Genomic DNA, 914,574 nt, shown 5'->3' on the forward strand with positions numbered 1-914,574 from the left:
TGCGCGCCTACACCAAGCCCGAGCTCCTCATCCTGGACGACTTCGCAATGCGTGAGTTCACCCCAGCCCAGGGCGATGACATCTACGAGATCGTCACCGACCGGGCCGCACGCTCGATCATCGTCACGACGAACAGGGACCCGAAGGACTGGTACCCCCTGTTCCCCAACGCGGTCGTTGCCGAGTCTCTATTCGACCGCCTCGTGAACAACGCCCACAGCCTGCCCATCAACGCCCCCTCATACCGGAGACGACGACGGCCCAAACCCACCAGCTAGGATTGCCCCAGGCACTGGGGAATTCGGTGACGCAGCCCCTAGGGAATTCCGTGACCGTCGACACTCGACACGACGCAAATCCACGGGACCGTTGGCGGCCTCTGCGTCATCCTGATCCCGTGCCCACTGATGACAATGACGAGGCTCAAGACGATCCGCGGCTCGAGCACCAACTGGACATCCTGAAGTCCCGGCGGCTCTCTCAGTTCGCTATCGCGATCAACGGCCTCCGCCTTGCCTTCTGGGGAGAAGACGCAGCTTCAATCGCTCGGGAGATCTTCATCGAACACCCGACGATCAGCATCGCTCTGAAGAACGAGCCAGACACGACTCACGACTGGAACCACCCAGTCGTCGCCACGGCCTTGCTGACGTGCCTCGACAAAACCCTCACGGACATCACTCTGACGGGTGGCAAGCTGACACTCAGCTTCGCCAACGGCGTGGTGGTGACCGCTGATCCCGATGATCAATACAAGTCCTGGCAGATCAACTCGGGCGACGGACTCCTCGTCGTCTGCATGCCCGGCGGCGAACTCGCGATCTGGTATCCAGCCGACCGCTGATCTGAGCCGGAGCCACAATTCGCGCCGACAGCTGGGGCCAGATCACTTGACGAAACGCACGAGTAGTCCGCCCGACGCCTCGCCCACGCCCTGGGAACAGACATCCCGGGCGATGAGGAGCAGCAGCAGAACAGGGCCTCCGGGCTCGGGCCCCTCCTGGGCATGGGAGCAGGCATCGGAACCGGAGTCCTGGCCGCCACGGCCCGCGCCCTCGGGCGGCGGCCCGGGCGCGTGCTCGGCACGGCGGCCACCACGGGCGCGGTCCTGCTGGCCGCGAACGCGCCGATGACGCTGCTGAAGGTCACCGACCCCCAGGACCTGGTCCGCCGCCGACTGGGCCAGAGACATCCTGCCCCACCTCGGCTACGGGATCACGGCCGACGCCCTCCTGCGCGCCCTGGAACCGTAGCGAAGCCCGGCAGCGGTCAGCCGCCCCTGCCTCCGGCGTACGACTGCGGCTGGGCGGCGAAGGCGTCCCGGCAACCGGTGGAGCAGAAGGAGAAGGACTGCCCGTCGTGCTCGAAGTGCGCATACGCGTGCTGCGGGTCCACTGCCATCCCGCAGACCGGGTCCACCGCCATGCCCGCGCCCTCCCCCGTCCCACGGGCGTGGTCGGGGTGGAGGTAGGCGCGGGGGTCGGCGGCGAAGGCCTCCCGGCACCCTGACGAGCAGAAGGCGTACCCGGCACCCTCGTGGGTGAGGATCCCTCCTCCCGGGTTCTGAAAGTCGACGTCCATCCCGCACACCGGGTCGACTGCCGTCTCGTCGGAGTCCTCTGCGTCCATGGGCTCGCTGCCGGGATCTTGGGCGTAGCGGTCCGGGTCTGCGGTGAACTTCTCGTGGCACCGGTCCGAGCAGAACCAGTGCGTGTGCCCGGCGTGGGCGGCGGTGGCGGGGGCGTGGGCCTTCTCGACCTGCATCCCGCACACGGGGTCCTTCGCGTACCGGCCCGCGCTCCCGAGCCGGTCCCGGCGCCGGTAGAGCCGGTAGAGCAGCGCGGCGACTGCGATGGCGGCCAGGTTCAGCCAGGTCGTGTAGTTCCATTCGAACCGGGCCGGGACGATCTCCGCCGGTCGGGCCGGGGCGGGGATCCCGAGGCCGCGGAAGAGCAGGTCGGTGGCCAGCCCCGCGACGCTCATCACCGCCCAGAACGCCAGGAAGAGCCGCACGGCGATGCGCCGGCCGTAGAGCTTGGCGTAGACGGCCACGAGCGGGAAGGCGATCAGATCGGCGAAGACGAAGGCGACCGTGCCGCCGAAGCCGAGCCCGCCCCGGTACAGGGCCGCGGCCAGGGGGACGTTGCCGATCGAGCAGACGAAGCTGGCGAACGCGACAAGCGGCCCGACGAGGGCGTCCCAGGCATCGGTGAGGAGCCCATGGCCGGGGAAGAACACCGCCGAGTACGCCGCCGGCGGCACGGCTACGGCCAGGAGGCCGGCGACGAGGTAGCCGATGACCAGCTCCCGCCGGAGCATGGTGGCGTCCGAGACCGCGTACCCGGCCGCGTCGGCCCACCCCGCCGCCGAACGGACCCGGGCCCAGAGGCCCTTGCTGTGCCGCTCAGCCCCGTCGGCCTCCTCCGGGTGCCCCTGGGCAGCGGCGCGCTCGGCGAGCCGGGCCCGTGCCTGCTCGAGCTCGAAGGCGGGGAAGACCCGTGGGGCGACCAGGACGAACAGGGCGATCATGATCGCCCCGCCGACGAACTCGGCCAGGGCGAACTGCCACCCGGCCAGCAGCCACAGCACGATCCCGAGCTCGACGACCAGGTTCGTCGAGGCCAGCATGAACACCATCGCTGTCGTGAAGTCCGCCCCACGCTGGAACAGCGACTTGGCCAGGGCAGCGGCGGCGTAGGAGCAGCTCGAGGAAGCAGCCCCCAGCAGGCCCGTCCGCACAACGGTGCCTGGGCGGTGGTCGCCCATCGCCTTCTGCATCTCCCGCCGGGAGACGAAGGCCTGCACAGCCCCCGAGAGGGTGAACCCCAGCACGAGGGCCCACAGCGTCCCCCAGAACATGAAGAACCCCTCCAGCACGCTCTGCCAGACGGTCGACAGGACTGCCATCAGCGCTGTCCCCTTCCCATGGCCGCGGGGTCCTCCCCGGCCGTTCCATCCGCGGACACCGCCGTGGGCGGCGCCGTCTTGGCGTGCCTGCGCTTCCTGCCCTGAAGGGCCTGCCGCAGCTCGCGGAGCGCGAAGCCCCACCGCTGCAGCGGCCCGCTGCCGCAGCCCGGGATCTCCTCATCCTGCTGGCGGACTCCGCAGGCCTGTCCTGTGCGCATTTCCCCTCCCTCCGGTCCGGGCCATCCCCGGACCCCAGCACGCTACGGCCTGGCCCTTGGGGCCGGGTCAAACCGGGGTCCCGGTCAGGCGCCGGAAGACAGTTCGGCGGCGAGTTCGGTGAGGGATGCCACGGTCAGCTCGGGGTGGGCGAGGTAGGACGGGTACGTGCCGCCGGTGCGGTTGATCCAGGCGGTGCGCAGGCCGGCGCGGGCGGCGCCGTGGATGTCCCAGGGGTGCACCGCGACCAGCATCATGTCCTCCTCCCGGGCCCCGCACCGCTGGGCGGCGTACCGGTAGGAGGAGGGGTGCGGCTTCCAGGCCGGCGCGTCCTCCACGGACAGGAGCGCCTCGAACTCGTCCCGGATCCCGGCCGCGCCGAAGAGCTTCTCGGCGACCTGCGCGGAGCCGTTGGTCAGGGTCACGAGCCGGAGCCCGGCCGCCCGCAGCGCGTGGATCCCCTCGGGCACGTCCGGGTGCAGGGGAAGGTCCGCGACGGAGGAGGCCAGGCGCCGCGCCGTGCCGGCGGGGTCGGCCAGCCCGGCCCCCTCGAGGAGCCCGGTGAGGGCCTCGGCGCCGATCTGACCGAAGGGGGCGGCGTCCCCGGCGGCGGAGAGGGCGAAGCCCTCGCGCAGGAGCGTGGCGAACCACAGCTTCGCCAGGTGCTCCGGTGCGCCGGCCTCGGCGAACCGGCCGCCCATGGGGGACATGTCGGAGAGGGTCTCGTTGACGTCGAAGACGATCACCTCGGGTGCTTCGGCCATGGCCGGTCCTTCCTCGTGTGCGGTGCTTTGGGGGGTTTCAGGCGGTGAGGGGCTCGGCGGCGGGGACGTCGAGCTCGGTGTGGGCGTAGTGGTTGAAGTAGTTGGTGAACAGGTTCACGGCGATGTGCGCGAACGCCTCGGCGAGCTCGGTGTCGCTCCAGCCCGCGTCCAGGGCGGCCTGCCAGGCCGGCTCGGGGACGGTGCCGGTGTCGGCGGCGGCGGCGCGGGCGACTTCGGTCAGGGCAGCGAGCCTGGGATCGAAGTCGACTTCCCCGGCGCGGAGGGCGAGGATCTGCTCGTCGTCGAGCCCGGCCTTCCTTGCAGAGACGGTGTGGGCTCCCTGGCAGTAGTCGCAGCCGTTCTGGTTGCCCACGGCCAGGGCGATCGCCTCCCGGGTGCGCGCGTCGAAGGTCCCGTGCTCGGCGATGGCCTTCTGCATGCCCTGGTAGGCGGCGATCACCACCGGGGAGTGGGCCATCCCGGCATGGATGTTCATGAACCGGCCCATCCGCTTCTCGAGCCGCTCGGCGTGCTCGCGGGAGGCCTCCGGGACGGTGTCGAGGGTGTGGGCGGGGATGCGGGGCATAGGTACGGCTCCTTCTTCGTTTCCTCGCGCGGGGACGTCCCGTTCTGGGGCCGGCCTGCCACGCCTGTCCTTCTTCTCATTGCCCTCTCGGGCGGTCTCCCACGCTACGGGCCGGCCGGGGGGGGTGTTCTGTGTGCCTGCGCACAGGACACCCGGCAGGCCGGTACCCGCGGCGGGTGGGGTTCACACGGCGCAGCAGGAGAGCCGGGAGACGTCGGCGGTGTAGGACTGGGCGGCGATCTTCAGCCCCTCGGCCATGGTCAGGTACGGCGCCCACCGCGAGGCGAGCTCGGCGACGGTGGTGCCGGAGGCGATCAGGTGCACCCCGGCCGCGGCGAGCTCGCCGGCGTCCTGGGCGACCGCGGTGATGCCCAGGATCCGCCCGGTGCCCTGTTCGGCGACGATCTTGATGAACCCGCGGGTGTCCAGGTTCACCAGCGCCCGGGGCACGAACTCCAGCGGCAGCACCCGGCACTCGCACGCATGCCCTTCGCTGTTGGCCTGCCTGTCGGTCAGCCCCACCGCCCCGACGGCCGGGCTGGTGAACGCCACCCTCGGCAACTGGGAATAGTCCACCTCCAGGCCGGCACCGGCGAAGGCGTTCTCCACGGCCAGGGCCCCGTGGGCGGCGGCGACGTTGACGAACTCGCGGTGACCGGTGACGTCGCCCGCGGCCCAGATGCGCGGGTTCGTGGTCCTCAGTCCGGCGTCGACCAGGACCTCGCCGAGGGTGCCGGTGGCGGCCCCGACGCCGGCCAGGCCCAGCCCGGCGGTCACGGGGCGTCGGCCGGTGGCCATCAGGACCCGCTCCGCCCGGTACTCTGCCTCCGCGCCGCCGACGTCGGCCGTGACGACCGCCTCCCCGGTGCCGGGGTCGGTGCGGACCCCGGTGGGGACGGCGCGGCGGACGACCCGAATGCCCTCGTCGTGGAAGACGGATGCCAGGGCCATGGAGACCTCGGGCTCCTCGCCGGAGAGCAGGCGCGAGCGTGCCAGGACCGTCACCCGAGTCCCGAGGCGGGCGAACAGCTGGGCCTGCTCGACCGCGACGTACCCGCCGCCGACGACCAGCAGCGACTCGGGGACCTCCTGGAGCTCCATCGCGGACTCGGAGGTCCGGTATCCCGCCTCCTCAAGTCCGGGCAGTTCCGGCACCCACGGCGCCGACCCGGTCGCGACGAGGTAGTGCCGCCCCCGCAGCACAACAGCTGCCCCACCGTCGTCGCCGGCCACCTCCAGGACCGGGTCGTCGGCGATCCCCGCGAACACCGCGGTGCCACGGTGGAGGTCCCAGCCGTAGTCCTCGGCCAGGTCAAGGTACTTCTGCTGGCGCATCCACCCCACCAGCGCGTCCTTCCCTGCCATGAGGGCGGGCAGGTCCAGGCCCACCGCCGCGGGCTCCAGCCCCGGGAAGCGGCCCGCGTCCGCGCCGGCGTGGCGGGCGCCCGCTGCGGCCAGGAGGGCCTTGGACGGCACGCACCCGGTGTTCACGCAGGTCCCGCCCACCGTCCCCGCCTCTGCCATCGCCACCCGCAGTCCCAGGCCCGTGGCCCGGATCGCCGCGGCGAACCCGGCACTTCCCGACCCGACGACGACCAGATCGTACTCCTGAACAATCGGCACCTTCGTCTCCTCCACTTCGTACGTATGCTGGTTCGTCCCCGACTGTGCGCCTTCCAGCCGCTGGAAGGTCAAGTCGGGCATACCGGAGCACCCCCGGTGGTTGAGACCGTCAGGACCGAACCGGGAATGAAAGGAGCACACGATGCGCATCTCCGAGGCGGCGGCTGCCGCGGGCACGACCGCCAAGACCCTGCGCTTCTACGAGGACATCGGGCTCCTGCCCGGCATCGGCAGGACCCCATCCGGCTACCGCGACTACCCCCACGAGGCAGTCCAGCGGGCGGCGTTCATCCGCCGCTCCCGCGCCGCAGGCCTCAGCCTCGAGCAGGCCGGGGACCTCCTGGCCATGCACGACGCAGGGACCAGGCCCTGCTCCCACGTCCGCGACCGGCTCGCCGACCAGCTCGAGGCCGTCGACGCCCGCATCTCAGAGCTCCAGGCTCTCCGGAAAACCCTCGCCGCCCAGCACCGGGCGGCAGGCTCGGGGCCCGAGGCCTGCGACCCCAGGCAGGTCTGCAGCTACCTCTGACCGGCGCCGATAGTACGGCCACTGTAGCCCGTCCGGTCCCAGAGATCCTCGATGATGCGGCAGAACACGGCCTCCTGCCCGGAGCGCAGGGACTCCTCGGCTGTGTCCCGGGCGGCCAGGAGGGACTCGCGCAGCGCCCCGAGCTCGGCCAGGGTGCGCTCGATCTGGGCCAGGTGCCCATCCAGCAGCCCGATCACCAGCCCGCAGGGCTGGGCGCCCCCGCGCTGGAGGTCCAGGACCTCCGCGATCTCGGACAGCCTCAGCCCCAGCGACTTCGCACGCCGGATGAACTGCAGCACCGCCACGTCCCCGTCCGTGAACAGCCGGTACCCGCCCGAGGTCCGCTCCGGCGTCGGCAGCAGCCCCCTGGACTCGTACACCCGGATCGCCTTCCGCGTCACCCCGGCCCTCCGAGCCGCCTCCCCCACCGTGTAGGCAGGGACCTCCTCGACCAGCACGCGCACCTCCCAGAATCTCCCATGGCTTCCAGTGTCAACCCTGCCCCAAGGGCCAGCTCAACTCCTAGACCCGATGAGCGGACTCTGCCCTTGACTTGGCCCTAGGGACGGGGATGCAAGATGGAATGACATTTCAGATCCAGACGACGAGGAGGACCGTGCCATGCCGTTCCACGAGGGAGACGTCTACCGCTGTCCCGACCCCGACTGCGGCTGCGAGGTGACCGTCACCAAGGGCGCGGCCCCCGGCAGAGGAGGCGACAGAAGCCCCACCTGCTGCTGCGGCCTCATGATGGACAAGGTGACATCCGAACCACGGCCACCGCCTGAACATGCGGAGCAGTAGCTCGAGTCGTCCTGAAAAGAGGACGGATTGCCAGAGCCGCCGGGAGGCCCGGAGGGGTACCGCCGCTGTGCTCGGCGGTGGCGGACTGACTGGGCTTGCCCGGATGACGGGGCTGCAGCTCGGCTCGAGCGCGCCGGTGTGAGGATGCGCGACGCGGCATCCTCGTCGGCACCTCTGCTGGCTCCGTTCTCGTCGCGCAGATCGCCGGCAGCACCAGCTGCGAAGACGTGCACGGGGTAGCGGCAGCTGGAGGGAAGAGTCTCCAGGGCTGGCCTAGGCAGCACACGAGGCAGACCGGATCCGGAACCTCATGTAGGCCATCCGCCGCGAGGGCCTGCGCCTCTCAGTGCTGCCGGTACGGCAGGCGGATGAAGCGCGGGAAGGGAAGTCCGAGCACCGCAGCGGCGATCAGCCCCCTCTGCGGCACCGAGACCTCGGCCACGACCGAACGGGCGGATGAGAGGACCCCGGGCGTCGCAATCGGTCGAGTGCCGGTGCCCCCGCCCCTGCCAGTGGCCGAGCCTGCCTAAGCCTTGATCCACCGATGGGGTTCGTGGCGGCGTGGCGTAATTAAGGGCAAGATGCCCGCCATCCCGGGGAGAATTGGACTTGCGACAGAACCAGTTCCCTGAGGATGAGAGGGCATCTCGTAGGTGCAAGTTTCCCACAGTCAGGCCGCGGTGGCGGTGTCCTTCGACGAGCCGAACCTCGTCTCCGCGGCAGGCCTGCTGCCGGTGATGCGCCTGGCCGAGGCCGCAGGGCTCCGGGCCCTGACCGACGCGCATCTGAGCGTGCCGACGGACAAGGGCGCGAACGCGGGCCTGAAGATCGCCTCGCTGGTGGCCGGGATGGTCGCCGGGGCGGACTCGATCGATGACATGGCCCTGCTGCGCCACGGCGGGATGGGCAGGCTCTTCAAGGCCTGCTACGCGCCCTCGACCCTGGGCTCCTTCCTGCGCGCGTTCGCCTTCGGCCACGTCCGCCAGCTCGACGCGGTCGCCGCCCGCTTCCTGGCGAACCTCGCCGCGCGGGCCCCGCTGCTGGACGCCCCGGCCGTCGGGGAGTTCGTGTTCGTGGACGTCGACGACACGATCATCGAGGTCCACGGCCACGCCAAGCAGGGCGCTGGCTTCGGGTACTCCGGGGTCCGCGGGCTCAACGCCCTGCTGGCCACCGCCACCACGGCCCAGAGCGCGCCGGTGATCCTGGCCCAGCGGCTGCGCAAGGGCGCTGCGGCGTCCCCGCGCGGGGCGTCCCGGCTGGTCGCCGACGCCCTCTCCGCCCTGCGCCGCGCCGGGACGCCGGGGAGGGCGCTGGTCCGGGCCGACTCGGCGTTCTACGGGCACCCCACCGTCGCCGCCGCCCTCGCGGCAGGGGCCGAGGTCTCGGTCACGGTGCGCCTGGACCCGGCAGTTAAGCGTGCCATCGCCGCCATCCCATCGGAGGCCTGGACGGCGATCGAGTACACCGATGCGGTCTTCGACCAGGCCGCCGGGACCTGGATCTCCCGGGCGGAGGTCGCCGAGGTCCCCTTCACCGCCTTCGCTTCGCGGAAGAAGGCCGAACAGGTCACCGGGCGGCTCGTCGTGCGCCGCATCCCGGACCTGAACCCCAAGGCCCCCGACGGGCAGGGGACCCTGTTCGACACGCACCGGCACCACGCCTTCTTCACCACCGTCCCCGCCCAGGACCTGGGCACTGTCGCGGCCGATGCCACGCACCGTGCCCATGCGGTCATCGAGCAGGTCCACGCCGACCTGAAGGACAGCGCCCTGGCGCACCTGCCCTCGGGGAAGTTCGCGGCGAACTCGGCCTGGCTCGTCGCGGCGGTGATGGCCTTCAACCTCGCCCGCGCGGCCGGGACCCTGGCCGCCGGCCCCTTCGCGAAAGCCAGGACCGGGACCATCCGCCGCAAGCTCGTGAACCTCCCGGCCCGGATCGCCGCCAGCGCCCGGAAGATCCGGCTGCGGCTGCCGGCGAACTGGCCCTGGCAGAACGCATGGGAACAGCTCTTCACCGCCGCCCACGCCCCGCCGTCCATGCCCTAGGAAGACGCAGCCTGGCCCCGCGAGGCCCCGAACAGCACCAGAAGTGGAACACCGCCGGCAGCGAGGCCGCGCCCCCACCCCTGCCCGAAACATCCATCATCCACCGCCCGCACAGGACCGCCGGACCCAACACCCGATCGGTGGATCAAGGCTAAGGGACCGTGGACTGCGGGACAGCGAGCAGTGCTGCCTTCACGACCAGGACCAAGGCGCACACGGCAACGGCAGGCGCCCAGTGGTGTTCGTTTCGTCCGCGAGGTCGTCGCCCGCTCGTTTCAACGAGGTGCGGGGGGAGGTGCATCGTGATGGCATGGCGGTGCCCCATCGACCCGGTCCTCGGATGCGGACGCACGAGACCCCTGTTCTCCGACAGGCTCCACGCATGCTTGCCTCAAAGCTGCGCACCGGGGTGAACCATGTCAAGGACGCACGACGCACTCCCAACGCTACCCCCGCGGGCTGTGGCGTTGGTTCCGCCCGTCCGGCTATCGTTTCAGCGGGGCCGAGCAAGGGGGACGATCATGGGCGAAGAGGGCAAGGCCAGCACCCGGCGATTCATCGAGGACGCTTGGAACAGCGGCGGATTCGACCGGGCCCGGGAGCATCTCGCGCCGGAGTTCGTGGACCACACAGGGTTCGGCGATGAGAATCGGGACGAGTTCCTCGCCCGCATCGCATCATTCCGTGAGGCGTTCGCGGATTTCACCATGGTCGTCGACCAGATGCTCGCCGACGGCGATTTCGTCACCACCCGGTGGACGGCGACCGGGGTTCACCGAGGCGTGTTCCGCGGCATCGCCCCCACAGGCCGCCGGGTCACCTTCGGTGGGATCGCCATCGACAAGGTCGTCGACGGCCGCCGGGCCGAGGGCTGGGCGCTGGTGGACATGATCGGGCTCCTGCAGCAGCTGGGCGCCAGCGTGAGGGCTCCGGACCCGAAGGACTGACCTCACCGAGAGGTACCCGGTGCTGGGCAGGACAGGCCATCCAGCAACGCAGTTCACCCGAAGACGGAAATCCGGCGGGGCCGGAACTACGGACTCGCGCAAGGGTGCCCGATGCCCCCAGCCTGGCCTCCGTGAACGGGCTCAGGACGCTTCCGCGCGTCGAACTCGAAGGCGCCGCGTATTGCCAGAGCCCGCGCTTCCTCCGATCATGCCGTCATGAACCGCGACGTGCCCGGCTTTGAGGGCGAATTGGTGTGGCCCGGGGATGAAGGGTACAACGCAGCCCGTCGGATCTGGAACGGGGCCATCGACCGGCGCCCGGCCCTGATCGCGCGCTGCCTCGACGAGGAGGACGCTTCCGCCGCGCTGAAGTACGCGCTGAGCCGGAAGCTGCCGCTCTCGGTGCGCGGGGGCGGCCACAACGTCTCCGGCTCGGCGCTGGCCGAGGGCGGGGTCGTCATCGACTTCTCGGCCCTCAGGGGCGTGGTCGTCGACCCGGACAGCATGAGCGTCCGCGTCCAGCCCGGCGCCCTGTGGGGCGAGGTGGACGCCGCGGCCCAGGAGCACGGACTGGCCGTGCCAGCAGGAATCGTCACCCACACCGGTGTGGCCGGGCTGACCCTGGGCGGCGGCTTCGGCTGGCTGAGCCGACGGTGGGGGCTGACCTCGGACAACCTGCTCTCCGTCGCGATGCTCCTGGCCGACGGCAGCCGAGTCCACGCATCCGAGGATGAGAACCCCGATCTGTTCTGGGCAGTCCAAGGGGCGGCGGCAACTTCGGCATCGCGACCGAATTCCGCTTCCAGGCCCACCGCCTCGGCACCCACGTCCTGGCAGGGCCCATCCTCTTCCGCGCCGAGCAGGCGCCGGAGGTCATCGCCTTCTACCGCGAATTCATCGCCGAAGCCCCGGACGAGCTCTCCGTCTACCTGAACCTACGGACAGCTCCCCCGTTCGACTGGGTCCCGGAGCACCTGCGAGGCACCGACATGCTCCTGGTGATCCCGTTCTTCGTCGGAGACCCCCGGGAGGGCGAGGAGCTGCTGCGGCCGCTGCGCGCCTTCGGCCCGCCCGCCGCCGACCTCGTCCGCTACAAACCGTACGTCGAGCAACAGGCGATGTTCGATGCAGGGGTCCCCCATCACTGGGGCTACTACTGGAAATCGCACTACCTCCCGCCCCTCACCGACGCCTCAATCGAGGTCCTGCTCGAGCGTTCGTGGGCCAAGAGCTCCCCGGCCTCCTACACGCTCCTGTTCCACATGGGCGGTGCCATCGCCTCACGCCCCGAGGACAGCTCCGCGGCCAGCGGGCGCGACGCGGCGCACGCGATGAACATCAACGCGGCCTGGCCCGCCGGTGGCCCGACCCATCCCGACATCGCCTGGTGCAGGGAGTACTTCGCCGCGATGGAGCCACATGCCACCGGCGGGGTCTACGTGAACTTCCTCCACAACGACGAGGGCGAGGCCCGCATCCGTGCAGCCTACGGCAGCCGCTACGACCGCCTCGCCCAGATCAAAGCCAAATACGACCCCGACAACGTCTTCCAATCCAACCAGAACATCAAACCCTCACTGGCCGAGGAGGGCTGATCCAGCACCGGGAAGGTGCCAGCAGGCCCCACCGCCTACGGTAAGTGGGTGAACCTAGGGATAGCCGTCGCGCTGGTGACTAGTCCCAGCGGCCACTTCCCCCCTACCCGTCCGCCGGCTTCCCCGTCGGCGGCCGCCTGCCCAGCGAAAGAATGGCGCGTACGGCCCGACTGGCGAAACGGGTCTTCGGCTGACGCTCGGCGTTCCCGGTCTCGGCTCTGTCCCGTCTATGCGGCACGTTCAGGCCGCGAAGAGGAACTCCCCGGCGGCGACGCGGTGCAGGGCCTCGCCGAGGACGCTGCCGTCGATCTCCTTGAGGATGTAGCCGTTCGCGCCCCCAGCCTTGGCCGCGCGCAGGTTCTTATCGTCGCGGAAGGTGTCCAGCATCAGACAGTGCACGCTTCGGTCGGCGGCGTGCAGGGCGTGGAGGACCTCGAGCCCGCTCCCGTCCTGGAGGCGGAGGGCCAGGACCGCGACGTCGGGGTGGAGCGCGAGGATCATGCCCGGTGCTGCGCGGGCGCTCAGGCTGGTGCCCACGACGTCGAAGCCGCCGGACTCGAGCTGGTCCCTCAGGCCCCGCAGGGCGGGTTCGTAGCCGTCAAGGACGAAGACGCGCAGCTGCTGCCTGCGGGGCGGGGACGATGGCTGGCGCATGGCAGTGCTCCCTCTGATCGGGGCTGGAGTGCGCTCCTTGTCTCCGACCCCATTGTCCGCTCGGCCGCCCGGGGCGGACAGGGGCTTAGGGCCCCTCCGGTCCCCGTAGGCCGGGCTGTAAGTGGTGCCTGACGAGGGCCCGCGCGCGCCGGGGGAGTCCAGTCTCCCCGGCCGTGTCGAGGGGTCGCGCGTCACGCTGTCACCAGCCGGTGCCGTCCGGAGGTCGGCCTCGCCCGGGGGGTGGTGTCTCCTCACGCGGGCGGCTGCGGCCCAGGGTCGCGTCCGGATCCTGCACTAGTCGGGGCGGGAGCCGTGCTCGATGCCCAGAGGATGGCGTTGGAGCGGGCTGCTGACGCCGATGCGCCGGTAGCAGCTGCGGATATATAGGTCTTGACCGAATTGGGCGAGAGGCGGGCGCGCTCGGAGATGTCCGCGTTGCTCAGGCCCCGGGTGATCAGGCCAGGACTTCTGTGTCCCGCTGGGTCAGGCCCTCCTCCCGGCCTGGCCAGTCCCCGGGGAGCGCGTGTGCACCTACCCCCTAGGGCGTACCGCGTCGATGAGCACAACGAGCCGAAAACCGAAGGAGCGGGGGCTATGGATAGTCGACATGGACACATCGGGCTCGAGCTCGCACTCGAGTCCATCCGAATCGGACGCGGCCACGGCGCCAACCTGGACGACGTCGACGCCCTGGCGGCGTCTATCGGACGCGAAGGCCTACTCCAGCCGATCACTATCGCCCCGAGCGAGGTCCCCTGCAGGCTGCGACGGCTGGCCGCCATGCGCCAACTAGGTAGAAGGCGGCCGCGTGGGTCCGGTCAGGGATCAGCGACGACCCCGGAAAGCTCCCGGGGGAACAGGACGACAACGTCCTCCTCAAGCCCCTCACCCCCGACCGAGCAAGCGAGGCTCTGCCGGGATCTCAAGACCCTCCTCGCCGAGGACGCCGCCCCGCATCAGGATGACTCCCGCTCCGACGGAGGGCGAAAGCGCGCGTCAGACGGTGGGGCCACCGTGGCCCCACCGTCAGGGGCGAACGAGAAGACGCTGGTGCAGGCCGCGCCCATCGCCACCGGACGAAACTCGCAGACGAGATTGGAGCGCATCGGCGAACTGCAGCGCCTAGCCGCCGGAAGCGACCGACCAGCCGCGGGCAAAGACCGCGCGATGGCGGGCGGCGTCCCAGTTCACCCTTCAGCGGGCAAAAGCCCAGATCACACGGTGCCGCCACGGTGGCGGCACCGTCGACCGCTGCCGGATCACGACCATTCCCATGCTTCCTCGCTCGCCCAGATCCGCTAAGAATGGGCGGAGCCTCCATCGTCAAGTCATCCCCTGGTGGAGGCTCCAACCCGGAGGACGTGTACGACCTGGCCACCGACCCCCTCGGCAAACTCGACGAGACCACTGCGTGCTCCACTACTATTTCAGAGCACGGCACGCAGGTCACACAACCCTCTCGTCAGGCGCGTCCCCTTCCTGCCGCCCGACCGCATCCGCACCTCCCGTTCGGCACGGCATTACATCCTCCACACCGCCCCGCCGATCATCGCCGACCTGAACCGGTGGCCAGCCCGCTACGACGGCGCCCATCGCGAGGCCGACCGGATGGGCACTCCTGGGACCTTCGAGCGTGTTCCGATCCGCACTGCGGGGAGCTGGCGCGCACTTGGGTGATGAAGGCCTGCCCAAAAGCGAGCCGCCTTCGATACCGGGAGGTCAGTCTCATGGCGATCCATACACAGCAGTCAGTCTCAGGGTTCTTCGGATCCGTTCCCCAGCTCAGTTACACAGCCAAAGGCGATGCATGGTTCTACACCGCTATCGGTGTAGAAGCCCGCCGTCGGGCCGAGGATGAGTTCTACGCCAGCCCCGATCCGGACATGGGAGAGCTGGGCAGCTGATGGGCTCCTATGTCAAGAAGACCGACCGGCGCCGCTACGACGAGCGTTCGTTTTGTGTCCGCGCGATGCACCGAGACCCGCCTGACCTGAACAAGCTCGCAGAGGTGCTGATTCGGCTGACCTTGCAGGAGACCGGGCGCTCCCGTGCCGAACGGCGCGCGGCGGAGTTTCCCGAGACCTACCGGCCAGCAGCGCAGGCTCACGGGGTCGGTGCCGTGTCGGAGGCCGCCGGGTAGAATTGGTGGCAAGCAAGCCTCGTGTATCGCGGGGTGCTGTGGTCCCAAACCCCGTCCTCTGGCGGGCAGGCGAATGTGGCCGATCCGGCCTAGTCCTAAAGCCTCCGGGCTTCTCTCACGATCAGCACCCCTAGGGCGTACAGCCCGAGCGCGAGGTCCGATGTCCTGCGAGAGAAGGGCCAAATGATGTCCAAGTTCGTCCGTAGCGATCGGGTGGGCAGCCTCATCGATCCACCACAGGGCACAGCGCTTGCGGTGTCATATCTGCGCGTCTCCACCAAAGAGCAGGCAGAGAAGGGGGGCACCGACGAAGGGTTCTCGATCCCCGCCCAGCGCGAGGCCAACCGCCGCAAGGCCGAACAGCTCGGCGCGGTCATCGTCGAGGAGTTCATCGACGCCGGCGAGTCCGCGCGCAAGGCCGACCGGCCCGAGCTCATGCGGATGATCCAGTACGTCAAGCGGAGCCATGTCGCCTACTGCATCGTCCACAAGGTCGACCGGCTCGCCCGAAACCGCGCTGACGACGTGACGATTCACCTCGCGCTCCAAGACGCCAAGGTCATGCTTGTCTCGGCCACGGAGAACATCGATGAAACGCCCTCCGGGATGCTGCTGCACGGCATCATGTCCACAATCGCGGAGTTCTACTCCCGCAACCTGGCCACCGAGGTCATTAAGGGCATGACCCAGAAGGCCGCGAGCGGCGGCACCCCGTCCAAGGCTCCCATCGGCTACCTCAACGTCCATGTCCGCGACGAGCTCGGCCGCGAGGTCCGCACCGTGCAGCTCGACCCCGACCGGGCGCCCCTGATCGAGTGGGCCTACAAGGCATACGCCTCTGGAAGCTGGACCGTCAGCCAGCTCCACGTTGAGCTGACCTCGCGCGGCCTGACCAGCCTGGCTACGCCCAAGCGCCCGTCCAAGACGCTCGCGGTGTCCTCGGTACACCGTCTCCTGACGAACCCCTACTACAAGGGCGACGTGATTTACCGCGGCGTTGTCTACAAGGGCACGCACCGGCCGCTCGTCCCGGCGGAGGTCTGGTATCAGGTGCAATCCGTCCTCACCGCGCACAAAAGCGCAGCTGAGGCGACTCAGCTGCACGACCACTACCTCAAGGGCACGGTCTACTGCGGTGCCTGCGGGTCTCGGTTGATCGTCTCGAACGCGAAGAACCGGCACGGCAACGTCTACCCGTACTTCGTATGCTCCGGCCGGCACTCCAAGCGAACCAGCTGCACGCGACAGGCCATCCTCATCGAGGACGTCGAGCACCTGATCGAAGACTATTATCAGCGCGTGCAGATCACCGCCGCACGCCGTGAGGCATTGGCCGGGATGCTGCACCACGAGTTCGACCGGCTCATGTCCGCCGAAGCCGACGAACTCGCCCAGCTCACCACCAACCGCGACAGGCTGGAGCACGAACAAGACCGTCTCATGCAAGCCCACTACGCCGACGCCATCCCGCTGGCCGTGCTAAAAAGGGAACAAGATCGCATCGCAGGAGAACTCGGCCTGGTGAACCGTCGCCTCGAGGCTCACCACGGCGAGTACAGTGAGGCCCGGGCTCATCTGGACGACGCCCTCAACCTGCTGGAGCACTGCGCCGACATCTATTCTCGCTGCGACGACACCAACCGACGCCTGTGCAACCAAGCCTTCTTCACCAAAATCTACCTCGAAGAGGACGACAAGCTCCGCGTCGACAGCGCCGGTCCCTTCGAGATGCTGCTCGACCCCGTAATCAACGCCGACGCCGTCATCTGGGCCGAGAACGCTCATAGGGCTCGAACCTCGACCATAGATTCTTCGGGCCAAGGTTCGAGCCTTGTGCGGTGGGTGCCCCAACAGGGACTCGAACCCTGACTTGGCGGATTTTAAGTCCGCTGCCTCTGCCAATTGGGCTACTGGGGCGCCGGTCCAGCCTACCGTCTTGAGACGGGTCTCCGCGGCAAGGATCGCGAGACGACGACGGCGACCGCTCCCCGTGAGGATGCGGCCGCCGTCGTGCGGTGTTCGGTAGAAGGTGCCCCGGTCTACTGGGCGGGCACCTTCGCCGGCTCAACCGGCGGGGCGATCGTCTTCGGCTTCGGGCTCGCCGCGGCGACGAACGATGCGCGGGGGTCGTCGAGGTTCTCGAGCGGCGTGTTGTCGCGGCCCGCGAAGAGGGCCGAGAGCCAGTCGAGGCCGACGCGGAACTTGCGCTCTACCGTCGGGATCGCGAGACCGTGGTAGCCACGGTGGGCGAGCCACGCCAGCGGGCCGTGGAGCCCGATGTGGCCGATCACGTTGATGTTCGCGACGCCCTTCCACGGGCCGAAGCCCGCCACGGCGCCGAGGTTCTTGTGCTTGTAGTCCTCAAGCGGGCGATCCCAGCGCGAAGCCCAGAGGTTCTTCGCGAGGAGCTTCGCCTGGCGGAGTGCGTGCTGGGCGTTCGGCACGCAAGTGCCGTCGGGGAGGCCCTTGCCCGTGAGGTCCGGAACAGCTGCGATGTCGCCAGCGGCCCAAGCGTTCTCGACGATGCCCTCGTCGCCTGCCACGCGAAGGTCGGGGAGCACCCGGATGCGGCCGCGCGGCTCGAGCGGGAAGTCGCTCGAACGGACCACGGGGTTTGCCTGGACACCGGCGGTCCAGATGAGAGTGTCGGCGGCGAACTCCTGCGCCGGGGACTTGTCCGGCATGTTGATGAGCTTGAGCGTGCCCTCAGCGCTCGCGAGCGAGGTGTTGAGGAGGACCTCGATGCCGCGGCTGCGGAGGTGCTCGACGACCCAGTCGGCCTGCTCGGGGGTGACCTCGGGCATGATGCGGCCCATTGCCTCGACGAGGACGAAGCGGACTTCCTCCTGGCGAACGCGGTCGTTCGCCGCGACGGTGGAACGCGCGAGGTCCTCGAGCTCCGTGAGGGTCTCGATGCCCGCGAAACCGCCGCCAACGACGACGAACGTGAGCGCCGCCTGGCGCTCGGCCGGGTCCGAGGCGGTCGAAGCAAACTCGATGCGCTCGAGGACCTGGTTGCGAAGCGCGATGGCTTCCTCGATGGTCTTGTTGCCGATGCCCTTCTCGGCGAGGCCGGGAATCGGGAACGTGCGGGTGATGGCCCCCGCTGCCATGACGATGTCCACGTAGGGAATCTCAACCGTGCCCTCGTTGCCCGGGAGCTGGACGGTCGCCTTGCGGTTCGCGTGGTCGACCGAAACGAGCGAGCCCTGGATCACCTCTGCCTCCGGCAGCGTCCGGCGCAGCGGGATCACGACGTGGCGGGCCTCGATGTTGCCACCTGCGACCTCCGGGAGGAAGGGCTGGTAGGTCATGTAGGGCATGGGGTCGACGACGGTGACGATGCCACCGGCCTGAGCGATCTTCTTCTGCAGCCCGAGGGCGACGTAAAGACCAACGTAACCACCGCCGGCGACGAGAACGCGCGGGCGGTCGACAAGATCAATGGTGGAAGGCATGGTCACTACTGTAGCAGTTTGTGAAAAGTTTCACTATCGTTTTTCGGCCTCTCTCCTCCGAACCGCGAAGACATGCCACGTGCCGCCCACGAGGATCACGAGAATGAGGCCCCCGAAGCCGAGAACGACAACTGCCGGCCAGGGTGAGGTGCCGGCAGAAGCGACCGGCGCGGGAGGTGTCGCCTCGGCTAGCGGCGGCTCGGTCGACGGCGGCTGGCTCGGCGAGGTGGGGGCCGAAGGCGGAGCTGCGGCGTCCGGCCGGTGGACCCGGATCCAATCGGCGATCGAACCGAGCGGGTTCACGTTCGTCTCGGGCACGTTGGCGGTGAGGGCGGCCTCGGCGTTGAGGATCCCGTAGCCGTAGATCGGGTCGTGGCCCGGCGCACCCGCATCCTTCGCTGTGGAGATAATGCGGTTGATGACTTGGTCTGCGCTCATCTGCGGCCACTTCGAGCGGATGAGCGCCGCGACTCCGGCGACTATCGGAGCCGCGCCCGAGGAACCGGCCCATTGGGCGTAGGTCCCGTCCGGCATGTCACCCACGAGCTGCTCGGCGGGGGCCGAAACGCCGATGCTCACGCCCTGCGAGGACGCGTCCACGCTCGCGTGCTCCTGCCTATCGAGACCGGCAACCGTGAGAACGCCGGGGATAGTGGCCGGCGCCCCGACCTGGATGTTCCCGGCGCCGCGGTTCCCGGCGGCCGCGACAATGACGACGTCCTTCTGCTCCGCGTACAGGAACGCGGCATCCCAGCTCGGCGGCCAGTCCGGCGACGAACTACCGAGGGACATGTTGATGACCTTCGCGCCGTGGTCCACCGCCCAGCGAACCGCGTCAGGGATCTGCTGCATATCGGTGCGGCCCGAGGGGTTCGCTGAACCCAGCCAGGTCGAGACGGTGAGGAGCTGGGCCTCCGGGGCGACGCCGACGACTCCGTCAGAGCCGACCGATCCCGCGGCGACCGGCGAACCGTCCGCGTTGTGGCCACGTCCGGCCAGGACCGAGGCGACGAGGGTCCCGTGCTCGGGTTCTGCGCCGATCGGCGTCTGGCCGTCCGCCTGGCCGCTCCCCGAGACGTCGGTTCCTCCCGAAATGGCACCCTGGAGGTCCGGAATGTGGCCGTTGATTCCGCTGTCGATGACGGCGACCGTCGTTCCGGCACCCTTCGAGACGTTCCAGGCCTTCGAGATCCCAAATTCGGAGAGCCAGTACTCCCCGTCCCGTACGGTGTCTGCGTGGGCAGGCAGCGCAGGACCGAGGACAGCTAGGGCGACGAGGGCAAGGGACGCCAACCCTGCGAGGAAGACAGCGAAGAGCCTGGTCATTGCACGGCGCGGGCGAGGCAGGACTTGCATATGTCAGCTCGCGGCGCGGCCCAGCGTGCTGAGCGCGATACCGTCGAGAATGTCGTGCTCGCTCGTGATCGCAGTCGCGACGCGGCCGCCGGTCAGGTCCACCATGCGTTCGAGAATCCTCCGCCATACGAGAGCGCCGGCGCCGATGACATCGGCACGTCCCGGATGCATGTACGGGAGATCTGTCCGCTCCTCGCGGCTCATCCCGAGGAGCGACCCGCACGCCGCTTCGATCTGAGGAAGCGCGAGCTCGGACCCGTGGATGCGCTCAGGCTGATACGACGGCAGGGCGAGGGCGTGGGCGGTGATCGTAGTGATCGAGCCCGCCACGCCGATGACCGCGGTTGCCGCGGCGAGGGGCACCTCGGCGAGCGCCTCCTCGATGCCGCGGTCGACGTCGTCCTGCGCCTCCGCGATCTCCGACGCCGTGGGCGGGTCACTCCGAAGGTGCCGCTCGGTGAGGCGCACGCAGCCGATGTCTACCGAGCGTGCCGCGATCACGCCGTCGGCATCCCCCAACACGAATTCGGTGCTGCCGCCCCCGAGGTCGACGACGACCACTGGCGCGGCCGCGCGGAGCGGCAGGACGCTCGCCGCGCCGGCGAAGCTCAGCGCTGCTTCCTCCCTGCCCGGGACCACCTCGGGCTCGACCCCGAGCCGGGACCGGATTCCCTTGACGAACTCGTCGCGATTCCTGGCATCCCGAGTCGCACTTGTCGCGACGAAGCGAACGCGTTCCGCGCCGAGTCCCTGAATCGTCGCGGCGTAGTCCTCGACAGCCGCGAACGTGCGCTCGAGCGCCTCGGGCGCGAGAAGGCCGGTCGCGTCGACTCCTTGGCCGAGGCGGACGATCCGCATCTCGCGATGCACATCGGTGAGCCGCGCCGGGCCGGGGACGTTGCCCTGCACCGACGCGCCGTCGTCCCTTGCGCCATCTTGGGTGTCCGCAATCAGCAGACGGATGGAATTCGTGCCGCAGTCGATTCCGGCAACCCTCATGCGCCCTCCCCCTCTGTTAGGCCGGCCCCTGAAACTGATCCCTCGGAACCTGCTTCCTCGGAAGCTGTCTCCCCGGAACCGGCCCGCTCGGAACCGGCCCGCTCGGCATCCCGCTTCCGCACAGGTGCGGGCCGGCCCGTCATCGACGGGAGGCCCTGGGGCCCATGGCGGCTGAGGTCCCTGCTCGGAGCCGGAGACTCAGTGTCCCAGGCGCCCGTGCAGTAGCAGCGATCTCGGGTCCACCATTCGGCGATCCGCTCGATCGCCTCGTCTCCGAGCACGTTGACGCCAGGACCCATCGCGAGCGACTGGCCTACCAACACGTGAAGGCATTTGACGCGCTCGGGCATGCCGCCAGCCGAGACGCCGTCGATCTCGGGGACAGTCCCCGTCCCCGCCCGCTCGCCAACGCGACGGCGCTCGGCCAGATACGCCTCGTGCGCACCGCGGTAGGCGGCCGCGAGTTCGGAGTCGGCGGCGAGCCGGTCGTTCATCTCGTTCATGACGCCCGCTGCCTCGAGGCGCGAGACCGCCGACGTGACAACCGGATGGGTCAGATAGAAGGTGGTCGGGAAAGGCGTCCCGTTCGAGAGTCGCGGAGCTGTGGCTGCAACGAGCGGATTGCCGCACACGCAGCGCGCGGGCACTTCGACCACGTCGCGCGCAGGGCGGCCGAGCTGGCGGCTGATGACATCGAGGTCCTGCGGCGTCACAGCAGTCGGGTCTGTCACGGTGTCCTTTCTGGGGCAGCCGGAGCAGGGGTCACTGGGTCGCGGCGCGGCGCACAGCGTCCCAGAGGGACTGCGTCCAGGGGACGTCCGAGGGGGACGAACCTGAGGTGGCGTTACTCGTCGCGCTGCTCGAAGTCGAGGATGCGCCGACATCCCCGAAGACCCAGTAGGAGGTCTCTCCGGGCATGACCATGTTAATCCGGTCGCGCGCCTGCTGCTGTACGTACGCCGGATCCTGCCAGCGGGAGATCTCGTCCTTGAGGTTCGTCTGATCGGTCTGCTTGGAGGCGATGTCGGCCTGGATCGAGTGGATCTCCGCGCGCTGACTGAAGAAGACGCGGATGGTCGGCGCGAGCATGATCGTGACCGCGACGAGCACGAGCGCGAGCGCAAGGATACGGCCCGAAAAGGCGCGGGCGGGCACGGGCTGCTGGTCGCGCGCAGCCGATCGCTGCGCAGCCGAGAGTTTGGGCGAGGAGCCCCGGCCGGGCGCCGAGGTCCGGGCAGTCGAGGCCGCCCGGGTCCGCGTCGCCGTCGATGTCGCGCGGGCCGCCGCGGACGACGACGGGCGCTCGCCTGCGGCCCGGTGCGTCGCCTCGTGGTGGGCGTCGCCCTTCGCGGCAGATGCCGGCGAGGCCGTCGAAGCGCCGGCGGCCCGGACGGACCGGGGCACCTGCGGGCGTCTCGTCGCCATGGAAATCCCTCCAGAAACGGCAGCGGCGGCTATGGTCTCGTTCAACCATAGCCGCCGCGACCTGCTGAGCCGGGGAGACCGGCCGGGCTTTAGGCCTTGAAACGCGGGAACGCGCTGCGACCGGCGTAGCGCGCGGCGTCGTCGAGCTCTTCCTCAATGCGGAGCAGCTGGTTGTACTTCGCCACACGCTCGGACCGCGCGGGTGCGCCCGTCTTGATCTGGCCGGCGTTCGTGGCGACCGCGATGTCCGCGATCGTCGTGTCCTCCGTCTCGCCGGAACGGTGGGACGTGATGGTCGTGTAGCCCGCGCGCTGGGCGAGGGAGACGGCGTCGAGAGTCTCGGTGAGCGATCCGATCTGGTTGACCTTCACGAGCAGCGAGTTCGCCGTCTTCGCCTCGATGCCCTGCTGGAGGCGCTTCGGGTTCGTCACGAAGAGGTCGTCGCCGACGAGCTGGACCTTGTCCCCGATTGCGTCGGTGAGGGTCTTCCAGCCGTCCCAGTCGTTCTCATCGAGCGGATCCTCGATCGAGACGAGCGGGAAGTCGCGGACCAGTTCCTCGTAGTAGGCGCTCATTTCGGCAGCCGAACGGGACTGGCCCTCGAACTGGTACGAACCATCGTTGAAGAATTCCGAGGAGGCGACGTCGAGTGCGAGTGCGACGTCCTTGCCCGGCTCGTAGCCGGCCTTCTTGATCGCCTCGGTGATGAGTTCGAGGGCGGCGCGGTTCGACGGAAGGTTCGGGGCGAACCCGCCCTCGTCGCCGAGGCCCGTGGCGAGGCCCTTCTCCTTCAGGACGCCCTTGAGCGCGTGGTAGACCTCGACGCCCCAGCGGAGGCCCTCGGAGAACGTCTCGGCACCGAGCGGGACGACCATGAACTCCTGGATGTCGACGTCGGAATCGGCGTGGGAGCCGCCGTTGAGGATGTTCATGAGCGGGACCGGGAGGACGTGCGCGTTCGGGCCGCCGAGGTACTTGTACAGCGGGAGGTTCGCGGAGTCCGCGGCGGCGTTGGCCACGGCAAGCGAGACGCCCAGGATGGCGTTGGCGCCCAGGTTCGACTTGTTGGGCGTGCCGTCCAGGTCGATCATGGCCTGGTCGATCGCGCGCTGGTCGGTCGCGTCGAAGCCCTGGAGGGCGGGGGCAATCTGGTCCACTACAGCCTCGACGGCCTGCTGGACGCCCTTGCCGAGGTAGCGGCCCTTGTCGCCGTCGCGGCGTTCCACCGCCTCGAACTCGCCGGTCGAAGCGCCCGAGGGAACCGCGGCGCGCCCGAGCGAGCCATCGCTCAGGAGGACCTCGACCTCGACCGTGGGGTTGCCGCGGGAGTCAAGGATCTCGCGGGCGTGGATGGCATCGATAAGGGCCATGGATGAACTCCTTGCAATGGTGAGCAATGGTGAACGGAGCGTTTGGGCACGCGAGAGTTACGCGTGGATGACCTCGGTGTCACCCACAGCCTAGTGGGCGCGCGGGACGGGCGCGACACTGTGACTCGCCTAGCCCCTGATGCGCTCTGCGATGGGGCCAGTTGCCGCGGCCCACGCGGGGTACACGGCCGCCGCGACACCGACCACAGCCCCTATTCCTGTCCCGAGCCACACGAGTTCCGAGCTCAGCACCGCCGTCCATCGCTGGAGGAGGCAGTAGACGACGACGGCACCGACCCCGAACGCCGAGCCCAGCAGGCCGCCGCCGAGGCCGAGGACTGCGCCCTCGAGGAGGAAGATCCGGGCGATGGAGGGGCGGCTCGCACCCAAAGCTCGGCGAAGCGCGATCTCCGCGGAGCGGGACTGGACCGCGAGGTACATGGCAGAGGCCGCGCCGAGACCCGAGAACAGCAGGAGGGCCCACGAGACGACACGGACCAGATCGGCGAGATCCGCAGAGACCCCACGGCGGAGCGAGCGGAGGTCAGCCGTCAGCGAGACCGTATAGGTGCCGGGCTGGGCTGCGTCGAGGGCGAGCGGGATCGCCGAGCGCAGTGCGGCGGGATAGCCGTCCTCGGTCCGGACGAGGAGAACCGGGCTGAGTCCGGCGCGCCCGGCAAGGGAGGCGAAATTGACGACGACCGCGTCCCCGAGCCCAGGGGCGCGGGCCGCACCGCGTATCGCACCCACAACGTCTACTCGGCGTCCATCGATCCAAAGTTGTTGGCCCGCCGCCACACTGTCGAGTCCGAGAGTACGGGCAGCCCCTTCGCCGATGAGCGCCGCAGGCTGCCCACGCTGGTTCGCCGCATCAAATGCAGCAACTGCGCCCTGAGGCGATGCCACGGCGCCTTGGAGTCCCAGCCACGCGCCGTCGGCCGTCAAGAGCTCTCCTCTGAAGCGGGACTGTCCGGGCACGCTGTGGGGCGCAAGGACGGTGACGCTGTACTCCTGGCTTGAGAGCGTCGCGGTCACCCCCGAACCACGGACGCCTTCGACGCGGGCGAGGTCCTCGCGGATCTGGCCGGTACGAGCGAAGAACTCGTGCTGGGTCGTCGGATCGCCGGTAGCGGTGACGGTGATTTCGTCGAGCGCCGCAGCCGAAATGCGCTGGGACACCTGTGCCGCAGCACTCTCGCTGAGGCCCACGGAGGCCGTGAGGCCTGCGACGCCGAGCGCGAAGGCGAGGACCACCATGGCGCTGCGGCCGATCCGCGACGTCGCCGAGGACAGCGCGTCCGAGACGTCGTCGAGGGGGTCCCACCGCGCGCGGCGCACATTGTTGGCTCTTTCTGGGAGGGTGCCCCGGGGCGCACGCGCTCGGGTTTCAGCCTCGGGCCCTCCGCCCGATTCTTCGATGAGGACTCCATCGGCGATGCGTACCCGTCGGTGTGCAGCAGCGGCGACGCGATCATCATGGGTCACGACGACAACCGTCGTCCCCTCGGCGTTGAGCTGTGACAGCTGGGCGATGAGCTCCTCGCCGTTGCGCGAGTCAAGGTTCCCCGTCGGCTCGTCGGCCAAGAGAATCGGAGCGCCGGTCGAGGCCGCGCGAGCGAACGCCAGGCGCTGCCTCTCCCCTCCCGAGAGGTGCCGGCCGCGCGTCGACCAGCGGTGGCCGAGCCCGACTCGTGCGAGACCCTTCGCTGCAGCTGCAGGCCTCTCCCGCCGCCGGACCCCTTGGACTCGCAGGCCGAGCGCAGCATTCCGAGCAGCCGTCTCCTCTCGGAGGACGTGCGATTCCTGGAAGACGAAGGCAAAGGTCTGCTTACGGAGACGGTTGAGTTCGCGTTCGGGGAGGTCCTCCACTCGACGACCGTGGAGACGGTACTCGCCCCTGTCTGGACGGTCTAAGGTGCCGATGATGTTGAGGAGCGTGGACTTCCCTGAGCCCGAGGCTCCGACGATCGCGACGAAATCTCCCTCCTCAATGTCAAGGTCGCAACCGCGCAGTGCAGCGGTGCCTGCGTCGAAGCTCTTCGCCACACCGCGGAGTGAGATCGCAGGCGCACGCGGGCCGATGTCCCTCTGGCGCTGCAGGCCGCAGTCGCTCATCCGACGATGACCTTCGCACCGGGCGGAAGCTCAGGATTCGTCTCGATACTCGCCCAACCGCCTTCCTGGGCCAGGACGGCAACCGTGACGTCGCGCGTCGGCGGCGTTCCCGAGCTGTTCTCGCCCTCGAGTTCACGCGTCACGTAGGTGCCCTGAGAACCTTGTCGGATCGCACTCAGGGGCACCGCGGGCCCACGCCTTCCCTGACCGCCAACAGTCACGGAGACTGTACTCGCCTCCTTGGGGGCGGCAGCGTCCTGCAGGGAGAGCTCGACGCGGACGTCGTGACCTGCGCGCTGTTCCTTCGAGGCCTCGTTGCTCTGGAAGGGCCCGATGGATGCGATCGTTCCGGCGAAGCTGGCCCCTCCGGATGCCCTCACCGTCACTGCCGTCCCGACCTTGACGGCGTCCGCCTCGGGCACCGTGAATCTGGCCGTGACGGCCTGCTGGCCCGCCGAGAGGACGAACAGCGGTTTGCCTGGTTCGAGCCTCTGGCCGACCGTCGGACCCAGACGAACGGTGCCCTCCCCCGTCGCCGCGGCGAAGTGGTCGACGGCGACGTAGGGCTTGCCCTCGCTCTCGGGCAGCTTCTGCCCATAGGCCTTGTACCAGAGACCTGTCGCCGTGAGGGTGCGAGCGTCGACAGTTCCGGTGGCGGACCCCCGAAGATAGCCGAGGCGAGTGAGCAGCGACTGAAAGGCCGAGACGTCAGGGCCGGAGTCGCCGTGCCGCAAGTCGCGGTAGAGCGGGACGCCCTCCGGCAGGAGGAAGACCGGGACGCCCGAGACGGTTGCGAGGAGATCACCGAACGCGATGGAAGCGTCTTGGGCCACGGCTACGGACGTGACGATCTGCTTGGCTCCACCCGCTGATCCCTCGAACCTGACCTCCCGAGTCGGCGCACCGCTCACGACCCCCTGAACGCTCAGGCTCGGGGTGACCATTCGTTCCTCGACCGCCGCTGTCACGCGCACGGTCTCAGGGGCCTGCTGGAGGGTCACGTCGTCTGGAGAACGGACGAGCGTGCCGAGCAAATAACTGCAGGCGATGCTTGCCGCAACGAGGACGACTAACACGGCTATGACAACTGGCCGCCCTGCGAAGGGAATGCGTCGACTGGGAATGGGTTGACTGGCTGCAGCCTCGCTCCCAACTGCAGCCGTTCTCCCATCGGCGGGTGTCAGGTCCTTCTCGGCGCGCCTCTTATGCACCATGCTCGGCCAGCACCTTGCGTGCTCTCGCGAGCGCGTCCTGCTTCGTCTTGGCCAACTCGGCGAGCTGAGCCTCCTTCGGCCCCATGAGCGCGGCCTGATACTGCGCCTCGATGTCCGACAGCCGCTGCATCACCGAGAACTTCTGCTTGCAGCGGACGTCCTTGACGGCGTCACGGATCTGCTGCTCCTTCGAGGAGTTCCCCATGGCCACGCCCCACTCCCCGTGGGCGGGATCCGGAGTCAAGCCCTCCGCCTTAATGCATGTAAGCCATTGATTATTGATCTGTCGATATTCTGGATCCCGGTACGTGAGGTTGGTGGCGCCGGCGGAGATTTCTCCCACAACGGTGTTCGCAGTCGCCGCCCATCCGGGGGTTATCTCAGGGATGAGCTCGCCGATTGACTCAAGCTGCGCTCTGCACTCTCGGGATGCTTCGACTGCGTCGTCGGGCGGGCCTTCCGCTCCATACCGAACACGCGAATCGTAGATCCCGTCAGCTCTCTTGATCTTCACCGGTTGCCACCCGTTGACCTCGACAAGCCTCATCACCCAAGGTCCATATCGGCGATACTCCGTGATTTCAAGATCTCCCGGAGTGCCCATAAGCGGCCTTCCTTGAGCTCGTACGCAGTCCTCAGTCAGGTACGAGTTGGCTGAAGAGACGACTTCCCATTCCTCAGGCGAAAAAATGTATGCGTCAAGCGGAAAAGTTACGGCGGCCTTAATCTCGTTAACGGCTGCCTTCACCGAATGAAAGTTCGAGCGGTCGACAGAGGGGGCGGACCTTTCCGTTGGCCCACTGCCACTCTGCTCTGGAACGCCGCAACCCGCGAGCAGCAGGAACGCCGCGACGAGAACCGCGCTTCCAAATCGAGCCGGTCGCAAGTTTCCGGCCAATCAGGAAGCCTCGTCATGGCTGCTAATGCGATCATTCCAGGTTCCACCCAAAGGATGGCCCAGAGAGGTCAGGTTGAAGGCTTGCCCTTCTTTGGCATAGAAGCTCCGACCGCCGAACCAAGCGTCCTGATAAAACATGACGTAGTGATATTTCGGGTTCGTGGTCCACCCGATTCGGAAGGTGCTCGCCTGATCATTCATCCAGCCGACGTAGCCATTGCGGTAGGGTGCACTGTATTTCGCCCCGCCGTAGTTGATATCGGTCCAGAAGCACACCTGACCGTTGGCGCACCCTGAATCTGCCGAGGCGGGAGCCAAGCCCACTCCCCCGATCAACCCGGCAACCACTGGCGCAATTCCTGCAAACCGCATCTTCTTCATGACGTCCCCTTGCCATTTCAGGATCAACTGGGCCATTTCCGGATCAACTGGCTGCCAATCCACTTTTTGCAACCTACAGGCCACGAGAGAGACCGGCAATGCTCACAACACGGTGAGGTCAGGCTGGCATGCGGCGGACGGCCGCCCGCAGGGCCCGCTCCGGGTCCAGACCCCGTAATCGCGCGGCCCGCACGATCCCCAGAAGTAGCTCGCCGAGGTCGTCTTCGGTCACAAACTCGGCCAGCGCCGACGCCTCGCTGTCCGCTTGGTGGGGCTGATCGCCGTCGAGCGCCCGGCGCCGCTCGGCCCGCCCGAGCGCCTTGTCAGCGAGGGCGAGGGCAGGAAGATGTCGGGGAAGCCCCTCAAGGGGGCCTTCCCCTGCCGAAGGTGCCATCGGCAACAGGTCCTCGCGCTCGGCAGCCGCCGCGCGCTCGGCCTTCTCCTCACGCTTCGCAGCGTCCCACGAGGCGATAATCTCCTCCACAGTCGCCGGAAAGCTGGGCTGCAACCCACCGTCGGACGTGAAGACGTGGCGGTTGCGGCGGACCATCTTGGCGGTGAGTGCCTCAGCGACGGCGTCTAGGTTGAAGGCCCCGCGCTCTCGCGCGATTTCGGAGTGCAGCACGACCTGAAGCAAGACGTCGGCGAGCTCACCCTTCAGTTCCTCCTCGGGCTGCCCCTCCTCGATGGCTTCCACAAGCTCGTACGACTCCTCGACGAGGTACTCGACGAGTGAGGCGTGCGTGAGCGCCGCCGTCCAGAGGCAGTGCTCGCGGAGGAGACGGACCACCTCCACGAGACGGTCGACGGCGGCACTCACGATGCGAGGCCTACTCGCCCAGGCTTCCGTACGCCTGGTTGATGAACTCCACGAGGTCTTCACGATCCTCGAGTGGAAGGAATGCCGCCTCTGCCGCATTGAGAGTGAGCTCGAGCAGATCATCCAGGTCGTAGTCGAAGGCCTCGACGAGCAGCTCGAACTCGTCGGTCAGCGTCACGCCGCTCATGAGCCGGTTGTCGGTATTCACGGTGACCTTGAAGCCGAGTTCATAGAGCATGTCGATCGGGTGGTCGAGGATGTCCTCGCCCCATGGGGCGATGGCACCCGTCTGAAGGTTCGACGACGGGCAGAGCTCGAGCGGGATCCCCCGGTCGCGGACCCACGCAGCGAGTTCGCCGAGCGTCACATCCAGGATCGGCACGCCGTCCTCGTCGACCTCTCCCGATTCCTCGACCGAGATGTCCTCGGCGATGCGGACACCATGGCCGAGGCGCAGCGCGCGCCCGTCCACGAGGGCCGACTGGATGCTCTCGAGCCCGGCTGCCTCGCCCGCATGCACCGTCACAGGGAAGTTCTGGCGAGCAAGGTACGTGAACGCATCCGCGAAACGGGACGCTGGAAATCCATCCTCCGCGCCGGCGATGTCGAAGCCGACAGCGCCATGCTCCCTGTGCCGCACGGCAAGCTCGGCGATCTCCTGTGAGCGGTCGGCGTGCCTCATGGCGGTAATGAGCTGGCCGACAGCGATGACTCGCCCGGACTCCTCGACCTTCGCGATGCCCTCCTCGATCCCCTCCTGCACCGCTTCCACGGCCTCGTCGAGGGTGAGTCCGCGGCTGAGGTGCTGCTCGGGGGCCCAGCGGACCTCGCCGTACACCACGCCGTCGTCCGCGAGATCCTCGACGAACTCACGGGCGATGCGACGCAGTGCAGACTCCGTCTGCATCACGGCGACGGTGTGGTCGAAGGTCTCGAGATAGCGCGGAAGCGAGCCGGAATCGGCGGACTCGCGGAACCACTGGGCGAGCGCCACGGGCTCGGTGGAGGGCAGCTCGTGCCCGATCTCCGCGGCGAGTTCGATGATCGTGGCAGGCCGCAGGCCGCCGTCGAGATGGTCGTGGAGGGAGACCTTGGGGAGAGAACGAAGGTCGAAGGTCAGATCAGGGGCGGCATCGATGATCGGCTCAGTCACGGTCCAACTTTAGGGAAGGGCCACGGCGCGCACCAGCCGGGCCCTCGGCACCACCTCGGTGCGGGGCGTAGTCGTCCGCCGAAAGGCCAGCCTCGGGGTGCTGGCTCAGGTGCGAGCGACGTGCTGCCTCGGCACGTGCCGCCGCCCGCTGCGCGTCCTTCGCGTCGCGCCAACGGTGCAGCACGGTGATCAGGTGATCGAGGATGACGCCCAGAATGAGCGCGAACACGACTGCGACGGCGGCGCTTCCGAGGGGATTGTGGTGCAGCCACGGGAACGAGCTGGCGAGCAGCCCGACGCCGAGCGAGTACCCGACCCACGTCAAGCACGCGAAAGCGTCCAACCAGAAGAACGTGCGGTGCCGGAATCGGGTCGATCCGGCGACGTAATTGACGGCCACGCGCCCCCATGGGACGTAGCGCGCTGTGAAGATGAGGACTGCTCCGCGTTTATCGAGCTCGTGCCGCGCCCAGGCGAAGACCTTCTGCACCCTAGGCCGGCGCATCCACCGCCAGCGGTCGATGCCGATCCCGCGTCCGAGCATGTACGCGGTGTTGTCCCCTGCTATTGCACCGACGAGCGCCGTCAGGCCGAGGACCCAGAGATTGGGCTCACCGCTGTGGCGCCAGTAGGCTGCGAGTGCAACGATGAGGGTCTCGCTCGGAGCGATCACTGCAAAACCGTCGACAAAGAAGAAGACCAGCAGGATCGGATAGATCCACCACTGCCCAGCAGCATGCAGAATCGCGTGATCCAGAACGTTCAGCATGCGATGGTGCTCCTTGTGCGGCGGGCTCATTTCAGTGTCGCACGCCCTAGAGCATGCTGCTATCCGCTGGAGTTACTCCCTCCGCGTAGCCGCGCTGTCCCCTGACGCGGCTAAGGTCGCCTTCAGCGTTTCATGCGACCCTGTCAATGACAAGCCTCTGCGCCGGGCGGGCGCCCGCCGGGGCGATGACGGCCGCGCCCTCAAGCACCTGCTTCGCGCGCCCAAAGCGGTCCGAACTGTCGGTCAGGAGCGTCATGAGCGGCTCTCCTGCACGGACAAACGCACCGGGCTTCGCGTGCAGCCGTACCCCGGCCGCCGCTTGTACCGAATCTTCCTTGCGCGCCCGACCCGCACCGAGGCGCCATGCGGCCACCCCTACTTTGAAGGCGTCGAGTTCGACGAGGACCCCGTCGGCCGGAGCGTAGACGACCTCGGATTCCTGCGCCGTCGGAAGGGCGGCATCAGGGTCACCGCCCTGCGCCGCGATCATTCGCCGCCACACGTCCATCGCACGGCCGTCGCGGAGCGCTTGCTCAGGATCGGCGTCGTGCACGCCAGCGCATGCGAGCATCTCCTCGGCAAGGCGCACCGTGAGCTCGACGACGTCCTCGGGACCCCCGCCCGCGAGCACCTCGATGGACTCCTCGACCTCGAGCGCGTTGCCGACCGTGAGCCCGAGTGGCGTAGACATGTTGGTGAGGAGCGCCACCGTCTTCACGCCGGCATCCAAGCCCAAGGCGACCATAGTCTCCGCGAGCTCGCGCGCCTGCCTCTCATCCTTCATGAAGGCACCCGAGCCGACCTTGACATCCAAGACGAGCGATCCCGTGCCCTCGGCGATCTTCTTGCTCATGATCGAGGAGGCGATGAGCGGGATGGACTCGACCGTTCCCGTGACATCGCGGAGTGCGTAGAGCTTCCTGTCGGCGGGAGCAAGCCCTGCCCCGGCAGCGCAGACGACGGCGCCCACTCCTTCGAGCTGGGCCATCATCTCGTCGTTGCTGAGCGCGGCGCGCCAGCCGGGGATCGACTCGAGCTTGTCGAGGGTCCCACCGGTGTGGCCAAGACCCCGCCCGGAAAGCTGCGGTACGGCGACACCGAACACGGCGACCAGCGGGGCGAGAGGTAGCGTGATCTTGTCGCCCACTCCCCCGGTCGAGTGCTTGTCCGCCGTCGGTCGCACTCCCCCTCCCGGGGCCCGCAGCGTGGAGAAGTCGAGACGCTCGCCCGAAGCGGTCATGGCGGCGGTCCAGCGCGCAGTCTCGCGGTGCGTCATCCCGTTGAGCAGGATCGCCATGGCCAGCGCCGACATCTGCTCCTCTGCGACCACGCCGCGCGTGTAGGCGTCCACGACCCATTCGATCTGATCGTCCGAGAGATCCCTGTGGTCCCGCTTGGTGCGGATGATGTCGACAGCATCGAAAGATTCGGCTGCGTTGACTCGGTCCAACGGGTCGCTCACGGTCCCTCCTCGGGCGCTTCCAGGTTCTCGGGTCCGAAGGCATCCGGAAGGATGTCTTCGATCGAACGGATGCCACGAGCTGTCAGGAGCTGCATGCCCGGAGCGCGGAATTCGTAGAGGAGCTGACGGCAGCGGCCGCAGGGCATGAGGGGCTTGCCCTCCCCATCCACACACGCGAAAGCCCGGATCCGTCCGCCTCCAGTCATCTGGATCTGGCCGAGGAGCGTGCACTCGGCGCAAAGGGTGAGTCCGTAGGAGGCGTTCTCGACGTTGCACCCGCAGACCGTCCGGCCGTCGTCGAGCAGCGCCGCGGCGCCCACCGGAAAGCGTGAATACGGGGCGTAGGCCTTGCGCATGGCTGCGTGGGCGAGGGCGGCGAGCCCGTCCCAGTCAACGGCCTCAGCCTCTGACAGCCCCTCCGACGACTGCAACGTCAGAGGTCCCGCACGCTGCGGAGGGCGGCTGCAGCGAGAACCCTGACGCCGCAGGCAATCGCACCCTCGTTAACGATGAGGTCACCGCGGTGGAGGTCATACTCCTCTCCGCCAGGCGTTGCGACGCCGAGACGGAACATGGAGCCCGGGATCTCGGCGAGGAACCATGCGAAGTCCTCCCCGCCCATCGACTGAGGCGTCAGGACGACGGCGTCCTCCCCAAGTTCGGCACGGGCAGCTGCTTCGATGAGCGCTGTCTCGTGCTCCGAGTTCACAACCGGCGGCACGCCCCGAGTGTGCTCGAGCCGCACGTCGACGCCGTAGGGGGCCGCGACCTGCTGGACCACCTCGTCGAGAAGCTCGCCAGCGCTGTGCCACGCCTCGCGATCGAGGCAGCGCATAGTCCCGGCCATGTGGCCGATCGCGGGAATCGCGTTGGGTGCGGCTCCAGCCGCAATCTGGCCCCAGACCATCGACACGCCGCTCCGCACGTCGACGCGACGGGACAGGACGGCCGGGACGTTGATCGCGATCTGCGAGAGCGCGAACACGAGGTCCTCGGTGAGGTGGGGGCGAGAGGTGTGTCCGCCCCGTCCCACGAGTTCGATTCGGATGGTGTCCGACGCGGAGGTGATCGAGCCGATCCGGGTCCCGATGCGGCCCACCTCGATCCTGGGATCACAGTGCAGCGCCATGATGCGGGGAACGCCGGAGAGGACGCCCTGGTCGATGCACGCGAGGGCGCCGCCCGGCATCGTCTCCTCGGCTGGCTGGAAGATGACACGGACCGTTGCGCCGAGCGGCTCCTCGCGGTGCTTGTCGGCCAGCACGAGGGCCGCACCGAGGGCACACGTCGTATGGACGTCGTGGCCACACGCGTGCGTGACGCCGTGGTTCAGCGAGGCGAACGGGAGGCCCGTCTCCTCGATGATGGGGAGGGCGTCGATGTCGCCGCGAAGCGCCGTGGCGATCGGTCCCTCACCGATGTCGACGACGACGCCCGTCCCCTCGAGGCGCCGCGGCTCAAGACCTGCTGCCTCGAGTCGGGCGACGATGCGGTCGGTCGTGCGAAATTCCTGAAAGCTCAGTTCGGGGTGCGCATGAAGATCACGACGGAACGCGATGAGATCGGGCAGAAGATGATCGAGACGGGGGCCGACCAGGGGCGTCGGGTCGGCTTCCGTGGTGTAGTTGCGCACTCGTTCACTCTAGCGCCACGCTCTCTTCGCCCACGTTTCAACGACGGGCGTCGCTCAACGAGACGCGCTGGCGTCAGAGGACGTCCGTGTCGCCACTCGCCTTGAGGGCCGCAACGGCCCCCTTGACCTTCTGCGCATGCTCCTTGGTCGTCACGAGGAGCGCATCGGGGGTGTCGACGATCACGACGTCCTGAATGCCGATGAGCGCGATGACCCGCTTGGTGTCGGAGACGACGATCCCGCTCGCGCCTTCCGTGAACACCCGCGCGCCCTCGCCCAGGACCGTGACGGCGTCGACCTCGCGTGCACTGTTGAGCCGTCCGATGGCGGCGAAGTCTCCGACGTCGTCCCAGCGGAATGCTCCAGGCACGACGGCGACGTCCCCGGCAGCGGCTGCAGGCTCCGCAACCGCATAGTCGATAGCGATCTTCGGGAGGGTCGGCCACACGCGGGCGGTCACCTCGTCCCGGTCCGGCGTATCCCACGCGTCCGCGATCTCCGTGAGCCCCGCGTAGAGCTCCGGCTGGTTCGCCTCGAGATGCTCAAGCATCAGAGAGACCGGGGCGACGAACATGCCCGCGTTCCAGAGGTACTCGCCGGACGCGAGGTACTTCTCTGCGACTTCAAGGCTCGGCTTCTCGACGAACTCGGCGACTGCACGCGCGCTCGGGGCGCCCGCGACGTCGAGCGCTTCCCCACCCCGGATGTAGCCGAAGCCGGTCGAAGGGTGAGTCGGCTCAATGCCGATCGTCACGATCTTGCCGCGTTCGCCGGAGGCGGCCGTATGAATGGCCTCCAGCACCGCTGCCCGGAAGACGGTGTCGGGGCTGATCACGTGATCCGCCGCGAAGGAGCCCATGATCGTGGCCGGGTCTCGGCGGTAGAGGATTGCCGCGGCAAGCCCGATGGCGGCGCCGGAGTCCTTGGGCTCGCTCTCGAGCACGAGGTCAGCGGTATCGAGCTCTGGGATCTGGTGGCAGACCGCAGCGCGGTGAGCCTGGCCGGTCACGACAAGGAGGCGACCGTTCGCGAGCGGCCGCAGCCTGTCATACGTCGCCCTGATGAGCGTGCTCCCCGACCCGGTGAGGTCGTGGAGGAACTTCGGCGCAGCCGCGCGCGAAAGGGGCCACAGCCGCGTGCCGACTCCGCCCGCCGGGATTACGGCGACAAAGCGGTCCAGGACGGCGTCGCGGTCTGCCGCACTCGCGGCCGGAAATTCAGTGCTCATCGCCCCTACTCTAATGGAGGCCACCGCACGGAGGAGGGGCCAGCGCGCCCTTGCACAACTCCATCTGGGAGCCTTGTGATAATCCCCACTCTCCTAGTCTGGGAGCGGGCAGCAAATTGAATAAGCTGAGAGCGAAGCCTAGATTTAGGCTGGAGCTCGACAGAGTACGCGTCCGCCAGCCGAGACGGGCGCCTTCTGCATCGGTGCCCTCGCCTCTGTGGGTGAGCGCGGCGCATCGGTGCTCGCAGGGAGGTTTATCAGTGCCGACAAAACCAGCTGGCACCCTGTACCGCGGCCGTGAAGGCATGTGGTCCTGGGTCGGGCACCGGATTACCGGTGTCGTGATCTTCTTCTTCTTGTTGGTGCATGTGCTGGACACCTCATTGGTGCGCGTGTCCCCCGACGCCTACAACGCCGTCATCGGCGAATATAAGAACCCGGTGATGGGACTTGGCGAGACCGCACTCGTGGCCGCCATCCTCTTCCACGCGTTCAACGGCCTTCGTATTATCGCGGTCGACTTCTGGAAGAGTGGGCCGAAGTACCAACGGCAGATGCTGTGGACCGTCGTCGTCGTGTGGGCCGTCGTGTTCGTGGCCTTCGCCATCCGCCAACTCTCGATCGTGTTCGGAGGCTGACCGGCATGAGCACAACTCCTGACATTCGATTCCCCCGGAGCACGACGGAGACCGGTCGGGTCGCTCCCAAGTACACGCGCCACGGCAGCGGCGCCAAGGGCGGCTTCGAGATGGCCGCCTGGCTGTTCATGCGCTTCTCGGGCATCGTGCTCGTCGTCCTGATCTTCGGGCACCTGTTCGTCAACCTCATGGTCGGCAACGGCGTGCACGCGATCGACTTCGGGTTCGTGGCCGGCAAGTGGGCCAGCCCGTTCTGGCAGTGGTGGGATCTGGCGATGCTGTGGCTAGCGATGCTGCACGGCACGAATGGCGTCCGCACGATCATCAACGACTACGCCGACCGGGACACCGTCCGCTTCTGGCTCCTCATCGTGCTGTTCGCTGCGGCGGCGGCCATCGTGATCCTCGGCACGCTCGTGATCTTCACGTTCAACCCGTGCCCCACCGTCAACGGAGTCCCGCTCCCAGGCTCGTTCTGCCCCAAGCCGTAGCAGGCATTTCAGGCGGCGCCCTCGGCACGCGAGCGGCGCCGCAGTCTTGCGCGAGAGAGAGAAGCATCCAGTATGCAGGTCCACAAGTACGATGTGGTGATCGTCGGCGCCGGCGGCGCCGGCATGCGCGCGGCCATTGAGTCCGGCCAGCGCGCGCGCACCGCGGTGCTGACCAAGCTGTACCCCACCCGCTCCCACACCGGCGCGGCTCAGGGCGGCATGTGTGCCGCCCTCGCCAACGTCGAAGAGGACAACTGGGAGTGGCACACCTTCGATACCGTCAAGGGCGGCGACTACCTGGTCGACCAGGACGCCGCGGAGGTCATGGCCAAGGAGGCGATCGACGCCGTCCTCGACCTTGAGAAGATGGGCCTCCCGTTCAACCGCACCCCCGAGGGACGCATTGACCAGCGCAGGTTCGGGGGTCACACCCGCGACCATGGCAAGGCGCCTGTCCGCCGCGCCTGCTACGCGGCCGACCGCACGGGCCACATGATCCTCCAGACGCTGTACCAAAACTGCGTCAAGCACAACGTCGAGTTCTACAACGAGTACTACGTCCTTGACCTCCTCGTCGTCGAAGAGGATGCGGTTCGCGAGGACGGAACGCCGTACAAGCAGAAGCGCGTCGCGGGCGTTGTGAGCTACGACCTCGCGTCCGGCGAGATCCACGTCTTCCAAGCGAAGGCGATCATCTTCGCGACCGGCGGGGCGGGCAAGGTCTTCAAGACCACGTCCAACGCCCACACTCTGACGGGCGACGGCATGGGCATTGCCTTCCGCCGCGGCATCCCGCTCGAGGACATGGAGTTCTTCCAGTTCCACCCGACGGGCCTCGCGGGCCTCGGCATCCTCCTCTCGGAAGCCGCGCGCGGCGAGGGCGCCATTCTGCGCAACTCCGAAGGCGAGCGCTTCATGGAGCGCTACGCTCCCACCATCAAGGACCTCGCCCCGCGCGACATCGTCGCCCGATCGATGGCAAACGAGGTGCGCGAGGGTCGCGGCGCCGGTCCGAACAAGGACTACGTGCTCCTCGACCTGACCCACTTGGAGCCTGCCCACATCGACGCGAAACTCCCGGACATCACGGAGTTCGCCCGCACGTACCTCGGCGTGGAGCCCTACACCGAGCCCGTCCCCGTCTACCCGACGGCGCACTACGCGATGGGCGGCGTCCCCACGAACATCAAGGGCGAGGTCCTCCAGGACAACGACACGATCATCCCGGGCCTCTATGCAGCCGGCGAGGTCGCCTGTGTCTCCGTGCACGGCTCGAACCGCCTCGGCACGAACTCGCTCCTCGACATCAACGTGTTCGGCAAGCGCTCAGGCATCAACGCGGCCGAGTACGCGAAGACGGCCGACTTCGTCGAACTCCCGGACAACCCGATGGCGGAGACCATCGCCATGCTCGACGTCGTCCGCACGGCAACGGGCACGGAGAGGGTCGCGGCGATCCGCGCCGACCTCCAGGAGACGATGGACGCCAACATGCAGGTGTTCCGCACAGCCGACTCGATCACAACCGCCCTCGCGGACATCGAGAAGCTGCGCGAGCGGTACCGGAACATCAGCATCCAGGACAAGGGCAAGCGGTTCAATCTGGATCTCCTCGAGGCCGTCGAGCTCGGCTTCCTCCTGGACCTCGCAGAGGCCATGACCGTCGCCGCCCTCCACCGCAAGGAGTCCCGCGGCGGCCACTACCGCGAAGACTTCCCCGACCGCGATGACGCCAACTGGATGAAGCACACGATGCTCTACAAGGACCCGTCGGCCGAGACCGAGGGCATCAAGGGCATCCGCTTCGGCACGAAGCCGGTCGCCTTCACCCGTTACGAGCCAATGGAGCGTAAGTACTGATGACCGCGTCAACTGAAGAGCCTGCTTCGAAGGTCGAGCTCCCCGCGAGTGTCGGCGGCGGGGGCGAGATCCCCACATTCGACGTGACGCTCCGTGTGCGCCGCTATAACCCAGAGGTCTCGGAAGAGTCGCACTGGGAGGAGTTCAAGCTCACGATGTACGGCACGGACCGCGTGCTCGACGCCCTCCACAAGGTCAAGTGGGAGCTCGACGGTTCACTCTCGTTCCGTCGCTCGTGCGCGCACGGCGTCTGCGGCTCGGATGCCATGCGCATCAACGGCCGCAACCGCCTCGCTTGCAAGACCCTCCTCAAGGACCTCGACACGTCCAAGCCGATCTTGGTCGAGCCCATCAAGGGCCTTCCGGTCGAGAAGGACCTCATCGTCGACATGGAGCCCTTCTTCCAGTCGTACCGCGAGATCATGCCGTTCCTTGTGGCGAAGGGCCACGCCCCCACCCGGGAGCGTCTTCAGTCCCCCGAGGATCGCGAGCGGTTCGACGACACCACGAAGTGCATCCTCTGTGCCGCCTGCACCTCCTCGTGCCCGGTGTTCTGGACGGATGGGCAGTACTTCGGCCCGGCTGCGATCGTGAATGCGCATCGCTTCATCTTCGATTCGCGTGACGACGCCGGCGACATGCGCCTTGAGATCCTCAACGACAAGGAAGGTGTGTGGCGCTGCCGCACGATCTTCAACTGCTCGGAGGCCTGCCCCCGTGGCATCCAGGTGACCAAAGCCATCTCGGAGGTCAAGCAGGCGGTCCTCGCCCGCCAGTTCTGATATGGAGTGGCCTGCTGTCAAGTGGGCATGGTGAGGCGCCGTCGGGAGGTTTCCCGGCGGCGCCTCGCTGCTTCGCGAGCGGGGGTGTTGGTCGAGCGTGTCATTGGGCGACGCGCGGTCACACTGATATGCGCGGGTTGGCTACCGCAGGACGGTGGTTCGGCTGGAGCCGGTCCGCGTGTCTAAGAACGAGCGTGAGGCCTTCGGCCCTGCTCATAGAACTCTCGCGGGTGGCTCCACGCGCTGCCGCCAACACCCAACCCCGGGCGAAGCAGTCAGCGGGGGCTCAGTCGTCGTCCATGACGGCCAGGGACCAGCACCAGCCGGCGAGCTCGCGAGCGATCGCGACGTTCGCGACGGTGGGGCGCTTGCGGCGCTCGAGGAACTTCACCCATCGGGCGTGCAGGCGACGGTTGCCCTCATCGCCCCGGACCCGCGCGGCGGCGGGGGCCAGATCCCACCGGTCGAGCATGGTCTTCCCGACGGTGTAGCGGGCCCTGTGGTGCCAAGCCGCTTCGACCAGGAGCCGGCGGACGTGGGAGTTGCCGGTCTTGGCGATCGGTCCTTGGGCGCGGGAGGAGCCCGAGGAGTGCTCGGACGGGGTGAGTCCGACGAAGGAGCCGATCGTAGCCCCGGTGAACCGGTGCCAGTCCCCGATCTCCACTGCGAGGGCAAAACCGGTCAGGGTGCTCACACCGCGCAGGCAGCCCAGGCGGCGCACGACGGGTGCGAACTCGCTCTCGGCGGCCAGCTCTTCGATCGCGGAGTCGAGCCGGCCACGACGGGACTTCGTGGCGAGGGCGGCCTCGTAGCCGGAGTCGAAGGCCGTCCGGGTAGCCGTGGACCCCAGCTGCAGAGCGGCCTCTTTCCGCAGCCAGGCATCGTGGGCGCCGGTCCAGGCGTCCCCACCCTCGTAGACGATCCCGTGGCGCAGCAGCAGCTTCGAGAGCCGGTGCCGAGCGCGCATCAGGTCCCCACGGCAGTCCTCCCTGGCCCGCACCAGATCACGCGCGGACTCCTGGGATATGGTCGGGACCGCCACGGGAGTGATCTCGTCCAGGCGCAGCAGCCTGGCCAGGTGCACCGCGTCTCTGGCGTCGGTCTTGACACGGTCTCCCGATGGCCGCTGGAGCTTCGTGTCAACGGCCAGTTGGTTTTCCCCGTGGACGGCCAGTTGTTCTCCCCGGTGGCGGCCATCTTTCCTCCCCACGTATGGCCAGTTGATTCCCCGGTTCGGGTTTGGACTGTCTGTCGGGTCAGCGGAAGGGCGTCACCCCCTTGCCGGAGGCGGCTTGGGCGAGGCGGTAGGACTCGCCCTTGGTCTCGACCCGGTGGGCGTGGTGCATGAACCTGTCCACCGTCGCGGTCGCGATGGTCTTGGGCATGATCTCGTCGAATCCGGCCGGGGCGAGGTTCGAGCTGACCGCCATCGCCCGGCGCTCGTAGGCGGCGTCCACGAGGCGGTAGAACCCCTCGGCGGCGTCTGGGGAGACCGGGAGCAGGCCTATGTCGTCCACGATGATCAGATCGCTGCGCACGACCCTGGTCAGGGCCCGGGCGATGGAGTCGTCGGCGCGGTGCTTGCGCACCAGGGCGCCGAGATCCTCGATCCCGAACCAGGACACGATCATGCCGGCCTCGACTGCCGCGTGGCCGAGCGCCTCGCAGAAGTGCGACTTCCCAGTCCCCGACGGCCCGTAGATCGCGAGATTCTCCCGCCGGCGGACCCATTCGAGGGACTTGAGTGCTTCCTGGGTCGGGCGCGGGATCGGGGAGAGCTCCTCGTCCCAGTCGCCGAAGGTCTTCCCTGCCGGGAAGCCGGCGGATTTGCGGCGGGTGATCAGGTTGGCGCGGTCGCGGCCGGCGACTTCCTCCGCGAGCAGGACCCGCACGAGCTCGGCTGGGTCCCAGCGCTGGGCCTTCGCGGTGGGGATCAGGTCCGTGAGCGCCTTGCGCATGTGGGGCAGCTTCAGCCGGCGGGTCAGCTCCAGGGCCTCGGCCAGCGGGTCGCCGTGGGCGCGGGCGACCACGGTCTGCATCGTTGTGATCGTCACCGGTCCTCCTCCTCGCCCGTCATGTCGGCGGCGGCGGGCTCTGAGCCATCGAGGCGGCCCCAGCCGCCCGTGCCCGGCTGGAGGGAATGGGCCTCGGAGGCCCGGGAGGGCTCCACGTGGGCGAGCCCGGCCTGGTAGCCCAGGATCGAGACCAGGTCCCTGTCGGCGAACCTGCCCGTCGTCGCGGCCGTGCCCAGGGCCCGGTCGACCTGGTCGGTGCCGTAGAGCTTGGCGAACGCGACGGCCTCGGCCATCTTCGCGCGGATCCGCCTGGCTCCCGCGGCGGCGGCCTCGACCAGCCACGCCTTGGCACCCGCGCCGAGCATCAGGAACGCTGCCTCCTCCGGGGTGGTCGCCCTGGGCTGGCGGTCCGCGGCCTCATCCGCCCGGGGCGGGTAGTGCGCGTCGTCCAGGACTGGGGTCCCGGGACGCCCGGTCGCATGCCGGGCCACCTCGCGGGCCTCCCCGCGCTCGGCCACGGAGGTGACGATGACCTCCTCGCCCGCCTCGCGCACCCAGACCCTGGTGTTGGCCAGCTCGTGCGGGACCGAGTACCGGACCCCGTTCATCGACACGGTCGCGTCCCAGTTCACCCGGCGGGTGGTCCCGAACACCACCGTGAACGGCGCCTTCGGAAGCAGATGCAGCCGCTCCCGCTCCGCAGCGAGCATCGCCGCCGGCGCCTGCCGTGTCTCCCGGTGCGGGCGGGCGTTGACCTCGTCGCAGAAATCGTGGCACGCCTTCTCCAACTGCCCGAAGGTGCGGTACTCCTCGAGCAGGTTCGCCGCCGTGGGCACCAGATCCGCCTTTCGAGATCCGCACCGTGGACTCCGAGCCGCCCTTGGACTGCGGGTCGGCGGGAACGCAGGTGCGCACGGTCATCCCGTAGTGGCGGCCCATCTCCACGATCTGCGGGTTGCGCACCGCGACCCTGGCGATGTGGTCGGCGGTCACGGTGCGCTCGTTGTCGGTCAGCGCGAACGCCGGGACCCCGCCCATCCTGCGCAGCGTGGCATCCATGCACGCCACGACCGTCGGCAGGCTCTTGTCCCAGATCGGGATCACGACGCGGAACCGCGACCACGCCAGCCACGCGCACCACAGCAGCGTCGCCCGGCCCCCGATCCTCGGCCCCCATCCGTAGTCCCACTGCAGCCACAGCCCAGGCTCGACGATCCAGGGGCGGAACACGCGCCGCCGCCCCGCCGCGAACTGCGCCTTGGCCTCCGCGACCGTGCGCCTCGTGGTCCTCTCCGCGCCGGTGAACCCCATCGCGACCAGCCGCTCATGGACCACATCCGCCCGGACCCGGCCTCCCGAGCGCTCGACGAGTTCTTCGATCTTCGGCAGGAACCCGTCGATCGGCCTGGCCCGCTGCCCCTTCTCGCGATCCGGCCCTCCGGCAGCCCGCAGCTTCACATACCTGGCCACCGTGTGATGGTCACACCCCGCGAGCTCCGCTGCGGCACGGTAGCTGCCGGTGAGGTCATACGCCTCAAGAATCTCCATGATCTCCTCGTTGCTCTTCATCCGCGATCATCACCACGACCGGCGGAAGGAATCCCGCACCCGGGGAGAACAACTGGCCGTGGACGGGGAGAAAGAACTGGCCGTCAGCGGGGAACTATCTGGCCGCCAATGGGGAGAATCTCATGGCCGCTGACAGCTTCGACGGTGCGGCGACCACGCACCTGACTCCCTGTGAGGTCAAGGCCCTCGCAAGTCCGAACCCCGTCGGGCCGGCTTCGTAGACCACGGCGACCGGGCCCGGCAGGCCGGCGAGCCATGACTTCACCGCCTCGTAGGACGGGGAAAGCCGGACCTGGACCAGCTCGCCTGTGTCGCCGTCGATCGCTGCCGCCGCGAACGACCGGGCGTGCACATCCAGCCCAACACTCGTACGCTCAATGAACACCTGTGAGTCTTGGAGCGGCTGGTCCGGGACCGGCTGGCAGGGTAGGTGCTGGACGCCTTCTCCTCGGCTGTGACTCGAATGAACACTGGCCCCTTCATGGGCCTTCGCCCCGAATTGTCCAGCCATGGGGGTTGGTGCCCGGCGCCCGCCCGGCCCACACCGATGGCTTGATCAGAAGACTGCCCGACCCCTGCGGGGCCGTGGCCCATCACAGGAATGCCTCGGAGTGACCTTCACCCGGGCCGACGCCGGCCGCGCCGCGGCCAGAAGCATCTGCCCCTACTCGAGGAAGGAACCCCGTGGCCGCGAAGACTACTGTCGCACAGACGCGCCCGTTCGTCATCGGCGTGGACACCCACGCCCGCACCCACACCCTTGCCATGGTCCGCGCGGCGACCGGTGAACAGCTCGGCTGCCAGCAATTCCCGGCCACCGCGGCGGGCATGCGGAGGGCCCTCGACTGGGCGGCCCGCCGCACGGGAGGAGACGCAGACGCACTCTGGGTCATCGAGGGAATCGGCAGCTATGGAGCCCAGCTCGCAGCGGCAGTCGTGAAGGCCGGCTTCGAGGCTGTGGAAGCCCCCAGGGGCTACGTTCGCTCACGAACCACCACAGGGAAATCCGATCCGCTGGACGCGGCCGCGATCGCGGCCGCAGCCCTCCCGCTCGAGGGCACCCGCCTGCGTATCCCACGCCAGGATGAGGGCGTGCGCGCTGCCCTGCGAGTGCTCATCGCGGCAAGGGAGCAGATGACGCTCGAGCGCACGGCCAAGGTCAACGCACTCACTGCCCTGGCCCGGACCGTCGACCTCGGGATCGACGCCCGCCGGCCCCTCTCAGCCACCCAGGTCACGGAGATGGCGCGATGGCGGGCACGGGAAGAGGGCGTCGCGGCTGCCACCGCCCGGACGGAGGCGGTCCGCCTTGCCAAACGAATCCGCGTTCTGGACGAGGAGCTCGCGGACAACCAGCACTGCACATCCGAGCTCGTCAAGGCTAGCCCCGCCGCGCCCCTGCTGGAGATGACCGGCATAGGACCGGTCACCGCCGCCGTGGTCTACACCGCCTGGTCACACCTCGGGAGGGTCCGCTCCGAGGCCGCTTTCGCCACTCTTGCCGGGGTCAGCCCCGTCCCGGCTTCTTCCGGGAACATCGTCCGATACCGGCTCAACCGAGGAGGCGACAGACGCCTCAACCGGGCCCTGCACATGGCCACCATCACCCGAATGGTCCACGATCCCGACAGCCGTGCCTACGCCGAACGACGCACAGCCGAAGGCAGAACCACACGCGAGATCCGTCGCTGCCTCAAGAGATACCTCGCCCGCCACCTCTACCGCACCCTCAACGCACTCCACCGCGACGCACTCGCAGCAGCTTGACGCGACATAGAAGATTCGGGACCTCCCACGCATGTCGGATAGGCCGAGCAGGGGACTCTGCTCGGTAACCCACGAATCTGCGTGAGCGAGGCCCCGGCCCGCAACCACCCACGAAAGGCGGTTACTCCATACCGTCTAACTGATCGTCACCCGCCAGTCCTGGGAGGCAGGATGAGGCTCGGAAGACGCGAGTGAGGCCTGGGAGACAGGAACGGGAGGGGCTCCGCTGCATCAGCAGCGGAGCCCCTCCCTCATCCTTGGCTTCTGTTCCTGCCCTCAGCCACGCCCTCGACCCCTCAGCGCCTTCAGCCACCCGCCCATGCCGCGCTTCTGCGGGTGGTCGGGGACCAGTGCTGCGGCGTTGGGAGCGGAGACCGGCTCAGGCGGCGCCACGCTCGCGGGGATGCTGGGAAGCCCGAGTGAGCCGGCGCCGTCGTGCGTCAAGGGGCCGTGGGAGCCTTCGTTGACCGGCTGGCGGTGGTCCCGCGCCCGAAGCTCTGCCTCAACGTGGGCAAGCTGCGGTCCCGGGTGGAACGCGGGGCGCGAGGAACCGAGCATCCCGGGCCGCCGGGCGGCGACAGCGCCCGTATCCGCCTCACGGATTGCGGCCCAGGAACCCGACACCAAGTAGACCTGGCTCACGAGGTTGAACCAGATGAGCAGCCCGATGATAATCGCGAAGGACGCAAGCAGCGGATTCGCCCCGGCTCTCGCGAGTAGCTGGCTGCTGAAGAGCTGCAGGACAGTCGTGCCGGCGCCCGCAATGATCGTCGCCTCCAGCCAGGCGCGGTGAGAGAGCCGGAGTCCCGCGGCGAGCCGGAACATGATGACGGCCGTGACCCAGTTGAGCAGCAGCGGCACAATGATCCCGATAAGCCAGCTGATGGGTGCGACGATCGCCCTGTCGATGTGCAACAGGTCTGCGATGAAGCCGATGGCACCCGTGAACAGGATGCTCACGCCGGACGTGAGAACGAGCGCCACCCCGAGAAGCAGGAGGGTTCCGGCGTCGTGGAGACGTTGGAGGACCGCATTCAGCTGAAGCGGCCGTTCAGCGAGGACCCCCCGGAGGCCGTCGCGGAGGCTGCTGATCCAGCCAAGTGACGTGAAGATGGTCACGAGCGCGCCAATGATGGCGGTCAGCCCGAGCCCGGACGGGTTGAGGAGGGCGTGGGGATCCGCAATTCCCTGCTGGCCGTTGACCTTGAGGAGCCCGGGAGCGGATTGTGCGACGAGCTGGACTGTCTTGTTGACGAGCTCAGGCTGCCCTGCCAGCACAAGGCCTGCGATCGAAAACCCGGTTGCGAGCAGACCGAGGATCGAGAAGAACATGTTGAAGCCGATCCCGGCACTCATGAGCGGTCCATGACGCAGCCCGTAGAGCTGCATCGTCCGCACGGGACGCAACGTGTTGACCTTCGCGACGAGCCATTGGATCAGCGACAGGAGGCGCTTGAACCCGCCACTGCCATCGAGCTTCGCGCGGCCCCAAGCCTGGCGGGCGTGCAGGGCGTTGAGGCGCAGCTTCTCGAGGTCGGTAGGCGGGGTCGGGCCGGCCTTCTGTCTATCGGGACGCCTCTGACGCGGGCGCCTCTCCACTGAAGTCGAGCTCTTCCCGTAGTTGCCAGAAGCCGTCGGAGTCGTGCTCATACAGCCCCATGCTAGCGACTGTGAAGGATGTGCTGTAGTTCTTCAGCGCCTCCTCGGCCTCGTCGAGCCGCTCCCCATCGACATCGTGGGCCACTGTCACGTGCGGATGGTACGGGAAAGGAAGCTCTCGCTCGAGGGGCCCTCGCTGCAGCTCGCCATGGAGCTTGACGCATTCCTCGAACCCTTCCGTCACCTCGAGGTACACAACATCGGAGACCGGCCGGAACGATCCAGTGCCGCGAAGCGTCACACGGAACGGTGCCTGCCGCGCCGCGACCGCCCGCACGTGGCTGACTGCCGCGTTCCAGTCCTCGGTTTCCGTCGTCGTCACAAGCGTGATGTGGGCGGGGATGACGTCGGCCACGGGATCCCCAAAAGAGGCTCGCCATTTTCTGAGCTCCGCCGCGACATCATCTGGGAAGCCGAGGATAACGCCGACGAGGGGAACTTCCCCGGCCTGCGCTTGAATCTGCCCCGCGAGTCGACCCGTCATCGCCTCAGACTGAGGCAGCAGCCGGAGCCATGGCGGGCAGGAAGCCTACCTTCCGATAGACATCGGCGAGCGTCTCCGCCGCGATCTCGCGGGCCTTCGCGGCACCCACGGCAAGGAGGCGATCCAGCTCCGCCGGATCGCGGAGCAGTTCCTCCGTGCGCGCCTTGATGGGGGCGACGGCGTCGACCACGACCTTTGCGACGTCGGCCTTGAGGTGCCCGTACATCTTGCCTTCGTAGGACGCCACGAGCTCGTCGATGCTCTGCCCCGTGATCGTCGAGCTGATGGTCAGGAGATTCGAGACGCCCGGCTTGGTCTCGCGGTCGAAGCGAACCACGGTCTCGGTGTCCGTAACCGCGGACTTGATGCGCTTCGCCGTGACCTTCGGGTCATCGAGGATGTTGATCAGGCCATTGGGCGATTCCGCCGACTTCGACATCTTGGCCGTCGGGTTCTGCAGATCGTAGATCTTGGCGGCGACCGGCGGGATGAGTGCCTCCGGGACCACGAACGTCTCGCCGAAGCGGGTATTGAAGCGGTGCGCGAGCGTGCGCGCTAGCTCGAGGTGCTGGCGCTGGTCCTCCCCCACTGGGACGCCGTACGGCTTGTAGAGCAGGATGTCAGCGGCCATGAGCATCGGGTACGTGAACAGGCCCGCACTCGCCGCGTCGTGGCCTTGGCGAGCCGCCTTGTCCTTGAACTGGGTCATGCGCGAGGCCTCGCCGAAGCCCGTGATGCAGTTGAGCACCCATGCGAGCTGGGCGTGCTCGGGCACGTGCGACTGGACGTAGAGGGTCGACCTCTCGGGATCGATCCCGGCCGCGATGAACTGGGCCGCTGTGAGCCGCGTCCGCTCGCGCAGTTCCTCGGGCTCCTGCGGAACGGTGATGGCGTGCAGGTCCGGGATGAAGTAGAAGCAGTCGTACTCGTCCTGCTGCTTCACCATGTTGACGAGGGCGCCGAGGTAGTTGCCGAGGTGCAGCGAGTCGCCGGAGGGCTGCATGCCAGAGACGAGACGTTGGCGGCCGGGAGGGGTCATGGCTGGCGTGGAGTCAAGCGTCATGGTGTTGGTCTTCCGGGTCTAGAGCTTGTAGTCGATCACGAGCGGAGCGTGGTCCGAGAAGCGTGTGTCCCATGCCGTTGCGCGGTCGACGACGGCATTCCTCGCCGCGCCTGCGAGGCCGGGGGTGGCCATGTGGTAGTCGATCCGCCACCCGGCGTCGTTGTCGAAGGCGCGCCCACGCTGGGACCACCACGTGTACGGGCCGTCGATCTGGCCTGACAGCTCCCGATGCACGTCCTTCCAGCCGATCTCGTCTCCGAAGAAGCGGTCGAAGTACGCTCGCTCCTCCGGCAGGAAGCCCGCGCGCTTCTGGTTCGCCTTCCAGTTGCGGATGTCCAAGGGCGTGTGGCCGACGTTGAGGTCCCCGACGACGAGCGCGTGGTCGCTCAGCTCAGCCAGTTCGGGGAGGCGCTTGAGCATGGCGTCGAGGAAGCGGTACTTGTCGACCTGCTTCGGGGTGTCTGCCTCGCCCGAATGCACGTAGGCGCTCACGACCGTGAGCTGCTTGCCGCCGTCGAGCGCGAAATCAGCCTCGACCCACCGCCCGGCGGTCGCGAAGTAGTCGTCGCCGATGCCAACGCGCGTCGCCGTCGGCTCCGCGCGGGAAGCGATGGCCACCCCGGCGCGGCCCTTCGCGTCCGCCTCGGCGTGCAGCACATGCCACCCCTCCAACGAGCCAGTGACGACGTCGTCTGGAGCGCGCACCTCCTGAAGGCACAGGATGTCGAGATCGCGCGGCCCGAGCCACTCCGGCATTCCCTTTCGCCAGGCTGCGCGGAACCCGTTGACATTGACCGTTGCGATGCGCAAGGCCCCGTCCTTCGGCGCGTAGGCAGGCGTGGTGATGGCAGCTTCGAGGGTCACCTTGCCACTCTACCCTTCGTCGACGACGGTCCCAGTGACCGGCTCCCCGCCGTCGGGACGCAGCATGTCTCGGGCGTTTGCCGCGGTGATCTGGATGGTCTCGAGAGCTCGAGCGACCTGCTCGGAATCCCTGCCGAGGTTCTCGCGCACGACGCGTTCCTGGACCTGGATGATCTTGAACGAGTGGTCGAGCTTGAGGTCGCGGGCGTCGTCGACGGTCCGTGCCTCGCCGGCCATTTGGGTGCCGCTCATCGACGGCGCACGGCCCCCGAGACGGAGGGCAGCCTCCTCGAACTTCGCCTGCGCGCGGCGCCCGGCGTTGCGGACCGAAACAAAGACGAACACGGCGAACACCAGCCACGCGAGGGAGATGATGGCAACGATCCAACCGATGACCTCATTCCGGTTCGCCGCGAAGAGCACCGCGACAAGGAATGCGAGGACGAGAACGGAGAGGCCCAGCGTGCCGATGCGGATACCCGGGCGCGTGGAGGCAGGGTGTTGGGAGCCGAGAGACTGCATAGCAACCATTCTCCCAGACCAGCCGGGTGCCCTGCCTCCCAACGGACGACGGCGCGCGCTTCCCGTTGGGCTGGGTTGGACGAGCTCGGGCGTGGTCAGCGGAGGAAGAGGGCGCGGAGCCGTCGCGTAGTGAAGGCGAGACCCAGGAGGATCATGACGACGTAGTAGAGCAGGTGGACCAGGGTCAGAACGCTGAACGCGCCCGTGCTGATCTCGCGCATGAGCTCGACTCCGTGCCACAGCGGGAGCGCCTGGACGATCCACTGAACTGGCTCCGGGTAGATGCTGAGCGGGTAGAACGTCGCGGAGAAGAGGAACATCGGGAGCATGACGAAGGTGATGATGTCCATCTGCTGGAACGTCTTCATATAGCTCGTGATGGCCATCCCGAAACTCGCGAAGCCGAACGCGACCATAACCGCCGCGGGGACGAGCAGGAGGGTCCACGGCGTCGTGATGAGGCCCATGACGGCCATGACCCCGGTGAAGCCGAGCGCGTACAGGAAGCCGCGGAACAGTGCCATGAAGATCTCGCCGGCGGCGATATCGAAGGGCCCGAGCGACGTATAGAGCATGCTCTGGTACAGCTTCCCGAAGTGCATCTTGAAGAAGATGTTCCAGGTCGAGTCGTAGATCGCCCCGTTCATTGCGGAGACCGCAAGGAGCGCGGGAGCGATGTATGCCGCGTAGCTGATCGGCGCACCGCTCGGCCCCTGGACCGAGCCCACGAGTCGCCCGAGGCCGATGCCCATGGAGAGCAGGTAGAACACCGGCTCGAAGAAGCCCGAGACGAGCACGACCCAGTTCTGGCTCTTGATGACGCGGAAGCCCCGCTCGATCACGGCACGTGCGTTCCGCGAGTAGAGCGCGCTCAGGGGGCGACGGTCGGGCGCCAGGAGGTAGTCGTCGTCGTGCAGGATGCTCATGCGTCCATCCGCCTCGCATAGTTGCGGCGAGCCCAGATCATGCCCGCAACGCCGAGAGCCGCGAGGTAGAGGACGTGGACAGCGACAAGCCAGAGGGGCTCGGTGGGCCCTACGGTCGCGAGGCGACCGAGCTGATTGCCGTGCCACAGCGGGGAGAGCCAGCCGATCCACTGCATCGGCCGGGGCATGGTCTCGAGCGGGTAGAACGTGCCTGAGAACAGGAAGAGCGGCATGACGATGAAGCGCTGGATCATGGAGAACTGGAAATTCTCCTTGTTGATCCGGGCCGCGTAGGCCATGAGCGGTGTTCCGAACGCCATTCCGGCGAGGACGCCGATGGGGATGATAAGCCATGAGAAGGGGCTCACCGCTGCACCGAACGCGAGCATGATGAGGAAGAACACCGTACACTGCACGAGCAGCCGGACCCCGACCGCCATGACGTGGCCCGCTGCGAGCTGCCCCGGCACGAGCGGTGTGACGTGGGGGCCGTAGTAGATGCGGCGCCATTTGAAGCCGTCCATGACGGGGAACATCATCTCGTTCGCGCACGTCATGACGGAGCTCGAGACGAGCAGGGCGGGAGCTGCAAACGCAAGGTAGCCGACGCCGGCGAAGTGCGCGGTGGGGCTTCGATCGACGATCGAGGCGAGGCCGACGCCCATCGAGAAGAGGTAGAGGAGCGGGTTGCCGACGCTCGTGACGACGATCGTGACGACGTACGCGCGCATGCTGCGCAGCATGTGCTCCATGAAGTAGAACGAGCCCCAGCGACGCGCCTTGGCCGCCGAGACCTCCGGCGCCTGGGCTTCGAGACGGTGGCCCTCAGTCAATGAGGGACCGCCCGGTCAGCCGCAAGAAGACGTCCTCGAGAGAGGCGCGCCGTACGAGCGAGGTGATGGGACGCAGCCCTCTCGCGCGGATGACTTCGAGGGACTCCTCGCCGTTCTCGCTGTACACGAGCACCCGGTCCGGCAGCACCTCGATTCGGTCCCCCGTCCCGTCCAGCTGATCCGCAGCAGCACGGTTGCGATCGGCGCCGAACCGCACCTCGAGCACCTCTCGGCTCGAATGCTTCCGGATGAGTTCCGCCGGTGATCCCTCGGCCATGATCTGGCCTTTGTCGACGACGATGAGGCGATCGCACAGCTGCTCCGCCTCGTCCATGTAGTGGGTGGTGAGGACGAGCGTCACGCCCCGCTCCTTGAGGCGGAAGAGGCGATCCCAGAGAACGTGTCGTGCCTGCGGGTCAAGCCCTGTCGTGGGCTCATCCAGAAGGAGGATCTTCGGGTCATTGATGAGCGAACGTGCGATGGTGAGACGACGTTTCATGCCGCCGGACAGCGAGTCGACTCGGGCCTTCGCCTTGTCCTCGAGCTGGGCGAATTCGAGGAGCTCATCGGCGCGCTCGGCGAGGTAGCTGCGCGAGAGCCCGAAATAGCGCCCGTAGATGATGAGGTTGTCCCGGACACGAAGCTCTTCGTCGAGGTTGTCCTGCTGCGGTACGACGCCCAAGTGCGCGCGGACTTCGGGACCTTGCAATTCCGGGTCGAGGCCCATGATGTCCAGCTGGCCGCTCGTGCGCTGGCTGACGCCGCCGATCATCCTCATCGTGGTCGATTTCCCCGCCCCGTTGGGCCCGAGGAGGCCAAAAGACTCCCCCGCAGGAACGTCGAAGCTGATGCCATCCACCGCGTTGACATCCCCGTAGGTCTTCACGAGATCCCGCGCCGAGATGACCGGCTGCGCGGCACGGGCACTCGTCACCACCGTCCCCCCGGCAACCCCCTGTGCTTCATGCGACACTCACCGCACACTACTCGACAAGCAAGGCCACCGGAAGGGATTCCGGCCATTTTCTGCAACGCATCTTTCAGAAACCGGGCGAGCTGTCCGGGGGCCTCCATTCGCGCTGGGGAAACGTGCTGAGGTCGCGCTAGCCCTGGTAGGAATCGCCGCGGAGCACCTCAAGGCGTTGCCGGTATTCGGTCTCGTCGATCTCGCCACGGGCAAAGCGTTCCCGCAGCACCGATTCGGCGCTCCCAGCAGAGTCAACGCCTGGACGCGCGGCACGGAGGTCGCCTTGGTACGGGCCCGCTTGGTAGGGGCCTTCCTGGTTCGGGCCTGCCTGGTATTGGCCTGCCTGGTACTGGTCCCAGTGACGGCGCCACCAGAAGCGACGACCGATTGTGAAGAACAGCACGATCAGCAGAATCCAGAACAGCGGGATGAGCAGGAACCACGGCCAGAACCAGGGGCCATGCCATGCGGTGTCGGCGGCAACGAGTGCGGGGGTCATGATCATGATGACGACGTCTCCTCGGACAGATCGGCTGACCTTCAGCCGCTGATTCCAGTCTTCTCAAGGCCGGTCCCCAGCGCGTCCGCCAGACGGAGTCACCTGCCGAGAGCGCCTACTCTGCCGGGAGCAACCTCACCTACTCAACAGGCGAGCGCTCAGCAGGCGAGCGCTCAGCAGCCGAGCGTCCGGATCATCCCAGCCACCCGGGCCTGACGAGGCCGGATTCGTAGGCGAGGACCACCAGCTGGGCCCGGTCACGCAGCCCGAACTTGGTCATGGCACGGGAAACGTGCGTTTTGGCGGTCAGCGGCGTGATGTAGAGGCGCGCGCCGATCTCGGCGTTATTGAGCCCATGGCCCACGAGAGCCACCACCTCGCGTTCCCGCTCCGTGAGCTGCGCGACGTCGACCGGCGCCGTGTTCGGGGTCGACGGCCGCTCTGCCGCGAGCCGCTCGAGCAGCCGCCGCGTCACGGACGGCGAGAGCATCGCATCGCCCTCATGCACCGCTCGCACAGCGCGGATCAACTCGTCCGGGTCCGTGTCCTTGACGAGAAATCCGCTCGCTCCCGAGCGGATCGCACCGGTGACATACTCGTCGAGTTCGAACGTCGTGAGGATGATGATCCGCACCCCCTCAGGCTGAGCCTCGAGAATCCGGCGGGTTGCCTCAAGCCCGTCGCCGCCCGGCATACGGATGTCCATGAGCACGACATCCGGCGTGAGCCGTCCCGCCTGAGCAACGGCCTCCGCCCCGGTGCCGGCCTCACCCACCACCTCCATGTCCGGCTCGGCATCCAGAAGCGCCCGGAAGCCCGCGCGGAGCAGCGCTTGATCGTCGGCTATCAGGATGCGGATCACCGGCCGTCCCTCTCGTCGAAAGCTTCGGGGAGCAACGCGCGGACGAGGAGACCGCCGTCGTCCGTCAGGGTCAACGTCCCACCCGCGGCTTCCACGCGCTCCCGCATGCCGCGAAGCCCCGAACCGACGGCCGCACCGCGGAGCCCGGAGCCGTCGTCGTGCACTTCGACAGAGATGCTTCCATCGCGCCGTGCGATCCGCACGTGCACGCGCTGGGCGCCAGCGTGGCGCACCGTGTTGGTGAGGCCCTCCTGCACCACGCGGTAGACGATGCGCTGGAGGGCGGGCGACGGCGGCGGGTCGAGTTCGGCGTCGAGAGTCACGTCGAGACCGGTCCCCCGCGCATCCTCGATGAGCGCCGGGACACGTTCGAGCGGCGCGCCCGGCGTCACCGGCACGTCCTGACGAAGGACGCCGAGCAGCTCGCGGACCTCGCCGAGGGCCTCGTGGCTTGCCTGCTTGATCGCCTCGAGCGCAGGCCGGAGCTCCTCGGGACGACGCTCGGCCAAGTGGAGAGCGACACTCGCGCGGACGTTGATGAGCGAGAGCGAATGGGCGACCACGTCGTGAATGTCCCGCGCGAGGTCGAGGCGTTCCTGGTCTCGAGCCTCACGCCGCCGAGCCTCCCACTCCCTCCGCCGTGCCGCGAGACGCTCGCGACGCACCCGCAGCCCCTCCCCGATCAGCACGACGACGGCGGTCCACGCCGCAACCGCCGCGGGTCGAAGCCAGTCCCCGCTCGGGAGGCCCCACGCAGCGACGCCGGCAATGACGACGGCGCCCGAGGCCCACGTCCAGCGGCGTGCCCCCGCTGCGGTGGCAAAGAGGAACGCGAGGGCGGGCGAAATCAGAACCGGGCCCCACGGATATCCGAGCGCGAAATACACGATCGTGACCGCAGCGACGGCCGCCGCCACCGGGCCCGGCCGCCACCTCAAGGCCAGGAGGAGCGCAGGACCGGCGGCGAGGAGGATGATTCCGACGACGTCGAGTGGGCGCGCCCCGGTCTGGTGGACCGAGGCGACGTGCGTCCCCGCGAGTTGGACGAGGGCGAGGACGATTGCGCCCGCGAGCCGCGCCGGCCACGGAAGGCGACGATGACGCCACGGGCCACTGTGCCAGGAGGACGCGGCTCGCCCGTCGGGCACCAAGCCTTCCCCGTCGTCGTCCTGTCTGGCCCGCATGGTGCCGAGCCTACGCGCCGGAGGCCCGCGCCGTCGTCGGCCGCTCGGCGCACGTGAGCCTACTCCCCAAGGAGCACGCTTCCGCTTCTAACGAGCTCGCCCTCGCGGCCGCCAGCAACGAAGCGGCCCAAGACCACGTCACGCCGTCACCTCCGCAGGGTAACAACCCTGCGGAGGTGACGGCGTGACGGGAGCCGCTGGGGCTCAGGAGGTGGCAGGGGCCTGGCGCTCGGCGGCCTGGCGCTCGGCGGCCTCGACGACGTTGGTCATCAGCAGCGCCACCGTCATGGGGCCAACCCCGCCCGGGTTCGGCGAGAGGTAGCCAGCCACTTCGGCAACTCGGGGATCGACATCGCCGAACACCTTCGGCTTGCCGCCCTCGGGATCGTCCTCTCGGGTCACGCCGACATCGAGCACGGCCGCTCCCGGCTTGACGTTCTCCGGCTTGACGATGTGCTTGACGCCCGCGGCGGCGACAATGACATCGGCCCGGCGCAGGTGCTCTGACAGGTCCTGGGTACCGGTGTGCGTGAGCGTGACGGTCGCGTTGATCGCGCGCCGCGTCAGCAGCAGCGGGATCGAACGGCCGATCGTGACACCGCGGCCGACGACGACGACGTGCTTGCCCTTGAGGTCGTAGTCGTTGCGGAGCAGGAGCTCGATCACACCGCGGGGCGTGCAGGGCAGCGGAGTCTCGATCGGGTGGTTCACATTGAGCACGAGCCGCCCGAGGTTGGTCGGGTGGAGCCCGTCCGCGTCCTTCGCCGGGTCGATCCGCTCGAGGATCGCGTCCGTGTTGAGGTGCTTCGGCAGCGGGAGCTGCACGATGTATCCGTGGCAGGCCGGGTCGGCGTTGAGCTCGTCGATCAGCGCCTCGACCTCCTCTTGGGTGGCGTCCGCGGGCAGCGCCTTCTGGATCGAGTTCATCCCGATCCCGACCGACTGCTTGTGCTTCATCCCTACGTAGAGCTGCGAGGCCGGGTCAGCACCCACGAGCACCGTCGCGATTCCCGGGGTGATGCCCTTGGCCTTCAGCGCCGCGACCCGCTCGGAGAGTTCGGCCTTGATGGCTGCCGAGGCGGCCCTTCCGTCGAGGACGACTGCGCCAGTCGAAGCAGTGGAGGTCATGGACGCGCTCACCACTCCTCGTGGCCCGGGTACAGCGGGAAGTCGTTCGCGAGCTTGTCGACGCGAGCCCGCAGGGATTCGAGGTCCGCTCCGCCCTTGAGCGCGGTGGCGATGATGTCGCCGACCTCTGTGAACTCGTTGGCGCCGAAGCCGCGCGTCGCGAGCGCAGGGGTTCCGATGCGCAGGCCGGAGGTCACCATCGGCGGACGCGGGTCGAACGGGACGGCGTTGCGGTTGACGGTGATGCCCACGGCGTGGAGCAGGTCCTCGGCCTGCTGGCCGTCCAGCTCCGAGTTGCGGAGGTCGACGAGAACGAGGTGGACATCGGTGCCGCCCGTGAGCACGGAGACGCCGGCTTCCGCGACGTCCTGCTGGTTGAGGCGGTCAGCGATGATGCGGGCGCCCTCGAGCACGCGCTCCTGGCGCTCCTTGAACTCCTCCGAGCCCGCGATCTTGAAGGCCACGGCCTTGGCTGCGATGACGTGCATGAGCGGGCCGCCCTGCTGGCCCGGGAAGACGTTCGAGTTGAGCTTTTTGCCGAACTCCTGCTTCGCGAGAATCACGCCCGAGCGGGGACCCGCGAGCGTCTTGTGGACGGTCGAGGTGACGACGTGCGAGTGCGGCACGGGGCTAGGGTGCAGGCCAGCGGCGACCAGGCCGGCGAAGTGCGCCATGTCAGTCCAGAGGTACGCGCCGACCTCGTCGGCGATCGAGCGGAACGCGGTGAAGTCGAGGTGCCGCGGGTATGCGGACCAGCCCGCGATGATGACCTGCGGGCGCTCGGCGAGGGCCTGCTCGCGGAGCTTGTCCATGTCGACGCGGAACGTGTCCTCCTCGACCTGGTACGCGGCCACCTGGTAGAGCTTGCCCGAGAAGTTGAGCTTCATGCCGTGCGTGAGGTGGCCGCCGTGGGCGAGGGAGAGGCCGAGGATCTTGTCGCCCGGATTGATGAGCGCGGAGAGGGCTGCGGCGTTGGCCTGGGCGCCCGAGTGCGGCTGGACGTTCGCGAACTCGGCGCCGAACAGGGCCTTGACGCGGTCGATCGCGAGGTTCTCGGCGACGTCGACGTATTCGCAGCCGCCGTAGTAGCGGCGGCCCGGGTAGCCCTCGGCGTACTTGTTCGTGAGAACCGAGCCCTGTGCTTCCATGACGGCTCGGGGCGCGAAGTTCTCGGACGCGATCATCTCGAGCGTGCCACGCTGGCGCCCGAGCTCCTGGTCGAGGACGGCGGCGATCTCAGGATCGACGTCGGCGAGGGGAAGGTTGCTGACGGAGGACACGGTGGGATTCGCGGTGGTCACGGGATCTCCTGGATTTGGGCTCGGCGTGCTACTGGTCAGGCTACCGGCCGTTTCGCCCGTGCCGGAACTGGATGGCGGGGCATGACGGCGCAGCGTGCTCGACCCCCGGCCCAGGCGTACGACCCGTGGTGTCCCGTTCGCGCCGCCTCCCCAGAGCTGAAGCCCTTCGGCGGTGACGCTTGCCGCTCCCCGGTGGTGATCCACCCAACGCCAGTCGCGACCACGTCAGTCTACCCCGCGGACGGCGTGGGAATAGGCGGGCTGTGCGGGAACAGAGGGCGCTGTGGTGTGGTTACATCGATTGTTGACACGTCAATGGAGAGAGCTTGATGGAGGCGCCGAGGACCGTGCTGAGGACTGTGGTGATCGGCGCAGGGCAGGCCGGCCTGAGCGCGGCCTACTGGCTGCAACGCCGAGGCCTCCGGCCGTGGGAGGACTTCGTCGTCCTGGACGGCAACGACGGGCCGGGCGGCGCGTGGCGTCACCGGTGGGACTCCTTGACGTTCGACGCCGCACACGGCCTCCACCCGCTCTCCGGGCTCCCGCTCGAGGCGCCCGACCCTGCGGAGCCGAGCTCCGCCGTCGTCAGCCGCTACTTCGGCGAGTACGAGCGCACCTTCGGGCTGCCCCTCGAGCGGCCCGTCCGAGTCACCTCCGTGACGAGGGAAGCGGACGACGACGGCCCACTCCTCGTGCACGCGGCGGACGGTCGGGTGTGGCACGCGAGGTCGGTCATCAGCGCCACGGGCACGTGGGACCGGGCCCACTGGCCGCGCTACCCCGGCCAGGAGACGTTCCTTGGGCGTCAGCTCCACACCCACGACTTCGTCTCCGCCGAAGAGTTCCGGGGCCAGCGCGTCCTGATCGTCGGCGCCGGGACGTCGGCCCTCCAGTTCCTCCTCCAGCTCGACGCGGCGGGGGCAACGACGTTCTGGTCCACACGCCGCGCCCCCGACTTCCGCAAGGCGCCCTTCGACGCGGACTGGGGCATCGCCGTCGAACGCGGGGTCAACGAGCGCACGCGCGCCGGCCTGCCGCCGCTCAGCGTGGTCGCGGCTACCGGCCTCCCGCTCACCGAGCAATACCGCGACGGGATCGAGCGCGGCGTGCTGGTCTCCCTCGGGCCGCTTGAACGGCTGACTCCGGACGGAGCCGTGCTCGCGGACGGAACCGAGCTGCGGCTCGATGCGATCCTCTGGGCCACGGGATTCCGGGCCTCTCTGGGGCACCTTTCGCCGCTCGGGCTCCGCGAGCGCGGTGGCGGGATCCTCATGGCCGACGACGGCGTGAGCGTCGTGCGGGAGCCCCGTCTGTTCCTCGTGGGGTACGGCGCCTCGGCATCGACCGTAGGGGCGACCCGGGCCGGCCGCGCCGCAGCGCTCGCCTCCCTGCGCCGGCTCGAGGCCGTGCGCCGGCCCGAGAACCTTGAAGCGTCGCGCAGCGCTTAACCTATACAGCGTGGCACCCAACTCCTTCATCGTGACGCTTTCCTGCCCTGACCGCCCGGGGATCGTGCATGCCGTATCCGGCGCTCTGCTCGAAGCAGGCTGCAACATCTCCGAATCGAGGCAGTACGAGAGCCGTGAAACCGGCACGTTCTTCATGCGGGTGACCGTCGCGACGTCGGCACCCCAAGAAGAGCTCGAGGCGTCACTCGCGCCCGTGGCCGAGGCGTTCGACATGAAGCTCGGCATCTTCAGGGACGGCGAGCGCGTGCGCACCCTCATCATGTGCTCGAAGGACGGCCGCACCCTCAACGATCTCCTCTTCCAGCAGCGCTCCGGGGCGCTGCCCATCGAGGTGCCCGTCATCGTGTCGAACCACACCGAGCTCGCGCCGATGGCGGAGTTCTACGGAATTCCCTTCGTGCACCTGCCCGTGACCTCCGGCACGAAGGCGGAGGCCGAGGCCAAGCTGCTTGCGCTCGTCGAGGAGCACCAGATCGAGCTCGTGGTGCTCGCGAGGTACATGCAGATCCTCTCCGACGACCTCTGCCGCGCGCTCGAGGGGCGGGCGATCAACATCCACCACTCCTTCCTCCCCTCCTTCAAGGGGGCGAAGCCGTACCACCAGGCGCACGCGCGCGGCGTCAAGATCATCGGAGCGACCGCGCACTACGTGACCGCGGACCTCGACGAGGGGCCCATCATCGAGCAGGAGGTCATTCGGGTGGACCATTCGAAGACTCCTGAACAGTTCGTGCAGCTCGGCCGGGACGTCGAGGGCCGGACACTGTGCCGCGCCGTCCAGTGGCACGCCGAGCACCGCGTGCTGCTCGACGGGATGCGGACGGTCGTCTTCGACTGACTCGTTCCCGTGTCCCAGACCCGGGCACTCGCGCGAGGTGACCCCAAATGCCCGCGCTGGATAGTCTGGGCTCATGCCTGTCATCGACTTCGGGGGCTCGAGCCCTGACATCCATCCGAGCGCGTTTGTCGCACCGACGGCGAGCATCATCGGCGACGCCCATCTGGCAGAGGATTCGAGCGCGTTCTACGGCGTCTCGGTTCGCGCCGACACCGCGACGATCCGAGTCGGTGCCGGCAGCAACCTCCAGGACAATGTCGTCCTGCACGCGGACGCCGGCTTCCCGTGCACGCTTGGCTCGGGCGTCTCGGTGGGGCACAACGCCGTCGTCCACGGGTGCACGGTTGAGGACAATGTGCTCGTCGGGATGAGCGCGACGATCATGAACGGTGCTGTGATCGGCGCCGGCTCGCTCGTCGCCGCCGGTGCCGTGGTCCTCGAGGGCACCACAGTCCCGCCCCGCTCGCTTGTCGCCGGGGTTCCGGCGAAGGTGCGGCGCGAGCTGACCGACGAGGAAGTAGCCGGGGTGCATCGCAATGCCGAGCACTATCAGGAGCTCGCACGGGCGCACCGAGAGGCCAACGCCGGCTGACACGAGCTGCCTCTGGGCGGCCGACGGCGCTACTGGCACCATAAGGCGCATGGGCTTCTTTCCGCCGGTACCAGATGCCGCTCCCGCACGTCCGCCGCAACCTCAACATCCCGAGTGGTTCGCGCCGCCGCCGCTTGAGATGCCAGCCGTCGTGCCACTCGAGGCCGTCCTCGCTCAGACTGACCGCGTCACCCTCGCAGTCGAGTGCGCGAGGGTCTACGCGAACGGGGCGACTTTCGACGTCCGGTGCGTGCGCCGGCGCGCCGATGAGTCTGACCGTGAGTGGGCGGTTCAGGCCCACGAACGCATGGGAATCGGCCATGCTGCTCTCGGGGATCCCACGAGCCTCAGGTTCGGGATCCTGTACCCCGACGGCAGCAAGGCCCTCACCGAGGCGCGGCCGGCTTTACCGATCACCGAGACCCCGGCTCCGCGGGCTGTCCTGCGCCAGGCGAGCGGCAGCGGTTCCGGAGGCGAGCAGGAGCGGACAATCCAGCTCAGCCTCTGGCTCTGGCCCCTCCCCGAACCGGGCCTGCATCGTCTTGTAGCGGAGTGGCAGGCAGCTGGAATTCCCGAGTCGTCCCTTGAGTTCGACGGCGCCCTCCTCCGCTCCGCAGCCCAGCGCGCGCGGCCGTACTGGACCTGATCCCCCAACCGGCTGTGCCCTGATGAGGCGGTGCAGCCGCGTGCAAGGATGGGACGCATGACCCGCCATATCGAGCGTTCATGGCTTTCGCTCCAGGACAGCACCGACCCCATCAGGCCGACCGGCCGGCCACTCAACTGGGGCGTCGTCGCGACGGGAGGGATCGCGCGCACGGTAGTCCGAGACCTCGCGATGCTCCCGGACGCGACCCTGCACGCGGTCAGCTCGCGTTACGCGGACAGGGCGGAAGAGTTCGCGCGCGAGTTCGGTTTCCGGCGGCACTACGCGGACGACGGCGGCGTGCACGGCTACGTCGCGCTGGCGCAGGATCCGGACGTCGATGTCGTGTACGTCGCGACCCCGCACGCTCAGCACTACGAAGTGGCGAAGGCTGTCATCGAAGCGGGCAAGAACGTCCTCGTCGAGAAGGCCTTCACCATCAACGCGCACGAGGCACAGGAGCTCCTAGACCTCGCCCGCGCGCGTGGCGTCTTCCTCATGGAGGCAGTGTGGTCCCGGTTCCTCCCTTCGATCCAGCGGGCCTTCGAGATAGCCGAGTCCGGTGAGCTCGGGGACGTCCAATGGGTCTCGGCGGATCTGGGCTTCCCCGCTCCGAAGGACCCGATGAACCGGATCTGGGCCATCGGAGCCGGCGGTGGCGCCCTCCTCGACCTCACGGTGTACCCCCTCCTGTGGCCGGTCGGGACACTGGGGTTCCCCGACTCGCTCACGGCCCTCGGCACCCTCAACGCAGAGGGGGTCGACGAGCAGAATGTCCTCGCCCTCGGCTACAGCGGCGGTCAGCTCGCGACGCTCACGTCGTCCCTTCTCGCGCACGGCCCCCGAATTGCCACGGTCGCGGGCTCTGAGGGCGTCCTGACTACCGTGGGAGGGATCAACAATCCCAGTGAGCTCAGGGTGCAACGGGGATGGGACCCGGCGCGCACGGAGACGTTCGACGTCGTCGGACGCGGCTACGTCTACGAGCTGCGGGAGGTGACCCGCTGCATCCAGCAGGGTCTCAGCGAGAGCCCGACGATGCCGTGGTCACACTCGTTGAGCACCATGCGTCTCTTCGACGGCTTTCGCCAACAGCTCGGCATCCGCTACCCCAACGACGATCGCGCGAGCCGCTGATTCCTTCAGCAATTCCCTGGAAATTCTCGCGACCCTGTCTTCCCCCGGTCAAACCTGTCACATACCATGACCATCACTGCGAGCGTTTCAACCGGTCCTTCACACTGGGGAGGAGGGGGCATGCGGTTGACACCAGAGGCGCGACAGCGCGTCCTCTCCCTCGCGCGGCACGCGGCTGTTGCCGCCGGGCTGGGCGTTGGGTGGCTGCTGTTGGGGGGATCGTCTGCGTCCGCTTCGTCGGACCCCGCCCCTCCCCTTCCCGTGTCATCGCAGGTCCTTGCGTCGCCGGTGACGAACGCCCCGGTCGAACTGGCGGCGCCGGTCGTCAAGCCTCTGGCAGCGGCGCTCCCGCCCGTGTCGGCGGTGCAGCAGTCCTCGCGGCAGCTGCAGACAGTGCAGGAGGCAGTGCCGCAGGCCCAGGAGGCAGTGCCGCAGGTCCAAGAGTCGGTTGCTTCCGCAGTCGAGAGCACGACGACGACGCTCGGCTCGGCCGTTGCCGCCGCACCCTCCGTCGTGGCCCCGGTTCTCCAAGGTCCGCTCGAGCCCCTCGAACCCGTCGTCACGCACAGCGCCTCGGGGCTCGGCCAGAGCGTCGCCCAGGTGGGCAAGGCCGTCTCTGACACCGCTGCCTCACCGGCCCCGGTCTCGCTTCCAGACACTCAAAACCTAGTACCAGCCGCTGTCCCCAAGCCGACAGCTCCCCCGCTTACGGCGGGTTCGGCGGATGTCCCGAATCCTTCTGCTGACGTACAACTCACGGACGCGCCGACGGCAAGTGCACCCGCTGCGGTGGCTCCCGCCGTCGAACTCTTCGCTGGCCTCGGCGCAGTCTACGCCAGCCCGGACTGGGCTGGCCTCTCAGTTCCAGCAGCGGTGCTGCAGAGCCTCGGCACAGTAGCTCTGGCGCCGCTCGACGCTCCCCCTCTCGCGCTGCCCGACGCCCCGCCTGCAACTCCTTCGGATTCGGGTGCGGGCGGATCCGGCGGCCCGATCTCTCCGGTGCAGGGAAACGCGTCCCTCGCTGCGGAATTCCTGCTCGCCCCGCTCTTCATCCTCTTGGGCTGCATCCGGTCCCGGCGCGGCCTCGTGCCCGCGTCGCCTACCTTCGATCCCGGCTCAACCCCCGACTGACTGGGGGACGGGTCTGCCCCAAGCGCGGCAGACAAGACCGTCCCAGCGCGCCCTCGCGCGCACCCTTTCAGATCAGGAGTGAACTGTGAACAAGCTTGCTCGCCGAGTGCTCCTCGGCGCCGTTGTCGCTGGAGGCCTCATGGGCCTCGGCGAGGCGGCCGCGCTGGCAGACAGCACGACCGTCGCAACCAATCCACTCGCCAATGCCACCGTCCCTGTGACCGTCCAGATCGGCGGCGCGACTGCGCCGGCCTCGGGCGCTGCCCCGGCGTCGGGCGGAACGAGTGGCCTCTCCGGAGTATCGCTACCGGCAGTGTCGCTGCCCGCCGGGTCTCTCTCCAATCCCACGGACAGTGACGAAGCGGGGGCCGCGACGCCGCTTCCCGCTGTGAGTTCCCTGCCCAGCACGAGTTCCCTGCCCGGCGCGTCTGTGCCGAATGTGACTGTGCCGAATGTGACTGTGCCGGCAATCGGGGTGCCCAACCCGACCGACGTCGACGACCCGGCGCTGGTGACGACGCCGGCCGTCACCCTTCCGACCGGAGCAGCCGGAAGCACCGTCAATGGCACGGGGGCGACGGGCGCCGGGGCGACGGGCGCCGGGGCGACCGGCGTGGCTACGCCGAGCGTCTCGTCCCTCACCGCGGCAGCGGCGCCGGCCGTGTCGGTGGGTGCGCCCGCCGTCGTCAATAGCCCGAGTGCCGGCAACACGACGACGACGGCGACGTCCCCCGCGGCCGTCGTCGCCGCACCTGCAGCCGTTGGCCTGACCGGTACCCACGGCCAGACCGTGGCTGCCGGAACCGCGCCGACGCTCTCCGTCGGAGTCCCGGTTGTGGTGACGTCGGGAGCCTCGACGGTTCCGAACGTGCCGTCAGCTCCCGAGCCGGCCGTCGGCGTTCCGTCTGGCGTTCTCTCAGGGAACGCTCTCTCCGGGAGCATTCTCTCCGGAAGCATTCTCTCCGGGAGCACGCCGCCGGTGGGAACAGGCACCGTGCTGGCGGGAACAGTGCCGGCGAGAACAGTGCCGACCGGAATCAGCGGCGCAGGAACGGCCCTCAGCAGCCCCCTGACGAGCCTCAATCCGCTCGCTTTGACCGTAGCCGCGAACGCACCAGTTCCTGCCTCCGGGGTGGTCTCCCTCGGCCTTCCGGCCACTGGGGTCGCCAATGGCGGCACGGCGACGCTTCTGCTCAATGCAGCCGAGCCGGCCACCAGCACAGGGAGCGGCACGGGCACTGACGCGGGAACCACGACCGCCGGCCCTGGCAGCTCTGGGATTGGAACCGCTGATCTCGGCGTAGCAGGATCCGGCATCGAAGGATCCAGCACAGCAGGATCCGGCACAGCAGGATCCAGCACCGGCGGGGCTTCGGCCCCCGACGTTTCGGCGTCGATCGGCGGCGAACCCGCTCTGACCGGCAACGTTGCGGCTGCGACCGGCGTCGGCAGCGGGGCACTGCTGGGCGCTGACAACAGCGCGGCTGGCACGGCCACGGCTGGCACCGGTACTCCGGCCGGAGCGGGCCTCGCGGCCAACTCAGGCACAGGCACAGGCTCGGGCACGGGCAACAACGCCACTGGCACCGGCAGCGGTTCGGGAACCGAGTCTTGCCTCGGCCTGAGCTCGTTCATCAGCGGTGCCGGCACAACGCCGACCGATCTCACGCTCCTGCTCGGGGTTGCAATGCTCCTCCTGGGCATCGGGATCGGCATGGCGATGGGAGGCCTCGGGGTCGCCGGCGGGGTTGCCGCCCGCCGGATGCCTCGGGCGGCCATCTCCTGAGGACTCCCCGAGGGGCGGTTCCGACAGTCGATCTGGGCAGAGCTGACTGGCGAGACCGCCCCTCGGGATCCACCGGGAGGGAGTTTCACCATCATCTACGAAGCGCGGCGGGTGGTACGACGGCGATTCGCCGGACACGCCGCCGTCGGGCTCCAAAAGATGGTGAAACTCCAACACGACTGCCGCCGTCAGCCCTTCGCTGGGGGATGGACTGACGGCGGTTCTCAACAGACGGCGGTTCTCAGCAGACGACGGCGCCCCGCACCTAGATTGGTGCGGGGCGCCGGAAAGGCTGTTGAGCGGTCAGCCGGATCGGCGGCGGAGCCCGTCAGCCGGTAGGGCTGCCGAACCGATCAACCGCGGAGCGAGTCGATGACACCGTTGAGCGTCCGCGACGGGCGCATGACGGCGTACGTCTTCTCCTCGTTCGGGCGGTAGTACCCGCCGATCTCAACGGGGTGCCCCTGCACGCCGAGAAGCTCGGCCAGGATGGCGTCCTCCTGCTCGACGAGCGCGCGGGCGACGGGTCCGAACGTCGCGGCCAAGGCGGCGTCGTCCGTCTGCTCCGCAAGCTCCTTGGCCCAGTACTGAGCGAGGTAATAGTGGCTGCCACGGTTGTCGATGGTGCCGAGCTTCCGGCCAGGGGACTTGTTCTCCAGCAGGAACGTTCCGGTCGCGCGGTCCAGCGTCTCGGCGAGGACCTGGGCCTGGGAATTCCCGGTCGAGGTGGCGAGGTGCTCGAAGCTCACTGCGAGGGCAAGGAACTCGCCCAGGCTGTCCCAACGGAGGTAGTCCTCCTCGAGGAGCTGCTGGACGTGCTTCGGAGCGGAGCCGCCGGCACCGGTCTCAAAGAGCCCGCCGCCGTTGATGAGCGGAACGATCGAGAGCATCTTGGCGCTCGTGCCGAGCTCGAGGATCGGGAACAGGTCCGTGAGGTAGTCGCGGAGCACGTTGCCCGTCACCGAGATCGTGTCCTCGCCCCGGCGGATGCGCTCGAGCGAGAATGCGGTAGCGTCCGTCGGCGCCATGATCTCGATCTGGAGACCGTCGGTGTCGTGATCCTTGAGGTACTCGGTCACCTTCGCAATGAGGTTCCGATCGTGAGCTCGCGTCTCGTCGAGCCAGAACACGGCAGGCGTCTTGGAAGCCCGGGCACGGGTCACAGCGAGCTTGACCCAGTCGCGGATCGGGACGTCCTTCGTCTGGCATGCACGCCAGATGTCGCCCTGCTCCACCTCGTGCTCGATGAGGACGTTGCCGCGGCTGTCGACAACCTGGACGCGGCCGGCGGCCCGGATCTCGAACGTCTTGTCGTGGCTCCCGTACTCCTCCGCGGCCTGCGCCATGAGGCCGACGTTGGGGACGGTGCCCATCGTCGTCGGATCGTACGCTCCGTTCGCACGGCAGTCGTCGATCACGACCTGGTAGACGCCCGAGTAGGAGGAATCGGGGAGGACGGCGAGAGTGTCGTGCTCCTTGCCATCCGGGCCCCACATGTGGCCACCGAGGCGGATCATGGCCGGCATGGAGGCGTCCACGATGACGTCCGAGGGGACGTGGAGGTTGGTGATGCCCTTGTCCGAGTTCACCATCGCGAGGGCCGGGCCCTCCTCGAGGCCCTTCGCGACGAGCGCCTTCACGCCGTCGCGGACATCCTCAGGGAGCTCACCCAGGCCGCTGAGGATCGAGGCGAGGCCGTTGTTCGGGCTCAGGCCAGCCGCGGCCAGCTGCTTGCCATAGGTCTCGAACAGCTCCCTGAAGTAGGCCTTCACGACGTGGCCGAAGATGATCGGGTCCGAGACCTTCATCATGGTGGCCTTGAGGTGCGCCGAGAAGAGGACACCTTGCTCCTTGGCCAGCGCGACCTGCACGGCGAGGAACTCGTCGAGCGCGGCGGCACTCATGAAAGTCGCATCGACGACTTCGCCCGCGAGAACCTTGAGGCCCTTCTTGAGATCCTTGACCGTGCCGTCCTCGAGGACGAGCTGGATCGTGAGCGTATCGTCCTGGCCGATCACGACGGTCTTCTCGTTGTGACGGAAATCCGCGGCGGCCATGGTCGCGACGTTCGTCTTCGAGTTCGGCGACCACGCACCCATCGAGTGAGGGTTCTTGCGGGCGTAGTTCTTGACGGAGAGCGGCGCACGGCGATCGGAGTTGCCCTCGCGGAGAACCGGGTTCACGGCCGAGCCCTTGATGCGGTCATAGCGCGAACGGATATCCGTCTCTTCATCAGAGGAGGGGTTGTCCGGGTAGTCGGGAACGGCATAGCCCTGCGACTGGAGCTCGGCGATCGCGGCCTTGAGCTGCGGCACCGACGCACTGATGTTCGGGAGTTTGATGATGTTCGCCTCGGGCTTCTTGGCGAGCTCACCGAGCTCCGCGAGAGCGTCAGAGGTGCGCTGCTCCTCCGTAAGGTAGTCGCCGAAGACTGCGATGATGCGGCCGGACAGAGAGATGTCCCGAGTCTGCACGTCGACGCCCGCGGACGAGGCGAAGGCCTGAATGATCGGAAGGAACGAGTGCGTCGCCAGCATGGGCGCCTCGTCCGTGTGGGTATAGATGATCGTGGCCATGGGTGGCGCCTCCCTGGAGGTGGGCAGACCGCGGCGCCGGTTCGCTTCAGCGTTCGCCGCAGTGTGCATGCGTGCTGCTATATCAACGTCCTTAACTTACCGGAGCCTAGGGACAGCCGAAGATCGTGAAGGCGAAACAGCGCCGAAAGGACCCATTTCCGCCGTCATTCACCGGTTTCCTGAGGAGGGGCCGAAAGCCCCTAGACTGCAGGGAAAGGCTTCGGCCTTGCGTCATGCGCGCCTTGGGGGGCGCTCGTCACAAATGAGGAGAAGATGGCACAGCATTCCGCGTCCGCCAATGGGAAGGACGAGCACGACTCGGAGCTTGAGGAACTCGGGACCCTCGTTCTCCGCGTGTGGAAGGAGCCAGCGGCTGGCGGCGATCTCCGCATCCGTATCCTGGCGTCCGACGGCGCTTGGGAACCCTCCGCTCTCAAGGTCACCTCGGACGCCGGGGCTGCTGTCAAGAGCGTGAGCGACTGGCTTGCGTCCAGAGCCCTCGACGAGCATCGGGAAACGGGTTCCGACCAGTCCCTGTGACCGCCGGCTTCACGATGCTGGTAGCGCACTCAGGCTTGCCCGAAAGTTCCTGTCAACCCCAATAAATCCATTGACTGGATTATCTACTCCTCGTCATGCTGGTACTCGTTTCAGCAGGCGCGTACCGCGGGGGTCACGTCGTTTGACCGAAGCCCGAAACCCCCGGCGGCAGCAGCTATCGAGGGGGGGTCGGGTCGGGGATGGAATGGGAATTGCGCCTCTTGGGGTGCTGGCAGCTGATGGGCGACGGCGCTCCCGCGGCAGTTGGAAGCAGACAGCAGCGCCTCATCACCGCACTCGCCCTCATGGGCCAACGCCCACGCTCGTATCTGGCCGGCCTCCTCTGGCCTGAAAGCGCTGAGCAGCAGGCGGCCGGGAGCCTTCGTTCAACCGTCTTCAAAGTCCGGCACCAACTGCCGGGGCTCCTCTCCGACAGCCTCGAACCAATAGGCCTGGGGCCAGCGGTCACAGTCGATGTACGGCGCCTACGGCGGCAGGCTGAGCTGATCCGTTCGGGGGCCGTCCCCGACCCCGAATTCGAGGACCTGCTGTTGCGTGCCGAACTGCTTCCCGGTTGGTACGAGGACTGGATCATCTTTGAGCAGGAGCGTCTGCGCGTCTTGCGCGTGGCTACTCTCGAAGCGATCGCACGCCAGCACCTGGCCAGGGACGAAGCCGATGCCGCTATCGTCGCCGCGCAGCAGGCCGCAGCCATCGAACCTCTTCGCGAGTCCGCGTATGCCCTCATCATCCGCGCGCAAGTCCATGCGGGAAACACTGCCGCCGCTTACCGGACTCTTGAAGAGTTCCGCTTCCGGCTGCGCGACGAACTCGGCCTCGAACCGTCCGACCGGCTCAAGGCTGCCCTGACCAGCGGTTCCCGTGACCTTCTCGGGCTGCCCGCTCCCCTACTGGCCCCGCAAAGGAGTCGGCTGGCTGCTGCACACCGTCAATTGATTAAGGAGCTGTGAATGATGGCACGTCGCGCGAGGTGGAAGACCCTTGCTCTCGTCCTTGCCCTTCTGGCCCTCGCACTCGCGGGCAGCTCGGCAGCCGGCCCGGCCTCGGCCCAAGGCCGCGGCCCCTCGGACGATGTGAGGGCGTCTGGATCCCTCGATGTCTCCTCCTCCGCGATACCGACTGTCGCCCAGCCCCTTGTCACCGACTCCGCGCGCTCCGACACAGTGCTCGGCCCTGGAAGCGGGAAGGCCGTCGCAACCGCGGTCTCGACGAGCAACTGCAACGGGTGCTCGGGCAGCGCGACGGCCCTCCAGACAGTCAGCGTCTCGAGTGGCGCACCGGCGATGGCGGACAACGCGGCTACGGCCTGGTCTAACTGCGCGAACTGCTCGTCGTCCGCCGTATCGGTGCAGATCGTCACCGGAAGCAGCGCGTCTTCGGTCACGGCCAATAATCGCTCGCTCGCGCTCAACGTCGCCTGCACGTCGTGCACGACGACGGCGGTCGCCTTGCAGTTCGTCGTGATCGGCGGCTCCCAACGCGCGCTGAGCGCCTCCACGAAGGCGCTCATCAAACAGATTGAGCAGCAGTTGGGGATCAAGCTCTCCGTCGGGCCTCAGAACCGCACGAGTGTGCAGAAGGACGCCGATGACGCTGCGGCCCAAGCCAAATCAGCGATCGCGAACGACACCAAGGCGGCTGACGTGAAGACTAAGGTCGAGGTCGACTCGGGCCACTGATTGGTTCGGCGACTGATCGATTTGGCGACTGATCGATTTGGCGACTGATCGATTCTTTGAACACGAGACCAGTTATCAGCACATTGGGCAGGGCCCCCGCTCGCAGCTGGGCGGGGGCCCGCTGTGTCCAGACGGGTTCGCGCGTTTGGCGTCTTCCAAAAATCCGGCAGCGCGCCTTTCCGCACGTCATGTTTCCGCACGTCATGGTGGTAACGCAGCAGTAACGCGGAAATAACGGGGGTTCGCTTGACTCTCATTAGCGATTAATCCCAATCGCATTCCTGAGAAAAGCCAAGACCTAGGAGTTGAGTTTCATGACCAAGCTCACCGCCGAAGAACTCGCCGCCGAGACAGTCGAGTTGCTCCCCGATCGGGACACACTTTCCACGAGCTCCTTCAACTGGGCCGGAATCAACGCGTCCAACTCATCGCTTGCGCTGAATCTGCTCGCCGTCCATTCGACCGCTCTCAGCAACGCGACGCAGACCATCCTGGTCATGCAGTAGCACGCACCAGGCGCCTGCGATTGGTACTTCGGCCGTGGCGCCGCCGGCCCAGAACGACGGCGCCGCGCCCGAACCAGGGGTCATGCAGCCCGACCCACAGGTCATGAAACCCGGGCATGAGTTCCTGAAAGAGGAGGAGCCAGATGACAATGACGGCCGCGCCTCCTTCCGCGCCGCAGCGTTGGCAGCGGGCAAGCGGGGTTCAGCTGCTTGGAATCGTGAACGGATCCGGCCTCAACCACAGCACTTATCTCGTGCGCCGAGCCGACGGCCAGGTCGTACAGCTCACCGAACTCCTGCACAGCATCGTTCGGGAGGCTGCAAAGCCGCTCCCATCCGACGAACTCGCGCGGAGGGTCAGCAGCAATTTCGGTCGCGAGCTGGACGTGGAAGGGCTGACCCTCCTGGCCGAGGCGAAGCTCGAACCCCTCGGCCTCATCGAGCGCCCCGGGAAGAGCCCCGCCGCGCCGCCCCCCTCGGCCGCTCCCCTGCTCGCGCTGACCGTGAAGGCCACGGTCCTGCGGGCAGCGCAGGTCGAGCGCATCGCTTCACTGCTCAGCAAGCTGTACGCACCACCCGTCGTCGTCCTCGCGTGCCTTGCCCTGATCGCCCTGGACGCACGCCTCTTCCTCGGCACCGACGTCCTGGAAGCGCTCTCGTCAGTTCTCCTGACCCCCACGTTGCTACTTCTGTTCTTCGCCCTCGTGACGGCCGGCGGCCTAGTCCATGAAATGGGGCATGCCGCCGCGTGCCGCTACGGGGGTGCCACTCCGGGCGTCATCGGCGTGGGCCTCTATCTCGTTTTTCCCGCGTTCTTCACGGACGTCACGGATTCCTACCGCCTCAGCCGGGGAGGAAGGATCCGCACCGACCTGGGCGGCCTGTACTTCCATCTCTGGTGGGTGCTCTGCGCAGGGGCCGGCTATCTGCTGACCGGCAGCCCACTCCTCCTGCTGCTTGCAATCGTCACTCAGCTCCAGATGGCCCAGCAGCTCCCCCCGACCATCCGGCTCGACGGCTATTTCGTCCTCTCCGACATCGCCGGGGTCCCCGACCTCTTCGCACGAGTGGCACCTGTGCTCCGGAGCCTCATCCCCGGCCGTCAAGCAGACGCTCGGGTTCGGGAGCTCCGCCCCGCAGCCCGAAGGATCGTGACGGCCTGGGTCCTCGCCGTCGTGCCGTTCCTCGCCGGCGTCCTTGTCTGGCTCGCGCTGAGCCTTCCAACCATCCTCACCGAGACCGCAACAGCCATCGTCGCCCACGTCAGCCGGCTCTCGGTTTCCCTCGCCCTTGGGCAACCGCTCGATGCCATCATGTCGCTCCTCGCGATGACGCTGTTGGCCCTGCCGGCTGTCGGCTCGTTGCTGATCCTCGCGAGGTTGGCGACCTCCATCATCCATGTGGCGGCCGGCCGCATGGCGCCGCCCATCATTCGCTACAAGCCGCGCCACGCTGCCACACCTGGGCGATTCCGGCTCGGCTACCACTTCTGAGGCCCACGCTGTCATCACGGAAGGCGGGCGACCGAAATGACCACGTCCACGGCAAAACCCCGGGCATCTCCTTGCCAGCAGCGAGGCGCGGCGTGGCGGACGCCAGCGCCTCAGCGCTCGGACGCAACATCGCCTTGGCCGTCACACTGTCCGAATCAATGGCCTGGCCGAACCAGTCGCCTTGGCCGAACCAGTCACACTGGCTGAACCAGTCGCACTGGCCGAATCAGTCGCACTGGCCGAATCAGCAGAGTTAATCAAAGTTGAAGACGCGCCCGGCGTCGGTTCCCCGCCCGGCGCCGGGTGCCTCGGCTGAAGCCGGGTGCTCCCTGCTCAAAAAGGAGAAAACCGATGATGGCATTCACGATGGCCGAACTGGCCGAAGAACGCGCCGATATGCTTCCCGAGCGCGACACCCTGTCTACCGGAATCAATATCAACGTCGCACCCGTCATCGCGTTCAATTTCGCGCTGGCAGTCAACGCCGCGACGATCAATTCCACCGCGACAGCCAATGCCGGCCAGTGGCTGGCACTAGCCCAACCCTGACAACCAAGCGACCCTGACGACGCAAAGCGACCGGGAACCGGCGCCCTGCCGTGGCCGAGGGACCGGCTCGGCGCCCGGACCGGCATTCGAAACAACCGGCATTCGAAACGCCGCCAGGCGATTCTCATTGAAACAACCGAAGTAACAACAATCCAAATCACAAAAAATCACGAAGGAGAGATGATCAGAATGACCAAGATCACAGCCGCCGAACTCGCCGCCGAGACCGCCGAGGCCCTGCCGGACCGCGACACCCTGTCGACCTACGACTGGGCCAGCGTGACCGCGATCAATTCGTCGACCGCCGCCAATGTGGCTGCCCTCTGGTCGGCGGCGGCCAGCCACGCCACCCAGACGGTCGCGATTTTCCAGTAGCACTGGCTTTCCAGTAGCACTGGCTTTCCAGTAGCACTGCGACGGGGAGGGGTGGCTGCAGCCACCCCTCCCCTTGGTCGTCGAGAGCACCGATCAGTGGAAACCGATCAGTGGAAGAAGTGCCGTGACCCCGTGAAGTACATCGTCACGCCGGCGTCCTTCGCGGCCGCGATGACCTCTTCGTCGCGTACCGAGCCGCCTGGCTGGACGACAGCCTTGACCCCGGCATCGATGAGGATCTGCAGGCCGTCCGCGAACGGGAAGAATGCGTCCGAGGCAGCGACAGCGCCACGGGCCCGCTCGGGCGCCGAGTTCGCATCGCCGCCCGAGGCGCCCCCGGCGGAGTCGACGTTCGACTCGACGGCGACCCCCAGGGTGTTCGCCCGCTCGACGGCGAGGCGGCACGAGTCGACCCGGTTGACCTGCCCCATGCCGACACCGACCGACGCGCGATCCTTCGCGAGCAGGATGGCGTTCGACTTCGCGGCGCGGGAAGCGCGCCATGCGAAGGCGAGATCCGCGAGCGTTGCCTCGTCGGCAGCCTCGCCGCTCGCAAGCGTCCAGTTGGCGGGCTCGTCACCCTCCGCGTCCAGGCGGTCCGAGGACTGCACGAGCATGCCCCCGGAGATCTGCCGGAACTCGGTCGGGTAGCGGTCATAGCCCTCCGGAAGCGCGAGGAGGCGGATGTTCTTCTTCTTGGAGAGGATCTCGACTGCATCGGGCTCGAAGTCGGGCGCGACGACAACCTCGGTGAAGATCCCGGAGAGCGTCTCGGCCATGCCCTTCGTGACCGTCCTGTTGGCCGCGACGACTCCGCCATAGGCGGAGACAGGGTCGCACGCGTGGGCCTTGCGGTGCGCGTCCGCGATCGGGTCCTCGGCCCCGGGCGTGGCGACGGCAATGCCACACGGGTTCGCATGCTTGATAATCGCCACGGCCGGCTCGGCGAAATCGAACGCGGCACGCAGCGCCGCATCCGCATCCACGAAGTTGTTGTAGCTCATCGCCTTGCCGTGGAGCTGATCGGCCTGCGCGATGCCGGCAGGCGCCGCCTTGTCGACATACAGCGCGGCCTGCTGGTGTGGGTTCTCGCCGTAGCGGAGCACCTCGGACCGCTCGAGGGCGAGGCCCGCGTAGGCCGGCCACTTCACCACGCCTTCCGCGTCCTCGTCGAGGAACTGGCTGGCGGTCCAGGTCGCGACCGCAGTGTCGTAGGCCGCGGTGTGCGCGAAGGCCTTCGCCGCGAGCCGCTGCCTCGTCTTGAGGTCGAACCCGCCCTCCGCGGCAGCCGTCACCACTTCGCCGTAGAACGAGGGGTCGACGACGACGGCGACCGCAGCGTGGTTCTTCGCCGCCGAGCGGACCATGGCCGGGCCCCCGATGTCGATCTGCTCGACGACGGCGTCCAGCTCGGCTCCCGAGCGAACCGTCTCCACGAACGGGTAGAGATTGACCACGACCAGGTCGAACGCCTCGATCCCCATCTGTTCGAGCGTCTCCATGTGCGCCGGGACGCGCCGGTCCGCGAGGATCCCGCCGTGCACGCGCGGATGCAGGGTCTTGACGCGCCCGTCGAGCATCTCAGGTGAGCCGGTGACCTCCTCGACCTCCTGCACCGGGATCCCGACGGCGGCGATCTTCTTCGCCGTCGAACCGGTCGAGACGATGCGCACGCCGGCAGCATGGAGCCCCGTGGCGAGGTCTTCGAGACCGGTCTTGTCGTAGACGGAGATCAGGGCGCGACGGATGGGAACACGGTCAAGCTGGATCACAGTCACTCGTCTCTCTCGCGCACGGCACATCACTGCGTCTGCAGCGAGATGGGGCACGGTGTCGGGGGCAGTTCGGGCTCATTCTATCGAGCGCCGTCGTCCATGGATCGTCTCCGTGGACCGTCGCGAGCGCGGGCGCTTGTTTCCCTCATCCCCGAAGGGGGATGACTCTGTGGCCGGGAATCAGCAGTGAACGCGCGAGGAAGGCGAACCCGCCATGCAAGCAATGGTCTATCGCGGCCCGTACAAGATTCGGGTCGAGGAAAAGGACATCCCCAAGATCGAGCACCCGAACGACGCCATCGTCCGGGTAACCCTCGGCGCAATCTGCGGATCCGACCTGCACCTTTACCACGGCATGATGCCGGACACCCGCGTGGGGACGACCTTCGGCCACGAATTCATCGGCGTCGTGGAAGAAGTCGGGCCCTCAGTACAGAATCTGAAGAAGGGCGACCGCGTCATGGTCCCCTTCAACGTGTATTGCGGTTCGTGCTATTTCTGCGCACGCGGCCTGTATTCGAACTGCCACAATGTGAACCCGAACGCGACCGCGGTCGGCGGCATCTACGGCTACTCCCACACCTGCGGCGGGTACGACGGCGGCCAGAGCCAGTTCGTGCGCGTTCCCTTCGCCGACGTCGGGCCTACGCTGATTCCAGACTGGATGGACGATGAGGACGCTGTGCTCCTCACCGACGCATGCCCGACGGGCTATTTCGGTGCGCAGCTCGGCGACATCAGCGAGGGCGATACCGTCGTCGTATTCGGCGCCGGCCCCGTGGGCCTCTTTGCCGCGAAATCGTCCTGGCTCATGGGCGCCGGGCGCGTCATCGTCGTCGACCATCTCGAATACCGCCTCGAGAAGGCCCGCACTTTCGCGCACGCGGAGACGTACAACTTCACCGAATACGACGACATCGTGCTCCAGCTGAAGAAGGACACCGGGTACCTCGGGGCCGACGTCGCCATCGACGCCGCCGGCGCTGAAGCAGATGGCAACCTCTTCCAGCACATCACTGCCGCCAAGCTCAAGCTCCAGGGCGGCTCGCCCATCGCGCTCAATTGGGCGATCGACGCCGTCCGAAAGGGCGGGACGGTCTCCGTTCTGGGCGCCTACGGGCCGGTGTTCAGTGCCGTCAAGTTCGGCGACGCGATGAACAAGGGCCTCACAATCCGCTCCAACCAGTGCCCGGTCAAGCGCCAGTGGCCCCGGCTGTTCGAGCACATCCGGAACGGGTACCTCAAACCGAGCGAGATCGTCACCCACCGGATCCCGCTCGAGCACATCGCGGAGGGCTATCACATCTTCTCCGCCAAGCTCGACGGCTGCATCAAGCCGCTCATCCTCCCGAACGCCGCCTGAGAGGGAATACCATGCCCTACACAGCCGAAAGGCCCTACCAGAATCCCTCCCCCGATGAGCTCCGGGCCCGCATCCCCGGATGGGGAGCGGACCTCGACCCACGGGACAGGCCCTCGGTGCCGCGGGAGAAGTACGATCCCGGTGCGACCGGGGCGCATTGGGACTTCCCGGAACGTCAGCCGGGGGACGAATCGCGCGAACGCTCGCTCGAGCACAAGTTCGTCACACCCGTCTTCGGAACCTCCGTTCCGCTCAAAGGAGCCTCGGGAGCAATCCGGAGGTTCGCGTACGAGAGATTCAGCGAAGGACGCGCCGCCCACTGGCTCCTCCTCATCCTGGGTGACCGCGTCGATGCGTGGGAGTCCCACGCGCGGTCCTTCGTGAGCACTCGGCCCGACAATCCCGTCACGGAGACCGGAGTCCTTTCAGAGGCTGGCCATCACCCCATCTCGTCACGCTTCGGACAGAAGCGCTCGGACCTCTCCCACATCTGGATGGACCCGCTCATCGTCGCCGGACCTTGGCTTGCAGCACCGGTCATCGCCGTGGGCGTCCGAGCGCTGCTCCGACGCCGCCACGCCTCCTAGAAACCCCATCCAGCAACAACTGCATGCCTTAGTACGACTTGCCCTACAACCACACGGCTGACAATCATGGCGGGCCTCCCTAGGCTGGAGGCGCATGCCGCACGCCGGGAACGAAGGAGACCATCATGGGATTTTCGCCGAGCCACGCCATCCTCCGCCTCGTCACAGGGGCGTACCTGATCAATTCGGGCGTCTCGAAGCTCTCACTCGACGAGGAGCGGGCTGCCGCGCTCCAAGGGATGGCGGCCAACGCCATCCCGCAGGTCAAGCAGATCCCCGCCGCGACGTTCGGCAAGGCTCTCGCCGCGGGCGAGATCGCGCTTGGAGGTGCGCTCGTGCTCCCCATCGTGCCGACCAAGCTCGCTGGGCTGGGCCTCAGCGCGTTCGGGGCCGGCCTCGTCGCCGTCTACGTGAAGACGCCGGGCCTCACCGAAGCTGACGGGATCCGGCCAACCCAGGCTGGCGTCGCGATGGCGAAGGACACGTGGCTCGCGGCCATCGGCATCGCTCTCGTCCTCAACCGGAAGCGCCGCAAGGTCGTGAAGGCCGTCAAGAGCCCCAAGCGGTCCTGAGAGGCGCTGCACCGGCCGTTGACCCTCCCCACGGCCCGTGCCTACGGTGGACGGGTGCCAGCACGGCACGGTCAGGTCAAGCAATGGCCACCGCCCAAGTCCTTCCGGGGACCCGACCGCGGTCCTCGTTTCCGACGCAGCCCAAGCCAAGGAGAGCGCCATGGCCACCGTCCGCCAGTCCGTCGATGTCAACGTCCCTGTTTCCCAGGCCTACAACCAGTGGACCCAGTTCGAGTCCTTCCCCGAGTTCATGGGAGGGGTCGAGTCAGTCGTCCAGCGGGACGACACACACCTCCACTGGACCACGAAAGTCGCCGGTCAGACCCGCGAGTTCGACACGGTGGTCACCGAGCAGCAACCAGACCAGCGCGTCGCGTGGAACAGCGTCGACGGCGTGGAGCATGCCGGCGTGGTGACGTTCGAGTCCCTCGGCCCCGAAACGACCCGCATCAACGTCGAGTTCCAGTGGGATCCGGACTCGGCGGTCGAGAAGATCGGTTCCTTCTTCGGGGCCGACGACCTCCAAGTCCGGTCCGACCTCAAGAAGTTCAAGGAGTTCATCGAGTCGCGAGGCACCGAAACCGGCGCGTGGAGGGGCCAAGTCGACTCCACTCCGCAGTCGGGCGAGGTGTTCGGCTCCGGTACAAATGCCGCAGGAACCGAATCGGGAGACGAGGGCGCAGGCATCTAGAACCCCGCGCCGTCGGCCGTTTCGCGCCGTCGGCTAGAACCCCGCGCCGTCGGCCGCTGGATCCGCCGGGACGCCTCACGCGTCCCGGCGGATCCAGCGGAAGGTGAGGCGGCTGACCACGAGGCCGACGACGAGCCACACCACGAGCCACACGGCAACCCACCCCAGCTGCCAGGACCCGTGCTGTTCGAGCACTTTGAACCCGTCTGGCAGGAACACTGAGCGCATGCCCTGAGCGATCCACTTGAGCGGGAAGACGCTCGCGAGATTCTGCATCCACGTCGGAAGCATCGAAAACTGCAGATACACCCCCGAGATGAACTGCAGGACCAGGACAATCGGGACGACCACAGCTGTAGCGCTTCGGCTGCTGCGCGGAAGCGCGGAGAGCGCGATACCGAGCAGCGCGGACGTGACCGTGCCGAGCACGAAGACCCACGCGAACGTTCCCCACGCGCTCCAGGCGGTCGGCAGCGCGACGCCGAAGGCGAGCTTCGCAACGGCGAGGAGCAGCGCAGCCTGCAGAATGCCCGTGACGAAGACCCTGCCCAGCTTGCCGACGAAGTAGGAGAGGGGTGAAAGGGGCGTCCCGCCCAGGCGTTTGAGCGTCCCGTCGCCCTTCTCCCCCGCGATGTCGACTGCGAGGTTCTGCACCCCGGAGAGCAGGATGCCAGCGGCGAGCATTCCGGGGAGGTAGTAGCCGGCCACCGACACGTGATCGGTCGAGCCGGGCCCGAGCCCCATGTCGCCCCGTGAGCTGAAGGCGGCTGCGAAGATTCCGAGCATGAGTATCGGGAACAGGAAGGTGAAGAAGACGCTGTCGGGCGAGCGGAAGTAGCCCTTCGTCTCGTAGCCCGTGCGGGCTATCCCGTGGGAGAGGATGCTCACGCCGGTTCCTCCTCTTTGACAGATTGGGCGACGGAGGGCGCTGAGCTCGCCGCGTGGACGAGGCCAAGGTAGACGTCCTCGAGGCTCGGCCGGATCACCTCGAGCTCGCGCGGCTCGCCCAGCTGGCCCGAGAGCTCCACGACGAGCTCTGCAGGTCGTTCCGTGCGCACCTCGTGCCGCTCGCCCGCCTCGTCAGCCCACCGCACGAGGGGGACGCGGGCTTCGGCCCCGCCGAGCTCGTCGATCCGCCCGACGGCGATGAGCCGGCCGCCCACGATGACCCCGCCGCGGTCGCCGAGCCGGGCGGCCTCGTCGAGGTAGTGGGTGGTGAGCAGGATCGTGGTTCCCTCGGACTTGAGTTCCTCGATGAGACCCCAGAACTCGTGACGGGCTTCGGGATCGAACCCGGTGGTGGGCTCGTCGAGGAACAGGAGCTCGGGGCGCCCGATGATTGCGAGCGCGACGTCGACGCGCCGCTGCTGGCCTCCCGAGAGCTTGCCGATCCGAGTCTTGGCCTGCCGTTCGAGGCCCACGGCCGCAATCACGTCCTCGACCTTACGGGGGTTCGGGTAGAAGCGCGCAAAATGCGAGAGCTGCTCGCGGACGGTGTATTGACCGTTCTCCCCGGTGGACTGCAGCACGATGCCGAGGCGGGCCTTCCAATCGAGCCTCGCGTGGGCGGGGTCGACCCCCAGGACACTCACCTCGCCGGAGGTGCGGTGCCGATAGCCCTCGAGGATCTCGACAGTCGTCGACTTCCCGGCACCGTTGGGACCGAGCAGAGCGAAGGTCTCGCCGCGCGCGATGTCCAGGTCGACGCCGTCCACGGCCTTAAGGTCCCCGTACGTCTTCCGCAGCCCCCGGACGCGGACGGCAAGGTCGGAACGGCTTGCACTCATAGGTCTCCCCCAGCGGATGAAGGTGCCGGAATCTCGCCCGCAGCGAGGCGGCGGAGGACGTCGATGAGCAACCTGCGCTCAACGACCTTGATCCGCTCGTGGAGCGACTCTTCGTCGTCGTCCGCCTCGACGGCGAGCGCCTCCTGGGCGATGATCGGCCCGGTGTCCACCCCGGCGTCCGCCCAGTGCACCGTGCAGCCGGTGACCTTGACCCCGTAGGCGAGCGCGTCGCGCACCCCGTGCGCGCCGGGGAACGCGGGCAGGAGCGCCGGGTGTGTGTTGAGGTAGCGGCCTCCGAAGCGCTCGATGAAGTCGGGGCTCACAATCCGCATGAAGCCCGAGGAGACGACGACGTCGGGTGCGTACGACGCGATCCGCTCGGCTAGTGCGGCGTCCCACTCGGCGCGCGTCTCGAACGAGTTGAAGTTGACCACGAACGTTTCGAGGCCAGCCTCCTCGGACCGCTCGATGCCGTACGTGCCCTCGCGGTCCGCGCCGACCGCAGCGATCTCGACGTCGAGCTCACCCGCCGTCGCGGCGTCGATGACCGCCTGCAGGTTGGAGCCGGTGCCGGAGACGAGGACCACGATGCGCATGGGTCCACGATAGGCGAGATCCTGCGGCCGCCTGACGGCGTCGTTCAGGCGCTGACGGTTTCGGCATCGGCGCGGGCGAGCTGGCCGCGCTCGAGCCACGGGGCGAGCGAGTAGCCGACGATTGTTCCGATCGCCACCTCGATCCCCACCCAGATGAGCATCGAAAGCGGGTTGGGCCCTACGAGGGAGTAGCGGCCGACGCCTGCCGAGCCGCCGGAGAGCCAGGCCGCAGCCGCGGCCAACGCCCCGGCGACGGCACCGACGAAGGCGCCGAGGACGAGCGCGGAGACCGACGCTGAGAACCACCGCGCGGGGACCTTGATGGAGATCCACTCGTCGAAGTGGTCCTCCCCTGCCCGCTGGAACCACCAGCCGCCCAGCACGCCGGCGAGGACAGGGAGCACGACGGCGGCGGCCGCGAGGGACACGGACGACGTCGGGAGCGCGGCCAGGACGGGGATGGGCGGGAGTGGACCTACCGCCGTCGAAAGAGCGCCGGCCTTCGAACCGGCCCCGAGGATGACGCCCGCGCCGGAAGACCAGCCGAGCGACCAGACCGCGAGGTTCGGGAGGTAGCCGAGCTGTGCCACTGTAAGGGCCGCGCCACCCACGCCGCCGGCCCGGAGGGCCTCGTATACGGTGACAACGTCCGCCCAACGGATTGCAAGGTCCAGCGCCAAGAGCGCCGAGGCGAGTCCGAAGGCGCCGACGGCGGCGACGAACCCCGCGCGGACTACCGCCCAGACGTAGCTGCCCGCCCAGCGCGAATACTGCCCGGTGCGCGCGATCCAGTCGACCGCGTCCACGCCGATAAGCCGGCTCCATGAGCCCGCCTCGCGGCGCGCCCCGATGATGAGCCCAAACCCGACCGGGATGAGGGGGACCGATGCAGCCAGGGCCACGCTTGCGCTCACGGCGCTCGTGCTGCACACGAACGCCGTCGCAAAGCCTGCGAGCGCGTAGAGGGCCGCCGCGCCGAGGAGCCCCTGCCACAGCGTGTCAGCGTAGGACGCGCGGGCGAGGCGGCGCCCCGATCGCCATGAGAGCAGGAAAGGCACGAGGGCGAACCCGAGGGGGATGAGGCTCAGGACGGTGGGCGCGGAAGGCGCCACTCCGCCGTCGGACGCGGGAGCCGCCTCGGCGAGATAGAGCGGAACGCCGTGGACGAGCAGCCACGCCTGTCCCCCGAGCCGCATCGCATCCGCCACCTGCAGCGAACCGAATCCACCCGTGAGCCAGACGGCCACGATCGGGACGAGCGCGGCAACAGCTGAAATGAGCACAGCCTGCAGCGCCTCCACGCCGCCTTGAAGCCAAAGCGGCATCGGCAGGCCGCGGATCCCGGACTGGTCGGAGCGCAATTTCATCGGGTCCCACTGTGCCACGCTCCGGGCGCGAGGCGGCTCAGGCGCACCGGAGGTTGGGCGACTACGACTGGCTGGGCGCCCGCGCTCCGGCCCACTTCTGATGCTCTGCGAAGGCGTCAAGGCGAGACACGCCGCGCCCCCGACCGATTGGGAAAACACAAGCGGGCGGGAGCGCGGGTGAACTCAGCTGAGCGTCTCGCGGTCCTCCGCGTTGAAGGGGAGGATCTCGTCGAACCGGCCGTCGCGGACCTTGGCCACCCAAGCCGGATCGCTCAGGAGCACGCGGCCCACAGCCATGAGGTCGAACTCTCCGCGGGCGAACTGTTCGAGCAGCGGCTCGAAGCCGGTCGTCTCGGCCCGCCCGCCCTCCTGGAACGCGACCTGGAAGGCCTGGTTGAGCCCGACGGAGCCGACCGCGATCGAGGGCAGCCCGGTGACCTTCTTCGCCCAGCCGGCGAGGCCCAGCTGAGCGTCCGGCCCCTCGGCCTCGGGGAATGCCGGCTCCCAGTGGCGGCGGGTCGAGGCGTGGAACACGGAGACTCCAGCCTCGGCGAGGGAGCCGAGGAGGATCTCGAGCTCGGCGGGCGTCTTCGCGATCCGGGCCGCGTAGTCGCCCGACTTCCACTGGGAGAACCGGAAGATGACCGGCATTTCGGGGCCGACGGCGGCGCGTACCGCGGCGGCGACCTCGGCCGGGAAGCGGGTGCGCGCCTCGAGCGAGGCGCCGTAGCGGTCATCCCTGCGGTTCGTCCCCTCCCACAGGAACTGGTCGAGAAGGTAGCCGTGGGCCCCGTGGAGTTCGACAGCGTCGAAGCCCGCCGCCCTGGCTGCCACGGCAGCGCGGGCGAAGTCGTCGCGGATGCGCTCGAGTTCGGCGACCGTGGCCGCGCGCCCGCGGGCCTTGCCCGACGACGAGAGGCCCGAGGGGCTCAGGGTCGGAAGCTCGAGGTTGTACTGCGGATGGTCCCCGCGCTCGGCGCCGAGGTGCCAGAGCTGTGGGGCGATGAGGCCACCCTCGGCGTGAACCGCCTCGACCAGTCGCTTCCACGCCTCGAGCTGAGACCCGCCGAAGAGACGCGGAACCCGGGTGCTCGGACCCGAGTCCTCCGAGACGTACACACCCTCCGTGATGAGGAGCCCGACTCCGGCAGCAGCGCGGCGGGCGTAGTACGAGACCACCTCGTCCGTCACGGTCCCTTCGGGGGAGAACTCGCGCGTCATCGGTGCCATCGCGAAGCGGTTGGGAACGTGGAGCGAGCCCAGATCGACAGGGGTGAAGAGGTCTGCGAGGGCCGCACGGCCGGTTTCGATGCTCTCAAGGGTCATGCTGGCGGCAACCTCGCGGAGCCGCTTCGCATTCCGCCCCTCCCCCTCATCGCATGTGAGCTTGGGCACGTACGCCAATCCACTACACGGCGTAAAATTTTAGTAGTTGATGCAGGAGGAGAGAGGCCGACGATCATCGTCGGCCTCGTCTGGCCGTATCCGACTGATACCTCGCGACGAACGTGGAGGACCAGGCATAGCCCCAAGGAGCCAACCGAAACCGACGGCGCGGACCAACTCGGCGGAGTCCGCGCCGTCGTCGTGTCCGTAGACTTCACCGGTGAGCCAACCACGCCCTCAGGCGGCAAGCGCCGCCGTCGTGCCCCTGTACGCGGCCGGCTTCACGACCGCCTTCGGGGCCCACAGCATCGCGGCGGCCCTCGGCGCGGAGAGCAACAACGGTAATCTCGGCCTCAACCTCCTCGTCCTCGGAGTGCTGCTCGCCCTGTACGACGTGGCAGAGGTGTTCCTCAAGCCCGTCTTCGGCTCGCTTTCGGACAGGATCGGCCCTAAGCCCGTCATCGTGGGTGGCCTGATCGGCTTCGCCCTCGCGTCTCTCGTGGGGCTCTGGTCGGGGCAGCCGCTGATCCTCGCGCTCGCCCGCCTCGGTCAAGGAGCGGCCGCCTCCGCCTTTTCGCCTGCGTCATCCGCGAGCGTCGCCCGGCTTGCCGGGAAGAGCACCGGCCGCTACTTCGGCCGCTACGGATCGTGGAAGGGGCTTGGCTATGCCTTCGGTCCGCTGCTCGGCGCTGGCGCCCTGATCGTGGGCGGCTTCCCGGCCCTCTTCGGCGTTCTCGCGGCGCTGGCTGTCGTCGTCGCCGTATGGGTCGCGGCCGCTGTGCCCCGGATCGAGCCGCTCCCACGGCCGCGCTACACCGTCGCTGACCTCGCGCGTCAACTGGCCGACCGTTCGTTCCTTGGCCCGACCCTCGTGCTCGCCGGAGCGACGGGTTCCCTCGGAGCCGCCGTCGGCTTCCTCCCGGCCCTCGCAGCCAGGGCGGGCCTCGGAACCCTGGAGAGCGTCGCCGTCGTCACCGTCCTCGCGCTCGCGTCCTCGCTCGTCCAGCCGCGCATCGGGCGGCTTCGCGACGCCGGACGGATCGGTGACCGCTGGGGCATGGCCGGTGGGCTGCTCGCGATCGCGCTCGGGTCTGCCGTTGCGGCCCTCCTTCCGCTCGCCGGGCAGGGCGCGACGGCCTTCGCCGTGTACGTCGCGGCGCTCCTCGTAGGCGGCGGGATCGGGCTCGCGACGCCCATCGCGTTCGCCCACCTCGCCGACGCGACGCCGGCCGAGCGGATGGGCCGCACCATGGGCAGCGCTGAGCTTGGGCGCGAAATGGGCGACGCCGGGGGGCCGCTGCTCGTCGGCGCAATCGCCTCTGGCGCGGGGATCGGCTGGGGGCTCGGAGCTCTCGCCCTCGTCGTGGCCGCCCTCTCCGCGGCGGCGCCGAGAAAGGCCACGCTCCTCCCCTAGCCGAACCGTCTCGGGTACGCCAACTCCCGCCCCTGGTCGTTTCGGGTACGCCAACTCCCGCCCCCAACCGTCTCGGGTACGCCAACTCCCGCCCCCAACCGTCTCGGGTACAGATAATCCCGAGTTGGCGTACCCGAAACGCCTGAAACGGCGATTAGCCGTACCCGAAACGAGGAGCGGGCGGGAAGCCTCGCGTTAACCAAGCCTTCCCCTCGCCGTCACGCGGTTTCCGCCAGACCTTCAGGCGCACGGGGGACCTTGGGAGCGTGAGGATCGCGATAGTCGCCGAATCGTTCCTGCCCCAGATGAACGGAGTGGTCCATTCGGTTCTGCGGGTCTTGGATCACCTCCAGGAACGCGGAGACGACGTCCTCGTGATTGCCCCCGCCGGGGACTCGGGGACGGGGCCGGAATACGTCTCGGGGGCGCTTGTCCACCGCCTGCCGTCGATGCCGATGGTGGGCTATTCGAAGGTCCGGGTCGCATTCGGCGCCGTCCCGAAGGTCCGTCGGATCCTCAAGCGGTTCGCGCCCGACGTCGTGCATCTCGCCTCGCCGTTCGAGCTCGGGTGGCGTGCCGTCCGCGCCGCCCACAGCCTGGGCATCCCCACGGTGGCCATCTACCAGACCGAGGTTCCCAGCTATGCGGCGCGCTACGGGGTGCCGTTCCTCGAGAACTGGGCGTGGGAGCGGGTCGAGAAGATCCACCTCCTCGCAGACCGCACCCTCGCACCGTCGACCTTCGCGCTCAACCAGCTGCGGGGCCGCGGGATCTTCGATGCCGCGCTGTGGCGACGCGGCGTGGATACGGACCGCTTCAATCCAGCCAAGCGCGACGACGCGTGGCGGGCTTCGGTCACGGGCCGCGCCGCTGGCGGGAGGCCCCAGAAGATCATCGGCTACGTGGGCCGGCTCGCCGCCGAGAAGCAGGTCGAGGACCTTCGCGTGCTCGCCGACGGCCGGGACACGCAGCTCGTCATCGTGGGCGACGGCCCCCTCCGGACGACTCTCGAGGCCCAGCTGCCTTCGGCCCATTTCGCGGGTTTCCAAGGCGGCGAAGACCTCGCCCGAATGGTCGCGAGCTTCGACCTGTTCGTCCATCCGGGCGAGTTCGAGACGTTCTGCCAGACCATCCAGGAAGCCATGGCCTCGGGCGTGCCGGTCGTCGCGACGGGCCGCGGAGGCCCGCTTGACCTCGTCGAGAACTCGAAGACGGGCTGGCTCTACACGCCGGGCCGGCTCGATGAGCTCCGCTCGTACGTGCAGGACCTCATCGGCGACGACGCGAAGCGGGCCGCATTCGCCGAGGCTGCCCTGCGCAGCGTGCAGGGCCGCACCTGGCCTTCGATCTGTTCCCAGCTTGTGCGCCATTACGACGACGTCATCACCGCCCGCGCGTCCCTCGCCGTGTGCTGAGGTCACCCACTTCCGGAAGGAATCTGAATGAGAATCTCGGTCATCGGATGCGGCTACCTCGGGGCCGTCCACGCAGCCACCCTCGCGTCGATGGGCCACGACGTCGTGGGCATCGACGCTGACGCCGAGAAGGTGGGCCATCTGGCGCGCGGCTTCGCGCCGTTCTTCGAGCCCGGCCTCGAGGAGCTCCTTGCCGAGGGCCGAGCGACTGGCCGCCTTACATTCGACACAGACATGGCTCTTGTCGCAGACTGCGACGTGCACTTCCTCTGCGTCGGCACCCCGCAGTCGAAGACGAGCGAGCTCGCCGACCTCACGTATCTCCAGGCGGCCACCCGCTCTCTCGCGGCGCACGCGAAGGCGGGGTCCGTCGTCGTCGGCAAGTCCACCGTGCCTGTCGGGACGGTTCTGCGGGTGCGGTCCTGGCTCGGGGGGACGCACGTCGAACTCGCGTGGAACCCCGAGTTCCTGAGGCAGGGCACGGCGGTCAAGGACTCGCTCGTGCCGGATCGCCTCGTGTACGGAGTGGACGACGGCGATGCTGCCGCCCCCTCGGTCCTCCGCGCGCTCGACGAGGTCTACGCGCCGCTCCTGCACGCGGGTGTGCCGCAGATCGTCTGCAACTTCGCGACGGCGGAGCTCATCAAGTCGGCGGCCAACGCCTATCTCGCGACGAAGCTCTCCTACATCAATGCCATGGCAGAGCTATGCGACGCGGCGGGGGCCGACGTCACGCAGCTCGCCGCCGCTATGGGGCTTGACCCGCGCATCGGGCAACGGTATCTCGCCGCCGGGCTCGGCTTCGGCGGGGGCTGCCTCCCGAAGGACATCCGCTCATTCCGCGCCCAGGCTCGGGAGCTCGACGTCGACTCGGTGGACGCTTGGATGGGGCTCGTCGACTCGATCAACGTGGGCCAACGGAGCCGGGTCGCGTCGATCGCTGCCGAGCTGTGCGGCGGCTCCGTCAGCGGCAGGCGCATCGCCGTCCTCGGGGCCGCGTTCAAGCCGGACACCGACGACATTCGCGACTCCCCCGCCCTCGACGTCGCGCTGCGGCTGGGAGAGGCGGGCGCCCATGTGGTCGTCACCGATCCGAAGGCCATCAACAACGCCTGGATGCGATACCCGCAGCTCCAGTTCGAGGCCAGCGTCCGGGCCACATGCGAGGGCGCGGAGCTCGTCCTGCTCCTGACCGAGTGGGCCGAGTATCGGAAGCTGAGTCCCGACGACCTCGCCCACATCGTTGCCCGGCCGGTGGTGGTGGACGCGAGGAACGTCCTCGACCGCGACGAGTGGCGCGGGGCAGGGTGGACCGTGCGGGGGCTCGGCACTGGGCTGCAGGTGCCCGAGGCGGCCGTGTCGCGATAGGGGGTTGTCTGCTGCGGTAGCGCAGACGTCGGCCCTCGCAGCAGACGTCCGCCCTCGCGGGAACGTCCCCTCGCGGGGTGCGTCCGCCCTCACGGAGCGGGCCGAGGAGTGTCGTGGGTGCGTGGGAGGATGGCATCGTGCCCTTCTCCCCTGACCTGCCGATGGTCGACGTCCAGGGGCTCGTCCGGACGGTCGGCCCGACAACGCTCGCGCGGGCGACGGCGTACGCGCGCGGCGGGCACGTCCTGAACTTCAACTGGAATGCGAAGAGCGGCGAGCTCACGGCGGAGGTGCAGGGCAGCGACCCCGAGCCCTACGAGTGCCTCGTGCGCATTCGCCAGGCACCGGGACGCGACCTGTACGAGGGCGGCTGGTGCACCTGCCCGGTCGGGAGCGACTGCAAGCACATGCCCGCGGCAGTCCTCGCGGCCAACGAGCAGACCGTGCGGGCCCGGATGGGCGTCGCCTCCCCGGCCGGCGCGGCCCGCAACAAGCAGCCCGCATGGCGGACGGCCCTTGCCGAGATCCTCACCCCATCCGGGTCCACGCCCGGCTCGGCACGGCGGGTCCAACTGGCTCTCCAGTTCGAACTGCGTGACCTCGACGCCCACAAGAAGAAGAAGAAGTACGGGCTCGCGTACGCAAGGCAGCACAAAGAAGGTGTGAAGCTCGGCATCCGGCCTGCGAGCAAAGACCCGGTAACGGGACGATGGAACCGCGGAAGCCTGGGCTGGTCAACGTTCGGTCGGCGCGACTACACAGGCGGTTTCGACCCCGCCCAGTTCCGGGTTCTGCAGCAGGTTCAGCCGCTCCAGCTCGCCGACGGCGGCAACTATTGGCGCCCCAACGATCCCTGGATCTACGTCGACGACTTCAACAGTTCGCTCTGGTGGAACGTGCTGGATGACGCGGCCGCTGCCGGGATTGAGCTTGTGGGCACGAAGAACTCGGTGCAGATCCACGTCGCGGGTGTCGCGGAGGTGAGTGTCGACGTGCGGAAGGCGGACGACGGCGGGCTGACCGTCGCGCCGTCGCTCGCCTTCGGCGGGGAGGAGGTCCCGGCGTCGTCGGCCGGTCCGATCGGCGACCACGGCGCGTACGCCGCGCTGCGGAACGGCAAAGACGAGCTCATCGTGCTCGCCCGCGCCTCGCACCCGCTAACCGATCGCGAGCGTGCGCTCCTGAAGCGTCGCGAGCCGATTCACATCCCCGACGAGGACAGCGAGATGTTCTTCGGGGAGCTGTATCCCGACCTCGCTCGAAGCCTCGCCGTCTCGAGCAGCGACGGCAGCGTCGAGCTCCCGCCCATCGAGCCGCCCGTCCTCGTGCTCACCGCAACATTCGAGCCAAGGGACCGGCTGCGTCTCGCATGGCACTGGGAGTACCGGACGGGCGACGACGTGCGGCAGCTTCCGCTCTACGCCGCGCCGAACGAGCCGCACTCGAGGGACGAGATCGCGGAGGCCGCCGTCGTCGGCCGCGTTGCGGACGCTCTCGAGGACAGCGCTCTGGGCCGCCACGCCCTCGGCGACGCGACGCTCGCGGATCTTGACACGGCCGACTTCGCCGAGCGGACGCTGCCCGAGCTGCGGAAGGTCGAGGGGCTCGAGGTCGTCCTGCGCGGGGACAAGCCTGACTATCGGCGGCTCGATGGCGTGCCCGAGCTAGTGCTGAGCGCAGTGGAGAGCGACAAGCGGGACTGGTTCGATCTCGGGCTCATGATCACGGTCGAGGGACGGCAGGTCGCCTTCCAGGACGTGTTCGTGGCGCTCGCGCGGGGGCGGACGAAGATCATGCTTCCGGACAAGTCGTGGTTCAGGATCGACACGCCGGAGATCCTGCGCCTCAAAGAGATCATCGACGCCTCCCACGAACTGCGCGAGTGGAAGGCCGAGGGCGGCCCACCGAAGCCGCCCAGGCTGAGCCTGTACCAGGCGGGTCTGTGGGACGAGATCGCCGAGCTCGCGGGAGAGACGGTCGAGCCGCCGCGCTGGCGCCAGACGGTGCGGGGGCTCCTCGAGCCCGAGGCCCTCGACCCGGTTCCGATTCCGGCGGGCCTCGTCGCCGAGCTGCGCCCGTATCAGCACGAAGGATTCGAGTGGCTTGCGTTCCTGTGGCGGCACGGGCTCGGCGGCGTCCTCGCGGACGACATGGGCCTGGGGAAGACCCTTCAGGCGCTCGCGCTGCTGCTGCATGCGCGGGAATCGGGTGACCACGCCGGAGGCACGGGTTCGGGCGGCCCGGGCGGCGACGCTGGCAGCGCTGCTGGCGCGGCTTCGGAATCAGCGCACGATGCCGGCCGGGCGCCTTTCCTTGTCGTCGCGCCGACATCGGTTGTGCCCAACTGGGCCGTCGAAGCCGAGCGCTTCGCACCGTCACTGCGGACGGTCGCCATCACGGACACCCAAGGGGCGGCCGGGATACCGCTCTCGGAGGCCGTGGCTGGCGCCGACGTCGTGGTCACGAGCTACGCACTCTTCCGTCTGGACGCCGACGCGTACTCCGAGCTCCCCTGGGACGGCCTCATCATGGACGAGGCCCAGTTCCTCAAGAACCGAGCGACGAAGGCCCATCAGTTCGCGCGGGACCTTGAGGCACCGTTCAAGCTCGCGCTGACAGGTACTCCGCTCGAGAACAACCTGATGGAGCTCTGGTCGCTCTTCGCGATCGTCGCGCCGGGGCTCTTTCCCGGGGCCAGCGTCTTCGCGCAGGACTTTGCCCGACCCATCGAGAAGAACGGCGATGCCAAGCGTCTTGCCCAGCTCCGCAGGCGTGTTCGGCCGCTCATGCTGCGCCGCACGAAGGAAGCCGTGGCCTCCGAGCTTCCCGAGAAGGTCGAACAGCGGCTCGACGTCGACCTTGCGCCGAAGCACCGCCGGCTTTACGAGCAGTACCTCCAGCGCGAACGCGAGAAGGTGCTCGGCCTCGTCGAGGACCTCGACCGCAACAGGTTCATCGTCTTCCGCTCGCTCACGCTCTTGCGGCTCATGGCCTTGGACCCGGCACTGGTCGATCCAGCGCTCGGCGGCGTCTCCCCCGCCAAGCTCGATGTGCTCCTCGAACAGCTCGACGACGTCATCGCAGAGGGCCATCGCGCACTCGTGTTCAGCCAGTTCACGTCGTTCCTCCGCAAGGCAGCCGAACGTCTCGATGCCGCTGGAATCCCCTACGCCTATCTGGACGGGTCCACGAAGCGGCGGGGCGCCGTCGTCCGCTCGTTCAAGGAAGGCGACGCGCCAGTCTTCCTCATCTCGCTCAAGGCCGGGGGCTTCGGTCTCAACCTGACCGAAGCCGATTACTGCTTCCTTCTGGATCCGTGGTGGAACCCAGCCGCCGAGGCGCAGGCTGTGGACCGCGCTCACCGCATCGGCCAGGAGCGCGCCGTCATGACGTACCGCCTCGTGGCGAAGGGGACGATCGAGGAGAAAGTCATGCAGCTCAAGGAGAAGAAGGCTGCGCTCTTCACATCCGTCATGGACGACGACGCAATGTTCTCCTCCGCCCTCACTGCAGAGGACGTGCGAAGCCTCATCGAGTGAGCGGCAACCGCCTCCGATCACGATTTGGCAACGAAGGATTTGTACTCTAGGGTAGGTCAAGGTTCGATAACGGACCGCCCGACCCAGCGGGCACAACGCCGAGGCATTTTGCGCCATCGGCTGCATATGCCGGGTACTGCCGTCCACCGCTCGCCGCCGTTTGCGCAGTCACCATCGTCCTGACCTCAAACTGTCAGGGACCGGCGGCGCACGTCGACTTCCGGGGACGGAACGAGTGCCGGTGGAGTCCCGAGCATCTGAGAACCCATGAAGAAGACCTTCAAAACTGCTGCACGTCGTTCTCTCGCCCTCGCCGCCATCTCCGGTGCTGCCATCGGCGGCGCCGCACTCGCGGCCCCTGCCGCCAACGCGGCCAGCACGTCCACGTGGGACGCGATCGCCCAGTGCGAGTCCGGTGGCAACTGGGCCATCAACACGGGCAACGGCTTCTACGGCGGCCTCCAGTTCACGCTGAGCACGTGGCAGGCCTACGGCGGAACCGGGATGCCGAACCAAGCCTCCCCGGCTACCCAGATCTCCGTTGCCGAGCGCGTCCTCGCAAGCCAGGGCTGGGGCGCATGGCCCGCCTGCTCCGCGAAGCTCGGCCTCTACGGCACTGCCGGCGCGAACCCGACCCCCATCCAGGCCGCTCCCGTTCAGGCCGCCCCTGTACAGGTTGCTCCCAAGGCTGCCACCGTGACCCCCGAGGCTGCGCCTGTTCAGGCTGCCCCGGTTCAGGCCGCTCCTGTCCAGGCTGCCCCTGTCCAGGCTGCTCCGCGCCACGCTTCGCAGGTTGCCGTCTCTGGCCAGACCTACACGGTCAAGGCCGGCGACACCCTGAGCGCCATCGCCCAGCAGCTCGGCGTGACCGGCGGTTGGGAGAGCCTCGCGGACGCCAACGCGAGCGCCATCGCCAACCCGAACCTCATCTTCCCCGGCCAGGTCCTCCAGCTCCCGGCCCGGTAAGGCCCCGCCCAACAAAGACCTGGCCCAACAAGACCTGACCCAACGAGGCTTCCGACCCCGGTCGCGAACCGGGATCCAGCCGACGGCGCGCCAGCGCCCACCCTTCGAACGCCGCATCGGCCGCATTCGTCTTCGGACGGACGCGGAAGGTGCGGCGTTCGCTGCGTTGCGGGCTGAGTTTTCAAAGCCGGCCTCCCCAGGTTCCCCGCCGTCCTCCCCACCTTCCCCGCCGTCCTCCCCAGGTTCCCCGCCGTCCTCCCCAGGTTCCCCGCCATCCTCCCCACCTTCCCCGCCGTCCTCCCCACTTTTCGCGGCTGATGCGGCTCTGCAACGGCGCGCCACGGGAATTTCTCGGCGTGTCGCGGCCGACGTCACTCAAACTCGGGGGATTCCGGTCAGAAAGGTGGGGAGCTCGGCCTTGAGCCGGTCTAGCGGCCCCGCTTCACGAAAACCTGGGGCCGGGAATTCGGTATCCCAATTGACAGCAAAAGAGCCTCAAATATCACTTTCGCCCAACCTCTTGCCAGCTTTGGTATCCCAGCGTAGTTTGTATACCAAGCGATGAGAGGCCGGTCACACCACACCGAAACTCCTCGCACACCGGCCGCCGAGCCGGACAGCTGAGCCTCACAGCCCCAAACAGGCCAGCGGATCCCCAAACGCGGACCCCAATCCGCCAGCACCGATCCGAAAGAGAACAATGAACAGCAACCCGGACATCGCCGTCCAACCGCTGACAGTCCCCACACCCAATGCCGGTGCCGCAGACGCCGGCACGAGCCGTGGGTCGTCCTCCGACTCAGCCCCCTCCAGCGGTGAGCCGACCGCCACGGCACAGTCGCCGTCGTCGCCCTTCCCGTCCCGGTCGATTCCCGTCGCCCTCAGCCCACGCCTCTACAACCGCGACCTCGCCCCGACGCAGCGGTCTGGCCGCAGCTGGAGCGCCTACAGCATCTTCACCCTCTGGGCCAACGACGTGCACAGCCTCGGCAACTACGCCTTCGCGATCGGCCTCTTCGCCCTCGGGCTCGGCGGCTGGCAGGTGCTCGGCGCGCTGGGATTCGGCGCGGCGCTCCTGTTCGGACTGCTCACGCTCTCGGGATTCATGGGCCAGAAGACCGGCGTCCCGTTCCCCGTCATGAGCCGTATCTCGTTCGGCATCCATGGGGCGCAGATCCCAGCACTGATCCGCGGCGGTGTGGCCATCGCGTGGTTCGGGATCCAGACGTACCTCGCGTCCGTCGTCCTCCGCGTCCTCCTCGTGGCTCTCGCGCCGAGCCTCAAGCCTCTCGATCAGGGCGACATCCTCGGCCTGTCCCCGCTCGGCTGGATAGCGTTCGTCGCGCTGTGGATCGTGCAGGTCATCATCGTGAGCTACGGGATGGAGATGATCCGCAAGTACGAGGCCTTCGCCGGCCCGATCATCCTCGCGACCATGCTCGCCCTCGCCATCTGGATGTTCGGCCGTGCCGGCTTCTCGATCGCCTGGCACACGAACACCAGCCTCACGGGGCCGGCGATGTGGGGGCATATCTTCGGCGGCGGTGCGCTCTGGGTCTCGATCTACGGCACCTTCGTCCTCAACTTCTGCGACTTCACCCGGGCCGCCAAGTCCAAGAAGTCGATCGTGAAGGGCAACTTCTGGGGCATCCCCATCAACATGCTCCTGTTCGGCGCCGTCAGCGTGGTCCTCGCGGGTGCCCAGTTCAAGATCGACGGCAGGATCATCACCTCCCCGTCCGACGTCGTCCAGGCCATCCCGAACACGTTCCTCCTCGCTTGCGCCTCCCTCGCGCTCCTCGTGCTGACGGTCGCGGTCAACCTCATGGCCAACTTCGTCGCCCCGACCTACGCCCTGACGAACCTCTTCCCGAAGCGGCTCAACTTCCGCAAGGCAGCGCTCGTCTCCGCGGTGATCGGCCTCGTCATCCTCCCGTGGAACCTCTACAACAACCCCGCCGTGATCGTGTACTTCCTCGGTGGACTCGGAGCGCTGCTCGGCCCGCTGTTCGGCGTCATCATGGCCGACTATTGGCTGGTCCGCCGCGGCCGCGTCAACGTCCGGGAGCTGTACACGGAAGAACCCACTGGCGAGTACCACTACCGCCGTGGCGTCAACCCGCGGGCAATCGCCGCGCTCGTCCCGGCGGCGGCCGTCGCCCTCGCGATCGCGTTCGTCCCGGCGCTCAACGTCCTCTCGGAGTTCGCCTGGTTCTTCGGCGCGGGTCTCGGTGCCATTGCCTACTGGCTTATCGCCGACCGTCGTCGCCAGTTCCACGACGCCGACGGCGAGGCGATCGCCGTCCCTGTGGTCCACTGACGTCCCCAAGCACACCACTAGCCAGAGAGTTTCCGATGCGCATCCTTGTCGCCAACGTCAACACCACCCAGTCCATGACGGACGCCATCGCGGCACAAGCCCGCCGCGCGGCCCTGCCGGGCACGGAGATCGTGGGCATCACCCCACGGTTCGGTGCCGACTCATGCGAGGGGAACTTCGAGAGCTATCTCGCGGCGGTCGCGGTCATGGATGCGGTGACGAGGTACGACGGCGAGTTCGACGCCGTCGTCCAGGCCGGCTACGGAGAGCACGGGCGAGAGGGGCTCCAGGAGCTGCTCGATGTGCCCGTCGTAGATATCACCGAGGCCGCCGCCGCGACCGCGATGTACTTGGGCCACAAGTTCTCGGTCGTCACGACGCTCGATCGCACCGTCCCCCTCATCGAAGACCGCCTCAAGCTTGCCGGGCTCGACGCGCGGTGTGCATCAGTACGGGCCTCCGGGATGGCTGTGCTCGAGCTCGAGGCCGACCCCGAGCGCGCTATCGAGGCGATTGTCGCCGAGGCCGAGTGGGCCGTGCGGGAGGACAAGGCCGAGGTGATCGTCCTGGGCTGCGGGGGCATGGCGGAGCTCGAAGAGCGCATCCGCGAGCGCTGCGGGGTTCCGGTGGTCGACGGCGTCGCTGCCGCCGTCGCTGCGGCGGAGTCCCTCGTCCGCCTCGGGCTCACGACGTCGAAGGTCCGCACCTTCGCGAAGCCCCGGCCGAAGAAGGTGGTGGGCTGGCCGGCGCCGGGCGTTCCGGAACCCGTTCTGCAGGAAGCGCCGATCGTCGAACCAGCCGCGTAGTCGCTGGTTCGCTTGACCAAGGCTTGAGCTGACACCGCAACGGAGGCGGACGCCGCCCACACAGGGGACAGGCGTCCGTCTCCGGTGCGGCGTTGTCGTTTTAATGCGCTGTTGGGGTTTCGGACCTGCTGCGACGGCCTCTCCTGCGCAGAGACCACTGATCTTTCACGTTGGGCCACTGATCTTTCACAGGAAAACCGGAGGGACACTGAGTTCTTTGGCCGATGAGGCCGATTCCGGGCGTCCACCACTGAGAGTCTGGCCTTTGCTTCACGGAGACGTTATCCCTGCATGCTGAACTTTCGATACCCAGCGGCACGCCTGCCTTCACTCGACGGGCCTCTGGCTGAACAGTTGGTTCGCGTCGAATGCAAGGAGAAAGAAGTGAAACTCCATCGAGCGGGTTCGGTTGGGCTTGTCGTTGCGGGCGTTCTCGGCGGGGCCGCCTTCGCGGCTGCACCCGCCCATGCCGATATCTACGGCTGCTCAACCAGCACCGTATGCATCTATGAACACACATACCGCGGCGGGGCGAAGCAGTCTGTTAGCGGCTACGCCTCCTACACGGACCTTAACGGCTCGCTCCACGACCGCGCCTCCTCGTGGACGAACGCCTGCAGGTCCCAGGGGTTCGCGATTGGTGAGTGGCGAAACGGGAGGCCCTACAACGGCCAGCTTCTCCCCGCGGGCTGGTACGAGGACGATCTGAGGACCGCGGGCTTCAACGACATGGCCGACTACGTCGCGTGGGCCTAGCCACCAACATTCACCCCCTAGTTCCTGCGACGGTCCTGGCGTCGCAGGAATTAGGGCATGCAAGCACGGGGGACCTTGGGTGAAGAAGAGCAAGCTCACGATCACGCTCATTGTCAGTGCCGCGATTGTTGCGACGGGCGGCACGGTGCTTGCGGCGTCCAGTTTGAAGTCGACAGCTCAAAGGGCCGCCGAGGCCGCTCCCCCACCTCCATCCGAAATAACCGCGAGTATAGAGAAACGCCAGCTGCAGGACAGCGTCCAGCTGACCTGCAAGCCGGGCTTCCTTTCGGAGGCCGCCGTGATGGGCCCGGCGACAACCCCGAGGGTGCTGACCAAGGCGCCCCTCAATGAAGGGGATCCGATCGGCGACGGAACGTTGATCGGCGAAGTCAACGGAAGCCCTGTCTTCGCGGCCATCGGGTCGTTCCCTCTCTACCGCGAGCTGAGGCTCAACGACACGGGTCCGGACGCGCGGCTAGTCAATGACGCGCTCGTCCGCGCCGGGCTCCTGGTTCAGCTTGACGAATCGACGGCTTCGACCGTCACGGCACACACCGTCCGCGCCGTGGCGGCCCTCTATCGAGGGGCCGGATACGCTCCCCCCAATTCCGGCGACGCCGTCGTCGCGAGGTCAGCCTTTGAGGTCTTGGAGAGCCCCGGCACCGTTGCGGGCGCGGCACATAAGACGGGAGATCTAGGCACCGATCCCATCTTGACCGCCGGTCTCGGCCATCGCGGACTCCTCTGTAGCTCGGCCTCCGGATCGGTGCCGTCCGAGGCTAAAACTGGCCAGAAGGCCCGAGTGACCTCTCTCGGCGCGGAACTGTATCCAGTCGTGGTCGAGCCGGGCTCCCGTTCCGGTGCCAAGCCGGCTGGGTCCTCACAAGCTGGAGAAGGGGCATCATCTGATCAGGGGGGCTCCGGAGCATCGCAACGGGACGCATCGCAAGGGGATAAGGGACGCATTTTCATCGACATCGGCAAGGACATGGGCGGGAGCCCAGCGGTGTCCGCCGACCTCATTCTGGCCGAGTCCAAGCCCGACTCGTTGGTGGTCCCGAGTTCCGCCCTCTGGACCCGCGGATCGGACACGTTGGTCACGGTGGTTGAGGACGATGGCTGTCGTGACGTGGCCGTGACGATCGATTTCACGGCGGCCGGAGAAAGTACCGTGGCCGCGCCGGCGAAGGAGTCTGGCCTTAAGGTGGGCGACCGCGTGATCGTCACGGGGGCAGCGAAATGACTCCGGATGCAGCGTCCCGCCGTCCAGCCGTGGAGGCTAGAGGTATCTGCAAGTCGTTTCCCAACGGCGAGCGCGACGCGAGCGTCCTGAAGGACGTGAGTCTGGACCTTGCCTTCGGCGAGATGGTGGCCGTGCACGGCTCCTCGGGCTCCGGCAAGAGCACGCTGCTGAACATTCTCGGCCTGCTGACCCGTCCGGACCGGGGGCAGCTCGTCATTGACGGCCATGACGTCACGCAGCTTGCGCCGGCCCACCGTGCGGCGTTCCGCCTCGGGCGCATAGCGTTCGTCTTCCAGGCCTTCCACCTGGTCGAGCATATGACGGTTGCCGAGAACATCGCCCTGCCGCTCCTGCACACGTCCACACCGAAGGACGCGCGGAGGGAAACTGTCGACGTCATGATCGAGAAGCTCGGCCTCGGGCACCGAAAAGACAACCTGCCTCGCACCCTGTCCGGGGGAGAGAAACAGAGAGTGGCTATCGGCCGGGCCTTGGTCACGAAGCCCACGCTGCTGCTCTGCGACGAACCCACCGGCAGTCTGGATTCGGTTCGATCGCGAGAAGTCGTCGAGCTCCTACGGAACCTGACAGGGCCCGAACAGGCGACCGTCATCGTGACTCACGATGAATGGGTGGCCGGACAATGCGACCGGACGGTACGAGTCGAGGACGGTCGGATCGACGCGCCCTCGAGACGGTCCACTGCGGCTCGGCGGACGGCAGCCCAGCCGCTCCAGCCGCCCAAGACCACCTCGCGATGGGCGCTGCTCGGAATGGGCCAAGCCCTCAGAGCAGTCCAGCGACGCGCTGGCCGGAACTTCTTCACCATGCTCGGCGTGACTTTGGGCGTCGCCGCACTCGTGCTGACAGTAGCGTTGTCCGCCACTATTTCCGCGCAACTCTCGGACACGTTCAACCTCTATCTCGCGCAACGGGTCACTCTGAAGCCGCCGGGCGACGCCCAGATCGGCGCACGCGAAGCCCTATCGTGGGAGGATTCGACCGGGCTTGCAAGGCTCAAGTCCCTCAATGGGGTGGAAGCCGCGGGCGTCGTCCAGGACGTCTCGGGCGGAGCGGCGACCATCACGCCGGTGCATGAAAACCGGACCGACTTCGAGGGCCGGATCCAGGCACCCGTCATGTCCACGAGCAGGGGCGGCATGCAGGCCATGGGCCTCGAGCTAGTGGCCGGCCGTCTCTTCGACGCAGGGCACATCGCCCGCGGGGATCGGGTCGCCGTCCTCAGCGAGTCAGTCTTCCAGCAGCTCGGCCGCACCTGGGTCCCTGGCCTGACAGTTTTCGCCAACAACACCCCGTTCTCGGTGATTGGCCTCGTGAAGCAGGACCTCACCTCAGGATCGACTCTCCCCAGCGTCTTCATCCCTCTGGGCCAGACGCTCGGGGGCGAGGGCGGCAGGGCCTCGATCATGGTCAAGACAGCGGCTGGGGCTGCTTCGCAGGTGGCTGCTGAAGGACCGGTCGCATGGAATCCTGCCCGCCCCGGCAGCATGACGGCGGCGGCGTCCCCAGAGCCCAAGTCACTCCGAAAGGCTGCGGACGCGAACCAACAGACGCTCATGATCGGAATGGCAGCGGTCACGCTGGTTATAGGGGCCGTCGGGACCATGAACACCTTTCTGGTGGCCGTCCTTGAACGACGCCGGGAAATCGGTCTCAGAATGGCACTCGGCTCCTCGCGCCTTGGCATGATGGTCCAGTTCGCCACGGAATCCGTGCTGACCGCCGGGGCCGGGGCCGTTCTCGGGGTGGTTGCGGCGATCAACATCCTCGCCGTCACCTGTCTGGTGAACCACTGGGTGCCGGTGTTCTCCCCGGAGAGCATCACGCTGGGCCTCGCGGCAGGCCTCGTCATCGGGCTCGTGGCGGGGGTCTACCCCGCCATGAAGGCTGCCCAAACCGATCCCGTCGTGACGCTCTCGCACGGCTAGAACCTCCGGAGGAACGCTCATGGCACGTCGCATGGTCCGAATTTCCACCATGGCCCTGCTCGTGGCCCTCGCCGTCGCAGGATGCAGCGCGACGCCGAAAAAGGCGGCGACCGGCGGCGGAGGCGTCGAGGCATCGTCCCATCCGGACCCCCAGGCCCTTGCCAAGGCAGATGACTTCCTCCAGTCCAACGCACCCGCCGAGCGCGCCCGGCAGGCAATCCTCAAGCGCTGTATGAACGAAGCAGGCTTCGACTGGGAGGAGCAAGGGGTCAGTCAGGTTCGCGTCAGGGACTTGATGAGCCTCAAGCCACTGACGGTGGAGGAGGCCCGCCAACGTGGCTACGCAAACCCCGAGAAGTCCGGCCGGCAGGAGCGAGGCGGGCCGTTGAGCCCCGCAGGGACGGTCGCGTACGTGGGCCCGCCGGACGCGCCGAAGGTCTCCGTGGATGTCCTCGGAATGGCTCCTTCGGTCTCGTCGAAGGGCTGTCTGGCAACGAGCTATCGAGAGGTTTACGGATCGGTCGAGAATGGGATGCTCGCCACGGGGGTGACCGCCAACGCGGTACTGCCTGCGATCAACGCAGCCATAGGCGATCCGTCTGTTATCGAAGCGGACAAGAAGTGGTCTGCTTGCATGACCGACGCCGGGCTGCCCGGATTCGACACCCCGGAACTGGCGTGGAATGCCGCCCGCAAGAACTCCTCGGACGCCGGGTCCCTCGCGGTGGCGGACGCAAAGTGCCGGGAGGCGATCGCGTACGAGGCCACCCGGACGGCAGCCCTGAACAGCTACCTGACCACCTTCCTCGAATCCAACGAGGCGATCATCAGCGAGATCCAAGGCTTTCGGAAGCAAGGAGCGTCCCGCGCGGAGACGATCCTCTCGGGGTCTCGCTGACTTGCCCGCCTCGTGTCAGCGCAGGGTTAGGCTTGGCCCCATGGCTGCGAAGGAGCGCACCCGCGTCGCGATCGCCGGTGGTGGCCCCGCCGGCATGTTCCTCGGGCTCCTGCTCGCCCGGGGAGGAATTGAGGTCATGGTTCTCGAGAAGCATGCCGACTTCCTGCGGGACTTCCGGGGCGACACGGTGCATCCCTCGACCATGACGTTGCTCGACGAGCTCGGCCTCGGGCCCGCGTTCGAGGCGCTGCCGCAGCGGCGGATCACGTGGGTCGGCGCCGACCTCGACTCGGGCCCCGCCCAGCTCGGAGACCTTTCCCGCCTCCACGGCCCTCGCAACTACATCGCCCTCGTCCCGCAGTGGGATCTGCTTGAGCTGTTGGCGGACGCCGCGAGCAAGGAGCCGAGCTTCCGGCTCCTTCGGGAGGCGGAGGTCACAGGCCTGTTGCATGGCAATACGTCCCAGAGTTCGGCACCCGGCGGCTCGGTTCCCGGCTCGGCGGACGACAGGGCAGCAGAGGACGGCGGGCGAGTCACCGGCGTCGTCTGGCGCAGCCGAGCCAAAGACGGAGAGCGGGGCCAGCGGGGCCAGGACGAAGATCACGGCCGGGACAGCAGGCCGGAGCACCGCCTCGAAGCAGACCTCGTCGTCGCGTGCGACGGACGCGGTTCGACTGTCCGCGCCGCCGCAGGGCTCAGGCCGGCATCGTTCGGTGTGCCGATGGACGTGTGGTGGTTCCGGATCCCGCGCAAGCCGAATGATCCCGAGGGCGCGCTCGGGCGGATCCATCGGGGGCAATTCCTCATCATGATCGACCGAGGCGATTACTGGCAGTGCGGCTACATCATCCGCAAGGGCGCCGACGCGAAGCTCCGATCGGAGGGAATTGCTGCCTTCCGCGCCCGCTTGGCCGAGGCCCAGCCGTGGCTGGCTGACCGCCTCGGGCAGGCTCCGGCGTCGTTCGATGATGTCAAGCTGCTCGACGTACGCCTCGATCGACTTGCCCGCTGGCACCTCCCGGGGTTCCTCGCAATTGGGGACGCGGCCCACGCGATGAGCCCGGTCGGCGGCGTCGGCATCAACCTCGCCGTCCAGGACGCTGTCGCCGCGGCCCGCATCCTGCGGCCTGCGCTTGCCAACGGAGGCCCCGTGCCCGAGGCCTCGCTGCAGAGCGTGCAGCGACGCCGTTGGTGGCCCACGGTGCTCATCCAAGGGTTGCAACAGCTCGCGCACCGCGGTGTCGTGGGCAAGGTGCTCGACGAGGATGCCGTCCACGGGTCGGATTGGACGACTTCTGCCCGCTCCCCGCTCCCCTTGCGGCTGCTCGATGCTCTGCCCGCGCTGCGCGCGGTTCCCGCTCGGCTCGTCGGTATCGGGCCGCTCCCAGAGCATGCGCCAGGATGGGCCCGCCGCTGATAGGCGGCCGCGCGCCTCACGCCGTACACTCGCGTCCATGACTGCGATGCCCTCCATGGACCCTCGCGTGTTCGACGCGGACTTGCGTGAACAGTTCGACACGTTCCTCGACGAGCACCGCTCCGCGCTCGAGGGCTGCCTCGACGGCCTGACGGAGGCCGAGGCGCGAGCGTCCCTCGTGCCTTCGCGGACCACGCTGCTTGGCCTGGTGAAGCATGGCGCGTTCATCGAGCGGGTCTGGTTCGACGAGGCCATCACGTGCCGTTCTCGTCACGAGATCGGGATTCCGGCTACGCCCGATGAGTCCTTCGTTCTCGACAGCGGCGATCGGATCGAGTCGGTCCTGATGGCGTACCGCAAGGCGTGCGAGGACTCGAGGCGAGCCCTCGCACCCTTGGCGCTTGACGACGTCGTCCGCGGCAACCGCCGGGGCCCGCTCCCTCTGCGCTGGGTGTTCCTCCACATGCTCCGCGAGTTAGCACAGCACTGCGGGCACGCCGACATCCTGCGCGAGCAAATCCTCGCCTCCCGCTGAAGGTCAGCCCAGCTCGCCGAGGACATCCGCGATGACGACCGCGGAAGCCGCCGACCAGGCCTGCGGCCGGCACGCCGACGGGTACGGGAGGGCGCGGGTCGCGGTCTCGGCCGAGTCGCCCGAATGCAGCTCAGGCATTCGGTACTCGAACGACTCCGCAGCCTTGAGCAGCCCCTCCCCCAATTGGGCGGCGGCATCCCGGTGGCCGGAGCGGGCGAGCCCGCGGATGGCTATGGCCGTATCGTGTGCCCAGACCGAGCCGCCGTGGTACTTGAGGGGCCAATAGCCCGCGCTCGAGGTGGCCAGAGTTCGCAGCCCGTAGCCCGAATCCAACTCCGGGTGGACGAGCCGTCGGGCGACGATCGCCTCCTCATCTGCTGTGAGGAGCCCGGTTCCGAGCAGGTGGCCCATGTTCGAGGCCACCGTGTCCACGGGCGTCCCGGACCCGTCGAGCGCGATCGCGACGTACGGCCCGAGCTCATCCTCGAGCCAGAAGTCCGCCCTGAAGCGCTCGGCGAGTGCGGCCGCAGCGTCCCGCAGCTGGGCGGGGGCGGCGCCAGTCTGTGCGCCAACATGCCCGAACGCCTCGAGGAGTTCCGCCCCATGCACGAGGGCCTCGTGCGCATAACCCTGCACCTCGCACAGCGAGATCGGCCCCTTCGCGAGCTTTCCGTCACGGAACTGCACCGAGTCGGCCGAGTCCTTCCAGCCTTGGTTCGCGAGTCCGTGGCCGGTCGTGTCGAGGTAGTTGAGATACCCGTCCAGGACACCGTCAGCGATCCATGCGAGAGCTCGCTCGGCGTGCGGCAGGAGGCGCTCGACGGCGTCGACTGCCATCCCGGCGCGCCAGGCATCGTAGAGGAGGCAGACCCACAAGGCGGTCGCGTCGACGGTGCCGTAGTAGATGGGCGGGAGGCTGATCTTCTCGCCGTGCAGGGTGAGCGCAGTACGCCGCAGCTCGTGCATGATCTTCCCGGGCGCCTCCTGCGACTCCGGATCACCCTTCGCCCCTTGGAACGAGGCGAGGACCGTGAGTGTGCCTTCCGCGATCTCCGTGCCGAGCGGCAAGAGGAATCGAGCAGCCCAGAGCGAGTCCCGTCCGAATAGCGTGAAGAACCACGGCGCTCCGGCAGCGAGGAATTCGCCGTGCTCGAGGTGGGGAAGCGACAGGCGGAGTCCGTCGAGGTCGCGGAGGGACTGCTCGAGGAAGCGCGCGAGCCGCACGTCCCCCGGTCGCCGCAGCCCCCGCCACCCCATCGGTGCGGGGCCCCGGGCGCCGACGACGACGGCGATACGATCCTCCGCCCTGACCCGCCACGAGACGCGTGCAGGCGCTTCGGCAGATGCGGTGAGCGACCACCGGAGCACCGGGTGGGCTGGGTCCGAGAGGTCGACGACGGCGCCCGGCGCTCCCACGGCGGCCGTCACCTCGCCCGCGGACCAGGCCAAGCCGCCGTCGGCCTCGGAAGCTGCGATCGGCTGGACGGGGATGCCCGACTTCACCGCCTCCATGGGAGCGAGGTCTGCGGCGAGCCGGACCGTCACGTCGGCCGAGACGGGCTCCTCGGTCGCGCAGGCGAACGCGATCTCCTCCTCCACGAGGCCCGGCTCGACGCTGCGGGTGCGGCGGATCCGGGCAACAGGGTCGCCCCAGGCCTGGGCGAGGTTGCGGGGAAGGCCGACGACGACGAGCCGCCCGTCGTCGTCGTGCCATGACCCAGCGGGCTCGGGCTCGGACCCGCCGACCTCGAGCACCGCCTCACTGAGCACGCGCACGTCCGAGTGCATGACCCCTTGGACGGTTGCACTGCCGGGGGCCGCGGCCCGGATCTGTCCGTCTCGGCCGGACCACGCTTGAGTGGGTGCCCGGAGGACGATTTCGAGGTCATGGAGGAAGGGCTGAAGCTTTTCGGGCATGGTAGATCGCTCCCTGTGGTGGTCGCCGACTCGGTCCGTCTGCCAGTTCTCAAGACCCTACCGGATTTGATCAATCAAATACATCACTTGAAAAAGGCGTAAGCGGCCCAAGGGCCCCTCACGCCTCAAGCTTTCGCTTCACACCGTCGTGCCTAGACGGAGCCCGCGGGATCCAGAAGCTCGTCGAGCGAACCGAAGACGGCGTCGACGGCGGTGAAGGCACGGGAATCGGCACGAGCCGTGCGGCTGCGGGCGACGGTCTCAAAGCTGCGCTTCGCGCTCCGCACCGCCTCGTCGGCTCCTTCGGGGTCTCCGGGGCTGTGGAGAAGCTGAATGATGACGTCCTGGAGCGGACGCAAGGCAGCCTCGAGCGTTGAGGCTGTTGCCACGCTCCCCACTGCTCGCTCGCGGCGGCGCAAGCCATTGATCATCTCCCACGCCTCGAGCGCCCCCGCACACGCAGCCTCGGCCACTGCACGATTTGCCGGCGCTCCTTCGAGGAGGAGGGACGTGCGCACATTCGCCCACCGGGCCAGAAGTGCATCTTTCGCGGGCAACGGAGCAGGGGCCGATACGGCGGAAATGGTCATGATTTCCTTCCCGTGGCTCTCAAAGCGACCACGACTGATGCGATGCGTGCGGGGGGATCTATTTCAGGATCCCCGAGCGCACCCGGTGTTCCCAAGGGCCAAAAGTCCCCTGCTGGTCGATCTCGAAGAACAGAGAGTGCACTCGCGGGACCGTCAGCACCCCGGAAAACCACAAACCGAAAAAGGCCCAGGCAGAAAGATGGACAGGGCAGAAAAAGGATCGGGCGCGCACCCGCAGCACGCCCGATCCACCCCGAATCCCCCTATTCGGCCTTAGTTGACCATTCGAATGGTCCAGAAGTCACTCGAGAGACCCGTCGAGAGGAGGTACTGGTACGGCATGGTGAAGTACCCCGCCTGGCCCCATCCCGTTCCCCAGGAGTTGCGCACCCGGAAGCGCTGGCTCGCGTTGTCGTAGCCGACCGCGACAACCGCGTGCCCGCCCAGGACCTGCTCGTTCGGGGCTGGCATGGGAGCCACCCCTGAGTGGGCGACTTCCTGGCTCTCGAACGATTCGTACACCGTGAAGCCGAACACGAAGGGATAGCCAGCGGCGAGGCAGCCCTGCATCTGCTGGAGGCTTCGGGCGACGCGCTGATACGCGACCGCGCGGTGCTCCTTCGCGTCCGTGTAGCACTGCTGGGTGGGCTGGTCGGTGAACTTCGCGATGTCGTACGGCCACTCGGTCTCTGGGCATGCGCCTTGCGCGCCGACGGACTTGATGCCGTCGCGAATCTGGGCACCCGAGTCGCTCGAGACCGTGTTCTCCATGACGCGTTCGTTGTAGTAGATGAAGAGACGCGATGGCGTCGCATACCCGGAGATGCTCTCCTTGTCGGCATCGAACTCGAGCGCGGCCGCGATGGCGTTGGCGGTGCACGAGCCGAGCTGGCCTTGATCGTAGACGGGCGGACACTGGGAGGTGAGATCGGTCGACGCAGGGAGGGCACCGAGGACTTCGGGCGGCACCGCGAAGAGGTAGTCGCGTTGGTCAGGAACGTCGGGCACCCAGCCGTAGCCGTGAGCGCCATGAGAGGTGGTGGGGGTGGTCATGGGAGGAGACCTTTTGCACGGCGGCCGAGACCGGCCGCAGCTGATGTGAACCGCATGGACGGAAGTACGCCTCCAGCCGGGTTCGCAGCTCGACCTTACGCAAGGAGCTGGTCTTTTCGGGGGGACGGGCTCGACGCCCGGCTGGCGCGTTCGGTCCAGACGCTGGGGGGTATCAGGACCGATTCGGTTGTTTGTCCTTCGATTTTATTAACCCTGTGACGAGCCTGTCAAGAGGTTGTCCGAGCTTCCCCGGATCTCAATACACGCGCGAGATCGAGGATTAATGCATTCTCGTCATTTGCGCCTACCGATTGTCACCATCCAAATCGTTCCGATGGGATCCCTCACTCTCCGACATGGCTCGCAGGGCCTCGGCCACGCCATCGATTCCCGCAGCGACAAGGTCCGGATCGACGAAGTAGGAGGGATAAGCAGCGTCGGAGCGGTTGACCCATGCAGATTGGAGGCCCGCCTTCGCAGCGCCATGGACGTCCCAAGGGTGCACAGCCACGAGCATCATGTCCTCGACCGAAACCCCGCAGGAAGCCGCCGCGTACGCGTATGAGGCGCCTGCGGGCTTCCACAGTGGCGCATCTGCTACCGAGAGGAGTGCCTCGAACGCATCCCGCAGACCCGCGCCCTCGAGCAGTTGCTCCGCCACGAGGGTTCCGCCGTTGGTGAGCGTCACGAGCCGGAACCCGCCCTCGGCCAGGGCGCGGATGCCGTCGGCCACGTCCGGATGAACGCCCAACCGGAGCATCCCGGACATCACATGCCGTACGGCGTCCTCGAGGGAACGGTCCAGCTCGTGGCCCCGCAGGATCCCCCGCAGGACCTCGGCGCCGATCTCGGCGAAGTCCCCGTTGTCGCCGGCGGCCGCGAGCGCGAATCCGTCCCGCAGGAGCGTCGCGAACCACAGCTTGGCGAGCTCGCTGGGCGCACCGACATCGGTGAACCGCGAACCCATGGGGGACATGTCGGAGAGGGTCTCGTTGACGTCGAAGACGATGACCTCGGGGCGGCGAACCATGGGGCTGCTTCCTCCTTCGCGAAGGGGTGGTTCAGATCTGGTGCCCACAGCCTACGGCGTGAGCCGCGCCTCGCGGATGGCCTCGGCCAGCTGGTCGTCGGCGCCCGGGAGCGGGGTCCGACCCCAGAGTCCGAGGTAGAGCTGGGAGGCAGTCCCCGAGAGCGTGCCGAGCAGCGGCGCCTCGGCGCTCTCGTCGCGAGGAGGGAGGGCGAGCGTTTCGAGCAGCTCGCCGTCGTCCGTGCGCACTTCAAGGCGGACGACGGCGGGCAGGCCTGCCGTGCGCCCGAGCCGCAGCTGCCGGGGATAGAAGCCTTCGACAACCTCATGGATGCCGTCGAGGGCGACGTCCTCGGGCAGGGTCCACAGGTCTGACGGGGGCTCCCCCGCTCCCGCGGCAAGGGACTGCGCGAGGTCGAACGTGTGCACGGTCGTCTCGTGCACCTGCCGGCGCGCCCAGAACGCGGCCACGCGCTCTCCCCAGAGGGTCCAGGCCTTGGAGTCCGGAGCCGATGCCCGCAGTGTCGCGACGAGTTCGCCGGCCCGCGCCCGGTACCACGTGGGCAGCGGCGCGTCGCCGAGGTCGAAGCGGGCCTCCGGCGGGGCCGCACTCGCGCCGATCGCCGAAGCCGCCCAAGCGTGGATGAGCCCGAGATGGACCAAGAGCTTGCGCGTTGTCCACCGGGGACACGCGGGGACCGGCGCTTCCCAGTCCGAGACGCGTTCGGCGGCGGAGGCGAAGCGCCTGGTCAGGGCGTCGAGACGGTCGATGGCAGCGGCATAGCTGGCGGGTGTGTCAGTCACGCGGACACGATAACGCCCAGGGGCGACAATGCGAGGGCTGTGAAGGCATCACCATCCGGCGAGGAGGTCGTCCCGGGCTTGAAGGTACGCGAGGGTCGGAAGGTAGTTGCCGTGGGTCGCGACTCGGGCCATGTACGAATCGGGCTCCATCTCGAGCGCGAGCCGGTCGAGGTTGTTCGGCTGCACTGAGTAGGAGTAGCCGGGGAAGCCGAGGTAGTCGGTGCGTCGCCACAGATTGATCCACACGGGCTGCGGCCGGGGCACGACCGTTAATGCTCCCGTGGGGATCTCGAGCAGCCCCGTGAGCGGAATGGAAACAGCGGAAGGCGACCCGCCGCCGTCGTGCGCCGCTGACAGGCTCGTGGCCCCTCCGAGACCTCCCCCCGCCAACTCCATACCGTCCAGGTCCTTGCCTGCCCAGGGATCGGCGGACCAGAACGACGGCGCCGCGACACCCGGCGTGCCCAGAACCTCTGGCCCGAACAGCTCGGGGAAGAACCGGCCGAAATACGGTCGCAGCTGCATGCCGAACGTCAGGAGCCGTACCTTCCGGAGGAGATCGGCGCGGCCGAGCGCGGCCAAGTGGAACAGCGCCGCGACGCCCAGCACGGTTCCGAGGCTGTGGGTCGCGAGGAGCACGCGGCGCCGCGACTCGGGAACTCCGCCCGGCTCGAGCCAGCGGATCATGCGGTCGGCGAGCTCCGGCACGGCTCGCTCGGAAAAGCACGCGGGGCCGAAGGGATGCGCCGCCCGCGGGAGCCACGCCATGAGATCCCACAGGAGCCCCAGAGGGCGCCCGCGCCCGAGCGTCGCAGCGTTCGTGACCGCGGCCGTGAGGACGGCGAGCGCTCCGAGTACGACGCTCGTGAGCACCACCCACTGCGCGAATGCGAAGAAGCCCGCCACCCCGGCAGGGCCGCCGAACCAGCGCGCCAACACCCCTTCCACCCACGCCCAGCGGTCGGTGACGCCCTGCGCCTGCCGCATGACCGTGAACGCGAGCGAGACCGTGACCGTCACGCCCACGACCCAACTCAGGGTGTGCAGAAGCGGCTCGGCCCGTTGCATGAACGCACTGGAGCGGCGGACCGCGTCGATCTCGCGGGCGAAGACCGCCTCGGACGGGTCAACGGGCGGGCTCGCGATGACGGCCTTGCGCATCCCGAACCAGGCGAGCACGCACAGGAGCCCCGCGACGAACAGGACGATGAGCGCGAGCACTCCCCCGAAGGCCCAGAAGGCGGTCGGAACGGCGATATCGTGGGCGCCGGCGGGAATGGTGAGATCACGGAAGAGCGGGTCGGAGCGGTCGGGTGTCGATTGAAGCCGGCCCGCGCGGAGGTACGAACCGATCCCGAGCGCGACGGCGGAGGCGAGGAACGCGCCGACGACGAGCGCGAGGTACATGAAGACGCCCGGCCCTGCGCCGTGCCACGCGTGCTCGCGGCGACGCGGGTCCCTTCGACGGAGCACGAGGAACGGCACCACGAAGCCGAGCCCGGAGAGCACGACGACGGCGAGCGCCGCTGCGTTCGCCGCCCACCCGAGCGGGTCGAGCCAGCCGCCCACGGCGACGACGAGGGCTGCGACGCCGACGGTGAGCACCGCCGTCGCGATCCACTCGTTGTAGCCCGAGCGCACGACGCAGCCCACGGTCGCGAGGATCGTGAGGCACACGAGGATGATGGTCGGCGTGAGCTGCCCGGCGGTGAACGGAGAGGCCGGGTTCTCGTTGGAGAGTTGGACCTCGGTCACCACGCACGTCAAGTAGGTCAGCAGCGCCGCCGCGATGAGCACCCCGGCCCAGAGATAGCGGCTCGACCAGAGGTCCGAGACGATCGGCGGGTGGACCGATCGGGCCCACGCCGCGACCACGCCCGCGACAACCACGAGCTGCACTCCCGCCACGCACACGAGCGCGGGGGCACTCGCGCCATCCCGGGACCATGCGTCCGCCATGAGGAGGATGACGACGAGGTGGATGCTCGCAACGAGATGCAGCATCCCGGTCGGGGAATTGATGCGGCGCCGCACCCAGAGGCTCGGAGCCGCGAGCGCGAAGGCGTCCGCCTGGGTCGGGTTCGCGAGGGCGCGCGCGGCGTCGCCTGCACGGGTGCGGAAGCGGACGTCGCTCACGAGGCCCAGGAACGCGACGAGGACGACGGCGAGGATCGGCGCGAGCGAAAGGGCCGCGAGGCGCTGGCCGCGAGTGAGGTCCCTGAGCCCGTCGAACTGCGACGGGAGCGCGCTGCAGACCTTCCACGTTCCCGGCGTTCCCGTGGGCTGGAAGCATTGGACGGCTACGAGGTCGAACGCGACCGTGGAAACCGCGGCCACGAGCAGGAGCGTGAGGAGCAGGCCGAACAGCCGCACCACTGCCCCGCCGCTGCCCGTGCGGAGGCCGCCCTCGCGGCTGGGGTCGGGGCGGAACGCACGGGCCCAGTAGGCAGCGTTGGCGAAGCCGAACGGCGCGATGAGGAACCAGCCGAGGTTGTACAGGATCCTGCCGATCTTCCCGAGGAGGTTGTTCCCCTTCGAGAAGCGGTCGAGGTTGCCCCAGCTGTAGGCCTCGAGGCGAGTCTTCTGATCCGGCAGTGAGGCTCTGGGGGTGTAGAAGCCGGCGAGATTGTCGCCGAGGGGGATCACGCCGTCGTGCGCGAGCTCGACGTTGTCGACGGTAGTGCCCAGCATTTCCTGCGGCGGCGCGTTGCGGACGCCGTGGATGCGGAGCTCGAGGACTTCGAGCGTGGGGGCGGATCCATCTGGTGCTGCTGTGGACATGGCGCTCTCCGAGGCCTTCCCCAGCGCTTGCCTAGATGGTACGGCGGCGGGAGGGGCCTGTCCACGGCGGGCTCAGGGATGCAGGCCGCGCACGAGCTTCGCCTTGCCGAGGGGCGTGCGCGGCACCTCGTGCACCGGAAAGATGCGCACCGGAGTGCCGACGACGCCCTGCTCCGTGAGGCGCTGCGCAATCGCGTCGCGCAGGCCCTGCAGATCGGTGCCGAGCGGTGCGCCGGCCACGAGGAGGTCGAGCCCATCCTCCCGTTGCACAACCTGCCAGCCCGTCACAGGCGCTTCTTCGAGGACCTCGTGGAACACGTTGGGGTGGACCGCGACAATGCCCCCCGCGGCAGGGAGACGGAGGACGTCTTCGGCCCGACCCTCGACCCCCTCGAGGATCCTGAACGAGCGCCCACATGGGCAGCCGCTCTCACCCAGGCGGACGCAGTCGGACATCTCGTAGCGGATGAGCGGGAGAGTGCGCGAGAACAGGACAGTGACGAGAATGCGCTCCCCCGTGATGCCGGGCGGAACCGGGCGATAGTCGGCGTCGACCGGCTCGACGATCACGAGGTCCTCATACACGTGGCGGCTCCCGCTCGTGCACGTCGAAGCGATGCACGCGGTCTCGGTCGTGGCGTAGAGGTCCACGGGTGGGACTCCCCATGCCGCCTCGATGTCCCTCGACTCGGGCACGCCCAGCACCTCGGACGCCGAGAGGACTGCAGTGGGCGCGATGTTGAGACGACCAGCGAGCTGCTCCATCGCGAGGGGGCGCAGCGCCGACGGGAAGCCGACGAGGAGATCGGGCTGGAAGGCGCCGAGGCGAGCGGCGAGGTCGGCGGGGCTGTCGCTCGCATCGAGGCGCAAGGTGGGGAAGAGGAGGGAGTTGAAGGTGGCGCTGATGATCGCCGACTGGTGGCTCGGGCGACGCGTCGTCACCATCGCGGCGCGCACCGGCCTCCTGACCCTGCTCAGGATCCCGCCCCAGCTCAGCGCGCGCGTGTAGGAGGCAAGGACGGCCGCCCACTCGCGGTGATCCCAGATGAAGATCCCACGCCGCCCCGTCGTCCCGGCGCTCGCCGCCACCCACCACCGGCCGCGCCACGGGACTGACGGGTCGGCGTCGTCCTCTACGATCCTGTGGAGGTGCTCCTCGATGTCGTACAGGCGCAAGCTGGGCGCGGTGACCACCTCGTCGAAGCGGTCCATCAGCTCGTCCTTGGTCACGGGAGGCAGGGCGGCGAGGGGCGCCTCCTCGAGGCCCGCGTAGCGCTCGCGGTAGAAGGGCGAGCGGGCGACGGCGTACGATCGGAGCCGCTGGAAGGCCTCCATCTGCTGGGCGGCAATCCGGGCGGAACTCCACCGTTCATGGCTTCTCCACGCCGCACGAAGCGCAAGGAGGCGAGTCAACAGCTCGGCGTCCACGGCGCTCATGCGGCCCACCATAGGTCGCGGCGCGTCAGCTTGGATAGGGCCCGTAGCCTCCCCCTGCCGAATCGTGACCTCACGTAATGCGCCGGCAGTTCAGAGCTTGTCCCATGCGAGCCAGAGCCATCCCGCCCGCGCTGGAGTACCCTTCGGCCATGACTCTGGAGCGGTGGCGGAGGCTGTCCGAGTGGCCCATGATCGGTGCGGCCGTCGTGTTCCTCGTGGCGTACTCCGTGCAGGTCATCGCCGACCTGCCCGAACGGGAGGGCATCTGGGCCGATGTCCTCGTCTTCGCGTCCTGGGCCGTGTTCATCGTGGACTATTTCGTTCAACTCGCGCTCGCGCCGAACCGCGGGCGTTGGTTCGTCCGCAACCTGCACGAGCTCGCCATCCTCGCGCTTCCCGCTCTCCGCCCCCTGCGCCTGCTCCGGCTCGTGGTGTTCCTCCGAGTCCTTCAGAGCCGGGCCGGAGATGCGCTGCGGGGCCGGCTGCTCCTGTATGTCTTCAGCGCAGCGGGCGTGATCCTGTACTGCGGGGCGCTCGCCGCCGAGGACGTCGAGCAGAACGAGCCGGGCTCCAACATCCGTTCGTTCGGCGATGCGATCTGGTGGGCCCTCGAGACGATCACCACGGTCGGGTACGGCGACCATTACCCGATCACCTTCGTGGGCAGATGCGTCGCGGCCGTGCTCATGGTCGCGGGCATCACCGTCCTCGGTGTCGTGACGGCCTCGATCGCGGCGTGGCTCGTCGAGAACATCACCGTGCAGGCGACGGCCGAGGTCGAGGCCGAGGTGGAAGCGGAGGTCCAGGCCGTCGACGACACCCTCGAGGCGAAGGTCGAGGCGCTCACGGAGCAGGTCGCCCAGCTGACGGCGGCGCTCGAACGGCAGGCCTTCGGCGGACAAGCTCTAGGCGGGCAGACTCTGGGCGGGCAGACTCTGGGCGGGCAGGCTCTAGGCGGGCAGGCTCTAGGCGGGCAGGCTCTAGGCGGGCAGACTCTGGGCGGGCAGACTCTGGGCGGGCACGAGCGGATCGACTGAAGAATTCCGGATCATGTCGCAGGGGCTGCGAGCACGTCGGTAAGAATGGACTGATGGACCTCGGAATCACAGGGAAGACGGCCTTCGTCGCGGCCTCGACGTCGGGTCTCGGGCTCGCTGTCGCGCGGGCCCTCGCCGCGGATGGCGTGCGCGTGGCAATTACCGGACGACGGCGGGAGATCTCCGAGCAGATTGCGGAGTCCCTTCCGGGGGCGGTCGCCATCGGGGTGGACCTCGGAGCGCCTGACGCCGTCGCTTCAGCCGTCGATCAGGCCGAGGAGCGGCTCGGGCCGATCGATATCGCCGTCCTCAACGGGCCCGGGCCTCGGCCGAGCACGGCGGCGGCGCTCACCTCGGAGGACCTCGCGAACTCCTTCGACCGGCTCGTGCGCCCGCAGCACGACCTCGTCTCGAGAGTCCTCCCTGAGATGCGGCAGCGACGCTGGGGCCGGATCCTTGCCGTCGGCGCAAGCGGCATTGTGGCGCCCTTGCCGAACCTCGCGTCGTCGAACGCCGGCCGCGCCGCCCTCGCCGGCTACCTCAAGACGCTCGCGGCCGAGGTTGCCCGCGACGCTGTGACCGTCAATCTGCTCCTGCCAGGCCGCATCGCGACAGACCGCGTGGCCGAGCTCGATGCCGAGACCGCCAAACGACGCGGGATCTCGGTCGACGAGGTCCAGCAGGAATCCCGCGAGAGCATCCCCGCCGGTCGTTACGGCACTCCCGAGGAGTTCGGAGCCGCCGCCGCTTTCCTATGCAGCGCGTCGGCGTCGTACATCACGGGAGTCGCGCTCAGGTGCGACGGCGGGCTCGTCCGGAGTCTCTGATTCAGGCACACTGATCGCATGGGTGTTGATCTCGACGAATTGAAGAGGCTGCGCCGCGCCCGCGATCGGATGGACCGCGAGTACGCCGAGCCGCTCGACGTCGCCTCGCTCGCGCGCACGGCGCTCATGTCGACGGCGCATTTCAGCCGACGCTTCCGCGAGGCCTATTCCGAAACGCCGTATGCGTATCTCATGACCCGGCGAATAGAGCGGGCGAAAGCGCTCCTGCGCTATGGGGAATTGAGCGTGACCGAGATCTGTTTCGCGGTCGGCTGTACGAGTTTGGGCTCGTTTTCTTCCCGGTTCACCGAACTCGTCGGCGAATCACCGTCTTCCTACCGGGCGCGCAATCACGACGACTGGCGAGTCCTTCCGAGCTGCCACATCATGGTCGTGACACGTCCGCGGAAGACTGGCGCGCCTGTTCCTGAATCCGCCGGGCCGGAATCGGCCCAGCCGGAATCGGCCCAGCCGGAATCGAGCAGTTTCGAAGAAGCGCTCATTTCGGCCCAGACCTAGCATCATTTCCATGACAATCTCCATCAGCACCGTTCACGTACTCGTCGACGACCCCGACGCCGCCGTCTCGTTCTACCGCGACACCCTCGGCCTGACAGTCCAGAACGAGGTAGCCCGCGAGGGCTTCCGCTGGATCGTCCTCAGCACCCCGAACCAGCCCGAGATCCAGATCGTGCTGTCCCAGCCGCAGGCAGGGCGTTCGAAGGAGGACGGCGAGGCCATCGCAGCGCTGCTCGCGAAGGGCGAGCTGGGCGGCATCAACTTCGCGGCCGACGACCTTGACGCCACGTTCGAGAAGGCCGCCGCGGCGCCCGGGGTCGAGGTGCTGCAGGAGCCGCTGAGCCAGCCATGGGGCGTCCGCGACGCCGCGCTCCGCGACCCGGCCGGCAACACCGTCCGCATTCAGCAGGCCTAGATCCGCTGTACGCAAAGGCGCCATGTCCAAAGATTTCGGAGGCGGCGCCTTTCGCCTCGCTGCGGACGCCGACGAGCTCGCCGAGTCCGCCGTGCTTGGAACCGCTCTCGACGGGGACGTGCGTCTGCGCGAGGCCGCGAGGGCATGAGAATCCGCCTGAGAGGCGAGGGCGAATCATCTCTCCGCAGAAAGTAGCGCCGCTAGAGGGCTCAATGGCGTTGCCTCCCGAGGAGCCCCATACCGGGGAACGCGGGCGGGGGCCCGCCCCGGAGATGGCGAGGCGGACGACGGCGGGCGGCCGCCGTCGTCCGCCTTAGTGGCGCGCTGGCTCACCCGAACGCTGCCTGACGCGGGTTGGCTTACCCGGTGCTGCGCGTCATGCTCTAGGTCCATGACGCTCCCGGTCACACAATTGACGTGATGGGGAGGTATGGGGATCTGGAGGGACCGCCGTGGAGAAGCTGATGGACGTCCTCTTGCTGGGACAAGTCCGGTTCCACGAGCTGAGCATGCGCGGGCGTGTGGTCCTGAGCCAGTTTCCACTCAACCTCACGCTCCTGCTGGTCTGCGTCATCGCGGCCATCGCGGATCCCAAGGTCTTCACAGACGCGAGATTCCTCATCGGGCAGGGACTCGAGCTAGTGATTCTGGCGGTGTGCGTCGCCCTCCCGTGGGACCGGATCCCCTACGGGCTCTTCCTCATCGTCCCGCTGCTCGACTTCGGCCCGATCAGCCTCCTGCACTACGCGAACGGAAGCTCGCTCAACGGTCTCTCGCTCCTCGGCGTCTTCCCGACCATGTGGCTCGCCGGCTCAGGTATCAGGCCCCGTGTCATGGTCCCGCTCGGGGGCCTCGCCGCGCTCCTCATGGTGTGGGCTCCCCTGATCCTGGCTGGCACCGCCGCGCCGAACACGCTAGCCGCCGAACTCCTCGTGCCGTTCCTGCTCCTCGCCATCGGCATTGGCACCTCGGTCATGACGCTCAGCGGCATGGCGCAGAAGGCCCGTGTCGAGGAACTGCTCGCACGCACCGAGACCCGCGAGCGCCTCCTGAACACCGTCCTCGACACCGTCGACGTCGGCGTCCTCGTTATCGACGACCACGGCCAGAACACCTATCTGAACGCCAAGGAGCGCGAGCTCTACCTCGCCGCACTCCCCGAGGGCGTCGAGACCACACTCGAATCCGAGCTCTTGATCTACCGCGACGGCAGCGAGGAACTGCTCCCCGCAGAGCAACGCCCCCTCGCGAGGGTCCTCTCGGGCGAGACGATCGCGCACGAGGTCTACCGACTCGGCCGCGGGAGCGAGGCCCGGACGGTATCGATCTCCGGCCGGCAGTTCGCGGACGTCGCGGGCGACACGGCTGGCACGGTCCTCGCGTCGACGGACGTGACGGAGGTCGTCGCCGCGGTCCACGCTCGGGACAAGTTCCTCGCCGCGATGTCCCACGAGTTCCGCACCCCGCTCACGAACATCCTCGGCTACGCCGAACTGCTCCAGGACGATGCTTCCCTCAGTCCCGCCGCGAAGTCCGACCTCCAGATCATGATGCGCAACGCCCGCCACCTCAACCACATGGTCGACGACATCCTCGCCGCCTCGCTCACGGGCGACGAGGCGGGCGGCATCCGGCTGCCGCTCGACCTCGCCGAGCTGGTCAAGCAGACAAGCGACTCGTTCAGTCCCGAGGCCTCGAACAGTGGGATCAAGCTCGACCTCGCCACGGAGACGGCCCTGCCAATCCTTGGCGATCGGACGGGCCTCGTCCGCGTGCTGAACAACCTCGTCTCCAATGCACTCAAGTATTCGCAGCCCGGGACCACAGTCCACCTGGCGGCCCGGGAGGAGGGCGCGTGGGCCGTCTGCGAGGTGGCCGACGAAGGGCTCGGCATCGACCCCGAGGATCTCAAGCGACTCTTCACCCGTTTCCAGCGGAGCGACGCCGCCGTCCGAGCAGGCATCCCCGGCACGGGCCTCGGGCTCGCGCTCGCAAAGGACGTTGCTGAGCAGCACGGTGGCGAACTCGAGTGCAGGAGCGAGGTCGGCGTGGGCAGCGTCTTCACCCTTCGTCTGCCCCTGCGGAAGGCAAAGCAGCATATGACTTTGTCCTAAGTCCTCGCCGCCGGGCGTCTCTAGAGGCACGATTAAGGCCCGGACCCGGAACAGGGAGGCGCGCATGTCGGCGAAAGGCACCAACGGCTCGGCGAAAGGGACTGTCAGCTCGGAGGCAGCTCCGGACCGCCCGGAACTCATCCGCAATGTTGTGCTCGTGGGCCATTCGGGCGCTGGCAAAACCATGCTGCTCGAAGCCGTGCTCGCCTCGACGGGCGCCATCACGCGAATGGGGTCGATCGCGGATGGGACGACCGTCGGCGATTCTGATCCCTCGGCCGTGCACCAGCAGAGGTCGGTAACGCTCTCGGTGGCTCCCGTCGTCGTCGGCGATATCAAGGTGAACCTGCTCGATACCCCCGGCTACGCGGACTTCGTGGGCGAGCTCCGCGCCGGGCTGCGCGCCGCAGACGGCGCGCTGTTTGTCGTCTCAGCGGTCGACGGCGTCGACGCGACAACGAGCGCCCTCTGGGCGGAGTGCGAGCGGGTCGGCATGCCCCGCGCCGTCGTCATCAGCCGTCTGGACCATCCGCGCGCCGATTACGACGGCGTCCTCTCCGAATGCCGCGCAGCCTTCGGCGAGTCTGTGCTTCCCCTCTACCTGCCGCTGAGATCCGACGGCGCTGCTACCAAGCTGCTCGGGCTGCTCTCCGGCACGGTGTCCGACTACTCAGGCGACGAGATGCAGCCGTCCTTCCGGCCGGCGGAGCAGAGCGAGCTCGCGGACTGGGAGTCCGCGCGCGGCGAGCTGATCGAGGGGATCATTGCCGAGAGCGAGGACGAGACCCTGATGGACCGGTACCTCGGTGGCGAGGAGATCTCGCTCGACACCCTCATCGGGGACCTCGAAACCGCCGTGACCCGCGGCTCCTTCTTCCCAGTCATACCCACCTCCGCCACGAATGGCCTCGGGACCGCCGAGCTCCTCGAAGTCCTCACGCGCGGGTTCCCGTCTCCGGTGGAACACGACGTTCCGGAGGTGAGCGAACTGAACGGCAACCCCGTCGAGGGCCTCACGTGCGATCCGAATGGGCCGCTCGTAGGCGAGGTGGTCCGAACCACCGTGGATCCTTTCCTCGGAAGGGTCTGCCTCGTGCGCCTCTTCTCGGGGACGCTCCGCGAAGACACGCCCGTGCATGTGGCCGGCCATGGCCTCGAGGAACGGGGCCACCCCGACCACGACAGCGACGAACGCCTCGGCCGCCTCTACTCGCCGTTCGGCTCGAACCTCCGGCCTGTGCAATACGCGGTCGCGGGCGATCTCTGCGCGATCGCGAGGGTCTCCGCCGAGACTGGCGATACAGTGTCCTCGCGCGAACAGCCCCTCCTGGTCGCGGCGTGGGACATGCCCGAGCCGCTCATGCCGGTCGCCGTCGAGGCCGCGTCCCATGGCGACGAGGACGCGCTCGCCAAGAACCTCGGGAGGGTCGCGGCGGGCGATCCCACCCTCCGCGTGGAACGGAACCCCGAGACGCATCAGCTCGTGCTGTGGTGCATGGGCGAGGCCCACGCGGAGGTCGTGCTGGACCGGCTCCGCGAGCAGGGCGTCAAGCTTCAGACGGTCGACGTCGTCACCCCCTTGCGCGAGACGTTCGCCGAGGGCGCGGCGGGCCACGGGCGGTATGTCAAGCAGTCGGGCGGCCACGGCCAGTATGCGATCTGCGACATCGAGGTGGAGCCGCTCGAACGAGGCGGCGGGTTCCAATTCGTGGACAAGATCGTGGGCGGCGTGATTCCGGGCCCGTTCATCGTTTCGGTCGAGAAGGGCGTTCGGTCCCAGATGGAGAAGGGCGTCGCCAAGGGGTTCCCCGTTGTCGACATCCGCGTGACCCTGATCGGGGGCAAGACCCACAGCGTGGACTCCTCCGACGCCGCGTTCCAGGCAGCCGGAGCCCTCGCGCTCCGGGAGGCGGCCGCGGCGGCGAAGATCCAGCTCCTCGAACCCGTCTCGTCGGTCACGATCAGCGTCCCCGATGACTACGTCGGCGCCGTCATGAGCGACCTCTCCTCCCGCCGCGGGCGCCTCACCGGCACGACGTCGTCGGGCGGCGAGGTGACCGAGATCAGCGCCGAAGTGCCCGACGTCGAACTCCTCCGCTACGCCGTCGAACTCCGCGCGCTCACCGCCGGAACCGGCCGCTTCCGCCGCGAATACCTCCGCCACGATCCGGTCGCGGGCGGCTGAGGGGAGGCCGGTTCATTCTGGCCGTCGATACGTCCCTCACGAAGCGCTGCCATCCATCCCTCGCCGAATTGTCCCGGCCTAACTCGCAGTTTGCGCGGGACTTCTTCCGACGAATGCCGTCACACAGAGCCATAACGCCATCGCAGGCCGTGAAGGCGTTACTTCCCAGAAGGCATCTCGCCAGTCACCCTGAAAAGTGTCCCGCCCCAACTCGCTGTTAGGGCGGGACACTTCGGCGTCAGCACTGAGGCGTAGCTGCCACCGTTCCCGAAGCCGGGCTCCCCGTGCCGTTGATGCTGTAGTCGCGCACCCAGTCGACGTTCATCGTCGCGGGCTTGGTGGTCTGGCCGGCGATCGGGAACCAGTCGAGCTGCAACGTCTGATGCATCGACTGCCCGGGCTGGTGCGCCGGGTCGGTGTCCTTGAACCATGTCTGCCCGTCGATATAGCCGGTGACTCCGGAGGGGCAGACCTGGACCGCGTAGTTGTGCCATTGGGTCAGATCGATCGGCTTGGTTGCATAGGTCTGGACGCCGCTGGCGCAGCCGTAGTGGAGGAAGAAGTTGATATCGGCGAGGTTCCCCGTCTGCTCTGCGAAATCGATCTCAGAGCACTTAGGAGATGTCGTGTCAGGCCAGAGAATCGAAACTGCGTGGTACTGCGGCTCGTTGGCGCTTGTCCTCATCCGGACCTCGTACCGGCCGTACTGCTGGCGGGAGAACTTGGCGCTCATGCCGCCCGTGGTGCCGGCAGAGTTCCCCGAGATCGTCATCATCCCGTTGTTCACGCTGATCGCCTGAGGGGAACGCAGTCCCTGTCCTGCATTCCCGACCGAGTTGTAGACGCTCCATTTCGTAGAGTCGGGCGCCCCAGAATAGTTGAACTCGTCGCCCGCCGTAATTGGGCCCCAGCCCTGCGCCACAGCCGCCTGCGTCCCGTCAGTTGTGCTGGCAGGAACAACGTTGGCGGTCGGGGACGACGCCGTGCCAACCGCGGGCGTCGAGGTCCCGGGCAGAGTCGAAGCCGCGGGAGTCGTTGACGCAGGCGCAGCCGCCGTGGTGGCCGCGGCCTGGGGCGTTCCGGCGCTGGGCGAGGGTGCACTGCTCGACCGGCTGGCGGTGGAAGTCGAAGCACTCTGGGAGGTCGGCGCACTGTTCGGGGTCGGGGTGAGCGACGGCGTCGCGCTCCCACCCGTGTTGGCAAGGGCCGCGGCCGACGACGGACCCGTGGCTGCTGCGGTCGAGCCCGGTCCCGGGCCCGCGCAGCCGGCGAGAGCCAGAACCGTTGCAGTCAGCGCCACGAGGTGACGTTTGCGGAATATCAAGACATCGGATTTCATGGGGTCGTCCTCTTCTTCAATGGCGCCCCCCGCCCGCCTACAACTCGTTGTTCGCGATAACGATTTGGTCACGAACGCGCGTCAACGCTAGGCAGAACGGCCGCGACGAAGCAAGCCTGCGGCCGTCGGCGCCGACACAAGTTGCAGAGAGCGGCATCGAGATGAGACTCTTCGAGGTTTCGTCGGTGGCAGGCCGATCCGGCTCGCTGTACACGCAGGCCTCATGATCGCCCAACACGGAACTTGCCGCTCGAGGCACCGAGATTCGCCCCTCTTAACACGGAGTTTCGCCCCTCTGGCGCGTCCTGCGGCTACGCCAGTAGGTACGGTCGGCGTGCCACCGGAAATCGACCCCTCACCTTCACTAAAGGAAGGCGCAGCGAGCCTGTACTCATGCAGTCCGGGCAGCAACTCTTCAACTATCACTCGAGCTCGGCGGTCCAGGGCTCAGCTCAGCTCGATCCGGTCGTGCTCGTGATGCCTGCTGATTTGACTGCCCTTTCCGACGATTTCTTCGTTTCGGCTGCGTCCTCGGGCGGCCTTCTGTTCTCGGATCGGACTCACCTCGAGTCGCTCGCGCGCACGAGCGGCATTGACAAGTACTTGATGTCAGTCGATTCAGTGAGCGAGCTCGCCCTCGAAGAGAGGGCCCAACGTCTCCACGAACTCCGCATGAAGACTGGAGAGCTTGCTCTGATGGTCGCGGTCGTCGTGACGCTGATCTCGGTTGTTTCGGCCGCCTATTGCGAGCGGAACCGTCGCAGGCTCTTTCTGGAGAGGATCCATGGCCGCTCCTTCGTCTCGCGCCACCTTCGCTTTCTGATTGCGGCTGCTGGAGGGGCCTTGGCCGTTCTCGGAGGGTGCATCGTTCTCAGGACGGCTGGGTCGGGAGCTGGCCTGATGGCTAATACCGGGGTGATCGCAGTCCTGATCTCCGTCGCCGCCGCGGTCCTTGCGAGCCAAGAGCGCCGCGCCACCGCTCGGGTCCCTGAATGAGAGGAACACACGTTGCTTGAAGCCGAATCGATCTCGAAGACCATCAACGAGCGCGAGCTCTGGTCGAGCGTGAATCTCGCCGTCGGTCCGGGCGAGATCTTCGACCTCGTGGGTCAGAGCGGCTCGGGCAAGACGACGTTGCTCAATTGTCTGGGAGGCCTAGCGCCGGTCGACGACGGCGAGATCCGGATCGATGGCGTCCACATCGGCAAATCCCCCAGAACGGTCCGACGTCGTTTGCTCCGTTCCCACATCGGCTTCCTGTTCCAGAGCTACGCTCTCATCGACTCTTGGACGATCGAGCAGAACCTCAGCTTGGCCTTCCGGGGCCGCACCCGACGGTCGGAACGCCGTCGGAGGGCGCGTGAAGTGCTTGACCGGCTAAACCTCCACGCCGAGCTCGAGACTCCGGTCTACCTCCTGAGCGGAGGTGAGCAGCAGCGAGTGGCCTTGGCGCGCGTGATGCTGAAGCAGCCCAAGATCATCCTCGCCGACGAGCCGACATCAGCCCTTGATGACCACCACTGCGAACTCCTGCTCGAGGTGCTCCGTGAGCATTGCGCGGGAGGCGGAGCCGTCGTCGTCGCCACCCATGATCCGCGCCTCATGGATGTCTGCGATGCGCTGTATCGGCTCACGGAGATCTCGCTCGAACACCGAAGAGCAGTTACGGTGTGGCATATGGATTGATCTGTGTGTAGCACTGTCTGCATTGGAAGGAAAATCTGATGACCACCGAACGGGGCGATTCCAAGCACAGCTGCATTTGGATGAAACGATGACACAGGAAACCAGCTGGATCCAGCGCCATCGTGTTGCAGCATTCATTCTTGCTGGGGGCATTCTCATCGTAATTGCCGTTATTGTCGCCTTCACCCTTCTTCAACAAAAGCCTGGGCCGCAAAGCAGCGGCAAGTTTTATTCGCCGCTGACGGGTGAACAAGTCGCTAGCGAAGCGGAAACGAAACAGGCCGTCACAGCCATTATGATCGAGAACAGCCCGGATGCGCGTCCGCAGTCAGGAATCAAGGACGCCGGCGTGGTCTACGAAGCAATCGCCGAAGGCGGCATCACACGCTTTCTGACGTTGCATCAACAAGATAAGCCACAGATTATTGGCCCGGTACGAAGCCTCCGGATCTACTTCCTGGATTGGCTCGCACCGTACAACGCAAGCGTTGCGCACGTTGGCGGCAGCGCGGACGCCCTCGCTGAGGTGAGGAACGGCAAGTACCGGGACATCGACCAGCTTTTCAATGCCGACAGCTACTGGCGCGCGACCGACCGCGTCGCCCCGCACAACGTGTATACGAGCTTCGAAAAGCTTGACGCCCTTAATCACGCAAAAGGGTATAACGAGTCGAATTTTACGGGCTTCACTCGCACCGACGGCAAACCGAGCGACTCGCCAACAGCGACATCAGTCACGATCAATTTCGGTTCCTCAACGCTTTATAACACCAGCTATGCCTACGACAAGAAGACAAATACGTACGCCCGATCGATGGCCGGGGCACCCCACCTCGACCGTGAAAAGGGGCCGATCACACCGAGTGTCGTCATCGCCATGCAGGTGGAAATGAAATTGGCCGAGCCAGATAACGGCCACGAGGATATAACAACAACCGGCACCGGCAAGGCGACCATTTTTCAAAATGGAACTGCCCAAGCCGTCACCTGGCACAAAGCCGACCGGGCAAGCCAAATCAGCTTCACGGACGCCAACGGGCATGACGTACCTTTAGTGCGCGGACAAACCTGGATAGCTGCCGTCCCCAACACCGGCGGCAGTGTCTCCTGGCACTAGCGGCCGCGAGGCCGCCGGCATCGAATTCCAAGGCTGGGACGCGACGACGAGCAGCCTGAGTTCGGCCTCCGCAGCGCGGCCTGGATCTCGAGGTTCACCGACGCGACCCGTCAGGCCGCCTCGTACCGCAAGGGGCGCTTGCTGCTGGCCGGCGACGCCGCACACGTGCACTCTCCGATGGGCGGCCAGGGATTGGGCGTCGGCGTGCAGGATGCGGTGAATCTCGGCTGGAAACTGGCGCAGGTCGTCAAAGGGACGTCGCCGGAGAGCCTGCTCGATATCTATCGCGCAGAGCGCCATTCGGTTGCCGCCCGCGTGCTGCACAACACGATGATCGGGTCCAACGGGTCGACGCCGAATACCGAGGCCGCTGGGAATTTCCGGTGCTGGGCACCGTCACGGCTCCCAGCGCAGTTCTCATCCGCCCGGACGGCTATGTCGCTTGGGTGGGCGTAGAGCCGCAGGAAGGGCACGAAGGCCTGCACAACGCCTTGGCCAAATGGTTCGGGACAGAATGTCCCGGTCTAGATGGAAACTAGACCGGGACAATCCGGCGGGATTAGGGGGCGCCTCGCGGAGTTACTTGGTGGGGATCCAGATCCGCATCGCACCCGGGTCGCCGTTTCCCCACGTGGCGTAGGGGCGGAGGCGCAGGATGGTGCGCTCGGAAGACGGCCGCGTGACTTCCCTCCGCGCATACAGCCGACGGGTGCCACCTTCCCTCACCGCCCCGGCCGCCTTGAGCATGGGCCCAAGCTCGGTCGTCGCGTCCGTCTCGGCGAGCGGCTCCTCCGGATCGATTGTTGCGCGGTCGACGTCGGCCTCGTTATCGCGCTGCTCGAGGCAGTAGACGATCGGGCCTCGCTGCACGGCTACGCAGCCGCGGATGGCGTCGATCCTCTCGTCCGGGACGAGCACATGCGGAGTCAGGTCGAAGTCGATCTCGACGACGGTGCCGGCAGCGAGCGCGTTGTCGAGCCGGATCCAGCCGTCGTTGGGCTCGGCGTGGGTGGGCTCGGCGTCGTTGGGCTCGGCGTTGGTGGGCTCGGCGTCGTTGGGCTCGACATCGGCTGCGCCGTTGACGACGACGCTCGCTCCCCCGCACCATCGGGGAACCCGCAGCGAGAGCGCGCCGATATGCTCCGCGTCCGCCGCCCCAAAGCCCTCAGTGACGCTGATGCGAACCCTGCCTTCGACCGGGTAGTCCGTGTCGACGTCGAGCACGCAGCGGGTCCCGCCCACCTCCGCTTCGATCCGCGAGCGCGTGTACTGCACGAGCTGCAGCTCGTTGCCTCGGACACCCGCGAGATACCCCTCCATGCTCGCGAACGTGCGCATGAGGTTCGGCGGGCAGCACGCGCAGTTGTACCAACTCAGCCGGGTGGCCGCCGCGGTTTCCTCCTGAACTGAGAGGTGGTCAGCGCGCAGCTGCAGGGGGTTGCTGTAGAAGAACGCATCGCCGGATTCGGCGAGGCCGTCTGCGACCACGTTGTAGAGGGCCGTCTCGAAGAAGTCGGCGTACTTCGCCCCGCCGGTGGCCAGGTACATCCTCCACGCCCAGTGCATGGCCGCGATGCCGGCGCAGGTCTCCGCGTAGGCCCGGTCACTCGGCAACTCGTAGGCGTCACCGAACGCCTCGTCCCGATGCCGCGATCCGGTCCCTCCCGTGACGTAGCTGCGGCGCGAGAGCATATCGTCCCACTGCGTCTCTAGGGCCGCGAGCAGCGTGGCGTCGCCGGTCTCGAGGTAGACGTCGGCCGCGCCGCTGTTGAGATAGATGGCCCGCACGGCGTGGCCGCGCATGACCTCCGTCTCGCGTACGGAAGCGTCGTCCTGGTAGTAGGCCTTCCCGAAGGCGCCGTCCCCGAGGCACCCGGCTCCCCGGCGGTCGATGAAGGCGGCGGCGGTGTCGAGATACTCGCGCTTCCCCGTGAGGCGATAGAGCTCCACGAGCGCGTACTCGACCTCGGGGTGCCCCGGGTACACGGGCGATTCCGGTCCCCCGAACTCCCGCACGATCAGGTCGGCGAAACGGGTCGCGACCTCGAGCAGGCGGTCGTCGCCGAGCGACCGCGCGGACGCCACGGCGGCCTGGATCAGGTGGCCCGCGCAGTACAGCTCGTGCCCGAACGCGAAGTCGGTCCACCGCTCGCGCACGGTGGCGTGGTCGCGACGCGGAGCCCCGCCCTCGTCGGCGAGCTGATAGGCCGTGTTCAGGTATCCGCCCTCCTCCTGTGCCTTGTCGAGGAGCGCGACGGTGTCGTCATAGAAGGCCCGAAGGGCGGGATCGCCGCCGTGCCCGAGCTCCCACGCAATGGCCTCGAGCGTCTTGTAGACATCGCTGTCGGCGAAGACGAGGCCGCGGAACGGCGCGTTCGAGAGCCCGGCCGCGCTGCGGAAATTGTCGAGGTTTCCGACGGCCTCGAGTTGTTCGAGGCCGTGCGGGATCGTGCGTTCCCGGTTGCGGCGCTGCCAGCGGCCGAGCACCCCGTCGCCGAGCGTCGTGCCCTGGTCTGGCGGGGTCACGACCCCGAAAGCCGTAGCGGCCACTGGAGCGGCGGAGACGGAGGTGGGGCTAGTGGTCATCGTGGCTCCCTTCCGGCCGTGGCGGGCCGGCGTCGTCGTTCGTCGTTCGTCGATGTCAGGCAAGTCAGGCTGGGCGTTGCGCCGTCAGCGCAGCCCTTCCGGTCCTCGCGGACGCCGAGCCCCACGACCGCAGGGCCTCGCGCACGTCATCGCGGCGCTCGTTCTCGAGCGCGGTGCGGTAGGCGTCTTCGAGCACGACGGCGAGTTCAACCGTGCGCCCGGTCGCGGCGGAGAGCACGGCGGCCTCGACCATCGCGAGACTGTGGACGTTGGAGTGGACGTCGCCGGAGGGGGTTTCGCCGGTGCGCAGCGCCGAGACGAACTCGTCGAGCGCGCCCGCGATCTCGGACCGCACCTCCGGCACCTCCCCCGCCCACGCGCCGTCGTCCTCGGCTTGGACGACGGCCGGTTCGCCGTCGCCGTCCCACACCGCCGTGCCGCGTGCCCCGCTCACTCGCCAACGGCCGTTCCACGAGGTCTCGAGCCCGGGGCTGCACCAGCTGCCGGTGTAGGCGTACCGCGTTCCGCCGTCGAACGTGAAGAGCGCGTTGGCCGCTGCATCGCCGCGGTACCAACTCCAGGCCGGGTTGAAGGTGCGGCAGTCCACGGTGACGGGATCGGCGTCGAGCAGGTAGCGCACGGCGTCGAACGCGTGGATCGCCATGTCCACGAGGAGGGGATGCTCCATCTCCTCCCGGAAGCCGCCGAAGTGCGGCGCCTTGAAGAACTCCGTGGTGACGATGCCGACGTCGCCGAGCGTCGCCGTCATGCTCTTCAGCTTTGCCAGAGCCGGGTAGTAGCGGCGGGACTGGCTCGTCATGAGCAGCTGCCCGGAGACCTCCTCGGTCGCGATGAGCGAGAGCGTCTCGGCGACGGTCGGCGCGATCGGCTTCTCGCACAGCACGGGCAGTCCGGCCAGGAGCGCCTCGGTGTTGACCGCGTGGTGCGCGGGCGGCACGGTCACGTCGATGACGGCCTGCGCCCCGGACTCCGCGGCGACCGCGGTGAGCGAGGAGCCGATCACGACGTCGAGCCCGTGCTCCGCGGCCGCGCGGTGGGCGAGGTCGAGGTCAAGGTCGACCAGACCGACGAGACGAACAGCAGGCGTGCCCGCGATCATCCGCAGCCACGCGCGCCCCATGTTCCCGGCCCCGACGAGGACGAGGCGCAGCGGCCCGTCGTCGGGCACGACGGCGAAGGAGCCCATCAATGGTCGACCCTGTCGCGCATTGCACCCTGGTAGCCGTGGCCGTTGAAGAAGTCGCCGGACTCGTAGCGCAGCAACACCGGGATCTCCCGCTTCTGCCGCTCGCTGGCCGCCCACTGCACACCGTTGGCGATGACGCGGCGCACGTCCTTGTGGTGGTACACGGGGAAGTCCTGGTCGCCGGGGCTGAAGTAGAAGATCTTCCCGTTGCCGCGCCGGAAGGTGATGCCGCTGCGGAAGACCTCTCCCCCGGTGAACGAGCTGATGAAGACGATCTCGTCCGGCCTCGGGATGTCGAACTGCTCGCCGTACATCTCCTGCTGCGGGATCTCGATCGGGTGTGGGACCCCCTGGGCGATCGGGTGCGTAGGATCGACCGTCCATACGAGCTCGCGGTCGTTCTCGCTCCGCCAGCGCAGCGTGCACGTGGTGCCCATGAGCTTCTGGAAGATCTTCGACCAGTGTCCGGAGTGCAGCACCACAAGGCCCATGCCTTCGAGGACGTGCCGGTGCACGCGCTCGACCACCTCGTCCGAGACCTCAGCGTGTGCCGCGTGGCCCCACCAGGTCAGCACGTCGGTCTCGGCAAGGCGTTCCTCGCTGAGCCCGTGCTCGGGGTCGTCCAGCAGCGCCGTCGTGACGCTGACCCGCTCGCCGAGGTTCTCCTCGATGCCCTCCTTGATCGCGTTGTGCATGCCGTCCGGGTAGATCTCGGCGACGTGCGGCTCCGCCTGCTCGTGCCGGTTCTCTCCCCAGACGACGACGCGCAGTCGCCTTCCATCCTTGGTATTCATGGTTTCTCCTTCTGTTTCACGATTACTTGACCGCGCCGCCGAGCGCGCCGGCCGCGATGTACTTCTGCGCGAGAACGAGCAGCACCCCGGCCGGGATGGACGCGATCACGGCCGTTGCCATGACCGGGCCCCACTCGGAGACGTTGGCGCCGAGGTAGTTGTAGATGCCCAGGGTGATGGGGCGGACGTCCGGGGTGCTGGTCAGCGTCAGGGCGAAGAGGAAGTCGCCCCACGCCCCGAGGAAGGTGAACAGCGCCGCCGTGATGATCGCGTTCTTGCTGATGGGCAGGACGATCGAGACGAACGCGCGGAAGTTGTTCGCGCCGTCGACCAGCGCCGCCTCGACGAGGGTCGCCGGGATCGACGTCATGAATGCGCGCATCAACAGGATCGAGAACGGGATCTGCGCCGCGCTGTCCGCGAGGATCAGGCCGAGGTACGAGTTCAGCAGGCCGAGGTTGTTGAAGAGCGTGTAAAGCGCGTTCGCGATGACGATCGTGGGGATCATCTGCGTGATGAGCAGGACGAACACGAATCCCGTCATCCCCTTCATCTTGAAGCGGGCCAGCCCGTACGCCGCCGGCGTGGCAACCGCGAGGGTCAGCACGACGGTGCTCACCGAGACGATGAGGCTCGTGACGAGGTTCCCGCCCTGCTGCGCGAGGGCCGTCTGGTAGCCGGCGAACGTGGGATGGATCGGGAACCAGTCCGTGTTCACGGCGCCTGAGTTCGCCTGCAGGCTGCTGTTGATCATCCAGTAGACCGGGAAGACCATGATGGCCAGAAAGATGATCCCCAGCACCGTCATGGGCCATTTCCTCGAGGGCCGGTTGCGGTCCTTCCGTACGGCGCTCGGCGCGAGGATCACCTGCTGTGTGGCCGTCGTCATTCGTCGACCTCCTTACGGGTCATCGAGAGGTACACCAGGGCGAAGACGAGCGAGACCGCGATCAGCACGTTGCTCACGGCGGCGCCCTGGCCGAACAGGAACTGCACGAACGAGTTCTGGTAGGCCCACGTCGCGAGCGTCTGGGTCGAGTTCGCCGGTCCCCCGCCCGTGAGGCCGAGGATGATGTCCACCACCTTGAGCGTGTAGACCACGCCGAGGACGACGACGACGCCCACCACCGAGCGGATGCTCGGCCACGTGATGTGCCAGAAGGCCTTCCACCCGACCGCGCCGTCCAGCGACGCCGCCTCGTAGAGCTCCTCCGGCACGGCCTGAAGGCCGCTGTACAGGATGGTCGTGTTGAACGGGATGCCCAGCCAGATGTTCACGCCGATCACGGCGACCAGCGCGAGGCTCGGGCTCACGAGCCACGGCACCGGGCTGACGCCGAAGAGGCCGAGGAACTGGTTGAGCGCTCCCGAGCCCTGGTCCAGGATCCACTTCCACACCGCCGCGGAGGCGATGAGCGGGAGCAGCCACGGCAGGAGCAGGAGCGAGCGGAGGAACCCGCCGAGCGGGAAGCGCCGCTTGAAGAACAGCGCCAGCGCGAGGCCGATCGCGAACTGGCACACGATCGAACCGACCGTGAACAGCGCGGTGTTGATCACCGTCGTCGTGAACAACGGACTCGTGAAGACGGTGACGTAGTTCGCGAAGCCGACCCACGGCGCCTCGCCCGTGTAGAAGGTGGTGGTCGTGTAGTTCTGCAGCGACATCATCACGTTCTGCACGATCGGATAGCCGAAGAAGATCAGCACGAAGAGGACGGCCGGTGCGACGAAGAGCCATCTGGCCACGTAGCGGCCAAAGCGGGGCCTGCGCCGCGGCGCAACCGGGCCGCTCGCCGTCGGGCGCTGGCGCCGGTCAAGGCGACCCTTCACCGAGGTCATGTCACTCACTGAGGTCATGTCACGCTCCTTTGCGGATCGGATGCCGGGGGCGGGCTGGGCCGCCCCCCGGCTGACCGGTCTACTTGTTCTGCGCCTGCGCCTGCTGGAGGGCGTCCGACGGCGATGCCTTGCCCGTGAGGGCATCCTGGACTGCGGTGTAGATGGCGGTCGCGGCCGTGGGCCACTTCGGGCCGAGTTCAGCCGTGCGGGCGCGAGCCGTCTTCACGGTCTCGACGAAGGATGCAACCTGTGGGTGGCTCTTCGCCCAGTCCGCGGCGGCCGATTCCTGAGCTGGCACGTTGCCGGAGATCTCTGCGTCCTTCACCTGCATCGCGGGAGTGTTGATGCACTGGACGAACTTCGCGGCCAGGCCCATCTTCGTCTTGTCGCCAGTCTGCGGGACGTTGAAGGTCTCGCCGCCGAGCGGGGAGACGATCTGCTGGTCGGCCGTGCGGGTGGGGATCGGCACGCTCGCGAAGTTCAGGCCCTTCGTGGCGTTGAGATGGGGAAGCTGCCACGGGCCGTTGATCATCATGGCGGCCTTGCCGGCCATGAACTGGTTGTTCACGTCCTGCTGGCTCCACGTCACCGAACTCTTCGACATCGAGCCGTCGTTCTGCAGGGCGACGTCGAACTGCAGGGCCTGCTGGGCGGCCGGGCTGTTGATGTTCTTCTCGTCGCCGCCGTTCGTCCAGAAGAACGGCAGGAACTGCCACGTGCCCTCGTAGGTGTTGATGTTGCTCATCGCGAAGCCGTAGACGCCCTTGCTCGGGTCTGTCAGCTTGGCCGCGTCAGCCTTGAGCTCGTCCCACGACTTGGGCGGCGTGAGGCCCGCGGCCTTGAGCATGTCAACGTTGTAGTACAACGCAATCGAGTTGATCACGGGAGCCAGGCCGTACAGTTCGCCGTTGTAGGTGCCAGCGTTGACGACGCCGGGAACGTCGCCGGCCGGTGCACTCACACCGAAGTTTTTGAGCGGCGCGAGCGCGCCGGTCGAGGCGATCTGCTGCACGTCCGGGTTGTCGAGCATCAGGACGTCGGGCAGGGTCCTCGACGAGGCCTGCTGCAGCACCTTGGCGATCAGCGCCGCACCGGCCACGTGCACCGGGTTGATGTTCGCGCCGATCTGCTGGCCGCAGTCCTTGTAGAGCGGATCATAGGTGCTGGTGTAGTAGTCCTCGATCGTCAGCGTCTGCTTCCCACCAGAGGCGGAGGTTGATCCCGACGAGCAGGCCGCCAGGGCGAGCGCGAGGGAGGCCGCTCCGGCGAGCGCCGCGACTACGCGTGAATTCTTCACAGAAAAGCTCCTTTGCTTCTTGGGGAAGGTCCCATCTGAGGTATGAGTTCGGAGGTGCGAGGCGGTTTGTTGGTTGTCGGTTTTGCATGTCGATGCGTATCGATGATGCGCATCGATTGGTGCTGTAGTGGGACTGGTTGGAGGGGTTGGGTTCTGTCAGCGCTTGGGGCGCTGGCTCAAGGTGCTCTTCCGCCTCTTGAGGACGGGGCGGACGAGCTCCACGGCCTCGTGGGGCCTGGACGTGGGGTCGGTGAGGTCACGGACGATCATGTTGACGACTCGCCGGGAGACCTCGTCGGGTTCGAAGCCGATGGTGGTCAGCGGGATGTGCTGCCGCTCGGCAAGGCTGTCGGAGCAGTTGACGACGACGGAGACGTCCTTCCCGAGGACGAGGCCCAGGTTGTTGAGGGCTTCCACGAGGAGATCTTGGTTGGCGGCGTCCGGGGCGATGAAGGCGGGGATGCCCTTCGTCTGCTCGAGCGCCTTGGCGACGGCCTTCTCCATGCCGGAGATCGTGATGCGGCCCGGTGCGTGGAGGACCTTGAGGCCTGCAGCCGCGGCCGCCCTGTCGACGCCGCGGTGGAACCGCTTGACGTAGTTCATCGCGTGGCGTCGGACGACGGCGTCCTGCCAGTTCACGAGCGTCACCGTCTCGTGGCCCACCTGTGCGAGTTCCTCGACGCACAGCTGCCCGGCGAGCTCGAAATCGGCGTCGATGCACTGGAGGCCCTCGTGCCTGTCGGGGATGCCGATCAGGACGCTCGGGACGGGGAGGTTGCGGATGACGGGGACGCGGGCGTCGTCGCCCTCGACCTGCATGATGATCAGCCCGTCGACCAGCTGCTGGCCCACCACCCGCTCGAGGCCGGCGGGGCCTTCGTCGTCGGTGACGAGGAGGATGTCGTAGTCGCTCTGCCGTGCAGTGGTGGCGATGACCGAGATGAACCCCATCATGGATCCCCTGTGCAGGTCCGGCACGAACGGGATCGCGAGGCCGATGACCTGGCTGCGGCGGCTGGCGAGCGCCCTCGCGCCGGCGTTCGGCTGGAACGCGAGCTGGGCCATGGCGTCCTCGACGCGCTTGCGGGTCTTCTCCGAGATGGGCCGCCGGCCGCTCATGACGTACGAGACGGTGCTCTGCGAGACGCCCGCGAGACGGGCCACGTCCTTGCTGGTCGGCATCGGCCACCTCCTCGTGCTCGTCGAACCGTATCGTCGATGCGTATCGAGAACGAGTATGGCATGGGTCACATCGGCAGGGCAAGGGCTCACGCGAGCCAAGCGCCAGACAACGACCACCCCGAGAACTAAGCCCTGAGGTCGCCCCGCAGCGGAATGGCACGCCGACATCCAGAATGCCCTGCGGATCCATGGCATTCTTGACCGCGGTGCATTACCGCCTTTGCGGTCCAAACAGACGGGGCGGAGCACCCCGCTTCTGGGGACTGAACGCGACTCCCAATGCGATCGGCCGGGTCCCAACGCGATCGGCCGGGCCAAGACGACGCGGAGCCTTCGGTGTTGCCAACAAGATCCGCTTGCACTTCAGCCACGGAAGCAACTAAAGATTGACTGTCTACGGTTTATCCGGGAGCGTGGCAATTTCTTCGTAGAGCCGCTCAATTACTGCAGGGATGAGTCGGGGCGCAACGCTCTGCGCCAGCTCCTCACGGTAGTGCTTGACCCAAACTTCAACAATTGATTGAAGATTTGAAGGCAGGGAGCTGAAGGGCTCACTTGGCCTTGGCCCTCCAGCTGGCGCGACAGCCGCAGTCAATGCAACTGCCGCCGAAATAGCCCCGTCAAGGGCGTGGGGTACCGCGGGCATCGGAATCGAAAACGGATCGATCAGGGGTGGCGGCTCCACCTGAGCTTCACTCACGAGCGGTGAATGGAAATCCATTTCATTCTCAGCCGTTCTCGACAACGCTGCCGGCGGAATGAGCTCTTGGAAGAGGCGCGGCACGTTTCCTTCTGGAATAACAATGTCCAGCATCGTGGTCGTCCGCGTGAGCGCTATGTAGAGAAGCCTCATCCCATGAGGCATTTCGGCGATGCGCTGGGGGTCAACAACGATGACCGCATCAAACTCCAAGCCCTTTGCATCTTCAGGGGCGACCAGATTGATCGCGCCCGAGAGCTCACCGGAGCTTGATTCAGCCCACTTGAGTCCTTGCTGGTCAAATGCGATACGGAGATCCTCCCAGCGGTCGGGGTGGGCGATGACGCCGACGAAATAGCCCTTACTACGGTCAATAACTGCTTTCGCAACCGCGCAACTGAACTGATCTTCAGCCACTATTGTCCAGATCGGTTCCTGGTCCACATCACGCAGGACCAATGGCGCTTCTACCTTGGGCGCGGCTTCGGCGAGAACCGGGAGGGCGAGATTGAAGGCCTGGCGGGGAACACGATAACCATGCTCAAGTCTGGTCTCCTGGGATGGGAGCCCCATCATTAGGGCCTTTTCCACTGAGTCCCATGAGTCGCGAGCATGCGGACCAGTCGATTGGGCAATGTCGCCGACGACGGTCATAGACCCGCTGCGCGAGCGAGCGCGCAACGCGAGCAACTCCATGTGCGAAAGATCCTGCGCTTCATCGACGACAATGTGCTCGTATTTCTGCGGCACCCCTCGCATCAGCGTCTGGGCGAGATCCACCACTGCCAAGTCCGCTTTGGTCCACGGCTCGTCTGCCATCCGAGCGACCATCGGACGATACAGGAGGTCCAACTCGCCTTCATCAAACCCCTTATTGGCTTTAATCAGTCGATCGCGGGAGCCGTACAGCTCCCGCACGAACTGCGCGGGGGTCAGCTGGGGCCACATACGCTCCAGGGCCCCTTCGATCGAGCTCGCGTCCAGCACGTTCTGCCCCCCGTCGCCATACCGCACAAGCCTCGATCGCTATCCGCTCGCCACCGCTGGCAGCCCTTGCGGCAACAAGTACCAGCCGTCACAAGAGCATCTGCGCGAGCAGCACGTCCGTCAGCGGCAGGTCCATCCACGCACCAAAATTCTGATGCGCAGAAAGTGCTTGAAAGCTCAAGGAAGCAACCTCTACCATCGTCTAAGCGATATTGGAACGTGGAGTTCTATTATCGAACGCGCTAACGAGGGCGCGTCAGTCACAACGATGTGAAACGAGGGAAACCCATGGCTCTTCCGGTCCCCGCAGCCGCCCGAGCGGAGAACCGCCTCCGGTGAGCACCGCACCCACCGCAGTCTCCGCGCGCAGCATCAATGCTCGACTCGACCGCCTCCAGGTTTGGTCGCTCTCCCCGTCCTTCATCGCCATCATCGGACTGGGGTTCCTGTTCACCTTCTACGACATCTTCGACATCAACGTCTCTTTCATCCAGACGTGCGTAAGCCTCCAGAAAGGCTGCACGCCCGAGACCGCGCTCGACGCCCTGCCTCTTCCCGTAGTGCTCAACCTCGCGGGCTACGTGGTCGGGACGCTCGTCCTCAGCCCGGTCGCCGACCGCATCGGACGCCGCAACATGCTGCTGTTCACGATGCTCATCACCGGCCTCGGCTCCCTGTACACGGCGTTCTCAACCGACTACCTGAACTTCACCATCTCCCGCATCGTGACGGGCATCGGCATCGGCGCCGACCTCGCGATCGTCAACACCTACATCAGCGAGGTGGCGCCGAGGCGTTCTCGCGCGAAATTCACCACGGTCATCTTCATCATGTCCGCGCTCGGCGCGTTCTTCGGCATCTGGCTCGGCCTCTGGCTCACCACGCCAGCGACGCCGTGGCCGCTCGGCCTCCCGTTCGCCGTCGCCGGCCCCGGGTTCGAAGACGGCTGGCGTTGGATGTACGGCATCGGTGCGATTCTCGCCGTGGTCGCGATCCTGCTCCGGTTCGAGCTTCCCGAGTCCGCGAGGTGGCTGGCTCAGCGCGGGCGGCTCCAGGAAGCGGACAAGACCGTCGCTGAGATGGAGCACCGCGCCCTCCAGAAGGGCCCGCTCCCCGAGCCTGCCGCTGCCGCTACTCTCGAAACGTCCGACGACGCCGGTGCCGCCGCGCGTGCGGAAGGCGCCAAGCCGTCGTCGTCCGCGCCCTACCGCGAACTGTTCGGGAACCCGTTCTACCTCAAGCGAATCCTCCTGCTGCTGGTGATGTGGTTCATCGGGTACATCACCGTGTACTCCTTCGCGGCAGGGTTCACGGCCGTGCTCACGTCGCTGCATTACGCTCCGCCCGAGGCGGGCGTCATCGCGGCAGTCGGGACCATCGGCTTCGTGGCCGAGGCCGTGATCATGTCCTTCATCGTGGAGAAGCTCGAGCGGCGGGTATGGCTCCCGATCGCGGCGGTCGTGACCCTCGCCGGCGCGTTCACCGTGGCTCTCGCGGGCACCGACATCCTCATCGCGTTCATCGGTGCAGCACTGATCTTCGCCGGCTTCAACATGTGGGTCTCCCCCACCTACGCCCTCACCGCCGAACTCTTCCCGACCCGTGCCCGGACCACTGGCTTCGCACTCGTCGACGGCGTGGGCCATATCGGTGGCGGAATCGGCGTCCTCGCGATCGCTCCACTCCTGCCGCACCTCTCCGTGCTCTGGGCGCTGCTCCTCATCACCTCCTTCATGGTGGTGTCGGCAGTCATCGTCCAGTTCACGCCGCACACGCGGAACCGGCACCTGGACCACGTCTCGCCCTAGGACGGCTGGCTCGCCTCTAGATGAGGCATCAGGCAGCGAACGACGACGGCGCGCATCTCCCAAGGGGTGCGCGCCGTCGCTCATTCCGTAGTCCTTGCTTCCTGCCCCGGATTCCCTCAGTGGGAAGGATGCATGCACATCAGTAGTAGAAACTTCACTATTTTTAACTACTGATCGCACGGACAACGGCTGTGACACTCAGAGGAGCTAGAGGGGAAGCCCATGGCAGACAAGATGGTGCTACGCGCTCAACAGTGGATCAACACCTACGCGGTGAGCGGAATACCCAACGTGGAGGAAGACGGGCGGACGAGCTGGGCCGTCATGTACGCGCTCACCCGGATTCTCCAATACGAACTCAAGATAACGAATCTCTCAGACAACTTCGGTCCGATCACGCTCAGCCAACTCGGAAGTCAATATCCCCTCATCGACGACACGTGCCGCAACGCCGCCATCGTTCGCGTGGCGCAAGCAGCCCTGTACTGCAAGGGCTACGACGGCGGTGAAATCAATGGCGTCTTCGACAGCCGCACTGCAAGGGGCGCTAGCACTCTGAAGCAGAATATGGGGCTATCAGGCGTCTGGCCCGGGGGTAGCCTCACGCCAAAGGCAATGAAGGCCCTGCTCACGATGGATGCCTACGTTCGAATTGGCAGCGGAACTGAAGCCGTTCGAAGCGTTCAGCAATGGTTGAACTCACGGTATATACATCGACGAAACTTCTTTCCAGTTCCATGCGACGGGAACTTCTCACGGGACGTCCAAAGGGCTCTCATGCTCGCAATTCAGTTTGAGCTGGGGATGGACGACAACGTTGCCAATGGCGTTTTCGGCCCCGGCACCAAGGCCGGACTGAAAAGCCAGGTCCTCGCCATAGGAGCGACCGGAGTCTGGGTTCAGTTGTTTTCTGCGGCAATGCTATTCAATCAGAGACCAGAAGTAATCTTTACGGACGGATTCAACACCAACCTGCGGGACCACGTCATTGGGTTCCAATCATTCGCGGCGCTCGCCCCCACCGGTCGGGCAGACTTCCAGACGTGGGCTTCACTCCTTGTTTCGACCGGCGACGACTCCCGGGCCGGAAGGGCATTCGATTGCATTACGACCGTTACTGCAGACCGTGCCAAAGCGCTTTTCGCACATGGTTATCGAATCGCTGGACGCTACCTCTGCAACGGAACTTCAGGCACATTTAACAAGATGATCGAACCCGGAGAGCTGACGACGATCACGGCCGCAGGCATGGCATGCTTCCCTATCTTCCAGACTTGGGGAGGAAGCCCGTCATACTTCAGTGCCGAGCAGGGTTACGCCGACGGGCTCAGTGCAGTTACCTGGGCTCGTCACCATGGGTTCAAGGCCGGGACGCGCATCTATTTCGCGGTCGACTTCGACGCACTCGACCATCAGGTCACGAACAACATTCTTCCGCACTTTGAAGGTATTTCCCAAGCACTTCACACCTACGGACCGGAGTACAAAGTGGGAGTCTATGGGCCGCGAAACGTTTGCGCGCGCGTCGGGGCCGCAGGCCATAGTTCTGCAAGTTTCGTCAGCGGCATGTCCATCGGATTCTCCGGCAATCTTGGCTATCCGCTGCCGTCGGATTGGGCCTTCGATCAAATCAAGACCATCACCATCGGCACCGAGTCCAGCCAGATCGAGATCGACAACAACATCACTTCTGGACGCGATACCGGACAACAAAATTTCGATCCGCCACAGAGAGATCCGAAACTGTACGACGTGACATTCGATATGTACTTTAAGAACGCGATGCTCAGAGACCTTAAGATCTACATGGAAACGGTTATTCAACTTGGAGAATATAGTTTCGAATTCAGTCTTAGCACTACCGATTCATATGAGATCGTGCTCAAACATGACCGATTGGTGACCGAACTCTCCAAGACACTTCGGATTCGTAAAGCATTAATCCAAGCACCTCTATTCTGGGAATTGCGCAAACGAACCAAAGTCGATGATGCGACAGATCTTGGAGTGGAATCGTACTACAGAGGTCAGGGTGGAATCGACGATTGCTCAACAGGGCTGGCACAAATCTATGCCCGCACAGCAATCAGAGCAACCAATTACTGTACTCAAAACGGGATTATCGCTGGGACCACTCTCGATCCCTCGAACACTGCCCACGTGTGGATGATCTGGCAGATTCTCCACAATCAGGACGACAAGAACGTAGAAACGGTTCCCCTGGTTCTACTTCACGCTGCAGGCATGCAAGGACTGGGCAGACCAGGACTAGAAGCCAGCGATGACGTCACGCGCCAAACTCTCCAGAGGTATAACGGGACAGGTGATGCCGCCGTCAAATATGGCTATGAGTTGCTTGGTGTGTACCGCGTCTTCGAGAAGTACCACCGCATGCTTCGGGAGCGGTAAGTTGAAGACTTCAGACAAAGCGAAATTGTCATGGACCGACCTTTCACCCATAGGTACCACCTTTCCTCACCAGAATCATCGAGCTTCCCCTTTGCTTTTTCGGTCTCGCTTGGAGGGAATACTGAGGGAATACCATGTTTGGCAATTCTCGCGGCAATCAGTACGATTCTCATCATCGGCCCGGTGGAAACAGTCATGCTCCCTAGCATTGCTGGGATACCCTCTTCAATCTTGCCTGTGGCCTAACGAGGTGCGATGACTGAATCACCGCGTCCAGGAATGCGCTATCGAGGATCTAGGGCAGTTGCTGTAAAAATCACGGGAATCTCCCTCGTGCTTGGTCTCGTCGAAGTGATCCCAGCTATTACCGCCCCCTATACGTTCACCCAACTAGTGGTGGCACCGCTCGCCCCCGAAAACGCGGACGCGACCTTCGACGAGGATCCGTTCCTCGTTGCCGTCCTCTTCATAGCCGTGCCGATCCTGTTACTCTTCGCGTGGTTCCTAATCGCCGGTTCATTAGCTCACAATTCTGCCACGCCAAGGCGAGTTTGGGTTCTAGGAGTCATCGGACTTGTTTTCCCCACGGTTACTGTCTTCATCACGCAGATTCTGATTTGGGGCTGATATTTGTTATGAGACACTCATTCACCCGTCGGACACTAATCAGCAGCGGGTTTGCGGTGGCTGGGGCGACCGTGCTCCTTGCTTCTTCTCAGCCAGCACTGGCCGAGAGCCCGGACTGGGAAGGCCAACGGAGAAGGATGCTCGCGCAAGCTGAGGCAAGAAAGCGCCAGCTTGTCCCGGGTTGGAACACGCCGAACGGCTGGGCAGCTGAGAATATGGCGAATGCCGGAGGCACGATCTGGACGAGAGAGGTGGCAAGTACCGCCGTGGTCCTGACAGTTCGAGACGACGAGCCGCGCGCTGTGCTTGAATACGTGGTCCAACGCTTCAATGCCGAGGTTCACTCCCTGAACGCGACCGACGCCGTTGGTTTCGATCCGGCTACCCGCGGTCGTGGCGCTCTGGCCAATCTCGCTTCAGGAACAGCCGTCAATATCCTGCCTGGTTTCTATCCGAGGGGTGGAGGCGACGAGATGTACGATCACGAGGTTCGAACTGTCCAAGACATTCTGCGAGGGTGTGCAGGACTTGTCGGCTGGGGCGGGGAGGCTCGGCCTCGCTCCCAGGGCTTCTTCTATCTACAGGTACCACCCGGCTCACGCCTGCTTAAGGACTGGGTCGCAAAGCGGAGAGAGGATCGCGAGCATCTCGGCATTCCGGCGGTGGGGCGGCCGCTCGGGGTCTGATTAGACGGCTATAAGGAGACTGCAACGACCAGTTTCGTGATCAACGAGCGTCGCGATCGCGGTTCGAAGGCAGACCACTGGAGGCAGAGGGCCCGCATGATCGCGAGCTATCGAGGCTATGTCTATCTCACCAAGAAAGCAAGGTCGCGGCTTGCTCGGCGCTAGGTCATTGAGCCGGTGTTTTCGAAGCATTCTGCAATGCGATAGCAGCCGACTTCGCCAATGCTTTGATTTGAGGGTTGAGTTCTGCCAACAATGATTCGTTCTGCTCCAACCCTCTTTCCTTCGCACTTGTCATCGCCTTGACCCAGTCTTCACGTGCTCCCGTCTCAATCGAACACCGGTGCATGGCAACTGCAGCATTTGCTTCCTCAGCTGTCGGGATGTATCGCCCTACAGGTTCCGCAGGTACCACCTGGGCGGGCCCTCGCCTACCGAGATCCGGCCACTTCTCGACCGGCGCTGTTCCAAGGGGAACCCCAAAATCAACGCCCCAGAGAGGTGCCTTGTTAGGACCGTCTGGGTCCACTGGATACCCACTCTTGCCCATGCACGAGAGGACTCTATCTGTGAGTGGCCCACGATTCTGTTTGTCGACCACCGCTAGAATCTCTGCAAGGCGGTTGCCAAGGGAAACGTAGGCCTTCACAAGGTGAACAAATCCCCCTATTGCGCTGGACGCCGATTCCTTGCACTGTTCGGAGAGCAGACGAAACGAAGGGTCACTCACGTTCACGAAGGAATCGAGACCTGGCGTATCACGTCCGAAGCCAACCGACCTTGCGTATTCCTCATTTGGGTACCAAGGCAGTTCCGAGAACGACATAAAGGTGGACTTGAAGTCCGGTGTCGTAGCAAGTGATCGGAACGAATTAGCTTTCTGAGCCGCAAGCACTTCCAGAAACTGAGGAAAGCCGCTTTCGGCGTAGCATTTATACTCAAGTTCGACCGTGGCGGAATTAATAGCCAGCAGATCGTCAGCAAGATATGCATTGTAGAGGTCATTTGGGTCGGACGCAACCGATGGGCGCGAGCGCACCTCGGTCGAAGTGCTAATCGAGTGCTGGCTGCTGGAGCCAGAACTTCCTTCCGAAACACCACAAGCCGTCAGCCACAGCGCCATAAAGAGGCCGCCGACCTTCAACGGTCCCCGGTTACACGAGCGAGCCAACCCTTGGGTCGCCCGCAAATGACGAATCCTTCTCATCATCGTATGTGTACCGCCCCACCGATCACCGGAGAATTGAAGCTCCCACGAAACCAACGCGGTCGGTACGGCGAGTCATACCAAATCCCCCAACTGACATCCCTGTAGGTGACCCAGCCACTGTTATTGCCCGTTGAGAGGTAGCGAAGACCGTACAAGGTTGTGGCAGCGTCTCCGGAACTTACGAAACAGAGTGACCTGCCACCATCAGTAGTCAATTTGAAGAAATCGGTGCGGTTACCGCAATCGACGAGACTAGTAGCATTTGCCGTGGGAACGCCCACTAAACCAGCTCCGCCAATCAGTGCCAAGCCCAGCGTTGCAACTACCATCTTCCTGACAAGTTTCATTTCCCCACCTAGATAGCTTCCCGTACTCGCTGTTAGAGCAACCTCAGAGTTGCAGTAGCGCCAGCATGCGGAGTTGAGCAACGCGCCGCGGTCTCCTTCGCCATCTCCTCTCTCTGCCGTCCCGTCGCGGTCGGTTACTTGTACGTTTCCCTCCATAGAAGATCGGGACGATGTCGTTCAAGATGCGCGGAAGCACCGACAGGAATCGCTGATGAACGAACTAGCTTTGCATTGGCTACTTGTTGGAGCTAGTGGGTGCCTGTTGGGCCTCTCGGCGTCAATCGACTGCTATCGATCAGTCACCTGTCTCAGTGGAGGGAATGCAAAATCAGTACCTTCCAGCGGTGAGTTCCGTGCCTAGACCAGCAGAATCTCCGTGACGTCCGCACGAGTGTTGGGGGTTCGACGCTCACGTCGGCCAACGTCGAGGCTTTCAGCATCACTGAGATACATCGGGGATCGAGAGACTAAGTGGCTGACTCGGCAAGTTAGCCTTCCCTGGTGAACCGCGCGCAGGCGGAAGGAGTGCAAGCCGTCGTGATCGAGGTCTCTGTCATAGTTCCGGTGCGAAACGCCCCGAGGACCCTCGGGGTCCAGCTTGAGGCACTGCTCGAACAGGAGAACGCGCCCCGATACGAGGTCGTCGTCGTGGACAACGATTCGACAGATGGCACTGCTGCAGTCGCGGATGCCTACTCGGCCCGGTACCGCCAGTCCAACCGGGCCGAACTCCGTCTGGTCTCCGCTCCCGCTCATCGAAGTGCTTCCTATTCGAGGAATGTTGGCGTTCGTTTCTCACATGGGTCCAAACTGCTGTTTTGCGACGGAGACGACTGCGTGCCGGCACATTGGGTGTGGCAGGGGGCAGAACTGCTCGAACAGTGTGACCTGTACTCGGGTGCCGCCGTACCGCTGAGAGATGAACACTTCCCAGATGCGGTCGCTGGGGTCCGGCAATGGCTCGGAGATGATTCCGAGCTGTGTCCTCTTGAAGACCACCAGCGGAATGCACCATTCCCCGTTCTCATGGGCGGGAACTTTGGCATCCGAAAATCCACCATGCTTGAGCTTGGAGGATTCGATCACTCGATGGGGTCAGCAGGAGAGGACAACGAACTCGCCTTGAGGATCAGGGCTTCGGGTCGTTCAGTGCTCACCACCCCCGGGGCAAAGCTCGCTTATCGCATCCGAACCGGTCATCGCAGTGTCTTTGCCGCAGCGCGGCGCGGAGGAAGAGCGCATGCCCTGAACGCACACCGGTATGGGCTATGGCGGGAATCGGAAGTCGTTGGCCACGGACGCTGGTTCAGCGGGCTTGCCTCGGCTTTAGGGTCGGCGGGCAAGATGCTCGTCGCGCCCCAGAGCCGAGACCTCGACGGGATCTCCGGACGGCTTGGCACGACTTGCGGAGCCCTCGAGGGGGGCTGTCCTCTACCGGGTGCACGGGCGTTCGGGAAGGCCCGAACTCCGCGTTGGCTTCGAAGGTGACAGTGAGCACGAGGTCCGACTTCCATCCGCTCCGAGCGAGAAATCCCAGTGAAGGCTGAGAAATGAACAATCTGGATATCATCTTCACGCATCCGGGGGGCCGCGGTTGGGCGCCAGTTGTACGGCTTGCTCACTTAGCATCAGATCTTCTCGAAGCTCGTCTTCTTCAATACACCGACGCTGGGTACACCAAAGCTCTCTTGGCCCGCGGTCTCTTGCCTCCATTGCGCGGAGGCCGTCGCCGAGCCCTGGTGATCGCTCCGTCTCCCGTGCACCTGAACGCCTTACTCGAAGGGGTGCCGTTGCTTTCCCGGTATGAAGCCGTGGCTGCTTGGGTCATCGATTCGTTCTGGTGGGAGCGCATTCCAAGGATCGCCAGGAAGCGAGGACGCCTCGATTTCCTCTATGTGACCGACGGCGGAGACCGTGACCACTGGTCGGAGGCAACCGGAGTCGATGTTCAAGTGTTGCCGTGGGGAACCGACACACTTCGTGTAGAGCCGGTACTGAAGACCGTCGACTTGCAGAGACTCGGCCGCCAGCCCGAGAGCTGGGACGATGACGTGATGACGGGCTTGGAAGCCGGTGAACACGGATTGGTCTTCAAAGGCCGTCCGCGATTTGAGCCCACAGATCTGGAATCGCAGCTACACGTAGATGATGCCCTCGGCCGCGCCAAGTTCGTGCTGGCCTTCTCGAACGGCATGCACGATGCAGGGTATACGCACCCTGTGCGTGAGTATTTGACAGCACGGTGGGTGGATAGCCTGGCTCATGGGGCCGTGGTAGCAGGGGTGGCCCCCAACAGCGCCGCAGCAGATTACCTTCTCTGGGCCGGCGCTACTTTGGATTTGGGCGGGACAAATCGTGCGGAAGGGCTGGCGCGATTGAAGGACGCAGTGGCGGCTTGGACCCCCGCAACCGCTGAACGGAATCGATCCGAGGCGCGAAAGCGTCTGGATTGGCGCCACCGCCTCAAAGTGATCTCCCATGATCTCGAGCTCGCCACCCCCGCACTCGAACGGGAAGCGTCCAAGCTGGTGTGCGAAAGCTTGCGCCCTACCGAATACCCGTGTCGCACGTTATGTCCGCCCGGACTGAAGACCCTGCCCGAACGGTGACGGGAGTGTCAGGGCAACGAGGCCACCCGGCGCCCCCGACCACCAGAACGTAACTGCCGGGTGCGAGATCGAGGGCGTAGCGGCCAGCCGAATCGCTCTGGGTCGAGGCCACCGAGGCCCCAGCCGCAGTTCGCGCCTGGACAACCGTCGGGACGAGCTCTGGAGGGCACGACTGGTCCGCTCTTTGGACAGGACAAGTGGGCCCAGCCGTAATGAGGCCGAATACGCCCGTGCCGGACGACGGCGTCGAAGCCGCCGGGGCCGTCGTCGTCCCGGAAGCACTCGGCAACGGAGGTGACGAGGAAGCGGTCGGGGGTGGCGCCGTCGTCGTACTTCCCGGCGAAGTGGCCCCGCCGCAGCCCGACAGCAAGAGGCAGGCCGCGGCCATCAAAACGACGACCGCGGCCCAGCCCCTTCTCATTGAGAGCTCTCAGCGCTTGAGATCGAATCGATCCAGAGTCATCACCTTGTCCCAAGCGCGCACGAAGTCGTGAACGAACTTCTCCTGCGCGTCATCGCACGCGTAGACCTCCGCGGTCGCGCGCAGCTGGGAATTCGCGCCGAAGACGAGGTCGACGGCGGTCGCCGTCCACTTCCGCTCCCCGGTCCCTCGGTCCCGGCCCTCGAACACGTTCTCCTCCGTCTCGGACGCCTTCCACTCCGTCCGCATATCGAGCAGGTTCCTGAAGAAGTCGTTCGTCAGAACCTCCGGACGCTCCGTGAACACCCCATGCTCGGACTGGCCGAAATTAGCCTTGAGCGCACGCATGCCGCCGACGAGGACCGTCATCTCGGGCGCGGTGAGGTTCAGCATGAACGCCTTGTCCACGAGCATGGTCTCCGGCGGCAGCTTCTGGCCGGCCCGGAGATAGTTGCGGAAGCCATCGGCCTTCGGCTCGAGCACGGCGAACGAGTCCACATCCGTCAGCTCCTGCGACGCGTCAGTCCTGCCTGGCGCGAACGGGACGGTGACCTCGACGCCGGCGTTCCGCGCCGCCTGCTCGACGGCCGCGCACCCCGCAAGCACAATCACGTCAGCGAGCGAGACCTTCTTCCCACCGGACTGCGACTCGTTGAAATCCTGCTGGATCCGCTCGAGCGTCTGCAGGACCTTCGCCAGCTCGGCAGGCTGGTTGACCTCCCAGTCCTTCTGCGGTGCGAGGCGAATGCGCGCGCCGTTGGCGCCGCCGCGCTTGTCCGTGCCACGGAAGCTAGACGCCGACGCCCAAGCCGTCGAGACCAACTGCGAAACGGACAGTCCTGAATCCAGGATCTTGGCCTTGAGGGCGGCGACGTCCTCTGCGTCGATCAGCTCGTGGTCGACGGCGGGAACCGGGTCCTGCCAGAGCTGCGGCTCCGGGACCCACGGGCCGAGGTAACGGGTGACGGGCCCCATGTCGCGATGGAGCAGCTTGTACCAGGCCTTCGCGAACGCGTCCGCGAGTTCATCGGGGTTCTCGTAGTAGTGCTTCGAAATCGGCCCGTAGATCGGGTCTTCCCGAAGGGCGAGGTCCGTGGTGAGCATCATCGGCGCGTGGCGCTTCGAGGGATCGTGGGCGTCGGGAACGGTGTTCTGGGCCTCCGGATTCGTGGGCTTGAACTGCTTCGCGCCCGCCGGGCTCTCGGTCACCTCCCAGTCGTACCGCATCAAATTCTCGTAGAAGCCGTTGTCCCACTTGGTGGGCTCGTTGGTCCACGCTCCCTCGAGCCCGCTCGTGAGGGTGTACTGGCCGTTCCCGGTACCGACGAAGTTCTTCCAGCCCAGACCCATCTGCTCGAGGGGCGCGGCCTCGGGTTCGGGGCCGAGGTTCTCGGGCTTGACTGCGCCGTGGGTCTTGCCGAACGTGTGGCCGCCAGCGATGAGCGCGACCGTCTCCTCGTCATTCATCGCCATGCGGCGGAACGTCTCGCGGACATCGTGAGCCGCACCCAGCGGATCCGGATTGCCTTGCGGACCCTCCGGATTCACATAGATGAGGCCCATCTGCACTGCGCCGAAAGGACTCTCGAAATCGCCGGGAGCTGTGTAACGCTCGTCGCCCAGCCACGTGTCCTCGGGACCCCAGAAGACCTCTTCTGGCTCCCAGATGTCCTCCCGGCCGAAGCCGAATCCGAACGTCTTGAAGCCCATGGATTCCATCGCGACGTTGCCGGCGTAGACGATGAGATCCGCCATGGAGATCTTGCGGCCGTACTTCTGCTTGATCGGCCACAGGAGGCGGCGTGCCTTGTCGAGACTCGCGTTGTCGGGCCAACTGTTGAGCGGCGCGAAACGCTGAGCTCCACTGCCGCCTCCCCCACGGCCGTCCTCGATCCGGTACGTCCCGGCCGAGTGCCACGACATGCGGATGAAGAACGGGCCGTAATGGCCGTAGTCCGCGGGCCACCAGTCCTGCGAGGTAGTCATGAGTTCGATGAGGTCCCGCCGCAGCGCCTCGAGGTCAAGGGTCTTGAACTCCTCGGCGTAGTTGTAGTCCTGGCCCATCGGGTTGGACTTCGGCGAGTGCTGATGCAGGACCTGGAGGTTGGGCTGATTCGGCCACCAGTCCTGAATTGTCCGGGGCCGGCTCGCCTTCGGAGTCGGAGTCGGGATGACCGGGTTTTCGCTTTCGCTGCCACTCTCAGACACGGCTGGGTTCTCCTATCCCGTATTCGCTTCCGATCACTGACGGTCTTGGGCTTGAGGTCTTGGGCTTGAGGTCTTGGGCCGGGTGCAGGCTCGGCAGGGGCGCCCGAACTCCACTGCGCTCGGCACCCTTCGGAGTATTGAACACTCTGAGGAATCAGTAAAGGTCCGACGGCGAGTCCCCCGGTCCCGCTTGGGCACTTCCCTTGGGTGCGCACCGCGGAAGGCGCGTTCGACGACGGCGGTCGCGGCGCGCCGTCGTCCGGGTGTACTCCCGGAGGGGCAAGGCGGAATGATGGGCTAATGAGCGACGAGACGGAAATGGTCCAACGCGGCATCGGGATCCTGACGGCGACCCTCTCGTGGGAACCCGACGACCCGGCGGCGACGAAGATGTTCAAGGAATCGCTGAAGTCGCTCGTCCGGCTCGACGAGGGGGTGTCGGTTTCCTTCACTGGCGGCAGCGAAGAGCAGATCGAAGCCCTCCGCGACGTCCTCCCGCAAATCGTCGCGGGCGTCATCGAAGCCCTCGCGCCCGACTACACGCGCCTCGTGCTCGGCATGGCCGCCGGTTTCAAGACGGTTGCCGACGCGTACCGGAGAGACGTCCCGGAGGCCGACATCGGAAGGATCCTCCAGGCCGCCGCGCTGCATTTGGCGGAGGAGGAGTAGGCCGCCGTCAAAGGTCGCTTTGGCTTGCGCGGTCGAGGAGGTCTTGGAACATCCAGCGTCGGACGAGGATGGTGTCCGCGATCGCATCTACGGCGACCACGGACCAGAAGACCCAAAGTGGGACCTCCGTGATCGTCACCAAGGTCAGCACAGCAAGAAGCGATGCGGCCGTGACGTAGCTGTAGATCCTCCGCGGGCGCGTCGCGCTTCTGGCTTCGGCCCACTCTCGGGTTATGTGCAAGAAAATCACTGACGGCTCCCGGGGCGGCTTCTTGATTTCTTCAAGCCTGTCCCCAGAAATCCACCGTCCGTGGAGCGGGCGTTGATCTAGGTGCACTATTCGTGGACCCGGGGGCTGTTGCCGCATTTAGCCCGGGCGTGGCGGGCTGTTTGAGCCGGCCGTTTTCTCAACCGTCCCTCAGAGGCACGGGCGTCCCTCAGAGGCATAACCGTCCCGCGTGCCAGACGGCCAAGCCGCCGAGGGACGGCCATGCCTTCGCCAGACGGCCAAGTGAGGGCGAGCGGCGTGAGACCAAGAGCAAGAGCCAGCAGAGCACAGAGTCTCGAATCCTTCGGGTCATTCTCGTCTGGAGACGGCACCGCTGATTGGATTGATTCTGTGGGCGTATCTCGGCCGGCGGGAGCTCTCCTAATCCACCTCTCTACCAGCCGCCGCCTTCTTCGGCGGAAACGGCACCGTGAGATTCGCCCCGCTGGCGCTGGCGGTTCGGGTTCCAGGCCAGCCACTTCCGTTCCACGGCCTGCTCCATATCGATCCCGAAATGGTGACCAATCAGCAGGGCCTGAGCGAGGACGTCAGCGAGCTCCGCTTCCAGGCTGGCCTCCAGGTCCGAATCAGACTGGCCCTTGACACGAGCCTGCCCCGTCTTCATGAGAAACGCTTGGGTCAGCTCTCCAACCTCCTCGTGGAGCTTGAGCACAAGCCACTCGGGCGAGCGCTCGATCCCATGACGCGAGGCATAGATCCGGGATACGGCCTCGACTTCGCTGGCAAGCTGCTCCAAGTTCATTCGGTAAACCCTAGACCCAAGCCCTTTCAGGAACAGAGCGGTGACATGGTTTCAACCGACCTTCTGCCACGCCTGGCAGCCGTCTGTACGGAACACCTGACCGTCCGTCAGAGTGGCGGTGGCCGCCCCTTGGGAAATGTTGTTGTCGATGATCGACGAACTGGCGTCAGTACCAGAGCGCCATTCGTAATAGCAGCCGGCTCCATTGCTGCCGTCGGGACCCGTCGTGTGATAGGTGCCCGCCTTCACGTCCTTGCCGACCACATATTCGCCCGCCGTGATCTGGTTTGCCACGATCACTGTCTGAGCTGACTGCACGGCCGCCTCCTGAGACGCCACCGCCGACTCACGATCTTGGAGCGTCGCTGCCTCTGACGCCAGGTCAGCACTCTGAGCGGCGTAAGCCGAGAGCTGCGACTGGAGATCGCTGATACTTGCCTCGTCACTCGCCATGGCGGCTGACTGCGAGGAACTGTTGCCCTTCAGGGCAAGGTAGGCCTTGCTCGTTGTGGGGTCCGGCTGAGCGGCAACACCGATCAGGGCACCGATGATTCCGCCCGCCACGAGGGCCGCTCCAATCGCGATCCCGAGGCGCCGCGATATCCGTCGGGGCTGCTTTAGGCTCTTCGCCCGGCCGGGCACATGACCAGGCATGGGCGGCAGAATCGGGATCACCCGTTGAGGCCGAACAGGACCATCAGCTGGCTCAGGGACAACCTGCTCGGACCGATCTTCCGCCGCACTCTGCGCCTCAGCGTCCGCTTCCTGCGGCTGGTTCTCGGCAAGAACTGGATCGTGAAGAATCGCGTCGGCCGGAACGCCCGGCTCCGCCTCCGGCTGCGGCGACACAGCCTCAATCGGCTGGGCCTCGTCCGCAGTCTCGGACGGCTGTTCTATCTTGAGCTCGGTCATGGCCGGACCCCTTCCCCATGTGAAATGAACCTACTGGCCGTCCGGTATTCCCGATTTGGACGGACCCCAAGGTACGTTCACGGCCCCGACCATCCTGCCAATTGGACATGTAAAAGGCAAGATTACTCTATGGCGAGGTACGGGCGCCGTCGCCAATGGACAAATGGCTGGCAGCGGTGCGTCCGAGACTGCTCGAACGCACGCCCCCTCGGCGCCGCGGCGGTGAAAATAGGGCATGGCATCTGCTGATCACTCTGATGCACCCAACTTCTGCTGCCCCCTCCCCTTCGTCGCACCGCCGGGGACCGGCTGCCCGTCCATTTACGGCCTCGATCTGGGAGATGGGGCCCAGTCGGTCGTCCTCCGCGCTGGCGGAAAGCTCAACAAGAAGGCAACGTTCAAACGGCTTTCGGTCGCTCTCGCGCTGCTGGCCATTTTCCAGTCGGAGGGCTTGATCGAATCCGTCTCCGACGAGAGCGAAGAGTTGCACTGGATCCCGTCCGAGCGCGATTACGAGGAACCCAAGTATTCGGCGCGAGTCGAGGCTGTGATCCGCCAACTCGAGCAGGCCAACGGCCCCTATCAGGTCCAGGCCTGCTTCACGTTTTCGCGGGCGCTTGCCCTGACGCCCGACCCCGAAAGCGCGATCATCGAGTTCTTCAAGCTCATGGAGTTGTGGGTGAAGCACGTCGCGTGGTCGGGAATGCTGGATCCCCATGCCACGAAGAACGTGCTGGTGGACAAGATCCTCTTCTCGAAACGAGTCAAGGAAGACCTGAAACAACGGAGAATCCTCGACCCGGAAACGGTCGACCTGATCTACAAGATGAAGGAGATTCGGAACAAATTCGTCGGACACGGCGGAATGCGACCCCCGCTCGGAGCATTGTTCGGCGACCCCGAGGACTACCGGCAGCTCTTCGACGAGTCCCAGCTCAGGTACGACCCCGAGCTGCAATACGGCAGTGGTCTTTTCGAATCGCTCCTGAGCGACGCAATGCTCACGGGCAGCTTCCTGTTTTCGAAGATGCAGGGCATCGAACCGCTCGTCTGTGTCAGACCCGGCAGGTGGGCCTCAAGCAGCAAACACGCACGGGATGTACTCACCAAAGCCGGGGCGGTGTGGATCGCTCCGGACCCAAACGACTTCCGACCCGCCTAGGCCTCACACGCCGTCGAACGTCACCACCTGCCGGATCACCTGACCCGAGGCCAGCGCGTCCATCCCTTCGTTGATCTCCTCGAGGGCGATCTCGCGCGAGACGAGCCGCTCTAGGGGCAACCGGCCCTCGCGCCAGAGCCGCTCGAACACGGGAATGTCGCGCTTCGGCACGGCCGAGCCGAGGTAGCTCCCGACGATCGTCTGGGCCCGCGAGGTCAGCTGCAGCGGTTCGATCGACGCCGTCGCACCAGGCGCCGGCAGGCCGATCGTCACGAGGGTCGCGCCCAGGCCAAGCAGGCGGAACGCCGTCTCGAAGGCCCGCGGATGCCCCACAGCCTCCAACACGACATCCGCCTCGACACCACGCTCGACCGCCTCGGCGGGAGTCCACGCCTCCGACGCTCCCCACTCACGCGCCGTCGTCAGCTTGGACTCCTGCGCTTCAACGGCGACGACCCGACAACCAGTCGCGACCGCCGTCAGCAGCCCGGCCATGCCCACTCCCCCGAGGCCGACGACGGCGACACTCGTCTCCGCGGTGATCCTCCCCGCGTTCAGCAGTGCCCCTCCGCCGGTGAGCACGGCGCAGCCAAGCAAGGCGGCGACGGTGGGCGGGACGTCGTCGCCCACGGGAACGACGGAACGCTCGTCGACGACGGCATGCGTCGCAAAGCCGGAGACGCCAAGGTGGTGCGCGACGGGCTCGCCGCCCCTTGTGAGGTGCCGAGTTCCGGTGAGAAGGGTCCCGGCACCGTTGGAAGCGCTGCCCGCCGAACACGGAAGCCGCCCCTCCGTCCGGCACGCAGCGCATTCTCCGCACCGCGGCAGGAACGTCATCACCACGCGCTGGCCCACCCGCACGGACCCGACGCCGGGCCCGACCTCCTCGACCATCCCCGCCGCCTCGTGTCCCAGCAGCATGGGCAGCGGTCGAGGCCGCGAGCCGTTCACCACGGACAGATCCGAATGGCACAGCCCCGCCGCCTCGATCCGGACCAGAAGCTCGCCGGGACCAGGCCCAGCGAGCTCAAGCTGGTCGATCGTGATGGGGCGGCTCTCGGCGTAAGGAGGCTCGGCGCCCATGACGTTCAGGACGGCACCGCGGATGCTGCGGGCGCTAGAGCTGGTGGGCACTTCGATCACTCCTTCGCGAGGGTCGCAGGCGCTTCCCCAGAATTTCCGCGGACTTAGCAAGCACGATACCGCCGTCAACAAGAACGGCTTGGCCAGACAGTGCGCGACGCCATCACCTTTGGCAGACTCGAAGGGGTGATGCATCCGACTGATTACTTCGGACAGCTGTTCGCCGCCGCCTTCGATGTCCTCAAGACATATCGCCCGCGACGGCCCATCCACCCCCAGGGGGTCCTCTTCAAGGGGTCGCTTGAACGGATAGGCGGCGGTGCGGCGTCGGGCATTGATTTCCTTGACACGACCGGCACCAACGCCGTCACCGCCAGGCTTTCGCGTTCCCTCGGCGTCCCGATTTCATGGCCGGACATCATCGGCCTCGCCATCCGCGTGCACACGGACGACGGCGACGCGGACGTCTTGCTCGCCTCAACCGGTTGGCGCGTTCCGGACCGATTCGCGCTGACGTGCCATCGGACGGCTGGTGCCGCGCGGCTCTCCTCGCTCATGCCATACCGCGGCAGGAAGGGCGCGGTGTTGATCGGCGCGAAGACGACGAGCGCAGACCCCGGCGCGCCCGGCCGCGTCCGGCCGGACGCCCTGTGGGAACTCGACCTGTTCTGGGCCAAGCCGACCGGGCCGTGGCGGAGGTTCGGCTTGCTGAGCCTCACCCCGGACCTCGATGCGGAAGGCCGGGTCCAGGACACCGCCCTCCGCTTTGATCCGCTCCTCAATGTCCTGCCGACGGCCGGCACGTACGAATGGACACGCCGGCTTCGCGAGCACTCCTACAGGCTCGCGCGGTCCTGATCGCCGTCGGCATTGAACGAGAGGATCACCGAGGCCATGTCCTCGGAGCCGTGGCCGCCGTCGACAGCGTCCCGGAACTGTGCGGCGAGCGCCTCCATGATCTCGGATCGGGTCCCCGCGTGGTCCATCGCCTCAGCGATGAGCTGCGCGTCCTTGGCCGCACCGGTCAGCGGGAACGACGGCGGGAACTCGCCAGCGATCATCGCCTTGCCCTTCAGCTGGGCGTAGGCGCAATCGGTGACCCCGCCGGAGATCGTGTCGAGGTACAGCTGCGGATCGAGGCCGAAACGCTTCGTGAGGTCGATTGCCTGCGCGGTCGCTCCGACGATCGAGAGCACCCACGAGTTGGCGACGAGCTTGAGCTTGTGCCCGTCGTCCGGCAGTTCGCCGACCCAGACGGTCTTCGAACCGATCGCGTCGAAGACCGGTTGGACCCTCTCACGCAGATCCTCGGGGGCGGCCGCGAGCACAAGCAGCTTCCCCTCCTCGGCGGGCTGCTTCGTCCCGAGGACGGGCGCGTCCACGAACGCGACGCCCTGGTGCCCGGCGCGCTCGGCCAACCTCGTCACGCCGGCGAGGCCCACGGTGCTGCTCTGGATCCACACGGCGTCCTCCCGCATCGCGGGCAGCGCCTCCTCCATGACGCCTTCCACGGCATCTGCATCGAAGAGCATCGTGAGGACGACGTCGGCCTCCGAGACCGCGTCTTTCGGGTCGCCTGCAATCTTCGCGCCCGCCTCGGCGAGCGGCTCAGCCTTCTCGCGGTGACGGTTCCAGACGGTGACATCGAACCCCGCCTCGATCAGGTTCTTCGCGATCCCGCTGCCCATGATTCCCGTTCCAAGGACTGCCACTGACGTGCTCATTGCGCCTCCAGGTCTCGTTTCTTCCACCCGAGTCGATACCCAGTTGCTTGCCCCGGCAACCGGGCGTTGGAAGGATGGGCGCGTGGCATTCGACGAAGAGCTCGCCAGCAGGATCCGCGGCGCCCTCATGGGCCAGGCCGAGTTCACCGAGAAAAAGATGTTCGGCGGCCTCGCCTTCCTGATCGGCGGCAACATGGCCGTCAGCGCGAGCGGCCACGGCGGGATGCTCCTCCGCGCGGATCCCGCGGCGAGCGACGAGCTCTGCTCTCATCCCGGCATCGAACTCGCCGTCATGCGCGGCCGGCCAATGGACGGCTGGCTGCGGGTTTCTCCTGAGGCCATCGCCTCGGACGAGGACCTGCAGCGGTGGGTCCGGATCGGCGTCGACTATGCGGGGTCGCTGCCGGCGAAGTAAATCCGGGACAGAAAGAGCGCCGGCAACGAAGGCCAGCGCTCTTTCTGCACGCTCAGCTATTCGCAGGCAACGCCGTCATTGTCGCGGTCAAGAGCCGGGCGATATCCCGGCTGTCCGCGATAAATGGGAGCGGCGCCCGCAGCCCGCGCAGCAGTGCAATTGGCGTAGTACACGCTCGAGGGAGCCTGTTGCTGGGCCGCTTGCTGCTGGGCCGCCTGCTGGGCCGCTTGCTGCTGGGCCGCCTGTTGAGCGGCCGCTTGCTGGGCGGCCTGTTGCTGGGCTGCTTCTTGGGCAGCCTGCTGCTGGGCCGCTTGCTGGGCGGCCTGCTGCTGGGCCGCCTGCTGGGCGGCATCGGCATCGGCTTTCTTCTTCGCCTCCAACGCATCGGCCGCAGCCTTGGCCATCCACACATCCTTCCCCGCCGAGACTTCCTCACATGTCAGATCGGTTCCAACGAGGGTGTAACGGCTTCCGACTGTGACGCACGAATCACCATCGGCATACAGAGCGACGACTACAGTCTTCGTCGACGTCGGGCAGGGGTCTGCCGCCGTCGTTGACTGAACGATCGAACCAGCCGCGGCAGCGTCTGCTGCTGAACTCGCTTTCACTGTCACCGTCGCAGTCGGAGCCGGTGAAGCACAGGTCACCGTCGCACTCGGTGACGCTGTGGCTGTGGCTGAAGAGGTACCTTCAGCCGCGGCGCTGCTCGCTGCCGTGGGCGTGCTGCAACCAGCGCCGACCAGAACAGTTCCTGCTGCGAGAAGCACGAAAGCGGCCCGAACCGGACCTGAGCGAGCGCCTCGAAAAACGACAGAGCTGTCCCCCATAAGTTTCCCCTCCCCACAAGCCTCCGCAGAGGCGCGAATTTATCCAACGAAAGGAAATTTACTCTTTAATCGCCCTTCAGATAATGCATTTGACACTCTCAGTTCAACGAATAACTTGTCACGAGGTATCCACAGCGGGACAGTCAACCTTCGGAACCTTCACAAATTTGTGAAACAAGTGCATACTGAGCGCATGGACACCGTCATCCAGACGACCGACCTCCACAAGAGCTTCGGCCGCGTCAAGGCGCTCGACGGCCTCGATCTTGAGGTCCACGCGGGCGAAATCCACGGCTTCCTCGGCCCCAACGGTGCCGGGAAGTCCACGACGCTGCGCATCCTCCTAGGGCTTGCGAGGACGTCGTCCGGCAGCGCAAGCGTCCTCGGGAAGGACCCGTGGAGCGACGCCGTCGAACTCCACCGCCGCGTGGCGAGCGTCCCCGGCGACGTCAGCATCTGGCCCAACCTCTCCGGGGGTGAGGCAATCGACCTCATCTCGAGGCTTCGGGGCGGGGTGGACGACGCCGCCTACCGCGAGCGCAAGCAGCACCTCTGCGAGCTCTTCGACTTCGACCCGAGCAAGAAGGGCCGCGCCTACTCGAAGGGCAATCGGCAGAAGGTCGCACTCATCGCAGCCCTCGTCACGCCCGCCGAGGTCTACCTCCTCGACGAGCCCACAAGCGGCCTCGACCCGCTCATGGAGGCCGTCTTCACGCGGGAGGTCCGCCGCCTCTCGCGCGAGAACGGAGCGACCGTCCTGCTCTCGAGCCACATCCTGTCCGAGGTCGAGCAGCTGGCCGACCGTGTGAGCATCATCCGTTCGGGCCGAATCGTGGACGGCGGCACCCTCGACTCCCTGCGCCACCTCACCCGCACGGAGATCTCGTTCTCCCAGGACAGCGTGGACACCACCGCTCTCGCCGCCCTCGCCCAGATCCACGACCTCACCGTCGCCGACGGCCGCATCAAGTTCGGCGCCGACTCCCACCGCGTCCACGAGGTCCTCCCCCTCCTCGGGAGCCTCGGCGTCCAGGGCCTGATCGTCGCCCCGCCGTCGCTCGAGGAACTGTTCCTCCGCCACTACGGCGATCAGGTCACCCCCACGACTCCGGAGCCGACGCACGACGGCGCGTCGCACCGCCGTCGTCATCGCACCGTGGCGAAGACGGGAGCCTGAGATGTCCACGGTCTGGGTCCTGTACAGGCAGCGGCTCCGGCGGGACCGGTGGCAGCTCCTCAGCTGGCTGCTCTCGATCGGCGTGCTCGCGTGGTTCGCCGTCGAGGCGATCACGAAGACGTTCGGCGACGAGGCTTCACGCGCCCAGGTCCTGAAGCTCGCGACCGCGACGCCGGCGATCCTCGTGCTGCGTGGCCTGGCTCGGGGGCCCGCGCTCGACGCCTTCACGTTCTTCGAGATCTACACGTTCCTTGCACTGCTGGCCGGCTTCATGAACACGTTCATGGCCGTGCGGCACACACGCGCCGAGGAGGAGTCGGGGCGCGCGGAGCTCGTCTCGGCCACGGCGGCGGGCCGGTGGGCGCCCCTCGCCGCGACCGTGCTGCACGGCGTCGTGGCGAACCTCGTCCTCGCCGCGGCGGTCGCGCTGGGGTTTATGGGCGGCGGCCTTGCCCCGGGCGGCTCGGTCGTGGCCGGGCTTGCGACCGGCGCCGTCGGCCTCGCGTTCCTCGGAGTCGGGCTTCTCGCGGCGGAGTTCTTCAGCACGTCGCGGGCCGCCAACGGGATCTCGGCGACGCTCGTGATGGTCGCGTACCTGCTGCGTGGTTTCGGTGACGCGACGGGACCCGTGAGCCCCGACGGCATGACGATCACCGCCGCGTGGCCGAGCTGGATCTCGCCGATCGGCTGGGGCCAACAGACCTTCGCGTACACGGGCGACCGCCTCTGGCCGCTCCTGCTGCCGGTGGGGCTCGCCGCGGCGTGCACCGCCGTCGTCGTCCTCATCATGTCGCGGCGCGATGTGGGGGCGAGCGTCCTGGTCGGGCGCCGAGGCCGTGGCGAGGCAAGGCCCTGGCTCCGGGGACCATTTGCCCTCGCGTGGCGCCTCCAGCAGGGGTCGGTGATCGGCTGGTGTGCCGGAGGATTCGCGACCGGCCTCATCACCGGTTCGCTCGGCTCGGCCATCCAGTTGACCCTCAACAGCAATTCCTCGGTCACCGCCGCGCTGCGCGAGATGATCCAGGCACAGGGCACGTCGATGACTCAGCTCCTCGTCGCGGCGCTCTTCGAGATCGCGGGCGTGCTCGCTGCTGCCTGCGGCGTCCAGGCGATCCTGCGCATGCGGCAGGAGGAGGCGGCGGGAACCGCCGAGTTCGTGCTCTCGGAGCCGATTGGCCGCGTTCGCTGGCTCGGAAGCTTCATGGGGCTCGGCGCGGTCTCGGTCGTGCTCGTGATGGCGTTCACCGCCCTCGGCGCGTGGCTCTCGCTCGTCGCCTCCGGGGACACTTCGACCGCCGTCGGCGACGTGTGGGCAACCGCCTTCGCGCAGCTGCCCGCAGCGCTCATCTACCTCGCGCTCCCCGCCGTCGTCTTCGTCGTGTGGCCACGCGCGACCATCCCGCTCGGCTGGGCTCTGCTGGGGCTCGGGGTGGTACTCGGGGTCTACGGCGGAATGATCGGCCTCGACCAGAAGATCGTGGACCTCTCGCCGTTCACTCACACCCCCGTCGTCACCGACACGGGCACCGACTGGAGCGGCGGCTTCTGGATGCTGGGGATCGCGGCCGTCATTGCACTGATCGCGCTCGTGAGCGTGCCGCGTAGAGAGGTGGGCACCGCATGAGTGAACCTGTTAGGATGCCCGATTCCGCCGAAACCTCCGCGGCCGTCCTCGCGGCCGCGGGGTTCCCCAAGATGCCGGCCCGGGCGCTCATGGCGCTCGTCGTGTCCCCGGACGGCGCGCTGACCGCGGCCGAGCTCGGTGAAATCCTCGCAGCCAGCCCCGCAGCCGTCTCCGGAGCGGTCCGATACCTTCAGACCGTCGGGTTCGTGCACCGTGTCTCCCAGCCTGGCAGCCGCCGCGACCGCTACGCCCTCCCCGAGAACGCCTGGTACATCGCGTCCCTCAGGCAGAACCCCGTGTACGAGCGGCTCGCCGACCTCGCGGAAACGACTGCCTCGGCCCTCCCCGAGGATTCGGCAGAACGGGCTCGGGTCGACGAGATGGGCCGGTTCTACCGATTCCTCATGGCCCGGTTGCCCGAGCTTCTCGACGAGTGGGAGACCGCGCGGCTCAAGGTCTAGGCGTTTGCCCGAATGCTGCGACGGCGCGTCGCGTTCCCGCCCGGTCGGCGCCCCGCTCCCGAGCTTTACGCCGCACCCCCGCTCTCGGGGCTTCCTGCCCGCTCCCGCCCGGTTGTGTTTTCCCAATCAGTCGGAATCGCGGCGTGTCTCGCGCGACACCTATTGGGGCGCCTCACAAACGGGCTGGATCGCGCCGTGCCTCGCAAGCAACAGGCCGCTGGACCGAGAACCCAGCTGAGTGGCGCCACTTCTGCGCGACACGGGCGACCCGCAGCTCGGCCGCTGACAGGGCGACGCGTCGCGTTCCCGCCCGGTTGAGTTTTCCCAATCAGTCGGAATCGCGGCGTGTCTCGCGTGACACCTGTTGGGGCGCCGCGGAAACGGGCTGGAGCGCGGCGGATCGGGCGAGACACGGCTTCGGCATCCCTAGAAGCGGGACAGCACCCTCGCTAGCGTGGCTCGTGAACGTCGTCGAGCGCACGGCACGGGAGGAGACTGCTCATGGCACGGATCGCGGTCATCGGGGGGCACGGGAAGGTGGCACTGAGGCTCGAACCGCTGCTCGCCGGACGAGGGGACTTCGTGAGTGCGGTCATCCGCAATCGGGACCAGACCACGGAGGTGACGACTGCTGGGGCGCATCCGGTCGTGGCCGATGTCGAGCAGCTCGACACCGAGCAGCTGGCCGAGCTGCTCCATGGCCATGACGCCGTCGTGTGGTCGGCAGGCGCAGGCGGTGGAAGCCCGGCTCACACCTATGCGGTCGACCGCGACGCGGCCATCCGGTCCATGGATGCCGCAGCGAACGCGGGCGTGCAGCGGTACGTCATGGTTTCGTACCTGGGGGCACGGAAGGAGCACGGGATCTCCCCCGACCACGCGTTCTTCCCCTACGCAGAGGCCAAGGCAGCGGCCGACGAGTACCTCCGGGGCACCTCTCTCGAATGGACGATCGTTGCGCCGAGCACCCTCACGCTCAATCCGGGCTCGGGAAGAATCCAGCTCGCAGATCACACCGGCCCAGGGAACGTCAGCAGGGACGATGTGGCCGCGGTCGTCGCCGCGGTCCTCGAGATGCCGAATACTGTGGGAAAGTTCATCGGCTTCAATCAGGGCGAAACGCTCATCACGGACGCCCTCGCATCGCTCTGAATCCGCAACGCCGCCCTCAAGGAGGAGGCCATGGCCAAGCTCATCTACTCCGCGATCACATCGGTCGACGGCTACATCGCCGACCGCGACGCTGAATTCGGCTGGGCGGTGCCTGACGAAGAACTGCACGCGTTCGTCAATGACCTCCTCCGGCCGGTGGGCACCTATTTGTATGGGCGCCGGATGTTCGAGGTGATGAAGGTGTGGGAAGACCCGAAGTTCGCCGCGGAGGGCTCGCCCGCCGTCGCCGATTTCTCCCAACTGTGGCGTGCCGCGGACAAGATCGTGTTCTCGGGGACGCTGTCAGAAGCGGACACCGCGCGCACCCGTATCGAGCCGCGCTTCGACCCAGCCTCGATCCGACAGCTGAAGGAAGCCGCTGCGACCGACCTCGTGATCGGTGGCGGCACTCTGGCCGCGCCCGCCTTTGCCGCAGGACTCATCGACGAGGTCCACCTGTTCCCTGCACCCGTTTCCGTCGGCGGCGGGACGGCGGCGATGCCCGGCTTCCGCGTGGACCTCGAACTCGTCGATGCACGCAGGTTTTCTAGCGGGTTCGCCCACCTGCACTACCGCGTCCGGGCATGAAGCTGCGTCGCGCCACGAAGGAGTTCAAGCGCCCGTGACAACCGACGTGACCAATCCCCTTCAAGTCATCGAGGAATTGCGGGCCGCGTTGCCTGGCCGAGTGGAGACCGACGCCAAACTCCTCCTGGCCTGCACTTCCGACCGATCCGGCCACCGCTCCGCAGGAGTTCCGCTCGCCGTCGTCTATCCGCGGAGCATCGAGGACGTGCAAGCGGTGTGCCGGATCGCGTCGTCGTCCGGGACCCCCATCGTGCCCCGTGGCGCTGGGACCGGTCTGGCGGGTGGGGCGATCGCGGGACCGGGCGAGATCGCGCTTTCGATGCGGGACATGGACCAAGTCCTTGAGATCTCGGAGGAGAACTGGCTTGCTGTCGTCCAGCCGGGAATCCTCAACGGGGACCTCAACCGCATGCTCGCGGCGCACGGGCTGTGGTGGGCGCCAGACCCGGCGAGCAAGGACATCTCGACGGTCGGCGGCAACATCGCGATGAACGCTGGCGGACTGCTGTGCGCCAAGTACGGCGTAACGCGTGAGGCGGTGCTCGCGCTGAAGGTCGTGCTGGCCGACGGACGCCTCATCTCGCTCGGCCACCGGACCGTCAAGGGAGTCACCGGCTATGACCTGTGCGCCCTCCTGATCGGTTCCGAAGGCACTCTCGGCATCATCGTCGAATGCACCCTCAAGCTTCGGCCTCTCGTGCAAGGCGAGATTGTGACGATCGGAGCGTTTTTCGATTCGGTGGAATCGGCCGCGGGAGCGGCGTCCGACGTGACGAAGAACGGCCACGTCCCAGCGATCATGGAGCTCATGGACCGCCGCACCCTCGAGTGCGTGGGCCAGTTCACCGGGGAGGACTTGGTGGGTCGGGGCGACGCGTACCTCCTGATCCAGTGCGACGGCGACGGCGCGATGACGACGGCGCAACGCATCACCGACCTGATCCACGCGGCAGGCGGCCGAGCCCAGACCACAGCCGACCCCACCGAATCCCAGCGCCTCGTCGATCTGCGACGCCAAGCCTTTCCCGCGATGGAGACGCTGGGCCACGTGCTCGTCGAAGACATCGCCGTTCCGCGGGACCGCCTCAGCGAAGCATTCGCCAAGGTCCGCGAACTCGAGGAGCGGTACGGACTCGTCATACCGACGGCGTGCCACGCCGGAGACGGCAACCTGCACCCGACCTTTGTCTTCGAGGGAGAGACAGTTCCCGAGGAGGTGTGGACGGCGGCGGGAGAGCTGTTCGCTCACGCGCTCGAACTCGGCGGGACCCTCACGGGGGAACACGGCATCGGCGTCCTCAAACGAGCTTGGCTCGCGGACGAACTCGGCCCCGCGCAGTACGAGCTTCAACGGCAGATCAAGGCGGTCTTCGACCCCGCGAACATCCTCAATCCGGGCAAAGTGTTCGGCTGAGGCTTGCTTCTGACCCGAACGTACTCATCATGGCCTCATGGGAACCGTGACGGACTACCTTGCGACCTTGTCTGGGCCGAACCGAGAGACGCTCGAGAGAGTGGTGGCGATAGCCCGTGAGGTCGTGCCTGACGCGACCGAGGGCACGAGCTACTCGATGCCCGCGCTCATGGTCCACGGCAAGGCATTCCTCAGCGCCCTCGAGACCAAGAAGCATCTGGCGATCTATCCGTTCAGCGGTCAGATTTTCCCACGGATCGCGGACAGGCTCGAGGGCTTCGACTGGGCGCCGGGGACGCTACGGTTCTCGGCCGCCCACCCCGTTCCGGACGATGTGCTCCGCGAGATCGTCTCGCTCCGAGTCGCGGATATCGAAGCCAAGCTGACGCAGAAATGATGCTTCCCCGACCCCTGTTTGCAGCCTGGCTGGACTACTCTCCGGTTAGCCGCTAGTTCATCTTCCCGTGATCTAATTCTGGGGGTGCCCACCCCTAGCACACGGCGCAGAGAGCAGGAATGATGGCGGACGCGAGCGTTCCCGAAGGCCAGTACTGGTTCGTCGGGTCGTACTACTCGGACCGGGACCCGCAGGACCAGACCGACCGGTTCCTGGCCGAGGGAATCTGGGAGAACGGCTTCGAAGACCGCTATCTCGAGACCGTCAAGTCCATGAAGGCCGGCGATCAGATCGCCATCAAGTCCACCTATGTCCGCAAGGACGGGCTGCCCTTCGACCCCCGTGGCCATGCTGTGCCGGTACTGAGCATCAAGGCGATCGGCGTCGTCACGTCCAACCCCGGCGACGGCAGGCGCGTCGAGGTTGACTGGACACGCCTCCAGAAGCCGCGCGAGTGGTACTTCTACACCGGCCGCCACACCATCTGGAAGGTCACTCCGAGCCACTGGATGCGCGAGGCCCTCATCCGCTTCGCGTTCTGGAAGGAACCCCAGGACGTCGAGAGGTTCCGCAACGACCCGGCGTGGGCCAAGCGATTTGCCGACGCCGATCCGAAGCCCGAGCAGCGCTTCGCCTGGACAGCGTTCTATGAGGAGATGGCGACGGCGCTGCTCGCCTACCGCGGCCGCCGCCCCGAACTCCTCGCGCATCTCACGGACATGCAGGAGCGGCACGAAGAACTCGGCTTCCTCGTGGACCGAGACCGCCGTGACAACCCCATGCCCCTCCGCGACATCTGCCCGTTCACCGTCATGGGCACTTTCAACAGAGGCGCGACGCCGGAGAAGCGCACCGAGATCGCGGCGGGTTGGGCCGAACTCCTCGGCGTGCAGACACCTGCGCCCACGAGCTTCGACGGGATCCCGCTGCTCAACAACCAGAACTCGTGGTTCTTCCCCACCGCCGCCACGCGGCACAAGGACGACATCGACACGCTCTGGGACGTCTTCGAGGGCGCCCTCGCCGCGGCGGACTCGAGCGAGGACCATGAACGTCTCCGCTTCGCCGACGCCTACAGCCGCGCTCGGGACATCTATCGCGTGGGCACGAAACTCACGATGGGCCTCTTCTGGATCCGCCCGTGGAACTTCGTGCCGCTTGACGGGCGCTCGCGCCAGTACCTCAAGACCGAGCTCATGCTCGATCAGGACTTCTTCGCGGCAGACGGCATCGCGTACGTCCAGCTTCTCGACACGCTCGCGTCCAAGTTCGAGGATCCGCAGTTCGCAGTCCACTCGTTCCCCGAGCTCTCGTGGACGGCGTACCTCGAACGCGACGGCCGCGGGGCCCATGCCGAGACGGCCGAGGCACCCGAGGTCGAGGACGACGACGATCCGACGCCAGTCTCGCCGCAGGCGAGCTACACCGTGCACGACATCGTGACGGATGGCTGCTTCATCCCGGAACCAGCCCTCAACGGGTACCTCGCGCGCTGGCGGTCCAAGAAGAACCTCATCCTCCAGGGCCCCCCGGGCACCGGCAAGACCTGGCTTGCCCGGCGGCTCGCCTACGCACTGATCGGCACGAAGGACAACAAGTCTGCCCTCCGCGCGACCCAGTTCCACCCCAACTCAAGCTACGAGGACTTCGTGCGCGGCTGGCGGCCGGGCTCGGACGGCAAGCTGACCCTTGTGGACGGCCCGTTCCTCGAGATGGTCGAACGCGCGAACGCGAACCCGGATGTGCCTCATGTCATGCTCATCGAGGAAATCAACCGCGGGAACCCGGTGCAGGTCTTCGGCGAACTCCTGACGCTCATAGAGGCCGGGAAGCGCTCGCCCCGCGAGTCCCTCCAGCTCGCGTACCCGCGTTCGGGTTCGGAATCGGTGCACGTTCCGAGCAATCTGTACATCATCGGCACGATGAACCTGGCCGACCGTTCGCTCGCCATCATGGACCTCGCGTTCCGCCGGCGCTTCGCCTTCGTCTCCCTTGAGCCGAACGTCAACGATGCTTGGCAGGAGTGGATGTCGAACCGGCACAACGTGGCCGCCGAGCACCTCGAGCTGGTCCGCAGCCGCTTCCAAGCCCTCAACGAGCGCATCGCGGACGACCCGGCGCTCGGCGGAGAGTTCCGCCTCGGCCACAGCTTCGTGACGCCGCCAGCAGAGGAGCGGGTGGCTTCCTTCCCTGACTGGTTCCGCGGAGTCGTGGACACCGAAATCGTCCCCACCCTCGAGGAGTACTGGTTCGACGATCCGGCGAAGGCTGCGGCTGCGACCGAAGCCCTCACGGAAGGACTCGTGTGACAACCTCGGGCTGGATGACGACGCCGGGAGGCACCGGCGTCGTCCCCGCCAGCGGGGCAGAGATCCCGGTCCGCAACGTGTGGCTCCTGCTGCTCTACGCCTCCGAGTTCTATCAGTCGGGCCCCGAGGCATTCGACGGGATTGAGGAGTACCCGGAGAAGCTGCCCGAACTGCTGGCCGAGCTGCTCGTGGCGAGCACCGAGGACCGCCTGCGGCGACCCCTCACGCCGTCGTTCGCCCGGACATCTCGTGACCTCAGCCGCGTCCGCGGTGGAATCGACACCCTGCGCACCGAGTCGCATCAGCTGCTTTCGCGAGGGCTCGTCGCGTGCAGGTTCGACGAGCTCACGGCCGACACGCCGCGGAATCGGATGATCCGGACGGCCCTCGAATCCGTCGCGCCACTGTGCTCCGACGAGGAGCTCCCGCGGCGCTGCCGGGCTCAATCGCAGCGGCTCGCCGGGCTCGGAGTGGGCCTGCTCAACCGCCGAGCCGGCGAGCGCGACGCACAGGTGCGGATCACTCGGAACGACGCTCGCGACCGGTCCGTGCTGCTCGCCGCGAAGCTTGCCCTCGAACTCGCTCTGCCCTCCGGCTACATGACCCCTGGCCATGGGCGCGGAGACCTGTCCGAGCGGCAGTTCCGTCACCTGTTCGAGCGGGCGGTCGGCGGCTTCTATACCGCGCACGGGACAGGCCGGGGATGGACGGTCCAGCGCGGTAGGAAGGTCGACTGGAAGGCGAGTGAGGCCACGATGGGCCTCGCAGCCGTTCTGCCCCACATGGTGACCGACGTCTGGATCGACGACGCCGTTCGGGGCCGTCGGCTCATTCTCGACACGAAATTCGCGCCCGCACTCACGGCAGGCCGTTTCGCCAAGGTCACGCTCCGAAGCGGCCACCTTTACGAGCTGTACACCTCCGTGCGGGCCCAGGAGACCTCGCCGGACCGGTTGGCGGCGTCCGCTGGCGGCCTGCTGCTGTACCCCGCCGTCGGTTGCTCCGTAGCGGAGTCGTTCGTGACCGCGGGGCACCGTCTGGGGGCGGCCACGGTCGATCTCTCGCTCTCCTCGGTCGAGGTCCGCGACCAGCTCATCGCGGCCGTCAAGCCCTACCTCGGCTAGCGCCATCGCTCAGGCCGCCTTGCACTGGCCGAGCAGGTCCTCCGCCTTGCGGTGTTCGGCGTCGGTCATCCAGAGCCCATACTCCGCTTTGACCTCGACCACCCGGACCGCGTATTGGCACCGGTACGTCCGCTGCGGCGGGAGCCACGTCGCGAGGTCGCCGTCACCCTTCTGCTGATTCGCTGTGCCGTCCACGGCAAGCAGGTTGGCGGGGTCGTTCGCGAAGGCCCGCCGTCGCTCCGCTGACCAGTGCTGGGCGCCCTTCTGCCACGCGTCAGAGAGGGGCACGACGTGGTCGATCTGAACGTCAGCGGAACGCTCCCCACGGGCAAAGCTGATGTGCTTCGCCGTGTACGGGTCGTCGAGCGTCCCTGACGAGACGATGCATCGCGCCGAGCTCTTGGCGAAGACGACGTCGTGGAGGTCTCGGGCCAAGACGTCGTTCCGCGTGTCGCAGCCGTTGCGGTCGACGTCGTCCCATGCCTCCCCGAAGCGTTCCCGCGTGTACCCCGTCTTGGGAGCACGCCCCTCGACGCCGATCCGGCCGAGCGCGGCCTTCGCGGTCGCGAGCCGCTCGGCAGGGACGCTCCCGATCTGGGAGGCCGCCCAAGGCGCGGGCGAGGCGAGGCCCGGCGGATCGATGATCCCTCCGAGCCACGCCGCAAGCACGGCCAAGGCGACGACGATGATGAGCGAGACGGATCGACGCAGCAGCCCGGCTCGACGGGCGGCGCGGAGGCGCGGCGGCATGGACTCCCCCAAAAAGATAGCGGTGCTGTCCCTCGACTCTAGGCGAGAGGAACAGCACCGCTTCCGTCGTTCGGGGGCTATGTGGATAACCACCCCCGATCACTTCAGGAGAGCATCACTTTAGGAGAACGCCACGTCCTTGGTCGTGTGGTTGTACTCGATGGTGACCGGGCCGCCGTCGTGCCTGAGCTCGTGGTTCGCCCCGTTCGGGAAGCCGAACGCGCCGTAGTTCTCGTCCCAGGACCGGTTGATGGCGATCTTGAACGAGTAGGTGCCCGCCGGCAGCTCGACCGTGCGACGCCAGACGGACGTCTCGGGGTCGAGACCCATCTGAACCGCGTCGAGGCTCGGCTCCCAGTCGGCCTCGGCACCGAGAGCGGCGCCGAAGTCACCAGCGATCGCGACCGAACCGGGCTGCGGGGCAGGCGCCTGCGACCCGTTCGATTCAGCGAGGTTCGACTCGGCTGCGGCTTCCTCCTCGGCAAGCGCCTCGGCGGCTTCCGCGACAACCTCCGCGGCTTCTCCCACCTTCTCGGCGACCTTCTGCGCCGTCGTCCGCTTGGCGGCCGCCTTCTTGCCGGCCTTCTTCTTGACCGGCGACTCCGCGGGCACGGCGACCTCCGCGGGGATCGGCGTCCCTTGGGCGAGCGCTTCGGCAAGCGTGTCGACGGTCGGGAACGCCACGAGCGCGCGGAGCCCCTCATCCGTAATCGACCAGCCCGAGCGGCCCTTGACCATCCAGCCGGCCTTCACGAGCTTGGCCGTGGCAGTCGTGAGCGCCTTGTGGCCGCGCGGAATGCCGCCGGACAGGAGCGTCGCCTCATTATCGTCGAACGGCACGAGCTCAACAGCCTGGGCGAGGACGGTACCGGCGTTCGGGTTCTCCCCTGCCCAGCGAGCCTCGGCCAGCCCGTCGAGCACCGCCTTCAGTCGAGCATCCAGCTTCTCGGAGGCGTTCTTCGCCATCCCATCCCCTCTCATTGCGTGGATCACACACCTTGCCTCCCCATGCTTGCGGGTTACTCGTGGGTTCGAGACAAGGTGACCGACTGTGACGCACGCTTGTGCCGCCACAGACCGGTATGCCCAGAGTAGACGCTCTGGGTATTCAGCATCTTAATTGCAGACTACGGTTTGCCGCAGGTGGGTCGAACAAAAATGTCGGACCCGGGTGATCTCATGGTGTCGAGGGTACGGAAGGAGTCTCATGTTCTTTCTCGGCAACCAGACCGGGCTCGTGTTCTCCGCCTCTGACATTGTGACGGCGGCGAAGTGCGAGTTCGCGCTTCTGCGGCAACTCGACGAGAAGCTCGGCCTCGTCCCACGCCTCGTGGTGAGCGACCCGATGCGGGACCGCGCAGCCCTTCTCGGCGATCGCCACGAGCGGACGATTCTGGATGGATTCCGGCGCAAGTACGGGCCGTGGTCACCGGGCCGAGAAGGCGGCGTCGCCGAGATCGCTGAAGTGACCGCGATGGAGCGGGAGATCCTCGACGCGAAGCACGCGGAGTCGCTCGAGGCGCTGCGGGCAGGTGCCGACGTCGTCTATCAGGCAGGCTTCTTCGACGGGCACTTCCACGGGCGCTCCGACTTCCTGGTCCGTCAGGCCGACGGCCGCTATCAGGTTTTCGACACGAAGCTCGCGCGTCACGCGAAGGTCGAGGCGCTCCTCCAACTCGCCGCATACGGCGAGCAGCTCGCCCAGGCCGGCTTCCCGCCGTCGGACGAGGTGACGCTCATCCTCGGCACCGGAGATGAGGCGTCGTTCAGCCTCCCCGACCTGCTTCCTGCCTACCGCGAACGACGCCGGAGGGTCACCGATCTCACAGCCGCGCACCTTGCGCTCGGCCGCCCCGCAGAGTGGGATTCGCCCGGGGTTGCCGCGTGCGGGCGCTGCGAGTATTGCGCGGTTCAGGTCGCCGAACACCGCGATGTGCTGCTCGTGGCCGGCATGAACCTCGCCCGGCGGAAGAAGCTGCGCGAAGCCGGGGTCCGGACCATCGACGAGCTGGCGGCAGTCCCTGAGCCAGCCGAGGACGCGGCTCTGGCGCGCCTGCGTGATCAGGCGCGCTTCCAAGCAGGACTTGAAACGGGCGACGGCGGAGCCCTCGCCCCTGCCCACGGCGACGAGCCCGCACACGAAGTCCGGTTCAAGGTCCTCCCCCAGCACACCATCGGCGCCCTCCCGCCGTCGGACGCAGGGGATGTCTACTTCGACTTCGAGGGTGACCCGCTGTGGCAGGACGCCACGACGGGCCTCTGGGGCATCGAGTACCTCTTCGGCGTCGTCGAGCCGCCAACGGACGACGACGAACCCTACTTCCGCCCGTTCCTCGCCCACACCTTGGCAGAGGAAAAAGAGGCCTTCCTCGCCTTCGTCGAGTACATCGAGCAGAGGCGTTCGCGGCATCCGCGGATGCACGTCTACCACTATGCGGCCTACGAGAAGACCGCCTTGAGGCGCCTCTCGCAGCGGCACGCGGCGGCCGAGGACGTCATCGACACGTGGCTGCGCGAGGGGCTGCTCGTCGACCTCTACGAGACCGTCCGCCACAGCATCCGGATCTCCGAGCGTTCTTACTCGATCAAGAAGCTCGAACCGCTCTACATGGGCAGCGACCTGCGCACGGCCGAGCTCAAGAGCGCGGCCGGATCGGTCGAGATGTATGCGGCGTTCTGCGCTGCACGGGCGGAGGGGGACGAAGTCGAGGCCAAGCGGCTGATCGACCTCATCCTCGAATACAACCAGGATGACTGCGTCTCAACCCTGCGTCTGGATCGTTGGCTCCGGGAACTCGGCGGCGTGAGCCCGGGCGCGCGGGCTCTCGCGCGAGAGGTGGCCGAGCCGCCCATCCTCACGGAGCCTGAACCTGCTGAGAGGCCGCTGCTCGAATACCTGGAACGACGCGGCAGCGACGGCACCGAGGCCGGGACGCAAGATGGCCAGGCGGCCGCCGACGACACCGCGATCGCGTTGCTCGCCGCGGCCGTTCGCTACTACCCGCGGGAGCGCAAATCCTACTGGTGGTCGCACTTTGACCGGCTGGAACGTCCTCTCTCCGAGCTTGAGGCCGTCCGCGACGCGTTCGTTGTGCGTGAGGCGGAGGTTCTCGACGACTGGAAGCCGGACAAGCAGACGTGGGCCCGAACGGTCCGGCTCAAGGGGCAGATAGCACCCGGTTCGGACTTCCGGACGAGCCGAAAGTGGTTCCGGGAGTTCGCGCAGCCCCTGCCCCCGCCCCTCCAGCCGACGGATGCCCAGGGCCTCGGCCGGAATGGCATTGCGGGAACCACCCTGCTGGATGTGAGCTCGGATGGCGTGGACGACGTGCTGGAGGTATTCGAGAAGACTCGGAAGGGCATGGAGCCCTACGCGCAGCTCCCGGTGGCCCTCACCGAGGATCCGCCCCCCGACTCGAAATCCATCGAGGCTGCACAGCGAGAGCTCGCGGTCCGGGCTGCCGAGGCGCTCCCCCGGATGCTTGAACAGCCTTCCATCGACCTCTTGCGTCGTATTCCGCCGAGGACGCGAGACGGCGCTTCGCTCCCGCGCGCAGTGGACGCCGCCGGACTGTCCTCCGCCATCGAGGCAGCAGTCCGTCTGCTCGACCGGTCCTACCTCGCGGTGCAGGGACCTCCCGGGAGCGGGAAGACGTTCGTGGCCAGTCAGGTCATCGAGCGGCTCGTCGCGTCCGGTTGGAAGGTCGGTGTCGTCGGGAACTCCCACGCTGTAGTCGAGAACGTGCTGTGCAAGGCGATCGAGGCCGGCGTTCCGGCCGAGCACGTAGCGAAGAAGCTCAAGGACGGCTCCGATCCGGGGTCTCCGGTCCTCTGGAGTCACGTCGGAGACAAGGCCGTCTCGACGCTCCTCGGCCTCCCGGGTGGATGCCTCGTCGGCGGCACGGCATGGACCATGACGGGGTCATCGGTTCCGGCCGGTTCGCTTGACCTTCTCGTCGTCGACGAGGCCGGGCAGTTCTCGCTCGCGAATACGATTGCGGTCAGCCGCGCTGCATCGCGCTTGCTTCTCCTCGGCGACCCCCAGCAACTCCCTCAAGTGAGCCAAGGGCAGCATCCCGAACCAGTCGACACGTCCGCGCTCGGCTGGCTTGCCGATGGCGAGGCCGTGCTCCCCGAACGCTTCGGCTACTTCCTGCCACAGTCCTGGCGCATGTCGCCGGCGCTCTGCGAGAAGGTCTCGCGACTCTCCTACGCGGGTCGCTTGGAATCGGCATCAGCAGCGCGGGGACGTTCCCTCGAAGGGGTTCCGTCCGGCGTCGAGGCTGTCTTCGTGGACCATGCCGGGAACGCGACGGCCTCCGCTGAGGAAGCCGCCGAAGTCGTGAGGCAGGTACGGAAGCACCTCGGCCTCGCTTGGCACGACGGGCGCGCGACCCGCAAGCTCGGTCCCGAGGATCTCATCGTCGTCGCCCCGTACAACGCGCAGGTCAACCTCATCCGCTCGGAGCTCGACGCCGCCGGGCTCCACGCGACCCCCGTCGGAACGGTCGACCGATTCCAAGGCCAGGAAGCAGTCGTCGCGATCGTCTCGATGGCGTGTTCGGACCCGTCGGAAGCACCGCGCGGCATGGAGTTCCTCCTCAACCGGAATCGGATCAACGTCGCGGTCTCCCGCGCGATGTGGCGAGCAGTCGTCGTCCGCTCACGCCGCCTGACCGCCTACCTCCCCACGAAGCCAGCAACGCTCGAGGACCTCGGGGCCTTCATCGGGCTGTGCGAAGGCTGAACGCATGGAGGCAAGCGCGGTTTCAAGCGGAGTTCATGCCGACTCCCGAGGCCGTCGGCACGGCACGGATAGCGGGGAGAGCGCCGGAGCGGGTGTAGAGGCATACCGCCCACCTCCCCGGGGCAAGGGCTCCTAGACGCGCCTAGGCTCCAGAGCGCTAGGACAGAAGCAGCGGCCGACCCGGAATGGTCGGCCGCTGCTCTTCGTAGGATGTCGTCGCTGAGCCGGGTCGTTACTGGGCAGTGGCGTTGCACGTCGCCATGGCTGCGGTTCCGGTGCCAGTATTCTTGGCGACGCTCTTGCCATCGACGCTGATCTCGCAGGACACAGACGAGGATGCGTTCTCCATGTCCGACGAGCTGACGGTCACGGATGTCGCCGTGAATCCGGTCGAGGTGACGTCCTTCGTCCACGCCGAAGTGACGTCAGCCTGGCTCATTCCGCTAGGGGTCCAGTAGCTAACCGTAGCGGCGCCATTCGTCGTGATCTTGTACTGGATCGAGTGCGGTGCGTTCGCCTGAGCCGAGTAGCTCGCGATGCTCTTCGAGGCTTCATGCGCCGCAGAACCCACGGCAGCGAGGACGACAACGTTGATGACGAGAGCGGTGATGAAGGAGATGACGGCGAGCACGAGCCCGATGATCGCCATAGCTTTTCCGCCCAACTTGCGGATAAGCGAGATCAACGCGCACGCCAACGCCACGAGAGCGAGAACGAACGCCATCATGTTGACGACCGGGATGAAGCTGAAAATAAAGGCGAGCACTCCGAGGACCAGCGCAATAATCGCGAGGGCGGCGCTCTTACGCGCAGGTTGCGGCGCGCCGTAAACAGGCTGCTGCTGAATCGGCGAGCCAGACGTGGTGGACATGATTCTCCCTTGAGGATTCACGACGCCACGTCTTCGGCCCATACCGACGATCTCCGGCGTCGGCATCATCGTGCCATGGGGCACCGACAATTTTACGTGTACAACACGATGTGTCGACCGCACGTCGCGGGCCGCCCTCAACCGTTCGCGATGGTGAAGGCCTCAGCACCGCAGGCAGAATTCAGGGCTTGGTTGTTGCCGTCCCCTGAGTAGCTGGATGCCCAGCGCCAGGTCCCCGCCGTGGTCGCGTGGAACGTGGTGTTGGTGGTGCTGTACGTGCCATTCCCACTCGTGACTTGCACCGTTTGGGTCAGGGCGGGAGTGAGTGAACACGTTGTGTCGTTGGGCGAATACAGGTTGAAGGTGATCGTCCCGGTCGGATTGGCTGCGCCCGAGAGGGTCAAGCTGTCGTTCGGGATCATGTCCTGGGCCGTCGATGCGGTCGGCTGCACCTTCCCGACCGCGATGCTCGAGCTCGTCGAATTCGACCCGGCGGCGTTGGTGGCAGTCAGCTTCGCCGTGTAGGTCCCGGGGGCGGCATAGGTGTGGCTGGGGTTCTGCGCGGTGGATGTAGCGCCGTCACCGAAGTCCCAAGCCCAAGACGTCGGCGAGCCTGTGGAGGTGTCCGTGAAGGCCACGTTGAGCGGGGCGGCTCCAGACGTCGGGGACGCTTTGAAGGAGGCAACTGGCGCCTGAAGGGCACTGACGGTGATCGTCGAGCTGGTCGAATTCGACCCGGTCGCGTTCGTGGCAGTCAGCGTCGCGGTGTAGGTCCCGGCGCTGGCGTAGGTGTGGGTCGGATTCTGCGAGGTGGATGTTCCGCCGTCGCCGAAGTTCCACGACCAGGATGTCGGCGAGCCGGTGGAGGTGTCGGTGAAGGCCACGTTGAGCGGGGCGATCCCTGAGGTGGGAGACGCTGTGAAGGAGGCAACTGGGGCAGGTGCCGGGATTACGCTTTTGACGACCAGATCGTCGATGTATGTGTCCTCCATCTGCTGATAATGCTCAGCGCCGTTCATCACGCTCGTCACCGAGGACGCCACAGTGCTCACCTGGTTGCTGGAGTACACCGAAGCGCCGTCGAACCAGACCTGAACCGTCGTCGCGGTCCCGTTCGGGATGACATGAATGACCACGTGATGCCACGTGTTCAGGGGAATGGTCGAGGACAGCAGCCGGGTGAACGTGAACGATCCGCTCGGCGCGAGGACACGCAGCCACAGCTGGCCGTTGTCGTCGTAACGGTAGACATCGACGAAGCGGGTGCTGCCGGAGAAGAAGCGGAAGTACGGCACGTCCCAACCCGAAACACCAGCTTGGGCGATATCGAACCAGCCGTCGGCGTAGACCTCCTGGGTGCCGGTGGGCAGCTGGGTCGAGAAATTCGCAAGCGAAGTCGTGTCGGTGGTCGCATGTACATAGGCCGAGCACGCGCCGTCGTGCGCCTGGGCCGAGGAAACCGCTACGGTGCCTGTTCCCGACGTCTGCACTGCATACCCGGACAGCGTCCCCGACTCGAAGTTGTCGGCTTTCACGACCGTGCCGGGATAGCTGTCATTCGGCGTGCTCGTCCCCGGCTGGCAGGTGACGGCATAAGCCGGGACGGCCAGCAACGACGGGCTCACGATCAGGGGCAGCACAAGTGCAGCCACCGCCCCCAGCGTGCGTAATGTTCGATTCACCACATGCCTCCGGTCCAGGCAGTTCGCCGTTCAGGCAGTTCGCCGTTCAAGCAGTTTGCCGTTCAGGCAGTTCGCCGTTCAGGCAGTTCGCCATTCAAAAAGAAGGAGCCGGGACCGTTAGCGCTTCGCCGAGGTCCCGGCCCTTGATTGCCTGCTGCTAGTCCGCCTTGGCGTAGGTGGCAGCACTGAGGAATTCGAGCCCTACGAATTTCTCGTTGCCGACGACCCAGGCGTCATGGCCTGGAGGAATCGTGTAGGTATCTCCTGCCTTGACGGTCGTGGTCTCGCCGCTGTCGAGGCGCACTTCCAACGAGCCGGAGATGCAGTACCCGACGTGGTTGTTCTGACAGCTGTCAGTGTGGGCCACGGGCTTGATGCAGTCAGACCACCTCCAGCCCGCGTCGAAGCTGAAGCGGCCGATGGTGTATTCGCCGAGGTTGACGATGTCGATCTCGGACTTGTCTGGACGGCGCTTCTCGTCTGGAGCGTCGAGAGACTTCGCTGTGAGGGATGTGACGATGTTGGTCGGCATGATGCGCCTCTTAGGGGGTGCGGGCCCGGACATGGCGACGCCGGGTGGGCAGACCCCTCCCACAGCCGGCGCGTTCGCCGCCCGTCGGCCTCCAGCATCCGGCCGGGTAGCTCTGCACTTCAGATCGGTTTAGCTTAGACGGGGGCGCCGAGGTGTCAAGAGCCCTACGTCCCGCGAGCTTTCAGCGCTCGAACAGGCCCTTCCCCACGTAGGGCGCGAGGCGGCCTCGCTGCTCCTCGGTCAGGCGCAGAAGGCGCCCGGAAGACTCGTCGACGAAGGCGACTGCCGTCGTCGCCCGCACGCACTCGTGGCCGTCTACGGGATCGTGGATCACGTAGTCGAGCGTGAGGGCGGCGGCCTTGAGCCCGCTCACCCAGACATCGACCTCGGCGGCCACGTTCCGGTAGTCGAGAGGCTTGAGGTACCGCACGCGATGTTCGACGACGAGCGCGAGCGTGCCCTCCGGTACGTCCGAGAACAGGGGAACGATGGGGTCGACGCCGGAAGCTCCCGTGCCGCCGGGAGGGCCGAAGGCCGCGATGCGCGCTTCCTCGAGCATCCGGACGATCTGCACGTTGTTGATGTGGCCGTAGGCGTCCATGTCGCCCCAGCGCATGGGGACGCGCACTCGCAGCCGAGTCCCGGCGTCGCCCGTTCCGGGCTCGCCCGGAAGGGAGCCGCCGCTCTGTTCCGCTGTCGTCATGCCGTCCGGTCTATCACAGGGCCTAGTCCCCCTTGGGCCAGTCCCCCCTTGGGCCAGTCACCTTTGGCCCGGCCCCCCACGGCTTTGGTTGGCGGGGCCGGGCCAGGAGCGCTCGATGCTCCGCTGGCACTGCCCCTCCAGAGCCGGAGGGACCCGGCTCCGGGACCCGAGCCACGCTCGCCGGTCCCAGCCGGTTCGTTGCTTCCAGCTTAGGGAGGCAAGCTTGCCGAGGAATGACGCGAGTGTTTAATGCTCGTTACGTTGGCTCGGGAGAACGACGACGCCGCGCGGCTTCAGAGCTTGCGCAGGTTCAGGGGGGCCTGCCCGTGCCAGTTGGCGCGCATCCAGTTGAGCACCGCGTGGACCACGGCCTCGGCGGACTGGGTGGAGTCCGCGAGCGCGCGGAGGGCGAAGCCCGGGACTTCGAGACGAGTGACGCCGATGAGCGGCGACCGAGAAGACGACCGAGAAGACGGCGCGGCCTGCGAAGGCGACCCGAACCGTTCGGCGAGCAGCGCGCGAAGGGCGGCGACAGCGCCGTCGTCGGCCGTGGGGTCCACGACGAGCAGGGACGCGATGTGGGAACGGCCGTCGAGCATGAGCGGCCCCGTTCCGCCGTCGTCCGGCCGGATGAGGAGGTTGTCGGCGACCGCCAAGCGGCCTGCAAGCCGCACGCGGGTCACGAGCGAGACCTCTTCGAAGCGGAACGGCTCGCCTTGCGGGGACCAGCCCTGCGTGACGATCTCGGCGAGCGCGAGCGATGCGTCCGCCGCCATCTCTACCTGCGTGTCCTGGTGATACCGAGCCTCGCGGTACGCAATGAGGGCGTCCGGGACGGACTCAAGGCGTGCTCCGGGCCCGAGGTGGAGGTGCTGGACTGCACGAACCGGGCCCTGCGGGGTCCGGTAGACCTTCGTGGCGGACTGGGTCGTGAGCAGCACGGAGGCGCCCTCCGCGACCTCGATCCGCGTCGCGTAAGTGTCCCCGCCGAGGTAGCCGCCGCCCGGATTCACGAGAGTGAACGAAGGCTGCCCCGAGGCGTCCGGGTAGTGGGCCCTGAGCACCCGCAGGGAGCCGGCGGTGAACTGGCCGACGGCGGCGCTCCGGCTCCCGCGGCGGGCGATGCGAAGGCGCAGCTCGCCCGTGAGGCGAGCGGCCGTCGTCGTCCGCTCCCCTTGCGCCGCCAACCCCCGTTGCGCCGTCAGCTCCCCTTGCGCCGCCAACCCCCGTTGCGCCGTCACCTCTGCAGGGTGTGACCCTGCGGAGGTGACGGCGCGAGATGGGGCGACGACGGCGGGGTCCGGCTCGGGCGTCACGCGAGGTCCGTCATAAGCACGTCGCGTCGGATCCACTCGAGCACGTAGTCGAGGCCCTCGTCCGTCTTCAGATTCGTGAAGCAGAACGGCTTGTCCCCGCGGAAGGACTTCGAGTCGCGTTCCATGGTCTCGAGATCGGCGCCCACGAACGGGGCGAGATCGGTCTTGTTGATGACGAGCAGGTCCGACTTGATCATCCCCTGCCCGGCCTTCCGCGGGATCTTCTCGCCTTGGGCCACGTCGATGACGTAGATCGAGAAGTCCACGAGCTCGGGACTGAACGTCGCCGAGAGGTTGTCGCCGCCGGACTCGACGAAGATGAGCTCGAGGTCGGAGTGGCGCTCCTTGAGCTCCTCGATCGCCGCCGTATTCATGGACGTGTCCTCGCGGATCGCGGTGTGCGGGCAGCCCCCGGTCTCGACGCCGACGATCCGATCCTCCGGAAGCACCCCGTTCCGGGCAAGGATCTTCGCGTCCTCGATCGTGTAGATGTCGTTCGTGATGGCGGCCATCGAGAGATCGCCGATGAGCGCCCGCGTCACGCGCTCCACGAGTTGCGTCTTGCCAGCGCCCACGGGGCCGCCGATGCCGATGATGACTGGATCACTCACGTCAATCTCCTTAGCTCATGAACAGGCGCGCACGCTGGTGCTCGTGCCTCATCTGGTGGATTTCGAGGGCCGGTGCTGCGGCGCCGAAGTGCCGCGGGTCGACGGTGCGGGAACGCACGACGGCGGCCGGCACCTTCGCGCGGAGTGTCGCCAGGACCCGTTGTCCGGCGAGCTGACCGAGCGGGATTGCGCGAACGGCGTTGTACGTGAGGGAGGTCAGGGTCGAATAGAGATAGGCCTCGACAAGCGTCTCCTCGTCGAGGCCTTGGCCCGCGCCCCCGAGCGCGAACGCAACCGCATGGTGGCCGCGGCACCTGCCGTCTGCAACGGCTGAGCTGTACTCCTCAACGACGGTGGATGGGAAGGCTTCCCGCGCGATCTCCAGAAGGCGGCGCCCCATCTTGAGGCTCGCGGCGCGGATCTGTGCGGGGATGAGGAGCGCGGTGAGTTCGGCGTCGAGGGCCTCAATTCCGGCGATTCCCTCTGTGCGGGAAGCGGCGTGTGCGCGGCGCACGACGACGGCGTCGGTGTGGGTGAGCTGCGTCGCCAGGAAACCCTCGAGCCATGCGAGGAGCGTTGTCTCGTCACTGACTTCGCCTGACCCGAGATAGGCCTCGAGCCCGAAGGAGTGGCTGAACGCCCCGGTGGGCAGGGCCGAGTCGGTGAGCTGGAGAAGCGTGCTTGTCCAGGACATGTCAGCGCGTGTGCCCATCAGCGCGTGCGTCCATCAGCGTTTGTGCCCATCAGTGCGTGTGCTCGGCGTGGCGGAACGGAACGGCCATCACCCGTTCCTCGCGGGAATACGGGACGCCGTGGCGGTCGAGGAAGTCCTGGACGGTGTGGTCATACTGGCAGACCATGACCTCCGAACCGCCGAATCCGCCGTCCGTGTCGAAGAACTGGGCCTGAAGGTGCCGGTTCCCGAGCGAATGCGCGGTGAACAGGGCCTCGCCGATGGTTCGCGGCGCGATGACCAGGACGTCGGTCGGCTCGACGGCGATCACCACGACGTTGCCTAGATGGTCGCCGCCCTCCTGGACCGCGAGGATGTCGCCGTCACGCAGGTCCGGCGAGCCGGCCGGGAGCCGGATCCCGATCTCTGTTCCATGATCCGTGCGGACCCGCAGGATGCGCTTCGCAAGGTCCGCGCTCGGCAGGACGACCCGCTCGCGATGGTGGCCTTCGTACGCGACGGCCGCGTCGTCGTCGTACATGTTCCCGAGGATCTCGGTGACGATCATGTGCGTTCACTCCCAGAAGCGGACCTGACGAACAGACCCAAGAATGCCATCAGAACAAGAAATAGCGCTGCGCGAGCGGCAGGGTCTCGACGGGATCGCACGTTGCGAGTTCGCCGTCGACCCTCACCTCGTAGGTTTCGGGATCGACCTCGATGCTCGGCGTCTCGCCGTTGAACGGGAGGTCGGCTTTTCGGAGGGAGCGGATGCCGCCGACGGCGCGGATGTTCTTTTTGAGCCCCAGCCGCTCGGGCACGCCGAGATCGATCGCCGCGCGGGAGAGGAACGTGATCGATGAGCTCTGGGCGCTCCCGCCGTACGCGGCCCACGCCATGCGGAGCGTCTGGGGCTGCGGGGTCGGGATCGAGGCGTTGGGATCGCCCATGATGGAGTTCGCGATCGTCCCCCCTTTGATGACGAGGTCCGGCTTCACGCCGAAGAACGCGGGGTCCCACAGGACGAGGTCGGCGAACTTGCCGACCTCGACCGATCCCACGAAGTCGCCGATCCCCTGGGCGATGGCCGGGTTGATCGTGTACTTCGCGATGTAGCGCTTGATGCGGAAGTTGTCCGCGGGTCCCGGGCCGCCGCCGTCGGCCGGGGCAAGTGGCCCCCGCTGGGCCTTCATCTTGTCCGCGAGCTGCCACGTGCGCGTGATGACCTCGCCCACCCGGCCCATCGCCTGCGAGTCACTCGACATGATCGAGAAGACGCCCAGATCGTGGAGCACGTCCTCGGCCGCGATCGTCTCAGCGCGGATCCGGGAATCGGCGAAGGCAACGTCCTCGGGAATCTGCGGGCTCAGGTGGTGGCACACCATGAGCATGTCGAGGTGTTCCTCGGCCGTGTTCCGGGTGAACGGGATGGTGGGGTTGGTCGAGGCCGGGAGAACGTTGGGTCGGCCGGCGATGGCGATGATGTCTGGGGCGTGGCCGCCGCCGGCACCCTCGGTGTGGAACGTGTGGATGACGCGGTCGCCGATCGCGGCAATCGTGTCCTCGACGAAGCCGCACTCGTTGAGGGTGTCGGTGTGGATGGCGATCTGCACGTCGTACTCGTCCGCGATGCGCAGAGACGTATCAATCGACGAGTGCGTCGCGCCCCAATCCTCGTGGATCTTGAGGCCGATCGCCCCCGCCTCGATCTGCTCCGCGAGCGGCTCCGTCCGGCTCGCGTGCCCCTTGCCGAGGAAGCCGAAGTTCATGGGCAGCCCCTCGACGGCCTCGAGCATCCGGGCGATGTGCCACGCACCGGGGGTCACCGTCGTCGCCTTCGTCCCCTCGGCCGGACCCGTCCCGCCGCCGATCATCGTCGTGATCCCGGATGCCAGGGCGGTCGGGACTTGGTCCGGGGAGATGAAGTGGATGTGCGTGTCGATCCCGCCCGCAGTGAGGATCTTCCGCTCCCCCGCGATGATCTCCGTCGACGCGCCGACCGTGATGTCGACGCCGTCCTGCAGGAGCGGGTTTCCTGCCTTGCCGATGGCTTGGACGTGGCCGTCGCGCACGGCGACGTCGGCCTTGTAGATGCCCGCGTAGTCGACGATGAGCGCGTTCGTGATGACGGTGTCCGGGACGCCCTCCAGGCCGCCCGCCGCACCCCTTGTCAGCCGCCCATTCTGCCCCATGCCGTCACGCAGCACCTTGCCGCCGCCGAACACGACCTCGTCCCCATACACGGTGTAGTCGTCCTCGACTTCGGCGAACAGGCCGGTGTCGCCGAGGCGCACGCGGTCACCGACGGTCGGGCCGTAGAGCTGGGCGTACTGCGAGCGCGGGATGGTGCGGTTGGGGATCCCCTTGGCAGGCGAAGGCTCGGGCGGGACGGACGACGGCGCCGCGCCGCCGTCGTCGTTCGTCTCGCCTTGTGCGCCCGGGGGGTCAAGCGGACCATCGGTGAGGTTCCGAAGCCCGTAGACCTCGCGCGCACCGCCGAGCGGCACGAGGCGCACCGTCTTGCGGTCGCCGGGCTCGAAGCGGACAGCGGTGCCTGCGGGAATGTCGAGGCGGAGGCCGTGGGCGGCCTCGCGGTCGAAGTCGAGGGCCCGGTTCGTCTCGGCGAAGTGGTAGTGGGAGCCGACCTGGACGGGGCGATCGCCCGTGTTGGTGACCTCGAGTTCGGTGACGGGACGCCCCTCGTTGAGGACGATCTCCCCGTCCGCGGGGAGGGTCTGGCCCGGGATGAAGGGCTCGGCCTGCTCGCTCATGCGGTCCTCCTAGCGGATCGGCTCGTGGACGGTGACGAGCTTCGTGCCGTCCGGGAAGGTGGCCTCGATCTGGACGTCATGGATCATCTCGGGCACGCCCTCCATGACATCCTCGCGCGCAAGGATCGTGGTGCCCCAGCTCATGAGCTCGGCGACGCTGCGCCCGTCCCGCGCACCCTCGATGAGCTCGTAGCTGATGATCGCGACCGCCTCGGGATAGTTCAGCTTGAGTCCGCGCGCCTGCCGCCGCCGGGCGAGATCCGCCGCGACGACGATCATGAGCTTCTCCTGTTCGCGCGGACTGAGCCTCACGGGTTCTCCTCAAGACGGGCGGCGGGGACCTAATCTGGGGATGCTAGGCGGCTCATATTACCTGTGTGTTTCCAAGCGTGAGAGAGGGAAGACCATGCTGTTCCAGCACGGCGACGACAACCCTGTCCACCGTCTCCTCATCCGCACCACCCCCGGCACGAAGTTCGCCGAGGTCGTGATCGGCGGCAAGATGGCGTTCGAGGCCGACCACGTCCTGCCGGATGAGGCATGGAGCGTCGTCGTCAAGGGCAGTGCCCGCCTTCTCGAGCACTCGGGCGAGATCGAAGCGGCCGAGGCCACTGGCATCGAGTCCTGGCTGCCGACCGTCAAGACCGTCTACGTGGAGATCAAGCCGAAGCACGTCGAAGGGCGCCACTTCCGGCTCGGGCCGGAGCCCGCGGAGTCCTAGGCGCCGCGCTCGAAGGACCTTGTGCACGTGCGGCTCCTGCGGAGGGAGTAGCGGAACTTACTCCCCCGGCGGGAGGACCGTCACAGGTTCGCGGGGAACAATAGGCCTCGAATCGCTCCGAAACGGCCGCTCGAAACGACGCGGCGGCGCTGAGCGGACCAAACCGATTGCGAGGAGAACCTATGACCACGCCTGCAACCCCTCAACCGAACAAGCTACTCCGCCGCTCGCGGGAGGCGCTCGCGACGCTCGGCGTGCAGTTCCTGCTAGGAATGGGCGCGAACCTCGTCGGGACGCCCCAGGACAACACCGACGGCGGCCGGATCGTGGCGGCGTCCCTGCTTGGCCTGCACATTCTCGTGGGTGTGGCGGTCGTCGTCGTCGCGATCCGCCTGTGGATGGTGGCCCGCGACGAGGAACTCGGCGAGCGTGTGGCCCTCTGGGCGCTGGTGGTCCTCGCGGTGACATTCCTCATCGGCATCGGCACCATGCTCATGGACAGCGGATGGCTCTCGTTCCTCATGGCCCTCGGCTGGCTGATCGGAGTCGGCCTCTACATCCAGACCTTCGTCCTCGCTTCGCGGGCAGGCGCGGGGACGCGCCCGTCAACTGGAATTGTCTGATCCCCCCTCGTCCGACCCCCGCTCCGCCCGGCCCCGGCCCCACTGGTCTTCGTTTCGGGTACAGATAAACCCTCCCCCAAACCTTTCGGGTACAGATAATCCCTCCCCCAAACCTTTCGGGTACAGATAATCCCTCGGTTGAGTGGACTATCTGTACCCGAAACGCCGGCGGGGGCGGATACCTGTACCCGAAACGCGTCAGGTAAGGGATATCTGTACCCGAAACGCGTCAGGTAAGGGATATCTGTACCCGAAACGAGGAGTGGGCCGGGGTGGGGGCTTGCTAGGTGGCCGCCGTTCCTGCGGTCGCCGCTCCTGCGGTCGCCGCAGCAGCCTCGGCCTCCAGGTCGAGACCGCCCGCGAACTGGCTCATGTACAGCCGGTGGTACGCGCCGCGGCGATCGAGGAGCTCCTCGTGGTTGCCCTGCTCGACGATCTTGCCCTCCTCCATGACGAGGATGGTGTCCGCATCGCGGATCGTCGAGAGGCGGTGCGCGATCACGAACGACGTCCGGTCGGTGCGCAGCGCCCGCATGGCCTTCTGGACGAGCAGCTCGGTGCGGGTGTCGACCGACGAGGTGGCCTCGTCCAGAATCAGCAGTGACGGGTTCGCGACGAACGCGCGCGCGATCGTGATGAGCTGCTTCTCGCCAGCTGCAATGTTGGTGCCCTCCTCGTCGATGACGGTCTGGTAGCCGTCCGGGAGCAGGCGCACGAAGCGGTCCACGTACGTGGCCTTCGCGGCTGCCATGACCTGCTCTTCGGTCGCGTCGAGGTTGCCGTAGCGGATGTTGTCGTAGATCGTCCCGCCGAAGAGCCACGCGTCCTGCAGCACCATCCCGATCTTGGACCGCAGTTCGGACCGGGAGAGATCCCGGATGTCGACGCCGTCGAGCAGGATGCGCCCGCTCTGGATCTCGTAGAACCGCATGACGAGGTTCACGAGCGTCGTCTTGCCGGCGCCTGTCGGCCCGACGATCGCCACGGTGTTCCCCGGATGGGCCGTGAGGGAGAGGTCCTCGATGAGGGGCTTGTCCGGCGAGTACGAGAACGAGACATCCTCGAAGTCCACGTGACCGTCGGTGACGGCCGGGAGGTGGTTCGTCGCCGTCTCGGGCTCCTGCTCCTCAGCGTCCAGCAGCTCGAATACGCGCTCCGCGGACGCGACACCGGACTGGAGCATGTTCGCCATTCCCGCGATCTGACCCAGCGGCTGGGTGAACTGCCGCGAGTACTGGATGAAGGCAGTCGCGTCGCCGAGGGTCATGAGGCCCCCCGCGACCCGCAGGCCGCCGACGACGGCGATCCCCACGTACGCGAGGTAGCTGATCCAGTTCATGATCGGGAACATCATGCCGGAGACGAACTGCGCGCCGAAGGACACCTTGTAGAGGTCCTCGTTCTTGCTGTCGAAGCCCGCGACGAGGTCGTCGCGCCGGCCGAACAGGATCGCGAGCTCATGGCCAGAGAACGACTCCTCGATGTGGCCGTTGAGGATGCCCGTGTTCTTCCACTGCGCTTGGAACATCTTCTGACTGCGCGAACCGATGACCCCGGTGACGACGGCGGAGAGCGGCAGCGCGATGAGCGCGATGAGGGCGAGTTCCCACGAGACGATGAACATCATGACGACGATGCCGAGGACCTGCAGGATCGAGGACAGGAGCTGGGAGAACGCCTGCTGGAGAGCCTGCTGGACGTTGTCGACGTCGTTCGTCACCCGGGAGAGGAGATCGCCGCGCTGCCGGGTGTCGAAGTAGCCGAGCGGGAGCCGGTTGAGCTTCGCCTCGACGTCCCGCCGCAGCCGGTACACAACGCGCATGACGACGCGGTTCAGGATGAAGCCCTGCGCCCACATGAAGAGGCTCGCCACGAAGTACATCACGAGGATGACCGAGATCAGGTACGTCAGCTGGTGGAAGTCGATGCCCTGGCCGGGGACGAGGTTCATGGGCGCGAGCATGTCGGCGACGTTGCCCTGACCGTGGGCCCGGAGCCCAGCGATCACCTGGTCCTTCGACACGCCGGCGGGCATCTGCTTCCCCACGACGCCGGCGAAGATCACGTCCATGGCGTTGCCGAGGATCTTCGGGGCGATGACCGACAGGACCACCGAGATGATGATGAACGCGACGACGACGACCATCCACCCGGACTCCGGCCGGATGAGGGTCAGCAGCCGCTTGGCACTCCCCCGGAAGTTCTTCGCCTTCTTCGTCGGCATCTGCTGGCCGAAGCCCCCGCCACCCCCGCCGTGGCCGCCGCGCGAGCGCGGTGACTCGAGGTCGTCGTCGAGCTCGTCCTCAACGCCGCCGTCGACAACCCCGCCGTCGACGCCAGCTGCGAGCGCCGTCTTCGCATCGCCGTTGGCCTGACCCTTTTCCTGGCCCTTTTCCTGCACCGTTCGCTCTTGGCCCGTCTGATCCTGGCCCGCCTGATCCTGGCCCGTCTGATCCTGGCTCATGCCTGCTCCCCCGCTGCTCCCGCTCCGGTGCCCGCGCCGGCACCCGCGACGCTCTCGGCTTCTTCCGCTGATATCTGGGACTGCACGATCTCCTGGTACGTCGGCGATGTCTCGAGCAGTTCCTCGTGTGTGCCCCGGTCGACGATCTTGCCATTGTCGAGAACCAGGATGTGATCGGCGTCGACGATGGTCGAGACGCGCTGCGCGACGATGACGACGGTCGCCTCCCGCGTCCTCTCCCTGAGCGCGCGGCGCAGGCGTGCATCGGTCGTGACGTCGAGCGCGGAGAACGAATCGTCGAAGAGGTAGACCTTCGGCTCGGCGACGAGGGCGCGCGCAATGCACAGCCGCTGGCGCTGGCCGCCCGAGACGTTCGTGCCGCCCTGCGAGATCCCGGACTCAAGCCCCCGCGCCTTCGCGCGGACGAACTCCGCGCCCTGGGCGACGGTCAGCGCATCCCACAGCTCGTCGTCGGACGCCGCTTCCTTCCCGAACCGCAAATTGTGCGCGATCGTGCCGGAGAAGAGGTAGGGCCGCTGGGGCACCATGGCCACGCGGGACGTGATCTCGTGGCGAGGCATCCTGTTGACGGGGACGCCGTCGAGGAGGACCTCGCCGGACGCGACGTCGTAGAGCCGCGGAACGAGGCTCAGGAGCGTCGACTTGCCCGAGCCGGTCGAGCCGATGATCGCCACGGTCTGGCCCGGCCTGGCCGTGAACGTGATCCCGCTCAGCACGGGCGCCTCAGCCCCGGGATAAGCAAACGAGACGTTCCTGAACTCGAGCACGCCCTCGCTGCGGGCCGGCACCACGGGCTCGCCCGGCTCGCCCATGGAAGGTTCGACGTCGAGCACCTCACCAATGCGGTCCGCGCACACGCTCGCGCGCGGGATCATCATCGCCATGAACGTGCCCATCATGACGGCCATGAGGATCTGGAGGAGGTACTGCATGAAGGCCGTGAGCGAGCCGACCTGCATGTCCCCGGTGTCCACGCGGTGTCCGCCGAAGTAGAGGACAGCCGCGGTCGCGACCTGCAGGAGCAGCATGATGATCGGGAACATGAGCACGAAGATGCGCCCGACCTTGAGCGAGACGTCCGTGAGGGCCCGGTTCGCATCCGCGAAGCGCTCCTCCTCATACTCCTCGCGCACGAACGCGCGGACCACGCGGATGCCGATGATCTGCTCGCGCAGCACGCCGTTGATGGCGTCGATCCGGGTCTGCATCCCGCGGAAGAGCGGCATGAGCAGGTAGACGAGGAACCCGACGACGGCGAACAGCACGCCGACCGAGACCCACACGAGCCACGAGAGCCCCGCGTCCTCGCGGAGCGCCATGATGATGCCGCCCACGCACATGATGGGCGTCGAGACCATGAAGTTCAGCCCCATGAGCAGGACCATCTGGACCTGCTGGACGTCGTTCGTGCCGCGGGTGATCAAGGTGGGCGCGCCGAAGCGCTGCACGTCCTGGGACGAGAAGGCCGCGACCCTCCGGAACACTCCTTGGCGGAGGTCCCGGCCGAACGCCATCGCGGTCCTCGAGCCGAAGTAGACGGCGAGGATGGCCGTCGCGACCTGCGCGAGCGCGACGCCGAGCATGATCTCGCCCTGCTGCCAGATATAGCCCGGATCGCCCTTCGCGACGCCCTGGTCGATGATCTGGGCGTTGAGGCTCGGGAGGTAGAGGGTCGCGATGGTGGTGGCGAGCTGGAAGACCGCTACGGCGAGGATCGACGGCCAATAGCGGGCGCCATAGCGTCTGAGGAGGGTGACGAGCATCGGTGTCCTTCGGTCGGGCCCGCTTCCGGGCAACGCTCCGCAGGAGCCAGCTCGCGGGAGCAGACTCCGCAGAGCACGTCCAGATTAGTCCCGGACCGCGCCGACGGGGATCCTCCCTAGGGAGTAATTCGAGAGGCTGCGGACAGTTGCAGTCCGCAGCCTCTCGAATTGGCTTTCAGGAATGAAAACGCCTCAGTTCGCGCTATGCCGCCCACGCGTCGCGAGGTATAGCGCGGCTTCCTTCTGGAGCTCCCGCTCGGCGTCGAGCTCCTGCTTGATCCCGCCGAGGGCCCTGGCGGTCTCCTCCTGCCGCTCCGCCATGGCCTTCTGCTGGGCGGCCAGCTGCTGTTGTGCGGCAAGCTGATCGGCGATGCGGGACATGACGGTTGCGAGCTTGGCCTGCTGGACGGCTAGGAGCCGCTGCGTCTCCTGGAGTGCCGCGAGGGTCTCGGAGGCCGTGAGCGGAACCTCCGCCATCACGGACTCGTCCGCCTCGGCGAGGAGGAGCTGCAGCTCGCTCTCGAGCTGCGACTCCTCGGCCTCGCCGGCCTGCAAGGAGCTGCCCTGCGACGACGCCGCCAGCGCCGCCCGGACCGCAGCCCGGCGCAGGGGCGGCAGCGTGCCGGGAGCGAACGACGGCGAGCCGGGCGCCTCGGGCAGGTTGGCGTCGTCGTCCGTGTGCCGCCCACCGACGGCGGAGGCTGCGACGGCGGACGGCGCGGCACCGCCGTCGTTCGAGACGGCCTTCGAAGCGTCGACAATGTCCACGGTGCGGCGCAGCGGGACCTCCTTGATGAAGAGGACCGCGATGAACGCGACGACCGCGACGATGCCGGCGACGAGGAACGAGCGGGCGGAGGCATCCCCGAACGCGCTGCGCACGATGTCGGCGATGGGCGCAGGCATGTCGTTGAAGTCCAGGCTCGCCCCGTCCATCGAACCCGCGGTCATCTTGATGCCCTTGGCCGCGAGGCCCTGGGTGATGAGATCCGTCGACTGGTTGTTCAGGATGGTGCCCAGTACCAGGACGCCGATGGCGCCGAACACCGAGCGGAAGAACGCGACCGTCGAGCTCGCCGTGCCGATGATCGCAACCGGGACCGTGTTCTGGACCGCGAGCACGAGGTTCTGCATGGTCATGCCGAGGCCGAGGCCGAGCAGGGCCGAGAAGAGGCCGGTGACGGTGAGGTTCGTCGTGTGGTCGATCGTACCGAGCAGGCCCATGCCCGCCGCGATGAACACGGTGCCGCTGACGAGGTACGCCTTCCACTTGCCGAAGCGTGAGATGAGCTGGCCGGTGACGACCGAACCGATGAAGTTGCCGGCGATCATCGGGAGCGTCAGAAGGCCGGCATCGGTCGGCGTGGCGCCGCGGGCGACCTGGAAGTACTGGCCGAGGAAGGACGACGACGCGTACATCGACACGCCGACGGCCGACGACGCGATGACGCTGAGCGCCGTCGTGCGATTCGCGATGATCTTGAGCGGGATGATCGGCTGGGCGACCTTGGACTCGACGACCATGAGCAGGGCGACGCCGACGAGCGCACCGCCCACCATCGCGGCGGTCTGCCAGGACCACCAGTCGTAGTAGCCGGCCTGGCCCGCGAAGGAGACCCAGATCAGGAGCGTGCTCACGGACGCCGCGAGGAGGAGGGCGCCGAGCCAGTCGATCTTCGCCGGGCGGCGGACGTGGGTCAGCTTGAGCGTGGCCTGGATGAGGATGAGCGAGATGATGGCGAGCGGGACGCAGACGAAGAAGGTCCAGCGCCAGCCGAGGGGCGAATCGACGATGAAGCCGCCGAGGAGCGGGCCGCCCGCCGTGCCTACAGCCATGACCGCGCCCATGTAGCCGGAGTAGCGGCCGCGCTCGCGCGGCGGGATCATCGCGCCGATGATCGCCTGGGCGAGCGCCATGAGGCCGCCCATGCCGATGCCCTGGACCACTCGCGCCCCGATCATCTCGGGGATGCTCTGCGAGATGCCGGCCACGACCGAGCCGATCACGAAGATGATGATGTTGAGCTGGGTCAGGAGCTTCTTGTCGAAGAGGTCGGCCAGCTTGCCCCAGATGGGGACCGTCACGGCGCTCGCGAGGAGCGAGGCTGTGATGACCCAGGCGAAGTCGGTCTGGTTGCCCTTGAGGTCCGCCATGATGGTCGGGAGGGCGTTCGAGACGATGGTGCTCGAGAGGATCGCCGTGAAGAACGCGGCGAGGAGGCCGGTGAGGGCCTCGAGGATCTGGCGGTGCGTCATCTGCGGTGCCGGTGCGTCAGCGGGCAGCAAGCGCTTCCTCCTTCTGTTCGGGGTCCGTATCGAGGGGGTGGGTGACCTTGAGGGGGCCGGAGTGGGCTGCCTCGCGGATCGTCTCGGTAAGCCGTCCGACGAGGTCCTTGCACGTGGCGGCATCGGCCTCGTCCCAGCCCTTGAGCATGTCGAGGAGCAGCGAGATCCGGGCTTCCTCGACCTCCGCGAGCTTGGCCTTGCCGGCCTCCGTGAGCTCGAGCAGCTGGGCGCGCCGGTCCTCGGGGTCCCGCCGCCGGGCAACGAGTCCCCGCTCCTGGAGCTCGGCGATGTGCCGGCTCAGCACGGGCGGGCTCACGTTGAGCTTCTCCGCGATGTCGACGGCGCGGCCGCCGAACTCGCTGATCATGCGGAGCACTCCGGCCTCGGCGGTTCCGACGTCGGCTGCCCTACGGTCGTGGGCGATGCACCGGAGGACTCGCTGGAGGTCCAAGACGTTGTGGATCAGGTCCTGGACGGTCTGCGGTTCGACGGGCATGGCGTCACTTCCCTCGATTGATTGCTTGCAGCAACTATATGTCAAGAAGGTTGCTTAGGCAAACTAATGTGAGGGATGACGCTTAAATGAGGGGATGACGCTTAAACATGTCGCGCCGTCACCTTTGCAGGGTGAGAACCCTGCAAAGGTGACGGCGCAACGAAAAAGGGAGTACGGCGGAGGAGCCGCGGGCTACTGACCGAGCGGGCTACTGACCGAGCGGGCTACTGCACCGAGCCGGCTACTGCACGTCGAGGTGGGTCGGAGCGAACATCCTCAGCTGCGTTTCGACGACGACGACGTTCGGCCCGTCCGCAGCAAAGCCGGCTTCGAGCGCCTCCCGGACGTCCTCGGGCGCGACCTTCCGGGCAGGCACTCCGAACGACTCGGCGAGCTTCACGAAGTCGGGGCGAGCGAGCTCGGTCGCCGTCGCCTTGCCGAACGCGCCGACCATGTACTCGCGCAGGATCCCGTAGCCGCCGTCGTCGACGATGAGCCACGTGACGGGCACATTGTGCTGGCGCGCCGTGGCGAGCTCGCTGATCGAGTACATCGCGGAGCCGTCGCCCGAGACGGCGAGCACGCGCGATGGCCGGCCGATGGTCTCGAGGCCGACGGCGCCCCCGATCGCCGAGGGGAAGCCGAAGCCGAGGCCGCCCGCGCCCTGGGCCGAGTGGAACTGGCCCTGCCGCGCGTCCCAGCAGCTCCAGGCCCAGTACGCTGCGATGGTCATGTCCCAGAACGTCTGCATGTCGTCGGGGACGGCCGCACGGATGTCCGCCATGAAGCGGAGCTCCTTCGCAAGGTCCTGCGACTCGAGGCGGGCCCGAACCGCGGCGAGGGAGTCCGCGACGAGCTGCTCGGGCGTCTTCCCATGCCAGTCAGGCTTGAGGGGCCGGCCATCCCCGGCCTGCTCGAAGGCTTCGAGGGCCGCGTTCAGCGCGGCGAGGGCCTGCCCCGCATCCGCGCGGATGCCGAGACCCGGACGGTTCGACTCGAGAACCCGCGGCTCGGCGTCGATCTGGATGATGCGCCCGCGAGGTTCGAACGTGAAGTAGTTCGAGGTCACCTCGCCGAGGGAGGAGCCGACGACGACGAGCACGTCGGCGTCCTCGAGGACGTCGGTCATGTGCCGGTCCTCGACCCAGGACTGCAGCGAGAGCGGGTGCGTCCAGGGGAAGGCGCCGTTGCCACCGGGGGTGCTGATGACGGGGGCGCGCAGCCGCTCCGCGAGCGCGAGCAGGGACTTCTCCGCGTGCCCACGGCGCACCCCGCCGCCCGCGATGATCGCGGGGCGCTGCGCCGTCGTGAGCCATTTGACGGCTTCGCGGACGAGCTCGACGCGCGGCGGGTTGTCAGCGGCGATGGCGAGGGCGTCCTCGACGGGCGGGACGACGATCGGATCGAGCAGGACGTTCTGCGGGATCTCCACCCACACCGGACCCTGGGGCGAGGAGATCGCGTCGGTCCACGCGTCCTGAATCGCGGACGGGATGCCTGAGGCATGCTGGATGAGGCGTTGGCTCTTGGTGACGTTCGCAGCCGACGCCTTCTGGTCGTCGAGCTGGTGCAGCATGCCCTTCCGCCGGGCGCCGAGGCCCTCGAGCGGGATCTGGCTCGCGATCACGACCATCGGGACGCCTGTCGCGTACGCCTCCTGGAGGCCTGCGAGCGACGTGAGTGCGCCGGGGCCGGTAGAGAGGAAGAGGACGCCGACTTCGCCCGTGGCCCGGGAGTAGCCGTCCGCGGCGAACGCCGAGTTGTTCTCGACGCGGCTCGAGACGAACTTGAGGTTCCCGCGGCCCATCGCGTCGAAGAGGCCCAGCGCGTGCTGGCCGGGGATGCCGAACACGGTCTTCGCCCCGAGGGCTTCGAGCGTCTCGACGACGAGGTCGCCGCCGTTGCGGTGCTGTTCCCGCTGCTCTGCCGCCGATTCCGTGCTCACTGAGCACCCGCCGTCGTCCGCTGGGCCGCCCCCCGCTCGGTGCGGTTTGCTGCCTTCGGCAGTTCGCTCATGAGCGAGACGAGGTCGTAGGCGACGTGGCTCGCAGCGACTCCGGTGAGCTCGGCGTGGTCGTAAGCCGGGGAGACCTCGACGACGTCGGCGCCCACGAGGTTGAGGCCGCGGAGGCCGCGGAGGATCTCGAGGAGTTCGCGGCTCGTGATGCCGCCGGCCTCGGGCGTTCCCGTGCCCGGCGCGTGGGCGGGGTCGAGGACGTCGATGTCGACCGAGACGTAGAGCGGGCGGTCGCCGATGCGGTCGCGGAGCTTCGCGACGGTCTCCCGCACGCCCTGGTAGTAGACGTCGGACGACGTGACGATGCCGAAGCCGAAGCGGCGATCGTCCTCGAGGTCCCGCTTGCCGTACAGCGGCCCCCGCGTGCCGACGTGACTCAGCGCATCGGTGTCGAGGATGCCTTCTTCGACCGCGCGGCGGAACGGGGTGCCGTGCGTGTACTCAGCGCCGAAGTAGGTGTCCCACGTGTCGAGGTGCGCATCGAAGTGCAGGAGGGCGACGGGGCCGCCCGTGCGCTCCGCCGCCGCACGGAGCAGCGGGAGGGCGATCGTGTGGTCGCCGCCTATCGTGAGGAGGCGTGCGCCGTCTTCCGTGAGGTCGAGGGCGTTCTGCTGGATGGTCTCGATGGCCGCGTTGATGTTGAACGGGTTGACGGGCACGTCCCCCGCGTCGGCGACCTGCGCCTCAGCGAACGGAGAGAGGTCAAGGGCGGGGTTGTACGGGCGCAGGAGGCGGCTCGCCTCGCGCACGTGATTGGCGCCGAAGCGCGCGCCGGGCCGGTAGGAGACGCCGCTGTCGAAGGGGACGCCGACAATCGCGACGTCGGCGCTCTCGACCTGGTCCAAGCGCGGCAGCCGGGCGAACGTCGCGGCGCCGGCAAAGCGGGGGATGCGGGACGAGTCGATCGGGCCGAGCCGACCATTGTCCTCGATGCGCAGCTCTTCCAAGGGGTTCCTCCAGAGTTCTTGGCGTTGTGATTCACACTACAGCAGAGTTGCCCTTTATGCACCTCTTGTTTCCTATGAACGGGCGACGACGGAGCGTTTCCTTTCATTTCAACAGTCGTGCCGCCAATGTGAGACGCGCTACACGAGCAGTTAAGGATGCGTAAAAGGTCCCATCTGCGCGACGGGGCGGGCCTAGTCTCCCAGCAGGAGATTCGAAGAAGCAGGAGCCATGACCACACTCACCCGGCCGCCGGCCGAACCATCGGACCGCAGACGGCACACGGGCGGTGGCTTCCGCTCCTGGCTGCTCGAAGGCATGCCCGAAGCCTCGGGTCATCACCCCGGGCCCCACGGGGTCCCCAAGGAAGAGCACAAGCCGTCCTCATGGTGGAAGGTCATGTGCCTCACCGGCGTCGACTACTTCTCGACGCTCGGCTACCAGCCCGCCATCGCGGCCGTCGCCGCAGGGCTGCTCGCGCCCATGGCGACGGTGATCCTCGTCGTCGTCACGCTCCTCGGTGCGCTCCCCGTCTACCGGCGGGTCGCGAAGGAGAGCCACAAGGGCGAGGGCTCGATCGCGATGCTCGAACGGCTCATGCCGCGATGGGGCGGCAAGCTCTTCGTCCTCGCACTCCTCGGCTTCGCCGCGACCGACTTCATGATCACGATGACGCTCTCGGCTGCCGACGCGAGCGCCCACCTCATCGAGAACCCGTTTGCGCCTCAGTTCCTCCACGGGCAGCAGGTCATCATCACGCTCGCGCTCATCGCGCTCCTCGGCGTGGTTTTCCTCCGGGGCTTCCGCGAGGCGATCAACGTCGCCGTCGTGCTTGTCGGGGTATACCTCGTGCTCAATGCCGTCGTCATCTTTGTCGCGATCGCGCACGTGTTCACGGACGGGGTCGCCGTCACGAACTGGTGGACCGCGCTCACCACCCAGCACAGCAACCCGCTCGTCATGGTCGGGATCGCACTCATCGTCTTCCCGAAGCTCGCCCTCGGCCTCTCCGGCTTCGAGACCGGCGTGGCCGTCATGCCACAGATCAAGGGCAGGCCGGACGACAAGCCCGAGTACCCCGCCGGGCGGATCAAGGGCACCCACCGCCTCCTGACGACCGCCGCCGTCATCATGTCCGCGTTCCTCATCACCTCGAGCTTCGTGACGATCCTGCTCATTCCGGAGCAGGAGTTCCAGCCGGGCGGGAAGGCCGACGGGCGTGCGCTCGCGTTCCTCGCGCACCACTACATGGGCAACGGCTTCGGGACGGTGTACGACATCTCGACGATCGCGATCCTGTGGTTCGCCGGGGCCTCGGCCATGGCGGGTCTGCTCAACCTCGTCCCGCGCTACCTCCCCCGGTACGGCATGGCGCCCGCCTGGACGCGGGCCGTGCGGCCGCTCACCCTCGTCTTCACGGCAATCGGCTTCCTCATCACCTGGATCTTCGACGCGAACGTGGATGCGCAGGGCGGCGCGTACGCCACCGGCGTGCTCGTCCTCATGACCTCCGCTGCCATCGCCGTAACCCTCTCTGCGCGGCGGAAGAAACAGAAGGCTCTCATGTGGTTCTTCGGGGTGGTGAGCGCCGTGTTCCTCTACACGACCATCGCCAACGTCCTCGAACGGCCGGACGGCATCCGGATCGCAGCCCTGTTCATCGTCGGCATCCTCGTGGTGAGCTTCGCCTCGCGCGTGCGCCGCTCCTTCGAACTGCGAGCCACCCTCGTGCGGCTCGACGAGCAGGCGCTCGAGTTCCTGGCCGAGATGGACCAAGGCCCCATCAGGCTCATCGCGCACGAGCCGAAGCGCCTCGACTCCGAGCGGTATCAGACCAAGCTCGAGCATGCGAGGGCCGCGAACCACCTGCCCGAGGACGCCGACATCCTGTTCATCGAGGTGGTGGTCGACGACAGTTCCGAGTTCGAACAGGAACTCGACGTGCGCGGCGTCAAGCGCCACGGGTTCAAGGTGCTCGAGGTCCATTCGAACAACGTGCCCAACACGCTCGCCGCGATCCTCCTGCACCTGCGGAACGTCACCGGGCTCATGCCGCACATCTACTTCCGGTGGACCGAGGGGAACCCGGTCATGAACCTCACCAAGTTCCTGTTCTTCGGCGTGGGCGAGATCGCTCCCGTGACGCGCGAGGTGCTCCGCGAGGCCGAGCCCCGCGTGACCGAGCGCCCGTGGGTGCACGTGGGCTGACGCGCCCCCGCTCGCGCTCCCGCCCCGCTCCCGCCCCGCTCCGGCCCCCGCTCCCGCCCGCGCTCCCGCCCGGTTGTGTTTTCCCAATCGGTCGGGAGCGCGGCGTGTCTGCCGAGGCACGGAAACCGCAGCTCCAGAAATGGGCTGGAACGCGGCGGCCCGGCAACGCCACTCGCCCTCCACAGCGTCCCGGCCCGGCGCGTCGTCCACATGGCCTCCGCCGGAACGCCGCCGCCCCTTGCGTCCATGAGCTGCTGGTCCCATGGACCCTCTCCAAATCCTCAGCTCACTGGGCGGCGTGGCGCGTTCCGCCGCCCTTCTGGACGCCGGGCTCAGCCGGACCGACCTGGATTTCCTGGCCCGACACGTCGCCAGGCCCAAGCGCGGCGTCTATGCGGCGGAGGACTGCCGACGCGACTACCTCGCGGCCATCATGCACAACGCCGTTGTCACGTGTGCTTCCGCCGCACGCGACTACGGACTCTGGCTCCGCACCCCGCCGCCGCAATATCACCTTGGCTGCGACCACGGGCACTCGACGAATCTCTGGGCAGCGGTCGCGGGCGTCAGCTCAAAGGTCCACCGCGGCCTTCGGTATCCGAAGCATCACTCCCTCCCTCTGGCGGCCCTCGAAGATGTGCTCCTCCACGCCCTTCGATGCCTTCCACGAGAGGCCGCCGTGCCCCTCGTCGCGTCGGCAGTCAGGCTCCATGGCATCCGGACCGCGTTCTTCGAGGAGGATCTCGCCGCGCAGAAATGCGGCCCGGCACTTCAGGCCCTCCGCGCGGTCGACCCACGAGTCGAGTCCCTTCCCGAGGCCGAAGCCCTGCTTCTCCTCATCCCCCTCGCACGCGAGCTCGGTTTGGAGGTCGAACCGCAGGCCTACGTTCCGGGGATCGGACGAGTGGACTTCCTCATCGGAGGATTCCTCATCGTCGAGATTGACGGTGTCTCCTACCACTCCGACAGGTCGTCTGTCCGAAAGGACCGTCAGCGCAACAACTCGGCCGTTCTGGGCGGCTACATCACTCTCCGCTACGTCCCCGAAACCATCTGGAATGAGCCGGATCGGTTCGTCACGGACGTAAGGGCCGCACTCACGGGGCGGCTCACCCGGTGATCGGCCCGCTCCCGCCCGGTTGTGATTTCCCAATCGGTCCGAAACGCGGCGCGGCGCCGCACGGCACGAGTTTCCGGCCTCAGAAGTGGGCTGGAGCGGGGGCCGACCGGTGAACTGACCCGTCGGCGGGGTGTCTGGAGGCTAACGGCTGGCCGCCGGCAGCAGGACCCAGAGGACGGTGGTGGGCTTGTCGGTCGGATTGACCCACGAATGCGGCTCGCGGCCAGGGAATGTGAGGGTGTCCCCGGCCGAGAGCTCGTACCTGTCGTTCGTCATGATCAATTCGATCCGCCCGCGCACCACGTGGAGCACATCGACGTCGCAGTCGACGGCGTAAAGATCCGACTCCCCCTTTCCCCGGGGCTCGATCTCGGCCTGAATGATCTGGAGCCGCCGCTCGGACCGCGCCGTCAGCAGCCGCTCGACGATTCCCTCGCCGCCCAGGGAAATGCGGGGCGCCTCGTCCGCCCGGGTCAGGTGGGTTTCCGGCGTCGCAAACAGGTCGCCGATGGGGAGGGAGAGGACTTGGCACAGGGTCACGAGGGAGGAGACGCTGGGCGAGGACTCATCCCGCTCGACCCGGCTGAGGAAGCCCTTCGAGAGTCCAGCCGCCTCGGCCACCTGCTCGATCGTCATGCGCTGCGATTCCCGCGCGGCACGGATCCTCGAACCGATCGCGATAGCGGCGTTGCTCGGCTCGACGGGCAGGGCTTTCATAGGTCGCCTCTCTGGGACGCGCAGGAACGGAAGGGGCCCCCGCTGCTGGAGGTCGAGTTTATAGGACAACGCTCGGTGCCCTCTGGGAATCACCGCACCAGCACGCCCACCCCGCTGTGCGCGCCTCCCGCAAGGTCGTCAAGCGCGCGGTCAGCGTCCTCGAAGGGGTAGGGCACGACGGCGGCCCGCAGCCCGAGGCGCGCAGCGAGCGCGAAGAGTTCCTCACCGTCACGCCGGGTGTTGGCGGTCACTGAGGTGAGCGTCCGCTCGCGGAACAGGTGAGCCTGATACTGCAGCGGCGGGATATCGCTCAGGTGGATCCCGGCGACGGCGAGCGTGCCGCCCTGTTCGAGGCCAGCGAGCGCGATGGGGACCAGCTCGCCCGCCGGAGCGAAGAGGATCGAGGCGTCGAGGGGCACGGGCGGCCCGCCCTCGGCTGGGCCGGCTGACGCAGCACCGAGCTCGAGCGCCAGCTGGTGGGCCTCCTGCCCGCGGGTCAGCACATGGACCTCCACCCCTTGGGCGATGGCGATCTGTGCGGTCAGATGGGCACTGGCCCCGAAGCCGTAGATACCGAGCCGCCCGGCCGGTGGGAGATTGGCCCGACGCAACGCACGATAGCCGATGATCCCCGCGCACAGGAGGGGTGCCGCCTGTTCGGCCGGCACTTCGTCCGGAATCCGGTAGGCGAAAGCTTCAGGGACGGTCGTGTACTCGGCGTACCCGCCGTCGTCGTCCCATCCGGTGAAGCGCGCGTCGACGCACAGGTTCTCGCGCCCTGAGCGGCACCATCGGCAGAGGCCGCACGTTCGACGCAGCCAGGGAATCCCCACCCTGTCACCCGGCGCAAACCGGCTCCCACCCCGACCAGCACGGACGACGCGCCCGACCGCCTCATGCCCCGGCACGACGTGCGGCCGGTGAACGGGCAGGTCGCCGTCGGTGACGTGCAGGTCGGTCCGGCAGACGCCGCACGCCTCGATCTCGACGAGCACTTCGCCGGCATACGGGACGGGAACGGGTCGCTCGACGAGGCGGACGCGGGTGCCAGGCGCACCGACGCTTTCCCACGCCCGCATCGTGGCAGGCACTGACTTGTCTCCCGGCATCGCGACCTCCAGCCTTCGACGCACCTACGCTCGGCGTCATTTTCCCACCAAGACCCCGGACGACGGCGCAGCGCGGCTTCAGGGGCCGGCGGACGACGGCGGGGAGCGGCTCAGACGCCATGTGTCGCCCCAGATGACACCCGGGAAATTGAGGCATGCCGAAGTCTCGAGCGCTGGAGAACCGGCCGAAAAAGCGCGAAAATCCGGGCTAGAGTGGCGTGGGCAAAGGGGCCCGAGATACCCACTCAGCCCAGGAGCACCATGCCGACTACAAGCCCATCCGAACCCGCCCACAAGCCCCGGCAGCCGACCCCGGCAGACTATCGCCGCTGGCGGCAGTACCTCGCGGACGAGCGCGCCGAGGCTTCGATCTACCGCGCGCTTGCCGACCGTCGTGAGGGCGAGGAGCGCGAGATCCTGCTTGGCCTCGCAGATGCCGAAGGGCGTCACGAGGCGCACTGGACCGCGCTCCTCGGAGATCAGATCGGCAGGCCTCGGGCCGCCTCCGTGCGCAGCCAGATCCTGGGCTTCCTCGCTCGGCACTTCGGCTCCGTATTCGTGCTCGCCATGGCCCAGCGGGCCGAAAGCCGCTCGCCGTACTCGACCGATCCCTACGCCACCCCCGCAATGGCCGCGGACGAGCGGATCCATGAGGAGGTCGTGCGGGGGCTCGCAGTGCGGGGCCGCACCAGGCTCTCCGGCTCGTTCCGTGCAGCTGTCTTCGGGGCCAACGACGGTCTCGTCAGCAACCTCTCACTCGTGACCGGCATGGCGGCCTCGGGCGTATCAAGCCACGTGGTGCTGCTCTCGGGCGTGGCCGGTCTGCTCGCGGGGGCCCTGTCGATGGGGGCCGGTGAGTACATCTCCGTGCGGTCCCAGCGCGAACTGCTCTCGGCCTCGCGCCCCACGCAGGTGACCCTGACGGCGGCTCCTGCCCTTGACCTCGACCAGAACGAGCTCGTGCTCGTCTACAAGGCCCGCGGCATGAGCCAAGCCGCGGCCGAACACCGCGCCGCCGAACGCCTCGGCTACTTCACGTGCGACTGCGACCCGAGCCTCTCGCTCCAGCCTGAGCGCGCGGCCGAGGAGGACGAGCACGAGGCGATCGGCTCCGCCTGGCAGGCTGCCATCAGCAGCTTCTGCTTCTTCGCCTCGGGGGCGATCGTGCCGATCCTGCCGTTCCTGTTCGGGATGGTCGGGGTCTCCGCGCTCGTGGTCGCCGCGGTGTTGGTGGGCTTGGTGCTGTTGGGGACAGGCGCCGTCGTCGGCCTGCTCGCCGGCGCTTCGCCGCTCTGGCGCGCCATGCGGCAGCTGCTCATCGGCTTCGGCGCCGCAGCAGTCACCTACGTGCTGGGATGGATCTTCGGAGCGGCGGTCGGCTAACCTCCCGCGGCACCCCTCTCGTTGCGCCGTCAGCTCCGCAGGGTGCGCACCCTGCGGAGCTGACGGTGCAACCTATGCGGCCAGGACCGCGACCGCCTCGTCCACCGAGTCCACGAGGTGGACGCGCTCGGCCATCCCCCGGCCCGCCGCGAGACGCTCGAGGAGGGACCACGCCGGAAGCTCCTCGGTCCAGTAGCGCTTGCCCATGAGGACCATGGGGTTGATAGCCTCCGGCGTCGCGTAGTAGTTCTCGCAAGCGTCCTGGAACACTTCCTGCACCGTGCCCGCCGCGCCCGGGAGGAACACCACTCCCCCATTGGCCTTCTCAAGCAGCACTGCCTCACGCACGGCATTCGCGAAGTACTTCGCGATGTGGGTTGCGAACATGTTGGGCGGCTCGTGGCCGTAGAACCAGGTCGGGATGCCGAGGCTGGGAGTCCCGCCCGGGTGCGAACCGACGACGGCGAGGGCGGCCCGTGCCCAAGCGCTCACCGAGGGGCGGAATCCGGGGACGACGGCGAGGCGGCGGAGAGCGTCGTCGAGTTCGTCCTCGGGGGCGCTAGAAAGATACGCGCCGAGGTTGGCGGCCTCCATCGTCCCGGGTCCGCCGCCCGTGGCGACCACGAGCCCCGCCCCAGCGAGCCCGCGCCCGAGGCGAGCGGCGTCGTCGTACGTCTGGCTCCCCCGCTGCGCCGCGTGGCCACCCATGACGCCGACGATCTTTCGGCCGGCAAACGGGCCCTTGAGCGCATCCTGGAGGGACTCGCCGATGTGATGGTCGTGCAGCGCGACCGAGAGGGCTCCCTCGACCCCCGCCCTCCCCTGCTGCTTGGTCCAAGCGTAGATGAGGGCGTCGGGGGTCTCCTCGTAGGGCCGGAATTCGACGCCCTCATAGAGCTCCGGCCCGGTGTAGAGGCCGGGGCGGTAGGGATTGAACGGGAGGCCGGGGATCGCGGGAAAGACGAGCGCGCCCCTCGCCCGGAGGGAGTCGTCCATCCCGGGCGCGAGAACGCAGCCGAGAAACACGGCGCCCGAGGGATCCATGGCCTTCAGCTGAGCGGAGCGTCCGCTGAAGTCGATCGACTGGAGATGCCAGCCCGACATCTGCCGGGCGCCGCCTGCAACGAGCTCGTCGAACTGATCGAGTGACTCGACGTCGAGCGTTCGGGGCATCGGGCTGAGCGCGGGGGTCGCATTCATGGGGAAAGGCTAGCCCCCGTCGACCACGCTGGGTCGCATGGCCAGCCCGCCGCCCTCGTCGGCCGCCTCCTGGCCTGCGTCTTCGCGCTCCCGCCCGGTTGTGTTTTCCCAACCACTCAGGAACGCGGCGTTTCGCGGGCAAACCGTGCTTTGCCGCCTCAGAAGTGGGCTGGAACGAGCCGCCCCGGCGCGCTAGGCCCGCGCCGGAACGTTGACCCGTACCGGGCGGCCCGTCTCGAGCGACTCCTGCGCGGCATCGGCCACTCGGGACGCCGCGACGGCGTCCTCGGGTGCGCACGGGTTCGCCCGTTCGCCGAGCACGAGCTCCACAAACGCCGCGAGCTCCGCCCGGTACGCCGCGTCGAACCGCTCCGCGAACGTCTTGTGCGTCTCGCCAGCGGGGAACGAGACACCCGCCTCAGTCGAACGGAGTGCGGTCTTGTCGTCGAGCCCGACCATCACGGATGATTTCGAGCCCTGGACCTCGAGCCGGACGTCGTGGCCAGCACCGTTGTACCGCGTCGCGGAGACGGTGCCGACTGTGCCGTCGTCGAACGTCACGACGGCGAGCGCGGTGTCGACGTCGCCGACCTGGCCGATCGCCGGGTCCCCGTTGTTGGAGCCCTTCGCGTACACCTCGACGATCTCGCGTCCGGTGAGCCAGCGGAGGATGTCGAAGTCGTGGACTGAGCAGTCGCGGAACAGGCCCCCCGAGGTCGCGATGAACTCGACCGAGGGCGGGAACATGTCGCCCGTCATCGCGCGGAGCGAGTGGATCCAACCGATCTCGCCAGCGTCGAAACGGCGCTTGGCCTCGAGGTAGCCGGCGTCGAAGCGCCGCTGGTGGCCGATCTGCAGGATGCCGCCATGCTCGGTGATGTAGTCCAGGACGGGGAGCGACTCCGCGACCGAGCCTGCGACGGGCTTCTCACAGAAGATGGGGATGCCCGCGTCGACGCCGGCGCGGATGAGCTCGGGGTGCGTCGGGGTGCCGGTCGCGACCACGAGGGCGTCGACCCCGGAGGCGATGAGCCCGGCGGCGCCGCCGGGCACGAATTCAGCGCCGACCTCGGCTGCGACCGAGCGAGCATGCTCCTCGGCGACATCGGTGAGCTTGAGCCGAAGGTCGACGGAGCGGGCCGCGAACTGCTCGCGGAGCGCGGCGATGTTGTGCGCGTGCATGACGCCGATCCGTCCGACGCCGACGAGTCCGAGGGTCACTTGCTTCACTGGGCACTCCTTCGTGGCTGATTCCACATTGGCTTCACTACATTGGGTTCACTACATTGGGTTCACTGTGGGAACGTTCCAAGGTTCGCATTAGAGTATCCCTGTGACCGGACCTACGGTCAAGCTTTGTTCTGACAAAGGAGACCGCGTGGCCAGATCCGTGACCATCCTCGATGTCGCGGCGCTCGCGGGCGTTTCGAAGTCGGCGGCGTCATTGGCCCTCCGCGGCACCGGCTACGTGAGCGAGGCCAAGCGGCGGGCAGTTCTCGAGGCGGCCGAGGAGCTCGGCTATCGTCCCAACGCCGCGGCCCGTGCGATGGGCTCGGCGCGCAGCGGGATCGTCGGGCTCATCCTCGACGACCTCCGGAACCCGTGGTTCGTCCCGGCCGTCGAGGGTCTCTCGGAAGGGCTGCACGCGGTCGGCCTCAGACCGCTTCTCGGCGACTGGCGCCTCGAGGGGGCCTCGCTCGTCGAGCGCTTCCTCGAACTCCGCGTCGAGGGAATCGCCGCCGTCGGAACGCTCGACGGCGCGGAGCGGGCGCTCGCACGGATCGCGCCGGTGCGCGCGGTCCAAGTGGGTTCACCCCGTGCGCAGGCGCCCGGCGCTTCCATTGTCACGAACGACGACGCCGAGGGCGCCCGCCGCGTCGTGCGGCACCTTGCCGCGCTGGGCCACCGAAAGATCGCCCACCTCGGGGCGCCGGGAACCGCCGTCGGCGACGCGCGGAGGGCGGGCTTCGAGGCCGAAGCCCGCAGCCTTGGCCTCGAGTTCCGCACAGTCGACGCGGGGCTGACAGAGGACGCGGGCTATCGCGCAGGCCACGGCCTGCTCGCGGCCCCCGACCGGCCGACGGCGGTGTTCGCTGTCAACGACATGGCGGCCCTCGGCGCCCTCTCCGCAGCCGAGGAACTCGGCCTCTCAGTGCCCGCCGACGTGTCCCTGGCCGGCTACGACGACACTCCCGCGGCCCGGCTCCGGGCCCTGGGCCTGACGAGCGTGGACAACGCGAGCCGCGAGGCGGGGCGCATGGCAGCGCGGCTGCTCGGCGAGGCCATCGAGGGCCTTTCCGGCGGCGAGGGGCAGACGATCCTGCTCACCCCAGAGCTCAAGGCGCGGACGAGCACGGCGCCGCCCCCCGCCGTCGCCCGCTGACGCGCGCCGTTCAGGCGACGAACTAGCAGGCCGGAGCCTCAGCCGAGCCGGAAGACGGGCTCGAACGCCGGGTCAGCGATCGCGGGACGGCGCAGCGAAAACGCATCGATCGGGAGCGACGAGGTGCCGTCGCTCAGCAGCTCGGCGAGGATCTTCCCGACGAGGCTCGCGAACTTGCCCGCGTGCCCAGCGCCGTTGAACACCGCGACGTGCGGTGCGTGCGGCAGCGTGTCGAGGACGAAGTCGCGATCGGGCGCCATGTCGTACACGCAGGTCCGGTTCGCGTACACAGGCCCGGCTGCTGCGGGCAGATACCGCTCGAGGAAGCCGCGCAGGATCGCGGCCTCGCCGTCGTCGCCCTCGAAAACCCGCTCGCCGCTTTCGATGAACCGCCCGCGCATGTCCCGCGCGACTTTGACCGCGGGCTCGCCATAGACGGGGAAGCCGTAGAACGTCTCCTCGCCATGGAAGATCCAGATGGGAAACTTCGAGGGCGTGAATTCAGCGAGGTGCTGAGACGTGAAGTAGCTGACCTGTTCCTGTGAGAGCGTGAGGCTGTAGTCGAGGCCGAGATCGGGCATGAGCTCGCCGAGCCAGGACGCGGCGGCAACCACGAGATTGTCCGCGTCGAAGTCGCCCCGCGCGGTCCGCACCGTCACGCTGTCGGGGCGGACGACGACGTCGGTCGCCTTCGTGTGCGGGAGGAACTCGACGCCGTTGGCGAGGGCGAGCGAAGTATGCGCAGCCACGCTCTTCCGGATGTCGATGAGGCCGCCCGCCTCCTGGTACATGCCGCTCACATCGTCATCGATGTTCCATTGCGGGTACCGGGCCCGGATCTCGCGGGCTGTGAGGTCCTCGTACGGGATCCCCTCGGCCGCGAGTGCCGCACGGTAGGCGCCGAGCTCGGCGAGGCTGCTCTCCGCCGAGGTAGCGAGGTCGAGACCGCCGGTCGTGACGTACAGCTGCAGGCCGGAGCGCTCCTCGATCTCGTGCCAGGCCTCGAACATGGCGGGCGTGAGCGTCGTGTAGTCCGTGCTGTGGTAGGCGTGGCGGATGATGCGGGAGACGTCGCCCGAGGAGTTGAGCGTGTTGACGAGGTCGAATTGCTCGATCACGAGCACCCTCGTCTCCGGCCGGCGAGAAAGCCAGTAGGCCGCGGCGGAGCCGATCGCCCCGGCACCGATCACGATGTGCGTATAACCCTGCGTCACTTCATCCCTCCCGCGGGCCCCTCGGGGCGAGAAGCCCGACCTATCCTCCCAGAATTGCAGCGACCCGGACCGCCTCCCCCGATTCCACCGACTCGATGCAGGCGCGGGCGACGGCTAGCGCGCGCCGAGCGTCGGCGAGCCCAGGCGTGAGGGGAACGCCGTGGTCTGGCGCCTCGCCGCCATCGCGCTTCGCCCGTACCTGCCCCACGAAGTCGGCGAGCTCGGCAGTGTAGGCGTCCGCGAAGAGCTCGATGTTGAGGCGAGGGGTCTCGGCCGAGAGGCCCTTGGCCCCGAACCGGAGCGCCGCCGTCTCCGTTGCGCGCCCGGCCTGGACCATGCCGCGCGAACCGAACACCTCACCCCGGACGTCATAGCCGTAGAGGGCGGAGTAATTCGCCTCGGCAGCGGCGATCGCGCCGTTCTCGTAGCGGATCGTCACGACGGCGGTGTCGATGAAGCCCATCCCCCTGAGTTCCGGTTCTACCAAGGCGTCGGCGGCTACATAGACGCTCACCGGCTCGGCGCCCGAGTTGAACCAGTTGAGGGCGTCGAAGTCGTGAATGAGCGTCTCGACGAAGATCGTCCCGTGCGGCACCCGATCGGCGTTGCGGATGCTTCCCGTGCCGGGATCGCGCGTCAGCGAGCGGAGCAGCTGGGGCGTGCCGACGACGCCGTCCGCGACGTCCCGGCGAGCCGCGAGGAAGTCTGCGGCGTAGCGGCGGTTGAAGCCGACCTGCCAATGGATCCCTCCCTCGCCCACCGCCTGCTCGACGCGAGCGAACTCGTCGAGATCCAAGGACGCGGGCTTCTCGCAGAACACGTGCTTGCCGGCGCGGGCAGCAGCAATCGCGAGCTGGGCGTGGAAGCGCGCCGGGGCGGCAATCACGACGGCGTCGATCTCGGGATCCGCGAACAGGTCCCCCGGGTCGGCGGTCACGTGCGCGACGCCGAGCTCGGCTGCGAGGGGCTGCGCCGACTCGAGCGCGGGATCGGCGATGGCGGCGAGGCTCGCGTCGGGGATGCGCTGCGCGAGGCTCTTGGCGTGGAAGGAGCCCATCCAGCCGGCGCCGATGAGGCCGACGCGGAGGGGCTCAGGGCGTGCAGAGGTGACGGGAAGGTAGGTCATGGGAACGATCTTGCCAACCAGCCGTCGTCGTCCGCTAGCGTTAGCGGACCCGGTTGAGGATCCGCACGGCCCGGGTGAACAGGTTGGCGAAGGTCTCGTTGCTCATGCCGGCGAACGGGGCGACGGGCACGCCGCGCTGGACGGCGATCGTCTGGGCCTCCGTGTACTTGAGGAGGCCTTCGTCGCCGTGCCGGCGGCCCACGCCCGAGTCCTTCCAGCCGCCCATGGGCGCGCCGTGCGAGGCCCAGGCGGCGCCGTAGCCCTCGTTGACGTTGACCATTCCCGCCTCGATCCTCTCGGCGAGCGCCCTGCCGCGGGACGGCGTGGTCCAAATGCTCGCGTTGAGGCCGAGTTCACTGTCGTTGGCCCGCGCGATTGCCTCGTCCTCCGACGCCACGGGGTAGATCGCCACGATGGGGCCGAACGTCTCCTCCCGAACGAGCTTCGCGTCCTCCGGCACGTCCGTCAGGACGGTGGGCGCGAAGAAGCTCGGCCCGAGGTCCGGCCGGGATGCGCCTCCGGCAAGGACTCGCGCGCCCCTTGCCACCGCATCGTCGAGGTGGGCCCGCACCTTCGCAAGGTGCGCGGGTGAGATGAGCGAGCCCATGTCCTTTCCCCACGAGGTCCCGGCCCCCACGCTCATCTGCGCCACTGCGTCGAGGAAAGCATGCGTGAAGCGCTCGCGGACGGCCTCGTGCACGTAGATCCGCTCGGGCGCGATGCAGAGCTGGCCCGCGTTCGCGAAGCAGGCGCGGACGGCGCCGGCAGCGGCGGCCGGGATGTCGGCGTCGTCCATCACGATGAGCGGGTTCTTGCCGCCCAGCTCCGCGGAGAAGCCGATGAGCCTCGCCGCGCATTGCTGGGCGACCAGCCGACCCGTCGCCGTCGAGCCGGTGAACATCATGAAATCGACGACGCCGATGAGCGGCGGACCCACCGCCGGTCCCGGGCCGACCACGACCTGCAGGAGGCCGTCAGGGAGGCCTGACGCGAGAAGCAGGTCGAGTACGAGCAGCGCGCTGAACGGCGTCTGGTGGTCGGGCTTGACGACGACGGCGTTCCCCGCGAGCAGCGCCGGGACCGAGTCGGTCACGACGAGCGTCAGGGGGTAGTTCCAGGGGGTGATGACCCCGACCACTCCCTTGGGCTGCCGCAGCTCGCTCGTCTGCGTGAAGAGGGGGAACACGCCGGCGCGGCGCCGGGGCTTGAGGAGCCCGGGGGCGGTGTGGGCGTAGTGCGAGGAGATCATCGACGCGTCGAGGACCTCCTCGAGCGCGGCCAGACGGGCCTTGCCGGTCTCCTCTTGGACGAGGTCGAGGATCTCGTCGCGCCGGTCGAGGATGGAGGTGGCGAACCGGCGAACGACGGCGGCCCGCTCCTTGGGCGAGGTTGCGGCCCACTGCCTCTGCGCCGAGCGGGCGCGCAGCACCGCTGCCTCGACCTCGCCGTCGGCGGCCTGGCGGACGACGCCGAGTGGCTGGCCGTCCCATGGGCGTGTGACCTCGAGCGCGGGGCCGGAGCCGGTGGCGAGCGAAGCCAGCCGGTTGACGCTCAGGCGAGCTGAGCGGGAAGGAGGGGACGTCGTCGTCCACGTGTTCACGTCACGAGGATAACTTCCCTCTCCCCGCGCCGGTACTGGCGAGTAACCGGCCCTGCCCTCAGACTTCCCCGGGCCACTCAATAGCCCTCGCCGTAGGCACCTGGGCTGCTCGGCACGGCGCCAGACGGCGTCCGCGAGCGGCGGTTTAGCTTTTGCGGTCGACCCCCTTCGCCGATGCAGTTCCGCCGGTCGGCCACACTTCCGCCGCTCGGCCGCTCCCAAGCCGAGGGCCGACACGGACGGGTCGGACGAACCGAAGCCGCGCTGGAGCGTTCGAGAACTCCACCTCCCCAGCCGCTAGGCCTCGGCGAGCACCCCGACCGACCGCGCCGCCTCGAGGAGGACTTTGGCGGCGACTTCCAGCCCCTCGATGCGGCCGAGGGAGACGTCTTCGTGCTCGATGTTGACCATCATGTCCGGATCGACCTCGTGGAGGGCCTTGAGGAATTCCGCCCAGTAGGCGGTGTCGTGCCCGCGGCCGAGGGCGACGAAGTCCCAGGCCGATTCCTTCGGCCACTCGTTGGCCCACTCGTCGCCGCCGAGGTTGGTGCGCGGTTCGTCCGGGGAGAGGCGGCGGAAGCGGTTGTCGAGGACGCCGTAGAGGCGGGCGTTCTCGGGGTTGACACGCACGTCCTTCGCGGCGGCGTGGAACACGAGGGAGCCGAGCTCGCGGACGACGGCGACGGGGTCCATCTGCTGCCAGAACAGGTGGGAGGCGTCGAGTTCGACGCCGACGTTGGTGGCGCCGGTGAGCTCGACGAGCCGGTGGACATCGGCGGTGTTGAACACGAGGTTCTGCGGGTGCAGCTCGAGCGCGACTTTGACGCCGTGGTCCGCGGCGAGGCGGTCGATCTCACGCCAGAACTCGGCCGCGATCCCCCACTGGTAGTCGAGCACGTCCAGCGCGGCGGAGTTCCACGCGTTCACGATCCAGTTGGTCACGGTCGCCCCGGGCTCGCCGCCGGGAAGGCCGGACATCGTCACAACGCGGTTCTGGCCGAGGCGCTCGGCGAGGCGGATGGAGCGGCGGATGTCCTCGGCATGCTTGTGCCCGATCTCGGGCTTGGGGTGCAGCGGGTTGCCGTTGCAGTTCAGGCCCGCGATCGCAACCCCGGTGCCCTCGAAGAGGCCGAGGTAGTCGTCCCGGGCGGTGTCGGAGACGAGAACGTCCTCGAACGTGGGCACGTGGGCCGCGGGGAGGAACCCGCCGGTGTTGATCTCGATCCCGGACAGGCCCAAGCCGGCGATGACCTCGAGGGCCTCGGGCAGGGAGCGGTCGTGCAGGATCGCGTTGTAGACGCCGAGCTTCACAGCGAGACCTTCTTTCCGTTGTTCAGCGCGGACTCGGTCACGGCCGCGAGGACTTCCATGTTGCGCACGCCCTCCTCGAACGTCGCGCACCGCGGGAGCGACTCGGACTCGGGGATCCCGGCGACCTCCTCGAGGAACGCCCGCGCCTGATAGGCAAAGGCCTCGTTCTGGCCGAACCCCACGCTCGGGGCATCCATGGGGAGCCCACCTGCGATGTACGGGTGCTCGGGGCCCAGGATGACCTGCCGGTACCCGTTCTGCGCCGAGGCGACCTCGGAAAGGAACAGGCCGATCTCGGCCGGGCGGCGCTGGTCGAACGTCGCGGCACCGTTCTCGCAGAAGACCTCGAACATGAGCGAGTTCGCGTGGCCCGCCGCGACCCGGGAAACCTCGATTGACCCGATGCAGTCGGCGAACTCCGCCGAGAAGGCGGCAACGTCGTCGTTCTCCACCGCCTCGAAGGCGTCGCTCACAGCCGCGTGATCGTGGCCCATGACTGCCCCGAGCGGGAGCGGACGCTTGCCGATCGCGGTGGAGAGCTGGCCCCCGGAGACGGTCTGGATCTCCCCACAGAGGAACTCGCCGATGTAGGTCATGTGGCTTCCGACGTCGGCCAGCGCGCCCGAGCCGGGGCCACCCTTGTAGCGCCAGCTCATCGGGGCGCTCGGGCTGCAGCCGTAGTCGGTCCAGTATCGGCCGCTGAAGTGCAGCGGCCGGCCGAGGGTGCCGTTCTGGATCAGTTCGCGGATGGCGGCGATGCCAGGGGCGCGCCGGTACGTGAACCCGATGCGGGCCAGATTGCCCCGGGCCTCGGCCGCGCGGGCGGCCTCGGCCATCGCGCGTGCGTCGGCGAGGCTGTCAGAGAGCGGCTTCTCGCACAGCACGTGCTTGCCCGCCGCGAGCAAGCCCTCGACGACCTCACGGTGCAGCGAGTTCGCGATCACGACACTCACGACGTCGATGTCGTCCGCCTCCGCGATGGCCTGCCACGAGGCGTCGTGGCGCTCGTACCCGAAACGCTTCGCCGCGGCCTGGCCGAACTCGGGGTTGACGTCCCCGATCGAGACGAGGCGGGCCTCGGGCAGCGTGGGGCGGTAGAACGTGCTCGCTGCGCGGTACGCGGCGGCGTGGGCCTTGCCTGCCATGCCTGCGCCGATGACGGCGACACCGAGGGACTCGGACATGGTCTCTCCTTTGAGGGAAGTCTGCTGGGGAAGTCTGGGAAGAGGAGGCTGTTTGGAGCGCTCCATAGATCGAGAATAGGAAGCAGTCTTTGTCCTGTCAATACGGTCGCCGCTGACACGTCGCGGGGCGGGTGAGGTGCCATGATGGTCGCGTGGTGACGAGAGAAACCCCCGCCCGGCCGACGATCTACGACGTCGCGCGCCGCGCCGGCGTGTCCAAGTCTCTGGTCTCGCTCGTCCTGCGGGGGGCGCCCCACGTGAGCGCCGCGCGCAGGCAAGCGGTACTGGCCGCGATCGAGGACCTCGGCTACCGGCCGAGCCGCGCCGCGAGCGCCCTCGCGAGCCAGCAGACGCGCTCGATCGGCGTCCTCATCGACGACTTCCGCAACCCTTGGTTCGTCGAGCTCCTCGCGGGACTACGCTCGGTCCTGGATCCGGCCGGGTACACCGTGAGCGTCGCCGACTTCCAGCTCGAGGCCGCGTCGGGCCGCAACCCCGTGGACGGCTTCCTCGCCCAGCACGCAGACGCACTCGTGCTCGCCGCAGAGCCGGACGCCGCGCTGCTGGGAGAGGTCCCCGTGCCAGTCGTCGTCGCCGGCGTACGTGAGCTCGGGCCAGCGACACTTCCCGAGGCGGATGTTGTTGCGGGCGACGACGAACACGGCGGCACGCTCGCCACCCGACATCTCGTGGAGCTCGGCCACCGCCGGATCGGGCACATCACGGGTCGCGGCGGCCCCGCGGCGCACCGCCGGCGCGGGTACGAGCGCACAGCACGCGATGCGGGGCTCGAGCCGTTCGTCGCAGGCCAGGATGGCGGCACGGCCGAGGCCGACGGCTACGCCGCCACAGTGCGGCTCCTCGAGGAACGCCCTCTCCTGACGGCGATCCTCGCGGCGAACGACGTCATGGCCGTCGGCGCCCTCGCCGCCCTGCGCGAGCGGGGGCTTTCCGCGCCGTCGGACGTCGCCGTCGTCGGCTACGACAACTCACCCCTGGCCGCGTACCGCTATCTGGCGCTCACCAGCGTGGACCCCCACAGCCGCGACATCGGCGCCGAGGCCGCCCGCACGCTCCTCACCCGCCTCGAGCAACCCGATGCCCCGCCCCGGCCCGCCCTCCTCGAACCGACGCTCGTCATCCGATCGTCATCCGGCGCCTAATCCACGCCCCGCTCAAGCGTTGCCCGCGCTCCGACCCGTTTCTGTCGCGTCGACACGGCGAAGACCCGCGGCGCGCCGAGGATTAGACTGATTGAGAAATCACAACCGGGCGGGAGCGCGGCGCTCACCCGGAAACTCAATCCCAATCGCTCTTCGCAGCTCGTCCGCGACCCGCAGTGCGAGGAGGCTGAGCTCGAGCGGGCGCTCGTCCGTCTCGATGCGCCCCTCGGCAATCGCGCGGGCCACGGCGGCGGCCTGGAAGTGGAGTCCGTCTACATGCGAACCCGGACTGCCCTCCCAACGGTGTGTCTCGCCGTCGGACGTCCGGACGGTGAGGCCGCCCGGCGAATTGAACGGCCCGTCGAAGGTGAGCGCGGCCTCCGTCCCGACGACCGTCAGGAGGGCCGGGGTGAAGCCGCCCATCGTGGTCGTGAGCGTCGCCTGTGCGCCGCTCGGGAACCCGAGCAGCGCAGAGAGCTGGTCGTTGACGCCGTTGGCGAGCGGCGCGCCGAGGCCGAGGACTCGCTCCGGCTCGCCAAGGATGTCGGTCGCGAGCCCGAGCAGGTAGATCCCGAGGTCGAGGAGCGGACCGCCGGCGAGCTCGGGATCGTGGGCGCGGTGGCTCGGCGGAAGGTACTCGCCGTAGTCTCCCACGACAGCGGTCAGCTCCCCGAGGCGACCGCCCCGAATGAGCTGCCGTGCGACGTCGTACGAGGGGAGGAACACGGTCCAGAGCGCCTCGCCCGCGAACACGCCCCGCGCCTTCGCGGCCTTGGCGATCTGCTCGGCCTCGCGAGCGTTGATGGCAAGCGGCTTCTCCACAAGCACGTGCTTCCCGGCCTCGATCGCCTCGAGGGCGACGTCGAGGTGCGCCGTGTGCGGGGTGGCGACGTAGACGACGTCGACCTCGGGGTCCGCTGCGAGCTCCCCGTAGGAGCCGTGGGCGCGGAGCCCGCGCGTCTCGGCGAATGCCTCGGCGCGGGCCCGGGACCGCGAGCCGACCGCCGTCACCCGCTGCGATCCGTGCAGCGCCAGCGACTCCGCGAACCGCTCGGCGATCCATCCGGGCCCCGCGATCCCCCACCTCAGGCTCGGTGCGTCGGAGGGGTCGGGGACGCGCGGCGCGGGAAACTCGAACGTGCTCATGCGTGCACCACCGGCACGAACGCTCCGCGAGCCACGATCGAGGAGGCGAGTGCGGCGCCGATCTCGGATGCGCGAAGTCCGTCCCGCGCGGTGGCGAGCGGCGATGGCTTCCCCGCCCGCAGCCCATCGATCCAGGCCTGGAGCTCGATTCGGTAGGCGTCGGCGAAGCGCGGCCGCCAGTCCGCTGGGTAGTCGGTCGCGCGCAGCCGCTGGACGTTGAACTCGAGGAGCGGGCCCTCAGTGAAGCTCGCGGCGCCCCGCTCCCCCACGACTTCGCAGCGGGTCGAGTAGCCGTAGTCGGCGTTGAGGAAGAGTTCAAGCGTCACGAGGGCGCCGTCGGCCATGCGGAGCAGCATGAACGCCGGGTCTTGGAGCCCCGCGGGAGCCAGGGCGCTCGTCTTGCTGCCTGAGATCCAGGCCACCTCGGCGACGTCTGTCCCGAGAAGCCACGGCATGGAGTCGAGCTCGTGGATCGCCGAATTCGTGATCGCGGAGACGTTGGTGGCATCCGGCGCCGAGCGGACGTTGCGGCTCACGCAGTGGACGGCGAGGATCTCGCCGAGTTCACCAGCGGCGATCCGCCGCTTGAGTTCGGTGTGCGCTGGGTCGAAGCGGCGCATGAAGCCGAGGGAGACGAGGCTCTTGCCGAGCTCGGCGGCAACTCGCTCGTCTGCCTCGACGACGGCGCGCCCTTCCTCCACGGTTGGCGCGAGCGGCTTCTCGCACAGGACCGGCTTGCGGGCGTCGAGGCACTCGAGCAGGAGTTCGGCGTGCGTCGAATCGTGCGAGGCGATGACGACGGCGTCCACGTCGGGATCCGTGATGAGGGCCTTCGGGTCGGTCGTGCTGCGCGCGCCCCCGGCCTCCGCGGCGAGTGCGGCCCGCTCGGCGTCGAGATCCGCGACGAGCGAGACCGAGGCCCCGCTCACCGTGCCCGCGAGGTTGCGCACGTGGTCCGCGCCCATGATCCCTGCGCCGATCACACCAACTCTGATGGTCATGCCGATCCCTTTCTGTCTTCCTCCCAAGGTGTGGGAACGTTCCAAGTTCTCTTCCTCACACTCTAGCTGGCGCGAACTTTGTCCTGTCAAGCTTCGTTGCCGCGGCGCGAGCCCGAAGTCTTCCTTCCAGAGAGCCGAAGGAGTGCTACTGTGGAGTTACGAGATTTGTCCTATCAATGAAACAATCGACGCCGCTTCGGGCCCTGCGGCCCAGCCCAAGGAGGGGCCATGGCGACCAGCCTCAACATCTCCATCGACCGCTCGTCTCCGGTGCCGCTCTATCATCAGGTGGTCCAGGGCATCGAGGCGATGATCCGAACGGGCGCCCTCGAGCCGGGGTCCAAGCTCGAGAACGAAATCGAACTCGCCTCTCAGCTCAACCTCTCGCGTCCCACGATGCGCAAGGCGATGGACGAACTCGTGCGGGCGGGGCTTCTGGTCCGCAAGCGTGGCGTCGGGACGCAGGTCGTGTCGAGCCAGGTGCGCCGCCACCTCGAGCTCTCGAGCCTCTTCGACGATCTGACCCGCGGCGGCCAGAAGCCGACCACGCGAGTTCTCGCCTTCCGCCACGGCCCCGCGGAGGACGAGATCGCGAACACGCTCCAGCTCCCCCAGGGGACCGGCGTCTATCACTTCACCCGTCTCCGCTCCGTCGGCGACAAGCCGCTCGCCCTCATGGAGAACTGGGTGCGGGACGACGTCGCCGAGCTCACCGAGGAGGGCCTGCGCCAGCGCGGCATGTACCAGATCCTGCGCGAAGCCGGCGTGAACTTCCGGCTCGCGAACCAGCGGATCGGGGCGACCGTTGCCGATGAGTACCAGGCGGAGCTGCTGCAGACCTCGCCGGGCTCAGCGCTCGTCACGATGGAACGCACCGCCGTCGACGACACCGGGCGGAACGTCGAAACCGGCCGCCACGTCTACCGCGCCGACTCCTACAGCTTCGAGATGACGCTGGTCCAGCGTTAGGCACCGCCGGCGCCAATTGTCGCCGGCATCCCAGAGAGAGGAACACACCCTATGGCAGAGTGGGTCTACCCCCTCGGCTCAGCGTCCGACGGCGAGTGGCAGGTTTCGCTTGGCGCGCACGACTCCGCGACGCTCGTCAACGGCTGGCAGCATACCGGAATCAAGGTTGCCGAATTGGCCCCGGGAGCGAACATCACCCTCGAGGCCGCTGGCGAGGAGCGCATCATCGTCCCGCTCACGGGGGCCTTCCAGGCGACCGTCGACGGCGAGATCTTCGATCTGGCGGGCCGCGACTCGGTCTTCGAGGGGCCGAGCGACGTCCTCTACACCGGGATCGGCAAGGCCGTCGGAATCATGACCCTGCAGGGCGGTCGGGTCGCCGTCGCCCTTGCACCGGCCAAGGCCGAATATCCGACCCGGTTCATTCCTGCCGAGGAGACGCCGGTCGAGCTGCGCGGCGCTGGCAACTGCTCGCGTCAGGTCCACAATTTCGGCACCCCAGCCGCCCTCGAGGCCGACCGCTTCATTGTCTGCGAGGTCATCACACCCGCGGGCAACTGGTCCTCCTACCCGCCCCACAAGCACGACGAGGAGAAGGAGGGCGAGACCTCGCTCGAGGAGATCTACTACTTCGAGACGCGCCTCGCGCCAGGCTCGCCCACTGGAAGCCAGCAGGCGGCGGGCCAGGACCCGGTCGGCTACGCGCGCGCGTACGCGTCCGACGAACGCCCCATCGACGTCAACGCCGAGGTGCGCACGGGCGACGTCGTCCTCGTCCCCTACGGCTGGCACGGTCCCGCGATGGCGGCGCCGGGCTACGACCTGTACTACCTCAACGTGATGGCAGGCCCCGGCCGGGTGCGGGATTGGCTCATCAGCGATGATCCGCATCACGGCTGGATCCGCAGCACGTGGGAAGCCCAAGAAGTCGACCCCCGCCTCCCCTTCACCGCCTAATCGTTTCGGGTACACCAACTCCCCTCCCAAACCATCTCGGGTACAGAAACGCGGCTCTCCCGGCGTTTCGGGTACAGAAACTCCCCTCTCCCGCCGTTTCGGGTACAGAAACTCACGCCTGCGAAAAGGGTCCGCGAGCACGACGGCGGGTGCCCGACCTTCGAAAGTCGGGCACCCGCCGTCGTGCTTAAGTCAAGAGGAGTTCGCGTACCCGAGATGGAAATGGACATCGATATCTGTACCCGAAACAAATTCCAAAGCCAGCGGGTGGCCGCCGACCCCTGTCACTGTCTCGGGTACAGAAACGCGGCTCTCCGGGCGTTTCGGGTACAGAAATGCGGCTCTCCCGGCGTTTCGGGTACAGAAACGCGGCTCTCCCGCCGTTTCGGGTACAGAAACTCACGCCTGCGTAAAGGGTCCGCGAGCACGACGGCGGGTGCCCGACCTTCGAAAGTCGGGCACCCGCCGTCGTGCTTAAGTCAAGAGGAGTTCGCGTACCCGAGATGGAAATGGACATCGATATCTGTACCCGAAAGGAAAGTGCTGGACTGGAAACGAAACTGCAGGGCCGTGGAAGAGTTCGCCTTCCTCAAACTCCGAGCCGCCGGATCCTTGCGGGTCCGGCGGCTTGGAGTTGGCGTACCTGAAATGGTCTGAGGGGCGGATATCTGTACCCGAGACGAAGTCAGGGGCGGATATCTGTAACCGAGACGAAGCCCTGGATGGTGCGGAGTTGGTAGCGGGAGACCTCGTCGGCGTTCTCGTTCTCGGCGAAGACGCTGGAGACCATCACGGTGTCCTCGCTGTCCAGGAAGCCGATCTCCCCGAGGCCGCCGAAGAACTCGTCCCAGTTGACGTCGCCGTCGCCGATCTTGAGGTGCTGATGCACGCGCACGGCGTTGCCCGGTGGGTTCGTGATGTAGCGCAACCCGTGCGAGGCGTGGTGGTTCATGGTGTCGGAGACGTGCACCACGCGGATTTTCTCACCGGCCGCCCGCATGATCTCGAGCGGCTGATCCTTCATGTGGAACGTGTGCGACGCGACGTACACCATCCCGACGTTCGGCGAGTTGAGCCCGCGGATCACGCGCAGCGCCGCGAGGCCCTCTTCGACGAAGTCGTCCGGGTGCGGATCGATCGCCACGTGGACGCCCTCGCGCTCAAAGATCGGGAGGAGCTCCTCCATCGACTTGTAGAAGCACGCCTCGGATTCCTCGGGCTTCTCGGGGCGCCCCGAGAACTCCGTGTTCATCTGGGTAGCACCGAGATCCACCGTGATCTGGATGGCGCGCTTCCAGTACCGCACGGCAGCCTCGCGCAGCTGCTCGTCCGGGCCCGACCAGCGCAGCACGGGCAGCACCGACGCGACGCCCACGCCCGCGTCAGCGCACGCCTTGCGGAGCTGGCGCACGAACTCGTCGTCGGCCTTCGGGTGGGTGAAGAACGGGATCAGGTCCCGGTGCGGGGTCAGCTGGAGGTACTCGTACCCGAGGTCCGCCGCGAGCGCGGGGAATTCCAGGAGCGAGTGGGTGCTGTGAAACGGGGTGGGATCGAGGGCGATCTTCACTGGGCCTCCCCCTGCGCCGGCTCAAAAGACCCGTACAGGGCAGGCTTCTCGTTGAGGGCGACGGTGACCTTCTCGCCGCTCTTCTGCGCCTCGACGCCGGCCTCGCAGCACGCGGCGGTCGCGTAGCCGTCCCATGCCGACGGCCCACCGATCTCGCCGCGGAGGGCCGCATCGACCCACGACTGGACCTCGACGTCGTACGCCGCACCGAAGCGCGCCTCGAACCCAGGCGTCACCTCACCGCCCCAGCGCCCGGCGCGGTGCACGTACGGGCCGCCGTCCCCGCCGATGTTCACGATGCCGTCCTCGAACGCTGCCTCGGTCGCAACCTGGTAGCCGAACTGGGCATTGACGAAGATCTCGACGTCGACGAGCACGCCGGATGCCGTCTCGATCAGGACGTGCTGCGGATCGTGCTGCCCGCTCGGCGCCTTCGAGGTCGCCTTGCCGAGGCGCACCTGAACGGACGTGATCTCCTCGCCGGTCAGGTAGCGGATCACGTCGAACTCGTGGACGACAGAGTCGTTGATGAGCATCTCGTTGGTGAAGCCGGGAGGGGTGTCCGGGTTGCGGTGGCGGCAGTGCAGCATGAGCAGTTCGCCGAGCTCGCCTGAGCGGACCAGACCCCCGAGCTGCATGTAGCCCTGATCGAAGCGCCGCATGAAGCCGACCTGGATCCGCTTCCGGCCCAGCTTCTGCTCCGCCTCGACGATCTTCCAGGCCGACGCCGCGTCCGGGGTGAGCGGCTTCTCGCACAGGATCGGGATGTCCCGCTCGAGTGCCTCGAGGAGCGCAACTTCGTGGAGGAAGCCTGGCGTGGCGATGAGGACGGCGTTAGCGTCGCCTGCAGAGTATGCCTCGCCTGCTGTGGCGTAAGCCCGAGCGCCCGGGATGTGGGCGACCGCGGCCTTCGCGCGATCGAGATCGATGTCGACGACGGCGGCCACCTCGGCGCCGTGGATGCGCGTGTGCAGGCGTTGGATGTGGTCCGCGCCCATACGGCCGGCGCCGATGACGGCGACGCGCAGGTTCTCAGCCATGGAAGAGCCTTTCGGGAGGAGTCAGGTGGGTCAAGATACGCGCGTGCGGGAGCCGCACGAGAGGAGGTAGTTGCGGGTGCGCTGGGCGATCGGGAGCGGGACGTCGAACGCGACCGGGTACATGTCCTGCTCGACGATGCCGAAGATCGGGCGGTCGAGGCCCTCGACGGCCTCGATGACCTCACGCAGGTCGGGCAGGCCCGACGGCGGCTCGGCCATGACGCCGGCGGTGTTCGCCGCTGCCCAAGTCAGGTTCTCGGCGCGGACCTTCGCGAGGACGTCCGGGTTGATCTGCTTGAGGTGGAGGTAGCCGATGCGCTCGGGGTACTTGCGGATGAGGTCGACGCTGCTGGCTCCGCCGTACTCGGCATGGCCCGTATCGAGGCACAGCGTGAGCAGCTCGGGGTCGGTGTTCTCGAGCAGCCGCTCGATGTCGGCCTGCCCCTGCACATGCGAATCCGCGTGCGAGTGGAACTGCTGCTTGAGGCCGAACTGCTCGCCGAGGCGGCGTCCCAGCTCGTCGTGGCCCTTGAACAGCGAGTCCCACTGCTCGGCCGTGAGCACCTCGTTCTCGACGGCCTCGCCCGTGACGTCGTCGCGCCACATCGCGGGGATGACGACGATGTGCTCGCCGCCCATCGCCGCAGTCAGCTCCGCGACGCGCCGGGCCGGCTCCCACGCTTCCTCCCACTGGTCAACGCCCCTATGGAACGCCGTGAACACGGTCCCCGCCGAAACCTGCAGGTCACGCGCCTTGAGTTCGTCCGCGAGATGCGACGGATCGGTCGGGAGATACCCGTACGGGCCCAGCTCGATCCATTTGTAGCCGGCCTCGGCCACCTCGTCGAGGAAGCGCTCCCACGGAGTCTGCTTCGGATCGTCGGCAAACCAGACGCCCCAGGAATCGGGCGCGGTGCCGATGATGAGCTTGTTCTCGATGTCGCTCATGTTGCTCCTTCTCCCGTTGCGCCGTCACGTCTGCAGGGTCCACACCCCGCAGACGTGACGGCGCGACGGGAATGTCAGTTGGAGGGGAAGTTGTAGGAGGCGCCGGAGGCGTGGGTGGGCTCGGGCCAGCGCTGGGTGACGACCTTGCCGCGGGTGTAGAAGGAGACGCCCTCTTCGCCGTAGATGTGCTTGTCGCCGAACAGCGAGCTCTTCCAGCCGCCGAAGGAGTGGTACGCGACCGGGACGGGGATCGGGACGTTGACCCCGATCATGCCCACGTGCACGCCGCGGTGGAACTTGCGGGCGTTGGAGCCGGAGGAGGTGAAGATCGCGGTGCCGTTGCCATACGGGTTGGAGTTGATCAGCTCGATCGCCTCCTCGACCGTCTCCACCCGCACGACGCCCAGGACCGGGCCGAAGATCTCCTCGGTGTAGGCGTCCATGTCCGTTCCAACGTTGTCGATGACCGTGGGGCCGAACCAGAAGCCGTCCTCCTTGCCGGGGACGGTGAACTCGCGCCCGTCCACGACCAGGTCCGCCCCGGTCTCGGCCGCCTTGGTCACGATGCCCTTCATCCGCTCCTTCGAGGCCGCGGTGATGATCGGGCCCATCTCCGCGTCCGGGTCGGTGCCCTCGGCGACCTTGACGGCCTCGGCGCGCTCGGCGACCTTGCCCACGAGCTCGTCGCCGATCCGGCCGACGGCGATCGCGACCGAGATCGCCATGCAGCGTTCCCCTGCGGAGCCGAACGCGGCGGCCGAGAGGTGGTCCGCGGCGTTGTCCAGGTCCGCGTCCGGGAGGATGATCGCGTGGTTCTTCGCCCCGCCCAGGGCCTGGACGCGCTTGCCGTGAGCGGTGGCGGTCTCGTGGACGTACTTCGCGATCGGGGTCGAGCCGACGAAGGAGATCGCGTCCACGTCGGGGTGGGTCAGGAGCCCGTCGACGGTCTCCTTCCCGCCGTGCAGGACCTGGAAGACCCCGTCCGGGAGCCCCGCCTCGGTCCACAGGCGCGCGAGCAGGAGCGAGGCCGATGGGTCGCGCTCGCTCGGCTTGAGGATGAACGCGTTCCCGGTCGCGATCGCCACCGGGGCCATCCACAGGGGCACCATGACGGGGAAGTTGAAGGGGGTGATGCCGGCGACGACGCCGAGCGGCTGGCGGTAGGAGAACACGTCGATGCCGGTGGAGGCCTGGTCGGAGTAGGCGCCCTTGAGCAGCTGCGGGATCCCGCAGGCGAACTCGATGACCTCCAGGCCGCGGCCGATCTCGCCCTTGGCGTCGGAGAGGACCTTGCCGTGCTCGCTGGTCACGAGCTGGGCAAGGTCGTCAATGTGTGCGGCGACGAGCTCGCGGAACTTGAACAGGACCGCGGTGCGCTTGGCCAGGGAGATGTCCCCCCAGGACTCGGAGGCCTTCTTCGCGTTGGCGACCGCGGTCTCGAGGTCGGCCGCGTCCGCGAGGCGCAGCTCGCCGGTCTGGGCCCCGGTGGCGGGGTTGAACACCGGCTGCGTCCGCTCGCCGACGCCGTTGGTCTCTTCGCCGTTGAGGAAGTGCGGGATGGTCTTGACAGTCATCGATTGCTCCTTTGCAGGTAACTCTGTGGTGCCCAGTGCCGTGGTGTGCGGTGCTCGGGGTGCTCAGCCGAGCAACGGGCGCTGCTGGGCCTTGTGCTCAATGTAGGTCGCGAACGCCTGCCTGGTGGATTCGAGTTCGGAGGCGCCCGAGACGGGCACGTCCCACCACGACTCCGAGGACGGGGCGTCGATGAGCGGGTCGGATTCGATGTGGATCACGATCGGGCCCGAGCCCTCGGGGGCGGCCTTGGCCTTGGCGATCGCGGCCTCGAGGTCCTCGATCGCGTTCGGGCCCGGCTCGATCCGGTGGACCGTGACGCCGAGGCTCTCGGCGTTCGCGGCGAGGTCGATCGGGAGCTTCTCGCCGTCGTCGAACGTGTGGTGCGTCCGGTCCAGGGTGCGGTACTTCGTGCCGAAGCGCTGGGAGCCCAGCTGCTCCGAGAGGGCACCGATCGAGGCGTAGCCGTGGTTCTGGATGAGCACGACGATGAGCTTGATGCCCTCCGCGACCGCGGTGACGAGCTCGGTGTGCATCATCAGGTACGACCCGTCCCCGACCATGACGACGACGTCGCGCGCATCCTCCCTGTCTTCTTCGCTCGGGCGCGACGCGGCGTCGAGCGCCGCCCGCTTGACCCCGAGCCCACCGGGGATCTCGTAGCCCATGCAGGAGAACGCGTACTCGACGTGGTACCCGAACGGGTCCCGGACGCGCCACATCTTGTGCAGGTCGCCCGGGAGGGAGCCGGCGGCGCAGATGACGACGTCGCGGGCGTCCATCGCGCGGTTCGCCGCGCCGATGATCGCGTTCTGGGACGGCAGCGGCGAGTACCGCTCGTCGAAGGCGGCGTCGACGGTGGCGTCCCAGCGTGCCTTCTCGGAGGAGACAGCCTGCTCGAGGTCGGCCCCCACGCGGTAGCCGCCCAGCGCCGTCGTCAGCGCCACGAGCGCCTTGCGCGCATCGGCGACGACCGGCACCGAGGTGCCGTGCTTGTAGGCGTCGATCGGGGCGACGTTGATATTCACGAACCTGACGTCCGGGTTCTGGAAGGCGGTGCGCGAGGCGGTCGTGAAGTCCTCGTAGCGCGTCCCGATCCCGATGACCAGGTCCGCATCGCGGGCCAGGGCGTTGGCCGCCGTCGTGCCGGTCGAGCCGATCGCGCCGAGGGCCTGGGCGTGGTCCCACGCCAGGACGCCGACGCCGGCCTGCGTCCAGCCGACCGGGATGCCGGTGGCCTCGGCGAACTCGCGCAGCTGCTCCTGCGCGAACGCGTACAGGACGCCGCCGCCGGCCACGATGAGCGGGCGCTTCGCGGAGCGGATGAGCTCGGCGGCGCGGGCGATGTCCTCGGCCTCGGGCTCGGGGCGACGGATGCGCCACTCGCGCTCGGCGAGGAACTCCTCCGGGACGTCGAAGACCTCGGCCTGGACGTCCTGCGGCAGGGCGATCGTGACCGCGCCGGTCTCGGCCGGGTCGGTCAGGACGCGCAGTCCGTGCAGGAGCGCCGAGAAGAGCTGCTCGGGTCGGTTGACCCGGTCGAAATACTTGGAAAGGGGCCTAAAGGCGTCGTTGACCGTGATGTCGTAGCCGTGGGGCTGCTCGAGCTGCTGCAGCACCGGGTCCGCGGCACGGGTCGCGAACGTGTCCGAGGGCAGCAGCAGGGCCGGGAGCCGGTTCGCCGTCGCGAGGGCCGCGCCGGTGAGCAGGTTCGACGAGCCCGGGCCGATCGAGGTCGAGACGGCGAACGTCTGACGGCGGCGCGTGTGCCGGGCGTAGCCGACGGCCTGGTGCACCTGGGCCTGCTCGTTCCTTCCCTGGTAGTAGGGCATGAGCGCCGGGTCCTGGACCTGCCACTGCTTCAGGGCCTGGCCCACGCCCGCGACGTTGCCATGCCCGAAGATGCCGAACATCCCCGGGATCAGCCGGCCGCGGTACTCCTCGGTGCCGACACGGTCCACGGTGTACTGCCGCCCGAGGAACTCCACGAGTGCCTGGGCGACCGTCATCCTGCGCGTGCTCACTTCGAGGCCTCCTTCGATGCCGGCTCTCCCGCAGTCGGGGGGACGATTTCTTCGGTGTGCAGCAGCGACGCCGCGGCCGCGACGGCCCCGGCCACGTCGCCGTCGGCCGGGTAGAGCAGGGTCCGGCCCACGGTCAGGCCTTGGACACCCGGGAGGGCGAGCGCGGCGCCCCACGAGGCGAACACCTCGTCCTGGCGCCCGGTCGGGTCGCCGCCGAGCAGGACGGTGGGCATCGTGGTGGAGGCCATGACCCGCTCCATCTCCGCCACCACGGGCAGCTTCATCCACGTGTACGCGCTTGTCGCGCCCAGGCCCGAGGCGATCGCGACCGAGCGGATGACCGCCTCCGGGGAGAGGTCGTTCTTGACCTTGCCGTCGACCCACGAGGACAGGAACGGCTCGACCATTGCCACGAGCTTCCGCTCGGCCAGGGAATCGATGGCCTTCGCGGTGTTCTCGAGGATGCCCGCCGTCGCCGGGTCGCCGAGGCAGATGCGCGTGAGCATCTTCCCCCCGGTCGCCCCGATCGCCTCGAGGGCCTCGGCGGTGTGGCCGGTGAAGCGGTCGTCGAACTCGTTCACGAACCCGGCCAGGCCGCCGCGGTTCATCGAGCCGAACAGGAGCTTGCCCTCCAGCGCCCCGAGAAGGAGCAGGTCGTCCATGATGTCCGGGCTCGCCAGAACCCCGTCCACAGCGGGGTTCGCCAGAGCGAGCCGGAGCCGGTCGAGCAGCTCACGCCGGTCCGCCATCGCCTCCGGGCGGCCCTGGGCCGCCAGCGCCCCGCGGGCCGGATGGTCGGCGGCGACGATGAAGTTCTGCCTCCCGAGCACGACGCCGGGGTGCGGCTCCCGCGCCCGGGCAGCCCGGGCGATCGCGTCCGGATCCTCCAGGCGGATCTTGGTCAGGTGCTCATAGCGGCGCGGATCGTCGTCGAACGTCCCCTTGGCGAGTTCTGCAGGAGTCGAAACGGTCGTCACTTGGCCACCGCCTCGGGGACGAGCCGGCCGCGCTCGGCCAGCAGCGAGGTGACCTCGGCCGGCGTCGGCATCGCGTCCGCGCAGGAGAGCCGGGAGGCGACTATCGCCCCGGCCGCGTTAGCGTAGTCCAGGACCTGGGCCAGGGGCCAGCCTGCGAGGAGGCCGTGGCAGAACGCGCCGCCGAACGAGTCGCCGGCGCCGAGGCCGTTGAGGGTCTGGACAGGGACCGGGGCGGAGACCACGCGCTCGTCGCGGGTCTTGGCCATCACGCCCTCGGGGCCCAGCTTCACCACGGCGATCTCCACCCCCGCGGCGAGGAGGCGGTCGGCCTGCTCGTCCGGGGTGCCGTGGCCGACGGCGACCGCGCACTCCTCCTCGTTGCCGATCGCGACCGTCACGTGCGGCAGGACCTTGGCGACCTGCTCGCGGGCGGCGTCCTCGGAATCCCAGAACATCGGCCGGTAGTCCAGGTCCAGGACGGTGAACTGGCCCTGGCCCAGACTGGCGCGGGGGCGGGCCTCGTGCGCGGCGATGTGCGCGCCCCGGCTCGGCTCCTGGCAGAGCCCGGTGACGGTGGACCAGAAGATCCGCGCGGCGCGGATCGCCTCGACGTCGAGCTCCTCGGCCCTGATCTGCAGGTCCGGGGCCGTCGGGAAGCGGCCGTAGAAGTACAGCGGGAACTCGTGCGTCTCCGGGAGGATCGCGCAGAACGTCGCCGGGGTCTGCAGGCCCGCGACCGGGGTCACGAAGCGGTCGTCGACGCCGAACTTGACCAGCTCGCGGTGCAGATACACGCCGAACGGATCGTCCCCCGTGCGGGTCACGACGGCGGTGCGACGCCCGTGCTGCGAGGCGGCGACAGCAACATTGGACGGCGAGCCGCCCAGGTACTTGCCGAAGCTCGTCACGTCCGCGAGGCCGACGCCGATGTCGTTGGGATAGATGTCGACGCTGATGCGCCCCATCGTGAGAACGTCATAGGTCACGATCGCTGTGCCCTTTCCTGCTTCAAAGCCCGTCGAATCCGAGCCGGCTGCGCTGCCTGTGGCGGCGGCCACAGATCAACTCTCCTACAGATTTAATGTGCTGTCAAAGGTTTGTACTGACATGTTTGATGCATCACGAGGCACCGCTCAGCGGGCCGGAATCCCCAGCTCGCCCGTCATGTACTGCGCCCTCCCGAAGCCGAAGGACCAGTCCCCCGCGCCGTTCTCGACGTAGCCGATGAAGACATCCTCGCCCGGGATGCCGGCGTCCGCCAGATTCCGTGCGATGGCTGCGAACAGCCCCTCTTTCGCCTCCTGGCTGCGACCTCCCTGAGTGAAGATCTGGATCATCACGACCCCTCCCGACCGATCGAAGCCCAGCCCCGCATCCTGCGCCACGATCTGTCCGGGCGCATGCTCCGTAATGACGTGGAAGTAGTCGCGCTCCGGAATCCGGTACTCGGCGAGGATGGCGTCATGGATGGCGCGGCTCAGGCGGGAGAGCTGTTCGGGAGTGCGGCCGGCGTTGACGTCGATGCGGACGAGAGGCATGGGAGAAACTCCTTGAAGGACTTTGTTCTTACAATACGACAATACCGGACAAAAGCTAGAGTGGTCAAGATTTGTCCTAACAAAGTTTCAAGGAAAGGCAGCCGCCCCGCGCCGACCCGAGAGTCCGCGCGGGGCGACAGTCACAGCCCCCAGGCGCTACTTCTTGTGCACCGCGTAGATAGCTCCGGTCGTGACGTCCTCCTCGAGGGCCTCGAGCGTGCGCCCACGGCTCTCCGGCACCTGGGTGATCACGAAGATCAGCGCGAGGGCGCCGACGGCGGCGAAGAGGAAGAACGTTCCGGTGATGCCCATGGCTGCCACCATCGAGGGGAAGTAGAGCGAGAGGAACCCGTTCACAACCCACAGGGCGAAGACAGCCACACCGATGCCGAAGCCACGCATGTGCAGCGGGAAGATCTCCGAGAGGTAGACCCAGACCGCGACGTTGAGGAACGTCTGCATCGAGCCGACGAACGCGACCACGAGGAACAGGATCACGAAGGGACGGGCAGGATTGCCCACGGGAAGCGCCATGGATGCGACGCCGATGAGGATATGGCAGGCAGTCGTCAGCGACAGGCCGGTGATGAAGGTCTTGCGACGGTCGAGGCGGTCCATCATCCTCAGCGCAATGATGCCGCCGATCACAGCGATCACACCGGGTGCCACGTTGGCGATGAGCGCTCCGTCCTTGCTGAAGCCGGACTCGGTGAGCACGGTCTGCCCGTAGTACATGATCGAGTTGATGCCGGTCAGCTGCTGGGCCACACCCAGGCCGATCGCGACCAGCAGGATCCGGAAGAGATTCTTGTTCGAGAAGATCGCGCGCCAGCCGATCTGGTGGCTCTCCCGCTCTTCCCTCGCGACGGTCTCGACGTCGGAGAGTTCGGCAACGGCACGGTCGCCGGTGCGCACGGTCTGGAGCACCGCGAGCGCCTCCTGACGGCGCCCCTTCTCGACGAGCCAGCGCGGGGATTCGGGCATCCGGAGCATTCCGAAGAACAGCGCGAGGGCCGGCAGGGCACAGATCGCGAACATGATGCGCCAGACACCGCCGACATTGCCGAACACGTTCCCGATGATGGCGTTGACCACGAACGCTGCGAGCTGGCCGATCACGATCGCAAGCTCGTTGCGGCCCGCGAGCGAACCACGGATCTCGAAGGGCGCGAGCTCCGCGAGGAAGACCGGCACCACGGTCGAGGCGCCGCCCACGGCGAGGCCGAGGAGAATACGGCCGACGACGAGCACCTCGAAGTTCGGGGTGAACACGACCGCCACGGTTCCGGCGAAGAACAGGACGGCGAGCAGGATGATGGTCTTGCGACGGCCCCAGGCGTCAGAGAGGCGTCCGCCGAAGATCGCGCCGATTGCGGCCGCGAAGACGAGGGAGGCGGTGACGACGCCCTCCGTGAACGGGGTGAGGCCGAGCTCAGAGGACATCGGGCTGAGCGCACCGTTGATGACTCCGGTGTCGTAACCGAAGAGGAGGCCACCGAAGGTGGCGACGAGGGCGACGAGGCCGAGGCGCTTGCGGTGAGGACCGTCAGTCAGAGGCGGGAGCGAGGCGGCGCTCGACGCTCCGGCGTGGGCTGTAGCCATGAGAGACTCCTTTGTCGTTCCGAAGCGGGCATGTGGCCCGCGTCTCACCTAAGACTAACGCGCGAAAGATAGAAATGTAAGGTCAAATGTACAAAATCTTTTGAAGTGTCGAGCGTGCAAGGATGAGGGGCGTGACACCTCCCGCGCTCCCAGGCCCTCCCCGCCCAGGAACGCCGCGCCGCGCTGTGACCCAGGAGGATGTCGCGCGGGAAGTGGGAGTGTCCCGGACGCTCGTGTCCTTCGCCTTCCGAGGCGCTCCCGGCGTGAGCAACGAAACCCGTGAGGCCATTTTCGACGCTGCCCAGCGCCTCGGCTACCGGCAGAACGCGGTAGCCGCGGACCTCGCGCGCAAGCGGCCCTCCGCCGTCGGCCTCTATCTCCTCGACCTGCGCAACGAGGTCTACGCCGACGTCTTCCACGGCGTGCGCGAGGCGTTCGAGGACGCGCCGAACCGGCTGATCCTGAGCGTCTCCCCCACCGCCAACTCGCTCGGACGCGCCGCCGTCGACTCCCTCATCGAGGCGCGGGTCGGCATCGTGGTCGCGGCGACCCTCCTCGACGCGGATGCAGACGTTCAGGAACTGGCCCAGACGGTGCCGGTCGTCAACGTAGCGCGTCGGGTGCACGGCGTGGACAGCGTCTACTCGGACGATCCTGCGGGAGCCGAGGCCGCCGTGCGCCATCTGATTGAACTCGGTCACACGCGGATCGCGCACCTCACGGGGCCCCCGCACGAGGGGCATCAGGGGCGTCGGCGATCCTACGAGCGCACAATGTCCGACGTCGGGCTCCCACCGCGCGTCGTCACCGCGCAGGACTACACGCAAGAGGCCGCAGAGAGGGCCGTCGTCCCGCTGCTCGCCGGCGGCGAGCGGCCGACGGCGATCTTCGCCCACAACGACGAGCTCGCCGTCGGCGCGAGGGAAGCCGCCTACGGCCTGGGCCTCGCCGTGCCGGACGATCTCTCCCTCATCGGCTACGACAATTCGCGCATCTCGCGACTGCACGGAATCGACCTCACGTCCGTGGACCTCCACGCGCTCGAGCTCGGACGCTCGGCCGGCCGAACGGCCCTCGAGCGGCTCGCGAACCCGCTCGCGCCCGCCGTCGATCTCAAGAGCTCCCCGCGCCTCGTCGTCCGGGGTTCGACGGCGGCGCCTCCCGAAGTCCGGAAGGACCGACCGTGACCCGGGCGCGCGCCGTCTTCCTCGACGTCGACGGCACCTATGCTGACCGCGGGATTGTCCCTCCTGGCCACGTGGACGCCGTCCGGGCCGTCCGGGCCGCCGGCCACCGAGTCCTGCTGTGCACCGGCCGGCCGAAGTGCCTGCTCTCGGCCCACCTTCTCGCTGCAGGCTTCGACGGGATCGTCGGAGCAGCCGGGGGCTACGTCGAGATCGACGGCCGCGTCCTCTTGGACCGCCGTTTCCCGCCCGAGCTGGCCCAGCGCGCCGTCGCCGTCCTGAACCGGCATCGCGCCGCGTATCTGCTCGAGGCCCCCGAGGCCGTCTACGGTGTCCCCGGCGTGGACGTGCGGCTCACCGAGCTGCTCACAGGCCACCTCCGATCCGGGGACGCCACGGACCACGACGGGCCCGTCGACATCCTCAATGCCCTCGAGATGGCCGAGGAACTCGCTCAGACCTCCTTCGGCAAGATCATCTACTTCGATTCCCCCGAGCCCCTCACGGCACTGGCTGAAGCGATCGGCGAGGAGGTCGGCGCCCTCCCGAGTTCGATCCCGGGCATGGGAGACACGGCAGGCGAGCTCTACCTGAGGGACGTGCACAAGGCCGTCGGCATCCAGGCGGTGGTCAAGTACCTCGGGGTCTCGCGGGAGGACGTCATCGCGATCGGCGACGGCCCCAACGACGTCGAGATGATCGCCTACGCGGGGGTCGGGGTCGCGATCGACGGCGCTGTCCCCGCGGTCCTCGAGGCGGCGGCCCACGTTGTCCCCGGCCCAGAGCGCGAGGGACTCGTGCACGCGTTCGCCGAGCTGGGCCTCACCTAAGCCCGGTCCCCAGCCCGAGCCCACGTCCCGGCCCGAGCCCACGTCCGGGCCCCGGCCCGAGCGCTACCTGAGGACTTCTGCGGGGCGCCGCGCGTCGTCGTGGGTCCTGATCGCGGCGAGCCCGCTCACGGCCATGACGACGACGGCGACGAGCACAAGCAGGAACGGCGCCGTCCAGCCACCCGCGGCATCGCGCAGGTAGCCCATGAGGATCGGTCCGAGAGACGCGAAGCCGTATCCGACCGACTGGATGAACGCGGTCATCCTCCGGTTCTCGTCGAGGGACTTCGCGCGCTGGATCACGACCGTGAAGACCACGGTGAAAGTGCCGCCCTGGGCCACGCCTCCGACGAGGGCCCACAGGGGCCACGCGCCCGGGGCGAGGAGGATCCCGGCGGGCAACGCGATCCAGCAGGCCGCGACCAGGACGAAGAGCCGCTGGGGTCCCCAGCCGACCCAGCGGGACAGGGCGGGGATGAGCAACGGGCCGACGACGGCGAAGAGCTGGAACATGCTCGCGGCGAGGCCCGCCTCGGAGGCCGTCATGCCGCGCGTCTGGACGAGGAAGGTCGGCAGCCACAGCGTGATCGCGTAGTAGCCGAGGTTGTGCAGCGCGAACGCAACTGTGAAGAGCCGCATCATCCGGCGGTTCGCCGAGCTGATCTTCGGCCGGCTCGCCTTGCGGGCGGGGCTGATGGGCAGGGGGCCGGTCGAGGTGCCGGGTTGGCCCTGCGCTGCACGAAGCTCGGCGCGGCGGCGCGTCACCGCCCGAGCGAGCGGCCCCGGGAACTCCGCGTCGGACCAGCGCGGGCCGTCCTTCGACGGCGGGAACACGGAGAACCACGTCACGGCCGCGAGCGCGGTGAGGACAAGCCACGAGACGAGCGACCACTGCCACCCGATCGCGCCCGCGAGCGGGGCGGTCAGCGCGGAGGCGAGGGTCGTGCCGACGTTGACGGCCGCCGTCGTCAGTCCCGTCATGAGCGCCGCCCGCTGAGGGAAGTCGCGCCCCACGAGCAGTGGGGTGACGACGTTGACGATGGTCATGGCGACGCCGAGCACGACCGTCCCGAGGATTGCGCCCACCGCTCCCCCGAAAGACCGGAGGGCGACGCCTGCGGCGAGGCCGCCGAAGAAGTACAGGTTCGCGTGGTTGATCCCGATCCGTCCGATGAACCATGCCGCGGCCGGAGTCACGAGCCCGAAGCACAGCACCGGGATGGCCGTCAGGAGGCCGGCGACGGCGGCGCTGAGCCCGGTGTCGTGCTGGATTCCTCCGAGCACGGGGGCGAGGCCGACAAGGGGCGCGCGGGCGTTGAGGGACATGAGGCCGACGGCGAGCAGGGCCAGGGCCGAGGCACGGCCGATCCGGCGGGTCACAGCGGGATCCTTTCGGGAGGGGTCGCCCTCCAGCCTCTCACGGCGCGGGGTCAGCTGCGCTCGAGGAGAAGCCGCGCGACCTCTTCCGGCTTCGTGTACATCATGACGTGCGGCTGATCGGCGAGGACGGCGAGCTCGGGAGCCCGCGACAAGGAAGCGAGCGTGCGGAGCCATTCGGGCGGAGCGATCGGATCCTTCTCGCCGCCCACAAGGAGCACCTTGCGCTCCATGTGCCCGATTCGCTCCTCGATGTGGTGCGCCATCATCTCGCGCAACGTCTTGAGCCACCATCTGAGTCCGCAGCGGAAATAGTCGTTCGTGATGATCGCGTTCACCTCGCCAGGCTCGCGCAGCGTGTCCTGAGCGAGACGCAGCCCCTGCATGACGACGGAGCGGTCGGCGGTGTTCACCGTCGGGGCGAGAAGGGCGATCGGCTCAGGCCCAGAGCGCTGGATGCCCATCTCGACGGCGACCTGACAGCCCATCGAGTGCCCCACGATCACGGGGTGCCGGACGCCGAACCGGTCGAACGCCGCCCACGCGATCTCGGCGAACTCGGCCATGGCCAGCGCGCGGCGCGGCTCGAGGTTCCGCCCGTGGCCGGGAAGCTCGAGCAGGTACACGCGAGCGTGTTTGGCGAGTTCGTGCGCGAGGGGGCCGAAGTAGACCGACGACGCCCCAATGCCGTGGACGAGCGCGAACGCCCGTTCGCCCTCGCCTCCCGTGCGCATCTCGACGCCGTGGCGTTCGTCGAGGACATGCAGCTCGCCGAAGGGCTGCCGCGGGGTCATCGTCTTCCGGTTCATAGCGTTGTCCGTGTCATCGCCTGCCCAGCCTAGCGGGGAGCGCGAGCGCAGACCGGCGGGACGCAGACCGGCGGGACGCGGACGGACGACGCCGGGCCTCGCCTCAGGCGGCGGCGCGCGCCTAGCATCGTGGCGGGAGGGATCGGACGAAAGGAGCACCATGCTTCCCGAGTCAGTCCAGACGTTCATCGACGCCGAGATCGCGGCGAACAGCACCGACTTCTCGGACCTCCGCGCCGTCTATCTCAACGGCACCCTCAAGCCCAGCCCGCAGCCCAGCCACACGGACGGCCTCATCGCCGTGAGCCGGCACGTGCTCGAAGGGCTCGGGGTCCACGTCGACGTCGTTCGCGCCGTCGACCACGACATCCCGCCGGGCGTCTACCCAGACATGCGGGAGCACGGGTGGGCGAGAGACGACTTCCCCGACCTCTACCACCGCCTGATCGAGCCCGCCGACGTCCTCGTCATGGCCACACCGATCTGGCTGGGTGACCAGTCGTCGGTGACCCGCAAGCTCGTCGAGCGGCTCTACGGGTGGTCGGCGGAAATGAACCGGAAGGGGCAGTGGTCGTACTACGGGAAAGTCGGCGGCGTGCTCGTCACGGGCAACGAGGACGGCGGGAAGCACTGCTCCGCCCAGCTGCTCTACGCGCTGAGCCACATCGGCTTCACGATCCCGCCGCAGGCCGACGCGTATTGGGTGGGCGAGGCCGGTCCCGGCCCCTCCTACCTCGACGACAACCGCGGCGCCCACAACCACTGGACCACGCGCAACACCGTGTTCGCCGCGTGGAACCTGCTCCACACCGCGAGGAGGATCAAGGACGCGGGCGGAATCCCCGCGCAGGGGAACGTGACCTTCAACTGGAACCTTGAGGATCCCGACCACCCCAATCCGGAGTACCGCCGATGACGACGGCACCTGGGTCGGGGCGCCCAGCCCTCGAGGATGGCGGCGCCGACAGGGACGCGGGAGCGCTGACGACGGCGGTCGTCGCCGCTGGTGCTGCGTTCATGGCCCAGCCGGGTGACTGGACCTTCCTCTCGGTAATCCTGGGCATTGCCTTCCTGCTGGTCCTGCTGGCCTACCACCGGCCGAGGACCGGCAGGCTGACCGTGCAGTCCGTCGTCGTGCGCGCCGCCTTCGCTGGCACGGCGGCGCTCTCGCTCGGCATAGCTGTGGGCTATCCGATCCAACTGGCAGCCGAGGCGGCCGGGCTCAGGAAGCCCGATGAAATAGCAACGGACTGGATCAGCTGGGGCTGGTTCCCTGCGATGCTGGTGATCTTCTGGGTCGAGCCGCAGATCGTCAAAGCCCTCATGCGGAGGGCGCCGAAGCTGAGGCGGCACGCCGCCTAGTAGTCTGTCGGCTGGGCTACCGTCATTCCCCGAACGAGCCCGGAAGGAGAACCGGTGGACGAGAGCCAGCCCCGACTCGGCAAAGGGCGTCCTGTTGGCGGCGCCTACGGTCCCCAACGCTTCACAGGCCCTGTCGTGGCAGGAGTTACGCCCGGCCAGAGCCTCGCCGTGATCCATCGCGCAGCAGATCTCGCACGCAGCCTCGGAGTCCGGCTCGTCTGCGTGCACGCCGATCCTTCCACAGTGCAAGAGCGCGAGGCCGACGGGCGGATCAGCGTCCTTCCCATCGACCCCGACGCAGTCGACGACGACGCCGCCCGCGTCCGCGCGGAGCTGTTCCACGGCCTGCGGGACCAGCTCGAGGGCACAGGGCTCGAGTGGCACTTCACCGCCGTTTCCGGCGAGCCGGCGAAGGTGCTCGGCGCCTTCGCCGAGGAAGCCGGGGCGTCCTTGATCGTGGTCGGGACCCGCGAGCGTGGCATCGGGACCCGCTTCGAGGAACTGATCGGCGGGTCCGTCGCGACCCATCTCGCACACGGGCAGAACCGGCCAGTCGTCATCGTCCCCCTCACACAGCACCCGCATGCCCAAGCGCACGGGCACCGCCGTGGCGGCGGGGTGGGCTGATGGAGCAAGAGCGACCCGCGGAGACGAGAGGCCAATCTACCGATGTGGATCCCGACGCCGGGACCCTCGGCGTCCGGCGTCCGCAACGGCCGCTGCACCTCGATCCTCGGTACCTCCTCCTCGTGGCCGTCGGCGGCGTGCCCGGAGCCATCGCCCGCTATGGTCTGGAGCTGGCCCTCCCCACCCCTTCGGCGTGGCCTCTGCCCACACTCCTCATCAACCTCGCCGGGGCGTTCGTGCTCGGCATGCTCCTCGAGACCCTGACCCGCAGCGGTCCCGACCATGGACGGCGCCGGACACTTCGCCTCCTCATCGGAACCGGCTTCCTCGGCGCCTTCACGACGTACAGCACGTTCGCCGTCGACGCTGACAAGCTCTTCGAGGCGGGGCGGATCGACGCCGGAATCGGCTACGTCGTCGCTTCGCTCCTCGGCGGGGTCATCGCAAGCTTCCTCGGCGTCTGGCTCGGCGCCCGGACCTCCCGTAGTGCCCGGGCTTCCGGAAGTGCCCGGGCCTCGGGAAGGCGCACGCGATGACCGCGCTGCTGGTGCTTCTGCTCGGGCTCGCAGGTGGCCTCGGTGCGGTCGCCCGCTTCGTGGTCGACGGCGTCGTCCGCGCCCGCGTGCGCTCGGCGCTCCCGGCCGGGACGATCTTCATCAACGTCTCCGGCTCATTCCTGCTCGGACTCCTCGCAGGGGCGACGCTGCACGGGGCTCCCGCAGCGCTGCAGGCCATCGCGGGAACTGGTTTCCTGGGCGGCTACACGACGTTCAGCACGGCGAGCGTCGAGACGGTCAGGCTCATCCAGGCCGGCCGGGTCGGGATGGCGGCGGCGAACGCCCTCGTGACGCTGGTGCTCTCGCTCGCTACTGCAGCCCTGGGCCTCTGGATCGGCCTTATCTGGTAGCCTGCCGGCTCCTGAACCACAGCGCGAGCCACGCCAGTTCCACCGGGACGTCGGCGAGGTACGTGGCTCTGATCCGTCCGGGCAGCCCGTAGCGCAGGTCTATCGCGAGGAGGGTGCCGGCCGTGGCGATTCCCAGACGGTGTGCCTGGTCGGGGGTGCGAATCCCCGTCGTTCAGCGTGCCGCCCGCTCGGGGAGCAGCATGACCTTGATGGCCCGCCGCTCGTCCATGGCCGCGTAGGCCTCGGCGGCCTCCTCGAGCGGCAGGACGGAGTCGAAGACGAGGCCCGGCTCGATCGTGCCCGCAAGCACGTCGTCGAGCAGTTCCGGCAGGTAGGCGCGAGTCGAAGCCGCTCCCCCGCCCACGCTGATGTTCTTGGAGAACAGGACGCCGATCGGGAGTTCGGCCCCGCCAGCAGGGACGCCGACGAAGCCGAGGGCTCCGCCGGGGCGAGTGCAGCGAAGCGCTTGGTCCATGGACTCTGCGGTGCCCACGCACTCGAGCACCGAATCCGCCAGAACGCCTCCCAGGAGCTCGCGCACCTTGTCCGCTGCGGCCTCGCCGCGTTCGGCGACGACGTCCGTCGCACCGAACTTGCGGGCGATCTCGGCCCGGTCCTCGTGCCGGGACATCGCAATGATGCGCTCCGCGCCCAGCCGCTTTGCGGCGAGCACCCCGCAGAGTCCCACCGCGCCGTCGCCCACCACGACGACGCTTCGGCCCGGCCCCACGCGAGCCGCTACGGCCGCGTGGTGGCCTGTTCCCATGACATCGGAGAGGGTGAGGAGGCTCTTCAGGAGCGGCTCGTCGGGCTCGCTGACGCCCGGTACTGGCACGAGTGTGCCATCGGCCATCGGCACCCGCACGAGCTCGCCCTGGCCACCATCAACGTGGAAGCCATTCTCGTCGGCTCCACCCCACGCGGCCCGGTGGTCGCAGGCAACTTGCACGCCGTTGCGGCACTGTGGGCATTTGCCGCAGGAGACCGCCCATGGGGCGACCACGAGGTCGCCCACCTTGACCGTCGTCACGCCTTCGCCCACGGCCTCGACCACTCCGACGAACTCGTGGCCGATCGCGCGCGGCTGCTCGATGCTGCGCACGCCGCGGTACGGCCAGAGGTCTGAGCCGCACACGCACGCTGCGGTGACCCTGACGATCGCGTCGTCCGGCGTCTGGAGCTCGGGGGCCGGGCGATCCTCGACGCGGATGTCGCGGGTGCCGTGGATGATCGTGGCGCGCATCTTCTCTCCTACGGGGACCAAAAAGTGTTGCGCCGTCACGTCTGCAGGGTGTGACCCTGCGGACGTGACGGCGCAAGCGAGCCTCAGAGGCCTGAGGGCTCCTCGTGCTTCGGGTACACGGTGCGGAGGAGGTGGGCGGTCTCGGACGGCGTCTTGCCGACCTTCACGCCTGCGGCCTCGAGGGCCTCCTTCTTCGCCTGGGCCGTGCCGGAGGAGCCGGAGACGATGGCGCCGGCGTGGCCCATGGTCTTGCCCTCGGGGGCCGTGAAGCCAGCCACGTAGCCCACGACAGGCTTCGTGACGTTGTTCTTGATGAACTCGGCCGCGCGCTCCTCGGCGTCGCCGCCGATCTCGCCGATCATGACGATCGCCTTGGTCTCGGGGTCGGCCTCGAACGCCGCAAGGGCGTCGATGTGCGTCGTGCCGATGACAGGGTCGCCGCCGATGCCGATGGCCGTGGAGAAGCCGAGGTCACGGAGTTCGTACATCATCTGGTAGGTCAGCGTGCCGGACTTAGAGACGAGGCCCACGCCGCCCTTGCCCGTGATGTTCGCCGGGGTGATGCCCACGAGGGCCTCGCCCGGGGTGATGACGCCGGGGCAGTTCGGGCCGATGATGCGGGTAATCTGGTTGCCTTCGGCATCCTTCTTGGACTGCGCAAGGGCCCAGAACTCGGCCGAGTCCTGCACCGGCACGCCCTCGGTGATCACGACGACCAGGCCGATCTCGGCCTCGATCGCCTCGACCACGGCGTCCTTCGTGAAGGCCGGCGGCACGAAGACGATGGAGGTGTCCGCGCCGGTCTCGGCCATGGCCTCCTTGACCGAGCCGAAGACCGGCAGCTCGATCGGGGAGCCGTGCTGGTCCTCGTGCTTGACGGTGGTGCCGGCCTTGCGTGCGTTGACGCCGCCGACGACGTTCGTCCCCGCCGCGAGCATACGGGCGGTGTGCTTCGAGCCCTCGCTGCCCGTGATGCCCTGGACGATGACCTTGTTGTTCTTGTTCAGGAAGATCGACATTTCGTATGTCCCTTACTTAGCAGCCAGCTCGGCAGCCTTGTCGGCGCCCTGGTCCATGTTCTCGGCGAGGGTGACCAGCGGGTGGTTGGCCTCGTGCAGGATCCGGCGGCCCTCGTCGACGTTGTTTCCGTCAAGGCGCACGACGAGCGGCTTGTTCGCCGAGTCGCCGAGCTTGGAGAGCGCTCCGACAATGCCGTTCGCGACCGCGTCGCACGCGGTGATGCCACCGAAGACGTTCACGAACACGCTCTTGACCTGCTCGTCGCCGAGGATGATCGAGAGGCCGTTCGCCATGACCTCGGCCGAGGCGCCGCCTCCGATGTCGAGGAAGTTCGCCGGCTTGACGTTGCCGTGCTTCTCGCCGGCGTACGCCACGACGTCGAGCGTGGACATGACCAGGCCCGCACCGTTGCCGATGATGCCGACCTCGCCGTCGAGCTTGACGTAGTTCAGGTCCAGGGCCTTCGCCTTGGCCTCGAGCGGGTCCTCGGACTCCTTGTCCGCGAGCTCCTCGTGCTCCTTGTGGCGGAACGAGGCATTCTCATCGAGCGAGACCTTGCCGTCCAGGGCGATGAGATCGCCGGAACCGGTCTTGACGAGCGGGTTGACCTCGACGAGCGTGGCGTCCTCCCCCTTGAAGACGTCCCACAGCTTGACGACGACGTCCGCGACCTTCTCGCGCAGCTCGGGGGCGAACCCGGCGGCCTCGGCGATCTCAGCAGCCTTCGCGGCATCGATGCCCGTACCCGGATCGACCGGGACCTTCGCGAGCGCCTCGGGGCGCTCGACAGCGAGCTGCTCGATCTCCATGCCTCCCTCGACCGAGCACATGGCGAGGTAGTTGCGGTTCGCTCGGTCCAGCAGCACCGAGAAGTAGTACTCCTCGGCGATGTCCGCGCCCTGCGCAATCATGACCTTCTTGACCGTGTGGCCCTTGATGTCCATGCCGAGGATCTTCTGGGCATGCTCGAACGCCTCATCCGGCGTCTTCGCGACCTTGACACCGCCGGCCTTGCCGCGGCCTCCGACCTTCACCTGGGCCTTGACGACGGTCACGCCGCCAATCTTCTCGGCAGCAGCCTTCGCTTCCTCAGGGGTGTGCGCAACGATTCCGGCCAGCACGGGAACGCCGTGCGCCTCGAACAGATCGCGCGCCTGATATTCAAACAGGTCCACGGTTCAGTGTCCTCTACGTCGAAGTAGTTCTGACTCGGAACACCCATGGTTCGCCGTTGGGAGCTCCCCGTCGGCGGGCCCAGTGCTCCAAGGGGAAACTCTAGCCCCTCCCCACGGGCACAGTCCCCCGGGGGCGTTTTTCGTGACTAACCGCACAGCTCTACATCGTGTAGAATCCGCCTGCTCCTGGGCGGGACGCTATGCGGTTTTCGAGGTTCTGGTCAGCTCACTTTCGTGAGCGGCGCGTAGCGGAGCAGGAGCCGCTTCTCTCCCACTGAAAACGTGACCTTGGCGACCGTCTTGTCGCCAGAGCCCTCGACGCCGATCACCGTGCCATCGCCGAATGCCGTGTGGTTGACCTTGTCGCCGATCGCCACGGAGATGATCTCCTTCTGCGGCTGAACCCGATTCGCCCTGACCGAAGCGGGAGGGGACGAAATCGCGTCGAACTGCGCGTTCCGGCTCGCTCCGGAGCCCCAGTAGGAGCCCGAGTAACGAGACGAGAAGCGGTCGCCCGCCGTCCCGACCGCCGGCGGCCGCGCCGAACCCTCGCGCTTCCAATCGATGAGCTCGGCCGGCACCTCCCCGATGAACTGGCTCGCAGGGTAGTACTCGCTCTGACCCCAGAGGCTGCGCACTTCGGAACGTGTGAGGTAGAGCCGCTCACGCGCACGCGTCAGCCCAACGTAGGCGAGGCGCCGCTCCTCCGCGAGTTCCTCGGGATCGGTGGCCGAACGCCGGTGTGGGAACACACCGTGCTCCATGCCGGTGAGGAACACGACGGGGAACTCGAGGCCCTTTGCCGTGTGGAGCGTCATGAGCGTCACGACACCCTGGCGTTTCGCCTCGGCGACCGCAGCCTCGACCTCCTCTTGGGAGGCGCCGGGTGCGTCCGGGATCTGGTCCGCGTCCGCGACGAGCGAGACCTGCTCCAGGAAGTCGGAAAGCGTCCCCTCCGGGTTGTCCCGCTCGTATTCGCGGACGACGGCGACGAGCTCCGCGAGGTTCTCGACGCGGGACTCGTCCTGGGGGTCAGTCGAGTTACGCAGCCCGGCGAGGTAGCCCGTCTGCTCGAGCACCGCCTCGAGCGAAGCGGCCGCGCCGGAGCCCGCGGCCACGACGGCGAGGTCGTCGAGGAGCTTCACGAAGCCTTTGACCGCGTTGACGGAACGCGTCGCCATGGCGGGAGCCTCGTCGGCGCGGCGCATCGCGGCCATGAACGAAATGCGGTCCCGTTCTGCGAGCGCTGCGAGTGCGCCCTCCGCGCGGTCTCCGATCCCCCGCTTCGGCTCGTTGAGCACGCGGCGCAGGTTGACGTCGTCGTCCGGGTTGACCAGGACCCGCAGGTAGGCGAGCGCGTCCTTGATCTCCTTGCGCTCGTAGAAGCGCGTGCCGCCCACGACCTTGTACGGCAGGCCCACGCGCATCAGGATCTCTTCGAGGCTGCGGGACTGCGCGTTCGTTCGGTAGAAGACGGCGACGTCGCCGGGCCGGTAGTCCCCCGTGTCGACAAGCCGGTCGATCTCGCCCGCGATGAAGCGGGCTTCTTCATGCTCGTTCTCGGCGGCGTAGCCGATGATCTTCTCGCCATTCCCTTCGGCCGTCCACAGCGTCTTCTCCGGACGGTTGGGGTTGCGGGAGATCACGGCGTTGGCGGCCGAGAGGATCGTCTGGGTCGAGCGGTAGTTCTGTTCGAGCTTGATGGTGCGCGCGTTCGGGTAGTCCTTCTCGAACTCCACGATGTTGCGGATGTCCGCGCCGCGGAACGCGTAGATCGACTGGTCCGAATCGCCGACCACGGTGAGCTCAGCCGGCTCCGGGCTCTGCTCGTCTTCCTTGGTGCCGACCAGCTCACGTACCAGTGCGTACTGCGCGTGGTTCGTGTCCTGGTACTCGTCGACGAGCACGTGGCGGAACCGCCGCCGATAGCCCTCGGCGACGGCCGGGAACGCCCGGTACATGTACACCGTCTCGGCGATGAGGTCGTCGAAGTCCATTGCATTCGACTGGCGCAACCGCTGCGCGTAGCCCCGATAGACCTCGGCCACGCCGGCCTCGAACGGATCGTTCATGTTCGCGCGAGCCGCGAAGTCCTCGGCGTCGATGAGCTCGTTCTTGAGGGCGGAGATCTTGTTCTGCACCGCCTTCGGGGCAACCTTCTTGGGATCGAGCTCAAGGCCCTTGTGAACGAGGGTGATGAGCCGCAGCGAATCCGCAGCGTCGTAGATGGAGAAGTTCGAGTTGAGTCCGACGGCGGAAGCTTCCCTCCGCAGGATCCGCACGCAGGACGAGTGGAACGTCGAGATCCACATCCGCTTCGCCCGGTCGCCGACGAGCGATTCGATGCGATCGCGCATCTCGGCCGCGGCCTTGTTGGTGAACGTGATCGCGAGGATCTCGCCGTGGTGCGCCCGGTGGGTCGCGATGAGATAGGCAATGCGGTGCGAGAGCACCCTCGTCTTGCCGGACCCTGCTCCCGCGACGATGAGCAGCGGGCTTCCCGCATGCACCACCGCCTCATGCTGCTGCGGGTTCAGCCCCTCGAGCAGCCGTTCGGCACGGGCGTCCACGGCATCGGGGACCGGAGGCTCAAGCTCGTCCGGATCCTGCACGCCCCCAGGCGTGCCGGGTTTGGGCAGGTCAGCATACGGATCGAAGAGCATCTCCATGATGCATCCATTTTAAGGCCGCGCCCCGACAGTTCTGGGCGCGGCTTCAACCCGAGGCGGCGCCCAACCCACCGGCAAGCCGGTCTAGGCGTTGGTCTGGTCCTCCTCAGGCGGCCGCCGGACCCCGTAGCGGTGCCCCTCGGAGTCCGTCACGACATCGATCCCCTCGAGCTCGCGGGACTCCTTGACGTCCTCTGGATTGCGGGTGTGAGGCGCCTCTTCGCTCAGATCGCGGTGCGCGGCAGGGCCGTAGACACTCCGCAGGTGCCCCATCGTCCTCATGAAGTGACCGAGTCTCGAGTGCGGGGCACCGGGCTCCTGCCGCAGGTCTGCCCGATCGCTCCTTGCGTGCTGAGGCTCTCCTGGCTGCGCGCCGCCCGCGTTGGCGTAGGCCTCGCCATCGGTCGCGGATTCGCTCATGGTTCCTTCATCCTCTCCAACGCCCCCACCTTCTCAACGCTGCCCCGGCGCGTCCGGTTCAATCCAGCAGTCAATCCAGCGGACTCCCGCCTCAGTCAGGACTCGCCTGGACCGTCTCGCTGCTCTCGAAGACCTCTCCCAACAGCCCGAGAATCCGATTCCTCGCCGAAAGCAGCTCGACCAGGATCTTCTCGAGGCGTTCGGCGATGCTGGCATCGAGCCAGTCACGGGCATAGACCGCGAGCGGCTCGTAGACAGCGACGGACCCGTAGAGGACTTCGAGCGAGAGCGGCAGGACCGCCAAGTCGAGGAGCGACTTGTCCGTCTTCCGCAGGATCGCGTTCGCCTCATGATTAAGGCCGTCGGCCGTGTGCCCGGCTGGCACGGCCACGTTCCGCTCGAGGTCGGCGAAGATGTCCTCGAGAACGGCGGCGTGCAGTCGGGCTTCCTCTTGGAGGTCCCGCATGAGGGCGTTGACGGCCCTTCGCTGGGCATGTTGCTCAAGGGTGCCGAGCGTCACGATGGCCCGGCGGCTCGTGCCGCGGGCGATGCCCAGACGGTAGACGAAGAGTTCATGGGCTTCAGTGAAGTATTCGAACACAGCGCAACCTCGCTTTCCGCGGACCCGCTGGCCGCGGACGCCAAGGCAGCGGCCGTGCCGAGCAGTCCCTCCCACAATTTTCCCCCGGGTCGGGGGAGGCAGCAATGCCCGGCACGGCCGGGCAGACGTCAGTCCTCGACCTTTCGGTGCTGCTCAGCGATGTCGGCCGGGTCGGCCTCGACGACGACGTTCTCGTCGTCGATCACGCTGTCCTCGTCATCCCACACCGGCAGATCCGGCTCCACGGAGTAGTCGAGCGACGGATCCTCGTCTTCGCTGAGGCTGCGGACCGGATCCTGGTTTTCGATGCTGGCCATGATGCCCCTCCTAGCTGTCGCTGACTGGGTCCTTCCAGCACAGCATCGCTCACAGCATGGGTCAAGCAGCATGGGTCAATCTGGGGGGTCAAGCCGGGGGGACAAACCGCGGGTCAAGGCACCATCGGACAGATCCCGGGGGCCGCCGCGCGTCAGGCGAATTGCACCTCGGCGAGGGCGGCGAGGATCTCGCCGACCGCCGTAGGGCCGCCCGCGACGAACCATGTGAGCCCGTTGACGACGACGGTGCCCGTGCTCCCGCCTGCCGCGCCGAGGATCGCCTTCCCCGGCAGCCAGTCCCACTGGGGACATGAGTGCTGGAACCAGGCGCCGATCTCGCCCTGGGCAACACGCGCGAGGTCGCACGACCCGGAGCCGAGGATGCGGATCGAGGCGGCCTTGATGGCCGCGTTGTGCCACGGCATGGCAGAGAGCGGCTGCTCGAGCCAGCGAGGCTGGATCGAGGTCGCGGTGCCGAGCATGGCCAGCGGCAGGTCAGCGGGCCCGGCGAGGGGCTCCCCGTTCAGCGTCGCCGGCACGTCCGCTCCCCCGACCCAGAGCTTGTCCTCCTGAGGCTGGAAGATCGCGCCGAGGTCGACGTCGGGGTCGCACTCGGTCGTCGCGGCCTCGCCCCGGAGTGCGATCGCCGAGCACCAGTAACGGGAGCCCGAGAAGAAGTTGAACGTTCCGTCGACGGGGTCGATCACCCACGTGCGGCCGGAGGACGAGGCGATCGAAGCTCCTTCCTCCCCGAACACACCGTCGTCGGGACGGCATCGCACCAGCTGGTCGACGACGTAGGCCTCCGCGGCCTTGTCCGCGGCGGTGACGATGTCCGAAACCGAGGTCTTGCGTTCGGCCGAGAGCCCCTCCGTGCGCATTCGCAGGGCAAGACTGCCGGCATTGCGGACGAGGGCGGCCGCGAGCGCGGCGTCGTCGAGGGCAGGATCGAGGGCCAGATCTTCGGTCAGCTGGGGCACCCCACCAGCCTAGCGATAATGGAATCATGTCCAAGACCCCCGCCCAACGCGCCCGCAAGCACGGCGAGAGAGCCGCCGTCGCCCCCTCGGCGCAGCAAGGCGCACGCACCCCTGTACAGCCCATGCGGCCCGCCCAGCCGGGGGAAGGCAACCCCAAGCTCATCATCATCGCGGCGCTGGGCGCCACGCTGTTCATGTTCTGGTACTTCCACCTGCTGACGCTCACCCAGATGACGCAGCTCAGCAACGGGCTCGCGATGCCTGACTCGCTTATCGGCGGCTTCTCGACGGGGTACGTCCAGCAGCTCCGCGGTGTCCTGAACTCCGACGCCTTGGGGCAGCTGAGCTACGTGCACAAGACGGCGGGGACGATCTTCGTCGTCGTCTTCGCCCTTACCTTCCTCCTCGTCTTCGGCACGTGGGCCAAGTCCAAGGCCGTGCGCTGGGCGGGTTTCGCGGGCGTGCTGGTCTTCGCCGTCGTGAGCATCTGGGGGCAGATCGCGATCGACGACGCCCTGGGCTCCCACACGTTCAGCGCGGGCCTCGCGGCGCTCGCCTCGGTGCTCGTGGTCCTCGGCTGGGTGCTGTTCCTCCTCCTCGTGCTCGGCGGCGGGGCGATCGCGCTCGTCAGCTGGCGGGAGAAGAAGGACGAGCAGCCCGCAGACGCCTGATCTCGGCCTGCTGGCGCTGCGCACCAGCGAAGATGACGGCACCCATCAGCGCGATGCCGAACGTGATCGGATAGGCCATGAAGCGCTCGAGCAGGCCCGGTTCGGGTACCTGGAGGCGGGTCGTGGCACCGATCACGGTCGAGACGAGCGAGAGCACGCCGAGGCCGAGGACCGCCCACCCTGCGGCCGTGTGGGCGAGCCATTGCGCCCCGAGGATGACGAGCGCCAGCGAGGCACCCCCGAAGTAGAACCCGGCGCCGATCAGGTGCAGCGCGTCGATCGAATCCTCCGGGACGAGGCCGACGACGACGAGCCCGGCGCCCGCCGCGGCGAGCAGAATGCGGGCCGCCGTGGTCGCCGTGAGCCCCCTCGGCGAAGGCTCGGTGGGGCGGGCAGCAACGCCGAGGACGGTCGAGGTGATGAGGGCGGCTGCCAAGAGCATGCCAAGCCCTTGCAGCACGAACGAGCCGTTCATGAGCCAGTTCAACGGCGAGCAGACTTCCCTCCCCGAGTGGAGCCCGCAGCGTAGCGCACCGAGGTCGCTGATGAAGTTCGCGGACCGGCTGTACGGCGTCGGGCCCGCCCAGCGGAGCGCGACGACTGCCTCGGCCACGAAGAACTGCACGACGCTCACGGCGGACCACGCGCCCAGATAGTGCCGTACGTCCGCCGGAGCGGGGAAGGTCTCGCGGGATCGCATGAGCACACACTAGCGAGCAGCACCGACAGCCGGTGGCGCAACCCCGCGCGCGAAAACGATATGCTTGAGAGCGTGCCCGGGACACCCGGGCGGGCCCCCGTAGCTCAGTAGGATAGAGCGGCCCTCTCCTAAAGGGCAGGCCATCGGTTCGATTCCGGTCGGGGGCACTTGTCGTATTCAGTGCCGGATCTGCGCTCCTATCTGAGCGGCATCTGGGCGGTCGAGCGCAGGATGCTCGATCGCTCCACGGGCACCACCGGCACCTTCATGGGAAGCACGGTCTTCGCCCCCGGCCCAGCGTCAGCGGACGACGGCGCCCTGCTCCAGAGCGAGCACGGAACCGTCCGCTGGGGGGACCACGAGGGGCCCGCGGCGCGCGAGTACGTGTGGCGGCCGACCGATGCGGCCGCCACGATGGACGTCTTCTTCCCCGACGGGCGGTTCTTCCACCGTGTATCGCTCTCCGCGGACTCGTCCGGCCTGCGCGCCCAGCACTGGTGCGACCCGGACGACTACCGCGTCTCCTACACCGTCCTCGGCCCCGACCAGTTCCGCTACGTGTGGGACGTCAGGGGCCCCGCGAAGGACCTCCTCCTGACGAGCACCCTCACGCGACATTCCTGAGGGCCGGGAGCACGTGGTCGGTCAGGAGCGGCGCGAGGTCTTCCGGCAGCTCCCCACCGAGGTCGAGCCAGCGGAGCTCGGCGATCTCGGCTGAAGCGTGGATCTCGGCAGGATCGTGGGTCCCCGGAGCGGTGAAGACGGTCGCCTCGATGTCCATACCGGCTTCGTTCGCGGCCCCGGCAACCCAGAACCCCATCGGCTCGAGCTCATCAGCAGCCACGAGGATCCCGACCTCTTCGGCGAGCTCGCGGCTCGCGGCCTGCGCCGCGGTCTCGCCCGGTTCCGGCTTCCCGCCGGGGTGCATGAAGCGGCTCGTCCCGCGCTTCCGGACGGTCAAAAGGCGACCATCGGAGGAGAAGACGCAGACGGCGGAAACGACGATCGGAGGCACGGGACGAGCCTAACCCGCGAGGTCCACCCCGGCGTCCTCGGCAACCGCGACCGCCTGGGCGAACTGCGTGTTGTACAGCTCGGCGTAGCGGCCCCTGGCCGCGAGCAGGTCGGCGTGGGTCCCGCGCTCCACGATCCGGCCCTCCTCGACGACGAGGATCTGGTCGGCCGCCCGGATGGTCGAGAGGCGGTGGGCGATGACGAGCGCCGTACGGCCCTCAAGGGCCTCCGTGAGGGCGGCCTGAACGGCCGCCTCGTTCGTGGAGTCGAGCGAGGCCGTCGCCTCGTCGAGGATGACGACGCGCGGCTGCGCGAGCAGCAGCCGGGCGATCGTGAGCCGCTGGCGCTCGCCGCCGGAGAGCCGGTAGCCGCGCTCCCCCACGACCGTCTCGAGGCCGTCCGGCAACGAACGGACCATTCCGTCGAGCCTCGCGCGCCGCAGCGCGTCCCACAGTTCGTCGTCGGTCGCGACCGGGGCGGCGAGGCGCAGGTTGGTCGCGATGGATTCGTGGAAGAGGTGGCCGTCTTGGGTCACCATCCCGACCGTGCCGCGGAGCGAATCGAACGTGGTGTCCCGCACGTCGACCCCGCCGATCCGCACGGCCCCCGAGTCGACGTCGTACAGGCGCGCGATGAGCTGCGCCGTCGTCGACTTCCCGGCCCCCGACGACCCGACGAGCGCGACCGTCTGGCCCGGCTCGACCGCGAACGAGAGCCCGTGGAGGACTTGCTCGCCTCCCCGCGTGTCGAGCACGGCGACCTCTTCGAGCGAGGCGAGCGAGACCTTTTCCGCCGAGGGGTAGGAGAACCGCACGTCGTCGAACTCGACCGAGACCGGCCCTTCCGGGAGCGGCCGCGCCGAATCCTTCTCGCGGATGAGCGGGACGAGGTCGAGCACCTCGAAGACGCGCTCGAAGCTCACGAGCGCGCTCATGACGTCCACGCGGGCGTTGGACAGTGACGTGATGGGTGCGTACAGCTTCGTGAGCAGCAGGGCGAGCACGACGACGTCGCCCGCCGCCATCTGCCCGCTCACCGCGAGCCAGCCGCCCACCCCGTAGACGAGGGCTAGGGCCAGCGAGGAGACCAGCGTGAGCGACGTGATGAAGGCGAACGCGAGGACCGTGCTCCGGACGCCGATATCCCGCACGCGCTTTGCCTTTGCGGCGAACTCGGCGGATTCCTCGTCGGGCCGGCCGAACAGCTTGATGAGCGTTGCGCCGGGCGCCGAGAAGCGCTCGGTCATCTGGTTGCCCATCGCGGCGTTGTACGCGGCCGCCTCGCGGCGCATGTCGGCGATCTTCGCGCCCATGCGCCGCGCGGGCAGCAGGAACAACGGCAAGAGGAGGAGCGAGAGGAGCGTCACGAGCCACGACTTCTGCACCATGACCGCGATGGTCAGGATGAGCGAGACGCTGTTGCTCACCACGCCGCTCAGTGTGCCGGCGAAGGCCGACTGCGCGCCGATGACGTCGTTGTTGAGCCGGCTCACGAGGGCACCGGTGCGCGTGCGCATGAAGAAGGCGATCGGCATCTTCTGCACGTGGTCGAAGACGGCGCGGCGCAGATCGAGGATCACCCCCTCGCCGATGAGCGAGGACATCCACCGCGAGAGGAGGCTGAAGCCAGCGTCCGCTATCGCGAGGACGCCGATGAGCGCCGCAAGGAAGACCACGGGACCCAGGCCCGAGCGGGCCACGATCGCGTCCACGACTTGGCCCGCGAGGACCGGTGTGGCCACGGAGACCACCGCGTCGAGGATCGAGACGATGACGAAGACCAGGATCCGCAGGCGGTAGGGCCGGGCGAAGCCCAGGACCCGCTTGAGGGTGACCTTGGTGAAGGGATTGGCCCCATCCTTTGCCTTGCCCATGGCGTGCATGTAGCTCCACGCCGCCCGGTCCATGCTCATGCGCCGGTCACCGCCTTTCCGTGCCTAGTAAGGATAGGCCCGGCCGCGCACGCCTCGCACAACTGGGCTGGCCGCAGAAATGAGCCGTCCGCAGGAGGGATCTGGCCTAGGAATTGAAGGGCCCGCCGGCTCGCGATTGGGGGGTGCGCGAGCCGACGGGCTTGAATTCAGCATAGACCACCCCGAGACGGTCGTAAAATCAAAATCGGTCGCTACGCCATCTATCTCTGGGAGCCGCCCGACCTGACGAGGAAGGTCCTGAATGTCCGTCTCCGCCATCGCGTTCCAGCGCTGGATCAGCCAGCTGGCCCCTGGGTCGAGTACCGCCGACGTGTGCCGTCAGTCGGGCGTCAAGCGGAGCACCCTCGCCCAGCAGCTGGTGCGCGGAAAGGTCGCGGAGACGACCGTCGTCGCCGTCGCGCGCGCCTACGGACGCAATCCCGTGCTGGGCCTCGCGGACTTCGACCAGTACCGCGAGCTCGCCGCGAGCGTCGCGCCGCCCACGGATGCAGAGGTACTGAGCCAAACCCCGACCGCGCGGCTGCTCCAGGAGCTCCTCGTGCGCGTCGGAGCCCAGCCCTCTGTGCCGGCTCCGCCGCAGCCCGGCGAGCTGCCCCTCGGAGAGCAGCCCGCCGTGCGCCAGTGGGTCGAGGCAATTGACGACGGCGAACTCCGCCACCGCGTGAGCCTCGCCGCGGGCATCGCCCCCCAGAACTACTCGGCGCAGCTGAGCGCTAACCGGCTAACGCCCGAGCTCGCCGTCCGCACGGCGCGGGAGGCCGGCGTCGGACTCCGCAACGGGCTCGTGGTCACGGGCCTCGTGACGGCGGACGAGGCGGGATGGCCGCCGTCGGCCGTCCAAGACGCCTTGGGGCGGCTGAGCGATGCGGAGCTGACGCTGCTCGCCTCGGAGCGGCTCGCCGTGCTAGGCCGCTCCCTCAAGCGCCAGGAGCACGACGAGCGCGCCTCCCGCCGAGCATGGGATCATCTAGCGTGATCTTGCTCCAATGGGGGACGTGCGCGATCGTCACAATCCTCCTGCTGACCCGGCTGCCCGCCTTCCTGCGCGGGCACAACCGACTCATGTTCTGGCTCATGACGTTGCTCGACCTCGCCGTCCTGCTCAGCATCGGTGGCCCCTACCTCGCGGTCGACCACCTTCTCGGCGGCCACAACGTAGCCAACCTCGTCCTGCGCTTCATCATCTTCGGCTTCACGCTCCTGCTCGGCGTCCGCGTGGCCCGCGCGTTCTCCGGCTTCCGGGCCGAGCGCGCGCTCCTCGGCCCCTTCGGGCTCGGGCTGCTCGCCGCGGCGAGCGCAGTCCTCGTGGCCTCGTTCGTGCTTTCCGATCTGGCCACCTCACGCGTCGGATTCAACACGCCGGACCTTGAGCTGTGGCCGGCCATCTACGGCACGATGGGGCGGCTCTATCCGACGTTCACCGGGATTGTGCTGCTTCCAGTCCTCACGGCGGCGGTGCGGCGTCCGGGCCCCGCTCTCCTGCGCTGGGCCGCGGCGCTGCTCGGCCTCGGCTACTTCGACCTAGCCATTTCGAACATCATCACGGTCCTCCCGAAGGAGGACCTGTGGCTGTCCCAGACGATCAACTACAGCACGATCCTGCTGCTCTGCTCGGGGCTCGCCCTCGTCTGGGTGTCGTCGCTCATCGGCAGGGCGCGCCGCCGTAACTTCGCCGACACAGAAGTAAAAAATCCACACACTTGATGAACGAGTTCACAAATTCATTACTGTGTGCCAGAATCATGGATGTGTGAACGCGACCGTCAGGGGGATGGGCGCTTCTGCATTGGGGGGATGAGTGGCGGCGGCCTTCGGGCCGCCTCCACTCAGCCCAGGAAGAGCTTCTACAGATCCCTCCGGAACCTCAGCGTCACGATCTGGAACGGTCTCAAAACCATCGACGCGGAGCCCTCGGGCCCGCTCACCACGCGGGCCGCTGTTGCCTCACCGCTCGCCCACGGCCGCTCAAGCAGGTCGACAGAACTGACTCCCGCCGCAGCGAATCCCGGAACGACATTGGCCGCTGCCCGCTCGCCGCGTGACTCGTAGAGCCGCACGACGACGTCGCCCGAGCCGTCCTCCGCAAGCTTGACGGCCTCCACAACCACACCCGGGTTGTCAACCGCCACGAGCGGAGCCGCCTCGCGCGCGCCGTCCACGATCCTCGGCTCGAGGTTCGTCCGGTAGCCCTCCTCGACAGCGTCCTCGATCCCGGCGCCCGGGCGCACCGTCACGATGAACTCGTGCCGCCCCTGGTCCGTCTCCGGGTCGGGATAGCACGGGGAGCGGAGCAGCGAAAGCCGCACGAGCGTCGTGGTGCCTCCGTCCGCGCGGACGCTCCGCGTGACGTCGTGCCCGTAGGTGGACGAGTTCGTGACGGCGACCCCGAAGGTCCCTTCCCCCACGTGGATCCAGCGGTGAGCACACGTCTCGAAGCGGGCCCAGTCCCACGAGGTATTGGTCGCGATGGGGCGGAACACGTGGCCGAACTGGATCTCGGACGCGGAACGCTCGGCCCTCAGATCGAGCGGGAAGCCGAGCTTGAGGAGCTTCTCCCGCTCATGCCAGTCGACGGTCGTCTCGATCCGCAGCGACGGGGAGCCCGGCGCGAGCACAAGGCGCTGCGTGACGCTCGATTCGCCGAACTCACGTCGCACCTCGATCGAGGCCTCCGCGCGAGTGCCCGGCGCCACGGCAACCGAGGTCGCCTCGTCGAGCCGGGTCGAGACGCGCCGGTAGAAAACGTCGATGTCCCACGCGTCCCATTCGTTGGGCGTGTCCCGATGCAGTTCGAGGAGATTGCCCGCCTCGCCCGGCGCAATGGCCTCGCGCCCGCTTGCGGCGTCGCGCAGCGACACGAGCAGCCCGCGCTCGTCGACTTCGGCCCGCACGAGGCTGTTCTCGAGGACCCAGCGGCGGCCACCCGCCGTCGTCCGCTCGCCCACCTCAGCGTCGGAGGCAGAACGCACTACGGCGCGGGCCCCCAGAGCGGGGACGCCCTCGCGTGCGTGCGGCGCGGCGTTGAGCAGGAGAGGCGTGCTGCCCTCGCCGACGACGGCGCGCGCGGCCGCGGCGATGATCCGCTCGAGTTCGGCCTCGACTGCGGCGTAGTTGCACTCGGCATCGTGGTGGACCCACGCGATTGCACTTCCGGGCAGTATGTCGTGGAACTGCTGCAGGAGGACCGTGCGCCAGAGCCGCTTGAGGTCGGCAGCCGGGTACACGGCACCGGCCCGGACGGTCGCAGTCGCGCACCAGAGCTCGGCCTCGCGCAGGAGGTGCTCGCAACGCCGGTTTCCGCGCTTCGTTCCCGCCTGGGTCGTGAAGGTGCCGCGGTGCTTCTCGAGGTACATCTCGCCGGTCCAGACGGGAGCGTCGGGGTACTCGGCCTCCGCCTCGGCGAAGAAGTCGCTCGGCCGCCCCAGCTCGACCCGGGGTGAGCCCTCGAGGTCCCGGGCGCGGTGGGCGGCAGCGAGCATCTCCCGGGTCGGGCCGCCGCCGCCGTCGCCGTAGCCGAACGGGACGAGCCCCAAGGTGGCGCGGCCCTTCTCGCGGAAGTTGCGCTCGGCGTACGCGAGCTCGGAGGCGGCGAGGTCGGAGTTGTAGTTGTCGGTCGGAGGGAAGTGGGTGAAGACGCGGCTCCCGTCGATCCCCTCCCAGTAGAAGCTGTGGTGGGGGATCCTGTTGACCTGATTCCACGAGGTCTTCTGGGTGAGGAAGTAGCGCGCGCCGGCAGACTTCACGATCTGCGGCAGGGAGGCGGAGTAGCCGAACGAGTCCGGCAGCCAGCACTCCTCGCATTCCACCCCGAACTCCCCGAGGAAGAAGTGCTTGCCCTCGATGAACTGGCGCGCCATCGCCTCGCCGCCGGGCATGTTGCCGTCCGCCTCGACCCACATGCCCCCCACGGGCACGAATCGGCCCTCCGCGACCTTCTCCTTGATGCGCTCGAAGAGGTCCGGATAGAGATCCTTGATCCACGCGAGCTGCTGGGCGGACGAGCACGCGAACGTGAACTCCGGGTCGGCGTCCATGAGCGAGACGACGTTGGAGAACGTGCGGGCGCACTTGCGCATCGTCTCTCGCACGGGCCAGAGCCATGCCGAGTCGATGTGCGCGTGTCCCGTTGCCACGAGGCGCATCGAACTCGCCGTGGCCGGGGCCGCGAGCACCCCGGCGAGGGCCTCGCGCCCGGAGGCCGCGGTGCGGGAGACGTTGTCGGGGTCCATGACGTCGCACATCCGCTCGAGGGCGCGCAGGATCTCGTAGCGCCTCGGGCGATCCATCGGGAGTTCGTGCATGAGCCCGCGGATGCTGTACACGTCCTGCACGAGCTCCCATACCTCGAGGTCGCGCTCAGCGAGCTCCATCCGGCCGAGCCTGTAGAGGGGCTCGCGGCTGGCCGTCTCAAGGTCGCCTTGGGCTGTGGGCACGAAGCCCCAATTCTGCGCTAGGTCCGGGTTCGCCGCCGCTTCGAGGTAGAAGACGACGGCGGGGCCTCCGCCGAGCGCCGCGAGCGGGATGTAGCGATTGCGGGGGTTCACGGCCTTGATCGGCGTCGCTTCGACGGACCAGGCGAGTCCCTCGCATTGGAAGCCCGGCACTTGGGGTGAGAAGCCGAGGTCGACGACGGCCTCCACCTCGAAGCCTGCCTCACCCCACCCCTCGGGCACGTCGGCTGAGAGCCGCAGCCACGTGGTCCCCCAGGTCGGCCCCCAGGCCTCTCCCTCTTGAGCGGGCCGATACTTCTGCCCGAGCGCCTCCGTCACCCGGACCGGCTCCCCCGGAGCGTCCCACCGCTCGGCAGTGAGCGGGATGCTCCGGCGGTAGATGGCCGGTTCGAGCCGATCTCGAAGAAATCTGTCGATGCGCGCTTCAGTGATGAGCCGGTCGTCGTGCACGTGCTCTCTCGATCCAATCGATGGAGTAACGGTCCCCCTTCAAACCTACTCGACCGTAGCCGCGAGTGGAAGCGCTTGCCTTTCCGCTCCTGGCTGAGAGTTCTGCGTCAGGAGAGCAGCCTTTCGTGCCCCGCGTAGACGTTGAACCCCGCGCCTCGGCTGAAGCCGATGAGGGTGACGCCAGTCTCTTCGGCAAGCTCCGCGGCGAGCGAGGACGGCGCGCTGACCGCGGCGAGCACCGGGATCCCCGCCATCGCGGCCTTCTGTACGAGCTCGAATGAAGCCCTGCCCGAGACCTGCAGCACGGTGCCGGACAGCGGGAGCGCTCTTGATCGCAGGGCCCACCCGATGACCTTGTCCACCGCATTGTGCCGCCCCACGTCCTCCCGCAGGCACAACAGCTCCGCCGACGTCCCGCCCTCGCCCACGCGGAAGAGGCCTGCGGCGTGCACGCCGCCGGTCTTGTCGAAGAGCCCCTGCGCCTCGCGGAGCCGGGCAGGCAGGCCGGCGACGAGCTCAGGGAGGAGGCGAACGCCGTCGTCCGCTGGACTGTGGTGCCCCGAGCGCCGGACGGACTCGATCGAATCCGTCCCGCAGATGCCGCACGAGCTGGACGTGTAGACCGCGCGGCCGGTCTCGGGCATCGTGACGTCCGGGCGCAATTGGGCCTGGACCACGTTGAATGTCTGGCGCCCGTCCTCGTCCTCGCCGCCGCAGAACCGCTCGGCGATGATCTGCCCGGGCTCCCACACGACGCCCTCGGAGACGAGGAAGCCGGCGACGAGGTCGAAGTCGTCTCCCGGCGTGCGCATGGTGACGCTGTAGGTGAAGGTTCGGGAGGGACCTGAGAGACGGATCTCGAGCGGCTCCTCGACTGCGAGCACATCCTCCTTGTCCCGCACCGGATATTCGCTGCCGAGGACGAACTTGCGCACGCGGCGCCGCTGGCTCAGCCGGCCCATGGGGATCCCTCCATCACTGCTCGTAAACACCATCCTGCCCCTCCCAGCCGCCTCAAAACGAGCGCGGCCGGCGCTGTCTGCGATCAGGCATCGAGCGCGCTCCAGTCCACGGGCTCCTTCGACGAGACGCTCCTACGCTTCGGCTTCGGCTTGGCGGCAGTTTCCACGGCGGGCTCGACGAGCGGCCGTCCCCACGGGAGCGGCAGCACCTGCACAGGTTCGCCGAGCTGGACGCCGTGTGGCGGGATCACCATGACGCCGTCGGCCCGCGCGAGCCCGCGCAGCATCCCCGACCCGGTGGCACCGGCCGGCGACGCCATCCCATACATGCGCCGGAAGGGGACGAGCCGCGTCCGCTTGAGCTCGGGCTCGAAGACGGTTCCCGACGGCAACTCGACCGTATTCAACGGAGGGCGTCCCCCGAGGGTGGAGAGGAGCGGCTCCCCCACGGCAAGAAAGCCCATGACCGCGGCAAGAGGGTTTCCCGGGAGTCCCACGAAGAACCGCCCGTCAGGCAGTTCCGCGAGAACCGTCGGGTGGCCGGGCCGCATCGAGATGCCGTCGACGAGCAGGCGTCCGCCCAGCCGGGCGACGACGTCGCGCAGGTGATCGGACTCGCCTTTGCCGGTGCCGCCCGTGGTGATGACGACGTCGGCCGGGCCGAGTTGTGATGGGGCGCTCGCGCTTCCGCTTCCTTCTACCGCGTCTTCTACCGCGTCTTCTACCGCGTCTTCTACCGCCGTGTCTGCTACGGCGTCGTCCGCGAGGGCCGCATGCCACTCCTCGGCGGCGTCGCCGATCTTCTGCTGGCCCACGAGGATCCCCCCGTAGGCCGCCACAAGCGGTGGGATGAGGAAACTGAAGACGTCGCGGACCCGTCCCGGCTCGGGCATCCCCGACTCGACGACCTCTGAGCCCGTGCGCACGATCCGAACTAGTGGCCGCCCCTCGACCGGAAGTTCGTCATACCCGGCGATCGCGGCCAGCGCGAGCTGGGCTGGTCCGAGCTCCGTGCCCACCGGCAGCAAGACGTCTCCGGGCTGGGCTTCCTCTCCGGCGGGTCGGAGGTCCGCCCCGCCGGAAGGCGAGCCGGGGGGCGCCGCGGGGCCCAGGCGGAGGTGCGGGAGGCCTTCGTCATCCGGCGCGATCTCGCCGTACTCGCGGCGCAGGACGGCACGGGCCCCCGCTGGCAGCGCGCCCCCCGTCACGATGGGGCTCGCCTGATGCGCGGCGAGTGGTTCCCCAGGCTCGGCGAGGATCCACGGCCCAGTGCCGCTCACCGCCCAGCCATCCATGGCCGACGACGCGTAGTGGGGCAACGGCGTGAGCGCGGTGAGGTCCTTTGCCAAGGCCCGGCCCGCGCACGCAGAGAGCGGGGCTTCGGCCGGCGGAATCGGGGATCCCGCCGCGGCCGCCGCCGCGCGGGCCTCCGACCATGAGTGGTGCAGGGAGTGCGCGGCGCCCGCGGCGCCGTCGCTCATTCCCCGGACCCGGCCCGATCGGCCCGCGACTTCAGGGCCCGGCGCGCGACGTCGATGGCCGATTCCATCGCGACCTTCTCTCCGGCTTGCCCGCTGCCCGCGGCAAACCCTGCCGCGTAGGCCGCGATGAAGGTCGTGAGCGGTGCCGCTGGGCGCACGACACCGTGCGCGGCCACCCCCGCGAGACCGAGCACCGCGTCGATGTCGACCTCGAGCCCATCGAGCTCGAAGGCCTCAACAAGCTCGGCGCACCATGCCCGCAGGATCTCGTCGTTGTCCGTCTCCGGCATCTCGGGCTCCTCGTACTCGCTCTGCGCGCCCGGTCGTTCCGGGCGGGGGATGCCCCAACGCTCCGCGGAGGACCATGTGTCGACGTCGTCGGCCAGGCCTGGCTTCAGGCGCAGGGGCTGCACCGACAGCCTAGCAACGAGATGCCGCAAGGGCCGGTCGGCCAGACCGCCGTCGTCGGCCAAGGCGGCGAGGGCCCGTTCGAGGGGAGCGCGCCGGTACAGTGCGAGGAGCGGCTGCGGGCGGCCCCCTTCATCCTCGGCGAGCACGACGTCGGCGGGGGGTTCAAGCGCGCAGGCCGCAAGAAGAGGGGCGAACGCCTCGCCCGCGCGCGGGAGATCCGCGGCAAGGACGGCGACCCACGGTGCGCCCCGCCCTTCGATCGACGGAGCGAGCGCGGCGACGCCCGCTCCAAGGGCGGCGACGGGCCCAGCGAACAGCGGCGACTCGCGCGCCCAGCCCACGGAGCGAGGCACGTGCTGTCGGGGGCCCACGACGACGACCCTCTCCGCCCCGCCCACGGCACCGAGGGCGCGATCGAGCAGCGTGACGCCCTCATAGACGAGCTGGGGCTTGGGGTAGCCGCCGAGCCGCGAAGCCCGGCCCCCGGCCAGGATGACAGCATCGAACGCGGGCGCCTTCTGGTGGGCGTTCAGGCCGCCGACTCCGGGAGGAGGAAGGGACTCCACTGGGCGATCGGCTTCTCGAGTTCCTTGATCTGCCAGATCGTCCCGACCGGGGTCTGGGGAGTGAAGCGAAGCTTCCACCCCATCTCGGCTGGAGTGTGGTCTCCCTTGAGGTTGTTGCAGCGCAGGCAGCACGCCACCAGATTCTCCCAGGTGTCCTGGCCGCCGCGCGACTTCGGAAGCACATGGTCGATGGTGTGGGCGGTCTTGCCGCAGTAAGCACACAGGTGCCCGTCTCTGCGAAGCACCCCGCGTCTGCTGACCGTCGCGGTGTGCGTTCTCCGGGGTCTGATGTAGCGGTTGAGCAGGATCACTGACGGGCGCCCGAGCACATCGCGCGGACCGACGACTGGATCGCCGTCCTCCGCGACGATGCTCGCCTTTCCGGCGAGGACAAGCACGAGGGCCCGGCGGAAGCTCACTACCGCCAATGGTTCGTAACCGGCATTCAGGACGAGTGTGCGCATGCTGCGTTCCTCTTCACGGCCGCACCCGATCAGGGGCACAGGGCCGGCTGCCCTGTGCATGGTCGGGCTGATCGACCCTTTTAGAGTACTGAACGAATTTGCAGTTTTACGAACCACGACGGTGTTCGGCCGCAACCTCTACCGATTGTTCACTCCCCTGATACCAAAAACGGCGCCCCTCCCTTCAGGGAGAGGCGCCGTTTTAGGAGAAGACCGGGATCAGCGGTCGACGTGGATGAAGACGGGGCCGGAACCGACGTTCACGCTGTAGAGAACAGTGTTGTCGCCGTCCCAACCGCCGTGGACAGCCATGCCGTTGCCGACGTAGACGGCGATGTGGGCCATGCCCATGCCACCGTTCTGGTAGTACACGAGGTCGCCGGGCTGGGCCTCGGAGCCACTCACAATGTGGCCGAGGGACATGTAGTCGGCCGGCCAGCCGTGGAAGTAGATGCCGACCGCGGCGAGCGCGTTCGTCACAAGCATCGTGCAGTCCTGGTGGACGCCGAGCTGTGCGTAGGCGGCAGCGGCGATCGCCGCGCCCTTCCCGCTCGAGGAGGCGGCGGGAGCCGTCTGGACGGCGGCGGTCGCGGTGGCCGTCGTCGTAGCGGCAGGGGCGGGGGCGGGAGTGGTATCCGCTGCGGGAGTGACGTTGGTCGCGGCCTGCTGAACAGGGGCAGGCGCCGGAGCAGGAGCCGGAGCGGCTTCCGACCCGACGGCCGGCCGCTCGAAGCTCACCTGGGCACCAGCATCGGCGGCGACGTTGGCGTCAACGGCGGTCTGGACCTGCAGAGCAGCAGGTGCGGAAGCATCACGCTGAGTGGGGAGCTCGGCCGCGTTGGCGGCAACGCCGCTCGTCAGGACCAGGCCCGAAGCGGCAGCGATGACGGCAGCCTGACGGCCCATGCCGCCGGCGTTCTCCGTCACGGCCTTCGCGATGATGGCGATGGAGGAGGTGTTCTCGGCCCGGTGCCGAGCGATTCCAGCACGAGTGGACATCTGGGGCGTTTCTCTCTTTCGTCGCCCGCGCGCCTGGGGGTTTTGGCACGCGGATGAGGACGCGGCCGTTGGGGGACGGCCGTGAACCCTCACGGTCAGGGGGTCAGCGGAACGTACAGAAGCCGCAACCGGCGGCGTGCGAGTGCATGCCGGAAATCGACTTCTTTGACGCGACGACGCTCGAGAAGCGGGCGCTGCCGACGTCGGAGAGGACCGAGGCTTTGCGCTGCAGCTTGTTTGACACGGGCGAACCCGTGGCAACAGTCAAGCGTGGCGCAGCGGCGACGGCCGTACGGCCGACGATGCCTGCGTCATCGGGCATGGCCGGAGCAGCAGCCGTGGTACGGCTGTTGCGGGCCGGCATGGCCCAACGACGCGCAATGACGTTGCGTGACGACACAGAGGTAGCCTCTCCCAATGCCTGCGAGGTGAGCTGTCGGGTTCGGACTGGAAGTATCCGGCCTCCCGGTGCAAGCACCGGGCTGCTTTACCCCAAGGACCTCCGTGAGGAGGCCCGAAATTGGTTCCCCCGCCCCTGCCAGACGGTTGTGCGAACGGACTCCGGCCAGCGGCAGAGCTAGGCAATCCGACCGGATGTTCCAACTTGGTTGGAGCTGGAACACGAACGAGCGTAGCCGACTTCTCACGGAAAGTCACATTCGGATCACAGCGGTATCTCAGATGATCACGGCCAGGACACGGATCTTGGTCCAAAAACCCCGGAATCACGGGCTTGCCGCCCCTTCAAGGGTCCATTGAGTCGGTTCACGACTCGATGGCAGGGTGAGTGAGAAGTGTCACCCGAGGGCGATTCGTGATCTTGCCGTGACCTTTAGTGAGATAGCGGTCGCGGGTAGCGTTCTCTCATTTGTCCAAGAAGTAGATTTTTTCCTTCTCGGCGTGTTCGAACCTGTGAGATCTGTCCCACAGGCTACAGTGACCCAAATCCAGCGGCGGTCACGAGCCAGCCGCACTCACGAGATCGAGACAAAGACGTGGGCGGCGACCTCGACGGGAAGCTCGAGGGCGCCGTCGACCTCGGGCGTCCGCACCGAGATGTAGTCGCCAACCCGCTCGAGCGCGAGCTTCGCCCCCGGACGGATCCCGCCCTCGTCGAGCTGGGCGAGGAGCTCAGGGTCCACTTGGATCGGCTCCGCGAGGCGGCACACCATGACCCGCGACCCCGGCGCATACTCCCGCATAGCATCGACCAGGGTGATCACACCTACTGTGAAAGCCTCTGAGGGCTCGCCGCCAAGGGCCTCGAGTCCGGGGATCGGGTTGCCGTACGGCGATTCGCTCGGGCGCCCCAAGAGCTCGTACAGACGCCGCTCGACGCGCTCGCTCATGACGTGCTCCCAACGGCAGGCCTCGTCGTGGACATAGGCCCAGTCGAGCCCGATGACGTCGGACAGGAGCCGCTCGGCGAGCCGGTGCTTGCGCATGACCTCGGTTGCGCGCTTGCGCCCCAGGACCGTGAGCTCGAGGTGGCGGTCCCCCGTCACCACCACGAGGCCGTCACGCTCCATGCGGGCGACCGTCTGCGACACCGTGGGACCCGAGTGCCGAAGGCGCTCCGCGATGCGCGCCCGCAGGGGAACGATCCCCTCCTCCTCGAGTTCGAGGATGGTGCGGAGATACATCTCAGTGGTGTCGATGAGGTCGGTCATGCGGCCAGCGGCTCCTTGGAAGCGAAACAGCGGTTCCCGCGCCTGGCGGAGGAACAGGGCGCGCAGCACGGTGAGTGCAGGCCCAGTCTAGCTTATTTTGAACTGCTCAGATTAGCGCTTGCGGCCCGGATCTGAGGCCAGGGAACTGCGTCGCGTTCGAGGCCAGGGAACTGCGTCGCGCGCATGTCTTGGATTAACCCGTCGCCAAGCCCGTGCGGCAGACTGTTGCGGGGCGGAAGGAGCCTCCGCCCGGAATCGTTGCAAGGAGCCCCCGTGAGCGAAACGACCCAGCTGGACATTCCTGCCGACCTCCTGCCGGCCGACGGCCGATTCGGTGCCGGCCCCTCGAAGGTGAGGAAGGAGCAGGTCGAGGCAATCGCGGCCGCTGGGACGAAGCTCCTCGGTACTTCGCACCGCCAGGCCCCCGTGAAGAACCTCGTCGGCTCCGTCCGCGAGGGTCTCTCCTCGTTCTTCAAGGCGCCGGAGGGCTACGAGGTGATCCTCGGCGTCGGCGGCTCGACCGCGTTCTGGGATGCGGCGTCGTTCGGGCTCGTACGCTCGAAGGCTCAGCACCTCTCGTTCGGCGAGTTCGGTTCCAAGTTCGCCAAAGCCACGGACAAGGCGCCGTTCCTCGAGGCCTCCAGCATCCGCACGTCCGAGCCGGGCACCCGTCCGGAGCCGGCAGCAGAGGGCGGCGTGGACGTGTACGCATGGCCGCAGAACGAGACCTCAACCGGCGTGGCGGCTCCCGTTCGCCGGGTCGAGGGCGCCGACGAGGGCTCACTCGTTGTCATCGACGCGACGAGCGCCGCAGGCGGGCTCGATGTGGACATCGCCGAGGCCGATGTCTACTACTTCGCCCCCCAGAAGAACTTCGCGTCCGACGGCGGCCTGTGGCTCGCGCTGTTCTCCCCCGCCGCGCTCGAGCGCGTCGAGGAGATCAAGGGCTCGGGACGGTGGATTCCGGACTTCCTCGACCTCAAGACCGCGGTCGACAACTCCAAGCTGAACCAGACGTACAACACGCCGAGCCTCACAACGCTCGTGGGCCTCAACGCCCAAGTGGAGTGGCTCAATGCCCAGGGCGGCCTGGACTGGGCGACCAAGCGGACCGCGGACTCCGCCGAGCGCATCTATTCGTGGGCCGAGGCCTCCGACTTCGCGACCCCGTTCGTCTCCAACCCGTCCGAGCGCTCGAACGTCATCGCAACCATCGACTTCGATGAGTCGGTCGACGCGGCCCAGGTCGCGAAGATCCTGCGGGCGAACGGCGTCGTCGACACGGAGCCGTACCGGAAGCTCGGGCGCAATCAGCTCCGCATCGCGACCTTCGTGGCGATCGAGCCCGACGACGTCACCAAGCTCACGCAGTGCATCGACTACGTAGTGGCGGCCCTGCGCGGCTGACACAAATGGTCAGCTCCGGCGGGAATCCACCCGCGGGAGCTGACCATTGAACGTTAAGCCAGTTGACCGTTATGCCAGCTAAATACCGGCTCAGTCGATCTCGTCGTCGATGTCGGTGATGCCTGCGGCCTCCGCGTCGGCCGCCTCAATCGCTTCCTCTGCCTCGGCTTCCTCTGCTTCGGCTTCCTCTGCCTCGTCAGGGCCCTCGTCAGAGGAATCATCCGCGGACTCGTCAGCGGCCTCGTCGTCGTACTCATCGGCCTCATCGGCGGCCTCGACGCCCTCTGCCGCCGCGTCGAGGATCGCCTGCTCCCGCTCCTCGGGCCGCACGCGTTCCGACCACGGCACCCACTCCGGAGCGAGCACCGAATCCTCGCTCGGCAGGACGCCGAGCTCGCTGACGGTGACGATCTTGGACCGCGAAACCCTCGCCACCGTCACGTACCACTGCCAGCCTCGGTAGCCCGGGCGGAGGCATTCGAAGAGATGGGTGACGAGGCGCTCGCCCTCGCTCTTCGCCCCAAGGTGGCGGCCAATGTGCTCTGCGTCGACGGCCTCGAGGAGGGCTGCCCGCGCAGCCCCGACCGCTCCGGCCAGGAGAGCGTCCGGCTTGCCGACGCGCCACACAGGGACGCCAGCCCGCGGCCGCGGTTCAGCGCCGCCCGCGGTGGTGGAGGAAGAAGCTTGCCCTGCCATGTCAGACGTCGAGCTGGTCGGCTACGCGGCGGAGGGCGGCCGCGATCGTGGCGCCCTTCTCGGGGTAGGTCCCCTTGGCGAGCTGCCCCGACAGATTGTCCAGGACACTCACGAGGTCCTGGACGATCGGGGCCAGCTCGCGTGCGGGCATGCGCTTGGCCCGAGCCACGGACGGAAGCTTCTCGAGCACGCGCACGCCGAGCGCCTGCGGGCCGCGCTTGCCCTCGGCAATGCCGTACTCGAGCCGGGTTCCAGTCCTGATCTCACCCGCACCGGCGGGGACAGCGCTGCCCGGCAGGAAGACCTCGTGCCCGTCATCGCCCGCAATGAACCCGAAGCCCTTCGCCTTGTCGAAGAACTTGACCTTGCCAGTGGGCACTGCCCTGACCCCAATCTGTTGATTGCTCATCGTTCGGCTGATTGCTCGCTGTTCGAGTAATTGCTCGCTGTTGGAGTAATTGCTCGCTGTTCTGCGCGAACCGCTCTCCCTAGATTACTGTGTCCGGTCAGCCACGGACGCGCCAGAGGCTCTGGCACTGTTAGGTTTGGATTCATGGCGCCAACATTCCGCCGCGTCGCCTCTTGGGGCGGTGCAGCTGTCGCGGTCTTCTCCTTCGCGACGGTCGCGCTTGCCCTCGTACTGGCAGCGTCGGGGAAGACGCCTCCCGGCTGGATGGCCGCCGTCGTGCTCTACGGCCTTCCACTCGCGTTCGCTTGCATGGGCGCCGCGCTCGTCGCGGCGTTCCTCGAAAGGAGGAAGCGCTAGGGGCATGTCATCGATCCGCGCACTCGCCGAAGAACTATCCGCTCGGGGCAACGATGCTCTACGCCGTCTCTTCGCCGCCAGGCCGGACCTCATCACGCCCGGCGTTCCCGATTTTGCTGCCCTCGCCGCGCGGGCCTGCGCCCGCGTCAGCCTCCAGCGGGCTCTCGAATCGCTGTCGAAGCCGCAGCTGCAGGTGCTCGAGGCCCTCGTCCTGACCACGGACGAGGACGAAGGCCGCAGCGGCAGCGCCGTCGAACTCCGCCACGCCGTCGGCAACGCGACTCTCGGCACCCTCGACGCGATCCTCGCCGACCTCTCGCAGCTCGCGCTCATCTACCGCGCCGACCCTCCGGATTCCATCCACTCCGCGTCGGGGAGCAGGCGGCGTTACTACCAGCCGGTCGCGCGCGTCAGGGAGGTCCTAGGCAGCTACCCGGCCGGCCTCGGGCGGGGCTACACCGAGCTCACGTCCGTCTCGCAGTTCTTCGCGGAGAAAGCCGCGGACATCGTCAACGCGATCCCCGCGGCGGCCCAGCAGCAGCACGTTGAGCATCGCATCGCCGCCGCGTACGCGCTCGAGCGTTGGGCTGCGCTCCCCGAGGCGCTCGAGAGCGCGCCCCCGAAGGCGCGCGAAGTCCTCTCGAAGTTCACGAACTGGCCCGTCGGCGCCGTGCCGCACGCCGAGGCACGCGTGCGCCCGGGGCGGAAGACCGACAACCCTGTCGATTGGCTCCTTTCGCACGGTCTGCTCGTCCCGCTCGACGACGAGCACGTCGAGCTGCCCCGCCCTGTGGGCCTTGCCCTGCGCGGCGGCCGGATCGTCCCCGACCTCGCGCTCGACCCGCCGCCCCCGCCCGCCACAACCACGAGCACTGCCCTCCGGCGTAACGCAGCGCTCGGCGCGATCGGCGAGGTCCTCCGGCTCGTGAGCGGGCTCGCGGTCGAGGCCGCGGAGCGACCCATCGAGACGCTCCGCGCCGGCGGCGTGGGAACCCGGGAGCTGCGCCGGATCACCGCCGCGCTCCGCGCGGACTCCGATCAGACCGTCCTCGCGCTCGAACTCGCCGCGGCCGTGGGCATCCTCACGCTCGACGTCGACACCTCCACGTGGCGCGCCACGGCTGCCGAGGAATGGCTCGCGCTCCCCCGCCCCGAGCAGTGGCTCCTGATCGCGGCCTCGTGGCTCGACACGCCCCGGGTCGCCTCGCTCGCGATGACCGCGGAGGGCGGCGGGCAGCTCGCCCCTCTCTCCGGCGAGGGGCAGCGTCCCGACGCGGCGACCGTCCGGCGTCGGGTCCTCGAAGTGGCGGCCGAGCTCAGCAGTGAGGCGAGCAGCTCGGACGGACGCGCCGTCGTCGTCCGCGCCCAGGACGTCCGGACCCGCCTCGAATGGGCCCAGCCGCGCCTTGCGCGCCGCCTGCGCGGCCTACTCGACGGGGTCCTCGCCGAGGCGACGATGATCGGCTTCCTCGGGTCGGGTGCCCTCACAAGGGCTGGCTCCGCTGTTGTGCGCGGCGACTACGAGGGCCTCCGCGCCCTGCTCGAGGAGATCCTCCCGCAGAGCGTCGATCGGATCCACCTCCAAGCAGACCTGACCGCCGTCGCCCCGGGCTACCTCGAGCCCGGCCTCGCGCGGCGCCTTGCCCTCCTCGCCGATGCCGAGGGGCGCGGGCCCGCGACGATCTACCGCTTCTCAGCGACGAGCCTCCGGCGAGCGCTGGACGCCGGCGAGGACGCGGCGTCGATCTCGGCCTTCCTCGCCCAGCACGCGGAGGCCGGCATCCCGCAGCCCCTCGCCTACCTCATCGAGGACACTGCGGGCCGCTACGGGCGCATCCGCATCGGGCGCGCCGGGTCCTTCATCTCGAGCGACGACGAAGCCGCCCTCGCCGGACTCCTCCGCGAACCGTCGGCCCAGCAGCTCGGACTCACCCAGATCGCGCCCACGGTCCTCGTCAGCAATGCCACGCCCCAGGAAGCCGCAACCGTCCTTCGCGAGCTCGGCTTGGCGCCGGCCATCGATTCCTCGTTCGATCCGGTAGTGCGGCTCCAGCGATCACGCGGCGGCGCGGGGGCGACCGCGTTGCCCACGCCTCAGCCCAGGCCCGCCATTCCCACAGCGGACGACGTCGAGGCCCAGCTCGCGATCCTGCGGAACCAGTCGGCCGTGGTCGCCAACGGCGACGAGGCCGCGCCGATGCTCGGCATCGAGACACTGCAGAAGGCCATCCGGCTCAAGCGGGCAGTACGCTTGAATATCGTTGATGCGCTCGGCAACTCGACGGTGGAGGAACTACGCCCGGTCTCGATCTCCGCGGGCCGGGTGCGCGTCTTCGACCCCGAGCGGGAAACCGAGCGCGTGCTCAGCGTTCACCGCATCATCGACGTCGAGCTGGCCTGATAACCCGAGCGGGCCCAAGAAGGAGCACCCGTGTCTGACGGCCCGCTGATAGTCCAGAGCGACAAGACGATCCTGCTCGAGGTCGACCATGAGCAGGCGACCGAGGCACGGCACGCGATCGCGGCGTTCGCCGAGCTCGAACGCGCCCCCGAGCACGTCCACACCTACCGGGTCACGCCCCTCGGGCTGTGGAACGCGCGCGCCGCGGGAATCGACGCCGAGAAGGTCCTCGACACGCTCCTGCGCTATTCACGGTTCCCCGTCCCGCACTCCCTCCTCATCGACATCGAGGAGACGATGTCCCGCTACGGCAGGCTGCGGCTCGAGAAGGATCCCCAGCACGGCCTCGTCATGCGGACCGACGACTACCCAGTGCTCGAGGAAGTCATGCGGGCGAAGAAGATCGCGCCCCTCCTCGGCCCGCGCATCGACGGGGAGACCGTCGTCGTCCATTCGTCGGAGCGCGGCCAGCTCAAGCAGGCGCTGCTGAAGATCGGGTGGCCCGCCGACGACCGCGCCGGCTACGTCGACGGGACGCCCCACCCCATCGCCCTCGAGGAGAACGGCTGGGCCCTCCGGCCATACCAGCGCCTCGCCGCCGAGAATTTCTGGGCCGGCGGCAGCGGCGTCGTCGTCCTCCCGTGCGGTGCGGGCAAGACGCTCGTCGGCGCGGCCGCGATGGCGCAGTCCTCGACCACGACCCTCATCCTCGTCACGAACACCGTCTCCGCGCGCCAGTGGAAGCAGGAGCTGCTCAAGCGCACGAGCCTCACCGAGGACGAGATCGGCGAGTACTCGGGCTCCGTCAAGGAAGTCCGGCCCGTGACGATCGCGACCTATCAGGTCCTCACGGTGAAGCGCGGCGGCCTCTACCCGCACCTCGAACTCGTCGACCAGAACGACTGGGGGCTCATCGTCTACGACGAGGTCCACCTGCTGCCCGCACCCATCTTCCGCATGACAGCGGACCTCCAAGCGCGCCGTCGGCTGGGCTTGACGGCCACGCTCGTGCGGGAAGACGGGCGCGAGGGTGAGGTGTTCTCGCTCATCGGCCCGAAGCGCTACGACGCCCCGTGGAAGGACATCGAGGCGCAGGGCTACATCGCGCCCGCCGACTGCGTCGAGGTCCGCGTGGACCTTCCCCGCGAGGAGCGGATGGCCTACGCGATGGCCGACGACGCCGACAAGTACCGCCTGTGCGTGTCGAGCGAGACGAAGACGGACGTCGTCGAACGCCTCGTCGCTCGGCACGCGAACGACCAGCTCCTCGTGATCGGGCAGTACATCGACCAGCTCGACGAGATCGGCGAGCGAGTCAACGCCCCCGTCATCAAGGGCTCGACGAGCGTCAAGGAGCGGCAGCGGCTCTTCGATGCGTTCCGCGCCGGCGAGCTGAACCGCCTCGTCGTGTCGAAGGTGGCGAACTTCTCGATCGACCTGCCCGAGGCCGCCGTCGCGATCCAGGTCTCCGGCTCGTTCGGGTCCCGACAGGAGGAGGCCCAGCGGCTCGGCCGGCTGCTGCGGCCCAAGGCGGACGGGCGCGCGGCGCGCTTCTACGCGCTCGTCGCGCGAGACACCCTCGACCAGGAATTCGCCGCGAAACGCCAGCGCTTCCTGGCCGAGCAGGGGTACGCCTACCGCATCGTCGACGCGGCGGACCTCGCGAAGGACTGAGCCGCTCCTCCCCTCGGAGACCTCCCAATCAGGGTCCAGCCTCGCCGTCGACCGCACACAGAAAGCCTCCAGCCGATTCTCAGAATCTGGGCGCACCATGGGAGCGTGAAGAACACGGGACCTGAAGCCAAGCTCCTCGTCGTGGACGACGAGCCCAACATCCGCGAACTGCTTTCGACCTCACTGCGCTTCGCAGGCTTCGAGGTCATCGCCGCGAGCAACGGCCGCGAAGCCCTCGCAGCCGCGGAGGAGCAGGCGCCCGATCTCATGGTGCTCGACGTCATGCTGCCGGACATGGACGGCTTCACAGTGACCCGCAAGCTCCGGGCGTCTGGCCGCTATGTCCCCGTCCTGTTCCTCACGGCCAAGGACGAGACCGAGGACAAGGTCCAGGGCCTCACCGTCGGCGGCGACGACTACGTCACGAAACCTTTCAGCCTCGACGAGGTCGTCGCGCGCATCCGCGCCGTCCTCCGGCGCACCCAGCCCATCCTCGACGACGACGCGGTCATCCGTGTCGACGACCTCGAGCTCGACGACGACGCGCACGAGGTCCGCCGCGGCGGCATGACCATCGACCTTTCCCCGACCGAGTTCAAACTCCTGCGCTACATGATGCTCAACCCGAACCGGGTCCTCTCGAAGTCGCAGATCCTCGACCACGTCTGGGAATACGACTTCAACGGTGACGCGTCGATCGTGGAGTCCTACATCTCGTACCTCCGGCGCAAGGTGGACGCGAATGGACCGAGCCTCATCCAGACCAAGCGCGGAGTCGGTTACGTCCTCAGGACTGCCGAAAAGCGGTAACGTGCTCGCACGCTGGAAGACGGCGTCGCTGCGCTCGCAGCTCGTCGCCATCATGATGGTGCTCCTCACAGCGGCCATCGTCTTCACGAGTGCGGGGACGCTGACTCAGCTCCACCAGTTCCTGGTCGGGCAGGTGGACGACAAGCTCATCGACGCCTCGGACTACGCCCAGCAGAACCAGAACATCGACCTGCTGACCACGCCGAACCCCGAGCTTCCGACCGACTACGTTCTGGTCCTCTACACGAGCAGCGCCCCGCCGCGCACCTACCCGGTGCCCAATCCGAATCAGGCGCGCCCCGACGTCGCCATGATCACGCCGGACCAGGCGCAGCAGATGCAGAGCCAGCACATCATCCGGCAGGCCAACGGGACGGACGGCGATTCGGACTGGCGGTACATCGCGATCCCTGTTCGCATCACGAGCACGGGCGAACGCGCCGCGATGCTCATCGCGCTGCCGCTCACGAGCGTCGACGACGCCATGAACCACACGCTCCTCCTCGAGATCGGCGTCGGCGTCCTCACGCTGGCCATCGTCTTCTTCGTCGCTTCTTGGACCGTGACGCGCGCCTTCCGTCCGCTTCGCCGCGTTGAGAAGACCGCCGCGGCGATCGCCGCGGGCGACCTCTCCCAACGCGTCGACGAAGAGGCGCCCGGCACTGAGCTCGGCCGGCTTTCGACGTCCCTCAACACCATGCTCGCCCACATCGAGCAGGCGTTCCGCGACCGAACGGAGTCCGAGGCCCGGATGCGGAGGTTCGTCTCGGACGCGTCGCACGAGCTGCGCACTCCCCTCGTGACGATCCGAGGCTTTTCCGAGCTGTACCGGCACGGCGCGCTCTCGACCTCGGAGGACGTCGGGATGGCGATGGGCAGGATCGAGAGCGAGGCCAAGCGCATGGGCACGATGGTCGAGGACCTCCTGACCCTCGCGCGGCTCGATGAGCAGCGCCCCGTGGTCTTGAGGCCCGTCGACTTCCTGCCGATCGGGCACGACGCCGTCGTCGACGCCCAGGCGTCCGCGCCGGACAGGAGCGTGCGCCTCGTGGGGCTGGAACCCGGAATCGGCCCGGCAGCGGCCCCGGCCCTCGGCGATGAGGGTCGGCTCAGGCAGGTCGTCGGCAACCTGGTGGGCAATGCCCTGCGGTATACGCCGCAGGGTTCGCCGCTCGAGATCGCGGTTGGTGCGCGCCGCGAGGAAGGCGGGCTCTCTTCGGTGCTCGAGGTGCGGGACCACGGTCCCGGCATCTCCGAGAAGGACGCTCCGAAGATCTTCGAGCGGTTCTACCGGGCTGATACGTCGCGCACCCGCGATACGGGTGGTACTGGCCTCGGCCTCGCAATCGTCGCGGCCATCGTCGGCGCCCACGGCGGCACCGTGCGGCATCGGCCGACCCCCGGCGGTGGGGCCACGTTTGTCATCGAACTGCCTCATCAGGTTGCGGCTGAGCAGGCGCCCGAGCCGCCCGAGAGCCTGCCCGCCCTCGATACAGGGGGCCTCCGGCGAATCGCCCCCAACACTTCCCCTGAGGACAGCGAAATCTCCTGAGTTGTCCACATACGACGACGGCGGGCTGCGGCGGCCGCGTGCGCCTTCCTAGGCTCGTGGTGACGGCGGGCGAGGGCCCGAAGTCGACAGGTTCGGGCGAGGGAGCGTCGGCCGACGAACATGGGAAGACGATCACGGGAAAAGGGGGACGGTCATGGCCGTTTTGAAGGCTGATACCGAGCACATGAACGCAAGCGCGCAGAAGGTGGCCGCGAGTGTCGAGCGGGTCCGGGCGGAGGCGCGTAGCCTCCGGGCGGATCTCGAGGGCCTCGGCGCGAGCTGGCAGGGGCAGGCAGCGACCAACTTCCAGGCGGTTGTCGCGCAGTGGGCCGGAACGCACGTCCAAGTCGAGTCGTCTCTCGACTCGATAGGTCTTGCGCTTCAGCAAGCGAGTGTGGGGTATCAGGAAATGGAGAGCAGCAACGCTCGGCTATTCCTCTGAGCCCTGCTCTCCGCGCCTAAGCCGGGCCCGCTACGCAGCTGGAAGCGGGTCCGGCTTAGGTTGTCCCCCTGTTCTGGCAGGATGGACGGCATGACAATCACCGCCGCCGCAGACGGTTCTGCCCTCGGAAACCCCGGCCCCGCGGGCTGGGCGTGGTACGTCGACGAGGACCGGTGGCATGCGGGCGGCTGGCCGCACGGCACGAACAACCAGGGCGAGCTCATGGCTGTCCTCGACCTGTTCCGATCCACGGCCCATCTGCCCCAAGAGCCTTTGCACATACTCTGCGACAGCCAGTATGTGATCAACTGCGTCACCAAATGGATGCCCAGCTGGAAGCGACGCGGCTGGAAGAAAGCCGACGGCAAGCCCGTGCTCAACGTGGATCTCCTGCGCCAGATTGATGAAGAGCTCGTCGGCCGCTCCTACAGGTTCGAATGGGTCAAGGGCCATGCGGGCCACTCGCTCAACGAGGCCGCGGACGAGCGAGCGAGGGCCTGTGCTACAGCCTTCCAAGCCGGCGTCGTCCCGGTCGAGGGGCCGGGGTTTGGGGGCGCACTGCCGCGGGAGCTGCCGAAAGCAGCGGCTGAGCCCACGTCGAAACCAGTTCAAGACGGGCTCTTTGAAGGTCTCGAAGACTCCGACTCTGAGCCCGACGGTCGGGTTGAGCCAGACCTGCTGGCACAACCGCGCGAAGTCGAGGCCGTGGTCGAACTCGAACAGGAACTGCTCGACCCCGAGACGCGAAGCGACTTCGGCCAGCTCGCGTATCTCCTGCATCCGGAGTACCGCGAGATCGGGCAATCGGGACGGCTCTGGCTGAGGGAGGAGATCGTCGACGCCCTCGTGCAGGCCCCCGAGATCAGCGTGACGTTCGAACTCGTCGAGGCCGCTCCCCTCTCACGCGACCTCATCCAGGTCCTCTACCGCACCGAAGGCTCGGACGGCTCCGCCCTAAGGAGCTCCCTCTGGCAGCGCGCCGACGGCCGATGGCGCCTCCGCTTCCACCAGGGAACCCCCGAAGCCTAACCCCTGACCGTCTCGGGTACAGATACCCCCACCCCTGACCGTCTCGGGTACAGATACCCCCACCCCTGACCGTCTCAGGCACGACGGCGGAAGGCTCTTTCCGTGCGAAAGGCGCCCTCCGTCGTCGTGCGCGTTCTGTCCTCCCGCACATTCTTCTCCGTGCGAGCATCTGTACCCGAGACGCTGCTGGAGGTGAGTTTGTGCGCCCGAGATGCCCCACAGTTGGCGTACCCGAGAGGTGTGATGGGGGAAATATCTGTACCCGAAACGCAAAGACGGCGGGACCCCCACCGAAGTGGGGACCCCGCCGTCGTTCTTGGGGCAGCCGTCCGGCGTACCCGAGACGCTCCCGGGCCGGAATATCCGTACCCGAAACGCTCCCGGGCCGGATTATCCGTACCCGAGACGGTGTGGGGGCTAGAAGCCGCCCATGCCGCCCATCTCGTCGCCACCCGGCATCGCCGGGGCAGCCTTCTCGGGCTTGTCGGCGACGACGGCCTCCGTGGTGAGGAAGAGGCCGGCGATCGAGGCAGCGTTCTGCAGAGCAGAGCGGGTCACCTTGACCGGGTCGTTGACGCCAGCGGCGAGGAGGTCCTCGTACTGGCCGGTGGCAGCGTTGAGGCCGTGGCCGGCGGGCAGGCCGCGGACCTTGTCAGCAACGACGCCCGGCTCGAGGCCAGCGTTGAACGCGATCTGCTTGAGCGGAGCCTCGATCGCGATCTTCACGATGTTGGCACCCGTGGACTCGTCGCCCTCGAGGTTGAGGTTCGCGAACGCCTTGGCGCCAGCCTGGATGAGGGCCACGCCACCACCGGCGACGATGCCCTCTTCGACGGCAGCCTTCGCGTTGCGGACGGCGTCCTCGATGCGGTGCTTGCGCTCCTTGAGCTCGACCTCAGTGGCCGCGCCCGCCTTGATGACGGCGACGCCGCCGGCGAGCTTGGCGAGACGCTCCTGGAGCTTCTCGCGGTCGTAGTCCGAGTCGGAGTTCTCGATCTCCGCGCGGATCTGGGCGACACGGCCGGCGATCTGCTCGGCGTCGCCAGCACCTTCGACGATCGTGGTCTCGTCCTTGGTCACGACGACCTTGCGGGCCTTGCCGAGGAGCTCGAGGGTGGCGTTCTCGAGCTTGAGGCCGACCTCCTCGGCGATGACCTGGCCACCCGTGAGGATCGCGATGTCGGTGAGCATGGCCTTGCGGCGGTCGCCGAAGCCCGGAGCCTTGACGGCGACGGACTTGAACGTGCCCTTGAGCTTGTTGACGATGAGCGTGGCCAGAGCCTCGCCCTCGACGTCCTCAGCGATGATGAGGAGCGGCTTGTTGGCCTGCATCACGCGCTCGAGGACCGCGACGAGGTCCTTCACCGAGCTGATCTTGGAGTTGACGATGAGGATGTAGGGATCCTCGAGGACCGTCTCCTGGCGCTCCGCGTCGGTCACGAAGTAGGCCGAGAGGTAGCCCTTGTCGAAGCGCATGCCCTCGGTGAGCTCGAGCTCGAGGCCGAACGTGTTCGACTCCTCGACGGTGATGACACCCTCCTTGCCCACCTTGTCGAGGGCCTCGGAGATGAGCTCGCCGATCTGGGGGTCGCCGGCGGAGATGGACGCGGTCGCGGCGATCTCCTCCTTGGTCTCGATCTCCTTGGCGGACTCGAGGAGCTCGGCCGTGACGGCGTCGACGGCCTTCTCGATGCCGCGCTTGAGCGAGAGCGGGTCGGCGCCTGCGGCGACGTTGCGGAGGCCTTCCTTGACGAGGGCCTGCGCGAGGACTGTAGCGGTGGTGGTGCCATCGCCAGCGACGTCGTCGGTCTTCTTGGCGACCTCCTTGACGAGCTCCGCGCCGATCTTCTCGTACGGGTCGTCGAGCTCGATCTCCTTGGCGATCGAGACGCCGTCGTTGGTGATCGTGGGGGCGCCCCACTTCTTCTCAAGGACGACGTTGCGGCCACGCGGGCCGAGAGTGACCTTGACAGCGTCGGCCAGCTGGTTGAGACCGCGCTCGAGGCCGCGACGGGCCTCTTCGTCGAATGCAATGATCTTGGCCATGACGGCTTCTGTCCTTTCGGGACGATCGTGTGGTGAGCGCACCCGCTGCAGCGCCCGCGACGGCCGGCGCCAGCTTCCCGTTCCTTCCCGGTCGGCGGACGCCTCACCCCAGCGAGGTGTTCCCTTCCCCCCTCGGACGACGGCGGTCTGGCGAGCCTTTGCGAACCCGCCGACTTAGCAGTCAACCCGTGGGAGTGCTAGGTCAATAATTAGCACTCTGCCCGGTCGAGTGCAAGCGCCGACTGCGCTTCATGCCAATCGCGAACAGAGCGGCGTCAGAAGCGGGGATCTCCGTCAGTGCGGAGGTCAATGCGCGACAGTTTGGGTGCCGGCTTGATGCGCCGTGTTGTCAGTCCCATAGCTCATGACGGTGAAGTTCGCGGTCGTGATGTCGCCGTTCGCGTCGAAGGCAATGGGCCCAGACTGACCGTCATAGTCGATGGGCTTCCCCTTCGACTCGAGACCGAGGCAGTCTGCGAGCGCCGTGCACTTCGTCCGGGGAGCCGCTCCCCCGCGCCCCGCCGTACCGCCCGATACCCCGATTAAGTGCGAGGCGATGGAGGCCCCGGCGTCGTCCTGGGCTTCACCGGCGGCGAGGATCGCGAGGGCTGCGGCGTCGTACGCCTCCGCGGCAAACGTCATGTCCTTCAGCCCGGGAGACTGCTTGAGGATCTCCGTCTCGAACGCTGCGCTCGGGAAGAGGCCCGGCACAAGGCCGCTCGCGCCGTCGAGCGCTCCGCTGGCCAGCCCCGTGGCGTACTGGGCGACGGCGGCGTCGGCGAGCAGGATCTTCGAGCCGGGGACTCCGGCATCGTGCACCTGGGCGAGCACCGCCTGCGCCTCGTCGTGGGCAACGACGACGACCGCTCCCGCGCCTGCGGCACGGGCGGCGGCCGCGGCGGACCCGGCGTCGTGCCCTGAGAACTCGCCGCTGCCCTTCTCGGCCAGCCCCGCCGCCTTTGCCGCGGCGGCGACGGCGTCACCAACGTCCTGCCCGTAGGCGCCCTTCTGCCGCAGGACAGCGATGCTCGTCGCGTCCTTGCCCTTCGCCACGGCCACGAGGGCGGCACCCTCGGCGGTCTCGGGCGGAGCGGTGCGGAAGTAGTAGCCGCCACTCCCGTAACCCGAGAGCGCGGGGTCGAGGTTCGCCGGCGAGATGAGGACGGTCTTGGCCTTGTCGAGGACGTCGATGGCCGCGGGGGCGCGGCTTGAGTCCGTTGGCCCGATGACGACGTCGGCCTTCGCCGCCACGAGCTGGCGCGCGGCCGCCGCGGTGTCCGAGGTGACGGAGGGCTGCAGGAACTCGATAGGGCGCCCCTTGTGGCCGCCCGCGGCGTTCGCCTGCTGGATGGCGAGTTCGACGGCGGCCTGCTGGGCATCGTTCAGGAAGGCCGCCGAACCGGTGTTGTCGAGCAGCATGCCGATGCGCAGCACACCGTCGCCGGAGGCCTCGGTCTGGGCGAGCCGGGCGTTCGTCGCGAAGACCGAACACGCCGAAAGTCCCAGGACGGCGACAACGCCCGCGCCGGCCCGGAGCGCAGCTCGGCCTGCCGACCCGGCTCCCGGACGGCGGATCACTAGCCCGTGTACCCGGGGCCGATCACGGCAGCGAGCGGGTAGCCGAGCTGCTGCGCCTGCAGGACGGTGGCGATGCCGAGGTCGGAGGCGAGAGCGTCCGCTGAGGCCTTCTGGGTCGGGTCACGGTAGAAGACGACGGAGGTGTTGACGGGCGTTCCGGACCAGTTCCCAACTGCAGCAACCGTCCATCCGGCGGAGCGGGCCGTCGTTGCGACCTTGTTGCCGAGCCCAGACGTCGTGGTCGCGTTGTAGACGCCCACGGGGAGGGTCCGGTCTGCGGCCGCTGCGGTTGGTGTCGGGGTGCTGGGCGACGTGGCGGTTGGCGAGGCGGACGTCGACGGGGCGCTGCTCGGGCTGGGAGTCGTGGTTGGGGACGCCTTAGGGGTGCTGCTCGCCGTCGTGTGCGAGGTGCCCGCGGGGGCCGGGGACGAGGTCGGGCGGAGGAGCTTGGGCACGAGGAAGAGCGCGGCAGCGACCAGCACGACGACGACGGCCGCGGCCAGGAGGACCCACGCGAAGGCCCCCCGGCGACCCGTCGCGCTGGTGACGCGGGTCCGATGCACTCCTTGGCGCCGTGGGGTCTCGGGGATGTCGTCGAACTCGTCACGGGGGTAGGTGCTCATGGCGTCAGGTCCTCGTCCGATGTTCCGCTGGGGAGACCGCGGCAGGCTCACGCGCTGCCGCTCAGGCGACGAGCCGTGCGCGCGCGCTGCCGCGACGTCCTAAGTCTACGCAACCTCTTCACGAGCATTGGGTCATGCGCAAGCGCCGCCTCGGTGTCGATCAGGGCGTTGAGGAGCTGGTAGTAGTGGGTGGCCGAGAGGTCGAAGAGCTCCCGGATCGCCTGTTCCTTGGCACCGGCGTACTTCCACCAGTTGCGCTCCAGGGCGAGCATCTGGATCTCCCGCTCCGAGAGCCCCATCCGGTCCTCGCGCTCCCAAGCCTCTCCCGGCTCCGCTGCACCCACGTCCGCTCCCTTCGGCCGACCTTCCAAACCTCGCATCAGTCTAGAAGGGAACTACACACGTGTCATTCGCCTCGGGTGCGAGACTGGAGACCGTGACCGAGACCGAGCCGCTCTTCGAGCTCCCAGATGGACCGTCCCGCGCGGAATCCACCCCGCCCCTGCCGACCCCAGCCGAGGAGGCCGAGTCCCTCGCCGCGATGGCCAATGCGCCGCTCGAAGACCTCATGCACCCCGAATGGGCTGCAGCGCTCGCACCGGCTGAGGCCGCGCTCCGCCGGGCCCTGCGCGCTGCGGCGAAGGACGCCGCGGCCGGCGCCGTCATCCTCCCGCCGCCCGGCGCCGTCCTCCGCGCGTTCCGCGATCCGCTCTCGGCGGTCCGTGTGCTCGTCATCGGCCAGGACCCGTATCCCACTCCCGGCCATTCGATGGGGCTGTGCTTCTCGGTGCGCCCCGAGGTCGCCCCTCTACCGCGGAGCCTCGCCAACCTCTTCCGGGAGTTGGCGGACGACGTCGGGGCGTCGCCTTCGTGCGGAGATCTCACCGCGTGGGCGGGGCAGGGGGTTCTCCTGCTCAACCGAGCGCTCACGGTGAGGGCCGGAGACTCGGGCTCCCATCGCCGCGTGGGCTGGGAGGAAGTGACAGACGCGGCGGTGCGCGCCGTCGTCGGCCGCGGCCTTCCGCTCGTGGCCATCCTGTGGGGCAGGAACGCTCAGTCCGTCCGGCCGATTCTGGGCACGACGCCGATCATCGCCTCCGCGCACCCCTCGCCGCTGAGCGCGTCTCGCGGATTCTTCGGTTCGCGTCCGTTCAGTCGGGCCAATTCATTACTCGTCGAACAAGGTGCAGAGCCGATCGCGTGGGGCTGAACGGCTATTCTGGGCCGCATGACATCAGCCTCCACCACCACGGCTCCCGCCAAGAAGCCCCGCCCCACGCTGGATCTGGTGGTTGCCCGGACCGAATGGCTCACGCCGCACCTCGTGCGCGTCGTCGCCGGCGGCGCGGGCTTCGACGCGTTCGCTGACAACGGGTTCACCGACAAGTACGTCAAGGTCTCGTTTCCCACCCAGCTGCCAGACGGAGCATGGCCCGAGGGCCCCGTGGACATCGCGGCACTGCGCGAATCGCTCCCTGCCGAGCAGTGGCCCGTAACGCGCACCTACACCGTCCGATCCTTCGACCCGGAGGCCCGCGAGCTCGCGATCGACTTCGTAGTGCATGGCGACGAGGGCGTCGCTGGACCGTGGGCGGCCGCCGCAAAGCCCGGAGACAGGCTCATCTGCACCGGCCCGGGCGGGGCCTACTCCCCCGATCCCGAAGCCGAGTGGCACCTGTTCGCCGCCGACGAGTCCGCGCTGCCGGCCGTCGCCGCCGCCATCGAGGCCCTCCCCGGCGAGGCCCGCGGGATCGCGTTCCTCGAGATCGGCTCCGGCGCCGACGTCATGGAGCTCGAATCGCCCTCAGGCATCGACATCCGGTGGATTTCGCGCGAGGGCGAGCCCGCGGGAGAGACCGTGGTCCTCGCCCAGGCCATCGCCGATGCCGAGTGGCTGCCCGGCACGCCGAGCGTCTTCGCGCACGGCGAGCGTGGGGCCATGAAGGAGCTCCGCGCCATCTTCAAGCAGCGCGAGCTGCCGCGCGAGAAGCTCTCACTCTCGGGATACTGGGCGCATGGCCGAGTTGAGGACCAGTTCCAGGCCGAGAAGAAGATGCCGGTCGGCCAGATCTAACAGTTCAGCGGCGCATCCAGCGGCGGCGCCGTTCGACCGACCCTGCCTTCTGGGTGAACGGGCGGGCCAGATGGTCGCCGAGCACAACACCGGCCGCCGCCCCGAGGATGATCGCCATCGCGGTGAGCATCCCTCCCGCCCCGGCACCGGTCTGATTGACGTCGAGCGTCGCGACGTACATCGAACGGAAGATCGTGAGGCCGGGCAGCAGGATCAGTGCGGCCGGAACGGCCACGACGAGCTGCGGCGCGCCCATCTTGAGCGCCACGATCCGGGCGAGGAAGCCGATGACGACGGCGCTCGCCGCCGGAGCGACCCTGTCGCCGACGCCGGTGAGCTGGACGCCCGTGAGGACGAAGTACCCGACGACCCCCACGAGCGCCGTCGGCACCACGAGCCGCCGCGACGTCTGCTCGGTGACGGCGATGGCGGCAACGGCCGCCCCGATGAGGATCACCTGGACCCAATACGGGTACGAGGGCGGAAAGGTCTGCGTGACGTCGATGCGGGACACGCCCAGGAGCTCGCCTGCGAGGAACGCGACCGCGATCCCGGCCACGAGGGCCGCGAACGTGAGGAACGCGGAGAGGAAGCGTCCCGCGGCCGTGACCGGGAAGCCGTTGATGGCGTCCTGGGTGGCAGAGACGAGCCGTGAGGTGGGCAGGAGCAGGAGGATCCCACCGACGACGACGATCGCCGGCGCGATCGTCATCTTGGCCCAGAACATGAGCAGCGCGATAAGTGTCACGAGGAACGCGCTCGCGAGGGTCGTGAAGAAGTCGGGGACGCGCCACCGCCCCATGACCCGGGTCACGAGCGAGACGCCGAGGTTGCTCAGGAACGCGATGAGCGAAGCCATGAGCCCGCCGCCGAGCACGCCGACGAACAGTGCGGCGAAGAGCGAGTAGGCCGCCGTCACCGCCCAGCGGGGGAAGGGCTTCGCGCGCTTCGTGATGCCTTGGAGCCGCCGCATCGCCTCGTCCCGGCCCACCCCGCCGGCGGCGATCTCGCTCACGAGCTGATGCACGAGCGCGAGCCCCGCATAGTTGCTCGTCCACGAACGGACGACGCGGAGAAGCTGGATCGGGGTCTGATCCCTGGGAGAGTAGTTGATCGCAACCGACTGATTGGTGATGTCGACCTCGATGTGCTGCAGCCCGAGCGCGGCCGTCACGGCGATCATCGAGGACTCGACTTCGAGAGCGCCCGCGCCGTATCGGAACATCGTCTCGGCGAGGAGCAGCGTGAAATCGAGGGTCCGTCGCGCCGACTCGTCGACGCCGCCCACTTGGATGGTCGGGTTCGCATAGGGGCTGGCGGCGAGCCGGTCCACGATCGAGAGCGGCGCGGTGGGTGGGCTGTCGCCGGTCATGAGCCGCCGCAGCATGCGGACCGCTGCAGCGTTGTTCGCCCGCGCTTGTGCGGGCGAGATGGGAGGCATCGGCCGGGTGCGTGCGTCCTCTTCGCCCATGATGCCTTCCCTCAGTAGAACTGCTGACCCGTGCGCCGGGTGTAGAGCTGCCGTGCGACCCGTTCGCCCGCCGTCGTCCATGCGGTGTACCGCGGGACGTCGATGATGTAGTCCCAAGCCCCGACGAAGTCCGTGACGGACTTCGTGAAGGAGGTCTTGAAGAGGCCGAGCCCGTGGAACGGGTGGGAGGTGTCCTTGAGCTTGTCGGCGGGCGGGGTGCCGCAGAAGTCGTACTCGGTGCAGCCGAGGGTCTTCATGTCGAGGATCGCGGTCCACTGGACGAGGTGCGAGTCGCCGTACTGGGAACGTTGCTGCAGGGAGCCGCCGTCCTTGTACGTCGCCTTGCGCCCGTAGTTGATGACGAAGGCACCGACGGAGGGACGCCCGTTCTCGTACACGAAGTAGAGCCGGCCCTGCCCACGGGAGGTGAACTCGGTCCAGAACTGGCGGTAGTACTCGAAGCTGCGGACTTGGGCGCCGCTGCGGGACTTGGTGTTGAGCGTTCCCGTCATGAGCGCGTGCATGGTGCGGTAGTTCGCGAGCGTCGGCTCGGCCACCTCGACCTGGACGCCCTCGCGTTCGGCGCGGCGGACGGCGTTCCGCCCACGGGAATGGAGGCTGCGCAGGAGCGGACCGGGTTCCGGAGTGATGTCCAGGATCGCGGTGGAGTCATTCGGCTGGAGGTTGAACGACTTCACGAGGCCGGCCTTCGAGAACACGGCGCGCGCCGCGTCCGAATCCACGATGTCGGGTTCGATCTTCACCGCGAACACCCGGAGCTTCTCCCGCTCGACGAGTTCCTTGACGGCCTCGAGGGCCGCCGGCACGTCGTCCACAGATGCGACGTCGGGGCCCTTGATGAGGTACCAGAGCCGGCCCATCACGGGGAACGACTTTTCGAGGACGAGGTTGTAGCTGCTCTCCTCGGGCCCGTCGAGGACGAGATACCGGATGTCCCAGCCGAAGTTCTTCTTGACGGCGGCGAATGCGGCCGACTGCAGCAGGTTCCCGCCGTTGGGATTCGCGGTGACGTGCTTGTCCCAGTGCTCGATTTCGTCCTGGCTCGCGAAGCGCGCGGTGAAGCTGCTCAAGGTAGGGTGCGTCCCTTCGGTCGGGTCTCGGGGCCTAACCCAGTCTAGTCGCCGGGAGGTGTGCGGTTTACCACGCTGCCAGTGGGTAGCGACGAGATATGGCGAACAACATCAGAGGCAAGAAGGTTGCGTTCCTCCTGACCAACGGCGTCGAGCAGGTCGAGCTGACCGAGCCGTGGAAGGCGGTCGAGGAAGCCGGCGGCGATCCAGCGCTCGTCTCGCCCGAGGAGGGCCAGATCACGGCGATGAAGGGAGACTGGGAGCACGGCGAGTCGTTCCCTGTCGACGTGACGCTCGACCAGGCCGACCCGAATGACTTCGACGCGCTCGTGCTTCCGGGCGGCACCGTGAATGCCGACAAGATGCGGCTCGAACAGAAGGGCGTCGAGTTCGTGAAGGCCTTCCTCGAGGCTGGCAAGCCCATCGCCGCGATCTGCCACGGGCCGTGGATCCTCATCGAGGCCGGCGCCGTCAAGGGCCGCGAGATGACCTCCTACGCGTCGCTCCAGACGGACCTCAGGAACGCCGGCGCGAACTGGGTGGACCGCGAGGTGGTCACGGACCGCGGACTCACGACATCCCGCAAGCCCGACGATCTCGCGGCGTTCTGCAGCAAGATGCTCGAGGAGATCTCAGAAGGGGAGCACGCCGAGGCGTAGCGGCGCTAGCCCCTCCCTCTCAGCACTCCCCTCTCAGCACTCCACCTCTCAGCACTCCACCACGTTGACGGCGAGGCCGCCCATGGCGGTCTCCTTGTACTTGCTGCTCATGTCGCGCCCGGTCTCGCGCATCGTGACGATGACCTCGTCGAGCGAGACCCGGTGCGAGCCGTCGCCCCATAGCGCCATCTTGGCGGCGTTGATCGCCTTCGCCGCCGCGATGGCGTTGCGCTCGATGCACGGCACCTGGACGAGGCCCCCGATCGGGTCGCACGTCAGGCCGAGGTTGTGCTCCATGGCGATCTCGGCCGCGTTCTCGACCTGGGCGGGGGTCCCGCCCATCACCTCGGCGAGGCCCGCGGCCGCCATGGACGACGCCGAGCCCACCTCGCCCTGGCAGCCCACCTCGGCTCCCGAGATGGAGGCCTGCTCCTTGTAGAGCACCCCGACGGCGCCGGCCGCGAGCAGGAACCGGACGACGGCGTCGTCCTTGTCCTGTTGGGTCGCGCCCGCCATGCCGGGGGCGTAGTTGAGCGCGTAGTACAGCACCGCCGGAATGATCCCGGCCGCGCCGTTCGTCGGCGCCGTCACCACGCGCCCGCCCGAGGCATTCTCCTCGTTCACCGCCAGGGCGATGAGGTTGACCCACTCCTGCCAGTACAGCGGATCCCGGTCCTTGTCCTCCTTCAGGAGGCGCTCGTGCCAGTCGGGGGCACGACGGCGGACCTTCAGTCCCCCGGGCAGCAGCCCCTCCCGCTTGAGGCTGGACTCGACACAGGCCTCCATGACATGCCAGATGTGCAGGAGCCCCTCGCGGATCTCCTCCTCGCTGCGGGAGGCCTTCTCGTTGACCAGCATGATGTCGCTGATCGATAGGCCCTTCGACGCGCACCGGCCCATGAGCTCGGCGGCCGTGTGGAACGGGAACGGGAGCTCCTGCTTCGACTCCTCGAGCTCCTTCTGGGCCGCTTCCTCCTCGCCCTCGCGGACAATGAAGCCGCCGCCTACCGAGAAGAAGGTCGCGTCGTGCAGGGTCGCTCCGCCGTCGTCCTCGACCTGGAACCGCATGCCGTTCGTGTGCCTCGGCAGCACCGTGAGGGGGTGCAGGACCATGTCCTCGACCCCGTACTCGAGCTCGCGCCCGCCTGCAAGGTTGAGCCTGCCGGTCTCGGCGATCGAAGCCAGCCGCTCCTCGACCTGCTCCGGGAGGATCTCCTCGGGCTCGAAGCCCTCGAGCCCGAGGAGCACAGCCGTGAACGTCCCGTGCCCGCGCCCTGTCGCGGCGAGCGAACCGTAGAGGTCCACGCGCAGGGACGCGACATCGTCGAGCAGCCCACGCTCGCGCAGCTCGTGGGCGAACACGGCCCCGGCCCGCATGGGGCCGACGGTATGAGAGCTCGAGGGGCCGATGCCCACCGAGAACAGTTCGAAGACGCCGACGGCCATGCCGGATTCCTTCCTGGATCAGCTGACGCGGGTTAGAGCTCTCCGCCGTTCTTGGAGGCGTACTCCTCGGGAGAGAGCAGCGGGCCCTCCGAGGTGACCTCGACGGTGAAGAGCCACCCGGCGCCGTAGGGGTCCTCGTTGACCAGCGCGGGGTTGTCGATCGCCTCCTGATTGACCTCGACGACGGTGCCGCTCACCGGCGAGTACAGGTCGGAGACGCTCTTTGTCGACTCGATCTCGCCGCACGTCGTTCCTGCGGTGAGCTCGCTGCCCACCTCGGGGAGGTCGAGGTAGACGACGTCGCCGAGCGCGTCTGCCGCAACGGCTGACACACCGATCTTCGCCGGAGCGGCCTCGGTGTCGAGCCACTCGTGTTCTTCGGAGTACCGGAGGCCGGTCTGGACTTTGCTCATGGCTGGGGATTTCCTCTCAGTCACTTCTGACGCTTGTAGAACGGCAGTGCTACTACCTCGAACGGCTCGGCCTTGCCCCGCAGGTCCACCTCAAGCCGGGTGCCCGGCTCCGCGATTTCGACGTCGACGTACGCAAGCGCGACCGGATAGCCGAGCGTGGGGCTGGGCTGACCCGAGGTCACCTCTCCGACCTGCTGACCTTCCTTGAGGACGGCATAGTGCGAGCGGGCCGCGCGCCGCCCGAGGCCGCGAAGGCCCACGAGACGCCTGCCGCTCGTGGTGCCCGCGCCGTCGTCCTTCTTTGCCTGGAGCGCGGTGCGACCGACGAAGTCGCCTTCCTTGGACTTGAGGGCGACGACGCCGCCCAGCCCTGCTTCGAAAGGCGTCACCTTGCGCGAGAGCTCGTTGCCATAGAGGGGCATGCCGGCCTCGAGGCGCAGCGAGTCGCGTGAGGCGAGGCCGCACGGGACGAGCTCGCGGCCCTCGCCGGCCGCGCGCACGGCGTCCCACAGTTCGGCTGCGCGCTCGTTGGCGACGAACAGCTCGAAGCCGTCCTCACCGGTGTAGCCCGTGCGTGCCAGAAGCACCGGGACGCCGGCTGCTTCCAGCTCGACCGCCGCGTAGTACTTGAGGCCCGTCACCGCCTCGGCCTGCTCCCCGGGGACGAGTGCGAGGACGATCTCCTGCGCGTTCGGCCCCTGCACCGCGATCAACGACGTCTCGGCGGACGCGTCCCGGAGGCTCACGGCGGCGCCGTGGTGAACGAGGTCGCCGAATGCTGCACGCCGCGATTCAAGCTCCCCCGCGACCGTCGCCGCGTTGCCCGCGTTGGGGACCACGAGGTAGTTCTCCTCTGCAACGCGGTAGACGATGAGGTCGTCGATGATGCCGCCGTCCTCGGCGCAGATGAGCGAGTATTTGGCCTTGCCGACCGCGATCGCGGACAGCTTGCCGACGAGGGCGTAGTCCAGGAACGCACCCGCGTCCGGGCCGGTGACCCAGACCTCGCCCATGTGGGAGAGGTCGAAGAGGCCCGCCGTCTCGCGGACGGCACGGTGCTCGGCGAGTTCGGAGCCGTACTTGAGCGGCATCTGCCAGCCGCCGAAGTCGGTGAAGCTGGCCCCGAGGGCGGCGTGCTTCTCGTGCAGCGCGGTGCGCTTGTCGGTTGTTGCAGTCGTCATGTGAGTCTCAGTTCTCTTCGAACGCTTCGAGGGGAGGGCAGGCGCACACGAGGTTGCGGTCGCCGGCTGCCCCGTCGATGCGTCCCACGGGGGCGAAGTACTTGTCCTGGCTGGGCGTGCGGCCGGGGAAGGCGGCCTGCTCGCGGGTGTAGGGGCGGTCCCAGTCGGTGGCGACGACGGCGGCCGCGGTGTGCGGGGCACGGCGCAGCGGGGAGTCGGCGAGGGGGAAGTCGCCGTGGGCGACCTGGTCGATCTCGGCGCGGATCGCGATCATCGCCTCGATGAACCGCTCGATCTCGCCGAGGTCCTCGGACTCGGTCGGCTCGACCATGAGCGTGCCCGCGACAGGGAACGCCAGGGTCGGGGCGTGGAAGCCGAAGTCGATCAGCCGCTTCGCGACGTCCTCCGCGGTGACCCCGGTCTTGGCGGTGAGCTCGCGCAGGTCCAGGATGCACTCGTGCGCCACGAGCCCGCCCTCGCCCGTGTACAGGACCGGGAAGTACGCATCGAGCCGCTTGGCGACGTAGTTCGCCGCGAGCAGCGCGGACTTGGTGGCCTCGGTCAGGCCGGACCCGCCCATGAGCTTCACATACGCCCACGAGATCGGCAGGACCCCGGCCGAGCCGTACCGGGAGGCGGAGACCGGGAGGCTGTGCTCATCAGCGCCGCCGACGTGCCACACAGAGGCGTCCCCGGGCATGAACGGGGCCAGGTGCGCCCTCGCCGCGACCGGGCCGACGCCGGGGCCGCCGCCGCCGTGCGGGATGCAGAAGGTCTTGTGGAGGTTCAGGTGGGAGACGTCCCCGCCGAACTGTCCCGGCTGGGCCAGGCCGACGAGGGCGTTCATGTTCGCCCCGTCGATGTAGACCTGCCCGCCCGCGGCATGGACCGCATCGCAGACCTCGCGCACGTCCGCGTCGTACACCCCGTGGGTCGAGGGGTAGGTGATCATGATCGCCGCGACCCGGCCCGCGTTCGCCTCGATCTTGGCGGCGAGGTCCCCGTGGTCGATCGTGCCGTCCGAGGCAGTGGCGACGACGACGACCTTCATCCCGGCGAGCACCGCCGAGGCCGCGTTCGTCCCGTGGGCCGAGGCCGGGATGAGGCACACGTCGCGCTGGGCCTCGCCCCGGGAGTGGTGGTAGCCGCGGATCGCGAGCAGGCCCGCGAGCTCGCCCTGCGAGCCGGCGTTGGGCTGGATCGAGACCTGGTCGTAGCCGGTGATGGACGCGAGGTCCTGCTCGAGGTCGGCGATGAGCTCTCGCCAGCCCTCGGTCTGGGAATCCGGGGCGAAGGGGTGGATGCCGGCGAACTCGGGCCAGGTGATGGCCTCCATCTCGACCGCGGCGTTGAGCTTCATGGTGCACGAGCCCAGCGGGATCATCGTCCTGTCTAGCGCCAGATCGCGGTCGGAGAGGCGTCGCAGGTAGCGCATCATCTGCGTCTCGGACCGGTAGGAGTGGAAGACGGGGTGCTGCAGGTACAGGCTCGCGCGGTGCATGGCGCCCTCCAATGCGAACGGCGCACCACCCGCCGTGTCCGCGGCGTCGCCCGCCGGGCCCGCGCCGAAGACGCCGGCGACGACGGCGACCGTGTCCGCCGTCGTCGTCTCGTCGCACGAGACCCCGACGGTGTCCGCGTCGACGAGCCGGAGGTTGACGCCCTTGCCCTCCGCGGCCGCGACGAGCGAGGCCGCCCGCCCCGGGACGCGGGCCGTCACGGTGTCGAAGAAGCTCCGGTGCACGACCTCGACCCCGGCGGATTCGAGCGCCGCGGCGAGCGTGCGGGCATGGGCGTGGGTGCGCTCGGCGATCGCCTTGAGGCCCTCCGGCCCGTGGTAGACCGCGTACATCGAGGCCACGATCGCCAGCAGCGCCTGGGCTGTGCAGATGTTCGAGGTCGCCTTCTCGCGGCGGATGTGCTGCTCACGCGTCTGGAGGGCCAGGCGGTAGGCGGGGCGGCCGGCGTCGTCCTTCGACACCCCCACCAGACGGCCCGGGAGCTGACGCTCGAGGCCCTTGTGGACCGCCATGAAGGCCGCGTGCGGGCCGCCGTAGAACAGCGGGACGCCGAAGCGCTGGGCCGAGCCGACGGCGATGTCCGCTCCCTGCTCCCCCGGGGACTTGATCAGCGTCAGGGCCAGCAGGTCCGCCGCGACGGTGACCATCGCGCCGCGCTCCTTGGCCTCCGCGATCAGGCCCGTGGCGTCCGCGACCAGGCCGGATGCGCCAGGCTGCTGGATCACGAGGCCGTTGATCGGCCCCTCCGGCAGGCCCTTGGACAGGTCCGCGACCTCGACCTCGAAGCCCAGCGCGCGGGCACGGCCGGCCACGATCGCGATCGACTGCGGGAACAGGTCCGCGTCCAGCACCGTCTTGCCGTGCCCCGGGGCCGCGGCGACGTCCTTGTTCTTGTTCGCCCGGCGCATCAGCAGCACCGCCTCCATCACGGCGGTGGCCTCATCCAGCAGCGACGCGTTGGCGATCGCCAGGCCAGTGAGGTCCTCCACCGCGGTCTGGAAGTTCAGCAGCGCCTCGAGCCGACCCTGCGAGATCTCGGGCTGGTACGGGGTGTAGGCGGTGTACCAGGCCGGGTTCTCCACGATGTTCCGCCGGATCACCGCCGGGGTGATCGTGTCGTAGTAGCCCTGCCCGATCATCTGCACGTGCGGGCGGTTCTTCGCTGCCAGACCGCGCAGGGCGGCCAGGACCTCGGACTCGCTCAGCGCCGGGGCCAGCCCGAGCGGGGAAGCCTGCTTGATGCTGTCCGGAACTGCCGTGTCGGCCAGCGCATCCGCGCTGTCATAGCCGACCGCGTTCAGCATGTGCTTGATGTCCTCATCGCGCCGCGCACCGATATGCCGGTCGACGAAGGCTGCGGGAACTGCGTGGTCCGTCACGGGGGAACTCCAATACTCTGGCCGTGCGGTGCACGGCATGGATCGCGTTCCTCCCCGCTCTGTATCGGACCTGAGAGATTCCGCCGGCGTTGTGGGCCGGCTTGCACCGTCGGTGAGGCCGCGGCCGAAGCCGGGTCTGCTTTCCAGAGGCGCCTTGCCGCGGCGGTACAGGTGCCTGAGAGATTCCTGGGGAGGTGTTGCTCCTACGGCGCCTGCTTGCTCATGCTCGCAGGACTCTCCCGCCGCAGATCAGAGGCTTGTTCAGTTGTGGGCATGCGGGGATGCCGCACAGACCAATTGTGCTATGCCGCCTCCCCCGGAGCAAACAGGCCCGGAGCAAACAGGCCCGGTCCCAAGCGTGAGGACCCCTCGACGCTGAAGGCCACCTCCCGCAGGAGGTGGCCTTCAGCGCAATATGCTTGTCACTTCACTTGCAATCCTGCAGTGATCACTTGCAATCCTGCAGCGACACTGTGACCCCGAGGATGTCCGTCCCGCAGCGCTTCGACGGCGGCGCCGTGGGCGACGCTGAGGGCGACGCCGCTGGCGCTGGCGAGGCGGAACTGGACGGCGAGGTACTCGCCGAACCCGTCGCCGAAGCGACGGGCGCCGGGGCCGGCGACGACGCCGGGAGCGGGGCATGCGGCGACGAGGTGGTGCCGCCGGTGTTGGCAGGAGTTCCCCCTGCAGGCGCTCCTGTGCCCGACGCCCCTGTGCCCCCAGTTGCGGCGCCTGCAGCGCCCCCACCCGCGAGCGGGCCGTAGGGCGCGGCAGCCAGCGGAGCACCCGGTGCCGTGGCGGCGGGAGGCGTCTGGGGCGTCAGCCCGGCCTGCGAAAGGGATGGCACGGACGACGGCGAGACGGCGCCGACGATCGAGGCCGGAGCGGAGACAGCGCCCGACGGCGCTTCGCCGCCCGAGAGCGAGCTCGAGAACCGTGCGGCATTGGCGCCTAGTTGGACCGTCGGGGAAGGAGCAGCCGTCGGCGCAGTGCCATCCGGCAGCACCCCGCGCACGGCAACAGCGCCGGCGGACAGAACCAAGGCTCCGAGGGTGCTCCACAGGAATGCCATGGGTATCACGCCGGTGCCGCCAGCACGGCGGGAGCGCAGTCGCCAGACGGAGGAAACGACAAGGACGAGTCCGCAGACAAGCATGACGACGACGGGGACAGTTGCGAGGGCGAACACCACGGCAGCCGCTGCAACAGCCCCCGCTAGCCAAAGGGGCGGGCGGCTCCAAGGGTTCGTTCGTCGGCGAGGCCGCCTTCGCCAAGCAGGCGTTTCGGCGGCGTCCTTTCGGGGACGGTTAGGAAACGACACTGTTGCCATGCTTCCAGAGCTGGCCTCGTCTGGCCAATCGAGAGGTCTAGCGTCGCGCCGCCCACTCCTCGCGCAGCACGCCGTAGACGACCTCGTCGCACACCTCGCCGCGCACCATCCTGGCGTTTCGAAACCGTGCCTCCTCCGTGAAGCCGAGCTTCTGGCCGACCTTGCACATCCCGGTGTTTCCGCTCCATGTGGCGAAGTCGAGCCGTTCGCTGTCGGTGGCTCCGAAGAGGTACGTCGTCCAGAGCGCGAGCGCATCGCTGCCGTACCCGCCGGACCAATGACGCGGGTCGAAGATCACAAGGCCGAGCCGACGCCACGGAAGGAGCCGCGTCCCGTCCGGGGACGGGTCGCTCGGCTTCTCCTGCCAGTACCAGGACACCTGGCCGACGAACTCGCCCGTGGCCGCGTCCGCGATCGCGAGATTCTCGCGGATGTGCGGCCACACGCCGTCGTGCGCTTTCCTGAGGAGGCCGTCACACCAGCGATTCGCGCCGTCCGCCGTCCACCTTCCGTAGAACGGGCCATCGAAGAGCTGCCACGCGTGCACCCCGCCGCCCTCCGGTGGGACGATCCACTTCCGATACGCCTCGATGTCCGAGCGCGTCCAATCGCGGAGTGTCGCCCGCTCCCCTCTGATCGTGACGTTCTCGATCGTCGGGTCGCTCACTTGGCGAGACCGGCCCGCCTCAACGCTTCCGCGAGCGCAGTATCCGGTGCGCCCTGCGATTCGCGGCCGCGCCCGGCAGCACCGCCCCGGCCGCCGTCGCCTGCGTCGCCTGTGCGCGGACGACGCCGGCCTTCTCCTCCCCGGCGATCCTCCCCTCCACGCCGTTGCTCCCCATTTCGGCCCTCGCCATTACGGCCCTCGCGGTTCCGCTCCTCGCGGTTGCCCTCCCCACTTCCTCGACGGCCCTCACCCGGGCGGGAGACCTCGTCATCAAGCCGCAGCGAAAGCGAGATGCGCTTGCGGGGCACGTCGACGTCGAGGACCTTGACCCGCACAACCTGCCCGGACTTCACGACTTCACGCGGATCGGAGACGAACTTGGAACTCATGGCAGAGACATGGACGAGGCCGTCTTGATGAACCCCGATATCGACGAAAGCGCCGAAGGCAGCGACGTTGGACACCGTCCCCTCGAGCACCATCCCGGGCTTCAGGTCCGCGATAGTCTCCACGCCTTCCTTGAGCGCGGCCGTCACGAACTCCGGCCGAGGGTCACGCCCCGGGCGCACGAGTTCAGCCATGACGTCTTTGACCGTGGGGAGGCCGAAACGATCGTCTGCGAACTCGGCAGGGTCGAGGGTCGCGACCGTGGATGCCATCGCGCCTGAAGTCGTAGAACGCCCGGCCCCTGTTGCACCGCCGGCAGCGGCGAGGATTCGATGGGCCAAGCCGTAGGCCTCCGGGTGGACTGCCGAGGCGTCGAGCGGCTCCGGACCTCCCGTGATGCGCAGGAACCCAGCGCACTGTTCGAAGGCCTTGGCGCCCAATCTCGGAACCTTCTTGAGATCGGCCCGGCTCGCGAAGGGACCATTCGCATCGCGGTATTCCACGATGCTCCGGCTGAGGAGCGGACCAACGCCGGCTACCCGCGAGAGCAGTGACGGCGAAGCCGTGTTCACGTCGACGCCTACGGCGTTCACGCAGTCCTCCACCACGGCGTCGAGGGAGCGTTCGAGCTTTGCAGGCGTGAGGTCATGCTGGTACTGCCCGACCCCGATCGACTTCGGCTCGATCTTGACCAGCTCGGCGAGCGGGTCCTGGAGCCTGCGGGCAATCGAAACCGCGCCGCGCAGCGAAACGTCGAGGTTGGGGAGTTCAGCCGAGGCCAGCGCTGAGGCCGAATAGACGGATGCTCCCGCCTCGGACACGATTACCTTGGCAGGCTTGAGCGCGCCGTCGTTCTTGGCGCCGTCGTTCTTCTGGCCCTCGCCGCGCTGGGCAGCAGCGGGAGCCCCAAACCGCGAAAGCCGGGCCAGAAGCTCTCCGGCGAGCCTGTCGGTCTCGCGACTCGCCGTCCCGTTTCCCACAGCCACCAACTCGATCCCGTGCTTGAGCGCGAGGGCCTCAAGCGTCGCGAGGGATTCCTTCCACTTGTTGGCCGGCGCATGGGGATAGATCGTCGCAGTGTCCACGACTTTCCCCGTCCGGTCGACGACGGCGACCTTGACACCCGTCCGGAGACCGGGATCGAGACCGAGGACGGCCCGGTTCCCTGCAGGCGCCGCGAGCAGAACGTCGCGGAGATTCGACGCGAAGACCCGAACTGCCTCCTCCTCGGCCGCCTCAAAGAGCCGCGATCGGAGGTCCGACTCAAGGCGCGGCTGGAGGCGCCCACGCCACGCGATCCGCACGGTCTGCGCGAGCCACTTTCCGCCCGGAGTGTCGGCGCCGCCGCGAATCCCGAGCGAGCGGGAGACCGCGTTCTCGTACCCTGCGCGGGCTTCGTCCAAGCCTGCCTCGTCACGCGGGTCACTCTCTGCCACAGCGACCGTAAGGGCGCCTTCGCGTTCGCCTCTCAGGAGCGCAAGTACGCGATGGCCGGGCAGGTTCTCGAGCGGCTGCACATAGTCCGCGTAGTCCGCATACTTCCCCGCGAGCTCCGGGCTGGTGCCCTCCGCGGCCTGCACCCGGACGCGTCCTCGAGTCCAGAGCCGCTCGCGCAACTCGTGAACGAGGTCGGTATCCTGGCCAGCCCGTTCCGTGAGGATTGCCCGCGCGCCAGCGAGCGCATCGGCAGTGTTCGGAACGCCCTTCTCGTCGCTCACAAACCCAGACGCCGCTTCATCCGGAAGGCGCGAGGGATCGGCGATGATCGCGTCGGCGAGCGGCTCGAGACCGGCCTCGCGGGCGATCTGTGCTTTCGTCCGACGCTTTGACTTGTAGGGAAGGTAGAGGTCTTCGAGCTCGGCCTTCGTTGCCGCTTGAAGGACGGCCTCACGCAGCTGATCGGTGAGGGCGCCCTGCTCACTTATCGCTGAGAGGACTGCGGCCCGACGGTCTTCGAGCTCCCGGAGGTAGCGGAGCCGCTCCTCGAGGTCACGGAGCTGCGCATCGTCGAGGGTCCCGGTGACTTCCTTCCGATAACGCGCAACGAACGGCACCGTGGCACCACCGTCGAGAAGGCCCACGGCGGCGGCCACCTGCCAGGTCTTCACACCTAGTTCTTGGGCAATGACGCCGTTGATCTTCTCGGCGATCTCCTTGGAGACCTGCTCAGCGGTCTTCTCAGGAAATGCGGTGCGCAGTTGTACCTGAGGCAAGCCTTCTCGAGAGGAGGCTCGTTGAGACGAGCCCCCTTGAGACAAGTGATTCGGGCCGGAGGCCGAGGAGGATGGAAGCGGGCGTGAAGGAGCGGGTACAGCAGGCTGGGTCACAGAGACTACTCTGCCCTATGGGTCCGACAATCCGCACTCGCGCAAGCCGCACTCGCGCTACATTGGCTCGCTGGATCCCGACACGGTCTAGCTCGTGGACGCGGGCCGGGTCGTGACGCGAGCTGGATCGCTCGTGACACTGGCTGGTTCGTGACACTGGCTGGCTCCTGACACTGGCTGGCTCCGGTAGAGGCGGGCCAGGCAAGCTCCTCAGAACGGCGGAGGTTGGTTTGGAGCCTCCGAGAGCGTTCGTGGAATCGGCGCTCCCCGATCCGGCACTCCCCGTTCCGGCACCGCTGATCCTGGCACCGCTGATTCTGGCACCGCTGATCCTGGCGCCGCTGATCCCGGCGCCGCTGATCCTGGCACTGCGCATTCGGGCAGGCCGATCTCGGGCGCTGGAGGTTCTGGCGGAGCAATCTCGGGCAGGGCCGTTTCGGAAATGTGGGTACGGCCCAGCGGCGACCTCCACCGGAGCAGATGAGCAGCTTCCGCAGGATTGCCATGCCGTAGACGATCGCCGTCCTCTACCCGAGCCGGGCCTCCCGCACCACCGCCCTGCTCTGCCCGATCATCGTGCCCTGTCCGATTACCGTGCTCTACCCCACGGTCCGGGGCGAGGTGCTGGTAGCTCCAAGCCCCGATGGACTTGAGGGCGTGATGCTTTCGGCACAGCAGAGCCAGGTTGTCCGGGTCTGTTTTCCCGCCGTCCTGCCATTCGATGATGTGGTCCGGTTCGCATACCTTGGCGCGTCGGGTGCAACCGGGAAACAGACATCCGCCGTCGCGGTGGGCGAGGTAGCGGCGCAAGGCCTTTGGCGGCCGATACGCCGTGCGGCCGACACCGAGCGCAGCTCCTGTGATGGGGTCGGTGAAGAGCCTGTCCCAGTTCGGGGCGAGGGACGCGAGGCGCCTGGCCGTGGGCGCATCAATTGGTCCATAGCCCTCAAGCTCGGCCACCGCACGTCGCGACGCTTCCCCCGGGGATCTAGCAGCGGTTGGCGGAACACCGGCGCTCGGAGACCCGGATGCGTTCAGCGATCCAGCCACGCTGGGCGATCCAGCCGCGCTCGGCAATCCAGCCACCCGCGCAGACCCGGCTATGGCCGGCGCAAGAGCGGGCTGTTCCCGGGCCAGCTCGTCCTCAGTTTCGACGACGGCGTCGACCGTTCCCATCGCCGGGGCTGGTGAGCTGATTTCGGAGACGAGGGCGAGGTCGAGAGGAATCGTGACGACCACCTCGGGACGGAAGGGCCCGACGAATGCAGGGTCGGGGGAGCCGAGGAGTCGGTGGATGAGGGCATCGGCCCGTAGCTGGGACAAGGTCCGCTCCCCGGCGGCGGCTGCGGCCGCGGACGTCTCAGGACTCCTTTGATCACTCTCCTGGCCAGCTGATCTGCGGGCTTCTGCGAGGGCGGTGCGAGCATCGGTGTCGAGTCCGTTCAGGACGGCCAGCCCCGCCTCGGCGGGAAGGAACGCAGTGAGTGTGCACATCCCGTCGGGCTCCGGGGCAAACCACACGCCGCGCTCCCGTGCCGCCGCTTTCTTTCGGGACTGGATGCTCTCGGGGTGCATCCGTTCTCGCACGCGCTTCAGCGCGGAGCGCAGTTCCGAAGGTGTCCGGCGGCGCCCGCTCCGCGTCACGGCCCGTTCCAGAGCCTCCCGACCGAACTCCTGGGCGACTTCGGGCGGGAGGGTGCGAGCCTGGTCGAGGATGACCCTGGCATGCTGGAACGAGATCGCACCGGTCTGAACTGCTTCCAAGACGTCGCTCTGCGACCCCGTCAGGTCGACGGCGTCGTGCAGGAGCCTCGCGGCGGCCATCTCGGAGATCGCCGAGGAGGTCGCGGCCTCGGCCACGGCAAGAGCGTGCGCCTCAGCTCCGCCGAATCGCACGGGTTGGCTGCCCCGGCGTGGGATGTCCTCGGCAGCCAGAGCAGGCTCGAGGCGGGCTAGGGCCCGGAGTCGGACTCCTGTCGCCCAGCCGATCACCCGCTCGGCGCACTCCGCTACGGCCAGAGCCTCGTCCGCGGAAAGGCCCTCGGTCGCGGGCAACCCCACCGACCCGAACAACGGCGAATCGGGCCGGTCGCCGAACACGACGACCGACGTCCATGAGTCGGATGAGCCGGTGCAGGTGTCGGCGGCCTCGAGACCGGCTTCTGCGCCGCCGCACGCTGCGCCCTCGGGAACAATGTCGCCAGCCTCAGGGAGGGCTTCCCCGGAGTCGGGGAGGATGTCGCCAGCTCCAGGGAGGAGGTCTCCGGACTCGGGAAGGCCCCCGCTTCCGGGGAGGATCTCCCCGCCCTCAGGCAGGATCTCCCCGCCCTCAGGCAGGATCTCCCCTGACTCAAGAAGGACCCCCTCGGCCCGATCATCGACGTGCGCCGCACTGGCGCGCAGCACGCACTCTGGGAGGACGTCCTCGTCCGGCACATCGTCTAGGAGAGGCTGGTCTAGGGGATGCTGGTCCGTCCAGCCCACGGTCTCGCGCCAGCCAGCCTCCTCAGGCCTCATGTCCTCTTGCCAAGGGGTTCCGGGCCACTGCACGTTGACCCCGCCCTCCGAGCTGCCTTCGGCCGCCGCGCCCGCGCAAGCCTGCGGTTCCGCTCCCATCTTCTTCCCCCCCTTGTCGTCCGAGAATCCCGTTCCCTGAACCTTTGATCAGAGCCTACGGAGGGGGTGCGACAAAATAAGACGAGGACTCCTCGTGGTCAGCAAAGCCCGGGGAGCCAGCCGTCCGCCGTCGTCGTCAGAGATCTCCGGGAGTCAGCCGTCCGCCGTCGTCGTCAGCGCACGCCCCACGCAGCGACTACCGCGGCCGCTCCCGCTCTTCCCAGCGTCCAGACGGCACCGCCCACGCCAGCGATTGCGTAGCAGCTCACGGGAACGAGCATGAGCCATTCCCTCCACGAGCCGGCATCGCCGAGGACGGGAAACGAGACGTGGCCTCCCGGCCGCCACATCCAGGCAAGTAACGGGACTCGTGAGAAGCGTCGGGGCCGTCGAAATGCGATCGGCCAAAGGAGGTTGCAGCCGCCGGTTGTGAGCATGTCCCCGGCGATGTGCACGGAGGATCCAAGAGCTACGGCGAGCGGGAACCAGTTCTGCTCATGGGGGGCGAAGACGGCAATGAATGCCGCCAGAGGCACCGCGACGAGCCAAGGAATCCGGCGCACGCCCTCCGGAAAGACACCTAGGACCTTTGCCGCGAACGCGACGAGCAGGAGCGAGACGATGCCGGCCCCGAGGTGAATCGTGCCGACCCCAGGAAAGACAGCGGTCCAGCGCCCCGCAGCCCAGGCGACAGCGGTGAAGGCCGCTACCCCGAGCAGGGAGTGCGTGCCGTTGCGGTGGCCACCTGCAACGGCTCCGATCCCCTCGCACACGAGCCGCGAGACGGGCGGAAGGGAGTGGGCGATCGTCGCACTCGGGTGGTCAGCGTCCGGGAGGAGAGCAGCCCCGGCTGTCACAAGGGCGCCCGCGACAATTCCAAGCGGCGAAGAGTGCAGGAGCGGCGCACCGAGGTCGATGCTCGCGGGACCCCAACCGACGGCCGCCGTAAGCGGTGCGAGATCGAGGTGTACTTGGGTCGTAATGGCTACCCAAGCTGCGGCGCCGCAAGCGGCGTGATGAGGGCCCATCATCCGGCCGAATCCTCCTCTGACCTGCGGATACGCGCCGAATGCGCCCTCCTACCCTACAGGCCGGGGCCGCCCGCCTCCCGAAGCCACGCTCCTGAAGCGCTAGGCCAGGGAGCTACGCCAAACAATCAGTGCAGACGCCGGCATCGATGTCCGCATCTCGGAGCACCGCACCACAATCACGGCACTCGGCATGGGCGGCGAGGTCGGCGCAGTCGGCGCATCGCACCTCGTCGAATTCGGCAAGCCCCGCTCCGCAATCCAGGCAGGCGTCCTCGGACGGAACCGTCGGGCCATCGGCGAGTCGGTGGAGTTCCAGTTCTTCAACAACAAGTGCGCTCATATCTCGAGGCTAGGTTTCCCGCCCGACAAAATAAGGACGCAACCCCGGCGTGCCGGGAATCCGCGTAGGCTCGGAGGATGGCGCGCTACTTCGATGTCCACCCGGTGGACCCCCAGCCCCGCCTGATCGGCCAGATCGTACGGATTCTGCAGGACGGAGGGCTGATCGCCTACCCGACCGATTCCTGCTACGCGCTAGGCGCCCAGATGGGCAACCGGCAGGCGCTCGACCGGATCCGGCAGATCCGGCGGCTCGATGACAAACACCATTTCACGCTTGTCTGCCGCGACTTCGCCCAGCTGGGCCAGCTCGTGAACATCGACAACGACGTGTTCCGTGCCATCAAAGGCGTCACTCCGGGCCCCTACACATTCATTCTCCCCGCTACCCGGGAGGTCCCGCGCCGAATGCTGCACCCGAAGAAGAAGACGGTCGGCGTGCGCATCCCCGACAACAACGTCGTCCGCGCCCTGGTCGCGGAGCTCGGCGAGCCCATCCTCTCGTCCACCCTGCTTCTGCCCGGGGACGAGGACCCGCTCATCGACGGCTGGGACATCAAGGAGCGACTCGACAATGTCCTGGACGCGGTCGTCGACGCGGGCGACTGCGGCACCGAACCCACTACCGTTGTCGACTTCTCGAGTGGCGACGCCGAGGTGGCGCGTCGAGGAGCGGGAGACGCGTCCCGCTTCGAATAGCCCGGCTGGAGCCCAGTCCCAGCGGCGCCCACGGCCGCGGCGGTGCCCACAAGCCTAGAATGGAAGGGCGAGAGGAGGGCCTCCGTGGCACGGTTCCACTACCGCAATCCCAAGAGTTCCCGGCGCTTCCCGGCAAACCCCTCGGAGCGCACGCCAGCCGCTGCGCCAGCGCCAGCACCGGCGTCGCCCACTGCGCGCCGCCGGCCCCAGCAGCAGGCTCCTCGACAGCAGGCTCCTCGACAGCAGGCTCGTCGAGCGCGACTACCCCAACGGCCCAGGCCTCAACCCAGCCGAGAGCAGCCTGCCCACACCCGCCGCCATGGGCTCGGCGTCGTAACACCGCAGACGACGGACCGCTGGCGGGAACTCCTCGCCCCTGACGGCACGCCTCCGGCCCTCCCCTATCAGGTCGAGTATGTCCGCGCCGCAGTACGACAGGAGACGGGCCTGCGGCCGAGCCTGCGGGGCCTGACCATGGGGCAGGCCGAGCGGATCCTCGCCGCGCTCAACGTCGATCCCCGCCCCCTCTGGCGCAGCGGCAGAGACAGCTGGGCGATGAACGTGCTCGCGATCTGCGGGAAGTGGCTCGCGATCGCGCTTCTCTTCATGGTGATCCTCTCCCTCGGCCGGGCCGATGGGATGCCGCTGGTGGTGCTCATCCTCCTCGGCTTCGGGCTCTCCGCGGCAAGGCGGCAGCGCCGGCAGACCTTCGAGAACCGGCACTACCGCCGTTCGCGCCCGGAGAGGCCCACAATCCTTGAAGCGCACGACGGCGGGTCCAACCGAAGCGTCCCGGGCCAGCCGGGCGCGGGGCAGCCGGGCGCGCGGCTTGCGGGCGAGGACCAAGGCAACCCGTACGACGTCGAGACCTACCTCAGACGGCTCGGCCGGGACGGCCGCTGAGGTCATCTTTCACGGACCCCTCAGGACAAGTGCGTCTTGTCCTCAGGACAGGTACTTCTTGACAACTAGCATGGCAGTACTTGTATGTTAGTTCTGCCATGGCACTCCTGCCGCCTTCGGCGCCACTGTGCGCCGCCTCGCCCATCAATGCAAAGGAGCACTAGATGTCCGAGAAAGCTGCCCCTCCCCGGCCGAATCTGAAGCAGAGAACCACGAGCGAACTCTCCAAGGCCGCCGTCTCGGGATGGCTCGGCACGGCGATGGAGTTCATGGACTTCCAGCTGTACTCGCTCGCGGCAGCGATCGTCTTCAACAAGATCTTCTTCCCCGATGTAAGCCCGGTGATCGGCCTCATCGCTGCGATGGCAACCTACGGCGTCGGCTATGTGGCCCGCCTCGTCGGCGCTGTCTACTTTGGACGCATGGGCGACCGGATTGGCCGCAAGAAGGTACTTTTCCTGACCATCGCCCTCATGGGCGCGTCTACGACGCTGATCGGGGCCCTCCCGACGTATCAGATGATCGGCATCTGGGCCCCGATCCTGCTCGTCGCGCTGCGCCTCATCCAGGGTTTCGGCGCTGGCGCGGAGATCGCGGGCGCGTCAGTCATGCTCGCCGAATACGCCCCCACGAAGAGCCGTGGCCTCATTTCCTCTCTCGTCTCGCTGGGCACCAACTCGGGAACACTGGCGGCGTCGGGCCTGTGGGCCCTGCTCGTCAGCGCCCTCCCCAATGACCAGCTGCTCTCGTGGGGCTGGCGGGTCCCGTTCTTGGCGAGCTTCGTCGTCATGCTGTTCGCAATCTGGGTGCGCCGCTCGCTCAAGGAGAGCCCTGTCTTCGAGGACCGCGCGGACGTCGTAGATGGCGTCGCCCTCTCCAAAGCTGAGGTTGCTGCCAACGCCCAGCACCAGGGCGTACTTGAGGAGGCGCTTCGACAGAAGAAGGGCAAGGCCTTCCTCATTGCTCTCGGTCTCCGCTTCGGCCAAGCCGGAAACTCTGGCCTCGTGCAGACCTTCCTCGTCGGCTATCTCGCAACAGTACTGATGGCGGACAAGGCACTTGGCACCACTGCGATCATGTGGGGCTCGCTCCTTGGCTTCGCCACAGTGCCGCTTATCGGCTGGCTTGGCGACAAGTTCGGTCGCCGCAAGCTCTACATGGTCCTCAGCACCCTGACGATCCTCTTCGCCGTGCCGATGATGCTCATGATCACAAGCGGGAACTCCGCGATCATCACGCTCGGCATGGTGATCGGCCTCAACCTCGGTGTGCTCAGCCTCTTCGCAATGGAGAGCGTCACCATGGCCGAGTTCTTCGGCGCCCGCACGCGTTTCACCCAGCTCGCGCTGGCCAAGGAAATCGGGGGCATCCTCACCACCGCGATCGGTCCCGTCCTCGCCGCGACGCTCACCGCGGTGACCGGACAGTGGTGGCCCCTCGCCGCCATGCTCATCGGCTACAGCGCCGTCACGCTCGTCTCGGCGGCTGTCGGCCCCGAGGTGCGTGGCCGCGACCTCGTCCGGCTAGAGGACGCGGTCTGAAAACCCCCAGAGAAACAACCACAGAAGGAACTGGCCCGTGAAGATCACCGATGCCCGTGTTGTCGTCTCCTCTCCCGGACGCAACTACGTCACCCTCGTCGTCGAGACCGAGGACGGCATCACCGGCATCGGCGATGCGACGCTCAATGGCCGCGAACTGGCGGTCGCCTCCTACCTGCGCGACCACCTGTGCCCCCTGCTCATCGGCCGGGATGCGCGTCGGATCGAGGACGCGTGGCAGTACTTCTACAAGGGCGCCTACTGGCGGCGCGGGCCGGTGACGATGACGGCGATCGCCGCGATCGACGTCGCCCTCTGGGACATCAAGGGCAAGGCCGCCGGGATGCCGATCTACGAACTCCTCGGCGGCGCGGCCCGTGAGGGGGTCATGGTCTACGGCCACGCGAGCGGCGCGAGCCTCGAGGACCTCAGCGCGGACTTCCAGCACCACCTCGACCTGGGCTACAAGGCCATCCGCGTCCAGGCCGCCATCCCGGGCATCGAGAAGACCTACGGGATCGCGCCCGCCGACGGCAAGCTCTACGAGCCCGCCAGCGGCGAGGTCCCGCAAGAGGACACGTGGGAGACGACGGCGTACCTCGACTTCGCACCCGTCATGATGGCGCACGTCCGCAACGAGTTCGGCTACAAGGTCCACGTGCTGCACGACGTGCACCACCGCCTGACCCCCATCGAGGCCGGTCGCCTCGGCGCGTCCCTCGAGCCCTACCGGCCGTTCTGGATGAGGATCCCACCCCCGCCGAAGATCAGAGCGCCTTCCGCGTGATCCGGCAGCATACGACGACGCCGATCGCCGTGGGCGAGATCTTCAACTCGATCTGGGACTGCCAGCAGCTCATCACCGAGCGGCTCATCGACTACGTCCGCGCGTCGGTCTCGCACGCTGGCGGCATCACCCACCTACGCCGCATCTTCTCCCTCGCCGACCTGTACGGCGTCCGGTCGGGCTCGCACGGCGCCGGGGATCTCTCTCCCGCCTCGTTTGCGGCGGCGCTGCACGTGGATCTGAGCATCGCGAACTTCGGAATCCAGGAGTACATGGGGCACCGAGACCCGGCGAACGAGGTGTTCACGACCTCGTACACGTTCCACGACGGCTACATGCACCCCGGAACGCAGCCGGGCCTCGGCGTCGAGTTCAACGAGGAGGCGGCCGCCCGCTTCCCGTTCAACCCGAAGTACCTCCCCGTCAACCGACGACTCGACGGCTCGATGCACGACTGGTGAGCCCGCGATCGTCAACACGCCGACCACGCTGCTCTCCGTAGCCGCGGTTGCCGTTTCCGGCCTGACGCTCGCGCGGAAGGCCGCGCCGTGCTGGACTGTTCCGGGGTGCCCCCGGGCGCCTCGACGAACCGGACGAGGACGGTCTCGCGCCGTCCGGGAAGGATCAACAAGCGAATGGCCACGTATAAGATCGGCTACCTCATTGGGAGCCTCGCCTCCGGATCCATCAATCGAACCCTTTCGAAGGCGCTCATCCGGGTTGCCCCAGAGGGATTCGAGTTCACAGAGATCCCCATCGGGAACCTGCCGCTCTACAGTTCGGACTACGACGCCGACTACCCGCCGGAAGGACGCTCGTTCAAGGAAGCGGTCGAGGACTCGGACGGGATCCTCATCATCTCCCCGGAGTACAACCGCTCGATTCCCGGCGTGCTCAAGAACGCGATCGACTGGGGCTCGCGGCCTTGGGGCACCAACTCCTTCGCGCGCAAGCCCACCGGGATCATCGGAGCCTCACCGGGCAACATCGGGACCGCCGTCATGCAGTCCTCGATGCGCGCCGTGCTGAGCTTCCTCGACGCTCCCCAGCTCAACTCCCCTGAGGCCTACGTCAAGTTCGACCGTGCGGTCTTCGGCGAGGACGGTTCCGTCTCCGACGAACAGACGGAGAGCTTCCTGAGCCACTACATGGAGGAGTACGCCGCGTTCGTCGCGCGGGTCCTCGCCGCCGACGCGCCCGGGCACATCGGAGACCGCGAACCCTACGCCCACGCCTGACCTCCACACCCCGGACGGCGGCCTGTGTCAAGCCGGCCGTCCGGGGTACCCCTTCGGTGTCCCTAGCAACCGCGTTGCTGGCAATCGCGATTCTGGCAATCGCGATTCTGGCAACCGCCCGCCGAAGGAGTTCCCATGACTTTCGAACCTCGCACCGCCATCGTCACCGGCTCCGACTCTGGGATCGGCCAAGCGACCGCCGTCGCCCTCGCAGCAGCCGGAATGGACGTCGGGATCACGTGGCACTCGGATGAAAAAGGCGCCCAAGAGACCGCGGAGGAGGTCCGCAAGCAGGGCCGGAAGGCATATATTGCGGAGTTGGACGTCGCTGACGCGCCAGCCTGCGGCGGCGTCGTGGAAGACCTCGCGTCCCAGCTGGGAGGCCTCGACGTCTTCGTCAACAACGCCGGAACAGGCGCGAACGAACCGTTCCTCGACATGGAGTACGACCGGTGGCGGCAGATCGTCGCCACCGACCTGGACGGCGCGTTCGTGTGCCTGCAGAGGGCCGCGCGGCACATGGTGCAGGCCGGCAACGGCGGGCGTCTCATCGCCGTGACGAGCGTGCACGAGCACCAGCCCCGTGTCGGCTCGTCGGCCTACGACGCCGCGAAGCACGGCCTCGGCGGCCTCATGAAGACGATCGCCCTCGAGCTCGGCGAGCACGGGATTACAGCGAACGCGGTCGCCCCAGGCGAAATCGCGACGCCGATGACCGGCCAGGAGGACAAGGACCCTCACGGCATCTCCCGCCCCGGGGTGCCCCTCGGCCGGCCGGGGGACGCACGCGAGGTCGCGGCGGTCATCGCCTTCCTCGCCTCGCCCGCGGCGAGCTACGTGACCGGCGCCTCCTGGGCGGTCGACGGCGGCATGTTGCAGATGGGTCCGCAGGGCGGCTCCCACATCCCGAGCGACGACTGGCGGAAGGGCTGAGCCAGATTCTGGCTATGCGGTGACCGTGAGCAGGCGGGCACTTCCATCCGACTCGCTCACGAGGCGGATCCGGTGGCTGCCGAAGCTGACCTCGCCGCTCACGAGGAGCGCGAAGTACCGGCCGAGCTGCTCCTCGCGCGAGAGGGCCTGCAGGTGCGCCCCGGCATGCTCGAAGAAGGCCTCCGCCATGACCAGACCCGCGACAGTGCGGTTGCGGAGCGCCGTCAGGAAGAGGTCGATCCGGCGGAACAGGTCGGGCACGAACAGGAGCACGACGGCGAACAGCGCCGCTGCGACGAGGCTGATCCTGTTCGTCACGACGACGTAGGCGAGCGCGAGGCCGATGGCGACAACGAAGACGCGGCTCGCGACGTTGAGGGCCCTCGCGAGCGTGCGGCGCGACTTCATGCGTTCGAGCACCGCATGGTCTGCGGCCAAGGCGAGACGTTGCCCGGCCCCGATGATGGTTTCGCGCACCAAGCGCGTGCCGTCCGGAAGGAGCGCCCCCTGCGCTCCGAAAAGCTGGCGTGTCATCTGTCCCCTTGCGTCGTCGCCACGTGTGAGTCGACTACTATTCTCCCACGCGTGATCGCTTGATCAACAACGGTCTCCGACATCTGGGAACATGGTCCCGGTAACCTGCCTAGTTGGCCTCAGCCGAGCTCAGTGTCCCCTTGGTCTTCACGAATCGTGTAGGCCTCGTGACTCGATGCTCCCCCTCGGCCGCCGCCTCCGCGTGCCGAAAAGGGGCAAAGCGCTGCCGCCTTCCATCGCCCTGGCCTTCCTGACCCAGCTGGCTTTCCTGGCTGCGCTGGTTTTCCTGACCTAGCTGGCCTTCCTGACCCAGTTGGCGTTGACGGTGATGTTCGATGAGCAGGCTCGCCATGAGACGAGCGCGTTCTGCGGCGCTGGTGTCGCCCTCCGAGTCCGCCACCATCGCCCCCTTGATGAGGATGTGGCACGACCACGCGAAGCCCTCAGGATCATCCAGCCCCGCGGCCGCGGCGATCGTGGCCAGCTGTTCCCGCGTCCGAGTGAGGTATTCGATGCTGGCTCGGCCCAAGGGATGGTCCGGGCCCATCTCGATCATGACGTGAAGGAAGGCGCTGGCTTCCGCCCGCCCCCGCTGGAACCAGTCGTCCAGCACCCCGAATACGGCGAGCAGGGGCTCATCGTGGCTCTCGCTGCTCTTCGTTGCGGCATCGACGGCCGCGCTCCTCGCCGTGAACCAGCGGTCCAGGTACGCCAACACGAGCGCGTCCTTCGATGGGAAGTGCCGATAGAACGTGGCCTTCGCAACCCCTGAGCGGGTGATGATCTCGTCTACGCCGACATCGCGGATACCACGACGGGCGAAGAGCTCGTACGAAGTGTCCAGAATCCTTTCGCGCGCACCGCCCTTTCGGCCTTTGGCTGCGCGAGCCTCATCCCGAGCGTCCATGCATGCCATCCTAGCGCATGACTGGACAGACAGGTCTGTCTACATGTAGAAAGTTACTCACGAGACAGACCGTTCTGTCTCAACGGGGGCCGGCAAAGCGCCAGCCTCCGTCGTCAAGTAGGAGGATGCTGTGACTGAGCTGATACACCGAGTGGTACTCGGCCCGGCTGCTTCCCCCACAGCGGAGCTCGCGGAAGAGCTCCAGGGAAAGCGCAGAGGCGAGGCGGAGGAGTTGCGCGAAGTGGCGCGACTGGCTTTGGCGATGGCGATCCGTCGCTACCGGGAGAGCTCTGGAAGCTCGCCGAAGGCCTGCGCATGAGGCAAGAACTGAGTCCCAAGGATGACATGCGACGCGCGCTCTCTGGCGACCGCAAGGTCATCGTCGACGAGCGCAATGCCGAGCTGCACTGCTATCTGGTGGCAGCGGGGGTGCAGTCCGCGCGGGTGGTGTGGACGACCGCATCGGGGCGACGACGGCAGCGGGTGGTCCAACTCGCGCAGGTCCGCCTCCCAGAACCGGCCAAGCCGTGGGAGGGAGTCGAGATCTCTCCCGATCGGATTCCCTTCGCCTCCCCCGCGCGGCTGTGATTCGACACAGCTCTGATTCGACACAGCTGTGATTCGACACAGCTCTGATTCAGAGCAGATTTCCCCAGCCAACCGTGGGCCGGACTCCAAGGAGCGGAGCGGCCAGCGGCGCTAGGAATGTCGGGGCCGCCGTCGTGCGCTGCGTCGATCGGCGGGATACTGGCAGGCAGCAGGGTTCGAGCCGGCGGCCGGGCGACTAACTAGGCGACTAACTAATGAGCGCGGCCTAATGGGCGCGGCGCGGCGCGCTGAGGAAGCAGGCTGACCATGGGTGGTTATCTCGACCGGCCGCACTCGAGTTCGCTCGCCGACGTGCTCAACGTCATCCTCGACAAGGGCCTCGTCATTGATGCCTATGTACAGCTTTCCCTGTTGGGGGTCGACGTCCTCAGTGTGGACGCGCGCTTCGTTGTGGCAAGCGTCGACACCTATCTCCGTTATGCCGAAGCCACGAACAGGCTTGACCTCGCGAAGCAGACCGAAGGAAAGGCGCCCCCGGACCTCGCGGCGAAGGCCTTCGACAGCACAGCAGAGACCATTGCCCATGACGTCGCCCAGAAGAAGACCGAGAACTTCGTCGAGAACGTCAAAGACTTCTTCACCCCGGGCTAGAGGTTTCCGGGCCGCGGCAGCATAGGATCGCCCCGTGGACAGGACACCTCCGCAGTTGGATGCGACGACGCTCCTCCAGCACATCGAGCAAACGCCCGCGCTCGTCGCCGTCGGCATGCGCGCTCCCGTCGTCGAACGCGTGGTGGAGCGCCCCGAACCCGATCGCTTCGCCGTCCTCCTCGCCAGCCCGGACGACGGCGCACGGCACGTTGTGGAGGTCCAGCTCGGCGAGGCGGACGAGGACCAGGTGCTCCGCGCCCTCTCGCACTGGGCCGTCGAACGGCAGCGGCTCCCCGATCTCGAACACCACGCGGCCATCGTCGCGGAGCGCATTCCGCCGCATGTCGCTCGCGCCGTCGCCCTCGCCCGGCGGATCGCGCCCATTGAAGCCCTCGAACTCGAGGTCGAGGAGCGGGAGGGGATGCTGGCTCTGCAGGCCGGCCCGGTCGACCCGCCTGCAGGGGCGGATCCGGAGGCGGAGCTCGCGAGCGCCTTACGTCTGCGCCACTTCCTCGAATCTCTCGACCCCGCCGACCCGCTCTCCGCGAGGCTCATGGGTCCACGCCCCACGCGGCTCGGCCAACGGGAGGTCTGACCCCGCTTGGCGACGCCCGGGGCGGGTAACCCACGAGGACGTGAACAGCCCAAGTGGAAGGAGAGCGTCATGATCGAGCGCGGCAGCAACAAGCACGGCCCGCAGCTGGACGACGAGATGAAGCACGAGGACCAGGGCACCGTCCGCAGCGGCCGTCCGGGCCACGTCGAGGACTTTCGCCAGACCGAGCCCTTCCCCGATGACACTGACAGTCCCGAGGTCCAGGCCGCAGTGGAGCACGGGACCACGGGGGGAACCGAAGAAGCGGAGCCAGGGGCAGCAGAGTCCGAGGAAGACGAGGGCCAAGGCGACACTCCCGAATGATGTGACTGCTCCTCCGACACGGGTAAGGGGCGGTCATGGACGCGCTGCTGGCAGAGCACATCTATGAGGAGATCCTTGCGCGGCTCGACGCCGCGAAGCGCGGCGGGTCGCTGCGGGCGTCCGTAGAGGCGGAAGTCTGGGAGCCGGCCGCGGAGAGCCACCGGCCCTCCAGCGCTCGTGTCGGCGACCCTTGCGAGGGCTGCGGCGAGCCTTGGCCGTGTCCGGTTGTGAGAGACCTCCTGAAGTCCGGGGTGGTCGCACCTTTCGAGGCGATGGCCGCGGCCCTCCCGCCTCCCCTGAGGGCGGCCACCGCCGGCCCTTCGGAGCACCACGTCCCACGCCGTCGGTGGCTTTCGCGGCGACGCAGGCGCCAACCACGCCGTTTCCCGCCTTCTTAGAAGAGCCGCCTTCCTAGAAGAGGCGCGCACAGCAACCGGCCCACAGCCAGCTGAAAGCCTTCCCAAAGCCCACAGACACCCGGGCCGAGGACAGTGGAACTAGAACCACTGGACTCAGGGAGGCAGGAATGATCAGCTACCGGCCCATCGCCGCATTGACGGTCGACGACGGCGGGCTGAGGTCCGCGTTGAAGGCCATGGCCTGGACGGCGCTGCTGGGAGCCCCGCCAGCCGAGCACAGCGACCACGAGGGCAGCAGCAATGCCTGGAAGCCCGAACAAATCACAGACGCGCAGGCAATCAGAGAGGCGCGGGAACCGAGGCCTTGCGCATTGCGGCGAGCCGCTCATCGGCTGTCAGGACCTCCGCGAACGGCGTCGCCCGCCGCAGCTGAGCACCCTGCTCGCCCGGGGCAAGCATCGAGTCGATGAGCGACTCCACGTCCCCCTCGAGCAGCCGCTCCCACTCCCCGAGCTGATCGGCAAGCTGCCCGGGCCGCCCGCCGTCGTCCGGCTGGCCGCCGTCGTCCCCGCGCAGCAGCTTGAGGCGAGCCCGGGCGGCGGCGACGACAGGCGCTGGGTCCTCACGCAGCTTGTCCACCACCGCCCGGTGCAGCTCCCAGGCCACGCGATCGTCCTGGTTCTCGAGGACTGGCCGTCTGCCGCGCGCCTGCTCAATATCGTCCTGGGCTGTCAGAACGCTGCAGCCGAGGATATGGGCGATCTCGCTCAGCGGCACTCCCGCCGCGTAGAGGCCGAAGATCGACTCGCAGCGGTCCCCCTCAGCGACGGAAGTGCCCTCGCCTGCTAGCAGGGGGTCCTCAGGAGAGGTGACGGCCTGTTCCAGCAGAGAAGCGATGAAGGGCTGCAGCATGCTGGTCCGCTACCCAGCTTCGGCCAAGCCACGCGGAACAGCCATTCCGTTCCAGAACACCGTTCCGTTCTGATATTGAGCGGTGTTCTGTCAAGTGGGCATGGTGAGGTGCCGTCGGGAAGGAGGTCCCCGGCGGCACCTCTGTGCTTCGCTAGGTGGGGGGTGGCGAGCGTGTCGTTCGGCGACGCGCGGTCAGACTGATATGCGCGGGTTGGCTACCGCAGGGCGGTGGTTCGGCTGGAGCTGTTCCGCGGGTCTAGAAGTCGAGCGTCGGCCCGGGAGGCCTGCTCATAGAACGGACGCGGGTAGCTCCACGCGCTGCCGTCATTCCCCATCCTCGGCGAAGCGGTCTGCGAAGCTCAGTCGTCCATGACGGCTAGGGACCAGCACCAGCCTGCCAGCTCGCGTGCTATTGCGGCGTTGGCGACGGTGGGCCGCTTGCTGCGCTTGAGGAACTTGACCCAGCGGGCGTGCAGGCGCCGATTGCCCGCATCGCCCCGGGCCCTGGCGGCTGCGGGGGCGAGGTCCCAGCGATCCTGCATCCTCTTTCCGATGCTGTAGTGGGCGCGGTGGTGCCAGGCTGCCTCGACAAGCAGCCTGCGGGCGTGGGAGTTGCCGGCTTTGGTGACCGGGCCTTGGGCGCGGGAGCCGCCCGAGGAGTGCTCGGAGGGGACGAGCCCGACGAAGGAGCCGATCGTGGCCCCGGTGAACCTCCCCCAGTCGCCGATCTCCACCGCAAGGGCGAACCCGGTCAGGGTGCTGACACCACGTAGGCACCCCAGGCGCCGCACGATGGGGGTGAACTCCGAATCGGCCGCCAGCTCCTCGATCGCCGCATCAAGGCGGTCCCTGCGTGCCTTGACCGACAGGACGGCCTCATAGTCGGAGTCGAAGGCCGCCCGTGTCGCCCTCGACTCCAGCAGCGCGAGAGCCTCGCGGCGCAGCCAGACGTCGTGCTTTCCTGTCCAGGCGTCCCCACCCTCGTAGACGATCCCGTGGCGCAGGAGGAGCTTGGAAAGCCGGTGCCTGGCACGCATCAGATCGCCTCGGCAGTCCTCCCTGGCCCGGACCAGATCGCGCGCCGACTCCTGGCCTACGGTCGGGACCGCGACCGCAGTTACCTCGTCTAAGCGCAGCAGCCGCGCCAGGTGCACCGCGTCCCTTGCATCGGTCTTGACCCGGTCTCCCGATGGCCGCTGGAGCTTCGACGGCGCGGCGACCACGCACCTGACTCCCTGTGAGGTCAAGGCCCTCGCAAGTCCGAACCCCGTTGGGCCGGCCTCGTAGACTACGGCGACCGGGCCGGAAAGCCCTCCCAGCCATGACTGTCAACGGCCAGTTGGTTTTCCCCGTGGACGGCCAGTTGTTGTCCCCGGTGGCGGCCATCTTTCCTCCCCACGTATGGCCAGTTGATTCCCCGGTTCGGGTTTGGACTGTCTGTCGGGTCAGCGGAAGGGCGTCACCCCCTTGCCGGAGGCGGCTTGGGCGAGGCGGTAGGACTCGCCCTTGGTCTCGACCCGGTGGGCGTGGTGCATGAACCTGTCCACCGTCGCGGTCGCGATGGTCTTGGGCATGATCTCGTCGAATCCGGCCGGGGCGAGGTTCGAGCTGACCGCCATCGCCCGGCGCTCGTAGGCGGCGTCCACGAGGCGGTAGAACCCCTCGGCGGCGTCTGGGGAGACCGGGAGCAGGCCTATGTCGTCCACGATGATCAGATCGCTGCGCACGACCCTGGTCAGGGCCCGGGCGATGGAGTCGTCGGCGCGGTGCTTGCGCACCAGGGCGCCGAGATCCTCGATCCCGAACCAGGACACGATCATGCCGGCCTCGACTGCCGCGTGGCCGAGCGCCTCGCAGAAGTGCGACTTCCCAGTCCCCGACGGCCCGTAGATCGCGAGATTCTCCCGCCGGCGGACCCATTCGAGGGACTTGAGTGCTTCCTGGGTCGGGCGCGGGATCGGGGAGAGCTCCTCGTCCCAGTCGCCGAAGGTCTTCCCTGCCGGGAAGCCGGCGGATTTGCGGCGGGTGATCAGGTTGGCGCGGTCGCGGCCGGCGACTTCCTCCGCGAGCAGGACCCGCACGAGCTCGGCCGGGTCCCAGCGCTGGGCCTTCGCCGTGGGGATCAGGTCCGTGAGCGCCTTGCGCATGTGGGGCAGCTTCAGCCGGCGGGTCAGCTCCAGGGCCTCGGCCAGCGGGTCGCCGTGGGCGCGGGCGACCACGGTCTGCATCGTTGTGATCGTCACCGGTCCTCCTCCTCGCCCGTCATGTCGGCGGCGGCGGGCTCTGAGCCATCGAGGCGGCCCCAGCCGCCCGTGCCCGGCTGGAGGGAATGGGCCTCGGAGGCCCGGGAGGGCTCCACGTGGGCGAGCCCGGCCTGGTAGCCCAGGATCGAGACCAGGTCCCTGTCGGCGAACCTGCCCGTCGTCGCGGCCGTGCCCAGGGCCCGGTCGACCTGGTCGGTGCCGTAGAGCTTGGCGAACGCAACGGCCTCGGCCATCTTCGCCCGGATCCGCCTGGCTCCCGCGGCGGCGGCCTCGACCAGCCACGCCTTGGCACCCGCGCCGAGCATCAGGAACGCTGCCTCCTCCGGGGTGGTCGCCCTGGGCTGGCGGTCCGCGGCCTCATCCGCCCGGGGCGGGTAGTGCGCGTCGTCCAGGACTGGGGTCCCGGGACGCCCGGTCGCATGCCGGGCCACCTCGCGGGCCTCCCCGCGCTCGGCCACGGAAGTGACGATGACCTCCTCGCCCGCCTCGCGCACCCAGACCCTGGTGTTGGCCAGCTCGTGCGGGACCGAGTACCGGACCCCGTTCATCGACACGGTCGCGTCCCAGTTCACCCGGCGGGTGGTCCCGAACACCACCGTGAACGGCGCCTTCGGAAGCAGATGCAGCCGCTCCCGCTCCGCAGCGAGCATCGCCGCCGGCGCCTGCCGTGTCTCCCGGTGCGGGCGGGCGTTGACCTCGTCGCAGAAATCGTGGCACGCCTTCTCCAACTGCCCGAAGGTGCGGTACTCCTCGAGCAGGTTCGCCGCCGTGGGCACCAGATCCGCCTTCGAGATCCGCACCGTGGACTCCGAGCCGCCCTTGGACTGCGGGTCGGCGGGAACGCAGGTGCGCACGGTCATCCCGTAGTGGCGGCCCATCTCCACGATCTGCGGGTTGCGCACCGCGACCCTGGCGATGTGGTCGGCGGTCACGGTGCGCTCGTTGTCGGTCAGCGCGAACGCCGGGACCCCGCCCATCCTGCGCAGCGTGGCATCCATGCACGCCACGACCGTCGGCAGGCTCTTGTCCCAGATCGGGATCACGACGCGGAACCGCGACCACGCCAGCCACGCGCACCACAGCAGCGTCGCCCGGCCCCCGATCCTCGGCCCCCATCCGTAGTCCCACTGCAGCCACAGCCCAGGCTCGACGATCCAGGGGCGGAACACGCGCCGCCGCCCCGCCGCGAACTGCGCCTTGGCCTCCGCGACCGTGCGCCTCGTGGTCCTCTCCGCGCCGGTGAACCCCATCGCGACCAGCCGCTCATGGACCACATCCGCCCGGACCCGGCCTCCCGAGCGCTCGACGAGTTCTTCGATCTTCGGCAGGAACCCGTCGATCGGCCTGGCCCGCTGCCCCTTCTCGCGATCCGGCCCTCCGGCAGCCCGCAGCTTCACATACCTGGCCACCGTGTGATGGTCACACCCCGCGAGCTCCGCTGCGGCACGGTAGCTGCCGGTGAGGTCATACGCCTCAAGAATCTCCATGATCTCCTCGTTGCTCTTCATCCGCGATCATCACCACGACCGGCGGAAGGAATCCCGCACCCGGGGAGAACAACTGGCCGTGGACGGGGAGAAAGAACTGGCCGTCAGCGGGGAACTATCTGGCCGCCAATGGGGAGAATCTCATGGCCGCTGACACATGACTTCACAACCTCGAAAGACGGGGCCATTCTGGCCTGGACCAACTCACCCGTGACGCCGTCGATCGCTGCCGCCGCGATCGAGTGGGCGTGCACATCCAGCCCAACACTCGTACGCTCAATGAACACCTGTGAGTCTTGGAGCGGCTGGTCCGGGACCGGCTGGCAGGGTAGGTGCTGGACGCCTTCTCCTCGGCTGTGACTCGAATGAACACTGGCCCCTTCATGGGCCTTCGCCCCGAATTGTCCAGCCATGGGGGTTGGTGCCCGGCGCCCGCCCGGCCCACACCGATGGCTTGATCAGAAGACTGCCCGACCCCTGCGGGGCCGTGGCCCATCACAGGAATGCCTCGGAGTGACCTTCACCCGGGCCGACGCCGGCCGCGCCGCGGCCAGAAGCATCTGCCCCTACTCGAGGAAGGAACCCCGTGGCCGCGAAGACTACTGTCGCACAGACGCGCCCGTTCGTCATCGGCGTGGACACCCACGCCCGCACCCACACCCTTGCCATGGTCCGCGCGGCGACCGGTGAACAGCTCGGCTGCCAGCAATTCCCGGCCACCGCGGCGGGCATGCGGAGGGCCCTCGACTGGGCGGCCCGCCGCACGGGAGGAGACGCAGACGCACTCTGGGTCATCGAGGGAATCGGCAGCTATGGAGCCCAGCTCGCAGCGGCAGTCGTGAAGGCCGGCTTCGAGGCTGTGGAAGCCCCCAGGGGCTACGTTCGCTCACGAACCACCACAGGGAAATCCGATCCGCTGGACGCGGCCGCGATCGCGGCCGCAGCCCTCCCGCTCGAGGGCACCCGCCTGCGTATCCCACGCCAGGATGAGGGCGTGCGCGCTGCCCTGCGAGTGCTCATCGCGGCAAGGGAGCAGATGACGCTCGAGCGCACGGCCAAGGTCAACGCACTCACTGCCCTGGCCCGGACCGTCGACCTCGGGATCGACGCCCGCCGGCCCCTCTCAGCCACCCAGGTCACGGAGATGGCGCGATGGCGGGCACGGGAAGAGGGCGTCGCGGCTGCCACCGCCCGGACGGAGGCGGTCCGCCTTGCCAAACGAATCCGCGTTCTGGACGAGGAGCTCGCGGACAACCAGCACTGCACATCCGAGCTCGTCAAGGCTAGCCCCGCCGCGCCCCTGCTGGAGATGACCGGCATAGGACCGGTCACCGCCGCCGTGGTCTACACCGCCTGGTCACACCTCGGGAGGGTCCGCTCCGAGGCCGCTTTCGCCACTCTTGCCGGGGTCAGCCCCGTCCCGGCTTCTTCCGGGAACATCGTCCGATACCGGCTCAACCGAGGAGGCGACAGACGCCTCAACCGGGCCCTGCACATGGCCACCATCACCCGAATGGTCCACGATCCCGACAGCCGTGCCTACGCCGAACGACGCACAGCCGAAGGCAGAACCACACGCGAGATCCGTCGCTGCCTCAAGAGATACCTCGCCCGCCACCTCTACCGCACCCTCAACGCACTCCACCGCGACGCACTCGCAGCAGCTTGACGCGACATAGAAGATTCGGGACCTCCCACGCATGTCGGATAGGCCGAGCAGGGGACTCTGCTCGGTAACCCACGAATCTGCGTGAGCGAGGCCCCGGCCCGCAACCACCCACGCAAGGGCGGTCACTGCATACCGTCTAGAACCCGCCAACTTCTAGAACGCGCCAACTTCTAGAACGCGCCAATACCGTTCGGGGTCCCGAGACCCGTCGGGCCGTCCCACCCGGCACGAGCCGTGCACCACTGGGTCGTCGTGCAGGTGCCGTTGCTGCCGGAGGTCACGTCGAAGAGCGACGCCGTGTGAGCGTACGGGATGCTGTTCGCGTAGATCCCGCTCGTCTTCGACCCGGTATTGCCGGACAACGCGTACACGGAGGCGATGATGGGCGAGGCCTCGCTCGTTCCGCCGAACTGGCCCCACGAGGAGGCCGTGCTCGAGGTCGGGTAGAGGACCGCCAGGCCGCCGTTGTTCGGATCGGCGACGGCTGCGACGTCGTTCATCGCCCGCTTCGCGCAACCGGTGCCCGCTGTCGCGGCCGCCGCGAGCGCCGTGTTGTAGGACGAACAGCCCGAGCCGGTTCCGCTCCAGACGCTCTCCGACCAACCACGCGTGGTGGAGGACTTCACGAGGGACGTGCCGCCGACAGCGGTCACGTAGCTCGAGGTCGCGGGGTAGGCAGCGCCCTGGTAGCCGCTGTCCCCCGCGCTCGCGGTGACGGCGATGCCGGGAAAGTTGTAGTACTTCCCGTAGGTCGCATCGGAGGCGTCAGAGCCACCGTAGCTGTTGGAGATGGCGACGACGCCGGGCTGCTTCGCGGCCGTCTGCTCGGCCGTGCCGAGGTCGGCGAACGAGGTCGAGGAGGCCTGGACGACCACGATCTTGCAGTCGGGGCACGCGGCTGAGACTGCGTCGACGTCGAGGGCCTGTTCCTGGGCCCAGCCGAGGTTGAAGGCCGGGGGCCTGGTGCCGCCCGTCTCGTTGAGGACGCGCAGGCAGCCAGTGCTCGTTGTGCACGAGGGGAGGCCGAACTGCTTGCGGTAGTTCGCGAGGTCGTTCGCGAGGTTCGGGTAGCCGTAGGCGTCGACGATCGCGACCGTGCGCCCGCCAGAGGCGGTGCCGGTGAGCTTGTACGCGCTCTGCAGCTGGGCTGGCGTGAGCGCGGTGGCGGGAGGCGCCGTCGTCGTGAGCGTATGGCCCTTCGCATCGGTCACGATGCGCGCCGTGCACGCCGCTTGCCCTGCGGCGGGAAGCGAACACACTTTGGCCGAGTGTTCGAGAGCTTGTGCTGATGGTGCCGCGGTAGCGGCGCTGGAACCGGCGAAGAGCCCGACTGCGACAAGCAGCGCGAGGCCGACGGCGGAGAGCAGCTTCCTGATGGGTAACGCCCCCTTCGGGTCGAGAAATGTGGAAGCTCGCACTGCTGCAAGTTTCCCTTCATCGACGCTAGGGGAAGGTTGGACGCAGCCCGCCGGAATTCGGCTGAAGCTGCGGAAAGCCTTGCAAAGACCTCAGCTGGGGAGAGCCTGGGAGAAAACGGGGAAAACCGGGGAGAAATCGGGGGAGAATCGGGGAGAAATCCGCGAAAAGAGGTCACGGAAAAGGAGGGATTCCCCTTCGGGGATCCCTCCTTCACCTGCGCTCTCGTCAGAGAGGGCGAATGCTCTGCGCCTGCGGGCCCTTCTGGCCCTGGCCGACTTCGTACTCGACCTTCTGGCCCTCTTCGAGGTTCTTGAAGCCGCGGCCTTCGATCTGCGTGTAGTGGGCGAACAGATCCGCCGAGCCGTCATCGGGGGCGATGAAGCCGTAGCCCTTCTCGCTGTTGAACCACTTGACGGTGCCTGTAGCCATGGTGCTGCCTTTCCCGGGCAGCGCCGTGGCCGCTCATGCGGCCGGATCCCACGCCGTCCTAGACGTAAGCCTAATGTGGGGCTGCGACAGTGCCAAACGATCAACTCACCCGCGTGGCGGGCAATATGAGGACATGGATCCAGTCGATGCCCTCAACGAGATCGCCTTCTGGCTCGAGCGGGAGCTCGCGCCAAGCTTCAAGGTCAAGGCGTTCCGCAATGCCGCCGCCGCAATTTCGGGCCTAGCGGACGACGACGTAGCGGCCCGAGCGCGGGACGGTCGCCTCCGGCGCATGAAGGGGATCGGAGACCGGACGTTTGAGGTGATCCGTCAGGCGACCGAGGGCGAGGTCCCCGATTACCTCGAAGCGCTGCGCGAGCGGGCCAAGCAGCCGTTGGACCCCAGGGGTGGCGAGCTGCACTCGCTCCTCAAAGGAGACCTGCACAGCCACAGCGACTGGTCGGACGGCGGCTCCCCCATTGAGACGATGGTGCAGGCTGCGCGCATCCTGGGCCGGGAGTACCTCGCGCTGACAGACCACTCCCCGAACCTCACGATCGCGAACGGGCTGAGCCCCGAACGCCTCTCACAGCAACTGGACCTCGTGGACCACTGCAACGACGGGTCCGGAGATGGCTTCCGCCTGCTCGCAGGGATCGAGGTGGACATCCTCGAGAACGGGACGCTCGACCAGGAGCCCGAGATGCTGGATCGCCTCGACGTCGTCGTCGCCAGTGTCCACTCGAAACTTCGCTCGGAGGCGCGGGTCATGACGCGTCGGATGCTCGGCGGCATCGAGGACCCGCATACGGACGTGCTCGGCCACTGCACGGGGCGGCTCGTCACGGGCTCGCGAGGCAGCCGCCCCGAATCCGAATTCGATGCGGCACGGGTCTTCGCCGCGTGTGCCGAGAATGGGGTCGCAGTGGAGATCAATTCCCGCCCTGAGCGGCAGGATCCGCCCGACGACCTCATCCAGCGCGCGCTCGACGCCGGATGCCTCTTCAGCATCGACAGTGACGCCCATGCCCCGGGCCAGCTCGACTTCCTGCACTATGGTGCTGCGCGGGCGGCGGCGAATGGGGTTCCGGCGGACAGGATCGTGACGACTTGGCCGCTCGAGCGCCTGCTCGAGTGGACCGGGCGGCGTCGCTGACTCCCGCTGACTCTTGGACCGCCGCTGCCCGGACATCAAATCCGCATCCAGATTGTGACATTTTGGCCCTCATTGTGATGTTCGGATGCCCTTGGCCGCACGGCCTCCGCTCCTATAATCCGTGCCATGGGCTTTGCCTCCGACGCGGCAAAGGGATTGGGGAAGCTGTTCGCCTTCCTCCTCGTCAGCGCGGTCTGCGGGGTGCTCGCGGCGGCCCTCATGGCCCCCGCCGCGGCCGTCACGTGGGCCGCAACCAACGGCTCCGTCCAGTTCTTCGACAGCCTCCCGAGCCAGCTGACCGTGACGCCTCCGGACCAGGTGACGAAGATCCTCGCGGCGGACGGCTCCCCCATCGCGAGCCTCTTCGACGAGAACCGCACCTCGGTGTCTCTCGACCAGATGTCCCCGAACATCAAGGACGCAATCGTGGCGGTCGAGGACTACCGGTTCTACGAGCACGGCGGAATCGACACGACGGGGATCCTCCGCGCCATCATCGCCGACTTCCGGGGCGACCGGCAGGGGGCGTCCACGCTGACGCAGCAGTATGTCTCGAACGTTCTCAAGGAGAACGTGATCGCCCAAGGTGGGAGCACCGACGTCGTCCTCAATGGCCAGAAGACCATTGGGGACAAACTGCGCGAAATGAAGCTCGCGATCGCGCTCGAGCAGAAGTACACGAAGGATCAGATCCTCCAGGGCTATCTGAACCTCGTGTTCTTTAATAACAATGCGTACGGCGTCGAGGCCGCGAGCGAGTATTTCTTCTCGGTCCACGCCAAGGACCTCACCCTGCCTCAGGCGGCGCTGCTTGCCGGCCTCGTGAACGGGCCTTCGGTCTACGACCCGACGGCCTACCCAGCCAACGCGATCAGCCGGCGGAACCTCGTGCTCGACGCGATGCTCGAGCACGGCTACATCAATCAGAAGCAGCACGACGATGCCGTCAAGACCCCGCTCCAGCTCAAGCTGAATCCACCGAAGCAAGGCTGCGCGTACGCGTCGCAGGCGCAGTACTTCTGCGACTACGTGCTGCACGAGGTCCTCAACGACCCGACCTACGGCGCGACACCGGCAGACCGGCTCCAGACGGTCATGCGCTCCGGCCTCACCATCACGACGACGCTGGATCCCCGCCTGCAGGGACCCGCTCAAGCCCAGGTCGATGCGACGGCGGGCGCCAATCCCGACAAGTGGGGAACCTCGATCGTCACGGTTCAGCCTGGAACGGGCAAGATCCTCTCGATGGCCCAGAACACGCGCATGCTTCCCGGGCAGGGCTTGAACTTTGTCACAAGCTACAACTTCAATGTCGACAAGACCGACACGCACGGCAACGACCTCGGCGGGGCGGGCGGCATGCAGCCCGGGTCCTCGATGAAGCCGATCACGCTCGCCGCGTGGCTCACCGAGGGGAAGACGACGAACACCTTCGTCGACGCGTCCCGCCGCGTGTATCCGCTCAACTACCCGTGGCGTGATACCTGCAGCAAAGTCACGGGCGCGTACGACGACGCCACCGTCGGCCTCGGCACGGCGCCCGACCTGCAGAACGACGAGCCCGGCTGGTACGAGCCGATGTCCGTTCGCGAAGGCGTCTACCAATCGATCAACACCGCCCTCTTCGCCACTGCCGCAGGCCTGAACGACTTCTGCGACATCCAGCGCGCGGCGGATTCGCTGGGCATGGAGGACGGCGGCGGCCACGGCACGATGATCGACATGTCGACTCTCGGCGACCTGCTCGGCGGCATGAACGTCGCTCCCCTCACGATGGCGAACGCGTACGCGACGTTCGCGAGCAACGGCACGTACTGCGTGCCGATCTCGATCACGAGCGTGACCGATGGCCAGGGCAAGAAGATCGGCGGCCAGGCGCAGTCGTGCCGGCCGAATGCGCTGAGGCCGGACGTGGCCAAGGCAGTCACCAACGTCCTCCAAGACGTCCTCACGAAGGGCTCCGGCTACAACATCAAGGACAACGCGGGGCACACGATCTACCTCGGCGTCCCGGACGCGGCGAAGACCGGCACCGACCAGTACAACAGCGAGACCTGGCTCATCGGCTACACGCGCGGCCTCTCCACGGCGTCGTACTTCGGGGAGGCGCTCCGCGATCCGGCGGACCACCTGGGCCGCAACGTGACGGTCAACGGCAGGTTCTGGCCCGCGATCGACGGCGCGTACATCGCGGGGCCCCAGTGGGCGTACTACATGCAGAAGGTGCTCGGCTTCTACGACCACGGCCCCTTCGATCCCCCGCCACCGAACCTCATCGGCCCACCAGTCCCGGATGTCCCGCAGGGTCACTGACACGGCGATCGACGCGCTGGACGGCAGGCTCACGATGCCCTACGCGACAGTTGCTGTGACGGCGAGGCGAATCGGCGGGCAACCGGCCGACGACGGCGCCTCCCCGAGTATGCTCGGGCTGGTGGGGGCGCAGGAGGTGCTCCGGCGAGCCGAGAAGGAGCATTCCGCATGAGCGAGCAACCGAGCCCTCGTCCGTGGCCTCCGCAGCCGGGCCCTGAGTCTTCCCCCCAGTTGTCGAAGCCAGCCCAGTCGAAGCCAGCCCAGTCGAAGCCAGCCCAGTTGAAGCCGGCGCAGTTCTCCCCTGAAGATGCGGAGAAGTCCCGCCGGTGGCGCCTCACCCTGGGGATCAGCTCGCTCGTCCTCGCGCTGGCTTCCGGCTTCTACGCCTTCACGAACATCGTCGCGGTCGTGAGCGCGACGAGGGCGATTGAGGCCGATGGGGGCTCCGTGCCGCAGAGTGCGATGGCCATGGCGATTGCGATCATCGTGACCTTCGGCGTGCTGGCCCTCGGCTACGCAGTGATCGGGATCTGGAACGTCGTCGCTCGTGGGACCACCTCCGCCGCGCCACTGATCGCGGCGATCGTGGTCTCGGGAATCGCTTTCGTCCTCACCGTGCTCTACATGATCAGCACGGGCTCGATCGGTCTACAGGCGGTCGGCCTCGCGCTCAATGCCCTCATCATCGGGCGGGCGGCGCTGCTTCTAAGAAGGCGCCGCAGGGAGTTGTCTCCCCGCGGCGCCTGAGAACCCCCGCAATCTGGCGAGTCGTTCCTATCCGGTGACGACGATTTCCTCGTTGTCGAAGAGGCCGTCTTCCTCGTCCCAAGCCTTTTCTTCTGGCCCCTCGCGGAAGTCCTCCGAAGGGTCTTCTCGATTCAGACGGCGAACCGTGTTCCGGCGGTCGACATTGACCATGGCCACTCCTTACCTTTGCAGGGTTTGGAAACCGGCCGCGATCGCGGCCGTGCCTTTCAGGAGACCACGGGGCACCCGGATGGTCAACCTCTCGCGAAGCCCCCGTTGTCGCTGCCCATCAGACCTTGCAGCAACAGTAAATATCGATATACCTTTCATGGGGAGCCGACGCATCTGAGCGAGGAGGAGGCACGAATGACGACCACCGAGAACGCACCCGGGGACTCCGAGCTCGTCGACTACCTCACCGCCGTCGGCCGCGGAAGCGTGCGGCTGGATCAGGGTCCCCGACTCCCGCTCGCACCGGGCCACGCGCGGGTACGCGTGGCCTATGTGGGGATCTGCCACTCGGATACCGCCCTCGTCAGGGAGGGCCAGGGTTCCTTCCCCGCACGCCTCGGACACGAGGTTTCGGGCATCATCAGCGAGAGCGATGATCCGGAGCTGCCCGAAGGAGCCAGGGTGGCCGCCTACATCAGCGACGGGTACGCCACCGAGGTCCAGGTGCCATCGGACCGGATCGTCCCGCTTCACTCCGGCTGTTCCCTGGCCGATGCTGCCCTGTCGGAGCCTCTGGCCTGCGCCATCGGCGGCGTCGAGATGCTCGATCTCGCGAGCACACCGCGCGTCGTCCTCGTAGGGGCCGGCTTCATGGGTCTGCTCGCCCTGCGCCTCATGGCGTGCCGCGGCCTCCCCGTGACCGTGATCGAACCTCGGAAGCGGACCCGCGACCTCGCCGTCCGCTGGGGCGCGGAATCCGTGTTGGCACCTGACGAAGTCCCCGAGAGCATGATCGCGAACAACTCCCTCGTCGTCGAAGCCACGGGCTCCGCCGCGGGCCTGGAGCTGGCGAGCGGCCTCGTCGAGATCGCGGGGACGCTCGGGATCCTCGGTTACCACCAATCCGGGAAGGGGCTCAGGAGCGTTGACATGGAGAGCTGGAATTACCGAGCCCTTCGCGTCCTGAGCCTCCACCACCGCAATCCGGCCGACGTCATGCGATGGATGGACCGAGCCCAACGGCTCAGTGCGAACCGCATCGTCGTCCCCTCGGAGCTCGTCGACCGGCACGTCCCGCTGACCGAGCTTCCCGAGCTGTTCATGAACGGCGAAGAGGGAGACACGATCAAGAGTCTCCTCGACCTCACGTCCGAAAACGCATAGGAACCCATCAGACCGCGAGCAGGAAGAGCCTATAGTCGATGACCATGGAAGAGCGCGTGCTGGGGCGGACCGGCCGAAAGGTGTCCGCCATTGGTTTGGGAACATGGCAGTTGGGGTCGGACTGGGGCGACGTCGGCAAGGCCGAGGCTATGCAGGTCCTCGATGCCGCCGCCGAGTCAGGGGTGACGTTCTTCGACACCGCCGACGTCTATGGTGACGGCCGCAGCGAGCAGATCATCGGCGAGTGGCTCAGGGCCCATCCCGATGCCGGGGTCATGGTGGCGACCAAGATGGGACGCCGAGTTCCGCAGGTTCCCGAGAACTACACTCTGGACAACTTCCGCGGGTGGCTCGACCGCTCGCGGGGCAACCTCGGACGCGACACCCTCGACTTGGTCCAGCTTCACTGCCCGCCGACCCCCGTCTACTCCGACGACCGGGTCTTCGACGCCCTCGACCAGCTCGTCGATGAGGGCGTGATGCGCAGCTACGGCGTGAGCGTGGAGACCGCCGACGAGGCGCTGACCGCGATCGCACGGCCGAACGTGGCTTCGGTCCAGATCATCTTCAACCCCTTCCGGCTCAAGCCGCAGGAGAAGGTCCTCCCCGCCGCGAAGGATGCCGGCGTCGGCATCGTGGTGCGTGTACCGCTGGCGTCCGGCCTGCTCAGCGGGAAATACAGCCGGGACACCAAATTCTCGGAACACGACCACCGAAACTACAATCGCGACGGCTCGGCCTTCGACGTGGGCGAGACGTTTTCGGGAGTCGACTTCGAGCGGGGCCTCGATGCGGTCGCCGAGTTCCAGGAGCTCGTCCCCGAGGGCGTGACAACCGCTCAGGCCGCCTTGGCGTGGATCATCTCCCAGCCCGGGGTCACGACGGTGATCCCCGGGGCGAGGAACGCCGGCCAGGCGAAGGCGAATGCGGCAGCTGCCAACGCGGTGGACCGGCTTGGCCCGGAGTTCGACGGCGGGGTGCGCCGGATCTACGAGAAGTACTTCCGCGAGTCCGTCCACCCGCGCTGGTAGAACGAACCCCCGTTAGGCGATTCCCGGCTCCCGCTGGGCGGACGCCCGGTTGGCCTCGAGGAATGTCAGGATCAGCTCGCTCACGACGGCGCGCTGCCGGGGTGTGAGCTTCTCCGAGCCTTCCGGCAGGACGAACGGGTCCGGCTCGTCCTCTGCCGCGCCCACGAGCTCATCGAGCTCCATGCCGCTGAGACCCATGGCCGCCGCGAGGCTTCTCCGGGGATCGCCGGTGGGCGCTTCTTCGCCCGAGACGACCGCTAGGACCTGGTTCGTGGACAGCCTCGCCTCGTTCGCCAGCGCGCTGACTGAATGGAACCCTGCCGAACGGATCGCGGTTGCCCATCGCTCCGGAATCTCCACAACTCGGCTCCTTCCGGGCGATCCACTCAGCCAACTCTAGGCCCCTGGCGCGGCATACCCCCGACCATCAGCATCAGCCGCTATGGGAGATAGGCTAGTGCCCGGTGTCCCCACGGGGCGCTGCCTGAGGCAATACCGCGGCGGATGCAAGGGAGAGGTGTCATGGTTTCCCGGCCAAGTCTTCTCCGCCGGGCTGCCGACATCGCCGTCGCCTCCGACCCCGGGCTCGGCAGGCTCCAGCTCGGTCTCGCGGGGGCCGGCAACGTGGCCGCATGCATGCTCGTCGGCTACGGACTCGCCGTGCTGCTTCACGCGGGTGCGCAGGGCACCGTCGTCTTCATGCTGCTCAGCAGCGTCGTGGCGATGATCGGAACCAACGCCCTCGTCGACCACCGCATCAAAGCCAACGCGATCACGGCGGCGTACTTCCCGGTCGCCATGGGCGCCGGTCTCGCCTCCGGCACCCTGCTTGCGCCGAGCCAGCTGGCCTCGCTCGTCGGCTTCGTCGTCGTCATGTTCCTCGCCGTATGGGTGCGCCGGTTCGGGCTGGCCTACTTCTTCTACGGCTTCATGCTCTGGAACGGCTACTTCTTCGCATCCTTCCTCAAGACGACCCTCGGTGCGCTCCCTGCCATGCTCATCGCCATCGTCGTCGCTTCCGCGGTCGTGCTGCTGCTGAGCTGCACCGTGTTCCGGCGCCACCCGCGGCGCACTCTGGCTGCCGTGTTCCGAAGCATGAACGCGCGCCAACGCGGCCTCGCGCGCGCCTGCATCGCGCTGATCGAGGCCGAGCCGGGGAGTACGGCTGCCGATCGCGCCTCCTTGGCCGTCTTTCGCGCCCGAGCACGCGTGACCGAGGCTGCGCTGATGAGCGACGGTTGGGCCGCACACGCCCCAGCGCTGCCCGAGGGCTGGACGGCGTCCACGCTGCGGGCCCGGCTGCTCGAACTGCAGCTCGGTTTCGACCGCCTGACAGTCGGAGCCCGCCAGCTCGCCGCCGCCAACGCCGGCCCGGCCGTGCGTCGCACCGCGATCGACGCCCTCGGCGCGCTCGCCAACGCGAATCTCGCTCGAGCCCGTGAGGTCGCTGCAAGCCTCCCCGAACTGGCCTCCGAGGCACCTCGAGAGGTGCAGGCCGCGGCCGCCGACCTTCAGCGGGGATTCAGCGTTGTCACGTCGGTCCCGAACCGACCCGCGTTGAGCCGCGCCGTGCAGGAGAACGAACCCGAGTTTGTCCCCGCGGCTGGGCTCGTCCTCGGCCAGCTGCCGGGGATGCCGAGCGTGGCCTCGGACGTCGACCCCCGCGGCGGCAGTTGGAATCCACTCACCCGGCTGCAGTTCGCGACAAGGCAGGCCGTGCAGGTCGCGGTGGCCGGGACCCTCGCGATCCTGGTAGGCAGCCTCATCAGCGGACAGCGCTACTACTGGGCGGTCATCGCGGCGTTCGTCTCCTTTGCAGGAACCGGGACCCGCTTCGACACGATCCGGAAATCGCTGCTGCGGGTGCTCGGGACCCTCACCGGTCTTGTCGCAGGCGTCCTCGTCGCGCACCTCACCAATGGGCACGTCTTCGTCGCTCTGGCTGTGATCGTGGCGAGCATCTTCTGCGGCAACTATCTGATGCGCATCTCCTACGCGTACATGATCTTCTTCCTCACGATCATGCTCAGCGAGCTGTATGCCATTCTCGGCGAGTTTTCCGACCAGCTCCTGCTGCTGCGCCTCGGCGAGACTGCGGCCGGCGCCGCCGTCGGCATCGTCGTCGCCCTCGTCGTGACGCCAGTGAGCACTCGCGACACCATCAAGGCGGCCCAGAACTCGGTCGTCGCGGCGACTGCCGAACTGCTCGACACGCTGTACGAGCGCACCCTCGATCCCGCTTCCGTCACGAGCGACGCGATCGACGAGCGCGTCATCGCCGCGGACAATCAGCTGCGCCGGCTCATACTCGTCGGCGAGCCCCTCACCCGCTATCAGATCTGGGAGAACCGGCCGCGTGCGGTCCGGCGCCGCCTCACGCTGGTTGCCAACGTGGTGGCGACGGCGCGTTCGCTCAGCCATGCGGTACGCAAGCTGCGAGCCGCGGAGGACGAACTGGCCGCCGAGATCGCCAAGGTAGCCGACTTCGCGCGAACGGTCGCCGGCGTCACGAGAGAGGGAGCGTTGGCGCCGGATGTGCCCGTGCGTACCGGAGAGGCACTCGACCCCAGCACCCGCGCCATCACCTTGGGCCTGCCAACCCAGGCCTACTCAGCGCTCGACCGCCTTCAGACCCTGCTCAGGGAGCTGGCCTAGTCCCGGCAGTCGGAACGACCGCCGAAACCGCCTCCCGCACCACCGCCTCGGCGGCCGCCACCACCTCGGCTGCATCGGTCTCGCAGTCTTCAAGGGCCCGCGCTTCAAGGGCCCGCGCCGGGGCAAGTTGGAGAAGTTCTCGCGGCACAACCACTCGGCTGAACCCCTGGACGCGAGGTGTCTCGAGCTTCACCACAACCGCCTCCGGGCTCAGGTCCGGGAGCAGATGGACGATTTCGCCGGTGTCCCCCTCGACCACCCGCACTTGGCTGAAGAACGGGTCCTTCACGCCGCGGCGAAAAACCACGCTCTGTCCCACTGCGAACTGAGCATCCATGGGCGCACTGCAGCCTTCTGCCATCTCGAGACCTCCCCCAGAAACAATCTGAATAGCGCCAGGAGAATGATCTGCCCCCGGTGCGAGTCTCAACTTAGTGATCGTCCCGGTGGCGCAGGGAAGGACTTTGGTCCTAATTCGCCTTGACAGTTTCGGTCACGGGAGCGACAGCGAATAGATGGCTGCTTGGACGCCCTGCCCTATTCAGCAGACCGCAGGTCATAGACCATCTCGACCAGCGCGTCGTCGTACGTGGTCGCTTCCCGCAGCGAAAGCTGCACCGGGCCGCCCGAACCGAACCGCCGCCCTTGCCCGATCATCGACGGAGCGACGACGAGCCGCAGTTCGTCCACCTCGCCTAGGTCGAGGAGTTCCCGCACCAGGTTCAGGCTCCCCCAGCACCCGATGTCGCCCTCGGACTCCGCCTTGATGCGCCGGATCGCCTCGCCCGTGTCCCCGGAGACCACCTCGCAGCTTCCGAGATCGCCCCAGGGCGCCTCGGCATGAGAGTGCGAGAAGACGTACCGGCGCAGAGAGTTGAGCGCCGGGGCCAGCAACTCGCCAGCGGAGGCGTCCGTGGGCCAGAAGGCGCTGAAGCCCTCGTAGGTGCGAGCCCCCATGACCATTCCCGAGAGCCCCTCGATGAGTTCGCTCTGCCGTCTGGCGAAGCCTTCAGCGGAGCCTCCGATGAAGGGCTCCATGAACGAAGTCCTCCCCTCCGGGTCCGCCGCAAAGCCATCCGCGCTGATCGTTTCCTGAACTATGAGCCGTCCCATGGGGTCCACCGTTGCACTGGGGGCACGTCCCATCAAGGGTTGACGTGTTTGCCGTAGCGGATGCTCAGGCGAGCTCGGTCATCAGGAGAGCTTCGCGCGGACGATATCGCTCGCCGTCTTGCCGTCGAATCGGCCGGCGATCTCTGCCGTGACGGGCTTCATTACCTGCCCCATCTGACGCATGGTCAGCTCGAGGCCGGCTTCCCTGAGGCCCGCGATGACGTTGTCGACGATCGCCTCGACCTCTTCGCGGGAGAGGGCCTTTGGCAGGTAGGCCTCGATCACCATCGCCTCGGCCAGCTCCCGGTCGGCGCGGTCGTGCTCGCCCGCCTCGTTGTAGATGGCGGCGGTCTCGCGACGCTTGGCCGCCTCCTTCTGGAGCAGGGACGTGACTTGCGCGTCGTCCAGAGCAATGGGGGTCTTGCCCGACTTCTCGCGAGTCTCGATCTCGCCGAGAACGTTGCGGACGGTCTGGAGGGCGACCCTGTCGCCGTCCTTCATGTGCTTCACAACGTCAGCCTGGAGCTGGTCTTTGAGGGGCATGGCTAGCCTTCTTCCTTCAGTTGGGATCGTAGGTCCGACGACGGCGCGGAGGCTACCTTCCCACCTCCGCAACCGCTTAGGGCGCTTGAGGCGGCGTCAGCGCGGCACGCGCACCCTGAGCGCGTCCGAATCGACGCGGATGGAGAGGACCTTGCTCTCCCCCAGATGGTCCCCGTCGAGCTGGATGTCGTGCGGGCGGCTCGCTTCGATCCGTACCCTCGTGCCCCTGAAGTGGCCCAGATCCGGTGGGGAATGACGCCGGAATCGGCTCAGGAGGGTGCCTGCCACCCGGAACCAACCCAGAACTCCTTGGGGTGCCACGGCGAGGACATCCAGGATCCCGTCATCGGGCTGGGCGCCTGGGAAGACCTCGACGTTGCCCTGAATCCGCCCGCAGTTGCCCACCATGACTCCCCGTTGCCGCCGTTCGACGGCGAGGCGGCCGTCTACATCGACACGCATCCGATACGAGTCGCCCACGATGCTCTGCCCTGCCGAGACGACGTAGGCGAGCCACCCGGCCTTGGCCTTGAGGTCATCACTCGTGTTCGCCATGACCGTCGCGTTCAGGCCCATTCCCGCCATCACGACGAAGGCGAGCTCTTCGTCGTCGTCCGCGGCCGCCCACGCGACGTCGATAAGCCGCTCCTGACCGGACAGCGCCACAGCGAACGCATCCTCGTGAGCATTGACGGGAATGCCCAGATTCCGGGCCAGGAGATTTCCCGTGCCGAGAGGCACCACCCCGAGGGGGATGCCTGTTCCCGCGAGCTCACCCGCCACTGCCCGCACTGTCCCGTCGCCTCCGGCGACCACCAGGGAGTCGGCGCCTCCTTCGAGTGCCTCACGGGCCATACCTCCACCCGGATCCTCGGCCGAGGTTTCCAGGACGATAGGCTCGGCGCCCCGTTCAGCACAGTGTGCCTCGAACAGGGCCCTGATCTCCTCAGCCCCCTGCTTGATCGGGTTGACGATCAGCGCTGCCACTTACCCTCCCGGTGCTTGCCTCTCCCGCCTTCGACCCTACAGGGGCGAGCGTTCACGGGTTCGCCGAGAGCCGGGCTTCTTCACGCTCAGAAGGGCGGTAGAAAGCGATGAGCCGCTCGGCCATGCGCCTGCCTCTGGCCAGTCCGTCCACGTCCCCTTCGACCGCGGAAACCAGAGCGGCCTTGATGATGAACTGCAGGTCCCGCGCAAACTCCGCCGGATCGAGGAGCCCGGCCCTCTCCGCCATCCCGGCGAACCCGAGACGGAAGTGCTCTATATAGCTGGCGCAGGCCCGCCCGGCGGGGCTCTGGGGGCCGGACTCGATCAGGACATGGACGAACGAAGCCCCAAAAGGGAGACTCCCCGCCCAGAATCCCTCGAGGACGTCGAAGACGGCGACCATGGCGTCAGGCCCTGATCCCCGGGCGCGCACGGCGTCCTCGATGGCCGCCCTGCGCCGCTCGTACATCTGGTCCAAGAAATCGAGAACGAGCTCGTCCTTCGAACGGAAGTGCTTGTAGAAGGTGGCCTTGGCCACTCCCGAGACCTCGATCAGCTCATCGACACCCACACTGCGAGTGCCCCTCTGAGCGAACAGCGGGAAGGATCTCTCTCTGATCTGCTGCTTCGCATCCATACGATCGCCTCTCTGCCAGACCTGCAGTGGTAACCATAGGTGCTGTTATGAAAAAAAGTTGTATCAGAAACGCAGCCTTGTCGCCATCGCGGTCCACTCAGTCGGCAGAGCTGTTCTGCGCGACGGCGAGCGACAGGTCCAGCCAACGCTCGGGGTGGTGGTCACTGGCACTTCCCGGGATTGGCGGTGCACCACTGCTGGTACTGGGCGACGTTCGCCTGATGCTCGGCGTAGGTCGAGGCGAACTTCGTCTCGCCCGTGTCGAGGTTGACCGTGACCCAGTAGAGGTAGTTGTTCGCCGTCGGATGCGCCGCCGCCGCGACCGCCTTCGCCCCCGGCGAGCCGATCGGCCCGGGCGGGAGCCCCGGGTGCACGTACGTGTTGTAAGGGTTGCTCGCATCGGCCTTCTGCGCGTCCGTGAGCTGGACCGTCTTGGTCCCCAGCCCGTACGTGACCGTCGCGTCGGACTGGACGAGCCCGTTGGTCTGGTCGTTGGGCTTGAGCCGGTTGTAGATGGCGCCGGCGACGTTGCCGTAGTCGGCCCGCCCGCCCTCGGCCTGGACGATGCTCGCCACGATCAGGTCCTGGTACTGCTTGGTCGGGTCCGTGATGCCGTCGGCCTTGAGCTCGTCCAGCGTGGTCGAGACCAGCTTCGAAACGATGTCCTTCGCCGAGGTCCCCACCGGCAACTTGTACTCCCCCGGCGCCAGATAGCCCTCCAGGCTCTTCGCCTGCGGCGGAAGGCCGAACTGCTGCGGCTGGCTGTTCAGCGCGTTCAGGTCGTTCGGGTTCAGCCCTGCCGCCTGCGCGATCGTCGCCAGCGAGTCCGTGACCCGCATGCCCGCGCTGAGCGCGAAGTAGATCACCGGAGCCGTGTTCCCCGCCAGGATCGACGCCGCATCCGAGGACTTCATCTGCTTCTTGAACGTGAAATCACCCGGATGGATCTTCCCGTTGGCATCAGCAAAGGCCTGAACGAAGGTATTGGCGTCCGCGACGACGCCGTCCTGCTGCAGTTCCTGCGCCACTTCCAGAGTGCCGGTGCCCGGCGGGACCGTGACCACAACCTCACCCGTGCCGGGACCTGAGTAGTCGGTGACCTTGTCCATGCCGAGCGCGGACCGCAGCGCCAGAGCAGTCAGGACCGAACCAGCCACAACGAGAGCGATGACGACTCCCATGGCGATCGCGGCGTTCCGGAGCGGACGGGAGCGCCGGGGTGGGCGCTTCGATCCCGACGGGCGGCTCGCAGGCACGGCCGCCGGCTCCCCAGATGCACGCCCGGCGTCGGAGGCTCGCCGCCTCCCGACTGCCGAGAGCAAGTTGGCGGCCCCGGGCCGGATCTGACTCTTGGAGGTCATCAACGATGTCCCTTGTTCCTGTCCCTGTTCTCCAGTTTCGGCGGCGGCTCCAGTCGTGCGGCACCCTGAACCCGCATTTCTTACCCTTCGCCGGACCAGGTGAAACAACCGCCCGGGGCCGACGCAGCCAAAAGTGCAGATATACATAGATAGGCAAGTTTACTTGCGTAGAGGCGGGTTTTGCTGTTCTATTGCCGAGGGCGTTAGCTGCGTCACATCCCTATGACCGGAAGGGCCACATGGCTGCATCACTGTTCGGGTCCCAAGACCTGAAGCACTCGATCAACACGCGCCAGCTGACGATGATCGGCATCGGGGGCGTCATCGGCGCTGGCCTTTTCGTCGGAAGCGGAAGCGTGATCTCCTCCGCCGGCCCGGGAGTCGTCTTCGTCTACCTGTTCGTCGGCCTCATCGTCATCCTGGTCATGCAGATGCTCGCTGAGCTTGCGACCGCGAGCCCGGAGACAGGCTCGTTCTCGACCTATGCCTCCCGGGAACTCGGTTCGTGGGCTGGCCTTGCCGTCGGATGGCTGTACTCGTTCCACTGGTGCATCACAGTCGCCTTCGAGGCAATCGCCGGCGCCGCTATCGCCGCCCAGATCGTCCCGGGCGTGCCCACCTGGCTCTACGCCTTGGCCTTCATGCTCATCCTGACCGGGGTGAATCTGGCCGCCGTGACCTCGTTCGCCCGCTTCGAGTTCTGGTTCTCCATGGTCAAGGTCGCGGCGATCGTCCTCTTCATCGTGATCGGGCTTGCCGCCGCCATCGGCCTGCTTCCGCACTTCGCTTCCCCCGGGGCCGCCAACCTCCTCGGGCGCGGAGGTCTCTTCCCGCACGGGGCAACGCCGGTGCTTCTTGCAACGCTGACCGTGTTCTTCTCCTACTTCGGTACGGAACTGGTCACCGTCGCCGCGGGTGAGGCCAAGGATCCGACCACTGCAGTTCGCAAGAGCATGCGCAGCGTAGCGTGGCGCATCATCATCTTCTACGTCGGGTCGATCCTCGTGGTGGTGACTCTCCTGCCGTCTAACGCTGCCGAGGTCACGAAGAGCCCCTACGCCGCGGTTCTGAACCTGCTCGGGATCCCGGGGGCACAGACGGTCATGAACCTCGTCGTCCTCACCGCCGTCCTCTCGTGCCTCAATTCGGGCATCTATTCCTCGTCCAGGATGCTGTTCTCGCTCTCGCGCCGCGGCGAGGGGCCGAGGGCACTCTCCCGGACGGGGCGTTCGGGAGTGCCGGTTACCGCTGTGCTCGCAGCCTCGAGCGCAGGCTTCCTGGCCGTGATCGCAAACTACTTCCTGCCGACCGGAACCGTCTTCACGTTCCTCATCACGTCCTCGGGCTCGGTCGCGGTCGTCGTATACCTGACCATCAGCGTGACGCACATCGTGTCCCGGCGGCGCAAGACCCCGGAAGAGGTCCGCGCGCTCAAGGTCAGGATGTGGGGCCACCCGCATCTGTCCTATCTGGTGGTGGCGGTGCTGGCGGTCATCGTCGGCGGTATGGCGCTGTCCCCGACGTCGCGCACGCCGCTTGCTCTGACAGCCCTCGTCACACCGCGATTGCTGCCACGGCCGGCGTCGTCCATCAAAAGGCCAGGAAGGGCGCCGCCGATCCCGCGCCCGCCATGGCCCAAGCAGGACCCCTGGAAGCGGCAGACGCAGCTCCCTCTGAATGACACCACACGCTGCCGCGCCCTCGACGCCGAGGGCGCGGCAGCCGTATCCGGCGACGGCCGGAGGTCGCGCACGTGGCGCGTTCAGTCCTCGTAGTAGACGTGGAAGTCCGCCAGCAGCTGCTCGTCGACCAAGAGCTCTTGGCGGCTCTGGGTGCCGAGATGAAGTGCCACCGCGGTGGCCAGAGTCTGAGCGACTGAGGTGAATACCGAGAGGGACCGGAGGATGGTGACGCCTTCGGTTTCCAAATAGAACGTGATGTCCGCGAGGCGGGCCAAGGGCGACGCCGGGTCGTCGGTGAACGCGATCGTCGCGAGGCCGCGGTCCTTGGCGTGCTGGAGGGCGTGCACGGTATCGGCCGTGTAGCGGCGGATCGAGACGGCCACGAACGCCCCCTCGGGATCGAGGTCGCGGAGCTGGTCGACGAACATGCCCGCAGCTGGGGAGATCTGCTCCACATGACGGCGGACAAGTTTCAGCAGGTAGCTCAGCAGCTGGGCGATGGGGGCGCACTTCCGCAGTCCCATGACGTAGACGGCCGGGGCTTCGGCGATAGTTCTGACTGCGTTGTCCCAGTCCGCCTGATCGATTCTCGCGTAGCTTCGAGTGAGGTTGTCCTTCTCGTGCTCGAGAACGGCGCTGAAGAGGGATCCCTGCCCAGTGTGCTGCTGGGCGCGCTCGAAGCGCGAGACAAGGTTGACCTGACCCGAGAGGTGGTCGCGGCAGAGGCGCACGAGGGCCGGGTACCCCTTCAAGCCGAGCATCGTGGCGAACCTGACCAGCGACGACTGGTTGACCCCCGCGACCTTGGCGGTTTCGGCGATGCTACGAAGGGCCGTGCCTTCTGGATCGGAGAGCAGGACTGTAGCGATGCGCCGCTGGCCAGGAGCGAGCGCGGGCATCCGCTCCTGCAGCTCGGCTTGGAGCTCTTCGTAGGTTCCCACGGTCAAAGGCGTCTTTCCCTTCCGACGGAAAATGCAACAGCCACACTCGTTCCCGCAATTGTAGTTGCGGGAACGAGTGCGCCTGTTGCCAAGAGCTCTCGCGATTCTGCCTAGGAGGCGAGGTCCTGGAGCGCCGTGCGGAGGTGTTCCAGAGAGCCCGCAATCCACGGCAGCCGAAGGGGATCCTCCGACCGGAGCGCTTCCCAGCGTTCCTGCTCGCTGGCTCCGTAGAGCAGGCTCGTGGCCACCCGTGCGCGGAGGGCCGAGGGATCGTCGCCGAAGGCTGCACCCGGAAGGACACCGACGGCGTACCGGTCCAAAAGGACCGACGCGAGCTCCTCGCTGGTTCGGATGCCCTTGCGCTCGAGGGTGGGGCGGATCGGCTCGAAATCGGGATAGATGTAGAAGCCGGCCTCGGGACGACGGCAGTGCGCGCCTACGGCGAGGAACTCGTCGCATACAGCGTTGGCGACGACGGCGTGCAGGCGCGTGGAGCGCTCGATGTGCTCTCGGACGGCGTCTGGCTCGGAAAGGACGTGGGCGGCAACCGCCTGCATCGGGGCGGCGAGGCTCGACCAGACTTCGCTCGCAATACCGACCATGTCCTGTAGCACCCCGTCCCCCCACTCATTGCTGGGGATCCGGGCGAAGCCGATGCGCCATCCGCCCAACGCCAAAGACTTGGACAGCCCGGTCGTGACGATCGTGCGCGACTCCAGATAGGAGGTTGCAGAGGGCGCGGACTCGCCCGAGTGCACCGTCTCTGCGTAGATCTCGTCGGAGATGACGGCAAGCCCGTACTTCTCGGCGATGCGGCAGAGTTCGCGGAGGTCCGCCTCGCTCGCGACCGTTCCGGTGGGATTGTCCGGCACGGTCAGGAGGAGGATGCCGGGGTTCCCACCGCTGTCCTTCGCCTCAAGGATCGCAGCTTCGAGCAGGGCCGGGTCCGGTACCCCACCTGCTTTGGCCGGGATCGGGACCTCGATCACCGGCTTGCCCAAGAGGGCCGCCTGGGCCGCGTAGCTGACCCATGAGGGGCGGGCAAGGATCAGGTCGCCTGGAAGTGCGGCGATGGCAGCGAAGAGCAGGGCCTTGCTCCCGGGAGCGAAGATGATCTGCTCGGCTTCAGTCGGGAGGCCGCGCCGGGAGAACCACTCGGCAGCAGCCTGCCGGGCCTCTTCGGAGCCCACTACCGCCCCATAGCCGTTCCTTCCAACGGCGTTGTGCAGCGCTTCCGCGATGAAGTCCGGCACAGGCAGCCCAGCCTCGCCGAAACCGAGATGCAGCACTTCCTCCCCGGCGGCCCTCCTCTTCTGGATCGCCTCATTGATGGCCAAGGTGGCCGAGTGCATCGTCATCGCAAGCTCCATCCGCAACTAATATTGCATCAATACCATTCGACGATAGGTTAGTTGCTATTCCACGTCAAGGAAGGGACGGCTCGTGCTAGAGTCCCCACAATTCCGCCACGACCGCATACAAGTCGCAATCGTCCAGGAGGCTCGCGATGCCGGACACGACCTGCCGTATGTCGATCTCGCTGGACGGCTTCGTCGCCGGCCCTGAGCAGAGCCGCGAGGACCCTTTGGGCAAGCGGGGGCTGGAGTTGCACGGCTGGCACATCGGCGACCCGCGCGCCAACGACGCCGACAAAGTCGCGACCGAGTGGCTTATGCGTCCCCGCGGCGCGTACGTGATGGGGCGGAACATGTTCGGCCCGGTCCGCGGAGAGTGGGATGAGGAATGGACCGGGTGGTGGGGCCCCGAGCCGCCGTACCACGCGCCGGTTTTCGTACTGACCCATTACGGACATGATCCGATCCAGATGGACGGCGGGACGACGTTTCACTTCGTCACCGAAGGCTTCGACGCCGCCTACTCTGGGGCTTCGGAGGCCGCCGGGGATAACGGCGTGGACATCGCCGGCGGGGCCTCGACCGTCCGCCAAGCACTGATTGCCGGGGTGATCGACGAACTCACCCTCGACATCGCACCGGTCCTGCTCGGTTCCGGCGAGCGCATTTTCGAAGGCGTTGAGTCCTTCGGCTTCGAACCGGTCGAGGTGCTGCACTCACCGCTGGCGACCCACATCCGTTATCGCCGCGCTGGCTGACTCTGCTTCTCCGCCCGACACCTGGTTGCACCCTTGGGGAACGCGAACAAGCTGTCCCGCTCTACCTGCCCAGTTACCCGTGACGGTGGCAGCCGTACTGGCTGTTGAGTCGGGGCATTGGCTGTTGAGTCGGGGCACCGGCTGTTGACTCCGGGCGGGCGCCTGATGCGGGGGCGGGCTCCCCGCTGAGGATTGGACCTGCTGCTGGCCCAGGCGAGCCCGCCCCCTTGCCCATCCTCCTCCGGTACCCTCCGAGCGCATGGGACGAAGGGCCCTTGCTATTTCCGCCCGAGAATGGAAGGGAGTCGTGAGGGTAGGGAGTCTGTGTGGAACGTGAGCCTTCGGAACCTGTGCATCGCCAAATCGTGGAGCAGGTCAGGCGCAGTAGGGACCCATGCGACCAGTGCGGCGAGCCGTGGCCGTGCAGGTTCATCCGGGGGCTGGTGCGCAGCGGCATGCTCGTCGTCGAGGAGAAGCGGTCCTAGCTGCTGGATTCAATAGGATTGCTGACATCCCGACGCAAGGAGGTTCCCATGACATTCCATATCGCGTTGCCCCGGCTCATGAGGGTTGGCGCAGGCGCCATCCAGGAATTGGGCGACGTCGTCGCCGAACTCGGAGCGCGGCGTCCCCTCATCATCACAGATCCGTTTATGCAGAAGTCGGGGACCGCGGACATCGCGGCGCGGGCTCTCAGCACCGCCGGCTTCGAGGGCGGCGTCTTCGCCGAGACGGTGCCGGACCCCACTACCGAATCGCTCGTCGTCGGACTTGAGGCCGTCAAGCAGCACGAGGCGGACGTCCTGATCGGACTGGGCGGAGGCAGCTCCATCGACACAGCGAAGGCGCTCGGCTTCCTCTCCCTCAACGAAGGCCCGATGCGCGACTACAAGGCGCCCAAAACCAACACCGGGCAGTCGTTGCCAGTCGTCGCGGTCCCGACGACGGCGGGCACCGGCTCCGAGGCGACCCAGTTCACGATCATCAGCGACTCGGAAACCGACGAGAAGATGCTCTGCACGGGTCCCTCCTTTCTACCAATCGCAGCAGTCGTGGACTACGAGCTGACCCTCTCCATGCCTGCAAGGCTCAGCGCCGACACCGGAGTCGACGCGCTCACTCACGCCATCGAGGCGTACGTGAGCCGGAGGGCGAACCCCTTCTCAGATGGCTTCGCGTTGGCGGCTATGACGGCCATCGGACGAAACCTCCGTGAGGTCTACAAGGACGGGTCGAACCGAAACGCCCGAGAGGCGATGATGCTCGCCGCCACCCAGGCGGGCATCGCCTTCTCCAACTCGAGTGTCGCCCTCGTGCATGGGATGAGCCGGCCGATCGGCGCCCATTTCCATATCGCGCACGGCCTTGCCAACGCCATGCTCTTCCCCGTGGTCACCGAGTTCTCTGTCACCGGTGCCGAGGCCCGTTATGCCGATTGTGCGCGCGCTCTGGGGGTCGCCGGTGTGGAGGACGACGACGAAGCGTCCGCCCAAGCGCTCGTCACCGAACTCCGCGCACTGAACGAGGACCTGGCTGTTCCCACCCCTCAGTCCTACGGAATCGGCTCCGACGACTGGGATCGACTGATCCCTCTCATGGCCGAGCAGGCCCTCGCCTCGGGATCGCCGGCGAACAACCCGGTCGTGCCCGACGCGTCCGCGATCGAAGCGCTCTACGCCAAGATCTACGCCTGACCCGAGTAGAGGGCGGGCGGCGGTGCCCTTCGATCTGGCACCCGCCTCTTCGGTCTGGCCACCCGTCCGAAGCATGTCCTAGCCGTGGAAAGCCCGGTAAGCATCTTCCGCTCCGGGGTGCAGCGGGACGCCGGCGGTACCGATCAGGGTCTCGGGACTGAGGTACTGGACACCACGGCTCGACGACGGGACGAGTTCCGCTGAGTGCTGGAGGAGGATCTCTACGGTCGAGCGCGCCACATCCCGGTCCAAGTCAGCCCGGCATAGGAGGAGATTCGCCACGCCTACCGTCCATGTCGCCGGAATGCCGTCGTAGCTGTTCTCTTGGATGAGGACCCGCTCGTAGAAGCTGCCGAATCTGGCCTTCATCGTCGGGATGAGCGGTGAGAGATCGAGCAGCTGGAGTTTCGTACTCTTTGCGAAGGCCGCAATCGCTGCGGTGGGGACGCCTCCCGACCAGAAGAGCGCCTCAACGCTCCCGTCGCGAAGCGCCGCGAGCCCTCGGTTGAGCCCGAGCTGGAAGGCAGGCAGTGTTCCGGGAGTGGTCGGAGATGGCGCGGCCGCCGACATCCCAGCCACCTCGAGCAGCCGCCGAGCGGTAAGAGAGGTGCCGGAACCGGGGTCACCGACAGCGACTGCCTTCCCCGCAAGGTCCGCGACACTCAAGATGCCGCTGTCCTTTCGCACCACGCAATGCAGGTAGTTCTCGTAGACCTTCCCGAGCGCGAGCATCCTCGCGCCCCCTGCCGCGGAAGGAGCAGACGACGGCGTGTCCCCACCGAGCCGATCGGACGCCGCGTCCGAGAGGGCGATTGCCAGAGTCGCCTCACCCCGCGCCAGCCTGTCCATGTTCTCGAGGCTCCCGCCGGTCTCGAGGGCAGAGGCCTTCTTGGCAACGCCGTGTCGCTGGAGGGAAGACGCAAGGAGCGCGGCGAACTCAAGGTATAGGCCTCCGGCTTCGCCGCCGGCAACAGTAAGGGAATCGGCAGGCGGCCCGGGCACACAGCCGGCTGCGGTTGGGAGGAGCACGCCTCCGAGGCTCGCCACTAGTCCTGCTCGGAGTGCCTGACGACGCGTTACACCCACTCGCCGCCTTGCTGGATCGAAATCAGGCATCCCGGTTCTCCCCGCCAGAAGCCGCCGCCCCTTCGCCTGCGATGTCGACGCCGCCGTCCGGCAGCGCGTCGTCATGCGCGGCAGCGAGCGCGCCGCCGTCCGGCAGCGCGTCGTCGTCCGCTGTGGCGCACGCCAAGGGGAACTCGACCCGCGCTATCAAGCCGCGGGGCTCGTTCGGGGCAAGGACCAGGCGGCCCCCGTTCGCCTCCGCGAGCTGCTCGACGATCGGAAGCCCGAGGCCCGTGCCACGCGAGGCGCTATGCCCTGGCGACCGCCAGAAACGGGTGGTCGCCGCCTCGCGCTCCTCAGGCGAGAGGCCTGGCCCCCGGTCGGCAACCTCCACGACCGCGCTACGCCCCCGCCGTCCGGCACGAAGAGTGATGCGACCGCCTTCGGGCCCGGCATACTTGATCGCATTCTCGAGGAGTTCCCCGACGATGTCAGCGAGATCGCCTCGGCCACAGGCCAGCTGCAGCCGCGGCATTGGCGGATTGTCGAGTTCGAGTACGGCACCGGCATGGCGGGCAGACGGCCCGGCGCGCTCGATAGCCTCCTGGAGGACCGTCGACGGGTCCAAGACCTCGGAGAGTTCGCCCATGGGCGCCTCCGAACCGCCCGCAATCGAGCGCCTGCGGGCCCTGTGCTCGGCTGCCGCAAGCCGGAGCATCCTGTCCAGCATCTCCTCGACCTGATCGAGTTCCTTCACCACACCAGACGCAGCCTCGCGCTGGGCGGGAGTGTCGAGCTCAAGGGCGAGGAGGTCTGTCCTCAGCCGGAGCGCGCCCACGGGGTTCCGGAGTTGATGCGACGTGTCCGCGATGAGCTGGCGCTGCGCCTGCATGCTCGCGCCCACGTGCTCGGCCATGGCGGAGAAGGCCCGGCTCAGCCGCTGCAGTTCAGGAGGGCCCTCCTCCCGCAGTCGAGTAGCGCGTTCGGACTCCTCGAACGCGATCACCGCGTCAGTGAGGCGATGGACGGGGCGCAGGACCCACCTTGTGAGGCGCTCCGCGCCAAGGATCAGAAGGACCCACACGGCGAGCGCCCCCAGCGCCACAAGCAGACAGCGATCTCTCAGCTTCTGCTCGGCCGCAGTCAGGTCGACGTCGATCACGGCCTCGCCGAGCACTTGGCTGGCCGTCCCGAACGAGCGCGCGATCACCTCGTTCTTGGGGCCGAACGGCTGCACCCGCTCGAGCGTGAGGTCGTTGAGGTTGAGCTGCGCTTGGGCGACCGCGTTCCGCACATCGGCCTCGTCGGCACGCAGACCACCGGAGGCGAGCGTCGTCTGCGGCGTGTGGACTAGGACACCCTCGCCGTACAGTGCGGAGTAGCGGTCCATTTCACGCTGCAGCTGCACAATGTCTCCGCTCGAGTGGCATCGCCAGCCACCTGGGCGAAGCGGTTGAGCGCAGCCACGCGATTGATCTGCAGCTCTTGGGTCAGCTCGGTGCTCGCCGAGGCGAGGATAGAGGCGGACACCGCGAGGACGATGAGGATCGACAACACGCTCAGGATCCCCAGGACTCGCAGCCTCATGTGCGCTCTGGGCTGTGGGGCCGTGGGCTGTGGGGCTGTGGGCTGTGGGGCTGTGACGAGCCCTCGATGCGGTAGCCCACCCCGCGCACGTTGATGATGAAGCCCGGGAGCCTGAGCTTGGACCTCAGCCCCGTGAGGTGCACGTCGAGCGAACGTGAGGAAGCCACGAAAGCATCGCCCCAGAGCGCATCCAGGATCTGCTCACGAGTGACGACCGAACCCGAATTCCGGGCGAGGAGCACAAGCAGCTCGTACTCGGTGGCCGTGAGATTGAGAATGCGGCGTCCGACGGCGGCCACTCGCCGGTCGAGGTCGATGCTCACCTCACCGACTTCGAGACGGTGCGGCTGGGTGCCGCGGGCGCGGGCGGCGCGCCGGGCGACCGCCTCAATCCGGGCGAGCAGCTCGACGAGTTTGACCGGCTTGACCAGATAGTCGTCCGCCCCGGAGCGCAGGCCCATCACCACGCTGCGGTCGTCGTCGCGGGCCGTGAGAATGAGGAGGGGCGCATCCGTGACCTGGCGCAGCTTCCGCAGCACATCAAGGCCGTCCATGTCGGGCAGGCCGAGATCCAGCAGGATCGCGTCGTAGTCTCGGTGGGCCAAGAGCGCATCCGCGCCCCTGCTCACCCGGGAGGCCTCGTGCGTCGCCGAGCGGACGGAGGCCATCAGCGCGGACGCCATGGCGTCGTCGTCCTCGACGATCAGCACACGCATTGCCCGGTCCCTTCGTTTCTGCCATTCGAGGGTACCCGCTCACAGGAAGATCGAAGACTTAAGGAAGTGTTAGGAATGGCCGCTCCCGCTTGGGGTGTGAATGGCGTCACCCCTAGCGTCAAAGTCCATGAGCATCACACATCCTGAGGTCACGAGCAACGCTGCTCGGACCCGACGAGCCGTCGCCAACACCCTGAAGGGGTCCGCGGGCAATCTCATCGAATGGTACGACCTATACGTCTACGCAGCCTTCTCGGCGTACTTCGCGGCCTACTTCTTCAACAGCAAAGACCCGGTCCAGGCACAGATCGACGCCTACCTCTCATTCGCTCTCACCTTCCTCATGCGCCCAGTGGGCTCATGGTTCTTCGGCCGCTACGCGGACCGCCGAGGACGGCGCGCGGCCCTCACCCTGAGCGTCACGCTGATGGGCTTGGGCTCGCTCCTCGTCGCCGTGCTGCCGGGCATCGCACAGATCGGGGTCTGGTCCACGGTCCTCATGTACTTCTCCCGGCTGCTTCAGGGCTTCTCCGTGGGAGGCGAGTATGGCACCGCCGCCACCTACATGTCCGAGGTGGCCACCGCCAAACGCCGCGGCTTCTTCTCGAGCTTCCAATACGTGACCCTCGTGGGCGGCCAGGTGCTTGCCCTCCTGACCCTCGTGATCCTCCAAACCACCCTCGGCGAGTCCGATCTCAAGGCGTGGGGCTGGCGCATCCCGTTCGCAATCGGCGCCGTCACCGCACTCATCGTCCTCTGGTTGCGCCGGACCATGGACGAGACCATCTCTCATCAGCAGGTCGAAGCCGCCAAGGGCGGAACTGCCCCCTCGCTGGGCGGTCAGGGCGCGAAGTCCGAGACGGCCGAGCCCGGCACCCTCAAGCTCCTCTTCACGAAGCACTGGAAGCCGTTCGTGGTCGTTGTCTTCCTCACGATGGGCGGCACTTGCGCGTTCTACCTCTACACGACGTACATCCTCAGCTTCATGAACAACGTCTCCCACATACCCAAGACCCAGACCTCGATCATCAACTTCTGGGCCTTGTTCGTGTACATGCTCCTGCACCCGCTGTTCGGCCTGCTCTCCGATCGGATCGGCCGCAAGCTCCAGCTCATCGTGTTCGGCGTCCTCGGCGCGATCTTCACATGGCCCATCATGTCCGCGCTCGCCGGGACGAAGGACCCGGTCGTTGCGTTCCTGCTCATGCTTGCAGGCCTCCTGATCGTCGTGAACTACACCTCGATCAGTGCGATCGTGAAGGCCGAACTGTTCCCCGCTTCGGTCCGCGCGCTCGGCGTGGGCCTCGGCTACGCCGTCGCCAACTCCCTCTTCGGCGGCACTGTGCCGTTCATCGGTGAGTGGCTCTCCAGCGCCGGGCACAAGGACTGGCTCTTCACGTACGTGACGATCACGATCGTGATCTCCCTCGTCGTCTACATCTTCTTCCTGCCCAACAGGAAGAAGGAAACGCTGCTCGATCAGGACCTCACGCCGGAGGATGCAGCAGACCCGGCCATGGGACGCGCGTCGGCCTGACGCCCGCCTCTTGGCTTGGCGGAGCCTCCTGCGCGCCATCATGGGAGGGCCGAGCAGATGCCGCTGCCGGCCCTCCCATGGTGCGCCAGCACTGTCGGATTCGCACGCGGGTGCGAGGACGGATAGCGTTCTCGGCATGCCCACCAGCCCGGTCCACGCGATCACTGCCGCTGCTGTCGCAGCCCTCTGCCTCGCCCTTGCAGCATGCACGACGACGCCCGCGACCGGGACGGCGAACGGCCAGGCGGCGGGAGGCTCACCGGCAACGGCTGCTCCCGCAGGTGGTGTGGTGACCGCCGCGGGGCGAGGTTGGACCCCTGCAGGTCTCGACGGCCCCATCTCCGCTCCGGGGACCTGCCGGATTCGCTGGACGGGGGCCAAGCAGCCCCTCCCCGACCCCAAGTGCACGCCGGGCGCCCGCGACAGCGCGGTGACGCCGTCGACCTTGGCGGCGACAGTCTGCCGCCGCGGCGGCTACACCGCCAGCGTCCGCCCGCCTGTCTCCCTCACCGATGCGGCCAAGGCAAAGATCATGGCCGCCTACGGGATTCCCGCCTCAGAGGCGTCGAAATACGAACTCGACCACCTCATCCCCCTCGACGCAGGCGGCGCCAGCGACGTCAGGAACCTCTGGCCCGAACCGAACACCTTCGCCGAGTTCACCAAGTCCGAATACGTGCACAATGACAAGGACCAGATCGAATCCGACGCCCAGCACGCCATCTGCAGCCAGAGCGCGGGCCTCGACGCGCTCCAGAGGGCATTCGCGGCAGACTGGACCACGATCAGACTCCCTCACGAAAGCACGGGTACGTCAGGCTGAGTCCCTGGCCACCCCTGATCCCGCTGCCGCTCCTGAAGCCTTCGGAGCGGTTCCCTGCCCGCGGGTCGCATCGTAGTCTGGTCGCACACGGACCTGCACGCGAACAGGAGGACTCCATGGGGACGACCAAGTCTGATGCAAAGTCGGCCGCGTCTGCGGCTGAAGCAACCATTCGCCACTCGATCGCCCGGATCGAATCAAGTCTGGACCGGGTCACGCCGCGGGTCAGAGGGGGGCTCGACGAGGCCTTGAACGGGCTGCGCCACCGGATCGAAACCCTCGCCCCAGTGGGCGAAACCGTGGGTGAGGCAGCGGCCAAGGGCTCGCGGAAGGCCGAAGCCGCGACGAGAGCCGCGACGAGCCGACTGGCCGAAGCCGCCGAACGCCTCGCCGACGCGGTCTCAGAGGCCCCTGTGCCAGCGAGCAGGAAGGCTGTGCAGGCGGGGCAGAAAGCCATCGCTGACACCGCCCGAACTGCCTCCAAGGAGCTTCGCAGCGTCCGCGGCGGTTCGGGATTGGTTACTGGCGCAGTGGCGGGAGGAGCCTTCCTCGCGGCCGCAGCCGTCGCGGTCTGGCTGGTCCGGCGCGCCGCCAGGACATAGTCCTTCCTCTACTGGTCGGCGCGTTGGCCCACCTTGAGCCAGAGCGTGTCGGCCTCGACCCGGTCGAGCTCATCGGCCGCGATGTAGTCGGTTTCCGGAGTCGGATGCCCACAGTGTAGAACCGGCCGGGTGCCACGAGAATGAGTTCCGATCTTCTGGCTGGGGCATCGGGCCAGTCGCGCGGATGCAGCCTCCGAGGGCAAGGAACTCTGGCGCTCCTTCTCGGACCGCACCATATACAGAACGGTCTGTCTACTTCTACCGTCGATAGGACAAGGCGCGGTCGAGTCAGGTGCTGCGCAGCCTCGGGGCGCGAGGTTCCTGGCCCCTTCGGGCCCAGGCCCCCAATCGCGGCCGACCTCCTTGGGACGGGCCGGCGGAGCGCTTCCTTCCGGCTCTCCGCCCCTGCCCCAAGTCAGGAACGACCTGCCATGACCACTATCCGTGCTCCACGCACGTCCGCGCCCGCCACAGACCCACCCACCACAGTGCCCCCCACCACAATGCCGCCCACCACAATGCCGCCAGCGCCGGCCGAGGCAGCCTCTCGCGAGACGGCCTCTCCCGAGACGGCATCACCTGAGACGGCATCACCCGAGACTCTGGCGGCAGCCCGAGCCGCCGGCGACCTCGCAGTCGAGTACCTCGGCGTCGCCGACGCCATCGCCCGTCGCTTCCGCTGCCCGGGGCACGATCCCGAAGACCTGCGCCAGGTCGCACGCCTGGGTCTGCTCAAGGCCGCTCGCCGCTACCGCAGCGACCGAGGCCACGGATTCGTCCCGTACGCGGTGCCCACGGTCACGGGCGAGATCAAGCGCTACCTGCGTGACCACTCTTGGGCAGTGCGTCCCCCACGCGGGATTCAGGAGACGCGGCTGAAGGTCAACGCTGCCCGACCCCGGCTGGCCCAGGCCCTCGGGCACCAGCCCACAACCCTCGAGCTCAGCCGCGAGCTCGGCGTCGGTCCGGCCGACATCGCCGAGGCGCAGCTCGCCGACGCTTCCCTGATCGCCGACCCCATCGAGCACCTGGACTCCCCTGCGGATACGGAGGGACGCCCCCTCCCGGTGGCCCTTGCCGCAGAGGACCCTGGCTTCGAGCACGTCGAGTCCCTCCACGCCCTTGCCGGGGCTCTCCGGGAAGCTTCAGAACAGGACCGCGAACTGCTGCACATGCGCTTCGGGCAGGAGTTGACCCAGGATGAGATCGCCCAGCGGCTCGGAATGAGCCAGATGCAGGTCTCCCGCCTCCTGCGGCGGCTCCTCGACAGGCTCCGCCGCCGCATGGCCGCCTGACCCGGGCGCCACCGGAACCAGAAGGGAAGAGGCCCCTGTGGCCATCGATTACGACGAGCTGCGCCCCGATGTCAAGGAATCCCAGGACGACTCGCTCGCGAAGGCTGAACCCGCGCGCCAGGCCGGAACACCCGGCGCACGGCCGGGCGAATCCGAACTGATCCGGTGGCCGAACGTTCTCGGGGACGCCGCCGATCGGTGGCCCAAGTCCTTTTGTTTTGTCGCATGCAGCAGGCGGGTATTAGTCCCGAGTGTGCGGAGAGGCCCCGCCGGATTCTTGCTATCGGAACCGGCGGCCGTTGCGCCGCATGCGGCGGTGGTGATGGCGTCCGTCCGGCGCTGGGAGGCCGGGCGGGCGTCTTCTCCCGGCTCCGGTTTGTTGAGCCCGCTGCGCCTGCTTGATGAGCCCGCTGCGCCTGCACCAAGTCGGGCTGAAATTTTCCTAGGGAATACCCAGTTTGAATCCCTCGCGCGGGAGGTGGCGGTTCCCTAGTCTGGCTGTCGTGATCCCGGTCAGCCGTCGTCATTTCATCCAGGGAGCGGGCCTCGCCGTCGCCGGCGCCGCTGCTGGGGCCGGCGTCGCGCGCTCGGGCGTCTTCCCGGCGCCGCCCCCGGCAGCGGCCGCCGCGCCCACGCCCTCTGCCTCGGCGACCAGCACCGCTCCTGCAGACCGGGCCTTCGTCAGCACCAAGCTCACAGCCGCCCGCACGAACGTCTGGTCGGACGGGCCGCACGCTCCCGGGCTGATCTTCGCCGGCCCCTTCGGACACGGGACGAACGGGCTGATCATCGACAACCAAGGCCACCCGGTGTGGATGGAGCCTACCGGCGCCGGCGTCATGGACCTGCGCGTCCAGACCTACCAAGGGCAGCCGGTGCTGACCTACTGGACCGGGAAGGGCATCGGCGGGCACGGAGCGGGCAAGGGCGTGATCAAGGACTCCGGCTATCGCACGGTCGCGGAGGTCGACGCCGGAGGCGGCCTGCAGGCGGACCTTCACGAGTTCCGCCTCACACCCAGGGGGACGGCGCTGCTGACGGCCTATCCCACCGCCACCCATGACCTCAGCGCGTTGGGCGGCCCCTCCGACGGGTACATCTACGACTGCCACGTCCAAGAGGTCGACATCGCCACAGGCAAGCTGCTCTTCGACTGGGCGGCCTCGGACAACGTGCCCGTCACGGAAAGCTATGTGAAGCCCTCGGACGACCCCGGCCAGGACGGCACGAGCGAGCAGAAGGCGTTCGACCCATACCATGTGAACTCCGTCGACCTCCGGCCCGACGGCTACCTCGTCTCCTTCCGCCACACGCACACGGTCTACCTCATCAGTCCAGCCGGGGACGTCCTGTGGCGGCTCGGCGGCAAGGCGGGCGACTTCCAACTCGCACCGGACGCGCAGTTCCTCTGGCAGCACGACGTCCGCCAGCGCTCCGGCGGAGTCATCAGCCTCTTCGACAACCATCACAAGGACGAGAGCACTGGCACCTCCCGCGGCCTGCTCCTGGACGTCGACGAGAAGAACCGCACGGCATCCCTCAGGCTCCAGCTCCTCAACGCCGGCCACAGGGGCAACGCCATGGGCAGCGTCCAGTACCTCCCGAACGGGAACTTCTTCGTCGGATGGGGCATGGACCCGGCAGCGACCGAGTACACCCCCACAGGGAGGCCTGTCTTTGAGGTCACCGGAATCGGCAGCGCCTCCTACCGGGTCTACCGCTGCCCTTGGACCGGCACCCCCGACGCCGTCCCGGACGCCGCCGTCGTCAACACCAACGGCTCGACAATGACCGGATACGCCAGCTGGAACGGTGCTACCGAGGTGCGCCGCTGGAGATTCCTCACCGGCCCCAGCCCGTCCGCGCTGACCGAGGCTCTCGTCGTCGTCAGGACAGGCTTCGAAACCTGCGCGGACGTCGCCCAGGCACCCTACTTCGCCGCCCAGGCCCTCGACGCCCAGGGCAGAGCACTCGCGACCTCCCTCACGGTGAAGGCCTAGAACCGGGAATATCTAAGACGCGAAATCCTCCGCTGGCTTGAACCGATCGGCCTCCCCTGTCGTCTCATGGTCAGCGGCATAAAGCCGCCCCCATTCAGGTAAGGCGACACCATGAACAAGCGGGCAGCACTCCTCCTCGCCACCGTCTCGGCGGCATCGGCCTTCGGCCTCTGCGGCTGCATGGGCAGCAGCGGCGGCGGCACGACAACCTCGAGCGCCTCAGCGGCGGCTCCCTCTTCGTCCTCGTCGGCAGCCTCCTCGTCTTCCGAGGTCGAGACCCTCAAGACCTCAACGGTGGGCGGCCAGACCATCGTGGTCGACGGGGACGGCAAGACCGTCTACTTCTACACCGTGGACCACGCGGGCGAGACCAAGAGCGCCTGCACTGGCGGCTGCGCGACGCTGTGGCCTGCTGTGACCAGCGCCAGCGCCCCGACGCTGCAGGGAGTGACCGGCAAGATCGGTAGCATCACCACCGCCGACGGCAAGCAGCAAGTGACCGTCAACGGCATGCCCATCTACTACTACGCCAAGGACACCTCCCCCGGGCAGGTGAACGGGCAGGGCGTCGCGGGCGTGTGGTACGTCCTCGGCGCCGACGGATCGATGATCCAGGCACCGATCAATGCAGGGTCCCCGAGCATGTCGGGCACGAACGGCTACTAGGCTTCCGCCCAGCCCCGTGCGCCGGCCCCCGCCTGACAGGGGTCCACGAATATCGTCAATCATGAGAGGATGTGCGCCATTGGCAAGCGTGTTGCTGCCTCGGGCAGCATTCTGATTGCGCGTCCGATCGGTGAGGTCTTCGCGTTCTTCTCAGACGCCGAGAACGACCCGACATGGCGGTCAGGGGTGAAGTCGATCCGGCGCATCGGCGATCTCGGAGTCGGGACTGCCTACGAGCAGACCGTCGCCGGCCCCGGCGGCCGCAGCATCTCGGCCAACATCCGGGTCACGGCATTCGATCCCGAGAAGCGCGTGGCGTTCGAGGCGACGTCCGGACCCGTCAGGCCCAAGGGCGAGTACAGCTTCGCCAACGCTGAAGGCGGCACGAGGGTAACTTTCAGCCTCACAGCCGAGCTCTCGGGGCTGAAGTCGCTGCTGATGTCCCGCCCTGTCCAGAAGACCATGGAGGCAGAAGTGGGAGCCCTGCCGAAGGCGAAGGCCCACCTCGAACTGTCCGCATAGATCCTGCCGGCGTCGACGTCCCAGTGATACCGCCGCCCTTCCAGCTCTCCCAACGGTCCAGCCGCCCTCACCGCCTGCCCTCTCTGTGAGACTTCCCGGGGGCGGTGGGGCTGTTCTCGGAAGGTAACGGCTGCACTGCTGGGTCATAGGATCGTGCCATGAACCGCACCGACCGCCTCTACGCGATCGTCGAGGAGCTCCGTGCCGTGGCACCGCGGCCCAGAAGCGCTCGGCAGCTCGCCGGAAGGTTCGAAGTCAGTTCCCGCACCATCGAGCGGGACCTGGCGGCACTGCAGCAGGCCGGCGTGCCGATCTGGGCCGAACCCGGCCGGACGGGCGGATACGTCATCGACGCGTCGCACACGCTGGCGCCGCTGGGCTTCACGGTCGATGAGGCGTTCGCCGTGACGATCGCGCTTGGCATGCTCGCCTCGAGCCCGTTCCGCGCACCGGCGGGGAGCGCGCTGCGGAAGGTGGCCGCGGTCATGGACGCACGCCGATTGGACGAGACCGTCGAACTCGCCACCCGCGTGCACCTCCTCGAGGACGCGCCGGCGGCAGCGGTCCCGGACGGATTCGCCGAAGCGCTCCGGACGCGCAGCGTGCTCCGGATACGGTACAGCGACAGGAACGGCGAGAAGACGGTCCGCGAGGTCGAGCCGGTGGGATACGTCGGCCGCGACCAGAACTGGTACCTCATCGCCTGGTGCCGGACCCGCGGGGGCATCCGCGCCTTCCGCAGCGACCGCATCCTCGCGGTCGAGCCCACAGGCGAACGCCCGCCGCGCCGGGACTACCGGGCCGAAGACCTCCAGATCCCGTACGGCGAACTCCGACCGGCGTACTCCGGGACCTGAATCCGAAACGGAAACACCGACAGGACGGTGTCGCCGCCGTAGGGCACCGTGGTCCTGTCGGGTCAAGCGATCCGGCAGAAGGGATACCCATGGACTTCGCCTCGATCCGCATCATCACCGACGACCTCGACCGGCTCGTACGCTTCTACGAACTCGTCACCTGCACGACCGCGACGAGACCGGCTCCGGTCTTCGCCGAGTTCCGCACCGGCGCCGGTGCTCTCGCTATCGCCAGCCCCGCGACCGTGGCCATGCTCGGCCAGCGGGCGCCACACCCGGGGGCCAACCGGTCGGTCGTGATCGAGTTCCTCGTCGAGGACGTCGATCAGGAGTTCGCCCGGCTCCGTGACCACCTCGACGATGTCGTCCAAGAGCCCACCACGATGCCTTGGGGAAACCGCTCCACACTCTTCCGCGATCCCGACGGGAACCTCGTCAACCTCTTCGCCCGGCCGGCCAGCTGAACGTCCCCCAGGCCAGCCCCGCCGCGCCCTTAGGAGCGTCGGTCGGCCTCCAGGTCGGCCTGCTCGCTCGACCATGTGATCGAACTGGATCTGAACGGGCTGCTACTCGGACCCCGTCTTCGGGTCCGCGACATATGGCTACGACACGTTGGATCACTTCCGCATCGCCCCGCCTCGGCGGGGAGGGATACCTCGAGCGGCTGGCGGAGGCCGCCCCGCTCGATCTGGGCGAGATGCCCATCCAGCAGCCCGATCACCAAGCCGCACGGCTTCGCGCCTCCGCGCTGGAGGTCCAGGACCTCGGCGATCTCGGACAGGCTCAGCCCCAGCGACTTGGCACGCCGGATGAACTGCAGCACCTCCACGTCCTCGTCCGTGAACAGCCGGTACCCGCCCGAGCTCCGCCCAAGGGCCACTTCAACTCTGCGGCTGACGAGGAGGACGACGCGCCCCTTGACCCGGCCCCATGGGCCGGGTGGAGTCTGGGAGGGCGACAAAGCCGAGCGAGGAGAGGATCGCACTATGCCATTCCAGGAGGGAGACGTCTATCGATGCCCCGACCCCGACTGCGGCTGCGAGGTGACCGTCACCAAAGGCGCGGCCCCGGGAAAGGGAGGCGACATGAGCCCCACCTGCTGCTGCGGCCTGACGATGGACAAGGTGACGGCCGAACCATCGGCCAGTGCCTGAACCGGCGGGCTTGGGCTGCGTTCGGGGCCTGAAAGGGGGTTGGGGTGCCAGAGCCGTGGCCGGGACCGGGCAGTACTGCTGCTGTTTTCGGCGGTGGCGGACTGACCGGTCTTGCCTGGATGACCGGGCTGCTGCTCGGGCTCGAGCGCGCCGATGTGCGGGTGCGCGACGCCGACGTCCTGGTCGGAACCTCTGCCGGCTCCGTGCTCGCGGCGCAGATCGCCGGCAGCACCAGCCTGGAAGACCTCTACGGGTGGCAGCTAGAGGGAAGAGTCGAGGAAATCCGTGGCTTCCTCTCCCCCGAGGACGAGGCCGAGATGAGCCAACTCAGAGCCGAGGCGGGGTCCATGGAGGCCGCAAACCGGGCCGTCGGGCATTTCGCCTGCGCGCGTGGGAATGCGCTCCGGGAGAGGCGTCGGCGCGTGATCCAGGACCGACTCCCAGTCCATGAATGGCCGGCAGGGCGCGACCTGCGGATCGTGGCCGTGGATGCAAGCACGGGCAAGCGCATGGTCTTCACCACTGGCTCAGGGGTTGGCCTCGTGGAGGCCGTCGAGGCTTCCTGCGCCGCCCCGGGCGTGTGGCCGCTGGCCCGCGTCGGCGGGCACAGCTACATGGACGGAGGGACGTGGTCTCTTGCAAACGTCGACGTCGCCGTCGGGGCTGACCGGGTCCTGGTCTTCGCGCCGATCACCCAAGGGTCCCATCCAGGCCACTCCCCGGCAGAAGATCTGGCCGCCCTCGGCGTGCAGGGGCTCGTGGTCGAGCCCTCGCCGCAATCCCTGGCGGCCTTCGGCACCGATAGCCTTGACCCTCAGGCACGGCCCGGGGCAGCAGAGTCCGGACTGGCTCAGGCAGCATACGAGGCGGGCCGTATCGCCAGCCTCATGTAGGCCGTCCACCGGGAGGGCTTGTGCCTCTCCGCGCTGACGGTACGGCAGGTGGATGAAGCGCGAACTCGAAGGCGCGCCGTATTGTCAGAGCCCGCACTTGCTCCGATCATGCCGTCATGAACCATGACGTGCCCGGTTTCCGGGGCGAACTGCTGGGACCCAAGGATGAAGGGTATTCCGCAGCCCGGCGGATCTGGAACGGGGCGATCGATCGGCACCCGGAACTCATCGCGCGCTGCCTCGACCAGGAGGATGCGTCCGCCGTGCTGAAATATGCGGCGAGCCGAGAGCTTCCGCTCTCGGTGCGCGGGGGCGGCCACAACGTCTCCGGCTCGGCGCTGGCCGAGGGCGGGGTCGTCGTCGACCTCTCGGCTCTGAGGGGCGTGATCGTCGACCCGGACGGCATGAGCGTCCGGGTCCAGCCCGGCGCCCTCTGGGGCGACGTCGACGCCGCGACCCAGAGGCACGGGCTGGCGGTCCCCGGAGGAATCGTCACCCACACGGGTGTGGCCGGCCTCACCCTCGGCGGCGGGTTCGGCTGGCTGAGCCGACGGTGGGGGCTGACCTCGGACAACATGCTCTCCGTCAGGATGCTCCTTGCCGACGGCAGCCGAGTCCAGGCGTCAGAGCACGAGAACCCCGATCTGTTCTGGGCGGTCCAGGGCGGGGGCGGGAACTTCGGCATCGTGACCGAATTCCGGTTCCGGCTCCACCGCCTGGGCACCCACGTCCTGGCGGGCCCCATCCTGTTCCGTACCGACCAGGCGCGGGAGGCCATCGCCCTCTACCGCGAATTCATCGCCGAGGCGCCGGATGAGCTCTCCGTCTACCTGAACCTCCGCACCGCCCCGCCCTTCGACTGGATCCCGGAGCATCTGCGGGGCACCGATGTGCTGCTGGTGATCCCGTTCTTCATCGGAGACCCCCGCGAGGGCGAGGATCTTCTGCGGCCGCTGCGCGCATTCGGTCCGCCCGCCGTCGACCTCGTCCGCTACAAGCCGTATGTCGAGCACCAGGCAATGTTCGACGCCGGAGTCCCCCATCACTGGGGCTACTACTGGAAATCGCATTACCTGCCACCCCTCACTAACACCGCCGTCGAAGTCCTGCTCGAGCATTCGTGGGCCAAGAGCTCCCCGGCCTCCTACACCCTGCTCTTCCATATGGGCGGCGCCATCGCCTCACGGCCGCAGGACAGCTCTGCGGCCAGCGGACGCGACGCCGCGCACGCGATGAACATCAACGCCGCTTGGCCGGCCGGAGGCCCGTCGCATCCGGACATCGCATGGTGCAGGGAGTACTTCACCGCGATGGAGCCCCACGCCACGGGCGGGGTCTACGTGAACTTCCTCCACAACGACGAAGGCGAAGCCAGGATCCGCGCTGCCTACGGCAGCCGCTACGACCGCCTGACCCGCATCAAGGCAAAGTACGACCCCGACAACATCTTCCAATCGAACCAGAACATCAAACCCTCCCAAGCCGAGCAGGGCTGATCCTGCACCGGGGGTCCTGGCAGACCAGAACGCGCAGCCTTCCTACCCTTCTGGTCTAATGAGGCGGCTCCGCGACCTACCGGGGTCAGCCCTCGAAACGGACGGTGATCACGATGCCGATCAGCGCGACCAAACCGACCAGGAGCATCGCTGCCGTGGGATTGCCGAAGTTGAACGTCCATCCCAGACCGAACCGGCGCGGAACCAGCAGCGCGCGGTCTTCGCGGTTGAAGTAGAACAGCCCGCCTCGCCAGTACCTGTCGTCGTCCCGATGGGACAGGCCGGTGTCCTCCTCGCCCTGATCCGGTTCGCGGTTGTTCCTGGCCAGGACCACTGCTGCCACTACGACGGCGGCCAGGATCGGGAGCGCGACTACCAGATGCGCCCACGAGGTGGCCGTCCCGGTCCACATCAGCAGCGATGATCCCAGCATTGCGAGGTCGATCATCGCGGCCAGCCCGAGCAGGGCCTTGGCGGCCAGTGCCATGTAGTGGCGGTGCCAGCGCGCGGAGCCGGCCGGGTGTGCCGGGTCGACGTCCGGACGGCTGCGGAAGATGACGGCTGCCGCCATCCCGGCGAGCAGCGCGGTCACCCCGATCTGCACGAACACCAGTGAGAACGCCGTGCCCACCGACTTGGCCGCCAACCGGTTGGGCACGCCGTTCGCGTAGTGCACGGCGAGCACCTCGGGCATCGACGGGTAGCTGAGCACGCCGATTACCGCTGTGGCGACCGTGACGATCAGCGCCGGTGCCAACCAAAGCCAGGGAAACCGCGGCGGGTCGGTCCGCAGCCCGGTGTCCACCGCGATGCCCTGGTGGAGGCCCTCGTACCAGCCTCCGGCGGCCTTGGCCGCACGGATCTCGCGGTTGGCCAGGAAGAAGCAGCCGTACCAGAGGCCGACGAGAACCAGCACCGACAGTGGCAGCGGGAGCGTTTCGCCGGTCAGGCCGTAGATGACAACGGCGACAACGGCGGCGGCGATCCAGCTGGCTACTACCCGCCATCGATAGATGCGGGTCTGCCTCAGCACGGTCGGGTCGTCGGCATGCTGCTCAGGCACCCGAACTCCGAAGGGCGCAGTCGGACTGTTGATCGAGGGAAGGACCAGGGCGACTGCAAGCACCAGCGCCGACAGCACCGAGCTCAGGACGATCGCAATGGTCATGGCATCTCCTCCGGCTGGGCGGAACCGAACGAATCGAGCACGGATCGGCAGGCCTCGAGAATTTCCTCGGCTGGCAATCCTCTGGCGACGGCCTCAGCGAGCAGGGTCCGTGCCCTAGCGGTCCACTCTGCGAGGAACGGCGGAGTCGCGACCGTAGGGGTCACCACCGCACCGGTCTTGCGGTTGAGCCGAATCAGGCCCTGCTGGCGCAGGAGGTCGTAGGCCTTGTTCACGGTGTGGAAGTTGATCCCGAAGTCCGCAGCAAGCGCCCTGGTGGCCGGCAGCGAGCTGCCCTCAATCAGCACGCCCTCGGCGATCGCCTCCACGATCTGGTCGCGAAGCTGCTGATAGATCGGCAACTCGCTGTCAAGGTCTACTGTGAGGATCATCGCTCCAGGCCTCCGGCCTTTATTCTATAAGTTATAGAACAAATAGGGGCTGGAGGCAAGGTTGAGGCGGCTGCCCGACTGAGAGTGGGGCTGCAAGTCTGACCAGGCATGCAGGTTATTCCGACTTAGGAGCTCAGAATTAGGAGCTCAGAACCCTCATCTCGCTCAGGCGTACTGGGGGCGACCCCCCACGCGGTACGTGAGGGCCACGATGCCCGTACCGAACACGCGGGAGTCGATCAGGCCGAGTGCGAAGTCGAGGCCCTTCTCGGGGAACAGGCGTTCGCCCTCGCCGACAATCACCGGGAACTGGACCAGATTCAGCTCGTCCACCAGCTCGTTCTCGAGCAGCCAGCGCGCGAGCGCCGTACTGCCCACCACGAGCAGCTCTCCGCCGGGCTGTGCCTTGAGCTCGCGCACGCGGGCTGCGACATCGCCGGAGATGATCGTGGTCCCCTCCCAGGTCGGGTCGGCCACGGTGGTGGAGACCAGGTACTTCGGCTTGGAGCTGATCGCCTCGCCGAAGCTTCCGTCGTCGCTGCGTGCACCCCAGTATGTCTCGAACAGGCCGTACGTCCTCCGACCGAGCAGGAACGCGTCGGGTCGCCGCCACGTGTCGAGGATGTACTGCACGGCCTCGCCGTCGTTGAGCGGGAGGGCCCAGCCGCCCCGGGTGAATCCGGGGTCCATCTCCTCGTTGTTGCCGCCGTTCGCCTGGGCAACGCCATCGAGAGTGACTTGAAGGCTGATAGTGAGTTTCACGAACTTGTTCCCCTCTCCCATCAATGGGACGAACGGCTCCGCCGATGACGACGCCGCCTCAAGGTAGTGCATCCTGACCAGTGTCCCGCAGACACTCTCCCACGCCCGCAAACGGAATAACGTCCCCGCCGGAGGCGATAATCGACAGGTGCCCTCATACGCCCCGCTGACACCCGACGCACTGGTGTCCATGGTTGCCGACCGCTGCCTGGCGCGCGCGGGCCGGACCCGGGTCGCCGTCGACGGCGCTGAAGCGGCGGCCCCAGCCGATCTCGCAGGGAGAATCGCCGCGAGACTGCGCTCAACCGGCCGACCCGCAGAGGTGGTGGAACTGAAGGATTTCCTGCTGCCGGCCTCCCAACGGCTGGAGTTCGGCCGCGAGGACCCCGACAGCTACCGGGAACGCTGGTTCGACTTCGCCGCGCTGGCCCGCGAGGTGCTGGACCCACTCGCCGCACCTGGAGCAGCGCAGTGGCTGCCCCGGCTGCGCGACCCGGAAACCGACCGCTCGGTCCGCGCCCAGCGACAGCCGGCGCCTGGCGGCCTGGTCCTGCTGGTGGCGGGGCCCATGCTGCTGGGCCGCTGGCTGGACTTCGACCTGTCCGTCGCTTTACGGGTCGATGAGCGCGTGCTCCGCGAACGCACGCCAGCGGGCCTCGCTTTCACCGTGGACGGCGTCCTCGAGCACGATAGAGAAAACCGCGAGGAACCGGACATCCTGGTGCGGTACAACCATCCGGAACGGCCCGCCGTCGCGGTTACCGTTTGACCACGCCGTCGGGTCAGCCGAAGCGCTCCCTCTTATCGGTCAGAGGGGGCGGATCTTCTGGGCCTGGGGCCCCTTCTGGCCCTGGCCGACCTCGTATTCGACCTTCTGGCCCTCCTCGAGCGAGCGGAAGCCGCGCGCATCGATCTCCGAGAAATGGGCGAAGAGGTCATCCGAGCCGTCGTCGGGAGCGATGAAGCCGTAGCCCTTCTCGGAGTTGAACCACTTCACGGTGCCTGTAGCCATTGGTGCTGCCTTCCCCGCTGACGCCGCGGGCGCACGTTTGCGCCCAGCTCGAACGCCGTCCTTCAGGCCTCATCCTATGTGCGTCAGGTGGCAGGAGGGGAAGATGTGACCTGAGGCAGTTGGGACCGCATTCGCCAATGGCCTCCACAGCTTGAGCAACACGCGCGACACTTCCGTCATCCCGTCAATATCTGTGGACGTCTCGCATGCAGGCGCCTACTCTGGTGGCGGCGACGGAAGCAAGGATGAAGATGCTGTCGCAGGTCGCCGGTTTTCGTCGGCTGCGGGCTCACTCTGGGTGCCGCGGCTGGTGGCTCTGGGGGCGTGGTGGGAGTCCCAGATTCACACGGAGCGGCTAGAGCCGTCCGCGAATGCACTGCAATTGGCACCTTGGCGCCGGGGCCCCAGGGGCGCTTGAGAAAGTCAGCAAGAAAATGAGGTCCTCACTCCGCCGCGTCCTGATCCTGCTCGCGGCAACCCTGTTCACCCTGTGGGGCGGCATGACGGCTGCGTCGGCAACGACCAACTTCGCATACGCCCCGAGCGGGTCGCATTACGCCTCCGGCTACAGCGAGCCGGTGTGTTCGTTCAACAATGCGACCGCGACCGCGAGCTGTACGAACACACAGATCCAGGGCGTTGGCCATACGAACGCCACGGTGACGCTCACCGTCTACTCGAGTTTCACGGGCGTCTGCCACAACCCGGGCAACCACAACGTTGTCACCCCGTTCACGCGCACTGACACCACCAGCACACACAGCGATCTCGTCTCCAGCAGGAACGGCGGGCTCGTCGTCCCACCCCAGTCGACGACCGGTGAAAGCACGTCAGATTTCCTGAAGAACTTCTCGTGCCCGAACCCGAACTGGACCCCTGAGGTTACTCAGGCCCAGTACAGCTACCGGTACACGCTGGTCTTCGACGGATTCACCCAGCCGGCGATCCTGATCACGGGCCCGTAACCCGCAATATCGAGCTAGAAGGGAAATAAGGAGAAGCGGCCTCGGACGGCCTCCGGGACCGCCTCCTCCTCATGCACACCCTGGACCTGGGACCGGTATCGGCGTGCTGTCGTCCGGGTCCAGTTGCAGGGCAGACCGTCGCCCAGCCAGCTGCGATCGCCGCGACGGGGGGCCGGGCCGCTTCCCGTGCCGGTGCGCGCCTGACGAGTCAAGCCCGGGAGCGCTGGCGGACCATGTCAAGCGCGGCCATGTCAGGATGGACTATGACCGAGCGCCTCATGCTCCTCGACACCGCTTCCCTCTACTTCCGCGCCTTCCACGGCGTGCCCGAGACGATCCGGCGCGAGGACGGGACGCCGGTCAATGCCATCCGCGGCCTGCTGGACATGATTGCCCGGCTCACCGTGGACTTCGGCGCCACCCACCTCGTCGCATGCTGGGACGACGACTGGCGCCCGCGCTGGCGCGTCGACCTCATCCCCTCGTACAAGGCCCACCGCGTCGAGCGGCACGTCCCGGACGGCCCCGACGTCGAGACCGTCCCTGCCGGCCTTGTCGCGCAGATCCCCCTGATCCGCCACGTGCTGGGCCTCGCCGGGATCGCCGTCGTCGGCGCCCCTGAGCACGAGGCGGACGACGTCATCGGCACCTACGCCGCCCGCGCCGAGCTGCCCGCAGATGTCGTGACCGGCGACCGCGACCTCTTCCAGGTCGTCGACGACGCCCGCGGGGTCCGCGTCGTCTATACCGCCCGGGGCATGAAGAACCTCGAGACCGTGACCGACGCCGTGGTGGTGGGCAAGTACCGCGTGCTGCCCGAGCAGTACGCGGACTACGCCGTCCTCCGCGGCGATGCCTCGGACGGGCTGCCCGGCGTGGCGGGCATCGGCGAGAAGTCCGCCGCGGCCCTGCTCGGGCGGTTCGGCACGCTCGAGGGGCTCCTAGCGGCGGCCGAGGACTCCGACAGTGGGCTGTCGGCCCCGATGCGCGCCAAGCTCGCCGCAGCCGCCGTCTACCTTAAGGTGGCACCCACGGTGGTGAAAGTCGCCCGCGACCTCGACCTCCCCACCCTCGACGCCGCCGGGGCACGCCTCCGCGCGGTCGACGCCGGCCCCCGCCTAGAGCTCGAACGGCTCGTCTCGGCGTGGAACCTCGGCGGATCGGTCAAGCGCCTGCTCGCAGCGCTCGACCGGCACGGGTAACCATCCGTGCCAGCAGGAAATTCGACCTTCACGGGTTCAGGCGAAATCGCGTGATCGCGCGATGCGCCGGATAATGTCGGAGGAGCAAGCTGTTCCCATGAATGCCAACGAGCGCACAGTCGAGTTCGACCTGGAGGCGACCGCCGAACCGGAAAGGGTCCGCGACGCCCTGCTCGACTTCTCCGAACAGCGGCCCCGGCTCTGGCCCGGCATCGACCCCTCCTTGTACGAGGTCTACTCCGTCGGCGACACCACGGCCGAGGTCCGCGAGGGCAGCAGGGGCCCCGGAGACCGGGCGATCTGGGCCGGGGAGCACTATGACTGGTCGGACCCGGAGACCGTGCGCTGGACGGTGCAGGAGAGCAACTTCTCCGCCCCGGGGAGCTACGTCTCCGCCACCATCGGACCCCGGGCGGGCGGCGGCAGCATCGTCCACATCACCTGGAATCGGACCGGCAGCACGATGGCTGGGCGGCTGATCTGCAGGATCATCCGCATCACCCGGGGCAGGCCGGTGGCCGCCTCGTTCAAACGCGGCCTGGACCGCCTCCGCTAAGGCGCGCTGGGCACGCCCCGGGGAACCTAAGGCGCGCTGGCCCATTCTTGCAGGCGAATCGAGGCAGCCATGCCCACCATCGAAGAGTCCGTCGTCATCGCCGCGCCACCGGAGCGCGTGTATGACTACCTGCTCGACCCGGCCAGCTTCGCGCAGTTCAGCGGAAGCATCATCTACGCCGAGCTCGAAGGCGAGGGGCCCGTCCGGACCGGATCCCGTATCAGGGGAGCGACCAAGGTGCTCGGGCGCACCGTCGAATGGGTGGTCGAGTACACCGACCTCGACCGGCCCAACAAGCTGGCGACCCGCTCCGTGGAGGGCCGGATCGAGCTGTCCACCGCGTACATGATGGCGCCCCAGGGCGAGGGGACCCACCTGACCTACCGCCTCGAGACAGCGGCCGGGCTCGGCGGCATGTTCGGCAAGCTCGCCGACGCCCTCGTGAACAAGGTCTACGAGCGCCAGGTCCGCGCTGATCTCGCCACCCTCGCCGAGATCCTCACGGAGCACTGACCGGGCGGCCCCGTTCGGACCTAGGGTCTAGCAGATGACGACGCCCATGGGCGACGTCCCTCCTCATCGCCCAGGCCAGCGTCAGAAAGTCACCTTCTCGCGGAGAAGCTCCCTTGAGGGTGACTTCTGCGCGAGAAGGTAACTGCTTCGCTCGCGGACGGCCGGCCGCCTGGTGGCACTCGCCCAGCGTGCCCGGAAGAGCGCCTCCGTGTCCGCTTCCATCGTCTCGCGCCCGGTGAAGCACGTGCGCTGCGGTGATGGTGCGGCCGGGCTGCCCCGCTCCCGGCCCGGGGGATGCGGACGTGCCCGGCGCTTTAGGGTCAGGCGTTGTATTCGAGCATCAGGGCCGGCAGTTCGTCGGCGAGTTCGCGAGCGAGGAACCCGAGCGGGCCGAGCCTGCTGGCCAGCCGGTCGGCCGCGGCTGCGTGCAGGTGCGTGCCCCAGCAGGCCGCCTGCGCGCTGCTGGTTCCCCGGGCGCGGAGCCCGGCGATCGCGCCAGCCAGGACGTCCCCGCTGCCCGAGGTGCCCAGGCCGCCGTGCCCCGTGGTGATCTTCCACAGTCTCGGCTCCTCCGGATCCAGTCCGGCGGGCTGGGCGATCAGCCCCTGGCAGCTGACCACGGCGTCGAACCTGTCGGAGATCTCGGCGAGGTCCTCTTCGAGGTCGTCCACGTCCCGGCCCAGCAGGAGCGCGGCCTCGGTGGGATTCGGGGTCAGGATCAGCCGCCCGCGCCAGGGGTCCAGCCGGTCCTCCAGCGTCACTAAGGCGGCCAGGGCGTAAGCGTCGAGGACGACGGCGGGCCCTCCCCAGCGGTCAGTCCGGCTACCAGGGGGCGCCTCGCGTTCGAGCAGCGCGGCCAGCAGCTGCCCGGCAAGGTCGAGATCGTCGAGCCCAGGCCCCACCAGGACAGTGTCTGCTTGGTCCAGGTAGGAGGAGATCCGCTCTAGCTCGGGCCTGACCGAGCCGTCCACGGTTTCCGGCAGGCCGATCGAACCGCACTCGGGCAACGCCACCCCCAGCTGCACGGCCGCCGATTCGGCCACGGCCAGTGTGAGCCTCCCGGCCCCGGCGCGCAGGGCTGTTATACCTGCCAGCAGGGCGGCACCGGGGGTGGCCCGGGCCCCGCCGACCACCAGCACCGACCCGCGCGAGTACTTGTCCCGGCCCGGCGCCGGCAGAGGCCACTGCCGCAGGAGTGAGGGCGTCACCAGGGCGGGGCCGATGGAATCACCGCGGCCGGGCATCGGTTTCTCCGCCGTGCTCGGTGACCGCGACGCCCTGCTCGGCCAGATGATCGGCGACGTTGAAGCTCTCCAGGGTCCAAGGGCCCATGCCTGTGGGGCGGACGAACCGGGTGAGCGAGGCGTTGAGGATGACTTCCCTTTCTGCCAGGTCCAGCAGTTCCGCTTCGCTGAGGCCTTCGAGCACGTATCGGAACAGCATGATCACCGCGTCGTGACACACCAGCATCACCCGGTGCCCCATGCCCAGGCTGTTCAGCTCTGCTAGGACGGACCGCAGCCGAAGTGCCACGTCCGCCCAAGACTCCCCTCCCGGCGGACGGTAGTAGAGCTTGCCCAGCCACTCCCGGCGCTCGGACTCCTCGGGGTAGCGGTTCTGCACGCCCAACCGGGTCAGCCGGTCTAAGATGCCGAGCTCGCGGTCGCGCAGCCGCTCGTCGGTGCGCACCCGTAGGGGCCACCCTGCTGTCTCCGCCGCGATCTCGGCCGTTTGGCGGGCTCTGGCGTAGGGGGAGGACACCACCGCGTCCGGGCGGAGCCCCGCGGGGATCCGGGCCAGCGCGGTGCCCAGTGCCTTGGCCTGGTCCCGGCCTGTCCCGGACAGGTCGACGTCCGCGTCCCGTGCGGGAACGTCGATGACCTCCGCGCCGGCCTCACGCGCTTCCGTGGCCGCGACGTTGCCTTCGCTCTCACCGTGCCGGACCAGCAGCAGCTCCACCGCCCCGGCCTCCTGGACGGCCCCCGTGAGGCCCTCGCCGTCGTCCCCCGATTCCCTGTTCGCTGAAGCGTCCTTCAAGAAACCACCCCGTCCTTGCCGTGCCGGATCCCTGAACACTACCAATCGGCGTACCCGGGGGCGGCGGACCGAAACGGAGACCGGCGTCGCGCTCTGGCGGGGGCCGCGGGTCAGACCCATGTCGCGGGCACCTCGGCAGAAACGGCTGGCAGAGGGCCTGAATGTCGGTGCAGGCTGGGATGATCGTTCGACCACAAGGAACGACTGCATCAGTCAGTGGAAGGAGATTCCCATGTCCGAGCAGCGCAACCCACAGGCCGAGACGGAACCGAGCGTGCCTCTGGCGGGGTCCGAGCGGCCTCCGGCCCCAGGCCTCGCCTCGCAGCGCCCTGCCGACCCCTCCCAGCGGATCGAGGTCACCGTCGTCCTGCGCCGCCGGAGCCCGCTCCCGCAGCCGGGACCGGACGCCAGGCCGATGAGCCGCGAAGACCTGGCCGCGGACTACGGCGCCGCCGAGGATGACCTGCGGATCGCGACAGAGACCTTCACCCGACTCGGCGCAGAGGTCCTCGAGTCCGACCCTGCCTCCCGGCGCATCAGGCTTGCCGGAACCGTGGGACAGCTCGGCAAGATCTTCGGCACGAGCATCGAGGAAGCGACCAGCACTGCGCCCGACGGGTCCACCACATGGCACAGGCACCGCACCGGGGGCCTGAGCATCCCGGCCGACCTCGACGGGATCGTCACAGCGGTCCTAGGCCTCGACGACCGCCCCCAGACCCGCGCACAGTTCCGCGTCATCGCGCCCGCAGCGGCGGCCACGAGCTACACCCCGCCCCAGCTCGGCACGATCTACAGCTTCCCCACCGGCACGGACGGGACCGGGCAGACCGTGGCCATCCTCGAACTCGGCGGCGGTTTCGCCCAGACAGACCTGGATGCCTACTTCGCCGAACTCGGCCTCCCCACCCCGGCGGTCACGGCAGTCGGCGTCGACGGCGCCGCGAACCAGCCGGGCCAGGATCCCCAGGGCGCCGACGGCGAGGTGCTCCTGGACATCGAGGTCGTCGGGGCCCTCGCCCCCAAGGCCGGCATCGTCGTCTACTTCGCCCCGAACACCGACGCGGGCTTCCTCGACGCGCTCGTCGCTGCTTCGCACGCCACGCCTGCCCCCTGCGCGATCAGCATCAGCTGGGGCCAGAGCGAAGACGCCTGGACGGCCCAGGCACGCACCGCGCTGGACCAGGCACTGGCCGACGCCGCGGCCCTCGGCATCACCGTGACGGTCGCCGCGGGCGATCGAGGCAGCAGCGACGGCGCCTCCGACGGCAAGAACCACGCCGACTTCCCCGCCTCGAGCCCCCACGCCCTCGCCTGCGGGGGAACGCGTCTGGAAGCCGACCCCTCCACCGGCGCGATCTCCTCGGAGACAGTCTGGAACGACGGGCCCAGCTCCGCGACCGGGGGCGGGTACAGCGACGTGTTCCCCGCCCCCGCATGGCAGAACCCGCCCGCCTCGGGAACGCAGGCGGCCAGCGGACGCGGCGTCCCGGACGTGAGCGCCGTCGCCGATCCGCAGACCGGCTACCGGGTCCGGGTCGACGGCAGCGACCTCGTCATCGGAGGCACCAGCGCGGTGGCGCCGCTTTGGGCTGCCCTGATCGCCAGGCTAGCGCAGGCCACGAACCGGCGGTTCGGACTCTTCCAACCCCTGCTCTACGCCCAGAAGGCAGGCTTCCGGGACATCACCAGCGGGAGCAACGGCACCTACCAAGCCGGGCCCGGCTGGGACCCCTGCACCGGCCTGGGCACTCCCGAGGGCAGCGCCCTGCTCCAGGCAATCTCATCTTCCCGCTGAATCCCCCGCCGTAGCCGGGCCCACTGCCCCGTCCGCGAGGGAGGCAAGACGACGCCTCCTCGCGGGCTAGGCGGCCAGGAGACCAGAGCTGGGCGGTCTCCCCGCCCGGGGCGATAGGTTCATTCTCAGCCACCGAACCGGTATCGGCAGCGCGCACCGGCGGGATTTTGTCCTGCGGAGAAGTCCCGCCCTACAGGGGAGTTAGAGGGGGACATTTTGGTACGGGACTTTGGGTGAACCACTGGTAGACGTCGGTAATCGGCCGAACACCGAGGACGACGGCGAGCCGCAGCCCGGCGATCAGCTTTCGGCCGTCCGCGACGCTGACTTCCACCCTGCTCCGATCTATGCTCTGAGCGAGGTGGTCCCATGCCCCACGCCCGGACCGATGACGGTCGGAAGCTCTACGACGCCCAAGCTTGGGCGGCGGCGCTTGAGGCGTTCGCCCAAGCCGACCGCGAGACACCACTGCCCTCTGCCGACCTGATGCCCTTCGGCTTCTGCGCTTTCCTGCTCGGACACGAAGAGCAGTCGATCGACCTGCTCGGGCGTGCGTTCCGGGGATTCCTTGGCGCCGGGGACGGGGCCGCCGCCGCTCGGGCCGCGTTCTGGCTCGCGTTCGTCCATGAGTCGCACGGAGATCCTGCTCGTGCCGAAGCGTGGGGCCGGCGGCTTGCAGAAATCGTCGAGGACGCTGGTCTGGGCGCAGAGCGAGCCCTGGTCTGCTCGGGGCTCGGCCATGTCGCCCTTGCGTCCTCGGATCCCGAGGTCATCCGTCATGCGCTCGATCTCTCCCGGGAGGCCATCGAGCTCGCCCGACCGGTCGGGGACACCGACACCTCTGTCCTGTCCCGGCTGAGCGCAGGTTGGGCCCTTCTACGGCTTGGGAGCATTGACGAGGGCCTCGCCGAGCTGGACGATGCGATGGCTGTGGTGACCTCCGGCGAGGTCCAGACCCCGATCGTCACCGGGGCCGCCTACTGCTCGGTCATCTCGGCCTCGCTGCGCACGGCCGACGTCGCCCGTGCCCGGGAATGGACGACGGCTGCCTCGGACTGGTGCTCCCGCAACCCCGAGCTGGTGCCATTCCGCGGCGAATGCCTCGTGCACCGGTCGGTGGTCAAGATGCTCGACGGCGACTGGCCCGGCGCGCTGGCCGAGGCGACACGGGCCAGCGAGCGGCTCCATCCCGCCGATGTGGGCCTTGCCAGATACCAGATGGGCGAACTGCACCGTCTCACGGGCCGGTTCACCGAAGCCGAGAACGCCTACCGCCTCGCCAATTCGGCAGGACGCCGCCCGGAACCCGGCCTCATGCTCCTGCGCCTCGCGCAGGGTCGGGCCGAGGCGGCCGAAGTGTCGGCGCGGCGCCTCGAGCGCGAGCTCGCCTCCAACGCGGAACGGGCCGAATTCCTCCCCGCCTACGTCGAGGTCATGGCCGCAGTAGGCGAGGCTGGACTCGCGCAGGCCGCAGCGGACGAGCTGGCGGACATGGCCAACGCTGCTCATGGCCCCGTCCCCTCGGCCCGGGCCCTCACTGCCGCGGGCATCGCACGCTTCGCCGCTGGGGAAGCCCTGGGCGCGGCCTCGAGCCTCCGCGAGGCGTCCCTTCGCTGGCATGACCTCGGTATGCCGTACCTCGAGGCCAAGGCGCGGGCTTCGCTCGGAAGGTGCTACGCCGCACTTGGCGACGACGATGCGGCCGCTCTCGAGATCGAGGCCGCTCGCGGAGCCTTCGAACGGCTGGGGGCGGGCCCAGACCTCGCAGCCATCCTGGGCCACCTGCCCTCCTCGTCCGGACCGCTCACCCCACGCGAGGTCGAAGTGGTGCGCCTCGTGGCAAAGGGGCTGACCAATCGCGGCGTGGCCGAGGAGCTCGTACTGAGCGAGAAGACCGTTGCCCGGCACTTGGCCAACATCTACACCAAGCTCGGCATCGCCTCTCGCACGGCGGCCACCGCCTACGCCTACGACCACCACCTGCTCTGACGCCCCCGCGCTGCCGCAGGTGCACAGAATTGCCCATGCCCCTGGCTGCCGTTCTGCATGATCCGGCCGACGCGGCGTCCGTTGCCCGGCCGTACCGTCGATTCATCAGTAGAAGAGAAGGTCCGGAAGGGTCGGGAGGACATCATGACTGGCATGGAGCCGCTCGCGCCGCTCGCCACCGCGGGGCGCCGCATCGAAACAGCGATCATCGGCGGCGGCCAGGCGGGGTTGGCCGAAGCCTACTGGCTCCGTCGAGCAGGTCGGGAATGCGTGGTGTTCGAGGCACGCAAACGCGTCGGCGACCAGTGGCGAGAGCGGTACGACTCCCTGCGGCTGTTCACGCCCGCGTGGGCCGACGGGCTGCCCGGGATGACGTTCCCGGCTCCGAGATCGTCCTGGCCGACAGCACGCGAAGTGGCGGACTACCTCGAGGGGTACGCCGACATGATCGGTGGGTCGCTGTGGGCCGGCGTTCGGGTGGACTCCGTGGAGATGTTGGGTGACGGATCCTTCGTCATCTCCACGACCTCCGGCCAGTGGCATGCGCAGAACGTCGTCGTCGCCACGGGCAGCGACGCCGCCCCCAAGATCCCGGAGGTCGCATCCCAGCTCGATCCCGGCATCCGACAGCTCCACTCAAGCCAGTACCGCAACCCGGCACAGCTCCTCCCCGGACCGGTCCTCGTCGTGGGGGCGAGCCAATCCGGCGCCGACCTGGCGCTCGAAGCCGCCCAGGCAGGGCACGAGACGTGGCTCTCCGGGCGCCACCCCGGCGAGCTGCCCGTGAACGAGCGGATCGCCGGGCCGTTCTTCTGGTTCGCCCAGAACTACGTCCTCACCCTCAAGACACCCATCGGCCAAAAACTGCGGCCCGTGATACGCCACGGCGGCTCACCACTGATCCGAACGAAGCGCGCAGACCTCGACCGGGCGGGCGTCCACCGCACGCCCGCCCGCACAACCGCGTCGATCGACGGGAGGCCGACGCTCGACGACGGGACAGTCCTCGACGTCGCCAACGTCCTCTGGTGCACGGGCTACCTGCCGAGCTATGCCTTCATCCACCCCGCCGTCATCGGACCCGACGGCTATCCCACAGAGACGCAAGGCGTGGCCGCCGACGTTCCGGGTCTTTTCTATCTGGGCCTGGTCTTCCAACGGGGGTTCTACTCGCATCTGCTGGGCGGAGTGGGCCGCGACGCGAAGTTCATCGCCCAGCTGATCAGCGAGCGAGCCCTTTCCCGGAACACAGTCGCCGCCTGATAAGCACACCTGCAGCCCCGGGCACGCAAACCGCACGGTGGATGCTTCAGTCCTCCTCGTCGGGCTCCTCGCTGCCGAGGATTGCCTCCTTGACGGTGTCCTTGATGTTCGTGACCGCCTCCTTGACGGTCTCGATCGCGTCCTCGGTCCTGTCCTTGGCGACCTTGTGTGCGAGGGTCTCGGCGGTCTTCTCGGCCCCCTTCTTCATCACGTCTGGCAGGGTGACGTCTCGGTGCTGTTGGAGGTCCAGCCGGTTCGTGGCCTCGGCGAAGCGCAGGTAGGTGTCGACGCTGGCCACCACGATGCGGGCGTCCACCGTCAGGACCGAGATGCCCAGGAGGGACACGCTGACGTAGGCGTCGATCACGAGCCCCTTGTCGAGGATGACGTTCAGCACGTCGGCCAGGGAGCTCGAGTGGGGGCGGTCGAGGTAGCCGCCGTACGACTGGGAGGAGGGGGCGGTCATCCCTCTCTCCGCCGTGCCCCTGCCTCCCGCGGTCGGCTCCGCTCGGGCTGCGGGCCATCCCGGTGCTGCTCCCGGCTGCGCCGCTCGCTGGAGCCGTCGCCGTCGTCCCTTCTGCTGTCGAGCATCTCCGGCAGCCCGCGGCCGCCGCGGGAATCGATTTCGAGGCGCCCGGCGGCTTCGGCGAAGCGCAGGTAGGTGTCGATGCTCGCCATCACGGCACGCAAGTCGACGGTGAGGACCTCGATGCCCACGAGGGAGAGCCTCACATAGGCGTCGATCACGAGCCCCTTGTCGAGGATGACGTTGAGGACCTCGGCGAGGGAGCTCGATTGGGGGCGCTCAAGGTAGCCTGCGCGCGGCTGGTACTGGCTCACTGTCATCTGGTCCACTTCCTTCATCTCTCAAGGCGAGACCGATGGATTGGAATACCCGCAGTCGAAGGCTTGAATCACGCCTCTCGGCGGCCCTGGCCTCCACATCGTTCGGTCGCAGGAACGCCGCCCGGGGAAAGCGGAAGCGGCGAGCCGGGTGCAGGCTCGGCCGCGTTCATTCCCTAAGGGGTTTGAGGGCTCCTGCCCAGGCTGCCACCTGCTCCAGCATGGTGGCGAGCTGGTCTTCGGCTGCAGGGCTGGGGGTGAAGGTGGTGTAGTCCTGGAATTCGGTCGCGAAGGGCAGGGCGACCTGAGCGCGCACGTCGGCCATCTGCAGCTCCCCGGCGATCAGCCGCAGGTTCTCCACCGCGCGGACCCCGCCGGCGCTTCCGTAGCCGACGAAACCGGCAGCCTTGTTGTTCCACTCGGCATAGATGTAGTCGAGGGCGTTCTTCAGGGCGCCGGGGACGGAATGGTTGTACTCGCCGGTGACGAAGACGAACCCGTCGAACGGCTCCACGGCCCTCGCCCACACCTTGGTGTGCTCGTGCTCGTACCTGCCAAGGGAGGGAGGGAGCGGCTCGTCCAGGAGCGGGAGTTCGAAGTCCGCCAGGTCGAGGATCTCGAACTCGGCCACCTGGAGCCCGTGGGCCTGTTTGAGCACCCAGTCTGCGACCTGCCGTCCCCGCCTTCCGGGGCGGGTGCTTCCCACTACGATCGCGATTCTTACCATGTCATCGTCCTCCTAGGCTTCTGAAGAGACATATGGAATACGGTCCGCCTTCTCTGCTGGCTGCGGCGTCGAGCTGCGGGCCAGTGCGGGTGAGGTAGCGCGTGCCGACGGACGTCGGTCAATGAGCAGCCCCAAGATCTCGTGGTCCTCGCAAATAGCGCTGGGACGGCAGGAGAATCACAGCGGGGCTGGGCGAAACGGCGGGCCGACAGGCCTGCCGTGATCTGGGTGCAGCCCGATGGCGCATTCCTCCGTCCCTCTGTCGGGCTGCGGACTTGTCAGAGCACGCTGCTTCACTCATTTGCGAGCCTAGACCCGCTGCGCCGGGCATTCAGCGTGTGACGGTATGCGGCGGAAGACGGCCCGGCGGAGCCCCCCTTCAGGGATGGCCGCGGCGCGGTGGGCGCCGCGGTGGCGACGGCTGCGATGGTCCCGGTGATCCAGGACGTCCAGGCTGCCCCCGTGTGGTCGTAGTAGGCGCCGATCCACGGGGAGATGAACAGAAGGACGCCGAGGGCGCACCGGGCGTACTCGAGCCATGGAATGCCGGGCTGCCTGGGTGGGTCACGTGTGTCTTCAGGAATACTGGGGAACTGGGGACCATGACAGAACGCGACCACAAGCAGCAAGGCGGATGGCTTCCGGAGCAGGATGACCTCGAGGCGTGGCTGCAAGGGCACGCCGAGCGTACGGAAGACTCCGATGCGGAGACGCGATGGCACCCGGCCGTGCAGCAGTTCCACCAACTCGTGACGTCGGACCCGACCCTCCGCATGTACGCGACGAACATGATCGAGCAGGTGCCCTCGTCGAAGCCGTACCAGCAGCGGCACCTGCACAGCTTCGAGCAGATGCTCTCACTGGTCAATGCTGTCCTGACCACGGCGCCGGAGTTCAGCGAGGGGTCGATGATCACTACCCCGATGGCCGGGATCCTCGACTGGACCATGGGAACGCCGGCCGGTTTCGCGTTCTACCGCGACCCGCGCGTCAACGAAGGCCTCAAAGACATCCTCAACGCCTGGTGCGCCTTCCTCGACAGTGAAGAATCCCTGTACGTGCTGAACGAGTCGGACACCGGGTGGAAGAGCGATAAGGCCCAACAGGTGGTGGGAATGAACCAGTTCGCCCACGACCCAGCTGACCCGCACTGGGGATTCACGTCCTGGAACGACTTCTTCACCCGTCGCTTCGCCGATGGGGAGCGTCCAGTGGCCGGCGCGGACGACGACCGGGTGATCGTCAGTGCCTGCGAGTCAACCCCCTACAAACTCAGCACCGACGTGCAGCGGCGGGACGAGTTCTGGGTCAAGAGCCAGCCCTACTCGCTCGAGGACCTGCTCGCGAACGACCCGGCCGTCGATCAGTTCGTCGGTGGGACCGTCTATCAGGCGTTCCTCAGCGCCACGAACTACCACCGCTGGCACAGCCCGGTCTCGGGCACCGTGGTCCGCGCCTACGTCCAGCCCGGCACGTACTTCTCCGAGGCGGACTCAGAGGGCGCGGACGCCGTGGAACCGACCACTTCACAGGGGTATCTCGCCCACGTGGCCAGCCGCGCCATCATTCTGATTGAGGCGGACAACCCGGCGATCGGACTCGTCGCCGTCGTCCCGGTCGGGATGGTCGAGGTCTCCTCCTGCGTGATCGGCGAACACGTGGTCCCCGGACGCCACCTCGAAAAGGGCGACGATCTCGGCTACTTCCAGTTCGGCGGCTCCACAGAGTGCGTGATCTTCCGGCCCGGAGCCGTCGAGTCCTTCGCACTGCAGGCCATCCCGCAGACCAGCGTGTCCCCCGTGCAGGTCAGGTCGCACCTGGCCACGGCTCCCGGCGGAACAGCTGATGGCCTCGGCGGAGCGGTGGCCGTCCAGACGTGGGCAGCTGACAGTGCCGAGAACGAAGTCCTTGCCTGAAATCGTCGTCCTCGAGGCAAGAACCGGCGGCGATTCGGCGAGGGTGCGAGGCCCGACACGAGCCCCTCACCCAGACCAGTTCGAGTCCCGGTTCCGACCCCTCCGACGCCGCCAAGCCGAAGGCCCAGCCCGTCACGGGCTGGTGGCCACCGGATGTTGTGTTCACATGTGTAGTCGGACGATGAAGAAGAAGTAGCACCAGACCGGCATCGAAAGCAGAGACAACACTGCCATCGCGGTCCGTAACCGGGATCGCTCGCGCAGGATCGCGGAGAGCAGCCGGAACGCGAGCATTCCGATGAGTCCTCCGGTGCAGTTCAGGATCACGTCGTCGATGTCCGACGCTCCAACCGCGAACACGCCCTGAATGATCTCTACGGCAACGCTGACCGAGGCGACCGTGAGCATGGTCAGCCATGCGGCCGCCCGGTGTCGGAGCCACGATGCATAGACTCCGAGCGGGATGAAGATCAGGATGTTCCCGACGACGTTGGCGAACGCCACTTTCCCGGTCCCATGAGAGTGGCTGAACGCATATTGGGTGATACTTGCGAACGGGATGAGATTTATCGATCTCTCCGAACCCGGTGCACGAGAGAAGAGAAGCAGCTTCAGCAGGAAAGCCGCGTAGAGGGCAAAGACGGCGAAGATGGCCACCGTCTCCGCTTTCGCCCGGTTCGTGGCGAGTCGCCAACTCGGCACATCATCCATGACCGCGGCGGGTTTTGGTTGCACACCCATCCGCAGGACGGTACAGAGGGAACCTGTCGTGCTCCTGTGAGATCTGGATTCGACAACCGTCGCCGAGGAGCGCGATGGTCGCCCTCAACGACGCGACCGTCACCGTCAACCCGGCGAGGGGTTCTCCTCCAATGGCTGGGGGGGTCTGGACCAAAGTCCGCTGAGCCCCCGAAGGGAGGGAAGCCGCGATGCGATGGGCTTCGGCGGCATCCTCCGGGCTGAGACCGAAGGTGCCCTCGAGCTCGTCGGCGTTGGGGATCTCTCGGCAACGTTCGAACATGGCCCGATGTGTTCGGACACCCTGCCGGCGATCACCGCCGAAGCCCATTCCCTAGGGGAAGAACTGGATGCTGCCTGTGTCAGTACTCGCGCCGCTCTTCGGCGATGATGTCCGGGTCGGCCTCGAAGGCGGGCTTCAGGCTCTCGTCCTCGTCCGCTGCCCCGCTGTCGAGCAGCTGTTCGGTGATCTCCTCCGGGTCGCCTCCCGGCGCCGGAAGATCGTCGGGGTCAACCATCGCGCGCCTGCCACTGGGCACCGACACGTCGGGCTCCACCTCCACTTCCGCCAAGGGGTCGTCCCTTTCGCCCAAGGCCCAGCTCGGGTCGTGGTCCTCAATGCTCGCCATCGCTCTTCCTCCCTGCTCTTGGCCTGACTCGTCCTGTCCCCGGAGAGCCCGATGACGGGAGGGGACGGTCATGCCTTACCCGTCGGCGGTCTTTGAACACTCCCGCACCCCGTTGTGTCGGTCGCCTCTCGGGCCGCGGGCTCGGCTGCGGCCCCGGCACGGTCCGCACCTAGGGGGTCCCAGAAGAGCCACCGACCCGAGGGAGCCATCAATGTCCGACCCGACCCGCCGACCCGCCGCTAAGCGCGACCGTGCCGAGCGCACGCTCTTGTACCTCAAGTACGTTGACGACGCCCGGCTGGAGCAGATCGTGGAGTTTCGCAGCGTGCACTCATCCAGCTCGCTAGGCACTCAGAGTGGGAGCGGATCGGTGACGGGCTCACGCTCGAACGGCTCCGCATCCACGGCGGCACCCGATACCGGGCGGAGCTCCTGCGCCGCGAGGTCGCCGGCCTCCGCCGCGAAGTTCAATCCCTGAAGGAGAACCGGCAGTGAACGAAGTGGAGAATCCGGCGCTGCGCCGGTTCCGGGTCATGCGGTCCAACTACCACAAGCCGCACCACTGCCCGGACTGATCCTGGCCTGCCCTGAAGTGGGGCAACGGAGGCTGCCCTTCCGGGTCCCTCGCCAGCCTCGGTTGTGGGTACGGGAAGTGGGACCACCGGAGGTCTCGCCCGCCCGGAGTGCCGCATCTACATCCTGCCGTTCGTGATGCGGAAGGTCGACCCGACGTACCACATCTCGAATCTCCGTTGGAAGATCTACATGGCCCGCCGCTACGGCTGGCACCACCTGCTCCGGCGGTGACCCGGGCAGGCGAGGATCAGTCGCAGAAGGCGCAGACTCCGGAGGCGGACAGCTCGAGCCCGTGCACCGGGCAGACCGGGCGCGGCTCGCCTGCGGCCTTCTTCTGAGGGGTGACCTTCGCCTCGTTCCTGGCTGTCAGCCTCGGCTGGGCGTCCGCCGGAACGTCGTCCGCGTACTTCCAGTAGCAGTCGAGCCTGGCTGCGGCCGGTGCCGTCTCCCGCTCCAGCTCCGTGGCCGGCAGGTCCTTCCTAGCAACTCGCAGGACCTCGTCGAAGCCCTCTCCGACCTTCCCGTCGCTCGCGTGGACGACCAGCGACGTCAACTGCGGCAGGCCACGTTCATTGCCGAGGTGGATCACCTTGTTCAGGAGCCTGCTGCTGAAGTTGGGCATCAGCATGTCCGTGCGGATGCGAGTCTCGTCGAAGATCCGGTCGCGGAGCTCCCCGTAGGTGATGTAGGCCCCGTAATCCCCGGTTACACCCTCCAGAATCGGCACCGCAGCGGCTGCCCACTCGTTGAGGTTCTGCTCGAACGTGGACATACGGCCCGACGTCCCCGGCGTTTCGCCTGGCCCTCGTCTGCGGATCCTTCTGAATCGCGCTGTTCCTGCTGACCCCATCGTGGATGAACGATACTGGGGTTGCGAAATGTCAATGCCCGGGACTTCTTCTGAGGATTTCGAGAATACTTCCCCGGCCCAGAAGGTTCCCTCTCTTGCACTAGTTGGAAGGACTTCCAAAACTGGGTGGGTCATGGCTCCAGCAAGAACCCGCGGCCAAGAAACTTCGCAGCTAACGGAGCCTGATTCTTCAGCGACTCGCGATGCGCTCACCGTCGTGAGCACGGCTGACCGGCAACCGTCTTGGGCCCTTTGGCCCTACGCACCTCGCAGACAGGTATCCACCAGAGACGTGACTGCGTAGGGACCAAGTAGCGTTGGCCAATGGCCTGCTTTTTTTCGGGTACTGACTTCTCATGCGGCTCCATCAGTCCGCTTTGTAGGGTCGAATTGAAAAGGCACCCGCCGAGTATTTAGCCCTGACCTAGCAATTGCTTTGAAAGACAGCTATGCCTATAGCTGTCTTTTCTCTGCACCAAATAGGACACCGCTTTTATGGCTCATCGCAATCGGGGGTGTAGTTGGGGCCTGAATCCGCCGGTTTCGAGCAGTGCTCTGGCGATGTAGTTTGTGAGGTTGCGGAATCCGAGGGCGGAGCCGCGGAGGTGCTCGAGCCGGCCGTTGATCGCCTCGGTGGGGCCGTTGGAGGTCCCGGGCCGGTCGAAGTAGGCGAGCACGTCCCCGGCGCGGCGCTTGAGCGTGCGGCCGAGCGTGATGAGCTCGGTCAGCGCGGCCGGGACGCCGGTGCTGAGGGCGTCGATCACGGATCGCATCAGGGCCCGACCGCGGGCCCGGTCCTCGTCGCGGTAGGCGGCGATGACGCGCTGGTAGATGCCCCAGGTCGCCTCGACCTCGGCGTGGTCGTCGGCGGCGAAGAGCGCTTCGAGCCGTGCGCTCTGCTTCTCGGTGAGGAGATCGTGCCCGGTGTGCAGGGTCCGGCGGGCGGCGTAGAGCGGGTCCCCGGTGCGGCCGCGGTGGCCGAGGGTCTCCTGCTGGATCCGCTGGCGGCACCGGTCCAGGGCCTCGCCGGCCAGCCGGACGACGTGGAACGGGTCCATGACCTCGACCGCGTCCGGGAGCTCCTCGGCGGCTGCGGTCTTGAACCCGGTGAACCCGTCCATCGCGACGACCTCGATCCCGTCCCGCCACGCCTTCGGCCGGGCAGCCAGCCAGGCCTTGAACGCGTGCTTGGAGCGTCCCTCGACCATGTCCAGCAGCCGCGAGGGCCCGGTGCCGTCGCGGATCGGGGTGAGGTCGATGACCACGGTGACGTACTTCTCCCCGCGCCGGGTGTGCCGCCAGACGTGCTCATCGACGCCGATGACCTTCACGCCGTCGAACCGGGACGGATCGCCGATCAGCACCCGGTGCCCCTCGGCCAGGACGGCGGTGTTCGCGGTGTGCCAGGACACTCCCAGGCCGCCCGCGACGCGGGCGACCGTGAGGTGCTGGCACACGATTCCTTCCAGTGCCCAGCGCAGCCCTGCGCGGGAGATCTTCGCCCGCGGCTCCGCGGCCTTGGCGATGTCCTGCCGCCACACGCGGCCGCACCCCGTGCACTTGTAGCGACGCACCCTCACCAGCAGCGTCGTCGGCCGCCAGCCGAACGGCTCGTGGGCGAGCCGACGCGTGACCGTGCCGCGCGCGATGCCCTGCGCACCGCAGGAATGGCACCACTCGTCGGGCTCCACGACGCGGCACTCCAGCACGGCCCGGTCCGGCCCGAGGCGCTGCCCGACGGCTTCGAGGCCGAGCCCGTCGAGCCGGCAGAACGTGGAAAGGTCAGGAGCCAGGAAGGTACCGTGGGACACGTCGAGGTCTTTCGGATGGGCGGCGTAGGAACCACCATCATCGGAAGACCTCGACCCCTACCCGGCCAACGACGCGCCCACCCCGACTACACCCTCAACTGCGAAGAGCCGCTTTTATATCGGTCGCGCCGGATCCCGGGCGCGGCCAGTTCGCGCTCGGCCCTTTTTCTACGTCAGGGATTTCAGATGCGCGAACTTTCAATGCACGGTGCGGCAGAGGCCACAACGACGCCTCCGCCTCGCCTTCCACGCCCCAACTCAGCTTCTGCTGCTGGCACGATTCCGGCATCGGCGAGGGCTTGGGCTGGACGGGCGGCAGGCGCCCCTCGCCGAGTCGTCGCCCAGGTAGGCCTGTCGGAGTCCGGCCGCTTCGGGCGCCTGGTCCGTTTCGGGGCAGTCGGGGTCAGCGGGCTCGTGGTGAACCTGCTGGCTTTGGCAGTTCTCCTGATCACGCACCTTGGCTCCCGTGTCGTCGGAGGCGACATCCTCAGTGCGATCATTGCCACCCAGCTGGCAGTCGCATGGAACTTCGGCCTCACCGAACGCTGGGTGTTCAGAGGGCAGCGCGGCCACTGGATGCGCCGACTGCTGCCGTTCTGGATGCTCAGCTGCGCCGCCCTGGTCGCCCAGTTGCCTCTGGCTGCCATGCTCCAGCCCCTGCTGGACGGCTCCTACCTGATGGCCACGGGCGCGGCGGTATGCCTGCTCATGGTGACCCGGTTCGCCGTCTGCGACCTCTGGCTCTACCCACGTCGCACCACCGTGAGCCACTGGGTCCGGCCGACTCCCGACCCGGCCCCCTGAGTGGCCATGCAGATCCCCAACGCACTCGGGACGAGGACCGGCCGACGACGCAGGCGGCCCGGCGGCTGGCGCACAGCCGCATGCCTGGCAGTTGCACTACTCGTCCCCTCCTTGACAATCGGACGGTCCGCGCAGGCGAGCCCCCCGCCGCTGCCCGCCCCATCGCTGCAGCAGGTGAACACTGCCATCGCCTCCGCCCAGGGCTACCTCGACGGACTGTACAAGCCGCTCCCGGACGGGCAGTCCGTGCAGAGCGAGGACTACGGGCTCCCCCTGCGCGTGTACTTCCCCGAGTATCGCCAATGGGTGCTCCTCGGGCAGGGCCGCGCTGGGGACTGCATCCCGCAATGCACCGGCGCCAGCTCCATCACACCAGTCACCGCCAGCACGACGACGGAGGCCTACGCCGTCTCCTTCTCCAGCCCCTCGAAATCAGACGCATTGCGCGTCACCGTGTCGCTGGACTGGGCCTACCGTCCCGGCCAGTTCAGCATCACCCTCTCAACCCCACAGCTGAACGACAGGTCCACCAGCGCCCAACTCTGGCTCGACGACGTGCCGCTGGCGACCTACTCCTCCGGCAGCCCAGCCGTATCGATGACGCGCTCCTTCCCCACCGCCGAGCGCAGCCTGCTGAGGAGCCTCCGCTACACTGTCCGGCACGGCACCCAAGAAGCGTATCTCTACACGACGAGCCTCGGCGACAGCGCCCGCGCGGACCGGCTCGCGGCCTTCCTGCGGGCCAACGGCTTCACTCCCGGGGTCGACCTGCGGGCAACGATCTTCGGGCAGGGGCGGAACCTCCCGGAGGACCTGCCCTTCCTCTCCTCCGGCCCCGACAACGCCTACGCCGACTGCGACCACATCCCGGCCCCCGGAACCACTGCCTACCCCTACACCAGCAAGGTCTGCAGCCTCGGAGTCGATACCTTCCTGCTGGCCGGCCGCCGCGACCCGTTCCTCCAAGCGACCCAGGCCCTGCAGACCCTGACCAACCACAGCGACCCGAACAGCCCCTACCCTCCCCTGGTCTCCCTCGGGCTCGAAGGAGGAACACCCGCACAGACCGCGGACCACCTCCAGCAGGTCTGGGACGCCCTCGGCTACGGCATCCCGGCCTGCACCCCCCTGGGCTGCGATCCCGGCCGGGCCTCCGGGCTGCGGACATTCGTCTTCGGCTCACTGGAAACGACCCTCGGCTACACCTACGGGCAGGTGAGCCGGCAGCGGTACGCCGACAACGCCGCCGCTCAGGCCTGACTTGCACAGGTGAAGCGGGGTGTGGAGTGTTTCCGCAGGTCAGGATGGGGTTTGGTCCCGAATTGGGGCACTAGCCGGTAGCCTTCTGGGGTGTCTCCGTACGTCCGGAAAGTCAAGACGACCTCGGGAGCGACGGCGGTGCAGATCGTGGAGAAGCGGGCCGGGGTCCGGCGCATCCTTGAGCATCTCGGCTCCGCGCACAGCGAGGCCGATCTTGCCGTGCTGATGCAGGCCGCCCACGACCGGCTCAATGCCGGGCAGCAGGCCTTCGACCTCGAACTCGGCCTCGGTTCCGGCTCCGCGGACCCGGTTCCGGAACCGGCGCTCGGCCCGGCCGTCGTGACGGGAACCCGCAGCGAGGTCCTCTGGGAAGTGCTCATGGGCGCATACGCCCGGCTGGGGTTCGATGCCCTGGCCGATGAGGCGTTCAAGGCGATGGTGCTCGCGCGCCTCGTCGAGCCGGCCTCGAAGGCCGCCACGGTCGGGATCCTCGAGGACCTCGGCGTCCCGGCCCCGCACCGCAACACCCTCGCCGCGTCCCTGAGGCGCTGCCAGGGCCGAGACTACCGAGACGCCCTGGCCAAGGCCTGCCTGGCCCACTCGCTGCGCACCGGCGGGTCCGCGGCCATGGTGATGTACGACGTCACGACGCTTCATTTCGAGAACGAGGACGAGGACGAACTCCGCAGGGTCGGGATGAGCAAGGAGCACCGGGTCGACCCGCAGGTCCAGGTCGGGCTCCTCGTGGACCCGGGCGGGTTCCCGCTGGAGGTGCACCTGTTCGAGGGCAACAAGGCCGAGACCACCACCCTCGTCCCAGTCCTGACCGCGTTCCAGGCCCGGCACGGGGTCACGGACATGGTCGTGGTCGCCGACGCCGGGATGCTCTCCGCCTCGAACCTGGACGCGCTCGAGGAGGCCGGGTTCTCCTTCATCGTCGGCTCCCGCCTCACCAAGGCCCCCTACGACCTCGCCGAGCACTTCAAACGCCACGGGGACTACTTCGAGGACGGCCAGATCCTCGAATCCCGCAGGGCCATGGGAACCGGCAAGAACGCCAAGGACCGCCGGATCGTCTACCAGTACTCCTTCAAGCGCGCCAAGCGGGACAACCGCAACATCAACCTCATGGTCGACAAGGCCGAGCGCATCGCCACCGGCAAGGCACCCTTGAAGAAGGCCAGGTTCCTCAAGGTCACCGGCGCCGAGAAGGCCCTCGACCAGGCCACCATCGACCGCGCCCGCCAGCTCGCCGGGATCAAGGGCTACGTCACCAACCTCGACCCCGACAAGATGCCCGGCGCGGCGGTGATCGCCGCCTACCACGACCTCTGGCGCGTCGAGGCCTCCTTCCGCATGACCAAGAGCGATCTGAAGGCCCGGCCCGTATTCCACTACCAGCGCGAAGCGATCGAGGCCCACCTCACCGTCGTGCTCGCCGCCCTCGCCGTCGCCCGGCACCTCCAGGACGCCACCGGCACCAGCATCAAGAAGCTCGTGCGCACCCTCAGGCCCCTTCGCACCGTGACCATCCGCATCGGCAACCAGACCATCACCGCAGCCCCCGCCATCGGCCCCGACGCCCGAGCCATCCTCGACCGGCTACCCCCGATCAATGCCCCGGGGCACTAGGCCTGTGCAAGTCGGGAGGGCTACGTCACCAACCTCGACCCCGACAAGATGCCCGGCGCGGCGGTGATCGCCGCCTACCACGACCTCTGGCGCGTCGAGGCCTCCTTCCGCATGACCAAGAGCGATCTGAAGGCCCGGCCCGTATTCCACTACCAGCGCGAAGCGATCGAGGCCCACCTCACCGTCGTGCTCGCCGCCCTCGCCGTCGCCCGGCACCTCCAGGACGCCACCGGCACCAGCATCAAGAAGCTCGTGCGCACCCTCAGGCCCCTTCGCACCGTGACCATCCGCATCGGCAACCAGACCATCACCGCAGCCCCCGCCATCGGCCCCGACGCCCGAGCCATCCTCGACCGGCTACCCCCGATCAATGCCCCGGGGCACTAGGCCTGTGCAAGTCGGGAGGTCTGCAGCCTCGGAGTCGATACCTTCCTGCTGGCCGGCCGCCGCGACCCGTTCCTCCAAGCGACCCAGGCCCTGCAGACCCTGACCAACCACAGCGACCCGAACAGCCCCTACCCTCCCCTGGTCTCCCTCGGGCTCGAAGGAGGAACACCCGCACAGACCGCGGACCACCTCCAGCAGGTCTGGGACGCCCTCGGCTACGGCATCCCGGCCTGCACCCCCCTGGGCTGCGATCCCGGCCGGGCCTCCGGGCTGCGGACATTCGTCTTCGGCTCACTGGAAACGACCCTCGGCTACACCTACGGGCAGGTGAGCCGGCAGCGGTACGCCGACAACGCCGCCGCTCAGGCGATCGCAGCCCAGATCGGATCCGCAGGGACCATCCGAACCCCCGCGGCAACACTCGTACGCCCTGTCCAGGCCGGCGCATTCCCGTCGTATTGGGACGCCGAGCACCGGTTCGTGCCGACCAGCGGCCTCACCGAATGGGCAACCGACATGCTCTCCATGCCGCCCGAGTACGCCGGCGCCGTCGTCTCGGATTCGGAGACGACCTTCGACGGATACGCCTTCCTCGTCACCTACCGCTGCGCGAGATTCGACCTGGGCTGCCCCGGGATGGGCTGATCTGGTTTCTTGACCGTTTTGGCTGTCCATGTGGGCAGCATCATGCCATCGCCGGACCTTGCCTCGACCGCACACACGGGCAACACCATCGAGTGAAGGAGGCGCCGGAGATGTCGATCGAGAGCAGAGACCGCGGGTACAGCCGGAGCGTGTAGCAGGCCGATCGTCTGGAGAACACCGAGTCGGGGCACGACTCGTGGGCCGGTGTGGGCCTGATGCGCCTGCACGAGGAGCGGTACTTCATGGCCGCCCGAAGGGCGGAACCGGTCGGGCCCCGGATTGTGGAAGCTCGAGCTTTTGAAAGGCCGCAACTGTCGAGCTGACTGCGCCGACTGGTCCCGGCTGCGGCCCAACCTCATATTTTCGGTGCTCCCCACGGGGGCCGCCGTTCGTTGGGACGCTATGGGAGGGTGCGGGGAGGCCCGGGGTTTCCTCCACGCGCTCCGATCAGAAGCGGGACGTCGAGGTGGCCGGGACGGATTGGGTGGGCAGGGGCACCCCGCCGATGTCGGTCGGGGTCCCGGTTGTGGCTGGTTGGTACGAGGGTGTTCCTGCGCTGACCCCGGTGAGGGGGGTGCCTTTGAACAGGGCTCCGAGGGTGATGGTCAACGTTGTGCCGTCCGAGCTGAGCTGGGCTTGCGAGGCCCGGCTCCCGGAACCCTTGAACTGGAGCGTCGTGTTGCTTGCGCTGTAGTGCGCCCCGAGCCCGACGGCGCCGAAGTCCGCGGTCGTGCAGCCGGTCGAGGTAAGGGTGAGGTTGTCGCTGGTGCCGCCGCTGTTGGCAATCGTGACATTGAGACCGCTGCCGAGGCTCCAGGGCCCGGTGGCGCTAGTCCAGGTGCTGCAGAACGAGCTCGGGCTCATCTTCTCGCTGAACACGATCACGACCCTGTCCCCCGCGTCCGCCGTCCCGGCGGCTCCGCCGTTCAGGAGGGAGATCGAGACCACCTTGGGGCCTATGCGGCTGGACACACTGGCCGATGCGGTGTTCCCGTAGGCGTCCGTGGCCTTGGCGGTGAACGTTACCGCGCCGGGGCTGAAGGCAGCGAGGTTCAGCGTCGTCGACCAAGCGCCGGTGCCGCCGGCCGTGAGGGTGGCCGAGGCGCTGTGGCCAGCCGAATCGGTCGAGGTGATCAGGAGGCCCACCCCGGCTTCGGCCGTACCGGCAAGCTGGACGGAGGAGACGGCGTTGCTGGTGATCTTCGCCGGGTAGGTCGTGAAGGCCGGCGTGGCGGTGGTGGTCTTCTTCGCCCCGGTCTGGGTCGCGGACGGTCCGGTGTTGCCGGCTGCGTCCGTGGCCGCCGCGGTGTAGGTGATCTGGCCGTCGCTCAGGGTGCTCAGGTTGAGGCCTGTGACCGACCAGTTCCCGCTCCCGTCAGCGGTCGCACTGCCGGTGACCGTGTGGGCGGCTCCGGCATCTGTGATCTGGAGCCCCACCGTCGCACCGGCCTCGGCGGTGCCGCTGACCGTCACCGAACCAACGGTCGACGAGGACACCGCGGACGGAACGCTCAGGGTCGGCGCTGCGGGCGGCACCGTGTCCTTGATGGCCGAGACCGTCGTCGCCGGGCTCGAACCCCCGGCATTGCTCGCGGTTGCGGTGAAGGTCAGGGTGCCGTCGTTGAGGGCCGACAGGTCCAGCGTCGGCAGGGACCAGGTCCCCGTCGAGCCCGTCGTGGCCGTTCCGTTCACGGTATGGCCCGCCCCGTCGGACGCCGTGACTGCCACCGTGCTCGCGGCCTGGGCGCCTCCGGAGACCGGCACGGCGGCAACGTTGGTCAGGTTGACGTACGACGGCGCGGCGAGCGTCGGTGCCCCCGGCGGGGCCGGGCTGACGGTGACGGTCGTGCTGGCCGTGCTGGAACCGGTCGCGTTGGCCGCGGTCAGCTTCGCCGTGTAGGTCCCAGCCGCCGTGTAGGTGTGGGCCGGGTTCTGCGCCGTGGACGTGGCCCCGTCGCCGAAGTCCCACGCCCAGGACGTCGGGGATCCGGTCGAGGTGTCCGTGAAGGCCACATCCAGCGGAGCAGTCCCGGAGGCCGGGGCCGCCGTGAACGAGGCCGCAGGCGCCGGCGGCGGGGCCGGGCTGACGGTGACGGTCGTGCTGGCCGTGCTGGAGCCGGTCGCGTTGGCCGCGGTCAGCTTCGCCGTGTAGGTCCCAGCCGCCGTGTAGGTGTGGGCCGGGTTCTGCGCCGTGGACGTGGCCCCGTCGCCGAAGTCCCACGCCCAGGACGTCGGGGATCCGGTCGAGGTGTCCGTGAAGGCCACATCCAGCGGAGCAGTCCCAGAGGTCGGGGCCGCCGTGAACGAGGCCGCAGGCGCCATAACGCTCTTGACGACGAGGTCGTCGATGTAGGTGTCCTCCATCTGCTGGTAGTGCTCGGCACCGTTCATCACACTCGTCACCGAGGAAGCCACGGTGTTCACCTGGGAGCTCGAGTAGACCGCTGAGCCGTCGAACCACACCTGAACGGTTGTCGAGCCTCCGCCGGGGATGACGTGCATCGCGATGTGGTGCCAGGAATTCAACGGAATGGTGGAGGCCAGGAGCTCCGTGTAGGTGAATGTCCCATTGGGCGCCAGGACCCGCAGCCAGAGTTGGCCATTGTTGTTGTACCGGTAGACATCGACGAAGCGAGTGCTTCCCGAGAAGAAGCGGAAGTACGGGACGTCGTTGCCGCTGGCGCCGGCCTGGGCGATGTCGAACCAGCCGTCGGCGTAGACCTCTTGCGTCCCCGAGGGCAGGACGGTCGAGAAGTTCGCCAGTGAACCCGAATCCGTGGTGGCATGGAGGTATGCGGAGCAGGCGCCGTCGTACGCCTGTGCCGAGGAAACCGATGCCGTTCCCGTCCCGCTGGTCTGCACGACGAGCCCATCCAGCGTCCCCGATTCGAAGTTGTCGGCGATCACCACCGAGCCCGGATAGCCGTCGCTGGGTGTGCTCGTTGCCGGCTGGCACGCGACGGCATACGCCGGGACGGCGGCGAAGACCAGTGGTCCCCCGGCAAGCGGCAGGGCGAGCGCCACCACGAACCCAAATGCGCGTATCAGTTTCACTGCCCGCCTCCACCCTGTAGCGAATTAGCCGTCCCCGGGTGCCGGCCCGGGATCTGCCCGGGCGCAGTCCACCGGACGGATCGCCGAAGCTTGCAAGCCACTCGACGGCAGGGACCATCGAGGAGCGGCACACCGCGGAACGATCGCCAGGCAGGGACCAGTCCCGAGCGCTGCCCAACAGCGGTGCACCTCCGAGTGCCGCGGACCGGCCTCGGCCACGGCAACGACGTCGTGTCCCCAGCGTTCCCCATGTTCGGGTCCTCCCTATTCGAGACGCGGGCCAATCAATCCCAGTGAACGTGACCGCGGTCCGGACGGCACGCGTGGCGTGTACCCGATTCGACGACCCGAAAGAGGCTGGACCACCTGCTCGGACCCCCGGCAACTACCTAGAGGCCGAGGCTGCCGGAACACGGCCACCTGCTCCCCACGGAACGCTCCCGACGGCGCTGCCTAGCTCCTTCGGGAGCCTTCCGCCACGGCACCGATCCGGACCCGGCCTCCAACAGCTCCGGAGGGCCGCTCTGGAGCACCTCGACAGGAGCCGCAGATCGAACCCGTAGCGTCCCGTTCCATTCCTCACTGGAATCCGAGCAGAACGGCGCGGGCCCCCACCATCAGGCAGCCTCTTCGGCCACGCCGCCTGCCCCCTCTCCTCCACGCCCCGGCCCGGCAGTGGGCTAGCGTGACGGCATGGAGCCCCTCGAGACCATCTGGCCCGTGTTCGGCCTTCGCCTGACTACACCCCGGCTCGTCCTGCGCCCGATCCAGGACGGCGACATCCCGGCCTTCGTCGAGGCTGCCGCCTCCGGCATCTACGAGACCCGGGACGGACACATCCCCTTCCCCACCGACTGGCCCAACGTGCCAGATATGGGCCCCAACAGCGCCCGCTGGATCTGGGAGCACCGGATTCAGGCCAACCCCGGCTCCTGGGTCATCATGTTCGGCGTCTCCACCCGGGACGGCGACTTCCTCGGCACGCAGGACGTCGCCTCCAAGGACTTCCCCAGCCTCCGTACCATCAGCACCGGTTCATGGCTGCGCCGCAGCGCCCAAGGCCAGGGGCTCGGGAAGGAGATGCGCGCCGCCATCCTCCTGTGGGCGTTCGACCACCTCGGAGCCGACGTCGCGATGACCAGCGCGTACGACTGGAACTCCTCCTCCATCGGGGTGAGCACCGGACTCGGGTACGAGCCCAACGGGGAGACCCGCACGATGACCTCCACGGGTACCGTCGAGCGCGAGGTGAGGTTCCGGCTGTCGAAGGAGCGGTTCCGACGTCCGGACTGGGAGCTCGAGGTCGAAGGGCATGCCGCTGCTGCGGCCTTCCTCGGCGTCCCATCGAGCTGACGGGGTCGCGCTTCGCGTGAGCGCAGGGAAGGCGTCCGACCGGCCAATGGCTTCGAGCTGGACCGGGCGCCAGTCGGACGCCTCCATGTACGCACTGCCCAGCCTGTCATGCGGCATTCACAAAAGCGATACCTTCCACCCAACTTCTTCCAGCATTGCCTGCTTCCGATGAGGCCAGCCGCTCGAACTGGGCGGGGACACCCCGCCGGGTTCTGCACACATGGAACGCCCCTCCGTCGTGACCGGACACCGCGCCAGCGTCCGGCCTTCATACGCTTCCCCTGCCGACGTAGGCTGGGGAAGCAGCTCTCGCACCCAGCCGCACAGCCATCGGTCAGGAGAAGAGCATGCAGAGAAACCGGATAGCCCCCAAGTCGTTTGCCCTGACAGCAGCCCTCGCCAGCTGCATCGCCCTCGCCGGCTGCAGCGCGATTAACCCGCAGGAGACGCAGAGCATCACAGCCGCCGTCCCCGGGGTGCAGGCCGCCGTCGGCCCCCTTGAGGCGAACAACCTCGCGATCGTCTCCTCCGGGAATGCAGGAACGGGCACCCCCACCCCGGACGCCCCCGGCCGGCTCACGGGGGGCCTCTACAACACCTCCTCGTCTCCGGTCACCGCGACTCTCTCCACGCAGACTTCCAACACCGTCGACGTCACTGTTCCGCCTAACGGGGAGGTCTTGCTCGGCGAGGACCGCAGCGTCTCCGACCTGACCCGCACGGGGGCCGTCCCAGGGGCCATGACGAAGGTGAGGATCCAGACCGGCTCATCCAGCCAGGACGTCCTGGTCCCCGTGCTGGACGGAACCCTCGCCCAGTACCGGCAGTACCTTCCCTCGCCGTCCGGCACGGCCAGCACTCCCTCCCCCACAGCCAGCGCCCCTAGGTCGACTGCCAGCCCCTCCTCCGGGACGGTGGCCCCGGCACCAACCACGACACCGTCGCTGACCACGACACCCTCGGCGAGCCCGACTCGCTGAACCCCCGCCCCGCAGGTCACCGTCGCCCGCGCTCCGCACACATATGATCACGGCGTGAGCTCCACCCCGCCCCAGCCCAAGCGCCTCCGCGAAGACTTCGGCCTCGATGCCGCCTGGCTCGCTGCCCGCATCGAGGAGAGTCCGATCATCCTCGGGGTGGGCACAGGGCTCCCAGCGTTCGAGCGGACCATCCTGCACGAGCGCCCCGACCAGTTCGCCGTCATCCTCTTCCACCCCGCCGACGGGGTGCGGAGCATCGTCGAGGTCCAGCTCGGGGACGCCGACCTGGAGCAGGTCCACCGGGCACTCCAGCACTGGGAGGACGAACGCGTCCGCCTCCCGCGCGTCGAGCACCGGGTGGCGATCGCCGCCGAGCACATCCCCGCCGTCGTCGCCCATGCCGCAGCCCGCGCCCGGGCCAATGTCCCGCTCGAGGTGGTCGAGCTGCGCGCGGAGAAGATCGGCAACATCGTTGCCGTCAACGGCGAGCCCCTGGCCCTGCCCGTCATAGGCGACGGCACCCTCCAGCCAGAGGGCCGACGCATCCCCCGCGGGCGGTAGCCCCAACCGAAGGACGCTCCCCTTGGGCGCGCCGACCCCCGGGAGGCGCGGGTGCCGGGCGCTAGCCCCGAAGCGAATGCCCCCGTCAGCGAGCAAGTGCCCGTATTAAGAAGCTCCCGGTCCAGACGTCTCCGCCGAGTAGCCGCGGGGCTTCGGCCCTTGCACGGGCTCAGGGAGGCCCTGGACGACGATGTCGGCCGGCGGCTTGGCCTGGCGCTCCCGCTCCAGACGCGCCTGCGACCTGTGGATGCGGACGAAGAACCGGGCATGGCGTTCCTCGCCTGAGAGAACGCGTACCTGCCTGACCCGCTTGCGGGGCGGGCCCACCACGGCGCCTTCGATCATGGACGCCCCGGAGGTCCCCATGCGGAGGCCATTGCGTCTCGTTCCCTCTTCTCACTCCCCGACCCGCTCTCTCGCCCGGGCCCCTGCGGGAAATCCCCTTCCCGCCCGCAGCGGCCCCAGTGGCACGGGGCGCACTCCGACCGGCGTCGGGGCGGGCAGCTTCCCCTACTCTCAGGCGCAGTGTTTTTTGTGGCATCCGCCAGACGGGTAGCGGACCCATAGCGCGGCGGTCTGTGAGTTCCCGGTCCCCCAGCTGGTGCAGGCCGCCGCGCCCTCTGGGACCGCAGGACGCCGGCGCTGATCCGCGGCCGAGCACAACCCTGATGCTGCGGCTCGCCATCGCCTACTGGATCATGCCCATCGGAGCCGCGTTCGCCTTCATCAGCCTCATCGGCTGGGTCTACGAGTACAGCCGAGGCGACCACAGCCACTAGAGGCCTACCACCAGCCATGGAGCACAAGCGCCTGCCAGCATTGCCAGCCGCCTGCTCCCCGCACACAACGGCGGCCACCGGGATTCCGAGGAGCCGGGGCCGGGACAGTCCCCCTCGGATCCCCCCGGGGCGACGTCAGGACCGCGCGGAGGACTCCGGTGCGGCGGCCCAGTCCCAGCCAGCCTGCCCCAGTCGTTGCCGTCCTAGACAGACGAACACGAGCAGCCAGCGCAGCAGGCCGCTGCGCATCGCCCGGCGACCGCGGGCGGACGCCGCTAGCGTCTGGCAAGCAGCAGGAAGGGCAGGCCTCCCGCCTGGGAGGCCTGCCCGTCTCTTGGCCGTGGACACCACTCCTGCGGCCTAGCAGCTGGGCGTCAGGCCAACCACGGAAAGGAAGCGCCCGAGAGGAGCCACCTCACTGACGCCCATGAGGCGAGGATAGCCTGCAGGTCCGACAGATTCAGGCCGTCTCCAGTGAGGGGGTCAGAGGGGGCGGATCTTCTGGGCCTGCGGGCCCTTCTGCCCCTGCCCGACTTCGTATTCGACCTTCTGGCCCTCGTCAAGGCTGCGGAAGCCGCGCGCGTCGATCTCTGAATAGTGGGCGAAGAGGTCATCCGAACCGTCGTCGGGGGCGATGAAGCCGTAGCCCTTCTCGGAGTTGAACCACTTCACGGTGCCTGTAGCCATTGGTATTGCCTTCCCCGGACGGCGCCGTGGCCGCAGTCTTCACGGCCGGTCTTCTCACGCCAGTCCTTCAGGCCTCATCCTATGTGTGCCGCATCACTGAGCTGCAATTCTGCCTAGTGCCCATCCTGGAGCCACATGTGCTGACCGGGCTGCAGACAGTACACATCCCCTGCTCGTACACGTGGTCCACTGGCTGGTCTCGGCCAACTGCTGCAGGTGTGAGCCCGAACCGGTACGTACACGATCGACTCGCCCCGATCGCGACGCTCAGTACGGCTGGACCTCGAGCTCGGTCGCGTAGGTGCGAAACTCGCCGCGCTCCGCGTGCATCTTCCAGAGCAGCTCCGCGAGCACCTGCGGGTCCTTGTCGGCGCTGCCCGGAGTGATGCCGCCGGGAATGATCAGCTGAGCGACATGGATGCCGGTGTCATGCAGTGCCTGATCGAGCATCTGGGCATACGCCGTCTCGCCGGCGAACGCGATCGAGGTGCCCGCGAAGTGCTGCACCGGCTGCACCGCGCTGCCGCCGTTGACGAACAGGATCGTGCCGCGACCGAGCACCCGCATGCCCTGCAGCACCTGATGCACTGCCGCGACGGGGCCGTAGACCGAGAACTCGACGGCGGCCTTGATGTCGTAGACGGTCGATTCGAGCAGCGGGCGCAGGAATTCCTTCTGCGGCAGCGGGTTGTAACTGAGCACTTCGATCGGGCCGAGCTCCTGCGCCGCGGTGTCGAGGGCGGCCACGAGGGCCTCGGGGTCGCGCACATTCGCGGCGTAGCCCTTTGCGGTGAATCCGTCGGCGGCAAGGTCGGCGGCGAGCGCGTCGACGCGCTCCTGATTGCGCGAGATGAGAGCGAGGCTGAAACCCTCGCGGCCGAAGCGGCGGGCGAGCGCCTCACCCAGCTGACGGCCTGCGCCGATGATGGCCAGCGTGGTCATGTCGGAGTTCCTTTCAGTCGTTCACCCAACCGTATGGGGTGCAGCGGACATACAACGAGGGCCCGGCCTCCCCAGACCGGCCCCTCGTCCCCGAGAAACCCACTCCGGAACAGATCGGCTGACCCAACGCCGTTCCGGTAGCTGGATACCCGCGGTCTTGAACGTGAAACGTCACCAAAGCCTGCAGGCGTCCGGATGGCTTGTCATCGGGGGCCGGTGGACTCCTTCTTGAGGACCTCGACGTCGCACCCGAAGAGCACCACGTCGTTCCAGTCGTTGGGGACCGGCTGGGTGGGCCGCACCCCCAGCGCGTCGAACCACTCAGCCAGCTGACTCGGATAATCGAGAGGCGAACACCGCACCGCCGCCCTTGCCCGCCACCGCGAACTCTGCCCTGACAGCGCTCCTTCGCGGCCATCACCCCTCCCGGGCGCGCTCGTTGATGAGCTCGCGCTCGTACCGGCCAGGGACGCTGAGAGAGCCACTTCGAGGCGGCCGTGCGCGGAGAGTTCGTGTGACACCTCCCCCGAGGCCTTGCGGCCCCGTCAGAGCACGGTTCGCCCTCGGCGGCTGTCGCGGCCACAGCTACGATCCCTCGGCCCGGTTTCAGACCACCGACAGTCCATCCCGGCGACCGATCTTTTCGAGCCGGGTTGCGATGCCAGCCTGCAGGCGCTCGAGCGTGACGTCGTCGTCGGCGTCGACGCGCAGCATCAGAGCATCCCCGGTCGCCTCCAGCGCCCAGGTCCCTCCGAGAAGGCGGACGGTGCCGCTGGTGTCCGTGTAGTCGACCTGCTGCACTTCCGGCGGCATCCCGCCCCCATGGTGGAGCAGGGGCCGATGTTGCAGCCGTCCCATCAGGCCGAGGTGGCTGCACAGCTGCACCAGGTAACGGCTTGCCCGATCGGTCGCTATGCGGGCTTCGGAGGTCGGCATGGTCAGATTGTAGGTTCGGCGTGCGGCACAGCGCCGCAGGGCTGCAGTAGGGCGTGCAGGAGGCACCGGTATCGTGTTGCGCGACGGAGGGAGCCGAACATGCCGGATTTCAGCCATATCGCGCATCTGGACCTGACAGTGTCTGATGTGGAGGCCAGCGCGAAGTGGTACGCAGAGACGTTGGGGCTCACGCGGCTGCGACGCAGCGACTTGGACAACCGCATCATGATCGTCCTCATTCACAAGGCGACGGGTCTGATCATCGGGCTCAACCAGCACCACGAGCCTGCCGTCGACCGCTTCAACGAGCAGAACCCCGGGCTCGACCATGTCGGTTTCGCCGTGACGGAGCGCGAGGAGCTCGACGAATGGGAGCGCAGGCTCACGGAACTCGGCGTCGACCACTCCCCCGTCACCGACTCTCCGTCAGGTTCCGGCACTGCCCTGGTGTTCCGAGACCCCGACAACATCCAGCTCGAGCTCTGGTGGTCCCGGCCGCGGCAGTAGCGCCAAGGCCCCCTTGTCGGAGGCCGGAAGAGCGAGGCTTTCGAGGAGATCTCGCTCCTGGGCGGTCGAAGCCGCGAGGTTGGGGTCGGAGAGCGCAGCGAAGATCTCCTCGCGGTTGATCGCCACGTCCCGCAGGGCGTCGATGCCGATGCGGATCCCTGCCTCGCCCTTGTCCTCCAGGACGGCGACACTTCGAGATGAACTTACGATTATTGGCGATGACCGACCAGCCCAGCACCGCCCGTCTTGACCCCACCGCCGTCCTAGCCGCCGTCGAACAGGCCAAGGACGAAGCCTTCGAAGCAGCCCTGAAGACCGGAGAGCACGGCGTCCTGGTCCTCATGGAGGACGACGGCGCCGACATCACCGTCGGGGCACACAGCGGGGTCGGCTGGGGGCGCACCGACTACATGGGATCCGAACCCGACGGCGAGTTCCTCCAGGGAACCGTGCGCCGCTTCCGGCTCAACGCCGCCTGAGCTGTCCCGCCGAGCCTTGACGGCCCTGATCGGCCCTGACGAGACCGGTGCGGGATCAGCCGGGACGGGGGGCATGTCATGGCAGTCGACGACGGGGAAGCCATCCAGCAGCTGCTGGCCGACCTCGAGGCCGCATGGAATCGGGCTGATGTAGCTGGAGGCGGAGCTGCCATCGAGGAGGCACTCCTTGGCCCACTCCACGGTCTGGGGGAACTCGACGGACAGGGTGGCAAAAAGTTCCCATGGTCACCAGGCCAGGTGCGAGCTAATCTTGAACTCAAGAAGGCCCCCAGAACCTCAGCCCTGACAGGCGATGCCATCACCCCTCAGAGGGACAGCGGTATGAGAGGTTCGAGGGCCTTCGGCATCTCCCCTGTTGGCGAGCTCAATCGGCGCGCGAACGTCGAGGGCGTCGTCCCTATGGGGAGCTCGCCACCTGAAGGTTTCCTGGCGCGAAGGAGGGAGGCGGAACCCGGTTCCGGTGCCGCCTCCCTCCAGGTTCACGGCCAGATCAGGGCAGGGTGTGCCCCAGCGCCGCACGGTCGAGCTCATCCGACTCCGACTCGCCCAGGCGCGTCTCCTCGGCCACGTTCACGTTCCGGGTCAGCGCCCAGTAGAGGACCCCTGCAACCGGCAGGCCGATGAACAGGGAGATGTCCGCGCCGTCCATGGCCTGCGCGATCGGGCCGACGAACAGCGTCCCGGCAGAGAAGAACGGGACCATCACCGCGAAGCCGACGAGGTAGGCGACGATGCCAGGCCACCCCCACCGGCCGTAGATCCCGCGCGGCTTGAAGATCTCGGCGATGGCGTAGTGGCCCTTGCGGACGATGAAGTAGTCGGTGAGGTTCACCGCGGTCCACGGGATGAAGAAGTACAGGACCAGCAGCAGGAAGTCATTGAAGTTCGCGAGGAAGTCCTCCGAGGCGACGTTGGCCAGGATCACCGAGATGGCCGCCGTCACGGCGATGGTGACCACGCGAAGCCGCAGGGTGGGTTTGATCCGTCGGAGGCTGTCGATCGAGGAGATCAGCGTCAGCGACCCGCCATACATGTTCAGGGCCGTGACGGACACCAGGCCCAGGGCTGCGATGACCAGGGCGACGGAGCCGAACCCGGGGAAGAGCTTGTCGGCAGTCGCTCCGATGGAGGGGATGGTATCGAAGTCCTTGCCCGCGGCGGCGGCGATGAACGCCCCGAGGAACATGACCCAGATCCCGCCGAGGGCGCTGCCCCAGAACGTGTACCGGAAGGTCCGGCCCGCAGCTGCCGCGGGCAAGTAGCGGGAGTAGTCGGATACGTAGATCGCCCAGGAGATCTGGTAGCCGGCGGCGACGCCGAGCTGGGCGAGGAAGGGCACCAGCTCGAAGCCGCCGAGGTCGAACATGCCGGCGGGGAGGTCGAGGTGGGTGAGGACGGCGATGGTGAGCAGTGCCAGCATGGCGACGGTCAGGTAGGTCAGGTAGCGCTCGAAACGGTGGATGAGGTCGTACCCGAAGAGGGCGACGGCGACCGCGACGAAGGTTACAACCCAGAACCACAGGCTGTCCGCCTTGACGTGTACGGATGCACCCAGTGCCTGTCCGGCCAGAACCGTGTTGAAGATGTTGAACCCGGCGTACTGCAGGTAGGCGAACAGCCAGACCAGGAGGGCCCCGACGTACCCGAACTGGGGCCGGGACTGGATCATCTGGGGCAGGCCGAGCTGGGGGCCCTGGGATGAGTGCGCGGCCATGAAGAGGGTGCCGACAAGCACTCCGGCGGCGATGGCGATCATCGACCAGATGAGGTTCCCGCCGGTGGTGATGCTGATGAGGCCGACGGCCAGTGTGGCGATCTGGGCGTTGCTCATGAACCAGAGCGGGCCGATGCTCGAGACCTTTCCGTGCCTCTCCTTCAAGGGCACGTAGTCGATTGAGCGGACTTCGAGCCCTCGGCTGCTGCCCTGGGGTTGACCGGTGGAGCTGGTCATGCGGTTCTCCTCTTGAAGCGTGGGGGCGCCGTCTCGGCCACGGGTCTGTGACCGGCCTAACACCGACAGGACAAACTATTCGGCGCTGGCCCGGCTGGCCCATGTGCAGAGGGCCAGAATCGTCGGGGCGTGAACTGGGCATTCGCACAAGAGGCCGAGCGCTGTTCTGTCGGTGGGCGCCGCGGTCGACGGCTCGCCTCACTCGGCAGCCGCTTCGACTGACCACCTCGAACCCATTGGGTGAGGCTCGGGGCTGAAGAGGGAGCGCCACAAGTGGACGACGAAGGCCCAGTAGATCGCCCCCGTCGAGATGACCACGTTGAGGGCCTGGGCCGGGCTGATCAGCAGCTGGTCCAACATGAGGGTCTCCTTCCGGAGCGGCCGCCAAGGCCTCGGCTGAGCAGCGCACTGGGCTCCAATCCAGGCCCCTCTGGTCACGCTTGCAAATATTGCCAGCCCTCATGCACTCCCCGTCAGGGAGGTGCGGAAACGATCGGGGCGGTCACGGCAGCACGAGGAGCCCGAAGCCCAGGAGCATGACCGCTGCCATGCACACCGAGGCCGCGGTGCGCCGTCGTTCGCTCCCGCTCTTCCCCGACACTCGTGGGGTCAGGGACCTGAGCAGCAGTCCCGCGAAGACGACGAGGGCGACGACGGACAGCAGCAGGCACGCCCACGAGGCGGCCGCAGGCCATCCGGAGATGCTCCGGGCCATTGTTCCCGCAGGTCCGTCACCGAGCCGAGGCACGGGCTGGCCCATGCCGGGCATGCTCGTGGCGGGCATGGCCATCGCTATGTGCTGGCGAGCCTGCATCGATGCCATGGACAGGCCCATGGCGGCGTACATCCAGGCCATGGCGGCCATCATCGCGAAGTGGTACCACAGCAGGGCACCACGGTGCTGGTGGCTTTCGAGTCCTGACGAGGAACGTCGTCTCTCCGGTACGACGATCTGGTAGGCGTAGACAGCCGCTGCCGCGACGAACACGGCCGCGCCCAGTGCGGGCGGCACCTGCCGTCCGAACGGCCACACCATGGCAGCCATGCCCGCTGCCATCAGGAGGTGGAGGCCTGCGTTCACTCGGGTCCGCGCGCCGTGCCTCTTCCCGAGGTCGGGCAGGTAGAGGGCAGCGACGACGGCCGCGAGGACGGTGACCATGGCCTGGATGAGGATGTTGCCGGTCACTGGGGGCCCTCTCCCTCCCCCCTGGCTGCCGACCTCCCTGAGGGCTCGAACGACCGCAGGCGGAGGCTGTTGGAGACCACGAGCACCGAGGAGAGCGCCATCGCCGCGGCGGCGATGAGCGGGTTGAGGAGGCCGAAGGCCGCAATCGGGACCGCGGCGATGTTGTAGCCGAACGCCCATACGAGGTTGAGGCGGATCGTGCGGAGAGTCCGGCGCGAGAGCAGGATGGCGTCGACGACCGAGCCGAGGTCGTCGCGGACCAGGATGATGTCCGCAGACTTCATGGCGATGTCCGTTCCGCGGACCATGGCGAGGCCGAGCTCTGCCGTGGCGAGGGCTGCGGCGTCGTTGATCCCGTCCCCGACCATCGCGACCCGGTGCCCCTCCCCCTGCAGGCGGGCTATTGCCTCCGCCTTCTCGGCCGGCAAAACGCCCGAGACCACCTCATCGATGCCGGTCGCCGCAGCGGCGGCGCGGGCTGGCGCCTCGGCGTCGCCGGTGAGGAGGATGCTGTGCAGGCCGAGCGCGCGGAGCCGCTCCACCGTGGACGCTGCGGAGGGCTTGACCTCGTCGGCGAGGGCGATGACGCCCCGCACCACGCCGTCCACAGCGACGAGGACCGCCGTCGATCCGCGGGCGTGGAAGCGCTCGACGGCGGCCGCCGCCTCGGCGGGCATGGCGAGGCCTTCCTGGGCGAAGAGGCGCGGTCCGCCCACGGTGACCGCGGCGCCGTCGACCTCTGCGCGGGCCCCCAGCCCGGGGAGCGTGGTGAAGCGGCCGGCGCGCGGAAGCTCGCCGAGCTGGGCACGGGCCGTTTCGGAGATCGCCTTCGCGATCGTGTGCTCCGAGCCTGCCTCGACGGCGCCGGCCCAGCGCAGGAGATCGGCCTCGGGCGCGCCCAGCGGCGCCAGGCCCGCGACGCGCATCGCTCCCGTTGTGAGGGTCCCGGTCTTGTCGAAGACGACCGTGTCGATCGCGCCGCTGGCCTCGAGGGCGTCCTGGCCCTTGATGAGGATGCCGAGCTGCCCCCCGCGTCCGACGCCGACCATGAGCGCCGTCGGAGTCGCGAGACCGAGCGCGCACGGGCACGCGATGATGAGCACGGCGACGCCGGTGCCGAACGCGCCCCGCGGGGCGGCACCCGCGAGGAGCCACGCGGCCATGACGAGGACGGCGACGACGATGACGGCGGGGATGAAGTACTGCGAGACACGGTCCGCGAGGGTCTGGATGCGGGCCTTGCGACGCTGGGCCTCCTCGGCGAGGGCCGCCATCTGCGCGAGGCGGGCCTTGGGGCCCACGGCCTCGGCGCGGATCTCGAGGCGCCCGGCCAGGTTGACAGTTCCCCCGACGACCGCCGAGCCCGGGCCCACCTCTGCCGGGACGGATTCGCCGGTCATGGGGCTCGTGTCGATCCCGGAGGCGCCGTCGATCACGGTTCCGTCCGCCGCGAGCCGCTCGCCGGGCCGCACGACGAACGTCTCCCCCACCCGGAGCTCGCCGACCGGGACGACGCGTTCGAGGCCGTCTCGGAGCACCCGGACCTCGCGCACGGCGAGGGAGGCGAGCGCGTTCAGAACGTCGCCGGCACGGCGTCGCGAGCGGGCCTCGAAGTAGCGTCCGCCGAGCTGGAACGTGATCATCCCGGCGGCGACGTCGAGGTAGATCGCGTCGGCGCCCTGCGGCGTGACGCCGAAGCCGAGCCAGTAGCCCGGGCCCGACGAGCCGATCACGAGGGTGACGACTGCCCAGCCGAAGGACGCGATGCTCCCGAGCGAGACCAGGGTGTCCATGCTGAGGGAGCCTCGCATGAGGCCCCGGAGGGTGGCCCTGTGGAACGGCCATGCGGCCCACGCCACGATCGGGATCGCCAGGAGCACGCACACGAGCTCCCAGTCCGGGAAGCGCCAGCCCGGGACGAGGGCCAGGAGGATCGTCAGGTCGCAGAGCGGGATCGTGAGGATCGTGGCGACCGCGAGGCGCCGGCGCAGGGAGCCGATCCGGGTCTCGGCCGCGCGCATCGACCACACGTCCTCGTCCGCGTCCCGGACCGCGGCGCCGTATCCTGCCTTCTCGACGAGGCGGATCGCCTCGGGAGCCTGCTCGGGGCCGATGCCGTGCACCACCGCCCGTTCCGTGGCGAAGTTCACCACGGCGTGCACGCCGTCGAGCTTGTTGAGCTTGCGTTCGATCCTGGCTGCGCAGGCCGCACAGGTCATGCCGGAGATGTTGAGCTCGAGCGGCTCGTCGGGGGTGTCGGTCAGGACAGCTGTGGCTGGCGCTTCGGTCATGGGCGTTCCTCGAGGGGAGTCGGATAGCGGCGCTCGGAGAGCTGCCCGAGCATTTCGTTGTACGCCTCGAAGCTCTCGTCGAGGCCCGCGTCGAGGTGGCGGTCGAGGCGCTTCGTCTCGCGGCGGTCCTGCCGCGCCCACTGTGTCAGGAGCGCGAGGACGACGACGAGCAGCGGCAGCTCGCCCGCCGCCCACGCGATGCCGCCGCCCGTGTACTGGTCGGAGTGCAGGTCGGGCCACCATGGACGGGTGAGCCACTGGTAGAACTCCTGCGCGATCACGCTCGTGCTGGTCATGACGATGACGCCGAAGAACGCGTGGAAGGGCATGGCGGCCAGCACGAGGCCCAGCTTGCCGAGGTGGGGGAGCGGCCGCGGCGGCTTGTCGACGCCGATGACGAGGCTGTAGAAGAGGTAGCCGACGATCAGGAGGTGCACGTTGAACAGCTGATGCGCCCAGTGGTAGCGCATGGCCTGCTCGAAGATCGGCGTGAAGTACAAGACGTAGTACGAGCCGATGAACTCGACGAACACCCACAGCGGGTTGTTCAGGTGCTGGAGCAGCGGCCAGTGCAGGACGGCCTTGACCCACTCGTGCGGCCCGGGGGCCCGGTCCGGCGGCGCCGCGGTCGTGGCGCGCAGCGCGAGCGTGAACGGGCCGCCGAGGACCAGCAGCACCGGGCAGAGCATGTTCAGGCTCATGTGCAGGATCATGTGGAGGCTGAACGACGCGTCGGCGTACTTGCCAAGCCCGGAGGAGGTCGTCAGTACCACGGAGAGCCACCCGAGGAGCCACCCGATGGTCCGGCCGAGGGGCCAATGGTCCCCGCGGCGCCGCAGCCGGGCGACGGCGAAGAGGTACAGGCCCGAGCCGACGAGGGACACGACGAAGAAGAACGTGTTCAGGCGCCAGTCGAACGCGAGCACCGCGAGCGTGGGGGTCGCGGTCACGTCGTAGCCGAAGAACAGCTGCATGATCGAGGTCGGTGCGAAGTAGTTCGGGGGCGGGACTCGGGACATCGCGGCTTCGAGCCCACCCATGGCTGCCATGAGGACGACGGCGACAACTCCCGTGCGCCGCATCCTCGCCCGCGCTTCGCGCACATCCGTCCCGGGCAGCCCGCGCAGGCGCAGGAGCAGCCCGCCGAGCACTGCCAGAAGGGCGAACCAACCCGTGAGGAGCCATCCCGTCTCGCTCGAGAAGGGGCCAGACCCGTCGAGGAAGAACCAGGCCTCCACGCCGCCGAAGAGCACCATGGCGCCCCAGCAGACCCCGGCGACGCGGCGGTAGCGCTGGATGGTCTGGGCCCAGATCGCCTTGCGCGCCAGGAGCCGGTAGGTCAGGACGGCCGTGACACCGACGAACACCGTCTCGGCCGGGACCGCGTAGACAGCCGCGTCGCTGCCGAAGTCGTGGTTCGGGCCCACGAGGACCTGGGTCACGAGCACGGGCCCGAGGACGCCCGCGAAGGCGACCGCGAGCAGCGCGAGCCCTGCGGCCCAGTGCCGCGCGAGCCGGAAGCCGACGAGGACTGCGAGGGCGCACATGCTCGTCACAATCCACGCCCCTGGGAGATAGGACGCCTGGATGAGGTACGTGAACGCGCCGGGGTCGAGGACGTGGGCGACAGAGTAGCCGTTCGAGTCGGCGCCGTCGACCGCGATGAGCGCAAGCGAGGCCGCGAGCCACGCACCGGACGACGCCGTCACGAGCCTCGAGTCCATGGGGTCGGCGCGGGGCGCGCGCAGCCCGCCCGGACGGCCGCGGAGGAACGCGGCCTGGAACAGGCCCCCGACGCACAGCGTCGAGGCCGCCCACGCGACGACATGCAGAACGGTGCTCGCCACGGCTGTAGCCATTCCGGGGAAGTCGCGGCTGAGCTCCCGGTAAGGGGTTGGACCAAGGATCAGTGCGGTCGCGGGCGCGATCGCCAGGGGAATGGCCGCGCTCCACCAGAGGCGGCCCGCGGAAGGAGCCGGTCGGTGAACCATTGCAGGTGTCGTGGAAGCCATCGCGGGAGATCCTCCTTCAGGTCGGACGGCGGTCATCGGGGGCTCTTGGATCCGTGTGCCTGCCGAGATCCTTCCGCCGCTGCGATGATGCGCTGCAGGACGTGCTCGGTGCTCAGCCACCCGCACAGGCTCCCGTCCCCGTCGACAACCGGAAGGCCGTCCGTCTCGCCCGCGGCGAGGACGGCCTCGGCCGCGGAATCCAGCCTCTCGTCCCGTTCGAGGGCTGCGGCGGCCTGGGCGAGCGCCCCCACGGTGAGGCGATCGGCGCCGTCCTCCTCCTCCTCCAGCCCCGCGGCCAGGACAGCCGGGGTGATCACACCGACCACCCTCCCTGCCGAATCCACGACCGGAAGGGCCCGCGCGTCCGTGCCCATGAGCTGCCGTCCGGCCTCCTTCGCCGAAATCGAGTCGAGGACCGGTTCGGGGGCGTGGCCCATCGCCTCTCCGACAGTGTGGAGCCCGAGGGCGTCCCGGCCCCTTACCGGTGCCGAGATGTCCACGCCGCGCCGGAGGAGCTTGCGGGTGTAGATCGTGTCGCGGCTGGCAAGGGCGGACACGGCCGTGGCGACCAGGACCGCGAGCAGGAGTGGCAGGATCAGCGAGTACTCGCCGCTGAGTTCGAAGATGATGAGCCCCGCGGTGATCGCCGCCCTGGTCGAGCCCGCGAAGACCGCCCCCATGCCCACCAAGGCGAAGGCGCCGGCGTCCCCGCCCAGCGACGGGAAGACCAGCGCGACGGCCTGGCCGAAGGCCGCGCCGGCCGTCGCCCCGACGAACAGCGATGGCGCGAAGACGCCTCCGGAGCCGCCGATTCCGATGGTCAGGCTCGTGGCGAGGATCTTCGCCGCCGCCAGGACCAGAAGGAAGCCGAGCGCATAGTGTCCGAGGACGCTGTTCTCCAGCACCGGGTAGCCGACCCCGTACATCTGGGGCAGGGCCAGCAGCAGGCACCCCAGCAGCAGGCCGCCTACGGCGGGCCTGACCCACTCTGGGCCGCGCCAGAGCCAGTCGCAGACGTCCTCGATGGCGTAGAGGATCTTGGAGAAGAGGACGCCGATCCCGCCCGCCACGAGGCCCAGCAGCGCGAACAGCAGCATCTCGGCAGGGTTGGAGGCAGTGAACGCAGGAAGGTGCAGGAACGGATAGTTGCCCAGCAGCGCCCTTCCCACCACGGACGCCGCGATCGAGGAGAGCATCACGGCGGCGAACGAGCGGGCGGCGAAGTCCCGCAGGATCAGCTCGAGGGCGAAGAACACCCCTGCGATCGGGGCGTTGAACGTGGCCGCGATCCCGCCTGCGGCCCCGCACGCGACCAAGGTGCGCAGCTGGGCCTCCGACGAACCCGCGAGGGTTCCCAGGCGCGAGCCGAGCGCGGACCCGATCTGGACGATCGGGCCCTCGCGGCCGACCGACCCGCCGGACCCGATCGTGAGCGCGGAGGCCAGGGCTTTGACGACCGCAACGCGCCCCTTGATCCGCCCTCCCCTGCGGGCGACGGCGTACATCACCTCTGGCACGCCGTGGCCCCTGGCCTCGCGGGCGAAGAAGTGGACGAGCGGGCCGTAGACCAGGCCGCCGACCGCGGGCGCGAGGACCACGAACGCAGGCCCGAGCCAGGGCACCCAATGGTTCGCCGGATGCCCCACGGTCCCGGCGTAGTCCGCGGCGCCCGAGAAGAGCTGGGTCGCCCCGACGATGAGCCAGCGGAAGGCGACAGCGGCGAGGCCGGCACCCAGGCCCACGATCACCGCAAGGAGCACCAGGGGCAGCGACCCGACCCCGAGTCTCTCCCCTACCCCGCGGCCAAGGGCTCGGATCCTGGAACCGCGGACGGCGGCAGACGGCACTTGGAAGGCCTCCTAGGCTGTAGAATGGCAATAGTTGCAGGATGCACAGGTTTGTAGAAGACCATAGCAGGGAAGGGGGCCTCCATGACACCTGAGGGCCATCAGGCGCAGGGCAGCGGCGCATACGACGAGGTCGAGTCGGTCCTGCGGGCCTCCCGCGCGCTGCTGGGGGTCGTCGCCCGCTCGGTCGCCGAGGCGCTCGAGTCCGTGACGCTCCCCCAGTTCCGGGTCCTGGTGGTCCTGGCCAGCACTGGACCCGCCCCGATCGGCATCCTCGCTGCGAAGCTCGGCAGCGTCCCCTCGACCTTCAGCCGCTTCCTCGACCGGATGGAGGACGCAGGCCTTGTGGCCCGGCAGCCGAGCCCGGACAGCCGGAGAGAAGTCCTCATCGCACTCCAGCCCAAGGGCGCCGCCATTGTCGAGGAGGCCACCGAAAGGCGCCGGCAGGCGATCGGGGAAATCCTCCAGGGCCTCGGCAAGACAGAGCGGGCCGCAATTCTCGCTGCCATGGACGACTTCTCGGCCGCCGCCGGCGAGCCCGCCCCCGAGACGCTCCTGATCCTCGGCCTCTGAGGGCGACGCCCGTTCCTTGGACCAGAGGCCGGTTCCGGCGTTGCGCGCCCCACTGAGGGCAGGACCCAGAAGCCAGGCCTTGGCGGAGATCCTGTGCGAGGACGGCAGAATCCGACAACCAAGGAGGACAAATGGCGCTGCCCACTGGCGAGACATATCGATGCCTGATCAGGACTGCGGATGCGAGATCCAAGTCACCAGAGGGGCGAAAGAGGGAGACGGGGGCAACCAGGCCCCCAAATGCTGCTGCGGCCACAGTATGGAGAAGGTCTCCTGAGGAGGCCTCCTAAAGTGGACAGAATCCGCCTCGGCTCCGGCCGGGGCGGACTTCTCCCAACCGGCGCAAGCCTCTTGCGCTAGCCGAGCCGCCCTTGCCGCAGACAGCTCCAGCGTCTCATTGGCCATGAAGTCAGCAGTCCGGGCTGGTGGCCTGCACTGTCTCGCCCCCGGTGAGCATCGTCTGGGCCCGCAGAAGCAATTCCTCGGCCCGATACAGCAGATCTCCTGCCTGCTCAGCATCAGTGAGCGGATCCTCCCGGTCATGAGAAGCCGCCCTCCCAGCGAACAGGGACTCGAGCGGCCGGTAGACGTGCAGGCAGCGCAGGTACGTCAGCGGGCGCAGGACCGGAAGCACCGCGGACACCGAGCTCACGCTTCCCGTCCCGAGCCTCGCTTGCGGCTCCTCGCTTGAGAGTCTTGCGCTCGGCCTCGTTGGCCAAGCTCGATCCCGCACGGCCCATGAGCCCGACGATGAAGCAGCCGATGGCGATAAGGAAAAGCATGTGGACGCCGGCTCCGATTTTGCCGTGTTCTGGGCCGCGTAGGACGCCCGGCCGGGAGCCGATCCGCGCTTCCGCGAGGTCCTTGGACTACCAGTCCGGGGCCCTGCCGTGCTCGTCCACGAAGTCCGCCAGCCTCCCGGCCGAGGCGGCGAACTCCGCCTCACCCTCCTGCCTCGGCGCCTCGATCCCGGAGATCTGTCTGGCCAGGTACCGCCTCATCACTTCGTCCACGCTGCTTCGCCCCCGATGACGTCGTTGCACGTCCGCGAGATTGTACATGTCCAACGTGAGTCGGGCCTGACCTGCTGCGGCCGTGACGAATGACGTCGTGAGGTTGGCGTGGAGCGAATCGCCCCACTCGGTGTCGCTCGTCTCCCCCACGGGCGCGAATCCCGCTCCGCCGGCGTTGCACACGAGCGTGTCGACGCGGCCGAACCGCCGCAGAATGCCCGCCAGTGCGGCTTTGACTGCCTCGGCGTTCCCGGCGTCGGCCACGAGCGCCACGGCGCCGATGTCCTTGGCGACGGCCTCGAGGGGTCCGGGACGGCGGCCGAGGATGACGACGTTCGCGCCCTCCGATGCGTAGCGGTGGGCGATGGCGGCGCCGATGCCGGTGCCGCCCCCGGTGACGACGACGTGCCCGTCGACCTGGGAGCCTGCGTAGGGCATCTGTTCCTCCGTGTTGAGGTTCTGGTGGGCTTCTGCCGTGGCACCGGGCCGCGTCCGACGACGGCGCGCGGCCCGGTGCGGGGCCTAACGGGTCAGCGGGTGATGACCTTGGGGGCGGCGACGGCCTTGAGACCGGCGACGCCGAACTCCTGGCCGTAGCCGGACTGCTTGGTCCCGCCGAAGGGGACCTGGGGGTTGAGGGTGCCGTGCTGGTTGATCCACACGGTCCCGGCTTGGAGCAGCTTGGCGACCGCGACGGCGGCGTCCGCGTCGTCGGACCACACGGAGGCGCCCAGGCCCTGCTCGGAGGCGTTGGCGCGGCGGATGGCGTCGTCGACGTCGGTGTATTTGATGACGGGGATGGCGGGGCCGAACTGCTCCTCGTCCACCAGACGGGCGCCGTCCTCGATGTCGGCCACGACGGTGGCGCGGTAGAAGAGGGGCCCGAGGTCGGGGGCGGGTTCGCCGCCGGCGACGATGCGGGCGCCGCGTGTGCGGGCGTCGTCTACGAGGTCCTTGACGATGTCGAACTGGGCCTGGTTCTGCAGGGGCCCCAGGACGTTGCCCTCCTGAAGGCCGGGACCCATCGGCATCGCGCTGGCGAGCTCGGCAAGGGCCTCGACGACGTCGTCGTAGACGGACTCGTGCACGTAGAGGCGCTTGAGCGCAGCGCAGGTCTGGCCGGTGTTGATGAAGCAGCCCCAGAAGAGGTTCTCCGCGATGGCCTTCGCGTCGGTGCCGGGCAGGACGATGCCGGGGTCGTTCCCGCCGAGCTCGAGGGTGAGCCGGGCGAGGTTCTGGGCCGAGGAGGCGACGATCTTGCGCCCCGCCTCGGTCGAGCCGGTGAACATGATCTTGTCCAGGCCGCGGTGGGAGGCGATCGCGGCGCCCACTTCCCGGTCCCCGGAGACGACGGTCAGGACTCCCTCGGGCAGGTGGCGGTTGAAGATCTCGGCCAGGGCGAGCACGGACAGCGGGGTGAAGCTGCTCGGCTTGGCCACGACCGTGTTTCCCATGCGCAGGGACGGCGCGATCTGCCAGACGGTGATCATCATCGGCCAGTTCCAAGGACCGATCGCCCCCACGACGCCGAGCGGGTCGTAGTGCACCTCGGAGCGGGCGCCGCCGGCGTCGAAGACGACTTCGGGCTCGAGGACCGTGTTGGCCGCATTGCGCGTCCACACGGCGCAGGCGCCGACCTCGAAGCGGGCGTTCGGCCCGTCCAACGGCTTGCCCTGCTCCCGGGAGAGTATGCTGGCGAGCTCTTCGAGGTTCGCCTCGAGGTCGTCGGCGATTGCGTTGAGGATGCGGGACCGCTCCGCGTGGCCCAGGGCGTTCCAGGCCGGCTGCGCCGCGCGCACAGCGGCGATGGCCGCCTCGAGGTCGTCGAGCCCGTGGACGGGGGCGTGCCCGATGGTCTCCCGGGTGGCGGCGTCCGGGATCGCGCGGCCCTGGCCTTCGGGGACGGTGATCGCGTCGAGGATCGACGTCGTGGTGGTGGTCATTGCGGTCTCCTGTGAAGTTTTCGCGGGGAGGGTCACTCGGCCGGGTAGGCCGTGTCCTCGAGAATCCTGAACTGGCTGTCGAAGGGCAGGTGCACCGTGTCCAGGGTCGGGCCGTCCCAGCAGAACATCCGCCCGATCGAGCGCTTGTTGGCCAGATCGATCACGACGATCGACTCGACCGGCATGACCGTCTCGGACCAGTGCAGGATGACGATGCCCTCGGCGAGCTCGAAGACCTGGATCGGGTCGGCGTCGGCCAGGCCCACCTCTCCGCCCTTGACGCAGTGCCAGACGAACGTGCCGGCGTTGAGGTAGATGTGCTCGTAGTGCTCGGTCGGGCTGTAGCGGTAGTAGATCCGCTTGCCGACGAGCTCGCTCGTGCGCTGACGCGGCTCGATCTCCCCCATCCCCGCAACACGGCCGGAGAGGATCTCAGTGTGCATGCGGACCTTCCCGTCGCGATCCACGAAGGAGGAGTCCGCTACCGTCACCCTTCCGTCCGACTGGTCGATGACCATGGACACGTCGCTCGAGTGGGCGCCCGCGCCCTTGACGAAGTCGACGAAGAAGATCCCGGGGCGGACCTCGACGGCCCGGTACGGGTGGGTCCCGGTCTGGCCCGCGCCCTCACCCTGCGTGATCTTCCAGGTGATCTTCCCGTCGGCCAAGGTGTGCTCGATCGTCCAGCCGTTCTCGAACCGGACCACGATCGGGTCCCCTTCGAGGCGTGTGCTGGCGGGGAGGCTCGGCTCGCCGAAGCCGTCGAGCATCACGGTGACGTCGGGCCACTGGTCGGTGGGGACATAGTCCTGTTCGGTCGGGGCGAGCTGTTCAGGAGCGGTAGACAATGGGGTTCCCTTTCATGGAATGCGTGCCGTAACGAATGGAGAGGCGAGTGGGTCAGCCGCCGGCGGCGACGATGCGGTCGAAGTCGATGTCCTTCTTCACCAGGGGCAGAAGAGCTCCGGCGGCGAAGGCCACAGGGATGAACCACAGCAGCTGGCGGGCGATCGAGCCGTCGCCGGAGAGCATCGAGTCGTAGTTCGCGATGGCGATCACCAGGACGGTGACCATGAGCACGATCGCGGCGATAGGTGCCACGCGGGTGCTCCAGAAGCCGCGCTCGAGCTTCTCGCGGATGAAGAAGACCAGGATGGAAACCGAGGCGAAGCCCATCATGACGATGAAGCCCACCGTGCCAAGTGCGACGAACCACGAGAACACGATCACGATCGGGTCGGCGCCGGACCAGAGGAAGGCCATCAGGATCACGGCAATCACGATCCCATTCACCAGGGCCGCCGTCGCGGGAACCTGCGACTTCCTCGACACCCGGGAGAGCTGCTTCGGCAGGGCCCGGCCCCAGGCGAGGGCGAAGACATAGCGGGAGAACATGTTCTGCACCCCGATGAGCATCGCGATGAAGCTCGAGACGACCAGGACCTGCATGGTGATGTCCAGCCAGGGCCCGACGTACTTCCCCGCGACGGAGAAGATGATCCCCGCCAGGTCGTTGGTGGCGGCGTCCTGGACCTTGTCCGGGCCCACCGCGACGCTGACAGCCCACGTCGCCACCGTGTAGAAGACGCCGACGAAGACGATGACGGCGAACAGCGCCCGAGGGATCGTCCGCCGGGGCTCGCGGGCCTCCTCGGCGAAGACCGTCGTCGCCTCGAAGGTCGTGAAGCAGGCGAAGACGAACAGGACCGCGACGCCGAGGCCGGGCTGGAAGAGCTGTGTGGGGGCGAAGCTCACGAGAGACATGTCCCTGCCCCCGGATCCCGCGACGACCCCGATCACCAGGGCGGCGATCGCGATGATCTCCAGGCCAAGGAGCACTCCGAGGATCCGCAGGTTCAGGTCCACCCCGCGCATCGTCAGCGCCGTCGTGATGACCAGGAACGCCAGGACCCATACCCACACCGGCAGGTCCAGTCCGAACAGGCGGGAGACGAGCTGCTGCGCGAACACCCCGAACTGGGCCCACAGGCCCACCTGGAGCGAGATGTAGGTGACCAGGACAATACCCGCCGCGCCGGTGGCGGCGTGCCGGCCCAGGCCTCGGGAGATGTAGGCGACGAAGCCCCCAGCGCTGACGATGTGGCGGCTCATCTTCAGGTAGCCGACCGCGAACACGGCGATCACAAGGGCGACGAGGATGTAGACGAGCGGGACGCCGGGACCCATGACCGAGAAGATCACCGGGCTCGCCCCCACGAACGCCGCCATCGGGGCGGCAGCGGAGACGACGAAGAACGCGATTCCGATAAAGCCGAGGCTGTTGGACTTGAGGTGGGTCTCGCCGACCGACGGCGGCACCACAACCTCATGCTGGGTATTGCTCACGGGCCCTCCTTTGGACCTACTGCAAGAGCCCTGTTCGGGCGGGGGGACTTGGGGCGGCTCTACGGGTGCGAGCGCCGATTCTGACCAGCGGACTCACGGTTCAGAACCGGGCCGCCGTAGTCATATTGAGCATCTGCTTAGTGATAGAGATTACGGGCCGCTTAATCAGGGTGTCAAGGGCGAACTCGTCGTCGGGCGACCGCCTAAGCTGAAGGGGTGAGCCCTCAGAAACGACAGCCCAGCCACGGAGAGGGCAGGGAAGCCCTCCTCGAAGCGACCGTGCGAGTGGGCGCCCGCAAGGGCCTGCGCGGGCTGACCTTCCGCGCAGTCGCCGAGGAGGCGGGCCTGAACAACAGCCTCATCGCCCACCACTTCGGCACGCGCGACAGGCTGCTCGCCGCAGCGCTGGAGTGGACCGCCGACCGCGCGATGGCCGCCGCGGACCTCAGCGAATATGCGACCGACGCGACCGCGTTCCGCGAGGCGCTGGTCCGCAACGTCCTCTCCCAGCCCGACATCGAGATCTTCCAGTTCGAAATGGTCATGGAGGCCACCCGGCGCCCCGAACTGCAAGATGCCGTTCGAGAGCTGTACCGCCGGTACGTCGCAGCCCTCGCGGCCGGCCGTGTCGCACTCGGCGCCGAGGACGACCCCGGCTTGAACCTGGCCATGTTCGCCGCCCTCGACGGGCTCACCCTCCAGTACTTCGCGAAGGCGATCACCGCCGAACAGCTCGCCGAGGCGGTCCAAGCCCTCGGTGTCGCCGTCGGCAGCCCGTCCCCCTCGCGCAGCTAGGTCAGGGGCTAGGGCCGGATGCCGAACTGCTCCGCCATGGCGCGCGCGGCGGTGAAGCCGCTCTCGATCGCTCCATCGATGAAGCCGCCCCAGCCGCTGGCGTAGTCGGAACCTGCAAGGAAGATCCGCCCTTCGGAGCGCTGCAACTCGGCGAGGCTCTCCGAGAGGTAGCCGACCCGGTGCATTGCCCAGGTCTCGTGGGCGAACTCGTCCTCGACCCAGTTGTGGCCGGCGACTTCGAGGACCTCGAGGTCCGGGATCCAGCGGCGGAGGATCATCTGCGCGGCAGCGGCGTCGTCGACGTCGACGGCTCCGGCATCGGGGCCGAAGGCGACGAGCGTGGCGCTCTCGGCGTCAAGGTATTCGGCCTGGACGAAGTTCAGGGGCCAATCCTGCGGACCCATCGCCACGAAGCGCTCGTGGCGGCCCTTGACCTTGATCCAGAGCTTGGCCCCCAGCCCGAGCTGCCCGCGCTGGGCCGCCTCCCGCTTGCCGGGCGAGAGCTCGGGGTCGAAGCGGACGCTGTTCAGCGCATGCAGCGGCAGGGTCACGACCATCGCCTTGGCGGCGTATTCACTGCCATCGCGGACGACGGCGACCACCCCCTCAGCATCCTGCCTCACCTCGGCGACGGCCGCACCGAGGCAGAGATCGACGTCGGCATCGTCAAGGATCGCCTGGGCGAGCGCCGCGGTGCCGCCCTGGACCTTGTAGGTCGCGCAGGTCTCGAACATGATTGGCCACTCGTGGAAGGCCGCGGCGGCCCAGCGGAGCGCCTGGGTGTAGGCGGCGTCATCAATGGGCCCGTTGAAGTTCAGCGCCCAGAAGCTGCGCATGAGATCGTCCGAGACCGGCTCGAGCTCGAGGTCGTCGATCTTCTCGGCCACGGTCAGCTGGTCCGCTTCTTTGATCGCAGGGTTGGTCAACGGCTCGTACGGGAGCGGGACGAGCTGGCGCGACGGCGCCAGGAAGTCCCGGTTGGGGCCATCGAGGAGCATCATCAGCTCCTCGGGCGAGCCCTCGTGGAGGCGGCCGTCTGCGTGCCAGTACGCCTTCTCGACGTCGGGCGCGGTGACGACGCCGATGCCGTACCGGGTGAGCTCGGCCCACACGTGGGGCTGGCTCCAGTGGACCCAAGTCCCCCCGAGTTCGAGGCTGCGGCCCATGCGCGGCTCGAGCCACGTCCGGCCGGCGGTCCGGTCACGGGCCTCGAGGATCCGGACGCTCAAGCCCTTCCGGCTCAGCTCCCGTGCGGCGACGAGACCGGCGAAGCCTGCGCCGACCACGAGGATGTCGGAGGTGTTCTGCACAGTCCCGGCCCCTCAGCTGTAGACGAAGAACTCGGTGGTTGGCTTGACGACCGTCCAGCGCGTTTTGGCTCCCTTGTTGAACGAGGCCATGCTGCCGTCGGTGAGGTCGAAGGTCTCGGCGCCGATGATCTCGATCCGCAGTTGGCCTTCGACGATGTACAACGTCTCGTCCTCCTCGAAGGCCAGGTCGAACGGGTCCGGGGCCTCTTCGGGCGTCACGGTCCAGATGCCTCCGGAGAGGGCGAGGCGATCGCCGTCGCCGGGCTTGCGGAGCCACTGGACCTGCCCGACGGCGAACGGCTCGGCGCGTTCCGGGTCAGTAGTGGCGTGGAAGGTGGGGGCACTCATGATCGCTCCTTTGCGGGGATGGCTGGGGATGGAGTTCAGCCGCCGGACGTGGCCTGCATCACTACCCCTCTACTCTGCAATTGCTTAGTTTTGGTTGTCAAGCTCTGCAAGTGCAGAGTTTTGCGGGTAGGATTCTCCTCGTGACGATCAGCGAGCTCAGATACGGGATCGGGCGGGAGGCTCTCATCGGGGCCGTCATCGACGTCGTCGCCGAGGAGGGCCTCGACGGGCTCAGCTACAGAAAGGTCGCGCAACGCGCGGGTGTGAACAACACCCTGATCTCACACCACTTCGGATCCAAGGAAGCCCTCCTGGAAGCCGCGACGGTCTGGGCCGTGCAGCGCTCGCAGCAGATGGCGGACCTGACGCTGGCCTCCGAGCTGGACAAGGACTTCGCGGCGTCGTTGACCCGACTGGTCGCCGACGAACCGAATCTGCAGATCTTCCAGTACTACATGATCCTGGCCTCGCGACGCAGTCCCGAGCTCGGGAGGATGGCGAACAACCTCTACGAGAGCTACATCAGCCTCGTCGAGCGCTTCCTCACCCACTACGGGCACCGCGCGGACCGGGCAGCCGCACGGGCCATCTTCGCCGCACTCGACGGGCTGGTCCTGCAGCAGCTCACCGTGTCCTCACGAGACGATATTGTGGCCGCCATCATCCGGCTCGGCGAGCTGATCGACCATCGCTAGGGACTAAGCGCCAGACTAAGCGTATGCATAGTTGTCCGCGCACCACTTTCCCCACCCACAGCTTGCGCCGTCACTTTTGCAGGGTGTGGACCCTGCAAACGTGACGGCGCAAGCAAGACGGGAGCGTCAGTGGCCCTTGAACGCCTCCGCGAGCCACCAGGCTCCGCCGTCGGAGGCGATCTTCGCGTCGATGACGAGCGGGCGGGTCGGCCCGGACGCGAGCCAGGCCTTGACCGGTTCGAGGTCCTCAACAGAACGGACAGTGATGCCCTCGCAGCCGTAGCCGCGGGCGATCGACGCGATGTCCGTCTCGGGGAACGTCACCGTCGAGACGTCCACCGGCCCGTGCTCGGCGAAGTGGTGCACCTCGGCCCCGTACGCGGAGTCGTTGTACACGATGCACAGCAGCGGCAGGCCCAGCCGGACCGCGGTCTCGAGTTCGCTGATCCCCATGAGGAACCCGCCGTCCCCGGTCCCGAGGGCCGGCAGCCGGTGCGGCTGGGCAAGCGCGGCCCCGATCGCGGTGCCGAGACCCAGCCCGATCGACTGGAACGCCTGAGTGAAGCAGAAGCCGAACTCGTCGGGCACGTCGAGGTATTGGCTCGGGTAGCCCAAGAAGTTTCCCGAATCGACCCCGACTACGCGCTCGGCCGGCAGGAGCCCGTCGAGGGCCCGGGTCAGCGGTCGCGGATCAATGCGGAGGGAGCCATCCGGCGCCGGGCCGGAGAGGTCATCGATCGCCACGTCCTGCCACCGCGACGACGCCGCGATCCGCCGTCGTACGTCCTCCGTCCGGTAGCCTGCCCGAGGGGTGACATCGCGCCGCTCCAGCTCACGTAGCGTCTCGGCCGCGGTCGCGCCGGAGTCGCCCACCACACCGAGGGTGATGGGCCGGTTCGCGCCGAGCGCCGCGTCCTCGAGATCGACCTGGACGACGGCGGCACCCTCGCCGATGAGCCTCCCGTGGCGCATGGTCCACATATTCAGGGCGCACCCGAAGCCGACGATCAGGTCCGCGCCTGTGATGAGCTCCGCCGTCGTCGGCGAGGAGAACCCACCCGAGATGCCGAGATTGAACGGCTCCCCGTTGAAGAGCCCCTTCGCCACGGCCGAGGTCGCCACGAGCGCGCCCGCGCGCTCCGCGAGGGCCAGGATCTCGCCCCGGGCGCCGCGACCGCCTCGCCCGGCGACGAAAACCGGCCGTTCGGCGGCGAGGATGAGGTCGGCGAGAGCGCTGACGTCCGACGTCGCCGGGCGCACCCGGGCGGGAAGCGGCACCGAGGCTTGGGAAGGGTGTTCCGGCGCCTGCTGCGACTGAACGTCGAGCGGCAGGTTCAGGACGACGGTGCGGCGCTCGTTGCGCGCGGTGCGGAAGGCGCGGACGACGTCGGCCCTCGCCGAGGCTGCCGAATGCACCCTTTCCGGGACCGCGCCTACCGAGCGGGCCAGAGCAGCCTGATCCATGGCGAAGTTTGAGTTCACGGCCGCGCCGGCCGTCTCCGCGGCGAGGACCACGAGCGGCGTGCGGGACTTCGCGGCCTCCCCGATCCCGGTCGTGGCGTTGGTCAGCCCGCAGCCCTGGTGGACCGACAGCAGACCGACCTTGCCGGACATCCGGGCGTACGCGTCGGCCATGGTCGCCGCCCCGCCCTCGTGCCGGGCGGCGGTGTACGGGACGCCATGACGGATCAGCGAATTGGTCACCTCGAAGTTCCCCGAGCCGACGACGCCGAAGCAGTGCCCCGCGCCCAGCTCGGCGAGGGTGCGCCCGACGAGCTGTGCGACGGTCTCCTTAGTCGGCGCAGCCGGCTCGGCGGAGGGCTGGCCAGCAAGGGCCTCGGGCTCCCTTGCCTGGATCTCGGCGGTCATGCTCGCGCCTCCTCGACGAAGGCCAGGACCCTGGCCGGGGAACCGGTCCCGCCGACGATCGGCAGCGGCGCCACGACCACGGCGGCGCCGGTCGCCGGGAGCTGGCCGAGGTTCTGCAGCGAGGTGACACCGTACTTGTCGGCGCCCAAGAGGAAGTGGTGCATCGGGAACAGCGGGTCCATCCCGCCGGCGAGCCCAGCGTCAATGCCAACGGTCTCCACCCCGACACCCGAGATCGGGGCGACGTCGGCGAGCCAGCGCGCGCAATCCACGGTGAACCCGGGAGTGTGCGAGCCGGTCTCGTCCGCGTTCAGGAACCGGACGCGATCCTGCGCGTACGCATCCCACCCCGTGCGCACGAGCAGCCACGCGTTCTCCGGAAGCGCTCCGTGCTCAGCCTCCCAGACCTTGATGTGCTCGACATCGACGAGGAAGTCCGGGTCCGCCGCGACCTCGCGGCTGACGTCCAGGACGCACGCGGGCCCGACGAGCCGTGCGGGCTCGATCTGGGAGACGTCCTTGCCTCCACGGCCGGTCACCCAGTGAACCGGGGCGTCCAGGTGGGTGCCGATGTGCTCACCCGTGCTGATGTTGTGGTGCTTCCAGAACGGCCCCGGCTCGTTGTACGCCGAGACCTCCTCCAGGCTGAAGTCCACGAGGTTCGCGAACGGATCGGGCAGGCGCAGGGTGGGAGTCTCGCTCGAGAGCGCGTTGGTCAGATCGACGATGCGCGTCTCGCCTTGGGCCAGCGAGGCGAGCAACCCGGTCAGCTGTGACATGGGAACTCCTGTGAGGAAGGGGAAGGGATGGTGTGTGGAAGTTGACCGACGAGCTCTTTCACGAGACTGGAAGCCGCACGCTCTCTCGATCCCACTGCGCCGCTTCGGAACCCAGGTCTCGGAGGATGGTCTTCCGGACTTTTCCGTTCTCAGTGCGGGGCAAGGAATCGCAGAGCCTGAAGAACCGAGGGATGGCGAAGGATGCCAGCCGTGGCCGGCAGAACTCTGTGAGTTCTTCGAAGTCGATGGCGTCTTTCGCCACGATCGCGGCCATCACTTCGTCCTCGCCGAGTTCGGAGTCCACGGCGTAGACGGCGACGTCGCTGACGGCCGGGTGCTGACGGAGGACGTGCTCGACCTCAACCGAGGAGATGTTCTCGCCACGGCGTCGGATGACGTCTTTGATCCGGTCGACGAATCGGAACCATCCGTCGTCATCCCTGACCACCCGGTCGCCGGTGTGGAACCAGAGGTCCTTCCAGGAATTCACCGTCGCCTCCGGCATCCGGTAGTAGCCGGTGGCGAATGAATGGGGCTGGTCGCTTCGCAAGAGCAACTCGCCGGGCACGCCGGGCTCGACGTCCAGCCCGAACTCATCGATGACGCGGGCGGAGAATCCTGGCTGGAGCGTTCCCATGTAGCCGGGCCGCTGCTCCTGCCGGCTTGTGGAGATGGTCGAGTTCGTCTCTGTGGACCCGTAACCGTCCAGGAGCATGATGCCGAACCGGTCTTTGAATTCGTGGAGGAGGCCGGCGGGGGTTGCCGGTGCAAGAGCGGCTTTGATGCCGTGCGCCCGATCAAGTGCGGACGCTGGCTTGCTCGCCAGAATGCTCACCATGGCGCCGAGGAGGTAGGTGAAGGTGGCGTTGGCGGCGGCAGCGTCGGACCAGAATCTCGACGCCGAGAAGCGGGGGCCCATGACGTATTCGGCACCGGAGACGATCGCCTGGATGAAGGCGTTGAGCGCGTTCGTATGGAAGAGCGGAAGGCATGTGTACAGCACGTCGCCCGCGGTGATGCCGAGTTGGCGCGTGACGTTGACCCCCCACCAGTAGAACTGGCCGTGCGGGCACTGGACCCCCTTTGAGACACCGGTCGTCCCGGAGGTATAGAGGATCGCGGCGGTGTCTCCGGGCACCACCTCGGCGGGTTGAGCCCGCAGTGACCCGGCCGCGGGCATCGGCTCCACCGGGTAAGGATCCCCGGCCTCCGCCGCGTACTCGTCGACGGCCCACAGCATCTGCAGGGCGGGAAGGATCTCGAGCCGTCCGATGTGCTCGAGAAGAGAGCCTTCGATGACTAGGAGCTTGGCCTCGCAATTCAAGAGGATGTGGTGCAGCTGCTCCCCTCGTGCTGCAGTGTTGATGGGCACAGCGATGGCCCCCATCCAAGCGCACCCCAGAAGGTAGTCGAGCAGTTCGATCCGGTTGCTGCACATGAGCGCCACTCGGTCGCCCTGCTGGATCCCGTGCGCTTGAAGGACCCCGGCGGCGAGAGAGATGGCGTCCACCATCTGAAGGCCATTTCGGCGAATACCGCCGCACCGCAGCAGCGGGGCCTCGGGATTTTCCGTTGCCCGCCGGAGCAGCATGCTGGGAATGGTCATGTCCATCGGGGAACTCCTAGTACTTAACTTCTCGGTTGAATGGCACGTAGGCGACGGTGCCTCCGTCTGCGTTCGGCTCGTTGGTCAGCGTGACCCTGCTCCCTGGCGACGCTTCGCCGCCGAGGATCCGGGCGATCAGCCGCGTTCCCGTCGCGCACCGCACCGTGGCTAGCACCGTGCCATCCGCCAAAGCGGTCGCTTCCTCGAGGACCGCGTCGTCGACGTCGTGCTCGACGAAATCGCTGTGCCCGCAGGCGGGGCAGAACAGCCGGAACGGAAAGAGGCTCGCTCCACACGAGTCGCATCGCTGAAGTGTCGCGCTCATGCCACTCCCTCCAGAACAGTCATCGTCGCGCAGGCACCGTAGCGGTAGAGCACCATCCCATAACCGCTCACGACGCCGAAGCGCGCGTCGACTTGTCGGTCGCCGGCTCGGTGGAGGAGCTGAGTCGCGACCTCGACCAGTCCGTGCATTCCGCCCGCCGCACCGGCCTGCCCGGCCGAAAGCTGGCCTCCCGAGGTATTGAGGGGGAGCTTCCTCGATGAGATCCAAGAATCGATGTAGCGCGAAACGTCGGCTCCGTCCTCGATGAATCCCATGTCCATCAGCTGCGCGACCACCATGGCCGGGTAGTCGTCGTAGACACTCGCGACCCCCGTCTCCGCGGGCGACACCCCGGACCGCTCCCAGGCAAGCGGGGCGCACGCCCGGAGGCCTGTGGTCAACCCATCCCCGGTCTGGTCGTCCGAGTTGTAGCTCGTGGTGACGGCAAGGACCTTTGCCCTCCGCCGCCCGCCCAGCCGGTCGTCTGCGGCGACGACGACGGCGTCGGCGCCGGTGACCGTGGGTACGCAGTCGTAGCGTCCCAATGGGTCGGCCACCATCGGGGCCCCCAGGTATTCGTCGAGACCGAGCGGGCTCCGGTAGACGGCCCCGGGATTGTCCGCGGCCCACTGGCGCTGGGCGACGGCGATCCTGCCGTAGTCTGCGCGCTCGAGCCCAAGAGCCCCCATCTGTCGCCTGGTCAGCATCGCGAACACCGCATTCGGGCCGGGCATGGGCAGGGGCGTGAGGTGCTGCTCGGTTGCCCGGTTGTAGCGTGCAACGAGGCGTGTGAAGGCGTCCCTGTCCATGACGTCGCCAGCGGCGAGGACGACGACGGACGCGTCGCCGGCTTCGATGGCCCGCACCGCGTGCTGGAGCATCCCGCCGGCGCTCGCCCCACCGTTGGTGTCCTCCATGAGCCACGAGAGGCGCAGGCCCATCCGCCAGGCGAGATCAACTGCGTGATCGGGCTGGAGAGTGAAGCTGGAAATGCCGAACCCGTCGACATCCTGGGGCGTTAACCCGGCCTGGCTCAAGGCCCGCCGGACCGCTTCGGCGATGACTTGTGGGGTTGTCGTCGTCGGGGAGGCGTGCCGAGTGTAGGGGGCTTGGGCCGCCGCGAGGATTGAGGCCGTCATGCCAGCTCCTCGACGGGTTCGGCCTGCCTGCTCGTCGTGCGGGAGCCGACCTTTGTGGAGAAGGCCAGGGCCGTCAGGGTGATGGCCGCGAGGATGAGCATGTAGACGGAGATGGGGACGGAACTGTTGTAGGTGATGAGAAGAGCGGTGGCGATGAGCGGAGCCAGCCCTCCCGCGAAGACGGCAGCCAGTTCGTGTCCGACCGACATCCCCGAGTACCTGATCTCGGGCGTGAAGAGCTCGTGGAAGAAGGACGGTTGAACGCCGATCATCGCACCGTGGCAGATCCCGTTCCCGATGAAGTACGCAAGGATGATCAAGCCAGGGGTATGGGTGTCCAGGAGCGCGAAGAACGGGAACGCCATGACGGCAAGCGCCGCGGCTCCGAGAGTGTAGACCTTTCGCCTGCCGATCCTGTCGGAGAGGTGGCCGAAGAACAGCATCGTTCCGAACTCGAACAGCTGGCTCGCCGCGACCCCCAGGAGCAGCAGGCCAGTGTCGATGCCGATATGGGCCCCGTACACGAGGGAGAACGAGGCGATCAGATACGAGCCGGCGTTCTCGGCCACCCGCAGGCCCATCGTCACCAGGATCTCCTTGGGATGGCTCCTCAGGGCCGCCAGCACCGGCACGCGCGGTCGCGCGTCGTCGTCCTTCACTTCCTCGAACTCGTTCGTCTCCGGCAGGCGGAACCGGACGTAGATGCCGACCCCGAACAGGACGAAGCTGAACAGGAACGGCAGCCGCCACCCCCACGCCAGGAACTGGTCATGCGGCAGGCCCTGGACGAGGAAGAACGCCCCTGAAGCCAGGACGAAGCCGAGGTTGATGCCCCCCTGGCTGAAAGCCGAGAAGAACCCACGGCGCTTGTCGGAGGAGTTCTCGCTGATGAGCAGGACTCCCCCGCTCCATTCGCCCCCGGCCGCTACGCCCTGCAGGATGCGAAGAACGATGAGCAGGACCGGAGCGAGGATCCCCACCTGCGCATAAGTGGGCAGCACGCCCATCAGGAACGTGGCAACACCCATGATCGAGATGGTGAGCACGAGGGCTGGCTTCCGGCCGATCCGGTCTCCCATGTGCCCGAAGATGATCCCGCCCAACGGCCGCGCAGCGAAGCCGACCGCGAACCCCGCGAACGCCGCGAGCGTGCCCACCAACGGGTCAGTGCCCGCCGGGAAGAACAGCTTCCCGAAGACAACCGCAGCCGCCGTCGCGTAAAGAAAGAAGTCATACCATTCCAACGCATTGCCGGCGAGCGAGGCCATCACATAGCGCTTGATGCCTCCGCCCTCCGCGGGACGAGAACTCTGGATTCTGGACATTGTGGGCTCCTGTCGGAGTTCCGGGCATCAGGCCCGAGGAGTGAGTACCGGGGGAAATGCAACTGCCGCCACATTGAGGCATGTTGTTCGGGGAGTGCGTCGCGGGGAGCGGGAGCCCCTTGAACGGCAATCTTTCTCGTGATCAGTAGGCCGCGGAAGGGAAAAAGTCCACTCAGCGGACCACTTGTGCGGGCCCTCCGCCGAGGGCGCGGGAGAGGGCCCTCCCGGCCAGCAGCACGGCGGGCGCGAACCGAGCGATGTCGAGCCGGCTGATCGGAGCAACGACAGTGAGGCACGCTACAAGCTGGCTGTTCCTGAACACGGGAGCCGCAACGGCCCCAGAGCCGACAACCAGTTCCTGGCGTTCGACGGCGTAGCCCAGCTCGTGCACACGCTCGATCTCTGCGCGGAGCTGATCAGGAGCCGTCATCGTGAAGGGAGTGCTCTTGGTGAGCTCCCCGTTGACGAAGCGCTCGGCGTTTGCCGGATCGCCGAAAGCGAGCGCGATCTTCCCAGAAGCGCTGCAATTGAGGGGAACACGCCCCTCGACCATGGTTGCGATCTGTCCGCGCCCGCGCGCGCCGACGTACTTCTCACCGAAGAGAATTTCGTCCTGGCCAGGCAACGTGAGCAGTGCGGTCTCCCCTGTGGCCCGGGAGAGGTCCTCGAGGAAGGGCGCGGAGGCGAGACGCAACGATCTATGGGCCGGCGCGCGCTGGCCGAGTTCGAACAGCCACCGCCCCAACCGGTAGCGGCGCCCCTCCCGGTCCAGCAGTCCGCACTCGACCAAGCTCGTTGCCAAACGGTGGGTCGTTGCCTTGGGCAGTCCGCTGCGCCTCGTGAGTTCGTTCAGGCCAAGGCTGGGGGTGTGTGCGTCGAAGGCGCCGAGGATGGCTCGCGCCCTGGCCAAGACCGCCTTCGGGCTCTCCACGGCCTTGGGGTCGGGTTCCACGGCCTCCTCCGATCGAACGGGGCGCAACACAGGGATGAAGTCGCCATCAAATACTGACTTCAGTTTGCTCCACAACACCACTGGCGGGGACACGACGACCGACCTTTGTGGAGAAGGCCAGGGCCGTCAGGGTGATGGCCGCGAGGATGAGCATGTAGACGGAGATGGGGACGGAACTGTTGTAGGTGATGAGAAGAGCGGTGGCGATGAGCGGAGCCAGCCCTCCCGCGAAGACGGCAGCCAGTTCGTGTCCGACCGACATCCCCGAGTACCTGATCTCGGGCGTGAAGAGCTCGTGGAAGAAGGACGGTTGAACGCCGATCATCGCACCGTGGCAGATCCCGTTCCCGATGAAGTACGCAAGGATGATCAAGCCAGGGGTATGGGTGTCCAGGAGCGCGAAGAACGGGAACGCCATGACGGCAAGCGCCGCGGCTCCGAGAGTGTAGACCTTTCGCCTGCCGATCCTGTCGGAGAGGTGGCCGAAGAACAGCATCGTTCCGAACTCGAACAGCTGGCTCGCCGCGACCCCCAGGAGCAGCAGGCCAGTGTCGATGCCGATATGGGCCCCGTACACGAGGGAGAACGAGGCGATCAGATACGAGCCGGCGTTCTCGGCCACCCGCAGGCCCATCGTCACCAGGATCTCCTTGGGATGGCTCCTCAGGGCCGCCAGCACCGGCACGCGCGGTCGCGCGTCGTCGTCCTTCACTTCCTCGAACTCGTTCGTCTCCGGCAGGCGGAACCGGACGTAGATGCCGACCCCGAACAGGACGAAGCTGAACAGGAACGGCAGCCGCCACCCCCACGCCAGGAACTGGTCATGCGGCAGGCCCTGGACGAGGAAGAACGCCCCTGAAGCCAGGACGAAGCCGAGGTTGATGCCCCCCTGGCTGAAAGCCGAGAAGAACCCACGGCGCTTGTCGGAGGAGTTCTCGCTGATGAGCAGGACTCCCCCGCTCCATTCGCCCCCGGCCGCTACGCCCTGCAGGATGCGAAGAACGATGAGCAGGACCGGAGCGAGGATCCCCACCTGCGCATAAGTGGGCAGCACGCCCATCAGGAACGTGGCAACACCCATGATCGAGATGGTGAGCACGAGGGCTGGCTTCCGGCCGATCCGGTCTCCCATGTGCCCGAAGATGATCCCGCCCAACGGCCGCGCAGCGAAGCCGACCGCGAACCCCGCGAACGCCGCGAGCGTGCCCACCAACGGGTCAGTGCCCGCCGGGAAGAACAGCTTCCCGAAGACAACCGCAGCCGCCGTCGCGTAAAGAAAGAAGTCATACCATTCCAACGCATTGCCGGCGAGCGAGGCCATCACATAGCGCTTGATGCCTGTCCCCACATTGTGGGGAGTGTTCTTTGTGGCTCTGGACATGTCAATTCCTATCCGAACTCTTGAAGGATGCGCCGCGACGTCGAGGAACATTCCAAGAGGGGGTCGTCTGTGTGCTCGAGCGCCCTCTTGGGTCGGTCGGGTCGGGTTCGCGCTTCATCAGTGTCGCGCGTCACATCATGCCCGTCGAATGCTTATCTGCGCTCTGGCCATGCCAGGACGGGCATATCCTTCGAAAGAGGGCGAAGCCCGTTCGTCACCCTTGAGAAACTTCGAGCGTGGCCCTCCTCAGACACTGCAACATCGCCTTGGCATTAAGGGACAGTGGGAAGTCGGCTGGGATCGTGGCGACCACCTTTTGGCTCACGCCCTGCAGGACCGTCGGGACCACTGCCAACTCCGGGTCGACTTGCGCGATCGTCTCGGGCATCACTGCGAGATGGTCGGTTGCCCTCACGATTGCGCGGACCGTCGTCTGGAGCCCACACTCGATCTGCTCGGCCGGCACCCTTCCTGCGCTCCGCCGGAAGAGTTCGGTGAGCTCGGACCGCAGGGAGGTCTCGGCCACAGGGAGGATCCAGGGGTACTCGAGCAGCTCAGGAAGCCCGGGCTCGGGGCCGCCGAATACGGGATGGCCGGGCCGGGCCACGATGCGGAAGGGTTCCTCGTAGAGTTCCACCTGCTCCACTCGGATTTCCGTTTGCAGCTGCCCCTGTCGGCCAACCATCAGATCGATTTGGCCCGAAGCCAGCTCGGCTGCGAGCCGTTCCGGCGTTCCATTTCTGACAATGACGTTGATCTTCGGATAGTCCTTCTTGAGCAGGATGATCGCCGTCGGCAGGAGCACGTTGGAGCCCGCCAGGTGGGAGGCGACGGTGACCGTCCCGACCATTCCGGACGACGCTTCGCCGGCCTGCCGGCCCATCTGGCGTAGGTGCCCGACGATCGCGCGCGCGTGTTCGAGGAACACCTCCGCGAACTCGTTGGTCACAATGCCTTTTGGGCCCCGCTCGAACAGCTCTAGGCCGAGGATCTCTTCGAGTTCCTTGATCCCCCGCGTAACGACCGGCTGGGTGACGTGCAGACTCCGCGCGGCCTTGGCGAATCCCCCATGCTCAACAACTGCAAGGGCTAGCACGAGGTGCCGGACTTTGAGCCGCCCATCCAGCAGGTTCACTTCGTCCATGACCCCAAGGCTATGCCTAAACGGCTATTCCATCCAGCAAGATTTCTATTGGACAGGCATAGTTCTCGGTGCGGAGACTGGTTGGACCGATGCCGAGGAGGAGACGAGATGAGCACCGACACAATCCGCAATTTCATTGGGGGTGAATACGTCGAAGGTGGAATGCCGTTCGAGAACGTGAACCCCGTTGACGGTTCGGTCGTCTCGAAGGTCCTCGAGGCAGACAAAAGCCTCGTGGAAGAGGCCGTTGCGGCCGCACGGAGGGCACTCGAAGGTCCCTGGGGACTCTACACAGCCGTCCAGCGAGCCGAGGTCATGCGTCGGATCGCCGCGCGCATCGAAGAAAGGGCCGGGGATCTCCTAGCGGCCGAGATCGCGGACACGGGCAAACCCCTGGCGTTGGCCCGGGACCTCGACGTTTCCCGGGCATCGCAGAACTTCCGTGCCTTCGCCGACCAGATAGCCTCGGCTGGCACGGAATCATTCCTCACGGAGTTCCCCGACGGGCGGCGGGCCCTGAACTACGCGCTCCGCAAGCCGCTCGGCGTCGTCGCGGTGATCGTGCCGTGGAACCTGCCGCTCCTGCTTCTGACCTGGAAGGTCGCCCCGGCAATCGCCTGCGGGAACACTGTAGTCGTCAAGCCCTCGGAGGAGACTCCCTCCTCGGCGGCACTCCTCGGCGAGATCATGGCGGAGGCAGGCCTGCCGGACGGCGTGTACAACGTTGTCCAGGGCTTTGGGCCGGGCTCGGCAGGGGAATTCCTGACGACGGCCGAGGGCATCGACGGGATCACCTTCACGGGCGAGTCCGGCACAGGCTCAGCGATCATGCGCGCCGCGGCGCCCTGGGTCCGGCCTGTGTCCTTCGAACTGGGCGGCAAGAACGCAGCCCTCGTCTTCGCCGACGCGGACCTCGAGAAGGCGATCGCCGGATTGACCCGCTCCATCTTCACCAACAGTGGGCAGGTGTGCCTGTGCACAGAACGGGTCTACATCCAACGGCCCATCTTCGATGAGGTCGTCGCCGGCCTCGCAGAACAGGCCAAGGCCTTGCGCATGGGAAACCCGTACGACGAGGCGACCACGACCGGGCCGCTGATCTCCCAGAAGCACCGCTCGAAGGTCTTCTCCTACTTCGCCAAGGCCGAAGCCGAGGGCGGGCTGGCCGTCGTCGGGGGCGGGGTACCCCAGATGCCAGCCGGCTTGGAGGGCGGCTCCTGGATCGAGCCGACGCTGTGGACTGGACTCTCCCACGACAGCACGCCGATGCGGGAGGAGATCTTCGGACCCGTGGCAGGCCTTGTCCCCTTCGACACCGAGGAGGAGGCCGTTCGCCTAGCCAACGACACTCCCTACGGACTTGCCGCATCCGTGTGGACCGGGGACCTCGAGCGCGGCCACCGGGTGGGAGGCCGAATGCGAGCCGGGATCTCTTGGGTCAACACCTGGTACACGAGGGATCTCAGGTCCCCGTTCGGCGGCGTTGGCCTCTCCGGCATCGGCCGGGAGGGCGGTTTGAACTCCTTTCACTTCTACACCGAGCCAACCAATGTCTGCGTTGCCCTTTCGAACGAGGAGGTGCTGTGAACCAGCTGCCGAACACCGCCGTCCCTGCGCTGGAGCGCCTAGCGGACACCCTGCACGATGCTCAGGCCTCCGGCCTACCCGTCGTCGCGCCCGGGTTCGAGCTCTCGCTGGACGACGCCTACGGCGTCCAGGCCCGGCTCCTGGACCTGCGCGAGTCTCAAGGCGAGCGACGGACAGGGCGCAAGCTCGGCTTCACGAGCGAGGCGAAGATGGCCCAGATGGGGGTCTCCGAGCTCATCGTGGGGTTCCTCACCGATGCCATGGCCCTCGAAGACGGGGGCAGCCTCGACCTCGGCCCGCTCATCCACCCGCGAGTAGAGCCCGAAGTCGCGTTCCGCCTCGGCGCTGACGTGCCGGCCGGTTCCGGCGCACAGGCGCTCGAAGCAGCGATCGACGCCGTCGCTCCTGCCCTGGAGGTCATCGACTCCCGGTATCGGGCGTTCAAGTTCAACCTCGCCCAAGTCGTCGCCGACAACACGTCCGCGTCCCGCTACGTCATCGGGCCCTGGTCTCCAATCGAGGGCGACCTCTCGGGGCTTCCCGTGGCACTTGCCTTCGACGGCGAAGCGGTTGCAGAAGGCACGACGACGGACATCCTCGGCGGCCCCCTGAACACACTGCCGCGCCTGGCATCCATCGCAGCCGAACGCGAGTACGACCTGCCAGCGGGGAGCATCATCCTCGCTGGTGCCGCGACAGCAGCCGTACCGCTCACCCCCGGGACCGCGGTCCGTGCAACTGTGAGCGGGCTCGGCTCGGTCGGCTTCCAGGTCAACCCCGCCCCCGCGCCTGAAGGAGGCCTCCATGGCTGACGCCCGGGTCATCGACCACCTCGCCAAACCTCGGGGGAGGTTCCCCCACGTGAAGCGTGCAGGGGACTTGGTCTACATTTCCGGGACGAGCAGCCGGCGGCCCGACAACAGCTTCGTCGGGGCCTCAGCCGACGACCTCGGGGTCACCTCCCTGGACATCAAGGCTCAGACAGCGGCCGTCATCGAGAACATCCGCTCGATCTTGAGCGATGTCGGAGCCGATCTGGAAGACCTCGTCCAAGTCACCGCATACCTCGTGAACATGAACGACTTCGCCGGCTACAACGAGGTCTACGCAGAGTACTTCGACGAGGCCGGCCCGACCCGCACCACCGTGGCGGTCCACCAGCTTCCCCACCCGCACCTGCTCATCGAGATCCAAGCCGTCGCGTACGCGCCGGTCCCCACCAACTGAAGGAGACAGCCATGACCGAGTTGAAGGAGCCGAAAGTGACCGAGATCTTCCCCACCCACCTCTTCTCGCAGTGGATCGCGGACAACGAGTCGAACCTGCGGCCGCCGGTGAACAACAAGGCCATGTGGACTGGCTCGAAGGACTTCATCGTCCAAGTGGTCGGTGGCCCTAACCAGCGCACCGACTTCCACGTGGACCCTTACGAGGAGTGGTTCTACCAGGTCAAGGGCAACATGCACGTCAATGTCATGACCGACGAGGGCCCCCAGCGCATCGACATCCGCGAGGGCGAGATGTGGCTCCTCCAGGGCAACCTCCCGCATTCTCCTCAACGGCCGGAGGCCGGCTCCATCGGCATCGTCATCGAGCGCATTCGCGAGGAGGGCACCCTGGAGAAGTTCCAGTGGTACTGCCTCGAGTGCTCGCACAAGATCCATGAGGTCGAGCTCCAGGTCCGCGACATCGTCGAGGACCTCCCCCCGGTGTTCGAACAGTTCTACAACAGCGACGACGCCGCCCGCACGTGCCCCAACTGCGGCGCCGTCCACCCCGGGCGGGGCTAACCGTGGCGTTCGACGACGCCAATGCCCCCTCGCCGGCGGTGGACATCCACACCCACTACATCCCGAAGGGATGGCCTGCCCTCGAGGAGGTGACCGGTCACCCGGGGCCATGGCCCACCCTGAGGGTCGACGGTGAGCGCGAGGCCATGGTCATGCTCGGAGAGAAGGAATTCCGACCGATCACGGACGACGCCTGGGCCGCCGAAGTCCGGCTCGAGCAGATGGACCTCGACGGCGTTGATGTCCAGGTGCTCTCCCCGACTCCGGTGTTCTTCAGCTATTCCCGCGACGTTGCCACCGCGGCACGAGTGAGCGCGATCTTCAATGACCTCGCCCTCGAGATCGCCTCGCAGGGGGAAGGACGGCTGATTCCCTTCTGCCAGGTGCCCCTGCAGGACACCGATGCGGCCATCGCCGAGCTGGACCGCTCGATCTCCAATGGGCACCGAGGCGTCGAGATCGGCAACCACGTCGGCGATGTCGACCTCGACGATGAGGGCGTCGTCGCGTTCCTCCAGCATTGCGCCGAGCGGAACGTGCCGGTGTTCGTCCATCCGTGGGACATGGCATCATCGCCTCGGCTGGACCGCTGGATGGCCCAGTGGCTCGTCGGCATGCCAGCAGAGACGCACCTTTCCATCCTGGCGATGGTCCTCGGGGGCGCCTTCGACCGGTTGCCGGAGTCGCTGCGCCTCTGCTTCGCGCACGGCGGAGGCTCCTTCGCGCACTGGATCGGCCGTATGGACAACGCTTGGCACCGCCGTCCGGACCTCATTGCCACCTCGGCCATGCCGCCGTCCCACTACGTGGGCCGCTTCAGCGTCGACTCGGTCGTGTTTGCCGAACCCAGCCTCCGCCTGCTCGTGGACGCCCTCGGGCACGAGAACATCATGCTCGGCACCGACTTCCCCTACCCGCTCGGGGAGTCGCCGGCCGGTAGCCTGATCCGTTCCGCGTCGTTCCTCAGCCAGAACCAGCGCGAGGCAATGCTCGGCGGCAACGCCCTGCGCTTCCTTGGCTTGGTCCCCCAAGCCCTCCCGAGCTCACGGCAGAAGGTAGCGCTGTGATCCAGCAGATCGAGACCGCACACCGCACAGCCCTCCGCCAACTGGCCGAGGAGCTCCTCGAGGCGTCCCAGCTCCGCCGCGCAATCGCCCCGCTGCGCAGCCGGCTCGCCTCAATGAACCTCCAGGACGCCTACGACATCCAGACCCTCCAACTCCAGGAGCACCTCACTGAGGGACGAGTCCTTGCTGGACGCAAGGTCGGCCTGACCTCGCTGGCCATGCAGCAACAGCTCGGAGTGGACCAGCCCGACTTCGGCTTCTTCTTCGAAGACATGGTTCACGGGGACGGGGCACAAGTCCCAGCAGCAGACTTCATCTCCCCCAAGGTCGAGCCAGAGTTCGGGTTCGTCCTCGGGCGTACCCTCATGGGCCCCAAGGTGACCCGCGAGCAGGCCGCCGCCGCGGTCGAGGCGGTGTATCCCGCGATCGAGATCATCGACTCTCGGATCGCCGACTGGGACATCAAACTCGTCGACACCGTCGCCGACAACGCCTCCTGCGGTGCCATCGCGGTCGGGCCAGCCCCGCTTCCCGTCACCCTCGAAGACCTCGCAGGGACTGAATGCACCCTGCGGATCGACGGTCGGCCACGCGGCACCGGGACGGGAGCGGCGGTGATGGGCGACCCCATCGCGCCGCTCGTGTGGCTTGCCGACGTCCTTGGGGAGCAGGGTGTGGCCCTCGAAGCAGGGCAGCTCATCCTCCCGGGCTCCTTCACCGCCGCCCAACCCGTCGTCGCAGGGGAATCGGCGACGGCTGATTTCGGCCCGCTCGGCTCGCTCACCATCCACTTCGTCTAGACCGCCAGCAGAGGAACCACCCCTATGCGCAAGAAGACCGCCGCGATCATCGGCTCCGGCAATATCGGCACAGATCTGATGTTCAAGATCATGCGCCGATCGAAGAACCTCGAGGTCAGGTACATGATCGGCATCGACCCTGATTCGGATGGCCTCGCCCGCGCGAAGCGCCTCGGCGTCACGGTCTCGGCCGAGGGCGTCGACTGGCTCCTTGAACAGGAGGACAGGCCCGACTTCGTGTTCGAGTGCACCTCGGCCAAGGCCCACGCCGCCAACGCACCCAAGTACCGCGAGGCTGGAATCCACGCGATCGACCTGACCCCGGCCGCCGTCGGTCCGTATGTCGCCCCGGTCGTGAACCTCGACTCGGTGGAGGACGTCCTGAACGTCAACATGATCACCTGTGCCGGCCAGGCAACGACCCCGATCGTCGCCGCCGTCTCCTCCATGGTCCCGGTGGACTACGCGGAGATCGTCGCCTCCATCGCATCCAAGTCAGCAGGCCCGGGCACCCGAGCCAACGTCGACGAGTTCACCGAGACCACGGCGAAGGCCCTTGAGGTCCTCGGCGGCGCGAAGCGCGGCAAAGCGATCATCATCATCAACCCGGTCGAGCCCCCCATGATCATGCGCAACACGATCTACTGCGCGATCCCCCCAGAGGCGGCCGAACCGGGCGAGACCCAGGATGCGATCCGAGCCGCGATCGAGGCGGCCGTGGCAAAGATCAAGGACTACGTCCCAGGGTACGACCTCCGCGCAGAGCCGCAGTTCGACTCCGCCCGCGAGGACTGGGGCGGCAACGGCAGGGTCGGGGTCTGGGTCCAGGTGCGCGGGGCCGCGGACTATCTCCCCGAGTACGCGGGGAACCTCGACATCATCACCGCCGCCGCCACCCGCACAGCAGACCTGCTCGCCGAGAAGATCGACAGCTCCCAGCTGGCTGCCGCCGGCACCGAGAAGTAAGGAGGGGCCAGCATGGGTTCCCAAGACAATGCCCCCGAGGTCCGCCTCACCGACACCACCCTGCGCGACGGCTCCCACGCAATGAGCCACCGCTTCACCGAACGGCACGTCCGTGACGTCGTCCGTGCCCTCGACGACGCGAACATCAAGGTCATCGAGGTCACCCATGGCGACGGCCTCGGCGGGTCCTCGTTCAACTACGGCTTCTCCCTCACCCCAGAGCTCGACCTCGTCCGCGCCGCCGCCGACGAGGCCAAGGAGGCCAAGATCGCCGTCCTCATGCTCCCGGGCCTCGGCACCATCCACGACCTCAGCAAGGCCCACGATGCGGGAGCCTCCGTCGCGCGCATCGCCACGCACTGCACCGAGGCCGACATCTCCATCCAGCACTTCCAGCACGCCCGCAGGCTCGGCATGGAGACAGTGGGCTTCCTCATGCTCTCCCACCGGGTGGGCCCGGGGGAGCTCGCCCAGCAGGCCCGCATCATGGCCGATGCCGGCTGCCAGTGCGTCTACGTCGTCGACTCCGCCGGCGCCCTCATCCTCGATGATGTCTCCGAGCGCGTCTCCGCCCTCGTGGCCGAGCTCGGCGCCGACGCCCAGGTTGGATTCCATGGCCACCAGAACCTGAGTTTCGGCGTGGCGAACTCGGTCTTTGCCGCACGGGCCGGGGCCAAGCAGATCGACGGTACCCTCGTCGCCCTCGGCGCCGGCGCCGGCAACTCCCCCACGGAGGTCCTCGCCGCTGCCTTCGACCGCCTAGGGATCAGGACCGGCGTCGATGTCCAGGGCCTGATGGCCGCGGCCGAGGACGTCGTGAAGCCCTTCATCACCCGCATGCCCGTCATGGACCGGGCATCCATCATGCAGGGCTACGCGGGCGTCTATTCGTCGTTCCTCATCCACGCCGAGCGCGCCGCCGAGCGCTACGGGGTCCCCGCCCACCGCATCCTCGAAGAGGTCGGCAGGGCCGGCTACGTCGGCGGCCAGGAGGACATGATCGTCGACGTCGCCGTCCAGCTCGCCGGGCAGCGTCCGGCCGCCTGAGAGTTGCGATGCCCGCCCTCATCACGAGCAGGAGAGCCGCTGCTGTGACGGAGCGCGGGAACCTGAAACCACTCTGGCTGGTGGTCCTCGCCCTCCTCGCCACCGCAGCACCCCTGACCACCGACCTGTACCTTCCGGGCTTTCCCCGAATCCAGTCCGAATTCTCCTCCTCGGCCTCGGCGGTACAGCTGACCCTCACGGGCTTCTTCATCGGGATGGCCGTGGGACAGCTGGCCTTCGGTTCCCTCTCGGACCGGTTCGGCCGCATCGGGCCCCTCCTTCTCGGCACCGCCGGGGCCGTCGGATCCTCCGTCCTCGCCGCTCTGGCGCCCACGCTCGAGGTCTTCGTCGCGGCACGTCTGCTGCAGGGCCTGTGCGGAGCGGCCGGGGTCGTCATCGCCAGGGCCATGGTGGTAGACCTGACCGAGGGTGCCCAGACGGCCAGGACGATGAGCGTGATGGTTTCCATCACCGGCATCGCCCCTGTGGTGGCGCCTAGCCTCGGCGCCATGCTTGTCGGGCCGATCGGCTGGCGCGGGATCATGGCAACGCTGGCCGCGCTCTTCCTCCTCATGCTGGCAGGGGTGCTGCTGGTGTGCCGCGAGACGCACCCGCCCACGGCACGGGGACAGCTGAGCATCACAGGGGGCTTCGCCCAGCTCTTCCGGGTGCCGCGCTACCTCGGCTACGCAGGCCTCTACGCGACGGCGTTCGCGACCATGATGGCGTACATCTCGGCGAGTTCGTTCGTGTACCAGGACGTCATGGGGTTCACGGCGCCGGGCTACGGCCTGTTGTTCGGGATCAATGCGGTCGGGCTCGTCGCGGCCGGGTTCGTATCGTCGCGGCTCGCTGGTCGTTACGGTCCACGGCGGCTCATCAGCGCGGCAGTTCCCGCCCTCCTGGCCAGCTCGATCGTCGTCCTCGCAGTCGCCGTCGCGCCCGTACCCCGCTGGATCCTGGCGCTTCCCATCCTGTCCGCAGTGACCAGCGTCGGGTTCATCTTGGGCAATGCCTCGGCGCTGGCCCTCCAGGAAGTCCGCCGTGTCTCGGGCAGCGGATCGGCGTTCCTGGGAGCTGTCCAATTCCTGCTCGGGGCTCTGGTCGCGCCCCTTGCGGGCCTCGGCGGCGAGCATACCGCCGTTCCGCTGGGGATCATCATGACCGCCACCGCCGGATGCACCTGCATCCTCGCCTGGATGCTGGGCGGTACCCGAATGCCTGAGCGCAGGAAGTCCGCCAAGCAGCACTCTGAGGCCTTGCATCATCGAGCCACCTTCACCGTCCGCCGTTCCGTGCCCTCGGACCATGAGGCGATCCTCGGTCTGATGTCAGCAGCCCGAGGCGATTCCCGGAGCGAGACGGAGCGCTCTGAGCACGGGTTCGTTCAGGGGCTCATGGACGAGCCAATCCTCAGGCGTCTCGAGACCGGCCCGGGGATCTTCGTGGCGGAAGAGGCGGAAAGCGGCCGGCTCGCCGGCTTCGCCATGACCTGCCTGCCACACGCCGTCGCCCATAATCCGCCGGCTGCCCGAGCTGTAGAAGCTGCGGCAGAACGGAGGCCGGACGCACGGCGCTTCGTCTACGGACCCACCGCCGTCGACCCCGTCTTCCGCGGCCAAGGCGTGCTCACCATGCTCCTCCTGCATCTGTGCCAGGAACTCGGGAACTCGTACGAGGAGGGCGTCGCGTTCGTGGACCATGCCAACGGCAAGTCGCTCGCGATCCACACCCATTACGGAATGACCGCACTGCCGCCCTTCGTCCTCGGGGGCCACACCTACACGCCCTTCGTCTTCGGCCCAGACCTCTTCGTCCGGCCCTGACCCGTTGCAACCGTCCTCCGACTTCCACAGAACGAGACACGCACCAGCCCCGGTTCAAAGCCTTATGCGGTCTGGCTCCGGCTACCTTGTCGCCCCGTTGATAGCCGACCGTCACCGCGCGGCGACTCGGCTGCTGACCAAAAGGCGTAACCGCCGGGTGAGGGACGCGACGGCGCAGCGTGGAAGATGCGTTAGGGCGCACCCCAAAGGGTGCACGAGGATGAGGTGCCTTGAAAACGCAGGGTGGGCTTGGCGAGCAGGACAGCGCGCCGCAGGTTCCGAACCCTGGCCCGGGGACCAGGGCACCCGTCTACGTCGACCGCGATGTAATTCAGACTCCTACTTTGAAGCGCGAGACCACCGCTTCACCTCGTCTGCGCGGGGCGTCAGGCTCCCGATGATTCGTTCAGGCGCCCCGGCGAGAACGCCAGGGCTCCTCTCATCGAGAAGAAGCCTCTGGTGCGAGCTTCTCCAGCTGCACGCTCGGAACATGAATCCAGCCTTCCACACGGGCCAGGTCGACCAGTTCCTCAGCCGGGCGGTAGGTGGCCCCCACGGCCGCCGCCCGGCCGTGATCGTGGCGATGACGGCGTCAAACAGGTCGTGGGACTGGCAAAGCGCTTCCACGTTTCTCCACCAGGCCCGGCACCGCGGGAAGGCGAGGGACGGAAATAGGGGGAGGTCGGGCCATCCGGCGAGCCGGATCCCCCGGATCCCTTGGGAACACTGAGCCCCCTGCCGGATTCGAACCGGCGACCCTCTGTTTACAAGACAGATGCTCTGGCCAACTGAGCTAAGGAGGCGAAGCGCCCAGCGAGGGCGCACCCCACAAGGGTAGCAAAGCAAAACGGCCCGGCCCCCACCAAGGGGCCGGGCCGTCGTCGTACGTCAGCTCGGGCGAGCCGGGAAGGCTACGCCTTTGCCCGTGCGTCGAGATCCGCTTGGAGGAAGGCGTCGAACGCCTGGTTCGCGGAGTCGCCGATGCCCCACTGCTTGCCGTCGACGAACGCTGTCGGCGTCCCCGTCACGCCGAACGAGGCGGCGAGCGCAGTCGTGTACTTCACCCAAGGTCTATATGTCTTGCTGTCGACGCATTGGGAGATGTTCGCCCCGAGTTTGGACGCTATGTCTTTGAGCTGCTGGTCGGAGAGACCGGCCGACCCTTCAGCTGGCTGCTGGGCGTAGAGCTGCGAGAAGAAGTCCGCGTACTTGTCCGGGTATTGATTGGCGACGCACGCGGCCGCGGACGCGGCGCGGGACGAGTAGTTCGTCGTCGAGTTCTGGTCAAGGAAGGCGATCGGGCGGTACTCGAGCGTGATCTGCCCCGAGTTGCGCAGCTGGGTGAGCTTGTCGCCGTACGTCTTCTCGAAGTTGCCGCACACGGGGCAGATGAAGTCCACGTAGACAACAACCTTCGCAGGCTGGCCCTTGGGGGCCGCCTCGACGCCCTTCGCATTGGCCTGCTGGCCCTGCGAGGGTTGGGCGGTGGGCGTGGAGATCGTGGACGCGTTGACGGTCGACGCCGGCTCGGCAGTCACCGCGCTGCCCTTGCCGAGGGTGATGCCCCCGTTGGCATTCATGTTCGCTGGGCTCGGCCCGCTGTTCGCGATCGGGGCGTTCTGCTGCATCGACGAGGAGACGACGATCGCGATGATGGCGATGACCGCCACGAGCGCCACCACGACACCCCACCGGACGAGAAGCCGGTTCCGCTTCTCCTTCTTCTGCTGTGCCTCGCGGATCTGGCGGGCCTTCTCGCGGGCAGCGGCGGTCCGCTCCGCTTTCGTGGGGCGTGGTTGATTGGAGGGGCTCATTGTTCCTCGTGTCAGGTCGCGGCACGCCTCAGCGCGCCCGGTCGGCGTCGGGGACAGTGTATTCCAGCAGGCCTGAAGCAGCCCGGCAGAAGCACTTAACCGGCGAAACGATCGGCCAATCCGCGCGGTTCCTTGATTGCTCTGTGATCGTCGCCGCACCGCTCCCCGGTAGGGTGGAGGGAGATTCCAGCGAATGCGAGGTAGCGCGAGAGTGGATCAGGACACTGAACGGACAGCACCAGACACGGCGGCCAAGGACGGCAGGGCGGCAGGATCCTATGACTTCCTGGTCGTCGCGAACCGTTTGCCTGTGGATCGAGCCGGAGACAGCCCGGACGAAGGCTGGAAGCGCTCCCCCGGCGGCCTTGTCACTGCGCTCGCCCCGATCATGGAAAAGTCCGACGGCGCGTGGATCGGCTGGGTCGGCTCCCCCGACGAGGAGATCGAGCCCTTCGAATATGACGGCATGGCCCTCGTGCCAGTGGGACTCTCGGCCTCGGAGGTCGAGCTCTACTACGAGGGCTTCTCCAACGCGACCCTCTGGCCCCTTTACCACGACGTCATCGCCCCGCCCGAGTTCCACCGCACGTGGTGGGACGCCTACCGCCGCATCAACGAGCGCTTCGCCCTCGCCGTCCTGTCTCGCGCCGCCGACCACGCGACAGTCTGGGTGCAGGACTACCAGCTCCAGCTCGTCCCGGCGATCCTCCGTGCCCGGCGACCCGACCTCCGGATCGGCTTCTTCAACCACATTCCGTTCCCCCCGCCGGAGATCTTCTCCCAGCTCCCGTGGCGCCGTCAGGTCCTCGAGGGTCTCCTCGGGGCCGACCTCGTCGGCTTCCAGCGCCCCAACGACGCCCTGAACTTCGCCCGCGCGGCGCGGCGCTACGGCGGCGCCGGCGGCAAGGGCACGAATCTCCTCGTCGGCCGAGGAGAGCGCGCAGTCCACGCGGAGGCGTTCCCGATCTCGATCGACACGGAGCGCATCTCCCAGCTCGCGCGCCACCCGGAGATCCAGGAGCGCGCCCGGCAGATCCGCCATGATCTGGGCGATCCCAAGACGATCATGCTCGGCGTCGACCGCCTCGACTACACGAAGGGCATCCGCCACCGGCTCAAGGCGTTCGAGGAACTCCTCGTCGACGAGCGCGTCAAGGTCGGCGAGGTGACCCTCGTGCAGGTCGCGAGCCCGAGCCGCGAGCGCGTCGAGCAGTACCGCCTGCTCCGCGAGGAGGTCGAGGGTACCGTCGGCCGCATCAACGGCGCCTTCGACACCCTCCAGCACACGGCCGTCCGCTACCTCCACCACAATTACCCGGTCGAAGAGATGGTGGCCCTCTACCTCGCGGCGGACGTCATGCTGGTGACGGCGCTGCGGGACGGGATGAACCTCGTCGCGAAGGAGTACGTCGCGGCCCGCTACGACGGCAGCGGGGCGCTGGTCCTGAGCGAGTTCACCGGCGCCGCAGACCAGCTCAAGCAGGCATTGCTGATCAACCCGCACGACATCGCGGGGCTCAAGGAAGCGATGGTTGCAGCCATCAACCTGCCGCCCGGCGCGGCGAGCCGCCGCATGAAGGCGATGCGGCGTCAGATCATTGTCCACAACGTCGAGGAATGGTCGGCTGCCTTCCTCAACCGTCTTGCGGAGGTCACCCATGGCTAGCCCAGCAGTCCCTTCGGAGCTGCGCAGCGCACTCGAGCGGCTCGCCGCCGTCGACCGCTTGCTGGTGGCCCTCGACTTCGACGGCGTCGTCGCCCCCATCGTCGAGCGGGCTGAGCAGGCCCGCCCGCTCCCGGAGACTGCCGCAGCGGTGGCCGAGCTTGCGGGCCTCGCGGGGACGTGGACCGCCTACGTCTCGGGCCGGTCGCTCGCGAGCCTGACCGACGTCGCCTCCCCTGACCCCCGCACGCTGCTCATCGGAAGCCACGGGGCCGAGGTCCGTCTCGATGGCCAGGAGCATCCAGTGGCTCTGGACGAGGACCAGCGCCGCGCGCTTGAGGCGCTGCACGCCGCCTTCGCGCAGGTCGCCGCGCACGCCCCGGGGACGTGGGTCGAGGAGAAGCCGGCCGGGCGCGTCCTCCACACGCGCCAGGCGGACGACGACGTCGCCGAGGCCGCCGTGGGGGCGGCTCGCGAGCGCTTGGCCGAACGAGGGGACATCTACCTCAAGACGGGCAAGCGCGTCCTCGAGGGCTCCGTGGTCCATGCGACGAAGGGCGAGGGAATCGCCTTCCTGCGTCAGGTCACCGAGGCGGACGCCGTCCTGTTCGCCGGCGACGACGTCACCGACGAGGACGGCTTCCTCGCCTTGGAGGCGGGCGACGTCGGGATCAAGGTGGGCGACGGCGAGACGGCGGCGGCCTTCCGTGTGCGGGAGCCCGGCGACATCGCCGAAGCGATGGCGCTTCTCGTGCTGCTGCGCGGGGCGCACCGCCCCGAGCACAGGGCAGAGCGCGCCACATAACTATTCGGCCACGGCCACCCCTGTGGGAGACGTCACACTTGGGAACAAGGTGTGACACATGCCATACTCGTTTGTGAGCCGGGGTAGACCGCCTCGGCTCGCTCCATGCCAGAATCGGCGATGCCAGCTTGGGCAGCCCCTGACGGCATACAACTGAACAACACGAACCATTCACTACGGATCGTCCGGCACGTACCTGCCGGTGAAGGGACAGATTACTGTGGCAACAGTGACGTTCGACAACGCAACACGCCTGTACCCGGGCACCGATAAGCCCGCGGTGGACAAGCTCAACATCCAGATCGCAGACGGCGAATTCCTCGTTCTGGTCGGCCCCTCCGGCTGCGGAAAGTCCACCTCCCTGCGCATGCTGGCTGGCTTGGAGGACGTCAACTCCGGCCGCATTCTGATCGGTGATCGCGACGTCACGGACGTCCCGCCGAAGGATCGCGACATCGCGATGGTGTTCCAGAACTACGCCCTGTACCCGCACATGACGGTCGCGGACAACATGGGCTTCGCCCTCAAGATCGCGGGGGTGTCGAAGGAGGAGCGCGCACAGCGTGTTCGCGAAGCCGCGAAGCTCCTCGACCTCGAGCAGTACCTCGACCGCAAACCGAAGGCCCTCTCCGGTGGCCAGCGTCAGCGCGTCGCGATGGGCCGCGCCATCGTCCGTAACCCGCAGGTCTTCCTCATGGACGAGCCGCTCTCGAACCTCGACGCCAAGCTCCGTGTCCAGACCCGCACGCAGATCGCGTCGCTCACCCGCCGCCTCGGCGTCACCACGGTCTACGTCACCCACGACCAGGTCGAGGCGATGACCATGGGCGATCGCGTCGCGGTGCTCAAGGATGGCCTCCTGCAGCAGGTGGACACGCCGCGCAACCTCTACGACAAGCCCCAGAACGTCTTCGTGGCCGGCTTCATCGGCTCGCCCGCGATGAACCTCCTCGAGCTTCCCGAGGCCGACGGCGGCGTCCAGTTCGGCGGCGCCGTGTACCCGGTTTCCCGCGATGTCCTTGCCGAGGCTTCGGGCAACACGGTCACGCTCGGCGTTCGGCCGGAGGACCTCGAGTCCACGACCCAGGGCGATGGCCTCGCGGTCGAGGTCGACGTGGTCGAGGAGCTCGGCGCCGACGCCTACATCTACGGCCACACCAATGTGAACGGCCAGTCTCATGACATCGTCGCCCGTACTGACGGCCGCCGCCCTCCGATGAAGGGTGACACGGTGTGGGTGCGCCCGCAGCAGGGTCACGTCCACCTGTTCGATACGAAGTCGGGCGAGCGCCTCGGCTAGTCTGGTCAGGACACAGCGCTGTGCCCGCCGGTTCTCCGGCGGGCACAGCCGTTTCCCCGGGAAATGAGCATGATGAACGGCGCCAACTGGCAGGACGAGCCGACCGACTACGACATGCTGGGCAAGCTTCCCCGCAAGCAACCGCTCAACGATCCGCCCCCCGCGAACGTCATGGGGTCCCTCAGCATCACGGCCGCGGCGGCTGACCCCGAGCTCCTGGACCTCCCGTGGCACATAGCCCTCGAGGAGTGGCCCGAGGAGTACCTCGCCGCCCTCCCCCGCGGTATCTCGCGGCACATCGTGCGCTTCGCGAAGCTCGGCGGCTCGGTCATCGCCGTCAAGGAGACGGGCGAGCACATCGCCCGGCACGAGTACCACATGCTGCGCCGCCTCCAGCGGCTCGACGTCCCCTGTGTGGAGCCGGTCGCCGTCATCCGCGATCGCCAGACGCCAGACGGCCGGCCACTCGACCCCGTGCTCGTGACGCGCCACCTGAAGTTCTCGCTCCCCTATCGCGCACTGTTCTCCCAGATGCTGCGCAAGGACACGCTCACGCGCCTCATCGATGCGCAGGCGCTCCTCCTCGTGCGGCTGCACCTCATCGGCTTCTACTGGGGCGACGTTTCGCTCTCCAACACGCTCTTCCGGCGCGACGCGGGGGCGTTCGCCGCCTATCTCGTGGACGCCGAGACTGGCGAGCTATACCCGGACCTCTCTACCGGCCAGCGCGAGTACGATCTCGAGATCGCCCGGGTCAACATCGCCGGCGAGCTCATGGACCTCCTCGAGGGCGGGCTGATCGACACCGAGGTCGATCCGGTCGCTACGAGCGAGCGCATCATGGATTCCTACCGGAACCTCTGGGCTGAGCTGACGGAGAAGGAGTCCTTCGAGCTGGGCGAGCGCTGGCGCGTGAGCGCCCGCATCCGGCGGCTCAATGAGCTCGGCTTCGACGTCGAGGAGTATGCGATCAAGACGACGGCGGGCGGCTCCACGATCCAGCTTCAGCCCAAAGTGGTCGACGCCGGTCACCACCAGCGGCGGCTGCTTCGCCTCACTGGTCTGGACGCCCAGGAGAATCAGGCCCGCCGGCTGCTCAACGACATGGACTCGTTCCGCGCCGACAACTTCCCCGACCAGGACGAGGAGATCGCTGCCCACGCGTGGGTGAGCCAAGTCTTCGAGCCGATCGTCCGGGCCATCCCGAAGGAGCTCTCCGGGAAGCTCGAGCCCGCCGAGGTCGTTCATCAAGTCCTCGAACACCGCTGGTACATGTCGGAGAAGCTCGACAGGCATGTGCCGCTCGCGGAAACCCTCCAGTCCTACATCGACACCGTGCTCCGGCATCGGCGGGACGAGGCCGCGATCATGCTCAATCCCGACACACAGACGCTCAAGATCCTCGAGGCCGAGGCCGCGCGGCAGGCGGAGGACGAGTTCGACGACGACGAAGCCGACGTCGACGTCGAAGACCCCGTCCAGGCCGACTGACGCGAGCCGGCTAGAGGACGGGGTGGCGCCTAGCCGACATGCTCCGTGAGCCACTCGACGAGGGGCCGGAGCTCGTTCCAGCAGTCCCGCACGCGGTCCCTTGCCTCGGGCGTGCTGAGCCACCCGGGGATGCCGAGCGCGCGCCCGGCCGTGAGCGACTTGTACTTCAGGAGTTCGCTCCGTGGGTGGTCGGGCGCGAACTCGCGGGGAACGGTCTTGAGCCGCTCGCCCTCCACCACGTAGCCCTTGTCCCGGAGTTCGGCGACGATGCGGACGAGTTCCTCCCCCGGTGAGTTGGCGTCGACGGCGGCGCGGAACTTCCCGGTCTGGGCCGGTGTGTGCGAGTGGTAGCCACCGCCCACCAAAAGGCCCGTGGCGTCGAGGTGGAGGTAGTAGCCCATCCCTTCACCCGTCGCTGCGAAGCCGCCTTGAGAGGTCTTGTACGGAGACTTGTCCTTGCTGAACCGGATGTCGCGGTTGGGCCGGAACGCCTTGCCCTCACCGAACTCGTCCGAGAGTTCGTCCAGCAGCGCCAGCATCGGGCCACGAACAGCGCGCTCGTAGACGTCCTTGTGCTCGAGCCACCATTCACGGTTGTTGTTGTCTTCGAGCCCAGCGTAGAACGCGAGCCCGTCGGCGGGAAATCCTTCAAAGCTGCTCATCGGAAGGATCATCAGCCCCTCAGCGCACGGTCTCGATGGCTTCCGGAGACACTCCGAAGTAGGCGACGTAGCGGCCCAAGATGAGGGGCCACTCGCTGTACTTCTCGTATTGTTCCCGACCCTCAGAACCGGTAGCCCACCCGTCGTGGGTGAATGTCACTGTCGTCGACGCACCACCCTCCGCCTCGTCGAACTCGACGAGCACGCGCATGGGAGCCGCGGCTCGCCACGCGAGCGTCCAGGCCAGTTCGATCGACGACGGCGGATCCTCCGAGAGCACTTCGCCCCACATTTGGCTCTCTCCCGTTTCGGACTCCTCGCCGACGACGCCGTCCTCGATATAAGGATGAGTTCCTTCGCCGAAGCCGGTGTAATTGGAGGGCCACCACAGGTGCAGATCCCCGGTGAAGGCGCTGTAGGCGACATCGCGGGGTGCAGGAACGGTGAAACGGTAGACGCGGGGCGGAGGCGCCTCCTGAGCCAGCGGACGCTCGTCTGACTGCGGACGGTGGGAGAACAGGGGATCCACGCGTGAGATCCTACCGCTCCTCCTCGGACCGGGGCAGGGCAAATTGGGTCCCGCACCCAAACCGTCCGTTTCGGGTACAGATGATCTGCACCCGAAACCCCTGTGGGGGCGGGTTCGCGTACCCGTGATGCCTGTGGGGTGGGTTTTCTGTACCCGAGACGGGGAAGCGGGCTGTGTTGCGGGGGCCCGGCGTGCCTGTGGCCGCCTTGGTCTGCCTGTTGCGGGTGCCGGGGTGCCTGTGGTCGTCTCTGGGTGCCTGTGGTGGTCCTTTTAAGTGCGGCGAGGGCCCCACTGTCGTTGTGGGGCCCTCGGCGTGTGGTGCTGTCCGGCGGTGTCCTACTCTCCCACACCCTGGCGGGTGCAGTACCATCGGCGCTGTGGGGCTTAGCTTCCGGGTTCGGGATGGGTCCGGGCGTTTCCCCCACGCTATGGCCGCCGTAACCCTTTTCCCAGCCGCCCCCGGCAGGGGGGTGGTGGAAGCGTGCGGTCGCGGTGCGCTGGTGCGCGGTGCTGTGTTCTGTTGTGCTGGTTCCCGTGGGGTTGTTGTCCGGGGACCGTAGAGTGGACGCGGGCAGTGCCGTTGTGTGTGTGTGTGTGAGGCTGTCGGCCTATTAGTACCGGTCGGCTTCGCAGGTCTTTGGTCCCTGCTTCCACGTCCGGCCTATCAACCCAGTGGTCTGCTGGGGGCCTTCAGGACAGATGTCCTTGGAGATCTCATCTCGAAGCGGGCTTCCCGCTTAGATGCTTTCAGCGGTTATCCCATCCGAACGTAGCCAAGCAGCGGTGCACCTGGCGGTACAACTGCCACACCAGAGGTTCGTCCGTCCCGGTCCTCTCGTACTGGGGACAGCCCTTCTCAGATCTCCTGCGCGCGCAGCGGATAGGGACCGAACTGTCTCACGACGTTCTAAACCCAGCTCGCGTACCGCTTTAATGGGCGAACAGCCCAACCCTTGGGACCTACTCCAGCCCCAGGATGCGACGAGCCGACATCGAGGTGCCAAACCATGCCGTCGATATGGACTCTTGGGCAAGATCAGCCTGTTATCCCCGAGGTACCTTTTATCCGTTGAGCGACGGCCCTTCCACGAGGTGCCGCCGGATCACTAGTCCCGACTTTCGTCCCTGCTCGAGATGCCTCTCTCACAGTCAAGCCCCCTTGTGCACTTGCACTCGCCACCTGGTTGCCGACCAGGCTGAGGGGACCTTTGGGCGCCTCCGTTACCCTTTGGGAGGCAACCGCCCCAGTTAAACTACCCGTCAGGCACTGTCCCTGGCCCGGATCACGGGCCGAGGTTGAGATGCCCAAAGCGACCAGAGTGGTATTTCAACGGCGACTCCACCGGCACTGGCGTGCCCGCTTCGCAGTCTCCCACCTATCCTACACAAGCCGCTCCGGACACCAATACCAAACTGTAGTGAAGGTCTCGGGGTCTTTCCGTCCTGCTGCGCGTAACGAGCATCTTTACTCGTAGTGCAATTTCGCCGAGCTCGCGGTCGAGACAGCGGGGAAGTCGTTACTCCATTCGTGCAGGTCGGAACTTACCCGACAAGGAATTTCGCTACCTTAGGATGGTTATAGTTACCACCGCCGTTTACTGGGGCTTGAATTCTCCGCTTCACCCCACGGAGGGGGCTGACGGGTCCTCTTGACCTTCCAGCACCGGGCAGGAGTCAGTCCGTATACATCGTCTTGCGACTTCGCACGGACCTGTGTTTTTAGTAAACAGTCGCTTCCCCCTGGTCTCTGCGACCCCTCCCCCCTCGGGCCAGCGCGTGGCCTCCAGGGTCGGGGTCCCCCTTCTCCCGAAGTTACGGGGGCATTTTGCCGAGTTCCTTGACCGCGATTCTCTCGATCGCCTCGGTATCCTCTACCTGATCACCTGTGTCGGTTTGGGGTACGGGCGGCTAGGACCTCGCGCCGATGCTTTTCTCGGCAGCATAGGATCACCCGATCCCCCCTCGCGGGGGTCCCGTCGGACCTCAGGCACATGGACGGCGGATTTCCCTACCGTCCGCCCTACATCCTTGGACCAGGTCAACCATCGCCTGGCCGGGCTGCCTTCCTGCGTCACACCTGTTAATGCGCTTGCCTCGGGGCCTCGGTTCCCGCGCTCACCCCGCACCCCCCGCCCCGAAGGGCGGGAAGGGCGACGGGGATCCGTCGGTTAGCATCGGCCCTCCGGCACTGGCGGTCCTTCGCCGGTACGGGAATATCGGCCCGTTGTCCATCGACTACGCCTGTCGGCCTCGCCTTAGGTCCCGACTCACCCAGGGCAGATTAGCTTGACCCTGGAACCCTTGATCATCCGGCGGACGGGTTTCCCACCCGTCTTTCGCTACTCATGCCTGCATTCTCACTCGTGCGGGCTCCACCGCTCGGTCACCCGGCGGCTTCAGACGCCCGCACGACGCTCCCCTACCCAGCCCCACCCCTGAACCACGAAGGCTAGGGACGCATGGGACTGCCGCGGCTTCGGCGGTGTGCTTGAGCCCCGCTACATTGTCGGCGCGGAATCACTTGACCAGTGAGCTATTACGCACTCTTTCAAGGGTGGCTGCTTCTAAGCCAACCTCCTGGTTGTCTCTGCGACTCCACATCCTTTCCCACTTAGCACACGCTTGGGGGCCTTAGCCGGCGGTCTGGGCTGTTTCCCTCTCGACCACGGAGCTTATCCCCCGCGGTCTCACTGCTGCGCTGGTCTTGCCGGCATTCGGAGTTTGGCTGACGTCAGTAACCTGGTCGGGCCCATCGGCCATCCAGTAGCTCTACCTCCGGCAAGGAACACGCAACGCTGCACCTAAATGCATTTCGGGGAGAACCAGCTATCACGGGGTTTGATTGGCCTTTCACCCCTACCCACAGCTCATCCCCTCCATTTTCAACTGAAGTGGGTTCGGTCCTCCACGACGTCTTACCGTCGCTTCAACCTGGCCATGGGTAGATCACCCCGCTTCGGGTCTAGACCGCGCCACTGAACGCCCTGTTCAGACTCGCTTTCGCTGCGGCTCCCCCACACGGGTTAACCTCGCGACACGGCACTAACTCGCAGGCTCATTCTTCAAAAGGCACGCCATCACCGGAACAAGCCGGCTCTGACGGATTGTAGGCGCACGGTTTCAGGTACTCTTTCACTCCCCTCCCGGGGTACTTTTCACCTTTCCCTCACGGTACTGGTCCGCTATCGGTCATCGGGTAGTATTCAGGCTTATCAGGTGGTCCTGACAGATTCACACGGGATTCCTCGGGCCCCGTGCTACTCGGGGACACCCGCAAGGACGAAAAGCAGGGCATTCACGGCTACGGGACTCACACCCACTCCGGCCGGCCGTTCAAGACCGTTCGCCTATACCCCACCACGCCCCGGCACGCCGGCAGACGCACCAAGCAGGACCCCACAACCCCATGCGCGCAACCCCTGCCGGGTATCGCACGCGCACAGTTTGGCCCTCGTCCGCGTTCGCTCGCCACTACTGACGGAATCACTGTTGTTTTCTCTTCCTGCGGGTACTGAGATGTTTCACTTCCCCGCGTTCCCCCCACACCGCCTATGCGTTCAGCGGCAGGTCACCGCACATGACATGCGGCGGGGTTTCCCCATTCGGACACCCTGGGATCACCGTCCGGTTATCGACTCCCCCAGGCTTATCGCAGATTCCCACGTCCTTCATCGGCTCCCGATGCCAAGGCATCCACCGTACGCCCTTGAAAACCTCGCACCCACACGGGCACAAAAAAACACTTCCAAGGAACAAGGCCCGCAACCCCACCACCCGAAAGCAGCAGGGCGCAGGACCAAGAAACAAAAAGAAGAAATTGCACACGGCACCACACGACCCCCGCACCCCCCACAGAAAGGGAGGCACCCGGGCCCATGGCACCGCAAGATGCTCGCGTCCACTATACAGTTCTCAAACAACAACCCCCACCGGCCCCCCGCACCCCACAAGGGGACAACGGGGAGGACCCGGAAGGGAACAGATCCGGGACTGCTGCCCCAGGACCCAACAGCGTGCCACCACCCGCACACCCCCCACCAAGGGAAGGCGCACGCGCCGGCCCGGCCCCACCGGGCACCGCAGCCGCTTTCCAGCCCCAGCACACCCCCCGCACCCGCACAGAGACGGGAACAGGGAGGGCACGGGACGTACTCGCACCACGGCACCCCACAGGGCGCCAGGCCATCCGATATGACGTTCCACCCACGAGCACCCGCCGCAGGGCATCCGCCTGCGCAACGGGCTCCCACCTGCCCCACGGGCACACCGGCGCAGCGCGCCGGCACCCGCAACGGGGAGGGGCTCCTTAGAAAGGAGGTGATCCAGCCGCACCTTCCGGTACGGCTACCTTGTTACGACTTAGTCCCAATCGCCAGTCCCACCTTCGACGGCTCCCTCCCCACAGGGGGGTTGGGCCACCGGCTTCGGGTGTTACCGACTTTCGTGACTTGACGGGCGGTGTGTACAAGGCCCGGGAACGTATTCACCGCAGCGTTGCTGATCTGCGATTACTAGCGACTCCGACTTCATGGGGTCGAGTTGCAGACCCCAATCCGAACTGAGACCGGCTTTCTGGGATTGGCTCAGCCTCACAGCATCGCAACCCTTTGTACCGGCCATTGTAGCATGCGTGAAGCCCAAGGCATAAGGGGCATGATGATTTGACGTCGTCCCCACCTTCCTCCGAGTTGACCCCGGCAGTCTCCCATGAGTCCCCACCTTCAAGTGCTGGCAACATGGAACGAGGGTTGCGCTCGTTGCGGGACTTAACCCAACATCTCACGACACGAGCTGACGACAACCATGCACCACCTGTGGACCGGCCCCGAAGGGAGGGACTGTCTCCAGCCCTGTCCGGCCCATGTCAAGCCTTGGTAAGGTTCTTCGCGTTGCATCGAATTAATCCGCATGCTCCGCCGCTTGTGCGGGCCCCCGTCAATTCCTTTGAGTTTTAGCCTTGCGGCCGTACTCCCCAGGCGGGGCACTTAATGCGTTAGCTGCGGCGCGGAGGACGTGGAATGCCCCCCACACCTAGTGCCCAACGTTTACGGCGTGGACTACCAGGGTATCTAATCCTGTTCGCTCCCCACGCTTTCGCTCCTCAGCGTCAGTTACAGCCCAGAGACCTGCCTTCGCCATCGGTGTTCCTCCTGATATCTGCGCATTTCACCGCTACACCAGGAATTCCAGTCTCCCCTACTGCACTCCAGCCTGCCCGTACCCACTGCAGACCCGGGGTTGAGCCCCGGGCTTTCACAGCAGACGCGACAAACCGCCTACGAGCTCTTTACGCCCAATAATTCCGGATAACGCTCGCGCCCTACGTATTACCGCGGCTGCTGGCACGTAGTTAGCCGGCGCTTCTTCCGCGGGTACCCTCACCACCGAAGCGGCTTGTTCCCCGCCGAAAGGGGTTTACAACCCGAAGGCCGTCATCCCCCACGCGGCGTCGCTGCATCAGGCTTGCGCCCATTGTGCAATATTCCCCACTGCTGCCTCCCGTAGGAGTCTGGGCCGTGTCTCAGTCCCAGTGTGGCCGGTCACCCTCTCAGGCCGGCTACCCGTCGTCGCCTTGGTAGGCCATCACCCCACCAACAAGCTGATAGGCCGCGAGCCCATCCAAGACCGCACAAGGCTTTCCACCCCCCACCATGCGGCAGGAAGCGGACATCCGGTATTAGACCCAGTTTCCCAGGCTTATCCCAGAGTCAAGGGCAGGTTGCTCACGTGTTACTCACCCGTTCGCCACTAATCCACCCCCGAAGGGGCATCATCGTCCGACTTGCATGTGTTAAGCACGCCGCCAGCGTTCATCCTGAGCCAGGATCAAACTCTCCGTCAAAAAACAAAAAAGCACAGGCAGCCGGCACGCGCCCCGGAAAAAGGACACCCCCGACCACCAGATCCAAGCCAAAAACCCAGCCCGCACACAGGGGCGCGCAGGCCAGGCAATACAGCCATCAAAAAAATGGCGTCAATCGAACATGGCACACTATTGAGTTCTCAAACAACAGGCCCCTCCGGAACCCCACCAGAACCCCTGGCTCGCTCCGAAGCAACTTTTCAAACTTACCTGTTCTGCCTCACCGAGTCAAACCGGCCGTTCGGCCAGCAGGCTGTGTGGTGTTGAACAAGAAGTCTTGGCACCGCCGTACTCGGTGGCGCGGGATATGACTATACCACCCCTCCGACGGGAGTGCCAACCGTCCAGCCAGCGAAGCAGGAGGGCCCGGAATCCGCGGATCCCGGGCCCTCCCCAGCCCTTCCCGAGCCCTCTCGCGAGCGTGGCGCCGCTTGTGCCGCACTGCGTTATTCGAACACGGTCATCCGACGCGCGGCTGAGGGCGCCCACCTCACGTGAGCCTCTCGCTCACTCCTTCGAGTCGGGCACGAGGTACACGGCACCCAGCGGGGGCAGCGTGAGCGTTACGGCCGCGGGCTTTCCGTCCCATTCGCGCGCCTCGGCCATCACAAGCCCACCGTTCGTGACCCCCGAGCCGCCGTACTCAGTTGCGTCGGTGTTCACGACCTCGCGCCACGCGCCACTCAGGGGGACGCCAGCGGTGTAGTCCAAGTGCGGGTTGCCGGCGAAGTTCACAAGGCACACGAGCGGCTGACCGTCCGCCGACCAGCGAATGAACGAGACGACATTGTGGTCCCCGTCGTCACCCCGGATCCACTCGAATCCGGCCGGGTCGTTGTCCTGCGTGTAGAGCGCGGGCGTCTCTCGGTACACCTCGTTGAGGTCCCGGAACAGTCGCTGAAGACCCTTGTGCGGTTCGGTGTCCGCAAGCCACCAGTCGAGGCCGTGCTCCTGGTTCCACTCCCCCTCCTGCCCGAACTCGCAGCCCATGAAGATGAGCTGCTTGCCTGGGTGCGCCCACTGGTAGGCGTAGAAAGCACGGAGGTTGGCGAGCTGCTGCCACCGGTCTCCCGGCATCTTCCGCAGCATCGAGCCCTTGCCGTGGACCACCTCGTCATGGCTGATCGGGAGCAGGAAGTTCTCGCTGAAGGCGTACATGATCGAGAACGTGATCTGGTTGTGATGCCAGCGGCGGTTGAACGGGTCCTCGTGCATGTACTGGAGCGAGTCGTGCATCCACCCCATGTTCCACTTGAGCCCGAAGCCGAGCCCATTCATCGACGTGGGCTTGGTGACACCCGGGAAGGCAGTCGACTCTTCGGCAATCATGACGATGCCGGGGTTCCGCTTGTAGGCCGTGGCGTTCGCCTCTTGGAGGAAGGAGATCGCCTCGAGGTTCTCCCGGCCGCCGAATTGGTTGGGCCTCCACTGCCCTTCCTTGCGGGAGTAGTCGAGATAGAGCATCGAGGCGACGGCGTCCACCCGGAGACCGTCGATGTGAAACTCCTCGAACCAGAACAGGGCGTTGGCCACGAGGAAGTTCCGGACCTCGGTGCGGCCGAAGTTGAAGATGTAGGTCCCCCAGTCGGGGTGCTCGCCCTGCATGGGATCGGCGTGCTCGTACAGGGGCTCGCCGTCGAAACGTGCGAGTGCCCACTCATCCTTGGGGAAGTGCGCGGGCACCCAGTCGACGATCACGCCGATGCCGGCTTGGTGAAGTTGGTCGACCAGGTACCGGAAGTCGTCCGGGTCGCCGAATCGTGACGTCGGGGCGTAGTAGGACGTGACCTGATAGCCCCAGGAACCCCCAAATGGGTGTTCGGCGACCGGCATGAATTCGACGTGGGTGAAGCCCATTTCCTTCACGTACGCGACAAGTTCCGTCGCGAGTTCCCGGTAGCTGAGCCCCGGGCGCCAGGAGCCGAGGTGCACCTCGTACACACTCATGGGCAGGTTGTGCGGGTCGCGGACGGCGCGGGCACGCATCCACTCTTCGTCCTTGAACGCGTACCGCGACTCGACGACGCGTGAAGCCGTCCGCGGCGGTACCTCGGTGCCGAAAGCCATGGGGTCCGCGCGTTCGATCCAGTGGCCGGACTTCGTGAGGATGCCGAACTTGTAGCACGCCCCTGCTACAACCCCAGGGATGAAGATCTCCCAGACGCCCGAGGAGCCGAGACTCCGCATAGCGTGCTCGCGTCCGTCCCAGCCGTTGAAGTCGCCCTTCACCTGGACGGCTTGGGCGTTGGGGGCCCACACCGAGAACGCGGTTCCCTCGATGTCCCCCATGACGGAGTGGAAGTGCTGGACGCGGGCGCCCAAAGCCTTCCACAGCTGCTCGTGCCTGCCCTCGCCGATCAGGTAGAGGTCCAGCTCGCCGAGCGTCGGCATGAAGCGGTACGGTTCGTCGACGTTCACTATGTGGCCGTCCCCGTACTCGACCTCGAGGCGATAGTCCGGCACGCCGCCGTCCTCCCGCGGTGGGAGGACGGCGGTCCAAACCCCATGCGACTCATGATGCAGGGGGATCCTGCCCTCGGGAGTGATCGCGGTGACTCCGGTCGCGAGGTGCTTGAGCGTTCGGATCGTGACCGACCCGTCTTCGCCCAAATGTGCGCCGAGGACGGCGTGAGGTGCGTGGAACGATCCGGACGCGACGCGGCTCAGTACATCCTGGGGAACGGGGATCGGGGCGATGGAGTCCACCCTCCCCAAGGCCTCGGCACCCTCCTGCTCGGTGTGCTCTGACACGTCACTCTCCTCTCCTGCGCGGCTTGCCGCCGTCGCTTCTGCAAGTCTGTCTGAACTGAGGGGCACCGCGTGCTCACCTCCAGGAACGTAGGCACTGAGGGCAGTGCGGACCGCGCGCAGCGGGATCTCGGCCCAGGCTGGGCGGTTCCGTTCCTCGTACCCGACCTCGTAGAGCGCCTTGTCGAGCCAAAGGGCGGCGAAGAGCGGCCCCTCGAAGGGGTCCGGCTGAGGCAGGACCTCCGAGTAGCCCTCCCAGAATGCCCGGCCCGCGGTGTCCGCCCAACCCTTTGGAACGCGCGCAGCCGGGACTGTGCGCTCGGCCGCGCCAGCGGCGTAGTCGAAGGACCGCAGCATGCCGACGACGTCGCGCAGCGGCACGTCGGGCCGGCTCCGCTCCGCGACGGGCCGCAGGGGTTCGCCTTCGAAGTCGAGGATCGCGTAGGGGCGCTCCGCATGATCGGGGAAGTACAGGATCTGCCCGAGGTGAAGGTCGCCGTGGACCCGCTGGACCCGCAGCCCGGAGGCTTCGCCGGCCAGCGTCTCGAGGAGCCGCTCGAGCGCCTCGTCGGGCAACCCCACGCTCTCGCGCACTTCCCGCCACGCAGTGCGGAGCCGATCGGCAAGGACACCGACGAACTCGATCGCGGCGTCGTTGTTGAGCTCGTCGCTCCCCAGGCTCGCCTCAAGGGCCTGGTGGACGCGCGCCGTCGCCCCTCCGAGCCCACGCGCATGCCCCGAGAAGTCCTCGCCGGCTGCCGCGGCGTCGAGCGCCAGCTGCCACAAGTCTTTCCCGCCAGGCAGGAATTCATGGACGACGGCGAGCTGGCCGCGCGCTGATCCCTCGCCGTGGAGTCTCCATGCGCCGTCGACCCAGCCGAGGGTCGCCGGCACGTCGGCGGCGCCCGCCTGGGCGAGTGCCGCGCCGAGTTCGACCTCTGGATTGAGGCCGTCCGCAGGCTGGCGGAGCACCTTGACCATGGCCTCGGCGTCGGCCGAGCGAACGATGATAGACGTGTTGGACTGCTCGCTCGAGAGGACGCGGCACGAGATCTCGCCCTCGGGGATGAGGCCCGCACCGCTCGTACGGCCCCACGCAGTCCCGGCCTTCGCCGGGCCGCCCGAGGAGATCAGGGCCAGAAGGGACCTGACGAACGCGGGGTCGTGGACGCCGTCGTAGATCCAGCGCGCCCCGAATGCGGAGTGCTCGCTCCGGCCGATCAGTGCGTGCCCGGCGTCCGGAAGAGGTTCGTCCCGGTAGGTGACGGGGACGTTCAGCACGACTTCGAGGCGGCCGGCCTTGACCCTGACGAGGTGGATCTCGATGTCCACCTTGCCCTCGGGGTCCTCGAGGCGAACACTGCCCGTGCGGGCGAACTCCGCCTGGCGGCCCTTCGCCGGGTACCAGCGCTGGGACGGTAGCCAGCGCTCGAGGAGCTCGGCGAGCGGCGGGGTGAGGACGGGCTCTTCTTCCGTGTGCGTCATTCGACCAATTCCCCCTCATGGGTGACCGCACCACTCGCAGTGATGATCGGCATCGCCTGAGTAAACGGACTGCTCGGCACACTGCCTGCGCTGCGGATGCGGAGCCAGTAGTAGCCGTGTGGGCCCAAGGTCACGTGGAAGCGGCCGTCGGGACCGACCTCCGAAAAGGGCTCGCCGCCGAAGAGATCACGGAGACCGCGCCCCTCGTATCCTGCGAGGTCGAGGTGCGAGCCCACGGGGTGGCCCGAGAGATTGAAGACGCATAGCACGGTCTCCCCCGGCTCGCCGGGAACCTCGTTCGGCCTGAGATCGCGGACGAACGCAAGCACCTGCTCGGCGTCGGCGTTGATGTTGCGGTAGGAGCCGAGCCCGAACACGGGATGCCCGCGGCGAACCCCGAGGATGTTCCTCGTCCAGCGCAGGAGCGAGCCCGAGTGCGCCATCTCGGCCTCCACGTTGGCCATCGAATAGTTGTAGACGAGGGACTGAATCGTCGGCAGGTAGAGCTTGCCGGGATCCGCGATGGAGAAGCCGGCATTCCGGTCGGGATTCCACTGCATCGGCGTGCGGACGGCGTCGCGGTCCTGGAGCCAGATGTTGTCGCCCATGCCGACCTCGTCCCCGTAGTACAGGAACGGACTCCCGGGGAGCGAGAGCAGGAGCGCGTTGATGAGCTCGATCTCGTGCCGCGAGTTGTCGAGGAGCGGCGCCAGACGGCGCCGAATGCCGATGTTGGCCCGCATTCGGGGATCCGAGGCGTACCAGCCGAGCATCGCCTCGCGTTCCTCGATGGTCACCATCTCGAGGGTGAGCTCGTCGTGGTTGCGCAGGAACGTGCCCCACTGCGCGCCCGCCGGGATGTCGGGCGTATCGATCATCGTGTCGATGATCGGCTTGGCCCGCTGGTCGCGGAGCGCGTAGTAGAGGCGCGGCATGATCGGGAAGTGGAAGGCCATGTGGCACTCCGGTGCTTCCTCTGTCCCGAAGTATTCGACCACCTCGTGGGGCGGCTGGTTCGCCTCGGCGATGATGATGCGGCCGGGGTACTTCTGGTCCATCATCGCGCGCAGCTTGACGAGGAAGTCATGGGTCGCGGGCAGGTTCTCGCAGTTGGTGCCCTCCTCTTCGAAGAGGTAGGGGATCGCGTCGGCCCGGATGCCGTCCACGCCCTGGTCGAGCCAGAACTTGAAGACGTCGAAGACGGCCTCGACGACCGCCGGGTTCTCGAAATTGAGATCCGGCTGATGGCTGAAGAACCGGTGCCAGAAGAACTGGCGGCGGATCGGGTCGAACGTCCAGTTCGACTCCTCCGTGTCGATGAAGATGATGCGGGCGTCCGTGTACTTCTGATCGGTGTCGCTCCACACGTAGAAGTCACCGTAAGGGCCGTCAGGGTTGCGCCTGGACTCCTGGAACCAGCGGTGCTGGTCCGAGGTGTGGTTGATCGGAAGGTCGATGATGATGCGCACGCCCCGAGCGTGGGCCTCGGCGACGAGACGCTGGAAGTCGCTGATCGAGCCGAATTCCGGCAGAACCGACTCGTAGTCCGAGACGTCGTACCCGCCGTCCCGCAGCGGCGACTCGAAGAAAGGGGGCAGCCAGAGGCAGTCGACCCCAAGCCATTGCAGGTAGTCGAGCTTGTCGATGAGGCCTTGAATATCGCCAGATCCGTCACCGTTCGCGTCCGCAAAGGCCCTGACGAGAACCTCGTAGAACACCGCCTTGCGATACCAGTACGGATCGTGTTGGAGACCTGGCGCGTTCACATTGAAGTTCTGCTTCGCCTGCTGGCCTAGGTTCATCTGGCGTTTGCTCCTTCCGACGGTCTTGCCGACGTATCCGGGCAGTGAGGCTACGGTAGCGCCAGCCGGTGCGGTCGGCCAGCGCCCCTCTCCCGCCGCCTAGCGCCGCACGTGCAGGATGTGCGCGGGCTCAACGTAGGCGTCGAGTCGGACGTAGTTCTCTACTCCCCACTGCCAGCTTTGCCCCGAAATGAGGTCGTCAACACGGAACTTCCCCTCGCTGTCGAAGAGCTCGGGCTCCAGGTCCAGTGATTCGAGGTCGAGATGCACCGAGGATTCGCGGGCGCTGTGGGGGTCAACGTTGACGACGACGATGAGCGTGTCCTTCGTGCCGTCCGCGAGGATCTTGTGCTTCGAGAACACGAGCGTCGCGTCATCCGTGCTCCAGTGGAGCGTGAGGTTCTGGAGGTCGTCGAGAGCCGGGTGCGCATGGCGGATCTCGTTGAGCCGGGTGATGTACGGCGCGAGGGACCGCCCCTCCGCCTCGGCCCGCGCCCAGTCACGCTGCTTGTACTCGTACTTCTCGTTGTCGATGTACTCCTCGGCTCCCGGACGGGCGACGTGCTCGAAGAGCTCGAACCCCGCGTACACGCCCCAGGAGGGCGCCGCCATCGACGCGATCACGGCCCGGGCCTTGAAGGCCGGAATGCCGCCGTACTGGAGGTACTCCGTGAGGATGTCCGGCGTGTTCACGAAGAGGTTCGGCCGGTAGAAGGGCGACCATTCCTTCGAGATCATCGTGAGGAACTCCTCGAGCTCCTCACGGCTGTTCCGCCAGGTGAAGTAGCTGTAGGACTGCTGGAACCCCGCTCGCCCCAAGGCCTTCATCATGGCGGGCCGTGTGAACGCCTCGGCGAGGAAGACGACGTCGCCATGCTCCTCGTTGACCTTGCCGATGAGCCATTCCCAGAACCACACGGGCTTCGTGTGGGGATTGTCGACACGGAAGATCCGCACGCCGTGGTCGATCCAGAGGTTGACGATCCGCAGCACTTCCTTGCTCAGGCCCTCGGGATCGTTGTCGAAGTTGAGCGGGTAGATGTCCTGGTACTTCTTCGGGGGGTTCTCGGCGTATGCGATCGAGCCGTCCACGCGAGTGGTGAACCACTCGGGGTGGGACTGGACCCACGGGTGGTCGGGCGAGGCCTGGAGCGCGAGATCGAGGGCTACCTCGAGACCGACCTCGTTCGCACCTGCCACGAAGGCGTCGAAGTCCTCGAAGCTCCCGAGGTCAGGGTGGATCGCGTCATGGCCGCCCTCGGACGAACCGATCGCCCACGGCGAGCCGGGATCCCCAGGACCTGCGTTGAGCGAGTTGTTGGGCCCCTTCCGGAACGCGTACCCGATCGGGTGGATCGGCGGGAGATAGATGACGTCGAAGCCCATCCCCGCAACGCCCGGAAGCCGCTCGGCAGCTGTCCGGAAGTTCCCGGACGTCCATTCGCCCGTTTCGGGGTTGCGGACCGCGCCCTCGGAGCGCGGGAAGAACTCGTACCAGGCACCGCGCCCGGCGCGGTCACGCTCCACGAGAAGGGGGAAATGCTCCGTCTCGGTCACAAGCTCGCGAATCGGCTGGCGCTCGATGACCCCCAAGACTTCAGAAGTTTCGCCGGCCGCGAGACGCTCCTCGACCGAACGATTCTGGTCGCCCAGTACCCCCGCGGCAGCCCGCAGAATGTCACGGTCGCCGCCTGGGCGAGCGTCGTCGTCGGCCGCCTCGCCCAAGAGCTTCGCCCCTTCGGCGAGCATGAGCTCGACGTCGACCCCCGCCGCGACCTTCACGTCCGCGTTGTGGTGCCATGTGCCGTACCGGTCGTGCCAGGCCTCAATGGTGAAGCTCCAGAGCCCCGGCTCGCCCGGAGTGAGCACGCCGCCCCAGCGGTCGAGGCCCGGACCGAGGGACTCCAGACGCACGCGCTGCTGCTCATCTCCGCGCGGGCCGTACAGGACGGCGGTCACGCCGAGGGCGTCATGCCCCTCCCGCGTCGCCGTCGCCGTCACCACTATCTGTTCGCCAGGGAGGGCCTTGGCGGGGAATCGACCTCCCTCGACAACGGGCGAGACGTCCGTGACGGGGAACCGCCCAAAGCGGAGGTTGTTGGGAAGCGCGGTCTCGAGTCCAGGCACTGCGGAGTCCTTTCGCGGCGGGCACTGCCCAAGGGTCCGAACCGCGAGGGCCGGACCCTAAGGGCCGATTCATGCGCCACGATAGCCGGACCCAGTGACGAAAGCGAAGGGCGTCTCACGCAAGCGAGTCGGTCATGGAGGCCCTGCCTGCGTCATTCACCGGCTCGTTACCTGATGGTATTCAGCATCGTCTCGCGCTCGGATAGGGTGGCGCAGGTGAAGGCCATTCGTCGGTTCACCGTCCGTACCGTCCTCCCCGAACCCATCAAGGCTCTGGCGTCCCTCGCCACGAATCTGCGGTGGTCGTGGCATCAGCCCACGCGGGATCTCTTCGAGAGCCTCGATCCGGACCTGTGGGCCGAGAGCCGGCACGATCCGATCGGCTTCCTCGGTTCGGTCACGCGCGAGAAGCTCGTCGCCCTCGCCGCCGACCCCGACGTCGTCGAACGCGTGGCCGAAGCGGGCGAGGACCTGCGGTGCTACCTCGAGGAGCCGCGCTGGTACCAGACGCTCGGTTCCGAAGTGCCTCGATGCGTTGCATACTTCTCCCCCGAATTCGGCATCACCGAGGTGCTGCCCCAGTACTCGGGCGGCCTCGGCATCCTTGCGGGCGATCACCTCAAGGCCGCCTCGGACCTCGGAGTGCCGCTCATCGGGGTCGGGCTCCTCTACCAGTCCGGCTACTTCAAGCAGGCCCTCTCGCGGGATGCGTGGCAGCAGGAGACCTACCCCGTCCTCGACCCGGATGCTCTCCCCCTCACGCTCGTGAAGGAGGAGGACGGAACCCCGGCCGTCGTCACCCTGCCGCTGCCGAACGGCCGGAAGCTTCACGCTTACCTCTGGCGCGCCGACGTCGGGCGCGTGCCCCTGCTCCTGCTCGACTCGAACGTGCCCACCAACGACGACGGCGCCCGCGCCATCACCGACCGCCTCTACGGTGGCGGCGGCGACCACCGACTCCAGCAGGAGCTTCTGCTCGGCATGGGCGGCGTCAAGGCGCTGCGCATCTTCGAGCGGCTCACGGGCCGTCCCGCCCCCGAGGTCTTCCACACGAACGAGGGCCACGCGGGCTTCCTGGGAATCGAGCGCATTCAAGAGCTCATGTCCGCTGAGGACCCGCTCAGCTGGGACGAGGCGCTCGTCGCCGGCCGCGCGTCGACCGTCTTCACGACGCACACCCCGGTCGCCGCCGGCATCGACCGCTTCGATGCCGCCCAGATCAAGTACTTCTTCGACGCGGGCCTCGCGCCGGACGTGCCCACGGGCAAGATCCTCGAGCTTGGGCGCGAGAGCTACGACGGCGGGGATCCTTCCGTGTTCAACATGGCCGTCATGGGGCTCCGCCTCGCGCAGCGTGCCAACGGCGTGGCGAAGCTCCACGGGGAGGTCTCCCGCGCGATGTTCTCCGGGCTGTGGCCGGGCTTCGACCACTCCGAGGTGCCGATCACGTCCGTGACGAACGGCGTGCACGTTCCCACGTGGATCGACCCGAGCGTCACGACGATGGCGGAGCTCATGGAGCCAGGTGCCGCCGTCGCCGGCCGTTGGGATCTCGTGTTCAACGTGAGCGACGAGGAGATCTGGGCCGTTCGGCGGAAGCTGCGCGGGCGCCTGATCGAGGACGTACGACGGCGGCTGCGCGGCTCGTGGAAGAAGCGCGGCGCCGCGGACGCCGAGCTGCGCTGGACCGACACTGTGCTCGATCCCGATGTCCTCACGATCGGCTTCGCCCGCCGCGTGCCGACCTACAAGCGGCTCACGCTCATGCTCCGCGACCCGGCCCGGCTCAAGCGGCTCCTGCTCGACCCCGAGCGCCCGGTTCAGATCGTCGTCGCAGGCAAGTCGCACCCCGCCGACGAAGCGGGCAAGCGGATGATCCAGGACCTCGTCCGCTTCACCGATGATCCCGAGGTGCGGCACCGGATCGCGTTCCTCCCGAACTACGACATTGCGATGGCGCGCACGCTGTTCCCGGGCTGCGACGTCTGGCTCAACAATCCGCTCCGCCCGCTCGAGGCCTGCGGCACGTCTGGGATGAAGGCCGCGATCAACGGCTCGCTCAACCTCTCCGTGCTCGACGGGTGGTGGGACGAGATGTATGACGGGCAGAACGGCTGGGCCATCCCGACCGCAGGAGACAAGGCGAGCGCCCAGGAGCGCGACGACGTCGAGGCGGCGGCGCTCTACGACCTCCTCGAGAACCAGATCGCTCCGCGGTTCTACGGCGTCCCCAACCGGGCGGCCGGCGCGGACTCCGCAGGCGCGGCTGGTCCGTCCCTCGACGGGCCGCACGGTGTCCCCAAGAGCTGGATCTCGATGATCAAGCACACGCTCTCGCACCTCGGTCCGGCCGTCTCCGCGGACCGCATGCTCGGAGACTACGTCCGGGAGCTCTACACCCCGGCGGCCGCCTCGGGCCGCGCCGTGCGAGCCGACGACTTCCGGCAGGCCCGCGAGCTCGCAGCGTGGACCAAGCACGTCCGGACGAACTGGTCCCAGGTGCACGTCGAGCACATCGATTCGAGCGGCCTCTCCGAGGTCCCGCAGATCGGCGACACTCTGCACGTCAACGCCTACCTCAACCTGGGGGTCCTGAACCCGACCGACGTCCTCGTCGAGCTCGGCTACGGGCGCGTCGACGAGAGCGACGAGCTCACGCACACGCGCATCGAGGAACTCGAGGCCGCGCAGAACTTCGGCAACGGGCGCTACATGTTCAGCGGGAAGGCCATGATCGAGCACTCGGGTCCCTTCGGCTACACCGTGCGCGTCATGCCCAAGCACGAGGGCCTCGCCTCGAAGGCCGAACTCGGCCTCGTCGTCAACGCGGGCTAGGGCGTCTTCCCGTAGGGCGTCCGCACGGCGGGCTTCGGCTGCTGCGCGGGCGCCCCGAGGCGTGCACGGTAGATCGTGAGCGACCAGGGCTCGGCAACGTCCGCCTGACCGCTCGCGAAGACGGTCCCGATGCGTTGCTCGCCTCGGGGCGCCGTCGAGTACCGGAGCTCGAACGCGTAGTCGTTCCCAAACGGCTCGGGGAACACGAGCGCCTTCTCCTCGGGACTGCCGTTGATCACGACGAGTCCGTCGAGGTACCCCTCCCGTGATCCGAGCAGGAACTGCAGGACGCGCTGCCGTGGGTCCTGCCAGCGGTCCGGATCCATGGGCTGCCCGTCGGCGCCGAACCAGTGGAAGTAGTTGCCCTCCTCACGGGCGGGATAGCTGGGCGGCTGCCGCTCGAGGAAGTCGCGCCGGATCCGGATGAGCCAGCGGGTGTGGTCGAGGAGTTCGCGCCCCGCCGAGTCGAGCTTCCAGTTGAGCCACGTGGTCTCGTTGTCCTGGCAGTAGGCGTTGTTGTTGCCCTGCTGGGTGCGCCCGAACTCGTCGCCGGCCGTGATCATCGGGACGCCGAGAGACACCATGAGCGTAGCCATCAGGTTCTTGGCCGACTGGGTTCGGGCGGCGATGATCGACTCGACCTCGGTCCGGCCCTCGAAGCCGTGGTTGTAGCTCCGGTTGTCGGTCGCGCCGTCGCGGTTCTGCTCGCCGTTCGCCTCGTTGTGCTTGCGGTGGTACGCGGTGAGGTCGGCGAGGGTGAAGCCGTCGTGGGCCGTGGTGAAGTTGATCGACGCCATCGCTGTCCGGCCGGACCCGGCGAACAGCCCGTGCGAGCCCGACAGGACGTCGGCGAGCCGCGCCGTCGGCCCTCCTTGACCGCCGCCCTCGATGGCGCCCCGATCCGAGAGCCAGAAGTCGCGCACCGCGTCGCGGTAGTGATCGTTCCAGTCCGCCCATCCCTGGGGGAAGCGGCCCGTCTGCCATCCGCCCATGCCGACGTCCCACGGCTCGGCAATGAGCTTGGCGCGCGAGACGACGGGATCTGCGGCGGCTGCCACGAGGAACGGGTGCAGCGGAGTGAACTGGTGCTGCACGTCGCGGCACAGCGTCACGGCAAGATCGAAGCGAAATCCGTCAATCTGATAGTCCTCGGCCCAGAAGCGCAGGGAATCCAGCGCGAGCTGGACAACGCGGGGATTGCCGAAGTCGAGGGTGTTCCCGCATCCTGTCGTGTCGATGTACTGGCCGGCGGGATCGGTCCGGTAGTAGTTGCTGTCCCCGAGCCCGCGGAAGTTCACAAGCGGGCCGTTCGGCCCCTCCTCCGCCGTGTGGTTGTAGACGACGTCGAGGATCACCTCGATGCCCGCCGCGTGCAGGAGCTTGACCATGCCCTTGAGCTCGTCCTGAACGGCTTGCGGGCCGGCGGTCTGGGCTTCAGCCGTCGCGTAGGCGGGGTGCGGCGCGAAGAACGCGGCGGTGTTGTAGCCCCAGTAATTCGTAAGGCCCAGATCCTGGAGGTGCGTCTCGTCCAGATGGAAGTGGATGGGCAGGAGTTCGACCGCGGTGATGCCGAGCTGCTGGAAGTGCGCAATCATCTCAGGGTGGGCCATGCCCGCGTAGGTGCCGCGCAGTTCCTCCGGGATGTCCGGATGGCGCATGCTCTGGCCTCGGACGTGGGCCTCGTAGATGATCGAATCGCGCCATGGGATACCCGGCTTGCCGACGCCGCCCCAGTCGAAGTAGTCGTGCACGCGCACGCCCATGAGCTGCTCGCGTTCCGCCTCGCCGTCCTCGCCCGGGAGTTCGACCGTCGCGACGGCCCGGGCGTACGGGTCGAGGAGGAGCTGGGCAGCACCGGGTCCGGGAGCCTTGCCGTTGCTCGCGGTCCGGGCAGCGAACGCGTAGCGCGTCCCCTCGGGGATTCCGGCGACGAGGCCGTGGTGGACGCCGTCGGTCAGCTCGGGCAGCGGTTCCTTGTGCCACGTGCCGGCCGCATCGATGAAGTGCACGTCGACGGCGTCGAGCGCCGGCGCGTAGACGGCCAGGTTGACGGTCTGCGTCGCCTGCTGTTCCGCGCTGCGTGCTGGTGTGAGGCCGAGCGGGAACGGCTGCGATGGGGTGACCACGAAGGCCAACGGCATCGTCATGTTGCTGCTCATCGCGCCCATCCTACTGTCGCCGGGTGACCACGAGGTTGTGGGCACCTAGAGCATTACTCGGTTGGCAAGCACCGGGAGAGTTCGCCGCGCCTCCTCGACGGCGCTGGGATCGATGTCCGCGTACAGGATTTCGGGGCCGTCCCCCGCGCGTTCGATGAGCTTGCCGTAGGGGCTGACGACGGCGCTCCGGCCGATGCCGGTCGGGGCACCGCGCCGCGCATCGACTCCCGCTGCCGACGGGTCCGACTGACCGCACGCGAGCACATAGCTCGTCGTATCGGCGGCGCGGGCTCGCACGAGCAGGTCCCATTGCTCCGCCTTACCCGGGCCCGCGCCCCACGACGCACACACGATCTGAACTTGCGCTCCGGCCTCCGCGTTGGCAGTGAAGAGCGCCGGGAACCTCACGTCGTAGCAAGTCCCGAGGCCGAACGTGACCTCGTCGACCGTGAATTGGCGCGGCTCAGTGCCCGCCGTCACCGTATCCGACTCCTTGAAGCCGAAGGCGTCGTAAAGGTGGATCTTGTCGTAATGGGCATGGACGCCGCGCCCGTGGACGAGGAGCGTATTGCGCACCGTGTCCGCATCCCCCGGCGTGAACATGCCGACCACGACGACGACCCCCGCCTCGTCCGCGGCGGCGGCCACCGCCGTCGCCCACGGACCATCGAGCGGCTCCGCGATGTCGACGAGCGAGTTGCCGAAGGCGCGCATGCTCGCCTCGGGGAAGACGACGACGGCGGCCCGTCGCGCCGCGGCCTCCCGGATGCCGGCCCGGACGAGGTCGAGGTTCGCCGCGAGGTCGCGGCCGGTGGTCAGCTGGACGAGGGCGACACGCACGGCCATCAGCGAGTTCCGGCCCGTCGGGTCGAGACCTCGTAGAGCGAGATCGCGACGGCCATTCCGGCGTTGAGCGATTCCATGTGCGAGTCGATCGGAATCGAGACGATCTGGTCGCACAGCTCGCGGGTGAGGCGCGAGAGGCCCTTGCCCTCAGAGCCGACCACGAGGACGATCGGCTCCGTCGCGAGCTCGAGGCCCGGAAGCTTCACGTCCCCGTCCCCATCGAGCCCGAGCACGAAGTACCCTGCTTCCTTCGCCTGGCGCAGCACCGTGTTGAGGTTCGCGGCCTTGGCGACCGGAACACGCACCGCCGCCCCCGCACTCGTCTTCCACGCGGCGGCCGTCATCCCGACGCTGCGGCGCTCGGGCACGATCACGCCCTGGCCCGAGAACGATGAGACGGAGCGGATGATGGCGCCGAGGTTGCGCGGGTCCGTGATGCCGTCGAGGGCAACGAACAGCGGCATCGAGGAAATGTGGCCCTTGCGCCACTTCTCCATGGTTTCCTCGATGAGCTCGAACGCATCCGGGTATTCGTACTGCGGGATCTGGAGCACGACGCCCTGATGGATCGCGTCGCCCGTCATGCGGTCGAGCTCAGGCTTCTGCGCCTCCAGCAGCGGGATCCCGGCCTCCGCGGCGAGCTTCATGGACTCGCGGACGCGATCGTCCATCTCGATCCGCACGGCGACGTAGAGGGTCTTCGCGGGAACGCCCGCGCGGAGCGCCTCGACGACCGAGTTGCGGCCCGTGACCATCTCCTCCATGCCCTTAGGGCGGCCGCCGCCGCGACCCTCCGCTAGCCGGCCCGGCTGGCCCTGGCGCTTCGCGGCCGAACGCTCTGCGAGCTGCTTGGCCCGGTGTGCCTTGTGGTAGACGCGGTCCTCGGCCTTCGGCGTCGGGCCCTTGCCCTCGAGGGCCTTGCGCCCGTGGCCCCCCGTGCCGACGGTCGCGCCCTTCTTCTTGGTCTTGCGCGCTCCGGGGCGCCCGTTGACGGCCATCTATGCTCCCGTTCCGGTTGTGCTGATCTGGGGTTGCGCGAGGCTCCATGTGGCCCCGTCGCTTGAGTCTTCAACGAGGATCCCGGCGGCGGAGAGCCTGTCGCGGATCGCATCCGCTGCTGACCAGTCCCTCGAAGCGCGGGCCTCTGCGCGTGCCTCGAGCTGCGCGGCGACCAGCGCACTCAGCGCGTGGTGCGCGGCGTCGTCGTACACGACGCCCACCGTGCCCGCGGCATCGAGGCCGAGCACGGACGTCATCGCGAGGACCTCCGCGAGGGCCTCCGCCACCGCCTCGGAATCGCCCACGGCGAGCGCCGTGTTGCCCCGCCGCACGGTCTCGTGGAGGACGGCGAGGGCTTGGGGAATGTTGAGGTCGTCGTCCATCGCCGCCGCGAAGGCTGAGGGCACCTGGCCCTCGCCGGCGCCGGTCACCTTGGACCGAGCCTTCTCGATGAACCCGTCGATGCGGTCGACGGCAGCCGCCGCCTCTTCGAGGGAGGTGGGCCGGTAGTCGAGGACCGAGCGGTAGTGCGCCTGGCCGAGGTAGTAGCGGACGACCCGCGGGCTCGCGAGCTCGAGCATCTCCGCCGGCGACACGACGTTGCCAATGGACTTCGACATCTTCTCGCCCTCGAAGGTGACCATGCCGTTGTGCATCCAGAAGTTCGCGAACCCGTCGCCTGCCGCCGTCGACTGCGCGAGCTCGTTCTCATGATGCGGGAAGCGCAGGTCGAGGCCTCCGCCGTGGATGTCGAAGCGCGGGCCGAGGTACTTCGTGGCCATCGCGGAGCACTCGAGGTGCCAGCCCGGCCGGCCGCGCCCCCAGGGGCTCGGCCAGCTCGCCGTCTCAGGCTCGCCGGCCTTGTGGCCCTTCCACAGCGCGAAGTCGCGCGGATCGTGCTTGCCCCGCGGGTCGGCGTCCGTGGCCGCCTGCATGTCGCCGATGCTCTGGTGAGTGAGCGAGCCGTACTCGGGCCACGAGCGGACATCGAAGTAGACGTCTCCGGAGCCGTCCTCCGCCGGGTACGCGTGGCCACGCTCGATGAGCCTCGCGATAAGCTCGTGCATCTCGGTCATGTGCCCGGTCGCACGCGGCTCATAGGTGGGGCGCTGCACGCCGAGGGTCTCGTACGCGCTCTCGAACTCCTGCTCGTAGCGATACGCGAGCGCGAACCACTGCTCGCGTGGGCGGTACGTGCCCTCGGGGACGAAGTCCGGCTCGAACGAGGCCTCGCTCTTGGCGAGGATCTTGTCGTCGATGTCCGTCACGTTCCGCACCACGGTCGTCTCGAAGCCGCGGTGCACGAGCCACCGCGTGAGCTGGTCGAACACGATCGCAGACCGGACGTGGCCCACGTGCGGCGAACCCTGCACCGTTGCACCGCAGTAGTAGACGCTCGCCTGACCGGGCACGAGCGGAATGAAGTCGCGGACTTCCTGGGTGGCGGAGTCGTAGAAGCGCAGGGTCACTTGATAAGGGTATCGGTCGCGACAGCCCCGGGCGGCGGCGTCGGGTAGACGAGCGCCGTCGCGACGGCGGCGACGCCTTCCCTCCTGCCGGTGAAGCCGAGGTGATCGCTCGTCGTGGCGGAAACGCTCACGGGTGCGCCGGCAGCCTCGGACAGAACACGCTGCGACTCCTCCCGGCGAGGTGCGAAGACCGGCCGCTGCGCGACGAACTGGACCGCGATATTCGCGATCTCGAAACCTGCGGCCCGGACAATTCGTGCGGCCTCGGCGAGCAGCGTCACCCCCGAAGCGCCGGCGTACTCGACACGCGCTGTCCCGAAGTGGGTCCCGAGATCGCCGACGCCGGCCGCCGAGAACAGCGCGTCCGCCGCGGCGTGGGCCACCGCGTCCCCGTCCGAGTGGCCAGCGAGTCCCCGCTCGCCCTCCCACAGGAGGCCGCCGAGCCACAGGGGCTGCGGCTCGTCCTCGGGGGCGTAGGCGTGGACGTCCACACCGATGCCGGTGCGCGGCACGATCATGATGGCTCCTGGGTGGGGCTGGGCTGGGTGAGGATGGTGCCCGGGCTGCCCAGGCTGCTCACGAGGGTCTCGGCGAGCCGCAGGTCGAGCGGGGTCGTGATCTTGAGCGATCGGGCGTCGCCCCGGACCACATACACAGGGAGGCCGAGCGACTCGACGAGCATCGCATCGTCCGTGATGGCAGCGGCGCGCTCTTCGGACCAGGTCTGGGACGTCCGGTGCGCGCGGAGGAGGGTCTCGGCATCGAAGCCCTGCGGCGTCTGCACCGCGCGCAGCGTCTCCCTCGCGGGTGTTCCGGTGACGACCTCGTCAGCGACGGACGCCTCGTCGTCGACCGTCCGCGCGACGCTCTTGACCGTATCGACGACCGGCACCGCGGGGATGACGGCGGCCGCTCCGTTCCGGAGCGCGGCGACCACCCGGTGGAAGACCTCGGGCGGCGTGAGGGGACGGGCGGCGTCGTGGACAAGGACATGAACTGTCCCGGGCTTCAACGCAGTTAGGGCGGACTGGACTGATTCTGCCCTCGTGGCCCCGCCCTGGACCACCGTGATCTCGGGCGCGCCCAGTTCCCTCGCCGTCCCCGCGGTGGCGCCCGGCTCGCTGGCGGCCGGCTCCGTGGTGGCTGGCTCCGTGGTGGCTGGCTCCGTGGTGGCTGGCTCAGTGGATGCCAGCTCTATAGCGAATGCGCGGCACACGGCCGCCAACTCGTCGTCGTCCGCGGGAACCGCGACACAGATCTGGCGAGCCGAACTGGCGGCGACCACTCCGCGGAGCGCGTGCAGCAGCATCGGCTCGCCACACACCGGCACGAGGGCCTTGGGCATGCCGTACCCGAGGCGCGTCCCTGCGCCGGCAGCAACAACGACGACGGCGACCGGCTCGGTGGGCGCGGAGGCGCTGGCGGTGGCTGCAGTCACCCGGTCAGCCTAGCGCCCGACCGACCCCACCAACTTCTGCGCCGAACTCCCCAACCCTCACGCCGGTCTCCCCAACTCTCGCGCCGGGTTCCCCAACTTCCGGCCCGGCCCTCCCCAACTTCCGGCCCGGCCCTCCCCAACTTCCTTGACGACGGAGGTCAACCGCGTGAGATTCGGGAGCTGATTCTGGGGACCCCGGAAGAGTAGCTGGGGAGGACGGCACAGAACCTGAGGAGGACGGCCTCCTTTTTCCCCGCCCCTAGACACGAAAAGGCCCCTACAGCCTTCGCTGCAGGGGCCCCACGAGAGCCTGAAACTCAGGACGCAAGAACCTCGTCGAGGACACTCGCGGCCTGTTCCTCATCCGTCTTCTCAGCGAGCGCGAGCTCGGAGATGAGGATCTGACGGGCCTTGGCCAACATCCGCTTCTCACCGGCAGAGAGGCCACGATCCTGATCGCGACGCCACAGGTCGCGGACGACCTCGGCAACCTTGATGACATCGCCCGAGGCGAGCTTCTCAAGATTCGCCTTGTAACGGCGGGACCAGTTGGTGGGCTCTTCGGTGAATTCGGCACGAAGGACGTCGAAAACGTGCTCGAGCCCTTCCTTGCCCACAACATCGCGGACTCCTACGAGATCCACGTTTTCAGCTGGTACTTCAATCGTTAGATCACCCTGTGCCACTTTGAGCTTGAGGTACATCTTCTCTTCGCCCTTGATAGTGCGCATTTTGATCTCTTCGATCTTGGCTGCACCGTGGTGGGGGTAAACAACCGTCTCGCCAACCTCAAAAACCATGTGGACATTCCCCTTTCCCGCAAGCCAGTCTATCACGTCCGATAGTCCGATCCGGGCCCGGGACGGCCCGCGATCGGCGGAATCACGCGGGAGAGCGGTTGCTGGAGTACGACGGCGGGGGGTTGACGAATCTTCAAGAAAGTGCTTCACGTCACGAGGTTGCCGCGCTGCGGAATCTACGATCTGTCGAAATTCGGGCTACGCTAGGGGCGACCAGACCTCTTACACCCATCCAACAGGAGCGAGCTGTGCGTTTCACTGCTTCGACCCCCGCCAAGCGGGTTGCCCTCGTGGCTGCCATCGGCGTGGGCCTGCTGACGGCCACCGGCTGCGGATATATCAACCCGCAGCAGACCGCCTCACCGTACGCGGCGTCTGACGGCATTGATGCCAACGTCGGATCCCTCCAGCTGCGCAACGCACTCATCGCCTCCGCCGGCAACGCAGGCTCCTCCCCGACGCCGAGCGCCGGCGCCCCCGGCCGGATGCTTGGCAGCCTCTACAACACCTCCTCGAATGACCTCTCGGTCACGATGACGACGCCTGGCCAGAGCACGGTCAGCCTGACCGTCCCGAGCAACGGCACCGTCCGGCTCGAGGACAATCCGACGCCGGCTGACTTCGCGAACGTGGGCGGCGTCCCAGGTTCGCTCGTGAGCGTCAAGGTCTCCGACGGCACCTCGACGCAAGACGTTCAGATCCCGGTCCTCGACGGGACGCTAGAGCAGTACCGCCAGTTCCTTCCGTCGCCGTCCGCGAAGGCGACGAGCTCGGCCACCGCTGGCGCTACCAACACGGCTACCTCCAGCACGGCCACCTCCAGCGCGTCCACCGCGACGCCGTCGGCCACAGCCAGCCACTGACCAGCCAGCCACTGAAGAAGGCTGACGAGCCAACGCGACAACGACGACGGCCGCTCACCCCACGCGGGGTGAGCGGCCGTCGTCGTTCGTTGACTCGCTCAGCCGGCCCCGCGGATCAGGGTTCGAACTTGTAGCCGAGGCCGCGGACGGTGACGAGATAGCGCGGGCTCGAAGGGTCCGGCTCGATCTTGCTCCGGAGTCGCTTGACGTGGACGTCGAGGGTCTTTGTGTCCCCCACGTAGTCGGAGCCCCACACCCGGTCGATGAGCTGACCGCGGGTGAGCACCCGGCCCGAGTTGCGGAGCAGCATCTCGAGCAGCTCGAATTCCTTGAGCGGAAGGGCCACCTGCTCGCCCTCGACACTCACGACGTGCCGCTCAACATCCATGCGCACCGGCCCCGCCTGGACTGTGGAGGAGATGAGCTCCTCCGGTTCGCCGTGGCGGCGCAAGACGGCGCGAACCCGGGCGACGAGCTCGCGGGACGAGTACGGCTTGGTGACGTAGTCGTCGGCTCCGAGTTCAAGCCCCACGACCTTGTCGATCTCCGAGTCCTTGGCGGTCAGCATGATCACCGGGACGTTCGAGCGCTGCCGGAGCTGGCGGCACACCTCGGTTCCGGGGGTGCCGGGAAGCTGGAGGTCGAGCAGCACAAGGTCGGCTCCGTTGCGGTCGAACTCGACGAGAGCGTCGTTGCCGTTGTCAACGACCTCCACCTCGTAGCCTTCCTTGCCGAGGAGGAAGGAAAGCGGGTCGCTGAACGACTCTTCGTCCTCCACGATCAAGATCCTGCTCAAGCCATTGCTCCTTGTTCCGGGGGCCGGGCGGCCCCTTTGTCATGTTCTTGGTCTTCGTCCATCTCGGGCAGCCGCACGGTGAACGTAGAGCCCTTGCCGAGCTGCGACCACACGGTCACCTCGCCTCCATGGTTCTCCACGACGTGCTTGACGATGCTCAGGCCGAGGCCCGTGCCGCCCGTCTGCCGCGACCTGGCCGCATCCACCCGGTAGAAGCGCTCGAACACGCGCTCCTGGTCCTCGGGCCGCAGGCCCTCGCCCTGATCCGTGACCGAGACGGACACGAGACCGTCCTTGTCGCGCACGCCGACACCGACCTTGGTGTTCTCAGGCGAGTAGCGGATCGCGTTGTCGATGAGGTTGCGGAACGCATTCACGAGCAGGTCGGGGTCCCCATAGACCTTGCGCTGGCTCGATCCGCCGACGACGACGGAGATGCCCTTCGTCTCTGCCGCGAGCCTGGAGCGGTCGACGGCGTCCGCCACGACTTCGTTGATGTCGACGACCTTGCCCTGATGGACGATGTCCGCTCCCTGGAGCCGCGAGAGCTCGATGATGTCCTGGACGAGGGCCGCGAGGCGCGTGGACTCCTTGTGCATCCGCTGCGCGAAACGGCGGACGGCGTCCTCGTCGTCCGGGCTGGCCTCGAGCGCCTCCGCGAGGAGGGAAATCGCGCCGACCGGCGTCTTGAGCTCGTGCGAAACGTTCGCGACGAAGTCGTTGCGGATGCGTTCTGTGCGGGTGATCTCGGTGCGGTCGTCGGCGAGCAGGAGGATGTACTCCTCGCCGAGCATCGCCGCGCGGACCTGGATGATGATGGTCCCCTGCCCGAGAGGACCGCGTGGGAGTTCGAGCTGCTGTTCGATGACGACGCCGTTGCCACGCACCTTCGCCGTCATCTCGAGGAGCTCCCGGTGGACGACCGTGTGCCCGCGGACCAGGCCGTACGCATAGGCAGCCGGGCTCGCGCGGACGACGCTGTCGATGGCGTCGACGACGACGAAGGCCTTGCCGAGGACGGACAGCACGTCGGCCGCCCCGTCTGGGAACGATGCCTCGCCCGGGCCTTCCTCGAGCAGCGCCCGCTGGCGCTCGCTTGCGCGGAACGCGAGGACGCCGAAGGCGCCGAAGGACAGGCCGACAAGACCCGCCACGATGCCGACGACGAGAGGATCCACACCTTTAGCTTAGAGGCCGCATGGAGGCCCGCCGCTCGGGATTGGCGTGCTGAGACCGCGGTTCACGTATCGTTCATTTCAGGGCAGACAAGTATTCATCTGCCGCTGAGAGTGTGACGAGTCGGAGTGCCCCGAGGGGCAGAAGGCGCGGTGACGGGACGGCATTCCCCCGCCCGTGCGCGTCGAGACGGAGCACTGAGGAAAGGACACCGCCGTGCGCAAGGTATTCCAGGAAGAACTCAAATTGGTCCACGACGATCTCGTGGAGATCGCAAGGCTCGTCGCGGTGGCGCTCGACAAGGCTGTCGACTCCTTCCAGAACACCGACGTCGATCTCGCCCAGGAGGTCATCGCGGAGGATGCGCGCATCGACTTCCGCCAGACGGCGCTCGACGAGCGAGCGATCGACATCCTCGCGCTTCAGGGGCCCGTGGCGAGCGACCTTCGCACGATTGTCGGGTCCCTCCGCATGAGCGCCTCGCTCGAGCGGATGGGCGACCTCGCCCGGCACATCGCCCAGCTCACGCGCCTCCGCTACCCCGAGAACGCCGTCCCGGCGCCCCTCGCGCGGACGTTCGAGCGGATGGCCGAGCTGGACAAGACGATGATCGAGGATGTCGCGCAGCTCCTCGAGACCCACGATCTGACACTCGTCGCGAAGATCCAGGGCACGAATGCCGAGATCGACGATCTCCATGCGGGCGTCTTCCGCGCGATCGCCGATGCGTCGTGGAACGGTTCGCCGGCCCTCGCCGTCGACGCCGCTCTCGCGAGCCGCTACTTCGAGCGCTTCGCAGACCACGGCGTCTCGGTAGCGCGCAAGGTCTCCTACCTCGTCACCGGCGAGTGGGATGGGGACATGACGTCCAACTGACGTCCCCGCGCTCTGACCCCGACGACGACGGCGGCCGCTCACCCTATCTCGGTGAGCGGCCGCCGTCGTATGCTCCTACGCAGCGCGCCGAGCGCTACTTCTTGCCCTGGTTCTTCACGGCCTCGATCGACGCCGCCGCGGCGGCAGGGTCGAGGTACGTCCCCCCGGCGCTGGTCGGCTTGAAGTCCTCGCCGAGCTCGTAGACGAGCGGGATCCCGGTGGGGATGTTGAGGCCGGCGATGTCCTGGTCGGTGATGCCGTCGAGGTGCTTCACGAGCGCGCGCAGCGAGTTGCCATGCGCGGTGATGAGCACCGTCTTGCCCGCGCGGAGCTCAGCCTTGATCTCCGACTCCCAGTACGGCATGAGCCGCTCGAGCACGTCCTTGAGGCACTCGGTCCGCGGGATGTCATCGCCGAGGTCCGCGTAGCGCGGGTCACCGACCTGGGAGAACTCGGAGTCGTCCGGGAGAGGGGGCGGCGGCACGTCGTACGAGCGGCGCCATTCCATGAACTGCGCCTCGCCGAACTCCGCGAGTGTCTGGGCCTTGTCCTTGCCCTGCAGGGCGCCGTAGTGGCGCTCGTTGAGCCGCCACGAGCGCTTCACGTCGATCCAGCCGCGGTCGGCCGCAGCGAGGGCGATGTTCGCCGTGTTGATCGCGCGCTTGAGCCGCGAAGTGAAGAGGATGTCCGGGAGGAGGCCCTTCTCAGCAAGCAGCTCGCCACCGCGCTGAGCCTCCTCGCGCCCCTGGTCGTTGAGGTCGACGTCCACCCAGCCCGTGAAGAGGTTCTTGGCGTTCCAGTCGCTGTGCCCATGGCGCAGCAGGATCAGCGTGTAAGTCATAGGGCTCATGCTATCGGGCGAGCCCCGCTCCCCGAGCGTCCGTGACGCCGGATGCGACGGCTTCCCACGCGACCGTGAGCTCACCGAGCCGCCAGCGTCCGGGGCCGTGAAGGACGGGCCACCCCGCCTCCTTGAGGGAGCGCACCGTGGTGATCCACCGCTGGCGATTCCCGAAGGGAGCGAGCGGGGCGGCGGCGGCCCATGCCGCATCGAGCGCCGCAAGGAACCCGTGGACCCGCTCGCCGGGTACGTTGCGGTGGATGAGCGCCTTCGGAAGGCGCTCTGCGACGTCGGACGGCCGCTCGAACGAGCCGAAGCGCAGGGCCACGGACAGCGTGCGCGGGCCGCCGCCGTCGAGCGCTACCCACGCCGCCCTGCGCCCGATCTCGTCGCACGTGCCCTCCACGAAAAGGCCGGCCGGCGCGAGGCGGGAGCACACGAGCTCCCAGATCGCGGCGACGTCCGCCTCCTCGTACTGCCGCAGCACGTTGAACGCCCGGACGAGCGCGGGGGCGCCGTCGACCGGCAGCTCGAAGCCTCCGAGGCGGAAGTCGAGTCCCTCCCGCTCGAGCGGCTTGGCCGCGGAGACCCGGCCCGACTCGATCTCGACCCCCGTGAGGCGGAAGTCGTCGCGCACGGTGCGGAGGCGCTCGAAGAGCTCGACGGCGGTTGCCGGGGAGGCGCCGTAGCCGAGGTCGACGGCGAGGGGCGACGGCGGCAGGGCACGGAAGCGGCGCGCGTTGACGCCCGTGATCCAGCGATCCACGCGGCGCATCCGGTTCGGGTTCGTGGTCCCCCGTGTGACGTTCCCGACGGGACGCCCACGCGTGGCCCTGATCGGGCTCGCCTTCTGGACCACTCGGTCAGCCGGCCGGGGTCAGGGTCAGCGCGACGAGACTGCCGGGCGCACGTCGGCGAGATAGATGCCGGCCGCGGTCACGGCGGCGAGCGTGAAGAGGCTCGGGCCGAACAGCGGGCTCACTGGGCTCAGGGCCGCGAGGATGCCGACGAGCGTCGCGCCGCCGGTGATGCCGAGCCAGAAGCCCTTCGTGCGCTTGAAGCCGGCTTCGAACGCCGCGCCCTTGCGGGTGACGCAGTCGATGAACGCCCACAGCGAGATGACGAGGCACAGCAGCGAGACCGCATAGCCCACGATGAGGTCGCTGTAGAAGACGATGTAGCTGGCGATCACACCACCAGCCTAGTGGCTCACACGAGCGAATCGAGGCCTTGGGCGAGATCGGCCCACAGGTCGTCGACGTTCTCGATCCCCACGCTCAGCCGCACGAGCCCTTCGGGGACGGTCGTCGGCTCGGCGATGTGCCGGCGTCGGCGCTCGATGGTGGACTCGACGCCCCCAAGCGAGGTCGCCGGGAGCCAGAGCGCGAGGCCCGCGACGAGCGCGTCTGCCTCGGCGGCGCCGTCGAGCTCAATGCTGATGATCGAGCCGAAGCCGTCGAACTGGGCCGCGGCGCGCTCGTGCCCGGGGTCCGAGACGAGGCCGGGGTACCGCGTGCGGCGCACGGCGGGGTGGCCCTCGAGGCGGCGGGCGAGCTCGGCTGCCGTCGCCTGCGAGCGCTCGACCCGCAGCGCGAGCGTCCGGAGGCCGCGGAGCCCGAGCCAGGCCTCCATCGGGCCGGCGATCGCGCCGTGGAGGGTGCGGTGGCCGAGGAGCCGGGCGCGGAGCTCGTCGTCGGCCGTGACGGCGAGGCCGAGGAGCACATCGGAGTGCCCCGCGAGGTACTTCGTCGCGGAATGGACGACGACGTCGGCGCCCACCGCGAGGGGCTGCTGCCCGAGCGGGGTGCTGAAGGTGTTGTCGACGACGACGACGGCCCCCGCCGCGTGCGCTGCGGCCGTGAGGGCGGGCAGGTCGGCGACCTCCATCATGGGGTTCGTGGGGCTCTCGACCCACAGGACGTCGGCGCCGTCCAGCGCGGCGACGGTCGCGTCCGTGTCCGCGATGTCCACGGAGCGGAGTCCGAGTTCACCCCGGACGCCCTTGGCCTGCGCAAGCCCGAGCGTGCCCGAGTAGGCGTGGGCTGGCGCGACGAGCACGCCGCCGACCGGAACGAGGCTCAGTGCCGCGGCGACGGCCGCCATGCCCGAAGAGAAGAGGAGCGCTGGGATCTCGGCGCCCTCGAGCCGCGCCACGGCCTCCTCGAACGGTTCCCAGGTGGGGTTCGAGAAGCGCGCATAGCCCCGGGCGCCGTCGCCCACCGATCCGAGGCCGACGAACGTCGAGGAGAACACGACGCTCGGGTTCACAGGCGTGTCGTGCCCGCGTTCGGGACGCCCGGCCGCGACAGCGAGTGTCTCCGGAGAGAGCGCAGAGAGCTCCGCGGCGTCGAGATGGGGGAACGTGTACTCGGGCAGAGCGGAGTCGGTTTCGGGGACGTCGGTCATGCCCCTAGGGTATGCCCGTCCGAGCGTCCCCGAGTCGGTAGGCTTGGACAGTGACCTTCTCCCCCGCCTCCCCCACGGGCGAGCTTGATCGTGGGCCCGCACGCGGCCTCTTCGTCGCATTCGAGGGCGGCGACGGCGCGGGGAAGTCGACCCAGGCCCGGCTGCTCGCGGGCTCGCTGCTCGCTGCTGGCCACGAGGTTCTGCTGACGCGCGAGCCGGGCGGGACCCCGATCGGCGAGAAGCTCAGATCGCTCGTGCTCGACCACGGCCAGGGGGAGGTCGACGCGCGGACCGAGGCCCTCATCTTCGCCGCCGCCCGGGCGGCGCACGTCGCCCAGACGATCAAGCCCGCGCTCGATCGCGGATGCATCGTCATCACGGACCGCTACATCGGCTCCTCGATCGTCTACCAAGGCGTCGCGCGCGGTCTGGGCGTCAAGCCGGTCCGCGATCTCAACGTCTGGGCCACGGAGGGCCTCTGGCCGGACCTCACGGTGCTGCTCGATGTCGACGAGACCGAGGGGCGCTCGCGGCGGACCGCGGACGACGCTGTCGAGGACCGGCTCGAGTCCGAGTCCGACGACTTCCACCGCAGCGTCCGTGCGGCCTTCCTCGACCTCGCCGAAGACCGCCCCGACGCCTACCTGGTCCTGGATGGACGGCGCGACCTCGAAGAACTCGCCGAGCGGATCCTCGCGGCCGTGACCCGCTCGCTCGAGGTGCGCGCATGACGGTGTGGGAGCAGCTCGTCGGGCAGGAGCCCGTCGTCGAGCAGTTGAGTCGGGCGGCCGCGGGCGAGGGACTGACCCACGCTTGGCTCTTCACAGGACCGCCCGGCTCGGGACGCTCGACGGCGGCGAAGGCCTTCGCGGCAGCGCTCAATTGCGAGGTCGACGACGTCATGGGCCGCGGCTGCGGCGTGTGCGCAGGGTGCCGCGCCGTGCTCGCCGAATCCCACAGCGACGTGACGTTCGTGCGCACAGAGAAGATCACAATCACTATTGACGAGGCGCGGGAGCTCGTGGCCAAGTCCGGCGACCGCCCGTCGACGGGGCGGTGGCGGATCGTCGTCGTCGAGGATGCCGACCGTATGGCCGAACGCACCACGAATGTGCTGCTCAAGGCCATCGAGGAGCCCACTCCCCGGACGATCTGGATGCTCTGCGCGCCGTCGCCCGCCGACGTCCTCGTCACGATCCGTTCGCGCTGCCGCGCCGTGAACCTGCGCGTTCCGCCGGTCGACGACGTTGCCGCGCTGCTCGTGGAGCGCGACGGCGCAGACCCGCGGCTCGCCCTGCAGGCGGCACGCGCCGCCCAGAGCCACATTGGGATCGCGCGCCGACTGGTCCATGATGAGTCGGCTCGCGAGCGGCGGGCGGCCACTGTTCGGCTCCCCCTCTCACTCTCGAGCGTCTCGCAAGCGGTCAGGCTCGCGGAGCAGCTCGTGAAGATCGCGACTGACGAGGCCTCGAGCTCGAACGAGGAGCGGGACGCGCAGGAGCGGACGAGGCTCCTCGAGACCCTCGGGGTCACGGCCGACGAGAAGCTCCCGCCGAGCCTCCGGGCACAGGTGCGCCAGCTCGAAGAGGACCAGAAGCGCCGCGCCAAGCGGTCGGTGACCGATTCCCTCGACCGGACCCTGACAGACCTCCTCTCGTTCTACCGAGACGTGCTCATGGTCCAGCTCGGAGGTGCGGTCGAACCGGTGAATACTGAGCTTGCGGCCGAGATCGCCGAGTTCGCGGCGGCCTCCACGGCGGACGTAACGCTGACCCGCATGGACGCGGTTAACACCACGAGACAACGCATCACGACCACCAATGTGGCCCCGCTCCTCGCGGTCGAGGCCATGGCAGTAAGCCTGATCTGAGGAGACAGCCCCTGTGAGCACGCCTGCCCCGAGCCAGGGGTCGCCCCTCCGCGCCGTCCTCGCCATCATTGCGGGGCTCGCGGTGATCGCGCTCGCCCTCAGCGCGTGCACCCCGTTCGGGCCGAGTCAGAACGCGAAGCCGGGCGTAGACCCCTCCGCCACCGCGGGGGCCCCGCCCGAACTCGCGAAGTACTACCAGCAGCAGATCCAGTGGTCGTCGTGCGAGAACGGGCTCGAGTGCGCCAAGGTCACCGTTCCCGTGGACTACTCGAAGCCGGACGGCGATACGATCCAGCTCGCCGTCGCTCGCCTTCAGGGCAAGAACACCTCCGCTAGCCTCCTCGTGAATCCGGGTGGCCCAGGAGCGTCCGGCATCGACCTCGTCAGAGACTCGGCGACCCAGATGTTCACCCAGAAGCTGAGGGACGCGTACAACATCATCGGCTGGGATCCCCGAGGCGTAAAGCGTTCGGCGCCGGTCACGTGCCTCAACGCGTCGCAGGAGGACGCGGCGCGGCAGATGAACATCGATCCGTCGACCCCGCCCGGTCTCGACCAGGCCTTCGCAGAGCAGAAGACGGTCATCGAAGCGTGCAAGGCGAATACGGGGCCCATCCTCGCTCACACCGACACGATCAGTTCTGCGCGTGACATGGACATCATCCGCGCCGTCGTCGCTGGGCAGACGAAGCTCAACTACTTCGGGTTCTCCTACGGGACCTTCCTCGGCGCAACCTACGCGACCCTCTTCTCGGACCGCGTCGGACGCTTCGCGCTCGACGGCGCCCTTGATCCGGCCCTCACCGCGAGCCAGATCACGATCGGTCAGGCGAAGGGCTTCGAGGACGCCCTGCACGCCTACATCCGCTCGTGCCTCTCCGGTTCCGGTTGCCCGGTGCACGGGACCGAGGATGAAGCGGTCGCGCAGGTGCGGAACCTCCTCCAGTCGGTCGCGAAGCACCCGATGTCCACGACGGACGGACGTATTCTGCCGATCACAGATTTCGTGAACGGCATGATCATCCCGCTCTACAACAACCAGAACTGGAGCGTGCTGACAGGGGCCCTCACGAGCGCGTTCAGGGGCGACGGCTCGGCGATGCTCCGCCTTTCAGACCTCGCAGCGGACCGCGAATCGGACGGCACGTACTCCTCGAACAGCAACTTCGCCTTCATGGCGTACAACTGCCTCGACTACTCCGAGCCCTCCGACCCCGCCGGAATGGCCGCCGAGGCAGCCCAGCTCGAGCAGGCCTCCCCGACGTTCGGCCAGTTCTTCGCATACGGCGGCGTCAACTGCCGCGACTGGCCCTACCAGCCCGTGCGCACCCCCGCCCCCGCGCACTACACCGGAAGCAGCCCCATCGTCGTCGTCGGCACGACCGGCGACCCCGCGACCCCCTACCCGTGGGCGCAGTCCCTCCGCAGCGAACTCGGGAACGCGGACCTGCTCACGTGGAACGGCCAGGGACACACCGCCTACGGCCGCGGCTCGACCTGCATCGATGACGCCGTGGACGGCTACCTCGTCGACGGGAACGCGCCCAAGGACGGCGCGCGCTGCTAGCCCGCGGCTGCTTCCTCCCGGCCCCAGAGGAGCCCGGGCAGGTCTGCGACGGAGCCGACGACGGCGGTCGCGCCCGCGGCCATGAGCTCGCCTGCCGTGTGGGCGCCCGTGAGGACGCCGACAGCCGCGCCAGCGCCGGCGCTGAGGGCAGAGGTGATGTCCGCCGTCGTGTCCCCCGCGACGAGGACCTCGCGCACGTCGTCGACATCGAGTGCGAGGACCGCGGTGAGGACCATGTCGGGGTAGGGCCGGCCGCGGCCAGCGTCCTCAGAGCAGAGTGACAGGTCGGCGAGGCCCATCCAGCCGAGGGCCTCGAGGACGCTGTTCTGCGTGTGCCGGCCGAATCCGGTCGCGAGGCACACCTTGACGCCGTGGTCGCGGAGAGCGTGAACCGCCTCCTCCGCGCCGGGCACAGGACGGAGGCAGCCGGCGGCGATCATGCGGTCGTAGGCGACCGCGAAGGCGCGGCTCGCCGCCCGGGCACTTTCGCCGTCGTCCGGGAAGAGCCGTTCGAAGACCTGGGTGCGGTCCAGCCCCGCACTGTGCCGCGATACTGCAAGTGCTGCCTCGAGCCTCTCCCCCGCGACACCGAGGGCGCCCAGCGCTTCAGCGACCGCGCGCTCCGCGGCGCCTCCATCGACGACCGTTGTCCCGTTCAGGTCGAGCACGGCAAGACGGATGCAGCGCGCCGCGGCTGGCTGCAGGTTCTGCACAGACACTCCAAGCTCCCCGATTTCTCTGTGCGCCGGCAATCCCGGCGATTGAATCACCACGCTCGCATCCCATCGCTACCCGACCCTGAATTCGCCACGTACGTGGGATGAACACCTGCTCCAGAAGGTTCGGTCCTAAATCTTCGGGGAATATTGCGTCATACGGCGCGGTGCGCTTGTTCTCCCCATCGGTGGCCGCCACGCTGGGGGTGGCGGCCACCGCCCGGGCGGCCAGAACAACATGGGGAGCACAGGGTGACGGGGACCACCGCACTGGAGAGACTGCAGGTCAGCAGGCAGCTGCGGGCTGCATTGAGAGGAACCGGGGCGCGCCTCGCGCTCGGGACAATAGGTTCGGTGGACATCGTGGTATATCCCGAGAGACCCGGTGGACGGCAGAGCACGCTTGCATGCCTGCGAAGCCGGGGCGGAAGCGCCTACGTCGACTCGGCCCATTACCGCTCGTGGAGACTTTTCTCTGCGGCCGTTGCATGTGCTGTGGAGTACCTGGGGAAGATGGCCTGACCGGTCGTTTCGGCGGCTCGTTTTGACCGCGGACGGGCCGCCCCACTAGAGTATTCACTCGGTGGTTCCGCCGCGGCGGGGCTCCAGTTGCCTCCCTAGCTCAGACGGTAGAGCGTCTCACTCGTAATGAGAAGGTCAGCGGTTCGATCCCGCTGGGAGGCTCCACAACCCCTCTCTCACCTGCGGAAACGCGGATTTGAGAGGGACTTTTTGTCTTCCTAGGACGGCTCGGTGCTGCGGACGACGGTGTGGCGACCTGCTGCTCGTCTGCTGAAGCGTGTGTCGGGGGATCAGAGCGGCAGCCCGACGCCGTCGCCCTCGGCCAGCGCGAGCGCCCAGCCAAGCAAGCATGCAGGCAAGCACGCGCCCGGGCAAGTCAATGCTGAGACGCTGCACGGGCAGATGACGGTCAAGAAGGCCAACGGGAATATCGAGACGGTGTTCGTCCAGCGCGGGACTGTGACCGATGCCAACAAGCAGGTCCACCAAGACTCGGGCGAGCACCGGCAGAAGTGGCAGTCCGGCACACCGTCGCCGAGCCCCTCGAAGGTCTCCCCCAGCCCGTCGAGCACGTCATAGGCCCTGCCAGCCAGCTCGCGAACATCCATCACTCTCGGTCAGGACGGATTTTCCCCGGATCCCCATCGGGTAATGATCCTGCATGGCGTTCCGATCACAGACCAGAGAGATCCAAGGAGTGCGCATCGGCCGCCCGGAGGCGCTCGTCGTCGCGCTCTACGTCCGCGACGCGCTCGGGCTCGGGCTGGGGCGCTTCGGCGCCTCTGCCCGTCGGCTGGAACCTCGGGTGCCTGTAATGGCTCACCGCGGGAAGGATCCGGAGGTTCAGGGGCAGTGGCAGGAGTGGTGGACCGCCCTGCTGCGGGACACTGCCCCAGCAGTCAGGAGGCACAGCTCGGTTGACTACATGGGTGCGCTGACCGGCAAAGAGGCCTTGCGCGAGGCGGCGGAGCCACTCCTGCGAGAGGGGCGCGAATGGTTCGTAGCGCACCGGCGGCACTGGGAAGGCACCCACGTGCCGGACTCCCGCCAGGCCATTGCTGAACGGATCGCAAGAGACGAGCTGGGGCGCAGACGAAGGGCCATGGGGACTCTACTGTTCCTGCCGCTGCCGTTGCAGGGGCAGCTTGGGTACGGGCTCGGAGGCGCCTCATGGCTCGTCACGGAGTCGCTCGTGGCGGACCTCCCCGCGTTCGAGGTGTGGCTAGACGTCCAGATGCACGTCCTGCGCGGGATGCCGCGGACGAGGGCCTAGCTTCGAGCCCCGGGCGCCCGCTGGCTCCGGTCCGTTCCAGACTCGTCTCGCTTGTTCAGCCCTCGGACCCCCAGCGGTTTCCTACCGTTAAGTAATTGGCACCACCATATCGGCGTGACTTCCCCCTGCAAGGCCCACAGCGGCGATACCTCTGCCCTCCTTTCCCCCTCACGACGGGGCTTCCTGGCAGCAGCGCTCACCGGCGCGGCGCTAACCCTGACCCCCATGAGCTTCGCGGCCGCCGACAGCGGCACGAGCAAGACCAAGACGATCACCGGCCACCTGGATCCTGGTGCGGCGGACTTCGTCTACCTCCCGGTCGACGTCCCGGCGGGCGTGAACCGGGTCAGCGTCTCCTACACGTACAGCAAGCCCAGCGTCCCTTCGGGGCTCCTGACGAACGCCTGCGACATCGGCATCTTCGACGAGCGCGGCACTGACCTGCAGGGCAAGGGCTTCCGCGGCTGGTCCGGCGGCTTCCGGACCGAGTTCACGATCAGCGCCTCCGATGCCACCCCCGGCTACCTGCCCGGGCCCATCGGCAACGGCACCTGGAACGTCATCCTGGGCCCATACCAGGTCTCCGAGGACGGCATGGACTACACCGTGACCGTCACCCTCGACTACGGGCCCGACGGCGCCCCCTATCAGCCGAAGTACCCCGCGCAGGCCATCGCCGGCAAGGGTGCGGGCTGGTACCGCGGCGACGCCCACCTGCACACCGTCTACTCGGACGGCAAGCGCACCCCGGACGAGGTCGCCGCCGGCGCTCGGGCGGCACGCCTCGACTTCATGATCTCCACCGATCACAACACGCCCGCCTCCCACGGAGTGTGGGGCCCCCTCGCCGGGAATGACCTGCTCATCCTGACGGGCGAGGAGGTGACCACCCGGAACGGCCACTACCTTGCGCTCGGACTCGAGCCGGGCGAGTGGATCGACTGGCGCTACCGGGCACGGGACAAGGGCTTCGAGGACGCTGCCCAGCTCATCCATTCCAAGGGCGGCCTCGTGGTTCCGGCCCACCCCTACTGCCCGTATGTCGCGTGCCGCTGGAAGTTCGGGTACGACGACGCCGACGCGGTCGAGGTCTGGACGGGGCCTTGGACGGTGGACGACGAGTCCTCGGTCAACACGTGGGATTCGATGCTCGTGCACTCGGTGCGGACGAATGGGCGCTGGCTCCCCGCGATGGGCGACAGCGACGCCCACAGCGTGCCCCAGGTCATCGGCTGGCCGCACAACGTCGTCAACGCATCTGCGCTCTCCCATGACGCCATCCTCGAGGGCATCCGCTCCGGCCGCTCGTGGATCGCCGAATCCGCAGACGTCACGCTCGATTTCACCGTGAAGTCGGGCGCGAAGACCGCGGGTATCGGCGAGCGGCTCGACGTCGCCCCGGACGCCCCCGTCACGGTGACGGCGACCGTCGGGGGCGTGCCGAACGGCGTCGTCCGCTTCATCACGGACGAAGGCCAAACGCAGCAGGTCACGCTCCCCGCCTCGGGCCAGGGCACGAGCACGTGGCTCACGACTCCGCAGCTCTCCGCCTACATCCGCATCGAGGTCCGCCACCCGAAGGCCGATGGCACCTCCGGCAGCGGCACCGAGATGGGACCGAACCTTCCCCTCGGCCCGATGGCCGCCCTGACGAACCCGATCTTCCTCGGCTCGAAGTAGCTCTCGTATGAAGTAGCTCCCGTATACCGACGGCGGCGGACCTCATCAGAGTGAGCCGCCGCCGTCGTGTGCATCTGGAGGCGCACTGGAGGGAGGACGACCGGGCCGTCACCTCACGATAGTGCGGTGACCGGCGTCCAGGCGCCGTGTCCAACCGCGCGAGTCGAGATGTTCCAGCAGCGGGACCGCGATCCGGCGTGTTGTGTCGAGCGCCTGACGTGCCTGGCTGGTCGTGAAGGGCTGCTCCAAACGGGCGAGGGCACGCATCGCAATGGCCGGCGCCGTAGGCAGCAGCACCACGCCATCACGCAGCCGGAGCAGGCGTCCGGTGCGCTCGGCGGCGGCCAGCTCCCGGGCCCCTAGGCCCAGCGCGGCAAGCTCGTCGGACTCTGGGGCCTGGAACGCGTGTGCGCTGAGCCTGCGCTCCAATTCGGCGACCGCGGGCTCGGCGGGACCGAGGCTGCTCTGAGTGCCGGGCAGCTGGACATGGCCGCCCTCCTGTTCGAGCCCTGCATCTCGGACCAGATGGGAAAGTAGCCTCTCGTCGGGCAGCTCGAGCAGGTCTCTGGCGGCGCCCATGGAAAGGCCCGGGGCCAAAGGATCGCGCTCCCGGAGCGCCTCAAGCGCAGTGCGCAACCGATGCTCCCATGCGTCGAAGACAGGAGCATGCACCCACCAATCGCCGAAGACCCGAACGCAAGCGGGCGCCTCCGCACCCGGCTCTGAGATCAGCCCGAGCCGGCGGAGATGTTCTTCCTGCACGGCCCCGCGGGCTGCCACTTCGCCCATCAGGTCACCGCCGGGGTCCATGCTTGCAAGCCGCTCCCCCCAGCGCGCGCCGTCGCCGCGGCGCCTCAGCGGCGGCGGATCGGCATCGAGGACCCGTGCCCCGCCGAGGACCGAGCGGCTCCCCGGGTCACGGAGCACCAGACGGTCTCCGAGAACGAGCGGCAGATGCCTCTCCAGGACGAGCCGGGCATGGTCGGCCCCGAAGGGACGCAGTCTGGCTGGCACGGACGCCGTGCCAACGTGCACCATGAGTTGCTCCGGTACATCCGTATAGGCCGCGCCGGTAGTCCGCCGAATGCCCAGGACGCCCGTCGTGGGCCATGCGTCTGGGGTAACGAGCGCGTCTCCGCGGCGGATGTCCGCGGCGGAGACGTCACGCAGGTTCAATGCCACTCGGCTGACGGGCCCCACTGAGGGGCATGAGGTGTCTCGGCTTTCCAGGCCGCGGATCACGACGGCTCGGGGTTCAGAGTGACCGAGCAGCTGGAGCCGGTCACCCTGGACAATCGTTCCTGCTGCCAGTGTCCCGGTCACCACCGTTCCGGAGCCGGTGATGGTGAACGAGCGGTCCACCCACAACCGGACCCGGCCAGTGGTCGTAGGCGAGGGCACACCGGCCAGCACGCCGTCGAGCGCGGCACGCAGTTCAGCCAGGCCTGTGCCGTCAATGGCTGAGACGGCGACTGCGGGCGCGTTCTGCAGCCCAGTGCCGGCGAGCTCTCTGCGCGTGCGGGCGAGCACGTCGTTGACCCGCTGTTCGGATGCCCGGTCCATGCGGCTGAGGACCACGACGCCGTACTCGATACCCAGGGCAGCGACGGCGTCCCTGTGGTCGCCTGACTGCGCCTGCCAGCCCTCGTCGGCGGCGACGACGAAGCAGACCACGGGCGTGGGCCCGATTCCGGCCAGCATGTTGCCGAGGAAGCGCTCATGGCCGGGGACGTCCACGAAGGCGACTTCCTGTCCGGACGGCAGGCTGGTCCAGGCATAGCCCAGGTCAATGGTCAGCCCACGGCGCCGTTCCTCCTCCCAACGGTCCGGCTCCATCCCGGTCAGCGCGCGCACCAGAGTGCTCTTGCCGGAATCGACATGCCCCGCGGTGGCAACGACGTGCAAGGCTCAGCCCGCCCTGCCTGCAGCAGAAACCTCGAGAACTGCTAGCGCCTGCCGCACCGCGTCGAGTATCCGGTCATCGTCCTCTTCGGGCACGCAGCGCAGATCGATCAGGCACGAGCCGTCGTGGACGCGCGGCAGCACGGCCGGGTCGCGAGCGCGCAAGAGCGCCGCGAGTTGCTCGGGGAGCCGCAGCGCCCATCCCGGCAGGGGGACACCGGGTGCGCCGCCGCCGCCGACCCTGCCTTCATGCGCCACGACAGGTGCGTGGAGGGCTCGGGCGAGCCTGTCTGTGCGGCGCCGGAGCTGCCCGACATCGGCGTGCAGGGCCTGGACGACGGGCGGCGTTTCGCCCGCGACGGTCGCCTCGAGGGCGGCGAGGGCGAGTTTGTCCGCCCGGACGGCGCGGGCGAGCGGGTGGCGGGCCAATCGCTGGATGATCTCCTTGCCTCCTAGCAGCAAGCCTGCCTGAGGTCCGCCCAGCAGTTTGTCCCCACTGGCGATGACGAGATCGGCCCCGCTGGCCAGCGCGGAGGCTGCATCGGGTTCGTGCGGCAGGTGCGGGTCGGGCGCCAGCAGTCCGCTGCCCAGATCGGCGACGAGGGGCACCCCATTTGATGCTGTGAGCGAGCTCAACTCGCGCAGCGGCACGGCGGAGGTGAATCCGTCAACCCGGAAGTTGCTCGGGTGGACCTTGAGCACGCAGCCCGTGTTCGGCCCGATCGCGCTGGCGTAGTCGCGCAAGTGCGTCCTGTTGGTCGTGCCCACCTCGTGGAGCGCTGAGCCCGTCGACTCGATCAGGTCGGGCAGCCGGAAGCCGGCGCCGATCTCGACCAGCTCCCCGCGGCTCACCACCACCTCCCGGCCGCCGGCCAAGGCTGTGGTGGCCAGCACCAGGGCCGCAGCTCCATTGTTGACGACCAGGGCGTCCTCGGCGCCCGGACAGGCAGCGAGCAACGCGGCACGGGCGCCGGCGCCGCGGCGCGAGCGGGTGCCGTCTGCCAGGTCCAGCTCCACGTCGACGTAACCGCTGGCCGTCACAAGAGCTTCAACCGCACTCGCAGAAAGGGGGGCGCGGCCGAGGTTGGTATGGACGATTACCCCGGTTGCATTCAGCACCTGGCGCAGAGTTGTCGCCTTGCGCGCAGCAAGGGCGCCCAGCAGGGCTGTTTCCACCTGGCCGGGCGCGAGCTCGCCGCGCCGTGCCTGCTCCTGGACCTGCCGGACGAGTCCGCGGATGACACTCTCGTTCAGCCGTATCCGGGCTGCGCGGACTTCCGGCAGCGCCAGCAGGTCGTTCGTGCGGGGAATCAGGCGGCGAGGATCGACCTGGTCCACAGCCCCTCCTCGTTCCGGGGATTGCCCGACGTCAGTTGGCGGTGGCGGACGGGAATCGAACCCGCCAGGCCGAGATGCTCGGCCTCACCGGTTTTGAAGACCGGGGGGCCCACCAGAACCCGGACGCCACCGCGCCTGAATCTAGCAGGCTGTCCAAGGGGTACGCTAACCGGGTGAACGAGGCCCGAACGCCAATCCCGCAACTCGAGGAACCTGCCGCCGACGTCGCCCCCCGGCTCACAGGCTATGCCCACGGTGGTGGCTGCGCCTGCAAGATTCCACCGGGCGAGCTCGAAGACGCGGTCCGGGGCCTCATCGGCCAGCCCGGGGCGGACGTCCTCGTCGGCCTCGAAGGCGGCGACGACGCCGCAGCCGTCCTGGTGCGCGGTGACCTGGCGGTGCTCTCCACCGCCGACTTCTTCACTCCGGTCGTCGATGACCCCTTCGACTGGGGACGGATCGCAGCCGCCAACGCCCTCTCTGACATCTACGCGATGGGCGGCCAGCCCATCATGGCCATCAATCTCGTAGGCTGGCCCCGCGGCGTGCTCTCGCCGGACTTGATGACCGAAGTCCTCCGCGGCGGTCTGAGCGTTGCCTCGGAAGCGGCCTGCCCGGTGATCGGCGGCCATTCCATCGACGATCCTGAGCCGAAGTACGGGATGGCGGTAACCGGCGTCGCCCATCCCGATCGGCTGCTGCGCAACGATGCCGCAAAGCCGGGGTTGCCGATCACGCTCACCAAGCCGATCGGGGTCGGACTTCTGAACAACCGGCATAAGCAGACCGGTGAGGTGTTTGCAGAAGCAATTGCGACGATGACGAGCCTCAATCGCGACGCTGCCGCGGACGCGGTGGCCACCGGCGTGCGTGCGGCCACGGACGTAACGGGTTTCGGCCTGCTGGGGCATCTGTACAAGATGTGCCGTGCCTCGGGAGTGGGCGCAGTGATCGACCTGAAAGCGGTACCACTTGTCGAGGGCGCGCGGGAGGCGCTGCGGGACGGCTTTGTCTCAGGTGGGACGCGGCGCAACCTCGATTGGGTGCGGCCGCAGGTACGGGTCGCTCCGGGCATCACCGAAGACGATCTGCTCCTTCTGGCCGATGCTCAGACCTCGGGCGGCCTGCTCGTCGTCGGCGAGCTGCCCGGGCATCCCGTGATCGGGCACACGACCAAGGGTCAGGGGATCGAGATCCGCTGAGCCGATCAGGCCGATGAGGCCAATCAGGCCAATCATCCGGCGGTAGTGATCGAATCGTCCGTGATCCCGGCAGCGCGCCGGGCGGCGAGCCTGTTCTTCTGCGGTTCGATGGTGTATCGCGGGTCCTTGGCCGACGAAAGGCCTGCCTCGAACACGCCGAAACGGGTGAGGGCCGATGCGGCCAGCAGCGCCAATCCCGACGCGGCGGCCACCGCGCGGTTGCGTCCGCCCAGCAGTGCGCCCAGGCCACCGGCGGCGGCCAGCCGTTCGCTCCATCTAAGCATGGCACCTGCCCTGCCCTGACGCAGCGGCTCGGCTGCGATCGGGTCCATCCGGTGCTCCATCACCCGCATCGCCGCCACGTCCCCCATGACGCCGAACACGGCAAGCTTTCGGGCGGGACCCGCCTCGTGCACCGGTGTGGTGATCATGGCAAGCCCGGCAGAGGCGAGGACTGCCGAACTGACGAACACGAAAGGCAGCTCCTCGTGAGCCGCGTTCCACGTCGGCGTGGCTGTGTCGCCGAGTAGGACCGCCGTGTACGCCGCCAGCGGGCCGGCGAACAGCGCGGCCTCGACGCCAGCTGGGCCCTCGACGGCTTGCAGCACGGGCCGCAAGGGGCCCAGCGGCAGCCGGGCGCCGCTCATCCGGTCGATTTCGGCCACTGCCGAGACGCCCGTACCCGCGCTGAAAGCACTGAGGATCCACGATCCCACGCTCATCGGCGAGGTCAGCTTGAAGGTCCGCAGCATATGCAGGAAGCGCTCCGGCCTGCCCAGATCCTTCACCAGGGCGAGAGCCCCGAGGCTCACTGCGGCCAATGCGCTCAGCCTGGCGTTCCGGCGCAGCACCGGCCGTCCGGTCAGCTGCCCGCCAAGACCGAGCAGGGCGGAACCGCCAGCGACGCCGCCCAGGAAGAGGTAGGCGGCAACATCGTCACCCCACGGGGCGGGCTTGACCACGGGTCGGCCGTAGTACGAGGTGAATTCGGCCTCCGGCACCATGGGCATCTCCCGGGAGCCGTCACCGCCGTCTCGGCGGCGGCCGCCGCCGCGCCTGCGATCGGTACGACGACGGCGCGCCAGCTCGGTGGGGCGAAAGCTGTCGAAATCCGAGTGGGTCACGCCCGTCCTCTCAGGAAAGCCAGCGCAGCCGCGGCTACCATGCCTACTACGGCCACGCCAGCCCGCCGGTACATTCGCGGCAGGTCGGCGGTGGGCACTCTCGGGTCCGGCGGGAGACCGTAGACCTCCGGCTCGTCGAGCAGGAGGAAGACCGACCCAGTACCGCCGACGCCGTCGAGTTCGTTCGCGCCATAGAGCCTCGCCTCCGTCAGGCCTTGCTCATGCAGTTCGGCGACGCGTGCCCGTGCCGTCTCCATCATGTCGTCGTGGTCGCCGAACTTGATCGATGTCGTCGGGCAGGCTTTGGCGCAGGCGGGCGTCTCGTCGGCGACCAGCCGGTCGTAGCACAGCGTGCACTTCTGGGCGATGCCGACGTTGGGAACAGCCGGATGTTCCGCATGATGCTCCTCCCGCTGCGCGGCGACCGTGACCGTGCCGTCGGTGCGGCGTTCGATCACGCCGAAGGGGCACCCGGCCACGCAGGTTCCGCAGCCGTTGCACACGTCGTCCTGCACCACCACAGTGCCGAACTCGGTGCGGAAGAGCGCCCCGGTCGGGCACACGTCGAGGCACCCCGCGTGAGTGCAGTGCTTGCAGACATCGGAGGACATCAGCCAACGGAAGTCCGGCGTGTCCGGCGGGGTCGTGTCCACCCCAGACAGGTCCTGATCGCCTACCGGTGCTGGAGGGCCGACGGTAGGCATGCCCAGATTGACGAGCGCACGCCCCGATTCGCGGGCCTGGATGATGCGTTCCTGGCCCTGTTCGACGAAGGCCACGTGCCGCCATGTGCTCGCGCCCAACGCTCCTGTGTTGTCGTAGGAGGACTTGAGCAGCTCGAGGTTCCCGTCCTGCGGGTTGTGGTTCCACTCCTTGCAGGCAACCTCGCAGGCCTTGCAGCCGATACAGATGGAGGTGTCGGTGAAGAACCCCTTGCGCGGCTGGCGGTTCTCCCAGTGGGCATCGGCGGACGGGTCCGTCGGTCCTGACAGCTGGCCCATCTAATCCTCCAACTTCGAGTCGGTGCGCGGAACGTTAGCAGAGGAGTCGAGTTCGACGCCCTCCGCCGCCGGATCGGTGACCGCGCGATTCCCGGTCTCGATCGTCGTTCCGGCCCGCGCCTGGTACTCGGCGACCAGAGCAAGCAGCTCTGGCCCCCTGGGCCGGCGCCCCGGACGGATGTCACAGGAGGCGACCTTGGATTCCTGGATCTGGACGTTCGGGTCCAGCGTCACCCCCAGCAGATCGTTGGCCGCGTCTCCGCTGACCACCGCGTCCTTCCCGACGCCCCAGTGGTAGGGCAGCCCGATCTGATGCACGGTGTGCCCGCCAACGGATAGCGGCGTCACCCGTTCAGTGACAAGCACCCTCGCCTCAATGGCGGAGCGGGGCGAGATGATCGTGGCCCACCCATAAGGTTCAAGTCCACGCTCGGCGGCCAGCTCCGGGGAGACCTCGCAGAACATTTCCGGCTGCAGCTCCGAAAGGTACGGCAGCCACCGGCTCATCCCGCCTGCGGTGTGGTGCTCGGTGAGCCGGTAGGTGGTGAAGACGTAGGGATAGACATCCGCCCCGCGGGTACCGGCACTTGGCGCGCTGAGGTTGTCCGCGCGGGGGAACACCAGCCGCGCGGGGCTCTGCTGCTGCGGGTAGAGCGCATTGGCCACCGGCGATTCCTGAGCCTCGTAGTGGGTGGGCAGGGGCCCGTCGACCAAGCCCTTGGGCGCGAACAACCAGCCCTTGCCGTCGGCCTGCATGATGAATGGATCATCGCCGCTTAGCGCGCTGGCGCCGCCGGCACCCGGATCGGGCCGGCTGCCCGGCGCCCGGTCAACCGGGAAGTCGGGCACGTCGTCTCCGACCCATCTCCCCTGCTCCTGGTCCCACCAGATGTATTTCTTCCGCTCGCTCCACGGCTTCCCGTCAGGGTCGGCCGAGGCCCGGTTGTAGAGGATCCGACGGTTGGCTGGCCAGGCCCAGCCCCATTCGGAGGCCGCCGGCCCCTGCTCGCGGCCCGGCTTGCGATTGGCGGCATGGTTGATGCCGCCGGCGTACACCCCGGTGTAGATCCAACAGCCCGCCGAGGTAGAACCGTCGGCGCGCAGCTCGGTATATGCCGAGAGAGGCTTGCCGGCGTCCGGGCCTTCGAGGTGGCGGCCGTTGATCTCGGCAAGCACCGCCTCAGGATCCGGATCACCGTGGGCATCGGTGGGATAGTCCCAGGTGAGGTCGAGCAGGGGACGGTCGCGCTCGTCGTCCGAGTCTGCCAGCTTCTGCCGGATCCGCTGGCCCAGTTCGAAGAAGAACTGCAGTTCGCTCTGGCAATCCCCGGGCGGCGCGACCGCCTGGTGCCGCCACTGCAGCAGCCGTTGGGTCTGCGTGAACGAGCCGGCCTTCTCCACGTGGGTCGCCGCCGGGAGGAAGAACACCTCGGTCTCGATGTCCTCGGTGCGCAGCTCGCCAGATTCGATCTCCGGCCCGTCCTTCCACCAGGTCGCCGACTCGATCAGATTCAGATCGCGCACCACGAGCCACTTCAGATGGGACATGCCCAGCCGCTGCATCCGGCCGTGGGCCGACCCCACTGCGGGGTTCTGTCCGAGCAGGAAGTAGCCCTCGACCTCATCCTCGAGCATCCCCATCACCGTTTCATAGGTGCCGTGCGCTCCGGTCAGCCTCGGAAGGTAGTCGTAGGCCCAGTCGTTTTCCGCGCTCGCAGCGTCGCCCCACCAGGCCTTCATCAGACTCGCGGTATAGGCATCGGCGTCGGCCCAGTATCCCTTCTGCTCCTTCGAGGCGATTGCCTCCAGATATTCGCTGAGGGTGTCGTGGCGACCGGCGCTGGGCATCGGCAGATACCCGGGCAGCAGGTTGAACAGGGTCGGAATGTCCGTGGAGCCCTGGATGCTGGCATGGCCCCGCAACGCCATGATCCCGCTGCCCGGGCGGCCCACGTTTCCCAGCAGAAGCTGCAGGATGGCGGCCGCCCGGATGAACTGGGTTCCGAGCGAGTGCTGGGTCCACCCGACGGCGTAGGCGAAGCAGGTTGTCCGCTCGCGGCCCGAGTTCTCCGTGATGGCACGGGCCAGATATTCGAAGTCCGCCACCTCGATCCCACACAGGTCCTGGACCATCTCAGGGGTGTACCGGGCGTAGTGGCGCTTGACGATCTGGAAGACGGTCCGGGGGTCCTGCAGGGTGTCGTCGCGCTGCACTCGGGCGTGCTCGAGGGGCGGGCCGCCGCTGCCGAACTGGTGGCCGGCGGCATGAGCCGAAGCATCGGCGCCGTGTTCCGAGCCAGCCCCGGGTTCATCGATGGTATCCCCGGCCTGTTCGGCGTACGACCATGACGCCGTGTCGTACGCCCCTGTCTCTGGGTCGAAGCCGGAGAAAAGCCCACCGAGATCCTCAGCGTCGCGGTAATCCCCATGAACCAGCGTAGCCGCGTTGGTGTAGGCGCTGACGTACTCCTTGAACCAGAGGTCATTGCTGATGACGTAGTTAATGAGCGCACCCAAGAGGACAACATCAGAGCCGGCCCGGATCGGAATGTGCTTGTCAGCAACCGCCGAGGTGCGGGTGAACCGCGGATCGACGTGAATGACCTTCGCTCCGCGGGCCTTCGCCTCCGCGACCCACTGGTACCCCACGGGGTGGCACTCGGCCATGTTGGAACCCTGAATGACGATGCAGTCGGCATTCGCCATGTCCTGCAGGGATTGCGTCGCACCACCGCGTCCAAAGGAGGCCCCCAAACTGGGAACCGTGGCCGAGTGTCAAATGCGGGCTTGGTTCTCGATCTGGACCGCCCCGGCAGCCGTGAAGAGTTTCTTGATCAGGTAGTTCTCTTCGTTGTCCAGCGTGGCCCCGCCCAAGGAGGCGATACCCATCGTGCGGCGCAGCAGCCTTCCCTCTTCGTCTTCCTGCTGCCAGGTCCGGCGGCGCGTCTCGACGAACCGGTCCGCGACCATGTCGATCGCCGTGGCGAGATCCAGATGCTCCCAACGGCTTGAGCGCGGCGCACGGTAGAGCACTCGAGTCTGGCGGCCCGGCGAGTTGACCAACTGCTCGCTTGCAGAGCCCTTCGGGCAGAGCCGACCACGCGAAATCGGCGAATCCGGATCGCCCTCGATCTGGACAACCTTCTCGTCCTTGACATAGACACGCTGTCCACATCCAACGGCGCAATAAGGGCACACGCTCTGCACGACGCGATCCGCAGTGGACGTCCGCGGGGCGATCGCCTTCGTCCGGGGCGAGGTAACCGATGGCCCGCGGCCGAGCAGGTCACCCGTGCTCACCTGACGGACGACCGGCCACTGGAGAAAACTTCGCCGTGCCATTCTCCGGAGCATATCCCAAGTCCACGCGTTTATGCTGGGAAGCAGCAGGGGCGACCTCGGCACCCCGCGTCAACGCCGGTGTTTTGTCCCGCGTGCGGCGCGGCGGAGCAGGAAGGGGAGTGCTCGAGTGCAACTTTTGTTGTCGCGCCTCCGCGGCTTCGTCGCCGTGGGCCCCTCGGAGCAGGACCACTGGCCGGCCCTGAGGATGGCGCTCGGCGTCGGCATCCCTACGATCATCCTGCTGCTCATGGGGCGCCCCGAGCTGGTGATCGACGCTGTGTTCGGCGGGTTCGCCGGGATGTACGGCCGCGGCGCCGACCGCGTCACCCGGCTTCGGCACCAGTCCTCCGCAGGTGGCCTCCTCGTGGCGGGCGTGGCGCTCGGATCGGCCCTCTCCGCGGTGCAGTCCCCCGGGGTGGCCCTCGTGCTGGGCGAGGCCCTGTTCGCGGGGCTGGCCTCCCTGGCCGCCGACCGGGTCGGGTTCCGCCCGGCTGGCCCCTTCTTCGCCCTGTTTGCCTTCGGGGCCTGTGCCGCCCTCGAACGCGCCGACCCCTTCCCGGGCACCGCGGTCGCCCTGGCCTCGGCGGTGTTCGCCCTCGCCATCGGCGCCTCCTCCCCGCGGGCCGCGACACGGCCGCCCCAACCCCCGCAGGCGGCGCTTCCGTCCCTGCGAAGGGGCGGCGGTTATGCGATCGCGGTCGCCGCCTCGGGGCTGGCCGCACTGGCCATCGGTATCGGGCATCCCCACTGGGCGATGGCCGGCGCGGCCGTGCCGCTCTCGGCGCCCGGCATCTCCGGCCGGCTCAGGCGCGGCGTCCACCGGGTTGTCGGCACGCTGGCCGGGCTCTGCCTGACCGCGGCGATCTTCGCCTTCCACCCGTCGACCCTGGCGATGGGCGTCCTGGTCGTGGCCCTGCAGTTCCCTACCGAGCTGTTCATGGTCCGCCACTACGCGCTGGCGCTGTTCTTCTTCACCCCGCTCATACTGCTCATGACCCGGCTCGCGCTGCCCGGCACGGCGCAGGCGATGATCACCGACCGGGCCGTCGAGACCGTCCTCGGAGTGCTGATCGGGTTCGCCGTGGTGCTCGTCGACGCGCGTGTTCGAGGCCGGCGCCACTAGCTGCAGCGGCGGAACTTCGGCGAGTCGCGTCTGGCCCTTTTCGTCGAGGGGGGATCGGGCGAAGAATGGCGATCGATGCCAAACTACGATCTCTTCCTCACCGTCGATGACGGACCAGAGCCCGTTTTTGTCGCGCAGTTGCAGGCCGACGACGAATGGGACGCCGCCACCTTAGCCGAGAACGTGATCACCCGTTACCGCAGCGACCACCTCGGCGAGGTGCTCAGGAGAGCCGAGCTGCGGCGCTCCGACAACGGCCTCCGGGTCCTGGGCTGGCCGTTCAAGCAGGACAAGCAGGGCAAGCAGGACAGATAGGAGGTGCCCGTGACCAACGTCCCTGTCCGTCCCCTGCGTGTGGCCGTGATCGGTGCCGGGCCTGCCGGGGTCTATGCGGCGGACATCCTGACGAAGTCGAGTGAGGTCAGGGATGCCGGGCTGGAGGTCAGCATCGACCTGTTCGACCAGTACCCGGCCCCGTACGGGCTCATCCGGTACGGGGTGGCCCCGGACCACCCGCGGATCAAGGGGATCGTGAACGCGCTGCACAAGGTCCTGGACCGGGGGGACATCCGCTTCATCGGCAACGTCGCCTACGGCCGGGACCTGACGTTGGGCGACTTCCGCCGCCTCTACGACGCGGTGGTCTTCGCCACGGGGGCGGTCAAGGACGCCCGGCTGGAGATCCCGGGGGCGGACCTGGAGGGCTCCTTCGGCGGGGCGGACTTCGTCTCCTGGTACGACGGGCACCCGGACGTGCCGCGGGAGTGGCCGCTGGAGGCCCGGGAGGTCGCGGTGCTGGGCAACGGCAACGTGGCCCTGGACGTGGCGCGGATGCTCTCCAAGCATGCCGAGGACCTGCTGGTGACCGAGATCCCGGACAACGTCTACCAGGCGCTCCGGCGCAGCCCGGTCACGGACGTGCACGTGTTCGGGCGGCGGGGGCCGGCGCAGATCAAGTTCACCCCGCTGGAGCTGCGCGAGCTCTCCCACTCCCGGGACGTGGACATCGTCCTGTACCCGGAGGACTTCGAGTTCGACGAGGCCTCGGACGAGGCGATCAGGACCAACAACCAGGTCAAGACCATGGTCAACACGCTGGCGAACTGGATCGCCGAGGAGAAGGACACGGGGGCCTCCCGGCGCCTGCACCTGCACTTCCTGCACAACCCGGTGCGGATCTACGACTCGCCCCAGGCCCCGGGGAGGGTCGCGGGGATCCGGTTCGAGCGGATGGAGCTGGACGGGACGGGCAACGTCCGCGGGACCGGGGAGTTCGTGGACTACCCGGTCCAGGCCGTGTACCGGGCGATCGGCTACCACGGCTCGGAGCTGGCCGAGCTGGAGTACGACGAGCACCGGGGCGTGATCCCCAACGACGGCGGGCGGGTCCTGGACGCGGACGGGAACCCCGTCCCCGGGGTCTACACGACCGGATGGATCAAGCGCGGCCCCGTCGGCCTCATCGGCCACACGAAGGGCGACGCCCTCGAGACGATCGGCTGCCTGCTCGAGGACCGCGACTCCCTCCCCCGCGCCGAGGACCCCGACGAGCACGCCATCATCGCCCTGCTCGAAGAGCGCGGCATCGAGTACACCACCTGGGAGGGCTGGAACGAGCTCGACGCCCACGAACGCGCCCTCGGGGAGAAGTTCACCGCCGAATCCGCCGAACGCGGCACTCCCGTCCAACGCGAACGAGTCAAGGTCGTGCCCCGTCAAGAGATGGTGCGCATCTCACGCCAGAACGCGAGCTGAGGTCGCGCGTATCATGGCCGTATGTCGGACCTGACCGACGCCGAATACAGCCTGCTGCTAACGTTTCGGAACGCGCTGCGCGCGTTCATCGTCTGGAGCGAGCAGGAGGCCGTGAAGGCTGGCCTCACCGCCCAACAGCACCAACTGCTGCTGGTGGTACGCACACACAACGGGGGCGCGAGCGTCCGTGACGTTGCCGCTGCCCTGCGTATCCGCCACCACAGCGCGGTCGGTCTAGTTCGCCGTGCGGAGCTGACGCATCTGCTCGAACGCCATCGGGATCCCGAAGACGCAAGGGTGGTGCGACTCAGCCTCACCCCAGAAGCTGCAGTCATTCTTGAACGCCTCAGCCGCGCCCACCTCGATGAACTCCAACGTGCGGCGGCGATGCTCCATATTTCCGAGGACTTTCTCCACCAGCTTTCGGCTGACTTCCTCCAGCGCCTCCCGGGACTCTACACACAGGGCTCACCTTCGGCTTAGACTCACGACACGGAGCCTCGCAACGCGATATATTCACGGCCCGTTGGGGAGCTTCGGACGTGAGCGGCTAGCGATAGTCGCCCTCCATGGCCAACGGAGGTTCATGATGAGCATGCTCGATGAGCTTGACGGACCCGCAGCACTCCGCTCCTGCACGGCAGCCGAACTGACCCAGCTTGCCGGGGAAATCCGCCAGTTCCTAGTCGAATCAGTCTGTGCCACAGGCGGCCACCTCGGCCCGAATCTGGGCATCGTAGAGGTCACCATGGCCTTGCACCGGGTATTCCAGTCGCCCTTCACCCCCATCATCTTCGACACCGGACATCAGGCGTACGTCCACAAGATCCTGACTGGCCGCAGAGGCGGCTTCAGCAAACTGCGTACCGCCGGCGGCCTGTCCGGCTATCCCAACAGAAGCGAATCCAAGCACGATCTCGTAGAGAATTCGCACGCTTCGACGGCGCTCTCCTACGCAGACGGCCTGAGCAAGGCATTTGAACTCACAGGCAGCGACCGCACCGTGGTCGCCGTCGTCGGCGATGGCGCGCTCACCGGGGGCCTCGCTTGGGAGGCTCTTAACAATCTCGGAGTCTCACGGCGTCCCGTGATCGTCGTGCTCAATGACAACGGCCGCTCGTACTCCCCCACGGCGGGAGGCCTGCCCCGGCACCTGCATCGGCTGCATGACCGCCGGGGGTATGCCGCCGTCGTCGCCATGCTCGGCGTGGCTGGAGCTCAGGGGGGCCCGGCTGAATCGGACGTCACTGGATCCATCTTCACCGCGATGGGTTTCGAATACCTGGGCCCGGTGCCCGGACATGACCTGGCGGCCTTGGAACGCGCCTTGGCCCAGGCTGCGGCCCGGCGGTCCCCCGTGCTCGTGCACTGCCTGACGCAGAAGGGCCGCGGCTACACGCCCGCGGAGAACGACGACGCCGATCGACTGCACAGCGTCGGCGTCCTCGATGTTGCAACCGGGCGCCCCCCGCAGAGCTCGCAGACGACCCGCGCGGGGGCAGCGACGTGGACGGACGCGTTTGCGGAAGCGATGCTCGAGGCTGGCGCGCGCTACCCGGAATTGGTCGGCATCAGCGCAGCGATGCTCGGGCCGACCGGGCTGCAGCCGTTCGCGGACCGTTTCCCCGGAAGGTGCTTCGACGTCGGCATCGCCGAGCAGCACGCGATCACCTCGGCGGCCGGCCTCGCGATGGGCGGGGCCCATCCGGTGGTAGCCCTCTATGCGACATTCGCCGGGCGCGCCTTCGACCAATTGCTGCTCGACGTCGGCCTCCACCGGCTGCCCGTCACGCTGAGCCTCGACCGGGCGGGCATCACAGGCCCCGACGGTCCCAGCCACCACGGCATCTGGGACCTCGCGATGCTGGGCAACATCCCCGGCATGAGGGTCGCCGCACCGCGCGATGCCACGTCCTTGGCCGAAGAACTCCGGGAAGCCGTTGCGGACCAGCGGGGGCCCACCGCTCTGCGCTTCCCCAAGAGCAATCTCGGGCCCGCGATCCCAGCTCTTGGTCACCACGACGGCGTCGACATCCTGAGGACCGCCGATCGGGCCAGCGTCCTGGTCGTCGCGGTCGGTGCGACCGCCGTCGCCGCCCTAAGCGCGGCCGAAGCCCTCGCGGCCGAAGGGATCGAGTGCACCGTCGTCGACCCCCGATGGGTGCTGCCGGTCGCCGAGCCGCTGGTCAGCCTCGCCGCCAGCTACCCCTTGGCCGTCACGGTGGAGGACGGGGTGCGCACAGGCGGCGTGGGCAGCCAGATCGCCCAGGCGCTCTCGGCCACCGGCGCCGACACGACGCTGGTGAACCTCGGTCTACCCACGGCGTACATCCCTCACGGCAGCCGCACGGAACTGCTGGCCCGCTACGGACTGGACGCCTCGGGGATAGCCAACGCCATCCGCACCCTGATCGACCGGCCGGTGCTCGCCCGGCTCCATTCCAAGAGCGGCCAGCGGTGATCGCGTGATCACTGATCCAGCAAGCCTGACGGACGCCATGGCGGGTGAGAACTTCCCCGTCGCGCTGGCGGTGCTGCCCAGGCCCATCCGCGCCGACCTCGTCGCGGCCTACCGATTTGCCCGCTACGTCGACGACCTCGGGGACGAGGCCCCCGGAGGACGGGTGCCACAGCTGGAGCGGGTCCGAGCCGAGGTCCACCGGTTGTACGAGACGGGCAACCCCGAGGACGAGGTGGTCGCCGGACTGGGTGGTCTCGTTGCCCGGGCTGGGATGCCGATCGGAGTATGGCTGCGACTCGTCGAGGCCAACCTCATTGACCAGCGGGTGGCCCGCTACGAAACGTTCGACGACCTTCTCGGATACTGCCGGCTGTCCGCCAATCCGGTCGGAGAGATCGTCCTCCACATCTTCGGCTGCGCGACTCCGGACCGCATCGCCTTCTCCGACCGGATCTGCACCGCCCTCCAGCTGCTGGAGCACTGGCAGGACGTGGGCGAGGACTACAGCCGCGGCCGGATCTACGTGCCACAGCGCGACCTCCGGCGATTCAAGGTCGCCGAAACCCTGCTGGACAGCCCGGTGGCCACCGAAGAACTCAGAGCCCTCATCGCCTTCGAGACCGACAGGGCGCTGGCCTGGCTCGACGCCGGCGCACCTCTGGTCTCGACGCTCAGCGGGTGGCCGCGGCTCGCCGTTTCGGGCTATATCGCCGGAGGGCGGGCCGCCGCCTCGCTGTTGCGGCGCAGCGGGCACGACCCCATGCGTACCCGGAAGCCATCCGGCTGGGACGTCGCGCGGGCCTGGCTCGAGGCGACCGTGAGGTGGCCCGGATGAGCGTGGAAGCCGCGTACGAGGCCTGTGCGGAGATCACCCGCCGGGAGGCAAGGAACTTCTCCTACGGGATCCGCCTGCTGCCCCCGGTCAAACGCCAGGCCATGTGCGCGATCTATGCCCTCGCCCGGCGGATCGACGACATCGGCGACGGCAATATGCCGTCCGAGCAGAAGCTGCTGGCCCTCTCCGCCACCGCCGAGCGCCTGCGGAACCTGATCCGGGATGGCGCCGCAGGGGCACAGGATGACCCGGTCCTGGTGGCCCTCGCCGATGCGGCTGCCAGACTGCCCATCGCGCTGGAGGCCTTCGATGAGCTGATCGACGGCTGCCGCGCGGACGTCGAGGGCCGGCAGTACGAGAGTTTCGACGAGCTGGTCCATTACTGCCGCTGTGTGGCGGGGTCGATCGGCCGGCTCTCGTTGGGCGTCTACAACCCAGCCGAGCCCGAGCGAGCCCGACCGCTGGCAGACGCCCTCGGAGTCGCGCTCCAGCTCACGAACATCCTGCGCGACCTCCGCGAGGACCGTCAGACCGGACGCGTGTATCTGCCCCGCGAGGACCTTGATCGATTCGGCTGCTCCCTCGAACTCGACAGCATGGGCAATCTGGCGGACCCGCCCGAAAGGTTCGCCGCCCTGGTCCGGTTCGAGGCGGCACGGGCCAAGGACTGGTATGCCGAGGGCCTGGCGCTGCTGCCGTTGCTCGATCACCGCAGCGCTGCCTGCACCGCCGCGATGGCGGGAATCTACCGTCAGCTGCTGAATCGGATCTCCGCCGATCCTGAGGTCGTGCGGGCGCAGCGGCTGTCGTTGCCCGCGTCGGGGAAACTGCGGGTCGCGCTCCGGGCCATCGTGTGGGGGCGGACATGAGCGGGCCGAACAGCGCGGTGGGAGCGAGCACCGTAGTGGTAGTGGGAGGCGGTCTGGCCGGCATAACCGCCGCGATCGGCCTCGCCGAGCGGGGTGCCCGCGTCACAGTGCTCGAAGCCCGGCCTCGATTGGGCGGCGCCACCTACTCTTTCCAGAGGGACAGCCTGACGGCGGACACCGGGCAGCACGTGCTGTTGCGCTGCTATAGCCGGTATCAAGAGCTTCTTGGCCGGCTGGGCGCACTGGACCGGATCGCCATCCAGGACCGGCTCGACGTTCCGGTGCTGACCCCGAACCACCCCCCGACCCGCCTGCGTCGCGGCCTGCATGGCCCGGCCCCGCTCCATCTCCTTCCCGCGTTGGCTCGCTACCGCGCCCTGCCCGCGGCAGATCGGGCCCGGGCGGTGCTCGCCGCCCGCGCGTTGCGCGCCGTCGACCCCGATGATCCGGCCAACGACGGCGTCACCTTCGGCGCGTGGCTCCGTCGCCACGGGCAGACGCCGGCCGCCGTCGACCGCCTGTGGGGACTGCTGTGCATCGCCGCGTTGAACATCGTCCCGGACCAGGCGTCGCTCGCGCTTGCGGCCCGAGTGTTCCGAACCGGCCTCCTGGACGAGGTCCGAGCGGGGGACGTCGGGGTTCCCCGGGTCCCCCTGTCCCGTTTGCACGACGGGCCGGCCCGGGCAGCGTTCGCGCGGCTCGGCATCGGCCTGCACACCGGGGAGCGAGTGCGTGGCATCAGCGGATCCGGCAGTGGCGTCAGCGTCAGGACCGATTCCGGGGAAGTCGAGGCCGACGCCGTCGTGCTGGCCGTGCCACACGCCGCAGCGGCGCGTCTGGCCCCGCCGTCCGCTGTGCCGGACCAGCGCTGGGATGAGCTGGGGGACGCCGCGATCCTCAACGTCCACGTCCTCTACGACCGCCCGGTGACCACGCTTCCCCTCGCCGCGGTGCTGGACGCCGGGAGCTGGTGGGTCTTTGACCGGACCGAAGCGGCCGGGGCAACTCGTGGGCAGTATCTCGTTTCCTCGCTGTCCGCGGCGGACGAGCAGATCGGGACGCCCACGGAGGAGATCCGCACCCGCCATCTCGCCGCGCTGGCCTCGGTCTTCCCGGGCGCCCGCAAAGCCTCGGTCGTCGACTCGTTCGTGACCCGCGAACCCCGGGCCACCTTCCGACAAGGAGCTGGAACCGGCGCGCTCCGGCCGCCGGCCGTCACCCGCTGGCCTCGCCTCGTGCTGGCCGGTGCATGGACCGCGACCGGCTGGCCGGACACGATGGAGGGCGCCGTGCGCAGCGGACTGGCCGCCGTCGAAGCCCTCGATACTTCGCTCAAGAGCCGCGCGATGACAAGGGAAGTGATTGCATGACCGCCACCGTGAGCATCCTGGCCGAAGGGCAGCGGCGGATCGACGCCCCGCTCCGCTCTGCGCTGGACCGTCTGGACCCCGCGACCCGCCACGTCTGCGGCTACCATCTGGGCTTCTGGGACAGCGAGGCGACTCCGATTTCCGGTACGGGCAAAGGAATTCGGCCCGCCTTGGCGTTGCTCTCGGCGTGGGCGGCGGGCGCTGGCGACGAGATCGGCGTCCCGGCCGCGGTCGCGTGCGAGCTCATCCACAACTTCTCCCTCCTGCACGACGACGTGATGGACCACGACACGGAGCGACGGCACCGGACGACGGCCTGGGCCCAGTTCGGCATTCCGGCCGCGATCCTGGCCGGAGACGCGCTGTGTTCGCTCGCGAGCGAACTGCTGGCCGAGGCGCCCTCGGCCACCAAGGACTGGGCGCTTCGGTGCCTCACAGCCAGCACCCGCCGGCTGATAGCCGGCCAGGCCGCCGATCTCGCCTTCGAGACGCAGGAGCAGGTGAGCCTCGCGGAATGCCTCAAGATGGCCGCGGACAAGACCGGCGCGCTCATGGCCTGCTCGGCCTCGCTCGGTGCCGTCCTCGCCGACGCGCCCGCGGAACTGGCCTTGGGTCTGGCCGAGTTCGGGGAGCATCTGGGCCTGGCGTTCCAGCTTGCCGACGACATCCTCGGAATCTGGGGCAACCCCGAACGGACCGGGAAGCCCGTCTTGTCCGACCTCCGCTCCCGCAAGAAGTCGGTGCCGGTGGTGTACGCGCTGACGTCCGGAACTCCTGCCGGAGACCGGCTGGCCATGCTCTACGCATGGCCCGACGAGCTCGACGAGGCGCAACTGCACGAGGCTGCGGGACTCGTCGTGGAGGCTGGAGGCAAGGACTGGACCGAGCAGCGCGCCGATGAGGAGCTCGAGGCGGCCTTGGCCAGGATCGACTCCCTGCCCCTCCCGAGAGCGGTAGCGGAGGACTTCACCACGCTGGCCCGTCAGCTCAGCCACCGGGACCGCTGAGCGATGACCACGATCGATCGGAACGCTTCCGCCAGCCTCTGGCGTCCGGCACCTGCTCCTCCCCCGGCCGCAGCCCCGGCCCCAGCTCCGGCCCCGGCTCCAGCGGACGACGCCGCTGCCCAAGCCTGTTTGGACGCCGCGGTCCAGCACCTCCTGGGGCTCCAGGAGGAGGGCGGCTGGTGGCAGGGCGAGCTGGAAACGAACGTGACGATGGACGCCGAGGACCTGCTGATGCGCCAGTTCCTCGGCGTGCGGACCCCCGAGCAGACCGCCCAGTCCGCGCGGTGGATCCGCAGCCAGCAGCGCGGCGACGGTTCTTGGGCCAACTTCTACGGCGGCCCGGCGGATCCGTCGACGACGGCGGAGGCCTATGTCGCGCTGCGGCTCGCCGGCGATGCCCCGGAGGAACGCCACATGCGGTTGGCCCGCGACGTCGTCCTCGCCCACGGCGGCCTCGAGCGGACCCGGGTCTTCACCCGCATCTGGCTGGCCCTGTTCGGGGCCTGGAGTTGGGACGAAGTGCCGGCGCTGCCGCCGGAGCTGATCTTCCTGCCGCCGCGCGTCCCGCTCAACCTGTATGACTTTGCCTGTTGGGCCCGCCAGACGATCGCCCCGCTGACCGTTCTGGCGGCGTTGCGCCCGCAGGCCGAGCTGGGCTTCGGCATCGATGAACTGCGCGCCGGTGCTGCCGCAGCTGGCGTGGCCACCGAGACCCCCGCTCGCGCGCCGTCCCCGGCGGCCCGCGCCTTCGACCTGCTGGACTCGGTACTGCACCGCTACGAAACGATCCGGCAACGCCACCAGCGCTTCCCGGGGCAGGGAGCGCGGGCGACGGCGCTGCGCCGTACGGTCGAGTGGATCGTCGACCGCCAGGAAGCGGACGGCTCGTGGGGCGGAATCCAGCCGCCGTGGGTCTACTCCCTCATGGCGCTGCGAGCCTACGGCTACTCGTTGGACGATCCAGTGCTGGTCAGGGGCCTGGGCGGCTGGAACAGGTTCACCATTACCGAAGAGACCGCGGCGGGCCCGATGCGCCGTATAGAGGCCTGCCAGTCACCGGTGTGGGACACCGCCCTGGCGCTCACCGCGCTGGCCGATGCGGGCCTGCCATCCGGGCACCCTTCGCTCGAGCGGGCCGCCGACTGGATCTGCGGGGAGGAGATCCGGGTGCGCGGAGACTGGGCGGTGCGCCGCCCCCATGTCCCCGCCGGAGGCTGGGCCTTCGAATTCGACAACGACGGGTACCCGGACATCGACGATGCCGCGGAGGTCATCATGGGCCTGGACTGCGTCCGGCCCACCCCCGAGCGCGGAAGTGCAGCCTCCCGTGGCAGGGACTGGATACTCGGGATGCAGAGCCGGGACGGCGGATGGGCGGCCTTCGACGTCGACAACACCCGTGAGTTGGCCTATCAACTGCCGTTCTGCGACTTCGGCGCCGTGATCGATCCGCCCAGCGCGGACGTTACCGCCCACGTCGTCGAGATGTTGGCCCGACGCGGCGAAAACGGCCCTGCACTGACGCGGGGTGTGCGCTGGCTGCTCGAGCATCAGGAAGCGGACGGCTCCTGGTTCGGGCGGTGGGGGGCCAACTACGTCTACGGAACTGGCGCAGTGGTCCCTGCCCTGACTTTGGCCGGCCTTCCGAGCGACAGCAGCCCGGTGCGCAGGGCCGTGCAATGGCTGTGGGCACACCAGAACGACGACGGCGGCTGGGGTGAGGACCTGCGCTCCTACAAGGACACTGGTTGGGCCGGGCGCGGTGAGTCGACGGCGTCGCAGACTGCGTGGGCGCTGCTGGCGCTGGATGCGGCGAACGAGGCCGACGGCAACGCGGCCCGCCGCGGAGTGGACTGGCTTGTCTCCCACCAGCGCCCGGACGGAAGCTGGGACGAGCCCCAGTTCACTGGGACCGGCTTCCCCGGCGACTTCTACATCAACTACCACCTGTACCGGCTGGTCTTTCCGGTCAGTGCACTGGGCCGTTGCCTGAGGAGGTCTCGACGATGACAGAGATGTTGCTGTGCGCACCAAGCCTGCTCGAAGCCGCCGCACTCAGGCGGACGGTGCGGGGCGGAACTGTCGTCCAGACGGGCATCGGCGCGAAGGCGACCACGTGGGCGCTTGGCGACCGAAGCGTCCGCCGGGCGGGTGCGCTGGCCGTGGCCGGCATCGGCGGGGGCCTGCGCCCCGACCTCGCGCCGGGCGACGTCGTCGTGGCCACCGAGGTTCGCGGCGCCGATCGAACCATCGAATGCCCGAGCGCCCCGCTGCTCGCGGCCGCCCTCCGCCGCCAGGGGCTGCGGGTCGTCACCGGGCCGATCGTGAGCGTGGATCATGTCGTGGTCTCTCCGGAGCGCGAAGAGCTGGCAGCCACAGGGGCGATCTGCGTCGACATGGAATCCGCTGGCGTGCTGGCGGCCGCCCACGAGGCCGCCATTGCAGCAGTGCGCGTCATCGCGGATCCGGCTGGCAGCCCGCTGCTGCGGCCCGCCACCGTCGGCCGGATGGCCACCGCCCTTCGCATCCTGCCGCGCGTCGGGGCTGCCCTCCAGATCTGGGGCAGGGCTGCGGGGCCGCGCCAAGTCCTCCTGGCCGGCCCGCGTTCCTTCTGTGCCGGCGTCGTCCGGGCCATCGACGTCGTAGAACTGGCCCTCGAACAGCGAGGCGCTCCTATCTATGTGCGCAAGCAGATCGTGCACAACAAGCATGTGGTTCAGGATCTCGCGGCGCGCGGCGCTGTCTTCGTCGACGAGCTCGACGAGGTCCCGCCCGGCGCCACCGTCGTCTTCTCGGCTCACGGCGTCTCCCCAGCAGTCCGGGCCGAGGCGGAGCGCCGCAAGCTGGACGTCATAGATGCCACCTGCCCCCTTGTGCAGAAGGTGCACACAGAGGTGCGGAGGTTTGCGGACGCGGGCGACACCGTCATCTTCCTGGGGCACGCGGGCCACGAAGAGGCCGAGGGAACCATGGGCGAGCGGCCCGCGAACACGCTGCTCGTGGAGAACACCAATGATGCGCGCACCGTCGCAGTCGCGGATCCTGACCGGGTCTCCTACATCATGCAGACCACGCTGGCCGCGGACGAGGTCGCCGAGTTGGTCGACATCCTCCAAGCAAGGTTTCCCAACCTGAGGGAACCCGCCTCCGACGACATCTGCTATGCAACCACCAACCGACAGCTGGCCCTGGCCGAGGTGGCCAAGGACGCCGGGCTCGCCCTCGTCGTCGGCTCCAACAACTCATCCAATTCGCAACGTCTCGTGGAAAAGGCAGAGCGGGTAGGCACCGCCGCACATCTCATCGATGATGTGGCCGATATAGACCTTGAATGGCTTAACGGCGTCGGAGTGGTTGCACTCACGGCCGGAGCTTCCGCGCCCCAGGAACTGGTGGATGGCGTCATAGCAGGGCTACGTGGCCTTGGCGCTGTCGACGTCCTGGAGAACGGAATCACCGAAGAACACGTCCAATTCACATTACCGAAGGAGGTGCGCCACCATGAGCGTGCCCTTGCGCCAGAATCTGCGGATGGCCGGGTATCTGGCCGCGCAGAAGATCAAAGGCAATAAGAAGTTCCCGCTGCTGGTGGAGCTGGAGCCGTTGTTCGCCTGCAATCTGGGCTGCGCCGGCTGCGGAAAGATCCAGCACCCGGCGGACCAGCTGCGCCGTCGAATGCCGGTCGAGCAAGCCGTCAGTGCCATCCAGGAGTGCGGCGCACCCATGGTGTCCATCGCCGGCGGTGAGCCGCTCATGCACCCGGAGATCGACCGCATTGTCAACGAGCTCGTGGCCCAGAAGAAGTTCGTCTATCTCTGCACGAACGCGCTGCTGGTGCGCAAATGGTGGCACAAATTCGATTTCAAGCCGTCACCGTATTTCGCGTTCACCATTCACTTGGATGGACTCCGCGAGCGGCATGACAAGTCCGTGTGCCAGGACGGGGTTTTCGATGAAGCGGTCGAGTCGATCCGCTGGCTGCAGGACCGGGGATTCAGGGTCACCACTAACACGACTATCTTCAACACCGACACCCCTCAGACGATCATCGACGTGATGAATTTCCTCAACGATGACCTCAAAGTCGACCAGATGATGATCTCCCCCGCCTACGCCTATCAGAAGGCACCTGACCAGGAGCATTTCCCCGTGGTGGAGGAAACCCGGGCCCTGTTCTCGAAGGCCTTCGCAAACGGCAATCGCAAGCGCTGGCGGCTGAACCACACTCCGCTCTTCCTCGATTTCCTCGAGGGCAAGCGGGACTTCCACTGCACTGCGTGGGGCATCCCCAGCTATTCGCTGTTCGGCTGGCAGAAGCCGTGCTACCTCATGTCGGACGGCTACGCGTCCACCTACAAGGAACTGATCGAGGAGACCGACTGGGACAAGTACGGACGCGGGCGCGATCCCCGGTGCGCCAACTGCATGGCACACTGCGGCTACGAACCCACTGCCGTAATGGCCACGATGGGTTCGCTCCGGGAGTCGTTGCGGGCGATGCGGAGCTAAGCCTTCAGCCCCAGCGTCCGGCCAGGCGCGAATAGACCTGCGGGGTGCAGGCCTGCAGCGCTATCGGCACGCGCAGCCAGCCGGGCACTACCACCTGCGCCTGCTCCCGATCGAGAGCGCGGAGCAGCGCCGTGGCCACCCTCGCCGCTGGGACCGGACGAGGGAAGCGACGCTGATAGGGCAGCCCACGACGCTCGAAGAACGGCGTGTCCACCACGCCAGGAATGAGGGTTGTCACCCCCACCCCGCTTCCGCTGAGCTCTGCTCGCAGACTCGCTGCGAAGGTGCCCAACGCTGCCTTGGACGCGGCGTACTCCGACTCTCCCGCCACGCCCAGCAGGCCCGCGATCGAGCCGACGAAGACCAGCCGCCCGGAGCCTCGGTCCAGCATTGCCGGCAGCAACGCCCGGGTCAGCCGGACGGGAGCGAGGTAGTTGGTCGCAAGGAGGGTGCCGTCGTCGTGCGTGCCGTCGTCGTCAACGCCTGTGCCTCCCGCCATCCTCTCGAAACGACCGATTCCGGCGGCATGGACCACGAGATCCGGCAGCGGGAAGGAGGCCGCGGCGTCGGCCACGCGGCCCAGCCCATCCGGCTCGCTCAGATCGGCGACGACGGTTCTCCCGCCGGTCTCCGCGGCTACCTCGGCCAGCCGCTGGCTGTCCCGGCCCGTAAGGAGCGTCTGGCATCCATCGGCCGCCAGAGCGAGGGCAATAGCCCTGCCGATGCCCGAGGACGCGCCGGTGATGAGCGCTCTGCTCCCGTCGAGGCCCACGTCCTACTGCACCTCCGGCATGTCCGATTGCTCCCCCTGCTCGCCGCGGATGCGTTCGCCGACTGCCTGCGCCCGGTGGGCCAGCAGCACGATTCCGGAAGTCATCACCAGCAGCGAGATCACCTGCGCGGCCACTGGTCCCGGGCCGCTGGCAAGAGGCTCACCGAGCCAGACGGCGCCTGCGATGATCGAGACGACGGGGTCGCCCACCGTGATGACGGCCACCGCAACCGAGCCCACGCGGCCTTCTTGGAAGGCGTTCTGGTTCAGCAGGAATCCGGCCGGGCCGAGAATGATCACGGCGTAGAGCTGCCACTGTCCGAACAGGGTGGCCACGTCCACTCCCGAGACGAGGCTACGCACGAGGCTGGCTGTGACGCCGTAACAGACGGCCGCAGCAACTGCCAAGGGAAGCGCCCGGTATCGGTGGGCGAGTCTGGTGGCGACAACAAGGCACAGGACGACCACGCCGGCGAAGGCTACGCCGAGGGGCCAGATGAGGCCGTGCAGATGGCCGCCGCTCTGGACGGGCTTCGCGGCGACGAGGAAACCGCTGATTCCCAGGGTGGTCAACAGCGCCGCACCCACCAAGCGCCAGTCAGGGCTCTGACGCATGACGGCCGCAGCGATCCCCAGATAGAACAGCACGCCCGTGGCAAGGATGGGCTGGACCAGACTCAGCGGCCCGAAGGACAGCGCTGTCGCCTGCAGGGCAAATCCGAGCGCGCCCAGCAGCACTCCCCAGCGGAAGGCCGGAATCCGGATCAGGTCCCAGAGCAGGCGCGGCCGCAGCGGCCCGGAAGGCGGAGCCTGCCGGCTCACGCGGTGCTGCAGCAGCCCGGCCGAGCCAAAGGAAGCGGCCGCACCGACCGCCGGAAGGACCGCCCAGATCTGAGCAAGCTCCACTTAGCTCGCCGCCGAATCCGGAGCAGGCTGCATTGCGGCCAGGGCGTCCTCGAGCGCATCCCTCAGCGCTGCCTTGATCTGCGCCCTGTCCAGCCCCAAGGCAGGGTCCGAGAGGACGCCGACGCCGACGGTGTCGCCGGCGACCACGGCCCCCACCGTGATCGGGACGCCCTCTGTCAGGGGCAGGACCGGGTACATGGCCGTGACTGGGGCGCCGCCACATGAGCGCGGACCCCGGGCACCCGGCATGTAGGTGACGATCGAGTTGAAGAATCGCCGGTTGTAGACCAGGCGGGCAAACCCGGCGTGCGCCGCCGCGGGCAGCCTTCCTGCGATCTGCATGACCAGCTGGGCCGCGGCCGGTTCCCCTCTCTCCATCTGGCGGCGCAGCCCGTTCCGGATCTCGGCCACGCGGCGGCCCGGCTCCATCCAGCCCATCGGCAGGTCCAGGGCCAGGCTCCCGGTCCAGTTCCCGAAGATCCGGTCGAGACGGGGTGCCCGCATCGCCACGGGCACCATCACGCGCAGTGGGGTCCCTTCGGTCAGGAGGGCACGGCCCTCGAGCAGCCGGCTCAACGCGTCGGCGATGACGGAGAGAGCCAATTCGTGGGGCTGAGCATGCAGGGAACGCGCGGCCAGCCGCAGCATGTCCCTCGGCAGGGCAACCGGAACGAACTGACGCTCCGAACTGGAAATGGCACTCCGGTTCAGCGGATGCCGGGGCGCCATGCCCCGGCTCGCGAGGCTCCATAACCCCAGAGCCGCCCGACCCAGCGGAGCTGCCCGGCCCAGCGGAGCTGCCCGGCCCGGAGTCCTGTGCGGGGTGTGGGTGCCGTTCGCCGCGTCCCCGCGCTCACGCAGCGGGTCGCCGGCTTCGGCGGCGAGCAGCCGGTCCAGGAGCCCCAGTGCAGAAATGCCGTCGCCGAGGGCGTGGTGCATCTTCATGACGAGCACTGCCTGACCGCCCGCCTGACCGCGCACCAGCAGCATCTGCCAGCCCGGGCGGTCCTCCGGCAGGGGCACCGACCAGAAGCGGTCGACGGCGCCGTCGACCTCGCACTCCCCGGCGCCCGGGGCGAGCACGCACTCGGACACATGCCTGCTGATGTCCAGCGACTCCTCCATCACCCAGCCGCCCCTCGGACCACGGACCAGACGGCGGCGCAAGGGCGCCAGCCCCCGCGCCCGCGGGGCAAGGTCCCTGCGGAGGGTCTGGACATCCAGCGCGCGGCCCGGCGCGACCGGGCCAAGGGTCAGGACAGCTCCGATCTCCTGCCTCACCTTGGCGGATTCCACGTGGGTGAAGAACGCGTCAGCCGGGCGAAGCGGCCACGGCCGGTCCACGGCAGGCGGGGTGGCCCGGGGCTCGGTCAGTCCGATCAGAGCGGAGCGCAGATCCCCCTCTTGCCGGTGGCTGGAGGCATTGCGCTCCAGGACCTCGAAGGCCTCCCGGTCGGCAACGCCGGTCCGGATGTAGTCGACAAGCCGTTCCTCATCGGCGCAGATGTCGGCCAGACCGCTGACCACCATGAGCTGGGCGTTGGCTGCCCCGTGGGCGGCGATCGGGCGGCACATCAGCAGCGGCCGACCGCAGGCGAGGGCCTCCAGAGCCGACGCTCCGCCGGCATTGGTCAGGACGAGATCGGCCGAACGGACATAGTCCTCGATTCCATTGGTCCAGCCCAGTGGCACCAAGCGTTCCGGTGGCAGGCGAAGGCTCTTCAGTCGGGCCAGAGTCGTGCCATTGTGGCCGCACGCCGCGACCACCTGCACCTCCGGAGCGGCTGCCAGCAGGGCGCGCACCGTGGCCACTACATCGCCGAATGCGTAGGCACCTGCCGTGACCAGTACCACGAAGGCGTCAGCGCTCAGGCCCAAGCGCCGGCGGGCGTCCTGCCGGTCCCCGGGGCTGAAGGCCGCCACGACGGGAGGGGCACAGACCTGGACCTCGGAACCGGGGTCTGCGGAACGCGCATGCGGCTCGGCCACCTCATGCATCACGAAATTGACGTCCAGGTCGCGGTAGACCCAGAAGGGATGCGGGGCAAAGTCGGAGATCCACGCGGCAGACGGCACGCTCAGGCCGCGGTGGCGGCGGAGCCAGGCCAGGCCGGAACTTGCCAGAGGGTAGGTGGAGAGAATCAGATCGGGATCGAACCCGTCGATGTGCGGCGCGAGGCGCGAGCCGCACCAGATCCCGGTGAACCCTTTGGACGCGTGGGCGAACCAACGGTGGCGCCAGAGCGCCGAGTAGAAGAACTCGTACAGGCTCGGCGCTCTCTCCACGCTCGTGACGTAGATGCGCCGGAAAAGAGAACCGACCGGTGGGCCGAGGAGATCGTCGAGGGTGTCGAGGCGGCGGATCTCGCTGCCGGGCCATAGCCCCCGGACGGCCTCCTCCAGCCCAGCCGCCGTCGCGTTGTGGCCCCCGCCCATGTTGGCGGAGATCGTCAGCACGCGCCGCACGGCACCCCCGTCGGGATCAGCGCGCCCCCCCTCGAAGAATCCGCTCGGATTCGGCATGGACCCATAATGCCCCTGAACACAGGCCTATCCGCAAGGGGTCCCGGCTCTCCCCTGCGAGAACGGCAGGTACTGCCTGTGGCGTTGACGTGCTCAGAAGACAGGGGCAAGATCCAAAGCATGGCGGCGAACCGGACCGGCCAGGACGGCGGCCCGGACTCCGGGCACGATGCTCGCCGCCCCAAAAGGAGCAGCCGCTACGCGCGCCTGAGGCTCTCGATCGGGCGGCATCCCTCCGACTTCGTCAGAATGGCTGTAGCTGCCGCTGTGGTCCTCGGGTGCCGGCTCATCGCCGTCGCCCCCGGCAGCAACCCGGTGGAGGCCGCCATCGCCTCCCAGTTGCAGCGCCTGCCGAGCTGGTCGGCTCCAATCTGGGAAGGCCTGACCTGGTTGGGCTGGTGGCCCGGGATCGTGGCCGCCGTCGGGCTTGCCCTCTACATCGGACGGATCCGCCTCGGTGCGTCCATGGCCTTCGCGGCGGCCGCCGCGTGGCTGCTCGCCGTCGTCGTGAGCTGGACGGTCCCTCCACGGCTGGTTCCCCCCGGGGTCCATTCAGAGCTCCTCAATGCCCCTGGCACGGGCATCTTCACGTTCCCCGACCCACGCAGCGCGGTCATCGCCGCGCTCGCATCGGTCTCCACCCCTTACCTGACCAGGCTCTCGCGGAACACGAGTTGGGTCCTGGTGGTCCTTGTCGCCGCGGCCAATGTCTTTCTCGGACAGAATCTGCCCGTTGGGGCCTTCGCGGGAGTCGTGCTGGGTTGGGGTATGGGGAAGCTGTTCCACATCGTGCTGGGCGCCCCCGGCAGACGGGCCTCCGAGTCCGCGCTCCAGAAGGCGGTGGAGCAAGCGGGCCTGCTCGGAGCGCGGGTCGTCCCCGTGCATCGGGGACTGCTGCGGCCGCAAGAGTACGAGATCATTGCCGCCGACGGCGCGCTGTTCCGCATGAAGACCGTCCGCAGGCTCCACCGCCGCGCCGGTCCCCTTCACCGTGTGAGCAACGCGTTGGCGTCCATAGACGTCGAGCACGGCCCGGCCCTCTCCACTCCGTTGCACGAGGTGGAGCACGAGGCCTACATCGCGCTGCTGGCGGAGCGGGCTGGTGTCGGCACCGTACCGGTCGTCCTGGCCGGTGAAATCGAGCACGGGCCGCCCTTCCTGATCTCGCGCGCCATCGAGGGGCAGCCACTGTCCAGCCTCCCGGCCAACGAGGTCAGCGAATCCCTGCTCGATGCCATCTGGGGCTGCGTTCGCGCCCTCGGTAGCGTCCCCATCGCCCACCAAGATCTGCGCGCACAGAACATCCTGGTCGACGCCGCCGGCCAGCCTCGTATCTCCAGCTTCACGTTCAGCCGCGTGGGTGGCGCCCCCGGAAGCTACCGGCAGGACGCGGCGGAGCTGCTCGTCTCGCTGGCTTCAGTCGTGGGCCCCGATCGTGCCGTTGCGAGCATTCGCCGCGCTTTCTCCCGAGAGGTTCTCCTCGACGTGCTGCCCTACCTCCAGCGCATGGTGCTGCACCGCCGGCTGCGCCGCCAGCTTGCGCCGGGAAGTGGCGTGCTGGCCAAGCTGAGGGAAGGACTGGCCGAGGAGATCGGGGCTCCGGTCCCATCGCTCCGGCTGCCGGTTCGCCCGTCCACGATCATCGTGCTGCTCGTGGGCGGTCTGGCCGTCTACCTGCTGCTCCCCGAGCTCTCCAACATCGATCAGGTGCTCGTGCTGCTGGCCCGAGGCGACACTCGGTGGCTGATAGTGACGGTGCTCATTGGCTTCCTTGCCATTCTGGCCTCCGCCGTCTCACTCCTGGGCTCCTGCGTCCGGCGGCTGCCGATCAGGAAGACCATCGTCGTCCAGATCGCTGCCGCCTTCACGGGGCGGACCACTGCGGCAGGGCTGGGCTTCTACAGGATCAACTGGGTCTACTTGGAACGGATCGGATTGCGCGGGCCGCAGATTGTTGCGGCCATCGGCGTGAACCGAATTGTCACAGGCCTCGTCGGCGCCATAGGGACCATCCTGGGGATCGTGGTGATCGGGGGCGCCGTCCCGGTCGGCGACGTCAACGTGGTGCTGGCGTGGCCCGTGCTGGTCGCCGTGGGGGCCCTGCTCCTGGCGGTCGTTCTCTTCCTCGCGTCACCGTTCGGCAGGCGCAAGGTGGTGAGTCCCGGGGTCGCATGGGTCCGCGAGATCAGCCAGGAGATCATCCCCCTGCTGCGCAATCCGCTCCGAGCCGTTCAACTGACTGCCGGCTGTACGGCATACCTGCTGCTCCTGGCGGCGTCGCTCGCGACAACCTTGGCTGCCTTCACCCCCGACTTCCCCCTTGTGCCCGTGCTCGCCGTCTTCATCGTGGGGTCCACCCTGGGCCAGCTCGCGCCCACGCCCGGCGGTCTCGGCGCTGTCGAGGCAGCCATGATTGCGGGACTGACGGCGATCGACGTCGCGCCCTCCAACGCGGTCGCCGCAGTCCTCGGCTCACGCCTGCTGACCTATTGGCTGCCGGTTCTGCCCGGCGTCGTCACCTTCAGGATCCTGCAGCACCGGGGAGTGCTCTGACCCGCTTTCCCGACGAGTCAGGGCGACAGTGAATCAGGGCGACTGTGAATCAGCGCGACGGTGAATCAGCGCGACTGTGAATCAGGGCGACTGTGAATCAGCGCGCCGCTCGCTCAGCAGTTCCTTGCTGCGGAGCAGCCGAAGCGCAGTCACGAGCAGTAGGCCGCCCAGGACGTTGAAGACGGCGGTGTAGGCGAACCAGCCGAACCACTGACCGTAGCCGAAGGGCGCGCCTGCATGGATGGCGCCGAAGATCAGCAGGGAATCGAGCACCGAGTGGAACAGGGGCAGGCCTGAGAGCAGGAAGCCGCCCGCGACAGCGGCGACGATCTTGGCGGGAACAGACTCCGTGCCGTGCTGCATGCGGGTCATCAGGGTGATCGTGCTGCCACCCAATGTGGCAAGGCAGAAGGACTGGAGACTGGGCGGTGCCTCCGCGAAGTGCTGGGCGGATTCGATGACGGTGGAAGACCACTCGGGAAAGGCCTGCATGACGAGCCACATGAAGCACCAGCCGCCCACGAGGTTCGCGACAAGGGTTCCGGCCCAGAGCTTGATGAGCTGCCCAACGCGTGCCTCACGGGCCGCGACGGCGGCAATGGGCACCAGGAAACCCTCGGTGAACAGTTCGCTCTTCGCAAGCAGGAGGGCGATGAAGCCGATGCCGAACGCAAGTCCCGCCAGCAGCTTGCTTCCGGTGGAGTGCATGACGGCGAGATAGGCCATGACGCCGAGTCCGACCTCGACTCCCCCGAAGAAGCCGGTAATGAGGACGGATCGCCAAGTCCGGTGCAGGCGTTGCGCCCCCTCGGCCACGATCCGGTCGAACGATTCCTCGATTTCCTCCTCGACGGGAGCGTCGTTGCTGCCGAGTTCCCGCCGGCGGTCCTCGTCGCTCACAACACCCTCCCGTTCATGGCGGTCCTTTGAGCTGTTGACCCTTGACGCAACGATGGCGAGCCGTATCCGGCCCGCCATCGTTCCCCTGGCATCCACCCATGAAACACCATCACCAACGCCGCTTGATCTCCCAATTCGGCGGCGCCTAAAGAACAGGTACCCGCCAATTCCCTCACTAAACCCGTGCTAGGTTCCTTCGTGTCGCTTCGGCGGCAGAGGAAGGAAGGCTCACGGCAATGTCAACCGCGCATATCGCTTCACTGCCCACGGCAGAATTGCACCTGCATATCGAGGGAACGCTGGAGCCTGAGATGGTTTTCGAGCTCGCCGAACGCAATAGCGTCGCCCTGCCCTTCGAGTCGGTCGAAGATCTCCGCGAGGCCTACCAGTTCACGAGTCTTCAGTCATTCCTCGACCTCTACTACGACTGCATGGCCGTGCTGCAGACTCGCGACGACTTTCGAATCCTCGGCGAGCGGTACCTCACCCGGGCCTATGACCAAGGTGTCCGGCATGCGGAGATCTTCTTCGACGCGCAGGCCCACACGGCCCGCGGAGTCCCCGCGGAGGACGTGCTCGATGGCCTGCTCGACGCGCTCAACGCGGGCGCCCGAAGGGGGATCACCGGCGGCCTCATCCTCTCGTTCCTGCGGGACAGGCCTGTTGAGGAAGCGCTCGAAACCCTGGAGTCACTTGCCCACCGAGCCGGCGACCTCCTCGGCGTCGGACTGGATTCCGCGGAGGTAGGCTACCCGCCCGAGCTGTTCACCCCCGTCTTCGCCCGGGCCAAGGAACTCGGCCTGCATTCAGTTGCCCACGCCGGCGAAGAGGGCCCGGCTGCGTATGTGTGGGAGGCCCTTGATCTCCTGGGCGCCGAACGGATCGACCATGGCATCCGCTCGCTCGAAGATCCGGAACTCGTCGAACGTCTCCGACGCGACCGCGTCCCGCTGACGGTGTGCCCGCTCTCGAACGTCAAGCTCGCCGTGATCCCGAGCCTCGCCGAGCACCCCATCATGGATCTGCTCGATCAAGGAATCATGGTCACAGTCAATTCCGACGACCCCGCCTACTTCGGCGGCTACCTCGGAGACAACATGGCCGGCCTCGTGGACGCGTTCCCGGCTCTCGAACCGGCTCTGGAACGGCTCGCGCGCAACTCGGTCGATGCATCATTCGGAAGCAGTGCCCGCAAGGCCGAACTCCACGCTCTCATCGACAAGTGGGTCTCGAACAGTCCGCACCGAGGGGATCTCGCGGTCGACGGCGGGAGCCTCCCCAGTTGAGGGGATCTCCCCGGCAGTGCCCGACGCTGCAGAAGTGCCCGATGCTGTGGAGAGAGCGACAATCGTGTCGATACCGCTGATCTGCAGTGCGAGTTCGCGAATCGTGCTCGCGTCCATTGATGCCCCAATCATCGTAGAGAAGCGTGAGCTCCATCACTCACAACTTGGTAGGTTACCCGACAGTAACGAAATTGAACATCCCCACGAACATCCCCACGGCGATCAGAGCCATTCCTTGCGCCGGAAGAGCCAGAACAGGCCCAGGGCGCCAATGACGATCAGGCTCATCGACAGGACGAGGCCCAGGGTGCTCTGGAACCCGAGGAACGGGACGTTCTGGCCGAAGAAGCCTGTGATGGCCGTGGGCACTGCGATGATCGCCGCCCAACTCGTGAGCTTCTTCATCACGAGGTTCATCCGGTTGCCCTGGATGCTGATGTGCGTCTCGAGAATGCTGCCGACGAGATCGCGCAGCGACTCGGTCCAGTCGGAGGCCCTCAGGACGTGGTCGTAGACGTCCTGGAAGAAGGGCTGCATCGACTGGTCCGCGATGTCGAGGTCCCGCCTCAGCACGGTGTTGAGCACTTCACGCATGGGGAGCACCACCCGACGGAGGCGCACAAGGCTCTTGCGGAGCTCAAAAGAGCGCCGCTGCAGATCGTGATCGGACGAATGGTCGTCGAACAGGGCGTCCTCAAGGCCCTCGATGCGCTCGTCAAGGTCCTGAACGACGTCGAAGTGCCCGTCCACGAGAAGGTCCACGAGGCCCCAGAGCAGAAAGGCGACGCCGTGCCCCGCGAGATCGTTCTCCTGGTCCCATTTCTCTGTGAGTCGTTCGACGGCGAAGTCCGCACCATGGACGGTGACCAGCGCACGTCTCGTGACGAACGCCTTGACCTCGGTCACGGACAGTTCGTTTCCGTCCGGGACGAGAGCCGCCTCGTAGGCGGCCAGGAAGAGGTGGGTGCGATACCGGTCGAGCTTGGGCCGCTGGTGATCGTGGACGGCGTCCTCGACGGCGAGCCGGTGAAGGCCCAGGATCGTCTCCATGGCGCCGAGGTCTTCTTCGCTGGGCGACTCGTAGTCAATCCAGACGGTCGCGCCGTCCTGGGAGAGCAGCCCTTCGATCTCAGCGAGCGCGAGGTCTTCGCGCTCGAGCTTGCCGTCGCGGTACAGCCGGGTACGAACCATCCGGCAATCCTATCGATCACGGAGGCGAGGAAAGCTGACAGCTGACTCCCAGCTTGACCGTGAATAATCCCCGCCATCGGACATGTAAAACGAGTGGGGGGATTCGTGGACGAGTTCATGAGGCGGGAGCTTTCGCGCCAGATCACGGACGTCTATGACGCGCCGCAGCCTAACGACGAAGCGTTCCTCGACACCGTCGAGCGGCTCAGAGATTTCCTTGCCGCCCACGGCCGCGCGCCGGAGTCTCCTGCTCGTGACGCCCAGGAAGCATGCCTGGGCCGCTGGCTCGAGCTCCAGAAGGGGCACGCACGGAGCGGGACGCTGTGCGGAAAGCGGCTCGGCGTACTCGAAGAAATTCTCGGCCGTGAGTGGTCGATGGATTCAAACCGCGGCCAGTGGGCATTGGGGTCTCATGCTGGAGAAACTGCATGACATGGGAATTAAAAGCGAGTACGCCTACATGGCGGGGTTCGGGTCCATCGGGCTCTCGGTCCTCTCCTGGACCTTCAGCCGGGTCAACCCCCGGCACGACCGCGCCCAATCCGATCGCTGGGGCATCTTCGTGGGCCACTGGGCACCCACGTTCTTCGCGATCGGCATCGCCTTGAGGCTCGAGGAGAAGAAGCTGCTCTGATCCCAGCCGTCAGGCTCCCATCACCCGAAGGCTGGCCGGAGGACTCCGTCAGGGAGTCCTCCGGCCCTTCCATGCCGGGAACCCGGCCCTGCCGCCGAAATGGAAGTTAAAAGCCTCTGGCGCCCCGTCCCCCGGCGGTCCATCCTTTACCTGTGTAGGAACCTCTGCTCAGGGGGTGCTGTGGTGGAGCCTACTGTTGAGAATGGTCCGAGCCCTGAGGAAATCGCCCGTGCTCTGGCCGGGAACCACAAGGTCATAGTTCGGAAGGGCAAGGCCGAGGTCCACGGCTACCTCGTCGCCGTAGGTGAGACCCGGGCCAAAGTGCTCTGGGTCTGCGGCACCGGCCGCACCCAACGCCGAGACGTCCCTCTCGCCGAGCTCGTGATCCCGAGCCGGGAGAACCCTTGGCAGGGCATCGAGATCAGCCTGTCCGACCTCGTGGCCGCGACGGAGAGGCGGCGTTCCCGGGTGCAGCGGGCCGGGCCCCGGTCTTCTCCGGCCCGGTCTTCTCCGGCCAGGTCTTCTCCACCTCGCACCTCGCACCGGCCCCTCACGCCCTAGCAGACGACCGCGTCCTGACGATCTGAACGGAGCGTCGCAGGCTCATCGCCACCGAGGCTGTGGCGTTGACGGACGCGTCCCGGGAAATGACGTCGGCGAAACCTCTGGTGAGGACATCGAGCGCTTCCTCGGCCTCGCCAAGGGGAGCTTCGACGTCGTCCTCTCCCCATGCCCGCATGACGCCGGAGAAGGCGCGGAGAGCGGCGCTGAGCTCCCCTGTCAGCTCGGGAGGAACGGCCGTGCCCGCGCGTTCCTCCCAGATCGCGCTTGAGAGGACGTCGGTCATGTCCTGGACCTGGAACGTGAGGCGCTCGATGGCGCGGAGATCCTTGAGGTCCGCTCCGAGATCCCGCGGATGACGACGGCGTCGCGGGTTAGCCCGCGCGCTCACCTCGGCGCGGTGCACGGCCTGCCGGACCTCGCCCGCCGTGCGCGCGAGCTGCTCGTCGCGCTGGGCCCACTCACTGTGGTCGGGCGGCCACGATTCATCCATGGCCTCCGCCATGTCCTCGAGCTGCCCCGCGAGCGCACGGCGCTGCCGGGCGAAGGCGGATCCTATGGCCTGAAAATGCAGTGGCGGCAGGATGAGCCAATTGACGGCGAAGCCGACCACGATCCCGACGGCCATCTGGAGCAGGTATCCGAGTGAGAAGGTGTCCGCGCGCTGGCCGCCGATGACCAGGACGAACAGCCCCGCCATAGGCACCCAGTCGCTCGCGGCCCCCATGCGCGGCAGCCCGCCTATCAGGACGCCGAGTCCGACGACGGCGGCGACCGCAGCGGCGTTCGCACCGGTGAACGCCGCGACGGCGAACGCGACCCCGATTCCCAGCCCGAGTCCGAGAAGGCTCTGGAGGCCCTTCTTTGCGGAGTCGGCGACCGTGGGATACATCGTGACGAGCGCGCCGAGCGGGGCGTAGTAGGGATAGTGCGCTGCGGGCCCCGGCATGAGCGGCGCGATCGCCCACGCCAGTCCGGCGGCGAGCGCGGTCTTACCGGCGAGCTCAAGCCGGCTCCGGGCGACAGCCTTGCGCAGCCCAGAGATGGCAGCCCTGCGGGCCTTCCCGAGCGCCTCTCGGGAAGGGAACGTGCCGGAGCCGTTGGTGACCGCCATTTCTCTAGCGTCGCATCCTGACGCATAGGAAACGCAAGTTCGCTTGAAACCTCGGAAGTTGGGAAAGGGCCGAAAGGAAAGCAGGCGGAAGAAGGGGAAAAAGGCGAGGCCATGTCACGCAATGATGCGAACCAACCAAGAGAACGGCAGCCCCGGGAGCCGTGGACGCCCACACAGCGCAAGGCCCTCTTTGCCGGCGCGGGCAGCTGGACCCTCGACGCCTTCGACTACTTCGTGCTCGTCTTCGCCCTCTCATCGCTCGCGAAGGACTTCCACATCACGATCGTCACAGCGACGCTCGCGATCACGTTCACCCTCGTCCTCCGCCCGGTCGGCGCTCTCGTCTTCGGGCCGCTCGCCGAACGGTTCGGCCGCAAACCGATCCTTGTGATCAATATCGTGGTCTTCTCGCTTATCGAGCTGGCTTCCGCCCTCTCCCCCAACTTCGAGACGTTCTTCGCCCTGCGGGTGCTCTACGGGATAGCGATGGGCGGCATTTGGGGCGTCGCCTCGGCCCTGACCATGGAGTCCATCCCCACCCGCTCGCGCGGCCTTGTCTCAGGGATCTTCCAGGCGGGCTACCCGCTCGGCTACCTCATCGCGTCGGTCGTCTACGGCCTGCTCATCGACTCGGTCGGCTGGCGCGGCATGTTTGCGATCGGCGTGGCTCCGATCCTGCTCGCGGTCTACATCTTCTTCCGGGTCGACGAGTCCCCGGTCTGGCTTGCTGCCCGGGGGATCGGCGGTGGTGCTGCCAATGGCGTTGCTGCGAACGGCGTTGCTGCGAACGGCGTTGCCGCCAACGGCGAGCGCAAGGCGGCCTTCTGGCCCGCCGTCGCCGCCAACTGGCAGATCCTGATCTTCGCCGTGTTCCTCATGGCCGGGTTCAACTTCTTCAGCCACGGCACACAGGACCTCTACCCGACGTTCCTCACCGTCCAGCGCCACTTCCACGCCGGAACGGTGAGCCTCATTGCGATCTTCTACAACATCGCGGCGATCATCGGTGGCCTCGTCGCGGGCTCGCTCTCCGAGCGCTTCGGCCGGAAGCGGACCATCATCGTCTTCGCCCTCCTCGCCCTCCCGTGCATCCCGCTGTGGGCCTTCTCCACGGGTTCGGTCGCGCTCGGCATCGGCGCGTTCCTCATCCAGTTCATGGTCCAGGGTGCGTGGGGCGTCATCCCGGCGTACCTGAACGAGCTCGTGCCGGAGGGCACTCGCGCGGTCCTGCCCGGCTTCGTGTATCAGGTCGGCAACGTGATCGCGGCCGCGAACGCGACCATCCAGGCCCTCATCGCACAGTCGACCGGCGGGAACTACGCGGTCGCAATGGCGCTCGTGGCAGGAATCATCGCGATCTTCATCGCCGTGCTGATCGCCTTCGGCCCGGAGACGCGAGGCAGGGAGTTCGTCACTGCCGGCGCCGATACGAGGGCGGCGGGCTAGCCGGAAGCTGCCGCCGGACGCCCCTGCCGAAGGACTCACCGAGAGGAACAGCGAAGCGATGAGCGCCTCGCACGGCACGAAGACCAATCCGTTCAAACAGCCGGGGGCGGTATGGGCGGTCGCCTTCGCCTGTGTCATCTCCTTCATGGGGATTGGCCTCGTCGACCCGATCCTGCCCGCGCTGGCCTCTAGCCTGCACGCCACGCCGAGCGACGTCTCCCTGCTGTTCACGAGCTATCTCGTCGTGACCGCGGTCGCGATGCTCGTCGTCGGCTGGGTCTCAAGCCGCATCGGCTCCAAGCTGACGCTCATCCTGGGGCTGTTCCTCATCGTCGTGTTCGCAGCCCTAGCCGGCACCTCCGGTTCGATCGGCGGGATTGTCGGATTCCGGGCTGGCTGGGGCTTGGGCAATGCGCTGTTCATCGCGACGAGCCTCGCCGTCATCGTGGCTTCGGCGAAGGGCGGCTTCTCAGGCGCCATCATCCTCTACGAGACAGCGCTCGGCATCGGCATCGCCGTCGGGCCCCTGCTGGGAGGCGAGCTCGGCAGCATCAGCTGGCGCGGGCCCTTCTACGGTGTTGCGGTACTCATGGGCATCGCACTCGTCGCGACGCTCCTGTTCGTGCCGAAGCAGCCCAAGCCCGCGAAGAAGACCTCGCTCGCTGCCCCGCTGCTCGCGCTGCGCCACCGGGGCCTCCTGATCATGGGCATCATGGCGCTGCTATACAACTGGGGCTTCTTCACGATGCTCGGCTACGCGCCGTACCCCATGAAGCTCGACGCCCATGAGCTCGGACTCGTCTTCACCGGCTGGGGCGTTCTCGTGGCCCTGTTCGCGGTGGTCTTCGCGCCGCGGCTGCAGCGGCGCTTCGGCACCGCGCCCGTGCTCTACGTGAACATGCTGTGCCTCGGCATCGTCATGGCCGTCATAGCGTTCGGCGTCACGACGCCGGCCGTCGTCATCGTCGCCGTCATCATGAGTGGGGCGTTCATCGGCATCAACAACACCCTCACGACCCAAGCCGTCATGCTCGTTGCCCCCATCGACCGCTCGGTCGCCTCGTCGGCATACGGCTTCGTCCGATTCATCGGGAGCGGCCTCGCCCCGTTCGCCGCGGGCAAGATCGCCGAGGCCTCGAACCAGAGCGTCGCGTTCCTCGTCGGGGCCCTCGCGTTCCTCCTTGCCATCCCTGTGCTCGCCGCCGGCCACCGACTCGTCGCCGCCGCCGAGCGCGAGGCGGAGCCAGAGGTGGTCGAGCCGAAGGCTGTACAGCCCGGGATAGCCCCGCCCGGGATCGCCCGGCCCGGGATCGCCCAGCCCACGCTCGAGCCGCTTGGCCCCGCGTCTGCTGGCCTTACGCCCTCTGGGTCAGCAGTCTCCGGATCACCGCTCTCCGGACCACCGCTCTCGGGACCAGTCGTTGCCGCCGTCAGCGCAAATGCAGCCGCGGCCGCCGTCGTCGATCGCGCGGCAGCCCTCGCCCGCGCCCAGCAGGCGCCGCTCGAGATAGTTCACGTCCGGGAGACCGAGGTTCTCGAAGAGCTCGCCATCAGCCCTGAAAGCGAGGACGAAGCCCGGGCCGCTGTTGCAGCTCACCTCGACCGCCTTGGAGACGGCGCGCCAGATGGGCTGGCGAGCCGTGGTCTGGTGCTGCACAGCGTGGGTGACCGCGCCGCGGCGGCGGACATCCTGGCTCGTCACGCCGCGGAAGTGGGCGCACGCGCCATTGTGCTCCGAGACTCGGCGCGAGGCACGGTCGTGAAGCACCTTGAACCGAGCCTGAGGGCAGCCTTCTCGGGAATGCCGCCCTCTGAAGCGGGGCGGCCAGAGGTCGTGCTCGTGCCCGACGAGATCTGAGCATCGACCGACTTCTTCCTCGTTCGAATCTTTATTTGATTGGCTGTTTGTTTTTCGAACTTATTTTCGATACGATGGTTTCATGATTGGGATGGGGGACCGATTCGATCCGGGGAGCCGACTCGCCCCGGGAGACTGCCTCGGAGATGAGGAACGCCTCGGCGGGCAGGACGGGCTTGTACCCGAGGTCGGGCTCAAAGACCGGACAGCGCATGACGCCGGGGAGTCCGGTTCTCCCGGTAGTGGGTGGCGCGAGGCCCTCGAGGGGCTACTGAGTCGGGCAGCCGGGCCTTCGACCGAAGAGATCGCCTCCTTCGTGGCGCGTCTGGCGCTCTGCCCCGGCCCAGGAGACCTCGGTGGCGGTCAAGGTCATCTCGGCGGCCCAGGTCATCTCGCCGGGTCAGGTCATCTCGCCGGGCCAGAGCTGATCGACCGGCTGGACGCACTCGAGCGGCTTAAGGCCGCCGCGGCGGCGGAGCAGGCACGGACTCAAGCGGCGTTCGCCGCCCTGTGCGAGGCAGGGATGGACCCGCGCGCCGCCGCCCTCGAGTCCAGGACTGGCCGCGCCGCCGCCCGCTCGAGGGAACGCTCGGCCTCAGCCCAGATCGCTTTGGCTCGGAAGGTTTCCCCAGCCCGCGGGGCGAGGCTGCTGGCCGCCTCGAAGCGGCTGGTGACCGACCTGCCGTGCACGCTGCGAGCTCTGGCCTGTGGCCAGCTGACCGAGGAGCGGGCGATCTTCATGGCGGAAGGGGTCGAGGTCCTTTCCCCGGCGGCCCGAGCCGTCGTGGACGAGGACCTGTGCGGGCATCCGCAACGCCTTGAAGGCCTAGGCGACCGGGGCGTCCAGGACGCCGTGCGCGCGGCGGTCGACGCTATCGACGACTCGGCGGCCTTGGCACGGGTGCGCAAGGCCGAGGAAGGTCGCAGGGTCACAGTCAGGCGGCTGCCCGACGCGATGGCCCAGCTCACCGCGATCCTCCCCGTCGCCCAAGCCGCCTCCGTCGCAGGGGCCCTGGGCGCGGCAGGCGCGGCGGCCAGGGCCGCCGGGGACGCGCGGACCCGCGGGCAGGTCGCCGCGGACACCTTGGTGGAGCGGGTGACCGGTCAGGCCCACGCGGACGCCGTGCCCCTCCGCGTGGGCCTCATCATGACGGACTCCTCGCTGTTCGCAGGCGGCCGCGAACCGGCCCTGCTCCAGGGCTACGGGACGGTCCCCGCCGCCCATGCGAGGGCCATGATCGTTGGCGCTGCAACGGGATCCGCCGCAAGCGGGCTGGACAACCGACCCACACGCCGCACCAAAGGCAGGCCCGCAGGCAGCAGCCCCGGCACAGCCAGAGGCGGGCCCGGCGATTTGATGGCCGCCGGACCTCCCGGCAGTGCCGCCGTCCCGTCTCCCGGGGCTGCCGCCCTGGCGGGAGCGTGGCTGCGCCGCCTCTACCTCGATCCCAGTACCGGCGAGCTCGCCGCGATGGACTCCAGGCTGCGCCGCTTCCCGAGGGCGTTGGCAGAATTCATCGAGATCCGCGATCAGACCTGCCGCACCCCGTACTGCGAGGCACCAATCAGGCACATCGACCACGTCACCCCCGTCGCGTCGGGCGGGGAGACGAGCGTGGAGAACGGCCAAGGGCTCTGCGAGGCGTGCAACCACGCCAAGGAATCCCCCGGCTGGGAACTCGCCGTCGTCGGAACCGACACCCCGGACGGAACCGACAGCCCCGACGGAACCGACACCGCGGGCGGAATCGGGCCTGCGGGGACGCGAGGAGACATCCTCACCCTCACCCCCACCGGTCACGAATACTTCTCGCCGCCGAGGAAGCTCCCAGGCTCAGAAACCAGGGCCTGCAACGGGACGCCGCACCGGAGAGATGGCATGCCGGAGGAACGCAGCGCCGGTTAGCCGCGTTAGCTAGCCATCCCCGCGGGGTTCCATCCGAGCCGACTACAGCTAGGCGTCTTCCCGATTGGGGTTCTCCAGCTGGAAGAAGTTCGACTGGCTGCCGTCGCTGCGCTGCTCCTGGTAGATGAAGTTCAGGCCGCGCTCGTCGAACGTCGCGAACCACTCGTCCCAGTCGATGTGCCGCAGCTTGTCGTTCTTCGCGCCGAAGTCGATGCGCAGGACCCCGAAGTGGTCGCCGTGTTCGGTCCCCTCCACGGTTGCGGGAGCGCCGTCGCGCGCCTCGGCCCACTGACGGATGACGTCGTGGTTCGTGGTGACGAGGCTGCGCCCCTCGCGTTCGGGCTTGTCTTCCGGAGACTTGATCTCCTGCGAGTACTTGAGCGAATCCGAGCTTTCACTCCCCTTGCGCACACCGCCGTCTTGGTCCTTGTCTGCCATGGCATCCTCCTTGCGTTTGAGTTGCTGAGGTTCGGGCACTGGAGCATTACCCCGACGACGGAAGGCGGAACGGATGGACGCACGTGCGCGCGGAGTGCTCTTCGACGTCGACGGAACGCTCATCGACTCAAGCTATTTCCACGCCCTTGCATGGTGGGAGGCCTTCCGTCAGTTTGAGCACAAGGTCCCGATGTCCGCGATCCACCGCGCCGTCGGCATGGGCGGCGACAAGCTCGTGGCCCACCTTCTGGGCGACGGCCGCGACAAGAGCGAGGATGCCGAACTCAAAGCGACCCATGGCGCCGTTTTCGGCACCTATTGGCCTTCACTCGTAGCGTTCGACGGCGCCCGCGACCTGCTGCGGAAGTGCGCCGAGGCCGGACTCGCCGTCGTGCTCGCGTCCTCGGCACGCGAGCGAGAGCTCCGTGTGCTGCGGAGAGCGCTCGACGCCGACGACGCCATCACCGCGGCGACCAGCTCCTCGGATGCCGAGGAGAGCAAGCCAGCGCCAGACATCCTCGTCGCGGCCCTCGAAGCGGGAGGCCTCCGGGCCGAGGACGTCGTCTTCGTCGGCGACGCCGTCTGGGACGTGTATGCGGCGTCGAAGCTCGGCATTCCCACCATCGCCGTCACGTGCGGCGGAACGAGCGAGGGCGAACTGCGGGAAGCGGGAGCCGCGGAGGTGTACGCGGGCCCGGACAAGGTCCTCGAGGCCTTCTCGACGAGCGCTCTCGGTCGCGTTGGGGCCTAGGCGCCTCGAGCCTAACTGCCTCGAGCCTAAGTGCCTAGGACGGCTGAACACTCAATGGCGCGAGATCGCTTACCGCGCCCAGCGCGGCCAGCCGGTAGAGAGAGGCAGCAGCCTCAACGGCAGTAAGCCGCTGGGCTGGCTCGAGGGCGGTCATTCCGACGACGAGATCCCGCCAGAGCGGGTCGACACTCTCGGGAATCGGCGGGTTTTGCGTGAGCCGGCGCACTGCGCTCTCAAGCGGCGCGCCAGGGAAGGCCAACTCGCCGGTAAGGCACTGCAGGAGGACGAGCCCGAGCGAGTAGACGTCGCTCGCGGGGCTGGCCGTGTCCCCACGGACCTGCTCCGGGCTCAGGTAGGCGGGCGTTCCCGACACGGCGTCTTCGAGCGTGAGAACAGACTCAGTCATGAGGGCGATGCCGAAGTCAGTGAGCTTCGCGTGCGCCCTCGTCCCGTTGACGGCCTCGTCGAGCAGCAGAATGTTGGCTGGCTTGATGTCTCGGTGCACCACTCCCTTGCCGTGGATGTAGCCGAGCGCCTCCGCGAGGTCGTGACCGATCTCGGCCACACGCGCGGGCGGGAGTGGCCCCTCCTTGAGCCGCGCCCGCAGGTCGGGGCCGGTGACGAGCTCCATGACAAGGAAGATGCGCGACGTGCCCTCGGCCCCCCACTCGGTTCCCGCGTCGAGCAGCGTCACGAGCCCGGGGTGGCTGAGCCGCGCGAGGAGCTTGACCTCGGCGTCGCTGCGTCGCAGCTCGGCCTCGTCCACGGCGGTCGAATCGATGAGCTTGACGGCCACCTCGCGCTCGAGGAACTCGTCGAAGGCTCGATGGACAACCGCCATCGAGCCCGCGCCGATCTTCTCAAGAAGCCGATACCTCCCGCCAAGCGAGTCCATACCGAGAGAACCGGCACCGCGCACGTGATCTGCCACCTTTACCCGCTTTCGTCGCCACAGCGGACGGCCAGACAGCCACACGCGGTAGTCAGGCGTCACTCGCATCAATACCCGCGGCGAGCAGGGCAAAACTGAGCGAGGGGCAGCAGCAGGAACTAGAGGATGGCTTCTCGGTCAGGAGGACGCTGAGCCCGCGTCCATTGTCTTCAGATCGGCGAAGACGACCTTGTCTGGATGTGCCTCCTTGATGGCCGTAACAGCGGAGAGCCCCGCGTTCTTCACTAGCGGGGTACCCAGCTCGATGATGTCCACGTGCTCGGCAACCTTGCCGGCCAGGGTGAGGGCCTCATCGACGGTCAGGACATCCATAGCGACATTGCCGGGGTTGTCGTGTCCCCGACGACATGCACCTCAAGTCCGAGGTGCATGAGGCGCATGGCCGCCATCCGCAGGACCAAGCCGCTGCGTCCTGCGCCGATCAGGAAGACATGAGGCCGCGCCGGACCAGCCCCGCGACCTAAGACAAAAAAGGACACCCCGGTCCGAAGACCGGGGTGTCCTGCGGGCCACTACGCCCACACCTCGTAGCCCGCGAGCTTGTCGTAGAGCTTCCGGCGCTGGATCCCTTGGGCGGCGAGCCAGAGCACCGTGTCGTCCGCGGCGGCAAGGTCGACGACGCCCGTCGCGACCTGCTCGCCCCGGAACCACACCTCGACAGTGCGACCGACCAGCTGCGACCAGTCGTCACGCCGGCCACGCCCCGTCCGCGTCTTGACCACGATTGTCTGCCACATGCAGAACTCCCCCTCAGCACTCGATGACGTTCACGGCGAGGCCGCCGCGCGATGTCTCCTTGTACTTGACCTTCATGTCCGCCCCCGTCTCGCGCATCGTCTTGATGGCCTTGTCAAGCGAGACCTTGTGGCTGCCGTCGCCGCGCAGCGCGATCCGCGCGGCGTTGATGGCCTTGTTGCTCGCGACGGCGTTCCGCTCGATGCAGGGAATCTGCACGAGGCCGCCCACCGGATCGCACGTCAGCCCTAGATTGTGCTCGATGCCGATCTCGGCCGCGTTCTCGACCTGCTCCGGCGTCCCACCGAGCACCTCGCACAGCCCGCCCGCCGCCATCGCGCACGCCGAGCCGACCTCCCCCTGGCATCCGACTTCCGCACCGGAGATCGAGGCGTTCTCCTTGAACAGGATCCCCACGGCCGCCGCCGTGAGCAGGAAGCGCACGACGCCGTCGTCGTCGGCCCCGGGAACGAACGTCGTGTAGTAGTGCAGGACGGCGGGGACGATCCCGGCCGCGCCGTTGGTCGGCGCGGTCACTATCCGGCCGCCCGAGGCGTTCTCCTCGTTCACGGCGAGGGCGAACAGGTTGACCCAATCCATTGCGCGTATGGGGTCGGTCTGGTCGTTGGCGGCCTCGAGGTCCGCGAGGAGCTTCGGCGCGCGCCGGGGCACCTTGAGCCCTCCGGGAAGGAGCTTCTCGGTGCGCGTACAGCCGTTGTGCACACACTCCTTCATGACGGCCCAGATGTGCAGGAGCTCGGCCCGGAGCTCGGTCTCCGTGCGCCACGCGAGCTCGTTCGCGAGCATGATGTCGCTGACCCGCTTGCCCTCGCGGCGGCAGTGCTCAAGGAGCTGCACTCCGGTCGTGAAGGGGTACGCCAGCGGGGTCGAGTCCTCGACGATCCGATCGGCACCGATCGCGTCCTCGTCGACGACGAACCCTCCGCCGACCGAGTAGAACGTCGCCTCCCGCAGAAGCTGCCCCGCGCCGTCGTACGCCCTGAAGACCATCCCGTTCGGGTGAGCCGGGAGCGAGCGACGCCGATGCATGACGACGTCGTCCGCCCGCGAGAAGGCGATGTAGCGCTCCCCGGCGAGCAGGAGCTTGCCCTCCGTCCCGGCCTCGGCGACGCGGGCGTCCGCGGTGTCCGTGTCGACCGTCTCGGGCCGCTCGCCCTGGAGGCCCAGGATCACGGCCTTGTCCGAGCCGTGCCCGTGGCCGGTCGCCCCGAGCGAGCCGAAGAGCTCGGCCTGGACGCGTTCGACGGCGCCAAGCACCCCGTCGGCGCGCAGACCGTCCGTGAACAGCACAGCCGCGCGCATCGGCCCGACCGTGTGCGACGAGGAGGGGCCGATTCCGACGGAGAACATGTCGAGTGCGCTCAGTGCCATTGCCGGCCTCCTTCCCTCATCGGAGCACCACCGTGCGATTGCCGTTCAGGATGACCCGCCCCTCGCAGTGCCAGCGCACCGCGTTGCTGAGCGCCTTGCACTCCGCGTCTCGGCCGACGGCGACGAGGTCCTCGGGCGAGTGCGTGTGATCGACCTCGATGACCTGCTGGGCGATGATCGGGCCCTCGTCGAGCTCGGCGTTGACGTAGTGGGCTGTAGCGCCCACGGTCTTGACCCCGCGCTCCCACGCTTGGTGGTACGGCTTCGCTCCCTTGAACGAGGGCAGGAACGAGTGGTGGATGTTGATCACGCGACCGGTCATGCGGGTCGCGAGAGCGTCGCTGAGCACCTGCATGTAGCGCGCTAGCACCACGAGTTCCACGGCGTAGCTGTCCACGAGGGCAAGGAGCTTGGCCTCGGCCTCGGGCTTGGATTCGGCCGTGACCGGGATGTGGTGGTACGGGATGCCGTGCCACTCCACGAGGCCGCGGTGGTCCTCGTGGTTGGACACGACCGCCACGATGTCCACAGGCAGCTCGCCGATGCGGGCCCGGAACAGCAGGTCGTTGAGGCAGTGCCCGAACTTCGACACCATGAGCAGCACCCGGGTCTTCTCCCCCGCCGGGCGGAGCTGCCACGTCATCCCGAACTCCTGGGCGATCGGACCGAACTCGGACTCGAGCGGCCCCGGCGCCTCGAAGTGGACGCGCATGTAGAAGTGCCCGCCCCGCCTGTCCCCGTACTGCTTGATGTCGAGGATGTTGCAGCCGTGCTGGGCCAGGAAGCCCGAGACCGCGTAGACGATCCCGGGCCGCTCCGGGCAGTCGAGTGTGAGGACGTACTCAGCGGGTGCCATGGAATTCACGCATCGCGTCGAGGAGCCAGCGGCCGAGGTAGTCCGCGAACGAGGCCCGCGGGAAGATCTCCCACGTCTCGTTCCCGGTCCTCCAGAGCAGGATCGGGACCGGGCCGAGCTGCGTCACGTACGCCGAGCCGACGGCAAACGCGCGCGGGTGCAGGTCGAGCGCGCAGCCCTTCTCGAGGACGTCGCGGGCCGCCTTTCCGGTCAGCTCGAATGTCGTGCGGTTGGCGGAGAGGTCGACGGCGGAGCCCGGCTGCCCACCGATAGCCTCGACGAGGCGGGCGGTCGCCTCGGCGGGGTCGACAGTGCTGCCGAGAGGGGAGACGACGAGGAACTCGTCCGGACCCAGCCACAGGACCGAGCTGCCCGCGCCGACGGCGACCTCGCCGCAGCGAGCAGGCAGCGGCGCGCCGAGACGTTCCTCGACGCGACGCGCAGCGTCCGTGCCGGGGACGACGCGGAGGCCGACCATCGTGCGGAACGGCGCCTCGCGCAGCGCGAGGCTGTGCAGCCCGGTCACCTCGGCCGCCGCGAACTGGGCGGCGAGGTGGGCAGCTGGGCTGCGCCGGAGATCGGCGGTGCCGAACTGGTGGTGGGGGGCGATCAGGGTCTGCTCAGCCATCGCGGCGCTTCCCTTCCGGGTCGTAGAGGACGGTGTCGCCGACGATGACGTCGACGAGCTGGTTGCCCACGGGGGCGACGAGGGTCTGGCCGATGCGGTTCCGGCCGTTCTTGATGAGCGCGAGCGCGAACGAGCGGCCGAGCGCTGCCGAGTGGTAGCTCGACGTCACGTGGCCGAGCATCGGCACGGGGCCGTAGGCCGGGTTCACACTGATCCCCGACTCGACGAGCTGCGTGCCCTCGGGGAGCCGGAACGTCGGGTCGACGGGCAGGAGCGAGACGAGGTGCTTGCGGTCGGCGCGCGCGCTGTCCGCACGGGAGTAGGAGCGCTTGCCGATGAAGTCCTTCGCCTTCGAGACGATCCATTCCATCCCGGCGTCCTGCGGCGTGACGGTACCGTCGGTGTCCTGGCCGACGATGGGATAGCCCTTCTCGGCGCGGAGCACGTGCATGGTCTCGGTGCCGTAGGGGGTAATGCCGAACTCCTCACCGGCCGCGAAGATGTCCTCCCAGACCTTCTGGCCATACCAGCCGGAGACGTTGACCTCGAAGGCCAGCTCGCCGGAGAACGAGATGCGGCAGACGCGGGCCGGGATGCCCGAGGCGAGGGTCGTCTCGCGGAATGTCATGAACGGGAACGCCTCGTTGTCGACGTCGAGCTCCGGGGCCACCTTGGCGATGACCGCGCGGGACTTGGGGCCGACGACGGCGACAGTCGTCCACTGCTCCGTGACCGACGTGAAGTTCACGTCGAGCCCCGGCCACTCCGTCTGGTGCCACTCCTCGAGCCAATCGAGCACGCGCGCGGCGCCGCCCGTCGTCGTCGTCATGAAGTAGCGGTTCTCCTCGACGCGGAGGGTCACGCCGTCGTCGAAGATCATCCCGTCGGGCGTGCACATGACGCCGTAGCGTGCCGAACCGGGCTTGAGCTTCTTGAAGGCGTTCGTGTAGATGCGGTTGAGGAACTCGCCCGCATCCGTGCCCCAGACCTCGATCTTGCCAAGGGTCGTCGCGTCCATCATGCCCACCGAGGTGCGGACCGCCGCACACTCGCGGAGCACGGCGTCGTCCATCGATTCGCCCGCCTCCGGGTAGTACCACGGACGCAGCCACTGCCCGACGATCTCGAACTCGGCGCCGTGCTCCACGTGCCACGGGTGGATCGACGTGAGGCGCGCCGGGTCGAAGAGCTCACCGCGCTCGCGGCCGGCGAGGGCCGCGAAGGCGACGGGCGCGTACGGGGCGCGGTACGTCGTCGTGCCGATCTCGCCGGGGGTCGCGCCGTTGTTCAGCGCGGCGGCGATGACGCCGATCGCGTTGACGCCGGAGGTCTTGCCCTGGTCGTTCGCGGTGCTGATCGAGGTGTAGCGCTTCACGTGCTCGACGCTGCGCATACCTGCGCCGGTCGCGCGGAGGACGTCCTTGACGGTCTGGTCGCGCTGGAGGTCAACGAAGTGCTCGTCGAGGCCGTCGAGGCTCCCGTCCTCTGCGCGGACCACCCACAGCGGGCGGGTCGTGCCGGTCACGTGCCGGGCCGTGCCTGCGACGGCGATCGCGTGCGCGCCGCCCTCATTGACGAAGCCCGCGTTGAAGGCCGCGACGGCGCCCGCGTTCGTGCCCTCGACGAGGCAGTCCTCGAGCGCGAAGCTGCCGCGTGCCGAGCCGACGACCTGCTGGCCCTCGACCGCACCCGACGGCACGAACGCCGCGAGGTCGTCGTCCCAGCGGACCTTGCCCTGGCGCTGGCTGTGCAGGTGGACCACGGGGCTCCACCCGCCTGAGACCGCGACGAGGTCGCACGCGATGTCCTGCTGGGGCCCAGTGGGCGTGCCCTCCGGGTCGATCGCGCGGATCGTCGCGCTGGCGACGCGCGGGGTTCCCGCAGTATCGACGACGGTGGCACCCGGCAGGACGACGACGCCGGCCGCGTGCGCTGCCTCGGCGGCGGCGGAGAGCTCTGGGCGGGCGTCCGCGACCGCCGCGATCTGGAGACCTGCCCGGGCGAGTTCGGCGACGAGCGGGTACACGCTGTCGTTCGTCGTCGAGACGACGACGCGCGAGCCGGCCGCGACGCCGTAGCGGTTCAGGTAGGTGCGTACCGCCGAGGCGAGCATGACGCCGGGGCGGTCGTTGTTGCGGAACACGATCGGGCGCTCGTGGGCGCCGGTCGCGAGGACGACCTGCTGAGCACGGATGTGCCACAGCCGCTGACGGGAGACGCCCTCGAACTCGGGGGCCTGAGCCTTTGTGCCAAGGTGATCGGTGCGGTTCTCGAGAGCGATGACGTAGTTCGAGTCGTAGCTGCCGAACGCGTTGGTGCGAGTCAGGACGGTTGCCTCCTCGGCGCCGTCGAGCTCGGCACGGACCCGCGCGATCCAATCCGCGGCGGAAGCGCCGTCGACTGACGCCTTGGGCTCCGCGAGCAGCGACCCGCCCAGCTCCGGCTGGTCATCGATGAGGATGACCCTGGCGCCGGTTGCAGTGGCCTCGCGGGCCGCGGCGAGGCCGGCCGGGCCGCCGCCGACGACGAGGACGTCAGTGTGGACGTACTTCTTGTCGTAGACCGATGTGTCCTCTTGCGGGTCGAGCTGGCCCAGACCCGAGAGGTACTGGGCCTCGATCCCGTCGACGAGCTCGACCGTCGTGGCCGGAAGCATCGATTCCGTGGTGGAGTGGCCCGGACGGCGCACCTTCACGAGCGCATTAGGCTCCTCGACGCCCGCGGCCACGATGCCGCGGGGCCGGTTCAGGTAGAGGGACGGGGCCGTCCCGATCACCCCGGCGGCCAGCAGCGCGGACGCGAGCGTGTCTCCCGGGTGGCCGGTGTAAGTGCGGCCGTCGACGGTGAACTCGAGTTCCGTCGAGCGGTCGACGCGGCCGCCCTGGCGGAGGCGGAACGGTTGGCGGCTCATTTGGCTCCTCCACTGATGCTCGGCTGGGTCTCGCCCATGCTGTAGACCGCGGCGATTCGGTACGTAGCGGTGTCGCGGACTGCGTTGAACCACTTCCGGCAGCCGCCGGAGTGGACCCAGCGCTCGGCAAAGAGGCCCTTCGGGTTCTCGCGGTAGAAGAGGTACCGGCCCCACTCCTCGTCGGTGAGGGCGTTCGGGTCCTCCGGGTAGGCGATGTGGGCCTGACCGCCGTAGTGGAACTCGGTCTCGTCGCGAGGCCCGCAATTCGGGCAGCTGATGAGCAGCATCGCTGGCTCCTTCTGTGTCTAGAGGCTCAGTGGGCGTAGAGGCTCAGTGGGCGACGGCGGCCGCGCCGTGCTCGTCGATGAGGGCACCCGTGACGAAGCGGTCAAGGGAGAACGGGGCGTTCAGGGGGTGCGGGTCGCCCGTGGCGACCGTGTGCGCCATCGTCCAGCCCGCGCCCGGGGTGCCCTTGAAGCCGCCCGTGCCCCAGCCACAGTTCACGTACATGTTCTCGACCGGGCTCTTGCTCACGATCGGGGAGGCATCGAGTGTGACGTCGACGATGCCGCCCCAGGTGCGCAGCAGGTGCGCCCGGGCGAAGATCGGGAAGAGCTCGACCGCGGCGGCCATCTGCTCCTCGATGACGTGGAACGCGCCCCGCTGGCCATAGCCGTTGTACGAGTCGATGCCCGCGCCCATCACGAGCTCGCCCTTGTGGGCCTGCGAGACGTACACGTGGACGTGGTTCGACATCACGACGGTCGGGTGCACGATCTCGTGGAGCTCGGAGACGAGCGCCTGGAGCGGGTGGGACTGGATCGGAAGGTCGAAGCCGGCCATCTTGGCGAGGACGCTCGAGTGTCCAGCCGCGCAGAGGGCGACCTTCCCCGTGTTGATCGTGCCGTGGTTCGTCTGGACGGCGACAACGCGGTTGCCGTCCTTGACGAAGCCCGTGACCTCACAGTTCTGAATGAGGTCCACGCCGAGCTCGTCGGCCTTGCGCGCGAACGCCCAGGCGACGTGATCGTGCTTGGCAATCCCAGCGCGCGGCTGGAACGTGCCGCCCAGGACTGGGTAGCGGATCTTGTCGCTCGTGTTGAGGATCGGGCAGACTTCCTTGACCTGATCCACGTCGAGCCACTCGGCGTCGACCCCGTTGAGCTTGTTCGCGCTCACGCGGCGGACCGACTCGCGCACGTCCTGGAGCGTGTGCGCGAGGTTGAGGACGCCGCGCTGGCTGAACAGGAAGTCGTACTCGAGCTCCTCGGGGAGCTCCTCCCAGAGCTTGAGCGAATGCTCGTAGATCGCGGCCGACTCGTCCCACAGATAGTTCGAGCGGATGATCGTCGTGTTGCGGGCCATGTTCCCTCCCGCGAGCCAACCGCGCTCGAGCACAGCGATGTTGGTCATGCCGTGGTTCTTCGCGAGGTAGTACGCGGTCGCCAGCCCATGGCCGCCGCCGCCGACGATGACGGCGTCGTAGGACGCCTTGGGGTCGGGATTGCGCCAGAGGAAGTCTGGGTGTTCAGGCAGGAGATCCGCCATCACTTGGCTCCGTTCAACGTCAGCTCGGGGTTCGAGTCGGTCAGGATCGGGGTGAGGTTCGCGTAGAGGGGGTGCTTGTCGGCAAGGACCGCCACCCGGGCGCGCAAGTCCTCGGCGACCTCGTCGTTGAAGCCGGCCTTGAGGGCAGTGGCAATGATGTCCGCGACCTCCCGGAACTCGGTCTCGCCGAACCCTCGTGTCGCCAGGGCCGGCGTCCCGACGCGCAGCCCGGAGGAGACCATCGGCGGCCGAGGATCGAACGGGACAGCGTTGCGGTTCACCGTGATCCCGATCCGGTGCAGGCGGTCCTCGCCCTGCTGGCCGTCGAGCTCGGAGTTCCGGAGGTCGACAAGGACCAAGTGGACATCGGTGCCGCCGTTGACGACGGAGACGCCGGAGGCAGCGACGTCGTCCTCGAGGAGGCGCTCGGCGATGATGCGCGCTCCCTGGAGCGTGCGCTCCTGCCGGTCGCGGAAGGCGGGCTCGGCTGCGAACTTGAACGCGACCGCCTTCGCCGCGATCACATGCTCAAGCGGACCGCCCTGCTGGCCCGGGAAGACTGAAGAATTGACCTTCTTCGCGATATCCGCCCGGTTGGTGAGGATCACCCCGCCGCGCGGTCCGCCCAGAGTCTTGTGCGTCGTCGTCGTCACGATGTCTGCGTGCGGGACCGGGTTCGGGTGCAGGCCCGCTGCAACCAAGCCCGCGAAGTGTGCCATATCCACCATGAGATACGCGCCCACGAGGTCCGCGATACGGCGGAATTCGGCGAAGTCGAGCTGACGCGAGTAGGCGGACCAGCCAGCGACGATGAGCTTGGGCTTGTGCTCGAGGGCGAGCCGCTCGACCTCTGCCATATCGATGAGGAAGTCCTTCCGGCTTACCTCATAAGGCACTACCTTGTAGAGCCTGCCCGAGAAGTTGATCTTCATCCCGTGCGTGAGGTGGCCGCCGTGGGCGAGCGAGAGGCCGAGGATGGTATCGCCCGGCTCGAGCAGGGCGAACATCGCGGCAGCATTGGCCTGGGCGCCCGAGTGGGGCTGGACGTTGGCGAACTCAGCGCCGAAGAGCGCCTTCGCGCGGTCGATCGCGAGCTGCTCGATCACGTCGACGTTCTCGCAGCCCCCGTAGTAGCGCTTGCCGGGATAGCCCTCGGCGTACTTGTTCGTCAGGACTGAACCCTGGGCTTCCATGACGGCGGTCGGAGCGAAGTTCTCCGACGCGATCATCTCCAGAGTGCCCTGCTGTCGCTTGAGCTCCTCGTCGATGGCGGCCGCAACCTCGGGGTCCGCTTCGGCGAGTGGAGTAGTCAGGACATTCACCATTGTGTCCTCCTCTGCTGTGTCGTGAAGACCTTGGATCGAACTAGTATGAGACTGATATATCAAAGCCTGAGCACGAGTATGATTGAGATTGAACAGCGATGTCAACCATCTGCTGCGGAAGAAGGGACCTCTGGGGATGACGGCGCAGGGAACACTGATCACGGGCGAGCCCGGAGGGACGCTCTCGCTCGCCGAGCACGCCTACCAGCTCCTGAAGGACCGCCTCATCATGCTCGAGATCCGGCCCGGGGAGCCCATCAACGATGGGCAGCTCGCTACCGAGCTAGGGGTGGGGCGGACACCGGTCCGCGAAGCGCTCAAACGGCTCGAGACGGATCACCTCGTGGTCTCGTATCCTCGGCGGGGCACTTTCGCCACCATTGTGGACATCACCGAACTCGCCGCGATCTCGGAAATCCGTGAACTCCTCGAGCCGCTCGCCGCGCGCCGCGCGGCCGAGAACGCGGGCCCCGCGCTCCGGACGGAAATCCGGGCGAAGGCCGACGAGATCAGCAACGTGGACCAGACCGAACTGGACCAGACCAGACTCATGCGGCTCGACCTCTCCGTGCACCGGCTCATCTACCGGGCCGCAGCGAACGCACACCTCGAGGATGTGCTGATCCGTTACGACAACCTCGCGACGCGCATCTGGTGCCTCGTGCTCGACCGCGTCCCCTCCGTCGCCGGCCACGTGAGCGAGCACGCCGACCTGCTGCGGGCGATTGCCGACGGCGACGCCGAGAAGGCTGGACAGCTCGCCCTCGAGCACGTCACGGGATTCGAAAAGACGATTCGGACGGCGCTCTAGCTCAAAGGCCTGCAGAAGGCAGCTAGAAGGGTGGTTGCTCGTCGCCTCGCTGCCGATTCGAAGTTTCAGCCACGGCGATTGCGCCATGCTCGATTGCGCCACGCTCAGGTTCGGTCACGTGAATTCGCCCGAGGGGGGACCGCCAGCGAAGGGTGCCGTCGGGCTGTCGCCGGTAGGTCCACGCGTCGATGGACTTTAGCGCGTGGTGTTTTCGACACAGCATCGCGAGGTTATCGGGATCTGTTCTTCCGCCATCCTGCCATTCGACCGTGTGGTCGGGTTCGCAGTTGTCAGCATGCTTTATGCATCCGGGGAAGAGACAGGTTCGGTCCCGGTACGCGAGGTATCGACGTAGCGCCCGAGGCGGGCGGTAGGAGGTGCGCCCGACGCCCAGAGCAGTTCCCGTATCCCAATCGGTGTAAAGCGTGTTCCAGTTGGGTGCGAGCGCGGCCAAGCGGCGGGCAGTGGCGGGGTCGATCGGCCCGTACCCCTCCAGCTCCGGGAACTCGGCGCCGGGGCCGTCGCCGACGGCACCGGCTTGGCCCGGAGCAGAGGTGGTGGGAGCAGAAGTCGTAGGAGCAGGGTTGCTGGGAACAGACGCGCTGCTGCTGGAAGCGGACGAGCTGGGAGCGGAGCCGCTGGGAATACAGCTTCTGGGAACAGGGGCCTCAGGGACGGGAAGTTGCACGGCTTCGAGGACGCTACGGACCGGTATCGTCACCGTAACGTGGGGCCGGAACGGGCCGGAGAAGGCCGGGTCCGGCACGCCCAGGAGGCGGGCGAGGAGGGCATCGGCGCGCAGCTGGGACAGGGTCCGCTCCTCCTCCGCCAGCCGGAAGGCCCCCGACAGCAGCCCGGCATCGGCGCCGGCGCCGGCGTCGGCACCGGCACTGGCCGTGCTCACGGAACCTGTGGCGGTGAGGGTGCTGCGGGCGGTGCGGGCGTCGGTGTCGAGGCCGTTGTAGAGGGCCAGGCCGGCCTCGGCGGGCAGGAACGCGGTCAGGGTGCACATCCCGTCGGGCTCGGGGGCGAACCAGACCCCGCGGTCCCGGGCCGCTGCCTTCTTCCGGGCCTGGAGGCTCTCGGGGTGCTCCCGCTCCCGCAGCCGGCGCAGGGCCGTGCGCAGCTCCGCCGGGGTCCGCCGCCGCCCGGTCCGGGTCAGCGCCCTCTCCAGGCCCTGCCGGGCGAACCCGGCCGGGAGGTGTCAGATCTTCTGTGTAAGGGGTGACGGCCGGATCTGAAGGGATCAGGATCATGACCATGACAGAGGACGAGGAGCAGGGCCGGCGCCGCTCGACGGCCGAGGTCGCCGCGGACCTGGAGGCCTCCGGGGCCCTGGACGCTCTCTTCGCCAGGATCGACTCGGGCGAGGTCCAGCTCACCGGCGACGGGGGCCTGCTGCCCGGGCTTCTCAAGGCGGCCCTCGAGCGCGGCCTGCAGGCGGAGATGAGCTCCCATCTGGGCTACGAGAAGGGCGACCCGGAGGCAGCGTCGTTCCCGAACTCGCGCAACGGCACGAGCCCGAAGACGGTCGCCACCGAGGTCGGGGATGTGGGCCTGGAGGTGCCGCGCGACCGGGACGGGACCTTCGCCCCGCGCCTGGTCCCGAAGGGATCCCGGCGTCTCGGGGGCCTGGACGAGATGATCATCTCCCTCTACGCCGGCGGGATGACGATCCGGGACATCCAGCACCATCTCGCCTCCACCATCGGCACCGAGCTCTCGCACGAGACCATCTCCAAGATCACCGACGAGATCCTCGAGGAGGTCCTGGCCTGGCAGCGGCGCCCCCTGGAGGCCTTCTACCCGGTGGTCTACCTGGACGCCCTGGTCGTCAAGGTCCGCGACGGGGCCCACGTGCGCAACAAGGCCGCATCGCCGTCGGCGTGGACCTGGAGGGCATCAAGCACGTACTCGGGATCTGGGTCCAGGCCGCCGAGGGCGCCAAGTTCTGGGCCGGGGTCTGCGCCGAGCTGGCCAACCGCGGCGTCGCCGACGTCCTGGTCGTCTGCTGCGACGGCCTCACCGGCCTGCCCGAGGCGATCGAGGCCACCTGGCCGGGCTCGATGGTCCAGACCTGCGTCGTGCACCTGATCCGCGCCGCCATGCGCTTCGTGAACTACGGCCACCGCAAGGCCGTCGCCGCCGCCCTGAAGACCGTCTACCAGGCCCCCGACGCCCCCACCGCCAGAGCCGCCCTGGACGCCTTCGCCGCGAGCGAGCTCGGCAAGAGGAACCCCAACACCGTCCGCGTCTTCGCCGACGCCTGGGAGCGCTTCACCCCGTTCCTGGCCTTCCCGCCCATGCTGCGCCGCGTCATCTACACCACCAACTCCATCGAGTCCCTGAACTATCAGCTGCGCAAGATCATCAAGAACCGCGGCCACTTCCCCAACGACGACGCCGTCGTCAAGCTCCTCTGGCTCGCCATCTGCAACATCGAGGACAAGCGCGCCCGCGACCGCCAGCGCGAACGCGACCAGAACGTCCCCTCCGACAAGCGCCACGCCGACGGACGCCTCGTCGAAGGCCAGGTCACCACCAACTGGAAGCAGGCCCTCGCCCAGCTCGCCCTCGCCTACCCCGACCGCATCAACCCCTACCTATGACCCCGCCCCTTACACAGAAGACTTGACAAGCTCCCCGGCCGCGGCCCCGGGAGGCAGGGTCCGGGCCTGGTCCAGGATCACCCGGGCGTGCTGGTGCGAGACCCGCCCGGCCGTGAGGGCCTCGAGCACCTCCGGGGCGTGGGAGGCGAGGTCGGCGGCCTCGTTCAGCAGCCGGGCCGCGGCCGCCTCGGACACCGCGGTCGCCGCGGCGGCCTCGGCGACCGCCAGGGCGTGGGCCTCGGCCCCGTTCAGGCGCACCGGCTGGCAGTCCCTGCGCGGGCCCGGCTCCTCGGCCAGGGCGGCCCCGAGCCGGGCCAGGGCCTCCAGCTTCGCCGCACTCGCCCAGCCGATCACCCGCTCCGCGCACTCCACCACCGCCAGGGCCTCCGCGGCGGAAAGCGACGCCGCCGCGGGCAGGCCCACCGAGCCGTGCAGCGGCGAGGAGGACGGCTCATCCAGCACCACCAGCTGAGCCCAGCCCCCACCCGGCACATCCTCCGGGAACCCCTTCTCTTCCGAGAGCCCCATCGCGTCACCGGCCCCGGACGGACCCACCGCAACAGACTGCACCGCCCCGGAGGGAACGGCCTCGGAAGGAACAGTCTCAGGGAGGGGGCCCGCCCAGCCTCCGGCCTCGGTCCAGCCCCCTGACCAGAAGTCCGGGCAGAACTCCGGCGAGAAGTCCGGCAAGTTCTGGCCCACCGCGTGCTGTTCTGCGCTCATCCCCCATCACCCCCTCATTTGTCGGAGAATTCCGTTCCCCGATCCTCTGATCCGAGCCTACGGAAGGACCCCGACAAAATAAGACCGGCAAAATCAGACCGGCAAAACAAGCGGGGCGAAACCGGAGCCCGAGGAACGGCCGAGGGCCTGGGCGTTGGTGGGCCGCATCAGCCAAAGCAGCTTCGGCGAACTAGGCGTACGGAATCCCAGAACATACGGTCTGCTCTCCTGAGCTCTCACGTCAGAGCCCGTCAACCTAGGCCTAGCACTCCTAGGAAGCGGAGGGCGCCCCTGATGGAACGAGCTGAGAGTCAACTTCGAGTAACGTTAGGTGCGTACCGCACCGGGGCGGCCGGACCGAGAGCCGAATCAGGAGCCGAATCCAGACGTCGCCCGACGAGTACGACTCGACTCACCGCTGCCCCAAGCACCCCAAGCACCCCAGGCCGAGCGTGCAGCAAGTCGCGCCGGCGCACACCCGCCGCCTCCTTTGAAGGGGCCCGGCATGCCGTGCGTGCAGCGCCGGCACCAGTGAGAGCAAGAAGAGGAACATGGAACAGACGGCCCTCATGGCCATCGCACTCGTCGGCTTCGACAACTCAGAAGTCCGCAGCGCGCTACCGAACGCACCCATCATCGACGACGGCCGGGCCGACCGGGGCAAGAGGCTCAGGAAAGCCCGCGGCGGGCTGGCGAATGCCCTTCATCGCCTCGCGTGGTCACTTGAGCCGGATCCGTGGTCGATGACGGAGGCACACTGAAAGATTTCGCGCCGCCGAGAGCTTTTGCAGCGCCGAGAGGTGCTTCAGCACCGAGGCGTTCCTCTGCGCCATAGCTGCCGAGCATCGAGAGCGAATCGGCCGACGGCGACCCCGGCTTCGCGGAGAACAGCCGCAGGGTTTGGTCGGGGTCGTCGCGCGGCGCGAGATCCTCGAAGTTGAGTTCCAGGTCACCGACGATTGGATGCCGCATCCGAATCGTGCCGGCGTGCTCCGTCACAACGCGGTGCCCCGCCCACCATTGACGGAAGTGCTCGCTCTGCACGGCAAGCTCGCCGACAAGCTGATTAGCCTGAAGATCGCTCGGGTGACGGCCGATGTCGACACGCAGGGCGCCGGTGGCCTCGGCCGCGACCGCTGCCCAGTCGGAGAACAGTTCACGGGCCCGCGGGTCCAGGATGATCCAGCGGGTGAGGTTGCGTTCGTGCACTGGCATGCTCGGGAAATCAGCGAGCAGAAGGAACGCGAGCCGGTTTCCCCCGAGGACATCGGTTCGGCGCCCCAAAATGAGGGCGGGAACAGTGCCGACGGCGTCCAGGAGCTGGCGAAGCGCCGGGCGGACGCCTTGGGCGGCCAGCGGGGAGCGCTGCGAGTTGGCGCAATGCTCGAGGAGATCCATCATGTGGGCTCGTTCGGCCGCATCCAGACGGAGGGCACGGGCGACGGAGTCGAGCACGGCCCGCGACGGGTGAATGTTGCGCCCTTGTTCGAGCCGCGTGTAGTAATCCGTGCTCACGTCGGCCAGCAGCGCGATCTCCTCGCGGCGGAGCCCGGGCACGCGCCGTCCGCCCGCAGTCGCAGCGATCCCGACCTGCTCCGGCGTGAGCCGTGACCGCATCGCTTTGAGGAACCGACCGAACTCAGCGCTTTGACCCATGGGTTCCATTCTGGCCCCACCGAGGCGTGGCGTTCCACGCACAAGGGTAGGACTCGCATTCCTAGGAAGCGCGCCAATACCTGCTGCCGTCGCGCTTGCGGTCCACTACGCCCTCGTCGACAAGAGCGCGGCGCACCCCGGGAACGTCGTCGACCCGGTCCGCGAGTCTGGCATTGAACTCGACCTCCGAGACTTCCTCGTCCGCGCCCAAGAGTTCCGTGCCGAGACCACGGAGCACTTCGAGTCGCAGCCGGTGCTGGCGCGGGAGCTGCTCCAGCTTGCCCCTGGGCTTTTCCGGCAACGCCGCGCGGGCGCCGTCGAGCAGCGCGCGGAGGGCGCCGTCGTCGACCGCTACCCGCCCGTCGGGAAGCTCCTTGAGCACGCCCGCCCCGCTCAGAAGGCGGTCCTGACGCTCGTCCGCCGCGACGCCGTCGTCCCCTCCCCCGACAATCTCGGCGAAGCGCGCCCGCGACCGCCCGTTCGCCAGAGCGGCCAGGAATTGGATGAGCTGAGGCTGCATGGAATCCATTCAACTACCGCCGCATCAGTTGCCGTCCCGCAGCTGAGCATTCCCCCGCGCGAGCTTGACCGCGAATGCGAGTGCGCCGAGGCGGCCGGTGCCGCGCGGGTCGCCGCCGAGGGCGCCGAAGATGCGGGCGAGCCGCTTGTGCAGGCTCTGACGTTCGAGGAAGAGCGTGCGCGCGGCGTCGGCGGTATTGCAGCCCGCGGTGATCCAGACATCCAAGGTGCGGACGAGCTCGCCGCCCCTCTTCTGCTCGAGCTCGATCAGCGGGCCGAGGGTCTCCTGCACGAAGGCCTGGGCCGCCTGACGGGAGAGCTCGCGCTCGGCGAAGCGTTCGACGACGAAGTCCGCACTGTCGTAAACCGCGTAGTCCCACTTGGAGGCGCGTCCGAGGCGGAGCGTCGTGCGCGCCTCGACGAGCGACGCGGACGCACCCCGGATGTTCGGTGTGGTCGGGCCGAGCGCCCCGACCGTCCCCGTGCGGGCAAGCGCGTCGCGGAGCGCGGCCACGAGCTCACCCCGCTCAGTCGCCTCTCGGCCGGGATCGAAGGTGAGGAGGGCGACGGCGGTATCACCGTCCGCCTGGAGGCGCGCCCGTGCGCGCATGCCCCGGAGCGCGCGCTCGACGGCGGCGGACGGCGGTGCGCTCGACGACGACCGGAAGATGGCTGCGGCCACGGGCGTCTCGAGCCCGAGCCCGCTCGCCTCTGCGAGTTCCAGGAGCTGGTCGCCGCCCCCACCTGCGAGCACCATGCGCAGGAGCGCGTCGTCGGCCATGCGCGCGAGGCTCGGACGATGATGCTGGGCGAGCGCAAGGGCCACGATGCCGCGGACGCGGGGCGCGACCGTCTCGATCAGGGAGGCATCCGCGCCCGCGCCGCCGCGGAACTCAAGCCTCGCAACGTCCACTCCGCCCACGCCGAGCGGGACGCTCGCGACGACGCTCTCGTCCGCGTGACCCGCGGCCTCCAGAACAGCGCCGGAGTCGTCGACGACGACGACCGCCGCCCCGAGCGCCTCGGCGGCGAGCGCGAGGAGCGGCCCCAGCGACGAGCCGGAAACCGCCATCCTCTCCGTGAGCCGCTGGGAGAGCGCGTCCGCGGCCTGGAGCGCTTCGACTTGCCGGGAGACGATCCTGCGGTTGACGGCCTCCGCGACCTCGACGAATGGCACCACGCGGCGCAGCTCGATGAGCGGCAGGCCGAGCTCGTCCGCGGCGGCGAGCACGTCGTCGGACAGCCGGCGACCGGCGAGAGTCTCGACGGCGACGCCCGCGACGCTGCGCTCGGCGAGGCTCCGCACGTACTCGAGCTGGGCGCCGGGCCGGAGCCCGAGGAAGGCCTGCCCGCCCGTGAGGAGGAGCTCGCCGCCTCGCAGCAGCGGAGCGATCTGGACGACCTCGCTCGAGTGGACCCAGCGCACCCGCCGGCCGGGGACGACCGAGGCGCCGCCGACGACGGCGGGATCGCCGAAGCGCAGCGCCTCGCCTGTGAGGATCTCGTCGAGCGGGATGGACACGTTGCCTCCGTGAGAAGTGACGTTCCGTCACCCGAATGATGAAGAAGGAGTGACGGAACGAGTCTAGGGTGTGGCCGTCACCACATCTAGGCTGGATCGCAGGCCGGCCCTCCCCCGCTTGATTCCCCAGAAAGTGGCACTCCTTCATGAGCCTCGAACCCCAGCGCTCCGAGAGCGCGACGCACAGCGTCGAAGACACACTGCAACCCATTCCCGAGTCCGCCCGCACGACGAAGGTGTCGGGGCAGTTTTGGATCTGGGCGGGCGCCAACGTGGCCCCCATCAACTGGATCCTCGGAGCCCTCGGCATCCAACTCGGCCTTGGGCTCGCCGACACCATGACGGTCCTCGTCATCGGCAACGTGATTGGCATGCTCGGATTCGGATTCTTCGTCCTCCTCGGCCAGAAGACCGGCGCGACCGGCATGATCCTCGCCCGAGGAGCGTTCGGTCGCCGCGGAGCCTACCTCCCCGCTGTCATCCAGGCGATCGTGGCCGTCGGCTGGTCCGCCGTCAACACGTGGGTCATCCTCGATCTCGTCATGGCGCTCTTCGGCCAGCTCGGCTGGGTCGACCCGAACCAGCAGAATCTCGCGTGGCGGATCGTCGTGGCCGCGATCATCATGAGCGTCCAAGTCGCGATCTGCTATCGCGGCTACGGTGCGATCGCGAAGTTCGAGCGCATCACGATGCCGCCGACGCTCCTCGTCCTCGTCGCGATGTCCGTCATCGCCTGGACCCAGCTCCACATCGACTGGGGCTACCAGGGGCAGCCCGGCCACATCCTCACCGGAGATGCGCGGTTCGCCGCAATGTCGGGAATCATGACCGTGATCGGCATCGGGTGGGGCATCGGCTGGTTCACGTACGCCCCGGACTACTCCCGATTCGTCTCGAAGAGCATCCCCAAGTCGAAGCTCTACCTCACCTCGGTCCTCGGCCAGTTCCTGCCTGTCGTGTGGCTCGGCCTCCTCGGAGCGAGCCTCGCGACGATGAACGGTACGGCCGATCCCGGCGAACTCGTGGTCAAGAGCTTCGGCGCCCTCGCCGTCCCGGTCATTCTGCTCGTCATCCACGGCCCGGTCGCAACGAACATCATCAACCTGTACACGTTCGGCGTCGCGACCCAGGCCCTCGACATCCGGATCTCCCGGAAGAAGCTCTCGATCCTCGTCGGCTGCCTGTCGATGGCCGCCGTCGTCCTCTTCCTCTTCGCCCAGGACTTCGCAACGCTGCTCGACAATTGGCTCGGAACGATCGTGGCCTGGGTTGCGACGTGGGGTGGCATCATGGCCGTTCACTACTTCATCTTCGAACGCAGGCACACCGACTACAGCTACCTGTTCCTGAACCCGCGGGACACTCGCCTCAAGGCGGTCAACGCGTCCGCGCTCATCGCGTTCGGCGCGGGGCTCGTCATGACGTGGTTGTTCATGTACGGGACGCTCCCGATCTTCCAGGGGCCGATCGCCACCGCCATGGGCGGCGTCGACCTCTCGTGGCTCGCCGGCACCGTGACGTCCGCGGCGGTCTACTTCGCCCTCGGGTATGCCCAATTCCGGTCGCGGATCGCACACGACGTCCCACTCATGGCCGTCTCGTCGGCTCCCCCTGCACCTTCGGCACAGGGGGCGTCATGAGCGTGTTCATGGAAGACCTCGACGCCTTCACCTACCGCGAGCGCCTCGCGACCGGGAACCGGCTCGTGATCGTGCCGGTCGGGTCGGTCGAGCAGCACGGCCCGCACCTCCCCCTCACGACTGACGTCCTGCTCGCCCGCGCTGTGAGCGGCCGGCTCGCGCAGGCGGTCGGAGCCCTCGTCGCCGCGCCCGTCGTGTACGGCTACAAGTCCCAGCAGCGTTCGGGGGGCGGCAACCACCTCGGCGGCACGACGAGCCTCGACGCGACGACGATGATCGCCATTGCCCGCACTCTCACGCACGAGTTCGCGCGGCACGGAGCCGAAGGGGTCATCTTCCTCAATGGCCACTTCGAGAACTACCAGTTCCTGTACGAGGGGGCCGAGCTCGCGACCAGGGAGCTCGCAGCGCGGGGCAGTGATCTCGAGGCCATGCTCCTCTCCTACTGGGACTTCGTGGACGACGCGACCCTCGAAGAGGTCTACGCGGGGAGCTTCCCCGGCTGGGATGTGGAGCACGGAGGGGTCCTCGAGACGTCGCTCATGCTCCACCTCCATCCAGAACTCGTGGACCTCGGACGGGTCATGGACTTCCCGCCCGCGGAGCTGCCCCGCTACGACCTCCTGCCGGTCCGCCCCGAACTCACCCCCGCCTCGGGCTGCCTCTCCTCGGCGGCGAGAGGCTCCGCGGGGGCGGGTCGCCTGCTGCTTGAGCGGACGACGACGGCGCTCACCGAGGCGGTGGACGGTGCGTTTCAACGCAACCTCGTTGCATCCACGGAGACAAACCCTTGACCGTGATCTAGCACACTCGTATTCTGATGCAACAGCGTTGCATTTATAGCAACCCAAATCCCCCTGGTGGTTCCCATGAGCACTGACAAGCCCTCTTTGGCCCACGCAACATCGGCCCCGCTGGCCTCCGGACTCGGCAAAGACGCCCGCCGGCGCGTTATCTGGGGCAGCTTCATCGGCAACTTCGTCGAATGGTTCGACTACGCCGTCTACGGCTACCTCGCCTCGACGATCGCCTCGGCGTTCTTCCCCGACTCGGACAAGCAGACAGCGCTCCTCGCGACGTTCGCGGTCTTCGCGATCTCGTTCTTCGTGCGGCCGCTCGGCGGCTTCATCTGGGGCCACATCGGCGATCGGCTCGGCCGCCGCACTGCCCTTTCGATCTCGATCCTGATCATGAGCGGCGCGACGTTCTGCATCGCGCTCATCCCGTCGTACAGCCTCATCGGGGTCGGCGCGCCGATCATCCTGCTCGTCATCCGCGTCATCCAGGGCTTCTCGGCGGCCGGGGAGTACGCGGGAGCCTCGGCGTTCCTCGTCGAGTACGCCCCGGCCCACCGCCGCGGGATGTACGCCGCCGTCGTCCCCGCTTCGACGGCAGCCGGCCTCCTGCTGGGCTCGCTGCTCGCGGCGGTACTCTCGGTTGTCCTGAGTACGCAGCAGATGGCCGAGTGGGGCTGGCGGCTGCCGTTCCTCCTCGCCGCGCCGATGGGGCTCATCGGCCGGTACATCCGGACCAAGCTCGAGGACACCCCGGTGTTCCGCGAGCTCGCCCACGAGGACAAGGTCGACCACGCGCCGATCAAGGACATGTTCACGCTGCACTGGCGCTCCCTCGTGCTCGCGGTGGGCGCCGTGCTGCTCAACGCCGTCGGCTTCTACGTGATCCTCTCCTACATGCCCACCTACCTCTCCACCGAGCTCGGGTTCGGGGCCACGGAGTCGTTCGTCGCGACGACGATCGCGCTCGTCACGTACATCGGCTTCATCTTCCTCACCGGCCTCGCGTCGGACCGGTTCGGCCGGAGGCGGGTCCTCATCACGGCGTCGGTGCTGTTCGCCGTACTCACGGTCCCGGCCTTCATGCTCCTCGACGCGGGCAACTTCGCCGTGATCCTGCTCGTCGAGATCTTCCTGGGCGGCATGCTCACGCTCAACGACGGAACCCTGCCGAGCTTCCTCGCGGAGCTCTTCCCCACCCGGATCCGCTACTCAGGCTTCGCGGTGAGCTTCAACCTCGCCAACGCTCTCTTCGGCGGCACGGCTCCGTTCGTCGCAACGCTCCTCATCGGAGTCCTCCACACCAAGCTCGCCCCGGCCTGGTACCTCGTGGCCGCCGCGCTCGTCTCACTCGTCGCCGTGCTGTGCGCGAAGGAGACCTACAAGAAGCCTCTGGCCAACTGACTTCCTCTCACCATCACAACCCCTTATTAAGGAGAACCATGCCCATCGACACCACCGTCACCTCGGTTTCCGAGCTCGAGCGCCTCAAGGTCCTGCACAACGGGACCAAGCAGCCGCTCACGTTCTCTGATGCCGAATTCGAGCGTCGCCTCGCCGGCCTCCGGAAGATCATGGCGGAGAAGGAGCTGGACGCCGTCGTCCTCACCTCGTACCAGAGCATCAAGTACTACTCCGATTTCCTCTTCACGTACTTCGGCCGTTCCTACGCGCTCCTCGTCACCCCCGACGACCAGGTGACGGTCACCGCGAACATCGACGCCGGCATGCCGTGGCGCCGCAGCTACGGCGAGAACATCGTGTACACGGACTGGCGGCGAGACAACTTCTACTTCGGGCTGCAGGAGGCGCTGCGGCAGCGCGGCATCACGGCGAAGCGCCTCGGCATCGAGGACGACACGGTCCCGCAGCTCCAACGCGAGCGGATCGCGGCGGCGTTCCCGGGCGCGGCGCTCGTGGACGTCTCGCAGGCCGCGATGCGGCAGCGCATGATCAAGTCGCCCGAGGAGATCGAGGTCATCAAGCACGGCGCCCGCATCGGCGACCTCGGGGGCGAGGCCATCAAGGCCGCGATCCGCGAGGGCATCTCCGAGTACGAGGTCGCGCTCATCGGCACGGAGGCCATGGTCCACGAGATTGCGCGCACGTTCCCCGACTCCGAAATCCGCGACACCTGGGTGTGGTTCCAATCCGGCATCAACACCGACGGCGCGCACAACTGGGCGACGACGAGGAAGCTGCAGAAGGGCGACATCCTCTCGCTCAACTGCTTCCCCATGACCTCCGGCTACTACACCGCGCTCGAGCGCACGATGTTCCTGGGCCAGCCCGACGCCCGCTCGCTCGAGCTATGGGAGATCAACGTCGAGGTGCACCGCCGCGGCCTCGAGCTCATCAAGCCCGGTGCGGTCTGCAAGGACATCGCGGCCGAGCTCAACGAGATATACATCTCGCACGGCCTTCTCCCGAATCGCACGTTCGGCTACGGCCACTCGTTCGGCGTCCTCTCGCACTACTACGGACGCGAGGCCGGCCTCGAGCTGCGCGAGGACATCGAGACGGTGCTCGAGCCCGGGATGGTCGTCTCGATGGAGCCCATGATCACGGTGGCCGAGGGCCAGCCGGGCGCGGGCGGCTACCGCGAGCACGACATCCTCGTGGTCGGCAAGGACGGGGCCGAGAACATCACGAAGTTCGGCTTCGGGCCGGAGAACAACATCATCCAAGGCTGACAACATCATCGAGGCATAACAACCAGCGTGGCGGGGTCGCGAGGCCCCGCCACTTAGGGTGGAATCCATGACTGGCCCCTCCCCTATCTCGAACGCCGTGGCCGTGCTGCGCTGCTTCAGCGTCGACGAGCCGCTGCTCGGCGTCACCGACATCGCGGCCCGCGTGGGATTGCACAAGAGCTCGGTCTCGCGAATCCTCGCGATCCTCGAGGCCGAGGGCCTCGTGGAGCGGGACGAGCCGACGCGCCGCTTCAGGCTTGGTCTCGGCATCATCGGGATCGCCGGGCCGCTCCTCGCGGACCTCGACGAGCGCCGCGTCGCCTACCCCGCGCTGCGGGAGCTCGCCGAGCGAACCGGCGAGACGAGTGCGCTCCTCCTGTGGAACGGGAGCGAAGCGGTCTCCGTGGAGCAGATCCCGAGCCGGCACCAAGTCAAGCACACCACGACGCTCGGGACGCGGTACGCCACGACGCTCTCGGCCTCCGTCCAAGTCTTCCTCGCGGCCGAGACGGCCGAGCGCGTGCGCGAGGCGCTCGGGGGTACCGATGACGAGCTCGAGGCCTACCTCGCCCGGCTCGCCGAAGTGTCAGAGCGGGGATACGCCGTCAACTATGGCGAGACATCGTCAGAGGAAGTCGGTGTCGCCGCGCCCGTGTACGACCACCGGGGCGAGATCGTCGCCGCAGTGCTCATTTCGGCCCCGCGCTTCCGCATCTCCCCCGAGCAGGTCACGGACCTCGGAAAGGCCTGCGCCGAGACCGCCGCGGAGGTAACGCGGCGGCTCGGCGGGGCGCCCAGGACTTCTTAGGACTTCTTAGGACGACGCCGCGGCGCGCTGCGCTGGGGCCGCAACCTCGCGCCCGACCCGAGGCATGCAGAGGACGGCGACGACCGTGAGCAGGGTCCCGACCAGAACCGCAAAGAACACGGTGTCCGAGGCCGAGATGATCGTGTGGGGGTTCGTGCTGCCGTTGGGCGTCCTCGCGTAGATCGCGTTCGCGACGGCGCCGAATACCGCGACGCCGAGGGAGCTGCCGATCGAGCGGGCGAACATGTTGGTGCCGGTCACGACGCCGCGTTCGTTCCATTCGACGCTCGACTGGGCGGCGATGAGGGTCGGCGTCGCGACGAGACCGAGCCCGAGGCCGACGACGAAGCAGCTCACCGCGACGAGCACGACGTTCGGGGTCTGCGCCGAGAGGGCGAGGACGCTCGCGCCGACCACGGAGATCACGATCCCGATGAGGGCCGTGTTCCGGAAACCGATGCGCAGGTAGAGCTTCCCGGATTGGGACGCGCTGATGGGCCACCCGATCGTCAGCGCGGCGAGCGCGAGGCCCGCAAGCACGGGCGAGACCGAAAGGGCCCCTTCGAGGAACGTGGGGACGTAGGACGTGAGCCCGAGGATGATGGCGCCGACGCCGAAGGAGATGAGCGTCGTGGTGAGCAGGAGCCTGCGCGAAATGACCCACAGCGGAAGGACCGGCTCCGTGGCGCGCCGCTCGGCGAAGACGAAGGCCACGAGCAGCACCGCGCCGATCACGAAGACACCGATGCCCAAGGACGAGTTCCACGCCCAGGCCTGTCCGCCTTCGAGGGCGCCGAGGATGATGAGGGTCATCGCGCCAGTGAGGAGCGCCGAGCCGGTGTAGTCGATGCGGTGCCGAGCACGCTCGATCTTCTCGTGGAACGTGCGGACGAGCATCCACCCCGCAAGCACGCACAGGGGCACGTTGATGAGGAAGATCCCGCGCCAGATGCCGAGCGAGGAGAAGACGCCGCCCAGCGTCGGTCCGACGACAGAGGAGATGGCCCACACGCTCGCGAGGTAGCCCTGGACCTTCGCGCGTTCTGCGAGCGAGTAGATATCGCCCGCAATCGTGATCGCCATGGGCTGGACGGCTCCGGCCCCGAGGCCCTGCAGGACGCGGAATGCGATAAGGGCTGGCATGCTGACCGCGACGCCACAGAGGATCGAGCCGAGCATGAAGAGCCCGATGCCGGCCAAGACGATCGGCTTTCGCCCGACCATGTCCGAGAGCTTCGCGTAGACGGGCACCGACACCGCCTGGGCGAGCAGATAGCCCGAGAAGAGCCACGGGAAGGACGAGAACCCTCCGACGTCGCGGACGATAGACGGCACCGCGGTCGCGACGATCGTCGAATCAATCGCGACCAAGGCGGTCGTGAGCATCAGAGCGATGAGGATGGGGCCACGTTCCGAGCGAAAGCCCACTCCCTCGGCGTGTGTCTTCGTCATGACTTTCGTTCTCTTCTGTGGAGGCGTGCGTGGCACGAATGGCCAGAGTCCTAAAGCAGCAACCCCGGAAGGGGCGGGATTAGTCCCGTCCTTGGAGTTCAATCTGCCGCTCAGGGTAGGTCTGCGAGTCCTAGGAAGGGCAGGGGATGGCCTCCTCCCTGACAGTTGCAGCCAGCCTGTGTAGCGTGGATCTATGCCTACAGCACGTGCCTACGCGGCTCCGTCCGCGACCGAACCCCTTGTCCCCACCACGATCGAACGGCGCGAGCCCGGCCCCCACGAGGTCCTCATTGCCATCAAGTTCGCTGGCATCTGCCACTCCGACATCCACACCGCCCGCGGCGAATGGGGCGCCATCTCCTATCCCATCGTCACGGGGCACGAGATCGCCGGAGTCGTGGAGGCGATCGGGGCCGAGGTGAGCAAGTACGCCGTCGGTGACCGGGTCGGCGTCGGCTGCTACGTCGACTCGTGCCGCAAGTGCGCGAACTGCCTCGCCGGGGAGGAGCAGTACTGCCTCGAAGGCGAGATCGGCACCTACAACGCGATCGGCCGCGACGGCAAACCCACCGCCGGCGGGTACAGCACCCACATCACCGTCGAGGAGGACTACGTCCTGCGCATTCCCGACGCCCTCGACCTCGACGTCGCCGCCCCGCTCCTGTGCGCGGGCATCACCCTGTACTCCCCGCTCAAGACCTGGAACGCCGGGCCCGGCAAGCAGGTCGCGATCGTCGGGATGGGCGGTCTCGGGCACATGGGCGTCAAAATCGCCCACGCCCTCGGCGCTGAGGTCTCGGTCATCAGCCAGTCCCTCAAGAAGCAGGACGACGCCTTCCGGCTCGGCGCCGACCACTACTACGCGAGCTCGGACGAGAGCACCTTCGAGGACCTCAAGGGCCGCTTCGACCTGATCGTGAGCACCGTCTCCTCCGATCTGGACCTCGACGCCTACCTGGGACTGCTGGCACTCGACGGGACGTTCGTCGCCGCGGGCCTGCCGGAGAACGCCATGAGCTTCGGCCCGGGCTCGCTCGTCGGCTTCCGCCGCCGGCTCGCCGGGACCAAGAACGGCGGCATCCGCCAGACCCAGGAGATGCTCGATTTCTGCGCCGAGCACGGGCTCGGGGCAGAAATCGAGGTCATCCCCGCGGAGAAGATCAACGAGGCGTGGGAGCGCGTCGTCGCAAGCGACGTCCGCTACCGCTTCGTGATCGACACGGCCACTCTCTAACGCGGCACCCGCGCGGCTACGGGTGCAGGAGCACCTTCGTGTAGCCGTCGACGCGCTTGTCGAACTTCTCGTAGGCATCCGGCGCCTCGTCGAGCCCGACCTCATGCGACACGATGAGGGAGGGCTCGGCGCGGCCCGCGATGATGAGATCGCGCAGGTACCGGTTGTACTTCTTCACCGGGCACTGGCCGCCCGCGATGCTGATGCCCTTCGTGAACGCCGTTCCGTAGTCGAACGCGATGCGGCCCTGCTTCGCCAGATCGTTGGCCGCGCCCGGGTCCTGGGGCATGTAGACGCCCACCACGCCGATGTGCCCGGTCGCGCGGACGGCCTGAATGAGGTTGTCGAGGACCATCTCGGGGTGTTCCTGCCCGGTCGCATCGTGGGCCTGATAGCCGACAGCCTCGATCCCGCAGTCAGCGCCGACGCCGCTCGTCGCGTTCATCACGACCTCGGTCGGATCCTCGTTCGCGAAGTTGATCGCGGTCGCGCCGAGACGCTCCGCGAGCGCGAGGCGGTCCGGCTCCTTGTCCACGACGAAGACCTGCGAGGCTCCGCGGATCAGTGAGCTATACGCCGCGAGCTGTCCGACCGGACCCGCGCCGAACACTACGACCGAGTGTCCCGGGCTCACGCCCGCAAGCTCCGAGCCGTGGTACCCGGTCGGGAAGATGTCGGAGAGCAGCGTGAAGTCGCTCTCGTGCTCCTTGCCCTCCGGCAGCTTGAGCAGGTTGAAGTCCGCCCACGGGACGCGCAGGAGCTCCGCCTGACCGCCCCAGTAACCGCCCATCTTGGGGTAGCCGTAGCCGGCGCCCGGCGTACCGGTCGGGTTGGCGCGGAGGCAGGCCGACGTGAACCCCTCGTTGCAGTTGCGGCACGTCCCGCAGGCAATGTTGAACGGCACCGACACTCGGTCGCCGACCTTGACTCGATTGACCGCCGAGCCGACTTCCTCGACGATCCCCATATTCTCGTGGCCGATCACCATCCCCTGCTCGAGTTCCGCGCGTCCCTCATAGGGGTGCAGGTCGGAACCGCAGATGTTCGAGGTCGTGATGCGGATGATGGCATCCAAGGGTTCCTCGATGCGAGGATCCTCCACCTCTTCGACGGTGACGTTGAACGGGCCCTGATACACGACAGCTTTCATGGCCGCGTCTTACCCCCGCGCCCACACCCCAACACTGTTGGACAGGTACAAATCCTGAAATGGCGATCGGGTCCGCGGGCGACGGCGGCCTGGTCACCCGAAGCGTTAAACGCGAAAGCACGCGTCTCCGAAGAGGAAACGCGTGCTTTCGAGGAAACCTGAAGTCTCCGAGACGCCGTTAGAGCGGGCGAATGTTCGTGGCCTGCGGGCCCTTGGGGCCACGCTCGGTGTCGAACTCGACCTGCTGGCCCTCCTCGAGCGAGCGGAAGCCCTGGGCGACGATCGCGCTGTAGTGCGCGAACACATCGGGAGCACCGCCATCGGGAGCGATGAAGCCGAAGCCCTTCTCAGAGTTGAACCATTTGACGGTGCCAGTGGCCATAGTCAGTCTTACTTTCTGTTTGATTCGGCCGCGGGAAAGAGCCAGCGGCCAGGGAATGCCCCGGAAGGCATTCCGACCAGTCTACAGGCGATCAGGATTTGTAGGTAATCGTCGCGGTCCCGTTGCTGTAGACGATCTTGCCGCCCTGGAAGTCCTGCTCAGTCCCGGTCGTGGTGGTCCCGGTCGTGGTGGTCCCGGTCGTGATCGCGTAGACCTCGCTCGTCGGGTAGCCGAGCTTCCCGCTCTCGAAGCCTGTCGACTGCCAGGCCTGACGGGTCGGGCCGTACGACTCGTGGGCGCCCGTGGCCTGCGACCAGACGATCGCCCCACCCTGGTAGTTCTGGTAGGTGCCGCCGTTCACGAGGCCGGAGACGACCTCGGTGGTCGGGTAGCCGAGCACCCCCGTCTCGAAGCCGGTAGTCGACCACTCCTGCCGGATCGGGCCGTACGACTCGTGCGTGCCGGCTGTAGGCGAGGAGATGATCGCGCCGTTCTCGTAGTTCTGGTAGGAGCCGCCGTTGATGAGCCCACCGACGATGTTGCTCGTCGGGTAGCCGAGCTTCCCGGTCTCGAAGCCCAGCTGCTGCCACTCCTGCCGGATTGAACCATAGGACTCGTGCGTGCCCGCGGTGGGCGAGGAGATGATCGCGCCGCCCTCATAGTTCTGGTACGAGCCGCCGTTGGTGAGACCTGTCACGACGTTGGTCGTCGGGTAGCCGAGGATTCCGCCCTCGAACCCGAGCTGCGACCAGCGCGTCCGCATCGCACCTACGGACTCGTGAGTCCCCGCCGTCGGCGAGGAGATGATGGCGCCGTTCTCGAAGTTCTGGTAGGAACCGCCGTTGCGAAGCCCGGTGACCGTCTCGCTCGTGGGGTAGCCGAGCTCCCCGCCCTCGAAGCCGAGCTGCTGCCAGCGCTGCCGGATCACGCCCATGGACGAGTGAGCGCCCGTGGCAGGCGACCAGATGATGGCCCCACCCTCATAGTTCTGGTACACGCCGCCGTTGCGGAGGCCCGAGACCTCGTCAGTGGTCGGGTAGCCGAGGGGGCCGTTCTCGAAGCCGAGGGCGGACCAGCGCGAGCGGATCGCCCCGTGCGAGACCATCGCACCGTTCGCGGGCGTCCAAATGACGGCGCCGCCCTGATAGTTGCGGTAGTAGCCGCCATTGCGGATCGGCGTGATCGCTCCCGTTGCCGAGCCGAGGCCCCACTGCGCGGCCTTCGCGTCCATCTGCGGGCCGATGATCGCGGCCATCGCCGTGACGGTGACGGTCGCGGAGGACGAGGAAACCGAATTGACGGTGACCTGAGTTCCGCCGTCCGTCGTGAACGTCTGCCCTGGCTGCCACGAGAGGTTGTACGAGTAGTAGCCGCTGTAGGGCTGCGTGCTCGGCGGGATGAGCAGCGACTCCGTGGGGTCGATGTCCGTCTTGAGGATCTGGATCCCCTGGTTGCCGCCAGTGGCGGTGGGAGCGTCGTAGCCGATGGGGGCCTTGTACTGGAGGTTGTAGATCTCCCCCGTCGCCGGGTCGGTGAACTCGAGCGCACGGCTCGCGCCCGTGCCTGCCCACGGCGTGAGCGTGTACGTCCTCGCGGTACCCGCCGTCCCGGCGTCCTGGACCTCGTTGCCGTTGCCGAAGCCGCCGAACTGGAACAGGACCGAGTCGAGGTAGGGCCAGCTGTACTGGGAAATCCCCATGATGCTGTTGTTGTCGCCGTACTCGCGGGACGAGCACGCGGAGTCCGCGAACGCGCTGCCCACGATCTGCGAGTCCATCGCGCCGTCGGTGCACTGCAGGATATTAGAGTGGCCGAGGCCCTGGATGTGGCCAAGCTCGTGGGTCATGACAGGGCCGGTGAAGCTCGACTGCTGCGCGACGAGGACGCGCCCGCCTTCACTTCCGGGCGTGCCCGTCTCCCACGTCACGCCGAGGGCACCCGAGACGCCGCTCACGGAGATATTGGCGCCCGGAATCATCATCATGAGGACTTTGTCGGGCCCGTCGGTCCACTTAAGGTTGCTGGCGACGGCATTCATGATGGTCGAGAAATCCGCGGTCGAGGCATAGTTGATCGAGGTGCTCTGAACGGAGCCCGCCTGAACAAGGGAAATGTGCCCTGCGGAAATGGTCTGCCAGTAGCTGTTGGCCGACTGGAAAGAATTCTGCAGAGCGGTGGTGTCATAGGTGGCCGTCGGATGATCGGTCGTCTTGACTGTGACAAGCGTCACCGAAATCTGGGCTGTTCGCTGCGGATAGGAAAGTGCCGGCTGGACCGCGGCGGGCTCGGCTCCCGGGGAAGCGATGGCCGACGTCGTCGGGGCCGCCGCGAGGAAGACGGCGCCAAGCGCCGAGACAACCGCTTTGCGACTCCGATTTGCCCTGTCTACCCGCTTGGCCATGCCAGTCCTCTCCCCTTGACGCAAGTCAGCGCCAATATTACTGGTATATGACAAGCCAAAGAAACCCTCTTTTCGGAGGGTCACGCTTCGAGACTAAAGAGGTCAACGTATACCTCGAGCCAGCGTCCACCACTAATCTATGTGTCACGGTTCACTTGGACCGTGAACGCCACGCTGCGGAAGGGACCACGTGCCGGATATTGCGGGCGGCGAAGAGGAGACCCGGAAGCGCGTCCTGACGGCATTGGACCGGGACCCGGAACTGGGGCGCGAAAGTCCCGACCGTGAGGAATTCGAGCGCCGATTCGAGCTTCATTTCCCGGACCTCGAGCAGCTCTTTCGCTCGCTTTACGGCTCTCGCGACGACTGGCTCGAACACCTCACTGCGCTCGTCCTCGAGTGCGCGAGGTCGTGGGAGCAACGGCCGGCCGAGCTCAAAGCCCTGGACGCCCGGCGCGAGGCGGAGCCGGATTGGTTCCAGTCACGCCAGATGCTGGGTGCCGTCTGCTACGTGGACCGGTATGCGGGGAATCTCGAAGGACTCCGCGAGCGCATCCCCTACTTCCAAGAGCTCGGCCTCACGTACCTGCACCTCATGCCGCTGTTCCTCGCTCCCGAGCCGAACTCGGACGGCGGCTACGCCGTCTCGAGCTACCGTCAGGTCAATCCGCGTCTGGGCACGATGCAGGAGCTTCGTGACGTCGCGGCGGAACTCCGGGAGCGCGGCATCAGCCTCGTCGTGGACTTCATCTTCAATCACACCTCGAACGAGCATGAATGGGCCAGACGAGCGGCCGCGGGCGAGCCCGAGTTCGAGGACTACTACTGGATCTTCCCGGACCGAACCATGCCCGACGCCTACGAGCGCACAGTCCGGGAGATCTTCCCCGACGACCACCCGGATCGTTCGTGCAGCTTCCCGACGGACGCTGGGTGTGGGCCACGTTCCACACCTTCCAATGGGACCTCAACTACTCGAACCCAGCGGTCTTCCGGGCCATGGCGGCCGAGATGCTGTTCCTCGCGAACCAAGGCGTGGAGATCCTCCGCATGGATGCCGTCGCGTTCATCTGGAAGCAGCTCGGGACCGCCTGTGAGAGCCTGCCCCAAGCGCACGAGCTCCTCCGGGCGTTCAACGCCGTGTGCCGCCTCGCCGCGCCGTCGCTCCTTTTCAAGTCGGAGGCGATCGTCCACCCCGACGAGGTGGTGCAGTACATCGACCCCGCCGAATGCCAGCTCTCGTACAACCCGCTTGAGATGGCCCTCACATGGGAGGCGCTCGCGACCCGTGACGCGCGGCTCCTCTCCCAGGCGCTCGAACGCCGCCATAACCTCCCGCCCGGCACGGCGTGGGTCAACTACGTCCGGAGCCACGACGACATCGGCTGGACGTTCGCTGACGAGGACGCCGCGGAGTTCGGGATCAACGGCTTCGACCACCGCCGCTTCCTCAACGCCTTCTACGTGAACCGCTTCCCGGGGAGCTTCGCCCGGGGCGTCGCCTTCCAGGACAACCCCCGCACGGGCGACTGCCGCATCTCCGGCACGACGGCATCGCTCTGCGGCCTCGAAGACGGCTCACCCGAGGCCGTCCGGCGCATCCTCCTCGTCCACTCGATCGCCATGAGCACCGGCGGCATCCCGCTCCTCTACCTCGGCGATGAGGTAGGGCAGCTCAACGACTACTCCTACAGTCAGGAGCGCGGACACGAGGCGGACAGCCGCTGGGTCCACCGCCCGCACTTTCCCGTGGAGCGCTACGCGCACCGCAACGATCCTTCGGCGCCCGAGGGCGCCGTCTACGCAGGAATCCGGAGGATGCTCGAAGTACGGGGGCAGACGCCGGAGTTCGCAGGCAACCGCCTCATCGACTTCCACACGCACAACCCCCACGTCCTCGGCTACCAGCGGCCCGGCGAGGCGAGCACCGTCGTCGTCCTCGCGAACTTCGACGACGCGCCCCAGCACGTCGCCGCGGCGACGCTGTCGGGGCTCGGGGGCGACGCCGTCGACCTCTTCACTGTCGACCTCTTCACTGTCGACCTCGTCACTGGGGCCCCGGTGCCGCTCGGCGAGGGGCTCACGCTCGGGGCGCAGTCCTTCGTGTGGCTCAGGGCCGGGCGCGCACAGAACGGGCAAGCATAGAACGGCCGCGGCGCCCTGAGCGCCGCGGCCGGATTGAGTGGACTTTCTTGTCAGTGCGACGGCATCATCCTGTGATGCGTGTCGATAGCGGGCTTGATCGCCGCAGCCGTGACGCCGGCCGCGATGATCCCTGCGATCCATGAAGTCCATGCTGCACCCGTGTGGTCGTAGTAGGCGCCCATCCACGGGGAGATAAACAACAGGATTCCCAAGGCGCACTGTGCATACTCGAGCCACGGAGTGCCGGGCATGGACAGATTGAGAACCGCCGCAACGATCAGCAGGATGCCGAATACGAGCATGAGGGACCTTGACGAGCCAGTCTGGTTGGTCCAGAAGACCGCCAGCGCGGCGTACAGGCCGCAGACTCCTGCTACGTAGTCCTCCCAACGGGTCCACTTTGTCATTTGGTTACTCCTCCCAACAACTTGCTCCTCCGGCTTCCCGAAGGAGCCGGTCAGTGGTTGGTGGTCGGTGCTTCCGCGCCGGCGCGCCTAGGCCGCTGGCCATTTCAAGTACACGACTCTCCGACCCATGCTGTAAAGGGCACATAAGGTAACGGACTGGGCATCATTTTTCGGGCCTCGAACTTCAGGCCTCGAACTTCGTTTCGACGTCCGAGTTCGTCACGCTGGCCACGACGCCCCGGGCCACGTCCGCGAGCTTCTCGTTGCGCGCGTTGCTCGCCCGCTTGAGGATCTCGAACGCGTCCTCGGGCGAACACCGGTTCTGGCCCATGACCACGCCGATGGCGATGTCGATCACCGTGCGGTTCTTCATGGCGGCCGCGCGGTGCTCGGCAAGCTCCTGCTGGTGCGCATACCGCGCTGCGAGCCGCAGGGCCCAGGACACCCCGCGCCGGCAGCGTCCGACGGCGCCGAGGAGCGCATGCGAGTCGGGCTCCGCCTCTGCGCCGAGGAGGACGAGCGCCGCCTGGGCCTCGTCCTCAAGCGGAACGGGGAGGGCCATCAGCAGCTGATCGCTTGCGAGCTTGTGGGTCTCGGCGCTCGAGGTGCTCGCAACATTCGAAGTGGCATGGCCGGGATCCCCTGCGTGGTCCGGTCCGATGACGGAGACGGACTCCGTGAGCACGGACCGAAGCGGGCTCGATTCTCGGGCCAGCCAAGAATGCATCACGCGCTCCGTGGACTTGTCGCTCGCCGCGACGAGCACCGGACGACGACGCCGCTGCACCGCAATCCCGCACGCCACCGCGTGCTCGGCCAGCGAGTCCGACGCCCATTGGGCCAAGCCGTAGGCGACGTCCTCCAGGCTTCTGTGCTCGAGCAGCAGCCGGTGCAGTTCTGAGTACTCCAGTTCGGAGTACTCCAGTTCTGGGTGCCCCAGTTCTGGGCGCTCCAAGTCAAGATCGTCGTTCCGAGCCTCCGCCCCGGGCTGCCGGCGGTTCGTAGGGCTCGTTGACTCCATGCCTAGGGTGTACCCGAAAAAAGAGCATGCTAAGCACGGGTTTAGATCCGGGGCGCCCTCTGGTCCGCCCAAGGCAGGCGCGTGTGGGCGACGACGCGGATTTTCTGCACCGAGGGGTCCTGGGCCCCCGGGACTACCATCCCCGCCTCGACCCCGCTGCGGAGGTAGTCGACGACTGCCTCGTTGATGTTCTCCCCCGGCACGACGATCGGGATTCCCGGCGGGTAGGGCGTGAGCTGCTCGGCGGCGATCCGGCCCACGGCGTCCTTCGCGTCGACGAGCTCGGCCTCCGCGAAGAACGCCTCACGCGGGGGCATCGCGGGCTCGAGCTCGAGCTCCTCAGGGGTCGGGAAGTCGACCGGCTTGGGGCGCGGGAGATTCGGTGCCGCCTCGGCCAGTCGCTTGAGGGAGCTGAGGAGGCGGTCCGCCGTCTCAGGCGTGTCCGCGAGCGAGAGCGCGGCCTGGATGTGGTCGTGGTCGAAGAGGCTCAGGTCGAGGCCCTCGTGCTCACGCAGCCAGTCCCCCGCGTCGTAGCCGCTCACGTCGAGGCCGGAGACGTCCATGAGGACCTGGAGCCGGTCAAGATCATGCGAGGACTCCGCGCCGAGCAGCTCGTCGTCGAGCACGTGGAAGCCGGGCAGCGCGTCGATCTCGCGCCGGAGGTTCCGGGCGACGTCGAGGGCATCCCCCAGCACTCGGTGTCCCTCGCTGACCATGTGGCGGCGCCACCCGTCGATCGCCGAGAGGATGAGCACGTTCGTGCTCGTGGTGCCGAGGAGGTCGGCGCACGAGGACAGCCGGTAGCTGTCCACAAGATCGCCCTGCAGATGGAAGACCGATCCCTGCTCGAAGCCAGCGCCCATCTTGTGGACGCTCACGACGCACACGTCTGCGCCGGCGTTCATGGCCCACGTCGGGAGATCCTCGTGGAACGGAAGGTGAGCGCCCCATGCCTCGTCGACGATGAGCGGCTTGCCGTGGCGGTGGCAGACCTCCGCGATGCCGGCGATGTCCGCGCATGTGCCGTACGGCGTCGGACTCACGATAAGGCACCCCGCGGCGCGCGGGTAGCGGGCGAAGCCTTCGTCGACTGCCTCGGGCGACGGCGGGTGCGCGATGTGCCGCTGCGGGTCCCACGACGGCGAGACCCAACGGGGCATGAGGCCCGCGAACACGAGGCCGGCGACGACGGACTTGTGCACATCCCGTGCGACGAGGAGCTGCCCCTTCCCTCCCGCGACGGCGAGCATCGCGGCCTTCACCGAGAGGGAGCTGCCGCACGTGGAGAAGAATGCCTGGTCCGCGCCCACGGCCTCTGCCATGAGCTCCTCCGCCTGCTTCAGGATCCCGTTGGACGACTTGCGATCGTCGAGGCCTCCCGTCATGAGGACGTCAGAGCGGAAGGCGTCCATCCCGATGGCGTGAAGGGTCTCCTCGTCCACACCCCGGCCCTCACGGTGGCCCGGGGGCGTGAAGCCGTAGTGATCAGACTTCTTGTAGTCCTCGAGTGCCGCAAGAATAGGGGCTTCGCTCTGGTCCATTCGGCTCTCTTTCTGGATCAATCGTCTTGGGGACTTTCCTTGGCCTCCACGATCACGTCGCCGTGGGGTTGGTCTGGAGCGGGCTGATCCGGTCCGTGGGAGATATCCTCCGGTTCCGGCAGGAGGGCCGGTTCAGGGGTGCGAACGACGACGGCGGGCACGGCGAGGAACATGACGACGCACAGCGCGGCGAGGGCGCCCGCGACGATCCAGGACTCGATCCGGCCGAGGACGACGTCGAAGATGAGTGCTGCCGTGCCGACGATGAGCAGGGCCGCGAGTCCGAGGCCGACCTTGGCTGCCCACGCACCGCTCGTCACGAGACGGTTCTTCACCTGGCGCCGGAACAGGCGGCGATGGACCGCGAGCGGCATGAGCACAACTGAGAGCGCCGTCGCCGCGATGATGACGAGCGCGAGGTACAGGGTTTTCTCGTAGGGGTCGAGGACACTGAAGCGGTTCTGGAACGGGAGGGTCAGGAGGAAGCCGGCGATGAGCTGGAGGCCGGTCTGGAGGATCCGGAGCTCCTGCAGGATCTCTGCCCAGTTCCGGTCGAGCTTCTCGGCATACGTCTCACGGCGGTGGTAGAGCGCGTAGCGCACGCCGTTCCGATCGACTTCGCCCTGTCCGTCCGGATCAGTGATATCGGATGACATCGATAGCTCCGCCGCTCCTTCCATACTGGCTGGCCGCACTGGCTCGCGGCGCTGGCTGGCGAACGACTGGATCGGAACGGATGAAACTGACCAGCCCAATCGGACCGACCGCCGGCGGCTGAGCCGCCAGCGGTACGGTGCGATTCCTTTCAGTCGTCCGGTATAGCCGGACCACCTGGGCCGAACGGATCCGGGGGTCCCCCCGGTCCCGGGAACGGCTGGTTGGGGTCAGGTGGCCCATCAGGTCCGCGGCCAGGTTCCGGCTGCTCCGGAGGCAACCCCGGAACGGGGTCAGGCGACGGTTCTGGTCGCTCCTCCGGTGGAAGCGTGGTCTCGGACGTCACAGTCATGACTGCGAACATGGTCCTCCTCACGGCGTCTCGGTTACTCGGACATCAGGTTCTTTCCCGTTTCGGCGGCCGCTACACCATACGGTAACGCCCCTCCGGTCACTGCGAAATGGAGGAAAGCACCGGGCCCGCTATCTCAGCACGCGGCCCAGAACCTCCGTCGCCTCGGCCTCCCGGTCCGGGACCGTCGTCGGGCTCTCGAGATGCACCGCGTGCGAGGGCAGGATGCCAGCCCCGCCGTACCGCTCCATGACGCGCCACTGGGCCACGACGTCCTCGCCGGCGTGTGAGCTGGGAAGGTCACGCCAGAACTCGAAGCCGCCGCACTCGACGAGCACGTCCCGCCGGAACAGCGCACAGCCGCCGACCCACGCGATGCGGTAGGCGAGCCATCCGCCGGGGCGCAGCCGCCCATCGGCGAGCGCGCGGGCTGCGAGGTGGGCCGGATTGGCAGCGTTGTGCAGGGTCCAGCGCGCGAAGCCCGGCTCGTGCCGCCCGAGCCGCTCGGGCTCGACCGGGCCGTCCCAGGGTTCGAACGGCTCGAGCTCCCGTTCCCGCCGATTGTCGAGGTACGAGAGCCCCTGGACGGCCATGCCGACGAAGCCCGCGTCCGTCACGTCGAGAGCCTCCCGGAGCGTGCGGACGGCGTTCGGCGCCAGCCACACGTCGTCGTCGAGGAACAGCACACGTGGCGCAGCGGACTGTTCGAGAAGGAACTGACGGTGCTCCGCCAACCCGCGGCGCGGCTCGTGGCGGCGGACCGCCACGCGGCGGCCCTGCGCCTCGAGCACCCGGAGCATGGCCTGCGCGGCGGGGTGCTCCCAGCTCGCCTCGCCGTCGCTTTGATCGCTCACGATGACGCCGAAGTCGGTCTCCGTCTGCGCCGTGAGCCCCGCGAGCGTGGTCGCGAGCTCGGCCGGGCGGTTGCGTGTGGGGATGAGGACCTCGAGCGGAGGCATCGCGTTCCCCCCGCGCCCCGGGCGCTCCCCCCATGCCTCCGGGCCGCGTGCCGTCACGAGAGCTCTCCCCGATCGGCGTTGCTGACGGCGTGGCGGCCGCGCTGAGAGGGCGCAGTCTTCCGCTCCACGTAGCCGAGCAGCTCGAGCCGCCCGCCCACCTCGCGCACGGCCGACTGCTCAGCGAGCATGCCGGGGAGGTAATCCCCGCCTTTGACGTAGACGTCCGGCCGAAGCTCGCGGATGAGCGGCACCGCGGTCTCCGAATCGAAGACGACGGCGCAGTCCACGGAACCGAGGGCAGCAACGACGGCGGCGCGATCCTCTTCGCCGACCACCGGCGATGCGCCGCGGAGCCGCCGCACCGACTCGTCGGAGTTGACCCCCACCACGAGCAGGCCACCATGGCGTGCGGCCTCGTCGAGGAACGCAGTGTGCCCGCGGTGCAGTTCGTCGAAGACACCGTTGGTGAGGACGACGGCGAAGCCCGCCTCGCGCGCCTCTTCGACGGCGCGCCGGGTCTCCTCCCAAGTTCGCACAGCGGTGGGCCGCTTGAGCGCCCGCTCCTCGCCCGCCGTCGTGCCCGTACTCGGGTGACCGGCCCCCCAGTTGCCAGCGCCCGTGGGGCGCGGCGTGCCTTCGAGCTCCGCGAGCAGCCGCTCGGACGTGCAGATCGAGGTCCCCGGGGACTCGACGACGACGTCGGCGGCAGCCTGGCCGACGTCGGCCGCCTCGTCGATCGCGAGCCCAGCGGCGAGGCCGAGCACGAGGCCCGCGACGAAGGTGTCGCCCGCTCCGACGGCGTTCTGCTCCGGCGCGGGGCGGGCGCGGGTCGTGTGGCTGGGGTGGCCCGTCTGGTCCGCGCTCAGCAGGATAGTGCCGTCACGGTCGAGGGTCACGAGGGTGTGCCGAGCCCCCGTGGCGCGGCTGATCTCCTCGGCGTGTTCGGCCGCCCACGTGATGCGGTCGACCCGCGGTACGGGCGAGCTCAGAAGCTCGGCCGCCTCGCTCGCGTTCGGCGTCACGACATCCGCGTGCAGGCTCGCCCAGCCTCCCGGATGGCGCGCGTCGACGACGAGTGCGCGGGCGCGCTCGCGTGCGGCGGGGCGGTCCAAGGCCACGAGCGCACCAAGGCCGTAGTCGCAGAGCACGACGGCGTCTGCGTCGCCGAACGCCGCGAGGGCGCGTTCGCACGCCTCCCGCGACTCGTCGTCCTCGGCCGGACGGCAGAAGTCGGAGCGAAGGAGCAGTTGGCCGTCGGCGACGAGCCGGGCCTTGACCGAGGTGGTGCGCCCGGGAAGCCGAACGATCGACTCCGTCTCGACGCCGGCCTCCTCGAGCCGCGCGACGAGCGCGTCGCCCGGCTCGTCGTCGCCCGCGACCCCCACGAGCCGCACACGGGCACCGAGGGCGGCGAGGTTCATCGCGGTGTTCGCCGCGCCGCCGGGCGCGTCGAGCGTGCGGTCCACGTCCAGCACTGGCACCGGGCCTTCGCGGCACAGCCGTTCGGCCGTCCCCTCCCAGCGCCGGTCCAGCAGGATGTCCCCCACAACGAGGACGCTCGGGCGCTTGCCGCGCAGGGTCTCGATCAGGTGCTCCGCTCCCATACTCAGTGTCTCCTTGCTCGGGCAGTGACAGGGGGTTCGAGGTGGACAGCCTTCGGGCGGCTCAGCTCGTCGAGAAGATTCGGTCCGAAACCCGCGGGCATCCCGGCCTGGGGTACGTTCGGCGCGTCGGAACCCGACGCGATCCCGTTGATGGTGAGCGCGGCCACGGGAAGCTCGGCCGCGGCAAGCTGGGCGTGGCCGATGTCCCGCGTGAGGACGGTCGCCGCGGGGCCCGACGGCGGTTCGGCGGCCTCCGCAAGCGCCTCCTCGAAGCTGTGCACGCCCATGACCGCTGCGACGGGCCCGCGCACCTCCTCGCGCATGACGGGCAGGAGGGGCGTGCAGGCGCCGAGGACTGTGGGGGGATAGTACGAGCCCGGCCCCTCGGGAATGCCCGCTCCCGTGACCGCGATCGCGCCACGGTCCACTGAAGCTGTCACGGAATCGTGGACCGAGCGGCGGGCTTGGTCGTCGACAAGCGGTCCCACACGCTGCGGATCGCCCCAGGCGATCGCCTCGCGGGCGAGCGCCCCCAAGAAGGGCTCTTCGACGTCGTCCATCACGAAGATTCGGCCCGCGGACCAGCGGAGCTGCCCAGCGTGCTGGAAGGCGGACTCCGCAACGCACGAGGCTGCCCACTCGACGTCCACGCCCCGGTCCACGATGACCGCTCCGTTGCCGGCCGGGACGCGAACAAGGCGAGCCCCCGCACGGTAAGCGGCCTCGGCTAGGCTCTCCGAAGTGTCCGCTCCCCCGACGTGGACGACGGCGTCGATGTGGCGGTCCCGTACGAGGGCCTCGGCGAGCTCGGCGTCGCCGAACACCGTGCTGAGGACGCCGGGCGGCGTCACCGACTCGAAGACCTCCCCCAGCCGACGGGCGACGAGCAGGCACCGCTCGCTCGGCTTGAGGACCGCGACGTTTCCTGCCGCGAGGCTTGCCCCCGCGACGGCGCACGCGGTCGCGACCGGATCGTCCCACGAGGTGAGGCCGAGCACGACGCCGTACGGCTCGAAGACCGTGAAGTCGAGGCCGGACACCACGCCTGCGAGGCTCGGGCCAGAGCGGAGAAGGCTCAGCTCGGCGTAGCGGCGAAGCGATTCGGCACCAGCGCGGATGCCGGCGAGCGCGTCCGCGAAGATGCGGCCCGTCTCGCGTGCATTGAGGTCCGCAAGGTCCTCGGCGGCGTCGTCCACCGCGGCCGCGAGTTCACGCAGGGCGGCCGCCCGATCAGCCTGAGGCGAGCGGCGCCACTCGATCCACGCCTGACGCGCCGTGCGCAGGACCGCCTCGGCGCGATCCGGATCGCTGAACGGAACGGACGCAAGCAACCCACCTGTGCGCGGGTCCCGGCGTCGGCCTCCCTCCGAGGCCTGGGCCTCACTCCGAGCAGCCTCCACGAGCGGGAGCGGCGCGGTGAGAGGCTTCGACTGTGCTGCCCGGGCGGGCAAAGCAGAGCTCATCAAATCCTCCTGATTGAGTGCACCGAGGGGTTACCCGCGAGCCGTCGCCCCAACCACGCCACGCGCTCCCGCGTGCGTTTCCGCACGCGTTTCCCGCGCGTTTCGGAGGCCCAAGTTTCCTGCTGCATCCGGGAGGGTAGCCCTCCTGCATGACAGACACGCCTGAGCCCTTCGACGGCGTCGAGCGCATCGCGATCCTGCGCGGAGGCGGGATCGGCGACCTGCTCTCGACGCTGCCCGCACTCGAGTCGATCCGCGCCGTCTACCCGACAGCCGAGCAGATCATGCTGACGACCCCGCTCCTCGCGAGCCTGCTCGAGGACCGTCCCGGCCCGGTGGACCGGACCGTCGTCATGCCTGTCTTCCCCGACGCCGTCGCCCCCGACGGGCGCGGCTGGCGAGAGCACCCCGAGACCATCGAGGTCATCGAGAAGCTGCGGGCCGAGGGCATCGACCTCGCGCTTCAGCTCCACGGCGGGGGCCGAAACTCCAACCCGTTCGTCAACGCCCTCGAAGCCCGCCACACCGTGGGCTGCGCGACGCCCGACGCCGAACCGCTCGAGCGCGTCATCCCCCACCTCTACTACCAGCGCGAAGCCGCCCGCTGGCTCGAGGTCGTCGCGCTCGCCGGCGCGGCCGCCGTCGACCATGAACCGCACTTCATCGCCACACCCTCGGACGCGGAGGCCGGCGAGCCGTGGCTCGTGCCCGGGGCGCCCGGGCTCGTCGTCGTGCACGCGGGGGCGACCGACCCCCGCCGCCGGTGGCCCGCCGAGCGCTTCGCCGCCGTGGCCGCGGAACTTGCGCGTGACGGCTGGCAGGTCATCGTGGTCGGAGATCCGGGCGAGCGGGAACTCGCGGACGGGATCGCGGAGAGGGCCGTTGAGGTCGCCGGAAGCGCCAAGGAGCTCATCTCCTCCGCGGCGGGACGCACTACGGTGAGGGCCCTCGTGGGGCTACTCGCGCACGCGCGCCTCGTCGTCGCGAACGACAGCGGGCCCCGGCACCTCGCCCAGGCACTCGGGACTCCGACGGCGTCCGTCTACTGGGTCGGGAACCTCATCAACGCGGGGCCAGAGGGCCGGCGGCTCCACCGCGTCCAGATCGCATGGCGGGGCGACTGCCCCGTGTGCGGCTCCGACGGCACCAACCCGTTCGGCCGGCACTGCAACCACGCCGTCACCTGGGTCGATGCGGTACCGACCGAGGCCGTGCTCCAGGACGCGAGGGACCTGCTGGCGGGGCACTGAGCTCGGGCTGGGGACTCTCTTGTGGCGACGCGCGCTCTTGTCGGGCACCCTCTTATGGCCGGGCACTCTCTTATGGCGGCGCGCCGCAGCTCGACTTTCGGCCCCGGCGAAACCACAGGTCCCCCTCGATCTCCGCGAAACCGCAGCCAACGGACGAGACCACAGGTAATCCCCTGTGGTCTCGTCCGTTAGGTCGGGTCTCGTCAGACGTGGTCTCGTCTGCAGCTCGGGTCGCGCGGCTCACCGACCCTGCAGCGGGCCGCCGCGCACCGAAGGCGGAGGTTTCGCACGAAAGCGCAGGTTTGGTGCCAACGCGTACGTTTCTCCGCCCCCAAACGTCCGCTCTCGCAGCAAACCTACGCTCTCGTCGCAAACCTACGCTTTCGCGTCAAACATGCACCCTCGCTCGCCCCAGGGCCCTCTCCCCTCTCCCCGAAACCCCAGCTATCGGACGAGGCCACGGGTAATCCCACACGGTCTCGCCGAGACCGTGTGCAATCCTGCTCGGTTTCGCCGAGACCACAGGTAATCCCCCTCGGTCTCCCGCGAGAGCGCAGCCAAACGGACGAGACCACAGGTAATCCCCTGTGGTCTCGTCCGTTAGGTCGGGTCTCGTCGAATAGGTCGCGTCCGTTAGGTCGGGTCTCGTCAGACGTGGTCTCGTCTGCAGCTCGGGTCGCGCAGCTCACGGACCCAGCAGCGGGCCGCCGCGCACCGAAGGCGGAGGTTTTGCACGAAGGCGCGGGTTTGGTGTCAATGCGTACGTTTCTCCGCTTCCAAACGTCGGCTCTCGCTGCAAACCTACGCTCTCGTCGCAAACCTACGCTCTCGCGGCAAACGTGCACCCTCGCGCTTCGCGGGTCACTGTCCATCTGTGACGAAACCACAGCTATCGGACGAGACCGTAGGCAATCCTGCTCGGCCTCGACGAGACCACAGGTAATCCCCCTTGGTCTCCCGCGAGAGCGCAGCCAAACGGACGAGACCACAGGTAATCCCCTGTGGTCTCGTCCGTTAGGTCGGGTCTGGTCTGTTAGGTCGGGTCTCGGCGGCGCTGTACTCGGGTTCGCCAAACCACCAGCGCGCCCGACTACCCGGGGCGCCGGACTACCCGGCCCCCTCGGGGGCTTTACGGCCAGGAGTCTTCCATCGAGCCCATCACGAGGAGCTCCCGCACCTCGCACCCGCGCGGCTGCGAGAGCGCGAAGATCACCGAGCGGGCGGTGTCCGAGGGCCGGTTGAGGTTGGTCCGGTCGTGGGGCTTGTACTCCTCGGGCCGGTCGTCAAAGAACGCGGTGTCCATGCCGCCGGGGATGAGCGTCGTGACCCCGACCCGCCCCTTGAGCTCGGCCGCGAGAGCCCGGGTGAAGCCGATCACGCCGAACTTCGAGGCGCAGTAGGCTGTCGCCCCTCCGGCGCCGCGCAGTCCGAGCGTCGAGGCCACCGTGACGACCCGCCCGTGGCTGCGCAGGAGGTGCGGGAGCGCCGCGCGGACGACGGCGGCCGTGCCGAGCAGGTTGACCGAGATCACCTTCTCCCACTCCTCGGCAGGGACCTCGTTGAGCTCGCCGCAGCGGTCGATGCCCGCCGCACACACGATCGCGTCGATTCCCCCGGCCTCCTCGGCCACCTGTGCGACGGCAGCCTCAGCAGCCTCGCGTCCCGAGAGGTCCACGACCCAGCCACGCGCGGGCGCCTCGACAGCCTGGCGGTCGAGCACGAGCGGGAGAGCGCCCTCGGCGACGAGCGCCTCGACCACGGCGGCGCCGAGCCCCGAGGCGCCGCCCGTGACGAGGACGCGCGCACCCTTGAGGGGGTGACTCTGATCGGTCATCGTCTCCGGGATGGTGTCCATGCTTTGCGTCATCTATTCGTTCCTCTCTCTGTCATTTACCAGCCGAGGCGTTTACCAGCCGAGGCGTTCCCCAGCCGAGGCCTCTGCTAGCCCAGGCTTGCGATTGCCGCGGCGAGACCCGTCGTCGAGCGTCCGGGCTGAAGCGGCACGGTCACGACCTCGCCGCCCCACGAACGGAGCTGCTTCGACTCGGGGAGATCGTCGGGGTTGTAGTCCGCGCCCTTGACCCACACATGGGGACGCAGGGTTGCGAGCACGGCCTCGGGCGTGTCCTCGGTGAAGATCTCGACGGCGTCCACGCAGCTCAGGGCCTGAAGCAGCTCGGCGCGGTCGTGCTCGTTCATGACGGGCCGTTCGGGGCCCTTGAGCCGTCGGATCGAGTCGTCCGAGTTGAGGCACACGATGAGGCAGTCGCCCAAGGCCCGCGCCGCCTGCAGGAGGTGGAGGTGCCCCGCGTGCAGGAGGTCGAAACAACCGCCCGCAGCGACAACGGTTCCCCCCGCGGCCCGGACACGCCGTGCGAGGGCGACGGCGGACGATTCCGACGCGGCGCCGGTCCCCTCCGCTTCCGGGAACCCGGGCTGGCCTCCCCGGCGCAGGGACGCGACGCCGCCGGCCGCAAGGAACGCGGCGGCCGTCGCGACGGCCCCCTCGGTCGCGGCTCCGAGCGGCTCACCGTGGGCGAGCGCGATGGCGAGCGACGACGCAAAGCGGTCGCCCGCGCCGCACGGGTCCTCGATCCGCAGGCCGGCAGAGGGCACCGCGACGTGGGTGTCGCCGTCGGGCGCGCACACGAGCGCACCCCGCTCGCCGAGCGTCACGACCACGGCCTTCGACCCCCACCGCTGCCGCAGGCGGCCTGCGGCGACGGCGACGGCGCCTGGTTCGTCGACCTCGCGGCCCGAGAACGTGAGCAGCTCTGACAGGTTCGGCGTCACCGCCGCGGCGCCCGAGATGGGGCGCGCCCCGCGGGGATGCGGGTCCCACACGACGGGGACGCGCCGCGCGACGGTCTCCAGGGCCGCGCGGACCGTGGGCACGCTCATGAAGCGGCGCCCGTAGTCGGCGACGACGACGGCGTCCGCCTCCTCGAGCACGGACAGCAGCGCGAAGTCCACCTCCGGGTAGGGGGGCGTCGCACACCCCTCGTCCACGCGAGCGATCCTCTGGCCGCTTGCCGTGAGGCGCATCTTCACCGGAGTCGGCGCCCCCAGCGGGGCTGCGTGGACGCGGACCGGCCCCAGCAGCGCGCGGAGGCGGGCCGCGGCGTCGTCGTCCGCGAGCGCGGTGACGAGGTCGACTTCGTGGCCGTCGTCTGCAAGGAGCGTCGCGACGAGCCCTGCGCCGCCTGCGCGCTCGAGGCGGTCGTCGACGTCGAGGACGGGCACGGGGGCGTCGGGGCAGAGCCGCTCGGCGTGGCCGACGAGGTCGATATCGAGCAGGGTGTCGCCGACAACGGCAATCTTCATATCAGTCCTCCTCTTCCGCCACGCACGCGTCGAAGCACTCGCACAGGGCGTGGATGGCGATCAGCTGAGCTTCCTGGACGTGGCAGTTGCGCCCCTCGAGCGTGAGGGCCTCGTCGACGGCGGCCGAGAGCGGGTTGGGCCCAGGACCGGTGAGGGCCCAGCTGAGCGCGCCGACCTCGTGTGCGGCTTGGGCTGCCGCGACGAGGTTGGGGCTCTTGCCGCTCGTGGAGAGCAGGACGACGACGTCGCCGGGCCGAGCGTGAGCGCGCACCTGACGGGCGAACACCTCGTCGTACCCGTAGTCGTTGCCGATCGCGGTCATCGCCGAGGTGTCGCCGTGGAGGGCGATCGCCGAGAAGGGCCGCCGCTCGCCGTCGTACCTCCCGACGAGCTCCGCGGTGAGGTGCTGCGCCTCGGCGGCGGAGCCCCCGTTGCCGGCCGCGAGGAGGCGACCGCCCGAGGCGAGCCGATGCGCGAGGGTCTGCGCCCAGCGCGCGAGGACGGCAGACTGCAGCCGCAGCGAGTCAAGCGCCTGGCTCGCGTCCTCGATGTGCTCGAGGACGCCGTCCGAGAGCTGATCGTGAGGGAGCACGCGGAACCCGGCGGGGCCGAGGGGGCCGCCGGAGCGGATAGCGGTGAGTCCTCCGGCGGGTGTGGCCGTGAGGGACTGTTCGCGGAGCACGCGGGTCGTCTTCATCGAGCCCCCTCTCCGACTCGCCGAAGACGGCTCCTGGACGCCGCCACATCGGCTTCGGGTTCCTCCCAATGATCGAGCATGGCGCGGTAGATCCTCTCCGTGTCGGATGCGACCCGGTCCCATGTGTAGCGTGTTCGGGTCCGCTCGACCCCTGCCGCGCCGAAGCGGGCCCGCAGCTCGGGGTCGTCGGCGAGGATCGCGATCGCGTCGGCGAGCGCGGCCGGGTGCTTGGGCGGCACGTGAATTCCGGTGACGCCGTCGACAACCGATTCCTGGAGCCCGCCGACGGCGGAGACGATGACAGGGACGCCACACGCCATGGCCTCGAGCGGGACGATCCCGAACGGTTCGTACCAGGGCGTGCAGACGACGGCGTCGAGGCTCCGGAACAGTTCGGGCATCTCGTCGCGCGGGACCTGGCCGACGAAGATGACCTGGCCGCCCACGCCGAGGGACTCGGCGAGTTCGCGGAGCCTGCGTGCCTCGGGGTCGGACGCGATGCGGTCCTTGCCGCTCGTGCCGCCGACCACGAGGAGTTCGACGTCCCGCCGCCCGGAGGCGGCGAGCAGTGCAAGCGCGGAGACCACGATGTCGACGCCCTTGCGCGGCACAAGCCGCCCGACGACGGCGAGGCGGAGCCGCTTGCCGCGGGCGCGCGCCGGACCGTCCGGCGTGAACTTCTCGACGTCGACGCCGCACGGCGCGACCGAGATCCGCCGCCGGTTCACGCCGAGCTGCCGGAGCTCGAACGCCTCGTCCGGGCACGTCGCGATGACGCGGTCCACGCTGCGCGCTACCCAGGGCTCGAGGAATTCGCGCTCGGCCGGGCTCGTGTCGTCCGTGCCTTGGTGCCGCCGCTTCACGACGCCGAGCGCGTGGAACGTCTCGGCGACGACGGGCGGCGGAAGGAGCTGCTTCTGGAGCTTCCCGACCGCCTCGATGCACGCTATTCCGGACATCCAGAAGTGCCCGTGGACGATGTTCGGCGGGTTGTCCGTCCAGTAGTTCGCGAGCTGCTCGGCGAACGCGGGAATGTACGGCAGGAGCTTGTCCTTCGGCACGGCCCGGGCGGGCCCGGCATCGACGTTGACGAGCCGGACGCCGTTGGGGAGCGTCTGCTCCCAGTGGAGCCGCTCGCTGTCGCGCCGGGTGAAGACGGTGACGTCATGGCCCCGTCGCACGAGGGCGGCCGAGAGCTCGGCCACGTGCACGTTCTGCCCACCCGCATCAACTCCACCCACGGTGGCGAGCGGACTGGCGTGTTCGGACACCATCGAGATTCTCATTGTGCTCTCTCTCCTCATCGAACGGTCCCTCACAGGAATGTCCCTCGCGGAACTGTCGGAGCCTCAGGTCGGGTCGAAGAAGTCTGTTGGGCGCCCGCGCCAACGGTCGCTGCACCCGCGGTCGCTGCGCCCGCGGTCGCCAAGGGCTCACCCCGCACGTCGGCGAGGACCTCGTCCCAGTCGGCGAGGAACCGGGGCAGGCTGTAGCGGGCCAGTGCGGCCTCCCTGGCGGCGAGCCCGGCTTCGCGGGCCGCGGAGGGCTCGGCGATGAAGCGTCGGGCCGCGGCCGCGAGTTCGCGGACGTCCGAGCTCACGCAGCCGGCGGCTGGGGGGACCGCGCGCCAGGCCTCGGTGGAGCCGAGCGCGACGACGGGCAGGCCCGCCATCATCGCCTCGATGAGCGCGAGCCCAAGCGAGGTCCAGCGGAACGGGTGCAGGTACGCCCTCCGGTGGGCCAGCTCGGCGTGGAGGCGGGCGGTCGGGACGTCGCCGGCCCACCGCAGGCGCGCCGCGTCGATCCCGGTGGCCTCGACCAGGCCGTCGCCGCCCATGCCGTAGACATCGAGCGGGGCCACGTCGGCGAAGCCGCCGAGCAGGTCGGTTCCCGCCACGCGCCAGCGCCGAACGGGTTCGTTGACGACGACGCCGAGCCGCTCGAGCTCGCCCGTGTAGCAGAGCCCCGGGTCGACGACGCCGTGCTCGACGACGTAGGCCGGCGCCTTGCCGCTGTCCCACATGAGGGCGTTGAAGTGCGTCACGTGGACGATCGGGATCTCGCCCTGATCCGCGAGCGGATGGCGCGTCTCGGGCACGGCGCCCTTCGGAATGTTGTGCTCGAGGTAGACCGCAGGTAGGTCGGTCCCCGGGCGCAGGCCCGTGAGTTCGTGCACCCGCTTCGCCTCGTCCGGCCGTTGGAGCACGACGGCGTCGAGCGTGTCAGCGATGGACGCGAGCTCCTCGAGCGGAACCTCGGCCGTGTTCGGCCAGTCCCGGCCGCCGCGGCCCAAGCCCCACGCGGACCGCTCGGCGTCGACCGGGAGCACGTATTCGTGCTCTCCGCGGACGAAGCCGTCGGTCCAGCCGCCGTGGACATGCCAGAGAAGGATCCGCATCAGACGGGCACCGCCTTCGTGTTGTGGGAGACGAGTCGTTCGACGGCGCGGAGCACCTCGTGCGGGGTGACCCCCGCGAGGCACGGATGCCCCGGCACCGGGCAGATGCGCGCACGCGAGCCGGCACAGGCGGCCGACTGGTCGCCGAGGACCTCGACGGCGGACCCTCGGGGGGCCCACGTCCCGGCCGCGACGACGGGAGAGAAGAGGCTTACGACGGGCGTTCGCACCGCCGCGGCCAGGTGTGCGGGGCCGGTGTTCCCGGCGACGACGGCGCTCGCTCCGGCGAGGAGGTCGACGAGGCCCCGGAGGTCAGTCGCGCCGCCGGCGTCGATCCCGTGGGAGCCTGCAACCCGGGCGGTCAGTTCCCGCTCCGTATCGTTCCCGGTGACGACGACGCGGAAGCCGTCGGCAGCGAGCATTGAGACGAGCTCGGCCGCGTGCTCGGGGGGCCACGTCCTCGCGGGGGCGTCCGCACCAGGGTGGACCACGACGTATTCGCCCGAGGGGCGCAACGACGTCCTCGGCTGAGGCACGAGGGCGGGCAGGCCGTCGTCGTCCGCGGGAAGCGCGAAGCCCGCCGCCGCGGCGATGCCCAGCGCACGGTCGACCTCGTGGAGCTCCCACGGGAGGTCGCGGCTCGTGAGCCGCACGTCCAGGAGGCTCCCCGGGTAGTCCTCCGAGAGCGCGGTGATGCGCTGGACGCCGCTGAGGCGCAGCTCGAACGCGAGCGGGAGCGCCGACTGGTGGAAGGACGTGAGGATGACCGCCTCATCGATCCCGGCGTGGTCGAGGAGCCGCTCGAGTCGGCGCACGCGCCGCGGCGTGACGGGAGGGGCCGGGTTGGCGATCCACGGGCAGTCCCACACGAGGTGCTCGTTGACCCCAGGGAGCATCGACGCGACTGCCGCCCCGCGGGGGCCGGTCAGGAGGACAACCTCGGCGTGGGCAGCGACCGCACGGATCGCTGGCCCGGAGAGCACGACGTCTCCGAGGCTGTCGAGCCGCGCGACGAGGACTCGCCTCACGGCCCATTCCCCGCGCTGGCAGTTTCGAGGGACTCCTCAAGCGACTCGCCCAAGGCGAAGAGGACGGCGGAGAGCAGGTCGGGGGCGACGACGGGCGCGGCCTCGACTTCCTCGGGGAGGGTCACGGGCGTCGGGACGAGGATGCCACGCGCTCCGGCGCGCTGGGCGGCCTCCATGTCGGAGCCGATATCCCCCACGACGACAACGTCTGCCGGCGCAACCCGGAGCGCCCGGCACGCCGAGAGGATCAGGCCGGGCCGCGGCTTGCGGCACCTGCAGCCCTGCTCAGGATGGTGGGGGCACACGCGCCACACGTCGAACGGCCCGAGCAGGTCGTCCACCCGCCGATTGACCCGGTAGACGTCGACGGAGCCCATCATGCCGCGCCCCACACCGGACTGGTTCGTGACGACCCCCGTCCGCACGCCGGCAGCACGCAGCTGAGCCAGTGCCTCGGCTGCGCCGGGCACCGGGCGGACCTTTCGCGGGTCTCTGTTGTACGGGACGTCGTCCACGAGGGTACCGTCCCGGTCGAAGAGCACGGCGGCCGGGAGTGGCGTCCGTGGCTGGTCAAGACGGTCTGCTTCCATGACGGGAATCTGCCCCGGGAGAAGCTACAATAAACTTTCTTTTCTCCTGCAGCTTCTCCTCCGAGACCGCTCCCCGGCCAAGCGGAGGAATTTCGATTCGCTCAAGCCAAGGGCATTGTCGCTTTCGATGATGGAGGCCGCCGTGACAGCGGGTTCAGAACGACCCGTCCTACTGGTGCTCCGAGCGCTCAAGCTCGGTGACCTGCTCGTCTCCGTGCCGGGCCTGCGTGGCCTGCGCGCGGGGTTCCCCGACCACGAGCTCGTGCTCGCGGCACCGAAGTGGCTCGAGCCGGTCATTCCGCTCGTGGGCGGCATCAACCGGCACCTCCCGACCCCGGGCCTCGACGGCCCCATCCCCTACACGGGGAGGGTGGACGTCGCCGTGAACTTCCACGGGAAGGGCGTCGAGAGCCGGACCCGGCTCGAGGAGCTCGCCCCTGAGCACCGCATCGGCCACCGGGCCCCGGGGTGGGCCGGCCCCGAGTGGGACGACACGCTCCATGAGCGCGAGCGGTGGGTGCGCCTCCTGAACTGGCACGGGCTGCCCGGGCGGCCCGACGACTACCGCCTGTTCCCGCCCGAGGTCTCGGCACCGGTCGAGGGCGCGACGCTCCTCCACGTCGGGGCCGCCTACGGGAGCCGGCGCTGGCCGGTCGAGCGGTTTGCCGGCGTCGCCCACGAGCTCCGACTCCAGGGCCACGACGTGCTCCTGACCGGCGGTGAGGAAGACCGGGGCCGGGCCACCGCCGTCGCCCGCGGCGCCGGCCTGCCGGACTCCGCCGTCGTCGCCGGCCGCTGGAACCTCTCCGAATTCTTCGCAGCGGTCGCCGCGGCCCGCCTCGTCGTCACCGCCGACACGTCCGCGGGGCACATCGCGACGGCGTACGGGACGCCGTCCGTCGTCATCTTCGGGCCCGCGACCCCCGAGCAGTGGGGGCCGCCCGAGGACGGCCCCCACGTCGTGCTCACCGACCCGGCCGTGCGGCACGGCGACCCGTTCGCGGACCTCCCCGACCCAGCGATGCTCGCGGTGTGGCCCGGGCACGTGCTCGACGCCGTCGCCCGCCTCGAGGAGCGCGGGACGGCCCAGGAGCCGAGGCACCTCGCCGCGCCGTAGCGCCGCTGCCAGATCGTTTTGCTTCACGCTGGCCGGGTAGGGCGCCCATGGTGGGGTACGCCGAGGGGAAGGAACGACTGTGCCTGATCGCGTGGAGGAAGTCCCGGACCGCATCAAGGACGTCTGGGGCAGGCGAACTCCCGTCGAGCAGGGCGGGGAGTGGCCCGTCCGCGTCGACGTCCAGCTCGCGGAGGGTCTCACAGAGTCCGACGTCGACCGGTGGGTGCAGTCGGCGTGCGTCCTCTGCAGCAACGGCTGCGGGTGCGACATCGCGGTCAAGGACGGACGCATGGTGGGCGTCCGCGGACGCGAGATCGACGCCGTCAATCACGGCAGGCTCGGCCCGAAAGGCCTGTACGCGAGCTGGCAGGGCGTCTCGAACCCCGACCGGCTCAGGACGCCGCTCGTGCGCAAGGGCGGCCAGCTCGTCGAGGCGAGCTGGGACGAGGCGATGGGGCGGATCGTGGAGCGCAGCAAGGCGCTGCTCGAGGAGCGCGGGCCGCTCAGCCACGCGTTCTACACGAGCGGGCAGCTGTTCCTCGAGGAGTACTACGCCCTCGCTGTCGTCGGCAAGGCCGGCATCGGGACGCCCCACATGGACGGCAACACGCGCCTCTGCACCGCGACCGCCGCGCAGGCCCTGAAGGAGAGCTTCGGGGCCGACGGACAGCCGGGCTCGTACGAGGACATCGAGCACTGCGACGCGATCTTCCTGTTCGGGCACAACATGGCCGAGACCAACACGATGCTGTGGGCACGGGTCCTCGACCGCCTTGCGGGGCCGCAGCCGCCCCTTGTCGTGTGCGTCGACCCGAGGGTCACCCCGGTCGCCCAGGCGGCCGACGTCCACCTTGCCGTGAAGACCGGCACCAACCTCCCGCTCATGTACGCGCTCATCCGCGAGGTCATCCGGAACGGCTGGACCGACGACGACTACATCGCCGAGCACACGACCGGCTTCTCCGAGCTTGCCGCGGCAATCGAACCGTGGACGCCTGAGGCCGCCGCCGAACGATGCGGCGTCGACGCCGCGGACATCCGCCGCGCCGCCGAGATCTTCGGAACCTCGCAGCGCGTCCTCTCGACCGTCCTGCAGGGCTTCTACCAGTCCACCCAGGCCACTGCATCCTCGTGCCAGGTCAACAACCTCCACCTCCTGCGCGGCCTGCTCGGGAAGCCCGGCTGCGGCGTCCTCCAGATGAACGGGCAGCCGACGGCGCAGAACAACCGCGAATGCGGGGCCGACGGCGACCTGCCGGGCTTCCGCAATTGGGAGAACCCCGAGCACATCCAAGAGCTCGCGAAGCTCTGGGATGTGGACCCCGGGATCATTCCCCACTGGGCTGCGCCCACCCACGCCCTCCAGATCTTCCGCTACGCGGAGCAGGGCTCCATCAACTTCCTCTGGATCTCCGCAACGAACCCCGCCGTCTCGATGCCGAACCTCGGCCGCATGCGTGACATCCTCCGCAAGCCCGAGCTCTTCCTCGTCGTCCAGGACCTGTACCTGAACGAGACGGCACGCGAGGCCGACGTCGTGCTGCCCGCCGCGGGCTGGGGCGAGAAGACGGGGACGTTCACGAACGTCAACCGCACCGTGCACCTCTCGGACAAGGCCGTCGAGCCGCCCGGGGAGGCACGCAGCGACCTCGACATCTTCCTCGACTACGCACGCAGAATGGACTTCCGCCGGCTCGACGGCTCCCCGCTGCTCCCGTGGACCTCGCCCGAGGAGGTCTTCAACGCGTGGCGAGAGTGTACCCGCGGGCGCCCCTGCGACTACACCGGGCTCAGCTACGAGCGCCTGCGGGGCGACACCGGGCTCCAATGGCCTTTCCCCGAGGGGGCCGAAAAGGGCACGGTGCGGCTCTACACTGACGGAGTGTTCCCGACGGCGCCGGACTACTGCGAGACGTATGGCCATGACCTCGTCACGGGCGCGACCGTCGGTCCGCAGGCGGTCAAGGCGGGGCGCTACGACGGCCGGGCCAGGTTCAAGACCGCGGACGTCGTACCGCCGGCAGAGGTGCCGGATGAGGAGTATCCGTTCCACTTCACGACCGGCCGCACCGTGTACCACTTCCACACCCGCACCAAGACGGCCCGCGCACCCGAACTCCGGCGCGCCGCGCCCGAGGCGTGGTTCGAACTGTGCGCCGAGGACGCCGCCCAACTCGGGGCGGACGACGGCGACTTCCTCCGCGTGACGTCGCGGCGCGGCGAGGCCATCGCGCGGCTGCGGATCAAGAAGATGGCGCGGGGCACGGTCTTCGAACCGTTCCACTACGGCTACTGGGACGTCGGCGGCACTCCCGACGGAAGGCCCCGGGCGGCCAACGAGCTCACGATCACGGAGTGGGACCCCGTCTCGAAGCAGCCCGTCTTCAAGACCGCGGCCGTCCGGGTCGAGGTCATAGGTCCGGAACTCGTGGGAGGCAAAGCATGAGGATCGCCGTCTACCTCGGCCTGCTCGATCGTTCCGAGCAGAGCCTCGCGGAGAGCTACCGCCAAGTCGCCGAAGGGCACGGCGACGAGCCTGACATCCGGGAACTCACCCAGCTGCTCGCCCGGCAGTGCGACGCCCACGTGCATGCGCTTGCCCCGATCATCGAGCGGTACGGCGAGGCCGAGGCCGACGACGAGCCCGAGCGCCTCCACGCCGACACCCTGTCCGAGACGCGCAGCGGCCCCGTCGGGCTCATTCGCGACCTCCAGGACCTGCACCTCCTCGCGACGCTCGCTCATTCATCGTGGACCATGGTCGGTCAGGCGGCCGAGGCGCTCCGCGACAAGGAGCTCCACGAGACCGTGCAGCAGTGCAGCCAGCAGCTCCAGGGCCAGCTGCGCTGGCTCCAGACGCGCATGAAGCAGGCCGCGCCCCAGGCTCTGGCGCTCAAGGGATGAGCGAAGGTGGGGGCGAAGCTCTGAAGGACTACTCGGCAACCGCATACTGGACCGTCGGGCCGCGGCAGGGCGAACTGCGGCGCGAGACCCTGGAACCGCCGCGCGAGGGCGAGGCCCTCGTCCGGACGCTGTACTCGGGCCTGAGCCGCGGCACGGAACGCCTCGTCCACGCCAACCGCGTCCCTGAGCGTGTGGCCGGCCTCATGCAGGCCCCGCATCAGGAGGGGCACTTCCCGTGCCCCGTGAAGTATGGATACCTCTCGGTCGGCGTCGTCGAGGAGGGCCCCGCCGAGCTCGTGGGCCGCACCGTCTTCTGCCTGTACCCCCATCAGGACCGCTACGTGGTCCCCGCGGCCGAGCTCGCCGTCGTCCCCGACGGCGTGCCCGCGCACCGGGCCGTGCTCGCGGGAGCGGTCGAGACCGCGGTCAACGCACTGTGGGAAGCGAGCCCCCGCATCGGCGACCGGGTCGCCGTCGTCGGCTGCGGCCTCGTGGGCGGCGCGGTGCTCGCGCTCCTGCGCCGCTTCCCGCTCTCGCGGCTCGAGGCGGTCGACGCCGACCCGACGAAGGCGGCATTCGCGGAGCGGCTGGGGGTCGACTTCGCGTCGCCGGAGGAGGCGCACGACGATTGCGACGTCGTCGTCCACTGCTCGGCGAGCGCGCCCGGCCTCGCTCGGTGCCTCGAGCTCGTCGGGGACGACGGCGAGATCATCGAGCTCTCGTGGTACGGCGAGCAGCCGGTAAGCGTCCCGCTCGGCGCCGACTTTCACGCGCGCAGGCTCTCCCTCCGGGCGAGCCAAGTCGGCCAGGTCGCGCTGCCCCGCCGGCACCGGCGCACCACGGCCCAGCGACTCGCGCTCGCCCTCGAGCTGCTCGAGGACCCGGTCTTCGACGCGTTTCTCGGGGGTCCCACCGACTTCGAGGACCTTCCCGAGGCCATGGACGGGCTAGCCTCGGGGAAGTCGGGAACCGAGGGGAACGAGACCGGCCTGTGCCACGTCATCCGGTATCCGCCAGCAAAGGGAGAGCATGTATTCGCTGACCGTCCGTGACCACATCATGATCGCCCACAGCCTGCCGCGGCCCGCCTTCGGGCCGGCCCAGGGGCTGCACGGGGCGACGTTCGTCGTCGAACTCACCGTGCGGGCGCGCGAGCTCGACGAGAACGCTACCGTCATGGACATCGGCGCGCTCTCGGGTGTGCTCGGCGAGGCGCTCGAGGGCCTGCGCTACCAGAACCTCGACGAGCACCCGGCGTTCGAGGGCAAGCTCTCGACCACCGAGGCCATCGCCCGGCACCTCGCGGAGGATGTCGCGGGGCGGCTGAACGCTCTCGCCGGGGCTGCGGGCGCAGGGCCTGCAGGCGCTGGGGCTGTAGGCGCCGGCGACCGGCTCGTCGGGCTCTCCGTCGTACTCCGTGAGAACCCGGACGCGTGGGCGGGGTACAGCCTGGAACTCCCGTGACGCCCTCGCCTCCCGAGATGCCAGCGCGCATCGACTTCGTCGCCGCGGCGCCGCTGGGCTGGAACTCGGGTGGCAGCGTGTACAACGAGCGCCTCATCGCCGCCCTCCGGGGCGCGGGGGTCACGGTGCACGCGTACAGCCTCACGGGCGACTGGCCCGAGGGAAGCGCCGCCGACCGCGAGCGGCTCGCGAGCCTCCTGCTCGGCCTCGCGGGCGACGCCGGCCGCGTCGTCATCGTCGACGGTCTCGTGGGCCTCGGCTGCCCGGACGAGATCGCCCAGGCCGAGCGTGGGGGCGTGGCCGTCTGGCTCCTTGTGCACGTTTCGCTCGCGGACCTCGCGGTGGGAACCCGCTCTGTCGCCGCGTCCGAGGCTGCCCGGCTCGCTGGGCTCGAGCGAGCCGCCCTCGAGGCGTGCTCCGGGGCCTTCGCGCCGAGCCGGTTCGCGGCGGCGACCCTCGTCGCGCGCTATGGCGTCGAGGCCGTCGTCGCCCATCCCGGCGTCGACCGCGCTCCGCAGGCCCGGGGTTCGAAGCCCCCGCATCTCGTGTGCGTCGCAGCGCTGCTCCCGGCCAAGGGGCAGCTCGTCTTCCTCGAGGCGCTCGACGGCCTCCTCGACCTCCCGTGGAGCGCCTCGCTCGTCGGCTCGGATCAGGCGGACAGGGCGTACGCCCGCGCGGTCCGGCAGGCGGCCGCCTCACCCCAGCTCTCGGAGCGGGTCCGTCTCACCGGGGAGCTGCGCGGCCCCGCGCTCGACGCCGCGTGGGACGCCGCCGACCTCAGCGTCCTCCCCAGCGCGCACGAAACCTTCGGGATGTCCGTCGTCGAGTCCCTCGCCCACGGGGTGCCGGCGTTCGTCCCGGCCGGGACGGGCGCGGAGGAGGCGCTCGCGCTCTCCCTCTCGGGCGGCGCGGGGCTGGCCGGCGCGGTCGGCGAGCTGCGCGACGTCGGCGTCCTCCGCGAACTGCTGCGGACGTGGCTCACCGACGCCGAGAAGAGGGCCTCATTCGGGGCAGCGGCCCGAGCGGCGCGCCCGGCGCTCCCGACGTGGGCGGACACGGCGGCCGCGGTCGCAGCAGGAGTCGGGTCCGCCCGAACTCCCCACGACTAGCGCCGACCTAGCACCGAACTCCCCACCCTTCGGGCCGCCCAGCGCCCAACTCCGCATCTTCCGCGCCCAACTCCCCACCCTTCGGGCCGGCCAGCGCCCAACTCCCCACCTTCCGCGCCCAACTCCCCAACCCTTCGCGCCGAACTCCCCACCTTCCCCACCGAACTCCCCACCTTCCCCACCGAACTCCCCACCTTTCGGGCCGAACTCCCCACGATTCAGCGGCCGACGACGCGACTCGCCGGGATTTCTCGGCGACACGCCGGCTGGAGCGACTTTGGGCGAATAAAAAGTTGGGGAAGCCGGACCCGAAACTGGGGAACGCGGCGCTGAAACTGGGGAACCCGGCCCCGAAACTGGGAAACCCGGCTCAACCCCGGGAGCCGGGCCCCACTTCCTCGGGGGCCAAAGGTCGTGCAACGGCGAGCACCGAGCCGGAGACGTGGCACGCTTCCTCGGACGCCAGGTAGACGAACGCGTCGAGCTCCTCGAAGTCGGTCATGGCCGGCTCGTGGTGGTGTTCTTGGTCGAAAAGGGGCTCGAGGTCAGGGTCCCACCGCGGGCCGCCGACCACAGCGTTGACGCGGATGCCGCGGGGGCCGAGCGTCTGTGCCCAGCCCTGAGTGGTCTCGAGAACTGCGGTGGCGAGGGCCTCCTGACCACGGGTGAGGAGCAGCCCTGGTGTCGAGAACGCGACCGTGTTGATGATGCTGGCCCTCTCGTTCAACGCGGGAAGAGCCGCCTCGGTGGCGGTGACGAGGATGGACATCGAGCGCTGGAGGGCCTTTTCGACGCCTCGCCGAACCGCCCAAGGGTTGGACCCTTCTTCGGGAATCCAAGGCGGGCCGGTATTGATGAGCACGTCGACGCCGCCAAGCTCCCTCACCGCGGCCCGCACGATTCGGGTGCTGTCGGGGCCCTCGGCGGAATTGATCGCGACCACGGCCTCCGAGAACGTCAGGACTCGGCCGAGCCTCTGCGTCAGAATCTCGTCTTCGCCGGTGATCAGGACGCGCCGGCCACTGAGCCGGGCATTAGCAGGCATCGATCCACTCCGTCGGTCAACAGCCTCAACGACTGTGCGGTCAGGGATGTCTGCTCTCGGCATTCCACCGCAAGCAGGGTCAACATCATAATTCAGCATTCCACACGCTAGTTATGCGGAGGACATTCCTCCCCACGTCACCCCGCCGTTACCCCGCCGTCCCTGAAAATAACCTCCTTCTGCAATGTGTCGCGGGGCGTTTTGGGGCAGGTGGGTGGGGTAAGAGGCGTTGCAGCAGGGCCGGAATGACAGTCCGGCCCGCAACGAAAGGTGAGAACTGTGAGCTTTCTGGCTTTTCTCATTCTCGGCCTCATTGCCGGCGCGATCGCGAAGGCTCTGCTTCCCGGCCGGCAGGGCGGCGGCTGGTTGATAACCCTCCTGCTCGGCGTCGTCGGCGCCATCCTCGGCGGCTGGATCGGCGGGGCGCTGTTCGGCGTCGGCCTCCAGAACTTCTGGAGCATCCAGACGTGGATCGTCGCGATCGTCGGCTCCGTCATCGTGCTCCTCATCTACGGCGCAGTGACCCGCCGTTCGCGTACCTGATCCAAAAGTTCTCACCTGATCCGAGAGACGTGATCAGGGACATGAAAGGTCTGACATGACGGAACGCGATGAGCCCTTCGACGAGGATCGCCTCGGTGCGGAAACCCGCGCCGACCGGCATCACGGGGAGCCCGGCAAGCCGGTCGCCCGGGAGCCCGAAGAGGACGACGTCCCCGCCCGCGACGAGGTCACCCCGAGTTCGAAGGGCCTCGGCGCGATCTGGGGCGACGCGGAGCGAACGCCGCACCCCGGCCCCGTCCGCGAACCGAATGAGACGGACCAGGCGGCCATGGAAGCCGTCGCCGAGGAGTACGACGTCGTCAGCACTGACGAGGGGGAACGGTACCTTGCGCCGAAGGACGGCGAGGCCGACCAGGGCACGACGGACGACTTCCCCGATCACGGATAGGCGATCCACGGATAAGCCGATGCCGGGAATCCCGGGATCCTAGAGACAGGCGGCGGGGCGGAGGCTGGGGCTTCCCCCGCCGTCATCCATGCCCCGCCGTCATCCATGCCGCCGAAAGAAGCCCCCAACGTTGGCCCCGCCGCTCACGCGCGCGGGGCCAATGTCGTGCTGCGCTCCCGCATCTCGGTGAGCAGGCGCGCGACGGCGGCATCCGTCCTCGCGGTCCGGCCTGCACGGTAGGCCTCAAGGAGCAACGGGTCGACGTAGGATCCCCGCGCGACGGCCGGGGTGTTGTTAAGCCAGTTCGAGGCGTCGTCGATCGCCTTCTTCCACGCGGCGTCGGCGTTCCGGCCTGCGGCGAGGCTCGCGTCGAGGGACGCAGCGGCGACGGCGGTCCCCCGCCACGTGCGGAGGTCCTTCGCGCTCGCGTCCATCCCCGCGATGTCGCGGAGGTACTCGTTGACCGAGGAGGCGCCGATGCGCTGGAAGGAGCCGCCGTCGTCGTACCCCATCGCCGGCCGGCTCCCGCGCCGGCGCGGAAGGCTCTCGAGGTAGGCGGCCAGATCCGAATCCCGCAGTTGGAAGCGCCACGTGCTGCCGGACTTGCCCGGAAAGTCAAACGCGATCCGCCCCTCCTGGACCTTGATGTGGCGGCGTTGGATCGTCGTGACGCCGAACGTGCCGTTCTCTCGCGCGTAGCGCCGGCTGCCCACGCGCACGCCAGCCCGGTCGATAAGGCGGATCGCGGCCGCGAGGGCCTGAATACGCGACCCCCGATCGCCGCGCAGGTCCCGCGTCACAGCGCGGCGAATGTGCGGGAGCCTGTGCGCGAGCGCGAGCGCCCGATCGAACTTGCGGGCCTCCTGCCGAGCGCGCCAGGCGGCGTTGTAGAGGTACTGGGTGCGTCCCGCCGCGTCGACGCCCATGGCCTGCAGCTTCGCCTTGGGCGAGGCCGCGATCTTGACGTTCCGCCACGCGGGCGGGATCGCGAGTGAGCGGACACGCTCGAGCTCGCTCGGCGGGAGACGCTCACCGTTCTCATCCAGATAGGTGAAGCCACGGCCCGCGCGGCGCCGCGTCCAAGCGGTGCGGAGGGATCTGTGAGTGCGGACCACTGGCCGCATTTACCCCGGATTTCCGCGGTTCAACCACTTTCCGCGGTCCTTGCACGGCGGGTTCCGCGGCCCCGCACCCGGGCGTATCGTGAGCCGTGGATCAAGCCGTTGGTCCATGTCCGCGTTCCACCATTCTCGGAGGCCGCACGCATGTCCGACCGCACGAACGAACCCGACAACCCCCAAGAAGTCCACCCGGCCAGCGAGAAGCCGCCCCAGGACCAGGATGCGCCCGGAACAACCGCAGAGACCGAGCCGAGTCCGGATCACGGCGAACAGACCTACGAGGGGCACGGGCGGCTCGAGGGCCGCGCGGCACTCATCACGGGCGGCGATTCCGGGATCGGGCGGGCCGTTGCGATTGCGTTCTCGCGCGAGGGGGCTGACGTGGCTCTCACCCACCTCCCGAAAGAGCGCGAGGACGCAGAGTCGACGGCGTCGATCGTGCGGGACGCGGGGCGCGGCGCCCTGACGCTCGACGGCGATCTCCGCGACGAGGACTACGCCGCCTCACTCCCCCGCCGCGTCCTCGACGAGTTCGGCCGCCTCGACGTCCTCGTGCTCAACGCCGCCTACCAGCAGGCGCGCGACGGCATCGACACCGTCGAGACAGCCGAGTTCGACCGCGTGCTCAAGACGAACCTCTACAGCCAGTTCTGGATCCTGCGCGCGGCGCTTCCGCACCTTCAGCCCGGAGCGTCCATCATCATCACGAGCTCGATCCAGGCCGCCCAGCCCTCGCCGAGCCTCTTCGACTACGCCATGACGAAGGCAGCGCAAGTGGCGCTCGTCAAGGCGCTCGCCCCGGAACTCGGTCAGAAGGGGATCCGGATCAACGCCGTCGCCCCCGGGCCCGTATGGACCCCCCTCATCCCCTCAACAGGCTGGCCGGACCACGTGCCGGAATTCGGCAAGGACAGCCCGCTGGGCCGCCCCGCCCAGCCTGCCGAGCTCGCCCCCGCCTACGTTCTGCTCGCTTCGGACGAGGCGTCGTACATCTCAGGCGCCGTCGTCCCTGTCACAGGAGGACAGCCCTTCTAGAAGAAAGGAAGCCCATGAAGCTCATCCCCTCCCGGGGTCCCGCAAGCCGATTGGTTGCCCAAACACCCGCACCCAGAGGTATCCAGCGGCTCGTCCGCAACGTCGAGACAGGGCGCTTCGAGCGCACTCTCTCCGGCCTCACGGCCGCCGGAGCGCTCGTCACGGCGGCGGAGATCTATCTCGAGCACGACAGAGCGAGCTTCGGAGACCCATGGATGTGGGCGCCCGTTGTGCTCGGCCCGGTGGGGGCGGCGGCGGGGGTCGCCGGCGTCGTGAGCACACGCATGGCGCACACGGCGCTTCCACTCGCGAGCGTCGCGATCATCGCCAACGGGCTCCAGGGCACGTACCTCCACCTGCGCGGGATCGCGCAGCGTCCCGGCGGCTTCAAGGAGTTCCGCTACAACTCGGAGATGGGGCCGCCGCTCCTCGCCCCGCTGCTCGTGACGCTCGTCGGGGGGATGGGGCTTCTGGCGTCTGTCCTGAGGAGGGAGTCGTGACCCTTCCACTACCAGAGGACGACGGCGGCGGCCGCTTTCCGGGGCAGCGTTCGCTCGAGCTGAGGGACCACTGGGACGAGGCGACGTCCTCGCTCATCCTCTCCCGCGTGGGGCGGCCGCCGGACGTGTGCTTCTTCAACGCCGAGGAGGAAGGGATCGCCGCAGCAATGCTCAATCAGCTCGTAGGCCAGGAGGGCGAGCCGCGCGTTCCGCTCATCAACGTCGTCGACGCGCGTCTGGCCGCCGGCGAGACCGACGGTTGGCGGTACGCGGACCTCCCCGAGGACGGCGAGGTGTGGCGGCGGTCGGTCCGATTCATCGACGAGGACGCGCGCGAGCGCTACGGCGTCGGGTTCGCGGACGCGACGGCGGCCCAGCAGGAGGCCGTGCTCGAGGCGGTCCACGGGACCGAGGGCCAATGGCACGGCATGCCTGCCGGGCACGTCTGGAACCTGTGGCTCCGCTACGCGTGCACCGCGTTCTACGCCCACCCCTGGGCGTGGGACGAGATCGGCTTCCCGGGGCCGGCGTATCCCCGCGGGTATTCGAACCTCGGGGTCGGCAAGCGCGAGCACTTCGAGGTTCGGGATGCACGTCCCGGTGAGCAGGCATGAGGGGCCCCAACCCGCTCGTGACCGTCCGGACGCTCGCGAACGTCAAGGCCCGCAACGAGTCCGCGTGGCTGCTTCCCGTCTCGAGCCCGGATGTCACCGAGCGCATGCGGCGCTACGCGGACGACGACGAGGTGGACCTCGTGATCGTCGGCTGCGGCGCGGGCGGGTCGACCGTCGCGCAACGCCTCGCGCGGGAGGGCTGGTCCGTCGTCGTCCTCGAGGCAGGGCCGTTCTGGGAGCCGGAGCGGGACTGGGTGAGCGACGAGGCCGGATCCCACCACCTCTACTGGACCGAGCCCCGCGTGATCGACGGCGAGGACCCCGTTCCTCTCGGCTCCAACAACTCGGGCCGAGGAGTGGGCGGGTCGATGGTGCACTTCGCCGGCTACGCACCGCGTTTCCATCCGAGCGACTTCCACACCGAGTCCTCGGACGGCGTGGGCGCCGACTGGCCGCTCGACTACGAGGACCTCCGTCCGTACTACGAGGACATGGAGGAGGAGCTCCCGGTCGCGGGCCAGGACTGGCCGTGGGGCGAGCCGCACAGCTATCCGCACAGTCCGCACCCGGTGGGCGGCAACGGCGAGGTGTTCCTGCGCGGTGCGGAGAAGTGCGGGATCGAAGCTCGCGTCGGTCCCGTCGCGATCTCGAACGGCCGTTTCGGCCACCGCCGGCACTGCATCTACCGCGGGTTCTGCCTTCAGGGCTGCAAGGTCGACGCGAAGGCGTCGCCGCTCATCACCCACGTCCCCGACGCGATCGCGCACGGCGCGGAGATCCGGGCGAACTCGACCGCAACCCGGATCGACGTCGACGAGCGCACCGGCTTGGCGACTGGCGTGCATTTCGTGCAGGGCGGCGTCGAACGCTTCCAGCGGGCCCGGAACGTCGCGGTCGCCGCGTATTCGATCGAGACGCCGCGGCTCCTGCTGAACTCGTCGTCACCGCGCTTCCCGGACGGGCTGTGCAACGACTTCGACTTCGTGGGCCGGTACCTCATGGTCCAGGGAGCGCCCCAGACCGGCGGGAGGTTCGAGGACGAGGTGCGCATGTACAAGGCGCCACCGCCCGAGGTCAGCACGGAGCAGTTCTACGAGACGGATCCGTCCAAGCCGTACAAACGCGGCTTCTCGATCCAGACCGTCTCGCCGCTTCCCATCACGTGGGCCGAGCACATCGCGGCACAGGGCCATTGGGGCCGGGAGCTGCGACGCCGCATGAGCGACTACGTGCACTGGGCGTGCCTGGGTGCGCTGTGCGAGTTCCTGCCGCTTCCGGGCAATCGGGTCACGCTCGACGCCGAGAAGGATCGGCGCGGCATGCCCGTCGCCCATGTGACGTACAGCCGCGGCGGCAACGACAAGCGCCTCATGAAGGCGGCCCAGGAGACGATGGAGCAGATCCTTAAGGCGGCTGGCGCGAGCGAGGTCATGACGATCGAGCGCTACGCCCACCTCGTGGGCGGCGCCCGGATGGCGGCGGACCAGGAGCATGGCGTGGTCGACGCCGACTGCCGGACCTTCGCCGTACCGAACCTCTTCCTCACGGATGGGAGCGTCCTGCCCACCCAAGGCAGTGCGAATCCGGCCTTGACGATCATGGCCCTCGCCGCGAGGACGGCTACGAGGCTTGCAGCGGGTGCCCGGCAGGGCGTCCGTCGGCCCACCGAAACGTTCACACTCCAGAAGGAGAGCTGACATGGCGGAACAGAACGTCGCCGAATTTCTGCTCGAGCGACTCAGGGCATGGGACGTCGATACGGTGTTCGGCTATCCGGGCGACGGCATCAACGGGATCGTGGCCGCGCTCGGCAAGGCCGAGGGACCGCGACTCGTGCAGGCACGGCATGAGGAGATGGCTGCCTTCGAGGCCGTCGGCTATGCGAAGTTCACGGGCCGGGTCGGGGTCTGCATGGCAACGTCCGGCCCCGGGGCCGTCCACCTGCTCAACGGGCTCTACGACGCGAAGCTCGATCACGTGCCGGTTGTCGCGATCGTCGGCCAGACCGCGCGGACGGCCCTCGGCGGATCGTTCCAGCAGGAAGTCGATCTCACGACCCTCTTCAAGGACGTCGCCTCCGATTACGTCCAGCTCGTCACGGTGCCAGAGCAGCTCCCGAACGTCATCGACCGCGCGATCCGGGTCGCGTGCGCACGGCGCGCCCCGACCGCCGTCATCATTCCCGCGGACGTCCAGGACCTCGAGTACTCGGCGCCCACGCACGCGATGAAGATGGTTCCTTCGAGCCTCGGCATCGAGTGGCCGGATGTCCAGCCGGACATGAACGCGATCCGGCGAGCCGCGGAGGTGCTCAATCAGGGCAAGAAGGTCGCGATGCTCATCGGGCATGGCGCCCGCCAAGCCGCCGCCGAGGTCCAGCAGGTCGCCGAGCTCCTCGGGGCGGGAGTCGCGAAGGCTCTGCTCGGGAAGGACTCCCTCCCCGACACGCTGCCCTACGTGACCGGCTCGATCGGCCTCCTCGGAACCCGTCCGAGCTACGAGATGATGCGGGACTGCGACACCCTTCTGACAGTCGGCTCGAGCTTCCCGTACGCGAACTACTTCCCCGAACCGGGGCAGGCGCGCGGCGTGCAGATCGATGTGGACCCGACCATGGTCGGCCTCCGGTACCCCTACGAGGTCAACCTCGTAGCGGATGCCGGCGCGGCGCTGAGAGCCCTCATCCCGCTGCTCGTGCGCAAGGAGGACCGCGGCTGGCGCGAGGACATCGAGGAGAAGGTCGCGCGGTGGTGGGAGGTCATGCACGACGAAGCGCTCGTCGAGGCCGACCCGATCAACCCCCTCCGCGTGTTCTCCGAATGCTCCGAACGTCTCCCCGCGAACGCGATCATCGCCGCGGATTCCGGAAGCGCCGCCAACTGGTACGCGCGGCAGCTCCGGTTCCCCTCCGGGGTCCGCGGAAGCCTCTCCGGCAACCTTGCGACCATGGGGCCGGGCGTGCCCTACGCGATCGGCGCGAAGTTCGGGAATCCCGACCGTCCCGTCATCGCGTTCGAGGGCGACGGAGCGATGCAGATGAACGGCCTTGCCGAACTCATCACGATCGCCCGCTACTGGGAGGAGTGGGAGGATCCGCGGCTCGTCGTCGTCGTGCTCCACAACGACGACCTCAACCAGGTGACGTGGGAACTGCGCGCCTTCAGCGGCTCGCCCACGGTTCCGATGACCCAGGCGATCCCCAGCGTCGACTACGCCGGGTTCGCCGCGGGGCTCGGCCTCGGCGGCATCTCGGTGGACAACCCGGACGCCCTCGGCTCGGCCTGGGACGAGGCGCTCACGGCGACGCGACCCACTGTCCTCGACGTCCGTACGGATCCGAACGTCCCGCCCATCCCGCCGCACGCGACGTTGGAGCAGGCACTCAATGCTGCCAAGAGCGTCGTCCACGGCGACCCCCATCGGTGGGGCTACATCAAGGAGGGCATCAAGACGAAGGCCCAGGAGCTGCTTCCGGGGCATCGGAAGTGAGCGGGGGCAAGCCGGAGAACTCGGTCACGTCGATCCGCGCCTCGGCGTACACCGTCCCGACGGACGGTCAGGAGGGGGACGGGACGTTCGCGTGGGACTCGACCACGATCGTCGTCGTCCACGCCGAGGCGGCTGGCGAGACCGGGATCGGCTACACCTACGGCCCGAAGGCGCTCGTCGGCGTCGTCTCCGAGATGCTGGAGCCAGCCGTCAAGGGGACCGATGCCTTCTCGGTGCGGGCGAGCGCCGAGACGATGGCGCGAGCCCTCCGCAACGCGGGCCAGTCGGGCGCCGCCTCATACGCGGCGTCCGCCGTCGACTGCGCGCTCTGGGACCTCGCCGCGCGGCTCGCAGGCCTGCCGCTGCACCAGTTCCTCGGGGCCGCCCGCTCGGAGGTTCCCGTGTACGGAAGCGGCGGCTTCACCACTTACTCCTACGAGCGGCTCACGGAACAGCTCGTCGGCTGGGTACTCGGGCAGAGCATCCCGCGCGCCAAGATCAAGATCGGTCAGGACCGCGGAACCGACGAGGCCCGCGACATCGAACGCATGCTCATCGCGCGCGAGGCCGTGGGGCCCGAGGCCGAGCTGTTCGTCGATGCGAACGGCGCCTATTCGGCGAAGCAGGCCGTCCGCGTCGCCCAGGCGGCGCGCGAGGCGCAGTTCACGTGGTTCGAGGAGCCCGTCTCGAGCGAGGACCTCGAGGGGCTCCGGTTCGTGCGCCAGTCTGTCGCCGCCGACGTCGCCGCGGGCGAATACCTCACCCGACCCGTCGACGTCGAACGCATGTGCGCCTCGGGCGCCGTCGACTGCCTGCAGGCCGACGTGACCCGCTGCGGCGGCATCACCGGCTGGCTGCGGGCCGCCGCCGTCGCGGATGCGCACGGTATCGGCTTCTCGGGGCACTGCGCGCCCGCGATCACGGCGGCGCCCGCCGCCGCCGCGCCACGCCTGCGGCACCTCGAGTGGTTCCACGACCACGTCCGGCTCGAGCAGATGCTCTTCGAGGGGACGCTCGACCCCCAAGGCGGCACCATCACCCCGGACGCCGAACGACCCGGCAACGGCCTCGAACTCCGCACTGCGGACGCCGAGCGTTACCGGGTCGCCTAAAAAGCCGGCTTTCGGGGCTTACCCCGCGTCGAAGCGCTCGTCGCCGCGCTCGGCGGCGTCGTCGGTGTCACCACCGGGGGCGCCGCCGTGGCCCATGCTGCCGCCCTCGGGATGGCGCCCGGCCTCCACGATGGCCTCGCTCACCTCAGTCGGCTTCTGATAGGTGCGGTCGGGGATGCCCTCGACCGCGCGGACGACGTTGCTGTCTGCGCCGTTGTCCTTGGCCGCGGAGACCAGCGCCTGCTTGTCGGCCGGGTAGTCGACGCCCTGGAGGAACTTCTGGATCTGGATCGGGTTGACGGTGTCGGTCATGACCTTCCTTCACTCCGGTTTTGCGTGTCCTGCTCGTTTCGGTACTGTGCGTCTCGCGGATTCTGGTACTGGGCGTCCTGCGCGTTTCGGTCCTGCGCATTTCGGTACTGGGCGTCTCGCAGATTCTGGTCCCCGTCTTCGGAACGGACCACATCTTCCTGCGTGCCTTCCGTCCGCACATGGGCGCCGCGCTCGCGGCCCCTCACGGCGTCACGCGCTGCGCTGTCATGGGCTGCGGTGTCACGCGCTGCGATGTCAGGCGCTGCGCTGTCGCGTGCTGCGCTCTCACGCACGCCGCGGCCCCGCGAGTCGTCGTTCGGGCGGTTCTCGACGTCGGGATCGAGCTCGTCGGCGCGCCGGCGCTGCTCTTCGATGTGTTCGCGCCCCTCGCGCGCCGAGCCGGTCTTCTCCTCGGCCTCACGGCGGAGCCGTTCCGCTTCAACCTGGGCTTTCTCGGCCCGCGCACGAGCCTCGAGGCCCTGGGCCTCGCGCTCACGGATATCGAGCTCATGCTGAGCCGCCTCGTCCCGCATGGTCCGGGCGCGGTCTCTCATCTGCTCCTGGTTCCGCGCGGTGCGTCGGCGAGTCAAGGTCAGTGCCACAACGATCACGGCGATGAACACGACGATCGCCACGATGAGCCATACGATCTGACTGGTGTTCACGGGAGCCTCCTCGGTCAGGTATCAGCCCACTACCCACCGGAAGGCCCTCTAACCAGTCACCCGGCGTCAGGAATCGCGCCCGTCTGATGCCCCTCTCACCGTGCGCTGGATCTCGGCGGCGACGGCGAGCGGGTCCTCGTGGCTCCAGAAGCGGAGCACCCGCCACCCGCGCTTGGCCAGCTCCGCCGTCGTCTCCTCGTCCCGTTCGCGGTTGCGGGCGATCTTGGGCCGCCAGTAGTCGACGTTCCGCTTGGGCTCGATGTAATGCTCGGGGCAGCCGTGCCAATAGCAGCCGTCGATGAAGACGGCGACCCGCGCCCGAGTGAAGACGAGGTCCGCCGTTCGCCGCAGCTCCGGCACAGGGCGGGCCGCGACGCGGTAGCGCAGGCCCATCGCGTGGACGGCTCGGCGGACCAAGAGCTCGGGCGCAGTGTCGCGGGAGCGGTTGCCGAGCATCGTCTTCCGGATCGCCGGAGTCGAAGCCCACGAGAGGACGACGCCGGGCACGGCCAGCTCAGCCCCCTCGCCATCAGGCGCCCCGGCTGCGGGCTCCCCGTCCGCGGGCTCCTCCGCAGCAGACTCGGCCGCCACGGGCTCCTCGCTCATGCCTGCCAGCCTACGCCGCCCCGCAAAACCGCCTCTAACGGCCTCCGCTCGCAAAGCCGCCTCCCTCACGGTTGGGCCCCACAACGTCGCGCCCCCAAGACGTCGCGCCCGCCCAAAACGTCGCGCGCCCCCAAACGTCGCGCCCCATAACGTCGCGCCCGCCCAAACCTTCCGCCCGCCCAAACCTTGCGCCCGCCCAAAACGTCGCGCCCGTCCAAAACATCGCGCCGTCACCTCTGCAGGGTGTGCACCCTGCGGAGGTGACGGCGCAAGCGGAAACGCACGACGGCGGTGAGCCGCCAAGATCTGCCAGCCCACCGCCGTCGCCAGCCCACCGCCGTCGCCAGTCCACCGCCGTCGTGCGTTCCCGACCTTGTTTCCTCACGCCAGATCGCGACTCGCCGTCCGACACGCCGCTGGGGACGTGAATCAGCGTCGAAACAAGGTCGGGAACGGACGCGGTCCGGAGCTCAGGGGTTGCAGGCTCAGGGGTTGCAGGCTCAGGGGTTGCAGGCTCAGGGTTGCAGCCTCAGGCGAAGTCGCTGACGGCCGGGTCGGCGCCGATGCGGCCCGCGGCGCCCTTGTCGAGGGCCGCGATCGCGGCGAGGTCTTCGGAATCGAGCCTCACGCCGAGGGAGGCCCAGTTCTGGGCGATGCGCTCCTTCGTGACCGACTTGGGGATCACGACGTTCCCGAGCGCGAGGTGCCACGCGAGGACGACCTGCGGGATCGAGACGCCGTGCTTGTCGGCGATGGCCTGCAGCGCCGGATCGGCCAGGAGGTCCTTGCCCTGCCCCAGCGGGGACCACGACTCGTGCAGGATCCCGCTGGAGGATTCGAACGCCCGCAGCTCGGTCTGCGGGAAGTACGGGTGCGTCTCGACCTGGTTGATCACCGGCAGTACCCCGGTCTCGCGCTCGATCTCCTGGATCGCCTCAACCGTGAAGTTCGAGACCCCGATCGAGCGCACCCGGCCCGCCTCCTGAAGCTTGACCAGCTCCTGCCACGTCTCCACGTACAGGCCCCGCTTGGGCTGGAGCCAGTGGATCAGGTACAGGTCGACGTATTCGAGCCCGAGCTTCTCCAGCGAGGCCTCGAACGCCGGCACCACCTTCCCGGCGCCTTGGTCCGCGTTCCAGAGCTTGGTCGTGACGAACAGGTCATCGCGGGCCAGCCCGGAGGAGGCGATCGCGCGGCCCACGCCCGCCTCGTTGCCGTAGATCGCGGCCGTGTCGATGTGCCGGTAGCCGGCCTCGAACGCCTCGCCCACCACGCGCTCCGCGACCGCGTCCTCGACCTGCCAGACCCCGTAGCCCAGCTGCGGGATCTTGTTGCCGTCATGGAAAGTGAGCACAGGGGATGTCAGGGAATCGGTAGAAGCCATGCCCTCAATCCTGCCATCGGAGCCGCGCTCGATGGAGCCAGTTGCCGGAGTTGTTGCCGCAATTCGCATTTCGCGAAAGCGGGAATAAATCAGCCGGCCACGTATCGCTCGGCGAGCTCCACCTGCTCCAGAACGCTCGCGGCGCGCCGCTGCACGGAGAGCGCACCGACGGGCACCGGACCGACGGCGAGGCTGAGCATCGCCGCCGCCTCCGCCGTCGTCGCCAGTGCATTCCCCGCCTTGGACAGCGCGCGGTGGACCGGGGCGAGATCGCCCGGCACCTCGAATCCGTCGCTGGGGGCGCGCCGCTGGCACGTCACGCAGACCGCACGGACGCGCGGGAGGAGGTCGGATAGCGCGTCGGCGATGACCACGAGCTCGGCGTAGAGCGCGTCGTCGTCGACCCCTTCGAGCACCTGATGGTAACGGTCGAGCCCGCGCTGGAAGCGGTCATGCGCGCGCCGCCACAGTCCCTTGCCAAGCTCCGCGTCGTCGCGGCGCCCGCGCAGAACGTTACCGAGAACTCCCACCGGTGAACTCAGAGGTACTGGCCCGGGCCATGCTCCGGGCGGTCGGACCGCGGACGCTCGTGCTCGAGGCCGCCGGGGGCGCGCTGAGGCTCGCCGTTCTCACCGATCACGACGCCTGGCGCGATCATCGTCCCGGGCGGGAGCTGGCGGAGCTGGACTTGCGAGGCCGCGAGCTGGTGCGCAGCCTGCTGGGCCGCGATCGCCGTCTGGATCCCGTGGAAGAGCCCCTCGAGCCAGCCGACAAGCTGGGCCTGCGCGACCCGGAGTTCCGATTCGGACGGGACGGCGTCGTCGGAGAACGGCAGGGAGATGCGATGGAGTTCGTCGACGAGCTCGGGAGCGAGGCCGTCCTCGAGCTCGTGGATGGAGCGATCGTGGATCTCGGCCAGGCGAGTCCGGGCCGCCTCGTCCAGCGGTGCCCCCTTCACCTCTTCGAGGAGCTGCCGGATCATCGTGCCGATCCGCATGACCTTCGCCGGCTCGTCAACGAGCTCCTGGACGCTCGTCCGCTTCGGGCGCTCCCCCTGCTCGCCGTTGCGAGCGGAGCCTTCGCCGGCGCGGCCAGCGGACTGCGCGCCGTCGTCGTCAAGCGTGGTTCCCACAAAAGGCTCCTCATGTGGACCGCCGTGCGGCGACGTGCTCCCGTGCGCTTCGCTCATGGTGCCCATCCTCTCACGAGGCTCCGACGGCCATGGGTCGAAGGCGAAACGAGGGGCTACATCGTCAGGAGGACCTTGCCCACGTGCTCTCCGGAGTCGAAGTACTCGTGGGCTTTCTGGACGTCCGCGAGCGGGAAGGTCTTGTCCACGAGGGGCTTGATCCGCCCGTCCGCGATGAGCGGCCACACGTGCTCCCGGACGGCGGACATGATGACGCCTTTCTCCCCCACAGGCCGCGGCCGGAGGGCCGTGCCGATGATCGCCGCACGCTTGTTGAGGAGGAGTCCGAGGTTAAGCTCGGCCTTCGCGCCACCTTGGAGTCCGATGACGATGAGGCGGCCGTACGGCGCGAGCGCCTCGACGTTGCGCTCGAGGTACTTCGCGCCGACGACGTCGAGGATCACGTCCGCGCCGCGCCCGTCCGTCGCGTCACGCACGGCCTCGACGAAGTCCTGCTCGCGGTAGTTGATGGCGAGATCGACGCCGAGGAAGGCCCGCGCGGTGCTGACCTTCTCCTCACTCCCGGCCGTCGCGGCGACCCGCGCGCCGAAGGCCTTCGCCATCTGCACCCCCATGGTGCCGATCCCGCCTGTCGCCCCGTGGATCAGGACGAGCTCGTCCCGCTGGAGCTGCGCCGTCATCATGAGGTTCGAATACACGGTGGCCGCGGTCTCAGGCAGGCTCGCGGCCGTGACGAGGTCCACGCCCTCAGGGATGCGCACCACCTGCTCGGCGGGGACGGCGACCTTCTGCGCGTAGCCACCGCCGGCCAGGAGCGCGACGACCCTGTCCCCCGCCGAGAACGGGCGCACGACGTCGGGCCCGAACGCCGAGATGCGCCCCGAGACTTCGAGGCCGGGCACCTCCGAGGCACCAGGCGGCGGAGGGTAGAAGCCGCGCCGTTGCTGGACGTCTGCCCGATTGATCCCGGCGGCGACGACGTCGATGAGCACCTCGCCCGGGCCAGGCACCGGGTCGTCGACCTCGCGAACCTGCAAGGCTTCCGGGCCGCCGGGCTCGGCGATGTAAACGGCCTTCATGCTTCCTCCCGAGGCATCCGGCATCGGTTCCGGATGCCGTCGGTTTCGTCAAGTCTGATGCCTATGAAACACTACTAGGCACAAGGAAGGTTGTCCGAGCGGCCTATGGAGCTGGTCTTGAAAACCAGTGTGCGGTAACCCCGTACCAAGGGTTCAAATCCCTTACCTTCCGCCACACCCTTCGCAGGGCCTTTTGAGTGAGCAGCAGTTGCGGGTTGCGAGCATTCTGACCCGCAGCTGCTGCTCACTCGCGAGTCGCCACGGGTCTTCCCAACCGAGCACGGCAGGCGCCCCTTGAAAGTGTCGGTGGGCGCTTATAGCGTCGGCAGGGTCGGCAGCACATGCAACCCACCATCAGCAACCATTGCGGCAACCATTGCAAGGAGCAGCGATGCCCAAGCCTGATCTCACCCCAGGAGCCCCCTGCTGGGCAGACCTCATGACGAGCGACCTCGAGAAAGCGAAGTCCTTCTACGGCGAGCTCTTCGGCTGGACCTTCGAGGGCAGCGATCCCGACAAATACGGCGGCTACACGACGGCGTTCAAGGACGGCGAGCAGGTCGCCGGCATCATGCCGAAGATGCCCGAACAGGACACCATGCCGGATGTCTGGACGGTGTACCTCCTGACCGAAGACATCAAGAAGACCGCCGTCATGGTGCAGGAAGGCGGCGGCCAGGTCTTCATGCCGCCCACGGAGGTCCCCGAGCAGGGGCAGATGGCGATGTTCAGCGACGCCGGCGGGGCTGCTTTCGGCGGCTGGCAGCCCACCGGCCACACAGGCTTCGGGCGGCTCGCGGAGCCTGGCTCGCCGGTCTGGTTCGAGGTCCTCTCCCGCGCCTATCCGCAGACCGTGAAGTTCTATCAGGACGTGCTCGGCTGGGAGACCGAGACCATGAGCGACACGGACGAGTTCCGGTACACGACTCTCGGCGGCGGCCGCGAGGCAAAAGCCGGCGTCATGGACGCCGAGGGGATCCTGCCGGAGGGCGTCCCGTCGAACTGGCAGATCTACTGGGGTGTCGAGAACACCGACGCGGCCGTTGAGACCGCGCGGCGGCTAGGCGGCCAAGTCGTCCGCAACGCGGAGGACACCCCGTTCGGCCGGATCGCGACCCTCACGGACCCGCTCGGCGCAGCTTTCCTCATCCACCAGAACCTGTGGCAGGGCGAGGGCGGAGAGCAGGGCGAGTAGCCCGCCGTCGGAGTAGCACGCCGTCGTTCCAGACGCCCGGGATGTTCTAGACGCCCAGGATGTCCCTCGCCGCCGCGTCCGCGTCACGCAGGGTGCGCTGCGCGCTCGGATAGGGGGCGCCGTCGTCCGCCTCGCCGGGAGCACCGAACGGATGCGACTCGGCAGCGATGGCGGTGCCCCACTGGACGGCAGAGAGCTGGAGCCCGAGGACATACAGGCCCCCGACTGGGTGCCCGTTCACGTCGAGGGGCCGGTACGGTGGCGCCGTGACGTCGAGCCCGCTCGCTGGTCGGGGAACTCCGTCAGCGCCCGCAAGGTACTTGGGACGCACAAGCCCGTCGGCGAGGAGCCCGGCGAGCAGCGTCGAGTCGGCCGCGCCAACAACGTTCGCAGGCGCGAGGGCCTCGACCATGGCCGCCGCGTAGACGGGACGCCCGCCCACCCAGGGCGATTCCGCGACGAAGCAGCCCGCCCCGCGATCCACGCTGAACCGGGGTTCGGGACCGACGGTGCTCAGCACACCCGCGCGGATGAGGGCCGCGAGCTGGCGGATGCGCAGGGGCGGGGGCCCGCTCGCAAGCCCCTCCACGAGGCCCTCGAACCAGCCGCGCAGACCGGCGACCCACGACTCCTCGGTGATCCCGCCGTCGGCCACCGCCTCCTTGAGGACAGCGCGGCCGCGATGCAACGCGGCGATCGCCATCTTGACGGGATCGTCTTCTCCGCGGGCCGAGCCGGCGGCGTCATCGTCGAGGTACGCAAGGACGTTCGCGTCGAGCTCGGCGCGGTCCGCGAAGTGACGGCCAGCGAGCGGAGCCCCGAGGCCTCGCAGGTCGAGGCGGAGCTCCGCGCGGATGGCGCCTTCGACGACCCCTTCGGCCTGCTCCTCCCATGTTGGACCCGGGACGGCGAGCGCGGCGTCGAGCGCCTCGAGGAACCCGGGCGTGACCTCCTCGGGCGAGACCCGGGCGAGGGTCGAGTAGTACGCCCAGAGCGTGTCGCGGTGCAGCAGCGGCCAGAGGTCGGCGTCGAACGACGGCGTGAGGCCTGCCTTCCGGGGGGCGAGCGCGGCGGCCCGCGTGAGCCAGCGGAGCCGGACGCTGGGCGCATAGTAGGCCCCCAACTCGGCCTTGCCCCGATAGGGGACGCCGCGCCGGGAGGCTGCAACGAGGCGAGGTTCCCGACCCGAGGCCACATATTCGAGCCGACCGTTCGGCCCTTCCTTGAAGCGCCCGCCGCGGCCCTCGGTGAGCCGGACCATGACGTCGAAGAAGTTGAGTCCCATCCCGCGCACAAGGACGGTGCTGCCGCCCGGGAGGGCATCCCAGTCGACGTCGGCGGGGGCCGCGGGAGGCAGGTACATCAGGCCGAGGCGAGCGGCCGCTTCGGCGAGCCCACGTTGGGTCTGATTCAGCTTGGAGGGCACATGGCCGAGCGCGAGGACAACCGCGTCCGCCTCGCGTGCGCGGCCGTCCCGGGTCGTGAGGGCCCATCCGTGGGGCGTGCGCCCCAAGCGCGTGACCTCCTCGCGGACGTGCTTGACGGCGACGCTGGGCGGGGCTTCGGAGACGACCGCGGCGAACGTCTCGGTGAGATAGCGCCCGTAGAGCGCCCGCGGCGGGAAGTCGGCTTGCTCGAGTGCAGCGAGCTCCGCCTCCTCCTGGGGTTCGAGTCCGGTAGGCGCCCCTCCCCGGAGTTCCGCCTGACGTGCCTCGCGCCAGGCGTCGAAGCAGCTTCCCGCGAGGGGTTCGGCGAGTCCAGGCTCGGACGGGATGAGCGTCGGGAAGAAGGACGGCGTGTTCATGAGGAACTCGCGCGGCTGCTCCGTCCGCCAGACCTTGCCGGGGCCCGGCTCGAAAGGGTCGAACACCGTGACCTCGAGCTCGCGGTCGGGCTCGCTTCGGGAAGCGAGGTCCGCCGTCGCCCAGTTGGCAAGGAGGCGTTCGACGGCGGACGCCCCCCGCGGGCCGCCCCCGACGACGGCGACACGTAGCCGCGTTCGTGCACCTCCTCGGATCATCCTTTGAGCTTAGCCCGCTCGTTCCGACGCTCTCTTCGGCGTCACAGGCGATGCATAGGCCGCACCACTTGCGCTGTCGGTGGCCCGTGCGAGGATGAGCAGCATGACGGATCCGGCGCAGACCCTCACCCCTGTCCCCAAGGAACCAGTGGACGAGAACCTCTGGCTAGAGGACATCCACGGGGCCGAGCAGCTCGACTGGGTCCGGGAGCAGAACGCGCGGACCGAGGAACTCCTCGAGACCGGCGACTATCCCGAGCTCGAGGCCGAGATCCTCGAGGTGATGGACTCGCAGGACCGCATTCCCATGGTCACGAAGCGGGGCGACTGGTACTACAACTTCTGGCGGGACGCCCAGAACCCCAAGGGGCTCTGGCGGCGCACGCGGTGGGAGAGCTACGTGACCGACTCGCCCGAGTGGGAGGTCCTGCTCGACGTCGATGCGCTCGCCGCCAACGAGGGGGTCGAGTGGGTCTGGGCTGGCGCGAGCTTCCTCCGGCCCGAGGACGGCAAGTCGTGGCGCCGTTGTGTCGTGCGGCTGTCGCCCGACGGCGGCGATGCCTCGGCGCTCCGGGAGTACGACGTCGAAGACCGAGCCTTCGTCTCCGCCGAGGAGGGCGGCTTCTCGCTGCCCGCGGCGAAGGGCGGTGCGGACTGGCTCGACGCCGACACGCTCATCGTCTCATCGACGCTCGGCACCGATGCTGTCACGATGTCCTCGTACCCGCGGATCGTGCGGAAGCTCCCGCGCGGCATCGCGCTCGAGGACGCCGAAGTCATCTTCGAAGTGCCCGCCGACCACCTCATGGCGAGCGGCGGCTTCGACGACACCCCCGGATTCGAGCGGCTCATCGCGAGCGACCGGATCAGCTTCTTCGATGTCCAGCATTCGGTGTGGCGCGACGGTGCGTGGCAGCAGATTCCCGTGCCGACTGATGTCGACATCGACCTTCACCGCGAGTGGCTCCTGTTCCGGCCCCAGCGCGACTGGGAGGTGGAGGGAACGGTGCATCGCGGCGGCTCCCTGCTTGCCGCCGACTTCGAGGCCTTCTTGGGTGGATCCCGGGACCTCACGCTGCTCTTCGCCCCCGATGCGCACACCTCGCTCCAGTCGTGGAGCTGGACGCGGAATCACCTGCTCGTGAATCTCCTCCGCGACGTGTCGTCGGAGATCCGCGTCCTCACGCCACCGACGCCGCCCTCGGCCGACTGGACCGCCGAGGAGCTGGACGCGTGCCCGCCACTGCACCTTGTGGAAAGCCACGCGGTCGACGATGAAGATCCCGAGGCAGGCGACGACTACTGGCTCATCGCGACCGGGTTCCTCACGCCGACGACGCTTCTCCGTGGGAGCATCGGAGGGAGTCACGAGCAGGTCAAGCAGGCGCCGTCGTTCTTTGATGAGAGCCGCTTTTTGGTTGAGCAGCACTTTGCGACATCGGAGGACGGGACGCAGGTGCCGTACTTCCAGGTGGGCCCCAAGGACCTCGAGCTCGATGGGAGTCATCCCACTCAGCTGAGCGGCTACGGCGGATTCGAGATTTCACGGACGCCGGCGTACAGCGGGGTGATCGGCCGAGCTTGGCTCGAGCGCGGCGGCGTGTACGTCGTAGCCAACATCCGCGGAGGGGGCGAGTACGGGCCGGCCTGGCACCAGGCGGCCCTCAAGGAGAACCGGCACCGCGCCTACGAGGACTTCGCCGCCGTCGCGCGCGACCTCATCCGCCGCGAGGTGACCTCGCCCGCGCACCTCGGCTGCACAGGTGGCTCGAACGGCGGCCTCCTCGTGGGGAACATGCTCGTCAACTACCCCGGCCTCTTCGGCGCCATCTCATGCGGCGTTCCGCTCCTCGATATGCGCCGTTACACGAAGCTCTCGGCTGGAACCTCGTGGATCGCTGAGTATGGCGACCCGGACGTGCCCGAACAGTGGGAGTTCATCAAAACGTTCTCGCCGTACCATCTGCTGCGCGACGGCGTCGATTATCCGGACACGTTCATTTGGACCGCGACGTCCGACGATAGGGTCGGTCCCGTCCAAGCGCGCAAGATGGCTGCACGCATGCTCGCGATGGGCATCCCGAACGTCTGGTACCACGAGGCCCTCGAAGGAGGCCACGCCGGTGCTTCGAACAACCGTCAGGCGGCGGCACTCCAGGCGCGGAGCCAGGCGTTCCTGTGGCGGTCGCTGCGGGGGTAAGACCTGTCTGGGAACTGCGCAGCCGGGCGTACGAATCGAACCGAGAGCGGTGGAGTCACGAGTGGAACTGGGTGAACATCCGGGGGTGGACACACACCCGCCCACCCTAAGAATCGGACCATCACTGATTCCGCACACTGCCGTGGACTGGAAGTCTCCGGGACTCCCCGCATCCGCGAAGGACAATTCGCAAGACCTGTCAAAATTCGGGTCTATCGTTGGGTCCGAGCGACTGTCACTCGAGCTTTCGTCGGTGGTGGCTCCCGCAGCGTTCGAGCTTTCGGTATTCCTAGGAAAGCAGTCTGAGATCGACCCGGCTGGACCTCCCAACGCGATGATCGATCTCGTCGCAAGCGATCTCGTGACGAGAGAAACGCTTTATCACGGCAGTCGGTATTCGGTCGATTGCTCCGCGCTGGGAATATCGGGAGAAGCGACTTTGGGAATCTTCGCCCAGTATCATGCCGACCCCGCCCTTGAGGGGGAGCGCTTCACCAACTCTGTCGGCTGGATAGTTGCCCTTCGCCACTCCTGATGCACGCTGCAGTTCCGGAGGGGCGACGCCGGGTCGTGTCGGACGTCTCGGCATAAAGATGGGCTCGTTTACAACTCGAGCTCGCGTCACCTACTCTGCCTCGCTGAAAAGCACGCCCGTCGCAGCCTTTTTTGCAACCGACGAGGCGCGGTGGGCGTCCGCGCAGTTACCTTGTCGCGGAGAAGTGCTCTTGAGGGTGACTTCTGTGCGAGAAGGTGACTTCCTCCGCCAGACACCACCCCGGGCGTCGGTGGGAGGAGGATACGGGCGCGGGTGGGAGGGGGATACGGGCGCGGGTGGGAGGGCCGAACGGCACCCCGGCGCGAAGGCCGAACGGGGCCGCCACGAACGCGGAACGGCACCCCGGCACACGCCGGGGGGCGACAAAGCAGAACGCCCCCGGTGCAGAACCGGGGGCGTTCACGATGCGGAGACGGGGGGATTTGAACCCCCGGTCCAAGTTTCCCCGGACCCTTCATTAGCAGTGAAGTCCATTCGGCCGCTCTGGCACGTCTCCTTGCTATCGCTAGCTCCCCAAGCGTACCTAGAACGACCGGACGGACGCAAAGCGAGCCACCCCACCCTGCGGAGGTGACGGCGCAAGGGAAGGCCGGAGGGTCACCCAGCCTGCCCGAGCGCGAGGGGCAGCACGGGCCCGGCCCCCGCAAGGCGCAGGAGCCGTCCCGCGACGGTCAGGGACCAGCGGCTGTCCACGAGGTCGTCCACGAGCAGCACGGGAGCCCCGCCCAGCCCGACGACGGCAGCGCCGAGCTCGGGGCCGACGTCGAACGCGGACCACACCGACGCGAGCCGGAACGCCGAGTTCCCGCCCGCCTGGCCCGCCCGGGCGGCGGGGGTCCGAGAGAGCGCCCCGAGATAGGGCAGCCGACCGGCCTGGGCAATGCCCCGGGCGAGCGATTCGACGAGCCGAGGTCGCGTCGCCGACGGCATCGCGATCACCCCCGCCGGCCGCCCCGCGCCGCTCCATGGCCCGTTCGCCCCGTCCCCGCGGGCCCAGCCTGCGAGGAGTTCGACGACGGCGGGCCGAAGCCCCGCGGGCACCTCGCCGTCCGAGGCGGAGGCAGCGAAGAGCTCGCGCAGCGCTCCCCCGTACCCAAGATCTGTGAGGCGTGCGAGGACGCGTCCCTCCGAAAGCTGCTCGGCAGCCGGAATGCGGCCCTTGGCAGGGACACCGAGCTTGTCCATTCCGCTCGGCCACTGGGCGCGAGGCTCGATCGGCACACCCGAGTGGCGGAGCTGTTCCCCCGCCCTCTCGAGCAGCCCGGGGTCCACCTCGGTGGGGAACCACCTCCCCGCGCAGTTGTCGCAGCGGCCGCACGGAGCAGCGGTCTCGTCGTCGAGCTGCGTCGTCACGAACTCCATCCGGCACGCGGAGGTCTCCTCGTACGCGACCATCGCGGTCTGCTCCGCCTCCCGGGCCGCGGCGATCCGGCGGTACCGCTCGTCGTCGTACTTCCAGGGCGCGCCGGTGTGCCGCCACCCGCCGCCGACCCGCTCAACCGCGCCGTCCACCGCGAGCACCTTGAGCAGGAGGTCGAGTTGCGTGCGGCGGAGTTCGACCTGTGCCTCGAGCGCCACCGTCGAGAGCGGGCCGCCAGCCGCCGCCAGCGCGTCGAGGACGGCGTGGGCCTTGGCACGGTCGGGCATCGAGGTGGTCGCGAAATAGCGCCAGATCTCGCGGTCCTCCGCGCCGGGGAGTAGGAGCACGTCTGCGTGGGCGGCGCCGCGGCCCGCGCGGCCCACCTGCTGGTAGTAGGCGACGGGCGACGACGGCGCCCCCAGGTGCACGACGAAGCCGAGGTCCGGCTTGTCGAAGCCCATGCCGAGCGCGGACGTCGCCACGAGAGCCTTGACCTCGTTGCCCTTGAGCAGGCGCTCGGCGTCCTCGCGCTCGGCCGGATCGGTCTTGCCGGTGTAGGCGAGGACGCGGTAGCCCGCGTTGGCCAAGAGCCGCGCGGTGTCCTCCGCGGCCGAGACCGTGAGCGTATAGATGATGCCGCTCCCGGGAAGGTCGCCGAGGTGCTGCAGGAGCCACGCGAGACGGTGACCCGGATCGGGCATCCGCAGGACTCCCAGGCGCAGCGAATCCCGGCCGAGGGGGCCGCGCAGCGTCAGCACGTCTGCCCCGAGCTGCTCCTCGACGTCGGCGACGACGCGTGCGTTCGCCGTCGCCGTCGTCGCGAGCACCGGAATGGACGGCGGAAGCTCGTCGATCAGCGCAGCGATTCGGCGGTAATCGGGCCGGAAGTCGTGGCCCCAGTCGGAGATGCAGTGAGCCTCGTCGACCACGAGCAGGCCGGTGCGCGCCAGGAGCTCGGGGAGTTGCTGCTCGCGGAACGCCGGATTGGTGAGCCGTTCGGGCGAGATGAGGACGACGTCGGCGGCATCCTCGGCGAGCGCGGCATGCACTTCGTCCCACTCGAGCCGGTTTGCGGAGTTGATGGCGACGGCGCGCACCCCGGCGCGCGCGGCTGCTTCGACCTGATCCCGCATGAGGGCGAGGAGCGGGGACACGATGAGGGTGGGACCGGCACCGCGGGCGCGGAGGAGCAGCGACGCGACGAAGTACACAGCCGACTTGCCCCAGCCTGTGCGCTGAACGACGAGCGTCCGCCGCCGATGCGCAACGAGCGCTTCGATGGCCTCGAACTGCCCCGGATGAAAGGCGGCGTCGTCGCGGCCCACGAGCTTCCGGAGCACCTCGAGCGCCTGCCCCCTCAGCTCGTCAGAGCCGGGAGCGTCGCTGTCAGAAAACGTCATAGAACCTCGGGCGGGGGCGATGTGACTGGAACTCCGGACCATGCTTTCAAGTATCCCCGTGACGTCTGACACTTCTGGCTCCCGCCAGTTCCGGCGGCCCGATACGGTGGAATCACACCCATTCTCAGTGCCAACAGAAGGATGTCTCTCCATGACGGCAACGGCGCCGCCCCGTTCTGAATCCAGCCTAACCGCAGAAACCAACCCCGCCACCGATGCTCAGGCTACGGCCGACAGCCCCGTGAGGAAGTCGGCTGGCCACGTCATCGTCGACTCGCTCGTAGCCCACGGCGTGACCCGCAGCTACGTGGTCCCGGGCGAATCGTTCCTTGATGTCCTCGACGGCCTCCACGGCTCGCCGATCGAGACGATCGTGTGCCGCCACGAAGGCGGCGCGGCCTACATGGCCGAGGCCGACGGCAAGATGAACCAGCTTCCGGGCGTCGCGATGGTCACCCGCGGCCCGGGCGCCGCGAACGCCCATGTGGGGCTGCATACCGCGTGGCAGGACTCGACGCCGATGGTCCTCTTCGTGGGCCTCATCCCGTTCGCCCATCGCGACCGGGAGGCGTTCCAGGAGTTCGACATCAAGTCCTGGTTCGACACCGGCGCCAAGCGCGTCATGGTCCTCGACCACGCAGAGCGCGCCTCCGAGATCGTCGCCGAGGCGATGTTCGCCGCCATGAACGGCCGGCCGGGGCCCGTCGTCGTCGGCCTGCCCGAGGACATCATCCAGCAGGAGATCGACGCCACGATCCACCCGAAGATCCCTGTCGCCCACGGCGGCATGACCGTGACGGACTGGAAGGCGCTCAAGAGCGCGCTGCTCGCCGCGGAGAAGCCGCTGTTCGTCGTCGGCGGCAACGACTGGACCCAGGAAGGCGCCAGCGCGCTGACCAACTGGCTCGAGGAGCACCACATCCCGGCCGCCGCCGAATGGCGCTGCGAGGGCACGATCCCGTTCGACTCGCCGTCCTACGTCGGCCCGATCGGCTACGGCCGCCCCAAGCCGACCTACAACCTCCTCGAGGAGACGGACCTCCTGGTCTTCGTCGGCACAGTCCCCGGCGACGTCATCACCGACGGGTTCCTCGTGCGGCAGGACTGGGCGAAGAAGAACTTCCTCGTCACGATCGACCCGTCCCTGCGCGGGCGCTCCGGCCCGGTCTCGTACCAGATCGTGGCCAAGCCGGACGTGTTCGTCCGGGATCTGGTCATGATCAACCTGCCCGTCCGCGAGGAATGGACTGCGTGGACCGAGCGGATGCGAGAGCAGCAGGAGAAGTTCGCCGAGCTCCCGCCCGCGGCCCCCACCGACGGCCCCGCCCGCATGGACACCCTCATGGCCAATCTCGTTCCGACCCTGCCCGAGGACGCGATGATCACCCTCGGCGCCGGCGAGCACACGAACTGGGCCCACCGTTACTTCCCCACCCAGCGCTACGCGTCGATGATCAGCGCGCGCAACGGCTCCATGGGGTACTCGGTGCCTTCGGCGATCGCGGCCTCGCTCGCAAACCCGGGCCGGCGCATCGTCACCATCGCCGGCGACGGCGAGTTCCTCATGAACGGCCAGGAGCTGGCGACCGCGGCCCAGTACGGCGCGACCCCGCTCGTGATCGTCATGGACAACCAGGAGTACGGCACCATCCGCTCCCACCAGGAGCGCCAGTACCCCCACCGGATCTCCGGCACCCAGCTGAAGAACCCGGACTTCGCGCTCATGGCTCAGGCGTTCGGCGGCTACGGGGTCCGCGTCGAGCGCGACGCCGACGTCCCCGCAGCGATCGACGGCGCCCTCCGCGCGATCGACGAGGACGGCACCTTCGCCCTCATCCACCTCATCGTCGAGCAGCGCGTCAAGGCGTACTGACCATCCGGCCTGAGCGGCCAACGGACGACGGCGGGCTCCCCCGGAGCGGGGATCCCGCCGTCGTCGTGTGTTGCCTGATGTACGGCGCCGGAGGGGTCAGCGCGTCAAACCGCCGGAGTTCGGCAGAGCATTTGGCAATCTGCCGCGCGCCGTTTGGCATAATCAGGCGCGTGAGCAACGTAAGCACCTCCGCAGGCCAGGCGCCCCAGATCGACCTTTCGGCATCCTTCAAGGCGTACGACGTGCGCGGGATTGTGGGCGAGACGATCGACGCGCGCATCGTCGAGGCGGTGGGGGCTGCATTCGTCGACGTCCTCGGCCTCACCGGGAAGACCGTGCTCGTGGGCGGTGACATGCGCCCTTCGTCGCCCGAGTTCATTGAGGCGTTTGCGCGCGGAGCGGCTGCGCGCGGCGGGAACGTCGAGAAGATCGGGCTCATCTCGACCGACGAGCTGTACTACGCCTGTGGCGCCCTCAAAGCAGCGGGCGCAACGTTCACGGCGAGCCACAACCCTGCCCAGTACAACGGGATCAAGCTCGCCAAGCCGGGCGCGCAGCCTGTCTCCTCCGAGACGGGCCTCAAGGAGATCCAGAAGGCAGCGGAGGCCTATCTCGCCGCGGGTTCTGTCGCCCAGAGCGAGGACCCCGGCACCGTGGCCGAGCGCGACGTCCTCGCGGACTACGCGGCCCACCTCCGCAGCCTCGTCGACCTCTCGGGCATTCGGCCCCTCAAGGTCGTCGTGGACGCGGGCAACGGCATGGCGGGCATGACGACGCCCGCCGTCCTGGGCGACTCGCTCCTGCCGGCACTCCCCCTCGAGATCGTGCCCCTCTACTTCGAACTCGACGGCACGTTCCCGAACCACCCCGCCAACCCCCTCGAGCCGGAGAACCTCCGCGACCTCCAGCGGGCGGTCGTCGAGCACGGCGCGGACATCGGCCTGGCGTTCGACGGCGACGCCGACCGCTGCTTTGTGATCGACGAGAACGGGAACCCGGTCTCGCCCTCAGCGATCACCGGCCTCGTGGCGCGCCGGGAGATCGCCCGCGCAAGGGCAGGCGGCGAGAACGAGCCGATCATCATCCACAACCTCATCACCTCGCGCGCCGTGCCCGAGCTCGTCGAGCACGACGGCGGCCGGCCGGTCCGCACACGCGTCGGCCACTCGTTCATCAAGGCGGTCATGGCCGAGGAAGGCGCGGTGTTCGGCGGCGAGCACTCGGCGCACTACTACTTCCGCGACTTCTGGAACGCTGACACCGGAATGCTCGCGGCGATGCACGTCCTCGCCGCGCTCGGTGGCCAGGACCAGCCGCTGTCCGAGCTCGGCGCCGAATACGAACCGTATGTCTCGTCCGGGGAGATCAACTCGGAGATCGAGGACAAGGCCGCGGCTGTTGCCCGTGTCCGGGAGGCGTACGAGGGCCCGGACGTCGCGATCGACGAGCTCGATGGCACCACCTTCTCGGCCGCCGACGGGTCGTGGTGGTTCAACCTCCGTCCGTCCAACACGGAGCCGTACCTCCGGTTCAATGGTGAGGCCAAGGACCGCGAGACCCTCGCCTCGGTGCGCGACAGCGTGCTTGCGATCGTGCGCGCATGAGCGCTGGCACCGGTTCGGACGGCGAGACGGTTCTCCGCGAGCTTCACGACGTGCTCGGGACCGCGCTGGGCATGGCCCAGGAGCATCTCGAGCAGAACGGTGGTTTCCTCCCCTTCGCGGTGACGATGGACGACGACGGCGAGTTGCGGCTCGTCCTCGTCACCCCGCCGTCGCCGGAGACTGAGGGCGACCTCGAGGGAGACTATGACGCGGAGGCCATGCTGGATGACCTCGTGGAGCTCCTCAAGCAGGGCCGCGAGAACATCCGCGCCTTGGCGATCGCAAGCGATGTGACCCTCCCCGAGAACGGCACGGACGGCATTCACGCCGCCGCCGAGCATCGGGACGGGGGCCTCCTCGCCGCGGTCCTCCCGTACGAGATGACCGCGACCGGTTACGTCTACGGAGACGTCGAGCCGGACGGGCACGAGGCTCTCGTCTTCACCGACTAGCCTCCGGGCACCTTCGGAGACGCCGATTCGGCGAACGGATGTTTGGGTATTTCGGCGTACACTGGCGAAATGCGCATGACTGCTTTCGAGGACGTCAGCCTTCGAGCCCTCATGCTCCTGAGTACCGTCGACGGCTCAGAGCCCCTCGCAACGCGTGCCATCGCCGAGGGTGTTGGCACGCCGTACAACCACGTGAGCAAGGCAGTCCTCAAGCTCCGTGAGCTCGGGCTGATCGAATCCACTCGTGGCCGTTCCGGGGGCGTCCAGCTCAGCGACGCGGGCCGTAAGGCGACCGTCGGTTCGGTTCTGCGGGCCCTCGACAAGCGCAAGGACCTCCCCGATTGCGAGGGCGGAGCGGCCGGGGACTGCCCGCTTCTGGCCCAGTGCGGCCTGCGTTCTGCCCTGCGGCGCGCCCGCGAGGCGTTCTACCGGGAACTCGATGCGGTGAAGATCACCTCGCTCCCGAACCCCCGGCAGATGGGGCCCGTCTTGGTGCAGCTCGGCCTCGCGCCTTCCTCGGGCTCGTACGAGCTTGCCGACGAGAACCCCGCGGACGCCCTCTCTGCCCCCTCGCCCCTAGCCGCCTCGTCACCCCGCGCCGTCGACCCGCAGCCGGATCCCGTCTAGCAAATTCGGCCAGCAATCGCGGACCGATCCATCTGTGTCCAAGGCCACGCGTCATCGTTTTGCTGTTTTCTACGAAGCGTAGAAGACTTGGAGCTAATCAAGTACGGAACATGCTTGATTAACCTCCAACCCTGAGGAGTCCTCATGCTCTCGGACACCGCCCGCCCCATCATCGAAGCGACCCTCCCGCTCGTCGGAAGCCGTATCGGGGAGATCACCCCGCTCTTCTACCAGAAGATGTTCGCGGCCCACCCCGAGCTCCTGGACGGAATGTTCAGCCGCGCGAACCAGGCCAACGGCGAACAGCGGAAGGCGCTCGCAGGGGCGATCGCAGCGTTCGCAACGCACCTGGTCCAGAACCCCGGGACGCTTCCCGAGGCCGTGCTGGCCCGCATCGCGCACAAGCACGCATCCCTCGGCATCACTCCGGACATGTACGAGATCGTCTACAAGTACCTGTTCGAGGCCATCGCCGAGGATCTGGGCGAGGCAGTCACCCCCGAGGTCGCCGCGGCCTGGTCCGAGGTCTACTGGCTCATGGCAGAGGCCCTCATGAAGATCGAGTCCGGCCTCTACGCACGGCAGGCGAACAACGTCATGTGGGCGCCGTGGAAGGTCGTCGAGAAGAAGGCCTCGAGCGCCACCACCGTGACCTTCGTCCTCGAGCCCGCAGACGATACGCCGGTCACGCCCGGCCAGCCCGGCCAGTTCATGAGTGTGCGCGTGCCCGTCGAGGACGGACTCCTCCAGGTCCGCCAGTACTCGCTCTCCGCAGACGCAGAGTCCACCGAGCGCCGAGTGTTCACCACGAAGTACAACGACGGCGGCGAGGTCTCCCCGATCCTGCATGAGAGGGTCAAGGTCGGCGACATCATCGAGCTCTCGAACCCGTACGGCGACGTGACGCTCGACGACAGCGACGGCCCCCTCGTGCTGGCCTCGGCCGGCATCGGCTGCACCCCGAGCGCGTCCATCCTCCGCTCCCTCGCGAATGCGGGATCCGACCGGGAGGTCCTCGTCCTCCACGCGGAGCGCAGCCTGGAAGCGTGGGCCCTGAGCGACCAGATGCTCGGTGACATCGAGAAGATCGACGACGCCGAACTCCACCTCTGGCTCCAGCAGCCGGCGAGCGGCCCGATCGAGGGCGCGACGGAGGCGCGCGAGGGCTACATGAGCCTGTCCGACGTGGACGTGCCCGCCGACGCGAACCTGTACCTGTGCGGCCCCCTCGGATTCATGCAGAAGATCCGGTCCGAGGCCATCGCGCTCGGCATCCCCGCCCAGCGCATCCACTACGAGGTCTTCGGCCCCGACCTCTGGCTCGCCTCGGCCAACTGACCCGGCCAACTGACTCGAACCAAAAAGTCACAGCTTGTCCCCATCCCGAGGGGGTATCTTGCCCTCATCGGCAGGTGCCCCCTCGGATTACAGATGATGGGAGGAGCAGGCTGTGGCAATGCGCCGCTGGTTCGCCATCAGTGCCGCTCTCGCCGTCGTCGTCCTTCTCATCGCCGCCGCCTGCAGCGCCGTCGGACGCCCTCCCGAAAGTGCTACGCCCGCGGGCATCTCCAAGATCAAGCACGTGGTGATCATCATGCAGGAGAACCGCTCGTTCGACAGCTACTTCGGCACGTTTCCTGGCGCCGACGGCATCCCGATGCAGGATGGGGTTCCCACGGTGTGTGTCCCCGACCCGGCCAAGAAGACCTGCGTGCGGCCCTACTATGACCCCTCGGACCGCAACGCCGGCGGCCCGCATAGCGTTGCGAATGCGAAGGCCGATATCAACGGCGGCAAGATGGACGGGTTCATCGCCCAGGCCGAGCACGCGTCGTCGAACTGCGCGGCCAACGATCCCAACTGCGCCGGGACGAAGGGCACAGACGTCATGGGGTACCACGACGCGCGCGACATCCCGAACTACTGGGCGTACGCCAAGGACTTCACGCTCCAGGACCACCTGTTCGAATCGGACGCCTCGTGGAGCCTGCCCTCGCACCTGTACATGGTGTCGGAGTGGTCGGCGAAGTGCAGCATCCCGGGCCACGCCGAGTCCTGCACGAACGCGCCGCAGGGCCCGCAGCTCCCGCCTGATTTCGGCAAGAAGGCCTCCACGCCGCGGCCCGCACCCGACTACGCGTGGACGGATCTCACCTATCTCCTGTACCGGCAGAAGGTTTCGTGGGGCTACTACGTGTTCAACGGGACCGAGCCGGACTGTGAAAACGACTCGGCCGTGACCTGCGCACCGGTCAAGCAGAACGCCAAGACGCCCGGCATCTGGAACCCGCTGCCGTACTTCGACACGGTGAAGCAGGACGGCCAGCTCGGCAACATCCAGTCGCTCACGAACTTCTATTCTGCCGCGAAGAACGGCACGCTCCCGGCCGTGAGCTGGATCGATCCGACGAGTGCCGTGAGCGAGCATCCGCCGGCGCTCGTGAGCTCAGGGCAGGCTTACGTGACGGGCCTCATCAATACGATCATGTCGGGCCCGGACTGGAACAGCACCGCGATCTTCCTCTCGTGGGACGACTGGGGCGGGTTCTACGACCACGTGGCGCCTCCCGTCGTCGACCAGAACGGCTACGGGCTCCGGGTCCCGGGCATCGTGATCAGCCCGTATGCCAAGAAGGGGTACATCGATCATCAGACGCTGAGCCAAGACGCATACGTGAAGTTCATCGAAGACGACTTCCTCCACGGTCAGCGCCTCGACCCAGCGACCGACGGCCGCCCCGATCCCCGCCCGGACGTGCGCGAGGACAGTCCGCTCCTGGGGAGCCTCGTGAACGACTTCGACTTCAGCCAGAAGCCGTCGCCGCCCGTCATCCTGCCGAACGCGACGACGTACTAGCGCGGATGGGCTAGTTGACCGTGTTAATTCGCGGCCGTGAAGATCTTCCCCTGGAACTGCGGCTTCTCGAGCTCGTCGATCGCGGCGACGGCGTAGTCCTGGGCGGAGATGAAGTCGCCCGCGGGGACGCCGACCGCCGTCGTGTACTTGCCCGTCCGCTCGCCGGGCTGGATGAGGGCTGCTGGCGCGTGGACCGTCACGTCGAGACCGGCGGACGAACCACGCAGCGCCTCGTACGCCCGGAACACCGTGTCTGATTCGGCCTTGTACTCCGCGGGAAAATCAGGAAGGTCCTTGATGCGCGTCCCATCCGGGCTCTGCAAACTGCCAAAGCCGCCCACAAGGTAGATGCGCGCCTCGGTCGGAATCTCGGCGATCGCGCGGTGCGCCTCGAGGTAAGGCTCCCGGGAGCCGCCGGTGCGGTCCGGCGACGTCGCGAGCACGACGGCGTCGTTCGCCTTCGCGACGGAACGGTACGTCTCGACGTCGGCCAGGTCAGCCGCGCGGACGACGGCGGCACCCTCCACAGCGGCGCCCTTCCGGCTGAGGGCGGTCACCTCGTGACCGCGGCGGGCGGCCTCGGCGACGATCTGGCTCCCCACCATGCCGGTGGCTCCGTAGACGGCGATCTTCATGAAAGCTCCTTGGTCGATGCTGTTGTCTGCGGGACCAACAGTATCTAGAAGATACTAAGTACTTCAAAGTGCTATGGTTACCTCGTGGAAAGCATCCCGTTCGATGTCATGGAGCCCGGTTGCCCGTCTCGCGTCGTGCTCCAGCGGATCGGCGACAAGTGGACCCCGCTCATCGTCCAGGCGCTCAAGAACGGGGCCCTTCGCTTCACAGAACTGCGGGTCGCCGTCGGCGGCATCACGCCGAAGGTGCTCACCCAAACGCTCCGAACCCTCGAGCGTGACGGGCTCGTGCTCCGCACCGTCTTCGCGGAAGTGCCCGTGCGCGTCGAGTACCGGCTCACCCCGCTCGGCGAAAGCCTCCTCGACCCACTCGACGCGATCCGGGAGTGGGCCGAGAGCCATGCGGGCAAGATCCTCAAGGCGCGGGACGCGTTCGACGCCGCCGTCTAATCTCGCGCCGTCACCTCCGCAGGATCCCCCCGTCGCGCCGTCACCTCCGCAGGATCCCCCCGTCGCGCCGTCACCTCCGCAGGATCCCCCCCCGTCGCGCCGTCACCTCCGCAGGATCCCCTCGTCGCGCCGTCACCTCCGCAGGGTCCCCCATCGCGCCGTCACCTCCGCAGGGTCCCCCCGTCGCGCCGTCACCTCCGCAGGGTGCACTTCACAACCGTCCCTGTTGCCGCTCGAGTGCCATGCCCCATGCCCCAGCGACGGTCACGCGGGTAGGGGAAGCCGTGCGGCGCACGGAACAGCTAACCATGCGACACCCCGCAAACCTGACGGCGCAACCCCAGAACACCCCGCAAACCTGACGGCGCAGCCCCAGAACACCCCGCAAACGTGACGGCGCAAGGCGAGAACACCCCGCAAACGTGACGGCGCGAGGCGAGGGGTGCGCGTCGAACCCAGCCAGAAGACCCTGCCAGAAGACCCAGCCAGAAGACTCTGCTAGAACACCCGGCGCCAGTTGGTCTTCGCGAGGTCGAGCACCTCGTCCCCTCGGCCAGAGAGGACAGTCCGGAGCGCGTAGAGCGTGAAGCCGCCGGCCTGCTGGGCCGTGATCGTTGGCGGCATGGCGAGCTCCTGCCGGATGGTGGCGACATCGACGAGCGCCGGCCCATCGTGCTCGAACGCCTCCTTGAGCCCCTGCTCGAGCTCCGAGGAATCGTTGATCCGGACCCCCTTGATACCAAGCGCCTCAGCCACCGCCGCGAAGTTCGGGTTGTCCAGTCCCGTCCCGAAGTTGACGAAGCCCACGGACTTCATCTCGAGCTCGATGAAGTTGAGCGAGGCGTTGTTGAACACGACGAGCTTGACGGGCAGCTTGTTCTGCACGATCGTGAGGAGCTCGCCCATGAGCATTGAGAGACCGCCATCCCCCGCGAGCGCCACGACCTGCCGCCCCGGATAGGCGGCCTGCGCACCCATCGCGTGAGGCAGGGCGTTGGCCATGGAGCCGTGCGTGAATGAGCCGACCAACCGCCGTCGTCCGTTCATGGTGAGGTAGCGCGCGGCCCAGATGACGGGCGTGCCGACGTCGGCCGTGAAGACCGCGTCCTCGGCGGCAAGCTGGTCGATGACCCGCGTGATGTACTGCGGGTGCAGCGCCTGCCCCTTCTTGGTGGGCGTGGCGAGGTCGTCGAGCTTCGCGCGCGCCTTCGCGTAGTGCTTGAGCGACGCGTCGAGATGCGCGCGGCGGTGCTTGCGCTTCAGCAGCGGCAGGAGGGCGGTCGCGGTGTCCTTGACGTCGCCGACGAGCCCGAGGTCGAGCTTGGTGCGCCGGCCGAGCTGGTCGCCGCGCAGGTCGACCTGGATGATCTTCGCGTGGTCAGGATAGAACTGCTGGTACGGGAAGTCGGTCCCCAGCATGAGCAGCGCATCGCACGTCTCCATCGCCCGGTAGCCGGAGCTGAACCCGAGCAGGCCGGTCATGCCGACGTCGAACGGGTTGTCGTACTCGATGAATTCCTTCCCGCGCAGCGCGTGCACGATCGGCGCGCCGAGCGCGTCCGCGAGCGCAATCACCTCGTCGTGCGCGCCCTCGACCCCGGCCCCGGCGAGGATCGTCACCTTCCCGGCGGCGTTGAGGATCCCAGCGGCCTCGTTGAGTTCGTCGTCGCTGGGGACGACGTGCGGCGTCGTTCGGCGCACCACGGCGATGCGCTCCGATTCGACCTGGGTGAGCCCGACGTCGCCGGAGAGGACGACGACGGCGACTCCCCGCTTCTCGACGGCGGTCCGGAGCGCGATCTCGAGGATCCGGGGCATCTGGGCCGGGTCCGTCACCTGCTCCGCGTAGACGCTGCACTCGCGGAAGACCTCCTGCGGGTGGGTCTCCTGGAAATAATTCGAGCCGATCTCGGCGCTGGGAATGTGGGCGGCAATCGCAAGGACAGGAACGCGTGATCGGTTGGCGTCGTAGAGCCCGTTGATGAGGTGGAGGTTTCCCGGGCCCGCGGAGCCCGCACACACGGCAACCTCTCCTGTCAGGGCCGCGTCGGCGGCAGCCGCGAAGGCGCCGGCCTCCTCGTGGCGGACGTGCACCCATTCGATGCTGGGTGTTGCACGGAGGGCGTCCGTGAAGCCGTTGAGCGAGTCTCCGGGTAGGCCGTAGACGCGGCGGATTCCGTTGGCGGCGAGGGTGTCGACGATGTTCTGCGCGATGGTCGTCATCCCGCAACGCTAGCCCGCCTTCGCAACTCCCGGGTAGGGCTCGGGAATATCTCGTTCCCCACAGTGTTGAACCTGAGTGACAGCCACTCAACTTTCTGGAGGATAGTTTTGCCTATCTTTTTCGGCCCGACTGCTGGCAACGGTTCGTTTGACGACTTCCTTGCCCGCTACCTGCAGGGCCAGGGGTCGCGCCGGACGGGTCGTCCCCTCGACATCACACGCCTCATGAGCCGCGGGAGCCATCAGGTCCTCACCGCTGCCAGCCGCTACGCGCTCGAACACGGGCACCGCGAGGTAGACGCTCTGCACGTGCTGCATGTGCTCGCGACAACCGAGGCCGTAGCCGGCATGATCGATTTCGCCGGTGCAGGCGCAGCCGACATCGTCGCTGCGACTGAGCAGCGCCTTCCCGAGGGATCGCCCACCCAGGACGTGCCCGCGGACGGCACAGTGCCGCCGCTCACCCAGTCAGCGCAGCACGCGCTGCTCGACGCCTACAAGGTGGCCCGCTCGCTCGGCTCGACGTACATCGATCCCGAGCACCTCTTCCTCGCCCTCGTCCTCGCCTCGGATGCGCCGGCGGCCCAGATCCTCGCGGCCCACGGCATCACCCCCCAGTCGTTCCAAGCGGACGACGGCGGCGCGGAGCCGGAGTCCGCGGACGACGGCGCAGCTGCCGCCCCCTCTGCTGGCCAGCGTGCCCGCCATGCCAGGGCCGGCGCGTCACGCGGTCGGGGTCAGGGTCAGGGCGGCCGGGGCAAGGACAGCATGCTCGGCAAGTTCGGGACCGACCTCACGGCCCTCGCCCGGGAAGGCAAGCTGGATCCCGTGATCGGCCGCGCCTCCGAGATCGAGCAGGCCATCGAGATCCTGGCCCGCCGCACGAAGAACAACCCCGTGCTCATCGGCGAGGCCGGCGTCGGCAAGACCGCGATCGTCGAGGGTCTCGCCCAGGCGATCGCGTCCGATGACGTCCCAGCACAGCTCCACGGGAAGACGGTCGTCTCGCTCGACCTCCCGGCCATGCTCGCCGGAACCCGCTACCGCGGCGACTTCGAGGAGCGCCTCACGAAGGCCATGGACGAGATCGCGGCCGACGGCAACGTCATCGCTTTCGTCGACGAGCTCCACACAGTCGTCGGCGCGGGCGGTGGCGGCGAGGGCGGCATGGACGCGAGCAACATCCTCAAGCCTCGGCTTGCGCGCGGCGAGCTGCACCTTGTCGGCGCGACCACGCTCGACGAGTACCGGAAGATCGAGAAGGATCCCGCCCTCGAGCGCCGGTTCCAGCCCGTGACAGTGGGCGAGCCGAGTGTCGAGGACGCGGTCGCGATCCTTGACGGGCTCAAGCCCCGGTACGAGGAGCACCACGGTATCACCTACACGGATGCCGCGATCCGCGCCGCCGTCGAACTCTCCCACCGCTACATCACCGACCGCTACCTGCCGGACAAGGCGATCGACCTCATCGACCAGGCAGGCGCCCGGAAGAGCCTCGCCCGCGGGCCACGGATGGATCTCGAATCGCTGAACACTGAGGCGACCCGCCTCGAGGAGCAGAAGGCCGCCGCGGTCGCCCGCGAGGACTACGAGGAGGCGTCGCGACTGCGCGACGCGATCGAGGCCGTCGCGCTCAAGATCGCGGACGCCGTCGAAGCTCCGGCTGCTCAGGCGAGTGGCGCCGTCGGCTCTGTTGTTGATGAGACGGACATTGCCGCCGTCGTCGCCCGTGCCACCGGCATCCCGGCCGCGCGCGTCACCGAAGGCGAGCGCGAGCGGCTCGCGCGCCTCGAGGACGAGCTCCACGGGCGCGTCGTCGGGCAGGAGGATGCGGTCACTGCGATCGCGAAGGCCGTGCGCCGCAACCGGACCGGTCTAGGCGACGCGGGGCGGCCCGTGGGCAGCTTCCTGTTCCTCGGCCCCACCGGCGTGGGCAAGACCGAGCTCGCGAAGTCCCTCGCGGCGTCGCTGTTCGGCGATGAGTCCGCGATGGTGCGCTTCGACATGAGCGAGTTCGGCGAGCGCCATACGGTCAGCCGGCTCGTCGGTGCCCCTCCCGGGTACGTCGGCTACTCCGAGGCGGGCCAGCTGACCGAGCGCGTGCGGCGGCACCCGTACTCCGTGGTGCTGCTCGACGAGGTCGAGAAGGCACACCCCGACGTGTTCAACCTGCTCCTGCAGGTGCTCGACGACGGGCGGCTCACCGACGGTCAGGGCCACACCGTGGACTTCCGGAACACGGTGGTGATCATGACCTCGAACCTCGGGTCCGAGTTCCTCGCGACCCGCGGCGCTTCGCTCGGCTTCGCCGCTGGCGGGGCCGACGGCGGACCCTCCGACGCTGAGCTGCGGGCGCGGATCATGGGCCGTCTTCGCGAGACGATGCGGCCCGAGTTCCTCAACCGCATCGACGAGATCGTGCTGTTCCGGAAGCTCACGCGCGAGCAGCTCCACGAGATCGTGCGGCTCCAGCTCCGCGGGACCGAGGCGCGGCTCGCGGCGCAGGGCATCGAGCTCGAGGTCGACGACTCTGCCGTCGACTGGATCGCCGACCACGGCTACGAGCCCGAGTTCGGAGCGCGTCCGCTGCGCCGCGTGATCCAGCGCGAGCTCGAGGACCGCGTTGCCGATCTCCTCGTCGCCGGCGCGGTGAGCGAGGGCGGTCGGGTCTCCGTCACGGTCGAGCAAGCGTCCGACGGCGCGGCGTCCAACAGCAGGGCGTCCGACGGCGCGGCGTCCGGCAGCGGCGAGCTCGTCGTCCGCGCGGACCAGCCGGCCGCTGCGGCTGCCTGAGCTCGCCGAGCACCCAGCACGCGCACCCAGCAAAGGTGACGGCGCGACCACCCCTCGCGCCGTCACCTCCGCAGGGTCCCCACCCCTCGCGCCGTCACCTCCGCAGGGTCCCACCCCCTCGCGCCGTCACCTCCGCAGGGTTAGACGGGAATGTTGAGGTGCTCGCGCAGCACGTATTCGGCGATCGCCATCGAGGACGTCGCGGCGGGCGAGGGCGCGTTGCGCAGGAGCGTCACGGAACCGATCTGGTCGACGGCGAAGTCGTCGACCAGAGCGCCATCGGCCGCCCACGCTTGCGCCCGGACCCCGGCCTCGGCCTTCTCCGTCAGATCGGAGGGCCGAAGCTCCGGCACGAACGCGCGCGCCTGCCGGAAGTACAGAGGCTTGAGGAGCGACGCGGAAATCTCGCGAACGCCCATGCGCCAGTGCTGGCGGAACAGCGCGGGCGCCCCCGGCCACGTGAGCGATCCGAGAGTGTCCCGTACCGAGACGTCGCCCCACCCATACCCCTCGCGCGCGAGGGCGGGCACGGCGTTGGGGCCCACGTGCACGTCGTCGTACACGCCGCGCGTGAAGTGCACCCCGAGGAACGGGAAGCGCGGATCGGGCACGGGGTAGATCATTCCGCTCACAAGATCCGTGCGGGACGGCGCGAGCGTCCAGTACTCGCCGCGAAACGGCAGGATCCGAGGCGACGGCGAGGCCCCGACCATACGTGCCAGCAGATCCGACTGCAGCCCCGCGCACACGATGAGCCGGTCGAAGGTGTGGCTGCCCGCAGTGGTGGCGACCGTCGTCGTCCGCTCCCCCGCCCGCACCCCGGTGACCTCGGTGCTCAACAGCACGCGCCCGCCGGCGCGGCGCACGTCGTCGGCCATCGCTTCGGTGATCGCGGCATAGTCGACGACGGCGGTGTGCGGCGAGTGCACGGCCGCGACCCCCGCGACGTGCGGCTCGATCTCCCGCATCTGCTCGGGCCCGATCCGGGCGAGATCCGGGACGCCGTTGGCGCGGGCCCGGCGCTCGATGTCGTCGAGCCGCGGCACCTCCTCCGGCGTGACGGCGACTACGAGCTTGCCCACCTCCCGGTATGGCAGCCCCCGATCCTGGCAGTAGTCGCGCGTGAGGGCGCGCCCGCGTGCGCACAGCACCGCCTTGAGCGAGCCGGGCTGGTAGTACAGGCCCGCATGCACGACGCCGGAGTTGTGCCCGGTCTGGTGCGCGGCGACCCGCCGCTCCTTCTCGAGGACGACGACGTCGGCGTCGCCCGTGAGCGCGAGCGCCCGCGCTATGGCCATTCCGACGATGCCGCCCCCGACCACCCCGATGCGTTCCGTCATACGGCCTCCACCCTCCCTCTGCTTCCATCCACCCGCACGCGCTGGCCGTCCTTCAGGGTGCTCGTCCCTCGCCCCGTTCCCATGACCGCCGGCACGCCGTACTCGCGCGCGACGATCGCGGCGTGCGAGCCGAGCCCACCCGTATCGACGACGACGGCGGCCGCCCGCGCAAAGAGCGGCGTCCAGGAGGGGTTCGTGTTCGGGCAGACGAGCACTTCCCCGGAACGGAGATCGCCGAACTCGGCTGGCCCTCGAATGATCCGCACGGGCCCCTCTGCGACACCGCCGCTCGCGGCAGTTCCCGTCAGCAGCGCCGCGGCGCCACCGCCCGCGCCGCCAGTCCCAGCGCCGGCGGGAAGGACGGTCGCCAGATCGAGCATTGGCACGCCCGCGTACTCGCGGCGGAGCGCCGCGCGGCGGGCGACGAGGTCGCGGACGCGGGAGCGGTCGACGTCGTCGATCGCCTCAGGCGCGGGCAGCGCGCGGAGCTCCTCGAGCCGGAGGTGGAAGACGTCCTCCGACGCTGCGATGGCCCCCACGCCGCGGAGGCGGCGCCCCAGCTCTACGAACGTGGCGCGCAGCGGGGGCATGACCTTGGTCGCGAGGGCGTGCGTGTCCTCGCGGAAGGCGAAACCGCGACGCGAGGCCTCGACGAGCCCGGTGGCCAGCCGGGCCGCCGGGCCCCGAACGAGCGGGTGCGCGAGGAGCTCGCGGAGTGCTTCCTCCCCCGGCCGCTCCATGGGCTCGGGACGCGGCGCCTGGGCAAGGGATTGGATGAGGGCCACGACCGGCGTCGGATCGTCGCGCCAGGCCGGCGCGGTCGCGATGACGACGCTCACGGACTCCCTGTGCCCGTACTCGGCGAGGAACTTCGTGAGCTCCGAGTTGAATGCCGCGAACTCGGGGCGGTTCCGGATCGCTTGGAGGAATTGGTCCGGCCCGAGCCCCCGGGCCGCCTCGCCCAAGGCCGGGTCGCCGCGCACGACGTCGGCGAGGCCCTCGAGCGCGTCGTTGCCCGCGCGCGTGCTCGTCGGGGCGCCAGCGACGAGGGCCGAGGCAAGCCGCCCGAGACCTAGGACGGCGAGGAGAGCCCGCAACGGGACAACCGGCAGGAGTGCGCCGGGCAGGTAGGCCGCACGAAGCAGGCCGACGGCGACCATGGCGCTGTTGCAGCGGTCAACGCGGTCCAGAAGATCGTGCCAGGTCAGGCTCGAGGGCGTCTCGGCGTCGAGAGCGGCGATGGCTGCTCCGAACTCCCGAACCCTCGGGTCCTCCGTCCACCGCTCGGACCGATACCGGCGAACGCGCCGAATCAGGGCGAGCGGTGCGCCGATCGTGCGGAAAGTCGGGCGCGGTTGCGGAGGAACCAGCTGGAGCGCGACGCCCTCGCGCTCCCTCAGGAGCTGCGTGAGCGGCGGGAAGCGCACGCCGACGCTGCCCGCCATGAGGTCGAGCATCCTGATCACTCCGGGCCCGAGCCAGCCTGTGACGTCCAGCGGGTAGGGGCGCACCGTGAACATCTCGAGGAAGAACGGTGCGACGATGCGCTGGATCCCGTTGAGCGTCGGGGGTTCGAGCGGGAGCGCCGTCATGGGCCGCGCCTGAAGGAGCATGACCCGCCCATCGGCTACTGCCCACTCGATGTCCTGCGGGACCCCGAAGTGCTCTTCCGCGCGGACGGCGAGCGCAGCGAGCTCCTTCGCGTCGTCCTCGGAAAGTACCTGCCCGTCGCGCCCGGAGACCCGCGAGCGGACTTCGCCGTCGCGGCCGAGGACAAGGTGTTCGGGGGTCACCTCCCCCGAGACCACGGCCTCGCCGAGGCCCCGCGCCGCGTCCACGACGAGTTCCGACCGGCGCCCTGTGAGCGGGTTGGCCGTGAAGAGCACTCCCGCGGCTTCGGCGTCGACCATGCGCTGGACGACGACGGCGATCGCCACGTCTGACGGAGCGATCCCCTGCCGTTCGCGGTACTGAACTGCACGGTCCGTCCAGAGGGACGCCCAGCAGCGGCGGATCGCATCCGCTACACCCTCGTTGCCTTCGACGTTGAGGAACGTGTCCTGCTGACCCGCGAAGGCCGCGCCCGGGAGGTCCTCGGCGGTGGCACTGGAGCGGACGGCGACGCGGGGTCCTTCGGTGCTGGCGCCCCCGGTGCCGGCGCCTCCGGCCGGGAGCTTGGCGAGCGCCGCGGCGATCGCGTCCAGCAGGGCCGGGTCGAGCGGGGTCTGCGTGATGGCCGCCCTGGCCTTCGCCGGATCCTTGGCGGCCTGTTCAGGGTCGACGCCCGGGGCCTCCGCGTGGGCGCGGTAGACCGCCGTCGGCACGACGAAGCCGGGCGGGACGGGAAGCCCAGCCGCCAGTAGTTCGCCTAGGTTCGCTCCCTTTCCTCCGGCCCTCGGCAGGTCGGCGGCACGCAGGGACTCGAGGGGCAGCGTAAGGGGCGAGGGGGCGCCCGAGGCGGAAAGGTCGCCGTCGTCCATGGCCCCCACGCTACATCGAAGGGTTACCTCCCGCGGGTGCGCGCCCCTTCGGGTGACCACGAGAGATGCGGGAGGGCCACCCCGTGTGCAGCGGGGCGGCCCTCCTAGAGTCCGACGCCGTTCAGCTCGCCGGATCTTTTAGTGCGCCTCATTGCGCACTAAAAGTCTTTAGCCGAGGCGCTTCTTGAGGCCCTCGAGCTCGTTCGTGAGGCTCAGCGGAAGCGAGCCGCCGAAGCGGGCGAACCACTCCTCGAGACCTGGGACCTCGGCGCGCCACTCATCGGCGTCGAAGTGGACGGCCTCCTCGACCTGCTCCGGGGTCATGTCCAGCCCATCGAGGTCGAGGCTCTCCGGGGTCGGAACGAACCCGATCGGGGTCTCGACAGCGTCGGCTGCGCCCTCGATGCGCTCGATCGCCCACTTGAGGACCCGCGAGTTGTCACCGAAGCCCGGCCACGCGAAGCCGCCGTCCTTCGTGCGGCGGAACCAGTTCACGAGGAAGATCTTCGGCAGCCGGGCCGCGTTGCCCTTGGCCGAGAGACGCACCCAGTGGTTGAGGTAGTCGCCTGCGTCGTAGCCGATGAAGGGGAGCATCGCCATGGGATCGCGGCGCACAACGCCGACGGCGCCAGCTGCGGCCGCCGTCGTCTCCGAGGAGAGCGTGGCCCCCATGAAGATGCCGTTCGCCCAGGTGCGGGACTGGGTCACGAGCGGGATCGTCGTCTTGCGTCGACCGCCGAACAGGATCGCGTGGACCTCGACGCCGTTCGGCGCGAAGTACTCGGGCGCGAGCATGTCGATCTGGTCGATCGGCGTGCAGAAGCGCGAGTTCGGGTGGGCGGCGGGACGGCCGGCCTCCGGCGTCCACTCGTTGCCCTGCCAGTCCGTGAGGTGCTCGGGGACCTCCTCGGTCATGCCCTCCCACCACACGCCGCCGTCGTCGGTCAGCGCGACATTCGTGAAGATGCTGTTGCCCTTCGCGATGGCGCGCATCGCGTTCGGGTTGGTGCCCCAGCCGGTGCCCGGGGCGACGCCGAAGAGGCCCGCCTCGGGGTTGACGGCGCGGAGCTCGCCTTCCTTGCCGAAGCGCATCCACGTGATGTCGTCGCCGAGGGTCTCGACCTTCCAGCCCTCGATCGTCGGGTCGAGGAGGGCGAGGTTGGTCTTGCCGCAGGCCGAGGGGAACGCGGCGGCGACGTTGTAGACCTTCTTCTCGGGGCTCGTGAGCTTGAGGATGAGCATGTGCTCGGCGAGCCAGCCCTCGTCGCGGGCCATGACCGAGGCGATGCGCAGGGCGTAGCACTTCTTGCCGAGCAGGGCGTTGCCGCCGTAGCCCGAGCCGTACGACCAGATCGACCGCTCCTCCGGGAAGTGCACGATCCACTTCTCCGGGTTGCACGGCCACGGGACGTCGGCCTGGCCCGGCTCGAGCGGTGCACCGACCGAGTGGAGCGCCGGGACGAAGAACGCGTTCGTCTCCTCGATCTTCTTGAGGACGTCGGTGCCGATGCGGGCCATGATGCGCATCGAGGCGACAACGTACGCGGAGTCGCTGATCTCGACGCCGAACTTCGGGTCCTCAGCGTCGAGGTGACCCATGACGAACGGGATGACGTACATCGTGCGGCCGCGCATCGAGCCCGAGAAGAGGCCCTTGAGCTTGGTCTTCATCTCGGACGGCTCCATCCAGTTGTTGGTGAAGCCTGCGTCGCGCTCGTTGCGTGAGCAGATGAAGGTCTGCTCCTCGACGCGTGCGACGTCTGCCGGGTCGGAGAACGCGGCGAAGGAGTTCGGGAAGAGGTCGGGGTTGAGCCGGGTCAGCGTCCCCGCGGCGACGAGCTCGTCAGTCAGCTTGCGGTATTCCGCTTCGGAACCGTCCACCCAGTGGATCCGGTCAGGCTGAGTCAGTTCGGCGACTTCCTCAACCCAGGACAGCAGGGGCTCGTAGGTGGTAGGGGCTCCTTCAAGAAGCCGAAGACGAGTTGCGCCCATGTCTTCCTCCTTCGTCTGGGTCGTGTGTTCCTCAATGGTAGGGAAGGTGGTCTGTACCACCGGCGGTCGTGAGGGGTATGAAACGAGAGTTAAACACTCGAAATCGCGAGATCTTGGGGTTTTTCGGTATCGCAGAGGGATCTTAAGTGATGAAGGTCACATAGACCGGTACAGTCACGGAAGTCATCAAGACTGGATTTGGATGTCCGTTGGTCTTCGCGTAAAGTTATTCAGGCCGCGGCGCGGAGAACGCCAAGGCCAAGCAAATGCGCCCATAGCTCAGCTGGATAGAGCGTCTGTCTACGGAACAGAAGGCCGGGGGTTCGAATCCCTCTGGGCGCACCAAGGAACACCCCTGATCAGTAGATCAGGGGTGTTCGCGTTTAAGCGTCTCTCTAGCGCCAACTACCTCGACCAGCGGCCAGCCCCTCGATCGCTCCTGTACCCGTCACAACTCGGATCCGCCGCTTCGCCCCAGACCCGCCGGTTCGCCCCAGATCCGCCAGTTCCCCCCAGACCCGCTGCTTCGCCCCAGACCAGCCGGTCCCGACCCCCTCCTTTGCGACGAACCCCCTTCCCCAAGCCAGAAGCGCCGGTGCATCTCGGATCCGCCAGTTCCCCCCACGGCCGCCGGTTCACCTCAGACCAGCCGCTTCGCCGCAGACCAGCCGGTCCCGACCCCCTCCTTTGCGGCGAACCCCCTTCCCCAAGCCAGAAGCGCCGGTTCACCCCAGATCCGCCACTTCGCCCCACGTCCGTCGGTTCGCCAGTTCGCCACAGGGGAGCCGGTTCGCCGCAGACCAGCCGGTCTCCACCCCCTCCTTTGCGGCGAACCCCCTTCCCCAAGCCAAAAGCGCCGGTTCAACCTCAGATCCGCCGCTTCACCTCGCATCCGCCAGTTCCCCCCATGTCCGTCGGTTCGCCGCAGGTCAGCCGGTCCCGACCCCCTCCTTTGCGGCGAACCCCCTTCCTCAAGCCAAAAGCGCCGGTTCGCCGCGAATCCGCCGGTCTCCTGATACACCTCAGATCCGCTGGTCCCCGGATGCACTTCAGGGCCGCGACCACACCCCAGCCAACGCGCCCGCCCCGACTGGGCTATGCACCGACTGGGCTATGCCCCGGCCAGCGCACTCACGCCGTCGAGCGTCCCTACGAAAACCCGGCCGCCCGAGAGGGTCGGTGTCACGAAATGCGGCACCGGACCGACCTGCACCTTCTGCCGGACGTGGCCGTCCCCCGGATCGAGGGCGTACAGCTCACCAGTCGCGTAGTCGGTGACCCATACCTCTCCCCCGCCGATCACGGGTGAACCGGCGGCCCCCAGTGGCAGTCGCCAGCCGAGGCTCATCGTGCCGGAGGCGCTCACCGCGACCTCCTGGAGTCCGTCCTGGCACGGGACATAGACCGTCATCCCCGCCACGGCCGGCGCCCCGAACGCGGGGCACACCGGAGTCTGCGACGCGGCACCTCCGACGCCGCCGAAGTGGCCAGCGTCGAGCACGTACCCGACGCCGTTCTTTCCGTCCGCGAACACGTACGCTCCAACCCGGACGGGCGTCATCGAGCCGAGATCGGCGTCGTCTGCGTTGTCCTGAGCCCACGAACTCGGGGCGAAGAAGTCCGTGCGCTTGAGCGATGCGTCGAGCGAGAGGACGGCGTCGGAGCCGTCGTAAGTGGTGACGGAATCGCCGTTGCCCACCGGCACGAGCAGGCGTGAACCGTCCACCGCGGATCCACCGGGCGCCCAGATGCCTCCGAGCCGGGGCGTCGGCACCACGTAGGATCCCAACGCCCCAGAGCCCGTGGTGGGCACCGAGAGCACTGTGCCGACGTAATCCGAGCAGTCGCCGTCGAGGCCGCCGAAGGCGACATAGACCCGGCCGTCCAAGACGGTGAGCGCAGCGCGCTGCTGGTACGCGATGTGATCGCCCTGCGGCGGCTCGACCTCGCGTCGCACGATGAGCGCACCGTCGCCGGCGTCCAAACCCACGAGTTCGTGCCGACCACCGGAGACCTCAGCGACCGCGAAGACCAAGCCCGTGGCCGCGTCGTAGACCGGCGTGCCCGTGATGCCCAACGGACTGATGTCCCCGCACGGAAGGGCCGATCCGGGAACCGGTGTTCCGACGTTGCGCCGCCACACGACGTGCCCGTCAGCCGGGTCGAGGGCGTACAGCGTGTCCGATTCGGTCGCCACGATCACCCGCCCACGCACGACAAGCGGCTCACCGTAGACCGCGCCGTCGAGCCGAGCCGACCATGCGCTGCTCAGCGCACCCATGGGAGGCAGGTTCAGGGCTGCACCGGTCCTGGCGGCGTCGTGGTGGTAAGTCGGCCAGTCCCCCGGCTCAAGGGCCACAGGCAGGCGGGAACTCGGAGCCTGCGTGAGGGGGCTGATCGGAGCGCCAGAGGGGGCCGGTTGCGGCACGGCCGAGCAGGCCGCGAGCAGCACGAGCACGAGGGCGGCCATCGCGCCGAGCGCCCCGCGGATCCGAGTACCCGCCATCGTCCCGTCCTCTCCGAGGCCGAGTGCTGTCCCTCAACAGTGCCACCCGCGCATCCCATCCGCACGCGGCTCATGGCATGCAACTGCTGCCCCGAGCCGCATCTCCGTGGGAAATTTCGTCAGGAGATGCGGCCAAGGGCAGCAGAAGGTGACGGACGACGGCGCGCGCCAACCCGCCGTCGTCCGTCACCGCCCGCTCGGCCGGGCTCGGTCACACGGCCTCGAGGATGCTCACGTAGTTGGCGATGCCGACGCCGCCCATGTTCTGGACCGCGGCGCGACGGGGGTTGGCCAGCTGCATCGCGCCAGATGTGCCGGTGAGCTGCTTGGCGGCGAGGACGTGCTGCGAGACACCGGTCGCGCCGACGGGGTGGCCCTTGGCCTTGAGGCCGCCGGAGACGTTCACGGGCAGCTTGCCGTCCTTGTAGACCCAGCCCTCCTCGATCGCGCGCGTGCCCTGCCCTGCCGGGGTCAGGCCCATGACCTCGTACATGACGAGTTCGGCGATCGTGAAGCAGTCGTGGACCTCGGCGAAGTCCAGGTCCTCGAGCCCGATCCCGGCCATGGCGAACGCGCGCTCCCACGAGAGCCGGGTGCCGGCGAACTCGGTCGGGTCGCGACGCTCGGCTGGCAGGAAGTCGTTCGCGTGCCCGAACCCGGCGAGCCGCACGGGGAGCGTCGCCGCGCCCGCGCGTGGGGCCAGGGAGAGCACGACGGCGGCCGCCCCGTCCGAGACCGGCGAGCAGTCCGTGCGCCGCAGCGGGTCCGCGACGATCGGGTTCTTGTCCGAGACGGTCCGGCAGAACTCCACCCCGAGGTCCTTGCGCAGCTGGGCGTAAGGATTGTCGACGCCGTTGCGGTGGTTCTTCGCAGCGATGCTGCCGAGTGCGTCGGGGAGGGAAAGACCAGACGCCGCACCGTAGCGCTTGGCGTAGTGCTTGGCGACCTCGGCGAACAGGGCGGTGAACCCGGCCGACGACGGCTGCCCGGCCATGTCGTAGTCCGCACCCAGGAGCGCCGCCCCGACCTTCTCCGCACCGGCCGGCGTCATCATCTCCGCCCCGATCACGAGCACGTTCCGGGCCGTTCCGGCCAGGAGAGCCTTGAGGCCTTGCTGGAGCGCGGCCGAGCCGGACGCGCACGCGTTCTCCACGCGGGTCGCCGGGACGCCGAGCAGGTCCGGCGAGAGCTGGAGGGCGAGCGAGGACGGGAACGCGAGCGGCATCATGCCTGCGTTGAACTGGCCGATGTAGACCTCGTCGACCTCGCCCGGCTCGAGCCCCGCGTGCGCGAGAGCCTCCCCCGCGACCTGCACAATGAGCGATTCGAGCGTCTCATCCGTCAGCTTCCCAAATCGGCTGTGCCCCCATCCCGTGATCAGGACATCCTTGCCGAACTGTTCCCTGAGGCTCATGCGAGCACCCCTTCCTGTGCAGCTTCCAGCGCGCCTTCGAGGACGACGTCGAACGGCGCCCCGGTCTTCTCCCTCACCTCGTCGAGGGCGACGCCGGGGGCGAGCCGGCGCAGCACGAGCCGGCTGCCGCCGTCGTCCGCTCCCCCGCCAGGGGCGACCACGTCGAAGACCGCCAGATCTGTCACGATGCGGTCGACGACGCCCTTCCCGGTCAGGGGGAGGGTGCACTCGGCGACGATCTTGGGCGAGCCGTCCTTCGCGACGTGCTCGGTCAGCACGACGATCCGCGGCGTACCCGCAACGAGGTCCATGGCGCCGCCCATGCCCTTGACCATCTTCCCGGGGATCTGCCAGTTCGCGAGATCGCCCTCGGCGGAGACCTGCATCGCGCCCAGCACCGCGACCTTCACGTGGCCGCCGCGGATCATGCCGAACGACTCGCTCGAGTCGAAGATGCTCCCGCCCGGCAGGACCGTCACGGTCTGCTTGCCCGCGTTGATCAGGTCGGCGTCCTCGTCCCCCTCGTACGGGAACGGGCCCATCCCGAGCAGGCCGTTCTCGCTCTGCAGGGTCACCCGCACGCCCTCTGGCAGGTTGTTGGCGACCAACGTCGGGATCCCGATCCCCAGGTTCACGTAGTCGCCGTCGTGCAGCTCCTCGGCCGCGATCGCGGCCATCTCATCCCTCGTCCACGACATCGTGGTCCTCCTTCGAGTCTTGTTGTTGTCTGCTTAGCGCTTGGGTCTTCCCAGCGCTGCGGTCTGCTCAGCGCTTGGGCCTTCTCAGCGCTGCGGTCTTCCTAGCGCTTGGGTTTTCTCTCGCGCCGTCACCTCCGCAGGGTGCGCACCCTGCGGACGTGACGGCGCGACGGTAGTCAGGCGGGGGTGGCGGCCGGGGCCGGGGTCGCTGCCGGGGCCGGGGCCGGGGCGGGGGTTGCTGCCGGGGCCGGGGCCGCCGGACGTGGCCTCACGGTGCGCTGCTCGATGTCCTTCACCCTGGCCCGGGCCTGCACGAGGTGCTGGACGAACACGCCCGGGGTCACGATGTGGTTCGGGTCGATCTCGCCGACCCCGACGATCACCTCGGCCTCCGCGACCGTGACCTTCCCGGCGGTCGCCACGACGGGGTTGAAGTTCCGCGCCGTATAGCGGTACACGAGGTTCCCCTCGAGGTCGGCAGTGTGCGCGTGCACGAGCGACACGTCCGCCACGATCCCCCGCTCCTGGACGTACAGCCCGCCGTCGAACTCCTCGTGCGGCTTGCCTTCGGCAACCACCGTGCCGACCCCGGTCCGGGTGTAGAACGCCGGGATTCCAGCTCCCCCGGCCCGCAGACGCTCGGCAAGAGTGCCCTGCGGGACGAACTCGACCTCGAGCTCACCGGCGAGGTACTGCTGCGCGAACAGCTTGTTCTCCCCCACGTAGGAGGCGATGACCTTCCGCACCTGCCCGGACTCGAGCAGGATCCCCAGACCCTTCCCATCGATGCCCATGTTGTTCGAGACCACCGTCAGATCTCGCACCCCGGTCTCCCGGACCGCCTCGATCAGGTCCACCGGAATCCCGCTCAGCCCGAAGCCTCCGACGGCGAGGAGCGCGCCGTCGTGCAGCGCCTCGGCCAGCACTCCGGCGACGTCGTCTCTCAGCTTTCCCACTTCATATCCTCCCTCGAGCCCCACCACTTTGTGGACAGTCTTGCCTTCCTGACGAACCTAGAAATTCCGCCAACCGAGAACAAGAGAAGCGGCCTCAGAACGCATACTGTGGACAGAGGCAACCAGCTCATCCACAATATGGACGACCGAAAGGACGAGGCCGAAAGGGAAGGACAGTGAACGAACGGACAGCAGTCCCGGGCGCGCAGGTGGTCGGCAGAGTCGGCCGTCTCCTGCGCCTGGTCGGCAGCAATCCGACAGGAGCCAGCACGACGTGGCTCGCGCGAGAGGCCGGCCTCACCCGTCCCACGGCGCACCGGCTCCTCACCTCGCTCGCGGCCGAAGGCCTGCTGGACACGGATGCACAGTCAGGAAACTGGGTCCTCGGCACCGAGCTGTACCTCCTCGGATCCATCGCCGCCTCGCGCTTCTCCTTCGAGGAACTCGCCCGCCCCAGCATCCGCCGGCTCGCGGAAGCCTCCGGCGAGAGCGCGTTCTACAGCATCCGCCAGGGGAGCGAGACCGTCTGCCTCCTCCGCGAAGAGGGCAGCTTCCCCATCCGCTCCTTTGTGCTGCGCGAAGGCGTCCGGTTCCCGCTCGGGGTCGCCTCCGCAGGCCTTGCCATGATGGCCTTCGTGCCCAGGGCGGAGCAGGAGTCCTATCTGAGCCGGTGGAACGAGCACGCCGGTGGCTTCGCCCAAGGGCACACGGAGGCCCTCGTCCGTCAGGAACTCGAGCAGACCCGGCTCCGCGGGTACTCGGTCAACCCCGGGCTCGTACTCGAAGGCAGCTACGGGATGGGCGCCGCCGTCTTCGACGGGAACGGGAACCCAGTGGGAGCCGTCTCCTTCACCGGCATCGAGCCGAGATTCCGCGCCGACCGCCGCGGCCTCCTCGGAAAGCTCCTCATGGAGGAGGCGCACAAGATCAGCCTCCGCCTTCAGAGAGGGCGCGAACGGTAGAAGAACCGCCAACCTGAGATCAACTCGTGAGATCAACTCGGTCCCGTAGCATCTGTGGGGTGGAGAGCGAGTACGACGTCATCGTGATCGGTGCCGGCGCCGCGGGCGAGAACGCGGCGGACCGTGTGGTGAAGGGCGGGCTGAGTGCAGCCCTCGTAGAGAGCGACCTCGTCGGCGGGGCCTGCTCGTACTGGGCGTGCGAGCCCTCGAAGGCGCTTCTCCGCCCAGGGACCGCGCTGCACGCCGCACGCAGGGTCCCGGGGTCCCGAGAGGCAGTCACAGGAACGCTCGACGTCGCCGCCGTGCTCAAGCACCGGGACGAGGCCGTCAACAGCTGGGACGACCAGTCGCAGGTCGAATGGGTCGACGGCGCGGGCATCACCCTCGTCCGCGGCCGCGCACGCCTCACCGGCGCGAAGCGGCTCACGGTCGACGACGCCAACGGCAACCATTTCGACCTGCTGGCGCGGCACGCCGTCGTACTCGCGACAGGCTCGAGGCCGTCGACGCCCAAGGTGCCCGGCCTCCAGCACACCCCGCACTGGACCACCGCAGACGCCACGAGCACCCGGGAAGTCCCCGAGAGCCTCGTCGTCCTGGGAGCGGGGGTTGCAGGCTCGGAGCTTGCGCAGGCGTTCGCGCGGCTCGGTTCGCGCGTCACGGTCCTCGCGCGCGGGAGCCTGCTCAGCGCGTTCCCGGAGGACGCGCGTGAACTCGTCGCCGGAGGCCTCCGGGCGGACGGCGTCGAGATCATCGAGGGCGTCTCGGCAGAGCTCGTCGAATCAACGGACGACGGCGGCGTGAAGGTCACGCTGTCAGGCGGCCGCACGCTCGAAGCAGCCAGGCTCCTCGTCGCGGCCGGGCGGCGGCCCGCGCTCGACGGGCTTGGGCTGCCCGCTTTCGGCATCGAGCCGACGTCGCTCCGCGTCGACGACACAGGCCTGGTCCTCGGCAACTCGTGGCTCTACGCGGTCGGCGACTGTTCTGGCCGCGCCATGCTCACCCATCAGGGCAAATACCAGGCAAGAATCACCGGCGACGCGATTGTGGCGAGGACCAAGGGTGAGCTCGACAAGCGCCCCACGCGGTGGAGCCGGTACGCCCGGACCGCGGACGAGCTCGCTGTCCCGCAGGTCGTGTTCACGGACCCTGAACTGGCAATGGTCGGCCTCAGCGAGGAGGAGGCGTGGGAGCACGGCATCCGGGTGCGCGTCGTCGACCTCCCCATCTCCGTGGCAGGCGCGTGGCAGCTCGCCGAGGACTACGAGGGCTGGGCCCGGTTCCTCGTGGACGAGGACCGCCGGACCCTCGTCGGGGCGTGCTTCGCAGGCCCGGACGTCGCGGAGCTCCTGCAGTCAGCGACGATCGCGGTCGTCGGCGAGGTCCCCCTCGATCGGCTCTGGCACGCGATCCCCTCGTTCCCGACCGTCAGCGAGATCTGGCTGCGTTTCCTCGAGGCCTACGGCCTCTAGCCTCGGGGCATGGGAACACCGCGTGCGCTGCCCGTCCGTGGTGGTTCTCGATGACAGACTGGCTGCGTGGCTCCCTCGCGTTTCCTTCCCCTGCGCCGCAGTGCGCGCGCTACCTTGTGGTGCGCCGCCGCCGCGACCGTGATCACGGGAATCACCGCCTGGTTCCTCGAAGAGTGGATGGGGTTGCTCACCATGGCGGCCATCGCTGCCTTCGTCCTCTCCGCGCTCTACGCGGTGCTGGGGATGAATCGCTACGTCGTAGCTGCCTTCGCCGCGGCAACGACGGCGACGACGGTCGGCTGCACCCTCGCATTCCTGCGGGTGCTCGGCGTCGCCTGGGACGACGCGCCCGACGCGGTCACGACCGTCTCGAGCCGGGACGCGGACCCCTACTTCTACGTGGCGGTGGCCGCCTTCATCGCGACGCTGGCACTCCTCTTGGTGGGAGCCGCCTGGCCCCAGCGCCGCCGGATGCCAGCGCGGGCGAGCCGCCGGCCGTCGTCGCGCGCGGGATCGCGGCCCGCGGCACCAAGTTCACGCGGCCCGAGCGCACGCCCCGCCGGGGGTCGGGCCCAGGGCTCACGGACATCGGAGGGCCGGCCTTCGGCCCCGCGCACGAACCCGCCCAAGCAAGCCGCGCCTCGGCCTAATGCGAGTGGTGCCCGTGCTTCCGGCTCTCGGCCCTCGGCACCGCGAAATCGGTGAGCCGCGCGTCCTGACCATCGAGCTCTGCCCACGGCTTCTCGGTCTCGAGGACCGCCAGCCCCGCGGTCGGGAAGTGGTTCGCGGCGTCGAGGTAGGCGTCCTGATCGGAGTCGCGCGCAGCGAGGTGCAGCACAAGATCCTGCACGCCCGGCATGTGGGCGATCACGAGCAGCGTCGTCACGGTGTCCGGGACATGGTTGACGACGGCGAGCATCCGCGTGGCGCTCGCCGCGTAGAGGCCCGTTTCAAGCTTGGGCGTGGGCGCGAGGTCGCCGAGGGCGCCGCACACCCACGTGCACGTCTGGCGTGTGCGCAGCGCGACGGAACACAGGATGAAGTCCGCCACCACTTTGTGGGCGAGGAGCCATTTGCCAGCCTCAGGCGCGTCCGCGTGCCCGCGCTCGGCCAGGGGCCTGTCGACGTCAGGGACGCCGACCGGCCACGCAGCCTTGGCATGGCGCAGCACGATGAGTCGCTTGAGGTGGTGCTTGCTCATGGAGCAAGCGTAGAGGCCCGAATCCGTTCGGCGGGCACGTCCCTAGATCGAGTACTCCGGGGCGGCCCAGACGATGACCTCGGGGTGCTCGTAGAAGCGGTACCCCTGCCCGCGGACGGTACGGACAGTGTTGGCCAGGCGACCGAGCTTCGAGCGCAGGCGGCGGATGTGGACGTCGATCGTGCGCTCGTTGGGGATTTCCTCGGCGTTCTTCCAGAGGTTCTCGAGCAGCTCGTCGCGGCTCACCGTCCGGGTGCCGTTCTCGACGAGGTAGTTCAGGAGCTCGAACTCCTTGAACGTGAGGTTGAGCGAATCACCGTCGAGGTGCACCTCGCGGCGGGCGAGGTCGATGAGGACGCCGCTCGGGCGGCTCTCGTTCTGCTGGGCCACGCGTGGCTCGGGCCGAGGACGGCTGCCGATGGTCGGGTCACCGAAAGTCGAGCGGACGACGTCGAGCGGGCTCCCCTGAGCGCCTGACGGGGCCACGGCGACAGCGGCGTAGCTCTCGACGCCGGGGACGAGGTTCTGCGCGTAGGCGCGGATCTCCTGGGCGATCCTCGCGATGGAGGAGCCGGCGGCCGCCGCCTGCTCCTCCGAGATCCCCACATACAGGACGAAACCGTGGGCCACCGTGTCCGCCGAGACCGAGCGCACGGGCTCGGTGCCGGGCGCGACGACGGGAGTCGGCGCCGTCATCGGAGAGTAGTCATCTGCGACGGGACGGAGGGGCCGTGCTGCGCCGTACGGCTCCTGCTGAGCGGTGGAGCGGCCGCCGAAAGGCTGACGGCCGGCCGCGGCCTGGGCGCGCTGAGCGTTGCGGACAGAGATATGGACGTATCCGGATGCAACCGACATGGAGTGCTGACCTCGTATTTAACTAGCCGACGCGGGCGGCTTCGAATGCTGAACAGGTTGAGCGAAGAGCCAAGTGCTGGGGGTGGGCAGTCAGCTATGCATTCGACAACAGCACATGGTCCGGCCGGCGGGTGGGCCGGAGCGGAAGGCTGCAGGTGCCGTTGAGTTCTTGTTCACACCAGTGAGTGTGCCCCGTAACAAAGGCTACAGGCAAGTAACAATGGGGGTCCCGTCTCGGAATGTGAGACGAAAAGCTGAATTGTGATACAACTCACCATTCGGAAAACCCTATATGTGAACCGACATCTTCACATATTCTGCGCCTAAGCCGCGTTCTGGCGAAGGATCTTCGGGAAACCGCTCCGAGCGCAACCCCCTACACCCCAAACGGTCGAAGTCTCACCATTCGGACGGCCGTCCGGCCCTCCCCCATGCCGGGCCGGCCCAAACACATTCGAGCCCTCATTCGCGCCTTGCTGGGAGCGTATCCGGCTCCCCGCGCCCCTCCGAGCATCCGCTGTTACCCAAATGTGACAGAACCGCGATCCGTACCGTAGGGTAGGTCGAGTGCACGGGACACCCCGTGCTCCTTTGGGTGCAGCCCGCCGAACTCTGCCGGCAGCCCGAGGGTTAATCAGGCAGAGACGGAGGAACCAATCGGCCGAGGAGGCCTGTGGAGAGCCGTGTGCTCAAAACGGGAGCCGGGGCCTGGGGTGAAGCCCTGCCGCAAGGCACGGCCGGATGACTCGCATCCGAACCCGGCAGCTAACTTCGTAGGCGCTAACGAGAGGTCTCTTGCGTGAGCAACACCATGCCTACGGGCGCGCCTGCGCGCCAACGCGGCCGGCATCGTGCGGCAACCCCGCCCAGCCGTCTCGCCCGCATCACCGCCGGACTCGGCACCGCAACAGGCGGCCGGTACCGCAACGCCGTCGTCGCCGCATCCCTCGGCCTCGTTGCCGTCGGCGGAGGCGCCGCTGCGAGCACCGGCCACATGACTCCCACCGGCGCCACTGAGGCCAACGGGGCGGCCGCCGCGCTGATCAGCGCCACCGCCGACGTGAAGCTCGACTTCGACCGCTCGACAGTGGCCTCGGTCTCGAAGGCGCAGGTCGACCAGCAGGCTCAGGCCGCGGCCGCCGCCGCTAAGGCGGAGATCCTCAAGACGCAGCCGGTCAACGACCCCACCGGAGCGCAGGCCTACGCGTCCAGCCAGCTGGCCAAGTACGGCTGGGGCCAGGACCAGATGCAGGCTCTCATCACCCTATGGAACCTCGAGTCCGACTGGACCACGACCGCGACGAACTCGAGCAGCGGCGCGTACGGCATCGCGCAGGCGCTCCCTGGCAACAAGATGGACTCTGCCGGGAGCGACTGGCAGACGAACTACCGCACCCAGATCGACTGGGGCCTCGGCTACATCAAGGACCGGTACGGCTCCCCCGCGAACGCCCTCACGTTCCATTACGCGAGCGGCTGGTACTGATCGGCGGCCGCTGATGCGGCCACCTTCCTGACTCGCGCGCCAAGGCACCACACGCGCCAAGACACCACAGACGACGGCGCCGCCCCCACGGTGGGAGCGGCGCCGTCGTTCTTCTCTGGACCCTTCTCTGGCCCTTCCTTCTCTGGCAAGAAGGCTTAGTCGCCCGGGTTCCTAATTACTCTGTCCCGAACTCGAGGAACCGGAGGTTCCCGAGCCCGAGTTGCCGGAGCCCGAGGTTCCTGCTGTAGAGGAAACGAGGATCGTCAAGGCGGCGTTCCCGTTCTTGAGCGCGGTGACCCGGACGGTCTGGCCGGACGCGAGGCTCGAGGCGCTCAGCGACCCGCCGCCGGACTGGCGCCGGCCGGCGAAGCTAGCGATCGTCGTGTCTGAGGAGATGGCGTAGGTCTGAACATAGCCGTCGTCGCTCTTGACTGTGACTTGGCTGCTTGAGGCAGCGGTGATCGTGCCAATCTGCTCAAGCTCGGTCACGTACTGGCCGTTGCTCTGGACCACATACTCGCCGTGCAGCGCCTGGCCGGCGGTTCCGAGACCCATGTTGCCCGGACCGCCGAAGCCGCGGCCGTTGCCTCCCTGGCTCAGGCCCTGCCCGCCGCCGGCCTGCCCCGGTGCCCCGCCGAGGCCCTGGTTCGACGACGCCGCGGAGACGCCGTTGGCCGAACTGTTCGCTGCGTAGTAGGCAGCACCTGCCCCGGCAGCGACGACGACGGCGACGCCCGCCGCCGCGAGCCCCTTCTGCATTGGTGTGAGCCGGGAGAGCACGCCCCTGTAGCGGCCCGAAGGATCTGCTGGCCGCGCGCCCCAGCCCTGGCCCGGCGTCGTCGGCCCCGGCGCACCCCAACCCTGGGCGGGCGGCGTCGAATCCGAAGCACCCCAACTCTGATAAGGCGAGGAACTATTCGGCGCACCCCAACCCTGACCGCCCTCGGACGCACCCGGCGCACCCCAGCCCTGATAGGGGGATGAGGGACCAGGAGCACCCCAGCCGTGCGCGGGACCCTCAACTCCCGGCTGGTTCGGGTACAGGGTTTCCGTCGGCTGCGAGCCCTGAGGGCCGGGCGTATGAGCGTCTGGAGCTTGGGTCTCCGGAGCCCGGGTCTCGGGCCCCTGCGGGTTCTGCTGTCCGAATGACATCGTGATCCTCCGGTGGTGGTCTGATCTCTGATACCAGAGTCGCTGTCCATCCTGTGCCGCCCCTGTGCCCACCGGCTGGACAGGCTGTGCTTCACGGCCCGAGGACGAGCCGCGGACGAGGCTCGGGACTAGGCTGAGGTCCACAGGCTCCCCACAGAATTAACTCAGGCTCGGACTATCCATCCACAGGAGGCTGGAACCATGGCAAGTCCTTACACGACGAACAACCTCCCGGCTCTGACCCACCCGGATGGATCCCCCATCCGTGCCCTCGTGGTCGATGACGAGCCCAGCCTCTCCGAGCTCATGAGCATGGGGCTGCGCATGACGGGATGGAGCGTTCAGGTCGCGGCGGACGGCCCGGCTGCGGTCAAGGCCGCACGTGACTTCCGGCCGGACGTCCTCGTGTTGGACGTCATGATTCCAGGGTTCGACGGCGTCGAGGTCCTCCAGCGGGTGCGGCAGTTCCTCCCGGAGGTGCCCGCGCTCTTCCTCACAGCCAAGGATGCGATCGAGGACCGCATCACAGGGCTTGCCGCGGGTGGCGACGACTACGTCACGAAGCCGTTCAGCATGGAGGAGGTCATGCTTCGCCTCCACCGGCTCGTGCAGCGCTCGGGCGTCGCGGCCCAGGACGACGCCGAGCTCGTCGTCGGCGACCTCGTGCTCAACACGGACACGCGGGAGGTGACCCGCGGAGGCGAGGACATCCAGCTCACCGCGACGCAGTTCGAGCTGCTCCGCTACCTCATGGAGAACCCGAAGCGCGTCATCAGCAAGGCTCAGATCCTGGATCGCGTATGGCAGTACGACTTCGGCGGCCAGGCGAACATCGTCGAACTCTACATTTCCTACCTCCGCAAGAAGATCGACGCGAACAGGGCGCCCATGATCCACACCGTCCGCGGAGCGGGCTACGTCATCAAGCCCGCCGACGGATGAGCACCCTCGCGGGCGCCGTCCCGCGGCCACGCCGACGTTGGACCGATCCGAACGCCTGGCACCTGCGCACCAAGCTCGTCCTCGCGACGATGCTCCTCCTCGTCGCGATCTGCTCCGTCGTCGGCTCCGTGTTGTACGCCTCGATGGACGGCTTCCTCACCCAGCAGCTCGACACGCAGCTGTACCAGGCGAGCCATCGGGCGGCACAGTTCGGCAGCGTCACGCAGCCCACCATTCCGGGATCCTCGCCGTCAGGGTCGGCGGCGCAGAACCCCGGTGAGGCAAGCCCCCGGCCAGATCCGCTCGAGGCGCGCGGCCAGGGCGCAGGCACCCTGAACGCGCGCCTCCGCGACAACATCCTCGAGGTCGCCGGATTCATCAGCCAGGACGGCCAGCGGGTCGCCCTCCGCAACTCGGACGCCGCCGTCCTCGTCTCGGTCGCGCAGACCGCCGTCCCGTCTGGCAGCGGCACTCAGCCGGCGCCCGTCGACAAGAACCTCTCCGTCGGTCACTACCGGCTCGTCGCAGTCCAGACCGCGACCGGCGACATCATCGTGACGGGGCTCCCGCTCGCCGCCAGGGACAGCACGCTCGGCTCTCTCGTGCTCACCACCGTGATCGTCTCGCTCGCTGGCCTCGTCTTCATCGGGCTCGTGGGCACGTACGTCATCCGAAAGACCCTCAAACCGCTCGACCAAGTCTCCTCCGTCGCGGCGAAGGTCGCCCAACTTCCGCTCGACGCCGGTGAGGTCGCCCTCGCGATGCGGGTTCCGCCGTCGGCCGCGCACCCCGGCACCGAGGTGGGGAACGTGGGGAACGCGCTGAACCGCATGCTCGACAACGTCTCGGGCGCGCTCCAGTCGCGGCAGGAGTCGGAGATGAAGGTGCGCCAGTTCGTGGCGGACGCATCGCACGAGCTCCGTACGCCGCTCACTGCGATCCGCGGCTACACGGACATGCTCAAGATGACCGAGCAGCTCTCGCCGCAGGGTTCGGAATCGCTCGGGCGGGTTGAGACGCAGTCTCTGCGGATGAGCCGGCTCGTCGAGGACCTCCTCACCCTCGCGCGCCTCGACGAGGGCCAACCGCTCAAGCTCGCCCCCGTCGACCTGACGCAGCTCGTGGTCGAGACCGTTTCGGACCAGAAGGTCATCTCCCCCGACCACCAGTGGCGGCTCGACCTGCCGGAGGAGCCGGTCGAGGTCAAGGCCGACGGCGCGCGGCTGCACCAGGTGATGGTCAACCTGCTCTCCAACGCGCGCAAGCACACCGACCCCGGGACCACCATCATCACGGGCGTGTCCCGCTCCGCGACTGGCGAGGCCGTCATCACCGTCACGGACACCGGTCCCGGCGTCCCGCCGGAGCTGCAGAAGAAGGTGTTCTCACGCTTCACGAGGGCGGACAAGGCCCGCACGGGAACCGAGGGATCGACCGGGCTCGGGCTCTCGATCGTCCAAGCGATCGTGGACGCGCACGGCGGTTCGGTCGAACTCTCGTCGCGGCCGGGGCGGACGGAGTTCGCGGTCTACCTGCCGGCTTGATCCGCGTGGTGCGCACGACCGTCCCGTGAAGGCATGACCGTCCCGCGACGGCATGACCGTCCCGCGACGGCACGACCGCTGTTTATGCGGGACGGTTATGCCTTCAAGCAACGGCTATGCGGCTTTAGCCCCGGCAACACCCTCCGACCTCACGGCCCCGTGGAGGTCGCGGCCCCGGCTTCCAGTGCAGGGGCGGCGTCATGCGCCGAGCGCCGGGTCGCGAGGAACGTGCCAGCGAGCACGAGCACCGCGCCGATGCCGATGAGCGGGGTGAACGGGTCGCCGCGCAGGCTCACCCCGAGCGCAAGGGCGACGACGGGGTTCACGTAGGCGATCGCCGTCGCCCGCGCCGGGCCTGCTTCGGCGATCAGGCGGAAGAACAGCAGGAATGCGAGGGCCGTGCAGAGGAGGCCGAGGAGTGCGAGGGAGCCCAGTGCTGTTGCCGAAGGGAGAGCCGTCGGCCACGTGACGGCCGCGAAGGGCGCGGAGAGCACGGCGGCTATGGTGAGGCAGACCGCCGTCATCGGCAGCGGGGGCACGCCGCCCAGCTTCACGGCTGCAACCTGCGGCGCGATCGCGTAGCCGACCGCCACGAGCAGCATCTCGATCACGGGCCATGGACCAGAGGCCTCCATTCCCCCTCCACCAAGTGCCGCCACGCCCCCCACGGCCACGACGAGACCCACGATCCGGACGCCGCCAATTCGCCGTTCGAGACCGATCACTCTCGCAATCACGAGCGCCAGAACCGGAGCGAACGCGATGAGCAGGCCGGCGAGGGAGCTCGAAAGGTGCCGCTCCGCGTCGCTCAGGAGGAACCACGGCCCCACCATTTCGAGCAGCGCGAACGCGAGCACGGGCCACCGGTGCTCCCACACCACGCGCAACTGGCGCCACGCGAACGGGAGGAGGACGAGGGCTCCGATAGCCGTGCGGGCAAAGACGACGACAGCGGGGCTCACCTCGGCGACGGCCTCGCTGATGAGCAGGTAGGGGACTCCCCAGATCAGACTCATGGCCGCGAAGAGCAGCCAGGTACGGCGGGTCATGGCCGATGCTGCCAAGACTGGAGAAGGGCGCTTCTGTGGATCACCCATCAACTTTAGGACCGACGCCGGGCAGGCCGAACCATTCAGTCCCGGCCGAATCCTCGCCCTTCCAGCCCATTTGTGTGGCAATGAGCCGGCAATTCGCTGGAACACGCCGCCGTTCTGAGTGATTGGGAAAGCACAACCGGGCGGGACCGCGGAGGTGCTACGGGACAGGGGCGGGGCGGCGGTCACAGGGGCGGCACAGCTTCGCTCTACTGCGGTCATAAGCCCATGCGGGAAAGTCGAATCATGACGCTCACGGATCCCGCCTCCCAAGCCCTCGAGGCTCAGGAAGAACTCGGCGAGCAGACCGCCCAGCCGGGCTCGGCCGTCGTACTCCAGACGCCAACCCGCCCCGGCGCCGCCCTCGACATCGCCGCGCTGAACCGCGCAGGCATCCCCCTTCTCGACGTGACGGTCCCCGTCTACAACGAGGAGGCCGACCTCGAGGTCTGTGTCCGCAACCTCGACGCCTACCTCTCGACCCAGTTCCTCCACACGTACCGGATCACGATCGCGGACAACGCCTCAACGGACTCGACCCTCCGCGTGGCCGAGCGGCTCGCCCGCGAACTCGAGGGGGTCCACGTGGTCCACCTCGAAGAGAAGGGGCGCGGCAACGCGCTGCGCCGAGTGTGGCTAGCCTCGGACTCCCCCGTCCTCGCGTACATGGACGTGGACCTCTCGACCGACCTCAACGCGCTCGCCCCGCTCGTGGCGCCGCTCATCTCGGGCCACTCGGACCTCTCGATCGGCACGAGGCTCTCGCGCTCATCGAGGGTGGTGCGGGGGCCGAAGCGCGAGTTCGTCTCGCGTTCGTACAACTTCCTCCTGCACTCGCTCATGGGCGCGCGTTTCAGCGACGCCCAGTGCGGCTTCAAGGCGATCCGCGCGGACGTCGCCCGGCAGCTCCTGCCGCACACGCTCGACAAGGCATGGTTCTTCGACACCGAACTGCTCGTCCTCGCCGAGCGCTGTGGCCTGCGGTGCGCAGAGGTGCCGGTGGACTGGACGGACGATCCTCACTCGAAAGTCGACATCGTCCGCACCGCGCTTGAGGACCTCCGCGCCATGTATCGGATGACGACGGACATGGCCCGCGGCCGCGTTCCCCTCGCTCAGCTTCAGGCTGCCATGGCCCGCGGCCCGCTTCCGGCCGGCGAGCGCGCGGAGGAGGCCAGCCGAGGGCAGAGCCTCTTCGGCCAGCTCGTGCGCTTCGGCGCGATTGGAGTCGCGTCGACGCTCGCGTACGCGGCGCTGTACCTCCTCGGCCGCGCGTTCATGGGCGCGCAGGCCGCCAACTTTGTGGCACTGCTCATCACGGCCATCGCCAACACGGCTGCCAACCGGCGGTTCACGTTCGGCGTCCTCGGCGCCGAAAGGCTGGCCCGCCACCATTTCGAGGGCCTCATCGTCTTCGGGATCGGCTGGGCCCTCACCGCGGGAGCCCTGGTGTGGATGAACTCGCTCCCCCACCCGGGCCAATGGCTCGAGCTCAGCGTCCTCACCGTCGCGAACCTCGCGGCAACTGCGCTGAAGTTCCTCCTCTTCCGTCTCTGGGTGTTCCGCCGCCGGGCGTGACCCACGCCGGGCGCGATCCACGCCGGGCGCGATCCACGCCGCGCAGCGCGCCACGCGCACCGCCCACATGCACCGCCCGGCAGCTAGACTTCCGACCGAAAGGCCAGAACATGACCACCTCCACTGCCCCCGGCACCACGGTTCCCACGCCGCCCGGCGCGGCGTCCGACGACGGCGCGTCCCGCCGTCGCCCGTCCCGCCCCGGCTCTCCCGAAAACAGGCTGCAGCGCCTCGCCTTCGGCAGGGACCAGGCCCGCTGGGTGCGGCCGTCGAGCTTCGGCCTCGTGCTCGCGAGCGCGTTCCTGTACCTCTGGAACCTCACGAATTCCGGGTACGCCAACTCCTTCTATGCTGCCGCGATCCAGGCCGGCAGCAAGAACTGGACCGCCTGGTTCTTCGGTTCGCTCGACGCCGGCAACGCAATCACCGTCGACAAGCCCCCGGCCGCGTTCTGGATCCCCGGCCTCCTCGGCCGCATCTTCGGGTTCAACTCGTTCACGATGCTGCTCCCCGAGGCGCTCGCGGGCGTCGCATCGGTCGCGCTTATGTACGCGGCGGTCAAGCGGGTGAGCGGCCCTGCCGCCGGTCTGCTCGCAGGCGGTGCACTCGCGGCCACTCCGGTCGCGGCCCTCATGTTCCGGTTCAACAACCCGGACGCTATGCTCACGTTCTCCCTCGTGCTCGCCGCCTACATGACCATCCGCGCCATCGAGAAGGCGGGCTGGAAGTGGCTCGTCGGGGCCGGAGCCGTGATCGGCTTAGCGTTCCTGACGAAGATGCTCCAAGGCGTCATCATCGTCCCGGCCCTCGGCCTCGCGTACCTCTGGGCCGCCCCGACGACGCTCCGCCGCCGGCTCCTGCACCTCCTCGGCGCCGTCGGCGGGATCGTCGTCGTGGCCGGTGCATACATCCTCGCGTTCACGCTCACGCCCACGAGCGTCCGCCCTTACATGGCCGGTTCCCAGACCAACAGCTTCCTCGAGCTGACCTTCGGCTACAACGGCTTCTCGCGCATCTTCGGCAATCGGGGCGGCGGCTTCGGCGGCGGGGGCGGCTTCGGCAGAGCGTCCGACGCCGGAGCTGCCGCCGGCAGCGGCGCGGGCGCCTCGGGATTCGCGGGCTTGGCGGGCGGATTCCCGGGCGGCGGCAACGGTGGCGGCCCAGGTGGCGCGAGCTTCGGTGGGTCGGCCGGCCTCCTGCGGATGTTCGGCTCGAGCTTCGGCACTGAGATCTCGTGGCTGCTTCCGGCGGCGCTCATCCTGCTCATGGCCGGCTTCTGGTTCACGCGCCGCGCAGTCCGCACCGATCGCGTCCGCGCCTCGCTCATCGTCTGGGGCGGCTGGATGATCCTGACCGCCGGTGTCTTCAGTTTCATGACCGGCACCGTGCATCCGTACTACGCGATTGCGCTGGCCCCCGGCATCGCCGGGGTGGTCGGCATCGGAGGCGCCGAGCTGTGGCGCGGCCGGGCGTATTGGCCCTCGCGTCTCGTCCTCGCGGCGACGGTGCTCGTGACGAGCATCTGGACCGCGGTGCTGCTCGGCCGCGACTCGGCGTGGCTCCCGTGGCTCAAGTTCGTCGTCGTCATCCTCGGGGTACTCACCGCTATCGCACTTCTGGTCCGCTTCGACCGGCTCCGCGTCGGCGCCGTCTCCGTCGCCCTCGCCGCGCTCCTCGCGACCGGGCTGGGGACCACGGCATTCACGGTCGCGACTGCTTCGGTCGGCCACACGGGCTCCATCCCGACCTCGGGCCCGTCCGCACAGGGCGGGTTCGGAAGCTTCGGCAACCGGGCGGGCTTCGGCGGCTTCGGCGGAGCGGGCGGTTTCGATGGCGCCGGCTTCAGCGGCGGTCCGGGCGGTGACGCGAGCACCTCGAGCGACCTCGTGGCGCTCCTCAAGGAGACCACGACCAAGTGGTCGGCCGCGACCAACGGCTCCAACTCGGCCGCGAGCCTCGAGCTCGCATCCAACACGAACGTCATCGCGATGGGCGGCTTCACGGGGAGCGACCCGTACCCGAGCGTCGACGAGTTCAAGACCATGGTCGCGAATGGCCAGATCAGCTACTACATCGCCGGCGGCGGTATCGGTGGTGGTGGCGGCTTCGGCGGCCGCGGCGGAAGCGACACCTCGGCGATCACCCAGTGGGTCGAGTCCAACTTCCAGGCAACCACGGTCGGCAACACGACGGTGTACAAACTGGTCAAGTAATGTCTTCGCTCCCACCCGTCGTCACCCCCGGCAGCTCCACAGCGGACGCCTCCGGCCGCTGGGCTCCTTCGTCGCCCTCTGACGCGGCTCTCCGGCGTCCCCTGCTCCGCCGCCTCAGCGTCGTGAGCGCCGGAGGTGCCGCACGCAACCGACTCGAGCTGACGGCGCTCCTGGTAGTCATGGGCATCCTCTACCTGTGGAACCTCGGCGCAAGCGGGTGGGCCAACGCGTTCTACAGCGCGGCGGCCCAGGCCGGGAGCCAGAACTGGGAGGCGTTCTTCTTCGGTTCGTCGGACGCCGCGAACGCCATCACGGTCGACAAGCCACCAGCGTCCCTCTGGATCATGGACCTCTCGGTCCGGATGTTCGGCCTGAGTTCGTGGTCGATCCTCGTGCCCGAGGCCCTCATGGCAGTCGCTACGGGATGGATCCTCTACCTCGCGGTGAGGCGCGCGGGCCGCCCGGCGACCGGAGGCGAACGGGCCGCACACGGCGCAGGCTTGCTCGCCGTCGTCGTGCTCGCCCTGACCCCGGTCGCGGCGCTCATGTTCCGGTTCAACAACCCGGACGCGCTGCTCGTGCTGCTCATGACGGCGGCGGGATACGGCGTCGTCCGCGCGGTGCAGGGCGGGAAGGCGCGGTGGCTTATCCTCGCCGGCGCCCTGCTCGGCCTCGGATTCCTCACGAAGCAACTGCAGGTGCTGCTCGTCGTCCCGGGGTTCGCGCTCGCTTATCTGTGGGCGGCGCCGCATGCGGTGGGCAAACGCCTCCTGCACCTGCTCGGCGCTCTCGGTGCGATGGTGGCGGCGGCGGGATGGTGGATCGTCGCGGTCATGCTCACCCCGCCGAGCGCAAGGCCGTACATCGGCGGCTCGCAGACCAACTCGATCCTCGAGCTCACGTTCGGGTACAACGGCTTCGGCAGGCTGAGCGGCGACGAGGTCGGCTCCGTGGGCGGCGCGAACGGCTGGGGCCAACCGGGCCTGCTGAGGCTCTTCTCCTCGACGTTCGGCGGCCAGATCGCGTGGCTCCTGCCCGCCGCGCTCCTTCTGGGTGCCGCGCTCCTCTGGGTCGGCCGGCGAGCGCCGCGCACGGATCCCGTCCGGGCTTCGATCGTGGCGTGGGGAGGCTGGGTTCTCGTCACGGCCCTCACGTTCAGCCTCATGCAGGGCATCATCCACGAGTACTACACCGTGGCGCTCGCCCCCGGTATTGCGGCGCTCGTGGGGCTCGGCGCGGGTGTGCTGTGGCACCGCCGATGCTGGCCGTTCGAGGCCTCGATCCTCGCGACCGCGGTCTTCTCAGCGGGTGCGATGGGAATCGTGCTCTTGCTTCGTGCCGCGGGGTTCGTCTCGTGGCTGCCGTGGGTGATCGGCGTCGCGACGCTTGCCGCAGTAGGCGGCATCCTGGCCGTCGGTTTCGCCGCCGGCGGGCTCGGCACCCTCCCCCGCGCCCTCGGGAGCACGACGGCGGCCGTCGCCCTCGTCGCTGCGCTCTCCAGCCCGCTCGCTTTCACGCTCCAGACCGTCGCAACGCCCCACACCGGCGCGATCGTCACCGCTGGCCCCGCCTCCTCCGGCGGCCGCCCCGGCTTCGGCGGCTTCCGCGCAGGCCAGGGCGGCCTCAACAGCTTCCTCGGGATCGGGCAGGGCAGGTTCGGCGGGCAGGGCACGACGCCGGGCAGCGGCTTCGGCGGCCAGGGCAGGTTCGGCGGCCAGGGCAGGTTCGGCGGCCAGGGCAGGCTCGGCGGGGCCGGCGGCCTCCTCGACGCGACAACGCCGTCGTCCGCTCTGGTGACCGCCCTCGAAACCGACGCGTCCAAGTACACGTGGGCGGCCGCCGTCGTCGGCTCCAACAACGCCGCGGGCTATCAGCTCGCGACCCAACTGCCCGTCATGGCCCTCGGCGGGTTCAACGGCACGGACCCCGCGCCCACGCTCGGCCAGTTCCAGGAGCTCGTGAAGCAGGGGAAGGTCCATTACTTCATCGCGTCGAGCCTCCTGCAGGGCAGCTCGGGTTCCGACGACGCGCAGCAGATCGCGCAGTGGGTCGCCGCGACGTTCCCGTCCCAGACGATCGGCGGTGCCACCGTCTACGTGCTCGGTTAGCGCGCCCGCTGCGCCCCTCCGAGTTGCGCCGTCCGCATCCCCCGGGTGGTTAGCGAGGCCCTGACGCCCGGGGCCCCTGTCTCGCAGAAAAGTTCACCCAACGTGGACTTCCCGGCGAGAAGAGAACTTCGTCTTTCCGAGCAAAGTCATCCTCTCGCCGACGAGTTCGCCTGAGTGGAACTTATGGGCGAGATGGTAACTGCTCGGTTAGCGCGCCTAGCCGTTCGGCCGCGACGGGATGTACTGGACGGCCCACCTGTTCCCGTCCGGGTCCTGGAAGTACACGAAGTGGCCCCAGTCGAGCACCTCGATCTCGCTGCAGTCCACGCCGTTGCCCTTGAGTTGGTCGTAGGCCTTCTGGATGTCGCTCACCACGATCTGCAGGTTCGGTGCGGTCCCGGGCGCCGCGTCGCTGAGGCCCTGGCCGATCGCGATCGAGCACGCCGAACCCGGCGGCGTCAGCTGGACGAACCTCAGGTTCTCGTTGACGCGCTGGTCGTAGTCGGCGTTGAAGCCCACCTTGTTGACGTAGAAATCCTTGGCCCGGTCGACGTCGGACACGGGCACGAACACCAGCTCAAGCTTCCAGTCCATGCTCTCAAAGGTAGGGACGGACGACGGCGAGCGGTACCCATGGCGGCGGCCTTCACCTTTGGCCCCTTCACCTTTAGCCTGAGAGCCGCTTCGGAATGTCCAATCGAAGCGGGACGAACTGGAACACGAGATGAGAGGAGATGCCAGTGAAGACCACCAAACTGTCGTCCGAGGGCGGCGCGATGTTCGTCGTAGTGGGGGGACCCGGAGAAGACGCGTACCAGCTGCTCAGTGACTTCGCCAAGAGCAACCAGCTCAGCGCCGCCCAGATCACCGGCGTCGGTGCCTTCAGACGGGCCACCGTCGGCTGGTTCGACCGGGAAGCCAAGGACTACCGCCACATTCCCGTCGACCAGCAATGTGAGCTTCTGTCGCTCATCGGGGACATCGCACTGGCCGACGACGGTCCACAGGTCCACGCGCACGTCGTCCTCGGCCTGCCCGACGGCACGACGCGCGGCGGCCACCTGCTCAGCGGCGAAGTCTGGCCCACGTTGGAGATCATCATCCGCGAAACACCCGCCGTGCTCCGGAAGACGAGCCACCCAGAGCTCGGGCTCGCCCTCATCGATCCCGACCGGACGAACGGCTGAGCGAGGCCTCCTCACCTCACTGAAAAAAAACTTTTGGAGAGCGCGTGACCTTTCGGAGGTCCCCTTCGGTTGGAAGGGAGTAGGGCCGCCCAGACGGCCCTCCCAGTTGGTCCCGAACCCTCCAGGAGTTTCCATGTCGCTCTTCACTCTTGTCGCCTCGAGCAAGGTCGCCGTGAGCGCTGCCGCCCTCGGCGCCCTCGCCCTTGGTGGCGCGGGGACTGCCGCCTACGCGAACGCCCTTCCGGCCACGGCCCAGCAGGCCGCCCACCAGCTCATCGGCGCCCCGGCCCCAGCCCTCCCGGCCGCCGCCCTTCCGGCAACGCCCGCCGTCCCCGCGACGCCAGCCCTTCCCACGGGTGCCGCATCGCAGGCAACGTCTGCCGCGTCTCACGCCGCAGCCGCCGCCAAGTCGGACGCGGCCTCCGCTTCGAACCTCCCGTCGTCGGTCGCGCCGAACGCAGGCGTGAACGCTCAGGCGGTCCTCGGCCTCTGCACCGCGTACGCGCACGGCGGCCTCGACGCGGCCTCCACTGAGTTCCACAACCTCGCGGCGGACGCGAACGGCCAGTCGAACGTCTCGGCGTTCTGCAACACCGTGATCGCGGGCCAGTCCGCTCAGGCTTCGGCGAACGCGGGAGCCAATGCGAACGCCAACGCCAACGCCGCCCTGCCCGCAACGCCGGCCGTCCCCGCGGTGCCCTCGGCTCCCGCGGTCCCGTCGCTGCCTTCGCACGTAGCCGTCCCGGCGGTCCCCGCGGTTCCGGCTGTCCCTTCGGTCGTGCCGTCGTCGCCGGTCCAGCCGTAACACGGCAGCCCGCCAACTGAGATAGTCTGGCAAGTCGTTCCGCGGGACCGGCCCACCGGCCGGCCCCGCGGCCTTGCCCGAGACCGGCGCGTGCGAGCCCCTGCGGCGTGAGCCCCAGCGGCCAGCCCTGGTGGCCAGCACGCCCGGTCCCCGCACAACCAAGGGAGACCGGTTGGAGCCCCACGAGGATCCGAGCCGCGAGATCCCCCCGATGGATCCCGGCGACCACGCTGAACTCTTCACCGCAGCCTTCCGTACCCTCTCGCCGTCTGTGCGCGGCTACTTGAGGGCACGCGGCGTCGATGACAGCGAGGCGGTGACTCAGGACGTCTTCCTTTCGCTGTACTCCCGGATAGGGAGCCTCAAGGGGGGTCTCGAGGGGGCGAAGGCCCTCGTCTTCACGATCGCCCACTCCCGCGCCGTCGACCATCATCGCCGCCGCCAGCGGACGCCCCACCTCGTTCCCCACGAGCCCGAGCTGGATTCCCGCACCACCCCGGCCACGACAGAAGACCTCGCCCTCGGGGGGGCCGGCGCGTTGAGCCTTCTGAACTCTCTGACCGATGACCACCGCGAGGTCCTCCTCCTCCGGGTCGTCGCCGATCTTTCGATCGAGCAGACCGCCGAAATCATGAGCCGCACCGCTGGCGCAGTCAAACAGCTCCAACGGCGGGCCCTCGAAGCCCTGAGAAGTCACGCAGTCATCACAGAACTGAGCCCGTCATGAACCCCATCAACGATCGCGAGATCGACGATCACAACGACCAGAGGGTCATCGATCAGGTCCTGACTGAAGTCGACCCTGACAGCGCCGAGTCTCTGAGGCCGCTGCTCGCGGAACTGCGCACGCTCGCCCACGGCGACACGGTCGAGCCCGGCCCGCTCCTCGAGACGCTCCTGCTGCCCGAGGAGACCGCTCCGGTCTCCGGAGCCGCCGCCCCCGGCGCCGCCGTCACTGCCCCTCCCACCGTGCCCGTTCTCCGGGTGATCGACGGGGACGGCGCTGGCCAGGCCGCTCGAGTGGGCCGCACCGGTCGCCCCGCCCGGCCTGCCCGCCGTCGTCGTCCGCTCGCCGCAGCGCTCGTCCTCACGGCAGCGATCGGCGCTGGAACTGCCGCGGCCGCGGCAGCGGACGAAGGCTTCCGCTCGACGCTCAACGACGGCCTCAACTCCGTCATCCGCGTCCTCGGAGGCCACGCGGCGAACGCTCCCGCATCGCCCGCCATGCCTGCCCCGACACCCGCCCCCGCGGCCCCAGCAGAGCGCGGCTCCTCCCCGGCCTCGGCTCCGGCAGCGAGCCCAAGCGCCGCGGCGACCCCTCACGCGGAGACGCCGGCGCCGTCGTCGGCCGCTACGAGCGCACCGCGGACGACGACGGGTGCCAGCACGGTGTCGCCCTCACCGAAGGCGGGCCTCCCTGGTCTCCCGACCCAGCTGCCGAGTCCGAATCTCGGCGTACCGCTCCCGAAGCTCCCGCCTGTTCCCGGAGCCCTCCCGACCGCACCGACAGGGCTCCCGGGGAGCCTGAACTAGGGGATTCTGAGCCCCTCGGCGCCTGCTTGATGCGGGCCTACTTGGGATACCGGCCTACTTGGCGAGCCCGTAGAGGCGGTCGCCTGCGTCCCCGAGGCCGGGAACGATGTACGCCTTCTCGTTGAGGCGCTCATCGATCGAGGCCAGGACGACCCTCACGTTCGCGTCGCCGAGCCCCTTCTCAAGGCGCGCGAGCCCCTCGGGCGCGGCGAGGAGGCAGATGCACGTCACGTCGCTCGCGCCGCGGCGGAACAGGAACTTGATGGCCTCGCTCAGCGTGCCGCCGGCCGCGAGCATGGGGTCGAGGACGAAGATCTGCCGGCCGGTGAGATCCTCGGGAAGCCGCTCGGCGTACGTGACGATGTTGAGGGTCTCCTCGTCCCGGGCCATGCCCAGGAAGCCGACCTCGGCCGTCGGGACCAGCTTGACCATGCCCTCGAGCATGCCGAGCCCCGCGCGCAGGATCGGGACGACGAGCGGCGTCGGTTTGGTGAACGCGGTGCCGGCCGTCGTCGTGATGGGGGTCTCGATCGTGACCGTCTCGGTGCGCACCTCCCGCGTCGCCTCGTACGCAAGGAGCGTCACGAGCTCCTCGGTGAGCTGCCGGAACACGGGGCTGGGTGTGTTCTTGTCCCGCAAGACCGTCAGCTTGTGGGCGACGAGCGGATGGTCCACGACGAGGGTGCGCATGGCTGCCAAACTATCATCCGGCTCCCTCGGCAGCGCCTCCTGCCGGGAGTACACTGGTGCCCTTCCTCGGTGAGGAGGTGACGCGTCATGAAGACGCTAATGGTCTCCTTGCTCGCATACTCCACCGCAGGGACGGGGGCCCTGTTCGGGATGTGGTTGGCTGCTCGTTGGCCGAATCCGCGGTGGAGTCATCTGGTTGCGTCCTGGGGGGTGATCATGGCCGTCGTCGCCGTCTGGGCGACGGTCCTGTGAACCCAGCATTCTGAAGCGAGTCAGGCTGCGGCGTCGGGTCATCCCGGCGCCGCAGCTCTTTTGCCTATCATGGGCACCATGGTTGCCAGCCCCCATGAGGAGTGGATGCGGCTCGCTCTCTCGGAGGCCAAGGCTGCGCTCGCCACGGGCGACGTGCCCATCGGCGCCGTCGTCGTCGATCCTGCGGGTGAGGTGATCGGCGTCGGACGCAACGAGCGCGAGGCCCTCGCCGACCCCACTGCGCACGCCGAGGTTCTCGCAATCCGGGCCGCGGCCGCCGCACTCAGGGCCAGTGAGCGCGGCGACGGCTGGCGGCTCGAGGACTGCACGCTGGTCGTCACGCTCGAACCATGCGCGATGTGTGCGGGGGCGGTCGTGCTCGCGCGCATTCCGCGCGTTGTCTTCGGCGCGTGGGACGAGAAGGCTGGCGCCGCCGGCAGCGTGTTCGACATCCTCCGGGAGCGGCGGCTCAACCACCGCGCGGAAGTCTACGGAGGCGTGCTCGGCGACGAGTGCGCCGAGCTGCTGCGGGAGTTCTTTGCGGCTCATCGGTGATTCGTTGGGCGGAGGGCTGCGCGGGCCGGCGTCGTGGTGGAATGGACGAATGCGACACAGCGAGGCGGATACCGTCCGGCGTCCGCTCACGCTTGTAGCCGACGGCGATGCGTTCGCGGCCGTCTATTTTCCGGGGCGCTGGACCCTCCCCGGCGGCCGCGATCTCACATTTGCTGCCCCCACAGCGTCTACCCAGTGATGGACATGAAACAGCCCTTCGAAAAGCTCGTGGAACTGCACGGCGCCACGGTGCTGCGCGTGTGCCGAGCTGTCGTGGGACGCGCGGAGGCGGAAGACGTGTGGCAGGAGACCTTCCTCGCCGCCCTGCGCGCGTACCCCGACCTCCCGCCGGACGCGAATACCGAGGCGTGGCTCGTGACCATCGCCCATCGCAAGAGCCTTGACGCCATGAGATCGAATGGAAGGCGGGCTGTGCCCGTAGGGGACGTGCCTGAGACTCCTTCCCCTCATGGTGTCCCGGGCTCCGGAGACGACGGCGACGGGCTCTGGAGCAGCGTGGCCAGGCTGCCCGACAAACAACGGAGGGTCATTGCGTATCGCTACCTCGCGGACTTGGCCTTCAATGACATAGCCGCCATCGTGGGCGGCACTCCTGCCGCGGCCCGACGCGCTGCTTCGGATGGCCTCAAGTCGCTCCGCACACGTCTCGCGGCCTCGCAGCTGGAAGGAGAAAGCGCATGAACCACACCGATCTGGGCCCCGTCGACATCGCATTGGCCCCTGAGCTCATCACGATCGAACCCGGAGTCCTCGACCGCCTCCATGCCGGGCTCGCCGAACGCGCCTCGCGCGAAGGCATCCTCGACGTCGCTTACCGGGTCGTGGATACGCCTGTCGGGAAGCTCCTGCTCGCGTCCACAGAACGAGGCCTGGTCCGCGTCGCGTACGAGCGTGAGGGCCATGAGGCTGTGCTCGCTTCCCTCGCAGAACGCTTGAGCCCACGAATCCTCGAAGCTCCCGCTCGGCTCGGCGAGGCCGCGCGCCAAGTCGAGGAGTACTTTTCCGGCCGACGGCACACCTTCGATCTTCCCATCGACCTCGCCCTCTCCGCGGGCTTCCGGCGCACGGTCCTCCAGCACCTCTCAGCGATCGACTTCGGCCGGACAGAGAGCTATGCGGAGGTGGCCCGCGCGGTCGGCAATCCGAGGGCTGTCAGGGCAGTCGGGACGGCGTGCGCGACGAATCCCCTGCCGGTCGTCGTGCCCTGCCATCGCGTGCTCCGCTCGGACGGGAGCCTGGGGGGATACATCGGCGGTCTGGACGCCAAGACGACCCTGCTTCGACTCGAGGCGGCGGTCGCGTGAGCGCCCTCTTCGGCGATGACCTCCTCGAACGGCCGCGCCGCGAGGTGGCGCCGGGCGCGGTCCACGTCCCGGGCTGGCTCACGCTCGAGCAGCAGGTCTGGATTGTCGAGCGTTTCCGCGAATGGACGGCGGGTCCCGTGCCGCTTCGAGGCGCGAAGATCCGGGGCCACGAGATGTCGGTCAAGACCGTGTGCCTTGGGTGGCACTGGCAGCCGTACAAGTACACGCGCGAGGCAACGGACGTGAATGGCCAGCGGGTTCTGCCGTTCCCCGACTGGATGCTCCGGGTGGGGCGTCAGGCTGTCGCTGAGGCGTACGGCCTGGACGTCTCCGCTGCGGACCTCTACACGCCGGATACCGCTCTCGTGAACTTCTACGACGCGGGTGCGCGCATGGGCATGCATCAAGACCGCGACGAGGTACCGCTCGAACCAGTCGTGTCCCTCTCGATCGGCGACAGTTGCGGGTTCCGCTTCGGTAACACCGAGAACAGGGGGCGGCCCTACGAAGACCTCGCCCTCGAATCGGGTGATCTGTTCGTCTTCGGCGGCCCGTCGCGGCTCGCGTTCCACGGCATCACCAAGGTCGTCCCCGGAACGGCGCCCGCGGCTTGCGGAATCCAGAACGGACGAATCAACATCACTCTGCGCGTCACCGGGCTGGGCGATACCGAACGAAGGGAACCTGGGAAACGATGAGCGAAGCAAGAGTTGAGTCGTCGGAGCCGAGTCCTCTGAGCGCCGTCGTCATTGGGGAGGACGGCTTGGGCCGACCCGTCTGGGCCAGCACCGACTCCCTGCTTCGGGACTACTACGACACCGAATGGGGCATGCCCATACGGGACGAGCAGGGGTTGTTCGAGCGGATCAGCCTCGAGGGTTTCCAAGCGGGGCTCTCGTGGGCGACGATCCTCCGGAAACGTCCGGCTTTCCGCGAAGCGTTCGCGCAGTTCGATCCCGAGGTAGTCGCTGCGTTCACCGAGGATGACGTCGAGCGGCTCATGCTGAACGAGAGGATCATTCGCAATCGGGCCAAGATCCGCGCGACCATCCGCAACGCCCACGCCACCCTCGCCCTGCGAGAGGAGGGCGGGCTCGTCGAATTCGTGTGGTCGTTCCAGCCGGAGTCCACTCCGGCTCCTCGTTCCCTGGCCGAAATCCCCTCGAGCTCGCCTGAGTCGATCGCGCTCTCGAAGGCACTCCGGAAGAAGGGCTTCTCGTTCGTCGGCCCGACGACCATGTTCGCCCTCATGGAGGCCGTCGGCATCATCGACACGCATTTGGTCGACAGCCATCGCCGGGGCACCTCGGGCGTCTGGGTGTGACCGGGAAGGCGGGATCCGGAGCCGGGCCCCTATCGTGTGTGCGGCTAGACGCCGTCGGCGGGCTCGAGCCTGACGCTGTTCTCGGCAGCCTCGCGGCCCACACTGTGCCCGGAGCGGAGCAGACGGACGTCGAAGCCCGCACGCATTCACGGCTGATCTCCGGCCCGCGCGGGCCGCGACGAGTCTTCCTTCGGCTCGACGAGGGCGGGATTGACCTCGAGGTCGAAGCTGATCACGGAGTCGAGGCTCCCTTGCCCGTCGGTCCTGACGAGCTGCTGGCCCTGTCAGACATCGTCCGAGCATGGTTCGATCTCGATACCGACCTCGATCCGGTCCACCGCGCCCTCGGCACCGACCCCCTGCTCGCACCGCTCATGGCATCGCGGCCGGACCTTCGAGTCATCGGCACGCCAGACCGGTTTCAGAGCGCGGTGACCACTGTCCTTGGCCAACAGGTCTCTCTGGCCGCAGGCAGGACCTTTGCCGGCCGTCTGGTCAGTGCCTATGGCGCGCCTGCGGCCGGTGGGCTTCGGCGCTTCCCCGAAGCGCAGTCGCTTGCAGAAGTTGGTGCCGAGGAACTCCGCGCCGTCGTCGGGCTCACCGGTGCCCGTGCACGGACGGTCCTCTCCCTCGCCCAAGCGTGGTTGGCCTCGGAAGACTCATCTGGCACGGCCACGCGCGAGGAACTCCTAGCGGTTCCTGGCATCGGTCCGTGGACCGTCGACTACCTCGCGGTCCGCTTCGGAGACCGCGACGCGTTCGCACCGGGAGATCTTGTCCTGCGTCGAGCCCTCGGGGGAATCACGGCGAAGCAAGCAAGCGAACGGGCCGAAGCGTGGCGCCCCTACCGCGCGTACGCCCTCATGCACCTGTGGACGCACACGGCGTACGCGCGGCGAGGTGTCAGCCCTGCCCAGCCGGTTCCCTAGCGTCCTCGCCGGCCGTTCCTTGGTCCGCGCCCTGTGCCGGACGCTCCGGGAGCTCTCCCCTGAGGGCCGCCGAGTTGATGGCCTGGAGCGCGGTAACGGGTGCGAATCCTTCGGCAAGGAGCGCGAAATCGGTGCCTTCCTCCGCGACTTCTCGGGTGTCCGAGATGGACAGGCGAACATGCTGCTGACCGCGCTCGGCCAGCACCGTCTGAACGATGCCGAACGAAGCGAGCGACGCCTCGCGGTAGGTGGGGGTTCCCTCCCGATTGGGCACGTTGAGGTTGAGTACCGTCCCCGCAGGATGCTCAAGCAGGAACTCCATCAGGCCCATCGCAGCGTCGGCTGCGACTTCCCACTCGAGACGTTCGGGGTTGATCCCGGTATCCAGCGAAACTGCGAGCGCCCGCGCGCCGTTGGAACCTGCGGTCAGTGCCGCGCCGACCGTTCCCGAGTGCAGGATGACGGTTCCGACGTTGGCTCCGCGGTTGACCCCGGAGAGGACGATTTCGGGGACCGGACCGAACGCTCCGTGGGAGGCGATCATCGAAATGAACCCGGGCGTCCCGTGGACTGCGAAGGCCTCGACACCGTCGAGACCGGGCAACTCCCGCCGCTCAATGCGGATTCTGCCCTCGTCCTCGACCGCGGTGATGGAGGCGCTGCTGCCGCTCGACTCCCGGGCGGGCGCAGCAATGGTCACTTTGAAGCCGTGATCGCGGGCGCGCCCCGCCAAGGTGTGAAGCCCCGGGGACTGGATGCCGTCGTCGTTCGTGACGAGCACGGTCCGCGCTGTATTTGCCTGGGTCATTGGACCTTCGCCTTCCGTGCCAAATCCTCGGGGCTGGCCTGCTCGATCGGCCCAGTCTGTCTCCCCTCGTCGAAGGGCGCGACCTCGATGAGGGCGGCCAGCCGGCGGATGCTGTCCGCGTCGCCGCTGCCGAGGCCGTGCCTCGTGACGTTGTTCGCTCCTGCGGAGGCGCCGAGGATCACTGCAGTCTCGACGCTTTCTCCGGCTGCAAGGGCCGCGGCGATGGCGCCGGTCATGGAATCCCCGGCGCCGTGCTCATCCACGACCTGGAGTTCGGGGACTCTGATTTCGGAGACGTTGTCCTCATCCAGGAACAGAGCAGGTTGCGCACCCCGTGTCAGGACCACGGCTTTCGCACCGTCGGCAGCCATGGAGCGCATCGCCCGGACGAGTTCGTCGGGGTCGTCGCTCTCGGCCCGGCCGCTCGCCATCATCTCGTTGTGCGCCACTTTCACGAGCTCGAGACCGCCTGAGATCGCCGCTTCGAGCCGGTCGCCGGAGAGGTCGGCGATGACGCGGCATCCTCCCGAGCGGAGATCAGAGGCGAGCCTGCGGTACATGTCGACGGGCACGGCATCGTCGCGTGGAGCTCCGCTCAGGACGGCAGTCTTGGCGAGGAGCCCTTCGCGGAGAACGAGGCCGTGGAGCTCGTCGAGTTCGTGCCGCGAGAGACGGTCCCCGGGGGCCGCTGCGATCTCGTCCCGGTGTCCCGCCCGCCGATCATGCACGTAGGCGCTGCTGGCAGCGTGACCGGAGACCGACCTGACATGGATTCCCTCGTCCTCCAGCAGGTGGCCGATCACGCGCCCGGTCTCCCCCGAGAGCAGAGCACAGTATTCGACGCTGCTGCCCAGCAACTTCGCCATCCGCGCTTGCCAGACCCCCTGCCCGCCAGCGTGCAGGTGGATGTCCGGAGCTCCTTCAACCTCCTCGATCGTGACGGTCAGCGTCGGGGTCGGGGCGAAGACGACGACGTCCACGGGCGGCGCTTCGGCGCCTGGCTGTTGGTCTTCCACGGCTCCTCCTAGGGTGAGCGCGGTGAACTGTCTCGGGGGCGTATTACCCCCGCGGCTGGGACCTACCCCATCGACGACGACGGCAATCAAGCGCGCCCGAGGAGCCCGGTTTGGACTGGAGGCGCCATCCCGGTAGAGTAGATGCCTGCTGGTGGTGTGTCCGAGCGGCCGAAGGTGCATCACTCGAAATGATGTTTGGTGTAAAAGCCAACGGGGGTTCAAATCCCTCCACCACCGCCCAGCACGAAGGCCCCTGCTTCCCAGCAACAGCAAGGAAGCAGGGGCCTTCGCCGTCTCCGCTTACGGGCCCGCCAGCACGCTTTGGGCGCACCCTGGGTGAGACGGCGTCATCCTGAGCGGGGCGGGCAAAGACAGACCCCCGAAAAATAGCCGGAGAGTTCTCAAAATTGAATTATGCCGACGCGTTGACGGAATAAATCGGCCGTTCCTACGCTGACACCGTGCATAAGCCCAACGACGTGCCGTACCTAATTCGACGCACGCATGAAGAGCGGATTCTCGCGACTCTCCGGGAGAATGGGCCGCTCACCCGATCAGAGCTCGAAAAGCGGGTCGGGCTCTCGCGCACCACTCTCTCGGACATTACCGCCGCCCTTCTGCGCCGAGGCGCGCTCGTGGAAAGGGAGCACCAAGTCGAGCGCCGGGGGCGTGGGCGCCCCGCGGCCCGGCTCGCGCTCGACCCCTCCTCGGGGCAGTTCCTAGGCGTCGATTTCGGCCATCGGCGGGTGCACATCGCGGTGGTGAACGCCTCCAACGAGATCATCGTCTCGGGCGAACGCGCCTACGCGAGCGAAACGCCTTGGAGTGAGCGGGTGGACGCGACACTCGATCTTGTCGAGGAACTCACCCGCACGGCGCGAGTCGGACTTCTCGCACTCGAGGGGATCGGCATCGGCGTTCCTGGACCGTTGAGCACTGCCTTTGGGGGACTGGAGCGGGCATCCCCACTGTGGCGGGCGCAGGGCCGAGATGAACTGCTCGACCTCATCCGCACCCAGTTCGCGGCGCGCTACGCGGCCCCGCTGACACTGGACAACAACACACGGCTCGCCGCATTGGGAGAAGCGGTATGGGGTCAGTCCTCGGAGACTGACAGCCTGCTGTTCATCCGCCTCTCCGATGGCGTGGGCGGCGGACTCGTTGTCGGAGGACGCCTGATCTCGGGCGCTTCCGCCGCTGCGGGAGAGATCGGCCACGTGACGGTAGAGCCGGAGGGGCTCCAGTGCTGGTGCGGGAAGAATGGCTGCCTCGAGACGGTGGCATCTGTCCCGGCCATCCGCGAGCGTCTCGCAGTGCTGCAACAACGTCCCGGTCTCGGAGGGCAGGCGGACGTGATCCGCAGGGCCGCCGAGGCCACGGGCCGCGTACTTGCCGCGATAGCCGTCGTGATGGATCCCCGGGACGTCGTCATCGCGGGCGACGTCCTGCGCTTCCCGGGGTTCGCCGAGGCGGCGAGCAGCGCGTTCGCACGAGAGGCCCTGCCCGTCGGCGCCGGCTCCAGGCTTCGCGTCTCGACCCTACGCGACGAAGCAGGCGCCCTTGGCGCGATCACGGCCGCCTTCCACCGCTCGCCCCTGCTCTTCGGATACCCCGGTCTCGCAGCAATCCCCAACCCCATTGACCCAGAACGCCTGCACGCATGACACGACAAGGAGAACCGATGACCACCCTCGCAAGCGAGCGTTTGCCTGTCGAGGAGGGCAACGCACCCCCAGCGCTCCCTGGCAGAAGAAGACGAATGCCGTCGTGGGCGCTCACGACCATCGCCATCGTGGTGGGCATTGGAGTGTTCTGGCTGCTCTCGAGCTTCACCATCATCCCCAGCCCGCCGGCGGTAATCGCCCAGATGTTCGCTCTCGCGGCGGATGGGACGCTCTTCGGCGACATCGGTGCAAGCCTTGCCCGTGTGCTAGTCGGCTTCCTGCTTGGGACTCTGCTCGCCATCCCCGTCGGCTTCCTCATGGGCTGGTACAGCACGGTCCGCGGATTGCTGCATCCGTGGGTCCAGTTCGTCCGGATGATTCCGCCGCTCGCGATCCTTCCACTGTCGATCGTGGTTCTCGGCACAGGCGAAACCGCGCGCGTGTTCGTCATCTTCCTCGCGTCGTTCCTGGCCGCCATCGTGGCGACCTTCCAAGGCGTCCTGAGCGTGGACCGCACGCTCATCAATGCCGCTCGGGTCCTAGGGGCCAAGGACGGAACCATCTTCCTCCGCGTCGTCGTCCCAGCCTCCTCACCCTTCATCTTCGTCGGCATGCGAGTCGGCTTGGGCTCGTCGTGGGCGACCCTCGTCGCATCAGAGCTCATCGCGGCCCAGCAGGGCCTCGGGTTCCGGATGCAGCAGGCGCAGCTCTTCTTCGACCTGCCGACCATTTTCGTCTCCATCATCTTCATCGGCCTGCTCGGTCTCCTCATGGACCGCCTGCTCATGGCCGTCGAACGGAAAGTGACCTCGTGGCAGGAACGCCGATGACCCCCAAAATCGCCGTCAACGGCCTGAAGAAGGTATTCCCCCTCGGGAAGGAGGAGTTCACCGCCCTCGGAGGTGTCGATCTCGATATCGCCGACGGGGAGTTCGTGACTCTCGTCGGCCCTTCCGGATGCGGCAAGTCGACGCTCATGAACATCGTCGCAGGGCTTGAGACCCCGACGGCCGGCTCCGTTCTCGTCGACGGGCAGCCGGTGGACGGGCCGAGCCCGGAGCGCGGCGTGATCTTCCAGCAGTACGCCCTCTTCCCGTGGTTGACCGTCCGGAAGAACGTCGAGTTCGGTCTCCAAGTCTCCGGCATCCCCGCGGCTGAGCGCCGGGAACGTGCCCAGCACTTCATCGACCTGGTCGGCCTGACCACGCACGCGGACCAGCTTCCGAAGGCACTTTCGGGCGGGATGAAGCAGCGGACCGCGCTCGCGCGCGCCTACGCTGTCGATCCGCAGCTGCTGTTGATGGACGAGCCTTTCGGCGCCCTCGACGCGCTCACCCGCGTCAACCTTCAAGATCGGCTCCTGCGAACTTGGCAGGAGGAGCGGCGAACCATCCTCTTCGTCACCCACGACGTGGAAGAGGCGGTCTACCTCGCGACCCGCGTCGTCGTCATGGCCGCGCGCCCCGGTCGAATCTTCGAGGTCATCAATGTTGACCTGCCGGCCGCCCGAAACGAAGAAACCCGTCTGTCACCGGAGTTCGCAGCTATCAAGAACAGGGTCTGGCGCGCGGTCTATCACCAGCCCGTGGGGGCGAACACGCACGACGACGCCGACCTCGCCTTGGGTGCGCACCACCCCTGAGCACTACGACGAGCATCGCACCCAAGTCCCGTTCGACCCATCACACCGAAGCTCGACCCCTCACCCCCGAGAAGGAAGCACACCACATGCGGTCTATACGAGCACGCCTGGGCATCGCCCTGGCCGCAGGAGCACTCCTCCTATCCCTGGCTGGCTGCGGCAATGGATCGGCCAATGCCGGTTCGGCCGGATCCGGTCCGGCCTGCAAGTCGATGACGAACGTCAACTTCGGCTACATCGGCGACTTCAACGGCACGAGCCTGCTCGCCATTGCCAAGGACAAGGGCATGTGGGCGCAGCACTGCCTCAACGTGAACACCGAAGTCTTCACCAATGGTCCGCTGCAGATCACTGCCATGGCTTCAGGGAGCCTCGACTTCGGGTACATCGGTCCCGGTGCGCTGTGGCTCCCGGCTTCGGGGAAGGCGAAGATCGTCGCCGTCGACACTTTCACCAACGCCGACCGCATCGTGGCCCTCCCCGGCCGCGGCATCAAGACCCTCGCCGATCTCAAGGGCAAAAAGGTCGCCTATCCGAAGGGCACCTCAGGTGAAATGATCCTGCGGCTCGGCCTCGAGAAGGCTGGCCTGACGATGAACGACATCAACGCCACACCACTGGACTACTCGACGCTCACCTCGGCGCTCGCCGCGGGACAGTTCGACGCTGCCGGCTTCGGCTACCCTCAGCTCACCACGGTGAAGGCACGGCAGCCCGGCATCCTCGAGCTGGCCCAGGACTCCGACTTCGCAAGCCAAATGAGCTTCATCACCGCGTTCGTCGCCCGGGACAACCTGCCGAGCACCAATCCGACGATGGTCGAGGCCGTCCTCGCCACTCTCAAGGAAGCCAACGACTACCGTCTGGCGCACCGTGACGAGGCCATCCAGCTCGTCTCCCAGACAACTCATGTTCCTGTGGCGCAGGTGACCACCGACGCTAGCTTCGACCAGCTGGAGTCCACGTCATCACTCGAGGTTTCGAGCAAGTCCGGCGACGTCGAAAAGTGGCTCAACGCGTTCGGCAAGTACTTCGTCTCGGTCGGAACGCTCACCCAGCCGGGCGACGCGAAGGACTACTACACCGCGGACCTCTACGACAAGGCAGGACATTGACGCGCCGCAACATCCTCTTCCTGCTCACCGATCAGCATCGGGTCGACACCCTTGGCTGCTACGGCAATGCGCAGATCAACACGCCTGCCCTCGACCGGTTGGCGGCCACCGGCACACGCTTCGACCGCTGGTACACCCCGACCGCGATCTGCACGCCTGCGCGCGCCAGCCTCCTGACGGGGTATGCGCCGTTCCGCCATCGCCTCCTCGCGAACTATGAGCGGAACGTCGGGTACTTGGAGGACCTGGGTGACGGGCAGTTCACGTTCGCCCGCGCCCTCCAAGAGGCGGGCTACCGCACGGGCTTGGTCGGCAAATGGCATGTGGGCACGAACAAATCCGCCGCGGACTACGGATTCGAGGGACCCACGCTGCCGGGGTGGCACAACCCGGTCGACAGCCCCGACTACCTCGCCTACCTAGCCGAGCGTGGGCTGCCGCCGTACGAGATCAGTGACCGGATCCGCGGGGTGCTGCCCAATGGCAGCCCCGGCAACCTTCTGGCGGCCCGACTGCACCAGCCGGAGGAAGCGACGTTCGAGCATTACCTCGCCGACCGCGCGATCGAGATGCTCCGCGATTACGCAGAGGGCCGGATGCTGGAGGGAACCCCGTTCTTCCTCGGTCTGCACTACTTCGGCCCGCACCTCCCGTATCTGCTGCCGGACGAATACTTCGACATGTATGACCCCAAGCGGATCGAACTGCCCGCCTCTGTCCAGGAGAGCTTCCTCGGCAAGCCGCCCGTACAGCAGAACTACAGCAAGCACTGGACGTTCGACACGATCCCCCTCGACGTCAGCCGCAAGCTCATCGCGATCTATTGGGGCTACGTGACGATGATCGACCGCCAGCTCGGACGCGTCCTGGATACCCTCGACGAGCTGGGGCTCGCGGACGACACGGCGGTGTTCTTCTCGAGCGACCACGGCGAGTTCACGGGTGCGCACAGGCTCCACGACAAGGGCCCCGCGATGTATGAGGACATCTACCGGACCGCGGGGATCGTCCGCGTGCCGGGGATGCCGCCGGGCCAGGTGAGCGACGAGTTCGTGACGCTCACGGACGCCACCGCGACCATCCTTGCGCTCGCCGACGTCGACCCCGCTCCCGCCGTCGACTCCCGGAATCTGCTTCCGCTGGTCGCCGGTGAGCCAGTCGTGTGGGAAGACGACGTCCTGTGCGAGTTCCACGGGCACCACTTCCCGTACCCGCAGCGGATGCTGCGGGACCGGCGGTACAAGCTCGTGGTGAACCCCGAGTCGGTGAACGAGCTCTATGATCTGGAGGCTGATCCGGACGAGCTGCACAACCGTTATGAACACCCCGAACTCGCCCCCGTCCGAGAGCGGATGATGCGGCGGCTGTATTCGGCGCTCGTGGAACGAGGGGACAATTTCTACCACTGGATGACGTCAATGTACGACGTCGGCGGGGTCGGCTACGACCCCAGCATGAGTGGGCTCGACGCCGGCAGCTACCCGGTGCTATGAGCGCAAAGCGTCCGAACGTCGTCATGATCCTCACGGACGACCACGCAGCCCACTCCATCGGAGCCTTCGGCTCCGTGGTGAACAGGACCCCGCGGATCGACGAGATCGCGCACCGCGGGGTCCTGTTCAAGAACTGCTTCGCGACGAATGCGTTGTGCTCGCCGAGTCGTGCGAGCATCCTCACCGGCACGTACAGCCACATCAACGGAGTGACGACTTTGGTCACGCCGATCGATGCCGGCCAGCCGACGTTCGTCTCGCAGCTGAAGGCCGCGGGCTACCGCACGGCGATCATCGGGAAGTGGCACATGGGCTCGGGGCCGGGGCACGACCCTGAAGGCTTCGACTACTGGGACGTACTCGTCGGTGCCGAAGGGCAGGGCGAATACTGGGATCCTCTGTTCCGATCTGCGGGGGGCGAGCGCGTCGTCGTCGGCTACGCGACGGATGTCATCACGGACCTCTCCCTAGGCTGGCTCGAGTCGCTCGACGGCGAGGATCCATGGTGTGTCCTGATCTATCACAAGGCTCCCCACCGGCCGTGGGAGCCAAAGAAGGGAAGCAGGCCGCGCTCCGAGGCCATACCGTTGCCCGCTACGTTCGACGACGACTACGCGACGCGTTCGGCGTCGGCCCGGAGGGCGGCGATGAGGCTCGCGGAGAACCTCACGTGCGAGGACCTCAAGTCCGACCCGCCAGACGGCCTGAGCTACGAGGAGACCGGAGTCTGGAAGTACCAGCGGTTCATGGAGGACTACCTCGACTGCGTGGACTCGGTCGACGAGAACGTCGGGCGCGTCATTGACTGGCTTCAGGGCCGAGGGCTGTTCGACGACACCTTGCTGATGTACGCCTCAGACCAGGGGTTCTTCCTAGGCGATCACGGCTGGTTCGACAAGCGGTTCATGTACGAGGAATCGTTGCGGATGCCCTTGGTGCTGAGCTACCCGTCTCGGGTGGCTCCGGGGCAGGTGCACGATGGGATCGTCACGAATGTCGACTGGGCCCAATCCATCCTGGAAGCGGCAGGTGTGGCCCGGCACGATCGCATGCAGGGACGAAGCTTCTGGGGCGATCTGACCGGCAACTCCATGGCAGAGCCTGCAGCGGGAATGTACTACCGCTACTGGGAACACGACGACCGCTTCCACAAGGCGCCTGCCCACTACGGGTACCGGACAGACCGGTTCAAGCTCATCTACTACTACAACGACGGACTGGGACTCCCCGGGACCGGCGCCTTCACCTACCCGCCGGAATGGGAGCTGTACGACCTAGAACTCGACCCCGCCGAGCTCGAGAACATCTACGACCGACCGGAGTATGCAACCGTCAGGGAGGAGCTCAAGGAAGCGATGTGGCGCGAGCAGGCGAGGCTCCTCGACACTCCGCATGTCAGTCAGCCCCCGCCAGAAGGGATTGGTTCAGGACCTGGGCATACGGCCACCGCTGGGGAGCGTCTCCGATGAGCGGCGGATGCTGCACTCCTCGCCGCGGGGATGCCCAGGATGGACGGCCCCTGCAGACGCTTCCTCCCGAACGCGTTCGCTCCGCGGGGCCCCGCGCACATTCGGTGGAGCAGGTAAAGGTTGCCGGAGGCATCTTCGCCATGGGCGACAGCCTCGGCGATGGGGTTCCCGCAGACGGCGAACAGCCGGTCCATCAGGTCCAGGTCTCCCCCTTCGAGATCGACGCCACGACCGTCACCAACGCCGACTTCACCGAATTCATCGAAGCAACCGGCTATTCCACCGACGCTGAGCGTCTGGGGTTCTCAGCGGTGTTCCATCTGGCGCTGGCCGCCGATGAGGGTGACATCCTCGGTCAGCCAGCGCAGACGCCTTGGTGGCTCGGAGTGCGGGGCGCGGACTGGCGGCATCCGGGAGGGCCACGGTCCGATATCAGTTCCCGCGCCGATCATCCTGTGGTGCACGTGTCGTGGAACGACGCGAATGCATACTGCGTATGGGCCGGGCGGCGCCTGCCCACGGAGGCCGAGTGGGAGTTCGCTTCCCGCGGCGGCCTGTCCGGGGCGCGGTATCCGTGGGGCGACGAGCTCATGGCCCCCGACGGGACCTGGCAGACGAATATCTGGCAGGGAACCTTCCCGACCGAGAACACAAGTGATGACGGGTTCATCACGACCGCTCCGGTGCGCACCTTCCGGCCGAACGCGTATGGGCTCTGGCAGTCAGTCGGGAATGTCTGGGAGTGGTGTGAGGACGGGTTCTCCCCCTCGACCTACTCGAAGGACGCCGCCCTCGGGCTCGTCAAGGACCCGCGAGGGGCTGCGACTGGAACGCTGCGGGTCATGCGCGGCGGCTCATACCTGTGCCACGACTCGTACTGCAACCGCTACCGCAACGCGGCCCGGACGTCCAACACCCCCGACTCGTCGATGGGCAACACAGGCTTCCGCACTGTCGCCGCATGAGCAACATCCCCACACTCCACCCTCTTTTTGCCATCCCTCGACGGTAAACAGGTGCATTTCAAGCGTCGCATTCTGTAGGGCCATGGGGCCCTCTGAAGAATTGGAGGATTAACAAATGACATTTCGCGGAGGAAGACCTGAGATCGGCAGGCGAACCCTTCTCAACGGAGCAATGCTCGTGGGCGTCACCGCAGCACTGTCCACCGGCGAGGTGCAGGCGACTCCCGCCTTTGCCGATGCGGGGACCGCGCCAGCCCCGTCTGGCCACTACCCGTCGAACTGGCCGGATCTCACGCCCTACGGTCTCGCCGATACGCGCATCGACCTCTGGCCCAGGGATGACAACTCCTTCCTCCTTCCACTCGAGCTCCGACCTCGTGACCAAGAACGCGGCAGGGTCTGGATCCGTGACCCGTACGTTAACTGCTTCAAGGTCAATGGGCGCCCCCTCTACGTGGCAACGGGAACGACCCGTGTCCCGGGCCTCGCCGCAGCCCAGCCTTGGAACGACGGCTTCTTCGTGTGGACGTCGCCGTCGCTCAACGGTCCGTGGCGGCTCGCCGACACGACGGGGATCCGGCCCAACGCTGAGAAGGGCAAGGTGTGGTCCCCTGAGTTCGCGGACGAGAACACCCCGGAGCGCACTGTCGTCGCTCCATGGCAGGAGTACTGGTACGACTCACAGTTCGGAAAGCGCGGCGAAGCCTGGGCTCCCGAGATCCACTACTTCCGCGGGCGCTGGTACATCGTCGGGTGCATGGGCGACCACTCGCAGAAGGTCGGATCCTTCCTCCTTGTCAGCGACGGAGGGGTCGAAGGCCCGTACCGCGTGGCAACCGGGAATATCGACAAGCCCTTCGGCGACTCGTTCATCGGCGGTCCAGCCTTCGTCAAGCCGGGGTCCTACTTCCACATCGACGGGAGCATGTACACCGAGGACGACGCCGCTTGGCTTGTGCTGCACAACAACCTCTACGCGCGTTTCCGGGACGACATGGAGGACATCGTTCCTAACACCCAGCTTCCGGCCTTCACGCAAACGCCCTATTCCCCCGAGCCGTACCTCGAGGGTGCGTACGTGTTCAACTACGGCGGAAAGTACTACCTGATGCAGGCGGCGTGGGACCGGGTTTCCACTGCCCCTGACGGCACGCAGCGGTACGCATACGACACGCCTGCCCCAGGACGGAGCCAATACCAGTACGACTTGGTCATGGCAGTCTCAGACCATTTCGAGGGACCCTACTCGCCCCGCTGGACAGCAGGGGTGGGCTGTGGCGGGAACAATGTCTTCGAGGACGAGAGCGGCCATCTCTGGACGACGTTCTTCCGGAACCCTGCTGCAGGCTATTGGGCTGACCCAACTCGCGCCGCCGATACCGCCGTCCCGGGGGTGGCCCGTCTGGAATGGACCGGCCCTGACGGCAACCGCCTCTACGTGAAGCGGCAGAACGTAGGCCACGCCGATCGTTCCCAGCAGTAGACAGACCGTTCCGTCTGCTATGCTTCAAGCACCATTTGTCCCCCTATACAGATGGTTTGCGAGCCGCCCCGGTCCCCCACCGGAGGCGGCTCGCTTCTTCCTGCGGAGCGGTCAGCGGACCCGGTCTCGCGGAGCGAGCCGCGCGTCACGGCGCCGCTGAGATGGCCGTCAGTCCACTTGGCTCTCGTCCGTCCGGTCGTCGTCCGGACGACGGCGCGACCACCGGAGCCCGGGCAGCGCCCCGAGCCTCAATTCCACCGGCTCCGGCAGCCTCCAACCCCGACGGCGGGCCACGAGGCTGACGGCCGAGCCGGTCACGATCGCAAGGCCAAAGCCCAGATTCTGCTGGCCGAGCGGATACAGCAGCGCCATCTCGGCGCTGCCGATGAGGGCTCCCGTGGCATAGAGCGTGTTGCCGCCGAAGATGGCAGGCAGGCGCCCGACGGCGATGTCCCGCACCATTCCGCCGCCCACGGCAGTCAGCAGACCCAGCAGCATAGCGGGCAGCCACCCCAGACCGACTCCGAGCGCTTTCGCCGTTCCAGTCGCCGACCAGCAGCCCAACGAGAGGGAGTCGACGACGAGGAGCACCCGCGTGGCCCAGACCCCGTCCAAACGCACGAGGAATGCCACGGCCGCTCCGAGCACTGCCGTCACAAGGTAGGCAGGGTTGGTCAGCGCCACCGGGAAGCCGTGCTGGAGCAGAGTGTCGCGCATCATTCCGCCGCCGAGCGCCGAGAGCACCGCGAGCACGAGGAACCCGATCGGGTCGAAGCGGAGCTGCCGCGCGACCGCACCCCCGAGGATGCCGTTGGCCAGCACGCCGACGAGGTCGACGACGTCGAACACTGCCGCCGCCTCGAACCCCACCCTTCACACCGCCTCTCACGCCCGATCAGTCTCGGGCCCCGAATCGACGTCGCGAGCCCGTCGTGCCCGAGGATACTCCCCCGCGGCTCTCACGGCCGGGCCTTCAGGACGGCGACCCTTCAAGAACGGGGAGTGCGTCCGAGCCGGATCAGTCCACGTCGCTCTCGACGGCAACCGGAGCGGGCTCGCGGCGGGCCTTAGCCCGCCGGCGGAGCGCCTCGATGCCGAGTGGGGCCACGGAGACTAGGACCAGGAGCGTGGCGAGGATGTCGATGTTCTTGGCGATGAATTCGACGTTGCCGAGCCACACTCCCACGAGGGCGACTGCGACCGTCCAAGTGGCGGCGCCGAGCACGTTCCATCCGAGGAACCGCTTGCGCGGGTACCGCGCCGCCCCTGCGACAAGGGGCGTGTAGGTCCGGGCCACCGGGACGAAGCGGGCCAAGGCGAGCGCGCGGCCGCCGTAACGGGCGAAGAAGGCCTCCGCGCTCTCGAGGTGCTTGAGCTTGAGGATGCGGGCGTCCTCGCGGAACCACCGGCGCCCGACGGCCTTTCCGATCAGGTAGCCGACCTCGTTCCCGGCGATCGCAGCCACGGCCGCGACCAGAACCAGCACCGGGAGCGGCAGCGGCAGGTGTGGGCCGAGGACACCGAGCGAGAAGAGAAGGGTGTCCCCGGGAAGGAATGGGAACAGGAGACCGGACTCGATGAACATGATGACCGCGACGATCCCGATCAGCCATGGACCCGAGCCGGACAGGAGTGAGGTCAGGTCAGGCATGGTCCGGGTCCTCCCGATAGGCGAAACGTCATCGTATCCATGGTGCACGGCGCCCTCTAAGACGGCTCTAAGAAGCCGCCGTCGCTCGTCTCAGGACTCGGCGGCAGGCTCGCCCCGTTCTTCGCGGCGCTCCCGCCGTGCCTTGCGGACCCGCCAGACGACGACGGCGATGATCGCCAGGACGACGATGACGGCGGTGACGTCGCGGCCCGCTGCTTTGGCGACGGCCTCATAGGAGGCCCCGGCGAGGAATCCGAGGAGCACGTAGCCAACACCCCAGACCAGGCCGCCGAGGGCGTTGAACGGCAGGAAGAGCAGGTAGCGCATCCGGGAGGCGCCGGCGAGAGCGGGCATGACGGCTCGGAAGAAGGCCACGAACCGGCCGAGGAACACAGCCCATCCTCCTCGTCGACGGAGGAAGTCCTGGGCGTTGTCGAGCTTGCGGCGGTGCTTGCGCAGGGGCTTCGAGTCCAAAAGGCGCGGGCCCAGGTGCTTGCCGACCTCGTACCCGACGGAGTCACCCGCGATCGCGGCGAGAACCACGAGCGGCGCCATGAGCCAGACACTGGCCTTCCCCTGAGAGGCAATCACGCCTCCCAGCACGGCAGCCGTCTCGCCCGGAATGACGAATCCGACGAACAGGGCGTCCTCCGCGAAGACGAAGACGAACACAAGCACGTATGCGAGCAGCGGAGGCATTCCCAAGATCACGTCGACGACAGCACCCATCGGCTCCTTCCTTTCTCCCCATCCCGTTTCAATACCCCGTTTCCTCCAAATTGCCCCAAGCCTGAACCCGGTTTTCAACCCCGCGAGGCAGGATGGTGCTCTGCAGCAATTCTCAGGAAGCGGGGAAGGGAAGGCGCATGACGATCGAACCCGCGAGCGCGGAACATCCCCCGAGCGAGCGGCGGAGGGGCGGCGGAGCCGTGGCGCACCTTGTGCTGGCCCTTGTGGCGCTTGTGCTGATCCTGGCGAGCCTGTACGCGGTCAGGACGCTGTCCCTGTTCGTGTCCCCGATGCTGTTCCTCGCCGCAATCTTCCTCGAAGTCGTGTTCATCGCGGTGCTCGTCTACGCGCTGCTGCGCGCCCTGACGAAGCCCTCGGCCATGCTCCGGTCCTTGGCAGCCTCGGCGTGGACGGGTCTCGAGTCGAACGAGTATGTCGTGCGCTTCCGCACGTCCCGCTCGCCGTGGGTGCGGTGGCTGAGGGACCGCTTCCGGGTCGACAGCCCCAGCGGGATCTGGCTCACTGCGACCGTCGTGGTCGCAGCAATCCCGTTCGGGAACTTCCTCAGCCTCGCGGTCCACGTGGTCACGCACGGGCCCCTCACCCAGGTGGATCAGCGGATCGCGAACCTGATGACCCTCGTCCGCACACCCGGGGAGACGTCCTTCTTCGCGGCCGCCACGATGTTCGCCAACGTCCAGACGCTGGTGCTGGCCACCGTCCTCGCCGTCGTCCTGCTGTGGTGGAAGCGCCGCCGCTTCCTCGCCGGAGCCGTCGTCGCCGTCGTGGTCGCGGACGAGGTGCTGTATTCGGTGGTCAAGGTGATCGTGCACAGGGCGCGCCCGGACGCCGCCTTGGCCCTGCTGATCGATACGTCCCCGAGCTTCCCCAGCGGCCACACGATGCGTGCCACCCTCGCCTACGGGATCATCGCCTATCTGCTGTTCAAGGCCTTCAAGTCCACGGGTGCGAAGGCGGCGACGGTTGCCTGCTACCTCTTGGCCGTGCTGCTGGTGGCCATGAGCCGGGTCTATCTCGGCGTCCATTGGGTCACCGACGTCTGGGGCAGCATGCTGCTCGGCAGCGCGATGCTCGCCGCCGCCGTCGGGACCCTCGAGATCGCCGCGCGCTTTCCTGTCATCCGAGGACGACGACGGCCGGTCGCCCCGGGGAGGCTGCTCGCCGTCGTCCCTGCTGCAGCGGTGGTCTTTGCCGTAATCAGCGCACCCCTGCTGATCCAGCCCCAAGCCCGCGCGGCTCCGTTGCACTCCCAGCCGCTGCGCTCGCTCGACGCTTCCTCGCTCGCCCGTCTGCCCGTCTACAGCGAGACCGTCACCGGGGACACGATGGAACCGGCCAGCTTCATCTTCGTCGGAACCCAAGACCAGCTCGTCCATGCGTTCGAAAGCCGCGGCTGGGACGAGGCCGACCGCTCAACCCTCGCGAACACCCTGCGGGCCTTCGCCGTCGGATTCCAGGGCGGCCAGTACCCGACAGCGCCCGTGACCCCCTCGTTCATGGCCTCCGAGCCGGAGGCGATCGCGTTCCAGAAGGCGACGGCTTCGAACACCCTGCGCCAACGCCACCACATCCGCATCTGGCGCAGCGGCTACACCGCTCCGGATGGCCGTCCCGTATGGGAAGCCACGGCGAGCTTCGACGACGGCATCGAGTTCGCGGGGGCCGCCAAGATCCCCACGCACCACATCGACCCCAACATCGATGCGGAACGGTCATTCATCATCGGGTCCCTCGGCTACCCCGACCACCTCATACCCTTCACCCATCCTCAGATGGGACACAACGGCAGCGGCGACGAGTTCTTCACGGACGGCAGAGCCGAACTCGTCACCCTCCAGTAGGCGCCCGCCCGGGCACGGTGTTTGGCGGAGGCCCAGTAGGGAACCGACATCGTTATGAGTGATAAGGAGACACTCGGCAGTCCGACGCCTGAGCCCGGAGCCGGCATCAGCCGGGATCCGGAGGAGTGGGTGACCGGAGACGAACCGATGACGGCCGCCCAGCGCAGCTATCTCGACACTCTGGCACGCGAGGCGGGCGAGGAACTTCCGGCGGACCTCACCAAGGCGCAGGCCTCGGAGCACATCGACCGGCTCCAGAACAAGAGCGGCAGACTGTCGCGGGACGCCGAGTCGTGAGATTCGACCCCAACACCCCAAAGCGGGATGGTCACAATGAGCGACGAACACAGCCTCAGCGAACTGCAGAACCTGCTGCTGGACAGCCCTGACATCAAGACATTCCTCACCAGCCTCTCTTCGGCGGCAGCGCGAAAACTCTCCTCGGACTTCCCGGTGCATTGCAGTGTCACGGTTGGCAAGGACGGGCGGCCGATGACCTTGGGCCTGAGCGATCAAGAGGCCCTCGAACTGGACAAGATCCAGTACAGCAGCCTCGAGGGCCCTTGCATGGAGGCCCTCCGCACGGGCCAGGTCTTCGACATCAGGGACATGCAGAGCGAAGAACGGTGGCCGCGATACGTGGAGGCCATGCGTGAGAGCGAGATCCGCAGCGTGCTCGGTGTCCCCATCCCTCTGAGGGGAGAGGCCAGCGCTTCGCTCAACAGCTATGCGGAAACCCCGGGCTCGTTTGGTGGCGAGACCCGGCAGGCCGCGCTCAGCTTCGCTGAATTCGCTTCGACGTCGGTGACCTTGGCGCTGCGCATTACGGCGGAATCCGAGCGGGCCTCCGACCTCGAGGCAGCCCTCGAGTCACGCACGGCGATCAACCTCGCCGCCGGCATCATCATGGCCCAGTCGCGCTGCACGTCCCAAGAGGCGATGGAGATCCTCAAACGAGCCTCCAACCAGCGCAACGTCAAGGTCCGCGACATTGCGTCATCGATCCTGCAAAGATTCGACGACCCAACCCCCGACACGCACTTCACGTAGCCGACTCCCCCGCTGCCCGATGTCTGCCCCACCCCAAGACGGGTAGTTCTCACCTAACAGCTCGGGAATGACGGGGATGGGATCACGATGGACGAGACGGCGCGCTTCGCCGAGGAATGTGCTGCGGGGCAGGTACGGAGAGATAACGGGATCAGCATGGCCGCGATCGGCGTGGTGGTCATGATGTTCGGGATTGTTGTCCCGGTGAGGCCTAACGTCACGGGTCTCATTGGCTTCGCCCTGATGGTGGCTGCCAGCTTCATGATCGCTTCGGGGAGACGGAAGATCCGCCGCGCCCTCGACGGGCTGGTCGGGGACCTGCAGCGCCACTGAACTTTCGATTCCGGCGGCGCTCCGCTTGGCACGCGAAGAATTCGGAACGGTACAGAAAAGGATTGGCATCACGATGGCCGAAACACCTGAGGGTCTCGACCTCAAACCCGGCCAGACCCTCGCCGTCACCGGAGCCGCCGGCACGCTGGGTCGTCAGGCCAGCTATTTCGCAGGCCCGGCTATTTCGCTGGTTCCTCCCGGAGATGTGCCTCCACGACGAGCCTGCCCAAACGGCGCCCGAGCTCGGCGGCGTCCTCGTCCCCTTCGGTGGACGAGACGATGGTGCCCTTGATGAGGGTCTGGAGCTCCGCGGCGAATTCCACGGGGTCTGAGATGCCCCGCTCGGCGGCAAAGCGGGCGAGGTCCTCGCGCAGCAGGGCTGAGTAGTGGATGCAGGCCTTCCCGAGCCGGTGCTCCGGCCCGAGTTCCATCAGCACGTGGATGAAGGACCTTGCCTCGGGGACGCGCGTGCGGAAGAGCTGGGCGTAGATGTCGAAGACCGCCAAGAGCGCCATGGGCCCGTCCCCCGCCGCCCGGACGGCTTCGGCAAGTTCGATCCGACGCTCTTGATACAGCCGTTCCAGATAGACCAGACCGAGCTCATCCTTCGAGGCAAAGTGCCGGTAGAAGCTCGCCTTCGCCACCTCCGAGCGGGCAAGAAGCTCCTCAATTCCCGTGTCCCGGACACCGTGCGCGGCATACAGCTCAAAGGCCGCGGCGAGAATCCGTTCCCGGACACTAGGCCGATCTTTGCGCCTTTGCTCGGCATTCATTCCGTCATCGTACGATACAGACCTGTCTGTCTACTTTCTATTTCCAAACGTCTGGCCACCCGCTTCGCGTTCGGCGGTCTGGCCGCACCGCTTGTTGGACGCGGGGGCGCTTACACCGTGCCCCCTCTGGGTATTGTTTCGGTTGTCTCCGTCGCGCTGGCGGTCGTTGCGATGGCCTCACTCGCCCTAGCCGCCAGCAAGACCAACGAAACAAGGAGAATCCTTTGCTCAACGTCAATGCCTACGCTGCCCCCACCTCTGATGCCCCGCTCGAGCCGGTGAGGATCACCCGCCGCGACGTGGGCCCCAAGGACGTGCTGATCGAGATCAAGTACGCCGGCATCTGCCACTCCGACATCCACACGGTCCGCGAGGAATGGGGTCCCATCCAGCACCCGCTCGTCGTCGGACACGAGATCGTGGGCCTGGTAGCCGAGGTCGGCTCTGAGGTGACGAAGCACGCCGTCGGCGACCGCGTCGGCGTCGGCTGCCTCGTCAACTCCTGCCGCGAATGCGAGAACTGCCTCGCCGGCGAGGAGCAGTACTGCCTCAACGGCAACGTCGGCACTTACGGCAGCGTCGACCGCGATGGCACCATCACTCAGGGCGGCTACTCGACGCATGTGGTGGTGGACGAGGACTTCGTCCTGCGCGTCCCCGAGTCCCTCGACTTTGCCGCCGCGGCCCCGCTCCTCTGCGCCGGGATCACGACCTACTCTCCCCTGCGCCACTGGGAGGCCGGGCCCGGGAAGCGGGTCGCCGTCGTCGGAATGGGCGGTCTCGGCCACATGGCCGTCAAGCTCGCCCACGCCATGGGCGCCGAGGTCACGGTGCTCTCGCGGAGCCTGTCGAAGAAGGACGACGGCCTGCGCCTTGGCGCGGACCACTACTTCGCGACCGAGGACGCGAAGACCTTCGAGGAGCTCAAGAACAGCTTCGACCTGATCGTCAACACCGTCTCGGCCCCGATCGACCTCGCCGCGTATCTCGGTCTCCTGCGCCGCAACGGCACCATGGTCAACGTCGGTGCCCCGGCCGAGCCGCTCCCCCTCACGGTCTTCACGCTCTTCCGCAACCGCCGCTCCTTCGCCGGTTCGAGCATCGGCGGGATCCGCGAGACCCAGGAGATGCTCGACTTCTGCGCCGAGCACGGCATCATCCCGGACACCGAGCTCATCGAGGCCTCCTACATCAATGAGGCCTGGAAGCGCGTCCTCTCCTCGGACGTCCGCTACCGCTTCGTCATCGACGCGGCGACGTTCGCCTAGAAGCGCCCCGAACGACGACGGCGGCCCCGCCAGAAGGCTCGGGCCGCCGTCGTCGTTTTCCGGTTTCCCCGCGAAAGCGCACGTTTCTTACGAGAACGCACCTTTGAACGCGGTGCAACGTGCGCTTTCGCAGCAAACGTGCGCCCTCGCGTGGGTGGGGCTCAGCCTCGGAACACCTTCTTCGCGACGCCCATCGCGGACATTGCCTTGGGCCACCCTGCATAGAACGCGAGGTGGGTGATCGCCTCGATGAGCTCCTCCTCGCTGACCCCGTTCTCCTTGGCCCGGGCGAGGTGGAACGTGAGCTGCTCGGTGTTGCCGCCGGCCAGGAGGGCGGCGACGGTGACGAGGCTCCGGTCGCGCGGAGACAGTTCGGGCCGCTCCCACACTTGGCCGAACAGGACGTCGTCGGTGTAGGAGACGAGGGCCGGAGCGAAGTCGCCGAACATCTTCTCGGCCCCCGAGGGCTCCCTCTCGGCGGATTCTTCAATCGTCATCTCAATTTCCCTTTCTTTGAGGAATCGCAGGATCTTTCAGGAATCGGCTCGCCCCGGCGGCGCAGAGGGCGACGGCGGCCGCGGCCAGGAGGCTCACGACGACGCCGCTCCGGAAGGTCGCCGGGTTCGCCAGCAGTGCTCCGAAGACGGCGACGGCGAGGGCTCCGCCGACTTGGCGGCTCGTGTGGAAGACCCCGCTCGCGGTTCCGGCGAGATGCTCGGGGACGCTGTTCAGCAGGACCCCGCTGATCGGCGGGATGACGAGCGGACCGCAGAGGCCGACGAGCACCATGAGGACGGAAAGGACCCACACCGGCACGCCCGGAGGAAGCACGGCTATCGCCGCCAGGCCCGTCGCGAGGGCGAAGAAGCCGAGGGTCATCAGACGTCTCGCGCCGAACCGTTCGACGATGCGCGCCACGAAGGGCGTGAGGCAGAACCCGATCAGCATCATCGGCAGGAACGCGATCCCGGTTGCGAACGAGGTCAGGCCGCGGTGCTGCTGGAGGTACAGGCTCATGACGAAGGGCAGCCCGTAATTGCCGACCATGAACGCGAACCCCGAGGTCGAGGCCACGAGTACGGTCCGGGATCGGACGAGTTCAGGCGGCACCATGGGGTGCCGTACGCGGGATTGGACGACGGCGAACGCGGCCAGGGCAACGACGCCGACCGCGAGCGCGGCCAGCACGTGCGGGGCCATGCCGACGGCGCCGGCCTCGATGATCCCGTAGGTGATGCCGCCCATGGCGAGCACCGCCGTCGTCTGTCCCGCCCAGTCGAAGGGCACCTCCCGGCGGGTAGACCGCCGAGCGCGGGCCAGGAGAATCAGGGCGACGATCCCCACGGGGAGGTTGACCAGGAAGATGAGCCTCCAGCTGACCAAGTTCAGCAAACCGCCGAGCACCGGGCCCGACGTCGAGGCAACAGCACCGCCCATCGCCCAGACGGCGACGGCGCGTGCACGCCGGATCGGGTCGGGGAACGCCTGGCCGATGAGGGCCATCGAGGCGGGCATCATCACTGCGGCGGCGGCGCCCTGGACGAACCGCGCCGCCACGAGGGCGCCGAGCCCGGGGGCGAGGCCGCAGGCCAGGGATGCCGCGACGAACACCGCCACCCCGACGCCGAAGGCTCGGCGCGCGCCAAGACGGTCAGAGAACGCGCCGGACGAAAGCAGGAGCGCGGCGAACGCGAGGGTGTAGCCGTCCACGATCCACTGGAGTCCGGTCATGCCGGCGCCCAGATCGGTGCGCATCGTCGGCAGCGCGACGTTGACGACGACGGCGTCCAGCGTGACGACGAAGAAGCCAAGGACGGACGCCATGAGGGTCGCGCGAGAGTGCAGGGCGTCCGCAACAGCGGACGGGGCGGGCGGCGCGGCGGGACTCCCGCTTTCCAAGGAGGTCTCCTCAGGTTGTTCTTAAGGGTCTAGACCCATAGAAGCCCGATCCGAGGAGGTCAGGAAGAGTCCCCCTATTACTGGTTCTGCCAGTACCCCCTTACTTGGGGGCTCGGCAGACGCGGAACAGGAGGTCCCAGCCAGAGGCCGCCGCCGGCGCCCGAGTTCCCCAACTCCCCAGCCGAGTTCCCCAACCACGACCTCATGCCGAGCGCGACACACCAGCAACTCCTGACGACACGCCGTCAGCTCGGCCAAAACAGATCCGGAAGCTGGGGATCCCGGCGGAACAGTCGGGGAGGACGGTGGAAAAGTTGGGGAGTCGGATCCCGCCCTGTGAAACCGGCGTAAAGTCCCGCTCACTCCACCGCGAGCGCCGAGAAGTCGATGAGGGGCTTTGCGTCAAAACATCGACAGGTGTAAATATTCACCTGTGTCTATGGATCTGGAGCTGACCCCGGTGCAGGTAGTCGCGTGCTGCTCACCCCTCGCCCGGGAGCCGTTGTCGGAGGAGGTGGCTGAGCAGGTCTCGCTCATGTTGAAGGCGCTCGGCGATCCCGTGCGGCTGCGGCTGATGTCGTTGGTCGCCTCACACGAGGGCGGGGAGGCGTGCGTCTGCGACCTCAACAACGCCTTCGACCTCTCGCAGCCCACCATCAGCCACCACCTCAAGATCCTGCACGAGTCCGGCCTCCTCGAGCGCGAGAAGCGCGGGGTCTGGGCGTACTACCGAGCCCGGACCGAGGTTCTCGAGAACCTCGCCGGCGTGATCGGCGGGGCTGCGAAGTGAGCCTGCTCGCCCGCCGCGCCACCGCCGAACTGGTCGGCACAGCGTTCCTGGTGATCGCCGTCGTCGGCTCCGGGATTATGGCCGCCCGGCTCTTCCCCACCGACACCGGGCTGGCCCTGCTCGAGAACAGCATCGCAACCGGCGCGGCACTCGCGGCCCTCATCGTGGCCCTCCAACCGGTCTCGGCGTCGTTCAACCCCGTGGTGACCCTCGTCGAGAAGGGCCTGGGCCTCGTGGACTGGCGCACGGCCGGGGCGCTCATCGTCGCGCAGTTCGTAGGCGGACTGCTCGGCACCGTGGTGGCCAACCTGATGTTCGGGCTTGACGCCGTGGCCCTCTCCTCCCACGCTCGAACGGGCCCGGGGCTGTGGCTGGGTGAAGTCGTGGCAACGGTGGGCCTGCTGCTCGTGGTGTTCGGAACGGTCCGCTCGGGACGCGCGGACCGGGTCGCGTTCGCCGTCGGCGGTTACATCGCTGCGGCCTACTGGTTCACGAGCTCAACAAGCTTCGCGAATCCGGCCGTGACCCTCGCGCGCACCCTTACGAATACCTTCGCGGGGATCGCGCCGGCCTCCGCGCCGTGGTTCGTCGTCTCCCAACTTGTGGGCGGGGCCTTGGGTTTCGTGCTCGTCCGCTATCTCTACCCCCTTGTTGCCACCCCTTCCTCCGATGCCAGCGGCGCCGCCGCGGCCGATCGAAAGGTCATCTCATGAGCCCAGATACCGCCGAAAGCCGGCCTTCCGTCCTGTTCGTCTGCGTCCACAACGCTGGCCGGTCCCAGATGGCAGCCGCCTACCTCAACCACCTCTCCGAGGGGCGGATCGAGGTCCGCTCCGCCGGATCCGAACCGGCGGAGAAGGTCAATCCGGCCGCCGTCGAGGCGATGCTCGAGGAGGGCATCGACATCCGCGACGAGACCCCGAAGATCCTCACCTCCGAGGCGGTGAAAGCTTCCGACGTCGTCATCACCATGGGCTGCGGCGACACCTGCCCTATCTTCCCTGGCAAGAGGTACGAGGACTGGGAACTCGAGGATCCGGCCGGCAAGGGCGTCGAAGCCGTCCGCCCGATCCGGGACGAGATCAAGGGCCGAATCCAGACCCTCATAGGCGAGCTGCTCCCCGGGGACGCCTGATCCAGCCCAGAAAGTTAAGTGGTACTAGGGCCGGATTCGAGTACCGGCAAGTGTTGGACCGTCCGGGGAGCCGTGGGAGCGTAGAAGCATGTTCCGGCTGGGCGGGGCAGGACCAACTGAATACGCCGAATATCTAACTGAATATCTGAATGAGGGCCTCTGAAGAAATGGGACTATGGGGGCCCTCATCGGCGTCCGCGGTCCGTTCCGTCCCTACGGCATCCGCGAGGCAACGTGAGCGATCTCCGGACCTGCGCTGCGAGCGCGGGGCATCGTCGTCGTCGGCTTCGGGCCCTTGACGGCCCTCATCGCGCGCCCCGGCCTCCTGGCACGAAGCGCGCGACCACCGCAGACAAAAACGCACCTAAGCCCAGTCGCTTCCGAGGACGTCTTTGAGCATCCTGCTTCGCGCTTCGGGCAGCGCACCACTGCGCTCCTCCGCCCTCTGCGCTTCCAGCCAGGCACCGAGCCACGACTCGGACGTTTCCTCCGCCTTCTTCTCGGGGACACGGCCGTGCCGTTCCCGGAAGTCGGCCAGTGCCCGAAGGATCCTGGCGAACTGGTCCTCAGGTTCCTTTGGCTCGGGCAGGCCGGTGATCTCCCTCGCCAGCCTCTGCCTCATCACTTCGTCCATCTGTCTCCCCCATCCGGAGCGCGCTTCAGGCGAAGCGCGGCTCATTCGCTCCCTGAGGCCGCTTCATCGGTCGCCGTCGGCGTGATTCCTGCCGAGTGGCGGGGGTGTTGGCCCCGGCGGCGGAAGAATCTCACCCATCCCGCCCACCACGTTCGGTGGCCACCGTGCCGGGAGAGCCGAGGGCTTTCATACCCTTCACTGCTGTCGAAGGTCATGGTCAACTGCCTCCTTGTGTTGTTGCGCCGCTTGGGTGGGCGGCGGCGGTGAGCGGACGACGACGTCCGGCCTCACCAGCCGCTTCCGGCGTGAGCCCGAGGGCGCCGGTGAGGGCTGGGCTGGGCTCTGCCCCTGTCTGCTTCAGGAACCGGTGGCGGAAGTCCTCGTGGACGAAGAAGGCCTCCTCCAGGTTGCCTGCGAGGACGAGCGCCCGGATGAGCAGTGCGTGGGAGGACTCGCGCAGTGGCTCGATAGCGGCCGAGCTTCGAGCCGCCACAGCGGCCGTTGCCGCGTCGTCGAGCAGCAGGCTGTACCGGGAAATGGCTTCGAGGGTGGCGAGGCGAAACAAGCGCACTAATTCGCGGTAGTACAGAGTCCAGCCCTCGGCCCATCCGGGGAGGAGTTCGGCGTCCCTCAGTTCGCCGATGAGTTCGGGAGCCGCGTAGACCAGCGCAGTCGGGCAGTCTGCCGCCCGCAGCAGTTCGGTGAGGTCCACCCGGACCTCGGGCGCGAGGGCGAGCCGTTCGTGGCCGTCGTCCAGGAGGCCGGGCATGCCGCGCTTGACTCTGGAGACCTCTGTCTCGAGCCGTTCCAGCGAGTCCTCGGGCGCCCGCCCGGGCAGGAGGAGCTCCACAATTGCTTCCAAGGAGGCCGGCCCGGCGAGGGTGACCCCGGCGACCAGACGCCTCGCGAATCCCCCGATGGAGACGGGCGTGCCGTCGCACACGAGTTCCCAGCGCCGCAGCAGCTGGACCTCCCATTTCGACACGTTCACACCCCTGTACCGGCGTCAGGCGCCTCACTCCCAATGCAGGGCCGCGATGGCGGCCCAGACACCAGTACAGACCAGACAGTTCCTTCTGTCCCGAGTGGTGGCTACGCGTCCTGAGCGGGGTGTCCACTCAGGCGGCGCTCGCTCATGTACTCAGGAGTGGGGTGCGGAACACGGACGGCTACTCGAAAGAGAACGGACGACGGCGGGATGTCCGGCTTGTTCAGGGAGGCGGCGCACGTGCCATGAACCCGGGCAACGGAAGGGCGTAACGAGAGGAGCCCCACGATCACAGATCGCGGGGCTCCTCTTAAGGAAGGCAGCCTGATTCGGCTGCCTCGGTCACTGTGGGGTCACAGGCCGGCAAGAAGGTTGTTGAGGACCTGGGTCAGGCCCTGAAGGCCGTGGCCGTTGTCCAGGAGACCCGCCACGCTGCACAGCAGGTTGCCGAGCAGGTTGCCAGGACCGGGCTGCGCAGTGATGTTGAGGTTCACCTGGTTCAGATCGACGACAAGGCCGAGCAGGTCGAGGTGAAGTGGCCCGAGTGTCAGGCTCAGTACGTTGCACGCGCCGCTAGTGGTGGCGTTCGTAACGGTCGAGGTGACGGGCGAATTCGTGATCTGCGTGACCGCCCCCGTGGCGGAGGTCAGCGTTCCGTTGAAGACACCTTGGACAACGAGCTGCCCGTTCTGGGCGAGGAACTGGGTCGGCGTGAACGTGCCGGCGAGGGTGCTTCCGTCGGAAAGGAGCTGATTGATCGTCACCGGAGCGATGGTGGCGGGCGCTGCCTGGGCAGGGCTAGAGACGGAGGGTGCCGCGGCGGACACAGGTTCTGCCGCGTTCGATGCTGCTGCGGCCGAGACCATGAACGCCCCCGAAAGCGCAACGGTCAAGACTGGAGCGAGAAGCTTTGTCTTCTTCATCTTGGATCTACCTCCCATAGATCAGCCGGAGAACGTCCGAAGCCGCTACCCGACCTCAATCTGTGACTGCGGGGCTCTCCCGCATTCCACGCAGATACCCGCGGCGAGAGACCGTAATCACATCCGCGACTCCAGAGTTGGAGAAGTGGACACGGCTGGGAGGAGACGTGGTCAGAATGAGAAAGCCTCGCGATTGGAGCAGGAGACTCCTTATCTCGATTCGAGAAGGGACAGCACTCCCTCTGTAAGGTCGAAGACCGGCGTGTGCTTGCGGCCGAGAGCGGCAAACTCCCAGCCGGCCGAGATCCACTCGTCGCCGGGGAGCACGTTGCGAGCATCCACAATCTTCCTCGCCGGCGTCAAGTCGGGCGAACTGCGACGTCGAGAGTGGGTGAGTCCCGGACGTCATCGCTGTTCGGCTTGAAGGCGGCGCCGAATCGGCCAGCTCGCCCACTTCCTCCTAGGAGGTCGTGAACCCGCTGGCAATATGCCGACTGAGAAGTTCAGCCGGGTCAGGTTCGAAGGAGGAACTTCGTAGGCCGCGAGCAACGCCATCTTGAGCCGGGTCCGTGTCGAGCCCGATAACCTCATGCCCGAGTTGGGGAAGACGGCGGCGTGCGTGGGACCAAATAGCCGACGCCGACGATGCTCAACCTTCATGGATCCCCCGACCACAAGGCGCGAGGGTTGACAATCTAGTCAAAAACCATCAAGAGCGGACCCGGGTAACGCAATTTCAAAACGGACGATTTTTAAAACATGCTCCTCATAGGAGCCTTATTGCCGACTAACGCCAACGGCCCGGAGTTCGATGAACTCCGGGCCGTTGGAAATCCGCTGAATTACGCGCTGTGGCGCTGGCGGCGAACGAAGGTCAGAGTACCGACGATCGCGGCACCGAGAACAAGCGCCCCGGCCCCGATCCAGATCATGAGCATCGGGAGCGTGGCTCCGGTGTTGGCGAGGTTGCTACCGCTGTTAGCGAGGTTGTTTGCAGTGCCCGCATTAGCCACATTTCCACTAGCGGGAACGATCGTGATCGATGCGGTCCCGACGTTGCCCGACGTAAGACCCGTGGCGGTCAGGGTGTACGTGCCGGAAGCGTTGGTCGGGAACGTCACGTTCACCGAGAGGGCTCCGGTCGAGGAAGCCTGCTTCGTGAAGGTGGTCAGGACCGCGGCCTTGACGGCAGAAAGCGTCACGCCCGTGTTGCCGCTGACCGAAACGGCCACCGATTCGCTTGGGGCAAAAGAGCCAGAAGCGAAGTTGACAGTGACGGTACCGCCGGGAACAGCAGTGCCTGTCACTGTGACGTTGTTGTTCGGAACATAGCCGGCTGCGTTAGCCGCGCTGGGCGCAGCAAGGAATGCCAGGACGGCGAAGGACAGCACTGCGAGGGCTTTTTTCAACATGATAAGGTTCCCCAAGTCTTTGTGATCGATAGTTGAATATGAGATCGGCGACAGCCCCCGACTCAGTACTCTACGGTGACGTTAGCGTACTACAGCTTGACACGAAAGTGACAACGCCGAAACCGTCGGATTGTTAACTGAAGGTGTCGAGATCACGTCCGGTTTGGGTTGTGCACCGGGTCCGCCGAGAAATTGGAACGTCAGGGTTACGCTCTGCCCGGGCGAAAGAACGACGGCGGTCTGAGCAACCGGATACCCAGAGTCCATGTCCCGATGAACGTTGACCGGCTCGCCGTTCTGCAAAGAGCCGAGATAGATCGCCGATGGCGGGGCATAGACGTTGACCTGGGTTTTGACGTCCCCGGGGGGAACACCGTACACGCCGCCGCCGGTCACGTAGTCAGGGAGGGAGGTGGCCGCGTTCGCAGGTGCCGCGTTCGTCAGAGTCACCTCAACCCGCCAGTTAGGCCGTCCATCAGCACGGCACATCACGCCCCCTACCTTGTACGACTCGCGGAGGTAGTAATCCATCTTGGCGCCCGTTGCGTCATTGAGATATACGCCAAAGACGCCGTGAGAGGGCATCTGCTCCGGCAAGGATCCAGAGAGGTTCCCCGCCGTGATTGCGTCTTGCTCGCTTTGATTGGGACTCCAAGCGAGCAAGCGATGCTCTGCAGCCGCGCGCGTCAGCGCATCAAGCATTGCCCTCGGCTGGAAGCTACCCATTGCGACTTTTGAGAAGACGGCCGCAGCGGCTGTAGCGAAGAAGTCGTCCTTCTCTTGGACCGAGCTGTACTTAGAGTAAGCGTCGCTCAAGAGAAGTTCGACTGCATTACTACTGTCCAGAGTCTCGCCAGTAGCGAGGTGCACCGGGCCCGTCGCCTGGAGGAGATAGCTCAGCGCCACTGGGTCAAGGGAAAGGACGCCGTCGGTATGGTCTCCGAAGCGCTGCTTCCACATCTCCGAGGCCAATCGGGCAGTCAATGGGAACTGTGGAGTTAGGTTTACATCTTGAAAGTACTCGCCCAAGATCGGCCCGTAGAGACCTTTGGCCGGATCCGCTAGGGGAAGCACCGGTTGCTGAAACGCGGGGAACCCCTTCGCCTCGGTCTGCCGACCGAGTGTGATGTGTCCGTTGTCAATGTGGACCTCCGCTGCGGCTCCTGGGATACCTCCGGTAGCACGCAGTTCCGCGTTGTTTTGGAACAACACCAAATACGTGCGCGGTCCGCTGCTCCCCAGCGCGGACGGAAGAACTCTCGTCACAGTGTCCGCTGTCGAAACTTGCTGAGCGGCTTTGCCTAGCACCGATTTGAATCGCTCAACGCCTCCGCTAACCTGCGGAATTGTCCCGAATCCAGACTTGAGTCGAGCCACTTCGGAGTAGGCGCTTTGGAGTACACTATCTGCTTTGACCACGGCAGGCCTCGCCGCCGATAGTGCTTGAAGGTCCACAGCGCCTTGGACGGGCTTGATCGTCGAAGGACTGATATTTCCCGCAGCATCGGAAAGCGGAAGCACTGCGCCGTGCGTGACCTCGCCCAGGATGCCAGCCAGTTGCGAGACAGTTGAGAAATTCGTCCCAACGAAGGGAAGAAGTCCAGCAGCTCGCCAGACCGGGTCACTCACGAAACCCTGTGCAGCATCCACATGGACAGCCAGCTGCTTCGCGCTGTCGCGCGCCTCGCTTGTCTGTCCTGCGGCAATGTGGGCCTCGACCACCTTGGCCACCTGCTCAGACGCGGTTATCTCCCGTTGGGCCAGGAAGGCACGGACACCCAACCACACGGCACAGGCAATAACAACGAGAGCGACGAGTGTGCCCGCCACCACCCATAGCCGTCTCTTCATCGTTCGGAGGACCATAGCCCAAAAGCACTGACGCGAAGGACCTGATCGGTGCTCCATTGACGCGGTTCTAGAGGATGAACCAGGACAGCAGAGTGCCGCCAGTTTCCGACGGCGCGCTGCAACCATGGAACGCGGCACTCTTCTCCATGCAGACTGTCCCTTCCCCTAGGGAAAACATATTCCTCACAACCAAGACACTGAGCCCAGTCATCATACGGGCATCCGTAGTGGGATGACAGACGATGAAATTACCCGAAACATACGGACACTGCGCAAGACTACTACTGAGGTCTTTCATGACAGACTATGCTATGCGGCTGGCCAACCGGTGATAACCTTCAGTCGTACGTCCAGAGGTCCTGAGGGAACGGCGTAATGACTCGACCGGCGAGCATTGCGCCCACGCCATCTGCCTCAGACAGGCGTCTGACGGACCAGAGTGACTGGAAACCGTCGGCCACACAGCCACTCGGAGGCAATAAATGGGGGAAGTCATGTTTGGCATGCGCAATGCGCTGGCTGCGGACGCGAGTGCGAAGGCGCTGATCGCGCGAGACTGGCGGACTCGGTTAGGCCGACGCCTCATCTTCACTGACTTCCTCGTTCTTGTCTGGGTTGTCTTCGGAGTGCAGATCGCGTGGTTCGGTTTCGATAGCACCAACCTTTCCTTCCAAGGAGCCTTGGAGGACCTGGCGATCAACTACTCGGCAGTGTCGGTAGTTCTGGTCGCCGCATGGATGACCATCCTCAAGGTGTATGACACTCGGGACGCCCGTATCATTGGGGCGGGACCGACGGAGTACAGGCTCATCGCAGACAGTTCATTGCGTCTGTTCGGCATCGTTGCCATCATCGCATTCCTCTTCCACATTAACCTTGCCCGTGGATATATCCTCATTGCGCTGCCTTCGGGGGTTGCCGTACTAGTACTTTCCCGTTGGCTGTGGCGACAGTGGCTAAGAGTCAAACGACAGGCTGGCGAATTTTCAGCACGCGTTCTGTTGGTGGGTTCGGGACATTCGGTACGGCATCTTGGAACCGAGCTCGCGCGCCACCCTGAGGCCGGGTATCGCATTGTAGGCGAGTGCTGGGCGGGGCCACCTCAGGAGCTTCCGCGCGCGTACGCGGATCATTCAGTGCCCGTTTATTACCATCTTAGCTCCGTTGAAAGAGCGATGACCGAGACGGGCGCGGACACCTTGGTAATCACTAGCGGTGACGAGATTACGCCCGAAAATGTGCGTCGACTAAGCTGGATGCTCGATGGCGAACGACACCATCTGATTGTGGGTGCAAGCCTCGCCGACGTCACGGGCCCTCGTATTCATTCGAGACTGGTCGCGGGACTTCCGCTGATACACGTCGAAGTGCCCAGGTACGATGGCCCCAAGCACGTCGGCAAGCGAGTGTTTGACCTTATCGGAGCGGCCCTGCTCCTCACGCTCCTTTCTCCCCTCTTGATTCTGCTCGCAGTAGCCGTCAAGACGACAAGCCGCGGCTCGGTGATCTATCGGCAGGAACGCATCGGCCTCAACGGTCAGTCATTCACGATGTACAAGTTCCGCTCCATGCAAGTAGATGCCGACGCAAAGTTGGCATCCCTACTTGCCGAACAAGGAACGGATGATCGGCCTCTATTCAAAGTCGAGAACGACCCGCGCATCACTCGCCTTGGCCGCTTCCTCCGCAAGCATTCCCTAGACGAGTTCCCACAGCTGTTCAACGTGCTCTTCGGCAACATGAGCCTGGTCGGACCCCGACCACAGCGTCTGGGTGAGGTCGCGCTCTACGACGAAGCCGCCAAACGACGGCTGTTGGTTAAGCCGGGCATGAGCGGCATGTGGCAGGTAGGCGGGCGTTCATCACTGTCCTGGGAGGACTCACTGAAGCTCGACCTTTTCTATGTCGAGAACTGGTCGTTGATAGGCGACATCATCATACTGTGGCGCACCGTCAAGGCGGTCGCTGCTCCGGGCAAACAAGCATGGTGAGCTTCAACGATCGCCCCCTGAAACAGAGCGTTTGGATCGTCAATGGCGCGGCGAACCTGGTGCGTGCGGCATCAGGGAGCCTTGAGAACCTTCTTCTGCCGCTCGTCCTGCTGTGGCTGCTTCCAAAAGAAAAGTATGGGGCATGGGCAATTGTCTTTTCGGTCTCAACATACGTAACGTATCTCGATCTCGGACTGCAGACGGCGGTCCAGACAAACGTTGCCCGATGCGCGGGGTCGAACGACCTCGTCGGCGCGGCCAGAATGGCTTGGACAGGCGTTAAGTTGGCCGGGAGTGTTGGAGGACTCGCCCTCACCTGCCTAGCAACCGTTGCCGCGACTCTTGCACGCATCTTCCCAGCCGTCCCGCAAGGGTTCGTCCCAGAGGCGGAGCAAGCCCTCGTACTGTTGGCCGTCGGACAAGTGGCCAACCTCCTTATAAATGTCATGTCGTCGTACTACGCAGGCCACCAACGGTCGGTCCTCCCTTCGCTAGTCATGTCGGGTGCGCGGGCGACATCGCTCCTCGCAGTGATCTTAGTCGGAAATCTTGAAAAACAGCTCCCGGCGCTTGCAGCCGCATATTCGGTGCCACTGATCACGGGATTCCTCGTGCTATTGATCGCATTCCATCGCGAGTTTCGTTATCTTCGAGAGTTACGGCGCGTTTCCCGTGGATCGAACAAGTTCACCTCAGCCCCCCTTGCCGGATCTCGGGCTGGTCACCTTTTACGTTACTCGGGGCCTCTGATGATCTGGAACATATGCACGCTCGTTGTGAATGCTGCTGGCACCGCAATTGTCGGCCGAGTCGATTTTGGCGCAGTGGTCGTCTATTCCATCGCAACCATGTTCGTCCTAGCGATCGTCGGCGTAGACAATGCGGTGATGTCCCCTTTGCTCACTGAATTGGGGCGCCAAGCTTCTTTTGGAGACCGGCCAAAGCTAGGATCCACGGCGATCAAAGCGTCACGCATAAACTCGGCCATCCTCGGCATGCTGATTTGCTTTAGTTGCATCACGGTCGCCATTCTTGCGGATACTGCACCTGGGAGCGGGATAAACAGCCGAACAATAGCGATAGCCGTTCTCCTCATAGTAGCGACCGCGACTAGGATTACAATGACGCCTTTGACCTTCGCATTCATCTCCACGGGTGACCACCGCCGCATCGTTGCTCAGCCCATCTTAGATGCGGTAATCAACTTGGGATTGAGCATCAGCCTTGGGCTAATATTCGGGGTCGTGGGCGTTGTTTTAGGGGCCGTCGCATCGGGGGGTATCTCCGTCGTGATAAACGTTTCATGGTCGCGGAGGGCAGCCAGATTCAACGACGTAGTATCCGGTCGAAATATCGCCCGTGCGGTGGGACAACCGATGATTTGCACCTTGCCGGCAATCGTCACCACTCTCATATCACCGGTGTTCGCACCCCTTGGCACCCTGACGGCGGCGGCCATAGTAGTTATGGCAGCTTTGCTCAGCTTTTCCATGCTCTGGTTCCTGGCACTGCCCGCGGATATAAGAGCCTCCCTTGTCCGTGGCCTGATTACAAGACGACGGATCGCCAGAGTTTGACCAGGTCCTCGATAAATACCACTACCACCTATGCTTAGAAAGTGGCAAATTTATGAGCGAAATCACAGCTGAAGAATCAAGGCGACGTGTTGTCCTCACTGGCGGATTGGGCTTTATCGGTACCAAACTGGTCGAATGTCTAATTGATTCCCACGACGTACTAGTGGTCGACAATCTCCACCCTCAAGTTCACACGGATAAACGCCGGATGGATGAACTGGCCCGTTCCGTAAACTTTGTCGAAGGAGATGTTACAAATCCCGCTAACATGAGGGTAGTGGCAGAATTCTGCCCCCACGTTGTCGTGCACCTCGCAGCCGAAACTGGGACAGGACAATCCCTACTTCAATCCCGACGCCACGCTGAAGTCAACGTCACGGGAACAGCCACGCTGCTGGATGCCCTCGCAGGAGCCGACGCCCTCCCTGAAAGGTTAGTCATTCCCTCGTCCCGAGCCATCTACGGGGAAGGTGCTTGGACACTTGCGGGAAACGAGACCCAGGTTGTGCACGCAATCCCGCGAGACCCAGGTCGTCTCGCAGAGGGCGAATGGTTGCCAGTAGGCCCCAACGGGGAGGAATTGTCCGCGCCGGTACCCCACTGTGCTGCAAGAACGGAACCCCGACCAGCGAACGTGTACGCCGCGACGAAACTCGCTCAAGAAAATGTGGCACGTGCGTGGGCTATAGGCCTAGGCGTCCCCCTTTCAGTCCTGCGACTTCAGAACGTCTACGGCGCAGGACAGGCAATTAACAATCCGTATACAGGTGTCCTGACCTTCATGGCTAGACAAGCTTTGGCCGGAGAGCAGATCAACGTTTTCGAAGGCGGAGGGATCATCCGCGATTTCGTCAATGTATCAGATGTTGCAGAAGCTCTGACCGGGGCCGTTCAGGACGAATCGGACAGAAACCTCACTTTAGACATTGGATCGGGATGCCCGGTTTCACTTGATGAGGTCGCGCGCCTATTGAGCGAACTATCTGGCGCGCCAGAACCGAGGGTCTCGCATGATTTCCGCGTAGGTGATGTTCGGGCGGCATCCGCAGATATTAGTGCAGCAACAGACGCCCTCGGCTTTCTACCAGCTGTGGGCCTGAGGGCCGGCCTACATCAACTCCTTTCCTGGGTGAGTTCGGAGGCCTTAAAGTGACTAAATCAACAGTAGGAATCGTAACAGTTACTTTCAATAGCTCGGCAGTGATCGAAGACTTCTTAGCCAGTCTATGGGCGCAGGTCGGTGTCGAAGTACGCCTTTATGCAGTAGACAACGATTCGAGAGACGCAACCGTGCACAGACTCAAGGAAGACGGCAAACGTCATCCCGTGGTCGTGGTTGAAAATGACACCAACGTAGGTGTTGCCGTGGGAAACAATCAAGGCATAGAGGCGGCGTTAGCCGATGGGTGCGACTGGGTACTTCTGCTCAATAACGACACACTGTTTCCGTCAACGTTCGTCGCTGAAATGGTCCGAATCGCCGAGGAGAGACGCCTGAATATCGTTTCTCCGCTGATTGAGGCAACAGACCCCGCCGGCTCAAACTGGTACTCGAATGGAAAGATTCAGCCGTTTAAGGCTATGAAGGCCGTCCATATCGGCATGGGGGACGCACTGGCACCACGCACCCGACCTGAAATTACTTCTGTCGACTATGCGTCGACCTGCGCACTTCTTGTTCGGCCTGTCGTCTTCGAAACAGTCGGTCTGATGGACCCGATATATTTCGTCTACGGCGACGACGTAGATTTTTGTATTCGTGCCAAACGCGCCGGGTACGAATATTCGGTCACGTCTCGCGCTGTTCTCACCCATAAAGCGAGCAGCCTCACGGGTGAATTCACGGGTGAATTTGCTTCCCATTGGATCACTCGAAACTGGGTCGTCGTTGCACGTCGACACTGCACACCCACCCAACTTGTAATTGGCGGTACATACATCGCCATGTGGGTCACCGCCCGGCTAATATTTGGTCGCGAGAATCTCGCTGTCACTCGTAGACGGATCAGAGCCATACGCGAGGGGTTGCGTCTTGACCTTAGTCGAGAAGCTCCACGTCTCTGTGTCCCCAGTGTCGATCCATCACTGACTGAAGGCGATAGATGAGAAATTCAGATCTATTTTGGAAGATTTGGTCGGTCACTGCAGCTTCTCGGCGATTTTCATCGTTTGGCAAGAGAACCTGGATACGCAATCCGCTCATGATAGCTAATCCGCAGCATATCTCCTTGGGCAACAACTGCTTCATTCGAGACGGCGCCCGTTTGGAGGCGGTGACGCGCCCCGGTCTGGAACCTGGCCGCATAACAATTGGCAATCGGGTCACCATGGAACAACACGCACATATCGTTGCCTGCGACTCGGTGATTATAGAGGACGATGTCGCCATGGCACCTCGCTGCACAATTGTTGACTCTTCTCACCCCATAGGATCCCCCACAGACGGAAACCGAGCGCGTGTTCTCTCCGCAGACCCCTCCTTCGTGCATTTGGAGAGAAGGGTGTTTCTCGGAGCAAACGTGGTTGTACTCGCGAACGTGCGCATTGGGGCCAACAGCGTCATTGGAGCTAACTCGGTCGTTACTCGAGATATTCCTCCCAACTCCATAGCAGTCGGTGCACCAGCACGAGTCATTAGGACGATAGAGTGATCGCACAGAAGCGAGCGCGCGACGGCAGAATCTTGTCCGAGCATAGGTTCCCTCATCACCGTAACCGCAATCGTTGGCGTCCGTAGGAGTGCGATGAAAATCCTGCATGTAACTGAATGTGTCGGTGGTGGAGTCGGGCGAGCAATCGATCAAATCCCAGGTCTAGTCTCCAGCCACCAGCACTACCTTCTCAGCGTGCGCCCCGACGCTCAGAAGCCGTCCGGTAAAGGCTTCGCGCGGTCTATGGTTCTGCCAGATGGTCATTTCGCGCGTATTATGGCCGTCCGCCGCGCCGTTTCTGAACTCGATCCTGATGTCATCCATGCTCATTCGAGCTGGGCCGGACTCTACGTCCGCGCAAGACGCATACCTGGTCGCGTTGTGTATCAGCCGCATGGCTATGCTCTGGAACTGGGGGGCAACGCTAGGCGCCTCGCAGTGGCGACGGTTGAGTGGCTTCTGGCGAGACGCTCGTCCTCCGTGGCAGTGTTGTCGCCGCACGAGTTTGATGTGGCCGGCCGACTCAATGCGAATTGTGAACGGGTGTTCGTACCCAACTTCCCCACGATTGAATCGTCACTTCGCAATACCCGAACTCGACTGCGTCGCGTAGTCATGGTCGGAAGACTAAGCAGCCAGAAGGACCCCACATACTTTGCTTCGTTGAAGCAGAGCGTCAACGCCCACGATGACACTATTGACTTTCGTTGGATCGGCGACGGCGATCCGGCGAGCAGAAGTAGATTACAACGGATAGGAGTTACTGTCACAGGATGGCTCGATACCCCTGAACTTGTGGCAGAACTCGAGTGTGCAAGTCTCTATGCCCATACAGGAAGATACGAAGGCTTCCCACTCAGCGTGCTCGACGCCGCAGCTTGTGACTTACCTGTCGTAGCTAGGGCCATCCCTGCTTTCAGCGGTTCCCCTGTAGCACAGTTCGAAACCCTTGCCCAGCACGCGGGCGCGATTCTGAAGTACTTTTCCCAGGAAGAAGACCTTCGCAGAGACCTCAAGGCGCGCAACGTCGAGTTGCTCGAGTTCATGAACGCCGGGCGGCAGCAGGCCGCGCTCCACCAGCTATACGGCATTACCGACTTCGAAGAGTGCTATGCGGCAGCAAAAGAGGGACGACCATGAGCTCATCAGATTTTGACCCGATGCCGACTTCATACGCGTTTGTCGAAAGGGAACCGAAACCCGAAACCGTCCTTGGTGCTTCGCGTCCTCTCATCGCTTCGCTCACAGGCGTCCGAGCACTGGCAGCAGGATGGGTGGTACTTGATCACTTTCAGTCGCAAATCTTCGCTGTGGCGCCCGTCTCCAACCTTCTTAAGCAGTACATCGGTGCTGGCTACTTAGGCGTGGAAGTTTTCTTCGTGCTCAGCGGTTTCATACTTGCATACAATTATTCCGATAGGTTTGCCAAGCGCCGCAAACAACTATACTTTGACTTTATCGTCCTTCGAATTGCAAGAATATATCCCGTACACATCGTCACTCTGTCGGCGCTCGGACTCCTCTTCTTGGCTGCTTCGATGCTCCATATTTCTCTAAACGCGGTCTACGCCCCGTCAAATTTCCTTGCGAACTTGTTTTTGCTTCAGGTAATTCCCCCGTTTTTTGCCTTAAATGGTCCTGCCTGGTCCATTAGCGCCGAATTCTTCGCATATTTGGCATTCCCGTTCTTAGCACTGTGGCTATCGTCGATGAAGACAGCTGCAAAGGGGTTTCTTTTCTCGGCAATCACATGTATCACCGGAACAGCTGGTATTCTGATAATCTCGACTTACAACGCGATGCCCACAAGTTACTCTCTTATATGGCTTCGAATTGCTACAGAGTTCACGACTGGGTGCCTAATGTACAGCGGATGGCGCCATCTGGGAAAACGACGTCACGGTAAGGCGTGGGGATGGACGGCTTTGGGGTCGGCGGCAGCAGTGGCCGGGATCATTGCAGTCATGGGCGGCTCCGGGCCTCAAGCGCTCGCATCCGTTCCGCTGATTGCTGTCTTCGTCCTAAGTTGCGGAGGCTCGACGGGGATTGTCGGAAATATTTTGTCGTCTCGTCTCTTGCAGTGGGGAGGAAGGATCTCTTACTCGGTGTATATGACGCACTTTCTCGTGCTATCGTTGATGCCGAGATTCATCCCCGCAGAAAGATTTGGTGAAGGACCTTTCGCCGCCGGAAGCGCTCTGACCGTATATTTTCTAATGGTCATTGCTGTCGGCGCCGGCACTTACTATTTTATTGAGAATCCCGCGCGCCGCCTAATAAGCAAGCGGTGGGCGCGCCGACGAGGCGAAGGCTTCGCCAAGCCTGTCGAAGCATCGTGATTCTACACAGAAGGACTCAAAGGTGACTGCTCTCGGAATGATCTTTGCGGGCGCATACGCAATCGCTTTATTCGGCGGTCGCCGCTGGGTGCTCCTTGTGCTGGCATCGTCGATTTCATTCAATGACTCCATTGTTATGGCACTAGGGACTGCAACAATTACTCCCTTCTACTTGGGCCTCATCGTATACCTGCTGTCCTCGTTCACCGTCTGGCGGCGCGAGCCATTGCAGAACGGCCAGCTTCCCGGGAGGCTGGTCCTCATAATCATGTTCATATACTGTAGCGTCATAACCGCTATCTCTCCGGTCCTGTTCGCGGGCCTCGGCGTCATCTCTGCCGCCGATGGTATCGACCAGCAAGTAGCGTCATTGACCCCCCTCGGCTTCACTTCATCAAACCTGGCACAGGTCGCGTATTTGCTTCTGAACGTTATTTTCGTTCTTCGCAGTCAACGCGATGGCACCTTTGGTAGCCGCCACCTCACTGTTGGTTTTGCCATCGGAGCCCTCGTAGCATGTTCTTCCTTCATCGGAGGAGCCTGGCCTCACGCAATATTCGACAACTCTCCGCGTGGCTTCTACACCATCGAGACAGGCCGACTTCGAGGTCAATTTAGTGAGCCATCTCATCTGGGCGCATTCGCTGTCGCGGCGAGTATTTACTTCGGAGCTAGGCTGGCTCGTGTCAGGTCTCTTCGAACATTCGTAGTATACGGCGTCCTGGTGTCGATGGCCCTCACGCTGCTGATTGCATCGGCGTCTGGCACGGCTGCAGTTGGACTGGGAGCCGCGCTACTCGCCATGTTGGCGGTATCGCTACGAACGAGCCAGTTCAAAAAGGCGGTACGGATACGAGTCCCTGTTTTCTTAGGAGGGATTGCCGCATTAGTGGCCCTAATTGTCTTGCTCCCTAGTCTCTTCGACATGATCAACACTATCGTGCAAAGTAAGTTTGGATCAGTATCGCTCACAGATCGGACGCTCGTTGACCAGAATTCGATCACGGTGTTCTTAAAAACGTTCCTGCTCGGAGCCGGTGATGGCAGTAATCGCGGCTCATCGTTACTCTTGATGTTGCTGAGCCAAATTGGACTGGTCGGGACCGCCCTCTTTCTAAGAGCAGTCTCGATATCGGTTTTCCGTGGACTGTCCAAGCATTCCGAAGTCCCGGCGGCCCTTGCCCTGATCGGTTTTCTGTCATCGGCGTTCGTTTCACTACCGGACTTTGCTTCTCCAATTTTGTGGGCCCTAATCGCTGTTACCTTCTCATCTCAACAATCCTGCATAGCGGGATCTGGGGAATTATCAGGATTTGGTAGCGATCCCCAGATGTCCGCGCGGTCAGCCCTCACTATCGAAGTCGCTATAGCGGCGGGAAGGACCATGCAATGAAGATTATTCATGTAACCAACGTGATCGCGCCAGACAAGTTGGGTGGGCTCGAACGCTATGTCCGAGAACTTGCAGCATCCTTTGTCACGGAGGGCCACGAAGTGGTCGTCATCAGCAAGGCTACGACGCCTTGCGCCCCTGAAAAGGAGTCCGGCGAAGACGGCGTCCTCGTGAGGAGGCACCCGAGTCCACCTAAATCCTCGCGGCTATTCGCGATCTGGTATCCTTTCATGGTATTTTCAGGCGTAAGACGGATACTTCGCGAGGAAGTTAGCCGATCAGAATTGGCCAATGGGTCCACCATTATTCATGCTCACTTTCCTGTACCGACCCTTGCTCTCGCCCTGCTTCGAATTCCATTCGTCTATACGTTTCATGCACCTGTCTACCGTGAATTAGTCGGCGAACGACAGGGTTCTTACGCGATGTCGAGGTTCGGGGAACGCATGGCTGTTCTAGGCATGAAAGCTGCCGAACGTTTCGTTCTTAAGCGGGCTCGCGTCGTTCTGACGCTCAGCGACTTTACAGCAAGAGAAGCTCGCGAACTCGGCGTTCCCTCGCGGAAGATCAGAGTCGTCCCAGGCGGTTTGGACGAGGCTAGATTCGCATGGCACGGAACCAGCGATGGGCCAGCTACAGATGATGACGGCGGACGGGGTCCGCGCTTGTTCGCAGCTCGTCGGTTCGTCGAACGGACGGGGGTCGAGCAGCTTGTGGAGGCCATGCCTGCTGTACGTGAGGCTGTGCCCCATATAACGCTTCGCCTCGCAGGCACCGGCCCAAGGGAGGCCGACATTCGGGCCTTGATTGAGAGGCTCGACCTCGTAGGGGTCGTCCAGCTTTTGGGTCGTATTTCGGATGAACAACTAGTTTCCGAGTACACCAAGGCAACGCTTTCGGTCACACCCACCTTATACTTGGAAGGCTTCGGCCTCTCCACCGCCGAGTCGCTCTCGCTCGGCACCCCAGCCCTTGTCACCCCTGTCGGCGCCAACCCAGAACTTGTGGCAGGCCTGTCCCCCTCACTCTTGTCGGACGGAACCAGCCCCGACGCCCTTGCCGACGCGCTCATTCGCTTGCTCAATGATCAACAGGCTCTCGAAGCTCTGCGTAGGCGCCTTCGGTCTGGATTCGCCGCTAAGTGGGGTTGGTCGAATGTTGTCCGGCAACTTAATGACGTGTACGAGGCTCTCCTTCGGTAGCCGGGTGCGACGATAGACCTACATGCAGGCGAACTCTCAGCTCCTGACCAGAGTTGACTCAATTGCTTGATGCGTGGGTTTCGGACTGTGAATGGCGTCGAAGATTGTTGCAGCTCGGGCGGGGGAAGGTTCGGGTGGTGCTCCTGACGGCGATGGTCTCTAAGCCCGGGAACCGCAGCTGTTTGACGACGTTCTCGATCCCGAGGCCGGTCCTCTTCTGGACTGTTCGGGAGAGGGCCAGTGCAGCGAACTCAACTCAACGGTCAGGTGAGCTTCGCCTGACTTGCACAGGTGAAGCGGGGTGTGGAGTGTTTCCGCAGGTCAGGATGGGGTTTGGTGGCTCTTCGCGTTTCCGCGGGAATGGTCCTGCTGGGTGAGTGTCACGCTGCTGTCTGAGCGGCGCTCCTGAGCAGGATACGGGATCGGTAGTTGTCCGGGTTCCGGAAGCCCCGTCCGGTTCGTTTGATGTTCTTGATCGCGGTGTTGTTCGCCTCGACCTTGGCCGTGGTCGCGCCGGTGGTGATGAGGACTTCGATCTCGTTCCACCAGCGCTTCACGGTGCGCAGGAGCCGTTTCGTCTCCACGGTCGGGGCGGCCTCGACGAGGCCCTCGAGGATCCGCAGGTGGTCCCGCGCCTCCTCGAGCGCCCCGGACGCGAGCAGGGTGCGGAGCTGCTCCTTGGCCTCCCAGGCGGCCTGCAGCTGCCCGGTCGGGTCGTCGGATTCGAAGACCGCCCGCAGTCGGGCCCTGCCGCGGCCGGAGAGGGTCTCGGCGCCGCGCAGGAGCAGGCGCCGGTTCGCCCACCCCGGGTCCACCGCCCTGCCGCGGCGGCCCTTGATCTCCTGGCTCAGCCGCTGCCTGGCCTCGGTGACGGCCTGGTTCGCCAGCTGGACGAGGTGGAACGCGTCGACCGAGACCGCGGTGCGCGGAAGCCGGCTCTTCGCGGTTCGTCGGGAAACGGGCTCGTGGCGTAGAGCGTGAAGGGGCTCGTGGCCCTGCTGGAATGGGTGTTGTCTAAGCATCCGTAACCGTCAGGAACCACGAGCCTTGATCGAGCCTACGTCGGGGCAGCCCTGTGCTGCCACCGTGATCTTCAACCTGCCCGAATACCGCGTCCTCTCCGCAGCCGTCACCGCCCTCGGGCTCCGCCGGGTGGTGGTCGAGTCCGCCGGTGTGGTGCCGGGGTGCCCGTCCTGCGGCGTCCTCTCGGAACGTGTCAAGGACACCCGCTTCCAGCGGCTGCGGGACGTTCCCGTGGCCGGTTCCGCGGTGGTGCTGTGGCGAAAGCGCAGGTTCTTCTGCGACGAGCCGGCCTGCCCCCGTGGGTCGTTCACCGAGGCCACCGGGCAGGTGCCCAGCCGCGCGCGTTCGACCGCGCGGCTGCTGGGGGCACTCGTCGATGCAGTGGTCGCCTCGGGCCGGTCGGCCGTTGAGGCGGCGGCGGCGCACGGGGTGTCCTGGTGGCTCGTCCAGAAGGCCCTCGATGCGGCAGTGGCGACCCTGCCGGACGTGGACGCCCTCGCGCCGAAGCGGCTCGGGATCGACGAGCATCGCTACCGCTCCGTGCGGTTCTTCCGCACCGACGAGTCCTCTCCGTGGATGCGGGTCGAGCCGTGGATGACAACGATCGTGGATCTGGACACCGGGCAGGTCCTGGGCATCGTGGACGGCAGAGACTGTCAAGCCCCGTGTTTGATGGAGTACTTTTTAGTTGGTTTTCGTGGGTTCTGGCTGTTGGGCTGGTGCGGCATGGGCCGCTTCGTATTCGGCGGGGGGGACGTGGCCGAGCTCGCCGTGGAGGCGCCGGTGGTTGTACCAGTCGACCCATTCGGCCACGGCGATCTCGAGGTGGTTGATGTCGCGCCAGGGGCCTCTGTTGCGGACCAGCTCGGCCTTGAACAGGGAGTTCAGGGCCTCGGCCATGGCATTGTCGTAGCTGTCCCCACGCGAGCCGACGGAGGCGACCCCGTCGGCCTCGGCGAGGCGCTCGGTGTAGCGGATGGCCCGGTACTGGACCCCGCGGTCGGAGTGGTGGACCAGACCGGCCAGGTCGGCCCCGTCCCTGGTGCGGGCCCAGATGCCCATCTGCAGGGCGTCGAGGGCTAGTTCGGTGTAGAGGCTGGTGGAGACCTGCCAGCCCACGATCCGGCGGGCGAAGACGTCCAGGACGAACGCCGCGTAGACCCAGCCGGCGAAGGTGCGCACATACGTTATGTCCGCGACCCAGAGCCGGTTCGGCGCCTCCGCGGTGAACCGGCGCTCGACCAGGTCGGCGGGGCGGGCCGTCTCGGGGGCCGGACGTGTCGTGCGCGGGCCCTTGGCGCGGCTGATCCCGCGCAGGCCCTCGGCGCGCATGAGCCGCTCGACGGTGCAGCGCGCCACCGGGATGCCCTCACGGTTCAGGGCAGCATGGACCTTGCGGACCCCGTAGACGCCGTAGTTCTCCTCATGCACGGTGCGGATCTTCTCGGCCAGCCCGGCATCCCTCAGCGCCCTCGCGGAGGGCTGGCGGGTGCGGTGGGCGTAGTAGGTGCTCGGGGCGATCTGCAGGACGCGGCAGATCGGCTCGACCCCGTGCTCGTCGCGGTGCTCCTCGACGAAGGCGCACATCACCTCGACGGGCGGTCGAGCTCCGCCGCGAAGAAAGCCGAGGCCTGCTTCAGGATCGTGTTCGCCCGGCGCAGCTCGCGGTTCTCCCGCTCGAACTCGGCGATCCGGGCAGCGTCAGTGCTGGTCGTCCCCGGTCGCAGCCCCTCGTCGACCTCCGTCTCGCGCACCCACGTCCGCAGCGCCTCGGGATGGATCCCCAGCTGTTCCCCGATCCGCTTGTACGCCCCGACCCTGGTCGCGGGATCGGCGCGGGCCTCCAAGGCCATGCGCGTCGCGCGCTCCTTCAGTTCGGCCGGGTACTTCCGCGGTGCTGACATGAGAGAAATCCTTCCGGGTCATCGATCTCTCCATCAAACCCGGTGCGGTTCACTTGGTCTCCCTGGCCAATCAGGCGGTGACCGAGGCCAGGCAGCGGCTCTCCCAGGAGGTCAGGGGCCGCCGCGGACGCGCGGTCGACCCGGGATGGGCGAACCGGCGCCTGCTCCTGCGCGGCGCCGAGACGCTCTCCGACCGGGCAGTGGCACGGCTGCGGACGGTCTTCGACACGGACGACCCGACCGGGCAGCTCAAGGCGGCGTGGGAGGCCAAGGAACAGCTCCGCGCCCTGCTCTCCTCCGGCTCGCTCGAGGAGGCCGGCGACCACCTGTGGATCCTCGAGGGCCTCGTCGGGGCGACTCCCACTCCGGAGACGAAGCGGCTCCTGCGCACCGTGACGCGGTGGTGGGCCGAGATCGAGGTCCTGATCGTCACCGGCGCCACGACCGCCAAGGTCGAGGCGAACAACACCGCGATCAAGAACATCAAACGCTGTGAGGCTCGGTATGGCTGGTCCGGGACCGGCTGGCAGGGTAGAAGCTGGTCGTCTTCCCCCGGGCTGTGACTCAATCAAACGCTGGCCCCCCGTGGGCCCTTCCTAGTGAATTGTCCAGTCCGGGGGTTGGCAGCCGGCGCCGCCCGGCCCACACCGAATGGCTTGATCAGAAGACTGCCCAGCCCTGGGCTGTGGCCCATCACAGTAATGCCTCGGAGTGACCTTCACCCGGGCCGACGCCGGCCGCGACGCGGCCCGAAGCATCTGCCCGTCAAGAGGAAGGAAACCCGTGGCCGCGATGACCACTGTCGCACAGTCCCGCCCGTTCGTCATCGGCGTGGACACCCACGCCCGCACCCACACCCTCGCGGTGCTCCGCGCGGCGACCGGGGAGCAGCTCGGCTGCCAGCAGTTCCCCGCCACGGCCGCGGGCATGCGCCGGGCCATGGACTGGGCAGCCCGCCGGACCGGCGGCGACGCGGACACGCTGTGGGTGATCGAGGGGACGGGCAGCTACGGAGCCCAGCTCAGCGGGGCCGTCACAGACGCCGGCTTCGAAGTCGTGGAGGCCCCGAGGGGCTATATGCGCTCACGGACCACCACGGGCAAGTCTGACCCGCTCGATGCGGCAGCGATCGCCGCGGCCGCCCTCCCGCTTGATGAGGACCGCCTGCGCATCCCACGCCAGGACGACGGCGCGCGCGCAGCCCTTAGGGTGCTCGTCGCGGCCCGCGAGCAGATGACGCTCGAGCGCACGGCCAAGGTCAACGCCCTCACCGCCCTGGTCCGGACCGTGGACCTCGGCCTCGACGCCCGCCGCCCGCTCTCGGGCACCCAGATCACCGAGACCGCCGGGTGGCGGGCACGGGCGGAAGACATCGCCACGGCCACCGCACGCACCGAGGCCGTCCGGCTGGCCAAGCGCATCACCGCCCTCCATACGGAGCTCAAGCAGAACCAAGGACGCATCACAGAACTGCTCCGGGCCAGCCCAGCGGCAGCGCTGCTGGAGGAGACCGGCATCGGGCCAGTCACCGCCGCAGTGGCCTACATTGTCTGGTCCCACCTCGGCCGGGTCCGCTCCGAGGCCGCCTTCGCCGCCCTCGCCGGCGTCAGCCCCATCCCAGCATCGTCAGGGAACACTGTCCGGCACCGGCTCAACCGGGGAGGCGACAGGCGCCTCAACCGCGCGCTTCACATGGCGATCATCACCAGAATGGCCCACGACCCCGACACGCGGGCCTACGCCGAGCGGCGCACCGCAGAGGGAAAGACCCCACGCGAGATCCGCCGCTGCCTCAAGCGCTACCTCGCCCGACACCTCTACCGCACACTCAACGCACTCCACCAACACCCGGTCACAACAGCAGCTTGACAGACATAGAAGATTCACCGGCCGCGGCTTCCGCAACCCGGAGAACTACCGGTCCCGTATCCTGCTCAGGAGCGCCGCTCAGACAGCGGCGTGACACTCATCCCAGCAGGACCATTCCCGCGGAACCGCGAAGAGCCCCCTTCGCCCGGCGCCTGACGTGGCGGCTCTGGGCCGATGACGTCGCGATCGACCCGTCCGCGGCGTTCCGCACGGGCCTGCGCATGTGGCTGCCCCGCGCCGCGGTCCCGGTCGACGCCTTCCACCTCGCCTCCTCGCCACCCAGGCGGTGACCGAGGCCAGGCAGCGGCTCTCCCAGGAGGTCAGGGGCCGCCGCGGACGCGGTCGACGCGGGACGGGCGAACCAGCGCCTGTTCCTCCGCGGTGCCGATACGCTCTCGGCCCGAGCAGTGGCCCGTGCGGACGGTCTTCGACACACACGACCCGACCGGGCAGCTCAGGTACACCTCGATCCGGCTGACCGACCGACACGACCTCGAGAGGATGGCCCGATCGGCTCTGTCTGGGACGCGCACGACAACGCGCTCATGAAGTCCTTGGCAATTGGCTCTACAAGACAGAGTGCGTCCTCACCACGATCTTCCACGACGGAGCTTACAAGGGCCTCGTGGACGCCGCCGGATGGGTCGCGGGTACAACGCAGCCGAGGCTCGATCGGTCATCGGCCAGCAGAGCACAGCCCAGTTCGAGAACGCCTACCACGCTGGCCCCGCCAACAGCTCCTTCGAGAAGCGGCGGGAAACCCATGCCGGTTCACGCCAGTCATGGCACGATGTCGCCTTCTACTCCCGTATTAGAAGGTAGCTCCCAATGAGAGGCCAATGCTCTCCAACTCCTATTCGCTAGACGATTCCGACGGAGTAGGTGCTGGTGTCTTCGCAGGCGCAACGGGCGATGAATATGTCGGAATTGGGCCGGTCGTCCCTTGCACCTCGGGATGCCCATGCATGTAGGCCACGACCACGAGCAAAATGTCGAGGGCAACAAACAAAAAGACTCCCCCGATGGCCCAGTAGAGTCTCCCGTGTCCTTTTCGCCTGACCCCACTCATCGAGGCGCTCTCCACGGCCACAGCCTCTCCGCTATGACGCCAATCTGCTGCTGAATCCGGCTCCCCACCATTTCGTATACCTCGAAAGGCTGGCGATATGGATCCTCAAGATCGTCATCGTATTCGTTCTCCGGTGGGGGGACAAACCCCCGAAGTGCGCGGGCGGCCTCAACCAATCTAGCTGGATCGGACGGTCGAGATAACTCCGACAGGGGGACTGCAGCGATCAGTCGCGCGAACTCATTTATGGTAAACGTCCTCCGCGACATACTCGGAAGAATCTGCACAACGGACCGGCGGTGGGATCGAGCAGCCGTCAAAACAAGGTCAGCGGATCGCAAATGCCCCTCTGTCAACAGCTGGGCGCGGTGGCCGTCTGGTTCACCCCCGTACATGCGGGAGACGGCAGCTGCTTCCTTGGGCATCGCGGCTCCTTCCTCGGCGATCACCCCAGCACTGCATACACGAAGCGGGTACCCTATCGTCCGAGTTCTTAGAAGCTGCTCCGCAATTGGAGAACGACACAGGTTTCCAGAGCAAATCATAAGGACAGTGAACCTTGCTTGATCCATAAGCTACCCCGAAAGTCCCCGGACTCGGCGATGCATCATTCGCCGCGACTCCTTGCCGACGGTTACGTCATCCTGAGCATAGACGGGACCGTAGCCGTACGTTTGATAACCATAAGAATGCGGCCCTTGCGCCGGAAGCATGGTGAGGACGAAGCCGAATAGTCGCACTCCGACGTTTTCGAGAGCTGTTACGGCAGCGGCAAGCTGACTACGGTGAGTGCGACCAGCTGCTACTACAACAATGGCTCCCCCGGCGAACTTGCTGAGAACCGCGGCGTCGGTCACTGGGAGAAGGGGCGGGGCGTCGAAGAGCACGTAGTCGAACTGGCCTTCCAGACGCTTCACAAGCGACTGCATGGCCGCTGAGCCCAGAAGTTCACTCGGGTTCGGCGGCACACTTCCTGCCGGAAGAACGTGCAGTCCGCCCTGGCCCCACTGCTGGACCGCGTCCTCCATGTCCGCCCTCCCGATGAGCAGATCGGTGAGACCCACCGCACCCTCAAGACCCATGTAGGTCGCGAGCTTTGGACGACGGAGGTCAGCGTCAATGACGATCACCCTATGTCCCGCGTTGTCGAGTGCGATTGCAAGGTTGGACGCCGTGCTGCTCTTCCCTTCGCTCTCAATCGCCGACGTGACCACGAAGCAGCGGGCTCCCTCGCCGGCGTCAAGGAACTGCAGGTTGGTCCGCAGTGTCCGGAAGGCTTCGGCCCGAGGGCTGCGCGGATCGTCTTGAACGATGAGAGGCCGTTTGGACGCCTTCGCGTCATACATGATCCCACCGAGGATAGGCGCGGCACTTATCGTTTGAACATCCTGATCGCTGCGAACTCGGTTATCGAGAGTGTGCCGAAGAACAACAACTCCAACACCAAGTGCAAGCCCGAGGAAGAGACCGAGCGCGACATCGATTGGCACATTAGGCGTTACAGGCGCTGAGGGGACCTCGGCCTCCTGTACTCTGGTCAGCTTGACCTCAGCGCTCTGGGATCCCGTCGATTCTATGTTCTGAACGACATTGGTCAGGCTCTGGGAAATACCGTTGGCGATATTAGCCGATTGGACAGGATCAGGCGACGTCGCCGAGATTTCTATAAGCGTCGTATCGAGGGATGCTGTAGCTGTGACCGATTTCGCGAGGTCATCTGCCGTCGTAGAAAGATGAAGGTTAGAAATGACGGGCAAGAGAACGATGGGAGTCGTGACGAGGCCGGCATACGTCTTCACGCGCTGTTGGGTGAAAGTGCTGCCTTGGACAAGGTCCGTGACGGTTCCGCCCGACTGCGTCGAGACGAAAACCTGTGCGGAGGCCTTGAACTGCGGCTTGCTTACAAGGGAGAAGATTGCAGCGGCGGCCACCCCCGCCAATGCCATCACAACGACTAGGATCCAGCCTGCGCGTAGGATGCGAACATAGTCTCGAAGCTCCAAGGGCCCTCCCCCATAGGTCACACGGTTGCACTCCGTGTCCACACATATGTTGCCACACGTCAACACCCATTACGGCCTCAGTGGAGAATGATGGACACGATCACCCCCCTGCGAGTACCGCGCTTAGCTTGGGCAACGCTCGGCCTCGTTGCCGCCGTCGTGTGCGGTTGGGCGATCGAAGCGATCCCGCCCGCTCAAGTCAACCCCACCCTCCTAGGCGCAGTTGCCTTCCTCGGAGTCTGGATTCCCCTGCTCGCGGCCCTAACACTGTGCTTCGCCAAACAACGCCTCAGTGAGACCCTCGCCTTCCTTGGGCTCCGCTTCCAGCCCCTCGACGCGCTCTGGGGCCTCGGCATCGGCTGCCTCGGCCGCGCATTCGACGCGTTCCTCCGTATGGTCCTCACCGGTTCGGGCGGCCTCGTCCTGCAGCCAACACTCAGTGCCCTCGCCAGCCCGGTCGTTCAGACCATCGTGCTCGGGATCCTCGCTCCCGTCGTCATCGCCCCGGTGATCGAGGAGATCTACTTCCGCGGCCTCATCCAGCGCAGCCTTGCCGCCGCCCTCGAACCTCTCGGTCGCGCGCCTAGGTGGGCTGCCGCCGTCGTCCTCACCTCGCTCGCCTTCGCTTTGGTCCACGCACTCCTGCTCATCGGCACCCCGAACGAGGCCATGCTCACCGGAATCTCGACATTCATCTTCGCGCTCCTAGCCGGCACGACAGCGGCAGCCACGAACCGACTGGGCGGTTCAATCGCAGGGCACATCGTGTTCAACGGGCTCGGCGTGCTGCTGACGTGGCCCGTCTAGGGCCACCACGTAGACGCCAAAATTTTTCAACACCGAGTACCGCGGATCGACCACGGAGGGGGTGTTATGTGCCCATAGGCTGGGATCACTTCTTCAGAAAACCCCCTTATGGAGAAGGGAAAGGCCCTCCACGCTCCCCCACGTGGACGGGCAAGCGGAGCCCCTGGGTGCCAACGGCCCAGGGGCTCCGTCTTTTCCCCGTCACGAATCGTCAGGAAGCGGGCGACTGCCGCCCGATCAGGCACGCACCCGTCTGAATCGGCGCCGCGATCTCCGTCGAAATGCTCGCGTCCGACCTCACGAACTGGCCTACGAGGCACTGCGCACCGAGACGGACCGAAACCACGAGGGTCGGTGCCTGGAGGTTTGCGCTCGTCTGGTCCGCACTCTGCTGCATCGCGGCCGCGTTGAAGCCCACGCCCGTGAGCGCAGTGGTGAGAGTCTTCGCCTCAACCGACGACGCCGCCGTCGACTGCGCGGCCTTCTCCAGCGTCCGCTTGAACAGGTCGAGGTTCGCGGCGCCCGTGGCGGAGGGATCGAAGCGGGCCAGAGCCGCGGCAGGTGGCGCGCTGGCACTGGGGGTCGGTGACGGGGAAGGCACGGACGACGCCGGAGCGCTCGCCTTCGGGGCCGGGCTCAAGTCCAGGCCTTGGAGCGCGCCGGTCAGCCCGTACCCGCCAACGGCCAGGAGCACAACGACGAGGCCTCCCCACACGAAATTCTTCACGAGGCCGTCCCCACGGTCGCGCCGTCGTCCACGAACGTCGCCGCCATCCACGGGAAGACCCACTGATCAAGGACGATCAGCAGCACGGCGATGATCAGGGCAAGGATGAGGATCCGCACGACGACCGGCCCCGGAAGGCTCCTCCACAGCGCTCGGTACATCTCAGCCGTCCTTTGCAAGCGTGGGGTCCAATTCAGCGGGCGCTGTGGTGCTGAAGCCGACGAACGTCCCGTACGCGGCGACGCGCTCGAGCGGCGGAAAGATGGCCGGATAGCACGTGGTGAGCGTGATGAGGCGGTCGTTGCCCGGGGTTCGGGAGACGGTGGGCACGGCGTCGAGGACATTGATCGCATCCGGCTGCACGAATTGGAAATTCCGGAACGTGTACGTGTACCAGCCCAGCGAGGTCTGAATGTAGACCTTGTCGCCGAGGCGCAGCTTGCTCAGATTGAGGAAGCTGTTGCCGTACCCGATGTCGTGGGCGGCGATGGCGAAATTACCGAGGCCGCCTGGCATCGCGGTGCCCGTGTAATGGCCGACGCCGGCCGTCACGCTGTTGAGGACCAGTTCGGTGTTCACAGATTCGCGCAGGATGCGCCGCCAGTCTGTCCCGAGGCGGGGGATGTAGACGACGCCGATCGTGTCGGCGATGTTGGGCGGCTCGGCCATGACGGGAATCGCGCTCGCCTTCTCCCCCGTGGTCGCCAGCTTCCCGGCCGACGGCGCTGGCGCAGGAGTGTGGGCGGCTTGGCTCTTGATCTGCTGCGAGAGCTGCCGGCTCTGCTGTAACGCGACCTGCTCCTGACGAAGGCCTACGACCCACGGATTGAAGAATGCGTACCAGAGAACGAAGAGCCCAATGATCACCGCAATGGTGATGAGGGCTTCCCCCGTGATCCCGAGAGCCTTCACCCATGCGGACGGTCCGGCCGCACTCCGCTTTTCCGCCACGTTCCTCCCCAAATACCGCCGCTGCCCAGCCCGTGAAGAGGATACAGGGGCTTGCTGTGTCAGCCGCCGAACGCGGCTTGGCGGATGACGTCAGCGAATGCCTCGGGCGTGTGCGCGAGAATTTCGGGGCTTGCGATGTGGCCGGTCCATTCGCGCTTGCTGCGCCTCATCACGTGCGCGAGGACACTGCTGTCCGGGACATCCGCAACAAACACCCCGTCCATCCCCTCCACGGATTCGGCGACCCCACAGGAACGGGTGACGACGACGTGCAGCCCGGCGGCCAGCGCCTCGTTGACGACGAGCCCCCACCCCTCTTCATCCGAGGGCAGGACCAGCGTCTCGTGCTGCGCAAGCAGTTCGGGAACCTGCTCATACGGGACGGCGCCGATGAACGCGACCCGGTCCTCGAGTCCCAGGTCGTCGCGGAGCTGGATGAGCTCGGGGGTGAGCTGGCCGGTCCCGGCAATGGTGAGCGAATCGTCCGTGTCGGCAAGCCGCCAGAGCGCCGTGATGAGGCTGCCGACGTTCTTCCGACTGATGAGCTGGCCGAGGTAGAGGAAACGGTGGCCCGCCCGGCCGAGGGTCGAGTGATTCTTGCGGGCCTGGGCAGCAGCAGCATGGATTGCCTTGACGTCCACGGGGTTGAACCCGACGTGGATCTTCGCCTGATCCACGCCCATCGCCAAGACCGCGCCTTCCGCGGCGCGGCCGGGAACGACGACGGCGTCAAGTCGCCTGAAGAACGACCGGCGAGCGCGGGCTATCGGGCCGCTACGGAAGGCGTGGGAGGCGAGCGTCGACTCGTAGAAGCCGACGAGTCGCGCCCCGGACCGACGGCCGCGGAGTGCTGCAAGCCAGTACACTGGCGACTCCCACCCGCCGAGGACTAGGGCGTCAAAGCCGTCGCCGGGCAGACTGCTGGCACTGCGCGGCACGAAGATCTGCCGCTCCCCCACCGAGATACGCGAGGTGGGGATTTCGCGCACGGGATATGCGGCGTCGTCGTACGCCATCCACCCAGCCTCGCGGTTGCCCGAATCCCGGCCAAACCGCCCGCCGTTCTCCAGGAGGAACACTTCGAGCTCGGCCTGCCTCGCCAGATCCTCCCAGACGGGCCGGCGGTACGGGGCCGCCAGATTCGTCAGCCAGGCGATGCGCCGTCGGATTCCGCTCACGCTGCCCAGCCGCCCGGCGTCGTCGTCTGCGCCCGCATTGATGGCCTGCCTCTCGAAAATGAATGGGGATCAAAAAAGCAAGGCGGGCAGAGAGAACAAAGGCGCGCCGCCCTCATAGCTCATTCATAGCTGATTCTAAGGTTCACTTTCGGCAGGCATTTGGGGCTCGTCAGCCCCTCATAGAACCTTTTGGTCCCGGAAATTCAGGGGTTTTCCGGCCCGAACAGGCTACCAACCCTCTTGCTGGGAATTCCCCCCTAGTTCTCGGGGAGAACGCCTTGTCTTGTTTCCATCCTCGGCCTCCCCTACTTGCTGCGGTACGGGATCGGTACGCAGAGCACTGGAAATCGGTCTTGGCCTATCACTTGATTCTGGCCTTCGGAGGACTCGATTCTGCCCGACCCCGTTTACCGGATTGGACGCGTCCAAAGACTGTGGGATGACCCCGCCGGAGCTAGGGGCCGGCGCCGATCAGAGGTTCGACTCATGGAACGGAAGACAGTCCTCAGACGCTCCTCTGCTGCGGCGTCCGCGGCGGTCGGGAGCCTCATGCTCATCGGGGGCTCATTCGCCTCGCCCCCCGCGGCAGCCCCCGCCGCGGAGACGGCGCCCGTCCAGCCGCAGGCCCCGGCCGCGCCGACGGCCTACATTCCGGTGGCCGGAGCGGGCGGCCAGTCAGCCGTGGACGCCTGCATTGGCCCTATCCGCTTCACACCGGTCACGGCATCGGTGAGCATCGTCGAGCACGATTTCTGCGGTGGCTGGAGCCGCATGAGCTGGATCCAGCCCGGCACAGTCGTCACTGTCCAGGGCTACGGGACGTTCACCGCGTTCCAGCGCCTCGTGGTCCCCAACTCCGCGCCGCAGAGTGTGCTCGCGGGCTTCGCCGGCGGGTACCCGCCGATCTTCCTCCAGACGTGCATCCCGGGAACCTCGGAGATGCTGCTGATCGGTCTTCACTGAGGCGCATCGGAAGGCTGGTCCAGAAGGTTTGCCGCGAGCGCCCGGGCAACGAAACGGCCGTACCGCTCGGCCGTCCAGCCCCTCTTGATCACGAGGCTCTCGTAGAGCTCCGCTGCCGTGCACGTGAACATCACATCGGCGGCTTCCTCCGCGCTCAGCCCGGGGCGGAGGAGGCCGCGCCCCACCAGCTGGTTGGCGTTGTGGAGCATGCGCTGGTACCGCGCGTCGTCGACGTCGCGCAGCAGCTCAGCCATCTCGGCGTGGCCGCTGGCTGCCGCATCCCGGATGAGGAGGACGATCGGGGCGCCGAGCGGACTGATCTCAGTGGTGAAGCGCCCGAAACGGTCCATGAGCTTCCGCGGATCGGTCTCGGTCAGCTGGGCGCGGTCCGACCGCTCCTCGGCCGGCGGCCCGACCGCTCCCAGGAGGCTCTGCTCCTGGATGGCGCGGACAAGGCCGGGCTTTCCCCCGAAGTTCTTGTAGACGGTCTCCGGTGAAGCCTTCGCCCTGCGTGCAATCTCGGCCACAGTCGTCGCGCCGTACCCCTTCGCGAGGAACAGCTCGCGGGCAATATCGAGGATCAGACGCCGGGTGCCTTCGGCGGCTGCGCGCCGACGCGAGGCATCGTAGGCGCGGGGGCGAACGCGGGCTTTCTGCCCATTGACCTCGTCCGCCATACGGCCTACACTCCAATCAATACAGCGAACTGTATTGAAATCATCCTAGCTCACACCCTCAGTTTTTGGAGCACGCCATGGATACCGCAGGCGGCATCAACCGCCTCCCTGTGGGACCGGTGCGGCGGATGTTTGCCGCCGCCAGCCGGCACGACCTCGAAGCAATGGTTCTCGAATTCGCCGAGGACTACGTCAACATCACTCCCGTCCACCCCGAACGGAACTTCCGCGGCAGAGAACAGGTCCGCAGAAATTGGACTTCACTCTTCGCAGCCATCCCCGAACTCGCCCTCGAAGTCCACGACTGCGCCACCGGGCCCGATGAAAAGGTCTGGGTCGAATGGAGTTCGTCAGGTACACGACTCGACGGCGTGCCCGTCGAACAGGCCGGCGTCGCCATCTTCACCGTGACGGACGACAAGCTGACTGCCGTCCGCTTCTACCTCGAACCCGTGGAACGCGAGTCCGGGGACGTCAACGCCGCTGTCCGCGCCATGACCGCCGCCCAGGCTCCGGTTCCACTCGAGCCATGATCCTCGTCGTCGGCGGCACTGGCCGGCTCGGGAGCGCCCTGGTAGGTCTCCTGAAGAACGACGGCGAGCCTGTCCGCACCATGTCCCGCGGCGCCTCGGTGCCGTTCCCAGCGGCGGCGGACGACGGCGTCGAACGCTTCCGCGGTGACCTCACCTCGCTCTCGGACTGCGAGCGCGCGGTGGCCGGGTGCCGAAAAGTGGTCTTCGCCGCCTCCGGATTCGGCCTCCGCAAGGGTGGCGATCCGCGAAGCGTCGACCGGGACGGGGCGCTGCGGCTCGTCGCAGCCGCTGCCCGGGCCGGCGCCGCACAGATCATCATGGTGTCGATGCACGGTGCGGCCGCCGATTCCTCGCTCGAATTCCTGCGGATGAAGGCCGCGGCCGAGGACGCGGTGCGAAATTCTGGAACCGGATGGGCGATTGTCCGAATGGGACCGAATCTCGAACAATTCCTCGTGACGATGGCTGAGCCGCTCCCCTCGAAAGGACGCGTCATGGTGTTTGGTTCGGGAACGGCGAAGGTCACGTTCACTTCGACGCCAGATGCCGCGGAACTGCTGCGCCGCATTCTGTCCGAGGATTCGTGCCTGAGCGAGACGATCGAATGGGGCACGGAGACGCACACCTTCAACGAGCTCGCCGAGGCCATCCTGACGAAGGCCGGCCACGGTTCAATTCAGCGGGCTCCTATTCCTGCCCTTCGGCTCATGAGTGTGGCCGCGCGCCCGTTCTCGCCGTTCCTCGCCCGGATGGCAGCCGCGGCGATCTGGATGGAGAGTGGCGCCGCAGAATTCGACCCCCAACCTGGGCGCAGGGCCTATCCCGACATCCCTGTCCGGGGACTCGCGGAGCTTGTGAGCGAGCGCACGGGGTAAGGGCACGGAGACGCTCGCGAGGGCACCTACGCGCCAGGAGGAATCATGAGTGACGCCCAGCCGACCAGCGGCCAGGTCGACAACGAAATGCTCTCCAACTACCTGCAGAACCACATCATTGCCGCGAACTCCGGCAAACGGCTTTTCGAAGAGGCCGCCAAGGTCTGGAGCGGAACGCCTCACGGCCCGACGTTCGAACGGCTCTCCCGCGAGGTGACGGAGGATTCGGACGAACTCGAACGCATCGCGAAGAGCCTCGGCGCAGAATTGCCGCCACACAAGCAGGCCACCGCCTGGATCGGCGAGCAGGCATCGAAGCTCGGCCCCCTCAACCCCGCCCATGCCCCCGGCGGCCATCCCGGGCAGCTCGAGCTCGAGGGACTGATCAGCGCTGTGACGGGCAAGTCCCTGCTGTGGGAGACGCTCCTCCTGCTCGCCGATCAGGACACCCGGATCGAAGCCCTCACCGTGGAGCGCCTCCACGACCGCGCACTCCGCCAGATCCGGGACATCTCCGAGGTCATGCGTTCGACCGCGAAGGCTCGCTTCCGGGCGGGGGCTGACGCATCATCTTGAGCATCCCGGCGCCACCGCTGGCGAAGAAGCGCACCAGGAGGACCGCGGCGATGGCGAGGAACACGATGTTCAGCCACGTCGTGTAGTCCCACGAGACGGAGGCTTCGATCACGGTCGCGTTGCGGGTCTTCGGGGTCAGGCCGGTGGCCGCGAAGAGCAGTTCGACGGCGTACCCGGCCAGGACCATCGCGAGGTAGAACGTCGCCGTGATCCGCAGCGCGGCGCGGCCGCCGTAGTACTTGCGGTAGATCACGATCACGGGGACCACGATGAGGTCGGCGAAGATGAAGCTCGCGACCCCGCCGAAGCTGATGCCCCCGTTCCACAGGACCGCGGCGAGTGGCACGTTCCCGACCGAGCACACGAAGCTCAGCATCGCGATCACAGGGCCGACTAGCGGGCCCCATGCCGCCGCGAGCACCGGGTTGCCTTCGAAGAAGAAGGCCCGGAGCCACTCCGTCGGAACCCATGCGGCGAAGGCGCCCGCGATGAGAAGCCCGCCCACGATGTCCCGCCACACGGACGCCCAGTCCATTACGAAGTAGGTCGCCACGGAGTCGAGGCCCTCGCGGGAGAACAACCGCTGCCAGAAGGTCCCCTCACCTTGGACTGACATGTCCATCGCGGCATGGCCCTCCATCGATCCTGGGATGCCCTTCTCGGCCTGCGCGCGGGCGGCGTCCACGATCTTCCCGCGCATCCAGAGCCGGAAGAACAGCGCCACGAGGACGATCATGATCGGTCCGCCGATGAACTCCGCAAGCGTGAACTGCCAGCCCATGAGCAGTGCCAGAATCAGCCCGAGTTCGATGACGAGGTTCGTCGAGGCGATCTCGAAGGCCATCGCCGAGGCGAAGCTCGCCCCCTTCCGGAAGAGGCTCCTGGCCAGCGCGACAGCGGCATAGGAGCACGACGACGACGCCGCACCAAGTCCCGCCGCCGCTGTCAGGGCGCGGGGCGAGTCCCCGGAGAGCAGCCGGGTAACCTGCTCGCGGCGCACAAGGGCCTGCACGACTCCGGACAGGGCGAAGCCCAGGACCAGCGGCCACAGGATCTCCCACGCCATCGACCCGGCCGCCGCCAGGGCGTGCAGAACTGCGTTCACGGCGTCCATACCCGTTGCGTCCCTTCCGTAGCCCTCTCCAATGCTTGCCCCTCTCTGTCGAGGCTGCCTCCCTCTGTCTGGTTCCCCGGACGTCATCTGCCACACAGGGCACTTGCGGTCCGGCCTTCGACCCCTCATCGCGATTTCGGTAGTATCTGCGTATGCATGCAGATATGAAGATTTGCGGCTTGGACCCGGATTCACAGTATGTGGATCTGGCTGTCGAGGTGTTCTCAATGCTCGCGGACGCAACTCGTGTCCGCATCATCCTCGCTCTGCGCGCGAACGAGGAACTCTCGGTGAACCGCCTCGCAGAAGTCGTGGACAAGTCTCCCGCAGCCGTGTCGCAGCATCTGGCCAAAATGCGTCTGGCCCGCATTGTCGCGGCGCGGCAGGAGGGCACGAGGGCGTTCTACCGCCTCGCGAACGAGCACGCCTCGCAGATGGTCTGCGACGCGATCTTCCAGGCCGAGCACTCCCTCGGCGGGGTCCCCCGCCACCACCATGCGAACGCTGACTCAGAGCGAAAGGAAACCGCATGAACGCCGAGCAGGCGCGCGCTGGCGAGAAGCATGCCCACGGCGCTGCGGACAGCCATGACAACGGTCATGACCACGAGCACGATCACGACCACGGGCATGCTCACGGTCACGGGCACGATCACGGGCACGATCACGAGCACTCACACGGATTCCTCGGAACGCTCAAGGAATTCTTCGTCCCCCACACGCACGATTCCTCGGACTCCGTCGACGATGCACTCGAAGCGAGCACGGAGGGCGTCCGCGCGCTGAAGATCAGCCTGTTCGTGCTGTTGGGCACAACCATTCTGCAGTTCCTTGTGGTGCTCGTCAGCGGATCGGTCGCGCTTCTGGCCGACACGGTGCACAACTTCTCGGACGCGCTCACCGCGGTGCCGCTCTGGGTCGCGTTCGTGCTCGCCCGGCGTCCCGCGACGCGCCGCTACACCTACGGTCTGGGCAAAGCCGAGGATCTCTCGGGCCTGTTCATCATCGCCGTCGTCGCGCTCTCCGCGATCGTCGCCGCATGGCAGTCGGTCGAGCGTCTCATCCATCCCCATCCACTGGAGAACCTGTGGTGGGTCGCTGTGGCCGGCGTCGTCGGCTTCGCCGGGAACGAGGCCGTCGCGGTGTACCGCATCCGGGTCGGGCGCCGCATCGGCTCGGCGGCGCTCGTTGCGGACGGGGTCCACGCCCGCACCGACGGGTTCACCTCGCTCGCCGTGGTCGTCGGCGCCGTCGGCGTCATGCTCGGGTTCCCGCTGGCGGACCCGATCGTCGGTCTTCTCATCAGCGTGGCGATCTTCGTGCTCCTCTGGGGAACGGTCCGCAGCTTGGGGCGGCGGCTTCTGGACGGCGTCGAGCCCGAACTCGTCGACCGCGCGGAACACGCCCTCGCAAGCGCACCGGGGGTCCTCGCCGTCGAGCGCGTCCAGCTTCGGTGGATCGGCCACCGCCTCCACGGATCGGCTCTGGTACGCGTCGACCCCGGCACAACGGCTGCTCAGACGGATGCCCTGCGCGCGGAGGCCGCACACCTCCTCGGCCACGCCCTCCCCAACCTCGAGGACGTCACGGTCGCGGCCACGGCCGGCTAACCAGGCGGCGCCCACGATGCTCGCATCGCCGTATTGACAGCGGCGGAGGAGAGGGGCGCAATGTTCCTTGGGCATGCCGCTTCCGAAGGCGCGCGTCGCGTCGGCGCACAGCGAATAGGCCTTGAGCCGCTGTACGCCGAATGAACCCTTGACCGGAAAGGAAGAGCACGGTGGTGGAGAGAACCCTCCTAGGTACAACGCTCGGCTCCGGCCTTGCAGCCGGCGCTGCCGGCACCACAGCGCTGAACGCAGCAACCTACCTCGACATGGCCCTCAGGGCCAGGCCTGCCAGCAGTACCCCGGAGGAGTCGGCCCGACGCCTCGCCCAGTCCGCCGGTGTGTCGATCCCCGGGAACGAGGAGGAGCAGCAGAACCGCTTGGCGGGCCTCGGCCCACTGCTGGGGATCGGGGCGGGGATCGCAACCGGGCTCGTCCTCGCCGCTGCCCGAGCCGCTGGGTTCAAGCCGGGCCGCGTCCTCGGAACGCTGACCGCGGCGGCGGCTGCGATGGCTGCTGGGAACGCCCCGATGGTCGTCCTGAAGATCACGGACCCGAGAACCTGGTCCGCGACGGACTGGGCGAGTGACATCCTTCCGCACTTGGCCTACGGGATAGCGGCCGACGCCGTCCTCCGCTCCCAGCGCTGACCCCGCAACCTTGACAGGAGCGCCTTCGTTCTGCGAACGAAGGCGCTCCTGTCTGCTGCTCTTCTCTGCTCAATGCGGCTGCCCTCTCCTCAGTGCTGCTGTTCTCTGTTAGTTCAACAACCCATCACAGGCTCTTCACAGGAATGTAAGGGCTGAGCAGAAGGCTTGGGAGGCCGGGATCCAGCCCACACGCATCTGCGTCCCTCAAGCCGCGGGGGGAGCGCTTCCCGGGATACCCAAGGAAGCCTGGCCCGAGCGTGCCTCGTGGCGCTCCGGGCTCAGTAGAGGAGAACTGCAATGGCCAAAGCGCCAAGAGCTGACCGAAGACCCTTCAACGCCCAACAACTCGGAGGCTTCGGCCTGCGCCGGCTGCCGGCCTCCGTGCCCGGGGGCAAGCCTCTCTCGATCGTGGCCGCGAGCTGCGCGCTTGTCCTCCTGGGCGGCGGCATCGCCGCGGCGTCGACCATCCCTCTCGGGCAGAACCAGGTCGGCGGCCAATATGAGAACGGCGAGCAGATCGCATCGAACCAGGTGATCAAGCCCATCGGCGATCGCCTGATGACGCCATTCGGCAAGATCATGGGCTCGACCGTCAGCCCTGATGGCCGCTTTCTGGTGGGGACGAGCGCGGACCGCTCGGTCGACCTGCAGGTCTTCGACCTCAAGACCTACAAGCCCGTCGCTGCCGCGGGTACCCTCTCGGCCACCTCGTTCACAGCGGCCGCCAGCAACGCGGGCTATATGAACATGGCGTACCAGCACATCACCGACGGCTCGGTCTGGCAGGAAGGCCCGGTCTTCTCCCCCGATGGCAAGTTCCTCTACGCACCGGTCGCAACCGGCGTCGTCCGCTACCCCTTCAACCCCGACGGTTCCCTCGGCACCGGCACGAAGATCAGCATCCCGGCCGTGGGCAGCGAGCAGGCGCTGACCGCGGGTATGGCGTTCTCCCCCGACGGCTCGACGCTGTACGCCGCGGTGAACGGCCAGAACACGGTCGTCGCGATCGATCCGGTCGCGGGCACGATCAAGCAGACCTTCAACACCGGGATCGCACCGCGCCAGCTGAAGTTCGTCGGCACCAAGCTGTACGTCTCTAACGAGGGAGGCCATCAGGCCGCACCCGGCGACGCGACGATGGGCTCCTACGGTACCCAGGTTCCCGCAGACACTTACCGCGGCACCTCCACGAGCGGGACGCTGAGCGTCATCGACACGGCCAACGCCTCGGCGGCGGTCTCGTCGATCGACGTCCAGCTGCACCCGACCGCGATGTACCTCGACGGCTCCACGCTGTACGTGGCGAACACCAACAGCGACACTGTCTCGGTCGTGGACACGGCGAGCAACAAGGTCATGCAGACCATCGCGACGCAGCCCTGGGCCTCGTCGCAGGTGGGCTACGAGCCCACCGGCATCACGATGCAGGGCGACCACCTGCTGGTCTCGCTAGGCCGCGCGAACGCGATTGCTGTCTACAAGGTGAATAAGCAGGACCCGAAGGATCCCGCGAGCTACATCGGCCTCCTGCCGACGGACTACTACCCCGGAAACGTCACAGCGGTGAACGGGCAGATCGTGGTCACCAACATCCGTGGCATCGACGCGCGCGGCCCGGAGCTGAGCTACAACAAGGGGCCCGGCACCACGGTTGCAACCGGCCACGGCACGCACTCGACCACGGCTTCGCTCACGAAGTTCACCCTGCCGACAGACGACCAGATCCAGCAGTACACCGACACCGTGTTCCAGCAGAACGGCTGGGACGGCAGCTCCGTCAAGCAAGCGACGGCCGCTGACGCCGCCAACATTCCGGCCGTGGCGGTCCCGAAACGGATCGGGGACCCCTCGACGATCAAGCACGTGTTCCTGATCGTCAAGGAGAACCGCACCTACGATCAGGTCTACGGCGACATGAAGCAGGGCAACGGCGACGCTTCGCTCGCGCAGTTCGGCGCGAAGGTCACCCCCAACCAGCACGCACTCGCCGCCCAGTTCGGCCTGTACGACAACACCTACGACATCGGCACCAACTCGGCGGAGGGCCACAACTGGATGATGCAGGGGGACAACCCCGCATACACCGAGACCAGCGCCGGGGAGTACACCCGCTCCTATGACACGGAGGAGGACGTGCTGGGCCACCAGCGCTCCGGCTTCCTCTGGACGTCGATCCAGTCTGCGGGCAACACGGCCAGGAACTACGGCGAGTTCGAATACGGCGAGGGCAAGCCGGCTGGCGCGACTTGGCAGCAGTACTACTGCGCGGCCACGAGCACGATGAACGGCGGCGACCCCGCCCAGCTCTTCACGCCGTCGCTTCAGATGCACGCGAGCTCGGCCATCCCGTCGCTCAACGCGATCGCGGATCCGAACGCGGCCCCGTTCGACACCTCCGTGCCGGACATCTACCGGTACGAGACTTGGAAGCAGGACTTCGAGAAGAACGGTCCTAAGAACTTCCAGATGATGTGGCTCTCGAGCGACCACACCGGCGGCACCGCTGACCCCGAGGCCCAGGTCGCGGACAACGACCTCGCCGTGGGCAAGATCGTCGACGAGATCTCGCACTCGCAGTACTGGAAGGACTCTGCGATCTTCATCGCGGAGGACGACAGCCAGGACGGCGCCGACCACGTGGACGGCCACCGCGCCCCGGTTCAGGTCATCAGCCCGTACGCGGTGCACGGCAAGACCGTCAGCACGTTCTACTCGCAGATCAATATGGTCCGGACCATCCAGCAGATCCTCGGTGCCCAGCCGCTGAACCAGAAGGTCGCCGCGGCCACCCCGATGTTCGACGCCTTCACCGACAAGCCCAACACGACGCCCTTCAACGCGGTGCCGAACCAGGTCCCGCTGACCGAGGGCGTCAAGACCGCCCCTGCGTGCGGCAACGACACTCTGGGCCAGACGGGCGCCGCGGCCGCCGCGGTGAACACCGCCGCTGCCAAGGCTGCGGCTGTCCCGGCCCCGATGCAGGAGATAGCGGACGAGTGGGACAACTGGTCTGAGCAGCAGCACCTGACCGGCAACGGCGCGAAGGAAGACTTCGCGAACCCGTACCTGTTCAACCGCTGGACCTGGTACCAGACCCACAACTGGCAGAGCCCCTACCCAGGGGACGCCAAGATCTACGGCCCGAACGACGTGCCGGGCATCCCCGCCAACTCGACCAACCACGAGGACGGCTGATCGATCGCCCGAATAGCCTGAAAAAGCTGAAGGCCGCTTCCCGGAGGGGGCGGCCTTCAGCCGTTCAAGGACCGGCCCCAAGAAGGCGAGCTGGAAATCCGGCTTCGGCTGGGAATCGAGTCTTCAGTGCGGGGGGTTAACTTCGACGATCCTCGCGCAGCATTCTCCGTGCCCCTGCCCTGGCTCGATCGATTCGACCCGCCGGCCGGAGTCTTCGCACCCTTCGAGGGCGCCCGCGAGCAAGGCGCCGTTGAGTGTGCAGACGACGGCGCGGTGCCCCGAGGCGAGCGCATGGAACGGGCAGTTGGCGAGCTCGATGCAGCCCTCTTCGTCACTGCAGGGGACGGGGGCGTAGCCGGTGGCCTCGAGCACGGCCTCGATGCGCCCGTGCCGGCGCCCGATGGCTTCGCCCTCCTCGCGGCCCACTTTCTGCAGGCTCTCCGCCATGGGTTCCCCCAGCTGCATGGACCGCTCGGCTGCAGAGGCCATGAGCTCCCCGGCCAGCTCGTAGCTGCGCTCGGGCACGGAAGCGAGGACTTCCTCGGCGGCCGGCGTGTAGAACTTCGAGGGCCGCCCGGTGCCGGGCCCTCCCGGGCCGGACTTCGCGAAACCGGCCTCGAGGACGCCTTCCTCGGCCAGCCTGTCGAGCTGCGCGGCGGCGACTCCCCGGGTGAGGCCGAGCGCCTGGGCGGCCTCGTCCCGCCCGACGGGCCGCCCTGCCCGCCTGACGTAGTCGAACAAGGCCCTCCGGGTGGTGTCGCCGAGGGAGGCGACAGCGGCGATCCTCTGGGACCAGCGAGAAGCAGCCATGCCTCCAGTGTAAATCCAAAACGTATAGATCTTGTTTTAGATGCTAGGCGAGAACTAAAATCGGTTGTACCAGTTTTGGAAAGGAGCACACCATGTCCTCTGCATCGACCGGCCGCCGCCTCCACTTCCCGGCCCGGCGCACCTCCTCGATCCGCGGGATGAGCGGGGCCGAGCAGGCCTACGCCCTGCTGCGCACGCTCTACGTCGTCGCCCCTGTGCTGTTCGGGCTCGACAAATTCTTCAACATCCTCGCCTACTGGCCCACGTACCTGGCCCCGGTCGCAACCCAGATCGTGCCGCTGAGCCCTCAGGGGTTCATGTACATCGTGGGCGTCGTCGAGGTCATCGCAGGCCTCCTCGTCGCCTTCAAGCCCCGGTGGGGCTCCGTCGTCGTCGCCCTCTGGCTCGCCGGAATCATCGTGAACCTGCTCGTCCTAGGGCATTTCTACGACGTCGCCCTGCGCGACTTCGGCCTCCTGGTCGGCGCGCTCGCCCTCAACCGCCTCGCCGTCCGCCGGGCCTGAGATGCCCAGCAAAGATCAAACCAGCGAAGATCAAAGGAGGGGCACGATGCGTTTCCCGCCCAGCATCCACGTGCTCTACATCGAGGACTGCCCCAACTGGGAAGGGGCATTGAGGCTCGCTCGCGACGCCGCCTTCTCGGCCGGGGCAGCTGAGGTGGACGTCCTTGCCACCGAGGTCAGCACCCCGCAGCAGGCCGCCCGCCTCGGGTTCGCCGGGTCACCGACGATCCTCGTGGGGGGCAAGGACCCGTTCCCCGGCGTCCGCAGTCCAGCGCTGAAGTGCAGGGTCTTCCAGACCTCCGGTGGCCCATCCGGGCTACCTGAGCGCGGGCAGCTCGTCGACGCAATCCGGACGGCGATCGCCGCTTGAAAGAGGAGGCCGACCGACCACTGGTCGGCCGGCCTTCAGGGGTGCCCGACGCTCACCGCGTGCGTGACCATCAATGAGTTCGGAGGATAGAGGTCGACGCCGTCCGGATTGGCGAGCAGACCAGGGGTGCTACCGGCAACGTGATCGGCGCCGTACTGCCACACGACCTTGTTCGTATGCGGGTTCACCACGACAACACGGTCGTTGTAGTCGTCATTTGCGACGATGTCGCCATTCGGCAAGGGCAGTGCGAGAGATGGATGATTGAGGGCCTGCGCGCCGGTAGGTGCGTATCGCCACAGGATCTTGCCGGTCTTGTCGAACTCGACAATCTGCCCGTGCGCCGAATAGTCGACAGCGAGATACACACCCGGCCGGATTTCGTTGCTGTCCGAGGGATAGGCCACCGAGGGGAGCCTCGCGGACCATTTGACCGCGCCTCGAGGCGTGATTTCGTTGACCCAGCTGCCGTTGATCTCCGTGACGAGGAAATTGCCGTCGGCAAGAGGGAAAGCACCGTTGGGGCTCCCGTACGAGGCCGGCGGATTGTGCACGCACTGGCCGTTTCCGAATTGCCTTCTGATGTCCTTCCCCTGCGGCGGAACGACGACGATGCGGCAATTCATGATGTCCGCACTCACCAGGGTGCCGTCCGGCAACATGATCGCGTCGTCGGGGTGGTGCAAGTGTCCCGCCGCAGCGCCCGGGGCTCCCGCCGTGCCGTAGTGGTACGTCACGGCGTGGGTCTGGATATCGATGACGCGAATGATCGCATCGTCCTCTTCCGTTGCCACGATCTGCTTGCCATCCGGCGTGAAGAATGCGTCGTCGGGAACTGCGAAGGTCTCGCCTTTCTTCACGTCTCCTGGCCGCGGATACTGCCAGATGATGCGGCCCTCAGGGTCGACGATAATGACGCGGTTATTCAGCTTGTCAGCGATCAGGATGGGGGTGGGCAGCGCTGAAGGATCCGAACCGCGCTGCAGGTGGCCGGGGCCGGTCCCGCTGGCGGCCAGGGCAGACAGAAAGTCGGGCGAAGCGGACGACGACGGCGCCCCCGCGGTCGGCGCGGTCGTCCCGGAGCCGGCGCCCGGCGTCGTCGGCTCTTCGCTTGGCGAGCCGCTGCACGCGGACATGACGACGACGGCGATGGCGGCAGCGAGCGCTGCCCTCATCGCGGAAAACCGTTCTCTATTCGTGCCAGCCAATTTCGTTCCACTGCGATCCGAACGGCTATCTGGTTGTTGGGTGATTACCCGTCGAATTGGCGGCTACGAAACTTGCGCCTCAGGCGCGGGTGACCCGGCGAAGCATGAGCGCTTGGAGAGGGCAGAGGTCCACGGCGTCCTGCGCCGCATCAGACAATCGCTCCGGCACGTGGACGTCCCGGCCTCCCCTGCCCACGGGGTAGCCCCAGTCGTCGCGCACGAGGAGTTCCGGCAGGAGCTCTGTGCAGAGGCCGCGGCCGTCACAGCGGGCGAAGTCGATGTGCAGTTCGAGTTGCCTGCGGCTCACTACGCCCACCCCCGATGCGCTGTGCACATCCCGGAGAGATGCGCCTGGACCTCGTCCCTGAACACCGCAAGCGTGCTGTGCACGAACTTCGCGCTGCCGTCTGGGTGCCGGCAGGCGCCCCGGCCGGTCACCAGCCCGGCGAGCCGCTCGGCCTCGGAGGCGAGCCACGGGGTCCGCTCCCCTGCTGCGATCCGTTCGATCACGCTCGCCATGGCGGGCAGGCCGAACATGCAGGGCCCGCACTGGCGCGCCGAGCTCTCGGCCAAATACCTCACGATTCCTGCCGAAGACTCCAGGCCGCAGCGCCCGCGCGCGAGCCCCATGAGCACGCCGGCACCCGGAGTCGCACCATACCGCGCGAGCCCGCGACCGGTCAGCGGCAGATCGAAAGCCTCAGCAGGAACCCATGCACCGTGGAAACCGCCCACGAGCACTGCCGCAAGGGAACTCGGTTCGGCGTGTCCGAGGCGAAGGACGTCGCGAACGGTCGCTCCGCCCGGCGCCTCGACGACCCATTCCGTGGGAACGTCTCCGGAGAGGCTGTAGAGCCTCGTCCCGGGATCCTCCGCCGTGCCGGCGCTGCGGAACCAGCTCGCGCCGAATCGGGCCACGAGTGCAAGGTGGGCGAGCGTCTCGACGTTGTGGAGCAGGGTCGGGCGCCCCTCGTAGCCGGACGTTCCAAGCCGCAGTGCCTTGTCGCGCGGCAGGGCGACGCCCGTCTCGAGAGCATTGACGACGGCGGACGCCTCACCTGAGATGAAGGCCTCGGGGGCCTCGACGAGCTTGACCTTGGGCCGGTCGCGCCGCTCTGCAAGGGCTTGCGCGACGCTCGCGAGGGAGTCTCTGGTCGCGTACAGGAAGAGTGTCGAGGCGCCGACCGCCTCGCCCACCGTGACGAGCCCGTCGAGGACGAGGTGCGGCGCCTCGCGCAGGAGGGTCGCATCCTTGCGGCTGGCGGGCTCGCCTTCGGCACCGTTCGCAATCACGACGGCGCGGCCCGAGCCCGTCGCGGCCAGCTTGCGCCAGGCGGGGAATCCGGCGCCCCCGCGGCCGGTCAGGCCAGAGGCGTCGAGCTCGGCCAGGAGCTCCTTGCGCGTCCAGCCGGACGGGCGCCTGCCGTAGGCCGCCTCATGTGCGGCCAGGTCCGGCCGACCGGCGGCGAAGAGGCCACCGGTGCCCAGCTGACGCGGGTCGAGCGTCATCGCGGTCATCTCTCCTCCTCAGATCCGTCCGAGCCGGGCCCGGGAAGTCTCAACGAAATTCGCGCTCAGGCGCCACACGATCGAACACGCCACGATGGCCGCGCAGCCCCACGCATAGGCTTGGAACCACAGATCCACGGCGTTCGTGCCCGAGCCGAGCGCGTGGGCGAAGGCGAAGGGCCACATCGCGTAGGCGGCCCAGTGGATCACCCGAAACGTGCGCTGGCCGATTCGCTGGCGCAGGAGGCCCGTGACGACCAGTGCGACCACGAGATCGAAGGCCACCGTGCCGAGGCCGACCCAGAACGGGTTCCAACCGGCCGTGAACGGCACGATCGCGTTCGGCAACGAGAGCTTCGCGTGCGGATCGAGCATGAGCGTGCTCACGTGCAGGACGAGGAACACGAGTGCGAGGAGGGACGTGCTCCGGTGCACGAGTGCCACCGAGAAGCGCGGAAGTCCCGGAAGCGGCCTGCCGGAACGGCTCACGATCCCGAGCACGAGCACGAGCGTGAACAGCCCGAGCGAGACGATCCCGCTTGCGCGGCCGAAGGCCCAGAAGACTTCGTTCAATCAGTCACGACCCCGAAGAATGGCCGAACGCGCCGCCACCCTGCGAGGACTGGAGCCCCTGCTGGTACGGCTGATACTGCTGATTCTGCTGCGCGTCCCCGGAATTCGAATTCGAGGAATCCCCGCCCTGCTGATACTGACTTCCGCTCGAATCCGAGGAGGTGTTGCTCGTCGTCGACGGCGTGCTGGCCGGCGCGTAAACCGCAGCCGCGATTGCTGCTGCACCGAGAACGCTCGTCGCTCCCAGGGAGAAGGTCGCCTGACGCGCGCGCCGGCGGCCCGTTTCACGAATGCTGCCGCTCATGGTCTCCTCCTCTTCGTTCTGGTCCTCAAACTGTTCTTCGAGCATGGATCCCCGACTTGTGCCATTGCTGAAAGCGGGCTGTGGACTTTCACAGTCCCGTGGCAGCGGCCTCGGATAGGTCCGCTGTTCCTGCCAGGACAATGGTGATCCTCGGGTCTACGGCGGCGCTAAGAATCCCCTGCAGAAGAGGGGGTCCGAGAGGGCCTGCCAATGACGGCAGCGAATCGCCTAACGTCGGTCACATGAAAGTCGTCGTCATTGGTGGCAGTGGACATATCGGCTCCTTCCTCGTCCCCCGGCTGGTCCGTGCCGGGCACGAGGTGACCAATATCAGCCGCGGAACTCACAAGGCTTATGTCGATGCACCCGAATGGCAGCAGGTGCACCAGGTTGTTGCGGACCGACAGCAAGAAGACCGGGAGGGCACTTTCGGCGAGCGGGTAGCGGGGCTGGGGGCCGACGTCGTCGTCGATCTTGTCTGCTTCGCCCTCGAATCGGCGACCTCGCTCGTCGAGCGGCTTCGGGGTCAGGTGGGGCACCTCGTGCACTGCGGGTCGATCTGGCGCTATGGCCCGAGCCGCAAGCTGCCGATCTCTGAGGGCAGCGACGCGGCGGGTGCGACGTTCGGCGAGTACGGCGTGCAGAAGGACGCGATCGCGCGGATGCTGAAGGACGAGACTGCCTCGGGCGGTCTCGTGACCACGTCCCTGCACCCCGGCCACATTGTCGGCCCCGGCTGGCACCCGATCGGCCCGCTCGGGAACCTCGACCCTGCCGTCTGGTACGCCCTCTCAGCCGGCCAGCCGCTGCAGGTCCCCGGAAGCGGAGCCGAAATGATGCACCACGTCCACGCCGACGACCTCGCCCAGGCGTTCGAGCTGGCCGTCGAGCACCGTGAGGCGGCAGCTGGAGAGGACTTCAACATCGTCGCTCCGACCGCGCTCAGCGTCCGCGGCTACGCCGACATCGCCGCCGGCTGGTTCGGGCAGACCGCGAAGCTGGAAACGGTGACGTGGGAGGACTTCCGCGAATCGACGACCCCGGAATTCGGCGAGTCGACATGGGGGCACCTGTACCGCAGCCAGTGCTTCAGCATCGAAAAGGCCAAGTCCCGGTTGGGGTACGCGCCGCGGTACGAGCCGGAAGAGGCCGTGCTCGAGTCCGTCCGTTGGCTCATCGACAGGGGCGAGCTGCGTGTCGCCGGCCCGCTGGAGCCCGCCGCGGCCTAACCGGCGGGGCCTGGCCCGGGGCCTAACGGGCGCGGCTTGGCCGACGGGTCCTGGCCCCGGGCGCCCTGGCCGGCTGGCTGCTGCCGACGCCCGGCCTTGGCCGACGGGTCCTGGCCCCAGGCGCCCTGGCCGGTTGGCTGCTGCCGACGCCCCACGCGGCCGAGTCGGCGAGCCCTGCCCGACTGGCTGCTTCCCGACGCCCCATGCGGCCGAGTCGGCGAACCCTGCCCGACTGGCTGCTGCCGACGCCTGGCCTTGGCCGCCCCGAGGTGCACAGCCGTCCTCGACTCGCACGACCGTCCCATAGGGGCATAACCGTCTTCGAGAGGCATAACCGTTGCTTCTGCGGGACGGTTATGCCGCCGAGGGACGGCCATGCCCGAGAGGGACGGCCATGCCCGAGAGGGACTGCCATGCCCGAGAGGGACTGCCATGCCCGAGAGGGACTGCCAAGCAGGCGTCGGTCTGGCCGCTGGGCCGAGGACTGGCTTGCATACCGACTGGCCTCAGCCGCATCTCCCTCCCGGTTACTCGTACGAGACGCAAGGGCGCCCTCGCGATCACGCCCCACCCGCACATGACCGTCCCGTACCGGCACAGCCGTCTCTGGGAGACATAACCGTTGCTTCTGCGGGACGGTTATGCCGCCGAGGGACGGTCGTGCCCTTCGGGGACGTGGCTTGCATACCGACTGGCCTCGGCCGCATCTCCTTCCCGGTTTCGCGTTCGAGATGCAGAAGCGCCCTCGCATACGCCCCGCCTGCACACGACCGTCCCCTAAGCCTTGATCCACCGATCGGGTGTTGGGTCCGGCGGTCCTGTGCGGGCGGTGGATGATGGATGTTTCGGGCAGGGGTGGGGGCGCGGCCTCGCTGCCGGCGGTGTTCCACTTCTGGTGCTGTTCGGGGCCTCGCGGGGCCAGGCTGCGTCTTCCTAGGGCATGGACGGCGGGGCGTGGGCGGCGGTGAAGAGCTGTTCCCATGCGTTCTGCCAGGGCCAGTTCGCCGGCAGCCGCAGCCGGATCTTCCGGGCGCTGGCGGCGATCCGGGCCGGGAGGTTCACGAGCTTGCGGCGGATGGTCCCGGTCCTGGCTTTCGCGAAGGGGCCGGCGGCCAGGGTCCCGGCCGCGCGGGCGAGGTTGAAGGCCATCACCGCCGCGACGAGCCAGGCCGAGTTCGCCGCGAACTTCCCCGAGGGCAGGTGCGCCAGGGCGCTGTCCTTCAGGTCGGCGTGGACCTGCTCGATGACCGCATGGGCACGGTGCGTGGCATCGGCCGCGACAGTGCCCAGGTCCTGGGCGGGGACGGTGGTGAAGAAGGCGTGGTGCCGGTGCGTGTCGAACAGGGTCCCCTGCCCGTCGGGGGCCTTGGGGTTCAGGTCCGGGATGCGGCGCACGACGAGCCGCCCGGTGACCTGTTCGGCCTTCTTCCGCGAAGCGAAGGCGGTGAAGGGGACCTCGGCGACCTCCGCCCGGGAGATCCAGGTCCCGGCGGCCTGGTCGAAGACCGCATCGGTGTACTCGATCGCCGTCCAGGCCTCCGATGGGATGGCGGCGATGGCACGCTTAACTGCCGGGTCCAGGCGCACCGTGACCGAGACCTCGGCCCCTGCCGCGAGGGCGGCGGCGACGGTGGGGTGCCCGTAGAACGCCGAGTCGGCCCGGACCAGCGCCCTCCCCGGCGTCCCGGCGCGGCGCAGGGCGGAGAGGGCGTCGGCGACCAGCCGGGACGCCCCGCGCGGGGACGCCGCAGCGCCCTTGCGCAGCCGCTGGGCCAGGATCACCGGCGCGCTCTGGGCCGTGGTGGCGGTGGCCAGCAGGGCGTTGAGCCCGCGGACCCCGGAGTACCCGAAGCCAGCGCCCTGCTTGGCGTGGCCGTGGACCTCGATGATCGTGTCGTCGACGTCCACGAACACGAACTCCCCGACGGCCGGGGCGTCCAGCAGCGGGGCCCGCGCGGCGAGGTTCGCCAGGAAGCGGGCGGCGACCGCGTCGAGCTGGCGGACGTGGCCGAAGGCGAACGCGCGCAGGAAGGAGCCCAGGGTCGAGGGCGCGTAGCAGGCCTTGAAGAGCCTGCCCATCCCGCCGTGGCGCAGCAGGGCCATGTCATCGATCGAGTCCGCCCCGGCGACCATCCCGGCCACCAGCGAGGCGATCTTCAGGCCCGCGTTCGCGCCCTTGTCCGTCGGCACGCTCAGATGCGCGTCGGTCAGGGCCCGGAGCCCTGCGGCCTCGGCCAGGCGCATCACCGGCAGCAGGCCTGCCGCGGAGACGAGGTTCGGCTCGTCGAAGGACACCGCCACCGCGGCCTGACTGTGGGAAACTTGCACCTACGAGATGCCCTCTCATCCTCAGGGAACTGGTTCTGTCGCAAGTCCAATTCTCCCCGGGATGGCGGGCATCTTGCCCTTAATTACGCCACGCCGCCACGAACCCCATCGGTGGATCAAGGCTAAGGGCACAGCCGTCCCTGGAAGGCATAACCGTTGCTTCTGCGGGACGGTTATGGCGCCGAGGGACGGCCATGCCCGAGAGGGACGGTTATGCGGAGCGGTCGGGCGATTCTGCGGGACGGTCGTGCCGATTTTGTGGGAGGGTTATGCCGTTAAGAGATGGTCGTGCCCTCGAGGGACGGTCGTGCCCTGGAGGACGGCCTCGTCGTGACGTGACGGCTCGCAGCGTGACGGCTCGTAGCTAGAGGAACGGCGGGATGTCGAACGATTGCCGGACCTGGCCGTTGTCCAAGCGCTGCTCGTGGAACGGCACTGGGATGACGGCACGCCAGAATCCGGTCGCGGCGTCATTGCCGGGCACCTGCGAGACCAGCCACTTGCCCGGGAACCGCGAAAAGAGCGAGCGCGCCGCCTTGGTACCAATTCCCTGCCCCCGATACTTCCGAAGGACAAAGAACTCTGCCATCTCCGTGGCCCTGCCCGATCGTACGAGCGCGAACCCTGCGGGATGGCCCTCGACCAGGAACAAGAAGGGATGACGCTCGGATTCCGTCCAATAGGCATCGAGCCAGCGGTATCCGTAGAACCCATTCTCATTGACGTCACTCTGGTCGAGTTCGGAGAAATCGTACCGGTACAGCTCCAAGAGCTGGCGGAGTAGCGGCCGATGCTCCGGCTCCGCAGGAATGACCTCCAACTCTATCCGACCACCCTACCGAGAGCCGCGACACCCCGGATTCCTGCACTGGCGAATGCCTCTTGCTGCGATGCATCTTGCGGCGTAATTTCAAATCAATCCAGATCAATCTGGGCCGCCCCCAAAGGGGGTAACGATGCGCCGCTCTCCGCTCGTTGGCTGCAGTCTTCGCTCTCGTCGGCGTCGCCCCGGCCGCGCCGAGCGCAACGTCGGGTCCGACGACGGCTGCCCCGCCGCCGTCGTCCGCTCCCCCGGCCTTCAGCCTCGCTGCCAACACAACGGACTGCGCCTCGAACGTCCTTTCGGGAATGAGTCTCGCCCAGCAGGTGGGGCAGCTGTTCATGATGGGCGTGACCAGCACCGGGCCGACGAGCGCGCAGCTCAGCGAGATCAGCTCGAACCATCTAGGCGGCGTCGTCCTCACGGGTGACAGCGCGGCCGGAGTAGCCGGCACACTCCAGATCACGAATGAACTGCAGGCCCAGGCCACGAGCACGGCAGGCGTGGCTCTATCGGTGGCCGTCGATCAGGAAGGCGGCTACGTCCAAGTGCTCAGCGGCCCGGGATTCTCCAGCATCCCGACCGCGCTCGCCCAAGGAACCATGGACCCGACAGCCCTGCGGCAGGCGGCGGACCAGTGGGGGCGTGAGCTGCTCAGCGCGGGCATCACGCTCAATCTGGCTCCGGTCCTGGATACCGTGCCAGCCAGTCTCGGCGGTGGCAACATACCCATCGGCTACTACCAGCGCGAGTACGGGTACACGCCGGACGTCGTCACCTCGCACGGCACGGCGTTCGCGAGCGGGATGGCGGACGCCAAGGTGCAGACCACCGGGAAGCACTTCCCTGGCCTTGGGCGAGTAACGGCGAACACTGACACCACGTTCGGCGTGACCGACACGGTCACCACCCGGCATGACGCCTACCTGCAGCCGTTCGCGACCGCGATCAGTCAGGGGATTCCGGCGATCATGGTTTCGCTCGCTCAGTACAACGCCATCGACGGCCTGCGCGCCGCGTTCTCCCCTACCGTGATGCAGGGGATGCTCCGCAGCGATCTGGGGTTCGGCGGCGAGATCATCTCGGACAGCATGGCCGCCGTCGCCGTATCCGATCTCACCCCCGCCAACCGGGCGCTGGACTTCCTGACTGCCGGCGGCACGATCGTGCTCGACACCAATCCCGCTGATATTCCAGCGATGGTGAACGCAGTCATCGCCCAGGCCCAGCAGAACTCGAGCTTCTTGGCTCAGGTGCAGGCCGCGGCTGGAATTGTCCTCGAGCAGAAGTACCGCGCCGGGCTCGTCGCGTGCCCGGCTGCTTACGACCCCATCGTCCAGCACTACCAGCAGCTCGGTGGGAGCAGCTCCTTCCTCGGCCAGCCGAGCGGGTCGGAGTACCGCATCGCCGGGGGCCGGGCCCAGAACTACGCGGGCGGCACGATCTATTGGTCGTACACAACTGGCGCGTTCGAGGTGAACGGTGGAATTCTCAGTCACTACCGGGCGCTCGGCGGGCCAGCGGGCTTCCTCGGATTCCCCCTGACCGATGAGAGCGGCGCGCCGGGCGGGCGCTACAACAACTTCACCGGCGGCGTGATCTACTGGAGCCCGGCGAGCGGAGCACATGAGGTGCACGGCGGAATCCTGGGCCACTATCGGGCTCTCGGCGGCCCCGGGAGCTTCCTCGGATACCCCGTCACGGATGAGACGGGCACGCCGGATGGGATCGGCCGCTACAACATCTTCACCGGTGGCTCGATCTACTGGACAGCCGGCACCGGGGCCCACGAGGTGCACGGCGCGATCAGGGCGAAGTGGGCATCCCTGGGGTACGAGCGGAGCACCCTCGGATACCCCGTGAGCGACGAATACGGAGTGCCCGGCGGCCGTCGTAACGACTTCCAGCACGGTTCGATCATCTGGAATCAGGCGACGGGCACGACTCAGGTGATCTGACTCCGGACGCGTCCGGAGGGACTGCGCAGCAGAAAAGGCCGGAAGGAAGTGTGCCCGGGACCCCTGCACGATTATACCCCTAGGGGTATAATCGTCCTCATGCGAAGCCGCCCCCGCGGCACGCCGGGAAGGAGTCCACGATGGAGGGCACAGCCCCCCGTTCGGCTGAAGGCCGCCGGCTCGCCAACAGGCTCAAGCGCGCCCGCGGCCAGTTGGGTGCCCTGATCACTGCTGTCGAGGACGGCGCCGACTGCCGGGCGGTGATCATCCAGCTCGCAGCAGTGCGTAAGGCCTTGGACAAGGCGGGGTTCGAGCTCGTCTCCACGACGATGCGGCACCGCATCGCAGCGACCGCAGAGGCGCGAAGCGAGGCAGCGGACGGCACCGAACCCGAGGAGGGCACCATGACGATGGATGAGCTGCGGCGCCTGTTCCTCACCCTTGCGTGATCCAGGTCCGACGAGGGGATTGTGGAAACACATACCCCCGAGGGTATTCTCGAATCTCAGAACATCAGCCCACGGCAGCTTCCCGGAGGAACACTTTGGACGTCATCGTCATCGAAACCCCGCAGCTCGGAGACCGCAGCTATCTCGTGCATGATGGCCGCGTCGGTCTCGTGATCGATGCCCAGCGCGACATCGACCGCGTGGAGGCCGTCGCTGTCGAAGCAGGCATCACCGTGACCCATGTAGCCGAGACCCATATGCACAACGACTACCTGACCGGCGGCCTCATCTACGCGCAGAAGTACCATGCTGCGTACCTCGTGAACGCCGAGGACAAGGTGCCGTTCGAGCGCACCCCCATCGCAGATGGAGAGACCGTCACGGTCGGCGAGCTTGCAGTCAAGGCAATCGCGACTCCCGGCCACACTCACAACCACCTCTCCTTCGTCGTCGAGCACGGTGACGAGCAGGCCGTCTTCTCCGGCGGCAGCGTCCTGTACGGCTCGGTCGGCCGCACCGATCTCCTCGGGGACGAGCACACGATCGGCCTCACGCACGATCAGTACGCCTCCGCCCGGCGCCTGGCCGAAGAAGCTGGCGCAGCAGCCGCCCTCTACCCGACCCACGGCTTCGGCTCCTTCTGCTCGTCCGGGCCGGCGACCGGCGCAGCTGGCTCGACTCTGGGCGACCAGTTCACCGCAAACCACGTCTACACGGATCAGGACGAGGCACACTTCGTGTCCGAACTCATCGCCAACCTCACCGCGTACCCGAGCTACTACGTCCACATGGGACCGGGCAACGAGGCGGGGCCGGGTGAAGCGGACCTGACCGTTCCCGAGTCGCTCGATCCGGAGGAGCTGCGGGCTCGCCTCGACGCGGGAGAGTGGGTCGTCGACCTGCGCAACCGGGTGGCCTACGCGTCCGAGCACCTCAAGGGCAGCGTGAGCTTCGAGTACAGAAACGGCAACAGCTTCACCACCTACCTCGGCTGGCTCTTCCCCTACGGAAAGAAGCTCACGCTCGTCGGCTCCCGTGACGACGTCGAGAACGCTATCCGCGATCTTTCCCGGATCGGGATCGAATCTCCGGACGCCTCGCTGGGACAGGATCCTGCCCAGATCGCCCCGGAGGCACCGGTCTCCTCCTACCCCCGCGTGGGGTGGGAGGGCATGCTCGAGAACCGGCCAGCCGGAGAGGCAATCCTCGATGTCCGCCGGGCCGACGAGTACAAGGCGTCGCGGATCGAAGGCGCTGTGAACATCCCCCTCCACGAGCTCCTCAGCAGGCTCGACGAGCTTCCGAGCGGGCGCCTCTGGGTGCACTGTGGCTCCGGGTATCGCTCGGGAATCGCCGCGAGCCTGCTCGACCGGGCGGGGTACGACGTCGTCCAAGTCGACGGCGCGTTCGAGCGCGCCGCTGGCGCCGGGCTCCCCATCGAGGCCTGAGCCCCTATAGACCGGTCGCCGGTCCCGGCTCCCTCGGGACCGGCGGCCTTTCACTGGCCGGCCGCAGTTTTCCCCCGAACTGCGGCCGGCCGCCCCTTCCGATCCTGCCCGGCCGATCCTGCCGCACCTGATCCTGCCGCACCTGATCCTGCCGCGGCGAAGGGCACCCGCACCCGTGAAGAGAGGAACAGCGTGCCATCCCCGAGCCGATCCCAAAACGGCGAGCGCCGAGCCCTCACGGGCATGGTCCTCACCGTCCTGGTCCTTCACCTAGCTGGATGGGGAATCTTCGGAGCTCTCGTGCTGCCCGCGGCGGTCGCCGAGGGTGGGGACGCTCCGACACTCCTCGGGCTCGCAGTGAGCGCTTACGCCTTGGGCATCCGGCACGCGTTCGACGCCGACCACATCGCAGCGATCGAGAACGCCACCCGGCGTCTCATCGCAGTGAATCGACGGCCGATCTCGCTCGGGTTCTGGTTCGCGCTCGGCCATTCGACCGTCGTCGTCGGTGCGGTGGGACTCGTCTTGGCGGGGTTCAGCGCGTTCTCGATGAGCCTTGCGAACGAAGGCTCGCTCCTGCGCCAGTCCGCCTCCCTGTGGGGTTCGGGCGATCTCGGGCCTCTTCCTGCTCCTCGCGGGGGCGTGGAACCTCCCGTCGCTGAAAGGGATGGGGTCATGGCTGCGGAGGGCTCGCGGTGGCTCGATGGACGCGGGCGAATTGGAGCGCCATCTCAACTCCCGCGGATTCCTCCTACGGGCCTTTGGCCCTCTCGCCCGCCTGGTCGACGCTCCATGGAAGATGTACCCGGCCGGCTACCGCAAAGCGACCTACAACTTCGCCGTCACGGCATGGGGCTCGTCGCCGCGCTCGGGGTCTTCGGCCTCTACGCCCTCACAACCCGAACTACGCCAGGGAGAGGAACATCTTCTCGAGTTGCTTCCGGTCCACTTCGTCGTTTCCCGCTCGGAAGCACTCCTCGAGTCCAGAGGAGATAATCGCGAAGCCCGCGCGGTCCACCGCTTTGGACACGGCGGCGAGCTGCATGACCACGGCGCTGCAGTCCTTGCCCTCCTCGATCATCCTGACCACGCCCGCAAGCTGCCCCTGCGCGCGCCGCAGACGGTTCAGCACGGGCGTCATGTCCTCAGGCTTCAGCTCGACCACGACAACTCCTCATTAGGTTCACCGCCCTTCCGGGCGACATTCGATTCTACCCCTGGGGGTATCAACCGCCACCAGAGAAAGGTTCTTCCCATGGCTCTAACCGTCGATCCCACGGCCCTCATGGACTGGGTCGCACGTCACGACGATCTCATGATTGTGGACGTCCGCGGCGGAGCTGAATTCGACTCCCTCCACATCAAGAGCTCGTACCACGCGCATCGCGGCCTGCAGCAGTTGGGGGAAGCCCGGTGATCCTTCCCGCACTGGCATTCGGCGTCGTCGTCGGCGGCCTCCTCGGGCTCGTCGGCGGTGGCGGGTCGATCCTCGCTGTGCCCGCACTCGTCTACGGGGTGGGCGTGCCTCTCGCGGCCGCCATCCCGGGTTCGCTCGTCGTCGTCGGCGCCTCCTCCGCCGTCGCCGTGCTGCCCAGGATCCGCCGTGGGGTCAATTGGCGGCTCGCGCTCCTCATCGGGGCCGCGGGCACGGTGACGGCCTACCTCGGTGCCGCGTTCAACCGGATGCTGGACCAGAAAGTCCTCCTGTTCGCGTTCGCCGCCATCATGGTCGTGGCGGGCGTCCGGATGCTGCGCCGCACGGAAGCTGTCGGCGGAGCCTGCGCGCTCCCGGGCGGCGGGGTGAACTGGCGGAGCTGTCTCCCCAAGGCCGTCCTGACCGGGGCGGCCGTCGGGTTCCTCACGGGGCTCCTTGGAGTCGGCGGCGGCTTCCTCATCGTCCCTGCCCTCACCCTCGTGCTGGGATTGCCCATGGCGATGACCGTCGGGACATCGCTGGCCATCATCGTCATCAACTCGCTCGCAGGCCTCTCCGCCCACCTCGGCGGAATGCACCTTGATTGGACAGTCATCGGGGCCTTCGCCATCGCTGCCATGGCGGCCTCGCTCGTCGCGGGAGGCTTCTCCCGGAAAGTGCCCGAGCATTTCCTCAAACGCGGCTTCGCGGGGCTTGTCCTCGTCGTGGCCGTTTATGTGGCCATCGAAGCCACCACTCGATAACCCAAGAAGAAAAACTAGACGAAGGAGAACAGAATGTGCCGTCAGATCACGTGCAAGAAGTGCGGAAAGACGACCTGGGCTGGCTGTGGACAGCATGTACAGCAGGTCATGCGGGGCGTGCCGAATGCGGAGCGCTGCCAAGGCCACGACGAGGAGCCGAGTTCGCTCGGGACCTTCTTCTCGCGGATCCTCGGACGCTGATTCCGCTTCTGACCGGCGGAAACTGTGGCCGAGCGGCGGAACTGCGGCCGGCCAACCGGCGTGACTGCAGCAGACCGGCGGAACCGTGGCCGACCGGCGGAACTCCATCGGCGAAGGGGGTCGGCCGCAAAAGAGGGGGTTCCGACCGGCGTGGCTCCGGCTTACCGGCGGAAGGGCGGGAACCCGGCGGAACTGGGGCGACAACCCGGCGGAACTGGGGCCGACCGGCGTGGCTCCGGCGGAACCGGGGACAGCAATCGGCGGAAGCGTGGCGGACCGGCGGAACTGCTTCGGCGTTAGCGTGTGATCTCTGAATAGGCGCTGGCTGGCGACTGAGCTAGTTACTCGTTGAGCGGGGCGAACTGTATTTGCTTTGCCAGCGCGTACGCGGCCGGAAGATCGCTTTCGCTTGCTACGAATACGCGGCCGATGACGAGCACGGAATCGCTTGGCGAAGGAATCGCGGCCATGCCATTCGGCACGCGTCCCTTCCACCGCGGGCCACTGAGGACGAAGTCGCCGGCCTTGGTTCCCGTGGTGCGTTTGCCGACATAGGCGAAATTGGCGCTGTCTGACGGGCTCGTGAACTGCACGCTGTAGTACCTGCCCGCAGTGTCAGGCACATGCAGGATTTGCGGCCCCTTGCTCAAGTCGAGCCAACCTGCGATGTACAGCAGATCGCTGGTCCCGGTTGCCAAGAGGCTTCCCACCGAGGCCGAAGGAGAAGAGGTAGTGGGAGCGGCGTAGAGGGTATTGACTGGGATCGGACCCCCTCCGATACCGTTCTTCAAAATGGCCCTCTTGTAACCGCTCACCGTCATGCGCGGCCAGAAGTAGATGAAAGCGGGTGCGCCGAGCACCCACACGATGACAGCCGCGACACCCAGTGGAACAATCTGACTCCAACCTTGAGAGGCGCGCTGGTAGACGACCCAGGCGAAGATCACGAGTATGACCGCCGTCAGGGGGTACGCGTATTTCAAGATGAGGCGGTTCATATCATGGCACCCTTGCGACTTGGGGCACGTGATAGCTGCCTTCGAGAATTTCCGTCCCGGGAAGGTACGCACGCAGAATCAGCTTGAACTTCCCGGACGGAATCGGAAGCCAATTCTGCTCACGTCCAATCGGGGCACTCCTCTGAAGGTGGATATCCACCGAGCCATCGGCGTTCTTCGCAAGATTTGAACGATCGTCGATGCTGGAGCGGCCGATGGGATTCTGCACCATGTAGCCCACCACATCGGTGACGGTAAGCGACCAGAACGCGTCATTGGGCGGGAACTGTCCAGCCGGAACATGCAGGACGTATTCATTCCTGCCGCTGAGGGTCTTCCCCGAGCCGTCTACGGTTGTCGTCCAGTACGCGGCCTCTTCAAACGCATTGACGGCGGGCAGCGCCTTGGCGCACGCGGCTCGCACCAGGACGCCATTGCCGGGTTGCCCGCATAGAGGGATCGCTTTCCAGCCATTGACCGTCGTTGTTATCGTCCTGGCGGTCGTGTTCAGGATGACGACCGCCGTCAGGAACGCAAGCGTGGCGCCGATGATGACCCCTTGGACGACGCCGGAATGCACCACCCACCCGAGGAAACCTCCCATGCCCGCACAGTAGCGCGGCGCCTCAGCGGAGCGTGAGGACCTGCGTGCTCCCCTTGACCGTGAACCAGGCCCCTTGACCGTGAACCAGGTCACGCGTAGCCTCGAGAATGCCAATTATCCTATAGGAAATAGGAGGAATCGTGGCCGAAGCTGTCCGCGAGACCGTTGGGCGAAAGCGCTGGACGCGCCTGATCCCGGTGGCCATCATCGTCTACATCATCTCGTTCATGGACCGGACCAACATCGGGTTCGCCCTGAACGGGCTCCAGAAGGACCTCGGCATCGACGCTGCGCAGCAGGGCCTTGCCGCAGGGATCTTCTTCATCGGCTACCTGACCCTGCAGATCCCGGGAGGCCATCTGGCCGAACGCTGGAGCGCGAAGAAATTCGTCGGGATCATGGTCCTGGTCTGGGGCCTGCTGGCCGTGGCCACCGGCTTCGTCCAGAACTTCGCCGAACTCCTCGCCGTGCGCTTCCTGCTCGGCGTCGCCGAGGCCGGCATCTGGCCCGCCATCCTGGTCCTGATCAGCCACTGGTTCCCCGCAGCCGAACGCGCCCGGGCCTACGCCTTCTGGATGATGAACATCGCCATCTCCTCCATCATCACCGCCCCGCTCTCGGGCTGGATCATCTCGTTCTCGGACTGGCGCTGGCTGTTCATCATCGAAGGCCTCTTCCCGTTCGTGATCGCCGCCCCCATCTGGTGGATCTTCATCTCCGACCGCCCCCGCGACGCCAAGTGGGTCACCCCCGAAGAGCGCGCGTACATCGAGCAGGGGCTCGCAGCCGACGAGGCCAGCACCCCCCACCGGGAGCACGTGGGCATCAGGCACGTCTTCTCCAACGGCGCGGTCTGGCGCCTGACCCTGGTCTACTTCCTGATCCAGATCGGGTTCTACGGCCTGAACATCTGGCTGCCCAAGGTCGTCAAGACGATCACCTCCGGATCCTCCCTCGAGGTCGGCTTCGTCACCGCCATCCCGTACGTGCTGGCCATGTTCGCCCTCTGGTACAACGCCAAGGCAGCCGACAGGTCCGGACGCTACTCCACCCACGTGCTGCTCTCCATGGCCGTCGGCGCCGTCGCCCTGGTCATCTCCGTCGCCACCGGGAGCTCCATACCGTTCCTCGCCGTGGTCTTCATCAGCATCGCGGTCGCAGGAGCACTGGCCTACGACGGACCCTTCTGGGCCGCCGCCTCCCGCGCCATGCCCGTCGTCGTCGCCGGAAGCGCGATGGGCCTGATCAACGCCGTCGGCAACCTCGGCGGCTTCGTCGGACCCTACGTCGGCGGCTTCCTCCAGGACGCCTCCGGAGGAAGCTTCCTGGCCGCCTCGGTCTTCCTCGCCATCTGCCTCCTCGCCGCCGGGCTCGTCATGCTCACCCTCAGGCGAAGCGGCGACCGACCCGTAGCCAAAGCCTCCGCAGACGCAACCGGCCGGGGACATTCATCCCCCTGAATCCCAAGGCATCCGAACCATCTGGAGGTTCTCGAGACCACCAATCCAAGTGCGGGTCTGACTGTCATCGGGCAGGTAGGCCCGCACTTGGTCTGTCGCAGGTGACGGGCCGGCGGGGGCCCGGTGCGCCGGAAGCGCCTATCCCTCCCTCGACAACTGCCGCGCGCGGTGCACCGAAGGCGCGGAGCGTGCGGTTCGAGAGCGAATCACCGATCCGGTGAGGACGAACAGCGCCAGAGCGATGACCATCCCGCTGTAGCCGATGGCTGTGGCGGTAAGACCGATCCCCTGCGCGAGTGCGCCGGCCGCGACGGCCGGGACGCTGTTGGCCAGATAGCTGACCACGTAGATCGCCGATAGCAGTCCAGCCCGCTCGTGCGGGGCGGCCTGTGGTATCAGCATCCTCAGGACGGCGAGAAAGCCCGCACCGAAGCCGACGCCGGCGAGCACCGTGGCGCCGAAATAGAGACCTGCGGACCTGAGCGCCAGCGCCACGATCGTACCGCCCACGCCAGCCACCAGAGTGCCCATGCCGAGGGCGAGGACCGTGGTTGGACGGGCCGACCCCAGCATCAAGGTGACAGCACCGCCAGTGCCGGTCAGAGCCGCGACGACGAGCCCCGTGAGAACGACTGCGTGCGGTCCTGCCAGGGACCGGACGAGGCTGGGACCCAGGGAAAGGATCAGGCCGCCCAGCGACCAGGTCGCGACCGCGGCAGGAAGCAGCCACAGGGCGCTCCGACGGGTGGCCCGGGGGAAGCGGACTCTCGGCATCAGCGAGCCCAGAGCTCCCGGCTCACGAGACGTCGTCTCCGGGCCCAACGCGGTGGCAATCAGCTGCAGGACCAGCAGAACGCCCAACACAATGTAGACCAACTGGATGGAGCCCGGAGCCGCCGCGACCAACAGGCTGGAGCCTACCGCGCCGAGGGCCAATCCCACGCCCGGGCCGGCTCCGTTGAAAACCGTTCCAAGGCCAGGACGTACCGCCTGCTCCAGATCGATGAGGTAGGCCCCCAAGGTCCCGATTGCCGCCCCGGTGGCGATGCCCTGCAACAGTCTCGCGAGGATCAGGGCCCACGCACTGCCGGCGCCGATGAACACCAGCATCGCGATAGCTTCCAGAGCGAGGGCGGCGAGCAGGACGGGACGGCGGCCCAAATGATCCGAGAGCGATCCCACGACGAGCAGGGCCGCGAGCAGGGCCAGCACGTAGGCGGCGAAGATGACGGTCAGCACGACCGGGGGAAAGCCCCACATCCCCTGGTAGACGGGGTATAGGGGGCTGGGAGCGCTGGAGGCCGCCATCAGAACCACCAACACTGAGGCCTGCACCCAGAACGCGGCACGTTCGGACAGCAGCGGACGAGAGCGTCGACGCAGGGACGACATAGAGACCTTTCACTCACGGAAAACGCGAATATTTCGCGTTCGAGAGTAGCCCATCAAGGGATCAAAACGCAAAAGATTCGCTTTTTCGGTATCCTTGTGATGTGCCCATCGCCGATCCCCGTCCCGGCGGCCGCGCTGCTCGAGTCCAGCAGGCCGTGCACGACGCCGTGCGCGCCCTGCAGGCAGATCAAGACAATGACTTCATCACAGTGCCCAAGATTGCCGCGTTGGCCGGAGTGGCACCGTCAACGATCTATCGCCGCTGGGGAGACCTCGGGGGCCTGTTTGCAGATGTGGCGGTTGCTCGGCTGCGGCCAGATGGCCCTCCGGACACTGGATCGGTTTTCGACGACCTGACGGCCTGGGCCGAGCAGTACATCGAGGAATCCGCTTCCCCCACTGGGCGGAAGTTCATGTGCGACATGGTCTCCGGCGGGGCCGATCGCGCCAGCGCCATCCGCGGAGGCGAATATGCGCGCGAGCGAGTGAAGACGATGCTCGAGCGCGGTCGGCGGCGCGGTGAGCGGGTGCCCGACTTGGATGACGTCATCGACGTCGTGCTCGCCCCGATCGTCTACCGGATCATCTTCGACCCAGACGACGTCCCGACGGGCCTGGCCTCACGCCTTGTCCGCCGTCTCTTCGACGACATCCCCTCCCCACATACCGACCCTGCATAACGCCCGCCCGAGGGATGCTCCACCTTCACTACGGTGGCAAATGGAGAGAGCAAATGTCTTTCCCATCCAGCCATTCAGCGCTACCATTGCTGCCGCGGGGATCCCATGCGAAGCGTCCGTCGGCCCGGCGGGGGATGCTAGTCGCGGGCATGCACTGGGGGCATACCGCATACCTGCCGCTCGGCACCCATCACCACCACTTTGCGCGAAAGCTGTGTGTCATGCGCAAGATCATCGCCACCCTGGGCGCAGCTCTCCTTGCCCTCTTCGCCTGGACCGCTCCCGCCCAGGCGTCCACTGGGGGATCCGGGAATCCCCACTTCGTCTACATCACCCCGAGCGTCTCGGGCAGCAACCTCGTAGTCAACTTCAAGGAGGCCGGTGTCGGCGCCGGCGCCTCTGTCACCGTTTCGACGGCAGCGACCTACGACTTCGTCCTCGGCTGCATCAACGGCGGGTCGAACCACCCGAAGGCCTCGAACAAGACCGCGTTCTCCTCGTCCCAGTCGGCATCCCAAACCTTCACCGCGAACGCCGGCGGCAACGTCGTCGCGAACCTCACGCTCACTCCACCAGCAAACCAGCTCAGCTACCTGACCTGCCCTTCAGGCCAGACCACCACTCTGCTGAGCGCATCTTGGACTGATCTGAGCATCACCGACGCCACCAACAGCATCACCGTCAACGTCCCGGGAACGTGGACGGTCAGCTGATCGAATCATTGAAGCCAACGGGGGCTCGTCGGATCCCACCGATGGGCCCCCTCCTTCACCGAGCGAACCCAAAGTTTGCCGAAGCACCGACCAGGCGAGCACTGAGAGATCGCGCCTGAAGGGTCCCGTCCGGGACTTATGGCCTATACATGGCACCCGTCTTCCCTGCTACCGTCGCTGCAAGCCTGCGCGAGGATGAGGCCGGCGGCCTGTATGCGTGCTTCAGCATTCGACGCACCGCCAAACCCTTCCGAGGCGACAGGATGAGCGGGGTCCAGGGAAGGATAGGCAAGCTCATGCGGCAGTGTCCGCGGCTCGTTGCCGCGGCGGCCCTCACCCTCCTGGCATTCGCGGGCTGCCATTCCTCGCTCCCCGGGCCCGCGCCCCCTTCAGGAGCAAGCCCTGCCGCGACCTCATCGACCTCTGCCGCCACCTCTGGCCACGTCTTCGTGATCAACCTCGAGAACAAGAGCTACCTCAGGACCTGGGGACCTGCCTCTGTGGCCCCGTACCTGTCCGGTACCCTGCGGGCCCAGGGCGTCCTGCTCTCCCAGTACTACGGCATAGCGCACCACTCGACCCCGAACTACCTCGCCCAGATTTCCGGGCAAGGACCCAACCCGGTCACCAAGAACGACTGCCCCGCCTACGTCCCGTTCGAGCCTTTCGGGACGACGTCGCCCGGGCAACTGGAGGGGAGCGGTTGCGTGTACCCCGCCTCAGTTCCCACGGTCGCCGGGCAGCTCACCACCGCCGGTAAGACCTGGAAAGCCTATATAGAGGACATGCAGACTCCCTGCGAACACCCGGAACTCTGGGCGAAGGACGACCATCGCACCGCCAAAGTGGGCGATCAGTATGCGACCTACCACGACCCGTTCGTGTACTTCGAGTCGATCACCTCATCGCCCCAGTGCCAGAGCAGCGTCGTCCCGTTCTCCCAGTTCGCCGAGGACCTCGAGTCCATCCGCACGACCCCCAACCTCTCCTACATCTCGCCGAACCTGTGCGACGACGGCCACGACAGTCCCTGCGTCGACGGGCGGCCGGGCGGACTGGCAAGCGCAGACGTCTGGCTGCGTCAGCAGGTGCCGGCAATCTTGGCGTCCCCTGCTTTCAAGCAGGACGGTGTCCTCGTGATCACCTTCGACGAAGCCGACGGTACGACCGCGGGACCGGACGGGCTCCTGCCAGGCGGCACGGCTGGCGGAAGGGTGGGCGCTCTCGTGCTCTCACCCTTCACGCTGGGCGGAACGACCTCGGACACGCCGTACAACCACTACAGCCTGCTCGCCACTATCGAGGACCTCTTTTCCCTGCCCCGTCTCGGCTACGCCTCCGCCCCGGGCCTCAAAGCCTTCGGCCCGGACGTCTTCAGCAACAAGCCGTGACCGAGCCAAACGCTTCAGCCCCCTAACAACGGGGTGATGCAACGATCGGTTCTAACAATCAGGCAACAGCGCTCTACAGCACTTGACACCAATGTGACTGAAGTGAATCGTGGGATTGTGACTCGCCACTTGCGCCTTCCGGCCCTCGCCGCAACACTCTTCGTCGCGGCCCTCGGCCTCGCTGCCTGCGGCAACAACGCCACGAGCCAGACGACCACGAGCCCGAGCGGCTCGTCCACGTCGTCGCCGTCGGCCACGCCGTCCTCCACGGGCTCCGACTCCGCGAGCGCAACTCCCATGCCGAGTTCCTCGGGTAGCGCTGCACCGACCACGGCGCCGGTGGCGGGCGCCCCTGCCCGCTGCGTCTCGTCGCAGCTCAAGGCCTCGCTCGGCCCAGGCGCTGGCGGCGCGGCAGGGCACGTCTATTCCAAGATCGTCCTCACGAACACGAGCTCGACTCCTTGCCTCCTCTCAGGCTTCGCCGGCGTCTCGCTCACGGCTGGCCCAGACGGCGGGCCGATCGGCGCACCCGCCGACCGAGACAGCTCCGTGCCCGTCACGAATATCGTCCTCCAGCCGGGACAGTCCGGCGGCGCCGACTTCGGCTACACCCAGCCGGGGCTGTATGGCGGAAGCTGCACCCAGGTGCAGGCGGCCGGCATCCGTATCTACCCGCCGGAGGACTACGGCTCGGTCTTCATCTCCCAGCCCGAGACGGCCTGCAGCGAGACGGGCATCCACCTGCTGACCCTCAAGGCATTCCAGCCGATGTAGCAGCCACGCGCAGCGTCGCGCGAGGACGAGGGGGTGCCGACGCCGGTGCCCCCTCGTTCCCCTTGCCGCCCCTTATTCTGTCGGCGGGGTGGGGCATGATGGACGCATGATGGCTCGGAGCGCGACCCCCGCACCTGCGGCGCCCCGTGCCGTCCTCGAGCGGTTCGGCGACGCGACGCGGGAGTGGTTCCTCGGCGCCTTCCGCGAGCCCACGCCTGCCCAAGCCGGCGCATGGGAGGCAATCTCCTCGGGGCGGCACGCCCTCGTCGTGGCGCCGACCGGCTCGGGCAAGACTTTGGCCGCGTTCCTTTGGTCGCTCGATCGGCTCATGCGGCACGACGTGGGCTCTCAAGGTCCTCTCGCCGCTGGGCCTGGCTCAGATGAGACGGACGACGACGGCGCGCTGCCGGGCATGGCGCGTCCCCGCCGTCGTCGGGGCAAGAGCGGCGGGCCCAAAAACCTCACAAAGGTGCTGTACATTTCGCCGCTCAAGGCGCTCGGCGTCGACGTCGAACGCAACCTCCGAGCGCCTCTCATCGGCATCTCCCAGAGCGCGCGGCGCCTCGGCTTCCCCGTGCCCGAGGTGAGTGTCGGCGTGCGTTCGGGGGACACTCCAGCGTCGGACCGCCGCGCCCTGTTGAGCAACCCGCCGGACATCCTCATCACGACGCCGGAGTCCCTCTATCTGATGCTCACATCCCAGGCGCGGGAGACGCTGAGCGAGGTCCAGACGGTGATCGTGGACGAGGTGCACGCCGTCGCGGGCACGAAGCGCGGTGCTCATCTCGCTGTCTCTCTCGAGCGCCTCGACGCACTGTTGCCGAAGCCCGCGCAGCGCATCGGGCTCTCGGCGACAGTCGAGCCGCGCGAGCTGGTCGCGCAGTTCCTCGCGGGGCAGGCGCCATGCGAGATCGTCGCGCCGCCTGCGGCGAAGACGTGGGAGCTCACCGTGACGGTGCCCGTCGAGGACATGAGCGATCTGCAGGGCGCAGCGGCCGCCAACGACACGGGGCCTGCGAGTGGCCTCCAGCCGCAGGCCTCGATCTGGCCGCATGTGGAGGAGAAGATTGTCGATCTGGTCCTCGCCAACCGCTCGACGATCGTCTTCTCGAATTCGCGGCGCCTGGCCGAACGGCTCACCGGGCGCCTCAACGAGATCTACGCCGAGCGGCTGCAGCCGAGCGTGTGGGACGAACCGGTGCAGCAGCCGGACCCGCCGGTCGCGGCGACGTCCCGCACCCCGGCCGAGATGATGGCGCAGGCCGGACAGACAGCGGGGGCGGACCCGGTCCTGGCTCGCGCGCACCACGGTTCAGTGTCGAAGGAGCAGCGGGCCCAGATCGAGGATGACCTCAAGTCCGGCAGGCTGCGCTGCGTCGTCGCGACGAGCAGCCTCGAGCTCGGCATCGACATGGGGCTCGTGGACCTCGTGATCCAAGTCGAGTCGCCGCCGTCTGTCGCCTCGGGTCTCCAACGTGTGGGGCGCGCGGGGCACCAGGTGGGCGAGGTGAGCCAGGGCGTCCTGTTCCCCAAGCACCGCGCCGACCTCGTCCACACCGCGATCACGGTCGAACGCATGCTCGCCGGGCAGATCGAGGCGCTGCGTATCCCGGCGAATCCTCTCGACATCCTCGCCCAGCAGACCGTGGCCGCCACCGCTCTGGGCCCGGTCGACGTCGAGGAGTGGTTCGACGTCGTCCGCCGTTCCGCGCCTTTCTCGACTTTGCCGCGCTCGGCCTTCGAAGCGACTCTCGACCTCCTCTCCGGCAAGTACCCGAGCGACGAGTTCGCCGAGCTCCGACCACGCATCGTGTGGGATCGGGAAGAGGGCACCATCGAGGGGCGGCCCGGCGCCCAGCGGCTCGCCGTGACGTCCGGCGGAACGATCCCCGACCGCGGCCTGTTCGGTGTCTACATCGTGGGGTCGGAGGTCGAGGGGTCCGCGCGCGAGGCAGCGCGGGGCGGCCGTCGGGTCGGCGAGCTCGACGAGGAGATGGTCTACGAGTCGCGCGTCGGCGACGTTTTCGCGCTCGGAGCGACGAGCTGGAAGATCGAGGACATCACCCACGACCGGGTCCTCGTCTCCCCCGCTTTCGGCCAGCCGGGCAAGCTTCCCTTCTGGAAGGGCGACGGCGTGGGGCGGCCCGTCGAGCTCGGCCGTGCCCTCGGCGCATTTCAGCGTGAAGTCTCCGGCGCGGACCGCGAGCGCGCTCTCGAGCGCATCGAGGCCGCGGGGCTCGACGCGTTCGCTGCGGGAAATCTCGTGCAGTACCTCGACGAGCAGAAGCAGGCGACGTCGGTGGTCCCGAGCGACCGGACGCTCGTCGTCGAACGCTTCCAGGACGAGCTCGGCGACTGGCGGGTCGTGCTGCACTCCCCCTTCGGCATGCCCGTGCACGCGCCGTGGGCGCTAGCCGTGGGTCAGCGGCTGAGCCAGCGGTACGGGATCGATGGGTCCGCAATGGCGGCCGACGACGGGATCGTCCTGCGCGTGCCCATGATGGAGGACGAGCCCCCGGGCGCGGAGCTGTTCGTCTTCGAACCCGAGGAGATCGAGGGGATCGTGACGGGCGAGGTCGGCGGTTCCGCACTCTTCGCGGCCCGGTTCCGCGAGTGCGCCGCCCGCGCCCTGCTCCTCCCCCGGCAGAACCCCGCCAAGCGGCAGCCGCTGTGGCAGCAGCGCCAGCGCGCGTCCCAACTGCTCGACGTCGCGAAGAAGTTCCCGCAGTTCCCCATCATCCTCGAGGCCGTCCGCGAATGCCTCCAGGACGTGTACGACCTTCCTGCCCTCAAGGACGTCGCTGCCGCGATGCAGCGCCGCGAGCTGCGGCTCGTCGAGACCACAACCCAGCAGCCCTCCCCGTTCGCGCGCTCCCTCCTGTTCGGCTACGTGGCCCAGTTCCTCTACGAAGGCGATTCGCCCCTCGCTGAACGCCGGGCCGCCGCGCTCTCCCTGGACTCGACCCTGCTCAACGAACTCCTCGGCCGGGCCGAGCTGAGCGAACTCCTCGACGCGCGGATCATCGAGCAGACCGAACGGGAGCTGCAGCGGGTTGCGGAAGATCGGAAGTTGTCCGGGCTCGAGGGTGCGGCGGATCTGCTGCGGCTCTTGGGGCCCTTATCCTCCGAGGAGGTTGCTGCTCGCCTTCGGGTCTCCGGCGAGGATAGCGCGCATCTCTCCGAGAGCGCGCGGCACCTCGAGGAGCTTGTGGCTAGCAAGCGGGCTCTTGTGGTCTCTATTGCTGGAGTTGAGCGTTATGCCGCCATCGAGGATGCCTCTCGGTTGCGGGATGCCCTCGGCGTTCCCCTGCCCATTGGAGTGCCGCTCGCCTTTATTGAGCCTGTGGCCGATCCGTTGGGGGATCTTGTCGGGCGGTATGCGCGCACTCATGGCCCATTCACTGCTGGGGAAGCGGCCGCGCGGCTTGGGCTTGGGGTCGCCGTCGTGCACGGCACGCTCAAGCGGTTGGCGGCCGATGGGCGGGTCATCGAAGGGACCTTCCGTCCCACGAGCGGCGATGCTCCCACCGCCGGAAGCCCCGTGGAATGGTGCGACGCGGAGGTGCTGCGCAGGATCCGGCGCCGCTCGCTCGCGGCGCTGCGGGCCGACGTCGAACCCGTCGACCAGCCCGCCTTCGCCCGCTTCCTGGCCGCTTGGCAGCACGTCGGGAGCGAAGGCGGCGGACCTCGCGGTTCGCTCCGGGGGCACGACGGCGTCCTGACCGTGGTCGACCAACTCGCCGGCGTGCCGGTCCCCGCAAGCGCGTGGGAATCGCTCGTGCTGCGCAGCCGGATCTCGGACTATTCGCCCGCGCTGCTCGACGAACTCATGGCGAGTGGCGAAATCCTCTGGACGGGCACGGGAGCACTGCCCGGCAACGACGGCTGGGTAAGTCTGCACCTCGCCGATTCCGCGCCCCTGACGCTCGCGCCGGACCCCGACTTCACACCCGACGACGTTCAGCAGCGCATCCTCGACTTCCTCGGGGGCGGGGGCGGCTACTTCTTCCGTCAGATCGCCGAGGCTGGCGGAGGCATGGATTCAGTGCTCACCGACGAAGCCGCAGTGCATGCGCTCTGGGATCTGGTCTGGGCGGGCCGCGTCACGGGAGACACCTTCGCCCCGGTCCGCGCGATGCTCGACGCCGGCCACACGGCCCATCGGCAGCCGTCCCGCACGCCGCGGGCCCGCACTTACGGCGGCGGCCGCGGAGCGGTCGGAAGTTCAGCCCTGCGCGGTGGCCGGCTCCCCCGGGTTGGGCGCCTCGGCGCGGTGACAGGCTTGGGCTTCGACGCGCCGTCGTCCGCTGCGCCGCCCATGGCGGCGGGGCGTTGGGCCGCCGTCCGGCAGGTCGAGCTCGACCCGACCGTCAAAGCACACGCCCTCGCCGAGTTGCTCATGGACCGCTATGGCGTCCTCACCCGCGGCTCGGTCATGTCCGAGGAGGTTCCCGGTGGGTTCGGCCTCCTGTACAAGGTGCTCTCCCGGCTCGAGGAGGCAGGCAAGTGCCGCCGGGGATACTTCGTCGACCGACTCGGCGCTGCGCAGTTCGCGGTGCCCGCGACCATTGACCGCCTGCGCTCCTACGTGCGCGACGAAAGCTCGACCGTCGATCTGGAGTCGTCCGCGCCGCGGACGGCCCTGGCCCTCGCCGCCACAGACCCGGCGAACCCTTACGGGGCGGCGCTCGCGTGGCCGGACGTGCCCGACGCCGCGACCGGCCACCGGCCGGGTCGCAAGGCGGGCGCGCTCGTCGTGACGGTCGACGGCGCACTGGTCCTCTATATCGAGCGCGGCGGCAAGACGCTGCTCGCCTTCACGGACGACGACGAGGTGCTGAATCCCGCGGCTACGGCGCTTGTCGGCGTCGTGCGCTCGGGGGCGGTGGACAAGCTCGTCATGGAGAAGGTCAACGGCCGGGACCTCCTTGACACTGCATTGGCCCACGCGCTCACGGCCGCAGGCGCCTACTCGACGCCGCGAGGGGTGCGGATCCGTGCCTGAAGGCGACAACGTGTGGCAGGCGGCAAGCCGCATGCACGCAGCCCTCGCGGGGAAGCGCCTCGCACAGACCGATTTCCGCGTGCCCTCGTTCGCGACCCTTGACCTCGCGGGCTGGACCGTCCTCGACGTCGTCTCTCGAGGGAAGCATCTGCTCCACCGGCTCTGCCCGCCGGAAGACGCCGATCCGAGCGCGGGCTCCGCGCCGCTCAGCATCCATTCGCATCTCAAGATGGAGGGAAGCTGGCAGATCTACGCCGCAGGTGAGCGATGGCGGAAGCCAGCTCACACCGCCCGCGTCGTGCTTCGCGCTGAGGACGGCACGAGCGCCGTCGGCTTTTCCCTCGGCGTGCTCGAGGTGATCCCGACCGCGGACGAGCAGACCGTCGTCGGCCATCTCGGTCCCGACCTCCTCGGCGCTGACTGGGACCCCGCCCTTGCCGAGGCGAACCTGCGCGCCGAGCAAGACAGGCCCATCGGCCTCGCGCTCCTCGACCAACGAAACCTCGCTGGGATCGGCAACATCTACCGGAACGAGGTGTGCTTCCTCGCCCGTGTCCACCCGGCCACCCCTGTCTCCGGGGTTCCGGATCTGAGCGAGCTCGTGGCGAAGGCCCAGCGGCTGCTTGAGGTCAACCGCAACCGGGGGTCCCGGAATACGACGGGCGGATTCGGCCCGCGGGGCGATTCGTGGGTCTATGGGCGAGCGGGGCAGCCGTGCCGAAGGTGCCACACGAGGATCCAGCACGACGTGCTCGGCGAGGGCGGTGTCTCAGAGCGGGATATCTACTTCTGCCCGCGCTGCCAGCCACCGCCCCAGCGCTAGCCCCGGAACTATTGGAGATTCGGTTTGACCTGGGTGTTGTACACCTGTTCCAGCTGGGATCTCGCGGAGCTCAGAGCCGTCTTGGGGTCCTGATTCTGGGTGGTAACCGCCCGTCATGCGATAGGGGTCAATCGGATATTGGTGCGGCCGCCCTTCGGGAAAGGGAATTCGAATCGGCGGTGACGAGGGGATCGGCGGGCTGCTGAACGACCGAGCCACCGCGCTCCACGGGAAATCCGTTCCTTGCCCAGTATTCGTAGCCACCGATCAGTTCGCGGACTTCGAATCCCTCGGCGAGCAGGCGACGCGCGGCCACTGTTGCCCCGTTGCAGCCCGGCCCCCACCCGTAGACGATGAGGGGGCGGCCGAGCGGCAGAGCCGCGAGGCTCGCGTCCTTGGGCAGGTGCAGGGCGCCGGCTATGTGGCCGTGGTCCCACGAGAGCTGCTTGCGGGTGTCGACGATGAGCGCGGTGCCGTCTGCCTGGGCTCGGTGAGCGGCGACGGCGTCGATTTCGTACGCCAGCTTCGCTTCCACGAACGCGAGGAGGCTTTCGCGCGAGACCACGGCTACTCCCCCGCAGACTCGGGCGAGCGAGCGGACTGTGCCAAGGGCGGCGCGGCGGCCTGACGCCTGAGACCGCGTCCCGGCGTCCTCCCCCCGAGCGCGCCACCAGTCAGGACGGGCTCGCCCGCCACCACGACGTCGTCGATGCCCACGGCCTCACCCAGCGGCCTTTCATAGGTGGCGGTGTCGCGCACAGTCTCGGGGTCGACGACGATGAGGTCGGCTGTCCAGCCCGTGGCCACGCGGCCTCGTCGGCCAAGACCGAAGCGAGCAGCGGGTGCCGCCGAAAGGTGTCGCACCGCCTCGGGCCACGACCACGTCGCAGTTTCCCGCACGTATTCGCGCAGGTACCGAGCGAAGGTGCCACGGGCCCGGGGATGCGGATGGGCCCCGATGAAGATGCCGTCGGAGCCCCCCATGTGGCCGGGATTCGAGAAGATGCGTGCGAGTTCAGCCACCTTGCGTTCGTGCCGAACAGCCATGACGGCGTTGACCTGCAGTCGGGAGGCCGCCAGTAGGTCGAGCGCGGTCTCCACCGGATCCGTGCCAGCCTTTGCCGCCGCCGCCTCGAGGGTGAGACCGTGCGCCCAGGCGAATCCGGGCGCGGCGATGTGCGCAAGGGTGATCATCGAGGGCCACTCGGGGCCGAGGCTTGCGTTGCGCTCGACGGCGGGGAACCACTCGCGTCGCAGGCGCACCCGTTCGTGGGGGTCCTCGAGGGCTTCGACGACCGCATCGGCCGGGAGCACGGCGAGTTCCGGCGGAAGCAGGGGCATGCCGAGCAGAGTGCAGCCACGCGTGTAGGGGTAGGCGTCGAAGGTGGCGTCGACGCCGGAGCGCGCGAGGGCCTCGAGCTGGTCCTGGACGATGTGGGCCTGGGCGTGGAAGTGCGAGATGTGGACTCGGGCGCCGGACAGCGCGCTGATCCGGGCAATCTCCTCGACGCCAGCGGCGGAATTGGCCTCGTATCCGCCTCGCATGTGCGTGACGTAGACGCCGCCGACCGAGGCGACCGGCGCGCACAGCGCGGCAATCTCGTCGGTGCTCGCGAAGAGGCCCGGAACGTAGTCGAGGCCGGTGGAGAGGCCGACGGCCCCCTCGCGCATGCCCTCCTCGACGAGGTCCACCATCGCTGCACGCTGCACCGCATCTGCCGGAGTCTTCGAACGCCCGCACACCTCCCACCGCACGGTTCCTGCCGGAACCAGATAGGCGAAGTTGACGCGTGATCGCCCGTCGACGCCAGCGAGGTACGCCGCGACACCTCCTCCGGCGTAAGTCGGATGCGCGCCGTTGATGGCAGCGAAGTACTCGCTCGCATACGCCCCATCCCCCGGGGCGAAGGAAACGCCGTCCTGCCCGGCGATCGCCGTCGTCACTCCCTGCTTGAGCAGGGAGCGCTGCACGGACTCGTCTTCGACAAGTCCGTCGGCGTGCGAATGGGTATCGACGAATCCAGGCAGCACATAACGCCCCCGGCAATCGATCACGCGGTCATCCGGTCCCACAGGAATCTCGCCGACCTCGGTGATGGCCTCACCTTCGATCGCCACATCAGCGCGGCGCATCTCCTCCGAGTCGACGACGGTCCCGCCGTGCATCACCAAGCGCATTCGGGGGCCCTTTCCTGCGTGCTGGCCATTGGTTCACGAGTACTGTTCACGGGTGCTGCCGTCCGTCAGAAGAAGGTCCGAACGAGGTCGACGACGCGGTCGTCGTCCTGCGATGCCACGACCGGCAGGTAATGCCACTTGTCGAACGTCGTGCACGGGTGCGAGAGACCCAGAGCGACGACGGAACCGAGTTGGACGTCCTGGCCCCCGAGGCCCAGATAGCTGTGCTGGTCGTTCATTGCACGGATCGACGCGTCCTCGAGAGCCGACCACTCGCCGCCCAGATCGGGCGCGGTCTGCCGCGGGATCGGGAGCCCCTCGTCGAACGGGAAGTCCCTCTTGCCGCCGTCGAGCAGTGCCAGCCCCGGCTCTGGGTGCGAAACCACTCGGGCAAGTCCCCGCATCGCCGAGCGGAGCCGGGCGGACGCCGCGGAGCCTGCCGCCTGATCCCCCGCCTCGTCCAAGGGAGAGACATGACGGTAGAACCCGTCGTCGTGCGTGATGTAGGCGCCGCTGCGCAAGGTCCACAGTGTTCGCGAATCAGCCGCCATCGCCTCGGCGTAGACCTCCGCCACGACGTCGAAGTAGGCGCTCCCGCCGGCGGTGACGTAGATGTCACCCTCGTCGTCGTAGAGCTCGCCCAGGGATTCGTGCAGCTCGACCTGTCCCTGAAGATAGGAGCGTACGGCGGCCAGCGAGGCCTCGGCTCGGTCGTGCGCAAGGGAACCCTCGTATCCGGCGACGCCGGCGAGACGGACGACGTCGGACGCCGCCGCCCGCTTTGCGACTTCGATCGCCTCCCCGAGGCTACGAGCGCCGGTGCGCCCGCCTTCCGCTCCCAACTCGACACAGACGTCGACAGGTCGAGGGGTCCCGGCCGCTCGGAGCGTGCGCTCCATCTCGTCGATGGTCGCGACGGAGTCGGCCCAGCAGACGAAGCGGAACTCGGGGTTCACGAGCTCGCCGGCGAGGTAGTGCAGGGAGCGCTCGTCGACGACGGCGTTGGCGAGCATGATCGAGTTGAGCCCGAAAGTGCGCGCCGTGCGAACCTGCCCCATCGTGGCGAGGGTGATGCCGAGGCTTCCGGCCTCGAGCTGCCTCTGCCAGAGCGCGGGTGCCATGGTGGTCTTGCCGTGCGGCATCAGCTCGAGACCATGGGATGCGCTCCACTCGGCCATCACGCGGAGATTGTTCTGGATCGCCTCATTGTCGAGGGCCACAAGAGGAGTCCAGAACTCCGAGAGTCTCGGCTCGCTTGCGAGGAACTCGTCCACTGTCATGCCGAACGCGCGGGCTGGAATCCCCTTGTCACGCGGGGATAGCCGCTCGCTGCCCAGCTCGTCCAGCCGAAGCATGCTCACTTGCCGTCAGGCAGAGCGGCGACGACGTCGATCTCGACGAGGATGTTCGCGAGCTGCGAGCCGACCGTGGTGCGGACGGGGAAGGGCTCTGAGAAGAACTCCTTGTACGCTTCGTTGAATTCAGCGAAGTCCGCCAGATCGGCCAAATGCACGGTGGTCTTCACGCAGTCGTCCATCGTGAGGCCGCGCTCGGCGAGGACGGCCTGCACATTGCGCAGCACCTGCCGGGTCTGCTCGGCCACATTGTCCGAAACGGCACCGGTGGCCGGGTTCTGCGGCCCGAATCCGGCGGTGTAGAAGAACCCGTTCGCCTCAATTCCCTGGCTGTAGGGACCGGCAGGCTGGGGAGCGTTCGTGGTGTGGACAGCGGTCTTGGTCGTGACGTTCATGAATTGTTCCTTTTCGAATTGTTGGGCTGATGGGGAAATCCGTGGAGTCACTTCAGCTCGTACAGCCTGCCCGCGTTCTCGACATCCGGTCGGAGCGAAGCGTATGCCGTGCCGATAATGCCGATGAGCGCAATCGCGGCGGCGTAGATGATTACGGGCCACACGCTGCCGAAGGCCGCGGAGAGAGCGGTCGCGATGAGGGGCGCGAAGCCGCCGCCGATGGTGTTCGAGATCTGGTAGCCGATATTGACGCCCGTGGTGCGGGCCTCGACGTCGAACATCTCGACGAGCATTGTCTGAAGGGTGCCCTGCATTGCCACGCCGGGAATCACGAATCCAATGATCATGCCAAGCCAGATAAGCACCGCGGACTCAGTTCCGTACAGCGCGAACGCGGGGTAGATCAGGAGGGCAAAGGCAATGCACGCGCCGATGTAGGTCTTGCGGCGCCCGATCTTGTCCGAGAGGCTCCCCCAAAGTGGGGCCGCGAAAATCTGCAGGACGCCGACGATCATCGTGCCGATGAAGCCCACCTGCGCCTGCGTTCCCTTGGAAACCATAAAGGCGAGGCCGAAGGTCAGCACGAGGTAGCCGGCGATGCTCTGCGGCAAGCCGATCAGAATCCCGAGAATTGCGTTCTTCGGGTGGCGGAACACTTCCTTCAGCGGGGACTTGCCCTTTTCCTGGTTCTGCGCGCGCGCTGCGGCAAGGTCCTTGAACTCCTCGGATTCGTCCAGCTTGGAACGGAGAACCACGGCGATGATGGCGAGGACCAGAGCGAACACGAAGGGAATTCGCCAGCCCCACGTGATGAAGAACGAGTGGGAACCTGCGCCGAAGGCGGCCATGAGACCGGCGGAAGCGACGTTGGCGACACCGGCACCGCTGATCAGCAGGGCTCCGAAGAGTCCACGCCGACCTGCAGGGGCGTGCTCGACGACGAGCGCCGCCGCGCCTCCCATCTCACCGCCGACGAAGAGGCCCTGGAGCATCCGGAAGAAGAGCAGCAGGATAGGTGCGGCAATGCCAATTGCAGCAGCAGAGGGAATGAGGCCGATAGCGGCCGTGGAAATTCCCATTCCGACGACGGTGATCATCAGAGTCGTCTTGCGGCCCATGCGATCGCCGATGTGGCCGAAGACGAGCCCGCCAATCGGGCGGAGCAGAAATCCGAAGGCAAAGCTCGCGAAGGACGAGAGCGTTCCGACAATCGGATTGCTATTGGGGAAGAACACCGTGGGAAAGACGGTGGCCGATGCGAGGCCGTAAAGGTAGTAGTCGAAGTACTCCATGAGCGTGCCGATGGCGCCGCCCGCAACGACGCGGCGCTGCTTCCACGGAATAGCCGTTCTCCACGACGCCTGTTGTTCCTGCTCTGTCCGTACCACAAGAGCCTCCTTACCCTAGGTCCAGATTTCGGTGCTGCTTTGATTCCGGCTGCCCTGCCGGCCCGCAAGTCCGATCGGTAAGCTAGCACCCACTTGAACAGTATGTCTATGAGCCGTACGGTTTGTCTATGGCCATGTGGCTCGTAGCATTGTCCTTTGAGTGAGGGGAGCATCATGACCGCGAGTCTGTCCCAGCCGTCCTTGGACGCGCTTGCCCGTATGGGGACCTACGAGTCAGTGGACGAGATCCTCGCGGTGTTCCGCCCCGTCATTCATGCAGTGGCGGCCGCAGTGGGCCCGGGCTGCGAGGTCGTACTGCACGACCTATCGGCACCAGACCCCGACCTCGGCCACACCATTGCGGCAATCGAGAACGGGCATGTCACCGGACGTGAAGTGGGAGGCCCCTCTAGCAGCCTCGGGGCGAGCGTGCTTCACGACCAGGGAGCCGACCACAACGCCTTCGGCTATCGAGGGCTGACGAGCGACGGACGCCAATTGCGTTGCTCGTCCGTGTACTTTCGAAACTCGGCCGGACGCATCATTGCGGCCCTGTGCGTCAACTTCGATGTCAGCACAATCCAGCGAATGCGGGGCCTGCTCGACGGGTTGTTGGGCGAGGCTTCGGCGGATGTCCCCGAGCAGCCGAACGAATTCTTCGGACGCGATCTCGTGGCCGTGATGGACGCGATGGTCACTGAGGCGATCAGAGAGATCGGCAAGCCCGTGGACCAGATGAGCCGCGACGACAGGATCGCGGTGCTCACCAAACTGGACCAGCAGGGAGTGCTGCAGATGAGAAAGGGCGTCGAAAGCATCGCCGCCCGCCTCGGCATCTCCCGGGTCACTGCGTATGCGTATCTCGATGAGGCCAGGAACCAGGAAGCGGAAGAAGCTACGGGATAATCGGGGACCGGACCTTGTCGCAATTTCACGAATCGCTCCCGCCCACCAGGGGCACCGGCCCATCCGTCACGCCGGACTCGGCGCGCCCCGCGCCGCCGTCGCGCGGCGTCGCCCTTGTCCTCGGAGGTGGTGGAGCGGCTGGAAATGCATGGGTCATCGGGATAGTCGCTGGCCTTGCCGAAGCCGGCGTCGATCTGACGAAGGCCGCGGATCTGGTCATCGGCACCTCCTCGGGGGCCACCGCCGCAGCTCACGTGCGCAGCGGGATACCGCCCGCCGAGCTGTTGGCTTCGGTGCTGTCCACGTCAGCTCGGCCGGTCGGGCAGACCCGGGCGGCGCCGTCGTCCCTTTCGATGGAAACCGCGTTTGAGCGGCTGCGCGCCATCGGCGCCGCCGCCACCTCGGCGACAGACCTGCAGCGCGCCATGGGCGCATTCGGTCTCGAGAGCGACGCCAAATTCGGCTCGGACCGGGGAAAGCGGCGCGCACTTGTCGCTTCAAGGTTGCCGCGCCCCGAGTGGCCGGACAGCCCGATGATCGTGGTCGCCGTGAACGCCCATACCGGCGAGCTGGTTGCCTTCGACCGCAACTCCGGCGTTGAGCTGGTGGACGCCATCACCGCGAGCACGGCGATGCCAGGCCTCGGCCCCACGCACAGCATTGACGGCACCCACTACATCAACGGCGGCGTGCGCTCCACCGAAAACGCTGACCTTGCATCGGGCTATGCGAACGTCGTCGTGCTCTCGCCGTTCGGCGGACGGACCGGGCCCCTGCCGGAAGGACAGTTCGAAGGCCTGCGCAGATCACCGGAATGGGGCACAGACTTGCCGAGCCAGGTCGAGGCCCTGCGGCGGCAGGGCAGCCACGTGGAAGTGATCACGCCGGACCCTGATTCCGTCGCTGCCATGGGTACGAACCAGATGGATCCCGCGACCCGTATCCCTGCGGCCCGCGCCGGTTTCGCCCAAGGCAAGCAGGAGGCGGCCCGCCTGACGTTCCTGTAGCCGGCAGCTCCCCATCACGCCGTCACCTTCGCAGGGTCCGTCGACGACGACGCGCGGCCGCCCCCCCCCCATCACGCCGTCACCTCCGCACAGTCCCCCACAACGACGAGCAGGCCCCTCCCCATCACGCCGTCACCTCCGCAGGGTCCGTCGACGACGACGCGCGGCCGCCCCCCATCACGCCGTCACCTCCGCACGGTCCCCCCACAACGACGCGCAGCCGCCCCCCCCATCACGCCGTCACCTCCGCACGGTCCCCCCACAACGACGCGCAGCCGCCCCCCATCACACCGTCCCGCACGGTCCCCCCACAACGACGCGCAGCCGCCCCCCCATCACGCCGTCACCTCCGCACGGTCCCCCCACAACGACGCGCAGCCGCCCCCCATCACACCGTCACCTCCGCACGGTCCCCCACAACGACGCGCAGGCCCCTCCCCATCACACCGTCACCTCCGCACGGTCCCCCCACAACGACGCGCAGGCCCCTCCCCATCACACCGTCACCTCCGCACGGTCCCCCACAACGACGCGCAGGCCCCTCCCCATCACGCCGTCACCTCCGCAGGGTCCGTCGACGACGTCTGGGGGCGTGGCCACGCGGATATGACGCCGCAACCATCCCGGCAGCACACGCGTGCCGATGACCGGCGGAGTTCCCGACCATGATTGACGACCGCACCTGCGAATCTTCTATGTCTGTCAAGCTGCTGTTGTGACCGGGTGTTGGTGGAGTGCGTTGAGTGTGCGGTAGAGGTGTCGGGCGAGGTAGCGCTTGAGGCAGCGGCGGATCTCGCGTGGGGTCTTTCCCTCTGCGGTGCGCCGCTCGGCGTAGGCCCGCGTGTCGGGGTCGTGGGCCATTCTGGTGATGATCGCCATGTGAAGCGCGCGGTTGAGGCGCCTGTCGCCTCCCCGGTTGAGCCGGTGCCGGACAGTGTTCCCTGACGATGCTGGGATGGGGCTGACGCCGGCGAGGGCGGCGAAGGCGGCCTCGGAGCGGACCCGGCCGAGGTGGGACCAGACAATGTAGGCCACTGCGGCGGTGACTGGCCCGATGCCGGTCTCCTCCAGCAGCGCTGCCGCTGGGCTGGCCCGGAGCAGTTCTGTGATGCGTCCTTGGTTCTGCTTGAGCTCCGTATGGAGGGCGGTGATGCGCTTGGCCAGCCGGACGGCCTCGGTGCGTGCGGTGGCCGTGGCGATGTCTTCCGCCCGTGCCCGCCACCCGGCGGTCTCGGTGATCTGGGTGCCCGAGAGCGGGCGGCGGGCGTCGAGGCCGAGGTCCACGGTCCGGACCAGGGCGGTGAGGGCGTTGACCTTGGCCGTGCGCTCGAGCGTCATCTGCTCGCGGGCCGCGACGAGCACCCTAAGGGCTGCGCGCGCGCCGTCGTCCTGGCGTGGGATGCGCAGGCGGTCCTCATCAAGCGGGAGGGCGGCCGCGGCGATCGCTGCCGCATCGAGCGGGTCAGACTTGCCCGTGGTGGTCCGTGAGCGCATATAGCCCCTCGGGGCCTCCACGACTTCGAAGCCGGCGTCTGTGACGGCCCCGCTGAGCTGGGCTCCGTAGCTGCCCGTCCCCTCGATCACCCACAGCGTGTCCGCGTCGCCGCCGGTCCGGCGGGCTGCCCAGTCCATGGCCCGGCGCATGCCCGCGGCCGTGGCGGGGAACTGCTGGCAGCCGAGCTGCTCCCCGGTCGCCGCGCGGAGCACCGCGAGGGTGTGGGTGCGGGCGTGGGTGTCCACGCCGATGACGAACGGGCGGGACTGTGCGACAGTGGTCATCGCGGCCACGGGTTTCCTTCCTCTTGACGGGCAGATGCTTCGGGCCGCGTCGCGGCCGGCGTCGGCCCGGGTGAAGGTCACTCCGAGGCATTACTGTGATGGGCCACAGCCCAGGGCTGGGCAGTCTTCTGATCAAGCCATTCGGTGTGGGCCGGGCGGCGCCGGCTGCCAACCCCCGGACTGGACAATTCACTAGGAAGGGCCCACGGGGGGCCAGCGTTTGATTGAGTCACAGCCCGGGGGAAGACGACCAGCTTCTACCCTGCCAGCCGGTCCCGGACCAGCCATACCGAGCCTCACAGCGTTTGGTGCCCGACACGCCTGTGCAAGGGCGGATCGGGCAGTCAAAGACGGTCGGAATCCGGCGACGGCGAGTGGACCCTGCGGACGTGACGGCGCGAGCGGGCCCAACCCTGCAGACGTGACGGCGCGAGCGGGCCCAACCCTGCAGACGTGACGGCGCGAGCGGGCCCCACCCTGCAGACGTGACGGCGCGAGCGGGCCCAACCCTGCAGACCTGACGGCGCAAGCGGACCCGACCCTGCAGACGTGACGGCGCGAGCGGGCCCAACCCTGCGGAAGTGACGGAGCGAGCGAGGCGGGCGCAAGCAGGGCCTGCACGGTCGAGGACCGCACCCCCTGACCCGCTCTTCAGGATCGGCGCTCCCCCGTCATCGGCGTTCAGACGTCGCGGAGGTGCGGATTGCGGGAACCGTAGTACTCAGCAAGTCTCGCCAGTCCATCGTCGAGCGAGACCGCGGGCACCCAGTCGAGGAGCTCGCGGGTCTCGCGCTGGTCGAACCAGTGGGCGGTGGAGAGCTGCTCGGCAAGGAACTTGGTCATGGGCGGCTCCTCTTTCCGCCCGGCCCAGGTCCAGAGCCTCTCCACCACCGCACCCGCGGCCCGTGCCACCCCACCCGGCACAGACCACGACGGCGCGGGGGCGCCACCTGCAGCGCAGATGCCTGCAAGTAACTCGCCGACAGGCCGGGGCTCTCCGTTGCTCACCACGAGAGCCCTACCGTGGATGTGTTCCATGCGGTGCAGCGCGGCGACGATGGCCGAGGCGGCATTGTCCACGTAAGTGGTGTCGATGAGGGCCGCACCCGCGTCGAGCAGGGGCAGACGACGACGGCGGGCGCGCTCCAGGACCCGTTCCACCAGCTGCGTGTCGCCGGGGCCCCACACGATGTGGGGGCGGACGGCGACGACCCGGAATTCCGGCGTGTCCTCCGCCAGCGCGAGCAACTCGGCCTCCGCCTTCGTGCGGGAGTAGTCGCCGTGCGCCCGCTGCGGGTCAGCTGGCTGCGCGCCCAGCCCGGCAATGGCAGCGCCCGAGTTGGCCACGGACGGGGAGGAGACGAACACGAAGTCCCGCACCCCGGCTCCGCGGGCGCAGCGGAGCAGCCGGTGGGTCCCTTCGACGTTCACTTCGTCGAACTCTGCGGCACGGCCAGTGAAGGAAACCTTCGCCGCCAGGTGGATGATTCCTTCTGCGCCTTGGACCGCCGCCCGGACCGCTTCATCGTCCGTGACGGACCCACAGAAGTCAGCAGCGCCGTCGACTCCTGATGGGCGCCGCTGGAACGTCGTCACGGCATGGCCCTGACGGACCAGAAGGCCGGCCACTTCCCGCCCGAGCAACCCGCTCGCGCCGGTGACGAGGACCCTCATGGCTCTCCCGGACGGCCGCCGGCCAGGACCCGTGAAGCCCAGCGGGACAGGCGGGTCCTGTCGATCTTGGCGTTGTGCCGGATGTCGGTCGGCTGTGCGGGGACCACGAGCACAGCGGAGACCTCGACGCCAGCCTCGAGGGCCGCCGAGCGGACGCGCCCGGCGAGCTGGGGGGCAGCGGGCCCGGCCTTTCGGGCGGGAGGCAGGGTCTCGACGACGGCGACGACGGCCTGCGTCCCTGCCGGTCCGACTCCCGTGATGGCGGCCAACCGGACGCAGGCCAGGCGTTCGATGGCCTGTTCGGGGCCGACCGGGGTCACGACAGCACCGGGCGCCGTCACGACATGGGCGAGACGTCCCTCCACCCATAGGCGGCCAGCGGCGTCGAAGTGCCCCACGTCGCCAGTGCGGTGCCAGCCGGGCAGACTGCTGCTCCCCCGCTGGGTCAGCCAGAGCCTGTCGTACGCTTCCTTGACGTGTGGGGCGCTCACCAGAATCTCACCGGTCACGCCGGCGTCCGTCACGGGATGAGTCCCGGGTGCGGTGCCGTCGGCGGCCAAGGGGACGACGGCGACACGGGCGCCATGCACTGGCCTTCCCACGCACACGCCGTTGCCCGCTCCCGCCACGGTCCCGGCAGCAGCCTCGGCATCTGCCGCCTGTATTTCTTCGAGGCTGACATCCGTGACCGGCAGCGCCTCAGTCATGCCGTAGGGGGTATGCAGCGTGGCCCGCGGCAGCAGCCGCTGCACCTCCGCCAGAAGCGGTTCCGGGACGGGCGCCCCGGCGGACAGCAGCAACTCGACGCGTTGCAGTGCTCTATGCCCCACCTCGCTCAGGCCATCGCGCGTGGCGAGGACGTTCCGCAGAGCAGCGGGCGAGGCGAAGACCACGGTGGCGTCGATCGCCGCGGCGGCGTCCGCGAGCGCGCGGGCCGTCAGGGTGCGGGGCGCCGTGACGTCCATGGCCGGCGTCACCGAAACCGCTCCGAGCGCGGGGCCCAGCAGGGCGAACGGGGCGAAGCCCGCCACCAGCCGGGCGCCGGGAAAGATCCCGAACGTCTTGGCCACCGTGTCCCGCATCGCGGCCAGCTGCAGATGGGTGTAGAGCACGCCCTTTGCAGGGCCGGTGGAGCCGGAGGTGAACAGAACGGCCGCTGGGGCACTCGGGTCCACATTCGGCATTGGGCACTCTGTGCCGAGTTCAGCCCCAGACCGGGCCAGTGCGGCGAGGGAGGTCTCGACGCCCAGAGCGCGGCCGACGGCGGGCGGGAGGTCCCGGACGCTGATCCGCCGTCCCGGCCAGCCGAGCACCCGGGCGGCAGCCAGCGCCTTGTCGATTCCTATGAGGAAATCAGGCGTCGCCCCCTTCACCGCGCGGCTCAGGCCCTTGGTTCCCAATCCGGCGTCGGCCACTACCACCACGGCGCCCAGCCTGAGGCAGGCGTAGAGGGCTACGGTCAGATCCACCCCTGGCGGAACCATGAGGCTCACGCGGCTGCCGCTTCCCACCCCGGCTTCCCGCAGCCCCGCGGCGAGGTCAAAGATGTTCCGGTCCAGCTGCCGCCAGCTGAGCGAGCGGGTGGGGGTGCCATCCGGCGCCATCTCGGTGATGGCGGTGTCTCCTCCGGACTGGCTCGCTGCCTGCTCCCCGAGCAGGTCCCAGAGGGGCCGGAATCCCGACGGCTCGGACTCAGCCGCCTGCCCCTGACCGGCGCGCGGCGCGGGCTCCGCCGTCGGCGAGTCACTGCGACTGGTGTGCCCGGCGAGCCACTCGAAAAGGGGTGTGGCAATGTCCCGGTCTTCCGCGACCAGGTGCCCGGCGCCTTCGAAGCGATGCACTTCGGCGTGCGGAAACCTGCCGATGAGGTCCTTGAGGTACCGGTCGGAAAAGATGGGATCCCGCGGGCCCCAGAGCATCAGAGCAGGCACCTTCAGCCCGCGAACCCCCTCCGCTACATCGCTGAGGGTCCGGAAGCTCGGATGGGAAGCATCCACCGGAATATCAGCAACAAAATTCCCCACCCCGGCCCTCCGATCGGCTCCGCGGTAGGGGGCCATGTAGGCCCTTCGGATCTCTGACGGCAGTGGAGGCCTCGCCAAGGCGTGGGTCACCCGCAGAAAGGCGTCCGTCGTCGTCGTGCCCCACCCGTGCACGGCAGGGTGCAAGGCGAGCCGCAGGGCGGGCGGAATTTTGGAACCGACGGGCTGGTGGACGGCCGTGTTGGTGAGCACCACCCCGGCGAGGTGCTGCGGGTGCGCCAAGGCCCAGCCCAGGCTCACCACCCCGCCCCAATCGTGGCCCACCGTGACGACCGGGCCGTCCACGCCCAGAGCGTCGGTGAGGTCGCCGAGGTCATTGATCCGGTCGCCCAGACGCCGGAAGGTGCCGGTGCGCTCCGAGTAGCCCATGTCGAGTTGGTCCACGGCAATGACGCGCCACGGATGTGCCGGGTCCGATCCTGCGGCCAGCAGCCTCCGCCAGAGATAGGACCAGGTCGGGTTGCCATGGACACACAGGAGAGTGCCCTTTGGGACGAGGCCCCGACGGGAGAGCTGGGCGGCGTTGTCCAGCAAATGCCAGCGGCGCATTGTGCCAGGCGCATCGACGGCTGAGGTGGACTTGACGAGGATCGTCCGGGACCACTCTGGATCGAGCCCCGGCCAGTTGCTGCCTACCAAACGATTTCCACCATGCCGGTGTTCAGCCCGGAGCCGACGCCCATGCACAAGACCCTGTCCCCCGCGGTGAGCGACTGCGCCTCGGCCGCAAGCGTCATGGGGAGAGAGGCCGGCCCCACGTTGCCCCAGTACGGGAACGTGATCGGGACCCTGTCCGGGTCAAGATCAATAGCCTTGATGATCGCCTGGGTGTGGGCGTTGCTGACCTGATGCGTGACGTAGCGGTCCATGGCGGCCCAGTCCCACTCTGGCTGGGCTTCGCGCCAGGCTTCGACGACGAGCTGGAGGCCACCGTCGAGCAGGCCCTTCGCGTCAGTGGTCATGCCGTCGACGCCCCCCACGCACAATTCGTGGTGCTCAGTGCCGGCACGCATCACGCCGCCGAGAAGCCGGTGACCTCCGGGATGCGCATCCGCCGGGCCCAGGACTGCCGCGGCGGCCCCGGATCCCAGCGTGAGCGTGGCGAACTCCCGGTTGAATTCCTCACGCGTAGTCTCGGGCCGCTGCAATCGTGCCAGAGTGGTTTCCTGGACGGCTTGGGAGTCCTCACCGTTGACGATCACGGCGTACTTGATCTGCCCCGCGTCGATCATGTTGGCCGCCAGGATCATGCCGTTCACGAATCCAAGGCAGGCGTTGGCGAGGTCGAAGTTCATGGCCGACGACGTCAGGCCCAGTCGGTGGTGGATCTTCACCGCCACGGACGGCTCGAGGTTGCGCCGCGTGACCGAGGTGTTGATCAGCAGGCCGACCTGGGCAGGTTCGACGCCGGCCTCGGCGAGTGCCTTCGCGCCCGCTTCGATTGCGGCGTCATCGAATGACGTCCCTGCGGCCCACCATCGACGGTGCGTAATGCCCGCAACACGCTCAAGCAGCCGGGGCGGGAACTTCAGCCGCTGCAGGGTCGCGGCCAACTTGTGGTCGAAATCCGTGGAACTCACGATCCTCGGAGCTTCGACACTGCTCACCGAAAGCAGCGTGGTGTTGGTGTGCCGGAAGGTCGCGTTCCCTGCCAAGTCAAGCCCCTGTTCGTTTCCGTGCTGCATTCATGCCGTGACTGTACCCACAGAAGTGCAAGCCCAAGACAGAAGCGCAAGCCCAAGAGCTTAACTATGCCGGTACGAACCGCTCCCTGCCTATTTTCCGACCCGGTGCTTCTGGACCCGGATCAACAAGCGGGGCGTCCCGATCTACAGCGTGGCCCTCGTCGCCCCAGCGCTTCCACAAGGGCGAAGCCTTCAAGAAGGGCTCACGGAACGTTGGCCGGCACTACAAGCGGCTCAATCTCGTGATCGAGACCGGCTCCACCACCGTCTTCGCGATGGGACGGAGAATGGTCCAGATCAGGCGTAGATCTGGGCCAGCCACTCCGTGAACGCTGAGGTGTTCTCCTCGGCCCGCGCTGCGCGCTCCTCGGGAGAGGCCGAATCGAGCGAGAAGTCGTGAACCGTGAGGCCCACCCGGTCCCCGAAGGCGTTGCGGCCGAAGACGCGCACCATCGCATCCGCAGTCCGGAGCCCGAGGAAATTCTCGTTCCGGAAGTCCACGGTGGTCTCGACGGCGATGGGCGCAGACGCGCCGAGGCCTGGCAGTTCGAGCTCGCGCTTCTCGCCCTCGATCGTCCCGTCGAGGCCCAGCTGAAGCGCTTGAACGCATCCGCTTCGGCAGCTGCGTCAGGGCCGCGGACATCGCTGAACGCGACAGCGCGGCCGATGAAGTGCTCGAGATACTGCCCAAGGGTGTGGTGGTAGAAGACGGTGTGCTTGGCTGCGCCGTCGTACTGCTGCTCCCAGTTGTCGGTCATGACGCCCGAATGGACGTAGTGCAGCTCGGCGCCATCCGGCCCCGGCGTAATCACGTGCTCGAGCTGGTTGTACCAGCCGTTGGGACCCTCCATCCGCGACACGAGATGGGTGGGGTACTCATCGACGGTCCGGACAGCGGGCCATTGGTCGGTCGGGAACATCCACGATGCGGTGTCGTCGGTAACTGCTTGCCAGATCTGCTCCGGCGTGGCCCGGAGGACGCCGTCGTGGACGATCGTGAATTCGTGGTTCATGGCTGAATCTCCTGGCTTTCTGATGATGACAGGGACTGGCCCTGTTGACGGCGAGGATCCTTCTTGAGACTGGGATGAAGTGCGACGATGACGCGATGTGCTCGGCCGCCCGGCGCCTCCGCGTCGTGGTACTTCGTGGCGAGCCGGGCGACGTCCGCGGCCAGCTCCTCGGCAAAAGCAGCCCGGGACGCTGCGGATGCGAAGGTGATCTCGCCCTCGACCGCAAAGGTCGCAAGCTGCTGCTTTGCCGCAGCTGCCCCCATGATGAGTCGCCCGACCTCGTGGACCATGCGCGAGGCGAGCGCGAGCAGCCAATAGGCGCTGAAGCGGTCACGGTAGCGCGTGGGATCCGGCTCGACGGCTGCCAGCGCCGCTGGCGAGATGACGTAGGAGGCCGCGGTTGCTTGGAGCACCCGCTCCATGACGTTGCCCTTGCGGCGCTCCTCGACAAGCTCGATGAGGCCGTGCTCCTCGAGGGACCGCAGGTGATAGTTGATCTTCTGCCGCGGGAGGCCGACCTTGGCAGCGAGGCCCGCAGCAGACGAGGGCGTTGCGAGCTCCCGAAGGAGCCTCGCCCGGAGTGGGTCGAGGCTGGCCGCCGCTGCAGCGGGATCCTCGATCACGACTACGTCTTGCATGCCTCCAGTTTGGGTTCCGACAAATCTTTTTGTCAAGGCTGTTTTTGCTTTCGGTGCGCTCCGGCCCGCTTCTGGGCCCCCTGGAGGCGTGGCTGGGCGCGACGCGCCGACTTCTGAAGTGATTGGGAAAACACAACCGGGCGGGAGCGGGGCTACTGCTCCTCGAGCGTCTGCTTCAGCTCCCGATACTGCTCGGGCGTGATCTCGCCGCGCACGAGACGCTCATCGAGGATGCGCCGGGCTCGACTGCGGCCAGGAGGGGGAGGAACCGGCTGAATCGGAGCGGTGGGCATGGGTGCCACCGGATCAGGCGCGGAATTGTCGGGAGCGGTGGCGGTGGAATCGGCAAAGCCTCCGGGGGAAGGCGGCCCGGGCGGATACTCCCCGTGCGGGTACTGCCCAGTCAGGTACTGTCCCGGCGGATGGCCGGGCATAGGCGGCACCCCGGGCGGGACGTTCCCCTGGCCGTGCCATGTCTGATGGGTGAACAGCCGCACGGCGATCACCACGAGCAGGGCAATGACGATCAGGAGCAGGATCGCGACGAAAAGACCGCCGCCCATGCCCATTCCGCCCCAGGGAAGCATCGAAACCTCCAGGCTCGAACCACGTCGCGGGGCGTCCGCCAGCGCCGGATCGGGCTGTCGTGACGCCGAAGCGCCGTGATGCCAGAGTAAGTCCGACAGCCCTAAGTCCCTAGCCCCCAGCCCTTGCCAGGTACAGAATGAGGCCACTGGCCCGAAGTCGGGACCAGGTTGGGGCAGACGGAGGAACACCGTGGAACGGGATGCAGCACGGAAAATGCAGGGTCAGGAGCCTTCGAAAAAGCTGCGGGTCTTCATCCTCGACGACCACGAACTCGTGCGCCGCGGCCTGCAGGAGCTGCTCGAAGACGAGGGATTCGAGGTCGTGGGAACGTCTGGCAGCGCCGCGGAAGCAGCGCGGCGAATCCCGGCGCTCCACCCGGACGTCTCGGTCCTGGACGTGCGGCTGCCCGACGGAACGGGAATCGAGGTCTGCCGCGACGTGCACAGCGTGGACCCGTCACTCCCCTGCGTGATGCTCACGAGCTACGACGACGATCAGTCCCTCCGCGGTGCGATCCTCGCCGGCGCGAGCGGGTATGTGCTCAAGGAGATCCGCGGGACGGATCTCGTTTCCGCTCTCCGCCGTGCAGCTGCAGGCCAATCGCTCTTCAGTGCAGAGGCGAGGGCAAAGGTGCTCGGCAAACTGACGCCGACGCGCAAGGTGGACCCGCGGCTCGCCCTGCTCAGCCCGCAGGAGCGGCGCGTCCTCGACGCTTATCGGCCAAGGCCTGACGAACCGTGAGATCGGCAGCGAATTGTTCCTCGCTGAGAAGACGGTGAAGAACTATGTCTCCTCCCTTCTCGCGAAGCTCGGCTTCGAGCGGCGGACTCAGGCTGCACTGTTCATCGCCCGGAATCACCCGGCAGCGCATTAGATACCCGCACTGCCTCAGCTACCCGCGCTGTCTCAGCCTCGCTTGACCTCGATCTTGTTGGAGAGCCGCGCAGGCTTCTGCTCTGGGATCGGGACGCGGATCTCGAGCACGCCGTCGGTGTAGGTCGCGGTGACATCGTCGGCAGAGGCCCCTTCGGGAAGCGCAAGCGTGCGGGTGAAGGAGCCGTAGCGGAACTCGGTTCGATAGCCGCCCTTCTCCTTCTCCTCCTGCCGCTCCTCGCGATGGGCCTCGATGCGGAGCTGGCCTTCCGACACGCTGACGTCCACGTCCGTCTCGGGATCGATCCCGGGGAGTTCGGCCCGCACGACGAGCTCACCGTCGTCGACCAATTCCTCGACCCTGATCTCGGCCGACGCGACGGGGTCTCCTTCGAACAGTCTCTGGAACAGCTCAAACGGCGATCGCCGGGAATCGAACCACCTGGTCAGATCTGACATGACGGCATTACCTCTTTCCCTCACTGTTGGAGCCGCCCTCTCGGGCACGGGCAGTTAACCCGCAGGACACCAGCTTGGGCGAGAGCTCGGGCAATGTTAAGAGGCCAAGTGCTCTAGGAAAGCGCCTCCCGGAATTCGCGCCGGAACCTCCGCCGTCACCCGGTGTTCCGCAGACCCGCGGCGACGCCGTTGATCGTGATTAGCAGCGCACGCTGGAGCCGCTCGTCGATCTCCCGCTCGCCGGGCCGCCCGGCGTCGGCCGTGCTCTCCCTGATGCGCCGAAGGAGCTCGACCTGCAGATAGCTGATGGGGTCGAGGTACTGGTCGCGGATTTCGAGGGTGCGCTTGAGGGTCGGCGCTGCCTCGAGCAGGTCCCGCTCCCCCGTCAGACGCTCGACCTCGGCGACGGTCAGCTCGTACTCGTCCCGGATGTCCTCGAAGATGTGGTGCAGTTCCTTGGGCACGAGCGAGGAGACGTAGTGCGACGCGATCTCGAGATCGGTCTTCGCGAGCGTCATCTCGACATTCGAGATGACGGACTGGAAGAACGGCCACCGCTCCTGGAGCTCACGCAGTTCGGCGTCCTTCCCGGCCTCCCGCGCGGCGCGCAGACCGGAGCCGACGCCGAACCAGCCCGGGATGATCTGGCGGGACTGGGTCCAGCCGAACACCCAGGGGATCGCCCGGAGGCCGCCGAGCCCGGCGCCTGAATCGGGGCGCTTCGACGGGCGGGAACCGATGTTCAGCTGCCCGAGCTGCTCCACGGGAGTCGACGTCACGAAGTACGCCGGCAGGTCCGGATCGTCGATGAGCTTGCGGTACCGCTCGAACGCCGCGTCCGAGATGAGGTCCATGAGCTCGCCGTAGCGCTCGCGCTCGTCGACGGTCGTGCGCGGGGCGCGGTGCAGTGCCGAGGCGCGCATGACGGCGGCGAGGGAGAGTTCGAGGTTCTCCCGCGCGAGCTCGGGCAGCGAGTACTTGTCGCTGATGACCTCGCCCTGCTCGGTGAACTTGATCTCGCCCTCGAGCACGCCGTTGGGCTGGGCCATGATCGCGTCGTACGTCGGGCCGCCGCCTCGCCCAACCGAGCCACCGCGGCCGTGGAAGAGGCGGAGCCGCACGCCGTGCCGCGCGGCCACATCGCGGAGCTTGCGCTGCGTCTTGTGGATTTCCCACTGGCTAGTGAGCACGCCGGACTCCTTGTTGGAGTCCGAGTAGCCGAGCATGACCTCCTGCACGTCGCCCCGGAGCCGGACGATCTCGCGGTAGGCAGGCTCGGAGAGGAGCTGGTCGATGATCTCGGCGGAAGCGCGGAGTTCGTCGACGGTCTCGAGCAGGGGCGCGAAGCCCACGTGCGCGTAGGGCGCCTCGCCGAACAGCCGCACGAGGCCGGCCTCGCGGGCGAGCAGCGCAGGCGCGAGAACGTCGTCGGCGCCGCGCGTCATGGACACGATGTACGTCTCGATGACGTCAGGACCGTAGACGCGGCGGGCCTGCCGGATCACGCGCATCGTCTCGTACACGCGGGCCGCGTGCCCGGGGAGCTCGACGGGATGGCCGGACAGAGGACGGCGGCTGCCGAGCTCGAGCGCGAGGACGCGCCTGCGCTCGTTGCGCGGGAGGTCGAGGTAGGGCCGCGAGAGCTCGCCGAGCGGATCGAGGAGCAGGCCGACTGCCTCGTGGTGGTAGTCCGCGTGCTCGCGGATGTCGACCGTCGCAAGGTGCAGCCCGAACGAGGCGACGACGCGGCGCACGGTGGCCAGCGCGCCGTCGGCCACCAGCTGTGCCGCGTGCTCGCGGAGGGAACGGTCCAGCACGGCGAGGTCCTCGGCGAGCTGCGAGGTCGCGGCGTAGTCGCGGCCCGGCTCGTGGGGAGTGGCCGCGGAGATGCGACGGCCCGTGTTGAGGAGCTTCGCCTTGATGCACGTGAGCTTGAGGCGATACGGCTCCTGTGCGTTGAGCTCGAGCACGCGCTTGTCGAGGCCGGGCAGCTTGGCGAGGTCGGCGTCGATCGATTCGAGCAGCTCCGGCTCGACGCCGGCGATCGCCGCCGAGTTGGAGAGCACGCTGATGAGCTCGTCGATGAGCTGGACGGCGATGCGGACCGCCTGCTGGCTCTGGAGCGCGAGGATCTCCCGGGTCACCTCGGGCGTGACGTTGGGGTTGCCGTCCCGGTCGCCGCCGATCCACGAACCGAATCGCAGGGGCGACGACGTCGAAGGCAGGATCGCGCCGTGCTCTGCGAGGAGGCCTGAGAGCTCGTCGAGCACCTCGGGCAGCGGCCCGCCGAGGATCTGGCCGAGGTAGTAGACGGCGTTGCGGGCCTCGTCGAGGGGCGTGGGGCGGACCTGCCGCAGCTCGTCGGTTTGCCACATCTGGTCGATGATCTCGGCGAGGCGGCGATCCTGGCGACGGCGGAGCTCGGTTCCCTCGGTCGAGGGCACCGAGAGGACCTTCGAGACGGCGCGCAGCTTGTCGAGCACGGACCGCCGGGACGCCTCGGTGGGGTGCGCCGTGAAGACGGGACGGACATCGAGCGACGCCGCGACCTCCTGGAGGATCTCCGGCCCCGCCTGCTCCGCGATGTCCCGCACCGCAGTCGCGAGCCAGCCCGAGTTCTCCGGGCGCGTTCCGAGCTCCCGCACGCGGTGCAGCTGCTCTGCGGCGTTCGAAAGGTGGAAGTAGAACGCGAAGGCGCGCACGAGCTCGGTCGCCTCGTCGATCGGCAGAGAGGCGAGGAGCTCGCGGACCTGCGCTGCGACGTCGGCCGCGTTCCATGGGCCGAGCGCGCCTGCGCCGCCGCGGGCCGCCTCCTTCGACTCCTTCGTGAGGAGCCGGACCTCCTCGACCAGGCGCAGGAGCTCGGGACCGTGCTGGCGGACGAGCGAGGCGCCGAGGAGCGTGGAGACCCGGCGGACGTCGGCGCGCAGCTCCGCGGCCGGCCCGGGGCCGGGCCCGTCGGACAGGGACGTCAGGTCATGCTCAGTGTGGGAAAACGGCATGCGGGACTCCATCGGGATCGGGGCTCGTACGCAACGCCGGATACCTTGAGCCGGAGGACTTTCTCAGCGCCCGAGACTACAGCAGCTAGCTCCGCGCCCGCCCCTGATGTCCGCATGCTGGCACCGGTCCGCAGGTTTGGATCCGCTTAGGGCGCTCAGGTAGGTTTTCGGGGGCGTGTCCGGGCGCCCGGCTGCTATGGGGATCAACAACTGCAGAGGCATGAATGCGTTTGGTACGCCAGCCTGATCGCTGCCCTGCGCGGCTCGCACGCCGTGTTCCCCGCTACCCTTAAGCAGTGATGAAATCCCCCCTCCCCGTGCGCGACGGCGTCAACGCGACGCGCCTTCGCCTGCCGTCGGAGGGGCCTTGGGACACTGCGCTCGACTACATGCTCCACCGCTGGGGGCACATCGACCCTGAGGGAATCCTCCCGAGGTTCGACGACGGCGAGATCGTCGGGGCGGACGGCGCACCGCTGCACCGGGCTACCCCGCTCGAAGAGCACACGTTCATCTGGTACTACCGGACGCTGCCGCGGGAGGAGCGGCTCCCTGTCGAGCTGTCCGTCCTCCATCGGGACGAGCACCTCGTCGTCGTCGACAAGCCGCACTTCCTCCCGACGACGCCCGGCGGGACCTACATCCAGGAGTCGGCCCTCGTCCGGCTCCGCAACGAGCTGGGGCTCCCCGACCTCGTTCCGATGCACCGCCTCGACCGGATGACCGCTGGCGTCCTCCTCTTCGCGGTGAACCCTGAGACTCGCGGCCGCTATCAGGTGCTGTTCGAGCGGCGCAAGGTGCAGAAGGAGTACGAGTGCGTCTCACGGGTCCGCAACCAGCAGCAATTCCTCGAGCAGTTCGCGGAACCCATCACGGTTCGAAACCGGATGGTGAAATCGCGGGATTATCTGCTCGCGAGCGTCGCCGAGGGCGAACCCAATGCGGAGACGCGTGTCAGCCTCCTCCGGCTGGACCGCTCGTCCGAGCAGCCGCGCGCGCTGTTCCGCCTCGAGCCCCACACCGGCAAGACCCACCAGCTGCGGGTCCACATGGCGGGCCTCGGCGCGGGGATCATGCACGATCCGTTCTACCCGATCCTGCTCGACAAGGCACCTGACGACTTCAGCCGCCCCCTGCAGCTCCTCGCCCGCGGGGTCCGCTTCCGCGATCCGATCACAGGCCACGAGACCGAATTCCGCAGCCGTCTGGAACTGCAGGAAGCGCCGCCATCCGACGGGTAACTTGACTGGCACTGTCACTGGCTCTACACGAATATTCACTAACCTTGCCGACGCCCGATCCAAGGGCATTGGCTCAATTCCACTTCTGGGCCACACTGGTCCCATGAGGATCGACATCGTCACCGGCGACATCACGACCCGGCGCGTCGACGCGATTGTGAATGCCGCCAACAGCTCCCTCCTCGGGGGCGGCGGCGTCGACGGCGCCATCCACCTCGCGGCAGGACCCGAACTGCTCGAGGCCTGCCAGGAGCTGCGCCGCAAGGACTACCGCGACGGCCTCCCCGTCGGACACGCGGTTGCCACCCCAGCCTTCCGCCTCCCGGCCCGATGGGTGATCCACACCGTCGGACCCAACTGGCACGCGGGCCAGCGCGACCCCGACCTCCTCCGCTCCGCCTTCTTCGAAAGTCTCACCCTCGCGGACAGCCTCGGCGCGACCTCCGTCGCCTTCCCCGCGATCTCTGCCGGGATCTACGGGTGGGACCCGCGCGTCGTCGCCCGTACCGCCGTCGATGCGGTGCGGGAAGCGGACACTCAGACGGTAGAGCTCGTCGAGTTCGTCCTCTTCAGCGAGGACATGGCGGACGTCTTCGTCGCCGCCGCCTGAGACCCTAGACCGGCACCCATTTCCCGCGCCGCTGCCGCAGGACGCGTAGCCTGCCCGTCGTCGCCACCTCGTCCACCGCCTCGTGCACCGCGAGAGCCGACGCCCACGCGGAGGCCGTCTCGTCGTCGTCGGACGCCGCCTCGACCAGGAAGCGCAGTGTGATCTGGGGGACGCCGCGGACGACGTCGAGCTGCGCAGCCTCGACGAGATGGCGGGACCCGAGCGCTTCCTGGGCCGCCTCCATGACGCGCTCCGGAGGCTGACCGGGGCGGAGCCCTGTGATTTGGAGGACAGCGCGGTAGCTTGGCATGCCGCCCAACGTATCCTGACTCGGTGACCCTCCAGAATTCCTTGCTGGGTTTCGCCGCGCTCGCTGCGCTCATCACGGTGATCCCCGGTACTGACACTGCTCTCGTTCTCCGCTACACCCTGAACCAGGGCCGCCGCCACGCCTACACGGCCGCGCTCGGGATGATCTCCGGCGCCTTCGTGTGGGGCGTCGCCGCTGCGACGGGGATCTCGGCGCTCCTGACGGTTTCGACCGTCGCCTACGACATCCTCCGGCTGGCCGGCGCGTTCTACATGGTCTGGCTCGCGGTGGGCTTGTGGCGCGCCTCGCTCAGGAAGCCGGCGCCGGGCACAGTGGACGACGGCGATGGGTCGCCGATCGTGGGCGGCTTCCCTCGTCTGGGCCACGAGCCGCTCGCCCGCACGTGGGCCAAGGGCCTGGTCTCGAACCTGCTCAATCCGAAGTACGGGATGTTCTGCATCGCGGTCATCCCCCAGTTCCTCGTCCCAGGCGTTCCGGCCGTGTGGATGGGCCTCATGCTCACTGTGGTCAGCAATGTCGAAGCGGTTGTCTGGTTCATCGCAATAGTCGCCGCGGCCCATTTCTTCCGAAAGTGGCTCGAAGGGCCGAAGTTCCGGAAGTGGATCGATCGCGTCACCGGAACGGTGCTCGGCGCGTTCGGAGTCGCGGCGGTGCTCGAGACGCGCGTGGCCGCATGACCGTCGCTCAGCGGCACAGGCGTCCCTCGACGGCATGACCGTCCGGCGTGCGGGACGGTCATGCCGTCGAGGGACGGTCGAGTCCTCAGGGGACGGTCAAACGCTCGAAGAACGCTTCACGTGCGGCCCTTGCAGCCACGGCCGAGCGGGGCCATCGTGGGTTCATGACGGACACTCTTGAGGGTTCCACCAACGAAACCGAACAACTCGCCCGCTGGCAGCGCTTCCGCGAGAACCGCAACAACGCCCTGGCCGAAGAGCACGGCTGGCTCACGCTCACGTCCCTCCAATGGCTCACCCCCGAGCCGTCGCCGGTCGAACTCGTCCCCGGCCTCTGGTCCACCTCGGAATCCGTAGGGCTCGAGACCGCCGTGCTCACGGCCCACGCGGAAGACGGCCTCGTCTTCGACGAGGAGGGCGACCCCGTGGACGGGACGTTCAGCGCGCACCTGTCCAACGAGGAATCGCTGAACTGGGTGCGCTACGGGACGATCGTCGTCGAACTCGCTATGCGCGGCGGCCGCTACGCCATCCGCACGCGCGACTCCGAATCACCCACGCGGACCGAATTCAGCGGCGTCCCGGTCTTCGACTTCGACCCGGAGTGGGTCCTCGAAGCCACGTGGGAGCCGTACCCCGAGCCGCGCGAAGTGCCGATCTCGACGGCGAATCCCCTCGTCGACGGCATCCACCGTTCGGCGGGCGAGGTCGTGTTCCGGCGGAACGGGCACGAGTATCGGCTCCAGGCCGAGCAGGGCAAGCTCGGCGATCTCACGATCACGTTCCACGACGAGACGAACGGCCGCACGACCGAGGACTGGCGCAAGGTCACCACCGCCCGCCCGCGCCCGAACGGCAGCGTCACCCTCGACTTCAACCGGAGCATCAACTACCCGAGCGCCTTCACGCCGTACGGGACGTGCCCGATGCCCGTGAGGGACAACTCGCTCGACCTCGCAGTCGAAGCCGGCGAAAAGATGCTCGACGACGGCGAGTAGGCCCTGGACGAGGCCGAGTAGCCGCTGGACGACGGCGAGTAGCCGGCCGGGCATCGCCCCCAGCTTGCGCCGTCACTCTCAGCTCGCGCCGCTCTCAGCTCGCGCCGTCACCCTTGCCTTGCGCCATCACTCTCAGCTCGCGCCGTCACCTTTGCAGGGTCCGCACCCTGCAAAGGTGACGGCGCGAGGGAGAGGAGCGACATGCGGGAACCGCAACGGGATGCGGCGGGCGGACCGCGCGACGGCGGGCGGACCGCGCGACGGCGGGCGGACCGCGCGACGGCGGGCGGACCCTTCGATGGCGGGCAGAGCGGGCAGGGAGAGAAGTTGGGCCGGGGCTACTTCGGTGCCATGCGGATCGCGCCGTCAAGCCGGATGGTCTCGCCGTTGAGCATCGTGTTGTCCACGATGTGGGCCACGAGGTTTGCGTACTCCCCCGGCCGCCCCAGCCGCGCGGGGTGCGGCACCTGCTGGCCGAGCGACGTTTGGGCTTCCTCAGAGAGCCCGGCCATCATGGGCGTCTCGAAGATCCCCGGGGCGATCGTGACGACGCGGATGAGCGAACGCGCGAGCTCCCGCGCGATGGGAAGTGTCATCGCGTGCACGGCGCCCTTCGAGGCGGAGTAAGCGGGCTGGCCGATCTGGCCCTCGAACGCGGCCACGGACGCGGTGTTGACGATCACGCCGCGCTCCGGGCCGCCGAGCTCCGTGCTCACCGGCTCGACTTGCACCATGGCAGCGGCAGCGAGGCGGAGCACGTTGAACGTGCCGAACAGGTTGACCCTCACGACCCGCTCGAACTGCTCGAGCGGCAGCACCCCGTCCCGCCCGAGCACTTTGCCCGGCGTCGCGATCCCCGCGCAGTTCACGACGATCCGCAGCGGCCCAGGCCCCGAGGCCTCGGACATCGCGAGGTCGACGGCGGCAGCGACCTGAGCCTCGTCCGTCACGTCCGCGGGGGCGAAGAGGACGGGCGGCCCTCCTCGGCGCGATGCACTGAGCTCCTCGGCGAACTCGGCGCCGCGGCTCCCCGGCAGGTCGGCGACGACGACGCCAGCCCCGCCGTCGTGCAGTCGGCGGGCGGTGGCAGCGCCAAGACCTGACGCACCGCCCGTGACAAGCGCCGTGGCACCAGCGAGATCCATGGGTCCTCCCGATTCAGAATGAAATCAAGTTCAGCGTGAACGCGTTCGGTTAATGGTGACTAACCGGCCCCATCCTAACGGTCCGAGTGAGGCCCGTCACGCATGCCTATCAGCTTCTCTCGTCCGGAACTGCTTGCCTCAACTGGAACCGGGGCCTCCCGAAGGCCACTGGGCTAGCGTGGTGGGGTGAGCACTCCCGAGACTGCGGCCGCACGCGCGAGCGCCGCCGCTGAGAGCGTAACCTCATCGTTCGGGCATCAGCCCCTCCGTGTCCGGGGCACGTGGCTTGCGTGGGTGCAGGATCCCCATCGGCGCCTTCAGCTTCCGTGGAGCGAGTGGCATTACTGGTGGCAGGCCCATCTGCTCGACTGCCTCATTGACGCCGCCGAGCGCGAAGCGGAAGGGGGCGACGCGGCCCGAGCCGGCGCTCTCCAGTGGCTCGCCCTCGCCCAGCGGCATCTGCGGGGGATCCGGCTCCGGAACTTCGGCCGGTTCCCCAATATGTTCTTCGACGACATGGCCTGGCTCGCCCTCGCCTCCCAGCGCGCGGAGGCTCTCTCGCGGAAGCTCACGGGCCACGGCCTCCCGCCTGCCGGCACGGCAGTACGGGAACTCGGGCGCCGCCTCGTGGCCGGCGATACGGACGACCTCGGCGGAGGCATGTTCTGGAACACCCGCCGCCAGTACAAGAACACCGCGACGACCGGACCTGGCGCCCTGTTCTTCGCTCGCGCAGGCGACCGTGGACGGGCCCAGACGCTCGTGGGCTGGCTCTACGAGACACTCTTCGACCCCGAGCAGGGCCTGTTCCTCGACGGCATCCACGTCCCCGGCAAGGGCGAACCCAAGATGAGCCCGGAGCCCCGCCTCACCCGGGACATCTGGGCGTACAACCAGGGAACGGTCTTGGGTGCCCTACTCGCGCTCGGAGACGCTGGGGACACGGGTCACGGGGAAGCAAGTCTCGGGTACGCGAACAACCGGCCCGAGGACCCAGCGTCGACGAACCTCGAGCGTGCTGCCGCGCTCGTCGACGCCGTGGATCGGGAGCTCACCGTCGTCGTCGCCACGCCAAGCGGGGGGGCGCCCGGCGGGGCATCGCCAACCGGGGAACATGAGCCGGAAATCCGGGTCCTCAAAGCCCACGGCGGCGGCGACGGTGGCCTCTTCATGGGGATCCTCGCCCGCTATCTCGGAATCGCCGCCATCGACCCCCGGCTTCCCGTGCGGACGCAGGCCACGGCAGCGCGTCTCGTCACAGACACTGCCGAAGCCCTCTGGCAGGGCCGCGATGAACGGCCAAGGCCCGGCAGCCAGCCGCACCTGGTCTTCCCCGCCCACCCCGGTGAGCTCGCGTCGTCGTCGTACCCGCGGGGGCAGGGCGAGCCCGTCGAACTGTGCACCCAAGTGCAGGCCTGGACGGTGCTCGAGGCTGCCCACCGAGTCACAAAGGGCAATTAGGTCACTTCGAAATTGCGTAATTGAAGTGATTTGCGTCACAATTAGGCCAGAATCGGCCTGAGGTTAGGTGTGGCTAACCTACAGTCGTTCTCGGAGGCAGGAGCCTCCACCCTCGACGTCGAAGCCTCACCGCGCCCTTCGGGCTGGCCCTCGTGTGCCGGCCCCCAAAAAGCTACGAAAGGACCTTCTGTGAAGATCCGTTCCCAGGCCCTCGCGGGCATCGCGATCGCCGCGGTTGCTGCGCTCGGCCTCTCGGCGTGCGGCAGCTCGCCAAGCTCGTCCGGTTCGGCGGGGGCCACCGGCGGCCCGACAGACACCATCACGGTCTACAACGCTCAACACCAAGAGCTCACACAGGCATGGGTGGATGCCTTCACGAAGCAGACCGGCATCAAGGTCAACATGCGCAACGGCGACGACACCGAGATGGCCCAGCAGATCGTCCAAGAGGGGAGGAACTCCCCCGCCGACGTCTTCCTCACCGAGAACTCCCCGGCGATGAGCGCGGTGGAGAACGCGGGACTCCTCGGAAGCCCCGGCTCGGAGGCGCTCGCGAACGTGCCGCAGGCCTACCGCCCGTCGACGGGCAAGTGGGTCGGCATCGCGGCACGCTCGACGGTCCTCGCCTACAACAAGACGAAGGTCAAGGCGGCCGACCTCCCGAAGTCGATCATGGACCTCGCCGATTCCTCGTGGAAGGGCCGCTGGGGCGGGGCGCCGGCGGGCGCCGACTTCCAGGCCATCGTCTCCGCGATGCTCCAGCTCAAGGGCGAGAGCGCGACCCTCGACTGGCTCAAGGCCATGAAGACCAACGCGAAGACGTACCAGAGCAACAGCACGGCAATGAAGGCCGTCAACGCGGGTGAGATCGACGCCGCCATCATCTACCACTACTACTGGTTCGGCGATCAGGCGAACACCGGCGAGAACTCGAAGAACGTCGGCCTGTACTACTTCAAGAACCAGGACCCGGGCGCGTTCGTCTCGGTCTCCGGCGGTGGGGTACTCGCCTCGAGCAAGCACCAGACGGCGGCGCAGAAGTTCCTCGCGTTTGTGACCAGCGCAGATGGGCAGAAGATCCTGCAGACGGGCTCGTCGTTCGAATACCCCGTCGGCTCTGGCGTTGCGGCGAACCCGAAGCTCACGCCGCTCCAGGAACTGCAGGCGCCGGCCGTCGACCCCGCGAAGCTCAACTCCCAGCAGGTCACCGACCTCATGACTCAGGCAGGACTGCTCTAGGCCTTGTTGCAGACCACAACTACGCCGGCAAGCCGGAGACCCTCAGCGGACGGAGGCACGCGCCTCCGCCCGCTGAGGGCTTTCCGCGCCCGGTCTCGACGGATCCGATCCCTGCCGTGGACCGTGCTGGTCCTGAGCATCCTCATCGGCGCCCTCTCGCTCGTGCCGCTCGGCTTCGTCGTCGCCATGACCATCGCAACTGGCTGGGACACCGCGATCGCGCTCATCGTGCGGCCGCGGGTCCTTGAGCTGCTCGGCAACACCGTCTGGCTCGTGGTCATCACTGTGCCGCTGTGCCTCGTGATCGGGGTCGGGGGCGCGTGGCTCGTCGAGCGCACGAGACTCCGGGCCCATCGCGTCTGGGCGGTGCTGCTCGCCGCCCCGCTCGCGATCCCCGCCTTCGTGAACGCCTATTCGTGGGTCTCCGTGGTCCCCTCGATGGCCGGACTCGGCTGGGGCGTCTTCATCGCGACGCTCTCCTACTACCCCCTCGTCTACATCCCGGCAGCGGCCACGCTCGCTCGCCTCGACCCTGCGCTCGAGCAATCGGCGGCCTCCCTCGGCCTCGGGCCGTGGAAGGTCTTCTTCCGCGTCGTCCTCCCGCAGCTCCGGATCGCCGTCGCAGGGGGCGCGCTCCTCGTCGGCCTGCACCTCCTCTCCGAATACGGCGCCTTCGCGATGATGCGCTTCGACACGTTCACGACGGCGATCATGGAGCAGTACCGCTCGACCTTCAACGGCTCCGCAGGCAACATGCTCGCGAGCGTGCTCGTTGCCCTGTGCCTGGTCATGCTCGTCATCGAGGCCCGCGCCCGCGGCAATGCCCGCTACGCGAAGCTCGGCTCCGGCTCGCAGGCCGCCCCGACCCGGGCGCGCCTCGGCGCTTGGGAACTGCCCGCCCAGCTGGGGCTCCTCGGTCTCGCGATCGTGGCCCTCGGAGTCCCGCTCGCCGTCATCGGGCGTTGGCTCCTCGAGGGCGGGGCGAAGATCTGGGAGACCGCCGACCTCGCCTCGGCTCTCGGCCAGAGCCTGTGGCTCGGTCTCCTCGGCGCGCTCGCAGCGACGGCGGCGGCCTTCCCGCTCTCGTGGCTCGCCGTCAGGTACGCAGGGTGGCTGAGCAAGTCGCTCGAGCTCGCCAACTACATCACGAGCTCGATGCCCGGCATCGTCCTGGCCCTCGCGTTCGTGACCGTTGCGTTGCGGGCCATCCCGGACATCTACCAGAGCACGCTCCTGCTGGTCATCGCGTACGTGCTGCTGTTCCTCCCGCGCGCGCTCGTGAGCCTGCGGGCCGGGCTCGCCCAGGCGCCGAAGGAACTCGAAGAGGCCGCGCGGGCCCTCGGGCGCCGCCCCGCAGCAGCCTTCTTCCGGGTGACCCTGCCGCTCGCAGCCCCCGCGGCGGCCGGCGGTGCAGCGCTCGTCTTCCTCGCCGTCCTGAATGAACTCACGGCGACCCTCCTGCTCGCCCCGACGGGCACGTCCACCCTCGCGACCCAGTTCTGGAACCTCTCGAGCGGTATCGACTACACGGATGCCGCGCCCTACGCGCTGCTCATGATCCTGCTCTCCGCACCCATGACCTACCTGTTGTTCCAGCAGTCCAAGAAGGCGGCCGGCCAGTGACCGAACAGAGTCCCACCCCCACTTCGGCCTCGCGCCTCCCCGAGCCGCGGGTCGCGCGGTCCATCGCGGACACCGCGAACCATCACCTCGAGATCGACGAGGTCACGAAGACATTTGGGCGGCAGCAGGTCCTCAAGGGCATCAACCTGCACGTCGCGCGGGGGGGCACGACGGCGATCGTCGGGCCGTCCGGGTCAGGCAAGACGACGCTCCTGCGTCTCATCGCCGGCTTCGAGGCGCCCGACACGGGGCAGATCATGCTTGGCGGGCGGGTTGTCGCCGGCGACACATGGGTGCCAGCGCACCGGCGGAACATCGGCTACGTGGCCCAGGACGGGGCCCTGTTCCCCCACCTGACGGTGGGCCAGAACATCGCGTTCGGGCTCGACAAGGCGCACGGCGGATCGCGCAAGCAGATCGCGGCGCGGGTCGAGGAGCTCCTCGACATGGTCGCCCTTGACGGCTCGTACGCGAAGCGCCGCCCCCACGAGCTCTCGGGCGGGCAACAGCAGCGCATCGCCCTTGCGCGCGCCATGGCCCGGCGCCCTGAGGTCATGCTCCTCGACGAGCCGTTCTCAGCGCTCGACGCCGGCCTGCGCGTCGCGACCCGGCGTGCGGTCGCGAAGGTGCTCGCCAAAGCCGGGGTCACCACGATCCTCGTGACCCACGACCAAGCCGAGGCCCTAAGCTTCGCCGATCAGGTCGCCGTCATGCGCGGCGGGAAGCTCGCCCAGATCGGCAACCCCTTCGTCGTGTACACGCGGCCCGCGGACCGCGCGACCGCGGAGTTCCTCGGCGACGCCGTCATCCTCGACGCCTGGCTCGAAGGCAGCCTCGCGATGTGCTCCCTCGGGCCGGTCCCCGTGCGCCACCCCACCGCCCAAGGCCACGTTCAGATCATGCTGCGGCCCGAGCAAATTCGAATTGCAGCGGAATCGCCCATTCATGGGACCGTACTCGATTGGGACTATTTCGGCCCCGAATCGTCGGTGCGGATCAAGCTCGCCGACCGCCCCTGGGACCAGCCCGTTCACCCGGGAATGCCCGGAGGGGGCGAAATCATCACGATCCGCCACTGGAACGCCGCAATGGCGCGCAAGGGCATGGACCTCGCGCTGAAGGTCATCGGAGAAGGCGTGGCATTCCCGCTGGGGGAACCGTCGACGGGCGTGAGCACGCTCGCGGAGTGAGCGACCTCAGCCGCCCCAGACGTCGCCGGCGAGGAGCCGGGCTGCCTCGGCGCGGGCGTGCTCGTCGGCCAGTCCGGCCTTCCGGAGATCGGCCATGAGCCGCTCCCACAGGCGCAGGGAGGACAGCTCGTGCCGTTCCGGCCGGAGGACTCGGAAGCGGCCCCTCTCCGAGTTGGCGCGCGAAGACTTCTGTTCGGACCGGGGGGTGGATGAGCTGGCACCTTGTGCTCTGGAGCGCATTGCTGTTCCCGTCAATAGCGACGATGGCACGCCGCCGTGCCTGCCCCGCTGCTTGAGAAGTCCCTCAATGATCGCGCATAATTCGCCTTCTGAAAACTGCCTCTGCTCCTTTCCCGAGCGGCCCCTTTCTCGCCCGGCGCCTTTCACTCTCGCTAGGCTATTCCCCGTGACTGAATCGAAGGCCTCGCGTTGGGTCCAGAGCTCGGAACTCACCCGTTATCGTCTGGCCCCCAATCCCGGGCCGATGAGTCTCGACGGGACGAATTCCTATGTCATCTCGGGCGAATTCTCCCAGGTGCCGCAGAAGATTCCCGGCCAGGAGATGCCCGGCCAGGCGGGCGTCGTCGTCGTCGATCCCGGCCCCCTCGAGGCGACCCATCTCGGCGAGCTCGCGGCGGCCGGACGCGTGGAGCTCGTGCTGATCACACACCACCACTCGGATCACACCGAGGGCGCGGAGGAGTTCCACCGCATCACGGGCGCCCCCGTCCGGGCGCTCGACGCGTCGCTGTGCTTCGCCGCGCCGCCGCTCGCCGACGGCGAGGTCATCGAGGCCGCGGGAGTCCGGATCGAGGTGCTCGCGACCCCCGGCCACACAGCAGACTCGGTGTCCCTGCTCCTCCCCGACGACGGCGACGAGGGGTCAGTGCTCACGGGCGACACGATCTTGGGCCGCGGCACAACGGTCATCGCCTACCCCGACGGCCGGCTGGGGGACTATCTCGCGTCGCTCCGGCGCCTCGAAGCACTCGGGCCGAAGACGGTGCTCCCCGCGCACGGCCCTGTCCTGCCCGACCTCGGGGACATCGTGCGGGCGTACGCCGCGCACCGCGAAGAGCGGCTTGCCCAGATCCGCGAGGCCCTCGCGAGCCTCGGAGCGGAGGCCCCCGTCGGCGCCGTGACCGACGTCGTCTACGCCGATGTCGAGACGTCGGTGCGCCGCGCGGCCGAGACCTCCGTCGCGGCCCAGCTGGACTACCTCCGCGGCTGGGCCTGAGCGCGTCTACACCACGCTGAGAAGCGCCCTCACCACACCGAGAAGCGCCGGAATTCCCCGGTCGCGGGCCCAATGGACGCCTCGACCCCCTCCACGCGGCCCGGAGTGTCTCCGGACTGGAGCCACTTGAGGAACTGCTCGACGTCGTCGAGATTTCCCTCCGCCACGATCTCAACGGTCCCGTCCAGCCTGTTGCCGGCGCTGCCCACGAGCCCCAGCCTGTCGGCCTCGCCTCGCGTCCAGTAGCGGAATCCGACCCCTTGGACCATTCCCTTGACCGTCGCGTGAAGCCGCGCCTCGGGTACGTGTGGCATGAGAACTAGCTCCTCTCGGTGCGTGGCTTCTGGGGGTGGATTGTCTCGCCGCGAGCCAGCATGTCCACAAAGTCCGCGATCTTTCTGGCCCGCGTCTCCGGCTTCTTCACGGATTCCGTCCGGTAAATGAGCGCATAGCGATTCACCGCCGTCAACTGTTCGAACATCTCCTGGGCGGCAGGGTTCGCCGCAATCGCCGCGGCGAGATCCTCTGGCACCTCGGCAGAAGCCTGGCCCGCGTACGCCGCCTCCCAGCGCCCGTCGGCCTTCGCAGCACGGACGACGGCGCGGCCTGCCTCCGTCATGAGGCCAGCCTTCTCGAGGCGTTCGATATTGGCCACGTTGAGCTTCGACCACTTGCTCTTCGGCCCCCGCGGCGTGAACCGCGTGACGTAGCTGCCCTCGTCGCGACGACCGATCTGCCCGTCGACCCATCCGAAGCACAGGGCGTGATCGAGGGCCTGCTCGTAGGTCAGCCCAGTCACGGACCCACCCTTCTTGTGCTGCACGAGCCACACGCCCGGGCTCGTGGCATGGTTCTCCTCGAGCCAAGCCCGCCAGGCAGCGGCGTCGGGAAGGAGCAGCTCGGGCAACTCTGCGGCCATGGTGAAAGGGTAGCGGGGCCCAGGCGTCACCGCGTCTAGCCGGAGGACCATCCCTTCTTCCTGCCGGTGGACGTGCCTCCGGGGGCGCCTGACCTGACCACTCCTGCTCACGTCGGCCCCGCCGTCATCGGGGACATCGCGGACTGGATGCTGTAGAAACTTACCTATGGCAGTGCGCACACCCGACCCCTACCCTGGCTGGCTCTCCCCTGAGGATCTCTACGAAGCCAGGAATCGCCTGCCGATGCTCTACGTCGAGGCGGTACCGGTGCGCCTCGATCCTCTCGGCTATGTCAACGAGGTCGGCCTGCTCCTCCAGGCGGACGACGAGGGCAACATGATGCGCACCCTCGTCTCGGGCCGTGTCCTCTACAAGGAGACCATCCGTGCGGCGCTCCTCAGGCACCTCGAGAAGGATCTCGGGCCCCTCGCGCTCCCGCAGCTCCCGGTCAGCCCGGTTCCGTTCACCGTCGTCGAATACTTCCCCTCGCCGTCCCAGACCGGCTTCACCGACGAGCGGCAGCACGCTGTCGCCCTCGCGTACGTCATCCCAGTGGCGGGCGAATGCCAGCCGCGTCAGGACGCCCTCGAGCTCACGTGGATGTCGCCGGCCGACGTGCTGAGCGGGCCGGTGCAGGCCGAGTTCATGGGAGGGCGCGGAGAGCTCGTGCGGCAGGCTCTGGCCTTCGCCGGCGTGTCGGCCTGATCCTGCTCCGGCTTGCCGAACACTGATCATGCGCCGTTGGCTGGGACGTCGGGCGCGCCTCGGAGGGACCGTTACCGGACCTTTATAGACTGGGCCGCGGACCGACAGCGACTTGGAGGACTCCGCCATGCAGTACCGCCCAGATTCTGAGCCCAGCGGGTCGAACCCCCACGCGCTCGAGCACTTCCGATCGATCGACGCCTCCGAGCTGCGGCCTGGGCAACGGCTCGTGCTTCCGGACGGTGAGGGCACGGCCGAGATCATCGAGATCGACACGGTCCTCGACGACTACGACAACCCGGCCCTCTACTTCGCGATCCTCGACAACCACCTCAACCTGCGTGTCGCGCACGGCACGTCCGCCCGGATCGTCGCCGCGCGTCCGAGCCGGCCCGCCGACCTCCTGTTCTCCGGGCCGGCGGCCACGGGGGCTGAGAAGGCGGGGGCTGAGACGGCAGGGCGCGAGACGGCGAAGCCTGCTTCCGCGGGTGCGAAGGGCGCCGATGCTCACCAGGACAAGGGCCCGTTCGACCCTGCCTACGCTGCGATCTGGGGCGGCGAGACCGCCGACGACGATCTCCGGGCAAAGGCTGAGGGTCGCCACTTCCAGAGCTACCCTCTGGGCGGCGCGGGTCAGACGGACGACGACGGCGGCCCGACTGGGTCCGGGACCGGCGACGACGAGAACAGGGCCGGAACGACGGCCGCCGGTGCGGCCAGCTCCGATCCCACCGAGGCCGAAGGCGACGAACCCGAGCAGCCCGAGACGACCATCACGCTCGACACTGGTGACGTCGTCGTCGTTCCCGGAAAGGCGCGCCCCTCGACGGGCGGACCCTCGGCGGCCCAGCTCCAACTGATCCCGCAGCTCGAGGGGCATCCCGAGGACCTGATCCGGCACATCGACGCCGTGCACCCCGGCCGCCACGCGATCCACGAGCTGTGCGAGCGGCTCGCGAAGGGCATCAACACGAAGTCGGGCGCCTGCCTCCAGGATCTGCGGGAGCTCGCGTACGAGCTCTACGTGAGCCAGAACGACCCCGAGAACGCGCAGAAGGTCGCGGACCTCCTCACCGTCGTGCCGTTCGACGGCAATCCAGGACGTTGGGCGTCGGTCGAGTCCGGTCTCGCTCTAGCCGCCCACCTCTCCCGCGAGCGGGGCGAGGATGCGCGCTCGGCCGTCTACTCTGAGCTGCTGCGCGCGCCGGAGACCGCGGAGAAGGACCCGTTCCGCGCCCAGATGGCTGCCCGCGTCCGGCAGCGCACGCTCAACGAGCCCAACCTCTACGACAAGGAGGTCTCCCGGGCAGCAGAAACCGGCGACGAGGCGGAGGAGCGCAGCTGGCGGATCCTGCGGCTCGACACGCTGCTGCATCTGCGCGCGCATGGGGGTTCGGAAGCGTTCGACGGCGCCGAGCTCGATCGCCGGATCAAGATCGAGCTGGACGCCATCAAGCACTGACGTGTGGCCCCGCGGCTCTTGCCGGGGGCCACGCTGTGCGGCTCAGGGCACGGGTGAGGGGCCGCCGGGCTCCGCGAAGCCGTGCTGCATCTGCTCGATCTGCGCGACCTTGGGGTCGGTCTCGTCCGCACCGTAGTCCGAAGGCCGCGTCATGTCGGTGCCCCGCGGGACCTTGAACGCGCGGAGCACGAGAGTGAGCACGACGGCGACGGCCAGATTCAGCACGAACGCCGAGATCGCGATGTACACGCTGATGTTCGTCCCCGGGATGTTGGCCAACGATCCGCCGAAGTGGGCGTGCGTCGTCGGGTTCAGGACGTCGTACGCCGTCCAAGTGCCGAAGACGATGCCCGCGGCCCAGCCGATGAGCAGCGCCCACCGGTCGAACCACCGCGTGTACAGGCCGGCAACGACCGCCGGGAACGTCTGGAGGATCCAGACGCCGCCGAGGAGCTGGAAGTTGATGGCCGTCGTCTGGTCCAGGGTGAGGACGAACACGAGCGCGCCGATCTTCACGAGGAGCGAGACGATCTTCGAGACGTTCGCCTCCGTCTTCGGGTTCACGTCAGGGCGGAAGAAGTCCCGGTAGATGTTGCGCGTGAACATGTTCGCCGCGGCGATCGACATGATGGCCGCCGGGACGAGGGCACCGATCGCGATCGCGGCGAGCGCGATACCCGCGAACCATGACGGGAAGGCGTCGAGGAACAGCTGCGGAATCACAAGCTGGGGGTTGACCGAGCCGTTCAGGTCGATCGGCTTCGTCCCCGCCTTGATCGCCACGAAGCCGAGGAGCGCGAGGAATCCCAGCATGAGCGAGTACAACGGCAGGATCGCGGCGTTGCGCCGGATCGTGTTGCGCCCCTTCGAGGCGAGGACGCCCGTCACGGAGTGCGGGTACATGAACAGCGCCATCGCCGAGCCCAGCGCGAGCGTCCAGTAGGCCGAGTAGTTCGTGGGGCTCGGGATGAACACGCCGGCCGGCTTGCCCGTGGCCGGGCTGATCGCCGTGAGCTTGGTCTGCGCCGCGCCGAAGATCGTGTCCCATCCGCCCAGCTTGATCGGCAGGTAGATGACAGCCACGATGATCGCGAGATAGATCAGCAGGTCCTTGACGACGGCGATCATCGCAGGAGCGCGCAGACCCGACGTGTAGGTGTACGCGGCCAGCACGACGAACGCGATGATGAGCGGGAGATCCGTCAGGAAGGCGTTCTGCGAGCTTCCGAGACCGAGGACCGTGAGGACGGCCTTGATGCCGACGAGCTGGAGCGCGATGTACGGCATGGTCGCGACGATGCCTGTGACGGCGATGGCGAGCGAGAGCGACCGGCTTCCGTAACGGCCGCCGACGAAGTCCGCTGCCGTGACGTAGCCGTGGCGGTGCGACACCGACCACAGACGGCTCATGATGATGAAGATGATCGGGTAGAGCACGACGGTGTACGGAACCGCGAAGAAGCCGCTCACGGCGCCGGTCGCCCACATGGCTGCGGGCACAGCGACGAACGTGTAGGCGGTGTAGAGGTCGCCGCCGAGCAGGAACCACGTGATCCAGGTTCCGAAACCACGGCCGCCGAGGCCCCACTCGTCAAGGCTATGGAGGCCTGTGGCTTCCGCGCTCCGCCGCCAGCGTGCCGCCATGAAGCCCATGACGGCGACGATCACGAAGAGCACGATGACAATGATGAGCGCAACCCAGCTGATCGGACGTGTCATGCCCGCTCACCCCCCTCGAAGCCAGCCGCGGCGCCCCGAGCCTCCCGACGCCGTCGTCTGTCCTCGGTGGTGACGAGCCAGTAGGCGAAGCTGCTCAGGATCGCCGAGATCGGCACCCACAGCAGCTGGTACCAGTAGAAGAAGGGCATTCCGCCGAGCCGCGGCTGGTCGAACGAATACAGCTGCGGAATGAGTGGGATCACGATCGCTGCCGCCAGCAGGATTCCCGCTATGACGTACGGGAGCGGTCGAGCGGGACCTCTTGTCGGAGTATCCCTCGTGAGCCGATCACGGCCCCGGCTCCCGTTTCCTTTGGGGACGGCAGGGATGGGGCGCTGGTCGGGCGCGGGATTTTCTTGACCGGACATCAGGACCTCCTTGTCATCCCGTCCGGCCGTTCCCCGAGCATTCGGGAAAATCAGCTGGGCGGAGGCGCATATGTCTGTCCCCCCGCCGTCTTTGTACCGCAGTTTGACGTGGTCGGGAAGAGGCCGCGCCGCTTCCGACTAGGAACGCCTGCCGACTGGCTCAGCTCAGGGAGCTGAGCGAGCCCTCGATCTGCTTGAAGAGAATCGCCGGCCCGTTCGGATTGGGCAGCTGTGTGTTGATGAGGATGGCCACGGTCATGCCGGTGCTCGCCTGGTACATCGTGAGGGACTCGTAGCCGAGACCCGTGCCGGTGTGGCCCCACCACCCATCGACCTCGCCGGCCGCGAGGCCGTAGGCGTCGTACTCCGGGCTTTGGGGGTCGTCGGCGCCTGGATTCGAAATCGCCGAAAGCCGTTGCTGCTGGACGGAGGCCGGCAGGAACTGGCCCGAGCCGAGCGCTGTTCCCCAGCGGAGGAGGTCGCCGATGGTCCCGAAGAGGCCTCCGGAGGCGCTATACAGCGAGGGGGTGACTTGGGCGAGGCTCTCGAGGTTCGAATCACTGTCGATCTCGTAGGGAGTCGCGACAGGCGGCGCCGGATCACTCGACCCCGAGTAGGCGACGGAGCTGAGGCCGAGGGGCGTGAGGAGCCGCGACTGGACTTCCTGGTCCCACGAGTTGCCCGTGACGGCTTGGATCACCTTGCCGAGCAGCACGAAATTCGTGTTGCTGTATTCGTAGTCGCTTCCCGGCGCGAAATCGAGGGGCTGGGCGAACGCGTAGCCAAGCAGTTGGTCGTCCGTGAACGGCGCGGTGTAATCCGTATTGAGCTGATCCGAGAAGCCTTGGGTTCCGGAGAACTCCGGCAGGCCCGTCCGCATCTCGAGAGCTTCGCGGACCGTGATCTGGTCGCCCACCGCGGAGCCGTTGTACTGAACGGACGAGACATCGGGGACGTAGCGGGAGACGGCGTCGTCGAGGCTGAGCTTTCCCTCCGACGCGAGCTGGAGGACCACTGTGCCGACAAAGCTCTTGGTGATGCTGCGGAACGCGGAGCGGGTGTCGGTGGACCATGAGACGCCGTCTGCCGCGTTGCCCTGAGTGGTCACATAGCGCGCTGTACCGCCCGACGACGAAGAGCCGCCTGTCGAGACCGCAACCGCGATTCCCGCCGCCCCCTGATCTGAGAGGAACTGCGAGACGATGTCGGAGATCTGGGACGGCATCTGCTGCCACGCGGGCGCACCCGGCTGGTCGCCCTTGGCTGCCGCCTGCTGGGCTGGGGAGCCAGACGTCGGATGCGCGGTGCTCTCGGCGGACGCGGGCGGTTGGGGGAGGAGGTTCGACGTGTGGCCGCGCAGAGCGCTTGCGCTGGTGATTCCGGCCGTCCCCACGGCGATCAGAAGGACTGTCCCTACAGTGCCGACGATGAGCCGACGACGCCGGACACGAGCCGACCTGCCGAGAACGCCTTCGAACGGGAGCCTGGAACGACGAGGACCGCCCGAGTGCTTCATGGGTCCTCCTGCTCGACCTGAGCGTCCTCAGGCTTACTCGTCAATCTGTGTGCCAGATTAGGAGAAGTCTCTGTGCATTCACTGTGGGAACGCCCAGCGAGCGCCCAGCGCAGAGTTCGGGTGGGGGTACGGCAGACTGGTGGGGTGCCGAATTCCCATCCTCGCCAGTCTGAGTTCTCTTTCCGTGTCGACAAGCCCTTGGTGGCGCACGACGGCGCTCGCACCCTTGGCAGGACTGGCACCATGACGACGCCGCACGGCGAGATCCGGACGCCCGCCTTCATCGCTGTGGGCACCAAGGCGACCGTCAAGGCGGTGCTCCCCGAGTCGATCCGCGAGTTGGGCGCGCAGGCCGTGCTCGCGAACGCCTACCACCTGTACCTCCAGCCGGGCCCCGAGATCCTCGACGAGGCCGGTGGCCTCGGGAAGTTCATGAACTGGTCAGGGCCCACGTTCACCGACTCCGGCGGCTTCCAGGTCATGAGCCTCGGCTCGGGCTTCAAGAAGGTCATCGACATGATGTCCGTGGACGCCTCCGGTCCCGACGATCCCGGACGGGAGCACCCCGATCGAGACCGGGCGGTCGCGCCCGGAAAGGAACGCCTCGCGCACATTGACGAGGACGGGGTCTGGTTCACGAGCCACCTCAACGGCGACAGGCATCGCTTTTCGCCCGAGATCTCCATGAATGTCCAGCACCAACTCGGAGCAGACATCATGTTCGCATTCGACGAGCTCACGACACTGCAGAATTCGCGCGGGTACCAGGAAGAATCGCTCGAGCGTACACGCCGGTGGGCCGAGCGCTGCGTGGCCGAGCACTTCCGCCTCACTGACGAGCGGAGTCAGCGGCCGTATCAGGCCCTCTTCGGCGTGATCCAAGGGGCCCAGTACGAGGATCTGCGGCGGAAGGCGTGCCGAGACCTCGGGGCCATGCCGTTCGACGGCTTCGGGATCGGCGGCGCCCTCGAGAAGGAGAACCTCGGAACCATCGTCGCCTGGTGTTCGGAGGAGCTTCCCGAGGACAAGCCGAGGCATCTCCTCGGCATCTCGGAGCCCGACGACATCTTCGCCGCCATCGAGGCCGGCGCGGATACCTTCGACTGTGTCTCCCCGACCCGCGTCGCCCGCAACTCGGCGTTCTACACGCCAGATGGGCGGTTCAACCTTTCCGGCGCCAAGTACCGGAAGGACTGGGGGCCACTCCAGGACGGCTGCGACTGCTACACCTGCCAGAACTACTCGCGCGCGTACATCCGCCACCTCTTCAAGGCCAAGGAGATGCTCTCCCACACCCTCATCTCGATCCACAACGAGCGGTTCGTGGTCCGAATGGTCGACGACGCACGCAACGCCATCGAGGACGGCACCTTCTGGGATTTCAAGGAGGAGACTCTCGGCCGCTACTACGCGGCTAAGCGCTGATCCCTTCCTCATGTGCCCTGCTCTCACCCGCCCGGAAACGCCTCTTTCGCAATCGCGCTGAGCAACGGGCGGAGCAGCACATGGCGCTCCCATTTCGCGTGCGGTCAAGGAACGGACTCCGGCACCAGAGATCGGCGCAGAAGCGGATCCGTGCAAGGAGACGCTCTGAAACGAGGGCCATCGCGGCAGGCACAAGCCGGGATGCAAAACGTCCTGCCACGTCCCCTCGGTTCGTGTGTACCGTCAAGCAACCGTCACTGTTCAAGGCAGGAATCAGCGAATAGTCCAGCGCGATCAGGGTGAGGCGGCTGCAGACATCGGCACCCTGATCGCCAAAAAGGGCCTCGCAGAGCCGCTCGCGGAGTTCACGAATCGCGTCAAGGTCAGAATCACCCGGGACCGGACACCACAGCGGGTCCTCGCCATGGGCGTCGTCCCGGTCCGAGGCGCCGGCAATAATCTCCGCGAGCGTGGACGCGCGCGGAATCTCAAGTCCCGCACGCTCCCCGATCCGCCGGATCTCGTTGAGGTAGTTCAGCCCGTCATGCCCCAGAAACTGCGGCGAGGTTGCCATGAGCTCCAACAGCGCGGCCGCCGGGTCCGCTTCTCCAGTCCGTTCCATCCATGCAGCATGCCAAGGCCCACCGACAAAACAATCCGGAGCGGGGCACTAGGCTGAACCGGCTGCCCATACGCCTGCATGCCCGGCGCGCCCCGCATGCCCTTGCGTGCCCCGCATGCCCTTGCGTGCCCAGCATGCCCTGCGTGTCCTGTCTGCTACCGAATCGCGAGCAAGGCCCCGTGCCATAGTTCGCGAGAATGTCCCGCTCTAACCTCATCCTTGAGCGGGACAATCGCACGGGATAACGTCTCGACTCCCTACGGCACAGGGGCGCCGCCCTAGTATTCGGTCGCTCGAGAACGTAGTCCTGCTCCGTAGAGCGTGGGCCAGAACGGCGGCCTCCGCGCCAAGGTTTCGCGCCGGCGGCCGAAGCGCCCAACTCTTGCTCCCGAGAGCGCTGATCTCACGCCCCCGAGTGGGCCTCGAGGAAGGCGTACACCTCGGTTTCGTCGACGCCCGGGAAGGCACCGGGAGGCATCGCGGCGAGGAGATGCGAGTGGGCCCGGGCCGAAGGCCAGGCGTTGCCTGCCCAGTGTTCGCTGAGCTGTGACGGGGGCCGACGGCAGCAGGCCGGATCGGGGCAGCGGGAGGTGGCTCGCGCCGTCGTCTCCCGCCCCCTGAACCACTTGACGTGCTGGTACGGCACTCCGACGCTCAAGGAGAACTCCCCGCTCGCGCTGCGCTCGGTGCGGGCTGTGCACCAGAAGGTTCCGTTGATCGTGTCGGTGTACTGGCTGTAGGAGCTGAACTTGTCGGGCACGTCGAAGACGGCGCGGCTCGTCCACGCCTTGCACGAGGGTTGGCCCTCGATGGCGCCCGTGTGATCCATGGGGAAGTTGACGCCGTCGTTCTCGTAGGCCTTGTAGATGATGCCGCTCTGGTGCGTCTTCTGGAAGTGGGTCGTGATACCGAGATGCTGGGTCGCCAGGTTCGTGAAGCGGTGGGCCGCAGTCTCGTAGCTGACGGCGAAGGCATCGCGCAGGTCCTCGACCGAGATCTCCTTGCGAGTCTTGGCCTGCTGGAGGAAATCGACAGTCGTGTGCTCGGGGAGGAGGAGGGCTGCGGCGAAATAATTGGTCGCGACGCGCTGGGCGAGAAAGTCGCCGTAGCTGCCCGGCGTCTCGTGGCCGAGTACATAATGGCCTAGGGCCTGGAGGAGCACCGAGCGGGGGTCGTGATCCGAGCGCTGGCTCTGGGTGAGGTAAATCCGGCGATTCTTCAGATCGGTCACCGAGCGGGTCGAGTGCGGCAAATCTCCCACGTGGTAGAGCGTGAAACCGAGGTGGGCAGCAATGTCGGAGATGAGGTGCTGGCTGAGCGGTCCGCCCGGGTAGCCGACTGCCTTGAGGACCTTCTGCGCCTCCGCCTCGTACTCCGGGAAATAGTTGCCGCGCTCACGCATCATGCGGCGGAGTTCCCCGTTCGCGCGACGGGCTTCCTCGGGGGTAGCGACCTGCTCGTTGAGCTTGCGCTCGAGCTCCCGCAGGAGACCAAGCTGGGACTCGAGGACATCGATCGGAGTCCTTGAGCTGATGCGGATCTTGGGCAGATTGAGGGACTCGTAGAGCGGACTGCGCTGGTAGCGTTCGAGCTCGATCTCGAGGGCCGCGCGCCGACTCGGCGGCTCCGCACCGAGCAGTGCATCCACCCCTACACCGAGTGCGCTTGCGAGCTGCTGGAGCAGGCCCAGCTTCGGCTCGCGTTTGCCGTTTTCGATGAGGCTCAGCTGGCTCGCCGCGGCCCCCACGGCGGCACCCAGCTCGTCGAGCGTGAGGCCCGCCGCCTTCCTCAGGTGCCGAACCCTCCGGCCAAGGCTGATGACATCCACGCCTCCCCCGGGCCCCGCTTCAGCGCCCCTGCGGGCGGCGGTCGTAGGTCCGGAGGGGCGGGCCCAAGAGGGTGCAGGCGACATTTCTTGAGAATACGTGAAGATCCGCATTTCTTGCCAGCACCTTTCTCTATCGAGGGGCTTGCAGAGGCGGAAAAGTTGATGTCACGAAGAATTCCGCCCGGCGGAGCAGCCGGAGAGGACGAGTCGAAGGAGACAGCGATGACTGAGCAGCCGCAGAACCCCGAGCGACAGACCCCTGAGCAGCAGGTCGAGGCCCTCAGGCTCGAGTGGTGCGCCGATCCCCGCTGGGATGGAATCCAGCGTGACTACACGGCGGAGGACGTCGTGAAGCTGCGCGGGCGGGTTGTCGAGGAGAGCACGCTGGCCCGCCGCGGTGCGGAGAAGCTCTGGAAGGGCGTGACCGAGGGGCGCGAGAACGGCACCGGGTACATCAACGCCCTCGGCGCCCTGACCGGCAATCAGGCGGTGCAGCAGGTCAAGGCCGGCCTGAAGGCGATCTACCTCTCGGGCTGGCAGGTCGCCGCGGACGCGAACCTCTCCGGGAACACCTACCCCGACCAGTCCCTGTACCCGGCGAACTCGGTCCCCGCCGTCGTGCGCCGGATCAACAACGCGCTGCTCCGGGCGGACCAGATCGAGTTCTCGGAGGGAAAGACGTCCATCGTCGATGGAGAGGCAGTGGATTGGCTCGTGCCGATCGTGGCGGACGCGGAGGCCGGCTTCGGCGGCCCGCTGAACGCCTACGAGCTGATGAAGTCGATGATCCAGGCCGGCGCGGCGGGCGTGCACTGGGAGGACCAGCTCGCCTCGGAGAAGAAGTGTGGCCACCTCGGCGGCAAGGTGCTCATCCCGACCCAGCAGCACGTCCGGACTCTGAACGCCGCCCGGCTCGCCGCCGACGTCGCCGGCGTGCCGAGCGTCATCATCGCCCGCACCGACGCCGAGGCCGCCACGCTGATCACCTCGGACGTGGACGAGCGCGACCGCGAGTTCATCCTCACCGAGAACGGGGCGCCGGTGCGGACGCCGGAGGGCTTCTACAAGGTGCGCAACGGCGTCGAGCCCTGCATCGCCCGCGCCAAGGCCTACGCGCCCTACTCGGACCTGATCTGGATGGAGACCGGCACCCCGGACCTGGCCCTGGCGCGGAAGTTCGCCGAGGCGGTCAAGGCCGAGTTCCCGGACCAGATGCTCGCGTACAACTGCTCGCCCTCGTTCAACTGGAAGAAGCACCTCGACGATTCCACGATCGCGAAGTTCCAGCGCGAGCTGGGCGCGATGGGCTTCAAGTTCCAGTTCATCACCCTCGCGGGCTTCCACGCCCTGAACTACTCGATGTTCGACCTCGCCCACGGCTACGCCCGCAACGGGATGAGCGCCTACGTCGAGCTCCAGGAGCGCGAATTCGCCTCCGAGGACCGCGGCTACACCGCGACCAAGCACCAGCGCGAAGTGGGCACCGGCTACTTCGACCTGGTCTCCACGGCGCTGAACCCGAACGCCAGCACCCTTGCCCTGGTGGGATCCACCGAAGAGGGCCAATTCCACTAGCCGTTTCGGCTCAGACACGACGGCGGGCCCGCCCGCCCGGCCGGCCCCCGCCGTCGTACTTCTCGCCTTTCAGGAGACCTCTCATGAACACTGATGACAGCCTCACCATCAACGGCATCACCCTGACCGCGCAGCCGCTCGCCCGGCAGCACGAGATCCTCACCTCGGGCGCGCTCGAGTTCATCGCCCAGCTGCACCGGGCGACGGCGGGGCGCCGGCAGGAGCTTCTCGAGCTCCGCCACGAGCGCCGCGCCGCGATCCGCAAGGGCCAGGACCCCCGCTTCCTGCCGGAGACGGCCCGCATCCGCAACGATCCGTCGTGGCGGGTCGCCGCGCCGGCACCCGGCCTCGAGGACCGGCGTGTCGAGATCACCGGTCCCGTGGAGCGGAAGATGACCGTCAACGCCCTGAACTCCGGGGCGAAGGTCTGGCTTGCGGACATGGAGGATTCGCTCACCCCCTCGTGGCGGAACGTGATCCAGGGCCAGATCAACCTCATCGACGCCCTCACCGACGGCATCGACTTCACCTCCCCCGAGGGCAAGGAGTACCGCCTCCGCCCGGCCGAGGAGCGGCCCACGATCGTGGTCCGGCCCAGGGCCTGGCACCTGCCGGAGAAGAACATGCTCGTCGACGGCAAGCCGGTAGCCGGCGGCATCGTGGACTTCGGCCTGTTCTTCTACCACAACGCCCGCCGGCTCATCGCCCAGGGCAAGGGCCCGTACTTCTACCTCCCGAAGATCGAGAACCACCTCGAGGCCCGGCTGTGGAACGACGTGTTCGTGTTCGCCCAGGACCTCCTCGGCATCCCCCAGGGCACCATCCGCGCGACCGTCCTGATCGAGACGATCACGGCGGCGTTCGAGATGGAGGAGATCCTCTACGAGCTCCGCGAGCACGCCGCCGGGCTGAACGCCGGCCGCTGGGACTACACCTTCTCGATCATCAAGAACTTCCGCACCCGCGGGCCGCGCTTCGTGCTCCCGGACCGCGGCCAGGTCACCATGATCCAGCCGTTCATGCGCGCCTACACCGAGCAGCTGGTGCGCGCATGCCACCGCCGCGGCGCCATGGCCATCGGCGGGATGGCCGCCTTCGTGCCCAACCGGAAGGACCCCGAGGCGAACGCGATCGCGTTCGAGAAGGTGCGTGCGGACAAGACGCGCGAGGCGAACGACGGCTTCGACGGCTCGTGGGTCGCGCACCCGGACCTTGTGCCTGTCGCGCGGGAGGTGTTCGACTCCGTACTCGGCGACCGTCCGAACCAGCTCGACCGGCTTCGCGAGGACGTCACACCCGACGACCGTGCCCTCATCGACGTCGCCTCGTGCACCGGGACCATCACCGAAGCCGGGATCCGGAACAACATCGAGGTCGGCGTCCGGTACATCGAGGCGTGGCTGCGGGGCTCCGGCGCCGTCGCGATCCACAACCTCATGGAAGACGCCGCGACGGCGGAGATCTCCCGCTCCCAGATCTGGCAGTGGATCTACTCCCACGCCATCACGGACCAGGGCGAGGTCGTGACCCGCGAATGGGTCAAGGAGCTCTTCGAGGAGGAGTTCGCCAAGCTCGAGCGCTTCGACGGAGACCGATTCCGCGATGCGCACGAGATCTTCGAAGAGGTCGCCCTCGCCCCCGAGTTCCCGACCTTCCTCACCCTCCCGGCCTACGCACGCTACCTGTGCGAGACCGCGGGCAAGGAGGACGAGTACGAGGCTGGGCTCCCCGAGCTGGAGCGGGCACTGGCGGCGGTCCTCTAGCCCCGCCAGCCGCCAAGCCCGCACACAGGCTTCCCGACGCCGGCACGCGCCACTCGCAACACGCACCCCGAAGGCCGGGGGCTGGCGATCGGGAACAGAGTTGAGGGGTCGGTTCGCGTAGTGGTGCTGCGCGGATCGGCCCCTCGACGTCTTTCCCGAAGGATCAGCGCTCGACCAGCATGCGCCCCACGATCAGGCGCATGATCTCGTTGGTCCCCTCGAGGATCTGGTGCACGCGGAGGTCGCGGGCGATCTTCTCGACCCCGTACTCGTGCAGATAGCCGTAGCCGCCGTGGAGCTGGATCGCCATGTTCGCCACCTCAAAGCCGGCATCCGTGGCGACGCGCTTCGCCATGGCGCAAAGGCGGAGCGCGTCCCGGTCGTTCCGGTCGAGGGCGGCCGCGGCGCGGCTGAGGAGGCTCCGGGCGGCCTCGAGCTTCATCTCCATGTCCGCGAGGTCGAACATGAGCGCCTCCTTGTCGGCCAGCCGGCCACCGAAGGCAGTGCGCTCCTTGAGGTAGGCCACCGTCTTGTCCAAGGCGGCCTGTCCCCCGCCCAGCGAGCACGCGCCGATGTTCAACCGGCCCCCGTTGAGCCCCTTCATGGCGATGCTGAACCCCGATCCTTCCTCGCCCAGCATGTTCGCAGCAGGCACCCGGACGTTCTTGAAGACGACCTGACTCGTCGGCTGAGCGTTCCAGCCCATCTTCTTCTCGATGCGCCCGAAGGAAAGTCCCTCAGCCTCGCCTGGCACCAAGAACGCTGTGATTCCGTGGTGGCCGGTATCGGCCGTGCGCGCCATGACAATGTAGAGCGCGGATGAACCGGCCCCCGAGATGAACTGTTTGACTCCATTGAGAACGTAGCCGTCGTCGTCGGCCTTCGCCTTGGTGATGAGCGCCGCCGCGTCGGAGCCCGCGCCGGGTTCCGTGAGGCAGTAGCTGCCCAGCGCCTCCATGGAGGCGAGCTTGGGGATCCACTCGGCTCGCTGGGCGTCGGTCCCGAACGTGTCGACCATCCAGACAATCATGTTCTGAATCGAGATGTAGGCGGCGATAGTCGGATCGGCCTTCGCTAATTCCTCGAAGATCAGGACCGCGTCGGCGCGTGAAAGGCCTGATCCCCCGTACTCCTCGGCCACGTAGATGCCGCCCAATCCCAGCTTGCCTGCCTCGCGGAGCACGTCCACGGGGAAATGCTTCGTCGTGTCCCATTCCAACGCGTGCGGGGCGATCTTCTCTGTTGCGAAATCGTGGACCATTCCCACGAGATCGCGCTGGTCCTCTGTCAGTTCGAACATCGTCATCTTCGACTCCTGCCCTACGCGCTGCAGTGCTGCTTGTGCTGTCAGTCTGTTGCACGTTTGCCTCAAGGGGAATAGAGGCCACGCATTGCGCCTTTGCACACAAGTGAACGTTGACATTTGGTCTGATATCGCCTGCCCGTGGTGCTTCATCGGAAAGCGCCGGTTCGAGAAGGCCCTCGCAGAATTCCCGCACAAGGACGACGTGACGGTCACGTGGCACAGCTTCCAGCTCGACCCCTCGCTCCCAGAGCACTACGACGGCACCGAGCTCGAGTACCTGAGCCAGCGGAAGGGCATGCCGGCGGACCGCGTCGCGCAGATGTTCGAGCAGGTCACGCAGGTCGCAGCCGGCGAGGGCCTCGCGTACGACTTCAGCACCATCGTCGTCGCCAATTCCTTCTCGGCCCACGAGCTGCTGCACCTCGCCAAGGCGCGGGGAACTGAGGGAGCGGCCGACGCCGTCAAGGAGGCGCTGCTCTCGGCCCACTTCGAGCAGGGGAAGGACATCGGGAGCCGCGAAGTGCTCGTCGAGGTCGGGGCCGCCGCCGGGCTCGCCGAGGCGGACATCGCCGCAGCGCTCGACGCCGGAACCTACCGCGACGCCGTGCACGCGGACATCCGGGAAGCCCAGATGCTGGGAATTCAGGGGGTGCCGTTCTTCGTCTTCGACCGCAAGTACGGCGTCTCCGGCGCCCAACCGTCGGAGCTCTTCGCACAGGCCCTCGACACCGCGTGGCGCGAGTCGAACCCGTTGGTCATGGTGAACGCGTCAGCGGATGCGGGCGAGGGCCGGGGCACGGCGGGCACGGGCACGACGGGCACGGGGGCCGGCACGGGCACGACGGGCACGGGCGGCGCGGCCGACGACGGTCTGAACGGCGAGGTCTGCGGCCCCGACGGCTGCTGACCCCGGGCCCCCGCGCCGACCACCTCGCCTCCGCGCCGACCACCTCGCCCCCCCTCTGACCCCGGGCCTTCGCTGACCCTGACCCCTCTCGGATTCCCACCGGGATTGAATGCGCCAGACTGCCTTTCCACGGCGTGTCGCCGCCCACACGCCGCAGCTCGGCTTGGAAGTCGGTTGGAATCCGCGGGCTGAGTTATCCACATAGGGCTGAGATCGCGTACGACGGCGGGTGGCTGGCGGCGAGGATGGCCGCATGGGCGATTCTTCGGGCCGGCTGGGCCACCTCATGCGGTTGTTCCACGGCGTCTGCCGCCTGTGTGACCTGCTCGCGAGGGGAGTTCCCGAGCGCGAGGTGAGGGCCGCCGTCGTCCGTGGGGATCTGGTTCGCGTGCGAAAGGGGCTCTACGCACTCCCGAACGCCGACCCTGTGTTCGTCGCGGCCCGGCGCACACGCTCTTTGCTCACGTGCGCCTCGGCCGCGGACTTCTACGGGCTGTGGACCCTCCCCGCCTCGAACCGGCAGCCGAAGAGCTTTCACCTATTCAGGCGGACCGGCGCGGAGCCGCCTACCGCAGTCATCCACCGGGACACTTGGGTCCCGTCTGACCCGTACGCCCCGGTGCTGGGTCTGGCCGACGTCGTCCTCCACGCGGTGCGCTGCCTCCCCGAGCTAGAGGCGCTCCTCATCGCCGAGTCGGCGATGCGCCAGGGACTTTCCATGGACTTCATCCGGGAGCGGCTGCCCGGGAACCGGAATGCGCCGGCCCGCGCGGTTCTGGACCTCGTGGACAGCGGGTCGGAGTCACCGATCGAGACCCTTGCGAGAGTGCATCTGCGGCGCGCGGGCTTCCTCGTGGAGACGCAGGTGGAGATCGAGGGTGTCGGGTGGGTCGACTCGCTCGTGGGGGGGTGGCTGATCCTCGAGCTCGACGGAAAGAGCCACGAGGAGCGTGCGCAGCGCGAGAAGGATCGACGGCGGGACCGGGCGGCGCAGCTGCGCGGCCACCCTGTCTTCCGCTACAGCTATGCCGATGTGGTGCATCGGCCCGAGGCGTTCGTCGCCGAGGTGGCTCGGATGCTCGGGTTTCCGACCGGGATTGCGGTGCGAAACGGCTGAGGCGGCGGCGTGTCGGTGGTCGACACGCCGCCGCCTCGTTCAAAGCTGGGCAGAATCAGCGCGGCCCCTGGCCCCGGCAACGGCCCGGACGCTGGCCGCGGGTTAGAAGCCGGCGGGCTCGTGCGGCGTGTAAGCCTCCTCGAGCTCCGCGGCCTCGGCGTCGTCGAGTTCGATCTCGAGGGCGGCGATGGCGTCCTCCAGATGGGAGCTCTTGGTCGCCCCGACGATCGGCGCGGCCACGACGGGGTTGCGCAGCACCCAGGCGAGGGCGACTTGCGCACGCGCGACTCCCCGGCGGTCGGCGACGCGGCCGACGGCGTCGACGATCGCCTTGTCGCTCTCGTGGTACAGCGTGCGGCCGAACTGGTCGGTCTCGGTGCGGTTCGTCGTCGTCCCCCATTCGCGGGCGAGGCGGCCACGCGCAAGGGGACTCCATGGGATGGCCCCGACGCCCTCGTCCGCGCACAGCGGGTACATCTCGCGCTCCTCCTCGCGGTTGAGGAGGTTGTAGTGGTCCTGCATCGAGATGAAGGGGGTCCAACCGTTCGCGCGGGCGAGGTGCTGGGCCTTCGAGAACTGCCACGCCCACATCGAGGAAGCCCCGATGTAGCGCGCCTTGCCGGCCTTGACGACGTCGTGCAGCGCCTCGAGCGTTTCCTCGATGGGCGTGTGCGGGGCCCACCGGTGGATCTGGTAGAGGTCCACGTAGTCGGTTCCCAAACGGCGGAGGCTCGCGTCGATCTCGCTCATGATCGCCTTGCGGGAGAGGCCGCCGCCGTTCGCCCCCTCGTGCATGCGGCCGTGGACCTTGGTGGCGAGGACGATCCAGTCACGGTCGGCGAAGTCCGCGAGCGCGCGGCCCACGATCTCCTCGCTGCTGCCGGCCGAGTAGACGTTGGCTGTATCGAAGAAGTTGATGCCGGCCTCGACCGCCTGCTTGATGAGTGTGCGGCTCTCCTCCTCGGGGAGGCTCCAGGGGTGGTTGCCCCGCTGCGGGTCGCCGAAGCTCATGCAGCCTACGGCGAGGCGAGAGACTTCGAGGCCGGTGTTGCCGAGACGTGTGTAGTCCATAGGTCCAGTCCTACCACCGCAGGAGCGCGGCTGCGGCCTCGCCGTTGTCGAGGGCGCCCCGCGGGAACAGGACCGTGTCCGCCTTCGTGAGGACGGCTGCACGGAGGAGGGCTGCGGATGCGTCCACGTTCCCGAGGACGGGGGCGCCGAGGGACTCGGATTCGTCCGTGGCGATCCACGGCTCGGCTCCCAGTGCGAGGAGCGTGCGGCCCTCGGCGACCTCCGGCGAGAGGAGCAGGGTGTCGACTCGCGCCTGCTGGAGCGCTCTGAGGGTCTCCGTCCAGTCGCCGGCAGCGACACTTCCGAGCCCTCCGACGAGGCGCTCGAGGATCTCGTGCTGGCGCCGTGCGGCGACACCCGCGACGACGGCGTCGACCTCCTCCTCGAAGCGCTCGCGGTCTGCCCCGGCAGCGGAGGAGTTCATGTCGACGGTCTGGGCGAGGGCAGCGGCACGCTCGCTCAGGGCGTCGAGCACCATCTGGCGTGCGCGTTCGTCCCCGGAGATGACGACGAGCTGCACGTCGCCCTCCTCGACGATCCGGTTGATCTCGGCCGCCACGTCGGCGCCGTTGCGCCGCCAGATCTCCTCTGTGCGGTGCTGGTACTTGCCCTGCGACCAGCCGCCCACGGGCACCTTCCGCAGGTTCTCGGTCTCGCCCGTCATCTCCTGGTGGTCGAGAGGGCCGCGGGCCGAGGCGCGGTGGCGGGCGATCTTGGCCTCTGCGCGCTCGACCTCGACTACGAGGTACTCGAGGTCCCCGCCGCGCACCGCTGCAAGCGGGAGCAGATTCGGGATCGCCCCGCACTCCACCACGGGCTGGGCCGGCGCGCCCGGGAGGACTTCGTCCACGACCGCCTCACCGTTGCGGATGAGCACGAAACGCGAGACCGGCCCGGCTGCGCCTTTCGCGGACCAGACCAGCCGGCCCGCAGCCTTGGCGTCCTCGGGACTCGCGCCGGCGTCGGCGAGCTGCCGGGCCATGTTGTCGCCCAACACCTCGGTCGCCTCGAGGCTGCTCACGGTTCCGGTGCTCACGTCCGCGTGGATGGTGCACCAGGGGCCACTTTCACGGAGGGCTTCGGCGAAGTCCCTGAGGGCATGCATGTGGTTCCTCCTCGACTCGATTCCAACTCGATTCGGTCGGCTCAGTACGCCCTACCCGCCTCCGTGGATTTCACGCGGGATTCGCGCAGGATTCACACGGGGAGGGCCTGGAATTGTGGGGACGGTGTCAGCTGGTCGGTTTCTCGATCGAGAAGTCGCCGCCCGGAAACACCACGGACTCGTGCCCGTCGTCGAAGCGGACCACGTAGGGCGGATCCCCGTTGGTCCCCTTGACTTCGACGATCTCCCCGTGCCGGTCCTTGGAGTCCACCGTCCGGCCGTGGATGATGATGCGGTCTCCCTGCACAGCGTTCATCGCGGATCACCTCCTAGCCCCGAGGGTACGTAGCGGCACTGCCAGACGGAAGGGTCCACGAAGGCCTCTCCCGGGTCCCCATGCCAGGCCTCTTGCGCACCATGCCTGCCCACGGATAGGAGTGGTGGATGGACACCGAGACCACTGAGGGCCCCTCCGAGTTCTGGAACAGCTTCTACAGCGAGCGCGAACGCGTTTGGAGCGGCAAGCCCAATCCGGCGCTCGTCCGTGAGGTCGAGACGGTTGCCCCCGCGCGGGCCCTTGACCTCGGGTGCGGCGAGGGCGCGGACGCGATCTGGCTCGCCGAGCGCGGCTGGACCGTCACGGGGGTGGACGTCTCCGCCGTCGCGCTCTCCCGCGCCCGGCAGCACGCCGAAGACGCTGGCGTCGCGAGCCGCGTGGAGTGGCTCGAACGCGACCTCGCCGAGTGGGAACCGGAGGGCGAATACGACCTGGTCTCGGCCCAGTTCCTGCACTCGCCGGTCGAGCTGCCGCGCGATCGGATCCTCCGCCGCGCCGCGGAGACCGTCGCACCGGGCGGCCTGCTGCTCGTCGTCGGGCACACCGCCTTTCCGCCGTGGGCAAGGCACCGCCACGCGGACGAGGCGGAGCTTCCGAGGGCGGAGGAGCTCGCCATGACCCTAGGGTTGCGGGCCGGCGGGTGGGAGCTCGAGACGGTGACGTCGGAGGAGCGGGAAGTGACGGGGCCGGAGGGCCAGAAGGCGGTCATGACGGATGCCGTGCTGAGGGCCCGCCGCGTGAGGGCGGCCTGAAGCCCAGGAAACTAGGACTAACCTCGAAAGGGCAGAATCGACTCCCTTCCTTCGAGGTGAACAAGCGTGACAGTGGCGACAGCAGTGGTGTCGGCAGCGGTATTCGTGTGGCTTGGGATGGTGCTCGCGATCTCGTTCCTCGAAGCACCGCTCAAGTTCCGAGCGCCCGGGGTCACGATCGAGCTCGGCGTCGGGATCGGCCGCCTCGTGTTCCGTGCGCTCAACGTCGCCGAATGCGTCCTCGCGGTCGTCGCCATCGTGTGCCTCGTCGCCCTGGGCAGCGGGACGCCAGCCGCCGCCGTCGTGCTCATGGCGGTTCTCGTCGTCGTCCTCGTGCTCGACATCGCCGTCCTGCGCCCGCGGATGGACCGCCGCTACGCGAGCGGAAACGTCAGCGACGCCATGCCGCGGCACAGCCTGCACCTCTGGTACGTGGGGCTCGAGCTCGTCAAGGTCGCGGCGCTCGTCATCCTCGGGATCACGGTGCTCACCCGCGTGCACGCATGACGGCAGACGTCCAAGCGGCGACCGTCGCGGACCTCATCGGTGCCGCCACCCGGCTGGCATCCCCTGATCGGCGCGCGATCCTCGGCATCACCGGGGCGCCCGGCGCCGGGAAATCGACGCTCGGCGAGCGGATCGTCGAGGCGCTCGGCCCGGAGCGCGCAGTGCTCGTGCCCATGGACGGCTTCCACCTGGCCGATGCGGTCTTGGCCGCCCGCGACCTCCGCCACGTCAAGGGCGCCATCCACACCTTCGACGACGCTGGCTTCGCCTCCCTCCTCGAACGCATCCGGCAGCAGCGTCCGGGCGAGATCGTCTATGCGCCGCGCTTCGACCGGCACCTCGAGGAGCCCATCGCCGGAAGCATAGAGGTGCGGCCCGACGTCCCCCTCGTCGTCACCGAGGGGAATTACCTCCTAGCGGACGACGGCGCGTGGCCGCGGGTGCGGGCCTGCCTCACCGAGTGCTGGTTCCTGGACCCGCAGCCGGATGTGCGCCGGGAACGGCTCGTCGCGCGCCACGTCGCCTTCGGCAAGAGCCCCGACGCCGCCCGGGCGTGGGCTCTCGGGACGGACGAGGCGAACGCCGCCCTCATCGCGACGACGGCCGCACGCGCCGACAGGGTGCTGAGGGTCGTCGAGGGGTAGGCAGGTCGACTCAGCCCGCCGTCGCCATGCTCAGCAGGGCGGCCTCGATGCCGGCCGGCGAGAGCACGTGCTGGGAGACAAGCTGGCTCGCGCCCATGACGGCAGCCCGCTCGCCCGCGCGGGAGAGGACGATCCGCAGGTTCGTCGTGGCGAGCGGCGGCGAGCGGCGGTACACGACCTCACGCACCCCGGCCATGACGTGCTCCCCCGCGGCAGCCATCGAGCCGCCGATCACGATCACGCTCGGATTGAGCAGGTTCACACAGGTTGCGAGCACCTCGCCGATGTCGCGTCCGGCCTGCCGCAGGGACTGGATCGCGGCGCTGTTGCCATGCGAGGCCAGCTCGACCACCATCGCGCCGTTGCGCGCCTCTACCCCTTGCTCCGCGAGGGAACGCGCGACGGCCTCCCCCGAGGCGAGCGCCTCGAGGCAGCCGACATTCCCGCAATGGCATACGACGCCGTCGCCCCTCGCCACGCGCACATGGCCGAGGTCGCCGGCAGTGCCGTCGGCACCGCGCTGGAGATTGCCGCTGCTGATGATGCCGGAGCCAATGCCGGTAGCGAGCTTGATGAAGAGGAGGTCGTCGACATCGGGCCAGAACCCGGCGCGCTCGCCGAGTGCCATGATGTTGACGTCGTTGTCCACGAGAACCGGGACGCGCAGGGACTGCTGGACGAAGCCGACGACGTCGAACCCGTCCCAGCCAGGCATGATTGGGGGCTTCACGGGCCGTCCCGTTGCATGCTCGACCGGCCCCGGGAGCCCGATGCCGACGCCGGCGAGCAGGCTCTCGGGGTGGCGCGTCGCGGTGAGCAGACGCTCGCCGGACTCGACGACGTAGCCGAGCACGGCTTCCGGGCCAGCGGCGACGGGCATGGCCTCGCGCTCTTCGGCGAGCACCTCGCCGTTCAAATCGGTGAGGGCAACCCGGACGTGGCTCGCGCCGACGTCGACCGCGAGCACGGTGCGGGCCTCGGCGTGGAACGCGAAGCGGGACGGCGGACGGCCGCCGCTCGAGCTGGCCTCGCCGACGGACACTACGAGGCCAGAGCTGAGCAGGAGGTCGACTTTGCCGGCCACTGTCGAGCGCGCGAGCCCCGTGGTCGTCGCAAGCTCCGCCCGCGTCCACGGCTTCCCGTCGCGGAGGAGCTGGAACAGGTCGCCGGCGCGGGGACCAGAGCGTCCGTCGTCTGCCATGGGGATTAGTGTCCCACAGCGACTTCCGTACGTCGACCCTTCAACTTTTGCTTGCGCATCGTCAAAAGTGCCTCTAGGCTCGCAAGTGAAGCAGATCACGCAGCGCTGCGCTGACCCCCGCCTACACGAGAGGACTTGTCCCATGGCCTTTTCAGTCCAGCTCTACACCGTCCGGGATGCGATCGAGGAGGACCTGCCGGGCACGATACGCCGGCTGGCGGAGATCGGCTACACAATGGCCGAGCCGTACAAGTTCGCAGAGCGCGCCGAGGAGTTCGCCGCGGCCTTCGAGGAGAACGGCATCAGCGCCCCGACCGGGCACGCCCCGCTGCTCTCGGCCGATCAGGACGAGATCTTCGCCGCGGCCAAGCGCCTCGGCATAGGGACTGTGATCGATCCGTTCGTCCCGGCCGAGAAGTGGCAGGACGCCGAGACCATCCGCGACACCGCCGCCCGCCTGAATGAGGCCGCGAAGAAGGGCGCGGAGTACGGCATCCGCGTTGGTTACCACAACCACTGGTGGGAGCTCGAGTCCAAGGTCGAGGGAACGAACGCGCTCGAGTTCTTCGCGTCCCTTCTCGACCCAGAGGTCGTCCTCGAAGTGGATGCGTACTGGGTGGCCGTGGGCGGCGAGGACCCGATCGCAGTCCTCCAGCGGCTCGGCGACCGCGTCGTCGCCGTCCACCTCAAGGACGGGCCCGTCAACGAGGACCGCAAGGCCCAGCAGCCCGCGGGCCAAGGCAAGGTTGACATCTGGGGTGTCATCGCTGCCGTGAAGAACCTCGAGGTCGGGGTCGTCGAGTTCGACGACTACTCCGGGGACATCTTCGAGGGCGTCGCCGCCTCGCTGCGGTACCTCGAGGCTGGCGCCCCTGTCGGTGAGGAGGCCGCCCGATGAGCCGCGGACCCGTGGGCGTCGCCGTCATCGGCGCCGGTGTCATCAGCAAGCAGTACCTTGACAACCTCACCAAGTTCCCGGACCTGAAGGTCCATGTGATCGCGGACCTGTTCCCCGAGGCGGCCAAGGCCCGCGCCGAGGAGTACGGGATCGCCGAGCACGGCTCCCCCGAGCTGGCACTGAACCACCCGGACGTGGACATCATCGTGAACCTCACGATCCCGGCCGCCCACGTCGAGGTCGCCACCGCCGCGGTGCGCGCGGGCAAGCACGTCTGGAGCGAGAAGCCCTTCTCGCTCGACCGCGAGAGCGGGCTCGGTCTGCTGCAGGAAGCGGACGACGCCGGGCTGCGGCTCGGGTGCGCCCCGGACACCTTCCTCGGTGCTGGCCTGCAGACGGCCCGGCGGGTGATCGAGCGCGGCGATATCGGGGTTCCCCTCACGGCCCAGACGGTCTTCCAGACCCCGGGCCCGGAGTCCTGGCACCCGAATCCGGCGTTCCTGTTCCAGCGCGGGGCCGGCCCGCTGTTCGACATGGGCCCCTATTACTTCACCGCGCTGATCCAGACGTTCGGCAGCATCCGCCGCGTCGCCGCGCTCGGATCCAAGGCCAAGGCCACCCGCGTGATCGGCTCCGGGCCGAAGGCCGGGGAGGAGTTCCAGGTCGAGGTCCCCACGCACGTGAGCGCCCTCGCACAGTTCGAGTCCGGCGCGTCCTCGCACAGCATCTTCAGCTTCGAGTCCCCCCGGACCCGGATGGGCTTCATCGAGATCACCGGCACCGAGGCCACGCTCTCGCTGCCGGACCCGAACTACTTCGACGGAGACCTGGAGATCTGCAAGGCCGGCGAGCACGAGTGGACCAAGATCCCCACCACCGGCCCCGCGAATGGGCGCGGCATGGGCGTTCTCGACATGGCCCGCTCCATCCGTGCAGGCGAGCTCCACCGGGCCACGGGCCAGCTCGCCTACCACGTCCTGGACACCATGGTCTCGGTCTCCGAGTCGATCGACTCGGGTGCGTTCACCGACGTCGCCAGCTCGGCGCCGTCGTCCGCTCCCCTGCCCGAGGACTGGGCGCCCGAGGAAGCGACCCTCGACGGGGTGCTCGCATGAGCGCACCCGGCCTCCCCGACGGGGCCGGGCCGCGGCGGCCCCTCGGGGTCGCCGCGATCGGGTACGCGTTCATGGGCAAGGCGCACTCGCAGGCGTGGCGGAACGTGGGGGCGTACTTCGACGTCCCCGCCGTGGAGCAGCGCGTGCTGGTGGGCCGCGACCCGGACGCCGTTGCCGAGGCCGCGGCGAAGTACGGGTGGGCCGAGTCCGCGACGGACTGGCGCGAGGTGATCGCCCGGGATGATGTGGACATCGTGGACATCTGCGCCCCCGGCTGGCTGCACGCCGAGATCGCGATCGCCGCGCTCGAGGCCGGCAAGCACGTCCTCGTGGAGAAGCCGCTGGCGAACGCGCTCGCCGAGTCCGAGGCCATGGTCGCCGCGGCTGTCGCGGCACGGGGCCGCGGGGTGCAGTCGATGGTCGGGTTCAACTACCGGCGCGTCCCTGCCCTCGCGTTTGCGCGGAAGCTCATCGCGGACGGCCGGCTCGGGGTGGTGCGGGAGGTGCGCGCGTCCTACCTGCAGGACTGGCTTGCCGACTCCTCCTCGCCTATGACGTGGCGGCTCCGCAAGGAAACCGCCGGGTCCGGGGCGCTCGGGGACATCGCCTCGCACGCGATCGACCAGGTCCAGTACCTCCTCTCCGACACCGTCACGGAGGCCTCCGGGCGGCTGCACACCTTCGTGGGCCGCCGGCCGGGGCGGGACGGGGCCGAAGACGTCACGGTCGACGACGCAGCCTGGGCAACGCTCGTGCTCTCAGGCGGGGCCCTCGCCTCGGTGGAGGCCTCGCGGGTCGCTACGGGCAGGAAGAACTCGCTCCGGATCGAGGTCTACGGCTCCGAGGGCTCGCTCGCGTTCGACCTCGAGCGGCTCAACGAGCTCGAGTTCCTCGATGGGTCCGGACCGGTTCAGGAGCAGGGGTTCCGGCGGATCGTCGTCACCGAGCCCGAGCATCCGTACCTCGAGGCCTGGTGGCCGCAGGGCCACGTGATCGGGTGGGAGCACACGTTCACCCACCAGATCCGCGACTTCCTGCTGGCGATCCGTGACGGCAACCCGCCCTCGCCCTCCTTCGAGGACGGCCTGCAGGTCCAACGCGTCCTGGCCGCCATCGAGGAATCCGCCGCAGCCAAATCCACCACGGTCCAGCTGTAGCCCAAATCCACCACGGTCCAGCTGTAGAACTGTCCACCTGCACCCCACCGCCCCCACCGTCTCGGGTACACCAACTCCCCTCCCAGACCCTCTCGGGTACACCAACTCCCCTCCCAGACCGCTCCGGGTGGAGCTCTTCCTACCCGAAACGGCTCTGGGGAGGAGTTGGCGTACCCGAAACGGTCTTGGGGCGACGGGTCGAGGCGCCGTCCTCGCGCTCCCGCCCGGTTGTGATTTGCCAATCACTCGAGGACGCGGCGTGTCTCGGTCAGGCGCGAGTTCCGTCCCACAGAAACGGGCGGGAAGGGCCGCGACTGTCACTGCGGTGTGGAAGCCAGCCCCTGCCAGCCAGTCGGCCTCGCCCCCGCCAGCCAGCCGGCCCCAGCCCCGCAAGCCCGCCCTCCGTCACTGCTTGGCTGCCGGCTCGAAACGGCGCGCAGGGTATTCGTGCAGCAGAATGTTGAGCCCCCAGCCCACCACCGTGAGCAGCACAATGGCCGCGGCCATCGTGCCCCACGCCGGGAAGCCCCGCAGGATCCCGAGGCTCACGATGAGCGTGGTCGCCCCTGCGGGAGGGTGAGGCAGCTTGATCCATGAAAGTATGAGCGTCGTGACCGCGACCGAGAGGGCGCCGGCGAGGACGTGCCCGAGGGTCAGGCCACCGCTCGGTGCGGACGGGAGCCTGTCCAGCCCGAACGCAAAGAACAGCGCGATCCCGACCACGAGCGCAACCCCGTGCCCGACCAGCGTGTCCAGCGGTCTTGACGTTTTCGCTTGCGGCGTCTCGAAGAACATCATCGCGGTGGGGCCGAGGCTCGGGAATAGCCACGGTTCGTGCAGCCCGAGGCCCACGAACCCGGCTATCGCGAGCACCACAAGACACAGCACTCCAGCGTAGAGCCCGGCGCCCAGCGACCCGAGCCTCTCCGTCACCCAACCCAGCATCCCTGGCCTCCCGTCCGCCCATGGACTACGTCCACCTTCGCGCTACCCGGTGCCGAGCAACGGAATCCGGGAGATCGGCGCGGACAGTCTCCCTTTGCTGACACATCGACTTAAAATGAAGCTATGCCCCGCATTCAGGCAGAATCGAACGCCGCTCAGCGCGCGCTCACTCAGCGCCGCATTCTCGGGGCCTTCGGTGAGCTGCTCTTCACGCGCGGCCTCCCTGGACTGACAATGACCGACGTCGCACGGCAAGCCGGCGTCGGACGGACTGCCGTCTACAACTACTACGCGGATCTCGAAGAGCTCCTCATCGGCTACGCCCTCGACGAGACCGGCCGCTTCCTGAGTGACCTGAAGGACGAGCTCAGCCGTCTCGACAATCCCGTTGACCGACTCGCCGTCTACATCCGTGCCCAGGTTGAGGACCTTTCCCGCCGCCATCTCCCGCCGGGACCCGCGATGCGGGCAGTGCTCTCGCCCTCGTCGTTCGCGAAGCTCGGCGACCATGTAGGCGAGCTCAACGCTGTGCTGCGGGACATCCTCCGAGCATGCATGGAGGAGAGCTACATCCCGCGAGCCGACCTCGACGAACTCGCCCAGCTCGTGCTCGGTTCGCTCGCCGCGAGCGCGAACCGTGGGCGCAGGGAAGGCGACGGCGGAGCTCCGGACCTCGGCATCCACGAACCGGGCACAAGGCACGATCGTCATACCGAGGCCACCGTGCGCTTCATCCAGCTCGGCGTGGGGGCGCGATTCGATGAGATCGGGCGCCCGGTCAAAGGCTGACGCGGCCGGCTACGGCGCAGGGCTGCCGGCTACGGCACAGGGCGGCCGGCTACGGCCCAGGGCTGCCGGGCGGCACGGGGCTTGGGGTGGCCCCGACGCAGGCGAGCCCCCCGGGCGTCTGGTCTACCAGACCCGGATCCTTGAGGCCCGCGAAGCCGGGCAGGAGAATGAGGTCCACGCTCGAGTCGCCCCGCGAATCGAGGGTGAAGACGCTCCCGGGTACGTTGCGCTGGATCGTGAAGGCAGCCCCTTCGCCTGCCGGCCCGGACACGATGAGTGCGGGCGGCGCTCCGTCCGTCGTGGAGTTGGCGACCTTGCCGACGACGAACTTCCGCTGCTTAAGCTGGTCCGCGACGCTGCGCGCGAGACCCTCCTGGCCCGCGGCGTTGAGCACGTTCACGTGGACGGACGGCGGAGGAGCGTAGTCGAAAGGACCGGCAGGGCACCCCAACGTCGGCGCGGGCGAGGCGGCCTGCGGCGTGAGGACGATGCGGCCGGTCAGAATGGCCCAGGCTCCCGTCGAGCCGGCGACGACGAGGAGCAGCAGGAGCGTGAGCAAGACCCCGTGCCGGACCCTGCGCCAGTGGCTCCGCCGGCGTTCCTGCTCGTCTTGCTCCGCCTCGAACTGCGAACGCAGCTGCTCCCCGTCGATGACGTGGTGCCCGTGGTAGACGGTGAGGTCCTTGGGCTTGCGGCTCATGGCGGCCTCGGCTCAGGAGTCGAGGTCGAGAACGCGGGCGTGGATGGCCGTGCGCTGGTGAAGGGCCGTCCGCAGGGCGCGATGGAGTCCGTCCTCGAGGTACAGGACCCCTTGGTACTGGACGACGTGCGGGAAGAGGTCGCCGAAGAAGGTCGAGTCCTCGGCGAGGAGGGCCTCGAGGTCCAAGGTGCGCTTGGTGGTGACGAGCTCGTCGAGCCGCACGGGACGCGGCGGGAGGGCAGCCCAGTCCTTGGGGGTGTGGTACCCATGGTCCGGGTAGGGGCGGCCGTCCCCCACAGCTTTGAAGATCACGCGACTAGCGTAGACAGGCGCTCGTCTAAGCGTCATGCAGCATGCGGCGCCCCTCAGGGATTGTGGCCGAACGGTTACGGATCGCTTCGGCACGGCCGCGAACGACGCCGATTTGCCGCCGTCGTTCGTCGCGTTCCTTGCTGGCGCCAGTCGCGGTGCTGCGCCTGAAAGAATGGGAGGCATGGATCTCCGACCCCCTTTTGCCCTCCTGCTCGACGTCGACGGCCCGATCGCGAGCCCGGTGAGCCGCTCCGTCAAGCCCGAGATCATCTCGCTCCTGCTCGAGCTCGGCGAGGCCGGGATTCCGCTCGTCTTCAACACGGGGCGGTCGGACGCCTTCATCGCGGGGCAGGTGATGGAGCCGATGCTGGCCGAGGGGATGCCGTCCTCGCTCACGGTGCATGCGATCTGCGAGAAAGGGGCCACATGGTTCTCGTTCTCGGGGGCCACAGCCACGCCGGTCCGCGTGGACCGCGAGCTCGCCGTCCCTGTCGGCTTCGCGGACGAGGTCCGCCGCCTCGTCGAGGAGAAGTACGCGGACTACATGTTCTTCGACGAGACCAAGCGGGCGATGGTCTCGGTCGAGCAGCGCATTGATGTGGCCAACAGCGAATACCGCGCCGTCCAGGAGCACTTCGACGCGGATGCGATGGCGATCATGGGCCGTCTCGGGCTCGGCGCCGTGCGGCTCGACCACCACCTTCCGGGCCAAGACGACACGGTCGACTACCGCGTCGATCCGACGATCATCTCAACGGACATCGAGTCGGTCCGGCTCGGCAAGGACCTGGGAGCGAGCCGCGCGTGCGAGCTCCTGCGGCGCGACGGGATCGTGCCGGACGCGTGGTTCACGATGGGCGATTCTCGGACCGACTACGCGATGGCCGACTGGCTCCACCACAACGACCACGAAGTCTCCCACGTTGACGTCCGCCCCGAGGACGGCGTCCCGGAGAAGCCGTACGAGATCCTCACGGCGGGATATCTCGGGCTCGGTCCCGAGGTCATCCACGACGACGCCGGGCTCGCCTTCCTGCGCGAGTGGCGCCACACGGTTCTCGCCAAGCGCTAGCCGAAGCCAGCCGACGGCCAGCCCGAAGCGGCACTAGCGTGTGGCGGTCGGTGTCGGGGTAGGTGTCGCTGTCGCCGTTGGCGTCGGAGTCGAAGTCGCCGTCGCCGACGTGGCCGACGACGTCGGGCTCGGTGACGGTGAGAGGTCGGCCGTCGCGGTGGGCGACGGTGTTGGGCTCGGCGTCCGTGTCGGGCTCGGCGTCGGTGTCGGGCTCGGCGTCGGCGACGGGGTTGGTGTGGGCGTCGGGCTCGCTGTGGGCTTGGGGCTTGCCGTGGCGCTAGGGGCCGCGGACGACGACGGGCTGGTTGAGGTCGACTTCGACGTGGGGGTCGGGCTCGAGGCCGGCGCTGCACCGGCCGAGTGGCTGGGTGTGGGGGCTGCGGTTGGGCCGGGAGCGGTCGGCTTGGGTGCCGGCGCCTTCTGGATCGTCTCTCCGGGGGCTGGCTCGTCGAGGGTCGTCGGGACGCTCCAGTTCTGACTCGCCGGGGTCTGCCCACCCTTGGGCGTGTAATCGGTGAGGGTGAGATTCATGACCGGGTCTGTCTGCTTGATCGCTATGTACGTCCACTTCATGGGGTCCTCGTAGACCCCATTGACGTGGGTCTCGAAGTGGAGGTGAGGGCCCGTCGCGCTGCCCGTATGGCCCACGAGACCGACAACCTGACTCGGCTGCACCGTGTCCCCTGCCTTCACGGCGCAGGCGTGCATGTGGTTGTAAGTGGTGACGAGGCCGTTGCCGTGGTTGACCTCGACCCGATTCCCACCGCCCCAGGGGTGCCAACCAGCAGCCTGAACGAAGCCGGCGTCGGCCGCGTAGACGCGCGTGCCCTCCGCAGCCGCGAAGTCCTGGCCCCAATGGAACTCGCCCGGCTGGCCCGTCAGGGGGTTGATCCGGTAGCCGAAGGGCGAGGTGGCGACGAGGGTTTCGAGCGGAGCGTACAGCTGCCCTTTGGCGGGTCGCGGAAGGTCTGCTGAGGCGACCATGACGGTGCCAGAGTGTGTGCCTGCGGGGATCGAGCTGACGCCCGGGCGGTCGAAGGCGAGGGTGGCCTTCGGATCGGCGCGCACCGTGTCGGAGCTCCCCGAATCCGCAAAGGCGGCGTTGGCTCCGCAAACGGCACAGGCTATCGGGATGAGCAGGCCTACAAAGCCTCGACGACCGATCTGACGTCCTGCACCGGTTTGCTGCTCCACGTGACTCCCCAATCAGTCATGCGTTTTTCGGCATGATCTATCCAAGTAAATTCGCGCCGAATGGCTCCATTGTTAGCTACACAGAGCGATCCCGCTAGATGTTGACAGAGTCACACAGCGCTTCGACAGCTTGTCAAGAAAGTAGGAGCGGGAAGAGCAGATCTGCGCCAGACGATGGGCATGAAGGGGTTCGAGGCGAAGCGTCCCTTATCGCGAGGACGGCTTCTGGCCGTCAGGACGCCCTGAAGAGGGCTTCTCCGCGAAAGGGCGTTTGCCACGAAAAAGGCCCCGGAATCGCAACGATTCCGGGGCCGATTCGGCGGAGGATGGGGGATTTGAACCCCCGAGGGCGTGAACCCAACACGCGTTCCAGGCGTGCGCCATAGGCCGCTAGGCGAATCCTCCAGATTGCCCCGCTCACAGCCGCGCCCGTTCGAGCGCCCCTGTGCAGAGCAGACTCTAGAATACCCGAGGTTGCCGGAAGCTCCGAATCGGCCCGTGCGAGACTTTGCGGCATGGAGGAGTTCGACTGCCTTGTCGTCTACGTCCCGACCGCCGACGCTGACGGTCTCCGAAGCGCGCTCGCTGAGGCGGGCGCGGGTCGCCTCGGGAACTACGCGGCGTGCAGCTTCAGCGTCGACGGAATGGGCCGCTTTACTCCCCTCGACGGAGCAGAGCCGGCGATCGGAAGCGTCGGCGAGCCGGAGCAGGTTCCCGAGACCCGGATCGAGGCGATCTACCCGCGGCGAGAGCGGAACGTGATCGTCCGGGCGCTGATCGCGGCACACCCGTACGAGACGCCGGCCTTCATGACCTTTCCGGTGGACATCAGCCTCCCATCGGAAGCCTGACCGCGAAACACGCCCCGCCTTCCGGAGCCCTTCCGGCCACGAGCTGGCCTCCGAGCCGGCCCGCAAGGCGCTGCGCGATCGAGAGCCCGAGCCCCGTTCCCACCGGCCGCTCCCCCCGATAGCGCGAATGAAGCGCCCCGCGCTCGAAAGCGTGGGCGAGGTCGTCCTCACTCAGCCCAGGGCCGCCGTCGCGCACTTCGAGGACGACGGCGGTCCCCTCCCGCCGCCCGGCAAGCACCACGGGCGCTCCGGCGGGAACCACCCGGAGCGCGTTCTCGACAAGGCCGTCGAGGAGCTGCCGGAGGCGGCGCGCGTCCGTCACGACGGGAAGCGGCCCCGGCACCTCGATGCGCAGCACCACGCCTGCAGAGCCGGCCACGCCACGCCACGCCTCGACGACGGCGGGCAGGATGGCCGCCGCGTCGACGGGCTGGAGGTCCACCCTGAAGTCGTCGGCCTCGAGGCGGGCGAGTTCGAGAAGATCGCTCACGAAGTGGTCGAGCCGGCCGGCCTCGGCGCCGAGGGTCTGGCCCACGCGAGGGATGTCCTCGCCCGGGATCATTCCGTCCGCGAGCGCCTCGGCGTAGCCGCGGAGGGCCGTGAGCGGCGTCCGCATCTCGTGCGAGACGGAGAGCAGGAATTCGCGCTGCCTGCCTTCGCTCGCGGCGAGCGAGGCGTCCAACGCCCCGAGCGCGTGGGCGACCTGCTCGACCTCCGCTGGCCCCCCGCCGTCGACCGCCACACCGCGTTCGCCACCCGCGAGCCGCCGCGCAGCTCCGGCGACATGCACGAGCGGCCGTGCCACCCAACTGGCCACAAGCGCGCCCCCCGCGACCGCGCACGCGAAGCCGATGAGCAGAGCCCAGAGGAGCCGGGTCACGAGCGGGCCCGCCGCCTGATTCACGGCCGAGACCGGTTCGACGAGCACAAGCCCGCCCCCGCCCGAGAGCGGCCGGGCCTCGACGACGACCGGCGTCCCGCTCACGGTCTCGGTCTGCGAGAAGGACCCGCCCGAGAGGACTTTGGCGACCGCCGCCCGGCTCACGTACTTCCGGCCCGCCCCGCTCACGGTGCCGTCCGGATTCACGAGGGCGATGCGCCCGGCCTCGCCGACGGCGAGTTCACGGAGCGAGGCGAGATTGGTCACGGACCCGGATGCGCTCAGGGCTTGAGCCTGGCGCGCGAGGCTTGCGCGGGCTTGGTCGACGGCGGCGGAGCGGATGAGCTGGGCGCCGACGAGCCCTGCGACGAGCGTCGCCACCGCTGCCACGGCGACTGTCACGAGAGTCACGCGCGCGTAGAGCGACCGCAGCCACTTCCTCATCGCGCTTTCCTCACGTCCCGGCCCCGCCTTCGGCCGAGGCGCTGTAGCCGACGCCGCGCGTCGTCCTGAGCGGGCTCGCCTCGCCGAGCTTCGCGCGCAGCTGCGCGATGTGGACGTCCACGGTCCGGCCGCCACCGTAATCGGCCTGGCCCCACACGGCCGAGAGGAGCTGCTCGCGGCTGAACACGCGCCCTGGCTGGCTCATGAGGTGCGCGAGCAGGTCGAATTCGAGTGCGGTGAGCTGCACCGGCTGGCCGTCGGCCTCGGCGGTGCGCCGGTCGAGGTCCAGCCGGACCTGGCCCAGAGTCAGGATGCGCGGCGCCTGCGGACCTGCCGCCCGACGGAGCACGCTGCGGACGCGGGCGACGAGCTCGCGCGGGGAGAACGGCTTGGTGAGGTAGTCGTCGGCGCCGAGTTCGAGGCCGAGGACGCGGTCCACCTCGTCGTCGCGGGCGGTCACGAAGATCACCGGCGTCCAGTCGTCGTCTTCGCGCAGACGGCGGCAGATTTCGACGCCGTCGATCCCCGGCAGGCCCACGTCCAAGACGATCGCAACCGGCCGCAGCTGCCGAATCCGCTGGAGCGCAGCAGCGCCGTCCCGCTCGACGTGCACCCCGAATCCCGCTCGGGCCAGATAGAGGCGTTCGAGGTCCGCGATGGCATGCTCGTCCTCGACCACGAGCACGAGCCCCCGCCCCTCGCCGGAGTTGTCCACGCCACCATTCAAGCGCACGACGACGCCGTGCATCGCGGGTGCGGCGGCTGGCTCGGGAGACTTTACATTCCTCGAACATGGGCCGAACACGTCCCTTGCGGTCCCCGGGCAGTATCGGACTGTAGCCCGGAACACCACCGGAGCAGCGCTCGTGGAAGGACACTGCTATGGACCGCAGAACAATTGAGGACACCGGAAGATTCGACGTTGCCGGCCGGAAGGCGCGCTCGCGCCGCTGGAAGGCGGGAGCTGCGTCAACGCTCGCGGCGGCCCTCCTCGCGGGCGGAGGCGTCGCCGTCGCCCTCGAAGCCCACCAGCAGCCGACGGCGGGAACAGCGGCTGCTTCGTCCGCGGCTGACGGCGGTGCGTCGCTCGCGAGCCTGACGTCGCTCGACGGGCTGAATGCCGACGTTGCTGCAGTCACATCCCCGGGCGGCCGGAACGACGTCGCCCAGCCGGCCGCCGTCGTCGCTCCCGTTGCGAACGCGACGCCGTCCCCGTCGTCGTCCGCCAAGGCCACGGCCCAGCACCCGGCGCGCGCTGCCCTGCGGCGCGTGCTCGCCGTCATCATCAGGCAGGACGGCTCGGCCCAGTACGGCCAGAACGCGCAGAAGGCGGCCCGCGCCGCCATCAACCGCTTCCCCGCCGCGTTCCGGCATCTGCCCGCCAAGATGCAGCAGGACGTCTGGACGCTCGCCGGCGCCCCGGCGGCCCAGGAGGTCGCGGACGCGCAGACCATCAAGGACAGCGCGCTCAACGGCGCCTACGGCGCGGCGGTGCAGAAGCTCGCTCAGGCCATCCAGAAGGCAGCCGCGAAGACTCCGACGCCGAGCACCCCGGCTCCGAGCACCCCGGCTCCGGCAACTCCCGCGCCGAGCGCGACGACCGGGAGCTGACGAGCCGGTTCGAGGCACCCCTCGGACTCCGCTAAGATGGAACCCAGCCCCTCATGTGGCGTCATCCTGCTGAACTCCCCCAGGACCGGAAGGTAGCAAGGGTAGGTGGGCTCTGGCGGGTGCATGAGGGGCCTTTTCATACCTGTGGATAACCCGCTTCGGGTGTCGGTCCAGATTGGTAGGGTTTTCACCGTGAGTTCTCCGACTGCCCTCTACCGCCGGTATCGGCCGGACACGTTCCAAGACGTGATCGGGCAGGAGCACGTCACCGAGCCGCTCATGACGGCGCTCCGCAAGGACCGCGTCAACCACGCCTATCTCTTCTCCGGACCGCGCGGCTGCGGCAAGACGACATCGGCCCGCATCCTCGCCCGTTGCCTCAACTGCGAGAAGGGCCCGACGCCGGAGCCGTGCGGCGTGTGCCCCAGCTGCGTCGAGCTGGCGCGGGGCGGCTCCGGCTCGCTCGACGTGATCGAGATCGACGCCGCGAGCCACGGCGGCGTGGACGACGCGCGGGACCTCCGCGAGCGGGCGACGTTCGCCCCGGTGCGCGACCGCTACAAGATCTTCATCATCGACGAGGCCCACATGGTCACGTCGGCGGGCTTCAACGCGCTGCTCAAGATCGTCGAGGAGCCGCCCGAGCACATCAAGTTCATCTTTGCGACGACTGAGCCGGACAAGGTCATCGGGACCATCCGCTCGCGCACGCATCACTATCCCTTCCGGCTCGTGCCGCCCGAGCCGCTCATGGCGTACCTCGAGAAGCTGTGCGCCGAGGAGCACGTGGCTGTCGAGCCTGGCGTGCTCTCTTTGGTGGTCCGCGCGGGCGGTGGTTCCGTGCGCGACTCGCTCTCCGTGCTCGATCAGCTCATGGCCGGCGCGGGCGAGGGCGGGATCGACTACGAGCTCGCCGTGGCCCTTCTCGGGTACACGCACGCCGCGCTCCTGGACGACGTTGTGGACGCCGTCTCCGCGGGGGACTCGGGAACGGTCTTCCGCGCCGTCGACCGTGTCATCCAGACCGGCCACGACCCACGCCGGTTCGTCGAGGACCTTCTGGAGCGGTTCCGCGACCTCATCATCGTCCAGGCCCTCCCCGAGGCCGCCGAGGCGATTCTGCGCGGTGTTCCCGCCGACCAGCTCGCACGGATGCGCACGCAGGCCCAGTCGCTCGGGGCCGCGGAGCTCTCGCGGGCCGCGGACATCACGAACACGGCGTTCAACGAGATGACCGGTGCGACCTCTCCCCGCCTCCATCTCGAGCTTCTCTGCGCGCGGCTCATGCTCCCCGGCGCCGACAGCGACCACGGCCTGGCGGCCCGGCTGGATCGGCTCGAGCGGCGGCTCTCGTTCGAGCACGGTGCGGCCGAGGAGTCGGTTGCGGCCCCGGCGGCGGCGGTTGTGGCGCCCACGCCTGCTCCAGCCGCTCCTGCGCCCGCGGAGTCTGCTCCAGCCGCCCCTGCGCCCGCTTCACCCGTACCCGCTCCCGAGCCTGCGCCTACCGCGGACGCGCCTCATCCCGCCCTACCCGAGCCTGAGCCCGTCGCGGCTGCGCCCCGTCAGACCCGACCGGAGCCTGAACCGGCGCCCACGGCCGAGCAGCCGGCCCAGCGACCGCAGCCAGCGCAACGGGTCCATGCCGCACCGGCCCCGGAAGCCGCATCGGCTGCTTCGGTCCCGCAGACCTCGTCGGCTCCGCAGGAGGCAAGCCCGCAGGCAGGAACGACGAGTGGTGGCTCGGGCAGCGTCGAGATGTTCCGTCGCGCGTGGCCAGAGGTGTTGGAGGCGCTCACCGCGATCAAGCGCCTCACGTGGATTCTGGTGAGCCAGAACGCGAACGTCGCGGGCTTCGATGGGAGGACGCTGACCCTCGCCTTTGCCAACTCGGGGTCCGTCAACTCGTTCTCGCGCGGTGACCATCCGGACAACGTGCGTCGAGCGGTGCAGCAGGTTCTCGGCGTCGACGTCCAGATCGATGCCACGACGGGCGGAAACGGTCCCGTTCCCGCCGGTGTGAGGGGAGCTGAGCCGGGCCCAAAAGCACCGGCTGACAGTCCGCGGGGGTCCCGTGCGCCTGAAGCAGTTGGCGTACCCGAAACAGTTGGCGTACCCGAAACAGTTCGCGTACCCGAAACAGTTCGCGTACCCGAAACGGTTCGCGTACCCGAAACAGTTCGCGTACCCGAAGCTGGTCGTGCCGGCGCACCAGCGTCGTCGCCAGCAGCGTCTGCCAATCCGCCCGCCCCTACGGCCGCGGACATTGCGTGGGGGCTCGCCCCGGCGCCGGCGGGAGCACCTACCGCTCCCGCCTCGCCTGGGCAGCGCGACACCGCCGAGACGAACCCCGACCGGGCAGTTGGCGTACCCGAAACGAACCCCAACCGGGCAGTTGGCGCACCCGAAACCAACCCCAGCCCGGCAGTTGGCGCACCCGAAACCAAGCCCGACCGGGGGCGGGCGTCCGATGACCCATACGCGGACATCCCCTATGACGACGAGGAGCCAGCGGCAGATTGGGACGAGCCGCTGCCGGAAGACGAGGGGTCGGGTCGTCCGTCGAGTCGCCGGCCCAGCCGCCCGTCCAGCCCGGGGGAGGCTCAGTCCGCAGCGCCGGTTACGAGCGAGCCGAGCCGCGATCCCTGGGCCTACGCGAGAGAATCCTCGCCCGGTGTCTGGTCAGTCGGGAGCGAGCCGAACACCGGTGCGGTCCCCCAACAGGCGACGCCGCCCTCGCAGCGGGACGCCCCGCCGTCGTACGCCCCCGCGGCCGCGCAGCCGCCCTCAGCGCCGGAGCGCCCCGTACCGCCGGAACGCCCTGCACCCTTGGAACAGCGCGCACCCGCCGAACGGCCCGCGCCCCCTCGCCCCACCTCGACTCAGCCACCCCGGCCCGGCCAGCCTGAACGCCCAGCGGACGACGTCGGCCAGAACCTGAGCATGTACCAGCGGCTTTCGCGGCGGGCAGCGCAGCAAGCGCAGGAGCAGGCCAACGCACAGGCGGCGAGTGTCCGGACGCAGCCGGTCGTGGAGGACATCCCGAGCGCGGACGACGAAACGGTCGAGGCGTCCGGGGTGTTCGGTCGCGCCGCGGTCGAGCGGATCCTCGGCGGGAAGCTCCTCGAGGAGCGGTCGCTCGACGGCACGGTCCTCCCGCCTCGCTAGTAGCCGCGCTTGGGCGAGACCCGGAGGCGGTAGCGTAGTGGGGTGTATGAAGGCGCAGTCCAGGATCTGATCGACGAGCTCGGCAGGCTCCCCGGCATCGGACCGAAATCCGCTCAGCGGCTCGCCTTCCACATTCTCGAGGCGGACGCCGACGACATGAAGCGGCTCGTCGCCGCGATCACCACCGTCAAGGAACGCGTCAAGTTCTGCCAGATCTGCGGCAACGTCTCGGAGCAGGAGACGTGCTCGATCTGCCGCGATCCCCGCCGGGATCCGAGCGTCATCTGCGTCGTCGAGGAATCGAAGGACGTGGTGGCGGTCGAACGCACTCGCGCCTTCCGCGGCCGCTACCACGTGCTCGGCGGGGCGATCAACCCCATAGCGGGAATCGGGCCGGACCAGCTGCGCATCCGCGAGCTCCTCGGCCGCCTGAATGACGATGCCGTCACCGAGATCATCATCGCGACAAACCCCAACCTCGAGGGCGAGGCGACGTCCACCTATCTCGCACGGATGCTGCAGAGCATCGGCATCAAGGTGACCCGCCTCGCCTCAGGGCTCCCCGTCGGCGGCGACCTCGAGTACGCCGATGAGATCACGCTCGGACGGGCCTTCGAGGGCAGGCGCAGCGCGATCGGATAGCCACCGCAGATGACTCCAGATGACGTGTGACAAAACATTACGACGCCATCTTGATGGGGAGCATGCTGGAGGCATGAGCACACCACGCACTTCCGTGCCCATCCTCGACCTCGCGACCGCGAAGGACGAGAACGGGCAGTTCACGCCAGACTTCCTCGATGCCCTGCGCGACGCCGCCCACAACGTCGGCTTCTTCCAAGTGGTCGGCTACGGGGGCCGCGCGGGCCAGGACCAGGAGCTCCTCGACACGGTCGCGGAATTCTTCCGCCTCCCCCTCGAGGACCGCCTCGCGCTGGACAACCGCTCGTCCGCCCAGTTCCGCGGGTACACGCGGCTCGGCACCGAGGTGACCCAGGGCCGCGCCGACTCCCGTGAGCAGATCGACTACGGACCCGATCGCGAGCCCCTCGCCGACGTTCCGAAGGATCAGGCCTACCTGCGGCTGCAGGGCCACAATCAGTGGCCGGCGGGGTACCCCGAACTCGAGAAGGCAGCGATGGAATGGGCGGAGCTCATGTCCCGGGTAGGAGCTGAGCTGCTTGCCGGGATCTCGGTCGCCATCGGGCTCCCCGAGGACTACTTCGACGAGAAGTTCTCGGGTACCCCGGCATGGATGGGCAAGCTCGTGCACTACGTGGGCGGCGGCGTCGTCCCCGAGGCAGGCAACCAGGGCGTTGGCTCGCACGCGGACTACGGCTTCGTGACCCTGCTGCTCCAGGATTCTGTGGGCGGCCTCGAGGTCAAGCCCTACGGCCAGGACGAATGGATCGACGTGCCGCCGACGCCCGGCGCGCTCGTCGTCAACCTCGGCGAAATGCTCGAGGTCGCGACGGACGGCTACCTCATGGCGACCATCCACCGCGTCACGGCGCCGCCCGCCGACGTCGACCGCTACTCGGTGCCATTCTTCTGGTCGCCGCGCCTCGACGCGGTGATCGACAAGGTCGAACTGCCCGCCGAACTCGCCGCCGAGGCGAGAGGCGTCTCGGACGACCCCGACAACCCGATGCTCTCCACCTATGGTGAGAACGTCCTGAAGGGTTGGCTCCGGGCACACCCCGAGACCGCGCGGCTGCACTACCCGGAGCTGGTCGGCTGACGTCACAGTAGGCATGGGCATGCGGGCGTGGCGATAGAATGTTCCGCGAATCTCTGTCGCTTCCTACATCACCTGTGAGTGTGCCCGCATGTCCTTGCCGCCTGTGCTGCCCGCCAAGCAACTTGTCGTCCAGAAGTTCGGCGGTTCGTCCGTCGCGGACGCGGCGGGCGTCAAGCGGGTTGCGAAGCGGGTCGTGGACTATCACGAGGCGGGGCATGAGGTCGTCGTCGTCGTCTCCGCCATGGGCGACACGACCGACGAACTCCTGGACCTCGCCGCCGAGATCACGGACAGCGCGCCCGCACGGGAGATGGACATGCTGCTCTCCGCCGGCGAGCGCATGTCCATGGCACTCCTCGCGATGGCCATCAACAAGCTCGGCCACAAGGCGCAGTCGTTCACGGGCTCGCAGGCGGGCATGATCACGGACGGGACGCACGGCAAGGCGCGGATCATCGACGTCGACCCACACCGCATCCGCACCTCCCTCGACAAGGGGAACATCGCCATCGTCGCCGGCTTCCAGGGCATGAGCCGCGAGAGCCAGGACATCACGACGCTCGGCCGGGGCGGCTCGGACACGACGGCGGTCGCGCTCGCCGCGGCGCTCGAGGCGGACGTGTGCGAGATCTACACGGATGTCGACGGCGTCTACACCGCGGATCCACGCGTGGTTCCCTCCGCCAGGAAGATCGAGACGATCTCCAGCGAGGAGATGCTCGAGCTCGCCGCCTCGGGCGCCAAGATCCTTCACCTGCGCTGCGTCGAATACGCGCGCCGCTTCGGGGTTCCGCTGCACGTGCGGTCCTCGTTCAGCCACAACGAGGGGACGTGGGTGCTGCCCTCCCCCGAGGACAAGTTCACGATCAGCGAGGGAGTCGCCTTGGAACAGCCCATCATCTCCGGCGTCGCACACGACCGCTCCGAGGCCAAGGTCACCGTGGTCGGCGTCCCGGATATCCCGGGCAAGGCAGCCGCGATCTTCCAGGTCATCGCGAAGGCGAACTCGAACATCGACATGATCGTGCAGAACGTCTCGACCTTCGGGCGGGGCAAGACGGACATCTCGTTCACGCTGCCGATCGTCGAGGGCGCGAACGCCCTCAACGCGCTCAAGGCTTCCCAGGATGAGATCGGCTTCGAGGACATCGAGTACAACGCGGAGATCGGCAAGCTCTCGCTCATCGGAGCTGGCATGCGCTCACACCCGGGCGTCTCGGCCACGTTCTTCAAGGCTCTTTCCGATGCGGGAATCAACATCGACATGATCTCGACGTCGGAGATCCGCATCTCGGTTGTGACGCGCGCGGACCTGCTCGACGCCGCCGTCCGGGCGATCCACACCGCCTTCGACCTTGACGTCGACACACAGGCGACGGTCTACGGCGGCACCGGGCGCTAGGAGCGCCTCCCCAAACCCGAGTAAACGGACGAGACCGCAGGGGGTGACCTGCGGTCTCGTTCCGTTTGCTGTGGCCTCGATGATCAGGGCCTCAATGATGTTCTTTTCGCACCGCGTAGTGATGGCCCTCTGAGTCTTCGACGACTTCGAAACCGCGGAGGTCTTCCTCCGACGCCTCCTCGAACTCGTCGTGCCTGTGGACCACGGGGGAATTGATGTCTCCGCGGTGTGGCTGAACCAGGATCTTCACCGCTTGGTCGGTCGCGTGCATGAACTTGTCGAGGACGTGGTGCTCATGCACTTTCGGCGTCTCGGCCTTCTTCTCTTGCGAATCGGGCATGTTTTCACCCCCTTCCGCTGCCGGCCATTCTACGCTCGCCGTGATCTGCGTCTCAGGGATGAATGCAGGAAATGCTCAGCGCAGGGAACGGTCTGTGGGGTCCTTAGACACGACGTAGGTGCTGCCGTCCGGCCGCGTGATGGTCTCCCATTGCTGGGCCTCGGCCTCGCGCTGGACGAGGAGGGCCTTGTTCGCTGCTGTCATATCGCCCTGAGTCGTGCCGCGGTGCGCGGGGCCGAAGAAGTAGCGGAGCTTGCCGGTGGTGCGCATGAACCGCTGGGCGAAGTTTTCGTCAGCCATGATCCCTTCCTTCTTCCATGCACAATGCCTATCCATAGTACCCTGACTATTAGCGCACTAATCGTCAAGAGCCCAGTGGAGGAACCGTGAGCACATCGATTGAGCAGCACGCGGACGCCACCGTGCTCAGTGAAGAGTTTGCGCCCCAAGACGACCTTCTCCTCGAGCGGCAGCTGTGCTTCGCGCTGAGCGTCGCGAGCCGGAGCGTCGTGGCTGCCTACCGGCCAGTGCTGGAACCGATGGGCCTCACCCACCCGCAGTACCTCGTGATGCTCGCCCTCTGGGAGCGGAGTCCGCGCACTGTGCGGGACGTGAGCGACGCCCTCCTCCTCGAGCCTGCGACCATGACCCCCCTCCTCAAGCGCCTCGAGGAGGCCGGGCTGGTCACCCGGTCACGTCAGGCCGGCAACGAGCGGGCCCTCGACGTCGCTCTCACACCGGCGGGCAGGGCGCTCCGCGAGAAGGCTCTCGCCGTTCCGGGAACGATGATGAACCGCCTTCGTATCACTCGCGGGGAAGCCGAGGATCTCCACGGGTCGATGATGAAACTCATCGCCGCGGCCCAGGCAAGCAGAGAAGGGGATTCGGCCAAGCGCGGTTGAAGTTCCCTTCGCCGTCCTTCCCCAACTACCCGGGCCGCCCTCCCCAACTTCCCGGCCCTCCTCCCCAACTACCGGCCCGCCCTCCCCAACTTCCCCGCCCTCCTCCCCAACTACCGGCCCGCCCTCCCCAAGTTCATTGACGACGGCGGCTCGACTCGCCGCAGAATCACTCGCCGCGCCGCGACTTGGAACCTAAGGCTGGGGAGCTCGGCAGTAAGCCTGGGGAGCTCGGTGGTAGAGCTGGGGAACCGGGGGCTAAAGCTGGGGAGCTCGGCAGTAAGCCTGGGGAGCTCGGTGGTACAGCTGGGGAACCGGGGGCTAAAGCTGGGGAGCTCGGCGCTGGAGTTGGGGAAAGTGGCACAGAAGCCGGGGAGGGCGGCCCTCGCCCCGGCTCCGAAACCCGGGGATAATGGATCGGTGCCTTTCCGCGACCTGGCCGCGCCCGCCGTCGTCCTCCCCCGCCGTGTCCTCCAACAGGAGGAGTGGCTCCCGCGCGCTCAGGCGCACTCGGAGCGGGTGGCCCGCTTCGCCGAGCCGTTCGTTGCGCGACGGAACGCGCGGAAGAAGCACCCGGTCGAGGACTTCCTCTTCACTTACTACACGCACAAGCCCGGCCAACTCGGCCGCTGGCACCCGGGCGCCGGCGTCGTCCTCTGCGGCGAAGCGGCGGCTGAGCGGCTCGGCTGGAAGCACTATCGCGGGCTCACGGACGCAGAGCGGGAGGCGGCAGGTGTCGCGGGCGGCGGATGCGCGGTCGTGCTCGACGCCGAAGGCTACCTCCGCGAGCGCGAGGAGACGGTGCGCTTCTGCGACCTGATCCTGCGCGGGACGGCCGAGCGGCCAGCCCAGTTCGGCTGCTTCGGCCTGCACGAGTGGGCCATGGTGTATCACTCCGAGAAGTTCGGCATCCGCCACGAGTACCTTCCGCTCCGGCTCGGAGCCGAGGGCACGGACCGCGTCGTTGAGGACCACCGCATCCGGTGCACCCACTTCGACGCGTTCCGCTTCTACACCCCCGATGCCGCGCCTCGGAACGAGCTCCAGCCGACCCGCGAGACGCAGCGCGCGCTCGAGCAGCCCGGGTGCCTGCACGCGAACATGGACCTCTACAAGTGGGCGTACAAGCTGGGGCCGGCTGTTCCGGGCGAACTGCTCATGGACTGCTTCGAACTCGCGTGGCGCGTGCGGGAGATGGACATGCAGGCTTCGCCGTACGACCTTGCCGAATGGGGCTACGAGCCCATCCGCATCGAGACGGCCGCTGGCAAGGCCGAGTACGTCGAGAAGCAACGGGCCTTCGCCGCGGAGGCGGCGGCGCTGCGGGAGCGGTTGACGACGGCGATCGCACCCTTGACTGCGGCCCTCCCCTAGCCGACGAGTGACCACATCCTCCCCGACGAGTGGTCACATCTTCCCCGACGAGAGGCCAGATCTACGGGAAGTGGCCAGTCGTCGGGAGGGAAGTGGCCACTCGTCGGGAGGGAAGTGGCCAGTCGTCGTGTGGGTTGGAGGGCTTGGGGGTCAGAGGGCTTCGACGTAAAGCCAGCGGCCGCCCTCGCGCACGAACCTGGACGTTTCGCGCATGATTCCGCGGCCGTCGTCGTCCGCGTAATGAGCGGCGAACTCGACGATCCCGCGCTCGTCGAAGGGGCCGCCCGCCTCCGTGCGGACGACGTCGAGCCGTCGCCAGCGAGTGCTGGCGTCGAGTTCGAGGGCGGTCGGGCGGGTGGACGGATGCCAGGTAGCGAGGAGGTAGTCCTGCATCTCGGTGCCTCCTGTGGCGAACGCGCTGTAGCGCGAGCGCATGAGCGCCTCCGCAGTGGGCGCGACGGCGCCGAGGTGGAACCGGCTGCAGCAATCACCGTACGTGTCGCCGCTTCCGCAGGGGCAGCGTGCACCGGGATCGAGGGTCATGGGGCTACACTAGCGCCGCGATTCCAGCCCCATACCAGGGCTCCGGTAGAATCAGGTTGCAACTCCCCTCAATCACAGGAGCCCTTTGATGCCCCGGATCGTTGTCGATGTCATGCCGAAACCCGAGATTCTCGACCCGCAGGGGAAGGCAATCGTCGGGGCGCTCCCGCGGCTCGGGTTCACCGCGTTCAGCGGCGTGCGGCAGGGCAAGCGCTTCGAGCTTACCGTCGAGGGCCCGGTCACGGACCAGATCCTCGAGCAGGCGCGCGAAGCCGCTGCGACCATGCTGTCCAACCCGGTGATCGAGGACGTGGTGAACGTCGAGGTCCTGGACGAGACCGCGGCCGCAGCCGCTGAGGACGTTGCCGCCCCGACCGAGGCGGAGTGAGCATGAGCGAGACTCCTCTGATCGGTGATCTGGGCGAAACCCCCAGCGCGCCCCTCTCCGGTGCCCGCATCGGCGTCGTCACCTTCCCAGGAACCCTCGACGATCGCGATGCGGCTCGCGCGGTGAAGCTCGCCGGCGGAACGCCGGTTGCGCTGTGGCACGCGGACTCTGAATTGGGCGACGTCGACGCCGTCGTCCTCCCCGGCGGGTTCAGCTACGGCGACTACCTGCGCGCGGGGGCCATCGCCCGGTTCGCGCCGCTCATGGCCAAGATCGTCGATGCTGCAAACTCCGACGCGAAGCTCCCCGTCCTCGGAATCTGCAACGGCTTCCAGATCCTCACTGAGGCGCACCTGCTGCCCGGATCGATGGTCAAGAACGATCACCTCAAGTTCATCTGCCGTGACCAGACGCTGCGCGTTGAGAACAACCGGACGGCGTGGACCAACCAGTTCGAGGAGGGCCAGGAGATCACCGTGGTCCTCAAGAACCAGGACGGCCAGTACGTCGCGGACGAGAAGACGCTCGACGAGCTCGAGGGCGAGGGCCGCGTCGCGTTCCGCTACGTCGGCTGGAACCCGAACGGCTCGCGCCGCGGGATCGCGGGCATCACGAACGCGGCGGGGAACGTCGTCGGGCTCATGCCGCACCCCGAGCACGCCGTCGAGCCCGGCTTCGCCCCCCTCGGCGCCGACGGACACTACAGCACCGACGGACTCGGCTTCTTCGCGTCCGTCCTGAGCCAGCTGGTGGAAGCAAAATGAGCACGCAGACCACGCCCAAGTTCAACATCGACACGGTCGAGCACGCGGCCCAGACGCCGAACGTCGAGCTGCCGTGGGCCGAGCTCGGCCTCAAGCAGAACGAGTTCGAGGAGATCGTCAAGCTCCTCGGCCGCCGCCCCACCGCCGCCGAGCTCGCGATGTACTCGGTCATGTGGAGCGAGCACTGCTCCTACAAGTCCTCGAAGGTGCACCTCCGCCAGTTCGGCGAGAAGCTCACCGACGAGATGAAGAAGGACATGATGGTCGGCATCGGCGAGAACGCCGGTGTGACCAACCTCGGTGACGGCTGGGCCGTGACGTTCAAGGTCGAGTCCCACAACCACCCGTCGTTCGTCGAGCCATACCAGGGTGCGGCCACGGGCATCGGCGGCATTGTCCGCGACATCATCTCGATGGGCGCGCGCCCCGTGGCGGTCATGGACCCGCTGCGTTTCGGTGCGATCGATCACCCGGACACGCCGCGCCTCGTGCACGGCATCGTCTCGGGCATCGGCGGCTACGGCAACTCGCTCGGCCTGCCGAACATTGGCGGCGAGGTCGTTTTCGACTCGGTGTACCAGGCGAACCCGCTCGTGAACGCGCTCGCCGTCGGCGTCCTCCGTCACGAGGACCTGCGCCTCGCGAACGCCTCGGGCGTGGGTAACCGCGTCGTGCTGTTCGGCGCCCGCACGGGTGGCGACGGTATTGGCGGCGCCTCGGTCCTGGCGTCCGAATCCTTCGACGACACGAAGCCGTCGAAGCGCCCCGCCGTCCAGGTCGGCGACCCGTTCGCCGAGAAGGTGCTCATCGAGTGCTGCCTCGAGCTCTTCAAGCACTCGCTCGTCGAGGGCATCCAGGACCTCGGCGCGGCCGGCATTTCATGTGCGACGTCGGAGCTCGCCTCGAACGGCGACGGCGGCATGCGCGTGGAGCTGACGAACGTCCTCCTTCGCGACCCCACCCTGACCCCGGGCGAGATCCTCATGTCGGAGTCGCAGGAACGCATGATGGCGGTCGTGACGCCGGAGAACGTGGCCGAGTTCGAAAAGGTCATGGAGAAGTGGAACGTCGAGTTCTCGTGGCTCGGCGAGGTCACCGACTCGGGCCGTCTCGTCATCACGTGGGACGGCGAGACGATTGTCGACGTCGATCCCCGCACCGTTGCGCACGAGGGTCCGGTCTACAACCGGCCGTTCAATCGGCCAGAATGGCTCGACGGCGTCCAGAAGGACGGGTTCCGGGCGTCGGAGGCCGCGAAGTCGCTTCCCGCCTCCGGTGATGACCTCAAGGCCGCGATCCTCGAGCTCATGGCGTCGCCGAACATGTGCGACAAGTCCTGGGTCACGAAGCAGTACGACAGCTACGTGGGCGGCAACACGACGCTCGCCTCCCCCGACGACGCCGGCGTGATCCGCGTCGACGAGGAGTCCGGGCTCGGCGTCGCCATCTCGACCGACGCCAACGGCCGCTACGCCTACCTCGATCCGTACACCGGCGCGCAGCTCGCGCTTGCGGAGTCGTACCGGAACGTCGCGACCTCCGGCGCCGTCCCCATGGCCGTCACCGACTGCCTCAACTTCGGCTCGCCCGAGGACCCCGAGGTCATGTGGCAGTTCGCCGAGGCTGTGCGCGGCCTCGCCGACGCCTGCCAAACCCTCGGCATTCCTGTCACCGGCGGCAACGTCTCGCTCTACAACCAGACGGGCACGACGGCGATCCACCCCACCCCGGTGGTCGGCGTCCTGGGCAAGTTCGACGACGTCGCCCGCCGCACGCCGTCGGGCTGGCAGCAGAACGCGGACGGTCAGGCGATCTACCTCCTCGGGACGACGCGCGACGAGCTCGACGGCTCCGAGTTCGCGAACCTGCGCGGGCACCTCGGCGGACTCCCGCCGAAGCTCGATCTTGAAGCGGAGAAGACGCTCGGGGCGATCCTCATCAACGCCTCGCGCGACGGCATGGTCGACTCCGCGCACGATCTCTCCGAGGGAGGCCTCGCCGCAGCCCTGTCCGAGATGGTGCTGCGCTTCGGCGTCGGCGCCCGCGTGGCGCTCGATGACCTCTGCGAGCGCGACGGGATCGATGCCTTCACCGCGCTGTTCTCGGAGTCGCAGGCGCGCGCCGTCGTCGCCGTCCCCCGCTCGGAGGAGGTGCGCTTCAACGACATGGCCGCCGCCCGCCAGTTCCCGGTGGTGCGCCTCGGCGTCGTCGACGTCCTCGCGACCTCCCTTGAGGTGCAGGGCCTCTTCGACCTGCCGATCGCTGAGCTCCGCGAGGCCCACGAGGGAACGCTGCCGAAGTACTTCGGCTAGACCCATGCGAGGCTGAAATGCCCCGCCTTCTGGACTTCTCCCCCCGCTGTAGCGGCGGGCGCGGTCCGAAAGGCGGGGCTTTCTCGTAGGAGCGACGGCGGCGATGGTGCTCGGGATCCTCGGCCTTGCCCTCGGGAGCCCAAACCGGCGGGCGATCGCCGGATTCGTCCTTGGCTGCGTCCAGTTCGTGCTGCTCTTCTTCGGCTACGGGGTCCTGTGGTGAGGCCTTAGTCCTCGCTGTGGAGTTCCCTCCGGCGGGCGCTCAGGAGGTCGACCTCCGGGCGCCCTGCCACGAAGCGTTCGACGGCGTCGAGCACCTCGACAGCGTGCGCGCGATCCGCCGACACCAGGGCGGCGCCGATCGAGGCCCGTCTGTGGAGATCCTGACTGCCCACCTCGGCGGCCGAGACCTCGAACCGCCGCCTGAGCTCGCCGACGATGGGGCGGACGACGGCGCGTTTCTCCTTGAGCGAGTGCACGTCGCCGAGGAGGATGTCGAACTCGATCCACGCGATCCACATGCGGCCATTCTTCCCTTGCGGGGCGGAGTTGGCGTACCCGAAACAGCTAGGGCGGTGAGTTGGCGTACCCGAAACAACCAGGGCGGTGAGTTGGCGTACCCGAAACAGCTAGGGGTTAGAGGACGCCGAGGCGGGCCAGACGGCGTCGGGCCGCGGCCTCGCTCGGTCCGGTGGTGCCGAGCGCGAGGCCGACGACGCCGAGCGTCACCTGCGCGGCCTGCCGAGGCGGGAGCAGGCTCCGGCGCAGCGACGAGCGGTCCATGCCGAGCAGCTCGAGGGAGCGGTCCGGCATAGAGTCGACGGCGGCGGCGAAAAGCCTGCGGTACCCGGCCACGAGCAGCGGGTCAAGCGGCAGGTTCCGGAGAAAGCCGACCACCTCGTCAAGGTGCGCGCTGTGGGTGAGGCGCACGCCGTCGTCGTACGCTGCTAACTGTTCACGCAGGGCGGCCGCGGACCGCGGCGGCTCCGCGACTCCCATGAGTTCGCCGGCCACGGCCCACTCGCGGACGTACTGATCCGCCAAACCGGCAGGCAGGGGTCCATGGACGTATTCGTACGCTCCGAGGAACGCGTCCGTGAACGCAAGATGCACCCAGGCGAGGAGCTCGGGATCGTTCGCTGAGTAGTCCCGCTCCGTCCCACGGCCGTCGACGTACCGGCCCACGACCGGCTCGTGCCGGCGCCGCACGTGCTCACAGGCGCGGCGCGCCGCGGCCGTGTCGCCATAGGTGACCGTGAAGACCCACCGGATGGTGTGCGCGATCCGCGCGAGCGGCTCGTCCTGATAGTACGAATGGTCGACGACGCCGGCGAGCACCCCGGGATGCAGGGCCTGGGTGAGGAGCGCGCGGATCCCGCCGATTATGGGGGTCATGCCGCCGTGCACTCGCCAAGTGACGGAGTCGGGCGCGAAGTAGCCCGCGTCCTCGCCGTCCTCAAGCGCGAGCTCCCACGCCGGGATGCCCTCCGACTGGCCGGAGAAAGTGAAGCTCAGACGGCGGCGAAGCGGCGAAAGAACATCAATGCTCACCTATCAAGCGTCGCGCACGCAGCTCACGCGGGCAACGCCGTTCCGCGCCGGGACGAGGGCGCCCTCGTCCCGGCTGCGGGCGGTGGGGCTATTTGCCCCAGTAGACGTGATTGGTCAGGGGACGGAAGCTCTCCGGATCCGAGACGCTCACTGCCTCGCCGATCAGGATCACGTGGTCCCCCGCGTCCACCCGCTGCCAGAGCCGACACTCGATGCGCGGGACCTCAGCGGCCACGATGGGCGAGCCCAGCACGCCCGGCTCCCAGGCCAGTCCCGCAAACTTCTCCGTCCCCTTCGCCACGAATCGCTGCACGAGCTCGCGGTCCGACTCGGACAGGATGTGCACGGCGAAGTTGTCGGTCGTGTTCCACACATCGAATGACGACGAACGCTTGTCCACGGCCCATGAGACGAGGGCGGGCTCGAGGCTGACCGACGTGAACGAGTTGCTCACGAGGCCTGCCAAGGTGCCTTCGCTCTGGGTCGTGATGACCGAGATGCCCGTGGCCCAATGCCCCATGGCGCGGCGAAGTTCCGCCCCGGTGACGGCCTGGCCCACGGATGTGATGGTCATGGCGTTCCTCCAGCAATCGGCCGGACACCCGCTTCCGGGCGCCGTACTTGCCGCGGACGTTCGCCGCGACCGGATCCTCATCTGGGGCACCCCACTACGGGAGAGGGTTGCCGCCCGGCCAGCCAGAGCTTTCCGCCGGGACTCTTGATCCTGTTATTCAGCCTACGGAACGCTTCTTTGGGCAGTAAAGCGCGTCCGTAACACGGACACACAACTTAGTGGTCGTCCAGCCGTGACTTTGCGTGACGTTCTGTTGCGTGCGAGGCTTTGGCGGCTGGACTGCGGCGGGCGTTTAGTGGAGGCATCCCACCCTTCAAGGAGTTCCCTCATGACCGCTGCCACCCCTGATCGCATCGCCTTCTGGGAGGACGCCGCGCGTCGACTCGAGTGGGCCGAGCCGTGGCACACCGCGCATTCATGGACTCCCGCCGACCTCCGGGCGAGCACTCCCCCCGAGATCCGGTGGTTCGACGGCGGCAAGCTCAACGCCGCCGTGAACTGCGTGGACCGGCACGTCGCGGCGGGCCGCGGCGAGAAGGTCGCGCTGTGCTTCGAGGGCGAGCGGGGCGACCGGCTCACCGTGACGTATGCGGACCTCGAGCGGCGCGTGGCTCAGGCCGCCAACGCGCTCGAAGCGCTGGGCGTGCGGAAGGGGGATCGCGTCGTGGTCTATCTCCCGGTGCTCGTCGAGACGGTGGTGATCACGCTCGCCTGTGCGCGCATCGGCGCGGTGCATTCGCTCGTGTTCGGCGGCTTTTCCGCGGAGGCGCTGCGGTTCCGGGTCGAGGACACGGGGGCGAAGCTGCTCGTCACCACCGACGGCCAATTCCGACGCGGCCAAGCGGTGCCCGTCAAGGACAATGCGGACGCGGCCGTCCGCGGGGGTGCCGCGGCAAGGGACAACGCGATCGAGCACGTCCTCGTGATCCGCCGCACGGGCTCGGACATCGCATGGACGCCGGGGCGGGACGTGTGGTGGCACGAGCTCGTGGACGCCCAGCCGTCGGAGCACGAGGCCGAGGCGTTCGATGCCGAAACCCCGCTCTTCATCATGTACACCTCCGGGACGACGGGGAAGCCGAAGGGCCTCGTCCACACGACCGGCGGCTACCTTACGCAGGCGTCGTGGAGCCACGAGTTCCTGTTCTCCAATCCCGACCCGGCCCTCCGCGCCGCCGACGTCCACTGGTGCACCGCCGACCTCGCCTGGGTCACGGCCCACACCTACGAGATCTACGGCCCGCTCTCGAACGGTTTCACGCAGGTCATCTTCGAGGGCACGCCCAACACTCCGCATCCGGGGCGGCATTTCGAGATCATCCAGCGGTACGGCGTTACGAGCTACTACACGGCGCCGACCTTGGTGCGCTCGCTCATGGGCTGGTTCCCGGACGGCGTGCCCGCCGAGTACGACTTCTCCTCCATTCGGGTGCTCGGCACCGTGGGCGAGGCCGTGAACCCGGAGGCGTGGCGGTGGCTTCGCTCGAACCTGGGGCGCGACTCCGGCGGGGACGTTGCCGGCGGCGTCCCCATGGTCGACACGTGGTGGCAGTCCGAGACTGGCGCAACCGTGCTATCACCTCGGCCCACCGACGCGACGTTCAAGCCCGGGTGTGCTACAAGGGCGCTGCCGGGGCTCGCTACGGACATCGTGGACGACGACGGCGCCCGCGTCCCGCCCGGAGTCCAGGGCAACATCGTGGTCACCGAGAGCGGACCCGCGATGGCGCGGACGGTCTGGGGGAACCCGCGCCGCTGCCTCGACTCGTACTGGCGCAAGTACGCGGCGCAGGGCTGGTTCCTCGCAGGCGACGGGGCGAAGTTCGACGACGACGGCGACACCTGGATCCTCGGGCGCACCGATGACGTGCTCAACGTCTCGGGCCACCGCATGTCGACCATCGAGATCGAATCGGCGCTCGTCTCGCATCCAGCCGTCGTCGAAGCGGGCGTGTGCCCTGTCGCGGACGCTACGACCGGGCACGCCATCGCGGCCTTCGTCGTGCTCACGGCCGACGCCGCCACGAGCGAGAACGGCTCCGTCGCGGATGCATTGCGCGCCCACGTCGCGAAGGAGATCGGGCCGATCGCGAAGCCGCGCGACGTCGTCGTCGTTCCCGACGTCCCCAAGACGCGCTCCGGGAAGATCATGCGCCGGCTGCTCACGCAGCTCTTCGAGGGCAGCGCGCTCGGCGACACGACGAGCCTGCAGAACGAGCCGTGCATCGCCGAGATCGAGAAGGTCCTCGCGGCGCGCTGACCACTCGTGGGTCAGGATCTGGCCACTCGTGGGACAGGATCTGGCCGCTCGTGGGGTAAGAAGTGCCCACTCGTGGGGTAAGAAGTGCCCACTCGCCGATCCCTCCCGACGAGCGGCCACATCCCCCCGACGAGTGGCCACTTCCCGACCGACGAGTGGCCACATCCCCACCGACGAGCGGCCACATCCCGACCGACGAGCGGCCACATCCCTCCCGACGAGTGGTCAGCTTGCCGTCGGCGAGGAGCTGCCCGCGTGGGCGTGGGGGCGCGGGGACAGCCTCGGGCTGCTCCGGCGCGTGAGGTACCGCAGGGTGCGGTCCCGATCCGTCGCCTCGGTGAGGTCGTGCAATCGCGCGACTAGCAGATCGGCGGGGCCGATCAGCCCAAGGTAGGCACCGGCGTCGTCCATCACCGCAGCGTCAGCTGCCCCGGACCGCGCAAGGACGTACGCCGCATGCCGCACGGTGTCGCGTGGATGGAGCACCGGCGCGCCCTCCGGGAGCTGCACTGCGGGCGTGCGCATGATGTCCTCGCAGAAGAAGGTCTCAAGCGGGTCGGTCGTGTAATCGCGGGTCAGGTGGAGCCCGCGGCGGGCGATCTTCTCTGTCAGGACCGAGCGGCGCAGCAGCAGGACGGACACCCCATACGCGACAACGGACGTGATGAGCAGCGGGAGCGCGACGGCCCACGCGTGGGTCAGCTCGAGCGTGAAGACGACGCCGGTGAGCGGCGACCGCATGACCCCGCCGACGACGGCGGTCAGGCCGAGCAGCGCCCAGAACCCGGGGATGACGCTCGGGAGCACGAGCCCGGCGGCGGCGCCGAGCGCTCCGCCGATCATGAAGATCGGCGCGAGGACGCCGCCCGAGGTGCCGCTGCCCAGCGACAGCGACCAGATGAGCGTCTTGACGACGAGGATGCCGACGATGAGGCCCGTCGTCGCCTGGCCTGTGAGCAGTTGGTCGATGACGTCGTAACCCACGCCGAGGGCGCGCGGCTCGATGAGGCCACCCGCACCGATGATGAGTCCGCCGATCGCGGGCCACCACATCCAGTGGATTGGGAGGCGGGAGAACGTGTCCTCCGCGCGGTACACGAGCCAGGTCGCGCCGGCGGCGACGATCGCACCGCTGATGCCGACGACGGCGGCCAACGCCTCGATGCCCGGAGTGAGATGGAGGCCAGTGGTTGCCACGGGGAAGATCGGTGCGCTGCCGAGGATAACGCTCCGGACCACGGTCGAGACCGCGACGCCGGAGGCAACCGGGATGAAGCTGCGTGGGCGCCACTCGAACAGGAGCAGCTCGACCGCGAGGAGGATGGCCGCGAGCGGTGAGTTGAACGTTGCGGCCATGCCGGATGCGGCGCCCGCGACGAGAAGGGTCTTGCGTTCGTCCGCCGTGAGGTGGAGGTGCTGGGCGAGGATCGAGCCGATCGCCCCGCCCGTCATGATGATGGGCCCTTCCGCGCCGAACGGGCCGCCCGAGCCGATGCTGATGGCTGCCGAGATCGGCTTGAGCACGGCAACCTTGGGATCGACCCGGCTGCCGCCGATGAGGATCGATTCGATGGCCTCGGGCATGCCATGACCTCGGATCTTCTCCGAGCCGAAGCGCGCCATGAGGCCGATCACGAGCCCGCCCGCGACGGGCAGCAGGAGCATCTGCCACCAGGGGTGCCCACCCCCGACCGCGATGAGGCTCGTCGAGACTCTCCCGTAGAAGAAGAGGTTGGTGGCGAGGCCGATGAGGCGCAGGAGGGCCCAGGCCGCGAGCGCCCCGAACGCGCCGACGGGGAGCGCGAGGGCCGCGACGAGAATCATGCGCTTGTCCACGGAGAAGTCGCTCAGCTCGTGGCCACGATGCGTCGTCATGCGACCACCGCCCTGCTCAGCGAGGTAGCCGAAAGGTGCTCGTGGAGCGCGCCGAGTCCCGCGGCGAGATGCTCGCGCTGCCCCGGCTCGAGGTGTGCGAGCGCCTCCCGGAACTCCTCATCGCGCCGGCGGAGGACCGCCTCGACCGCGCCGTTCCCGGCTTCCGTCAGGGAGAGCAGCACGAGGCTCCGGTTCTCGGCCGACTGCGTGCGCTGCACGTACCCTCCCGTGCTGAGCCGGTCCGCCAAGCGGGTCACCGAGGATCCGGAGACCCCGAGGATGTGGGCCAGCGCACCACTTGGCACGGTCCCGTGATCGTGGAGGGCGAACAGCATTCGCATCTGTGGCAGGGAGAGTTCAGTGACCTCGTCGACGCTCTGCATGGCGACTGCGAGCAGATCGCGCGTGGCTCGCTGGAGCGCGTCGACTTGGGCGTCGAGAGGATTTGTCATACGACAAGTCTTGCACAGTGCAAGGGCTGAGTTCAAAGGCGGGGGGACGACGGCGGGGGCGCGGCCGCCGTAGTCCGCCCGCCTCCCGTCCACTCGCCCGGGCTCGTCCGGACGCCGCACCACTCGCTCGGGCTCGCCCAGACGCCGCACCACTCACCCGGGCTCGCCCAGACGCCCCGACACTCACCCGGGCTCGCCCGGACGCCCCGACGCCAGCCACCGTCACCCCCATCCCGGCACCCCGGCCGTCCGTTCCCGACCGGGGTTGAAGCCCTTCCTCGGCGCGCCCGCCCCCGACACGCCGACCCTGGCTCGATCGCGCCGTCGAAGCCGGTCGGAATCTCACGCCTGCCCACCCGAACCCTGCGGAGGCGAACCCCGCGGAGGTGACGGCGCAAGCTTGCACGGCACCCGACGCCTCGCCCAAAGCAAGCGGACGACGACGGGCGGGCACCGCCGTCGACCGCTCGTCCGGGCCGACCGCCGTCCTCCGCTCACGGCCGTCGCCCCCATCCCCTTGGCACCCAGGACGTCCGTTCCCGACCGGGATTGAAGCCCTTCATCGGCGCGCCCGCCCACGACGCGCCGACCGTGGCTGGATCGCGTCGTCGAAGCCGGCCGGAATCTGACGCCCACCCACCCGGACCCTGCGGAGGCGCACCCCGCGGAGGTGACGGCGCAAGCTTCCACGCCAGCCGCCGTCGTCCGCTCACCGCCGTCGACCCCACCCCCTTGGCACCCCGGCCCTCGTTCCCGACCGGGATTGAAGCCCTTCCTCGGCGCGCCCGCCCCCGACACGCCGACCCCGGCTCGATCGCGCCGTCGAAGCCGGTCGGAATCTGCGCCCGCCAGCCCGAACGCGGAGGCGCACCCTGCGAAGGTGACGGCGCAAGCTCCTACGCCAGCCCGTCGTCCGCTCACCGCCGTCGACCCCACCCCCTTGGCACCCCGGCCCTCGTTCTCGACCGGGATTGAAGCCCTTCCTCGGCGCGCCCGCCCCGACACGCCGACCCCGGCTCGATCGCGCCGTCGAAGCCGGTCGGAATCTGCGCCCGCCAGCCCGAACGCGGAGGCGCACCCTGCGAAGGTGACGGCGCAAGCTCCTACGCCAGCCCATCGTCGTCCGCTCACCGCCGTCGACCCCACCCCTTGGCACCCAGGCCGTCCGTTCCCGACCAGGATTGAAGCCCTTCCTCGGCGAGCCCGCCCCCGACACGCCGACCGTGGCTCGATTGCGCCGTCGAAGCCGGTCGGAATCTGACCCCGCCCACCCGAACCCTGCGGAGGCGCACCCTGCGAAGGTGACGGCGCAAGCTTGCAGGCGCACCCTGCGAAGGTGACGGCGCAAGCTTGCAGGCGCACCCTGCGGAGGTGACGGCGCAAGCTTGCAGGGGCACCCTGCGGAGGTGACGGCGCGAGCTGTAGGCCGGCCGGACGACGAGCGTCGGATTACGTCGACGAGCGGGGGATTACGTACGGGGCCCTGGCGACCAAGCGGACCCCGACGTCGGTGCTCCCCGCTGCCCGTTGGCGCCCCCCGGCCTCGGAGCCGCCCGGTCGGCCCCAGGCCCGCCCATCGAGGCCCCCGACGCCCAGCGGGGCTCCGCCCAGCGAGGCCCCTCCAACCGAAGAAGCTTCGGCGAATGCAAGTCGGCATCCTCTATGACGAAATAATTTGCACCGTTACGGCGCCCGCGAGCAGAATCACAGTGACCCATCCCGAGCGGCTGAGAGATCTGGATCTGTGACGCCGCAGCAACCCTGGCCAACCGTCGTCACCAAATCGACGAGCCAAAGGTGCTACCGCCAGAAGCGATGGTGAGTGTCCCCCGCTCGCGTCGCGCCCGAGTTAAGGAGCGCAGCCGTGTCCGACCACGTCATTGATTTCGAGACCCCCCTCAAGTTCGCGTACTGGGTGCCCAACGTCTCGGGAGGCCTTGTGGTCTCCACGATCGAACAGCGCACCAACTGGGAGTTCGACTACAACCGCACCCTCGCACGCATCGCCGAGAACGCGGGCTTCGAGTACGCCCTCACCCAGACCCGTTACGCCGCGAGCTACGGCGCGGACAAGCAGCACGAGGCCACGTCGTTCTCGCTTGCGCTCCTCGGCGCGACCGAGCGGCTCAAGGTCATCGCGGCCGTGCACCCCGGCATGTGGCACCCCGGCGTGCTCGCGAAGTTCATCATCACCGCAGACCACCTCTCGGGCGGCCGCGCGGCCGTGAACATCGTCTCGGGCTGGCTCAAGGACGAGTTCGTGAACTTCGGCCTCGAATGGCTCGAGCACGACGAGCGCTACGTCCGCACCGAGGAGTTCATCAACGTGCTCCGCGGCCTGTGGACCGAGCAGGGCTACTCGCAGTCGGGCAAGTACTACAACATCAACAACTTCACGCTGAACCCTGCGCCGGTGAGCGTTGAAGGTCGCCCGCACCCGGAGATCTTCTTCGGCGGCAACTCGACGGCGGCTCAGGCAGCAGCAGGCCGCACCGCCGACTGGTACTTCTCCAACGGCCGCGACATCGAGGGCTTCAAGGCCAACATCGCCGGCGTCCTCGCCGCCGCGGAGGAAGGCCGCAGGGCCCCCGCCGCCCCGCGGTTCGGCCTCAACGGCTTCGTGATCGCCCGCGACACGGAGAAGGAAGCCCACGAGACCCTCCGCGAGATCGTCGCGAAGGCGCACCGCCCCGCGGTCGAGGGCTTCGCCGCCGCCGTCAAGGAGGCCGGCCAGTCCACGAAGGACGGCAAGGGCATGTGGGAGGACTCGACGTTCGAGGACCTCGTCCAGTACAACGACGGCTTCCGCACGAAGCTCATCGGCACGCCCGAGCAGATCGCCGAGAGGATCGTCGAGTACAAGAAGATCGGTGTGAACCTGCTCCTCACGTGCTACCTGCACTTCCAGGAGGAGGTCGAGGCGTTCGGCCGGGACGTGCTCCCGATCGTGCGCGAGCTCGAGGCGGACCTCGCCCGCAAGAACGGCACGGAGCTCAACACCGAGCTCCTCCCCGTGACGAACTTCGACGCCGTGCGGGAGCTCACCGGTTCGAACCTCGCCGGAGCAGGCGCCTGATGGCCGAGCGTCAATTCGGCTTCCGCACCCGGGCCCTGCACGCCGGCGGAACGCCGGACGCGGAGCACGGGGCGCGGGCGGTCCCGATCTACCAGTCGACGTCGTTCGTCTTCAAGGACACCGACGACGCCGCGAACCTCTTCGCGCTGCAGAAGTACGGCAACATCTACTCGCGCATCGGCAACCCCACCGTCGCTGCCTTCGAGGAGCGCGTCGCGTCCCTCGAGGGCGGCATCGGCGCGGTCGCGACGTCGTCGGGCATGGCCGCCGAGTTCATCACGTTCGCCGCGCTCGCCCAGGCGGGCGACCACATCGTGGCGTCGTCGAAGCTCTACGGCGGCACGATCACGCAGCTCGACGTGACCCTCCGGCGCTTCGGCGTCGACACAACGTTCGTGGACAGCACGGAGGCCGCGGACTTCAAGGCCGCGCTACGCGAGAACACGAAGGCGATCTACACGGAGATCGTCGCGAACCCGTCAGGCGACATCGCGGACCTTCCCGGGCTCGCCGCCGTCGCCCACGAGCACGGCATCCCCCTCGTGGTCGACTCGACGCTCACTCCCCCGTACCTCCTCCGGCCGATCGAACACGGCGCGGACATCGTGATCCACTCCGCGACCAAGTTCCTCGGCGGCCACGGCACCACTCTGGGCGGCGTCGTCGTCGAGAGCGGGACGTTCAACTGGGGCAACGGGAAGTTCCCCTCGATGACCGAGCCCGTGCCGAGCTACGGCAACGTCTCATGGTGGGGCAACTTCGGCGAGTACGGCTTCCTCACGAAGCTCCGCTCCGAGCAGCTCCGCGACATCGGGCCCTCGCTCCCCGCACAGTCGGCGTTCCAGCTCCTGCAGGGCGTCGAGACGCTCCCTCAGCGCATGGACGCGCACCTCGCGAACGCGCAGCGCGTCGCGGAATGGCTCGCCGCGGATCCTCGCGTCACGTACGTGAACTTCGCGGGCCTGCCGTCGCACCCGCAGCACGAGCGCGCGAAAGAGCTTCTGCCGCTCGGCGTCGGCTCCGTGTTCAGCTTCGGGGTCAAGGGCGGGCGCGCGGCCGGTGCCAAGTTCATCGAGGCGCTCCAGATCGCGAGCCACCTCGCGAACATCGGCGACGCGCGGACGCTCGTCCTTCACCCCGGTTCGACGACGCACCAGCAGCTCTCCTCAGAGCAGCTCGCCGCGGCGGGCGTGCCGGAGGACCTGATCCGGCTCTCGGTGGGGCTCGAGGACGTCGAGGACATCATCTGGGACCTCGACCAGGCCCTGGAGGCTTCGCAGATCGCCGGCTTGGAAGAAGAGTTCGCCGCCCCGACGTACGACGGCGAGGCCTGCTCCCTGCCCAGCGTCCAAGGCCGCGCCGTCGCCTCTTCGAAGGGAGCAGCGAAATGAGCACCGCCGTCAGCCAACGCACCTGGGTGGGGCCCACAGCGCCGGAGCGCCTGAGGATCCTGCGGGAGACGAAGGTCATAGCGATCGTCGGGGCCTCGGACAAGCCGAGCCGGGCGAGCTACTTCGTCGCGACGTACCTGCTCTCCTCGACCAAGTACCGCGTGTACTTCGTGAACCCGGTAGTGAAGACGATCCTCGGCCAGCCCGTCTACCCCTCGCTCGCCGAGCTCCCGGAGACCCCGGACCTCGTCGAGGTGTTCCGCAAGCACGACGACCTCCCCGGCGTCCTCGAGGAGGCCAAGTCTGTGGGCGCGAAGACGATCTGGCTCCAGCTCGGCTCGTGGCACGAAGGGGTCGCGGCGGACGCCGAGGCCGCGGGGATGAACGTGGTCATGGACCGCTGCGTCAAGATCGAGCACGCGCGCTTCCACGGCGGGCTGCACCTCGCGGGCTTCAACACAGGCGTCATCTCGAGCAAACGTCAGGTCCTCGCCTAGCCTTTCGCCGCGCACGACGGCGGCGCCGCACCCGGGAAGGGCGCGGCACCGCCGCTGGGAAGGTGCTGCCGGAAGCCGCGGGCGGCTACAGCGCGGGCACGGCCTTGCGCGCCAGCTCGAGGGCCTGCTGCGGGAACCAGGCTCCCGCCGCGGGATCGGTGATACCACCCCACTCCGGGTCGGTCGTGCTTCCCGGGACACTGCGGTTGCACTGGCCGTCCGACTGTCCCGGCGTCTTCACCCAGAGGTACGCATCCAGCAGCGGGAACGCGGATGGTTCCGGAGACGCGGCGGGGCGAGCGCCGAGGCCCGCGCCCGGCGGATTGCACCAGGTCTGGGGGTCCCCCGCGTACTTTCCTGCAGGCGGGGTCCAAGGGCCTTGCCCGTTCCGGCTCGTGTCAACCACGAAGTGGGCCGTGGGCACAGTGCCAGCGAGCTCTTGGGCGTAGCGGCTGTTGATGCCCGAAGTGTTCGCGTCGGCGTCGGCTGCCGTGTCGCTCCACTGCTTCGCCGCGCTCAGGGCCGTGCCCTGCCATTGGTTCGCTGGCCCGCCGCTCCAATACTGGTCACCGCAGCTGCCGAAGTCGCCGGAAGCAACCTTCGTCGTGTAGGCGATGCAGTCGGAGATCCACGTGCCGTACTGAGAGAGGTTCGGGGTCCACTGGTAGTTCGAGGTGTTCAGGGAGAAGCCCTGGATAGCGCCGACGCCGGCGTCCTCGAGGCGCCTGGTGATGTCACCCACGCTGTGCCATGCGCTGTGTCCGGCATCGAGGTAGACGAGCGCGGACGGATCGGCGGCTGCCACCGCCTGTGCCGCGTACTTGATGTCGGCGATGCGGCCGGCGGTGGCCGTTCCCGGTGCTGGGTTCGGGTAGCTTCCGGGGTTCGCGTACGCCGAGGGACAGTCCGCGGGCAGGTTGGCGAGGCCGTCAGGCTCGACGACGACGATCACCTTCTGGTCCTTCGTCAATCCGGCCGCGAAGCCGTCGGCCCAGGCATGATACGCCGCATCGCTGCCGGCGCCTCCGGCCGAGTACTGCGAGCAGTCACGGCCCGGGACATTGTAGGCCACGAGCGTGGGCACGGTCTTCTTGCCCGCCGCCTGCTGGGCCACCTGGCGGACCTGCTGCTGCACCTGGGTCGGGGTCCCGCCTGTGAACCATACGGCCTGAGGCGTGTTCACCTCGTCGCTGATCAGCGCTGCATCCGCCTTGTCGCCGCTGCTCGTGAGCTGGGCGATCTGTGACTGCGCGCCGTCGGGGATGGGCGGGGTATAGAACTGGGTCCCTGCGGGCAGCGCCCCGCTCACGCTGGCCAGCGCGGGCGGCGCGACGAGCAAGGGAACGGCCAAGGCCGCGGCCGCGCCGACCACTGCGGCTCCATGGCGGACCAACCTGTTGATCATCATGCTCCTGTCTCGGCGATTGTCAGTCTTGACCGGCGCCCCGGCCAGTCCTATGCGGTGCGCCCGTGGCTAGGGCGAGGTCTTGCTGGAGGGCGTAGTACTCGGGCTTGGGCTGGAGGTTCTCGTCGTAGATGTCCGCAGCGCCCTCTCCTTGGAAGACCCCGGGAACCCACGAGTACGCGTCACTGAAGCCCCAGACGGTGTAGGAGATGCAGGCCCTCACCGCTATGCACGCCTGCAGAGTCTGGGAGTATCCGGCCACTTGCGCCGACTGCTCCGTTGCGGTGACGGGGAGCGTGGTGCGAACGTCGACCTCGGTCTCCGCCACGTCGAGGCCGAGGTCCGCGAAGCGCTGGAGGTTGTTCTTCAGATCGGGGAGCGGGTACTGCGTGTCCAGGTGGGTCTGGAAGCCGACCCCGTCGATCGGGACGCCCTGCGCCTGAAGGTTCTTGACGAACGCGTAGACGGCGTTGCTCTTTGCGCCCGTGAATTCGATGTTGTAGTCGTTGTAGAAGAGTTTGGCCTGCGGGTCCGCTTCGTGGGCCCACCGGAAGGCGTCAGCAATGTAGCCGGGGCCAAGCTTCTGGAGCCAGATTGTATTGCGCAGCGTTCCGTCGTCGTTGAATGCTTCGTTGACCACGTCCCATTGCCAAATCTTTCCCTTGAAATGGGTCACTTCATCGGTGATGTGCTTGTGGAGGATGCTTCTCAGCTGATCCGGGCTCATGCTCGGAGCCGCGGCCGTGAGCCAGTCGGGAAGCTGGTTGTACCAGACGAGCGTGTGCCCGCGAACCAGCTGGTGGTTGGCCTCGGCGGAGGCCACGAGCCGGTCGGCTGCGCTCCAGTCGTAAGTGCCCTGCGTGGGTTCGACGAGTTGCCATTTCATGACGTTCTCCGGCGTCACCGTGGAGAACTGACTGTCGGTGATGCTCGTGTAGGCCGGGTTGCTTCCGAGCTGGTCGGTGTTGACCGCAGTACCGATGCGCAGGCCGATGTTGGCGCCGAGGGCCCGCAGCGAGTCTCCCGGCTGCGAGGCACCGGCGACGTCGGAGGGGCCGGAGGCTGCCATGGCGGCGGCGGGAGTGGCGAGCGCGGCGGACAGGCCCAGTGCGCCGATGAGAAGCGAGCGTCGAATAGCCAATGAATACTCCTTTGTGTTCGGGTCTTGCTGGGTACCTCAGTGAAGAATGGCGGCGGCGCGATTGAAAGGAATTTGACTGAGGCCTGAGTTTTCCAAGCATGACGAATCTCGTCAAACGTTTTCGAAAACGGTTTCTTTCCCGTACGCTCGGGGCATATGAAGGCGCGTCCCACCATCCATGACGTGGCCAAAGCGGCTGGCGTCTCGGTCTCAACGGTGTCCAAGGCGGTCAACGGCCGGTACGGCGTGGCTGTCGAGACAACGGAGCGCGTCCTCGAGGTTGCGCGCACGCTCGGTTATGAGTCCAGCCTGGTCGCGAGCAGCATGCGCTCCGGTAAGACCGGCGTCATCGGGGTTCTGGTAGCAGGGTTCGAACCCTTCAGCGCCGAGATCCTGAAGGGCGTCGGCGCCGCGCTCGGCGGCTCCCGCTATGATCTCCTCGCCTACAGCGGCTCGCACCACCTCTCGGCTGAGGGCTGGGAGCGCCGTTCGCTCAGCCGTCTGAGCGGCACCCTGATCGACGGCGCGATCATGGTGACGCCCACAGTCGTGAACGTCCATGCCGACGTTCCCGTCGTAGCCGTAGACCCGCACACAGGCCACGCCGAACTGCCGACCGTCGAAACCGACAACTTCGGCGGCGCCCGGAATGCCACGAGCTACCTGATTCGCCTCGGCCACCGGCGCATCGGGTTTGTCGCGGGCCGCTCCGACCTTCGTTCGGCCGCCGCAAGGGAGGCCGGCTACCGGCAGGCGCTCAGCGAGGCCGGACTTCCCTTCGACCCGGCGCGCGTCGTCGTCGGCAATTACGAACGGGAGTGTGCCCGAGAAGCCGCCCAGCGCCTTCTCGCCAGAGGCGACCGGCCGACGGCGGTCTTCGCCGCCAACGATCTCTCCGCCCTTGTCCTCATTGAAGTAGCGCGGGAACTGGGGTTGGAGGTTCCGCGCGACCTTTCTGTTGTGGGGTTCGACGACGTCCCCGAGGCCTCGCGTTATCCGCTCCCGCTTACCACGGTGCGCCAGCCGATGGGCCAGATCGGGGCTGCGGCGGCCGATCTTGTGGTCGCCCTCATGAACGGTGAGGCTCCCGAGGCAACCCACCTCAAGATGCCGACCAGGCTCATCCCCCGCGCGACCACAGCGCCGCCGGCTGCTGCCTAGCCAAGCTCCCGGTTCCGCAACCAATCCACTCTCGTCAGGGCTCCGAAGAGCTTGTGCGGGCACCCCGCACCGGCAGCCTCGCAAGGCGGCTGCCGGAAGACGAGCAAGGGAGCAACCATGTCCATCTCAGTCACGACTCATCGCACGCCCGTCCAGCTCGCCGCCACGGCAGTGGGGGCAGTGTTCCTGGTCGTGGGGATCCTCGGATTCGTCCCAGGCATCACGACCAATGTCGGAAGCCTCGGCTTTGCCGGCCACGGCTCGCAGGCGATGCTCCTCGGCCTGTTCCAGGTCTCCGTTCTGCACAACATCGTCCACCTCCTGTTCGGCATCGCAGGTCTGGCCCTCGGTCGGTCAGCGGGAACGGCCAAGTCCTATCTGACGTGGGGCGGCGCCATCTATCTGGTGCTGTTCGTCTACGGCCTCATCTTCACCGGTGACACCGGAGCGAACTTTGTCCCGGTCAACTGGGCCGACAACTTCCTGCACCTCGTCCTCGGCGTTGGCATGCTGGTGGTGGGCCTCGCGCTCGGCCGTCGGGCCGTTGTGGGACGCCGCTAAGCGGTGCCCAGCGGCGTGGAGGCGAATCCATTGCGCGCTGCATACGGCCGCGGCAGCGCGCTCATTCTGGGCCCGGCGGCAGTCGGGCTCGGCCTCGCGGCGCACGTCGTCTCTGGCGGGGCGGCCCCGCCGTTCTCCGTCCTCGTGGCTCTCGCAGCCGTCGCGAGCCTGCTCGCGACGGCTGCGGTCCGCGCTGGACTCCCGCCGTGGGCCTTGGGTGTCGGCAGCGGTCTCCTGCAGCAGGCCCTTCATCTCCTCTTCACCGCTTTGGCCGGCCCGGACGGCCCGCTCTTCCCCTCCGCCGGCCATGCCCACCACGGCTCTCCGGTCTCCGTGCCGAGCCTCGGAGCAGGGGGAGCTTCGCTGTCGATGGACCCCCACCTGCTGGTGGTCACCCATCTCACGGCAGCGCTGCTCACCGCCCTTCTGGCCATCGCGGCGACTCGCAGAACTCGCGTCCGCGGGCGAATGAGGAACTCGGGCCCTCAGTGACCGGGCTCGGCTATGACCACTGTGATGTGCGGGCTGTCGCGGAAGGGCTGGAGCTGGCGCTCCGAGGCCGCGGCGTCCGTGATGAGAGTCCAGGGACGCTCGATGGGCGTCCACCAGTGGGCCGAGCTGGCGGCGAGCTTGGTGGCGTCGGCCAGGACGTAGAGCTCGTTGGCCGCCCGGACCATCGCACGCTTGAGGGACGCCTGCTGGTCCGTCTGCTCGCTCAGTCCGCGCTCGGCGCTCACCCCATCGGCGCCGAGGAACGCGGCGTCGGCCGTCAGGGTGGAAAGTGCCGCCTCCGCGAGGGGTCCCACGGTTCCCGAACTGATGTGGCGCAGGCGCCCTCCGAGGATCACGAGTTCAACGTCTTCGGCGTGTTCGAGGGTCCTTGCGGTGGTCATTCCGTTCGTGATCACCGTAATGTCCGAGCGCGCGCAAAGGCAGCGCGCGAGCATCCCCACGGTGGTGCCAGCATCGAGGATGTTGACCGAGCCGGGCGCCACGAGGGAGGCGGCGTGGCGCCCGATGGCCTGTTTCGCTTCGCCGGCGACCAGCTCCCGTTCCCTCAGGCTCTGTTCTCTCCCGGCCCCGGCGGGGGCGGCTCCTCCGTAGGTACGGAGGATCCGCCCACTCGCGACGAGCCGGTCCAGGTCACGCCGGATGGTTGAGGGCGAGACCGCGAATTCGTCGGCGAGCTCCTCGACGGTCGCGGGGCGGGCCTCAAGGGTCTCGGCGATCCGGGAGCGGCGTCCGCTGGCATTCATCGCCTGGGCTACGCTTCCGCGGAAGCTGCCCGCTCTCCTGCGAGGTCGACGGCAGCCTTGAGCGCCTCGAGCATCGACGCGTGGTCCGCGAGGTTCTTCCCGGCGATGTCGAAGGCGGTGCCGTGATCCACCGAGGTGCGCACTACCGGGAGGCCGACCGTGATGTTCACCCCGTTCTCCAGCCCGAGCACCTTCACCGGGCCGTGGCCCTGGTCGTGGTACATCGCCACGACGAGGTCGTAATCGCCGCGGCCGGCCTTGAAGAAGAGGGTGTCGGCGGGCAGCGGCCCTTGGGCGTCGATCCCCTCCGCCTGGGCCTGGGCGATGCCGGGAGCAATCTTCTCCGCCTCCTCGCCGTGGCCGAACAGTCCGTTCTCGCCTGCGTGGGGGTTGATGGCGGCGACGGCGATGCGCGGGTTCTCGATGCCGGCCCGCACGAGCAGGTCGTAGCCCCGCCGGATCGTGCGGTAGACGAGGGGTCCGTCGATCTTGGCGATCGCGTCCACGAGCCCGATGTGCGTGGTGACGTGGATGACGCGCATGCGAGGGGCCGTGAGCATCATCGAAACCTCAGGGGTTCCGGTGAGCTCGGCAAGCAGCTCGGTGTGCCCGGGGTAGTTGTGACCGGCCGCGTGGAGTGCGGCCTTGTTCAGCGGGGCCGTGCAGATCGCGTCGATCTCCCCCGCGAGGGCCAGTTCCACGGCCTTCTCCACGTAGAGGTAGGCGGCGTGACCGGCCTCCGGCGAAAGCTGGCCCCAGGGGAGCTCGGGGTCGAGGCCCGGGATGTCGAGGACGTCGATCGTCGAGGGCTCAAATGCAGCCTCCGCGACGGAGGTGATGGCACGCGCTGAGAGCGGGCTGTCGACGACGTCCATGGCCTTGCGGATCCTGTGGAGACTGCCGATGACGAGTACACGGGCATGCTTGTGCACGCCGGCGTCCGCCATCGCTTTGGCGATGACCTCGGGGCCGACGCCGGCGGGGTCGCCCATGGTGACTGCGACGATGGGAAGGCTCATGAGTTCTGCTCCTTGTTGGCCTGCGTGGGGTTGGCGTGTGTGGGGTTGGCGTGCGCGCGGTTGGCGTGTGTGGGAACAGCTGCTTGTGGGTGCGAGAGGCGTCCGACGACGGCGGAGAGCGTCTGCGCGTCTCCGAAACTCCCGGATTTGAGGACGAAGGGGATGGGGTGGCCCGGCAGGTCGGCGAGGACCACGCCGGGCAGGAGCTCTGCACGGAGCCAGAAATGCGGGGCTCCGATGGCCTCGAGCACCGCGGCGGCCGTCTCGCCTCCCGAGACGACGAGGGCCGAGGCGGAGTCCGCCGCAGCTGCGGCCGCGGTCGCGAGAGCGGCGCAGACCCGTGCGGCCTGCGACTTGTCCAGCGGATCGGCGAGGGAGGGTGTGAGGACCGCGGCGCCGACGGCGAGCGCCTGCTGCAGGGCCGCGCTCGGGTCCCGTTCGTCGTCGTCCTCCGCCAGCGGCGGAAGCTCGACGTGGCGGACGCCGTTCGCGATGAGGTGCTTCAGCTGGCCCCGGCCGATCTGGGAATAGCTGCCGATCACGACCAGGGGTCCAGCGCCGGCTGAGCGTTCTCTCGTGAAGGCGTTCTGCAGCGGCAACCCCTCGCCTGCACTCGTTGTCGGCGAGTCATGCCGCTCACGGCCGATGTGCGCCGCGATTCCTCCCGTTCCGACGAGGACGCCTTCTTGCCCCAGTGCTTCGGCAGCCGAGGCGATCGCAGCGAGGTCTTCCTCCTCGGTGGCGTCGACCACAGCGGCGTGGACTCCTGCCTCCGCCACAGCCCGGAACAGCCCGGCCAAGGACTCCCGGTCCCGCCAATCGCTTCGCCGTATGAGGCGCGTGGTGAGGCCTGCAACGCCCAGGGCCCTCGCGACGTCGCCCTCTACGGCCAGAGGCACGCCGTCCACGTGGACTACGCCTTCGATGGTCGTGCGTCCGGTGCGCGGGAAGGCGGGAGCGACGACGGCCAGAGCCGGCCTGGCGGCCGAGACCGCCTCGAGGACTCCGGCCACCTCGGCCCCGATGTTGCCACGCAGGAGCGAGTCGATCTTCTTGAACACGCGCGATCCCGAGCGCATCGCCTGCCCTGCCGCAGCCCGGGCAAGGCCCTGCGCGGTTCGAGCAGTGAGGTAGCGGCTTTCGGTGGAGACGGCAATGACGTCGGCCTCGGGCCACGCCGCCTCGGGCTTGGTGACTACGGCGGTGCGCGAATGCGCAGCAAAGGCGACGGCGGAATCGGCGGCGCCGGTCAGATCGTCGGCAACGATGACGAGCTCGGGCATCAGGAGCAGACCTTTCGGCAGCTGGAGAGTGCTGCAGCGTTTGCACATTGTGTGCATCTTTATGCTCACACAACGCATATAGGAAGGTCAAACGATCATGCTGCCGGATATCTATGCGCGTTCCACGCAGAGGAGCGCGCATACCCTCCAGCATCAGTCCCCCGGACGCGCTGCGGCGCCCAGAAGTTCCCTTCTGGGCGCCGTGGCATCAGGGTTTGGGATAGCAGCCCAAGGCCGCTGAACGGTTCCTAGCCCTCAGCAATCGTGGCCGGCACCGGGACCTCGGGGGCGTCACCGTAGTGGATGCCGATCGAGGACAGGGCCATGATGACCCCCGCGATCGCGAACACGATGAAGACCACGGCGAAGCTCGAGGTCGCCTGCACGATGAGGCCGATGAGGATCGGCATCAGGATGCCCGCGACGTTGCCGGAGAAGTTCATCGCACCGCTGATCTTCCCGACGTCGCCCGGGTGGGCGATCCGAGCGGGCACGGCCCAGTAGAGGCCGCCCCAGCGCAGGAAGAAGTTGGCCGCGCTGATCAGGAGCAGGGCCGCGATGGGAGAGCCGACGACGTTGACCAGGAGGATGGCAACTGCAACCCCGAAGCCGGCGATCCCGAGCATCCAGCGCAAGACGCGGTTGGGCTTGGCGCCGCGGCGGATCAGACGGTCGGCGAGCTGGCCGGCGAAGATCTCGCCAACGAATCCAACACCGAAGATCACGAAGGTCCACGCCCCGATGAGGGCGGTCGAGACGTGCTGCTGCTGGCTCACGTAGCTGGGGGCCCAGGTGAGCAGGCCGTAGACGACGGCGTCGTACCCGAAGAACGCGGCGAGCAGCAGCCAGGTGCTGCGCGAGCGGAGGTAGTCCGCTGCCGTGCGCTTTGCGCTCGGAGCCACCTCCGTGTCGATGGCCGCGAGGTACTCGCGTTCCTTGTCGCGGATGAGGGGGTGCGAGGCGGGATCGTTGCGCATGAAAAGCCAAGCCATGACGCCGATGAGCACCGTGATGAGACCGACGACGCCGAAGGCCAGCCGCCAGGTGCCAAGGCCGATGATCAGGCCGGTGATCAGGAGGCCGCCGAGGGCGGTGCCGAGGGGGCCGCCGCCATCCACGAGCGTGCTGCCGCGGGCCCGCTCGCTGCGCCGGAGCCAGCGGGTCAGAGACGTGTTGGCGCCGTTCTGGACCGGTCCCTCGAACACGCCGAGGAGCATGCGCATGCCGAACAGGGCCGTGACGCCGGTTGCGAGGCCGGTGAGGCCTTCAGCAATGCCCCAACCGATGAGGCTGCCGGTGACGATCTTGCGGGGCTTGATCTTGTCCACGAGCCACCCGCCGGGCAGCTGCATGAGCGTGTAGGTCCAGCCGAAGGCGCTCAGGAGCAGGCCTTCGATGGCCGGGGTGAGGTGGAATTCCTTGCCGATGAGCGGCATCGCGATCGAAAGCGACGCCCTGTCGATGTAGTTGATAACCATGACGAGGACGAAGAACCCGAACATCCACCACCGCAGCGACGGCAGGGTGAATCTGCGGGTCTTGGTTCCTCGTTGAGCCGTTTCTGTCATGTCGTCCTGTTCTGGTTGTCTGCAGGTGTCTCCTGCAGATCCTGATGTCTGCAGGAGACTCCTGCAGGGCCTGGGACTCCCGCCTTTGGCTGGACGCGAGCAGGGCCGGACGGCGCGTTCGGCGCCGTCGGTCCAAGGGCATGGGTGCTGCGGTGGTGCTGTCCCGGATCCGAACTGCGAGTGCTGGGGCTAGGCCCCGTGCGGCTCGGAGGCCGTGGCTTCCCTCGGCGCTTCGGCCGATGAGGGGAGGTCGAGGGCGACCCCGAGGTCGCGGATGCCGTCTGCCGCCGCGTGGGGCAGGCGAGCGTCGGTGATGATGCGGTCAAACCGCTCGAGCGGAAAGACGTCGTACATTCCGAAAGTGCCGAACTTGCTGCTCGTGGCCATGAGCACGGCCGTGGAGGCAGATTCGACGGCGGCGGTCTTGACGGGGACCTTCGACTCCGTGGGCGTGGTAACTCCGCGGCGGAGGTCCCACGAGCTGGCGCTGATGAAGGCGATGTCCGTATTGATGCGGCGCAGAATCTCCCCTGCCAGACTGCCGACGGCGGAACGGTTCGAGTGTTCGAGCCGGCCCCCCGTGTGGATGGTCTCCACATGGGGGGCGTCGGTGAGCTGCTCGACGATCGCGAAGTCGTTGGTCACGACCGTCATGCCTTGCCGCTCCCGGATCGCGGGAACGAGGGCGCCGGTGGTGGTGCCGGCGTCGAGGTAGAGCACCATGCCGTCGGAGAGGAGCCCCGCGGCGGCCCCCGCGATGGCGGCCTTCTCGTCCCGCTCGGAGGCCGTCTTGTCCCCGAACGCCGGCTCGCGACGCATGCCGCTGGCCAAGCGCACGCCTCCGGGCACCGAGACCGCGCGTCCTTCCCGCTCGAGCACGGCGATGTCGCGCCGAACGGTCATGTGGGACACGCACAGGAGCTCGGTGAGCTGGGCGACGCTGAGCACATGGTCGCGTCGCAGGGCCCGCATGAGCTTCTCCCGCCGCTGGTCGGGGATGAGAATCCCCTCTTCGGGCATCGGTGCTTCGGTCATGGTCGGTCTCCGCTCGTCTCTAGAGTGCCGGGGCCGGCCCGAGCTCGCTGCGCAGTGCGCTCAGCGCCGCGTAGGCCTTGTCCCGATATGCAACCAGATCCGGTGCCTCCTCAGCCGGGATGTCGAGGAAGCCGCCGCCGGACTTGAGGCCAAGACGTCCCTTCTCGACCATCGAGTGGAGCATGCCCGGAGACGTGAAACGCTCACCGTACTCGGCCTCGAGGCTCGCGTAGGACATGTCGTAGACGTCCAGCCCCGCCATGTCGGCGATCGCGAAGGGGCCGAAGAGGGCCAGCCGGAAACCGAAGGCGTTGCTGACCACGGTATCGATCTGGGACGGGGTCGCGAGCCCCTCCTCCACCATCCGCACGGCCTCCTTGAAGAGGGCGAACTGGAGCCGGTTGGCGACGAAGCCGGGCGAATCCGCAACCTGGCCAGGCTGCTTGCCCGCCTCGCGGATCAGGTTCTCCGACGACGAGATCGCCCATTCGACGGTCCCCGGATGCGGGATGAGCTCGACGCCGGGGATGAACGGGGCCGGGTTCATCCAGTGGACGCCCAGGAAGCGCTCGGGGCCGACGACGGACTGCGCGAGCTCCGCGATCGGGATCGCCGACGTGTTGGAGCCGATGACCGCCTCGGCCGGAGCCGCGGCAGAGATCCGGGAGAGGGCCTCGGCCTTGACGTCGCGGCGCTCGAAGACGGCCTCCGTCACGTAGTCGGCGCCCTCGACCGCTGCTTCGACGCTCTCCGCAGCGCTGAGACGCCCTGCGATCTCCTCTGCCGCGCCGTCACGGAACAGACCGTCCTCCTCGAAACGGCCGGCCTGCGCGACGAGGCGCTCGCGCGCCTGGGCAGCGCGCTCGCCGTCAACATCGCCGAGCACGACGTCGCGGCCCGCCAGGGCGAGCACCTGGGCGATGCCTCCGCCCATGTACCCGGAGCCGACGACCGCGACTCGCTGGATGGCCTTCTCTGATGCGTTCATGGATTCCTCTCAGCGGCCCTCGCGGCCGCCCACCAAGCCTTCATCTGTGATGTGCAGCACGCTATGCCCGATTCACACGACCGTCAAGTTTCGTTCCATCGATTCACACATGACAACATGGGCAGACGATCCCCGAACAAAGGAGCCCGCCGATGAGATGGGGCTGCATAGCCGATGACGTCACCGGCGCCACCGACCTCGCCACGGCCTTCGTCAGCCGTGGCCTCGTGGCTGCCGTCCATTTCGGCGTCCCCAGCCGCGGCGACATCGAGCAGCTTGAGGGGCTGGACGTGCTCGTGGTGGCGCTCAAGTCACGCACGGCGCCTCCCGCGGACGCGGTCGGGCAGTCCCTCGCCGCGCTCGAGGCACTTCTGGCGGCCGGAGCAGAGCGCTTCTATGTGAAGTACTGTTCCACCTTCGACTCCACACCATCTGGGAACATCGGCCCCGTCATCGACGCAGTGCTGGGCCGGCTCGGGGAGCCGGGCAGCGTCGTCGTGCCGAGCTTCCCGGACACCGGGAGGACCGTGTACCAGGGCCGCCTGTTCGTCGGGAGCGACCCGCTTGACGAGAGCCCGATGCGCGAACACCCGCTCACTCCGATGCGCGATTCGAGCCTTGCGCGCCTCCTCGAGCCGCAGACGCAGAGCGAGGTCTCCCTCGTCCCACTCCAGACCGTGCACAAGGGCAGCGAAGCCCTGCGCGAGGAACTGCTCGGACTCATCGCCACAGGCCGAGAGCGGCCCACACTCGTGATCGTGGATGCCATCGACAGGGACGACCTCGCCACCATCATGGAGGCCGCGGAGGGCCTCAAGGTCATCACGGGTGGCTCAGGCCTCGCCCTCGGCATCCCGGCTGGGGACGAGGCGGAGGCCAGACGCATACCCCGCACTCCCGGTCGGCGGGCCGTCCTCTGCGGGAGTGCGTCGGCGCGAACCCGCGAGCAGATCGCCTCCGGCAAGGCCCTCCTGCCTTTCCGGAAGCTCGATCTGGAGGCTCTCCGCAACGATGTGGCGGCCGAGGCTGGGCGGATCATCGACTGGGCGCGGGACCTCTGGTCCCACGAGCCCTCGGCCGTCCCCCTCGTGTTCTCCGCGGAGAGCGTCGACGACCTGGCCCAGGACAGGGACACCGCGAGCGCGCTCGTCGAGCAGGCCCTGGCCGCGATCGCCGTCGGCATGGTCCGCGAGGGGGTTCGCGAACTCATCGTCGCCGGGGGCGAGAGCTCCGGGCGGGTTGTGCAGGAACTCGGGGTGAAGGCCCTCCGGATAGGCCCCGCGATCAGCCCGGGCGTGGCCTGGGCCAACGCCATCGCTGCCGACGGCACCAGCCTCAGCCTCGCCCTCAAGTCCGGGAACTTCGGGGAGCGCGATATGTTCACCACAGCATGGTCGGCCCTCGAGGGCGCCGCGCAGCCCGGGGAAGGAAGCGAAGAGAAGTGACGAGCTCAGAAGCTATGGCAGGGCCTCGGGAAGCGCTCGTGCTGGCCGGCAGGAGCCTGACCGCCAATGGCCTCAGCCGCGGGTCTGCCGGCAACCTCAGCGTGCGCGACGGCGACCGGCTGCTCATGTCGCCCACGGGATCGGACCTCGGCAGCCTCGAGGCCGCATCCCTCTCGGTCCTCGACTTCGAGGGGAACCTGCAGGAGGGACCTCGGCCGTCCAAGGAGTTCCCCTTCCACCGTGCCTTCTACCGCCGCGACTGCGCGACGAATGCCGTCGTGCACGTCCACTCCCCCGCGGCCATGGCCGTCTCTTGCCTCGAGCCCTGGACTGAGTGGAGCGCCATCCCGCCGCTGACCCCCTATTTCGTGATGCGGGTCGGGCAGACGCCTCTGGTCCCCTACGCCGACCCCGGCGACCCGAGCCAGGCCGACTGGATCGAAGCGATCCCTTACCCTCTCCATGCCGTCCTCCTGCAGAACCACGGGGCCATCACGGTCGGCCGCGACCTCGCGGAAGCCGTGGACACCGCCGTCGAACTCGAACAGGCCTGCGACACCCTCCTGCGCACCGCTGGCCTCCCCAAGCGGCTGCTCGACGAGGAGACCGCGGTGCGTCTCGCGGGGAAGTACGGGCGGCACTGGACCTTCGGCCAACCCCTCGCGGTTCCTCCCGCTCAGTCCTGAGTCGGAGGCGATCCGGCTGACATCCCGAGAAGGCGAGAGAAGTATGCCTGTCGAAAGCGACGGAATTGGCCTGGCCCTGAACACCTCGAGTGTCCTGGCCCATCTGCCCCTGCTGCAGCAGCCTGCCGCGGCCGCGGCCGCAGGGTTCGACGAGATCGAACTGTGGTGGCCCTACCGTGGCCCGGAGGCCACCAGGCGGGAGGCAGACGAGCTCGTCGCAGCGGTCGAGGAGGCAGGCGTCCGGGTGGGCCTGCTCAACTTCTACGGTGGAGACCTGAGCAGGGGCGAACGTGGCTTCACCTGCCAGCCCGGGCGCGAGGACGAGTTCGCTGCGGCAATGGATGGCGCCCTCCGTCTCGGCAAGCGGCTCGGAGTGCGCGCCTTCAACCCGATGTATGGGCTCGCGATTGCGGGGGTGAGTCCCGACGAGCAGGAGCGGACAGGCGTCGCGAACTTGGCGCTCGCCGCGGGCAAGGCCGGCGAGATCGGTGCGCGCGTCGCGCTCGAACCGCTCAGCGGGATCCCCTCCTACCCCCTCACCACTGCCGCGGCGACGATGCGGATCGTCGAGAAGGTGCGCGAAACCGGGAGCGCGGCGATCGGGATGCTCGCCGACTTCTACCACCTGAGCCACAGCGACGAGGACCTGATCGACGTCATCCGCCGATACGCCCGCGATTTCGTCCGCGTCCAGATCGCCGACGCGCCCGGGCGCGGGCACCCGGGCAGCGGGGAACTGCCCCTCGGCACCTGGCTCGGCGCGGCCAGGGAAGCCGGCTACGACGGGCCCGTCGGCCTCGAGTACTTCCCGGAAGACCCCGCCGTCGCCCTCGGGTGGCTCGCCTAGCGAGCCGCAGGCTCAGCCCAAGCCGCCAGCTCAGCCCAAGCCGGGCAGGAGCAGGACCTTGCAGGCGTCTCCCGTGAGCAGCCCGACGGCTTCGTCGATCTGGCTGAGCTTCATGCGGTGGGTGATGAGCCAGTCGAGTTCGAGCCGCCCCGAGTCGAGGAGCAGCAGGGACTGTTCCCACGTCTCCCACAGCCGGCGTCCGAAGATTCCGCGGAGCGTGATGCCCTTCTTGTTGATGTACGCGGCGATGTCGACTTCGGCGGGGCGGCTGGGGTGGCCGACCGTTACTACCGTTGCCTCGCGGCGGACGGCCTCGAAGAGGGTTGTCAGAGTCCCCGGGGCCCCCGAGCACTCGAAGGCGACGTCGAAGCCTCCGCGGCGCCCTGTTAGTTCGCGGCAGCGCTCGACGACGCCGCCGTCCGGCTGGAGCGCGATGGCGCCGAGCCTTTCGGCCTGCGCGCGCCGGAACGGATTGGGATCGACGGCGACGACGTAGGCGGCTCCCATGAGCAGTGCGAGCTTGACGACGACCAGGCCGACCGGCCCCGCACCGCTGACGACGACGGCCCGTCCGGCGACCGCGTACCCGGCGCGCTGGACGGCGTGGACGGCGACGCCAGCCGCCTCGAGCAGGGCCCCGGATTCGAGCGGCAGCCCAGCTGGTAGCTTGACGCAGATGTCCTCAGGCACAGCGGCGTACTGGGCGAACACGCCGTCGATGTGCATTCCGACGATTCTGGTGCGTTCACACGTGTGGGCGTCCCCCGTCCTGCAAGGGAAGCACTGCCCGCAGGCGAGGTGGCTTTCGAGGGCGACCCGATCGCCGACGCGCAGTCCCGAGACCCCCGGCCCGACCTCCACGACGGTGCCTGCCCCTTCGTGCCCGAGGACGACCGGGAGGTCGAGGTTGAAGGCCTGGGCAGAGGGGGTCCATTCGTAGAGTTCGCGGTCGGTGCCGCACAGGGAAGCAGCGCCGACCTCGAGCACAACAGACCCTTCTGCCGCTTTCGGGTCGCCGGCATCGGTGACATACTCGGCACCTCGTTCGGCTGCGGTCTTCACTACTGCCCGCATGGGGGCCACCTTTCGTTGATTTGCCTGATGGTGACTGAGGGCCGGGGTCAGGCCTGGAGCTGGCCGGCGAAGCGGCGCAGGATGTCCGGTGGGCCGACCTGCCCGCCTTTAAGGAGCAGGCGGCATTCGGCGACTGCGCCCAAGGCTTCCGCGCGCAGGATCGGGCCCGCGGTGACGAACTGTTCCGAGACCCGTAGTTGGCGCACACCCATCGCGATGAGGGCGTGGCTGGACGTATCGCCGCCGCAGACGGCGATGTCCCGGGTAAGGCCAGCCTCGGCCGTTCGGGCTGCTACGCCACCGATCAGTGCCCCCACATGCGCCGCGTCGGCAGGTCCCGTAGCTCCAAAGCGGGGATCGCTGGCACCTCTGGTGGTATGGACGACGACGTTGCGCCCCATGCGCAGGGCCGCCGACACGCGGTGCTCGAGTTCTGCCACGGCTGCGGAATCGGCGCGCCGCAGGAGTTCGACGGGCACCGGCACATCCGCCCAGCCGTGGGCGATCGCGTCCTCGATCTGGCTCGCCGTCGTGCTCGACGCCGACGCGCTCACGGCGAGCACCGGGCCCGCAGCCTCCTGGGGTGCGGGCGCGCTCAGGGCCTCCTCCGAGATAGAGCGCGCCAGAGCTGCCATGATCCCGCCCGAGCCGACGACGACGGATGGCCCGCGGCCGTGCGCCTCGCGCCTGAGTGCCTCGGCCACGGCGTCGAGATGCTCTTCGCGGACGGCGTCGACGACGAAGGCCTCTGCCTTGGGCTCCGCCCGCCGTGCGGCCCAAGCGTCCCTGAACGTCCCGTCGTCGTACGCGGGAAGGTGGATCGCCCCAGGCAACCGCTCCGTGCCGAGCTGCTCGGCCAGGACCCGCCGGAGGTCGGCCTCCGTCATAGGCGTCGAGGGGTGCCTGGACATGATCGGGTGGCGATCCAGACGGTGGATCTCGCCGCCGTAGGCCGCGTAGTGGTTGCTGAAGGCGGTGTAGCGGCCGAAGCCCGGTTGGGCAGGCACGACCGGGATCGCGCCGTGGTGCCCGAAGCGCTCGTGCAACAGCTGGATCCCGCGGCCGATGCTGCCGATCGTGACCGAACTGTCGAACGTCGAGCAGACCTTGTACAGCAGCACTTCCGGGTTGAGCGCTGCAACGCGCGCGAGATCCCTGCGCACGAGCTCGTCGAAGGCGTCCCCGGCCAGAGAGCGGGCCGGCCCGGCAAGGCCGACGACGTCGGCATCGGCCGGCAGGGGCGCGTCGCCTATGGCGAGCGCGGCTTCGAGACCGTAGCGGTGGGCCTGCGCGAGGACGTCCGCGGCGCCGGTGAGGTCGTCCGCGACGAAGGCGAAGGCTGGCACGCTAGGCGCCCTTCCCGAATTTCTGGACGGCGAGCAGAAGCGCCTCGTCCCCGTTCTGGGCCTTCTGCCGTGCGACCGCTTCCAAGGGGGCACCCTCCACGGCCGCCTCCCAGGCCTGACGCAGGCTCCGCACCCCGGCGGCGGGCCCGGCGGGGTGCGCCGCGACGGCCCCGCCGGCCAGCATCATCAGATCGGTCGAACCGACCGCTTCGAATGTGGGGCCGGGCGTGGTGACGTTCTGCCCGGAGGACAGGACCGGAAGAGGGGTTGCGGTTTCGCCGAGTGGCTTCAGCAGGCTGCGGATGTTGGCCGCGACCTCCTCGTCCGGTTCATAGAACTTGCTGCCCAACCCGCTCGCGTGCAGCTGGTCGGCGCCGGCCAGGCGTGCCAGCTGCTGCCACACTCGGTAGTCCACGCCGAGGGCCTTGGACCGCATCGATGCCGCAAGGCCCGCGCGATGGCCGTGGATCGGCACCTCGGAGAACGTCCTGAGCAAGGCCAAGGCGGGCAGTCCCATGATCGGGATGTTCAGCATCACGCACCTGCCCCCGGCCTCGACAACGAGGTCGTGGCGCTTCCGCAGCCCCGCGAGGTCGCCAGTGATGTTGAAGGCGTACATCGTGGGATGGCCGGTGACCTGTTCTGCCGCCCGGATCTCTTCGGTGGCGACCGCGACGCGGCGCTCGAGCGGGAGGTACTCGGGGTCGGTCATCAACTCGTCGTCCTTGATCAGGTCGATCGAGGCGAGGGCCAGGTCACGGACAACGAGCCGGAATTCCTCCTCCGAGAGCCCGACGTTCGGCTTGATGATGGTCCCGACCATGACGCCCTGAGCATCCCCGAGGAGCTTGCGCGTCCCCTCGATCCCGAACGCAGGGCCGGGGTGGGCGGCGACGAAGTCTTCCGGCAGGACCAGTTCCTGCAGCCGGCAGGCATAGAGCTCCCCCAATTCGAAGAGGTTGCCGGCGATCGCGGTCTGCAGGGTGGCTATGTCGGTGCCGATGTTCTCCATGGGGAAATCAACGGTGACGAGTGCGGCGCGCACCTTTTCGGGGTTCCCGCGGGAAGGTAGCGAGGGCCGAGAGGCGCCCAGCTCCCGGACCTCGACAACGTGTGCCGCGTGCCGCTCGCGGATCCGCGCGGATTCGCCGGGCACGGGGAGGAAGGTGCCGCTGGACTGCTCGCCGGCGAGAATGGCCGCCGCCTTCTCGGGATCGATCTCGGACTCAAGGTAGAAGGTGCAGCGCACGGTGCGCGGATCGCGCATGGACTCTCCGTTCGGAAGGGGTCTATCCCCTTGGAAGTTAGTACGTACAATTAGTACGTACATTAGAATCTGCTGCATCATAGGTCAAGCGCGGTGCGACAGCGGCGCGGTCCAGGGGCAGCGAACGGCAAGGAGTCAGCGTGGGCGTGGGACCAGAAGATGTGGATCCTCAAGAGCCCTTGCCACGCCTCAGCCGCGACGGCGGAATCCCGCTCCACGCCCAGATCCGGGACCTCCTCCGCCGGCAGATCACCGACCTCCCCCTGCCCCCGGGATCCTCCCTGCCCACCGAGGAGGAACTCCAGCGGCAGTTCGGGGTCTCCCGCAGTGTCGTACGCCAAGCCCTCGCTGGCCTGGCTGACCTCGGGCTGATCCGTCGGCAGCGCGGGCGCGGCAGCGTCGTGGCTGCCGCGCCCGTCCTCCATCGGCAGCTCCAGCGCGCCGGAGGACTCGACGAGCAGGCCGCCGCGCACGGCCAGCGCCTGCGCACGCACGTCATCGCCGTCGAACCCGTCACTGCGCCCCCCACAGCGGCCGAAGCATTGGGAACTCCCAGGGCCTGGGCAATCGAACGCGTTCGCTACCTCGAGCAGGTCCCCGTGGCCTTCATGCGGACCTGGGTGCCACGGGATCTCTTCCCCCATCTCACTCCAGAACTGCTGGAAGATGCCTCGCTGCTCGCCCTCATGCGAGAGCACGGATACCGCCCCGAAGGGGGCCCGAGGCAGGTCCAGGCCGTCGCCGCAGATGCAGGCTTGGCGCACAAGCTCAACACAGCTGTCGGCGAGCCCTTACTTCTGCTGCAGGGCGTGACGCGAGACGTCCTCGGCCAGGGCCTCGAATGGTTTAACGTGTGGCACGGCCCCGACACTGTCTTCGACGTCGACGCTCAGGTCACGATGCCGGGCACGGCCTTGGCCCCGGACCGGATCCAGCGTCTACGCGCGCTGGCACAGCAGCTCGAATCGGAACTGGCCTCGCTCGGCAACAACAGCCGTTAGCGCGGCCGTCGTTCCGCTCGGGTCAGGATTGGTTCGGGAAGAGGAGCATCTTGACCGTGTCGTCGACGTGGCCGTCCATGCGGGCGTTGAGGTATTCGGTCGCCTGCTCAAGCGTCGCGCGGCGGTTCACGATCCGCGCGACGCCTTCTGGATCCGCCTCGAGCATCCGCACGGCTGCTTCAAAGTCGGCGGGCTCGTAGACGTTCGAGCCGAGAAGGTGCTTTTCGTTCCGCTGGAAGGAACTCAGGTCAAACGTGACGGGGGCACCGAAGAGACCGACCTGGACGATCGTGCCGCGCTGCCGGACGAGGTCGTTCGCGTCGTCGACGATGCCGGCGACTGCTGCGGCGACGAAGACGACGTCGAAAGAGCCTCCCGCGCTCGAGCGCAGAGACTCCTTCCAACCATCGGCCACGGGATCTGCGACTGCTTGGGCCCCCATGGCCAGGCACAGCTCCCGGTTGCTCTCGCGGATGTCGGTCGCGGCGATGAACTCGACTCCCTCGTGCGCGAGCGTGAGCACGATCAGAGAGCCGATCGCCCCGCCGCCCAGCACCGCGACCTTCTGAGGCTGGCCTGTCCCGACGCGATGGACGGCGTGAATCGCGACTGCGAGTGGCTCCGCGAGAGCGAGGTACTCCGTCGGGACTGCAGTGGAGACGCGATAGAGCTTGTCGGTGGGTACCGTGACGAGTTCGGCGAAGGTGCCCGGCCACTCGCTCATGCCCAGCATGAGCTTGTGTTCGCACAGGTGCGAGAGCCCGGCGTCGCACGCTTCGCATGCGCCGCAGGAGCGCTGGGGCTCGATCACGACGTGGTCTCCGACGCGCAGAGCGGACTCCTCGTCGTCGACTGCCACGATGGTGCCCCCGCCCTCATGGCCCGAGATGAGCGGCGGGATCCGGAATGGATGGCTTCCATTTAGCGCACTCAAATCGGATCCGCAAATTCCTGCAGAGGAAATCCGCACAATTGCCTGCCCAGCCTGAAGTTCGGGCTCCGGAATATCTACGGTATCTGCCCTACGGGTTGCGTCGAATCTGATGGCCCTCATCGATGAGGCTCCTCTCACAGTTGAACTTGAGCGACCGTAGAACCCTTCGAAGGGGTCAGTCAAGCATGGAATGGTCGCGGGCGTCTCGCAGAGTATAGTGTCGCGCGTGCTGACGGGGGGTCCCCACGTCAGCCCGGGGATCCGCGAACGGGCGCTGCGGACGCTCGAGACGCGTTTCCCGAAAGCGGACCCGAAAGTATTCGCCACGAATCGGACCGGAAATGTTGGCGGGGCAACTTCGGATATCACTAATCCATACCTTCCGGAATTGCTGGAGGCCCTGGAGGAAAATGCCCGAGCCAGGGACGAAATCTGGTCCTCTGGAATGAAAGGGACCCATCACTCCCCGCAACGACGGCCGGCGTCCGAAGCGGAATCGTCGACGGAGTCCTGTTCACAAATGCGACAGGCGCAAGCAGCGCAGCGATTCAGCGCATCGTCGACCGCGGCACACCGTGCGTGCTCGTCAATCGGGGCCTGCACCATCTGGGAGTCGACCGACTCACATCAGACAACGCCCAGATCGGCGGAGCCACCCCGGGTGGAGAGATTTCTGGGCGAACTGATCGTGCGCGGATCTACCGCTGGGGCGCACCTCCGGTCGTGAGCAGCGGGCGATGGGGGTGGCTGGGGGGCCTGAAAGGTATCCTTGGGCCCATCGACACTGAATGGGGGCAAGGATGGACTTTGCGGAAAGACTGATGGCTCTGGCGGCGAAGGTGCGCCAGCAGCGCGCTTCGATCGAGACCGAGGAAGCCACGAAGAATGCCTTCGTGATGCCGTTCATATCGACCATCCTCGGCTACGACGTGTTCAACCCGATGGAGGTCGTCCCCGAATTCACTGCCGACGTCGGCGTCAAGAAGGGCGAGAAGGTCGACTACGCCGTCATCCACAAAGGCGAGGTCCAGATCCTGATCGAATGCAAAAAGTCCAAGGAACCGGTCAGGATTGAGCACGCCTCCCAACTGTTCCGGTACTTTGCCGTCACCAACGCGCGAATCGCCATCCTGACTAACGGCGAGGTGTATCAGTTCTTCACCGACCTTGATGCCCCCAATCGTATGGACGCCAAGCCATTCCTAGTCCTGGACTTGAACGACATCGATGAGACCCTCATCCCCGAACTGCAGAAACTCTCCAAGGATGTCTTCGATCTCGATTCGATCATCAACGCTGCCGGGGAGCTCAAGTACATCGGGCTGATCAAGCGCATACTCGCGGGCCAGTTCAAAGAGCCTGAAGACGACTGGGTGAGGTTCTTCACCTCGCGGGTCTATGAAGGCGCTTTCACGCAACGGGTGCGAGAACAGTTCACAGTCTTGGTCGCGAAGGCTACGAAACAATTCCTGAACGATCAGGTGAACGAGCGGTTGAAGACGGCCCTAGGCGGTCCCCGCTTACCCCCATGCGGGCGAGGCGCTTTCGACTGCCCAAGTCACCAGTGAACCAGTAGCGCAAAAGGACTTGGAACAAGCGGACGCCATCGAGACAACTCTCGAGGAACTCGAGGGCTACCAGATCGTCCGGGCCATTGTGTGCAGCGAGGTGAAACCCTCGAGGGTGGCCCAGCGAGATGCGAAGAGCTACTTCGCAGTCCTGCTTGATGACAACAATCGCAAGCCGATCGCCCGCCTCCACTTCAATAGGGCGCAGAAGTACATCGGCTTGTTCGACGGAGGCAAGCTCGAGACCCGCATCCCGATCGCCTCGCCAGAAGACATCTTCGAGCACGCCGAGGTCCTGAAGGCGACTGTTCGCTCCTACCTCTAACAAAGGCCGCCAAGCAGCCCCTTCAGACTGAGGGGTGAGATCCTGCGGGCCACAGACGGCTCATGCCTGGCAACTGATGCTGCCAGGCATGAGCAACGCGGGGTGGGCTCGCAAGACCTCAAGCAATCACGAGTCCCGCCAAGGCTGAGGCCAGAAGCGTCCCTTGCGGCGGTTCAGGCCACCCGGCTCGCAGGCGACTGGGTAAGCGACGGATCGGTCTCGGCCACGGAACCGATGGCCTCGTCGATCCTCGCCATCACGGAGGCCTCGAGCTTGACGCCAGCGGCCGCGGCGTTCGACGCGATCTGCTCGGGGCGGCTCGCCCCGACGATGGCCGCGGCCACGTTGGGGTTCTGCAGCACCCACGCCACCGCGAGCTGCGCCAAGGTGAGGTCGAGCTCCTCGGCGATCGGCTTGAGGTTCTGCACGGCGGTGAGGATGTCGTCTCGCATCCACCGCGAGATCATGTTCTTGCCACCCTTCTCGTCCGTGGCGCGCGATCCCTCCGGCACAGGCTGGCCCGGCACGTACTTGCCGGTGAGGATTCCCTGGGCGATCGGCGAGAACACGATCTGCGAGAGGCCGAGCTCTTCACAGGTGGGAACGACTTCCCGCTCGATGACGCGCCACAGCATGTTGTACTGCGGCTGGTTCGAGATGAGCTGGAACCCCAGCTCCGTAGCCAGCTTGTGCCCCTCACGGATCTGGTCCGCGTTCCACTCGCTCACGCCGATGTAGAGCGCCTTGCCCTGGCGGACGATGTCGGCGAAAGCCTGCATCGTCTCCTCGATCGGCGTCTCATAGTCGAAGCGGTGCGCCTGGTACAGGTCGACGTAGTCGGTGCCGAGCCGCTTCAGCGAGCCGTTGATGGACTCCATGATGTGCTTGCGCGAGAGACCGGTGTCGTTCTTGCCGCCCGGGCCCGTGGGCCAGTACACCTTGGTGAAGATCTCGAGGCTCTCCCGGCGCTCGCCCTTCAGGGCGTCGCCCAGCACAACCTCCGCCGCGGTGTTGGCGTAGGCGTCGGCCGTGTCGAAGCTCGAGATGCCGGCGTCGAGAGCCGCGTGGATGCTCTTGCTCGCCGTGTCGTCGTCGACCTGAGACGCGTGAGTGAGCCAGTTTCCGTAGATGATTTCGGAGATCTTGAGACCTGAGTTGCCGAGATATCTGAATTCCATGGTCTTCTCCTATGTCAAAGCCGCGTGGCACGAGTCATTGATCGCTGCAGGGTTTCATCAGAGGCGACCGGTGCCGCCCGGTCCCAGCAGGCATCTCTCACACCCTGAGTGCGAGGAGGCCGAATTAGTACACCTTCTGAACTATAGGGCGGTGTCCCGGCTCGATCAAGGCTCCTCGAGTCGTTTCAGCCCTCGAACCGCTCCGGCCGGAACGTCTCCAGCATCGGATGACGCTCGCCCCTCGAGACCTCGTACGAAATCAGCTCGCCAGCGATCAGCGCAAGGGTCGCACCCGAATGGGTGAAGGCCACGTAGCACCCCGGGACCTTCTCGAGCTCCCCGAACACGGGCTCTCCATCGCCTGGGATCGGCTTGAGGCCGATCTTCCAGGAGTTGGCCTTGAGACGGGGCGTTCCCTTGAGCAGTCGAGAAGCCTCTCCGAGGAGCTCCTCGACGACCGGCTCGGGGATCGAGTACTGACCTGAAGCGTCCCGCACGATGTGCTCCTCGTACCAGTCATGGTCGATCGCGATGGTCTGCCCCGGATTCGGCCGGACCGCGGCCCGGGGCGTGTTGAGGACGGCCCGGACGTCATGGTCGAGCGGCTCGGTCACCACGAGCATCGAGACCGGAGAGGCATTGCCGATGTGCACGCCGAGCGGAGCGACGACGTCCGGCGTGTGAGGACCGCAGGCGACGACGACGGCGTCGACTGCGATGGCACCGAAGGCAGGGGTGACGACGGCGGCCGCACGCCCGTCGTCGTCGACCTCGACCCGCGCCGCGCCCGCGTTGGTCTTCAGGGTCCCCCCTCGCTGCGTGAATTCCACGATGAGGTGCTCGATGAGATGCGGAAGGCTGACCCATCCTTCACCTGGGTTGAAGACCGAAGTCTCGGCAAGCGCAGCCGCGTTGAGGCCGGGGGTGAAGGATGCGATTGACTCGGGCCCGACGAGGTGGGAATCGTAGGCGTGCGATACTTCGTACTCGTGCCGGGCGACCGCCGAGGCAGCGTCGTTGTCCCAGTACACGCCGCCGCCGAACTGAAGCCACTCTCGGGACGGATCCTGGGCAAAGAGGCTGCGGTAGCGGTCAATGCCCGCCATGCGCAGCGCATGGTACTCACGGCTCCTTGAGCCGGCGGAGTTGAGCCAGGACAGCGAGCGGCCTGAGGCGCCGGAGGCCAGTTCGCCTTCGGTGACGAGGGTGACGTCGGCACCGGAGCGGAGCAGGTGGACGGCGGTGGAGACTCCGATGGCGCCGCCGCCGATGACGGCGACGTGACGCGGGTTCTGATTCATGGTTCTTCCTCTGGTGTCGTTTTTCAGATGTGTGCGAGCGAGCGGATCGGGGTCGTCGCGTGCAGTTGGCGGATGATCCGCAGGGTCTCGAGAGCATCGGCAGGCTCGACCGGGACGGGGCTGTCCCGGTGCAGCGCATCGGCCAGAAGGCGGTAGAAGGCGGGGTAGTCGCCGGGCCGAAGGCCGACGTCGACGCCGGAACTACCGTCGGAGAGCCTGGCGGGCTGGCGGGTTGGGACGGCGCCGTAGCCGGGCTTGGAGGGGTCGGCGCCTGCAGCGAGGGCCGGCTCTTGGCCGTCGAGGCCCCACGACGTGAAACCTGCCCGGCTGCCCAGGATGTGGAACCTCGGCCCGAGTGCCGGTGCGAGGCCGTTCATCCAGAGCCGGCTCACCACCCCGGAGGCGTGCTGCAGTTCCGCGAAGCTGTCCTCGTCCGCGCCGGGGCCGTCGCTGTGCCGCCGGAGGGTTGCCCTCGCCTCCTCGACGGGGCCGAAGAGCTGGACCGCCTGGTCGATGAGGTGGCTGCCGAGGTCCGTCAGGAGGCCCCCGCCGTCGTCGGCCCGGGCGGCGTCGCGCCAGTTGCCGAAGCCCTCTGGGCGCCACCATTCGAAGCGGGACTCGAACGTGCGGATCTCGCCAAGCCGCCCCGACCCAACCAGGTCGGCGACCGTCAGGAAGTCCCCGTCCCACCGCCGGTTCTGGAAGACGGTCAGGAGGACTCCGGCGTCCGCCGCGGCGGCGATCATCGCCTGGGCGTCCTGAACCGAGGGCGCGAAGGGCTTGTCGACGACGACGTGGAGTCCGCGTTCGACGGCGGCGAGCGCCTGGTCGCGGTGGAGCGCGGGCGGTGTGCCGAGCACCACGAGGTCGAGTTCGAGAGTGCCGTCGTCGACAAGCTCGAGAAGCCTTGCGTAGTCCGCCACGATCAAGGCCTCGGGGAAGCGACTGCGTGCGGCTGCGATCCTCGCCGGATTGCCGGTCACGATCGCGTCCACAGAGTACGCCGGGTTCGCGCCGAGGAGCGGGCCGTGGAACACACCGCCCGAGACGCCGAAGCCGACGATCACCGTCTTGATGGTGATCCGGGCATTGCGAAGAACCATCACAGCACCTCGGAGAGGAAGCGCTGGAGGCGGGTCGACTGCGGACGGTCGAAGATGTCCTCTGGGGTGCCGGTCTCGACGATCTGGCCCTCGTCCATGAACACGACCTGATTGGCAGCGCGTCGGGCGAAGCCCATCTCGTGGGTGACCACGACCATCGTCATGCCGCGCCCGCTGAGGCTCGCCATGAGGTTGAGCACCCCGTTGACGAGTTCGGGATCGAGCGCAGAGGTCGCCTCGTCGAAGAGCATGACCTGCGGTTCCATCGCGAGGGCGCGTGCGATAGCGACACGCTGCTGCTGGCCCCCGGAGAGGTCTCGGGGCTTGTGGTCGGCGCGCTCCCGCAGGCCGACCTCGGCAAGCCGGGCTCGGGCGAGCTCGAACGCCGTCTTCTTCGGGAGCCGCTTGACCTTCCACGGGGAGAGGGCCACGTTCTCGAGTGCCGTGTGGTCGGGGAAGAGGTTGAAGTGCTGGAAGACCATTCCGATCTTGCGGCGAAGCTGGTCCGGGTGCTTCCCGAGGGTCGAGGCACCGTCGAGGATGACGTCCCCCGACTTCGGCTCGTGCAGCCGGTTGATGCCGCGCAGAAGGGTTGACTTGCCCGAGCCAGAAGGCCCGATGATGCAGGTGGTTGTCCCGGGGTCGACGCGCAGGCTGATATCCCGGACGACCTCGACATCGCCGTAGGCGAGAGTGAGGTCCTTGAGTTCGAGCCCGGCCCCCGTGTAGGCAGGCGCCGGGGCAGTCGTTGTGGCCGCGGCTGATGGTGATGATTCAGTGTGCATGGTTCTGTCCCTGGTCCGTCGACGGGTCTCCGTGGGGGTGGTCATGGTCAGGTGTTCTCCGCGACTGTGCGGACCGGGTCGAGCTCTGCGACCTCGCGGAGCCCGGATACCGGCGGAGCGGCCTTTCGGCGTCCTGTGCGGAACCGCTGGTCGAAGTAGTTGACGAGGTGCGTGAGAGGGACGGTGATGACGAGGTAGAACAGGCCCGCGAGGACAAGCGGCGAGAGGTTCCCGCTCAGGACGGCGGCGTCCTGGCCGACGCGGAAGAGCTCGCGCTCTGAGACGAGCAGGCCGAGGAAGTAGACCAGGCTCGAATCCTTCACGATCGCGATGAACTGGTTCACGAGCGCCGGGAGAACGCGCCGAATTCCCTGCGGAATGACGACGAGGCGCATCGCCCGACCGTAGCCCATCCCGAGGGCGCGGCAGGCCTCGAGCTGGCCTCGGTCCACGGCTTGGATGCCGGCTCGGAAGATCTCCCCGATGTAGGCGCTTGAGATCAGGCTCAGCGCGATGATCCCGAGGGGATAGGGGCTCGGGCCGAAGATCTGCTGGCTCAGCCGGGCGAACCCCTGGCCGATCAACAGGATCGTGAGGATGGCCGGGAGGCCACGGAAGAGGTCTGTGTAGATCCGGGCCGGCCACCGCAGCCAGCCGACAGGGGAGATGCCCATGAGGGCCACGACCATGCCGACCACACAGCCAATCACCGTCGCGGAGACCGAGATGACGAGGGTGTTCTTGAGTCCGACCTGCAGCAGCTGAGGCAGGACGTCTCCCATCGCTTGGAAGTCGAAGAAGGTCTTGAGGAGGTTGTCGAGCTGATCCATCGTGATGCCTTCCGCGTGCTTACTGGTCGGAGGCCGGCAGGTACTGCTTCGGCATGGGCGAGCCCGGGAACCACTTCTGGTAGAGGCGCTTCCACGTGCCGTCTGCCATCGCAGCCTTGAGCGCCTTGTTGATTGCATCCTTGAGCGCGGGCTTGTTCTTGGCGATGGCGAAACCCGCGGGCGCGTCGAACGAGGGGATGTCCACGGCGTCCTTGAGGCCGAACTTCGAGACGTAGTCCTTGGCGGCCTCGTAGTCGAGGAAGTGCGCGTCGATCGTGCCGGAGTTGAGCGCCGCCACCGCGGAATTGTTGTCGGGGAACCGGACGAGGTTGGCTTCGGGGAAGTTCTTCATCGCGTACGTCTCCTGCAGCGTGCCCTGCACGACGCCGAGACGCTTGCCCTTGAGGCTGTCCGTGTTCGTGACCGACGACATCTTTGCCGTGAGGACCGTCAAGTAGCCGGCGAGGTAGCCGTCGGAGAAGTCGACGGTCTGCTGGCGTTGGGGCGTGATGCCGATTGCGGCTGCTCCCACGTCGAACTGGCCGTTCGCCACTGCGGGGAGGATCGCCGAGAAGTCCTGCCCGGTGAAGACTACGTCGTTGATGCCCATGCGGTGCGCGACGTCGGTGAAGAGCTCAACGTCGAACCCGGTGAACTTCCCCGAGGCGTCGGTGAACGTGTAGGGCTTTGAATCCCCGACGCTCGCCACCCTGAACTGCCCCGGAGTGATCAGGCCATAGGGGTTGCCGGCAGAAGCGGTCGACGACGCGCTGCTCGCCCCGCCGCACGCGGTCAACGAGAGGGCCAGTGCTGCGGCCGCCGCGAGCGCCGCTGTCTTGATGCTTTTCATGAAGGTCGGTCCGTTTCTCTTTGTGAGACCGGTCTCAGTAGGTCAGTTGAGACCGGTCTCTGTTTGCGGGATGATGTGACTGTACTTACGTCACGGTGTGGCGTCAATCTCTTTTCTCGGATCGGATGGGCAGATGACGAAGCGCGAGCCGCCAACCAAGGAGGCCACGGTTGCCGATGTGGCGCGCGCGGCCGGGGTGTCCAAGGCCCAAGCCGCGCGGGCGCTCGGCGGCTACGGGGCGGTCAGCGAGCAAGTTCTCTCCCTCGTGGTAGCGGCTGCGGAGCAGCTCGGCTACCGGCCGAACCAGCTCGCGAAGAGCATGAACACTGGCCGCTCGAACTCGATCGGGGTCGTCGTGGGAGACATCGAGAATGCCCACTTCGGCCTCGCACTCCGCGGAATCTCTGACGAGGTCCGCGGCGCCGGCTACACGGTCGTCCTCGTGAACACGGACGAGGACTTGGCAGCCGAGGCCGCCGCGGTTCAGGAGCTGCTCCAACAGCGCGTCGCCGGCCTCATCGTCGCCCCCTGCTCGAGCACCGAGACCTCCCATCTTGAAGCTGCGCAGGCCGGCGGCCGCGCCGTCGTCCTCTTTGACCGCGGTATCCATGACCTGGCCCTCGACACGGTCCGTGTCGACTTCGAGCATGCGGCCCTCCGGGTCGGGCGGCTCCTCCTCGACGCGGGCCACCGCCGCATCGGGTACGTATCAAGCCAGCGCGCGCGGGCCGCCTACGCCCATGGGATGGACCTGGGCTTATCCCCCGTCGCCGACCGCGTGGAGGGGATCGAACGGGCCTTCAGGGAGGCAGGCGCGGAGTGGGACCCGGCACTCGTGAAGCTCAACGCCACCTCGGACGATGCCCTCGCCAGCGCGTGCGCAGAGCTGCTCGATCGCCCAGACCCTGCGACCGCCGTCGTCTGTTCGGACAGCCTCATCGCCCTCGGCGTGCTCGGACAGATCAAGCGCCGAGGGCTCCGCATCCCGGACGACATCTCTGTTGTGGCCTACGACGATTTCCCTTGGACCGAGCTCATTGAACCGCCCCTCACGGTCGTGGCTCAGCCGGTCTATGACATGGGGCGCGAGGCGGCGCGCGCACTTCTGCGCAGACTCGGCCACCGAGTCCCCGCGGAACAGCTGCCGCTCAGAGCCAACCTCATCGAGCGAGCCTCGGTCGGCGCACCGTCACCCGCTGCTGACAGAATCCCCCAAAGCTGATAGATCGTAGAGCAACGACGCCACGACCCACGAGGAGCGAGCCCGTGACCACGAACAGCAACGCAGCTGAGCCCGGCTATCGAGTCCTGAATCCGGCGACGGGTGAGCTGGTCGAGTCCTTTCCGACCGCGTCCGACGACGAGGTCGAGGCCGCGCTCGCCGCGGCCACGGCGGCGTACCAGACCTGGCGCGACGTCCCGATCGAAGAGCGCGGGAAGGTCCTGGCCCGGGCCGCGGACCTGTTCGCGGAACGCGCCGAGGACCTCGCCCGCATCATCACCACAGAGATGGGCAAGCCCCTCTCGCAAGCCAAGGCCGAAGCCGAGTTCGCGGCCGACATCTTCCGCTACTTCGCCACGGAAGGCCCCCACCTGGCCGCAGACCAGGAGATCAAGACCCTCTCCGGCGGCCGCGCCCGCATCCAGAAGCTCCCCATCGGCCCCCTCCTGGGCATCATGCCCTGGAACTACCCCTACTACCAGGTCGCCCGGTTCGCTGCCCCCAACCTCATGCTCGGCAACACCATCATCCTCAAGCACGCCGAAACCTGCCCCCGCTCCGCCCTCGCCATCCATGACCTCCTCAGAGACGCCGGCGTCCCCGAAGGCGCCTACACCAACCTCTTCGCCAGCCACGCCCAGGTCGCCACCGTCATCGCCGACCCCCGCATCCAGGGCGTCTCCCTCACCGGTTCAGAACGCGCCGGGGCAATCATCGGCGAACTCGCGGGCAAGAACCTCAAGAAAGCCGTCCTCGAACTCGGCGGCTCCGACCCCTTCGTCGTCCTCGACGCCCAGGACCCCCGGGAAATCGCCGACACCGCCTGGGAGACCCGCATGGAGAACACCGGCCAGGCCTGCAACTCCAACAAGCGCATGATCGTGGCCGAACCCCTCTTCGAGGATTTCGTCGCCCAGCTCACCGCCCGCGCCCAGAACCTCGCACCCGGGGACCCCGCCAACGAGGAAGAAGGCACCTACGCCCCGCTCTCCTCCCGAGCCGCCGCCGAGACCCTCGCCGAGCAGGTCCGCGACGCGGTGGAGAAGGGCGCGACCCTGCACGCCGGCGGTCACCTCGCCCAGGACGGCACCGCCTACTACTCCCCCACGGTCCTCACCGGCATCACCCCTGCCATGCGCGCCTACCATGAAGAGCTCTTCGGCCCCGTCGCGGTCGTCTACAAAGCCGCCGACGACGACGAAGCCCTGCGCCTCGCCAACGACACCCCCTACGGCCTCGGCGGCGCCGTCTTCTCCACCGACCCCGACCGCGCGACCCGCCTCGCCCAACGACTCGACGTCGGCATGGCAAACGTCAATACCCCAGCCGGAGAGGGCCCCGAGATCCCCTTCGGCGGCGTCAAGCGCTCCGGCTTCGGCCGCGAACTCGGCCCCCTCGGCATGGAGGAATTCGTCAACAAACGCCTCCTCTACACCGCCGACTAAAGGGTGCCCTGCCAACTGGAGTGGCCAGCTGGGGTGGCCGATGGTCGGCGCACGACGACGGCACGTATCGGGGAAGGGGCTCCGCCGGGAAGGAGGGGGTTGCCCCCGGCGGACCTGAGGCCAACCGGCGGACCTGAAGCTAATCGGCGGAAATCAGCCGAACCCGCGAGAAGCTCGCCCTAACCGCCGGAAGTCAGCCCGAAAGCCTCACCGAGCGAGCCCTGCCCAACCCAGCGCCTCGCGCTGCCCTCTGGGAAGCGATGCGACGACGAGATCGTACGAGTCCTCGACCATGTCCCGGACCGCTTCGTCGCCCAGATCACCGTCGAGCCTCACGCTGTTCCAGTGCTTCTTGTTCATATGCCACGCCCCCGTGATCTCGGGATGCACGGCCCGCAGCTGGATGGCGAGGGCAGGCTCGCACTTGAGCGAGATCGAGAGCGGCTCGGCGTCGGCCCGCATCGCGGCGAACATCTTGCCCTCGACGGCGGAGCCCGCCGAGGCCGGCGAGCGCACCTTGTACACAGCGATCTCCGGGCCGAACGGGTAGTCCTCGTACGCCCCTGGGAACGACAGGCAGAGCCCTCTCACAGCTTCGGCGTCCATTGCCCCAGCGTAGCGGCGTCAGGCGCGATGACCGCGGGTCCGGCGCCAGACTTCCTGGGCGGGGCAGGCATTCATGACGACGTCGAGCCCGGCGGCCTTCGCGCGCGCGGCGGCGGCCTCATCGATCACCCCGAGTTGGAGCCACACTGCTTTGGCCCCCACGGCGATCGCCTGATCGACAACGTCCCCGACGCGCTGTGAGTTCACAAAGCAGTCGACGACGTCGATCGGCTGCAGTTCCGCGGGGATGTCGGCGAGCTTCGCGTAGCCCTTCTCACCGTGGACTTCCTCGCCGCGGAGGTTCACGGGGATGATCTGCTGGCCGAGGTCATCGCGAAGGAACTCGGCTACCGAGTAGGCCGCGCGCCATTGGTTCTGGGTGAGTCCGACGACGGCCCAACGGCCGGGCGTATCCATGAGGCGTTCGATGACGGCGGGATCGTTGACATGTCCCATAAACCCACTCTACGCCGGTACGCCGACGGCGGCGTGGCCGCTGGGAGCCACACCGCCGTCGATGGGAACTGCTGCTGAAGCCTCTTGCTAGACCTTCGCGACAGCCTTGCCTTCCTGGTCCACGTAGCCGTAGAGCTCCGGGAGGATGAACTTGGCCGCGAGGAAGCCGATGAGGGAGAGGATCGAGACGGCCAGAGTCGCACCGACCTTGCCCCACGAGGCGGTCATGATCGGGAACACGAACGCGCCGAAGAACGAGGCGCCCTTCACGAACACGTAGCCGAAGCCGGAGGCCGTACCGCGGAACCGGGCAGGGGCGACCATGGAGGTGATCGTCATGCCGTTGGAGGCATCCCAGTAGTGGCCCCACATGAGGGTGCAGGCGCCGAGGACGATGAGCCACTGGATGTTGGCGCCGAGGGCGAACGCGCCGAGCACGAGGCCTGCGAACGCGAGGCCGTAGCCCCACATCGCCACGCCACGGTGGCCGATCTTGGAGATCATCATCGGAGCGGTCAGACCGGAGATCGTCGCGAGGACGTAGATCGCGGCCGTGACGAAGTTGGTGCCCGTGATGTTGGTCGTGTGGCCGCTACCCGCCACGCCGACGCCGGCGGTGACGAGGATGACCGGGAGGTAGAACCCGAACGCGGTGAACTCGGCACCCTGGCAGGCGTTGGAAATCCAGCCGAAGATCGTGGCCCGACGCTTGGTCTTGTCAGCCCAGATGACCTTGAGGAAGTCGCCGACCTTGGGCCGCTCCATGACGACGTTCTCGTTCGGCAGCATGTCGAGCGAATCGTTGAAGAGGTTCTGGGAGACCTCCTTGGCCTTGATGAACTGGCCGCGCTGGATGAGCGAGAGCGGGGTCTCGGGGAGGTCGAGGCGGGCAAGCAGGAGGAAGATGGCGGGCAGGGCGCCGATGGCCAGCGCGACGCGCCACAGGATGGCGTGGTCCATGCCGGTCATGTACATGATCGTGATGACCACGATCGAGAAGACCTCGCCGAGCCCGAACATGAACTGCCAGCGGCTGCCCATGACCTCGCGGGAGCCCTTCGACATCGACTCCATAATGTAGGCGTAGCCGTTGGAGATGTCGCTGCCGAGCGGGATGCCGATGAGGAACCGGAGGATGATCAGGTCCCAGACGTTCGTCGAGAAGCCCTGCGCGACGGCGAGGATGATGAACAGCACCATCGTCAGGATGAACACGCGCTTGCGGCCCAACCGGTCGGCAACGTAGCCGCCGATCAACGCGCCGATGAGGGCACCGCCCTGGACACCGGCAGTGACAAGGCCGAGCTGCACGGCCGTCGGGTGGTACTCGGCGGAGATGAAGACGAGGACGAAGGAGATCGCGTACAGATCCCACGCCTCGATGAGAATCGTGGCAATCATCATCCAGCCGCCACGGCGGCTGGACGAAGTGCCGTCCTTGTTCAGAAGGACCTCGGTTGCCTCGTCGGACAACCGTCGGATGGTGGTCTGATCCATCATCGCCTTTCTTGCTGGCAACCGGCGCACGCTGCACCAGCCGGCGAGGCGGTGTGAGTTGACGCCATAGTCACTCCTTGATGGGGGTGGTTTGCATCTGCTTCGCTTGTCCCAGATGCGCTATAGATCATATCTAAGATCGTGATTTGTGCAACAGCTATGATGTAGAGAGCGATCGCCGCTGATCTGTAGGAGTTCTTATGCCGGTAGTAGGTCCCCCCAAACCCCTTGAAGGGGCCCCGGCCGCGACCGGCCTCCACGGCAAGGTGCTCGACCGCATGGGTTCCGCGATCGCCGACGGGCTCCTGCCGGTGGGCAGCGTCCTGCAGCTGGAAGAGCTCGAAGAGCGCTACGCCGTCTCGCGTTCGGTCGTGCGGGAAGCCGTGCGGGTTCTGGCCTCCATGGGTCTCGTCGCGATGCGCCGCCGGGTCGGCGTCCAGATCCTGCCCACGAGCGAGTGGAACGTCTTCGACCCCCAAGTGATCCGCTGGCGGCTCGACTCCTCGAACCGCTTTGCGCAGTTGCGCTCGCTCATCGAACTGCGCAGCGCCATCGAACCCGAGGCCGCACGGATGGCCGCGCTCCGGGCCCCCCAAGAGCGCGCCGCGGAGATCCTCACCCTCGCCGGAGAGCTCTGGGCTGCCGGTCAGGACACCAACAGCGAACGCTTCCTCGAGCTCGACATCGAGTTCCACCGGCTCGTGCTTGCCGCCTCCGGGAACGAGATGTTCGCTGCCCTGTATCCGCTTGTCGGCGAGGTTCTCGCTGGCCGGACGCACCACGGCCTCATGCCAGAACGCCCCCACGCGGAGGCGCTTGAACAGCACATGAGCGTGGCTGTTGCGATCCAACGTTCGGACCCGGACACCGCCCATGCCGCCATGCGGGCCCTCATGAGCCGCACCATGTCCGAGGTCAGCGAGCAGTTCGGCGCGGGCGAGAACCTGACGCTCGACGAGGCAAGACAGCCCTAGGCCGCTGCCCTAGGTTGTCAGCCCTAGGTTGTCAGCCCGCGCAGAGGCAGAACGGGTGGCCGGCCGGGTCGAGAAAGACGCGGAACGTGGTCCCGGGCTGATGCTCGTGCTTCGTGGCCCCGAGCTCGACGACGGCGGATTCGGCCGCGTCGAGATCGTCGACGACCACGTCCAGATGCATCTGCTGGGGCAGTTCCTGGCTGGGCCAACGGGGAGGCGTGTAGTCCTCGACCTTCTGGAAGCAGATGCAGTCACCGTAGTCGGCCCGCACCTCCGCCCAGCTGAGGTCATTGTCCACATCGACCTTCCAGTCCAGCATCGCGCCGTAGAACCTCGCTAGCGCACCGGGATCGGGACAGTCGATGACAAGGCTGGGAAGACGTGCGATCGCCATGGCGACACTCTAGTGCCGGGCGCCGACCGCGGCGAGGGCCCGTCCGCCGTTGTTGCCCTGCTGATGCCCGAGAGCTCCGGCAGCGGCAGAGGCGATGCGCTGGCCCGCTCCCGAGGCCACCGCGATGGCCTCCTTGACGGGAGCCGAGGCGAACGGCGCGGCAATAGCCTGGGCCGTCGCGGCCGCTTCCTGAGCGACGTGCCGGCCGCGGCTCGGAGCCGGATCCGCCCGGTGCCGTGGAGCGGGCGGCGGTGCGACCACGTCGCCGACATCGTGCGCGACGCCAGAGAGCGCATCCTCCATATGAGCCGCGGCCGGCGCCACAGCTCGGGCGGCCTCGGCTTCCGCTTGCCCCACCGCCGTGGAGGGCCGTACGACGTCGGGGCTCGCCGCGGCGTCCTGCGACCCACCGGCTGAGGGAGCGGCGCTGGGATCCTCATGAGCTGCACTACTGCCGCCTGCCGCGGCAGCGAAGGCCTGAGCCTGATGGACGACGGCGTCCGCCGGCGAAGAAGCCTGGGACTGCGCCGAGGAGTCGGCGCCCAGCTGGGGAGCCACAGCGCTGCGGGCGTCGGCCTGAGGTGCGTTCGCCGAGTAGTCCACACCGCCGAGGGCCGCCACTCCAGAGGCGCTGAGGCCGACGCCGGCAATCACCGCCACGCTGATGGCGGCGCCACGGTGCCGCTTCCGGACGGGGAAGGGAACGACCGGGGCCACCTGCGGCGAGAGCTTGCCCACAGCCGCTTCCGCCGCCCGGCTCGCGGAGCGACTCGAGGCGACTCCCCCCGGAGCCGCGGTTCCGTGCGCGAGGAGTTCGGCGAGCGCACCGGTGGGCGCGGGTGCCTCAGCCGGGCACAGCTCGCCGAAGGACTCAAGCGTACGGGTGAGCGCGCCGTCGTCCGCCAGACCGGCATCGGCGAGGATATCCGCCACTGCTTCCCGCATCGATTCGCTGCTCACTGTGCCATCACCCCTTCCGAAACAATCTCGCGCAACGCCTTGAGGCCCCGCCGTTGAAGCTGTTTGACCGCGCCCGGCGTCTTGCCGAGCACGCTCGCGACATCCTCGACGCTGAGTTCGCCCACGATCCGCAGCATCAGGACATCCCTCTGCTCGGGCTTCAACGCCCCGATGAGCAGATGTGCATCCGTCTGCCCTGTCCGGACAAGCGCCTCCGACTCGGCTGATGGGACGGCACGCATGTCGAGAAGCGGGTCGTAGTCCACGCTGCGCGGCCGGCGTTCGACCCGGCGGTAGTAATCCACCACCCGCGCATGCGCGACCGAGAAGACGAAGGTGCGAAGCCCGGCCACGCCGCCGGTGATCTCGCCGATCCGGGGAAGGACGCTCAGGAAGACGTCCTGCATGAGCGCCTCCGGGTCATCCACACCGCGGGCTCCGAAGTAACCGAGGACCGCAGGTGCGAGGCTCTGGTAGACACGGGCGAAAAGCTCCGTCTCCGGCAGAACGCCCGCGACCAAGTCGCGATCCGCGAGCGAATCCGGCACTGATCCCCGCTCTCGTCGAGAACTCCCCATTGGCCGTCTCAGTGTACGGGCACGGAAGCGTTCTCGTCCCGACTGCTGGAGACATGAAGAAGCCGGGCTGGAACATGATGGGGGACAGATTCCAGCCCGGCTTCCACGTATGTCATCGTTCGGGATGGCCTGGGGGTTACGCGGGTACGAGATTTTTTTTGAAGAATTTTTTTCCGGTCAGTCGATGAGGTCCCGGACCACGATCGTCTGGTCCCGGTCGGGGCCGACGCCGATGGCCGAGAAGCGCGTCCCCGAGAGCTTTTCGAGGGCCAGGACGTAGTCGCGAGCGTTCGCCGGGAGTTCGTCGAGGGTCTGGGCGCCGGAGATATCCTCGGTCCAGCCGTCGAAGTACTCGAAGATGGGCTTGGCGTGGTGGAATTCGGTCTGCGTCATGGGCATCTCGTCGTACCGCACGCCGTCGACGTCGTACGCAACGCACACCGGGATCTTCTCGATCCCCGTGAGAACGTCGAGCTTCGTGAGGAAGTAGTCGGTGAAGCCGTTGACGCGCGAGGCGTGCCGCGCGAGGACCGAGTCGTACCAGCCGCAGCGGCGCGGACGGCCCGTGTTCACGCCGTACTCGCCGCCGGTCTTCTGGAGGTACTCCCCCATCTCGTCGAACAGCTCGGTCGGGAACGGACCAGCGCCGACGCGGGTCGTGTACGCCTTGATGATCCCGATCGCGCGGGAAATGCGCGTGGGGCCGATGCCCGAGCCGACCGAGGCGCCGCCCGCCGTCGGATTCGACGACGTCACGAACGGGTACGTGCCGTGGTCGACGTCGAGGAACGTCGCCTGGCCTCCCTCCATGAGGACGACCTTGCCGTCGTCCAGCGCCTTGTTGAGCTCGTAAGTGGAGTCGACGACGAGGGGACGCAGGCGATCCGCGAAGCCGAGGAAGTACTCGACTGTCTCGTCGACGCTCACCGCACGGCGGTTGTAGACCTTGACCAGCAGCTCGTTCTTCTGGTGGAGAGAACCCTCCACCTTCTGCCGCAGGATCGACTCGTCGAAGACGTCCTGCACGCGGATGCCCAGACGCGCGACCTTGTCCATGTACGCGGGCCCGATTCCGCGCCCGGTGGTTCCAATGGCGCGCTTGCCGAGGAAGCGTTCCGTCACCTTGTCGAGCGTCTGGTGGTACGGGGCCACGAGGTGGGCGTTCGCCGAGACGCGCAGGCGCGACGTGTCGCCGCCCCGGGCCTCGATGCCCTCGATCTCCTCGAAGAGCGCCTCGAGGTTCACGACGCAGCCATTGCCGATGATCGGGATCGCGTTCGGGCTCAGGATGCCAGCGGGAAGGAGCTTGAGCTCGTACTTCTCGCCGCCGACGACGACGGTGTGCCCCGCATTGTTGCCGCCATTCGGCTTGACCACGTAATCCACGCGGCCCCCGAGCAGATCCGTCGCCTTGCCCTTGCCCTCATCGCCCCACTGGGCTCCGACGATCACGATTGCTGGCATGGATTCCTCCCCGGGTACGCCTTACGGTCCTCTGGCCGAGAGCCTTCATGCGAAAGCCCCGTCTCTTACGCGCACCTCCCACCGAAGCTGCGCGGCAAAATGCCGGGGCTCTTGCCACCCAAGTCTACCGAAGCACCGCGTGAAGTGCCGAAGACGGGGGAACCATCAGGCATGGCAGATTCCGTGGACGATCATCGGGGTTCGGGCGGCAAGACCCGCAATGCGGCGGAGGACGGCGCCCGCACCGTCGAGGAGGGGGCCGAGAAGGCCTCGCGCTCCCCCTGGGCCACCGGAGTGGCCCGCGTCGGATTCGTCTTCGTCGGGCTCCTCCACGTGCTCATCGCGTGGCTCGCGGTGCAAGTGGCCCTCGGCGGGAGCAACAACCACGCCGACGAGTCCGGCGCCGTCGAGCAGATCGCCTCGGCGCCCGGCGGCCCCGTGATCCTCTGGGGTGGGACGCTCTGCTGCGCCGCGCTCGCCCTCTGGATGTTCTTCGAGTTCTTCGCCGAGTGGCGCCGCCACGGAAAGCCGACGAAAGGCCTCGGTCCCGGGGGAACCGGCGTTGCCTACGCCGCGCTTGCAGTGCTGTTCGCGACGTTCGCGCTCGGCAACCGGAAGAACTCGAGCCAGCAGTCTCGCGAGATCACGGCGACGCTCCTCGCGGTGCCTCTCGGCGTCGTCGTCCTCATCATCGCCGGGCTCGTGCTGCTCGGCGCCGCAGGGTACTTCGGCTTCCGCGGGTTCACGCAGTCATTCTTGGGGAAGGACGCCCAGCCGGAGCCCTCGGTGCCGGGGTGGGTGAAAATCGTCGGAAGCGTAGGGTACGTCGCGAAGGGCGTGGCCCTGGCCGTGCTCGGGGTCTTGGTCTTCGTCGCGACCGCGAACCACAACCCCCAACAGCAGACGGGCCTCGACGGCGCCCTCAAGAGCCTCGCGGGTCAGCCGTTCGGCGGGTGGATCCTGGGCGCCGTCGCGATTGGCCTGGCCTGTTACGGCGTGTACTCGGCGGCAAGGGCAAAGTACGCCCACTTCTGACCGTTTCGGGTACACGAACTCCCCCCTTCTGACCGTTTCGGGTACACGAACTTCCCTCATTCGCCATCTCGGGTACACGAACTGGCGAGCGCTTCAAGAGGCCGACGACGACGCAAGCCGACTTCCGCCGTCGTCCGCGCTTTGCGCTTCTTCCCGCGTTCAATGCAGCAGGACTAACCGCTCTCGGTCGTCCGCCGCCGTATCAGGGCGCGGGCGGCCGGCAGCGAGCCGACCACAATCAGCACGAGCGCCACGTCCCCGAACACGAGCGGCTTCCCGGGGACCACAAACGTGGCAAGGGTGACCGGCGTGCTGAGGATCAGCGCCCAGCCGGCCCAGCGTGGCACCGCCCGCGCGCGCATCAGCACGATGCCCAGCACGACGTAGGCGGCAAGGTGGCCCACGATGTACACGACGAGGAACACCGACATCACGGCGTCGGAGCTGAAGGCGTCGTACAGCGACGCGTACGTCATCCGCTCGGGACGCAGGGCCATCGCGTACCCCAGATCCTCCAGAGCCGTCAGCGCGGCCAGCGGCAGCCACCCGAACACTCCGAGCAGGCCGCCGATCACCGAGCCCCAGGGCCTCTTCGGATAGGCCAGCACGGCCAGCCCGACAACGCTCACGGGCAGCAGGAACGAAGCCGCGACGAACCCGACCAGATGGAGCACATTGCCGAGGGCAGGCTCTGCCGCGTTGCCCGCGATCGTCGCCTCACCGTTGGCATGGACCGCCGGCTCGAGCAGGCCCCCGACAGCAAACGCCACTGGCCCTGCGACCACGCTCACGGAGAGGATCCACCGGACCAGACGCTCCGGCCCAGCCCAAACACTCGCGTGCTCCCTGGCGTCTGCACGAGAGCGGTTCATCGGCCTGTTGCACCCCCAGCGAATCGACGGGGCGGTCAGCGACCAGCCTGATCGAGTCCACGCTATTGCAACGTCGCGCAGCCCGTGAAGAGCCGGAGGAGGCAATGCGAGAAGCTTGGCAGCGACGCGACAAACTGCATGGGGAGCACGACACTGTTTCCGCCAAATACCTCATCAAAGGCATTGAGGTTCCTACGCTAGCGAGGGGACAGAACAGCTGGCTCGGCCGATCAATACAAGGAGAAGTGATGACCAAAACTCACCGCATTGCCGTGATTGCCGGTGATGGCATCGGCCAAGAGGTTATGCCGGAAGGCGTGCGAGCTCTGGAGTCGGCCGCGGAGGCCTTCGATTTCAAGCTCCAGACGACGGAGTTCGACTATGCGAACGCCGAGTACTACCGCAAGCATGGACGGATGCTCCCGGAGGACTGGTTCGAGGATCTGAGCACCTACGACGCGATCTTCTTCGGTGCAGTGGGATGGCCCGAGACCGTCCCAGACCACGTCTCCCTGTGGGGGAGCCTCCTTCAATTCCGCCGCCACTTCGACCAGTACATCAACCTCCGGCCGGTCAAGCTCCTGGCCGGGATGAAGAGTCCGCTCGCCGACCGTGCCCCGGGGGACGTGGACTTCTATGTGGTCCGCGAGAACACCGAGGGCGAATACTCGAGCATCGGCGGGAAGATCTTCGAAGGCACCGATAGGGAGACGGTCATCCAAGAGACCGTCATGACCCGGACGGGCGTGGACCGGGTCCTCAAGTACGCCTTCGAGCTTGCCCAGAACCGTCCTCGGAAGCACCTGACCTCGGCGACGAAGAGCAACGGAATCTCCATCACGATGCCGTATTGGGACGAGCGCGTGGAGGAGATGGCCAAGCGGTACCCCGAGGTGGATGTCGACAAGTTCCACATCGACATCCTCACTGCGAACTTCGTTATGCACCCGGACTGGTTCGACGTCGTCGTCGCGAGCAATCTCTTCGGCGATATCCTCTCCGACCTGGGGCCGGCCTGCACGGGGACCATCGGAATCGCCCCGAGCGCCAACATCAACCCAGAGCGGTGCTTCCCCAGCCTGTTCGAGCCCGTGCACGGCTCGGCCCCCGACATTGCGGGAAAGGGAGTTGCCAACCCGGTGGGTCAGATCTGGAGCGCCGCCCTCATGCTCGAGCACCTGGGCGAGCGCGACGCGGGCGCGGCGGTTCAGCGCGCTTTCGAGAACGTGCTAGCCCAGGCCGACCGCACGGTCCTCACGCCCGACCTCCGCGGCGAAGGAACGACGCAGAGTCTGGGGAAGGCCGTGGCCGACGAGATCAAGGCGGTGGCTGAAGCTTCTGGCGAGTGAATTGACCCTACCTCACGAGGCCTCCAGCAGCTCCTTCAAATTCGTCAGGACAAGCAGCCAGGTTTTCTCCGACTCCGCCGCCTCGCCTTCACTCGTGTTGTTTCCCTGAGTGATTGTTACAAGAGAAGTATTGTCGTTGTCATTCTCAATTCGATATTCCACCGTGTGATAATTCTCAGGGACGTCCGGCTTGCCGCTCAGAGGACTGTAATGGCTCACACGGAGAAGTTCCGGAGGCTCCGCTGCGAGCACGATGCCGTGATCCTGGTAATGCTTTCCCTGCCATTCGCCAGCGAAGGTGACCGGAGTTCCCACCTCCCACGTGCTTGTCACGTGCGTACCCAGAAAATACTTCTCGATCTGTTCCGGAGTTGTCAGCGCCGTCCAGATCGCCTCACGGCCTGCCGCTATCTTCACGGATGCCACTGCATCCCTCGCATTGCCCGTCATATGACCCTCCTCGGAGCCACAAAATACTCCGCCGCCGGTGAAAGGCCAATGCCTGGGGAGTTTCTGTACCCGAGACGCTGCAGCGCGTTCATTGGCGTACCCGAAACGGCCACGGAGGGGAGTTGGCGTACCCGAGAAGGCCTTGGCCCTCTTTCGGGTACGCCAATTCGGCTCCTAAGAGATCTCGGGTACAGATGGTGCTGCAGCCAGCAACTCGAGCCGCGGAAACCTCCGGCCGTCGTCGTCGTTCGCGTACCCGAGATCGCCCTGGAGCCGGTTATCTGTACCCGAGACGGCGAAGGCGAGTCGCTAGCTGCATTCGAAGGCCGGTCGACGGCGGAAGTCCCCTTCCGCCGTCGACCGCGCCGGAGCTAAACCCGCCTTTCAAGCTCCTCCACTAGCTCCAGCCCCTTCTCCGCCCACGCAATCTCCGCCCGGGCCCGAGCGATCATGCCTTCATATGCGAAGACCTTGTACGCGGTGATGCGCCGAGCCTCTTCGGCAGACTTGCCCTCGATGCGTTTCGCGAGGGTCGGGTTGGACTGGTCGCGAAGGGCCGCGATCATCTCCTCCCAGTCCTCGATGCGCCCAGCGTGATAGGCCGTGTGCGCCCTGAAGAACTCCGCCGAGGCGTCCGGCTTAGCCCATTCGAGATACGCGGCGCGCAACCGCACCGGATCCCGCTCACGCTGATACTCGGGGGGAGCATTCAGCCAGGCCTGGAAGGACTCGACGCCGGCCTCCGTGATGGAGTAGCGCTTCTTCGTGCCCCGTTTGCCCCACGGCACCGTCTCACCGCGGATGAGCCCGTCCTGCTCCATGCGCCGCAGTTCGGGATAGATCTGCGAGTCCGGGGCATGCCAGACGTATCCGACGGAAGTCTGGAAGTTCTTGTACACGTCATAGCCCGTCATGGGCTGCGAGGTGAGCATCGCCAAGAGCGCATTCCTGAGGCTCATTTGGCTACCCTATCGGGCTCTTGCAACTATCTATCTCCATAGATAGAGCGTGGTTCACCTCACCATCTATCTATGGAGATAGATAGTTGATTGCCTGCCAACGACGGCGGGCGGGAAGGACCCCCCATGGCTCCCCTGATCAACCCGACCTCGACGACCAACAAGACCCTCGCCCACCCGCTCAACGCCTGGTACGTGGCGGGGTGGGACTACGAGCTCACGCGCAAGCCGCTGGCGCGCACGATCGCCAACCGCCCCCTCGCGCTCTTCCGCACCGAGGACGGCCGGCCCGTCGCGCTCGCCGACGCGTGCTGGCACCGCCTCGCACCGCTCTCGATGGGCAAGACCATCGGCCGTGATGAGATCCAGTGCCCGTACCACGGCATCACCTACAACTCCGCCGGCCGATGCACCTCCATGCCGGCACAGGAGACCATCAACCCCTCGGCGACGGTGCCGTCGTTCCCGATCGTCGACCGCTACCGCTTCGCCTGGGTCTGGCTCGGCGACGCGGAGAAGGCGGACCCTGCGCTCATCCCGGACATGCATCAGATGAGCTCCCCGGAATGGGCGGGCGACGGCGAGACAATCTACGCGCCCTGCAACTTCCAACTCGTCCTCGACAACCTCATGGACCTCACCCATGAGGAGTTCGTCCACTCTTCGTCAATCGGCCAGGAGGAGCTCAGCGCTTCGGACTTCAAGGTCACCCACGACGAGCGCACGGTCACCGTCGCCCGCTGGATGTTCGACATCGAGGCGCCGCCCTTCTGGCTCAAGAACATGCGCGACAAGTTCCCCGGCTTTGAGGGGCGCGTGGACCGATGGCAGATCATCACCTTCGAGGCGCCGTCGACCATCACCATCGATGTCGGCGTCGCCAAAGCCGGGACGGCATCGTTCGACGGCGACCGCAGCCAGGGCGTCAACGGCTACGTCATGAACACGATCTCCCCGGAGACGGACAAAACGTGCCACTACTTCTGGGCGTTCATGCGCAACTACTGCCTCGAGAGCCAGCTCATCACCACTCAACTCCGCAACGGCGTGCACGGAGTCTTCGGCGAGGACGAGGCCATGCTCAAGGCCCAGCAGGCGGCCATCGACGCCAATCCGGACTACGAGTTCTACAGCCTCAACATTGATGCAGGGGGCATGTGGGTCCGGAGGCTCATCGAGCGCATGCTCGAGGCCGAGGGCCGCTTGGCGTCCGCGGCGGCCGCCGAGCCGGCTCCCGCCGTCCAGCCCGCCTCGATTGGCGCCTAGCCGTGGCGGCCAACTCGAGCGAGGTCTGGCAGAGGGGGCGGGTCGTTGAAGCCCGCGAGGTCGCGCGCGACATCCGGCGCATCGTCATCGAGCCGGACGCCCCGGCCCGGGCCGCGCCCGGCACCCACGTGGATGTCGCCGTCGTCGTCAACGGGGAACGCGACGTGCGCCCGTATTCGGTCGTCGATTCGGACGACGGCGGCTCCCGGCTCGCGCTGTCGGTGTTCCGCACGCGGACCTCCCGCGGCGGGTCGGAGTTCATGAACACGCTGGCTCCAGGCGACGCGATCGAACTCACCCAGCCAATGCAGAACTTCCCGCTCCGAATCGGCGCACCCCGCTATGTCATCCTCGCGGGCGGGATTGGAGTCACCGCTGTCCTCGGAATGGCCCGGGTGCTCGCCAGGCTCGGCGCAGACTACCGGTTCATCTACGCGGGACGCAGCCGTGATGCGATGGCGTACCTCGACGAGCTCCCGTCCGAGCACGGCAGCCACCTCGAGGTCCACGTTGACGGCGAGGGCACTCCGCTCGACGTCCGCGCGCTCGTCGGCGCACTCGATCGGGACACCGAGCTCTACATGTGCGGCCCCATCCGGCTCATGGATGCCGTGCGGCGCGCGTGGCAGGACGCGGGGCTCGAGCTTCCGAACCTGCGGTACGAGACCTTCGGGAACAGCGGCTGGTTCGACCCGGAGGAATTCATCGTCCGAATCCCCCGCCTCGGCCTTGAGACTGTAGTCCCGGAGGGCCGGTCGATGCTCGAGGCGCTCGAGGCCGCCGGAGCCGACATGATGTTCGACTGCCGCAAGGGCGAATGCGGCCTCTGCGAGGTCGAGGTTCTCGACCTCGTCGGGGACCTCGACCATCGCGACGTCTTCTACAGCCGGCGCCAGCAGCAGGCTTCGGCCAAGATGTGCTGCTGCGTCTCCCGCGTCACCACCGCCAAATCCACCCCGCGTCCCGGTGCAGGCCGGCCCGTCGTGAGCATTGAAGTGAGCTGAACCCATGACTACAGACATCAGGGCGCACATTGATGCGTCACCCATGCGCGCCGGTCAGTGGATCGTCGTCGCCCTCTGCACCCTCCTCAACGCACTCGATGGGTTCGACGTCCTGGCCATGGCCTTCACGTCCGCCCGCGTGTCGAAGGACTTCGGGCTCAGTGGCAGCGAACTCGGCGTACTGCTCAGCGCGGGCTTGGTCGGAATGGCCCTCGGCTCGCTCCTGATCGGTCCGGTTGCGGACAAGATCGGGCGCCGTCCGATGCTCCTCGTCTCGGTCGGGACATCGGCTGTTGGCATGCTCCTGTCTGCCACAGCTACGGACGCGCTACCTCTCGGGATCTGGCGCGTTCTCACGGGGCTGGGCGTGGGCGGAATCCTTGCGTGCACGAATGTGCTCGCGAGCGAGTTCGCCTCGAAGCGCTCGCGCGGCCTGGCAATCAGTATCGTCACGGCCGGGTACGGTCTCGGCGCAACCCTCGGCGGGGCGGCGGCCGTGTGGCTCCAGGCCGAATTCGGCTGGCATGCGGTCTTCCTCGGGGGCGGTCTCACGACCATCGTCTTGTTCGCGCTCGTGTTCGGACTAGCGCCGGAGAGTGTTGACTTCCTCATGACCCGGCGGCCGCGAGGGTACGAGAAGAAGCTCGATCGGCTTGCCCGGCGCCTGCGGCTGACCTCGGTGGCCCTGCCGGAGCGAGGTCTGACCACCTCCGGCGCACAGCCCGTCCCGAACCCGCTGAGCCAGCTCTTCGATGCTTCGAGCCGCCGATCCACCCTGTTGGTGTGGGTCGCGTTCTTCGCCGTGATGTTCGGCTTCTACTTCGTCAACAGCTGGACACCGAAGCTGCTCGTGACCGCGGGGATGACCGAGAGCCAAGGCGTGGTCGGCGGCCTCATGCTGACCCTTGGTGGGACCGTCGGCTCGATCGCGTTCGGGGTGTTCGCCGCGAGGTGGGCGAGCCGGGTTGTCATGATCTGGTTCACGGTCCTCGCGGCCCTTGCGACGGCAGTCTTCATCTCGGCCGTCGGGATCCTCGCCCTCGCCTTCGCCATCGGCGTCGTGCTCGGCGGGCTCATCAACGGCTGCATCGCGGGTCTCTACGTCATCACTCCGTCGGTCTACCCTGCCGCCTTCCGGAGCACGGGAGTGGGCTGGGGCATCGGGGTGGGGCGAGCTGGAGCGATCCTCTCGCCTACCGTCGCGGGAGCCCTTCTGGACGCCGGATGGACCCCCAGCGGGCTCTACCTCGCGGTGGGCGCCGTCGTGCTCGTCGCCGCGGCGGCGGTCTTCCTCCTGCCGCGCAGCGCGGCGGCGGGTTCAACGGCCGACGACGAACCGGCCCTCGCGGGACATTGACGCCGACAGCGGCGGGGACTTCTGGATCACGGTCACGTCATACGGTTCGCGGCGTAGTGCGCGGGACAGCGCCCAGACCTAAGTGTTTCGGGTACACCAACTTCCCCTCAGGACCCTCTCGGGTACAGATCTCACGCTCCCTGCGAAGGAGAGAAGGGAGCCATGGGGAGGACGACGGCGAAAGTCGCCTGCCGCCGTCGTCCTCTCCTTCGCCTAGTGCCTCTGAACTGAGTTGGCGTACCCGAAACGGTCCGGGAGGGGAGTTGGCGTACCCGAAACGGCCAGGGAGGGGAGTTGGCGTACCCGAAACGGCCAGGGAGGGGAGTTGGCGTACCCGAAACGGTCAGGGAGGGGAGTTGGCGTACCCGAAACGGATTAGGCGAGGATGCGGTCCAGGTACCGGTTGCGGAACTTGCCCTCCGGGTCGCGCTTTGCGACGAGCTCCCGGAAGTCGGCGAACCTCGGGTACAGCTTGGCGAGTTCGGCCGTCGGCACCGAGAACACCTTTCCCCAGTGCGGCCGCGCTCCGAACGGAGCCAGCGCGGCCTCGAGCTCGGGCAGGAACGCCTCGACCTCGGCCTGCATGAGCCGCCATGTGAAGTGCAGCGCCACGCTGTCCTGACGGTAGGCCGGGCTGAGCCAGTACTCGTCGGCCGCAATCGTGCGCACCTCCGAGACGAACAGGAGCGGCGCGAGCTTCCCCGCGAGCGCCCGCACGGCCTCGAACGCCGAAGCGGCGTGTGAGCGCGGAAGCAGATACTCGGTCTGGAGCTCATCACCCGCGCTGGGGGTGAATTCGTGCCGGAAGTGCGGGAGCCGATCGAGCCACGGCCCGGGCACGTCGAGCTGCTGCGTGCAGTTCACTGCGTCCATCTCGGGCAGAGGGTGTCGGGGCCGGGTCGCGGGCTTGGCACCGTGGAAGGACGACGGCGCGGGCCCAGGTTCCGCGTCGAGCCTCGCCTTGCGCCACACCTGGGGCACAGTGTCCCCGGCGTAGTCGGTGAACAGCGAGACGCTGTACCCGTCCCCGGCCACTGCGTCGTAGTCGGCCAGGACGGTCTCCCACGGCAGGTCCTCGTACACCTGCTGCCGCACCTTGTACGTCGGCTCCACCGCGAGTTCGAGCGCAGTCACGATCCCGAGCGCGCCAAGGCCCACGACGCTCCCGAGGAATTCGTCGCCGTCGCCCTCCTCGAGCCGGTCCACCTCCCCGGACGCGCGAACGAACTCGACGGCCTTGACGGCCGAGGCGAGCGCGGGGCTGGAAATGCCGGAGCCGTGCGTGCCCGTCTGGACCGCGCCAGCCACCGAGATGTGCGGGAGCGAGGCCATGTTGTGCAGCGCCCACCCCTGGGACTCGAGCGCGAGCCCGAGGTCTCCATACGTGATTCCCCCGGAGACCTTCGCGACCCGGCGCTCCGAGTCAACCTCGACGCCGCCGGGGAGCCGGTCCAGCACGACCTGCACGCCCTCTGTGTCCGCGACGTCGTTGAAGCAGTGTCGAGACCCCAGAGCCTTCACACGAGTCGAAGAGCCGATGAGCTCCGAAAGCTCCTCCACAGACTCCGGCCGTGCGATCGAGGCCGCCGAATACTCCAGATTCCCAGCCCAGTTCTTCACTGCAATCCCTTCGGGTAAATCGTCGCGGTGGCCGCGCGGTAGCGTTCGAGGACGGCATCGTGCGCGGGGGTACGCACGTCGGCGATCGTCGTCGTGCCGGAATTCTCCCACTGGGGAAACGCGCCGAGGAGGACGCCCGCCGCCTGCCGCGCGGCGCCGTCGGCCACGTACTCCCCCGGTTCGGGCACCAGCACAGGCAGCCCGAAGATCCCGGCAACCGCCTGCTGAATCGCCTCGGAGCGTGCCGCCCCGCCGACCAAAATGACCCGCTCGGCCGCGACGCCCAGCGATGTGAGCGCCGCGAGGCCGTCGGCGAGGGAGCACACGATCCCCTCGACCGCGGCGCGGGCGAGGTTGGCCGGCGTGTAGTTCCGCAGCGTGATCCCGTGCAGCGAGCCGGTCGCGTCAGGGAGGTTCGGGGTCCGCTCGCCTTCGAAGTACGGCACAAGGGTGAGTCCGTCCGCCCCCACCGGAGCAGAGAGCGCCAGGGCCGTGAGTTCCGGAAGGGTCACGCCGAGGAGCGCGGCCGTCGCATCGAGGACTCGGGACGCGTTGAGCGTGCACGCGAGGGGGAGGTAGTGCCCGGTCGCATCGGCGAAGCCGGCGACGAGGCCGGTGGAGTCCGACGTCGGGCGGTCGGCGACGGCGAAGACCGTCCCCGACGTGCCGATCGAGACGACGACGTCGCCCACCGAGGCGCCGACCCCGAGTCCGGCCCCAGCGTTGTCGCCAGCGCCGGGGCCGACGAGCGCACCACCCGGGGTGCGACCCGCTGCCTCAAGGGGCCCGAGGACCCTCGGAAGCACCGGCACGTGCCCAAGGCTCCGCTCGAGGACTTCGGGAAGGTACTCGCCCGTGATGGGCGAGAAGTAGCCGGTGCCGGACGCGTCCGAACGGTCAGTCGCGAGGGCACTAAGCGCAGGGTCAAGCCCCTGACTCCTCGGCCCGTACCCGCCAAGGCGCCACATGAGCCAATCGTGCGGGAGGCAGACGGCGGCCGTCCGGGCAGCGTTCTCGGGCTCGTTCTCAGCGAGCCAGAGCAGCTTGGCCGCGGTGATGGAGGCGACCGGAACCGTTCCGGTCGTCTCGGCCCACCAGCGGGCGCCGGCGGCGGTGTCGCCAGCGCCCGTCGCTGTGCCTGCGTCCTTTATGAGCGCCTCCGCCGCCCCCGCCGAACGCGTGTCGTTCCACAGCAGCGCGGGCCGCACGACTTCGCCGTCCGCGTCGAGGCAGACCATGCCGTGCTGTTGGCCTCCGACCGAGATCGCGGCGACGTCCTCGATCCCGCCCGCGGCCGCGATCGCTGCCGTGAGGGCTTCCCACCATGCGTCCGGATGGACCTCGGTGCCCGCGGGATGCGGCGCCGAGCCGAAGCGCACAAGCGCTCCGGTCTCGGCGTCGCGGACCACGACTTTGCAGGATTGCGTGGAGCTGTCGACTCCGGCTACGAGTGGCATGTTCGCGGTCCTCCGGGCGGGGGTCAGGGCGGCGGGGGCTGGGTGGTGGCGCGGCGGGCTAGGTCAGCTCAGCTCAGCGCGCGCCGGTGAGGTGCTCGAGCGCGAGCTGGTTGAGCTTGATAAACGCGTACGAGCGCTCGGCAGCCTTCTCGGTGTCGAACGACTCGAACGCCGAGGCGTCGGCGAGCAGATCCGCCGTCGTCTCCCCCGCGGCGAGCGTGGGCTCGCCGAGCTCGAAGACGCCGGAGGTGCGCAGGGCCTCCTGGACCTCGGGATCGGCGCGGAACGCCGTCGCCCGCTCCTTGAGGATGAGGTACATGCGCATGTTCGCCTTCGCGGACTCCCACACGCCGTCGTATCCGTCGGTCCGGGACGGCTTGTAGTCGAAGTGGCGGGGGCCCTCGTAGCGGGGGCCACCGTTCGGGAAGCCGTTCTCGAGCAGGTCAACGGTGAAGAACGCGCTCGTGAGGTCGCCGTGGCCGAACACGAGGTCCTGATCGTACTTGATGCCGCGCTGGCCGTTGAGGTCGATGTGGAAGAGCTTGCCCGCCCAAAGCGCCTGCGCGATGCCGTGGGTGAAGTTCAGCCCGGCCATCTGCTCGTGGCCGACCTCGGGGTTGAGGCCCACGATGTCGCCGTGCTCGAGCTGGGCGATGAACGCGAGGCCGTGGCCGACCGACGGGAGGAGGATGTCGCCGCGCGGCTCGTTCGGCTTGGGCTCGAGCGCGATCCGGAGGCCGTAGCCCTTGTCCTTGATGTACGCGGCGGCGGTGTCGACGCCCTCGCGGTAGCGATCGAGCGCGGCGTTGATGTCCTTCGAGCCGTCGTACTCGGAGCCCTCGCGGCCGCCCCACATGACGAAGGTCTCGGCGCCCAGCTCGGCGGCCAGATCAATGTTGTGGAGGACCTTCGCGAGCGCGAAGCGGCGGACCGAACGGTCGTTGGAGGTGAAGCCGCCGTCCTTGAAGACCGGGTGGCTGAAGAGGTTGGTCGTGACCATGGGGACCTTGAGGCCCGTCTCCTCGAGCGCGGCGCGGAAGCGCTTCAGGATGAGGTCACGCTCGTTGGTACTCGCCCCGAACGGGACGAGGTCGTTGTCGTGGAACGTGATCCCGTATGCGCCGAACTCGGAGAGCTTGTGGACGGCCTCGACCGGATCGACATCGGCGCGGGTGGGGACGCCGAACGGGTCGTTTCCGGTCCAGCCGACGGTCCAGAGGCCGAAAGTGAACTTGTCGGCAGGGGTGGGGGTGAGCGTCATGTCAGGCACCTCTTTGGGCTAGGTTTCGGAGGGGAAGAAGAATTAGTATGTGTTCTGAACTATATGGGCCATGGTGAACTTGGTCAATGGTTTTCGAAGAAGGAGGAGCATGCGCGAGCATGACGGCGGGGCAACCATGGCGCCGGGTCGCGTCGGCGACGTCCGGCGCCGCAATCTCGCGCTCGTGCTCGGCAGCATAGGGCCCGAGAGTCTGGCTACGCGCGCCGATATCGCCTCCTCGACCGGCCTCACGAAAGCGTCCGTCTCGAGCCTCGTCTCCGAGCTCCTCGAGACCGGGCTCGTCGAGGAAGTCGGGCTCACACGAGCAGGCGAGCGCGGGCGCCCCGGAGTCGGCCTCGCCCTCGACGCGCGGCGGGGAGCGCTCGGCGCGGAGGTGAACGTCGATTACCTCGCCGTCGGCGTCGTCGACCTCCACGGCACGCTTCACTTCCACGAGGTTGCCGAGGCCGTGAATCGCGGCCGGGAGCCGGCGGGCGTCGTCGCCGAACTCTCCCAGCTCGTCGGCCGGTGCGTCTCCGCAGCAGCCGAGGCCGGGATGACCCTCCTCGGCGGAGGCCTTGCCGTGCCGGGCCTCGTGGAGCCTTCGAGCGGAACCGTCCTCAGCGCACCCAACTTGGGCTGGCGCGATGCCGACCTCTCCGCCGCACTAGCCGAGCTCGTCCCGGAAGCCCCCTTCGGCGTCGTCCTCTCCAACGAGGCCGACAGCGCAGCCCTCGCCGAACTCTGGTACGGGCATGGGGCAGCGCTTGGCTCATACCTCTATGTTTCGGGAGAAGTTGGCGTCGGCGGTGGGCTCGTGATGGGGTCCGAGCTGTTCGCCGGTCCCGGCGGGCACGCGGGCGAGGTGGGGCACGTCGTCGTCGAACCGACGGGGCGGCGCTGCTCGTGCGGGGGGCGTGGGTGCCTCGAGACCGTCGCGGGCCAGGAAGCGATCCTCGCCGCCGCGGGCATCACCAACGGCGGAAGCACGACGGCGGCGCGCATGGCCGCGCTGCAAGCGGCCCTTGACGCAGGGGATGCCCAGGCGATCAACGCCGTCGAACGCGCAGGGCACTATCTCGGCATCGCCGTCGTCTCCGCGGCCCGGCTCATCGATCTCTCCGCGGTGGTGCTCGGTGGGCACTTCGCAGCACTGGCAACGTGGCTGCGGCCGGCGCTGCTCGCGAGCCTCGAGGGCTTTGCCCCTGGGGCCGTTGCAGCGAGTGCCGTCGCCTTCTCCGAGCTGGGCACGACGGCGGCCCTTCGCGGGGCGGCCGGTGCCGCCGTACGCCGGGCACTGGCCGCGCCGTACGCGCTGTTGGGGTAGGCCTTCCGGTTATGTGCCGTTTGACCGCTCACGTGCCGCTGAGCAGCCGCACCTGTGCGGGTAAGGGCGCCGCCTGCGGGCGAGGGCGCCTCAGGATCCGTTCGAGCGGTCGAGGGACAGCCGGGCGACCAGGCGATCCAGGAACGCCGCGAAGGAGCGTTCAAGGTCGAAGGACGGGTTGAGGAGGAACTGGATCTCGAGGCCGTCCATGGTCGCGAGCAGGCACTCCGCCTCGCCCTCGATCTCATCCGCGGCCATGGGACGGAAGTGCCCGTCCTCAATCGCGTCACGGAAGAGGCCGCGCATGGTGGCGAGGGTCGCCGAGTAGCGCTCGGTCATGAACCCGTGCGCCGGATGGTCAGCCGATGTGGCCTCTGCCGCCATGGTCGTGTAGAGCTCGAGCAGGCCTCGGTGCTGAGTGTGGTAGTGCATGAGCTTCTTGAAGGCATCGAGGAACTCGTAGTCCCGGTTCGGGGAACCCATGACCTCGGAGGTCACCACATCCCAATGCTCGAGGACAGCGACGAGCAGTCCTTCCTTGCTTCCGAACAGCTTGATGATCGCAGCCGGGGTGAGGCCTACGCGCTCGGCCACCTGCTGGAGCGTGCCGCCTTTGAAACCGTGCTGCCCGAAGACCTCCATCGCCTCCGCGACGACTTCACGACGACGCTCGATCCCCTTCTTGTAGGGGCCCCGAGGGCTGCGCTTGTGAGGGCCCCGAGGACCACGGCTGTCCGGCCGAGGCTGGCTCTGCGAGGGCGACGTCATGCCTTGGAGCCTACCCCTGAGGCGGGAGCTGCGACCCGACCCCTTGTGCTAAAGGTAAATTTCTACATACCTTTTAGATCATGGAAAACTCGAGAAGTTCTACGCTGGGCGTCGGCATCCTCGGCGCCGGGCCGGTCACCCAAGCCATCCATCTGCCCACCCTCTCCCGGCTCCGCGACGTCTTCCACGTCGCGAAAGTCATGGACGTGGATCCCAAGATTGCGGAGTCGGTGGCTGGACGGGTGGGAGCAGCTTGGACCACGAGCATGGACGAGCTCCTCGCGGACGAATCCGTGCAGATCGTGGTCGTCTGCAGCCCCCACCAGTTCCACGCAGAGCAGGTCATTGCGGCCTGCCGCGCGGGAAAGCAGGCAATCCTGTGCGAGAAGCCGTTCGCGATGAGCCAGGCCGAGGCCGAGCAGATCGCCGCTGTATCCCAGGAGACCGGTGTGCCGATCATCGTGGGCGCGATGCACACGTTCGACCCGGGATGGCTCGCCGCGAAGGAACACTGGGGTGACCTTGTCCAGACGGCGCACACCATCCGCTACTCGATCGTCCTCCCGCCGAATCCGCGCTTCGAAGATTTTGCCACCGAGGTCATCACCCGCCCCCAGTCCCAGCCGCGTGATCGCCGTGACCCGGAGGTCGCCGCCAGCATGGTTCGTGGCGGCATCATGGGGCTGGCGATCCACGATCTGCCCCTCGTAAGGGCCTTCTGCCCGGACTTCACCGACCTGGAGGTCCTCTCGTGCGAGGTCCCCGACTCGGGCGGCTACCTCGTGAATCTGCGCATCGGTGATCGGAATGTGCAGGTGTTCGGGATCAATACCCAAAGCTGGGAGCCGGAGTGGATCTTCGAAGCCATCGGCGACGACGCAGCGCTCCGCATCGACTTCACGCCGTCCTACGTCCAAGCAGGTTCGGCAACGGCCACCATCAGCCGCGGTGGCGAATCCGAGGTGTATGGCCCGTACGCGTTCAACGGCTACGAAGCGGAATGGCGCTTTCTCGCCGATCTCGCAAGGGGGAAGGCCGAGCCCCTGGACGTGACCGAACTCATCCATGACCTCACGTTCGCCCTCGAAGTCGCCGACACGGCCTCCGCTGCCGTCCGCTCCACCACAGCTCCCAAGGAAGAGGCATCCGTATGACCCAGCAGCTCACCGTCACGTCCTCGCATGAAGCTGACGCGAGCGGCGACGTCCCCCAGGTCGTCGCTTCCCTGCCGGTTTCGCTGCACCCCTCCGACGGCGAGGACTCGGCCTTGGTCGCGATCGCCGGCAGCCCGGGCTGGACCGAGGCGGCACTCGCGTCCATCGCCTCCGGCGCGCGAGGTCTCATGGTCATCCACCCGTGCGCAGCCGATGTAGCCGCGCTGAAGGACCGGGCGTCGACGTTGGGGGTACCCGTCGTCGTCGACACTGAGTGGGCGCACAACCCAGCCGTCGCCGCGGCCGCGCCGCACTTCGCTGCCCACGACGACGAGGACAGCCTTCTCGAGGCCCGGGTCAACGCTCCCGTCGGAGCAGACCTCGACCAGGTGCTGCTCGCACAGCTCGCGCTCATCCGTGCCGCGGTGGGCCCGGTGATGAGCCTCACCTATGCGAGGCGGAACCGGCATGGCTACGACGCACTGGCCGCGCTCGCCAGCGGCGCGCGCGCAAGTCTGGCTGCGATCCTCACGAACGCGATCCCCGGGTCCGCCACGCTGCGCATGATCAAGCCGGAGACGGCGGTAACGCTCACCCTCCCCGGAGCAGGGACAGCCGCACCGGGCAAGGTCACGGTGTCCGGCCCCGAGGGAGCGACGCTCCTGCCGACACAGTGGGAGACCGCGCACCGTGCGGCGTGGCGGCGGCTGCACGGCCTCGCCGATGCCGGGCGGGCCTGCGAAGACCTCGAGGCCTTCGCCGACGACGCCGCCCTCGTCGCCAGCGCTAGCTCCGCCGTCGGACGCTAGCCCACGCCGTCGGACGCCAAGCAACAAAGAGCGGCTCCCCACCTTCCGGCGGGGAGCCGCTCTCCTTGTTTTCACGGCCTCACAGTTCTTATGGCGTCACGGCGTCTGCATCACCGTCCGGCGAGCGAGCCGCCGATGCCGCCCACGCTGAAGTACTTGTTCAGCACGGAGAACAGGATGATCGGCGGGAGCATCATGATCACCGCGCAAGCGGAGACGGGACCCCAGTCCGTGGCGTTCTGCTGGAAGAACGTCTCGAGGCCGACCGGGAACGTGTAGTTGGCGTCCGAACGCAGGAAGACCAACGCGACGAGGTAGTCGTTCCAGGCGAGCAGGAAGGCGAACACCGCCGTCGAGAGGATGCCCGGAAGCGAGTTGCGCAGCACCACACGCATGAAACCGCCGAAAACGGACGCGCCGTCGATCCATGCCGCCTCTTCGAGGGCTATCGGGATGGAGTCGTAGTAGGCGGCCATCATCCAGATCGCCACAGACATCGTGGAGCCGACATAGATGATCATGACGCCGGTCAGGTTGTCGACGAGTCCAAGCTGTGCGAACAGGATGAACAGCGGGATGACGGCGGTGACCACCGGCAGCGACTGCACGATGAACAGCACGAGGGAGAACCCCGACACGAGCTTGTTGCGGCCTCGCGAGAGGACGTAGCCGGCTGGGGCGGCGACGACGACCGAGACGACGACCGTCACGACGGTCACGAGCAGGCTGTTGTTCAGCCAGGTCAGCACGCCCGTCTGGGAGAACACGTTGGTGAAGTTCTCGAACGTGAACGCCGAGGTGCTGGTGCTGCCGAGTGAAGGCTGCAGCGAGAGGAAGAAGATCGCCACGATCGGCACGAGGACGACGGCGGTGATGATCAGGATGAGCAGGAAGCGCCACCAGCGCCCGCGCATGCCGGCTTCCTCGAGCCGACGCCTCGGGACGTTGCGGCCCCGGGGAGTCGACTGAGCCGACGCGCGTACTGTTTCGACTGTCATTCGACGCTCGCCTTTCGAATCTGGCGGTAGAGAATCACGGAGACCACGATCAGGACGATGGTGGTCATGAAGGCGATCGCGACACCCGGTCCAACCTGGAAGTTCTCGAACACCGTGCGGTAGGCGAGGACAACGAGGGACGTCGTGGAGCCCACGGGGCCGCCACCGGTCAGCAGGAAGATCGTGGGGAAGTCATTGACGCAGAAGATGGTCATCAGGATCCAGCTGATGTAGGTCGAGCGCGAGATCAGCGGCAGGGTGATCTGGCTGAATGTCTGCCAGCTCCCCGCGCCGTCGACCTTCGCCGCCTCGTAGACGTTCGTGTCCACGGAAGCGAGCGCCGAACTCATCATCATCATCATGAACGGGAAGCTGATCCAGACCTTGAAGACGCACACCGTGACCTTGGCGAGGGTCGGGTTCGCCAGGAAGAGCACGTTGCCGAGTCCCAGGGCTTGGGCGAGCATGGGGAATGGGCTCTGCGGAGTGGCCACCAACCAGTTCCACGAGAAGGCCGAGACCACGACCGGCACGATCCAAGGCAGCAGCAGGAGCACCTTGAACACGCCGCCGGCGGGGATGCGCGTACGCAGCAGCAGCGCGAGCACCAGACCGATCACCCAGCTGCCGAACACGCCGACCAGAGTGAAGATGAGCGTGAACAGCGCCGCCTGCCAGAAGGCGGGAGTCAGGTTTCCGGCGACGAGCGTGTCGATGTAGTTGGTGAAGCCGACGAAATCGCCGCCCTGAATGAGGGTGCCGTTTCGCAGCGACTGGTATGCCGCATAGATCACCGGGTAGAGGTTGATCAGCAGCAGGAGGATCAGCGCCGGGGCCGTGAAAATGATGTAGGTCCAGCCTTTGGCGCGAAGCTGCCTATTCTTCTTTTTGGGCCCGGCCGAGCGGCCGCTGCCGGCGACGCCGACACCGCGCTTTGCGCGGCCCATTTGGTCGGCGATGGAGTCTGTCGACATTACTTCTCTCTCTCTGGCGACGGTAGGCCGAGTGGGTTCCCCGGGAAGACCCGGGGAACCCACCCCTTCCGGCTACGACTTCATGTTCGCCTTGATGGCATTCTGAAGAGTCGTCAGTGCCGACTTGGCATCGGTCTTTCCGCCCAGGATCGACTGGGTGAAGGTGTCCATTGCCGGGGTGCCGTCAACGGTCGTGACGCCGAGGAACAGCGCGGTGCCCCCCGGTGCCGCCCACGTCTTCGAGATCGGCTGCCACTCGTTGATGACCTTGACGTTGTTGGCGTTCGCCTGGAACTCCTTCGTCTGGGTGATCGACTTGAGCGGCGGCAGCCCGATGCCGGTGGCCTGAGTCCACAGCGGGCTCATGTTCTGGTAGTAGTACGTGAGGAACGCCTCGGAGCCCTGCTGGCTCGGGGTGTTCTTGTACATCATGATGTTGTTCGGGAAGTACAGCGCACCCTTCTTCCCGTTCGGGCTCGTCAGCGGGCTCGCGACCACCAGATCGTTGAGGGCATCGCCCCCCACGTTCTGAGCGAGGCCGGCGGTGTCGAAGCCCATGCCGAACTTCTTCGCCTTCCACTGCGACTGGGCATTCGCGCTCGTGTACGTGGGGCTGGCCGGGTCGACGTAGCCCTTGCTCACACACTCGAGCACGAAGTTCATCGCGTCGATGTTCTCCTGCGTGACGCAGTTCGGCTGCTGGTTCGCGTCGAACAGACCGCCGCCGTTGTTGATCATCCAGCTCACGAGGATGTGGCCGCCGGTGTAGCTGCCGGCGCCCGCGCTCGTGCCGTAGCCGTAGACGCCCATCTTCTTGAGCGCCGCGCAGGTGTCCAGGAACGACTGCCAGTCCGTCGGCACGTTCGCCCCGGCCTGCTGGAGGAGCGACTTGCTGTACCACAGGACGCGCATATCGAGGTTGTACGGAACAGCCGCGTAGCCCTTCGGGACCTTCATCGCGTCGAGCAGGCCGGGCAGGAAGTCGTTGTACAGCCCGTTGTTCTTCCAGCTGTTCAGCAGGTTGTCCGCGTACGCGATAGCGCCCTGGGACTCGAACTGGAACGCCTGGGTTCCACCGCCGGAGCTGACGGCCGGACCGGTGTTCGAGGCGACTGCGGAGGAGAACGTCTGGGTGAAGTTCGCCCATTGGATCTCCTGGTAGGTGGCCGCCGGGAGACCATTCGCAGGCTTGTAGGCCTCCGTGATCTTCTTGTCGAGCGGGTTGAAGGCCGTATTGCCCCACGGCATATTCCAGAACTTGAGCGACTTGCTGCTTCCGCCGCCGGAGCTTGACCCTCCGGTGCAAGCGGCCAACAGCGGGATTGATGCAGCGGCGCCAGCCAGGCCGAGGAAGCCACGGCGGCTGAAGTTCGAGCCGGTGAATGAATTGGTCATTGATGACTCCTTCCAATTGGAATCAGCAGCCGAGGCCACAGATTGCACACTCTTCATTGAGATAAAACGCGCTTCGTTACGCTGTCTTTAGAAAGAGCCGAATACGGGACCGGCCTTTCTTGCTGATCAGAATCAGATTTTTAGGATCCCGAGGGCTCTGCACCTTTCAGCCGATCGGATCGGCATCGAGTTGGACTGAAGAGGCTGTGGAGAGACGTGTCCTCCCGCGGAGGAAGGATGCGGGCTGTGAGCCGCTTCACAGTGAGCCTAGAAGGACTTTTGACGATGCGCAAGCAAAAGATGAGAAGTTAACATGCCAAAGGGTTCTCGCCACCGTTGCTCAGCCCTCCTGGCCCGTGAGGGGGACGGCGCTGGGCCGGTCGGCGCGGCTCGTGACCGCGACCGCCTTGCCGGTGTGCGCGGAGTCGAGGAGGGACTCCATGACGTCGAGGGCGTGGAACGCCAGGACGCCACCTGCGCGCGGCTCCTGGCCTTCGGGAGTTGCGGCGAGGTCCGCGATCCCGTAGCCGCGGCCCGAGTCGATGTAGCCGGCTGAGACGGGCAGCGTCTCCCACTCCGAGCCGCCGAGCCGGAACAGCCGGGTCTCGCCGTCGAAGTGGTTCGGGTCAGGCACGGCGAGCGTCCCCTGGGGCCCGTGGACCTCGATGTTCGCCGAATGCGTCGCGACCGCGTCGAAGCTCATCACGAGCGTCGAGAGCACCCCGGACTCGTGCACGAGGACGCCCGTGACGTGGGTGTCGATCTCCACCGGCACCTTCTCCCCCGCCCGCGGCCCCGACCCGATGACCCGCTCGGAGCGGGTGTGGCTCGCCGAGCCGATCACAGACACCACTGGGCCAAGCAGCGTCACGAGCGCCGTGACGTAGTACGGGCCCATGTCCAGCAGGGGGCCGCCGCCGGGCTGGTAGTAGAAGTCCGGGTTCGGGTGCCAGCGCTCGTGGCCCGGGGTGACCATCGTCGCCGTCGCCGCCACCGGGGCGCCGATGAGCCCGTCGTCGATCGCCTTCCGCGCGGTCTGGATGCCCGTGCCCAGCACGGTGTCCGGCGCGCAGCCGACGACGACGCCCGCCTCCCGTGCCGCGTCCAGCACCCGGCGGGCCTCCGCCGTCGTCGCCGCCAGCGGCTTCTCCCCGTACACGGACTTGCCGGCCGCGATCGCCGCGAGGGCGACCTCGGCGTGCGCCGCCGGGATCGTCAGGTTCAGGACGAGGTCCACATCCGGTGCGGCCAGGAGCTCCTCGACGCTCACGGCACGCACACCGCCGTCGCCCGCGCCGCCGCCGCCGTCGCCACCGCCGTCGCCCGCGCCGTCGTTCCACTCCGAAGCCACCGCACGCGCCCGCTCCATGTCGAGGTCCGCGACCGCGGTCAGCCGCACGTCCTCGAGCCTGCGGAAGCTCGTCAGGTACTGGGCCACGATCTTCCCGCAGCCGATGATCCCGACCCTCAGCGGCTTCTCCCTGCTCACCGGCTCGCCCACAGCAGGCCCCTTTCGATGATCGTTCGGACGTTCGGGTCCTGGAGGACCTCGACCCGGTGGCCCGGGGTGCAGACGAAGATCCGGCCCTTGCCCCATTCACGGGTCCAGATCGCCGGAGAGGTCACCTCCCGGTGCCACGGATCCCACTCGCGCACCTTCTGCGTCGTGGTGGCCAAGACGTCGATGTAGTCGTCCGCAAGGACCCAGTACTGCTCGGTCACGAGCCCGAAGTCTCCGATGCCCTCGGTGATCGGGTGCGAGGCCGCAGCCGGGAGCATGTTCACGGTGTACGGGACGTAGTTGTCCGACTGCTCACCGATCCGCTCGTCCGGATGCTTGCCCGGATGGCACGCGAACTGGCCGCCGATCAGGTGCAGGTAGTCCGAGGTGTTCCGGTACGAGTCCGCGATCCCCCCATGCCAGCCCGCGAGCCCGGTCCCGTTCTCCACCGCCGCGCGCAGGCCCTCGAACTCGTCCTTCTCGATCGTGGACATCGTCATGCACTGCACCACGAGGTCCACCCCCGCCATGTACTCGGCGTCGGCGTAGACCTTGGGCGATTCCTCGATGCGCACCTCGTACCCGTTGTCCTTCAGGTACGGGATGAACAGGTCCGTGGCCTCGACAGGCTGATGCCCGTCCCAGCCCCCTCGCACCACGAGCGCATTCTTGCTGCTAGTCACTGATGTCCTTTGCTTGGTTCTGAAGTTCCGGTTGCCCCGTCACCTCTGCAGGGTGCCCACCCTGCAGAGGTGACGGGGCAACGAGGGGCGGGCGCACGACGGCGGGAGCGCGGCTTCCGCGCGCACCGTCACCTGCTGCTGCTGGTCACCGGCTGCTGCTGAAGGCTGCGTCGAAGGCCGCGGCGGGCGGGGAGATCTGGGCGAGCTGCTTGACGAGGGCGAGGGCCTGGGGTGCCCCGACGAGGCGGTCCATGCCGGCGTCCTCCCACTCGATGCTGGTGGGCCCCTCGTACCCGATCGAGTTGAGGGTGCGGAAGATCGGCTCCCACTGCACGTGCCCGTGGCCGGCGGTGACGAAGTCCCAGCCCCGGCGGGGGTCGGCCCATGCCAGGTGCGAGCCGAGCCGGCCGTTGCGGCCGTCGAGGTGGCGGATGGACTCCTTGACGTGGACGTGGAAGATCTTCTCCGCGAAGTCCTGCAGGAACATGACGGGGTCGAGGTCCTGCCAGATGAAGTGCGAGGGGTCGAAGTTGAGCCCGAAGCCCTCCCGGCCCGCCATGGCCTCGAGCGCGCGCTTGGCCGTCCAGTAGTCGTAGGCGATCTCCGAGGGGTGCACCTCGAGCGCGAACCGGACCCCGACCTCGTCGAAGACGTCCATGATCGGGTTCCACCGGTCCGCGAAGTCCCGGTACCCGGCCTCGATCATCCCGTCCGGGACCGGCGGGAACATCGCCACGGCCTTCCAGATCGCCGAGCCCGTGAACCCGGTGACCGTCTTGACCCCGAGCCGCGCCGCGGCCCGCGCGGTCGCCTTCATCGCCTCGGCCGCGCGCTGCCGCACGCCCTCCGGGTCGCCGTCGCCCCAGACCTCCTCGGAAAGGATCCCGCGGTGCCGTGCGTCGATCGGGTCATCGCACACGGCCTGGCCGGTGAGGTGGTTCGCGATCGCGAAAACCTCCAGCCCGTTGCGCTTGAGGATGTCGAGCCGGTCCTGGACGTACGCGTCGTCCCGGGCCGCTCGGACCGGGTCGAGGTGGTCGCCCCAGCAGGCGATCTCCAGCCCGTCGAAGCCCCACTCCCCTGCCAGCCGCGCGACCTCCTCGAACGGCAGGTCGGCCCACTGGCCCGTGAAAAGCGTGATCGGTCGTCCCATCTGATCCTCCTAAACCTTGGTCCAGCGTGATTCGTCCGCGGCGCTGGCCTCGACGGCCTCCAGCACGCGCTGGACCTGCAGCGCGTCCGCGAACGACGGCGCGGGCTGCCTCCCCGCCGCGATCGCCTCCACGAGGTCCACCGCCTGGTGGGTGAACGCGTGCTCGTAGCCCAGCCCGTGGCCCACCGGCCACCAGTGGCCGGTGTACGGGTGCTCGGGCTCGGTGACCTGGATCCTGCGGAAGCCCGCATTGGGCTCGTCCGCGGCGTCGTAGAACCACAGCGAGTTCATGTCCTCGAAGTCGAACGCGAGCGAGCCCTCCGAGCCGTTGAGCTCGAGCCGCATCGCGTTCTTCCGGCCCAGGGCGAACCTCGTCGCCTCGAACACGCCCACCGCGCCGCCGTCGAGCCGGGCGCTGAAGACCGCGGCGTCGTCGACCGTCACCGGGCCCTTCGGCCCGCCCGCCTGCCCCGCCCCGCCCAGGCCCACGAAGTCCCCGCCCACGGGCCGTTCCTTCACGAACGTCTCCAGCAGCGCCGAGACCCCCGTGATGCCCTGGCCCGTGATCCACTGGGCGGCGTCGATCACGTGCGCGCCGATGTCCCCGAGCGCCCCGGACCCGGACTTCGCCCTGTCCAGCCGCCAGGTCAGCGGCGCGTCCTCGTCCGCGAGCCAGTCCTGGAGGTACTGGGCCCGCACGTGCCGGACCGTCCCGAGCGCCCCCGAGCCCACCAGGCGCTTCGCCAGGGCCAGGGCCGGAGTGCGGCGGTAGGAGAACCCGCACATCGAGAACACCCCACGCGCCGCCGCAGCATCCGCCGCCGCCGTCATCCGCTCCGCCTCCGCCACCGAGTTCGCCAGCGGCTTCTCGCACAGCACGTGCTTGCCCGCCTCCAGGGCCGCGACCGCGATCTCCGCGTGCGTGTCCCCGGGCGTGCAGATATCGACCAGGTCGATGTCCTCTCGCTCGACCAGCCGCCGCCAGTCGGTCTCCGCCGACTCCCAGCCCAGCTTCTCCGCCGCCGCCGCGACCCGCCCCGCATCCCGGCCCGCCACCGCGGCCATCACCGGCGCCAACGGCAGGTCGAAGAAACGCGGCGCCGTCCGCCACGCCTGCGAATGCGCCGCACCCATGAACGCATAGCCCACCATGCCCACACGCAAAGGCCTCGGTTGTGTCATGCTCTGCTCCCTTCTCGCGAAGGCTGGCCCCGCCGATCTCCTCGGAAGGCAGCCAACGGACGCAGTCGCGAAAATTCCGGTCGCCCGCTTGGCGGTCGAAACATTTCGTCGCGTTATCGCTGGCACTCACGCTAGGAGGTGATTCCCATCACGGTCAAGGGGTCGCGAGGAAAAAGTTCAGAGTGTTAACCAAACCGTCGTGACCTCATTGACGGCTCGCGAAGGAGCCAGCACACTGTCCCTAGCGAAATTCTTTCGAAAGTCAGGAACCCCGGCATGACGCTCACCGGCAGGAAGCCCACGCTCGCCGCCATCGCGCGCCTCACCGGCGTTTCGACCCCCACCGTCTCGAAGGTCGTCAACGGGCGCGAGGACGTGGCCGCGGAGACCCGTGCCAAGGTGCTCGCGGCGCTCGAGGAAGCCGGCTACGAGTCGCCCACCCACCGGAGGACGACGCACCGCACCGGCATCGTGGAGGTCGCCTTCGACTCGATCAACTCGAACTACGCCTCGTCAGTGCTCGACGGCATCCTCGCGCAGGCCGCCACGATGGGCGTCGAGGTCGTGCTGAGCGTGACGGGCAGCGCGGCCTCATCCGGCTTTGACCTCGAACGCCGGGCCCAGCGCACGGTCGACGAAGACCGATCCGGCATCATCGTCGTCACCTCCGCGTTCACCGGATCCCACCTTGCCGCTTTCCATCGGCGGCGGGTCCCCGTCGTCGTCATCGATCCTCTCAACCCGCCGCCGTCCGACGTCGTGAGCGTCGGCGCCACGAACTGGGCCGGGGGCAAGGCCGCCGCCGAACACCTGCTCGACCTCGGTCACCGCCGGATCGCCTACCTCGGCGGCCCGGACTCCGCCGAATGCAGTCAGGCACGACTCCACGGCTACATGTCAGCGCTCATGTCGCGGGGCGTCGAGGTCGATCCCCGTCTGGTGCGGCACGGGAGGTTCCGGGTCGAAGACGGTGTCGAAGGGCTCACCGCTCTCCTGGCCCTCGATGAACGGCCTACGGCCATCTTCTCCGGCAGTGATGCGATCGCTGTCGGCGTCCTTCGCGAAGCACGACGGCGCCGCATCCACGTGCCGGAAGAGCTCAGCCTCGTGGGCTTCGACGGGACCGCCCTCGCAGAGGATTCCGTCCCCGCCCTCACGTCCGTCGCGCAGCCTCTGCACGATATGGGCCGGACGGCGCTGCGCACCCTTCTGCGCCAGGCCCACGGGGAGCAGCTCGACTCGCACCGCGTCGAACTCGCGACGCAGCTCGTGGTCCGAGAGTCGACCGCGCCCGCGCCAGCCCCCGCCCCCACCCCCACCCCCGCCTGATCGTTTCGGGTACACCAACTCCCCTCCCTGACCATCTCGGGTACACCAACTCCCCCCACTGACCATCTCGGGTACACCAACTCCCCCCACTGACCATCTCGGGTACACCAACTCCCCCCACTGACCATCTCGGGTACACCAACTCCCAACCGAATGCGGAGTTGGCGTACCCGAGATGCTAGAGAAGGCGATTATCTGCTCCCGAACGCCAAGGCCGCGGAACGCGAAGGCCCCGGAACGCCAGGCCCGGGAGCGCCAGACACAGGCTGGGCACAGCATCCTTTCGTATACGCCATAGGGTCCCTCAGTACGGTCTGGGTAGGCGCGGCGAGGGTCCGCGCAACGGAGGAACCCATGTTTGCTCGGTACCTGCAGCGCGAGCTGTCAGGCAGACGGAAACAGACCGTCATCATCGCAATCGCCCTGGCCTTGGCGATTGCCCTCGTCATCGTCGTCAACGCGCTCTCGGCTGGCGTCCGGGACGCACAGAAGGCCGCCCTGGCAAGCGTGTACGGCGTCGGGACGGACATCACCGTCACCCAAGCCCCCGCGGCGCCCACCGCTGGGGGCACCCAGGGCCCGCGATTCCAGTTCAATGGAGGGGCGGACAACAACCAGGGCTCCTCGACGTCGGTCAACCAGTCCCGACTCATCTCCGGCCGCGGTTCGGCTACGTTCGCTTCGACGTCGCTCGCCACAGTGCAGAAGACGACGGGAGTGCAGTCGGCCTCGGCGGCACTCTCGCTCACGAACATCACGCTCAACGGCCAGGTCGCCCAGCAGAACGGCAGCGCCAACGCGGCCCCGACGGCCCCATCGGAGACCGGCCAGCAGGGCGGGACGGGACGACGCTTCGGCGGCAACTTCGGCGTCGACTCGTTCAGCGTGCTCGGCATCGACGGCAACGCAGGCAAGGTCGGGCCGCTCGCCGCGGCGACGGTCTCGAAGGGCCGCGCGCTCGGCACGCAGGACGTCGGGCAGCACAACGCTGTGATCGACTCCTCGTATGCGACCACGGCGAACCTCGCGCTCGGCGGCACGATCAACGTGGGTGGCCAGAACTTCACGATCGTGGGCATCATCTCGGCGACTGGTTCTGACTCGCAGACGGCCGCGGACGTCTACATCCCGCTCGACGTCGCCCAGACCCTCTCGACCGAGACCGGCAAGGTCAGCACTGTCTACGTCCAGGCCGCGTCCTCGGATCAGGTCGCGAACCTCAAGGCGGACCTCCAGAAGGCACTCCCGTCCCAGACCATCAACACCCAAGCCGATCTCGCCTCGAACGTTTCAGGCTCGCTCTCCACGGCCTCCGGTCTGATCTCGGGCCTCGGCACGTGGCTCTCGGTAGCCGTCCTCGCTGCGGCCTTCCTTCTCGCGGCGCTCCTCACGCTCTCCGGCGTCTCGCGCCGCACGCGTGAATTCGGCACGCTCAAGGCGATCGGCTGGCGCAACGGCCGCATTGTGAAGCAGGTCGCGGGAGAGTCTCTCGTCCAGTCGCTCATCGGCGGCGTCGTCGGCATCGCGGTGGGCCTCATCGCCGTCGTCGTCATCAATATGATGAGCCCGACGCTCACTGCTGGCGCGGGCGGGGCCCGTGGGGCCGGCGGTGCAGCCCGGGCAGCCGGAAGCGCGGCAGGGCGTGCGGCCCAGAACGGCACAGGCGGCGGCTTCGGCGGCGGCGGCTTCGGCGGCGGGGGCTTCGGTGGTGGCGGCTTCGGCGGCTCGGCAACACACGTCGCCCTCGGCGCACCGGTCGCGCCTTCGTTCATCCTCATCGCCGTCGGCATCGCCATCTTGGGCGGCCTCGTGGCGGGCGTCGTGGGCGGCTGGCGCGCTGCCCGCCTCCAGCCCGCTGAAGCACTGAGGAGCCTGGCCTGATGACCATCGAGAACAAAGCGGAGGAACCTGTGCAGGAGCAGACCAGCGTTCAGAACCCGGCCGTCGCGCCGGCTCCCGAGGGCCAAGCGGCCAAGGTGCCGATGTTCCAGCTCGAAAACGTCGGCAAGACGTACAAGCAGCGCGACCGCACCGTCCGCGCGCTCGACGGCGTGTCGCTTTCGATCGCCGCCGGGCAGCTCGTGGCGATCCAGGGCCCGACCGGCGGCGGCAAGTCCACGCTCCTGCAGATGCTCGGCGCGCTCGACAGGCCGAGCCAGGGCGTCGTTCGGCTCGCGGGTCGCGAGATCTCGCGTCTCCGCGACCGTGAGCTCGCCGACATCCGCGCGAACGAGGTGGGCTTCGTCTTCCAGTCGTTCAACCTGATCCCGACCCTTACGGCTCAGGAGAACGTCGAAATGGGCCTCGAGCCGCTGCGCCTGAAGGCGGCCGAGCGCGCGGAGCGGGCCACTCAGGCTCTCGCCTCGGTGGGCCTCGGCGACCGCGCCGGCCACCGCCCGGGCGAGCTCTCGGGTGGCCAGCAGCAGCGCGTCGCGATCGCGCGGGCGCTCGCGAAGCAGCCGAAGGTCCTCCTGGCCGACGAGCCGACGGGCAACCTCGACGAGGGCACGCGCGACGAGATCATGGACCTCTTCGAGGGCCTGTGGCGCGAGGGCCTCACGATCGTGCTCGTCACGCACGATTCCTCGGTCGCGCGCCGGGCGGAGCGCCGCCTGCGGATTGCAGGCGGAAAGCTCACCGAGAAGAACTAGGGGCCAAATCTTCCCAGACAACGCACGACGACGGGTGGCGGCTTCCCTTGCGGAGGCCGCCACCCGTCGTCGTCCGGCCTTGTGCCGTCACTTCTGCAGGGTTGCCACCCTGCAGAGGTGACGGCACAACGTAAGGGCGAACATAAAGGCGCCACATAAAGGCACAACATGAAGGCACCACATGAAGGCGCAACATAACGGAGTGCCCGCGGGCGAGGCGGCGACAAGCTCGAGAGGATCGAACATGGACTTGAACAATGCGGTGATGATCGTGACCGGTGCGTCCTCGGGGATTGGCGCGTCGACGGCGCGGGCAGCCGCGGCGGCGGGCGCCCGGCTGGTCCTCGCGGCGCGTCGCGAGGACCGCCTGAACGAACTGGCCGAACAGCTCCCCGACGCGATCCCGGTGCGATGCGATGTGACCGATCCCGCCCAGGTGCACAACGTCGTCGACGCGGCCCTCGAGCGGTACGGTCGTGTGGACATTCTCATCAACAACGCGGGCCAAGGCCTGCACGAGCCCCTCGAGAAAGTGGATCCCGACGACTTCCGGGCCATCCTCGAACTCAACGCCGTCGCCCCGCTCGTCGCGATGCAGGCCGTGCTCCCCGCGATGCGGGCGCAGGGTGCGGGCAGCATCGTCAACGTCAGCTCGGGCACCACACTCCGGCCCCTCCCCGGCGCTGGGGCGTACGCGGCGTCGAAGGCCGCGCTCAATATGCTCTCCACGATCGCGCGCGCTGAGTTCGCGGACTCCGGCATCGCGGTCTCGACCGTGTACCCGTTCGTCACGGCGACCGAGTTTCACCGCGTCCTCCGCGCGGGCGCCGGCCCCGTGAGACGCGAAGGCGCACCGCAGGCGCAGACCCCTGAGCAGGTTGCGGAGGTCATCCTCGACCTCGTGCGTTCGGGAGCGGAACACGCCGACCTCATCCCCGCCAAGCTCGGAGGCTCCTACACGGGGTAATCCGCAGAAAGAACGACGACGGCGGGCGGGGCTTCCTCGGTGAAGTCGCCGCCCGTTGGCGTACCCGAAAAGGTTCATGGGGCGAGTTGGCGTACCCGAGAGCGTTCCTGGGGGGAGTTGGCGTACCCGAAACGCGTTCTGAGCGGACGTGGAACTGCAGCGCCGCTTAAGCCCAGCTTCTGTAAAAGTCCATACTCTTCGCGCCAGAATTCCCATGGTTTGGCTCGCTGTGCGCGGGTAACGGGGGTCCATGCACGCGAGGCTCATCAGGATCCTCGGCTCGCTTTGCACCCTAGCGAGCAGCGAGGCCCTGTGGGATCGTGAGGTCACGCTGGATAGGCCCTTTTGCTTTCCGGCGCATCGCTCCGCTTCGGAGCCCCGACTCACCGCGAGCCGCCGCTCTGGGACGGAGCAAATACATATCTGAATGCAGCCTTAACACGGACGGAGGCTCCCGTGGACGGAAGGGCGAAATTGGTGGCCGTATTGCTTGGCGGCTACCTGCTCGGTAGGACAAGGAAAATGAAGCTGGCCATCACGGTGGCCGGGGCCCTCGGAGGCCGACAGCTCATGACCCACCGCGGAGACATCATCGGCAAGGCTACGAAGGCCTTGGACTCGTCTCCCGAAGCCAAGCGCCTAGTGGACCAGATCACTGGAACCCTCGCGCAGGCGGCACGGGGCGCGGCCATCTCTGCCGCAGCCAAGGGGGTCGGATCCCTCAGCGAGAACCTGCAGAACCGCGCCGAAAAGCTCAGGGCACCGAAGGAGGCAGCTGGTCGAGCGGCTGGTACCGCACAGGAGACGGCCGGTCAGGCAGCTGGCTCAGCCCAGGAGACCGCCGGAAAGGCGACCCGAGGCGTCGGGCAGAGGGTCGGATCAGCGGCAGGCCTCGCTACCGCCGCTCTCCGCAAGCGGCCCAAGGGTCGCAAGGGCGAAGAGGAAGAGCCCGAGGAGGAGACGCCGGAGCAGGAGTCTCCCCAGGGAGAGGCCGAGGGCGAAGAGCCCGAGGACCAATACGACGAGGGCGAGTACGCCGAGGACGAATACGACGAGGACCAGGAATCCGAGGACGAAGGCGAGGAACAAGAGCCGGAGGACGAGGATCAGGGCTCCGAGGACGAGGAAGAAGAGCCCGAGGAAGAGCCTGAGCAACCGGCTGCCCGCCAAGGCGGCTCGGGCGGCCAGAAGCGAGTCCAACGCCCGGCCCAGCCCCGTCCCTCAGGGCAGCGCCCCGGTGGCGAGCGTCGCAGCGCTCCCCGCCGCGCGACGTCGTCCGGCCGTTCCTCTGGGAAGCCATCGTCCGAATAGATCTGTCGTCGTCGTTAGGAGAGACGCCATGGAGGCAAAGGCAGACTCCGGCACCCTGACCGACAAGATCGGTCTGGGCGGCCTGAAGGACGCGGCAGGAAGCTTCGCGTCCTCGCTCGTGAACAATGGCATCGGCAAGGTCAGCGACAGGGTCGAGGGCATCACCGACAAGCTCAGCGACTTCACCGATGGGAAGTCCTCGGGACCGAGCATCAAGGACAAGGCGGTCCAGGAGGGCATCAAGGCGAAGGTGAAGGGCAAGAGCCCGGCCCTCGGCGCGGTCGGTGGGGCACTCTCGGGCGTGAAGGACAAGGTCGTGGCCGGCGCCAAAGCCCTCACAGGTGGGGGCGGCCGCGGCAGCCGCCGTCAGAAGCTCGTGAACATTGTCGAATGGGTCGACGTGGGCGTTCCCGTGAGGGTGGCCTACAACCAGTGGACCGAGTTCGAAGAATGGTCCGACTTCATGAAGAAAGTCGAAAACGTCGAGCACAATGAGGACGAGGGAAAGGTCTCCTTCAAAGGCCAGGTATTCCTCTCCCATCGCACGTGGGAATCCCAGATCAAGGAGATGGTCCCCGACAGCCGGATCATCTGGAAGTCCAAAGGCCCAAAGGGCCACCTTGATGGCGCGGTCACTTTCCACGAATACGGGCCGCAGCTGACCAAGATCTGTGCAGTCGTCGAATATTACCCTCAGGGATTCTTTGAGAAGACCGCCCAGATCTGGCGCGCCGTAGGCAGGCGCGTCCGTGTCGAGCTCAAACGGTATGTCCGGCACGTCATGACCTCGACGATCCTCAATCCCGACGACGTCGAAGGCTGGCGCGGCGAAATCCGTGACAGCGAGATCGTGCGCACGCACGACGAGGTCGTGGAGGAGGAGCAGCGCCAAGCCGACGAGGACCGGCAGCGGGCCGAGGAACAGGAGCCCGAAGAGGACCAGCAGCGAGGCGAAGAAGAGGAGCCCGAAGAGGGCGAAGGCCAGGAAGACCAGGGCGAAGCCAGCGACGAGGGCGAGGAAGAGTCCGAGCCCGAGGACGAATACGACGACGAGGACGAAGAGGAGGGTGAAGGCGAGCAGTCCGAGGGTGAGGAAGAACCTGAGGACGAATACGACGACGAGTACGACGAAGGCGAAGACGAGGACGAAGACGAGGGTGAGGAAGAAGAGCCCGAGGACGAATACGACGACGAGGGTGAAGAAGAGCCCAAGGACGAGGCGGACGGCCGGGATGCCGGTCAGAGCCGTGAACCGTCGGGTAGTCGGGGGCGCCGATGAACAGCCTCCCGAAATCGATGATGTCCAAACCCACTCTTCCCGCTAGAGCCAAGCTAGGAGCGGATTCATGAGCAGCACGGCCATGCAGCCACGAGGTGGTTACCTCGACCGCCCGCATTCCAGTTCCCTCGCCGACGTTCTCAACGTCATCCTCGACAAGGGCCTTGTGATCGACGCCTACGTGCGCGTATCACTCGTCGGCATCGAGGTCCTCACGATCGACGCAAGGATCGTGATCGCGAGCGTGGACACGTACCTGCGTTTCGCCGAGGCCACGAACCGCCTCGACCTCACGCAGCAAGGCGGCAAGGGCCTGCCCGACATGATCAACGATATGTCCGAGGGCGGCTCCCACGGCAAGACCAAGGGCGTGATCGGCGGGGTGAAGGACGCACTCGTCGGGGACAAGGACAAGGACAAGGACGACGACGACAAGGAAGAAGCGCGTCCGTCTCGCCGGCGGAGGGATGAAGGGTAGGAATGGAGAGCGCATCCGAGATTTCCATGAACCTCTACGTCTACGGCGTCGTCCCTGCCGAAGCCGAGATTCCTCGGCTCACGGGTCTCCGGGGCGAAGAAATCGTGACCGTTCCTTCCGATGCGCACGCGGCACTCGTCTCCCCGCTCGCCGATCCGGAGACGATCGGCACCCCGGATGACCTCATGGCGCACAGCTCGGTCCTGGACCGCATCGCCGCGACGGCGCCCGTCCTGCCGATGGTCTTCGGAACGGTCGTCCCGAATGCCGAGACGCTCACGGACGAAGTCCTCGATCCGCAGTACGGCCTGTACGAGGAGAACCTGCGGCGCATCGGGGACGCCGCCCAGTTCTCCCTGCAGGCTCGGTTCGTCCGCGACGCGGTCCTCGCAGAGCTCATCAACGAGGAACCCGAGATCGCCTCGCTCCGAGAGGCGATCTCGGGGACCTCGGAGGACGAGACCCGCAACGAGCGGATCCGACTCGGGGAACTCATCGTCCAGGGGCTTCAGCGCAAGGCCGCCGAAGAGGCTCCCCGCATCCGGTCTGCTCTCGAGCCTCTTGCCAAAGAGACCGTCGAGCGCGAGGCCAGCCAGGCTGAGGATGTCCTCGATCTCGCGGTGCTCGTCGAACGGCCGCGTCAGGCCGAGTTCGAAGAGACGGCCGAGGCGCTCGCTCGGGAGGGTGCGGGCCGGCTCACCTTCCGCCTGATCGGACCGCAGGCGCCCTACGACTTCACCGGGGAGGTCTGATGGGTCTCATCTCGGGTCTCTTCGGGCTGCCGCTGGCTCCGGCGCGCGGTGTCGTCTGGGTCGCTGAGCGTCTGCAGGAGGAAGCCGAACGCCAGTACTACGACCCGGGCACGATCCGGCGCGAGCTTCAAGCGGTGGCAGCGGCGCGGGACGAGGGCAGCATTTCCGAAGAGGAGGCGGCGGATCTCGAGCGGGAGCTCGTGGCCCGCCTCCTGGAGGGTAACGCCCGACGACGGGAGGGCGGCTGATGGCAGACGAAGAGCAGCGAGCGGCGCCGCGCCGCAGCGAGGCACCGCGCGAGCGTGGTCGGGACCGCGAGGAGGCACCGCGCGAGCGTGATCGGGACCGCGAGGAGGCACCCCGCCGAACGAGGCCGCCGGGCGACCGGCCCACGCGCCCTCGCCCCAAGCCCGAGGAGCGGGAGCAGCGTGACCGGGAGCAGCGTGACGAACAACCGCGCCGCCGCGAGTCGTCGGACGAGCGCCCAGAGCGTGCTGGGGCTCCGCGCAAGCGCCGGCCTGACGACGCGGAGCAGCGGAGGCGCGACGAGGACCGCGAGCGCGACGACCAGGACGAGCGCGAGCACGAGCCCGACGAGGACCGCGACCAGCATGACGACCAGGATCGCGAGCAGGAGCAGGAGCAGGACGAGCAGGAGCAAGAGCGGCCCGCGCGGAAGGGCCTGAGCACGACCCGTCTGGCCCAGAGCGCGGTCGCGCAGCTCCAACAGCTCACGACTCGCGACATCGAGGCCGTCGTCGGTATGTACCGCAACGAGAACGGCAACCTCACCGTGATTCTCGAGGTGGTTGAAAGCGCTCATTTCCCCGATTCGGCCGACATCATGGCCGAGTATTCTGTGGAAGTAGATCCTCAGGGGGAGCTCGTCGGCTACTCTCGGGGCCCGCGCTATCAGAGGGGCCGGCCGAGCGGCAAGTAACTAAGCGGCGCGGATAGCGCCCAAAACGCGGATTGACCGGCGGCAAATGGTTTGACAGCCACAGCCAGTCCTGAATCAGCAATAACGAGTCAGAGAAGAGTGGGAGTCAGCGTAACCAGGCAGGCGGAATCAACCGGATGAGCAGCGAAGGCGAAAGCTCCGAGGGCCGGCAGTCCGTGCCCAGCGCGGGCGAGAGTTCCTCTGCGCGCAACACCCCCCGTGAAACCGGCTCCGCGCGTGAGTCGGGGTCGCCGCGCGAGACCGCTTCCGCCTCGGGCGCGCGCTCCGACGTCGTCCCCTACTCGACGCGAGGCCAAGCCTCGGCGCCCTACCCACAGCGTCCGGCGTCGCGCCAACCCCTCCAGCCTGAGCGGAGCCGCGAGGGAACGCTCGAACACGTCATCGAGACCCTCCTCGACAAGGGCCTCGTCATCAATGCGGACATCACGGTCTCGCTGGCCGGGGTCGAGCTCCTGGGGATCCGCATCCGGGCGGCGCTCGCCTCTCTCGAGACGGCCGCGCGCTACGGCCTCGACTTTCCGATGGGGACGAACCGCAACACCTCCGCGTGGGACAACGCAATGGAGCAGAAGGAGACCTGCCCTCAGTGCGGCAAGAGCGCTCCGGTGGATCAGCTGCTCTACGAGTTCTGCCCGTGGTGCGGGTGGCGGAGCGCGCTCGCGCTTCAAGGCGGCGGCGGCCAGACGCCCGACGGCGGCGGCCAGCCCAACAAGCCGCGCCAGCGGCGGGTGGCCAAGGGCGACGACGGCGACGGGACCGAGGGCTGAATGGCCGCCGATTCCCCTGATCGCCCTCTGCGGAATGGCCAAGGGTCCAAGCACTCAGCGCGCACTCCCCTGACACCACGCCGCGACCAGGAAGCGACGTTGTCCGGGCTCCTCGACGTGCTCCTCAACAAGGGCGTGTACCTCGACCTCGACGCTATCGTCACGGTGGCCGAGGTACCGCTCATCGGGATCAGCCTGCGGGCTGTGCTTGGGGGCATGGAGACGATGCTCGAGTACGGGATGATGGACGACTGGGACGAGCGTACGCGTGCATGGGCGCGCCGGTCCCTTCCGTCCGGCCTTGACCTCGGCGAACACGAGGAGATCGTTACGCGCATGCCTGGGTCTGCGTTCCGGGACGAGCCGCCGAACGGCGTGTGGCAGCCCGGGACCGTGTTCCTCACGACGCAACGGCTCCTCGTTCACCGCAGCGAGCCCTCCGCCGTCCTGTGGCAGGCGCCGATCGACGTGATAGCTCACATCGGGATCGTGAGGGAGCGGACGGTCGGTGGCGAGGAGGCACAGCGCCTCGTCGTCATGATGGACGACGGCGCCACGTCTCGCCTCACAGCCGCGAGGCCCGATCGGCTTCGGGAGCTGTTCGAGCGAACGCGTGCGTCCCAGTCGAATGCCCCTGCAGGCAGTACAGCGGACCCAAGCGACCCGAAGGCCCCAAGCGTCCTCAACGAAGGGGCCCGGAGCGAACCGACCCGAGACGAGCCGGCCCCCGCCGGCGATCAGCCAGACACGATCGTGGGCGAGGGCGAACTCTGGTTCGCCGAGACCCGTTCCGCCGGCGCCGTGTGGCGTCGGGGAATCGGCCGCTGCGACCGGAGTGCCGGCTTCACGTGGCGTGGCGACGGCGACCGCCGCCCGGCGGTGAGGGTGCCGCCGTCGGACGTTCTTGCGGTCCGGGCCGGCGAGGCTCCGGAAGGCGCAGACGCACCCGAGGGCCTCGAGGCCCTCGCCTTGGACACCCGGCTGGGCGTGGTCCGCCTCGCGGCCGCCCAGCCGGATCGGTGGAGCCATTGGCTCGAGCAGTTGATCCCCGAGGAGGTGGGCCGTGAGCACGCTCAGGATAGATGAGGACAACCTCAAGAATGGGGTGCTGACCCTCGTCGTGACGCTCGTCGAAGTCATCCAGGAGGCGCTCGAGGCACAGGCGGTGCGGCGCATCGAGGGCGGTTCGCTCACGGACGAGGAGCAGGATCGGCTCGGCAACGCGCTCCTCGAACTCGACGAAGCAATGGCGCAGCTCAAACGCGATCACGGCATCGACGAGTCGGTCGAGGAGCTCCGCCGGGGTTTGGACGACATTGTCGTGGACCTCGTGGACAAGGTCACGAATCCCGGACGCTGGGGCGAGGCCCGGGGGGAACTCGGGTGAGCGCAGAGGGCCTGTACGTCTACGCGATCGTCCCCGCGGAGACCGACCAAACGTCGTTGGGTCGCGGCATCGACGGGGCTGCCCTCGAACTCGTCCCAGCGCGCGAGGCGGTCGCCGCCGTCGTGCATCGCCATACTGAACCGCCGTACAGCGGCTCGGACGAGGCCGCGGAGCGCCGCGTCCTCGAACACGGGGAGGTCGTCGAGCGGTGCTGGGCGGCAACGAAGCGCGTGCTGCCCATGGGATTCAACGTCATCGTCTCGCCGGGGGACGGCGCTTCCGCGGAGGAGCGGCTGGTCGAATGGCTCAACCGCTCGGCCCCTGCCCTCGCGCGGCGCCTCGAGGCCCTTCGGGGGCTCGTCGAACTGCGCGTCGAAATATCGCTCCGTGAGGACGCGACGGGCAGCGGCAGCGGCGAGGTGCACGAGCTCGAGGAGCACATGCGGGAGCGGCCGCCCGGGGTTCAGCGGCTGCTCCGGAGGCGGCTCGAGTCCCTCCGCAGGGCCACCGCGGAGGAGGTTGCCGACCGCCTGTACCCCGAGTACCGGCGCCGGCTCGCCCAGCTCTCGCGGGATCTCACCGAGAACGTCCGGGGCCACCCGCCGGAGGGCTGCGTCACGGTGCTGAACGTCGCCGTCCTCGCAGACGAGGGAGACATTCCGCAACTCGGTGCCGAACTCGCGGACATCGAGGCCGAGGAGCCGGGCGTTCGTGTAGCGTTCCTCGGGCCATGGCCCCCGTTCTCCTTCGCCGATGTGCCCGATCTGCCGTCGGTAGAGTGGACTGCATGAGTGAGGGAATCGACGTCGGCAGCCCGGACGAGATCGAGGAGGGCACGGCCAAGGTCGTTGAGCCCGAGGATTCCGGTTTCGACGAACCGATCGCTGTCTTCCGCACCGAATCCGGCTGCTTCTTCGCGCTCAACGATACGTGCACCCATGAGGAGGCATCGCTCGCGGAGGGCTGGATCGAGGGCGACACGGTCGAGTGCCCGCTGCATTCCTCGAGCTTCAACCTCCGAACCGGCAAGGTCCTCTGCCTGCCCGCCACCGTCGATGCGCGCACGCACAAAGTCGCCGTTGAGGAGGGGCGCGTCGTCCTCTACCCGGGCGTCGACGCCGACGACGCGGCCCGCACCGCAGACTGAGGCGTGTCTTCGAACCTTGACGCCCCGCGTCGAATCGTCATCCTCGGCGGAGGCGTGGCCGCCTTCAGCGCCGCGAGCGAGCTGCGCACCCGGGGGTACGACGGCGCGCTGACGCTCCTCTCCCCCGAGGGCCTGCCGTATGACCGGCCGCCGCTCAGCAAGGGGTATCTGCTCGGCACCGAGGACGCCGCGAAGATCGCGCTTGTGCCCGAGGCCTGGTACGCCGAGCACGCCGTCGACGTTCTCGCTGAGCGGGCTGTCGCGCTTCGCCCCTCGGAGGCCTCCGTCGAGCTGGGCGACGGCGGGCTTCTCAGCGCCGATCGCGTCCTGATCGCTACCGGCGCCCGGCCTCGCCCCCTCGCCGTTCCCGGCGGGGAGCTCGCGCTCACGCTGCGCGACCGGGCAGATGCGGACGCTCTCCGGGACGCCCTCGCGCCGGGGGCACGCGTCGTCGTCGTCGGCGCCGGGCTCATCGGGGCGGAGGTCACCTCGGCCGCCGTCGGCTTCGGGGCAGAGGTGACGCTCATCGACCCGATCGACCCGCCGCTCGTCCCTGCCGTCGGCGAGGCGCTTGCACGGCGGCTCCACGCGATGCACGGCCAGCACGGGGTCCGCACCATCGCGTCCATTCCCGTCGAGATTTCAGCGTCCGACGGCGGCGGCGCTCGCCTCCTGCGGCTGGCGGACGGTTCCGCCGTGGCCGCCGATGCTGTCGTGGCTGGGATCGGGATCGTGCCCGATGCCGCCCTCGCGGCTGCCGCCGGAATCGAGGTCGACGACGGAGTGCTCGTCGACGCCTCGGGAGCGACCTCAAACCCCACCGTCTTCGCGGCCGGCGACGTCTCACGCCTCCGCCGCCCCGACGGAACGCTCACCCGCCGAGCCGAGCATTGGGAGGCGGCCGTGCGCTCGGGTCAAGCGGCAGCGGCAGGAATGCTGGGTGAACCGCCTCCGGCCTTCGGTGCTCCCTGGTTCTGGTTGGACCGCTATGGGGTGCACGTCGAGGCGGTCGGCACGCTCGATGGGCGCTTCGGTGGTCGCGTCATCTTGCGAGAGGCCGACGGCGTCCCCCAGGCTGCATTTCTGCTTGCCGACGACGGGCACCTCCTCGGTGCCGCCGCCGTCGACCTCCCCCTCCTGATCCGCGCCGCGCGCCGGATCATGGACCGCGGCCTCACACCGGACCCGGCCGCCCTCGCCGACCCGAGCGTCCCTCCGCGAAAGCTCGTGCCCTAAGCGACGGGCAAGTGGAGCGTCGCCTGGATCGCGTTGACGAGGCTCTCAGGGGAATGCGAGATGTCCAGACGCAGGCTTCCGTTCGCGTATTCGTCTGCGGTGAGCGGCTCGAGCGTGGAGAGCTGGCTCGGGAGAAGGCCGGTCGGCATGAAGTGGCCGCTACGGCTGGCCATCCGCTCTGCGAGGAGCTCGGGAGAGCCGTCGAGATGCGCAAAGACGACGTGGCCGTCCGCCTGGGTGAGCAGCCTGCGGTAGCTGCGCTTGAGCGCCGAGCAGGTCAGGACGGTGCTCCGTCCCACGGAGGCCTGAGTGGTCATCCAGTCGCGAATGCTGCGGAGCCAGGGCCAGCGGTCCTCGTCGGTAAGGGGTACGCCGCTCGCCATCTTGTCGACGTTCGCCTGGGGGTGGAACTCGTCGGCCTCGGCCAGAACCCAGCCCAGACGATCGGCGAGCGCGGCCGACACAGTCGTCTTGCCCGCTCCGGCCACACCCATGACCACGACATGCAGGGATTCCATTGCTACCTCCGCAGAAGACGTCGTTGGCTTCCGAAGAAGCGCCAATGCGGCACGCGCCGCCCCTCAAAGATAGCACCATTGCGTGAAATAGGTAATACTTTTACGTGAGACTACTCACGCGAAAGGTCGAGACCGATGACGACTCCCCAGGCGAACGACGACGGCGGCCCCGGCCTCAAGGCCGCGTCCGACGACGCGCGGCTCGCCCCGCCGTCGTCAACCTCCTCCGACGCCATCGGCCTCCACCGCCGGATGCTCGACTCCATCGGAGAAGCCATCGCCTCGGGCCGCTATACGCCCGGCCATCGCCTCACTCTCGAGGAGCTCCAACGCGAGCACGGCGTCTCTCGCACCGTTGCCCGGGACACGATGCGCGTGCTCGAGACGATGAACCTCGTGACCTCGCGGCGTCGGGTCGGGATCGTGGTGCAGGACGCGTCGCAGTGGAACGTCTACGATCCGCAGCTCGTGCGGTGGCGCCTGGCCTCGGAGCGGCGCGACGAGCAGTACGCGTCGCTGACCGAGCTCCGCATCGCTGCCGAACCTGTCGCAGCCGCAGGCGCCGCGCGGCGTGCGAGCGGCTCCCAACGCACGGAGCTCCTGCGCGTGGCGGTCGAACTCGCGCGACTCGGCGAGGTCGGCGACCTCGAGGCCTTCCTCGCGGCCGATATCGCGTTCCACCGGCTCATCCTGCGCAGCAGCGGAAACGAGATGTTCGCGGCGCTCGACGGAATGGTCTCCGAGGTGCTCACGAGCAGGACCCGGCAGGGGCTCATGCCGTTCCACCCTCGCGAGGAGGCGCTCGAGGCGCATCGGTTGGTGGCGAAGGCGATCGCCGACGGGAACGCGGCGGGGGCCGAATCCGCCATGCGCCAGGTCCTCCACGAGGTCCGAACGGCCCTCCACCTAGCCCCCTGACCCACCCCACCCCCACCCCAACCGCTCCTCGGCCCACCCTTCTCGTTTCGGGTACAGAAACCAAGCCCCACCAGCAACTCGGGTACAGAAACGCGCAAGTGTCTCGTCGCCGCCACTTAAGGCGGCCCCTCTCCGTGGTTGATCAGTTGCGAAGTGGCCTTCTGGGTGTTTCTGGCTCTCGGCCTGGCAGCGAGATACCTCCTCGCTGGGCCCGGCCTTGGGGCTGCATTGTTGGTGGGCCTCCGCTTTTGCTGAAGCGCACGACGACGGAGGGCGCCTTCGGTGGAGAAGGCGCCCTCCGTCGTCGTACCCGAAACCCGTTCAGGCGGGAGTATCTGTACCCGAAACGATCAGGAGCGGGATTATCCGTACCCGAAACGATCAGGGGCGGGAGTATCCGTACCCGAAACGGTCAGTGGCCCAGTTTCTGGATCGCTGCCTTCGCTGTCGGGTCCGATTCATCGAGGAACTTCTCGATTCGCTCGGGCTCGCCGTCCTCCCCGATGGCGGAGGAGGCGCGCCCGAGATCGTACAGCGCCCGGAGGAACCCCTGGTTCGGCTCATGCTCCCACGGGACGGAACCGGCGCCGCGCCAGCCGTTCCGCCGGAGGGCGTCGAGGCCGCGGTGGTAGCCGACCCGTGCGAACGCGTACGCCTCGACCGTCTTACCGCCGGCCCAGGCCTCCTCGGAGAGGAGCGCCCACAGCAGCGAGGACTCCGGGTGCTTCACCACGAGGTCGCGCGCGGAGTGGCCGGTCGCGAGCCCCTGGTACACCTCCGTCTCGGCCGGGAGCAGAGTGGGCTCCGGGCCGAGGAGGTTGGTGCGGAATTCGTCACTCATTCTGGTCCTCCGGCACTGGGCTACTTGATGGACTTGCCCTCGGAGCCGAGCTGCTGCGCGGCCTCGACGACACGTGCCGCCATGCCGGCCTCGGCCGAGGCGCCCCACACGCGCGGGTCGTAGGTCTTCTTGTTGCCGACCTCGCCATCGACCTTGAGCACGCCGTCGTAGTTCTTGAACATGTGGCCGGCCACGGGGCGGGTGAAGGCATACTGCGTGTCGGTGTCGATGTTCATCTTGATGACGCCGAACGAGACGGCGTCCGCGATCTCCTGCTCGGTCGAGCCCGAGCCGCCGTGGAACACGAGGTCGAACGGGTTGTCCTTGCCGATCTTCGCGCCGACCTCGGCCTGGATCTCCTTGAGGATCTCGGGGCGGAGCTTGACGTTGCCCGGCTTGTAGACGCCGTGGACGTTGCCGAACGTGAGGGCGGTGATGTAGCGGCCGTTCTCGCCGGCGCCGAGCGCCTCGACGGTCGCGAGGCCGTCGGACACGCTCGAGTACAGCTTCTCGTTGATCGCGTTCTCGACGCCGTCCTCCTCGCCGCCAACCGCGCCGATCTCGACCTCGAGGATCATCTTGGCGGCGGACGTCCGCGCCAGGAGGTCCTTCGCGACACGAAGGTTCTCCTCGAGCGTCTCGGCCGAGCCGTCCCACATGTGCGAGTTGAACAGCGGATTCCGGCCCGCCTTGACCTCGGCCTCGGACGCCGCGAGGAGCGGCAGGACGAAGCCGTCGAGCTTGTCCTTCGGGCAGTGGTCGGTGTGCAGGGCGATGTTGACGTCGTAGTTCTTCGCGACCTCGCGCGCGAACGCCGCGAAGCCGAGCGAGCCGGCGACCATGTCCTTCACGGACGCGCCCGACCAGTAAGCGGCGCCACCGGTGGAGACCTGCACGATCCCGTCGGAACCGGCCTCGGCGAAGCCGCGGATCGCCGCGTTGAGCGTCTGGGACGAGGTGACGTTGACCGCCGGGAACGCGTAGCCGCCGTTCTTGGCGGCATCGATCATCTCGACGTACTTCTCAGGGGTGGCGATAGGCATGGAATCTCCTCGATTCAGGTCCGTGCGGCAAAACTGCGCGGCGGTGTGCTGGCCACTTCACATCCTAGCGAGAGGCGCCGCGGCAGTGATGTGCCGACCGGCAGATGACAGCGCGGCCGCCGTCGCAGGGACATCTGAGGCCTGCAAAAGCAAGGACGACGACGGCGCCCCACGCGCCGCCGTCGTCCTCCCATCCGCTCCCCCAAGGGAAGAGCAGGCCTTGTGAGTGGCCGCTAGTGCAGCGCGGCCACCTGCTGAGCGAAGCCCTCGGTCATGCTGCCGACGCCGGTGACGTCGTCGTAGCCGGGGGCGGTGAACAGCGACGAATCGTGGTTCATCCCGACGAGGTAGGTGTTGCCGCTGACCGTGCTCGAGAAGGCGACCGCCTTCTCGTGAGCCGGTGGGACGACGTCGCGCTGGGCGCCACCCGCGGCCGCCGCGGTGTAGATTGCCGGATTGGCGAAGCCGATGACCTTCCCCGAGGAGCCCTGGGCGACCGCCATCTGGGCGGCGGTCAGCGGGCAGGCGAGCGACGTGCCACCGATGCCCTCGAAGCCGAAGGAACCGGTCTTGAGGACGTTGTCGTTCGTGATCGGGCTGTAGCCGATGCGGTAGCCGGTGTACGGGTCAGCGAGGGACGAGACATCCGGCGAGACGCGGTGGCCCTGGGCGAGCGACGCCGGAACCGTGCCTACCTGATATGCAGGCTGGGCGAAGACGGCGCTCGTGCCACCGCCAGCGCCGAAGCGGAACGGGCCCGGGAGCGAGCCGGCGTAGACGAGCTGGCCGGTTGAATCCTGGACCACGCGCTGGCGCGCCGTTCCCCAGCCTGTCTCGAAGAGATAGCTGCCATCTTGGCCAACCGCGAGGCTAGTGCCACCGACCGCGGTGACGTAGGGCGAGCTGGCCGCGAAGTCCGGCGAAGCGTACCCGAGGTTGGCCACCTCGTCCCCTGAGTCGCCGCTCGAGAAGTAGAGGCCGATGCCTTCCGCCGCCGCCTGAAGGTGGATGTTCTGCTCGCCCATGAGCGTGTTCGCGGGGAGCGCTTCGCCTGTGTTGCCGTAGCTGTTGGAGACAATGTTGGCGAGGTGGCTGTCGAGGATGGTCGACATGGCCAGGTCGAGGCCGCCGCCGCAGTTGTTGCCGCCGACGTAGAGGATGTTGGCGGCAGGAGCCATACCGTGGACGGCCTCCACGTCAAGCGTCTGCTCGCCCTGCCAGCCACTCGGCTCTTGGCACAGAGCCTTGTCGAGGAACATCCGCGAGTCGGGGACGATCTGCTGGTACTGGTCGGCCGCGAGCTGTGGGACCCCACTCGCGGCCGACCAGGTATTGGTGTCCTGGACAATCGTCGGCGAAGCGTAGGCGTCGATGATGGCGACCTTCTGGCCGGCGCCAGCCGTCGCGTTCACCGTGCCCGCAGGCGAGATCCCGTAGGCACCCTGAAGCTGGGCGGGCGTGTAGCCGCAGATATTGGTCGGGAAGCTCGTTGTCCCGTAGGCCTCGGGAAGCGTGGCGGTCTTCTGGCCCCAGTAGTCAGAGCAGGGAACGTTGAGCGGCGGTTGGATCGGCTTGCTTGCCGCGGGGGCGGCCTCGCCCGAATTCGGCGTCGCGTTCGTGGGATGGGTCAGGAGCTTGCCCTGATCGATCGAAATGCCTTGGATCGCGTCGCCGAGTTCCGCGGGAACCGAGGGGGCGCTGGCGGGGCCGATGAGGGTCTGGCCATCGAAGCTGTAATTCTGCTCGCTGGTACTGAATGCCGCGTTGATCTGGGCGACGGTGCCCCGGAAGACGACGTAGAGCCGGCTCTGCGGAGTGCCGGTGATGGCCATGCCCTGCGACTTGAGCCAGTTAACGGTCGCATCGAAGGAGGCCTGGGTCGGGGCGTAGGTGTCGATCCACTGCTGGGGTGTGAGGTATTGCCCATAGCTCGCGCTGCCCGGTGTCGATACCCCGTCGGCCGTGGCCTTCGCACCCGCAAGGTTGCGGAGGTTGAGGTAGATCTCACCCTCCACCGTCGTGTTGCTGAGCGGGTTGCCGGTCTTCGTCCGCGAGCCGGCCCAGGGCGGGACGGAGCCCGGATACGCCTTGGAGTGCGACGGCGGGGGGCTGGGCGGCGAGGCGACGGCGGAGGCTGCGGTTCCGAGGCCTGCGACGCAGGTGACGGCCGCAGCGAGCGCGAAGACGCGGAGCGAAAGTCGAGGGGACCGTTGATGTTCAGGCATGGATCTTCTCCCGTCCCGAGACTGGCGTGAATGTCTCGGCTGGGAGCGACACTAGTTGTGAAACAACCTTTGCAGGGAGAGACGAATAGCTGAGAGTTTTCTGTGAGTTTGTGAATTTCCTGTGAATTGGGGATCGGCAGCGCGCCCGGTAGGCTTGAAGTCGCGCAGGGGAGTATCCAACGCGCCGCACACGTCAACACGTCGGGCACGGGAGCCTGGCCGGGTGCGGCGGCCTGTCAGAAGGACGAAACGTCCGGCCGACGGGTGGAAAGACTTGTGGCGGTCACGCCTACCTTGCGAAAGGGACTCCATGTCCATCTCCCCCCTCGTCTGGACCATCACGATCCTCGTGATCCTGGCCCTTCTGGCCTTCGACTACTTCTTCCACATCCGCAAGGCACACGCGCCGACCCTTCGCGAAGCAGCCCTCTGGTCCGCCGCCTACGTCGGCGCCGCGGTACTGTTCGGCGTCGTCGTCCTCGTCCTCGGCGGTACGGAGATGGGCGGTCAGTACTTCGCCGGCTTCATCACGGAGAAGGCGCTCTCCGTCGACAACCTCTTCGTGTTCCTTGTGATCCTCGCGAGCTTCCGTGTCCCGCGGGAGGACCAGCAGAAGGTCCTGCTGTTCGGAATCGTCTTCGCGCTCATCGCGCGGACGGTGTTCATCTTCCTCGGCGTCGCACTCATCAACAGCTTCGCCTGGATCTTCTATGTCTTCGGGGCGATCCTCCTCATCACGGCGGGACATCTGCTCAAGCCCGAGAGCCACGGGGAAGAGGAAGCGGACAACGTCATCGTCCGATTGGCACGAAAGTTCTTCCACACCTCGGAGAATTACGACGGCGACAAGCTCTTCACGGTCGAGAACGGCAAGCGCGTCCTCACGCCGATGCTCCTTGTCATGGTGGCCATCGGCGGAACGGACGTCCTGTTCGCGCTCGACTCGATCCCCGCGATCTTCGGCCTGACCCAGAACGCCTACATCGTGTTCACGGCGACCGCGTTCTCGCTCATGGGCCTCCGGCAGCTCTTCTTCCTCCTCGACGGTCTGCTCGACCGCCTCATCTACCTCTCGTTCGGCCTCGCGGCGATCCTCGCGTTCATCGGGGCCAAGCTGGTGCTCCACGCGCTGCACGAGAACACGCTCCCGTTCATCAACGGCGGCCACCATGTTCAGGTCTTCGAGGTGACCACGGGCCTCTCACTCGCCGTCATCATCGGCGTCCTCGCGGTCACGATCGTCGCGTCTCTAGTGAGCCCGGCCGGAAAGGCGCAGACCGCAATCAACAATGCCCGTCGGCACGCCGAGAGCTACCTCGATCTCGGGTACACCGCGGACCCTGCCGAACGCGAGCGCGTCTACCAGGACCTCACGGACGAGGTCACGGCCATCGAGAAGATGGACAAGAAGTACCGGGACAAGGCGAAGGACGTCGAGGCGATCCGAGCGAAGGTCCGCGAGGCACAGGCGCGCCATGCGGAGTATTTGCGAACGGCAGGCTGAACAGGAGCCTTCCGCCCCGAGAATTCCGTAAGCGTTTCGGGTACACCAACTCATCACATAGGAGACTTCGGGTACGCGAACCTCGCCCTCGAAGGCGGCCCCACTCCGGACGAGCGAGTTGGCGTACCCGAGAGGCCAGAGAGGGCGATTATCTGTACCCGAAACATCGGGGGGAAGGCGCGGCTCTCGCCAACCCCAGCCAGCTTCAGCCAGCCCCCAGCCAGCCCCAGCCAACCCCAGCCACCCTCAGCCAGCGTTCGGAAGTTGGCCGAAGACGTGCCGCCGGATCCATGCGTGCATTGCGATCGCCGCTGCTGAGGCCGCATTGATCGAGCGGGTCGAGCCGAACTGCTCGATCGAGAGCGTTGCCTCGGCGGCGGCGTGGACCTCGGGTGTGAGGCCCGGACCCTCCTGGCCGAAGACGAGGACGCACCGACGCGGCAGGTCGAACGTCTCGAGCGGCACGGAATCCGGGAAGATGTCGACGCCGAGGATCACCAGATCCTCCGACCGCGCCCACTCCACGAACTCGTTGACCGTCGCGTGGTGCCGGACGTGCTGGTAGCGGTCGGTGACCATCGCGCCCCGACGGTTCCAACGCCGTCGTCCGATGATGTGGACCTCTTTGGCGAGGAACGCGTTCGCGGTCCGTACAACCGTGCCAATGTTGAGATCGTGCTGCCAGTTCTCGATCGCGACGTGGAACTCGTGCCGACGGGTGTCCAGCTCGGCGACGATCGCCTCGTGCTTCCAGTAGCGGTACTGGTCGAGGACGTTTCGGCGGTCGCCTTGGGCCAGGAGATCGTGATCCCAGTGGTCGCCCTCGGGCCAGGTGCCCTCCCACGGCCCGACTCCGACCTCGACTTCGCGCTCTCCGCCCTCGCCCTCGTGCATCACCGGACCAGCGTAGAGGAGGGAAGCAGCTCCCTTATGCCGAGTACACCGTCTATGCCGAGTACACCGTCACCGCCGCGGCCTTGGCCACGAGTACGACGGCGGAGCCCGGCCCGAGGTCGAGCTCGGCGGCTGCCGCTGGAGTCAGATCGGCAACGATGGTGGTGCGGAGGGCCGCGGCGTGAACGCGTACCTGCGGGCCGCGGGGTTCGAGTTCCTCGATGACGGCGCGCCAAGCGTTCCGGGGCGAACCGTGCGGAACCTCTGAAGGGCGATAGACGGAGACGTCGGCGGGCCGGAAAACCGCGACTGCCTCCTCGCCCGCACGCTCCCCCGCCAGCGCAACTTCTCCCGCCAGCCCAACTTCTCCCTCCTCCGCAGCCTCCGTCTCCGAGGGCTCCACGCCGAACACCTCACCCAGGCCCTCGACCCGGAGCCGACCGGGCGCCATCGTTCGCCCCTCAAGGAAGTTGAGCCCGGCGAGCCCGGCGGCGAAGCGGCTCCGTGGGCGCTCGAGCAGCTCCGCCGTCGGCCCCTCCTCCACGACACGGCCGGCCTCGAGCACAACGACACGGTCTGCCAGCATGTGAGCGTCGAGGGCCTCGTGGGTGATGAGCACCGCGGTGCGCTCGGCGAGCACGCGCCTCAGGAGGCGCCGCAGCGCGGGGGCGACGGCGACGTCGAGCGCCGCAAAGGGCTCGTCGAGCAGGAGGAGCTGGGGCTCGGCGGCGAGGGCCCGGGCAATGGCGACCCGCTGAGCCTGGCCGCCCGAGAGCTGGGCGGGGCGCCTCTCGGCGAGCTCGACGGCGTCGACCTCGCCGAGCCAACGCTCGGCCGCCGCACGCGCCGCACGCCGCGAAGCGCCCGACGCGCGCGGGCCGAAGGCGACGTTGTCGACGACGTTCAGGTGGGGGAACAACAGCGGCTCTTGGGCGAGGAGCGCGACGCCGCGGGCGTGCGGCGGGACCCACGCGCCGTCGTCGAACAGCACGCGCCCGTCCAGCACGGCACGTCCGGAGTCTGCCCGGAGCAGGCCCGCGGCGAGCGCGAAGAGCGTCGACTTCCCCGCACCGTTGGGCCCGAGGACAGCGACCGTCTCGCCGTCCTGCACTTCGAGCGCCGCGTCGAACCCCCGCTCCCCGATCGCTGCCTCCAGCCGGAAGCTCACGCCGAGACCGCCCCGGCCAAGCGGCGCCCGTACGCGACGCCGACGACGAGGGCAGCCACCACGACGAGCACAAGCGCGAGGGCAACCGCGGCGTCGGGATCGACCTCGCGCTGGAGGTAGACCTCGAGCGGGAGGGTGCGCGTGACGCCTTCGAGGCTGCCCGCGAAGGTCAGCGTGGCCCCGAACTCGCCGAGGCTCCGCGCGAACGAGAGCACGAGCCCGGACGCGAGGCCCGGCGCCACGAGGGGGAGCGTCACTCGCCAGAACACATGCGTCGGCGCGGCGCCGAGAGTCGCCGCGACGGCTTCATACCGCCCTCCGGCGGTCCGGAGAGCCCCTTCGAGGCTCACCACGAGGAACGGCAGCGAAACGAACGTCTGCGCCATGACGACGGCCAGGGTCGTGAACGCGAGCTGCACGCCGACGATGTCGAGCCACTGGCCGACAAGCCCGAGCCGCCCGAACGTATAGAGGAGCGCGAGGCCGCCGACGACGGGCGGCAGGACGAGCGGCAGCAGCACGAGGGCGCGAAGCCAACGCCGCCCGCGGACGGGCCCCCGCGCGAGCACGAGGGCCATCGGGACACCGAGGACGAGGCACGCTGCCGTGCTCGCAACGGCCGTCTCGAGGCTCAGGCGGAGCGCGGCGAGTGACGAGTCGGACGTGATGAGCGGGATGAAGTGCAGCCAGTCGACGCGCGTGAGCATCCCGGCCAGGGGCACCAGAACGAACAGGACCCCGAGCGCGGCTGGTAGGTAGATCCAGCGCGGGAGGCCGGAGTATCCGCGCGGCTCAGGGCGCGCCGAAGCCGGCATCGCCGAGCACCTTCTGCCCCTGAGCCCCGCGGACGAAATCGACGAACTCCTGGGCGAGGGCGGCGTTCTTGGAATCCTTGAGCGCCACGATCGGGTAGCTGTTGACCGCCGCCGACGATTCCGGAAAAGCCACTCCGCTCACCTTGCTGCCCGCGCCCTTGACGTCCGTGACGTACACGAGCCCAGCGTCGGCGTCGCCCGAGATGACCTTGCCGAGGACGTCGGTGACGGATTGCTCTTCGCTCACGGGCTTGAGGGTGAGACCCGCAGCCTTCGCCGCCTTCTGCGCCGCGCTCCCGCACGGCACCTGCTGGGCGCAGACCACGAGCCGCACACCTGCCTTCGTGAGGTCTTGGAACGTGTGGATCCCGGCGGGGTTCGACGGCGGGACCGCGATCTCGAGCACGTTCGTCGCGAAGACCTGCGGGGTGCCGGCGGCGAGACCGGCGTTGGTCGCCTTGGTCATGTTCGTCTGGTCCGCGGACGCGAAGACGTCCGCTGGCGCGCCGTTCTGGAGCTGGGAGACGAGGTCGGAGGATCCGCCGAAGTTGAAGTTCACCTTCGAGCCCGGATGGGCAGCCTCGAAGTCGTGGCCGAGTTCGGTGAACGTGGCCGTGAGCGAGGCGGCGGCGAAGACCGTGAGGGTACCCCCCGAGGAGGCGGACGACGACGCACTGCCGCCTGCCGTCGTCGTCCCCCCGCACGCCGTGAGCGCCAAGGCGAGGACGACGCCGGCCGCCCCCAGAGCTTGATTCAGCAGAGCCTTCATGAGACTTTCCCCCCGCTGGTTTCGACGATGACGGTCGTGGCCTTCACGACCGCGGTCGCGACGCTGCCCGGCTCAAGCCCGAGCTCCCGGACGGCTTCCGAGCTCATGAGCGAGACGACGCGGTACGGGCCGCACTGCAGCTCGACCTGGGCCATGACGCGGTCCTCGATCACGCTCGTCACGAGGCCGACGAAACTGTTCCGCGCGGAGCGAGCCACGCCGCTCGCGTCACGCGGCGTCGTCGCCTGTCGGCGGGCGAGGTCCGCGAGTTCGGCGCCGTCGACCGCGGAGCGTCCGGAGGCGTCCTTCGTGGCGGTGAGGACGCCGGAGTCGACCCAGCGCCGCACGGTGTCGTCGCTCACGCCGAGGAGGCTGGCGGCCTCGGCTATACGGAGGAGTGGCATGCGACGAGTCTAAAGGCGCAGATGCGGAAGCAGAAGCTATTCAATTCCGCATCTGCGCCTGTGTGGAAACTCATTGCCCGGGCTCGGAAGCGAGGTGGAAGACTGGACGCAGACCGTCCCCCATCAGGAGGAACCATGGCCGACTCCACATCCACGACCGCCGAGCGCGACGGCTCCCTCGCGACCCCGCCCGACACCGACACGATTCCCACCCCCGCCCCGGCTGGAAGCAAGGTCGTGTACCGCAGCGGCGAGGAGATCGAGTGCTGGCTGACCGACATGGACGGCGTGCTCGTCCATGAGAACCACCCGATTCCCGGCGCTCCCGAACTCATCCAGCGTTGGGTCGACACGTCCCGGCGCTTCCTCGTCCTGACGAACAACTCGATCTTCACGCCGCGCGACCTCGCCGCCCGCCTCCGGGGCTCCGGGCTCTCGATCCCCGAGGAGAACATCTGGACCTCGGCGCTCGCGACGGCGGTCTTCATCAAGGATCAGATGCCAGGGGCGCGCGTCTACTGTATCGGCGAGGCGGGGCTCACGACGGCGCTCCACGAGGCGGGCATGATCCTCACCGACCAGGACCCGGACTACGTGGTGCTCGGCGAAACCCGCACCTACTCGTTCAACGCCATCACGACGGCGATCCGGCTCATCGTCGACGGTGCGCGGTTCATCGCTACCAACCCCGACGCGACTGGCCCTTCGAAGGAGGGCGTCCTGCCCGCCACCGGCGCCATCGCCGCCCTCATCACGAAGGCCACGGGGCGCGAGCCCTACACGATCGGGAAGCCCAACCCCATGATGTTCCGCTCGGCGATGAACCAGATCGATGCCCACTCCGAGACAACGGCAATGATCGGCGACCGCATGGACACCGACATCGTCGCAGGCATGGAGGCCGGGCTGCACACCGTCCTCGTTCTCTCCGGCATCACCCAGCAGCACGACATCCAGACGTTCCCCTTCCGCCCGAACCAGGTCGTGAGCTCGGTCGCGGAGCTGCTGAAGCAACTCTGACCCAGGCAGCCCGTCCGAAGGCGCACGTTTGTCCCGAGAGCGTACGTTTCATGCGAGAGCGCACCTCGCAACCGCTCTAGAGGTGCGCCCTCGGACGAAAGGTGCGCTCTCGCAGGGAGCGGCGGCGCTTCATCGCGGCACGCGATTGCTCCAGAAGATACTTGTCGACTAGATCTCTCCCAAGGACGCGATGTGCGTCCCCAAGGGACAAGATCAGGGGAATTGAGACGTTGCCCTGACGACAAGCACGGGACGGATATCCGATTCACATGGAATCAGACATTCAGAGGCGAAAGATTGCCGGCTATTGGACCTTCCTCTCGTCTGGTCTCGGGGCGCTTGTGCTAATGCTGGGGTTCACCCCGCCGCTCCCTCTGTTGGTAACGGTGAGTAGCTCAACGGCCCTGTTGGCGGCGGGCACGCTCCTGTCGGTTCGGCTCGGCCAGATCAGCCGCCGGGTTTGGACGGATCTGCCCACAGCCTCGGTCGGCTTTGCGTCGTGGCTCGTGGTTCCGTTTGCGGCGGCTATCCTCCTCCGGGACACCCCCGTTGCGCTGTGGGCGGTCCCACTCCTCGCCACCGCGACAACGGTTGCAAGCAACGTGTACCTTGCTCGGAGCGGGCCGTTTCTCATGCCTGACGGGACGATCGTGAGAGGGCTTCCCCCGGCGACCTTGTAAACGCTTGCATCACCTGCTTACACTCTTGCGGGCGTCGGGGCCCACAAGCTCACTGAACGCAAGAAAACCCGCCGCTCCCGGCGCTGAACCACGTAAGGACAATGCCGATGCTGTCCCAGACCAAGCTGGATATCTGGACCGGCACCGAGGCCCTGCTCTTTGATCTCGACGGGGTTCTCACGCCCACTGCGGTCGTCCACGAGCTCGCGTGGCGCCGCCTCTTCGAGGAATACCTGACGGCCGCCGGCCGCGGTCCCGCCTATGCCGACGCCGACTACTTCGACCACATTGACGGCAAGCCGCGCTTCGACGGGGTCCGAGATTTCCTGGCGTCGCGTGGCATCACCCTTCCTGAGGGCCCCGATGACGACGACGCCGCCCACGAGACAGTCCAGGGCCTCGGCAACCGCAAGAATCGCCTCTTCAACACCATCATTGAGACCGAGGGCGTCGATCCTTACCCCGGTTCCGTGCGCCTCGTCGAGGCGGCTCAGGAGCGTGGGGTCAGGCTCGCCGTCGTCTCCTCGTCCCGCAACGCGCCCGCCGTGCTGCGGGCGGCGGGCCTTGCGGGTGCCTTCCCGATAGTGGTCGACGGCGCGGTGGCGGCTCGCGAGGGCCTGCCGGGAAAGCCGGACCCCTCGACGTTCGTCCGCGCCGCGGAGCTGCTCGGCGCCCAGCGCTCGGCGTGTATCGTCGTCGAGGACGCCGTCTCGGGCGTCCAAGCCGGAGCGGCCGGTGGGTTCCGTGCGGTCGTCGCAGTGAACCGCGGGGCCGGATCCGAGGTCCTGAAGGCGGCTGGCGCGACCTACGTCGTCGACGACCTCGCCGAGCTCATCTAGCCCCCGCCTGCACAAAACCCCGCCTGGACAGACCCACTCCTGCGGACCGGATGCCAACCAGCCGGCCCATCCCCCATTCAGAAACGGCAACCCTATGACCCTTGTGACCGCAGACCGTCACCGCTTCCCGCTCGACGAGTGGGCCCTTGTCGAGACGAGCCACGTTCCCGGCACTGAGGGAACGCTCGAGACGCTCTTCAGCCTCGGCAATGGGCATCTCGGGATCCGCGGAGCGCACATGGCGGAAGCGGACGGCGCACTGCCCGGCACGTTTCTCAACGGGTTCCACGAGACGTTCGACATCCGCCACGCGGAGAGCGCCTACGGCTTCGCCAAGCAGGGCCAGCGCATCCTCTACGTCCCGGACGCCCACGAGACGGTCGTGCGGGTGGACGGCGAACAGCTGAGCCTCGCCACCTCCCAAGTCGGGGACTTCCAACGACGGCTCGACTTCCGGACCGGCGTGTACGAGTGCACGATCGTGTGGCAGTGCATGTCCGGCGCGCGCGTCACGACCCGCGAGCGCCGGGTGGTCGGCGCGGCCACGCGCGCGAGCCTCGGCATCGAACTCGAGATCAGTGCGGACCGCCGGATCGTCGCGGACGTGGCGTCCGTCGTCGTCAATCGCCAGGACCAGCCGCGCGATGACCACTCGGACCACGACCCGCGCCGCGCCGGTCGGCACGCCGGCCGCGTCCTCGACTCGGCCCTCGCGGAGGGCGCGAACGGGAACCTGCGCCTCGCGTGGACCACTGTCGCCTCGCGGCAGCACGTCGCGGTCGCCGTCGACCACGTCGCAAACACGCCCATGCCGCCTTTCTCGACCGAGGCCGAGGCGGATCGCGGGAGTGTCCGCTACGTCCTGCCGATCGACCCGCACGAGACCTTCCGTCTCGAAAAGCGCGTGAGCTACGCCGTCGGCGCCCAGAACGCGCCCGATCTCGCGGGCGACGCCCTCGAGCCGACTGGCTGCGTGAATGCCCTCACGGAGGCCGCCGCCGCCTCGCTTCGCACCTTCGAAGAGCTCCTCGAGGAGAGCAAGACCCGCTTCGAGCGCTACTGGGCCGCCGCGGACATCACGATCGGCGGCCCGCCCGAGCTCCAGCAGGCCGTGCGCTGGAACCTCTTCCAGCTCGCCCAGGCGACCTCGCATGCGGGTGTTGCCGGCGTTCCCGCGAAGGGGGTCACCGGCTCGGGATACGAGGGCCACTACTTCTGGGACCAGGAAATCTACGTCCTGCCCTACCTCACGTACACGGACCCGGAGGCGGCCCGGCAGGTCCTGAAGTTCCGCCACGAGATGCTGCCTGCGGCCGCGGCACGCGCGTCGGAACTCAACGTTGACGGCGTCCTCTTCCCGTGGCGCACCATCAACGGGCAGGAGGCGAGCGCCTACTACGCCGCGGGCACGGCCCAGTTCCACATCAATGCGGCCATCGCGTACGCCGCGGCGCGCTACGCCTGGGCGAGCGGCGACCAGGAGTTCCTCGGGGGCGAAGGCGGCGACCTGCTCATCGAGACTGCCCGCATGTGGGCCTCGCTCGGCTTCTTCGGCAAGAACGGCCAGTTCCACATCCACGGCGTCACGGGCCCGGACGAGTACACGGCGGTCGTGAACGACAACCTGTACACGAACGTGATGGCCCGCTTCAATCTGCGCGCCGCCGCGTCGCTGGCCCATCCGGCGGTCTCCGAGACCGAGCGGCTCCTGTGGTCGCACATCGCGGAGCGCATGGCCCTGCCCTACGACCCGGACATGCGGGTTCACGCGCAGGACAACGACTTCATGACGCTCGAGCCGTGGGACTGGGAGACGCCCCGGTCGCAGTACCCGCTGCTCCTGCATTTCCACCCGCTCGTGATCTACCGCCACCAGGTCCTCAAGCAGGCGGACGCAGTGCTCGCCATGCTCCTTCAGTGGCAGGACTTCACTGCGGAGGAGAAGCAGAGGGCCTTCGACTTCTACGACCCGATCACCACCGGGGACTCGACGCTCTCGGCCTGCGTCCAGGGCATCATGGCGGCCGAGGTCGGCTACACCCCTGAGGCAGTGCGGCACTTCAACACGGCCGCCTTCATCGACCTCGACAACCTGCACGAGAACACGATCGACGGCGTCCACACGGCCTCAGCGGGCGGGGTATGGGCCGCGCTCGTGAACGGCTTCGCCGGCTTCCGCGACCAGGGCCCGCTGCCGTACTTCGACCCGCGACTCCCCGAGGACTGGGAGAGCCTCGAGTTCCGGCTGCAGCTCCAAGGCCGTTCGCTGCGGGCGCGGCTCACACCAGGGCAGCTCGAGCTTCAGGTCGATGCCGGCGATCCCCTCGACGTGAGCGTGCGCGGCGGGATCGTCGAGGTCGGCTCAGAGCCCGTCGCGGTCGAGCTCGGGGAACCCCCGGCCCCTCAGCCGAGCGTCTTCCCGCGGCCGTTCCCGACCGCCGGGCTGAGCGCGCTGTCTTCGCTGTCCTGAGCGGGCGGAATCCGGCGGACGACGACGGCCAGCACCCGCCGTCGTCCGCTCCGCGGCCGTCTAACGACTCACTTCCCGTCGCGCCGTCAGCTCCGCAGGGTGAGAACCCTGCGGAGCTGACGGCGCAAGTAGTTCAGCCCTACCCTGCCCCGCCGCCAGCGCCTCCAACCGGTCGCGGCAGGGGGAGCAGCAGCGGGAGCAGCTTCCCGAGCACGTTGTTGTAGAGCGCCGAGTTCCACTGCGGGCTCGCGTGCGCCGGGAAGGCTCCGGACGTCTGGAGCGAGGAGGAGACGAGGTTGTCCGGGAAGTACTGCTGCCAGCGCGCACGGGCCGAATCGTAGTCCACGGTCTGATCGCCGGGATTCCCGATGAAGCCCATCTGGATCTGCCCCAACTCGCCCTCGAACCGGGTGCCCTCCCAGTCGTAGATGTACTGGGACTCCGTCTGGATGAGCACGCTCGACGGCGCGAGCGGTGTGAGCTGCTCAAGCGTCTGGTCGAGGACCTGTCTCCAGGTCCGCTCGTGCTTGTTGATGATCCGTTCGCCGAGCTCGTAGCCCCCGCGCAGCACGCTAGGGACCCGGAATCCCAGCTCATACAGGTCGACGACGCCTTCGAACCAGGTGAGGTCCTTGACGTCGTACTTGGAGGCCGGCGAAGAGTCGAGGACGATTGCGCCCACCCTAGGAACATTCGCCCCGGTCGACGCCGCCAACTCCAGCAAGCGGGACGCCACCTCGACGGCGAGCATTCCCCCGAACGAGTGCCCATAGAAGTGCAGCTCCGTGAGCCGATTCTCGTTCGCGTACCCGAGGATGGCCGCGATGACCTGATCGATGTCGAGCCCGTCGTTCGAATAGCCCACCGCCGCGAGCTGCCCGCGGTCCCCGAGCGATGGCGCGAGCAACGTGATGATGAGCTGGGCCTCCTCCCAGCTGGTCTTGTAGCCGGGGAACAGGACCCAGGAGGTGCCCGGAAAGCGCCGCTTGGCGTCGTCGTCGTTCGCTGTGAGCACGACCGTCTGCCGCCGCTGGCTCTGGATCACCCGCGTGGTGAGCATGTCGGCTGCGAGGAGCCCCGCGGTGATGCTCCCGCTCAGGAACGCCCGCCGCGAGACGCGCTGCAGGTGCTCCGCGGAGCGCAGCATCGCGGCAAGGCGCCGGATCCCGCCCTCGTCGAGGCCGGGATTTCCTTGCGGCCGCTCAGTCGAGTCCGAGCTCATCCTTGCTGAAGGCATAGAGGTACGGCACGCCGGCCTCGGCCTCGATGCGCTCCTTCGCGCCCGTCGCGCGGTCCACGATGACGACGACGGCAGTCACCTCGCCTCCAGCATTCCGCACGCCCTCGACGGCGGTGAGCGCAGAACCGCCCGTCGTCGACGTGTCCTCGACGACGACGACCTTCCGCCCCTCGACCGAGGGCCCCTCGACCTGACGGC

At 67.8% G+C, this 914,574-nt stretch carries 830 protein-coding genes, 10 tRNA genes, 3 rRNA genes, 1 other RNA gene, 15 pseudogenes, 6 riboswitches and 1 other annotated feature (2 of these 866 running past the window's edge); of the genes and pseudogenes, 413 read left to right on the plus strand and 446 right to left on the minus strand.

All coding sequences use genetic code 11. The features are described from left to right. Positions 1–278 carry the end of an IS21-like element helper ATPase IstB gene (istB, locus tag L0M17_RS14735; protein WP_241054859.1) on the plus strand. 496 nt of this gene lie to the left of the window's left edge, so 278 of the gene's 774 nt are visible here — the last part of the coding sequence; its start codon lies beyond the left edge, outside the window; the stop codon is at positions 276–278. A 119-nt stretch (positions 279–397) separates the two neighbouring features. Next, positions 398–844 carry a DUF6188 family protein gene (locus L0M17_RS14740; protein ID WP_241054861.1) on the plus strand — a complete coding sequence of 149 codons (447 nt, stop codon included), beginning with the start codon at positions 398–400 and terminating at the stop codon, positions 842–844. 42 nt (positions 845–886) lie between these two features. Here L0M17_RS14740 and L0M17_RS14745 read toward each other — a convergent pair whose 3' ends face one another. The 6 genes from L0M17_RS14745 to merA all read right to left on the minus strand — a co-directional run bounded on the left by L0M17_RS14745 (position 887) and on the right by merA (position 6,090). After that, entirely contained in the window at positions 887–1,192 is a 306-nt protein-coding gene (locus L0M17_RS14745) for a hypothetical protein (protein WP_241054863.1), read from the minus strand. 77 nt (positions 1,193–1,269) lie between these two features. Further along, positions 1,270–2,907, minus strand: coding sequence for a permease (locus L0M17_RS14750; protein ID WP_241054865.1), 1,638 nt, complete (start codon positions 2,905–2,907; stop codon positions 1,270–1,272). Further along, a complete protein-coding gene (locus tag L0M17_RS14755) occupies positions 2,907–3,125 on the minus strand; it encodes a hypothetical protein (protein ID WP_241054867.1) in 219 nt (72 codons plus the stop codon). The genes L0M17_RS14750 and L0M17_RS14755 overlap by 1 nt, the downstream gene beginning before the upstream one ends. An 84-nt stretch (positions 3,126–3,209) precedes the next feature. After that, entirely contained in the window at positions 3,210–3,887 is a 678-nt protein-coding gene (locus L0M17_RS14760) for a haloacid dehalogenase type II (RefSeq protein ID WP_241054869.1), read from the minus strand. 37 nt (positions 3,888–3,924) lie between these two features. Beyond that, a complete protein-coding gene (locus L0M17_RS14765; RefSeq protein ID WP_241054871.1) occupies positions 3,925–4,473 on the minus strand; it encodes a carboxymuconolactone decarboxylase family protein in 549 nt (182 codons plus the stop codon). 183 nt (positions 4,474–4,656) lie between these two features. Continuing rightward, positions 4,657–6,090, minus strand: coding sequence for a mercury(II) reductase (gene merA, locus L0M17_RS14770; protein ID WP_241056465.1), 1,434 nt, complete (start codon positions 6,088–6,090; stop codon positions 4,657–4,659). 148 nt (positions 6,091–6,238) lie between these two features. Between merA and L0M17_RS14775 the strand changes: the two genes are divergently transcribed. Continuing rightward, positions 6,239–6,625, plus strand: coding sequence for a MerR family DNA-binding protein (locus L0M17_RS14775; RefSeq protein WP_241054873.1), 387 nt, complete (start codon positions 6,239–6,241; stop codon positions 6,623–6,625). On the opposite strand, the gene L0M17_RS14780 is transcribed toward L0M17_RS14775, so the two are convergent. After that, positions 6,616–7,083 (minus strand): MerR family transcriptional regulator, encoded by a 468-nt coding sequence (locus L0M17_RS14780; RefSeq protein WP_241054875.1) that lies wholly within the window; start codon positions 7,081–7,083, stop codon positions 6,616–6,618. The genes L0M17_RS14775 and L0M17_RS14780 overlap by 10 nt on opposite strands. Positions 7,084–8,082: 999 nt before the next feature. Here L0M17_RS14780 and L0M17_RS14785 point away from each other — a divergent pair. From L0M17_RS14785 to L0M17_RS14800, 4 genes are all read left to right on the plus strand, one after another. Next, positions 8,083–9,477, plus strand: coding sequence for an IS1380 family transposase (locus L0M17_RS14785; RefSeq protein ID WP_229230975.1), 1,395 nt, complete (start codon positions 8,083–8,085; stop codon positions 9,475–9,477). Positions 9,478–9,998: 521 nt separating this feature from the next. Beyond that, on the plus strand, positions 9,999–10,424 hold the full coding sequence (locus L0M17_RS14790) for an ester cyclase (RefSeq protein ID WP_241054877.1): 426 nt from the start codon (positions 9,999–10,001) through the stop codon (positions 10,422–10,424). A gap of 216 nt (positions 10,425–10,640) precedes the next feature. Then, positions 10,641–11,357, plus strand: coding sequence for an FAD-binding oxidoreductase (locus tag L0M17_RS14795; protein WP_241054879.1), 717 nt, complete (start codon positions 10,641–10,643; stop codon positions 11,355–11,357). Between the two features lie 56 nt (positions 11,358–11,413). Then, positions 11,414–12,019 (plus strand): BBE domain-containing protein, encoded by a 606-nt coding sequence (locus tag L0M17_RS14800; RefSeq protein ID WP_241054881.1) that lies wholly within the window; start codon positions 11,414–11,416, stop codon positions 12,017–12,019. Positions 12,020–12,259: 240 nt separating this feature from the next. On the opposite strand, the gene L0M17_RS14805 is transcribed toward L0M17_RS14800, so the two are convergent. Then, positions 12,260–12,673 carry a response regulator gene (locus tag L0M17_RS14805; protein ID WP_241054883.1) on the minus strand — a complete coding sequence of 138 codons (414 nt, stop codon included), beginning with the start codon at positions 12,671–12,673 and terminating at the stop codon, positions 12,260–12,262. A gap of 1,727 nt (positions 12,674–14,400) precedes the next feature. Here L0M17_RS14805 and L0M17_RS14810 point away from each other — a divergent pair. The 3 genes from L0M17_RS14810 to L0M17_RS14820 all read left to right on the plus strand — a co-directional run bounded on the left by L0M17_RS14810 (position 14,401) and on the right by L0M17_RS14820 (position 16,682). Continuing rightward, positions 14,401–14,577: a hypothetical protein gene (locus tag L0M17_RS14810; RefSeq protein ID WP_241054886.1), complete on the plus strand. Its 177-nt coding sequence runs from the start codon at positions 14,401–14,403 to the stop codon at positions 14,575–14,577. Continuing rightward, positions 14,577–14,813 (plus strand): hypothetical protein, encoded by a 237-nt coding sequence (locus L0M17_RS14815; RefSeq protein ID WP_241054888.1) that lies wholly within the window; start codon positions 14,577–14,579, stop codon positions 14,811–14,813. The genes L0M17_RS14810 and L0M17_RS14815 overlap by 1 nt, the downstream gene beginning before the upstream one ends. 183 nt (positions 14,814–14,996) lie before the next feature. Beyond that, entirely contained in the window at positions 14,997–16,682 is a 1,686-nt protein-coding gene (locus tag L0M17_RS14820) for a recombinase family protein (protein WP_241054889.1), read from the plus strand. Here the strand turns inward: L0M17_RS14820 and L0M17_RS14825 are convergent. The 18 genes from L0M17_RS14825 to L0M17_RS14910 form a co-directional block, all read right to left on the minus strand. Next, positions 16,657–16,730 (minus strand) — tRNA-Leu (locus L0M17_RS14825). The genes L0M17_RS14820 and L0M17_RS14825 overlap by 26 nt on opposite strands. A gap of 122 nt (positions 16,731–16,852) precedes the next feature. Beyond that, positions 16,853–18,271, minus strand: coding sequence for an NAD(P)/FAD-dependent oxidoreductase (locus L0M17_RS14830; RefSeq protein ID WP_241054891.1), 1,419 nt, complete (start codon positions 18,269–18,271; stop codon positions 16,853–16,855). A gap of 33 nt (positions 18,272–18,304) precedes the next feature. Continuing rightward, complete coding sequence (locus L0M17_RS14835; RefSeq protein WP_241054893.1) at positions 18,305–19,597, minus strand: S8 family serine peptidase; 1,293 nt, start codon at positions 19,595–19,597, stop codon at positions 18,305–18,307. Between the two features lie 33 nt (positions 19,598–19,630). Continuing rightward, entirely contained in the window at positions 19,631–20,626 is a 996-nt protein-coding gene (locus L0M17_RS14840) for a Ppx/GppA phosphatase family protein (protein WP_241054896.1), read from the minus strand. After that, on the minus strand, positions 20,623–21,357 hold the full coding sequence (locus L0M17_RS14845) for a DUF501 domain-containing protein (RefSeq protein WP_241054898.1): 735 nt from the start codon (positions 21,355–21,357) through the stop codon (positions 20,623–20,625). The genes L0M17_RS14840 and L0M17_RS14845 overlap by 4 nt, the downstream gene beginning before the upstream one ends. Before the next feature lie 31 nt (positions 21,358–21,388). Further along, entirely contained in the window at positions 21,389–22,051 is a 663-nt protein-coding gene (locus L0M17_RS14850) for an FtsB family cell division protein (RefSeq protein ID WP_241054900.1), read from the minus strand. Between the two features lie 89 nt (positions 22,052–22,140). Next, positions 22,141–23,421: a phosphopyruvate hydratase gene (gene eno, locus L0M17_RS14855; protein WP_241054902.1), complete on the minus strand. Its 1,281-nt coding sequence runs from the start codon at positions 23,419–23,421 to the stop codon at positions 22,141–22,143. A 129-nt stretch (positions 23,422–23,550) separates the two neighbouring features. After that, positions 23,551–25,536, minus strand: coding sequence for an ABC transporter ATP-binding protein/permease (locus L0M17_RS14860; RefSeq protein WP_241054905.1), 1,986 nt, complete (start codon positions 25,534–25,536; stop codon positions 23,551–23,553). Next, a complete protein-coding gene (locus L0M17_RS14865) occupies positions 25,533–26,537 on the minus strand; it encodes an RND family efflux transporter (RefSeq protein WP_241054907.1) in 1,005 nt (334 codons plus the stop codon). Before L0M17_RS14865 ends, L0M17_RS14860 begins: the two co-directional genes overlap by 4 nt. Before the next feature lie 202 nt (positions 26,538–26,739). After that, the gene (locus L0M17_RS14870; protein WP_241054909.1) at positions 26,740–27,498 is read right to left on the minus strand and encodes a hypothetical protein; all 759 of its coding nucleotides are present in this window, start codon (positions 27,496–27,498) and stop codon (positions 26,740–26,742) included. Between the two features lie 150 nt (positions 27,499–27,648). Beyond that, the gene (locus L0M17_RS14875; RefSeq protein ID WP_241054911.1) at positions 27,649–28,092 is read right to left on the minus strand and encodes a peptidase inhibitor family I36 protein; all 444 of its coding nucleotides are present in this window, start codon (positions 28,090–28,092) and stop codon (positions 27,649–27,651) included. 55 nt (positions 28,093–28,147) lie between these two features. Then, complete coding sequence (locus L0M17_RS14880) at positions 28,148–28,849, minus strand: MazG nucleotide pyrophosphohydrolase domain-containing protein (protein WP_241054912.1); 702 nt, start codon at positions 28,847–28,849, stop codon at positions 28,148–28,150. 10 nt (positions 28,850–28,859) lie between these two features. Then, a complete protein-coding gene (locus L0M17_RS14885; protein ID WP_241054914.1) occupies positions 28,860–30,002 on the minus strand; it encodes an adenosine deaminase in 1,143 nt (380 codons plus the stop codon). Continuing rightward, a complete protein-coding gene (locus tag L0M17_RS14890) occupies positions 29,995–30,771 on the minus strand; it encodes a DedA family protein (RefSeq protein ID WP_372498027.1) in 777 nt (258 codons plus the stop codon). Before L0M17_RS14890 ends, L0M17_RS14885 begins: the two co-directional genes overlap by 8 nt. Before the next feature lie 130 nt (positions 30,772–30,901). Continuing rightward, positions 30,902–32,233 carry a thymidine phosphorylase gene (locus tag L0M17_RS14895; protein ID WP_241054916.1) on the minus strand — a complete coding sequence of 444 codons (1,332 nt, stop codon included), beginning with the start codon at positions 32,231–32,233 and terminating at the stop codon, positions 30,902–30,904. Beyond that, positions 32,230–32,664 carry a cytidine deaminase gene (locus L0M17_RS14900; protein WP_255732035.1) on the minus strand — a complete coding sequence of 145 codons (435 nt, stop codon included), beginning with the start codon at positions 32,662–32,664 and terminating at the stop codon, positions 32,230–32,232. Before L0M17_RS14900 ends, L0M17_RS14895 begins: the two co-directional genes overlap by 4 nt. Positions 32,665–32,666: 2 nt before the next feature. Beyond that, positions 32,667–33,866, minus strand: coding sequence for an amidohydrolase (locus L0M17_RS14905; protein WP_241054918.1), 1,200 nt, complete (start codon positions 33,864–33,866; stop codon positions 32,667–32,669). Between the two features lie 73 nt (positions 33,867–33,939). After that, on the minus strand, positions 33,940–35,094 hold the full coding sequence (locus L0M17_RS14910) for a mannose-1-phosphate guanylyltransferase (protein ID WP_241054920.1): 1,155 nt from the start codon (positions 35,092–35,094) through the stop codon (positions 33,940–33,942). Between the two features lie 260 nt (positions 35,095–35,354). Here L0M17_RS14910 and sdhC point away from each other — a divergent pair, with 260 nt between their 5' ends. The 4 genes from sdhC to L0M17_RS14930 all read left to right on the plus strand — a co-directional run bounded on the left by sdhC (position 35,355) and on the right by L0M17_RS14930 (position 38,865). After that, on the plus strand, positions 35,355–35,732 hold the full coding sequence (gene sdhC / locus L0M17_RS14915) for a succinate dehydrogenase, cytochrome b556 subunit (RefSeq protein WP_241054922.1): 378 nt from the start codon (positions 35,355–35,357) through the stop codon (positions 35,730–35,732). Between the two features lie 5 nt (positions 35,733–35,737). Next, positions 35,738–36,223, plus strand: a complete 486-nt coding sequence (locus L0M17_RS14920) for a succinate dehydrogenase hydrophobic membrane anchor subunit (protein ID WP_241054924.1) — start codon at positions 35,738–35,740, stop codon at positions 36,221–36,223. A 72-nt stretch (positions 36,224–36,295) separates the two neighbouring features. Further along, on the plus strand, positions 36,296–38,083 hold the full coding sequence (gene sdhA, locus L0M17_RS14925) for a succinate dehydrogenase flavoprotein subunit (RefSeq protein WP_241054926.1): 1,788 nt from the start codon (positions 36,296–36,298) through the stop codon (positions 38,081–38,083). Beyond that, a complete protein-coding gene (locus tag L0M17_RS14930) occupies positions 38,083–38,865 on the plus strand; it encodes a succinate dehydrogenase iron-sulfur subunit (RefSeq protein ID WP_241054927.1) in 783 nt (260 codons plus the stop codon). The genes sdhA and L0M17_RS14930 overlap by 1 nt, the downstream gene beginning before the upstream one ends. A gap of 286 nt (positions 38,866–39,151) precedes the next feature. Here the strand turns inward: L0M17_RS14930 and L0M17_RS14935 are convergent, their stop codons facing one another. From L0M17_RS14935 to L0M17_RS14950, 4 genes and pseudogenes are all read right to left on the minus strand, one after another. Then, positions 39,152–40,075 carry an IS110 family RNA-guided transposase gene (locus L0M17_RS14935; protein ID WP_308196887.1) on the minus strand — a complete coding sequence of 308 codons (924 nt, stop codon included), beginning with the start codon at positions 40,073–40,075 and terminating at the stop codon, positions 39,152–39,154. A gap of 46 nt (positions 40,076–40,121) precedes the next feature. Next, positions 40,122–40,919: an IS21-like element helper ATPase IstB gene (istB, locus tag L0M17_RS14940; RefSeq protein ID WP_308196793.1), complete on the minus strand. Its 798-nt coding sequence runs from the start codon at positions 40,917–40,919 to the stop codon at positions 40,122–40,124. After that, positions 40,916–42,449: pseudogene (gene istA, locus L0M17_RS14945) on the minus strand (IS21 family transposase). Before istA (L0M17_RS14945) ends, istB (L0M17_RS14940) begins: the two are co-directional and overlap by 4 nt. 94 nt (positions 42,450–42,543) lie before the next feature. Then, the gene (locus L0M17_RS14950) at positions 42,544–42,834 is read right to left on the minus strand and encodes a hypothetical protein (protein ID WP_372498028.1); all 291 of its coding nucleotides are present in this window, start codon (positions 42,832–42,834) and stop codon (positions 42,544–42,546) included. 299 nt (positions 42,835–43,133) lie between these two features. On the opposite strand from L0M17_RS14950, the gene L0M17_RS14955 reads away from it, so the two are divergent. Next, entirely contained in the window at positions 43,134–44,216 is a 1,083-nt protein-coding gene (locus tag L0M17_RS14955) for an IS110 family RNA-guided transposase (RefSeq protein ID WP_241050952.1), read from the plus strand. A 276-nt stretch (positions 44,217–44,492) separates the two neighbouring features. Here the strand turns inward: L0M17_RS14955 and L0M17_RS14960 are convergent, their stop codons facing one another. From L0M17_RS14960 to glyA (L0M17_RS15020), 13 genes are all read right to left on the minus strand, one after another. Further along, entirely contained in the window at positions 44,493–45,866 is a 1,374-nt protein-coding gene (locus L0M17_RS14960; RefSeq protein ID WP_241054931.1) for a YihY/virulence factor BrkB family protein, read from the minus strand. Next, on the minus strand, positions 45,781–46,359 hold the full coding sequence (locus L0M17_RS14965) for a 2'-5' RNA ligase family protein (protein WP_241054932.1): 579 nt from the start codon (positions 46,357–46,359) through the stop codon (positions 45,781–45,783). Before L0M17_RS14965 ends, L0M17_RS14960 begins: the two co-directional genes overlap by 86 nt. Positions 46,360–46,363: 4 nt before the next feature. Further along, the gene (trpS, locus tag L0M17_RS14970; protein ID WP_241054933.1) at positions 46,364–47,422 is read right to left on the minus strand and encodes a tryptophan--tRNA ligase; all 1,059 of its coding nucleotides are present in this window, start codon (positions 47,420–47,422) and stop codon (positions 46,364–46,366) included. 18 nt (positions 47,423–47,440) lie between these two features. Then, positions 47,441–48,286, minus strand: coding sequence for an exodeoxyribonuclease III (locus tag L0M17_RS14975; RefSeq protein ID WP_241054934.1), 846 nt, complete (start codon positions 48,284–48,286; stop codon positions 47,441–47,443). A 9-nt stretch (positions 48,287–48,295) separates the two neighbouring features. Further along, entirely contained in the window at positions 48,296–48,808 is a 513-nt protein-coding gene (locus tag L0M17_RS14980) for a hypothetical protein (RefSeq protein WP_241054935.1), read from the minus strand. Positions 48,809–48,903: 95 nt separating this feature from the next. After that, the gene (locus L0M17_RS14985; RefSeq protein WP_241054936.1) at positions 48,904–49,734 is read right to left on the minus strand and encodes an ABC transporter permease; all 831 of its coding nucleotides are present in this window, start codon (positions 49,732–49,734) and stop codon (positions 48,904–48,906) included. Then, positions 49,731–50,567 carry an ABC transporter permease gene (locus L0M17_RS14990; protein WP_241054937.1) on the minus strand — a complete coding sequence of 279 codons (837 nt, stop codon included), beginning with the start codon at positions 50,565–50,567 and terminating at the stop codon, positions 49,731–49,733. Before L0M17_RS14990 ends, L0M17_RS14985 begins: the two co-directional genes overlap by 4 nt. Further along, positions 50,560–51,501, minus strand: coding sequence for an ABC transporter ATP-binding protein (locus tag L0M17_RS14995; RefSeq protein ID WP_241056468.1), 942 nt, complete (start codon positions 51,499–51,501; stop codon positions 50,560–50,562). Before L0M17_RS14995 ends, L0M17_RS14990 begins: the two co-directional genes overlap by 8 nt. Positions 51,502–51,670: 169 nt before the next feature. Further along, on the minus strand, positions 51,671–52,039 hold the full coding sequence (locus L0M17_RS15000; protein ID WP_241054938.1) for an SHOCT domain-containing protein: 369 nt from the start codon (positions 52,037–52,039) through the stop codon (positions 51,671–51,673). Positions 52,040–52,226: 187 nt separating this feature from the next. Beyond that, entirely contained in the window at positions 52,227–52,895 is a 669-nt protein-coding gene (locus tag L0M17_RS15005; RefSeq protein WP_241054940.1) for a response regulator transcription factor, read from the minus strand. After that, on the minus strand, positions 52,892–54,079 hold the full coding sequence (locus tag L0M17_RS15010; RefSeq protein WP_241054942.1) for a sensor histidine kinase: 1,188 nt from the start codon (positions 54,077–54,079) through the stop codon (positions 52,892–52,894). The genes L0M17_RS15005 and L0M17_RS15010 overlap by 4 nt, the downstream gene beginning before the upstream one ends. A 204-nt stretch (positions 54,080–54,283) precedes the next feature. Then, the gene (locus L0M17_RS15015) at positions 54,284–55,207 is read right to left on the minus strand and encodes a bifunctional methylenetetrahydrofolate dehydrogenase/methenyltetrahydrofolate cyclohydrolase (protein WP_241056469.1); all 924 of its coding nucleotides are present in this window, start codon (positions 55,205–55,207) and stop codon (positions 54,284–54,286) included. A gap of 8 nt (positions 55,208–55,215) precedes the next feature. After that, positions 55,216–56,508, minus strand: coding sequence for a serine hydroxymethyltransferase (gene glyA, locus L0M17_RS15020; protein ID WP_241054944.1), 1,293 nt, complete (start codon positions 56,506–56,508; stop codon positions 55,216–55,218). A 137-nt stretch (positions 56,509–56,645) separates the two neighbouring features. After that, a riboswitch (ZMP/ZTP riboswitch) is annotated at positions 56,646–56,736 on the minus strand. Positions 56,737–56,837: 101 nt separating this feature from the next. Here glyA (L0M17_RS15020) and L0M17_RS15025 point away from each other — a divergent pair. From L0M17_RS15025 to L0M17_RS15055, 7 genes are all read left to right on the plus strand, one after another. Beyond that, positions 56,838–57,956, plus strand: a complete 1,119-nt coding sequence (locus tag L0M17_RS15025) for an NAD(P)-binding domain-containing protein (protein ID WP_241054946.1) — start codon at positions 56,838–56,840, stop codon at positions 57,954–57,956. A 10-nt stretch (positions 57,957–57,966) separates the two neighbouring features. Next, entirely contained in the window at positions 57,967–58,815 is an 849-nt protein-coding gene (gene purU / locus L0M17_RS15030) for a formyltetrahydrofolate deformylase (RefSeq protein WP_241054948.1), read from the plus strand. A gap of 73 nt (positions 58,816–58,888) precedes the next feature. Continuing rightward, positions 58,889–59,407, plus strand: a complete 519-nt coding sequence (locus L0M17_RS15035) for a gamma carbonic anhydrase family protein (RefSeq protein ID WP_241054950.1) — start codon at positions 58,889–58,891, stop codon at positions 59,405–59,407. A gap of 49 nt (positions 59,408–59,456) precedes the next feature. Beyond that, positions 59,457–60,053 (plus strand): hypothetical protein, encoded by a 597-nt coding sequence (locus tag L0M17_RS15040; RefSeq protein WP_241054952.1) that lies wholly within the window; start codon positions 59,457–59,459, stop codon positions 60,051–60,053. A 57-nt stretch (positions 60,054–60,110) separates the two neighbouring features. Next, the gene (locus L0M17_RS15045) at positions 60,111–61,190 is read left to right on the plus strand and encodes a Gfo/Idh/MocA family protein (protein WP_241054954.1); all 1,080 of its coding nucleotides are present in this window, start codon (positions 60,111–60,113) and stop codon (positions 61,188–61,190) included. 120 nt (positions 61,191–61,310) lie between these two features. Further along, positions 61,311–62,321: a hypothetical protein gene (locus L0M17_RS15050; protein WP_241054956.1), complete on the plus strand. Its 1,011-nt coding sequence runs from the start codon at positions 61,311–61,313 to the stop codon at positions 62,319–62,321. Between the two features lie 85 nt (positions 62,322–62,406). Next, complete coding sequence (locus tag L0M17_RS15055) at positions 62,407–64,107, plus strand: hypothetical protein (RefSeq protein WP_241054958.1); 1,701 nt, start codon at positions 62,407–62,409, stop codon at positions 64,105–64,107. A gap of 353 nt (positions 64,108–64,460) precedes the next feature. Here the strand turns inward: L0M17_RS15055 and L0M17_RS15060 are convergent, their stop codons facing one another. Continuing rightward, a complete protein-coding gene (locus tag L0M17_RS15060) occupies positions 64,461–66,683 on the minus strand; it encodes an NADP-dependent isocitrate dehydrogenase (protein ID WP_241054959.1) in 2,223 nt (740 codons plus the stop codon). A gap of 273 nt (positions 66,684–66,956) precedes the next feature. On the opposite strand from L0M17_RS15060, the gene L0M17_RS15065 reads away from it, so the two are divergent. The 7 genes from L0M17_RS15065 to L0M17_RS15095 all read left to right on the plus strand — a co-directional run bounded on the left by L0M17_RS15065 (position 66,957) and on the right by L0M17_RS15095 (position 71,846). Further along, positions 66,957–67,223, plus strand: coding sequence for a hypothetical protein (locus L0M17_RS15065; protein ID WP_241054960.1), 267 nt, complete (start codon positions 66,957–66,959; stop codon positions 67,221–67,223). Positions 67,224–67,423: 200 nt separating this feature from the next. Further along, entirely contained in the window at positions 67,424–68,194 is a 771-nt protein-coding gene (locus L0M17_RS15070; RefSeq protein ID WP_241054961.1) for an AfsR/SARP family transcriptional regulator, read from the plus strand. Continuing rightward, positions 68,195–68,923: a hypothetical protein gene (locus L0M17_RS15075; protein WP_241054962.1), complete on the plus strand. Its 729-nt coding sequence runs from the start codon at positions 68,195–68,197 to the stop codon at positions 68,921–68,923. Between the two features lie 314 nt (positions 68,924–69,237). Next, positions 69,238–69,429 (plus strand): hypothetical protein, encoded by a 192-nt coding sequence (locus tag L0M17_RS15080; RefSeq protein ID WP_241054963.1) that lies wholly within the window; start codon positions 69,238–69,240, stop codon positions 69,427–69,429. 143 nt (positions 69,430–69,572) lie between these two features. Further along, entirely contained in the window at positions 69,573–70,922 is a 1,350-nt protein-coding gene (locus L0M17_RS15085; RefSeq protein WP_241054964.1) for a hypothetical protein, read from the plus strand. Positions 70,923–71,273: 351 nt separating this feature from the next. Next, complete coding sequence (locus L0M17_RS15090) at positions 71,274–71,471, plus strand: hypothetical protein (RefSeq protein WP_241054965.1); 198 nt, start codon at positions 71,274–71,276, stop codon at positions 71,469–71,471. A gap of 189 nt (positions 71,472–71,660) precedes the next feature. Continuing rightward, entirely contained in the window at positions 71,661–71,846 is a 186-nt protein-coding gene (locus L0M17_RS15095; RefSeq protein WP_241054966.1) for a hypothetical protein, read from the plus strand. Positions 71,847–71,953: 107 nt separating this feature from the next. Here the strand turns inward: L0M17_RS15095 and purH are convergent, their stop codons facing one another. After that, the gene (gene purH, locus L0M17_RS15100; protein WP_241054968.1) at positions 71,954–73,624 is read right to left on the minus strand and encodes a bifunctional phosphoribosylaminoimidazolecarboxamide formyltransferase/IMP cyclohydrolase; all 1,671 of its coding nucleotides are present in this window, start codon (positions 73,622–73,624) and stop codon (positions 71,954–71,956) included. Positions 73,625–73,835: 211 nt separating this feature from the next. On the opposite strand from purH, the gene L0M17_RS15105 reads away from it, so the two are divergent. From L0M17_RS15105 to L0M17_RS15120, 4 genes are all read left to right on the plus strand, one after another. Continuing rightward, the gene (locus L0M17_RS15105; protein WP_241054970.1) at positions 73,836–74,984 is read left to right on the plus strand and encodes a zinc-dependent alcohol dehydrogenase; all 1,149 of its coding nucleotides are present in this window, start codon (positions 73,836–73,838) and stop codon (positions 74,982–74,984) included. 11 nt (positions 74,985–74,995) lie between these two features. Then, a complete protein-coding gene (locus L0M17_RS15110; RefSeq protein ID WP_241054972.1) occupies positions 74,996–75,571 on the plus strand; it encodes a hypothetical protein in 576 nt (191 codons plus the stop codon). 125 nt (positions 75,572–75,696) lie between these two features. Next, positions 75,697–76,143, plus strand: a complete 447-nt coding sequence (locus L0M17_RS15115) for a hypothetical protein (RefSeq protein WP_241054974.1) — start codon at positions 75,697–75,699, stop codon at positions 76,141–76,143. 160 nt (positions 76,144–76,303) lie between these two features. Further along, on the plus strand, positions 76,304–76,834 hold the full coding sequence (locus tag L0M17_RS15120) for an SRPBCC family protein (protein WP_241054976.1): 531 nt from the start codon (positions 76,304–76,306) through the stop codon (positions 76,832–76,834). A gap of 75 nt (positions 76,835–76,909) precedes the next feature. Here the strand turns inward: L0M17_RS15120 and L0M17_RS15125 are convergent, their stop codons facing one another. From L0M17_RS15125 to L0M17_RS15145, 5 genes are all read right to left on the minus strand, one after another. Continuing rightward, positions 76,910–77,722, minus strand: a complete 813-nt coding sequence (locus L0M17_RS15125; protein WP_241054978.1) for an ABC transporter permease — start codon at positions 77,720–77,722, stop codon at positions 76,910–76,912. Beyond that, on the minus strand, positions 77,719–78,621 hold the full coding sequence (locus tag L0M17_RS15130; protein WP_241054980.1) for an ABC transporter ATP-binding protein: 903 nt from the start codon (positions 78,619–78,621) through the stop codon (positions 77,719–77,721). Before L0M17_RS15130 ends, L0M17_RS15125 begins: the two co-directional genes overlap by 4 nt. Next, positions 78,618–79,217: a phosphoribosylglycinamide formyltransferase gene (gene purN, locus L0M17_RS15135; RefSeq protein ID WP_241054982.1), complete on the minus strand. Its 600-nt coding sequence runs from the start codon at positions 79,215–79,217 to the stop codon at positions 78,618–78,620. Before purN ends, L0M17_RS15130 begins: the two co-directional genes overlap by 4 nt. A gap of 44 nt (positions 79,218–79,261) precedes the next feature. Then, positions 79,262–80,584, minus strand: a complete 1,323-nt coding sequence (locus L0M17_RS15140; RefSeq protein ID WP_241054984.1) for a cell division protein PerM — start codon at positions 80,582–80,584, stop codon at positions 79,262–79,264. Positions 80,585–80,767: 183 nt separating this feature from the next. After that, positions 80,768–81,979: an oxidoreductase gene (locus L0M17_RS15145; RefSeq protein ID WP_241054986.1), complete on the minus strand. Its 1,212-nt coding sequence runs from the start codon at positions 81,977–81,979 to the stop codon at positions 80,768–80,770. Between the two features lie 211 nt (positions 81,980–82,190). Between L0M17_RS15145 and L0M17_RS15150 the strand changes: the two genes are divergently transcribed. The 13 genes from L0M17_RS15150 to L0M17_RS15210 all read left to right on the plus strand — a co-directional run bounded on the left by L0M17_RS15150 (position 82,191) and on the right by L0M17_RS15210 (position 100,596). Further along, entirely contained in the window at positions 82,191–83,384 is a 1,194-nt protein-coding gene (locus L0M17_RS15150; RefSeq protein WP_241054988.1) for an MFS transporter, read from the plus strand. A gap of 266 nt (positions 83,385–83,650) precedes the next feature. Continuing rightward, positions 83,651–84,799, plus strand: a complete 1,149-nt coding sequence (locus L0M17_RS15155; protein WP_241054990.1) for a glycosyltransferase family 4 protein — start codon at positions 83,651–83,653, stop codon at positions 84,797–84,799. A gap of 27 nt (positions 84,800–84,826) precedes the next feature. Next, complete coding sequence (locus L0M17_RS15160; protein ID WP_241054992.1) at positions 84,827–86,167, plus strand: UDP-glucose dehydrogenase family protein; 1,341 nt, start codon at positions 84,827–84,829, stop codon at positions 86,165–86,167. A 137-nt stretch (positions 86,168–86,304) separates the two neighbouring features. After that, positions 86,305–89,706 (plus strand): DEAD/DEAH box helicase, encoded by a 3,402-nt coding sequence (locus L0M17_RS22745; RefSeq protein ID WP_241054993.1) that lies wholly within the window; start codon positions 86,305–86,307, stop codon positions 89,704–89,706. A 267-nt stretch (positions 89,707–89,973) separates the two neighbouring features. Next, positions 89,974–90,672: a transglycosylase family protein gene (locus tag L0M17_RS15170; protein ID WP_241054995.1), complete on the plus strand. Its 699-nt coding sequence runs from the start codon at positions 89,974–89,976 to the stop codon at positions 90,670–90,672. 700 nt (positions 90,673–91,372) lie between these two features. After that, the gene (locus L0M17_RS15175; RefSeq protein WP_241054997.1) at positions 91,373–92,992 is read left to right on the plus strand and encodes an NCS1 family nucleobase:cation symporter-1; all 1,620 of its coding nucleotides are present in this window, start codon (positions 91,373–91,375) and stop codon (positions 92,990–92,992) included. 35 nt (positions 92,993–93,027) lie between these two features. Further along, positions 93,028–93,798 (plus strand): aspartate/glutamate racemase family protein, encoded by a 771-nt coding sequence (locus L0M17_RS15180; protein ID WP_241054999.1) that lies wholly within the window; start codon positions 93,028–93,030, stop codon positions 93,796–93,798. Between the two features lie 384 nt (positions 93,799–94,182). Then, a complete protein-coding gene (locus L0M17_RS15185) occupies positions 94,183–94,554 on the plus strand; it encodes a hypothetical protein (RefSeq protein WP_241055001.1) in 372 nt (123 codons plus the stop codon). Between the two features lie 79 nt (positions 94,555–94,633). Then, a complete protein-coding gene (locus L0M17_RS15190) occupies positions 94,634–95,797 on the plus strand; it encodes an efflux RND transporter periplasmic adaptor subunit (RefSeq protein WP_241055002.1) in 1,164 nt (387 codons plus the stop codon). A 95-nt stretch (positions 95,798–95,892) separates the two neighbouring features. Then, positions 95,893–97,746 carry an ABC transporter ATP-binding protein/permease gene (locus L0M17_RS15195; RefSeq protein ID WP_241055004.1) on the plus strand — a complete coding sequence of 618 codons (1,854 nt, stop codon included), beginning with the start codon at positions 95,893–95,895 and terminating at the stop codon, positions 97,744–97,746. A 19-nt stretch (positions 97,747–97,765) separates the two neighbouring features. After that, positions 97,766–98,644, plus strand: coding sequence for a hypothetical protein (locus L0M17_RS15200; RefSeq protein ID WP_241055006.1), 879 nt, complete (start codon positions 97,766–97,768; stop codon positions 98,642–98,644). Between the two features lie 40 nt (positions 98,645–98,684). After that, positions 98,685–100,061 carry an FAD-dependent oxidoreductase gene (locus tag L0M17_RS15205; RefSeq protein ID WP_241055008.1) on the plus strand — a complete coding sequence of 459 codons (1,377 nt, stop codon included), beginning with the start codon at positions 98,685–98,687 and terminating at the stop codon, positions 100,059–100,061. A 37-nt stretch (positions 100,062–100,098) separates the two neighbouring features. Then, a complete protein-coding gene (locus L0M17_RS15210) occupies positions 100,099–100,596 on the plus strand; it encodes a DinB family protein (protein WP_241055010.1) in 498 nt (165 codons plus the stop codon). A 3-nt stretch (positions 100,597–100,599) separates the two neighbouring features. Here L0M17_RS15210 and L0M17_RS15215 read toward each other — a convergent pair whose 3' ends face one another. From L0M17_RS15215 to L0M17_RS15245, 7 genes are all read right to left on the minus strand, one after another. Beyond that, on the minus strand, positions 100,600–102,513 hold the full coding sequence (locus L0M17_RS15215) for a glycogen debranching N-terminal domain-containing protein (protein ID WP_241055012.1): 1,914 nt from the start codon (positions 102,511–102,513) through the stop codon (positions 100,600–100,602). Positions 102,514–102,665: 152 nt separating this feature from the next. After that, the gene (locus tag L0M17_RS15220; RefSeq protein WP_241055014.1) at positions 102,666–103,103 is read right to left on the minus strand and encodes a hypothetical protein; all 438 of its coding nucleotides are present in this window, start codon (positions 103,101–103,103) and stop codon (positions 102,666–102,668) included. Positions 103,104–103,376: 273 nt separating this feature from the next. Next, positions 103,377–104,156 carry a C1 family peptidase gene (locus L0M17_RS15225; RefSeq protein WP_241055016.1) on the minus strand — a complete coding sequence of 260 codons (780 nt, stop codon included), beginning with the start codon at positions 104,154–104,156 and terminating at the stop codon, positions 103,377–103,379. A 304-nt stretch (positions 104,157–104,460) separates the two neighbouring features. Continuing rightward, positions 104,461–105,186 (minus strand): haloacid dehalogenase type II, encoded by a 726-nt coding sequence (locus L0M17_RS15230; protein ID WP_241055018.1) that lies wholly within the window; start codon positions 105,184–105,186, stop codon positions 104,461–104,463. 51 nt (positions 105,187–105,237) lie between these two features. Further along, the gene (locus L0M17_RS15235) at positions 105,238–105,987 is read right to left on the minus strand and encodes a maleylpyruvate isomerase N-terminal domain-containing protein (protein WP_241055020.1); all 750 of its coding nucleotides are present in this window, start codon (positions 105,985–105,987) and stop codon (positions 105,238–105,240) included. 48 nt (positions 105,988–106,035) lie between these two features. Next, entirely contained in the window at positions 106,036–108,768 is a 2,733-nt protein-coding gene (locus L0M17_RS15240) for a hypothetical protein (protein WP_241055022.1), read from the minus strand. A gap of 72 nt (positions 108,769–108,840) precedes the next feature. Next, positions 108,841–110,205: a phenylacetate--CoA ligase family protein gene (locus L0M17_RS15245; RefSeq protein WP_241055024.1), complete on the minus strand. Its 1,365-nt coding sequence runs from the start codon at positions 110,203–110,205 to the stop codon at positions 108,841–108,843. A gap of 149 nt (positions 110,206–110,354) precedes the next feature. Between L0M17_RS15245 and L0M17_RS15250 the strand changes: the two genes are divergently transcribed. The 7 genes from L0M17_RS15250 to L0M17_RS15275 all read left to right on the plus strand — a co-directional run bounded on the left by L0M17_RS15250 (position 110,355) and on the right by L0M17_RS15275 (position 117,302). Then, on the plus strand, positions 110,355–111,242 hold the full coding sequence (locus tag L0M17_RS15250; RefSeq protein ID WP_241055026.1) for a potassium channel family protein: 888 nt from the start codon (positions 110,355–110,357) through the stop codon (positions 111,240–111,242). A 53-nt stretch (positions 111,243–111,295) separates the two neighbouring features. Continuing rightward, on the plus strand, positions 111,296–112,069 hold the full coding sequence (locus L0M17_RS15255; RefSeq protein WP_241055027.1) for an SDR family oxidoreductase: 774 nt from the start codon (positions 111,296–111,298) through the stop codon (positions 112,067–112,069). 18 nt (positions 112,070–112,087) lie between these two features. Beyond that, positions 112,088–112,588, plus strand: coding sequence for a helix-turn-helix domain-containing protein (locus L0M17_RS15260; protein WP_241055029.1), 501 nt, complete (start codon positions 112,088–112,090; stop codon positions 112,586–112,588). 10 nt (positions 112,589–112,598) lie between these two features. Then, complete coding sequence (locus L0M17_RS15265; protein ID WP_241055031.1) at positions 112,599–113,003, plus strand: VOC family protein; 405 nt, start codon at positions 112,599–112,601, stop codon at positions 113,001–113,003. A gap of 22 nt (positions 113,004–113,025) precedes the next feature. Beyond that, positions 113,026–113,151, plus strand: a complete 126-nt coding sequence (locus tag L0M17_RS22380) for a hypothetical protein (protein WP_255732055.1) — start codon at positions 113,026–113,028, stop codon at positions 113,149–113,151. 304 nt (positions 113,152–113,455) lie between these two features. After that, entirely contained in the window at positions 113,456–115,117 is a 1,662-nt protein-coding gene (locus tag L0M17_RS15270; RefSeq protein WP_241055033.1) for a sensor histidine kinase, read from the plus strand. Positions 115,118–115,181: 64 nt separating this feature from the next. Beyond that, positions 115,182–117,302: an elongation factor G-like protein EF-G2 gene (locus L0M17_RS15275; RefSeq protein WP_241055035.1), complete on the plus strand. Its 2,121-nt coding sequence runs from the start codon at positions 115,182–115,184 to the stop codon at positions 117,300–117,302. 238 nt (positions 117,303–117,540) lie between these two features. Here the strand turns inward: L0M17_RS15275 and L0M17_RS15280 are convergent, their stop codons facing one another. Beyond that, entirely contained in the window at positions 117,541–118,224 is a 684-nt protein-coding gene (locus L0M17_RS15280; RefSeq protein ID WP_308196888.1) for a glycoside hydrolase family 16 protein, read from the minus strand. 40 nt (positions 118,225–118,264) lie between these two features. On the opposite strand from L0M17_RS15280, the gene L0M17_RS15285 reads away from it, so the two are divergent. From L0M17_RS15285 to L0M17_RS22750, 6 genes and pseudogenes are all read left to right on the plus strand, one after another. Beyond that, complete coding sequence (locus L0M17_RS15285) at positions 118,265–118,609, plus strand: hypothetical protein (protein WP_241055039.1); 345 nt, start codon at positions 118,265–118,267, stop codon at positions 118,607–118,609. 425 nt (positions 118,610–119,034) lie between these two features. Further along, on the plus strand, positions 119,035–119,637 hold the full coding sequence (locus L0M17_RS15290) for a DUF1430 domain-containing protein (protein ID WP_241055041.1): 603 nt from the start codon (positions 119,035–119,037) through the stop codon (positions 119,635–119,637). Positions 119,638–119,649: 12 nt separating this feature from the next. Next, the gene (locus tag L0M17_RS15295) at positions 119,650–120,327 is read left to right on the plus strand and encodes an ABC transporter ATP-binding protein (protein ID WP_241055043.1); all 678 of its coding nucleotides are present in this window, start codon (positions 119,650–119,652) and stop codon (positions 120,325–120,327) included. Between the two features lie 88 nt (positions 120,328–120,415). Next, a complete protein-coding gene (locus tag L0M17_RS15300) occupies positions 120,416–121,444 on the plus strand; it encodes a DUF3048 domain-containing protein (protein ID WP_241055045.1) in 1,029 nt (342 codons plus the stop codon). Between the two features lie 84 nt (positions 121,445–121,528). Next, positions 121,529–121,711, plus strand: a pseudogene (locus tag L0M17_RS22955) (FAD-dependent monooxygenase); the annotation flags it as partial. After that, entirely contained in the window at positions 121,672–121,983 is a 312-nt protein-coding gene (locus tag L0M17_RS22750) for an aromatic-ring hydroxylase C-terminal domain-containing protein (RefSeq protein ID WP_372498070.1), read from the plus strand. The pseudogene L0M17_RS22955 and the gene L0M17_RS22750, both read left to right, overlap by 40 nt. A 40-nt stretch (positions 121,984–122,023) precedes the next feature. Here the strand turns inward: L0M17_RS22750 and L0M17_RS15310 are convergent, their stop codons facing one another. From L0M17_RS15310 to L0M17_RS15345, 8 genes are all read right to left on the minus strand, one after another. After that, a complete protein-coding gene (locus L0M17_RS15310; protein WP_241055047.1) occupies positions 122,024–124,030 on the minus strand; it encodes a glycoside hydrolase family 127 protein in 2,007 nt (668 codons plus the stop codon). Positions 124,031–124,094: 64 nt separating this feature from the next. After that, on the minus strand, positions 124,095–125,237 hold the full coding sequence (locus L0M17_RS15315; RefSeq protein WP_241056470.1) for a Gfo/Idh/MocA family protein: 1,143 nt from the start codon (positions 125,235–125,237) through the stop codon (positions 124,095–124,097). Continuing rightward, positions 125,237–126,031: a ThuA domain-containing protein gene (locus L0M17_RS15320; protein ID WP_241055048.1), complete on the minus strand. Its 795-nt coding sequence runs from the start codon at positions 126,029–126,031 to the stop codon at positions 125,237–125,239. The genes L0M17_RS15315 and L0M17_RS15320 overlap by 1 nt, the downstream gene beginning before the upstream one ends. A 22-nt stretch (positions 126,032–126,053) precedes the next feature. After that, positions 126,054–126,920, minus strand: coding sequence for a carbohydrate ABC transporter permease (locus L0M17_RS15325; protein ID WP_372498029.1), 867 nt, complete (start codon positions 126,918–126,920; stop codon positions 126,054–126,056). Further along, entirely contained in the window at positions 126,917–127,888 is a 972-nt protein-coding gene (locus L0M17_RS15330) for a carbohydrate ABC transporter permease (protein WP_241055050.1), read from the minus strand. Before L0M17_RS15330 ends, L0M17_RS15325 begins: the two co-directional genes overlap by 4 nt. A 61-nt stretch (positions 127,889–127,949) precedes the next feature. After that, positions 127,950–129,167, minus strand: a complete 1,218-nt coding sequence (locus tag L0M17_RS15335; protein WP_241055052.1) for a sugar ABC transporter substrate-binding protein — start codon at positions 129,165–129,167, stop codon at positions 127,950–127,952. A gap of 156 nt (positions 129,168–129,323) precedes the next feature. Then, positions 129,324–130,349, minus strand: a complete 1,026-nt coding sequence (locus L0M17_RS15340) for a LacI family DNA-binding transcriptional regulator (RefSeq protein ID WP_241055054.1) — start codon at positions 130,347–130,349, stop codon at positions 129,324–129,326. Between the two features lie 394 nt (positions 130,350–130,743). Next, entirely contained in the window at positions 130,744–132,036 is a 1,293-nt protein-coding gene (locus L0M17_RS15345; RefSeq protein WP_241055056.1) for an ATP-binding domain-containing protein, read from the minus strand. Positions 132,037–132,371: 335 nt separating this feature from the next. Between L0M17_RS15345 and L0M17_RS15350 the strand changes: the two genes are divergently transcribed. The 4 genes from L0M17_RS15350 to L0M17_RS15365 all read left to right on the plus strand — a co-directional run bounded on the left by L0M17_RS15350 (position 132,372) and on the right by L0M17_RS15365 (position 137,566). Then, positions 132,372–133,844, plus strand: coding sequence for an MFS transporter (locus L0M17_RS15350; protein ID WP_241055058.1), 1,473 nt, complete (start codon positions 132,372–132,374; stop codon positions 133,842–133,844). Between the two features lie 222 nt (positions 133,845–134,066). Continuing rightward, a complete protein-coding gene (locus L0M17_RS15355) occupies positions 134,067–136,253 on the plus strand; it encodes a glycoside hydrolase domain-containing protein (RefSeq protein WP_241055060.1) in 2,187 nt (728 codons plus the stop codon). A 255-nt stretch (positions 136,254–136,508) separates the two neighbouring features. After that, on the plus strand, positions 136,509–136,880 hold the full coding sequence (locus L0M17_RS15360) for a hypothetical protein (RefSeq protein WP_241055062.1): 372 nt from the start codon (positions 136,509–136,511) through the stop codon (positions 136,878–136,880). Positions 136,881–137,017: 137 nt separating this feature from the next. Continuing rightward, positions 137,018–137,566 carry a hypothetical protein gene (locus tag L0M17_RS15365; protein WP_241055064.1) on the plus strand — a complete coding sequence of 183 codons (549 nt, stop codon included), beginning with the start codon at positions 137,018–137,020 and terminating at the stop codon, positions 137,564–137,566. 166 nt (positions 137,567–137,732) lie between these two features. Here L0M17_RS15365 and L0M17_RS15370 read toward each other — a convergent pair whose 3' ends face one another. Then, a complete protein-coding gene (locus L0M17_RS15370) occupies positions 137,733–138,710 on the minus strand; it encodes a hypothetical protein (RefSeq protein ID WP_241055066.1) in 978 nt (325 codons plus the stop codon). A 950-nt stretch (positions 138,711–139,660) separates the two neighbouring features. Here L0M17_RS15370 and L0M17_RS22960 point away from each other — a divergent pair. Both L0M17_RS22960 and L0M17_RS15375 read left to right on the plus strand, forming a co-directional pair. Beyond that, a complete protein-coding gene (locus tag L0M17_RS22960; protein WP_372498030.1) occupies positions 139,661–140,611 on the plus strand; it encodes a glycosyltransferase family 2 protein in 951 nt (316 codons plus the stop codon). A 62-nt stretch (positions 140,612–140,673) separates the two neighbouring features. Continuing rightward, on the plus strand, positions 140,674–141,732 hold the full coding sequence (locus tag L0M17_RS15375; protein WP_241055068.1) for a glycosyltransferase family 1 protein: 1,059 nt from the start codon (positions 140,674–140,676) through the stop codon (positions 141,730–141,732). Here L0M17_RS15375 and L0M17_RS22965 read toward each other — a convergent pair. Continuing rightward, the gene (locus L0M17_RS22965; RefSeq protein ID WP_372498031.1) at positions 141,671–142,153 is read right to left on the minus strand and encodes a carboxypeptidase-like regulatory domain-containing protein; all 483 of its coding nucleotides are present in this window, start codon (positions 142,151–142,153) and stop codon (positions 141,671–141,673) included. The genes L0M17_RS15375 and L0M17_RS22965 overlap by 62 nt on opposite strands. Before the next feature lie 9 nt (positions 142,154–142,162). Then, the gene (gene katG, locus L0M17_RS15380; RefSeq protein WP_241055070.1) at positions 142,163–144,361 is read right to left on the minus strand and encodes a catalase/peroxidase HPI; all 2,199 of its coding nucleotides are present in this window, start codon (positions 144,359–144,361) and stop codon (positions 142,163–142,165) included. Between the two features lie 300 nt (positions 144,362–144,661). Here katG and L0M17_RS15385 point away from each other — a divergent pair, with 300 nt between their 5' ends. Beyond that, complete coding sequence (locus L0M17_RS15385; protein ID WP_241055072.1) at positions 144,662–145,030, plus strand: hypothetical protein; 369 nt, start codon at positions 144,662–144,664, stop codon at positions 145,028–145,030. 7 nt (positions 145,031–145,037) lie between these two features. On the opposite strand, the gene L0M17_RS15390 is transcribed toward L0M17_RS15385, so the two are convergent. From L0M17_RS15390 to L0M17_RS15400, 3 genes are all read right to left on the minus strand, one after another. After that, positions 145,038–145,280 (minus strand): hypothetical protein, encoded by a 243-nt coding sequence (locus L0M17_RS15390; RefSeq protein WP_241055074.1) that lies wholly within the window; start codon positions 145,278–145,280, stop codon positions 145,038–145,040. Positions 145,281–145,692: 412 nt separating this feature from the next. After that, entirely contained in the window at positions 145,693–146,061 is a 369-nt protein-coding gene (locus tag L0M17_RS15395) for a MazG nucleotide pyrophosphohydrolase domain-containing protein (RefSeq protein ID WP_372498032.1), read from the minus strand. Positions 146,062–146,112: 51 nt separating this feature from the next. Further along, the gene (locus L0M17_RS15400) at positions 146,113–146,973 is read right to left on the minus strand and encodes an Rv1352/Rv1906c domain-containing protein (RefSeq protein WP_241055078.1); all 861 of its coding nucleotides are present in this window, start codon (positions 146,971–146,973) and stop codon (positions 146,113–146,115) included. A gap of 235 nt (positions 146,974–147,208) precedes the next feature. Here L0M17_RS15400 and L0M17_RS15405 point away from each other — a divergent pair, with 235 nt between their 5' ends. After that, positions 147,209–148,135 (plus strand): hypothetical protein, encoded by a 927-nt coding sequence (locus L0M17_RS15405; RefSeq protein WP_241055081.1) that lies wholly within the window; start codon positions 147,209–147,211, stop codon positions 148,133–148,135. A 3-nt stretch (positions 148,136–148,138) separates the two neighbouring features. Here the strand turns inward: L0M17_RS15405 and L0M17_RS15410 are convergent, their stop codons facing one another. Then, entirely contained in the window at positions 148,139–149,218 is a 1,080-nt protein-coding gene (locus tag L0M17_RS15410) for an alcohol dehydrogenase catalytic domain-containing protein (protein WP_255732937.1), read from the minus strand. A 189-nt stretch (positions 149,219–149,407) separates the two neighbouring features. On the opposite strand from L0M17_RS15410, the gene L0M17_RS15415 reads away from it, so the two are divergent. Then, entirely contained in the window at positions 149,408–150,076 is a 669-nt protein-coding gene (locus L0M17_RS15415; protein ID WP_241055085.1) for a hypothetical protein, read from the plus strand. Here L0M17_RS15415 and L0M17_RS15420 read toward each other — a convergent pair. Beyond that, positions 150,055–150,942, minus strand: coding sequence for an NAD(P)-dependent oxidoreductase (locus tag L0M17_RS15420; RefSeq protein ID WP_241055086.1), 888 nt, complete (start codon positions 150,940–150,942; stop codon positions 150,055–150,057). The genes L0M17_RS15415 and L0M17_RS15420 overlap by 22 nt on opposite strands. Positions 150,943–151,024: 82 nt before the next feature. Here L0M17_RS15420 and L0M17_RS15425 point away from each other — a divergent pair, with 82 nt between their 5' ends. Continuing rightward, on the plus strand, positions 151,025–151,357 hold the full coding sequence (locus L0M17_RS15425; protein WP_241055088.1) for a TfoX/Sxy family protein: 333 nt from the start codon (positions 151,025–151,027) through the stop codon (positions 151,355–151,357). Positions 151,358–151,413: 56 nt separating this feature from the next. On the opposite strand, the gene L0M17_RS15430 is transcribed toward L0M17_RS15425, so the two are convergent. Further along, on the minus strand, positions 151,414–151,761 hold the full coding sequence (locus L0M17_RS15430; RefSeq protein WP_241055090.1) for an excalibur calcium-binding domain-containing protein: 348 nt from the start codon (positions 151,759–151,761) through the stop codon (positions 151,414–151,416). Positions 151,762–152,380: 619 nt separating this feature from the next. Between L0M17_RS15430 and L0M17_RS15435 the strand changes: the two genes are divergently transcribed. The 9 genes from L0M17_RS15435 to L0M17_RS15475 all read left to right on the plus strand — a co-directional run bounded on the left by L0M17_RS15435 (position 152,381) and on the right by L0M17_RS15475 (position 162,433). After that, positions 152,381–153,364, plus strand: coding sequence for an ABC transporter ATP-binding protein (locus tag L0M17_RS15435; RefSeq protein WP_241055092.1), 984 nt, complete (start codon positions 152,381–152,383; stop codon positions 153,362–153,364). Between the two features lies 1 nt (position 153,365). Further along, positions 153,366–154,988 carry an ABC transporter permease gene (locus tag L0M17_RS15440; RefSeq protein ID WP_241055094.1) on the plus strand — a complete coding sequence of 541 codons (1,623 nt, stop codon included), beginning with the start codon at positions 153,366–153,368 and terminating at the stop codon, positions 154,986–154,988. Next, positions 154,985–155,449: a GbsR/MarR family transcriptional regulator gene (locus tag L0M17_RS15445; RefSeq protein WP_241055096.1), complete on the plus strand. Its 465-nt coding sequence runs from the start codon at positions 154,985–154,987 to the stop codon at positions 155,447–155,449. The genes L0M17_RS15440 and L0M17_RS15445 overlap by 4 nt, the downstream gene beginning before the upstream one ends. A 501-nt stretch (positions 155,450–155,950) precedes the next feature. Continuing rightward, positions 155,951–156,601, plus strand: coding sequence for an SDR family oxidoreductase (locus L0M17_RS15450; protein ID WP_241055098.1), 651 nt, complete (start codon positions 155,951–155,953; stop codon positions 156,599–156,601). Positions 156,602–156,631: 30 nt separating this feature from the next. Further along, positions 156,632–157,189: a dihydrofolate reductase family protein gene (locus L0M17_RS15455; protein WP_241055099.1), complete on the plus strand. Its 558-nt coding sequence runs from the start codon at positions 156,632–156,634 to the stop codon at positions 157,187–157,189. Positions 157,190–157,223: 34 nt separating this feature from the next. Then, positions 157,224–158,603, plus strand: coding sequence for an FAD-binding oxidoreductase (locus L0M17_RS15460; protein WP_241055101.1), 1,380 nt, complete (start codon positions 157,224–157,226; stop codon positions 158,601–158,603). A 37-nt stretch (positions 158,604–158,640) separates the two neighbouring features. Continuing rightward, the gene (locus L0M17_RS15465) at positions 158,641–159,000 is read left to right on the plus strand and encodes an iron chaperone (RefSeq protein WP_241055103.1); all 360 of its coding nucleotides are present in this window, start codon (positions 158,641–158,643) and stop codon (positions 158,998–159,000) included. A 119-nt stretch (positions 159,001–159,119) separates the two neighbouring features. After that, a complete protein-coding gene (locus L0M17_RS15470; RefSeq protein ID WP_241055104.1) occupies positions 159,120–161,309 on the plus strand; it encodes an McrB family protein in 2,190 nt (729 codons plus the stop codon). Then, positions 161,306–162,433 carry a 5-methylcytosine restriction system specificity protein McrC gene (locus tag L0M17_RS15475; RefSeq protein ID WP_241055105.1) on the plus strand — a complete coding sequence of 376 codons (1,128 nt, stop codon included), beginning with the start codon at positions 161,306–161,308 and terminating at the stop codon, positions 162,431–162,433. The genes L0M17_RS15470 and L0M17_RS15475 overlap by 4 nt, the downstream gene beginning before the upstream one ends. 9 nt (positions 162,434–162,442) lie before the next feature. Here L0M17_RS15475 and L0M17_RS15480 read toward each other — a convergent pair whose 3' ends face one another. Continuing rightward, a complete protein-coding gene (locus tag L0M17_RS15480) occupies positions 162,443–163,183 on the minus strand; it encodes an HNH endonuclease family protein (protein WP_241055106.1) in 741 nt (246 codons plus the stop codon). 120 nt (positions 163,184–163,303) lie between these two features. Next, on the minus strand, positions 163,304–164,149 hold the full coding sequence (locus L0M17_RS15485) for a pullulanase X25 domain-containing protein (protein WP_241055107.1): 846 nt from the start codon (positions 164,147–164,149) through the stop codon (positions 163,304–163,306). Between the two features lie 241 nt (positions 164,150–164,390). Between L0M17_RS15485 and L0M17_RS15490 the strand changes: the two genes are divergently transcribed. Next, entirely contained in the window at positions 164,391–167,930 is a 3,540-nt protein-coding gene (locus tag L0M17_RS15490; protein ID WP_241055108.1) for a TM0106 family RecB-like putative nuclease, read from the plus strand. Between the two features lie 232 nt (positions 167,931–168,162). On the opposite strand, the gene L0M17_RS15495 is transcribed toward L0M17_RS15490, so the two are convergent. The 10 genes from L0M17_RS15495 to L0M17_RS15540 all read right to left on the minus strand — a co-directional run bounded on the left by L0M17_RS15495 (position 168,163) and on the right by L0M17_RS15540 (position 177,401). Then, positions 168,163–168,801, minus strand: coding sequence for an MmpS family transport accessory protein (locus L0M17_RS15495; protein ID WP_241055109.1), 639 nt, complete (start codon positions 168,799–168,801; stop codon positions 168,163–168,165). Positions 168,802–168,938: 137 nt separating this feature from the next. After that, positions 168,939–170,453, minus strand: a complete 1,515-nt coding sequence (locus tag L0M17_RS22755) for a PKD domain-containing protein (protein ID WP_241055110.1) — start codon at positions 170,451–170,453, stop codon at positions 168,939–168,941. A gap of 187 nt (positions 170,454–170,640) precedes the next feature. Then, complete coding sequence (locus L0M17_RS15505) at positions 170,641–171,015, minus strand: cupin domain-containing protein (RefSeq protein ID WP_241055112.1); 375 nt, start codon at positions 171,013–171,015, stop codon at positions 170,641–170,643. Positions 171,016–171,196: 181 nt separating this feature from the next. Then, a complete protein-coding gene (locus L0M17_RS15510) occupies positions 171,197–171,631 on the minus strand; it encodes an acyl-CoA thioesterase (RefSeq protein WP_241056472.1) in 435 nt (144 codons plus the stop codon). 380 nt (positions 171,632–172,011) lie between these two features. After that, on the minus strand, positions 172,012–173,034 hold the full coding sequence (locus tag L0M17_RS15515) for an urease accessory protein UreD (RefSeq protein ID WP_241055114.1): 1,023 nt from the start codon (positions 173,032–173,034) through the stop codon (positions 172,012–172,014). Continuing rightward, on the minus strand, positions 173,031–173,645 hold the full coding sequence (ureG, locus tag L0M17_RS15520; RefSeq protein WP_241055115.1) for an urease accessory protein UreG: 615 nt from the start codon (positions 173,643–173,645) through the stop codon (positions 173,031–173,033). The genes L0M17_RS15515 and ureG overlap by 4 nt, the downstream gene beginning before the upstream one ends. Before the next feature lie 10 nt (positions 173,646–173,655). Further along, positions 173,656–174,357: an urease accessory protein UreF gene (locus L0M17_RS15525; protein ID WP_241055117.1), complete on the minus strand. Its 702-nt coding sequence runs from the start codon at positions 174,355–174,357 to the stop codon at positions 173,656–173,658. 31 nt (positions 174,358–174,388) lie between these two features. Continuing rightward, positions 174,389–174,886 (minus strand): urease accessory protein UreE, encoded by a 498-nt coding sequence (gene ureE, locus L0M17_RS15530; protein WP_241055118.1) that lies wholly within the window; start codon positions 174,884–174,886, stop codon positions 174,389–174,391. Positions 174,887–174,935: 49 nt separating this feature from the next. Then, positions 174,936–177,089 (minus strand): urease subunit alpha, encoded by a 2,154-nt coding sequence (gene ureC, locus L0M17_RS15535; RefSeq protein WP_241055120.1) that lies wholly within the window; start codon positions 177,087–177,089, stop codon positions 174,936–174,938. Between the two features lie 9 nt (positions 177,090–177,098). Beyond that, complete coding sequence (locus L0M17_RS15540; RefSeq protein ID WP_241055122.1) at positions 177,099–177,401, minus strand: urease subunit gamma; 303 nt, start codon at positions 177,399–177,401, stop codon at positions 177,099–177,101. Positions 177,402–177,495: 94 nt separating this feature from the next. Here L0M17_RS15540 and L0M17_RS15545 point away from each other — a divergent pair, with 94 nt between their 5' ends. Together L0M17_RS15545 and L0M17_RS15550 are read left to right on the plus strand one after the other, a co-directional pair. Next, the gene (locus L0M17_RS15545; protein WP_241055124.1) at positions 177,496–177,810 is read left to right on the plus strand and encodes a pyridoxamine 5'-phosphate oxidase family protein; all 315 of its coding nucleotides are present in this window, start codon (positions 177,496–177,498) and stop codon (positions 177,808–177,810) included. A 182-nt stretch (positions 177,811–177,992) separates the two neighbouring features. Further along, positions 177,993–178,433, plus strand: a complete 441-nt coding sequence (locus L0M17_RS15550) for a hypothetical protein (protein ID WP_241055125.1) — start codon at positions 177,993–177,995, stop codon at positions 178,431–178,433. Between the two features lie 283 nt (positions 178,434–178,716). Here the strand turns inward: L0M17_RS15550 and L0M17_RS15555 are convergent, their stop codons facing one another. From L0M17_RS15555 to speB, 6 genes are all read right to left on the minus strand, one after another. Continuing rightward, positions 178,717–180,657 (minus strand): ABC transporter ATP-binding protein, encoded by a 1,941-nt coding sequence (locus L0M17_RS15555; RefSeq protein WP_241056473.1) that lies wholly within the window; start codon positions 180,655–180,657, stop codon positions 178,717–178,719. Positions 180,658–180,893: 236 nt separating this feature from the next. Further along, positions 180,894–182,681 (minus strand): ABC transporter ATP-binding protein, encoded by a 1,788-nt coding sequence (locus L0M17_RS15560; protein WP_241055127.1) that lies wholly within the window; start codon positions 182,679–182,681, stop codon positions 180,894–180,896. A 192-nt stretch (positions 182,682–182,873) separates the two neighbouring features. Beyond that, positions 182,874–184,937, minus strand: a complete 2,064-nt coding sequence (locus L0M17_RS15565) for an MDR family MFS transporter (protein WP_241056474.1) — start codon at positions 184,935–184,937, stop codon at positions 182,874–182,876. Between the two features lie 16 nt (positions 184,938–184,953). Beyond that, positions 184,954–185,463, minus strand: coding sequence for a MarR family winged helix-turn-helix transcriptional regulator (locus L0M17_RS15570; protein WP_241055129.1), 510 nt, complete (start codon positions 185,461–185,463; stop codon positions 184,954–184,956). Positions 185,464–185,704: 241 nt separating this feature from the next. After that, the gene (locus L0M17_RS15575; RefSeq protein ID WP_241055131.1) at positions 185,705–187,408 is read right to left on the minus strand and encodes a thiamine pyrophosphate-binding protein; all 1,704 of its coding nucleotides are present in this window, start codon (positions 187,406–187,408) and stop codon (positions 185,705–185,707) included. After that, complete coding sequence (gene speB, locus L0M17_RS15580; protein WP_241055133.1) at positions 187,405–188,427, minus strand: agmatinase; 1,023 nt, start codon at positions 188,425–188,427, stop codon at positions 187,405–187,407. The genes L0M17_RS15575 and speB overlap by 4 nt, the downstream gene beginning before the upstream one ends. A 229-nt stretch (positions 188,428–188,656) precedes the next feature. Here speB and L0M17_RS15585 point away from each other — a divergent pair, with 229 nt between their 5' ends. Both L0M17_RS15585 and L0M17_RS15590 read left to right on the plus strand, forming a co-directional pair. Beyond that, complete coding sequence (locus tag L0M17_RS15585; RefSeq protein WP_241055135.1) at positions 188,657–190,633, plus strand: APC family permease; 1,977 nt, start codon at positions 188,657–188,659, stop codon at positions 190,631–190,633. A 262-nt stretch (positions 190,634–190,895) separates the two neighbouring features. Continuing rightward, a complete protein-coding gene (locus tag L0M17_RS15590; RefSeq protein ID WP_241055137.1) occupies positions 190,896–191,753 on the plus strand; it encodes an endonuclease domain-containing protein in 858 nt (285 codons plus the stop codon). Between the two features lie 141 nt (positions 191,754–191,894). Here the strand turns inward: L0M17_RS15590 and L0M17_RS15595 are convergent, their stop codons facing one another. After that, positions 191,895–192,470 carry a helix-turn-helix domain-containing protein gene (locus L0M17_RS15595; RefSeq protein WP_241055139.1) on the minus strand — a complete coding sequence of 192 codons (576 nt, stop codon included), beginning with the start codon at positions 192,468–192,470 and terminating at the stop codon, positions 191,895–191,897. A gap of 89 nt (positions 192,471–192,559) precedes the next feature. Further along, positions 192,560–193,579 carry a zinc-dependent alcohol dehydrogenase family protein gene (locus L0M17_RS15600; RefSeq protein ID WP_372498034.1) on the minus strand — a complete coding sequence of 340 codons (1,020 nt, stop codon included), beginning with the start codon at positions 193,577–193,579 and terminating at the stop codon, positions 192,560–192,562. Between the two features lie 261 nt (positions 193,580–193,840). Here L0M17_RS15600 and L0M17_RS15605 point away from each other — a divergent pair, with 261 nt between their 5' ends. Further along, complete coding sequence (locus L0M17_RS15605) at positions 193,841–194,962, plus strand: VIT1/CCC1 transporter family protein (protein ID WP_241055141.1); 1,122 nt, start codon at positions 193,841–193,843, stop codon at positions 194,960–194,962. A gap of 72 nt (positions 194,963–195,034) precedes the next feature. Here the strand turns inward: L0M17_RS15605 and L0M17_RS15610 are convergent, their stop codons facing one another. Together L0M17_RS15610 and L0M17_RS15615 are read right to left on the minus strand one after the other, a co-directional pair. Continuing rightward, positions 195,035–196,162 (minus strand): LOG family protein, encoded by a 1,128-nt coding sequence (locus L0M17_RS15610; protein WP_241055143.1) that lies wholly within the window; start codon positions 196,160–196,162, stop codon positions 195,035–195,037. 192 nt (positions 196,163–196,354) lie between these two features. Next, a complete protein-coding gene (locus L0M17_RS15615) occupies positions 196,355–197,392 on the minus strand; it encodes a Gfo/Idh/MocA family oxidoreductase (RefSeq protein ID WP_241055145.1) in 1,038 nt (345 codons plus the stop codon). Between the two features lie 148 nt (positions 197,393–197,540). Here L0M17_RS15615 and L0M17_RS15620 point away from each other — a divergent pair, with 148 nt between their 5' ends. Then, entirely contained in the window at positions 197,541–198,545 is a 1,005-nt protein-coding gene (locus L0M17_RS15620; RefSeq protein ID WP_241055147.1) for a LacI family DNA-binding transcriptional regulator, read from the plus strand. A 38-nt stretch (positions 198,546–198,583) separates the two neighbouring features. Here L0M17_RS15620 and solA read toward each other — a convergent pair whose 3' ends face one another. From solA to L0M17_RS15645, 5 genes are all read right to left on the minus strand, one after another. Further along, positions 198,584–199,759, minus strand: a complete 1,176-nt coding sequence (gene solA, locus L0M17_RS15625) for an N-methyl-L-tryptophan oxidase (RefSeq protein WP_241055149.1) — start codon at positions 199,757–199,759, stop codon at positions 198,584–198,586. Between the two features lie 40 nt (positions 199,760–199,799). Beyond that, entirely contained in the window at positions 199,800–200,885 is a 1,086-nt protein-coding gene (locus L0M17_RS15630; RefSeq protein ID WP_241055151.1) for a Gfo/Idh/MocA family oxidoreductase, read from the minus strand. Between the two features lie 40 nt (positions 200,886–200,925). Beyond that, positions 200,926–202,485 (minus strand): succinic semialdehyde dehydrogenase, encoded by a 1,560-nt coding sequence (locus L0M17_RS15635; RefSeq protein ID WP_241055152.1) that lies wholly within the window; start codon positions 202,483–202,485, stop codon positions 200,926–200,928. Between the two features lie 297 nt (positions 202,486–202,782). Beyond that, the gene (locus L0M17_RS15640; protein WP_241055154.1) at positions 202,783–203,796 is read right to left on the minus strand and encodes a sugar phosphate isomerase/epimerase family protein; all 1,014 of its coding nucleotides are present in this window, start codon (positions 203,794–203,796) and stop codon (positions 202,783–202,785) included. After that, positions 203,793–204,980 (minus strand): Gfo/Idh/MocA family protein, encoded by a 1,188-nt coding sequence (locus tag L0M17_RS15645; RefSeq protein WP_241055156.1) that lies wholly within the window; start codon positions 204,978–204,980, stop codon positions 203,793–203,795. Before L0M17_RS15645 ends, L0M17_RS15640 begins: the two co-directional genes overlap by 4 nt. Positions 204,981–205,135: 155 nt before the next feature. Between L0M17_RS15645 and L0M17_RS15650 the strand changes: the two genes are divergently transcribed. Continuing rightward, a complete protein-coding gene (locus tag L0M17_RS15650) occupies positions 205,136–206,143 on the plus strand; it encodes a LacI family DNA-binding transcriptional regulator (RefSeq protein ID WP_241055158.1) in 1,008 nt (335 codons plus the stop codon). Between the two features lie 99 nt (positions 206,144–206,242). On the opposite strand, the gene L0M17_RS15655 is transcribed toward L0M17_RS15650, so the two are convergent. Both L0M17_RS15655 and L0M17_RS15660 read right to left on the minus strand, forming a co-directional pair. Then, complete coding sequence (locus L0M17_RS15655) at positions 206,243–207,289, minus strand: Gfo/Idh/MocA family protein (RefSeq protein ID WP_241055160.1); 1,047 nt, start codon at positions 207,287–207,289, stop codon at positions 206,243–206,245. Beyond that, entirely contained in the window at positions 207,286–208,290 is a 1,005-nt protein-coding gene (locus tag L0M17_RS15660; protein WP_241055161.1) for a Gfo/Idh/MocA family oxidoreductase, read from the minus strand. The genes L0M17_RS15655 and L0M17_RS15660 overlap by 4 nt, the downstream gene beginning before the upstream one ends. A gap of 228 nt (positions 208,291–208,518) precedes the next feature. Between L0M17_RS15660 and L0M17_RS15665 the strand changes: the two genes are divergently transcribed. Then, complete coding sequence (locus tag L0M17_RS15665) at positions 208,519–209,259, plus strand: GntR family transcriptional regulator (RefSeq protein ID WP_241055163.1); 741 nt, start codon at positions 208,519–208,521, stop codon at positions 209,257–209,259. 51 nt (positions 209,260–209,310) lie between these two features. Continuing rightward, complete coding sequence (iolB, locus tag L0M17_RS15670; protein ID WP_241055165.1) at positions 209,311–210,216, plus strand: 5-deoxy-glucuronate isomerase; 906 nt, start codon at positions 209,311–209,313, stop codon at positions 210,214–210,216. Between the two features lie 685 nt (positions 210,217–210,901). Here the strand turns inward: iolB and L0M17_RS15675 are convergent. From L0M17_RS15675 to L0M17_RS15715, 9 genes are all read right to left on the minus strand, one after another. Further along, a complete protein-coding gene (locus L0M17_RS15675) occupies positions 210,902–211,783 on the minus strand; it encodes a sugar phosphate isomerase/epimerase family protein (protein WP_241055167.1) in 882 nt (293 codons plus the stop codon). Continuing rightward, positions 211,780–212,823 carry a Gfo/Idh/MocA family protein gene (locus L0M17_RS15680; RefSeq protein ID WP_241055169.1) on the minus strand — a complete coding sequence of 348 codons (1,044 nt, stop codon included), beginning with the start codon at positions 212,821–212,823 and terminating at the stop codon, positions 211,780–211,782. The genes L0M17_RS15675 and L0M17_RS15680 overlap by 4 nt, the downstream gene beginning before the upstream one ends. A gap of 30 nt (positions 212,824–212,853) precedes the next feature. Continuing rightward, complete coding sequence (locus L0M17_RS15685) at positions 212,854–213,771, minus strand: sugar phosphate isomerase/epimerase family protein (RefSeq protein ID WP_241055170.1); 918 nt, start codon at positions 213,769–213,771, stop codon at positions 212,854–212,856. Positions 213,772–213,845: 74 nt separating this feature from the next. Next, positions 213,846–215,345, minus strand: a complete 1,500-nt coding sequence (locus L0M17_RS15690; protein ID WP_241055172.1) for a CoA-acylating methylmalonate-semialdehyde dehydrogenase — start codon at positions 215,343–215,345, stop codon at positions 213,846–213,848. Between the two features lie 63 nt (positions 215,346–215,408). Then, entirely contained in the window at positions 215,409–217,352 is a 1,944-nt protein-coding gene (gene iolD, locus L0M17_RS15695) for a 3D-(3,5/4)-trihydroxycyclohexane-1,2-dione acylhydrolase (decyclizing) (RefSeq protein ID WP_241056476.1), read from the minus strand. An 11-nt stretch (positions 217,353–217,363) separates the two neighbouring features. After that, a complete protein-coding gene (locus tag L0M17_RS15700) occupies positions 217,364–218,344 on the minus strand; it encodes a Cgl0159 family (beta/alpha)8-fold protein (RefSeq protein WP_241055174.1) in 981 nt (326 codons plus the stop codon). Then, positions 218,341–219,330 (minus strand): 5-dehydro-2-deoxygluconokinase, encoded by a 990-nt coding sequence (gene iolC / locus L0M17_RS15705; RefSeq protein ID WP_241056477.1) that lies wholly within the window; start codon positions 219,328–219,330, stop codon positions 218,341–218,343. Before iolC ends, L0M17_RS15700 begins: the two co-directional genes overlap by 4 nt. A gap of 147 nt (positions 219,331–219,477) precedes the next feature. Next, positions 219,478–219,882 (minus strand): tautomerase family protein, encoded by a 405-nt coding sequence (locus L0M17_RS15710; RefSeq protein WP_241055176.1) that lies wholly within the window; start codon positions 219,880–219,882, stop codon positions 219,478–219,480. A 156-nt stretch (positions 219,883–220,038) separates the two neighbouring features. Continuing rightward, on the minus strand, positions 220,039–221,484 hold the full coding sequence (locus L0M17_RS15715) for a sugar porter family MFS transporter (RefSeq protein WP_241055178.1): 1,446 nt from the start codon (positions 221,482–221,484) through the stop codon (positions 220,039–220,041). 122 nt (positions 221,485–221,606) lie between these two features. Between L0M17_RS15715 and L0M17_RS15720 the strand changes: the two genes are divergently transcribed. Both L0M17_RS15720 and L0M17_RS15725 read left to right on the plus strand, forming a co-directional pair. After that, complete coding sequence (locus L0M17_RS15720; protein WP_241055180.1) at positions 221,607–222,671, plus strand: LacI family DNA-binding transcriptional regulator; 1,065 nt, start codon at positions 221,607–221,609, stop codon at positions 222,669–222,671. Then, positions 222,668–223,498 (plus strand): HAD hydrolase family protein, encoded by an 831-nt coding sequence (locus L0M17_RS15725; protein WP_241055182.1) that lies wholly within the window; start codon positions 222,668–222,670, stop codon positions 223,496–223,498. Before L0M17_RS15720 ends, L0M17_RS15725 begins: the two co-directional genes overlap by 4 nt. A 63-nt stretch (positions 223,499–223,561) precedes the next feature. Here L0M17_RS15725 and L0M17_RS15730 read toward each other — a convergent pair whose 3' ends face one another. Then, positions 223,562–224,878, minus strand: a complete 1,317-nt coding sequence (locus tag L0M17_RS15730) for an MFS transporter (RefSeq protein ID WP_241055184.1) — start codon at positions 224,876–224,878, stop codon at positions 223,562–223,564. Between the two features lie 50 nt (positions 224,879–224,928). After that, complete coding sequence (locus tag L0M17_RS15735) at positions 224,929–225,684, minus strand: alpha/beta fold hydrolase (protein WP_241055186.1); 756 nt, start codon at positions 225,682–225,684, stop codon at positions 224,929–224,931. A 160-nt stretch (positions 225,685–225,844) separates the two neighbouring features. Here L0M17_RS15735 and L0M17_RS15740 point away from each other — a divergent pair, with 160 nt between their 5' ends. The 5 genes from L0M17_RS15740 to crcB (L0M17_RS15760) are packed head-to-tail and all read left to right on the plus strand — an operon-like array spanning position 225,845 to position 228,580. Further along, positions 225,845–226,600, plus strand: a complete 756-nt coding sequence (locus tag L0M17_RS15740) for a flavodoxin family protein (protein WP_241055188.1) — start codon at positions 225,845–225,847, stop codon at positions 226,598–226,600. After that, positions 226,597–227,046, plus strand: a complete 450-nt coding sequence (locus tag L0M17_RS15745; RefSeq protein ID WP_241055190.1) for a hypothetical protein — start codon at positions 226,597–226,599, stop codon at positions 227,044–227,046. Before L0M17_RS15740 ends, L0M17_RS15745 begins: the two co-directional genes overlap by 4 nt. A 54-nt stretch (positions 227,047–227,100) precedes the next feature. Next, positions 227,101–227,673: a universal stress protein gene (locus L0M17_RS15750; protein ID WP_241055192.1), complete on the plus strand. Its 573-nt coding sequence runs from the start codon at positions 227,101–227,103 to the stop codon at positions 227,671–227,673. 44 nt (positions 227,674–227,717) lie between these two features. Next, on the plus strand, positions 227,718–228,209 hold the full coding sequence (gene crcB / locus L0M17_RS15755) for a fluoride efflux transporter CrcB (RefSeq protein ID WP_241055194.1): 492 nt from the start codon (positions 227,718–227,720) through the stop codon (positions 228,207–228,209). Then, complete coding sequence (gene crcB, locus L0M17_RS15760) at positions 228,206–228,580, plus strand: fluoride efflux transporter CrcB (protein ID WP_241055196.1); 375 nt, start codon at positions 228,206–228,208, stop codon at positions 228,578–228,580. Before crcB (L0M17_RS15755) ends, crcB (L0M17_RS15760) begins: the two co-directional genes overlap by 4 nt. 172 nt (positions 228,581–228,752) lie before the next feature. On the opposite strand, the gene L0M17_RS15765 is transcribed toward crcB (L0M17_RS15760), so the two are convergent. From L0M17_RS15765 to L0M17_RS15800, 8 genes are all read right to left on the minus strand, one after another. Beyond that, positions 228,753–229,823, minus strand: a complete 1,071-nt coding sequence (locus L0M17_RS15765; RefSeq protein WP_241055198.1) for a zinc-dependent alcohol dehydrogenase family protein — start codon at positions 229,821–229,823, stop codon at positions 228,753–228,755. 83 nt (positions 229,824–229,906) lie between these two features. Continuing rightward, positions 229,907–230,842, minus strand: a complete 936-nt coding sequence (gene sucD, locus L0M17_RS15770) for a succinate--CoA ligase subunit alpha (protein WP_241055201.1) — start codon at positions 230,840–230,842, stop codon at positions 229,907–229,909. A 12-nt stretch (positions 230,843–230,854) separates the two neighbouring features. Continuing rightward, the gene (sucC, locus tag L0M17_RS15775) at positions 230,855–232,018 is read right to left on the minus strand and encodes an ADP-forming succinate--CoA ligase subunit beta (protein WP_241055202.1); all 1,164 of its coding nucleotides are present in this window, start codon (positions 232,016–232,018) and stop codon (positions 230,855–230,857) included. Positions 232,019–232,239: 221 nt separating this feature from the next. After that, positions 232,240–234,681: a DNA helicase PcrA gene (gene pcrA, locus L0M17_RS15780; protein ID WP_372498071.1), complete on the minus strand. Its 2,442-nt coding sequence runs from the start codon at positions 234,679–234,681 to the stop codon at positions 232,240–232,242. A 90-nt stretch (positions 234,682–234,771) separates the two neighbouring features. Then, positions 234,772–235,107, minus strand: a complete 336-nt coding sequence (locus tag L0M17_RS15785; protein ID WP_241055205.1) for a hypothetical protein — start codon at positions 235,105–235,107, stop codon at positions 234,772–234,774. 91 nt (positions 235,108–235,198) lie between these two features. Beyond that, a complete protein-coding gene (locus tag L0M17_RS15790) occupies positions 235,199–235,708 on the minus strand; it encodes a DUF892 family protein (protein WP_241055206.1) in 510 nt (169 codons plus the stop codon). 128 nt (positions 235,709–235,836) lie between these two features. Beyond that, entirely contained in the window at positions 235,837–236,025 is a 189-nt protein-coding gene (locus tag L0M17_RS15795; RefSeq protein WP_241055208.1) for a hypothetical protein, read from the minus strand. A gap of 152 nt (positions 236,026–236,177) precedes the next feature. Beyond that, on the minus strand, positions 236,178–236,996 hold the full coding sequence (locus L0M17_RS15800) for an inositol monophosphatase family protein (RefSeq protein ID WP_255732961.1): 819 nt from the start codon (positions 236,994–236,996) through the stop codon (positions 236,178–236,180). A 35-nt stretch (positions 236,997–237,031) separates the two neighbouring features. Here L0M17_RS15800 and L0M17_RS15805 point away from each other — a divergent pair, with 35 nt between their 5' ends. Next, positions 237,032–237,676, plus strand: coding sequence for a hypothetical protein (locus L0M17_RS15805; protein ID WP_241055211.1), 645 nt, complete (start codon positions 237,032–237,034; stop codon positions 237,674–237,676). Here the strand turns inward: L0M17_RS15805 and L0M17_RS15810 are convergent. Next, positions 237,633–238,376: a DUF998 domain-containing protein gene (locus L0M17_RS15810; protein WP_241055212.1), complete on the minus strand. Its 744-nt coding sequence runs from the start codon at positions 238,374–238,376 to the stop codon at positions 237,633–237,635. The genes L0M17_RS15805 and L0M17_RS15810 overlap by 44 nt on opposite strands. A 93-nt stretch (positions 238,377–238,469) precedes the next feature. On the opposite strand from L0M17_RS15810, the gene L0M17_RS15815 reads away from it, so the two are divergent. Both L0M17_RS15815 and L0M17_RS15820 read left to right on the plus strand, forming a co-directional pair. Next, positions 238,470–238,543 (plus strand) — tRNA-Arg (locus L0M17_RS15815). A 1-nt stretch (position 238,544) separates the two neighbouring features. Beyond that, positions 238,545–239,000, plus strand: coding sequence for a DUF6314 family protein (locus L0M17_RS15820; protein WP_241055214.1), 456 nt, complete (start codon positions 238,545–238,547; stop codon positions 238,998–239,000). Here the strand turns inward: L0M17_RS15820 and L0M17_RS15825 are convergent. Beyond that, the gene (locus L0M17_RS15825; RefSeq protein ID WP_241055216.1) at positions 238,984–239,391 is read right to left on the minus strand and encodes an NUDIX hydrolase; all 408 of its coding nucleotides are present in this window, start codon (positions 239,389–239,391) and stop codon (positions 238,984–238,986) included. The genes L0M17_RS15820 and L0M17_RS15825 overlap by 17 nt on opposite strands. A 9-nt stretch (positions 239,392–239,400) precedes the next feature. Then, complete coding sequence (locus L0M17_RS15830) at positions 239,401–241,302, minus strand: ABC transporter ATP-binding protein (RefSeq protein ID WP_241055218.1); 1,902 nt, start codon at positions 241,300–241,302, stop codon at positions 239,401–239,403. Between the two features lie 262 nt (positions 241,303–241,564). On the opposite strand from L0M17_RS15830, the gene L0M17_RS15835 reads away from it, so the two are divergent. Both L0M17_RS15835 and L0M17_RS15840 read left to right on the plus strand, forming a co-directional pair. After that, positions 241,565–242,299, plus strand: a complete 735-nt coding sequence (locus tag L0M17_RS15835; protein ID WP_241055220.1) for a hypothetical protein — start codon at positions 241,565–241,567, stop codon at positions 242,297–242,299. Continuing rightward, positions 242,296–243,027, plus strand: a complete 732-nt coding sequence (locus tag L0M17_RS15840) for a hypothetical protein (protein WP_241055222.1) — start codon at positions 242,296–242,298, stop codon at positions 243,025–243,027. Before L0M17_RS15835 ends, L0M17_RS15840 begins: the two co-directional genes overlap by 4 nt. A gap of 140 nt (positions 243,028–243,167) precedes the next feature. On the opposite strand, the gene L0M17_RS15845 is transcribed toward L0M17_RS15840, so the two are convergent. From L0M17_RS15845 to L0M17_RS15880, 8 genes are all read right to left on the minus strand, one after another. Further along, a complete protein-coding gene (locus L0M17_RS15845) occupies positions 243,168–246,224 on the minus strand; it encodes an alpha-mannosidase (RefSeq protein WP_241055224.1) in 3,057 nt (1,018 codons plus the stop codon). A gap of 107 nt (positions 246,225–246,331) precedes the next feature. Beyond that, positions 246,332–247,186 (minus strand): formate dehydrogenase accessory sulfurtransferase FdhD, encoded by an 855-nt coding sequence (fdhD, locus tag L0M17_RS15850; protein WP_241055226.1) that lies wholly within the window; start codon positions 247,184–247,186, stop codon positions 246,332–246,334. A gap of 83 nt (positions 247,187–247,269) precedes the next feature. Continuing rightward, on the minus strand, positions 247,270–248,667 hold the full coding sequence (locus L0M17_RS15855; protein WP_241055228.1) for a molybdopterin molybdotransferase MoeA: 1,398 nt from the start codon (positions 248,665–248,667) through the stop codon (positions 247,270–247,272). Further along, a complete protein-coding gene (locus tag L0M17_RS15860) occupies positions 248,664–249,644 on the minus strand; it encodes an NTP transferase domain-containing protein (protein WP_241055230.1) in 981 nt (326 codons plus the stop codon). Before L0M17_RS15860 ends, L0M17_RS15855 begins: the two co-directional genes overlap by 4 nt. Beyond that, positions 249,608–250,108, minus strand: a complete 501-nt coding sequence (locus tag L0M17_RS15865; RefSeq protein ID WP_241055233.1) for an HNH endonuclease — start codon at positions 250,106–250,108, stop codon at positions 249,608–249,610. Before L0M17_RS15865 ends, L0M17_RS15860 begins: the two co-directional genes overlap by 37 nt. A 219-nt stretch (positions 250,109–250,327) precedes the next feature. Continuing rightward, positions 250,328–251,107 carry an NlpC/P60 family protein gene (locus tag L0M17_RS15870; protein WP_241055235.1) on the minus strand — a complete coding sequence of 260 codons (780 nt, stop codon included), beginning with the start codon at positions 251,105–251,107 and terminating at the stop codon, positions 250,328–250,330. Positions 251,108–251,210: 103 nt separating this feature from the next. After that, positions 251,211–251,507: a hypothetical protein gene (locus tag L0M17_RS15875; RefSeq protein ID WP_241055237.1), complete on the minus strand. Its 297-nt coding sequence runs from the start codon at positions 251,505–251,507 to the stop codon at positions 251,211–251,213. A gap of 4 nt (positions 251,508–251,511) precedes the next feature. Further along, positions 251,512–251,684, minus strand: a riboswitch (cyclic di-AMP (ydaO/yuaA leader). A gap of 397 nt (positions 251,685–252,081) precedes the next feature. Continuing rightward, positions 252,082–252,777: an iron-dependent transcriptional repressor DtxR gene (locus L0M17_RS15880; protein ID WP_241055239.1), complete on the minus strand. Its 696-nt coding sequence runs from the start codon at positions 252,775–252,777 to the stop codon at positions 252,082–252,084. A 273-nt stretch (positions 252,778–253,050) separates the two neighbouring features. Here L0M17_RS15880 and serC point away from each other — a divergent pair, with 273 nt between their 5' ends. Continuing rightward, positions 253,051–254,184 (plus strand): phosphoserine transaminase, encoded by a 1,134-nt coding sequence (serC, locus tag L0M17_RS15885; protein ID WP_241055241.1) that lies wholly within the window; start codon positions 253,051–253,053, stop codon positions 254,182–254,184. A gap of 90 nt (positions 254,185–254,274) precedes the next feature. Here the strand turns inward: serC and L0M17_RS15890 are convergent, their stop codons facing one another. Both L0M17_RS15890 and L0M17_RS15895 read right to left on the minus strand, forming a co-directional pair. After that, positions 254,275–254,880: a DUF3027 domain-containing protein gene (locus L0M17_RS15890; RefSeq protein WP_241055243.1), complete on the minus strand. Its 606-nt coding sequence runs from the start codon at positions 254,878–254,880 to the stop codon at positions 254,275–254,277. A gap of 1 nt (position 254,881) precedes the next feature. After that, a complete protein-coding gene (locus L0M17_RS15895) occupies positions 254,882–255,259 on the minus strand; it encodes a cold-shock protein (protein WP_043122149.1) in 378 nt (125 codons plus the stop codon). A 174-nt stretch (positions 255,260–255,433) separates the two neighbouring features. Here L0M17_RS15895 and L0M17_RS15900 point away from each other — a divergent pair, with 174 nt between their 5' ends. The 7 genes from L0M17_RS15900 (at position 255,434) to L0M17_RS15930 (ending at position 263,554) form a co-directional block, all read left to right on the plus strand. Continuing rightward, positions 255,434–255,646, plus strand: a complete 213-nt coding sequence (locus L0M17_RS15900) for a hypothetical protein (protein ID WP_241055245.1) — start codon at positions 255,434–255,436, stop codon at positions 255,644–255,646. A gap of 4 nt (positions 255,647–255,650) precedes the next feature. Then, positions 255,651–258,047, plus strand: coding sequence for a helicase-associated domain-containing protein (locus L0M17_RS15905; protein WP_241055247.1), 2,397 nt, complete (start codon positions 255,651–255,653; stop codon positions 258,045–258,047). A gap of 30 nt (positions 258,048–258,077) precedes the next feature. Next, entirely contained in the window at positions 258,078–259,721 is a 1,644-nt protein-coding gene (locus L0M17_RS15910) for a DNA repair helicase XPB (protein WP_241055248.1), read from the plus strand. Between the two features lie 105 nt (positions 259,722–259,826). After that, the gene (locus tag L0M17_RS15915; RefSeq protein ID WP_156144090.1) at positions 259,827–260,531 is read left to right on the plus strand and encodes a response regulator transcription factor; all 705 of its coding nucleotides are present in this window, start codon (positions 259,827–259,829) and stop codon (positions 260,529–260,531) included. Position 260,532: 1 nt separating this feature from the next. Beyond that, a complete protein-coding gene (locus tag L0M17_RS15920) occupies positions 260,533–262,083 on the plus strand; it encodes a sensor histidine kinase (protein WP_241055250.1) in 1,551 nt (516 codons plus the stop codon). 154 nt (positions 262,084–262,237) lie between these two features. Continuing rightward, positions 262,238–262,525: a WXG100 family type VII secretion target gene (locus tag L0M17_RS15925; RefSeq protein WP_241055252.1), complete on the plus strand. Its 288-nt coding sequence runs from the start codon at positions 262,238–262,240 to the stop codon at positions 262,523–262,525. Positions 262,526–262,615: 90 nt separating this feature from the next. Continuing rightward, on the plus strand, positions 262,616–263,554 hold the full coding sequence (locus tag L0M17_RS15930) for a ribonuclease HI family protein (RefSeq protein ID WP_241055253.1): 939 nt from the start codon (positions 262,616–262,618) through the stop codon (positions 263,552–263,554). A gap of 417 nt (positions 263,555–263,971) precedes the next feature. On the opposite strand, the gene groL is transcribed toward L0M17_RS15930, so the two are convergent. From groL to L0M17_RS15950, 4 genes are all read right to left on the minus strand, one after another. After that, positions 263,972–265,600 carry a chaperonin GroEL gene (groL, locus tag L0M17_RS15935; protein ID WP_241055255.1) on the minus strand — a complete coding sequence of 543 codons (1,629 nt, stop codon included), beginning with the start codon at positions 265,598–265,600 and terminating at the stop codon, positions 263,972–263,974. Positions 265,601–265,906: 306 nt separating this feature from the next. Next, a complete protein-coding gene (locus tag L0M17_RS15940) occupies positions 265,907–267,178 on the minus strand; it encodes an ABC transporter substrate-binding protein (protein ID WP_308196889.1) in 1,272 nt (423 codons plus the stop codon). After that, positions 267,178–267,801, minus strand: coding sequence for a LytR C-terminal domain-containing protein (locus tag L0M17_RS15945; RefSeq protein ID WP_241055256.1), 624 nt, complete (start codon positions 267,799–267,801; stop codon positions 267,178–267,180). The genes L0M17_RS15940 and L0M17_RS15945 overlap by 1 nt, the downstream gene beginning before the upstream one ends. A gap of 47 nt (positions 267,802–267,848) precedes the next feature. After that, positions 267,849–268,100, minus strand: coding sequence for a DUF3263 domain-containing protein (locus tag L0M17_RS15950; protein ID WP_241056479.1), 252 nt, complete (start codon positions 268,098–268,100; stop codon positions 267,849–267,851). 137 nt (positions 268,101–268,237) lie between these two features. Here L0M17_RS15950 and L0M17_RS15955 point away from each other — a divergent pair, with 137 nt between their 5' ends. Next, positions 268,238–269,011: a uracil-DNA glycosylase gene (locus L0M17_RS15955; RefSeq protein ID WP_372498035.1), complete on the plus strand. Its 774-nt coding sequence runs from the start codon at positions 268,238–268,240 to the stop codon at positions 269,009–269,011. An 18-nt stretch (positions 269,012–269,029) separates the two neighbouring features. Beyond that, entirely contained in the window at positions 269,030–269,875 is an 846-nt protein-coding gene (locus L0M17_RS15960; RefSeq protein WP_241055258.1) for a siderophore-interacting protein, read from the plus strand. Between the two features lie 4 nt (positions 269,876–269,879). Here the strand turns inward: L0M17_RS15960 and L0M17_RS15965 are convergent, their stop codons facing one another. Both L0M17_RS15965 and L0M17_RS15970 read right to left on the minus strand, forming a co-directional pair. Beyond that, entirely contained in the window at positions 269,880–271,346 is a 1,467-nt protein-coding gene (locus tag L0M17_RS15965; RefSeq protein ID WP_241055260.1) for a threonine/serine exporter family protein, read from the minus strand. 11 nt (positions 271,347–271,357) lie between these two features. Beyond that, a complete protein-coding gene (locus L0M17_RS15970; RefSeq protein WP_241055262.1) occupies positions 271,358–272,437 on the minus strand; it encodes a lipid II:glycine glycyltransferase FemX in 1,080 nt (359 codons plus the stop codon). 98 nt (positions 272,438–272,535) lie between these two features. Here L0M17_RS15970 and L0M17_RS15975 point away from each other — a divergent pair, with 98 nt between their 5' ends. Further along, positions 272,536–273,096 (plus strand): type 1 glutamine amidotransferase domain-containing protein, encoded by a 561-nt coding sequence (locus L0M17_RS15975; RefSeq protein ID WP_241055264.1) that lies wholly within the window; start codon positions 272,536–272,538, stop codon positions 273,094–273,096. Positions 273,097–273,144: 48 nt separating this feature from the next. On the opposite strand, the gene L0M17_RS15980 is transcribed toward L0M17_RS15975, so the two are convergent. From L0M17_RS15980 to L0M17_RS16025, 10 genes are all read right to left on the minus strand, one after another. Next, positions 273,145–274,542: an L-serine ammonia-lyase gene (locus L0M17_RS15980; RefSeq protein ID WP_241055265.1), complete on the minus strand. Its 1,398-nt coding sequence runs from the start codon at positions 274,540–274,542 to the stop codon at positions 273,145–273,147. A 32-nt stretch (positions 274,543–274,574) separates the two neighbouring features. Next, positions 274,575–274,955, minus strand: a complete 381-nt coding sequence (gcvH, locus tag L0M17_RS15985) for a glycine cleavage system protein GcvH (RefSeq protein ID WP_241055267.1) — start codon at positions 274,953–274,955, stop codon at positions 274,575–274,577. A 20-nt stretch (positions 274,956–274,975) separates the two neighbouring features. Beyond that, on the minus strand, positions 274,976–276,136 hold the full coding sequence (gcvT, locus tag L0M17_RS15990; RefSeq protein ID WP_241055268.1) for a glycine cleavage system aminomethyltransferase GcvT: 1,161 nt from the start codon (positions 276,134–276,136) through the stop codon (positions 274,976–274,978). A gap of 7 nt (positions 276,137–276,143) precedes the next feature. Further along, entirely contained in the window at positions 276,144–279,074 is a 2,931-nt protein-coding gene (gene gcvP / locus L0M17_RS15995) for an aminomethyl-transferring glycine dehydrogenase (protein WP_241055270.1), read from the minus strand. A 114-nt stretch (positions 279,075–279,188) separates the two neighbouring features. Further along, positions 279,189–279,287: riboswitch (glycine riboswitch) on the minus strand. A 196-nt stretch (positions 279,288–279,483) separates the two neighbouring features. Further along, a complete protein-coding gene (locus L0M17_RS16000) occupies positions 279,484–280,224 on the minus strand; it encodes a hypothetical protein (RefSeq protein WP_241055272.1) in 741 nt (246 codons plus the stop codon). Between the two features lie 178 nt (positions 280,225–280,402). Continuing rightward, entirely contained in the window at positions 280,403–281,032 is a 630-nt protein-coding gene (locus L0M17_RS16005) for a GNAT family N-acetyltransferase (protein WP_241055274.1), read from the minus strand. After that, positions 281,029–283,617: a Tex family protein gene (locus tag L0M17_RS16010; RefSeq protein WP_372498072.1), complete on the minus strand. Its 2,589-nt coding sequence runs from the start codon at positions 283,615–283,617 to the stop codon at positions 281,029–281,031. The genes L0M17_RS16005 and L0M17_RS16010 overlap by 4 nt, the downstream gene beginning before the upstream one ends. 339 nt (positions 283,618–283,956) lie before the next feature. Further along, positions 283,957–286,362: a DUF222 domain-containing protein gene (locus L0M17_RS16015; RefSeq protein ID WP_241055275.1), complete on the minus strand. Its 2,406-nt coding sequence runs from the start codon at positions 286,360–286,362 to the stop codon at positions 283,957–283,959. A 173-nt stretch (positions 286,363–286,535) separates the two neighbouring features. Continuing rightward, positions 286,536–287,393, minus strand: coding sequence for a metal-dependent hydrolase (locus tag L0M17_RS16020; protein ID WP_241055277.1), 858 nt, complete (start codon positions 287,391–287,393; stop codon positions 286,536–286,538). 112 nt (positions 287,394–287,505) lie between these two features. Next, a complete protein-coding gene (locus tag L0M17_RS16025) occupies positions 287,506–287,733 on the minus strand; it encodes a hypothetical protein (protein ID WP_241055279.1) in 228 nt (75 codons plus the stop codon). 77 nt (positions 287,734–287,810) lie between these two features. Between L0M17_RS16025 and L0M17_RS16030 the strand changes: the two genes are divergently transcribed. The 6 genes and pseudogenes from L0M17_RS16030 (at position 287,811) to L0M17_RS16055 (ending at position 293,833) form a co-directional block, all read left to right on the plus strand. Further along, entirely contained in the window at positions 287,811–288,431 is a 621-nt protein-coding gene (locus L0M17_RS16030) for an L-threonylcarbamoyladenylate synthase (protein ID WP_241055280.1), read from the plus strand. Between the two features lie 84 nt (positions 288,432–288,515). Further along, on the plus strand, positions 288,516–289,334 hold the full coding sequence (locus tag L0M17_RS16035; RefSeq protein ID WP_241055282.1) for a hypothetical protein: 819 nt from the start codon (positions 288,516–288,518) through the stop codon (positions 289,332–289,334). A gap of 164 nt (positions 289,335–289,498) precedes the next feature. Further along, positions 289,499–290,875, plus strand: coding sequence for an MFS transporter (locus L0M17_RS16040; protein ID WP_241055284.1), 1,377 nt, complete (start codon positions 289,499–289,501; stop codon positions 290,873–290,875). A gap of 37 nt (positions 290,876–290,912) precedes the next feature. Further along, positions 290,913–292,123: pseudogene (gene manD / locus L0M17_RS16045) on the plus strand (D-mannonate dehydratase ManD). A gap of 174 nt (positions 292,124–292,297) precedes the next feature. After that, the gene (locus tag L0M17_RS16050) at positions 292,298–292,900 is read left to right on the plus strand and encodes an NADPH-dependent FMN reductase (RefSeq protein ID WP_241055286.1); all 603 of its coding nucleotides are present in this window, start codon (positions 292,298–292,300) and stop codon (positions 292,898–292,900) included. A 135-nt stretch (positions 292,901–293,035) separates the two neighbouring features. Further along, a complete protein-coding gene (locus L0M17_RS16055) occupies positions 293,036–293,833 on the plus strand; it encodes an SDR family oxidoreductase (protein WP_241055287.1) in 798 nt (265 codons plus the stop codon). A gap of 12 nt (positions 293,834–293,845) precedes the next feature. Here L0M17_RS16055 and L0M17_RS16060 read toward each other — a convergent pair whose 3' ends face one another. Then, entirely contained in the window at positions 293,846–294,367 is a 522-nt protein-coding gene (locus L0M17_RS16060; RefSeq protein WP_241055289.1) for a hypothetical protein, read from the minus strand. 109 nt (positions 294,368–294,476) lie between these two features. After that, positions 294,477–295,274, minus strand: a complete 798-nt coding sequence (locus L0M17_RS16065; RefSeq protein ID WP_241055291.1) for a TetR/AcrR family transcriptional regulator — start codon at positions 295,272–295,274, stop codon at positions 294,477–294,479. Positions 295,275–295,404: 130 nt separating this feature from the next. Between L0M17_RS16065 and L0M17_RS16070 the strand changes: the two genes are divergently transcribed. The 5 genes from L0M17_RS16070 to L0M17_RS16090 all read left to right on the plus strand — a co-directional run bounded on the left by L0M17_RS16070 (position 295,405) and on the right by L0M17_RS16090 (position 297,393). Then, on the plus strand, positions 295,405–295,593 hold the full coding sequence (locus tag L0M17_RS16070; protein ID WP_241055292.1) for a hypothetical protein: 189 nt from the start codon (positions 295,405–295,407) through the stop codon (positions 295,591–295,593). Further along, positions 295,590–295,862, plus strand: a complete 273-nt coding sequence (locus L0M17_RS16075) for a hypothetical protein (RefSeq protein WP_241055294.1) — start codon at positions 295,590–295,592, stop codon at positions 295,860–295,862. Before L0M17_RS16070 ends, L0M17_RS16075 begins: the two co-directional genes overlap by 4 nt. A gap of 267 nt (positions 295,863–296,129) precedes the next feature. Beyond that, entirely contained in the window at positions 296,130–296,474 is a 345-nt protein-coding gene (gene gvpJ, locus L0M17_RS23050; protein ID WP_241055296.1) for a gas vesicle protein GvpJ, read from the plus strand. 34 nt (positions 296,475–296,508) lie between these two features. Further along, a complete protein-coding gene (locus tag L0M17_RS16085) occupies positions 296,509–297,069 on the plus strand; it encodes a hypothetical protein (protein ID WP_241055298.1) in 561 nt (186 codons plus the stop codon). Between the two features lie 69 nt (positions 297,070–297,138). Further along, positions 297,139–297,393, plus strand: coding sequence for a hypothetical protein (locus L0M17_RS16090; RefSeq protein ID WP_241055299.1), 255 nt, complete (start codon positions 297,139–297,141; stop codon positions 297,391–297,393). A 534-nt stretch (positions 297,394–297,927) separates the two neighbouring features. Here L0M17_RS16090 and L0M17_RS16095 read toward each other — a convergent pair. The 5 genes and pseudogenes from L0M17_RS16095 to istA (L0M17_RS16115) all read right to left on the minus strand — a co-directional run bounded on the left by L0M17_RS16095 (position 297,928) and on the right by istA (L0M17_RS16115) (position 302,436). Beyond that, positions 297,928–298,077, minus strand: coding sequence for a hypothetical protein (locus tag L0M17_RS16095; RefSeq protein WP_241055301.1), 150 nt, complete (start codon positions 298,075–298,077; stop codon positions 297,928–297,930). Between the two features lie 14 nt (positions 298,078–298,091). Continuing rightward, positions 298,092–298,664, minus strand: a complete 573-nt coding sequence (locus L0M17_RS16100; RefSeq protein ID WP_241055303.1) for a hypothetical protein — start codon at positions 298,662–298,664, stop codon at positions 298,092–298,094. 359 nt (positions 298,665–299,023) lie between these two features. Next, positions 299,024–299,989 (minus strand): annotated as a pseudogene (locus tag L0M17_RS16105) (IS110 family RNA-guided transposase); the annotation flags it as partial. A 120-nt stretch (positions 299,990–300,109) separates the two neighbouring features. After that, positions 300,110–300,907, minus strand: coding sequence for an IS21-like element helper ATPase IstB (gene istB / locus L0M17_RS16110; RefSeq protein WP_308196793.1), 798 nt, complete (start codon positions 300,905–300,907; stop codon positions 300,110–300,112). Further along, positions 300,904–302,436 (minus strand): IS21 family transposase, encoded by a 1,533-nt coding sequence (gene istA / locus L0M17_RS16115; protein ID WP_290427279.1) that lies wholly within the window; start codon positions 302,434–302,436, stop codon positions 300,904–300,906. The genes istB (L0M17_RS16110) and istA (L0M17_RS16115) overlap by 4 nt, the downstream gene beginning before the upstream one ends. Before the next feature lie 565 nt (positions 302,437–303,001). Here istA (L0M17_RS16115) and L0M17_RS16120 point away from each other — a divergent pair. Next, entirely contained in the window at positions 303,002–304,084 is a 1,083-nt protein-coding gene (locus tag L0M17_RS16120; RefSeq protein ID WP_241050952.1) for an IS110 family RNA-guided transposase, read from the plus strand. Positions 304,085–304,254: 170 nt separating this feature from the next. Here L0M17_RS16120 and L0M17_RS16125 read toward each other — a convergent pair whose 3' ends face one another. Together L0M17_RS16125 and L0M17_RS16130 are read right to left on the minus strand one after the other, a co-directional pair. Beyond that, a complete protein-coding gene (locus L0M17_RS16125) occupies positions 304,255–305,502 on the minus strand; it encodes a S53 family peptidase (protein ID WP_241055304.1) in 1,248 nt (415 codons plus the stop codon). A gap of 226 nt (positions 305,503–305,728) precedes the next feature. After that, positions 305,729–305,932: a cold-shock protein gene (locus L0M17_RS16130; RefSeq protein WP_043120608.1), complete on the minus strand. Its 204-nt coding sequence runs from the start codon at positions 305,930–305,932 to the stop codon at positions 305,729–305,731. Positions 305,933–306,065: 133 nt separating this feature from the next. Here L0M17_RS16130 and L0M17_RS16135 point away from each other — a divergent pair, with 133 nt between their 5' ends. From L0M17_RS16135 to L0M17_RS16150, 4 genes are all read left to right on the plus strand, one after another. Further along, the gene (locus L0M17_RS16135; protein WP_241055306.1) at positions 306,066–307,088 is read left to right on the plus strand and encodes a PHP domain-containing protein; all 1,023 of its coding nucleotides are present in this window, start codon (positions 306,066–306,068) and stop codon (positions 307,086–307,088) included. 126 nt (positions 307,089–307,214) lie between these two features. After that, a complete protein-coding gene (locus L0M17_RS16140; protein ID WP_241055308.1) occupies positions 307,215–309,401 on the plus strand; it encodes a transglycosylase domain-containing protein in 2,187 nt (728 codons plus the stop codon). Then, positions 309,382–309,573 (plus strand): hypothetical protein, encoded by a 192-nt coding sequence (locus L0M17_RS16145; protein ID WP_241055310.1) that lies wholly within the window; start codon positions 309,382–309,384, stop codon positions 309,571–309,573. Before L0M17_RS16140 ends, L0M17_RS16145 begins: the two co-directional genes overlap by 20 nt. Next, positions 309,570–310,148, plus strand: a complete 579-nt coding sequence (locus L0M17_RS16150) for a DUF6264 family protein (protein ID WP_241055311.1) — start codon at positions 309,570–309,572, stop codon at positions 310,146–310,148. Before L0M17_RS16145 ends, L0M17_RS16150 begins: the two co-directional genes overlap by 4 nt. 27 nt (positions 310,149–310,175) lie before the next feature. Here the strand turns inward: L0M17_RS16150 and L0M17_RS16155 are convergent, their stop codons facing one another. Then, positions 310,176–310,319 carry a hypothetical protein gene (locus L0M17_RS16155; RefSeq protein WP_241055313.1) on the minus strand — a complete coding sequence of 48 codons (144 nt, stop codon included), beginning with the start codon at positions 310,317–310,319 and terminating at the stop codon, positions 310,176–310,178. A gap of 195 nt (positions 310,320–310,514) precedes the next feature. Here L0M17_RS16155 and L0M17_RS16160 point away from each other — a divergent pair, with 195 nt between their 5' ends. Together L0M17_RS16160 and L0M17_RS16165 are read left to right on the plus strand one after the other, a co-directional pair. Next, on the plus strand, positions 310,515–311,483 hold the full coding sequence (locus tag L0M17_RS16160) for an alcohol dehydrogenase catalytic domain-containing protein (protein WP_241055315.1): 969 nt from the start codon (positions 310,515–310,517) through the stop codon (positions 311,481–311,483). Positions 311,484–311,527: 44 nt separating this feature from the next. Next, entirely contained in the window at positions 311,528–312,514 is a 987-nt protein-coding gene (locus L0M17_RS16165) for an aldo/keto reductase (protein WP_241056483.1), read from the plus strand. 12 nt (positions 312,515–312,526) lie between these two features. On the opposite strand, the gene L0M17_RS16170 is transcribed toward L0M17_RS16165, so the two are convergent. After that, a complete protein-coding gene (locus L0M17_RS16170) occupies positions 312,527–312,874 on the minus strand; it encodes a hypothetical protein (RefSeq protein WP_241055317.1) in 348 nt (115 codons plus the stop codon). Between the two features lie 162 nt (positions 312,875–313,036). Here L0M17_RS16170 and L0M17_RS16175 point away from each other — a divergent pair, with 162 nt between their 5' ends. After that, complete coding sequence (locus tag L0M17_RS16175; protein ID WP_241055319.1) at positions 313,037–315,169, plus strand: FUSC family protein; 2,133 nt, start codon at positions 313,037–313,039, stop codon at positions 315,167–315,169. Here the strand turns inward: L0M17_RS16175 and L0M17_RS16180 are convergent. The 6 genes from L0M17_RS16180 to mltG all read right to left on the minus strand — a co-directional run bounded on the left by L0M17_RS16180 (position 315,153) and on the right by mltG (position 319,810). Continuing rightward, positions 315,153–315,506, minus strand: a complete 354-nt coding sequence (locus L0M17_RS16180) for a hypothetical protein (RefSeq protein ID WP_241055320.1) — start codon at positions 315,504–315,506, stop codon at positions 315,153–315,155. The two genes, L0M17_RS16175 and L0M17_RS16180, sit on opposite strands and share 17 nt — an antisense overlap. Before the next feature lie 200 nt (positions 315,507–315,706). Next, a complete protein-coding gene (locus tag L0M17_RS16185; protein WP_308196919.1) occupies positions 315,707–316,315 on the minus strand; it encodes a dihydrofolate reductase family protein in 609 nt (202 codons plus the stop codon). Positions 316,316–316,363: 48 nt separating this feature from the next. After that, complete coding sequence (locus tag L0M17_RS16190) at positions 316,364–316,825, minus strand: GatB/YqeY domain-containing protein (RefSeq protein ID WP_241055324.1); 462 nt, start codon at positions 316,823–316,825, stop codon at positions 316,364–316,366. A gap of 96 nt (positions 316,826–316,921) precedes the next feature. After that, positions 316,922–317,812: a diacylglycerol/lipid kinase family protein gene (locus L0M17_RS16195; RefSeq protein WP_241055326.1), complete on the minus strand. Its 891-nt coding sequence runs from the start codon at positions 317,810–317,812 to the stop codon at positions 316,922–316,924. A 52-nt stretch (positions 317,813–317,864) separates the two neighbouring features. Next, the gene (locus L0M17_RS16200; protein ID WP_241055329.1) at positions 317,865–318,449 is read right to left on the minus strand and encodes a TetR/AcrR family transcriptional regulator; all 585 of its coding nucleotides are present in this window, start codon (positions 318,447–318,449) and stop codon (positions 317,865–317,867) included. 161 nt (positions 318,450–318,610) lie between these two features. Next, a complete protein-coding gene (gene mltG / locus L0M17_RS16205) occupies positions 318,611–319,810 on the minus strand; it encodes an endolytic transglycosylase MltG (protein ID WP_241055331.1) in 1,200 nt (399 codons plus the stop codon). 239 nt (positions 319,811–320,049) lie between these two features. Here mltG and L0M17_RS16210 point away from each other — a divergent pair, with 239 nt between their 5' ends. Continuing rightward, positions 320,050–321,585 (plus strand): amino acid permease, encoded by a 1,536-nt coding sequence (locus L0M17_RS16210; RefSeq protein WP_241055333.1) that lies wholly within the window; start codon positions 320,050–320,052, stop codon positions 321,583–321,585. On the opposite strand, the gene L0M17_RS16215 is transcribed toward L0M17_RS16210, so the two are convergent. Together L0M17_RS16215 and L0M17_RS16220 are read right to left on the minus strand one after the other, a co-directional pair. Then, positions 321,573–322,433 (minus strand): MurR/RpiR family transcriptional regulator, encoded by an 861-nt coding sequence (locus L0M17_RS16215; protein WP_241055335.1) that lies wholly within the window; start codon positions 322,431–322,433, stop codon positions 321,573–321,575. The two genes, L0M17_RS16210 and L0M17_RS16215, sit on opposite strands and share 13 nt — an antisense overlap. 110 nt (positions 322,434–322,543) lie before the next feature. After that, positions 322,544–323,791 carry a pyridoxal phosphate-dependent aminotransferase gene (locus L0M17_RS16220; RefSeq protein ID WP_241055337.1) on the minus strand — a complete coding sequence of 416 codons (1,248 nt, stop codon included), beginning with the start codon at positions 323,789–323,791 and terminating at the stop codon, positions 322,544–322,546. Positions 323,792–323,940: 149 nt separating this feature from the next. On the opposite strand from L0M17_RS16220, the gene L0M17_RS16225 reads away from it, so the two are divergent. Next, positions 323,941–324,546 (plus strand): dihydrofolate reductase family protein, encoded by a 606-nt coding sequence (locus L0M17_RS16225; RefSeq protein WP_241055339.1) that lies wholly within the window; start codon positions 323,941–323,943, stop codon positions 324,544–324,546. 533 nt (positions 324,547–325,079) lie between these two features. Then, positions 325,080–326,240, plus strand: a complete 1,161-nt coding sequence (locus L0M17_RS16230) for an iron-containing alcohol dehydrogenase (RefSeq protein WP_241055341.1) — start codon at positions 325,080–325,082, stop codon at positions 326,238–326,240. 78 nt (positions 326,241–326,318) lie between these two features. Here the strand turns inward: L0M17_RS16230 and L0M17_RS16235 are convergent, their stop codons facing one another. The 3 genes from L0M17_RS16235 to L0M17_RS16245 all read right to left on the minus strand — a co-directional run bounded on the left by L0M17_RS16235 (position 326,319) and on the right by L0M17_RS16245 (position 329,608). Further along, positions 326,319–327,287 (minus strand): TAXI family TRAP transporter solute-binding subunit, encoded by a 969-nt coding sequence (locus L0M17_RS16235; protein ID WP_241055343.1) that lies wholly within the window; start codon positions 327,285–327,287, stop codon positions 326,319–326,321. Positions 327,288–327,348: 61 nt separating this feature from the next. After that, positions 327,349–328,713 carry a sensor histidine kinase gene (locus L0M17_RS16240; protein WP_308196890.1) on the minus strand — a complete coding sequence of 455 codons (1,365 nt, stop codon included), beginning with the start codon at positions 328,711–328,713 and terminating at the stop codon, positions 327,349–327,351. 175 nt (positions 328,714–328,888) lie between these two features. After that, positions 328,889–329,608: a response regulator transcription factor gene (locus L0M17_RS16245; protein WP_241055345.1), complete on the minus strand. Its 720-nt coding sequence runs from the start codon at positions 329,606–329,608 to the stop codon at positions 328,889–328,891. Between the two features lie 127 nt (positions 329,609–329,735). Here L0M17_RS16245 and L0M17_RS16250 point away from each other — a divergent pair, with 127 nt between their 5' ends. The 10 genes from L0M17_RS16250 to L0M17_RS16295 all read left to right on the plus strand — a co-directional run bounded on the left by L0M17_RS16250 (position 329,736) and on the right by L0M17_RS16295 (position 338,374). Continuing rightward, entirely contained in the window at positions 329,736–331,145 is a 1,410-nt protein-coding gene (locus L0M17_RS16250) for an MFS transporter (RefSeq protein WP_241055347.1), read from the plus strand. A gap of 136 nt (positions 331,146–331,281) precedes the next feature. Continuing rightward, entirely contained in the window at positions 331,282–331,968 is a 687-nt protein-coding gene (locus L0M17_RS16255) for a hypothetical protein (protein WP_241055349.1), read from the plus strand. 116 nt (positions 331,969–332,084) lie between these two features. Beyond that, positions 332,085–332,570, plus strand: coding sequence for a hypothetical protein (locus tag L0M17_RS16260; RefSeq protein WP_241055351.1), 486 nt, complete (start codon positions 332,085–332,087; stop codon positions 332,568–332,570). Positions 332,571–333,088: 518 nt separating this feature from the next. Then, entirely contained in the window at positions 333,089–333,865 is a 777-nt protein-coding gene (locus tag L0M17_RS16265; protein ID WP_241055353.1) for a sigma-70 family RNA polymerase sigma factor, read from the plus strand. A gap of 37 nt (positions 333,866–333,902) precedes the next feature. Then, positions 333,903–334,358, plus strand: a complete 456-nt coding sequence (locus L0M17_RS16270; protein ID WP_241055355.1) for a hypothetical protein — start codon at positions 333,903–333,905, stop codon at positions 334,356–334,358. Between the two features lie 10 nt (positions 334,359–334,368). Further along, on the plus strand, positions 334,369–335,865 hold the full coding sequence (locus tag L0M17_RS16275; protein ID WP_241055356.1) for an arylsulfotransferase family protein: 1,497 nt from the start codon (positions 334,369–334,371) through the stop codon (positions 335,863–335,865). Positions 335,866–335,976: 111 nt separating this feature from the next. After that, on the plus strand, positions 335,977–336,531 hold the full coding sequence (locus L0M17_RS16280) for a COG4315 family predicted lipoprotein (RefSeq protein ID WP_241055358.1): 555 nt from the start codon (positions 335,977–335,979) through the stop codon (positions 336,529–336,531). A gap of 69 nt (positions 336,532–336,600) precedes the next feature. After that, positions 336,601–337,053 carry an SRPBCC family protein gene (locus L0M17_RS16285; protein ID WP_241055359.1) on the plus strand — a complete coding sequence of 151 codons (453 nt, stop codon included), beginning with the start codon at positions 336,601–336,603 and terminating at the stop codon, positions 337,051–337,053. A 158-nt stretch (positions 337,054–337,211) separates the two neighbouring features. Then, entirely contained in the window at positions 337,212–337,910 is a 699-nt protein-coding gene (locus L0M17_RS16290) for a helix-turn-helix transcriptional regulator (RefSeq protein WP_241055361.1), read from the plus strand. An 89-nt stretch (positions 337,911–337,999) separates the two neighbouring features. Further along, positions 338,000–338,374, plus strand: a complete 375-nt coding sequence (locus L0M17_RS16295; protein ID WP_241055363.1) for a VOC family protein — start codon at positions 338,000–338,002, stop codon at positions 338,372–338,374. 29 nt (positions 338,375–338,403) lie between these two features. Here L0M17_RS16295 and L0M17_RS16300 read toward each other — a convergent pair whose 3' ends face one another. After that, positions 338,404–338,790 carry a MerR family DNA-binding protein gene (locus tag L0M17_RS16300; RefSeq protein ID WP_241055365.1) on the minus strand — a complete coding sequence of 129 codons (387 nt, stop codon included), beginning with the start codon at positions 338,788–338,790 and terminating at the stop codon, positions 338,404–338,406. 106 nt (positions 338,791–338,896) lie between these two features. Between L0M17_RS16300 and L0M17_RS16305 the strand changes: the two genes are divergently transcribed. The 3 genes from L0M17_RS16305 (at position 338,897) to L0M17_RS16315 (ending at position 341,453) form a co-directional block, all read left to right on the plus strand. After that, entirely contained in the window at positions 338,897–339,064 is a 168-nt protein-coding gene (locus L0M17_RS16305) for a hypothetical protein (protein ID WP_241055366.1), read from the plus strand. 44 nt (positions 339,065–339,108) lie between these two features. Further along, on the plus strand, positions 339,109–339,957 hold the full coding sequence (locus tag L0M17_RS16310) for a patatin-like phospholipase family protein (RefSeq protein ID WP_308196891.1): 849 nt from the start codon (positions 339,109–339,111) through the stop codon (positions 339,955–339,957). A 116-nt stretch (positions 339,958–340,073) separates the two neighbouring features. Further along, entirely contained in the window at positions 340,074–341,453 is a 1,380-nt protein-coding gene (locus L0M17_RS16315; RefSeq protein WP_241055369.1) for an FAD-binding oxidoreductase, read from the plus strand. Positions 341,454–341,538: 85 nt separating this feature from the next. Here L0M17_RS16315 and L0M17_RS16320 read toward each other — a convergent pair whose 3' ends face one another. From L0M17_RS16320 to L0M17_RS16330, 3 genes are all read right to left on the minus strand, one after another. Then, positions 341,539–342,621: a DUF1648 domain-containing protein gene (locus tag L0M17_RS16320; protein WP_241055371.1), complete on the minus strand. Its 1,083-nt coding sequence runs from the start codon at positions 342,619–342,621 to the stop codon at positions 341,539–341,541. Continuing rightward, positions 342,618–343,010 carry a GntR family transcriptional regulator gene (locus L0M17_RS16325; protein ID WP_241055372.1) on the minus strand — a complete coding sequence of 131 codons (393 nt, stop codon included), beginning with the start codon at positions 343,008–343,010 and terminating at the stop codon, positions 342,618–342,620. Before L0M17_RS16325 ends, L0M17_RS16320 begins: the two co-directional genes overlap by 4 nt. A gap of 165 nt (positions 343,011–343,175) precedes the next feature. Next, on the minus strand, positions 343,176–343,844 hold the full coding sequence (locus L0M17_RS16330) for a dihydrofolate reductase family protein (protein WP_241055374.1): 669 nt from the start codon (positions 343,842–343,844) through the stop codon (positions 343,176–343,178). Between the two features lie 76 nt (positions 343,845–343,920). On the opposite strand from L0M17_RS16330, the gene L0M17_RS16335 reads away from it, so the two are divergent. Further along, the gene (locus tag L0M17_RS16335; protein ID WP_241055376.1) at positions 343,921–344,541 is read left to right on the plus strand and encodes a nucleoside/nucleotide kinase family protein; all 621 of its coding nucleotides are present in this window, start codon (positions 343,921–343,923) and stop codon (positions 344,539–344,541) included. Positions 344,542–344,580: 39 nt separating this feature from the next. Here L0M17_RS16335 and L0M17_RS16340 read toward each other — a convergent pair whose 3' ends face one another. Continuing rightward, positions 344,581–344,784 (minus strand): cold-shock protein, encoded by a 204-nt coding sequence (locus L0M17_RS16340; protein WP_241055378.1) that lies wholly within the window; start codon positions 344,782–344,784, stop codon positions 344,581–344,583. Between the two features lie 434 nt (positions 344,785–345,218). Between L0M17_RS16340 and L0M17_RS16345 the strand changes: the two genes are divergently transcribed. The 4 genes from L0M17_RS16345 (at position 345,219) to L0M17_RS16360 (ending at position 348,020) form a co-directional block, all read left to right on the plus strand. Further along, positions 345,219–345,749: a hypothetical protein gene (locus tag L0M17_RS16345; protein WP_241055379.1), complete on the plus strand. Its 531-nt coding sequence runs from the start codon at positions 345,219–345,221 to the stop codon at positions 345,747–345,749. 263 nt (positions 345,750–346,012) lie between these two features. Beyond that, positions 346,013–346,951 (plus strand): 5'-3' exonuclease, encoded by a 939-nt coding sequence (locus tag L0M17_RS16350; RefSeq protein WP_241055381.1) that lies wholly within the window; start codon positions 346,013–346,015, stop codon positions 346,949–346,951. Positions 346,952–347,048: 97 nt separating this feature from the next. After that, positions 347,049–347,507 carry a hypothetical protein gene (locus L0M17_RS16355; protein ID WP_241055383.1) on the plus strand — a complete coding sequence of 153 codons (459 nt, stop codon included), beginning with the start codon at positions 347,049–347,051 and terminating at the stop codon, positions 347,505–347,507. A 69-nt stretch (positions 347,508–347,576) separates the two neighbouring features. Next, a complete protein-coding gene (locus L0M17_RS16360) occupies positions 347,577–348,020 on the plus strand; it encodes an SRPBCC family protein (RefSeq protein ID WP_241053320.1) in 444 nt (147 codons plus the stop codon). Between the two features lie 320 nt (positions 348,021–348,340). On the opposite strand, the gene L0M17_RS16365 is transcribed toward L0M17_RS16360, so the two are convergent. Together L0M17_RS16365 and L0M17_RS16370 are read right to left on the minus strand one after the other, a co-directional pair. Then, positions 348,341–349,264 (minus strand): NAD(P)H-hydrate dehydratase, encoded by a 924-nt coding sequence (locus L0M17_RS16365; RefSeq protein WP_241055384.1) that lies wholly within the window; start codon positions 349,262–349,264, stop codon positions 348,341–348,343. Continuing rightward, positions 349,248–350,057 carry a histidine phosphatase family protein gene (locus tag L0M17_RS16370; RefSeq protein ID WP_241055386.1) on the minus strand — a complete coding sequence of 270 codons (810 nt, stop codon included), beginning with the start codon at positions 350,055–350,057 and terminating at the stop codon, positions 349,248–349,250. Before L0M17_RS16370 ends, L0M17_RS16365 begins: the two co-directional genes overlap by 17 nt. A gap of 232 nt (positions 350,058–350,289) precedes the next feature. On the opposite strand from L0M17_RS16370, the gene L0M17_RS16375 reads away from it, so the two are divergent. The 3 genes from L0M17_RS16375 to L0M17_RS16385 all read left to right on the plus strand — a co-directional run bounded on the left by L0M17_RS16375 (position 350,290) and on the right by L0M17_RS16385 (position 355,107). After that, a complete protein-coding gene (locus tag L0M17_RS16375; protein ID WP_241055388.1) occupies positions 350,290–351,855 on the plus strand; it encodes a S53 family peptidase in 1,566 nt (521 codons plus the stop codon). 369 nt (positions 351,856–352,224) lie between these two features. Next, positions 352,225–353,844, plus strand: a complete 1,620-nt coding sequence (locus L0M17_RS16380; RefSeq protein WP_241055390.1) for a helix-turn-helix transcriptional regulator — start codon at positions 352,225–352,227, stop codon at positions 353,842–353,844. 144 nt (positions 353,845–353,988) lie between these two features. After that, the gene (locus L0M17_RS16385) at positions 353,989–355,107 is read left to right on the plus strand and encodes a flavin-containing monooxygenase (RefSeq protein ID WP_241055392.1); all 1,119 of its coding nucleotides are present in this window, start codon (positions 353,989–353,991) and stop codon (positions 355,105–355,107) included. A 46-nt stretch (positions 355,108–355,153) separates the two neighbouring features. Here L0M17_RS16385 and gvpJ (L0M17_RS23055) read toward each other — a convergent pair whose 3' ends face one another. The 4 genes from gvpJ (L0M17_RS23055) to L0M17_RS22985 all read right to left on the minus strand — a co-directional run bounded on the left by gvpJ (L0M17_RS23055) (position 355,154) and on the right by L0M17_RS22985 (position 357,399). Then, positions 355,154–355,573 carry a gas vesicle protein GvpJ gene (gene gvpJ / locus L0M17_RS23055; RefSeq protein WP_241055393.1) on the minus strand — a complete coding sequence of 140 codons (420 nt, stop codon included), beginning with the start codon at positions 355,571–355,573 and terminating at the stop codon, positions 355,154–355,156. After that, positions 355,570–355,953, minus strand: a complete 384-nt coding sequence (gene gvpJ / locus L0M17_RS23060) for a gas vesicle protein GvpJ (RefSeq protein WP_241056484.1) — start codon at positions 355,951–355,953, stop codon at positions 355,570–355,572. Before gvpJ (L0M17_RS23060) ends, gvpJ (L0M17_RS23055) begins: the two co-directional genes overlap by 4 nt. A gap of 166 nt (positions 355,954–356,119) precedes the next feature. Next, positions 356,120–356,677: an NADPH-dependent FMN reductase gene (locus L0M17_RS16400; RefSeq protein WP_241055395.1), complete on the minus strand. Its 558-nt coding sequence runs from the start codon at positions 356,675–356,677 to the stop codon at positions 356,120–356,122. A 293-nt stretch (positions 356,678–356,970) separates the two neighbouring features. Beyond that, complete coding sequence (locus tag L0M17_RS22985) at positions 356,971–357,399, minus strand: SPW repeat protein (protein ID WP_372498036.1); 429 nt, start codon at positions 357,397–357,399, stop codon at positions 356,971–356,973. On the opposite strand from L0M17_RS22985, the gene L0M17_RS16405 reads away from it, so the two are divergent. Then, the gene (locus tag L0M17_RS16405; protein WP_241055396.1) at positions 357,280–358,593 is read left to right on the plus strand and encodes a phosphatidylserine decarboxylase family protein; all 1,314 of its coding nucleotides are present in this window, start codon (positions 357,280–357,282) and stop codon (positions 358,591–358,593) included. The genes L0M17_RS22985 and L0M17_RS16405 overlap by 120 nt on opposite strands. Positions 358,594–358,755: 162 nt before the next feature. On the opposite strand, the gene L0M17_RS16410 is transcribed toward L0M17_RS16405, so the two are convergent. Further along, complete coding sequence (locus L0M17_RS16410) at positions 358,756–359,250, minus strand: VanZ family protein (protein WP_241055398.1); 495 nt, start codon at positions 359,248–359,250, stop codon at positions 358,756–358,758. A gap of 443 nt (positions 359,251–359,693) precedes the next feature. Continuing rightward, entirely contained in the window at positions 359,694–359,960 is a 267-nt protein-coding gene (locus tag L0M17_RS16415; RefSeq protein ID WP_241055400.1) for a hypothetical protein, read from the minus strand. A gap of 639 nt (positions 359,961–360,599) precedes the next feature. Here L0M17_RS16415 and L0M17_RS16420 point away from each other — a divergent pair. Then, on the plus strand, positions 360,600–360,767 hold the full coding sequence (locus tag L0M17_RS16420; RefSeq protein WP_241055402.1) for a hypothetical protein: 168 nt from the start codon (positions 360,600–360,602) through the stop codon (positions 360,765–360,767). Positions 360,768–360,783: 16 nt separating this feature from the next. Here L0M17_RS16420 and L0M17_RS16425 read toward each other — a convergent pair whose 3' ends face one another. After that, on the minus strand, positions 360,784–361,308 hold the full coding sequence (locus L0M17_RS16425; protein ID WP_241055403.1) for a hypothetical protein: 525 nt from the start codon (positions 361,306–361,308) through the stop codon (positions 360,784–360,786). 578 nt (positions 361,309–361,886) lie between these two features. Continuing rightward, complete coding sequence (locus L0M17_RS16430) at positions 361,887–363,197, minus strand: ISL3 family transposase (RefSeq protein WP_241055405.1); 1,311 nt, start codon at positions 363,195–363,197, stop codon at positions 361,887–361,889. A gap of 186 nt (positions 363,198–363,383) precedes the next feature. Between L0M17_RS16430 and L0M17_RS16435 the strand changes: the two genes are divergently transcribed. From L0M17_RS16435 to L0M17_RS16455, 5 genes and pseudogenes are all read left to right on the plus strand, one after another. Continuing rightward, positions 363,384–364,001, plus strand: coding sequence for a GtrA family protein (locus L0M17_RS16435; RefSeq protein WP_241055407.1), 618 nt, complete (start codon positions 363,384–363,386; stop codon positions 363,999–364,001). 174 nt (positions 364,002–364,175) lie between these two features. Continuing rightward, the gene (locus tag L0M17_RS16440; RefSeq protein ID WP_241055409.1) at positions 364,176–365,261 is read left to right on the plus strand and encodes a hypothetical protein; all 1,086 of its coding nucleotides are present in this window, start codon (positions 364,176–364,178) and stop codon (positions 365,259–365,261) included. Positions 365,262–365,351: 90 nt separating this feature from the next. Next, a complete protein-coding gene (locus L0M17_RS16445) occupies positions 365,352–366,893 on the plus strand; it encodes an IS1634 family transposase (protein ID WP_241053090.1) in 1,542 nt (513 codons plus the stop codon). Between the two features lie 6 nt (positions 366,894–366,899). Then, a pseudogene (locus tag L0M17_RS16450) lies at positions 366,900–367,280 on the plus strand (IS1634 family transposase); the annotation flags it as partial. 327 nt (positions 367,281–367,607) lie between these two features. Then, entirely contained in the window at positions 367,608–367,925 is a 318-nt protein-coding gene (locus L0M17_RS16455) for a hypothetical protein (protein WP_241055411.1), read from the plus strand. 447 nt (positions 367,926–368,372) lie between these two features. On the opposite strand, the gene L0M17_RS22550 is transcribed toward L0M17_RS16455, so the two are convergent. Further along, on the minus strand, positions 368,373–370,979 hold the full coding sequence (locus tag L0M17_RS22550; RefSeq protein WP_308196892.1) for a PKD domain-containing protein: 2,607 nt from the start codon (positions 370,977–370,979) through the stop codon (positions 368,373–368,375). Positions 370,980–371,672: 693 nt separating this feature from the next. On the opposite strand from L0M17_RS22550, the gene L0M17_RS16480 reads away from it, so the two are divergent. From L0M17_RS16480 to L0M17_RS16490, 3 genes are all read left to right on the plus strand, one after another. Continuing rightward, positions 371,673–372,332, plus strand: a complete 660-nt coding sequence (locus L0M17_RS16480) for a GNAT family N-acetyltransferase (RefSeq protein WP_241055412.1) — start codon at positions 371,673–371,675, stop codon at positions 372,330–372,332. Positions 372,333–372,679: 347 nt separating this feature from the next. Next, positions 372,680–373,312, plus strand: a complete 633-nt coding sequence (locus L0M17_RS16485; RefSeq protein ID WP_241055414.1) for a hypothetical protein — start codon at positions 372,680–372,682, stop codon at positions 373,310–373,312. Positions 373,313–373,366: 54 nt separating this feature from the next. After that, positions 373,367–373,873, plus strand: coding sequence for a hypothetical protein (locus L0M17_RS16490; RefSeq protein ID WP_241055416.1), 507 nt, complete (start codon positions 373,367–373,369; stop codon positions 373,871–373,873). Between the two features lie 105 nt (positions 373,874–373,978). Here the strand turns inward: L0M17_RS16490 and L0M17_RS16495 are convergent, their stop codons facing one another. Further along, positions 373,979–374,239 (minus strand): hypothetical protein, encoded by a 261-nt coding sequence (locus L0M17_RS16495; protein ID WP_241055418.1) that lies wholly within the window; start codon positions 374,237–374,239, stop codon positions 373,979–373,981. A 302-nt stretch (positions 374,240–374,541) separates the two neighbouring features. Here L0M17_RS16495 and ctaF point away from each other — a divergent pair, with 302 nt between their 5' ends. Next, positions 374,542–374,652 carry an aa3-type cytochrome oxidase subunit IV gene (gene ctaF, locus L0M17_RS16500; protein WP_241055420.1) on the plus strand — a complete coding sequence of 37 codons (111 nt, stop codon included), beginning with the start codon at positions 374,542–374,544 and terminating at the stop codon, positions 374,650–374,652. A 483-nt stretch (positions 374,653–375,135) separates the two neighbouring features. Here ctaF and L0M17_RS16505 read toward each other — a convergent pair whose 3' ends face one another. The 4 genes from L0M17_RS16505 to L0M17_RS16520 form a co-directional block, all read right to left on the minus strand. After that, complete coding sequence (locus L0M17_RS16505; protein ID WP_241055422.1) at positions 375,136–375,339, minus strand: cold-shock protein; 204 nt, start codon at positions 375,337–375,339, stop codon at positions 375,136–375,138. Positions 375,340–375,606: 267 nt separating this feature from the next. Continuing rightward, positions 375,607–376,281: an SDR family NAD(P)-dependent oxidoreductase gene (locus L0M17_RS16510; RefSeq protein ID WP_241055424.1), complete on the minus strand. Its 675-nt coding sequence runs from the start codon at positions 376,279–376,281 to the stop codon at positions 375,607–375,609. Positions 376,282–376,484: 203 nt separating this feature from the next. Then, positions 376,485–376,643: a hypothetical protein gene (locus L0M17_RS16515; RefSeq protein WP_241055426.1), complete on the minus strand. Its 159-nt coding sequence runs from the start codon at positions 376,641–376,643 to the stop codon at positions 376,485–376,487. Between the two features lie 244 nt (positions 376,644–376,887). Further along, a complete protein-coding gene (locus L0M17_RS16520) occupies positions 376,888–377,217 on the minus strand; it encodes a DUF2218 domain-containing protein (protein ID WP_241055428.1) in 330 nt (109 codons plus the stop codon). Between the two features lie 99 nt (positions 377,218–377,316). On the opposite strand from L0M17_RS16520, the gene L0M17_RS16525 reads away from it, so the two are divergent. Beyond that, positions 377,317–377,724 (plus strand): VOC family protein, encoded by a 408-nt coding sequence (locus tag L0M17_RS16525; protein ID WP_241055430.1) that lies wholly within the window; start codon positions 377,317–377,319, stop codon positions 377,722–377,724. 218 nt (positions 377,725–377,942) lie between these two features. Beyond that, positions 377,943–378,203 (plus strand): hypothetical protein, encoded by a 261-nt coding sequence (locus L0M17_RS16530; protein WP_241055432.1) that lies wholly within the window; start codon positions 377,943–377,945, stop codon positions 378,201–378,203. A gap of 511 nt (positions 378,204–378,714) precedes the next feature. Here the strand turns inward: L0M17_RS16530 and L0M17_RS16535 are convergent. The 6 genes from L0M17_RS16535 to L0M17_RS16560 form a co-directional block, all read right to left on the minus strand. Continuing rightward, positions 378,715–380,175 (minus strand): purine-cytosine permease family protein, encoded by a 1,461-nt coding sequence (locus tag L0M17_RS16535; RefSeq protein ID WP_241055434.1) that lies wholly within the window; start codon positions 380,173–380,175, stop codon positions 378,715–378,717. 198 nt (positions 380,176–380,373) lie between these two features. Continuing rightward, the gene (locus L0M17_RS16540) at positions 380,374–380,535 is read right to left on the minus strand and encodes a hypothetical protein (RefSeq protein ID WP_241055436.1); all 162 of its coding nucleotides are present in this window, start codon (positions 380,533–380,535) and stop codon (positions 380,374–380,376) included. A 142-nt stretch (positions 380,536–380,677) separates the two neighbouring features. Next, entirely contained in the window at positions 380,678–381,361 is a 684-nt protein-coding gene (locus tag L0M17_RS16545; protein WP_241055438.1) for a DUF5134 domain-containing protein, read from the minus strand. Next, positions 381,358–383,652, minus strand: coding sequence for a heavy metal translocating P-type ATPase (locus L0M17_RS16550; RefSeq protein WP_241055440.1), 2,295 nt, complete (start codon positions 383,650–383,652; stop codon positions 381,358–381,360). The genes L0M17_RS16545 and L0M17_RS16550 overlap by 4 nt, the downstream gene beginning before the upstream one ends. Next, positions 383,649–385,664: a cytochrome c oxidase assembly protein gene (locus tag L0M17_RS16555; RefSeq protein ID WP_241055441.1), complete on the minus strand. Its 2,016-nt coding sequence runs from the start codon at positions 385,662–385,664 to the stop codon at positions 383,649–383,651. Before L0M17_RS16555 ends, L0M17_RS16550 begins: the two co-directional genes overlap by 4 nt. 32 nt (positions 385,665–385,696) lie before the next feature. Continuing rightward, positions 385,697–387,511, minus strand: a complete 1,815-nt coding sequence (locus L0M17_RS16560; RefSeq protein ID WP_241055443.1) for a chloride channel protein — start codon at positions 387,509–387,511, stop codon at positions 385,697–385,699. Positions 387,512–387,595: 84 nt separating this feature from the next. Here L0M17_RS16560 and L0M17_RS16565 point away from each other — a divergent pair, with 84 nt between their 5' ends. Continuing rightward, complete coding sequence (locus tag L0M17_RS16565; RefSeq protein ID WP_241055445.1) at positions 387,596–388,084, plus strand: MarR family winged helix-turn-helix transcriptional regulator; 489 nt, start codon at positions 387,596–387,598, stop codon at positions 388,082–388,084. Between the two features lie 409 nt (positions 388,085–388,493). On the opposite strand, the gene L0M17_RS16570 is transcribed toward L0M17_RS16565, so the two are convergent. From L0M17_RS16570 to L0M17_RS16590, 5 genes are all read right to left on the minus strand, one after another. Beyond that, a complete protein-coding gene (locus L0M17_RS16570; RefSeq protein WP_241055446.1) occupies positions 388,494–388,736 on the minus strand; it encodes a hypothetical protein in 243 nt (80 codons plus the stop codon). 217 nt (positions 388,737–388,953) lie between these two features. Continuing rightward, a complete protein-coding gene (locus tag L0M17_RS16575; protein ID WP_241055448.1) occupies positions 388,954–389,535 on the minus strand; it encodes an SDR family NAD(P)-dependent oxidoreductase in 582 nt (193 codons plus the stop codon). Positions 389,536–389,627: 92 nt separating this feature from the next. After that, a complete protein-coding gene (locus tag L0M17_RS16580; RefSeq protein WP_241055450.1) occupies positions 389,628–391,040 on the minus strand; it encodes an aldehyde dehydrogenase family protein in 1,413 nt (470 codons plus the stop codon). Between the two features lie 32 nt (positions 391,041–391,072). Further along, positions 391,073–391,888 carry a MoaF C-terminal domain-containing protein gene (locus L0M17_RS16585; protein ID WP_241055452.1) on the minus strand — a complete coding sequence of 272 codons (816 nt, stop codon included), beginning with the start codon at positions 391,886–391,888 and terminating at the stop codon, positions 391,073–391,075. Positions 391,889–391,940: 52 nt separating this feature from the next. Then, positions 391,941–393,386, minus strand: a complete 1,446-nt coding sequence (locus tag L0M17_RS16590) for an APC family permease (protein WP_241055453.1) — start codon at positions 393,384–393,386, stop codon at positions 391,941–391,943. A 216-nt stretch (positions 393,387–393,602) separates the two neighbouring features. Between L0M17_RS16590 and L0M17_RS22760 the strand changes: the two genes are divergently transcribed. Next, positions 393,603–394,181, plus strand: coding sequence for a TetR/AcrR family transcriptional regulator (locus tag L0M17_RS22760; RefSeq protein ID WP_241055455.1), 579 nt, complete (start codon positions 393,603–393,605; stop codon positions 394,179–394,181). A gap of 8 nt (positions 394,182–394,189) precedes the next feature. Here the strand turns inward: L0M17_RS22760 and L0M17_RS16600 are convergent, their stop codons facing one another. Both L0M17_RS16600 and L0M17_RS16605 read right to left on the minus strand, forming a co-directional pair. Continuing rightward, positions 394,190–395,491 (minus strand): flavin monoamine oxidase family protein, encoded by a 1,302-nt coding sequence (locus tag L0M17_RS16600; protein WP_241055457.1) that lies wholly within the window; start codon positions 395,489–395,491, stop codon positions 394,190–394,192. Between the two features lie 12 nt (positions 395,492–395,503). After that, positions 395,504–395,839 carry a cupin domain-containing protein gene (locus L0M17_RS16605; RefSeq protein ID WP_241055459.1) on the minus strand — a complete coding sequence of 112 codons (336 nt, stop codon included), beginning with the start codon at positions 395,837–395,839 and terminating at the stop codon, positions 395,504–395,506. Positions 395,840–395,979: 140 nt separating this feature from the next. Here L0M17_RS16605 and L0M17_RS16610 point away from each other — a divergent pair, with 140 nt between their 5' ends. Next, positions 395,980–396,534, plus strand: coding sequence for a TetR/AcrR family transcriptional regulator (locus L0M17_RS16610; protein ID WP_241055460.1), 555 nt, complete (start codon positions 395,980–395,982; stop codon positions 396,532–396,534). Positions 396,535–396,660: 126 nt separating this feature from the next. On the opposite strand, the gene L0M17_RS16615 is transcribed toward L0M17_RS16610, so the two are convergent. The 9 genes from L0M17_RS16615 to L0M17_RS16655 form a co-directional block, all read right to left on the minus strand. Then, positions 396,661–398,403 carry a thiamine pyrophosphate-binding protein gene (locus L0M17_RS16615; protein ID WP_241055462.1) on the minus strand — a complete coding sequence of 581 codons (1,743 nt, stop codon included), beginning with the start codon at positions 398,401–398,403 and terminating at the stop codon, positions 396,661–396,663. After that, positions 398,400–399,182, minus strand: a complete 783-nt coding sequence (locus L0M17_RS16620; RefSeq protein ID WP_241055464.1) for a cyclase family protein — start codon at positions 399,180–399,182, stop codon at positions 398,400–398,402. The genes L0M17_RS16615 and L0M17_RS16620 overlap by 4 nt, the downstream gene beginning before the upstream one ends. Before the next feature lie 58 nt (positions 399,183–399,240). Further along, on the minus strand, positions 399,241–400,788 hold the full coding sequence (locus L0M17_RS16625; RefSeq protein ID WP_241055466.1) for an ATP-dependent acyl-CoA ligase: 1,548 nt from the start codon (positions 400,786–400,788) through the stop codon (positions 399,241–399,243). A gap of 16 nt (positions 400,789–400,804) precedes the next feature. Continuing rightward, complete coding sequence (locus tag L0M17_RS16630; RefSeq protein WP_241055468.1) at positions 400,805–401,113, minus strand: Zn-ribbon domain-containing OB-fold protein; 309 nt, start codon at positions 401,111–401,113, stop codon at positions 400,805–400,807. Beyond that, entirely contained in the window at positions 401,110–402,252 is a 1,143-nt protein-coding gene (locus L0M17_RS16635; protein ID WP_241055470.1) for a thiolase family protein, read from the minus strand. Before L0M17_RS16635 ends, L0M17_RS16630 begins: the two co-directional genes overlap by 4 nt. Beyond that, a complete protein-coding gene (locus L0M17_RS16640) occupies positions 402,249–403,577 on the minus strand; it encodes an MFS transporter (RefSeq protein ID WP_241055471.1) in 1,329 nt (442 codons plus the stop codon). Before L0M17_RS16640 ends, L0M17_RS16635 begins: the two co-directional genes overlap by 4 nt. A gap of 172 nt (positions 403,578–403,749) precedes the next feature. Further along, the gene (locus L0M17_RS16645) at positions 403,750–404,529 is read right to left on the minus strand and encodes an IclR family transcriptional regulator (RefSeq protein ID WP_241055473.1); all 780 of its coding nucleotides are present in this window, start codon (positions 404,527–404,529) and stop codon (positions 403,750–403,752) included. A 46-nt stretch (positions 404,530–404,575) separates the two neighbouring features. Then, complete coding sequence (locus L0M17_RS16650; RefSeq protein ID WP_241055475.1) at positions 404,576–405,910, minus strand: MFS transporter; 1,335 nt, start codon at positions 405,908–405,910, stop codon at positions 404,576–404,578. A gap of 214 nt (positions 405,911–406,124) precedes the next feature. Then, on the minus strand, positions 406,125–407,054 hold the full coding sequence (locus L0M17_RS16655; RefSeq protein ID WP_241055477.1) for a LysR substrate-binding domain-containing protein: 930 nt from the start codon (positions 407,052–407,054) through the stop codon (positions 406,125–406,127). Positions 407,055–407,162: 108 nt separating this feature from the next. Between L0M17_RS16655 and L0M17_RS16660 the strand changes: the two genes are divergently transcribed. Genes L0M17_RS16660 through L0M17_RS16700 form a run of 9 tightly spaced genes read left to right on the plus strand, consistent with a single transcriptional unit; the run spans position 407,163 to position 416,137 of the window. Next, positions 407,163–408,641, plus strand: coding sequence for a 2-hydroxymuconic semialdehyde dehydrogenase (locus L0M17_RS16660; protein WP_241055478.1), 1,479 nt, complete (start codon positions 407,163–407,165; stop codon positions 408,639–408,641). Further along, on the plus strand, positions 408,638–409,453 hold the full coding sequence (locus L0M17_RS16665; protein ID WP_241055480.1) for a 2-keto-4-pentenoate hydratase: 816 nt from the start codon (positions 408,638–408,640) through the stop codon (positions 409,451–409,453). Before L0M17_RS16660 ends, L0M17_RS16665 begins: the two co-directional genes overlap by 4 nt. Then, complete coding sequence (locus L0M17_RS16670; protein WP_241055482.1) at positions 409,446–409,868, plus strand: RidA family protein; 423 nt, start codon at positions 409,446–409,448, stop codon at positions 409,866–409,868. Before L0M17_RS16665 ends, L0M17_RS16670 begins: the two co-directional genes overlap by 8 nt. An 11-nt stretch (positions 409,869–409,879) precedes the next feature. After that, positions 409,880–410,431 (plus strand): 3-hydroxyanthranilate 3,4-dioxygenase, encoded by a 552-nt coding sequence (locus L0M17_RS16675; RefSeq protein ID WP_241055483.1) that lies wholly within the window; start codon positions 409,880–409,882, stop codon positions 410,429–410,431. Positions 410,432–410,433: 2 nt separating this feature from the next. Further along, positions 410,434–411,498: an amidohydrolase family protein gene (locus L0M17_RS16680; protein ID WP_241055485.1), complete on the plus strand. Its 1,065-nt coding sequence runs from the start codon at positions 410,434–410,436 to the stop codon at positions 411,496–411,498. Then, complete coding sequence (locus tag L0M17_RS16685; RefSeq protein ID WP_241055487.1) at positions 411,495–412,298, plus strand: 2-keto-4-pentenoate hydratase; 804 nt, start codon at positions 411,495–411,497, stop codon at positions 412,296–412,298. Before L0M17_RS16680 ends, L0M17_RS16685 begins: the two co-directional genes overlap by 4 nt. 24 nt (positions 412,299–412,322) lie before the next feature. Further along, on the plus strand, positions 412,323–413,264 hold the full coding sequence (locus tag L0M17_RS16690; protein WP_241055488.1) for an acetaldehyde dehydrogenase (acetylating): 942 nt from the start codon (positions 412,323–412,325) through the stop codon (positions 413,262–413,264). A 12-nt stretch (positions 413,265–413,276) separates the two neighbouring features. Then, positions 413,277–414,311 carry a 4-hydroxy-2-oxovalerate aldolase gene (gene dmpG, locus L0M17_RS16695; protein WP_241055490.1) on the plus strand — a complete coding sequence of 345 codons (1,035 nt, stop codon included), beginning with the start codon at positions 413,277–413,279 and terminating at the stop codon, positions 414,309–414,311. A gap of 8 nt (positions 414,312–414,319) precedes the next feature. Continuing rightward, the gene (locus tag L0M17_RS16700) at positions 414,320–416,137 is read left to right on the plus strand and encodes a multidrug effflux MFS transporter (protein ID WP_241055492.1); all 1,818 of its coding nucleotides are present in this window, start codon (positions 414,320–414,322) and stop codon (positions 416,135–416,137) included. 729 nt (positions 416,138–416,866) lie between these two features. Here L0M17_RS16700 and L0M17_RS16705 read toward each other — a convergent pair. Further along, positions 416,867–416,940 (minus strand) — tRNA-Thr (locus L0M17_RS16705). A 108-nt stretch (positions 416,941–417,048) separates the two neighbouring features. Further along, entirely contained in the window at positions 417,049–417,951 is a 903-nt protein-coding gene (locus tag L0M17_RS16710) for a DsbA family protein (RefSeq protein ID WP_241055493.1), read from the minus strand. A 193-nt stretch (positions 417,952–418,144) separates the two neighbouring features. Here L0M17_RS16710 and L0M17_RS16715 point away from each other — a divergent pair, with 193 nt between their 5' ends. From L0M17_RS16715 to L0M17_RS16730, 4 genes are all read left to right on the plus strand, one after another. Then, the gene (locus tag L0M17_RS16715) at positions 418,145–419,617 is read left to right on the plus strand and encodes an alpha,alpha-trehalose-phosphate synthase (UDP-forming) (RefSeq protein WP_372498037.1); all 1,473 of its coding nucleotides are present in this window, start codon (positions 418,145–418,147) and stop codon (positions 419,615–419,617) included. Next, positions 419,610–420,419, plus strand: coding sequence for a trehalose-phosphatase (gene otsB, locus L0M17_RS16720; protein WP_241055496.1), 810 nt, complete (start codon positions 419,610–419,612; stop codon positions 420,417–420,419). Before L0M17_RS16715 ends, otsB begins: the two co-directional genes overlap by 8 nt. 220 nt (positions 420,420–420,639) lie before the next feature. Beyond that, positions 420,640–421,719 (plus strand): ABC transporter ATP-binding protein, encoded by a 1,080-nt coding sequence (locus L0M17_RS16725; protein WP_241055498.1) that lies wholly within the window; start codon positions 420,640–420,642, stop codon positions 421,717–421,719. Positions 421,720–421,782: 63 nt separating this feature from the next. After that, the gene (locus L0M17_RS16730) at positions 421,783–423,210 is read left to right on the plus strand and encodes a DUF4032 domain-containing protein (protein ID WP_241055500.1); all 1,428 of its coding nucleotides are present in this window, start codon (positions 421,783–421,785) and stop codon (positions 423,208–423,210) included. Positions 423,211–423,239: 29 nt separating this feature from the next. On the opposite strand, the gene L0M17_RS16735 is transcribed toward L0M17_RS16730, so the two are convergent. The 8 genes from L0M17_RS16735 to L0M17_RS16770 all read right to left on the minus strand — a co-directional run bounded on the left by L0M17_RS16735 (position 423,240) and on the right by L0M17_RS16770 (position 438,426). Continuing rightward, positions 423,240–423,872 carry a DUF2461 domain-containing protein gene (locus tag L0M17_RS16735; RefSeq protein ID WP_241055501.1) on the minus strand — a complete coding sequence of 211 codons (633 nt, stop codon included), beginning with the start codon at positions 423,870–423,872 and terminating at the stop codon, positions 423,240–423,242. A gap of 19 nt (positions 423,873–423,891) precedes the next feature. After that, positions 423,892–424,401 (minus strand): SRPBCC domain-containing protein, encoded by a 510-nt coding sequence (locus L0M17_RS16740; RefSeq protein WP_241055503.1) that lies wholly within the window; start codon positions 424,399–424,401, stop codon positions 423,892–423,894. A 323-nt stretch (positions 424,402–424,724) separates the two neighbouring features. Continuing rightward, a 5S ribosomal RNA gene (gene rrf / locus L0M17_RS16745) occupies positions 424,725–424,841 on the minus strand. A gap of 151 nt (positions 424,842–424,992) precedes the next feature. Further along, positions 424,993–428,121: ribosomal RNA gene (locus L0M17_RS16750) — 23S ribosomal RNA — on the minus strand. 590 nt (positions 428,122–428,711) lie between these two features. Continuing rightward, positions 428,712–430,243 (minus strand): 16S ribosomal RNA (locus tag L0M17_RS16755). Together the 16S, 23S and 5S rRNA genes form the textbook arrangement of a ribosomal RNA operon. Before the next feature lie 528 nt (positions 430,244–430,771). Then, the gene (glgB, locus tag L0M17_RS16760) at positions 430,772–434,497 is read right to left on the minus strand and encodes a 1,4-alpha-glucan branching protein GlgB (RefSeq protein WP_241055505.1); all 3,726 of its coding nucleotides are present in this window, start codon (positions 434,495–434,497) and stop codon (positions 430,772–430,774) included. Continuing rightward, positions 434,494–436,299 carry a maltose alpha-D-glucosyltransferase gene (gene treS, locus L0M17_RS16765; protein WP_241055507.1) on the minus strand — a complete coding sequence of 602 codons (1,806 nt, stop codon included), beginning with the start codon at positions 436,297–436,299 and terminating at the stop codon, positions 434,494–434,496. The genes glgB and treS overlap by 4 nt, the downstream gene beginning before the upstream one ends. A 99-nt stretch (positions 436,300–436,398) precedes the next feature. Beyond that, positions 436,399–438,426: an alpha-1,4-glucan--maltose-1-phosphate maltosyltransferase gene (locus L0M17_RS16770; protein WP_241055508.1), complete on the minus strand. Its 2,028-nt coding sequence runs from the start codon at positions 438,424–438,426 to the stop codon at positions 436,399–436,401. Between the two features lie 216 nt (positions 438,427–438,642). Here L0M17_RS16770 and glgP point away from each other — a divergent pair, with 216 nt between their 5' ends. After that, positions 438,643–441,261, plus strand: a complete 2,619-nt coding sequence (gene glgP / locus L0M17_RS16775) for an alpha-glucan family phosphorylase (RefSeq protein WP_241055510.1) — start codon at positions 438,643–438,645, stop codon at positions 441,259–441,261. Here the strand turns inward: glgP and glgX are convergent. The 7 genes from glgX to L0M17_RS16810 form a co-directional block, all read right to left on the minus strand. Next, entirely contained in the window at positions 441,258–443,408 is a 2,151-nt protein-coding gene (glgX, locus tag L0M17_RS16780; RefSeq protein WP_372498073.1) for a glycogen debranching protein GlgX, read from the minus strand. The genes glgP and glgX overlap by 4 nt on opposite strands. Positions 443,409–443,465: 57 nt before the next feature. Next, positions 443,466–444,260: a carbon-nitrogen hydrolase family protein gene (locus tag L0M17_RS16785; RefSeq protein WP_241056486.1), complete on the minus strand. Its 795-nt coding sequence runs from the start codon at positions 444,258–444,260 to the stop codon at positions 443,466–443,468. A 5-nt stretch (positions 444,261–444,265) separates the two neighbouring features. Continuing rightward, the gene (gene rlmB / locus L0M17_RS16790; protein WP_241055514.1) at positions 444,266–445,264 is read right to left on the minus strand and encodes a 23S rRNA (guanosine(2251)-2'-O)-methyltransferase RlmB; all 999 of its coding nucleotides are present in this window, start codon (positions 445,262–445,264) and stop codon (positions 444,266–444,268) included. Next, the gene (cysS, locus tag L0M17_RS16795; RefSeq protein ID WP_241055516.1) at positions 445,265–446,734 is read right to left on the minus strand and encodes a cysteine--tRNA ligase; all 1,470 of its coding nucleotides are present in this window, start codon (positions 446,732–446,734) and stop codon (positions 445,265–445,267) included. Further along, a complete protein-coding gene (gene ispF, locus L0M17_RS16800) occupies positions 446,731–447,252 on the minus strand; it encodes a 2-C-methyl-D-erythritol 2,4-cyclodiphosphate synthase (RefSeq protein WP_241055517.1) in 522 nt (173 codons plus the stop codon). Before ispF ends, cysS begins: the two co-directional genes overlap by 4 nt. Continuing rightward, positions 447,249–448,172, minus strand: coding sequence for an IspD/TarI family cytidylyltransferase (locus L0M17_RS16805; RefSeq protein ID WP_241055519.1), 924 nt, complete (start codon positions 448,170–448,172; stop codon positions 447,249–447,251). The genes ispF and L0M17_RS16805 overlap by 4 nt, the downstream gene beginning before the upstream one ends. A gap of 317 nt (positions 448,173–448,489) precedes the next feature. Beyond that, entirely contained in the window at positions 448,490–448,972 is a 483-nt protein-coding gene (locus tag L0M17_RS16810) for a CarD family transcriptional regulator (protein WP_043124850.1), read from the minus strand. Between the two features lie 248 nt (positions 448,973–449,220). Here L0M17_RS16810 and L0M17_RS16815 point away from each other — a divergent pair, with 248 nt between their 5' ends. Continuing rightward, positions 449,221–449,835: a hypothetical protein gene (locus tag L0M17_RS16815; protein ID WP_241055521.1), complete on the plus strand. Its 615-nt coding sequence runs from the start codon at positions 449,221–449,223 to the stop codon at positions 449,833–449,835. 115 nt (positions 449,836–449,950) lie between these two features. On the opposite strand, the gene L0M17_RS16820 is transcribed toward L0M17_RS16815, so the two are convergent. Together L0M17_RS16820 and L0M17_RS16825 are read right to left on the minus strand one after the other, a co-directional pair. Continuing rightward, on the minus strand, positions 449,951–450,631 hold the full coding sequence (locus tag L0M17_RS16820) for a winged helix-turn-helix domain-containing protein (RefSeq protein ID WP_241055522.1): 681 nt from the start codon (positions 450,629–450,631) through the stop codon (positions 449,951–449,953). Further along, positions 450,628–451,809 carry a sensor histidine kinase gene (locus tag L0M17_RS16825; protein WP_241055524.1) on the minus strand — a complete coding sequence of 394 codons (1,182 nt, stop codon included), beginning with the start codon at positions 451,807–451,809 and terminating at the stop codon, positions 450,628–450,630. Before L0M17_RS16825 ends, L0M17_RS16820 begins: the two co-directional genes overlap by 4 nt. A 214-nt stretch (positions 451,810–452,023) precedes the next feature. Between L0M17_RS16825 and phoU the strand changes: the two genes are divergently transcribed. Beyond that, the gene (gene phoU / locus L0M17_RS16830) at positions 452,024–452,683 is read left to right on the plus strand and encodes a phosphate signaling complex protein PhoU (RefSeq protein ID WP_241055526.1); all 660 of its coding nucleotides are present in this window, start codon (positions 452,024–452,026) and stop codon (positions 452,681–452,683) included. Positions 452,684–452,777: 94 nt separating this feature from the next. Here the strand turns inward: phoU and L0M17_RS16835 are convergent, their stop codons facing one another. The 4 genes from L0M17_RS16835 to L0M17_RS16850 are packed head-to-tail and all read right to left on the minus strand — an operon-like array spanning position 452,778 to position 455,930. After that, on the minus strand, positions 452,778–453,524 hold the full coding sequence (locus L0M17_RS16835; protein ID WP_241055528.1) for a phosphoglyceromutase: 747 nt from the start codon (positions 453,522–453,524) through the stop codon (positions 452,778–452,780). Between the two features lie 10 nt (positions 453,525–453,534). Then, positions 453,535–454,383, minus strand: coding sequence for a class I SAM-dependent methyltransferase (locus L0M17_RS16840; RefSeq protein WP_241055530.1), 849 nt, complete (start codon positions 454,381–454,383; stop codon positions 453,535–453,537). A gap of 24 nt (positions 454,384–454,407) precedes the next feature. Continuing rightward, positions 454,408–454,716 (minus strand): DUF2516 family protein, encoded by a 309-nt coding sequence (locus L0M17_RS16845; RefSeq protein ID WP_241055532.1) that lies wholly within the window; start codon positions 454,714–454,716, stop codon positions 454,408–454,410. Between the two features lie 17 nt (positions 454,717–454,733). Continuing rightward, a complete protein-coding gene (locus L0M17_RS16850) occupies positions 454,734–455,930 on the minus strand; it encodes a trans-sulfuration enzyme family protein (RefSeq protein WP_241055533.1) in 1,197 nt (398 codons plus the stop codon). Positions 455,931–455,980: 50 nt separating this feature from the next. Between L0M17_RS16850 and tmk the strand changes: the two genes are divergently transcribed. From tmk to L0M17_RS16865, 3 genes are read left to right on the plus strand one after another with little or no spacing between them, the layout of a single operon-like run. Further along, the gene (gene tmk / locus L0M17_RS16855; RefSeq protein ID WP_241055535.1) at positions 455,981–456,661 is read left to right on the plus strand and encodes a dTMP kinase; all 681 of its coding nucleotides are present in this window, start codon (positions 455,981–455,983) and stop codon (positions 456,659–456,661) included. Further along, positions 456,658–457,800: a DNA polymerase III subunit delta' gene (locus tag L0M17_RS16860; RefSeq protein ID WP_241055537.1), complete on the plus strand. Its 1,143-nt coding sequence runs from the start codon at positions 456,658–456,660 to the stop codon at positions 457,798–457,800. The genes tmk and L0M17_RS16860 overlap by 4 nt, the downstream gene beginning before the upstream one ends. 13 nt (positions 457,801–457,813) lie before the next feature. Then, on the plus strand, positions 457,814–459,367 hold the full coding sequence (locus L0M17_RS16865; RefSeq protein ID WP_241055538.1) for an alpha/beta hydrolase: 1,554 nt from the start codon (positions 457,814–457,816) through the stop codon (positions 459,365–459,367). On the opposite strand, the gene L0M17_RS16870 is transcribed toward L0M17_RS16865, so the two are convergent. Further along, positions 459,364–460,086, minus strand: a complete 723-nt coding sequence (locus L0M17_RS16870; protein WP_241055540.1) for an HAD-IA family hydrolase — start codon at positions 460,084–460,086, stop codon at positions 459,364–459,366. The genes L0M17_RS16865 and L0M17_RS16870 overlap by 4 nt on opposite strands. Before the next feature lie 608 nt (positions 460,087–460,694). Between L0M17_RS16870 and L0M17_RS16875 the strand changes: the two genes are divergently transcribed. The 4 genes from L0M17_RS16875 (at position 460,695) to L0M17_RS16890 (ending at position 463,558) form a co-directional block, all read left to right on the plus strand. Next, positions 460,695–460,770, plus strand: a tRNA-Thr gene (locus tag L0M17_RS16875). Between the two features lie 114 nt (positions 460,771–460,884). Continuing rightward, positions 460,885–461,184 (plus strand): hypothetical protein, encoded by a 300-nt coding sequence (locus L0M17_RS16880; RefSeq protein ID WP_241055542.1) that lies wholly within the window; start codon positions 460,885–460,887, stop codon positions 461,182–461,184. An 82-nt stretch (positions 461,185–461,266) separates the two neighbouring features. Continuing rightward, the gene (locus L0M17_RS16885) at positions 461,267–461,878 is read left to right on the plus strand and encodes a hypothetical protein (protein ID WP_241055544.1); all 612 of its coding nucleotides are present in this window, start codon (positions 461,267–461,269) and stop codon (positions 461,876–461,878) included. A gap of 114 nt (positions 461,879–461,992) precedes the next feature. Beyond that, on the plus strand, positions 461,993–463,558 hold the full coding sequence (locus L0M17_RS16890) for a CehA/McbA family metallohydrolase (RefSeq protein ID WP_241055546.1): 1,566 nt from the start codon (positions 461,993–461,995) through the stop codon (positions 463,556–463,558). Positions 463,559–463,666: 108 nt separating this feature from the next. On the opposite strand, the gene selB is transcribed toward L0M17_RS16890, so the two are convergent. The 3 genes from selB to L0M17_RS16905 form a co-directional block, all read right to left on the minus strand. Beyond that, positions 463,667–465,463, minus strand: coding sequence for a selenocysteine-specific translation elongation factor (selB, locus tag L0M17_RS16895; RefSeq protein WP_241055548.1), 1,797 nt, complete (start codon positions 465,461–465,463; stop codon positions 463,667–463,669). Positions 465,464–465,466: 3 nt separating this feature from the next. Next, positions 465,467–466,798 carry an L-seryl-tRNA(Sec) selenium transferase gene (gene selA, locus L0M17_RS16900; protein ID WP_241055550.1) on the minus strand — a complete coding sequence of 444 codons (1,332 nt, stop codon included), beginning with the start codon at positions 466,796–466,798 and terminating at the stop codon, positions 465,467–465,469. Between the two features lie 36 nt (positions 466,799–466,834). Further along, a tRNA-Sec gene (locus L0M17_RS16905) sits at positions 466,835–466,929 on the minus strand. Positions 466,930–466,992: 63 nt separating this feature from the next. Here L0M17_RS16905 and selD point away from each other — a divergent pair. Then, entirely contained in the window at positions 466,993–468,000 is a 1,008-nt protein-coding gene (selD, locus tag L0M17_RS16910; RefSeq protein WP_372498074.1) for a selenide, water dikinase SelD, read from the plus strand. A gap of 32 nt (positions 468,001–468,032) precedes the next feature. On the opposite strand, the gene nrfD is transcribed toward selD, so the two are convergent. Genes nrfD through fdh form a run of 3 tightly spaced genes read right to left on the minus strand, consistent with a single transcriptional unit; the run spans position 468,033 to position 473,467 of the window. Further along, positions 468,033–469,124, minus strand: a complete 1,092-nt coding sequence (gene nrfD / locus L0M17_RS16915; RefSeq protein ID WP_241055554.1) for an NrfD/PsrC family molybdoenzyme membrane anchor subunit — start codon at positions 469,122–469,124, stop codon at positions 468,033–468,035. Further along, positions 469,121–470,125, minus strand: a complete 1,005-nt coding sequence (locus L0M17_RS16920; RefSeq protein ID WP_241055555.1) for a 4Fe-4S dicluster domain-containing protein — start codon at positions 470,123–470,125, stop codon at positions 469,121–469,123. Before L0M17_RS16920 ends, nrfD begins: the two co-directional genes overlap by 4 nt. Then, positions 470,126–473,467: a formate dehydrogenase gene (fdh, locus tag L0M17_RS16925; RefSeq protein ID WP_241055557.1), complete on the minus strand. Its 3,342-nt coding sequence runs from the start codon at positions 473,465–473,467 to the stop codon at positions 470,126–470,128. Between the two features lie 127 nt (positions 473,468–473,594). Between fdh and L0M17_RS16930 the strand changes: the two genes are divergently transcribed. The 12 genes from L0M17_RS16930 to hpnH all read left to right on the plus strand — a co-directional run bounded on the left by L0M17_RS16930 (position 473,595) and on the right by hpnH (position 487,396). After that, complete coding sequence (locus L0M17_RS16930) at positions 473,595–474,590, plus strand: FUSC family protein (protein ID WP_241055559.1); 996 nt, start codon at positions 473,595–473,597, stop codon at positions 474,588–474,590. Positions 474,591–474,665: 75 nt separating this feature from the next. Then, a complete protein-coding gene (locus L0M17_RS16935) occupies positions 474,666–474,905 on the plus strand; it encodes a hypothetical protein (RefSeq protein WP_241055561.1) in 240 nt (79 codons plus the stop codon). A 9-nt stretch (positions 474,906–474,914) separates the two neighbouring features. Further along, positions 474,915–476,345 carry an FAD-dependent oxidoreductase gene (locus L0M17_RS16940; protein ID WP_241055562.1) on the plus strand — a complete coding sequence of 477 codons (1,431 nt, stop codon included), beginning with the start codon at positions 474,915–474,917 and terminating at the stop codon, positions 476,343–476,345. A 21-nt stretch (positions 476,346–476,366) separates the two neighbouring features. After that, positions 476,367–476,828: a MarR family winged helix-turn-helix transcriptional regulator gene (locus L0M17_RS16945; RefSeq protein ID WP_241055564.1), complete on the plus strand. Its 462-nt coding sequence runs from the start codon at positions 476,367–476,369 to the stop codon at positions 476,826–476,828. Between the two features lie 106 nt (positions 476,829–476,934). Beyond that, the gene (gene dxs, locus L0M17_RS16950; RefSeq protein WP_241055566.1) at positions 476,935–478,806 is read left to right on the plus strand and encodes a 1-deoxy-D-xylulose-5-phosphate synthase; all 1,872 of its coding nucleotides are present in this window, start codon (positions 476,935–476,937) and stop codon (positions 478,804–478,806) included. A 4-nt stretch (positions 478,807–478,810) separates the two neighbouring features. After that, entirely contained in the window at positions 478,811–479,641 is an 831-nt protein-coding gene (gene hpnC / locus L0M17_RS16955; RefSeq protein ID WP_241055568.1) for a squalene synthase HpnC, read from the plus strand. Next, a complete protein-coding gene (hpnD, locus tag L0M17_RS16960) occupies positions 479,638–480,510 on the plus strand; it encodes a presqualene diphosphate synthase HpnD (protein WP_241055570.1) in 873 nt (290 codons plus the stop codon). The genes hpnC and hpnD overlap by 4 nt, the downstream gene beginning before the upstream one ends. Next, complete coding sequence (hpnE, locus tag L0M17_RS16965; RefSeq protein ID WP_241055572.1) at positions 480,507–481,880, plus strand: hydroxysqualene dehydroxylase HpnE; 1,374 nt, start codon at positions 480,507–480,509, stop codon at positions 481,878–481,880. The genes hpnD and hpnE overlap by 4 nt, the downstream gene beginning before the upstream one ends. Then, the gene (locus L0M17_RS16970) at positions 481,877–482,887 is read left to right on the plus strand and encodes a polyprenyl synthetase family protein (RefSeq protein WP_241055574.1); all 1,011 of its coding nucleotides are present in this window, start codon (positions 481,877–481,879) and stop codon (positions 482,885–482,887) included. Before hpnE ends, L0M17_RS16970 begins: the two co-directional genes overlap by 4 nt. A gap of 3 nt (positions 482,888–482,890) precedes the next feature. Further along, positions 482,891–484,897, plus strand: a complete 2,007-nt coding sequence (gene shc / locus L0M17_RS16975; protein WP_241055576.1) for a squalene--hopene cyclase — start codon at positions 482,891–482,893, stop codon at positions 484,895–484,897. Beyond that, complete coding sequence (ispH, locus tag L0M17_RS16980) at positions 484,894–486,459, plus strand: 4-hydroxy-3-methylbut-2-enyl diphosphate reductase (RefSeq protein ID WP_241055577.1); 1,566 nt, start codon at positions 484,894–484,896, stop codon at positions 486,457–486,459. The genes shc and ispH overlap by 4 nt, the downstream gene beginning before the upstream one ends. Beyond that, a complete protein-coding gene (hpnH, locus tag L0M17_RS16985; RefSeq protein ID WP_241055579.1) occupies positions 486,389–487,396 on the plus strand; it encodes an adenosyl-hopene transferase HpnH in 1,008 nt (335 codons plus the stop codon). Before ispH ends, hpnH begins: the two co-directional genes overlap by 71 nt. Before the next feature lie 4 nt (positions 487,397–487,400). Here the strand turns inward: hpnH and L0M17_RS16990 are convergent, their stop codons facing one another. Genes L0M17_RS16990 through L0M17_RS17000 form a run of 3 tightly spaced genes read right to left on the minus strand, consistent with a single transcriptional unit; the run spans position 487,401 to position 491,597 of the window. After that, positions 487,401–488,168, minus strand: a complete 768-nt coding sequence (locus tag L0M17_RS16990) for an SDR family NAD(P)-dependent oxidoreductase (RefSeq protein ID WP_241055580.1) — start codon at positions 488,166–488,168, stop codon at positions 487,401–487,403. Between the two features lie 3 nt (positions 488,169–488,171). Further along, positions 488,172–489,074 (minus strand): DMT family transporter, encoded by a 903-nt coding sequence (locus tag L0M17_RS16995; RefSeq protein WP_241055582.1) that lies wholly within the window; start codon positions 489,072–489,074, stop codon positions 488,172–488,174. After that, the gene (locus tag L0M17_RS17000) at positions 489,075–491,597 is read right to left on the minus strand and encodes a wax ester/triacylglycerol synthase domain-containing protein (RefSeq protein WP_241055584.1); all 2,523 of its coding nucleotides are present in this window, start codon (positions 491,595–491,597) and stop codon (positions 489,075–489,077) included. Between the two features lie 120 nt (positions 491,598–491,717). Between L0M17_RS17000 and L0M17_RS17005 the strand changes: the two genes are divergently transcribed. Further along, positions 491,718–494,150, plus strand: coding sequence for a lysylphosphatidylglycerol synthase transmembrane domain-containing protein (locus L0M17_RS17005; protein WP_241055585.1), 2,433 nt, complete (start codon positions 491,718–491,720; stop codon positions 494,148–494,150). A gap of 81 nt (positions 494,151–494,231) precedes the next feature. Here the strand turns inward: L0M17_RS17005 and L0M17_RS17010 are convergent, their stop codons facing one another. After that, positions 494,232–495,050: a formate/nitrite transporter family protein gene (locus L0M17_RS17010; protein WP_241055587.1), complete on the minus strand. Its 819-nt coding sequence runs from the start codon at positions 495,048–495,050 to the stop codon at positions 494,232–494,234. Positions 495,051–495,286: 236 nt separating this feature from the next. Between L0M17_RS17010 and L0M17_RS17015 the strand changes: the two genes are divergently transcribed. After that, a complete protein-coding gene (locus tag L0M17_RS17015; protein WP_241055589.1) occupies positions 495,287–496,336 on the plus strand; it encodes an adenosine deaminase in 1,050 nt (349 codons plus the stop codon). Between the two features lie 222 nt (positions 496,337–496,558). On the opposite strand, the gene L0M17_RS17020 is transcribed toward L0M17_RS17015, so the two are convergent. Further along, positions 496,559–497,527, minus strand: coding sequence for a magnesium transporter CorA family protein (locus L0M17_RS17020; protein ID WP_241055590.1), 969 nt, complete (start codon positions 497,525–497,527; stop codon positions 496,559–496,561). 105 nt (positions 497,528–497,632) lie between these two features. Here L0M17_RS17020 and L0M17_RS17025 point away from each other — a divergent pair, with 105 nt between their 5' ends. From L0M17_RS17025 to L0M17_RS17035, 3 genes are all read left to right on the plus strand, one after another. Next, the gene (locus tag L0M17_RS17025) at positions 497,633–497,959 is read left to right on the plus strand and encodes a helicase associated domain-containing protein (protein WP_241055592.1); all 327 of its coding nucleotides are present in this window, start codon (positions 497,633–497,635) and stop codon (positions 497,957–497,959) included. Between the two features lies 1 nt (position 497,960). Further along, positions 497,961–498,161, plus strand: coding sequence for a hypothetical protein (locus tag L0M17_RS17030; protein ID WP_241055594.1), 201 nt, complete (start codon positions 497,961–497,963; stop codon positions 498,159–498,161). Between the two features lie 183 nt (positions 498,162–498,344). After that, entirely contained in the window at positions 498,345–498,722 is a 378-nt protein-coding gene (locus L0M17_RS17035; RefSeq protein ID WP_241055595.1) for a hypothetical protein, read from the plus strand. Here the strand turns inward: L0M17_RS17035 and L0M17_RS17040 are convergent. Further along, positions 498,712–499,836, minus strand: coding sequence for an FUSC family protein (locus L0M17_RS17040; RefSeq protein ID WP_241055597.1), 1,125 nt, complete (start codon positions 499,834–499,836; stop codon positions 498,712–498,714). The genes L0M17_RS17035 and L0M17_RS17040 overlap by 11 nt on opposite strands. Positions 499,837–499,947: 111 nt before the next feature. On the opposite strand from L0M17_RS17040, the gene L0M17_RS17045 reads away from it, so the two are divergent. The 3 genes from L0M17_RS17045 to L0M17_RS17055 all read left to right on the plus strand — a co-directional run bounded on the left by L0M17_RS17045 (position 499,948) and on the right by L0M17_RS17055 (position 505,046). Beyond that, entirely contained in the window at positions 499,948–501,282 is a 1,335-nt protein-coding gene (locus L0M17_RS17045; RefSeq protein WP_241055599.1) for an MFS transporter, read from the plus strand. A gap of 58 nt (positions 501,283–501,340) precedes the next feature. Further along, positions 501,341–503,140, plus strand: coding sequence for an MFS transporter (locus L0M17_RS17050; protein ID WP_241055601.1), 1,800 nt, complete (start codon positions 501,341–501,343; stop codon positions 503,138–503,140). A gap of 82 nt (positions 503,141–503,222) precedes the next feature. Next, entirely contained in the window at positions 503,223–505,046 is a 1,824-nt protein-coding gene (locus L0M17_RS17055) for an HNH endonuclease (protein ID WP_241055602.1), read from the plus strand. A gap of 48 nt (positions 505,047–505,094) precedes the next feature. Here L0M17_RS17055 and L0M17_RS17060 read toward each other — a convergent pair whose 3' ends face one another. Beyond that, positions 505,095–505,484, minus strand: coding sequence for a hypothetical protein (locus L0M17_RS17060; protein ID WP_241055604.1), 390 nt, complete (start codon positions 505,482–505,484; stop codon positions 505,095–505,097). A 73-nt stretch (positions 505,485–505,557) separates the two neighbouring features. On the opposite strand from L0M17_RS17060, the gene L0M17_RS17065 reads away from it, so the two are divergent. Then, a complete protein-coding gene (locus tag L0M17_RS17065; protein ID WP_241055606.1) occupies positions 505,558–506,235 on the plus strand; it encodes an HAD family hydrolase in 678 nt (225 codons plus the stop codon). Between the two features lie 34 nt (positions 506,236–506,269). On the opposite strand, the gene L0M17_RS17070 is transcribed toward L0M17_RS17065, so the two are convergent. The 11 genes and pseudogenes from L0M17_RS17070 to glyA (L0M17_RS17120) all read right to left on the minus strand — a co-directional run bounded on the left by L0M17_RS17070 (position 506,270) and on the right by glyA (L0M17_RS17120) (position 516,582). Then, the gene (locus tag L0M17_RS17070; RefSeq protein WP_241055607.1) at positions 506,270–507,166 is read right to left on the minus strand and encodes a serine/threonine-protein kinase; all 897 of its coding nucleotides are present in this window, start codon (positions 507,164–507,166) and stop codon (positions 506,270–506,272) included. 153 nt (positions 507,167–507,319) lie between these two features. Continuing rightward, a pseudogene (locus tag L0M17_RS17075) lies at positions 507,320–507,499 on the minus strand (orotidine 5'-phosphate decarboxylase / HUMPS family protein); the annotation flags it as partial. Positions 507,500–507,501: 2 nt separating this feature from the next. Further along, a pseudogene (locus L0M17_RS17080) lies at positions 507,502–507,618 on the minus strand (6-phospho-3-hexuloisomerase); the annotation flags it as partial. 81 nt (positions 507,619–507,699) lie between these two features. Beyond that, positions 507,700–507,924 carry a hypothetical protein gene (locus L0M17_RS17085; RefSeq protein ID WP_241055609.1) on the minus strand — a complete coding sequence of 75 codons (225 nt, stop codon included), beginning with the start codon at positions 507,922–507,924 and terminating at the stop codon, positions 507,700–507,702. 13 nt (positions 507,925–507,937) lie between these two features. Then, complete coding sequence (locus tag L0M17_RS17090) at positions 507,938–509,314, minus strand: L-serine ammonia-lyase (protein WP_241055611.1); 1,377 nt, start codon at positions 509,312–509,314, stop codon at positions 507,938–507,940. 16 nt (positions 509,315–509,330) lie between these two features. Further along, entirely contained in the window at positions 509,331–510,170 is an 840-nt protein-coding gene (purU, locus tag L0M17_RS17095; RefSeq protein ID WP_241055612.1) for a formyltetrahydrofolate deformylase, read from the minus strand. Continuing rightward, a complete protein-coding gene (locus L0M17_RS17100) occupies positions 510,157–510,798 on the minus strand; it encodes a sarcosine oxidase subunit gamma (protein ID WP_241055614.1) in 642 nt (213 codons plus the stop codon). The genes purU (L0M17_RS17095) and L0M17_RS17100 overlap by 14 nt, the downstream gene beginning before the upstream one ends. Continuing rightward, positions 510,791–513,709: a sarcosine oxidase subunit alpha family protein gene (locus L0M17_RS17105; protein ID WP_241055616.1), complete on the minus strand. Its 2,919-nt coding sequence runs from the start codon at positions 513,707–513,709 to the stop codon at positions 510,791–510,793. Before L0M17_RS17105 ends, L0M17_RS17100 begins: the two co-directional genes overlap by 8 nt. After that, positions 513,706–513,996: a sarcosine oxidase subunit delta gene (locus L0M17_RS17110; RefSeq protein WP_241055618.1), complete on the minus strand. Its 291-nt coding sequence runs from the start codon at positions 513,994–513,996 to the stop codon at positions 513,706–513,708. The genes L0M17_RS17105 and L0M17_RS17110 overlap by 4 nt, the downstream gene beginning before the upstream one ends. 43 nt (positions 513,997–514,039) lie before the next feature. Beyond that, positions 514,040–515,257, minus strand: a complete 1,218-nt coding sequence (locus L0M17_RS17115) for a sarcosine oxidase subunit beta family protein (protein WP_241055619.1) — start codon at positions 515,255–515,257, stop codon at positions 514,040–514,042. Further along, positions 515,257–516,582 (minus strand): serine hydroxymethyltransferase, encoded by a 1,326-nt coding sequence (gene glyA, locus L0M17_RS17120; RefSeq protein ID WP_241055621.1) that lies wholly within the window; start codon positions 516,580–516,582, stop codon positions 515,257–515,259. Before glyA (L0M17_RS17120) ends, L0M17_RS17115 begins: the two co-directional genes overlap by 1 nt. A gap of 136 nt (positions 516,583–516,718) precedes the next feature. Here glyA (L0M17_RS17120) and L0M17_RS17125 point away from each other — a divergent pair, with 136 nt between their 5' ends. Then, positions 516,719–517,393, plus strand: a complete 675-nt coding sequence (locus tag L0M17_RS17125; RefSeq protein ID WP_241056487.1) for a GntR family transcriptional regulator — start codon at positions 516,719–516,721, stop codon at positions 517,391–517,393. Positions 517,394–517,415: 22 nt separating this feature from the next. Here L0M17_RS17125 and L0M17_RS17130 read toward each other — a convergent pair whose 3' ends face one another. Beyond that, positions 517,416–518,567 carry an HNH endonuclease signature motif containing protein gene (locus L0M17_RS17130; protein WP_308196920.1) on the minus strand — a complete coding sequence of 384 codons (1,152 nt, stop codon included), beginning with the start codon at positions 518,565–518,567 and terminating at the stop codon, positions 517,416–517,418. Positions 518,568–518,647: 80 nt separating this feature from the next. On the opposite strand from L0M17_RS17130, the pseudogene L0M17_RS17135 reads away from it, so the two are divergent. Continuing rightward, positions 518,648–520,002, plus strand: a pseudogene (locus L0M17_RS17135) (IS256 family transposase). Between the two features lie 9 nt (positions 520,003–520,011). Here L0M17_RS17135 and L0M17_RS17140 read toward each other — a convergent pair. The 4 genes from L0M17_RS17140 to L0M17_RS17155 all read right to left on the minus strand — a co-directional run bounded on the left by L0M17_RS17140 (position 520,012) and on the right by L0M17_RS17155 (position 524,422). Then, complete coding sequence (locus tag L0M17_RS17140) at positions 520,012–520,725, minus strand: DUF222 domain-containing protein (protein ID WP_241055623.1); 714 nt, start codon at positions 520,723–520,725, stop codon at positions 520,012–520,014. A 669-nt stretch (positions 520,726–521,394) separates the two neighbouring features. Continuing rightward, a complete protein-coding gene (locus L0M17_RS17145; protein WP_241055625.1) occupies positions 521,395–522,381 on the minus strand; it encodes a helix-turn-helix transcriptional regulator in 987 nt (328 codons plus the stop codon). A gap of 61 nt (positions 522,382–522,442) precedes the next feature. Next, positions 522,443–522,901, minus strand: coding sequence for a DUF2087 domain-containing protein (locus tag L0M17_RS17150; protein ID WP_241055626.1), 459 nt, complete (start codon positions 522,899–522,901; stop codon positions 522,443–522,445). 24 nt (positions 522,902–522,925) lie between these two features. Continuing rightward, positions 522,926–524,422: a PucR family transcriptional regulator gene (locus tag L0M17_RS17155; RefSeq protein WP_241055628.1), complete on the minus strand. Its 1,497-nt coding sequence runs from the start codon at positions 524,420–524,422 to the stop codon at positions 522,926–522,928. A gap of 146 nt (positions 524,423–524,568) precedes the next feature. Here L0M17_RS17155 and L0M17_RS17160 point away from each other — a divergent pair, with 146 nt between their 5' ends. The 5 genes from L0M17_RS17160 to L0M17_RS17180 all read left to right on the plus strand — a co-directional run bounded on the left by L0M17_RS17160 (position 524,569) and on the right by L0M17_RS17180 (position 530,357). Then, positions 524,569–526,062, plus strand: a complete 1,494-nt coding sequence (locus tag L0M17_RS17160; RefSeq protein WP_241055629.1) for a purine-cytosine permease family protein — start codon at positions 524,569–524,571, stop codon at positions 526,060–526,062. Next, positions 526,059–526,856, plus strand: coding sequence for a creatininase (locus L0M17_RS17165; RefSeq protein WP_241055630.1), 798 nt, complete (start codon positions 526,059–526,061; stop codon positions 526,854–526,856). The genes L0M17_RS17160 and L0M17_RS17165 overlap by 4 nt, the downstream gene beginning before the upstream one ends. 75 nt (positions 526,857–526,931) lie before the next feature. Then, entirely contained in the window at positions 526,932–528,260 is a 1,329-nt protein-coding gene (locus tag L0M17_RS17170) for an MFS transporter (protein ID WP_241055631.1), read from the plus strand. A 38-nt stretch (positions 528,261–528,298) separates the two neighbouring features. Next, the gene (locus L0M17_RS17175; RefSeq protein ID WP_241055632.1) at positions 528,299–529,549 is read left to right on the plus strand and encodes a M24 family metallopeptidase; all 1,251 of its coding nucleotides are present in this window, start codon (positions 528,299–528,301) and stop codon (positions 529,547–529,549) included. A 67-nt stretch (positions 529,550–529,616) separates the two neighbouring features. Beyond that, complete coding sequence (locus L0M17_RS17180) at positions 529,617–530,357, plus strand: IclR family transcriptional regulator (RefSeq protein ID WP_241055633.1); 741 nt, start codon at positions 529,617–529,619, stop codon at positions 530,355–530,357. A 6-nt stretch (positions 530,358–530,363) separates the two neighbouring features. Here L0M17_RS17180 and L0M17_RS17185 read toward each other — a convergent pair whose 3' ends face one another. Beyond that, positions 530,364–531,809, minus strand: a complete 1,446-nt coding sequence (locus tag L0M17_RS17185) for an MFS transporter (RefSeq protein ID WP_241055634.1) — start codon at positions 531,807–531,809, stop codon at positions 530,364–530,366. A gap of 193 nt (positions 531,810–532,002) precedes the next feature. Between L0M17_RS17185 and L0M17_RS17190 the strand changes: the two genes are divergently transcribed. Then, positions 532,003–533,043, plus strand: coding sequence for an NAD(P)-dependent alcohol dehydrogenase (locus L0M17_RS17190; protein ID WP_241055635.1), 1,041 nt, complete (start codon positions 532,003–532,005; stop codon positions 533,041–533,043). A gap of 16 nt (positions 533,044–533,059) precedes the next feature. On the opposite strand, the gene L0M17_RS17195 is transcribed toward L0M17_RS17190, so the two are convergent. From L0M17_RS17195 to L0M17_RS17210, 4 genes are all read right to left on the minus strand, one after another. Further along, positions 533,060–534,193 (minus strand): glutathione-independent formaldehyde dehydrogenase, encoded by a 1,134-nt coding sequence (locus tag L0M17_RS17195; protein ID WP_241055636.1) that lies wholly within the window; start codon positions 534,191–534,193, stop codon positions 533,060–533,062. A 178-nt stretch (positions 534,194–534,371) separates the two neighbouring features. Then, complete coding sequence (locus L0M17_RS17200; protein WP_043123986.1) at positions 534,372–534,575, minus strand: cold-shock protein; 204 nt, start codon at positions 534,573–534,575, stop codon at positions 534,372–534,374. Between the two features lie 91 nt (positions 534,576–534,666). Next, the gene (locus L0M17_RS17205) at positions 534,667–536,976 is read right to left on the minus strand and encodes an LGFP repeat-containing protein (RefSeq protein WP_241055637.1); all 2,310 of its coding nucleotides are present in this window, start codon (positions 536,974–536,976) and stop codon (positions 534,667–534,669) included. A gap of 151 nt (positions 536,977–537,127) precedes the next feature. Next, positions 537,128–537,292, minus strand: coding sequence for a hypothetical protein (locus L0M17_RS17210; protein ID WP_241056534.1), 165 nt, complete (start codon positions 537,290–537,292; stop codon positions 537,128–537,130). Between L0M17_RS17210 and L0M17_RS17215 the strand changes: the two are divergent. Continuing rightward, positions 537,221–539,121, plus strand: a pseudogene (locus L0M17_RS17215) (alpha-amylase family protein). The gene L0M17_RS17210 and the pseudogene L0M17_RS17215 sit on opposite strands and share 72 nt — an antisense overlap. Before the next feature lie 50 nt (positions 539,122–539,171). On the opposite strand, the gene L0M17_RS17220 reads toward L0M17_RS17215, so the two are convergent. From L0M17_RS17220 to L0M17_RS17255, 7 genes are all read right to left on the minus strand, one after another. Beyond that, the gene (locus L0M17_RS17220) at positions 539,172–539,528 is read right to left on the minus strand and encodes an SPW repeat protein (protein WP_241055638.1); all 357 of its coding nucleotides are present in this window, start codon (positions 539,526–539,528) and stop codon (positions 539,172–539,174) included. A gap of 184 nt (positions 539,529–539,712) precedes the next feature. Beyond that, positions 539,713–540,549, minus strand: a complete 837-nt coding sequence (locus L0M17_RS17225) for an ANTAR domain-containing protein (RefSeq protein WP_241055639.1) — start codon at positions 540,547–540,549, stop codon at positions 539,713–539,715. A gap of 41 nt (positions 540,550–540,590) precedes the next feature. Next, positions 540,591–542,090 carry an aminotransferase class I/II-fold pyridoxal phosphate-dependent enzyme gene (locus tag L0M17_RS22555; protein ID WP_290427288.1) on the minus strand — a complete coding sequence of 500 codons (1,500 nt, stop codon included), beginning with the start codon at positions 542,088–542,090 and terminating at the stop codon, positions 540,591–540,593. 17 nt (positions 542,091–542,107) lie between these two features. Beyond that, positions 542,108–542,746: a DUF6328 family protein gene (locus tag L0M17_RS17240; RefSeq protein WP_241055640.1), complete on the minus strand. Its 639-nt coding sequence runs from the start codon at positions 542,744–542,746 to the stop codon at positions 542,108–542,110. A gap of 481 nt (positions 542,747–543,227) precedes the next feature. Continuing rightward, on the minus strand, positions 543,228–544,055 hold the full coding sequence (locus L0M17_RS17245) for a glycosyltransferase family 2 protein (RefSeq protein ID WP_241055641.1): 828 nt from the start codon (positions 544,053–544,055) through the stop codon (positions 543,228–543,230). Positions 544,056–544,108: 53 nt separating this feature from the next. Beyond that, on the minus strand, positions 544,109–545,659 hold the full coding sequence (locus L0M17_RS17250) for a PfkB family carbohydrate kinase (protein ID WP_241055642.1): 1,551 nt from the start codon (positions 545,657–545,659) through the stop codon (positions 544,109–544,111). Positions 545,660–545,661: 2 nt separating this feature from the next. Continuing rightward, the gene (locus L0M17_RS17255) at positions 545,662–547,122 is read right to left on the minus strand and encodes an aldehyde dehydrogenase family protein (protein WP_241055643.1); all 1,461 of its coding nucleotides are present in this window, start codon (positions 547,120–547,122) and stop codon (positions 545,662–545,664) included. A 149-nt stretch (positions 547,123–547,271) separates the two neighbouring features. On the opposite strand from L0M17_RS17255, the gene L0M17_RS17260 reads away from it, so the two are divergent. Continuing rightward, entirely contained in the window at positions 547,272–548,372 is a 1,101-nt protein-coding gene (locus L0M17_RS17260; RefSeq protein WP_241055644.1) for a glycosyltransferase family 9 protein, read from the plus strand. Positions 548,373–549,501: 1,129 nt separating this feature from the next. On the opposite strand, the gene L0M17_RS17265 is transcribed toward L0M17_RS17260, so the two are convergent. The 7 genes from L0M17_RS17265 to L0M17_RS17295 all read right to left on the minus strand — a co-directional run bounded on the left by L0M17_RS17265 (position 549,502) and on the right by L0M17_RS17295 (position 556,409). Next, the gene (locus tag L0M17_RS17265; protein WP_241056489.1) at positions 549,502–550,206 is read right to left on the minus strand and encodes an SDR family oxidoreductase; all 705 of its coding nucleotides are present in this window, start codon (positions 550,204–550,206) and stop codon (positions 549,502–549,504) included. Positions 550,207–550,313: 107 nt separating this feature from the next. Beyond that, positions 550,314–551,696, minus strand: coding sequence for a PfkB family carbohydrate kinase (locus L0M17_RS17270; protein WP_241055645.1), 1,383 nt, complete (start codon positions 551,694–551,696; stop codon positions 550,314–550,316). 1 nt (position 551,697) lies between these two features. Further along, positions 551,698–552,393, minus strand: coding sequence for a D-sedoheptulose-7-phosphate isomerase (locus tag L0M17_RS17275; RefSeq protein WP_241055646.1), 696 nt, complete (start codon positions 552,391–552,393; stop codon positions 551,698–551,700). Further along, complete coding sequence (locus tag L0M17_RS17280) at positions 552,390–553,679, minus strand: glycosyltransferase (RefSeq protein WP_443729162.1); 1,290 nt, start codon at positions 553,677–553,679, stop codon at positions 552,390–552,392. Before L0M17_RS17280 ends, L0M17_RS17275 begins: the two co-directional genes overlap by 4 nt. Before the next feature lie 29 nt (positions 553,680–553,708). Then, positions 553,709–554,791, minus strand: coding sequence for a glycosyltransferase (locus L0M17_RS17285; RefSeq protein WP_241055647.1), 1,083 nt, complete (start codon positions 554,789–554,791; stop codon positions 553,709–553,711). Next, complete coding sequence (locus L0M17_RS17290) at positions 554,791–555,819, minus strand: glycosyltransferase family 9 protein (RefSeq protein ID WP_241055648.1); 1,029 nt, start codon at positions 555,817–555,819, stop codon at positions 554,791–554,793. The genes L0M17_RS17285 and L0M17_RS17290 overlap by 1 nt, the downstream gene beginning before the upstream one ends. Further along, a complete protein-coding gene (locus L0M17_RS17295; RefSeq protein WP_241055649.1) occupies positions 555,816–556,409 on the minus strand; it encodes a D-glycero-alpha-D-manno-heptose-1,7-bisphosphate 7-phosphatase in 594 nt (197 codons plus the stop codon). The genes L0M17_RS17290 and L0M17_RS17295 overlap by 4 nt, the downstream gene beginning before the upstream one ends. Before the next feature lie 142 nt (positions 556,410–556,551). Between L0M17_RS17295 and L0M17_RS17300 the strand changes: the two genes are divergently transcribed. The 6 genes from L0M17_RS17300 to L0M17_RS17325 all read left to right on the plus strand — a co-directional run bounded on the left by L0M17_RS17300 (position 556,552) and on the right by L0M17_RS17325 (position 563,003). Then, positions 556,552–557,526 carry a glycosyltransferase family 9 protein gene (locus L0M17_RS17300; protein ID WP_308196893.1) on the plus strand — a complete coding sequence of 325 codons (975 nt, stop codon included), beginning with the start codon at positions 556,552–556,554 and terminating at the stop codon, positions 557,524–557,526. A 79-nt stretch (positions 557,527–557,605) separates the two neighbouring features. After that, positions 557,606–559,972 carry a molybdopterin oxidoreductase family protein gene (locus L0M17_RS17305; RefSeq protein WP_241055650.1) on the plus strand — a complete coding sequence of 789 codons (2,367 nt, stop codon included), beginning with the start codon at positions 557,606–557,608 and terminating at the stop codon, positions 559,970–559,972. Further along, a complete protein-coding gene (locus L0M17_RS17310) occupies positions 559,969–560,430 on the plus strand; it encodes a hypothetical protein (RefSeq protein WP_241055651.1) in 462 nt (153 codons plus the stop codon). Before L0M17_RS17305 ends, L0M17_RS17310 begins: the two co-directional genes overlap by 4 nt. Beyond that, positions 560,427–561,482, plus strand: coding sequence for a zinc-dependent alcohol dehydrogenase (locus L0M17_RS17315; RefSeq protein WP_241055652.1), 1,056 nt, complete (start codon positions 560,427–560,429; stop codon positions 561,480–561,482). Before L0M17_RS17310 ends, L0M17_RS17315 begins: the two co-directional genes overlap by 4 nt. Further along, the gene (locus tag L0M17_RS17320) at positions 561,460–561,894 is read left to right on the plus strand and encodes a 6-pyruvoyl trahydropterin synthase family protein (protein ID WP_241055653.1); all 435 of its coding nucleotides are present in this window, start codon (positions 561,460–561,462) and stop codon (positions 561,892–561,894) included. Before L0M17_RS17315 ends, L0M17_RS17320 begins: the two co-directional genes overlap by 23 nt. Then, positions 561,891–563,003, plus strand: coding sequence for a glycosyltransferase family 4 protein (locus L0M17_RS17325; protein ID WP_241055654.1), 1,113 nt, complete (start codon positions 561,891–561,893; stop codon positions 563,001–563,003). Before L0M17_RS17320 ends, L0M17_RS17325 begins: the two co-directional genes overlap by 4 nt. Positions 563,004–563,373: 370 nt before the next feature. On the opposite strand, the gene L0M17_RS17330 is transcribed toward L0M17_RS17325, so the two are convergent. Then, the gene (locus L0M17_RS17330; RefSeq protein WP_241055655.1) at positions 563,374–564,048 is read right to left on the minus strand and encodes an SDR family oxidoreductase; all 675 of its coding nucleotides are present in this window, start codon (positions 564,046–564,048) and stop codon (positions 563,374–563,376) included. Positions 564,049–564,327: 279 nt separating this feature from the next. Here L0M17_RS17330 and L0M17_RS17335 point away from each other — a divergent pair, with 279 nt between their 5' ends. After that, positions 564,328–564,591, plus strand: a complete 264-nt coding sequence (locus tag L0M17_RS17335) for a GlsB/YeaQ/YmgE family stress response membrane protein (protein WP_241055656.1) — start codon at positions 564,328–564,330, stop codon at positions 564,589–564,591. A 55-nt stretch (positions 564,592–564,646) separates the two neighbouring features. After that, on the plus strand, positions 564,647–565,000 hold the full coding sequence (locus L0M17_RS17340) for a hypothetical protein (RefSeq protein WP_241055657.1): 354 nt from the start codon (positions 564,647–564,649) through the stop codon (positions 564,998–565,000). A gap of 143 nt (positions 565,001–565,143) precedes the next feature. On the opposite strand, the gene L0M17_RS17345 is transcribed toward L0M17_RS17340, so the two are convergent. Beyond that, positions 565,144–566,115, minus strand: a complete 972-nt coding sequence (locus L0M17_RS17345; protein WP_241055658.1) for a DNA topoisomerase IB — start codon at positions 566,113–566,115, stop codon at positions 565,144–565,146. A gap of 150 nt (positions 566,116–566,265) precedes the next feature. Between L0M17_RS17345 and L0M17_RS17350 the strand changes: the two genes are divergently transcribed. The 6 genes from L0M17_RS17350 to L0M17_RS17375 are packed head-to-tail and all read left to right on the plus strand — an operon-like array spanning position 566,266 to position 572,871. After that, a complete protein-coding gene (locus tag L0M17_RS17350) occupies positions 566,266–567,156 on the plus strand; it encodes an SDR family oxidoreductase (protein ID WP_241055659.1) in 891 nt (296 codons plus the stop codon). A gap of 14 nt (positions 567,157–567,170) precedes the next feature. Further along, entirely contained in the window at positions 567,171–567,656 is a 486-nt protein-coding gene (locus L0M17_RS17355; RefSeq protein WP_231567747.1) for a hypothetical protein, read from the plus strand. Further along, positions 567,653–568,270 (plus strand): gluconate 2-dehydrogenase subunit 3 family protein, encoded by a 618-nt coding sequence (locus L0M17_RS17360; protein WP_241055660.1) that lies wholly within the window; start codon positions 567,653–567,655, stop codon positions 568,268–568,270. Before L0M17_RS17355 ends, L0M17_RS17360 begins: the two co-directional genes overlap by 4 nt. Then, the gene (locus tag L0M17_RS17365) at positions 568,267–569,967 is read left to right on the plus strand and encodes a GMC family oxidoreductase (RefSeq protein WP_241055661.1); all 1,701 of its coding nucleotides are present in this window, start codon (positions 568,267–568,269) and stop codon (positions 569,965–569,967) included. The genes L0M17_RS17360 and L0M17_RS17365 overlap by 4 nt, the downstream gene beginning before the upstream one ends. 1 nt (position 569,968) lies before the next feature. Then, positions 569,969–571,759, plus strand: a complete 1,791-nt coding sequence (locus L0M17_RS17370; protein ID WP_241055662.1) for a thiamine pyrophosphate-requiring protein — start codon at positions 569,969–569,971, stop codon at positions 571,757–571,759. Next, positions 571,756–572,871 carry an enolase C-terminal domain-like protein gene (locus L0M17_RS17375; RefSeq protein WP_241055663.1) on the plus strand — a complete coding sequence of 372 codons (1,116 nt, stop codon included), beginning with the start codon at positions 571,756–571,758 and terminating at the stop codon, positions 572,869–572,871. The genes L0M17_RS17370 and L0M17_RS17375 overlap by 4 nt, the downstream gene beginning before the upstream one ends. An 18-nt stretch (positions 572,872–572,889) precedes the next feature. On the opposite strand, the gene L0M17_RS17380 is transcribed toward L0M17_RS17375, so the two are convergent. The 7 genes from L0M17_RS17380 to L0M17_RS17410 all read right to left on the minus strand — a co-directional run bounded on the left by L0M17_RS17380 (position 572,890) and on the right by L0M17_RS17410 (position 578,067). Further along, positions 572,890–573,183, minus strand: coding sequence for a DUF2795 domain-containing protein (locus L0M17_RS17380; protein ID WP_241055664.1), 294 nt, complete (start codon positions 573,181–573,183; stop codon positions 572,890–572,892). Next, positions 573,180–573,848: a hypothetical protein gene (locus tag L0M17_RS17385; protein WP_241055665.1), complete on the minus strand. Its 669-nt coding sequence runs from the start codon at positions 573,846–573,848 to the stop codon at positions 573,180–573,182. The genes L0M17_RS17380 and L0M17_RS17385 overlap by 4 nt, the downstream gene beginning before the upstream one ends. 66 nt (positions 573,849–573,914) lie before the next feature. Next, entirely contained in the window at positions 573,915–574,454 is a 540-nt protein-coding gene (locus L0M17_RS17390) for a very short patch repair endonuclease (protein WP_308196894.1), read from the minus strand. Positions 574,455–574,983: 529 nt separating this feature from the next. Then, positions 574,984–575,838 (minus strand): aldo/keto reductase, encoded by an 855-nt coding sequence (locus L0M17_RS17395; protein ID WP_241055666.1) that lies wholly within the window; start codon positions 575,836–575,838, stop codon positions 574,984–574,986. Between the two features lie 89 nt (positions 575,839–575,927). Continuing rightward, on the minus strand, positions 575,928–576,368 hold the full coding sequence (locus L0M17_RS17400; RefSeq protein ID WP_241055667.1) for a hypothetical protein: 441 nt from the start codon (positions 576,366–576,368) through the stop codon (positions 575,928–575,930). Positions 576,369–576,376: 8 nt separating this feature from the next. Beyond that, positions 576,377–577,027 carry a bacterial proteasome activator family protein gene (locus L0M17_RS17405; protein ID WP_241055668.1) on the minus strand — a complete coding sequence of 217 codons (651 nt, stop codon included), beginning with the start codon at positions 577,025–577,027 and terminating at the stop codon, positions 576,377–576,379. A gap of 56 nt (positions 577,028–577,083) precedes the next feature. Next, the gene (locus L0M17_RS17410; protein WP_241055669.1) at positions 577,084–578,067 is read right to left on the minus strand and encodes an NAD(P)H-quinone oxidoreductase; all 984 of its coding nucleotides are present in this window, start codon (positions 578,065–578,067) and stop codon (positions 577,084–577,086) included. Positions 578,068–578,151: 84 nt separating this feature from the next. Between L0M17_RS17410 and L0M17_RS17415 the strand changes: the two genes are divergently transcribed. Continuing rightward, positions 578,152–578,242 (plus strand) — tRNA-Ser (locus tag L0M17_RS17415). A gap of 216 nt (positions 578,243–578,458) precedes the next feature. Next, positions 578,459–579,262: a VOC family protein gene (locus L0M17_RS17420; RefSeq protein ID WP_241055670.1), complete on the plus strand. Its 804-nt coding sequence runs from the start codon at positions 578,459–578,461 to the stop codon at positions 579,260–579,262. Between the two features lie 46 nt (positions 579,263–579,308). Here the strand turns inward: L0M17_RS17420 and L0M17_RS17425 are convergent, their stop codons facing one another. Continuing rightward, entirely contained in the window at positions 579,309–581,282 is a 1,974-nt protein-coding gene (locus L0M17_RS17425) for an FAD/NAD(P)-binding protein (protein ID WP_241055671.1), read from the minus strand. 103 nt (positions 581,283–581,385) lie between these two features. Between L0M17_RS17425 and L0M17_RS17430 the strand changes: the two genes are divergently transcribed. Continuing rightward, positions 581,386–583,482 (plus strand): prolyl oligopeptidase family serine peptidase, encoded by a 2,097-nt coding sequence (locus L0M17_RS17430; RefSeq protein ID WP_241055672.1) that lies wholly within the window; start codon positions 581,386–581,388, stop codon positions 583,480–583,482. A gap of 334 nt (positions 583,483–583,816) precedes the next feature. Next, positions 583,817–584,017 carry a hypothetical protein gene (locus L0M17_RS17435; RefSeq protein WP_241055673.1) on the plus strand — a complete coding sequence of 67 codons (201 nt, stop codon included), beginning with the start codon at positions 583,817–583,819 and terminating at the stop codon, positions 584,015–584,017. 428 nt (positions 584,018–584,445) lie between these two features. Here the strand turns inward: L0M17_RS17435 and L0M17_RS17440 are convergent. Then, positions 584,446–584,534, minus strand: a tRNA-Ser gene (locus L0M17_RS17440). A 101-nt stretch (positions 584,535–584,635) separates the two neighbouring features. Further along, entirely contained in the window at positions 584,636–586,798 is a 2,163-nt protein-coding gene (locus L0M17_RS17445) for a RecQ family ATP-dependent DNA helicase (protein ID WP_241055674.1), read from the minus strand. A 151-nt stretch (positions 586,799–586,949) separates the two neighbouring features. On the opposite strand from L0M17_RS17445, the gene L0M17_RS17450 reads away from it, so the two are divergent. From L0M17_RS17450 to L0M17_RS17475, 6 genes are all read left to right on the plus strand, one after another. Continuing rightward, entirely contained in the window at positions 586,950–588,671 is a 1,722-nt protein-coding gene (locus tag L0M17_RS17450) for a thiamine pyrophosphate-dependent enzyme (RefSeq protein WP_241055675.1), read from the plus strand. 170 nt (positions 588,672–588,841) lie between these two features. After that, positions 588,842–590,275, plus strand: a complete 1,434-nt coding sequence (locus tag L0M17_RS17455) for a phosphomannomutase/phosphoglucomutase (protein ID WP_241055676.1) — start codon at positions 588,842–588,844, stop codon at positions 590,273–590,275. Further along, the gene (locus L0M17_RS17460; RefSeq protein ID WP_241055677.1) at positions 590,272–590,727 is read left to right on the plus strand and encodes a hypothetical protein; all 456 of its coding nucleotides are present in this window, start codon (positions 590,272–590,274) and stop codon (positions 590,725–590,727) included. Before L0M17_RS17455 ends, L0M17_RS17460 begins: the two co-directional genes overlap by 4 nt. Positions 590,728–590,796: 69 nt before the next feature. Continuing rightward, entirely contained in the window at positions 590,797–591,354 is a 558-nt protein-coding gene (locus L0M17_RS17465; protein ID WP_308196895.1) for an RrF2 family transcriptional regulator, read from the plus strand. A gap of 144 nt (positions 591,355–591,498) precedes the next feature. Continuing rightward, positions 591,499–592,692, plus strand: coding sequence for a globin domain-containing protein (locus tag L0M17_RS17470; protein ID WP_241055678.1), 1,194 nt, complete (start codon positions 591,499–591,501; stop codon positions 592,690–592,692). Between the two features lie 118 nt (positions 592,693–592,810). Continuing rightward, a complete protein-coding gene (locus L0M17_RS17475; protein WP_241056493.1) occupies positions 592,811–594,211 on the plus strand; it encodes an alkaline phosphatase family protein in 1,401 nt (466 codons plus the stop codon). A gap of 23 nt (positions 594,212–594,234) precedes the next feature. Here L0M17_RS17475 and L0M17_RS17480 read toward each other — a convergent pair whose 3' ends face one another. Further along, positions 594,235–594,846, minus strand: a complete 612-nt coding sequence (locus L0M17_RS17480; RefSeq protein WP_241055679.1) for an NAD(P)-dependent oxidoreductase — start codon at positions 594,844–594,846, stop codon at positions 594,235–594,237. A gap of 108 nt (positions 594,847–594,954) precedes the next feature. Here L0M17_RS17480 and L0M17_RS17485 point away from each other — a divergent pair, with 108 nt between their 5' ends. Then, positions 594,955–595,296 carry a winged helix-turn-helix transcriptional regulator gene (locus L0M17_RS17485; protein ID WP_241056494.1) on the plus strand — a complete coding sequence of 114 codons (342 nt, stop codon included), beginning with the start codon at positions 594,955–594,957 and terminating at the stop codon, positions 595,294–595,296. A 498-nt stretch (positions 595,297–595,794) separates the two neighbouring features. On the opposite strand, the gene poxB is transcribed toward L0M17_RS17485, so the two are convergent. Further along, positions 595,795–597,519, minus strand: a complete 1,725-nt coding sequence (gene poxB, locus L0M17_RS17490; protein WP_241055680.1) for a ubiquinone-dependent pyruvate dehydrogenase — start codon at positions 597,517–597,519, stop codon at positions 595,795–595,797. A gap of 108 nt (positions 597,520–597,627) precedes the next feature. On the opposite strand from poxB, the gene L0M17_RS17495 reads away from it, so the two are divergent. Further along, positions 597,628–600,312, plus strand: coding sequence for an ATP-dependent Clp protease ATP-binding subunit (locus L0M17_RS17495; protein ID WP_241055681.1), 2,685 nt, complete (start codon positions 597,628–597,630; stop codon positions 600,310–600,312). 140 nt (positions 600,313–600,452) lie between these two features. Here L0M17_RS17495 and lhgD read toward each other — a convergent pair whose 3' ends face one another. The 3 genes from lhgD to L0M17_RS17510 form a co-directional block, all read right to left on the minus strand. Next, positions 600,453–601,652, minus strand: coding sequence for an L-2-hydroxyglutarate dehydrogenase (lhgD, locus tag L0M17_RS17500; protein ID WP_241055682.1), 1,200 nt, complete (start codon positions 601,650–601,652; stop codon positions 600,453–600,455). Continuing rightward, entirely contained in the window at positions 601,649–604,132 is a 2,484-nt protein-coding gene (locus tag L0M17_RS17505) for a PEP/pyruvate-binding domain-containing protein (RefSeq protein WP_241055683.1), read from the minus strand. Before L0M17_RS17505 ends, lhgD begins: the two co-directional genes overlap by 4 nt. 168 nt (positions 604,133–604,300) lie before the next feature. Continuing rightward, a complete protein-coding gene (locus L0M17_RS17510) occupies positions 604,301–606,124 on the minus strand; it encodes a phosphoenolpyruvate carboxykinase (GTP) (RefSeq protein WP_241055684.1) in 1,824 nt (607 codons plus the stop codon). 268 nt (positions 606,125–606,392) lie between these two features. On the opposite strand from L0M17_RS17510, the gene L0M17_RS17515 reads away from it, so the two are divergent. Continuing rightward, positions 606,393–606,469 (plus strand) — tRNA-Arg (locus L0M17_RS17515). Positions 606,470–607,235: 766 nt separating this feature from the next. Here the strand turns inward: L0M17_RS17515 and L0M17_RS17520 are convergent. The 4 genes from L0M17_RS17520 to L0M17_RS17535 all read right to left on the minus strand — a co-directional run bounded on the left by L0M17_RS17520 (position 607,236) and on the right by L0M17_RS17535 (position 611,698). After that, positions 607,236–608,630 (minus strand): outer membrane protein assembly factor BamB family protein, encoded by a 1,395-nt coding sequence (locus tag L0M17_RS17520; protein ID WP_241055685.1) that lies wholly within the window; start codon positions 608,628–608,630, stop codon positions 607,236–607,238. Positions 608,631–608,841: 211 nt separating this feature from the next. Next, complete coding sequence (locus L0M17_RS17525; protein WP_241055686.1) at positions 608,842–610,044, minus strand: acetyl-CoA acetyltransferase; 1,203 nt, start codon at positions 610,042–610,044, stop codon at positions 608,842–608,844. Beyond that, a complete protein-coding gene (locus L0M17_RS17530; protein WP_241055687.1) occupies positions 610,041–610,742 on the minus strand; it encodes a CoA transferase subunit B in 702 nt (233 codons plus the stop codon). Before L0M17_RS17530 ends, L0M17_RS17525 begins: the two co-directional genes overlap by 4 nt. A 176-nt stretch (positions 610,743–610,918) precedes the next feature. Further along, entirely contained in the window at positions 610,919–611,698 is a 780-nt protein-coding gene (locus L0M17_RS17535) for a CoA transferase subunit A (RefSeq protein WP_372498038.1), read from the minus strand. 176 nt (positions 611,699–611,874) lie between these two features. Here L0M17_RS17535 and L0M17_RS17540 point away from each other — a divergent pair, with 176 nt between their 5' ends. The 3 genes from L0M17_RS17540 (at position 611,875) to L0M17_RS17550 (ending at position 614,837) form a co-directional block, all read left to right on the plus strand. Continuing rightward, complete coding sequence (locus L0M17_RS17540) at positions 611,875–612,660, plus strand: IclR family transcriptional regulator (RefSeq protein ID WP_241055688.1); 786 nt, start codon at positions 611,875–611,877, stop codon at positions 612,658–612,660. 59 nt (positions 612,661–612,719) lie between these two features. After that, complete coding sequence (locus L0M17_RS17545) at positions 612,720–614,132, plus strand: dihydrolipoyl dehydrogenase family protein (protein ID WP_241055689.1); 1,413 nt, start codon at positions 612,720–612,722, stop codon at positions 614,130–614,132. A gap of 66 nt (positions 614,133–614,198) precedes the next feature. Continuing rightward, the gene (locus tag L0M17_RS17550) at positions 614,199–614,837 is read left to right on the plus strand and encodes a hypothetical protein (protein WP_241055690.1); all 639 of its coding nucleotides are present in this window, start codon (positions 614,199–614,201) and stop codon (positions 614,835–614,837) included. Here L0M17_RS17550 and L0M17_RS17555 read toward each other — a convergent pair. Together L0M17_RS17555 and L0M17_RS17560 are read right to left on the minus strand one after the other, a co-directional pair. Continuing rightward, positions 614,779–615,333, minus strand: a complete 555-nt coding sequence (locus L0M17_RS17555) for a SixA phosphatase family protein (protein ID WP_241055691.1) — start codon at positions 615,331–615,333, stop codon at positions 614,779–614,781. The two genes, L0M17_RS17550 and L0M17_RS17555, sit on opposite strands and share 59 nt — an antisense overlap. Positions 615,334–615,375: 42 nt before the next feature. Then, positions 615,376–616,188 carry a winged helix-turn-helix domain-containing protein gene (locus tag L0M17_RS17560; RefSeq protein WP_241055692.1) on the minus strand — a complete coding sequence of 271 codons (813 nt, stop codon included), beginning with the start codon at positions 616,186–616,188 and terminating at the stop codon, positions 615,376–615,378. Positions 616,189–616,781: 593 nt separating this feature from the next. After that, positions 616,782–616,983, plus strand: a riboswitch (cyclic di-AMP (ydaO/yuaA leader). Between the two features lie 4 nt (positions 616,984–616,987). Here L0M17_RS17560 and L0M17_RS17565 point away from each other — a divergent pair. After that, a complete protein-coding gene (locus L0M17_RS17565) occupies positions 616,988–617,674 on the plus strand; it encodes an aggregation-promoting factor C-terminal-like domain-containing protein (RefSeq protein WP_241055693.1) in 687 nt (228 codons plus the stop codon). Positions 617,675–617,845: 171 nt separating this feature from the next. On the opposite strand, the gene L0M17_RS17570 is transcribed toward L0M17_RS17565, so the two are convergent. After that, positions 617,846–618,433 (minus strand): hypothetical protein, encoded by a 588-nt coding sequence (locus L0M17_RS17570; RefSeq protein WP_241055694.1) that lies wholly within the window; start codon positions 618,431–618,433, stop codon positions 617,846–617,848. A gap of 594 nt (positions 618,434–619,027) precedes the next feature. Here L0M17_RS17570 and L0M17_RS17575 point away from each other — a divergent pair. Both L0M17_RS17575 and L0M17_RS17580 read left to right on the plus strand, forming a co-directional pair. After that, complete coding sequence (locus L0M17_RS17575) at positions 619,028–619,768, plus strand: response regulator transcription factor (RefSeq protein WP_241055695.1); 741 nt, start codon at positions 619,028–619,030, stop codon at positions 619,766–619,768. Next, positions 619,765–621,312: a sensor histidine kinase gene (locus tag L0M17_RS17580; RefSeq protein WP_241055696.1), complete on the plus strand. Its 1,548-nt coding sequence runs from the start codon at positions 619,765–619,767 to the stop codon at positions 621,310–621,312. Before L0M17_RS17575 ends, L0M17_RS17580 begins: the two co-directional genes overlap by 4 nt. Positions 621,313–621,461: 149 nt before the next feature. Here the strand turns inward: L0M17_RS17580 and L0M17_RS17585 are convergent, their stop codons facing one another. Beyond that, complete coding sequence (locus L0M17_RS17585) at positions 621,462–622,361, minus strand: DMT family transporter (protein ID WP_241055697.1); 900 nt, start codon at positions 622,359–622,361, stop codon at positions 621,462–621,464. Positions 622,362–622,652: 291 nt separating this feature from the next. Here L0M17_RS17585 and L0M17_RS17590 point away from each other — a divergent pair, with 291 nt between their 5' ends. The 3 genes from L0M17_RS17590 (at position 622,653) to L0M17_RS17600 (ending at position 628,305) form a co-directional block, all read left to right on the plus strand. Beyond that, positions 622,653–623,984 carry a bifunctional glycosyltransferase family 2/GtrA family protein gene (locus L0M17_RS17590; RefSeq protein ID WP_241055698.1) on the plus strand — a complete coding sequence of 444 codons (1,332 nt, stop codon included), beginning with the start codon at positions 622,653–622,655 and terminating at the stop codon, positions 623,982–623,984. Positions 623,985–624,094: 110 nt separating this feature from the next. Then, entirely contained in the window at positions 624,095–626,197 is a 2,103-nt protein-coding gene (locus L0M17_RS17595; protein ID WP_241055699.1) for an ArnT family glycosyltransferase, read from the plus strand. Further along, entirely contained in the window at positions 626,197–628,305 is a 2,109-nt protein-coding gene (locus L0M17_RS17600) for a mannosyltransferase YkcB-related protein (protein WP_241055700.1), read from the plus strand. Before L0M17_RS17595 ends, L0M17_RS17600 begins: the two co-directional genes overlap by 1 nt. A gap of 216 nt (positions 628,306–628,521) precedes the next feature. Here the strand turns inward: L0M17_RS17600 and L0M17_RS17605 are convergent, their stop codons facing one another. Beyond that, positions 628,522–628,899, minus strand: coding sequence for a glyoxalase superfamily protein (locus L0M17_RS17605; protein WP_241055701.1), 378 nt, complete (start codon positions 628,897–628,899; stop codon positions 628,522–628,524). A gap of 146 nt (positions 628,900–629,045) precedes the next feature. Here L0M17_RS17605 and L0M17_RS17610 point away from each other — a divergent pair, with 146 nt between their 5' ends. The 4 genes from L0M17_RS17610 to L0M17_RS17625 all read left to right on the plus strand — a co-directional run bounded on the left by L0M17_RS17610 (position 629,046) and on the right by L0M17_RS17625 (position 631,830). After that, positions 629,046–629,492, plus strand: a complete 447-nt coding sequence (locus tag L0M17_RS17610) for a PPC domain-containing DNA-binding protein (RefSeq protein WP_241055702.1) — start codon at positions 629,046–629,048, stop codon at positions 629,490–629,492. Between the two features lie 133 nt (positions 629,493–629,625). Then, positions 629,626–630,297 (plus strand): protein tyrosine phosphatase, encoded by a 672-nt coding sequence (locus L0M17_RS17615; protein ID WP_241055703.1) that lies wholly within the window; start codon positions 629,626–629,628, stop codon positions 630,295–630,297. Positions 630,298–630,469: 172 nt separating this feature from the next. Then, positions 630,470–631,024, plus strand: coding sequence for an RNA polymerase sigma factor (locus L0M17_RS17620; RefSeq protein WP_241055704.1), 555 nt, complete (start codon positions 630,470–630,472; stop codon positions 631,022–631,024). Further along, positions 631,021–631,830, plus strand: a complete 810-nt coding sequence (locus tag L0M17_RS17625) for a hypothetical protein (protein ID WP_241055705.1) — start codon at positions 631,021–631,023, stop codon at positions 631,828–631,830. Before L0M17_RS17620 ends, L0M17_RS17625 begins: the two co-directional genes overlap by 4 nt. A 54-nt stretch (positions 631,831–631,884) precedes the next feature. On the opposite strand, the gene upp is transcribed toward L0M17_RS17625, so the two are convergent. Beyond that, complete coding sequence (gene upp / locus L0M17_RS17630) at positions 631,885–632,520, minus strand: uracil phosphoribosyltransferase (RefSeq protein ID WP_241055706.1); 636 nt, start codon at positions 632,518–632,520, stop codon at positions 631,885–631,887. A gap of 87 nt (positions 632,521–632,607) precedes the next feature. Here upp and L0M17_RS17635 point away from each other — a divergent pair, with 87 nt between their 5' ends. From L0M17_RS17635 to L0M17_RS17670, 8 genes are all read left to right on the plus strand, one after another. Further along, complete coding sequence (locus L0M17_RS17635; protein WP_241055707.1) at positions 632,608–632,772, plus strand: hypothetical protein; 165 nt, start codon at positions 632,608–632,610, stop codon at positions 632,770–632,772. Positions 632,773–632,850: 78 nt separating this feature from the next. Continuing rightward, positions 632,851–633,327 (plus strand): tRNA adenosine(34) deaminase TadA, encoded by a 477-nt coding sequence (gene tadA / locus L0M17_RS17640; protein ID WP_241055708.1) that lies wholly within the window; start codon positions 632,851–632,853, stop codon positions 633,325–633,327. 49 nt (positions 633,328–633,376) lie between these two features. After that, entirely contained in the window at positions 633,377–633,526 is a 150-nt protein-coding gene (locus tag L0M17_RS17645; protein ID WP_241055709.1) for a hypothetical protein, read from the plus strand. Positions 633,527–633,531: 5 nt separating this feature from the next. Beyond that, positions 633,532–634,029: an RNA polymerase sigma factor gene (locus L0M17_RS17650; protein WP_372498039.1), complete on the plus strand. Its 498-nt coding sequence runs from the start codon at positions 633,532–633,534 to the stop codon at positions 634,027–634,029. Next, entirely contained in the window at positions 634,026–634,652 is a 627-nt protein-coding gene (locus L0M17_RS17655; protein WP_241055711.1) for a methylated-DNA--[protein]-cysteine S-methyltransferase, read from the plus strand. Before L0M17_RS17650 ends, L0M17_RS17655 begins: the two co-directional genes overlap by 4 nt. Then, positions 634,649–635,350 (plus strand): alpha-ketoglutarate-dependent dioxygenase AlkB family protein, encoded by a 702-nt coding sequence (locus L0M17_RS17660; protein WP_241055712.1) that lies wholly within the window; start codon positions 634,649–634,651, stop codon positions 635,348–635,350. Before L0M17_RS17655 ends, L0M17_RS17660 begins: the two co-directional genes overlap by 4 nt. Beyond that, a complete protein-coding gene (locus tag L0M17_RS17665; protein ID WP_241055713.1) occupies positions 635,347–635,976 on the plus strand; it encodes a DNA-3-methyladenine glycosylase I in 630 nt (209 codons plus the stop codon). The genes L0M17_RS17660 and L0M17_RS17665 overlap by 4 nt, the downstream gene beginning before the upstream one ends. A gap of 38 nt (positions 635,977–636,014) precedes the next feature. Continuing rightward, positions 636,015–636,905, plus strand: coding sequence for a DNA-3-methyladenine glycosylase family protein (locus tag L0M17_RS17670; protein ID WP_241055714.1), 891 nt, complete (start codon positions 636,015–636,017; stop codon positions 636,903–636,905). Here L0M17_RS17670 and surE read toward each other — a convergent pair. Together surE and L0M17_RS17680 are read right to left on the minus strand one after the other, a co-directional pair. Next, positions 636,880–637,713, minus strand: a complete 834-nt coding sequence (surE, locus tag L0M17_RS17675; RefSeq protein ID WP_241055715.1) for a 5'/3'-nucleotidase SurE — start codon at positions 637,711–637,713, stop codon at positions 636,880–636,882. The two genes, L0M17_RS17670 and surE, sit on opposite strands and share 26 nt — an antisense overlap. Next, entirely contained in the window at positions 637,710–638,729 is a 1,020-nt protein-coding gene (locus tag L0M17_RS17680; protein WP_241055716.1) for a PfkB family carbohydrate kinase, read from the minus strand. The genes surE and L0M17_RS17680 overlap by 4 nt, the downstream gene beginning before the upstream one ends. Positions 638,730–638,879: 150 nt before the next feature. Here L0M17_RS17680 and L0M17_RS17685 point away from each other — a divergent pair. The 9 genes from L0M17_RS17685 (at position 638,880) to L0M17_RS17725 (ending at position 648,560) form a co-directional block, all read left to right on the plus strand. Beyond that, positions 638,880–638,966, plus strand: a tRNA-Ser gene (locus L0M17_RS17685). Between the two features lie 224 nt (positions 638,967–639,190). Then, complete coding sequence (locus L0M17_RS17690) at positions 639,191–640,393, plus strand: ROK family transcriptional regulator (protein WP_241055717.1); 1,203 nt, start codon at positions 639,191–639,193, stop codon at positions 640,391–640,393. A 17-nt stretch (positions 640,394–640,410) separates the two neighbouring features. Continuing rightward, the gene (locus tag L0M17_RS17695; protein ID WP_241055718.1) at positions 640,411–641,223 is read left to right on the plus strand and encodes an ABC transporter permease; all 813 of its coding nucleotides are present in this window, start codon (positions 640,411–640,413) and stop codon (positions 641,221–641,223) included. Then, a complete protein-coding gene (locus L0M17_RS17700; protein ID WP_241055719.1) occupies positions 641,220–642,035 on the plus strand; it encodes an ABC transporter ATP-binding protein in 816 nt (271 codons plus the stop codon). Before L0M17_RS17695 ends, L0M17_RS17700 begins: the two co-directional genes overlap by 4 nt. Before the next feature lie 86 nt (positions 642,036–642,121). Further along, positions 642,122–643,150 carry an aliphatic sulfonate ABC transporter substrate-binding protein gene (locus tag L0M17_RS17705; RefSeq protein ID WP_241055720.1) on the plus strand — a complete coding sequence of 343 codons (1,029 nt, stop codon included), beginning with the start codon at positions 642,122–642,124 and terminating at the stop codon, positions 643,148–643,150. Then, positions 643,147–644,643, plus strand: coding sequence for a sulfatase family protein (locus L0M17_RS17710; RefSeq protein ID WP_241055721.1), 1,497 nt, complete (start codon positions 643,147–643,149; stop codon positions 644,641–644,643). Before L0M17_RS17705 ends, L0M17_RS17710 begins: the two co-directional genes overlap by 4 nt. Beyond that, positions 644,640–646,112 (plus strand): sulfatase family protein, encoded by a 1,473-nt coding sequence (locus L0M17_RS17715; protein ID WP_241055722.1) that lies wholly within the window; start codon positions 644,640–644,642, stop codon positions 646,110–646,112. Before L0M17_RS17710 ends, L0M17_RS17715 begins: the two co-directional genes overlap by 4 nt. Continuing rightward, entirely contained in the window at positions 646,109–647,077 is a 969-nt protein-coding gene (locus L0M17_RS17720; protein WP_255732150.1) for a formylglycine-generating enzyme family protein, read from the plus strand. The genes L0M17_RS17715 and L0M17_RS17720 overlap by 4 nt, the downstream gene beginning before the upstream one ends. A 115-nt stretch (positions 647,078–647,192) precedes the next feature. Continuing rightward, positions 647,193–648,560: a family 43 glycosylhydrolase gene (locus L0M17_RS17725; protein WP_241055724.1), complete on the plus strand. Its 1,368-nt coding sequence runs from the start codon at positions 647,193–647,195 to the stop codon at positions 648,558–648,560. Between the two features lie 168 nt (positions 648,561–648,728). Here L0M17_RS17725 and L0M17_RS22765 read toward each other — a convergent pair whose 3' ends face one another. The 3 genes from L0M17_RS22765 to L0M17_RS17740 all read right to left on the minus strand — a co-directional run bounded on the left by L0M17_RS22765 (position 648,729) and on the right by L0M17_RS17740 (position 650,940). Beyond that, on the minus strand, positions 648,729–649,430 hold the full coding sequence (locus tag L0M17_RS22765; protein WP_241055725.1) for a trimeric intracellular cation channel family protein: 702 nt from the start codon (positions 649,428–649,430) through the stop codon (positions 648,729–648,731). Between the two features lie 148 nt (positions 649,431–649,578). Next, positions 649,579–650,211 (minus strand): DedA family protein, encoded by a 633-nt coding sequence (locus L0M17_RS17735; RefSeq protein WP_241055726.1) that lies wholly within the window; start codon positions 650,209–650,211, stop codon positions 649,579–649,581. A gap of 90 nt (positions 650,212–650,301) precedes the next feature. Further along, entirely contained in the window at positions 650,302–650,940 is a 639-nt protein-coding gene (locus L0M17_RS17740) for a DedA family protein (protein WP_241055727.1), read from the minus strand. A 137-nt stretch (positions 650,941–651,077) separates the two neighbouring features. Between L0M17_RS17740 and L0M17_RS17745 the strand changes: the two genes are divergently transcribed. The 4 genes from L0M17_RS17745 to L0M17_RS17760 all read left to right on the plus strand — a co-directional run bounded on the left by L0M17_RS17745 (position 651,078) and on the right by L0M17_RS17760 (position 654,185). Beyond that, positions 651,078–652,802: an LssY C-terminal domain-containing protein gene (locus L0M17_RS17745; RefSeq protein WP_241055728.1), complete on the plus strand. Its 1,725-nt coding sequence runs from the start codon at positions 651,078–651,080 to the stop codon at positions 652,800–652,802. A gap of 54 nt (positions 652,803–652,856) precedes the next feature. Continuing rightward, a complete protein-coding gene (locus L0M17_RS17750) occupies positions 652,857–653,099 on the plus strand; it encodes a DUF3072 domain-containing protein (protein WP_241055729.1) in 243 nt (80 codons plus the stop codon). Positions 653,100–653,135: 36 nt separating this feature from the next. Further along, positions 653,136–653,852: a GAF and ANTAR domain-containing protein gene (locus tag L0M17_RS17755; protein ID WP_241055730.1), complete on the plus strand. Its 717-nt coding sequence runs from the start codon at positions 653,136–653,138 to the stop codon at positions 653,850–653,852. 87 nt (positions 653,853–653,939) lie between these two features. Further along, positions 653,940–654,185 (plus strand): hypothetical protein, encoded by a 246-nt coding sequence (locus tag L0M17_RS17760; protein WP_241055731.1) that lies wholly within the window; start codon positions 653,940–653,942, stop codon positions 654,183–654,185. A gap of 179 nt (positions 654,186–654,364) precedes the next feature. Here L0M17_RS17760 and L0M17_RS17765 read toward each other — a convergent pair whose 3' ends face one another. Then, positions 654,365–654,958, minus strand: coding sequence for a TetR/AcrR family transcriptional regulator (locus L0M17_RS17765; protein ID WP_241055732.1), 594 nt, complete (start codon positions 654,956–654,958; stop codon positions 654,365–654,367). Positions 654,959–655,182: 224 nt separating this feature from the next. Between L0M17_RS17765 and L0M17_RS17770 the strand changes: the two genes are divergently transcribed. Beyond that, the gene (locus L0M17_RS17770; RefSeq protein WP_241055733.1) at positions 655,183–656,226 is read left to right on the plus strand and encodes an NAD(P)-dependent alcohol dehydrogenase; all 1,044 of its coding nucleotides are present in this window, start codon (positions 655,183–655,185) and stop codon (positions 656,224–656,226) included. A gap of 161 nt (positions 656,227–656,387) precedes the next feature. Here L0M17_RS17770 and L0M17_RS17775 read toward each other — a convergent pair whose 3' ends face one another. Both L0M17_RS17775 and L0M17_RS17780 read right to left on the minus strand, forming a co-directional pair. Continuing rightward, positions 656,388–656,723 carry a carboxymuconolactone decarboxylase family protein gene (locus L0M17_RS17775; RefSeq protein ID WP_241055734.1) on the minus strand — a complete coding sequence of 112 codons (336 nt, stop codon included), beginning with the start codon at positions 656,721–656,723 and terminating at the stop codon, positions 656,388–656,390. A gap of 1 nt (position 656,724) precedes the next feature. After that, complete coding sequence (locus L0M17_RS17780; RefSeq protein ID WP_241055735.1) at positions 656,725–658,125, minus strand: MFS transporter; 1,401 nt, start codon at positions 658,123–658,125, stop codon at positions 656,725–656,727. A gap of 439 nt (positions 658,126–658,564) precedes the next feature. Here L0M17_RS17780 and L0M17_RS17785 point away from each other — a divergent pair, with 439 nt between their 5' ends. The 3 genes from L0M17_RS17785 to L0M17_RS17795 are packed head-to-tail and all read left to right on the plus strand — an operon-like array spanning position 658,565 to position 660,050. Next, positions 658,565–658,915, plus strand: coding sequence for an ArsR/SmtB family transcription factor (locus L0M17_RS17785; protein WP_241056496.1), 351 nt, complete (start codon positions 658,565–658,567; stop codon positions 658,913–658,915). Then, positions 658,912–659,628 carry an aquaporin gene (locus tag L0M17_RS17790; RefSeq protein ID WP_241055736.1) on the plus strand — a complete coding sequence of 239 codons (717 nt, stop codon included), beginning with the start codon at positions 658,912–658,914 and terminating at the stop codon, positions 659,626–659,628. The genes L0M17_RS17785 and L0M17_RS17790 overlap by 4 nt, the downstream gene beginning before the upstream one ends. Continuing rightward, positions 659,625–660,050, plus strand: a complete 426-nt coding sequence (locus L0M17_RS17795; RefSeq protein ID WP_241055737.1) for an arsenate reductase ArsC — start codon at positions 659,625–659,627, stop codon at positions 660,048–660,050. The genes L0M17_RS17790 and L0M17_RS17795 overlap by 4 nt, the downstream gene beginning before the upstream one ends. Before the next feature lie 364 nt (positions 660,051–660,414). Here the strand turns inward: L0M17_RS17795 and L0M17_RS17800 are convergent, their stop codons facing one another. The 7 genes and pseudogenes from L0M17_RS17800 to L0M17_RS17825 all read right to left on the minus strand — a co-directional run bounded on the left by L0M17_RS17800 (position 660,415) and on the right by L0M17_RS17825 (position 665,837). Continuing rightward, positions 660,415–660,672 (minus strand): helicase associated domain-containing protein, encoded by a 258-nt coding sequence (locus L0M17_RS17800; protein ID WP_241055738.1) that lies wholly within the window; start codon positions 660,670–660,672, stop codon positions 660,415–660,417. 229 nt (positions 660,673–660,901) lie between these two features. Further along, complete coding sequence (locus L0M17_RS17805) at positions 660,902–661,669, minus strand: AfsR/SARP family transcriptional regulator (protein ID WP_241055739.1); 768 nt, start codon at positions 661,667–661,669, stop codon at positions 660,902–660,904. A 356-nt stretch (positions 661,670–662,025) separates the two neighbouring features. Beyond that, on the minus strand, positions 662,026–662,595 hold the full coding sequence (locus L0M17_RS17810) for an ABC transporter substrate-binding protein (protein WP_241055740.1): 570 nt from the start codon (positions 662,593–662,595) through the stop codon (positions 662,026–662,028). A 210-nt stretch (positions 662,596–662,805) separates the two neighbouring features. Further along, on the minus strand, positions 662,806–662,937 hold the full coding sequence (locus L0M17_RS22770) for a hypothetical protein (RefSeq protein ID WP_308196896.1): 132 nt from the start codon (positions 662,935–662,937) through the stop codon (positions 662,806–662,808). Positions 662,938–662,963: 26 nt separating this feature from the next. Continuing rightward, positions 662,964–663,065: pseudogene (locus L0M17_RS22990) on the minus strand (nucleotide sugar dehydrogenase); the annotation flags it as partial. A 372-nt stretch (positions 663,066–663,437) separates the two neighbouring features. Continuing rightward, positions 663,438–664,007, minus strand: coding sequence for a hypothetical protein (locus L0M17_RS17820; protein ID WP_241055741.1), 570 nt, complete (start codon positions 664,005–664,007; stop codon positions 663,438–663,440). Positions 664,008–664,088: 81 nt separating this feature from the next. After that, positions 664,089–665,837 carry a DUF4012 domain-containing protein gene (locus tag L0M17_RS17825; protein ID WP_241055742.1) on the minus strand — a complete coding sequence of 583 codons (1,749 nt, stop codon included), beginning with the start codon at positions 665,835–665,837 and terminating at the stop codon, positions 664,089–664,091. Between the two features lie 503 nt (positions 665,838–666,340). Between L0M17_RS17825 and L0M17_RS17830 the strand changes: the two genes are divergently transcribed. The 9 genes from L0M17_RS17830 to L0M17_RS17870 all read left to right on the plus strand — a co-directional run bounded on the left by L0M17_RS17830 (position 666,341) and on the right by L0M17_RS17870 (position 677,011). Next, positions 666,341–667,849: a sugar transferase gene (locus L0M17_RS17830; protein WP_241055743.1), complete on the plus strand. Its 1,509-nt coding sequence runs from the start codon at positions 666,341–666,343 to the stop codon at positions 667,847–667,849. Then, positions 667,846–669,426, plus strand: a complete 1,581-nt coding sequence (locus tag L0M17_RS17835) for a lipopolysaccharide biosynthesis protein (protein ID WP_241055744.1) — start codon at positions 667,846–667,848, stop codon at positions 669,424–669,426. The genes L0M17_RS17830 and L0M17_RS17835 overlap by 4 nt, the downstream gene beginning before the upstream one ends. A gap of 52 nt (positions 669,427–669,478) precedes the next feature. Then, the gene (locus L0M17_RS17840) at positions 669,479–670,579 is read left to right on the plus strand and encodes an NAD-dependent epimerase/dehydratase family protein (RefSeq protein ID WP_241055745.1); all 1,101 of its coding nucleotides are present in this window, start codon (positions 669,479–669,481) and stop codon (positions 670,577–670,579) included. After that, positions 670,576–671,532: a glycosyltransferase family 2 protein gene (locus L0M17_RS17845; RefSeq protein ID WP_241055746.1), complete on the plus strand. Its 957-nt coding sequence runs from the start codon at positions 670,576–670,578 to the stop codon at positions 671,530–671,532. Before L0M17_RS17840 ends, L0M17_RS17845 begins: the two co-directional genes overlap by 4 nt. A 281-nt stretch (positions 671,533–671,813) precedes the next feature. After that, positions 671,814–672,077, plus strand: coding sequence for an acyltransferase (locus L0M17_RS17850; RefSeq protein ID WP_290427299.1), 264 nt, complete (start codon positions 671,814–671,816; stop codon positions 672,075–672,077). A gap of 93 nt (positions 672,078–672,170) precedes the next feature. Then, the gene (locus tag L0M17_RS17855) at positions 672,171–673,217 is read left to right on the plus strand and encodes a glycosyltransferase (protein WP_241055747.1); all 1,047 of its coding nucleotides are present in this window, start codon (positions 672,171–672,173) and stop codon (positions 673,215–673,217) included. Further along, on the plus strand, positions 673,214–674,416 hold the full coding sequence (locus L0M17_RS17860) for an acyltransferase family protein (protein ID WP_241055748.1): 1,203 nt from the start codon (positions 673,214–673,216) through the stop codon (positions 674,414–674,416). The genes L0M17_RS17855 and L0M17_RS17860 overlap by 4 nt, the downstream gene beginning before the upstream one ends. A gap of 22 nt (positions 674,417–674,438) precedes the next feature. Further along, a complete protein-coding gene (locus tag L0M17_RS22775; RefSeq protein WP_241055749.1) occupies positions 674,439–675,809 on the plus strand; it encodes an O-antigen ligase family protein in 1,371 nt (456 codons plus the stop codon). After that, positions 675,806–677,011, plus strand: a complete 1,206-nt coding sequence (locus L0M17_RS17870) for a glycosyltransferase family 4 protein (RefSeq protein ID WP_241055750.1) — start codon at positions 675,806–675,808, stop codon at positions 677,009–677,011. The genes L0M17_RS22775 and L0M17_RS17870 overlap by 4 nt, the downstream gene beginning before the upstream one ends. 380 nt (positions 677,012–677,391) lie before the next feature. On the opposite strand, the gene L0M17_RS17875 is transcribed toward L0M17_RS17870, so the two are convergent. Then, positions 677,392–678,033 (minus strand): transposase, encoded by a 642-nt coding sequence (locus L0M17_RS17875; RefSeq protein ID WP_241055751.1) that lies wholly within the window; start codon positions 678,031–678,033, stop codon positions 677,392–677,394. A gap of 154 nt (positions 678,034–678,187) precedes the next feature. On the opposite strand from L0M17_RS17875, the pseudogene L0M17_RS22780 reads away from it, so the two are divergent. After that, positions 678,188–678,268, plus strand: a pseudogene (locus L0M17_RS22780) (hypothetical protein); the annotation flags it as partial. Positions 678,269–678,718: 450 nt separating this feature from the next. Here the strand turns inward: L0M17_RS22780 and L0M17_RS17885 are convergent. Beyond that, a protein-coding gene (locus L0M17_RS17885; RefSeq protein WP_241055752.1) for an IS3 family transposase occupies positions 678,719–679,938 on the minus strand; the annotation gives its coding sequence in 2 pieces (ribosomal slippage) (positions 678,719–679,659 and positions 679,659–679,938; 1,221 coding nt in all). Next, positions 679,547–679,660 (minus strand) — a sequence feature (AL1L pseudoknot). Its footprint overlaps the gene before it by 114 nt. A gap of 53 nt (positions 679,939–679,991) precedes the next feature. On the opposite strand from L0M17_RS17885, the gene L0M17_RS17890 reads away from it, so the two are divergent. From L0M17_RS17890 to L0M17_RS17905, 3 genes are all read left to right on the plus strand, one after another. Then, entirely contained in the window at positions 679,992–680,501 is a 510-nt protein-coding gene (locus L0M17_RS17890) for a transposase (protein WP_255732160.1), read from the plus strand. A 229-nt stretch (positions 680,502–680,730) separates the two neighbouring features. Then, entirely contained in the window at positions 680,731–681,807 is a 1,077-nt protein-coding gene (locus tag L0M17_RS17895; RefSeq protein WP_241052565.1) for an IS110 family RNA-guided transposase, read from the plus strand. A 639-nt stretch (positions 681,808–682,446) separates the two neighbouring features. Continuing rightward, positions 682,447–682,629: a hypothetical protein gene (locus tag L0M17_RS17905; RefSeq protein WP_241056535.1), complete on the plus strand. Its 183-nt coding sequence runs from the start codon at positions 682,447–682,449 to the stop codon at positions 682,627–682,629. 243 nt (positions 682,630–682,872) lie between these two features. Here the strand turns inward: L0M17_RS17905 and L0M17_RS22995 are convergent, their stop codons facing one another. Together L0M17_RS22995 and L0M17_RS17910 are read right to left on the minus strand one after the other, a co-directional pair. Beyond that, a complete protein-coding gene (locus L0M17_RS22995; protein WP_372498040.1) occupies positions 682,873–683,448 on the minus strand; it encodes an arsenate reductase/protein-tyrosine-phosphatase family protein in 576 nt (191 codons plus the stop codon). A 3-nt stretch (positions 683,449–683,451) separates the two neighbouring features. Further along, entirely contained in the window at positions 683,452–684,879 is a 1,428-nt protein-coding gene (locus L0M17_RS17910) for a tyrosine-protein kinase domain-containing protein (protein WP_241055754.1), read from the minus strand. A gap of 90 nt (positions 684,880–684,969) precedes the next feature. Between L0M17_RS17910 and L0M17_RS17915 the strand changes: the two genes are divergently transcribed. Next, complete coding sequence (locus L0M17_RS17915; protein WP_241055755.1) at positions 684,970–685,686, plus strand: CPBP family intramembrane glutamic endopeptidase; 717 nt, start codon at positions 684,970–684,972, stop codon at positions 685,684–685,686. A gap of 211 nt (positions 685,687–685,897) precedes the next feature. On the opposite strand, the gene L0M17_RS17920 is transcribed toward L0M17_RS17915, so the two are convergent. Genes L0M17_RS17920 through L0M17_RS17935 form a run of 4 tightly spaced genes read right to left on the minus strand, consistent with a single transcriptional unit; the run spans position 685,898 to position 688,542 of the window. Next, positions 685,898–686,413, minus strand: coding sequence for a DUF6993 domain-containing protein (locus tag L0M17_RS17920; RefSeq protein ID WP_241055756.1), 516 nt, complete (start codon positions 686,411–686,413; stop codon positions 685,898–685,900). Next, a complete protein-coding gene (locus L0M17_RS17925) occupies positions 686,410–686,574 on the minus strand; it encodes a hypothetical protein (RefSeq protein WP_241055757.1) in 165 nt (54 codons plus the stop codon). The genes L0M17_RS17920 and L0M17_RS17925 overlap by 4 nt, the downstream gene beginning before the upstream one ends. Before the next feature lies 1 nt (position 686,575). Continuing rightward, positions 686,576–687,364, minus strand: coding sequence for a class E sortase (locus L0M17_RS17930; protein WP_241055758.1), 789 nt, complete (start codon positions 687,362–687,364; stop codon positions 686,576–686,578). A gap of 59 nt (positions 687,365–687,423) precedes the next feature. Next, positions 687,424–688,542 carry a glycosyltransferase family 4 protein gene (locus L0M17_RS17935; RefSeq protein WP_241055759.1) on the minus strand — a complete coding sequence of 373 codons (1,119 nt, stop codon included), beginning with the start codon at positions 688,540–688,542 and terminating at the stop codon, positions 687,424–687,426. A 486-nt stretch (positions 688,543–689,028) separates the two neighbouring features. On the opposite strand from L0M17_RS17935, the gene L0M17_RS17940 reads away from it, so the two are divergent. Next, positions 689,029–689,505, plus strand: a complete 477-nt coding sequence (locus tag L0M17_RS17940) for a hypothetical protein (protein ID WP_241055760.1) — start codon at positions 689,029–689,031, stop codon at positions 689,503–689,505. Here L0M17_RS17940 and L0M17_RS17945 read toward each other — a convergent pair. Beyond that, positions 689,499–690,182 (minus strand): TetR/AcrR family transcriptional regulator, encoded by a 684-nt coding sequence (locus L0M17_RS17945; RefSeq protein ID WP_241055761.1) that lies wholly within the window; start codon positions 690,180–690,182, stop codon positions 689,499–689,501. The genes L0M17_RS17940 and L0M17_RS17945 overlap by 7 nt on opposite strands. 77 nt (positions 690,183–690,259) lie before the next feature. Here L0M17_RS17945 and L0M17_RS17950 point away from each other — a divergent pair, with 77 nt between their 5' ends. From L0M17_RS17950 to L0M17_RS17960, 3 genes are read left to right on the plus strand one after another with little or no spacing between them, the layout of a single operon-like run. Continuing rightward, on the plus strand, positions 690,260–690,715 hold the full coding sequence (locus L0M17_RS17950) for a nuclear transport factor 2 family protein (protein WP_241055762.1): 456 nt from the start codon (positions 690,260–690,262) through the stop codon (positions 690,713–690,715). After that, positions 690,712–691,590, plus strand: coding sequence for an SDR family oxidoreductase (locus L0M17_RS17955; protein WP_241055763.1), 879 nt, complete (start codon positions 690,712–690,714; stop codon positions 691,588–691,590). The genes L0M17_RS17950 and L0M17_RS17955 overlap by 4 nt, the downstream gene beginning before the upstream one ends. A 45-nt stretch (positions 691,591–691,635) precedes the next feature. Beyond that, complete coding sequence (locus tag L0M17_RS17960; RefSeq protein ID WP_241055764.1) at positions 691,636–692,166, plus strand: hypothetical protein; 531 nt, start codon at positions 691,636–691,638, stop codon at positions 692,164–692,166. Here the strand turns inward: L0M17_RS17960 and L0M17_RS17965 are convergent. Then, the gene (locus L0M17_RS17965; RefSeq protein WP_241055765.1) at positions 692,111–693,280 is read right to left on the minus strand and encodes a permease; all 1,170 of its coding nucleotides are present in this window, start codon (positions 693,278–693,280) and stop codon (positions 692,111–692,113) included. The two genes, L0M17_RS17960 and L0M17_RS17965, sit on opposite strands and share 56 nt — an antisense overlap. Positions 693,281–693,432: 152 nt before the next feature. Here L0M17_RS17965 and L0M17_RS17970 point away from each other — a divergent pair, with 152 nt between their 5' ends. The 4 genes from L0M17_RS17970 (at position 693,433) to L0M17_RS17985 (ending at position 698,731) form a co-directional block, all read left to right on the plus strand. Then, on the plus strand, positions 693,433–693,813 hold the full coding sequence (locus L0M17_RS17970) for an ArsR/SmtB family transcription factor (RefSeq protein ID WP_241055766.1): 381 nt from the start codon (positions 693,433–693,435) through the stop codon (positions 693,811–693,813). Next, entirely contained in the window at positions 693,810–694,889 is a 1,080-nt protein-coding gene (locus L0M17_RS17975) for a cation diffusion facilitator family transporter (protein ID WP_241055767.1), read from the plus strand. Before L0M17_RS17970 ends, L0M17_RS17975 begins: the two co-directional genes overlap by 4 nt. Positions 694,890–695,059: 170 nt before the next feature. Beyond that, the gene (locus L0M17_RS17980; RefSeq protein WP_241055768.1) at positions 695,060–695,536 is read left to right on the plus strand and encodes a hypothetical protein; all 477 of its coding nucleotides are present in this window, start codon (positions 695,060–695,062) and stop codon (positions 695,534–695,536) included. Positions 695,537–695,833: 297 nt separating this feature from the next. Further along, on the plus strand, positions 695,834–698,731 hold the full coding sequence (locus L0M17_RS17985; RefSeq protein WP_241055769.1) for an alkaline phosphatase family protein: 2,898 nt from the start codon (positions 695,834–695,836) through the stop codon (positions 698,729–698,731). 123 nt (positions 698,732–698,854) lie between these two features. On the opposite strand, the gene L0M17_RS17990 is transcribed toward L0M17_RS17985, so the two are convergent. Then, complete coding sequence (locus L0M17_RS17990) at positions 698,855–699,541, minus strand: helix-turn-helix transcriptional regulator (protein ID WP_241055770.1); 687 nt, start codon at positions 699,539–699,541, stop codon at positions 698,855–698,857. Between the two features lie 92 nt (positions 699,542–699,633). Between L0M17_RS17990 and L0M17_RS17995 the strand changes: the two genes are divergently transcribed. Next, positions 699,634–700,065 carry a DoxX family membrane protein gene (locus tag L0M17_RS17995; protein WP_308196897.1) on the plus strand — a complete coding sequence of 144 codons (432 nt, stop codon included), beginning with the start codon at positions 699,634–699,636 and terminating at the stop codon, positions 700,063–700,065. A gap of 46 nt (positions 700,066–700,111) precedes the next feature. Then, positions 700,112–700,435: a hypothetical protein gene (locus L0M17_RS18000; RefSeq protein WP_241055771.1), complete on the plus strand. Its 324-nt coding sequence runs from the start codon at positions 700,112–700,114 to the stop codon at positions 700,433–700,435. A 35-nt stretch (positions 700,436–700,470) separates the two neighbouring features. On the opposite strand, the gene L0M17_RS18005 is transcribed toward L0M17_RS18000, so the two are convergent. From L0M17_RS18005 to L0M17_RS18025, 5 genes are all read right to left on the minus strand, one after another. Next, entirely contained in the window at positions 700,471–701,610 is a 1,140-nt protein-coding gene (locus tag L0M17_RS18005) for an outer membrane protein assembly factor BamB family protein (protein ID WP_241055772.1), read from the minus strand. A 112-nt stretch (positions 701,611–701,722) separates the two neighbouring features. After that, positions 701,723–701,950, minus strand: coding sequence for a ferredoxin (locus L0M17_RS18010; protein ID WP_241055773.1), 228 nt, complete (start codon positions 701,948–701,950; stop codon positions 701,723–701,725). Next, positions 701,950–703,161 carry an NADH-ubiquinone oxidoreductase-F iron-sulfur binding region domain-containing protein gene (locus L0M17_RS18015; RefSeq protein WP_241055774.1) on the minus strand — a complete coding sequence of 404 codons (1,212 nt, stop codon included), beginning with the start codon at positions 703,159–703,161 and terminating at the stop codon, positions 701,950–701,952. Before L0M17_RS18015 ends, L0M17_RS18010 begins: the two co-directional genes overlap by 1 nt. Positions 703,162–703,170: 9 nt before the next feature. Next, positions 703,171–703,725, minus strand: coding sequence for a ferric reductase-like transmembrane domain-containing protein (locus L0M17_RS18020; protein WP_241055775.1), 555 nt, complete (start codon positions 703,723–703,725; stop codon positions 703,171–703,173). Positions 703,726–703,729: 4 nt separating this feature from the next. Next, positions 703,730–704,029, minus strand: a complete 300-nt coding sequence (locus L0M17_RS18025; protein ID WP_241055776.1) for a hypothetical protein — start codon at positions 704,027–704,029, stop codon at positions 703,730–703,732. A 242-nt stretch (positions 704,030–704,271) separates the two neighbouring features. Here L0M17_RS18025 and L0M17_RS18030 point away from each other — a divergent pair, with 242 nt between their 5' ends. Then, complete coding sequence (locus L0M17_RS18030; RefSeq protein ID WP_241055777.1) at positions 704,272–705,258, plus strand: NAD-dependent epimerase/dehydratase family protein; 987 nt, start codon at positions 704,272–704,274, stop codon at positions 705,256–705,258. A gap of 933 nt (positions 705,259–706,191) precedes the next feature. On the opposite strand, the gene L0M17_RS18035 is transcribed toward L0M17_RS18030, so the two are convergent. Both L0M17_RS18035 and L0M17_RS18040 read right to left on the minus strand, forming a co-directional pair. Further along, positions 706,192–707,586, minus strand: a complete 1,395-nt coding sequence (locus L0M17_RS18035; protein ID WP_229230975.1) for an IS1380 family transposase — start codon at positions 707,584–707,586, stop codon at positions 706,192–706,194. Between the two features lie 364 nt (positions 707,587–707,950). After that, complete coding sequence (locus L0M17_RS18040; RefSeq protein ID WP_241055778.1) at positions 707,951–708,406, minus strand: GNAT family N-acetyltransferase; 456 nt, start codon at positions 708,404–708,406, stop codon at positions 707,951–707,953. Between the two features lie 155 nt (positions 708,407–708,561). Here L0M17_RS18040 and L0M17_RS18045 point away from each other — a divergent pair, with 155 nt between their 5' ends. From L0M17_RS18045 to L0M17_RS23005, 5 genes and pseudogenes are all read left to right on the plus strand, one after another. Next, positions 708,562–710,364 carry a glycoside hydrolase family 3 N-terminal domain-containing protein gene (locus tag L0M17_RS18045; RefSeq protein ID WP_241055779.1) on the plus strand — a complete coding sequence of 601 codons (1,803 nt, stop codon included), beginning with the start codon at positions 708,562–708,564 and terminating at the stop codon, positions 710,362–710,364. Positions 710,365–710,504: 140 nt separating this feature from the next. Beyond that, the gene (locus L0M17_RS18050) at positions 710,505–710,813 is read left to right on the plus strand and encodes a metal-sensitive transcriptional regulator (RefSeq protein WP_241055780.1); all 309 of its coding nucleotides are present in this window, start codon (positions 710,505–710,507) and stop codon (positions 710,811–710,813) included. Between the two features lie 95 nt (positions 710,814–710,908). Then, a complete protein-coding gene (locus tag L0M17_RS18055; protein WP_241055781.1) occupies positions 710,909–712,261 on the plus strand; it encodes an MBL fold metallo-hydrolase in 1,353 nt (450 codons plus the stop codon). A 243-nt stretch (positions 712,262–712,504) separates the two neighbouring features. Further along, positions 712,505–712,798, plus strand: a pseudogene (locus L0M17_RS23000) (HoxN/HupN/NixA family nickel/cobalt transporter); the annotation flags it as partial. A 19-nt stretch (positions 712,799–712,817) separates the two neighbouring features. Beyond that, a pseudogene (locus L0M17_RS23005) lies at positions 712,818–713,063 on the plus strand (HoxN/HupN/NixA family nickel/cobalt transporter); the annotation flags it as partial. A 102-nt stretch (positions 713,064–713,165) separates the two neighbouring features. Here L0M17_RS23005 and L0M17_RS18060 read toward each other — a convergent pair. Continuing rightward, positions 713,166–713,402: a metal-sensitive transcriptional regulator gene (locus tag L0M17_RS18060; protein ID WP_241056498.1), complete on the minus strand. Its 237-nt coding sequence runs from the start codon at positions 713,400–713,402 to the stop codon at positions 713,166–713,168. Positions 713,403–713,516: 114 nt separating this feature from the next. On the opposite strand from L0M17_RS18060, the gene L0M17_RS18065 reads away from it, so the two are divergent. The 3 genes from L0M17_RS18065 to L0M17_RS18075 are packed head-to-tail and all read left to right on the plus strand — an operon-like array spanning position 713,517 to position 714,640. Further along, positions 713,517–713,678 (plus strand): rhodanese-like domain-containing protein, encoded by a 162-nt coding sequence (locus tag L0M17_RS18065; protein ID WP_241055782.1) that lies wholly within the window; start codon positions 713,517–713,519, stop codon positions 713,676–713,678. Further along, on the plus strand, positions 713,675–714,439 hold the full coding sequence (locus tag L0M17_RS18070) for a sulfite exporter TauE/SafE family protein (RefSeq protein WP_308196898.1): 765 nt from the start codon (positions 713,675–713,677) through the stop codon (positions 714,437–714,439). Before L0M17_RS18065 ends, L0M17_RS18070 begins: the two co-directional genes overlap by 4 nt. Before the next feature lie 33 nt (positions 714,440–714,472). Beyond that, positions 714,473–714,640, plus strand: coding sequence for a DUF8730 family Cys-rich protein (locus tag L0M17_RS18075; protein WP_241055783.1), 168 nt, complete (start codon positions 714,473–714,475; stop codon positions 714,638–714,640). Between the two features lie 341 nt (positions 714,641–714,981). On the opposite strand, the gene L0M17_RS18080 is transcribed toward L0M17_RS18075, so the two are convergent. Together L0M17_RS18080 and L0M17_RS18085 are read right to left on the minus strand one after the other, a co-directional pair. Then, a complete protein-coding gene (locus L0M17_RS18080) occupies positions 714,982–715,638 on the minus strand; it encodes a DUF1254 domain-containing protein (RefSeq protein ID WP_241055784.1) in 657 nt (218 codons plus the stop codon). Between the two features lies 1 nt (position 715,639). After that, the gene (locus L0M17_RS18085) at positions 715,640–716,242 is read right to left on the minus strand and encodes a DUF1214 domain-containing protein (RefSeq protein WP_241055785.1); all 603 of its coding nucleotides are present in this window, start codon (positions 716,240–716,242) and stop codon (positions 715,640–715,642) included. A 140-nt stretch (positions 716,243–716,382) separates the two neighbouring features. Between L0M17_RS18085 and L0M17_RS18090 the strand changes: the two genes are divergently transcribed. Next, complete coding sequence (locus L0M17_RS18090; RefSeq protein WP_241055786.1) at positions 716,383–717,702, plus strand: MFS transporter; 1,320 nt, start codon at positions 716,383–716,385, stop codon at positions 717,700–717,702. A gap of 138 nt (positions 717,703–717,840) precedes the next feature. Here L0M17_RS18090 and L0M17_RS18095 read toward each other — a convergent pair whose 3' ends face one another. Further along, complete coding sequence (locus L0M17_RS18095) at positions 717,841–719,010, minus strand: MFS transporter (protein WP_241055787.1); 1,170 nt, start codon at positions 719,008–719,010, stop codon at positions 717,841–717,843. Positions 719,011–719,195: 185 nt separating this feature from the next. Between L0M17_RS18095 and L0M17_RS18100 the strand changes: the two genes are divergently transcribed. The 6 genes from L0M17_RS18100 to L0M17_RS18125 all read left to right on the plus strand — a co-directional run bounded on the left by L0M17_RS18100 (position 719,196) and on the right by L0M17_RS18125 (position 728,480). Further along, a complete protein-coding gene (locus L0M17_RS18100; RefSeq protein WP_241055788.1) occupies positions 719,196–719,774 on the plus strand; it encodes a TetR/AcrR family transcriptional regulator in 579 nt (192 codons plus the stop codon). Positions 719,775–719,995: 221 nt separating this feature from the next. Continuing rightward, the gene (locus tag L0M17_RS18105) at positions 719,996–720,487 is read left to right on the plus strand and encodes a hypothetical protein (RefSeq protein ID WP_241055789.1); all 492 of its coding nucleotides are present in this window, start codon (positions 719,996–719,998) and stop codon (positions 720,485–720,487) included. A 149-nt stretch (positions 720,488–720,636) separates the two neighbouring features. Next, complete coding sequence (locus L0M17_RS18110) at positions 720,637–721,878, plus strand: alkaline phosphatase family protein (RefSeq protein WP_241055790.1); 1,242 nt, start codon at positions 720,637–720,639, stop codon at positions 721,876–721,878. Between the two features lie 117 nt (positions 721,879–721,995). Beyond that, the gene (locus L0M17_RS18115) at positions 721,996–722,652 is read left to right on the plus strand and encodes a DUF4232 domain-containing protein (protein ID WP_241055791.1); all 657 of its coding nucleotides are present in this window, start codon (positions 721,996–721,998) and stop codon (positions 722,650–722,652) included. A gap of 109 nt (positions 722,653–722,761) precedes the next feature. After that, a complete protein-coding gene (locus L0M17_RS18120; protein WP_372498075.1) occupies positions 722,762–727,657 on the plus strand; it encodes an ATP-dependent helicase in 4,896 nt (1,631 codons plus the stop codon). Next, positions 727,650–728,480: a DNA-formamidopyrimidine glycosylase family protein gene (locus tag L0M17_RS18125; RefSeq protein ID WP_241055793.1), complete on the plus strand. Its 831-nt coding sequence runs from the start codon at positions 727,650–727,652 to the stop codon at positions 728,478–728,480. The genes L0M17_RS18120 and L0M17_RS18125 overlap by 8 nt, the downstream gene beginning before the upstream one ends. Before the next feature lie 127 nt (positions 728,481–728,607). Here L0M17_RS18125 and L0M17_RS18130 read toward each other — a convergent pair whose 3' ends face one another. The 5 genes from L0M17_RS18130 to L0M17_RS18150 form a co-directional block, all read right to left on the minus strand. Beyond that, complete coding sequence (locus L0M17_RS18130) at positions 728,608–729,045, minus strand: rhodanese-like domain-containing protein (protein WP_241055794.1); 438 nt, start codon at positions 729,043–729,045, stop codon at positions 728,608–728,610. Positions 729,046–729,047: 2 nt separating this feature from the next. Then, positions 729,048–730,658 (minus strand): N-acyl-D-amino-acid deacylase family protein, encoded by a 1,611-nt coding sequence (locus L0M17_RS18135; protein WP_241055795.1) that lies wholly within the window; start codon positions 730,656–730,658, stop codon positions 729,048–729,050. A gap of 65 nt (positions 730,659–730,723) precedes the next feature. Continuing rightward, positions 730,724–732,013, minus strand: coding sequence for a type III PLP-dependent enzyme domain-containing protein (locus tag L0M17_RS18140; protein WP_241056500.1), 1,290 nt, complete (start codon positions 732,011–732,013; stop codon positions 730,724–730,726). Positions 732,014–732,015: 2 nt separating this feature from the next. Further along, on the minus strand, positions 732,016–732,408 hold the full coding sequence (locus L0M17_RS18145) for a RidA family protein (protein WP_241055796.1): 393 nt from the start codon (positions 732,406–732,408) through the stop codon (positions 732,016–732,018). A 47-nt stretch (positions 732,409–732,455) separates the two neighbouring features. Further along, positions 732,456–733,796 (minus strand): MFS transporter, encoded by a 1,341-nt coding sequence (locus L0M17_RS18150; protein WP_241055797.1) that lies wholly within the window; start codon positions 733,794–733,796, stop codon positions 732,456–732,458. 174 nt (positions 733,797–733,970) lie between these two features. On the opposite strand from L0M17_RS18150, the gene L0M17_RS18155 reads away from it, so the two are divergent. Together L0M17_RS18155 and L0M17_RS18160 are read left to right on the plus strand one after the other, a co-directional pair. Then, complete coding sequence (locus L0M17_RS18155) at positions 733,971–734,702, plus strand: helix-turn-helix transcriptional regulator (protein ID WP_241055798.1); 732 nt, start codon at positions 733,971–733,973, stop codon at positions 734,700–734,702. Positions 734,703–734,716: 14 nt separating this feature from the next. Beyond that, positions 734,717–735,709, plus strand: coding sequence for a patatin-like phospholipase family protein (locus L0M17_RS18160; RefSeq protein ID WP_241055799.1), 993 nt, complete (start codon positions 734,717–734,719; stop codon positions 735,707–735,709). Between the two features lie 702 nt (positions 735,710–736,411). On the opposite strand, the gene L0M17_RS18165 is transcribed toward L0M17_RS18160, so the two are convergent. From L0M17_RS18165 to L0M17_RS18195, 7 genes are all read right to left on the minus strand, one after another. Beyond that, complete coding sequence (locus tag L0M17_RS18165; RefSeq protein ID WP_241052565.1) at positions 736,412–737,488, minus strand: IS110 family RNA-guided transposase; 1,077 nt, start codon at positions 737,486–737,488, stop codon at positions 736,412–736,414. A gap of 681 nt (positions 737,489–738,169) precedes the next feature. Continuing rightward, positions 738,170–739,162, minus strand: coding sequence for an NAD-dependent epimerase/dehydratase family protein (locus tag L0M17_RS18170; RefSeq protein ID WP_241055800.1), 993 nt, complete (start codon positions 739,160–739,162; stop codon positions 738,170–738,172). Beyond that, positions 739,159–741,843 carry an alpha/beta fold hydrolase gene (locus tag L0M17_RS18175; RefSeq protein WP_241055801.1) on the minus strand — a complete coding sequence of 895 codons (2,685 nt, stop codon included), beginning with the start codon at positions 741,841–741,843 and terminating at the stop codon, positions 739,159–739,161. The genes L0M17_RS18170 and L0M17_RS18175 overlap by 4 nt, the downstream gene beginning before the upstream one ends. After that, on the minus strand, positions 741,837–742,889 hold the full coding sequence (locus L0M17_RS18180) for a 3-oxoacyl-ACP synthase III (RefSeq protein WP_241055802.1): 1,053 nt from the start codon (positions 742,887–742,889) through the stop codon (positions 741,837–741,839). Before L0M17_RS18180 ends, L0M17_RS18175 begins: the two co-directional genes overlap by 7 nt. A 297-nt stretch (positions 742,890–743,186) precedes the next feature. Next, positions 743,187–743,390: a hypothetical protein gene (locus L0M17_RS22785; protein WP_308196899.1), complete on the minus strand. Its 204-nt coding sequence runs from the start codon at positions 743,388–743,390 to the stop codon at positions 743,187–743,189. Between the two features lie 508 nt (positions 743,391–743,898). Further along, positions 743,899–744,540 carry a winged helix-turn-helix domain-containing protein gene (locus L0M17_RS18190; protein ID WP_241055803.1) on the minus strand — a complete coding sequence of 214 codons (642 nt, stop codon included), beginning with the start codon at positions 744,538–744,540 and terminating at the stop codon, positions 743,899–743,901. A 152-nt stretch (positions 744,541–744,692) separates the two neighbouring features. Then, positions 744,693–745,127: an SHOCT domain-containing protein gene (locus L0M17_RS18195; protein ID WP_241055804.1), complete on the minus strand. Its 435-nt coding sequence runs from the start codon at positions 745,125–745,127 to the stop codon at positions 744,693–744,695. Positions 745,128–745,341: 214 nt separating this feature from the next. On the opposite strand from L0M17_RS18195, the pseudogene L0M17_RS18200 reads away from it, so the two are divergent. Next, a pseudogene (locus L0M17_RS18200) lies at positions 745,342–746,002 on the plus strand (response regulator). A gap of 32 nt (positions 746,003–746,034) precedes the next feature. Here the strand turns inward: L0M17_RS18200 and L0M17_RS18205 are convergent. Together L0M17_RS18205 and ppc are read right to left on the minus strand one after the other, a co-directional pair. Then, the gene (locus tag L0M17_RS18205; RefSeq protein ID WP_241055805.1) at positions 746,035–746,460 is read right to left on the minus strand and encodes an Hsp20/alpha crystallin family protein; all 426 of its coding nucleotides are present in this window, start codon (positions 746,458–746,460) and stop codon (positions 746,035–746,037) included. A 155-nt stretch (positions 746,461–746,615) separates the two neighbouring features. Continuing rightward, positions 746,616–749,462: a phosphoenolpyruvate carboxylase gene (gene ppc, locus L0M17_RS18210; protein ID WP_241055806.1), complete on the minus strand. Its 2,847-nt coding sequence runs from the start codon at positions 749,460–749,462 to the stop codon at positions 746,616–746,618. A 299-nt stretch (positions 749,463–749,761) separates the two neighbouring features. On the opposite strand from ppc, the gene L0M17_RS18215 reads away from it, so the two are divergent. Both L0M17_RS18215 and L0M17_RS18220 read left to right on the plus strand, forming a co-directional pair. After that, positions 749,762–750,703 (plus strand): pseudouridine synthase, encoded by a 942-nt coding sequence (locus L0M17_RS18215; protein ID WP_241056501.1) that lies wholly within the window; start codon positions 749,762–749,764, stop codon positions 750,701–750,703. 103 nt (positions 750,704–750,806) lie between these two features. Further along, positions 750,807–751,313, plus strand: coding sequence for an O-acetyl-ADP-ribose deacetylase (locus L0M17_RS18220; RefSeq protein ID WP_241055807.1), 507 nt, complete (start codon positions 750,807–750,809; stop codon positions 751,311–751,313). A gap of 4 nt (positions 751,314–751,317) precedes the next feature. On the opposite strand, the gene L0M17_RS18225 is transcribed toward L0M17_RS18220, so the two are convergent. Next, entirely contained in the window at positions 751,318–751,623 is a 306-nt protein-coding gene (locus L0M17_RS18225) for a hypothetical protein (RefSeq protein WP_241055808.1), read from the minus strand. Between the two features lie 23 nt (positions 751,624–751,646). Between L0M17_RS18225 and L0M17_RS18230 the strand changes: the two genes are divergently transcribed. Together L0M17_RS18230 and L0M17_RS18235 are read left to right on the plus strand one after the other, a co-directional pair. Then, a complete protein-coding gene (locus L0M17_RS18230; RefSeq protein ID WP_241055809.1) occupies positions 751,647–752,321 on the plus strand; it encodes a LysE family translocator in 675 nt (224 codons plus the stop codon). A gap of 164 nt (positions 752,322–752,485) precedes the next feature. Continuing rightward, positions 752,486–753,319, plus strand: a complete 834-nt coding sequence (locus tag L0M17_RS18235) for a DUF1684 domain-containing protein (RefSeq protein WP_241055810.1) — start codon at positions 752,486–752,488, stop codon at positions 753,317–753,319. 338 nt (positions 753,320–753,657) lie between these two features. Here L0M17_RS18235 and L0M17_RS18240 read toward each other — a convergent pair whose 3' ends face one another. Further along, the gene (locus L0M17_RS18240) at positions 753,658–754,464 is read right to left on the minus strand and encodes an SDR family NAD(P)-dependent oxidoreductase (protein ID WP_241055811.1); all 807 of its coding nucleotides are present in this window, start codon (positions 754,462–754,464) and stop codon (positions 753,658–753,660) included. Between the two features lie 186 nt (positions 754,465–754,650). Here L0M17_RS18240 and L0M17_RS18245 point away from each other — a divergent pair, with 186 nt between their 5' ends. The 5 genes from L0M17_RS18245 (at position 754,651) to L0M17_RS18265 (ending at position 761,214) form a co-directional block, all read left to right on the plus strand. Beyond that, positions 754,651–755,925: a glycoside hydrolase family 76 protein gene (locus L0M17_RS18245; protein WP_241055812.1), complete on the plus strand. Its 1,275-nt coding sequence runs from the start codon at positions 754,651–754,653 to the stop codon at positions 755,923–755,925. Positions 755,926–756,114: 189 nt separating this feature from the next. Continuing rightward, entirely contained in the window at positions 756,115–757,164 is a 1,050-nt protein-coding gene (locus L0M17_RS18250; RefSeq protein ID WP_241055813.1) for an iron ABC transporter substrate-binding protein, read from the plus strand. 123 nt (positions 757,165–757,287) lie between these two features. Beyond that, positions 757,288–758,787 carry an ABC transporter permease gene (locus L0M17_RS18255; RefSeq protein ID WP_241055814.1) on the plus strand — a complete coding sequence of 500 codons (1,500 nt, stop codon included), beginning with the start codon at positions 757,288–757,290 and terminating at the stop codon, positions 758,785–758,787. Continuing rightward, entirely contained in the window at positions 758,784–759,977 is a 1,194-nt protein-coding gene (locus tag L0M17_RS18260; RefSeq protein ID WP_241055815.1) for an ABC transporter ATP-binding protein, read from the plus strand. The genes L0M17_RS18255 and L0M17_RS18260 overlap by 4 nt, the downstream gene beginning before the upstream one ends. A gap of 406 nt (positions 759,978–760,383) precedes the next feature. Beyond that, entirely contained in the window at positions 760,384–761,214 is an 831-nt protein-coding gene (locus tag L0M17_RS18265; protein WP_241055816.1) for an MBL fold metallo-hydrolase, read from the plus strand. Positions 761,215–761,243: 29 nt separating this feature from the next. Here the strand turns inward: L0M17_RS18265 and L0M17_RS18270 are convergent, their stop codons facing one another. Beyond that, positions 761,244–761,528 (minus strand): acylphosphatase, encoded by a 285-nt coding sequence (locus tag L0M17_RS18270; RefSeq protein WP_241055817.1) that lies wholly within the window; start codon positions 761,526–761,528, stop codon positions 761,244–761,246. Between the two features lie 5 nt (positions 761,529–761,533). Next, positions 761,534–762,133, minus strand: a complete 600-nt coding sequence (locus L0M17_RS18275; RefSeq protein ID WP_241055818.1) for a YdeI/OmpD-associated family protein — start codon at positions 762,131–762,133, stop codon at positions 761,534–761,536. A 166-nt stretch (positions 762,134–762,299) separates the two neighbouring features. On the opposite strand from L0M17_RS18275, the gene L0M17_RS18280 reads away from it, so the two are divergent. Beyond that, a complete protein-coding gene (locus L0M17_RS18280; protein ID WP_241055819.1) occupies positions 762,300–762,839 on the plus strand; it encodes an NUDIX hydrolase family protein in 540 nt (179 codons plus the stop codon). A 127-nt stretch (positions 762,840–762,966) separates the two neighbouring features. Further along, positions 762,967–764,301, plus strand: a complete 1,335-nt coding sequence (locus tag L0M17_RS18285; RefSeq protein ID WP_241055820.1) for a DUF6707 family protein — start codon at positions 762,967–762,969, stop codon at positions 764,299–764,301. A gap of 42 nt (positions 764,302–764,343) precedes the next feature. Here L0M17_RS18285 and mctP read toward each other — a convergent pair whose 3' ends face one another. The 3 genes from mctP to L0M17_RS18300 all read right to left on the minus strand — a co-directional run bounded on the left by mctP (position 764,344) and on the right by L0M17_RS18300 (position 767,904). After that, a complete protein-coding gene (gene mctP / locus L0M17_RS18290) occupies positions 764,344–766,020 on the minus strand; it encodes a monocarboxylate uptake permease MctP (RefSeq protein ID WP_241055821.1) in 1,677 nt (558 codons plus the stop codon). Further along, complete coding sequence (locus L0M17_RS18295; RefSeq protein WP_241055822.1) at positions 766,017–766,388, minus strand: DUF3311 domain-containing protein; 372 nt, start codon at positions 766,386–766,388, stop codon at positions 766,017–766,019. Before L0M17_RS18295 ends, mctP begins: the two co-directional genes overlap by 4 nt. A 160-nt stretch (positions 766,389–766,548) precedes the next feature. Beyond that, positions 766,549–767,904 carry a serine hydrolase domain-containing protein gene (locus L0M17_RS18300; protein ID WP_241055823.1) on the minus strand — a complete coding sequence of 452 codons (1,356 nt, stop codon included), beginning with the start codon at positions 767,902–767,904 and terminating at the stop codon, positions 766,549–766,551. Between the two features lie 120 nt (positions 767,905–768,024). Here L0M17_RS18300 and tgt point away from each other — a divergent pair, with 120 nt between their 5' ends. Further along, complete coding sequence (gene tgt / locus L0M17_RS18305) at positions 768,025–769,329, plus strand: tRNA guanosine(34) transglycosylase Tgt (protein WP_372498076.1); 1,305 nt, start codon at positions 768,025–768,027, stop codon at positions 769,327–769,329. On the opposite strand, the gene L0M17_RS18310 is transcribed toward tgt, so the two are convergent. Both L0M17_RS18310 and L0M17_RS18315 read right to left on the minus strand, forming a co-directional pair. Continuing rightward, complete coding sequence (locus L0M17_RS18310) at positions 769,319–769,903, minus strand: CGNR zinc finger domain-containing protein (protein WP_241055824.1); 585 nt, start codon at positions 769,901–769,903, stop codon at positions 769,319–769,321. The two genes, tgt and L0M17_RS18310, sit on opposite strands and share 11 nt — an antisense overlap. A gap of 451 nt (positions 769,904–770,354) precedes the next feature. Further along, positions 770,355–771,890, minus strand: a complete 1,536-nt coding sequence (locus L0M17_RS18315; protein ID WP_241055825.1) for a helix-turn-helix transcriptional regulator — start codon at positions 771,888–771,890, stop codon at positions 770,355–770,357. 111 nt (positions 771,891–772,001) lie between these two features. On the opposite strand from L0M17_RS18315, the gene aceA reads away from it, so the two are divergent. Further along, on the plus strand, positions 772,002–773,354 hold the full coding sequence (aceA, locus tag L0M17_RS18320; protein WP_241055826.1) for an isocitrate lyase: 1,353 nt from the start codon (positions 772,002–772,004) through the stop codon (positions 773,352–773,354). 83 nt (positions 773,355–773,437) lie between these two features. Beyond that, complete coding sequence (aceB, locus tag L0M17_RS18325; RefSeq protein WP_241055827.1) at positions 773,438–775,117, plus strand: malate synthase A; 1,680 nt, start codon at positions 773,438–773,440, stop codon at positions 775,115–775,117. Between the two features lie 163 nt (positions 775,118–775,280). Here aceB and L0M17_RS18330 read toward each other — a convergent pair whose 3' ends face one another. Continuing rightward, the gene (locus tag L0M17_RS18330) at positions 775,281–776,417 is read right to left on the minus strand and encodes an acyl-CoA dehydrogenase family protein (RefSeq protein ID WP_241056503.1); all 1,137 of its coding nucleotides are present in this window, start codon (positions 776,415–776,417) and stop codon (positions 775,281–775,283) included. Between the two features lie 109 nt (positions 776,418–776,526). Here L0M17_RS18330 and L0M17_RS18335 point away from each other — a divergent pair, with 109 nt between their 5' ends. Together L0M17_RS18335 and L0M17_RS18340 are read left to right on the plus strand one after the other, a co-directional pair. After that, entirely contained in the window at positions 776,527–777,330 is an 804-nt protein-coding gene (locus tag L0M17_RS18335) for a DsbA family oxidoreductase (RefSeq protein WP_241055828.1), read from the plus strand. A gap of 253 nt (positions 777,331–777,583) precedes the next feature. After that, positions 777,584–778,447, plus strand: a complete 864-nt coding sequence (locus L0M17_RS18340; protein ID WP_241055829.1) for a type IV toxin-antitoxin system AbiEi family antitoxin domain-containing protein — start codon at positions 777,584–777,586, stop codon at positions 778,445–778,447. Between the two features lie 102 nt (positions 778,448–778,549). Here L0M17_RS18340 and L0M17_RS18345 read toward each other — a convergent pair whose 3' ends face one another. The 3 genes from L0M17_RS18345 to L0M17_RS18355 form a co-directional block, all read right to left on the minus strand. Beyond that, positions 778,550–779,518: an aldo/keto reductase gene (locus L0M17_RS18345; protein WP_241055830.1), complete on the minus strand. Its 969-nt coding sequence runs from the start codon at positions 779,516–779,518 to the stop codon at positions 778,550–778,552. Between the two features lie 10 nt (positions 779,519–779,528). Next, a complete protein-coding gene (locus L0M17_RS18350; protein WP_241055831.1) occupies positions 779,529–780,623 on the minus strand; it encodes a baeRF2 domain-containing protein in 1,095 nt (364 codons plus the stop codon). Positions 780,624–780,750: 127 nt separating this feature from the next. Next, a complete protein-coding gene (locus tag L0M17_RS18355; protein ID WP_043122444.1) occupies positions 780,751–780,939 on the minus strand; it encodes a DUF1918 domain-containing protein in 189 nt (62 codons plus the stop codon). A 128-nt stretch (positions 780,940–781,067) separates the two neighbouring features. Between L0M17_RS18355 and L0M17_RS18360 the strand changes: the two genes are divergently transcribed. The 3 genes from L0M17_RS18360 to L0M17_RS18370 all read left to right on the plus strand — a co-directional run bounded on the left by L0M17_RS18360 (position 781,068) and on the right by L0M17_RS18370 (position 782,863). Next, positions 781,068–781,712: an SAM-dependent methyltransferase gene (locus L0M17_RS18360; protein WP_241055832.1), complete on the plus strand. Its 645-nt coding sequence runs from the start codon at positions 781,068–781,070 to the stop codon at positions 781,710–781,712. 66 nt (positions 781,713–781,778) lie between these two features. Continuing rightward, positions 781,779–782,219 (plus strand): hypothetical protein, encoded by a 441-nt coding sequence (locus L0M17_RS18365; protein WP_241055833.1) that lies wholly within the window; start codon positions 781,779–781,781, stop codon positions 782,217–782,219. Then, the gene (locus tag L0M17_RS18370) at positions 782,216–782,863 is read left to right on the plus strand and encodes a nucleoside/nucleotide kinase family protein (protein ID WP_241055834.1); all 648 of its coding nucleotides are present in this window, start codon (positions 782,216–782,218) and stop codon (positions 782,861–782,863) included. Before L0M17_RS18365 ends, L0M17_RS18370 begins: the two co-directional genes overlap by 4 nt. Positions 782,864–782,873: 10 nt before the next feature. Here L0M17_RS18370 and L0M17_RS18375 read toward each other — a convergent pair whose 3' ends face one another. Then, positions 782,874–784,064, minus strand: coding sequence for an ROK family transcriptional regulator (locus L0M17_RS18375; RefSeq protein WP_241055835.1), 1,191 nt, complete (start codon positions 784,062–784,064; stop codon positions 782,874–782,876). A 142-nt stretch (positions 784,065–784,206) separates the two neighbouring features. Here L0M17_RS18375 and L0M17_RS18380 point away from each other — a divergent pair, with 142 nt between their 5' ends. The 3 genes from L0M17_RS18380 to L0M17_RS18390 are packed head-to-tail and all read left to right on the plus strand — an operon-like array spanning position 784,207 to position 787,234. Then, positions 784,207–784,962, plus strand: a complete 756-nt coding sequence (locus tag L0M17_RS18380) for a sugar phosphate isomerase/epimerase family protein (RefSeq protein WP_241055836.1) — start codon at positions 784,207–784,209, stop codon at positions 784,960–784,962. Next, positions 784,959–786,077 carry a Gfo/Idh/MocA family protein gene (locus L0M17_RS18385; RefSeq protein WP_241055837.1) on the plus strand — a complete coding sequence of 373 codons (1,119 nt, stop codon included), beginning with the start codon at positions 784,959–784,961 and terminating at the stop codon, positions 786,075–786,077. Before L0M17_RS18380 ends, L0M17_RS18385 begins: the two co-directional genes overlap by 4 nt. Beyond that, positions 786,074–787,234, plus strand: coding sequence for a Gfo/Idh/MocA family protein (locus L0M17_RS18390; RefSeq protein ID WP_241055838.1), 1,161 nt, complete (start codon positions 786,074–786,076; stop codon positions 787,232–787,234). The genes L0M17_RS18385 and L0M17_RS18390 overlap by 4 nt, the downstream gene beginning before the upstream one ends. Positions 787,235–787,639: 405 nt before the next feature. On the opposite strand, the gene L0M17_RS18395 is transcribed toward L0M17_RS18390, so the two are convergent. Further along, the gene (locus L0M17_RS18395; RefSeq protein ID WP_241055839.1) at positions 787,640–788,167 is read right to left on the minus strand and encodes an HPP family protein; all 528 of its coding nucleotides are present in this window, start codon (positions 788,165–788,167) and stop codon (positions 787,640–787,642) included. Positions 788,168–788,302: 135 nt separating this feature from the next. On the opposite strand from L0M17_RS18395, the gene L0M17_RS18400 reads away from it, so the two are divergent. Next, the gene (locus L0M17_RS18400) at positions 788,303–788,968 is read left to right on the plus strand and encodes a TetR/AcrR family transcriptional regulator (protein ID WP_241055840.1); all 666 of its coding nucleotides are present in this window, start codon (positions 788,303–788,305) and stop codon (positions 788,966–788,968) included. 49 nt (positions 788,969–789,017) lie between these two features. On the opposite strand, the gene L0M17_RS18405 is transcribed toward L0M17_RS18400, so the two are convergent. Together L0M17_RS18405 and L0M17_RS18410 are read right to left on the minus strand one after the other, a co-directional pair. Then, positions 789,018–789,668 (minus strand): LytR C-terminal domain-containing protein, encoded by a 651-nt coding sequence (locus tag L0M17_RS18405; protein ID WP_241055841.1) that lies wholly within the window; start codon positions 789,666–789,668, stop codon positions 789,018–789,020. Positions 789,669–789,680: 12 nt separating this feature from the next. Next, positions 789,681–789,980: a type II toxin-antitoxin system VapB family antitoxin gene (locus L0M17_RS18410; protein ID WP_043122642.1), complete on the minus strand. Its 300-nt coding sequence runs from the start codon at positions 789,978–789,980 to the stop codon at positions 789,681–789,683. 181 nt (positions 789,981–790,161) lie between these two features. Between L0M17_RS18410 and L0M17_RS18415 the strand changes: the two genes are divergently transcribed. Next, positions 790,162–791,052 (plus strand): Cof-type HAD-IIB family hydrolase, encoded by an 891-nt coding sequence (locus L0M17_RS18415; protein WP_241055842.1) that lies wholly within the window; start codon positions 790,162–790,164, stop codon positions 791,050–791,052. Between the two features lie 33 nt (positions 791,053–791,085). On the opposite strand, the gene L0M17_RS22560 is transcribed toward L0M17_RS18415, so the two are convergent. Beyond that, on the minus strand, positions 791,086–792,246 hold the full coding sequence (locus L0M17_RS22560) for a M23 family metallopeptidase (protein WP_308196900.1): 1,161 nt from the start codon (positions 792,244–792,246) through the stop codon (positions 791,086–791,088). 320 nt (positions 792,247–792,566) lie between these two features. Beyond that, positions 792,567–792,651, minus strand: a tRNA-Ser gene (locus L0M17_RS18425). 110 nt (positions 792,652–792,761) lie between these two features. Between L0M17_RS18425 and L0M17_RS18430 the strand changes: the two genes are divergently transcribed. After that, positions 792,762–793,097, plus strand: coding sequence for a YqfO family protein (locus L0M17_RS18430; RefSeq protein ID WP_241055843.1), 336 nt, complete (start codon positions 792,762–792,764; stop codon positions 793,095–793,097). On the opposite strand, the gene L0M17_RS18435 is transcribed toward L0M17_RS18430, so the two are convergent. Continuing rightward, the gene (locus tag L0M17_RS18435; RefSeq protein WP_241055844.1) at positions 793,075–794,421 is read right to left on the minus strand and encodes a HAMP domain-containing sensor histidine kinase; all 1,347 of its coding nucleotides are present in this window, start codon (positions 794,419–794,421) and stop codon (positions 793,075–793,077) included. The two genes, L0M17_RS18430 and L0M17_RS18435, sit on opposite strands and share 23 nt — an antisense overlap. Before the next feature lie 10 nt (positions 794,422–794,431). Continuing rightward, complete coding sequence (locus L0M17_RS18440) at positions 794,432–795,136, minus strand: response regulator transcription factor (RefSeq protein ID WP_241055845.1); 705 nt, start codon at positions 795,134–795,136, stop codon at positions 794,432–794,434. 167 nt (positions 795,137–795,303) lie between these two features. Between L0M17_RS18440 and L0M17_RS18445 the strand changes: the two genes are divergently transcribed. From L0M17_RS18445 to L0M17_RS18470, 6 genes are all read left to right on the plus strand, one after another. Continuing rightward, a complete protein-coding gene (locus tag L0M17_RS18445; protein ID WP_241055846.1) occupies positions 795,304–796,032 on the plus strand; it encodes a hypothetical protein in 729 nt (242 codons plus the stop codon). A gap of 42 nt (positions 796,033–796,074) precedes the next feature. Beyond that, an RNA gene (gene ffs / locus L0M17_RS18450) (signal recognition particle sRNA small type) lies at positions 796,075–796,171 on the plus strand. A gap of 53 nt (positions 796,172–796,224) precedes the next feature. Next, on the plus strand, positions 796,225–799,197 hold the full coding sequence (locus L0M17_RS18455; protein ID WP_241055847.1) for a DNA polymerase III subunit gamma and tau: 2,973 nt from the start codon (positions 796,225–796,227) through the stop codon (positions 799,195–799,197). Between the two features lie 42 nt (positions 799,198–799,239). Then, on the plus strand, positions 799,240–799,839 hold the full coding sequence (gene recR / locus L0M17_RS18460; protein ID WP_241055848.1) for a recombination mediator RecR: 600 nt from the start codon (positions 799,240–799,242) through the stop codon (positions 799,837–799,839). Positions 799,840–799,912: 73 nt separating this feature from the next. Beyond that, complete coding sequence (locus L0M17_RS18465; RefSeq protein ID WP_241055849.1) at positions 799,913–800,938, plus strand: isopenicillin N synthase family dioxygenase; 1,026 nt, start codon at positions 799,913–799,915, stop codon at positions 800,936–800,938. A gap of 88 nt (positions 800,939–801,026) precedes the next feature. Then, the gene (locus tag L0M17_RS18470) at positions 801,027–802,340 is read left to right on the plus strand and encodes an aspartate kinase (protein ID WP_241055850.1); all 1,314 of its coding nucleotides are present in this window, start codon (positions 801,027–801,029) and stop codon (positions 802,338–802,340) included. Positions 802,341–802,431: 91 nt separating this feature from the next. Here L0M17_RS18470 and L0M17_RS18475 read toward each other — a convergent pair whose 3' ends face one another. Both L0M17_RS18475 and L0M17_RS18480 read right to left on the minus strand, forming a co-directional pair. After that, a complete protein-coding gene (locus L0M17_RS18475) occupies positions 802,432–802,680 on the minus strand; it encodes a hypothetical protein (RefSeq protein ID WP_372498041.1) in 249 nt (82 codons plus the stop codon). Positions 802,681–802,755: 75 nt separating this feature from the next. Further along, positions 802,756–802,980: a hypothetical protein gene (locus tag L0M17_RS18480; RefSeq protein ID WP_241055851.1), complete on the minus strand. Its 225-nt coding sequence runs from the start codon at positions 802,978–802,980 to the stop codon at positions 802,756–802,758. Positions 802,981–803,066: 86 nt separating this feature from the next. Here L0M17_RS18480 and L0M17_RS18485 point away from each other — a divergent pair, with 86 nt between their 5' ends. Next, complete coding sequence (locus L0M17_RS18485) at positions 803,067–803,582, plus strand: MarR family winged helix-turn-helix transcriptional regulator (RefSeq protein WP_372498042.1); 516 nt, start codon at positions 803,067–803,069, stop codon at positions 803,580–803,582. Positions 803,583–803,999: 417 nt separating this feature from the next. After that, positions 804,000–804,953: a 3-methyladenine DNA glycosylase gene (locus L0M17_RS18490; protein ID WP_372498043.1), complete on the plus strand. Its 954-nt coding sequence runs from the start codon at positions 804,000–804,002 to the stop codon at positions 804,951–804,953. A gap of 150 nt (positions 804,954–805,103) precedes the next feature. Here L0M17_RS18490 and L0M17_RS18495 read toward each other — a convergent pair whose 3' ends face one another. Continuing rightward, positions 805,104–805,496: a YchJ family protein gene (locus tag L0M17_RS18495; protein ID WP_241055852.1), complete on the minus strand. Its 393-nt coding sequence runs from the start codon at positions 805,494–805,496 to the stop codon at positions 805,104–805,106. Positions 805,497–805,584: 88 nt separating this feature from the next. Between L0M17_RS18495 and purS the strand changes: the two genes are divergently transcribed. From purS to purL, 3 genes are read left to right on the plus strand one after another with little or no spacing between them, the layout of a single operon-like run. Beyond that, a complete protein-coding gene (gene purS / locus L0M17_RS18500; protein WP_241055853.1) occupies positions 805,585–805,884 on the plus strand; it encodes a phosphoribosylformylglycinamidine synthase subunit PurS in 300 nt (99 codons plus the stop codon). Between the two features lie 2 nt (positions 805,885–805,886). Further along, on the plus strand, positions 805,887–806,648 hold the full coding sequence (gene purQ / locus L0M17_RS18505) for a phosphoribosylformylglycinamidine synthase subunit PurQ (RefSeq protein ID WP_241055854.1): 762 nt from the start codon (positions 805,887–805,889) through the stop codon (positions 806,646–806,648). Continuing rightward, positions 806,645–808,960 carry a phosphoribosylformylglycinamidine synthase subunit PurL gene (purL, locus tag L0M17_RS18510; protein WP_241055855.1) on the plus strand — a complete coding sequence of 772 codons (2,316 nt, stop codon included), beginning with the start codon at positions 806,645–806,647 and terminating at the stop codon, positions 808,958–808,960. Before purQ ends, purL begins: the two co-directional genes overlap by 4 nt. Positions 808,961–809,187: 227 nt before the next feature. On the opposite strand, the gene L0M17_RS18515 is transcribed toward purL, so the two are convergent. From L0M17_RS18515 to L0M17_RS18525, 3 genes are all read right to left on the minus strand, one after another. Continuing rightward, a complete protein-coding gene (locus L0M17_RS18515) occupies positions 809,188–809,481 on the minus strand; it encodes a DUF503 domain-containing protein (RefSeq protein ID WP_241055856.1) in 294 nt (97 codons plus the stop codon). Positions 809,482–809,596: 115 nt separating this feature from the next. Continuing rightward, positions 809,597–810,511 (minus strand): oxygenase MpaB family protein, encoded by a 915-nt coding sequence (locus L0M17_RS18520; protein WP_308196901.1) that lies wholly within the window; start codon positions 810,509–810,511, stop codon positions 809,597–809,599. 88 nt (positions 810,512–810,599) lie between these two features. Beyond that, positions 810,600–811,085, minus strand: coding sequence for a flavin reductase family protein (locus tag L0M17_RS18525; protein WP_241055857.1), 486 nt, complete (start codon positions 811,083–811,085; stop codon positions 810,600–810,602). Positions 811,086–811,123: 38 nt separating this feature from the next. Further along, positions 811,124–811,235: riboswitch (SAM riboswitch) on the minus strand. 145 nt (positions 811,236–811,380) lie between these two features. On the opposite strand from L0M17_RS18525, the gene acs reads away from it, so the two are divergent. Beyond that, the gene (acs, locus tag L0M17_RS18530; RefSeq protein ID WP_308196902.1) at positions 811,381–813,345 is read left to right on the plus strand and encodes an acetate--CoA ligase; all 1,965 of its coding nucleotides are present in this window, start codon (positions 811,381–811,383) and stop codon (positions 813,343–813,345) included. Positions 813,346–813,570: 225 nt separating this feature from the next. Here the strand turns inward: acs and L0M17_RS18535 are convergent, their stop codons facing one another. Together L0M17_RS18535 and L0M17_RS18540 are read right to left on the minus strand one after the other, a co-directional pair. Continuing rightward, positions 813,571–815,220 carry a chloride channel protein gene (locus L0M17_RS18535; protein WP_241055859.1) on the minus strand — a complete coding sequence of 550 codons (1,650 nt, stop codon included), beginning with the start codon at positions 815,218–815,220 and terminating at the stop codon, positions 813,571–813,573. Next, entirely contained in the window at positions 815,217–815,672 is a 456-nt protein-coding gene (locus L0M17_RS18540) for a MarR family winged helix-turn-helix transcriptional regulator (protein WP_241055860.1), read from the minus strand. Before L0M17_RS18540 ends, L0M17_RS18535 begins: the two co-directional genes overlap by 4 nt. Before the next feature lie 1,711 nt (positions 815,673–817,383). Continuing rightward, positions 817,384–817,494, plus strand: a riboswitch (SAM riboswitch). Positions 817,495–817,536: 42 nt separating this feature from the next. Here L0M17_RS18540 and sfnG point away from each other — a divergent pair. Genes sfnG through L0M17_RS18555 form a run of 3 tightly spaced genes read left to right on the plus strand, consistent with a single transcriptional unit; the run spans position 817,537 to position 820,636 of the window. Further along, the gene (sfnG, locus tag L0M17_RS18545) at positions 817,537–818,748 is read left to right on the plus strand and encodes a dimethylsulfone monooxygenase SfnG (protein ID WP_241055861.1); all 1,212 of its coding nucleotides are present in this window, start codon (positions 817,537–817,539) and stop codon (positions 818,746–818,748) included. Beyond that, entirely contained in the window at positions 818,748–820,139 is a 1,392-nt protein-coding gene (locus L0M17_RS18550; RefSeq protein WP_241055862.1) for an O-acetylhomoserine aminocarboxypropyltransferase/cysteine synthase family protein, read from the plus strand. The genes sfnG and L0M17_RS18550 overlap by 1 nt, the downstream gene beginning before the upstream one ends. Then, positions 820,136–820,636: a CoA-binding protein gene (locus L0M17_RS18555; protein WP_241055863.1), complete on the plus strand. Its 501-nt coding sequence runs from the start codon at positions 820,136–820,138 to the stop codon at positions 820,634–820,636. Before L0M17_RS18550 ends, L0M17_RS18555 begins: the two co-directional genes overlap by 4 nt. Before the next feature lie 85 nt (positions 820,637–820,721). Here L0M17_RS18555 and L0M17_RS18560 read toward each other — a convergent pair whose 3' ends face one another. Together L0M17_RS18560 and L0M17_RS18565 are read right to left on the minus strand one after the other, a co-directional pair. Next, entirely contained in the window at positions 820,722–822,044 is a 1,323-nt protein-coding gene (locus L0M17_RS18560; RefSeq protein WP_241055864.1) for a glycoside hydrolase family 6 protein, read from the minus strand. Between the two features lie 19 nt (positions 822,045–822,063). Beyond that, positions 822,064–823,182 carry an endo-1,4-beta-xylanase gene (locus tag L0M17_RS18565; RefSeq protein ID WP_241055865.1) on the minus strand — a complete coding sequence of 373 codons (1,119 nt, stop codon included), beginning with the start codon at positions 823,180–823,182 and terminating at the stop codon, positions 822,064–822,066. A gap of 156 nt (positions 823,183–823,338) precedes the next feature. Between L0M17_RS18565 and L0M17_RS18570 the strand changes: the two genes are divergently transcribed. The 3 genes from L0M17_RS18570 to L0M17_RS18580 all read left to right on the plus strand — a co-directional run bounded on the left by L0M17_RS18570 (position 823,339) and on the right by L0M17_RS18580 (position 825,396). Further along, positions 823,339–824,343, plus strand: a complete 1,005-nt coding sequence (locus L0M17_RS18570; protein WP_241055866.1) for a LacI family DNA-binding transcriptional regulator — start codon at positions 823,339–823,341, stop codon at positions 824,341–824,343. Between the two features lie 117 nt (positions 824,344–824,460). After that, on the plus strand, positions 824,461–824,904 hold the full coding sequence (locus L0M17_RS18575; RefSeq protein WP_241055867.1) for a DUF4383 domain-containing protein: 444 nt from the start codon (positions 824,461–824,463) through the stop codon (positions 824,902–824,904). Between the two features lie 30 nt (positions 824,905–824,934). Then, the gene (locus L0M17_RS18580; protein ID WP_241055868.1) at positions 824,935–825,396 is read left to right on the plus strand and encodes a hypothetical protein; all 462 of its coding nucleotides are present in this window, start codon (positions 824,935–824,937) and stop codon (positions 825,394–825,396) included. Here L0M17_RS18580 and L0M17_RS18585 read toward each other — a convergent pair. From L0M17_RS18585 to L0M17_RS18610, 6 genes are all read right to left on the minus strand, one after another. Further along, complete coding sequence (locus L0M17_RS18585; RefSeq protein ID WP_241055869.1) at positions 825,390–826,160, minus strand: DeoR/GlpR family DNA-binding transcription regulator; 771 nt, start codon at positions 826,158–826,160, stop codon at positions 825,390–825,392. The genes L0M17_RS18580 and L0M17_RS18585 overlap by 7 nt on opposite strands. A gap of 8 nt (positions 826,161–826,168) precedes the next feature. Next, positions 826,169–827,179, minus strand: coding sequence for a 4-hydroxythreonine-4-phosphate dehydrogenase PdxA (gene pdxA, locus L0M17_RS18590; protein ID WP_241055870.1), 1,011 nt, complete (start codon positions 827,177–827,179; stop codon positions 826,169–826,171). Continuing rightward, on the minus strand, positions 827,176–828,462 hold the full coding sequence (locus tag L0M17_RS18595) for a four-carbon acid sugar kinase family protein (RefSeq protein WP_241055871.1): 1,287 nt from the start codon (positions 828,460–828,462) through the stop codon (positions 827,176–827,178). The genes pdxA and L0M17_RS18595 overlap by 4 nt, the downstream gene beginning before the upstream one ends. A 248-nt stretch (positions 828,463–828,710) precedes the next feature. Beyond that, positions 828,711–830,030, minus strand: a complete 1,320-nt coding sequence (locus tag L0M17_RS18600; protein ID WP_241055872.1) for an MFS transporter — start codon at positions 830,028–830,030, stop codon at positions 828,711–828,713. Positions 830,031–830,219: 189 nt separating this feature from the next. Continuing rightward, a complete protein-coding gene (locus L0M17_RS18605) occupies positions 830,220–831,065 on the minus strand; it encodes a DeoR/GlpR family DNA-binding transcription regulator (protein ID WP_241055873.1) in 846 nt (281 codons plus the stop codon). Positions 831,066–831,084: 19 nt separating this feature from the next. Then, positions 831,085–832,053 (minus strand): 3-hydroxyacyl-CoA dehydrogenase family protein, encoded by a 969-nt coding sequence (locus L0M17_RS18610; RefSeq protein WP_241055874.1) that lies wholly within the window; start codon positions 832,051–832,053, stop codon positions 831,085–831,087. Positions 832,054–832,205: 152 nt separating this feature from the next. On the opposite strand from L0M17_RS18610, the gene otnK reads away from it, so the two are divergent. From otnK to L0M17_RS18625, 3 genes are read left to right on the plus strand one after another with little or no spacing between them, the layout of a single operon-like run. Next, on the plus strand, positions 832,206–833,498 hold the full coding sequence (otnK, locus tag L0M17_RS18615; protein ID WP_241055875.1) for a 3-oxo-tetronate kinase: 1,293 nt from the start codon (positions 832,206–832,208) through the stop codon (positions 833,496–833,498). Then, positions 833,495–834,184, plus strand: coding sequence for a class II aldolase/adducin family protein (locus L0M17_RS18620; RefSeq protein ID WP_241055876.1), 690 nt, complete (start codon positions 833,495–833,497; stop codon positions 834,182–834,184). The genes otnK and L0M17_RS18620 overlap by 4 nt, the downstream gene beginning before the upstream one ends. 43 nt (positions 834,185–834,227) lie before the next feature. Next, entirely contained in the window at positions 834,228–835,031 is an 804-nt protein-coding gene (locus L0M17_RS18625; RefSeq protein WP_241055877.1) for a hydroxypyruvate isomerase family protein, read from the plus strand. Positions 835,032–835,061: 30 nt separating this feature from the next. On the opposite strand, the gene L0M17_RS18630 is transcribed toward L0M17_RS18625, so the two are convergent. Genes L0M17_RS18630 through L0M17_RS18640 form a run of 3 tightly spaced genes read right to left on the minus strand, consistent with a single transcriptional unit; the run spans position 835,062 to position 838,718 of the window. Next, on the minus strand, positions 835,062–836,105 hold the full coding sequence (locus tag L0M17_RS18630) for a zinc-dependent alcohol dehydrogenase (RefSeq protein ID WP_241055878.1): 1,044 nt from the start codon (positions 836,103–836,105) through the stop codon (positions 835,062–835,064). A 47-nt stretch (positions 836,106–836,152) separates the two neighbouring features. Further along, positions 836,153–837,451, minus strand: a complete 1,299-nt coding sequence (locus tag L0M17_RS18635; RefSeq protein WP_241055879.1) for a four-carbon acid sugar kinase family protein — start codon at positions 837,449–837,451, stop codon at positions 836,153–836,155. A gap of 1 nt (position 837,452) precedes the next feature. Then, positions 837,453–838,718: a RuBisCO large subunit C-terminal-like domain-containing protein gene (locus tag L0M17_RS18640; protein ID WP_241055880.1), complete on the minus strand. Its 1,266-nt coding sequence runs from the start codon at positions 838,716–838,718 to the stop codon at positions 837,453–837,455. 146 nt (positions 838,719–838,864) lie between these two features. Between L0M17_RS18640 and L0M17_RS18645 the strand changes: the two genes are divergently transcribed. Further along, on the plus strand, positions 838,865–839,719 hold the full coding sequence (locus L0M17_RS18645) for a GntR family transcriptional regulator (RefSeq protein ID WP_241055881.1): 855 nt from the start codon (positions 838,865–838,867) through the stop codon (positions 839,717–839,719). Between the two features lie 22 nt (positions 839,720–839,741). Here the strand turns inward: L0M17_RS18645 and L0M17_RS18650 are convergent, their stop codons facing one another. Beyond that, positions 839,742–840,773 carry a zinc-dependent alcohol dehydrogenase gene (locus L0M17_RS18650; RefSeq protein ID WP_241055882.1) on the minus strand — a complete coding sequence of 344 codons (1,032 nt, stop codon included), beginning with the start codon at positions 840,771–840,773 and terminating at the stop codon, positions 839,742–839,744. A 680-nt stretch (positions 840,774–841,453) separates the two neighbouring features. On the opposite strand from L0M17_RS18650, the pseudogene L0M17_RS18655 reads away from it, so the two are divergent. Next, positions 841,454–842,546: pseudogene (locus L0M17_RS18655) on the plus strand (type I restriction endonuclease). A gap of 173 nt (positions 842,547–842,719) precedes the next feature. On the opposite strand, the gene L0M17_RS18660 reads toward L0M17_RS18655, so the two are convergent. From L0M17_RS18660 to L0M17_RS18685, 6 genes are all read right to left on the minus strand, one after another. Further along, a complete protein-coding gene (locus L0M17_RS18660; RefSeq protein ID WP_241055883.1) occupies positions 842,720–843,724 on the minus strand; it encodes an aldo/keto reductase family protein in 1,005 nt (334 codons plus the stop codon). 185 nt (positions 843,725–843,909) lie between these two features. Next, positions 843,910–845,025 carry an NAD(P)/FAD-dependent oxidoreductase gene (locus tag L0M17_RS18665; RefSeq protein WP_241055884.1) on the minus strand — a complete coding sequence of 372 codons (1,116 nt, stop codon included), beginning with the start codon at positions 845,023–845,025 and terminating at the stop codon, positions 843,910–843,912. A gap of 23 nt (positions 845,026–845,048) precedes the next feature. Further along, positions 845,049–846,128: a Gfo/Idh/MocA family protein gene (locus L0M17_RS18670; protein WP_241055885.1), complete on the minus strand. Its 1,080-nt coding sequence runs from the start codon at positions 846,126–846,128 to the stop codon at positions 845,049–845,051. Beyond that, positions 846,128–846,913, minus strand: coding sequence for an amino acid ABC transporter ATP-binding protein (locus tag L0M17_RS18675; protein WP_241055886.1), 786 nt, complete (start codon positions 846,911–846,913; stop codon positions 846,128–846,130). Before L0M17_RS18675 ends, L0M17_RS18670 begins: the two co-directional genes overlap by 1 nt. 47 nt (positions 846,914–846,960) lie before the next feature. After that, on the minus strand, positions 846,961–847,743 hold the full coding sequence (locus L0M17_RS18680) for an amino acid ABC transporter permease (protein WP_241055887.1): 783 nt from the start codon (positions 847,741–847,743) through the stop codon (positions 846,961–846,963). A gap of 19 nt (positions 847,744–847,762) precedes the next feature. Then, positions 847,763–848,593, minus strand: a complete 831-nt coding sequence (locus L0M17_RS18685) for an ABC transporter substrate-binding protein (protein ID WP_241055888.1) — start codon at positions 848,591–848,593, stop codon at positions 847,763–847,765. A gap of 133 nt (positions 848,594–848,726) precedes the next feature. Between L0M17_RS18685 and L0M17_RS18690 the strand changes: the two genes are divergently transcribed. Next, positions 848,727–849,815 carry a LacI family DNA-binding transcriptional regulator gene (locus L0M17_RS18690; RefSeq protein ID WP_241055889.1) on the plus strand — a complete coding sequence of 363 codons (1,089 nt, stop codon included), beginning with the start codon at positions 848,727–848,729 and terminating at the stop codon, positions 849,813–849,815. 44 nt (positions 849,816–849,859) lie between these two features. After that, positions 849,860–851,260: an NAD-dependent succinate-semialdehyde dehydrogenase gene (locus L0M17_RS18695; RefSeq protein WP_241055890.1), complete on the plus strand. Its 1,401-nt coding sequence runs from the start codon at positions 849,860–849,862 to the stop codon at positions 851,258–851,260. A 207-nt stretch (positions 851,261–851,467) separates the two neighbouring features. Here L0M17_RS18695 and L0M17_RS18700 read toward each other — a convergent pair whose 3' ends face one another. The 3 genes from L0M17_RS18700 to L0M17_RS18710 form a co-directional block, all read right to left on the minus strand. Then, on the minus strand, positions 851,468–851,866 hold the full coding sequence (locus L0M17_RS18700; RefSeq protein WP_241055891.1) for an MmcQ/YjbR family DNA-binding protein: 399 nt from the start codon (positions 851,864–851,866) through the stop codon (positions 851,468–851,470). Between the two features lie 18 nt (positions 851,867–851,884). Beyond that, the gene (locus tag L0M17_RS18705; RefSeq protein ID WP_241055892.1) at positions 851,885–852,322 is read right to left on the minus strand and encodes a CoA-binding protein; all 438 of its coding nucleotides are present in this window, start codon (positions 852,320–852,322) and stop codon (positions 851,885–851,887) included. A gap of 87 nt (positions 852,323–852,409) precedes the next feature. Then, a complete protein-coding gene (locus L0M17_RS18710) occupies positions 852,410–853,819 on the minus strand; it encodes an MFS transporter (protein WP_241055893.1) in 1,410 nt (469 codons plus the stop codon). A 200-nt stretch (positions 853,820–854,019) separates the two neighbouring features. Between L0M17_RS18710 and L0M17_RS18715 the strand changes: the two genes are divergently transcribed. Beyond that, complete coding sequence (locus L0M17_RS18715) at positions 854,020–854,793, plus strand: FadR/GntR family transcriptional regulator (RefSeq protein WP_241055894.1); 774 nt, start codon at positions 854,020–854,022, stop codon at positions 854,791–854,793. A 31-nt stretch (positions 854,794–854,824) separates the two neighbouring features. Here L0M17_RS18715 and L0M17_RS18720 read toward each other — a convergent pair whose 3' ends face one another. From L0M17_RS18720 to L0M17_RS18735, 4 genes are all read right to left on the minus strand, one after another. Beyond that, on the minus strand, positions 854,825–855,187 hold the full coding sequence (locus L0M17_RS18720) for a VOC family protein (protein WP_241055895.1): 363 nt from the start codon (positions 855,185–855,187) through the stop codon (positions 854,825–854,827). A gap of 9 nt (positions 855,188–855,196) precedes the next feature. Then, entirely contained in the window at positions 855,197–856,147 is a 951-nt protein-coding gene (locus L0M17_RS18725) for a hypothetical protein (RefSeq protein ID WP_241055896.1), read from the minus strand. After that, the gene (locus L0M17_RS18730; protein ID WP_241055897.1) at positions 856,144–856,695 is read right to left on the minus strand and encodes an RNA polymerase sigma factor; all 552 of its coding nucleotides are present in this window, start codon (positions 856,693–856,695) and stop codon (positions 856,144–856,146) included. The genes L0M17_RS18725 and L0M17_RS18730 overlap by 4 nt, the downstream gene beginning before the upstream one ends. Positions 856,696–856,902: 207 nt before the next feature. Then, positions 856,903–858,189: an adenylosuccinate synthase gene (locus L0M17_RS18735; protein WP_241055898.1), complete on the minus strand. Its 1,287-nt coding sequence runs from the start codon at positions 858,187–858,189 to the stop codon at positions 856,903–856,905. A gap of 171 nt (positions 858,190–858,360) precedes the next feature. Between L0M17_RS18735 and L0M17_RS18740 the strand changes: the two genes are divergently transcribed. Next, complete coding sequence (locus L0M17_RS18740) at positions 858,361–859,224, plus strand: DUF1206 domain-containing protein (RefSeq protein WP_241055899.1); 864 nt, start codon at positions 858,361–858,363, stop codon at positions 859,222–859,224. Between the two features lie 173 nt (positions 859,225–859,397). Here L0M17_RS18740 and L0M17_RS18745 read toward each other — a convergent pair whose 3' ends face one another. Beyond that, entirely contained in the window at positions 859,398–860,015 is a 618-nt protein-coding gene (locus L0M17_RS18745) for a hypothetical protein (RefSeq protein ID WP_241055900.1), read from the minus strand. Positions 860,016–860,344: 329 nt separating this feature from the next. Between L0M17_RS18745 and L0M17_RS18750 the strand changes: the two genes are divergently transcribed. Further along, on the plus strand, positions 860,345–861,445 hold the full coding sequence (locus L0M17_RS18750) for a tartrate dehydrogenase (RefSeq protein WP_241055901.1): 1,101 nt from the start codon (positions 860,345–860,347) through the stop codon (positions 861,443–861,445). 12 nt (positions 861,446–861,457) lie between these two features. Here L0M17_RS18750 and L0M17_RS18755 read toward each other — a convergent pair whose 3' ends face one another. Both L0M17_RS18755 and L0M17_RS18760 read right to left on the minus strand, forming a co-directional pair. Beyond that, positions 861,458–861,895 (minus strand): SRPBCC family protein, encoded by a 438-nt coding sequence (locus tag L0M17_RS18755; RefSeq protein WP_241055902.1) that lies wholly within the window; start codon positions 861,893–861,895, stop codon positions 861,458–861,460. 371 nt (positions 861,896–862,266) lie between these two features. After that, complete coding sequence (locus tag L0M17_RS18760) at positions 862,267–862,854, minus strand: PadR family transcriptional regulator (protein WP_241055903.1); 588 nt, start codon at positions 862,852–862,854, stop codon at positions 862,267–862,269. Between the two features lie 126 nt (positions 862,855–862,980). On the opposite strand from L0M17_RS18760, the gene L0M17_RS18765 reads away from it, so the two are divergent. Genes L0M17_RS18765 through L0M17_RS18775 form a run of 3 tightly spaced genes read left to right on the plus strand, consistent with a single transcriptional unit; the run spans position 862,981 to position 866,481 of the window. Beyond that, positions 862,981–864,120 (plus strand): aromatic ring-hydroxylating oxygenase subunit alpha, encoded by a 1,140-nt coding sequence (locus tag L0M17_RS18765; protein ID WP_241055904.1) that lies wholly within the window; start codon positions 862,981–862,983, stop codon positions 864,118–864,120. A 2-nt stretch (positions 864,121–864,122) separates the two neighbouring features. Continuing rightward, positions 864,123–865,124 (plus strand): PDR/VanB family oxidoreductase, encoded by a 1,002-nt coding sequence (locus L0M17_RS18770; protein ID WP_241055905.1) that lies wholly within the window; start codon positions 864,123–864,125, stop codon positions 865,122–865,124. A 4-nt stretch (positions 865,125–865,128) separates the two neighbouring features. Further along, on the plus strand, positions 865,129–866,481 hold the full coding sequence (locus L0M17_RS18775) for an MFS transporter (RefSeq protein WP_241055906.1): 1,353 nt from the start codon (positions 865,129–865,131) through the stop codon (positions 866,479–866,481). A 375-nt stretch (positions 866,482–866,856) separates the two neighbouring features. On the opposite strand, the gene L0M17_RS18780 is transcribed toward L0M17_RS18775, so the two are convergent. The 3 genes from L0M17_RS18780 to xylA form a co-directional block, all read right to left on the minus strand. After that, positions 866,857–868,101 carry a D-arabinono-1,4-lactone oxidase gene (locus L0M17_RS18780; RefSeq protein ID WP_241055907.1) on the minus strand — a complete coding sequence of 415 codons (1,245 nt, stop codon included), beginning with the start codon at positions 868,099–868,101 and terminating at the stop codon, positions 866,857–866,859. Beyond that, a complete protein-coding gene (locus L0M17_RS18785; RefSeq protein ID WP_241055908.1) occupies positions 868,098–869,558 on the minus strand; it encodes a xylulokinase in 1,461 nt (486 codons plus the stop codon). Before L0M17_RS18785 ends, L0M17_RS18780 begins: the two co-directional genes overlap by 4 nt. Positions 869,559–869,631: 73 nt before the next feature. Next, positions 869,632–870,819 (minus strand): xylose isomerase, encoded by a 1,188-nt coding sequence (xylA, locus tag L0M17_RS18790; protein ID WP_241055909.1) that lies wholly within the window; start codon positions 870,817–870,819, stop codon positions 869,632–869,634. 109 nt (positions 870,820–870,928) lie between these two features. Between xylA and L0M17_RS18795 the strand changes: the two genes are divergently transcribed. Beyond that, entirely contained in the window at positions 870,929–872,146 is a 1,218-nt protein-coding gene (locus tag L0M17_RS18795) for an ROK family transcriptional regulator (protein ID WP_241055910.1), read from the plus strand. 90 nt (positions 872,147–872,236) lie between these two features. On the opposite strand, the gene L0M17_RS18800 is transcribed toward L0M17_RS18795, so the two are convergent. Further along, complete coding sequence (locus tag L0M17_RS18800) at positions 872,237–872,914, minus strand: TetR/AcrR family transcriptional regulator (RefSeq protein ID WP_241055911.1); 678 nt, start codon at positions 872,912–872,914, stop codon at positions 872,237–872,239. Positions 872,915–872,994: 80 nt separating this feature from the next. Here L0M17_RS18800 and L0M17_RS18805 point away from each other — a divergent pair, with 80 nt between their 5' ends. Continuing rightward, positions 872,995–874,068, plus strand: a complete 1,074-nt coding sequence (locus L0M17_RS18805) for a Gfo/Idh/MocA family protein (protein WP_241055912.1) — start codon at positions 872,995–872,997, stop codon at positions 874,066–874,068. Next, on the plus strand, positions 874,065–874,877 hold the full coding sequence (locus L0M17_RS18810) for a hypothetical protein (RefSeq protein ID WP_241055913.1): 813 nt from the start codon (positions 874,065–874,067) through the stop codon (positions 874,875–874,877). The genes L0M17_RS18805 and L0M17_RS18810 overlap by 4 nt, the downstream gene beginning before the upstream one ends. Positions 874,878–874,987: 110 nt before the next feature. On the opposite strand, the gene L0M17_RS18815 is transcribed toward L0M17_RS18810, so the two are convergent. The 7 genes from L0M17_RS18815 to L0M17_RS18845 form a co-directional block, all read right to left on the minus strand. Beyond that, positions 874,988–875,875: a carbohydrate ABC transporter permease gene (locus tag L0M17_RS18815; RefSeq protein ID WP_241055914.1), complete on the minus strand. Its 888-nt coding sequence runs from the start codon at positions 875,873–875,875 to the stop codon at positions 874,988–874,990. After that, entirely contained in the window at positions 875,872–876,849 is a 978-nt protein-coding gene (locus L0M17_RS18820) for a carbohydrate ABC transporter permease (protein ID WP_241055915.1), read from the minus strand. Before L0M17_RS18820 ends, L0M17_RS18815 begins: the two co-directional genes overlap by 4 nt. A gap of 72 nt (positions 876,850–876,921) precedes the next feature. Next, the gene (locus L0M17_RS18825; protein ID WP_241055916.1) at positions 876,922–878,244 is read right to left on the minus strand and encodes an ABC transporter substrate-binding protein; all 1,323 of its coding nucleotides are present in this window, start codon (positions 878,242–878,244) and stop codon (positions 876,922–876,924) included. Positions 878,245–878,584: 340 nt separating this feature from the next. Beyond that, positions 878,585–879,745, minus strand: a complete 1,161-nt coding sequence (locus L0M17_RS18830; protein ID WP_241055917.1) for a Gfo/Idh/MocA family protein — start codon at positions 879,743–879,745, stop codon at positions 878,585–878,587. Continuing rightward, complete coding sequence (locus L0M17_RS18835; protein ID WP_241055918.1) at positions 879,730–880,428, minus strand: ThuA domain-containing protein; 699 nt, start codon at positions 880,426–880,428, stop codon at positions 879,730–879,732. Before L0M17_RS18835 ends, L0M17_RS18830 begins: the two co-directional genes overlap by 16 nt. Before the next feature lie 145 nt (positions 880,429–880,573). Further along, positions 880,574–881,581: a sugar phosphate isomerase/epimerase family protein gene (locus L0M17_RS18840; protein ID WP_241055919.1), complete on the minus strand. Its 1,008-nt coding sequence runs from the start codon at positions 881,579–881,581 to the stop codon at positions 880,574–880,576. 9 nt (positions 881,582–881,590) lie between these two features. Then, the gene (locus tag L0M17_RS18845; protein ID WP_241055920.1) at positions 881,591–882,763 is read right to left on the minus strand and encodes a Gfo/Idh/MocA family protein; all 1,173 of its coding nucleotides are present in this window, start codon (positions 882,761–882,763) and stop codon (positions 881,591–881,593) included. Between the two features lie 276 nt (positions 882,764–883,039). Here L0M17_RS18845 and L0M17_RS18850 point away from each other — a divergent pair, with 276 nt between their 5' ends. The 16 genes from L0M17_RS18850 (at position 883,040) to L0M17_RS18925 (ending at position 897,028) form a co-directional block, all read left to right on the plus strand. Beyond that, positions 883,040–884,092, plus strand: coding sequence for a LacI family DNA-binding transcriptional regulator (locus L0M17_RS18850; RefSeq protein ID WP_241055921.1), 1,053 nt, complete (start codon positions 883,040–883,042; stop codon positions 884,090–884,092). Positions 884,093–884,446: 354 nt separating this feature from the next. Beyond that, positions 884,447–885,973, plus strand: a complete 1,527-nt coding sequence (locus tag L0M17_RS18855; RefSeq protein WP_241055922.1) for an ABC transporter permease — start codon at positions 884,447–884,449, stop codon at positions 885,971–885,973. Positions 885,974–886,074: 101 nt separating this feature from the next. Next, the gene (locus L0M17_RS18860) at positions 886,075–886,743 is read left to right on the plus strand and encodes an ABC transporter ATP-binding protein (RefSeq protein WP_241056508.1); all 669 of its coding nucleotides are present in this window, start codon (positions 886,075–886,077) and stop codon (positions 886,741–886,743) included. Positions 886,744–886,987: 244 nt separating this feature from the next. Continuing rightward, positions 886,988–887,710, plus strand: a complete 723-nt coding sequence (locus tag L0M17_RS18865; protein ID WP_241055923.1) for an SDR family NAD(P)-dependent oxidoreductase — start codon at positions 886,988–886,990, stop codon at positions 887,708–887,710. A gap of 522 nt (positions 887,711–888,232) precedes the next feature. Further along, complete coding sequence (locus L0M17_RS18870) at positions 888,233–889,021, plus strand: hypothetical protein (protein WP_241055924.1); 789 nt, start codon at positions 888,233–888,235, stop codon at positions 889,019–889,021. A 28-nt stretch (positions 889,022–889,049) separates the two neighbouring features. Then, positions 889,050–890,300: an SRPBCC family protein gene (locus tag L0M17_RS18875; RefSeq protein WP_241055925.1), complete on the plus strand. Its 1,251-nt coding sequence runs from the start codon at positions 889,050–889,052 to the stop codon at positions 890,298–890,300. 67 nt (positions 890,301–890,367) lie between these two features. Beyond that, positions 890,368–890,778, plus strand: a complete 411-nt coding sequence (gvpJ, locus tag L0M17_RS18880; RefSeq protein WP_241055926.1) for a gas vesicle protein GvpJ — start codon at positions 890,368–890,370, stop codon at positions 890,776–890,778. A gap of 2 nt (positions 890,779–890,780) precedes the next feature. Then, positions 890,781–891,530 carry a GvpL/GvpF family gas vesicle protein gene (locus tag L0M17_RS18885; RefSeq protein WP_241055927.1) on the plus strand — a complete coding sequence of 250 codons (750 nt, stop codon included), beginning with the start codon at positions 890,781–890,783 and terminating at the stop codon, positions 891,528–891,530. Then, positions 891,530–891,778: a gas vesicle protein GvpG gene (locus L0M17_RS18890; protein ID WP_241055928.1), complete on the plus strand. Its 249-nt coding sequence runs from the start codon at positions 891,530–891,532 to the stop codon at positions 891,776–891,778. Before L0M17_RS18885 ends, L0M17_RS18890 begins: the two co-directional genes overlap by 1 nt. Further along, a complete protein-coding gene (gvpO, locus tag L0M17_RS18895; protein ID WP_241055929.1) occupies positions 891,778–892,470 on the plus strand; it encodes a gas vesicle protein GvpO in 693 nt (230 codons plus the stop codon). Before L0M17_RS18890 ends, gvpO begins: the two co-directional genes overlap by 1 nt. Positions 892,471–892,607: 137 nt before the next feature. After that, on the plus strand, positions 892,608–893,258 hold the full coding sequence (gvpJ, locus tag L0M17_RS22565) for a gas vesicle protein GvpJ (protein WP_290427289.1): 651 nt from the start codon (positions 892,608–892,610) through the stop codon (positions 893,256–893,258). Positions 893,259–893,357: 99 nt separating this feature from the next. Further along, the gene (locus L0M17_RS18905) at positions 893,358–894,344 is read left to right on the plus strand and encodes a gas vesicle protein (protein ID WP_241055930.1); all 987 of its coding nucleotides are present in this window, start codon (positions 893,358–893,360) and stop codon (positions 894,342–894,344) included. Continuing rightward, the gene (locus tag L0M17_RS18910) at positions 894,322–894,645 is read left to right on the plus strand and encodes a gas vesicle protein K (RefSeq protein WP_241055931.1); all 324 of its coding nucleotides are present in this window, start codon (positions 894,322–894,324) and stop codon (positions 894,643–894,645) included. Before L0M17_RS18905 ends, L0M17_RS18910 begins: the two co-directional genes overlap by 23 nt. Further along, positions 894,642–895,436, plus strand: coding sequence for a GvpL/GvpF family gas vesicle protein (locus tag L0M17_RS18915; protein WP_241055932.1), 795 nt, complete (start codon positions 894,642–894,644; stop codon positions 895,434–895,436). The genes L0M17_RS18910 and L0M17_RS18915 overlap by 4 nt, the downstream gene beginning before the upstream one ends. Further along, positions 895,433–895,792 carry a non-heme iron oxygenase ferredoxin subunit gene (locus tag L0M17_RS18920; RefSeq protein WP_241055933.1) on the plus strand — a complete coding sequence of 120 codons (360 nt, stop codon included), beginning with the start codon at positions 895,433–895,435 and terminating at the stop codon, positions 895,790–895,792. The genes L0M17_RS18915 and L0M17_RS18920 overlap by 4 nt, the downstream gene beginning before the upstream one ends. A 3-nt stretch (positions 895,793–895,795) precedes the next feature. Continuing rightward, complete coding sequence (locus tag L0M17_RS18925; RefSeq protein WP_241055934.1) at positions 895,796–897,028, plus strand: NAD(P)/FAD-dependent oxidoreductase; 1,233 nt, start codon at positions 895,796–895,798, stop codon at positions 897,026–897,028. Here L0M17_RS18925 and L0M17_RS18930 read toward each other — a convergent pair. Beyond that, a complete protein-coding gene (locus L0M17_RS18930; protein ID WP_241055935.1) occupies positions 897,025–897,546 on the minus strand; it encodes a gluconokinase in 522 nt (173 codons plus the stop codon). The two genes, L0M17_RS18925 and L0M17_RS18930, sit on opposite strands and share 4 nt — an antisense overlap. 252 nt (positions 897,547–897,798) lie before the next feature. Between L0M17_RS18930 and L0M17_RS18935 the strand changes: the two genes are divergently transcribed. Next, the gene (locus tag L0M17_RS18935; RefSeq protein WP_241056509.1) at positions 897,799–898,464 is read left to right on the plus strand and encodes a FadR/GntR family transcriptional regulator; all 666 of its coding nucleotides are present in this window, start codon (positions 897,799–897,801) and stop codon (positions 898,462–898,464) included. Between the two features lie 412 nt (positions 898,465–898,876). Here L0M17_RS18935 and L0M17_RS18940 read toward each other — a convergent pair whose 3' ends face one another. The 3 genes from L0M17_RS18940 to L0M17_RS18950 all read right to left on the minus strand — a co-directional run bounded on the left by L0M17_RS18940 (position 898,877) and on the right by L0M17_RS18950 (position 902,573). Next, positions 898,877–899,305, minus strand: coding sequence for a DUF3151 domain-containing protein (locus L0M17_RS18940; protein ID WP_241055936.1), 429 nt, complete (start codon positions 899,303–899,305; stop codon positions 898,877–898,879). A gap of 20 nt (positions 899,306–899,325) precedes the next feature. Next, positions 899,326–900,348 carry a class II fructose-bisphosphate aldolase gene (fbaA, locus tag L0M17_RS18945; protein ID WP_241055937.1) on the minus strand — a complete coding sequence of 341 codons (1,023 nt, stop codon included), beginning with the start codon at positions 900,346–900,348 and terminating at the stop codon, positions 899,326–899,328. Between the two features lie 233 nt (positions 900,349–900,581). After that, entirely contained in the window at positions 900,582–902,573 is a 1,992-nt protein-coding gene (locus tag L0M17_RS18950; RefSeq protein ID WP_241055938.1) for a S53 family peptidase, read from the minus strand. Positions 902,574–902,883: 310 nt separating this feature from the next. On the opposite strand from L0M17_RS18950, the gene L0M17_RS18955 reads away from it, so the two are divergent. Then, positions 902,884–904,077 carry a TerC family protein gene (locus L0M17_RS18955; RefSeq protein WP_241055939.1) on the plus strand — a complete coding sequence of 398 codons (1,194 nt, stop codon included), beginning with the start codon at positions 902,884–902,886 and terminating at the stop codon, positions 904,075–904,077. A gap of 246 nt (positions 904,078–904,323) precedes the next feature. Here L0M17_RS18955 and L0M17_RS18960 read toward each other — a convergent pair whose 3' ends face one another. Genes L0M17_RS18960 through L0M17_RS18980 form a run of 5 tightly spaced genes read right to left on the minus strand, consistent with a single transcriptional unit; the run spans position 904,324 to position 908,127 of the window. Beyond that, positions 904,324–904,971: a TrmH family RNA methyltransferase gene (locus tag L0M17_RS18960; protein ID WP_241056510.1), complete on the minus strand. Its 648-nt coding sequence runs from the start codon at positions 904,969–904,971 to the stop codon at positions 904,324–904,326. A 52-nt stretch (positions 904,972–905,023) separates the two neighbouring features. Then, positions 905,024–906,139: a sulfate/molybdate ABC transporter ATP-binding protein gene (locus L0M17_RS18965; protein ID WP_241055940.1), complete on the minus strand. Its 1,116-nt coding sequence runs from the start codon at positions 906,137–906,139 to the stop codon at positions 905,024–905,026. Beyond that, positions 906,136–906,954 (minus strand): ABC transporter permease, encoded by an 819-nt coding sequence (locus L0M17_RS18970; protein WP_241055941.1) that lies wholly within the window; start codon positions 906,952–906,954, stop codon positions 906,136–906,138. Before L0M17_RS18970 ends, L0M17_RS18965 begins: the two co-directional genes overlap by 4 nt. Further along, positions 906,932–907,723, minus strand: a complete 792-nt coding sequence (gene modA, locus L0M17_RS18975; RefSeq protein WP_241055942.1) for a molybdate ABC transporter substrate-binding protein — start codon at positions 907,721–907,723, stop codon at positions 906,932–906,934. The genes L0M17_RS18970 and modA overlap by 23 nt, the downstream gene beginning before the upstream one ends. Next, positions 907,720–908,127, minus strand: coding sequence for a TOBE domain-containing protein (locus L0M17_RS18980; protein ID WP_241055943.1), 408 nt, complete (start codon positions 908,125–908,127; stop codon positions 907,720–907,722). The genes modA and L0M17_RS18980 overlap by 4 nt, the downstream gene beginning before the upstream one ends. A gap of 135 nt (positions 908,128–908,262) precedes the next feature. Here L0M17_RS18980 and L0M17_RS18985 point away from each other — a divergent pair, with 135 nt between their 5' ends. The 3 genes from L0M17_RS18985 to L0M17_RS18995 all read left to right on the plus strand — a co-directional run bounded on the left by L0M17_RS18985 (position 908,263) and on the right by L0M17_RS18995 (position 913,136). After that, the gene (locus tag L0M17_RS18985) at positions 908,263–909,147 is read left to right on the plus strand and encodes an HAD-IIA family hydrolase (RefSeq protein WP_241055944.1); all 885 of its coding nucleotides are present in this window, start codon (positions 908,263–908,265) and stop codon (positions 909,145–909,147) included. Between the two features lie 787 nt (positions 909,148–909,934). Further along, positions 909,935–910,666, plus strand: coding sequence for an HAD family hydrolase (locus L0M17_RS18990; protein WP_241055945.1), 732 nt, complete (start codon positions 909,935–909,937; stop codon positions 910,664–910,666). 94 nt (positions 910,667–910,760) lie between these two features. Then, entirely contained in the window at positions 910,761–913,136 is a 2,376-nt protein-coding gene (locus L0M17_RS18995; protein WP_241055946.1) for a glycoside hydrolase family 65 protein, read from the plus strand. A gap of 139 nt (positions 913,137–913,275) precedes the next feature. Here the strand turns inward: L0M17_RS18995 and L0M17_RS19000 are convergent, their stop codons facing one another. After that, complete coding sequence (locus L0M17_RS19000; protein ID WP_241055947.1) at positions 913,276–914,373, minus strand: alpha/beta hydrolase; 1,098 nt, start codon at positions 914,371–914,373, stop codon at positions 913,276–913,278. Next, a protein-coding gene (gene pyrE / locus L0M17_RS19005; RefSeq protein ID WP_043124648.1) for an orotate phosphoribosyltransferase crosses the window boundary here: on the minus strand, positions 914,339–914,574 show its end. 352 nt of this gene lie beyond the right edge of the window; only the last 236 of its 588 coding nucleotides appear in the window; the start codon falls outside the window, past its right edge — the gene reads right to left on this strand; the stop codon is at positions 914,339–914,341. Before pyrE ends, L0M17_RS19000 begins: the two co-directional genes overlap by 35 nt.

Origin of the sequence: Sinomonas terrae (assembly GCF_022539255.1) — a bacterium.
In the GTDB taxonomy this organism is placed as follows: domain Bacteria; phylum Actinomycetota; class Actinomycetes; order Actinomycetales; family Micrococcaceae; genus Sinomonas; species Sinomonas terrae.

What these genes read in the sequence shown, in the direction of transcription:
- L0M17_RS18430 (WP_241055843.1), top strand. Translation starts at nt 792,762, where the DNA reads ATGGAGGAGTTCGACTGCCTTGTCGTCTACGTCCCGACCGCCGACGCT.
- L0M17_RS14835 (WP_241054893.1), bottom strand. Translation starts at nt 19,597, where the DNA reads ATGACCAGGCTCTTCGCTGTCTTCCTCGCAGGGTTGGCGTCCCTTGCC.
- L0M17_RS18355 (WP_043122444.1), bottom strand. Translation starts at nt 780,939, where the DNA reads ATGAACGCTGTGCAGGGAGACCGCATCATCATCCACGGCCGGACGGTG.
- L0M17_RS16350 (WP_241055381.1), top strand. Translation starts at nt 346,013, where the DNA reads ATGACCGAGCGCCTCATGCTCCTCGACACCGCTTCCCTCTACTTCCGC.
- L0M17_RS15395 (WP_372498032.1), bottom strand. Translation starts at nt 146,061, where the DNA reads ATGAACTTGGAGCAGCTTGCCAGCGAAGTCGAGGCCGTATCCCGGATC.
- L0M17_RS17840 (WP_241055745.1), top strand. Translation starts at nt 669,479, where the DNA reads ATGAGCGAAATCACAGCTGAAGAATCAAGGCGACGTGTTGTCCTCACT.
- L0M17_RS15315 (WP_241056470.1), bottom strand. Translation starts at nt 125,237, where the DNA reads ATGGGCTCCTTCGCCGTCGTGCCCGACGACGGGCCGCTGCGCCTCGTC.
- L0M17_RS17115 (WP_241055619.1), bottom strand. Translation starts at nt 515,257, where the DNA reads ATGGCGGATCTCCTGCCTGAACACCCAGACTTCCTCTGGCGCAATCCC.
- glgX (WP_372498073.1), bottom strand. Translation starts at nt 443,408, where the DNA reads ATGACGATGCCGTTGGCCTTCGTGGTCACCCCATCGCAGCCGTTCCCG.
- L0M17_RS18685 (WP_241055888.1), bottom strand. Translation starts at nt 848,593, where the DNA reads ATGAAAAGCATCAAGACAGCGGCGCTCGCGGCGGCCGCAGCACTGGCC.
- L0M17_RS15450 (WP_241055098.1), top strand. Translation starts at nt 155,951, where the DNA reads ATGGCACGGATCGCGGTCATCGGGGGGCACGGGAAGGTGGCACTGAGG.
- L0M17_RS17855 (WP_241055747.1), top strand. Translation starts at nt 672,171, where the DNA reads ATGAAAATCCTGCATGTAACTGAATGTGTCGGTGGTGGAGTCGGGCGA.
- L0M17_RS14920 (WP_241054924.1), top strand. Translation starts at nt 35,738, where the DNA reads ATGAGCACAACTCCTGACATTCGATTCCCCCGGAGCACGACGGAGACC.
- L0M17_RS15035 (WP_241054950.1), top strand. Translation starts at nt 58,889, where the DNA reads ATGCCTGTCATCGACTTCGGGGGCTCGAGCCCTGACATCCATCCGAGC.
- L0M17_RS15645 (WP_241055156.1), bottom strand. Translation starts at nt 204,980, where the DNA reads ATGTCCGAGTCCCTCGGTGTCGCCGTCATCGGCGCAGGCATGGCAGGC.
- L0M17_RS18135 (WP_241055795.1), bottom strand. Translation starts at nt 730,658, where the DNA reads ATGCGCTTGGTGATGCACGGCGGGACCGTCGTCGACTCGGAGGAGATG.
- L0M17_RS17705 (WP_241055720.1), top strand. Translation starts at nt 642,122, where the DNA reads ATGCGGTCTATACGAGCACGCCTGGGCATCGCCCTGGCCGCAGGAGCA.
- L0M17_RS15220 (WP_241055014.1), bottom strand. Translation starts at nt 103,103, where the DNA reads ATGACCATTTCCGCCGTATCGGCCCCTGCTCCGTTGCCCGCGAAAGAT.
- L0M17_RS22380 (WP_255732055.1), top strand. Translation starts at nt 113,026, where the DNA reads ATGTCCAAAGATTTCGGAGGCGGCGCCTTTCGCCTCGCTGCGGACGCC.
- L0M17_RS17020 (WP_241055590.1), bottom strand. Translation starts at nt 497,527, where the DNA reads ATGGTTCGTACCCGGCTGTACCGCGACGGCAAGCTCGAGCGCGAAGAC.
- lhgD (WP_241055682.1), bottom strand. Translation starts at nt 601,652, where the DNA reads ATGACGGAACGCATCGGGGTGGTCGGGGGCGGCATCGTCGGAATGGCC.
- L0M17_RS18415 (WP_241055842.1), top strand. Translation starts at nt 790,162, where the DNA reads ATGGATCTCCGACCCCCTTTTGCCCTCCTGCTCGACGTCGACGGCCCG.
- L0M17_RS17315 (WP_241055652.1), top strand. Translation starts at nt 560,427, where the DNA reads ATGAGCGAAGGTGGGGGCGAAGCTCTGAAGGACTACTCGGCAACCGCA.
- L0M17_RS18235 (WP_241055810.1), top strand. Translation starts at nt 752,486, where the DNA reads ATGACGGACACTCTTGAGGGTTCCACCAACGAAACCGAACAACTCGCC.
- glyA (WP_241055621.1), bottom strand. Translation starts at nt 516,582, where the DNA reads ATGGTGAATGTCCTGACTACTCCACTCGCCGAAGCGGACCCCGAGGTT.
- L0M17_RS16060 (WP_241055289.1), bottom strand. Translation starts at nt 294,367, where the DNA reads ATGACACGCCAGCTTTTCGGAGCGCAGGGGGCGCTCCTTCCGGACGGC.
- L0M17_RS15485 (WP_241055107.1), bottom strand. Translation starts at nt 164,149, where the DNA reads ATGGCGAAGAACGCCTCCGAGAAGCTGGATGCTCGACTGAAGGCGGTG.
- L0M17_RS17045 (WP_241055599.1), top strand. Translation starts at nt 499,948, where the DNA reads ATGTCACGCAATGATGCGAACCAACCAAGAGAACGGCAGCCCCGGGAG.
- L0M17_RS18030 (WP_241055777.1), top strand. Translation starts at nt 704,272, where the DNA reads ATGAAAGTCGTCGTCATTGGTGGCAGTGGACATATCGGCTCCTTCCTC.
- L0M17_RS15375 (WP_241055068.1), top strand. Translation starts at nt 140,674, where the DNA reads ATGAACAATCTGGATATCATCTTCACGCATCCGGGGGGCCGCGGTTGG.
- L0M17_RS18025 (WP_241055776.1), bottom strand. Translation starts at nt 704,029, where the DNA reads ATGAGCGGCAGCATTCGTGAAACGGGCCGCCGGCGCGCGCGTCAGGCG.
- L0M17_RS17380 (WP_241055664.1), bottom strand. Translation starts at nt 573,183, where the DNA reads ATGACCGACACCGTCAACCCGATCCAGATCCAGAAGTTCCTCCAGGGC.
- L0M17_RS16675 (WP_241055483.1), top strand. Translation starts at nt 409,880, where the DNA reads ATGACCGAGTTGAAGGAGCCGAAAGTGACCGAGATCTTCCCCACCCAC.
- L0M17_RS18285 (WP_241055820.1), top strand. Translation starts at nt 762,967, where the DNA reads ATGCAGTACCGCCCAGATTCTGAGCCCAGCGGGTCGAACCCCCACGCG.
- L0M17_RS14820 (WP_241054889.1), top strand. Translation starts at nt 14,997, where the DNA reads ATGATGTCCAAGTTCGTCCGTAGCGATCGGGTGGGCAGCCTCATCGAT.
- L0M17_RS18015 (WP_241055774.1), bottom strand. Translation starts at nt 703,161, where the DNA reads ATGACCGCGATGACGCTCGACCCGCGTCAGCTGGGCACCGGTGGCCTC.
- L0M17_RS16810 (WP_043124850.1), bottom strand. Translation starts at nt 448,972, where the DNA reads ATGGTTTTTGAGGTTGGCGAGACGGTTGTTTACCCCCACCACGGTGCA.
- gcvH (WP_241055267.1), bottom strand. Translation starts at nt 274,955, where the DNA reads ATGAGCAAAGTCCAGACCGGCCTCCGGTACTCCGAAGAACACGAGTGG.
- L0M17_RS15265 (WP_241055031.1), top strand. Translation starts at nt 112,599, where the DNA reads ATGACAATCTCCATCAGCACCGTTCACGTACTCGTCGACGACCCCGAC.
- L0M17_RS14760 (WP_241054869.1), bottom strand. Translation starts at nt 3,887, where the DNA reads ATGGCCGAAGCACCCGAGGTGATCGTCTTCGACGTCAACGAGACCCTC.
- L0M17_RS15480 (WP_241055106.1), bottom strand. Translation starts at nt 163,183, where the DNA reads ATGCCGCCGCGCCTCCGCGCCGCCCGTCGAGCCGGGCTGCTGCGTCGA.
- L0M17_RS17165 (WP_241055630.1), top strand. Translation starts at nt 526,059, where the DNA reads ATGAGCGTGTTCATGGAAGACCTCGACGCCTTCACCTACCGCGAGCGC.
- L0M17_RS18540 (WP_241055860.1), bottom strand. Translation starts at nt 815,672, where the DNA reads ATGACAAATCCTCTCGACGCCCAAGTCGACGCGCTCCAGCGAGCCACG.
- L0M17_RS15585 (WP_241055135.1), top strand. Translation starts at nt 188,657, where the DNA reads ATGACCACACTCACCCGGCCGCCGGCCGAACCATCGGACCGCAGACGG.
- L0M17_RS16185 (WP_308196919.1), bottom strand. Translation starts at nt 316,315, where the DNA reads ATGGGACGTGCCCCCAGTGCAACGGTGGACCCCATGGGACGGCTCATA.
- L0M17_RS15445 (WP_241055096.1), top strand. Translation starts at nt 154,985, where the DNA reads ATGAGTGAACCTGTTAGGATGCCCGATTCCGCCGAAACCTCCGCGGCC.
- L0M17_RS18850 (WP_241055921.1), top strand. Translation starts at nt 883,040, where the DNA reads ATGACGCTCACCGGCAGGAAGCCCACGCTCGCCGCCATCGCGCGCCTC.
- L0M17_RS15420 (WP_241055086.1), bottom strand. Translation starts at nt 150,942, where the DNA reads ATGAGCACGTCAGTGGCAGTCCTTGGAACGGGAATCATGGGCAGCGGG.
- L0M17_RS14800 (WP_241054881.1), top strand. Translation starts at nt 11,414, where the DNA reads ATGCTCCTGGTGATCCCGTTCTTCGTCGGAGACCCCCGGGAGGGCGAG.
- L0M17_RS17470 (WP_241055678.1), top strand. Translation starts at nt 591,499, where the DNA reads ATGCTCTCGGACACCGCCCGCCCCATCATCGAAGCGACCCTCCCGCTC.
- L0M17_RS18575 (WP_241055867.1), top strand. Translation starts at nt 824,461, where the DNA reads ATGTCCATCTCAGTCACGACTCATCGCACGCCCGTCCAGCTCGCCGCC.
- L0M17_RS17040 (WP_241055597.1), bottom strand. Translation starts at nt 499,836, where the DNA reads ATGGCGGTCACCAACGGCTCCGGCACGTTCCCTTCCCGAGAGGCGCTC.
- L0M17_RS15140 (WP_241054984.1), bottom strand. Translation starts at nt 80,584, where the DNA reads ATGAAATTGCGCTCCGACCAGTCCGGGATCCGCGGCCTGCCGATGCCG.
- L0M17_RS15890 (WP_241055243.1), bottom strand. Translation starts at nt 254,880, where the DNA reads ATGGCAGGGCAAGCTTCTTCCTCCACCACCGCGGGCGGCGCTGAACCG.
- L0M17_RS17190 (WP_241055635.1), top strand. Translation starts at nt 532,003, where the DNA reads ATGCCTACAGCACGTGCCTACGCGGCTCCGTCCGCGACCGAACCCCTT.
- L0M17_RS18240 (WP_241055811.1), bottom strand. Translation starts at nt 754,464, where the DNA reads ATGGATCTCGCTGGTGCCACGGCGCTTGTCACGGGCGGTGCGTCAGGT.
- L0M17_RS15570 (WP_241055129.1), bottom strand. Translation starts at nt 185,463, where the DNA reads ATGCCCGTCGAACCGCAGACCGTCCAGGACCTGATCCACAACGTCTTG.
- L0M17_RS18435 (WP_241055844.1), bottom strand. Translation starts at nt 794,421, where the DNA reads ATGAGGAAGTGGCTGCGGTCGCTCTACGCGCGCGTGACTCTCGTGACA.
- L0M17_RS18095 (WP_241055787.1), bottom strand. Translation starts at nt 719,010, where the DNA reads ATGGCGGCCTCCAGCGCTCCCAGCCCCCTATACCCCGTCTACCAGGGG.
- L0M17_RS14840 (WP_241054896.1), bottom strand. Translation starts at nt 20,626, where the DNA reads ATGAGGGTTGCCGGAATCGACTGCGGCACGAATTCCATCCGTCTGCTG.
- L0M17_RS15785 (WP_241055205.1), bottom strand. Translation starts at nt 235,107, where the DNA reads ATGAGCGAATCCGCGACCGATGGCGAGGCCTACGCCAACGCGGGCGGC.
- gcvP (WP_241055270.1), bottom strand. Translation starts at nt 279,074, where the DNA reads ATGCCGTGCACCGCACGGCCAGAGTATTGGAGTTCCCCCGTGACGGAC.
- L0M17_RS18350 (WP_241055831.1), bottom strand. Translation starts at nt 780,623, where the DNA reads ATGCATGCCCTCAGGGACTTCGCCGAAGCCCTCCGTGAAAGTGGCCCC.
- L0M17_RS18470 (WP_241055850.1), top strand. Translation starts at nt 801,027, where the DNA reads ATGTCCTTGCCGCCTGTGCTGCCCGCCAAGCAACTTGTCGTCCAGAAG.
- L0M17_RS18465 (WP_241055849.1), top strand. Translation starts at nt 799,913, where the DNA reads ATGAGCACACCACGCACTTCCGTGCCCATCCTCGACCTCGCGACCGCG.
- L0M17_RS17475 (WP_241056493.1), top strand. Translation starts at nt 592,811, where the DNA reads ATGCGCCGCTGGTTCGCCATCAGTGCCGCTCTCGCCGTCGTCGTCCTT.
- L0M17_RS18920 (WP_241055933.1), top strand. Translation starts at nt 895,433, where the DNA reads ATGAGTGAGGGAATCGACGTCGGCAGCCCGGACGAGATCGAGGAGGGC.
- L0M17_RS18985 (WP_241055944.1), top strand. Translation starts at nt 908,263, where the DNA reads ATGGCCGACTCCACATCCACGACCGCCGAGCGCGACGGCTCCCTCGCG.
- L0M17_RS18930 (WP_241055935.1), bottom strand. Translation starts at nt 897,546, where the DNA reads ATGGAATCCCTGCATGTCGTGGTCATGGGTGTGGCCGGAGCGGGCAAG.
- L0M17_RS18700 (WP_241055891.1), bottom strand. Translation starts at nt 851,866, where the DNA reads ATGGACGCCGAAGCTGTGAGAGGGCTCTGCCTGTCGTTCCCAGGGGCG.
- L0M17_RS16340 (WP_241055378.1), bottom strand. Translation starts at nt 344,784, where the DNA reads ATGGCTACAGGCACCGTGAAGTGGTTCAACTCCGAGAAGGGCTACGGC.
- L0M17_RS16090 (WP_241055299.1), top strand. Translation starts at nt 297,139, where the DNA reads ATGATCGAGCGCGGCAGCAACAAGCACGGCCCGCAGCTGGACGACGAG.
- L0M17_RS18270 (WP_241055817.1), bottom strand. Translation starts at nt 761,528, where the DNA reads ATGCCACACGTACCCGAGGCGCGGCTTCACGCGACGGTCAAGGGAATG.
- L0M17_RS15765 (WP_241055198.1), bottom strand. Translation starts at nt 229,823, where the DNA reads ATGCGCGCCACGATCATCCACGGCACCCGCGACATCCGCGTCGAGGAT.
- L0M17_RS16400 (WP_241055395.1), bottom strand. Translation starts at nt 356,677, where the DNA reads ATGGTAAGAATCGCGATCGTAGTGGGAAGCACCCGCCCCGGAAGGCGG.
- L0M17_RS15090 (WP_241054965.1), top strand. Translation starts at nt 71,274, where the DNA reads ATGATGGCATTCACGATGGCCGAACTGGCCGAAGAACGCGCCGATATG.
- L0M17_RS14850 (WP_241054900.1), bottom strand. Translation starts at nt 22,051, where the DNA reads ATGGCGACGAGACGCCCGCAGGTGCCCCGGTCCGTCCGGGCCGCCGGC.
- L0M17_RS18640 (WP_241055880.1), bottom strand. Translation starts at nt 838,718, where the DNA reads ATGCGCGATCCGCGCACCGTGCGCTGCACCTTCTACCTTGAGTCCGAG.
- L0M17_RS17250 (WP_241055642.1), bottom strand. Translation starts at nt 545,659, where the DNA reads ATGGGAGCGGAGCACCTGATCGAGACCCTGCGCGGCAAGCGCCCGAGC.
- L0M17_RS18760 (WP_241055903.1), bottom strand. Translation starts at nt 862,854, where the DNA reads ATGAGCCTCAGGAATGCGCTCTTGGCGATGCTCACCTCGCAGCCCATG.
- L0M17_RS18870 (WP_241055924.1), top strand. Translation starts at nt 888,233, where the DNA reads ATGAAGCTGGCCATCACGGTGGCCGGGGCCCTCGGAGGCCGACAGCTC.
- L0M17_RS16025 (WP_241055279.1), bottom strand. Translation starts at nt 287,733, where the DNA reads ATGAGCGCACTTGTTGTTGAAGAACTGGAACTCCACCGACTCGCCGAT.
- L0M17_RS15965 (WP_241055260.1), bottom strand. Translation starts at nt 271,346, where the DNA reads ATGGGCGAAGAGGACGCACGCACCCGGCCGATGCCTCCCATCTCGCCC.
- L0M17_RS15455 (WP_241055099.1), top strand. Translation starts at nt 156,632, where the DNA reads ATGGCCAAGCTCATCTACTCCGCGATCACATCGGTCGACGGCTACATC.
- L0M17_RS17365 (WP_241055661.1), top strand. Translation starts at nt 568,267, where the DNA reads ATGAGGGGCCCCAACCCGCTCGTGACCGTCCGGACGCTCGCGAACGTC.
- L0M17_RS15525 (WP_241055117.1), bottom strand. Translation starts at nt 174,357, where the DNA reads ATGGGCACACGCGCTGACATGTCCTGGACAAGCACGCTTCTCCAGCTC.
- L0M17_RS16250 (WP_241055347.1), top strand. Translation starts at nt 329,736, where the DNA reads ATGAGCATCACACATCCTGAGGTCACGAGCAACGCTGCTCGGACCCGA.
- L0M17_RS18220 (WP_241055807.1), top strand. Translation starts at nt 750,807, where the DNA reads ATGAGGATCGACATCGTCACCGGCGACATCACGACCCGGCGCGTCGAC.
- L0M17_RS15810 (WP_241055212.1), bottom strand. Translation starts at nt 238,376, where the DNA reads ATGCGATCCCGCGAGACCTTCCCCGCTCCGGCGGACGTACGGCACTAT.
- L0M17_RS17960 (WP_241055764.1), top strand. Translation starts at nt 691,636, where the DNA reads ATGAGTGACGCCCAGCCGACCAGCGGCCAGGTCGACAACGAAATGCTC.
- L0M17_RS17590 (WP_241055698.1), top strand. Translation starts at nt 622,653, where the DNA reads ATGACGCTCACGGATCCCGCCTCCCAAGCCCTCGAGGCTCAGGAAGAA.
- L0M17_RS18630 (WP_241055878.1), bottom strand. Translation starts at nt 836,105, where the DNA reads ATGCGGGCAGTAGTGAAGACCGCAGCCGAACGAGGTGCCGAGTATGTC.
- L0M17_RS17820 (WP_241055741.1), bottom strand. Translation starts at nt 664,007, where the DNA reads ATGTTGAAAAAAGCCCTCGCAGTGCTGTCCTTCGCCGTCCTGGCATTC.
- L0M17_RS18660 (WP_241055883.1), bottom strand. Translation starts at nt 843,724, where the DNA reads ATGGAATTCAGATATCTCGGCAACTCAGGTCTCAAGATCTCCGAAATC.
- L0M17_RS15170 (WP_241054995.1), top strand. Translation starts at nt 89,974, where the DNA reads ATGAAGAAGACCTTCAAAACTGCTGCACGTCGTTCTCTCGCCCTCGCC.
- L0M17_RS18560 (WP_241055864.1), bottom strand. Translation starts at nt 822,044, where the DNA reads ATGATGATCAACAGGTTGGTCCGCCATGGAGCCGCAGTGGTCGGCGCG.
- L0M17_RS16935 (WP_241055561.1), top strand. Translation starts at nt 474,666, where the DNA reads ATGCCAAACTACGATCTCTTCCTCACCGTCGATGACGGACCAGAGCCC.
- gvpJ (WP_241055926.1), top strand. Translation starts at nt 890,368, where the DNA reads ATGAGCAGCACGGCCATGCAGCCACGAGGTGGTTACCTCGACCGCCCG.
- L0M17_RS17595 (WP_241055699.1), top strand. Translation starts at nt 624,095, where the DNA reads ATGACCACCTCCACTGCCCCCGGCACCACGGTTCCCACGCCGCCCGGC.
- L0M17_RS16330 (WP_241055374.1), bottom strand. Translation starts at nt 343,844, where the DNA reads ATGCACTACCTTGAGGCGGCGTCGTCATCGGCGGAGCCGTTCGTCCCA.
- L0M17_RS18065 (WP_241055782.1), top strand. Translation starts at nt 713,517, where the DNA reads ATGGCTCTAACCGTCGATCCCACGGCCCTCATGGACTGGGTCGCACGT.
- L0M17_RS16130 (WP_043120608.1), bottom strand. Translation starts at nt 305,932, where the DNA reads ATGGCTACAGGCACCGTCAAGTGGTTCAACAGCGAGAAGGGCTACGGC.
- L0M17_RS17520 (WP_241055685.1), bottom strand. Translation starts at nt 608,630, where the DNA reads ATGGCGGGTACTCGGATCCGCGGGGCGCTCGGCGCGATGGCCGCCCTC.
- L0M17_RS15240 (WP_241055022.1), bottom strand. Translation starts at nt 108,768, where the DNA reads ATGTCCACAGCAGCACCAGATGGATCCGCCCCCACGCTCGAAGTCCTC.
- L0M17_RS17720 (WP_255732150.1), top strand. Translation starts at nt 646,109, where the DNA reads ATGAGCGGCGGATGCTGCACTCCTCGCCGCGGGGATGCCCAGGATGGA.
- L0M17_RS17485 (WP_241056494.1), top strand. Translation starts at nt 594,955, where the DNA reads ATGGAGCCCGGTTGCCCGTCTCGCGTCGTGCTCCAGCGGATCGGCGAC.
- L0M17_RS18295 (WP_241055822.1), bottom strand. Translation starts at nt 766,388, where the DNA reads ATGTCCGGTCAAGAAAATCCCGCGCCCGACCAGCGCCCCATCCCTGCC.
- L0M17_RS18225 (WP_241055808.1), bottom strand. Translation starts at nt 751,623, where the DNA reads ATGCCAAGCTACCGCGCTGTCCTCCAAATCACAGGGCTCCGCCCCGGT.
- L0M17_RS16530 (WP_241055432.1), top strand. Translation starts at nt 377,943, where the DNA reads ATGACCGACCAGCCCAGCACCGCCCGTCTTGACCCCACCGCCGTCCTA.
- L0M17_RS17740 (WP_241055727.1), bottom strand. Translation starts at nt 650,940, where the DNA reads ATGGGTGCTGTCGTCGACGTGATCTTGGGAATGCCTCCGCTGCTCGCA.
- L0M17_RS16100 (WP_241055303.1), bottom strand. Translation starts at nt 298,664, where the DNA reads ATGCTGCAGCCCTTCATCGCTTCTCTGCTGGAACAGGCCGTCACCTCT.
- L0M17_RS17340 (WP_241055657.1), top strand. Translation starts at nt 564,647, where the DNA reads ATGACGGAACGCGATGAGCCCTTCGACGAGGATCGCCTCGGTGCGGAA.
- L0M17_RS15215 (WP_241055012.1), bottom strand. Translation starts at nt 102,513, where the DNA reads ATGCCCGAAAAGCTTCAGCCCTTCCTCCATGACCTCGAAATCGTCCTC.
- L0M17_RS17715 (WP_241055722.1), top strand. Translation starts at nt 644,640, where the DNA reads ATGAGCGCAAAGCGTCCGAACGTCGTCATGATCCTCACGGACGACCAC.
- L0M17_RS18300 (WP_241055823.1), bottom strand. Translation starts at nt 767,904, where the DNA reads ATGAAGCACTCGGGCGGTCCTCGTCGTTCCAGGCTCCCGTTCGAAGGC.
- L0M17_RS15260 (WP_241055029.1), top strand. Translation starts at nt 112,088, where the DNA reads ATGGGTGTTGATCTCGACGAATTGAAGAGGCTGCGCCGCGCCCGCGAT.
- L0M17_RS17030 (WP_241055594.1), top strand. Translation starts at nt 497,961, where the DNA reads ATGGGAATTAAAAGCGAGTACGCCTACATGGCGGGGTTCGGGTCCATC.
- L0M17_RS18720 (WP_241055895.1), bottom strand. Translation starts at nt 855,187, where the DNA reads ATGGCGATCGCACGTCTTCCCAGCCTTGTCATCGACTGTCCCGATCCC.
- L0M17_RS17065 (WP_241055606.1), top strand. Translation starts at nt 505,558, where the DNA reads ATGGACGCACGTGCGCGCGGAGTGCTCTTCGACGTCGACGGAACGCTC.
- L0M17_RS15945 (WP_241055256.1), bottom strand. Translation starts at nt 267,801, where the DNA reads ATGAGCACCTACCCCCGTGACGAGTTCGACGACATCCCCGAGACCCCA.
- L0M17_RS14750 (WP_241054865.1), bottom strand. Translation starts at nt 2,907, where the DNA reads ATGGCAGTCCTGTCGACCGTCTGGCAGAGCGTGCTGGAGGGGTTCTTC.
- L0M17_RS18785 (WP_241055908.1), bottom strand. Translation starts at nt 869,558, where the DNA reads ATGCCACTCGTAGCCGGAGTCGACAGCTCCACGCAATCCTGCAAAGTC.
- L0M17_RS18385 (WP_241055837.1), top strand. Translation starts at nt 784,959, where the DNA reads ATGAGCCGCGGACCCGTGGGCGTCGCCGTCATCGGCGCCGGTGTCATC.
- L0M17_RS17575 (WP_241055695.1), top strand. Translation starts at nt 619,028, where the DNA reads ATGGCAAGTCCTTACACGACGAACAACCTCCCGGCTCTGACCCACCCG.
- L0M17_RS17965 (WP_241055765.1), bottom strand. Translation starts at nt 693,280, where the DNA reads ATGGACGCCGTGAACGCAGTTCTGCACGCCCTGGCGGCGGCCGGGTCG.
- L0M17_RS15930 (WP_241055253.1), top strand. Translation starts at nt 262,616, where the DNA reads ATGACAATCACCGCCGCCGCAGACGGTTCTGCCCTCGGAAACCCCGGC.
- L0M17_RS17370 (WP_241055662.1), top strand. Translation starts at nt 569,969, where the DNA reads ATGGCGGAACAGAACGTCGCCGAATTTCTGCTCGAGCGACTCAGGGCA.
- L0M17_RS18765 (WP_241055904.1), top strand. Translation starts at nt 862,981, where the DNA reads ATGGCTCCCCTGATCAACCCGACCTCGACGACCAACAAGACCCTCGCC.
- shc (WP_241055576.1), top strand. Translation starts at nt 482,891, where the DNA reads ATGACCACGATCGATCGGAACGCTTCCGCCAGCCTCTGGCGTCCGGCA.
- L0M17_RS18145 (WP_241055796.1), bottom strand. Translation starts at nt 732,408, where the DNA reads ATGAACGTCACGACCAAGACCGCTGTCCACACCACGAACGCTCCCCAG.
- L0M17_RS17175 (WP_241055632.1), top strand. Translation starts at nt 528,299, where the DNA reads ATGCCCATCGACACCACCGTCACCTCGGTTTCCGAGCTCGAGCGCCTC.
- istA (WP_290427279.1), bottom strand. Translation starts at nt 302,436, where the DNA reads ATGAAGAGCAACGAGGAGATCATGGAGATTCTTGAGGCGTATGACCTC.
- L0M17_RS18445 (WP_241055846.1), top strand. Translation starts at nt 795,304, where the DNA reads ATGGACCGCAGAACAATTGAGGACACCGGAAGATTCGACGTTGCCGGC.
- L0M17_RS17145 (WP_241055625.1), bottom strand. Translation starts at nt 522,381, where the DNA reads ATGGGTCAAAGCGCTGAGTTCGGTCGGTTCCTCAAAGCGATGCGGTCA.
- L0M17_RS15045 (WP_241054954.1), top strand. Translation starts at nt 60,111, where the DNA reads ATGACCCGCCATATCGAGCGTTCATGGCTTTCGCTCCAGGACAGCACC.
- L0M17_RS15565 (WP_241056474.1), bottom strand. Translation starts at nt 184,937, where the DNA reads ATGACGCACCGCCAGATCCTCGAGGCCCTCACCGGCCTCCTCGCCGCG.
- L0M17_RS17735 (WP_241055726.1), bottom strand. Translation starts at nt 650,211, where the DNA reads ATGCCTGACCTGACCTCACTCCTGTCCGGCTCGGGTCCATGGCTGATC.
- ispH (WP_241055577.1), top strand. Translation starts at nt 484,894, where the DNA reads ATGACAGAGATGTTGCTGTGCGCACCAAGCCTGCTCGAAGCCGCCGCA.
- L0M17_RS17270 (WP_241055645.1), bottom strand. Translation starts at nt 551,696, where the DNA reads ATGAAGATTGCCGTTGTCGGCGACACCCTGCTCGATATCGACCTCGTC.
- L0M17_RS16040 (WP_241055284.1), top strand. Translation starts at nt 289,499, where the DNA reads ATGTCCGAGAAAGCTGCCCCTCCCCGGCCGAATCTGAAGCAGAGAACC.
- L0M17_RS17625 (WP_241055705.1), top strand. Translation starts at nt 631,021, where the DNA reads ATGAACCCCATCAACGATCGCGAGATCGACGATCACAACGACCAGAGG.
- L0M17_RS17200 (WP_043123986.1), bottom strand. Translation starts at nt 534,575, where the DNA reads ATGGCCACTGGCACCGTCAAATGGTTCAACTCTGAGAAGGGCTTCGGC.
- L0M17_RS18875 (WP_241055925.1), top strand. Translation starts at nt 889,050, where the DNA reads ATGGAGGCAAAGGCAGACTCCGGCACCCTGACCGACAAGATCGGTCTG.
- L0M17_RS15550 (WP_241055125.1), top strand. Translation starts at nt 177,993, where the DNA reads ATGACCACGCCTGCAACCCCTCAACCGAACAAGCTACTCCGCCGCTCG.
- L0M17_RS15905 (WP_241055247.1), top strand. Translation starts at nt 255,651, where the DNA reads ATGTCATCGATCCGCGCACTCGCCGAAGAACTATCCGCTCGGGGCAAC.
- L0M17_RS17260 (WP_241055644.1), top strand. Translation starts at nt 547,272, where the DNA reads ATGACAGACACGCCTGAGCCCTTCGACGGCGTCGAGCGCATCGCGATC.
- L0M17_RS17765 (WP_241055732.1), bottom strand. Translation starts at nt 654,958, where the DNA reads ATGAATGCCGAGCAAAGGCGCAAAGATCGGCCTAGTGTCCGGGAACGG.
- L0M17_RS16355 (WP_241055383.1), top strand. Translation starts at nt 347,049, where the DNA reads ATGAATGCCAACGAGCGCACAGTCGAGTTCGACCTGGAGGCGACCGCC.
- L0M17_RS18670 (WP_241055885.1), bottom strand. Translation starts at nt 846,128, where the DNA reads ATGGTTCTTCGCAATGCCCGGATCACCATCAAGACGGTGATCGTCGGC.
- L0M17_RS17255 (WP_241055643.1), bottom strand. Translation starts at nt 547,122, where the DNA reads ATGAGCTCTGCTTTGCCCGCCCGGGCAGCACAGTCGAAGCCTCTCACC.
- L0M17_RS18495 (WP_241055852.1), bottom strand. Translation starts at nt 805,496, where the DNA reads ATGACCCTCGATCCCGGTGCACGCTGCCCCTGCGGAAGCGGCGACACG.
- L0M17_RS17140 (WP_241055623.1), bottom strand. Translation starts at nt 520,725, where the DNA reads ATGAGCGCAGAACAGCACGCGGTGGGCCAGAACTTGCCGGACTTCTCG.
- L0M17_RS15010 (WP_241054942.1), bottom strand. Translation starts at nt 54,079, where the DNA reads ATGCGGGCCAGACAGGACGACGACGGGGAAGGCTTGGTGCCCGACGGG.
- L0M17_RS14980 (WP_241054935.1), bottom strand. Translation starts at nt 48,808, where the DNA reads ATGCAGTCTCTCGGCTCCCAACACCCTGCCTCCACGCGCCCGGGTATC.
- L0M17_RS18585 (WP_241055869.1), bottom strand. Translation starts at nt 826,160, where the DNA reads ATGAATGCCAGCGGACGCCGCTCCCGGATCGCCGAGACCCTTGAGGCC.
- L0M17_RS16190 (WP_241055324.1), bottom strand. Translation starts at nt 316,825, where the DNA reads ATGCCCCTCAAAGACCAGCTCCAGGCTGACGTTGTGAAGCACATGAAG.
- L0M17_RS17265 (WP_241056489.1), bottom strand. Translation starts at nt 550,206, where the DNA reads ATGACCGATCAGAGTCACCCCCTCAAGGGTGCGCGCGTCCTCGTCACG.
- L0M17_RS17955 (WP_241055763.1), top strand. Translation starts at nt 690,712, where the DNA reads ATGATCCTCGTCGTCGGCGGCACTGGCCGGCTCGGGAGCGCCCTGGTA.
- L0M17_RS15040 (WP_241054952.1), top strand. Translation starts at nt 59,457, where the DNA reads ATGGGCTTCTTTCCGCCGGTACCAGATGCCGCTCCCGCACGTCCGCCG.
- L0M17_RS14930 (WP_241054927.1), top strand. Translation starts at nt 38,083, where the DNA reads ATGACCGCGTCAACTGAAGAGCCTGCTTCGAAGGTCGAGCTCCCCGCG.
- L0M17_RS16575 (WP_241055448.1), bottom strand. Translation starts at nt 389,535, where the DNA reads ATGCCCTACGCAGGCTCCCAGGTCGACGGGCACGTCGTCGTCACCGGG.
- L0M17_RS15795 (WP_241055208.1), bottom strand. Translation starts at nt 236,025, where the DNA reads ATGGCCAGCATCGAAAACCAGGATCCGGTCCGCAGCCTCAGCGAAGAC.
- L0M17_RS14830 (WP_241054891.1), bottom strand. Translation starts at nt 18,271, where the DNA reads ATGCCTTCCACCATTGATCTTGTCGACCGCCCGCGCGTTCTCGTCGCC.
- L0M17_RS17905 (WP_241056535.1), top strand. Translation starts at nt 682,447, where the DNA reads ATGGGTCGCGGGTACAACGCAGCCGAGGCTCGATCGGTCATCGGCCAG.
- L0M17_RS15110 (WP_241054972.1), top strand. Translation starts at nt 74,996, where the DNA reads ATGCCCTACACAGCCGAAAGGCCCTACCAGAATCCCTCCCCCGATGAG.
- L0M17_RS18710 (WP_241055893.1), bottom strand. Translation starts at nt 853,819, where the DNA reads ATGGATCAGACCACCATCCGACGGTTGTCCGACGAGGCAACCGAGGTC.
- ureC (WP_241055120.1), bottom strand. Translation starts at nt 177,089, where the DNA reads ATGAGCGAGCAGGCCGAGCCCTTCATCCCGGGCCAGACCCTCCCCGCG.
- L0M17_RS18705 (WP_241055892.1), bottom strand. Translation starts at nt 852,322, where the DNA reads ATGGGACATGTCAACGATCCCGCCGTCATCGAACGCCTCATGGATACG.
- L0M17_RS15275 (WP_241055035.1), top strand. Translation starts at nt 115,182, where the DNA reads ATGTCGGCGAAAGGCACCAACGGCTCGGCGAAAGGGACTGTCAGCTCG.
- L0M17_RS15360 (WP_241055062.1), top strand. Translation starts at nt 136,509, where the DNA reads ATGACTGAATCACCGCGTCCAGGAATGCGCTATCGAGGATCTAGGGCA.
- L0M17_RS18600 (WP_241055872.1), bottom strand. Translation starts at nt 830,030, where the DNA reads ATGACAGAAACGGCTCAACGAGGAACCAAGACCCGCAGATTCACCCTG.
- L0M17_RS17870 (WP_241055750.1), top strand. Translation starts at nt 675,806, where the DNA reads ATGAAGATTATTCATGTAACCAACGTGATCGCGCCAGACAAGTTGGGT.
- L0M17_RS17460 (WP_241055677.1), top strand. Translation starts at nt 590,272, where the DNA reads ATGAGCGCTGGCACCGGTTCGGACGGCGAGACGGTTCTCCGCGAGCTT.
- L0M17_RS18990 (WP_241055945.1), top strand. Translation starts at nt 909,935, where the DNA reads ATGCTGTCCCAGACCAAGCTGGATATCTGGACCGGCACCGAGGCCCTG.
- L0M17_RS17055 (WP_241055602.1), top strand. Translation starts at nt 503,223, where the DNA reads ATGATTGGGATGGGGGACCGATTCGATCCGGGGAGCCGACTCGCCCCG.
- L0M17_RS17425 (WP_241055671.1), bottom strand. Translation starts at nt 581,282, where the DNA reads ATGATCCGAGGAGGTGCACGAACGCGGCTACGTGTCGCCGTCGTCGGG.
- L0M17_RS15680 (WP_241055169.1), bottom strand. Translation starts at nt 212,823, where the DNA reads ATGGCTGAGAACCTGCGCGTCGCCGTCATCGGCGCCGGCCGTATGGGC.
- L0M17_RS16135 (WP_241055306.1), top strand. Translation starts at nt 306,066, where the DNA reads ATGGATCCAGTCGATGCCCTCAACGAGATCGCCTTCTGGCTCGAGCGG.
- L0M17_RS15070 (WP_241054961.1), top strand. Translation starts at nt 67,424, where the DNA reads ATGGAATGGGAATTGCGCCTCTTGGGGTGCTGGCAGCTGATGGGCGAC.
- L0M17_RS15415 (WP_241055085.1), top strand. Translation starts at nt 149,408, where the DNA reads ATGCATCCGACTGATTACTTCGGACAGCTGTTCGCCGCCGCCTTCGAT.
- L0M17_RS18970 (WP_241055941.1), bottom strand. Translation starts at nt 906,954, where the DNA reads ATGCCGGCTTCGGCGCGCCCTGAGCCGCGCGGATACTCCGGCCTCCCG.
- L0M17_RS17125 (WP_241056487.1), top strand. Translation starts at nt 516,719, where the DNA reads ATGACGGCGCAGGGAACACTGATCACGGGCGAGCCCGGAGGGACGCTC.
- L0M17_RS16485 (WP_241055414.1), top strand. Translation starts at nt 372,680, where the DNA reads ATGCAGAGAAACCGGATAGCCCCCAAGTCGTTTGCCCTGACAGCAGCC.
- L0M17_RS15510 (WP_241056472.1), bottom strand. Translation starts at nt 171,631, where the DNA reads ATGCGCTGGGGCGACATGGACGCCTACGGCCACATCAACAACGTGCAG.
- L0M17_RS17570 (WP_241055694.1), bottom strand. Translation starts at nt 618,433, where the DNA reads ATGCAGAAGGGGCTCGCGGCGGCGGGCGTCGCCGTCGTCGTCGCTGCC.
- L0M17_RS14910 (WP_241054920.1), bottom strand. Translation starts at nt 35,094, where the DNA reads ATGAGCACTGAATTTCCGGCCGCGAGTGCGGCAGACCGCGACGCCGTC.
- L0M17_RS16260 (WP_241055351.1), top strand. Translation starts at nt 332,085, where the DNA reads ATGGGGACGACCAAGTCTGATGCAAAGTCGGCCGCGTCTGCGGCTGAA.
- hpnD (WP_241055570.1), top strand. Translation starts at nt 479,638, where the DNA reads ATGAGCGTGGAAGCCGCGTACGAGGCCTGTGCGGAGATCACCCGCCGG.
- L0M17_RS17830 (WP_241055743.1), top strand. Translation starts at nt 666,341, where the DNA reads ATGGGGGAAGTCATGTTTGGCATGCGCAATGCGCTGGCTGCGGACGCG.
- sucD (WP_241055201.1), bottom strand. Translation starts at nt 230,842, where the DNA reads ATGTCGATCTTCCTGAACAAGAACAACAAGGTCATCGTCCAGGGCATC.
- gvpJ (WP_241055296.1), top strand. Translation starts at nt 296,130, where the DNA reads ATGGGTGGTTATCTCGACCGGCCGCACTCGAGTTCGCTCGCCGACGTG.
- L0M17_RS16415 (WP_241055400.1), bottom strand. Translation starts at nt 359,960, where the DNA reads ATGGCGAGCATTGAGGACCACGACCCGAGCTGGGCCTTGGGCGAAAGG.
- L0M17_RS17000 (WP_241055584.1), bottom strand. Translation starts at nt 491,597, where the DNA reads ATGCCGAATCCGAGCGGATTCTTCGAGGGGGGGCGCGCTGATCCCGAC.
- L0M17_RS18775 (WP_241055906.1), top strand. Translation starts at nt 865,129, where the DNA reads ATGACTACAGACATCAGGGCGCACATTGATGCGTCACCCATGCGCGCC.
- L0M17_RS17995 (WP_308196897.1), top strand. Translation starts at nt 699,634, where the DNA reads ATGTCCTCTGCATCGACCGGCCGCCGCCTCCACTTCCCGGCCCGGCGC.
- L0M17_RS16305 (WP_241055366.1), top strand. Translation starts at nt 338,897, where the DNA reads ATGCCATTCCAGGAGGGAGACGTCTATCGATGCCCCGACCCCGACTGC.
- L0M17_RS17525 (WP_241055686.1), bottom strand. Translation starts at nt 610,044, where the DNA reads ATGAGCCTCAGGGAACAGTTCGGCAAGGATGTCCTGATCACGGGATGG.
- L0M17_RS18890 (WP_241055928.1), top strand. Translation starts at nt 891,530, where the DNA reads ATGGGTCTCATCTCGGGTCTCTTCGGGCTGCCGCTGGCTCCGGCGCGC.
- L0M17_RS22995 (WP_372498040.1), bottom strand. Translation starts at nt 683,448, where the DNA reads ATGGATCAAGCAAGGTTCACTGTCCTTATGATTTGCTCTGGAAACCTG.
- L0M17_RS18675 (WP_241055886.1), bottom strand. Translation starts at nt 846,913, where the DNA reads ATGCACACTGAATCATCACCATCAGCCGCGGCCACAACGACTGCCCCG.
- L0M17_RS16265 (WP_241055353.1), top strand. Translation starts at nt 333,089, where the DNA reads ATGCCGCCAGCGCCGGCCGAGGCAGCCTCTCGCGAGACGGCCTCTCCC.
- L0M17_RS18525 (WP_241055857.1), bottom strand. Translation starts at nt 811,085, where the DNA reads ATGACCATCACATCCGTGGGCCAGGCCGTCACCGGGGCGGAACTTCGC.
- L0M17_RS18390 (WP_241055838.1), top strand. Translation starts at nt 786,074, where the DNA reads ATGAGCGCACCCGGCCTCCCCGACGGGGCCGGGCCGCGGCGGCCCCTC.
- L0M17_RS22965 (WP_372498031.1), bottom strand. Translation starts at nt 142,153, where the DNA reads ATGAGAAGGGGCTGGGCCGCGGTCGTCGTTTTGATGGCCGCGGCCTGC.
- L0M17_RS16345 (WP_241055379.1), top strand. Translation starts at nt 345,219, where the DNA reads ATGAGGTCCTCACTCCGCCGCGTCCTGATCCTGCTCGCGGCAACCCTG.
- L0M17_RS15590 (WP_241055137.1), top strand. Translation starts at nt 190,896, where the DNA reads ATGGACCCTCTCCAAATCCTCAGCTCACTGGGCGGCGTGGCGCGTTCC.
- L0M17_RS16145 (WP_241055310.1), top strand. Translation starts at nt 309,382, where the DNA reads ATGTCCCGCAGGGTCACTGACACGGCGATCGACGCGCTGGACGGCAGG.
- L0M17_RS18860 (WP_241056508.1), top strand. Translation starts at nt 886,075, where the DNA reads ATGTTCCAGCTCGAAAACGTCGGCAAGACGTACAAGCAGCGCGACCGC.
- L0M17_RS17700 (WP_241055719.1), top strand. Translation starts at nt 641,220, where the DNA reads ATGACCCCCAAAATCGCCGTCAACGGCCTGAAGAAGGTATTCCCCCTC.
- L0M17_RS16405 (WP_241055396.1), top strand. Translation starts at nt 357,280, where the DNA reads ATGACAGAACGCGACCACAAGCAGCAAGGCGGATGGCTTCCGGAGCAG.
- L0M17_RS16860 (WP_241055537.1), top strand. Translation starts at nt 456,658, where the DNA reads ATGACGGTGTGGGAGCAGCTCGTCGGGCAGGAGCCCGTCGTCGAGCAG.
- L0M17_RS16850 (WP_241055533.1), bottom strand. Translation starts at nt 455,930, where the DNA reads ATGACCGACGTCCCCGAAACCGACTCCGCTCTGCCCGAGTACACGTTC.
- L0M17_RS16670 (WP_241055482.1), top strand. Translation starts at nt 409,446, where the DNA reads ATGGCTGACGCCCGGGTCATCGACCACCTCGCCAAACCTCGGGGGAGG.
- L0M17_RS17970 (WP_241055766.1), top strand. Translation starts at nt 693,433, where the DNA reads ATGCATGCAGATATGAAGATTTGCGGCTTGGACCCGGATTCACAGTAT.
- L0M17_RS17150 (WP_241055626.1), bottom strand. Translation starts at nt 522,901, where the DNA reads ATGCAGCCTCAGCTCATCCAATTCCTGGCCGCTCTGGCGAACGGGCGG.
- tadA (WP_241055708.1), top strand. Translation starts at nt 632,851, where the DNA reads ATGGTTGCCAGCCCCCATGAGGAGTGGATGCGGCTCGCTCTCTCGGAG.
- ureE (WP_241055118.1), bottom strand. Translation starts at nt 174,886, where the DNA reads ATGATCGTCACCGAGATCCTCGGGAACATGTACGACGACGACGCGGCC.
- L0M17_RS18345 (WP_241055830.1), bottom strand. Translation starts at nt 779,518, where the DNA reads ATGGACTACACACGTCTCGGCAACACCGGCCTCGAAGTCTCTCGCCTC.
- L0M17_RS15835 (WP_241055220.1), top strand. Translation starts at nt 241,565, where the DNA reads ATGTCCGTCTCCGCCATCGCGTTCCAGCGCTGGATCAGCCAGCTGGCC.
- L0M17_RS17280 (WP_443729162.1), bottom strand. Translation starts at nt 553,679, where the DNA reads ATGAGAATCTCGATGGTGTCCGAACACGCCAGTCCGCTCGCCACCGTG.
- L0M17_RS17405 (WP_241055668.1), bottom strand. Translation starts at nt 577,027, where the DNA reads ATGAGCGAAGCGCACGGGAGCACGTCGCCGCACGGCGGTCCACATGAG.
- L0M17_RS15870 (WP_241055235.1), bottom strand. Translation starts at nt 251,107, where the DNA reads ATGTCCACTCGTGCTGGAATCGCTCGGCACCGGGCCGAGAACACCTCC.
- L0M17_RS16505 (WP_241055422.1), bottom strand. Translation starts at nt 375,339, where the DNA reads ATGGCTACAGGCACCGTGAAGTGGTTCAACTCCGAGAAGGGCTACGGC.
- L0M17_RS15385 (WP_241055072.1), top strand. Translation starts at nt 144,662, where the DNA reads ATGAGCGACGAGACGGAAATGGTCCAACGCGGCATCGGGATCCTGACG.
- L0M17_RS17245 (WP_241055641.1), bottom strand. Translation starts at nt 544,055, where the DNA reads ATGCCTCCGCTCGAGGTCCTCATCCCCACACGCAACCGCCCGGCCGAG.
- L0M17_RS16630 (WP_241055468.1), bottom strand. Translation starts at nt 401,113, where the DNA reads ATGAGCGCGACACTTCAGCGATGCGACTCGTGTGGAGCGAGCCTCTTT.
- L0M17_RS18815 (WP_241055914.1), bottom strand. Translation starts at nt 875,875, where the DNA reads ATGACAGTCGAAACAGTACGCGCGTCGGCTCAGTCGACTCCCCGGGGC.
- L0M17_RS17320 (WP_241055653.1), top strand. Translation starts at nt 561,460, where the DNA reads ATGTATTCGCTGACCGTCCGTGACCACATCATGATCGCCCACAGCCTG.
- L0M17_RS18940 (WP_241055936.1), bottom strand. Translation starts at nt 899,305, where the DNA reads ATGAGTGACGAATTCCGCACCAACCTCCTCGGCCCGGAGCCCACTCTG.
- L0M17_RS18050 (WP_241055780.1), top strand. Translation starts at nt 710,505, where the DNA reads ATGGAGGGCACAGCCCCCCGTTCGGCTGAAGGCCGCCGGCTCGCCAAC.
- L0M17_RS18205 (WP_241055805.1), bottom strand. Translation starts at nt 746,460, where the DNA reads ATGTCAGATCTGACCAGGTGGTTCGATTCCCGGCGATCGCCGTTTGAG.
- L0M17_RS14775 (WP_241054873.1), top strand. Translation starts at nt 6,239, where the DNA reads ATGCGCATCTCCGAGGCGGCGGCTGCCGCGGGCACGACCGCCAAGACC.
- L0M17_RS17875 (WP_241055751.1), bottom strand. Translation starts at nt 678,033, where the DNA reads ATGCTTAGACAACACCCATTCCAGCAGGGCCACGAGCCCCTTCACGCT.
- L0M17_RS15685 (WP_241055170.1), bottom strand. Translation starts at nt 213,771, where the DNA reads ATGAGCGACATCGAGAACAAGCTCATCATCGGCACCGCGCCCGATTCC.
- gvpJ (WP_290427289.1), top strand. Translation starts at nt 892,608, where the DNA reads ATGAGCAGCGAAGGCGAAAGCTCCGAGGGCCGGCAGTCCGTGCCCAGC.
- L0M17_RS18405 (WP_241055841.1), bottom strand. Translation starts at nt 789,668, where the DNA reads ATGAGCCGCAAGCCCAAGGACCTCACCGTCTACCACGGGCACCACGTC.
- purS (WP_241055853.1), top strand. Translation starts at nt 805,585, where the DNA reads ATGCCCCGGATCGTTGTCGATGTCATGCCGAAACCCGAGATTCTCGAC.
- L0M17_RS18140 (WP_241056500.1), bottom strand. Translation starts at nt 732,013, where the DNA reads ATGCTTCGGCTGGACGAGCTGGGCAGCGAGCGGCTATCCCCGCGTGAC.
- L0M17_RS16435 (WP_241055407.1), top strand. Translation starts at nt 363,384, where the DNA reads ATGCGCGAACTTTCAATGCACGGTGCGGCAGAGGCCACAACGACGCCT.
- L0M17_RS17090 (WP_241055611.1), bottom strand. Translation starts at nt 509,314, where the DNA reads ATGGCACTGAGCGCACTCGACATGTTCTCCGTCGGAATCGGCCCCTCC.
- L0M17_RS17650 (WP_372498039.1), top strand. Translation starts at nt 633,532, where the DNA reads ATGAAACAGCCCTTCGAAAAGCTCGTGGAACTGCACGGCGCCACGGTG.
- L0M17_RS16255 (WP_241055349.1), top strand. Translation starts at nt 331,282, where the DNA reads ATGCCCACCAGCCCGGTCCACGCGATCACTGCCGCTGCTGTCGCAGCC.
- mctP (WP_241055821.1), bottom strand. Translation starts at nt 766,020, where the DNA reads ATGACACGTCCGATCAGCTGGGTTGCGCTCATCATTGTCATCGTGCTC.
- L0M17_RS22555 (WP_290427288.1), bottom strand. Translation starts at nt 542,090, where the DNA reads ATGGACCAGAGCGAAGCCCCTATTCTTGCGGCACTCGAGGACTACAAG.
- gvpJ (WP_241055393.1), bottom strand. Translation starts at nt 355,573, where the DNA reads ATGACCGCCCCCTCCTCCCAGTCGTACGGCGGCTACCTCGACCGCCCC.
- treS (WP_241055507.1), bottom strand. Translation starts at nt 436,299, where the DNA reads ATGAACCTAGGCCAGCAGGCGAAGCAGAACTTCAATGTGAACGCGCCA.
- L0M17_RS17800 (WP_241055738.1), bottom strand. Translation starts at nt 660,672, where the DNA reads ATGAGGCAGAGGCTGGCGAGGGAGATCACCGGCCTGCCCGAGCCAAAG.
- upp (WP_241055706.1), bottom strand. Translation starts at nt 632,520, where the DNA reads ATGCGCACCCTCGTCGTGGACCATCCGCTCGTCGCCCACAAGCTGACG.
- L0M17_RS18605 (WP_241055873.1), bottom strand. Translation starts at nt 831,065, where the DNA reads ATGACCGAAGCACCGATGCCCGAAGAGGGGATTCTCATCCCCGACCAG.
- L0M17_RS15245 (WP_241055024.1), bottom strand. Translation starts at nt 110,205, where the DNA reads ATGAGCGCCGTGGACGCCGAGCTGTTGACTCGCCTCCTTGCGCTTCGT.
- L0M17_RS18820 (WP_241055915.1), bottom strand. Translation starts at nt 876,849, where the DNA reads ATGTCGACAGACTCCATCGCCGACCAAATGGGCCGCGCAAAGCGCGGT.
- L0M17_RS14965 (WP_241054932.1), bottom strand. Translation starts at nt 46,359, where the DNA reads ATGACGGGTCGACTCGCGGGGCAGATTCAAGCGCAGGCCGGGGAAGTT.
- L0M17_RS15340 (WP_241055054.1), bottom strand. Translation starts at nt 130,349, where the DNA reads ATGCCGACCAGCAAGGACGTGGCCCGTCTCGCGGGCGTCTCGCAGAGC.
- pcrA (WP_372498071.1), bottom strand. Translation starts at nt 234,681, where the DNA reads ATGCTCTTCGATCCGTATGCTGACCTGCCCAAACCCGGCACGCCTGGG.
- L0M17_RS16710 (WP_241055493.1), bottom strand. Translation starts at nt 417,951, where the DNA reads ATGAGCCCCTCCAATCAACCACGCCCCACGAAAGCGGAGCGGACCGCC.
- L0M17_RS17580 (WP_241055696.1), top strand. Translation starts at nt 619,765, where the DNA reads ATGAGCACCCTCGCGGGCGCCGTCCCGCGGCCACGCCGACGTTGGACC.
- modA (WP_241055942.1), bottom strand. Translation starts at nt 907,723, where the DNA reads ATGAAGGCTCTGCTGAATCAAGCTCTGGGGGCGGCCGGCGTCGTCCTC.
- L0M17_RS15225 (WP_241055016.1), bottom strand. Translation starts at nt 104,156, where the DNA reads ATGACCACCCCCACCACCTCTCATGGCGCTCACGGCTACGGCTGGGTG.
- L0M17_RS16285 (WP_241055359.1), top strand. Translation starts at nt 336,601, where the DNA reads ATGTGCGCCATTGGCAAGCGTGTTGCTGCCTCGGGCAGCATTCTGATT.
- L0M17_RS15320 (WP_241055048.1), bottom strand. Translation starts at nt 126,031, where the DNA reads ATGAATACCAAGGATGGAAGGCGACTGCGCGTCGTCGTCTGGGGAGAG.
- L0M17_RS18170 (WP_241055800.1), bottom strand. Translation starts at nt 739,162, where the DNA reads ATGAGGGTCCTCGTCACCGGCGCGAGCGGGTTGCTCGGGCGGGAAGTG.
- L0M17_RS17940 (WP_241055760.1), top strand. Translation starts at nt 689,029, where the DNA reads ATGGAACGGAAGACAGTCCTCAGACGCTCCTCTGCTGCGGCGTCCGCG.
- L0M17_RS18735 (WP_241055898.1), bottom strand. Translation starts at nt 858,189, where the DNA reads ATGCCAGCAATCGTGATCGTCGGAGCCCAGTGGGGCGATGAGGGCAAG.
- L0M17_RS15720 (WP_241055180.1), top strand. Translation starts at nt 221,607, where the DNA reads ATGAGGGGCGTGACACCTCCCGCGCTCCCAGGCCCTCCCCGCCCAGGA.
- L0M17_RS15175 (WP_241054997.1), top strand. Translation starts at nt 91,373, where the DNA reads ATGAACAGCAACCCGGACATCGCCGTCCAACCGCTGACAGTCCCCACA.
- L0M17_RS16360 (WP_241053320.1), top strand. Translation starts at nt 347,577, where the DNA reads ATGCCCACCATCGAAGAGTCCGTCGTCATCGCCGCGCCACCGGAGCGC.
- L0M17_RS18595 (WP_241055871.1), bottom strand. Translation starts at nt 828,462, where the DNA reads ATGCCCGAGCTCGTCATCGTTGCCGACGATCTGACCGGCGCCGCCGAT.
- L0M17_RS18690 (WP_241055889.1), top strand. Translation starts at nt 848,727, where the DNA reads ATGACGAAGCGCGAGCCGCCAACCAAGGAGGCCACGGTTGCCGATGTG.
- L0M17_RS17775 (WP_241055734.1), bottom strand. Translation starts at nt 656,723, where the DNA reads ATGACGATTGAAGAATCCGCCGAGAGGGAGCCCTCGGGGGCCGAGAAG.
- L0M17_RS17750 (WP_241055729.1), top strand. Translation starts at nt 652,857, where the DNA reads ATGAGTGATAAGGAGACACTCGGCAGTCCGACGCCTGAGCCCGGAGCC.
- L0M17_RS18650 (WP_241055882.1), bottom strand. Translation starts at nt 840,773, where the DNA reads ATGAGGGCCATCAGATTCGACGCAACCCGTAGGGCAGATACCGTAGAT.
- L0M17_RS18980 (WP_241055943.1), bottom strand. Translation starts at nt 908,127, where the DNA reads ATGCCACTCCTCCGTATAGCCGAGGCCGCCAGCCTCCTCGGCGTGAGC.
- L0M17_RS17860 (WP_241055748.1), top strand. Translation starts at nt 673,214, where the DNA reads ATGAGCTCATCAGATTTTGACCCGATGCCGACTTCATACGCGTTTGTC.
- L0M17_RS18110 (WP_241055790.1), top strand. Translation starts at nt 720,637, where the DNA reads ATGGCACCCGTCTTCCCTGCTACCGTCGCTGCAAGCCTGCGCGAGGAT.
- L0M17_RS15440 (WP_241055094.1), top strand. Translation starts at nt 153,366, where the DNA reads ATGTCCACGGTCTGGGTCCTGTACAGGCAGCGGCTCCGGCGGGACCGG.
- L0M17_RS16650 (WP_241055475.1), bottom strand. Translation starts at nt 405,910, where the DNA reads ATGTCCAGAGCCACAAAGAACACTCCCCACAATGTGGGGACAGGCATC.
- L0M17_RS14755 (WP_241054867.1), bottom strand. Translation starts at nt 3,125, where the DNA reads ATGCGCACAGGACAGGCCTGCGGAGTCCGCCAGCAGGATGAGGAGATC.
- L0M17_RS17465 (WP_308196895.1), top strand. Translation starts at nt 590,797, where the DNA reads ATGCGCATGACTGCTTTCGAGGACGTCAGCCTTCGAGCCCTCATGCTC.
- L0M17_RS16660 (WP_241055478.1), top strand. Translation starts at nt 407,163, where the DNA reads ATGAGCACCGACACAATCCGCAATTTCATTGGGGGTGAATACGTCGAA.
- L0M17_RS15605 (WP_241055141.1), top strand. Translation starts at nt 193,841, where the DNA reads ATGCCGACTACAAGCCCATCCGAACCCGCCCACAAGCCCCGGCAGCCG.
- L0M17_RS17925 (WP_241055757.1), bottom strand. Translation starts at nt 686,574, where the DNA reads ATGTACCGAGCGCTGTGGAGGAGCCTTCCGGGGCCGGTCGTCGTGCGG.
- L0M17_RS18080 (WP_241055784.1), bottom strand. Translation starts at nt 715,638, where the DNA reads ATGAACCGCCTCATCTTGAAATACGCGTACCCCCTGACGGCGGTCATA.
- L0M17_RS16510 (WP_241055424.1), bottom strand. Translation starts at nt 376,281, where the DNA reads ATGACCACGCTGGCCATCATCGGCGCAGGCCGTCAGCTGGGTGAGGCG.
- poxB (WP_241055680.1), bottom strand. Translation starts at nt 597,519, where the DNA reads ATGACGACCATCGCGCAGAACATCGTCGACACCCTCGCCGCCAACGGA.
- L0M17_RS18475 (WP_372498041.1), bottom strand. Translation starts at nt 802,680, where the DNA reads ATGCCCGATTCGCAAGAGAAGAAGGCCGAGACGCCGAAAGTGCATGAG.
- L0M17_RS17755 (WP_241055730.1), top strand. Translation starts at nt 653,136, where the DNA reads ATGAGCGACGAACACAGCCTCAGCGAACTGCAGAACCTGCTGCTGGAC.
- L0M17_RS15405 (WP_241055081.1), top strand. Translation starts at nt 147,209, where the DNA reads ATGGCATCTGCTGATCACTCTGATGCACCCAACTTCTGCTGCCCCCTC.
- L0M17_RS15950 (WP_241056479.1), bottom strand. Translation starts at nt 268,100, where the DNA reads ATGGGGCTCTCGGAGCGGGAGATCCAGATGCTCGCCCTGGAGCGCAAC.
- L0M17_RS15355 (WP_241055060.1), top strand. Translation starts at nt 134,067, where the DNA reads ATGGCAGACAAGATGGTGCTACGCGCTCAACAGTGGATCAACACCTAC.
- L0M17_RS18570 (WP_241055866.1), top strand. Translation starts at nt 823,339, where the DNA reads ATGAAGGCGCGTCCCACCATCCATGACGTGGCCAAAGCGGCTGGCGTC.
- L0M17_RS15115 (WP_241054974.1), top strand. Translation starts at nt 75,697, where the DNA reads ATGGGATTTTCGCCGAGCCACGCCATCCTCCGCCTCGTCACAGGGGCG.
- L0M17_RS16700 (WP_241055492.1), top strand. Translation starts at nt 414,320, where the DNA reads ATGCCCGCCCTCATCACGAGCAGGAGAGCCGCTGCTGTGACGGAGCGC.
- L0M17_RS15505 (WP_241055112.1), bottom strand. Translation starts at nt 171,015, where the DNA reads ATGCCGACCAACATCGTCACATCCCTCACAGCGAAGTCTCTCGACGCT.
- L0M17_RS18370 (WP_241055834.1), top strand. Translation starts at nt 782,216, where the DNA reads ATGACGGCAGACGTCCAAGCGGCGACCGTCGCGGACCTCATCGGTGCC.
- L0M17_RS16620 (WP_241055464.1), bottom strand. Translation starts at nt 399,182, where the DNA reads ATGTCACAGCTGACCGGGTTGCTCGCCTCGCTGGCCCAAGGCGAGACG.
- L0M17_RS16020 (WP_241055277.1), bottom strand. Translation starts at nt 287,393, where the DNA reads ATGATGGGCCCTCATCACGCCGCTTGCGGCGCCGCAGCTTGGGTAGCC.
- L0M17_RS17975 (WP_241055767.1), top strand. Translation starts at nt 693,810, where the DNA reads ATGAACGCCGAGCAGGCGCGCGCTGGCGAGAAGCATGCCCACGGCGCT.
- L0M17_RS16535 (WP_241055434.1), bottom strand. Translation starts at nt 380,175, where the DNA reads ATGACCAGCTCCACCGGTCAACCCCAGGGCAGCAGCCGAGGGCTCGAA.
- L0M17_RS15735 (WP_241055186.1), bottom strand. Translation starts at nt 225,684, where the DNA reads ATGAACCGGAAGACGATGACCCCGCGGCAGCCCTTCGGCGAGCTGCAT.
- L0M17_RS15805 (WP_241055211.1), top strand. Translation starts at nt 237,032, where the DNA reads ATGTCCAAGACCCCCGCCCAACGCGCCCGCAAGCACGGCGAGAGAGCC.
- L0M17_RS16625 (WP_241055466.1), bottom strand. Translation starts at nt 400,788, where the DNA reads ATGACCATTCCCAGCATGCTGCTCCGGCGGGCAACGGAAAATCCCGAG.
- purL (WP_241055855.1), top strand. Translation starts at nt 806,645, where the DNA reads ATGAGCACGCAGACCACGCCCAAGTTCAACATCGACACGGTCGAGCAC.
- L0M17_RS16180 (WP_241055320.1), bottom strand. Translation starts at nt 315,506, where the DNA reads ATGGATGCTCAGTTCGCAGTGGGACAGAGCGTGGTTTTTCGCCGCGGC.
- L0M17_RS15205 (WP_241055008.1), top strand. Translation starts at nt 98,685, where the DNA reads ATGGCTGCGAAGGAGCGCACCCGCGTCGCGATCGCCGGTGGTGGCCCC.
- mltG (WP_241055331.1), bottom strand. Translation starts at nt 319,810, where the DNA reads ATGACCTCCAAGAGTCAGATCCGGCCCGGGGCCGCCAACTTGCTCTCG.
- L0M17_RS16605 (WP_241055459.1), bottom strand. Translation starts at nt 395,839, where the DNA reads ATGAGTGCCCCCACCTTCCACGCCACTACTGACCCGGAACGCGCCGAG.
- L0M17_RS16425 (WP_241055403.1), bottom strand. Translation starts at nt 361,308, where the DNA reads ATGTCCACGTTCGAGCAGAACCTCAACGAGTGGGCAGCCGCTGCGGTG.
- L0M17_RS16550 (WP_241055440.1), bottom strand. Translation starts at nt 383,652, where the DNA reads ATGACCGAAGCGCCAGCCACAGCTGTCCTGACCGACACCCCCGACGAG.
- L0M17_RS17530 (WP_241055687.1), bottom strand. Translation starts at nt 610,742, where the DNA reads ATGTCGTGGACGAGGGATGAGATGGCCGCGATCGCGGCCGAGGAGCTG.
- L0M17_RS15560 (WP_241055127.1), bottom strand. Translation starts at nt 182,681, where the DNA reads ATGCTCGTCACCCTCCTCAGACGCTATGGCGCCCGCTATTGGCCGTCG.
- L0M17_RS15400 (WP_241055078.1), bottom strand. Translation starts at nt 146,973, where the DNA reads ATGACCGAGCTCAAGATAGAACAGCCGTCCGAGACTGCGGACGAGGCC.
- L0M17_RS15745 (WP_241055190.1), top strand. Translation starts at nt 226,597, where the DNA reads ATGACGACGGCACCTGGGTCGGGGCGCCCAGCCCTCGAGGATGGCGGC.
- L0M17_RS17560 (WP_241055692.1), bottom strand. Translation starts at nt 616,188, where the DNA reads ATGTCGGTTGCATCCGGATACGTCCATATCTCTGTCCGCAACGCTCAG.
- otsB (WP_241055496.1), top strand. Translation starts at nt 419,610, where the DNA reads ATGGCTAGCCCAGCAGTCCCTTCGGAGCTGCGCAGCGCACTCGAGCGG.
- L0M17_RS18280 (WP_241055819.1), top strand. Translation starts at nt 762,300, where the DNA reads ATGGCAGTGCGCACACCCGACCCCTACCCTGGCTGGCTCTCCCCTGAG.
- gcvT (WP_241055268.1), bottom strand. Translation starts at nt 276,136, where the DNA reads ATGACGACTGCAACAACCGACAAGCGCACCGCGCTGCACGAGAAGCAC.
- L0M17_RS16155 (WP_241055313.1), bottom strand. Translation starts at nt 310,319, where the DNA reads ATGGTCAATGTCGACCGCCGGAACACGGTTCGCCGTCTGAATCGAGAA.
- L0M17_RS18105 (WP_241055789.1), top strand. Translation starts at nt 719,996, where the DNA reads ATGCGCAAGATCATCGCCACCCTGGGCGCAGCTCTCCTTGCCCTCTTC.
- L0M17_RS15545 (WP_241055124.1), top strand. Translation starts at nt 177,496, where the DNA reads ATGCTGTTCCAGCACGGCGACGACAACCCTGTCCACCGTCTCCTCATC.
- L0M17_RS16480 (WP_241055412.1), top strand. Translation starts at nt 371,673, where the DNA reads ATGGAGCCCCTCGAGACCATCTGGCCCGTGTTCGGCCTTCGCCTGACT.
- crcB (WP_241055196.1), top strand. Translation starts at nt 228,206, where the DNA reads ATGACCGCGCTGCTGGTGCTTCTGCTCGGGCTCGCAGGTGGCCTCGGT.
- L0M17_RS17505 (WP_241055683.1), bottom strand. Translation starts at nt 604,132, where the DNA reads ATGGACGACGGCGACCTTTCCGCCTCGGGCGCCCCCTCGCCCCTTACG.
- L0M17_RS17990 (WP_241055770.1), bottom strand. Translation starts at nt 699,541, where the DNA reads ATGGCTGCTTCTCGCTGGTCCCAGAGGATCGCCGCTGTCGCCTCCCTC.
- aceA (WP_241055826.1), top strand. Translation starts at nt 772,002, where the DNA reads ATGACTGAGCAGCCGCAGAACCCCGAGCGACAGACCCCTGAGCAGCAG.
- L0M17_RS16945 (WP_241055564.1), top strand. Translation starts at nt 476,367, where the DNA reads ATGTCGGACCTGACCGACGCCGAATACAGCCTGCTGCTAACGTTTCGG.
- ispF (WP_241055517.1), bottom strand. Translation starts at nt 447,252, where the DNA reads ATGATCGTGCCGCGCACCGGCATCGGTGTGGACGTCCACGCCTACGCC.
- L0M17_RS15060 (WP_241054959.1), bottom strand. Translation starts at nt 66,683, where the DNA reads ATGGCCACGATCATCTATACCCACACGGACGAGGCGCCCATGCTGGCG.
- L0M17_RS15105 (WP_241054970.1), top strand. Translation starts at nt 73,836, where the DNA reads ATGCAAGCAATGGTCTATCGCGGCCCGTACAAGATTCGGGTCGAGGAA.
- L0M17_RS15250 (WP_241055026.1), top strand. Translation starts at nt 110,355, where the DNA reads ATGACTCTGGAGCGGTGGCGGAGGCTGTCCGAGTGGCCCATGATCGGT.
- L0M17_RS18375 (WP_241055835.1), bottom strand. Translation starts at nt 784,064, where the DNA reads ATGGCAGACGACGGACGCTCTGGTCCCCGCGCCGGCGACCTGTTCCAG.
- L0M17_RS18935 (WP_241056509.1), top strand. Translation starts at nt 897,799, where the DNA reads ATGCTCGACTCCATCGGAGAAGCCATCGCCTCGGGCCGCTATACGCCC.
- L0M17_RS17635 (WP_241055707.1), top strand. Translation starts at nt 632,608, where the DNA reads ATGAAGACGCTAATGGTCTCCTTGCTCGCATACTCCACCGCAGGGACG.
- L0M17_RS18120 (WP_372498075.1), top strand. Translation starts at nt 722,762, where the DNA reads ATGGCTCGGAGCGCGACCCCCGCACCTGCGGCGCCCCGTGCCGTCCTC.
- L0M17_RS18885 (WP_241055927.1), top strand. Translation starts at nt 890,781, where the DNA reads ATGGAGAGCGCATCCGAGATTTCCATGAACCTCTACGTCTACGGCGTC.
- fbaA (WP_241055937.1), bottom strand. Translation starts at nt 900,348, where the DNA reads ATGCCTATCGCCACCCCTGAGAAGTACGTCGAGATGATCGATGCCGCC.
- L0M17_RS16140 (WP_241055308.1), top strand. Translation starts at nt 307,215, where the DNA reads ATGGGCTTTGCCTCCGACGCGGCAAAGGGATTGGGGAAGCTGTTCGCC.
- L0M17_RS15410 (WP_255732937.1), bottom strand. Translation starts at nt 149,218, where the DNA reads ATGGGCGCCGAGCCTCCTTACGCCGAGAGCCGCCCCATCACGATCGAC.
- L0M17_RS17760 (WP_241055731.1), top strand. Translation starts at nt 653,940, where the DNA reads ATGGACGAGACGGCGCGCTTCGCCGAGGAATGTGCTGCGGGGCAGGTA.
- L0M17_RS18535 (WP_241055859.1), bottom strand. Translation starts at nt 815,220, where the DNA reads ATGACGACGCATCGTGGCCACGAGCTGAGCGACTTCTCCGTGGACAAG.
- L0M17_RS16730 (WP_241055500.1), top strand. Translation starts at nt 421,783, where the DNA reads ATGAGCATGATGAACGGCGCCAACTGGCAGGACGAGCCGACCGACTAC.
- L0M17_RS17005 (WP_241055585.1), top strand. Translation starts at nt 491,718, where the DNA reads ATGGCGGCGAACCGGACCGGCCAGGACGGCGGCCCGGACTCCGGGCAC.
- L0M17_RS16385 (WP_241055392.1), top strand. Translation starts at nt 353,989, where the DNA reads ATGACTGGCATGGAGCCGCTCGCGCCGCTCGCCACCGCGGGGCGCCGC.
- L0M17_RS18550 (WP_241055862.1), top strand. Translation starts at nt 818,748, where the DNA reads ATGGCCGAGCGTCAATTCGGCTTCCGCACCCGGGCCCTGCACGCCGGC.
- L0M17_RS16615 (WP_241055462.1), bottom strand. Translation starts at nt 398,403, where the DNA reads ATGACCGCCGAGATCCAGGCAAGGGAGCCCGAGGCCCTTGCTGGCCAG.
- L0M17_RS16565 (WP_241055445.1), top strand. Translation starts at nt 387,596, where the DNA reads ATGACACCTGAGGGCCATCAGGCGCAGGGCAGCGGCGCATACGACGAG.
- L0M17_RS17915 (WP_241055755.1), top strand. Translation starts at nt 684,970, where the DNA reads ATGGACACGATCACCCCCCTGCGAGTACCGCGCTTAGCTTGGGCAACG.
- L0M17_RS15655 (WP_241055160.1), bottom strand. Translation starts at nt 207,289, where the DNA reads ATGAGCACGTTCGAGTTTCCCGCGCCGCGCGTCCCCGACCCCTCCGAC.
- glgB (WP_241055505.1), bottom strand. Translation starts at nt 434,497, where the DNA reads ATGACGCACACGGAAGAAGAGCCCGTCCTCACCCCGCCGCTCGCCGAG.
- L0M17_RS17170 (WP_241055631.1), top strand. Translation starts at nt 526,932, where the DNA reads ATGAGCACTGACAAGCCCTCTTTGGCCCACGCAACATCGGCCCCGCTG.
- L0M17_RS16655 (WP_241055477.1), bottom strand. Translation starts at nt 407,054, where the DNA reads ATGGACGAAGTGAACCTGCTGGATGGGCGGCTCAAAGTCCGGCACCTC.
- groL (WP_241055255.1), bottom strand. Translation starts at nt 265,600, where the DNA reads ATGGCCAAGATCATTGCATTCGACGAAGAGGCCCGTCGCGGCCTCGAG.
- L0M17_RS14765 (WP_241054871.1), bottom strand. Translation starts at nt 4,473, where the DNA reads ATGCCCCGCATCCCCGCCCACACCCTCGACACCGTCCCGGAGGCCTCC.
- L0M17_RS16225 (WP_241055339.1), top strand. Translation starts at nt 323,941, where the DNA reads ATGCCGGACACGACCTGCCGTATGTCGATCTCGCTGGACGGCTTCGTC.
- L0M17_RS14985 (WP_241054936.1), bottom strand. Translation starts at nt 49,734, where the DNA reads ATGAGCATCCTGCACGACGACGACTACCTCCTGGCGCCCGACCGTCGC.
- L0M17_RS15830 (WP_241055218.1), bottom strand. Translation starts at nt 241,302, where the DNA reads ATGAGCATGGACCGGGCGGCGTGGAGCTACATGCACGCCATGGGCAAG.
- L0M17_RS16520 (WP_241055428.1), bottom strand. Translation starts at nt 377,217, where the DNA reads ATGCCGACCTCCGAAGCCCGCATAGCGACCGATCGGGCAAGCCGTTAC.
- L0M17_RS16210 (WP_241055333.1), top strand. Translation starts at nt 320,050, where the DNA reads ATGGCTGCATCACTGTTCGGGTCCCAAGACCTGAAGCACTCGATCAAC.
- L0M17_RS18165 (WP_241052565.1), bottom strand. Translation starts at nt 737,488, where the DNA reads ATGACCACTGTCGCACAGTCCCGCCCGTTCGTCATCGGCGTGGACACC.
- L0M17_RS16920 (WP_241055555.1), bottom strand. Translation starts at nt 470,125, where the DNA reads ATGGGCCAGCTGTCAGGACCGACGGACCCGTCCGCCGATGCCCACTGG.
- L0M17_RS15065 (WP_241054960.1), top strand. Translation starts at nt 66,957, where the DNA reads ATGGCACAGCATTCCGCGTCCGCCAATGGGAAGGACGAGCACGACTCG.
- gvpJ (WP_241056484.1), bottom strand. Translation starts at nt 355,953, where the DNA reads ATGACAGTGAGCCAGTACCAGCCGCGCGCAGGCTACCTTGAGCGCCCC.
- L0M17_RS15740 (WP_241055188.1), top strand. Translation starts at nt 225,845, where the DNA reads ATGCTTCCCGAGTCAGTCCAGACGTTCATCGACGCCGAGATCGCGGCG.
- L0M17_RS15470 (WP_241055104.1), top strand. Translation starts at nt 159,120, where the DNA reads ATGATGGCGGACGCGAGCGTTCCCGAAGGCCAGTACTGGTTCGTCGGG.
- L0M17_RS17605 (WP_241055701.1), bottom strand. Translation starts at nt 628,899, where the DNA reads ATGGACTGGAAGCTTGAGCTGGTGTTCGTGCCCGTGTCCGACGTCGAC.
- iolB (WP_241055165.1), top strand. Translation starts at nt 209,311, where the DNA reads ATGGCAGAGTGGGTCTACCCCCTCGGCTCAGCGTCCGACGGCGAGTGG.
- L0M17_RS15210 (WP_241055010.1), top strand. Translation starts at nt 100,099, where the DNA reads ATGACTGCGATGCCCTCCATGGACCCTCGCGTGTTCGACGCGGACTTG.
- L0M17_RS17420 (WP_241055670.1), top strand. Translation starts at nt 578,459, where the DNA reads ATGCCCAAGCCTGATCTCACCCCAGGAGCCCCCTGCTGGGCAGACCTC.
- L0M17_RS16015 (WP_241055275.1), bottom strand. Translation starts at nt 286,362, where the DNA reads ATGGGAGCGGAACCGCAGGCTTGCGCGGGCGCGGCGGCCGAAGGCAGC.
- L0M17_RS16315 (WP_241055369.1), top strand. Translation starts at nt 340,074, where the DNA reads ATGAACCATGACGTGCCCGGTTTCCGGGGCGAACTGCTGGGACCCAAG.
- L0M17_RS15080 (WP_241054963.1), top strand. Translation starts at nt 69,238, where the DNA reads ATGACCAAGCTCACCGCCGAAGAACTCGCCGCCGAGACAGTCGAGTTG.
- L0M17_RS15715 (WP_241055178.1), bottom strand. Translation starts at nt 221,484, where the DNA reads ATGGCTACAGCCCACGCCGGAGCGTCGAGCGCCGCCTCGCTCCCGCCT.
- L0M17_RS16165 (WP_241056483.1), top strand. Translation starts at nt 311,528, where the DNA reads ATGGAAGAGCGCGTGCTGGGGCGGACCGGCCGAAAGGTGTCCGCCATT.
- L0M17_RS16245 (WP_241055345.1), bottom strand. Translation starts at nt 329,608, where the DNA reads ATGCGTGTGCTGATCGTCGAGGACGACGACGCCATGGCGTCCGCGCTG.
- L0M17_RS14810 (WP_241054886.1), top strand. Translation starts at nt 14,401, where the DNA reads ATGGCGATCCATACACAGCAGTCAGTCTCAGGGTTCTTCGGATCCGTT.
- L0M17_RS15435 (WP_241055092.1), top strand. Translation starts at nt 152,381, where the DNA reads ATGGACACCGTCATCCAGACGACCGACCTCCACAAGAGCTTCGGCCGC.
- L0M17_RS17785 (WP_241056496.1), top strand. Translation starts at nt 658,565, where the DNA reads ATGGATCTGGAGCTGACCCCGGTGCAGGTAGTCGCGTGCTGCTCACCC.
- L0M17_RS15665 (WP_241055163.1), top strand. Translation starts at nt 208,519, where the DNA reads ATGGCGACCAGCCTCAACATCTCCATCGACCGCTCGTCTCCGGTGCCG.
- L0M17_RS17180 (WP_241055633.1), top strand. Translation starts at nt 529,617, where the DNA reads ATGACTGGCCCCTCCCCTATCTCGAACGCCGTGGCCGTGCTGCGCTGC.
- L0M17_RS18750 (WP_241055901.1), top strand. Translation starts at nt 860,345, where the DNA reads ATGACCAAAACTCACCGCATTGCCGTGATTGCCGGTGATGGCATCGGC.
- L0M17_RS18190 (WP_241055803.1), bottom strand. Translation starts at nt 744,540, where the DNA reads ATGCAAGACGTAGTCGTGATCGAGGATCCCGCTGCAGCGGCGGCCAGC.
- L0M17_RS16375 (WP_241055388.1), top strand. Translation starts at nt 350,290, where the DNA reads ATGTCCGAGCAGCGCAACCCACAGGCCGAGACGGAACCGAGCGTGCCT.
- L0M17_RS15130 (WP_241054980.1), bottom strand. Translation starts at nt 78,621, where the DNA reads ATGAGTGCAAGCCGTTCCGACCTTGCCGTCCGCGTCCGGGGGCTGCGG.
- L0M17_RS17355 (WP_231567747.1), top strand. Translation starts at nt 567,171, where the DNA reads ATGAAGCTCATCCCCTCCCGGGGTCCCGCAAGCCGATTGGTTGCCCAA.
- L0M17_RS16200 (WP_241055329.1), bottom strand. Translation starts at nt 318,449, where the DNA reads ATGGATGCGAAGCAGCAGATCAGAGAGAGATCCTTCCCGCTGTTCGCT.
- L0M17_RS17585 (WP_241055697.1), bottom strand. Translation starts at nt 622,361, where the DNA reads ATGACCCGCCGTACCTGGCTGCTCTTCGCGGCCATGAGTCTGATCTGG.
- L0M17_RS17810 (WP_241055740.1), bottom strand. Translation starts at nt 662,595, where the DNA reads ATGAAGAAGACAAAGCTTCTCGCTCCAGTCTTGACCGTTGCGCTTTCG.
- L0M17_RS18085 (WP_241055785.1), bottom strand. Translation starts at nt 716,242, where the DNA reads ATGGGAGGTTTCCTCGGGTGGGTGGTGCATTCCGGCGTCGTCCAAGGG.
- surE (WP_241055715.1), bottom strand. Translation starts at nt 637,713, where the DNA reads ATGACCCAGGCAAATACAGCGCGGACCGTGCTCGTCACGAACGACGAC.
- L0M17_RS17050 (WP_241055601.1), top strand. Translation starts at nt 501,341, where the DNA reads ATGAGCGCCTCGCACGGCACGAAGACCAATCCGTTCAAACAGCCGGGG.
- L0M17_RS18845 (WP_241055920.1), bottom strand. Translation starts at nt 882,763, where the DNA reads ATGACACAACCGAGGCCTTTGCGTGTGGGCATGGTGGGCTATGCGTTC.
- L0M17_RS18000 (WP_241055771.1), top strand. Translation starts at nt 700,112, where the DNA reads ATGCGTTTCCCGCCCAGCATCCACGTGCTCTACATCGAGGACTGCCCC.
- L0M17_RS17205 (WP_241055637.1), bottom strand. Translation starts at nt 536,976, where the DNA reads ATGGCCAAGCGGGTAGACAGGGCAAATCGGAGTCGCAAAGCGGTTGTC.
- L0M17_RS17945 (WP_241055761.1), bottom strand. Translation starts at nt 690,182, where the DNA reads ATGGCGGACGAGGTCAATGGGCAGAAAGCCCGCGTTCGCCCCCGCGCC.
- rlmB (WP_241055514.1), bottom strand. Translation starts at nt 445,264, where the DNA reads ATGGCCGTCAACGGGCGCCCCGGAGCGCGCAAGACCAAGAAGAAGGGC.
- L0M17_RS17665 (WP_241055713.1), top strand. Translation starts at nt 635,347, where the DNA reads ATGAGCGAAGCAAGAGTTGAGTCGTCGGAGCCGAGTCCTCTGAGCGCC.
- pdxA (WP_241055870.1), bottom strand. Translation starts at nt 827,179, where the DNA reads ATGAGCCTTCCCATCGTCGCAGTCACCATGGGCGACCCCGCCGGCGTC.
- L0M17_RS16540 (WP_241055436.1), bottom strand. Translation starts at nt 380,535, where the DNA reads ATGTTGGACCAGCTGCTGATCAGCCCGGCCCAGGCCCTCAACGTGGTC.
- L0M17_RS15960 (WP_241055258.1), top strand. Translation starts at nt 269,030, where the DNA reads ATGACATCAGCCTCCACCACCACGGCTCCCGCCAAGAAGCCCCGCCCC.
- L0M17_RS17110 (WP_241055618.1), bottom strand. Translation starts at nt 513,996, where the DNA reads ATGCTGCTCATCAGCTGCCCGAATTGCGGGCCTCGCGACGAGACCGAG.
- L0M17_RS18360 (WP_241055832.1), top strand. Translation starts at nt 781,068, where the DNA reads ATGGACACCGAGACCACTGAGGGCCCCTCCGAGTTCTGGAACAGCTTC.
- L0M17_RS18060 (WP_241056498.1), bottom strand. Translation starts at nt 713,402, where the DNA reads ATGACGCCCGTGCTGAACCGTCTGCGGCGCGCGCAGGGGCAGCTTGCG.
- L0M17_RS16495 (WP_241055418.1), bottom strand. Translation starts at nt 374,239, where the DNA reads ATGGGGACCTCCGGGGCGTCCATGATCGAAGGCGCCGTGGTGGGCCCG.
- L0M17_RS15490 (WP_241055108.1), top strand. Translation starts at nt 164,391, where the DNA reads ATGTTCTTTCTCGGCAACCAGACCGGGCTCGTGTTCTCCGCCTCTGAC.
- L0M17_RS16280 (WP_241055358.1), top strand. Translation starts at nt 335,977, where the DNA reads ATGAACAAGCGGGCAGCACTCCTCCTCGCCACCGTCTCGGCGGCATCG.
- L0M17_RS18340 (WP_241055829.1), top strand. Translation starts at nt 777,584, where the DNA reads ATGGGCGATTCTTCGGGCCGGCTGGGCCACCTCATGCGGTTGTTCCAC.
- L0M17_RS17985 (WP_241055769.1), top strand. Translation starts at nt 695,834, where the DNA reads ATGGCCAAAGCGCCAAGAGCTGACCGAAGACCCTTCAACGCCCAACAA.
- L0M17_RS17015 (WP_241055589.1), top strand. Translation starts at nt 495,287, where the DNA reads ATGTCAACCGCGCATATCGCTTCACTGCCCACGGCAGAATTGCACCTG.
- L0M17_RS18805 (WP_241055912.1), top strand. Translation starts at nt 872,995, where the DNA reads ATGGAAAACTCGAGAAGTTCTACGCTGGGCGTCGGCATCCTCGGCGCC.
- L0M17_RS18610 (WP_241055874.1), bottom strand. Translation starts at nt 832,053, where the DNA reads ATGAACGCATCAGAGAAGGCCATCCAGCGAGTCGCGGTCGTCGGCTCC.
- purU (WP_241055612.1), bottom strand. Translation starts at nt 510,170, where the DNA reads ATGGCACCCGCTGAGTACGTCCTCACACTCGACTGCCCGGAGCGGCCC.
- purQ (WP_241055854.1), top strand. Translation starts at nt 805,887, where the DNA reads ATGAGCGAGACTCCTCTGATCGGTGATCTGGGCGAAACCCCCAGCGCG.
- L0M17_RS17160 (WP_241055629.1), top strand. Translation starts at nt 524,569, where the DNA reads ATGAGCCTCGAACCCCAGCGCTCCGAGAGCGCGACGCACAGCGTCGAA.
- L0M17_RS18515 (WP_241055856.1), bottom strand. Translation starts at nt 809,481, where the DNA reads ATGTGGATCGCGTGGATCGAGTTCGACATCCTCCTCGGCGACGTGCAC.
- L0M17_RS15085 (WP_241054964.1), top strand. Translation starts at nt 69,573, where the DNA reads ATGACAATGACGGCCGCGCCTCCTTCCGCGCCGCAGCGTTGGCAGCGG.
- L0M17_RS15095 (WP_241054966.1), top strand. Translation starts at nt 71,661, where the DNA reads ATGACCAAGATCACAGCCGCCGAACTCGCCGCCGAGACCGCCGAGGCC.
- L0M17_RS17220 (WP_241055638.1), bottom strand. Translation starts at nt 539,528, where the DNA reads ATGACAAAGTGGACCCGTTGGGAGGACTACGTAGCAGGAGTCTGCGGC.
- L0M17_RS17310 (WP_241055651.1), top strand. Translation starts at nt 559,969, where the DNA reads ATGAGGATCGCCGTCTACCTCGGCCTGCTCGATCGTTCCGAGCAGAGC.
- L0M17_RS15600 (WP_372498034.1), bottom strand. Translation starts at nt 193,579, where the DNA reads ATGCCGGGAGACAAGTCAGTGCCTGCCACGATGCGGGCGTGGGAAAGC.
- L0M17_RS17100 (WP_241055614.1), bottom strand. Translation starts at nt 510,798, where the DNA reads ATGGCTGAGCAGACCCTGATCGCCCCCCACCACCAGTTCGGCACCGCC.
- hpnH (WP_241055579.1), top strand. Translation starts at nt 486,389, where the DNA reads ATGAGCGTGCCCTTGCGCCAGAATCTGCGGATGGCCGGGTATCTGGCC.
- L0M17_RS15200 (WP_241055006.1), top strand. Translation starts at nt 97,766, where the DNA reads ATGGCACGTCGCATGGTCCGAATTTCCACCATGGCCCTGCTCGTGGCC.
- L0M17_RS17195 (WP_241055636.1), bottom strand. Translation starts at nt 534,193, where the DNA reads ATGAAAGCTGTCGTGTATCAGGGCCCGTTCAACGTCACCGTCGAAGAG.
- L0M17_RS16150 (WP_241055311.1), top strand. Translation starts at nt 309,570, where the DNA reads ATGAGCGAGCAACCGAGCCCTCGTCCGTGGCCTCCGCAGCCGGGCCCT.
- L0M17_RS17850 (WP_290427299.1), top strand. Translation starts at nt 671,814, where the DNA reads ATGGCACCTCGCTGCACAATTGTTGACTCTTCTCACCCCATAGGATCC.
- L0M17_RS16525 (WP_241055430.1), top strand. Translation starts at nt 377,317, where the DNA reads ATGCCGGATTTCAGCCATATCGCGCATCTGGACCTGACAGTGTCTGAT.
- L0M17_RS17395 (WP_241055666.1), bottom strand. Translation starts at nt 575,838, where the DNA reads ATGGCTTCTACCGATTCCCTGACATCCCCTGTGCTCACTTTCCATGAC.
- sdhA (WP_241054926.1), top strand. Translation starts at nt 36,296, where the DNA reads ATGCAGGTCCACAAGTACGATGTGGTGATCGTCGGCGCCGGCGGCGCC.
- L0M17_RS18960 (WP_241056510.1), bottom strand. Translation starts at nt 904,971, where the DNA reads ATGCACGAGGGCGAGGGCGGAGAGCGCGAAGTCGAGGTCGGAGTCGGG.
- L0M17_RS18795 (WP_241055910.1), top strand. Translation starts at nt 870,929, where the DNA reads ATGCGCGAGCATGACGGCGGGGCAACCATGGCGCCGGGTCGCGTCGGC.
- L0M17_RS15660 (WP_241055161.1), bottom strand. Translation starts at nt 208,290, where the DNA reads ATGACCATCAGAGTTGGTGTGATCGGCGCAGGGATCATGGGCGCGGAC.
- L0M17_RS16885 (WP_241055544.1), top strand. Translation starts at nt 461,267, where the DNA reads ATGGCGTTCCGATCACAGACCAGAGAGATCCAAGGAGTGCGCATCGGC.
- L0M17_RS15160 (WP_241054992.1), top strand. Translation starts at nt 84,827, where the DNA reads ATGAGAATCTCGGTCATCGGATGCGGCTACCTCGGGGCCGTCCACGCA.
- L0M17_RS18740 (WP_241055899.1), top strand. Translation starts at nt 858,361, where the DNA reads ATGGCAGATTCCGTGGACGATCATCGGGGTTCGGGCGGCAAGACCCGC.
- L0M17_RS15330 (WP_241055050.1), bottom strand. Translation starts at nt 127,888, where the DNA reads ATGACCTCAGTGAGTGACATGACCTCGGTGAAGGGTCGCCTTGACCGG.
- L0M17_RS18310 (WP_241055824.1), bottom strand. Translation starts at nt 769,903, where the DNA reads ATGGCAACCTCGCCGCAGTTTCTGGGGCATGACGGGCTGAACTACCTC.
- L0M17_RS15980 (WP_241055265.1), bottom strand. Translation starts at nt 274,542, where the DNA reads ATGGCCGTCGGCGTCTTCGAACTGTTCTCGGTGGGCATCGGCCCCTCG.
- L0M17_RS17450 (WP_241055675.1), top strand. Translation starts at nt 586,950, where the DNA reads ATGACGGCAACGGCGCCGCCCCGTTCTGAATCCAGCCTAACCGCAGAA.
- L0M17_RS16735 (WP_241055501.1), bottom strand. Translation starts at nt 423,872, where the DNA reads ATGAGCAGCTTTGAAGGATTTCCCGCCGACGGGCTCGCGTTCTACGCT.
- L0M17_RS17225 (WP_241055639.1), bottom strand. Translation starts at nt 540,549, where the DNA reads ATGGAGTCAACGAGCCCTACGAACCGCCGGCAGCCCGGGGCGGAGGCT.
- L0M17_RS18480 (WP_241055851.1), bottom strand. Translation starts at nt 802,980, where the DNA reads ATGGCTGACGAAAACTTCGCCCAGCGGTTCATGCGCACCACCGGCAAG.
- L0M17_RS15880 (WP_241055239.1), bottom strand. Translation starts at nt 252,777, where the DNA reads ATGACCGACCTCATCGACACCACTGAGATGTATCTCCGCACCATCCTC.
- L0M17_RS17695 (WP_241055718.1), top strand. Translation starts at nt 640,411, where the DNA reads ATGACCACCCTCGCAAGCGAGCGTTTGCCTGTCGAGGAGGGCAACGCA.
- L0M17_RS15690 (WP_241055172.1), bottom strand. Translation starts at nt 215,345, where the DNA reads ATGACTGTCAAGACCATCCCGCACTTCCTCAACGGCGAAGAGACCAAC.
- L0M17_RS17430 (WP_241055672.1), top strand. Translation starts at nt 581,386, where the DNA reads ATGACGGATCCGGCGCAGACCCTCACCCCTGTCCCCAAGGAACCAGTG.
- gvpO (WP_241055929.1), top strand. Translation starts at nt 891,778, where the DNA reads ATGGCAGACGAAGAGCAGCGAGCGGCGCCGCGCCGCAGCGAGGCACCG.
- L0M17_RS16030 (WP_241055280.1), top strand. Translation starts at nt 287,811, where the DNA reads ATGGCGCGCTACTTCGATGTCCACCCGGTGGACCCCCAGCCCCGCCTG.
- L0M17_RS16970 (WP_241055574.1), top strand. Translation starts at nt 481,877, where the DNA reads ATGACCGCCACCGTGAGCATCCTGGCCGAAGGGCAGCGGCGGATCGAC.
- hpnE (WP_241055572.1), top strand. Translation starts at nt 480,507, where the DNA reads ATGAGCGGGCCGAACAGCGCGGTGGGAGCGAGCACCGTAGTGGTAGTG.
- L0M17_RS15050 (WP_241054956.1), top strand. Translation starts at nt 61,311, where the DNA reads ATGCGGTTGACACCAGAGGCGCGACAGCGCGTCCTCTCCCTCGCGCGG.
- L0M17_RS17105 (WP_241055616.1), bottom strand. Translation starts at nt 513,709, where the DNA reads ATGAGCCGCCAACCGTTCCGCCTCCGCCAGGGCGGCCGCGTCGACCGC.
- L0M17_RS18005 (WP_241055772.1), bottom strand. Translation starts at nt 701,610, where the DNA reads ATGAGGGCAGCGCTCGCTGCCGCCATCGCCGTCGTCGTCATGTCCGCG.
- L0M17_RS14860 (WP_241054905.1), bottom strand. Translation starts at nt 25,536, where the DNA reads ATGAGCGACTGCGGCCTGCAGCGCCAGAGGGACATCGGCCCGCGTGCG.
- L0M17_RS17240 (WP_241055640.1), bottom strand. Translation starts at nt 542,746, where the DNA reads ATGTCATCCGATATCACTGATCCGGACGGACAGGGCGAAGTCGATCGG.
- L0M17_RS18955 (WP_241055939.1), top strand. Translation starts at nt 902,884, where the DNA reads ATGTCCATCTCCCCCCTCGTCTGGACCATCACGATCCTCGTGATCCTG.
- L0M17_RS18810 (WP_241055913.1), top strand. Translation starts at nt 874,065, where the DNA reads ATGACCCAGCAGCTCACCGTCACGTCCTCGCATGAAGCTGACGCGAGC.
- L0M17_RS15465 (WP_241055103.1), top strand. Translation starts at nt 158,641, where the DNA reads ATGGGAACCGTGACGGACTACCTTGCGACCTTGTCTGGGCCGAACCGA.
- L0M17_RS15610 (WP_241055143.1), bottom strand. Translation starts at nt 196,162, where the DNA reads ATGAATGCGACCCCCGCGCTCAGCCCGATGCCCCGAACGCTCGACGTC.
- L0M17_RS15230 (WP_241055018.1), bottom strand. Translation starts at nt 105,186, where the DNA reads ATGGTTCGCCGCCCCGAGGTCATCGTCTTCGACGTCAACGAGACCCTC.
- L0M17_RS16055 (WP_241055287.1), top strand. Translation starts at nt 293,036, where the DNA reads ATGACTTTCGAACCTCGCACCGCCATCGTCACCGGCTCCGACTCTGGG.
- L0M17_RS14960 (WP_241054931.1), bottom strand. Translation starts at nt 45,866, where the DNA reads ATGAGCACGACTCCGACGGCTTCTGGCAACTACGGGAAGAGCTCGACT.
- L0M17_RS15855 (WP_241055228.1), bottom strand. Translation starts at nt 248,667, where the DNA reads ATGAGCGACGGCGCCGCGGGCGCCGCGCACTCCCTGCACCACTCATGG.
- trpS (WP_241054933.1), bottom strand. Translation starts at nt 47,422, where the DNA reads ATGACGCTTGACTCCACGCCAGCCATGACCCCTCCCGGCCGCCAACGT.
- xylA (WP_241055909.1), bottom strand. Translation starts at nt 870,819, where the DNA reads ATGACGCTCACCCCCACCCCTGCCGACAAGTTCACTTTCGGCCTCTGG.
- L0M17_RS18950 (WP_241055938.1), bottom strand. Translation starts at nt 902,573, where the DNA reads ATGCCTGAACATCAACGGTCCCCTCGACTTTCGCTCCGCGTCTTCGCG.
- L0M17_RS16160 (WP_241055315.1), top strand. Translation starts at nt 310,515, where the DNA reads ATGACGACCACCGAGAACGCACCCGGGGACTCCGAGCTCGTCGACTAC.
- L0M17_RS14815 (WP_241054888.1), top strand. Translation starts at nt 14,577, where the DNA reads ATGGGCTCCTATGTCAAGAAGACCGACCGGCGCCGCTACGACGAGCGT.
- L0M17_RS15865 (WP_241055233.1), bottom strand. Translation starts at nt 250,108, where the DNA reads ATGCGCACACTCGTCCTGAATGCCGGTTACGAACCATTGGCGGTAGTG.
- L0M17_RS17330 (WP_241055655.1), bottom strand. Translation starts at nt 564,048, where the DNA reads ATGCCTGCTAATGCCCGGCTCAGTGGCCGGCGCGTCCTGATCACCGGC.
- L0M17_RS18195 (WP_241055804.1), bottom strand. Translation starts at nt 745,127, where the DNA reads ATGCTTCCCTGGGGCGGAATGGGCATGGGCGGCGGTCTTTTCGTCGCG.
- L0M17_RS16175 (WP_241055319.1), top strand. Translation starts at nt 313,037, where the DNA reads ATGGTTTCCCGGCCAAGTCTTCTCCGCCGGGCTGCCGACATCGCCGTC.
- L0M17_RS17085 (WP_241055609.1), bottom strand. Translation starts at nt 507,924, where the DNA reads ATGTGGCAGACAATCGTGGTCAAGACGCGGACGGGGCGTGGCCGGCGT.
- L0M17_RS14795 (WP_241054879.1), top strand. Translation starts at nt 10,641, where the DNA reads ATGAACCGCGACGTGCCCGGCTTTGAGGGCGAATTGGTGTGGCCCGGG.
- L0M17_RS14745 (WP_241054863.1), bottom strand. Translation starts at nt 1,192, where the DNA reads ATGTCTCTGGCCCAGTCGGCGGCGGACCAGGTCCTGGGGGTCGGTGAC.
- L0M17_RS16320 (WP_241055371.1), bottom strand. Translation starts at nt 342,621, where the DNA reads ATGACCATTGCGATCGTCCTGAGCTCGGTGCTGTCGGCGCTGGTGCTT.
- L0M17_RS18400 (WP_241055840.1), top strand. Translation starts at nt 788,303, where the DNA reads ATGCCCCGCATTCAGGCAGAATCGAACGCCGCTCAGCGCGCGCTCACT.
- L0M17_RS18330 (WP_241056503.1), bottom strand. Translation starts at nt 776,417, where the DNA reads ATGTTCGAACTGACAGAGGACCAGCGCGATCTCGTGGGAATGGTCCAC.
- L0M17_RS16555 (WP_241055441.1), bottom strand. Translation starts at nt 385,664, where the DNA reads ATGGCTTCCACGACACCTGCAATGGTTCACCGACCGGCTCCTTCCGCG.
- L0M17_RS15975 (WP_241055264.1), top strand. Translation starts at nt 272,536, where the DNA reads ATGGCGAACAACATCAGAGGCAAGAAGGTTGCGTTCCTCCTGACCAAC.
- L0M17_RS16290 (WP_241055361.1), top strand. Translation starts at nt 337,212, where the DNA reads ATGAACCGCACCGACCGCCTCTACGCGATCGTCGAGGAGCTCCGTGCC.
- L0M17_RS18555 (WP_241055863.1), top strand. Translation starts at nt 820,136, where the DNA reads ATGAGCACCGCCGTCAGCCAACGCACCTGGGTGGGGCCCACAGCGCCG.
- L0M17_RS17390 (WP_308196894.1), bottom strand. Translation starts at nt 574,454, where the DNA reads ATGAGCGAGGAGCCCGTGGCGGCCGAGTCTGCTGCGGAGGAGCCCGCG.
- L0M17_RS17435 (WP_241055673.1), top strand. Translation starts at nt 583,817, where the DNA reads ATGATCGATCTCGTCGCAAGCGATCTCGTGACGAGAGAAACGCTTTAT.
- L0M17_RS15710 (WP_241055176.1), bottom strand. Translation starts at nt 219,882, where the DNA reads ATGCCTCTCGTCCGCATCGACGTCAACGCCGGCCGCACTCCCGAACAG.
- L0M17_RS15630 (WP_241055151.1), bottom strand. Translation starts at nt 200,885, where the DNA reads ATGACCTACCTTCCCGTCACCTCTGCACGCCCTGAGCCCCTCCGCGTC.
- L0M17_RS18665 (WP_241055884.1), bottom strand. Translation starts at nt 845,025, where the DNA reads ATGAATCAGAACCCGCGTCACGTCGCCGTCATCGGCGGCGGCGCCATC.
- L0M17_RS18865 (WP_241055923.1), top strand. Translation starts at nt 886,988, where the DNA reads ATGGACTTGAACAATGCGGTGATGATCGTGACCGGTGCGTCCTCGGGG.
- L0M17_RS17285 (WP_241055647.1), bottom strand. Translation starts at nt 554,791, where the DNA reads ATGCGGATCCTTCTCTGGCATGTCCACGGCGGCTGGACCGACGGCTTC.
- L0M17_RS18680 (WP_241055887.1), bottom strand. Translation starts at nt 847,743, where the DNA reads ATGGATCAGCTCGACAACCTCCTCAAGACCTTCTTCGACTTCCAAGCG.
- L0M17_RS18625 (WP_241055877.1), top strand. Translation starts at nt 834,228, where the DNA reads ATGCCTGTCGAAAGCGACGGAATTGGCCTGGCCCTGAACACCTCGAGT.
- L0M17_RS18215 (WP_241056501.1), top strand. Translation starts at nt 749,762, where the DNA reads ATGAAATCCCCCCTCCCCGTGCGCGACGGCGTCAACGCGACGCGCCTT.
- L0M17_RS15325 (WP_372498029.1), bottom strand. Translation starts at nt 126,920, where the DNA reads ATGACGACGGCCACACAGCAGGTGATCCTCGCGCCGAGCGCCGTACGG.
- L0M17_RS16230 (WP_241055341.1), top strand. Translation starts at nt 325,080, where the DNA reads ATGACATTCCATATCGCGTTGCCCCGGCTCATGAGGGTTGGCGCAGGC.
- L0M17_RS17645 (WP_241055709.1), top strand. Translation starts at nt 633,377, where the DNA reads ATGCGACACAGCGAGGCGGATACCGTCCGGCGTCCGCTCACGCTTGTA.
- L0M17_RS18155 (WP_241055798.1), top strand. Translation starts at nt 733,971, where the DNA reads ATGACCGCGAGTCTGTCCCAGCCGTCCTTGGACGCGCTTGCCCGTATG.
- L0M17_RS16295 (WP_241055363.1), top strand. Translation starts at nt 338,000, where the DNA reads ATGGACTTCGCCTCGATCCGCATCATCACCGACGACCTCGACCGGCTC.
- L0M17_RS15300 (WP_241055045.1), top strand. Translation starts at nt 120,416, where the DNA reads ATGACACAGGAAACCAGCTGGATCCAGCGCCATCGTGTTGCAGCATTC.
- L0M17_RS16715 (WP_372498037.1), top strand. Translation starts at nt 418,145, where the DNA reads ATGCGAGGTAGCGCGAGAGTGGATCAGGACACTGAACGGACAGCACCA.
- L0M17_RS18180 (WP_241055802.1), bottom strand. Translation starts at nt 742,889, where the DNA reads ATGCAGCACGGAAACGAACAGGGGCTTGACTTGGCAGGGAACGCGACC.
- L0M17_RS17655 (WP_241055711.1), top strand. Translation starts at nt 634,026, where the DNA reads ATGAACCACACCGATCTGGGCCCCGTCGACATCGCATTGGCCCCTGAG.
- L0M17_RS16220 (WP_241055337.1), bottom strand. Translation starts at nt 323,791, where the DNA reads ATGACGATGCACTCGGCCACCTTGGCCATCAATGAGGCGATCCAGAAG.
- L0M17_RS17745 (WP_241055728.1), top strand. Translation starts at nt 651,078, where the DNA reads ATGACGATCGAACCCGCGAGCGCGGAACATCCCCCGAGCGAGCGGCGG.
- eno (WP_241054902.1), bottom strand. Translation starts at nt 23,421, where the DNA reads ATGGCCCTTATCGATGCCATCCACGCCCGCGAGATCCTTGACTCCCGC.
- L0M17_RS15290 (WP_241055041.1), top strand. Translation starts at nt 119,035, where the DNA reads ATGCAGTCCGGGCAGCAACTCTTCAACTATCACTCGAGCTCGGCGGTC.
- iolD (WP_241056476.1), bottom strand. Translation starts at nt 217,352, where the DNA reads ATGACGGTCGCCCAGGCACTCGTGGAGTTCCTCGGGCGGCAGTACACC.
- L0M17_RS17185 (WP_241055634.1), bottom strand. Translation starts at nt 531,809, where the DNA reads ATGACGAAGACACACGCCGAGGGAGTGGGCTTTCGCTCGGAACGTGGC.
- L0M17_RS17060 (WP_241055604.1), bottom strand. Translation starts at nt 505,484, where the DNA reads ATGGCAGACAAGGACCAAGACGGCGGTGTGCGCAAGGGGAGTGAAAGC.
- L0M17_RS15430 (WP_241055090.1), bottom strand. Translation starts at nt 151,761, where the DNA reads ATGGCCAAGGCTGCGGCCGATGCGTTGGAGGCGAAGAAGAAAGCCGAT.
- L0M17_RS16635 (WP_241055470.1), bottom strand. Translation starts at nt 402,252, where the DNA reads ATGACGGCCTCAATCCTCGCGGCGGCCCAAGCCCCCTACACTCGGCAC.
- L0M17_RS18380 (WP_241055836.1), top strand. Translation starts at nt 784,207, where the DNA reads ATGGCCTTTTCAGTCCAGCTCTACACCGTCCGGGATGCGATCGAGGAG.
- L0M17_RS17210 (WP_241056534.1), bottom strand. Translation starts at nt 537,292, where the DNA reads ATGAAGCTCGAATCGGCGCTCGAATTCCTCACGGTCGGGACTTTCGCG.
- L0M17_RS17615 (WP_241055703.1), top strand. Translation starts at nt 629,626, where the DNA reads ATGTCGCTCTTCACTCTTGTCGCCTCGAGCAAGGTCGCCGTGAGCGCT.
- L0M17_RS16325 (WP_241055372.1), bottom strand. Translation starts at nt 343,010, where the DNA reads ATGATCCTCACAGTAGACCTTGACAGCGAGTTGCCGATCTATCAGCAG.
- L0M17_RS15595 (WP_241055139.1), bottom strand. Translation starts at nt 192,470, where the DNA reads ATGAAAGCCCTGCCCGTCGAGCCGAGCAACGCCGCTATCGCGATCGGT.
- L0M17_RS16380 (WP_241055390.1), top strand. Translation starts at nt 352,225, where the DNA reads ATGCCCCACGCCCGGACCGATGACGGTCGGAAGCTCTACGACGCCCAA.
- L0M17_RS16640 (WP_241055471.1), bottom strand. Translation starts at nt 403,577, where the DNA reads ATGTCCAGAATCCAGAGTTCTCGTCCCGCGGAGGGCGGAGGCATCAAG.
- L0M17_RS16835 (WP_241055528.1), bottom strand. Translation starts at nt 453,524, where the DNA reads ATGACTTACACGCTGATCCTGCTGCGCCATGGGCACAGCGACTGGAAC.
- L0M17_RS17725 (WP_241055724.1), top strand. Translation starts at nt 647,193, where the DNA reads ATGACATTTCGCGGAGGAAGACCTGAGATCGGCAGGCGAACCCTTCTC.
- L0M17_RS15310 (WP_241055047.1), bottom strand. Translation starts at nt 124,030, where the DNA reads ATGACCACTAGCCCCACCTCCGTCTCCGCCGCTCCAGTGGCCGCTACG.
- dxs (WP_241055566.1), top strand. Translation starts at nt 476,935, where the DNA reads ATGAGCATGCTCGATGAGCTTGACGGACCCGCAGCACTCCGCTCCTGC.
- L0M17_RS17950 (WP_241055762.1), top strand. Translation starts at nt 690,260, where the DNA reads ATGGATACCGCAGGCGGCATCAACCGCCTCCCTGTGGGACCGGTGCGG.
- L0M17_RS15075 (WP_241054962.1), top strand. Translation starts at nt 68,195, where the DNA reads ATGATGGCACGTCGCGCGAGGTGGAAGACCCTTGCTCTCGTCCTTGCC.
- dmpG (WP_241055490.1), top strand. Translation starts at nt 413,277, where the DNA reads ATGGGTTCCCAAGACAATGCCCCCGAGGTCCGCCTCACCGACACCACC.
- L0M17_RS17795 (WP_241055737.1), top strand. Translation starts at nt 659,625, where the DNA reads ATGAGCCCAGATACCGCCGAAAGCCGGCCTTCCGTCCTGTTCGTCTGC.
- aceB (WP_241055827.1), top strand. Translation starts at nt 773,438, where the DNA reads ATGAACACTGATGACAGCCTCACCATCAACGGCATCACCCTGACCGCG.
- L0M17_RS15015 (WP_241056469.1), bottom strand. Translation starts at nt 55,207, where the DNA reads ATGACCTCCACTGCTTCGACTGGCGCAGTCGTCCTCGACGGAAGGGCC.
- L0M17_RS18715 (WP_241055894.1), top strand. Translation starts at nt 854,020, where the DNA reads ATGCCGGTAGTAGGTCCCCCCAAACCCCTTGAAGGGGCCCCGGCCGCG.
- L0M17_RS14805 (WP_241054883.1), bottom strand. Translation starts at nt 12,673, where the DNA reads ATGCGCCAGCCATCGTCCCCGCCCCGCAGGCAGCAGCTGCGCGTCTTC.
- purN (WP_241054982.1), bottom strand. Translation starts at nt 79,217, where the DNA reads ATGCGCATCGTGGTCCTCGTCTCCGGCACCGGCTCCAACCTGCAGGCG.
- L0M17_RS18855 (WP_241055922.1), top strand. Translation starts at nt 884,447, where the DNA reads ATGTTTGCTCGGTACCTGCAGCGCGAGCTGTCAGGCAGACGGAAACAG.
- L0M17_RS16690 (WP_241055488.1), top strand. Translation starts at nt 412,323, where the DNA reads ATGCGCAAGAAGACCGCCGCGATCATCGGCTCCGGCAATATCGGCACA.
- L0M17_RS18755 (WP_241055902.1), bottom strand. Translation starts at nt 861,895, where the DNA reads ATGACGGGCAATGCGAGGGATGCAGTGGCATCCGTGAAGATAGCGGCA.
- L0M17_RS15365 (WP_241055064.1), top strand. Translation starts at nt 137,018, where the DNA reads ATGCTCGCGCAAGCTGAGGCAAGAAAGCGCCAGCTTGTCCCGGGTTGG.
- L0M17_RS15925 (WP_241055252.1), top strand. Translation starts at nt 262,238, where the DNA reads ATGGCCGTTTTGAAGGCTGATACCGAGCACATGAACGCAAGCGCGCAG.
- ctaF (WP_241055420.1), top strand. Translation starts at nt 374,542, where the DNA reads ATGCTGCGGCTCGCCATCGCCTACTGGATCATGCCCATCGGAGCCGCG.
- fdhD (WP_241055226.1), bottom strand. Translation starts at nt 247,186, where the DNA reads ATGGGCCGGCTGAGCCAGCGGCGCCGCGTGCGCAAGTTCGTCCTCGGC.
- L0M17_RS15180 (WP_241054999.1), top strand. Translation starts at nt 93,028, where the DNA reads ATGCGCATCCTTGTCGCCAACGTCAACACCACCCAGTCCATGACGGAC.
- L0M17_RS18075 (WP_241055783.1), top strand. Translation starts at nt 714,473, where the DNA reads ATGTGCCGTCAGATCACGTGCAAGAAGTGCGGAAAGACGACCTGGGCT.
- L0M17_RS15495 (WP_241055109.1), bottom strand. Translation starts at nt 168,801, where the DNA reads ATGTCCACCACGTCTGGCTCGCCGATTCAGCAGCAGCCTGTTTACGGC.
- L0M17_RS15255 (WP_241055027.1), top strand. Translation starts at nt 111,296, where the DNA reads ATGGACCTCGGAATCACAGGGAAGACGGCCTTCGTCGCGGCCTCGACG.
- L0M17_RS18840 (WP_241055919.1), bottom strand. Translation starts at nt 881,581, where the DNA reads ATGGGACGACCGATCACGCTTTTCACGGGCCAGTGGGCCGACCTGCCG.
- L0M17_RS16365 (WP_241055384.1), bottom strand. Translation starts at nt 349,264, where the DNA reads ATGCCCGGCCGCGGTGATTCCATCGGCCCCGCCCTGGTGACGCCCTCA.
- ppc (WP_241055806.1), bottom strand. Translation starts at nt 749,462, where the DNA reads ATGCCGTTTTCCCACACTGAGCATGACCTGACGTCCCTGTCCGACGGG.
- L0M17_RS15000 (WP_241054938.1), bottom strand. Translation starts at nt 52,039, where the DNA reads ATGATCATGACCCCCGCACTCGTTGCCGCCGACACCGCATGGCATGGC.
- L0M17_RS14890 (WP_372498027.1), bottom strand. Translation starts at nt 30,771, where the DNA reads ATGCTGAACGTTCTGGATCACGCGATTCTGCATGCTGCTGGGCAGTGG.
- otnK (WP_241055875.1), top strand. Translation starts at nt 832,206, where the DNA reads ATGAGATGGGGCTGCATAGCCGATGACGTCACCGGCGCCACCGACCTC.
- L0M17_RS17410 (WP_241055669.1), bottom strand. Translation starts at nt 578,067, where the DNA reads ATGAAGGCCGTTTACATCGCCGAGCCCGGCGGCCCGGAAGCCTTGCAG.
- L0M17_RS17510 (WP_241055684.1), bottom strand. Translation starts at nt 606,124, where the DNA reads ATGGGCGCAACTCGTCTTCGGCTTCTTGAAGGAGCCCCTACCACCTAC.
- L0M17_RS17350 (WP_241055659.1), top strand. Translation starts at nt 566,266, where the DNA reads ATGTCCGACCGCACGAACGAACCCGACAACCCCCAAGAAGTCCACCCG.
- L0M17_RS14790 (WP_241054877.1), top strand. Translation starts at nt 9,999, where the DNA reads ATGGGCGAAGAGGGCAAGGCCAGCACCCGGCGATTCATCGAGGACGCT.
- L0M17_RS17600 (WP_241055700.1), top strand. Translation starts at nt 626,197, where the DNA reads ATGTCTTCGCTCCCACCCGTCGTCACCCCCGGCAGCTCCACAGCGGAC.
- L0M17_RS17295 (WP_241055649.1), bottom strand. Translation starts at nt 556,409, where the DNA reads ATGGAAGCAGACCGTCTTGACCAGCCACGGACGCCACTCCCGGCCGCC.
- L0M17_RS16580 (WP_241055450.1), bottom strand. Translation starts at nt 391,040, where the DNA reads ATGACCACCACCACGACGTCGATCCTCGACGCGATCACCGTCCCCGAA.
- L0M17_RS18800 (WP_241055911.1), bottom strand. Translation starts at nt 872,914, where the DNA reads ATGACGTCGCCCTCGCAGAGCCAGCCTCGGCCGGACAGCCGTGGTCCT.
- L0M17_RS18825 (WP_241055916.1), bottom strand. Translation starts at nt 878,244, where the DNA reads ATGACCAATTCATTCACCGGCTCGAACTTCAGCCGCCGTGGCTTCCTC.
- L0M17_RS18315 (WP_241055825.1), bottom strand. Translation starts at nt 771,890, where the DNA reads ATGCGGATCTTCACGTATTCTCAAGAAATGTCGCCTGCACCCTCTTGG.
- L0M17_RS16050 (WP_241055286.1), top strand. Translation starts at nt 292,298, where the DNA reads ATGGCCACGTATAAGATCGGCTACCTCATTGGGAGCCTCGCCTCCGGA.
- L0M17_RS19000 (WP_241055947.1), bottom strand. Translation starts at nt 914,373, where the DNA reads ATGCCTTCAGCAAGGATGAGCTCGGACTCGACTGAGCGGCCGCAAGGA.
- L0M17_RS18995 (WP_241055946.1), top strand. Translation starts at nt 910,761, where the DNA reads ATGACCCTTGTGACCGCAGACCGTCACCGCTTCCCGCTCGACGAGTGG.
- L0M17_RS17275 (WP_241055646.1), bottom strand. Translation starts at nt 552,393, where the DNA reads ATGAAGACGACCCGCGTGCTCCGCGAACAGTCCCTCACGGCCACACCC.
- L0M17_RS15555 (WP_241056473.1), bottom strand. Translation starts at nt 180,657, where the DNA reads ATGCCGACGAAGAAGGCGAAGAACTTCCGGGGGAGTGCCAAGCGGCTG.
- L0M17_RS17555 (WP_241055691.1), bottom strand. Translation starts at nt 615,333, where the DNA reads ATGAGCAAGCACCACCTCAAGCGACTCATCGTGCTGCGCCATGCCAAG.
- L0M17_RS15025 (WP_241054946.1), top strand. Translation starts at nt 56,838, where the DNA reads ATGGAGGCGCCGAGGACCGTGCTGAGGACTGTGGTGATCGGCGCAGGG.
- L0M17_RS15120 (WP_241054976.1), top strand. Translation starts at nt 76,304, where the DNA reads ATGGCCACCGTCCGCCAGTCCGTCGATGTCAACGTCCCTGTTTCCCAG.
- L0M17_RS18275 (WP_241055818.1), bottom strand. Translation starts at nt 762,133, where the DNA reads ATGGCCGCAGAGTTGCCCGAGCTGCTCCTTCCCGACGCCGCTGCCTGG.
- L0M17_RS17445 (WP_241055674.1), bottom strand. Translation starts at nt 586,798, where the DNA reads ATGACGTTTTCTGACAGCGACGCTCCCGGCTCTGACGAGCTGAGGGGG.
- L0M17_RS15900 (WP_241055245.1), top strand. Translation starts at nt 255,434, where the DNA reads ATGGCGCCAACATTCCGCCGCGTCGCCTCTTGGGGCGGTGCAGCTGTC.
- L0M17_RS16075 (WP_241055294.1), top strand. Translation starts at nt 295,590, where the DNA reads ATGAGGCAAGAACTGAGTCCCAAGGATGACATGCGACGCGCGCTCTCT.
- L0M17_RS16065 (WP_241055291.1), bottom strand. Translation starts at nt 295,274, where the DNA reads ATGGACGCTCGGGATGAGGCTCGCGCAGCCAAAGGCCGAAAGGGCGGT.
- L0M17_RS17895 (WP_241052565.1), top strand. Translation starts at nt 680,731, where the DNA reads ATGACCACTGTCGCACAGTCCCGCCCGTTCGTCATCGGCGTGGACACC.
- L0M17_RS17480 (WP_241055679.1), bottom strand. Translation starts at nt 594,846, where the DNA reads ATGAAGATCGCCGTCTACGGAGCCACCGGCATGGTGGGGAGCCAGATC.